Source organism: Aurantibacter crassamenti, from assembly GCF_016811105.1.
Classification (GTDB): Bacteria; Bacteroidota; Bacteroidia; order Flavobacteriales; family Flavobacteriaceae; genus Aurantibacter_A; species Aurantibacter_A crassamenti.
This window is the reverse complement of record NZ_JAFBGM010000001.1, coordinates 173015-887030: the sequence shown is the minus strand read 5'-3', so window position 1 is coordinate 887030 and position 714016 is coordinate 173015. Positions and strand designations below refer to the sequence as shown.

Here is a 714016-nt window from a genome sequence, read left to right as displayed (position 1 = left end):
TTTCGAAATTGCTACAACTACTGTTGATGTTGTTTGTTTTGGTGATAATGGTTCTGTAAGCTTTACCATTAATGACCCTGTTAACCCTTACGGCGCAGGCTTTACATGGCAAATCTATGATTCGCAAGGTACCGCTGCTTTAGGTGATGATGTTATTATTGCTTCAGCAACAGGTACTTCGGCCAATGTTGGTCCAACTGCTCCATATGCTATTCCTGCTGGTGAATATCGTGTTCAAATTACGCAAGACTCTGACCCGGCTTGTGTTAACAATGCTTTCTTTAACATCGCTGGACCTAGTGCAGCAATCACTGCTAACACAGAAGTAACTCCTATTACTTGTGTCGGTAATGACGGTGTTATTGAAATAATAGATGTACAAGGTGGATGGGGTGATTACCAATATTATGTTGGTACAGTAGCTCCAACTGTTGCGGGTGATTACACGACAACACCAAGATTCGAAAACCTTGCTCCTGGAACATATGAAGCATGGGTGATTGACCAAAACGGTTGTCAACAAGAAGTACAAAGTGGAATTATTCTTGCTGATCCAACTCCTATTTCTGGAACATTACAAGTGAATCAACCAAACTGTACTAACTTCTCTGGAGAAATTCAAGTTGTTGGCGTTACTGGTGGACAAGGTAGTAATTATACCTATCAGCTTATTAAAGATACTACTCCGGTTGGAACGGCTCAAAACAGTCCTATTTTCTCAGGTTTAGATGCTGGTAGTTACCAAGTACAGATTACCGATCAATGGACTTGTACATTCACAACTACTGCTGAATTGCTTTACGAACCAATTGTTCCTTTAGCAACTGTTGTAAAAACAATTGACTGTTCTGCAACTCCTGGTGGTGAAATTACTATTACTCAAACTGGTGGCTCGGGTGTCTTTAATTACGAAGTAAGATATCCTGGTACTTTAGCAGCTGACCCTGCTGATGATGCTAACAATTCTGGAATTTTTACAGGTTTAACGCTTGTTGGTGATTATGTGTTCACAATTACTGATCAAAACGCAAACCACAATTGTGCAACTACAATAACACAAGAATTACAACCTGCAGTGATACCTGTTATTAATGTAGATGCCTTTACAGATGTTACTTGTAATGGAGCTGATGACGGTACAATTTCTGTAAGCGTAGTAGATAATGGAGTAGGACCATACACTTTTGAAATTATCTCTGGTCCTGGTACCTCTGGTGCTGTAACTTATCCAATAGCTGCCAGCTCTTCAACAAATACAAGTGCTGTATTTACAGGTCTAGAAGGTCTTGTAACTCCTGGTATTACATATACCATTAGAGCTACTGGTGCTAACGACTGTTTTGTTGATATCACCCAAGTAATTCTGCAACCAGAAATCATTGACAATGTAAATGCTACTGTGGTTGAATTCGCTTGTACCAACGGTAACAACTCGAACAATGCTACTATTAGCATCGATGAAACTGCCATAACGGGTGGGTCGAACAACTATGTGAGATACGAGTTTATTAATACAAGTACGTCTACAACTGTTCAAAATGGTTCTAACCCAACCTACATTGAAACAAATTATGCGGGTGGTAACTATACCATCAACGTTTATGATGATAAAGGCTGTTTAGGAAGTACTACGGCAGTTATTTTGCCTTATGTAGAAATTACAAATGCAACAGTTACAACAACTGCAGACATTACGTGTAACCCAGGTGACGATTCTGAAATTCAGGTAAATGTTACAATAAATCCTGTAACTGCAACGCCTAACTTAGAATACGAAACTAACGGAACAGACAATGCTTATGCAGCTACAAACAGTACTGGATTATTCACAGGACTCGGTGTTGGTAGTTATATTATTCGAGTTACTAACTTAGATACTAATTGTTATGTAGAAACTACTCACACTATAGCTGATCCAAATATTATGGATGTAGTTATTACCAAGTTAACTGATGAAGAATGTTTAAATAACGGTGTTGATGATGGTAGTTTTAGTGTAACTATTAATGATTATACTGGTAGTTATACTTATCAAGTATATGATTTAGATGATAATCCAATAGCTGGTTTCGCTGGTTCTGGAAACACAAGTACACCGCTAATTATTTCAAACCTTGTTGGTGGTGCATATTATGTTGAAATCACACAAACTGAAGCGCCTTTCTGTGTGCAGAACTCTAATGTAATAACCATTTTAGCTCCTGATGCACCAATTACAGCAACAGTTAACCAAGAAGCAAGTGTTTCTTGTTCAAATGATCAAGGCACTTTATTAGTAGATCCTGAAGGCGGAGAAGGCCCTTATACAATTGTCTTGACCAATACAACTACTTCGGATAGTTATACTGAAACAAATGTAGAAGCCTTTATATTTACTGGTTTAGCTGCAGGTGATTACACTATTGAAGTTTCAGATGCATTCTCTTGTATCTATACAGACACAATAACTTTAATTAGACCTGATCCAATTGTAGCATCCATTGCAGCAACTACTTTAGCATGTTACAACGATAACAATGCTAGTGTAACCGCAACAGTTGGAGCAAGAAATGTAACGCCGATTTATTCTTATCAATTAAATACATATAATAATTTAGCAGGAACAAATACGCCACAAGTATCTGTTGCGCAAGGAAGTAATATTTTCCCAAATCTTGCTGCTGGATTCTATAGTATTACTGTAACTGATGATGTAGGTTGCTCAGTTGAAACAACAATTGTTGAAATTGAAAACCCAACAGAAGTAACAGCACAATTAATAAGAACTAGTCCGTTGACTTGTACAACTGGAGTTGAATTCGAACTTTCAGCTACTGGTGGTAGTGGTACTTACGAATATAGTGAAGATAATATAACGTTCTTACCAATGGTAGGCAATACAATTAACCTTCCGCAAGCTGGTGTACTAGCTGCTGGTACCTATGCTTATTATGTAAGAGATGCTATAAATACTTGTGAAGCTATACGTTCGAATGAAATTACTGAAGATCCTATTGATCCATTAGTATTAACATTAGATACCACATCAGCACGTATCAACTGCTTTGGAGAAACAACCGCAGTAATTTATGCAGATGCTGAAGGTGGATTAGGAAACTATCTTTATGAACTTTATTCTGATAGTGTTACGCCAGGTAATTTAATTGCAGGTCCGCAAGCACTTGGTCAGTTTACTGATTTAGCTGCAGGTACTTACTGGGTGAACGTGACTAGTGAAGATTGTACAACAGCACCACAACAAGTTATAATAACTGAACCTACCGTATTAGAATATACTGAAGAGGTTATAAATGTTACTTGTAATGGCGAAAATGATGCGAGTATTACTGTAACACTCTCAGGTGGTGCAGGTGGTTATCAATATTCAATTTCACCAAACTTAAATCAATTTGATGATGAAAATGTTTTCGATGAACTTGAGCCTGGTGATTATACAGTTATAGCGCAAGATCAAAATGGATGTTTTGTTGAATTGCATTATACTATTACAGAACCTGAAATACTTGAAATGACCGGTACAACCTTACCTGAAATTTGTGCAGGCAATGAAGATGGTTCTGCAACTGTAGTAATAACAGGAGGTACAGCACCTTATAGTACTAGCTTTGGAGATAATAACAACTTTATTGTAGACCAATTTGATTTTACAAATCTTGCTGCAGGTAGCTATCTTGTTTATGTAAGAGATGCAATGGGTTGTGAAGTTAATATGATACTAACTGTTGATCAAGGTGTTAATCTAAATGCAACAGTAGAACCGGTTTATGAATGTACTGGTGATACACCAAATAATTACGTAAATATTACACTAGAAGATGAAACAGTGCTAGGTGATGTATTGTATGCTCTAGATTCTACTGATTTATCTGATATGCAATTGAATCCAGATTTCAGAAACATTGCACCTGGAACACATTTCATTGTAATTTCTCATGCAAATGGTTGTCTTGAAACAATTGATTTCGAAATAGTCGATTTTGAACCACTTACCTTGACATTAGAGCAAACCAATATCAATGAAATTACAGCAACAGCAGAAGGTGGATTACCTAATTATACTTTTGTATTTGATGGTAAAGACCAAGGTGATGACAACACTTTCTTTATCAACCGTACTGATACTTATGTTGTTAGTGTAATCGATGAAAACGGATGTGAAGTTATAGCCAATATATTTATGGAGTTTATAGATATTGAATTACCTAATTTCTTTACTCCTGATGGCGATGGACTTAACGACAGATGGATGCCAGAAAATATAGAACAGTATCCAGAAATACTAATTAAAATTTATGATCGTTATGGTAGAGTGGTTGAAGATAACGTCATTGACCGCAATGGTTGGGATGGCAAATACAACCAGTCTGAACTACCATCTGGAGACTATTGGTATGTTGTAAAACTCAATGGAGAAACAGACGATAGAGAATTTGTTGGACATTTTACCCTATATAGATAACACGCAAGACTTAACCTAAAACTATGCGCACCAAATTAATAACCTTTGTTACTGTTTTCTTAGCCGTTTTCGGACTAAGCGGACAAGAACTCACGCTACCCCAGCTATCACAATATTTAGCTGATAACCCATTTGTAATGTCACCTTCATATGCAGGTATTGGTGACCATGTCAAAATACGTATTAATGGTTTAACTCAATGGGTAGGTATTAAAGATGCTCCTGATACACAATCATTAGCAGCAGATATGCGTATAGGTGAGCAGTCTGGTTTGGGTGCTATTCTATATAATGATAGTAATGGTGAAACAAAACAACGAGGAGCTCGTGTTTCTTTTGCCCATCACTTAACACTTGACCGATATGATGATGAGTTTTTATCCTTCGGACTATCATATAATTTTAATCAGTTTCGAATAGATATTGAAAATTTCGATGCATTAGATCCTAGCGTTACTGATGATAGAGCAACTACCAATCATAACTTTGATGTTGGTGCTTTATATAGAAAAGATAAATTCTATTTTAGTCTTAACATATCTAATATAATTAATAAAAACCTGGCTAATTTTAATGAAATTTATGAGCCTAATGCTTTAAGAAACTATTATGCTTATACAGGTTATCGTTATACAAAAAACAAAAACAGTAGATTAGAAATAGAACCTTCTATCTTCTTTCAATTATTTGAAAGTGATGGTAGATCTGTTACCGACCTTAACGTAAAATTTCGTTGGTACGATTTTGAAGATTACTATTATGCAGGTGTTACCTATCGTTTTTTAAATGACCAAATTGGTGACCCTCTTTATGTCGCACCTATTATAGGTCTTAAAAAGAATAATTTCTACTTTGGTTATTCTTACCAAATAATTCTAAATGAGATTCTTGGTTATAGCTCTGGTACACACGTTATTACCCTAGGTGTTGACTTATTTCAAGGGCTTAGTAATTGTAGATGTACTTATTAAATTTCTTTTAATACTTAAAACAATAACACTAATTATTCTGTATTATCTTATCTGATAAGTTTGAACTAGATTTGCTTTCTTAATTCAAATCATGGGAAAAGTAAAAGTCAGTAATATACGTGTATACGCACATCACGGTTGTTTAAGTGAAGAAAGTATTGTTGGTAGTGAATATACAGTTGATGTTAATGTAGAAACAGATCTTTCAAAAGCTTCAATTACTGATGATTTATCAGACACAGTTGACTACGTTCAAATTCACTTGATTGTAAAAGAAGAAATGCAAATTGCTTCAAAATTACTTGAACATGTGGCTAAAAGAATCATCGACAGAATAATTACTGAAATTCAAATGGTTGATACTGTAGAGGTTTATGTATCTAAAATCAATCCTCCTATTGGTGGTGACGTTGAAAAAGTAACTGTAGTCTTAAGCTCAAAAAGAAATTGATTCTATTTTTTAATACTTAAATAAGAACTTATATTTGCACCATAATTTGGCATCGTGGCCGAGTGGCTAGGCGCAGCTCTGCAAAAGCTTGTACTCCGGTTCGAATCCGGACGATGCCTCTAAAAAGACTTCATAGCAATATGAGGTCTTTTTCTTTTATAAAAACTAAAGTCTTTACCAATTACTCTTCACGAATATGTTCTATTCGTTCAATACCTTTTTCAATATTGAATTGGTCTTTTGGAAGAAATCCTTTGGTAACCAAAACCAAACCACAAATCATTAAAATAATAGCTATACTTTTCTTTATTATAATGATTCGCTCTTTTGTTAATTTTCTTTTTAATCGTTTAGCTAAAAGAATTTTCAAAATATCAGTAAATAAGTATGCCCCTAACATTGCTGCAAAAAAGATAAATATTCTATTTGGGTCATTATCTAAACTAGGACCAACTATAATAATAATACCTAACCAGAATACTAAAACACCAATATTAATAAAGTTGAGTAAAAATCCTTTTACCAATAATGCTAAATAATTGTTTGTACTGTGTGTTTCAATATTCGAAGTTTCTTTTTTCGGTGTTTTCTTTTTAAGAATGGTTGCTCCGTAAACTAATAGTATTACTCCACCAAAAACATAAAGACCGGGTTGATTACTAAGGTTTTCAAGTAGTTGAAAACTACTGAAATAAGCAACTAAAAGAAATAATATATCTGCTATAATAACTCCTAAGTCAAAAGCAAGTGCAGCCCGAAAACCTTTGATAGCACTAGTTTCTAGGAGTACAAAAAAAACAGGGCCAATCATAAAACTTAAAATAAAGCCTAAAGGTATTGCCGCCTGAATATCATCCCACATGCTTACATTCTTGTTATTTTACCTCCAAAGATTGTCTTTTCTTCCATTTTTGCTGGGTTACCAAAAACAAGTACCTCTCCACCGGCTTTCACTGTGGCTTTAACATAATCAACTGCATAAATTTCTGCTCTTGATCCAGCATTAACATTGATTGTAGAAAATTTAGTTATGAATTTTTCACCCTCATAAACTCCGCCTGTATTGATGGCTATATCTTGTAAATCTGCAGAACCAAAAGTTTGAATTTTCCCCCCGGTCACAGACTTTACTAATAGCTGCTCTACATTAGCAATTATTAAAAGTTCACCACCTTCTTGTGCTTTTAACTCTAATAAATCTTGTTGAATATTATCTTCTGAAGTTATTCGTGCATCTTCATTAACATCTATAGTTACCAATTGTTCAGTGTAGTAAACATTTACAAAAGTTCGATAACCACTAAATATTTTTGTGATTTGCATGCGTAATTTTAGCACACCATCATTATTATCAATAGCAATTTTACCAATGTTTTCACCAGTTACAACAGCTTTGTTAGTATCTGATTTAATCAGATTTACTGAAAGACCGTCGTAAGCTTTTATCTCAGTAAACTTTCCTAATTGATTGAAAGTTTTAGTTTCTTGAGCGGTGCCAACTTGTATTGACATTATTAAGATTATAGCAAGTAAAAAAGGCTTCATCTGTTGATTTTGTTGTTTTTCATAAATCGGAATCATTTGTATCCGCATAAAACTATGCAAAACATGTTCCAAATATTACTCGGCTATATATTTACCTAGTAATGCAAAATCTAAATGGCGTTTGACTAAGTCAGTGTCTTTAACCATTACTACTACTTCATCGCCTAATTGATATGTATTTTTAGTACGTTCACCAACAAGAGCGTATTGCTTTTCATCAAAGATATAATAATCCCCTTTGATATCTCGTATTCTAACCATGCCTTCGCATTTATTCTCAATTATTTCAACATAAATTCCCCACTCGGTTACACCACTAATTACACCAACAAACTCTTTGTCTTTGTTGTCTTGCATAAATTTTATCTGCATGTACTTTGTAGAATCTCTTTCAGCACTAGTGGCTAAATATTCCATATCAGAAGAATGCTTACATTTTTTCTCATAGAGTTCTGAATTTGCCGATTTTCCACCATCAAGATAATGTTGTAATAATCGATGTACCATTACATCAGGATAACGACGAATAGGAGAAGTAAAGTGTGAATAATAATCAAAAGCTAATCCATAATGCCCAATATTATCAGTTGTATAAATTGCTTTACTCATACTTCTGATAGCCAAGGTATCAACAAGATTTTGCTCTTTTTTACCTTTTACGTCTTCAAGAAGTTTATTTAATGAAGCACTCACAGATTTTCTATCTTTCAAATCAATTTTATGACCAAAACGAGAAACTATTCCGTTTAAGGCTATTAACTTATCTTCATTTGGCACATCATGAATACGATAGATAAAAGTTTTTTTAGGTGTTTGTTTACCAATAAACTCAGCAACTTTTCTATTTGCTAACAACATAAACTCTTCTATAAGTTTATTTGCATCTTTTGATTCTTTAAAATAAACTCCTTCTGGTTCATTATTTTCATTCAAATCAAAGCGGACTTCTACTTTATCAAATGAAATAGCGCCTTGTTTCATTCGCTTAGAACGCATTTGTTTTGCTAATCGATCTAAAGTTAAAGTTGCTTCAACAATTTCTTTTGAAACGGAATATGCATTTTTACGAATTGATATTTCTTTTGGAATATCGCCATTACCTGTTTCTATAATATGTTGTGCTTCTTCATAGGCAAATCGTTCATTTGAATTTGTAACTGTTCTACCAAACCATTGGTTCTTAATCTGGTTATTTTTATCCATTTCAAAAACTGCGGAAAAAGTATATTTTTCTTCATTAGGCCTTAATGAACAAGCATTATTAGATAAAACTTCTGGTAGCATTGGTACAACTCTATCTACTAAATAAACCGAAGTTGCTCTTTCGTAAGCTTCGTCATCTAAAATTGTATCGGGAGTTAAGTAATGTGAAACATCAGCAATATGAATTCCTATTTCATAATTACCATTTTCCAAAATTTCAAATGATAATGCATCATCAAAATCTTTAGCATCTTTTGGATCAATTGTGAAAGTAAGCGTTTCACGCATATCGCGTCTTTTCGCAATTTCTTCAGCAACAATACTTGTATCTATACTATTAGCAAATTGTTCAACTTCTACAGGAAATTCATATGGTAATCCGTACTCAGCTAAGATTGCATGAATTTCAGTATTGTGCTCACCTGGTTTACCTAAAACCTCTATTACTTTAGCAATTGGCGAATCAGCATCTTCAGGCCAATTCTCTATTTCAATTATTACCTTTTCACCGTCTTGAGCTTTTCCTATTTTATCTTTAGGAATAAAAAAATCGGTATAAACCCTGCTATCGGTAGGTCGCACAAAAGCAAAAGTTTTTTGCATATCTAAGATTCCTACAAAAGTAGATTTCTTACGCTCTAAAATTTTAGTGATTTCACCTTCTAATTTCTTACCGTTTTTATTATTGTAAATATGTACTTCAACGGTATCTTTATGAAAAGCCCTGTTTACTCTATTTGCAGCTACAAAAACATCATCTTCAAAATCTTTAATAACAACATAAGCATTGCCTCTGCTTGTCATATCTACGATTCCCGTATGAACTGTTTTTTCACTAACTAGCGCTTTATAACGCCCTCTTTCTTCTTCTTGAATTCTATTTTTTTCTTTTAACTGACCTAATCTTTTAATCAGTTGATTTCTATCTTGAGTATTATCTAATTTTAACTTTGAAGCAATTTGTTTATAATTAAAGGTTTTTGAAGGTTCCTTTTCAAGAACAGTGAATATTCCTTTAGTTATTTCATTATTTCTATGATTACTTGCTTTCTTTTTCTTCTTTGACATTAATGATTTTGTTTGTACGAAAATAGCGATTTATAAATCCAAATCGTTTCTCGTTTGATCTTATCAACACTTATTATAAGTATTCTATTTTTTCTTTTAATTAAATTTAAAAAATGGTGATGATGATGGTATGTTCATAATAGGTATAACTAATTTAATAAATAGTTGCTATGAAACATATTTTGACTTTATCTACATTTTTTCAGATTGTACTCTAGTTCATTATCAAACTATTAAATATTTTATCAACTGATATTGATAACTGATATCAACAACTTTTCTTGATAACAATATTTGTAAACATTGTTAGCAGACGTAAATATTTATTGAATAAATAAGGGTTAAAAAAGTAGAACTAATTTTCTTGTCGATCGATAATTTTTGTAGACATAAAAAAATGTTAACGACAAAACTTAGAAGTCATTTTTTATGTGGATGTTGTCAACAATTTTGATGGTACTTATTACAGACAAATAAACAACGCATGTGGTGTACTCTAAAATATTTGTTGTGAAAATACTGAATCTTGTTGTGTAGCGCTTCAATTTGTACCTTTGAGGCATAATCCTTTATATATAATCATGAAAGTTGCAATAGGAAACGATCACGCTGGTACAGAATACAAATTAGCAATAGTTGGACTGTTAAAATCCAAAGGTATTGAAGTTATAAATCATGGTACTGATGGCACTGATAGTGTTGATTATCCTGATTTCGTACATCCTGTTGCAAATGACGTTGAAAATCAAAAAGTAACTTTTGGAATTATAATTTGTGGAAGTGGTAATGGAGCTTCAATAACGGCTAATAAACATCAAAAAGTGAGATCTGCTTTATGTTGGACAAAAGAGATTGTACAATTAGCACGTGAACATAATGATGCCAACATTTTAAGTTTACCAGCTCGATTTATTTCTTTACCACAGGCACTTGAAATGGTAAATACTTTTTTCGACACAAATTTTGAAGGTGGAAGACATGAGCGTAGAGTAGAAAAAATTCCTTGTTCATAAATACATTGAGTTTGGTTTAAAACCTGTATTTAGGCAAAAAAAATTTCGGCTTCGCCTATTTTTTTAGTTACAGGCCTTTTTTGATGTAGCTCTTATATACATTAATTATACTATTATTTTTTTGAGATGAAATAGTCAACTAATAAGCAGTTGAACAGTAATGGAGATATTTGTAAAAACGTTTGACAATCTTACAAAAGAAGAACTATACGAAATACTTCAATTGAGAGCAGAGGTGTTTGTAATTGAACAAGATTGTATTTATCAAGATATAGACGGAAAAGACCAAAAAGCATTGCACGTATTTGGAATTAAAAATAACCAAATAACAGCCTATACAAGAATATTTAAACCAGGCGATTATTTTGATAAAGCTAGTATTGGTAGAGTATTGGTAAAATCAACACAGCGGAAATATGGTTTTGGCGAACTAATAATGAAAGCATCAATTACAGCTATTCATGAAAAATTTAGAGAAGAGACTATTCATATTTCTGCACAATCTTATTTAAAGAAATTTTATAATTCATTAGGTTTTAATCAAGAGGGTGAAGAATACTTAGAAGATGGTATTCCGCATATAGCAATGATTAAAAAATAAAAAAGGGTGCTATGCACCCTTTTAATAGTGTTCTTGTTTAAAGAATGGTTTAAATTCTTATTGGAGTTTTATTCGTTAAATTAATGTCAGATAACATGTTATCTGTAAATTTATAATGCCCTCTAGTTGTTATAATTTGAAAACGATGCGATTTTAATCTACTTAACGCATCTAAAAACAACCATTTTGTTTTTAAAAGCTTCGTTTTTTGTGACTTAAGACTAAGGTCAAAAAAATATTTTCGTCCGTTTTTCTCTGCAACAATATCTGGTGTAATTTTAGAGTCGCTGCCTTTTCTCAAATAGGATTTAGGAATATCGTATCCCTCAACATCTGCTTTAATATTTTCAAAACCAGTTGCTTCTAGGTGAATAATCGACTTTTCAATAAACGCTTTATTTTCTTTCTTTTCTGTTTTTGTCATTTCCTTAAGATAAAAAAATAGTGGTCAAAAACAAATTATAAGCGTTGATTAACAAGGCTTTATGATTATTATGTTAAAAAAGTTAATTCGTGATTTTAATAAAATTTTAATTTAAGTTGTTTGTAAACCAATCAATTAATGGTTGATTTACATTGTTAGGATCGGGTAATCCACCACCAAGATATAAGCCAAAAGCGTCTTCATGATATGCGTGATATGTAAAATGAATATTATACTTTTTTAATAGGTCATACATGTCTGATACCCAAATTAAACCACCTTTATCGTTTTGAAAACAAGGTGTACCAGCACCAAATTCACCCATATATAAAACTGAATTTTTAGATTCAGCCCAAGCAGAAATTTTACCTAAAAAATCGTCTAAAAAAGCCTTATTTCTTAACAATATTTGACCATTGGTTTTGTAAAAATCTAAACGAATTTTACCTCCATTGGCATTTGCAACATTTTCGCCTTTCATCCATCCGCTAATTTGATAAGAAAAGCCTTGATTAACTTGAAATTGAATTTTGAAATTACTCATGTTACTATCACTTGTAACACCACTTATAAAGAGACTACTATTATCAACATGGCCTTCAGTGGTTGATAGACCATTATTTCCTGTGTTATTTTGACTCCAAAAAGACCAACCCTCTAAACTGTTTAGATTTAGTTGATTTATGTTACGCACAAAATTTCCGTCAGCATCAAACTCTTTAATTACAATATCATCAAAATATACTGTACCGTTAACTTCAGCAGCAACTAATGACGGTGCAGCTAATTTTATTAAAGTATCATTTACAACATACTTTATTCCTTCAAAAAACGTCCAATCTGTATTGCCTTCCGGTAGACTAGGGTTGTCAAAAGTTGCCGTATACCATTCAGCGTTATCAACTTCTATTATATCTTCATCTGGGTATTTACCCCCATCACCAAGCTCTGCAAATTCTAATAATTGGTGTGAATATAAATAAGGTTCATAACCATGAAATTCATAGATAATATTTTCTCCTGAGACATCCGGAAAATTAAAATTCTCATCCTTAGTATAATTCCCTTGTACGTAAATTGCTTGTTCAATAAAAATTAAATGATTTTGATTTACAGTTCGAATGTCATTAATTAACCGTTGCGCCAAACTACTCCATTGTTGCATTGATTGACTTGGTACGGGTTCATTTACTGGTCCAAACCCTGCAATTTGCACCTCGTCTTTATAGCGCTCGGCTATTTCAACCCATAATGCCGAAAGTCGATTTTGATTTTCTACATCATCCCAAAGCGCGTCACCCTCACCTTGCGATTGATAACCACCTTGTGGCGCATGCATATTAAGTATGAGGTAAATGCCATGTTTTTTTGCCCAAGAAATATTTTGATCTATCCAATCCCAGCCACTTTGTTTATATGTATACGGATTAGAATCATCTTCAAAAAAGCTATAATTCATATAAAACCGAATAGTGTTCATTCCCATTTCATTTACCCGTTGAAAATCAATTTCGGTATGATGTTCTTCCGGAACGGGAGCATTGTTCCATATAAAATTATTGAAAGCCACCCCTTGTAAATAGATTGGATTTTTATCAGCATCAACCAAATGTCTGCCGTCTAGTTGAATTAAATTATTTTCAACTGTTTCTTCATTTTCCTTTTCTTCTTCTTCTTCTTGATTTTGAGGAGGATTATTTGGTACGGTAGCATCGTCATTTTTACATGATAAAATCAAAAAAAATAGAAGAAAAGCGGATAAAATAAGCTTTTTCATAATGGGGATTTTAACTTAAAGTTACACAAATTCATTTAAGTGCTTTTTAGGAGAAAAAGACTGCTAAGTCTAAAACATTTTTGTTTTATCGGGGTTTAGGTGGCCAAAATACTTTTAAAGGGGACTTTTTTGGTTGAAATGTAAGCTTTGGGTTGAGTTGACTAAAATGGCAATAAAGAACAAACCTATAAGTTTGTTAATTTGAAAAAAAACGCGGCTTCGCCGCTAATTATTAAACCACGGCTTTATTTATACGAATTAAATTTATAAACTAGATTTTCTCCATTAGTTGGTTTTATTCTTAAAAAGTGAAAAAAAAATTCTAGAATTAAACCAGGCTTTTTTTTAAGAATTCAATAGCATGATAACCTTCCATTTAATTGATTTTAGCTTGTAAAAAGGGCAAAAAAAAATCGAAAAAAGAAACTAGGCTTTTTTTATGTTTATAGAATATGAAATGTTCACTTAATATTTCATTAACAAGCTTAATAGCTTTCTATCTAATTTGTGACCATACCAATCTTCATAGTCAACGTCCTCTCTACCGGAGTTTAAAATTCCGAATGTTCCATCAAATTCCCATAAGGCAAAACCAATTTCATAGCTTTTAAGTGTTCTTAGCAAATCTTCAAACCATGCTAAAAATACATGATGCGGGGTTTTATTATAACATCCGCATTCACCGCAATGAACGCCAACACCTTGTTTTATTAAATCTACCCATGGTTTATACATTTCTTCAAGCATAGCAACACTTAAATATTGATCGCCTACTTGTCCGGGCCATAAAGGGGTTGGCAAATTGGTTGAATCTTTAAAAACCCATGGCGCTTTGTAATGAGAAATGATACCTGGGTTATACCCCCTACAGCTTTGGCCAATATTTAAATCTGTAATTTCAGGTATTACTTCACTGCCAATATTATTGCCATCTGCAATAATGAGGTGATTAGGGTTTGCCTTTCTTATGGCTTTTGAAGCTGCCAGTGCTAATTTTCTATAAAGTTCTCCTGGAATTGCCGAGCGTTTAGAGAACTGGTCATTCATATCTTCTCTAACACATGGCTCATTTAATAGGTCAAAACTTATTTTTTCATTTGAAACATTTTTAAATCGTTTCGCCCAGAATTTCCAGTGATAACAAAAATCATCAAGCGCTTCCTCATCTGTCCATAAATTGTAGGGCTCATTGAAACCTGCATTAACACAAAAACCAGGTGCCCTATGTAAATTTAGACTAACATGAAGTCCGTGTTTATGTGCTAAGTGAACCACGTTTTCAATTCGATCAGTTGCTTTTCGGTCAATCTTTCTTATTTCTTTTGGAGTAATATCCTTGCTTCTGTCAAATTTTAAATAATGAGGATAAGCCATTGGCAGACGTACAAAATCAAAACCCCAATCAGCCATCCATTTAAAATACTCTTCATCAAAGGCCCTATTATTTGTTGGGTCTGGCGAAAAAAAGTTTAAAAAATTAAAGCCCTTCCAACGCGGTAATTTGTTCTTTGGTAAAGCAGTATTTAATAACGAAATATTAGGTGAAACTAAAACTCCGCCTGCGGCAAGGCTAGACTTTTTAACAAATTCTCGACGGTTAATAGAAGACGGCTCATTCATTTTTTATTTCTTAACGTATGAGTTTAAATGATTGAAGCGGACCATTATTTACCGCACCAAGTACATGTTTGTTTGCACCTGATTTTATTTTAACAAGCTTCTTTACATCGTAAGGCATATAGAACCCACTGTTTCGACCAGCAATTGGTTTAAATTCGTTTTTACCATTACCTAACAACAACAAACCAGCACTAGCATCGTTTCTTGTGGTTTCAATTTCTGAAACATATAAATTGCCAGCAATCAGGATATCTTTATTATTATCACCATCAAAATCGTCTATAATAATATCGTTTATCGAAGATAGTTGTGCTTCATTTGGCAAAGGCGTCATCTTAAAATTACCTTCTCCTAAATTTTCAAGAAAAGCACTTGCAAAAGTATTTGCTTTATAATGTAACGCAGGACTTAAATTATCTAACCCGTAGACATCATCTAAATTTGCGGATGCAAATTGTGTATAGGAGGGAAAGGTGCTTTTAAGTTCTGGAATTTGTTGCGCAGAACAAGACCTGCCACGTAATGGAAAACGTTCGCCAAAATTATAATAACTTAATACAATGTCTTTACTACCATTACCATCAAAATCATTGTAAAAAACTTCAAATGGCTCTTTGCTGTTGGTTTGATATTTATAGTTCAAACCTAAGTTTCCTACAACAAAATCGGTATCACCATCATCATCAATATCACTAGCCGCAATACTATACCACCACCCTTCAGAATTTGGAATACTTGACTTTTTATTAATTTTTTCAAATGTTTTACCATTAAATTGAATAAAAGTTAAAGGCATCCATTCACCAACCAACACTAAATCGGTTTTTGAATCGCCATCAAAGTCAGCCCAGGTGGCATCAGTTACCATACCAATATCTAATAGGTCTTTGGCTATCGCTTTAGTTACATCTACAAAAGTTCCATTTTTGTTTTCTAAAATCCTACTGCTGGTTGGTTCAGGATAGTTCCATGGTACATGCCTTCCACCAATAAACAAATCAACATCGCCATCATTATCATAATCGAAAGGCCGCACACAAGAACCGCTTTCTCTAATTCCAATTGGTTTTTCAGTGGGTTTGAAAGAACCATGACCGTCATTCAGATATAAACGATCTAGATATTCGTTGGCATTTTTACTCCATTTATTACCGCCACTAACAACATATAAATCTAAATCTCCATCACCGTCAAAATCAAAAAATGCGGCATCAATGTCTTCAGCCCAAGTATCGTTTTCAAAAGCGATTTGTGATTTTACTTGAAAGGCTCCTGATGAATCTTGTATAACTAATTGTCCTGGGGTTCCAGTAGCTCCACCAAAATAAAAATCATCTAAATTATCACCGTTAACGTCTGCAACTGCTATCGCAGGACCAAATTGAGACATTTTATGAGGTAAAAGCACTTGTTTTGAAAAATCATCAAAGTAATTTTCGACATGTTCATAACTCAAAAGCGAACTTTTTTCAAATAAAGGTTGGTTAAAAGAGTCAGAAACATAATTATCTTTTGCGCTGCCATAATCTAATGTGATTAATTGATTCGCACTTACATTTGTCTTAAGAGATGTTTTTCCATTCGGCCAAAAGACGGTAAGCGAATCTATTTGATTAGCATTACCCAATCCGAAATGAGCATAATTTTCGCTAGTTGAGTACATGCCTCTAACATTTGTGAATTCATACCACTGTGAAGCTCCTTTAATCTTAATTTCCACTTTAGAGCCAAAAACAGGTTTATGTTCTGAAGCATCAGTTAGTTTTACCCTAAGAAATTTTGATTTATTAATTTCAGAACTATTATTACGGTACACAAATGCTTTTTCATTCACATTGTTAATCACTAAATCAAGATCACCATCATTATCTAAATCAGCGTAAGCTGATCCATTTGAAAAAGTTTTTTGGTTCAAACCCCATTCTTCTGTGATTTTACTAAACTTAAGATTGCCGTTGTTTTTAAAGGCATAATTTGAAAGTTTTTGAGAAGGCACTATTTTAAGGGCATCTTCTAGATCAAGAATATCCCAGATGCTTACTTCGCCCGCATTGGGGTGTTCTTCTACCCACTTATAAGAAACATCTTGAATATGTTTTGAAAATTTTGAGTCGGCATCGGTGTTTCTAATATCTCTAAGCAGACCATTGGTGACATGAATATCTTTAAAACCATCATTGTCAAAATCAGCAATTAAATTTGACCAACTCCAATCTGTACTAGAAACTCCACTTAATTGCGCAATGTCACTAAAGAAGGGCACTTCGTTTAATTTGCTTTGATTTAACTGCAAAGTGTTATACATATATTGGAAGTGACCTCCATTTTCTACAACATTCCAAAAAGCTTTAGGATCCATTCCGCTCATATTAGCTTTAAGTCTAAAATTATCTTCAGCCACCATATCTAAAACCATAATGTCTTGCCACCCATCGTTATTAATATCAGATGCGTCAACGCCCATACTAAAATATGAAATGTGTCGCATTGAGTTTTTCATAATATCACTAAATGTGCCATCACCATTATTCAGATATAAAAAATCAGGAGCTTCAAAATCATTGGCTACATATATATCAGGCCACCCATCATTATTCAAATCACTAACCGACAAACTATTGGGGTAGCCTCCTTTTAGCAAACCAGCTTTTACAGTAACATCAACAAAATTGTTACCGTTGTTCTGATATAGTTTTGGAGAATATTCTGGACCAGGTTTTGTACCATATAATTCAGAAAAATTGCCTGGGTTGGGGGGTTGATTAAGAACAAACAAATCTAAGTCGCCATCTTTATCATAGTCGAGAAATGAAGCATGTCTAGTGCGTTGATTATCGTCTAAACCATATTTTTCAGCACTTTCTTGAAATACTGGAACACCATTTTTATTAACACCTATATTTATATATAACTTGTTTTTTCGAAGATCTGGTCTGTTATCGTATAACTCTCTACAAACGTAAATATCTATTAGTCCATCATTATTGATATCTGCCAAAGCCACACCAGATGACCAACCATTATTGTTTGTAATTCCTGCGTCTTTGGTTATGTCCCTAAATTTTAGCCCCCCTTCATTTAGGTATAGTCGATCGGCTACCTGATTTCCTGTAAAAAAAATATCCAATAAACCATCATTATTTACATCGGCAACGCCCACACCGGCACCACCATAAAAATTAGAATAGATAAGAATATTATGTTCCTTAGAATCAACAATGGTGTTTTCAAAATCAATTTTGGTCTGTTCACTTTCAAGAAGGGTAAAAAGAGTGCTTGAACGTTGTGAATAAGCTTCAAAATGACAACAAAAAAGTGTCATAAACAGACATTGAAAAATTTTGATAAAGGTTTTCATTTATAGTGATTATTGCACTAAATGTACAAACTTTCGATTTTTTCATTACAAGAAACAAATTTTAATATTCTAAAAATATTTTCACGAAAACGTTGTAGTAACAACGGGTTACTGCCATTTTGGCTATTAACACAAAATTAGGAAGTCTTTAAAATTTTATAGTTTTATTAAGAATTATTTGCTCATATTTATAAAATATTTAACTTCAAATCTCAAAATCGCATAAAATGAAGGTTTTGAAAACTCAAAAACAATAGAATTAACTCAATTATTAACTAACCTAATTAAATATGAAAACACGAATACTAACAGTATTATGTGCGGTGTTCTGTGCCAGCTTTGCTTGGTCTCAGAATGCAGTATCTGGACAAATCACTGACTCGGATGGTTTACCGTTGCCCGGAGTAAATGTGATTATTGAAGGCTCGACCGTTGGGGTCGTTTCTGACTTTGACGGTAATTACAGTATCAACGCCCCTGAAAATGCTGTTTTGGCATTTAGTTATATTGGCTATTTAGAACAAAGCGTTGCTGTTGGTGCTAAAAGCACCATTAACTTAACAATGCAAGAAGACGTAAGTCAATTAGATGAGGTGGTGGTAACTGCTCTTGGTATAAAGAGAGAAAAGAAAGCGCTGCAATACTCTGTTACAGAAGTTGGCGGTGATAAGCTTACTGAAGCCCGTGAAAACAACTTGGGTAACGCACTTGTTGGTCGTGTTGCTGGGGTTAGCGTAACAAAACCCTCTACAGGGGTTGCAGGATCAACTCGAATTGTAATTCGTGGAAACAAATCTATTGGCGGCCAAGGACAACCACTATATGTTGTTGATGGGGTGCCAATGGATAATTCAGGATTTGGCCAGGCCGGTATGTGGGGTGGTGCAGATGAAGGTGATGGACTTACAAGTATTAACCCTGACGATATTGAGTCAATGAGTATTCTTAAAGGAGCAAATGCTTCTGCACTTTATGGATCTAGAGGTGGTAATGGAGTAGTAAATATCACCACCAAAAGAGGTACTAAACGTAAAGGAATTGGAGTTACTTATTCTGCAAATGTTGTTTTTGATGCATTATATGATCAAAGTGAAAAACAGACAAAATATGGATCTGGGGCATACGTAACAGGAGTATCAACAAAACCTGGTACTGCTCAACAGGCGTTTCAATGGGGAAATGTTGGATGGGGTCCTGCACTTGATGGAAGTCAAGTTATACAATTTGACGGTGTCGAAAGGCCTTATTCGTACACTGGTAATAATTTTAGAAAGTTCTTTGAAACTGGGCATTCTTTTACCAATAGCGTTTCAATGAGTGGTGGAGGTGAAAATCAATCATTTCGTTTTTCAGTGTCTGACTTAAGAAGTACTAGTGTTATACCGAATTCTGGTTTTGATAAAACAAATCTTAGTATGAGTACAAACGCTAAGTTTGGAGAAAAGCTAACTCTAAGTGCTAAAGTGCTTTATTCTCATGAGGATGCTAAAAACAGACCTTCGATTTCAGATTCACCAAATAATGCGATACAAGCAATTTGGAGAATTCCTGCAAATGTTGATGTTAATTATTATCGAGGAAATCCTGATAAATTAGGGTCGATTCCTGACGGAACAAGTGACGCACTATTAGCCGTTTATGGGCAAGGAGGTGATCCTAAGTTTCCTGGGCAAGAGTTGTTACCCGCTGCAAATAACTGGGGGCAAAACCCATATTTTGCAACGCATGTTTCTGAAAGAAGTGATATTAGAGATCGTGTAATTACTTCAGGATCCTTACGATACGAACTAACAGATTGGTTATATGCTTCAGGAAGAATAGGCATGGACTTTTATACAAGAAGAAATACAACTTTGACACCAGAAGGTATTGGGTACAATCTTGGAGGTAGTAGAAGTGAGGGTTCTACTAATGTTCGCGAAGTCAATATTGATTGGATGTTGGGTGTTGACAAAGATTTTGGAAAGTTTAATCTGAATGCCTTTGTTGGTGCGAATCAAATGAAACGCAAATATGAGCGTATTGATGCAAATGGTACTGGCTTTAACGTTCAGTTTTTTGATGCCATAAATAATTCGGCTCAAAAAAGCTTTGGATATGGCTTTAGTGAAAGTGGTATAAATTCTATGTATGGTTCTGCGGAATTTAGTTACAATAGTATATTATACTTAACAGCAACGGCACGTAATGATTGGTTTTCAGTATTGAATCCAGAATTCAACAGTATATTTTATCCATCATTAGGTGGTAGCTGGATATTTTCTGACACCTTTGGGACGAAACCATCTTGGTTAAGCTTTGGTAAGTTTAGAGCTTCTTGGGCGCAATCAGGTATTGTTAATCTTAATCCGTACGATACTAATTTAACATATTCGCTGGGTGGCGATGACCACTTAGGATATACGCGAGCTGCTTTTTCTTCTGCGGGCGGTACAGCTGGGAACATTCCGAACCCTGTATTACAACCGGCATTATCAACTGAAATTGAAGCTGGTATAGATTTACGGTTTTTTAACAATCGTTTAGGTTTCGATTTCACCTATTATAAGCAAACAACAACAGATGATATTCTTAACGCAACCATTTCAAACGCTTCTGGTTTTGGTTCGTCAAGTGTAAATGTTGGTGAAATGCAAAATGATGGTATTGAATTCTTATTGACAGCCACGCCTATAAAAGGTGATTTTACTTGGGATGTATCTTTAAACTTTGCTAAAAACAATAATAAAGTTATCTCTTTAATAGAAGGTAGTGAAGAATTGGTTGCAGAAGAACCTCGAACAAGAAATGTTCGAATTAAGCATATTGTTGGCCAACCTTTCGGTGTTATTACTGGTAGAGTACAGCAAACTACGCCTGATGGAACTCTAATTTTTAATGACGATGGAACACCACTGGCTAGTGCAGATTACGTGCCAATAGGTAATGGAGTTCCTGATTTTACAGGTGGTGTAAATAACACTTTTAATTATAAAGGTTTCAATCTTGATTTCTTAATTGACTTTAGATCTGGAGGCGAGATTTTCTCTGGAACAAACAACCGTTTAACACAACAAGGGTATCACCAACAATCATTAATTGGCCGTGCTGGTGAGGCGCCTCTTCATATTACCGGTGTTACAAATTCTGGTACTGATGATGCTCCAAATTATGTTCCTGTTGATAGAGATTTAACGCCAGAAGAAGCTCAAATATATTGGAACAGAGTCGGAGGCGAAAGTACCGCTATTACCGAAATGTTTATTTATGACGCATCTTTTGTTAAGTTAAGACAATTGACCTTAGGGTATTCTTTTCCTCGAAAGTTTTTGGAAAAAACATTTATTCAAAATTTAAGTGTTTCACTAGTGGGTAGAAACCTTTGGGTTATCGATAAGAATATTGAAAATGTTGACCCAGAATCAGCATATTCTTCGAATGCCGGAGCGCAAGGATTGGAATATTTTGCAATGCCCTCTTCACGTAGTTACGGGTTTAACTTTAAGATAGGATTTTAAAAATGTTAAAAAAAATAAAGATGAAATATAAAAAAATAATATGGCTTCTTGTTGGCGCGATTTTGACATTCACTGCTTGCGACACCGAAGAATTACATGACCTTAACATTAATCCTCAAGCGGTTAATGAGATAAATATGAATTTCCTTTTCTCAAATGCTGAATTAAGTTTAGCTGATGGAAATGCATCGGGTAATCGATATTTAAATTGGAGAACGAATGTTGGCTATGCAGGGTATTGGATGCAACATTTAGCAACATTAGGCAATAGTTTAAACCAAGCAGGTGATAAGTATTTTGTAAATGTTGAAGCAGATGACGCCCCTTGGGATTACGGTTATAGCGATCAGTTAAAGAATTTAACTGAAGTTATAAAACAAACCGGTCCGGGTGGTTTTGAAGAGGGCAGACGCCTTAACACTAGACAGGCCGCAAGAATTGTAAGAGCTTTTGTTTATTTAAGATTGACTGATTTTTATGGTAACATTCCATACTCTGAAGGCGGACAAGGCATCGAAGGTATATTCTTTCCAACTTATGATACGCAAGAATCTATTTATACTGCTCTTTTCCAAGAATTATTAGAAGCTGGTGCAGCAATAAGTACTGCTAACGTAGATGATGGATTTGCAGCAGCTGATATGATTTATCAAGGTGATATTACGAAATGGAAAAAGTGGGCTAATTCAATTACTTTAAGAATGGCAATGCGCATTTCAAAAGTAAACCCAGGTTTAGCTGCAGAAAAAGTAAACCTTGCACTTTCTGGTGTAGGTGTATTTTCGAGTAACGATGATATTCCATGGATACCGCATTCTGATGGTCCAAGCCAATGGGTAAATCAAAACGGATTATCAAGAGCTTTTATAGGGGGTGATGGCGGACAATCTAGAGTAATGAGTAAAACTTTAATCGATGTATTAATGGGTGCTGATGCTGCTAGTGTTGCCGACGATGACCCTCGCTTAATGATATATACTGATGGTGCAAATGGGAACACTGATCCTTTAGCACAAGAAGGAATGCCTAATGGATTAGACTCTGGCACACTTGATGTTTATACTGGTATCGTAGGGTCTGACCCAAATGCCATATACTCTAGGTTAAATAGCTTGTTCTTTAAAACCGATAGTCCATATAAATTGATGAACTATTCCGAAGTTGAGTTTTTACAAGCCGATGCAAAAGAAAGAAACATTGGAAGTGTTGCTGGTACTGCTGCAGAACATTATAACGCAGGTGTAAAAGCTGCAATGCAAATGTTTGAACCATATGATGCTAGTTTTGTAATTTCTGACGCAGCCGTGGATACTTACCTTGCTCAATACCCTTATACTAGTGGTACAGCTGGTTTAGAAATGATTGGTGAGCAAGTATGGATTAGTGAATTGTTAAATTGGTGGGATGCTTGGAATTATTGGAGACAATCCGGTTATCCAAATCTAATACCTGTTGATTATCCAGGTAGTATTACTGGAGGTCAAATACCAACAAGATTGGTTTATCCTTCAAAAGAGGTGGCTACAAACAACGAGAATCTTCAATCTGGAGGCACATCACCAAATACACATGTAGGCAAAGTTTGGTGGGATGTAGATTAAATATAAAATCATTTTAAACTGTAAAACGGGCATTTAGAAAATGCCCGTTTTTTTGTAAAAAAATTTAATTCTTGTCATTAAGGTAAATACCATCCCCTTCAGTTCCCATATAGGAACCCCATGGCGAAGCCTCTTCAAAATTGATAGAAGTGCTAATACTATTTATTTGCATGCCTAAAAAACTCAATAGGTCGCCATTAGAACTATAATTTTGAACATGAATAATATCTAAGTATCCATCGTTATCTAAATCGCCCAGCCAAGGTGTTGAAAAAATATTCTTGAAACTCATTGCCCCATCAATTCTATTAGCTGTTTTTGATTTAAAATCAAGTGCAATTAACTTGTTTTCTATGGTTAGATTGCTATTATCAGCATAGCCTCTTTCACAATCAAATTCATTAATACTAATAATTACCTCGTCTATGGTATCATTGTTCAAATCATAAACAACAGGTGAAGAAAACCCAGTACAGCCCAATGAATTTTTATAGACTATTTCACCAGTAGCCCCGTCAATCATAATTTGCATAGAACCTGTATTGTTTGGCCAAATTCCATGACTTACAAATGTGAAAAAATCTGGTATTGAATCTTCTGTAAAATTGCCTACGGCAAATCCATTACTCGATTCTGTATCTGGTACATTAATTTGCCAAATTACCTTTTGATTGGTACTGTTAACTGCGAAGGCTGTACTACCGTGGCTTATTGCGACTATATCATAATAACCATCACTGTTGATGTCAGCTATGGATGGCGGAGCAATAAAACCGTGTCCTTCTTCTGATGCAATTATTTTAGCCTTTGAAAGGTTTTTTTTCTTAAAATCGGAGAGTTTAGCTAGATATAGGTTTCCAGAAATTGTTTCTCCCCCACTGCCAAACACTATAAACTCTTCGCCTGTTTTAGGTTGTTTAAAGTATATCGGAGACATGTATGATTCCTTTCCATCGGGCATTATATCTGCCGTTAGTACTTCTCCTGTTTTTGAATCTAGAATCATTAAAACTCCTGGAAAACGTTCTTTTTCAGACAATGGTTCGGCTAATACATTGCCACCATTTACAGTCAATAGTTCTGGATACCCATTTTCATTTTGATCCGGTATTAAAACACTATTGTAGAAGTTATATTTTGCATATTTTAATATTGAATCATTTTCAAATTGATATTCATATTCCCAAAGCTTTTCACCAGTACTACCATTTAAAGCCATAAATATAGATGACCTTCCGGTTATAAATATATCAGAAACACCGTCGTCAGTAATATCATGAAATGTTGCTGAGCCAAAAACTTGATCCTTGGCATCTTGCTGCCATAGCAGCTCTCCGTTCTCCCCATTTAGAGCTAATACTCCTTGATCTGTAGGCTTATTTTCTCCTCTGGCCGCACCTATTACTATATCAAGAATACCATCGTTATTTAAATCAGCTGTGCGAGGTGAAGATTGAGAACCAATTTGATAGAACTCTTTTTTCCAACGTAATTCACTTTTCTTTTTATTGCCACAACCAATGATTAGTAGAAGTATAATACTAATACAAAGTTGTTTGATTAAACTTTTAATTAAGAACATATTTTGTCATATAGTGATTTACCTATTTTTTCTACAACACCAACGACCAAGGCGTTACCCATAAAAAATGCGCGCTTTGTATCTGAAAACCCCTCAAGTTTTGTGTGGTTGTCAGGAAACATGTTTAATCGTTCAAGTTCTAAAGGCGTTAATCGTCGTAAACCTTTTGAAGTTTTTATCACATGCTTAAATCGTGAGGCACTTCTGCCTCCTTCACCAGTAATTATTGTTCGAGATGCTTTGTTTGGTGATTCTGGAAAAATCATAGAACCTTCGCTGTAGCTATATTGAAAACCACTTTTAGCGGTACGTATCTCCTTTTTTGCTCCTTTCAAATATTCCCATTTCGGATAATCTTCCAATGGAATATAGAATTCATCAGGCACTGAATCAACTTGTAACACATCACTTAAAACAGTAAATTTTCCATTATAATTTGATGTTGTTTTAGAGGTATATGCTTGCCCATTAATAAAAACACCTGAATTTTCAAAAATCGAAAACGTTCCGTTTTTATTAAAATTATTAGATATTTCGACCAAATCATCCTTAATTTCAATGGTTTTTGGTGATTTATTGTCATTTATTACAGAAAATTCAGAAGCTATAGTTCCTAATTTATAAATCCATTCTGCTTTGTTTGACTTCTTTAAAGATTTGTAAATCTGAGTCGATTTATGATAACCCAAAAAGAATATTCGTCTTCGTCTTTGTGGCATTCCATAATCGGCAGCATTTATAACACGCCACTCTACTGCGTAACCTAAATCATCAAGACTTTTGAGCATAATAGCAAAATCACGACCTCTTTGATGCGAAGGTGATTTCAGTAAACGATCAACATTTTCTAAAAAAAGATACTTAGGTGGATTTTTTTTCTCCGATAATATTCGATGAATACTCCACCACAATACTCCTTTTTTGCCAATTAAACCTTTTGAGTTTTGCAAAGTAGTTGCAATTGAATAATCCTGACAAGGAAATCCTCCTACTAACACATCGGCGTCAGGTATTTCTGATGTTTTAACTTCGGAAATATTACGATTACTGTGGTTTTTGCTTCCAAATCTTGCCTCATACAAAATTGAAGCATGTTGGGTTTTTGTAGATGGCTCCCATTGATTACTCCAAACTATTTCATAGCCATTAGTACTTTCAAGGCCAAGACGAAAACCGCCAACACCCGCAAAAAGCTCTATGACCTTTAGTTTTTTCATGATATGCAAAATTAGGAAAATAGAACGGAGTTTTGCTTTCTATTATTTTATAGGCCGCAGATTAGTATGGTATAAACTGTGAAATTTTGTTTTATGTATTTTTACACCTTAATATTTTGATTCATGAGCGTATCTATTAAATTTTTCTGGCTAATAGTTTTTGTATTTGCTTTTACAGCTTGTACTAGTACTAAAAATGAAGAAGAGATTCCATTTCAAAAGGAAATTCTGAAATTAAAATCAGAAGTAGCTCCAGATAAAAGAGTTGCGCTTTTTGATATTAGTGTAATTAAAAATAATAACCAATTTATTTTAAAAGGAGAAAGTGATTTACCGCATGCTGTTGCTTTGTTGAAGGAAGAATTAAAATTAAAAAATGCTGATTTTATTGATAGTATTCAAATTCTACCTGCTGCTAATTTAGAGGGAAAAACACATGCAATTATAAATATTTCAGTTGCTAACCTGCGTAGTAATCCTAAACATTCGGCTGAATTAGCAACACAGGCAACCTTAGGTACACCCGTAAAAATTTTAAAAAAGGAAGGTGGTTGGTACTATATTCAAACACCTGATAAATATTTATCATGGGTAGATGATGGAGGTATTACTTTGATGGATGAAAAACAATACCAAAAATGGCAAGCAGCTGATAAAGTAATTTTCACCAAAACCTATGGAAACTCTTATATAAGGACATTAGAAGATGGAATTGTATCTGATTTGGTAGCTGGTGATGTTCTTGAAGTTTTAGAAAAAGGTAAAACTCACTATCAAGTTCGATATCCAGATGGAAGACGGGCCTATGTTCAAATAGCACAAGCCGAGGAGTATAATTTATGGCTCGAAAAGATGAACCCTAATGAAGATGATTTAATTACGACATCAAAAACGTTAATGGGCGTACCTTACTTATGGGGAGGCACTTCAACCAAAGGCATGGATTGTAGTGGCTTTACTAAAACTATTTATTTTTTAAACGGAATGGTTATCCCTAGAGATGCTTCACAGCAAGTTCATACCGGAAAAGCCATAGATTCAGTTCAAAACTTTGAAAACCTTAGAAAAGGCGATTTACTTTTCTTTGGAAGAAAAGCTACTGATTCTACTTCAGAAAAGGTAGTTCATGTAGGTATGTGGATAGGAAATAATGAGTTTATTCACGCTTCAAATATGGTGCGAATAAGTAGTATGGATTCTGAAGCAGATAATTTTGATGAATGGAATAGAAATCGCTACCTCAGAACAAAAAGAATTTTAAAGGAAGAAGGTGAAGCTTTGATTAACTTAACGCAAACACCTTTGTTTAAAGATTGACACTTGTTAATATAGACTATAAAAGATATTTTCTTTTATAACGCAACCGTTTTACCCGTACGGAATGATTCATCTGCAGCTAGAACTATTCGTAAGCTATTGACAGCGTCACGTAAATGGTCGCTTACATCTAAATCTTCAACAATTGTTTTTAAAAAATACTCTTGTTCTAAAAGACACAGTCCGTCATGATCTGGTTCGTCAGAGGTATCTATTAGTTCATCAGGTTTTGTAAAATTACCATTTTCATCTAAAGTGCTGTGATGTAATTTTAAGGCTCCAGTTTTAGAATGATCATCAACGCTGTCTGAATCGCCCTTTGCCTCATCAATAATTGATACACAACCTTTTGGCCCAATAACATCTTTAACAAAAAAAGCGGTTTCACTCATCATTGGTCCCCAACCGGCTTCATACCAACCGACGGAACCATCTTTAAAGCGAACTTGTAATTGTCCATAATTATACATTTGCGGATCAATTTCATCAGAAAGACGAGCACCAATGGCACTAACACTTATCGGAGTTGATTTGGTCATCAAACACATAACATCAACATAATGAACACCGCAATCTACTATAGGTGACATTGAATTCATTAATTGTTTGTGGGTATACCAGTTATCACCAGAACTTTGTTGATTGAGATTCATTCGCATTACTAAGGGTTTACCTAAAGATTGTGCTACTTCAACAAATTTTGCCCAAGCGGGGTGTACCCTTAAAATATAGCCAACAACCATCTTCTTGCCTTTTTCCATGGCTAAGTCAACTAGACTTTGTGCGTCTTCAACGGTAAGCGCTAGTGGTTTTTCTACAAAGACATGGGCATTTGCATTGAGTGCTGCCCTAATATATTTTGCATGAGTATCTGGATACGTATTGATGGAAACCGCATCTGGCTCAGTACTTTCAAGTGCTTTTTCGTAATCAGAAAATGTTGGGTATCCTCCTAATTCCTGGGAAAGATTACCTCTGCTTTCTGGTTTTCTGCTCACCAAGCCTACAATTTCAAAACCTGGTAGTTCATGATATGCTTTAGCATGCGATCTACCCATATTGCCACAACCGACCACCAAAATTTTTAACTTATTCATATAAAATTACTTTTCACTTTAGCTCATACAATTTAACTAAATTTATAAGCAAGTCTACATTTGAAAATTAATCAATGAAATCCATAACACCAATAGTAGCATGAAGATTACTAATTTAATAGTTGTTATTGTTTTTAGTTTCCTTTTTATATCTGGAAAAAATATTGAAAAAAGCGATACTATATCAATTGAAGCTAAAAGACCAAATATAGTTTTTATGATTGCCGATGACTGGTCTTTTCCTCATGCTGGGGTTTATGGTGATAATATGGTTCGTACGCCAGTTTTTGATCAATTAGCAAAAGAAGGCGCATTGTTCGAAAATGCTTATTGTGCCGCTCCTTCTTGTGCCCCTTCTAGAGCTAGTATCCTATTAAGTAAATATCCTCATCAAATGGAAAGTGCCGGAAACTTATGGTCCGTTATACCAAAAAAGTTTCCTAATTGGGTCTCAATTCTAAGAAATGCAGGTTATCATTCAGGAAAAAGTAGAAAAGGCTGGGCTCCAGGTGATTTCAAAGCAGGAGGATACGAATACAACCCTGCTGGAAAGGAGTATGCAGATTTTGATGCCTTTTTAAAAGATAAAAATCCAGCGCAGCCATTTGTATATTGGTTTGGCAGCACCGATCCTCATCGAACTTATGAAACGAATACTGGAGTTAAAACTGGAATGGATATTAATGCAGTACGGGTGCCAGGTTTTCTGCCAGATGTGGCTTGTGTTAAAAACGATATTATGGACTACTATTTTGAGGTGGAACGTTTTGATAGAGAATCAGGCAAAATTATTAATCGATTAGAAAGAGATGGTCATTTAGAAAACACCATTATTATTATGACCAGCGACAACGGAATGCCTTTTCCTAGAGCTAAAGCAAACTTATATGATTATGGTACAAGAATGCCTTTGGCAATCTACTGGAAGGGACACATTGAAGGTGGAAAACGTATTTCTGATTTTATGAATTTTATTGATTTTGGTCCTACTATCTTAGAAGCGGTAGGTGTTGATATCCCAGATTCTTTTCAAGGAAAAAGTTTACTTGAATTATTTTACCCCGACAGAAAAAAATCAGACCGAGATAAAGTTTTTTTGGAACGAGAAAGACATGCCAATGTTAGAAAAGGCGATCTTAGTTATCCTATGCGAGCAGTTCGAACAAAAGAATATTTGTACATAAAAAATTTTGAACCTGAACGCTGGCCAGGTGGTGATCCTGAAACTTATGTGTCTGTAGGTCAATATGGGGATGTTGATAATTCAATTTCTAAGTTTTTAATAATGAATATGGAGGACAAGCCCACTGACAAAGATTATTTTAAACTAGCTTTTAGTAAGAGACCTTCAGAAGAACTATATAGTCTAGCAGATGATGCTTATAATCTAAATAATATAGCTTATAATAAAAAATACAATCAGGTTTTAAATACTATGCGAAATGAATTAAAAATATGGATGATTAAAACAGGCGATTTGCGAGCAACCAAACCACAAACTACGTATTGGGACAAAGTATTATACACTCCAGATTATCAACACTCTAATTTTAATTTGATGGAAAAAATAAAATCATATAAAATGCTTAAAAATGAAAACGGCAAGTATAAAGGCGCCTTTTGTTTGTAACAAATAATATAAGCATTATGGAACATCCAAAGCAAATGCTATAATCTGATTTCCTTTTTCCGTCCCTAATTTTTCACCTCCACAGGCTATAGCAATATATTGCTTTCCGTTTACTTCATACATTGCAGGCGTTGCAAATGCTGCAGCAGGTAGTTGATATTGCCAAAGTATTTCGCCTGAGTGCTTGTCAAAAACCCTAAAAAAACCATCGCGTGTTGCCCCAATAAATAATAATCCATTTTCAGTAACTACGGCTCCTCCATAATTTTCAGAACCAGTATTTTTACCTGCTTCACCAAGTTCAGGAGTTGTTCCAAATGGGACAGACCACAAGTATTCACCATTGTTTAAATTAATTGCATGCATAGTACCCCAAGGAGGTGAAATAGCTGGCAAGCCATTTTTATCGAGAAACTTATTATACCCAGCGTGTTTATAGGGTAAAGCATGTGAAGTTGGAGGGTATTCCGTTGCATCAATTTCGCGTTTATCTTGCTCATTAAATAAGAAGTTAAGTAGCGCCTCCTTTTCTGAATTTGTGATTTGTGGAAAACCAGTCATCATACCTTTGCCTTGAGTAATAATAGTCGTTACATCTTCTTTTTCTAATTTTTCTTTTATACCAATAAGTGATGGAAACCCACTGGCAGTAAGTCCTTCTCTATTTTCTTGATGACAACTAACACAATATTTGAAATATGTTCGCTCACCCAAGGGACGATCAGGAGCAATGCTATCATTTTTGTTCATTTTTAAAATCCAGGCCATCTCATTTGAGTTTACATAGATAATACCATCATTTGGATCTGCTGCGGTTCCACCCCATTCTGCAGCCCCGTCATAACCTGGCAATAAAAAGACAGGGTCAAGCGATGGAGGACCATAAATACGCTTATCAGATTTTGTTAAAATTTCAAGTAAAGAATCTTTATTTTCTGCGAACTCACTAATGTCATTTTCGGTAATAGCTGTTGATTGACGCGCAAATGGTTTTGGTTTAGTTGGTAAGGGTTGCGTTGGCCAGGTGCTTTCACCTTCTAAAGTTGATTTTGGTACTGGCATTTCTGCTATATCAAATAAGGGTTCACCGGTTTTTCGGTCAAAAACATAGACATATCCTTGTTTGGTTACCTGCGCAACAGCAGGAATTTTTTTGCCTTCGCGTTCAATCATTAAAAGATTTGGAGGTGCCGGAGGATCACGGTCCCATAAATCATGATGTGTCATTTGAAAATGCCAAATATACTCTCCGGTTCGGGCATCTAAGGCTAATAGACAATTTGAATAGAGGTTACTACCTTTTCTGATGCCGCCGTAAAAATCAGGTGCTGCTGAACCAGTTGGCACATAAATAATTCCCGACTCATCATCAACAGCCATGCCTGCCCAATTATTTGCGGCCCCTGTCATTTCGCGTTCTTCTTGGTTTTTAAAACCCCAAGTATCGGCGCCTTTTTCACCTGCATCCGGAATAGTTTTAAACACCCATTCTACCGCCCCAGTTATAACATTGAAAGCCATAATATTTCCGGGAGGAGCACCTACATCTTCAGAAACTCGAATAGGCATAACTATAAGGTTTTCAAAAACGGTACCTGGCGTATTAGAAATCACGAATTTGTTTTTGGCGGTTTCTGACAAACCTGTATGCATATCTATTTTACCATCATCACCAAAAGTTGAAATAGGTTTGCCTGTTAAGGCATTTAACGCATACAAATCAGAGCCACGTGTAGAAAAAATGCGTTTATCATCTCCATTTTCCCAGTATGACACTCCTCTTGAAGTAGAATGCCAAATTTGCGTTGAATCTCCAAATTGCCATATTTCAGTCCCTTTTTCAGCATGTATTGCAACTACTCGAAGTGCCGCGGTAACGCCATATAAAATACTATCAACTACAATTGGGTTCATTTGCATTTGCCCCCAATCCTGAGCATTATATGACCAAGCAACTTTTAGGTTTTTGACATTTTCTTTGGTGATTTGTGAAAGGGTAGAGTAGTGGCTGCGTCCAGAATCACCTAAGTACGACGACCAAGTGGAGTACATTTTTTTGTTGGTTGCATTCTCTTTGGATGACTCACAAGACGAAAAATTAATGCAGCAAAAAATTAAAACTGGAATATAAAAACGGATGGCTTTTAGGTTCATTTTTGTTTCGGATGGTTATCACTTAAAAGTAAACAAAAATTCAGGGTATCCAAAAAATGTAAAAATCCCTTTATCACTATTTATTCCTCAATGGAAATCGGTATTTCCGCAAAAATTTAAATGAGGTTTAAGCAATTCTCACAATAGTCCTAAGAAAATTTTAAGCTAAAGATAACCGGCCATTTAAAGAACTTACTCGTCAATTAAGTCAAGAAATGCTCCGCCGGTCCAACCTATAGGTTCTTCAATGGCATGATTACGAACAGCTTTTCCTTTAACCAATGCTTTGGTACCCGTAGCACCTTGCCATTGTACGTTTTTAATTTGCAAGCCTTTTACATCATCAACAATAATAGGAAACCTTACATCTGGCATTTCTGTACCTAGGTTTAAATTGTCAATAGAAATACCTTCTGCATGTCTAATATATAATGAATGACTTGGCAGGTTGCCATACGTTATTGCATGCGGATAGCCTTTTTCGTCTTCTTCAACAGCAGTATTAAAGTCTCCCATTTTAAGCCCGCCTTTTGAGAACAATTGAATATTACTCAATGTAATATTTTTAATAGGGTAACCTTCAAGTCCGGTAATAGAAGAACCCCATGTACCAGCATCATAAGCAACAACATTGCTAATTGAAATGTTTTTCACTTCACCAACATTGTTAACTACTGCACCTGGAGTGTGAGGTCGGGCTCTATTGCCTAATCGAATATAAATTGGAGATTCAGTACCATGAATGGTTAAATTGTTTACTGAAAAACCTTCTAAGGTTCCGCCATCAACAATCATAAGTGAAAGTCCTGAAACGCCAATTCGCGGAGTATCCCAAATAGGCTTGCCTTTTTCTAATGAAGGCTTAACTACACAATTGCTTATTGATACATTTTTAAAACCACCTGTGGTTTCGGTTCCTGCTTTTATTGCATTGCAAAAGCTACTTACTACACAATTTGTAATAACAATATCTTCACAAGCAGCTGCACCTGTACTTTTTAAGACTATACCATCATCATCTGAATCAATTATACTATTTGAGAGTACCACACGACGGCACCCGTCTATATCAATTCCATCGTTATTTCGACTTCCATGGCTATACACATAGATGTTTGTAATGAAGAGGTCTTCACAATCTAAATAATGTTGATTCCAAATAGCAGCATTGAGCATACGTAAACCTTCTACTTTTATATTCTTGCATGAAATTAAAAGTATATTTCTTGGTCTTCCGTCAATATCTCCAGCATATGGATTGGGCATAGGCGTATGTAGCGGCCCTTGCCCATTTATAGTTCCGTTACCCGTTAATGCAATATTTTCTTGACCTTCTGCATAAATCAATGCATTAAAACCACCAAGTTGATCTTTGTGTGATCTGTATTTTGGCATAGGCTGTAAAGGAAAATCTGCTACATTAGTACTTGACAATAAAACAGAATTATGTTCAAAATGCAGTTCTACATTGCTTTTTAATAAAATGGTACCCGATTTAAAAAGTCCTGACGGAATGATTACTTTTCCGCCGCCATTTGCCACACAAGCATCAATAGCTTTTTGAATATATTTTGTGTTCAAGACTTCACCGTCACCAATTGCGCCATAATCAGTTATATAGAAAATTCCCTTTTGCTTCGAGCAATCGATTTCTGCGTAGACATTACTAGAGGTTAAAGCAAAGAATAATATAAAAAAGCTAAAGTGTATGAATTTCATAATATGGATTAATATAAAAATTGAAAAGTACAGTAAATTGAAAGAAAGGCAAAGTATTTTAGTGTAAGATGAGGTTGAAATGATTTCTTTTCAAAATAGTATCTTAGGGTATTATTTTATTCAACTTTCTTCTATTAAAAATCAACGCACAATGTATTCTAAAATAACAATACTCATAATTCTAATTTTTAGTTTAAAAGGCTTTTCGCAAGAATTAAAGCAAGATCAAGATGGGTGGAAATCTATGTTTAATGGGGAAAATCTTGATGGCTGGACCACAAAAATTCAACATTATGATGTTGGAGATAATTATGGTGATACTTTTCGTGCTGAAGATAATATGATAAAAGTACGGTATGATAAGTATGAAGGTGATTTTAATGATCGATATGGTCATTTGTATTTTGACCAACCTTATTCCTATTTTCATTTATCATTAGAATATAGAATTGTTGGTGAATTACACCCTGGTTCGGCAAGTTATACTATCAAAAATAGTGGCCTTATGTTTCATTCACAAGACCCTAGAACAATGCTTAAAGAACAAGATTGGCCTATTTCTGTAGAAATGCAGTTTTTAGCAGGGGTTGAAGAAGGTGTAGAGCGCCCAACTGGTAATATGTGTTCACCGGGCACCGATATTGTTTATGAAGGTAAAATAGACGAGAGGCACTGTGTACCATCTAGTTCTAAAACTTATTTTGGTGATCAATGGGTTAAAGCAGAATTGATTGTGTATGGTGATTCTTTAGTGAAGCATATCATCAATGGCAATGAGGTTTTACGTTATACAAAACCACAAATAGGAGGTGGGGTTGCAAATCGATATGACCCAGAAATTAAAATTGATGGTAAGTTGTTATCAGAAGGCTTTATTGCTTTACAGAGTGAGTCGCAACCAATTGACTTTAAGAATATCAAAATTAAAGACCTCAAAGGTTGTATGGATCCGAAAGCGAAAAACTATGAAAAGTATTTTGTGAAAGCGGATAATTCTGCATGTACGTATTAACAATCTTGATACATTTTCACAAAATAACCTTCGGTCATGTTTTAATGGATAGTTAATCTAATTTATAAGTCTTCAGGGTATTTACCTGCAGTTGTCCACCCGCCATCAACAGGAATTGTCTGTCCGTTTATATGTGACGCATCATCTGAAAGCAAGAATAAGCAAGTTTTTGCTATGTCTTCTGGTGTGCCCACTCTTCCGTTAGGATTTAATTGTCCCCACATACCAGAATAATCTGGTTGCTCATCAGCGGTACGTTCGGTTAGGGTTGCACCTGGTGCTACCACATTTAAATTAATAGAATGCTCGCCTAATTCATAAGCCAAGTTAACAGCCATCATACGTAGCGCAGCTTTGGTCATCGCATAAGCGGTTAAATTTTTATATGCTCTAATACCGACTTGAGAAGATATTAGAACAACTTTACCTCCAGATTTTTGTTTTATCATTTCTTTGGCTGCTCGTTGTACTAAAAAATAAGCTCCGTGTAGATTGAGTTGCAGTGTTTTTTGAAAACCTTCGGTACTAGTTTCTAAAAAGCTACCAAAAATAGTAATGGCCGCGTTGGGAATTACAAAATCAACCTTTCCGAATTGTTCAATTGTAAAAGCGACCAAATTGTTTATAGTGGTTATATCACCAGAATCACCATGAAAAGAAAGGCAACTTCCGTCATATAAAACATCTAGTTTAGTGGCGGCTCTTTTTGATTTTTCTTCATCAACATCGTTTAAAACTACGTTTGCACCGGCTTTAAGCAGCAATTCAACTATTGCGTAGCCAATACCTTCACCTGCGCCCGTGATAATAGCTACTTTATTTTTTATTCCTGAGTATTGCATTAAAAGTAATTTATTGGTGTGCCTTTAACTTTTGTTTGGTATGTAAATAATCCTCCGCTGAGCGGAAATTTTTTCAATTGGCTTTCACTGAGACCGCTTCTTGCCGTAGTAATATATAAGGTTTTTAGATCTGGGCCACCAAAACAACAGGAAGTTACATGAGGAGCGTCAACATCAATTTTTAAAAGTATTTCACCAGTCTTCGGATTCCATCTGCGAATACAATTACCGCCCCAATGCGCTACCCAAAGCATGCCTTCTTCATCAATACTCATACCATCAGGACTTCCGAATTCTTCTGGAACGTTTATGACAGTTTTTTCATTTGTAATCGTATTGTTTTCTATATTGAAATCAAATGTTTGAAACTTAAAAGAAGGACTGTCAATATAGTACAAAGTTTTATTATCAGATGACCATGCCAAGCCATTGGACACTGAGGTATTCGGAATCTTTTTTGTTACTTCAAAATTTTGCGAAATGTGATAAAAATTGCCAGCGTTAGGCGCACAGTTTTTATCCATAGTGCCTACCCAAAAATTACCTTTCGGTCCAACTTTTCCATCGTTAAAACGAATGTTTGGATTTGAATTTTCTAATACGCCATGTTTTGTTAATTCTTTGGATCCAGGGTCAAAAGAAGCCAAACCTTTTTCCATAGCTAATAATAACTGTCCGTTTTTCTTCGGAACTGCAGCGCCTATCATTTCTTTAAATACCCAATGGTTTATTTTTTCTGTGGATGGATTGTATTGATGCAGTTTGTACCCTTCAATATCTACCCAATAGAGTAATAGTTTTTGAAAATCCCAGACAGGCCCTTCGCCCAGCACGGATTTTGTATCCAATAATAATTTTGCTTTTTGACCCAGAATTTCCGCCATTGAATTCAAATATATTGAATCAGGAAGTTACGGATTTTTTGTTTCTGCCTAAGTAATTGGAAGGTGAAAATTGGTTGAATAACAGCTTACATTTGTTCATTAATAAATTGAATAGCCTTTTCTAGTATTTCATCTTTTCCTGCAATGACACCGTCTATTGTTGGTTTCACTTCAATATCAATTTTAACTCCTTTTCGTTGCGTTTCTGTACCATCAGGGTAAAATATTCCTACTCCACTGAATTGTGTCTTGTACCCTCCCACCATGTTGAAAATTGACACATTGCCATCTGCGCCTGAAGTTTGACGACCGATTGTAGTAACATCATCACCAACTTGTAGACACATCGCCGTAAATTCTTTTTGACTTTGACAATTTTCATCTACTAGTAAAATCACTTTTCCGGTATATTTTAATTTATTATCACCGATTGGAAGTGCCTCAGTCCAATTATATCTTCCCGGATAATTTAAATCCATTTCTAATGCTTTATAAAAAGCTCTTTTTTGGGAGGTAATATACTTTGCAATATAATAAGGTGTGAATGATGTTGTTTTTCTAATATCAAAAATTATAGCTGTAGTATTTTTTAAAGCTTCCATTACTTTAGAAACTTCTTTAAGCTCAACTTTTCCAATATCGACATAACCAATATTTCCTTCTAGTACTTTATACTTTTCTGATTCCACTTTTGCTTTGTAATTGAAGTCTTTGTACAAATATCTTTTTACGGATTTCGTCACAATTTTACCATCTCTGACAACCTCAATACTAAAAGAATCAGTTGGGCCGTTTAGAATATAGTAACTGGCATTTAATTTTTTTCTAGAATTATTTGAAGCCATTATATAGTTTTCTTCCTCTTGAAAAATTGTTTTAATGGTTTTGTTATCTGCTTTTGTTATTATATCACCAATTTTTAAGTCGTTTAATTTAGCCAATGAATCATTAAATATGCCTGTAACTACAGCTTTGTTATTTATTAGTTTGAATTTTACAGGAAGATAATAATGACCAAAATGTAAATATGTTTTATTTGTATTAAGTCTAACATGGCCGTCATTGATATTAGCAGCTAATTCAACCATGCTAAGATGAAAATCCGTTTCTGATTTTGGGTATAAGAACTTCGGAATCATTTTATGTAAAACAGTATCCCAATTTGCATCTGTTTGATATTTATACGGAAAAAAATATTCAACCATGTTCCAATAGCGGAATAAGGAGAGTAACCTTAAATTTTCATCTTCCCAATCAAAATCTTTATAATCAATCTCATTGGTAAAATCTGCAATTTTGAGTTTATTGCTATAATACGCTACATACTTTTTTTTTCCTTGATGCCTGTTACCCTCTATATATTTAAGTTTCTTAGAAAGCTCAGATGTGAATAATTGATTATTCATCCAGCTTAAATCAAAGTTCTTGTCAAAATATTTATCAGCGTTTTTTTGGTCACATTTCTTACACTTTTTTACTTCGCCCAAACCATCAATCCAATTTAAAAACACTTGTGATAGTTCGTCAGTATTTGTCGCTGATTTTACTTTTGGTAGTATTATAAATAATTGTTTGTCCCAATCATAACCTCCATTCGCTACCTGAGGATGGTAGTATTTTAAAAAACCCCAAATTTTAGACGTCGTAGCAAGTTTTTCAGTTTCAGAAAGCTGTTTTTGAGCAAAAATGGAATGAGAGAAAATAATTGTAAATACTAAAAAAAGTAGAAATTTTTTCATGTCTTTTAGATGAAAGTGTTTTATCAAAAAAACATATATATAATTTTAAAGATGTTAAATATTAGGTAATTGGGAAATATTTAATCATTTGATTTGTGGGTAATATGTCTCTAACAACCAGTTCTTCAACTAATTTTAAATGGTGACACTCTTAGTAGAAAACACCAAGATTATTTGTTGTCTTTACAAGGAATACTAATGACACAAAAAAATACAACACCCCTTAAGCCAAGGGTCGATTTTGTTTTCTAACATGTTTTTCCAAGAGGCAATATTTGTACGACTATAGGCGGGCACTGTAATCTAAGCCCCAATTATTTTAAAATACCTTTATATTTAGCTGAATCTGCTAAAAGTGTAGTAGCTACTAAAATTGCCTGGTCATTTTTAAGATAGTAATCATAAAGGCCATCTCGGTAAAAATAGCGTCTCACAATTTCATCTTCAAGCTTTTTTTGAATCTCCTTTTGATGTAAGCCAAGGGCAGTTATTTTTCCTTGTTGAATTTGTGAAAGTAATTTACTGTAGTCATCTTTTAAAGCATTTCCAAAAATTGCTTCATCATCGGTTAATGCTTCTTTTAAAGATTTTTCTGTGTCTGTTTCAAAAGAGAAGTTACTGGTATTAACAAAGCTTTTAAAGTTGTTATAATCAGCATCGGAAAATTTAAAATCAGCTACATTTTGAAATTGATTTTTATAATAGAAATCTGTAGCATAATCGAAAATCACTAGGTTGTTCATTAAAGCTTTGGTCATATCATTCGCCTTTACCGCAGCAATTTCTAGATCAGGTAAAACACCACCGCCATCTTGTACACTTCGGCCGTTTCTAGTTTTAAAATTCTTAAATTTTGTATTCTTTGTTGCGTGACCCTCTTCATCGCGATTCCAATAATCTAATGATTGAATGCACCTGCCGGAAGGAGTAAAATAGCGAGAAATAGTAACCTTAAGCTGTGTGCCATACGTTAATTTCATAGGCCTTTGCACAAGACCTTTTCCAAAACTTCGCGCTCCTAAAACCACTGCGCGGTCTAAATCTTGCAAACTTCCTGATACAATTTCACTTGCTGATGCACTGCTACCATCAATGAGTACTACAACCGGAATTTCTGTATCTGTAGGCTTGTTTTTAGTTTTGTATTGCTGATTGAATTTCTTGACTTTTGATTTGGTAGTAACTATTAATTCCCCTTTTGGAACAAATAAATTGGTGACGTTTATTGCTTCGGTTAATAACCCACCTGGGTTTCCTCTCAAATCTAAAATTATTCGCTCTGCACCCTGTCCTTTTAAATCAAGTAGCGCTGCTTTTGTTTGTGAAGAAGCTTTTGAATTAAATTTTGCTAAAACAATGTAACCGGTTTTATCATCGGCCATTTTGTAGTATGGCACAGCATCAATTTCAATTGCCGCTCTTGTAACTGTTGTAGTTTGCGTTTTTCCTTGTCGTTCATAGGTTACATCAACCGAAGTATTGTTTGCGCCCTTTAATAATTCACTAGCGTTGTCATCAAAGTCAGAAACAACAATATTACCTATTTTAGTCACTACATCACCTGCTTTTAGACCCGCCTTGTCAGCAGGCGAATCTTTGTAGGGCTCAATTATTAATAATCGATCATCATATGATCGAACCAATGCCCCAATGCCTGAATATTCTCCAGCATTATTTATTCTATAAGATTCAACGTCTTGTTCATTTAAAAACTTGGTATAAGGATCTAGCTCATTTAACATGTTTTTTATTGCTGTATCCATCAACTCGCCAGGGTTGGTTTCATCAACATAATTCATGTTTAGCTCTTTGAATAGGGTAGTGAAAATTTCTATTTGCTTTGCAATTTCAAAAAAATCACTTTTTATAAAACCACTGCCAACCACAAAAAATGTAATCGCCAATAGCGGAATAAAAACACTTTTTCTTGCTAGTTTATTCATCCTTTGTTTCCTTAATAAATTTTTTGAGTATCGCTTGAATATTCTGATCTACGGATTGATAATCAGGCATTTCTTTTCCAAGGTATAAAAATAGAAACGCAAAGTTGCCTTTACTATTGTTAAAAAGTTGAGGTTTGTTAAGACGATAGCTTTCACGAAGCAATCTTTTAATACGATTGCGTTTTACTGCGCTTTTAAAGCTTTTTTTCGGTACAGTAACACCTACTTGATAAGGTACTTTTTCCGTTACCTCAGATTGTAAATAAATGAGCTTAACATTTCTTACCCTAATAGACCGACCCTCAATGAAAAGACGGTCAATTATTTTCCGACTTTTCAGTTTTTCCTTTTTTGGAAAAGAAACATCTATTCCTTGTGATTCTTCTTGTGAAGCGGAAGTAGATTGGGTATCCATGACAATATTTGTTGTTAGTTTTCTAAGAACACCTTGTTAAGGTGTTTCGGCCTGCCAAACATTATTGGTAGCATCAATATCTGCCATAAGTTGAGAGGGGTCAATAACTATTGCTTTAATATTTTCAAGTGGCTTGTTAATTTCAAAAGTATATGATGGGTTTGCCCAAGTTATATCATGAAGAACAGTTCGTTTCATTTGTGAATACGGATTCTCTTTTTCACCACGCATCATGCGCAGTGGTGCATAAAAGGTTTCTTGTGAACCGTCATTATAAACAACCAGAACATCTAAAGGCATCGGTATTTGGCCAATTCTATGAATGTTAATTTTTGTATTTCCGCCTTCTGCACTTACCTCATTAATAGCGTAGTCAATAGTATTTGTGGTCTGTGTCCAATCTGTTAAGTACCAATCTAATTCTATACCAGAGACCTTTTCTGCTGTTCTCTTAATATCATTAGGTATAGGATGCTTAAATTTAAAATCTTCGTAATATTTTTTAATCGTTTGCATTAGCTTGTCTTGCCCAATAATATACCCTAACTGCGATAGAAAAATTGCCCCTTTACTATAGGCAGCTATACTATAAGGCATATTTTCATCGTAACGATCAGAGTGTGTGCTTTGTGGTTGTTCTTTTCCTGATTTTACTAAATAGTAATAGTTATTGTATGAGCTTTCGAATGGATTGTCTTTATTCTGTTCTCTGATTTCATTACTGCATAAAGAAGAAATGAATGTAGTAAACCCTTCATCCATCCATTCGTGTTTAGACTCATTGGTAGCTAGAATTTGCTGAAACCAAGAGTGTGCTAACTCATGTATCATTGTTCCGATAACACTTCCAGGTTTTTCACCCCCAGTTATAAGAGTTGCCATTGCATATTCCATTCCACCGTCACCACCTTGAATAACCGAATATTGCTCATAAGGGTATTTGCCAATATTCTTGTTGAAAAAGTTCATAGCCTTTTCAGTTAAAGGCTGTACGTTTTTCCAAGTGTTTTGAAACTTTTCATCGTTTTTGTATAAAAAGTGAAGTGTCGGTCCATTAGGCATTTGCAGCACATCATGTACATATTCTGGATCTGCTGCCCACATAAAATCATGTACCATAGGTGCTTTAAAATGCCATGTTAATGTTTTGCCGCGTTGCTTTTTAATTTTACTACCTGGTGTTTCATATCCGTGTCCGATTTCTTGAGGATTTTGTAGATACCCAGTACCGCCAACTGTATAGCTTTTATCAATAGTTAATTTAACATCAAAGTTACCCCACACACCATGAAATTCCCTTGCGATATAAGGGTCTGCATGCCAGCCTTCAAAGTCGTATTCAGCTAATTTTGGATACCATTGACTCATGGAAAGCGCAACCCCATCTTTATTATTTCTACCAGCTCTACGCACCTGAACAGGAACTTGACCATTGAAAGTCATGTCAAATGTTGTTTTTCCACCAGGTGGAATAGGTTTTGCCAACTCAACAACAAGAATGGTTTCTTCTTCATTAAAAGTAACAGTAACGCCATCTTGGGTTAATGACTTTACATGTAAATACCCAATTTCACTTTCAGTAAGGGCGGCTATTCTACTTTTCTTGTCTTCAGTTACCATTCTTCCATCAGGATCGGCAATGTTTTGAAGACGCATATCCATTTCGCTTCCTGGTTGAAAAGCATTGAAAAATAAATGATAATAAACTCTTTTTAATTCGTCACTAGAATTATTGGTGTACACCAATTTCTGTGTTCCTGAATATTGGAAAGTTTTAACATCTATATCAACATCCATTGTATAGTCAACTTCTTGTTGCCAATATGTTGTGTTCTGAGCATTTATATAATTGCAAAAAGTCAATAATACAAATGTAAATGCCGAAATTTTTAATGTTTTATACTGCATGGTATTTTATAATCTAATTTTTCCTTCTGAAACACCTTTTGCCATTATAAGGGCGTTGTAAGCGTTTGCTATTTTACCTGAGGTAGAAATATCTTCCATTTTACCTGTTTTAGACGTGTCTCCGCCCAGAATTAATTTTGTATTTGGAGCAAGACCAGAATCTAGAATAATATGCTTCACTTGAGAAGCGGTTAATTTTGGATATTGTGAACGAATTAAGGCAGCAACCCCCGCAACAGCTGGCGCAGCCATTGAAGTTCCATCTTGGTATTCATATTTGTTATTTGGCATAGTAGAATAGATTTGACCACCTGGGGCAAATATATCTACATTTATATTGCCATAATTTGAGAATGATGCTAACATTTCTGCCCCATATTTAGAAGTTAAAGCACCTACGGTAATTACGTTGTCTGCAATTTCTGGACCATTATTAACTTGGTCATTTGGAAAGTTGGGCTCATTAGGGTCGTCAAGATTTACACCATCATTACCTGCTGCATGTACGAAAAGAACATCTTTTGAAGCAGCATATTTAATAGCATCATACACCCATTCTGCATTTGGCGAAAAACTTTTTCCGAAACTACCATTAATAACTTTAGCACCGTTGTCAACGGCATAGCGAATTCCTAAAGCAATATCTTTATCATATTCATCACCATTCGGTACTGCACGTATGCTCATTATTGCAACATTGTTTGCAACGCCATTAACCCCTTTGCCATTATTACGTTCTGCACCAATTATACCCGCAACGTGAGTTCCATGACTTTCGTCTTCAACTCTATTTTGTGGATTTCCATTTCCGTAATTGGTGTCATTTATATCATACGGATTGTCACCTACTACTTTTCTACCATCAAAATCTACATTGCAATGATAATTTGCCTGATCGGTGAAATGATTAATTGACTCTTCTAGCATTTTCATGAAATCAGTAGGGCTATCAGCAATTGAAAAAGCATGGGCCAGTAAAGCTTTATTTTGCTGCATTGCTTCATCAGTAGCCTTAATCGCTGATAGTTCTTTCTTGGTATAATCGTTTTTTCCTAGGTGTTTTTTAACAGCGGTGTCTGAATTTTTAACTGCCTGTAAAAATTGTTCAAATTGCTGTATGCTTTCTACGGCCTTGGCATATTTACTTTCTACTTCTGTTTTAGCCTTCGCTTGCAGAGCGGCATCTCCTAGTTTTAATTTTACAATACGTGTTGCTTCTAATTGCTGATTGTATGATTCTCCTAAAAAGTTGTAGCCATGAACGTCATCAATATAACCGTTTTTGTCATTGTCAATACCATCGCCAGCACGCTCGCCTTTATTTGTCCAGAGTACATCATCTAAATCTTCATGCTTTAAATCCATTCCTGCATCAAGAACAGCAACAATAACTTTTTGACCTTTTTTAGAACCAATTAGTTCTTTATAAGCCTTGTCAACACTCATGCCGGGTATAGTGTCACTAACTAAATCTAAATGAACCCAATTCTTTTTTTCGGTATCTGTTAAGTCAGTAATTTTAATAGGGGTAGTATCAATACTTTCAATGGGGGTTGATACTAATGTAGTTGCGCCACAACTTGCAAATAATGTTGCTGCTAAAAACCCAATGGCAGGTTTGTAGAAATATTTAGTCATTAAAATATAATTGGTTAATGAATCCTGTTATAAAAAGCACCTGAATTAAGTGCATCAAATGATTCGAAGCACCCTCTGTCAGCCATGGTTACATAACATGTTTTACCGTCAGAACCACCAAAGGTAATGTTTGAGGGCTTTTTTCCTTTTAATTGTACTTCTTTTAAGATTTTTTTAGCAGACGAGACGATAAGCACAGTGCCTTTTCCATAGCGGGTAATGTATAGGTTTCCCTGTGAATCACAACGCATTCCGTCCATACCAAAGTCATTAAAAGACATAAACTCTTGTTTATTTGAAATGGTGCCGTCTGCATTGATATCATATTCCCAAATTTTTAGCTGTACTGATTCATTGGCATATAGCTTTTTACCATCCGGACTCACTTCAATACCGTTTACCGTTCCCATATTTTCTTCTAAAAGGATAATTTCTTTGGATGCGTTTACCATCCAAATTCTGCCTGTACTTTCAGCCCAATTGGGGTCGCTAAGGTAAATAGTGCCATTAGGGGCCATTGCTAAATCATTAGGTTGACTCATTTCAGCATTGTGTGCCCAAACGGAAACTTCTTTACTTCCTTTTTTTACATATAACACATTATGCCCTTTGTAGTCTGCAATGAACATATTACCACTTTTATCAAATCGTATTCCGTTTCCGACACTGCCTTCCGGAAGATTTGCAAAAATGCTACCAACACCCTTGGAATCAACAATTCCTATAGTACCCTCTTCTTGAAAATTAACGGCATAAAGATTTCCATTCGCATCCACTGCAGGACCTTCAATGCCTTTTGTAAAAGAAAACTCAGGTGTAAAATCACTACTTTGAATACTTTGTGCTTTACAAGAAATCACAATACTCAAAAACAAAAAACTTATCGGTATTTTAATTAAATAGTTCATCGAATGTAAATATTTTATCAAGCCTAGGGCCTTTTTCAGTGGCCTGCAAGGTACAAATTTCATTATGAGCATCATGTTCAAAGAATAAATAGAAATTGTTTTCTATGGCATTATTTAGAAAACGTTCTTTCTCAACCATGGTCAATAAGGGTCGTGTATCATACCCTGTTAAATAGGGTACCGGAATATGGCCAACTGTAGGAACTAAATCTGCGGCAAACACCAAGGTTTTACCTTTATAATTTATATGTGGTAACATTTGTTTTTCTGTGTGACCATCAGCAAATAATATATCAAAACCAAGTTCTGAATTCTTTAAAAACATTGTTTCGCCTCGGTCAATAAATTTTAATTGTTCGCTTTCTTCCATTGGTAATAGATTTTCTTTTAAGAAGGAAGCCTTTTCTCGAGGATTGGGATGTATTGCCCATTGCCAATGATTTGTGTCTGTCCAGAATGTGGCATTTTTAAACGCAGGTTCATAACCAGTTCTGTCTTTATTCCACTGAATACTACCACCACAATGATCAAAATGGAGGTGAGTCATAAAAACATCGGTAATATCATCTCTATGAAAACCATGTTTTTTTAAGGAAGCATCTAAAGAATGACCTCCCCATTGAAAGTAATAACTAAAAAATTTATCTGATTGTTTCTCACCGGCTCCGTTATCAATAAGAATAAGTTTATTACCATCTTCTATCAACAGGCAGCGGGTGGCAATATCAATCATGTTGTTGGCATCTGCCGGATTTGTTCTATTCCAAATTGCTTTTGGAACTACACCAAACATAGCGCCACCGTCTAATTTAAAATTACCGGCCTCAATAGTATATAATTGCATTCTGTAAAAGTAGAAATTCGAATTGAGATTACAGAATTTGCTGATTTAGTTGTTAAACTTTTCAACTAGTGAACTTAATCGTTTTCCGTAGAAAATAAGCGCTTTAATTTCTTGAACGCTAAGAAGACGTTCTTTCTTTGTTATTAATAACGTATTGCCATTTGACTCTACATGATAATAGGGGTTGCTTTCAAAGAAAAGCACTAACTCATCAGTAAATAATTCATGAACTTGATTTTTGTTTTCACAACTAAGGTAAAAACGTTTATTAAAATCAGGGTGATTATCAATAGCAACACTTTTAAAGCCAGCTAAACCATACATGAAATCTAGAAGTCCGTCTTCTTTATCTAAAGTAAAGACGGGTATTTTATTGCTAAGTTCAATGTGCATTACTGTGGTCTTTACAACCTCCCTAGCTATAAATGCACCTTCTGTAAATTCGACATCAAAAACTTTGTATTTTGATTCTTTATCTCGAAGTTTATTATATAAAAATGGTATTTGTCTGGTATTAAAGAACACATAATCTTGTAAAAACTTGGTTTTGTTGTTTTTGTTTGCAGCATAAACCCATTGTAATTCTTTGGCGCTTGCTTTTAACTGTTCTTGTCTTTTTGTAAAAAACCGTTCTATCGGATTCAATTTAGAAAGCGGTATGATTATTCTACTAGCAAAGGGATGCTTTGTTTCTGCCCCATGCTTGTCAAGACCTATTATTTCTAGGCTTCCACCTTTTTTAGCAAAAGTGTCAGCGTAATTTTCAAGACCTTCCATAACAGTGTGATCTACAAAATTGCAAAGAGAAAAATCTATTACTACATGTTCGTTTTCAGGTACTGCATCTAACTTATTCTTGAGTTTATAAAAATTGAGAAAGCTGCTAAAATATTTTAGATTAATGTAATAATTACCCTCGTCAGGTTCTTTAAACATTAAAATGTTTGGCTTGCTCAAATGACTGAGAAACAACGAAAAACTTTTGTTTAGCAATACATGAATGAAGAATGTAACAACGATACCAACGCCTATACCAGTAATCAGGTTAGTGAATAATGTTGTAATCAAGGTGGCTAAGAAAATTACAATTTGCTCACGACCTATTTTTGCAATTTTCCCAAATGTTTTTGGGGTAGCTAGTTTATAGCCTGTATATACGAGTATTGCAGCCAAAGCGGCTAAAGGAATTTTTCGTAATTGCTCTTGAAAAAGAAGAACAAAGACGCCCAAGAAAAGCGCATGAAAAAAGTTGGCTGATCTATTAGTCGCCCCATTATTAACATTGACAGAACTTCTTGCAATTACGGCAACCACGTTTAGTCCGCCCAGCATACCACTAATTACTGTTGCCAAACCTAGCGCCTTTAGATCTTTATTTACATTTGAACGCCTGGTAAGTGGGTCAAGTTTATCAACTGCTTTAATACTTAATAGCGATTCTATACTTGCAATTAGCGTAATTGCAAAAACTGCAATAATAAAATCCGCATTTAAAATCTTTGAAAAATCTGGAAATGCTAAATTAGAAAGTACATTTTCTGGGATACTAACTAAAAATTGGGCTTCCATTGGATACGGAACATTAATCCATGAAAACAAGTAACTCATACCAACTGCAAGAATTAGAATCCACATGGGTGCTGGTATAAGCTGAAAATATGCATTTCTAATTTTAGAGTAGAAAATCATAATCAGTAACGCAATAACACCTATACCCGCAGCAATTAATTCTTCAAGATGATAATCTTGATACAAATTTAAAATACCATTTGGTATTTGAGCTAACAATGAGATGATACTACCATGTTCATTATTATGCCCAATCATAATATGAAATTGTTTCGAAAGAATACCCAAGCCGATTGCAGCCAGCATTCCTTCTATGGCCGAAGCCGGAAAAAAATCTGCTAATCGCCCCATTTTTAAGAACCCTAGCAGTAGCATAAGTATGCCTGAAAAAACAATTGCAGCAAGTGTAAACAAGTATCCTTGATACATGTCGCCTCCACCTAATGTCGTAATTGTACCTAATAACACTATAACCAAGCCATTTCCAGGACCAGCAATCGTAACGTTTGAACCTCCTAAAATTGAAACGACAATGCCACCAACAACAGCAGCAATTATACCCGAAATTGGTGGGGCTTCACTCGCCAATGCTAATCCTAAACCTAGAGGCATGGCAATTAATGAAACCACAAAACCAGAAAAAATATTCTTAGGTAAAGAGCTTATAAAATTTTTAGTATTGTTGGTTTTTGCTGTCAAGCGCGATTTCTAATGATTAATAGGTCGGTTGGTAAATCAGATAAAATATGTTCAATATCATGTGGAAAAATTCGATCATAAATGCTGGTTTTCTCTGGCGCATTCATGACTAAAAGATCCGCCCGTACCACTTCGGCATAATGCCCAATAGAATAACCACGTTTTCCAAAAATACTTTGCGTTTTAATATTGATGTTTTGCGTAAGTTGTTCTGGCAGATTAGAAATAATGGTTCGTACGCGATAATCTTCTCGGTGTCGTAATCTTGCCTTTACTATGTTTGCTTTTTTTAACGATCGGTCATCTTCTACGGTTACGTGAATTTCCTTCTGAAGAATTTCTTCAACAATAGTTACCTTTTGTGCACCCAAATAATTAGCTACGTAAAAAGCATCTGTTATTGCCAATGCGGTTTCAGGAGCATCTAAACCATTTACGACAATATGCTTGCATGGCACACGTTCAAGAGCGGGTTTTATTAAAAGCATGATTGAACAGCAAACTTTTCGTGTCAGTTTTCTAGCAATTGAGCCCACGTAAAAACGAAAAACGTTTTCATGTTGCTGTGCACCTAATATTAAGAGGTCAATTTTGAAATTTTCACATGCTTCAAGAATTGTTTCTACAGGTTTACCTTCTTTCCAAACAATTTCTACAATTGCTTGGTCTATGTTCAACTCTTTTAATAGCGCGTAAATTTTGGCTTGTTTATCATCTGTTTTCGCACCTACATGTAGCAATATGAGTTTTGCATTGAAAAAGGATGCTAGTCGATATGTTTCAGCAATATTCGCTTTTATATTGGGCGAAAACGCAAATCCGAAAAGTAAAGATTTGAAAGGTTGTATGTTTTCAATCATTCTGGTGCCAAGATAAGATAATATTAACTAAAGAAATTCTTGGTTTAACTAATTGCGAATTGTAAAATAAAGAGGTATTTTTCAAAAAAATAAGGCGATGGTAGAATTAGCAGGAATAGTCATTTTAGGTATCATTGCGCAATGGGTAGCTTGGCGATTGAAATTACCCGCTATTTTACCTTTAATTTTAATTGGACTTTTTGTTGGCCCTATTTCAACGTTGTATACTGAAGGAGGTGAGAAACTTATAGAGCCTATATGGAATGGTGAAAAAGGACTTTTTCCTGGAGATAGCCTTTATTATTTTGTCTCATTAGCAATTAGTATTATTTTATTTGAAGGAGGCCTTACGCTTAAACGTGCAGAAATAAGAAATGTGGGGCCTGTGATAACCAAACTCATTACGCTGGGTAGCCTTGTTACTTTTATTTGCGCCGGATTAGCAGCGCATTTCATCTTCGGTATCAGCTGGCATGTTTCATTTTTATTTTCTGCTTTGATTATTGTAACTGGACCAACAGTAATCACACCCATTTTGAGAAATATTCCGCTGAAAAATGATATTTCAGCAGTATTAAAATGGGAGGGTATTTTAATTGACCCAATCGGTGCATTAGCAGCAGTATTGGTTTTTGAATTTATTAGTGTAGGTGAGGGTCAAGCGTATACTTTAACCGCTATTATTGAATTTGGAAAAATTCTTTTATTCGGATTTACATTCGGATTCACTTTTGCTCATGGCCTAGCTTTTGCCATTAAGAAAAATTTTATACCCCATTATCTTTTAAATGTGGTGTCGCTTTCAGTTGTGTTATTGGTTTTTGTTCAGTCAGACCTTTTTGCTCATGAATCAGGACTTTTAGCTGTAGTGGTTATGGGGATGGTGCTCGGAAACATGGATTTACCCAATTTAAAAGAGCTCTTGTATTTCAAAGAATCTTTAAGTGTTTTATTAATCTCAATACTTTTTATTTTACTTGCTGCCAATATTAATATTTCTGACCTTGAATTGATTTATAATTGGAGAACAGTAGGTTTGTTTTGTGTTATTGTTTTTTTAATTCGGCCACTTGGGGTCTTTTTAAGTGCGGCTGGCTCAAATCTCAAATTCAATGAAAAACTATTTATTGGTTGGGTGGGACCTAGAGGTATTGTTGCTGCTGGTATTGCCTCGCTTTTTGGCTCAAAGTTAATTGCAAAAGGAGAACCCGGTGCTGAATATATTACACCGTTGGTTTTTATGATTGTGTTGGGCACGGTTTTGTTAAACGCAACAACAGCACGGTTTTTTGCTAAAATGGTTGGGGTATTCTTGAAGAACTCAGAAGGTATTGTAATTATTGGTGCCTCTAAAGTTTCTAGGTTGATAGGTGAATATTTGAATAAAAATGACCGTCATGTAGTGTTAATTGATAATAATGAAAGCAACATTTCAAAGGCTAATAAATTAGGCTTAGAGGCATTTTCTGCTAATATTTATTCTGATTCTTTAGCTGACAATATTGAGTTGAATGATGTGGGTTACCTTATGGCACTAACAGGAAATTCAGATATAAATAAATATGCTGTCAAAAAATTTGGCAAGCGCTTTGGCGAGAATGGTTCATTTAGGTTGGTTGATGCTGATGAAATGTTAGACCCTGAAAGTAACCCTAAAGAAGGGCTCTTTTCTCATACTGATGATTTTATTAAAATCACAGAGGTCGCTCGAAATTTTCCAGTAATTCATGAAATTGATATTCATGATCAGGAGCATTATGAAGGACTAATTGAGTTAACAAAAGCTGATGAGAACATAGTACCAATGTTCTTAAAAACTAATGAGGGCGTGTTAAAAATAATATCATCATATAGCACAGATTTTAATGATATTACAGAAGGATACCAATTAGTTTATTTAGGTAAAATGTTCGAAGTTGACACTACCATTGATTCGGACGACGATTAAGAGTTGATTAATTTGATATAATTAGTACCCATGGTTTTTTATCTGGAGCAGGGAACGTTGTTGATCTTACCTTTTCTTTTGGTGTAATTTCTCCAGTTTTAGGGTTTGCCCAATGAAAAGTTGAACCCGCCGGAATTCCTGAAATACTTATGTTACCCCCCTCATTTAAATACGATAGATATAATTGATTTTCTTTAACCAATAATGGTTTACCATTTGCCAGCTCCCATCGTTTTTCTATATCAGTTAAATCATATCCATTTAATATTTTACCAACAAGACCAACATAATTAGCACCTTTCATTTGCATAGCATCTTTCCAAGATGTTGCTTGATCTGTCCATGGTTGCCAGCCTTGTTCTGTTGCTGTAATTTTCCATTGCCATAATGTTGCTGCACCATAAACTATACCCATTGTACCACCGTGCATCAATTGCATCCATGCTTCTTCACCTTGCCACCAGCCAAGACCATCTTTTCCATCGCCCATACCTTCATAGGTTGGCTCACCATTAGCTACAGCTTTTGTGGGCAGATTGTTATACATCTGTTCAACTTTATGATAAAGGTGTTCACTACTATGACCGGTTTGTGCCCATTGAAAGTCAAGCCATTTCTTTTCTTGATATGATTTGTTGTTGTGAAAGCAATGTTCACGATCACCATTCGCCCAATCTGCGAGGTAGTCATCACATGGATTGTAATGAATGCCTGTAGGTTGCGCATAACAATCCCATTTTTCTAACATTTCTCCACTTTCAAGTACACCGGGGTCTTTACCATTATGGTCAGCTCCTAGTAACCAAATTGCTGGATTGGTACCGTATCTTGCTAATAAGTATTTACAGTAGCGAACATATTCATTTGGGTCAACTGATTTGCCTAAAGCTTGTAATCCTTTCCATCCGAAGCCATGAAAAACAGGTTGAAAAACGGGAACAATTTCATGATTAATTAGGGTTTCAACAATTCCATCATAATATTTAAAATAGTCGATATTAATATCATTTAAATGTCCATTAGACAAGTCATTGAAAGCTCTTTTAAACCCCATTTCAGTGTTTCGTTCGTTTGGACCTTCAGCATTCATATCTGGCTGTACTGTCATCATTAGAGCAGTATTGTAACCTTTTTCTTGACGATCTTTGGCATAAATTTCAACTTGAACGTTGGTGGCTCTAAAAGGCATAGCCCATGGGGTATCACCAACCATTAAAAATGGTGTTCCGTTAGAATGAGTAACACTTCTGTGGCCTTTAGACATTTTCAGAGGTCCATTCTTTGTCAGATTATTTGTGCCGGAATAGTGTGTTGATTTAAAAGAACCTGTTTGATTATTCAGACCGCGATCATTCGTATTTGAAGCAAAAGATTTCCATGTCCATTTTGAATTATTGTCATTGGGGGCAAAACGGACTTTCCAAATATTGGTTCCATCCCAAAATGCAGGTCTTATGAATTCTTCATTTTTTGAATTGTAAAAAATAGCCCAAACATCAATATCTGTATATGGGTTTTTATAATCATCTTTTGCCGTAAGGGTTAGCTCAATGGTTGTCCATTGTGGAATATTATTTTTAGAGGATTGAGCAGATATAAATAGTAAAGGTAGTATGGTAAAAAGAAGAAATTGTTTGTACTTCATTGTCAGTTTAGTTTGGCAATGAAGTTAGTAAATTAGAGAAAAAGAAACTAGATTAGAAAACCATTGTTTTCCATACACTAATGGAAATATCTTCAGAATTTATCTGATAATTTGAACCTGCAACAAGTCTATAAAAATGGATTGCTGATTCTCGCATAATCTTGTCAGCTAACATTGATTCATCAATTTCACCACCTTCTTGTCTCCAAGTAAATATGGAATTCTGTTCAATTTGAATAACCCGATGTTTTGCAACGAATTGAGCGATGTAGGTAGTCATTTGGGGAAACTTTTTATTATAAACTTGGCTTGTCAAGAAAAATTGCCCTCAAAAGAAACAAAGTAAGAAAATAGTTACAAATTTTTAATAAAGAATGATTTTTAATCATTTAGCTTTAAAACGGCCATAAATGCTTCTTGCGGTACTTCAACATTACCTACCTGGCGCATTCGTTTTTTACCTTTTTTCTGCTTTTCTAATAACTTACGTTTTCTAGAAATATCACCACCATAACATTTCGCAGTTACATCTTTACGTAGTGCTTTTGTGGTTTCTCTTGAAATTATTTTAGCACCAATTGCTGCTTGAATAGGAATATCAAACTGTTGTCGTGGTATAAGTTCCTTTAGCTTTGCACATATCTTTTTACCAATATTCACTGCATTATCAGCATGAAGTAAAGCAGAAAGTGCATCTACTGGTTGCGCATTTAGTAAAATATCAACACGTACTAGTTTAGAAGGACGCATTCCTATTGGTGTATAATCGAAAGAAGCGTATCCTTTTGAGACAGTCTTTAAGCGGTCATAGAAATCAAAAACAATTTCTGCCAAAGGCATATCAAAATTTAACTCAACACGCTCGGTTGTCAAATAAGTTTGATTGGTAATCACCCCCCTTTTTTCAATACATAAAGACATTACATTACCTACAAAGTCAGCTTTGGTAATAATTGTAGCTTTTATATACGGTTCTTCTACATGATCAATGCTTGAAGGGTCAGGTAGATCAGATGGGTTGTTTACAACAATTGGAATATCAGGGTTTTTACGTGTAAAGGCATGGTAACTAACATTGGGTACAGTGGTAATTACTGTCATGTTAAACTCACGCTCTAAACGCTCTTGAATAATCTCCATATGTAACATTCCAAGAAAGCCACAACGAAATCCGAAACCAAGTGCAGCACTGCTCTCAGGTGCGAAAACTAGAGACGCGTCATTCAATTGCAATTTCTCCATTGAAGAACGCAATTCTTCAAATTCATCAGTATCTACAGGGTAAATACCTGCAAAAACCATCGGTTTTACGTCTTCAAATCCTTCAATCGGATTTACTGTTGGTTTTGCAGCATCAGTAATGGTATCACCAACTTTTACTTCTCGTGCATCTTTAATACCAGTAATTAAATAACCAACATCGCCTGCTTTTATACTTTGCTTCGGATGCTGAACTAATTTTAACGTACCTACTTCATCAGCAAAATAATCTTTATCAGTTGCTACGAATTTTATCTTTTGACCTTTTTTAATTTCGCCATTAATAACTCTAAAATAGGTTTCTACACCTCTAAAAGGATTGTAAACAGAATCAAAAACAAGTGCTTGCAATGATTCATCTAAATTGCCTGTAGGTGCAGGTATGCGTTCAATTATTGCCGTAAGAATTTCTTTTATACCAATTCCTGTTTTAGCACTTGCAGGAATAACTTCTTCAGCCTTACAACCTAAAAGGTCAACTATGTCATCAGTCACTTCTTCAGGGCTGGCACTTGGTAAGTCTACTTTATTTAAAACAGGAATAATTTCAAGATCATTCTCTAATGCTAAATATAGATTTGAAATAGTCTGTGCTTGAATACTTTGCGCTGCATCTACAACTAATAATGCACCTTCACAAGCAGCTATAGACCTTGAAACTTCATATGAGAAATCAACGTGACCAGGGGTGTCGATAAGATTTAAAATATACTCTTGACCTTCGTGTGTATATTCCATTTGAATGGCATGACTCTTAATCGTGATACCGCGTTCACGCTCTAAATCCATACTATCTAAAAGTTGTTCTTTTTTTTCACGGTCAGTTACTGAACCCGTAAAATCTAACAAGCGATCTGCCAAGGTACTTTTACCATGATCAATATGTGCAATTATACAGAAGTTTCGAATATTCTTCATTGATGCTAAACTTGTTTAATTAAGCTATAAAGGACTCTAGTTAACTGGCAAAGATACATTATTTTAAGACGGACTAATAGTTTAAACTTTTACTGAATTACTAGACTGTATTGTTCAATTTTTAACGAATATCTTCTTACTATAATTTGCAATTGGCTTTTTATGATAAATGATTCCACTTGAATACAGTCGATAACAGAAACGTTGCCAGAATATAACGGTGATTGCTTTTAAAATTCCTTAAATTTGCAGCCCTGAAAAATTGAAGAATAAATGCCAAAAATAGGAGACATACAGCTTCCAGAATTTCCATTGCTACTTGCGCCTATGGAAGACGTTAGCGATCCACCTTTTCGAGCATTATGCAAAGAACAGGGTGCAGATGTAGTTTATACTGAATTTATTTCTTCAGAAGGATTGATTCGTGATGCGGCTAAAAGCGTTATGAAATTAGATATCTATGAAAAAGAACGGCCTGTAGGTATTCAGATTTTTGGAGCAAATTTAGATTCGATGTTACAATCGGTTGAAATTGTTGAGAAATCGAATCCTGATATTATTGATATTAATTTTGGATGTCCGGTAAAAAAAGTGGTTAGCAAAGGTGCTGGAGCAGGAATTTTAAAAGATATTGATTTAATGGTTTCGTTAACCAAAGCTATGGTTGAACGAACAAATCTTCCGATTACTGTAAAAACAAGATTGGGTTGGGATGATGATTCCATCATGATTGTTGAGGTTGCTGAACGTTTGCAAGATGTGGGCTGTAAGGCCATTGCAATACATGGGCGTACTCGTGCTCAAATGTATAAAGGCAATGCTGATTGGAAACCTATTGCTGAAGTAAAGAATAATCAGCGTATGCATATTCCTGTTTTCGGAAATGGTGATATTGATTCGCCTGAAGCTGCAAAAAGAATGCGTGACGATTACGGACTAGATGGTGCCATGATTGGGCGTGCAAGTATCGGTTATCCTTGGTTTTTCAAGGAAGTAAAACACTTTTTTGAAACAGGCGAAAAATTAGCGCCACCAACTATGATAGAACGTGTTGATGCAGCACGCAGACATTTACAAATGGCCATAGATTGGAAAGGGGAGAAGCTGGGTGTTTTTGAAACACGCAGACATTATACCAATTACTTTAAAGGTATTCCTGATTTTAAACCCTATCGAATGAAGATGGTAACTAGCGATGAATCACCTGATGTTTTCGCAGCTTTTGATGAGGTTTTAGATAAGTTTGGTGATTACCAGTTTTAAATCAAGGCGCGATTAATTTCTTGTTTATTCTACTACTTGCAAGTTTTGCAGCAATAAAACCTAGCACAAAAATGGTAGCTAAGACTATTGCTATATTGATTAATTTTAGTTCTACAGGGTAATCGATATATCCGATTTTTACCCAACCAAATAATAATTGAGAACCAATTAATAGAGTGCCAATTAAAACACCTATTATTCCACCGGCACCTGTAACCAGCATCCCTTGAATAAAGTAAATACGGCGCAACTCTTTTAATGTAGCGCCAAAATTATACATGGTTTTTAAATTGCTCAACTTATCTAAAATCATCATAATTATAGCCCCTACAACATTAAAAAGGGCAATGATTAATACTAAAGTGAAGATTAAATAAGTAGCTAAATTTTCAGTGTTCAGCATGCGATGTAAAGAACTGTTTAATTCTTGACGATCTTTTAGAATTATTGCATCGCCGAATATTTTTTTTAGTTCTGCTTTTGCAGTGGTAACATCAGTTGTAGGGCTCAATTTAAAATTGATTCCAGAAACTTGAGTACTGTCTTTTTCTAATAAACGCTGTACCGTTGTAATATCAGTAAAAATGTATTTTTTATCTAAATTTTCCTCCACAGAATAAATGCCACCAATAACCATTGGTAGCTCATTGTATGGACTGGTTTGTTGTGAGAAGGACCCCTTGCCTGGTTTGGGCACTAATATTACTAGTGGGTTTCTAAATTGGTTTTGAGTTAAATTGAGCAATCGCATTATACCAACACCAGCTACGCCTCTTTTTTCATCAATAGTCCATTTGCCAGAAATCATAGTACTATCTACACCGGTTGTACGTACATATGAATCATCAACCCCTTTAATAATAGCTATATCACCAGTTTCTTTATGGGTGAGATAGACTTTTTCTTCAATTTCACGCGAGTAGGAAGCAATGCCATTAAGATTATTTAGTGCTTTTTCAGCATCTTGTGGTATTGAGAAAAATTTTCCGGTTGCGGGTAGCGCTTTTAAATCAGGGTCAAATGAATTACTAAAAGAAAGGCTGAATGTTTTTAATCCTGAAAAGCCAGAAAGAACAATAAACAAAGCTGCCGAACCAATTACGGTAACTAAAAAAGTAATAAAATTGATAATATTAACAGCATTTTGGCTGCTCTTAGACCGCACATAACGCTGAGCGATGTAATAGGTGAAATTCAAATTTTCTTTCTTTTGTCTAGCAAATCACGATTCTCAATTGGGTTTTCATCTCCCTTTAAAGACTTTTCAATGTTTTCAATATAATCGAGAGAATCATCAATATAAAACTGAAGTTGAGGTACTCTTCTTAATTGATGTTTTGTGCGTTGTGATAGCTCATGCTTAATTAAAGGTTGATTACTTTTTATACCCTCTAAAAGTTCTTGAGCAGCTTTAACCGGAAAAATGCTCAAATACACCTTGGCAATAGACAAATCTGTAGTAACTGATACTTTTGTTACTGAGATTATTATACCTTTTAGTCCACCATCTATAGCTGCACGTTGAAGAATATCTACGATATCCTTTTGAATGACTCCTGCTATCTTCTTCTGTCTTTGCGTTTCCATGGCACAAAAATACGATATATTCGAGAACCGAGAACTATTGTTACAGCGATCAAAATCGTAATTTTGAGGGAGTTGCATTTTTGAATTATAGGGGTAAAATTAGAATTATGAATAAAATTGAACATTTAGGTATCGCCGTACAAAATTTGGAAGCTTCTAATTTACTTTTTGAAAAATTATTGGGCTCTGCCCATTATAAAATTGAAGAAGTAGCTTCTGAGGGTGTTCGTACTTCGTTTTTTAAAACAGGACCTAATAAAATAGAATTACTAGAAGCTACTTCAGAAGATAGTGCAATTGCTAAATTTATTGCAAAAAAAGGAGAAGGTGTGCACCATGTAGCCTTTGCTGTGACTGATATTGTGGCCGAAATGGCGCGATTAAAAAAAGAAGGATTTACCTTGATAAATGAAGCTCCTAAATTAGGAGCAGACAATAAATTAGTTGCATTTGTTCATCCTAAATCAGCAAATGGCATATTGATTGAGCTCTGCCAAGAAGCTTCTTCTGAGTCATCAATTTAGGGCAACATGATTTTTTATGCATAAAATGAGTAAATGAAAGAGCAATATTTTGCGTAGTTGGTGGTAATGTGTAAATTTGCCATCGCTTTTAACGGTATCGTTAATTAGTGACATGTTGAAAATAATATAACCGGTCCTATAGCTCAGCTGGTTAGAGCACCTGACTCATAATCAGGTGGTCCCTGGTTCGAGTCCAGGTGGGACCACTCTTTAAAACCGTAATATGTTAATTTTTAGCATATTACGGTTTTTTTATTTACAAAAAGGGGCAACATTAGGGGCGACATATTAATAATTTGGTATAGTTATGCTATCTAAAATTTAAGTAAATAGAAATACTATCAATATACGTACTAAAGATGTAAATGGCATTGCTAATGTCTTTACCAAAGAAGAATACTATAATCTCTTAATACTAATTTAAAAAGACTTTGTAAAGCTAAACCGAAGGAGAAATGGGAAATTATGAGGGAAAAAGAGGTGTTGACAGTTGATTATGCAATTTATTTATAGTAATTAATGTTTTTTCAAAAATGAAACTTACTTGGATATTAAATACTTCGTATGATTTTTGATTAATTTAACGGCTATAATTTTTTTAAATTTATGGCCAACAGTAAACACGCACATCTGCGATATAATATTTTAGATGAGTATTTTAGGAAAAGAGCTTATTCATTCGAAGATTTATTAATAGCTCTCAATACTGCTCTTGAAATTCATTATCCAGATGAGAGAATCTCTGTCAGAACACTTAGGGAAGACTTAAAGGTATTTCGAGATAACATTAATGGCTTTGCCGCCCCACTTCCAGAAAAAGCTAGAATATTAAAATATTCAGATTCATCTTTTACGATTGCAGATAGACCCTTACTTGATTATGAACAATATTTAATAGATGCAGCTCAACAATTGCTAGAACGATTTGAGAACCACCCAAAATATGACAGATTAGCTGAAGCGTTATTAAAGTTCCAAGAAGAAGAGCAAAAGCAAAAAAATGAAAATATCAATATTTTGTTTTATGATCATAACGATGAGTACAAGGGGATAAAATTTTTGAAACCAATCTATCATGCCATTAATAATAAAATGGTCTTAACCATAACATATAAAGGGTTTAAGGATAAAGAAGTAACTACATACGAATTTCATCCACATGTTTTAAAACAATATAACAATAGATGGTTTGTATTCGGGTTCAATGATGCTAAAAATATTAAAAATTGGAGTATTCCATTAGATGAGCGTTTAATTGATTTCAAAAAAAACAAACAAGTAATTTATGTAAAATCAAATACTGATTGGCATAGGTTTTTTAATTCCATGGTAGGTATTGTAAAGCCCTTGAACTCTACAAAAGAAAGGGTTGTTTTACGTTTTTATAACGGTCGAGAAGAATATTTTAAAACTAAGCCTTTTCATCCAGGGTATGATTTGTTTTTTGAAATAGATAAAAAGAATCAGGTTTGGTTTGATACAATAATTAATAGGGAGCTTGTTCAACAAATATTATCCTACGGTCAAGATGTTCAAGTTTTAGAGCCAAAAATTTTACGCATTGAAGTAGCAAAGCAAATTAAATCCATGAATAATCTCTACGAACATTAATTGTGCAGTTATACCGCATAGTTATTTCGGTATTTTACGTCAGATTTATAAAACCAAACAGGTCGTTTTACAGTAAACCGTAATCAAATTATATTTAAATAAGATAAATTAACGAACTATCATAATACCAGAATGATCTATGTCTTTTTTTCAAACCTTAACGATATCAAAAAAAAGTGATCAAGATAAAAAACAAGCTTTATGGAAATATGAAATGAGTGATGAAGATTTAGATAGGCTTATTTCTACTCTAAAATATGGGCAAAATTATAATTTAGACCCTAAAGACGTTTGTTTATACTATGCTGTATGGTGGAAACGAAAGTATAATGGTGGTATACCGAGTAAGCAAGAAATATTTGAATCGATAGGGGGTAATCTTAAATATAACCTGACAAAAGAAGAGTTTTTTAAACTTGCTAAAATTGGTGCACGACAGCTAGGGGTAAAATGGATTAAAAAACAAAATACACTTTATTTTAAAACATTATTGTTGCAAGGTGGGTTGCCATTAAAGCATATTGCTGAAAATAAAGGAGTTTATAAGGTTTTTTTGGAGGCAGTTTTAGAAGAACAACCGGAATCTATAGAAGATTTTATATTTAAAAACCATATCATAGATTTATTACCTAAATCTAGTCAGAACGATACTATTTATGAAAATTGTTTTGAAATAGTCAGATCTATTCTAAATGATGACGGGGCATATGATTCGTTATTTGAAAGTGAGGAATCGTTGAAAGAAATTTCAACTGCTTTAAAAATTAAACGGAATTCATTAGTTAAGAAAAAAAGACAATCTAAACCTAAGAATTATTGGTTGTTAAATTTTAAAAATGATACGCCAAAAATTACGCTAAGATTAGGTTTTGCAGATACTTATACAAAAGAAGCCTTAAGTGATATTTTAAGATTTGAACCCACCGAAAGAAATTATCAATTCTTTATGGATGATAATCTAGTGTGTGTTTTTCGTAAAATGGCTAATGGTAAATATAAAACGGATTGGTATGGCAGTCAAAATGAAGAGAGAGATATCTTAGAAGGTATCCCTCATACTTATGTGGTTGGTGATGATTTAAAAACTGAGTTACCTGAATTTATTCAAACTATTCCCAATTTAGATGAACCAAGTTTATGGTCAAGATTTAATGATAACGAATGGCGATTAGTAAAGGGGTATACTGTATCGAATAATGATGCTGCTTTACTTTACCCAAATAATTGGCATTGTTTTTTACCAGCAACTAATATTTCTATTTATGATAAGACTCTTTCTTGGGTTTCATTTGAAGGTGAAATTGAAATTCAGAGTGAGAATGAACAAAACACCTATATAAGTGGTGTTGATTCATTTGATTGGGTTATTGAAAGTAAACGTCCAAGTTGGATGTTAAAATCAATTTTAGCCGTTACCCAGGGTGTTCCTAAAATTCTTTTATATGATGATTCTGGTTATGATATAAACAATACTCGTTTTACAACTTTTATTAAAAGGCATAAAGGTAAAGAAGAATGGGAAAGTCTTAGTAGAATAAAAAACATTTCAAAAGGCTGTTATGATTTAAAAATAGAGAAAGATGGGGTAATTGCTCATGACACTTTTTTCAATATTGGAAATTTAAAAGTTAGATTCTTAGAGCAAACTATTGATTCTGCTATCGTTGATTTCAGTAATAATGATTTTTATGAATTGAAATTAAGTGAAACAGATTTGGTCCAGATGGAACAAACTGAAAATCGATATTCATTAAAAGTAAACAAAGAAAAGTTAAAAGTACCTTCCATTATAAAAGGTTCTTTTGGGCTTTCTAATAAAAAGAAATTGTTTTTCGATATGCGTTCTCCATTTCAAGGAATGGCAATTACTGATTGTGAAGGCGGAATTATTGATGAGAACCAGCCTTTGTCTCTTGCGAACCTTTATGGACTAAGAATATTAAGTACTCCAAAACGAGAAACCTTATTAAAGCTAAAGAATAGCTTAAAATCAGATGTTAAGATTACAAAGGAAATCAAGGAATCAACACAGCCATTAATAGCTTATAAAGATGAAATTGTTAGGCTTTTGTATTTAGCTGATGTCATGAATCATGAAAATACAGTAACCCTAGAATTGTCGGAGGGAAGTTATAGAAGGAGTTATAAAATTTCGGGCTTTAGTCATATGCTAGATGTTGGTAATCAATTAGAGTCCTGTGTAGATGTTTTTAACTCAAGTGATAAATTAGAATTATATGCCGTAGCTTTAAATTGTAATTCCGAAAATATAACACCAATTGCTTTAATTAAGTCAGAAAACGGTTATGAAATTCCAGAAACTATTGAATCTAATGAATTGATAGTTTTTTCTTCTAAAATAGATGGTAAGCAGTTGATGCCAAGATTTGTTAAGACCACTGAATTTTACTCGGGTATTGATAAGGCAGAAAGAATTGAAAATTATCATACCAATCTTTCTTCAACGGGTTTCAGCGATGAAATTTGGAAACAAGTATTGTCTTATTTTAAAATCTGTATAGATTTTGATATCCCATTCTCAACTTTTGACCAATTAAGAGCAATTTCCAGGAGTTCGAATGTGGCGTCAAGAGCTTTTCTCTATTTGGGTATTAATCACCATGATCCGAATGAATATATCCAAAATGTTATCCCAGAGATGGAGAAAGATTTAGGTTTTTGTTTTCATTGGATTTCGAAAATAGATTGGGGTAATGCTATTGAAGAAGTTAATGAGCTTACTGGTAATAACTACTACAATCATATTCTAGAACTTCTTTCATCCTATTTAAGTTTAAATGGTCAGACGAAACTTTTCAAATTTATTAGTGGAGCCAAAATCGAGACTAACAGTATTACTCAACGAGATATATTAGATCTTCGTCAGCAATTAGGTGAAAGAGTATTAAAAGAACTTCCATATTATAGTCCTAAGATTAGTGATAATTATAGTGTTCATATCGAACAGCATAAAGCAGTAAAAGTATTATTGAGATCACCAATTGCAGTTGCAGAATCAATTAACAATATTGAAAATAAGAACCCTATATGGGGTGGTGGTGAATTTAGAGATGTAATTAGAAGAAATATCCAATATAGCCAATATTTGAAACCAGATTTTTACAATAGTATCATTTTACATGTCCTTAACGGAAACTAAACCTATGAATTTCAAAGACTTTTATTCTAAAACAGAAAATAGATTAACCGATGCAATTCTTTCGCTTTGGGCTACAGGAGATAAAGAAATTCAGGACTATTTTAGATTTTTACTTTCTCAAGAGCCTATCATGGCAGACGCGGTTTTTCAAAATACTTTTCCGTGGGAACAAGGTAAAATTGAGTTTGGAGAATCTGCAGGAATATTTAATCAAGAGTTTATAAATGCTTTAGATGCTATTAAAGACAAAGATTTTAGATTCCCAAAGGACAGAAAACCATACAAACACCAATTAGAAAGTTGGAAAATGCTTTTGGATAAAAAGAATTCGATTGCAGTTACTACTGGAACAGGTTCTGGTAAGACAGAATGTTTTATGCTACCTGTTATACATGATATTCATGAGAACTGTAAAAATCAAGATGGAGTAAATGCTATTTTCTTGTATCCCTTAAATGCGTTGATAGATAGTCAAAGAAAACGTATGCATGCTTGGTGCTCTGCTCTAGATGGAGTTAAGTATGCGCTGCTAACAGGTGATACACCAAATAAAGAAAGTGGGAAGGATAAAAAACAAAAAGCGTTACCAGAATTAATTTCTAGAGAACAAATTAGAGCAACACCGCCTCAAATTTTATTCACAAATCCAACAATGTTAGAGTATATGTTGGTTCGTAATGCTGATGTTCCAATTATAGAAAAATCTAAAGGAGCTTTAAGGTGGATTTTATTAGACGAAGCCCATACTTTAACCGGTTCTAAAGCCGCTGAAATTGCCCTACTAATAAGACGTGTTGTATCTGCATTTGAAGTGAATATAGAGGATGTAAGATTTGCAATTACCTCAGCTACCGTAGGAAGTGGAAATACAGATTCTCTTAAAAAATTCATGTCAGATTTATGCGGAATTTCTAAAGATCAAATTGAGGTTATTACAGGTGAGCGTGTAAACAATCAAATTTTGGATCAAGATATACCTAATTTGTCTCCTATATTATCTAAAAACAACATAAAACTTCTGAGACAAAAATTTTTAAACAGCAAAGCGATTTTACAAAGTGAAATAGGTAAAGATTTTAATGTTTCCAATAAGCTAGAACAGCTTGCAATAATTGATACTCTTTCAGAGCAAAAGGTAAATAATGAAAATTTACTTCCAGTTAGAGGGCATTTTTTTACGAGAGGAATAGGTGGTGTCTATGTGTGTACGAACAAAAAATGTGATAAACATAAAGGAGAAAAACCTAATAAAGCTATGGGTACCATGTATACTATCGCAGGTAAAAAATGTTCTTGTGGTCACCCTTTATTAGAACTTATTGCATGTAGAAGTTGTGGTAATATGATGATGGAAGGAGAAAGAGTTAAAGGAGCAACTCCAAAATTAGATAGAATAAGACAAAAAGCATCTTTAGGTTATGAAGCATTTAGTGTAGAAAATGAGACCGATAATGAAGACGAAGAAAAAAGAAGTGATGAAAGAAGAGATAATGGCTTAATTAGACTTATTAATAGAGGTCAAACCAATCAAGATATTGATTTAACCCCTTGTGGTGTTAACAATGATGATACTATTGATTATGGTAGTGAAGATTTTTTTATGACAGATGATACTCATTGTCCTCATTGTGGAAATCAAAATGAGTATCCAATTCATTTTAGAATTTCATCTGCATTTACCAATAGAATTCTTTCAGATATAGTATTAGATCAAACTGAAGTTGCAGAAAAGCAAACGACAAAAACTCTTTATAAAGGAAGAAAATATATTTCATTTACAGACAGTAGACAAGGGACGGCAAAGATTTCAGCCTTAATTAATATTGATAGTGAAAGCGATTGGATTCGTTATCAAGTATATCATTACCTCTTAAAAAAAGCCCATGCTAATAAGATTGATTCAAGTAGAAGTGAATTACTTTTAGAAAGAGCTAAATTGGTAATAGATCTTGAAAATACACTTCCATTTAGAAAGATAAGATTACAAGAAGATATTGATGCAATTGATGCCGCGTTAACACAAAGCGGTAATTCATCAAATTTATTAGCAAGTAGATCTTCATGGAGAGAAATTGTTGATTTCATTAAAGAGAAAGAGGATTTTAAAACCTTATTTAAAAAAGGTGCAAGAGGGAATAATTTAGCAATTGAGAACGAGGCATATGCTAAATCCTTATTATACGACCAATTCGCAAGAAGAATACCAAGAGAGCGTTCATTGGAAAATCTTGGTTTAATAAATATAGTTTATCCAAGTCTTGATAATCTTCAAGCACCTGATATAGCTGTAAAAATGGGGATTGATAATACGGAGTGGGTAAATCTTTTAAAGATTGCCACAGATTATATAATTAGATATAATTTCAATTTTTTCTTAGATGATTCGATGCGAGTATTTACCTCCAAATTCTACCGCTCTGAATCTATTTATCCTTCAAATAATGAAATTGTAAATGCTAAAAAATGGCGATTATATAATTCACAATCAATTGCCCAATCTCGTTTGGTTTTATTGATTTGTGCGGGACTGGAATGGCATGATCGTACCGAAATTAATGAAGAAAGAGAAGACTTATTGAATGAACTTCTAGAAAAAATATGGAGAACATTACAGCAAAAGGTTTTAAAGGAAGACGGGGCTGGGTTTAAGCTTGATTTTTTTGAGAGCACCAATTTTGAGATAGCAGGTAAAGAGTTTTTATGTCCGGTAACGAATAGATTAATTGATAAAGTATTCAGAGGGTATTCTCCTTTAATCAAAGGAAATTTAGAATCAAATAATATTGATAATTATAAAATAGATGAGTCTAAGAATTATGAGTTTCCAGTATTTTCTAAACCGTTTCATAAGAATGGAGAAAATGTAACTATATCAAATGATGAGGTTTCATCATGGTTGAAAGAAAATAGTATTGGTGCAAGAGAAAAAGGACTTTGGAATGATTTACACGAACGAATTTTTGATTATTCTAAATTATATTTGGCAGGTGAGCACTCAGCTCAGCAAGACAAGAGAAGACTTAAAGAATTAGAAGAGCAATTTGAGAATGGAGAGATAAATGTTCTTAGTTGTTCTACTACCATGGAGATGGGTGTAGATATTGGCGGTATCTCAGCTGTTGTAATGAGTAATGTTCCGCCTATGCCAGCAAATTATCTACAAAGAACTGGTAGAGCCGGGCGTCGTTCCGAGAATAAATCTCTGGCTTTGACATTTTGTGCTCCAAACCCTATTGGTCTGCGTACTATGAATAATCCAAAGTGGGCGCTAGAGCATAAAATAGCTTCACCAATTCTTGCTTTCGATAGTAAAAACATAGTTGAAAGGCACGTGAATTCATTGTTGTTTGGCTTCTTTGTTAGGTCTCAGCAAAATACCAATAGAGGTTTAAACGTAAAAGAGAATATTGAGAAGTTTTATTATGAAGATACACCAAGCATAGCTGAAAGTTTTCTCAATTGGTTAGATGGAGATGAGGTTTTACAGTATCAAAAGGAGCTTAGTTATATTGTTAAAGACACGCAATTATCAGAAGCAAGTTCAGAAGAATTAATTTCAACTGTTAAGGATAATTTTAACCGAACTATAATTAAAATTAGAAGTCAAAAAGAAGGCTTCGAAAAGAAACTTTCAGAATTAAAAAAGGAATTTGGAGATTCTAGTCCTGCTTATAAAGCGATAGGGTATAGAAAAGGTCAATTTTTACAGAAATTCGTACTTAATTATCTAGCAGAAGAGAACTTTTTGCCAAATGCAGGTTTGCCAACAGGGATAGTTGATTTTGAAAAAATCACCTTATCCGATTTACAAAAGAGTAAAAGCAAATTTAAATCCAATCCAAGCTATACCATTTCTAGAGCTCTTACAGAGTTTGCTCCAGGTAATAATATTCTTATTGATGGGCTTAATTATAAGTCTTCAGGAATTGTGATGAAAAACAATTGGGGGCAAGCTACTGAAAGAAATGTTATACAAGGTTGCCGAAGCTGTGGATACCAACGCACAGTTGATTTAGGAGAGAAAGTAGGGGATAACTGTCCTGAATGTAACGCGGTAAATTCTTTTAATGGTTTAGATTTAGGGGAAGACAGAAAGTCGTTTACAGAGTTAGTTGAACCGGCAGGATTTTCCATTGATTTATTCAGTACTCCAACCAGAGTTATTTCTGAAAAAAGTAAGCCTCAATATTTAGAACCTCTATTGTTGAATATTAAGCCTTGGGCTAAAGATCAGAATCAATTCATTGATTTCAGAACTAGTTCAAGTGAAACTGAAACCCAAGTACTATTTTATAATACAGGAGAAGGCGAGGGGTATAGCTTATGTCTAGATTGTGGAAGGGTCGAGATGTCTACGGAACGTTTAGAAAATCATAAACGTTTGAGAGGAGGAAAAGATAACAATGGAGAAAGCTTATGCTCTGCCCAAAATATACGAGAGCATATAATTTTAGGAAGTAGATTTAATACTGATTTTACTGAAATACGCCTAAAAAATAAAAATCAATCATTCGTTAATGATAAAATGCTAGCATATTCATTAGGGGTTATTTTTAGTAAGTCTCTTGCTGAGTATTTGGCTGTAGAAGAATCTGAATTAGGTTTTGGTATTAAACAATACAAAGGTTATCAAACAATATTTATATATGATACTGCAAAAGGTGGTGCCGGCTACGCATCGCAATTCAGGTTATATGCAGAAAAAATATTGAATCTTGCATTGAAAGTTTTAGATAATTGTGATTGTCAAAATGCATGTACTAAATGCATGATAGATAGAAGTACACAATGGCATATTGAAGATTTAGACCGTCATTTGGCTATTGATTGGTTGCGTGCTGCACTAGAAAATCAACTTCCTAAAGATTTAAATACACCTAATAATGATGTTAGTTTGGTCTTTGGTTCTATGCATGATGAAGTTAAAAGACTTAATTATCACTATGGTATTAAATCAATTAATATTCATGTTAACAATACAATTTCCGAATGGGACATTGAAAGTTTAAAATGGTTAGAGGAATTAAAGAGAGAAAGAATAGTTGTCAATTTAATAGTTGAAGGTGAAATTTCATACTCAAACAATCAAGAGAAAATTTCAGTACACTTATTATCTTATAATTTTAATCTAAAGCAAGGAATAGGTAATAAGCTTAAAAACTACGCGATTCATGCATCTGTAATTTTGCAAAATAACAAGTGTGTTGGCTATATTTCTAATGAAGGCTATGATAGCTTAAGTCCAGAATGGTCTGTAGATTTTAAAGAAAAGATTTATAAAGTTGAAAATTTTATATCGTTGAATCATGCTGTTTATGTGGTGCCAAACTTTTCAACCAGTAATTTATACGAATCTAGAATTAAAGGAAATCTACCTAGAAACAGCCAAAGTAACGATGTAGCATTGTTAATGTCTGAAAATCTTTTAAACTTAAAAGAGCTACTTTCTAAGGTTAGCGACAAGACTTACCAGGTTTCCTATTTTGATAAGTATAATCAGTCCGAGTTTTCGTTACGTCTAATTTTACAGTTCATAAATCAAATCAGAGAAATCTGGTCAATAGAGGTTTCTCAGTTCAATGTGCATTTATCTAAAACAGATTTTAAAAGCTTCAATTATCCAGAGTATATAATTCACAATTATAAGGAACTCGATGATTATGTATATGATCTTAAGGAGCTTTCTGTAAATTTTGATTTTGCTATCGATTTTAAAGAAGAGCGACGATTACCTCACTATCGTTATTTTGAGTTTAAATCAGAAGAAACATCATTTAGTATTAGAATAGATGCTGGTATCGCTCACGGTTTAAAACCAATAGATAGGTTGACATCAAATGATATGAAAATGAACAATCAGGTGTTTGAGATTAGAAAAGATGTTAGTCATGATATTATTTATAACATTAGTATAGATTAATACAGCCGGCTATATACTGCATACATACTTTCTAAATTTGGAGTAAGATTTAATTAATAAAATTATGCAAGAGAAAAAAGTTTCGCAAAAAAACATCAGTGACTGTTTCACTCCTGAATTGACTAATCAATTCAAAAATGAAATGGATGTTGCATTGAAGAAAATAGATATGACTCCGGTTAAAGCTGTTCTTGATAAATATCAAATAGCTCATTTTCAAGATTCAATTGATTTTGTTGAAGCTCTCAGTCCTTATATCACCGGTTGGCAGAAAGAAAATGAAGGTTCTAGGTTGTATAGTGATGTTACCACATCAGAAAGTCGTTGTATTGCTTGTGAATATGGTAAGGATATGATTGTTTATGAATTTGAGTTCATTCATTCGCTAGCCCCAGAACCAATGAATAGAGTGGTTTATGGAAGAGACTTCGGAATCCTATTCGATATTAGAGATGAAATTTTATTTGAAGTTAGAGTATGCAATGCCTTTTTAAATAAACAAGAAATGATAAAATTGAATTTTAATGAGTGAGATATATATAAAAATTGATAAGGTAGCAAAACAGCTTCCAGAATTACCGAGAAAGCGGAATAAGAATTTGTTTGATATTCTAGGCATTGATAGAAGAGAGACTATTAATTCTAAATTAGTGGCTTATTTTTTTAATTCTAAAGAGGAGCATGGCTTTGGTACTTTGTTTTTCGATTCCTTAATACAATTAATTGATGAAAAGAATTACCCAGGAGTTAATGTAGATGTTTATAAAGGTGATTTTTCAGTATTGATTGAAGAAGTAACACGCAATGCTCCATTACTTGAGAATAGGCAAAAAAGGATTGACATTATTTTGAAAGCTAAATCTTGGAGCGTCTTAATTGAAAATAAATTATATCATCATGTAAACAATCCATTTGAGGTTTACATAAATCATGCCAAGCAATCTACAGGGAATATACTTGGTATTATACTGTCATTGGATACACAAACAACTTTGGAATTTGAAAATGGTAAGTACAAATTTATAAGTATTACCCATCAACAATTGATAAATCGAGTTCAAGAGAATTTGATTCTAAGTCATGTTGAGAATGATACCAATATATTCTACCTAAGAGAATATATAAAAACGATTAATTCACATTATAAAAATAAAATGGATAAACCTCAGTTAGATAAACTTCTTAATTCCTTAATAGAACAAAAAGAGGCAGTTAGTGAGATTGTTAGTAAAAGATTAAAAGCAATTTCTTTTATAGAAGACACGATTAAAGAAGTGTTTGCAGAACGAGGCTATAAATATATTAATGACTGGTATTGCCACCCGAGTAATCCCAACTTATGCTTTTGTGTTAATTCAGGAGTGGAAATTATTGAAAAAAATAAAATAGGTATTGCATTTGTATTATTTAATGAATTACTAAATACTGAAGGACTTATTAGTTTAAAAGAAATTCATACGAAATTGAAGCAACTAAAATCTCCACCGTTTTATTTAGACGATTCGCATGACAAATCAAATGCAAAAAGAATAATAACATATCGAGAAAAGGATTTTTTAAATACCGGAATTGATTTAAAAACAAAATTATCGGGTATTCTAGATGTATTTTACTTTAATCCAGGCGGCATAGAAAGTATTGTTTTAAATCAGTTACCTAAAAATTTAAATCTAAAAAGCGCTAGTGAATATCAAGATTAAGTAATAGTTGAGTGCTATTTAGGAAACAAAGTTTTTAGTTCAAAAATCGTTGTAAATCTTAAGCATAACTTTATATTTGATATGAAGGGAAACTTTAATTTTAATTAAAGAGCGTATGCTAAAGGAAGTACTAAGATCAAAAGGAGTAAAACAAAAATGGTTAGCCAATAAGATTGGTGTGAGTGAAGTTTCTGTGAGTAACTGGGTGAAAGAAAAAAGCGAACCTAGTCTCAAGAACTACCAAAAAATAAGTCAGGTTTTAGATATACCTCTCAATCAATTAACTGACTAATATGGTAGCGGAAAAGAAATATAGATTTTCATTCACCGCCTCATCATTGAGAACCAGAGCTTTTGTTTCGGTAGTTGAATATTTAGATGGTAATAAGGATGAGGATATTGAACTTGCTTTGGGTATGGGTAAGCGATCAACAGGTAAGCGTATGTATGTTGAGATGCAAAAATGGAGTGAGTGTTTAACTAGGGTTCAAAAAGAAGCTTTGTTAAATGGAAGTTTTAAAACTCAAAATGAAATTGCATTCGTAGCAGCTTGTAAATATTATAGATTCATACGTGACTTTGTTTTAGAGGTGGTAAGAGAGAAATACCTTGTTTATGATTATGAAATCACTTTAGGTGACTATTTATCTTTCTTTAGAAGAAAGGCAGAAGAAAACCAAGAAATGTATGAACTATCAGAGGTAACACAGAATAAGGTTAGGCAAGTGACTTTTAAAATTTTAGAACAAGCAGGGCTAATAGATAATGTTAGATCAAGAATGATACAACCACAAATGATAGAATCTGAGACAAGAAATGCTATTCTTAATGATAATCCTGATTTGTTCAAGATTTTCCTATTTAGCGATTTTGATATTCAAAACATGAAAGCATAACAATGAGTAGTACTACACAAAAATTCGAGCACTTATTTAATGTTATCTCTTCTACTAATTTTTTGAATAAGGAATCATTAGGGGGTGAAATACCCTTTTTTATTTCAACTTATAAAGCAGAAGAGGAGCTTCGTTGTAGAGAAGAAGTTCGACTTTTAAAAAAGAAATTAGAAAACAAAGGAGTTACCGTTTTAGAACTAAATCTTTATGACCTTGTTTGTGAGATTTTAGAGGCTAAAGGCGGTATGGAACGTATGTTCAAAGTTGAAAAAGCTAGATCGAAAGACAAGTTTTTAAGCGCTTTGCAATCTTCTCTAAATATGCATCAGGTTCTGATGCCATTAATAAAACAAAAAATTGAATCTAATAATGCTAAAGTGTATTTCTTAACAGGAATTGGTTTAGTGTTCCCCTTTATAAGATCACATAATGTGCTTAACAATCTTCAAAACATAGCAAAAGAAGCACCTACGGTGGCTTTCTTTCCTGGGGATTATAACGGTCACACTTTAAACCTTTTTGGTTTATTAAAAGACGATAATTATTACCGTGCATTTAACATGGATAAAATAGAAGCTAAACTATGATCAAACAATATTTTGAAAAACCTATAGGTCGTGCTATTGAAACAGTGATCAAGGCAGATGACCGTGATAATATTTCAACAGAAGTTACAGAGTATGTTGTTACTAATGAGATTGGTAAAAAGATAAGAGATTTTTTCCAGGCTTATAATGATTACGCTGGGGCAAATGGTGTTTGGATCTCTGGTTTCTTTGGTAGTGGTAAATCTCACTTGTTAAAAATATTGTCTTATGTTCTAGAGAATAAAGAACATGACGGGTGGAAATCTGGTGAGCTGTTTGCTGAGAAAGTTGAGAACGATGAAATGCTAAGAGGTGACATTTTAAATGCCACCCGCATACCTTCAGAGTCTGTATTGTTTAATATTGACCAACAGGCACAGATTACCAGTAAAGAAGATGCCAATGCCATTCTTTCTGTATTTTATAAGGTTTTCTATGACCATTTAGGGTATTATGGATTTCAGCCGCACGTAGCGGAATTTGAAATGTGGTTAGATGGAAAAGGAAAATATGACGCGTTTAAAACGGAGTATGAGAAAGTAAACGGAGTTACTTGGGAAGTTGATCGTTTAGAATATTTTGTTTTAGAAGTGAAAGATATTCTTGGAACGATATTTAATGAAAGCGCAGACAAATATGAGAATATTCTTGATGAGCTAGAGGATAAAAACAAGCAGTCTATTGAAGATTTTTGTAATCGTGTAAAAACCTATATAGACTCAAAACCTAAAGGGTTTCGATTAAATTTCTTTGTAGATGAAGTAGGGCAATACATAAGCGACAACACTAAGTTGATGCTTAACCTTCAAACAATTGCAGAAACACTGGCTACTAAAACAAAGGGCAATTCTTGGATTCTCGTAACCTCGCAAGAGGATATGGAAACGGTTGTAGGGGATATGAATAGAAGTCAACAAAATGACTTTTCCCGTATTCAGGCACGTTTTAAAATTAAGGTCCCGCTTACTTCAGCTAACGTAGATGAGGTTATCGAAAAACGTTTGCTCGATAAAAACGACAAAGCTCAAGAAGACTTAGCCAACGAGCACAAAAAGAATGGTCCGCATTTAAAATCATTATTATCCTTTTCAGAGGCAGGTGTCCAGTTTAAAGGGTATAAGGATAATACAGACTTCGCAAACAAATTTCCGTTTGTGCCATATCAGTTCGATTTGTTTCAGCAATGTAGAATTGCCTTATCCAACCATAATGCTTTTCAAGGTAAACATGCTTCGGTAGGAGAACGTTCAATGCTTGGTGTTTTCCAACAAGTAATTCAAGCTATTCAAGAACGAGATAAGAATGCATTGGTCAGTTTTGATTTAATGTTTGAGGGTATACGTAATGAGTTACGTGGCGAAATTCAGCAATCTATTATTCTTGCCGAAAAACAACTAGATGACCGTTTTGCGATTAAGGTGCTCAAAGCCTTATTTCTTGTGAAATACTTCGGCAATTTTAAAACAACAAAACGTAATGTTTCCGTTTTGCTTATTGATGATATTAATGTTGATTTAAAGGCGCACGAAATACTTGTTGATAATGCGTTGACCTTGCTCGAAAATCAAAGTTATGTGCAGCGTAATGGGGATATTTACGAGTTCTTAACTGATGACGAGAAAGATGTTGAGGAAGAAATTAAGAATACCATTATTGATGATCAAGCCATAACTCAGCTGCTCAAAGACATTCTATTTGATGAAATTATTGGTGTTAACAGAATTAAATATCTAGAAAACAAACAAGACTACGATTTTACCAGTAAAATAGACGGTAATTTCTTTGGTAGGGAGAAGGAGTTGGAAATAGAAATAATTACTGATAATTACCAAGATTACGACAACGAAGCCTTTATACAATCCCAAACTATGGGTAGTACAGGTATGAAGCTAGTTCTGGCATCTAATGCTACTTTTATGCGCGATGTTAGAATGTATATTAAAACGGCTAAATATGAAATGCAGAACAGAGGTTCTGGTACCAGACCACAAGTAGCACGTATTCTTCAAGAAAAGTCAATGCAAAACGTAACTAGAAAGAAGAACCTAATTCTAATGGCTAATAAGGCTTTAGGAGAGTCTAAGGTGTATCTAAACGGGAGTAAATTAGAAATGACCGCTTCTAGTGATGGTAAAACTAGAGTAATTAACGCCTTTCAACAGCTGGTGGCAGTTGTGTATCCTAATTTAAGAATGTTGAAATCTGTTTCTTTTTCTGAGGATACAGTAAAAAATACCATTCGCACTACTCCAGATGCGCTGTTCACGGATGATGATACCAGCATGTCAGAAGCGGAGGGGGAAATTCTAAGTGAGATTTTAAAGCGAAAAAAGCGAAGTGATCGTACAACGCTTAATGATTTGAAGAACGAGTTTATAAAAAAGCCATATGGCTGGTACCCAAATGCCATATGGACGATAACAGCAAAACTGTATAAAAGAGGTAAAATTGAAGCAAAGCAAGATTCTAATTTACTGGAAGATGAACAATTTTTAAATGCCTTGCTTAATAGTTCTTATCATGGTAATACCATTTTAGACCCCCAAGCTACTTTTGATGTTACGGCAGTTAAAAAGCTTAAGGAAACTTACAAAGATGCTTTTGATGAGACCTGTTCTTTACGTGAAGCTAAAGATGTAGCCTCTGCATTTAAAGATAAATTGATACAGATGCGCATTACCGTAGATCAACTATTGGCACGCAAGCAGTCTTATCCATTTCTTAAAAGCTTAGAACCTTTCTCAGAAAAATTAGGCAGGTGGTCTAAAAAAGAATACAGTTATTTTATTACAAGCCTATCTGATTTTGAAGATGAATTATTAGATACCAAAGAAGACTTGCTCTCTCCTATTCAACGATTTATGAATGGTGAGCAGTGCAATATTTATGATGATGTAAAAGCACTATTAGAAGGCAACACGGCAAACTTTGATTATATACAAAGTGATGAGTTGGAAACACTTAAAACCTTAGTAGAAAGCAACACACCGTACAAAGGCAATGGTGTACAGTTGGCAAAAGCTGCAAAAGATGAGCTTTCAAAGAAAGTATTAGATCTTATAGCAGATGAGAAGTCTGCCTTTGCAAAAGAAGTGGAAGAATATTTAAATGACATTACTAAACGACCTGTGTTTGGTAAATTAGATACAGAAAAGCAAGAAAAAGTCATTAGTTCATTATCATATAAAAAGGGCGCTATTACCAATGAGCGCTTTATAGCTAACATTCGCCAATCAAAACAGCAATTATCTGAAATTCATACAGATGCCTTGAACCTTATGGCGAATATGGCTGCTCCTAAAAAGGAAGAAGGTAAAGCAGCAGAACCGGTTGCAAAATACATGAGACGTTCACAAATTCATGTAGATTTTGATAAGAACGAACTAGTTACAGAAGAAGATGTAAACGAGTATGTAGAGGTATTACGAGAGGCTTATTTAAAGCGAATTAAGGAGAATATTAAAATTAACCTAAAGTAGATGAATACCAACCAACTTAAACGCTTTGCTCAAGAAGCACGTATAAAATTGATAGACCAAATTGGTGCTAAACTAGAGAAGGTATTAACTTCTGATAGTGTTGCCTTGCGAGAAAAAGCTGGTCATTTAAAAAAGCTGCAAGAGGCTATTAATAAAACCTCTAAGCAGGAAGTTATAGATACGGTTGCATATACCTGGTTTAACCGTTTTGTGGCGTTACGCTTTATGGACGTTAATGGGTATGAGCCTTTGGGTATTTCTATTGTAAGTCCGGTAGAAGGTGGTACATTACCCGCTATTTTACAAGAAGCCAAACAAGGTGGTATACCAGAAGATTTAAAGGTAAACCAACAGCGTATTTATGACCTTCTTGATGGTAAAATATCAAGTACAGATGCGCAGAATGAAGCCTATGCAGCTTTGCTGGTTGGGGCTTGTAATCATTTAAGCGAGACACTGCCTTTTCTATTTGAAAAGATAGATGACTATACGGAGTTATTATTGCCAGACGATTTAATTTCCCAATTTTCTATTCTACAAGATGTCCGTGATGGCATGACTACCGATGATTGTGCAGAAGTGGAAATCATAGGTTGGTTGTACCAGTTTTATATCTCAGAAAAAAAAGATGAAGTATTTGCAAGCAAAGGCAAAGTAAAAAAGGAAGATATTCCAGCAGCTACGCAATTGTTTACACCACGTTGGATTGTTGAATATATGGTGCAAAACACCGTAGGGAAATTGTGGCTGCAAAACAACCCAAAATCTAAGCTACGCGACCATATGCCTTATTTTATTGAATCGCCTACTGATACTACGGACGATTATCTTAAAATAGATAGTGTAGAAGATATTACTTTATTAGACCAAGCCTGTGGTAGTGGTCACATATTGGTTTATGGTTTTGAGTTACTTTCTAAAATCTATGAAGAACAAGGGTATAATGAGAGTGACATACCAAAACTCATTATTGAAAAAAACCTTCACGGGTTTGAGATAGATACACGTGCAGCACAATTGGCAGGCTTAGCATTAATGTTAAGAGCGAGGCAATATTACCGCCGTGTATTTAAAAAAGATATTAGCCCTAATATTTTTTGTTATGAAGATTTAAAAGTAACTGAGGATGAGATTAAAGCAACATTTAAAGCGGTAGATGAAATCTTAAGTGAATCGTTGTTGTATGATTTAAAAACAATGCAACAAGCGACCAATTTAGGGTCGCTTATTATACCAAACACCACTTTAAAAGACTTAGAAAAAACAAGAGCTTCTTTAGAAACTAAAGCCAATAGTGCTGACCTTTTTCAAACCCACAATTTAAGAGGCATATTACAAGCCATTGTACAATTAAGTGCACTATCGCAAAAATACCATTGTGTGGTAGATAACCCACCATATATGGGTAGTGGCAATATGAATGAGTCATTATCTGAGTTTGTTAAAAAAAATTATCCAAAAAGCAAAGGTGATCTAAGCGCTTGCTTTGTAGAAGCTGGGTTAAATAGCTTGATAGCTTTTGGCTTTTTAGGAATGATAAATCAGCAATCTTGGATGTTCCAAAAGGAATATCTACTTCTAAGAAAATATATTATAGAAAATATCAATATAGATAATTGTATATTATTAGGTTCTCATACATTTCCGGAAATAAAAGGGGAAGTTGTCAAGAATTCTTCTTTTGTTCTAATTAATTCTAACCAAAAACAAGAAAGTAACTATCTAAATCTTTCTGACATTAAAGATTCTGAGAGCAAGAGATTGGAATTACTAAATTGTATTTCAAATAATCAATTTTACATAACAGATACTAAGCGGTTTAGTAAGCTTCCGTTAATGTTTATGGCATTTTGGATATCTAGGAAACTTTTTGATATGTACGATAATAACTCTGTAAAGGAATCAAAAAAAGCTAGAATTGGAATGCGTTCTGGTGATAATGATAGATTCTTACGCTTCTGGATGGAGATTGAATATGCTCAAGTTGACTTGAAATGGGTTAAATATCAAAAGGGCGGAAAATATAGAAAATGGTTTGGTAACAATGAGTACGTAATCAACTGGGAAAAAGATGGATTTGAAGTGAAGAAACGAACTTTAAAAAAATACCCTCAACTCAGTTGGGAAAATTTAGGATGGAAAATATCAAATGAAATTGATTATTTCCAAAATGGGATTACTTGGACTGTAATTTCGACAAATAGAACTAGCTTTAGATACTACAAAAGCGGAATGATTTTCTCCAATTCCGGTCAGTCTTTACCATTTAAAAATGCTATAGACTTATCATTATTAGGGTACTTAAACAGTGTAGTATCTGAACAATTTCAGGCCGTATCTCCATCTTTTGAATCGGGATACATTAATAAAATTCCTTATCCAGAATATACTCAAAGTGAAATTATAAATAACACGACAAATTTTTGTTTGGTAATTTCAGAGAAAGAGTGGAACTCAAGAGAAACCTCTTGGGATTTTCAACAAAACGAACTAATCCGCCTACAAGGTCAAGACCTGGAAGAAGCTTATGATAGCTATTGCCAATATTGGCAAAACAAATTCTTTGAGCTGCATAAAAACGAAGAAGAACTCAACCGTCAATTTATAGACATCTATGGTTTACAAGATGAGCTAACACCAGATGTACCTTTAGAAGATATTACTATACTTAAAGATGAGGCTAAAATAGAAGATGGTCAGTTAAACTTTTGCGAAAGTGAAATTATGGCGCAATTTATTAGTTATGCAGTAGGTTGTATGTTTGGACGTTATAGTTTAGATAAGCCAGGTTTAATTTTGGCGAACCAAGGAGAAACATTAGAAGATTACCTTAAAGCTGTAACATTAAAAGAAGAGGAAGTATCTTTTTTACCAGATGATGATAATGTAATCCCAGTACTAGATAACGAGTGGTTTGAAGATGATATTGTAAATCGTTTCTACGCCTTTTTAAAAGCCACATTTGGCAAGCAAAACTTTGATAAAAACCTTGCCTTTGTAGAAGATAGCGTTGGCGATACACGTAAGTATTTCTTAAAAACATTTTATACGGACCACGTAAAGCGTTATAAAAAACGTCCTATTTATTGGTTATTCTCTTCGCCTTCTGGTGCGTTTAATGCATTAATTTATATGCATCGCTACACACCAGACACATTAAATACTATGCTTAATGGGTATTTAAAAGAATACCAAGAAAAACTAAAAGCACAAGACACCCAATTAGAACACGTTAAAAATGTCGGTACAGACCGCGAAAAAGTAAGTGCAGAAAAAGAACAAGCACGTATTAATAAAGTACTTATAGAATTACAGGAATACGACCGTGAGTTATTTAAAATAGCAACCGAGCGTATCGCTATCGATCTAGACGAAGGTGTGTTGGTTAACTATAATAAGTTTGGTAATGTCATTAAATCGGTTTCAGGCTTAAATGATAAAAAGGCAAAAGACAAAGTGAAGAAGTTTGATTGGATAGATGCAACCGAAATAAACTAAGAAAATTATCTTATAACAAACAGAATGATTAAAGAATATAAAAATATCAAGATCAACTTAAAATAAATGAATACCAACCAACTAAAACGCTTTGCACAAGAAGCACGTATAAAACTCTTAGACCAAATAGGAGCTAAACTAGAGAAGGTACTAACCAGCGATAGTGTTGTCTTACGTGAAAAAGCTGGCCATTTAAAAAAGCTTCAGGAAGCTATTAATAAAACTTCTAAAACAGATGTTATAGACACCGTAGCTTATACGTGGTTTAACCGTTTTGTGGCGTTGCGTTTTATGGATGTTAATGGCTATGAACCGCTAGGTACTTCTATCGTAAGTCCAATAAAGGATGGTACGTTACCTGCTATTTTACAAGAAGCCAAACAAGGTAACATACCTGAAGAGTTGCCCGTAAAACACCAGCATATTTATGATGTATTGGATGGCAGAATACCAAGTGCAGATGCGCAGAATGAAGCATATGCAGCCCTATTAGTTGGTGCTTGTAATCACTTAAATGAAGTGTTTCCTTTTCTATTTGAAAAGATAGATGACTATGCAGAGTTATTATTACCAGACGACTTAATTTCTAGCTTTTCCATTATCGAAGATATAAGAGTTGGAATGCAACCTGAAGATTGTGAAGAAGTTGAAATTTTAGGTTGGTTGTATCAGTTTTATATTTCCGAAAAGAAAGATGAATTAATCAACGCTAAAAAAATATATAAAGCTGAAGAAATAGCACCTGTTACCCAGTTATTTACGCCGAGATGGATTGTACAATATATGGTTGATAACACTTTAGGACAACTATGGAAGGAAGCGAGACCAAATACAAACATTACAAATAGTTTAGAGTTTTATATTCAGCCACATAACCCTGAATTAATTCCATCACGTAAAGTAAAATCAATTGAAGATATTACGTTTTTCGACCCTTGTGTTGGTTCTGCTCACGTACTTTGTTATGCGTTTGATATCTTTTATAAAATATATGAAGAAGAGGGTTACAACCCAATAGAAATACCTGAATTAATTATCACAAAAAACCTTTACGGAATAGATATAGACGATAGAGCAGCACAATTAGCAGGTTTTGCTTTAATGATGAAAGGCCGAAATGCACATCGGCGGTTTTTAAAAAAAGAGGTTATTCCTAATATAACAGCCTTTCAAAACATATCTTCTCATCCCAAATTTGATAATGCTAAGGTTTTAGGTTCACTTATAAAAATCACTCAAAAAGAAGTAGATGAAATAATAGTTGATGAAACTTCTTTATTTGCACAGGAACAAATACAACTAAAAAAACAAGCCAATCTTCTGGGAGGTAAGTATGATTTAGTAGTAACAAATCCACCGTATTTAAATTCATCTTATATGGAAGGTTCTTTAAAACAATACGTAGAAAAAGAGTTTAAAGATACAAAGTCAGATTTGTTTGCCTGTTTTTTGACGCAAGCTACAAGTTTAACAAAGAATGATGGTTTAATTGGTTTTATCTGTCCATACGTTTGGATGTTTTTATCATCATATGAATGGTTGAGAGGCTACGTAATACAGAATAAAACAATTAACAATTTAGTGCAATTGGAATATAATGCTTTTGGCCCTGCGGTTGTACCTATTGCCACTTTTGTTCTTAGAAATTCATTTATTCAAGGTTATTATGGTAGTTATGTGCGCCTTTCGGATTTTAAAGGAGTAGAAAACCAAAAACCAAAAACCTTAGAAGCTATATCGAACAATGATTGTGATTGGTTTTACAATACTAATCAACAGGATTTTAAAAAGATACCGGGTAACCCTATAGGGTATTGGTTAAATGAGGTTATTTATAACTTAATTGATAAAAATCCAAGTTTGGGGGATTTAGCTGAAGCAAAGCAAGGACTTGCCACAGCCTACAACCAAAGATTTTTACGTATTTGGTCTGAGGTTCAACAAGATAAACTTAATAATGTTTGGTTTAAGTACAATAAAGGAGGTGCATATAGAAAATGGTATGGAAATCAATCACATTATCTTAATTGGCAAAATAATGGTGATGAAATCAGGAATTTTACTAACAAAAAAGGAAAGCAACTTTCTGTAATAAGAAATCCAAAATATCACTTCAAGGAGTCAATAAGCTGGAGTGATATTACTTCGTCTAAAAATGCATTCAGATTTTATGAAGAAGGCTTTATTAATGATGCTTGTGCTCATTCAGCTTTTGGAATGGATTTAAAATGGAAGTATTGTATGATGGCATTCGCAAATTTAAAAATAACTACTGAACTGGCTCAATTATTAAATCCTACAATGCATTTTCACGTAGGGTATTTTAATAAGCTACCTTACCTTACTCAGTTCTTTAGTGAAATTGTTTTTAATTTGAGTCAGAAAAATGTTGAAATATCAAAAATTGAATGGAACTCACGAGAAACCTCGTGGGATTTCCAACAAAACGAACTCATTCGCATCAGCGGTCAAGATATAGAAGAAGCCTACGATAGCTATTGCCAATACTGGCAAAACAAGTTTTTTGAGTTGCATAAAAACGAAGAAGAACTCAATCGTCAATTTATAGATATCTATGGTTTACAAGAGGAGTTAACACCAGATGTGCCATTAAAAGATATTACCATTTTAAAAGAAGAAACTACAATTAAAAAAGATGTACTAGTATTTCGCGAAAGCGAAATTATGGCGCAGTTTATTAGCTATGCAGTAGGCTGTATGTTTGGGCGTTATAGTTTAGATAAACCAGGTTTAATATTAGCCAATCAAGGGGAAACATTAGAAGATTACCTTAAAGCTGTAATACTTAAAGAGGAGGAAGTATCTTTTTTACCAGATGATGATAATGTAATCCCAATACTAGATAACGAGTGGTTTGAAGATGATATTGTAAATCGTTTCTACGCCTTTTTAAAAGCCACCTTTGGCAAGCAAAACTTTGATAAAAATCTTGCCTTTGTAGAAGATAGCGTTGGCGATACACGTAAGTATTTCTTAAAAACATTTTATACGGACCACGTAAAGCGTTATAAAAAACGCCCTATTTACTGGATGTTCTCTTCACCTTCTGGTGCGTTTAATGCATTAATATATATGCATCGCTACACTCCAGACACCTTAAATACCATACTCAATGGCTATCTAAAAGAGTATCAGGAAAAGTTAAAGGCACAAAACGAGCAATTAGAGCACGTTAAAAACGTGGGTACAGACCGCGAAAAAGTTACGGCAGAAAAAGAGCAGGCACGTATCAACAAAGTACTACTAGAACTTCAAGAATATGACCGCGAATTATTTAAAATAGCAACAGAGCGTATCGCTATAGATTTAGATGATGGTGTGTTGGTGAACTACAATAAGTTTGGTGAAGTCATAAAACCAGTGTCAGGTTTAAACGATAAAAAAGCAAAGGAAAAAGTAAGGAAGTTTGATTGGATTGAAACAAGTGAAATAAGATAGCCTATGGGACTGGAAATACGATTTATAAAAACAAAGAACCCTCAAGAAAACAAACAATTTAGAAGGGTGGTCAATCTTTTAATTCCTTTTTTTGAGAAACAAGGTTGGGACGGTTTATTTATCGGAAATCCAGAATCTGAAAACTTTCAATATTTTAGGGCAGACGCCATATTATTGTATCCGTATGGTTTACTTGTTCTTGATTTTAAAAATTTTAGTGGTCAAATACCGTTACCAGCAGATAATGCTTCTTTTAGGGAAGCCCCTTGGTATATAGATACGCCAGAAGACAAAGAACGCATTATAGTTAAGGCTGGTAGTTATCACAAAAATCCTTTTAGACAGCTAGAGCGATACCGTAATGAAATGAAAAGTATTATCCAAACTGATATTACCTTAAGAAAGAAACTAAATTTCAAGGTTATAGGTGCGCTTAATTTATTTTCAGGACCTATAGAATTGGAGGGTTTGGTACATGGTAAATACCCATTTTATCACATAGAAGATGAGCGCAATTTATTAGGTTTCTTAAAGAATATATATACTAGTGACAACACGTATTCTGTAGAAGTTGCAAATGCTTTAAAAAAACAATTTCCGACTCCAATTTGGGACTCTTATATAGAAGACGAGGTAGAAGAGGTAGAACAAGATGACAATTCTTCTAAAGTAGTAAAAGTTGACGGAGGAGAATTAGAACACATTCATGCTTTTTTAGAAAAAGAAGGTTCGGGTATTTTGGTGTTAGAGTCTATGGATCATACCACCCGCGATGCCTGGATGCATTATATTCTAATGAACGCTTCTAAATTTAAGGTGCCACAGATAGAAACGTGGGTTCATTCTTCAAGAATTCGTAGAAGAGTAAAACAGCGTAGCGGCTTAGATCCATATAGTTTATATACTGTTATTTATGGAGGTAAAGAAAGTAGTGGTGATCAAGAAGAAGATGAGACAGAAATAGAGGTTGCCGATGATATAGAGAACATCAAAGAATTAATGGATGTAGTAGGTCTAAGATCAGATAATAATATTGACGATAAGGCATTAATATTATTACAAGATGCTCATTTTATTGGTTCTAGTTTGCATCAGTCAGATTTTTTAAGATTTGGCACTGGTAGACTATTAAATGATTTGTTACAATTTTTAGATTTAGAAGGCACTTCTCGCAAGTTGATTTGTATGGGAGACCCTTATTCATTAACCTTTGGTAAGTCTACGGAAATAGCCATTTCAGTTCCCCATTTAGAAACCTTGTTTAACGGTGACTTGTATCATTACAGAGTTCCATTAAGAACAATCCCAAAAAATGAGGTAGACCATCAGCGATTACAGTTAGCCAATGCTATAGAAAAGAATCAATATAACAGATTACGATATCATTGGTCGGCAAATTTAGAAAAAATTGATATTGAAGAACTGCTTCCTATATATGAAAAATGGTTTCACCATACACCAAATACAGTGTTAGGTAACACGGTGCTTTTTTATAAAAGACAAGATGCTTATAGAGCTAATCTTCATATAAAAAATAAAGTGATTAATAATGGTGAATACCTAAGCAGTGGTGATATTTTGCTCTTAAATAATAATGTATGGGTACCTGACGTAAACGGTTTTGAAAAAGCAACTCGTTTATATAATGGCATGTATGTTTTAGTATTAGATGCACAAGAGGTAGAAAGTAAGCTTATCACTCGTAAAAATGCAACAGCGGTAACTTTAAGCTTTATTAAGATTCGTGTAAAATGTTTAAGTCTTGAATCTAAATTAGAGACTGATGTTTGGGTCTTTAAAAATTATTTAGAAAATGCAGGTGAGTTAACTCGAGATGAGCAAATAGCTTTTAGAATATATTTAAACCAATGCATAGCAGAATTTAAAAAGCAACATCCTTTTAAATCTTCAAATACTTATAAAAAATTACTGCAAGACTCTCGTTTTTTAGAGATAAACATTTCTATAAAAGAATTAGAGCAACAATTACAACAGGGGGAGCGAGTAAAGGGAAAGTTAGATAAATCAAAGATAACATTACGGAAAATAGAAAAAGAATACCTAAAAAAATATAGTGAGGGAATACGAGATTACATCGTTAAAAGAAATCCTTTTTTAAATGCTATTGAAGCCACTTACGGTTGGTGTATTACAGTACACAAAGCGGTAGGCATGAATTTTGAAGATGTTATTATTCATCCAGACCATGGGGAAAATAAAGGTGTTTTAAATGAAGATTATTTCCGTTGGGTATATTCAGGTATCTCATCTGCTAAAAATCAAATATATGTTCACAATCCGGTTGAAATAAATCCTTTTATGGACTGCTTGTTCGATGATAAATCAGAAGTGTCGTGGACTAATACTAGTCAGCAAACTAAAATGGCTATAGTACTTGATTCTTACAGTATTCCTGATAATATTGGAAAGTTTTTAGAAGAGGTGCAACATGATAATTGCAAAGCTGTAATTGGTAAGTATTCAGAATTCTGGGAGCTGCATGGTTTTGTATTACAGAAGGTGAAATCATCAGGTGACTATTTGACTAAGGCACATTATTTAATGCCAGATACACAACAGCCTTTTGTTATGCTTTTTAATAATAACTTAAAAGGAGAGGTAAGCTCAATACGTCCGGAAAAAAGTGGATTGGGTATAGATGAACAAATAGCTGCTGCAATTGCTTGTTTGAGCCCTGTAGAAGAGGTAATAGAAGAAGAATTGAGTTTGGAAGCACTCGAAGATGATTTTAGAAAAGAAATTTATAGAGAACTATTTGAAAAATGTCAAAATAATGATTGGAATCTTAATTGGGTAGGTGCATATGATTATCAAGATAGATTTACTTTAAGTACGGAGAAAGGCAAAATTCAATTTGGTTTATTTTATAACGGTAAAGGAATGTTCTCACACATAAAAGTTCTGAAGAAAACAGAATTAGATATGGGCATTGTTTTACACGAATTTTTATTAGATGGAAACTAGAAAGGAAATAGAAGAACAAGCCAACGCAATCAGGGAATCTAAACCTGATGAAGCTCTAGTGTTATACCAAAAAATCTGGACCGAACACAGAGAGTCATTTAATCGTTTTGATGCCTTACGTTGTGTGCAATGTGTAAGGGCTTTACCTGCTAAAGACCATTTCTCAATGGTTAAAGATTTGTTACAAGCATTTCCAGAAGACGAAATGGTAACGGGCATTTCTGGGTGGTATATTTATGATCGTTTTTTTAAGGGAAAAAGCGAACGAGAAATTTTAGATAATCTTTGGCAATTTGAGGAGACCTTAAAAATGTTAAGGCAGCAAAACATGCAGGAGAATTCAAAATTTCCTTGTGCATTTACCATTGTAGTTTTTAAAACCTTAGACGCCTTTGCAAAAGGAATTTTTAACGGAGAAAGAATACTAAGCTATCTGGAATTTTTAGACCCAAACAAACTATCTAAAGAGGTAGAAACTTACGAGCATAAAACAAGGGGTACAATAGAAAAAGCCTCGCCTTATGAAAAATACTATGGTTTAAAGACCAAAGCATTATTAAAGCTAGAGCGCTTTGAAGATTGTAAAGAGGCGTGTAATACAGCTTTAGAAACCATAGATAAATTTCATTTTAGTAATGAGATTTGGTTTCCTATGAGAAAGGCATTGAGTTTAGAACATTTAGGGGTGCAAGAAGAAAGTGAAGCTATTTTCAAAGAATTGGTGGAAAGTAGAGAAGGCGGTTCAAAATGGTTTCTCTACAGAGATTTGGCAGAGCTTTATTTTGAACAAGATGATTATAAAAAGGCATGGCAATTTTCTATTGATAGTGCCTTGCTTGGCAATGATGCTAAGTACTTGATTAACCTCTATTATTTACAGGCAAGAATTTTAAATAAACTAGCTAGAACAGATGAGGGGGTAGTTTTTGCTAAAATGATTGCTTCAATATTAAAAGAAAATGAATGGAAAGTAAAACAAGATTATCAGAAAATATTTGATTACTACAAAATTGAATTACAAGAAGCAGCATCTATTAGAGAACAGCAAAAACTATTGAATGCTTTTTTGGTACAAGAAAAATATAAAGACAGAATTCAAATTAAAGGTGCCATTACGGTTATTCATGGTAATGGCAAAAGTGGTTTTCTTAAAGATGACGCAGGGTTTCAATATTTTTTCGGGAAAAGCGATTTGGTAAAATCTGTTCGCAACTTAGCACCTTTATTGAATGCGAAAGTAGCTTTTTATGAAGGTCAGGGTTCAGAAAAAGGTAAATCTGCAGAGGCAGTAAAAGTATTGGAATTAGTAAAAACTGAATTAAGTATGCCATCAGGAGCATTAGTTGGTCTAACGTTTAAAGGTAAAATCCAAAATATTGTTGATTTCGGATTGTTTATAGATTTAGAGAATGGTAAAACAGGATTAGCGCATCAAACCACTTTGCCAAAGAATTTTAAAGATATTTATGAGGTGGGTAATACTGTTAAAGCTTACATTATTAAAGAAACTGAAAAAGGTTTAAGCTTAAAGATAACGGAATAAGAACATGAGTATTAAAATACAAGAAGCATTAGCAAAAAAATTTCAAAGCCACAATGTGATATTTTGGTATGACGAACGCGATGAACTAAAGGAGAGTTTTGATGAATTGGTAATAGAAGGTGTTGAGAAATGTCATATTCAAAGAAATGAATTTGAAATAAAGCATAAGATAACTTCTAATACTTCTGATTCTAAATTTCTGGTATACTCTAATCAGCCAAAACCAAAGCCAAATGAAAATTGGTTATTAGATTTGGAACTAGCTTACCACATATTTTACACAGACCAAGAAGCTATAATACTTCAAGAACTTGGTTTAGAATATAGTTTTAAGGAATTGGCAGCTAAACATATTCTGTTTTTTAAATCGAAAGAAAGAGTAGATAAACTTAAAGAGTTATTGGGTAAAGGAGACTCTCACAATGACATTCGATACAAAATGGTAGCAGTTACATTAAATACCGATTATGTTAATCTGAACACTTTTATTCATGCCCATGGTACAGCATTTTCAAATGGAAATGAAAGGTTACAGAGAGATCTTGAACGATATGAGCTATCAGAATTTTATTGGACTGAAATAGGTAATAAATTTAATTATAAAAGTGACGCTCCATCAATATACGATTTTCTACTTGAGGCATTTTCCGATAATTTTAATCTAAAAGAAAAATCAAAGCTTTCAAAAGAAACTAGGTTGCTACTGTCTTTATGGAAAGATACTATAATGTATAGGGATGGTTTTGATCAAATTTCAACTCAAATAACAGAGGACTTACAAATCGAAAATGTTCTTAACACTTTACCATTAGAAAAGGCTGTTACCGACGAATTATTTAAGTTGACCGATAAGAAAATTATTCATGATCTTGTTCAACGATTAATTGCAAATGAAATATCAAATGATGCTTTACAAAACTTCATAAAACAAAGAGAGCATACTTTTTGGTACGAGCCGCATTTTAAGTCTTTCTATGAATCTGTATCATATGCATCGCATTTACAGAGCGAGATAAAACAGTTAAAGGTAGACTTCAAATCTCTTGAAGATGGGTTGCAACAATATACTTCTAAGTTGTATCAAATAGATTATCTCTACAGAAAATTTATACTAAATTATCGAAAAACGAATCAGGATAGCATACTGTCAGATTTAGCTGAGAAGATAGAAAAATTGTATACCAATGATTGGTTGTTACATTATAATGATAAATGGCAATTAGTAATTGATAGTTTAAAATCTTGGTCTGTAAAAGACAGCTTTAGTCAAAGACAATTTTTTAAAAAACATGTACAGCCTTATATAGATAAAAAGCAACGTGTGTTTGTTATTATATCAGATGCATTACGTTATGAATGCGGTGTTGAATTAACAGAACTCTTAATAAAAGAGAATAGATATGAAAGCGAAATTGAAGGAACTATAACATCATTACCTTCATATACCCAATTGGGTATGGCTTCCTTGTTGCCACATGAAAATTTAGCTATTAAAGAAGGGACAGATCAGGTTTTAGTAGATAATTTAAATTCTATTGGTGTTACTGCACGTTCTAAAATATTATCCGAGAATACCGATGCAAGATGTACCGCTATTTTGGCTGAAGATTTTATGAAGTTTAAGGCGAATACTACGGGAAGAGATTTTGTAAAACAGTATGATGTTATTTATATCTACCATAATCATATAGATGATACGGGAGATGATACAACCTCTCAGGATAAGGTTTTTGAGGCTGTAGAAACCGAATTAAGTTTCATTAAAGATGTATTGAAGAAGATTTATAATATGAATGGTTATAATATGATTGTAACGGCTGATCATGGATTTCTATATCAGCACAAAATATTAGAGGAAAGTGATTTTACGACTGTTGATGTAAAAGGCGAAGTTGATAAGATGAATAGGAGATTTATACTTGGCAAAGATTTGTCTGGAAGTAATGCATTAAAAGCATTTACCCATAAAGAATTGGGGCTAACATCTGAGGGAAATGCTTTAATTCCTAAATCAATTAATAGGCTAAAAGTAAAGGGGTCAGGATCTAAATTTATTCATGGTGGAGCATCTTTACAAGAGATTGTAACACCTGTAATTAAGGTGAATATAAAACGTCAAGATACTACAGCACAAGTAGAAATAGATATTATTAAATCTACAGATAAGATTACAACTAACTTACTTGCGGTTTCCTTCATTCAAACCAATGTAGTAAGTGATGCGATTCTTGAAAGAAAAATAAAGGCTTCAATTGTAGCAGAAGATGGCACTTTACTTAGTGATCAATTTACTTATACGTTCGATATCAAAGAAGAAAATCAAAGACAACGAGAAGTAAAGAACAGATTTCAGTTAACAGCCCAAGCAAGTGGAAAATATAAAAACCAACGTGTGAAGTTGTTGTTGGAAGAACCAATGGACAGAGCTAACAAATGGAGAGTATATAAAGAGTATTATTATACGCTAAATATTTCTTTCACTAATGACTTTGATGAATTTTAAAACCTATGAACATACTTAATCTAAAAATAAATGAACACTTTGCTGGCAAGGTAGTCCGCAAGGATTTAACCAAATTGGTAAAGGGAAATGCTATTGTTCCTACTTATGTTTTAGAGTATTTATTGGGGCAATATTGCGCTACTGACGATGAAGACACTATCAAGGAAGGTGTTGAGACCGTAAAGAATATAATTGCAAAACATTTTGTTCATCGTGATGAGTCTCAAATTATAAAATCTACAATTCGAGAAAAAGGTTCGCATAGGATTATTGATAAAGTTGCAGTTCAACTTAATGACAGACAAGATAGATACGAAGCGTCTTTTGCTAATTTAGGTTTAAACCGAGTTCCTATAGCTGATGCCATAATTAAAGAACATCAAAAACTATTGTCAAGTGGTGTTTGGTGTATTTTAACTTTGGGTTATTTTCCTTCAGATGAAAGAGATCATACGCCATGGATGGTAGAAAGCCTAAAACCCATACAGGTTTCAAATGTAGATGTGCAAGAATACAAAGATGTTCGTCAACATTTCGAAAAAGAGGAATGGATGGACGTTTTATTACAATCTATAGGCTTAAACCCAGAAGAGTTTACATTTCGCTCTAAATTATTGCAATTAACGAGGCTTGTCCCTTTCGTAGAAAACAATTATAACCTTATCGAATTAGGTCCGAAAGGAACAGGGAAGTCTCATATATATTCTGAAATGTCACCTCATGGTATTTTAATCTCTGGGGGTGAAGTATCTAAAGCCAAGTTGTTCGTCAATAATAGTTCTGGTGAAATAGGTCTGGTAGGCTACTGGGATGTTGTGGCTTATGATGAATTTGCGGGAAAAACTAAACGTGTAGATAGAGGTTTAGTTGATATCATGAAAAACTACATGGCAAATAAATCCTTCTCTAGGGGTACACAAGTTTATGGTGCTTCAGCATCAATGGTGTTTGTAGGTAACACAGATCACTCTGTAGCTTATATGATGAAGCATAGTGATCTTTTTGAGGCTTTGCCTAAGGATTACTATGATACGGCTTTTCTTGACCGTATGCATGGTTATTTACCTGGATGGGAGGTTCAGAAGTTGCGAAATGAAATGTTTACTTCAGAATACGGATTTATAGTTGATTACCTAGCTGAGATTCTTAAGAATTTAAGAAAAGAAGATAGAACTCATGATTATACTAAGTTCTTTGAACTTTCAAGTACAATAACCACTAGAGACAAAACTTCTATAGCCAAGACATTTGCCGGCTTGATTAAGGTTATTTATCCAGATGATAACTATACCGAATCTGATGCAAAAGAGATATTAGACTTTTCTATTGAAAATAGGAAAAGGGTAAAAGATCAACTTCGTAAAATGGACGAAACATTCGAGGAGGTTAATTTTAGTTATGTTAGTATAGCAACAGGAGAGAATTTTGAAATAACCACCTTAGAAGACGTTGAAAATAAAGTCAAAACTGTTCAGAAAAAGGAAGAGCCTGTCGACAATATAGAAATAAAGAACGTCGAGGAATTCAGGTTAGAATTGGAGCCAGGGCAGAAAATTATTAGAGATAACCAATCGGGTATTTCATATGATAATTTATTTGGAGCTTACTTGTTAAATGCCACTGATATTAAAATCACAGATCCATATGTGAGACTGCCTTATCAACTACGTAATTTTATGGAGCTTGCTAAGTTAATCAGTGAAAAGAAAGACCCAGATATCGATGTGAAACTTCATTTAATTACCAGTAATAATGAAGACTATATTGAGAATGCGAAGGATGCTTTTGAACAGATGCGCTATTCACTAGAATCAATGGGTATTATATTTTCATACGAATTTGATGATTATATACACGACCGTTCAATTGAGATGAATAACGGTTGGAAAATAGTTTTAGGTCGAGGTTTAGATATTTGGCAAAAGACAGGTGGCTGGTATGATATCAATGAGTATATACAGGAGAAACGTGTTTGTAAAGCTTGTGAGTTGACGTTTTTGAAAACATAATTATCGAAGCGGATTTCTAGAAAGATATTCATCTGCTTTTTTATTGAGACCTACATTTGTTAGTTGTCTACCCTGACTCAACCATTTATCTATTGCTTCCTTTTCAAAATATAATCGCTTTCCTTTTTTAATAAAAGGTATTGTACGACTGTGTGTTAGCCCATAAATAGTGTAAACTGATAGACTCAAGTAAATGCTGAGATCTTTCGTATTCATAGGTTTGTTATTTTCCTGCAGATTTTCTGATTGGTTGTCTACTAATTTTTCTAATAAGATTTCTATACGCTGTAATCGTTTATCAATTCTTTCGAATGGGTTTTCCATAATTATATTTATAATGTTCGCCAAATTAATGAGTTCTAACCTTTAATAAAAGTTTAAGTTGGTTGATATCTTTCTGAAGCGCCAAGATGTCTTCTTTTGTAGCGGGAATACTATTTGGTGCGAATGCTTTTTTTAGACCATAAGAAAGACTATCTGCGGCTAAATTTCCAATGACCGAATTTGCGACGGAATTAAAATTAACCCTATTTTTATCATTAGCTACTTTAGGAATAGAAGCGGTAATATTTTTTTGCTCAATTAGTGAATCATTAATCTTTTCTGAAGGTACAATTTCATTCTTTTGATAATGACCAGACACATATTTATATTGGTTGCGCTTATAGCTGGCCAAGGTTTTACAACTAGAACAGCAGTAGATATGATTCTTTCTTCTAGGGTTGAAAATTTCATTGCAATATTTACAAAACCTTTCCATATTACGTACTTTTTTATCTCTAATGGGTTAAAATAAGTTTAATTTTACCTTTCATCTTCTCATACTTTTCCCGGTAAAAACAACAATATTGAACATTTCGAAGATTCGATCATAGAATCGATTGCCGTAAAATGTACCTAAATTCTCTAAAGCAGCTTCTACATCATTTTTATATTCCTCATGATAATTTGCGATAGCATGTGTGAGTTTTCTATGATTATAACGCTCTTCAAATATTTCTTTCATAATGTTGACACGACCAAAATTACTAGCCAATCTTTCTGTAGTTAAATCATCATAAAGATCAGTTCCTAGTTTCATCTGATTATAAAAATTTTGTTTGTCAAAAGAAGAAGTACAAATTTCAAATTTCTGTACTATTTCATTTGTGCTATATATTTTAAATCTATTTTTTTTGATTTGTTTAAGGCATAGTTCTAGTGCTTTCATACAATCGGTCTTACCGATACCGTAATCTCCGATAATTAGAAGACCTTTATCAAAACTTGGTTTTGATAATTCCATTTTGACATTAGGATGATAGTTAAAAGATTCATCCCTTAAGAAGTAGTAAAAAACAGCACTTATATTATTTATAGATTCCTTGGTTTCTTTAAACGCTCTACCGGATATAATTTTAAAGTATTGTTTAAAAATTAACCAGAGATAATTTTTGTCAATAGTTTCATGTTCTTTACTTGTACTTTTTGATTTATGAAGTGGGTATATTATTGGTGTTATTTGATTTAGCTTTTTGACTTCTAATTGTCGTTCCATTTGTATAAAATTATCTGTTGGATGATATGCTTTTTTTTCTGCTTGAATTATCATTCCATTTTAACTCATTTTTCTTCCAACTGTTTAGTCGAATTTTAATTTCAAATGCAATTTGTTTTTCAAATCTCAATTTATTGGATTTTGAATCGAATTCAGACCAGTATGTAAAAAAGCCCTTTAATATTTCATTTGAAAAATTGGAGTGTTTAAAAACATCGTTTTTAAAATTTTGCTTACGCACTTTTATTGTTTCTATATTTTTTTCTTTTAAATTCTTACTTTCTTTAGTTGTTGTTATTTTTTTGTTAGTTGATTGTTGCTTGTTTGTTGCAAGAGTGTTTGTTAGCATGTTAGTTGGCGCGTATCGCGCTTGTGTTTCTTCATAATCTACAATGGTAATCAGCGTAAATTTGTTTGTTGTTTGGGTTGTGATATATCCGCTAGATTTCAATTTTTTAATTCCCGTTCTAATTTGTTGAAATGATAGGTTTAAATCACGAGCCAAATTTTCGTTTGAGCTAATTAATTGCCCACGTTTTACTAGAGTGCCTTGCCATTTTTTATCAGTATAATTAGCGCGAAGTTTTAGGTGAATGTATAGTCTACAAGCTGTGGAATCTTGATACCATTCCCAATCTGTTAGTTCTCTAGATAATTTAATAAAGCCTTTCATACTATTCTTGCTTTATTAATTTGTTGAAAATGTCACTCTTCTTATAATAGACACGATTGCCAAGGCGATAGCTAGGTAAAATTCCATTCTTTCTCCAGTTCCAAAGTGCTTGTTTAGAACATTTTAATAGTTTAATAGTCTCTTCAACAGTTAGTAGTTCCTCTGGTGCGGGTTGAGTTTTGATTTGATTTTCGAAAATAGATTTCTCTCTCTTATTTAAATGGTAAGATAGCTGTTCAGCGAATTGGTCTACTGTTATTTGTATTAGTTGAATCTGCTTTGAGTCCATTTTATTATATTTTAATGACGCTCAAAACTATTTGTTATAACTACGATTGCAGTTATCAGTACTTATCGATAACTAACTTACAGAACCCGAATCGGGTATATGAAACCCTTCTTTTGTGAATTTTATATCTAAATCTTGGTATTGTTGAGTTTCAACACTCGAATATGATCTTAAAGTATTTTCTTTAGGACTCTTTACATTAAATGAGTTAATTATTTGCCGGCTTAGCTCTGTGAAATTTATTTCTTTATTCAACTTTTGAGGTGCTTCAATGTAACCTTCATCAACCAATTTTCTTATTACGTAGGCCAAATGACTAGGTTTGCCTATCCATTTTAAAACATTTCTTTCTGCATTCAAACTCTGTTTTTCTATTATAAAAGTTTCAATGATTGTCTTCCTTTTTTCTAAATCTTTTTTTAGTTTTTCATTAAATGTTATATTATAAAAAAACTCGAAGCTATACGAGGTATTTTTTATAACCCCCTGAAATTCAATAAAACCGTCATCATACTCTTTAGCTTTAATTTCAGGCCCTCCAAACACGATTGAATTTTTCGCATTTTCAACAATTTTGTCAATAGCTGGTAGAACCAAAAAATTTAAAATTTTTATAAATCGAGTTCTATTTTGTGAAGCATTGAATTGAGTATTTAGAAAATCTTCTATTTCTAGAATGGAATGAGAGAATAACAATTCATTTAAGAAGTACATGTAGTAGAAATCATCTTCGAGCTTCGGTTCGTAGAAGTTGTAGTTTTTTAAAAAGTAGGGTGGCGGCAATGTATTGTCGCTTTTTCTTTCTTTAAAAGAAATTACATCAACGGCAAAAGTATATTTATCTAATTGCATAATATATATTATTTGAAAAATGCAGAGTCTGCTATTTTTATTGCTCTTTCTTGAGGAGTTACTTTAATGTATTTATAAAATTCTTTTTCTGTAGTATGGCCACTAATTGCCATTATATCTATCACTGGCATCTTGCTTAAATAAGCATTTGTACAAAAAGATCTACGAGCCGTATGTGTGCCAATTAATTCCCATTTCTTTTTAGATTCAGTATTCCTCTTGCCTCCTTTTGTTTTAATAATGTTGATGCTTTCATTAATTTTTGCTTTTTCACCTACTTTTTTTATGTATTTGTTTAATAATAATTCAGGCATTTTTAAAGGAGCCATACCATTGTAGCGTGTTTTAAATATTCTTTTTAGGTTGGGATGTACTGGAATATATATTGTTTTTGAAGTTTTCTTTTGAGTAATTTCAAATACTTGCCTTTGTTCAAAAACTCTTATGTCATTAATTCCTAGGCCATTGAAATCTGATACACGTTGACCTGTGTAGTAACCAATTAAGAACAAGTCTCTTGCATGTTGCCATGTTTGGTTCTTAGAAAGATCAAGGTTTTCTATTTTTTCAATTTCCTCTGCTGTCAAGTATATTGCTGTGGTAGTTTCAGATACTCTTCTGAATTCTCGATGCTTATATGCTAGATTGGTATTTAAACCATCTTCGGTGGCTCTATTCATAAGCGCAATAATATTCTTAATATGTTTGCCTATCGTATTTAGAGACATATTTTTTTCTTCTAGATAATTGACAAATGAATAGTAGAACTCTAAGTCAATAGTTTCAAAATTCACCTTCCTGTCCTCTGCTTTTGAATACTCCCTGATTTTTTTAATAGTTTGTTTATATGCTCTTATGGTAATAAGATTTAAACTAGCGGTAGACGTTAGTGTAAGCTGTTTTTCCTTTTGTTCAACAAATCGATCTGCAAACTCAAGAAATTCAATTCTTTTTATAGTGCTTTGAGGGGCTTTTTTATTAATTATGTTGTAATACAGTTCTTTTAAAGTGTATTTGTCATATTTGATATTCGTTCCTTGAAGTTGAGTTATTCCCTTTAGAAATTTAGATCTTATTTCAGATAAGTTGGAATTCACTTCTTCTCGATTGGAAATATGTGCAATAGCTCTTACTTTTTGATTTTTTTGATCCCAATTTTTTGGATGTATTTTATATCCAGTTGAAAATTTAAGTCGATTACCTCGGCCATAACTATAGGTGAAAATAATAGGTGTATCTTTTTTAGAATTAAGATTTTTTAATGAAAAACGAACAGTACCTGATGTAGTAATTATATTTTTATCCATCTATAACTATTTAAAAAGGGGGCAACATTGGGGGCAACATAAGCTTTAATTATTGTTATCTCAAATATACTCAATGTACTGTTAAAAACGAAATAACCCTATATAACAAGGGTTTTCAGGTAATTTTTGATAATTTGATATAACATAGGTTAAACTAAAAAAGCGTCCAGGTGGGACCACAGATACAATTAAGCAGTTACACCATTTGTAGCTGCTTTTTTTTTATTTTGAATAAGAACTTCTTCTTTTTTAAAAATCACATTTAATGTGATATGTGGTATTTTCGTCGGAATTACTTATTTGGCCTCCATTTTCAATTATTGCTTTTTCTGACAGAATAACTATCCGTTCAACGATATCGGATATTTTATTATAATTTGGAAGATTGTCCCTCGAATAATTAATATAAGTATTATTAAATGGAACTTCCCATTTACCTCTCGATGGTAATTCTTTTGTAAACTTGTCTGGAATACTTTTAGATCCATTCATTACACCTAAAAGACCGCCCATTGTAGCTGCTTGGTTGTCACAGTCGTAACCAGTTGTGGTAGCAATACCGATGGTCTTTGTAAAATCTCCATTTCCGTACAGTAGAGCCATAATTCCGTTTAATCCATTTATTACAGCTCCAGCCATAGGATAGGGTATTTTGAAACCATCAAATTCCTTATAATAGTTATCATGAATTAATTGGCGAGTAACTTTCCACTCTTTATTTTCGTTATGCCATTTTATAACATTTTTTATTGCAGCAAGGTACGGACTGTCCGCTGGCATCTGAGCCATTCCAATTCTTAAAAGTTCATGTACATCATTTTCAAAAAATGCAGCGCTATACATAGCAGTAAATAGTATAGTTCCATGTGTTGCCCAATCATCGTGGCCCACCAGAGCTCCCCATTTTCCCCATTCACCAGCTTTGGCAGTCATACCTGAATAAACAACTCCAAAAATTTCATTATATAATTGCGATCCTAAAGTGTACCAATGTTCATTGAGTTCTTTAGATCCAGTTTCAGGAGGAAAATAACCTTCATCTATCAATTCTTTAACTCTACTGTTGGAAAGCCAAATAAATCGTTTTATATGTTCAGATCGCAGCATGGCTAATTCTTTATATGTAATATCTAAGCCATATTTTTCCAACCCATGTAATAATACAAACTCTATATCCGTATCATCATCGCTCCATGCACCCCCCATTGCTTGTGCCATAATATCTACAAATCCCCTTCTATCTTCTAGATTCATTTTGAGATTTAAATATTTAGCATCTTTATAATTCATATACCGATCTATAAAAACAGGAATTGGCTTTTCATCATATTTATTCTCAAAAGGAAATCCAACATAATTACCCGCTAGTTGGCCAACCCAATAGCCATGTATTTTATCGGATAATGCTTCTTTTGAAATTAGTTTTATCATTTGGGAATTGATATTATTCACGAAAAAAAGTATAGAAAGCAAGGCTGTTAAAATCGATTTTTTCATAATGATTTAAATTATTGTGCTGTTTTGGCAGTTAAAAATTAAACAATAATTGTGTGAATAAACATTATTAAATCGCAAGAAGTTGATTTGAGTGTAAATTGGTAAACTGAAATTTTAAAATAGTAATGCAATTAGGATTCGTCAATGTGGATACTAATCTTCTACAACTTCAAAAGTATGTAGGCCGCTAATAAGTCGTCCATCAATGGTAATACCTTCGGCTTTTATAATATATGTGCCTGTATTATCACCTGTGTAAAATTATTTAGAATAACAACTAGTCATGTTTTGAACCCTTAGTCAGTATATGAATTAATATCTTTTTCAGACAAGTAGCTTGTGAAGAAAACAAACTACTTTTTAATCTTTAATTCAACTTCAACTCTTTTTTGATTTCTAAAAATCGTTAAGTTCAAAACTCCTCGCCAACCGTATTCTTGAACAAGTTTAAATAAATCAGGAATTTTATCTACAGGTTTTCCTTCGCCTGCTATAATAACATCACCATCTTCTAATGATGAATTGGCTAATACAGTTTTTTCTTCTATAGATAGAATTAGTACACCTGCAGTTTTATTGAGTCCAGAAGCTGATCTTTCAGCAAGTGTTTCTATGTTTTTAATTTTTGCCCCTAACCATTCTAATTCCATTGATTTTGAATTATCATCATCTGATAAAGCCCATATTGCTGGAATATCAGGAGTTTTTGCAATCGCTTTCAAAGCGGGTTTTTTAACACCAAAATTGTCCATAGTAAAATTTTCGAACCCTATATCTAAAGCAGGCGAATCATCTTCGACCGTATAATTACCAATACTGGGGTCAACAAATTTTGGATTACCAAATTTACTATGCACATCGGTATTGTTTGCTTGCGCTTTTTCCAGCGCTTCTTGATCAGGAAATATATTATAATCTACTTCTTTACCCCAAGCCTGTAATCGAATATCTTTATGATCTGTAAATACAATATTTCTTCTAAATATATCACCACTATTCTTAAACCATACATGCGGATGAAATCCATTGTTAATCATTATATTGTTTTCAACCGTTCTGTGAAAACCTTCTCTTAGTTTTAATCCGCCGTTAAGACAAACATTATTATAGATATTGTAGTTTGTAGAGCCATCATCTAAATCGATATCCCATCCGTGATCACATCGAAATCTATTGTTTCTAATGATGGTCGTGTTTATAGCATCCCACATGGGCATTTCAGTATTTTGTGACGTTATTTCGTCCATTTTTTTTCGATTAGGGTGCCAAAAACGATCCCTTCCCCAAGAATTGAAAGAACCATGATCACCTGATTCTAGTACGGTATTAAATACGTCATTATATTCAATTATATGACCACCCCATGTGCCTTCGCTAACATTTATTCCTGCTCTTGGCACCTCGTAAATACTATTATTACTTACTGTGATATTCATTGCCATTGAAATTTCTACGCCAGCAGTCTGTTTTTCCAACCTCCCAATTCTATAGATAAGATTATTGTCTGCAATACACTCTTTAGGATACCTGTTGTTTGCTGGTCCTACAACTGTATCCATATCCTTTAAAGCAACAAATTCTGCATATTGAAATGAAGGTGACCGTACCGCATTAGGGTTACCAACAAAACTTATCGCTGTTGCTCCACATTCATGAATATGGTTGCCAGAAATTGTTGTATTTCTGTTGTAGTCACTAACAAAAATGGCATTTCCTCCTAAATTGACGAATTCACAATCAGTCACCGATACGCTTTCAGTGCCTTCAATAAATAGGGCAGCACCTCGGTAGATGGTCCAATCACTTCGCAACAAAGGTTCATAGGTTTCCATTATGGTTTTTTGAGCATGCTCAAATTTAATGCCCTGCAATACAATGTCTTTGACTGGTGTGGTTTCTGTGCCTTTTATATTTATAAGATTTTTTAAATGAACGCCCTCTACAATTGCATCATTTAAGTTTAAGCCATCTTCGGGCCAATAGTATAGCTTTTTAGATTTCTTGTTTAGGAACCACTCGCCTGGTTGGTCAAGTTCTTCAAATACATTTTCAACCATTCTGTAGTTTTCATGTATGCCTGCTTTTGGTCTGTTATTTTGATGACCTCCGGATAAAATTGCTTCTCCATTTTCATCTATTCCAGAAATGGTAAAATGGAATCCTCCCCATTCTCCTGCGTGCATGGCATGTACTATGGCACCAATAGGATTGCTCCATGTTTTTATACGTTCTTGAGAAATTGCATCGGCTGCATGACCTTGCCAATGACCAGCATCTTCATCATAGTTTGGATAACGAGCCAATACCTGCTTTCTATGGTCAATAAATAATTGGTCAAAAGAAATGTTATCAGGTACCTTAGCTACCCAAATCTGCTTTTCATATTTTTCCCAATTAGGATGTAAACGTTGCGAGCCTTTTATACTAACTTTATCTGTGCCTTCACCAAGAATTTGGATTCCATTTAATTCTGGAGTTATGGATAAAGGTTGGTCTAATCGGTATTCACCCGCTGTTAAATGAATAGTTATAGAAGCCTTTTTATCTTTTAAACGAATTGTTTTCGCTTTGTTAAGTGCTTCACTGATTGTTTTAAATGTGTCTTTGTTTGCTTGTTCAGTATTGTTGCTAACGTACAAGTGAATTGCTTCAGTTTCACAATTTAAAAGCAATAGAATTGGTAGAAATAATAGTAAATGAGTTATTTTATTTTTCATGAAACTTTTACTTACAGATAAAAAATACTAGTTAAATAACATCTTATTATATCAAACTAAATTTAAAGTCTTTAATTTACTTTTCACAAGCTATTTTCTGCCAAATTACAAGCGTATTTTAGCAATAGCAAGCTGATTCTTTGCATGTAGTAATACTATTTTTGCTTCATAAAGAATAATTTGAAAATTATTGTATTTTTTGGTGATTAATGGTGAAATAAACACATGCAGATTATGAGGGGTTTTGGTTATTATTTCTTTCTATTGTTTTTGCTGTTTTCATGCGGACAAAAAAAAGAAAAGATAAGCTCTGATGTTCTTCCAATTACAGATCTTACTGGAAGAGAATTAGCGGAAATTCATTGTGCTAGTTGCCATAATTTTGTACCTCCAGCAGTATTGCCAAAAGCTAGTTGGCAGTTTGATGTGTTACCAGCTATGGGTAATAGATTGGGTATTTATAATGGCAAGCATCAGCCGGATAGTATTTTTGGTTCGCCAAGAAATAGTTTAGCGGTAAAAAAAGCAAATATTTTTCCGGAAACTCCATTATTAGCTAAGGCGGATTGGATGAAAATAGTAGCCTACTATTTAGAAAATTCGCCAGTAGATATTCTTCCGCCACACCGAAATATAACCATCAAGAATTCTTTAAAACACTTTAGATACAAAGAACCATTATTTGCTGATAAGCCACCATTAACTACAATGGTTAAAATTCTTGAAAATAAAAAAGGACTTGTATTTAGTGATAGTAAGCGTAATAAAAACCAATTGATTTTTTTGAATTCCGATTTAGAAAAAGAGCAAAGTTTATCGCTTAAAAATGCGCCCATACATTATTATGAAAATGAAGAAACTGTTTATTTAACCACTGCTGGAAGAAATATTTTTCCGAATGATTTGTCTGATGGAAGCGTTCAAAATTTAGTATTTAATAAAAATTCTTTAAATATTGAACCCCCAATAATTAGTGGATTGCAACGTCCGGTAAACATGGCTTTTGGTGATTTAAATGCAGACGGAAAGGAAGATATTGTTGCTTGTGAATATGGTGATTTAACGGGAAAACTAGTTTGGTATGAAAACAAAGGGAGTAGTACGTATCAGGCACATTTACTTAAAAGTGTTCCGGGTGCAATTAAGGCCATAATAAAGGATTATAATAAAGACGGTTTCAATGATATTTTTGTGCTCATGGCACAAGGTAATGAGGGTGTATTTTATTTTGAAAATACCGGCAAAGGCGATTTTAAGGAAAAACAATTGCTTTCATTTTCACCCCTTAACGGAAGTCAAAATATTGAACTTGTTGATTTTAATAATGATGGTTATGAAGATATCGTATATGTATGTGGCGATAATGCAGATAAGACTCCAATTTTAAAACCCTATCATGGCATTTATATTTTTTTAAATGATGGCCATCTCAATTTTGAACAGTCGTTTTTTTATCACCAAAATGGAGCTTATAAGGCCATTTCTAATGATTATGATTTAGACGGTGATTTAGATATTGCGGCTATTTCATTTTTCCCTGATTATTTGAATTCACCCGAAGAGAGTTTTGTTTATTTAGAAAATATAGGTGATTTAAATTTTGAAGCATCTACATTTTCAGATTCCTCTAAAGGTAGATGGATTGTAATGGACGCCGGAGATCTGGATACTGATGGCGATATAGATTTGGTATTAGGCTCTTTTGTTCAATTTTTTGCAAAGGGCGATACCACAGGTTTGAGTAAAAGGTGGTTAACTGAAAGTCCGTCAGTTATTATTCTTGAAAACACAATAAAATAAAATTGCTAGTAGTGTATTCATGGAAAAAAACACTACCAGCTTTTTAAGCTTTTATTGTTGTGCAAATTGGTTGTATTCCGCTTCCAACTGTGCCTTATCTTTTTTACCGTCTAAAACTTCAATTCTATAGGTAAATGTAATTTCAGTGTTTGGTTTAAGAGAAAAATTAAGTGATTCTTCTTTGCCATCTGTAAATGCTTTTTGACCAAGTGGATTAGCAGCAAATAAACCATATCCTCTCGCATGCCAATAGGTAGGGTACCCAATATTTTGCGGTTGATCCATGAGCAAAAGTGTAACATCTTTTTCATTAATAGTACCTGATAATGCCATCCATTTGGCTCTGGTGCCCCAAACATCTGAGCCTTTAATACCTTCACTGCTCAAATATTCACCACTAACCCCAGTGTTGTCTGTAACAGGTACATCTGTTTTATTTCCATTTGCATCACTTAAGGTAACCTCACCATCACTTGGGTGCTCCAATTCTCTTGCTGTACGAATAGCAAACATACCTTCTTTGGTGTCATTGAAATTCACTGGTGTATCAAGTGCCTTTAAGGTTGTAATACGATCAATTATTCTTTTACCATTCTCTGCATAAAAAATAAACTTTGTTTCTTCTTTTAACAATATCGTTTCATTAGGGTTTAACCAATTAGCAGTAACTATCATTGTTGCACTACCCGCACCGTTTTCGAGACTTATTATTTTATCGTGTCGTATGGTTCCTAGTTTTTCTTTCGGAGTTTTAATTTCATCTGAGTTGCCCCAAAAATCCAAACCATTAACATCACCGAAATTTAACCAAGCACCTATATGATGTGGGTGATCTGTTCTTTCATTCGGTCTGGTGTTTAATGGATATCCGCGCGTAATTGTTTCACCATTTGCCGCAATAATCGGGTAAAGTGTTGTTTTTTTAAGAACAGAAATATCATCTGAATATAAATACGAGGTAAATAACTTTCCATCTACATGAACAGTTACTTTTTTGTCGGCTTCATTATTTTCTAAGGTGATATTGTTTGTGGTAGCACCTTTGTTTTCTATATTTTTCTCGGTCTTCTCTTTACAGGAACTGCTTAATAAAAGGAAAGTTAAAAATACAGGTATTAAAATCTTCATGGTATTAATTTTAGGATAGAAGTGAGGGGTATAGAAAACTATACCCCCTTATTCTACAATGATTATTTGAATCGGAAATTATTTAATTGACACTAAACCTTGTCAGGAACAACATACCCTTTTCTGTATTCTCTAGTTAGCATTTTATTTGCTTCCTTATCTTTAATAAACGACTCTTCTTTACCATCTAGGCGTAATTCTCTACCCATTCGGTATGCTACATTGGCGATTAAAGGAAGAACACTAGATTTATGACCAGTTTCAATATCGCAGGTTAACTCAGATTGATCATTATTTCGAATAGCAGAAATAAAATTATCAAAAATAGCTTCACCGCCGCCGCCAGTTAAGTTTAATGGATCGAATGATTCATCTTTTTCGCCAGATGTTGGTCCGGCTTCATTATTTCTTCCGTAAAATGTTTGCCAGTTACCACCGGCATCAATTTGCATCCAGCCTTCACTACCTAAAACAATTACCCCAATTTTTATTGGAGATGCTTTACTTGAAGCTGATATTTTTCCACCGCCTGTTATATTGATGTCTGGCAAAAGAACACCTTCAGGGTTAGTAAGTACGCCTCTTGTACCAAATTCTAAAATCTTTCCGTCAGCATATTCGAATAATGAAGTTTGCGTATTAGGAGTGTTTTGAGCAGATTTTGGGCCAAAATAACCGCCCATTGAATTTACACGAATAGGTAATTCATCTTTTCCTAATGCCCAACGTGCAACGTCAAATTGGTGTGGTCCTTGATTTCCAGTATCTCCATTTCCATAGTCCCAATTCCAGTGCCAATTGTAATGAAATCTATTTCGGTTGAACGGTTGTTCTGGGGCAGGTCCTTGCCACATATCATAATGTACATTCTTTAAATAAGCTTCTGTATAAGGCTCTTCAAAGCCACGAGATTCAACGTTCATTTTAAATTGCTCGCCAGCTTTCATAGCCCCATCAGGATAGATCCCTATACTCGGTCTAGGTTTAAAGCACAGCCCTCTAGTCATGTAAACATCACCTAGTTTGCCGTCTTGAATAAATTTCATGGCGCGTTGTGTATTCGTAATCGAACGGTTTTGAAAACCTACCTGAACTAAAACCTTATATTTTCGTGCAGCTTCAATCATTTTTCTTCCTTCAAAAACATTGTGTGTCGAAGGCTTTTCTACATATACATGTTTTCCGGCTTGTGCTCCCCAAATAGTAGAAAGCGCATGCCAGTGATTTGGCGCAGCTACAGAAACAGCATCAACTTCTTTATCATCGAAAATTCGACGCATATCCCACTCGGTCTTTGGTCGATAGCCTGCATATTTTTCTACTTGATCAAGCCTTTCTTTAAACAAGTTTTCATCTATATCTACAAGGTATTTCAACCTTACATTTTTCATTTTTCCAAAGTTCTCAATGTGACTTCCACCCCTTCCGCGAATACCAATAATTCCCATCTGTATGGCATCATTTGATCCAAGTATTCTTCCGTATGAAATCGCACTTGTTGAAAGCATGGAAACTCCCGCAATACCGGCAGAACCTTTTTTAATAAATTTTCTTCTTGTTAATCCATTTTTCATTTGTGATTTTCTTTAAGTTTTATTTCAATCGAATTATAGTATAATCATCTTAGTAAATATTCTTCCTAAACATATGTTTTTCAACCAATTTGTAGATAAACTTATGATTTATAAGTTATGGAAATATTCATGAATTTACGGGAGTTATCAAGTGTTTCATAAATAACTAAACAAAAGAATAGAAAATATAAATACTATACTTCAACTATTTTACTGAGTATGCATAAACATTTAACCTAGAACGAATAGATTTAAGTTTCTTACTAATCTATTTTCTTTTAGAAATTTTACTATTGAAGTAATGCTATTTAAAATCACTCAACAAAAAAATACTTCCCTTTAAAATTGTGAATCTTGTTAAAAGTAGAAAGCTAATATATAATGTAAAATAGACAAAATAGGGGAAGCAGAGCACCTATGTCGTAGGTTATATTTGTTTTGATTACACATTTGATATACAACCAAAATACAAATAGAATCACCTGTGCTGCGTGATAAAGATTAGAAACATGACCGATTTTAATAATAAGATTTTAGAATTCAAAAAAGAAGCACAACAGCATTTAACTAAAGAATTGCTTCCTTTTTGGTTCGATCGATGTAAAGATGTTGAAAATGGTGGATTCTTAACTCATTTTGATAAAGATGGAAATGATACAGGGGTTGATGAAAAATCAATGTTAGGCCAAGCACGTTGTATTTATAGTTTTGCAGCTGCTCATAGAGCAGGTTATGGTGAGGGAAAATGTTTAGAATATGCTAAACATGGGGTCGACTTTCTAATTGAAAAGATGTGGGATCCCGAGCATGAAGGCTTTTTTTGGTTGACCGATAGAAAAGGTAATATATCTATTGATGAAAAAATTATCTACGGACATAGCTTTATCATTTATGCGTTTAGCGAATACACTTTAGCTTCGGGTGATTCACGTGGTCTTTATTATGCAGAAAAGTGTTTTGACCTTCTTCAAAAATATGGAGCAGACACTATGTACGGTGGTTATTTTGAAATGTTTCACAAAGATTGGACACTCAAAGGCGCAGGTGCAGCAGGTGGTGATAGAAAAACGCTTGATGTGCATATGCATTTAATGGAAGCATTTACAACGCTTTATGAATGTAGTGGCAAAGAGGTGCATAAGCGTAAACTTCTTGAATTAATAGATGTGTTAACTACTAAAATAATACATCCTAAATATTTGACGGGTATTCCACAATTTACTGCTGATTGGAAGATTGCGCCACAGATTAAATTTGATATTGTTTGGGGTTGGGATCGTTTTTCTGAGGATGGTATTAAATCTTCACCTGAAGATAATACAAGTTACGGGCACAATGTGGAGTTTGCGTGGTTGCTTATGCATGCTATTGAAATTGCTGCAATTCCATTTGAAAAGTATAATACTATTATTCAAACGCAATTTGATCATGCTTTAGCTGATGGCATCGATTGGGAATATGGCGGCGTTTATGTTGAAGGTTCTCATGCAGGTGGTGTAACCGATCGCGAAAAAGAATTTTGGCAACAAGCTGAAATGCTAATAGCATTATTACAAGCGTGTATTGTCTATGGCACACCAAAATATCTTCCCGTATATGAAAATGTGCATCGTTTCGTATTTGATAAAATGATTAATCATGATGTGGGTGAATGGATTCCGTTATTAACGCGGCAGGGAGAACCGATTTGGAGACACATGAGTCACAATTGGAAAATAAATTACCACACAATGCGTGCTGTTGTGCAATCAATTGAGCGTATGAATACATTACTTAATTAAGAATTACTATGATGACAACTAAGTTTCAAAAGGCCTATTTTCAAATCGTTTTATTAATTTTTTTACCAGTAATCATTAGTGCTCAAAATTCACCAGAACGCGAGGCAATTTTATCTGTTGAGCGAATTTGGGACAGAGCTGCACATAATGCATTTACATCTTTAATTAATTTTAATGGCACATTATATTGTGCTTTTAGAGAAGGAAATGGCCATGTATCTGATTTTAATGGAAGTATACGTGTGATTGCTTCTGAAGATGGTCAAAATTGGCAATCTGTTGCCCACCTTTTTGAACAAGGAATTGATTTTAGAGATCCACAATTATCAATTACCCCCGATAATAAAATAATGCTCAACATTGGTGGATCTGTTTATGTTGCAGGAAAACTGACTGCAATGTCACCTAAGGTTAGCTTTAGTAATACAGCGGGAAAATCGTTCTCAAAAGCGCAGAATATTACATTAGATTCAGCTATTAAAATAGGAAAGGATTGGCTTTGGAAAGCTACTTGGCATAAAGGAAAAGTATATGCTGGAGTGTATCAGCCAGGTAAAGAAAAATCAGTTCATCTGGTTGTTAGTGAAGACGGTATTGACTATAAATTCATCACCACTTTTGATGTTATTGAAGGAAATGAAACAACGCTGAGGTTTACTAAGAATGACGAAATGATAGCGGTGGTTAGACGCGGTGGTAAACACAATGGAGCAATCGGTATTAGCGCTCCACCATACAAAAACTGGAAATGGAATGCTTTGGAACAACGCCTTGGAGGGCCCGATTTAATACTACTTGAAAATGATGTTATGTTATGTGCAACACGAGAATATTTGCCTTCAAAAGAACAAACGATAATTGCTAAAGTGGAATTGAATGGAAAAACAACAAAGTTACTTACCCTACCTAGCGCTGGAGATTGTAGCTATCCTGGTTTTTTGATGCAAGACAAAACACTTCTAATGTCTTACTATTCAACACACGAAGAAAAGACGGCGATATATCTTGCTAAAATTGCTTACTTGCCAGAAATTTTTGAAAAAAAATAGTTGTTTTCTATAAAGGGGCACGGCTGAAATATTTCAGAAAGCAAAAAAATAGACATTAAAAGTTGAGGGTAAGTATAGGCCATTCCACAGAATGAATTGGAAGAAAATACTTTTTATAAGTAGATTGACTTTGGTTGTATTTTATGCCACAATAGTGTACATTGTTTTTTGTAAAATTAGATTGGTGTAATAATTTATCCAAACTAATAAACTGTAAATTTTAACTTTGATATCCAAAATCAATTACATATGAAATTAAATACGAAGCTGTTTTTTACCATTTTTTTAATGGTGTTTTATGTTGGAATTTCTATTTCACAGACAATACCAAAAGAAGAATTAATTTTTTTAACGTCAGAATGGAAAGGGGAACGATTTGATGATGGACGTCCTAAAATTCCGGATGCGCTTTTAGAACGCGCAAAAAATATTGGGATAGACGATGCGTGGACGGTTTTAGAAAATGAAGGCTATACCAATCAATTTGAAGGCAATTGGAAAATGGTCAATAATGATACTCCAGTTGTAGGCAGAGCTCTAACTGCGATGTTTATGCCAAGTCGCCCAGATGTAGAGAAAAATGTAAAAGAACGTGGTATAAATTCGCAGGGTAGAAAAGGTAATACCAATTCATGGCCTATTGAAGTGCTTACAAAAGGTGACGTATATGTAGCTGATAGTTTTGGTAAAATTGATGCAGGCACCTTGATGGGTGCTACTTTGGCTACTTCAATTTTTAGCAAATCTGGTAATGGTGTCGTTTTTAATGGAAGCGCAAGGGACCTGGAAAGTATAAGTAAAATGGAAGGTTTTAATGCTTTTGTACGTGATTTTCATCCTTCTTTTCTTGAGGAAGAAGTGCTAATGGGGCTCAATACCCCAATTCGAATTGGTCAAGTAATGGTGTTGCCGGGTGACCTTGTACTAGCAAAACGAGAAGGTGTTTTATTTATTCCAGCACATTTGGCTGAACAAGTTGTAGGTACTGCAGAATTTGTTGCCCTTAAAGATCAATTTGGTTTTGAAATGGTAAAAACAAAAACATATTCTACAGGGGAAATTGATAGTAAGTGGTCAGAGCCAATTAAGAAGGAATTCTTAAAATGGTTAGATAATCATTCTGAACTGATTCAAATGTCTAAAGAAACGCTTGATAAATTATTGAGTAAGAGAACTTGGTAGTGACCAAATTATAGCTCTGATTGAGCTATAGTGAAAGTCGAATAATTTAATTCATTTGGTGCTCATAACGGTTTGAACTTGAGAAATAAGCAAATACAAATTCCATTACCATCTATTTGCAATACAACGAACTTGTATTCTAGAATTATCCTATTTAAAATAATAAATCATGCCTGAAATACAAGAACAATCAAATGGTGGTCGGCTTTTATCCCTCGATTTTTACAGAGGATTAACTATGTTTTTGCTAATAGCTGAATTCTCTCATTTATTTTCTTTATTCGTTTTACCACAATTTGAAGGAACTTTTATTCATGCTGTGGGATCTCAATTTCATCATGTTCACTGGGAAGGATTGCACTTTTGGGATTTAATTCAACCATTTTTTATGTTCATTGTTGGGGTGGCAATGCCTTTATCTTTTTCAAAGCGGATGGCGAAAGGTGATTCATTTAAGCAATTAAGTAAACATGCTATTAAAAGGGCACTTCTAATGTTACTTCTTGGTTGGGGATTATATTGTATTGATCCGGGAGAAATTGTTTTTAGATTTCAAAATGTACTTGCCCAATTAGGTGTTACTTATATTTTAGCTTTTTTAGTTATTCGTAAACCCGTTGCCGTTCAAATTGGCTTCTCTATTCTATTACTTTTAATTACAGAAGGTTTATACAGATTCTTTCCTGTTGAAGGATTTACGAATGCCTTTGTTGACGGAGAAAACTTTCCGTCTTGGTTTAATATGCTAATTTCTGGAGAAGAAAGTGGAGCTGGCTGGGCAATGTTTAATGCAATCCCGACTGCGGCACATACAATTTGGGGTGTTTTGGCAGGTCAATTATTAATAGGTGATTTTTCAGCCAAGAAAAAACTTCAAATTTTAGTTGCTGCGGGTATTATCGGATTAATAATTGGTTTTGGGTTGAGTCCATTTACCCCAATAATAAAAAAGATTGCAACAACTACATTTGTTTTTGCAAGCGGTGGTTGGTCTATAATTGCACTTGCTTTATGCTACTGGTTAATTGATATTAAAAAATATCAAAAAGGTGTATGGTTTTTTGCTGTAGTAGGTATGAATCCACTTTTCATTTATCTCTTTGCCCATATTGGTGGAGCCAATCTTATAAAGAAAATATTTCTTCCGTTTTCAAATGCTCTTTTTGGTTGGACAGGTGAAATAGGTGCGCAAATCATTTTAAGTTGTATTGTGCTTTTTATGCTTTGGTATATTTGTTATTGGATGTATAAAAAGAAAATATTTATTAGAATATAATTTTTATGTGCTGAAGATATTTTAAATGGTGTGTTAACAAATGAAGGCATGAAAAAGAAGAAAATAGTTTTTATAATTGCTTTGAGTCTTTTTCTAATATATGCTGGTGTAGTTTTAATTGTTCCTAAAGAATTAGATCAAAAACATAATAAGGTAAAACAAAAAGGGCCTTATGATGTATCAGATAAAGCACTTGCGCTATATAATTCGCTTGACTTTATTTCTGACCTTCATTGCGATGCTTTGTTATGGAGCCGTGATTTGACTGTTAAGAATTCAGTTGGGCATGTTGATTTTCCAAGAATGCAAGAAGCGAATATGGCTTTGCAAGCATTTACAATTGTTACAAAATCTCCTAAAGGACAAAATTTTTCAGCAAATACTGCGGATGCTTTTGATAATATTACATTGTTGAATTTTGTACAAGCACGTCCGATATCTAATTGGTTTAGCTTGTTTGAAAGAGCGGTTTATCAAAGTAGAAAACTACATAATCAGGCCGATGATTTTAATAATGAATTTGTTGTTGTAAAAACTGCTGATGACCTTAAAAAACTTATCGCACTCAGAAAGAATAATTCTAAAATAGTTGGTGGTTTTTTAGGAGTTGAAGGTGGCCATTGTCTTGAAGGTAAAATAGACAATCTTGATAACCTTTATAATGAAGGAGTACGAATGTTGGCTCCTACTCATTTTTTTGACAACGAATTTGGAGGGTCAGCGCACGGTGTTTCAAAAGAAGGTTTGACAAAGTTTGGGAAAGATGTAGTTCAAAGAATGAATGAGTTGGGAATGCTTATTGATTTAGCACATGCCTCACCGAAAATGATAGATGATGTTTTGGCGCAAAGTCAAGATCCTATACTTGTTTCTCATACAGGGGTTCGTGGCACACTTGATAATTCAAGAAATTTATCAGATAAACATGTTCGTGAAATTTGGGAAAATGGGGGCTTAATCGGAGTTGCTTATTTTAAAGGAGCAGTTACGGCACCTCTCATCAAAGGAATTGTAGATGCAATGAAACATATTAAAACTATTGCTAGTGTAGATTGTATTGCACTGGGATCAGATTTTGATGGAAGTGCGACCACCCCATTTGATATTACTGGTTTACCATTGCTTGTTGAAGAACTATTGAATCAAGGGTTCAATGAACAAGAAATAAAAGCTATAATGGGCGAAAATGTTAAACGATTTATGCTACAAAATCTCAAGTAGCACATTTCAATACATGCTAACTTTCCGTTGCTAGTTTTAACCGTTCAGTTTCCCATCCGTGGTCAACATATTCCCAAGTAAAATCATTGCCAGTAATTTTCACTTTTACAAAACCTTCTCTTGTATTATGTCTTCTACCTTTCCAACCATTACCTGCAATTGAACCACCAGTAAGAAAATGGAAGCGATCATTTACCATTCCAAATTCCTTCCAATGGATATGCCCTTGAAGCACTAATTTTAAGTTGTGATTTTCTAGTAATTTAAAAACTTCTGGTGCGTTGTCAACTACACGACTATTGCCGCCATTCAATTGTGTATACGTACAAATCATAGGAATATGAGTGGTAATTACAATTGGTGTAGCCTTATCTATTTGTTCAATTTCATTTTTTAACCATTGTAATTGTTCTTGGTGAAAAGAAGATTTATATCTTTTATTCGGAGTTACATCTAATGAATTTAAAGTGATAAAATGCCATCCCTTATGAGTAAATGAATAATAACTTTTACCAAAATGTCGTTCCCACATTCCGTATTTGTAATCAGGATGATCTTCATTTTCTGGACTCTCTTCATAAATTGCAAACAAGTCGTGATTGCCTAAGCAATTATAAACAGGCATTTTAAAACCTTTAGCCATAGTAGCATAAAGATTGAATAGTGATTCACTTTTTTCATAATTACCGCGCATGGCATCATAAACTAAATCACCACCAGTTATTACAAAATCAGGATTCAATTCGTTTACCTTATCAATCGCCATTTGAAACCCAATTGGGGCATTCATTTCAGGTTTGATGTGAATATCAGTTAAAAATGCAAACTCAAAAGATTCTTCTGAATTAGTTTCTTCAGTAGCAGCTACATTTTGTTTGCACGAGCTTTGTAAAAATGGTACTGTTGCAGCAGCTAGGCTTGAATTGATTAGAAATTTTCGTCTGCTTAAATTTTTATTTTCAGCCATAATTTCAGTTTTATTCAATAGTCAATTCGCTATAATTTATAGGGTATATTACAAATATAGGGGTAAAGGCAAACTTCTCATTTCCGCTATTTTATCTCGTTTACATTAAATATTAACCTAGCAAGTTCGAATGCTACTATATATTTGTAATCAAGGGTAAAAATTCTTTACTATCAATTTTTGCTTTTTGTTTCACTTGACATTTGAAAAGATTAAAACTAACTACATGAAAAACTACCACAAATCAATTTTCAGATTCGCCTTTCTTTTGTTTGCTTTTTGTCAAACTGTTAACGCTCAAACTAAAGAACTTGTTGACTATGTAGATCCATTTATTGGCACCGATTTTTTCGGACATACTTTTCCTGGAGCTTCATTACCGAATGCGTTAGTGCATTTAAGTCCTGATATACATACTGAAGGCTGGACGTATTGTGCTGGTTATGTGTATTCTGAAAGTTCATTGATGGGTTTTAGCCACACCCATTGGAGCGGTGTTGGTATGGTTAATGGCGGTGAAATATTATTAATGCCTACTACTAGTACCAAGTTAAAGATAGTACCTGGTTCTTTAGAAAATCCTGATGAAGGCTATCGCTCTAGATTTGATCATGAAGATGAAATTGCTTCTCCGGGTTATTATTCCGTAAAGCTTAAAGATTATGATGTTACTGCAGAATTAACTTCTACGCAACGTGCAGGTTTTCATCGGTATACTTTTCCGAAATCAATGAATTCTAGGATAATTTTAGATGTAGGTCACCAAATAGGTGATATGACAAAAGGTGAACTTTCTGAATTAAAAATAATTGACAACAATCGTATTGAAGGTGCCAAAGCAGCCGGACTAGGAAAAGTATATTTTGTGGCAGAATTTAGTAAGCCATTTTTATACTATGGCACTTTTGATGCTAGTTATAAAACGCCAGAATCTGATGGAAGTGTTTTTCCATACAAAAATGCTGAGGCAGGTGATAAAATAGGCGCGTTTGTTCAATACCATACTGAAGAAAATGAACAGATTTTAGTCAAAGTAGGTATTTCATATACGAGTATTGAAGGTGCGCGAAAAAATCTACATCAAGAAATATCGGACTGGGACTTTGATGGAATAAGAGAAAACGCAAAGAAAATATGGAACAAAGAGCTTTCTAAAATAACGGTGAACGATGCCACTGAAGACCAAAAACAAATTTTCACCACTGCTTTATACAGATCCTTATTATCGCAATATATTTCGCAAGATGTAGATGGAAAATATTTTGGTTCAGACGGAAAAGTACATCAAGCAGATGGATTTGATTTCTATGGTTCTTTTTCTTGTTGGGATACTTATCGCACACAGCATCCATTAATGACATTAATATCACCTGAACATGTCAACGATTATATTAAATCAATTGCCGCCAAAGTAGAAAACTATAGTTGGTTACCTGCGCAGCATTTTTTAAATGTTTATGGTGAATCGATGGTTGGTGACCACTTGATTCCGGTTATTGTAGATGCTTATTTAAAAGGGTATCGTGATTTTGATATTGACCTTTTGTATAAAGCTATGCGCAAGAAGGCTTTAGAACTTCCGAAAGCACCGGTTCCGCATGAAGCAGGTAGATCAGGATTAACCTATTATCTTGAAAAAGGGTTTGCACCAATTGATAAGGTGACAGAGGCTGTGCCAAATACACTTGAGTTAGCTTATGATGATTGGTGTATAGCGCAATTGGCCAAAGAGCTTGGTAAAACAAAAGACTATGAGTTGTTTACAAAACGAGCATATAATTATAAAAATGTTTGGGACCCAAAAACGAAGTTTATGAGACCTAAAACATATGATGGTAAGTTTTTACCGGAATTAGGTGATAATGAACAGGAAATTGTAAAATTAGAAGACCATAGCTATTACAAATATTTTGACCCATTATTAGTTGGGCGTCGTCCAAACCGACATTATACTGAGTCTAATGCATGGCAGTATGTATGGTCTGTGCAACACGATACACAGGGTTTGATTAATCTATTTGACAACAAAAATCAATTTATTGATAAATTGGACACTTTTTTTGAAATGAGTCCAATTATTTCACCTCCCAAATATGTAGGTGTAGTTGGTACTATTGGTCAATATGTACAAGGTAATCAGCCTTCGCATCATGTTGCTTATTTATATAATTACGCAGGCCAACCATGGAAAACACAATATAGAGCAAGACAAGTTTCTGAAGAAATGTATAGAATAGGGCCAGGGGGTCTACCAGGTAATGACGATATGGGTTCACTTTCTTCATGGTATATTTTAAGTTCTATGGGTATCTACCCAATGGCACCCGGAAGTACTACTTATACTATTGGCAGCCCTCTTTTTGGGGAAGTAACCTTAAAGCTTGATAAGAATAAAACATTTGTAATTCGAGCAAAAAATAATTCTAAAGAGAATAAGTATATTCAATCGGCAACTTTGAATGGAAAGTCATTTGATAGAACATGGATTACTCATGATGAAATTGCCAAAGGAGGTACTTTGCAATTTAAAATGGGACCTCAGCCAAATAAAAAATGGGGAGTTGAAAATGTGCCACCGTCATTGACTAAAAATTAGAAACTTCAATTATTCTAACACTTTGATGCAAATTAGAAGTATTATGTGGGTTTTTAGTTAATATTTAATGTAAACCATGTAATATATAGGAAGTATAGAAGATCAAAAAAAAGTTTATTTGTGAAGGAAGGTTTGTGAACTAGCTATGTTGAATAGTCTATTCTAAACCATCATCGAATCATCTAAATTTCGATCTTTTATGAAAAAACGATATCACTATTGCATTTGGCTAATTTCACTTCTAATCGTATCATGTAACAATACAGAGAAAAAAGAAGAAGCGGTTTCTCAAATTCCTAATTATCAAGATGTACCTTATGTTCAAGATTTAAGTATTAAGTATAATGCTGAAGAAAGTGAGCTTTCACAGGTTCAAATGGATCGAAATGGTGTTATTCAGGTACTTTCTTCAGAAGGCCTACTTAGAACGCATGATGGGCAATTTTTATATCCGGGTACACTACTTAAAGACAAAACATATCGCCCGCTAACAGACAAAAATATAAGTGGACTTACTTTGTATAAAAATCAGTTTGTCTATTTAGATGATAAAGCGGTTTTTAGTAATGCATGGGCCGGAAGCCTTTATCTTTTACATGATTTACCCAAAGCTAAATTACTTACAGCTGGTGATAATTTTAATTTTTTAATTAGTGATGGTAAAGCGTTACAATTTCTTTCTAAAGATAAACCATCTTGGAAATCAAAAATTGACGATGAACTTATAGCGATATGGTACCAAGCTGCAAATAATATATTTTGGATTTTAGGTGAACATAGTATTTCAAGTTTTGATGCTTCCAATAATACGTTAAAAACAATACAGCAAGTGCAAAAATTAACCTCATTTGCGCTGCTAGAAGATAAATTAATTCTTGGCACTCCTAATGGATATTTTGAGTTAGATGCGAATACTGGCAAGCAAATTGGTGCTATTCAAAACAAGCTACCAGCCAACCAAATAACAACGATAGAAACTATTAATGGTGAGCTTTGGTTTGGCTCTAATGAGGGTGCTTTTAAACTACGTGAAGATGGTAAATTCGATTATTATTACGGGAAAAGATGGTTACCTAGTAATGATGTAAAACGAATTTCTGCTGGCAATGATGGGTCTGTTTTGGTTTTGACCGATGCAGGTTTAGGCCATATCATATTTAAAGAAATGACGCTGTATGATAAGGCATTGTACTATGAAAATCAAGTTAGAAATAGACATATTCGATTAGGCTTTAATGCCACTTTGGTTGATATGGATAATGGAAATTTTGATTCTGGTCGCCTTTCTGATTCTGACAATGATGGTTTATGGACTACCATGTATTTAGCTGGTGAAGTTTTTCGATATGCGGTAACCAAATCAGAAGATGCACTTCAAAATTGTAGAGAATCAATGGAGGCTATGGAACGATTGTTCAGTATTAATCCGGTCCCAGGCTTTCCTTCTCGTTCTTTTGAGCGTAGTGGCTACATTGAAAAATTGCACGATCCTGACCGGTGGCAGCATACAAACAATCCAGAATGGGACTGGAAATCAACCACCAGTAGTGATGAGGCTATCGGACATATTTTTGCATATGGTGTAATTGCAGAGCTAATGGAGAATGATTTAAAAGATCGCGCAATTACCTTAATTGACACTTTAATGAGTCATGTAGTTCGTAATGATATGTATATGATTGATTTTGATGGAAAACCTACCACTTGGGGAAAATGGAATCCTGAATATGTAAATGCGAGACCAAAAATGGTAGGCGATCGAAAAGTGAATTCATCGAATATTATTGCTATGCTACAAACTGCTTATCACTTTACCGGGAAAGAAAAATATAGGGAGAAAGCTTTTGATTTAATGGATAATCATGGGTATTTAGAAAACTTAATGCGGCCGATGAAAGAAGTTGCGCCTGCTCCGGAAAATGCAGATGATTGGAGTAAAATGCTTTCAGAATCATGGAATCATTCTGATGATGAAATGTACTTTGTAGGCTATTGGGGATTATACAATTATGCATTTAATGATTCACTCAAATTAAAATATAAAGAAGCCATTATTGATCACTGGGAGGCTGAACGACCTGAAAAAGAGGGTGCTTGGAATATTATGACCGCACTAACTGGCACAGCTGAATTTGATTTGAATGAAGCTGTATGGTACCTTAAAGAACACCCAATGGATATGGTTGCTTGGGATGTTAAAAATAGCCATAGAAAAGACATAGAATTGATAGAGCCAAACTTCAGAGAGCAGACAACTAAAGAAGTATTACCACCAGATGAGCGTCGAATCCAAAGACATAATGGCAACATGTTTACACTAGATGGGGGAGGTAATGGCAGAGAAGAATATTCTGCAGGTGATATCTGGTTATTACCCTATTGGATGGGTCGATATTTGGGTGTGATAAGCGCACCGCAACAGTAAAAAAAGGGCTCGTTCAGGAAAGATGTTTTCCACGTTTTTTCTTAAGTGAGGTTAGATAAAACTGAAGGAAATGGCTATTCAGAATACGAAGGCACTTTTTATCTTTTACCTTATTACTTCAATAAATACCACAATTTAATTCCGGAGTAATAGTGTGTATTAATAGTAAAATATGTTTTTATTTTACGTTTCGTTTTAACTTTAAATCATATTCTAGTTCAATGATATGTCGAATATGTTTATCAGCGATTTTTTGATGAACTTTGTCAAACTTCAAAATAGGAGTTCTTACGTTAGGAGTACTATAAATACCTTGTTTAAAAAGTAGGCGCTTAAAAAAGTGGATTGAAATATCAAGATGTTGATTTGAGAAAGCTAAAACAGGTAATATTTTATTAAATAATTCTATTGCTTCTTTTGTTTGGTCGTTCTGAAAACGTTGGTAGATTTCAGTATAAATATAATGCATTCCGGTTGGCATAAATGCATGTACACCTCTCTTAAGTCCTTCTATCATTTGAGAAACAGCCCAGCCCCCACTTAAATTTAGATGACCTTTTGTTAACTCTAAAATTCTTGAATATTTTACCCCTGCAGGCACTGTTTCAATTTTTAAGCAACGAAAGGCTTCGTGTTTTTCAAAAAGATTTGCTATTAAACTATCAGACAAACCATCGCCTGAAAAATCCCAATCTTGTAGCATAATCATTTCAGGACCTAAACTTGCTAATTCTGCAAATTGCGATTCAAATTGTGCGTCGTTTTTATATGGAATTTGGAATAGCACATTTTTGCATCCCAAGTCTAAATGCGATTGTAGTAGCTTTTTGCTTTCTTCAATTGTATGAGCACCAATGCCAGCTATAACTGGTATATTTTTAGATTCTTCAAGAACTGCAGCCACCATATTTAGCCGCTCTGTAGCTGATAATTTATATACTTCTGCAGCCATTGCAGGCACTAAGAATCCTGTAACTCCTGCTTCAATTGCATAGGTTACATTTGTTTTCAGTGCAGCTATATCTACAGTGTTATCTTTTGTAAACGGCGTGTTTAAAACGGTTACAATTCCGTGAAGTGGGTACAATTCTTTTTTCAAGTGTCTTGAATTATTTGTAAAACTCAATTGCTAGCTTCAACTCGTGCCAATTCGTTCGCACCGGGTTTATATCCATTAAGCGCATAATAGATTATAAATACATAGCACAATAGTGGTAATATATATGAAAGGTGTAAACCAATTGCTGGCATATCCGCTAGAACTCCTTGTAATAGGGGTAATATAGCCCCACCAACGGGTGCCATTACCAAAATACCGGAAGCTTTGTTTGTGTATTTACCCAAACCACTTACGGCCAAAGTAAAAATATTAGACCACATTATTGAGTTGAAAAGTCCAACAGCGAGCATAGCCCACATGGCAACATAACCGTTTGTAAGTATAGTTACAGCAAGCAAAAGAACTGAAGCCAAGGCTGAGGCACATAACACTTTCTGTGCACTTGCTTTTTGAAGAATTGCAGAACCTAAAAATCGGCCTATCATTAACCCTGCCCAATAAATAGGAATATAAGTAGCAGCTTTTTTCTCAGCAAAACCAGCAATATTTGCTTCACCTAAAAAGTTGACAATAAAACTGCCAATTGCGACTTCAGCTCCAACATAAAGCATTAATGCGATAGCTCCCAAACGTAGTTGTCGAAAACGTAACACATTGCCCTTTACTTTTACTCCATCCGTTTCCAATACTGTTGGCAATTTTAAGAAAAAGAAAATGGTAGCAATAACAAAGGCAAAAATAGCCAAGCCAACATATGGGCCTTCAACTGCAGCGGCCGCCTCTTTTGGAGAATTATAGTGTCCTAAAATCAAAAAACCTCCTGCTAAAGGAGCTAGGGTAGTGGCTAAAGAATTAATACCCTGTGCTAAGTTTAAGCGACTCGATGCTGTTTCTGGTTTTCCTAAAATAATAACATATGGATTGGCTACAACTTGTAGAATTACACTTCCTGTTGCCATGGTAAATAATCCGAATAGAAATAATGGATAGGAAACTGCCCATGATGCAGGTAAAAATAATAGTGCACCTAGGCCTATGGTTATCAAACCTATTGAAATACCTTTTTTATATCCAATGCGCTCAATGAGTAAACTCGCGGGAACTGCCATTAAAAAATATGCACCAAAGAAACAGAATTGAATGAGCATTGTTTCGGTATAATTCATCTCGAACAAACCTTTGAAATGCGGAATCAGAATATCATTAAGTGACACAATAGCACCCCAAATGAAAAAAAGTGTGGTCATTAGTGCAAAAGCACCTCGGTAGTTATTGGTTTGTGTAGCGTTTTTCAAATCGTTGATTTTTTTAAGTACTTATTGGATGGATAGGTTGAGCGTATCTTTGAGCTCTAAAACGAATATTTGTTTATACTCATTTGTCTGTTTTCCATCTATTATTCGAGATGCAGTAGCATGTGGGATATTTATATTGTAGGCCAATAATTTGCCATCTTGAGATACAACCAAAGCTTCTCGGTTCAAATTATTTGGGGTCAGTAAAATTGATTTTCCAAAATCTTTCGAAGAACCCACATAATTAGCATACACCTTTCCGTTACTAATACAAAACAACCATTGATCAGAAGGATGCCAACGAACAAAACTGGCATCAGCTGCGAAATTAGTGACCTGTTTCGGTTTCTTTTCTATTTCTTCAGCGCGATCCGAACCGTCAACCTGAATTACAAAAACCTGTAATATGCCTTTTTCATCTTTTGATAAATAGGCTATCTGTTTACCAGAATATGACCCTCTTACAATGCCTTCGTCCGATGTACTATGTGTCAACCTTTTTATTTGAATTCCTTTTGGAGGTTCTGGATATGTATTGGCATCGCCAGAATAGGCCGACTTAATCTCTACTGAATCTGATATTTCTGCTACAAATAAGGATGTCTCATAATCAATACCGTTTTCTGCTCTTACTTTTCCAATAAAGGCACGTTTGGATCCAAGAGAATCTACCCATGAATCGCCATAAGCTTTTTCTATTTCTCCTGGTTTTGATTCTCCTTTTTTAGTCGGTTTTAGCAATACAGCAAAATAATGATCGAATCCGTCAGGGGCATTTTTATTCGCTTCCATATAACCAATAGTACGATCATAATCTTGCTGTAAAAAGTCATCATATGTAAAACCAATTCGCTCCCCATTTCTAGAATATTCATGTCGGTGTGTTCCACCACGTTGTGCTCCTGAAGTCGTAGGTCTATCAGTAGCAACATCTCTTAAATCAGCTATTGAAAATTCACCATTTCCGTCAGCGCTAACTATTGCTCCATTTCTATTTCTTATATCATAATAGCCTCTTGTATCAATTTCATCTAGTTGAGGTCCATGAATAAAAATAACTTTGTTTTCTGTAGGATGGTACGAAACTGCTGCTACCCCAGGAGCCCCATTTTCTCCTGAAACAGATTCCGGTTGCCACAGTATCGTTTCTTCACCAGTGGCAATGGCAACTTTTTCTACGGACTTGCTATTTGCAAGATTAGTATTGAAGACCATATACCGTGTATCGTAACATAAAAACTGTCCGTCAGGTGAGAAATTATCATTATTATCCAAGGCATGGGTTTTTGCGTTGAAAGTGATTTGTTTTTCGGTCATTATGTTATTTTTAGACACTACTTTTTCTTTACAACTTATCATAAGTGTTAACACCAGAAATACTACAAAGCTCGAAATTCTTGAAGCGCTCATTTGTTAAGTTGTTTCTTTAATTGATGCTCGATAAAATTGAATCATTCATCTTTCAAATTAAAAAATGGTTTCTTCAACCATGATACAAAGTGTGTGATAAACTGGTAAATGATATTCTTGTACTGCTGCAGTATTGGTTGCCGGCACACAAATTGCTACATCGCAAAAGGCTTTTATTTTGCCTCCTGTTTCGCCCAACAAACCAATCACCTTCATGCCTAAGGCTTTTGCTGTGATGCATGCATCTAAAACATTTACCGAATTTCCTGAGGTACTTATAGCTAACAAAACGTCATGTTTTTTACCATAACCTAATACCTGTTGGGCGAAAATAAAATCACCACCAATATCATTTGAAATAGCGGAAATCAAACCTCCATGAGCATTTAATGAAATAGCTGATAAGCCTCTTTCTAATTTTGAAGCCAATAGTGCTCCTCTTTCTTTTGAGCTTTCTTGTAATTGGTTCGAAAATTCACTGGTTACCGGACGTTTTTTTGAAAAACTTTTCATTAGTTCTCCTACGATATGATCGGAATCGGAAGCACTACCTCCATTACCACATATCAATAACTTGCCTTCGTTTTGATAACAATCTATCAATTCTTCCCCCGCGTTTAATACTGCTTCACTACAAGATGCTAACGATGGATAGCGTTTTATTAATTTTTCGAGTACATCTTCTAATTTCATACTATTTTATTATCCTTCAATATGTTTTTTGACTGTAGATTTTCTACTGCATAGCAACACCTAATGCTGCATAATCACCTATTTTATCACCAAGTTTTGCAGGTAAAATGCGACAAACTTCTAGTGCTTCGGGTATCGCTTCTTTTTCAAGCACTTCATAAACCAAGGGTTTTAATAAGGCTTCGTTTCTAGCGTAAATGCTGCCGATTACAATGCATTCTGGGTTTAAAGTATCGATTAGTAGTGCCAGTGCTTTTCCTAAATATTTTGCTGATATATTTACAATTTCGAGTGCTGTTGTATCACCTTGTATTGCAGCAGTAAACACTGATTTAGCTGTTAATTTATCGAGATATTTTGTTGAAGAGCAAAACTCAACTGATATGTTATTTTGAAGCTTTTCTAGAACCACACTCTTAGCCAATTTTGCAATACCGCCTCCGCTACAGAATCCTTCAAACGATCCAGCTTTACCAAAACCTACGGGCCCGTCATCTGCTAAGCGTAGATGACCTACTTCTCCTCCAAGATCATTGGTACCTGAATAGATTTTACCATTTAAAATAAGTCCGGCTCCCATTCCTGTTCCGAAAGTTAGAAATATCATGTTTTCTGTTCCTTTTCCAGCACCCATCATCCATTCGGCTAAAGCACATGCATTGGCATCATTTTGAAGGGCAACATCAACACCGAATTCCTCTTTAAGAATAGCAACAATCGGAATATCAATCCAGCCAGGTAAATTAGGCGGTGATTTTATTAATCCCTTTTTTGAATTAAGTGGCCCACCACAGCTTATACCTATTTTCACTAAGTTTTTATGATTGTATTTTTCAAGAAGTTGATGAATATGAAGCTTGAATTCATTGATTATAGCGGTTGGTCCGCGCTCTACATTGGTTTCAAAAAACACCTTTTCGTAGATGTTGAATTCTATATCACTCAAAACAATAGCACATTTGGTGCCACCAATATCTAGGCCTATGTAAAAGGATGATGGTTTTTTGTTATGAGTTACCTGTGTCATTTTCTGCAAATTCTTAAATCAAACTAGAATTAGTGTGCTATAGTGAAAGTAATCAACTATTGTTTTAAAATCCAAACATCGGTCACTCGCGATTGCTTTCTCCAATTCAAATGTTCTTCGTCAGGTTTGTCAAAAGTGATTTTAAGTTTTCCGTCTTTTATAAGCTTCTTGTATAGAGGAAATTCTTTGAATTGCTCAAAGTCTTTTTCATATTTTGTTGGTTTCAAAAGTTGACCATTGGCCCGTAAAAGAGCTTCTCCATACCCTGAAACACGTATAATATAACTTGCATCGGGATCAAGTTCATTATATTCTAATGTTGGCGTAAATTGAAATAATTGGGTTGAAAGTCGTTTTCTACTTTTACCATTGTTTTCCCATAAAAAGTCAATTGCGTCATCAGTTTTAGACGTTACATGTTTCGCATCAGCACTAGAAATGTTATCATAAAAACTACCTTCACTTGGGTTTTCATAAGTCTTTAAAAACAATAATCTATTTAGTTTTTCTTCTTCTGTTTTTAGCTTTTCTATTTTTTTAAATTCATCTTCTAGCCACCATCTATTATTTAAAGGATGATCAATCAAATCGAGAATTGCACCTCGTTCGGTTCCACTTGCATTGTATTTTTCAACACTTGTTTGCGCACCTACAGATTTAAATAAAGCATCTGCATAATTAAAAACCTTCTTCTTTAAATCTTGTGAAACTGGTTCACTATCCGCCTTTTTTAAATGTTCAAGTGCATTTTGCATTGTTTTGTCTACACCCTTATTTTTGGCGTCAGCAATTAAATCATATACTTCTGATTCTAGATTTTTTTCATAGGTTAAACGGTCTTGAATATATGCATCATAATAGGCTCGCATTAGTAATTGTTGCCAGCGCCAATTATCTTGTAATTGTGGATTTTCATTTTCTAATTTTTGCCAATGTGATAATGTTTTTTTTACAATAGCATTTCCAATTAGAGGACCTTCCCAATTTTTTTCTAGATTTAAAATTCCGGTAGCAGCATCTTCTGCTATTGCTTCACCAAAGAAAAATCTACTGTATTCAAGAATTGTATTTTCAATATTAACCTTAGAATTCCAACCTAATTGGCTCCAAACAACTTTGTTTATATCATCATGTGAACCGTCAGAATAGGTAATAAAACCATCTGTAAACGATGCGTCTTGATTAAATAGTTTAGCATAATGATTTGGTTGTGGATTACAAGGTTCTCTTCCTAAAGTAAGCGCAAACGCTTGATCCCAATTTTCAACAGGATAGTGACAACGAACAGTGTGTGTAATATCTGGGTAAAAGCGATGTTTGTATTTTTCAGGAAGTAGTTCGCGTTCAACATCAATTGGTGGACTGCTTGGCCCATATACTAGCCCTTTAAGCCAATCTGGATTTTCAGTTTGTAGGTATTCAAAAAAATAGGATACTTTCTCTTCATTAAAACCTTGCAGTGATACCCATATACCAGCATCAGGATGGTGTTTTTTTAATAGTACAGATAGATCTTTTAGATATGGTATTAGTTTGGAAGGATGATTCTCACCAGGATCACCACCAGGTACAAATACACCATCAAGTCTTGGGCAACGAGCATAAAATGCTTCTTGTTCTTCCAAACCTTTTTGATGTGCATTCTGAATGGATAAATCATGTGGAGCAGGTGTCCAAACCCAATAATCAGCTTCATATTTGTCACAGATCTTACTTAATTCAACCTCCATTTCTTGAGGGTGAATTTTAAAGTGAACACTAGAGTTGGGGTTTTGAAATGGTATGTTCTCAAAACTGTTCGCACCAAAAAGTACTTGTTCACGAAAGTGCTGATCAAATTGTGCTACTGTCCACGAATCCCATGAATTTGCTGTATTTCGATAACCAAATTGATGTCCGCGCAATTCAAATTCTGGGGATTCAGAAATATCAATATTAGATGAAAGCGCAATCTTCTTCTCCTGCATTTTTGCAGTTCTTAATAGTTTTCCAATGCCATAAAGCAATCCTCTATTATCACTAGCAATAACCCAAATAATGTTTTTACCGTTTGTTTTTTCATATACCAAACGATAGCCTTCTTTTTTATATTCAGGTTTTTCTTCTGTTCTATTAGGTATTGAAAATTCATTAAGATTTTTGTCTTTGCTTAGCGAAAGTGCAATAAAGGTGTTCGTATTTAAATCGTTATTGGCAGCAAGTTTTAATTGTGTCCGTTTTTCTATTTCTTCTTTTAAAATTGTTGTAGCAGTTTCTTGAAAAGTATCTGTAATTGAAGTAGAAAAGATAATTGTTGCTTCTGATACATCTACTGTTTGATTTGTGTTTTGAGTACAAGAGATATAACTAATTGTCAATGCAAAGAGTACAAATCTTTTAAAACCGACTTTTATATTAAAATTTGATTTCATTTTAAATGTTGTTAGTCTACATCTTTCACGCACCTAATACCAACTGGGTAAGCACTAATTTTTTCGGGTAACAAATAATAGCGATGTGAGCTGCGGATAAAAGAATGATTATTGAAATTTGACCCCCCGCGCATTACTTTATATTTTTCGCCATACTGCTCCATCGGTGTTGTATTTCCAGGATATGGTTGGTACCAATCTGATGTCCATTCCCAAACGCCACCTGCCATATCAAAGCAACCATAAATACTTTCTGGTTTTGCAATTGATGTACCTCTGGTGCTTTTTTGATCCCATACCACATAAGTGTTATCATACGTATCGCCCCACGGAAAAATTCGACCATCTGTACCTCTTGCTGCTTTTTCCCATTCTTTTTCGGTGGGTAATCTTTTACCTGCCCATGTTGCATATGCATTTGCTTGAGACCAAGTCACAATTGCTGCATTGTTTTTCTTTTCTTCTGAGAACTTAAAAGTAGGGTCGAACTTTGCAAATTCAGTATTGCTTACTTCGTATTTGTCAATAAAATAGGCTTCAGTAGTTGCAATTTGTTTTGGTTTTTCATCTGGATCTCCATTTTCACTTCCCATAATAAAATTGCCTGCTGGCACGTAAACCATTCCTTCAGGTGGTTCAGGAGTTGTTTGTCCAAAAACAATTACATAACTAAAAAAACACAGTATATTGATTATTAATTTTCTCATCTTAATCACCATTTTGCATCAATTAATCCATAATATCTGCCAAACCAATAATTACGAATCATGGCTGCAGCAGTTCCTTCTTCTTCTGATTTTATCTTTTTAAAAGTACCATCTTTTTGAGGCACATTATATTCCTTGGTTTTTCGTTCAAAACCCCACATGTTTTTTATCGCCAACTGTCGCTCTTCTGTCATTATATTTTCATCGGTAAGTACTTGATAAACCATTATGAACCAAATTGAGCTCTCAAAGTCAAATTCCATATCTTTCCAATCATACCAATGACGATTTAAATTCATTTTATATTTGAGAAGTAATGAAGGATCTTTTTCATATCGCATAATCATATATAGTGATCGGGCTGCATGATAATCATCACCTACATTTCGCCACTCTTCGGGGAAAAGTATTTTTGAATTAATTTGATGGTCATCGTAATTGTATCTGTCAATAAGCATATGATAGGCAGCATTGTATCGTTCTTTACCAGTAATGTGATGTGTCACCTTAAGGGCGGCTAACATCTCTAAAGAATTTAACTCTTGGTGTGGTAAATCTGGACAAAAATTACCCCATAAGGTCATTTTGCCATCAAGGTCTGTCAATTTAAAATTGTCATCAACTACTCTTCCTATAAAGCGATCTAAAAGTCCGGCTGCTTGTGTTTTGTAATTTTCATCGGCACATAATTCCCAGAAAGTTCCAACACCATAAAAAATAGAAGTGAATTTATCAGCACTTAAATCACCTAACCATCTGTACCCAGGCATTGATGAAGATTGATGCCATTCATGATACCAAAAGGTTTCTTCGTGCCATAGGGGTTTATCTGTTTGATTAAAACTACGGGCAACAAGACCACTTACCCCAGTTACTTTTTCAAGTTTTAATATTGCTTCAAATATTTGGTTTGCAATTTCTCTATCTTTTTCATCTTTTGTAATTGCATATTTATGTGAATAGGCAGCCAACAATTCTGAAGTAGGATCTAAACAGTCTGCTTGAGGACCAATAATGGGTCTATTTAAACCAGCTGGAGGAAAAATAACGCGCTGCATTATTGCGCCTTCATTCCAATGATTACCCAACATTAGTCTATCAAACATATCCACCTTTTTGTGAAGTGGATCCGTTTTTTTAGGAAACACGTTAACTTTTTGCCCCCAAATTTCTGTATTAAAGCATCCGGAAAGGATTAAAACTATTATGAAGACTGATTTTTTCATGTCATTAAATTTTCTTCAAAATTTGTATCGTGAATCTATATAAAAATAGTTGAAACTATATTTCATAAAATTGCCTGAGTTTCCTCAGGCAATTAAATAATTAACTCAAAAACAATAAAAAAGTAAAAGGTTTTTGCTAATTCATTTACATTACCATGGTTTTGAAACACCTTGAACGATCCAAGGACGAGAATATGGACTATCGTCTGGATCTGTTGAACTATATGCGGTTTCTTCTAAAGTAGAAGCTCCTGTTGCATAATTCGCTCCATTATTGTCGATTTCATCACTTGGATAAATAAAACGTAATGGCATAACATCTTCTCTTGCAAATGGCCCAGCATTTAATTCTGGTAAACCGGTTCTTCTCCAGTCTAAATATGCTTCATTGCCATTAAACATATTGGCAATCCATTTTTGTTCTATTATTTGCGCTAACGTACCATTAAAAGCTACATCTGGATTTGCAACATACGCAGTGTAATCATCTGAAACACCCCATACATCAAAAGAAGCTTGAATGCCTGCTAAATAATTTCCTTCGGCGTCAGAACCCCAGCCTCTAACCGCTGCTTCAGCTTTTAAAAATGATAATTCAGCAAACGAAAACAAACGTGCTTTTAAAAGGTTTCCACCATCGTCTTTTTGATTGAATACTTCATTCATTCGTGAAACATATGCATTTGTACCACCTCTAGAACCTTCTGAATTTAAGTTATATTCATATGGGTCTACAGCACTAACTGCAACAGGTAGGCCAACATAAACGCTACTGGTATCTACCAATTTATTACCTGCTTCTAACTCAGCTGCATATGTGTCTTGTGAGTATATTGCTATATTGTTGGCTGCCATGGTTTCCGCATTAATATAGCGAATACCATCTTCTTCGGCCATATCTCCTCCTCCTGGTACTTCTGCTGCAGGTACCACTTTTGTAGGTACTGCTACAGGAGCAAACCATACAGCAATTCTAGGATCTTCTAATTCCTTTAATTTATCAGTCATGGTTGTGCAAGGCTTTACTCTATAAAAATCAGAAGCAGTGCCAAACTGTCCACTACTTGGCCATGATTGTTCAGAAATACCACCAATATAACTTAGTACAAGCTCATCATCAATCTCACTTATTAATGGTTTTGCTAACGTACTCGTAACACCAGCTTCTGCATAAGCGGGTAACTTTTCGGACAGACGCATATAATAGCGTAGTGCTAAAGAATTAGCTAACTTTTGCCATTTTGAAGCATCACCGCCATAAAAAACATCTTGACTAGCTATGACACCTTCGTAATTTGAACCTCCTAAAAGACTTGAAGCCAATTCTAAATCTGCTATAATACTCTTGTAAACTGTTTCTTGGGTATCATATGCTGGTCGTTCTCCTTCCAAATCACCACTTCCATTTAAAGCCTGAGAATAAGGAATGTCACCATAGTAATCTGTCAAACTACCAAATAACATTGATTTTAATATTAAAGTAACTCCCTCATGAAATGGTAACCCAAGTTCTACTGCTCTTTCATAAGCTACTTTATTAGTTCTAAGTAACCCGTAATTTGAATTCCAGATGGATCCAGTTTCCCAATCGTATCGATTGTTCGACCACGAATCTTTCTGTATAAATTGTGAAGCCGCTCCGGTATCGCCAGAATAACCATTTGAGGTTGTACTTGTTGCAATACCTGTCATTACAGCGCTTATTAACAAGTTAGGGTCGGCCAAACTGGGTTCAATCCCATTTGGATTTTCATTTATTTCTACCAAGCCATCATCGCAAGAAACTATAACTAACAATGGCACAAAAAGAAATAGAATTGCTATGTTTTTAACTAATTTCATATTCTTATTTTTTAATTTTATTTAGAAACTTGCGTTTAATTTGATTCCTACAGGTATCGCCCATGGTTGAATATTATATCGTTCAACTCCTTGTGATAAATTACCATTTGAGTATTGAAAGGCAGATTCTGGATCAATGTTTATACCAGCTTTAGTCCATAAAATAATATTACGGCTGAACAATGAAAGCGATAAATTGCGCATAGAAATTTTCTCAGCAATCTTGGTAGAAAATGTATAGCCAATTGAGATTTGTCTAAGTTTAACATAATCTGCATCGAAAGTAGCATTTCTTGTGAAATCCCATCCGTATTGATCACCATAGGTATGATATTGTGTGCCTGGACCACCAATATTTTCTTGAGTTGCAATAAAGTTGCCATTATCATCATACGTACCAATAACACCTGGGACGAATACACCATCATTTAAACCATCGACTGGAAACCCACCATATTCTTCTGTTGGGCCACCAACAATAGGGTAAAATTCGCCAGTAGGAGATAAAAATGTATCAGCATTTTCTTTTATATAAGTTGGAATATCACCAACATCACTTAAATCATGAACTTTATCTAACCATCTTGTTGTTTGTAAATCAGATTCGCCATATCGGTGTGTTTGAGAAACAAATTGACCACCTTTTCTCCAATCAAAGTTCATTGATAAATTCCAGTTTTTGTAATTGATAGATGTTTGTAAGCCCATTTTAAAATCTGGGTTATAGTTTCCAATTACAGCAGCAGCTCTAGTACCATCTTCATTTGATAAAGTTCTATCGCTATTTTCCCAACCTTCATCATCTAATAATGGCCATCCAAAGTATGGTGAATTCTCATCTTCTACTCGAATGAAATCGGCATCAACTATTTGGCCAACTTCTTCACCAACCCATGTATAGGCACCACCTCTTGCTTGGTTCCAGAACCTTACATAATCGGTGCCTTCAGCTAATTCGGTAATTACTGTCTTATTTTGGGTGTATGTTACGTTCATATTCCAACGTAAATCATCACTATCAATTAATACACCTCCTAGGCTCGCTTCAAAACCTGTACTGTTTAAGTTACCTGCATTAAATAGTTTACTAGTAGCGCCTGAAGATATTGGTAAAGTTTTATTAAAAATCTGATTTTTATTATCTGATTCATAATAGGTAAAATCCATTGATAATCGATTTTTGAATAGCGATAAATCAACTCCATATTCTGTGGAGGTATTTAATTCTGCCTCAATCTCGCTATTCTTTAAAGCGGATTGTACTTCTAATTGCGATGCTGCACCCCAATCACCTGAATTATTTAAAATAGCATATAAGTTATGGGGATTAGTATCATTACCAGCTTGTGCCCAACCAACACGTAGTTTGAACAAAGACACGTTATTTCCCATATCGAAAATGTTGTTCACCAATATACTTGAAGAAACAGAAGGATATAAGAAATCATTATTGTCCTCAGGTAATGTGCTAGACCAGTCATTTCTAACTGTTGCATCTATATATACCATGTCTTTATAACTGATATTACCTAGGGCATATAAACTATTAACACGTTCGCTTGAAAGAATTTCATTATATTCTACATTATCGGCTGCTATATTCGATAATAGAAAAAGGTTTGGTATAATAAGACCTGACCCACCATTTTTAGTTCTTGTATAATTACTATAGGTATTTACATTTCTTATATTACCACCACCAGATATACCGAAATCGAAATTCTCGCTTAATTTATCTCTGTAGGATAGTAAAAAATCAGCATTGCTTTCAACACCACCTACATTAGCAATACCATAATAGCCGTTCACTTCTCTACTAAAACCACTAGATATGGTTGTTTCTCTTACCTCTTGAGAATCATTATACGCATATCGGCCCATTAATGAAACTTTGTCAGATAGTTTATAGTCAAACTGTATATTACCCATTAGTCTTTTGCGTTCAAAACCATTGTTTATTTCATATGCCATGAAATATGGATTGTTGTATTCAAAATCCGATGGATCATCACCAAAATTATAAGGTGCATTTTGACTCTGCCCTTCTACTAACCAATAATCTTCCATATCTCTAATATCGATATGTGGATTAATATCATATAAAGCTTGTAAAGGATTTGCATTTCTTTCTGTTGTTGACGGACGGTTATCCGCACCTGAAATAGTGTATTTAAGACTTGAAGTTATTTTAAATTTGTCAGTAACATCAAAGGCACTATTAACACCAAAATTATGTCTGTGTAAATCTGAATTTGGAATAAAACCTTCATGTTGCATATTCGTATATGACATACGGTAGTTCATACGATCTGTATTATTCTCTACTGCAATAGTATTTGTTGAAGTAAATGCTGATTCGAAGAAGTTTTTAGCATTGTTTGCACCTCTAGATGTTAAAGGAGTAGCAACACCAACACCACTGGCTATTTCTGCGTCTGTATAAGGCCATTGAATAGCGCTTAAACCTTTATCTAATTCTGGACCTATCCACCCAGATGAAGTTTCATCAATTTGAGAAGTGGTTGGATCTGGACGACTACCATTTGCAAAAAGCGTACTTTTTTCGATAAACTTATAAGGAGTTTCATATACATTACTAGAACTAAATGAAACACCTAAGCCTTTGCCTTTTTTACCCGATTTTGTGGTAATCATTATAACACCATTTGCACCTCTAGAACCATAAAGTGCAGCTGCACTTGGGCCTTTTAATACAGATACATTAGCGATATCATCTGGGTTAATATCACCAATACCACCGCCATAATCAACAGCAATACCGCTACCAGCACTACCTATGTTGGTAAGACCACTGGAAAGTGGCACTCCATCTATAACATATAATGGTTGGTTATCTGTGGTTAATGAAGAAGCACCACGAAGTATTACACTTACTGTAGAACCTGCGCCACCTGTTGAGTTAATCTGTACCCCAGAAACTCTACCATTCAAAGCATTTAATGCATTTTCTTGGGTAACAGTTGTTATGTCATCGCCATCTACTTCAGCAACTGAATATCCAAGTGATTTCTTTTCTCTAGAAATACCTAGTGCAGTAACAACTACCTCGTCTAATTTTTCAGAAGACTCCTCTAAAGCCACATTAATAGTGGTCTGATTGCCTACTGTTATCTCTTGTGTTGACATACCTAAATACGAAAACACAAGTACAGATGTATTATCAGGCACAGTTATACTGTAGTTGCCGTCAAAATCTGAAGTTACTCCTGTAACTGTTCCTTTTAATATGACCGATACCCCAGGCAATAATTCGCCGGTTACGTCACTGATAACTCCGTTTACTTCTTGTTGGGCATAAATATTTGCCATGAACATACTTAGTAAAAAGAAGGTAAATAATTTTAAATTTCTTTTTTTCATAGTTTGTGTTGCGTTTATGAAATGAATTGATTGATAATTAGTTGTGAACAAATCTATTTTAAAAATCTTGTGAAAACATAAAGTATATTGTTAGTTATATATCATATTTTAACCTTAAATTTCAATTTGTTATGCAATTGTAAAATTGAGGTTAAAATAGTATTAGTTTAAGTCAAAAAGCTATAATTTACCAGTTTTTTAAATTTCTTATTAAGTGGAGAAAAAGGGTGGTTGTGTTTGTCAATTTTCAAGGAGTAACATCTATTTCTACCTTATTTATATATAATACTCTGAATTTGAAGATTATTTTTTGCATTAGGCATCTTGAAATGTATATGTTGAGAAGTATATTCTTCTAGTAAACCTGATGTTTTTTTGTTTATCATAAACCATGAAGTCATGAATTTTGACCTTTATTTTATCAAAATGATGTAAAAACATGAAGTTGGGTTTAAATTTCATGTAAAGACAATAAGATTTAATAAAACTATTATTTACTATTCAACTTAATTTGTATATCAATTATAATCTAAAAAGATGTTAGCAGGAATCGATTATTTTATTGTAATAGCCTATATCGTCGGGATGCTATTACTGGGCCTTTATTTTAAAAAGTTCGTCAGTAGTTCAGAAGATTATTTTCTAGGAGGAAGAAGTTTACCGTTTTGGGCAATTGGTATGTCAATTGTGGTTTCTGATATTGGTGCTTTAGACTTTGTCGGGGTATCTGGTCAGGCTTATAGATATGGTATTTCAGTAGGTAATTTTGATTGGGTAGGTTCGGTGCCGGCAATGCTATTGGCTGCATTTATATTTATACCATATTTCTGGCGGGGTGGTATGTACACTATTCCTGAATATTTAGGAAGACGTTATAATAAGTCAGTTCGTACTATTGCATCTGCTACATGGATTTTATTCTTTGCTCTTGATTTAGGGGTGTTGTTTTGGGCAAGTGCTGTTCTTCTTAATGTTTTAATGGGTTGGCCAATATGGATTTCAATTATGTCTACAGCTGGTGTTGTTGGTTTATATACCTATTTTGGAGGAATTACGGCAGTGATTATGACTGATGTTGTACAAATGGTAATCATGTTTATTGGTGGATTCGCTTTAGTTTTTCTTAGTCTTGATGCTGTAGGTGGATGGGAGAATATGGTTGAAAAAATTGGAACAATGGGCCCAGAGTATCGAAGCCATTTTGATATTATTCAACCAGTGAATACCAAATCGCCCTTCCCGTGGACCGGTATTTTATTCGGACTTACGTTTGTGATGTCAAACGCTTATATGATAGGTAATCAGTCGATTGTTCAGCGTTGTTTAACGGCTAAAAATGAATGGCATGCAAAAGCGAGTATGGTTTTTGGTTCTGCTTTAAAAATGTTTATTCCTATTCTAGTTTTGTTTCCAGGTTTAATGGCAGTTGTGGTGCATCCAGATTTGTTAGACGGGGATCAAGCTTTGCCTATGATGATTAAAACTATATTACCACCAGGTTTGGTTGGTTTAATGTTCGCTGCGTTTTTTGCTGGCTTAATGTCTAGTGTAGATTCACTCTTAAATTCTACAGCTACTTTATTTACTAAAGATATATATGAACCTTTCATTAAAAAGGATGCTGATGACAAGCATTATTTAAAAGTTGGTCAAATAACAACTTTGGTATTGTTGGTATTGGGAGTTGCAACAGCACCAATAAGTAGCGATTTTCCAGGTATTTACGTTGCAATACAAACCTTTATGTCCTATTTTCAAGGACCAATATTTTCAATACTATTACTTGGAATTTTCTGGAAACGTACAACACAATGGGGAGGGCTTTCAGCTCTGGTTATCGGTATTGGATTTGCCGTTTTTCTAAATGTTTTCAAAGCAGATTTCTTTACAATCGAAGATCCATTTTTATACATCTCTTGGTGGTCGTTTGTATTAGGTTTTATAATTAATGTTACGGTTAGTTTATTAACCAAGAAACACTCAGATGATGAATTGGAAGGTTTGGTTTTCAGTTCAAAAATTATAACTAAAAGTAAAAGCTAAGACTATGTTGAATTTTGATTGGCTTTCCGGAGTTTCAGCAGAAACGGCAAAAATGATATTTTTTGGCCTCTATATTTTTATTGGCGCACTAGTACTTATGTTGCCAAATGATTATATATATGAAGGTATAAAAAAAGAGGACCGGCATTGGTGGAACAATTTAAAAGTTTGGTCAATAGCCGTGCTAAGTATTTTGGCAACAGTTTATTACCAGTTTTAAAAAAATTAGTGAAGTAAAAGCATAAATATTATGAATGAAATAGAACGTCTTTCGATAGTAAAATCGTCACAAATAAACCAAGCGTTAGGGGTATTTATATTCATATTTGGTGTAATTGTCACTTTTGCAATGGTTTTTACTGAAACTTTTGTTCAACAAATGACTGATTTAGTTGCTGGTGTAGTTTTAATGGGAATTGGCGGAGGAATGATGTGGAAGGCAACAAGAGTACTTAAAAAGTTAAAAAAGTAAGAAGCAAATTAATGACTATGAAGAAGAGCTTCAAGAAGTGTCTTACTGACAACTGGCAAATTCAATCTTCTAATAATATTTTAGAAAAAGGTGACCAAATCTCCACCGAAAACCACGACAAAATTACTTGGATTTCAACCACAGTGCCTACAACAGTTTTAGGGGCTTTAGTTGAAAATGAATTAATTAAAGATCCTTATTTCGGAGAAAATTTAAAATCGATTTCAAAGGAAGCATTTGAAGTGCCATGGTGGTATGCTACTGAGTTTGTATTAGACGATGCTGATGCTAAGCATTCGGCAACCTTAGTTTTTGATGGTATAAACTACAAAGCAAATGTTTGGTTAAATGGCAAGCAGATTGCAAATCAAAATGAGATTAACGGTGCTTACAGAAGAACATCATTTGATATTAGTGATAATATTATTTCTGGCATTAACACCTTAGCTGTTGAAGTTATTCCACCTGTAAATGGTGACTTCAGCGTTGGTTTTGTTGATTGGAACCCCTCGCCGCCAGATGGTAATATGGGTATTTTTAGACCCGTTACTATTGAATTGCACCAGGGAGTATTAATTGAGAATCCGTTTGTGCAAACAAACGTTGATTTGAAAACATTGGCTCAAGCTGATTTAACGATATCCGCTGAACTTAAAAATGATACAATACAATCAATTACTGGTACTCTTAAAGGTGTTATTGAGAATTGTGTTTTTCAACAAGAAATAACTATCCCTGCAAAAAGTACAACTCGCTTTGAGTTTGTAACTGAAGATTTTCCGCAGCTAATATTTGAAAACCCAAGACTTTGGTGGCCTATTCATTTGGGTGACCCAGAATTGTATGATTTAAAACTAGAGTTTACTGTCGACGGTCAAATTTCTAGTAATACTTCTACGAGTTTCGGAATTCGTGAAGTTGAAGATTATTGGCTAAAAGAAATTCATAGAGGCTTTAAAATTAATGGTCAAAAAGTATTGATTAAAGGTGCTGGTTGGACGGATGACCTTTTTCTGATGGATACTGACGAAAACATAGAAGCACAAGTGCACTATGTAAAACAAATGAACTTAAACTGCATTCGCTTAGAAGGCTTTTGGGGCAAAGACCATAAAATCTATGACCTCTGTGATGAGCATGGAATATTGCTGATGGTGGGTTGGAGTTGTCATTGGGAACATGAAATTCATATGGGTGTTCCGGTTGATGAACGATTCGGTGGTGTGTACAAGCCAGAACATATAGAACATGTTGCTCAAGCTTGGGAAGAACAAGTAATTTGGTTACGAAACCACCCTAGTATTTTTGTTTGGACAGTAGCTAGTGATAAAGTCCCAATCACAGCTTTAGAACAAAAGTATATTGATACTTTTTCAGAGTATGACTCAACTCGGCCTTATTTGAATTCTACGGGGGGTGTTGGTAGTGATCAACACGTAATTGGTAGTGAAGATGTTATTAGTGAAATTAGTGGTTCGTCTGGTGTTAAAATGTTAGGGCCTTATGCATATACTGCTCCAGTATATTGGTTTACAGATACTAATTTTGGTGGTGCGTATGGATTTAATACTGAAACCGGTCCTGGTGCTCAAATACCGCAGTTAAGTAGCTTAAAAAAATTCATTCCTGAAGATAAATTGTGGCCCATTAATGAGACTTGGAATTATCATTGCGGTCGTTATGAATTTGCAGATTTAAGTCGGTTTATTGAGGCTATAAATCAGCGTTATGGAACCCCAGAATCGATAGAAGAATTTGATAAAAAGGCACAAGCCATGAACTACGAATTAATGCGACCAATGTTTGAAGCATTTCAAGTTCATAAAGATAGGTCTACGGGTCTTGTGCAATGGATGTTGAATGCTGCTTGGCCAAAAATGTATTGGCAGCTATATGATTATTATTTAAATCCTACAGGAGCATTTTATGCGACGCAAAAAGCCTGTTTGCCTTTGCATTTGATTTATAATTATGGGGATCACCAGATATATGCAATTAATGATCATTTGCATCAGGTAAATAATTTAACAGCACAACTTCGCATTTACAATATAAATTCTGAATTGCTTTTAGAAGAGCAAATTACTTTTGATGCATTGCCCGATAGCGCTGATTCTATTTTCGATATTCAAAAATTAGAAAATCTTTCAACAACCTATTTTATTGATTTACGTTTGTTTAATAGTGATGAAAAAGAAGTGAGTAATAATTTCTATTGGCTTTCAACACAAGAAGAAACATTAGATTATGAAGCCGACCTAGGTGAATTTGCTTATCATACACCCAGTAAAGACTACGCAGATTTAACTTTGCTTGACACTCTGCCTCCTTCAAATGTAGCGATTGAGTGCAATCATGAAAATAATGGAACTGAGTTTACTTCAACGGTATCTCTAGAAAACTTGGGTAACACTATCGCTTTTATGATTAACCTAAACATGGTTGAAAAACAATCTGGAGATACGATTCTTCCAGTTTTTTGGGAGGATAATTTTATCAGCTTATTGCCTGGTGAAAAACGAAGTTTAAAAGTAAAATACAAATGTGAAGTACAACCAGAACTAGATGTAAAGGGTTGGAATTTAAATAAAATCGATTATGCAGAAATTAGCGATACAAGGCGGTAAACCTTCTCGTGATATAAGTTCAAATCCTTGGCCCAAATGGCCTGTATGGGGTAAAGAGGAAGAAACAGCATTGATTGAAGTTTTAAACAGTGGTGTATGGTCTTATAATGGTCCGAAAGAAGTAGAATTCAATAAATTATTTGCAGAATACACAGGAACAAAGTATTCATTATGTACTGTAAATGGTACCATAACTATGCAGCTTGCATTAGAAGCTCTTGGTATCGGTGTGGGGGATGAGGTTATTGTGCCGGGCCTAACATGGCAGGCAACTGCTGCAACGGTAATAGATGTAAATGCTACTCCTATTTTGGTTGATGTGCTAGAAGATACTTGGTGTATTGATCCGGCTGCAATTGAGAAAGCGATTACACCCAAGACTAAAGCAATTATACCAGTTCATTTGTACGGAGCATTTGCTGATATGGATGCCATTATGGATATCGCCAAAAAACACAATCTTTATGTAATTGAAGATTGCGCGCATAAACATGGTGGTGAATGGAAAGGAAAGAAAGCGGGCAGTATCGGTGATGTAGGTAGTTTTAGTTATCAATTATCAAAACACCTAACAGCTGGTGAAGGTGGATCTATGACAACTAATAATGCCGATTTAGCAGAAAAACTAGATGCTCTAAGAAATGTTGGTCGTAGACCTGAAGGTGATTCTTTAATTGGTGCAGACAAAGGAATTGGAGATTATGGTGATGATGGTAATTTTATTCAGTCTGGTAACTTTCGTATTACAGAATTTCAAGCTGCTATTTTAATTGAAGGTTTAAAAAGATTGCCAGAACAAAATGCAACAAGAGATGCCAATGGCGAATATTTAAATGAGCTTTTAAAAGAATTACCGGGTATTTCTCCCTTAAAAAGAGATGAACGAGAAACGAAAAAAGCATATTTTAATTTTGCTTTTCGTTATGATAAAAGTGAATTTAAAAATTTACCTATTGAAAAATTTAGAGCAGCATTAGAAGCAGAAATTGGCATAATAGTAGATGCATGTTATGAGCCTTTAAATAATTGTTCACTTTATGTGCCGCACACTAAACCAGCGCGGCATAAATTGAATGAGACGTATTGGGAAGGTGTTAATCCTAAACGTTTTTCACTACCTGTTTGTGAACGAATTTTTGAAAAGGAATCTGTTTGTTTACATCATAAAGTTTTGATGGGAACAAAAGCGGATATGGATTTAATTGTATCTGCAATTCAAAAAATTTACAATCAGTCTGATGAACTAATGTCATAGAAAGAATGAAAAATAAGTTGCGATATTTAAAGGTCTTTTTCATTTTAGTATCACTGCTTTTCTTTAATTCAGAACTTTTTGGGCAAGTAGAAATTTTGCCTTCTCAAGGTATATGTGCACATAGAGGTGCAAATAAAACACATCCAGAAAACACAATTTCCGCTTTTAAAGAGGCTATTCGGTTAGGTGCGCAAATGATTGAATTTGATGTGCAATTGACAAAAGACGAAAAGCTCATCATAATGCATGACGCGACTGTAGATAGAACAACCAACGGTTCTGGTTTTGTAAAAAACCTAACTTTTGATCAATTACGGAGTCTAGATGCAGGCACTTGGAAATCTAAGAAATTTGAAGGGGAAAAAATACCTACGTTAAAAGAGGTGCTTCAAATTATGCCCAATAATATTTGGCTCAATATTCATTTAAAAGGGAATAAAAAATTAGGAGCTGAAACGGCGAAAGTGCTTATCGCAGAAAGTAAAATGCATCAAGCATTTATAGCTTCAGATAAGAAAGCAGCAAAGGGTGTACAGAAAATTAGCTCAGAAATCAAAATTTGTAATATGCAACGCTTGTCGTCTAGAACTAAATATATTGCTAAAACGATTGCTAAAGGGTATTCATTTATTCAATTGAAAAAGAGTAGAGACAATGCCACCGTAAAAAGTGATATAGAAAATTTGAAACGGCATAACATCACCATAAATTATGTTCAAACTGATGATGCAAAAGAAATTGACGCTTTACTGAATCTTGGTATAGACTTTATATTGACAGATGATTTGGAACCAATGCTTGAAGCTTATGATAGTTATAAAGCAAATTTGTAAGTGACATAAACCTAACATATTAAAATGAAGACAATAAAAGTTGCACTTATAGGTGCTGGATATATTTCAGATTATCATGCTCGTGGTTTAATGGAAATTTCAAATGTTGAAATCACCGCTGTTGTTGCTCGAACAAAAGAGAGTTCAGAGAAATTTGCAGAAAAACATAAGATTGAACATGCATATACTGATATACAAGATGTTATAAAAACAGCGGATATTGATGCTGTAATTATTTCAACTCCAAATCAGTTTCACGCTCCCTATGCAATTGACTTTTTAAAAGCAGGTAAAGCTGTTTTTCTTGAAAAACCTATGGCTATGAATGCTGAGGAAGGAAAGCAAATTAACGCTGTTTCTAAAGCATGTAATTTACCAGTTATGGTAGGTCATATGTGGCGTTTTGATACAGATACAAATTATGTAAAGGATGTAATTGATTCAGGTAAACTGGGTAAAGTATTTAAAACAAAAGGGTACGGAATTCATGAAAATTGGGGGCCTTCAGGATGGTTTACTAAAAAAGAATTAGCAGGCGGTGGTGCGTTAGCCGATATGGGTGTTCATGCAATTGACGCAATCCGCTATCTTTTAGGTGATCCAAAACCTTTAAAGGTTTATGCTAGAATTGCAACAAATTTTGGCGATTATGATGTTGATGATTCAGGGATTATAATCATCACTTGGGATAATGGAACTGAAAGTATTATTGAAAGTGGTTGGTGGCATCCGCATATGGATGGCCCAGAAGCTAGTGCAGGTATATTTGGCACTAAAGGATACGCAAGTTTATTTCCTACTTTTTTAAAAATGACAACAGGAGAAGAAACTTTTGAGAAAATTGTACCAAAGCTTCCTGAAAGAAAAGAACATTGTGATCAAATTATTTATACAAGACAAATGGAGCATTTTATTTCATCCATTAGAAATAATGAAACACCTGTTCCAGGGATTATAGAAGGTCAGTTGGTTTTAGATATTGTAGATGCAGCTTATAAATCGTCAGAAACTGGTGAGGTTGTTCATTTATAAATGATTTTAAGAAGCTTAAAATTTTATCGGAATGATTACAACAATAATTTTTGACATGAATGGTGTAATTACTGATGATGAAGACTGCCATGAGTTGGCTACAAAAAAAGCTTTTGACTTAGTCGGATTAGAAATCACACCTGAAATTTATCGAAAGTTTTGTTTGGGTAGACCTGATACAATAGCATTTAAAGAACTAATATCTACATATAAAATTAAGTCAAAAACTACCGAAAGTTTAATTGAAGCAAAGACTTTGTTTTATTTGGAATTAATAAAAGACAACCTAAAAATTTATCCAGATGTAGAAGAATTAGTCCATAAGCTGCATAAAAAATACACGTTGGCGCTAACCACCAGCTCTACTTTTGATGAGATGAAAACTGTAATGGATAAATTAAAAATAGGTGATTTATTTAAAGTAATTGTTTGTTCTCAGGATGTGGTAAAAGGCAAACCTGACCCTGAACCATATCTTTTAACGGCTAAAAAATTAGGGGTAGATTGTAGTAATTGTTTGGTTTTAGAAGATTCTGAAAATGGAGTATTATCTGCAAAAGCAGCAGGTATGAAATGTGTTGCAATTACCAATACGGAGGAGCCTAAAAACCTTCAAGCCGCCGATCAGATTATCGAAAAGTACTCAGAAATTACGGCGTCTTTTATACAGGCTGTTTAAACTACTCCAAATCTTTAATCACCTCTACTAATGATTTATATATAAAAGGTCCAGTTTCTGGCCCAAGCGAATTTTCTTCACCATAGGTATCGCCTTCGTCATTGTATAAATACGGTTTTTCAGTATCCCATTCGCTTTTTGGTATGATATAACCTATCTCATCATTTGATAATCCTAAGTAAAATTTATACTTGTCTTTTATGACTTCTTGTAATGGTGGAATTTCTAAAGGCTCAATATCGAACTCGCCACCCTCGGGCGCTTCAATGCCACCAAAAACTATTTCAGGATAAATCTCACCCGGTATACTTAAAAACATTGCAGGGCCTATTCTGATTGCGCCTACTTCTGTTCTTTTTGTAAAATAATCTGGCATCCCCATTTTTATAAGTCCTATACCACTTGCTATTTTAAAAGTTGTATTATCTAACTCAGCAATTACAGTTTTCGCTCGAACTGAAATATTAGAACTATTTAGCGTATCCCCTTCTTTTTTTAATGCTTTTAATGACATTAAAGCTATTTGGTCACCGAGAGCTTTTGTTTTTTCATATGTAGGTTCTGCATATTCTACTCCAGTGTAAGGGTCAGCTATTGAAATGGATGGATGAGGAGCCATTAATCCACCAATTACCCCAGAAAAATAAATGGCAACACCTCCTAAACCTTCTTCCATTTTTTTCTCGCCATTGTAAATTCCGTTTTCTATAGCTTCACGAACATAATGGGGAAAATCAGAACTAATTAATAAGTTTTGACTCCATAATGTTTCTGGATGATTAGACCAGTTGATTAATGTGCCAAGTGTGGTATCATTTTCAGCATCTAGTACTTGCATTAAATGAATGCCGGTTGCTTTAACAATTGGTTTTCGAGTGTCTTTTATTAAAGGAGCATCGTTGCCTGAAAGGTCTTCAGCAAATACCAATTTTGCTGGTCGAACATTTTTAGCGGCTTCAATAACCGCTGCAACCGTTTGTTCTTTTACATACTCCATCATTTCTTCGTTCACACCTGAGTTGAACATGTTTTCACCCCAAATTCCAACTAGATCATTGCTTTCATGCGTATGTGTAGCTGAAAGTAAAGTGTAATCGATACCTAATTCTTTAGGAATACGGTTTCTTATGTCAATTACATCACCATGTAAAAAACCAATAGCATCCATAGAAATCATTGCTATTCTGCTTTTACCATCGTCTAGAACCATAACACGAGACCATACATCATCATGTACCCCTTGTGCCGGTTTAGCATTGCTCATACCAGCGATCCAAAAGGCATCAAACTTGCCATTTTTGTTTATATCATTATACGTATCGCCTTCGTCTTCATTGTATTTATTATTTCCATTGGCGTCGTTCCAAGTATCAACTATGGTAGGTGTAATCGGTTTTTTCGCAAAGCCTGCTTTTATGCTACTTTGATCTCTGTTTTCAATTTTAATATCTATTGCATAATCGGGGTGGCGGTCGCGCCAGTTATAAATGAAAATGCAACTAACGATTAACAGAGTTAATAAAATAAATAATCCTAATCCTTTAAAAATTCGTTTTAATGTTTTCATTATGTTACAATCTTTTATCGGTCAATTCATTGGCCAATTTAAAATTCAATTCCATTAAATAATCACCCATGCTAGGGCCATACCAACCCATTAATCGAGCTTCATAGGTGTCAAAATAATAATATTTTTGAGGTACTATGTAGCCTAGATATTGTCCGTTGAAACTGGTAAGACTTGAATTAAAACCAGCTACTTCTAATGCATTTTTTAAATCGATTCCATATTCACCACTAAGTTCATATGGCATAGCTAGCCAAACTAAATCGTTAATTTTTACCCCTTGTAAATAAATAGTTTGCATGTCGGCCATTAGTTTGCTTGCTGCCCATGGTGCAACACGAAGTCGGTCTGAAATATAAAAGGCTTGTAATTCTGGAATTTCAATTTCAGTAGTAATTGCAGTCATTTGTACTACCGAATCATATTCCATTTTGTTAATGACTACAGCAGCAGAATCTGCTAGCGTTTCACCAATATATTTCGATTTTTCAAATTTTTCTCCTTTCCCTTTATTGGAATGACTACCCACTGTACCTGCAAAAAATAAGGCTAAATCTACTCCTTTAGATTCTAAACTTCGTTGAAAATAACCCGGGTAATCTCCACTAAATTTATCATTCCAAGTGGCTATTGTTGTAGCATGTGCACCAAAGATTCCGATGACTGCTTTTTTGCCTTTATTTTGTTGAAAGGACACTAAGTTTAGTTTATCATTTAACCTTCCGGTTTCACCAATAATTCTGTTTCGTATTAAATTGGGTACTCGTATATAATCTGAAGCGAATGTTGCTAACTTTTTATCTTTTCGAGCAGTGAGAATTAATTGTGTAAACTTTTCACCTAACCATGCCACGACTTCGGGTTGATATTCACCACTAAAACTTTCACCAACAAATTTTGGTATGCAATTTCCGATACTTGCATGGGTATGCGTAGCGCCAAATAAAATTTGTTTCCTTGAAATTGTGCCTTCAAGATTTGATGCTACCTTTTGAACAACCAATTCTGGAATTACAACCATATCAGCACTTAAAAAAATAACTTCTTTGCCGTTAACTTCTAATGCTATTGCTTTTGCAAATAATGAATCATGAACACCTGTTGCAATTTGACCATCACCATAACCGGCCATTCGTATTGCATTGAATTCTCCGTTGGATGCATCTGGTGCTTCGGCCACATATTTTGGACTGATATTTACCTTTGCAAAGCCTGCTAAAAGCGGTCCATTTTCTTCGATTTTTTTAAGGAAAGAAGAATCCATTTTTGCCACTGTATTTTTATAGTACGTGGATTTGAAGTATGGATCTGTGGAAATGGTATTAGTCAAGAAATAGAAAAGCAGCAAAAGTATAATGGCGCATGCTCCTAATACGCGCAACAACCTTCGCTGCCATCTTTTGGTTTGCATTGGTTAGATTTTAGTAGGGTCTATTACAAGGTATTTTACCGTTTTTCTATTCCAGGTATAAACCAAATGTATTTTACCATCTGCTGCTTGAATGACCGTTGGATACGAATATTCTTCACCTTCTTTATCTGTAGTTTCTCGTAAAGGTTCTAAATCAATTGCGCGATCCCAGTTTATTCCATCTTTTGAAATGCCTAAACTCAACGGAACTCGATCCCCCCAATTTTTACTAGTTGGATTATAAATTAAAATATGGCGTCCATCTTTTAATGTAACACCATCCACACCAGAATTTGGATTTGGTAATGAAGTGGCGGTCATAGCACTCCATGTTTGGCCGTTATCTTCAGACCAATTTTGAGTAACAACATCTTTATCAGTTCTACTAAGTAATTGCAATTTACCGTTACCATGATTTAGAACGACTGGTTGAATAGCACCAAATTCTTCATGATTGTTTAGCGGTCCGGTTTTTGTCCAAGTTTTAGAACTATCAATACTTTGTTCTACATGAATGGTCCATTCACCTGATTTGGTTTCATTACTAGATGGCGAAATAATTGTGCCATTTTCTAATTGAATTGGTTGGTTTTTTATGGGACCTAAAATTCCATCTGGAAGTTTAATTGGTTCTGACCAAGTTTTACCATCATCGTTAGAAGTCATATAAAGTCCCCACCATTCTTGTGGACTAGGACCAACTTTATAAAATAAGTATAATGGCTCACCTTTTGGTTTGAATAATACAGGGTTCCAGCAGGGGTAACGCGTATTTTCATCTTGTACACCATTGACCACTTCTATTGGTGTTGTCCAAGACCCATTTAGTTTTCTAGAAACCCAAATACCTACATCGTCATTTTTTTCTTCTGTACCACCAAACCATGAAGCTACAGCAATGCCGTTACTGACTTCAACTGTTGACGCATGGCATTCTGGCGTTAATGCATCTGAAATTTCATAAATAAATTCTTGTGTTAATACAGCGGGGTGATCTGTTGAAATTAATGGCGGTAATTCGACAACTTTATCATTACAGGATAGAAAAAATATTGAAAAGGCAATTAAATAGGATGCTCTCATTAGGTATTAAATTAGGTTTAAAATGTTTTAGGATTTAATTAGTTTGGATTTTAATTTTTCACACCCAAAGACTTTCTGCTTAATATTATTATGGTAGCTGATATGTACATTAAAAGCCCATAAATCGCAGGAACTATTGCAAATTCGGCATTGTTTAATGCAATTGTGGCTAAGGTTATAGCTAAAGTTCCATTTTGTATTCCTGTTTCAATAGAAATACTAATTGCTTGTTTTTTACTCAGTTTAAAAAGTACGGCTAAAACGAAGCCAATCGTCATTGTGCTTAGATTTAGTAAAACAGCAGGTAAACCAGCTTCTTTTAAATAAGAAACAATAACATCTCTAAGGCTAAGTGTAATGCCAACTATAACTAAAATAAATATGATTGCTGAAATGATTTTTACAGGCTTTTCCATTCGTGTTGCGAATGCTCCAAATTTATGTTTAACCCACATACCGATGCTAACAGGTATTAAAACAATTACGAGTAACTGCTTAATCATTGTTATTGCGTCAACACTAATAATTTGACTTTCATTTGCAAATTCTTGTACCGCAAATTGAACAATTAGAGGAATTGTAAAAATTGTAAGTATACTCGCCGCGGCAGTTAAAGACACTGATAATGCTAAATCACCTTTGGCTAAAAAGGTTAACATATTTGAAGTTGGGCCTCCTGGGCAGGCAGACAAAAGCATGATGCCAATTGCAATTGTTGGCGATAGATTTAAAATGGTTGCAATTGCAAAACCGATTACAGGTAATATTATTATTTGACAACAAAGGCCAATAATTATCGCCTTTGGGTAAATGAATATACGTTTAAAGTCAGATATAGTTAAAGACAAGCCCATGCCGAACATAATAATGATCAGCGAAATAGCCAGTATGATTCCTGTAGTAGAATCCATTTATTGAACCTTATAAATTAAGCGTTTACATACAAAGAAACCCAATTAAACAATATCCTGTTAATGTTATCTTATTTGTTATGCATCATATTTTATCATTTCAACTTTTTATGTCGCTCCATTATTTCTTGCCAATTTGTAAAGATGATACCTTCGTCTTTAAAGAATTGAATTAGGTCTGAATCAGAGAACATTTGTGATTCCCAAGACCGTTGTTGCCATGAACCTGTAATGGTCTTTAAATTTTCGGTTAACACTGAAGGATGAAAAATAATTTCAGTAAGACCAGCGTCTAAACCTTGAATTAATTTTTTGAAATTGTCAATTTTCTCTTCATATGTTTTTGCATTTGGTGCACTGGTAAAATAATCCAACTTTGGTAAGGTGTATGCTTCAGACATTTTTACCACACTATCATCCATAGGATAACCTTTACTTCTAAATTCAGCCAAAACTTTAGGGTTTGAAATGTCTATGATGTTTGCAGGAATACCATATTCTTCAGCTACTTTCATATAGGCTTTAACATAACTTGGGTGACCAAATAAAGTGCCCATATGTGTGTCAATATGATCTGGGCGATGACCCCATGCTATTGATTGTTCAATTTGTGCACGAATTTCTTTTTCAACTTCCTCCGCTGAAGCATGTTCAACTACTTGCGGAACTTCATGCCACATTTTATTATGTTCGTCCAATAATCCCGGAACTTCCGCTTCAGGTGTTACTGTTCCCCATCGATAAGTTTTCCATTCACTAGTTAAAGTTAAATGCAAACCAACATCCATTTTCGGATTGCTTTTTGCCCATGAAATAAATTCTTCTGCATTAGGGCATGGTATCATAACTGCAGCTGATTGAATAACACCATCAACTAACATTTTTTCAGCAGCAGTGTTGGCTTCTGGGCACATGCCTATGTCGTCAGCATGTAGCATAATTACTTTTTTGTTTGCTGGCCAACCTAGTTTTTCAGCCCATGTATTTGATGTTTTTGTCACAGGTTCTTCAACTTGACTTGTATTACTTTTTTTCTTTTCTCCACAATTTAAAAATAATAGGGAGCAAAGAATTATTGCAGCATTATTTAGCGTGTTTTTTTTCATAGTATTATCTTATAAGTGTTTGTTAAACCAATCTAAACCATCACCATAAATCGTGTCAATTGGAGCATCTCTATGCTTAGCATCATACCAAATTATTTCTTTTGGTTCTTTTGCTTCGTAATACAGCAATTTACTCATGGCAGGGGGCACAATCTCATCATTCTTCGCATTGAGCATTAATAATGGACGTGGTGTAATGTGCTGCACAAAATTTAATGGCTCAATAATGCTTACAAAATCTTTAGCTTCTTGAGTAAGTGCATTTTTTTCATAGAGCAAATTCAGCTGACCACCGGCTAAAGCAATTACCGGAACTTTAATTCTACTATCAACACCACAAAAAATTGTGCCTATTATACCACCAAGGCTTATACCATAGTAACCAATTCTGTTTTGATCGAGTTCTTTTCTAGTTGCTATAAAGTCTACTGCTCTGCGCAGATCGAAGACCGTTTGACTAATTATATTACGAGACCAATATTTGTATTCTCCGGTAAAATCAAAATCATAAACATCGGTTTTTCGCTCACCATGATTACTGATGTCAATACGTAAAACAGCGTAGCCATTCTTGAGAAAGTAATTATTACCGTATTCTACATAATCAACTGTTTTGCTATCGCCGAGACCATGCATTAAAATTATTACTGGTAATGGAGTTAAACTTTTCTTAGGAAGCCCTAACAAGCCTGTTACTCTTTGGTCATGAATACTTTTGTATGAAACGGAATACAGTGAAAAATCAGTTGTATCTATTAGTGTTTTTACTGAATCTCTCAACGGAATAGCCTTGTCATAATTATAATAAGAAGCTATTGGTAAGCTGTTGCTTGTATCTTTAATGATTTCAAAAATAGAGAAACCGGCAACGATAATTGCGATTGAAAATATACCCCAGTTTCGTATTTTTTTAGAGTACTTCATCGTCATCAGCGAGATACATTCTTGTGCTTTTGGTGTACGTGCCACCGTTCTGATCTACATATTCTAAATCAATATAAAATGCTTTATATCCTTTTTTAGGAAAAGATATTTTTTGCGATGTTTCTTTTCCTTTCGCAGGAGTTATTTTTACCGATTTCCATTCTTCATCCCTAAAGTCACGATCATCAGAATCAGCTGTCCATAGGTATGCGTTTTTAAAATCTTCAGAATTGGATGTAACCGAGAGGGTTGCTGATTTTGTATCTGTATTAAGCTTATAATTAAGTTGTTCATATGGTTTTTTTGCTAAGGCATGTCCCCAGAAACCACTTAGTGCTTTTAGTGCACTTTCACCGCCATCGAGATTATGACCCGCATTTGGTGTGTAGTGAATATAATTTTCACCTGGTATATCAGTTATGTAATTTTTAACTGCATCAACAGGCCAGTACTCATCATTGGTGCCAATAAAAATAAGTTTTGGCATCGTTAGTTTTTCACGATAAGAGTATGGGTCAATCATTTGAGTAAGTGCATTACCATCTGCTGTTTTCACGGTTTGCGGAATTTCAAGTTTTATATAATCGTTGATTTGAATACTGTACTCATTCCATGCAGTTAAATGATAATCTAAACTGACAGGCATATTTAAAACATCAATAACCATAGGGCCTATGGCTTCAACCCTTTGATCACTTGCCCCTGTGAGCCAAGTTGTCCAACCTCTTTTAGACGCTCCCGCAACTGTAAATCTTGTAATGTCTTTGTTTAGCTTTTGTTTTGAAAATTCTTGAACCGCATCCATTCCGCGTACAGCACTTTTCACCATTGGAAAAAGTAAAGGCCAAGTCAAATCTTTATCTTGTTTGTATTGATGTAAAGTATATGAGATTAATTGGTCTTCAACCAAATCACCTTCATACAAAGGTTGCATGGGCACTTGACGAATTATTGCCAAAACAGCCTTATTCTTTTGTGCAACAAGTGCCATTGGGCCTGTTTCGTCAATGTCATCTTGGGGAGTCCATTTTGGCAAACCGTCTTTTAGATGACCTCCGGTAATAAATAAAAGTGCTCCATCATATTTTACTTCTTTCGGTACTAAAAGTGTTAATTGATGTTTCCAAACATGTTTGCGCCAGGTTTGACTCGTCAATAAAAGATTATAAGCTTTGACATCTCCTAATTCAAAAGAATCTTTTAATTGCCACGCGTATGAGTCATCGGGTGTTTTTAAATAATTTTCTAATGCATTTTCTGGTGTCACTTCAATTGCAGCTACTGCTTTTGGTTCTTCTGTTTTTTTCGAATTTTCACGGCATGAGGCTAAAAATACTACAGCAATTAATAGTAAGATTTTAAATGTTATTTTCATTTTGCGTTTGTTTACTTATTGTGGTTTTGGATTGTTTTTTATCATTTCTAAAAGTTCGGAAATCAAAATTTCTCCAGTCATTTCCCCTAAACTGGTACGACTTACATAGGCATATCGTTCAAAGCTGTTAAAGTCTTCTTTGGTTAAAATGTAACCGAATGCGTCATTAGTTAATCCGAATAGAAACGGATTTTTAGTTGGCATTTTTCTTTTCAAGTAGTAGCCAATGTTTGGTAATGCTTCACCTGGTATGGTTAAAATTTGCGCTGTTCCAATATTCAATAAATTAATAGTGGTACTTATTTTGCCATCATCTGAAGACGCCATACTTAATGGTGAGTTTTTCAGAATGAAACGCATCATTTCTGATTCAATCGGAAAACTTACATTTTTACTTGAACAAAGAATATTGGGGTTTTCTTGAATAGGAGCATTAGCAATTATTCGAATGGCTTCGTCAGCTAGTAAGTAACCAATTCTTTTACATTCTTCCCAATCATTGGCTTCTTTGCCATTTTCTAATCGGTTATCAGCAGTAACCATTCCGCCTTGTGCTCCATTCATGAAAATTGCCATTCCGCCGGTTTTTTCTTCTAACCTATTATATAATGGGCCAATTAAATCGGGACTCAATATACCTTGCTTATTGCCAATTACCTCTGGGTGAATAGCATAATTGACCAACGTAACAATAGGCTTGTTTTTATTTTTCCCTTTAGTGCTAATAGCCTGAATTACACCACATCTCGGATCATATAAATCTGGAGCGTAATAATTGTAAGCAATTTTACCTTCTATTTTTTCTACTGAAATTTTAAGTTGAGCAGGTTCTTTATTTTGATATGCCTCATTAACCGCATCTGCTATTTGAACGGTACACCATTCAAGATAATCAAGATCGGCAGCGTGATTGCCATTTTCATCAGGAAAGGCATATGCATCAGGAGCACTGTGTGTATGAGTTGCTCCAATTAAAATGTTGTTAAAAGGAATGTCTTTAATCAGTTTTCTAGACTTATTGCCAAGAGCAGCTGGCCAGCCTAAATTATCAATATTTACAATTGCTATTTTTTCATCACCTTTTACAAAGACCATGGCTCTTACTGAAAGCTCACCTTTTTTTGTAGTGACTGGTTTTGGTGCTCCTACACCCCCTGATACTGCTATTAATGGATTCGGAGTTAGTATTCGTTTGGCTGACCCTACAAATAATTCTTGAGAATTTATAGGATTTATTGAAAAAAGGAGTATACCAATTACTAGAAATAGTGAATTGTAATTATTAGTTTTTCTTCGGTTCATTTTCATTTTAACATATGATAGTTGTAAGAATATTACCCTCATTGTAAAATTAATTGTAAATTTTTACTCTAAAGGGTAATATTTAATGCATAATTAACAATATAACTGAATTGTTGTTAAAAATTTCACAATATTTTTGGTAAAGATGAAATCTTAGATTTAACAATTATACAACTTAATGTTAAATTTTAAGTCTGAAAATAATCTCAGTTTTGCACCTCTTAAAAAAAGAACCGGTTATGAATATATCAAACGCAAAAGTACTTTTAGGATCGTTGGTTTGCTTCTTGCTTGTATTAAATTCTTGTAGTTCTGATGATGATAGAACTGTAGAGAGCATTCCTTTCACTGCAGACATTTTTCAAAGTATTAATGGAAAACGAGTGGCCTTTCAAGGTTTGACAAATAATGCAACAAGTTGGAATTGGGATTTTGGTGATGGTACAACAAGTACTGATAAAAATCCTATTCATGCATACGCTGAAGGCGGATATTATACTGCAGTTTTAACCGCCGCTGATGCCGCTGGATCTTCAATAGTGAAGCAAGTAGAATTGGCAATTGAAATTACACCGTATGTTTTATTAACAGGAGGGGCTACTGCTGAATCTGGGAAAACCTGGAAATTGTCGAGCGCTCATTCTGAGGGTGATTATTTCGGTAATGCAGACGCAGAACTTACACCGTTTGATGGTGCTCCTGCTCCCTTACCTGCAGGTATATTTGGTGCAGGTTTAGGAATGGGTGAAGTTTATGAAGATGAATTTACATTTTATTTTGATGGTAGTTATAGTCAAGATGTAAAGGCAGATGGCGCTGTTTTTAGTGGTTTGCTTTATCAGTTTGTAAGTACGGGTGGTGCAGGTATTGTTAATGATGGTGGTGCCGATTTTGGTCTTTGTACAGGTATGTTTACACCAGAAACGGATGCCACATTTACATATGCAGAAAGTGAAAATTTAACTATTTCATCAGTTTATGGACCAGGTGGAATGTTGACCTATAATGGTGTAAGCACCCTTGATTTTTCAGGTGAAAGCTTTATTGGTCTTAAAGATTTTCAGCAAAAGGTTATTATTCAAGATATAACTGATAACACAATGAGATTGGTTATGTTTTTAGCAGCTTCGCAAGATTTTATAGGTGTAAATACTAATGCAGTTATTTTGACTTTTGAAGTTGTAAAGTAGCTTTAGCTAAATAGAATCAATCAAAAAATGATAATAAAAAATACACAAAACTAAATATGGACACGTATATTCACTTCCAACATAAAGCCACTCGATTCTCGGCTTGTTTATCTTTTGTACTGTTTCTTTTATTCAGTTCCTACGTAAGTGCTCAAACGGTCACTGGTTCGGTTACTGCAGCTGCAGATGGAATGCCATTACCAGGAGTTACTATACTTATTAAAGGAACTACGAATGGTACATCCGCTGATTTTGATGGTAATTACAAAATAGATGTACCAGATGAAAATAGTATTCTAGTATTTTCTTATTTAGGTTTTGAAACACAAGAAATTAGTGTTGCCGGTAAGACAACTATTAATGTTTTATTAAATGAAGATGCGCAAGCTTTAGATGAAGTTGTCGTAACAGCACTTGGAATTAAAAGAGAAGAAAAATCTTTAGGGTACTCTGTTGAGAATGTCGCGGCTGAAGAGCTAACACGCGTTGCACAAGAGAATGTGTTGAACTCACTTTCTGGTAAGGTAGCTGGCGTTACATTAAATAATACTGGTGGTGCGGGATCTTCTGTAAGTATGGTTATTAGGGGTGCAATTTCTTTAAGTTCTGATAATCAGCCTTTATTTGTTGTAGATGGGGTGCCAATTGCAAATACATTAAACAATATTGGAGGTTTTGGTGATCGTAACCCAGTAGATTATGGTAATGCAATTTCTGATTTAGATCCACAAAGTATTGAAAATGTGAGTATTTTAAAAGGACCTAGTGCTGCAGCGCTTTATGGTTCTAGAGCGGGTAATGGGGTTGTTTTAATTACTACAAAGAGAGCGAAGGATAAAGAAAAAATGAAAGTTAGTTTTAGCTCAAATACTGTTTTTGATGTGCCTTATAGGTTCTTAGATTCTCAATCTCAATTTGCTAACGGATACTTTTCCTTTTCACCAAGATCAGAAGGTGGAAGTTATATTCTTCCAGATGTAATACCTGCTGGTGGTAATGGAGGTCCTGAATTAGATAAAGGATATTATGCCGTTCAATGGAATTCACCATTAGACGCTAATGGTGTGCCAATTCCAACCCAATTAAGATCTTATCCTGATAACGTGCGAGAATTTGTTCAAACTGGGATTACTACAACTAATAGTATATCAATATCAAATAGTACTGAGGCCCTTAATTATCGTGTAGGTGTTACCGCATTAGATAATACAGGTATTATTCCAAATTCTGATTTTAAAAGAAACAGTTTTTCTCTTACGGCATCTTCAAAATTTAGTGATAAACTTGAGGCAAGTACTAACGTAAATGTTGTTCATGGCTATGCAGATAATAGACCAGCATCGAATAGAGGTACTAACCCTTTACAGGCTGCTTATAGTACACCTGCAAACATTAATCTCTTGGATGTAAAAGATTATAAATTGCCAGGGACTGATATATATAATTTTTCAGATTTTTATGAAAACCCATGGTTTTTAGCGAATGAAGTAAATAATAGCTTTTCAAGATTTAGAGTCTATGGTAATTTTGCTTTAGATTGGAAGATTTCTCCATCATTCAATATTAGAAGTAGTTATAACCTAAATAGTTTCAATCAAACACAAGAAACTAAAATGGCTCCTGGTTATCTGCGCGAAACAAATAATGGCACTTATGGTATAGCCAAAACAGATGGATTAGAAACTAATATTGACATATTGGCAAGTTATACCAAAGATTTAGGTGATTTTGATATGACTTTATCCGCAGGTGGAAATTTAATGTATCAAAAAAACACAGGCTTAATTAATTCTGCTGCTTCTGGAGCAGGTCTTATTGTGCCTAATCTTTTTACAGTTGATAATATCGCACCAGCAACATTAAATTATTCTAGTTATACAACTGAGCGGGGTATTAATAGTGTCTATGCTTTAGCAAATTTTGGCTATAAAGATTTACTGTATCTTGATGTAACTGCAAGAAATGATTGGTCAAGTACTTTACCTGTTGATAATCGTTCTTATTTCTATCCTTCGGCTTCTTTAAGTTTTTTGGTTAGTGAATTGATTAGTATACCAAAAGTTGATTTATTGAAACTTAGAGCTGGTTGGGCAAGAGTAGGTAATGATACAAGTCCATATCAATTAGGGGCATTTTTTAACAACAATGGTCAGTGGGATAATGCAGTATTATATAGTGGTCAAAGTGGCTTAAATACACCTAATCTTGAACCAGAAGAGGCAACATCACAAGAAATAGGAATTGATTTAAATATGTTTTCGAATAGACTTCGTTTTGAAGGAACTTATTATACGGTTGAAAATAGAAATCAAATTGTACCAAATATTCCTATACCCGGTTCATCAGGATACAATAGTGTTAGTATAAATGCAGGTGTACTTGAAAGTAAAGGTCTTGAACTTTCACTTGGCTTTACTCCCATTCGCACAGAAAATTTTAATTGGGATGTTAATTTGAATTATACAACCAATGAATCAACTATTTTAGAATTATCCGATGGGGTTGATTATATAGAATTCTGGAGTGAAAACAAAAGTGTTTCTAGAGGTTATATAGCAAATGCTGCCACTGGAGAAGATGGTTTAGTGGGTAACATTTACTCCCCATTAATTAAAAGAGTTACTGATGTAAATTCACCTTATTATAACTATCCACTAATAGGTTCTGGTGAAGATGCAGAGTGGCTCGCACAGGAAGAACGTGTAAAAGTTGGTAATTACAATCCTGATTTCGTTATGGGTTTACAAACAACTTTATCATACAAAAACCTTTCTTTGAACTTGACATTTGATTGGCGTTCTGGAGGGCAATACATGTCACAGACCAGTAGATATATGGTTGAAGATGGTTATGGTCAACAAATATTAAATAATCTTGTAAACCCTGGTATTTCTGAACCCGGTCCGGAACTAAAGCAATGGGTCTTAGACAACGCAGATTTACTAATTTATGGAGAGAATTTCTTATCTATTGGTGGTCCACCTGGTGATGGAGGATTTGCCCAAGACTTGGGAGGTAGTGTTGTCTATGATGGTATTTTTAATGCAGGGGTAGTAGGCACGCATGATGCAGATGGCAACTTTATTTTAGAAAATGAAAACTTAGGTGAAGTAGGAACAGCTTTTCTTCCATTTTCGGTTGCCAACCCATGGGAATTTGGAACACCACACATGTTTGATGCTGATTATGTGAAATTACGTGAGGTTTCTTTATCTTATGATTTGCCATCTAAATATTTAGAAAGAACGGCCATTGATAATTTAAGTGTTTCGCTTTACAGCAGAAACATAATGTTATGGACTAAAGATTCTGAATTCGGAATTGACCCAGAAAGAGCTTTTCAAGCAGAAACAAGTTCAGGTAATAGAGGAACTCAATTTAAACAAGGTATAGAAAGATATAATGTTGATCCATGGTTAGTTCCAATCGGAATAAAAATTGGAGTTACATTTTAATAAAATTTAAACTGACATCGCTATGAATAATGCATATTACAGTAAAATAGCCCTATTGGTTTTAGGTCTAATTCTTTTGGTCTCTTGTCATGGACTGGAAGAGTTGAACGAAAACCCAAATCAAATTGGTTCTGAAAATGTAGATCCTAATCTACTTTTGCCAACGGTAATTAATGGTGCAGGTAAAGCAGTAGTAGGCTTGGGCTTTGGCGATATTGCCGGAGTAATGCAGCATACGCAAAAAGATGGTTGGTCTAGTGGACATAATGCATACGACTGGAGCAATGATTCGCATAGTTGGAATAGTTATTACACACTATTGACCAATAATAAGAATATGATTGAAAAAGCCGAAGCAGATAATCTTGAATTTCATCGAGGAGCAGGGCTTGTTATGAAGTCTTTTCTGTTTGGGTTGATTACTGATTTATGGGGTGATGCGCCATATTCTGCCGCACTCCGTGGTAATGAAGGTGCTGAATTTTTTGATGCAGTATTTGATGACCAAAGATCAATTTATGAAGGCATTCTGTTAGATTTAGAGACTGCAAACTCATTGCTTTCTAAAGATCAAGGTTCATATTTTAGCATACAAGCAAATCAAGATATCTTATTCGGTGGCGATGTTGCTAAATGGCGAAAATTTGCAAACTCATTGGCTTTACGATATTACATGCGCTTATCAGTTAAAGAACCAGCATGGGCAGAACAAGGAATTAGGAAATTATTGTCAAACCCACAATTATACCCATTGATAATTGATGCTGCTGATGATGCTAATATGGCATATGTTGGTAATACAAGTGTTGATTCTTGGCCAACCAATACTAAGTTTGATGCTGATTCACAAGGAGCATATTTTAGGATAAAAATGGGTGCAACATTGGTAAATGAGTTGCAAGAATTAAATGACCCGCGATTAGGCGTATGGGCAAATAAAATTGATATTCCATTAGTTTTGGATGCTGGAGCGCCAGATGGCACGGATGAGGTAATAGATGGTGAAAGGCATGTAGCACAAGATATAGTTGATGCGTATGAGGATATTGTAGGTTTTCCAGTGGATTATGATAAAGAATATGTTGGTCTACCAGTTGCTATGACTTTTGGAATTGCTTATAACTTAAGTGAAAATCTTAACCAAGGTGCACTGAATTTGCATGTTTCTCAATTAAATGATATTTATAAAGAAGCCAATGGTGATTTATTACAAGCCCGATTAATCTCCGCTGCAGAAGTTAATTTTATTAAGGCAGAAGCAGCTACAAAAGGTTGGGTGTCTGGTGGCGCAGAAGGATATTATAATGAGGCAATTAAGCAGTCTTTAAATGCTTGGGGAGTAGGTGACGCTTATAGCACTTATATTGCTGGACCTGCAGCTTATACTGGACCAGAAGATATATTAATGCAAAAATGGATTGCAAGTTGGTCAGCAGCTGCAGAGTCTTGGTTTGATTATAGAAGAACAGGTATACCTAATTTGCAAGCAGGGGCAGCCTCTAAAAGGCAAGCACTTCCATTACGTTTCTATTACCATATAGATGAGATTGATAACAATAAAGAGAACGCAGATGCTGCAATTGGCAAACTAGAAACAACTGACTTTAAAGGCGATGATGCAACTAATAATAGCGCATGGTCAAAAATGTGGTTATTACAGGGAACTAATAAGCCCTACTAAGATTTTATTTATTTGAATTAGCTGAAAAAAGGGGTTTCACATCGTGTAAAACCTCTTTTTTTTATTCATTTTTTTGCTTTTCACTCAATTTTATTGAGAATAATTATTTCATAAAGAGGTTAAAATTCTATAAGATTCCTTCAACATAGTTGTGGCATATGTTTTTATTGTAGACTTATTTTGTTAAAACACTAATAGTTAATTATGAAACTTCCATTAAAAGGAATAATACCACCAATGGTAACCCCATTGTTAGAAAATAAAGAACTTGATAGTATTGGTTTAAGTAATTTGATTGAACACTTAATAGCAGGTGGAGTTCACGGTATATTTTTATTGGGCACCAACGGTGAAGGCCCAAGTTTAAGCTATAGAATACGAAAACAACTGGTCTTAGAAGCCTGCGAAATTATAGATGGAAGAGTACCAGTTCTGGTAGGTGTTACAGACACTTCATTTGAGGCTACTATTGAAATGTCAAATTATGCAAAAGAAGTAGGTGCCGACGTACTTGTTGTTGCACCACCCTTTTATTTTCCTATTTCTGAAGAAGAAATGAATAATTATTTAACGGCTTTAGCCCCATTATTACCGTTACCATTTCTTTTATATAATATTCCTAGTTGTACCAAATTGCATTTGGGAGTTGATAGTGTTAAAAAAGCATTTGAATTAGGTGCAATTGGTTTTAAAGATAGTTCAGGAGATATAGAATCTTTATATGAGATAATTGAAGCGTTTAAAGATAAGCCTGACTTTTCAGTGATAGTTGGTAATGAGCTTTTTCTTTCTGACACAATAGTACGAGGTGCTCATGGGGCAGTTTCAGGGGGGGCTAATTTTTCTCCTAGATTATTTGTCGAATTATACAATGCTTGTTTAAATGAAGACCATAATCGAATACAAGAACTCAGTGCTAAAGTTTCAGAAATTGATAAGACTATTTATAATGTTGATGACTCGCCCACTAGAAGTATAAAGGGGATTAAAAGTGCATTAGCAGTAATGGGTATTTGTGATGATTATATGGCGCAACCCTTGCAAAAATTAGATAGTGAAAAGCGTACAAGTGTCAAAAGTCATTTAATGAAATTCAAAGTGAATTCTATATCGTAAAACTTAATTAATTGTGATGAACAAAATTAGCATACATAAGATTACATTACTAATCTTAATTTTGTTAATCATCATATTAGCTACTGCTTTTCATTTTCAGATTCATTTTGAAAATGCATTAACTCTTCAACCCGAATTAGATTTTGAAGTTAAAATAGCATTTTGGCGTGTATTATTTGAACCTATTGTTGGATTACTATTATTCTTTAATCGCTCTTTGTATGCTTTAGAAGAAATTCCTATTGCTTTATTATGGTTAGTGATAGTCTATTGTATCTATAGTGTTTTTAGAATAATTAAAAGTTCACATGGAAGAATTTTAGCACTTAAAAAATTAGCAAACCTGCCACTTGTTATCGGAGTATGTTTTGCCTTATTTGTGTTGGTACTTTTCATTCCTCTCCCTAATAATACCATTATAAATAATTCTGAAAATTCTATTTTGGTAACTACCCATGCACATACTGAATATAGTCATGACGGATTGATTTCTCAAGAAAACATGTTACAATGGCATAAACGAAATGGATTTGATGCTTTTTTTATAACTGACCATGCTAATCATAAGAAGAGCTTGCAATTTGCACAAGATCAAAATATTAATGCTCAGACAAATGACCCGCTTGTGATGGTTGGGCAAGAACATTCAGGTAGTAACCACATGAGTTTGTTGGGCCTCAATGGTAAATTTGACACCAAGGGTATGACTGACAAAGCCGTAATAGATTCGGTGCATAGATATGGTGGTGCCGTAATTATTAACCATTGGTTTGATGGAAAAGGGAAGGAGAAAGAATTCTATCATGAAATTGGTGTAGATGGCTTTGAAATTGAAAATTCAGGGACTGATCTTTATTACGATAGAGAAACTTTTGAAGAGCTAAGAAATTTCTGTGAAGAAAATGAATTGACAATGATTGGTGGTTTAGATTTTCACGGTTACGGAAGGGTTTGTTCTATGTATAACGCCCTAAAAATTGACAATTGGAATAGTCTAGATAAAAACACAAAAGAACAATCTATTTTATCAGTTTTAAAAAGTGGTTCCAATGAAAATATTAAAGTATTAATATATAAAGATCGACCATATTATTCAAAAGCCAATTTATTTATCAGCCCCTTGTTTACTGTAGTTAACTATTTTAGATCATTAAATCTGTTACAGGTTTTTTCTTGGATAGGCTGGTTAGTGTTACTTCAAAATATAGTTAAAAGGTTTAAAAGAAAAGAAGAAAATAAAAGTACAGGGCTATTAATTATAGCAATTACAAGTGCACTTTTTATGATTGCATTAGCGGCCTATTATTATAATAGAGGCCAATTGGTATTAGGCTACAGTAAAGTGTATAAAGAATATAGTGAGCTACTCGGTCCAATAGGTATCGTACTTTTAATTTATGCTGCGGTTGTACTGTATTTTCGATTCTTTAAACAGAAAATTTAAATTATTCTATAAAGTTCTGAAGTTTAAAATCGAAAGAGAGGCATTTTAAACAATTCTAAAATAATAATAATGAATGTTAAAAAGCATGGTTTAAGTTTATTGATAGTTGCTATGGCATTAGCAACCGCATGGGCAATTAGAGGTCAATTTGGGCATGAACAAGGTGCCGCATGGGCTGGCGCTATTGGTGCATTGGCTTTAGTCTTGGTTTCTAATAGAAAAGATTGGTATGCTAAAATGCCAATAATTGCATTAGCATCTGCTATTGGCTGGGGGGCAGGTGGTATGATTAGTTATGGTATTGTTGTTGGCTATGGTAGAGCTGATAATTTTATCAATGTGTTTTATGGTTTAAGTATGCTTTTTGTCATTGGTGCATTATTCGGTTTACTTGGTGGCGGTCTTGTGGGTATGGTGCTTGATTCAACTAAGAAAAATAAAGTTAATTGGGGTGGATTAGTCTCAGAAATGGTTGCCGGAGGTTTGTTAACCTATTTCTTTTTAATTGAACAGATAGGTTTTAAAATGACACCTCCTAGATCTGAAGCTTGGGCCTTTGTTTTGGGGGCAGGGTTGGCAATGTTATTGCATATGGCACGAACAAATCGAAATGCCCCAATACGTGTTGCTATAATTTCTGCGTTGGGTGCTGGTTTTGGTTTTGGTTTTGGAAATTTTCTTCACGTAGCAGGTAACGTGTTTGAGATTCAGTTTAACATGTGGAATGTTATGGAATACAGCATCGGTTTTTTCGGTGGATTGGGAATGGCTTATGGAGTTTTTTCGTCACATTGGCCAGTTGATGAAAAACCTAGCCCAAAAATTTGGGTTAATAGAGTTGCCTTATTTGTCATACTTGTTTTTATCCCACTAATCGTGTATCGTGAATCACTTGCTTATGAACATTTAGTAAAGCGTTTGGGTGAAATTCAAAATTTAGAACAAATCGCTTTCTCTAGTACCGTTTTTGTTGCAATTGTACTTTTCAGTATAGCAGTATTTTTATTCATCAAATTAAAAAACAACAATTATTCAATGAAAGATGTTGCGTTGTTTTTCTTTATGTATTTCAGTAGCTATACTTTAATGAGCTATATAGTAACGGGGCTCTTTGCGGGAAAATTAGGGTTGAACCACAATTTGTACGTATTGAATATTGTTTTGATTTATATAATGTCGCGCAAGGCAAAAATCAAAGATGTTCAAATAGTAACAGATCACATTAATGTAAAAAAATGGTTTAGCTATTTGTTGATAATACTTGTGTTACTGGCGGTGTTTTCTTTGATAGCAATTAGTATTCACGATGGTTTGCCAGGAAATCACAACCGATTTGAATTGAGTTAAGAACTGGAAACTTAGAAGTCAGATTTTATCTATGCTAACGGTATCTTATTCTCTAAAATTCTTACGATAGTCAGATGGTGTTTTACCCATATTTGCTTTAAAATAATGATTGAAGTTGGCCAAGTTATTATAGCCGCTTTCAAAGCAGATTTGTGTAATTTGTTTGTCAGTTTCTGCCAGAAGTTTTGCTGCTATACCAACTCTAACATTTTTTACATATTCCATAAAAGTATGGCCAGTTTTCTTTTTGAAAAACCTACAAAAAGAACTGGGTGCCATATTTAAGACTGCAGATGCTTCTTCTAGTTTGATGCCTTCTTGAATATTCTGAAAAACGTATTCATACACTTTATTTACTTTTTCAATATTCTTTGAAAAAACGGAAGAGCGATCAATAGGGTTTGATAACCGTACTCGCTCATCAATCTTTATTAAATTATTGAAAATTTTTAGTAAACCAATGTAATATTCAAGACCATTACTTTCTGACATTTCTTCTAAAACTTGTCGTATTTCAGTATCATCTTCAACTTTAAACCGAATTCCTCGATTAGACAGTTTTAATAAATCAACAACTTTTTGAAGTTCTGGCATTTTGAAAAAGTCAGAATCAATGATGTTTTCTGAAAAATGTGTAACAATGCATGTGGGTTCTTCATTGTCTTCGACATCTAATATTTCCCAGCAATGCGGCAAGTTTGGCCCCAAAAGCACCAAATCTCCTTTTTCAAATCCTGATATATTATCACCTACAATTCTTCTGCCTACCCCTGAGGTTATGTAATTCAGCTCAAAGTTCTTGTGTGAGTGTATTCTCGCATTTGATGACAAAGGCAATTTTCGTGATATAAACGAGTGGTTATTGGGTACGAATATTTTTTCACAAATAAATTCCATATCTAAGTATATTAACTCTTACTATCAATAATAGTAATTTTTTTTGACATTTTAGGTTAATATAACATAAGATTTGTGTAAAATAATGGTGGCATACGGGAGCGAATTAAATTTACTTTGTCTCAATTATGACCAACATTATGACTTTAAATTTGAGAGGTATAATTCCTCCAATGATTACACCTCTTACAGAGGACTACAAATTAGATGAGACAGGTTTAAAAGTTCTAATTGAACATTTAATATCAGGTGGTGTTCACGGTATATTTTTGCTAGGATCCAATGGTGAGGGTCCAAGTTTAAGTAATACTATCCGTAAAGAGCTAATCACAAAGGCTTGTGAATATATAGATAAAAGGGTGCCTGTTTTAGTGGGTATAACTGACACTTCGTTTGATGGCTCAATTGAAATTGCAGAGCATTCTAAAACGGCAGGTGCTGATGCTGTGGTAATTGCACCGCCATATTATTTTCCAATTTCAGATGCTGAAATGGATGAATATTTGAATACCTTAATACCCAAATTGCCTTTGCCGTTTTTGCTTTATAATATGCCGAGTTGTACTAAAATGAATCTCTCGCTTGAAACTGTGAAAAAGGGAAAAGAATTAGGAGCTTTAGGTGTTAAAGACAGTTCAGGTAATCTTGATTATTTAAATAGTCTTATAGATGCCTTTAGTGATTCGCCGGAGTTTGCGGTAATTGCAGGTGCTGAAGGTTTTTTACCTGCCACAATAGAGCGTGGTGGTCATGGTGCAGTAGCTGGAGGAGCTAATATTTTTCCAAGATTGTTTGTTGACCTTTATGATGCAGCCCTGGCTAAAGAGGAAGATAAAATTGTTGAATTGTTGAAAAAAGTTAATCACATAAATGATACTATTTACAGTGTAGGTAAAACACCTTCGCGTATTACAAAAGGTATAAAATGTGGAGTTTCAGTTTTGGGTATTTGTGATGATTATATGGCAATGCCTTTACATAGATTTGGTGCAGTTGAAAGAGATAAAGTTAAATGCCATATTGAAAATTTTAAGAAAGAGTCAATGGCTGAATTATAAAAAGTAATGAACTACCAACTTGAAATACTAGATATTGCCATTTTAATCATTTACGGTTTATTAATGATCGGAATGGGTATTTACTTTTTAAGAAAAACAAAAACTTCTGAAGAGTTTATGGTTGCCGGAAGAGGTATTCCGGCGTGGGCAGCAGGTATTGCTGTAATGAGTGCTTATACAAGTAGTATATCATATATAGCCGTACCTGGTAAAGCATTCGATCAAAATTGGCACCCATTAATTTTTGCACTTACTGCTTTACCCGTAGCCTGGTTTGTTACTAAATACGTTATTCCTCATTACCGAAAACATAAGATAATTTCGGTTTACAAATATCTTGAAGATAAAATTGGTGACTGGGGTAGGGTTTATGCTTCACTGTCATTTGTACTTTTTATGATTGGTAGAACTGCGGTGATACTTTACCTTTCTTCCCTCTTGTTAACATCTTTTGTTGATGTTGATATTAGTACATTAATTTTAATTATTGGGGTCATGACAATTGCATATACCCTTATGGGAGGTATGGAAGCGGTTATTTGGACAGATGTTATGCAATCAATTATTATGATTGGGGGACTCCTTTTTAGTGCTTATATTTTGACCACTGAAGTATTTGCAGATCCAGATTTTTTAATTCAGAAAGCATTTGATGAAAACAAATTTAGTCTGGGTGATTCTTCTTTTTCGTTAAGTAGTAGAACCATTTGGGTGATGATTATTTATGGGGTGACTGAAAACATTAGAAATCTAATGGCGGATCAAAATTACACCCAAAAGTATAGCGCTGTGGCGACTGAAAAGAAAGCAAAAAAATCGGTTTGGATTGCAATGCTTATTTATTTACCATTAACAGCTATTTTTCTTTATATAGGTACGGCAATGTTTGCTTTTTATTCGGGTTCAGCACATGTTCTTGATCCAGCTATTGTAAAGGGCGATGAGGTTTTTCCGTTTTTTATTGCAACAGAACTCCCAACAGGGCTTAAAGGTTTAATAATTGCAGCAATACTTGCAGCTTCAATGAGTACCGTAGATTCCGCATTAAACTCTTCAGCTACCGTACTTTATTTAGATTATTTTAAAAAATATTTTAGACCCAATGCTTCTGAAAAAAGTAGTATTGGTTTCCTCCGTTTAATTACTATTATTTGGGGCGTTCTTGGTATTGCTTTTGCCCTTTTACTTATAAATGCTGAAAGTGCGCTTGATATATGGTGGCAAATTTCAGGGATTTTTGGTGGAGGTATATTAGGTTTATTCTTACTCGCTCTTTTCAATGTAAAAATATCACGTGCACAGGGTATTACTTCAGTTATTTTCAGCATTATTATAATAATTTGGGGTACTTTTTTAAGAGATATGTCACCTGAATATGCATGGTTAGAGTGCACTCTAGATCCAATTATTGTTGGTGCTGTTGCAACTGTAGGATTGTTATTTCTGGCATTTGTATTTGTTCTTTTGAACAAACAGAGAATTAATAAATAGAAAAGGTCTTTTGCAAAAAGTAGATTTAATTCTATGGATAAAAAAATTCAATGGGGAATACTAGGTGCAGCAACTATTGCCAGAGAGCAAGTTATACCTGCTATGCTCAATAGTACCCATTGTAATGTACTGGCCATTGCCTCAAGAAATACAAGCAAAGCTCAGAAAACCGCTGATGAGTTCGGAATTTCAAAACGGTATCAGAGCTATCAAGAATTGTTAGATGATTCTGAAATTGAAGCTGTTTATATTCCGTTACCGAATCATTTACATGTAGAATGGGCTAAAAAAGCATTGATAGCTGGCAAACATGTGCTGGTTGAAAAGCCAATTGCATTGAGCAGTGCCTCTGCTAAAGAATTGTTAGACGAAGCAGAAAAACATCCAAAGCTTAAGATAGCAGAAGCTTTTATGTATAAGTACCACCCACAATGGATTAAAGTAAAACAAATAGTTGATGCTGGTGATATTGGCGAATTAAAAACCATACAATCTTCTTTTTCATTTTTTGATGATGATGCAGAAAGTATTACTAATAATAAAGCATGTGGGGGTGGCAGTTTGATGGATATAGGTTGTTACTCTATTTCAATTTCTAGGTTATTATTTAATTCTGAACCTAAAAGTGTATTAGCTTCTATTGAATATCATCCTGATTATGAAGTAGATATTTTAGCAACGGGAATTTTAGAATTTGAAAAAGGTAGTTCTTCTTTTTTTTGTGCTACGCAATTAGATTATACGCAACAGGCTCAAATATTTGGAACAAAAGGGAGTATCAAATTTGAATTGCCTTTTAATCCGCCTAACAACAGACCAGCAAAAGTATGGTTAACAAAAGACGAAGTTACAACTGAACTGGAATTCGAAATTTGTGATCAATATACCTTGCAAGCTGATGCTTTTTCATTGGCTATACTTGAAGATAAAAAAACGCCTGCGCACTTAAGTGATGCCATTAATAATATGGTGGTTTTAGAACGATTGCACGAAAGCAATATAACTGGAGAAAGGCTGTCTATTTAGTTGTTCGTGTTTTTAAAAGTAACATTAAGTTGATATATGCATAATGCCTTTTTCTTAAGCTTAAAATAGTTTTGAATACTAAATTAATTAATGATGAGAATACAAAAGAGTCTTATAGTTTTTGCGATGTTTTTTATATTCAATTATACCGTGAAAGCACAACATGAACATGCTAATGGTGAAGTTCATAGTAATCATTCCCATTACATGGAACATGACTCTACACCTGCGCACAAATTGATATTTCCTTCAAATACACCAGACCGTATTATTTCAAATTTAACCGAAGACCCAGCTCATACGTTTGCGGTAAATTGGCGTACTGATCAACAAGTATCAAATGGTGTTGTAGAAGTAGCAATAGCAACTGATGGTCCTGAATTTTTATTACGTAACGTAAGAAAAGTTGAGGCCATTTCGCAAAAATTTGAAAACCAAAATAGAAATGAACCTCTTGTTAAAGCTACCTATCATTCGGCCTTGGTAAAAAATTTACAACCCAATACTACTTATGTATATCGTGTTGGTAACGGACAAGAAGATAATGGATATTGGAGTGAATGGTTTCAAATTACTACCGCTCACACAGATTCAAAAGAACCCTTTAGTTTTATTTATTTTGGAGATGCTCAAAACAATGTAAAATCATTATGGTCTAGAGTTATTCGTAATTCATATCGTCAATTTCCACAAGTAGATTTTATGTTACATGCAGGTGACTTGATAAATGATCGCGACGCTAACTTGGAATGGGGCGAATGGTTTCATGCAGGTAGTTTTATTCATGCAACAGTGCCAAGTGTTATGACGCCCGGCAACCATGAGTACAGAGATGGAGTTTTAACTCCATTATGGAGACCTTCTTTTACATTGCCAGAAAATGGCCCAATTGAAGAGCTAAAAGAAACATGTTTTGTTATCGATTATCAAGACATGAAGCTTATATCAATTGATAGTGAAGGTTTTGATGAAAGTTTAGAAGCGCGAGCAGCACAAGTAAAATGGCTTGATTCTGTGCTGCAATCAAATACTAAAAAATGGATTACTATTACAACACATTACCCTGTATATTCTACAAAAGAAGGTAGAGATAATTGGGAATTGAGGGAGGCTATAAAACCTTTGATTGATAAATATCAAGTTGATTTGGTTTTGCAGGGTCATGACCATACCTATGCAAGAGGTTTTCCTGAAAATGAAGGTAAAGGTTTAACCGTTGTTAAAGATGCAGGTACTGTTTATGCCGTTTCTGTAAGTGGTCCAAAGATGTACGAATCACAAGATCAAGAATGGATGGTTAGAAGAGGTGAATACACGCAGTTATTTCAAATAATCACGGTTTCAGAGAATTCAATCACCTATGGTGCATATACGCCAATTGGCACTTTATATGATGCCTTTGAAATTATAAAAAAGAAAGGGAAAAAGAAATTGATTAATAAAGTTCCTGATAGTCCAACAAGATTAAGAAAAGATTTTGTGAAGCCTGAATAGCATACACTTTAATGATAGAAGACTTTGAATAAAAACTTCTTCAAGGTCTTCTATTCATCATTTTTATAATAGTAGAAATATCCATCTTCAGCGCCTAAAAGTAAGTCTGGCTTTCCTGTGTTATCCCAATTAACTAAAGTTGGACTCGTTGTGTGTCCAGCTAATTTTACCTTCGATAAGTTACCTTTGAATTTGTATTCTACTCGGCCTTTAGTTTGTTTGGTGTTCTCTAAAAGCGCAGCATTTATGCCGTTTATTAGAATATCAGTATCTCCATCTAAATCCCAATCACCAAAGGCTAATTTTCTTCTACCGCTGCTACCAAATTTTTGCTCGCTGAGCCTCAATGGTCCGTTTGAATTATCAATAAATTTATTCTTACGATCATAAGTTCCATTGGTAGATTGAAAAATGCGTTTACCAGGTTTTAAAAGCAATTCATTGTCTTCTTTAAATCGTTCATAATAACTTAAATATCCTTCTTGGTCAAGCATAATTAAATCTGTAAGCCCATCTTTATTCCAATCAATAGCAGTGGGTGTGGTTCTCCATTGTGTAGCTAATGTATTTGGCTCAGGATCCCACCAGTACCATTCAGGTTTTGGTGCTTGAGAATTCCATTTTACTTTAATGGGTTGTTCTTTACCAAGTTTTGGTTTTCCTTTTGACCCTATGTTTTCATACCAAACTACTTTTCCCCAAACAGAGTTTACGATTATATCTTTCAAGCCATCATTGTTCCAATCTTCAACAGATAGGGTTGTGTAACCCCATTTTGCTTCGCAGGGCCCTTGTATTGAACCGTTTTCACCAGCTTGAATTCTGATTATTTCATTGTCGCTTTCTAAATATTTAGGGGCATCCCATTTAGGTGTATCTGCACCATCTAAGTTTTCAATAAAAGAAAGATATCCAGCAGAGTTGCCACATATTAAATCTTCATCGCCATCATCATCCCAGTCAGTGCTAAATGGAGTCACAAGTGCTCCGAATTTTACATGTTCTGCTTTTTGCTGAAAATATTTCGGATTTTCGAAAACGGGCATACCATTAGTTACTTTGCCTGTATTTTCTACAAAAGCTACTCTTCCATCTTCATCACCTACAACGAGATCTATATCTCCATCTTTATCCCAATCTATAGAAACGGGTAAAATCATTTCGAGATCCATTTTTAGTATACCATTTTCGTTTTTTAGATGCTGCCCTTTAGCATATTTCGGTTTTTCGCGAGTGCCAATATTTTCAAAATAAGTAAACTTGTCTAAAAATTCTCCGCAGATAATATCTAAATCACCATCATTATCATAGTCATCAAAGTTAGGTGAGGGTGCGCCATAAACATCAATTGGTTTATCACCTGCGAGTATTTTGTCTTTTAGTTTGTATTCGCCATTATCATACTCAATAAGATATACGTAACCGTGAAGTGGGCCATTGGTCCAAACTCCATTTTCATCAAATGCATTGTCCCATCCGTAATCTTCTCCATCTTGTATTCCAACTATAATATCTAGATCACCATCATTTTCGTAGTCGACATATTTCCATTGATTAAATCTTATGTTATTATGCAATTTTGAAAAAGTATTGCCAGGAAAAAGTGAGACTCCTTTTGTTTTAAATGAATTTTTAAAATCTAAATATTCCTTGCCGGGCTCTAAGAATCTAGGTTTGCCATCAACATATGAAACTTGAATATGTTTTATGGGTTTACTAATTTTTACAGGTGGCTCAAAAATTGGAAAGGCTTCACCACTTTTATTTTCAAAAAAGAAGATTCCGTTAAAAGGAACATCATTACAAGAAACTAAAAGGTCTAAATCACCGTCTTCATCATAATCAATTGGCAGCGGTGATGCCCATAGACCAACGCCTAAGTCTACAGTTAAATCTGGGTTATTGTAAGCTAATCTTTCAAATTTAGGTGATAAATTGGCCAACTCAGAGTTGGTTTCGTCACTTACATCATAAGCTAGAATTAAGAATACGGTAATTAATAATAGTGGTTTGTTCCAGTTCATTATGTTCAAATTGTAGTGTTGCGGCTGATAGTACTAAATATAATGATGACTATTATAAATCACTTCATGATTCTTGATTTATTTATATAGAAAATTACCCTTTTTCTATACTGGCTATATTGTTGATTTTGTTCTTTTGAATACAAATTGATACTCTAAAACACCTGTATATGTTGTCTTTTGAAGCTTTGTAAAAATATTTACGCATATATTTAAATAGCAAAACAATGATTTTATCTGTAAAATAGGTCAAAATAACATGTATTTTAATCAATAATGATGTAACAAACCCTTTTAGATCTAAGTAATTTTATGCGCTTATAGTAATACAATAAGTTATGAAAAATCTAATTTTTGCAGTGGGTTTAATGCTAACATTTATAGCAAACGCACAACAGTATACTGACGCACCTTATATTCAAGACTACGCTGAGAAATTTCAATTAAATGAAAAGATAAAAGAGACTACTTTATTTCAAGTTAGAAGTGATCGAAATTTAGCAATAAAAATGCTTTCTAATGAAGGTCTATTAAATGCCTTAGAAAATGAATTGACATCTGATTTGCAATATAGACCCTTGACTGATATGAAAATAATAGCTTTTGATAGCTATCAAAATCAGTTTGTTTATTTGACTGACACTTCTGTTTTTAGTAATGCTTGGGCTGGTACCTATGAAGTGGAGCATGGTTTTCAGTCTCCAACACATTTTGTAATGGGTGATGATTTTAATGTGCTAGTTGCCACAGCAAATGAATTAAAATTATTTGATAAAGAAGGGAAAACTATTTGGGAAACAAATCAAAATGGATTAAACCCAATTTCAATTAAATACAATAAACAAAACAGCAGTTTTTTAGTATTAAATGCGAATTCATTATTTGAGTTGTCAAGTCAAAAACTAGAACTAAAAAAGATTTTTACTGGAGCTAATCTTACTGCTTTTGAAGCTTATAAAGACGATATAATTATAGGTACAAATGATGGGCTTATCACATTGTCTGGCAAAGCTCATGTCGAAAGTGATATTAATCAAAAACTACCTTGGACGGAAATTACTTCTATAAAAACCATAAATGATAATTTATGGTTTGGCTCAACAAAAGGAGCATTTAAATTACGTGAAGACGGTAAGTATGATTATTATGCGTCTAAACGTTGGTTGGTTGATGATGAAGTTATTGATATTACTCAGGGTCCTGAGAACAGTGTGCTAATCGCAACAAAAGAAGGTTTGTCACAAATTAATTTTGTGCCAATGACGCTCGCTGATAAAGCAGCATATTTTCAAAAAATTCAACGTAGTCGACATATACGATATGGTTTTACTGCGAATCTCAGATTTAAAACTGAGGGTGATTTGACTTCAGGGTCTTTTCAAGATACCGATAATGATGGTTTATGGACAGGCATGTATTTAGCTGGCGAGTTATATCGCTATGCGGTAACTAAAGATGAAGATGCAAAGCAAAATGCATATGAAGCTTTTGAAGCAATGGAAAGGTTAACAGCACTTCCTCCTATGCATGGTTTTCCGGCAAGATCTTTTGAACGTGATGGCTATGAAGTTGGTTTGCATGCCAATGGTTTTTCCGAAGAATGGTATAAGAAACATGTTGCTGAAAATGGAAGAATTTGGCAATTAGCAGAAGATAAAAAATGGCGATGGAAATCAACAACAAGTAGTGATGAATCTTGTGCGCATTTTTATGTTCATGCGCTTTTTGCAGAGTTGGCACCAGATAAAGAATGGAGAAATCGAGCAATACATCAACTCAAAATTCAAATGGATCATATTATGGATAATAATTGGTATCTGGTTGATTGGAATGGTAAGCCAACTGCGTGGGGTAAATGGAATCCGAAATATGTAAATAGTTTTCCTATAAATGTTGGCGATAGAAGATTAAACTCTACACTAATTCTTTCTTTTTTACAAACTACATATCATTTTACAAAAGACGAAAAGTATAAAAAAGCAGCCCTTAAGTTAATTAAACGCTATGGTTACGATGAAAATGCAAATAGACCTGCCACTGTAATTGGTTTTGAAGAAGGAGAGTATTTGAGTGACAAATGGAACCACTCTGATGATGAAATGTATTTTTTAACTATCCCAGGTTTTGTTAATTATTCGTTTACAGAAGAACAGCGAGCAAAGCATTTCGAGACTGTAAAAAGCCATTGGGAAATTGAACGTTCAGAAAAAAATCCACTGTGGAACTATTTATTTGCATTAACAGGTGCAACGAAAGTTGATGTTGAAGAATCTGCATGGAATCTACGTGAATATCCGATGGATATGATTGACTGGAAAATTGATAATAGTCATCGTAAAGATTTAGTAAAAATTGAGCCGAATTTCCGAAGTCAAACCTATTCAGAAGTATTGCCGCCAGACGAGCGCGTTTTACATAAACACAATGGCGCATATAGAAATGATGGTGGTAGCGGTATGCAAGAATATGCCCCTTATATTTACTTGTTGCCTTATTGGGCAGGTCGTTACGCAGAATTAATTAGTGAACCTAAACAATAAAGAGTTTATAGATTTTTTTAAGTCAATATCATATTAAAATGAGAAATTTTAAGTATTTAGTTCTTTTTGTCGGGGTCTTTTTCATGTCCTGTGCCAGTGTAAAAAACACTACAGATCTGCCTGAAGTTTTACGTCTGTTTCATGATTCTAATGCTAATACTGTTCTTGTAGCTGCACATCGAGGAGCACACAATGGTAATTTTGAAAATTCAATTGCATCAACTAAGAAAGCAATACAGTTAGGTGTTGATATTGTTGAGGCTGATGTGAAAACAACCAAAGACGGGTATTTAATTTTAATGCATGATTCTAGTATCGATAGAACTACTACCGGAAAAGGTAAGGTTGAAGAGTTAACTTTTGCAGAGATTAGAACCTATAATCTTAAAACACCAAACGGTAAAATAAGTAAAGAAACCATACCAACTTTTGAAGAGTTCTTAAACGTTACCAAAGGGAGAATAATGGTGGATATTGATATGAAAACGGATAATGTTGAAGGAATTTTGGCTGTGCTGAGAAAGACGGGTACAACTAATGAAGCGTTTTACTTTGATAACGATTATGAGCAATTGGATAGAATATTAGAACTAGATAAAACAGCTAAATTAATGCCGAGAGCTTATAACTACCAAATGGCAGATTCAGCAATTACGAGATATGCACCTCCAGCTGTACACATAGATTCAAAATTCTATACTCAAGAATTGACCGAAATGCTTAAAAAGAATAATGCTAGAATCTGGATAAATACCTTGGGTGATTCAGATTCGTTAATGCGTGCCGGTAAGGGTGAAAAAGTTCTAGAAGATGTTCTAAAATACGGAGCTAATATGATACAAACCGATGAGCCGGAATTAATATTACAATTGTTGCGTTCTAAAAATTTACATCATTAAATAATTAGATTTCTACTATTTTGCAAAATAGTAGAAATCTAATCAATGTTTAAACGAGTATATTTAAAAAGTAATTTTAAATATACTACCACCAAAATCATCTCCTACGTAAAGTGCCCCATCAGGCCCTTGAGCTAAACCACAAGGTCTATGTTTCAATGTGTCGTCTGGTATTGATGCATCTATACCCGCAAAGTTATCTAAGAAAATTTCCCAGTCTCCAGATGGTTTTCCGTTTTTAAAAGGAACAAAAGCTACAAAAAACCCTTTATCTAATTCTGAAGATTGATTGTGCATGGCAATGAAAGCTCCATTTTTATATCGCTCTGGAAACATGTCACCTGTATAAAACAATACATCATTAGGGCCTAAATGTGCTGGAAACCCTACTATTGGTTCTACGAATTTTTCATCACTTATTTTTTCACCATCACCACCATATTCGGGTGCAAGTACTCTTTTGTTTTTTTGATGGTCATAGTATGTTGATGGCCATCCGGCATTATCATTTTCTTTTAATTCATAAAAAGTTTCAGAAGGCAATTCATTATTTTGTTTTTCAGTAAAAACCTCTGGATAGAAATTGCTTAATCCACCTCGGCCATGATCAGTTACGAATAATGAATTCGTTTTAAAATTCCATGTAATGCCAACTGCGTTTTTAAGTCCGGTTACGTAACGTGTGCCATCCGCAAAAGTTTGACCCAACTTGTCAGCGTTAAACCTCCAAATACCAGCAGCTGAATCTAAAATGATACAAGGTATCATGCCTTCTTTTGTTTCTGGATCTCTACAGGCATCGTTCCATGAACCTATAGTAACATATAAATTATTTTCATTATCTATTACAAATGGTTTTGCATTATCACGACCCATATCTATGAGTCCTTCTACTATTAACTCAGGATTTGTAGTGTCAATAATTTCACTGTTTTCATTCATTTTATAACGATACACCCCAGAATTTGAAGAGGCATATAAGTAGTCTCTATTTGCTAAAATTCCGGTGCCAGGCACATCAGAAAACTCTTGTTGTTCATCAATAGTTCCATCATTGTTTTTATCCTTTAGAACAATAATACTTTTACCGTCTTTTAAAGTAGATCTGTTGGCATAAACATCTCCGTTTTCTGCAACAGTTAAATGACGTACTTTACCTAATTCTGTGCCAATTTCTTGAACAGAAAATCCTTCAGGTGCTTTTAAAAAGGTGTTGTTAGTGACTTTTTTTGCGGTTTCTTTAGTTTCATTTTTACATTGAACAAAGAATATAGATGCAAATAATATTACTGCATAAAGCGATAATTTTTTCATAATGTAAGTTGATTTATTATGTTTCTTTTGTTGGTTTGGTAAGGGTTAAAGTTACTATTTCAAAGTCATTTATGGCATATAAATTATAAATAGCTTTGCTATATTTAGTAGCTATTTAAAAAGTAGTTTACTTCTTGTTAACTTTGAATAGATATTTTATAAAGAGTACTTATGAAAAATTATGTTTTTATTCTATGTTTTTTTGTTTTATTAGGATGTAAAGAGACTAAAGAAAATTCTAAAAAAGCAGAAATTAGTACTGTTGAGACTCAAGTTAATTCATGGGTTAATCTTGAATCAAGTGATGGTAGTAAACCTGTTCAACGACATGAGGCTGCTTTTGTTCGTGTAGGTGATAAATTTTATTTATTAGGAGGTAGAGACATAAGACCTGTAAGTATTTTTGATCCTAAATTAAAAAGTTGGACTCTTGGTGCAAAGCCGCCAATTGAAATGCATCATTTTCAACCTATAGTTTTTAATAATAAAGTTTATATCATTAATGCCCTTACCGGCGGTTGGCCGAACGAAACGCCAACAACTCATGTTTATATTTATAACCCTGAGTTAGATAGTTGGGAAAAAGGTGATGAAATTCCGGAAGAAAGACGCCGTGGTTCAACAGGAAATATTCTGAATGACGGTAAAATTTATATGGCTTGCGGAATAAAAAATGGACATGTAGGTGATCATAAAAATTGGTTAGATCGTTATGACCCTGTTACAGGAGAATGGGAAATTTTAGAGAATGCCCCTCGACCACGAGATCATTTTCAAGCTGTTGTGGCCAATGATAAAATTTATGCATTAGCTGGCAGAAACACAGGTATAGATCCTGATGATGGTTTTGCCGGCACTATTTCAGAAGTTGATGTATATGATATAAATACAAACTCATGGACTACCTTGGCCTCTGAAATTCCTACACAAAGAGCTGGAAATATGGCCCTATTGTATAATGGTAAAGTTGTGGTAGCTGGTGGCGAATCTAATAAACAAGACAAGGCGCATTCAGAAGTAGAAGCACTTGATTTAGATTCTAATGAGTGGGTAAAAATGCCATCACTTATTGTTGGTAGACATGGTACGGGTTTGTTAGCGTATGAAGGAGCTCTTTATGTAGCTTCAGGATGTGGAAATAAAGGTGGTAAACCAGAACTTTTTACTTCTGAAAAATATGAAGAATAATAATTAATTCTCTTTGCCTTCGCTTTGCTCACCCTCACTCTGAATTGAGTTGTCACGAATTAGCGGTTCAAATAACGGTCTTGCATCATCAGTATCTCCTACAACATTTTCAATTTCACGTTTTAAATATTGTAGATGCGCAATTGTTAATCGATCGGTCATTACCGGTAGTGTTCTTTTGATATTGGTCTGAAGCGAAAGTAAATTGTTTAAGGCTAATGATCGAACATCAGTATTTGATGTGTAACCCTCTGAGAGTTTGGCTAAAATACCTTCAACCATTCCGTCAGCTTCTTCGGGTTTGTACAGGTTAATCATGTTTGAGACATAAGCTTTTTGAAGCTTTCTCTTGTATGTATTCGTTTGATAAAAAACATTCATATCTCCCCATACAAGTTGCGTTAAATCATCTATGTATTCTTCAGGTCGATAAGGGTTTTCATGTTCGTATCGTTCTGAAATAAATGTCATTCGACTTAATCGACTTCCACCTAAAAGATTCATCATCACGCTTTCCATAGTCTTGGTCACTGATTCTTTTGACTGCGGTGATTGTATGGCGTTTAATATATCATTTCTAAGTAACCATTTCGGCTCTTTAAAAATATGATTATTTAAAAATGCTAATGCTTGTTTCTGAGTTTGCTTTGGTACCAATCTATAGATTTCACCTTCTTCACTCATCGTTTTTGGCGTTACATAAATACCGCCAATATTTTTTGTTACATGAAAGATATAATCACTGTATTGATTAACTAAAGCTTTGTAGATATCATCTAGGTTAGAATAGTCATCGCTATTACGAGCTTTTACCCAATCGCGAACGCATGGTGCAATTCGTTGAAGATTTAATATTCCGTAATTACTGGCAATCATTGCGTCATCACCTAAATCTTCAGTCTGAGAACGAGGGTCAAAATCTCTACCTTCACCACCAAACCATAATCTTTTGTTTGCAGCGATACTGTCTGTTACCATTTGACTCATCAGTTCTTTTTCATCAACCAACGCTAAGTCTTCTGGCATTCTTGAGTATCCCCATTGAATAGCCCATTTATCATAATCACCAATTCTAGGCATTAAATCTTTCACAGGAATATTGTCTTCGGGTTGGGCCACATAATTAAAGCGAGCATAATCCATAATAGAACTGGTATGTCCATTTTTTTCTAGCCATTCAGCATCTCTAAGTTTTTCAACTGGTGTAGCATGACTTGCACCCATATTATGTCTAAGTCCTAAAGTGTGTCCTACTTCATGAGCACATACAAAACGTATAAGGTCACCCATAAGTTCAGAATCGAATTCCATATTTTGAGCACGCGCATCAACGGCGCCGGCTTGAATCATATACCAACTATGTAAAAGGCTCATTAAATTATGATACCATCCGATATGACTTTCCAAAATTTCTCCACTTCGTGGATCAACAATATTAGGGCCGTATGCATTTTTTGAAGGAGAGGCAAAATATCTGAGCACTGAGAATCTTGCATCTTCTAGGCTCATGTTGGGGTCATTTTCTGGCCATTCTTTGCCAACAATTGCATTTTTAAATCCTGCTTGTTCAAAAGCAACTTGCCAATCGTTGATTCCTTGAATTAGATAAGGTCTCCATTTTTTTGGTGTTGCAGGATCTATATAATAGACTATTGGTTTTTTTGGTTCAACAAGTTCGCCGTTTTTCCATTTTTCAATGTCTTCTGTTTTCGGCTCTAACCGCCAGCGATGAATGTATGTATTACGATCTACTTTTTGTTGGTCATCGCCATATTCAAGATATGAACTTGCAAAATAGCCTACCCTTGTATCGTAATATCTTTTACGCATTGGCTCTTTTGGTAATAACACAAAAGAATTATTGATTTCAAGTGTCACTACACCTGCTAAAATTGCAGCGGGTAATTCCTTTTTATTTTTACTACTTGTACTTTTAGCCTTATACGTTTTTACAGTACGTATTTCGGTGTTCATAGGAAACGTACTAATTTCTTTGATATAAGATTTATCACTTTCTAAAGATGTAAGCTTATATGAATCTTTCTGTGAAGTACTTAATGCAAGAAGCGGATTTTCACTATTGATAAATTTAGTTACATCAATAACATACGAGTTTTCTTTTTCGTTGTTCGCCTTTATTTCAAACGACTCTAATATGGGAGTGATGTTTGAATTGTTTACTGCTTTTGAAATAGCATCATCTTCATTGGCGGCACTTACAAGCGTTGAGATTCGTAAGAATAGATTGTTGTTGGGGCCTTTCTCGAAAATTATAGTGTTTTCACCAAGTTTTTCGCCACCGTAACTTTTGGCACCTGAAGGGGTTTTTATAAAACGTGTTACAACTAAAATTTCACGATTTAATAAGTCGTGAGGGATTTCAAAATAATATTTTTGATCCACTTTATGTACATCAAAAAGACCATTTGTGGTACTGCTGTTTACAAGAAGTTGATCATAAGCTTTTGCTTTTGATAACACCTTTGTTTCGCTAACATCTTTTTTTGCGTTCTTGTTAAATAAATTAACCCCTCCGCAAGAAGTTGTCAAACAAAAAATTACAACAATTCCTAAAAAAAGTCTCATAAATAGCGAACGCTTCAAATTTGGGTTTAGTATTGTAAACTATATATGATTATATACGGAGTATCTATTTTAATAGATGTTCAGCAATACCACATAAATATAAGGGATTTGAGATTGTTTAGAAAAGATATGCGAACAAGACCTTTATAAAAATGTGTTAATTATAAAGTTTCAATTATTCTTTATGAAACTCTTGAGTCAATAGAAATTCCCCTTTAAGCATTTGAATTACATTGACAAGAGATCTAACATTGTGATAATTAGCTTTCCAAATTTGAGCTTTAGCTAATCGATTTGCTTCTGGATCTGTATCAAGCCCCTCAGCATACCAACCTTTGTTCTCTTGATCAATCATATATTTTTTAATATACTCCCATTGTTTTTCAAACAAAGTATAATAGTTGGGGTCTTCAGAATGTAATTTAGACATTAGTAAAAGTGAATTGAGTGCTTCAGCTTCTGTCCACCATACTTTATCTCGTTTCTCTATTGTACATATTTCAGGATTATAATAATATCCGCCATCATAAAAACCACCTTTCTCATTATCCCAGCCATTGCGAATAGCATGGTCTACCATTTGTTTTGCTTTTTGTTCTGTGCGTGTATCATTTTTTCTTCCAAGTATGTGTGACGCTTCTAACATTAAAAATGCGGTTTCAACATCATGACCGAAAGACACATGATCCAAACCAAAATTTTCTTTTCTATAGGTTTCTGAAGAATCCTTAAGTGAAACTGGTGTCCAATCTTGTTGCAAATGCAAGGTTAAATACCCTTTTTTCGTGGTAATGGTATCACGAATTAATAGTAGCATTTCTTCTAAACGTTGCCGAACTAATTCATCTGGCCATACTTCATAAAGAGCGGTTAAACATTCTAAAATATGAATTGAAGAGTTTTGATCTTTCCAATCTTTTCGAATATAATTATCATACCCTTTGTTTTCAGAAATATTTAGCATCCAAGAACCGTCTTGTTGTAGTACGTCAAAATATCCTTTATAAATAGAATCATGAGCATGTTCTTCTAGCCAATTAAAAGTTCTTTTGGCTAATTCTAATGCACTATTGTCTTTTGAAATTTTGTAATATGTGGCTAAACCATAAATAGCAAATGCATTACCATATGCACTTTTATTTTTTGAAAGCACTTGTAAGCTTTTTTCTTCTACCCCAATTAATGTGTGAAAACCGCCATATACGGTATCCCACATTTGATCTCGTAAAAACTTATAACCATGCGTAGCGATTTTTTGATAGCTGGTGTCTTTATAGTATTGTGCTAAAATTGAAGTTGTCCAAATGTGTCTTGCTTGGCTAACCAGCATTTTGTGTTGCGGGCCTTTTTTATCCCATTTATAATCAAAATCAGACCAGAATCCTCCGTTAATGGTGTCTATAGTTTTTGGGTACCAGACATCAGTTAAGTTTTGTAGTTCATTTTCTATTTGAGGTAATAGAAGTTCTTTAGTGCTGTCCGTTTTTTGAATTTCTTTTTCCTTACAAGAAGCCAACAGAATTGAACTAACAAAAATTGAGAAAACTAATAATCTTAAAAGTTTGAATGTCTTAATCATTTTGGCTAAAGCTTGGTTAAGCTTAAAGCTAGTAATAATATTTGGAAAGACTTTATCTAAAGAATATTAGTACGGCGCCAATAGCAGTCAAAATAAGAATCATTTTTCGATAAAAGTTTTCTTTAATGATTTTGACCAATTGTATACCTACAAATAGGCCTACGAAAATCGCTGGAATTAACTTTAAATCAAGCATAAAGCTTTCTTTAGTAATGGTACCCCAAGCCCAAATGTGAAAAGGTAATTTAAATACATTGATTATAAAAAAGAGCCAAGCGGCTGTACCAATGAATTCATTTTTAGGTAAACGCATGGCCAAGAAAAATATATTAGCAAATGCACCTGCTAAATTACCTATCATTGTAGTAATACCCGCCATAATGCCCATGAAACCTGCGAATGCCCAATGCGTTGGAACTTGTTTAGATTTTTTTGCATCCCATGAATACATAATTATAACACTGGCCAAAATGATGATTGCCATGCCTATTTTAAATGTATTTTCATCTAAATCTTGACCAATAAATACGCCCAAGAGCACACCAAGTATCATCCATGGTAGAAAGCGAACAATGTATTTCCACTGGGTGTGTCTATTGTAGTAAATTACTGCAAAAATATCGCCTACAATAAGTAGTGGCACAATAATTCCGGTAGATTCTTTTGCACCAAAGGCCAAGGCCATTAAAGTGACAGTAATAATTGCGATGCCTTTTATGCCTGATTTTGAAATTCCTACAACTAAAGCAGCCGTAAATGCTAGAACCCAAGTTGTTGTAGAAACTTCTGACATCATTAACAAATACACGAGTTAAGGTTTGATTAGAGAGGCCCAAAAGTATGCTAAAAAGTAATATCTTTAGCGAATAGCCAAAACCGAATATATGGAATTAAGTACACTCGACTACAGTTTTATTATTATCTTCTTTTCTCTGGTCTTAGGAATCGGAATTTATGTATCAAAAAAATCTGGTAAAGATTCAAATGAATTTTTTCTTTCAGGTAGAACAATGCCTTGGTGGTTATTAGGTTTATCAATGGTCGCAACTACTTTTTCTACCGATACACCAAACTTAGTTACAGATTTTGTGCGTGATAAAGGTGTATCAGGAAACTGGGGTTGGTGGTGTTTTTTATTGACCGGTATGTTGACCGTTTTTGTTTATGCAAAACTTTGGCGAAAATCAAATGTAAAAACTGATTTAGAATTTTATGAAATTCGATATGGTGGTAAGCCAGCTAGTTTCTTAAGAAAATTTAGAGCTGTTTATTTAGGAGTAGTATTTAACGTAATTACAATGTCAGCAGTTACTTTGGCTGCTATTAAAATTGGTGGTATTATGCTTGGTCTTGAAGATTGGCAAACCGTAATTGGTGCAGGTCTGATTACTGTAGTTTTTAGTGCGTTAGGCGGTTTTAAAGGTGTTGTTTATACTGATTTCTTGTTATTCTTTGTGGCAATGGCTGGTGCTATTGGTGCAGCTTATTATTTAGTGAACATACCAGAAGTAGGTGGTATTGAAGCAATGTTGGCTAATGATTTAGTTGCTTCTAAGATGAATATATTACCTGATTTTAGTGATACTAAAATGGTAATTACTTTGCTTGTAATTCCATTGGCAGTACAATGGTGGAGTTCTTGGTATCCTGGTGGTGAGCCAGGTGGCGGTGGTTATATTGCACAACGTATGTTAGCAGCAAAAAATGAGAATCATGCTATAGCGGCTACTTTCTTTTTTAATATCATGCATTATGCTTTACGTCCATGGCCATGGATTTTGGTGGCTTTAGCTTCTTTGGTAGTGTATCCAGATATTGCAAGTATATCAGAAGCTTTTCCGAATGTATCAGCAGATAAATTGGGTCATGATTTAGCGTATTCAGCAATGTTGACTAAATTACCTAGTGGTTTATTGGGCTTAGTTTTAGCTTCATTAGTAGCAGCATACATGAGTACCATATCAACACAATTGAATTGGGGTTCTTCTTATATCGTTTTTGATTTTTATAAACAACAGGTAAATCCTAATGCTACTGAAAAACAGCTGGTTGCGGTTGGTAGATTATCTACAGTAGTATTAATGGTCTTAAGTGCTTTTTTAGCTTTGGCCATGCAGAATGCACAACAGATTTTCGAATTACTATTGCTTTTCGGTTCTGGAACCGGACTAATATTTATTCTACGCTGGTTTTGGTGGCGTATTAATGCATGGACAGAGATTTCTGCCATGTTTGCATCAGGAATTTTAGCTATTCTTTTAAAAGCAACTTCATTAGGCGCATTTTTATTTGCAGCCGAAACGGGAATATTCCCTGATTGGGGTGAAATTCCATTTGTAATGATAGTAACAACTACTATATGGTTGATTGCTACTTTCACAACGAAACCTGAATCTAGTGATGTATTGCGTTCATTCTATCAAAAAATACAACCTGGCGGCCCAGGATGGAAAAAAGTAGTAGATGAAGCAAAAGAAGATAGTGTTGAAATAGATACAGGTGAAAAATGGAGTGTGCCTTCTGGTATTACCGCTATGTTATTAGGTGTTATTCTAGTTTATTCAATGATGTTTGCTACAGGATATTGGATTTATGGTAGAACAACCTCTGCAATAGTTTTGACAGCTGTAGCCTTAGTTTCAGGTATTTTATTAATGTTTACTTGGAATAAAATGAAAGAACACATTCTTTAATTATGGGAAGTTTAAGTAATAGAATACAAGCGGTTGATATTTTTAGAGGTATGACCATCGTCTTAATGATTTTGGTTAATACTCCAGGTACTTGGACAGCGGTTTACTCACCTTTCAGACATGCCCAATGGCACGGTTATACACCTACAGATTTGGTGTTTCCTTTCTTTTTATTCATAGTAGGTACTTCAATAGTTTTTGCTTACAAAAACAGAACTATTAATTCTAACACCTATAAAAAAATCACAATTCGTGCTCTTAAATTAATAGGATTAGGACTTTTTCTTGGAGCATTTTTAATCAGTTATCCATTTTTTAAAGACTATGCAGATATTCGTTTTCCAGGGGTACTGCAGCGTATAGGCGTTGTGTTCTTTTTTGCTTCCATTTTGTTTATCAATTTTAATTGGAAAACCTTAATAGGAATTTGTGCTGTCTTGTTATTTGGCTATTGGTTATTAATGGTTCAAATTCCAGTAAATGGTATTGAATCAACACTTGAGCGAGCCCCTAATAATTTGGCGAATTGGTTAGATGTAAAGGTTTTCGGTAGTCATAGTTATAAAGTTGATTATGACCCAGAGGGATTATTAAGTACTATTCCATCTATTTGTAGTGCATTATTAGGAATTTTTACGGGCTTGTTGCTTACCTCAAAACAAGAGAAAAAGGCCACTCTGCTTATGGGAATTGGGGGAGCGTTTTTAATTTTAGGTCACCTTTGGGATATTGTTTTCCCAATAAATAAAGCACTTTGGACAAGTAGCTTTGTTTTAGTAACCGCTGGCTGGGCAAATTTAATTTTGGCTTTAATATATTATTTAACTGATGTTAAAGGAATTAAATTTGGCAGTATTTTCAGCTATGCAGGTGCTAATGCAATTACACTTTATTTCTTGTCAAGCTTTATAAGTAAAATCTTAGGTCAAATAAAAGTAACAGAAGATACCTCGCTTCACGGATGGCTTTTTGATACTATTTATGTTCACGATTTTATTTCGCTTGAATTGTCTTCGCTATTATACGGACTAACGGTTGTTGCCTTTTATTGCGCATTGGCTTATGTGCTTTATCAAAAGAAGATATTTATAAAGGTGTAAGTTGGGTATTTAATATACTAAGAAGTAACCGTCAATAAACACTACAGTGCTAAATGTTTTGTGTCGGTTTAACAATATTAGCTATGATTTAGCTAGCATCAGTTTTGATACATATTTACCAATTACATCAAATTCTAAATTGATAACAGTACCCACAACATAGGTGTGAAAGCATGTGTTATCATACGTATATGGTATAATAGCTACGCTAAACGTATTTGTGCCAGAATCTACAACGGTAAGGCTTACACCATCTATAGTTATTGAGCCTTTTTCAATGGTCACATTATTTAAAGCTGCGTCATATTCAAATGAAAAATGCCAACTACCGTCTTTTTCTTCAATTTTGGTGAGAATACCTGTTTGATCAACATGGCCTTGTACAATATGACCATCTAAACGTGCTCCTAATATCATGGCGCGTTCCAAATTTATTTTCTGACCAACTTCAAGGTTTTTTAAACTTGTTTTCGCTAAGGTTTCTTCAATTGCAGTAACGGTATAGCTGTATTCATTCAAAGAAACAACAGTTAAACAAACGCCATTATGTGCAACGCTTTGATCTATTTTTAATTCTGATGTAAGTGCAGATTTAATAGTGATATGAAGATTACCACTTTCATTTTTAAGTTCTTTTACTTCACCTAAAGTTTCAATAATTCCAGTAAACACGTGTCGTTTTAATTAAGTAGTTTTGTGGTGTAAATTTAGTTATTAATATAATGCACGAAGGCAAAAACATCAAGTTAGGTATAAGTATAGGTGACCTCAATGGTATTGGTTGTGAGGTTATTCTAAAAACATTCGCTGATTCACGAATGCTTGAATTTTGTACACCGATAATTTTCGCCTCTAATAAGACTGTTTCATTTCAAAAGAATAAACTTGATATTCAAATTAACTTTAACGGTATACCAGATGCTACAAAGGCACTTGATGGCAAAGTTAATGTTGTTAATGTTTGGAAAGATATTCCTAAAATAGAATTTGGTCAAGCAACTCAAGATGCTGGTAAATACGCAATTTTATCATTGAAAGCAGCTGTTGAAGCTCTTAAAAATGATGAGATAGATGTTTTGGTCACAGCACCTATCAATAAAAATAATATACAAACAGAAGATTTTAACTTTCCAGGGCATACTGATTTTTTAGCACAAGAATTAGAAGGAGAAAGTTTAATGTTCATGGTAACCGAAGATTTAAAAATAGGTCTTTTAACGGATCATGTTGCTGTTAAAGATGCCCCGGCCGCAATAAATCCAATTTTAATTCGAACTAAAGTTAGAACCATTGAGAAATCTCTTCAAATGGATTTTGGGGTTCGAAGACCAAAAATAGCGTTGTTAGGTATTAACCCGCATAGTGGAGATAATGGAGTGATTGGTAAAGAAGATGATGAAATTCTTAAGCCAGTAATAAAAGAAATGTCAGATGCAGGTCACTTAGTGTATGGGCCGTATGCCGCTGATAGTTTTTTTGGAACTGATAATTATAAAAATTTTGATGCTATTCTAGCCGCTTATCATGATCAAGGGTTAATTCCGTTTAAAACACTCTCATTTGGGCAAGGTGTTAACTTTACGGCTGGTTTGTCAAAAGTTCGTACGTCGCCTGATCACGGTACAGCCTATGAAATTGCTGGTAAAAATCAAGCGGATTTTAGTTCTTTTAAAGAGGCTGTTTTTACTGCTATCAGCATTTTTAAAAACAGAGAAGAATATAAAGAACTTACCAGTAATCAATTGCAAAAGCAAAAGGTTAGACGATAAACCAATATTTTCAATTTATTTACTAAAGCTTTGGTTGGCAATTTGTAAAAATATAGTATCTTTGCACCCGCCTGAACGGAAGCGTGTTATCATCCGTAGGGTGTATTCTTAATATTGTGTAACCATGATGAAGCAAAAGGAGTTTAACATTCCTTTCTCTGGATTGAAACAGGGAAAACACAATTTTGAATTTAAAATTGATAACAAGTTCTTTGAATCTTTTGGATATGACGAGTTCAATGCAGCTGATATTCAGTTGCAAGTGCTATTAAATAAGACTTCTACTATATTAGAGTTTACATTTGATGGCCATGGAAGCGTAAATGTAGACTGTGATATTACCAGTGAGCCTTATGATCAACAAATAGATTCTCAAATGGATCTGGTGGTTAAGTTTGGTGTAACATACAATGATGACGATGATGAAATATTAATTATTCCACATGGTTCACATCAAGTTAATATAGCACAGTACGTTTATGAAATGTTAGTTTTAGCGGTGCCGCAGAAAAGAGTACATCCGGGTATTGCAGATGGTACTTTAAAGTCTGAAGTGCTTGATAAGCTAGAAGAGCTACAACCAAAAGAGGTAAGAGAAAATAAAGAAGAAAATGATCCCAGGTGGGACAAACTAAAGAATTTATTAACTGACAAATAGTCGACAATGGCACATCCTAAGAGAAAAATATCGAAAACCCGTAGGGATAAAAGAAGAACACATTATAAGGCTGTAGCACCAACTTTAGCTAAAGATTCTACCACTGGTGAGATGCATTTATTTCATAGAGCGCATTGGCATGAAGGTAAATTATACTACAAAGGTCAAGTCTTAATTGACAAGACTGAACAAGCCGAAGCTTAATAACAATATTTTTATTTTTCGAAATAAAGTAAATATATAAGAACCCTATTCAACTAGAAATGAATAGGGTTCTTGTGTTTTTATACTCCAAAATAATATCGATTTCTGAGCTTTTTTTTAAAAAGCATTGATTTTACTCAAAATAATGGCGATAATTGAGTATTTTTCACGAATTTCGAGTCGTTTTTGATACAAAAGCATTTTTAGCATGAACAAACTTACGGCAGCCATCACGGCTGTAGGATCACATGTTCCCAATTTTGTTATGACCAATAAAATGTTGGAAGACATTGTTGAGACAAATGATGAATGGATTACCAGTAGAACGGGAATTAAAGAAAGAAGAATTTTAAAACCTGAAGAAGGTGAAGGAACTTCTTTTTTGGCTATTAAAGCCGCTCAAGATTTGTTGGATAAAAGAAATTTAGATCCAAGTGAAATTGACCTAGTTATTGTTGCTACTGCTACACCAGATAGTATGGTTGCTTCTACTGCAGCTTTTGTAGCTTCTGAAATTGGCGCAACAAACGCATTTGCATACGATCTTTTAGCTGCGTGTTCTAGTTTTTTATTCGGAATGTCAACAGCATCAGGGTATATAGCATCAGGTAAGTACAAAAAAGTGTTATTAATTGGGGCTGATAAAATGTCTTCAATTATAGATTATACCGATAGAACTACCTGTATAATTTTTGGTGATGGTGCAGGCGCAGTGCTTTTTGAACCAAATACAGAAGGTTTAGGACTGCAAGATGAGTATCTTAGGGCAGACGGTGGCGGAAGAGCATATTTAGGTATGGAAGGCGGTGGTTCTATTATGCCAGCAACAATTGAATCTGTTAAAGCTAGAAAACACTATATTTTTCAGGAAGGTAGAACGGTTTTCAAGTTCGCTGTTTCTAATATGGCTGATGTTGCTGAGAAAATAATGGTTCGTAATAATTTAAGCCATGAAGATGTATCTTGGTTGGTACCGCATCAAGCGAATAAACGTATTATTGATGCGACAGCAAAGAGAATGGGACTTGATGAAAGCAAAGTGCTTATGAATATTGAGCGCTACGGTAATACTACATCAGCAACTTTACCTTTATTGTTGGCTGATTTTGAAAACAAACTTAAAAAAGGAGACAATCTAGTTTTTGCCGCCTTTGGTGGTGGGTTCACTTGGGGTTCTATATTTTTAAAATGGGCCTACAACTAATTTTAATAAAACTCAAATTCAATGGATATTAAAGAAATTCAAAGCCTAATTAAATTTGTCGCTAAATCTGGCGCCAGTGAAGTGAAGCTAGAGACAGATGACATTAAAATTACCATTAGAACTGGTGACGGAATGTCAAGGGGTGAAACCACGGTAGTACAACAAATTCCGATGGCACCTGCACAACAAGTTGTAGGTACGCCTATGCAAGTAGACACACCTCAAGTAGCTGTGCCAGCGGTTGAAAATGTAAGTGAAGATTCTAAATATGTGACAATTAAGTCACCTATTATTGGAACTTTTTACAGAAAACCAGCCCCAGATAAACCGACTTTTGTAGAAGTTGGTGATACAATTGGCCAAGGTGATGTACTTTGTGTTATTGAAGCGATGAAATTATTCAATGATATTGAATCTGAAATTTCTGGAAAAATAGTGAAGATTTTAGTAGAAGACTCTTCACCTGTTGAATTTGACCAGCCATTATTTTTAGTAGATCCGTCTTAAATAAATTTTAAGTATTGAATGTAAATGCCTAAAAATATTTTGAGGTATTTCCACTTTAGTTAAAGCTTAGAACTTAAAATTTAAAACTTCTGAAGATGTTCAAAAAAATATTAATAGCAAATAGAGGAGAAATTGCACTTCGCGTTATTAGAACCTGTAAAGAAATGGGTATTAAGACGGTTGCGGTATACTCTAAAGCTGATGAAGAAAGCTTACATGTTCGTTTTGCTGATGAAGCTGTTTGTATAGGCCCTGCAGCTAGTAGTGAATCTTATTTAAAGATTCCGAATATTATTGCAGCTGCTGAAATTACGAATGCTGATGCTATTCATCCGGGTTACGGATTTTTATCTGAGAATTCTAAATTCTCAAAAATATGCGCTGAACATGAAATAAAGTTTATTGGTGCTTCTGGTGAGCATATCGATAAAATGGGCGATAAAGCTTCAGCAAAGTCAACCATGAAAGCAGCTGGTGTACCATGTGTGCCAGGATCTGACGGACTTTTAAAAGACGTTAAAGATGCCATTAAGACTGCCAAGAAAATGGGTTATCCCGTGATGATTAAGGCGACTGCAGGTGGTGGTGGAAAAGGTATGCGTGCTGTATACAAAGAAGAAGATATGGAAGATCTTTTTGATAGCGCTGTGCAAGAGGCTACTGCAGCCTTTGGTAATGGTGGTATGTATATGGAAAAATTGATTGAAGAACCACGCCATATTGAAATTCAAATTGTAGGAGACCAATACGGTAAGGCTTGCCATTTATCTGAGCGTGATTGTTCTATTCAACGTAGACACCAAAAACTGACTGAAGAGACTCCCTCACCTTTTATGACTGATAAATTGCGTGATGCAATGGGTATGGCGGCTGTAAAAGCAGCGGAATATATAAAATATGAGGGTGCAGGAACCATTGAGTTTTTGGTTGATAAACACCGGAACTTCTATTTTATGGAGATGAACACGCGTATTCAAGTTGAGCATCCTATAACGGAGCAGGTTATAGATTATGACTTAATTCGAGAACAAATTCTTGTTGCAGGTGGAGTTCCTATTTCAGGAAAAAACTATACACCAAAGCTTCATTCAATTGAGTGTAGAATTAATGCTGAAGATCCTTATAATAATTTTAGACCATCGCCAGGAAGAATAACCACTTTACATACCCCAGGAGGCCACGGAGTTCGAATGGATACACATGTATATAGCGGATATAATATTCCTCCGTATTATGATTCTATGATTGCAAAGTTGATAACTACAGCGCAAACTCGTGAAGAGGCAATTAATAAAATGAAAAGAGCATTAGATGAATTCGTTATTGAAGGAGTTAAAACTACTATTCCTTTTCACCGTCAACTAATGGATAATCCGGATTATTTAGCGGGTAATTATACCACCGCATTTATGGATACTTTTGTAATGAATCCAGAACCAGTAGAAGATTAAATTAATACTCCGATTTTTAAAGTCGGAGTTTTTTTATTCCATTAGCGAACACCCTAAATTCTTTACGCTCTATGTGTTATTAACACATTTGTATGTAAGATGAATCTTCTTAATATTATTTTAGGTTGTAATTTCTGTTTTAACACCAATTTTTTATGGCAGCTCAATTGTCAATGAATTAAGTGAAATATGTGTCCGAATTAGAAATTGTTAGTTGCTTTTATCGAAATAACAGCATTTTTTCTTTGTCTATTTAGTATTCTTCTTATATTGGCTGTCCCCACAATTTTAAGGGTTTTTGTTAACCCTTCCCTTAATCTATTTGAATTTAAGCATGTTGCTACGGCAATGTTGTGCTTGGTGATTTATCTTTTCTGAGAAAAAAGATAGGTTACTGTATTTATTGACAGCTTTAAAGTGTTTTAGAACCGCACTTTTAAGTAAATACTATATGAAAATGAATAAAACGATAGAACCTTTAAGGCTTTGTGTTGTACTATTATTTGTACTATTATTAAGTAGTTGTAGTGTTACAAAACCATCTTCTGATGCTATGTATGCTGAAGCATGGCAGAAAGTACTAAAATCTCAGGCGTGGAAAGATGCGCTAATAACAGAAACATCTGAACCTGAAATTGAAAGCCAAGAATTTTATGCAAGTAATGATGACGAAATGATTATTGATGATTCTTATCTAAAGAAATCAGAAGTAGTACCCCGTTTTGATATTAAATATGATAAGTTAGTTAGAACGGCATATGTTCGAATAATAGCGCAAGCTGAAGAAGCTGATGCGCAAATTGAAAAAGAATATATACTTCGTAATGCGGTAGCTCTTGATGCGGATAAAAAGAAAAGTCAAGACTTTAATCAAAAATTAAAGCAGGTAAATCAGCGCTACCATTCGCATCGAAAAATGCTTGAGGGACTCAAATCATGGAATATATTTAGTAGATATGGTACTGATGATTTAGAGTTTTTCAAAGATGAAAACCAAGTTGAGGTACAAGGTATGTTGCAACAAGGAAAAGGTGAAGCCGCAGTGATAAACTTTTTGATTTATAAACTCGCTGATTTATACCATTTCTAGGCCAATTCTATACATTGCTGTTCACTACTTATGAATCAAAAAGAAGCCTACCTAAATTTCTGTCAAACCTTTGTAGAAGATAGACTGACTAGAATTCATACTAATATAGCAAACATTCAAGAGTCATTAACCTCTGAGACAAAAAGTAGTGCGGGAGATAAGCACGAAACGGGTAGAGCGATGCTTCAATTAGAGCGAGAAAAATTAGGTCAACAGTTGGCGGAAGCTGAAAAAATGCAGCTAACGCTAACCAAAGTATTTATCACTAAATCTTTTGAAACGGTTCAGTTAGGCAGCTGGGTTAAAACTTCTAAAGCGAATTATTTTTTGGCTATTTCTGCAGGTGAGTATACAGATGTAACAACATCGGTTTATTGTATTTCAATTCAAACACCTATTGCTAAACTTTTACTGGGAAAATCTTTAGATGATACCGTAACTTTCAATGGAAGCAACATTAAAATTTTAGAAATACTTTAATTATTTTTGAATTATACAGAGTGGTAAGCTCGTAGTATTGATGACCTCTTTCATTACAAAGTAACTTTCCATTTGACTAATGTTTTTAATTGTTGCCAATTTTTTGAAATTAAATTCATGGTAATGGTCAATATCCTTGGTGCAAACCTTTAATTGAAAATCGAAAGATCCAGTTACATGTAGGCATTCAACAACTTCAGGAAACTTTTTTATTTCATTCATGAATGACAGTGCTCCTTCTTCAGAATGTTTTTCAATTTTAACGCAAACCAATACCATAACGTTAAAACCGAGCTTTTTTCTATTTAATATATAGACCTTCTTTTTTAATAATGAAAAAGCTGTCAGCTTTTTAATACGTTCATATACAGGGGTTAACGTTAGATTGGTAGCTAATGCTATTTGCTTGTTATTAATGTTGGCATCTTTCTGTAATAGGTCTAGTATTTTTAAGTCTTTTCTATCAAGTTTCATATTTAGCATGAATTGTCTAAAAATTGCTATTGTATATTCTTAAAACAGAATGTAATTACTGCTTGTGGTAAAATATAGTACATAATTTACTTAATATTAATATATATGGTGTTTTAAATCTAAATATTTTTACTTTCAGGTATTATTATACTTTATGAGTTCTTGTTAATAGTAATAATTTGACCGTAGTATGAACCAGCCAAACCAACCTAAATTAAAGAAAGTTCTAAGTCCATTAATGTTGTGGGGTTTAGGTGTTGGTTACGTTATTTCAGGTATGTATTTTGGTTGGAATTTAGGCCTAGCCGAAGGCGGTACATACGGACTTGCAATTGCCACTTTTTTCATCATCATAATGTATGTTACATTCACTTTCAGTTATACTGAAATGGCATGTGCTATACCTAAAGCTGGTGGGGCTTTTGAATATGCAAATAGAGGTCTCGGTAAGCACTTAGGTTTTTTAGCAGGTATCACGCAAAATATTGAATTTGTTTTCGCGCCTCCTGCCATTGCTGCTGCAATAGGTGCCTATTTAAATCTATTGTATCCGTCAATAGATTTAATGGTTTTCGCAATTGGTGCGTATTTAATTTTCACGACAATAAATATTCTAGGTGTAAAACTAGCTGCTACATTTGAATTGGTTGTTACGGTTTTAGCTGTTATAGAATTATTGATATTTTCTGGTGTCACATTACCTGAATTTGAATGGGCAAATATTCAATCTAATCCGTTGCCGAATGGTTATGGCGGCATTTTTGCGGCTATACCTTTTGCAATTTGGTTTTTCTTAGCCATTGAAGGGGTTGCAAATGTGGCCGAAGAAGCGATAAACCCACAACGAAGTATTTTAATAGGTTTTGGTTCTGCAATACTAACCTTGGTAATATTATGTGTACTTACTTTTGCTTCTGCAGTTGGTGTTGCTGGTTGGGAAGCAGTTGTATATCCGGCCGGAAGTACAATAGCCTCAGATTCACCACTTCCGCTAGCTATTTCATACGTGGTATCTAGTGATCATATTCTCTTTAAGTTATTAGTTGGTATTGGCCTTTTAGGCTTGGTAGCATCTTTTCACGGAATTATTCTAGCCGGCGGAAGAGCAACTTTTGAATTTGGTAGAGTGGGGTATGCACCTAAATTATTAGGAGCAATACACACCAAGTTTAGAACTCCTGCAAATTCACTAATTGTAAATATGCTTGTTGGTATTGTAGCTTTATTTACCGGAAAAACTGGCGAGATAATTACCATTGCTTGTTTTGGAGCGCTGGGTCTTTATATTGTTTCAATGTTTTCGTTTTTCGCACTCCGTAAAAATGAACCACAGCTTGAACGTCCTTTTAAAGTGCCATTATTTCCTTTGTTTCCGGCAACAGCACTTGTAATTGCTATTGTGGCTTTTGTTTCAATGACATATTACAATTTTAATATTGCGTTAATTTTCATAGGTATCATTGGTGTATCATACCTGTATTTCTTACTTTTTCTCAATCATAAAATGAAATAAAAGTATACCATGGACAAAAATGAAATTATTTTAAAGTTACAAGAGAGCGGCCATGATAAGGTAAAGTTGGCTATTACTGATATTGATGGGGTGCTTCGAGGTAAATACATGCACAAAGACAAATTTATTGCTGCCTTAAAAGATGGATTTGGATTTTGTTCTGTTGTCTTCGGATGGGATATGAATGACCTTTCTTATGAGAATGCAAAAGTTACAGGTTGGCATACTGGCTACGGAGATGAAAATGCGTATATCGATTTAAACACTTTTAGAACAATTCCTTGGGAAAGAAATACTCCGCTTTTTTTAGCAGATTTCTCAAATGGAAAAAAAAGCTTTTCTGCCTGTCCACGTAGTTTGCTGAAAAAAGTAATTGCAGAAGGTCAAAGCATGGGTTTTTCTGCAATGTATTCTCAAGAATTTGAATGGTTCAACTATAAAGAAACTTCTAACTCAGTAAACGAAAAGAATTTTAAAAATCTGGAACCACTTACTTCAGGTATGTTTGGTTATTCAATGTTGAAGTTGTCTGAAAACAGTGATTTTTTTCAAGACCTTTTTGATTTGCTGGGTGAATTTAACGTGCCCTTAGAGGGTCTACACACTGAAACGGGACCAGGTGTTACTGAAGCGGCAATTCAATATAGCGGTATTTTAGAAGCTGCTGACCGAGCAGTTCTGTTTAAAACCGCTGCAAAAGAAATTGGCCATAAACATGGTATTATTCCTAGTTTTATGGCAAAACCAAGTAGTAAGCTTCCGGGGTGTAGTGGTCATGTGCATCAAAGCCTTTGGGACATAGAAAACAAGAACAATCTTTTTTTTGACAAAGATCAAAAAGATGGAATGAGTTCAGTAATGCGAAGTTTTCTAGCTGGTCAATTACGATGTTTGCCAGAAATACTGCCAATGCTAGCGCCAACAATAAATAGCTACAAGCGCTTAGTTGAAGGGGCATGGGCTCCAACTACAATTACTTGGGGTCATGACAATAGAACTACAGCATTAAGACCTTTAGTGGGCTCAGCTAAATCTACAAGAATCGAACATCGAGTGGTTGGTTCTGACACCAATTCATATCTCGCTATGGCCGCTTGTTTGGCTAGTGGTTTATATGGAATTAAACATAATTTGAAATTAGATATTGAACCAACCGTAGGCAACGGATATCTTGATGCTAAAAACGGAAAGCTGCCTTCAAACTTGTTAGAAGCAGCTACAAAAATGAAAAACTCAACTATTGCCAAAGAGATATTTGGTGAAGCGTTTGTTGATCATTTTACTTACACCCGTGAATGGGAATGGAAACAGTTTGCAGCTACAGTAACAGATTGGGAAACCAAACGATATTTTGAAATTATATAAGTACTAACAAACGGAACATTGCAAGTAGATATTAAAATATAAATTGATATAAATTGAATCAGACTTACACATATAATTTTCCAACACCAATTCGATTTGGAAGTGGTGTTATTAATGAGTTGGCAGATTATCTAAAAAGCCACAATTTAAAAAGGCCTTTGTTTGTCACGGATGGTATTATTGCTGAGCTTTCTTTTTTCAAGAAAATAAAGAAAGATGTTGAGCAAACGGGTTTACATGTTGAGGTGTTTACTGACATGCATAAAAATCCATTAAAATCGGATGTACTTAAAGGAGGAGACGCTTATCATGATGCACAATGTGATTGTATTGTTGGTATCGGTGGTGGGGTAGCATTAGATGTTGCTAGGGCCATTGTACTGCGTGTGAATCATAAGCGAGATCTTTTTGATTATGATGATTTAATTGGTGGTGACAAATATGTAACTGAAGATGTGCCTCATTTTATTACTGTGCCAACAACTTCTGGTACGGGTAGTGAAGTTGGTAGAAGTGCAATTATTTCTGAAGATGATTCCAAGAAGAAAAGAATACTTTTCAGTCCAAAGTTATTAGCAAAAATAGTATTTGCAGACCCTATGTTGACGATGGAGCTTCCTGCTTTTGTCACAGCTGCTACAGGTATGGATGCTTTAACGCATAATATGGAAGCATATGTAGCAAAAGGGTTTCACCCAATGTGTGATGGTATTGCCCTTGAAGGAATTTCTTTGATTTCGCAATCTTTAGAAATAGCAACCCATAAACCTGATATAGAATCTAGATCAAAAATGCTTTTAGCATCGCTAATGGGAGCTGTGGCATTTCAAAAAGGTCTGGGTGTCGTGCATAGTTTGGCGCATCCACTTTCTAGTATGTTTGATACGCATCATGGACTTGCTAATGCAATCAATTTACCATACGGAATGGATTTTAATTACGAAGGTTTTGAAGACCGATTTGATAAAATGGCGTTGGCTTTAGGCCTAGGATCTGATAATGGAAACAAAGTTGTGTCGCATCTTTTTGAGTTGAATGAGAAGTTAGGTCTCCCGACAAAACTTTCTGCTATTGGTGTTAAAGAAGAACATATAGATGCGCTTTCGGTTTTAGCTAAGGCTGATTTTTGTCATCCTAATAATCCTAAACCAGTTCAATTAGAAGATTTTAAAAAGTTGTATAAAGCTGCATTATAATTCTATCAAATGATAAAAATTGGCATCTCATCATGTTTTATGTATCCTGATAAAGACCGAGCTGTGTTTGGTTTGAAGTCATTGAGTTACATAGAAAATGATATGGCTCGTTATGTTACGCAAGAAGGTATTCTTCCTGTTTTGATTCCTGATGTAGATGACCCTTATTTGACGGCTATTTTATCCGAAGTAAGTGGAATAGTTTTGCAAGGTGGTAGTGATTTAGCGCCTGAAACTTACGGTGAAAAACCTATTGGTAGATGGAAAGGTGATGCGCACAGAGATCAATATGAACTAAAAATTCTTGATTTTGCAATTAAAAACTCATTGCCAGTTTTAGGAATTTGTCGTGGTTTTCAATTAATGAATGCCTATTTCGGGGGAACACTATTTCAAGATATTAATACACAATTACCTGAAGCAAATGACCATAGGTCTGCTGAATTATATGATGCTATAAAACATCCATTAAAAATTGTTCAAAATTCTTTCTTTGATAAAATTTATAGTGATGTTGAGAATCCGCAAGTGAATACTGTGCATCATCAAGCTATTAAAGATTTAGGGAGTAATCTTGAAGTTTACGCGCATAGTGATGATGGTTTTATTGAAGCTTTCGGATATACTAAAGAACCAGAGGGTAAGGTGATGGGTGTGCAGTGGCATCCTGAATTTTCAGATACGCAAAAAGGAGAACTCGTTGATCATAAGGTCTTGTATGATGCTTTTTTGAAGCATATAAAATAAAAATATAGGTCGATTATTAATTTAATTGACAACAAAAATAAACTCATATTCTGCAATGAAAATTAAGAACCCGGCAACAGATACTATAATAGCCGAACTGAAAGAAGATAATATTTCAGAGGTTAATACCACCTTAGAAATACTTCGCAAAGGACAAAAAAAATGGGCTTTATTACAGGTAAAAGAACGATTAAACTGTATCATAAAATTTGGTGATTTAATTCAACAAAATAAAGAAGAATTAGCTGCAATAATGACGAGTGAAACGGGGAAACCTTTACAGCAATCGTTGAACGAAATTACTGGCGCGCAAAATAGAGTAGACCACTTAAAAGCTAATGCTGAAAAATGGTTAGCTGATGAAATCTTAGTAGATGCTGGCGCAACACATGAGAAGATTGTGTACGAACCACTTGGGGTTATTGCTAATATTTCTGCATGGAATTTTCCGTATAATGTAGGTTACAATGTTTTTCTATATGCCTTGGTTGCTGGAAATTCTGTTTTATACAAGCCATCAGAGTATGCAAGCTTAACTGGGAAACAGTTTGAAAAATATCTGTATCAAGCAGGTATACCTCAAGATGTTTTTATTTGTGCAATTGGCGATGGGTCATTAGGGCAACAGCTTCTTGAATCAGATTTTGATGGATATTTCTTCACAGGTTCACATGCAACAGGACAAAAAATAGCAAAAACTGTTGCTCCGAAATTGGTGCCACTTCAATTGGAATTAGGCGGTAAAGACCCGCTCTTTGTTACTGATGATGTGCCAGATGTACAACTTGCTGCTGCTAATGCTGCCGAAGGGGCCTTTTATAATAATGGGCAAAGTTGTTGTGCCGTAGAACGAATCTATGTTTCTGAAATCATTTATGATGCGTTTGTAGAAGCTTTTGTTAAAGAGGTAAATTCTTATGTGCAAGGTGATCCTACAAACTTAAATACTTTTCTAGGGCCATTAACACGAGAACCTCAAATTGCAATATTAGAACATCAAATTAGCGATGCACTAGAAAAGGGTGCTGTTTTAAAAGCGGGCGGACAAGCTATTGATGTTGCTGGTTATTATTTTCAGCCAACAGTTTTGGTTGATTGTAACCATGACATGAAAGTGATGCATGAAGAATCTTTTGGCCCAATTATCGGAATTCAAAAAGTCAAAACGGATGAAGAAGCTATAGCATTAATGCAAGACACTAAATATGGTTTAACAGCGGCCATTTTTACTTCAAATGAAGAAAGAGCAATGTCAGTATTACAACAAATGAATACGGGCACGGTATACTGGAATTGTTGCGACAGGGTAAGTCCGAATGTGCCATGGTCAGGTAGAAAAAATTCTGGCCTCGGAACTACATTGTCATCACAAGGTATTCGAGCTTTTGTACAACCTAAATCATATCATATGCGAGCATAATTTTATTTAATCACAACGACCAAACTAACTTTAAATGAAAACTAATAAGCAAAAACAAGTACACTTTTTAAGTGACTTGCAGAAGAAGTATTGCCGTTCTCCAACCTGCCAAGATGTTTGAGAATTTGATTTGATAGACGTACTTGTCTAATCAAATATTTCCCCCAAAAGAAAACTACCAATCAGCTATGCTGCCATATTAAATGGTAGTTGGTCTGAAACATAATCTCTTTAATAGTTTGTTGGTCTTTTGTTAACGTTAACAAAACTCTAAAGAAACTTTTTCAGAGCAATTTTGCCGCTTGAACAAACAATCAAAACCACAACTAATGAAAATGAACAAAACACTGTTAACGTTAGTTCTTATAATGTTTATAGGAACAATAGCGAATGCCCAGAGAATTTTTTCTGGCCAAGTTTTAGATGAAAGCAACGTGCCCTTGCCTGGTGCATCTGTTGTAATTAAAGGAAGTTCAACAGGCGTTGCCGCTGATTTTGATGGCAATTTTAAAATTGAACTTGATGACTCTGATGAGGTACTTGTTGTATCTTATATAGGGTATGTTTCTAAAGAAATAAACGTAGTAGGCAAAACTTCTGCTACGGTTGCTTTACAAACAGACTCTAATGAATTAGAAGAAGTTGTAGTTACTGCCTTAGGTATTACTCGTGCTGAAAAAAAACTGGGATATGCTACGCAACAAATGGATGTTGAAACCATTGAAGATGTAAAAGCGCCAAATGTAGCTAGTTTGTTTACAGGTCAAGTAGCCGGACTCTCAGTTACCAACCCAACAGGACTTTTTCAAGAACCATCTTTTTCTTTACGTGGTAAAAGTCCGTTAATTGTTATTGACGGTATTCCGGTTGATACTAATTTCTTTGATTTGTCCTCAAACGATATAGGTAATGTTAACGTACTAAAAGGTACCACAGCCTCAGCTTTATATGGATCAAGAGGTAGAAACGGAGCAATTTTAATAACCACTAAAAATGCAAAAAAAGACGGTTTAGAAGTTTCTATTTCACATAATATGATGGTTACTACTGGGTTTACTGTTTTTCCTGAAACCCAAACTGAATACGGAAATGGGTCAAATGGTAAATATGAATTCTGGGATGGCCAAGATGGTGGTATTTCAGACGGTGATATGATTTGGGGTCCAAAATTTGGTACAGGCCAATTGGTGGCACAGTGGAATAGTCCAATTTTAGACAACGTCAGTGGCGAGTCAATTCCATGGTGGGGAGATGTATCTGGTACTCAATATGATGATAAATCGCGCTATTCAAGAGTTCCTACTCCTTGGGAATACCACGATAATTTAGGTGATTTTATGGAAACTGGATATATTTCAAATTCTAATTTTTCAATCGCTCAAAGAGGAGAAAAAGGTTCATTTAGACTTTCAGGAACTTATGCTTATCAAAAAGATAGAGTGCCAAATGCAAGTTTAAAAACAGGTGCATTAAACTTTAAAGCGACAACACTGCTATCAGATCGTTTAACATTAGATAGTAAATTAGCCTATAACAAAGTGTACTCACCTAATTATCCAAGACACGGTTATGGCCCTAAAAACCACATGTATACTATTCTTATTTGGATGGGTGATGATGTAAATGGGCAAGATCTTAAAGAACATTTGTATGTTCCTGGTCAAGATGGTTACAGACAAGCAAACTGGAACTATGCATGGTATAATAATCCATATTTTGCATCAGAAGAGTTGAACCAAAAATATGATGCTAATGTTATTAATGCCCAGTTAAAGTTAAACTACAAGATAACAGAAGACTTTAATTTACAGGCTAGAGGGTCTGCAGTGGTAAAAGATATATTTGAAGATCGTCAAAGTCCGAAGACGTACTTAAATTATGGTGATCCACGAGAGGGTGATTATAAAACTTGGAATACAGGTTCTCTAAATGTAGATTACGATCTTCTGGCAACCTATAAAAAAGAGTTTAGTGAAAACTTTGGTTTTGATATAAATGCTGGTGCATCTGCTTATTACACCAATTATCAAAGTGAATATAATGCCACAGATGGATTGATTGCACCATTTGTTTACAGTTTGAACAATACAAGTGGCAATATTAAGGGTACAACATACTACAATGAAAAAGCTATAAATAGTGTGTATGCAACCATGGGCTTAGATTTTTATAACGCTTTATTTTTAAATTTTTCGGCACGTAATGACTGGTCTTCTACTTTGCCAGAAGAAAATCGCTCTTATTTTTACCCATCTGTATCAGCAAGTTTAGTAGTTTCTAATATTGTTGAAATGCCTGAAAGTATTGACTATTTAAAAGTGTTTGGTTCATGGGCAGAAGTGTCAAGTGACCTTTCGCCATATGAATTATCTTCATACTATAGCAATGGTGGTTTCTTTGGTTCTAACCCAAGATTGTATTACCCAAATGGATTGGTAAACCCTTTAATTGAACCTCAAAAATCAACTTCTTTTGAAATAGGAACTAGTGCATCTTTCTTAAAAGGAAAGTTTAGACTTGATTTTACATATTATAATACTATAGATACCAATCAAATAATAGACTTGCCGGTTTCTGTTGCATCAGGGTTTAGTGAAAGAAAAGTAAATGGAAATGAATATACCACTAATGGGTTAGAAGCTGCCTTTAACTTTTCACCAATAAGAAATGATAATTTTAAATGGAATGTAAATCTTAACTGGACAAAATGGGTTAAAAAGCTTACTGGTATTTATGATAATCAAGATCAATATAATAATATCAAGCTTAATGAACGATATGATAGCTACTACGCAACAGTTTGGCAAAAAGCACCAGACGGACGGTTAATTCTTAATGATAGTGGTTTGCCAATTCGAGATAATTTTCAACAAAACCTTGGACATTTTGAGCCAGATTGGCAACTAGGATTCTTAAACAATTTTAAATATAAAAATTGGGGATTAGATGTTGGTATTGATGGTGTATGGGGCGGTATTTTTAATTCAACAACTGTCGAAAAAATGTGGTGGGGTGGTAAACATCCAAACTCTACTACTTATAGAGATGAAGAATACGCAGCTGGTGTCCCCGTTTACACGCCTGCAGGTGTTAATGTTGTAAGTGGAGAGTTAACGCAAGATACCAACGGAAATGTGGTTTCTGATACACGAACTTTTCAAGCAAATACTACAAAGGTAAATTGGCAAACATGGAGTCAAAATTACCCTTATAGAGCTAGAGTTACCGAAGATGAAAGTGAGCAGTTTGCCAATGTGTTTGAACGTACATTCTTCAAACTTAGAAGTGTATCATTAAAATATGATTTTACAGATATTCTTAAAGTAAAAGGTCTTACGCATTTAGATGTTTCGGTAAACGGTTATAATCTTTTTATCTGGAAAAAGGCTCCAATTGTAGATCCAGATTTTGGAACAGGAAGAGCCGAAGGAAATGGTGTTCCTGAAACACAATTTGGTAACGAAAATAATCTACAAGATCCATCATCCAGATTTCTTGGTATGGGTATCAATATGAAATTTTAATATTAAGAACATGAAAACAGTAAAAATAACATCCGTTTTAGTATCGTTGATATTACTGACATTTGGTGCCTGCACTAAAGATTTAAGTGAAATTAATGAGAACCCGAATAACGTAAGTGAAACGCACCCTCAGTTATTATTAACCGAAATTGCATTTGACGCCTTTAAAGTAGAAGGTACAGGTTCAATGTATGCAAGTAGAATGTTAGTACAAACAGATGGAGAAAATAACGGCCAATATTACAATTGGAATCGTGGTAGTTTTGAGCCTTATGATGAGCTTAGAAATATTACCAAAATGTATGAAGAAGCAGTGCGCATTGAAAGTAATACGTATATAGCAATAGCCAAATTTTTTAGAGCCTATTATTTTTATGGACTTACCATTACTTTTGGCGATGTGCCTTATAGTGAAGCGCTACAAGGTGAAACTGCAAATATTTACGAGCCAGTTTATGATACTCAAAAACAAGTGTTTCAAGGTATTTTACAAGAATTAGAAGAAGCTAACACGCTATTATCTGGAAGTACAGAATTGGTCGCTGGCGATATAATTTATAATGGCGACGCAGCTAAATGGCAGAAACTAATTAATTCTTTTCGTTTGAAAGTTTTAATAAGCTTGTCTAAAAAAGAAGGTGATGCTGATTTAAATATACCAGCAACTTTTGCTTCTATTTTTAACAGTCAACCTATTATGACATCACTAGAAGATAACGGCCAATTGGTTTTTGTTGATCAAGACGGTAGTCGTTACAGTCAATTTAATAGTAGTAGTTATGGCTCTGGTATGTATATGGACTCTACTTTTATTCAACGTTTACAAGACCATAAAGATCCGCGATTATTCTTATACTGCAGTACCACTAAAAATGCAAAAGAAGCAGGGCTGTTGGATAATGATTTTTCTGCTTATGAAGGTGGAAACCCTATTGCGCCTTATGGTGAGGTAAATGATAAAGCAGCAGCTGGAGATGCATCAAAAGTAAACAATAGATATACAAATGATCCTGTCGCAGAACCACACAACCTTCTTGGTTTTTGGGAAGTTGAATTTGTTATTGCTGAGGCAGCTAGTAGAGGTTGGATTTCTGCAGACGCCAAAGAGCATTATGAAAATGGAATAAAAACAAATTTTTCTTTTTATCAATCTTATGCTAAGGATGCAACAGGAACCAGTGATTACTCTTCATTTGTAAATGAAAGTGCTGCTGATGCATACTTACTTGAAAACTTGGTAAATTGGGATAATGCTACATCTTCAGAAGAGCAATTAGAACTAATAATAACACAGAAATATTTTACCTCTTTTCATCAATCGGGTTGGCGTATGTATTTTGATCAATTACGTACTGGATATCCTGAATTTATGATTCCAGCTGCAGGTACACCACCAACCAGATGGATTTACCCACAAGATGAATATAATCAGAATGCCGCGAATGTTTCAACGGCAATAGAAAGACAATTTGGAGCAGACAATGATGGTATTCGTCAAGTACCTTGGTGGTTGCAATAGATTGAAACTGAGCAAAAATGCATTGGAATTAGGTTAATTTCTATAAATAAGGTTGACCAGAGAATGGTAAATTGTGTAATGATTTAATTGCATAATTAATCACACTTTCTGGTCAACTTTTTCAAATCCAGTAATAGACACATACCTTTTAATTAAAATTTGAATATGAAGTATCAAGTAATTTTATTCTCAATGGTTGCGAGTATTTGCTTGCAATTAGGGGCGCAAGAATTAGAAATTAAACCCTATATACAAGATGTTGAACCCAATTCAGCAGTTGTAATGTGGCAAACTTCAGAGGGTGAAGAGAGTATTGTAGAATGGGGTACGAGCCCTAAATTAGGTAAAAAGTCTAAAGGTACTTCTGACGCAATCAACTTTGATAAAGTTCAAGTGCATACCGTTAAAATTGAAGGTTTAGATCGGTTTACTGAATATTATTATCGAGTGCGTACAGGTAAAATGAAATCAGATATTTTTCAATTCAAAACATCGCCCTTTTCTGATGATGGAGAAGATTTTAAATTAGTTGCCATGAGTGATATGCAATATGATCACAACCAACCTGACAAATTTAGCGAGGTGGTGAATGAAGGCGTCATCGGCTATCTTGAAAAGGAATTCGGTGGAACATTACCTGATAATCTTGCAATGGTTCTTATACCTGGCGATTTAGTTGAACGTGGTTCAAAATTCTTTCAATGGAAAGACCATTTTTTTAATCCTGCTGAGAAATTGTTTTCAGAAGTGCCTGTGTATCCCGTACCCGGTAATCATGAACGTAATTCTGTGTATTACTTTAAATATTTTAGTTTGCCAGAGAATGGTACGCCAGCTTATGCTGAACATTGGTGGTATAAAGATTATGGCAATACGCGTGTTATTGGTTTAGACTCTAATGATGGCTATCGCGATTTATATGAACAATTAGAATGGTTGAAAAAGGTACTTGTAGAAACTGAAAAAGATGATAAAATTGATTTTGTTTTTGCACAATTGCATCATCCTTACAAATCAGAACTCTGGATACCTGGTGAAGAAGATTTTACAGGAAAAATTGTAAAAGAATTAGAGCAATTTTCAACTAAAACTGGTAAGCCAAGTATTCACTTTTTTGGGCATACACACGGGTATTCTCGAGGACAATCTAAAGACCACAAACACCTTTGGATTAATGTGGCATCAGCAGGTGGAGCAATAGACAATTGGGGAGAATTTGAAGGCAGAGATTATGATGAGTTTACTGTTACACAAGATGAGTATGGTTTTGTAATGGTTTCTGTTGACGGTGATAGAAAAAATCCAAAATTCACTATAAAACGCATTAGTAGAGGTAATACAATTGAGCATCGTGAAAACGAGTTGAGAGATAGTATTACAATATGGAGAAATGAACGAAAACCAAATACTCCTGAGGCAATTTCACCGGTCAAATCAGATATCGGTATTACCAATGTAGTTTTTAAAGCGGGTGAATTTAAGAGTTCATATTCTGGCACTTTTCATGCAGCTTCGCATTGGCAAATATCGTCTACAAAATCTTTTGAAAAGCCAGCATTTGATAGATGGAAACAACATGAAAACTGGTATTATAAAGAGAATCGTCAGAAAGATGATGATCTTACAGATGAAGAAATAAAACGCCTAAAACCAAATACAACATATTACTGGAGAGTACGATACAGAGATCAAAACTTGAATTGGAGTGACTGGTCATCGGTTAAAAATTTTAAAACAAAAGAGAAATGAAAATTAAAATAATGCTTTCTGTCTTCATGGCAGTATTTGCTTTTTCACTTACAGCACAACAATCAAAAAACACAAAAGTTGTTTTAATTACTTTGGATGGTCTGCGTTGGCAAGAACTTTTTACTGGTGCCGACCCACTTTTAGTAGCGAATAAAAAGTATGTGCATGATACTACAGGTTTGAAAAAGTTATTCTGGAAGAAAACTGCAGTTGAGCGAAGAGAAACGCTACTACCTTTTGTTTGGTCTAAAGTTCAAGAAATAGGTCAAATTCACGGGAATAGAAATCTCGGAAGTAAAGTGAACTTGACTAATAAAATGTGGTTTTCATACCCTGGTTACAATGAAATTTTAACCGGAAAGGCTGATGATGAAAGAATTGATAGTAATGCCAAAATAAATAATCCCAATAAAACGGTTTTAGAAATTGCTAATTCAGATGCTAGCTATAAAGGTAAAGTTGCTGCTTTCGGAAGTTGGGATGTTTTCCCATACATCGTAAATGAAGAACGATCAGGCGTGCCTGTTAATGCTGGTTTTGAAAGTGCAAAAGGGAATAATCTTACTGAACGAGAAAAACTTTTAAATGAACTTCAGCCTAAAGTGCCGAGCCCATGGGGTACTGTTCGATTTGATGGTTTTACACATTATTATGCATTAGAGACAATGAAAAAAGATCATCCTGAACTTGTATACATTGCGTATGGCGAAACTGATGATTTTGCCCACGACGGCGAATATGATGCATATCTGAAATCTGCGAAAGCAACAGACGGAATGATTAAAGAACTTTGGGACTTTACACAGCAAGACCCATTTTATAAAGACAATACTTTATTCATTATTACGACAGATCATGGTAGAGGTACCGACCCATTAGATACATGGCGGAGTCATGGTGATGAGGTGAAAAATTCAAGTGAAGTATGGATGGTCTTATTTGGTAAAGGTGTTACTTCAAAAGGAGAAATTAAGACGGATCATCAATTATATACTAATATGATTGCGCCTACTGTTCTTAAAGCAATGAATCTAAAAATCGACACTCAATTAATGAAAGCGAAACCTGTTAAACTATAGTCAGTTTGACTTAGTAAATCATAATGGTTTGGTCACTTTTAATTAACAATCAATAATGTTGAAAGCGCGAATTTTACAAAACATTATTTGAGTTAGTTTAGTTTGAGTTAGTTTATTAAACCGGTGTCTGGCTAGATGCCGGTTTTTATGTTTTAAAAAGTATAAATTGCAATCATGAAAAAAATTATATTCCTTTTATTTCTTATTACCACTGTTTCGTTTGCACAGCAATCAAATAATTATAGAGTTCATTCTCATAATGATTATTTTCAAAATGTTCCATTTTGGAAAGCAGTTTCTGCTGGTGCTACATCTGTTGAAGCTGATGTTTTTTTAGTTGACGAAAAATTACTTGTTGCACATGATAAACATGAGCTTAAAGCAAATAGAAATCTTGAAGAACTGTATTTAAACCCATTGGTTAAAAGCTTAAAAGTGACTAATCTTGGAGAGAAACCTTTTCAATTACTTTTAGATATTAAATCGGAAGCCTACACAACCTTAGATGCAATTGTTACAACTTTAAAAATGTATCCTGCCTTAATAAATAATGAAAATTTGTCAATTGTTATTTCAGGTAATCGACCAAAAGTAGAAGACTATATAAATTATCCTGAATTCATCCATTTTGATTATCAGAGTTTAGATACAATTAGTGATGCATCCATATTAAATAAAATTGCACTTGTTAGTTTAAGCTTTAAAAAATTCTCTTTTTGGAACGGAAAAGGTAGGTTGACTGCTGAAGATTTGACTAAGGTTTCTATAGCAATAGATAGGGCACATGCATTAGGAAAACCATTTCGTTTTTGGGCTACGCCAGATTCTAAAACTGCATGGAAAGCAATGGTAAATTTAGGTGTAGATTTCATTAATACTGATATGCCTTTTAACTGTGTTGCATATGTTCAAAAGTTGGATAAAAGTGTTGTTCAAAACTCGCAATTTTCAGAAGTATATAAACCTAGTTTTGCTTCAGACCAAAAAGACAATGAGGTTGAAAATGTAATTTTATTGATTGGTGATGGAAACGGAATTACACAAATATCGGCCACCTCTTTGGCTAATAATGGTGAATTGTCACTCACGAAACTTAAGAGTATTGGTTTTTTAAAAACACAATCTTCTGATGATTTTACTACTGATTCTGCCGCTGCAGGTACAGCCTTGGCAACAGGTGAAAAGGTGCCAAATAGGGCAATTGGAGTTGATGCAAACGGCAGCCCAATAGAGAATTTGACAGAATTGCTTTCTCGCAAAAAATTTGTTTCAGGTATTGTTACTACTGATAATGTTGCTGGTGCAACACCTTCTTCATTTTATGCACATCAAAAAGATCGTGATATGTCAGATGAGATTGGTAAGGACTTAGTTAATAGTAAAATTTCTTTTTTCGTGAGCAGAGGTTTATGGGATGCCAATACAAATAAGAATATTGATTCTTTTGAAATGATGCCCTCACTTGAAAGCTTAGGAAGTAGTAAAAAGAAGAGGCTAAGTTATTTAATGAATGACAACTCAGAACTTGCTTCAGCAGCAAAGAATACGTTGCGGTATTTAAAGTCAAGTAAAAAGCAATTTTTCTTAATGATTGAAGGTGCTAAAATTGATTCGTACGGTCACGAAAATGATATTTCTGGTGTTATACGTGAAAGTATTCAATTTGATAGAGCTATTGCTGAGGCATTGAAATTTGCGGATCAAAATCCTAAAACTTTAGTAATTATTACGGCTGATCATGAAACTGGCGGACTTACAATTCCACAAGGAAATATAGAAAACCATGAAATTGAAGGTGAATTTAGTACTCGAGATCATACTGCTGTTATGGTTCCTATTTTTGCTTATGGCCCTAGATCAAATGAATTTCAAGGAGTGTATGAGAATAACCTAGTGTTCTCTAAAATTTTGAAAGTATTAGAAATTCAACCTTAAGAATTAATACCTGTATATAAAATAATTTTATTCTAACTCGCACAAGTTGGCAATTATAACATTTATATAATATTAGAGAATTCAGGTAATTATTAATTAAACCAATGGTAAGCTTTGATTAATAGTTCTAAGACAAATCCCCATTATTTTTGCGCCCGTTAAAATGTTGTTGCTTTAATAAAAAACAACTTGTAACTTGAAAGGAAATACCTCATTAGGGTGCTTTTAATAACTTAACTAAACTTAATTAAATGAAAAAACAAAAATTATTGATGATTATCAGTCTGTTTTGTTTCGCGACAAGTGCGTGGGCTCAACATGCTGTAGACGGTAATGTTACCGATGAATATGGTACTCCGCTCCCTGGAGCGAGTGTTGTAGAACAAGGAACCTCCAATGGAACGACAACTGATTTTGATGGAAATTTTACAATTGAAGTTGCGAATCAAAATGCCATCTTAGAAATTTCTTATTTAGGTTACAATACTTTGGATTTGCCTCTTAATGGTCAAAATTCTATAAGTACACAACTTTCAGAAGATGCAACACAATTAGAAGATGTTGTAGTTATAGGTTATGGTACTCAGAAAAAATCTGATGTTACGGGATCTATTGCATCCGTAAAGAGCGAAGATTTTAATCAAGGAGTAGTTGCCAACCCAGGGCAGTTGCTACAAGGAAAAGTATCTGGGGTAAATATTACTAATGTCAGTGGAGAGCCAGGTGCTTCGCAAAACGTTATTATTAGGGGAGTAGGAAGCCTTAGGTCAGGAACAGCACCACTCTATGTGATTGACGGTTTTGTTATCAGTAGTAATGATATTGGTATGGGGACAAGTCCACTAAACTTTATTAATCCTCAAGATATAGCATCCATGGATGTGTTAAAGGATGCTTCGGCAACAGCAATCTATGGTGCACGGGCGGCAAACGGGGTAATTATGATAACCACTAAAAAAGGTAAGGCCGGTAAGGCAGAAATGGAATTGTCTGTTTCAACTGCTATGTCGTCAATCGCTAAAAAGATGGATGTATTTAATGCCGATGAGTTTAGGCAACAGGTACCCGCGGCCGGAGGAACCTTGGACGATCAAGGTGGAAACACAGATTGGCAAGATACGCTAACCCGTACCGGAATTACCAAGAACGTTAATCTATCCATGAGTGGTGGGGTAAGCGAAAAGTTTTCCTATTTCCTTTCTGGAGGTGTTTCGGACCAACAAGGTATTTTCTATAATAGTGACCTTAAAAGGTATTCTGGTCGTGTAAAATTGAATCAGAAAGCGTTTGATGGTAAGTTAAACGTAGATTTTAATCTGACTGCCTCAAAAACCATAAATGAAAGACCTGATATTGGATCAACAATTGTGAGTATGCTCCAATTAAATCCTACCTCTTCCGCATATGACAGCAATGGAAATATTGCCGTATTAGAGGGAGCTAGTGGGTTAATCCTAAACCCGTTACAACGGAATGAGATTTACTTAGATGAGGCTAGTAGTAATCGTATTTTAGCAAATATTACTCCTTCTTTAGAACTTGTAAAAGGATTGACATATAAGGTGAATCTTGGTGTGGATTATTCAATGACCAACCGTGATATTCAAAATATGCCCTATACCTTGGGTGAAGGTTTGTTCATGGGTACCTTGAATACCATTTCTACGGAGAATAGTAACTACTTAATTGAAAATACCCTAAACTATAAATTGGATTACGAAAAGCATAGCATAACTCTTTTAGCTGGGCATTCTTACCAAGAAACAATATTTGAAAGAAAGAATATTAATTTTCAAGGAGGGTTTGCAAATAACGGTATAGAACCCCGTTACCAAGACCAATCTAGTACGGATGTTACGGCCACCACAATAGCATCTACTGCCACCATTGATGAACTTCAATCCTATTTTGGAAGGTTAAACTATTCCTATGCCGATAAATATTTATTCACGGGAACTTTACGTGCTGATGGTTCTTCTAGATTTGGTGCTAATAATAAATACGGTTACTTTCCATCCGTTGCTTTGGGTTGGAATATTTACAAAGAAGACTTTTTAGCTGACAGTGACTTAATTAGCAATTTGAAATTACGTGCTTCTTGGGGACAAACTGGAAACCAGAACGGGATTGCTAGTAAAGCTAGTTATGCCAGTTACAATGATTCTAAAGGTGATAACGACACTTATCCATTGGATGGAACGGAATCTTCATTGGACGATTATCCCTACGGAACTATTGCTGTGCGAACAGCCAATCCGGATCTAAAGTGGGAAGTCGTAACACAGGCCAATATAGGACTAGATTTTGCTTTTTTTAATGGCAGTCTAACAGGAACCATCGATTATTTTAACAAAGTAACTAACGATGTTATTTTATTCGCTACTACTCCAGATCCAATTAATCCTACAGAAAAATACTGGACCAATTTTCCGGATATGAAGGTAAAGAATAACGGATACGAAGTTGCATTGGATTACAGAGGAAACATCAGTGAAGATTTTACTTATAATTTAGGAGGTAATGTCTCTTTTATAGATAACGTAGTTGAAGGATCTATATATTCAGTAATTACCTCGGGTGCTGCACAAGGAGCCGGACAAACAGGTGCTACTATCAATGGTTACATCAACAATGAGCCCATTGGTGCCTTTTATATGAAAGATTTTATTGGAATAGGTGAAGATGGCCTGAACCAATTCAGTGATGTTGTAGCAGATGGGGTATCCTTAGATAATGATCGTATTGTGCCTGGTAGCGCACTTCCTAATTTGCTATATGCTTTCTATTTAAATTTTAACTACAAAAAATTTGATTTAGGCTTTAATTTTAATGGAGTTTCTGGAAACAAAATATTTAACCATACTACTATGTCTCTTTTTAACAAAGGGCAGCTGGTTAACAATTTAAATACTACAGATTTTTCCGTTGCTTACCCTAATGAAAGCACTACGAACTCGAATGATGTGTCTACTCGTTATTTGGAAGATGGAAGTTTTTTAAGGTTAAATAATGCCAGTCTAGGCTATTCTCTTGAACCGTCCATTATTGGTCTTGATAAATGGGTTAATAATATTCGTTTTAACATTACGGGACAGAATCTTTTCACCATTACCGATTATTCAGGCTACGACCCAGAGGTAAATACGGGAAGTCAAATAGACCAAATACAAACCTTTGGAATTGATAGGTACAGATATCCTACTGCAAGAACATTCATGTTTGGCCTAAATGTATCATTCTAACTTATAATTGTTTAAAAGATGAAAAATAGAATAAAAATAGGAGTATTTATGGTACTGTTCGGACTATTGGGTCTAAGCTGTACCGATTTAATAGAAGAGCGAATTGATGAAACTGAATTTGGTGCGGAAGCAGATGCTATAAATGGAGCTATTGCCCCTGCTTACGGCTATATTTCATGGACTTGGAGGCATACCAATTACTTTGGTCTTCAAGAGGTTTCTTCGGATGAGGCAATACTTCCATATCGAGGGGGTACGGACTGGTTTGATGGAGGTAAGTTCATAGCCGCACATCAACACAACTTTACGCCGAGTAATGATTTAATAGGCTCTGGATGGAACCAAGTGACTATTAATATATCTAGAACCCTTTCAGCTATTGAAGTACTTACACCGCTTTCTGAAGAAGGTAACGTGGACGCTACAGCTGCATTGTATGAGATGAAGGCACTAAGGGCTTATTTAAACATGTTGATGCTAGATAGTTGGGGAGTGGTATTTAAAAAGGAATCATCCGATGCGCTTTCAGAAGTACTCAGAACAGATGAGGCCATTGCTTATATTGAAAGTGAATTGTTATCTGTGGTTGATGTTATTAACGATAACAAAGGTCCTGGACGTATTACCCAAAATGCCGTAAATGGTTTTTTGGCAAGGTTATATCTTAATGCTGCAATATATAGAGACCCTTATGGAACAGCTAATTTTACTGATGAAGATATGGATAAGGTTATAGCTTATACAGATCAAATAATAAATTCGGGCAGCTATGATTTGTCTCCTGAGTATTTTGAACTTTTTAATGATGATAATAACACAAATTCGGAGCTTATTTTTGCCTTAGACCAAAGAGGTGTTCTGAATAGAGAACATAGTCGTTGGGCGTATTGGTCTATTGCTGGAGCGATGATTGCTAGACCAGAATTTTATCCAGACAACACAGCAGATGGCACCGATGGACCTGCAGTATCTCCGGACTTTTATCAAACTTGGGTAGATGCTTATAACGATGTAGACCCTGCAGAAGCTGATGCACGTTTCTATCAAAGAAATACAATGGTTCCGGACATTCAACTTAATGACTTGGAAAATAGAGAACCTTTGTTGGAGACTGAAACTGAAAACAGTTACTATTGTGTGGATGCGCAAGAATTTGAAATGGATAGGGGTATTCTGCGCGGCATTCAATGGGGACCACGCAGAGGAGATGGTGACCTTGAAAAATGTGAAGATGGCTCAGTAAGAATCTACCCCCTACAACAGACCAAAGGAAATGGACCTGACAGGGATACTGGATATGTGGATCACACCTTACAAGTTGATTTTAGTAATATGGGTTCCTTACATCATGCAGGATATCGCTTTTCCAAATACCAGTACAGTCGCACTTCTCCCAATGGGAATGGTTATAGTAGTGTTGACTTGGTATTAATGCGATTGGCAGAAATTTATCTGATGCGTGCAGAAGCCAAACTTAGAAAAGGCGATAATGCCGGTGCCCTGGCAGATGTTAACATGGTTAGAACCTCGAGAACGGCCAGACCAGAACAGACACCTGAGGCACTTTCAACATTGGATTTAGATATCTTATTTAGAGAAAGAGGATTTGAACTGTATTGGGAAGGCTTTAGAAGAACCGATCAAATCCGTTTTGGAAAGTACGAGGATAGTTGGACTGAGAAAACGGACTCTGATGTAAATCATAGATTGTTCCCAATTCCACAAAGTGCAGTTGATGGTGCATCTGGAATCGATGGTTTCTTAACACAAAACCAAGGGTATTAGAAACACATAAAATTATTAAACAAATAAAACCGGTATCAGTTTTGATGCCGGTTTTTTTATTCCAATTTAGGCTTTTCTCTGTTGGACTTTTTTAATGAAGAAATTCGTTTTGATTTTAAGCGTTTTTCAATTGATGATTTAGTAGGTCTACTTTTTTTCCTCCTTTTGGGAATTTTTAAAGCATCTGTCAACAGGGCTAAAAACCTTTTGATGACTACATCCTTATTTTTATGTTGACTACGTGTTCTATCTTCTTGTAATAAAATCAGCCCTTCTTTAGTCAGTTTTGAAGCTAATTTTTTTGAAATTCGCTCTTTTTCTTCCTCAGAAAGAGCCAACGAATTAGTCATATCAAAAGTCAATTCAACTTTTGTAGAAACTTTATTAACATGTTGTCCGCCAGCACCACTACTGCGAACGGCTTTAAATTGTAATTCTTGAACAATACGCGCATTATTCATGTCTAAATTTCAATTCTTTTATTTATTGTCTCGATTGATATGTTCAAGAAAATTTCTTTATCAACATCCATAGGTGCATGGTGATTGAAATATATCTTTTGATCTTCGTAAATACCCTCAATTAAATAATACCCACCTTTAAAGTATGAATTTGTAACCTTTATTTCAAGTCCTGATTTTTCTGAGACTTTGAATTCATGTGAATATACAATGATACGGCGTTTGGTATCTGCATAGGTTTTTACAATATTGATTGGTATTTTATTAGCCTCGCCAAATAATGATGCAATGTATAGGTCTTTAGGTTGTCGATATAAATTCTTAGGTGAGTCTTTAGCGATGATTTTTTTGTCTTTCAAGACTACTACTCGATCAGCAAAAGGCAACATATCATTATGATCATGTGTAGCTGTAATTACGGTGACACCTCGTTTTTTTAAATAAGCAAAAAGATTTCTTCGAAGTCCATTTTTTCGAAAATTATCAATGTGACTAAATGGTTCGTCTAATAAAAGTATTAATGGTTCTTGAGCTAATACTCTTGCTAATGCCACTCTTTGTTGTTGACCACCGCTGAGGTTTTTAACTTTAGTTTTAGCAAAGTTGGTCATTTCAATCATTTCAAGTAATTCAGCTGTTTTTTGAGCCATAAGTTCTGGTTCAAAAACGGATAAGTACTCACTTACATTTTCCTCAACTGTTGTGAAAGGCATTAAATCAAAGTCTTGTGATAAGTACTTCATGTAAGACTCTCCGGGCACTAAATTATATAATGGCCCCAGAACCGGAGTGTCATCCCAATAGACCTCACCTTGTTTAATATGAAGAATTCCATAAATTATTTTAAGCAAAGTGCTTTTTCCGCAACCACTTTCACCAATGATAGAAATATGTTCACCATTAGCTATTTTAAGATTGATATCTTCCAATACTGAATGGTCATCGTAAGCAAAAGAAACATGATCTACTTGTAGCATTTTTAGCAGTACAATTTGTATAATGATTATTTACCGCAATGCGGGAAATCTGGTTTTTGTTTAATTTGTGGTTGTGGGAAAGCAGATATCTGCTCTTAAAATAGAACGGATAATTCGAACTATTATTGATTTGGCTTGTAATTATTCTGTAGCATTATTCAATATCATTTTATTAGGGAGCTCTTTAAATCCCAAATTATATAGGGTAAATGCAAAGATGTCAGCATATTGCGCTATAGTTTTGCTAACTGGAGTACCCGCACCATGGCCGGCATTGGTTTCAATACGAATTAAGGTTGGATTGCTTCCTGATTGTTTGTCTTGCAATTCTGCAGCAAATTTAAAACTATGTGCCGGTACCACACGATCATCATGATCACCCGTGGTTACTAATGTTGCAGGATATGAGGTTCCTGCTTTTACATTATGTAAAGGGGAATACCCTTTTAGATATTCAAACATTTCTTTATTGTCTTCAGCTGTACCATAATCGTAAGCCCAACCGGCACCTGCTGTGAACGTGTGATAGCGTAGCATATCTAATACTCCAACGGCTGGTAACACTACTTTCATTAAATCTGGTCGCTGTGTCATTGTTGCCCCAACTAAAAGACCACCATTACTACCTCCGCGAATTGCAAGAAAATCTGATGCAGTGAAGTTTTCTGCAATTAAATATTCTGCAGCAGCTATAAAGTCATTAAATACATTTTGTTTTTTTGTTTTGATGCCAGCTGTGTGCCATTCTTGACCATATTCTCCACCACCTCTTAGGTTTGCAACTGCATAAATACCACCTTGTTCCATCCAAACGGCATTGGCGATACTAAATGATGGTGTTAAACTGATGTTGAAACCGCCATAACCATACAAGATGGTTGGGTTCTTTCTATTTCGTTCTATACCCTTTTTATGGGTTATTATCATCGGCACCTTAGTACCGTCTTTTGAGGTGTAAAATACTTGGTGTGATTCGTAATCATCAGGCTTAAAATCAATTTCTGGTTTCCAATATTGCTCATATTCACCCGTTTCAACGTTGAATTTATATGAAGAACCTGGAGTACTGTAATTTGTAAAAGAGAAATAAAATTCTTTGTCAGTTTGTTTGCCAGCAAAACCGCCCGCACTTCCTACCCCGGGTAAATTAACTTTTCTAATCAAATTTCCATCATAATCATATTGTAGTACTTTCGAGATGGCATCTACCATATATTCCGTAAAGAAATATCCACCACCTTTATTTGCTGAAAGAACATGGTCTGTTTCTGGAATAAAATCAACCCAATTCTCTGGACTAGGATTATTGGCGTCAACCGTTACTATTTTTTTGTTTGGCGCATTTAAATTGGTAACTATATAGAGTTTAGTGCCAACATTTTCAATAACATAACTATCTGTTGTAGTATCATTTATAATCGAATTCAGCTTACCATTTGGGTCTTTCAAATCTTTAATAAATAACTTGTTACCCGTTGTAGAAACGGCTGCGGAAATAAGTAGATAACGTTGATCTTCTGTGAGATATGCACCAACGTACCTATGTTTTTCTTCTGTTGTAGCACCAAATATTATTTGATCCTTTTTTTGAGATGTGCCAAGTTTATGATAGTAAACCTTGTGCTGATCAGTTTTGGCTGAAAGCTCACTGCCTTGCGGTTTATCATAACTAGAATAGTAAAATCCTTCGTTGCCATTCCACGAGATTCCACTAAACTTAATGTCAACTAAAGTATCTTCAACAACTTCTTTGGTTTCAGTATTGATAACAATTGCCTTACGCCAATCGCTTCCACCTTCAGAAATAAGATATGTGGCTAATGAACCATCTTTTGTAAAGCTTAGTCCGGCTAAAGAAGTAGTGCCGTCTTTAGAAAAATTATTGGGATTTAAAAAAACCTCAGCGTCTTCATCGCCCTTCTGGCGATAAATTACATATTGATTTTGAAGGCCATTATTTTTATAGAAATAGGTATAATTACCTTCTTTAAATGGTGAACCTAACTTCTCATAATTCCATAATTTTTCGAGACGCTTTTTAAGCGCATCGCGAAATGGTATTTTGTCTAAATACCCAAAAGTTGCTTTATTTTGTTCCTTTACCCAAGCTTCTGTTTCTGCGCTTCTATCATCTTCAAGCCAACGGTAAGGATCTTTTACTTCTGTTCCGAAATAAGTATCAATAACATCAACTTTTTTAGTAATGGGATAGATCACGATTTTTAATTTTAATTTAGAATGAGATTTGCAAGCGAATATGACTGCAACAGTTGCGAATGGTAGAATTACTTTTATTTGAAGTGTCTAAAATACCTTCAAAGTAAAATAAAAAAACCTTCAAAATGATACCATTTTGAAGGTTTTAACATTAAGTGTTTAAGGTTAAACTAGTTTATTAGCAACTAGATATTCTGCAATTTGAACTGCATTTGTGGCAGCACCTTTTCTTAGGTTATCTGCAACAATCCACATGTTTAAAGTGTTTCGCTGGGTTTCATCACGTCGAATACGACCTACAAATACTTCATCTTTATCATGTGCATAGATTGGCATTGGATAGGTATTAGTATCAGGATTATCTTGAACAGTAACACCTGAAGTATTATTTAATATTTGTCGTACTTCGTTAAGTTCAAAATCGTTGTAGAATTCAACATTAACGGATTCAGAATGTCCGCCAGAAGTAGGTATACGAACTGCTGTTGCGCTAATAGAAAATGTACGGTCATTTAATATTTTTTGTGGTTCACGTGCTAATTTCATTTCTTCTTTGGTATAACCATTCTCGAGAAATACATCACAATGAGGTAAAGCATTTCTACCAATAGGGTAAGGGTAGGCCATTTCACCTTCAATGCCAGCCACTTCGTTTTCTAATTGTCGTACCGCTTTAATACCAGTACCAGAAACGGATTGGTAGGTAGATATAACTACACGCTTCATTTTATACTTATCATGTAACGGAGCTAATGCCATTACCAATTGAATAGTTGAGCAATTCGGGTTCGCTATTATCTTATCTTCAGTGGTAAGTTCGTCTGCGTTTATTTCTGGAACGACCAATTTCTTAGTTGGATCCATTCGCCAAGCAGAAGAATTGTCAATTACCGTTGTTCCGGCTTCCGCAAATTTTGGAGCCCACTCTAGCGAAGTGTCACCACCAGCCGAGAAAATTGCAATATCGGGCTTTGCTTCAACAGCATCGGCTAAACCAATAATTGCATATTCTTCACCTTTATATGTTAGTTTTTTGCCAACAGAGCGTTCTGAGGCTACTAATAGCAAATCCGTTATAGGAAAATTACGTTCTGCTAAAACTTTCAACATTACTTCGCCAACCATACCGGTGGCACCAACAACTGCTACTTTCATTTTAATTTATTTTAAAGCGCAAATGTAGTTCAACCTTATTAGGCTTACAAGAACAAATAATGAAATACATTAAAATATAACAAAATGTTTTAAATACAACAATAGACTATAACTGAGAGTTTATACAAAAAAAACCGCCATACATATAATTATGTATGACGGCCGGTTGGTTAATTTGTTAGTGTTACCTTTTTACTTGTTATAAAACGAGTAAATATTTTACTTTTTTAAAGCATCTCTAATTTCAGCAAGTAATTCTTCTGCAGTTGGTCCTGCTGGTGCTGGCTCTTCAACTGGTGCTTTAGTTTTATTATATGCCTTTACTATTAAAAACATAATGAAACCAACAATAATCAAATTGATAATTGTATTTACCCAAGAACCCCACATGATTGCGTTTTCTGGAGAAGTAACTACTCCTGCAGCGTCAACTACAGCCTCATCAAGAACTATTTTTTTATCTGCAAAATCAACTCCGCCAGCAAAATGACCAACAAATGGCATTACAATATTGTTAACGAAACCGTTAATTACAGCTCCTAAAGCAGTAGCCATAATTACAGCGACAGCAAAGTCAATAACGTTGCCTGTCATAATGAAATTCTTAAATTCTTTTAACATGATAATAGTGTTTTTAATGGTTAATTATGCAATAGTGCAATTCAATGCTATGCAATGTAAGAAAAAAAATCATTCATAACGAAATGTTAATTTTATATTTTAATCTTCAATTACTATTCGCTTAACTCTCTGAGAGATACCTGTGAGTAGCTCGTAAGAGATTGTATTGGCTGTTTTTGCAAACTCTTCTGCAGATTCAAATTTGCCAAATAAAACAACCTCATCACCTTCATTACAGGTAATATCGGTTACATCAATCATTATCATATCCATGCATACATTCCCGATTATTAAAGCTTTTTTGCCATTTACTGACACATAGGTTTTTCCATTACCATACTGTCTTCCAATGCCATCTGCATGTCCTAATGGTAGGGTGGCAATTATTTGTTCGCTCTCAGAAACAAACTTTCGATTGTAACCGACACTTTCATTGGGTGAAATTTTGTGTATTTGCGAAATTGTTGTTTTAAGCGTTACAACTTGCTGTAGTTTATTATCTACCTCTTGGTCATTACCGTATCCATATAAACCAATACCACTTCTAGCCATGTCATATTGTGCATGCGGGTAATTGATGATACCTGAGGTGTTTAAAATGTGTTTTAAGGGTTTTATATTGAGTTTTTTATCAAATTCCGTAGCAATTTCATCAAATAAATTAATTTGGCTTAAGGTAAATGCTTCTTCATTTTTATCTTCGGATGCAGCTAAATGTGATAAGATTGATATTATTTTTAACTCCGATTTTTCTTCTAATGTTTCGGCAATAAATGCAATATCCTTTTGGTCAAAACCTAGCCTATTTAGCCCAGTATTGAATTTGATGTGTACAGGATAATTTTGCTTATTTTTCTCTGAAACAACTTTTAAGAATAACTCTAAAATTCTAGCAGAATAAAGACTTGGCTCAAGATTATAGTCTATAATGACATCAAAATAAGCTGGCTGCGGATGCAATACTAATATCGGTGTTTTGATACCCGCTTCTCGTAACTGAACTCCTTCATTGGCATAGGCTACAGCAAAATAATCGACCTTAAGTGTTTCCAGTTTTTTGGCAATATGTATAGCATCACTACCATAAGCATAGGCTTTAACAACTGCTAAGAATTTAGTTGTTGCCTTTAATTTTGATTTAAGAAAATTGAAATTGTGTTTGAGGGCTCTTAAGTCAATTTCAAGTATTGTTTCAGAAGTATCAGGCATTGGTAGCACCTTTTTTAATATTTACTTCTTCAGTTTCTACTTTCATCTCTTTTATTTTTTCTTTTAATCGAGCTTTATAGAATGCTGCTCTGCTCAATGCTTCATATTCACCAGTTTCTCCCAAAAGCACAAGATTATCATTGTTAGACTTTCTAAAGCTGTAATTTGCCAAATTACCCGTACGTGTGCATATTGCATGAACTTTAGTAACATATTCGGCAGTTGCCATTAATGCTGGCATTGGGCCAAAAGGGTTTCCTTTAAAATCCATATCTAAACCAGCAACAATAACTCGCATTCCTCTATTCGCAAGATCATTACAAACGGTAATTATTTCGTCATCAAAAAATTGTGCCTCGTCAATGGCCACAACGTCGCAACCGTCTGCTAATATTCTAATATTTGCCGCTGCTGGCACAGGTGTTGAGCGAATTTCATTGGCATCATGTGAAACTACCATTTCTTCATGATAACGGGTATCAACCATCGGTTTAAAAATCTCAACTTTCTGTTTTGCAAACTGCGCTCGTCTAAGTCTTCTAATGAGTTCTTCGGTTTTGCCTGAGAACATTGACCCACAGATCACTTCGATCCATCCAAACTGTTCTTTATGGTTAACTGTATTTTCGAGAAACATTTTGTAAATTTAGACGAAAATAAGGTGTTTTTCGTTTTAGTTTTAAATGAGATTAAAATTAGTAAAAAACGTGCACCTTTTGCAGTGATAAAAATAAAGCTATGAAGAAAAAATTGAAGGAAGAGCTAATAAAATTATCTACTGAAATTATTACTTCGAGAGAAATGAATGATATTTCAGAGATGTATGAGTCCGCTAAAAATCTATATGAGAAATTAACGGTCTTAAAATTCATTGATGAAAAGTTAGGTGATATACAGGTTGATGTATCTAAAAATGTGATTGCTGCGAAGTTTGAAGAAATGGCCAATGCTGTTTTAAGAGAGAATTCTGCGGTGCCAGAAAATAATCCACATCAAGATGATATTATTAATCATAAAGGTATGGATACTATAAAAAACATGGTGTCTGAAATGCCTAATGAAACTCCTGTAGATGAGGTTTTAGCAGACTTTTTAGGCAAACCTCAGTTGATGAAGAATGATAAAGAATATTTTGAGCCCGAACAAAAAACCGTTAGCACAAAAACTAAATCACTTTCTTTAAATGATAAACTTCAGAAAGATATTAAAGTAGGTTTGAATGATCGGCTTGCATTTGTGAAACATTTATTTGAAGGTAATTCTGAAGATTACCAACGTGTGATGTCTCAATTAGCAACTATAGAATCTGAAGAACGTTCGATTGCGTTTTTAACCAATATGGTTAAACCTGAGTATAATAATTGGATTGGTAAAGAAGAATATGAAGAACGCTTAATGGCTTTAATAGAGCATAAATTTGCTTAAAACTAGTATTCAGTAACGAATTATAACCGAAAGTTGAATTGTCAGCTTTCGGTTTTTTATTTTTGAACTATGGGGAAATTATATTTAGTGCCGACACCAATAGGTAATCTAGAAGATATAACCTTACGCGCAATTCGAGTGCTTAAGGAAGTTGATTTGATTTTGGCAGAGGATACCCGTACCAGCGGAAAATTGATGCAGCATTTTGAAATTGCTACGCACATGCAGAGTCATCACATGCACAATGAGCATAGAATGGTTGATAAGCTTATTAAAAGATTACAAGCAGGTGAAACTATTGCACTTATTTCAGACGCAGGTACCCCAGCTATTTCGGATCCAGGTTTTTTATTGACTAGGGCTTGTGTTGAAAATGATATTGAGGTTGATTGTTTACCTGGGGCTACAGCTTTTGTGCCAGCATTGGTCAATAGTGGTTTGCCAAATGATAAATTTGTTTTTGAAGGCTTTCTTCCAGTCAAAAAAGGACGCCAAACACGTTTCAAATTTCTTGCTGAAGAAACCCGAACCATGGTTATTTATGAGTCGCCACATAAATTAATAAAAACACTTACCAATTTTGTAACCTATTTTGGTGAAGATAGAAGCGTTTCCGTTTCACGTGAGTTAACAAAGTTATATGAAGAAACTATAAGAGGCACGGCGACTGAGGTATTAACACATTTTACAGAGAATCCTCCTAAAGGAGAAATAGTTATAATTGTTGCAGGCAAAAAATAGAAAATGAGTATAGAAGATTTTAAAAATAAATTAAAAAATAGTCCTGAACGTATTGAGTTCACTGAAACTATGGCTGTGATTGATGAAAATTATAGTTTTTCGCCAACAGCGTTTACCAATGGCGCTGTAAAAAATGAAAGTCGCCAAAATTCAGGCTCATGTAAATTATTTGCTTTCGCAATACAACAAGGATTATCTAAAGAGGAAACCTTAGCATGTTTTGGCCAATTTTTTAGAGATGTACAAAGCACTCCTGAAGGAACAGACCATCAAAACATAAGAAATTTCATAAAAACTGGTTTTGAAGGACTGTCTTTTGAAGGAGAAGCTTTAAAGAAAATTTAAAGCTCAAAATATGGAGCAATTGCTTTCTGAAATTAGAGCTTGTGATGTTTGCAGTGCCCATTTACCATTGGGGCCTAGACCCATAGTTGCTGCGCATGCAGACTCAAAAATTGTAATAATTGGTCAAGCTCCGGGTACAAAAGTCCATGCAACGGGTGTGCCTTGGGATGACCCTAGTGGACGACAATTGCGAAAATGGTTGGGCGTTTCAGATGCCGATTTTTATGATGAAAAGAAAATAGCGCTTATTCCTATGGGGTTTTGCTATCCCGGAAAAGGCAAAAGTGGCGATTTGCCACCACGAAAAGAATGTGCCCCACTATGGCATGATGCTTTATTTGCTAAAATGCCCAATTTAAAATTGATTATTGTAATTGGCATTTATGCTCAAAAAGCTTATTTGAAGCATACTGCTGAAAAGAACCTTACTGAAACGGTAAGGGCCTATAAAAACTATTTACCAAAATATTTTCCGTTGCCACATCCTTCACCTCGTAATCGATATTGGTTGACCAAAAACCCTTGGTTTGACAATGAAGTTGTGCCTGAATTGCAGAAATTAATTACCTCGATTGTTTAGATAATTTGTTTATTATTTAGATGTTTAATGTCATATTGTTTTTATGATCGATTTTATTCTTTGTGATTAGTTAGCACTAAACTAAGAATCTACCATTGTTAAATTAACACATGCTATCTTTTATACTACTTTTGTGTACTTACAAAAAATAATATTTTATGGGAGCAACAAATCATATAACTACGAAATGGTTAGGAGAAATGGCCTTTGAAAGCACAAACACTTCTGGCAATACTTTTAATATAGACAATGCAGAAGGCAGTGAAGGTTTACGGCCAAAATCTTTAATGTTGTCCGCTTTAGCAGGTTGTTCTGGTTTAGATGTTGCCTCATTAATCAAAAAAATGAAGTTAGAGGTTGATGAATTTCAAATTGATACCATCGCCAATATGACCGACGAAGATCCTAAACACTATGACGCGGTAATCGTAGAATACCATTTTCATGGAGCGAATCTTAATGAAAAAAAACTACAACGAGCGGTTGATTTATCTGTAGAAAAATACTGTGGTGTCATGGAAATGTTTAGAAAATTTGCAGCTTTAGATGTGAAAACTATTTTTCATCACAAATAGTTGTTAATGTGACTCTTGTACTTGAGTTTGATAATTTCAACTATGCGCTGGACCATAAAACCAATACCTGAACAAAATCAAATTGATTCTTTAGCAAATGCGCTAAATGTTGATGGTTTAGTAGCGCAATTACTTTTACAAAGGGGCATAACAACCTACGCAGCCGCAAAGAAATTTTTCAGACCACAGCTTTCTGATTTACATGATCCTTTTTTGATGAAAGACATGGATTTGGCGGTTGATCGCATTGAGAAAGCAATAGCAAATAATGAAAATATTCTTGTTTTTGGTGATTATGATGTTGATGGTACTACATCGGTTGCTTTAGTTTCTTCTTATTTATTGAGTTTTTATCCTAATGTAGCTACATATATTCCTGATCGTTATGCTGAAGGGTATGGAGTGTCTTTACAGGGTATTGATTTTGCTGAAGACAATGATTTCACTTTAATTATTGCATTAGACTGTGGGGTAAAGGCTATTGATAAAGTAGCCTACGCAAAAGAAAAAAACATTGATTTTATTATCTGTGACCATCATAGACCTGGCCAACAGTTACCAAATGCTATCGCAATTTTGGATCCAAAAAGAGAAGATTGTAATTATCCTTACGATGAGCTTTGTGGTTGTGGTGTAGGTTTTAAATTGATTCAGGCTTTAGGGTCAAAATATAGCGAAACTATTGATGATTTACTTCCATATTTAGACCTTGTTGCAACAGCAATAGGGGCTGACATAGTTCCTATGACAGGTGAAAATCGAATTTTGGCCTATCATGGGTTAAAGGTGATTAATTCGAATCCGAGAACGGGATTTAAGGCAATTATTAATCAGACCAAAAAAACTGTTCTGACCATTACCGATGTAGTTTTTATAATAGCTCCACGAATTAATGCTGCTGGACGGATGAAACATGGGCTACACGCAGTTAATTTATTAGTTGAAACTGATTTACAACAAGCTGAATCTTTTGCTGCTGAAATAGAAAAATTCAATCATGATCGACGAGAACTTGATCAAGAGATTACCAAAGAGGCACTAGTTCAAATTGAAGGTAATAATGAGAAGACAGGATTCACCACTGTGGTGTACCATGAAAGTTGGCATAAAGGTGTTATTGGTATAGTTGCTTCGCGACTTACGGAAACATATTATCGGCCTACATTGGTTTTTACTAAAAGTGGCGAAAAGTTAGCAGCTTCGGCCAGATCAGTGAAAGGTTTTGATGTGTATAATGCTTTACAAGGATGTACTGATTATATTGAGCAATTTGGTGGTCATAAGTATGCGGCAGGGCTTACTTTACTTGAAAGTGAATATGAGAACTTTAAAAAGCAATTTGAAAAAGTAGTATCTGAAACAATTGACCCAAATCTGCTGACGCCTGAAATTGCAATAGACACCAAGATTGAGCTCCGTCAGATTAGCCCAAAATTAATGCGCATCATTCGTCAGTTTGCACCTTTTGGGCCAGGGAATATGACACCTGTATTTATGGCTGAAAATCTTCGTGATACGGGATATGCTAAAGGTGTTGGTCAAGAAGAAAAACATTTAAAGCTCACTGTCACGCAAAATGGAAGTCTACCTATAGGTGCAATCGGTTTTAATTTAGGTGATAAATTGGCTCTAGTTAAAAACAATCAATCTTTTGATGCTGTTTTTTCTTTGGATGAAAATGAGTGGCAAGGTAATGTGAGTTTACAGTTAAAATTGCGCGATTTACGATGAAAATCATCCATGTTTTCATTCATAATATTTATTCGCTTTAAGTAATAAACAAACCCAGTAGTTTATACTCATTTTTAAATTAAACGTTATCAGTAGGTTGTGTGAATTCAGGTTTTAAAAACGGACTAATAGGTCGGTTCGTTTAATTTTATAAGAATTCAGTACCTACTGAATGCAATCATCATTTTATAGTAATACCTTTGCTGCTTTCTTTTGATAAAGCGTCCTTATGGATCCATATGCAGCCTTACGTTTTAGAGAATTCAATATCTTTTTATTAGTCCGTTTCGCGATGGTTTTTGCTTGGTCAATGCAGTTTATTGTAATTGAGTGGCAAGTGTATTCGATGACAAAGGATCCCTTGTCTTTGGGAATTATCGGACTTATGGAGGTAATTCCGGCGGTTTCAATGGCATTATTTGCGGGTCATGTTGTAGATCAAAAAGAAAAGCGGAATCTTTTGGTAAAATGCATTCTTGGGTTTTCTATTATTAGTTTCGGACTTTTTATTTTAAGCCTTCCTTCAATAGAAAATGAATGGCCAACACAAACTATTCTGTATAGTATTTACTTCTTAGTTTTTTTAGGTGGAATTGTTAGGGCCTTTTTAGGGCCAACTATTTTTTCATTGATTGCTTTGATTGTTCCAAAACGAATATATCCAAGTGCAGCTACATGGAGTAGCACTACGTGGCAGTTTGCAGCAGTACTTGGTCCGGCCTTAGCAGGGTTTTCAATTAGTTGGATAGGTGTACATTGGTCTATGTGTTTAATTTTTGGATTCTCGGTTCTAGCTCTTATTTTTTTGTTTCAGATATCTGTTAAGCCAATTCTTAATCCTAAAATTGGAGAACCTGTTTTTCAAAGTTTACGCGAAGGTTTACGTTTTGTTTTCAGTACTAAAGCAGTTTTGGGTGCATTGACACTTGATATGATTGCTGTGCTTTTTGGAGGTGCTGTTGCGCTGCTTCCTATATTCGCTCAAGATATTTTACATGTTGGTGCCGAAGGTTTTGGTATTTTAAGGGCGGCACCGGCTGTTGGTGCGGCTATAACCATGTTAGGATCTACACGTTTTCCGTTACATAAAAATGCTGGAAAAAAATTGTTGCTGGCAGTATTCGGATTTGGTGTATGCATGATAGTTTTTGGTTTTTCAACGTATTTTTGGCTCTCTGTAATGGCTTTGTTTTTCAGTGGTGCGTTCGATGGGGTATCTATGATTGTTCGGCAAACTATTCTTCAACTTAAAACGCCAGATGATATGCGGGGTAGGGTAGCTTCTGTTAACTCTATGTTTGTGGGTTCTTCCAATGAATTAGGAGCGTTTGAAAGTGGTTTAACGGCTAAATTAATGGGAACAGTAACTGCTGTGGTTTTTGGGGGTGCAATGACTTTGTTAACGGTAAGTATTGCTGCTTTTGTTTCTCCAACCTTCAGAAAGTTGGATTTACAGAAAGATGTTGACGAACATGAAACAGATGAGCACAATTAATTTCTAGTAAACTTGGGGAATTACTCGCAGCTTTTTAAAAAACTATGCTTCGTATTTTACTAAAGACAGTTCAGTGCCGTCAAAAACAGCGTAGGTATAATAAGAAATCCAATCCCCGAGATTTGTGTATTTTGATTTTCCATTCAAATCTATTTCTAAAGGAAGGTGTCGGTGGCCGAAAATAAAATGGTCGTAATGTTGGGTTTCTAATTTACGCTTCGCATAGCTTACTAGCCATTCTTTGTCTTCTCCTAGAAAATGAACATCTTCATCACCTGAAATCATTTTATTCTTTACTGAAAAGTACTGCGCTAAACGAACACCCCAGTCTGGATGCAACCATCGGTAAAACCATTTTGAAACAGGACTTGTAAATACCTTTTTCATGCGTTTGTATCCAATATCACCGGGCCCTAATCCGTCACCATGACCAATAAAAAAGGAAGTGTCATTGAGTTTATACTGTTGTGGTTTATGAAAAACAGGAATATTTAATTCTTCCTCAAAATAACCATTCATCCAAAGATCATGATTTCCAACAAAATATATGATAGGAATACCTGAGTCTGAAATTTCAGCTAATTTTCCTAATGTACGGGTAAAGCCTTTTGGCACAACGGTTTTGTATTCCATCCAAAAATCAAAAAGATCACCTAAAAGAAATATAGCGGCAGCGTCATGTTTGATTTCATCAAGCCAAGCGACAAATTTTTTTTCACGTGGGCGGCTGAGCTCCATAGTAGGTGCTCCTAAGTGATTATCACTAGCAAAATAGACTTTTTTACCTGCAGGAATTGAAATTTGTTTCATCTAGTTTATAAAGATAGCAAACCCAGCGTTCTTAATTGTCTTCAGCGTACCATTCAGCAAAAGCTGTGCCTGTTTCACGTAATTTTAGTGAATGTAATTGAATGGGAGCCGTAAGTCTAGATTTAATTTTTTTTGCAAAATCAATTACCATATTCTCGCTAGTAGGTTGATAATCAGATAGTATTACTTTGTGGCCGCGATTACTTAATTCTATTGCTAAATCAACATGTGGCGTGTTTTTATTGAAAACAGTAGCATGATCAAAAGGATCTACTATTTCTTCTTTTACTATTTTCTTTAAATCACCAAAATCGATAACCATGCCTAATTTTACATGTGAAGTATCCGTAATTGGTTCGCCAATAACAGTAACCGAGAGTTGGTAACTATGACCGTGTACGTTTTTACATTTGCCATCATAACCATAGAGGGCATGACCAGTTTCAAATGTGAATTCTTTTGTTATTCTAATTTTAGACATATGTTGCTTCAATACAGCAAAGGTAGCAATTCTTTAAATCCAAATACTTTTTATCCTAAAGCGTGTTTTTTCCCTTATTTTGAAGGAACTATTGGTTGTGTCCATGCCATTTCGTAAAGCAAATTTTCAATAGGATTATCTTGTAATTTAGATGAAGTGATTTTACATCTAGCAAAGAGTATATCTTCTGTTAGGTTAAATTCGGCCTGCGTATCATTTACTACCTTAAGTGTTTTTGCTTCCGATTCTCCTTTTTTGATTCCAATAAAAGTTATTTCATATGTTACTCCAGTTTCGGGCTGAATTTCAACGGAAATACTGTTGTTTTTATTTTTCAAGGTTTTGAGTTTTACCCCTGTGCTTGAATAAAAATCACCTGCTTCTAATGCAAGTACTAGAGCTTCTGCTGTAAGTGTATCGGTTTGTACCATTACCCAACCTCTACCAGCATTACTCCATGATTTCCCTTTTTTATGATAATGATGTGAGTCATCTGTGGCAAGACCAAACATTAAAGGTTTGTTGTTTTCTAGATATGAAATATTGATTAGGTCCCACATATTTTCGGTAGAAATATGCGTAGAATCACCCATATTTTGCACCATCTGGTGCCCATTGTAAACTTCAAAAAAGCGCTCGCCGTTTAATGATATCATATCATCTAGGCTTATGCTATAATAAAAGTTAGGATGATTGATGTGTGGTATCATCGGTACCCCAGTATCTTCACGCTGCTTAAGAACTTGATCTAAATTATTTTGCATCACATTGGCCACGCTGGTGCCACCCATAGGTTCAATTTTCTTTTGAATGTTAGTGGCATTCATATGAATGTGTTTGTCTTCAAATTTATCAGTGATTTCTTCTGATTTGATGACTAGAAATTCACATTCTTTTTCAACTTTATGACTATATTCTTCATAGGTTTTTAATTTCACCATTGTTCGGCCAGAATCAATCTTATGCGTAACCCAATCTTTACCGTAGGTGTTAAGATAATTTTGAAATCCTTTTTGATAAATTGAGTCTTCACGAATGGTGATCCATTTTTCATCATCAGCCATTGTATTATGATCCGATAAAGCCATAAACTGATAGTCCTTTGATTTATACCAATCTAAAATAACCTCAGGAAACTCATCTCCATCGCTCCAATATGAATGAGTGTGTAGGTTACCTTTATACCATTTTTTGGGTGCTTCTTTTTCTGCTTTAGACTTTTTTTCTCCACAACTTACGGCAATCATCAAAATGAGTAGCCCTAAGGTGTATTTTATTTTAAAGATTTTCATGGTTCAAATTGGTTTTGGTTCTGGTATAAAGTTAAGATAGGAAATACAGAAAACAGCTGGTAAACCAATATTATATGGATAAATAATATATGAATTTCATTTAGTTGAAATGTAAAATCAACTTACTTGGACTATAAGTGCAAGTATCATTTGCCACATTTAAAGATAAAGTGTGATTAGCTTTTAATTGGTATTGTATTGAAAAGGTAGGATGTGTAGTAATGGTATAATATGCTGTAACCTTGTACAATTAGCGCTTATATCTTCGTTTTGTACGAATACGATTTGCGAAATAAGTTACCACTACAAAAAGTGCTAGAATAGGAAAAACAAGATCGCTGTTAAGAAAATTTAAAAACTTCATAAAATCATTTTAAAGTGATAGAACGAAAATTATTTGTGCTTATTATTATCCAGAATTCAAGTATTTTAGAAAAGAAATAAGGATTAGTACCAATAATTCGATTTTAGATATTACCAATGCCAAATCATTTCAAATATATTTGAGAGTAAAATTAAAAATAATTTCATAAAATATTAACCCTTTTATGGCGCACAATAAAAAGTTTTATCGATATTCTTTGGCCATTATCGGCTTGTTATTTTTTGTATTTGGTTTCCTAACCTGGATTAATGGCATTCTTATTCCGTATTTCAAAATTTGTATGGAGCTGAGCAATTTTGAAGCAACTTTGGTAGCATTCAGTTCTTATTTCGCCTATTTTGTAATGGCACTTCCATCGGCTTATGTACTAAAACATACGGGTTATAAAAAAGGTATGGTATGGGGAATTTGTGTTATGGCTATTGGAACTTTGATGTTTATTCCTGCGGCATATTCTAGAATGTATCCGCTTTTCTTGGGAGGACTTTTTGTAACCGCTACGGGCTTGGCATTAGTACAGACAGCTGCAAATCCGTACATCGCTATTATGGGGCCAATTGAAGGAACGGCTCAACGTATTGGGTATATGGGCATGGCTAATAAAGTCGCTGGAATTGTATGTTTGTTTGTTTTGGGTAGTGTTTTTTTGTCAGATGCAGATGGCCTTTCAGCAGGTTTGGAGGGCTTGAATGATGTGCAAAAAATTGCTGCTCTTGATTCTTATGCCTTAAAAATTGTAAATCCGTATATCATTATTTCAATAGTACTCTTTGCTGTAGCTGCTTTGGTGTACTTTTCCAAACTACCTGAAGTTGATGAAATGGCTAGTTCAAAAGATCAACAAGGGAATATTCTAAAAGATCGAAAAAGTGTTTTTGAATATCCCTATCTCGTTATGGGGGTTGTTGCATTATTTGTTGCAGGCGCCTGCGAAACAGTTCCGATAGATGGTATTATAATCTATTGCCAAGCATTAGATATTCCTATGGATACAGCTAGACATTTTAGTACATATACTCTTTTTGTTATGCTATTTGGTTATTTATCTGTTTCCATTTTAGTTCCGAAATATGTATCACAACACAAGGCTCTATTGTTTGCCTCTATTTGGGGACTTGTTTTGACGGTTGCAACATATTTAACTTCAGGAATATATAGTGCATATTGTATGCTCTTTTTAGGCTTTAGTGCTTCTATGCTTTGGGGTACAATATGGGGACTTGCGTTACGTGGCCTGGGAGGTCATACTAAAAAGGCTTCAGCCTTTATGATTATGTCATTGATTGGAGGTGGTATTGTAACCGTTGTTTTTGGAGACTTATTAGATACCTATTCTTTATCCCCACAGATATCTGTATTAATACTAATACCCTGTTATTTATTTATTTTTTATTATTCTATAAAGGGTTATCGAACAGATTATTGGAATAAGAGGAATAATACAATAGCAAATATCAACAAATAATTATTTCTGTTTTACTTGAAGGTCAAAAGTATGAATAGTAAAAGTTCGAATTCATCGGTATTATATGCAGGGGCTGCACAGACAAATATTACGCCTGTAAAGGGAACAATAATTGGAGTAGATTTCTTTTCTCATTATGCACGATTTATACACGATTCTTTATTTTCTAAATCGCTAGTTTTTAAACAGGGGCAAACGGTGTTTGCCATAATACTGGTTGATATTTGTATTATGCCATCAGATTTTCTATGCCTTGTAAAAACTAAAATTGAAAATAAAGTTGGTATAAAAAAAGAAAATGTAACCTTGGCTTGTACGCATACTCACGGCGCAGGTAATGTAGCAGGGCTTTTGGGAGGGGCTGTAGATATTGCGTATCGAAGTTTATTGCCTGATTTAATTGTAACATCTGTCGTAGATGCTTTAAAAAAGTTAAAACCTGCAAAAATTGCTTCGGGAAGTGCCAATTTAACAGGGTATCAAGTGTGTAGAAGATATTTGATGAAAGATAGTTTTAAATCTAAGAATCCAGTTTCTCAACAATGGGATGTTATTAAAACCAACCCATTTGGTGCCGAAGATCAAATAGTAGTTCCTGCGGCTTCTGTCGATTCTGAAGTGTGTTTTCTTGGAGTAAAAGGACTTGATGATAGTTGGATATCGATATTAGGTAATTACAGTTCGCACTATGCTGGAGATTGGGACGTAGATACAATTACTGCAGATTTTTATGGAACCTTTGCAAAACATCTATCGAATAATATAGGAGCACAGAATGATTTTGTACCAATTATGAGTTATGGAACTGGAGCAGATGTAAATACTTGGGATTTTTTAAATCCTGATAAGTTTCCTGATAAAGAATTCGCTAAAACTGAAATGATGGGCAAAGATCTTGCCACGGTAATTTATGATGAAATAGAGAAACTTAAATGGGAAGAAAATGCGGAGTTGACAATTGTTTATGATGAATTGGAACTCAACATTAGAAAACCAACCAAAGAAGAATTAAAGTTTGCAGCGAATAAATTAGCTGCAAACAAATTTGGTTCTCTAGAAGTAAATGAGCTTGGAATTGAAATGGTTTACGCGAGAGAACAATTGCTTTTAAATGAATATCCAGAGAAACATATTTCTGCAGTACAAGTGGTAAAAATTGGTAATCAATTAATAGGAGGTTTAGGTGGGGAAATATTTACAGAAACGGGGTTATGGTTGAAAAACAAACTTCAAGGGCATAATTATTTTACAATTTGCTTAGCCAATACCTACGATGGATATGTGCCCCCAGCTCATGAATTAAACAATGGTGGTTATGAAACATGGCGTGCTAGAAGTAGTTTTTTAGATGGTAAGGCTGAAAATAGAATAAAAAATAAACTTTTAGAACTTGCTTTAAATATGTAATGGGTTGTTAAAAATTAGTCAGTTATATCTTTATCCTATAAAATCATTAGCAGGTATTTCTGTCGATTCTGCTGTTGTAACTATTACTGGATTTGAACACGATAGAAAATATATGCTCGTAGATGAAAATAATCGATTTTTAACTATAAGAGAGTTTCCTAAAATGACACGCTTAAAACCAAAACTGGAAAAAAATGGACTTTCTGTAGTATCATTAGATGATAAAACTGATAATCTTTTTATTCCTTATCAGAATAGAATTGAGAAGTCAGAAAAAGTGATAATTTGGAATTCAGAAGTTGAAGCACATATTATATCGAAAAAATCTAATGCATGGTTTAGTGAACTTTTGGGTGCAAACGTAAAATTGGTTTATATGCCGCAATCGAGTAGGCGGCCAGTTGATACAAATTCTGGTTATAAACCAGCAGGAAAATTTGTTTCGTTTGCAGATGCTTATCCATTTATGATGATGGGGGAGGCGTCACTTACTGATTTAAATAAGCGATATAATAAGAATAATAAATTTGGTGTGCAGCGTTTTCGCCCGAATATTGTTTTTTCTGGTGGTATACCCAATCAAGAAGATAAAATTGAACGATTTTCAATTAACAATATTGAGTTTCAAGGACTAGAAAATTGTGCTAGATGCACAGTTCCTAATGTAGATCCACAAACGGGTATTTTAGATGTAAATTCAGAACCTTTAACTACGCTTTCAAAATATAGGATTCAAAATAGAAAAACCTATTTTGGTCGAAATCTCGTGCATTCTGGAACCGGAAAACTGCGAATTGGTGATATTCTAAAATTGGGCTAGTATTAATGAGTAGAATTATTGATTATGAATGTGGTATTTGTATAAATCAGTTTCATTAAATTTAAGATTCGATTTAAAATTTTAATGGAATATAACCAGTAAATCCTGTAATTTTCCATACTCCGTCTACTTTTCGACAATTGTATAATGTTTGCCAGTTTGTAGGTATTTCTTCTCCATCTTTCTTCTTGAAAGATCCACTAAATTTTTTATGTAGTAAGGCAACATCATTACTAATTTCAATTTCCTTCATATCGGTTACTCTATGAAACGCATCTAGTTTATCTTCGGTTAATTCAATTTTTGAAAAATCTTTGGCCTGTGATAACCACTCGTATTTATATGCTTCTAAATTAGGATATTTAAGTTCCCAATTGTCAACATTAGTTTGTCTCATAGCATCAATACCAACAAACCCATCAACAATAAAATCATTAGCAACCATATTCCAGTCTTGCAAAACAAAAGCTTTGATGTCTCTGTTTACGAGCATTTCCCATAGGTAATGTCTATCTGTTTCACTTGTGTGGAATGGATTATTTTTCATTATATCATTTATTTTTTATCTTGAATAAAACTATTTGCATGTAATAAATTGGTTAAACCAGCATCAACAATAATTGTTTGTCCTGTAATAGATCTTGCTAAATCTGATAATAAAAACACAGTAATATTACCACAATCACGAGCATTTATTGCATGGCGCAGACTTTGGTATTCATTTCTTTGGTCTTCGAAAAAGCTTTCAGGATTATCTGTCCAAGAGACCGCTGCTTCATAATTCTGAATTGAATCAACATACCCAGGCGCTATTGCATTACAACGAATTCCAAGTTCTCCTAACTCTATTGACATGCCTCGAGTGAGACCTTCGACTGCAGATTTAGCACTGGCATAAATAGCATATTTAGATAATGTTTCATGGGCATGTACAGAAGATACATTTACGATATGGCCTTTTATATTATTAAATATTAGTTGATTAACAAATGCTTTTGCCATCATCCATACACCTTTTACATCTATATTATAAAGTTTATCGAAATCTGATTCTTCGGCTAGATGGGCCTCCTTACGAAGACCTACTCCTGCATTATTAACTAAACCATGAATTACACCATGTTCACTTTTGATACTTTTGAAAATCTGCTCTACTTCTTTTTGATTGCTGATATCCCCAGGCACTGGAAAAGCATTAGGGTACTCTTTAGCAGCTTCTTTTGCTTTTTCAAAGTTTATATCGTTTAGTAGAATTTGGCCACCGCACGCTGCTATTGCTTGACATATTCCTGAGCCCACACCCGTACCAGCCCCACCAGAAATCAAGAATTTCTTATTACTCAAATCAATTTTTAACATGTTTTATTATATTCTTGAATTCGTTTTTTAATAAGTAGCACGGCCTCCTGAAATGTCAAATATGAAACCTGTATTAAATGTTGCTTCTTTAGATACAATCCAACAAACCAATGCCGCGACTTCCTCAACCGTTCCCAAACGACCCATGGGAATTTTGGCCGTCATGTACTTTAACATTTCGGGATCTGTATCCTTATTCATAGGAGTTGCAATTACAGCAGGGGCTAGACCATTTACCGTAATTCCAGTGTCAGCATATTCTTTACCCACACCTTTAACTAAACCCATAAGACCTGCTTTACTGGCAGTATAACCTACCATACCAGGGTTTCCTTCTTTTCCTCCAATAGAGGTAATATGTAATATTCTTCCATAATTTTGTTTAACCATTGGCGGTAAAACGGCTTTCGTAACATTAAAGGCACCATTCAGATTGATATTAAGTATTTTTTGAAAGTCACTCAAACTATAATGTTCAATTTTTGTAGCCGTTGGCCCTACTATTCCCGCACTGTTAATCATTATATCTAATCTGCCGTATAATTTAATAATATTTTGAATGGTTTCTTTTAAATGCACCTCGTCAGTAATATCTACAACAAAGGCATGCTGAACCACGTTTAGTTTAATTAACTCGTCTAGTTCATTTTTTAAGACATCTAAAATACATACTTGTGCTCCTTCTAAAACTAAGCGCTCAACGATTGTACGACCTATGCCTCTGGCTCCTCCGATAATCACTGCTACTTGGTCATCAAATCTTTTCATACGTTCTATGTTTTCGTGTTTTTTCACGATCTAATATGCTATAATCTATTAATTACTAATTTTTGCTGTTAGTTTGCGCTCTAGTTTTTTTCTATAGGCCGTTGGTGTACAATCATTAATAGATTTGAAGTGTCTATTAAAATTTGAAAGATTTTCAAAACCTGATTCATATGCAATTTGAGATATATTTCGTGTTGGATCCGCTAATAATCGACATGCATACCCGACACGTAATTTTAGTAAATAGCTTTTAAAAGGCATTCTGTATGTTTTTTTAAATGCTAAAAAGAACTGTGTGTTGGACATATTTGAAATTTCTAGAACATCTTTTAGTTTGATATTTTCTTTAAAATTGTCTAATATAAATTCCACGACATTATGTAGCGGGCTACTTTTGGATGTTTTATTCATAATATAAAAAGCAGGACTACAAATAAATTCAAATTCTTCTGTTGTCGCTAAAACTTCTAAAATGGAAAATAATGCATACAGCCGTGCAGTTGGGTTCATGGACTGCATATCTAGAATTATATTAATGAGTTTGTCTTTTGTTTCTCCATAAAACTTACATCCTCTAAAAGTTTTCGATAAAAAACTTGAAAGTCCGCGATTCTCAGGTGCCTGCAGAAATGGATTTCCTAAAAACTCTTCTAAAAATTGAATTACATACCCTTTACCTGTAAAGGTACCATCCGCATGACTATGTGAACTATCACAACGCCAAACATGAGGTAAATAAGAGCCGAGAAATACAAGGTCATTTTCTTTAAATTCACTAATATTATCTCCAACTATACGAACCCCACTACCTTTTTTTATGTAAACTAATTCATATTCTGGGTGGTGGTGATAAATGCCAAAATCTTTATTCTCTATATGATATATAAAGGATTGATTGGATTCTTTAAACAATCTAATCTCAGTAGTTTCCATAGGTACAATATAGCAAAATTGATACTCTTCTTCGTGTTTTAGTTTAATTAAGACTGTAAAATGTACTTAAATATAATTATTAGTATTAGAATATTAGTTTTTGATATTACTTAAGTTAATGTAATTCAAATAAATTTGATGATGTTGACTTTCTCTTATAAGATTATTAAAAGAAACAGAATTCAATTATTTTAAAAATAAAACTTATAACCTCATGGATAAAGTAAAAATTACACACCCTCAACGTAATCCTGATTTCGTTACCGGGGCTTACTCTGATGCTGTAGCTTACAATGGAATGCTTTTTTTAAGTGGCCAGGCATCTGTAGATTTCGCTTCTAGTAAATTTGTGTTAGGGACAGTGGAAGAAGAGACTAGAAGAACATTAGATAATATTAAAACCATAGTTGAAACTGTTGGTGGCTCTATGGATGATGCGTTGAAAAGTACTGTTCATTTAAAGGATATAGCTGATTTTGATAAATTTAATGCAGTATATGCAACCTATTTTAATGGTATAAAACCTGCACGCACTACAGTTCAGTCCGTATTGGGTGAGAATATTAAAGTAGAAATAGACATCGTTTTTAAATTACCTACAGTCTAATGTTATCTGGTTCTAACACATATTGTATTAATGATGTTTCCCAAATTGACTCGCCGGCACTTTTGGTGTTTCATGACATTGTTGAGGATAATATTGAAAATGCTTTAAATAAAGTTGTTGATTCTCAAAATACAATTCTCCGACCTCATATAAAAACAGTAAAATGTATAGAGGTTGTACAATTGGCGATGAGCAAAGGGGTTGACCGTTTCAAGTGCAGTACTATTGCAGAAGCTGAACTTTTAGGAATGGCTGGTGCAAAGGATGTATTATTATGCTATCAACTTTCAGAAACGAAGGCGAAACGTTTTGCAGCACTAAGGCAAAAGTATCCGAAAACACTTTTTTCTGCTCTAGTTGATAATATAAAATCGGCAAGCATACTATCTCATTATTTTAAAAAACTACCCTTGGCTGTTTTTATTGATATTAATGTGGGTATGAACCGTACAGGTGTAAAGACTAATGAGGCTTTATCATTTATTACAGAAATTAATGTATTCAAAGGGTTAATAATAAATGGTTTACATGCTTATGATGGCCATGTGCATAATTCTGATGAAAAAATTAGAAAGCATCAAGCAGATGCTATTTTTCATGAAGTTAGCACTTTAAAAAACGAGGTTGAAAATCTTCTATTAAAAAAACTGACTTTAGTTATAGGTGGGTCTCCTTCATTTCCTTTTTATGCGAAACAAAATGGAGTGGAATGTAGTCCTGGAACCTTTTTTTTCTGGGATGTTGGATACGGAACTTCATTTTCTGAAATGCCATTTACACCGGCTGCTACCATACTGACTCGAATTATTTCAATTATAGATAATGAAAAGATATGTCTAGATTTGGGTACAAAAGCTACTGCTACGGATCCGCCTCAGCCTCGAGTAGATATTATGGGGTTAGAAAATGGTGTTATAGTTGATCAATTTGAAGAGCATTTGGTAGTACATGTTCCGGATACATCACAATACGAGGTGGGAGAACCATTTTTAGCTATCCCGTTTCATATTTGCCCCACAGTTAATTTATACGAAGAACTTACCATAATAGAAAACGGTGATGTTACTGATATATGGAAAGTATTAGCAAGAAATCGAAAAATAACTATTTGAAAATGCAAAATATTATGATAAAGCTGGATCATACTAAATCTGCAGCATTGTTAGAGCGTTCTAAGAAGGTTTTAGCAGGTGGTGTCTCATCTGAGTTTCGGAAGTTCAATCATCCACATGCATTATTTTATGATTATGCTGAAGGTGTATATACTTATGATGTTGATGGCAATAAATATCTTGACTTTACCTTGAGCCAAGGTCCCATGATTGTTGGTCATTCCCATCCGCATGTGCTAAAGCGTATTCAAGAATATTCTGGTAAAGGACAATTATTTGCAGGTCAGCATATTTTGGAGGTTGAATTGGCAGAGAAATTAAATAAATATATTCCTTCTGCAGAATTGATGCGTTTTTGTCTCGATGGATCAACTGCTGTGCAAACAGCGTTTCGTGTAGCTAGAGCAAAAACTGGGCGTAAAAAATTTATTCGTTTTGAAGGTCATTATCACGGTTGGTTAGATAATGTTTCTTGGGGGTTGACCTTAGATGAAGAGAAAATGGGAAATAGAGAAAGTCCGATTCCATTACCGTGGACTTCCGGTATAGCAGAAGGAATAGAACAAGAATTTCTAATATTACCATGGAATGATTTAGAACTTGTAAAAAGGGCCATGGCTGAAAATCATAACGAGATTGCAGCCATAATAACAGAACCAATTATGTGCAATAGTGGGTGTATTTTACCGGAAGAAGGTTTTCTCAAAGGTTTACGTGAAATTTGCACACAATATAACGCGGCTTTAATTTTTGATGAGGTCATTACAGGTTTTCGTACTAGTTTAGGTGGTGCTCAAAAATATTTTAATGTTACCCCCGACCTTTCTATTTTCGCAAAGGCTTTGGCAAGTGGCTTTCCTATTTCAGCAATAGTTGGAAAAAAAGATTGGATGCAGGTTGTAGCTGAAGGAAAGGTAATACATGCTGGAACAATGAACTCGGCTTGTGCATTAATAGCGGCGGCAATAGGTACTATTGAGGTTTTGGAACAAGAAGGAACTCATGAGCGAATTTATGCACTTGGTCACCGACTAATGAAAGGATTACGTAAAGTTGCAGAAGAAACCAAACATAATCTTTTAGTTCAAGGTTTAGGCCCAATGTTTCATACTGGTTTTGCATCAATTGATAAAGTAAAGGAGTTTAGAGATGTTTCTGCTTATGAACAGCCAAAATCAAAAATGTTTATTCAAGGTATGCAACAAAGAGGCGTCCGAATTATTGGAAGAGGACTTTGGTATATTAGTGCTGTTCATGAAGAGAAACATATTGATTTTGCTATAGAAATGGCAAGGGAGACCTTGTTAGAACTGGAATAGATATATTTTAAAAATTAACAAATCATTTTGCAATAAAATTATGAAACTAAAAAATAACTCGACTGTCGGAATAGTTGGTCTTGGTTTAATGGGTGGTAGCATTGCAGCATCTCTATTGATAAATGGGCAAAAAGTTGTGGCTGTTGCGCCAATAGTTTCTGATATTGATAGTGCCGCACCAAATCGCATTAGACATTATTTAGAAGAATGTTTGCGAGAAGGGCTAACCAAAAAAACACATGATGAGTTAGTTGCAAATATTACCTACACATCAGATTATAATGAATTACATAAGTGTTGGTTAGTAATGGAGTGTGTTATTGAAAATCTTGCGATAAAAAAAGAGGTATACAAAAGAATAGAAGAGTGTGTTTCAGATAATGTAATAATTACCTCAAACACTTCCGCAATGCCTATAAGTATGTTGCAAAATCATTGTAGAGTGCCAGAACGTTTTTTTGGAATGCATTGGGCTGAACCTTCATATACTTCTTATTTTTTAGAAATTATATGTGGAGAAAAAAGTCCAATTGAAATTGGAGAACAATTATGTGATATTGCTAAACAATGGGGTAAAGAACCCACATTGGTACGTAAAGATATTAGAGGCTTTATTACCAATCGCATAATGTATGCAATGTACCGTGAAGCTTTTAATTTGGTTGAAAATGGTTATGCCACAATTATCGATATAGATAATGCCTGTAAGAATGACGGAGGTAGATGGATGGCCTTCTGTGGGCTTTTTCGTTATATGGATTTAACCGGGCTTAAGGCATATCACGCTGTGATGAAGGATTTATTTCCAGAATTGAGTAATCAGACTACGGTTCCAAAGCTTATTGATGATATTGCGAAAGCAGATGGTAACGGAATATCTAATGGAATTGGTTTTTACAGTTACACCCCGGAAGAAGCAAAAAAGTGGGAGGAAACATTTGAGGAATTTTCATTTGATCTACATCGTTTATCCTCTAAATACACTGAAAAAATTTCCGAAATATCTATAGAAAAAACATTAGAATGAAAGATTCGATAAAAGTACCGTTTATCATTGATGCCCATTTAGATTTGGCAACGAATGCAATGACAATGAACCGCGATTTGACCAAAACGGTACAAGAAATAAGGGATAAAGAAAGTGAATTAGGTTGGAAAGATTATCAAGACCGAGGTAATGGAACCGTTGCATTTCCAGAATTACGTAATGGAAATGTTGGTCTAGTATTAGCTACCATGATTTCTCGTTATTCTGAAAATGGAAGCCCATTACATACAATGGCACTCCCCGGTTGGCACTCTCCCCAACAGGCCTATGCGCACGCACAATGTCAATTAGCATGGTATCGCGAAATGGAAGTTTCAGGTGAGATGGTACAAATTACTACTAAAGATGGTTTGGAATCACATTTTAATATGTGGACAGAAAATACCGATAGCTTACAAAAAAAGCCCGTTGGATATATTTTAGCATTAGAGGGTGCCGATTCTATTGTTAATCTAGACTACTTACACACTTTTCATGAACAAGGCTTGCGATCCATTGGAATTTCTCATTTCGGTCCTGGTAGATATGCGGCGGGCACACATTCTGATGGTAGTGGATTGACTGTTATCGGTAAAGAATTATTAAAAGAAATGAATCAGTTGCCAATGCAGTTAGATTTAACGCATCTTACTGATAAAGGTTTTTATGAAGCTCTTGATATTTTTCAAGGTACTGTAATAGCTAGTCATCAAAACTGTAGAAGTATCGTGCCGGGAGAACGTCAATTTTCTGATGATCAAATAAAATGTATTATTGAAAGAGACGGTATGCTCGGTGGCGCCTTAGATACATGGATGATGTATCCTGATTTTCAATTGGGAAAAGATGATCCTAAAAAATTAAAAATTGGTATGGAGTTATTGGTTGATCACTTTGACCATATTTGTCAAATGGCAGGAAATAGTAAACATATTGGTTTTGGTAGTGATCTTGACGGCCTTTTTGGTTTAGAACAAACACCTTACGATATTGATAATATATCTGATTTGCAGAAATTTTCGGGAATTCTTAGAAAAAGAGGATATACTTCAACTGATATTGAGAACATATTTTATAAAAATTGGACCCGAACCTTAAATCGTATTTTAACATGATAAAAATTACTAAAATAGATGTAAAAATTTATAGAACTATATTTTTATTATCACTAGGAGCCTTTATTTTTCAATCTTGTCAACAGAATACTTCAAAATCAAATATGTTAAATTCAGGACTTAAAATAGGTTATGCCGAAGTAAATTATACTCCACGGGTGGGGCTAGATTTGGTAGGAAATTATCGAGGAGATGATTATGCTTCACGTGGCATACATGACTCATTATACGGTAAAGCTTTGGTAGCAGAAGGTAGTAATGGAATAAAAACTGCAATCCTATCTGTTGATATTTGTAATATCCCTGTAGAATCAGTAGATATGATGCGCAATTATGTAGAATCAGCGTCTGATATCAAAGCTGAAAATATTTTAATACATGCAACTCACACACATAGTGGTCCTAAGTCTAATCTTGATGCACCAGAAGCTAAAAATTATTTGCAAAAGGCTGCAAATGCAATAATAGAAGCGAATCAGAATATTTCTTTTGCTGAACTAAAGGTCGGACGCACAAAAGAAAATAGGGTTTCTCATAACAGAAGACTGAAAGCGATTGATGGCACAACTCATATGGTTTGGGAGAAATTCGAACCTGGTTTTATCGAAAAAGCATTAGGAGAAAAAGACCCAGAGTTAATTACTGTAAGTTTTGAGCAAAATGGTGAGATTACAGGAACCATTGTAAATTTTGGCTGTCACCCAACAACGCTCACGGGAAACAATTGGAATTATTCAGCTGATTACCCTGGATATTTAACTGAAGCGATACAGAAAGTGAATGGAGATGATTTTGGAGTACTTTTTTTAAATGCACCTTCTGGTAATGTCACGCAAGTAGACCATAAAGTTGGTTTTTTAGATACCTATCAAGAATGTCAACGTATTGGATATCTGTTAGGTGTCGCTAGTTTAGAGGCTATGAAGAAAACTAAACTAGCTTCGGGAGATGGTAGTATAAGTATTTTAAGAGAAGAGGTGCCTATCAAAAAAATGACTATCTCCGATGAGCAATATGAATGGGCAAAAATGATAATGAAAAGAGTAGAAAAGAATGGAATGCCTGCTTTGCAACCAGATGGAATACCAGAAGAGTTATATGCGAAATGGTGGATTGATATGTATAAAGTTCAAAATGAAACCGATAAATTAGAAGTAATGGTAATTCAAATAGGTGATGTAGCCATTGTAGGTTTACCAGGAGAAATATTTAATGAATTTGGTAAATATATTAAAGAAAATTCTCCATTTAAGAGTACAATAGTTGTGGGTTTGGCTAATGGGGATTATGATTATTTTCCTACAGAAACCTCATTTAGCCAAGGTCCTAAAGGCTTTAAGCCAATGATTACTGGATATGAAACAACACCAGGAACAACTAAATACGATATAGGAGCAGGTGAAAAATTAGCGGAATCTGCTGTTAAACAATTGAATTCACTTTTTAAAAAGTAGATTCTTTATTATAAAAACAAATCACTTATGTTACTCTGTTGTTACTTTTCACAAAAAAAGCAACTGCAGCAGAAGTTACTACGCCCATAGCTAATGACCCAAATGCACTTTGCAACATATAACTTTTAAGATTGAAATAACCTTCAGCATTTTCTCGAGTCATTTTCTCATTTTCAACTACAAAGTCTATGACATTGTTAAAGTAGTCCGGCGTTATATATGTACTTATTATGTATTGCGTAATCGGACTTAATATAGCGACGAATACACTTATAACAATACCAGAAATAAAACCTTGTTTCCAGTTCATTGTACCATTATAGAAGTACTGTTTTTTGTCTTTTAAGGCGAATACATAAATAATTATTGCAATGATGCCGAATAAATTAGTGTAAATGGCATGTTTGGCAATTAATTCATCATGAAGACCTATTGATTTTTCAAAGAACATCCACAACAACAATGCGAACGAGAATCTAACGGCCCATTTAACTTCAATTTTAAAGTTCTTCATGATGACTATTTTTTAAATTTTGACAAGGCATTTTTTGTGAATTCTGAAAGTACAAGTTTGCCTGTGATAGCAGCCCTATCAGTGAGTAAAGTTTTCCAATGCGAAGTGTTTTTCCATAAAATTTTTCGCCATTCTTCTAAAGCTTCAGGGTTGTACGAGGCTAATTTTGTTGTGAAAAATTCAAGTTCCTCATCCATTTCTTTAGTCGTATCAAACACTTTTGAATAAAGTCCTTTTTCTTTTGCCCAGTACGCATTTTTCCATTCTGTTGGCGCCAAAGACATTTCTGAAATTGCGGCAACCCCTATTTTACGTTCTACAGCTGGTTCTATTACTAAAGGTGCAATACCTATGGTTAATTCTGATAAACGAATAGGAGCATCAACATTTGCAAACACATAGTCGCAAGAGGCTGCTAAACCTAGACCACCGCCAACGGTTTTGCCATGTACTCTACCAACAATGACTTTTTTACATTCGCGCATTGCATTGATGACGTTTGCAAAACCGCTGAAAAATACTGTTCCTTCTTCAATATTAGAAACAGCCATTAACTCATCAAAAGAAGCTCCAGCACAAAAGGCTCTTTTTCCTTCTGATTTTAAAATAATAACCGAAATATTATTGTTTTCTGAAAGCTTATGAAATTCTGCACTTAATCTATCTAAAAGCTCAGCGACAAATGAATTACTGGCAGGATGCCCAAATTCAATAGTGGCAATTTTACCATCAATTTTGGTGTAAAGGCTTCCATTATTTCGATCTGTTACCATAGTATTTAATTAAGAGCGTTAAAATAGCTGATAATCAAAATTACGAGTTTTGCAGTAAGGGTCGAAACTTTCTGCGAAACTTAAAAACTAAAGCACCGCCACGAATAATCATCCACACAGTGAAGGCTATCCAAATACCATGAAACCCCCAATTCAGTGCTTTTCCTAGAAATAATGTAGGTACAAAACCTAAGAAAGTCGCAAAAAGCAATGTGTTTCGCAGGTATTTCATTTCTCCAAGTCCTTTGAAAAGTCCATCTAAAACAAAAGCCAAGGTATTCATGGGCAGGCCAATAATCACTATAAAAAAGATAGAATAAAAGGTTTCTAATACAACACTTTCATTTGAGAATAAACGCCCAATTGGGTAGTAAAGTAAGAATCCTAATCCAACTAGAACGAGACTAATTATAAGTCCGTATAAAACAATTTTTTTAGCTAATGCCCATAATGAATTGTAATCTTTTGCACCTAATAATCGTCCTCCAATAATATTTCCGGCTGCGCCGTATCCATCTATAAAAAATGCAGAGAATAACCAGATATTTATGGCTATGGTATGCGCGCCTATGTATTTGTCGCCAAGTGCTGTAGCTTCACGAACGGCTAAAATTAATGCTGTATTTAAGGCTATTGCGCGTACAAATAAATTTAGGCTCATCACTATTAATCTGTTAAGTTCAGGGTGAATAGGTAGTTTGAGTCGCAAGCTGATATTTGTTTTAGTAACCAAAAGAATAAAAGCCATTATAGCCATGATACCTTGAGCAATAAGACTTGCCCAAGCTGCACCTTCTAGATACATGGGTTGTAAAATGCCATCAATGCCATAGACAAAAACTAAATCTAAAATTACATTTAAAACAGCCCCTACAATCGCGATCATCATGGGCCAATACGTGTTCTGTAAACCTCGAAAAATTCCCATAACTGCGAAAACGAAAAGTGTTAAAGGAAAGCCCCAAACCCTAATAGAATAGTATGAAACACAATATTTTAAAATTTTTCCGGAAGCATTTAGCAATTGAAAAATTTCTTCTACCACGAAAATTGTTGAGAATAAAATTAATATGCTCAAACCAATATTTAAGAATATAGCTTGCGCGGGTAGTGTTTTCACTTCTTCAATTTTACCAGCACCTAAATATTGTGAAATTATGGCTGAAATTGCACTACGGGTTTGACCTAGAATCCATATCAACATAGATAAAAAAGAACCTACAATACCAGCAGCAGCTAACGATTCTAATCCGTCTACAGGAATGTTGCCAACAATAGCGGTGTCTGTAATTGATAGAAGTGGTTCGGCAATTCCGGCAATGGTAGCCGGTATTGCTAACTTATTTATACTTTTAAAATTGATTTTTGGGTTTTGTGCTTCCATGCTTCTAAAACAAGTTCATAACAATTTAAAGGTTGAAACGAAAAAGGGTAGTGGCCGTTTCATTGGTGAATTCCTTTAGTAATCTTATGAGCTGCACAAGCTTTTGTTATATGTAAAATATCAGGTATTTCTGATATCTTTGCATGTCGAATCATTCGTGAAGTTCAATTTAATTGTAAATTTAGAATATTAATCAATAACCATTCTCATGAAAAACATTCTCGTTCCTATAGGTACATCTAACACGGGTGAAACTTTACAGTATGCTGTAGATTTTGCTGCTGAATTCTCTGCACAAGTTTTTGTGATGGATGTTTTTAGTGTTTCGGCAAAAGCAGGTAGTTTGGTAAATATAACCGAGAAAGTTGCTGAAAATAATAAGGAGCGCTTAAAAGAAATAATTGAAAAAGTTGATGCAAAAAATATAACCATAAAAATAGCTACATATAATGGGGATATTATCGATGGTCTCAAGGAAATTGATAAAGAATTGGGGATTGATTTAATTATTCTTTCACCTCGAAGTAACGATATACAGGAAGAAGTTTATTTAGGAAATACGACAGGTAGAATTATTAAAAAGACAAATATTCCAGCATTGATTGTTCCAAAAGGAACTATTTTTTCGCCCTATAAAGTTGCGTTGACTGCTTTTAAATCGGGAATATTAAAGAAAAAGCGCATTTTGGAGCCTTTAGTTACCATTCAAAATAAATTCAACTTTATTGTAAATTTATTATTGGTAAAAACACCAGGATACACTGAAGATGATTTGAAGATAAATACCGCGTTAATGGATTTATGTTCGAATCTTACCGTGACTGAAAATGCAACTACCTATTTAGGTGTATTAGAGCACTTTCAATCGCATAAGCCAGATTTGTTGGTAGTTTTTAGAAGGAAACGAGGTTTCTTTAAAAAATTATGGGAGAAAAGTACGATAATGAAAGCTGAATTTTTTGCCCCAATTCCGGTATTGGTATTACGTGTAAAGAAGGATTAGTCTTTGCAGAATTACTTCAATCAGTATTTTGATAGATTGCTAAAAAAGTGGTTCCTTTGTTTAAGTCAAATGGGGGATTAGCTCAGCTGGCTAGAGCGCTTGCCTGGCAGGCAAGAGGTCACCGGTTCGACTCCGGTATTCTCCACTTCTAAATAGAAGCCTTCACAGTAGTGAGGGCTTTTTTGATTTAATGTGTACAAGTATATTTCTTGAGGAAGTTGCTATAAATATTGATTACGGATTTTCGTAAACTATAGCGCTCAACTTTTGTTAGTTTTGTGATTTTCTAAAATCGGTTCTATGTTTAAAAATAGCTTATTAATAGTATTTTTTCTACTATCATTCAACATCTACACACAGCAGAATGATTTTAATCTGATTTCATGGAACATTCAAGATTTTGGTAAGACAAAAAGCAGTGAAGAATTAGATGAAATAGCAGACATTATAAGAGAAGCAGATATAGTGGCAATCCAAGAAGTCGTAGCTGGTTATGGTGGAGCACAAGCAGTAGCTAAACTAGCTGATATTCTTAATAGAAAAGGAGCACAATGGGATTATGTGATAAGTGACCCCACCAATAGTTCAAAATATGTTACTGAACGATATGCTATTATATGGAAAACCAAATACTTAAAAATAAAAAATAGAGGTAGGCTTATTAAGGAATTGGATACACTTATTGATAGAGAACCTTTTTTATTAGAGTTTTATATGAAGGATAAAAAATTAACCGTCATCAATTTTCACTCAAGGCCGCATAATAAAAATCCAGAAGCTGAAATTGAGGCCTTAACAAATTATATCATAAACACTTCTTCAAAAACTTTGATTTTAGCAGGGGACTTTAATGTAAATGAAACAAAACCTGTATTTGATTACATTAAAACTTATGGGTTTACTGCTGCTGTGATGAATCAAAAAACAACACTAAAAAGGGCCTGTGATGGATTTGAGTACCGTAATCATCCTATTGATAATGTTTTTTATTCAACTGATATTACAAAAACGGATAGTGGGGTTTTAGATTTTGTTAGGGCTTGCGATAACCTTGAAAAGGCCAGGAAACTTTCGGATCATTTGCCTGTTTTTTTGAAGTTTAGTTTAAAATAGTTAACCACATTTACATCCCTCACCGACAACCCATCTGCAACATGGATCAGCTTGGCAGGGAGACTTATTCTTGTTAGAACAGCCGCAATTAGAGGTGGAAGCACAATTTTTTACGCTATTACCCGGTTCTTCACATGCCAAACCATCATTGTCTGCATCCAAATCGTTTCTACACTCAGGATCGGCATCATAAGCAGCCTGAGCAGCACTTTGGGATGTATAATTGGCACAATTAGTATCTCTGCAATTTACTGAGTTAATTCCCTCTGTTTTTTCATTTTCAACGCTTGTGCAAGAGATTCCTAGCAAGACCGAGAAAAAAGTAAACAAAATAATTAAGCAGCCACTATTTTTAGCTTTAGAGAACGTTTTTCGATAAGTCAAACTAGGAATTCCTGTTCGAATAGAATAATCTTTGGAACTTAAACTTCCTTTTTTATTTCTATAACTAGGAGTAATGCCAGATTTGCTTATGTTTAACCCAATTCCTTTGCCTACTTTAATTCTTTTGTTGAATCTATATGACATGGTCAATCTTTTAAAATAAATTCCCTTATTATTTTATCCATATCAGAAGGCAAGTCTGCATTTCTCAATTCGTAGTGACCGACTTCCATCTTATCAAACCAATTTTCCCAATACGCTTTTATTATATCATCTTCATAAACATTTCCTTTAGCTGGGTTTATTCCTAGAACTAAAACTTCTAAATCATTTAATTCAGTTGTTGCAGGAATGAAACCATAGTTTTTGTCATTGAATTTCTGCTCCCAATCGGCCTGGTTTAATTGATTTTTCTTTATTGATTGAGGTGTCAAATATGTTGATAGGTTTTCCTGATCTCTGATATTATCGATATGAAACAGATACCCATCTGTTAAAATTATTAGGATGTTTCTTGACTTTTCTTCGATGCAGAAATCTTTAACTTTATTCTTAAAAAAACTCCAGACATCAGATCCTACATACTTATTATCTTCCAATGTTTGCTCATAGATTTCCTTAGGTTTATTTGAATAAACCGATTTTACATTATCAAATAGTTCCGTTGTAGCATTACCTCTATTAATATGAAATTTTAAATCTTCAGAAATTCTATTTATTCTTTGATTTTTTGGTTCGGGATTAAAGAATAGCGCAATTTTATCATCAATAATTCTTTTTTTCTTTAAACTCAAATGGTTTATAAAAGCGTTAGAAATTGATTCTATATAACCAACATCTCTTAAGTAAAATTCCATCGTCTCATTGTGATATTTTACGGTGTCAACTCTATCTGATAAATCCAATAAAAGACTGACATTAAGGTTTACGGGTTCTTTTTTTACCTCAACGGGCTTTCCTTCAACCGTGGCTTTTTCCTCTTTAGGATTGCCCCCACATGATAGTAGAATAAGAATCAATAGGTGAACTAAAAGTCTGTACTGCCTCATTATTTTAATTTGTAGTGAATATTAAATTTTGAAAGTCCATCTCGGTTAAATTTAGATTTTCTAAATGTTCCTTTTCAATTCCTTCACATTGATTGCGGATAGCCTCTAACTGTTTTAATGGAAATGACAGCTCTGAATTAATAGCTTGATACCAACCTTCTTTATATTGATAGTGATAATGCAGGTATTCTTTAACGGGAAAAATAAAGCCATCTATTTTTGTTTGTAATTCTGAAATTTTACCCTGAAACTCAATTGAAGCTTGTTTTATGGAATCGATTTTCGACTTAAGCTCTTCAAGACTTGCATCTAGATTTTTTATTTCATCTTTTCTAACTCTTATAAATGCTCGTATTTTATCAACATTTTCGTGTTCTTTCATGATAAAATCAAACACCAAACCCCAAATAACATATACCACAAAACCTGCGAATATTATACCCCAAAAATTAACACTTTGGACTGCATCATATGGTGTGAACTCCTGACCTACGAGAGCATTAAAAGTGAAGATTTTCTTTTCTATTAAATAAGCTAAGATCACATCAAACAGAAACGTAAGAATAAATAATGTTACTAATTTCATTGTTGCCTGCCAGCCTTTGATCTTATGAAACATGTGAACCAAATAACCTAGCCCCATAAAAACAAATGGAATGGTACCTACAAATATTGCTTCGAGCATACCATCAGAAAGAGCTTTACTAAAGGCATTTGCATCGAAAATTGCTGCGGTTAAACTAGCGGTTTCAAAATCTTTAAAAAAACTGGAATAAGATGCTGAAATGTAGAATACAAATAGGTATATTGTGATTGGAAGCAATAAGAGTAGTCCAATATAAAATTGTGCTTTAGGTCGCTTATCAGCGTCTATACCATATTTTTCTGGATTTAGTCTTACGTTAATCATGTCTGACTTTTTCTCCTCTACTAAATGCGATGTATTTTTTATCTGATCCTCAATAATACTTATTGCGGTATCTCTTTTCTTCAGTTCTGTTTTATTCTTCTCTTGTTCTTCTATATAGGGTTGTTTTAATCTTTGCTGTTCACTCAGCTGTTTCCTACATTGGTCTTCAAAACTGTTATACAAATTTCTTAAACCTACTCCAAAAGTTACTGGTTCGCCTGAGGCTTTTATAGAAGCTCCATAGCCACTTTGATAATATGTCACCCTAATCTGATCTCTGAGTTCTTCATCAAAACCCTCCTTAATTTCTACTTTAGGTATAGGTTTTTTAAGCGTAAAAAGGTTCTTAATATTTTCCATTTGATTACGTATTCAGGTTTTTCAAAATCTCTTCTTTACTTGTGTTGATTTTAGCATTTTCCAACAGAAAATCGGTCAATGGAACAATGTTATCCTCTAGGAAATCGAACTTTTTACAATACTTTTTTAGAGTGTTATACTCGTCCTCAGTCACTTTACCATCGGCCCATATCATTACTGCTAAATCATATAAATACTCAACACGTGTTTCTTGCGAATCTGGAACTGATGAATAATTCGAAGGACTCAATAACAATTCATTCAATTGTTCTTTTGAAACCCCTCTTTCCTCTGCAAATTCGTAAAGCATTCGCATTTCTAGAATGTCAAAATCCTCGTCAGACAATGCTATCTGATATAGTCTTAGAAAATGACTTTTTAGTTCTATTGAAATTTTTGGTTTTTCCATAATAGGATGATTTATATAGTTCTATCGCGCTCGTATGTTTTTGTTTCTTTTTTCGTTGGGGTCAAGACCTTTACTTTTTTAGGTCTATTGATGATAATTTCTATTAGGAATAGTGTACCCACTATAATATCAATAGGCATCCATAAAAGTTTTTTATATAGGTAAATAGGAAATATAGGATTGAACAGAATCAAAACAATCGCAAATAATACTACCCAATAGGGGTTGGTGACATTTTGGATTATCACCAAAAGCGCACCAATTGAAACAACCGTACGCAACAGCCAATAATATTCCCGCGGCGCATGAAACAAGGCAATAAGCAATAGTAATGCACAACAAACAGAAATAATACGAGATATATTATGAGTCGTTTTTTTATCTAACATTTCATTCGTTCTTTAGAATTCTTTCATTGATTTCATTTGTATCAAAAACTTCGTTCCGGGCAGATATTAAAAGTTTTCCTGCCTCACCGTTGATGATATAATATCCAGACCTGCAATGCTTGAATCGGAAGTATAGTGCTTTTACGCCTCCTATTATTCCATTTTCTTTAGTGATATCGAAGACATATTGAGAGCAGCTCTTCTTAAAAAGACACTTTTTCCTTTTGTTTTCAGGAATTAGAAACCAATACATTTTGATACAGAATAAAAATAGAATCTTCATTTCTTTGTAAATACGACCATACCAACATGAACTACAAAATCTGGTTGTGAGCCAATTCCGAAACAACCTGCTTTACCTGGGGTAAGCTTGTCACTATATTGATGATTAGCGTATTGCCAACCATGGACTGCATTCTGCTGGATAATAGCTTGTAATGACTCTGGTGGTGTCTTTGATCTTGGAAATGGGATAACTTTATATTCCATGTTTGTTGTTTTTAGATACATTTCAAACCTATAACCAATAGAAGACAATCCCTTACAGATATCCGTAAAGCAAAAAAGAACGGTTCTTAAACCGTTCTTTTCAAAAGTTTATAGTGTAAATAATGGTTAGTCTACCCAGTATACATAAATATGCTAGACATGGCATTACAAGTATTTCGGGTTATTTACGAGGTATGGCATTCTTTAGAGCAATGAATACATCCGTTAGACTTCGCATAAGTTTTCTTAGCTTCCCTAACTGCTGATTCACAACCATAATGGTATCCCAAATCTTTTTTGCTTGTTACAAGGGTGAGCCAATAGCAGCCATCCTTGTGGACTTCATAGTCACCATTTGTCTGTGCTGAATTATTTACGAAATACTTTGGCATTTTATGAAGTTTTGTATTAATATAGTACCAAAGCTAAGCTCTCTAAAACACAATGCCTTACAGATATCTATAAGGCATTGAAATTTCTTTAATAAAGAATTGAGATGCGAGCTAGATTTTACCTTGCTTAATGAGCTTGGCAATAAGGTGGTGCGTGTTTTTAGCCCCAAATTCGTCAAATAGTTTACTTACCTTTTTATCTATTGTACTTTCACTATTAGGAGAGATGTTTTGTCTTTTGAGTTTTTCAGAAATCTCTTTTTTGGTATAACCTTCTGAAAGGTCTTTTAAAATCATGAGATCATATTTATCCATTTCAAAAACGCTGCTTGCGGAATTTAAATTTAATTGAGGTGAGACAAATGTTCTGTTATGATAGACTTCTTGAATTGCATTAATTAACTCATTTAAGCTATTTCGACCTTTACAGACATAACCGTTAATTTTCTGTTCTGTAAACAGCGAATTTATTTCTACCGTATTGTCTATCATAGAATTTACAATCACTTTTATATTCTGATCAATATTTTTAACAATATTTATTAATTCTTTTCCTGAGGTAAGTCTACGGGTTACATGACTTTCTTTAAAAGTTAAATCGGTTATCAGTAATTCATATGGCTCACCATTTTCATAGGCTAACTTAAATCTATTATAGGCCTTATCGCAGTACAACTCTTCTTGTATAAATTCAATTTGCAGCCTATTTTCCAATGCTTCTACAATACCTTTGTTGGTATCTTGAAAATCTTCGGCGATTAGTATTTTTTTGAACATCTTCGGTATTATTTAATTTGGGATTTCAATTTGGGCTTCAAAGCCACGTCCCTTCTCCGAATCAAAAATAATGGTTCCACCTATGGCTTTAATACGCTTTTCTGTATTCCATAGGCCATTTTTAATATTTAGACTATCTTTTGTAGCTCCTGCCCCATTATCTAAATAGGAGAGTTTAAGTGTGTCTTTTGATTGTTTAAAAGTCACAGAAACTAAACTAGCACCACTGTGCTTTTGCATATTGATCATTAGTTCTTGAAGCGCTTTAAATAGTGTTTTCTTTGATAAGATTGATATTTTCAACCAATCTACTTCACTGCTACCGGTAACCATCAGTTTTGTGTTATTACAATAATTACCCATCATGCCAAAAAGAAATTCCTTAAAATTTGGTCCTGTATCTACATCATTTATTTCCCGAGAAAAATTCCGACTTTGGTTGTAAAGCCCATCAACCACATTTAGAATTTCCGAGTTATCCGCTCCGTTTTGCAATAATAGCATGGTGTGATTTAGTTTTCCGCCAAAATCATCATGTAGTTTTCTTGATAGTTCAGCTTCTGTTTCAAAAGTTGCCTCTAATTTTGCGGTTTTATTTTGTTGTCGCAAGCGTTTTGAACGTTGTGCAAAAAAGTAGATTGCAAAACCTGATAATGCCAAAAGCAATCCGCCAATAGCATAAGATTGTATTTTTTGATTTCGTTGTTGGGCTACTTCTAGTTTGTGCTCTGCATTGTCTTTTTCTAATCGTAAAATGGATTCCTGTTTTAATTTGTCATCGTACTTGTATTTGGCGAATTGTGTCTTCACTCGTAACTCTTGATTATAGAGACTATCTTGTAAAAACACATAACGATTACGGATGATTAAATTATTAGGTTCTAGGTTCATCAATAACTTTAAAACATCTTTTTCTGCCCTAGGTATTTTTAAATTTTTTGATAACTGAACAACTGAATCAAAATAAGCAATGGCTCTTTTTGTATTCGTGCTACTATGAAATTCACCTAAATGCGTATAGCTGGCAATTTTACCCCTTTGATCTTTAATTTGAGCTCTTATTTTTAACGGATGCTGAAATTGTTTCTCCTTAATATTGCTCCCTGAAAGCCATTGCGCATAAGCTAGATTATCAAGTACTCTTGCATATTGTTTTTGGTTATTATTTAGAATAGAGTCTTTAGAAATTGTTTTTAATAGAGAAATAGCATCTTTATATTCTTTGTTGTCTAAATAGGTTGCTGCTAAATTATTTTGGTAAATGACTTTGTCATTTACTGAATTGCTATATTCAATTGCTTTAGTATAATATTTAACTGCTTCTTCAAAATTCAATAATTTTCTATTATTAGTGGCGAGCACATTATAACAATGTGTAATATATTTCAAATCTTTTGCAGGGCTTAAAAACTGTAAAGCCTCTGTTATGGTTTCTTTGCTCCCAAAAAAATCATTTTGATCTTTTTGAATGGTTCCTATGTTTAAAAGATTTCTACCAATATTGCTGCTATCATTTAATTGTTGATAATAGAATTTTGAATCTGTATAATTTTCTATGGCTTTATCATATGAATTTAAAACTTCAGCATAATAATATCCCATTAAATAAAATTGCGCTGCTAAGATTTTTTCATCTTTAATTTCAGATGCAAGATTTGATAGTTGATGATTATAAAATAGAAGACTGTCATATTCCCTTAAACCCAAATGGATTAAATTTTTTTGAAATAAAATTTTAGTAAGTACCGTATCATTTTCAATACCACTATGTAGGGCTAAGGCCTGATTAATTTTTTGCCTTCTGAGGTCTAAAGAAACCTTTTCGTTTTTAGATATTTTATAAAGAAAGGTGATACTATCTGCTTTAATAGTATCCTTGGATGGATGAGTCAAATTCCCTTTACCACAGGATATCAAAAAAAATATAGGTATTAAATAGAAATAGTTTTTCAAGAAATCTTCACTTGGGTTACAATAAAAAGAGCTATGCTAAAAGCATAGCTCAAATTAGTGAATTAATTTACATTAAATACCCCCACCTGGTGGTGGTGGAGGTGGATTGCCATCATCGCCTTCCGTAGCATGGATATTGTAAAGATCATTTGTATCTGCAACAGAATCTTTTGTGCAAGAAAAAAACAAAGAGTTAATCATTATTACCATTAGGGCTATAACTATGCGTTTCATACTATTTGATTTAAAAATTAGACATAGGAATGGCTGTCTGGGATTTTCCCAAATTCATTTGAACCAACCTAATACACGTTTGGAGTACTCCGTTTTTTGGAAAGTGGAAATCAAATGCGGCAGCCTTCAGCTACTTTCCGTTTGGCCAAATTTTGACCGCATTATAGATTTCCGTAAGAATGATTTTCTAGAAAGGCTATGTTAGCAATGCATAGCAAGAATCATTCTTGAGAACAAAGTAAAATGAATGAGTGAAGATGATTGTAGACAGAAAGCAGACTTGTTTTAGACATTTATTAGACTCCTTTAAATATCTAGGTTAACAGGGCATTAAGTCTAAATTTTGTCTATTTAAAATTTGTATTTTTAAAGTAATGGATGATAATAGAATAAAGCAGATTGTTCAAAGTGCGTTTGAAAAAGCAAAGAATAAATCTGCATCACATAGAAAATATGCATTAGCTAGACAAATAAGTTCTGACATCAACCTAAGCTCAAAAACTATTGAACGTGCATATGATAAATATGTTAATAACAAAGAGTATATCAATCCACTTCAAGCTGAAAGTATTGATGAATTTTGTCGTTACTTAGAGTATGAGAATTATGCCGAGTATGTTAATTTAAACCTTGAAAGTGAATTAACCAACCCGGAGGAGACACAACAAATACCTCAAGAAGTTAGTAATGGGTATAAGAAATGGATAGTCTTAATGGTTGTTGGAGTTGTGTTTTTATTTGGTCTATTATTCACCATTAGAGGTCTAAAAACAGGCAGTGATTCAGAATATAATTGCATGACTTGGGCAGACTCATTATACGTTATATCCTCATGTGACGAAGGTCCATATACTAAGTATGGAACTAAAGTTGAAACCTTGGATAGAATGAAACTAAAAAATTTCAAAAAAGTGAATGTTACCCAGGCTTATCCGTTTTTTTCGGAAGATGATAAACCCTTGATTTGGTATTCAAAAAACAAAGAAGGGATAGAATATTTTACTTCCCCTGGTCTACACCCAATAACAGGAGAAACATTACGCAAAATTACACCGCATATAATTCAAAACTACATTCCGTTACACGTTGATAAAAAAGAATCTTTTATACAATAATCAGTTTGAGCTTAGAAAAATCTTCAATCAATTTTCTTAGAAAAAGTTCATAAACATTAAATCTTATTGAAGATTACTAATTGGTAGAAGCCCAACTTTAAAATATCTAAATAATTACAGACGGTATTTTTCTATAGTATGCTGTATATTTAGTGTTCTCTGATTAGAAAACTCAAATAATCTAATTTATTACAAATGTTAGTACTTAAAAAAATAGTCTCTAAGATAAAAATATCACATCTAGTTTTAACTGTACTCGTAATTTCAGCATTGTGGTCTTGTAAAGATGGGGTACAAGTAAAAAAGGATGAGCAAACTGCTCAAATAAAAAAGCCCAACATCATTTATATTCTTGCTGATGACCTCGGTTATGGCGATTTAAGTATATATGGTCAAAAGAAATTTAGTACACCTAATATTGATAAGCTAGCTAAATCAGGAATGTTATTTACACAACATTATTCTGGCAGTACAGTATGTGCACCTTCTCGGTCGGCATTGTTGACGGGGATGCATACAGGCCATACTGTTGTTAGAGGTAATAAAGAAATACGACCCGAGGGGCAATATCCAATTCCTGATAGTACGTATACTTTAGCGGAGGCTTTTAAAAAAGTGGGTTATACTACTGGTGCTTTTGGTAAATGGGGTTTGGGTTTTCCTGGTTCGGAAGGGGATCCAATTAAGCAAGGTTTTGATACATTTTTTGGTTATAACTGTCAACGTATAGGGCATAATTATTACCCATATCATTTGTGGTCTAATAATGATTCTATTGTGCTTTCTGAGAATTCAAATAAAAAAGATGGAATCTATGCCCCGGAATTGATTCATAAAGAAACATTGAAGTTTATAGAAACCAATAAAGACAAGCCGTTTTTCCTCTTTGTACCTTCTATAATTCCACATGCAGAATTGGTTGCTCCAGAAAAGTATATGGACAAATACAGAACTAAGTTTTCACCAGATAAAAGCTATAAAGGGGTAGATGATGGACCTGAATTTAACTTAGGACCTTATAGATCACAGAAAGAATCACATGCCGCTTTTGTAGCAATGATCGATTTGTTAGATGAGCAAGTTGGTGAAATTATGGATAAGGTTGCTGATTTAGGTTTGGCTGATAATACTATTATTGTTTTCACTTCGGATAATGGGCCACACCAAGAAGGCGGTGCAGACCCTGAATTTTTTAATAGTAACGGCCCTTTAAAAGGTGTGAAACGCGATTTATATGAAGGGGGCATTAGAGTACCGATGATTGTAAGCTGGCCTGGAAAAGTAAAACCAAACTCAAACACGGATCATCCGTCAGCCTTTTGGGATGTTTTTCCGACTTTTTCAGAAATAGTAGCACTAGAAACTCCTGATAATTTAGATGGTATTTCTTTTTTACCCACCTTATTGGGTAATGTGGAGAAGCAAAAAGCACACGATTACTTGTATTGGGAATTTCATGAGAAAGGTGGTAGACAAGCGATTAGAAAAGGCAATTGGAAAGCAGTAAAATATAATGTTTTTGATCCTGTTAATTCTAAAATTGAGTTGTATGACCTTTCAAAAGATATTGGTGAAACTAATGACGTGGCAAGTGAATACCCTGCAATTGTTGAAGATATGAAAGCCATACTTTTAACAGCAAGAACTCCTTCTGATGTTTTTACATTTGGGCAAAGTACGTATTTGGCAAAGTAATTTGCGTATGTATTCACGCTATAAATCACCCAATGTAGCACCCGTTAATTTAGCAACATTCTCGGTTATTTTTTCAATGGGCCAATCCCACCACTTTAGCGCTAATAGCGATTTAATTTCGGCATCAGAAAATCGTTTTCGAATTAATTTTCCAGGATTTCCGCCAACAATTGTATAGGGTTCTACGTTTTTAGTAACTGTTGTATTACTAGCAATAATGGCACCGTCTCCTATTTGTATTCCAGGCATTATGGTACTGTTGTATCCTAACCAAACATCATTTCCGATTACCGTATCTCCTTTTGTGGGATATGTTTTCCCATCCATAGCATGCTTCCAATCTTCACCAAAAATTGCGAAAGGATATGATGATATTGCATTGGTTAAATGATTTGCACCATTCATAATAAACGTAACATCCGAAGCAATCATACAGAATTTTCCAATCAGTAATTTATCACCAATAAAGTCGAAATGATATTTCACATTTTTTTCAAAGTTGGCAACATTTTCAAAATCATCGTAATACGTATAATCACCTACACTAATATTCGGATTCTTAATAATATTCTTTAAAAAACAAAGACGGTCATAGTTCTCTAAAGGAAAAGGTTTATTCTTATCTGGAATATTCATAGGGCATATTTATGTGAATTACTCTTCAAGTTAAATAAGACTGGTGATATTAACTTGTTTAGAATAGACGACCTAAAAATAATGTCTTTTAGACAAATGACAATTTTGAGTGGAGTTAATGTAATATTGTATTTTTAAGGCTAACGTGCCAATTATAGAACGATTAACTCAATTTCTTTCCCAGAAAATTTTATAGATTCAAACTTGTATGTCAAATTCTAAAAACCGAAGAATTACCGCTATAATGTTTACAGACATTATTGGTTACACAGCTTTGATGCAAAAAGATGAAACGACAGCTACAACGATGAGATCTCGTCATCGCTCTGTATTTCAAAAATACCATGATTTATATTTTGGTGAAATTATTCAATATTATGGAGATGGTACTTTAAGCGCATTTTCAAGTGCAGTAACAGCAGTGCAATGTGCCATTGCAATTCAACTAGATTTACAAAGTGAGCATCCGGTTCCCTTACGTATTGGTTTGCATTTGGGAGATATTGTTTTTGATGGAACTGAAGTTTACGGTGACGGCGTAAACATATCATCTCGAATTGAATCTCTAGGCATTGCGGGTTCCATTCTTTTATCCGGAAAGTTGAATGATGAGCTTAAAAATCAACAACAGTTTACGACGAAATCGCTTGGCTATTTTGAATTAAAAAACATTGCAGAACCCATTGAAGTTTTTGCCGTTGCGAATGATGGTATAAAAGTACCGATTTCTTCAGAGCTCAATAATGTTACAAAAAAGGACAGTAATAGTATTGCGGTGCTACCTTTTGTTAATATGAGTTCTGATGTTGAAAATGAATATTTTTCAGATGGAATGACCGAGGAAATTATAAATGCTCTTGCTAAAATTAAAGGACTTAAAGTTACTTCTAGAACATCTTCGTTCCATTTTAAAAATAAAAATATTCCCATAACCTCTATTGGTGAAGCACTAAATGTTTCTACCATTTTAGAAGGTAGTATTCGTTTGTCGGGTAATAAGATGCGTATTACTGCTCAGCTTATTGATGTGGCTGATGATTTCCATTTTTGGTCCGAAACCTTTGACCATTCTGTAGATGATATTTTTGCAGTACAAGATGAGGTCAGCATTTTGATAGCCGACAAATTGCGTGAACATGTTGGTCATTTTAATATGGACGATAAGTTAATAGATGCCCCAAATGTGTCTGTTGAGGTATATAAGAAGTATTTAAAGGGCCGTTATCATTTAATGAAATTGAGTTTGCCTGAAACTGAAAAGGCCATAGAAATTTTTGATGAGGTAATTAACGAAGCACCAGATTTTCCGTTGCCCTATTTAGATGTTAATCAAGGTTATGCATATTTGGGAACAATGGGGATGTTACCAGCTCAAGAGGCTTTTGTAAAAGCTAAACCGTACCTAGATAAAGCCCTTGAACTCGACCAAAACTTACCAAAATCACAACTTAATCTTGCTTGGATTTGCTGCTGGCAAAACTGGGATTTAGAGGGTGCTTACCGACATCTAAATAAGGCTTTAGATATTCGACCAAGTGATGAAATTTATCTAACGTTTTCAAATACTCTTACGCTAGAGGGTAAACTAAAAGCTGCTTTAAATTATGTTGATAAAGCGCTTGAGTTGGATCCTTTTTCAGCAATGAATACTCATTATAAGGGTTTTTTATTTTACTTAATGGAAAAATTTGACAAGGCAATTCCTTTATTTGAGAAAGCACTTACATTGAATCCTGATCTTGTTTTTCCTCCTTTTTATATAGGCAGTATAATGGTGTTAGAAGGTAAAGCCAAACAAGGTTTAACTTTTTTTCAGAACCTTCCTACTTTAGGAAAAGGTAATCTAACCAAACTAGGTGGGTCCACAATGGCATATATAGTTTTGGGTGACACCAATAGTGCAGAGAAAGGCCTTTCCGAATTAAGAGCAGCTTTACAAACCGATGCAATGGGAAACGCAATGTTTTTCCTTATTCTTTGCCATACGTTGCAAGGCAAACATGAAGATGCAATTGCATTAATTGAAAAAGGAATTGAATATAGATTACCTCGAGTGTTGTTGTTCTATACAGAACCTATTTTAAAACCTTTACATGCAAACGCGCATTTTCAAGCGTTAATGCAACAAGTTTTAGGAAACCGAACTGCTTTTAATAAGTTACAACCCAAATATAAAAATGCACTCCTCGACAAAAAGGAGTTGGATTATTATTGCACCAAGTTAAAGCAATTGATGTCTGAGAAAGAACTTCACTTAAATCCTGATTTAACACTTCGCAATATGGCTGAGCATTTAGAAATTCCGCCAAACCATTTGTCCCAATTACTCAATGAAGGTTTTAATATGAACTTTTCAAACTTTGTAAATTCTTATCGATTAAAAACTTTTAAATCTAAAGTAGCCGATTCTTCACAACGGCATTTAACTATTCTTGCGCTGGCTTATGATAGCGGTTTTAATTCAAAAACCGTTTTTAATACTTATTTTAAAAAGCAGATCGGTATCACTCCTAGAGCGTATTGGAAAAAAGCGATAACAAATTAGTTCTGATTTTCAAACCCGAACGATTGGCTTTTAACCTGAACCTACTTTTGTCTTACTTAAAAACGTAAAGATGAAAGCGAGTATAACAACAAAATATGGTTCACCTGATGTATTACAAATAGGAAATATTGAAAAGCCTGTTCCAAAAGATAATGAAGTTCTTGTAAAAATTCATGCAGCAACAATTACTACCGCTGAAACTATGATGCGAACAGGTTACCCACTTATCGGTAGGCTTTATATGGGTATTACAAAACCAAAGAACAAAGTTTCAGGTACTGGTTTTTCGGGTGTGATTGAGTCGAATGGTAATCAGGTAAAATTATTTAAAATAGGAGATGAGGTTTTTGGGGAATCATTAGTTCATTTTGGCACACATGCAGAATATGTATGTATTCAAGAAAATGGAATTATTTCTTTAAAACCCGATAATGTAACACACGAAGAGGCTGCAGTAGTTGGTGATGGTCATATAACATCATATAATTTTCTTAAAAAAGTAGCCAATATAAAACCGGACCTACATATTTTGATTAACGGTGCTTCTGGTAGTTTGGGTACTTCCGCCGTGCAATTAGCTACTTATTTTGGTGCCGAAGTAACCGCGGTATGCAGCACTCGAAATTTAGATTTGGTACGGTCGTTGGGCGCAGATTTTGTAATTGATTATACGCAGCAAGATTTTACTGAGAACGGTAAAACCTACGATATTATTTATGATACAGTAGGTAAAAGTTCGTTTTCAAAATGTAAAAAATCATTAACTAAAAAGGGGGTATATATTTCACCTATTCTCAATTTTGGGGATCTTTTACAGATGCTATGGACTTCAATTTTTGGAAATAAAAAAGTTTTGTTTTCTGCTACCGGAATGCTTCCTGTTTCAATAATACGCACGTTTGTTGAAGAAATAAAAGTACTGATGGAAACGGGTCATTTGAAATCGGTAATTGATAAAAGATATTCACTAGAGCAAATTCCGGAAGCTCATCGATATATTGAAAAAGGTCATAAAAGAGGCAATGTGGTATTGTGTATTTTAGGCTCTTGTTTATCCAAAATTTAGGCACCTTTCGTATCTTTGAATAACTAATTCCCATATCAACATCTGCGTTTATGGAAGACATGCTTTTTTACGACAGACTACAGTTTGCCTTCACCATAACATTCCATTATTTGTTTCCTCAGTTGACTATGGGACTCTCACTTTTGATTGTCTTTTTTAAGTGGAAATTTTTACGCACTCAAGAAATAAAATTCAATGACGCTGCTAAATTTTGGATGCGCATTTTTGCTCTGAATTTTTCAATGGGTGTTGTAACAGGTATTCCAATGGAATTTCAATTTGGCACTAATTGGGCTAAGTTTTCAGAATTAACAGGTGGAATTATTGGGCAGACTTTAGCGATGGAAGGTATGTTCTCTTTTTTCTTAGAATCATCCTTTTTGGGTCTTTTTCTATTCGGTGAAAAATTGATGGGGCAAAAGCTCCATTTTCTCACTGGATTTTTAGTCTTTCTGGGATCTTGGGCAAGTGGGCTATTTATAATTGCTACACATGCCTGGATGCAACATCCCGTAGGATTTGAAATTTTGGAAAATGGAAAATTTGTGCTTACCAATTTTTCAGCATTATTTTCTAATCCGTGGCTCTGGCCCTCATATATACACAATCAATTGGCTTCATTAATTACAGCATCATTTGTTGTTGCTGCCGTTGGGGCATTTTATATATTGAACAAAAAACATGGCGAATCTGGCAAACTGTTCGTAAAAACAGGTGTTATATTTGGATTGGTGGCGTCGGTTTTAGTTGCTTTTCCTACGGGGGATTGGGCTGCGAAAAATGTGGTAAAACATCAACCCATAACCTTTGCGGCTATGGAGGGAATTTTCGAAACCGAAGATGGCGGCTCTGAAATTGTTCTGATTGGCCAGCCTGATATGGAAAACAAAAAATTAGATAATAAAATTGCTGTTCCTAATATTTTAAGCTTTTTGACCTACCAAAAATGGGATGCTCAAATAAAAGGGTTGAATGAGTTTGATGAAAAAGATTATCCTACAAATATTCCCGGATTATATTATGCGTATCATATAATGGTAGGGTTGGGAACAATTTTTATGGCTTTACTAGCTATTGCCGCCATACAACTTTGGAGGAAAAAATTGTATCAAACAAAATGGGTTTTGTGGGCTTTACTGTTTATGGTGCCATTTCCTTATATCGCAAACACAGCTGGCTGGTATACAGCAGAACTTGGACGGCAACCATGGTTGGTTTATGACTTATTGCGTACCGCAGATGGTGCTTCACCAACAGTATCAGCTGGAAATACATTGTTTACACTGTTAGGCTTTGTAGGCTTGTATTTGCTTTTAGGCCTACTGTTTTTAATGCTGGTTGCCAAAATTGTTAAAAAAGGACCAGAGACCGTAAAACATTAAATATGGAACTATTTTGGTATATCGTTTTAATGGGAATGTTGGCCATGTATGTTGTTTTAGATGGTTATGATTTTGGAGCGGGAATTATTCATTTGTTTTGTGCTAAAACAGAAAAAGATAAAAAGGCAATTACCAGTGCAATTGGTCCATTTTGGGATGCAAATGAAGTGTGGTTAATCGCTTCTGGTGGTGTACTATTTTTTGCGTTTCCTACGCTTTATGCCTCTTCGTTTAGTGGATTTTATTTGCCTTTAATGATGATTCTTTGGTTGTTAATTTTTAGGGCAATTGGTTTGGAACTAAGGGGACAAGTACATAATAAATTATGGGAGACCATTTGGGATAAGGCTTTTGGAATAGCTAGTTTGTTGTTGGCTTTATTCTTTGGTGTTGCGCTTGGCAATGTGGTGCGTGGGGTAAATTTAGGCATGGTTGAAAATGGAATTTCTGCCTATGAAGGTCATTATTTTTTTCTACCGCTATGGAATTCTACTTTTAGCCCCACAGCAGAACATTTAGGAGTTATCGATTGGTTTACTGTATTGTTAGGTCTTGTGGGTGTTGTTGCGCTAAGTATTCACGGTGCAAATTGGATTATCTTCAAGACGAATTCAGATATGAATCTGCGATTAAAAAGAATAGTTTTCCGATTGAATTTTGTTCAACTACTATTGGTTATAATTTCTTTGATGGTTTGGCATGTTATTGAACCAAAACCATTTCATAATTTTATTGAAACTTGGTGGTTATGGATATTTCCGATTACTACATTTATAGGCTTATTCGGATTGTTCTATGTGAAAAAATTTAAAAAAGATGGAAGCGGATTTATGTTTTCCACACTTTTCTTGTTAGGTGGCTTTGCAACAACGGTTGCCTCAATTTTTCCGAATGTACTTCCGTCAACCAATAGCTTAAATCCATCATTAACTATTTATAATGTAGCTGCTGATGCCTATGGACTTTCAATTGGTGTAAACTGGTTTGTTATAGCTTTAATTTTAGTTATTATTTATATGATTGTGCAGTACCGAATTTTTAAAGGTAAAATGGATGAGGTTGGGTATGGCGAGCATTAAAAAAACGAACTCAATAAATTAAATGTGATACTTAAATACAAATAGATTTTCCTTCAAACTCTTTAATTATACTTGCCTTCATTTATATTTTGCTAACATCATTGAATAGATTGTTTGTCAATAAAATCGATAATAAGTTCTCTATAAATACTGGTATCGGCATATGAGAGGTTTTTCCATAATTCGCCATGTGTTAAATTATAAGCATATACTACTTGTACTTCTCTAAAATTGGTTTCTCTAATCTTATCCTCAAAAAGGTTTGTGTAATTGTATAAATTATTGTCGCACATTAGTAGCATCGGAAACGAAAGGTTTTCTAGATAATTAACCGGAGATGCTTGGGTATAGTTAGTTACATCGTTTCCAAAAACCGCCTTTACATGATGCTCTGCTAATTCTGGACTGTTGCCATTTAAAAATACCTTGTAATAATTATTGATGTCATATGTACCAGAAATTGGTACAACCCCTTTAAAAATAGTAGTATTTAATCCATATTTTGAAAGATAGGAGCTATCTAAACTAATTAATGCTGCTAAGTGCGCGCCAGATGAATAACCTCCAATAAAAATTTTCTTTTTGTTATAGCCGTAAAGTTTAGCATTATCATGAAGCCATTTAACTGAAGCAGCAATATCTTCAATGTGTTTTGGGTGTGTTATTCCTGTTTTTAAGGTGGAATCTCGCCATATTGCTGGACTAAGTCTATGGCCAATACTTGCAACGGCCATTCCTCTTTTTGCAAGTAACTTAGCGAAGTCCATTTCCTGATTTTTATCCCCATAAGACCATGCGCCTCCACCAATCCAAATAAAAAGTGGGTAATTATCAACTCCTTGCGGAATTATTAAATTAAGTTTTTGCAAACTGTCGTTTGCGATTTCTGATTGTTCTAAATAAGATAAATTTGGAAATTCTAAAAGCTCATATGTTTTTGTAGTTTGACCAATAGAAACATATGAAAACATTATAAAGATTATTACCCAGATTTCTTTACGAATATATTTCATGATAATTTATTTGCTTCTCCAAGTTTTCCAAGGAAATTTGGAAGTTTACTGATGATTAATTTCCATCAAATACAATTTGTTTTATAAAATTCCAACTCTATAATGATTACGATAAGAGACTATATAAATGTATGTAAATAAATTAAAAATACTATTAATAAAAGTATTTTATTCGTTGTTAATCAGCGGATTATGAATTCAGAATTACCTTTTCAATTTGAATATTGTCAGTCTTGTTTTGAACGTGTTTAGAGTTTTCTAATAAAAATACTTTTTTCAGGGAAGGAAAAATTTTATGTGCACGTTTAATCATTTTCATGCCAGGAAACATAATATCATTTTTTGCAGCAAATAAGGTGATAGGGGTTGTAATTAATTGTGCATCTTCTTTTTTAATTATAGGAACCGGCGTAAAATCCATTTCAAAATACTGAATTACTTTAGACAAGTATTGTAGTGCAAATTCATCTGGTTCAGTGAAAAGCGTTTTTAAGAATTTTTCAATATACTTCGCTTTTCTTGTTTTCATAAATAATTTCATTGGTATGAAAACTTTCAATAGTAATACAAGCGGATTCCCATTTATAATAAAAGCAGGAGCGGCTAAAAAGACTTCTTTAATGTTAGCTTCATTTTGAATCAGTGTTTTAAGTATAATTAATCCTCCAAATGAGAAACCGGCCAATGTCACATTTTGCAGGTCTAATTTTGTTATAAGGTTATTGATCCATTCGCCATAACTATTGTCAGTCATGCTCAACCTGTTTTCTGCACTTTTATTAGGTTGTGCAAGAACATCAACAGCAAATATTTGAAAGTCTTTATATAGGTTTGGATATGTTACTAATGAAATAGGGGCACAGCCATTAGATCCATGAATTAAAAGTAGTGGTGGTTTTGTGGCTTCACCTATGACTATAATATTGGTTTTTCCGAATTTGGTTTCAACTATTCTATACCTAAAGTCTATTTGTAAATCTTTTAATTTTTGATCATAAAGATTTAGAATTTCCTTTTTCCCGATTTCTGACTTGTATAATGATTTCACTTTGTATATTTAGGACAAATTTACTAATAATATTTAATTAGGACAAGTTTACTAATGAATGATAAAAAGAAAGTGATTTTAAATGCTGCCAAGACCTTATTTAATGACAAAGGGTATCATAATGTAACCATCAGAATGATAGCCTTAAAACTAAATATGAGTTCCGGAAACTTAAATTACCATTACAAAAAACGGGAGGATATTTTTGAGGCTTTGTATTTTGAAATGGTTTCTGAATTTGATGCTAGAGTTAGAGACCTGCCAGCTGTAGAGGTATCAATTTCTCAAATTAGAAATGATATTGAGAGTAGTATGAAACGAATGGTAGCTTATACGTTTTTTTGGACTGATTTATATAATCTTTTAAACGTGAGTGAAAAGGTAAATGAACATTTTCAAGGTGTTTATAAAAATCGAAAAGAAGGCTGTTTGTTGCTGTTTAAAAAAATGATAGAAAAAGGCTTAATGCACAAACCAGATTACGAATGGGATCATAAGTTTCTTGCTGAACGCATGGTAAATTATGGTAATACGTGGTTGTATGCTACTGGATTATACACGAAAAAAATAAACAGAAAAGATTTAAATATTCAGGTAAATCTACTCTTAAGTATGTTGTTTCCTTATCTAACCCCTCTTGGAAAGAAGGAATTTCTAACTATAAATTCAGAATTTTTTTACTAGAGATTGGCATATTAGAATTAGTAAAAAACACAAAGACTTATTGTTAGGGTTTGAATAGCACTACCTTTTATTCTTTCTTTTTTTATTTTGAATTTTGTCGCCTCGTTTTTGTGGTTTCTTATATTTCCTTTTTATTTTTCGCTCATAGCTTTTTACTTCTGTTCTTACTTTACTATTCTTAGCAGATTTTTTGTGAAATGAATCCCCTCGAGCATCAGCTGAATTTTTATCATCTTCTTCATCAGGGTTAATAGTTTTAACTACCTCTTCGGGAGTGAGTTCAGTACTAATTTCCACTACTTCAGGAAGTTCTTTCTGCGGAATGGTATATTTCATTAAGCCTTCAATCGCATCCTTCAAAGGGATCTCTTTTTCTGTATAAAAGAGTATCGAACTTCCTTGGTGTCCAGCTCTACCGGTTCTGCCAATCCGATGAATGTAGTTTTCAGGATAAAACGGAGTATCAAAACTTATTACAGTACTAATTTTTTCAATATCAATTCCACGGGCAATTACATCCGTTGCAATTAGAATTCTACTCTTACCGTTTTCAAACTTATCTATCGATTTAGTCCGGTGATTTTGTTCTTTACTTGAGTGTATAACAGAAATTTCTGATTCGAAATTCAATAATTCAAATAACCTATCGGCATGTATTTTACTGGCTACAAAAATTAATACTTTGTTATGGGTTTCTTTATCTTCTAATAAATGGTTTAATAAATTAGTTTTAGTATAAAAATTGGGTACAGCATAAACTTCTTGACTAATACTTTCTAAAGGTGTTCCGCTAATAGAGATAGTTTTCTTAACAGGATTAACCAAAAAATCATCCATTAATTCGTCTACATAGGTGGTCATTGTAGCAGAAAAAAGGATGTTTTGACGTTTAACCGGAATGTATTCGAAGATGTTTCTTAACTGAGTTTTATAACCAAAATCAAGCATAACGTCTACTTCATCAATCACTAACTTTTTAATTGACTTTAGTCGCAATACATTCGCAAGCACCAAGTCGTATAACCTGCGAGGGGTACCTACAATTATATCTTGCCCTTCTGCAACAGCTCTTTTTTGACGGTCTATGTTATTGGATCCACCATAAACGCCGAGAACCCGTACACTTAAATAGGGTGTTAATAGTTCTATTTGTTCTACAATTTGAATTACTAACTCTCTGGTTGGTGCTAGTATTAAGACGCGTGGATGCTTTTGGTCTGAAAATTTTAAATCTTGAATGATAGGTAGCAAGTACGCAATTGTTTTTCCGGTACCCGTTTGTGCAATACCCACAAAATCAGCCCCACCAAGAATAGTGGAATAAGATACTTGCTGAATGGGTGTAGGCTTTTCAAACCCTAAATCAACAATAGCATTTTTTAATTGCTTCTTGATTTTGAAATCTTCGAAATTATTCATGCTGTAAAGTAATTAAGAAAAAACTTAATGTAAGCCCATTTACGGTAATTATACTTGAAATCACCATTTTAACCGCTATGCTACCATAGACTTTACCGGTAGCTTATAGTTTTTGGCAGGTTCTTCATTTCAAATGCTCATCAATAATCTTCGACATCATTAATTGTCCTTCTTCTTCGGGGTGAATACCATCGATTGCTAATTTAGACCATTGGGGAGCTAATGGCGTGTAAATATCAATATAAGTAAGACCTTTTGACCTTGTCACTTTCTCAAGTTTAGTAGTGAGCCATTTTACCCTTTCTGATGATCCATAATATTTCTCAAGCATAATGTCATCTTCTCCACACGGTGGTGGTGAAATAACAAAAATTTGGGGTTTGTATTTAAGATACACTGCGTGTGTTTTTATTCCCTTCAATAGTTTAGCCATATTGCGCGGGATTTCCTTCTTTCGTTTCTCAAACACTGCTTTGCAGTCATTAGTGCCCAGCATAATCAGAATCTTATCTAAAGCACCTAAGTTTTTGTCAGCCTCATTCAAATATCTATAAATATTAAATAAGGTATTAAGTTTTTCTTGACCATTGTTGTTGAATCCTATAGTGTTTCCAGATATACTAGTGTTGTAGATAAAATTCTCAAAATGTGCTGCTTTTAATTGGTTCACCCAGCCATATTCTTTCGCTCCATTAGAATCTCCAATAGTTAAAATGTTTTCTGCTTCTACTTGATTTAATGCTACACTTGTTAGACACTCATGTGTGCCTTCAAAAATGGTAATTTTTACTAAATCTTTGTATGTTTTTTGATAGTGAATTTGTCTATTAGCAATGGTATCTTCTGTACGTTTTATGAAATTTCTAGAAGCCACCATTTCAATAATATCCTCTTGAGGAATGATTGCGTTTTTCTCATCTTTATCAAAATCGGCAATTACTTTATTATAAAAATTTAATGATTGCGTAATGGGCACTGACCCTGTGTACCCATCGTGTATACCTGCATAAATATAAAGTTTACTGTTTTTTCGATTGTCAACAGGTGTTTGCATATAAAAGGGTGAGCGTTTTATAGCCTCTTCTTCGTTTAATGAATAGTTTTCTTTGTTAAAGCCTACATTTTTTGAAGTTGCTTGGGCAATATCTAAGGCGTATTTGGTATCTCTACCTTCAGATTCGTAGTACCATTTTTTTAAATCTGATATTGGGACCCAAGCAGAAAAAGTCTTTATGGGATATTTGGTTTTCATGTAAGTTAATAAAGTGGCATGACCACCTCCACTTGCACCTATTATATGAATGTTATTTATATCTACATTACCCTTCTCTAGTGCGTACCCTATAGCATCTTCAATGTCTTGAACTACATATGAACTGCCGCAAGCTTTAAATGAGTTGTTGGGACCTCTAAAATTAGGATGAATGTAATTGTAATCTTTCTGAATGGCAGTGTTCACCAGTTCGTCTTTCTGCTTGTAATTACCACTCCAGGTATGCAAGCTTACAATCAATGGGCGATTTTCACCCTTTGACGTATAGAACATAGAAGGCTGTTTTTCATTGTCTAATGAAGATGTAATTAGCACTTCTTTACAAGCATTTGGCCAATTTTCATCGTCGGTAGTATCCCATTTGGGGTTTGATTCTGCACAAGAACTTATAATAAGAAGGATGCAAATTGATATAATTACTGATTTCATTTTAATCATTTAAAAACTTAATTTTTAGAGTCAAGGTTATATTTATTAGTACTATTCAAAAAATCACTTGTCTTTGTAATTCTCATTGAAATCTAAATACTACTCTTTGTTATGTTACTAATAGTTGAGCTCTTTTTTTTAACGTAAAAAAATAACTATTTTAGAACTGGTACAATTACGATTAGCCAATCTTACTTTTTATAACTTATTAGTAGCGTTTATCGTATCAAAAGACAATTACAGATAATTACAAATTAAGTATTAAACATACACAAAACATTATGTTTTCAAAAGCCGCAGCAGTTTTTCTCATCTTTAGTTTCTTGCCTTTATTATGTATAGCCCAGTATACCGATATACAAAAAGATATTGATGAATATAGAAAAGGAACTATTATCATAAATGCAAAACCCGGAGATAAAATAGAAATAGAACAGTTAAGCCACGAATTTTGGTTTGGCGCAGCCATAAGTAATAGCTTGGCTAATAAATCTTGGTCTAAAAAGGATAAGGCGGCTTATAAAGAAAAATTTCTAGAGAATTTTAATAGTGCAGTTACAGAGAACGCCGTTAAATGGTCAAACATGGAACGTGAGCAAGGAAAAGTAAACTATGAAACGGTTGACGGTATTTTAGAATGGACGGACCAAAATAATATACCATTAAGAGCGCATAATATATTTTGGGGTATCCATAAGTTCGTGCAGCCTTGGTTGAAAGCTCTTGATGATACTACTTTAGAGGAAACACTAAAAAATAGAGCACTTACTTTAGCCGCTCGCTATAAGGGAAGGTTTGTTGAATATGATCTTAACAATGAAATGATTCATGGCAATTATTACGAAGAGCGGTTAGGCCAAGATATTACACTAAAAATGACTAAATGGGTACATGAAGCAGATCCAGAGGCTAAACTATGGTTAAATGATTATGACATACTTACAGGAAATAAGTTGGCTGAATATATGGCTCAAATTCGTACGTTTCTTGAACAAGGCGTTCCAATTGCTGGTATTGGTGTACAAGGTCATTTACATTCAGAAACCTTTGACCCTTTGGTGCTGAAAAGCAGTTTAGATTCCCTTTCTAAATTTAATTTACCAGTTCGAATTACTGAATTTAATATGCCTGGTCAACGTTCAATGTACGTCGATAACAAAATAGATAAATTAACACCTGAACAAGAATTGCAAAAAGCAGCTAATTTAGTTGACTATTATACCATTTGTTTTGCTAACCCAAATGTTACCGGAATTTTACAATGGGGTTTTTGGGAAGGTGCAACTTGGATACCTGCTTCTGCCATGTACCGAAAAGATTGGAGTCCAACACCTGCTGTTGAAGAATACCAGAAACTTATTTTTAAAGAATGGTGGACAACAACTACGAGTGTTGCTGATGAAAAGGGTATGGCGACAATTCCGGCTTACTTCGGAAAGTATAAACTTACTGTTAACGGCCAGGAAAAAGAAGTTTATTTATCAAAAGCAGACGGGCAAATGATAGCAGATTTTCGTTAATGAATAGTTACTTTTTTATGAAGTCATCTCTACATTAAAGTAGTAAAAGATATTGCTACATCTCTGGCTTATTCAATAATTTCGTAGTCAATACTTAGTTTTCGTAAAGCTCTTAATGCTGAACCAGAATTTTTATCGTCTACCGTAATATCTACGGCATCTCCTTCTAATAGAATATCAGTAAGTTCATTTGATAATGCTTCGTTCATATTGGATGAAACAGCTACAATACAATTAGAAATTGCTCTTTTATCGGGCCTCTGTGCATCACAAGACAATAAGTTTAATTTCATAATATTAGTTTAGTGTTGCAATATACTAGAGTTGAGATAAGTCTGGCTTATTCTAACAATATCATTTCAATTATTAGAACAATAACCTAATTTTACTGCTATATGCAGTTTTTATTTTGAATCACTTAAGGGTAAAGTAACATTAAAATTACTCCCTTTACCTACTTCACTATCAACCACTATATGGCCGTTAAGTTTTTTTACGAATTCATTGCAAAGTACTAAGCCAAGGCCAGAACCTTTTTCATTGGCAGTACCTAACGATGTAATATTGGTTGAAATATCGAAAAGTTTGTTAATTGTTTCTTCATTTAAACCAACTCCATTATCAGAAACAGAAATTTCTAGCTGGTGGTTTTTTACGCTAGTTAAAACAGTTATTTCACCTTCTGTGTTTGTAAATTTTATTGCATTCGAAATTAGATTTCGAATAATAATTCTTAAAACATTTTTATCAATAAATAATTCATCATCATTTGCTGGAGAATAACTTATGGTAATTGTTTTGGCTTTCGCAAATGAGTTTTCAAGTTCTATAATTTCATAAATAACTTTTGATAAACTAACTTTTTCTGGTATTATATTAAGTTCTCCGGTTTGCGATCTTGCCCAGTTTAATAAGTTGTCAAGAAGAGCGAGAGCATTTTTAGATATTGAATTTATTAATTCAATATAATCTTTAGATACTGCATTCTCATTGTTATTTAGGTTGTCTATGATTAGCTCTGAAAGGCCTGTTATGTTGCTAAACGGACTTCTTAAATCATGAGCTATAATTGAAAACATTTTGTCTTTAGTAGTGTTTAATTCTCTTAATTGTGTTTCACTTTCTTTTAATGCTTTTTCTGCTTTCTTTCTTTCTGAAATATCACGTATTACGCCAACAAGAAATTTTTCGCCATTTGAATCTATAAACCGAGATTTGCGAGTTGAAATTAAGCGAGTATTGTTTTCTATTGTAAGCGACTCTTCATTTATATTTTCGATTCCATTTAGAAGTACCTCATTGTCAATTCTTAAAAAAGTTTCCCTCTCATGAGGCGGAACGTTTTCTGCAAGCGTTTTACCTATTATTTCAGCCCGTGGTAGTTTGAGCATTTCGCAAAAAGCATCATTAACTAAAACTAACTCACTTTTATGATTTTTTACAAATACCGCATCGCCCATGTTATTGAAGATGGTGTGTGCGTATTTTTCACTTTCTAAATTTTGAAATGAGGCACGCGAACTGAGAATTTCATTTTGCCTTTTGAGTTCAGAAATCTGACTTTCCAAATCTTGCCGTGTGGGTTGATTACTCATTTATTTAAGTTCTGCCTACGAGTGAAATTAATCAGTTTAATAACTAATATTCTATTATTTAGTATTTTAACATTAACGCTAAAATTGAAGGGGAGACTGCAAGATAAAAAATATAAATTGGTCTGAATTATAAGTTGTTATGTAGTTTTAGTTGTTCGCTTATAAAGAGCTATTAACTTTTATTTCATTATTTAATATTTGAGCAACGGCTTGCCTGTATTTTGTTGGGTTTGACGCTTTCTTTATAGCTTTGTACGTTTTTCGTGGATTAGATGTTGATTGTGAAAAGAATTCCCAAAAACCTAACATTTTCATTTTTATAGGCGTTGGGCCAGATAGGTATTCATCATATTGCTGATAAATGGTGTCATGAAATTCAGAAAAAATAGACCATCGATTTTCTGGATATATTGTGGTGTTATTTTTTATCATACTAGGTAAAAAAGGATCGGCAATTAAACCGCGACCCATCATAAAGTGATCAATAGTAGGAAAACGTTCTTTAATGGCATTAAAAGTGGAAATGCTAGTGATATCTCCATTATAGTAAAGCTTATGTTTGGTGCTGCTGATACACTTTTCAAAAGCTTCTAAATCAACCGGACCTTTATAAAGTTGTTTTCCAATACGAGCGTGAATAGCAATATTTTTAAGAGGATATTGATCTAAGATAGGAAAAGCATCCAAAATTTCTTCTGCATTTTCATAACCCATTCTCATTTTCATAGAAACTATAATGTCCGTTTCATTATGGGCTCTGTGTAAGATTTCATTAATTTTTTTAGGATTGCAAATTAAGCCAGATCCCATACCTGATTTAGTAACCATAGGATAAGGGCAACCTAAATTCCAATTTAATTCTTTATAGCCTAAGCTTTGAACATATTTAACAACATAAATAAACTCATCAGCATCATTTGTCATTATTTGCGGAATCACTTCTAAAGTAGTGTTGTTTTCTAGTGCTAAATCATTATGATACGATTGCTTAATTCTTAGTTTTCCATTTAGTCTTATATATGGTGAATAGAACGTGTCTATGCCACCAAAGTAATGATTGAATGCATTGCGAAACCTAAAATCTGTAAAGCCTTGTAAAGGAGATGAAAGCAGCGTAGGTGTCATTTTATTATTTGATGGCGAAAAAATAAACTATTGAAGGCTGTAATTTAAGATTATACTTTGGTTTTATTTAAATAGTGAATAGAATAACTATAAGAAAGCTATATATGCGTTTCATTGTATATACTTATTAATTAATTGAATATTATTTTTCTTGCTGTCTAAACTAGAAAAATAGCACTTCTTCGTACTTTGCAAATGTTGTTACTGACTATGTCGTATTTGCTCTAATTTATTACCATCGAATTTTTGTAAATATAAAATTTGAATAAAGTAATCTTGTTTATGAAAATCTGTAAAAAATTTAATGATGTAAGGTTTTTTGTAGTTTTATTTTTTTTCTTTTCCATCAGTTTTATCTATTCTCAAAAGTTTGAAAAATTTTCTAATGAACAAGGGTTTAATCAGAATACCGTTTATTCTATTGAGCAAGATCAATATGGTTATTTATGGTATGGCACACCAAATGGGCTGATTAGATATGATGGATATGAATTTAAGACCTACACTACACAATCAAATACCAATGGTAGAATTCTCAGTAATTACATAACACAATTGTATAATGCTGCTAACGGAATTTTGTGGATAGGTACTAACCTCGGATTAAATGCTTATGTGCCATCTTTAGAAAAATTTTACACTGTACCGTTGCCTAGTAATTTAAATATAAACAATATAACATCTGGTCCAAAAGGAAAAATCTGGTTCTCAGGTAAAAATGAACTTTATGTTTGTGACTTAAAAAACATAATGAATGGTGATTTCGATGTTTCTGAAAATCTTATGGAGTCACAAATAGCATTAGCTGCAATAAATGATTTTAGTTTTAAGGATGATATATCATTAGTGTTAGCGACTTCTAAAGGTCTGAATTTAGTAGGGTTAAAATCGATAGATTCTACTCTTTTCCCTGTGGTAAAATCCCTTTTAAATTTTAAGGATTTTGAAAATGAACATGTTGCTGAAGTATTACAAAGTAAAAATATTTTTTGGATAAGAACTCAAAAGGCGCTCTATAAGTCAACGTTTGAAGGAGACAAAGTGCATGTGATAGAAACATTTAGTGATTTAAAAAATCCTGAATCTCTTGATTCTGAAATCGTAATTAACACGCTTTTTGAAGATAAAACTGGAGCCATTTGGGTTGGAACAAAAAACGATGGTCTCTATAAATATGAAAATAATAAATTCTCACATTTTGCTTATGACGCTAAAAATGATTCTGGATTAAGTAGCAAACATATTAATGCTATTTATCAAGATGATTTTAATGTTTTATGGATTGGTACGGCTCAAGCTGGTATTAACAAGTTAGATTTATCTCAAAAGAAGTTTATTAGTTATTCCCATAATCCGTATCAAAAAAATTCACTCTCTGATAATTTGATTATGGCCATACTTGAAGATAGTAATGGTAAATTATGGATGTCAGGTTATAACAAACCATTATTTAGAAGTAAGCAGTCTGTTAATGACACAACTGTCGGTCAGTTGACATTTGAGAATCTTGAAAGTAATTTGAACTTAGCCCAAAATGATGTAGTAAGAAGTCTTTATGAAGACAAAAAGGGTTATATATGGATTGGAACTGACTATAAGGTAATAGTGTATAATCCGGTTAGTAAACTATATAAAATACTGGCGCTTAATGAAAATGGGAGCAATTTAGCAATTGAAAAAATTCGTAAAATTCAACAAATTGATGCTGAAAATATGCTTCTGGCAGGAACAAAAATTGCAGTTGTCTCTAATCCATGGAATATTATCAATGAAAGTCATAATCCGAATTTAAAGGTAAAGTCTACTCTTGATTTAAAGTCAGAGAAAGTTCAGGCACTTCTTAAAATGGATACAAGTTCATTTTGGTTTGGTACTGATTTAGGGTTGTTTCATGCTGATTTTGATGGTGAAAAGTTTAATATAAATCATAAAATCTCTACAGAGAGTTCCGATAGTATTGGGTTGTCGTATCGCAATGTGTTCTCTTTACTTAAAGATGATTCTGGTGCTATATGGGTGGGTACATTTGGAGGTGGACTTAATAAAATGACTTTAGATGGGCATGGTGTTCCTGAAAAAATTCAACATTTTAGAAAGAATGATTTATTACCTGATGATGCTATATATGGAATATTAGCATCAGGAAATGACTATTTGTGGATGAGCACAGATATGGGTTTGGTCAAATTTCAACGCTCCGAAAACCATACTGATGTATTTGATGTACGTGATGGACTTTCTCAAAATAACTTTAGACAGGGTGCTTTTTTTAAAGGTAAATCAGGATATTTTTATTTCGGAGGGTTAAATGGATTAACAATATTTAGGCCTGAAAATATTGAGCTTAATACTCAACTGCCTGAGATTTTAATTACCAATTTATTTATTAATAATAAGCCTGTAAAAATTGGCGAGAAGTTGAAAAATGAGGTGATTTTAGAAAAATCTATTTCTGAAACAGATAGTATTGCAATTAGCCAAAGTGAACAAAGTATTGCATTTAATTTGGCCGTAAAACACACTACTACACCATCTAAAAATACGTTAGCATATAAACTTGAAGGTTTTAATGATAATTGGGTTGAAGAAAATTTAGGTAAAGCAACAGTTACGTATACTAATCTCGCTGCAGGTAATTATATATTTAAAGTAAAAGCAGCCAATGGAGATGGCTTATGGAGCCTTAATGAAACCGAATTGTACATACAAATATTGCCTCCATGGTATAAAACATGGTGGAGTTATTTATTGTTTGTTTTGCTTATTAGTGCTATTGGAATAGGTGTTGTAGTATATTTTACTCAACATGAAAAATTAAAACAACGTCTTAAGTTTGAAAAATTAGATAAAGAAAGACAAGACATTATCAATCAAGGAAAGTTTCGTTATTTTACGAATTTATCGCATGAATTTAGAACGCCATTGACCCTAATTTCGGGTCCGTTAGAATATATTATTTCGCATAATTTAGACTCTGGAAATAATAAATATTTGGCTATTATTCAAAAAAACACAAAAAGACTTCTCAGCCTTGTAGATCAATTAATTACTTTTCGACAGGCAGAACAAGGACATCTTAATTTACAATTGAATAAAGATACGTTAGGAGGATTTATGTTTCCTACCACTGAAGTTTTTGAGAATTATGCTATTGAAAAAGATATTAACTTTTATTATAAAGTAGGCTCACCTGAAGAAGAAATAGTTATTGATGTTGAAAAAACAGAGCGTATAATATTTAATTTACTTTCAAATTCTTTTAAAAACACCCCAGAAAAAGGAAGTATAAGTGTTGAATCTAAAATTGCCATAGTTGATAATCAAAAATTTATTCAAATTGATGTTATTGATAATGGCAAAGGCATTCCAAAAGAAGATATTGATAATATTTTCGAGCGTTTTTATCAGCTGGGAAATAAAACAGATAAAGTAAGTGGTGGCGGTATTGGACTATCATTTTGTAAATCGCTGGTGTCATTATTAGAAGGTGAGATATCTGTACAAAGTCTACCTGGTGTTGAAACGCGATTTTCGGTGAAAATCCCTTCACAATTGCGCTCAGAAAATGACACCAGTATCTTTGAACCATCTGAAAAATCATTTATTAAAAACTGGATTCCCTTAGCACCAGACTTAATTCAAAATCAATTAGCAGCACAGCAAAGTAGTTTACAAAAAGATTATTCTATTTTAATTGTGGAAAATGAAGTTGATGTGCAAACTTTTTTGATAAATACATTATCTGAAAAATATAATATTTCTGTTGCAAATAATGGTGTTGAAGGATTAGATAAAATTGAAAAAGAAGAACCTGATTTGGTTGTCAGTGATATTATGATGCCAGAAATGGACGGTTTTGAACTTTGCGAAAAAATAAAATCAAATCCTCAATTAAGTCACATTTCTGTAATTCTATTATCTGCACTTGGTGATAATGAAAATACTATAAAGGGTCTTGAGTTTGGTGCTGATGAATATATAAGTAAGCCTTTTTCTTTAAGGCATTTAGAAATTAGAATTGAAAAACTCATCCAAAATAAATCAAGATTACGAGAGTACTTTTCAAAAAATAGTGAATTACCAAAAGATGATTTTGAAATATCAACTAGAGATAAAGATTTTTTAAAGAATACTATAATCGCAATAGAAGAAAATATTTCTGATTCTAACTTTGGCGTTGAAGAATTGGCAAGAGAAATGGGTTTGAGTACATCTCATTTTTACAGGCGCTTAAAACAACTAACGGGGCAAGTTCCAAATAGCTATTTACGTAATTTTAGATTGCAGCGAGCAGCTGAGCTTTTAAATAATAATGAAGGTAATAATGTGGCTGATGTAATGTATCAAATTGGCATTGAATCAAATTCATATTTTTCTACTTCATTTAAAAAACTTCATGGTGTAACACCTTCAGAATTTATGAAGAAAAGGTAATATGCCATTATTTTCTATTTCCATTTTATGTGCTAATAATTGCTCTTTTGAAACAACGGTAGTCAATAAAATCAGCACTTGTGGTTGAAATGAGCAAATGAATGATTGATTAGAGAAAGTCAATTCAGTACTTCAGAATTAGTTTTGACATTCTTAGAACCTCATATTAAATGGACGGACCTCTGCTTTTGCGTTTGTCTTTTTATTTAGAGGTGCTTAGTAGTTAAAAACTGCTTAAAGCATAAACAATTACTTTAAAATTACTTTTCGAAAAATGAGAAAGCCATTCTTAGTTGTATTTGTATTGTTTGTAACCTTTTTAAATGCTCAAAACGATAAGCCTAAAGGAATGGAGGAAATGTGGGGAGAACAAAACAGCCTTGGCAATGATGCTCCAACATCAAGAACTGCATTATTTGACGAAGGTAATTATGCCATGTTTATTCATTGGGGTCTATATTCATCAATTGGTAATCAATGGAAAGATTCTACGTACTATGGAATTAGTGAGTGGATAATGAACCCTAGACGGGCAGGTATACCAGTTGAAGAATACAAAGCCGAAACAAAAAATTTTAACCCTGTAAATTTTGACGCAACGGCAATTGCGCAATTAGCAAAAGATGCAGGTATGAAATACATCGTAATTACCAGTAAACATCATGATGGTTTTGCAATGTATGATTCAAAAAGTAATGATTTCAATATTGTAAATGCTACACCATTTGCCAGAGATCCAATGAAAGAATTGGCAAAAGCATGTAAAAACTTTGGATTAGGTTTTGGATTTTATTATTCGCACAATCAAGATTGGACATTTCCGGGGGGTAACGGTGGGCCTTCGGTAAATGAAAAGGGAAAGGAAGTTGGATTTGATTATTACTTCAAGAAAAAATGTCTACCGCAGGTTAAAGAAATTGTAACAAATTATGGCGATATCGCAATGGTTTGGTTCGATACGCCAGGTGAAATGGAAAAAAAATATGTTGAAGAACTTGTTAAGGTGGTACGTAAATATCAACCAAATGCAATGATATCTGGTCGCGCTGGTCATGGTCTAGGAGATTATAAATCTTTGGGCGATATGAATATTCCGGTAAAGAATATTGGAGGTCTATGGGAAACTGTAGATGTAACGAATGACTCATGGGGCTATGCATGGTATGATAAAAACTGGAAAAGTCCAAAACGTATTTTGAAGAGTGTAATATCTACAGTGGCTCGTGGTGGTACGTACATGTTGAATGTAGGTCCTTCTCCAGATGGTACTATTCCATTCGAGGCAAAGAAATCACTTCAAATTTCTGGTGATTGGATTGCTAAATATCCTCATGTACTATATAATGCAGGTGCTTCACCTTGGGGGCATGCTTTGTCATGGGGTGATGTAACTATTGCTTCTGACGGAAAATTGAACCTTTGTGTTTATAAATGGCCATTGGATGGGGAATTATGGCTTCCAGGATTAAAAAATACTATTAAAACCGCTAATCTTTGGGTTGATGGAAAAAAATTGAAATTAGAAACTAATAAAAATGGCAATTGGGTAAACTTTATATTACCAACACAACGCCCAGAGAAATTGGTTTCGATAATTGAAATTGAAATAGATGGGCAGCCAGAAGTTAGTTTTGCTAATACAATAGACCCTGTTTTTGCCACTGAGCTTCCCGTAGCTTTTGCTGCCGCTCAAGAATGTACAATTGCTGAAAAAAAATGGATGGAAAAATTTGGCGAATGGAAACATATTGAACAAGCTCAAGATTGGACAGAAAAAAGTAGTGTATCTTGGGAAGTAGTGGTTATGGAACCAGGTTATTATCAGACTGAACTGAATTATACCGGAGAGGGCCGTTTAGTATGGAATATTACTTCAGATGAAAATGTAGTTGTGCAAAACCAACAAAATTCATCTGGTGTTTATCAATATTTTGAAATGGGTTTATTAAAATTTAATAAGCCTGGTAAGCATTCGATTACTATTAGCTTAGTTGATGGAAATACTAAGAGCGCGAGTCTTAAAGAATTGAGACTTACGCCTCAAAAAAGTATGGAATAAAAATAAAATATTAGAAGAGGTCATTCATTAAAAAATGTTTGAAAACAATGAGTTATAAGTATTTTATCTTAGTTTTTGTATTGGTTTTTATTGCTTGTGGTGAAAAAGAAAGTAAGTCACAAGAAAATAAAGAAGCGACTACTGTTGAGCAATCTCAACCAAATATCATATTCATTTTTGCTGATGATTGGGGTTATGCAGATTTAGGGGTTCATGGTAGTACTTTTTGTGAAACTCCAAACCTAGATAAAATGGCTTCTGAAGGAATTGATTTTCAAAATTTTTCGGTTGTAAATCCAGTTTGTTCACCTAGTAGAGTTGCTGTAATGACTGGACAATTTCCTGCACGTCATAGTGTGCATGGGCATTTTGCTTCGGTTGAATCTCATATGAAAAGAAACATGCCTGATTGGTTGAGTTCGCAGGCACCAATGCTGCCAAGAATGCTGAGAAAAGCTGGTTATACAACAGCTCATTTTGGTAAATGGCACCTTTCTAATACACATGTTGAAGACGCTCCCTCACCTTTAGATTATGGTTATGATGCCTATGGTGCATTTAACCTGCCAAGTAATTTACATCAAATGCAAGCAGATTCAACACTATTTAAAACCATTGAATTTGTTAAACAAAATAAAGACAAACCATTCTTTATTAATGCATGGATACATGCAACACATACGCCTCATTATCCAAAAGAAGAGTATTTACAACAATTTGCACATTTAAACGAACAAGAACAAGTTTATGCGGCAGTTGTTGCAGAATATGATGCGCAAATTGGTACATTATTCCAAACGTTAAAAGCATTATCTATTGATGAAAATACCATAGTTATTTTTTCTTCTGACAATGGCCCAGAAATTACAGGTGAGAGTAAAGTAATAGAAGATAATTCTACGGGGCCTGGTATGGGAACCTATTTTTCTGTTGGAGAAACTGGAGGATTAAAAGGGGAGAAACGCTCTTTGTTTGCAGGGGGAGTTCGTATACCATTTATTGTGCGATGGCCGAACAAAACGCCAGCCGGAATTGTTGATAAAACTACTGCGTTGGCCACCGTTGATTTATTACCAACATTTGTGCAGTTGGCAAATACAAAGTATACTGAAGGATATCAACCAGATGGGGAAAGTATAATTCCTGCTATTTTAGGAAAAACCTTTAAAAGGGAAAAACCAATTTATTGGGATTGGCGTTATTCAAATAATCGCCCTGATTTCTGGCCGAGTGCTGCCATACAAGTGGATAATTGGAAACTACTAATGAATGAACAACTTGAAAGAGTTGAACTTTATGATATTAGTTCAGATTGGTCAGAGCAGAATGATGTGTCGGCCAAAAATGTTGAAAAAGTTCAAGAATTAAAGAATAAATTCAAAATATTTGAAAAGTCACTACCTAAAAAACCCCTAGCAACAAGCTTTTCGAAAATGAGGAAATCTTTATATTAAGTTATTGAACTATGTGACAATTAGAATTTTCAGTTATCCTTTTTAAAGAATAAAAAATATGAAAAGCATTTTTAGACCTTATCTGATCTTAGTATTAGTTTTAATAATCGTATCATCATGTAAAAACCAAACTGAAAAAGTTGACGAAAAAAAGCGGCCTAACTTTTTGTTTGTTCTGGTTGATGATCAGTCACCTTTTGATTTGCAAGTTTATGATGCCAATTCAATATTAGAAACGCCAACTATTTCGAAACTAGCCAGTGAAGGTATGGTTGTAGAAAATGCAAGGCATATGGGGTCTTGGTCAGGTGCCGTATGTGCGCCTTCTCGCCATATGATTATGAGTGGTCGAACTGTTTGGCATCTGCCTTCAAGAGGCGATTTTATAAATTCAGATGAACCAAAAGAATTAGAAAAACAATCCATGGGTGCTGTATTTAATCGTGCAGGTTATAATACAATGCGTACTTGTAAAATTGGAAATTCGTATCCTGCGGCCAATGAGCAATTTACGGTTGTTCATGATGCTACAAAAAGAGGGGGTACTGAAGAAACAGGTAGCGCTTGGCACGCCAAACAGGTAATGAATTATTTAAATGATCGCGAAAGTAAGGCTGATGAAAATCCGTTTTTAATTTATTTTGGCTTTTCGCATCCTCATGATACAAGAGATGGTACCCCTGAACTTTTAGCAAAATATGGTGCAGTCAACCACACTGATTCAGTTAATCTACCGCCTGCTAATGTTAATCAGCCACCTTTGCAAGACAATTATCTAAATAAGCATCCATTTTTTCACGGACATCCAAAACTGCGGGATGAAGAACGTGTAAGTGGTGTTTGGAAAAAAAGAGATGAACAAACTGTACGTAATGAATTAGGCAGAGAGTATGCTTGTTCTGAAAATATTGATTTGCAGTTAGGTAAGGTACTCGGTAAATTAGAAGCTATGGGCGAGCTCGATAATACTTATATAGTTTATACTTCAGATCATGGTATGTCTATAGGTAGGCACGGTCTAATGGGTAAGCAAAATTTATATGAACATACGTGGAGGGTGCCTTTTATTATTAAAGGCCCTGGTATAGAGGCAGGTAAAAGAGTAAGTGGTAATATTTATTTGCTAGATGTATTACCAACCCTTTGTGATTTGGCTGGAATAGAAATTCCGGAAACGGTTGAGGGTAAAAGTTTTAAACCGGTAATAAAGGGTGAAGAAGAAAAGGTTCGTGATGTTATGTATGGAGTCTATGCAGGTGGGTCTAAACCTGGTATGCGTTCAGTTATCAAGGGTGATTGGAAATTAATTAAGTATGATATGATGGATGGGGCCGTTCGAGAAACGCAACTTTTCAACATTGCTGAAAATCCAAATGAATATTTAAAAGAACATGTTAAAGAAGGAGCAATGCAAACTAATTTAGCAGAAAATCCAAAATATACTGAAAAGTTGACTGAAATGGAAGCTTTGCTTTTGGCACAAATGGAACTAAATGATGACCCTTATCGCCTATGGGATCAATAGGTGCAAATGGATTAAAAGTTTGATGTAATTATATAAGAAGTAAATATGAAACTTCATTTATTAAATAGATCTAGTGAAGTGAATCAATCACTTCGGGTTTCTCACAATTGTTATCCCAATTTTTTAAGGGTATGGCATTATCATCCTGAATTTGAGTTAGTTTTGATACAACAGAGTTCTGGCACCCGTTTTGTTGGTGATAGTATTACTAAATTTAAAGAAGGTGAAGTGGTACTTATCGGTAAAAATGTACCCCATATGTGGTTAAATGATGAGGTGTATTTTGAAGAAGAAAATGAATCACAAGCTGAAGCAATTGCCATTCATTTTAAAGAGGACTTTTTAGGTAAAGATTTCTTTAATATTCCAGAAATGAAGGTCATCTCTAATCTGCTAAATCTTGCAAGACGTGGAATTAAGTTTCAGAATGTTGAAGCTAATTTAATTAATGCTATTGTTGATTTGGTGAAATTCGATTCTACCAAGCGAATCTATAAAATAATTGAACTTTTAATTTGTCTGTCTAAAAATCAAGAGTATGAGTTTTTGTCAAGTAGTAGTTTTGTAAGTTCTTTTCATAAAACTGAAAATAGACGTTTAGATAAAATTTATGAGTTTGTTTTTGAAAATTTCAATAATCCTATTAGTTCGTGTGATGTCGCTAAAATTGCAGGTATGAATAAATCTGCATTTAGTCGATTTTTCAAAAAAACGCATAGAAAGTCTTTTACCCTTTATCTTAATGAAATTAGAATTGGCTATGCTTGTAAGCTTTTGATAGAGAACAAAGAAAGTATTACTTCTATAGCTTATATGTCTGGTTTTAATAATATTTCAAATTTTAATAGACAATTTAAAAGTGTCCATGGTGTGTCACCTTCATCCTATTTAAAAAACTATCAGTAATTGTTTGTTTCTCTGACTGAAATTAGAAGTTAACAATGACTTTTTATTCGCTTATTTGCTCAGTAGAATATAAAGTACGTAGATTAAAATACTATAAAAAAGTTCTTATGAAATTAAATGAAAATAACATTTGCAAAAAGTTAATACACAATTCTTTTAGAAGCCTAGTAAAAAATAAGATTTCATTATTGATTTTTACTATAGGTATTTTATCGGGTAGTATTCAGGGGCAAACAATTTCTAAAAAAAAGCCAAATGTAATTGTTGTAATTACAGATGATCAAGGCATGGGTGATTTAAGTTGTTATGGTAACCCTTACATAAAAACTCCAAATATAGATAAGTTCTACACAGACGCAATACGGTTTACTAATTATCATGTATCTACAACTTGTGCCCCTAGTAGAGGTGCAATTATGACAGGCCGGCATACAAATAGATTAAACGTTTTTCATACTATTTCTGGGCGTTCAATACTTTTTGAAGATGAGGTAACACTGCCTCAAATATTTGCACAAAATGGATATACCAATGGCATGTTTGGTAAATGGCATTTAGGTGACAATTACCCATATAGACCAAAAGATCGTGGTTTTCATGAGGTTGTTAGACATGGTGGAGGTGGAATTGGTCAAGGCCCAGATTATTGGGGTAATGATTATTTCGATGATACCTATTGGCACAATGGTCAAACTCAAAAATATGATGGGTACTGTACTGATGTTTTCTTTTCAGAAGCGTTGAATTTTATTGAAGATAATAAAGACAGGCCTTTTTTCTGTTATATAGCTACAAATGCGCCACATGGCCCATTGAATGTACCTAAAGAATATATGGATTTGTATAGAGGGATAGACGGATTAGAAGAAAATTTTCAACGTTTTTACGGAATGATTACGAATATCGATGACAATTTTAAGCTTCTTCAAGATAAATTGAATGCTTTAAATATTGCAGATAACACTATTCTAATTTTTACTACGGATAATGGAACTGCTGGTGGAAACAAAATATTTGATGCAGGCCTTAAAGGAGCAAAAGGAAGCGAGTATGAAGGTGGCCATCGTGTACCATTATTCATTCGTTGGCCTGATGGTAAACTAACAGGAGGTAAAGACATAGATAAATTAGTAGCTCATTATGATTTGTTGCCAACTTTTGTTGAACTTTTAGACTTAGATTTTAATCCAATAAAACCACTAGATGGAAAAAGCTTGAAGCCATTACTTTATCAAAATGCTGAACAATGGCCTAACAGAATTTTGTATATGGATACGCAGCGCCTGCAGAATTTGGTTAAATACAGAAAATATTCTGTGATGGATGATGATTGGCGACTGGTTAATGGTTCTGAATTATATAATATGAATCTTGATCGAGGGCAGAAAAAAAATGTATTCAATCAGCACCCTGAAGTGGTTGAAAAACTTGCTCTCGGATATGAAAAATGGTGGCAATCTATTATTGATGAAGGTGTTATTGAACGTCACGCCTATATTAAAGCTGGCTCACCTAAAGAAAACCCAGTTAGAATTTCTACACATGATTTAATGACTGGAAAATTCAATGGCACGTGGCATCAACACGCTGCTGCAAAAGCATTACCAGCTACGGGTAGATGGAAAATTGAAATTGTAGAAGATGGAGACTATAAAATTAGTTTATGTCGGTTTCCTCTTGAAAGTGGTTTAGCAATAAATGAAACATTTTCAGCGGAAAAGAAAAGAATTGAATTAGATGCTACAATGCCTGCTAGCACAAAATCTGACTTTGATAAGGCATACCTCTATATCGCAGATTTTGAAAAAACTTCTAAAATTGAAAAAAGCCAAAAAGAAGTTTCGTTTACGGCTCAAATATCTGCTGGCAAATATGATATGGAAGCGCAATTAATTGACATTGATAATAGAACTCATGCAGCCTATTATGTATATATTGAAAAGTTATAGTATAATTAAAAGTAAATTAATTATAAATGAGTTCGTATTTGCTTTTATCTGTTGTTCGGTTTGTACGATTATAATTATGAGAACAAGTACTATTTAATTAAATATTATCTAATAAAATGATCATTTAGCCTACTTGGCGCAAAAAAAGTATCATTATTGGTTTATTTTTTGGTGGCTGAGTTTGTTCAATTCGTATAATTTCGTCTAGTATATTAATGATGTGATTGATTTTTTATTGATTTTCATTCGATTTCTCAAAAACTAAATTTTCAACTACTCCAACTTAACTTAAATTGACAAAAATGAAAAAACGAAATGCGGCAAGTAATGCAGTTTATGCATTCCATTGGCCAAAGCGAAAAAAGTGGTTTGCACTATTAATTGTGGCTACTTTATCTACGCAAATGAATGTTTGGGCATTTTCTGAACTAAATTCTGATTTAATAGTTTTTGAATCGGTACAGCAGCAGATTTCTGGTACTGTTTTAGACGATGGTGGTGTTCCGCTTCCTGGTGTAAATGTATTGATTGAAGGAACTGTGAAAGGCACCCAGACTGATTTTGATGGAAACTATTCTATTAATGCTGATAGTGGTGATGTTTTAGTGTTTTCATATATAGGTATGAAAACCCAGTCTATTACGGTCGCCAATGCATCTACAATTAATGTAGATATGGTGGTTGATGCATCTAACTTAGAAGAGGTTGTTGTAATTGGTTATGGTACACAAAAAGAAGCATTGTTAACAGGTTCTGTAGGTATTATTAAGAGTGAGGAAGTAAAAAAAGTATCTTATGCTAATAGTGCAGGTGTTTTGCAAGGTCGTGTGCCTGGTGTAAAAGTTGAAGCTAATGGAGGTGCACCCGGTGCAGGTGTAAATGTTGTAATTAGGGGTACAGGTTCTTTCGGTAATGACCAACCGTTGTATGTAGTGGACGGAAATATTGTAGAATCAATGTCATTTTTGAATCCTAATGATATCGAGTCAATAAGTGTTTTAAAGGATGCTTCTTCGGCAGCTATCTATGGTAGTAGGGCTTCTAATGGTGTGGTTTTAATTACTACTAAAAAAGGAAGCGTAGGTGATGTAATAATTAACTTCGAGACTAAAATTGGATATCAAGCACCAACAAAGTATTTAGATTTATTAAATGCACGTGAGTATGCAGATTGGCATAATATGGCTAGAGATAATGATGGTGACGCCAGAGCTATTCCAAATGATACAGGTTTTGACCCAAATATAGATACTGACTGGCAAGATTTGTCATTGAACTCAGCTATGTATAAAGAGTATAATTTGAATGTTTCAGGTGGTTCTGAAAATGCACGTTTTTATGTTTCTGGTCAGGTTTTAGATCAAGAAGGAGTTGTAGTTGATTCTGATTTTAAAAGATATAACGTTACGGCCAATACAAGTTTTAAGAAGGGTATTTTCTCATTATCACAAAGTCTTTTATTGTCTAGAGAACAAAGAAATGATAATAACTTCTTTAATAGGGAAGGTGCAGTACCACCAACTATTGGCGTTTATGATGAAAATAATGAAGGTGGTTTTGCTGGTTTAGACCCAAATTTACACGGGTTAGCTAGAGGTATAAACTGGTATGGTAGAGCTATTATACATGATAATTTAGTTACAACAGATCGTTTGGTAGGATCAGTTCAGCCAAAACTACAATTAACTAAGAACTTTGTTTATAAAATGAATTTGGGTATAGATTATTCACTGACTCACAATTATGCGTTTCAACCAACCTTCTTTCAAAGTACTTCGCAAGAGGCGTCAGAGACAATAGCACGCTTATCTGAAAATTATTTACGATCAGTTAGTTCATTAATGGAGAATACTGTGGAGTATAATAACACATTTGGTAAACATGGGTTAACGCTTTTAGCTGGTTTTACTACTCAGTCAATTAAAGCTAGATCTGCAGGTGGAATTGGAACTAACTTTATTTTTAATGAATTTAGAGTACTTGATGCCGCTGATGATAATACTGACAACACAACTGGTAATCTACAAGAAAACGCACTTACTTCATATCTAGGCCGTTTAGATTATGATTATGATGGAAAGTATATTTTAAGCGCAACTATAAGACGTGATGGATCTTCAAGATTTAAAGAAGAAAACAGATGGGGAGTATTTCCTTCTGGTTCACTCGGATGGAGAATAAGTAAAGAGAATTTCTTTCCGCAAGATGGTTTTGTAAGTAACTTAAAATTAAGAGGAAGTTATGGTTTGTTAGGGTCACAAAATGTTTCAGGAAACAATCCAAACTACATAACCTCAAGCGCCTTGAATACAAGCAACTTTTATAACCTAGGAGGTACTGTTTATGGTGGGTCTATTGTAACGCAACTAGCCAATCCTGATTTAAAGTGGGAAACCACAACTATTCAAAATTACGGTTTCGATGCTGAATTTTTAGATGGAAAAGTAAGTTTTTCAGCAGAGTACTTTAAAAAGAGATCAGAAGATATTCTTGTAAATGTTCCAATTCCACTAAGTGGAGGTACGGGTTCTTCATTACCAAGTAATGCCGCAACAATAGATAATAGTGGATTTGAATTTGGAGGTACTTATCGTCACTTTTCTTTAGATGATGAAGGCGTTAACTTTGATGTAACTTTAAACTTCAACACCTTAAAAAATGAAGTAATAGCATTGGGTGATGGTGTAAATGCAATTACTGGTGGTGCATATACACAAGGAGGATATCAGGCAACTAGAACTGATGTGGGACAGCCTGTTGGAAGTTTTTATGGTTTAATAACTGAAGGCGTTTATCAAACACAAGAACAAATTACTGTAGATGGAAGAGCTAATGCCGTTTTAGGTGATATGAATTTTGTTGATTTAACCCCAGATGGGGTTATTGATGATGATGATCAAACGTATTTGGGTAGTCCAATTCCTGATTTTGAATATAGTATAGCCTTTAATATGGATTACAAAAATTTTGATTTATCCTTATTTATTCAAGGTGTTGAAGGCAATGAATTGTGGAATGGTAAGCGATATCACTACGTTTTAGATGGTACTAGAGGGATTAAATCTACAGAGGCCTTAAACGCATGGACACCTACTAATACAAATACAACGGTTCCAAGAGCGACCATAAGAGATTTAGCTTTAAATAAGAGACCATCAGATTATTTAGTAGAAGATGGTTCTTATTTGCGATTGAAAACTTTTCAATTGGGTTATACATTATCAACTGATTTTACTGAGCAATTTTATATCACTAATTTAAGATTCTATGTTACAGGTCAAAACCTACTTACGTTTACTGATTATAAAGGGTATGATCCAGAATTAGGTAGACCTTTAGATGGCGATGGTGGATTATTTGATGGTGGAGTTGATCGTAGAGCCTATCCAAATAACAAAAATTTACTTTTCGGAGTTCAGATTGGTTTTTAGAATAAACTTTAAAAAAACAAGAAATGAAAAATAATATAAGAATATATCTTGCATTTGCAATTGTTGGCTTATTCGTCAATAACAGTTGCACAAATGAGTTGGATCTTACAAATCCGAATAGCCCTACACCTGAAAGTTTTTGGCAAAATGAAGAGCATGCTGAAGGTGGTTTAACTGCAGTTTATGCGCCACTACCAACCATTCCATTATTTGGTAGAATATTAACAGGTATTCATCTTATTCATAGGTCTGATATTGCTAATCCTTTTCCACAGTCAAATGTGAACGATGCGGGAGCTTTATCTATTCGACCTGAAAACCCAAGAAACCGTGAAATATATACTGAGTTTTATAATATGGTAGCGAGAGCTAATCAAGTTATAAATAGGGTGCCCGAAATTGAAATGGATGAGGCAAGGAAAAGTGAAATTTTAGGTGAAGCTCACTTTTTAAGAGGTTTAGCTTATTTCTATATCGTTAATTTATGGGGTACATCTCCATTAAGTTTAGAAGAGCCAACTGGTTTAGATGACCTTTTCTTGCCTAATTCTACGGTAGAAGCTACTTATAATGCTGTGATTAGTGATTTTATTGTTGCCCAAGCTAATTTACCACAAGATGGTCAGCCACCTAAAGGAGAAGTAGGTAGAGCTACATGGGGTGCTGCTACTGCTTTTTTAGGTAGATCTTATTTGTCAATTCATGATGATGCTAAAGCTGCAATAGAATTTAAAAAGGTAATGGATTCGGAGTTCTATGAATTAAACGAAAATTACAATGATAATTTTACTGAAGAAATAAAAAACACAAAAGAGTCTTTATTTGAAATTCAGTATGACGGTAATGAAACGGGTACATGGGGTGGTGCTGGTGGTAATGTTTACAGAGCACAAGCTTGGGAGGCAGATGTTGCACCACGTAACTATAGTAGTCAGCAAAGTTTTAGCGTAAACCAATGGGTTTTAGATTTGTTTCTTAATGAACAAACAGTTGATGCTCAAGAAGATCCAAGAGCAAAAGCAACTATTTTGTGGAACTATCCTGGTGCTATGATTTATCAAGATGTGTTTGCTGAAAAAATGTTGGGTGATGATTTAAATAGAGTTTGGGCTCGAAAATATTTGAATTTCAGAAAAGAAAATGCTTTAACTCCAGGTTCTTGGCAAGGGGCAACTAATAACTGGAAAATATTCAGGTATGCTGATGTTCTATTAATGTATGCTGAAGCTGAAAACGAAGTTAATGGTGGGTCTCAAGCTGCATTTGATGCATTGAATGAAGTAAGAGCTAGAGTTAATATGCCAGCAATTGAAGGTTTGAATCAAGAAGGGTTAAGACAAGCAATTCGTGATGAAAGAGTAAAAGAACTTGCTATTGAAGGTAATAGAATGTTTGATTTAAATAGATGGGGCATTGCCGCTGATAGGTTCGAACAAAACCCGGAATTCAGATCAAATAGTTTGGGTACTTTCATTAGAGGTAGACATGAATACTTGCCAATTCCTGCGCAAGATGTTGAATCAAATCCTAACCTGAATCAAAACCCAGGTTGGTAAGAATATTGAGTTTTTAAAATGTTTTTTGAGTTGAAGATGATCCTCAGTTTACGCTGGGGATTATCCTTTTTTAACTGCTAAACTTTATAAAATTATTAGTTCATTGCATGATGTTTTATATATAAAGTACTAGTAAAGGCATTATATTGTATAGTTAAAATCGGACTAATGATTTTCATGCATATTATCAATTTAAAGTGTGAAATTGAAAATTACGTTGCAAATGTTATGAGGTATATTTATAAGTCAATAAAAATTCTACTGGTTTTAATCTTGAGTTTGGTCATGAGTTGTATAAATAGCAATGAAGATCAAGAGTCTGTAAAAAGCGGATTTGAAATTATTAATACTAGCGAATCAGGAATTGATTTTAGCAATACAATAAAAGTATCTGACACTTTTAACTACAATACTTTTCCTTATATCTATATGGGTGGAGGTGTAGGAATAGGTGATTTAAATAATGATGGTCTTTCAGATGTTTACTTCACCGGTAATATGACTCCTAACAAATTATATCTGAATAAGGGAGATATGAAGTTTGAAGACGTTGCTTTAAACAATATAATTGCGGGTGATTCACGATGGTACACTGGTGTAACAATGGTAGATATTAATGCCGATGGTTGGTTAGATATTTATGTAAGTGTATCAGGCTTAGGAGAGCTTACGCAAAATCAACTTTTCATAAATAATGGCGATATGTCTTTTAGTGAAAAGGCTGAAGAGTTCGGTATTGCAGATAATGGTAATTCTATTCAAGCAACTTTTTTTGATTATGATAATGATGGTGATTTAGATTTATATGTAGCTAATTATCCTATTATTCCATTAACCATGCCCAATGATTATTATTATGATAAGATGCAATTGCGAAAAGCAAATGAGTCTGGTCATTTGTATAAAAATAATGGTGAAGGAAAATTTGTAGACGTTACAGAAGAATCTAAACTGCTAAATTTTGGACTTTCTTTAGGCGTTGTGGCTTCAGATTTTAATAATGATGGATGGCAAGATTTATATGTCTCAAATGATTTTAATGTACCTGATTATTTTTATATAAATAATGGAGATGGTACTTTTTCTGAAAAACTAAAAGAAACTACACGACAAACTTCAATGTTCGGAATGGGTGTTGATGCAGCAGATTTTAATAATGATGGTTTGATTGATTTAGTTCAGGTAGATATGACACCGAACGATCATTTTCGTTCTAAAACCAATATGGCTAGCATGAATCCTACCTCATTTTATTCAATGGTGAATTTAGGTTTTCACTATCAGTACATGCAAAATAGTCTTCAAGTCAATAATGGGTTTGATAAAAACGGAACACCTATTCTTAGTAATATAGCTAGACTTTCAGGAGTAGCAACAACAGATTGGAGTTGGGCTCCACTATTTGCTGATTTTGATAATGATGGTTTAAAAGATATTGTTATTACAAATGGTATGCGATTAGATGTTAATAACAATGATTTGTTAAATAAAGAAAAGGCCACTTCTTTAACTTCCAATAAGATAGATATGCAAAAGGCGCCATCAACTCCAATTGAAAATTTTATGTATCGTAATAAAGGTAATTACAAATTTGAAGACGTTTCTGAAGAATGGAATGGTAACGTAAAAGGCTTTTCAAATGGCGTTGCCTATGGTGATCTTGATAATGATGGTGATTTAGATATGGTATTGAATAATATAGATAATCATGCTAGCTTGCTAAAAAATAATAGTGAAGGCTCAAATTATCTAAGATTTCATTTAAAAGGTTCAAAAGACAATTCATTGGGTTTAGGTGCTAAAGTGAAAATAGTATCAGGTAATACAACTCAATGGTTAGAACAAAGTCTGACAAGAGGTTTTCAATCAAGTGTTGAGCCAATATTACATTTTGGGTTAGGACAACAGGATTCTGTTGAGGCAATTAAAATTATTTGGCCTGATGGTAAAGAACAGCATATAAATAATGTTTCTGCAAATCAGACAGTGATGCTTCAATATAATGATGCTCAACATAATGAGCCAACAGTTACCAATAAATCTAATGGATTTAATGATATCACTGAATCTCTGGAAATTAAATTTAAACATACAGAAGATTTATACGATGATTTTTTAGTTGAACCACTCTTGCCACATCAGAATTCGCAGTTGGGTCCGGCATTAGCTGTTGGTGATGTAAATAATGATGGGTTAGAAGATTTTTTTATAGGAAATGCTAAAAATCAACAGGCTGCTCTGTATACCCAAGATAAAAAAGGAGTTTTCTCAATACTAAATGGACCTTGGATAGATGATCAAAATTTTGAAGATGTAGGTGCTGTTTTTGCTGATTTTGATGGTGATGGTGATCAAGATCTTTATGTTGTTAGTGGTGGTAATGATGTGGCTATTGACAAAAGTCATTATCAAGATCGCTTGTATTTAAATACCATTGAAGGTTTTGTCAAATCTGAAAATGTTTTGCCTGCAATTAGCACAAGTGGTTTAAAAGTATTGCCTTTGGATTTTGATGATGATGGAGATCTTGATATTTTCATTGGCGGAAGAATTCAGCCAGGGTATTATTTACAGGCACCTAGAAGTTATCTATTAGAGAATAAAGGAGGAAAAAATGCTGCCCTTAGATTCACTGATGTTACTGAAAAAATTGCTCCAGAACTACAAAATATTGGCATGGTAACTGATGCCGTGTGGTTTGATTATAATAATGATAATATAAGAGATTTAGTTGTAACTGGAGAATGGATGCCAGTTACTATTTTCGAAAATGACGGAAAACAGTTGAGAAATGTAACTGAAAAACAGAAATTTGAAAATACAGTGGGGTGGTGGAATACTATTGAAGTAGCTGACCTCGATAAAGATGGTGACTTAGATTTTGTTGTAGGTAATCTTGGTTTAAATTATAAGTATAAAAGTTCTAAAGATTCTCCTTTTGAGATTTATGTAAATGATTTTGATGAAAATAATCGACAAGATATTGTGCTTAGTGTAACAAAAAAAGGTGTTAAACTACCCTTACGTGGTAGAGAATGTTCTTCACAGCAAATACCAATGATTAAAAAGAATTTTGAAACTTATGCATCTTTTGCTTCTGCTGAACTTGATGATATTTACGGGGAAAAAATGCTAGAAAATTCTATGCATAAGACCATTAATACATTTAGTCACCAATGGTTTGAAAACATTGGTGATGGAAATTTTGAAGCTCATGAATTACCTATAGAAGCTCAATTTTCATCAATTAATAACATTGTATTTTTTGATTATAATCACGATGATTTCCCTGATTTATTGGTAGCTGGTAACTTATATGATTCAGAAGTCGAAACACCTAGATCTGATGCAGGTATTGGGCTAGTTTTATTAAATAATGGTAAAAAAGAATTTATTTCTGTATCAATGAATGAAAGTCAACTTTTAATTGATAGAGAGGTGAAGGGTATTGTGCCAATAAAAATTGCTCAGACAAATGCTCAGTCATTTTTATTTGGTGCAAATAATGATAGAATAAAAGTACTTTCTTATTAAAATAGTTCAATTTTTGAATTGTTTTCAGATTTTAATGCAAAAAAAGTATTAAGTGATGCAACTATATAGGTAGCACTCTGAATATTGAAATTATAGATTTGTTATAAATTAAAAGTCATGTCAAAACCAATAACCATAACGGATGTCGTAATAGAGGATGTGCGTTTTCCTACAAGTAAATCATTGGATGGCTCCGATGCGATGAACCCTGATCCTGATTATTCTGCTGCTTATGTAATTCTAAAAACCGATTCAGAAAATGGTTTAGAAGGTCACGGACTTACATTTACTATTGGTAGAGGTAATGAACTGTGTGCTGCGGCAATAAATTCTTTGGCACCTTTGGTTATCGGTAAAACCTTAGAAAGTTTTACGGACAATATGGGTGAATTTTGGAAGATGATAACTGGTGATAGCCAATTGAGATGGTTGGGCCCAGAAAAGGGTGTGATTCATTTAGCAACAGGAGCTGTGGTAAATGCCGTTTGGGACTTGTATGCAAAAGCAGAAGGTAAACCATTGTGGCGCCTAATCGCAGAAATGAGCCCTGAAGTATTGGTTAAATGTATTGATTTTACATACATCACTGATGCTATAACACCATCTGAGGCATTAGAAATACTTAAAGCAAAAGATAGCTCAAAACAAGAACGTATCAATCATTTGTTAGCAAATGGTTATCCGGCGTATACAACCTCTGCAGGTTGGTTAGGGTATTCAGATGATAAAATGAGAAGACTTTGTCAAGAAGCTAAAGCTGCGGGTTTTGATCATATGAAAATAAAGGTTGGCTCCGATCTAAAGGATGATATGCGTAGAGCAGCAATAATTCGTGAAGAGATTGGTCCTGATTTAAGACTAATGATGGATGCTAACCAGAAATGGGATGTTGATGAAGCTATCGAAAACATGGCAGCTCTCAAAAAGTTTAATCCATATTGGATAGAAGAACCTACAAGTCCTGATGATATTTTAGGTCATGCAAAAATAGCAAAGGCAGTTGCTCCAATAAAAGTGGCTACTGGTGAACATTGCCAGAATAGGGTGATGTTTAAACAGTTATTACAAGCAGAAGCTATTGGTATTTGTCAAATTGATAGTTGTAGAGTAGGCGGAGTAAATGAAATTTTGGCCATTTTATTAATGGCAGCCAAGTTTAAAATTCCAGTTTGCCCACATGCTGGTGGAGTCGGACTGTGCGAATATGTGCAACATCTCTCAATGATTGACTATATTGCAATAAGTGGCACACTTGAAGATAGAATAATTGAATTTGTTGATCATTTACATGAACATTTCTATGATCCTGTGGTTATAAATAACGGTGCATATATGCCACCAAGTATGGCTGGTTATAGTATTACAATGAAACCAGAATCTATTGAAGAATTTAGGTTTCCTGATGGAAGTTATTGGAAAGAAGAATTAAAATAAAAGAATAAACTTGCAAATGAAATTTAGTTTAGAAAATAAAAATGCTGTTGTCACTGGTGGTGGAAGTGGTATTGGAAGAGCAATTTGTATAGCTCTTGCAGAACATGGGGCTAATGTACATATTCTAGAATTACAAGCTATAAATGCTGAAGAAACGGCTAAAATTATAAGAGATAATGGAGGCAAGGTTTCCGTGTACGGATGTAATGTTGCAAATGGTAGTGAAGTTAAAAGTGCTTTTGAGTTAATTTTAAAAAGTGGTTCTATTGATATTTTAATCAACAATGCAGGTATTGCGCATATTGGTAATTTAGAGAATACGAAAGAGGAAGATTTAGATCGTTTATATGAAGTAAATATTAAGGGTGTTTACAATTGCATGCATGCTAGTATTGCCAGTTTGAAAGAAAACGGAGGTGTAATATTAAATATGGCGTCAATTGCAGCATCAGTTGGTATTAATGATCGCTTCGCATACTCCATGACCAAAGGTGCAGTTTTAACCATGACTTATTCGGCTGCAAAAGATTATCTTGATTATGGAATTCGGTGCAACTGTATTTCACCTGGTCGAGTACATACTCCTTTTGTAGACGGGTTTATCAAAAAGAATTATCCTGGTAAGGAAAAAGAAATGTTTGAAAAATTATCTAAAACCCAACCTATCGGACGTATGGGTAAACCTGAGGAGATTGCGAATATGGCTATTTATTTATGTTCAGATGAGGCCTCATTTGTAACCGGCACTAATTTTTCTATTGATGGTGGATTTACAACTCTCAATGGTTCATAAATAGAAGACATTCAAATAAATTTTAATGTATTAAGAAAAATTAAATGAAATTAATAAGATTTGGTAAAGTAGGTAGTGAGAAACCTGGAGTGCAATTAGAAAACGGAACACGAATTGATGTTTCTGCATTCGGACAAGATTTTGATGAAAATTTCTTTGGAAATGATGGTATACAGCAATTAGAAAAATGGTTGGAAAGCAATCAAAATAGTTGTCCTGAAATTTCTGATAGTGAGCGTTTGGGTTCACCATTGGTTAGACCTTCAAAAATAGTTTGTGTAGGTTTGAATTATGCTAAGCATGCTGCAGAAAGTGGTATGACTATTCCGAAAGAACCTGTACTTTTCTTTAAAGCTACTTCTGCAATTGTCGGTCCTAACGATGATGTAGTTATTCCAAAAAATAGTGAAAAAACAGACTGGGAAGTTGAGTTGGCTGTTGTTATTGGTAAAAAAGCAACTTATGTTTCAGAGGCCGATGCTTATGACCATATTGCAGGTTATGTTTTGCATAACGATTACAGTGAGCGCGCTTTTCAAATTGAAAAAGAAGGTCAATGGTGTAAAGGAAAAGGTTGTGATACATTTGCTCCATTAGGGCCATTTATTGCTACAACTGACGAGATTCAAAATCCAAATAATTTAGACTTATGGTTAAAATTAAATGGAGAAAAGCTACAAGACAGTAACACATCTGATTTTATTTTTAATATCGAACAAGTAGTCAGTTATATTAGTCAGTATATGACATTATTACCTGGTGATATTATTTCAACAGGTACGCCTTCTGGGGTTGGTTTTGGTTTTAGTCCAAACAAATACTTAAAGGCAGGTGATGTTGTTGAATTGGGTATTGAAGGTTTAGGTACTTCTAAACAGCTGATTAAAGCGTATCAATAAACTTAAGAATGAATTTAAATTTAAAGGATAAGGTCATTGTTGTTACCGGAGGCTCTAAAGGCATAGGACTTGGTATTTGTAAAGTGCTCGCTGATGAAGGAGCTATTCTATTTATAATAGGTAGAAATCAACCAACCATTATTAAAGCTGCTAAAGAACTAGAAGAATCGGGTGCAACAGTGGCTTATGCTTTTGCCGAACTTACCAATCCTGATCAATGTAAAAATGCTATTGATAGTGTTATTGAACGTTTTGGTAAAATAGATGGACTTGTTAATAACGCGGGGGTAAATGATGGAGTGAGCCTAGAAAATGGAGGTTATGAAGATTTTATGGCTTCGCTACAGAAAAATCTAGTTCATTACTATTTAATGGCACATCATGCATTACCAGAATTAAAGAAAAGTAAAGGTGCAATTGTAAATATTGGTTCTAAAACTTCAGTAACTGGTCAAGGAGGTACGTCAGGGTATGCTGCAGCTAACGGTGGGCGAAATGCCCTTACAAGAGAATGGGCTGTAGAATTGTTGCCTTATGGTATTCGAGTTAATGCTGTAATGGTTGCAGAATGTTTTACACCTTTATATGAAAGATGGATAAAAACCTTTGATGAGCCTGAGAAGAAATTAAAAGGAATTACCGAGAGAATTCCATTAGAAAATAGGATGACAACTGCTACTGAAATAGCCAATACCGTAGCTTTTTTATTGTCTGATGCTTCAAGCCATACAACAGGGCAATTGGTATATGTTGATGGTGGTTATACACACCTTGATAGAGCTTTATAAACTAGAAAATGAAGAACGCTGAAAAAATTCCAATTGTTTCCAAGAAATTGTTGGTGCCTTTTATTTTAATCACTTCGCTATTTGCACTTTGGGGTTTTGCGAATGATATTACCAACCCAATGGTTTCCGCGTTCAAAAAAATATTGGAGTTGAATAATACCCAGGCTTCTTGGGTGCAAGCGGCTTTTTATGGAGGGTATTTTACAATGGCGTTACCTGCTGCCTTTGTTGTAAAAAAGTATTCGTATAAAGTTGGAATATTAGTAGGCCTTGTTTTGTATGCTGTTGGGGCTTTACTTTTTTACCCTGCTGCTGCCATGGAAAATTATCTTTTCTTTTTGTTGGCCTTATATATTTTGACTTTTGGCTTGGCGTTTTTAGAAACTACGGCTAATCCATTTATCCTTTCAATGGGAGCTAAAGAAACTGCTACCCAAAGACTAAATTTAGCACAAGCATTTAATCCTTTAGGTGCTTTGTCTGGTTTGTTTGTAGCACAGGTATTTATATTGGGCGCATTGCAGTCCGATGATTTAGATGCTGGTGGTAATAGTGTTTATGATACACTTTCTGAGACCGCAAAAGCAGCAGTTAAAACATCTGATTTATTGGTAATCAGAAACCCGTATGTGGGTTTGGGTCTTTTTGTAATTCTTATGTTCGTAGTTATAGCATTTGTAAAAATGCCAGAAGTTCAGAAAGCAGACGAAGATGATTCGAATTCTAGTATGTGGGATTCAATTCGTAGAATTTTTAAAAAAGAACGATTTGTAGGGGGAGTAATTGCACAATTATTTTATGTAGGTGCACAAATAATGTGTTGGACATATATTTACCAATATGCAGAAAATCTAGGAATCAATAATCAAGAAGCTGTGAATTATGCATATGCAGCCTTAGTGATTTTTCTAATCAGTAGATTTCTGTTCACGTATTTAATGAAATTTATTCAGTCTGGTAAGTTATTAATGCTCTTAGCTGTATTGGCGGTAATCTTCTGTTTGGGTACAATATTTATTCAGGGTATGGGTGGACTATATTCACTAGTAATGGTTTCCTTTTGTATGTCATTAATGTTCCCGACCATTTACGGAATAGCTTTAACAGGTTTAGGTGATGATGCAAAACCAGCATCAGCTTTTTTGGTTATGGCAATTGTAGGTGGTGCATTTATGCCCGTTCTTCAAGGCCTAATTATGGATATTGGAGGAAGCGCATATGATGATGTTAGAATTATGGGTGTGCCTGAAGTAAATTTCTCTTTTATTTTACCTCTGGTTTGCTTTTTAGTTGTTGCAGCATATGGCTATAGAGCGTTTAAAGTATACCAAATAGAGTAAGCTTGTTAGCTCTTTTTTAATTAAATCAAGTACAAGTAATTTTTAGTTTTTAATTATAGTATCATGCTAGAAGGAGTTAAAATAAATAATAACTACCCATCAGTTACTGATTTGCGCAATAAAGCAAAAAGTAAAATCCCAAACTTTGCTTTTGAATACCTAGATGGTGGTTGTAATGAAGATGTAAACTTACATAAGAATACTGCTGAAATTAGAGATGTAGAATTATTACCCTATTATCTAAGTAAGCACACGGGTTCTGAAATGAAAACAGAATTGTTCGGTCATACGTATGATGCACCGTTCGGTATTGCACCAGTTGGTTTACAAGGTCTAATGTGGCCCAATGCCCCAGAAATATTAGCAAAAGCTGCTTTTAAACATAACGTGCCTTTTGTGCTTAGTACGGTGTCAACAAGCAGTATAGAACGTATTTCAGAGTTAACAGAAGGCCAAGCATGGTTTCAATTATATCATCCTACAAAAAACCGTTTACGAGACGATATTATAAAGCGTGCAGCTGCGGCTGAATGTCCAGTTTTAGTTATATTATGTGATGTTCCTACTTTCGGATTTCGACCAAGAGATATTAGAAATGGATTAGCAATGCCCCCAAAGATGTCTGTGAAAAATATTTTGCAGATTTTGGGACGGCCAGAGTGGGCTCTGAAAACTTTAATTCATGGACAACCAAACTTTGAAACGCTGAAGCCTTACATGCCTAAAAATCTAGATTTAAAACAATTGGGTAAATTTATGGATGCTACTTTCTCAGGAAGATTAAATGAGGAAAAGATAAAACCCATTCGCGATATGTGGAAGGGTAAGTTGGTATTAAAAGGTGTTGCAAATGAAGCAGATGCTGAAAAAGCTTTACGCCTTGGCATTGATGGCGTCATTGTTTCTAATCATGGTGGTAGACAATTAGATGCTGGAGAATCAACCATAAAACCTTTAACAAGAATAGCACAGAAGTACGGAGATAAAATGACAGTAATGATGGATAGTGGTCTGCGTTCAGGGCCAGATATTGCAAGAACTTTAGCTAGTGGAGCTAAATTTACATTCATGGGCAGATCATTTATGTATGGTGTTGCTGCTTTAGGAAACGAAGGTGGTGATCATACCATATCTTTACTTAAAACCGAACTTCAACAAGTAATGGAACAAATATGTTGTGAGGAGGTAAAAGACTTTCCACATCATTTGATTAAATAATAACAGTACCTAAACATATTGTAGTATGGAAATTAAAAAAGTTCTAGTAGCAAATAGAGGTGAAATTGCCATACGTATTTTTAGAGCATGTGTTGAAATAGGGGTAAGAACTGTTGGTGTTTATACCTATGAAGACCGTTATTCACTACACCGATATAAAGCTGATGAGTGTTATCAAATTGGTGCTGATACCGAACCGCTCAAACCATATTTAGATATTGATGCTATAATCAAAGTAGCAAAAGAAAATAACGTTGATGCCATTCACCCTGGCTATGGTTTTCTGTCTGAAAATGCAACTTTTGCTGAAAAATGTGAGGTTAATGGTATAATTTTTATTGGCCCTAAAGTGTCTGTTCTTAAAGCTTTAGGTGATAAGATTATGGCTAAAGAAGTTGCAGTAGCCAATAATGTTCCTGTTATCTTAAGTAGTGATAAAGATTTAACAGATGTTGGAATTGCTGTATCTGAAGCAAAAAAAATCGGTTATCCAATAATGTTGAAAGCTGCCTCTGGTGGTGGTGGCCGTGGTATGCGGGTTATTCGTACAGAAGAAGAATTAAGAAAAGGTTTTCCTGAGGCAAAAAGAGAATCGCTTAATGCTTTTGGTGACGACACAGTTTTTCTAGAAAAATTTGTAGAAAATCCGAAGCACATTGAGATTCAAATAATGGCAGATACACATGGCAATATTGTGCATTTGTATGAAAGAGATTGTTCTGTTCAACGTCGTTATCAAAAAGTAATAGAATTTGCTCCTTCTATCGGTTTACCTCAAGAAACGAAAGATAAGTTATATGAATATGCAATTAATATTTGTAAAGCAGTAGACTACAATAATATTGGCACTGTTGAATTTTTAGTTGATGATGACGGTAGTATTTACTTTATTGAAGTAAATCCGCGTGTTCAAGTAGAGCATACAGTTACTGAAATGATTACAAATATTGATTTGATTAAAGCTCAGCTTTTTATTGCTGGCGGATATAAATTATCAGATCAGCAAATAAAAATACCAAATCAAGAATCAATACAAATTACTGGTTTAGCATTACAATGTAGAATTACTACTGAAGATCCTTCTAATGATTTTAAACCAGATTACGGAGTAGTCACAACATATAGAAGTGCTTCTGGCTTTGGTATTCGATTAGATGCCGGAAGTATTTATCAGGGCGTTTCTATTTCTCCATTTTTTGATTCAATGTTAGTTAAGGTCTCTGCAAGAAGTAGAACTTTAGATGGCTGTTGTAGAAAAATGCGTAGGGCATTGGCTGAATTTCGGATACGTGGCGTAAATACCAATATGGCCTTTTTAGATAATATTCTAAAGCATCCGACCTTTAGAGAAGGCAAGGTAACGGTAAATTTCATAAAGAACGAGCCTAAACTTTTTGAGTTTGTTGAGCCAAGAAACCGTGCGAATAAATTAATACAATTTTTAGGTGAAACCATAGTAAACGGAAATTCCGATGTAAAAAAGTTTGATCCAACTCACGTTTTTTCTAAACCAATTATTCCGTCGGTGCCAAATATGGATAGCCATCCAAAAGGCACTAAAGACTTATTGACTGAATTGGGCCCAGAAAAGTTTTCGCAATGGTTGAAAAAGGAAAAGAAAATTCACTTTACCGATACCACAATGCGTGATGCCCATCAGAGTCTTTTAGCTACACGTATGCGTACTAGCGATATGCTCAAAGTAGCGGAGGGTTACAGAAAAAACCATCCTGAGATATTTTCTATGGAGGTTTGGGGTGGTGCTACCTTTGATGTGTGTTTGCGATTTTTACAGGAAAATCCTTGGGAGCGATTGGCCTTATTACGTAAAGCAATGCCAAATGTTTTATTGCAAATGCTAATTAGAGGATCAAATGGCGTTGGGTATACCGCGTATCCTGATAATTTAATTGAAAAATTTGTTGAAGAATCATGGAATACGGGGGTTGATGTTTTTCGAATTTTTGATTCGTTAAATTGGATGAAATCCATAGCGCCTTGTATTGAACATGTGCGAAAGAGAACAGGTGGTTTGGCAGAAGGTTCAATATGTTATACAGGGGATATTTTGAATCCGGCTAAAACAAAATATGACCTAAAATACTATGTACAACTCGCAAAGGATATCGAAAATGCGGGTGCTCATATTCTTGGGGTAAAAGATATGGCTGGTTTACTTAAGCCGAATGCTGCCTATATTTTAATTAAAGAATTGAAATCTGAAATTGATATTCCTATTCATTTACATACGCATGATACTTCATCGGTGCAATCGGCAACGTATTTGAAAGCAATTGAGGCTGGAGTAGATGTTGTTGATGTTGCGTTGGGTGGTTTATCTGGACTTACTTCACAGCCTAACTTTAATTCGGTGGTAGAAATGTTACGTTACCATAAACGTGAAAATGTGATGAATACAGAAAAACTTTCTGAATATTCTAACTACTGGGAAACGGTTCGTAATTACTATTACACTTTTGAATCAGGTTTAAAATCCGGTACCGGTGATGTGTATAATCATGAGATACCAGGTGGGCAATATTCAAATTTAAAAGGTCAAGCAATTGCATTGGGTCTTGAAGATAAATTCCCAGAAATAACAAAAATGTATGGTGAAGTCAACCAAATGTTCGGTGATATAGTAAAGGTAACACCGAGTTCAAAAGTTGTTGGTGATATGGCCCAGTACATGATTAGTAATGGTCTTACGGTAGAAGATGTTTTAGAACGTGGAGAAGATATTTCTTTTCCTGAATCGGTAAAAAGTTTTTTTAGAGGTGAATTGGGGCAACCAGTAGGTGGCTTTCCAAAAAAAATACAGAAACTGGTTTTAAAAGGCGAAAAACCCTATACCAATAGGCCAAATGCTCATATGGAACCCATTGATTTTGATAAAGAATTTAAAGCTTTTAAAAGAAAGTTTAAAAAGGGTATGGGTCGTGATCTTGAAATGACCGATTTTTTATCCTATTCATTATATCCAAAAGTTTTTACTGATGCTTACAACAATCATGTGAAGTTTGGTAACGTAATGAATATTCCCACTAAAAATTTCTTCTATGGAATGGAAGTAGGCGAAGAAATTATGGTGGAGTTGGATCGGGGAAAAAATGTTTTAATTTCTTTAATGCAAAGAGGAGAGCCAGATCTTGATGGCAATGTGAGTATCTTCTTTAAAATTAATGGTCAAATAAGAAATGTACTTATTAAAGATACCAATGTAAAGGTTAATAAAATTGAAAACCAAAAAGCTGATTCTTCTAATGTAAAACATTTTGGATCTCCGTTACAAGGTTTGTTGTCTAATGTATTGGTTAAAAAAGGTCAGGAAATTAAAAAGAATCAACCGCTGTTTGTAATTGAGGCTATGAAAATGGAAAGTACAGTTGTGGCTATTACAGATGGAATTGTTGACAAAGTAGTTTTAGAAGGTGGTACTTTAGTGAATTCAGAAGACCTTATTATAGTGCTGAAATAATTGAATTCAATAAATATTTAAATATTACCCTAATTCAGGACCAGCAATTACAAAGTGATTTTCTATTTGATTGTCACATGAGTTATTTTTTAAATACATTCTTGTAAAATCTCGTTGTACTTCAAAGCCAATAGTAGTTAACCATTCAATTAGTTCAGGTTGTTGTTTTAGTACATCTACCAAAATAGGTTTACCTAACAAGTTTTGAAATGCAGCTGTTAAAAGTATTTTAGCTTCAGATGTTGATGCTGCTAATAGTGGTCCGATTTGAAAATAGTTATTGCCGTTTCGCCCTGAAATATAACCGATTAATAAATCACCTTCCTTTAAACACCAATGGCAATTGTTTTTATGTCGTAGCATAAATTGCATCAAGGGTTTTCGATTTACACCATAAACTTCTTGATCATATTTCGCTACCTCACTAAGAATTATTTCGTTTATCGGTTCAACAGAATTATTCGATTTTTCAAATTGCGATTTAGAGTCTAATAATAAATTAGAGATTGTCATTCTACAAATCTCATATTCATCAGAAAAACCTAATTTTTTATACACAGGGATGCCTGCTGGTGTGGCATCAAGTTTTATAGATTCACAAAACTTCAATTTATTAATGACGGTATTTAACAGCATTTTACTTATTCCTAAACCGCGATAATTTTTTGAAACTAACATCATGCCGATCCACGCCAATTTGTTTTCAAATTCCATTGCCGTTACAGTGCCAACTATTAATCCATCAATACAAGCTACAAAACAATAATTGGGATTTTGTTCAATTAGAAACTCCCAATCTTGTTCAGTTTGGTTCCAATTTTCAGCATTCTTAAGCTGCATAATGGCTTCCATATCAGATAGAAGCATTACTCTTATTTCAATATTTATTGTTGGTTTTGGCATTATGTGTTCGAAAATACTATTTATTGTCGATTATAAAAGTATGCACAGAAATTGCTATATAGATATATTTTAAGCTTTTAAGAAAATAATAACTTTAGCTATTGCTTTCAATGCAAACAGATTGGTAATTTGTAAAAAAAAGATAATGCAAGACTTAAAAAATAAAGTAGCCTACATTACGGGAGGTTCGAAAGGAATAGGATTTGGAGTAGCAAAAAAATTGGTTGATGCTGGAATGAAGGTTGCCATTAGTGGACGTACTTTAAAAACGGTTCAGCAAGCAGCGGAATATTTAGGTGATGAAAACAATGTATTGGCGTTAGCTTCTGATGTTAGTCAGTTTGATGATGAAAAAAAGGCTATTGAGGCTATACTAGAAAAATGGGGACAGGTTGATGTAGTTCTAGCGAATGCTGGTGTGGGTCATTTTATGCCTGTTGATGAGATGACGCCAGAGTTTTGGAATCAGATGATTGATACAAATTTAACAGGTGTGTTTTACACCTTAAAAGCCTCTGTTGAGGCACTTAAAAAGTCAAAAGGATATTATATGACGCTTGCTAGTTTAGCAGGCACTAATTTTTTTGCTGCAGGTGCGGGCTATAACGCAACAAAGTTTGGTGTAGTTGGTTTTACGCAAGCCGTAATGTTAGATCTTCGAAAATATGATATTAAAGTTTCGACGATAATGCCAGGTTCTGTTGCAACTCATTTTAATAATAACGAGCCTGATGAAAAAGATGCATGGAAAATTCAACCTGAAGATATTGGTGATTTGGTTCTAGATCTTTTAAAAATGCATCCGAGAACTTTGCCAAGTAAAATTGAAGTACGCCCGAGTAGACCAGATAAAAAATAAATATAAACTATTTAGAAAAGTTGGTATTTAAATCTCTTTTTCCGTTAAAGGAATTGAAGCATTACAGATTTCCAATATCAACTTTTTTAATTGTTCTTTAAAGTCAACTAAGGTTTCTTGAGTGATATGTGTTAATTTTTTTGCACCTCTTGCTCTTTTGTCTTTAAAAGCAAATTTTAAAACGCCTGCAGGTAGGTTTTTAAAGGATATAATGCCTGATTCAATACTTTCAATATGTTGTTGTTCATTATACATTAGTGCGTAGCAGAGCAATTGAAAAGCCTTGCTATATTCATATTCAGAAATTACCTCAAGCCAATCTACAATTTCAACATTTTTAGGTTCGACTTTTCCTGTCTTAAAATCTATAATTCGTATTTGGCCGTCAATTTCATCGATACGGTCTAATTTTCCTTTTAAGAATACAGGATAGTCAAGTTCTGGAAAATTCAAAGTAATACGAAATTGTTTCTCTAGACCCACTATTTTAATTCGATGTTGCTCTACTTCGCTAATCTCAATATCAATAAAATTTTCAATGTATTTTACAATGACGTTAAATGCGATGAGGTTTTTACCAGTACTAAAATCACCTCCGGCGTAGGTTTTCTCAAATTGTATTTTGACTAAATTTGGTATTTTAGTTTTCAAACGCTCTAATTGCGCCACTTCTAGTTCTTTACCAATAAACGGAGTATAAATAACTTCTAGAGTATCATGAACAATAGTTCCAAATGTATTTGCAGCAACAGTTTCTTCAACTTCTGTTAGATCATCAATCTTAAGTAAGTTTCGTTTGTAGAAATCTATTGGGTTACGAATGTAATTACTTAATGATGTTGGTGAAAACCCACTAGTTGCATGTTCCTTAATTAATTCAATTAAACTGGAATCTTTTGGTATTGTTACTAGCTCTTTTTTTATCGGCGAAATTGATGGTGATATTACCGTTTCTTTAATGTCTCCAATTTTATTATTGTCGGTCAAAAGCTGCATTAGTAATCTACTTTTTTCACCTCCTTCTAGCAAATCTGAATCTGTATTGTATAGTAGGTATACGTTTTTGGCGCGTTGCAGTATACGATAAAAGTGATAGGTGTATACTGCATCTTTTTCTTTATAGGTTGGTAAACCAAAACTGTGTTTTAAGTCTATCGGAATAAATGAATTGTTTGATTTCCCTGAAGGTAAAATGCCTTCATTTACAGAGGTAAGAATTACTGTTTCAAAGTCTAGGTTTCTGCTTTCAAGCATCCCCATAATTTGTAATCCTTCTAAGGGCTCACCTTGAAAATCTAATGTTTCGCTAGAAAGCAATTCTTTATAAAGGCTATGAAGCGATTTTAAGTCATTTACAAAAGGGTATTGCTGTACTAGTTCACTTATTTGGTTGAATAGTTTGTAAAACCTGTATAGGTATTCTAGTTCTAGATTGTTTGTGCTTTTTTCAAGTTTTAAGCGAATAATGTCAATTACCTTCAAACAATTAGAAATGAATATCTCAGTAGTGGGAATTTCATCTGTAAATAATAAACTTAAATTTTGCTCTTGTTCCGTACATATTTTAATCAATCGATTACTTTGAATAAATGACCAATTTTGAGATGCAATGGTTTTTGATATATTTTGAGCGAAGTTGTTGTTTTCGTCGCTGAGTAATATTTGTAAATAGGGATGTGATAGTAAATCAAGTATTGTACGATGGTACCAACCTCTCGTTTCTTTATTAATATATAAATTGATCAATTGTTCAAACAGACTGGCCAATGGGGTGTTGCCCAATTGATAGCCCATTGTTATGTTGATGTGGTCAATTTGTTTTGGAATTGAATTTAAAATAGGATTTAGTATGGTTTCATCGCCTAAGATAACAGCAGTATTTTTTAAAGAATCGCTCTCATTATTTTCAATTTTATTTAGCAGGCTACCCACATATTTAGACTGTGAAACATTTTTAGGTAACCCTATAATTTCAATATTCTTAGGGGATAAATAATGATTGCTAACTCCAATCATTTTTGAATTTTCAAAATATTCCCAATTTTTCAAATAGTCTCTTAAGAAGAAACTGGCATCATGTGTTTGATCATTTAAGAAGTACTGATCAATATCCCAAAAAATCTTGTTTTTATTATCAGCTATTATTTTTTGGATGATTAAGGTTTCAGATTTATTCAAGGCATTGAAACCTATGAATACGTGAATTTTATCATTTGTATTATTAAGGTATGCTTCTAAATTTTCAAAAGCTCGTCTATAGATTAGGCCTTGATGACCAAGATTTTGGTTTATTAAACTTTCATTAAAGGCATGGTACAGGGGTTCTAATTGATTCCAAAATTGAAGATAGTCTTCCATCATTTTGGTTTTTTCACTTTCTGGCGACCAATGCGTTATTTCTTGTATATCCGTTAGGTTCGAAAAAAGTTCAGTGGCCTCTACTAAATAGCGATCAATTTCATTGAAGTCTTGCAGTAATGTACTGGCCCATTTTGAAAATGAGTAGAAATCTGATTGCTCATCTGTAGCAATAGTTCTATAGACCTTATAAAGTTCAAATAATTGTTGTGTATGGGTTGCAGTAGTTAAACCTGAAATAGATTCTACGAAACCTTCTATGCTTAGTATTTGAGGGGCAAAGAGTGTTTTATTTGCAGTTTGTGCGAGTGCTTTTCTTAAAAATGTACCACTACGCTTACTAGGAAGTATAAATATGATATTTTCTAGCTTGTCGTATTCTTGACATATTTGTTGTACGACCTCTTCTAAAAAACTTTGCATGTGCTAAAATAAAAAAGCCCTGACAATAATGTCAGGGCTTTCAAAGAAATATTTTACTAAACTGAAATCTAGTATCTTATTTTACTAAGTTGATTTCTGTTCTTCTGTTTTCTTTTCTACCACTTCTTGTGTTGTTAGAAGCAATAGGCTTAGCCTCACCGTAACCGATAGCAGTTAATCTATCTGAAGCAATACCTTCAGCGATTAAGAAATCTCTTACTGAATTAGCACGTTTTTCAGATAAAGCTTGGTTAGTTTTTTCACCACCAACACTATCAGTGTGACCTTCTACTGTAAATTTAGCAGTTGGATACTCACCTAATATTCTGATGATATCAACAAATACAGAAGTAGATTCTGGACTTAAGCTTGATTTACCTGTAGAAAATAAGATTGTTCTAGCATAGTCATTCAATTGCTTTTGAACTTCTTCAGTAACTTCAGGACAACCTTTGTTAGCTACAGTTCCAGCAACATCAGGACAAGCATCATCTTTATCTAAAACGCTATCACCATCTTTATCAGCCCAAGGACATCCTTTGTTTTCAGCAGGACCTGCTTCATTAGGACACTCATCATCTTTGTCAGCTACACCATCGCCATCAGCATCTGGGCAACCACCTAAGTTAGCTAAACCAGCTTCGTTAGGACAAGCATCGTCTTTATCAGCAACACCATCACCGTCAGCATCAGGACAACCGTTCATTTCTTTAGAACCAGCTTCATTTGGACAGCTATCTTTGCTATCTTCGATTCCATCGCCATCAGCATCAGGACAACCGTTGAATGCTTCTAAACCTGCAACCTCAGGACAAGCATCATCTTTGTCATATATACCATCACCATCAGTATCAGTACCACCAAATTTAACTTTGATACCAGCTAAATGCTGAAAATGAGCAGCTAAGTAATCTTCAAATGCATGCTTATAAACTGTTTGAACTGTAAGACCAATATTGTCAGAGAACCAAAAGTTTAAACCAACACTTCCGTTAACTGTACCAGCGCCTACTTCGTCAATCCAAGTATAACCACCACCTACTTCAACAAAAGGATCGATAACAGTTTCTTTTAAGAAATTGTACTTAATAGTACCATCTACACCGTAGTAAGAAAGGTCAGATCGGGTTTCATCACCCCATTTGCTTATTTTATTTAAAGAACCTCTAGCTCCAATAGAAAATCCATCACCTATAGATTTTGATACTGCAATAGTAGATATTGAAGGCAGAATATTCCAGTGGTCTGTCGCATTAAAGAACTCATTTCCAAAAGAACTTACGTCGCCTGTTGGGTATACGTCTATTGCGTTTACTCCGAAGCTAACAGCCCATGGGTTGTTCTCGTCTTGCGCTTGTATGTTGTTAAAACCTACTACAAGTAGGGCAACAACCAATAATTTGCTAAGATGTTTCATGTTCAAAATTTTAAGTTTAAGTGTTTATTAACCGCAAATGTAAGTTGTTAAATATTATTAACAAAATCAATTTCTCATTTTTTTATCGCATTTTCTGGCATAAAATGGCATTTCAACGATATTTAATGCCTTTCTAACCGATATTGTTGCGTCGAAAACTTGATATGCAGGCTTTGAGTGGTCTGGTGCAAGGAGTTCTACTCTAATTTTTGCCTGTTCTTTCATAGTATCAAGAAAGAAAAACCTTATTGCTAAGAAAACTTACAGTAAAGGTAAATTATACACCTTATATAAGGTCTAGTTCTATAGTATCATTTATATAGACTATAATTTTGTTTTTTACAACGTAACCCATTTCTTCTAATGCATCTGCATACAGATACAGTTGTACTTTATACTTCGGATTTTTCATTCCGGTTTTATAATCAAGTATAGTAGCTTCATTAGAATAAATAGAGATTCGATCAGGGCGAAGTAATTTACCTTTTGCTGTTAAAATGTCGCGCTCATTTAATATGGTGTATTTTTCAGTGAAAAATTCCTTAAGTTTTTCATGCTGTATTATTTTTAGGATAGTAGACTTTAGAGGTAAGATATCGCTTTGTACTACGTCGCCATTTTTAAGTATTGACGCCAATGCGTTTTCTAGATCTGCTTCGGTTTCAATTAGACTTAATATATAATGTATAAAGTTTCCATGAGAAATTGCTTCTTCGCGCTCATTGCTCCATAGCATTCCTCCAGTTGTGATTATATTAAAGTTGGGTCTATCACGATAAGAGTATTGATACGAAAGTGTTGCTGAATTTGTTTTACTTAATTTTTGATCAAAAGGTTCATCTAATTGTCCAAATTCATACATAGATTGTTCATCTTGCCATAGATTTTTGCTAATTAGATAATTGATGAACAAATCAGGATAACTACCAATTTTTTCATTTTTGGAAGTTGTTGATTTTCTTTCAGAAATAATGTAGAGTGCTTTTTCAGCCCTAGTTTGTGCTACATATAAAACATTCATAGCATCAAGTTCCATCATTTGTTCTTCACTATCAAATAGTAAAGCTGCTTCGTTTGGGTATTGGGCTAATTCCCTTTTTTCAGATAATAATACTTCGTCAAAACCATTAAATGTATTAGGGTCAGCTGGTGCCCACATCATTTTATTTGTGCGATTATAAATATTTGCATCTGCAAAAGGAAAAATTACCACCGGAAACTCTAATCCTTTTGATTTATGAATGGTCATAATTCGAATAGCATCAAGGTTCTCAGGACTTGCGATTGCCAATTTTTCCTTTTTCTTTTCCCAATAGGTTAAAAAAGATTGGATACTGCCACCATCTCGTTTTTCAACTTCTAAAATAACATCCATTAAGAAAACTATATATGCGTCTGATGTTGGTGCTAGATTAAATTGCCGAATTGCGTACTCTAAACTATCATAGGTTGATAGTCGCTCTATACGGGCAAATGAAAAATCATATTCATCAATTAAAAAATTATCAAGACTTTCAAGGTTATTATAAATAAACGGATGTTTTTTATCGCCAATAGGGGCTAAAAAGGCCAATATTTCAAAAGCGAGTGCTTTTTCTTTAAAACCACTGGCATAGTGTAAAAGGTCTACTAAAAAACGGACTTTTGAACTACTATTAAGCAAAAGACTTTCTGATGATATAATTGGTATATCATGCTCTGAAAGATAATCAGCAAGTAAAGCACCTTTAGTATTGCTTCTTACTAGAATGGTGATATCTTTAAAAAGATAGTTCTTCTCAATTACTTCATTAATGGTTGATAATACCTGATTGCAATAAAGTTCACTGGTGTCGCTTTCGGTTTCTTTTGTAATAAAGTCAAGCCGAACTAAACCACCTTTTTTAGAATTTGTTTCTTGCTGGTTTCCTTCTATAAATAAATCTTTGTAGGCTTGTTTGTTTAATTGATTACTTGACCAGGTAAAAAAATCATTATTGAATTTTACAACTTCATCAAAACTTCTATAATTTACAGGAAGGTTTTTAGTCTCAGGTTTAATTACAAACGGATTTTCAAAATCACCTGCTAAATCAATAAACTGTTCAGCTCTACCACCCCGCCAACGATAAATGGCTTGTTTAGCATCACCAACTAAAAAGAGTGACCCGCCTTCACCGGCCAAAGCATTATCAATAAGAGGAATGAGATTACCCCATTGTGCCGCCGAAGTATCTTGAAATTCATCAATAAAATAATGGCGATATTTCTCACCCAAACGTTCATAAATAAATGGAGCGGGTTGGTTTTTTATCTCTTTTGAAATGATTTGATTGAATTTAAAAATCGGAATTTGATCTCGTTCTTTTTCAATAGCCTTTACTTCTTGTTGAATAACACTTAAGACTGTTAAGGGAACCAAGTTTTTATAAATGTTCTTTAAATATGCCCGATTGTAAATTGCTGTTTTTAGTTTTATATAATAGTGAAGTATGGTTTCAAGAAATTCATTTGACGGTAGCTCAATGCCTTTTTTTAAAATCGCCCCGTTTTCTATATTCTCTTGTAACTTATTCTTATATAATATAGAAGGGTCGAAAGTTTTTTCTATAAATTTTTTGAAATGATTTGGTAAGGTTTGCCTTGGAAAGTCTTCTAAATTTAATCCGCTACTCTCAATTGCTTCAATTGCTTTTGTAGCATCTGCAATCATTAACTTTTCTAGAGCAGCTATTTTTTTAATTACATCCTTTTTTAATTGTAAAAAATCAGACATCTTCTTTAATGCTAATTTTTCAAGATGGTCAGCATGATTTTCTTTAAAAATAAGTTGACCTATTTTATCAAGGTCAAAAGTGATATCCCAACTACGATTGTCATCTATTTTTTCTAATGCGAATTCAATAAGTATTTTGGTAAGTTGCGCATCAGTACCAGCTTTCTGAACCACTCTAGAAATAGCTTCATCAAGAATTAAATCAGTCTCAATTATAGGCTCAAAATTTTGTGGTAATTTAAGGTCTTTAGCAAATGTTCGAATTACACGATGTGTAAACTTGTCTATTGTAGAAACATCAAAGTAAGCGTAGTTGTGTAAAATTAATTTTAAGGTTGCACCACTTTTTTTTTGTAATTGCTCGGTTGAAATATTTAGATCTAATCGTAAATCATTGAATAGGCTTTTGCTTTTTTCTGGTAAATCAAGGAGGCTAAAATCAAATAGACTGGTTAAAACACGTTCTTTCATTTCATTTACGGCCTTATTCGTAAATGTTATAGCAAGTATGTTTTTAAAACTATTTGTTTGGCTCAATGCAATTTTAAGGTACTCTTTGACCAAAGTATGGGTCTTGCCAGATCCGGCAGAAGCATTATATATTTTGAAAGTTGTTGGTTGCAAGTGGTTTTTCATGCAAATTACTAATTCTAAAAGAGTTCTTAACAAATTATTAGTGCATTATGTTTGTTAAAAAATGTAAATTTGGAAACAATGAATATTAATTTAAAAACTATATAAAATGGCTTTTGAACTACCTAAATTGCCTTATGCATATGATGCATTAGAACCACATATTGATGCGCGTACTATGGAAATTCACCATACAAAACATCACAATGGTTATACAACAAAATTGAATGGTGCTATTGAAGGGACTGCCCTTGAAGGACAATCAATTGAAGATATTTTAAAGAATTTGGACATGTCTAACGGGGCTGTTCGAAATAATGGAGGTGGTTTTTACAATCACTCTTTGTTTTGGAGTGTGTTATCACCAGATGGTGGTGGAAGTCCTTCAGGTGAATTAGCTGATGCTATCAATGCAGCTTTTGGTTCGTTTGAGTCTTTCAAAGAAAAGTTTAGCACAGCTGCTGGTACAAGATTTGGATCAGGTTGGGCATGGCTTTGTGTACAGCCTGGTGGAAAAGTAGAAATTTGTTCTACACCAAATCAAGATAACTCTTTGATGCCAAATACAGGTTGTGGCGGACACCCAATCTTAGGCTTAGATGTATGGGAACATGCATACTACTTAAATTATCAGAATAGAAGACCTGATTATGTTAATGCATTTTTTAATGTAATTAATTGGAATAAAGTAGCTGAGTTATTTGCTGCAAATAAGTAGAAATACCACATTTTTTGAAAAAAGCTTCCAAGATTAGTTTCTTGGAAGCTTTTTTTTTGAATTGTAAATAGAAAAGGGTAGAGAAAACTCTACCCTTTTCGTCCCAAATCTTACCATAAACTTAACCTACTTATGCTATGGCAAGACTAAATTACTGGTATTACAGGAAATAAAAAAGGAATTTTAGGAATTTTTAAGGTTTTGATTAACCGAAAATTAAGTGGATATTTTAATGAATTTGAGCTTAACCTTGTTAACTGTTGGGCTTGTAGTAAATAAAAAGGCGGAACTGTGTTCCGCCTTTTTCCCCAAATCTTACCATGAACTTAACCTACTTATGCTATGGTTCTCCAAAAATAGAGCGAATAAGCACTTTAAAAAAAGGTTTTAGATGAACGGTAGAATCTTTGGCTGTGTTACTGAAACGTGGTTTATGCCTTAAAATAAGATAAGAAAAGGAAGACAAAATGTAGTGCCAAATTAATATTAGCAAAGTGATTTAATGGAACAGTTTAGTAATTAATTGAAATAATAATTATGTATTATTTTGAATGGTAATGACTTTATAATTGAAGTATTTTTTGAGAGGAAACATTGTAGAAAAAAAGCAAATAAAAAGGCGGAACTGTGTTCCGCCTTTTTCCCCAAATCTTACCATGAACTTAACCTACTTATGCTATGGTTCTCCAAATATAAAGCGAGTGTTCGATGCTGAAAAACATCTTTGTTAAACTCCCCAATATTCAGTTAAAGTGTATTTTGACGATGCTTTATTGTGGTGATTAATAAAAATGATAATTACTGTAATAGTGCGAAAAGAAATAATGTAAGATTTTAATGCAAATAGCACATTAATTTTATCTGGATTTTGGCCAAATAAAAAGGTGGAGAGAACTCCACCTTTTTGCCCCAAATCTTACCATGAACTTAACCTACTTATGCTATGGCAAGTTTAAAAATAGCTTGGCTATACGTCAAAATAGTTATAATCACGATTAATGACCTATATTATCGATGAAATACATAATCTGGTGTATTTCATCGATAATGGACTATTAATAAAGCTATTTAATAAGCTCTTTGGTTGTTGCCTTCGTAAAAATTGATGAACGCTTTGTTTACAACCCTGTTACCTCCATCTGTAGGATAATTACCTGTGAAATACCAATCGCCAAGGTTCTTTGGGCAGGCAATATGCAGGTTTTCAATAGTTTGATAAATTATCTGAACTTCAGCTTTAATATTCTCTGATGTCAATAACTCACCTATTTTAACAGATATTTCTTGCGGTGTAAAAGGTTCGTAAAATTCTTTTACATAATTGACCACATTTTTATCAGGTTGATTTATTTGCTTTAGCGATTTTTGATAAATCTCATCAACAATGTGCATTGTATTTCTTTCTTGATGTAGTGCAAGAGCAGCCTTGAAGGCAACGAAGTCTTCTAGTTTAGCCATATCAATACCATAACAATCAGGATATCTAATTTGCGGGGCAGAAGAAACTACAATTATTTTTTTAGGTGATAAACGGTCAAGAATTCGAATAATACTTTTCTTTAATGTAGTGCCTCGAACAATACTGTCATCAATAATAACTAGGTTATCATCTTTCTTGACAGAACCATAGGTTATATCATAGACGTGTGCTACCAAATCATCTCTGCTACTGTCTTGTGTTATAAAAGTTCGCAGTTTTGCATCTTTAATTGCAACCTTTTCTATGCGTGGACGTACTTTTAATATTTCATGAAGTTTCTCTCTTGAAATAGATGGTCCAATTGAAAGAATTTCTTCTTCCTTGTTTTTGTTTAAATAATTTTGCGCTTCTTTCACCATACCGTAGAATGATGTTTCAGCGGTATTCGGTATATATGAAAATACGGTGTGCTTAATATCGCTATTAATTGATTTCAAAATCTGTGGAAAAAGTAATTTACCCAGCTCTTTACGCTCTTGATAGATTTCTTTGTCACTACCTCTTGAAAAATAAATTCGTTCAAAAGAACAGGCCAATCTTTCTTTGGGTTCAAGAATTTGATCGATAGCAACCCGTCCGCTTTTTTTAATAATAAGTGCATGGCCTGGATCAAGCTCTTTTACATCATCATATTTTACATTAAATACGGTTTGTATTGCTGGTCTTTCTGAGGCAACTACAACCACTTCATCATCTTGGTAGAAATATGCTGGTCGAATTCCGCCTGGATCTCTAAGTACAAAAGCATCTCCGTGCCCTAAAAGTCCGGCCATAGTATAACCACCATCAAAGTTTTTTGCAGCTCTTTTTAGAATTTTCGAAACCTTAAGACGATCGGCGATTAATGTAGAAGCCTCTCGTTTAGTGTAACCCTCTTTTTTTATTTGTTTGTAAAGCTTGGCAACAGCATCATCTAAAAAATGACCTATTTTTTCCATTACCGTTACGGTGTCAACCATGTCTTTAGGGTGTTGCCCTAATTGAACTAAATTGTCAAAAAGCTCATGAACATTGGTCATGTTAAAGTTACCAGCAACAATAAGGTTTCTATGCATCCAGTTATTCTGACGCAAAAACGGGTGCACACTTTCCATACTATTTCTGCCAAAAGTACCATATCGCACATGACCTAAAAGTAATTCACCTATATAAGGAATGTTAGCTTTTTGTAATGCTACATCATCATTATATTCAGGATGCTCTAGTAACTCTGAATTAATTCTATGATTAATTTTATCAAAAATATCTTGTATCGGTTGTTGTTCAATTGATCGAACTCGGCTCATAAACCGAGCACCTACCGGTACATCTAACTTAATGCTAGCAAAGCCCGCACCGTCTTGACCACGGTTGTGTTGCTTTTCCATCATCAAGTACATCTTGTTTACACCGTAAAAAGCTGAACCATACTTCTCTTTGTAATACTCCAATGGCTTTAAAAGGCGTATAAGTGAAATTCCACATTCGTGCTTTATCGCATCGCTCATTATAAAATAGGTATTAAAAAAGCCCCGAATTTTCAGGGCATATATTTATTTTAATTCAATGTCAAATTGAGTCAGCATCTTAAATTGATGCAGCCTTTTGCTTACGTCTTCACGTTTTAAGTCTTGCATTCGTTCTGTGCCAAAACGTTCTACACAAAATGAAGCCAAGTTAGAACCGTGAATAACAGCTTTCTTTAAATTTTCAAAACTAATATTGTTTGTTGTAGCTAAATAGCCAGAAAATCCACCGGCAAAGGTATCACCTGCACCAGTTGGGTCAAAAACTTCTTCTAAAGGTAAGGCTGGAGCAAAAAATACATTCTCTTTGTGAAAAAGTAACGCACCATGTTCTCCTTTTTTGATAACTACATATTTTGGACCCATTTTCTGAATCTCTTTCGCAGCCTTAACTAAAGAGTATTCATTAGTTAACTGTCGTGCTTCTTCATCATTTATAGTAAGGACATCAATTTTTTTGATGACTTCTAATAATTCATCAAGTGCATTGTCCATCCAAAAATTCATGGTATCCAAAATGATAAGTTTTGGTCTTTCAGACATTTGATTGATAACGCCCATCTGAATACTTGGGTGAAGGTTGCCCAGCATTACTATTTCTGCATTTTTGAAATTTTCAGGAACTATAGGATTGAAATCAGCAAGTGTATTTAATTCAGTTGCTAGCGTGTCACGCGAATTTAAATCGTTATGGTATTTACCTTTCCAATAAAAAGTTTTTCCTCCTTTAACAACTTCAATTCCTGATATATCTATGTTTTTGTTTTCAAGTAAATCAAGATATTCTTGTGGTAAATCATCGCCAACAACAGAAACAATAGCTGAGGCTACATCAAATTGCGAAGCAGAGAGCCCAATAAAAGTTGCGGCTCCGCCTAAAATTTTATCGGTCTTGCCAAACGGAGTTTCAATTTCGTCAAAAGCTACTGTACCTACAATGAGAAGCTTACCCATATTCTTCAAAAATTAAGCTGCAAATATACGGTTTTGTGCAGGGAAATATTAGATGTGTTTATATCAAATAATAAAAAATATAAACTGCAATAATTTCAATCGTACTATAAAATAAATATTAAGGCTTTATCTTTGCTTTGTCTCAAAGGGGTGCTTGTGTAAATAGGCTGAGATTATACCCAATGAACCTGGGCGGGTAATGTTGCCAAGGGATGGCTGCAGATTATATTTGGAGCTTAATTATCTTTAGTAGGGTAAACTGTCATTTTTAATTTTAGAATAAATATCCCTTTTATTCGTAAATACTATTTACGGATGTATACTAATTTTCAAGATTTAGATGAACCTTATCGTTATTCCAGTTTAATCATTTCATTAATACCAGGTAGTTTAAACATAAACAAGCAATTGGTATAATGATAGCTGACTTCTTTTTTAATCTTACTGTCTTTCAAGTTTTAGGTACTTCCTTTGGGATTGTGCAGGTGCTTTTGGCAAGAAAAAATAATATCAATAATTATCTTTTTGGCATTATCGCAATTCTAATTAGTATATGGGTGCGCTATCGTTCTCAGTTGTATGGCGATATTTTGTTAGACCTGTACTATTTGGCTATGAGTATATATGGATGGTCGTATTGGAAATATGGAAAGAAAAAAAATGAGACGCTTATTACTTATTCTAGTAAGCGAGAACATTTAGCTGCAATTGGTATAGTACTAGGATGTTTTATGCTGATGGTGCTTTGGCTACGTTTCTATACCGATTCAGATGTTCCGTACTGGGATGCTACTGTAAGTGCTTTTGCCTGGGCAGGTATGTGGTTGATGGCTAAAAGAAAAATGGAGAATTGGATCTATCTTAATATTAGTAATGTTATTGCAGTTCCATTACTGTTGTACAAAGAACTATATGTTTATGCTGGCCTTACAATATTCTTGTTTGTAGTAGGGGTGTCAGGTTACATAGAATGGCGAAAAATCTTTAATAATGATGAAAAGGAACGAAATTCGGCAACTTAGAGAACAAAATTTAGGCGTAACTGTTTTTGTTTCTGAAGTATTAGAATGGATTGGAAATCACAACCTATGGAATCTATGGGTGCCGAAAAGTTATGGTGGTTTAGAGTTGTCTCTTAGTGAAGGTTTACAAAAACTTAAAACGCTAGCCTATATTGATGGAAGCTTGGGTTGGACTATTACGTTATGCAGCGGGGCTAATTATTTTGTTGGAAATTTAGACAAAGATATTGCACAGCTCCTATTTTTAAATGAGCGACCTCCGATTCTTGGCGGAAGTGGTGGCGTTTTTGGTGTGGCTGAAGAATATGAAGGTTATTATAGAATTTCTGGTAATTGGCAATATGCTACTGGTAGTTTATATCTATCTCATTTTACTTTGAATGCAAAAATATTGAAAAACGGAAAAGAGGTAAAGGAAAAAGATGGATCACCCATGGTTCGTTCTTTTGTTCTTCCAAAGGAAAAAGTAAAGGTTGTGCCTGATTGGGATGCTATGGGGCTAGTTGCTACCGTTACTCATTCATTTGAAGTAAATGATGTAAAAATAGATAGAAAATACAGTTTTCAATATAATGAGGTTTACCTTTCGCAACCTATTTTTAAAATCCCGTTTTCCCTTTTTGTTGATATAACACTTTGGGTGAACTATTTAGGAATGGTTGAGCATTTTTTGGAAGAATCACAGCCTTTTTTGTCAGATAAAAAGTTGCAATCATTAAAAACAGCTATTTCCTATGCAAATCAGAAAATTTTTCACTTTTCAGAGGAAATTGAAAATACAATTCAGGAACAAAAATGTTTTACGAAAGAATATATGCAAAAAGTACATAGTTGCGCTGTAGATTCTGTCAGCGATTTTTCACGTGCATTAATTGAGGTTTACCCAAACCTAGGAATTAAGGCCTGTAGAAAAGAACATCCGCTAAATCAAATATTTAGAGATTATTTTACTGCTACCCAGCACCATGTTTTTAGTAGGGAAGGAAAAAATAATATACATTAACTACAAATAGATTGCAATACAACTCTGTTTATCCTATTTGTTTAAGGTGAATAGTTAATGTTCATCTACAGATTTATTAGATTTTTTAATAATTCCTCACTATTTCCTTCCAAAATCTGCAGGAATTTCCCCCCAAGCTTTCGTTTCCCATTTAACAACAGGCGTATTATAATCATTCTCTTTGAGCCAAGTTATAGCTCGTTTGATTAAATTAAATACATCTTTATTTTTTGCAGTCTCTTTCAGTTTGGTGTTACAGGTTTTTTTACGAATCCAACCCATGGCTATTCTTGAATCGGTATATAAGATACGGTCGCTTTTGCGCTCTTTTAAATATGCTAAACCATGAACTAGGGCTAAAAACTCGCCTATATTGTTGGTGCCTTGTTTGAAAGGTCCTTGTTTAAAAAGCACTTTTTTGGTTTTTGTATCAACTCCTTGATATTCCATTATGCCTGGGTTTCCGCTTGAAGCTGCATCTACCGAAATTGAATGATAATTAGGGGTGCCGTATTTTAAGAGTTCTTCTTGAGAGAGTTTTGTAACCTTTGATGATGTTTTACTAAAATCAGCGTAATTGCCATTAAAAGCTTTTTTGGCTTCTGCAAATGTTGAAAATGACTTGTATTGAGCACCTTTATAGCCTGATATCTGTGCTTTACAGTCTTTCCAAGTTTCAAAAATACCTACTTTCTTACCTTTCCAGACAACATAAAATTTACTTTTCTTGCCCATTAGACCTCGAATAACAATTTTTCTATCGTTTTTGGAAAATGCTCAAATTCTAATTCATGTACCTTATTTGCAATATCTTCTACTGAATCAGATGAATTTATTTGCGTTTTGGCTTGAAAAATAATGGCGCCTTCGTCATAATTTTCGTTCACATAATGTATTGTAATGCCAGTTTCTTGCTCATTATTAGCTTTTATGGCTTTATGAACATTATTTCCATACATTCCTTTGCCACCATATTTTGGCAATAGAGCGGGGTGAATATTGATAATCTTTGAAGGAAAATCTTTAATAATTTTTTCTGGCATTTTCCATAGAAATCCGGCGAGGATGATCAGGTCAGGATTTATGTTTTTCAAAATATCACGCACACAATCAGTTGCGTAAAAAGCATTTCTATTGAAATACAACCCATTGATATTCAAATTATTACACCTATCCAGAACTTTGGCATCGCTTTTGTTAGTAAGTACAACGGAAATGATAACCGAATTGTTCTTGTCTTGAAAGTATCGTACGATGTTTTCAACATTAGATCCAGAACCAGAGGCAAATAGTACTATATTTTTCATGGGCAAGACAGTGATTATCTATAAAATAAATACAAGACGAAAGTAACACACTTGCACTAATTTTTTTTAATTGCATTACATTTTAACTGTAAATAGTGTTATTCATCTAAAGTTTTTTATTTTTGCCATCAGTTAAAATTTTAAAACCAAATATTATGTCAGACATTGCATCAAGAGTAAAAGCTATAATCATTGATAAATTGGGAGTTGATGAAAACGAAGTAGTATCAGAAGCTAGCTTTACTAACGACCTTGGAGCCGATTCATTGGACACTGTTGAGTTGATTATGGAATTCGAAAAAGAATTTGATATTCAAATTCCAGATGATCAAGCAGAAAATATCGCTACTGTAGGTCAAGCCATCAGTTATATAGAAGAAGCGAAGTAATTTTATGCTTACTTGATAAGATTTAAAAATTATCCATGTGGTATAATGCTGCATGGATATTTTTTTTTAATTTCACTTTGCTCAATAAAAAAGGGTTACATGCAATTAAAACGAGTTGTTGTTACAGGTCTGGGTGCTTTAACGCCCATTGGAAATAATGTTGAAGAATATTGGGAAGGTCTGAAAAACGGAAAAAGTGGTTCCGCTATTGTGACTCATTTTGAAACCGAAAAATTCAAGACAAAATTTGCTTGCGAAATCAAAAATTATAATCCAGAGGATTATTTTGATAGAAAAGAAGCACGTAAGCTTGATCGATTTGCTCAATTTGCCATGATATCGTCTAGTGAGGCGATTGAAGATTCTAAACTTGATCTCGAAGCAATTGATAAATTTCGAGTAGGCGTAATTTGGGGAGCCGGAATCGGTGGTATTCAAACCTTTCAAGATGAGGTGATGAACTTCGCTGAAGGTGATGGTACACCGCGTTTCAATCCTTTTTTCATTCCAAAAATGATAGCGGATATTGCTCCTGGTAACATTTCAATAAAATATGGCTTTATGGGGCCAAATTATACTACAGTATCTGCTTGTGCTTCTGCGGCTAATGCAATGATTGATGCACTAAACTATATTCGTTTAGGACATTGTGATGTTGTTGTTACTGGTGGTAGTGAAGCTGCTGTAACTATAGCAGGTATGGGCGGTTTTAGCGCAATGCACGCCTTGTCAAAAAGAAACGAAAGTCCTGAAACGGCTTCAAGACCTTTTGATGCAACTAGAGATGGTTTTGTTTTAGGGGAAGGAGCAGGTGCTCTTATATTAGAAGAATACGAGCATGCTAAAGCAAGAGGGGCAAAAATTTATGCTGAAGTTGCTGGTGGCGGTCTTTCAAGTGATGCTTATCATATGACTGCGCCACATCCTGATGGTATTGGTGTGGTTAAAGTAATGGAAAACTGTTTGAGAGATGCAGGTATTGGTCTTGATGAAGTTGATGCTATTAACACCCATGGTACCTCTACACCACTAGGTGATGTTGCTGAATTGAAAGCAATTTCACAAGTATTTGGTGAGCATGCGTCAAAAATTAATATCAATTCAACTAAATCGATGACAGGTCATTTGTTAGGTGCGGCTGGTGCTATTGAAGCAATAGCTTCTATCTTAGCAATGGAACATAGTTTAGTGCCGCCTACAATAAATCATACTACGATTGATGAAAATATTGACCCTAGTCTCAATTTGACTTTAAATAAAGCTCAAAAAAGAGAAGTTAAGGTAGCTATGAGTAATACATTTGGTTTCGGAGGGCATAATGCCTGTGTAGTTTTCAAAAAATTAAGTTAAGTCAACATAATGAATTTTGCCTCCCATTTATTTAGTTCCCATTCAAAAGAGGATGGGGATTTTTTTTTGGGTATCACAAAAATTCTTGGCTTTAAGCCGAAATCGCTTGATTTATTTAAGAAAGCGTTTCTTCATCGTTCAGCCAATAAAAAGGATGATGAAGGAAACCCTATGAATTATGAACGTCTTGAATTTTTAGGCGATTCTATGTTGGGCACTATTATATCAAAACATTTGTATGATGCAGTACCTGAAGGTGATGAAGGTTACTTGACTAAAATGCGTTCAAAAATTGTTAGTAGAAAGCATTTAAATGAGCTTGGTAAAGATCTTAATTTAATTGAATTTGTAAATAGTCGCATACCAAAATCTCATTTTGGTGACAATATTCATGGTAATGTTTTTGAGGCACTTGTTGGTGCAATCTATTTGGATCGTGGGTATAATTACTGTGAGAAATTTATTCATGAGAGTGTTATTGAGCCATATGTTGACATAGAGCAACTTGAAGGTAGAGTAATAAGTTATAAAAGTTTGGTAATTGAATGGTGTCAAAAGCAGAAGAAAACATTTCATTATAATGTTTATGAAGATAGTGGTAATGACCCTTTGAAGCATTTTGCTGTAAAACTTTCAATTGAAGATAATGTTATTGCTAAAGCTAGAGCAACATCGAAAAAGAAGGCTGAAGAAAGGGCTTCAAAAAGAGCTTATTTTGCGCTTCAAGGCAAGATGAACAAATCTTGAATATTACTATAACGTTATTGTTTCTACATTATAAGCAAGCCTGCTAAAAATGTATGGTGGTTTTGGCTAATAGTCATATATTTACATTTCGCTTTTACATCATTATGGGAACAAAGCATAAGATCTTAGAAGATTTTTATGATGATTGGTTCATGCTTATTGCTATACAAAGCAATCAAGAAGACTACGCTTTAGCTTATGCTCTTAATTCAATGTTGAAAACGCAATTTAAGAGAACTAAGAACGATATTGAAATAAACGAAAATCTCTCTATAGCCATGTTTGAATGGTTTGATGAGAAAACCGATAGTAATTGGTCGCTTTTTCCGAATAGTACCTTTGGTCAAGGTGACATCAACATGACTGGTCTTTTTAAAGATATGCCCTCAACTGCTAAACAGCATCTAGTGCCTGAGCATAGTAAGGTAGATTATTTTATTAAAATTGATCAAGAAGTTGCTGATACTTTGGTAAAAAGTATACAAGAAATACCATCCGTAATGACCGCATATATGGTTGATTGCGATAAACTGAATTCAAAAAACAATCTAATATTTTAAGAATGCCTACGAATAAAAAAACCAAAATAGTTGCAACCTTAGGGCCTGCAACATCGAAGAAAGAAGTTTTAAAAGAAATGATATTGGCGGGTACTGATGTCTTTCGTATAAATTTCTCACATGCCGATTATGATGGAGTTAAAGCACGTATAAAAATGATTCGTGAACTCAATGAAGAATTGAGTACTAATGTATCTATACTAGGAGATTTACAAGGGCCAAAATTGCGAGTAGGTGTAATGGGAAGCGAAGTTGTTGTCGCACCTGGAGATGAAATTGATTTTGTAACTGGTGAACCATTTGAAGGTACTGCTGAGCGCGTTTATATGAATTATGGTGCTTTTCCTAAAGATGTTAAGGCCGGAGAACGTGTTTTACTTGATGATGGTAAACTAATGTTTGAGGTAATCTCAACCAATGGTGAGGATACTGTCAAAACAAGAGTTATTCAAGGTGGGCCATTGAAATCAAAGAAAGGGGTGAATTTACCCAATACGAATATTTCATTGCCTGCGCTTACCGAAAAGGATGTCAAAGATGCCATTTTTGCAATTGAGCAACAAGTAGATTGGATTGCTTTGTCTTTTGTACGTTTTGAACAAGATTGTATTGATTTAAGAAAAATTATAGAAGAGCATTCGGATCATAAAATTCCGATTATTGCTAAAATTGAAAAACCTGAAGCAGTAGAGAATATTGACAAGATAGTAGCGCACTGTGATGGTTTGATGGTTGCTAGAGGTGATTTAGGTGTTGAGGTGCCTGCACAAGAAGTACCGTTGATACAAAAGCAATTGGTATTGCGTGCCAAAAGAGCAAGAATTCCTGTGATTATTGCTACTCAGATGATGGAAACCATGATTACGAGTTTAACTCCAACACGTGCTGAAGTAAATGATGTAGCTAATTCTGTGATGGATGGTGCTGATGCAGTTATGCTTTCAGGTGAAACATCAGTGGGTAATTATCCTGTTCAAGTAATAGAACGCATGGCAAGCATTTTACAAAGTGTAGAGGCTTCTGATTTAATTCATGTGCCACATGATCCGCCACATATTAGAACAAAAAGGTATATCACTAAATCAGTATGTTATCATGCTGCTTCAATGGCCAATGAAATTAAGGCAAAAGCCATATCTACTTTAACAAATAGTGGTTATACAGCATTTCAAATTTCAGCATGGAGACCAAGCGCGCACATTCTTGTTTTTACATCAAATAGAAGAATCTTAACACAGTTGAATTTACTTTGGGGTGTAAAAGCTTTTTATTACGATCGTTATGTTTCTACTGATGAAACCATTGAAGATGTAAATGCAATGGCGTGTGAAAAAGGGTTTTTAGATGTAGGCGATATGTTGATTAGCCTTGCAGCAATGCCTATCAAAGATAAAGGAATGGTAAATACGCTTCGTGTTACTGAAATTGAGACCTGTAATTTTAAAAAGGCTTAAACTAGTATTAAGAACTAAATTAAAATCCTGATTTTCATAATCAGGATTTTTTTTGTGCTTTATCTAATTGTAAGTATTAGAGCTTTTGGCTGACTAAATGGTTCTATTTTACCTCATTTTAAAGCCAACAACCTTATGAAATTTGAGTTTCACGATTCCAAAATTGGCTCGATCTTCGGGTTTACAGATGATATTAAAAATAATGAAAATCACTTCTCAAGTTCGTCAAGCAATATTAATATTCTTTGGAATAGAAATGAAGCAGCAATTATCATAGAAATTGATGGATTATCAATTGAATTATTGCCCAACCATATAGTAACTACTACTTATTTGCAGCATGTATCATACAAGTCTACCCAGTTGCCCTTGACTACATTTCTCTTTAATAGAGAATTTTACTGTATAAATGATCATGATAGTGAAGTTTCATGCAACGGAATATTATTCTTTGGCACACAAGACCTACCTATTATAACGATACCTAAAGAACAAGAACGTAAGTTCAATACTTTATATGAGGTTTTTCTAGATGAATTTTCTACCCCTGATAGAATTCAAGGTGATATGCTTCAGATGTTGTTAAAACGGCTTATAATTATGTGTACCAGATTAGCCAAAGAACAACTTATGGTTAAAGCTTTAGATAATGAACAGATAGATGTTGTTCGAAAATTTAATGTTTTGGTTGATACACATTATAAATCAAAAAGAAAGGTGAGTGATTATGCAGAATTGCTTTTCAAAAGTCCGAAGACACTTTCTAACCTTTTCGCAATCTACAACCAGAAATCACCACAACAGATAATTTTAGAACGTCTCGCTTTAGAAGCAAAACGACTTATGACATTTTCTGATAAACAAAACCAAGAAATTGCATATGAACTTGGTTTTAATGATCCAGCACATTTTAGCCGTTTTTTTAAAAAAATGACAGGCCATTCACCTTCCCAGTTCCGTAGTATCGGAATGATTTAGGTCAAAAGGGAAATTTCTACAAGCCGTCGGGCAATACCTCCTAACAAAAAAGTAAGCTTCAGTCGCATCTTTACCTTGTAATTAGAAAACAAAGTAACATGACGACACAAATAAAATCCATTTTCAATTTAATTGAAATCTTCAGAAACGGTAAAAGAAAACCATTGAAGACTATCAATACAACATCACATTGTGAGCAGAAATATCATCATGATTTTTATTGTGATGCAAAGAATCCCATTACTTCAAATTAAAGACTAAGTATTTAATAATAACAAATAATTCTCATCATTGAGAAAATCTAAAAAAAGTAAAATTATGAGCAAATTTAATGTACCTCAAAGAGAAGAAGTAAGTTTAAATAATCAGGCGATTTTTGATAATTTAGAAAAGGCAGTAGGGTTTGTGCCAAATTTATATGCAACATATGCCCATTCTGAAAATGCATTAGCAAACTATCTTGCGCTGAGTAATGCAAAAACTTCGTTATCAGCAAAACAGAAAGAAGTTGTAAATCTAGCGGTTAGTCAAGTTAATGATTGTTCGTACTGTTTGGCTGCACATACGGCAATAGGTAAAATGAACGGGTTTTCTGAAATCGAAATTCTTGAACTTAGAGCAGGGCGAGCTTCATTTGACGCCAAATTAGATGCCTTAGCAAAACTAGCTAAAAATATTACCGAGAATCGTGGTGCTACGGATGAAACAACAATTGCTGAATTCTTTAATGCAGGATGGACGAAGGAAAACTTAATAGATACAATTGTTTTAGTAGGCGATAAAACAATTTCAAATTACCTACATAAGACAACAAATGTACCGGTTGATTTTCCTGAAGCACAACCATTAGAAGTAGTGCAAGCTTAATTAAAATAATAATAATAATTCTGCTTAAGCATGGGTAGAATATATTCTAAAAGATAAATAATTATGAAAAAAGTAATAGTAGTATTCGCATTAATAGTTGGAGCAATATTTTCTTCAAATGCGCAGAGTAATGAAAAGGTGATTTCTTTAGAGCAAACTCCTGGTGAGTTTACTAAAAAGGAACTAACCGTAGCTGCAGGAACCTATGTTTTTGAAATTTCAAATAACGCGGTAGGCCATGATGTGGGTTTTGTATTGGTTCAAAAAGGTAAAGACATAAGTAAGCCTGAAAATCATATTCAAACAGCATATGTTACTGAGGTAGTAGGTACAGGCAAAACTCAAAAGTCGAAGCCAACAGTTTTAGAGGTTGGTGAGTATGTGTATTTCTGCCCAATGAACCCAACAGCTACAGACAATACTTTGATTGTAAAATAATTTCAGTATATAATTTTGGTTTGCCTTGAGGCCTATATAATTGGTCTCAAGGCTTTTTTTTTTACTTGATTTTGTGATTGCTAAGTACCTTATAATACGGGTTACTATTTTGGTTATTAATTATCAGAAAAGGGACATCGTATCTTTTTTCCTTCAAACATTATGAAAAAAATAACATCTGGAGAAGTTTTTGATGTAACTAATTAATTAGTTTTAAAAGATCAAAAAACCAAACCACCATGAATAAAAAACGTCTCCTACTCATAGGAATACCTGTTTTGCTTTTGCTCTTGGGCTATTTTTTTTTCAGATCTGATTCAGAAGAAGACATTACTATTACTGCACCAGTCGTAAAAGGTGAATTTATAAGTGAGGTAATAATTTCTGGAGAGGCGCAATCTACAAGTCTAAAAAATATTGACGGCCCTGCAAATCTTCGAAAATTCAGACTAAATAATATCAAAATTCAAGATTTAATTCCTGAAGGTACAGTCATTGAAAAAGGAGATTATGTTGGTCGGTTAGATCCATCTTCAGTCAATGAACAGATTATTGATGCTCGCTTGAGTTTAGAAAGTGCTGAATCTAAATATTTGCAAGAAGAACTTGACACTACACTTACGCTAAAGCAAGAACGAACAGCTATAAAAGACATTCTTTTTAATATGGAAGAGGATAAGCTAGAGCTAAAACAATCAATTTATGAATCGCCTGTAACCATACGGCAATTGGAAATAAAAATTGAGAGAGCCGAACGAGACCTAAAAGAAAAAAAGGAAGATTATAATATAAAGAAAAGAAAAGCAGTTGCCAAAATGGTTGAGGTGGGCACTGAAGTTTCAAAAATACGTACAAAATTAGATGACCTTATTGCACTACAAGCTTCTTTTACAATCCATTCAGATGCCAATGGTATGGTTACATACGCTAAAAATTGGGACGGAAGCAAGAAGAAAGTAGGGTCAGATATTAATGCTTGGAATCTTACAATTGCTACGCTTCCTGATTTAACAAAAATGGAATCTAAAACATATTCCAACGAAGTTGATGTTAGAAAAATAAAAAAAGATCAAGAAGTTACAGTAGGTTTTGATGCCTTTCCAGATATTACTATGGAAGGTGTTGTGACCAGTGTTGCCAATGTAGGAGAAAATAAAAGAGGTTCTGATATTAAACTTTTTCAGGTATTGATAAAGTTGAAAGAAATGAATTCAAGTATTCGACCAGGTATGACAACATCAAATCGAATCTTAATTCAAAAAGAAGAAGATGTTTTAATGATTCCGTTAGAAGCAGTTTTCTCAAAAGATTCTATAAGCTATGTATATGTTGATTCCGGTTTTTCAGTTAGCAAAAAACAAGTGCTATTAGGTGATTCAAATGATGATGTTATTATTGTCAAAAAAGGACTAGAAGAAAAAAACATTGTTTATCTGAGCAAACCTGAAGGGTTAGAAGATAAAAGTATTGCTCAGATAAGATAAATTTCCATGGCAAATAAAATTCTTTTAGAAACCATAAAGTCAAATCTTTCTGAGGCTGTGCGTGTTATCTTGGCTAATAAGGTTCGTACTTTTTTAACAGCTTTAGGTATCATATTCGGGGTGGCAGCGGTAATTACTATGTTAGCAATTGGTAAAGGTGCTGAACAAGAAATTCTAGCCCAACTTGAACTGGTAGGGGTGAATAATATTGTTATAACTCCAATACCTGACGAGGCAGATGAAAACGAATCTGAATCGGAAGATGAAAGTGGTGCGCTCGAAACTATCCGGTTTTCAAAAGGATTAGATTTATTAGATGTTGCAAGTATTAAAGAGAATATTCCCACTGTTAAAAAACTTAGCCCTGAGATTATTCTTGAAACGTACATGATTAAAAAGGGAAGACAAAGCCCAGTTAGATTGATAGGCGTAACCAATACTTTTTTTGAAACTTCAAATGTTCATATTGGCCAGGGTGAGAACTTCACAGAAATACAAACGGTGAATGCATTACCGGTTTGTATCATAGGTGAAAAAGTAGCGAAAAAACTATTTACTGGTGAGAGTGCAATTGGCAAACAAATCAAAGTAAAAGATGTATGGCTAAAGGTCATAGGTATTATTGAAGAGAAATTAATCTCAGAAACAGCACAAGAAAACTTGGGTATACGAGATTTAAACCAAGACATTTATATACCTATAAAAACATTCTTGGTTCGGTATAAAGACCGAAAAATAATTAGTGATGAGCCTTTGGATCTTGGGGGAGGAATTATAATGATTAGTGGTGGAGATAATGGACCTAAAAAAAGAAAACCAAGAGGTAATTATCATCAAATAGATAAGCTTACCATTCAAGTAAATAATTCAAATGAGTTGAAGGCGACTGCTGAGGTCGTTAGTAAAATGCTAAAGAGAAAGCATAATGGTATGCTTGATTTTGAAATTACAATTCCCATTAATTTACTGAAACAGCAACAAAAAACAAAACAGATTTTCAATATTGTTTTAAGCATTATAGCCGGAATCTCTTTGCTGATTGGCGGTATAGGAATTATGAATATTATGCTGGCCTCTATTTTAGAGCGAACTAAAGAAATTGGTATTATGAAAGCTATAGGGGCCACAAAGCAAGACATTATTTTACAGTTTTTGTCAGAGTCTATTTTAATTAGTCTTAGCGGCGGAATAATTGGCTGTATTCTAGGAATTGTTGCTTCATATGTTTTAGAAATTGCTACTGACATAGAGACAATTGTATCAATGGGTTCTATTTTATTATCCTTTTTAGTAGCGACTTTTATCGGACTCATTTTTGGGGTATTGCCTGCAAAATCAGCAGCTAATAAAAATCCTATAGAAGCTATTAGGCATGAATAAAAACTTATTTGTGCAAACGGTGACATTAAATATTGAATTGATTAAAACCAAAATAATGAGAACAATTCTATTTTTCCTATTTCTGATTTTTCATGTTTTTAGCTATGGGCAGTCACAAAAGATAAAATTGATTGAAGCCATTAAAATTGCACAGAAAAAGTCTCCTGAATACGTTAGGGCTGTTAATCAGTATAAATCTGGTTATTGGAGATATAAAAATTATCAAGCTGACTTCTTACCTCAATTAAGTTTAAATGCAACGCTACCTGCCTACACAAATTCTATAACTAGAATAACCAATGATGAGGGGCAAGATATTTTTGTGAATCAAAACCAATCGGTTATGGATGCCGGACTAAGTCTTGAGCAAAAAGTACCATTTACTGGTGGTGCTTTTTCGGTGAATAGTCAAATAGATAGGGTAGATCGTTTTGGTACACAAGATGTAACAAATTATTCTTTAATACCATTTTCAATTAATTATTATCAAAATTCACTTTTTTATAACCCTTATAAATGGCAACGCAAAATTGAACCATTACGATATGAAGAATCTAAACGAAATATTATCGAAAACATGGAGGATATTTCGTTAACAACTTGTATGCTCTATTTTGGCCTATTGAAGGCACAGGTTACTTTAGATATTGCAATTAAAAATTTATCAAACCAAGATACTTTATTGCAGATTACTAAAGGAAGATTTAAAATAGGAAAGATTGCTGAAAATGAATTGCTGCAAATTGAATTGAGCCATTTGATTTCTCAAAACAATGTTACTACAAATACAATTTTATTAAAAAAAACTTCTCAAGATTTAGCGCGTTATTTAGAATTGGACACAGAGTCTATTGAGCTTGAAGTACCAGAGAAACTAGATGATTTTGTTGTGAGTTTAGACAAAGCATTGGCTGAAGCTGAAAATAATAGAAAATCAGTAATCCAATTTAGGCGAAGGCGATTAGAGGCCGAACAGAACCTCGCACAGGTTAAAGGTACTAATCGACTTCAAGTTAATTTACGTGCAAATTTCGGTCTTAATAGGCGTTCTGAAGAATATGCTACACTCTTTCAAGAATATGATCAGCAGCAGAATGTTGCGCTTTCCATTCGGGCTCCAATTTTTGACTGGGGTGTAACTAAGTCAAAACGAAAAATGGCTGAAGCAGATTTGAGCTTAGTTGAGAATGATATAGAACAAGATAAGCAAGCTTTTGAGCAAGAAATATTCTTGCATACGCTAAACTGGTCAAGCCAAAGAGACTTTTTAGCAACCTCAGAGAAAGCCAAAGAAATAGCATTAAAGCGATATGATATTACCAAGAAGAGATATGTACTTGGCAAAATAACCATTACCGATTTAAATATAGCCCAATCAGAAATGGACAAAGCGGTAGTAGATTACCTTAATTCATTAGAAAAATTCTGGGTTGACTACTATACGCTTAGAAGGCTAACACTCTATGATTTTATGGAGGATGAGAAAATATCGATTGAAGATATTGTATTAGACTAGTTTTCCTTTTTTTAGCAACTCAGTACTTAAATTACTTCTAAAAAAGCTTTATAAAATTTAATTCTTTTTTAAGAAGCAAAATATACGGTTTAATCAATTAGAGCGTTAATTTTGCACTCTTAAAAAAAAGGCTTTGATTATAGATTTCATAGTAGCAATTCTTTGGAGTTTGTCGCCCTTTGGTGAAGCCAAAGTAGGTATACCTTATGGTATGCTTAAAGGCCTGAATGTGTATTGGGTTTTTGTGTTGTGCTTTTTGGCCAATGTTATGGTTTTTCCAATAATGATGTTTTTCTTAGAAAAAATCAATGTCTATTTCACAAGGTGGAAATTTTACAAGAAATCAGCATTATTTGTTGCTAGACGAGCAAAAACAAGTTCTGGTGATAAAATTAAAAAATATGGTTTTTTCGGATTAGTACTGTTTGTAATGATTCCGTTGCCAGGCACAGGTGTTTATGCTGGTAGTATTGCTACTTATCTATTTAAAATAGAGAAGCAAAAAGCTTTTTGGGCAAATGTGATTGGTATTTTTCTTTCATCTGCAATTGTTTGGTCTGCTACAATGGCATCTATGAAAGCAATGTAATTTAAAATTCAAACTTGAGTTGAACTGAGACAGAATCTTGTTTAGCCACAGATTTCTTTTTTTCTGTATTTAAATTGGCCAACGAAATACCTAATAAACGAACAGAATTTTGAAGTTCTTCTTGATATAATAGTTCTTTTGCGGTTTCTAGTATTAGTGCTTTGTCAGAAACAAAATAAGGTAGTGTCTTACTTCTTGTGTTTAATGTAAAATCGCTGTACTTTATTTTTAAAGTGACTGTTTTACCGGCAATTTTTGATTTAATTAAACGTCGTTCAAGTTCTTCAGCTATATGTTGTAAACGTTCTAACATGAAAATTTCACTGCTTAGGTTTTCACTGAATGTTCTTTCAGCGCCAACTGATTTGGGTATGCGATGTGGTTTTACTTCGCTATTATGAATTCCACGAACTACGTGGTAATAGTACCTTCCGCTTTTGCCAAAGTGCTCTTCTAGAAATTCTAGGGTTTTACCTTTAAGGTCTTTACCCGTAAAAATACCTAGTTTATACATTTTCTGGGCTGTAACTTTACCTACGCCATAAAATTTTCTAATGTCCAGTTCCTCAAGAAAATCAAGTACTTCTTCAGGATTTACTGTTTTCTGTCCGTTTGGTTTGTTGAAATCGCTGGCAACCTTGGCAATAAATTTATTGATTGAAATTCCTGCAGAAGCAGCCAATCCTAATTCATCAAAAATTCGCTGTCTAATTTCTTTTGCAATTAATGAAGCTGACGGATTTCCTTTTTTATTTACGGTGACATCTAAATAAGCCTCGTCTAAAGAAAGAGGTTCAACTAAATCTGTATAATCGTGAAAAATTGCTCGTATCTGCTTTGAAATCTCTTTGTATCGATCATATCGCGGTTTTACAAAGATTATTTCGGGACAGTTCTTTTTAGCTAAATACCCACTCATTGCACTTCGCACTCCGTATTTGCGTGCTTCGTAGTTGGCAGCTGAAACTACACCTCTTATTTCATTGCCGCCAACAGCTACAGGTTTTCCTTTTAGTTCCGGATTGTCTAATTCTTCTACCGAAGCGTAGAAAGCATCCATATCTACATGAATAATTTTTCGCAATGGTAAATCATTTGGCATACTACAAAATTAGGTTATATTTAGTTTGATGGAAACACAAACAAAAACAGCAATTATACTCGGAGCTACCGGTCTTACCGGAGGCATTTTGTTACAGCTTTTATTAAATGATAATCGATATAATAGAATCAAGCTTTTCTCACGTTCTACAATTGGATTTGCACATGAAAAAATGGAAGAACATTTAGGAGATTTAATGAACTTAGATCAATTTAAAGACCACTTTCAAGGAGAAGAAGTTTTCTGCTGCATTGGTACAACAAAATCAAAAACACCCAATAAAGAACAGTATAGAACTATAGACTACGGTATACCCGTGTCTGCCGCTAAATTATGCAATCAAAATAATATTTCAACTTTTGTAGTTGTTTCGGCAATGGGGGCGAATGCAAAAAGTAGTGTTTTCTATAACCGAGTTAAAGGTGAAATGGAAGATGCTGTATTAGATGCGAAAATAACGGAAACTTACTTCTTACAACCTTCATTGATTGGTGGAAAACGAAACGAAAAACGAGTGGGCGAGTGGTTATTCAAACAATTCATGAAAGTGGTAAACCTTGTTTTGGCTGGTCCGCTTGAAAAATATCGGTCTATTAAACCAGAAACTATCGCCAAAGCTATGGTATGGCTTGCCAATAATGAATATAAGACCAATAGAATTGAATCTGATATAATTAAAAAAATAGCAGCAAAGAGTGATTGAAATTGAACGTAAATTCTTGGTAACATCTACAGCGTACCAAGAGCAGGCAAAATCTAAAGAACGAATTGTTCAAGGTTTTTTGAATACGGATAAAGAACGTACAGTAAGAGTTCGAATAAAAAATAAATCTGGATTTTTGACAGTTAAGGGGAAATCAAATGATGCGGGTACTATTCGATTCGAATGGGAAAAGGAAATTTCAATAAACGATGCGGAGAATCTTTTACGTATCTGTGAACCCGGAATTATTGATAAAATTCGCTTTAATGTGCAATTAGGTTCTCACACATTTGAAATTGATGAATTTCATGGTGAAAATGAAGGCCTTGTCGTTGCTGAAATTGAACTTGAAGATGAAAATGAACCTTTTAAAAAACCAGACTGGTTGGGTGTAGAGGTTACAGGAGACATAAAATATTACAACTCTCAATTGAGTAAAAAGCCTTTTAAACAATGGTAAGTCTAAAAAGTGCGCTAACTTATTTGTAATAAAAAGTTGGTCTTTTTTAAATAATCTTCGGTTGCAATACCACGAAGATTATTGACAATTATATGTTCTACAAGTTCTGTTGCAGAATACTGTTCATAGAGGTTTTTTGAGGAAAATAATATAAGTTCAAGCCTATTTAAATACAATTCGCAGATAAGCTCAATATTTGTTCCACTTCTAATTTGGCCTTTGTCTATTGCACTTTGAAGTAGATTCTTAATTAAAATGTTTGCTTCAATATTTCTAAATTTACTTAGCGTGTCATAAACACTGGGGTAATACTTTTTTAAGCCAAAAATAAAAGAAGGACTAAATGTTCTATAAGAATCAAATCCTATTTTATAAATTTCAATTATTGCTAAAATAGGATCTGATTTGTGTTCTTCAATACATTGCTTATAAAGCTTACGAAGCTTGTTTAAAAGTGCGTAAAGACTTTCTTGTAATATCTCTTCTTTGCTAGTGAAATGCTCATATATCGTTTTTTTAGAAATACCCATTTCATGAGCGAGATCGTCTAAAGTAAATCGTTTGCTTCCAAACCTTGTAAATTTAAAAAGGGCAAAAGCTAAAAACTCTTCTTTATCAAACATTTAATGCATTTTTGCTATTGCCATCCACCACCAAGTGAGCGATATAATTCAACCGTTGCTGACAGTTGGGTGAATTTATTACTGATCAAATTAAGCTCAGCGTTAAGTGAGTTTTCTCTTGCAGTTAAAAGATCTAAATATGTTAAATATCCGCTGTTTAACAATTCTTCAGAGTTATCTTCAGCTCTTTTTAAAGCCACTACTTGTTTTGTGATAAAAACTTCTTTTTCTACAGAAATGTTATACTCATTTAGAGCTTCTGACACTTCTTTCCCTGCAATTAATAGTGCCTTTTTAAAGTTTAATATAGATTGCTCTTGTTGTGCTTGTGCAACCTCATATGCTGTTCTTATTTTACGACCATTAAAAATTGGTTGCGTAAGACCACCGATAAGGTTGGCAAAAATAGAGTGAGAATCTATCCAATTGTCAAGTTCTAAGCTTTGAAAACCACCTTGTGCAGAAAGGGTTATAGATGGGTAGAAGTTACTTTTAGCAACATTAGTTAATTCAAAACTGTTGACTACACTATATTCCGCTTGCATAATGTCAGGTCTATTGCGTAATAATAATACTGGAACACCAAGTTGCATCTCGTTAGATATATTTTGATTATCTAAAGAGCTACGTTCATACGTTTTAGGTTGTTCACCCAAAAGAATACTTAGTGTATTCTCGGTCTGATAAACCAAATTTTTAAGGTCTAACAATTGACTTTGGGCACTGTATAATTGTGCAGCTGTTTGATCTACTCCTACTTGATTTGCCTGACCAGCTTCTTTTAAGGCTGTAATAGTTTCTACACTTTTCGAACGGTTTTCAATGGTTTCCTCAGTTATCTTAATTTGTTTATCCAAGGCTAACAATTGGTAATATGTAGTAGCTATTTGTGCTACCAAATCCGTTTTTACAGCTTTATGTGCTGCTACTGTCTGTAAGTAACTTGCATCACTTGCTCGTTTAGTACTTCTAATTTTACCCCAAATGTCGGCTTCCCACGATAGGGTGCCTGATGCTTCATATTGATTAAATGGTTGCGTAAAAAAACTTCCAAACTGTCCATTTTCACTATTTTTTGCTGTTCTAGTAGCGCTTGCAGCTCCATTTAGAGTAGGTAAATATCCTGCCTTACCTTGTTTCACATAAGCTTGAGCAGCAGTAATATTTTGCAGTGCAATACGTATGTCTAAGTTGTTGTCTAAACCTTTTTGGATATAGGTTTTTAAATGTGAATCTGTAAAAAGGTCTTTATAAGATACTGATGCAAGCGAAACACTATCTTGTGGCAAATTGTCTGTTCGATATAAATTTTCGATTTCGACTTCTGGCCGTGTATAATTTTTCGCTACAAAACATGATTGCAGCATTAGTGGAAGTAATGCCACCAAAAAGAATTTATTTATTGCGAATTTTTGCATGATTTCTTTAGTTCTGTGTTTCTTCAATTGTTGTTTGTGGAGCGCCAGTTATACGCTCTTGCATGGTTTGAAAAATGACATACAATGCCGGAATAACAAATACTCCAAAGATTGTTCCTATTAACATTCCCCCAACTGCACTCATACCTATAGACTTATTACCGACAGCTCCTATGCCCGATGACAATGCTAATGGCATTAGCCCTAGAATAAATGCGAATGAAGTCATTAATATAGGTCTGAGTCTCGCCTTTGCGCCATCAATTGCAGAGTCAATAATCGACATGCCATGCTTTCTACGTTGCAATGCAAATTCTACAATAAGAATTGCATTTTTAGACAGTAAACCAATAAGCATAATTAAGGCAATTTGAAAATAGATGTTGTTCTCTAAACCTGCAATACTAACAAAGCCAATAGCACCGGCAATACCAACTGGTAAAGACAATAATATTGCAAAGGGTAATATATATGATTCGTACTGTGCACTTAGTAAGAAATAGACAAATACCAAACTCAAAATAAATATGATAATAGTTTGGCTGCCGGCACTGTTTTCCTCTTTTGTAAGACCTGAGTACTCGTAGGTATAATTTGTGGGCAGCACTTCTGAGGTAACTTCTTCAATTGCTTTAATTGCATCACCTGTACTATACCCAGGATTCATTGCGCCATTAATTTTAACGGAACTCAATAAATTGAACCTACTCACAATTTCTGGACCATATATCTTTTTTAGTGAAACGAATTGTGAAACTGCTACAGACTCACCATTTTTGTTCGTTATAAAAATTTGATTGAGTGAATTCTCATCTGCTCGATCTTCAGGTTTTGCCTGAATCATTACACGATATTGTTTGCCGAATTTATTGAAATCGGTTGTGTACAATCCACCATAATAACCTTGCATGGCATTAAGAACATCCGTCACAGCTAAACCAGCTGTTTTTGTTTTTTCAATATCTACTTCCAATTCGTATTGCGGAAAATTAGGATTGAATTGCGTAATAGCATATTTAATTTCTGGTCTGGCATTTAATGCGGCTAGAAGTTCATTTGTGGTTTTGCCAACGGTTTGCCAGTTGTCAGCGTCTTTACTCTGTAGATTCATTTCAAACCCTGTAGAGTTACCAAAACCTTGTATACTCGGAGGTGTAAAGAAAAAGGCATTAACGTCTTTTAGACTTGAAGTTTTTCCAAAAAGTCCTCCCACTACAGCGTCAACCGATTGTGATGGGTCTTTTCTTTCGCTCCAATCTTTTAGGCGAAGTACCGAAAAGGCATACGAGCCACCATTAACTCCATTTAAAAGGCTAAAACCAACAACATTCATTCTTGATTCGATAATATCCATTGAATCATAAATGGAATCTAATTTCTGTACAGTTTTTTGTGTTTGTTCTAAAGTAGTGCCTGGAGGTAAGCCTATATCGGCAAAAACAAGTCCTCTATCTTCATTTGGAATAAATCCAGAAGGTGTTGTTTTGAATAGTACAATAGTAACAGCTGTAAATAATATAAGTGAAACTACCGTTATCCATTTTCGCTTTGCAATAAATTTTACAGACCCAATATATTTGTTGGTTATTGCATCAAAACCTGTGTTAAATGCACTAAAAAAGCGTTTGGTGATTCCTTTTTTCTTTTCTTCAGATGTGTTATGAGGTTTCAATAAAAGTGCTGCCAAAGCCGGACTCAAAGTCAAGGCATTAACCGCTGAAATGAGAATCGCAATTGCTAATGTAATACCAAATTGTTTATAAAATACTCCCGATGAACCACTAATGAAGGATACTGGAATAAATACTGCAGACATCACGAGTGTAATAGAAATAATAGCACCAGAGATTTCTGACATGGCGGATTTAGTTGCTATTTTGGCGTTACTAGCACCTTCTTCCATTTTGGCATGTACTGCTTCAACCACAACGATAGCATCATCTACAACAATACCGATGGCTAAAATCATCGCGAAAAGCGTTAACATATTGATAGAATAGCCAAAAAGTGAAAGAAAAAAGAAGGTACCAATTATAGCTACAGGAACCGCAATAGCAGGAATTAAGGTAGACCTGAAATCTTGTAGAAATAAGAATACTACAATAAAAACTAATAAAAAAGCTTCAACTAATGTTTGAATAACATGGTCTATTGAGGCATCTAAGAAATCTTTAGTGTTATAGGGAATAACATAATCTATTCCTTTAGGAAAATTTTGTTCACTCTCCTCTAGTATAGTTTGAATGGCATCAATAATATCGTTAGCGTTTGAACCAGAGGTTTGAAATATTCCAACTGCCGTACCGGGTTTACCCATACCTTGGTTTTTTGTACCATAATTAAATGCGCCCAATTCTACTTCTGCTACATCTTTAAGTCGTAAAAATTGGCCATTTTCTTCGGTTCTAATTATTATATCTTCATACTGAGATTCTTGTGAAAGGCGACCTTTATATTTGAGCACGTATTCATAAATACCATCGGCATTTTCACCAATTTTACCAGTGGCAGCCTCAAGGTTTTGCTCTCTTAGTGCATTTTGAATATCAGTTGGCACAAGCTTATAAGCTGCCATTTTTGTTGGGTTCAACCATATGCGCATAGAATAGTCCTTAGCCCCGAAAACAGTTACATTACCAACTCCTTCTATACGTTGTAATTTGGGAACTAAATTTATTCGTGCATAATTTTCAACGAATGTTGCATCATAATTTTCATTGTCCGAAAACAATGAAAAGAACATTAGCGCACTTGTTTGTGATTTCTGTGTTATCACACCAGTTTGAACAACAGCTTGAGGTAAAACACTGTTGGCGCGTGCCACTCTGTTCTGAACGTTTACTGCGGCAATGTCTGGATTAGTTCCTAGTTTAAAGAAGACGTTGATAGTTGCAGCACCATCATTACTAGCCGTTGATGTCATATATAACATGTCTTCAACACCATTGATTTGTTCTTCTAATGGCGTAACTACGCTATTAAGAACAGTCTCTGCATTTGCTCCAGTATAGGTAGCCTGTACTTGTACAGTAGGTGGTGCTATTTCTGGATATTGCTCTATAGGTAAGGTTGTTAACCCTAAAACGCCTAGAATTACTATAAGGATCGATATGACTGTTGACAATACAGGCCGATCTATAAATTTTTGAAACATTATTTTCTATTTAAAAAATTAAGATAAATATGGGCAGCTATAAGGTTGGGTTAATAACCATACCGTCTTTTAATTTGCTAACACCTTCAAGTACAACTGAAGTGCCTTCTTCTATTCCATTTTCAACGATAAATCCCTTTTGGGTGTTCGCAGTTATATTTATTGGCATAGTTGAAACAGAGTTGTCTTTGTTTAAAACATATATAAGTTTCTTACCCTGTAGGTCTACTGTAGCAACCTGTGGAATTTCATAAGCTTTATATCTTGTTGGAATTTTTATTTTGCCAGTACTACCGCTACTTAAAACATTATTTTTATTATCGAAATCTGCTCTTGCAGTTACACTTCCGGTAGTACTATTAATAATTGTATTTATCATAGCAATCTTACCTAATTTTTGATGTTCTTCACCATTAACCATAATAAGTGTCACTTTAGGTAATAGCTCAATATTCATTTGACTATTATCATTGTTTGGAATTAAACTCTTGAAATTCAAAAGTTCTTTTTCACTCATAGAGAAATAGGCACGTACCTCACTAACATCAGAAACAGTAGTTAAAGGTTTAGTCATATTAGAGCTAACTAACGCCCCTATTTTATAAGGAATTTCGCCAATATAACCATCAACTGGACTTGTGATACGCGAGTAATTGATGTTTGAAATAACACTCTGATAATTTGATTTTGCTTGCTCAAGTTGAGCCTTTGCAGTTTCTAACTGGACCGCACTAATAATTTGTTTATCGACTAAAGGCTTAAGTTTGTCTACCTCTACTTGTGCTACATTTACCGACGCTTGTGCAGCATTGGCATCTTGAGTTAAAGTTTGAGTTTCTAATTTAAAAAGTAGTTGTCCTTTTTTAATTTTTTGACCTTCTTCAACAAATATGTTTTGAACAAAACCAGAAACTTTAGGCCATATTTCTACATTTTGTTTTCCTTCTAAAGTCGTAGCGAATTCGTTATAAACAGTTAAATCTTGTTTTTTCAATTTTACTACTTTCAAATTGGGAGCAGGTGGGGTAGAACCTCCAACAGTGGGTTTATCAGTTGTTCCGAAACAAGAGCTCAAAAGCAACCCTATGCTTAATAATCCTATTATTGAATATGTTTTCATTATAATGATTGTTGTTTTTATATTAAGGTTTAATTTATTCTGAATGTTCGGTATAAAACGAACCAAATGAACAAAAAATTATTCCAAATGATTCTTTAAGTCGGCAATTGTTTTTCTGTAAACTTCACGAGTTTCTTCTAAACAATTTAAATAGATTTGTTTTTTCTTTTTGTTTTCTTCATGTTTTTCAGAGTTGAATTTTTGATTATAATCAGAAATCTTTTTTATAATTTCACATTCATTTTCTATTTTTTTAAGAGATTGATTCAATTTATTTAAAAAAAATGAGTCTTTCTCCGCAACTTTAAAATAGCGTTTTCTATCTCCAGATTTTGTCGTATAGTTAATAAAACCTATTTGTTGTAATAGATTTAAGGCTGTAGAAATGGAGCTTTTACTTGCACCTCTTTTTATTAGGCAATCTTCAAAAGTTAGGCCTATTTCTTCAGTAATTACTAGGTTAGCAAAGATTCTTGCTGCCAAAGGAGGTAATGAATATTCGTTCTCAATATGAATACCTAATTCCTCTATTAAATTTTTTTTGCTCTCTTCTTTATTCATGATAATTGAAAATTGAGAGGACAAAAATACGATTAGTTCGGTAACAAAAAAACTAAAAGAACTTAAATTTTCTTAAAGAGTGTTTAGATTTTGTTAAAATACTTTGCTATTGGGCTATAACGCCTTCTCTGTCTATTATAGGAATATGTTGCAGATGTTTCTCTGTGACAGTATTTTTTAAAAATAAAAAGCGTTTTTCAAATAATTTTTCGTCAGCAAAAAAGGTAACAAAAAACTCATTGTTCAATGCTAACACTTCTTCTTGAACTAATTCTATTTTTTTAAAAGATTTTTCCGGCAATGAATTGATTGAATGCCGCATTGTTGAAGTTTCTCGGTCTTCATCAAAACCTTTTGATACTATTAGTACCATTTCAATGGTTGAGGTTCTATTATTTATAATATAGGCATTCCATTCTTTTGCAAGAAATTCATCATTCCATTCATGAACAAGAACAACATTAACCTCTTTCGCTATAGGTATTTCAATGTCCTTTTTCATATGAATCTAACTAAAGGGCACTTTTAAATTGCTCTAAAAACCGGACATCGTTTTCGCTAAGTAGTCTAATATCGGTAATTTGATGTAATAACATGGCAATTCTATCAATACCAACACCAAATGCAAAACCTGAATAAGTTTCGGGGTTAATACCACAATTTGTTAAAACATTAGGGTCAACCATACCGCAACCACCAATTTCTAACCAGCCCGTACCTTTCGTAATTTTGTAATCAGATTCTGTTTCTAACCCCCAATAAACATCTACTTCTGCACTTGGTTCAGTGAACGGAAAATATGAAGGCCTAAGACGAATCTTAGATTTTCCGAATAATTCTGTCGTAAAAAACTGAAGTGTTTGTTTTAAATCTGCAAACGAAACATCTCTATCTATATATAATCCTTCAACTTGATGGAAAAAACAATGTGAACGTGCCGAAATAGCCTCATTTCGATATACTCTACCAGGAGATATTGTACGAATTGGAGGTTTGTTTTCTTCCATATAACGAACCTGTACTGAAGAAGTATGCGTTCGTAATAATACATCAGGATTTGTTTGAATAAAAAAAGTATCCTGCATATCTCTTGCCGGATGGTGTTCAGGTAGATTTAAAGCCGTAAAATTATGCCAATCATCCTCTATCTCTGGTCCTTCCGAAACATTAAAACCAATGCGTGAAAAAATATCAATTATTTGGTTTTTAACTATTGATATCGGATGGCGTGCTCCTATTTCTAGGGCTTCTCCGGGTCTAGTAAGATCCCCGTAAATACTTTTTTGCTCTGAAGATTTTTCTAATGAGTTCTTTAGAATATTTACTTTTTCAGTAGCAGCTTGCTTTAGCTGATTGATTGTTTGACCAAACTCCTTTTTTTGAGGGCCTGGCACATTTTTGAATTCTGCGAAGAAGTCATTTAATAGCCCTTTTTTACCTAGGTATTTGATACGAAAAACTTCTACAGCTTCAATTGAATCTGCTTTGAACTTTTCAACCTCAGCAATATGTTCTTTTATAGTTTCAATCATAACAGTTAGCTAAGGGGCAAATTTATCACTTTTCTCTCAGTACTTGAAACAATTTAGCCTAATAGAACTATAACAAAATAGTCTACTAGGCTAAGCCTTACTAATAAGTTAGATAATTAGAACTTGTCTTTTACATTATTTTTGATCCATGTGATACAATCGGCAAATGTTTCAAAGATATTTTCTTCAGGAATAAGATCCGGAATAATATCTACACGCTCCATCATATATCTTGGTTGACGAAGTACGTCAACAAAAAGAATGTTAATATTAGATTTTTTCAAATCAATTAATACATCTTCTAAAGCATAAAGCCCAGATTGATCCATATACTGCATTCGATCCATTCGAATGATAACAGTTGAAGCAGTGTTTGGAATTTGTTTTGCTAGCGCTTGAAAATCACTTGTAGAACCAAAAAATAATGGACCTTTTAGATGCTTTATAAAAACTTCTTCTCTTAAGTTTTGCGGAAAATCATATTCATCAGCCCATGCTTTTTCTTTTTCTAAACTCTTAACATCAGAACGTTCTGCTGTTAAGTCGCCCATTTTTTTCATGAACATTAATGACGCAATAACAAGACCAATACCAACGGCATATACTAAGTTCCAAACAGATGAAAGAACCAGCACTATAAGCATAATAAGCACCTCAGAACTTAACTTTAAAGGACCCAATTTAATATCTTTTGGTAAGCTAGGTATAGCTTTCAGACCTTTATAATCCATTACTCCGATACCCACTGTAACTAAAATACCTGCTAATACTGCTGCTGGAATTTGTGATGCAACTGGTGCAAGTGCCATCATAATAATAAGTAGCATAATACCTGCAACCATACCTGATAATTTGGTTTTACCACCAGCATTAATGTTTACAACAGTTCTGATAGTTGCCCCAGCTCCTGGAATACCACCAAAAATTGCTCCTATAGTATTACCAATACCTTGACCGACCAATTCTTGATTTGGTTTGTGCTTGGTTTTGGTCATGTTATCTGCTACTACCGAGGTTAATAATGAATCTATTGCACCTAGAAGAGCTAAGGTTAAGGCGGTAAATATGTAGGGTGATATCGAACCTAAATCAAATTGGGTAAATATTCCTAGATTAGGAATTGGGAATCCACTAGGAATTTCATCAATTGGGCGATAATCAAGTCCAAAACCGTATGCAACACCAGAGACTACCGCGAGTGCAACTAAGGTGCTTGGTATTGTTGTTGTTATTCGTTTAAAACCATAAATAATAATTATCGTAGCTAAAGCAAGAGCCAGTTCTAGCCAATTGATATTTTGAAGGGCACGGGGTAATACTTTTATTGACCCTAATACGCCAGAAGCTTCTGATTTTGCCAAAGTTTGTGCTTCTTTTAGCATATCAGCTTCTGTAATTTCTTTTGCACGTTTTATGGTTTCTTCAAAGTTTTCTAAAACCAATATACCTTCACCTGCTTCTTCTTTTAAAATATTGTCAAGAATAATTTCTTCAGCATGTGGTTTAAATTGATTCACGAACTCTACATCTTCTTTTGGATAATATCCAACAGCTGGTAAAATTTGAGTTACTAGAATTATGACACCAATGGCGGTCATGAAACCTGAAACTACTGGATATGGAATATATCTGATGTATTTACCTATACCTAATAGGCCTAATCCAATTTGCATTAAACCGGCAAGCATAAAAACAATTAATATGGCAGGCAGAGCTTGTTCAATATTTCCATCATTTAGAGCAACAATTCCGGCAATTACAACCATGCTTACCGCAGTCATTGGCGCAGTAGGACCAGAAATTTGAGTATTGGTGCCCCCAAACATGGCTGCAAAAAAGCTAACAAAAATTGCTCCGTAAAGTCCGGCACTTGGGCCTAGACCCGAACTCACACCAAATGCTAATGCTAAGGGTAATGCTACAATACCCGCGGTGATACCTCCAAATAAGTCTCCTTTTAAATTCGAGAATAAGTTTTTCATATGTTTAAAATAATAATTTAATTTAGATGGAAGTAATTTTTGCTTAGATTTTTAAAAATCAGGTTTTTACAGAGACTAATACCACTATTAGTTATATGTGTTTATTTACTTTATAAATTGAAAAAACCGATGTTATTACATCGGTTTTTTTAGAATCGAAGAAGTTATTTTGAACGTTAGTTGTAAAAGTCAACAGCACCTGTAGATATGTCGTACATGGCACCCACAATTAGAACTTCACCTTTTTCTTCCATTTCAGCTAATACAGCACTATTTTTCCTAATATTTGCAATAGTCATTTCTACATTTTTTGCAGCAACTTCATCAACGAAATCTAAGTTTTTCGAGTTTCTTAAACTTTCATCCTTTGGTTCTATAACAGCATCTACTGCTGGTTCTATTTTGTTAATAAGCGCAGTTAAATTACCTAAACGTGCATGATCACAAGCACCTTTAATTGCACCGCAACTTGTATGGCCTAAAACCACAACTAATTTGGTGCCAGCTAGTTTGCATCCAAATTCCATACTACCCAAAATGTCTTCATTAACAAAATTACCAGCGATTCGCACACTGAAAATATCGCCTAAACCTTGATCAAAAACAAGTTCTGCAGAAACTCGTGAATCGATACAACTTAAAATAGTTGCAAAAGGGAATTGCCCTTCACTTGTATCATTTACTTGCTCTAAAAGATTTCTGTTGGCTTTTAAGTTGTCTTGAAAACGTTGGTTCCCTTCCTTCAAAAATCGCAACGATTTTTCAGGGGTCATTGTTGCCTGCGTTTCTTTTGTATGTGCTTTCATAATTCTATATTTTTTAAATATTAATAATTTTTATTGACCCATTAAAAGAACAGGAACATTAATATTGCTTAGAATATCGTTAATATTCTTAGGAGTAGAAATGTTTTTGCTCATTTTATTGTTTTTATTTTCTCCTCTATTGACACAAAGTAGGTTTATATTACTCTTTGAAATGTAGTTAGAGATATTTTGTATGGATGTATCGTTATTTTCAAATACATACTCGATTGCATCCTTGCTGTGTTTTGTGTTGGATTCTATCGTAGTATTTGACTTTTCGATAATTTTAAAAGATTTAATTGGCTTTTTGCTGTTCTGAAGTACCTCTTTGGCGAAGTTAAGGTTTGTATATGGTTCTAATTCATCTATTAAACCAAAAGATAAATCATGGTTTAATTCCAGTACTTTTTCATTATCTGTAATGAATATTGGGCCATTATGTTTCTTCAGTATAAATTGAATTAAATTAAGTTTAACTCTATTTAATATTTTATATTTTTTCTTTCCTAATACAATTATATCTGGTTTTTTTTCATCGATATAGGATGAAATTTCACTTTTTATGTTACCAATTGCGAATGAATAGGTAAGCGGAATATTAAAATCTTTTGAATACTGCTTTACAATAGATTTTATTTTTTTTTCAGCACCTACATATTCACTGTTAAGATTGCGTATGGCAGATAATTGACTTTCTTTTTTTACAATATCTATGGCTTTTTTAATATGGAAAATTTCTATTTCACCATTTACCATTTTTGCAAAGTTGATGGCGCTTATTAGGGTAGTATTCACCGAATCTTTTAAATCGGTGAATATTACTATTTTATATTTGTTGTTTTTCATGATATTTTCATTTTTGTTTACAAGCGGTATATTTTAATTACCATTTTTAACTTAAACTCAATTTAGATTTAGGTCTTTCCTCGAAAAACCCAATAAAACTAGGTGGATTCTCAACTACACCACGCTTAGATATTAATTGAATATCAATGTTTCGTTCTTTGGCTTTAAAACTAAAGTCTTCTAATATTTCAATAATATCGTTATCTAAATACCTAGTTTTTAAAATATCTATTTCTAGGTAAGTGTCTCTAGGTAAACTGTCTAATTCTTTTAGTATAGCACCTTTGTTAAAAAAGGTAACTTCTTCAGCTAGGGTCATTTTTATTCTATGTTTTCCATTACTCTTATCTTCTATATGGAGAAAATGTGAGTTTTGATAGCTTTTTAGAAGAATAACAACAATACCAACAGCAAGACCTAAACTAATACCTACCAAAAGATCTGTAAAGACAATTCCAAAAACGGTTACATAGAATGGTATGGATTGTTTCCAGCCTAATTGGTACATTTTTTTAAATAAAGCTGGTTTCGCTAATTTAAAACCTACGATAAACAGAATGGCAGCTAAAACCGAAAGGGGAATCATATTTAATATCCTTGGAATTAGAATCACGGAAATAAGTAATAAAAATCCGTGAATTATTGCTGATAATTTAGATCTACCCCCCGACTGTATATTTGCCGAACTACGAACAATTACTTGGGTAATTGGTAATCCACCAATCATACCCGAAATTATGTTACCTGCTCCTTGCGCTAGTAATTCGCGGTTTGTAGGGGTTACATTTTTGTTTGGATCTAATTTGTCAGTTGCTTCTACACATAATAATGTTTCAAGACTGGCTACCAATGCAATTGTAAAAGCCGTAATCCACACTTCTACATTTGTAATTGCACTAAAATTTGGAAAACTAAACTGACCAAAAAATGAGGCTGCATCTTCCGGAACGGGTACACTTACTAAATGATCTGAAGAAATCGCTAGAACTTCATGATTTTGAGTAAGAATAAAGAATAATATTCCTATTGCTACAGCGACCAATGGCCCTTGAACAAGTTGAAATATTTTGCCTTTTTTAGAAAGTACCTTATCCCATAGCAACAATATTGCTAGGCCTATTACAGCTATCAAAGTAGCACCTGGGCTAATATTGTTTACGGTTTCTAATATTTCAGAAAAAGTGTTTTTACCATCAACTTGAAAAAAAGCAAAATCACCTTCTGGATCGGGGTCGTAACCAAAGAAATGTGGAATTTGTTTAAGAATAATAATTATTCCGATTCCGGTTAACATTCCTTTAATTACTGAAGATGGAAAATAGTAACCAATTACACCTGCCTTTAATAGACCAAACAATATTTGAATTATTCCACCTAAAACTACGGCTACTAAAAAGTTTTGATAACCACCTAAGGCACCAATAGCGGTTAAAACAATTGCAGCTAAACCTGCAGCTGGACCACTTACACCAATTTTGGAGCCACTAAGGCCACCTACAACAACTCCACCTACTATACCAGCAATTAGTCCCGAAAATAATGGTGCTCCACTGGCTAACGCTATACCTAAACATAATGGTAGCGCAACAAAAAATACTACGACACTTGCGGGAAGGTCGCTTTTTAAATGTTTAAACATGATAAATAATGTTATGTCTTCTGTAGTATGCTAGAAGACTTGTTAGTCATAAAAAAATAAAATACTAAGGACTAACTCTTATATTCTGGTGGAGGGGATATTACTTCTGAAGTATAATCTAAAGTTCCTAAAAAGTAAAAATCAGCTAATTTCGAATCATTCGAAAAATTGATTAATGATAAATCATAATAATCTTCATTTACAATTTTCTCTTTAGCCTGTGATTTTTTTACTTGTTCTTGTTGTTCTTCTTCGTTTAAATTTAAGGTAATGGGTGATTTATTTCCGTCTGTAAGTAATGTGATTATAGACGGTGCCGTAATAGCAAAGAGCCATATAGATAACAATATAACATGCATTTGCGATTTAGACATAGAAAATTTAAATTAAGCTGCAAATATATAATTTAAGACAAATTTCGCTGTTAAGAAATTATTAAAAATCTTTAATTAGTTTTATATTTTCAGAAGAAATCCAGCCGGTTTGACCGTCTGAAAGTTTAATTTCTTGCCAATCATCTAAACTGCCAATTACATTTACTTTGGTGCCTTCATGTAAAATAAAGGCTTGTTGACTTCTGTCATTGGGTTCTGTTTTCACTTGACTTTCTTTAACAAATACTATTGCGGGGTTGTTTTTGTTAAAATCATCAAACTCTATGTAAGCAAATACAACGGCTAAAACAGAGCAGACTAATGCAATTAAACTGCTAATGAAAGCAATCCGTTTTCGAGTAGAATAACTAAAGAAGTAAAATGCGATGTATAATAAAACAAACAGAATCATAAACAACACCGCTATTTTAGCCCATTGGTCATAATTCAGAATTTCGGTGAACTGTTTGTAAAGATTTTTGAGACCTGTTGTTGGTAGTGTTTCTATTGCATCTAAGGTCATGTTTTGAGCATAAGCCAAATTGTTTATTATTTCACTGTCATTAGGTTTTAAAACCAAGGCTTTCTCATAATAATAAATACTTGGTGCAATTTGATTTAGTTTGTAATAAGCGTTACCAAGATTAAAATATAATTCTGCTGAATGTGTTCCTTTTTCTAAGATGGCTAAATATTGATCTGCAGCCGTTACAAAATCTCCTTCATTATAGGCATCATTTCCTTTTTTGAATAATGCTTCGTTTTGTGCGAATGCATTCAATTCAAAAAATATCAATAATAGTATTAATAGGAAATTCTCTTTTTTCACTTTTAAATATTTCAAAAATTAGAAAATAAAATCTAACCTTAATCTTTATTATAGTTGTTTGTCTAAATAAGACATCACCTCACTAGCGTTTGTATAATCTTGTTTTATTTGAACATCTGAAAACGGACTATAACGTGCCATTTCGCAATTCTTCAATAAGCTAATAAAACGTTCAATAGTTGCTTCATCTACATTTTTTTCAATCAATAAATCATTGATTTTTTCTTTACTGAACTCAGATGTTTCAAGTTTTAATTTGGCCTTTAAATAATTATGCAACCCTTTTTCTAGAGCAACATAAAATGCCTCTTTATTACCTAAGGCTTTTTTAGCAGATGAAAGATATTTCTTAGCTAACCTATTAGCCATTCTAATCTTATTGCCTTCAACATCACCAGCCAAAGCATCTAGTTTTTTTCTGAATATAATTGCAATAGGAATCAATAATAATGGCAGTAGCCACCATAAATAGAAAGAATTACTTCCGAAAAAAGTTGTAGCACCAATGGGCACTAAATTAGAATTCAACTTAATAAATGCAAATTGATCACTGGCAGCGGTTACTGTTTGTTTGGTATTAGAAACTGAACCATTATTGTTTGCGCTACCACTTGATGGTCCTGAAATTACATCAATGAGGATCTCATCTGAGTTAATTGTATTGTATTTTTTAGTAGTTGGATCGAAATAACTAAATGAAATGCTAGGTATTGGATACTTGCCCTTGTAAGCGGGAACTATTGTATAGTTATTTGCCACCTTACCTTGCATGCCAGCTATAGTAGTGCGTACATTTTCGTCAAATTCTGGTTCATAAACTTCTAATGAACTAGGAAGGTTTGGTTCTGGTAACTTGAATAATTTTAGATTTCCTTTACCACTTACCTCTACAGTAGCTTGTAAAGATTCTGAAGCATTAAGTGCAGTTTTGCTGGTTGTTACCTTAAAATCAAAATCACCAACTGCACCATTAAAATTTGCTGGTTTTCCGTTTTCTGGAAGCGCTTTTACATTTATTGTTCTTTTTCCTGCGGATACAGTTTTATTGGCTTGTGAATATATTCTTCCTCCAAAAAAATCACGTTTTTGTGTAGGTACATCTGCGGTGATTTCAAGAGATAAAGGTTCTATCTCCAACTTGCCTGATTTCTGCGGATATAATACAACTCGCTTTAAAACTACATATCGAAATGGTTTACCATCATAAGTTCCATTTTGAGCGTTCAACCTTTTAATTGGTATATCTTGACTCCAGAAATTATTATACGTTGGATTATCTAATGGTCTGTAATTAGAAATACCTATCTGTTGCCCAAAGTATAATTTGTACACTACAGTGATGGCCTCATTCATGTACGGACTACCATTAGAAACCTCTGCTACTAAATGAAGACTTTCATCAGCTACATCATGCGCCGTCATTTGGTCGCTTGGCTTGTCCACCGCTGGGCCTACCACTATTTTCTGTGCCAAAGACTTGTAGATATTACCGTCAATAACAATAGTTGCTTGTTTTATGGTAAATGTGCCTTGGGCAATAGGAGCCAAGGTGTACGAATAGGTCTTTGAATAACTTCTTACGCCATTTATCCAAGATGAACTTATTGACTGTGAAGGCCCCATGAGAACTTTAAAACCTTGAAAATCAGGTGGATTAAAATTATCACCGTCTTTGTTCATTGAAAAATCAACGCGAATACGCTCATTAATGCCAAGCTTGTTTTTGCTAACTTTTAGCTCAAAGGTTATAGCCTCTTTGTCTTGTGCTTTTAACGCAAATGACAAAATGGTAAAAAGAAAAAGTACTATGTAATTTTTGCTTTTCATTTGAACTACCAATCTTTTTCATTCTTTACTTTGACACCTTTTACTTTTTGGGCGTCAATTTTCTCTTGAACTTTATCTTCTTCATTCTGCATAGCGTCTAGCAGATTTTGAATTTGTTGTTTTGATAACTGATTTGGTCTTTGAGGTTGTTGTTGCTGTTCTTCAGGCTTTTGATCTTGTTCCTCTTTTTTATCACCCTCACCTTCTTTGTTATCTTCTTTTTCTTCGTCGCCTTTATCGCCTTCGTCTTTCTGATCTTTATTTTCCTCTTCTTTGTCTCCCTCGTCTTCTTTTTTATCTCCGTCGTCTTTCTTGTCTTCGTTTTTTTCTTGATCGTCTTTTTTGTCGTCCTGGTCTTTGTTGTCTTTATTTTCGTCGTCGTTCTTCTGTTCGTCTTGCTCTTTTTTAAGCATTTCTTTTGCCAAGGCTAGGTTGTACCGTGTTTCTTCGTCTTTTGGATTATTACGAAGGGCTTCTTTATACGCTTCTACAGCCTTTTCATATTCTTTGCGTTTCATAAAAACATTGCCCATATTATGATAGGCTTTGTGTTTTTCGGTTTTATCTTCAGACTTTTCTCCGGCTTCTTTAAACCTTCCAAAAGCTTCACTATAGGTTTCTGAATTATAGTATGCATTACCTAAATTAAAAGGAGCAACTACATTTTTATCGCTTTTAGAAATTGCTCTGCGGTAATCTTTTTCAGCTTCTAAAAAATTTTCTTCTGAGATTTTCTTATTTCCTTCCCACGTAATATTGGTAGATTCTGCTAAATCTTTAGCATTCTCTTTTTCAATATCTTCTTCAGTTTGCGCACAAAGCGTCAACCCCAGAAACAGAAAGATGTATATCAGTTTAAATTTCATACTTATGAACTTTGCTTTTCGTTGAATAAATTCAATTTTCTAAGCCATTCTGTTTTTCGATCTAATACAAAAATATCAAGAAATAAAAATAACAACCCAGCTGCTAAAAACCATTGAAACTGGTCTTTGTATTCAGCAAACTGTTTCGCTTCAAATTCCTTTTTATCCATTTGCAATAATTGATCTTTTATATAATTTACAGCTTCTTCGGTATTAGATCCGTCAATATATTCACCATTACCTTCTTTGGCAATATCAATCAATATTTCTTGATTGAGTTTGGTTATAACTACTTCACCTTTATTATCTTTCTTTAAGCTTTCTACAACACCTTTTCGTTTAATAGGTATTGGTGCGCCCTTAGTTTTGCCAACACCTATAGTAAAGATGCGAATACCTGCTTCGGTTGCTTCTTCTACTGCATCTAGTGTAGTGCCTTCTGAATGATCTTCACCATCTGATATTATAAAAAGCACGCGATTGGTCTGCTCTTCATCATCATAATAGGTGCTTGCTAAATCAATTGCAGCATTAATTGCTGTACCCTGAGAAGTTAGCATATCAGTATTCATATTCTGCAAGAACATTTTTGCTGCTCCGTAATCTGTGGTTATTGGTAATTGCGGATACGCCTGACCTGCATAGGCAATTATACCAATTCGGTCGCTTGCCAATTGATTGATAATTTCAGAAACTAAACGTTTTGCCTTTTCTAATCTGTTTGGCGCAATGTCTTCTGCCAACATACTTTTAGAAACATCAATAGCAAATACGATATCTACGCCTTCGCGTTTCACAGTTTCAAGTTTTGTGCCAATTTTTGGATTGACTAAACCTAATGTCAACGCTGCTAGACCTAAAAGCAGAAGAATTAGTTTTAAAGTAGCTTTAAAACTAGACTTATTAGGCGTTAATTTTTTTAATAAAGACGAATCAGCAAATTTTAGCTGCGTTCTCTTTTTCCAGATTTGGAGTAGCACAAAAAGCACCACTAACACCGGAATGATGAAAAGCAGGTAGAAATAAATTTTTTCGTCTAATTGTATTGTCGACATCTGTTGTTATATAAAACTACGGAACACGGTATTTCGCAAAAACCACTCTAATAATAGCAGTGCACCTGCTAATAAAATCCATGGGCGAAATTTTTCTTCGTATCTGTAATATTTAAATTCTTCTATTTCTGTTTTTTCTAATTTATTAATCTCGTCATAAATCGCTTCTAACTTTTCATTATTGGTGGCTCTAAAATATTTTCCACCAGTAACTGTTGCAATTTCTTGTAATAGTTTTTCATCAATTTCAACTTGACGCATACCATACCTAAAAGAACCATCTGCATTATATGCAATTGGTGACAATGCATTACCATTTGTACCAAGCCCAATTGTATAGGTTTTAATGCCAAATTCTACAGCTAAATCTGCAGCAGTTTGCGGTTCTATAAAACCAGCGTTATTTACACCATCGGTTAAAAGAATGATTATTTTGCTAATTGCTTTGCTCTCTTTCAATCGGTTTACTGCGGTTGCTAGTCCCATGCCAATAGCAGTACCATCATTTAGTTGACCATATGTGATTTCTCCTAATGCACCAAGTACGATTGATTTGTCACTGGTTATTGGAGTTTTAGTATATCCTTCACCTGCATATGCAACTAAGCCAATGCGATCATTTGGTCTTTTTGCAATAAAATCTGAAGCTACTTCTTTTAAAGCGGCAAGACGATTTGGTTTTAAATCTCGCGCTAACATACTTGAAGAAACATCAATTGCCATTACAATATCAATACCTTTTGTGGTTTTGGTTCTTGTTGAAATGTCTTCAGTTTGCGGTCTTGCCATTGCAACTATAATTGCTGCCAATGCCAATAACCTTAGAAAAAATAAAAGATGTCTAAGTTTTGGAAGAATACTTCCTCTGGAAAAACCACCAATGCTTGAAATGGTTAACGCGGCACTTTGCTCTTTCCGTTTGAAAAAATACCATAGCAAAGCCGCCGGAAGCAATAATAGCAACCAGAAAAAATCAGGATTTGCAAATGAAATATTATCTAACATCTATAATTCTATTTTAACTTCTAAAGTGCTTCCAATTCGATTTACTATTTCCTCAGCATATTCATCATCAGCTAACCATGTTATTAAAATCTGCTGCTGAAAACCAGGCCCGCCAAAACTGTATATCTCATATTTACCTCTTACTAATTCATCAGAATTAGGAACTTTAAATTGACCGCTACCATATGTTTTCAGTCCTTTTACTCCAGAAATAGTAGTGTACTCGTCATTTTTGGTAATAATATTTTTAGCACCTTTCTTTTCTAACCCGTTAATTAGACCCTCTATAGTTTTTTCGTGATCTGGCTCAGATTCATCTGCAAATTGAGTTGATGTTGCAGCAATTGTTAAAAAGGTATTTTCATTATGATATCCAAAAGTGCTCAGTTCTTTTATCTTGCTTTGTGCCTCTGCTGGTATTTTGGTTTTCTGTCTGACTAAAACATCTGGCGTTTCTAATAATATTGGGGGATAGCCATACGAGCTTGAAACCCATTCACCACTTAGTAATTTTTTAGATTCATTACCAGTCACAGTATCCCAAACATGTTTTGGACCATAGTGAATTGATAAGCCTGTTATTGCTAAAATGATTGCCCCAAGTGTAGCAACCCCGACTATTATCCATTTTTTTCGCTCCTTTTTTCTAGCCAATTCTTCTTGATAAGCCTCTTGTTCTTGTAATTCTTCTTCAGTAGGTTCGGGCAGCGCATCATGTGTTTTAATCACGATTTGCTCAATTGACTTTCTATGATTTTCAGCAACTGAAGTTTCTGGTTTTGATTTTGCAAATTTTACCAAATCTGCAGTTTCTAATATTTGCTTAAATTGTTTTAGTGTTTCATCATCTAACTTTAATTCACCCGCATCTCTACGCATTTCAAGCTTTTCAATTAACTGATCTGTGGTGCTTTCTAAAGCTGAAACGTGAACATCTTCTTCAAGATATGAACGTACGATGTCTGTTAGTTCTGTATAGTATTGTTTGTATTCGTCTTGAATGAGGTATTTTGAATTTTCTAAGTTTTTTAGCTCTAGTAAAGCTCGATCGTAGGGCGGTAAGAGTGCAACTTTTTCTTCTTCTGTCAATGGTTTTTTGCGGAAAACAAACCAGTACAATAAAGCACCTACAATTAATACTGCTGCTAAGATTGCGAGCAGAATTTTATAAAGTGAAGCGTGATTTTTTTCTACATTAATAAATGGCTTAATGTCATACATTCTTTGAGCAAGCGTGTCAACTGGCACGGTTGCAACATTAACCACTAGTGAGTCGGTATAAAAACCTTTGCCATTAATGTCAATAAATTGCGTTGGTAGTTTGTATTGTCCAGAATCAAACTGGGTAAGCGTATAAGATTTTTGTAAAATATATCTACTATCTTTTTTAGTGGTATCTGTTGGCAAAGCCTCTACAGTTTCTAATGGCGAAAATGTTTGCCCTTCCGGAAATATTACTTGCGCAGTAGTATCAGCATCTACGGTTACCGTGAACTTTAATTGTTCGCCAATTTTAATAAAGGTTGTGTCAACCTCAGAAGTGATTATTGGTGCAGTTTGAGAAAACCCGACAGCGGTATATAGAAACAAGCATAGAAAAGCATATCGCACTTTAGGCGATATAGATTTCAAATTTTGTATTTTATGTATCAAACTATGCATCATCCTCTACGCTTAAAATAACCCAATAATTTTTTCACATAACTCTCGTCAACCCTACAACTTATTACTCCACAACCTGATTTTTTAAATGTCTCAGTGAAATAGGCAACCTTTTCAATGTGATATTTGGCATAAGATTGTCTAACCTTTTTAGATTGGGTATTAATTACTTGCATCTGCCCTGTTTCAGCATCTTGCATTTGTACCATTCCTAAATTCGGAATAGATTCTTCGCGATGATCATAAACACGAATACCGGTAACATCATGCTTGTTGCCCGTAATTTTTAAGGTTTGTTCATAGTCTTCAGCAATGAAATCAGACAAGACAAAAACAATTGCCTTTTTCTTCATCATATTTGAAAGATAGCGCAATGCCCCTGCAATATCAGTTTTATGGCTTTTAGGCTTGAATTCTAGTAATTCTCTAATGATTCTTAAAACGTGACTTTTTCCTTTTTTAGGAGGAATAAAAAGCTCTACTTCATCAGAAAATAAAATGAGGCCTACCTTATCGTTATTCTGCATTGCTGAAAATGCAAGCGTTGCTGATATTTCAGTTAAAATTTCTTTTTTGAACTGATTGGTAGTTCCAAATAATTCAGAACCACTAACATCAACCATTAGCATCATGGTTAATTCTCGTTCTTCTTCAAAAACTTTAATGTATGGCTCGTTATAACGGGCAGTAACATTCCAATCAATGGCTCTTACATCATCACCAAATTGATATTGACGTACTTCACTAAAAGTCATACCACGCCCTTTGAAGGTCGAATGATATTCGCCTCCAAAAATATGATCGGAAAGACGCCGGGTCTTAATTTCGATCTTACGTACTTTTTTAAGAAGTTCTTTAGTATCCATTAATGTCAATAAACAGTTAACAATAATCAGTAAGCCGTAAAAAGTTGGCAATTAATTTCTAAACCAAGGCTGCCAATCTATTTTACAATTGACCTTTTTAAGGTACTTCGATTTCGTTTACAATCTTATTGATAATTTCTTCTGAAGTAATATTTTCAGCCTCGGCCTCATAGGTAATACCAATTCTGTGACGCAATACATCATGTACTATTGCTCTCACGTCTTCTGGTACTACATACCCTCTACGCTTAATAAATGCGTAACATTTAGCTGCAACACCTAGGTTGATACTTCCACGTGGTGATGCTCCAAAACTTATTAATGGCTTGAGTGATTCTAAGTTGTATTTTTCAGGGTAACGAGTTGCAAAAACGATATCTAAAATATACTTCTCAATTTTTTCATCCATATAGACTTCCCGAACCGTTTTTTGTGCACTTAAAATTTGTTCAATCGAAACTACTGGATTTACGGTTTCATAAACACCCAAAAGATTTTGTCTCATGATGCTTTGTTCTTCGGCCATTTTTGGATAGTCAATAACCGTTTTCAGCATAAATCTATCTACTTGTGCTTCTGGTAAGGGGTAAGTACCTTCTTGTTCTACAGGATTTTGTGTAGCCATAACCAAAAATGGTTTGTCTAAAATGAAGGTTTCATCACCAATAGTTACCTGTTTCTCTTGCATGGCTTCAAGCAATGCTGATTGCACTTTTGCTGGGGCACGATTAATTTCATCTGCCAAAACAAAATTTGCAAAAATAGGACCCTTTTTTATTGAAAAGTCGTTGACCTTCATGTTGTATATCATGGTACCTACAACATCTGCAGGTAAAAGGTCAGGTGTAAACTGAATTCTACTAAAACTACCTTTAACAGCTTTAGCTAATGTATTTATCGCTAATGTCTTTGCTAGACCAGGCACACCTTCTAATAAGATATGACCTTGACCTAAAAGTCCAATTAATAATCGTTCAACCATATGTTTTTGGCCAACAATAACCTTGTTCATTTCTGTTGTGAGCAAGTCTATAAATGCACTTTCCTTTGCAATTTTCTCATTTACTGCGCTTATATCCACAGTAGTATTATCATCCATAAGAAGCGTAATTTTTTGTCTATAAATATAGTTGGTTGAATAGTAGGGCGCAAATTGAAAATTTATTTAATCATTGCCTGTTAATGATTGGTTAAAATAGCTCAAAAACCCCTAAGTTTTAGGAAGATGTTAAGGTAAATATTTTTAATTTAACATCCTTATGATAAAAGATGCGCCAAACAGCAGAATAATTGCAGGTACGATGACCTGGGGAAGTTGGGGTAAACAGCTTTCAAAATTAGAAATGATTCAGTTAATTGAAGACTGTTTTGCACTCGGTATTTCTACATTTGACCATGCTGATATTTACGGAGGCTATTCTACTGAAACTGAATTTGGTGTTGCTTTTAAAGAAAGTCAAATTTCTCGTGAAAATGTTCAGCTAATTAGTAAATGTGGAATACAATTACTTAGCGAAAATAGGAAAACCAAAGTCAAGCATTATGATTATTCTAAAAAGCATATTATTTGGTCTGTTGAGAATTCGCTTAAAAATTTGAAAACGGACTATCTTGATTTATTATTGCTGCATAGACCTTCACCACTAATGAATGCAGAGGTGATTGCTGAATCCATTACACAGCTAAAAGAAGAAGGTAAAATTAAAAGTGTTGGTGTTTCGAACTTTACCCCTTCACAAATTGCAATGCTTGAATCTTATTTTAAGGTTGATGCAAATCAAGTTGAGTTCTCTTTAACTAAACCTTCAGCCATGAATGATGGTTCATTAGACGATTGTATGATAAATAAGAGGTGGAGCATGGCTTGGAGCCCATTAGGAAGTTATTTTAGAGAAAATACTGAACAAGTCGTGCGAATAAAACAAGCAATGAAACCCATGCTAGACAAATATCAGGTTTCAGAAGACCAATTGCTGCTTGCCTGGCTTATGAAGCAACCTGCATTTATTTCGCCCGTTGTGGGTACAACAAGTAAAATACGTTTACAAAAATCAATAGAAGCTACAGAAGTGAAACTTGAACTTGAAGATTGGTTCTCACTTTTAGAAGCAAGTACAGGCCATGAAGTGGCTTAAATAAATATGTTATCATGTCAAAAACAGTTTTAATTACAGGTGCTACAAGTGGTATCGGTTATGCAACGGCTGAATTATTAGCCGCACAAAATTTTAAACTTATTCTTTGCGGAAGAAGACAAGAACGTCTTGATGACCTGGTGAATAAATTATCAAATGGGTCAAATTTAATTACTCTAAATTTTGATATACGGGATCGAGAAGCTGTATTAAAAGCCATAAATTCTATTCCAGCTGAATTTTCTAAAATTGATGTTTTATTAAATAATGCGGGTAATGCGCACGGTCTAGATCCAATTGATAAAGGTAGTATTGATGATTGGGATGCCATGTTAGATATTAATGTAAAAGGTTTGCTTTACATTACAAAAGCCATTTTACCGCAAATGGTTGAAAGAAAAGGGGGGCACATTATTAATATTGGATCCACGGCGGGGAAAGAAGTTTACCCAAACGGAAATGTTTATTGTGCTAGTAAGTATGCTGTTGATGCAATAAATCAAGGTTTGCGAATTGATTTAAATGCCTACGGAATTCGAGTAGGGGCAGTGAACCCAGGTTTGGTAGAAACTGAATTTAGTGATGTGCGTTTTAAAGGTGATTTAGAAAGAGCTAAAAATGTTTATAAGGGTTTTCAACCCCTAAGACCTGAAGATGTGGCTGATATTATTCACTTTGTAATCACACGGCCGTATCATGTAAATATTGCTGATTTGGTTGTAATGTCTACAGCGCAAGCTTCTTCTACAATCGTAAACAAAAATGATTAACAAACGGCTTCTTGTAAAAAACCTTCTCGCTCATAATGATGAAAATAGTTTTTATGACAAAAAGCGTTTTATCAATTTTGGCTCTAAAGAGGGTAAAGCCAAATTCTTAAAGCATGTCTGTGCATTGGCTAATAGCAATCCTAAAAATAATTCATTTATTGTTGTTGGGGTAGAAGATGAAGACAATAAGATAGTGGGAGTTGATTTCTTTGATGATAGTAAAATTCAAAATCTTGTTAATGCCTATTTAGATAATCCACCATTAATTTCTTATGAGAATATACCTTTTCCGCAATTGGAAGAAGGTAAAGTTGTTGGCCTAGTCACCATTAAATCAAATGGGAAAGTTTGTGCATTGCGTAAGAATATTTGGAAGTATTATGGCGGCGCTGTTTTCTTTAGAGAAGGTAGTATTAGTATGCCAAAAGCTTTTGATGTAGAATTAAAAGATATCAATTCAAAGTTGGTTGCTACCGTTGAGCAGCATGCCAAAAATAATATTGAACTTACGCTTGATGGTGTTATCGATTTTATAAATAATAGACATAAAGATTTAGAGAGTAGTTATAAAGTTTTTAAAGAGCAATTCATTGTTTGTTGGGCAGGAAACACTAAAGTTGTTAATGATAAAACCTTTTATTCACGTGTAGATATTGAACTAATTAATGAGCAGGTAAAACTTTTTTATTCTGCTTTAGATGAAGTCACAATCTCATTTGATGATGATTCATTTTCAACCGTTGAATATGTAAATCTAGAACTAGGTGCAAGTCAAAAATATTTTCCGTTAGAAGAAACCAATATTGTTTTCTCAGAAAATGGCACCTATCAAATACAGAGTAATCTACTTTTTGAACCACCGCAATATGATGCTAAAACGTTGCACCATATTTTTAACGCAAATAATGCTTTGTTGAAAAAATTAGAAAAGAACATAACGTTAAATTCTTCGGAAGTAAAAGATATAGAGCAGTTGCCAGATTCGTATTTAATTTGCTATTTCAATGGTTTTGAAGATGCAAAAGATAAAATGGAAAATGCGCGTTCACTCTTGAAAAAATTTGATAAAGAAATTTATCTATCTTTAAAAGAAGCACTCAGAATTTTACGAAAGGTTAAGTATAGTTAGAATATTATTCCTCCATAACTTTTATAAGTTCATCAATTTTTTTTATTTGTTCGCTGATTTTTTTCACCTCCCATATACTATATATGTAGGCTCCTATGTGCCCAGCTACACCAAGAATTATTAATTTGATAACGAAAGATAGATTGATTATCCCATCAAAGTATACACCGGCGATTGATAAAAAGTAGGCTGGCAACGCTAATAAAGCATACGAGTACATCGACTTAACTATCGTCTTTTTAAGATATATCATATAATCTTTATTTTTTTTTAGGTATTCTAGATAATTTAGTGTGACGGATTCTGGCTTACTCTGTTTAGTCTTTGAAAGTTGCAAGGCGTACCATATTGCCCATATAACTATTAAAAACGAGGCAATTTTAGAAAGAATAGGGGGTATAAAATAGATGCCAAAAAGAAATGCAGGAATCATTGATATTGCTGCGATTTGATCAATTAAAATACGATACTTTACAAATCGAAGAAAACGACTTAAACTAGATTCGAGATTTAGCATCAATCGCGACTTTTCGAATTTTACTTGTTCCACTTGAGGGGAAGATTGCCAAATATTTATAAGTTCGTCTTCTATCATGATAGTGATTTTATACAGTTCAACAATTTCGATTTGATGCGTTTTATTTTTACGGCAATCGTATTTTCAGTTAAGCCCGTAATGCTTGAAATTTCTTTATAAGGCAGTGCTTCTAAATATAGGGTGATGACTGCTTTATCAGCTTCATTTAGCTGTTTAATGCACTTGCGTAGTTGCAGCAATTTCTCTCGTTGTTCACTTTCTTTATCATCTAAAGTTTCTGTTTTATAAAAGTTTATAGCGCGACTGTCTAAGCGCAACAATTTCTTTTGTTTTTTAATCTCTTTGGTTTTTAAGCGCAGACAAACATTTAAGGTTATCCGATACATCCAGGTGCCAATTGTTGAATTTCCTTTGAATGTGGGCATAGATTTCCAGATGTTTACCAATACCTCTTGAAAAAGGTCTTTGGTGTCATCGTCATCTTTAGCATAGACTGAGCATATTCGAAGTAGCTTATGCTGATGCTCATCTAGTGCAGAAAGAAAAGTAGTTTCTAAGTCTTTATCCATAGTATTGCTTTGTCTCTAACTATTTAGTGACATGGCCTATGAAAATATGACAAAGAATGTGAAGTTTTTAAAAAATCTGTTCAGTACTTGGTAATGATGGAATAGCTCCAAAATTTGTTGTAGTAATTGCACCGGCTTTGTTTGCAATTTCAATCATTTTTTCTAAAACAGTAGATTCTGTAATAATGCTTTTTGGATCCGCTAATGAAGAAATTTGTCTTAGTAAGCAACCTATGAAGGCATCACCGGCTCCGGTCGTGTCTACTGGTTCAACGGGAATACTTCCAATTGTTTTTTTGAGGTTAGGAGCACTGACGTATGTGCCTTCACCCCCTAAGGTAACTACTATTAATGGCACCCCCGTTTCATGAAAATAGTCACAGGCGTCTTCTAACTTAGCTTTGCCCGAAAGTAATTGTGCTTCCTCTAAACTAAATTTACAGAGATGTGATTTTTCTATGAATGGTTTACATTTTTTAATGAAAGTTTTGGCATCATCTTTCCAAAGATCTTCTCTGAAATTAGGATCAAAACTTATAAAAGAATTCTTTGTTAGTGCATCAAATAAATAGTGACTGTATGCATCTTCTAAATTACCACCAAGTAGCGCTGTAGCGGCACCAAAATGAACTAAATTGTCTTTAAAACTTTTCTTAATTGCTGGGTCATATTGTAGTTCTTTATCTGCCCCTCTGCTAAAAACAAAATCTCGTTCGCCATCATCAGAAATAGAAACGAAAGCTAAAGTGGTAAACGTTTTTGATCGTTGTGCTAAGCTTAAATCAACTTTATACTCTTCAAGAATGCGTAATAAAAAATCACCAAATTGATCGTTGCCAACGCATCCTATAAAACTACTTTTACCATCTAGCTTTGCAATTGCGCAAGCAACATTAGCCGGTGCGCCACCAGCCTTTTTTGTAAATATGTTGGCCAATGAAAGGTCATTACCCTGTTTTTCAGCTACGAAATCTATTAATAATTCTCCGATACAGAAAACTTCTTTCATCTAGTAATTGGTCTTTTAAAGTTGGTAATGATTACAAAAGGTGTGTTGTTTACACGAAAATAATAGAAGGTTGTAGAATTGTAATATATAAAAAAGCAATTAAAAATTAGCGATATTTTAATAAGCTCTCCTGTAATAATTCCTTACCTTTTTATCCAAATATATAAAACTATAGACACAATGAATTTATTTGATGAAATAAAGAAAAAACTTAGCCATGAATTTATAGATATAGTTGAATGGCTAGACAATACTAATGATACAATTGTACATCGTTTTGAACGCTACCAAAATGAAATAAAAAATGGTGCACAACTCATAGTTAGAGAAGGGCAAGAAGCGGTTTTCATAAGTGAAGGTCAATTGGCTGATGTCTTTAAGCCGGGCACCTATACGTTAAATACCCAGAACCTTCCTGTTCTTTCAACAATTAAAGGATGGAAGTATGGTTTTAATAGTCCGTTTAAAGCTGAGGTTTATTTTGTAAACACTCGCCTATTTACCGATGAAAAATGGGGTACAAAAAACCCATTTATTTTAAGCGATGAGCGTTTTGGTATGGTTGAGATTAGAGCTTTTGGTACCTATAGTTTTAGAATTCAAGAGTCAGGTAAATTTGTAATCAATGTTGTCGGTACTGATGGTCATTTTACAAATTATGAAGTAAATGAACACCTAAAAAGCTTAATAGTGACTCGTTTTACCAATACAATTGGTGGCGCTAATTTGCCTATTGAAATGTACGCTGCTAATACCACAGAGCTTTCTGAAACATGCCAAGAAGTTATGCAGCCAGAATTTGGACGTGTTGGTATTGAGCTAGAGCGGTTTTACATTGAAAATGTTTCAATGCCAGAAGAGCTTAAAAAAGAAATATTTGAATACAGTCGTTTAGATAAGTTAGATATGACCAAGCTGGCTCAGTTTAAAGCTGCAAAAGCAATGGAAGAAGCTGCTAAAAATGAAGGTGGTACTGCTGGCGCTGGCATGGGAATGGGAATGGGTTTTGTTTTAGCGCAACAAATGGGAAATATGATGAATCCGAACTTAGGACAACAACCCGCTGTTCAGGCTTCAACTGGCGCTTCAATTCCACCGCCAATGCCTGTGCAAACAATGTATCACTTTGCAGTTAATGGTCAGCAACAGGGCCCAGCACCAATTGAAAAATTGCAAGAACTTTTTGCAAATAGAACCATCAATAAAGATACCTTAGTTTGGAAACAGGGTCTTTCAGGGTGGGTTGCTTTAAAAGATGTTGAAGAGCTGAAAGTGTTTTTAGGAGGAAATACGCCTCCACCTTTGCCAACTACATAATTCAAGAACCAATATGTTGAGTATAGGCTTTGATTTTTTGTTCAAGGTTAAGTATTAAACTATTGGTCAAATAAAGATTTCTATCAAAATTTATCCGAAGGGAGAATAAAGTATTGGGTTGAGGTGAATGGAAGACGTTAAAAATTCAGAAAGTAAAAAGGCCTGTGCCTCTTGTGGTGCAGAATTGAAATTCAAGCCCGGTTCACATCAGATTAAATGTGAGTATTGTGGGTATGAAGAATTTATTGAGAATTCAAAAAGTAGTTTTGAAGAATTAGAGCTGCAACATTATTTAAAAGTTGTGGGTGATAATGCATACACCGAAACTATTGATCTGCTTCATTGTAAGAACTGTGGTGCTAATCAGCATACTGAGGAAAACTTTAAATCATTGCATTGTGTGTATTGTAGCGAGCCTTTGATTAAAGAGGATATTAATAAAGAAGGATGGATAATACCTGGTGCACTCGTACCTTTTCAGCTTGACTCTAAAAGGGCTCAATCTATTTTTAAAAATTGGGTGAGCGGTATTTGGTTTGCCCCTGACAATCTTAAAAAGGCAGCTTTAGACCCTGAAGGATTACACGGAATTTATATTCCACATTGGACCTTTGATGCTAAAATTCGTGCGGGTTATCAAGGGCAACGTGGTGAGTATTATTATGAAACCAAAAGAATAAAGACTAAAAGTGGAGTTCAAAATAGACAGGTTCGAAAAACAAAATGGTATCCGGCTTCGGGATCGATTGATGGGTTTGCTGATGACATTTTAATTAATTCATCTGAAAAAAAGCGTCGTGAAATTCCGAAGGCAGTAGCTTTCTGGAATTTAGAAGAATTAACAGGCTTCAATTCTAAATATTTATCAGGTTTTGTAACAGAAAAATATACCATATCCTTAAAAGAGGGTCACCATCAGTCTTTTCAAACAGCAAAAGATATTGCATATTCTATTATTAGGCGCGATATTGGTGGTGATACCCAACGCATTCATAGTGCAGATATTAAGTTGTCAGATGAAACTTTTAAGCATATTCTATTGCCCATGTATATTAGTGCTTACAGGTTTAATGGTAAAGAATATCATTTCTATATTAACGGGCAAACAGGCAAAATAAGTGGTACAAGACCTTATTCATTCTGGAAAATTTTCTTTTTGGTGATTTTTATCATTGTAGTTATTGCCGTAATAGCGATTTTTGTACAATGAGAACACTGGTAATAGGAGACATACATTCAGGTTTGCGTGGGTTAATTCAAGTTTTTGAGCGTGCAAAAGTTACACGTGATGATCGATTGGTTTTTTTAGGTGATTATGTAGACGGATGGAGCGAAGCTGTAGAAACTGTTGATTTTTTATCAGAACTTGATGAAACACATCAATGTATTTTTTTACGTGGCAATCATGATGAATTGTGTTTAGAATGGTTGTCTAATGATGAAGTAAATGACGTGTGGCTGCAGCATGGTGGACAAGCAACTTTAGATTCATATCGCAATGCTGATGAGTCAGCTAGTGATTTACATATGATGTTCTATGAAGGGCTGAGAAATTATTTTATTGATGAGAATAATAGATTGTATCTGCATGCTGGTTTCACAAACTTGAAGGGTGTTGAACATGAATATTTTGCGAAAACCTTTTATTGGGATCGTACCTTATGGGAAATGGCAGTATCATTAGATAAAGATTTGACTCTTGATAGTCCGAGTTATCCGAAAAGATTGGTGCATTATCTTGAGATATATATAGGCCACACACCGGTGACGCGAATGGGTGAAACCACCCCGCAGAAAGCGGCAAATGTGTGGAATATAGATACCGGGGCCGCCTTTAAAGGACCACTTTCAATAATAGATGTTGACACCAAAGAAGTGTGGCAAAGCGACCCAGTATATTTACTGTATCCTGAAGAAAAAGGACGCAATTAAAAGAGACTTTATTTTAAGACACGACTTAATTATATTATTACGAACTTTGTAAAAAATACGAGATGGCCGAAAAGAATATTAGGTTAGAGGTAATGCAGGCGATTGAACACCAAGTAGACGGGTTTATGAACCAATTTCTTATTCCAGTTGAAGATATATGGCAACCGTCTGATTTTCTACCTGATTCTAGAAGTGATAACTTTTTAGATGAAGTAGAAACATTACGTGGTGAATCAAAAGAGCTTGGATATGATTTCTGGGTTACAATGGTAGCTGATACAATTACTGAAGAAGCTTTACCGACTTATGAATCATGGTTAATGGATGTTGAAGGTGTAAATCAACATGATGGTAAGCCAAACGGTTGGTCAAAATGGGTACGTGCTTGGACAGGGGAAGAAAACCGACATGGTGATGTATTAAATAAATATCTGTATCTCTCAGGCAGAGTAAATATGCGTGAGATTGAGATTACTACGCAGCATTTATTGTCTGATGGTTTTGATATTGGTACTGATAGAGATCCTTATAAAAACTTTGTGTATACTTCATTTCAAGAATTAGCAACCAATATTTCTCATAAAAGAGTTGGTCAAATGGCTAAGAAAAAAGGGAACGCATTGCTTGGTAAAATGTGTACCATTATTGCAGGTGATGAAATGAGACATCATTTAGCATATCGTGAATTTGTTAAAACTATTTTCGGAGAAGATCCTTCAGGTATGATGTTAGCATTTGCTGATATGATGAAGAAAAAAATAGTTATGCCAGCACATTTCTTGAGAGAATCTGGTGGAACAATAGGACAAGCTTTTGAGAATTTTTCAAACTGTGCCCAACGTTTAGGTGTATATACTGCACAAGATTATGTTGATATTTTGCGTAAGCTTAATGCTTATTGGGAGTTAGAAAATATTAGAAGTTTAAATGACGAGGCTGAAAAGGCACGTGATTATCTAATTAAACTACCAGCAAGATTAGAACGAATTTCTGAACGTATGAAATTTCCTGAAGATGAATATCGTTTCAAATGGGTTGAAGCTAATGGAATGATTTAAAATCTTATTCAAGAAATAAAAAAACCTGTCGAAATTAATCGACAGGTTTTTTTATTTCATAGAATCATTGATTACAATTTACCGTGATCATGTTCATCTTGCCATTTAAGAAGTTCAGCCCACTTACCTTCATAGCACATTTTTGCTTGCATAGGCCATGATGCCGGATTGTGTACTTTATACCGTTCTCCACCAGAGTTAAGTATTTCTTGACATTTAGCAACAGAAGCTTCAGAAAGTGCTTTCCATGTAGTTATACCTGCGCTATTAAACATTTCCGAAATTTTTGGACCTATACCTTCTACAACTTTTAAATCGTCTTGCTTAATAGTTTTACCATAAACTGCTTTGGCAGCAGCAGCATCAAAAGGTATTAAAGCAGCAATAGGGGCTGCGGCCATAGCTGTAGGAGCGGCCACTTTAGCAGATAGTTTGCCGTTACAAGCATCTAAATCTGCCCTTAGTTTAGCATTTTTATCTTGCAGTAGTTTTAAATCTGCAGAGTTATCAATTGTAGTACTCTTGCCTTTTCCTAAAAGGTATCCAAATAAAGCACCAAATAATGTGCAAAGTAGCGGAATTAACCAGCACCATATGTTTGAAAAATCAATATCCATTTTAAATTATTTTATTAGTTAACTATTATTTTAATGTTACTTCAGTTCTTCTATTTTTTGCTTTACCATCTTCTGAAGCATTCGTTGCAACAGGTTGTGTTTGGCCTTTTGAACTTGCGTTGATTTTAGTGCCAGAAATACCATTTTTCATAAGGTAGTCTTTAGCAAAATCTGCACGATTTTGTCCAAGTCGCATATTAGTTGAAGCTTTTCCGGTATTATCCGTATGGCCCACAACATTGCAACTGGCATCAGCTACTTTGTCAATATAACGAGATATATCAGCAATTTTTTGTCGCTGAGCTGCCGTTAAAGAAATTGAAGCTTCTGCAGTGTCAAAGTAAAGTACCAAGGGATCAGCGTTTATTTTATCACGTAAAGCTTTCATGTCATCCATAGCATTCGCTGCTTCTGTCTCCAAACTATAAGAAACAGGGCCGTAATAGATGTTGTCTTTTGAAATCATTTCTTCTTTCAATTGACCAAAAGTATTTATCTGAGTTGATGATATACCTTGTTCAACTAGGTGATTTTTAACAGCATTTGCTCTAGCTAGTCCTAAATTGGGGAAAGCACTGTTGTTGTTCTCATCACTTTTATAAAACCCAGTAATATTCATTACTTTATCAGATTGGTCGCCTAAATAAGTTTTAAGAGAACCGATGCAATCATTTACGGCTGTAGCTAAAGGGGTTAGAATTGTTGATGATGACACATTAAAATTATAATTGTCATTTACGTTGCACGAATAACCAACATCGCTCAAGGCAAAGGGGTATGACGTAGTTTCAGGTACTGCTGGTGCTACTACTTTTTCAACTGGGGCATCTTCTGCAACCGCTGCGCCGCATGAACTGCACAGCTGATAGTAGAAAAAAATACCTGCCAGAATCGTAAGTAAGATTCCAATCAGATTTGTTGTTCTTTTACTCATTGTTAATTGTATTTAGTGTTTAGCATACAATGTATTAAAAAATTCACTTAAAATGTTAATTTTTTTCACATTTATTATCTGATACTAAGGTGTTTGAATAGCTACAGCTAGGTCTCTATTATTTTTGATTACGGAATAGATGCACTGCTTTTTGTGTGATTTATAGGATTGCTGTTATTAAAAGCGTTTTTTATTTTCTTCAAGATGTTAACCTTCGTTTTACTGTTTTCATAAAGTGGCATATAAAACTTAAAATATGTGATTATGAAAACTATTAAATTATTTACAGGATTAATGTTAGTGCTAACATTAGTGGTATTTGCTTCATGCAAAAAGGATAATCTGGAGGATGCAATTATTCCACAAGATATGGTAGCTGAAAATTCAGGTAATAGCTCTGATGGTGTAAACAGTTCAAGTAGTACAAATGGGACTAACGGCTCAGATGGTACGAATGGGTCTGATGGTAATGATGGAGAAGATGGAGCAGATGGTGCTGACGGAACTGATGGACAGGATGGAGCTGATGGTGAAGACGGCGCTGACGGTGCAGACGGAGCTCCTGGTCCTCAAGGTCCAAAAGGTGACCCTGGTGCACAAGGTGAGCAGGGAGAACAGGGGGAGCAAGGCCCGAAAGGTGATACTGGTGCTCAAGGTGAGCAGGGCCCAAAAGGTGATGATGGAGTGGATGGTAATGCAAATGTTATTTATGGTAACTGGTTTGTTCCAAACGCTTGGGCGAAAACTACAGTATATGGTATAGATAATTTTGACTACAATAAAGCTGTACCAGAAATTACACAGGAAATACTAAATACAGGAACTATTCTTGTTTACGCAGATTTGAAAAATTTAGCTACATGGCCTAGTGGACAGGTTAGTCAAATGCCTATTAGCTCATATTTTACTACACCAACACCTCATCTTTTAGTTTGGTCAGCTTTCGCAACAGTGGGAAATTTAAGAATAAATATATATGACGATCAAAACACATATAATGGCTTTACTTCTGGTAATCGATTCAGGTATGTAATTATACCAGCCAATATAGCAGCAAAGAAAGCAGGTTTAGATTTCAAGAAAATGTCATACAGTGAAGTATGTGCTGCACTAAATATCCCAGAATAAAATAATTGTTTGAGTTAGGTTGGTTTGTCCGCCGAATGTTTTAATAAAACAAAGCAATCGGCGGATTTTTTAAATAAACTCAGTTAACTGATTTGTCAACTTAACCATCAATTTAATAATAAGTATAGAGAAAGCGATTATTGTGATAGAGAGGTAAAAACCATTTACACAAGATAAAAGCACAGTTATACAAGATTCAAGTTGGCTTGCACAAAAAGTGATAAAATCTTGAATAGAAACCTATATTTTTAAATAGTCAAAATAAGAGAACACATGAAAACGAAAATCTCAAATATGTTGACATTCCTTTTAATGGTGCTGGTGTTAGGTACACAAGCTCTTTTACATGGTAGTTGGTCAATTGATAAAACCAAAAATGTAAATAATAAAGTAAGAAGCTAAAGTGAGTTGATTTTGAACCTTTAGTAAAACTAAATATAGTTAATGTTAAATTAACCGTTGTAATTCAAACTTATCTTTCGGGGGAACGGATAAGCTAGAGAGCAGCGGTTTTTTGTTTTCTATATTTTAATGATGGTGAAACTATTTATTTCTATCTAAGCAATATAAGAAGTATTGCTATTAAAGCAGGCAATGCTTGAATGAAGAATATTTTTTTCTCAACGGTTGCTGCGCCATAGACTCCTGCAACAACAACGCATCCTAAAAAGAAAAGTGCAATGTTATCTTTCCAAAGTACATTAGAAATAAAGAAGGTCCATAATAGGCCGGCGACTAAAAAGCCATTGTATAAGCCTTGATTAGCAGCCATTGCTTTTGTAGGTTCAAATAGATCCTTTGGAAAATTTCTAAATATTTTTGGTCCTTTTGTAGTCCATGCAAACATTTCAAAATAAAGAAAATAAAGGTGCAACAAAGCTACTAAGCCAATTAGAATGCTAATTAAAATATCCATTATACTTGCTAATTGAGTGTTAGTTTAGTGCTTAAATCATTTAAATACGCTTTAACGTATGCAGTGTACTATTCTGTAAAACGTTTGTCAACAGGCATTACGGTACCACAATTATCACAGGTTCGTAATTTCTCAGAACCATAAAATACTTTGAAATGTGCAAGAAAGTCTTTCTCTATATCTTCTAACGTAAAATAGGCTTCATATAATTTAGTATTGCAATTATCACAAAACCACAATAGACCATCATCAATATTCATATCAGCCCGTTTACGTTCTACTACCAAACCAATACTACCTTCATGGCGAACCGGCGAATGTGGAACTTTTGCTGAATGTAAGTACATGTCACCCGGCCCAAGTTTCATGGTTTTCTTTTCGCCATCTTCTTGAATGTGAACTTCAATGTTACCCTCTAATTGATAAAAGAGTTCTTCCGTTTCATTGTAGTGATAGTCTTTTCGGGCATTAGGGCCAGCAACAATCATCACTATATAATCACCAGCATCTTTATACAAGTTTTTATTCCCTACCGGAGGTTTAAGTGTATCACGGTTTTCGGTAATCCATTTATTAAGATTGAAGGGAGGTGCAATAGCCATAGTAGTTTGTTGAAAGCGTATCAAGTTGTTCCATTAAAGAACAACCGATGGCGGATTTCTTCAAATTTAAAAAAAGAAACTGACATGCAGTAGATGTCTATAAAACAAAAACTACGTACTATCTAAAGAAGAGTTGTGTGAAATATAATTTACCACTGGCATCACTTTTTACACTTACAGCCGTATGTGTAAATTCACCTTCCATGGTTTTTTTGTGACTCGCACTACCTAACCAATTTTCATAAGCACCAGCTGCAGTATCGAAATTTTTAGCAACATTCTCAGCAACATATTCAACATCTATAACTGCTGCGATTTTAGAAGCACGTGAGCTAAAATTATCATGACTTAAATTACCTTTTGAAATCATATAGTCATTGTGCGCATTTGCTTCAACATATGCTTCTTCGCTAAATTCAAGTGTATTGACACCAATAGATAAACGATGGTTATTTACAACATCTAATAGTTCCTCTTCAACTACGATATTATTCTTGGCTATAGGAAGGTCACTACTGTTTGTATTTTCTAAGGATTCTTTGCTGCACGAACTCCCCAAACATACAAACAAGACCAACATAAGGTGTTGTAATCTCATTTTCATATAAAAATATCTTTAAAGTAGGTCGTTCTAGTACCACTTTAAGTAGGAGAAAAGAAAGGGGAATTTCTTGTGTTCTAGTGTTGAATTGGGGCATCAACAACACGAATATAGAAAAACCTCACGCTGCTTTAATCGAATATTTTCGTTTTTCGACGAAATACACCAACAACCATCTTTTTGTAGTCTAAAAGATACAAGTATTATAATCTTAAATAGCTCTGCTTACAAGAATTGCTTCTATTTAATTGATTTTTTTGAGATATGTTATTTGTGCTAAATTGTAGGTTGAATATTAAAACGGACTATAAAAATTAGCTGAAGACGAAGTTTCTTGTAATTCGGAAGGGTTTTCTTCTTTCTTCAAAACCTTAGAAAATATAAAAACTCCAATTTCTTTGATGGGCTCATAAAGAACAGATTGCTGAACCTTTTCGTTTTTTACCATGCCTAATGAGCTATTTGCTCGCTCTATAAAAACAAGTATAGCTCCCAAAATCACAGCTACTTTTAAAGCTCCAAAAAGGGCGCCTGCAATTTTATTAAGCAAACCTAGCATTGCAAAATTTACAACTTTTGTTAATAGTTTGGCCAACAGATTTACAACTATTACTATTATGATAAAGGTGATAACAAATGCAGTGATGCTAATATAACGCTCATCCCAATTCATGTTTTGCGAGAGATAATCGCCAGTGTAATATGAAAAGTGAATTGCTCCGTATATACCAGCAATCAATGCTAATATTGATGCAACTTCTACTAATAGTCCATTTTTAAGTCCCTTATACAGTCCATATACCAGTAGTATGCCGAGTACAATATCTAAAAAATTCATACAACAAATATAGCTTTTTGATTTGTACCTTTGAATGCGCTTTGTGTTCATGCAAAGTTAAAATTCATTGAATTAGAAGTATAAATGTCTAGAGACGTACAATTAAAAGAACGCTGGGAAATATTGGTCGAAAAACTTTCGAAACAATTTGCAGATGGTGATAATTTAGAATTGGATGCCATAATTTATTTAGTGGGAATTCAAGAATTAGGGCAATACCATAAAAAATATAAGAAAGACGATAAGCTTGATCTTATGCATATTGCAATTTGTCGTTTGCTAGAACCTTATGGTTATTATGAATTTGATTATTTTGATGATGAAGGATGGCCACATTATATTATAAAAGAAGAATTACCTCCGTTGAAAGCTGGTGAACAATCGGTTTTAATGAAAGAAGCTATTGTTAATTATTTTGTTACCAAGGAGTATATTATTTAATTCAGGTGACAAGATATTTTGTTTGGTTGATTAAATTTATATAATGAGAAATACAAAACCTTATTATGCTGTAATTTTCACTTCTACTTTAACTGATACTATTGAAGGTTATGCAGAGATGGCTGTATTAATGGAAGACTTGGCAAAAAAGCAACCCGGTTTTATTGATTTTGAAAGTTCAAGAGACCAATTGGGCATTTCTATTAGTTATTGGGAAAGTCTTGAGGCGATAGCTAATTGGAAGGCAAATACTGAACATTTAATGGCTCAAGAAAAAGGAATTGTATCGTTTTATTCGTGGTATAAGGTTCGCATCTGTTTAGTAGAACGCGAGTATGAATTTAAAAAGTAAACTTTTTATTCAAATCAGTAAGGTATCCTCTTCTTAACAAAAAGGGTCCCCTAGACCGAAATTTTTCTTGCAATTTTGATCAGCTTACACATTTATACTTTTGCCGAAAATAACTCTTTTGATTTAGCACTATTTACAGTTATATTTGAGTCTATACCTCTAAAAGAACTCAACTATGGCCGAAAAGTATATTGTTTCACTAGATCAGGGCACAACAAGCAGTCGCGCTTTATTAATTAATTCAGAAGGGAATATAGTTGCGATGGAACAACAAGAATTTCCGCAGATTTTTCCGAAACCAGGTTGGGTAGAACACAACCCTAAAGAATTATTGGGTTCACAAATGGCAGTGTTAAAGCAATTGCTTCACAATCAGAATGTTGAAGCTGCTTCGATTAAAGGAATAGGAATTACAAATCAAAGAGAAACTACTTTAGTTTGGAATAAAAATACAGCTGAACCCGTATACAATGCAATTGTTTGGCAAGATAAGCGCACGGCTTCAATTTGCGAAGATTTGAAAGAACGTGGTCTAGCTGATTATGTAGGTAAAACAACAGGTTTAGTTATTGATTCATACTTCTCAGCTACCAAAGTAAAATGGATTTTAGATAATGTTGCTGGTGCGAAAGAACAAGCTGAAAAAGGTGATTTGATTATGGGTACCGTTGATACATGGCTCATATGGAATATGACGAAACGTGAAAATCATGTTACTGATTATACCAATGCATCACGAACAATGCTTTATGATATTTCTGAGCTAGAATGGGATCAAAAACTTTTAAAAGAATTAGAAATTCCTGAAAGTATGTTGCCTACTGTGAGTCCATCTTCACATCATTTTGGTGATTATGAATACGAAGGGGTAAAAATTCCAATTGCAGGGGTTGCTGGTGATCAACAAGCTGCCTTATTTGGGCAAGCTTGCTTTGAAAAAGGTACGGCAAAAAACACCTACGGTACAGGTTGTTTTATGCTCATGAATACAGGTGAAAAACCTCAATTTTCTGAAAACGGATTATTGACAACTATCGCTTATGGTTTAGATGGAAAAGTTTTTTATGCCCTTGAAGGAAGTGTCTTTATTGCAGGGGCGGCTATTCAATGGCTCCGTGATGGCTTAAAATTAATAAAGAATGCAAAAGAAACAGAAGCTTTAGCTGATTCTATTCCTGGTGAAAGTTCAGTATATGTTGTGCCAGCATTTGCAGGGCTCGGAGCACCTTATTGGGATATGTATGCACGAGGTGCCATTTTCGGATTAACTCGTGATACCGGAAAAGCCCATATAGCGAAAGCTACTTTAGAATCTTTAGCCTATCAAACAAAAGATATTTTAAATGCAATGCAAGAAGATTCTGGTGTTGAATTGAAAAGTTTAAGAGTAGATGGTGGTGCTTGTGCTAATAATCATCTAATGCAGTTTCAATCTAATATTTTAGGGTGTGAGGTGCACCGACCTAAAGTCATCGAATCTACAGCAATGGGAGCAGCTTTTTTAGCGGGAATTCAAGTTGGATTATGGAAACAAAGTGATATACACCAAAAAAGAGCATTAGATAAGATTTTTGAGCCTACTTTTGAAGAAGCAAAACGTGATCGTTTGTACGCAAAATGGCAGAAGGCAATAAAACGTACAAAAGGCTGGGAATTAGAATAAATACTAATATGAAGAATATATCCTTTTCAAATCTTAAGAGAGCTACAACTATTAAAAAACTGGTTAAAGAAGAATTTGATCTTGTTGTTATTGGTGGTGGTATTACAGGTGGCGGGGTTGCTTTAGACGCTGCTTCAAGAGGTTTAAAAGTAGCTTTAGTTGAAAAAGGTGATTTTGCATCAGGTACAAGTAGCAAATCAACAAAATTGATTCATGGCGGACTCCGTTATTTAAAACAATTTGATTTTTGGTTGGTAAAAGAAGTAGGTTCTGAACGTGCAATTGTTCATAAACTGGCACCGCATTTAGTGATACCTGAAAAAATGTTGCTTCCGCTTATTGAAAATGGATCTTACGGTAAGTGGTTGGCTTCCATCGGCTTGAAAGTTTATGATATTCTTGCACAGGTTTCAGGGGATGATAAGCGAAAGATGTTAGAGAAAAAGGAAGCTATGAAGTTAGAACCTTTGCTTCCGAAGAAAATATTAAAAGGTGCTGGGTACTACGCAGAATATAGAACAGATGATGCTAGGTTAACCATTGAAAATATTAAAACCAGTCTTCAGTTTGGTGCGGTTCCTTTAAATTATGCTGAGGTTACTGATTTTATTTATACTGATAAAAGAGTAGCGGGTGTAAAGATAAAAGACGGAATTACTGGTGAAAATTTTGAAATCAAATCAAAATATGTAATTAGCGCTGCTGGCCCATGGGTTGATGAACTTCGAAGTAAAAACAATTCAAAAAAAGGAAAACAATTACACTTAACAAAAGGGGTGCATTTGGTTTTTCCGTTTGAAAAATTGCCCGTTAAACAATCGGTTTATTTTGATATTCCTGATGGGCGAATGATGTTTGCTATTCCGCGCGGTAAAATTACTTATGTGGGTACAACGGATACCAATTTTAATAAAGATAAAGACAATGTTGATATTGATTTAGCCGATGCTATTTATTTACTGTCTGCCGTAAATCATATGTTTCCTAAGATAAATTTAGAGATGGAAGATATAATTTCTTCATGGGCAGGACTTCGACCTTTGATTCATGAAGAAGGAAAATCGGCCTCTGAACTTTCACGAAAGGACGAAATATTTACTTCTGATACTGGTTTAATAAGTATTGCCGGTGGTAAATTGACGGGTTATCGAAAAATGGCTGAACGAGTAGTCAATCGCATTGCCAAAGAAATAGAAGAAGAAGGTGCTTCTAAATTGGAGGAATGTAAGACAGATAAGATACCTCTTTGTGGTAATGTAGGTTTTAAAAAGTCTAAGCATGTAAAGAAATATATTGATGAAATATATAACCGTATAAAACCAGATGGATTCAGTAAGCATGACGCTTGGTTCTTAGTTACAAACTACGGAAAGCAGACTGAGACTATTTTAGAAACCTATGCCACTTTAAAAAATAAAGATATTTATGAGCGAATGGCGAAAGCTGAATTGCGTTTTGGCATCGACTATGAGATGGTGCATACCCCAATGGACTTTTTCATTCGCAGAACGGGCCGTCTTTACTTTGATATAGATAGTGTTCGCAATCTTTTAGAGCCAATTCTAGCAGAGTTTAAAACTATCTATAAGTTAGAGGATGCGAAAATTTCTGAATGGCGTGTTGTGCTTTTAGCTCAAGTAGAAAGACATTCGAGTTTTAATTTAGATAGGGTTTGATTAATTTAAACTCCATTCTATAGGTTTTCTAATAGAACTACATTCTATGTTTGGTTTTTGTGACGGAATATTTAGAAAATCTCGGGCTATTTCTAAAAAACAGGGATTAAACATTTCATGACTTTCATCAAAAAATATAACCTCATAGCCATTTTTTAAATGTTTTAATGCCCTTTTAGCATTGCTTGGTGGCGTAACGGGGTCTAAACCACCACTTATCAATAGCGTTGGAATTTCAGAAACTACGGGTTGGTTTTCAAGTGAAGATGCTCTAAACGGATGTAAGTTTGATAGCGAGGTAAACCCTTCAAAAGATGTGATATCGAACTCTAACTTAGATTCTTCCATGTATTTTACAACTTTAAGGCTATCAATAAAGGGCAATTCTTCATAAGCCATAACCGAATTGTTCATAGGCCAGTTAATAAGCTTATATATGAATTCAACACGTTGTAAAGCGTTGATAAAAAGTTCGGGCTCTTCATTTTCTAATGCATCAATAATTTTGGGCATATATGCTACAGAGTAGCGACTATAAAGAGCCTGGTGTATTAAGAGTAAAGCATCTCGACGGTTTAATACAAATTCCTTTGAATTATAATCAAAATGCAAAGGCTCCGACTGTAATTTTTTTAAAGTATTTAATAAACGTTTTTTTAGATTGGGGTACTTATTATTGCAATTCTCATTTTGTTCGCAACGACGTAGAACTTCAAAAAGTGATTTTTCGAAACTACCAACAAGTTCGCCAAATAATTGAGATTCTGGAGGAAAAACACCTATAAAAATCGCACTTCTAACACTGTTTGGAAAATCACGCATGATGGTTAAACCTAGCCTTGTGCCATAAGAAGCTCCATATAGATTCCATTTTTTATACCCTAATGCTACGCGGAGATCCTCAAAATCAGCAGCATTCTCTCTACTGTTATACCCAGCTAAGTCTACTTTATTGTTATGCATGGTACTCATGCAAATGCCCATAATACTGTCTAGCGCCCGTTCTTCTTCTTTTTGATCAAGATCTTGCATCATAATTTCGAACATTTCTTCTCCAAATTCGGCGCAATTTGCTTCCGAAGCACCTGTGCCACGTTGATCCATTAAAACAATATCTCTTTCATTTCTAAAAGGATGGTTTTTCCACATTTCTTCCGTAAACAAGGTTTCGCCTCCAGGGCCTCCCATTAAAAAAACAATGGGCGCCTTACCAGTGGTGGTGTCTTTTGCTTTTAGAACTTTGTAGACTAAGTTGAGAGTTCTAGAATTGGGTTTATCTCTGTTTTCAGGAACTTCTAGAATTCCATCTATAGTTTCATACGTTGGTTCAGCACAACTAAAATTTAAGAGCGTGACAAAAATTAAAATTATACATAAACGCATATTGAATTGTATTGGTTGATTCTAAGATAATTAACTTTCATCAATCTAACTTCTCAGTCAACTCCTTAAATACTTTTTTAGCGTTACCATTTTTATAAAGTACCTGATAAACCGCATCTATAATAGGGGTTCTGGCTTGCTTTTTAAATTTTGATTTAATCTCAAATGCACTTTTTGTAGCATAATAACCTTCGGCTACCATCTTCATTTCCATTTGTGCACTTTTAACGGTGTAGCCTTTACCAATCATATTGCCAAACATGCGGTTTCTACTAAAAGTGGAATAGCCTGTTACTAAAAGGTCACCCAAATAAGCTGACTCATTAATGTTTCGGTCAATTTTATAAATGCGTTTGGTATAGCGTTTCATCTCGCGTATGGCGTTACTCATTAAAACACTTTGAAAGTTGTCTCCGTAACCTAGGCCATGAGCAATACCAGCAGCAATAGCATAAATGTTCTTCAGCATGGCCGCATATTCAGTACCAATTATGTCTTTGGTAACCTTTGTTTTGATATAATCTGACTGCAGGTTTTTGGCTACTAATTGCGCTTTTTCTTCATCTGCACAGGCTATGGTTAAGTAAGACAAACGCTCCATTGCAACTTCCTCTGCATGGCATGGTCCAGTAATTACCCCAATGTTCTCAAATGGAATATCATATTTTACATTGAAGTGTTCGCCAACAATTAATCCTGTTTCCGGCACTATACCTTTTATGGCTGAAAAAATGATTTTATCTTTTAGTGAGGTATTTAAATTTTTCATTTCTCCGGCTAAAAATGCTGAAGGAATCGCGAAAATTAGAATATCAGCAGCTTCAACCGTAGCATTTATATCATTGGTCAACACTAGCTTGTCAGTGTCAAAAGCAACTGTAGTAAGGTAATTTGGGTTGTGCTTATGTTCGTTTATATATTCTATTGCATCTGAGTTGCGCATATACCAACCTACTTTTTGTTGGTTTTCGCATAGCATTTTTATTATGGCGGTTGCCCAACTTCCACCACCTAATACAGCAAATCTCTTTTCGTTATCCATCGGTCAAATTTGTTCAATTCAAAAGTAATCAAAATAGGTGGTTTCATTTTTTATCGACCAACTACTTAACATTTAAAAAAAAACGATGAACTACCTAAAATTTTAACAGTGCTTGCAGTTCATCGAGCAATGAATTCTAGAACACATGCGTTATTATTTCAGACAAAAGATAAAAAGTATATCTGTCTAAAAGAACATAAGAAATACCTGTGTTAAGCACAGTTTAAACAACGATTTTTTGGTTGGTTATTTAGTTAGAAATCGCCTTGAGTATAGTACTCAAGGCGTTTTTTTATTCTTTTTTCAGAACTAATGTTTGTACTTGATTATTACCATCTGTAGATTGCCATTTTTGAATTTTATTCTTGTTTTCAATAAAAATCCACGTTTTAGAAAATTCAGAATTTTCGTCTTCTATAGTTAGGTAATTTTTAGTTGAAGACCAATTAAATGGAGTTTGATCAATCGACGAAAAACCCAAAAGGGCGTAATCTAATTTTTTTGTTCCTGTACCATTTTTATTAAAAGAAATGGTGCCAATATTCTGTACCGACATTCCTTGACTGCCAGGTGTTATTCTTTCATAATTCTTAACATTCCATGTGCCAATTAAGCGGTGCGAACAGGAAGTTCCAATAAATAATAGTGTAAAACAAAGTGTAAAAGCTGTTTTTATATTCATGTTTTTAATTTTGTACGATAATAGAGAAAACATGATTTAATTCGTAACCTGTATGATAGGAATACTAACTCATATAGGAATTCTTCTTTATTTGATTTCGTTTTTTAAATTCCGTTGGGTTTTCGCCAGAGATTCTTTTAAAAATTCTATTAAAATAGGATAAACTTTCAAAACCACATTCGTAGCAAGTTTCGGTTATATTTTTATCTAAAAGTAAAAGATGCTTTGCCTGACTTATCCTATACTGGTTTAAAAAATTAATAAACGTATTTCCAGTAGATTTTTTAAAGTATCTGCAAAAAGCAGGTTTACTTAAATTACATAAGCTGGCAACATCATTGATAACTATTTTTTTTTGAAAATTGACATCGACAAATCCATAAATTTTTCTAAATCGCTTTTGTTCTTTTTCACTATAGGGATTAGTATAGGGTGTTTTGTGTAATAATTCAAATTCGGTACTTGTTGAAAGTTCTTTTAGAATTCTTATAACTTCCATAAAGAATTCAAAGTCGTCTAGATAATGCAGCTTCTTCATGAACTTCCCTACTTTAATTTTAGTAGCGCCAGAAAAAGCTATACCAAATTTTGACAATTCCATAAGTCGATTTAATGATTGTAATTCTGGATATTTGGCTATTACCGTTTTTTTGAAATCTTGTTTAATGTGTAGAACCTCTTTTCTATACTTGGAAGTGACATTGTGATCAAAATTTAAATGCGGAATATTTGATCCAATTAATACTAAATCGCTTTCCTGAAATTGTGACATATGATTTCCAACATGCCGCTTTGCGTTCGCACCTTCTATGTAAACTAGTTCATATTCTGGATGAAAATGCCAAAAATAAAGGTGATTTAGTTTTGGGTCGTGTAAAAGTCTAAATGGACTTTTGGTGCTATCATTAAAACTTTCGAGCTGAATTTTCATTTGTAAAAGCAACTAAATTAACATTTTAAGGTGTTATCTGGGCTCTTATTTATCAATATTGTTCAAATATCGGTTAATATCAAGGTAGACGTTGGAAATAGACTAAGGTAGCTTTATGGAATCAATTTTAATTTATTCGGTTATGCAAAAATCAGATTCTAAGTTAGAGATGGCGAATAAAGCGCATCAAGAAATTCCTGGTAACCCTTCAACGGCTACAAGCAGTAAGATTAAATTGAACGACCGTTTTAATGGTAAACCATTACGAGTTCTTAGTGAAGATGATTGGAAGTTTTGGATACATAATGGTTATGTGGTTGTTAAGAATGCAATATCTAAAGAACAAGCACAACAAACAGCTGAATTTATATGGGAATTTGATGAAAAAAATCCAAATGATTCAAGTACATGGTATGCTCCTCCTCGCGCAGAAATGAAAATGAAAGAATTGACCGGAACGGGTATGGTTGAGGTTTATAATAATCAGCATTTGTGGAATAATAGGCAAGCACAAAAAGTGTATGATGCGTTTGTAGATGTTTGGGGAACCGAAAAGTTGTGGGTGACTATTGACAGGGCAAATCTAAATTTTCCGTTACCACCAGAAGTTGATAAAAAAGGATTTATTCATTGGGATTATGACCCTGAAACAAAGCCCCAAAACGTACAAGGCGTTTTAGCCCTTGCAGATCAGAATGATGAGAATATGGGTGGTTTTCAATGTATTCCATGGTTATATAGAAATTATGATACCTGGAAATTGACGCAGCCCGACGATCGTAATCATTTTCAACCAGACATTTCCAAATTGGAAGATAAAATAGTGAAAGTTAAAATGAATGCTGGTGATTTGTTAATTTTTAATAGTACTGAACCACATGGAATACGACCAAATAAATCGAAATATAAGGTACGCATTGCGCAGTATATTTCTATGATGCCGGCGGAAGAAGAGAATGAGGAGCTGCGTAAATGGCGTATTAATTCTTGGAGAAACCGTATTGCTCCTGAAGGTTATGCTTTTCCTGGTGACCCAAGAAATTGGGAACAAACTAAATATGATGTTGCTAAACTTTCAACTCTTGGAGAAAAGTTACTAGGACTAACTGATTGGTAAATTATCAAATCTTCAATAATGCAAGCATAGACAGGCCATCAAGATAATAAAGTGTATTTTTGCCGGCCTAAAATCATTCCGATATGAAGAAGTATCTAAATCTATTCGATTTTAAACAGAAGGTAGATTATAAAACCGAAATTCTTTCAGGTCTTACAGTTGCATTAGCTCTTGTGCCAGAGGCAATTGCGTTTGCATTAATTCCAGGATTTTCCCCATTGACAGGCTTGTATGCGGCTTTTATACTTTGTTTGGTCACTGCTATTTTTGGAGGTAGACCTGGTATGATATCTGGTGCAACTGGTGCAGTTGCGGTTATTTTTGTAGGATTAATACTTGAATTAAAAAGAAATTTTCCGGGTATAGAACCTGAAACAATTTTACATTATGTTTTTGCAACAGTAATAATTGCCGGAATTCTTCAAATATTAGCAGGTGTTTTACGCTTAGGAAAGTTTATCCGATTAGTACCGCATCCTGTAATGTTTGGTTTTGTTAATGGGTTGGCCATTATCATTTTCATGGCGCAGTTTCCTAACTTTTATCAGCAAGGAACTGATAGCCTATTAAGCGGTACTTCTATGATGGTTATGCTCGGCTTAACGCTATTGACAATGCTAATTATTTGGGGATTACCTAAATTGACTAAAACTGTTCCTTCTTCGTTAGTGGCAATTGTAGTAGTTTCTGCAATTGTTATTGGCTTCGGTGTTGACACCCTAACGGTTGCCGATACTATGGGCGAGGGAGAAACTATTAAAGGTGGTTTTCCGCCACTATCAATTCCTCAAATTCCTTTTACCCTAGAAACCTTTAAAATAATATTTCCGTATGCGGCAATTGTAGCTGGTGTTGGTTTAATTGAAAGTTTACTAACATTAAATATTATTGACGAAATTACCGATACACGAGGTAGTGGAAATAAAGAATGTGTTGCACAAGGGTCTGCAAATATTTTATCAGGATTTCTTTCTGGTATGGGTGGTTGTGCAATGATCGGACAAAGTTTAATTAATACATCCTCTGGTGCTAGAGCGCGACTTTCAGGTATTACAGCAGCAGTTATGTTACTTGTATTTATTATGTTTGGATCAAGCCTTATTGAACGTTTGCCAATGGCAGCTTTGGTTGGTTTAATGTTTATGGTTGCAATTGGAACCTTTGAATGGGCGAGTTTTAAAACTTTTGGTAAAATGCCTAAGTCTGATGTAATAGTAATGGTTCTGGTTACGTTGATTACGGCAATTACGCATAACCTTGCGGTTGCTGTGTTGCTTGGGGTTATTATATCGGCTTTAGCTTATTCTTGGGAAAATGCAAAGCGTATTCGAGCTCGAAAGCATATTGATGAAAATGGTGTAAAACATTATGAAATCTACGGACCTCTTTTCTTCGGATCAACAACACTATTTTCAGAAAAATTTGAAATTCAAGAGGATCCTGAAGAAATAATTATCGATTTTAAAGAAAGTAGAATTGCTGATATGTCTGGTATTGAGGCTTTAAATAAAATCACTGAACGCTATGACAAGGCAGGTAAAAAAGTACATTTACGTCATTTAAGTAAAGATTGTATTCGACTTTTAAAAGATGCGGATGATATTATAGATGTCAATGTTTTAGAAGACCCGACTTATAAAGTTGCTGTAGATAAGGTTGAGAATAAAGTTGAATCAGGTTCATCAAAGAAAAATCCATTTAACCTTTGGGGCTTGTAATTAGGTAAAAAGTAAAACCTTAATTTACGAAGTTAGTATTATACAATATATCAAAAAAAATGCGCTTTTTCCGAAAGGAAAAAGCGCATTTTTAATTGCTAAGAAATGTTTATTTATCTCTTAGGTATTCTGCTACTCCACGAGCATCTTCTTCACTAAGATTCTGATTTAACATAACAGCATTATTGTACTCTTTTAAAAGTGCTTTAGCTATTGGATCTTCTTTTAGCATTACGTCTGGGTTTAAAATCATGTTCATAACCCATTCCGGACTTCTTCTTTCGTAAACACCAGATAATGCAGGGCCAATCATTCTTTTGTCTAATGCATGGCACGCAATACAGATAGTGTTAAACGTTTTCTCACCTTTAGCTGCTAATTCTTCATTTATAGCATCATCAAATTTTACTGATTTAATCGGGCCAACACCTTTATTATCTAAATCAACAGGTACGCCTTCTTGCGCTTCTGCTGCTTTTGATTCAGTTTTTTTGCGGTTCATTTCAAAACCTTCTTTCTTTTCTTCCTTTTTTTCTTTACCACCACAACCGATCATTAATCCGCCAAGTGCTAATACAAACAGTAATTTTTTCATTTATGCTGAGTTTGTTATTCTGAAACGAGTTCAGTATTTGATGTTAATTTATGCCACTAATATAATGAATCACTAAATTTAAATAGCCTTTTCAAGAAAATTTATAGCTCTTTTTTCAGTGTAGGTTATATTATTTTTTCCGTAGAATCCCACGTGACCACCATATTCAGGGGTTTCTAAATGTAAATACGGATTTGCCATTGCTTCCTTATATGGGTAACAACTCGGACCTAAAAATGAGTCATTGACAGCATTAATAATTAAAGCAGGAATTTTAATATTCGGCAGAAATTGTAAACAATTGCTTTTCTCATAATAATCTAATGCGTTATGAAAACCATGCGCATTACTCGTATATATGTCATCAAAATCTTTTAAAGTCTTAATACGCTTAATATGATGTGCTCCTATTTGTTCTGGATAGTGGTCTACTTTAAGTTTTAATTTGTCAGTCAAGTGCTTTTTAAATCGATTTGAATACAGTCGATTTTTTAGTTTTAACAATTCTTTTGAAGAACTGTATAAATCGCAGGGTACCGAAATTCCAACTACTCCTTTTATTTCTTTCGGTAAATTTCTTTCTTCTCCAACATATTTCATGGCCATATTACCTCCTAAACTTATGCCCTTGATATAGATTTTTGAATAGGTTTTATTGTTGATGATATGTTGTACCACTGCATCTAAATCTTCTGTTGCGCCAGAATGGTATGCTCTAAAAAGCCGATTTGTTTCGCCACTACACCCCCTGAAGTTTACGGCACATGCATCATACCCCGCTTCATTAAATGCTTTTGCACTACCTGTAATATAGGGGCGTTGACCATGACCTTCTAAGCCATGCAGTAAAATTATAACTTTGTTAGAAGTAGTACTTGAAAAGCTCCAATCTAAGTCTAAAAAGTCTGAATCTGGCAATTCAATTCTTTCACGTTTTTGCTTAAAATCATCTATTTTTCGAAATAAACCGTGATATATAGTTGAAATATGACCATTTTTAAACAAAAATGGCGGTTTGTAGTTGGATTCTAATATTGGCATTTAATTGAAATTTCCAATAATATTTAAGACAATAATTGGTGTTATTTAGGGTAGTTCTCTAATACTTTTATTTGTTCTTCTATTGCAGCTTTAAATTCTGTTTTTAATGAAGCTACCAATTCAGCAACTGGTAATGTTTTGTCTATTGTTGTTGATCCTTGCCCTGCTGACCAAATGGTTTTCCATGCTTTTGCCTCAGTATCCAATTCTTTACCAAAATCTATTTTGGTGTCTTTTTTAAGGTCTTCTTCTGAAAGTCCGGCTGCTTTAAGACTTTCGCCCAAGAAATTCGCGCTAACACCTGAAACTGCCGCAGTATAAACTACATCACCTGCTTCAGAATTAATTACCATATCTCTGTACTCTTCTGGTGCCATGCTTTCGTCAGTATTAATAAAACGGGTACCCATGTATGCTATATCAGCACCCATTTGCAAAGCAGAAGCAATGTCTCGCCCTGTACTTATACATCCTGAAAGAATAATAGTTTTATGAAAGAACTTTTTAATTTCAGCCACTAATGACATTGGGTTAATAGTTCCGCCATGACCACCTGCTCCGGCTGCAACTAATATTAGACCGTCAACCCCAGCTTCTTGTGCTTTTTCAGCATGTCTTTTCTTAATAATGTCATGAAAAACTAATCCTCCGTAACTATGTATCGCATCAACCACCATAGAAACTGCTCCTAAAGAAGTAATTACTAGCGGCACTTTATGTTTAATACATAATTTTATATCAGCTTCTAATCTAGGGTTAGTAGGGTGTACAATAAGATTAACGCCAAACGGAGCGGCTTTTTTGCCAGTTTCTGCTTCAAATTTGTCAAGCTCAGTTTTTATTTCAATGAGCCATTCTTCAAAACCTTCACTGGTTCGTTGATTTAATGCCGGAAACGTACCTACAATTCCGTTTTTGCAACATTCTACTACCAATTTTGGCCCTGATATTAAAAACATAGGTGCAGCAATTGCTGGTAATGAAAGATCTTTTATAAACGCGGCTTTATGGCTCATAATTCTATTTTTATAAAACTATAAATAGTTATTAATTAATTCAGTTAAATTCTGCTGTTTTTCAAAACTATGGTATTTTTGTCATTCCTATGCATGCATAATAAATAAAAGTATAAAATATGTACATAAAAGATTTTGAAGTTCGGTGGAGTGATGTTGATGCCAATAGGCATTTAGCCAATAGTGCTTATATAAACTTTATGAGTCATACGCGTATGGCTTTTTTGTGGGAGTTGGGTTTAAACCAGAAAAATTTAGCTATTCATAAGATTGGGCCGGTGGTTTTTTATGAGCATATGTATTATTTCAAGGAAGTGTTTCCGGGGAAACCAGTAAAGGTATCTTTAGAAGTTGTTGGCATGAGTGAGGATGGAAAATTCTTTGAGTTTCATCATAATTTTTATGATCCTAAAGGACGAAATGTTGCACATTGCGAAATGATGGGCGCATGGATAAGTCTTGAAACTCGTAACCTTGTTGGTTTGCCTGAAGATTTTCTTAGCTTATTTAATAAAATTGAACGGCCGGAAGGCTTTCGTGTTTTAACTAAAGAACATACACGAGAGTTTGCTAGGGTTCCTAAAGATTTAGTTGTTTAAACCTAAAAGTATTTTATTTATCAGAATTAACTTTTTGTTTTTGAGCACTAAGTGGTTTTCTACTTGCTAAATAAACACCCAATAATACCATTGAAGCAGCCATTATTTTTAGGGTAGTTAAAGAGTCTCTTCCGGTTAGTGTTGCAAATAGAATTCCTATAAGTGGTTGTACATAAACAAAGGCGCTGAGGGTAGAAGCCCTTAATTGGGTTAAAGCGAAAATATTAAAGAGATAGGTGCAAAAAGTAGTTCCTAGAACTACATAAACAATACTCCAAATTGCTTCTGAAGGCAAATTTACGAAGTCTATTTCTGTAAATTCTTGGTACCCAAATGGTAGGCAGATGACAATACCCAAAGTGAACAGCCATTTCATAAATGTAAAAGGATGATATTTGGCTAGCAACGGTTTTACTGCAATTAAATAAGAACCATAAAACACAGAATTCATTAGAATAAAGAAATTACCTAATGGAATGTTAGGTGCATCATGCCTACTTTCTGTGCTGAAAAACACCAAACCTAAGGCGCCAATTAATCCTATTGTGATACCTAAAATCTTCCGTCTTGATATTTTTTCCTTTATAAATATTGCGGAAAGAATCAATACAATAATTGGGGTGATAGTAATTAAAACAGCACTATTAATGGGGGTTGATAATGATAAGCCTTTAAAAAACACAAGCATATTTAGACCCATGCCCAAAACTGCGCAAAGTATCATGCGCCAATAATCTTTTCGGTCTATTTGCTCTTTAGGTCCAAAAATTGAGATAAGCCAAAAAAGTAGGGCCGCCCCACCAACCCGAAAAATAATAAAACCAAAGGGTTGCACGTGATTGGGCATTACCCCCTTTGCGATAGTATGGTTGAGGCCGTAAATGATAGTTGCTGCTATTGCAGCTAATATTGCTAATGTTCTTTTACTCACGAATGAATTGTTGCAGCGGCTGCTGCAACCACTTTTTTACTATTGCCAACAAAAATCTGATTGTTGAATAAAATTACTGGTCGGCTTAAGAAAGTGTAATGTTCTAAAATTAAATTTTTATAATCTGTTTCAGTTAGTGTTTGCTCATGTAGTCCCCTTTTGCGAAAAAGCATCGCTCTTCTACTGAACAAAGCTTCATAACTACCTGCAAGATTTTTCATTTCATCAAGTTGCTCTTCTGTAATGAGTTCGGTCTTAATATCTTGTAGAATGAAACCATCTAAAGGTTGTAATTCTTTAATAATTCGTTGGCACGTTGAACAAGATGCTAGGTGGTAAATTTTTTTCATCAGTACTATTTTTGCTTATTTTATTTTTTCGCCCAGTCGCTCAACTTTATTCAACCATTTTTCTCTGAATTCAGCTTTTGATAAGCGTAAAGGACCTATTGAAGTGACTCGAACTGGTTTTATGCCCACAAAATTAAAAGTCAATTTCTTAATTGCATAATAACTTGGCCTTCCATTTATCAATCTATAGTACCATGCTGGTTGATCCATTGTGCAAATTATTCTGGCTGATTTCCCGGTGAGGTATTTATCCCACCAAACGGAACCTTCTCTTTTTTTAAATGCAAAATCTGGTAAAAATAAACGGTCAAAAAAACCTTTGGTTACTGCTGGAAGACCGCCCCACCATACCGGAAAAATAAAAACCATATGGTCTGCCCATTGTATTTTTTTCCACGCTTCAACTAAATCGGGCTCCAATTCAGTTCGTTTTCTATAGCCATATTGTAAATTAGGATTGAATTCTAAATCTCTAATATTTACTACTTGCACACTAGCTTGTGATTTTTCAAGTCCCTTTATATAGGCTTGTGCGAGGCTAAAATTAAAACTCTCACTATCAGGGTGGCCGTTGATTAATAACACTTTTTTGTTTGCAGACATGAGATAAGATTTCCTATTACAAAGAAACCGCTTTTAAAGTAATTGCTCTAAATTTGAAGTCTAATCATTTAAGATTCATTTTATAGCTATGAAAAAGCACTTTGATATTACCCTAAAAAGCCGTCAACGGTTGCATAAAATTTTATCGGAAACATCGAAAGAAGACCTTTTGAAAATTCCAACTAATTTTAACAATAACATCTGGTGGAATATTGCTCATGTTTTGGTTACCGAGCAATTATTGGTCTATAAATTTAGTGGATTAGAGTCTAAAATTCCTGCAAGTTTAATTGATAAATTCAAAAAGGGTACTGTGCCTGATGGATCTGCAACTGATGAAGAAATACAACAGGTGAAAGAATTATTAATTTCAACAGTTGAGAATACACAGAATGATTTTGAAAACGGTGTCTTTAAAAATTACAACGCTTATACTACCAGTGCTAATGTTACTTTAGAGTGTGTTGAAGATGCGCTAGTATTTAATGTGCTGCATGAAGGCTTGCATATTGGTGCAATAATCAGTCTTCAAAAGATGTTGTAGTGATACGCTTATCGGTCTTAAACCTACCTTTCAAATACTTTTGAGCTTCATTGTAGGGTAGTGTAATTTCAATAGGGCCGTCAGCGTATGAGGCGACTTCATATTGGTTGTATTGTAATCTGATGCCTTCATTGGTAAATCCTATATTTTCGGGTAGGTTAAATGAGTCTTGTTCAAACATAAACCCCGTTGAATTGATTGGTGCATCAAGCGGTATTCCTTCGGCTTTTCTAAAGGCGCTTTCTGCATAGGTTTTGAATGCGTCTTTATTCTTGAAAATCTGCCAGGTTTTTAATTCTTTACCAGTTTTTTTATTAAAATTTAAATATTGAATAGAAGTATAGCCATGTGCTCCGCCTGAAAATAGGTATGAATTTAAAACTATTGTTAGCGTGTTTTTATCTTCATAGCTGACTGAGCCTGTAATTTCGGCCTCCCAAATATCAGCCTCATCTGGGTATAATTTTGTAATCTCAGCATGAGATTCATTAAAGGCTTTAATTGATTCTTCAATAGTAAAATTTTCTAAATCTTCGGATTCATCAAAAAGTAGAATTGAAGAAATTTCTTTTGAAATATTAGAATTAATATTTTCTGCCAGTCTTGACTCATTAACTACTTGAGGAATTTTAATTTTAATATTTGGGCAATTGGCACATGATTCATTGGTATAGCTAGCGGTAGTTAAAGTAAGTTCATTCGCATTTTTACAGCCGATGAATAAAACCAGTAGTAATAAGAAGTTTAAAGAGTTTTTCATGCTAAGTATATCATTGTACGGCCAATTAGATAACGATACATCTGCAACATTAATTATATTTTATGAGCCTAAAAAACTTAAAGTTTAATAGTAAGACAATTCAAGTAGGTCAAAAACCTGATAAGGCCTATGGCGCTGTGATGCCGCTTTTTTATCAAACTTCAACTTTTTCACAAACAACATCAGGTGGTCATCAGGGTTTTGAATATTCACAAAGTGGTAACCCAACACGCTCAACTATAGAAAAATCATAAACTAATATTCTTAAAGTAGAACTAAGAAAAGAGTTGTGGTTGATTCACAAATTCGATTTAGCGTAGGAATTGAAGATTTAATTGACGACTTAAGAAATATCATAGGATAGTTTTTTTGCGATATTTTTAGAAATATCCATATTTAAATATAGGAATAGCATAATTTTGACGTTATATTTTAAATTCAATAATCAAACCCTATAAAAATGATTAGGGGTAAAATTTATTCAAACGAATTTATGGACGCAAAAATGCAAGCAAAAGTTGAAGGATTCATGAATGAGGTCAGAACTAGAAATGGCCACGAACCTGAATTCATTCAAGCAGTACAAGAAGTAGCTGAAACAGTAATTCCGTATATCGCTAGAAAAAAAATATATAGTGGTAAAAACATTTTGCTGCGTATGGTTGAGCCTGAGCGGTTAATCTCATTTCGAGTTTCTTGGGTTGATGATAATGGTGAGATTCATGTAAATCGAGGATATCGTATTCAAATGAATTCGGCTATTGGCCCGTATAAAGGAGGATTACGTTTTCACCCATCTGTAAATGCTAGTATTTTAAAGTTTTTAGCATTTGAACAAGTTTTTAAAAATAGTTTGACCACACTGCCTATGGGTGGTGGTAAAGGTGGATCTGATTTTGATCCTAAAGGGAAATCAGATGATGAGGTGATGCGATTTTGCCATGCATTTATGGCAGAATTAAGTCGACATATTGGTCCAAATACTGATGTTCCGGCTGGTGATATTGGTGTCGGGGCCAGAGAAATTGGTTTCTTGTTCGGGATGTACAAAAAAATCAGAAACGAATTTACAGGAGTCTTAACTGGTAAAGGTCGTTCATGGGGTGGTTCTTTAATACGGCCTGAAGCTACTGGGTATGGTACTGTTTATTTTGCTCAAAGTATGTTGAAAATGCGTGATATGAGCCTTGATGGAAAGAGTGTAGTTATTTCTGGTTCAGGTAACGTAGCGCAGTATGCAGCAGAAAAAGCGCTGCAACTCGGAGCAAAGGTTTTGACACTATCAGATTCTCAAGGATATATTTTTGATAGTGAAGGTATTGATGCAAAGAAATTGGCTTATGTCATGGATTTGAAGAATAATAAGAGAGGTCGTATTTCAGAGTATGCGGCAAAATATAAGTCAGCAAAATTTGTAAAAGGTAAAACACCTTGGGAGGTAAAATGTGATATCGCTTTACCTTGTGCTACGCAAAATGAATTAAGTGGTGCAGATGCTAAAAAATTGTTGAAAGGAAAATGTATATGTGTTGCTGAGGGTGCTAATATGCCTTCTACACCTGAAGCAATTCATGAGTTTGAAAAAGCACGAATATTGTTTGCTCCTGGTAAGGCTTCAAATGCTGGTGGAGTGGCAACATCAGGTTTAGAAATGTCACAAAATTCATTGCGAATTAGCTGGACACGGGAGGAAGTAGATGATAAATTGAAAGCAATTATGGAAGATATTCATGATTCTTGTATAAAATACGGTAAAGAAAAAGATGGCTATTGTAACTATGTGAAAGGTGCTAATATTGCTGGCTTTGTAAAAGTTGCAGATGCTATGTTGGCACAAGGCGTTATTTAGCTTGTAAAACTTGAAGTTATTAAACTACAGGTCTTTTGTTTTAAAAATCACTTAGAAAATACTAATAATGCGGTATTTCGCACTTCGTATTTTTAAAAGTTATCTTTGTGATAAACCTAATCTTCTAGATGCAAGTAACCACAAAAGGCATTGTTCTTTCTTCAATAAAGTATGGCGATACAAGTTTGATATCAAGAATTTATACAGATTCAGACGGATTGAAATCGTACCTCTTAAAAGGTATTCTAACTGCTAAAAAAGGAAAATTAAAGGCGGCCTATTTTCAACCGCTAATGCAATTAGAAATTAATGCAAACCATAAGAACAAAGGAACTCTTGAAAGTATTAGAGATGTAAAAGTTGAATACCATTATCAATCGTTACATACTGAAATGACTAAGAATTCAGTTGTTTTATTCTTGGCTGAAATGTTAGGTAATTCTATTCATGAAGAAGAGTCAAATAAAGAACTTTTTCAATTTTTACAAGCTTCGTTACAATGGTTAGACAACCATGATAAAATTGCCAATTTTCATCTATTTTTTCTGTTAAGCCTAACTAAGTATTTAGGATTTTACCCCGACACTGAAAATTTTTCGGCTAGCTGTTTTGATTTAGTAGATGGTGTTTTTGTTGATTATCCTTCGGGTAGTGCTTTTATTACCGATGAAAATTTAGTGCTATTCAAACAGTTGTTAGGCACAAATTTTGATACAATTCATAGCATAATCATGAAAAAAACCAACAGGCAAGAATTATTGAAATCAATAGTGCTCTATTATGAGATGCATTTACAAGGATTTCGAAAACCTAAATCACTTGCTGTTTTAAACGAAGTATTTAGTTAATGCAAAAGTCATTAGTATTCTTCTTTCTTTTCTTGTGCCTACAAATTTCAGTTGCTCAAGAGGTTACTATCCTAGATAGTGATACAAATGAACCGTTGCCTAATGTGGCGGTTTTTAATTTGGATCATTCAAAGACTACTATTTCTGATATTGATGGTAAATGCGACATTTCATTATTTGATGATAATGAACGAATTATATTAAAACATTTAAGTTATCAAGTTAGACGAATTTCCAAAACGCATTTAGGTAGAAAACGAAATGTCATTCACTTAGTAATGAAAGCTGAACAATTAGAAGAAGTGGTGATGTCAGTATCAAAGTGGGAACAACAGAAAAAAGACATTCCGCATAAAACCACGTCTATTGATGCGCGGCAAATAGCATTTGTAAACCCCCAGACTTCCGCAGATTTGTTACAAAGTAGTGGAAAGGTATTTGTTCAAAAAAGTCAAATGGGTGGTGGAAGTCCTATGATAAGGGGATTTGCGACTAATCGCCTGTTACTCTCTGTAGATGGCGTACGTATGAATAATGCCATTTTTAGAGGAGGGAATGTTCAAAATGTTATTTCAATAGATCCATATTCGGTGAAAAATACTGAAGTTATTTTTGGGCCAGGTTCTGTTATTTATGGTAGTGATGCTATTGGGGGAGTAATGAATTTTTATACAAAGACTCCACAATTTTCAACTGGTGATAGTTTATTAATTACAGGTAATGGTAACTATCGTTTTGCATCTGCAAATACCGAGAATACAGTTCATGCCGACGTAAATATCGGTAAACAGAAATGGGCTTTTCTAACTAGTTTGACTTATAATAACTTTGGTGATATGAAAATGGGCGAACATGGTCCTGAATCATATTTGAGAAATAGTTATGTCAATCGTATTGAAGGTCAAGATGTTTTACTGACCAATGACGAACCACAAATTCAAGTGCCAACGGGGTACAATCAAATCAACTTCATGCAGAAGATTGAATACAAACCGAATCATAATTGGGATATTAAGTTGGGTACTCATTACTCTGAGACTTCAGATTATTCGAGGTATGATAGACTAATTAGACCTTCTACTGATGAAACTGGCTTACGGTCGTCTGAGTGGTATTACGGCCCACAAAAATGGTTTATGGGTAACCTACAAGTAAAACAAATTGGGAAAGGAAAGTTTTATAACGGATTGAAATTAACTACGGCTTATCAGCATTTTGAAGAGAGTAGAAATGATAGAAATTTTCAAGATGTCGATTTGTTAAGTACACAAGAAAAAGTAGATGCTTTTTCATTGAACATTGATTTTGAAAATAAAAAAATTGGAAACTTAAGAGTTTACTATGGTGGTGAATACGTATTTAATAAAGTAGGTTCAGTTGGTGGTCAAAAAAATATTGAAACAAACACATGGGTAGTAGCTCCTTCAAGATATCCTGATGGGGCAAGTTGGCAGACTTTGGCGGGCTATGTAAACGGAGAATATAAAGCCAAACCAAATTTCTCGGTACTTACAGGTTTGCGATATAGCCACGTTTGGTTGCATGCTATTTTTGATAAAACATTTTACCCATTCCCTTTTGATGAAGCAAAATTAGATAATGGTGCACTTACAGGTAGTCTTGGTTTTAGTTGGTTTCCGAAAGCAGATTTGCAACTAACATTAAACGGGTCAACAGGCTTTAGATCACCAAATGTTGATGATATAGGTAAGGTTTTTGATTCAGAACCTGGTTCAGTAGTAGTGCCAAATCTTGATTTGGTTCCTGAATACGCCTACAATGCAGAGTTTGGTGTTCGCAAAAATTTTAAAGATGTTATTGTTTTAAAAGCAGCAGCTTATTATACCTATTTGGTTGATGCCTTAGTTCGTCGTGATTTTGAATTTAATGGGCAGTCTCAAATAATGTATAATGGAGAATTAAGCAATGTACAAGCCATTCAAAATGCTGCTAAAGCTTTTGTTTACGGTTTAGAATTGGGTTTTGAGGCTTTTTTGACTGATAATCTTTCATTGTCTTCTAATTTAACATGGACCGATGGTGTAGAAGAAGAACCTAATGGTACCGAGACTTCAGCCCGTCACGTGGCCCCAACTTTTGGTGATTTTCATGTTCTGTGGAAGAACCAAAAACTACAAACTGATTTATTCTTGAATTTTAACGGAGAAATTTCGAATGCGAATCTTGCTTCTTCTGAACAGAGTAAAAGCTATATGTATGCGCTAGATTTGGAAGGTAATCCGTATGCGCCATCTTGGTATACTTTAAATACACGTACGCAATACAGTCTTAACAATAATTGGAAGTTCTCATTAAACCTCGAAAATATTACGGATCAACGATATCGTACGTATTCATCTGGTATTGTAGCACCTGGTAGAAATTTGATTTTGGGACTAGGATATAGTTTTTAATTTTCGAAATTGAGTATAAAAAAACCCCGACCGTTAGTCGGGGTTTTCTTTTGTATGAGCAAAATTATTGCTTCACCTTATCTTTAACGTCATTAGCAGCTGCTTTAACTTTATCAGCAGCATCATTTGCTCCATCTTTAACGTCATTGCCAACTTCTTTTGCTTTGTCTACTGCGTTACCAGCAGCATCCTTTGCAGAATCAACAGCGTTTCCAGCAGCATCTACAGCATCAGAACCAGCTTCTTTAGCAGAATCAACAGCATCGGAACCAGCTTCTTTAACAGCGTCACCTGCGTCTCCAGCAGCATCCATAGCGTCAGAACCAGCATCCTTTACAGCGTCACCAGCTTCTTCCATTCCAGCTTTTGCTTTGTCAGCAGTTTCTCTACATGATACGAATGATACACTCATCGCTACCATTAAAATTGAACTTAAAATTAATTTTCTCATCTTGATTTGTTATTAGTGTTTATTGTTAATGATCATAGGATATACGGACAAATGCAATCTTTAGATGCTTCATTTTGAAATTATATGAATATCGCAATTACCATAGTAGAAATTTGTTAAATCATTATCAATTTTAGAGGAAGAGAAACTACTGCGTTAGCAATAGAGTCAGCATAATTTAATTTAATGGCGGCGAAATTTGCTAAAACCCATTCTTAATGGGATGAGCTTTTATTTTAAGCACCTAACTTCCTTAAAAAATCACTAATTTTGCAGCCTTAATTTTAGTGTTTATAATATGAAATTTGCTGAATACAACGGATTAGATTTACCCAAAATAGCTGAAGAGATTTTAGGCTACTGGAAAGCGAATGACATTTTTGAAAAAAGCGTTTCAACTCGAGAAGGTAAAGAGAGCTATGTTTTTTATGAAGGACCGCCGTCAGCTAATGGTATGCCTGGTATTCACCATGTTATGGCACGTACTATAAAAGATATATTTCCGAGGTATAAGACAATGAAAGGCTTTCAGGTAAAACGAAAAGCCGGATGGGATACCCATGGTTTGCCAATAGAGCTTGGTGTAGAAAAAGAACTCGGAATTACAAAAGAAGATATCGGAAAGAAAATTTCCGTAGAAGAATATAATGCGGCGTGTAAAAAGGCTGTAATGCGCTATACTGACGTCTGGAATGAGATGACAGAAAAGGTAGGGTATTGGGTTGATATGGAGGACCCATATATTACTTATAAGTCTAAATACATGGAAACTGTTTGGTGGTTACTCAAGCAGATTTATGATAAAGGATTAATTTATAAAGGATACACTATTCAACCCTATTCGCCAAAAGCGGGTACGGGCTTAAGTTCGCATGAGTTAAATCAGCCTGGTACGTATCAAGATGTAACTGATACTACTGTAGTTGCGCAATTTAAAGCTGTTGAAGGTTCATTGCCTGATTTCCTTAAAAATGAAGGTACTATTTACTTTTTAGCTTGGACTACCACTCCTTGGACACTTCCTTCAAACACAGCATTAACTGTTGGTTCAAAAATCGACTATGTATTAGTTGAGACATACAATCAGTATACTTTTCAACCAATGAATGTGGTATTAGCCAAAAGCTTGGTTTCTAAGCAATTTGCAGGCAAATTTAAGCAAGTAGAGGCAAAATCTGATTTGTTAGATTATTCATCGGGTGATAAGAAAATTCCTTTTTATGTTGTTAAAGAATTTATCGGAAAAGATCTTGTTGGCGCTAAATACGAGCAGTTATTAGATTATGCTTTGCCTTATGAGGCTGCTGAGAATGCCTTCAGAATTATTGAAGGTGATTTTGTTACTACTGAAGATGGTACAGGTATTGTTCATACCGCACCTACTTTTGGTGCAGATGATATGTTTGTTGCCCAAAAGGCAGTGCCACCTATTCCGCCGCTATTGGTTTTAGACGAAAATGCTAACCCGGTGCCTTTAGTAGATTTAAAAGGTAAATTTCGCCCAGAAATGGATGAGTTGGCAGGGAAATATGTCAAAAATGAATATTATGAAGATGGTGAAGCGCCAGAGCGCTCAGTTGATGTTGAAATTGCTATAAGACTGAAAGAAGAGAATAAGGCTTTTAAAGTTGAAAAATACGTGCACAGTTACCCTAACTGTTGGCGTACTGATAAACCAATTTTGTATTACCCACTTGACTCTTGGTTCATCAAGATATCTGATGTTAAGGACAAAATGTTCGATTTGAACAAAACCATTAATTGGAAACCTAAAGCAACAGGTGAAGGTAGATTCGGTAATTGGTTAGCAAATGCCAATGATTGGAATTTGTCGCGCTCGCGCTATTGGGGAATTCCTTTACCTATTTGGCGAACTGAAGATGGAACCGAAGAAATAATTATAGGTTCTGTTGAAGAACTCAAAACTAAGATGGCCAAAGCTGTAGCTGCTGGCGTTTTAGAGAAAGATATTTTTGAAGATTTTGTTGTTGGTGATATGTCTGAAGACAATTATGAGAAGCTTGATCTTCATAAAAATATTGTGGATCAAATAACTTTAGTTTCTGATTCTGGTAAACCAATGAAGCGTGAAAGTGACCTTATCGATGTTTGGTTTGATAGTGGTTCTATGCCTTATGCACAATGGCATTACCCTTTTGAAAATGCTGATTTAATTGATAAAGGAGAAACTTTTCCTGCTAATTTTATCGCAGAAGGTGTTGATCAAACAAGAGGTTGGTTTTATACTCTACATGCCATTGCTACTATGGTTTTTGATTCTGTAGCGTATAAAAATGTAGTTTCAAACGGGCTTGTTTTAGACAAAGAAGGTAAAAAAATGTCCAAACGTCTAGGTAATGCTGTAGACCCATTTGAAACAATGAATACCCATGGGCCAGACGCTACAAGATGGTATATGATTTCAAATGCAAATCCGTGGGACAACCTAAAATTTGATATTGAAGGTATTGTTGAGGTTAAAAGAAAGTTTTTTGGCACCCTTTATAATACGTATTCGTTCTTTTCGCTATATGCTAATCTTGATGAATTCAAATATACTGAGGCTGATGTAGCGCTAGAAAAACGTCCTGAAATTGACCGTTGGGTGTTGTCTGAGCTTCATACGTTAATAAAGAAAGTAGATGCCGCTTATGGTGATTACGAGCCCACAAAGGCTACTAGAGCTATTTCAAATTTTGTACAAGAAAATTTAAGTAATTGGTATGTACGCTTATGTAGAAGACGTTTTTGGAAAGGCGAATACCAAGAAGATAAAATTTCAGCATATCAAACGCTTTATACCTGTTTAATTACTGTGGCTAAATTGTCTGCACCTGTGGCTCCATTTTTTATGGATAGACTGTACAGAGATTTGATGGCCACAACAGAGCAAGAGGCTTTTGAGAGCGTTCACCTTTCAAACTTCCCAATTTGTGATGAGTCATTTATTGATAGTGCTTTAGAGCGAAAAATGGAAAAAGCACAGACTATTTCATCACTCGTATTATCCATCCGCCAGAAAGAACGTATAAAAGTGCGTCAACCGCTAAAGAGAATTATGATTCCTATTTTGAATCAAGAGCAAAAAGACGATATTGAAGCGGTGTCAGACTTGATAAAATCTGAGGTAAATGTTAAAGAAATAGAGTTATTAGATGATGCATCTAATATTTTAGTAAAACAAATTAAGCCTAATTTTAAGGTGTTAGGACCTAAATTTGGCAAGGAAATGAAGCTGATTGCGCAAAGCGTAAGTGCATTTGGTCAGGATGATATCCAAAAAATTGAACAAGAGGGCGAAATATCGCTGAATATTGGAAATAAAATCATTAATTTACAGTTACAGGATGTAGATATAACCTCTCAAGATATTGAAGGTTGGTTGGTTGCTAGTTCTGGCGCTTTAACCGTAGCACTCGATGTTACAATTGATGAAGAGCTTAGAAAAGAAGGTATTGCTAGAGAATTAGTAAATCGAATTCAAAATATCAGAAAAGAGTCAGGTTATGAGGTTACTGATAAAATTGATATAAAAATATTGAAAGATGGTTTTGTAGAAAAAGCTGTTGAAAGCAATTTAAATTATATTAAAACAGAAACTTTAACAGCAGACCTTATTTTTGAAGCGGTATTGAACAAAGGCACGGAGATAGCCTTTGATGAAGTTAACACGAAATTATTCATCGAAAAACATTAAAAAAAATGGCAGACGACTTAAAAGTTAGATATTCTGACAAAGATTTGGCAGAGTTCAGAGAAGTTATAGAAGAAAAAATAGTAAAAGCAAAAAGTCATTTAGATCTTTTAAAAAGTTCATATATGAATGATGGCAATAATGGTACAGATGATACGTCGCCTACTTTTAAAGCTTTTGAAGAAGGATCACAAACAATGAGCAAAGAAGCGAATACACAATTGGCTATTCGACAAGAAAAGTTCATTAGAGATTTGAAAAATGCACTTTTGCGTATAGAAAATAAGACGTATGGAATTTGCCGAGTTACTGGTAAATTGATTAATAAACAACGACTTTTACTTGTGCCACATGCTACTTTAAGTATTGAGGCCAAAAATATGCAGAAGTAATTTTAACTGTAAAAAATTAATAAGTAAGACCTGTACAGCTAATAGCTTGCAGGTTTTTTTGCTTTATGTACAAGCTAATTCTCTTTTTGGTTTTTTCTATCAATCTTTTAAGTGCACAAAAGATTGTGAAGAAAACTGTTGTGAATCATGAGATTTCTGCAATTGAAATTGACGCTAGTAATTGCTTTGAAATTAATATGAAAACTTCAGCTACTGATGAATTGAATGTGCAAGCCACAATTGAAGGCGAATATACAGAAGACTTGCTACTAAATTTAAAAGAAGAAGGAACGAATATATTTGTCAGTGCGGGGTTTGTGCCCAATTTTAAAAACCCTAATGATAAATTAAGTGCACACAAAGTTGTTTCAATTGCACTAGAGATTACTGTACCTCAAAATCATACTATTCAAGTAAATGGTGCCAGTTGTAATGTAAGTGTAACAGGTATTTACAAACATTTGAAGATTACCTTAAACGATGGAATTTGTACATTAATTAATGTGTCTGAAAATGTAATGGCCACGACGCAAAGCGGTGATATAAATATTGTTTCTGACGGTGCAATTATTCAAGCTTCTAGTTCGTATGGTATTGTAGAAAAAAATGAGATTCCTGTTGGGGAAAATTATTTTACAGTAAAAACAACTACAGGAAACATTAATCTTGATCAAAGTGAATAATTCTCAATTGTAATTAAAGAGTTATTTTTACCGCTAATATTTCAACATGAGTCTAAAAAAGTCAATACTGCTTATTATTTTAATATTAATTGTTGATCAACTCAGCAAGTTTTATATTAAAACAAATTTTGTTCTCGGTGAATCTGTAGATGTTTTTAGCTGGTTCAAAATTTTATTTATAGAAAATGAGGGTGCTGCTTGGGGTGCTAAACTAAGTGATATTTTTCCTATTTCTGATAGTGTTGGTAAACTGGTTTTGACTATTTTTCGATTATTTGCTATTTGTGGTATCGGATATTGGCTTTATGATATCATTAAAAAACAATCTCCAAATACATATGTACTAGCAGTGTGCTTAATTTTTGCTGGTGCATTAGGTAATATTTTGGATTCTGTTTTCTACGGAATTTTATTTGATGCAAGTAATGGCAATGTTGCCACACTTTTTGCAGATGAACCTTACGGAAGTATTTTTTATGGTAAAGTGGTAGACATGCTTTACTTTCCAATGGTTGATACAACCTGGCCAGAATGGATACCTTACTTTGGTGGTGGTCGTTTTCGGTTTTTTGAACCTGTTTTTAATATTGCCGATACTGCTATAAGTACTGGAGTAGGTATATTAATAGTATTCAATAAAAAAGTTTTTGGGCAACCTGAAGATGAGTTGATTAATTCAAGCGCTGAAAATGATTATTCAGAAACGAAGGAATAATTCTTTTCAGGAGTAATACAATAATCAAGCGGAACGTCATTTTCGTAAACGTCACTAATTTTTTCTACGGGTTCAAATAAAGACAGGCCAACTTTTATAGTTTCTGGCTTGCAGCCCGATAAAAATTTATCATAGAACCCTTTACCGTATCCTACACGATTTCCTGAAATATCAAATGCCAAAAGCGGAACAAAAACAACTTCAATTTTCTCTATAGGTATTTCTATACCATCAACAGGCTCGGGAATGTTTAATGAACTATTCTTTAATCGAGTATTGTCAGTAAGTAAATAATGTTTCAGTTCTTGATTAGAAACTTTGGGTAGAACAATGTTTTTATCTTTTCCTTGTAAAATAGATAGAAGATAAGATGTGTCTGGTTCTTTATGACTAGTAATAGGTAAAAATATATGATAGTAGTCGAAATTCCATATCGGAATTTTCAAAGCATTATTGGCAATGCCTAAACTAGCATTTGCTAGAAATTGTGGAGAGCAATTTTTTCTGCGTTTCTTGTAGTCTAATCTTAAATCTTTTTTATTCATGATTTAGATTGAACTTACTCAATTTGGGGGTAAAATTTTACTATTCTATTTCTTTAACTGATGAGGAGTAATAGATTTTAAAACAAACCATTAAGACCAAATAAAGTCCGAGTATTATAATGTAATTATCCATGCTTTTTGTTGATTTTGATGGTTAAAAATATGTAAAATAAATCATTAAAACCCCATAAACGGCAACTTTTTATCGATGAAATGCACGTTTTTAGAAAAACTTTAACTTTTGCGTTAATCCAACTTCAATCTCTCAAGTTTCGTTTCTATGTAAATTCAGTATTAAATTTGGGTTAGTGAAGTTTTATATCTTCTTAGCTGTGAATTATTTGTAAGGTTAATTGGTCATTAAAAATTGATATTTTAATTATTATAACCTTCGGAAGTCTTTAGGCTTTTATTTTAAATTCTAAGTTTTCATTTTTTTCAGCGTTAAAAAACTAATAAACACTGGGTGTAAAATAAAAAACGCAGTAATTTAACCTTGAATACCGCTAAAGAGAAACTTTAAAGTTCACATGCCTCAAGATTTACTTAAAATACAAATACAAACATTGCCGAGTACTCCTGGTGTTTATCAATTCTATAATAAAGATGAAAAAATACTTTACGTAGGTAAAGCCAAAAATCTGAAGCGACGTGTTTCATCCTATTTTAATAAAAATCATGATAACGGAAAGACAAGAATTCTTGTTAAACACATACATACAATAAAACACATTGTTGTACCTACTGAGACCGATGCGCTTCTTTTAGAAAATAACTTAATAAAGAAGTATCAACCAAGGTATAATGTTTTATTAAAGGATGATAAAAGTTATCCGTGGATATGTATTAAAAATGAACGTTTTCCTAGAATTTTTCCGACCCGAAATCATATAAAAGATGGCTCAGAGTATTTTGGTCCTTACACTAGTATGTATACAGTTCGCACGCTTTTAGATTTAATAAAAGGCGTGTATCCGTTAAGAACATGTAATTATGATCTTTCAGAAAAAAACATTTCTGAAGGTAAATACAAAGTCTGTTTAGAGTATCATCTAGGTAATTGTAAAGGCCCCTGTGAAGGGCATCAATCAGAACCAGAATACCAACTTCAGGTTAGTGATATTCGTGAAATAATAAAAGGAAACTTTAAATCTTCATTACATTACTTCAAAAAACAAATGATTGAATTGGCTGATAAAAGACTTTATGAAGAAGCGCAGCAAATGAAAGAGAAAATTGAAGTTTTAGAAAATTATCAGGCAAAGTCAACTATCGTAAATCCTAAAATTAATAATGTAGATGTGTTTACAATCATCTCTGATGAAGATTTTGCATATGTCAATTTCCTGCAAATTTCACACGGGGCGGTAATTCGATCGCACACTCTAGAAATGAAAAAGAAACTTGATGAAAGTGATGTTGAATTATTGCAAATGGCAATTGTTGAAATTAGACAACGGTTTAATTCGCACTCAAAAGAATTGTATTTGCCTTTTGAAGTTTCAGTTGACCCAGAACTAAAAATACGGGTGCCTAAAACGGGTGATAAAAAACGAATTTTAGAATTATCTGAACGCAATGCTAAGTTTTTTAGGCAAGATAGATTTAAGCAGATTAAAATTATTGATCCAGATCGGCATACTAATCGTATAATGGCGCAAATGAAGATTGATCTTCGACTTTCAGAAGAGCCTCGGCATATTGAGTGTTTTGATAATAGTAATATACAGGGTAGTAACCCTGTTGCTGCTTGTGTGGTGTTTATAAATGGAAAACCAGCAAAGAAAGAATATCGCAAATTCAATATAAAAACGGTTGTTGGGCCAGATGATTTTGCCTCAATGGAAGAAGTTGTTTTTAGAAGATATAAGAGATTACTTGATGAGGAAGCTAATTTGCCACAACTGATTGTAATTGATGGTGGAAAAGGACAATTATCATCTGCTGTTAAAAGTTTAGATTTACTAGGTTTACGCGGTAAAATTGCTATTATAGGAATCGCTAAAAGGCTTGAAGAAATTTATTTTCCAGATGACTCAATTCCGCTTTATCTAGATAAAAAATCTGAGAGTTTAAAAATAATACAACAATTGCGAAATGAAGCACACCGTTTTGGCATTACATTTCACAGACAATTGCGAAGTAAAGCAGCTATAAATTCTGCCTTAGAAGAAATTGATGGTGTTGGTGAAAAAACGGCACGAGATCTTTTAAAGCAATTCAAATCAGTTAAAAGAATTAAAGAGGCATCAATTGATGATTTGGCGAAGATTGTGGGTATGGCAAAAGCAAAAAAAATTCATAAAACTTTTCACTAGATTTTACGTTTATTAGGTATGGCAAGGGGACTATTTTTTATTTTCATTTTTTTAATTACCGGTACTACTTATGCCCAATCTGTAAAAAATAAAAAAGACCTTAAAGTAGGTGTGGTTTTAAGTGGGGGTGGCGCAAAAGGATTAGCGCATATTGGCGCACTTAAGGTTATAGAAGCAGCGGGTGTTAAAATTGATTATATAGGGGGTACTAGCATGGGCGCTATTGTTGGTGGTTTATACGCATCTGGGTATAACGCCAAGCAATTAGATTCGCTGTTTCGTGATTTAAATTTTGTAGATCTAATTGAAGATAATATACCTCGTGGATCCAAATCTTTTTATGAGAAATCTGTTTCAGAAAAATATGCATTGACCTTACCCTTTAATAATTTCAAAGTAACCTTTCCATCTGCTTATTCAGGTGGTCAAAATATTTATAGCGAATTAGTACGGGTATTATATCATGTGAAAGATGTAGGCGACTTTAGTAAGTTGCCAATTCCTTTTTTGTGTATAGCTACAAATGTAGAAACAGGTGATGAGGTGTTATTAGATAGAGGTTATTTGCCTGAAGCTATTATGGCCAGTGGTACTTTTCCTTCTTTATTTGAGCCTGCTCCAATTGGTGACCAAATTTTAATTGATGGTGGCGTAGTAAATAATTATCCTATTGAAGAAGTTCGGAAAATGGGTGCTGATATTATTATTGGTGTGGATGTACAACAAGGTCTGCTTGGCCGTGATGGACTTTTATCAGCTACGGAAATTCTGCTTCAGATTAACAACTATAGATCAGCTGTTGATATGATTAAGAAAGTTGAAGGAACAGATGTTTATATTAAACCAGATATATCCGATTATTCTGTAGTTGATTTCGATGCTAGTTTGAAAATTATTGATAGTGGTGTTGATGCTGCTCAATTTAAGTTAGAAGAACTTGAAAAAATAGCCTCTGCTCAAAACGTAATTAGAAATTCTGTTAAACCCTTAAGTATAGAAGATAGTTTAATTGTAAAACAAGTAATTCTTAAAGGAAACGAAAGTTATACCAGTGGTTTTGTGAAAGGTAAACTTCGTTTTTCAAATAATGAGAAAATAACTTTTGATAAACTAAAACAGGGTATAAACAACTTGTCAGCTACTGATAACTTTAAAACAATTCGGTATGAATTATTGACCAATGGTGATGGTGTTGATTTAATAATAGACCTAAGAGAGAATCCGACAAAAACATACTTGCGTTTAAGTGCACATTATGATGATTTAAATAAAACTGCGGCGTTGATTAATTTATCGCACAAAAATTTATTCATGAAAGATGATGTAGCTTCTTTTGATTTTATTTTTGGAGATAATCTACGTTACAACTTGAAATACTTTGTAGATAAGGGCCCTTATTGGAGTTTTGGGTATAATTCAAGATATAATAATTTTACCAACCCTGTTGATTATTCATTAATTCAAACGAATTTTAATGTAGGAGCCGGGCTAGGGCTTAATAGTATAAGTTTTGATGTAATAGACTTCACGAATCAATTTTATGTGCAGACTGTTGTGCGTGAAGAATTTTCGTTTCGTTTGGGGGCTGAACAGAAATATTTAAAATACAGTACAAAAACCTTGGGTGAAGGAAGTGGCGGACTCTTGCCTGCTGAATTGGTTGTTGAAGATGGTAAAACAATTTTTGAAAAAAGTAATTATTTAAGTCTTTATGGACAACTAAATCTTGATACCTATGATGATAAATATTTTCCATCAAGGGGATTTTATTTTGACGGAGATTTTCATGTTTATCTCTTATCATCTGATTTTAATAATAATTTTAGAGAATTCTCTGTAGCTAAATCTAGAATAGGGGCTGCCTTTTCAATTTTAGATAATTTGTCAATCAATATTGAAACTGAAGGAGGTTTTAAATTAGGTACATCTAGTGTAACAACAATGGATTTTGTTTTAGGCGGATATGGTAATGATCTTATAAATAATTTTAGACCCTTTTTTGGCTATGATTTTATTGCTTTACCTGGTAACAGTTTTGTTAAGGCATATAGCAGGTTAGATTTAGAAATAGCACCGAAGAATCATGTTATGTTTGCTGCTAATTTTGCTAATGTTGATGATGATTTATTCAGAACTGGTGAATGGTTTACTGAACCTAGCTATTCAGGGTACGCATTAGGCTACGGATTAGAATCTTTAATAGGGCCACTCCAAGTTTTCTATTCATGGTCACCAGAAAAAAAAGACGGCAGCTTCTACTTTAGTATTGGTTATTGGTTTTAAATTCCTACAAACGAGTAATTTACTTAAATACTGTATTGAATTGTGTTAATTAATTGAAGTTTCATCGCCATATTTGAGACATTTAATAGCCATTTAGTATCTCGAGAAACTCATCAAAAACCCCCGTTTTTCTTAATGAATTGCAAATTTTATGGCATTTGACATAAAGATTTGTTAAGGCTTTAGTTAAAGTAAGTTAAAAGCCTTTTTTGATTACAACTTTGCTGTAAATTTGTTGGCGTAAGGGGTGGTTCCCTTACAACTTTAAGTATTGGTTTTTCATAATTTAAAGTTTGGTTGGTTATTTAGGAAAAGCCCTGACGTAAACGTTAGGGCTTTTTTTTGTGAAATAGACTTTTCAATTATATGCTATCTCTAAGACTGAATTTCATCCTTTTTTATTCGAATAATCAACGTTAATTAGTACTGTTAGGTCTGGCATACAATACTTTGGAATAAATTTTGTTTAAGTATTGTTAAGAGTGCTCATTGTTTGGTCACTTTTAGTAATTTTATAATATCAAAATGGCTATGCGAAAGATTTTTATACTACTTTTTTTAGCTTCTGGAGTATTGCTTAATGCACAGAATCAAGAATCTGCTTTTGAACCAGGAGAATGGCTAAAATTTAGGTTGCATTATGGTTTTTTAAATGCTAGTTATGCAACGCTACAGGTCAAAAATGCTGAGATTAACGGTAAAACCGTATATCATGTAGTAGGTAAAGGTCGTACTTCAGGCTTTGCTAGTATCTTTTTTAAAGTAGACGATCGTTACGAAAGCTACTTTGATAAAGAAGTAGGAAAGCCTTATAAGTTTGTTCGAAAAATTGATGAAGGTGGTTATACCAAAGATGTTGAAATTAATTTTGATCATGATAAGGATAAAGCTATCCTAAATGATAAGAAGAATAAGTTTAAAAAAGAGTTTGAACTTCAAGATAGTATTCAAGACCTTATTTCAGCCTTTTATTATCTCAGAAATAACTATGAGCCAAAAGACTTGGTACAAGGTGAATCTATCACATTACGCATGTTGTATGATGATGATGGTATTTTTAACTTTAAGCTAAAGTATTTAGGTGATGAAGTGTTGAGAACAAAATTCGGTAAGGTGAGATGCTTCAAATTTAGACCTTATGTACAGTCTGGTAGAGTCTTTAAAGAACAAGAAAGTTTGTCACTTTGGGTGTCTGCAGATAAAAATAAACTCCCAATCCGAATTAAAGCTGATTTGGCTGTAGGCTCAATAAAAGCTGATTTAGATCAATATAATGGTCTAAAGCACCAGTTTAAGATTATAATGGATTAATCTTAAAATTCTAATTGCTAAATTTGATTTCTTATAGTAATTAGACAATTTCAGATGAAAGACAAGAATCGAATAGATTCCCAGATTTCTAAACTTGAAGAGAAATACAAAGATTCCGGCCAAGATGTTAATTCTTATCTAGACGGATTATTACATCAACGGTATCTTACGTATTGGGATTATATTCAACTTGATACGCTACTTAGTTTACAGGTGCCACGTACTTATTTTCCTGATGAAGAAATCTTCATAATGTATCATCAGATTACAGAACTCTTTTTCAAGCTAATTTTGCACGAGCAAAAGCAGTTGGTTGATGATAAATCGCAAAACATTGATTTCTTTATTGAAAAAGCACGTAGAATCAATAGTTATTTTGAAACCTTAATTTCTTCCTTTAGCATTATGATAAAGGGGATGGAGCGTGAACAATTTCTTAAATTTAGAATGGCATTGTTGCCAGCAAGCGGATTTCAATCGGCGCAATACCGAATGATAGAAATCTATTCGGCACCTTTAGAGTATTTAGTTCACCATACTGAACGTGACCAATTTTCAGGCGAAGATGCTATTGAAGATCTTTATGAGCATATCTATTGGAAAAAGGGAGCAACAGATGTTGATACAGGTGAAAAGACCTTGACATTGAAACAATTTGAATATCGATATACGCCAAGACTTGTACGTATTGCAAATCAGGTTAAAAACGCTACTATTTACGATAAATACTTACAATTACCAGAGGATAAAAAGAATAATAAAGACCTGATAAAAGCGTTAAAGACATTGGATATGAACGCCAATATAAACTGGCCTTTGATGCATATGGGTTCTGCCCATAGATATTTAGGTAAAGAAAGCGGAGAAATAGAGGCTACTGGTGGTACAAACTGGAAGACTTATTTGCCGCCTAGTTTTCAAAAGGTGGTGTTTTTTCCTAGTATATATACAAAAGAAGAGTTAAATAGTTGGGGAAAGCAATGGGTAGACCATATCTTTAATCCTGATAAATTAAAAAAATAAAATGCGAAAATTGTGGGGCCTAGTATTTTTGTTTGCTGTTTTAGCGTCTTGTAAAGATGATAAAACTGTATCTGCCGACTTAAATAAAGATATAGCCAAAGTCAAGGTAATTGAAAAGCCAGTAGAGATTAAAAAAGAATATGGTTTTGATCTTGACCAATTCAATGTAAAACTTGACACCATACGCAGAGGTGATAGCTTTGGCGAGCTAATGATGCAGAATAAAGTAGAATATCCTAAAATCGCAAAGTTGTCTAGCGATTACAAAGATACTTTTGATGTGCGCAAAATTAGAGTGGGTAGGCCTTATTTGATTTTGAAGTCTAAAGATACAACTGAAGCGGCGGAAGTTTTTATTTATCAAAATGATCCCATAAATTATACTGTTATCGATTTTAGAGATAGCGTTCAGGCATACAATGAAAAGAAAGAAGTTAAATACGTAGAAAGAGAAGCATCTGGTATTATCAAAACATCACTATCTGAAGCTATATTAGATCAAGGTATTGACTACAACATAACCAATGATCTTTCTGAAATTTATGCATGGACCATTGATTTCTTTCGTCTTCAAAAGGGTGATAAATTTAAAGTCATCTACAAAGAAAAATATATTAATGATACCATTTATGCAGGTGCTGAGCCAATTGAAGCTGCTTATTTTGAGCATGAAGGCCGCCCTATTTATGCGTTTGCATATGAAAATGATTCACTTAAAAGTATAGTTGATTACTTTGATGATGAAGCAAATAACTTAAGAAGAACCTTTTTAAGAGCTCCGGTAAAATTCAGTAGAATTTCATCTAGATATAATCTGAAACGAAGAATTAGATATTATGGTAATAAAGTAAGACCACATCGTGGTACTGATTATGCTGCTCCCATAGGTACGCCTATTATGGCCACTGCTGATGGTATTGTAACTGAATCTAGACGTAAAGGCGGTAATGGTAAATATGTGAAAATTCGTCATAACGGTACGTATTCAACGCAGTACTTGCATATGAAAAAGCAAAATGTAAAAAGAGGTGAACATGTGAAGCAAGGTGATATTATTGGTTGGATAGGAATGACTGGTAATACCGGAGGGCCACACGTTTGTTATCGTTTTTGGCGAAATGGTAGGCAAGTTGACCCTTTACGAGAAAAATTACCGTTGGCTGAGCCGTTAGCAGAAACACTTAGGCCGGCATATTTCGAGTTTATTAACCCAAAGAAGAGTCAATTGGATTGTATTGAATATATTTATCCACAAGAAGAGAATCTATTAACATCACTTGACTTCGAAAAATAAATGGCTTTAAAGAACACGAATCCGACCGCTACAGAAACTTGGAAAAAACTTACGCTTAATTACGAAGAATCAAAAAATCAACATCTCAAAACTCTTTTCGCAGAAGATGCGCAAAGAGCTCAAAAATTTTCATTGCGATGGAATGATTTTCTTGTCGATTTCTCTAAGAATAGAATTTCAGAAAAAAACATGAATTTGTTATTTGAATTGGCAGATAATGTTGATTTGAAAGATGCAATTCAAAAATATTTTAAGGGTGATGCTATAAATCAAACTGAAGACCGTGCTGTCTTGCATACTGCATTACGTGCTAAATCTTCCGATGAGGTTTTGGTTGATGGTGCAAATGTAATTCCTGAAGTATATCAAGTAAAATCGCAAATAAATGCTTTTTGTGATGCCGTAATTTCAGGAGAAAAAAAAGGCTATACTGGTAAACCCTTTACTGATGTAGTAAATATAGGTATCGGGGGTTCAGATTTGGGACCTGCAATGGTTGTCGAAGCATTGAAGTTTTATAAAAATCATTTAAATCTGCATTTTGTTAGTAACGTAGATGGTGATCATGTAAACGAAACTATAAAATTATTAAACCCAGAAACAACACTTTTTGTTATTGTTTCTAAAACCTTTACCACACAAGAAACGCTAAGTAACGCCACTACTTTAAAAAAGTGGTTCTTAGAACATGCCTCTCAAGATGATATTGCTAAACATTTTGCTGCAGTATCAACAAACGCAGAAAAAATTGCTGAATTTGGAATCTCAGAGGATAATGTTTTTCCGATGTGGGATTGGGTTGGTGGCCGATTTTCACTTTGGAGCGCAGTAGGCTTGAGTATAGCTCTTTCTGTGGGTTTTGAAAATTTTGATAATTTGCTAAAAGGTGCAAATGAAATGGATGAGCATTTCAAAACTGCAGATTTTGAGCAAAACATTCCAGTAGTATTAGCGCTTTTAAGCGTATGGTATAATAATTTTTATGAAGCAGAAACTGAGGCTATAATACCGTATACGCAATATTTGAGTCGTTTTTCAGCATACTTACAACAAGGTATTATGGAAAGCAATGGTAAAAGTGTTGATCGTGATGGTAATAAAACGGGTTACGAAACAGGTACTATTATTTGGGGAGAACCTGGTACAAATTCGCAGCACGCCTTTTTTCAATTAATACATCAGGGTACTAAATTAATTCCTGCTGACTTCATTGGCTTTAAAGAATCATTACATGGTGATACAGATCACCACAATAAATTGATGGCCAATTTCTTTGCTCAAACAGAAGCATTAATGAATGGTAAGACTACTGAAGATGCTAAGAAGGAATTGGAATCTAAAAACCTTTCTGATGAAGCTATTCAGAAACTGACACCTTTCAAGGTTTTTGAGGGGAATAATCCTACAAATACAATTCTAATTGATAAGCTTTCTCCAAAAAGTTTAGGTGCTCTTATTGCACTTTACGAACATAAAATATTTGTTCAAGGTGTGATTTGGAATATTTTTAGCTACGACCAATGGGGAGTAGAATTAGGAAAACAACTGGCTACAACCATTCTTAGTGAAATTGAATCTTCCGATATTGGTGATCATGATGGATCTACTTTGCTATTATTGAAATATTTTAAGAGTTAATTTCTTATTTTCATCATTCTTAGTTAAATCTGATAACTTATTGTTTGTCAGCATATTGTTCTTGCCAAAATTATGTTAATTTGCCAAATGTAAATTTAACGTTCGCTTAATCTAGACGAGATTAAATTACGTCATTTTTGCAGCAAATTCAAAAACTCTAAACACAAGAACAAATGAAAAAAATGTACTTCGCAATGGTAGCGTTTTTATTTACCGCTGTTGTATTTTCTCAAGGAACAATTACTGGTACTGTAATAGACGGTGAGTCTAGTACACCATTACCAGGAGCAAGTGTGGTGGTAGCAGGGACATCAAATGGTACTTCAACTGATTTTGATGGTAATTTCTCAATTGAAGTTTCAGAAAATTCAGGGAATTTAATAGTTTCTTATATCGGCTTTGTTTCTAAAAATATTGCTTTCACCGGTCCTGGTGCTTTAGCACAAATTACTTTAGAGCCAGATGCTGAAGAATTAGAAGGTGTTGTGGTTGTTGGAACAGGTGTTATCGATCTTGCTAAAGAAAGAGAAACTCCTGTAGCGGTGAGCACAATTACTGCAAGTGAAATTGTTGCCAAAGTAGGTAACCAAGAATTTCCTGAAGTATTAAATAAGACACCTTCAGTTTATGCTACTAAGCAAGGTGGTGGATATGGTGATTCTAGAATTTCGGTTCGTGGTTTTTCTCAAAGTAATACTGCATTTATCATCAATGGTCAACCAGTAAATGATATGGAAAATGGTTGGGTGTATTGGTCAAACTGGCAAGGTTTGTCAGATATCGCCTCAGGTATGCAGGTTCAAAGAGGTCTTGGTGCTTCCAAATTAGCAGTGCCTTCGGTTGGTGGTACAGTAACTATTGTTACCAAAAGTACCGATAAAGAAGCAGGTGGATTTGCAACAGGTTCTGTTGGTAACGATGGATATTTTAAACAAGTGTTTGGTATAAACTCTGGTAAAAATGAAAAAGGTTGGGCCACAAGTGTTTTATTAGGACATTGGAGTGGTGATGGTTATGTGGATGGTACTTCAGGTGAAGGATTTACATACTTGTTTTCATTGGGTTATGAACCTTCCGATAAGCATGCGTTTAATTTCACATTTACAGGTGCTGGACAATGGCATAATCAACGTGATTTAGATTTATCGATTCGTGATTATCAAAATTTCGGAGGTGATGATTTTAGAAGATTTAATGCGGATCACGGTACTTTAAACGGTGATGAATATTCGTTTAGAAAAAACTTCTATAATAAACCTATTGCAACTTTAAACTGGGATTGGGATTTAGGTTCAAATTGGTCGCTCTCTTCTTCATTCTATGGTTCATGGGGCCGAGGTGGAGGTACAGGTTCTAGAGGTAGAAATTTTGGAATTTATCCATTTCAAAAAGACCTTACAGCAGCTATTGAAGAAGGAGACTTACCTTATAGAACAGCTGCAGGAACAATTGATTTTGATGCTATAGTAGCAAACAATAGAGCTGGAGTAGGTTATTCAAATGAAGATAGTGATTACAATGGTTTACGTCTTGGGTCAAATGGTTATAATGATAACGGTGTAAATAGTAATGTTGCTATTCGAAGAGCTTCAATGAACTCGCATAACTGGTATGGTGCTATTTCAAATTTAAAATATGAAAATAATAATTGGACCTATGGTATAGGGGTAGATTTACGTGCTTATAAAGGATATCATTATAGAGTTTTAAATGATCTTTTAGGCCTAGATGGTTATTTTAGTACAGGTAATAGTAATTTGTCTGAAGGTGTAATTTTAACAGAAACTATTGCTGCTACTCCTTTTAATGATACTGGTTTAAATGGTGATAAAATTGATTATTACAATATTGGAGACGTTCGTTGGTCTGGAGTTAATGGAATTATTGAATATAAATCAAACAATAAGTTAAGTGCTGTTTTACAAGCAGGTATTTCAAATCAAGGTTATAAGCGTATTGATCCATTTGATCAAGTAAATAATGTTGTAAGTGAGCGTGAAAATATTTTAGGTGGTTATGTAAAAGGTGGAGCGAACTACAACTTAGATGATGCAAATAATGTGTTTTTTAATACGGGTTATATAGCGCGCCAACCAAATTTTGATGCTGTTTTTCCAAATTTCGCTAATATTATAAATGACGATGTTAATATAGAAAAGATTACTTCTTTTGAATTAGGATATGGGTATCGTACAAATATATTATCAGCAACATTAAACCTGTATAGTACTGCATGGAAAGATCGTTTTATTTCTAGAGGTGTAGAATTGGGTGGTGGTGCTGAAGGTACTGCTAATTTTGAAGGGGTAAGCCAATTACACCAAGGTGTTGAAATAGAACTTATCTATCGTCCTGTAAATAGCTTGAAATTTAATGGTATGTTATCTGTTGGTAATTGGAGATATAAAGATGATATTGCTTCAACCGTTTTTGATGATAATAATAATCAAATTGGCACTTCTACATTGTTTGTTGACGATGTTAAAGTTGGTGATGCCGCTCAATTTACTGCTTATATTGCAGCTGCATATACTATAGTTGATGACTTTAATGTGGATTTAAGTTGGAGAAACGCCTCAAACTTATATGCCGATTTAGATATTGAAAATGATGACATTTTCTTAACTGACAATAATCAAGGAGCTCTTAAACTTCCTAGTTATAATCTGTTTGATTTAGGTATCGATTATCGTTTTAGATTTGCGAAATCTAACTTGTTCGCAAGAGTTAATGTAAACAATGTTTTTGATACTGAATATATTTCAGAGTCTGATTCTAATATTCATGCTACTTCTGGTTCGCAGTTGTACAATGGTATTGACACTAATAACTATGTGTGGTTTGGTTTTGGAAGAACATGGAACTTAAGTTTACGTTACAACTTCTAACTAACAAATTAAAATTTTATAAACCCCGCTAAATGCGGGGTTTTTTATGCCTAAATTTTAGTACTTTTAGAGCACTCAAAATTTGAATACTATGCAAGAATATGAACTCGCTTACGGATGGTTTTTAACACTACATTCTTATTTAGCATACTTTGTGTTAGCAATATTAATCTTGGCAGTTGTGAATGCTATTCATGGTTTAATAAGCAATAAAATGTTTACACCTGAAAGAGACTTTAGAATTAGTCTTTTTGCGCTGATTTTAAGTCATCTTATGTTATTAGTAGGTCTAGTTCTTTATTTCACCTCATCTAGTGGTTTTCATGCTGTAAAGACCTTAGGCATGGGTGGTATGAATGCAGCTTCTAGATTATTGGCGGTAGAGCATCCGTTTATTAATATTTTGGCGATTATTTTAATAACTATTGGTTGGTCTAGACATAAGAAATTTATTGAAGGCAATAAGAAATTTCAGTCCATCGCAATTTTTTATGGATTAGGCCTTATATTTTTTCTAAGTAGAATTCCTTGGGGTCAATGGTTTAATTGATTCTAAAGATTTTCTTAGTTCACTGGGCATTTTTGCTACATATATTTTTAATTTCAAATAAATCTTTAAATGAAAAAGACTATTATCCTCTTAGCACTAACAATTGCATTTGTTTCGTGTAAATCAAAAGCACAAACTGTTGCCAATTCAACAAATCAAAAAACGCTTTTTAATGGCGATAATTTAGATGGATGGACCATTTATGGGACTGAAAAATGGTATGCAGAAGATGGTTTGTTAGTATGTGAAAGTGGACCAGATAAAGGATATGGCTATCTTGGTACTAATGAGCATTACAAAAATTTTGAATTAACCTTAGACTTTAAGCAAGAAGCCAATGGTAATAGTGGTGTTTTTATTCGTTCAACTGTTGATGGTACTAAAGTTAGCGGGTGGCAAGTAGAAGTAGCACCTCCGGGGCATGATACAGGCGGAGTTTATGAATCTTATGGTAGAGGGTGGTTAATTAAGCCAGCACCTGAAAAAGATAAAGCCCTTAAAATGGGGGAGTGGAATACCATGAAAATACGTGTTGAAGGTGCTACAGTAACGTCTTGGTTAAATGGTACACAAATGATGACTATTACTGATGATAAAATAGGAGCTGGTGAAGGTTCTATTGCACTTCAAATTCACGATGGTGGTGGTATTAAAGTGCGGTGGAAAAATATTCAGCTTACTGAATTATAAAAAATAATACGGCACCTCTCTTAAAAAAAAGGGAGGTGTTTTTTTTAAGGCTTAGCTGGCAGCATATTTCGTATTGCAGCAATCTTCCAAAGATCTTTACTTTTAACAACAATAAAAGTACTCCACATTTTACGTATTGAACCATCAGTGTTTTCAATTTGATACTTAGCGTCTACAATGGCACTTTCTGAATTTAGATGACGAATTGTATCAATTGTCAACGTTCTTGCGCCAGGGTTAACCTTAGTGCTATTCTGCATTCCTTCAAGAGCTATAGCAATACCTTTTCTCCACACACCAGAAGAAACCAATTGATCTATGTCATCAGTTAATATGGATTTAAGTAGTACAGCATCTTTTGTTTCTCTTGCAGTAGAATAATTAGCTATTAATTTGGTGATTTCTTCATTTTGCTGATGAGAAATTTCATTTTCTTGCGCAGTAATAGTTGAAAACGTTATTAATGAGATAGTGATAAATAGCAGACGAATTTTCATCATAATTATTCTGATTAAAGGAATTGTACTAAATACGGCTTTAGCTTTTTAATACACTTTTAAGGCTCAATTATTTGATTGTGTTTGTTCACCCAAATATCATTTGATAAAGTAATTAGCCCATGATTTTGATGGTAATAACTTTCACCAGTTTGATACTCTTTAACTTTATCTGCTACAAAGCCTTCTGCGCAGAAAGATGTGCCGTTCGCACCATATTGCCGAACATAACCTTCTTCACAGCCACCACCATCATATTCATCATCACAACTTATTAAACATATAATTAAAAGTAATAGAAGGCTAAATCTTTGAAGCATAATTTTGAGTTTGTTTTTTCTAAGTTACTAAAAATGTAGGTATTGAAGTTGTTCTAATTTTTAGTTGCTTTAATCAAATACATATATACTGGAAAATGGTCGCTGTAACCACCCGCATAATTTCCCCCTGCATACGTACGAAATGGATAACCCTTGTATTGACCTTTTCTCGTTATTAAGTAATTCGGATTGAAAACTCCAGCTTTCCAGAAATGATAATTGTTTTCAGAATTTAGAAGGTTCCCTGTAAAGAAAATTTGATCAAATAGATTCCATTTGTCTCGGTAAGCCAATGAGCCAATTCCTTTTTTATATAATTTTTCCATTGGGTTAAAAAGATCGATGTCATTTATATTATTACTTTTTCCTGTGGTTTTTAGAATTTTTTTTAAGCTATCGTCTGTAGGGTCATCATTCAAATCTCCCATGCTAATAATTCGTGCAAATGAATCTGTTTTTTGTAAAGAATCAATAATTCTTTTGTTCAATTTTGCAGCTTTCATTCTATTGGGTTTACTTCTTGCTTCTCCGCCACTTCTAGAAGGCCAATGATTGATAATAAAATGCATTTGTTCGTCATCAAGTAATCCACCAACTACTAATTGATCTCTAGTATAATTGCGTTCATTATCTTCGTTTATTAATAATAAGCGATGACTTTCAAATGAGGTAGGTAAAAATGCCGATTCTTTATAAAGTAAAGCTACGTCGATACCTCTTTCATCAGGTGAATCAAAATGAACTATTTGGTAACCTTTGTTGCGAAGAAGTTCATTATTTACAAGGTCTTCTAAAACCTTAATATTCTCTACTTCGCTTAAACCGATAATATCTGGAGAAGTATTTGTTTCATCAACCCCTATTTCAGAAAGTACTTTTGCTAGGTCTTTTATTTTTTTATTATAACGATTAATTGTCCAATTATCTTTTCCGTCAGGGGTACGGTCATCATCAAAAATTAGTGTGTCATTTTCTATGTCAAATAGGTTCTCAACATTGTAAAACGCTATAGTTCTTATATGGTACTTTGTTTCTTCCTGAGCAAAAAAGAGGAAAGGAAAAAACAGAAATAGTATGATGTATTTTGATTTCATTTTCTGCGAAAAAATATTCAATTAACGAAAAAACATTCAATTTTGAGCGTATTTTCTTAGAATATATATAGTTAATCAGTATATTGTATCTGGTTGCTAACCAGAACACTAACCAAAAATGCGATTGACTCTCGCTGTTCTATTGTTGGCTTTCAGTACTTCTACGCTGAAGGCACAGCGTACTTTTCTTATTAAAGGAAAAGTGCTAGATAGTCATTTGAAAGAACCAATAATCAGTGTTTATATTTCCATTTCAGGAACAAAATTTTCTTGTCAATCTACTATTTCTGGTGATTTTGAATTACATGTTCTTACCAAAGGAGAATTCATATTAAATATCTCATCTATTGATTATGTAGTTAAACATATTCCTGTTATAGTTGCGGATGATGTAGTAGATATTGGTGTCGTTTACTTAGAAAAAGACCTTGTTCAAGAACGTACAGATAATTTAATTAGCCTTACCGAATCTGAATTATTTGATGAAGAAGCTGATTCAAATTCTTCGGCATTACTACAGGCCACACGTGATGTTTTTCTGACTAGAGCAGCTTTTGATTTTGGACAAGCTTTTTTTAGAGTTAAAGGGTATGACTCACGAGAAGGTGAAGTACTTATAAATGGTATTTCAATGAACAAATTATTTGACGGTAGACCCCAATGGAATAACTGGGGTGGCTTAAATGATGTTACAAGAAATCAACAGTTTTCAAACGCATTGCAACCTTCAGATTTTACTTTTGGTGGTATTTTGGGCAATACAAATATTGACATGAGGCCTTCAGGTTTTCGACCAGGATCAAGGATTTCAACTTCTTTTTCAAATAGAACTTATACTGGTAGATTAATGGCTACCTACAGTTCAGGGCTTCTAAAAAATGGTTTAACTTACTCGGTTTCAGGTTCTAGAAGATGGGCAAAGCAAGGCTATATTAATGGTACTTTATATGACGCTTTTTCTTTTTTTGGTGGATTAGAATATGAATTCAATGAAAAAAATAGTGTGAACTTCACTGGTATTCTGGCGAGTAACCGTAGAGGTCGTTCTTCTGCTATTACAGAAGAGGTTTATGAAATGGTGGGTAATAAATACAATCCGTATTGGGGTGAACAGAACGGTAAAATAAGAAATTCACGTGAACGTAAAATAGCTGAACCTATACTAATGTTGAATCATTATTATACTTCAGATAAATTGAATGTGACATCCGGAATTTCTTATCAATTTGGTGAAATATCTAAGGGAAGATTAGGGTATTATAATGCTCCAAATCCTGATCCAACCTACTATCGATACTTACCAAGTTTTTATATCAATAGTACTATAGGTGCAAATTTTGTAAGTGCCAACCTAGCAAAACAAGGCTTCGTTGAAAACCCACAAGTAGATTGGCCAAGTATGTATGCAGCAAATTCATTACCTAAGGCTGCTTACATCTTGTATGAAGATAGAGTTGTTGATCGTCAATTCTCATTTAGTTCAAACGCAAATCTAAGTTTGAATGATCAATTTCAAATTGATTTTGGTGGTTCCTATAAAAACCTACACTCAGAAAACTATGCTCAAATTCAAGATTTATTGGGGGCTGATTTTCATGAAGATATAGACCCCTTTTCAAATACCTTGAGTGATGCAATTGGTGAAATAAATAAACGTAAGAACGAAATTTTTAATTATCATTTTATTTATAATGTTTCTCGAATGAATGCCTTTGCACAATTGAAATATAATTACAAGAAATGGAATGCATTTGTTGCTGCAACATTTTCAAATACTAATTACCAGCGAGAAGGACTTTTTAAGAACGAACGATATCCAAATAATTCATTGGGTAAAAGTGAGAAGCTAAGTTTTTTAAATCTTGGTGTTAAGGGTGGTTTAAATTATAAAGTAAATGGAAGGCATTGGCTTACTTCTAATTTTCATTATGCTAATCGACCGCCAATACTACAGAATGTTTTTATTAATCCAAGAGAAAATAACCAAATCGTAGCAGAGATAAAAGAAGAAACCATTTCAGCGTTTGATATGAATTATTTTATGCGCTTACCAAAACTGACCGGCAGATTTACGGGGTATTACACTCGCTTTGATAATACTACTGATGTAAATTTCTTTTTTGTAGATGCAGGGGTTGGTTCCGATTTTGTACAGGAGGTTTTGACTGATTTAGATAAGCTGCATTTTGGTGTTGAGCTTGGTTTAGAATATCAAATTTCATCTGCGGTGAAACTAACTTTTGTATCAGCTATTGGTAAATTTATATATGCTAGTAATCCGTCAGTCTCAATTAATTTTGATACTGCTGGTGCTGAAGAAGACGTGATAAATCCTACGGGAAATATTGATTTAGGTAAAGCTGTTATTAAAGATTACAGGTTAGCACAAGGACCTCAAGAAGCTTTTGCATTTGGTATTGAGTATCGCGATCCAAAATATTGGTGGGTTTCTGCTACCACTAATTATTTAGCTAAGAATTATGCTAATATTTCTACTATCACAAGAACACCAAGTTTTTATATTAATCCAGAAACAGAGTTGCCATTTATAGATGCTACTGAAGAAAACGTAAACGCGTTATTAAAACAAGAACCATTAGATAATTTTTATTTATTGAATGTGGTAGGAGGAAAGTCTTGGTTGAAAAAAGGAAAGTATATCAGTGTTTTTATGAGTATCAATAATCTATTTAATCAAGTTTTTAGAACTGGAGGATATGAGCAAAGTAGAAATGGAAATTACGGACAATTAAAACAGGATAATTTAAGCGGTACACCATCTTTTGCACCAAAATATTGGTATGGTTATGGTCGTACTTATTTTTTAAATGTAGCGTATAGTTTTTGATGAGAGTTAAACTGCTTTTTACAAAAGTCATTATACAGGTGATAATTATATTGCTAGTAACTGGCTGCGTGAAAGGGCGAAATTTCGAACCACCTGAAAGCAACTGTACTTCAAATGTTATAGCTAACAGCAAGTTCGTAGATGTAAAAAATTTATATAAAGATGAAACTATTCAGATTCAGGATGATTTAATAATTGAAGGATATGTAATCTCAAGCGATATATCAGGTAACTTTTTTAGTGTGCTTCATTTTCAAGATAAATTGAATAACCCAACTGAAGGGTTTCAAATTGAAATTGATTTTCGTGATTCTTATTTGTTTTATCCGTTAGGAAGTAAAATTAGTATAAAATTGAAAGGGTTATATGTTGGCAAGAGTAATGAGGTTTATAAAATTGGTGGTGCTTTTACTTCTTTTGGAAATGTGTCCGTTGGGAGGCTACCAGCAGCAAAAGTAAATCAACATATTTTTATTGATTGTGAAAATGGAGCATTACTTGAACCAACAATAGTGGAAATTTCCGATTTAAAGAATTTGCCAAATAATACTTTAGTTCAGTTAAAAGATGTACAGTTTATTAAAGAAGAAATAGGACTTCCTTATGCAATTGAAACAGAGGAAACAGAGCGTACGATTATAGATTGTAGTGGTGCTGAAATGGTTGTGCTCAATAGTGGGTATTCTGATTTTCATAATGAAGCTATTCCATCAGAAAATGGATTAATAACTGGAGTTTTAGTAAGAGATAAAAGTAATTATCAATTAATATTTAGAAGCTTAGATGATTTAAAATTAAATCAAACACGATGTACTGGTTTGGAAAATGAATTCACTTCAGAACAGATATTTATTTCTGAGATTGCTGATCCAGATAATAATTCTGAAGCGCGATTTGTAGAATTATATAATTCCAACTCAAAAACCATTTCACTTAATGGTTGGCATTTAAATCGATTTACAAATGAGAATCTTGAAATTGGTTCAACTATAGATTTATCAAATTATGAAATTTTAGCAGAAAGCACTTTGGTGATTGCGGCAAACGAAGAAGAGTTTATAAATGTTTATGGATTTATTCCGGATATGGTGGCGGGTAATAATAGTCCTGCGGACTCTAACGGTGATGACAATTTTCAGATGGTAGATCCATTTGGAAAAGTAATTGATGCGTTCGGAATTATTGGAGAAGATGGCTCGAATACCAATCATGAATTTGAAGATGGTCGAGCATTGCGTAAGTCTAATATTTCAATTGCCAATCCTGTTTTTGACGCCAATGAATGGGAAATTTATAATGATTCGGGTGGTTCGGGTACTACAAATCAACCACAGTTAGCTCCGGATGATTTTACTGCTGGAATACGATAATAAAAAACCGCCTTATATCTTATAAGGCGGTCTCTATAATTAAATAATAAAGTCATTTTTATTTTAAATCAAAACGATCCAAGTTCATCACTTTGGCCCAAGCAGATACAAAATCATTTATGAATTTCTTTTGTGAATCATCACATGCATAAACTTCGGCATACGCTCTTAATTCAGTATTCGAACCAAAAATAAGATCAGCACGCGTACCCGTCCATTTTACTGATCCGGTAAGGCGATCACGGCCGGCAAAAATACTTTCATCACTTGATGAATCTTCCCATTTTACACTTAAATCAAGAAGATTTATAAAGAAGTCATTTGTTAATACTTCACGTCGATCCGTCATAACACCATGTCTTGATTTATCGAAATTTGTATCAAGCACTCGCAAACCACCTACTAAAACTGTCATTTCAGGGGCCGTAAGTTTCAGTAATTGCGCACGATCAACTAACAATGCTTCAGCAGATGCTTTATAATCTGGATTCTTGTAGTTTCTAAAGCCATCAGCAGAAGGTTCAAGGGCTTCAAACGAATAGGCATCTGTTTGCTCTTGCGAAGCATCTGTTCGACCCGGTGTAAATGGTACGTTAATTTCATTGCCTCCGTTTTTCGCAGCCTCTTCTATTCCAGCACTTCCTCCTAAAACAATTAAATCTGCTAAAGAAATCTTTTTATTTCCTGATTGCGCATTGTTGAATTCTTCTTGTATTCCTTCTAAAGTATTTAGAACTTTGGCTAACTCACTAGGGTTGTTTACCTCCCAATTTTTCTGTGGTTCTAAACGAATTCGAGCTCCATTTGCGCCTCCTCTTTTATCAGAGTCGCGGTAAGTTGATGCTGACGCCCAAGCAGTAGAAACTAATTGAGAAACGGTTAACCCTGACGCTAAAAGTTGTTTTTTCAGCGTAGCAATATCCGTGTCATTTACTAATTCATGATTTACTGTAGGTATAGGATCTTGCCAAATTAATTCTTCTTGGGGTACTTCAGGTCCTAAATATCTAGAAACTGGTCCCATATCTCTATGCGTTAATTTAAACCAAGCACGAGCAAAAGCATCTTCAAATTCAGCTGGGTTTGCTTGAAAACGTTTTGATATTTCAAGATATTCTGGATCAACTTTTAATGCCATATCAGCATCTGTCATCATTAAATCTTGAGTTTTAGAAGCATCACCTGCACGCGGTGCTTTTTTTGCAGCTGACGCAGCGGTTGGTCTCCATTGGTTTGCACCACCCGGACTCTTAGTTAATTCCCAATCATACCCTAATAACACATCAAAGTAGTCGTGATCCCATTGGGTAGGATTGGGTGTCCATGCACCTTCAATTCCACTTGTAATTGTATCATCAAGTACTCCTGTACCAAACGAATTTTTCCATCCTAAACTTTGCTCTACAATACTAGCTCCTGCTGGTTCAACACCAACAAATTCGTCTGGATTAGCAGCGCCGTGTGCTTTACCAAATGTATGACCACCGGCGGCCAAAGCAACTGTTTCTTCATTATTCATGGCCATTCTGCCAAAAGTTTCTTTCAAAAGTTTAGCAGTGCCTAATGGGTTTGGTGTGCCATTGGGCCCTTCTGGGTTTACATAAATAAGACCCATGTGTGAAGCACCTAAATTGGCTTCTAATTTATATTCTCCATCTGAAAAACGTTCTTCATTACCCATCCATTCAGTTTCAGAACCCCAATAAACATCTTCTTCAGGCTGCCAAATATCTTCACGCCCACCGGCAAAACCAAAGGTTTTAAAACCCATTGATTCTAAGGCGCAGTTGCCTGTTAAAATCATGAGGTCAGCCCATGATAGTTTTTTACCATATTTTCTTTTGATTGGCCATAAAAGCAAACGTGCCTTATCTAAGTTTCCGTTATCTGGCCAGCTATTTAACGGCGCAAAACGTTGTGAGCCTGAACTTGAACCCCCTCGACCATCACCTATACGATAGGTGCCTGCACTATGCCATGCCATACGAATCATGAAAGGACCATAATGACCATAATCTGCTGGCCACCAATCTTGAGAAGTTGTTAATGCTTCAACTATGTCTTTTTTTACTGCTGCTAGATCTAAAGATTTAAATTCTTCAGCGTAGTTGAAACTTTCATCCATTGGGTTTGTCAAAGAAGAATTTTGACGAAGTACATTTAATCGCAATTGATTGGGCCACCAATCTAAATTATTGGTGCCTCCGCCGGCAGTCTGATTCATAGTTCCCCCTAAATATGGGCACTTGCCTGAATCATTAATATCTAAAGCTTCTCCGTGCGGGTTGTTTTCAGTATTGTCCATTGTTCTATTTTTATTTTTTTAGCTTGTATTTGTAAAGCTATTGAAAAGGAACAATAAAAACTATAGGCATTATCTTGATTTGTGTTATTGTATTATTGAAATTATCTATAGTGTAGCTTTTCCTTTTAGAAATTGAAAATGTTATCAATTTTTATTGAAACAATAGGTTTTCAATGAGTTAGTATACTTGTTTTTTTATACATTTAACTTAATGGAACATGAAATATTTTTCGCGGAAATTAGAAACGGTAATAGTAAAGCGATTATTGATATATTAAATTCAAATCCTGAACTATTAAATATTAGCGATCAACGTGGATCAACACCTTTGATTTTAGCAGCATATTACAACCAAGAAAAAATTGTAGATGTTCTATTAGAAAAAGGTGCTGATATCAATGCAAAAGATTCTTCAGGTAATACTGCATTAATGGGTGTTTGTTTTAAAGGTTTTACTGCAATTGCAAAAAACCTAATTGATAGGGGTGCAAATATTGATGAGCGTAATTCAATGGGTGGTACTTGCTTAATTTATGCTGTTACTTTTAAGCATTTAGAAATTGCGAAATTACTTGTTGCACATGGAGCTGATACCACTCTAAAAGATGGCAGAGGCGATACTGCATTAGATCATGCCAAGATACAGGGTGGTATTGAAATGATTACATTATTAGAGAGTTAGCATGTTAGAGCAATTAAAAATCGCGTTGGTTCAAACTTCTATTGTATGGGAAAACCCAGAGCAAAACAGAACAAATCTTTTAGCAAAAATTAATACTATTTCTTCGGATGTTGATTTGATTGTACTCCCTGAAATGTTCACATCAGGGTTTACTATGACTCCTGAAAATTTATCTGATTCTGAAGGGAATATTACTTTAGAATGGATGCAAAAGTTAGCGAAACTAAAAAATGCAGCCATAGTCGGAAGCATTCCATATTTTGAGAATAATAGTCATACAAATCGGCTTTTTTTTATAACCCCAGAAGGGCAAACCAATGTTTATGATAAAAAGCACACTTTTACACTTGCCGGTGAAGATAAAGTCTATAAGTCAGGTGATAAAAGATTAGTGGTAGATTATAAAGGTTTTAGAATTTGTCCGATGATTTGTTATGATTTACGTTTTCCGGTTTGGGCTAGATACAAAGATGATTATCATATTTTACTATATGTTGCTAATTGGCCAGAACCTCGAATTGCTGCTTGGGATACGTTATTGAAAGCTCGTGCCATTGAAAATATGGCGTATTGTGTTGGAGTAAATAGAATAGGAGAAGATAAAAATTTGCTCAAATATCCTGGTCATACTGCTGTATATGATTCATTGGGGGAACAGGTTGCATTCTCAACAATTGAAGAGATTATTTACTGTAGCATTGATAAGCAACAGATACTTCAAAGTAGAAATAAATTAATGTTTTTAGATGATCGAGATCGATTTAATCTAGTATGAAAATTTTTTAGTTTTTAAGCTGTAACATCTTTTAAAATACTTTCAAGATCTTTTGATGAAAATGGTTTTAATATGTAATTGTGTATAATCTCATAGTTTCCTACTTTTTCTAAATCTCTAGGGTCTACTGAAGAACTTATAATGTAAACAATCACTTTGTCTTGATTGTTATTCTCAATTTTAGTGAATTGTTCTAAAAATTCCCAACCATTCATTATGGGCATGTTTAGGTCTAAGAAAATTATTGAAGGTAATTCTTTGCCTAAATCAGTAAGTTTTTTGAACTCATCAAGTGCGTCTTGACCATTGTTGAAAACGAGTATTTCTTCACAGAAATTTACTTCTTTAATAATTCTTTTTGTTCCGTAGATGAAAATGTCATCATCATCAATTATACATGAAGTATTAATTTTTTTCATGGTGTATTTATTAATGTTAATTATTCCTTTTTAAAATTTAAAATAAACGTAGTTCCTTTATCAAGCTCACTAACTATTTTTATAGTTCCGTACATGGCTTCAATTTGGTTCTTTGTTATAAATAAGCCAATACCTTTTGCATCTTTATTATTATGAAATGTTTTGTACATACCAAAAATTTTCTCACCATAACGTTTTAAGTCTATACCCTGGCCATTATCTGAAAAGTGAACTTCAATTGAGTCTTTATTGATTTTAGAGGTTACTTTTATTTTTGGTTTCCGCTTAGGTGATGCATATTTCAAAGAATTTGTAAATAGATTTAATAAAATGCTTTCGAGATATGCTGGTACTACATTTACATAATGCGTTTTACAAATGTCGAATTTGCAAGAGGCTTCTTTCTCTTTTATCAAGGCACCAAGAGTATCTTTAACGTTGTTGATAGATGCAATTAAACTAGTGCTTTTCATTTTTTCTAAGGCACCTGTTTTAATTTGTACAACTTCGTTTAAATGCATTACAGTCTCATTAAGACTTTCTGCGGCCTTGCTAAGCATTGTGGCTATATTTTTTCTTTCATTTGATCCTTTTTCTTGTGCTAAGAATTGTATTAGCATTGACATATTGGTCGAGTGTGATCTTAAATTGTGCGATACAATGTGGGCAAAGTTCATAAGGCTTTCGTTTTGGCCCCTTGTTACTTCAACTAGTGTCTTTAATCTTCTTTCTGCTTCAATTCTAGAAGTCATATCAACGATTTGTGCAATAAAATGAGATAAATTACCATTGATGTCATTTACCGAAGTTACCATAATTAATACATGAACTATTTTTCCATTCTTATGGTATAATCTTTTTTCTAAATGACAACTAGAAATTTTTCTAGATGTTAAGTCTTTCGTTATTCGAATGGATTCTTTAATATCTTCCTTATAAGTTATATCTAAAGCAGTCATTTTGATTAGCTCTTGATGCGAATAACCCAGACTAACACACAAACTTTTATTGACCTCTAACAATCTACCATTAAGCCCTAATATGACCATGCCAACATTAGATTTATCAAAAACCCCAGTAAAAGATTCATGATTACGTCTAAGTTCTAGTTTTGTAGTTCTAAATTCAGTGACGTCCCAATTAGCACCTACCATTTGTTTAGGGTTACCTTCTGCATCTTTAATAATAGAAGCCCTAGACTTAATGTATTTTATAGAGCCATCTGGCCAAATTATTCTAAATTCAGTGTCAAACTTGTTTGAACTAGCAACAGCCGATTGAAATATCTGTTCGCTTTTTGCTAAATCATCTGGGTGCAAAACTGAAGTCCACGATTCAAAGGTTCCTTTAAAAGCTTTCTTATCTACATTATAAATTGCAAACATATGATCATCCCAAACAAGCTTATCTTTAGTAATATCATAATCAAAAATACCAATATGCGCCGCATCTGTAGCAATTTTTAACCTATTGGATATTCTTTGATATTCTAGTTCAATTCTTTTTTTAGTGTCAATATCCTGAAAAGTACCGTAAATTCTAATGCATTTACCGTCAACTAGTTCAGTTTCACCTTTAGCTCGTACCCAAAGTTCGTTTCCTTTAGCTGTAACTATTTGAAGTTCAGTATCCCATGGTTTTCCAATTGCAATCGCATCACTCACCAAACTTGTAATATTATCTCTTGATTCTCCTTTTTTATAAAAATTTATGCCCTCTTCTAGTGTAGGAATAAAGTCTTTAGGTACTTCATGAATTTCCTTAGTAACATCGGTCCAATAAACTACTCCACTTCTCATATCTACTTCCCATCCTCCAATTCTAGCAACACTTTCGGCTTTTAATAACAGGTCTTCGCGACGCTTCTCATCTGTAATGTCATCTTGTACTATGATTAACCCACCAATTAATTCAAGTTCGTTATGCCATGCGTTTATTTTCCATTTGGTCCATTGTATACTTCCGTCAGAATGAATTAATTTGGTTTTTTCAACTACGTGGCCGCCTCCGCTTAGACAACTTTTGTGAATTTTCTGTAGTGATTTAGTAGTGTCTGGTAAAATAGTATAATATGATTTACCCGTCACTGAAGTTTGACTTTTTGCAATAGTACGCAACCATGTATTAGAATAACCAATAATGCACATGTTAGTGTCAACAACTGCGATAGCTTTTGGTGAATCTTTAATTAGTAAATTAATTGTTGATGTTGCCAAGTCCGGCATATTTCTTACAAAATTAGTATAATAACTATTGAACGTAAGAAAACCCTTAAAAAGTATGTAGTACAACGGAATTGTTGTAAAATCAATAGAAGTGGTTGAGATTACTGACTTTATGACTTGATTTATAGGGTTTTTACTAAAGTTTGAATGGTTTAATCGTTAATGATAAAAGTTTCTTCAACTTCCCAATTAGCTCTTATTTCTAAGGTATCTGGGTAATGGCTAACACGTTCTGGTTGCAGGCTTTTTAGTATACTTCCAGTATCCCATATTTTATTTCCATTTACATCAAAAATCACCCTCAAAAAATACTTAGAAGGTTCTATATTATTGAACTCAATAACTTTTGGTTTGGTTGCGTATATTTCTTGTTTCAAAGCGCCTTGTTGATCAGTTAGTTGTACTACAAGCGGATAAGCAGCAGTATCAACTTGTATGTTTAACCTTAAGTTTCCGTAATCAGCAAGGCTATTTGTTGAAAGATTATAGTTTATCGTGTCATTTGTTTCTTCAAAAAAATCAACTACTGCACCTGGTAACAAGCTTAGGTTATAATTTTGATTTGGTTCTTTTTCAAAGTCAAAATCTATTTCATTTTCAATACTATCAATCATTACATTAAAACTCACGTTAATCGAGTCTTTATCTATCATTTTGAATTTGGTGCTGTCTATTTTTGAAATAGGTGTGTTTAGTGAAATTGAGAAGTCTTTATTAAAGTCTAAACCGCCCGATTGATTCGGATTTAATTGCAACGAATCAATACCAACTTTACGCTTTTTTACAGTGAATGTGTCTATCAATGAAAGTTTATCATTTATGGCAAGAAAAACAATTGAATCTAGCTCTGTAGGGGTAAACCAAAAGTTTAATGTGTCTTTTTCTCTATGTTTTAGAAACTTGTATCGTACAGAGTCAGGTAGTTGTGTCAATGGTTCTACTCTGAAATCATCTTCTAGGCCATAATATCCAAAAGATATTTTATTTCTCGCCTCAAAACTAGGTACTTGTATGCTGTAATTTTGTATTTCTTTAAACAGTGATAATAAGTAGGTGCTATCTGTAGGCAGGCTAACTGTATCTTGTAGAAATGCTATTTTATCGGCGTTTTGATCAAATATATTATTCTTTGCTGCATCTTTTAAAGCAAAAATCTTATAGTTGCCGGCCTTTAGGTTGTTTAAGGTGAATATTACTGTACTATCTAGCGTATTGGTAATGTAATTTGGAGCTTTTTTAAAAATGGTTGAATCGTTATAAGCCGTATCAATTTCATAAAGCATAACACTTAAAAACTCATCAGCTTTTCTTTTGAAAGCATCTTTTACCACCCCTGAAACGCTCAGAGAATCAATATAAGTACCGGTTGAAAATACATAGTTTAAAAAACTACTTGGGTTGCCTTCATTGTGGTCAACTATGCTTTGCCCAAAATTTAACGTGTACGTGGTGTTTTCTCTAAGGGTATCTTTGATTTTTATTTCAACAAACTTGCTTGCACCGCCTTGAGGTGAAATTTCTGGTGTATATTTTAATGGTGGTGATACAATAAGCTGTTCTTGAATGTCTTTTAGAGTAATATATTCATCGAAGTATAGCCGAATACGTTTTGCTTTAAATTCAATGGTCATATTAGGTGGCTCAGCTTTTACTAATATGGGTGGGTCTAAATCTTTGGGGCCGCCAGTAGGGCTTCCGCGCCTAGCGCATTGTACTAGTGCAGCAACTATTAAAAAAAGAAATAAACAACCAATAAGGCGTCTTATCATGACCTAAATTCAAACTAATTCAATAACAAAGAAACGACTAATATTAAATAAATGGAAGGTTTTGTGATTTGATCATTTATATAATAGTGGCACAAAAGCCATGCTTGCTACAAACACATTTACATTTTTTGATTCATGCAATGCTTTTGCACACATTTCTATTGTTGCCCCAGTGGTAATAATATCATCTACTAATAAAATATTCTTATCTTCAATAATACCCGTATTTGAAAGGGTATACAATGATTTATTGTCAAACCAGCGCGCAAGTCTACCTTTTTTAGTTTGAGTTCTTGAATTTGATGTTTTAAGTAAAACATCACTTCTAAATTCAGCTCCTAAATGAGTTGCTAATTGTAACCCGAACTGAGTAACCTGATTATACCCTCTTTTTCTTAACTTTTTAGGATGTAGTGGTACTGGTATTACCAAGTCAATATTATCAATAAAACGATTCTTTTTTATTATTTCACCATACCATTCTCCTAAAAAGGCACCTACTTTTTCTTGGTTTTTGTACTTCAAATGATGAATAAGCTGTTGAACTATGCCATTTTCGGTGAAAAAGAGAAAAGAATTTGCTTTTTTTATGTTAATTCGACCGTAAAAAATACGGTCAACGGGGTTTTCTACGTTAAAGTTGTACTCGGTAAGTGGTAGATCATTCCTACAAGATGTGCATAGTAGGTGTTCTCCACCTAGTAAATGGGTATTACATCCAAAACACAACTTGGGTACTAGGATACTGCTTATATCATTTATTATATTTGATAGTTTAGTATACATTTTTTTACAATATAAAAGCAGCCTACAAATAATTTAGCTTGATGAACGCCCAAGATAAAAAAATCAATTACAAAATAATTCTTGCCGCCTTGGTAGCTGTAATAATAGCGATTTTAATCGCTTATTACTATAGTTATACCCAATCTCAAAGTGAAATTGCTTACTTAGAGAATGAAAAGAGCCTTTTAGTTAAAGATTTGACCTTAATGAAAGCTGATTTAGATAGATTAGCTTCAAATAGTGAAGTTGATGAAATTGAACTGGAAAGGTCTAGATATCAGATTCAACAGTTGCAAGACTCGGTAGGTCGATTGAATTTTACCGTTGAAAAACTACGCGAATACAAATCAGAGCTTAGAAGACTAGAGTCAAGAAATGATAGTCTTAAGCTTAAAAATAATTTTCTAAAATATAACAGCGCCTTATTAGCTGAAAAATACGCAAAGAGCCAAAAAGAGGTTCGCGCATTACAAGAGGCTAGAAATCAGTTGACTCAAGCTGAATCTTTACAACGTAAAAAGCAGATTGAACTTAATGAAGAACTTAAGAAAAAGAAATATTTGGTGCTTGATGCTGACATGACTCAAGGTAACGGTCTTAGAGTTAGAGACGAAAGTGCTGTTATCACTAATAAAGCTTCAATTGTAGAAAAACTGAGAGGTTGTATTACTATTGAAGCCGATAGCGAGGCTATTAGTCAAGAAAAAATAATATACTTCCAGTTTTTAAATGCTGATATGCGCATTGTGGAAGATAATGCCAATACAATTACTGTAAATGGGAATGTTTACAGCAAAAGAGTTCAAATTCTATATACTGGTCAAGAAATTCAAGTTTGTGACTTTATTACACTTCCTAAAGGTTCTTTAGAGGGGGGTCTTTATACACTAAATGTTTTTGAAAACGATAAACTTCTATCAACTACTGAATTTCGTTTGAAATAATTTATTGCCTTAGAATGTAAAATTCTATTTTTGTCAAATGGCAAAACAAGAAGACGATTTTAAGAAAGTAATTTCACATGCTAAAGAATACGGTTATGTATTTCAATCAAGTGAAATTTATGACGGATTAAGCGCTGTGTATGACTATGCACAAAATGGCGCTGAACTTAAAAAGAATATACAAGAGTACTGGTGGAAAGCCATGGTGCAGCTCAATGATAACATTGTAGGTATTGATGCCGCAATATTGATGCACCCAACAACTTGGAAGGCTTCAGGGCATGTCGATGCTTTTAATGATCCACTTATTGATAATAAAGATTCTAAAAAACGATATAGAGCTGATGTTTTGGTCGAAGATTATGTGGCCAAAATTGAAGGTAAAATTGAAAAGGAAGTTACAAAAGCGGCTAAACGCTTTGGTGATTCGTTTGATAAAGAGCAATTCTTGGCTACCAATCAGCGTGTAGTTGAATATCAAGAAAAAGTTACTTCTACTTTAAAACGATTAGGTAAATCTTTAGAAAATGAAGATTTAGTTGATGTTAAAGCTCTAATTGAAGAACTTGAGATTGCCTGCCCAATGTCTGGGTCTAAAAATTGGACTGATGTGAAGCAGTTTAATCTTATGTTTGGCACCAAATTAGGAGCTTCGGCTGATAGTGCAATGGACCTTTATTTACGACCAGAAACGGCGCAAGGTATTTTTGTAAATTTCTTAAACGTTCAGAAATCTGGGCGTATGAAAATTCCGTTCGGAATTGCACAAACAGGAAAAGCCTTTAGAAATGAAATTGTTGCAAGACAATTTATCTTCAGAATGCGCGAATTTGAACAAATGGAAATGCAATTTTTCATCAAACCAGGTACGCAGAAAGAATGGTATGAGCAATGGAAAGAAAAGCGCATGAAATGGCATCTTTCTTTAGGCATGGGACAAGAGAACTATCGCTTTCATGATCATGATAAATTAGCACATTATGCCGATGCAGCAGCCGATATTGAATTTCGCTTTCCTTTTGGTTTTAAAGAATTGGAAGGAATTCACTCGCGAACTGATTTTGACCTCTCAAAACATCAAGAATTTTCAGGTAAAAAATTACAATATTTTGATACTGAAGAGAATAAGAACTATGTGCCATATGTTGTTGAAACTTCAATAGGTTTAGATAGAATGTTTTTAGCTGTTTTCGCAAATTCTTTACAAGAAGAAGAATTAGAGAATGGTTCTACTAGAACTGTATTAAAACTTCCTGCTGTGCTAGCGCCAACTAAAGCAGCTGTTTTTCCTTTAGTTAAAAAAGATGGATTACCAGAAATAGCTAAAGAAATTATTGATGATCTTAAATGGGATTTCAATGTTTTATATGATGAAAAAGATGCTGTAGGGCGCCGTTATAGAAGACAAGATGCAAACGGAACACCTTTTTGTATCACTGTAGATCATCAAACAATTGAAGATAAAACAGTTACCATACGTCACCGAGATTCTATGAATCAAGAACGTGTAGCAATTTCTGCATTAAAAGAATTAATACACGCTGCTGTTGATATGAAAACTTGGTTGATGAAAATGGCTTAGATTCATCTATAGTCGATAACCTAATTTAACACTAGAATAATAATTTATTCCGTTACCAGGGTAATAATAACGAGGTTCGCTTCCTCCAAAACCTTGAGTATTGATTAAGACCGATTGGGCATAAACCGTATCAAATACATTGTTTATGCCTAAATCTAAACCTAATGTAAATTTGTTTGAAATCTTTTTCTGATAACCTATTCGTGTATTCATGATGTTGAATGAATCACTTGAAAGTGTATTTGCATCGGTTAGCGGAACTGAACCTAGGTATTGATAAGTAGTATTCCAATAAAAATTATCAAATAATTGCATTTGTAGCCCTGAAGTTAGAGTGTTTTTTGGTACGCCAGTTAAATCATTGCCAGAGAAATCTTCGCCCTCATCTATAAATTCAACAAATTTGTGATGATTATAAGTGTAATTTAAAAAGGGTGTCATTTGAATTTTTGAACTGACATTAATACGATAATTTAACGCCAATTCTAAACCTTGATGTTTTGTTTTTCCAGCGTTTTTACCAATATATTGGTCATCAATAACTCTTTCGGCTACCAGTAAGTTCTCAATATTCATTTGGTATAATGCAATGTTTATTGAAAGGTTTTTATTGTCAAAGTAAAGTTGTGAACCCAATTCAATGTTGGTGCCTGTTTCTTGTGAAATATCAGGATTGATTACGCCGTCTGGCGTTAAGGTTTCTTCTAAACTCGGATTTGAAAACCCTCTACTTATATTGCCATATAGGTTGTAATCTTCAGAAAATTTATAATTTAAATCTAAACTAGGTAACAGTATGGTTTTAAAACTACGTTTAGCACTTCTGTTATTGACACCGGTATTGAATTGATCACGATAATCGTAATTAGTTTTGTTGATATTCAAACCTAGCTGAGCATAAAAAACTTCAGAAAATGGTAACAGCAAGGTGCCAAAACCATTGAATTGTCTTCTAAACTCTTTATTTGCTGCATATTGGTCTCCTTGTAAACTTCCATTGCCATTGTTGTTTTCATACAGATTTTCAAATTGATTCCAATTATATTCATCTTTTAGTAATTCACCACCAAAGGTGTACTCCGCTGAAATGTTAGAAAAATTCAATTTCCCTATAAAACGAGTTCGAAGACCGTAACCATTAGTGAATTCATCTAAAATACCGAAAGGGGCGGGTTCATAATGGTCTAAATAGTTATAGAATACACTCGTCGAATTCTTTAATTTATCACTAAACTTATGTTCATAATTAAGTCCAAGTAGCGTATAGTTATTAGCCTCATAACCTTGCGAAACTCGCCAAGTGTAAGTGACTTGTTTTGGGTTTTCTGCAAATGCCGTAGCCCCTAATGAACTTGGTATTTGAGCAGAGTAATCAACATGATTAATTAGTAGACTTATCTTGTTTTTTTCATTAATTAAATAAGATGTATTCAAAAGTAATCCGTCTCGTTCAAAATTGTTGTTATCACGATAACCATCTGTTTCTGTATGACCGTATTGTAAACCAAGGCGGAACTTGCCATCAAAATGATTGAATGATAAATTATTTTTAATCAGATTGTAAGATCCAATTGTAAAATTATTTACAAAAGATGTTGATTTTCCAATGGCTTGCTTCGGATTTAAGATGATTGCACCACCCAAATTACTCCCAAAAGCAGTTCCTTTGGGGCCTTTAATAATTTCAATTTGACTTAGGTTTTCTAAATCAAAAGCTTCTAATTCAGATGACCCAGAACCGTTAGTAATAGGTATATCATTATAATACATTCTTAATTTATTGGTGCCAAAAAGTGTTCTAGCACCAATACCGCGAATTGTAATTCTATTTGTGTTTAAAGCTCCTGAAAACACGAAAATTCCGGATAATTGATTTATCGCCGAAACCATATCTATCGGACTGTAATTTTGAAAGATTTTGGCGCCTAGAATTTCTGATTGGGTTATGCCCGTAGTATTTTTTGTTTTTAAGCCGTCTAGCAAAATAACTTCATCAAGTTGGGTAATACTATCAATTTGTACTGGGTCTTGTGCATGTAGAAATTGAATGGTGCAAAGACAAAAGAGGAGAAAATACTTCATAAGATTTTAATGAAGTGCAAAAATATAACTTAAAACCGAAACCCTAGGGATAATCCTGCGCGATACATAAAGCTATTTTGAAATTCTTTAGAATTAATATTTCGGCCCAACCCTGCAGAAATTTCTAAAGTTAATTTTTGACCAAAGGTTGACCATTTTCTACCCAAACCAAGACCTAATGCAGTTGTACTATAATCATTATTTCTTGTTCCCAGATTATTGGTGTTATCAATATCTCCGGTATAATAAAGACCAAATGCTTCTGCAAAGATTCCGCTTTTGGGGTTATAGCCAAAATAGGCTCTTAAGTTGGGTCCAATTCCAAAATTACCAGTACTCGCATAGGCATCCCCATTAAAAAATAGTGTGCCTCCAATACTAGTATCTGGTGTAAAGTAATATTCATATGATCCTTCAATGGTTGATGTGGCTAAAAATCGACCCATATTGAAACGAATTTCATGGTCATTGTAACCATTTTGATAGTTTTGAGCACTGACCATAAAAATTCCTGAAAAAAATAGAATAAAGTATACGAACGTTTTCATGATAAAGAGATTTATATTGGATATAAATCAATATGCGTTCCAAACTTTTTAATCCCTAAAACATTCTTTATTTTCGATTCAAATTAGAAAGGAATGAAAATAGTATCATATAACGTAAACGGAATTCGAGCTGCATTAAAAAAAGGTTTTATAGAATGGCTTCAATCAGTGAACCCAGATGTTATTTGTTTGCAAGAAATAAAAGCACAAGAAGATCAACTCGATTTGTCTGTTTTTGCCGCTGCTGGTTATGCTTATAATTATTGGTATAGTGCACAAAAAAAAGGATATAGTGGAGTTGCAATTTTATCAAAGACTAAACCTGATCATGTAGAATATGGAACAGGTATTGAATCCATGGATTTTGAAGGAAGAAACCTCAGAGCAGATTTTGGTGATTTGTCTATTATGAGCATGTATTTGCCTTCGGGTACAAATTCTGCACGTTTAGATTTTAAGTTGAATTATATGGACGAGATTCAACATTATCTAAATGATTTGAGAATGGAAAAACCAAATTTAATAGTGTTGGGTGATTATAATATTTGTCATGAGTCCATAGATATTCATAACCCTGTTGGTCTTAAGAATGTATCAGGTTTTTTACCTGTTGAACGTGAATGGATAGGTAATTTGATAAATAGTGGATTCATAGATAGTTTTAGACATTTTAATGATGAACCCGATAATTATACATGGTGGAGTTATCGTGCCAATGCCAGAAACAATAATAAAGGCTGGCGTTTAGATTACGGTATGGTAAGTGAACCATTGAAGGGAAGACTAAAGCGATCGGTGATTTTATCTGAGGCAAGGCATAGTGACCATTGTCCGATTTTAGTTGAAGTCGAGATTTAGGAACAGTACTAAATTAAAACTAAAAACCACAGTTGATTTTAACCGTAGTTTTTAGAATATTTATTAGAAGGTTAACCTACCTCTACCGACATTTCCAGTATTGTAAAAATCCCACCCACTATTTGTTGTATTATCCAACCAAACTTCTGGATTATTATAGATATCGGTTCTACCGGAAGCTCTTGAATATCTACTATCATCTTGTAAATGAACGTCAAACCATTTGACATTCCATCCATCAGTTCCTTGTAGGGCTAAGGTGGCATTTTTTACTTCAATCCAATTTGATCTTGGTATATGACCTTTTAAATAGAAAAAGTCCCAAGAACCATTTTCAAAGTCATTTCTTGAGGGATCATTTAATCTGAACCAAGGTACTTGATAATCTCCATTGTTAGTTAAAAAATTAATCCTACCCCAGACATTACCATCAGTTTGACTGTGAGGATCGGTATCAGTTCTGATTGCAACTTTAATATATATGAAAGCTTCTGATTTGCTGGCACTTTTTTCTTCTATCATGAATTTATGTACTTCCTCTAGAAAAGAGGTTTCTGCATCCTCTCTACTTAATGACCCACTATATTGTTTATATAATACTGGAGTTAATGTTTCTAGACTTGACACGAGTTCCGAATCATTGTAACCAGTTTTACTGGTAAAACCTTCTTCTTGACTACTTTCAATAAATAATTCGTTTTCGGTTTCTTCTTTTTGACAAGACGTCATAATCAATGCTATTAGAAGTAACCCTCTTGTAATAATTCCCCCTTTAATTTTCATAATAAAAAACTTTTAAGATTAATATGCTCTTTTATGAAGTAAAAAATAGAAGGTTAACAATTTAAAGATGTAAGTTCATTACATTTCCGATTAGCGTAGAAATAAAAAAAGGCTTTACAAATTTGTCAAGCCTTTTTTTAAGTTAATATTGAATTTTTATCTATATATAGTCATGTGACCAACGAATTCACGGTCGTCATTTGGTCCATTTAGTTTAATTGTATACCAATAATCTCCGGTTGGTAAATCTACTTTTTTATAAGATCCATCCCATTCACCCATGCCAATATATTGTTTTATTTGTCTACCGTATCTATCATATATTGTTACAAGCATATTTGGGAAACCTTCTGAGTTTCTTATTACCCAAGTATCACGAACACCATCACCATCTGGGGTAAAAAAGTTTGGTATTTCAATATCGATGAATTCTAAGTATACGTCAATTGAAGTTTCACAACCTTTGCCATCAACTACTCTTACGTTATAAGTGTCAGTATGGTTTATGTGGTAAATTCCTTCTTGACTAGAATGATTGTCAAAATAATAGGTATAATTACCATCACCACCTGTTGCTTCAACTTTTATTTCATTGATACCACCTTGTTGATTTGTCAACACTAATGGATTTGGTACTTCTATTACAATGTTTTCAAGGCGTTCAATACATCCGCCAGAATGTAAAATACTAATGTAATGTGTACCTGGAGCAATATTCTCAAACACCGGACTTTCTTGAGATGAATTAACATCTTCAGAGTCTAAAGCATACATGACATCAGATGCAATTGTATCATCTTCAACTGTTACCGTTGTTATGTTGACCGGTTGACCATCTCTACACTCAGAAATAGTTTCAAAAGTTGCTGTTAAGTCTGCACCTACCTCAATTTCTTGTAATACATTTTCAGTACAACTATTGGCATCTCGGATATAGACTATGTAAGCACCTCCGTCTAAATTGTCGATTACTAAAGCATTTGGATTACTAACTGGACTAAATGACCCGCTACTGTTTTGTAAACTGTACTCATATGGAGCGGTACCGCCAGTAATCTGTAATTCAATAAGACCATTATCATCACTAGAACAAAGCTCATCTTCAACTCTCGTGATTGTAACTGCTAAAGCTTCAGTAGGTCCAGTAATAACTATTGGTACTTCAACATCACAACCATTTGCATCTTGAACTATTACTGTATAACTGCCTACGTCAAGATTCTCAAAGAAATTGGTGTCAAGTGTTTTTTGAGGGTCAGATGATAAAGTATAACTATACGGTGTTACACCACCAGTAACTGTTATAGTAGCATTACCATCAGCTTGACCAAAACATTGAACATTTCGTTGATCAGATAAGGTCGCTCTCAATAATGGAGGTTCAATTATGTTGATATTTTCTGAAATGTCTACACAATCAATGCCGCTTAAAGCTCTAATTCGATACGTGCCTGAACCAAGATTTTCAAATATACCAGATGTTTGAGCGGGTACTAATACAGTGCCTGAGCCATCTTGTAATTCGTAACTGTAATCACCTAAACCACCAGTGGCTTCTGCAATTAATACAGCATCCATCTCACCGAAACAGTTGATAATTGTGTTTGTTGCATCTACAGTAACTTCTAATGGTTCTACTACATTTATGGTGCGAATTACCGATATTGGAGATTCACATAAGTTTAATGGATCGGCATCGCGTGCTATAAATTCATAGGTGTCCGGACCTAAGGTGTCGAATACATTATTGGTTGTCCAAGCGCTCATAACTGGAGAAATCATACGATATTCATAAATTCCCGAACCACCAGTCGCTGATAATGTGATTTCACCTAAATTAGGTGTACAACTTGGTTCTTGGGTAATTGCTCCATTAACAGATACTTCGGCTGGATCAATTAAGTCTATAGTAGCTGTAGTTACATCGCAGCCTCTGCCATCAGTAACGGTTACTGAATATTGGCCTTCAACTAGATTGCTAAACACGTTGCCACTTTGTGGAACACTGCTAACACCATCTATTATATTATTTAAAATATAAGAGAAATTTGTATGACCGTTACCAAATTCTCTTGTAGCATTAACTGTAATGGTTCCGTTTGTCAATCCGCTACACGTAGGGTTTGTACTTGCCTCGGTAGTTACAATTGCGTCTATCGTAGGTATTGTAATAACTTGCATAACATTATCACACCCACCTGAATCTCTTAGAGTAAGTTCATAATTTATACCTGAATTAAGACCATTGAATACATTGTTTGGATCAAATGATTGAATAGGAGTGCCAGGGTTTGCAGGATCAACTAACTCAAATTCATAACCTGACCATCCGCCAACTGGTGTTGCTGTAATTTGAGCATCACTACCTGGAACACAACTCAAAGTTTGCGTAGTTTCATAAGTGAAATCAAGAGCCTCACTTGGTGATTGTATTGTTATGTAGTTGGATTGTGCCTCGCATTTGGGTGCATCGGTTGCATCAACTACCACAAAGAAAGTGTCTGCACCTAATATATTTGTGCTGACCGTGCCCATTGAAGTATTTGTTGAGCCACTTAATACAGGGGTTACAAGATCATTTGTGTTATAAATGTCATAATCGTAATTACCTGAATAACCTGTAACAGTAAATTCTAAACCACCATCTGTTGCTGTAAAGCAAGTAATATCGTTCAGTTTAGTTGAAGACACTTCAATAGTTTCAAAAGGAGCTACAGAATAGGTTACTTGTGCAGTACATCCCGTTGCAGTATCCGTTAATTCATATACGTAAGTACCTGGATTTCCTGCCGGAATGGTAATAGTGCCATGTCCGGTTCCATTTATAAGATTTCCTGAAGGAAGTTCTCTTGTTTCATAATTAGGTATTCCACTGCCATCTGCTCCAACTACATTGAAGACTGCATCATCATCACAATCCATTGGTTGTGTCTCTGAAATAGTTGCAGTTACTTTTGTGGCTGCAGGAATGGTGGTTGTAGTTTGATCTGTACAACCATTAGCATCAATAACATCTATTGTTATAATTTGTGCTGTATTGGTATATGCTATTTCAAATGAATTAGTAGTGTTGAAACTACTACCATTAAAACTATAATTATGCGGAGCTGTACCTGTTGGTGTTCCAGTTCCATTATCGACAGTCGCCGTAATTGTAGCCATACCTAGTCCATTATCTGTTGTACATGTAAATGGTGAAACAGTAGGTGGGTCTAGTACTAATACCGAAGGTTCTGTTAAGGTTTGTGTCGGTAAAATTTGAATACAATTTTTAGAAGAACGTACACTTATGTCTGTGTATACTCCAGGTGCCAAATTATCAAATACATTAGGTGCTTGATATGTAATACCATCTAAACTATATTCATAGGTAACATCTAAATTTTCTGAAGATGGAGCTTGAGAAACGACTATTTTTCCATCATCGGCGCCATTGCAAGTAATATTTTCAATGGAATCAATAACAAAGTCTGGTTGAATAGGAGCATCAATAGTCACCCCTGTTACAGTCTGAACTGGACAACCTGATTGATTATCTGTAATTCTAAAATCGTACGGAGTTGAATGTGTAAGTCCGGTGAACACTCCGGTATTATTTATTTCGCTATTATCTAATCGTTCAAAAGTATAATCCAATGATCCTCCATAAACAGTAATGGTTACTTCACCACTATTTGGTGGGCTACAAGGTTCTAATTCTGTTACTTTAGCCGAAGTCACCATTTGAGGGTAAATGAAGATATTTTCGGTCACGGAACATCCTTTCTCATCTTTTACCTCTAAAATATGATTACCAGGACCAAGCCTTCTCGTTGATGAAGTAGTTACTACACCATCCCATATATAGGATGGAGCTCCATTAATTGGATTTGTACCCTGATTAGAGAGTGTAACTACAATATCATAAAGTTCGTTTGTAGAAGTACATCTGTTTGTAACATCTACAGTGTCTATTACTGGTTCATCGTCATAAGTAATAGTAATCGGTGTGTCCAATGCTGCAATACAACCACCGCCATCTCGTACAAATACTTGGTAAACATTACGATCGCCATCATATGCTGTTGGATTTACTGTCGCAAAAGTATTAGCTCCCCAAGAAGCTGCTGGAATTAAAGTAGGGTCTGGATAATCACTTGCTACAACGTATGCATATTCATATTCGTGCCAACCGGTTTGATCTAACTTGTTTCTTACGTTGAAATAAGCTTGATCATCCCAACCTCCTTTAGCAGTTACGGCAATTTGCGCCCCATAGTTACAACTAGCGGATACATACTGGTCAAGTTCCAACTTTAAGCGAGTTTTAGGTCTATATATTAAAAACCTATTACCTGATTTACAACCAGATTCAGTTTCTATTTCTACGACATACCAAGCTACTCTAAGGTTTGGTACTTCAAATTCTATGGTGCTTGCTCCTGAAGTTGGTACCGTATGTGTGCCATTTTGACGATAACTAGGTATAGATCCTGAAGTTTGACCGTAATCACTTGAATGTTTTATCGACCATTTTATAGTTGTATTACCATCAGCACCAGAAAAATCACTATCACCATTGACATCTGTCACACCTGTATCGTCTGCTCCGGTAACTGAGAACCTAACTCTACCATCACTACCTGAATAACAAGATAAACTTTGTGGAGTAGAAACAACATCAATAGCATTATTTGGAGCCTCTGGGGCATGTACAATTCCTAAGCTTCTACTTCTTTGACATCCTGTCGCTTCATCAAGAATGACTATCGAATATTGAACTCCAAAAAGTAGCCCACTTATTCTTAAATCTCTTTCATACAAACCTATATCTGTATCCTCACCATAGGCTTCGTTTTGACCAACGGTTCCTGAAATTGGAGAATTTGGCACTTCAAAACTACGCCATGCTGGAGGGTTATCTTCATCATAAGGCCATATACGATAATTAAACGGGCCTACAAGACCTGTTGGATCCCCCACTTCTACCTCAAAGGTAGCACCATTTGCACATGATTGATCTAAATCTGTTTCAGCTTTTTGAATCCAAGGTAGTGGTGGTTGTGTTATTTCAAATAAATCAGATTCGTAAATACACCCTTTTTCATCTTCAATTATTACATAAAACCAATGAGCCCATGTCATCCTAATATCAAAACCATCTGCATGAGCAGGAAGAGACATGTCTACATTTTCATAATTTCTATAGGTCCATTCTCTAGCAGTGCCTGCGGCATGAGCAGCAGGATCGCTTACTCTAATTAATTTAATATTAAGTAAACCGGCAGCATTTTGTATATTATCTATCTTTGTGTTACCCCAAATATTACCTCCAGGAGGAACAACTGGGTTACAACTAATGTCAGTTTTTGTTACATCGGCAGTGATTGCATCTTCGGCACCAACTATAGCAACTTGGTTAAGAATCTCACAACCTAATGCATCGCGAACCGAGTAATTATAATTTGTGGCATCTAAGCCATTATATAAAGTTTGTGGAGAAAAAGGACTTCCGTCAAAACTATATGTAAATGGAGGTGTACCTCCATGTGCAATTAATTCAACAGAACCAGTACCTTCTTTACCACAAGCCGTATTAGAAATATTAGTTGATACTGTCATGGCTGGTGATGCTGTAACCTCAACAGGGTCTGTTATGAACAAACAACCTTTTGCGTCAGTAACTTCAAATGTGAATGTACCTGCGACAGAAGTTGCAAATGGCATTGCTGTTGGATTATATCCAGATCCAGAATCTACCCTATATGTATATGGTGGATATCCTTCTTCTGGAACTACTGTAATATTAGCATCAGGATTAGAACCACACCCTAACGGTTTAGTAATACTGCCTAAAGCAAATAGTTGCCCAGAAATATTGGTATCCGCTACAATTGTTTCACAACCATTATTTCCAATTACTTTTACTTCATAGGTGTCAGGCGTTAAATTTGATAAAGTAAATGTGCCTAATACAACAGGTTGTGGTGTTCCATTATTAACTACATAAAAGTATGGAGCATAACCATTATCTGTTACATCTATTTTTAATTCTCCCATTGTGGACGAACTATAGCAGTAATTTGAATTTGCTTGATCTACTATAGAAATTGGACCTCCACGATCTTCTAAATCAAAAGTCGTAGTATCAACTAAACAACCATTTACATCACGTACGTTTACAATATGTGTTCCTACTTGTGTAAGACCAGTGATTGTTTTACTTGATTGAAATGGTGTAAAAGTATTGTCTGGTTGCTCTAAAGTATACGTGTAATTGCCCCAGCCTCCTGAAGCTTCAATAGTTACAGAACCTGGTGTGCCACAATTTAAATGTGCCACATCAATAGAGTCAACGGTAAGTGCAGAAGAAGGAGCAGCTACGGTAACAACTATTGGTTTCGGACAAACGCTTGAAGCATCTGAAATATAAATTGTAAAAGTGTCAGCAGGTAATCCTGTAATTGAATAATTAGAAGTGGTTATGCTAAATGCATCATGACTTCCGGTTGAATTTCCTGCACTATCTTCAACGGTTACACTATATTCTGTATCAAAATTATTTACAGTTAAATCTACTACACCATCAGCTGTACCTGAAGTAAAACAACTTACATTGTTTTTTACAGTAGCTGTCACTTGTGTAGCATTAGGTTCAGGTACGGTGTAGTTTCTAACGATTACACAGCCATCATCACCTGTGACTTCAAAAGTATAGGTATTTGGAGGTAATGAAAGAAAAGTATCATCAGGTGTATTAACAACACTCGGAGCCGTAATTCTATATGTAAATGGAGATGTCCCACCTTGTACAACTATTTGAACATCAGTTTCGCCTGTACTACAATCAATATCACTTGTTAAAAAAGTAAGGTCTGATAGGTTGGAACCTGCATTTACAGTTTGATTTACAGTTGAAGTACAACCATTAACATCTCTAACAGTAATTGTATAATCACCAGCTCCTAATCCTGTGAAATCACTTGATGTTTGAAAAGTAACACCATTGGTACTGTATTCAAAAGGGGCAGTGCCTCCTGAAGTTACACTTGTAGCAATAGTAGCGGATCCACTTGAGCAATCAATTTGTTGGGTTACAGATGCTGAAACAATAAATGCAGGACTCGTATTAATTGTAACATCACCATGAACTAAATCACAAGAGCTTCCAGCTTTTTGTTTTTTGATAACAATATTATAGGTGCCACTTGCTAGGTTACTAAATACATTTGAGGTTTGAAATGTACTACCCCCGTCATTACTAAAGGTCGTTGAATATCCTTGAGAATTAGTTACATCCAACGAAATGCTTCCATCGTCGTTTCCATTACAGGTAATGTTTTTTGAATTAAGGGTATATATAATTTCAGGTTCTACAACCACATTAACTGGTGCAGAATCGACCTCACAGCCATTTGTATCTCTAACAGTGATGGTGTAATTTCCGGACGTAGTAACCGGTATTGTAGTTTGATTGCCTGAAGCGAAAGCCGTAAAAGTTGCACTTCCATTGACACTATATTCATATGGGGCAGTGCCACCTGTTTGCGTAACTGAAATTATTCCGTCTGTACAATCAATATTTTTTGTTACAACTGCACTTGGTTGAACCGCGTTAAATGGTGGTAACGTCTGAGTTGCTGTCCATGTGCAACTTAAATTGTTAGAGAGTCTTATTTCAATATCATAGGTTCCTGCATCCAAGTTGTTGAACGTATAAGTACTACTTGAAACAGGACCTGAAGAGTTTACTAAACTTCCACCTTGACTAATTTCGTAAATATAGGTTGATGATGCGTCGTTAATGTCTATTTGAATACCACCTTTAGAATTATTACACGTAATTGGTAAAAGAGTAGATGAGGCGTCAATACTATTATTGTTTACTTGGATGTCATTAACTTCAAATAAACAACCACCAGTGAAATTTTTTCTTCTAAGTTGTACATCATATGAATTTACATTGGCAATTGAGAATACATTTGAGTCTTGCCATGTAGCACCACTATTAATACTAAATTCATAAGTTGAAGGTACATTGTTAATAGTAATACTACCAGGGCTGCTACAATCAATGTCAGAGACAACAGCACTAGGGTTTAGACCATTTGAGTATACATTGAAGTAATATCTTTCTACACTATTATCATTATACTGAACATAAATTCGGTATTCACCACTCTCTGTTGTAGTGTATTGTGTATTCGTGCTTAATTGGGTCCATGAACAAGTGGGTGAAGTACTTGGGCAGTTTGGCTGAGAAGCAGTACAGCTACCTTCTTGCAGTTTTGACCAAATAATCTGTTTAAAATTTGAAATACTTGCAGTAAGTAGGCGCTCATCACTGGCACCGCATAAATAAATTTCATGTACCTCACTACCATCATTACCGCAAATTACTACATTGTCTGAGATGCCAGAAAGTGGGTGAGTAGGAAGAACTATTTCTTCCTCAATATTTGCATTATCAGCTATTATGTTGGCTGATTTAGGTAATACATATGCAAACAAAGATGATACTGCTAAGGCGAGAATTATGAACACTCTAAGCCTGTTACTGCCTGTAAATATTTTTGGCGAAGTCATAAGTAGGTCTTTTCTTTAGTTGGTTAAAAGCGGTGATCGTTTGGCGATTTCACACACTTTTGGCTTTGAAATAACGTGATAAAGGGCGTTTTATTATATATTGAAATGGTTGAACACGAGGTAAAAACAAGTGAATTTGCCTAAATACTTACTAAGAATTTATATCTATTTGCTGATTAACATAATTTTCTTGCAAACTGCACATAATTAAATGCTTGTAAAATGGTTGTGGTCAAAGCCTGAAAACAGGCTAAAATCGCTAAATTTGCGGCTATAAATAGCAATTGAATTTAGCTGATGGAATATACTACCTTACAACATACTGATATTGAAGTAAGTAAAATTTGTTTAGGTACAATGACTTGGGGTCGACAAAATACCGAAGCGGAAGGTCATGAACAAATGGATTATGCAGTTGATCAAGGAATTAATTTTTTTGATACAGCTGAATTATATCCCATACCTGCACATCCGGATAGATATGCCGATACAGAAAAAATAATTGGTACTTGGTTTAAGAAAAATGGCAATAGAGATAAAATTGTTTTAGCTTCTAAAATTGCTGGAAAAGCAGATTTTACAAAATTCATTCGTGAAATTGGGTTTACCAGAGAAACTGTGACAAATGCCGTAGAATTAAGCTTGAAACGTTTACAAACTGATTACATTGATCTTTACCAACTGCATTGGCCAGATCGAAACACAAACTTTTTCGGTAAACGTGGTTTTGAATATGACTTAAGTGATCATTGGAAAGACAATATTCATCAATTATTAGAAACTTTCCGTGATTTAATTCAAGAAGGAAAAATTAGACAAGTAGGTCTGTCAAATGAGACTCCATGGGGGTTGATGCGTTTTTTAGAAGAAAGTAAAGTACATGCTTCTTTGCCAAGAACAGTAACCATTCAAAACCCGTATAGTCTTTTAAATCGTCAGTTTGAAGTAGGACTTTCAGAAATATCAATTCGTGAGAAAGTTGGTCTTTTAGCATATTCACCTTTGGGATTTGGCACATTGACAGGTAAATATTTAGGAGGGATGAAGCCAGCAACATCAAGAATCACATTATTTCCTAATTATACAAGATATAGTAACGAAACATCAGTAAAAGCCACAGAAAAGTATCATAAATTAGCTCAAGAAAATAATCTATCCATGGCTCAAATGGCTTTGGCTTTTGTAAATACTAGGCCATTTGTGACAAGCAATATTATTGGGGCGACTACTATGGATCAACTCAAAGAAAATATTGCTAGTATTGATGTAAAACTAAGTGATGAGGTTCTTGCTGGAATTGAAGCAATACACGATGAATTTCCTAACCCAGCACCTTAAAATATTTATATGATTGCACTTAAAATTGGTTTTTGGCAGGTAGCATTAATAATTGCTGTAATCATAATTATTATGGTGTTTGCACGCATTATGCGTGATAAACGTTAGCCGAATAATGAACTCACAACATCTTCAATTTTTGTCGCCATTAATACTTCAATTTTTGGAGATTTTAGTGTTATTTTATTGTTTTTGGAGACATAAATAGTTGTAAATCCTAATTTTTCAGCTTCTAAAATACGTTGGTCAATACGTTGTACAGGTCTTATTTCTCCGGCTAAACCTACTTCTGCAGCAAAACAAACTCCTTTCTCAATTGAAATATCTGAATTGCTAGAGAGAATAGCAGCAATTACTGCTAAATCTATTGCTGGATCATCTACTGAAATGCCGCCAGTAATATTTAAAAAGACATCTTTTGCACCAAGTTTGAATCCGGCTCGTTTTTCAAGAACTGCTAAAAGCATATTGAGTCGTTTTGCATTGTACCCTGTTGTAGAACGTTGTGGCGTTCCGTAAACAGCTGTACTTACTAATGCTTGTATTTCAATCATTAGCGGACGCATGCCTTCAACTGTTGACGCAATAGCAGTGCCACTTAAACCTGCATCATTTTTTGAAATTAATATTTCTGAGGGGTTATTCACTTGTCTTAATCCGCCCCCTTGCATTTCATAAATACCTAATTCTGAAGTTGATCCAAAACGATTTTTTAATGCCCTTAAAATTCGATAAACATAATTTCTATCGCCTTCAAATTGTAGCACAGTATCAACCATATGCTCTAAAATTTTAGGCCCTGCAATAGATCCGTCTTTTGTAATATGACCGATTAGAATAACCGGTGTGTTAGTTTCTTTTGCAAATTTTATTAATTCAGCGGTACATTCTCGAACTTGCGAAATGCTTCCTGCTGCCGATTCAATAGCGTTTGTGTGTAAGGTTTGTATAGAATCAATTACTACAATATCAGGTTCTGTGGCAACAATTTGTTGAAATATATTCTGAGTTTTTGTTTCCGTTAGAATAAAACAATTGTCACTTTCTGGATGAATGCGATCTGCTCGCATCTTTATCTGCTTTTGACTTTCTTCGCCAGAAACATATAATGTTTTATAGGGTAATTTTAAAGCAATTTGTAATAATAGGGTGCTTTTTCCAACGCCAGGTTCGCCTCCTAAAAGTACTAGTGCGCCAGGTACTAATCCGCCACCCAAAACCCGATTAAATTCTAAATCAAACGTGTTGAGTCTGATTTCTTTCTCAGTACTAATTTCATTTATACGAAGTGGTTTCGCAGCTTTTTTAAGTGGACTAGTTTCTGTTTCCCAACTTGATTTTTCTGCTTTTTGAATTACTTCTTCAACAACAGTATTCCATTCTTTACAGGCTGTACATTGCCCTACCCATTTGGCGTGTTGGGTGCCACAGTTTTGGCAGAAAAAAGCTGTTTTAGTTTTGGCCATTATCCTAGTTGAGGTTTATGGCGAAGATAAAGCAAACTTTAAAATGTTGGAAGTGTTATTAATTAAAGGGTTATCTATTTTACTCCTATAAATGGAGTTGTTTAGTACCCAAAATCGGCTTTAAGTGCGTCAATTTTTTCTAAGGCCATTTCTTTGGTTAAGAAATCAATTTCAGCCATACCAAAAGCTTTTTCAAAGGTACGTAGTGCCTTTTTTGGCTCACCCATTTGCTCAAAATACTCACCTTCAAAGTAAAATCCGAGCATTGTTTCTGGGTATTCTTTTTTACAAAGTTCAGATAATGGCTTTAATGAATCATAATCTTCTTTCTTACGAATACCTGCATAAACAGCCATAAGGTCATTTAAGTTTACATCTTTTTTAAATCCGAAAAGATCTTCAATATTTTTATACTTAGTTGCTAAGTAATCAAATACTGGTTCGTCTGAAGTTAATAATTGAGTTTTGTATTCTTTTGGACTAATTGGCTTGAACATTGCGAATATATTATCGAATGCTTTGCCTATGCCATACGTAGCAACAGAAATGTGATCTGCACCATCATATTGGTAGAAATTGTAATGCAATGTTTCTTTATCTATGGCTTTAATAGCTTTGTCCATTGCTAAAATACGTGACGTATTCTTGTTTTTTTCACCTTCTAAAATTAATTGATAGAAGATTTGTTTGTCAAAGGATCCAAGTCTTGCAGGAACTCTTGTTTCCATTTCTGGCGCAAGATCTGGACTTATATTAATATAGGCATTAAATAAAGAGTGTTCTTTAAAAAGCCAATAGTTCATGAAGTTTGCAGTAATATCGTACCCAACTACCATTTTAAATGGAGCAGTATTGAAGTTTAAATCTAGGTAAGGTATTATTTCCATACCAAGAAATTCGAAAAACTTTTTTGCTTTTTCGGTAGGCAGGCCGCTATCTGGCTCAAAAGCACAATCATCAAGTCTTATTTGATTTTGACTTTGTTCAATACCAACAACAATACTTTGTGGCATGCCGTGAAATCTGCTATAGAATTTTGTATTTGCCACAACTTGGTCAAAAAGATATTCACCATCTAAAACCAAAATTAAAGGGTACTTTTTGGCTTCATCATAATCTTCAGGAAAATAGTACTTGACGTCTCGTCTTTCTTGTAATTTAAAAGATTCAAAGATTTCTACTTTTACTTGAGCACTCATGCCAAGACATAGAAAGAATGTGAAAAGTATGGATAAACGTTTCATGTAATCAGATTTGGCCAGTTTGTAGTTGTCTAGCGGTTTCTGTTCAATAACGGTAAAATGAGAAAAGATATTGCCCCAAAAATCACTATCATTAGGGTTTGAGATGTCCACATAATCCATCCAAAGGCATCACCAGAGATATTACTAATTCCGAAAATGGCTAACGCTTTACTGACTGCTATTGGGTATAGACCAATACCGCCATTGGTGAACATCATTGCTAATGCTCCGGCAACAAAAGCAACCATAAGTTGACTTAATGAAAGGACAATAGTTTCAGCAACTGTAAATTTAATAACCCAGAGCATGCCAATATAGCATCCCCATATAAAAAAAGTATGTAGAATAAAAGGCCATTTGTTTTTCATTTTAAAGATACTTAGCACACCTTCCATTAGGCCAGTTACAAAGTCTTTAATTTTTATGGCAAATTGATGTTTTGATTTTTTAATGAATAGCGTAAAGATTGCTAAACCGACTAGCCCCATTGTTAGTAATAGGATGATTTTGTTTAAGGGAAACCCAATTTCTTGTAGATAACCCAAGATGATATCGGTATGTAATAAAAAAGTAATTGCAATTATAGAGAACAACATGAGTACGTCAATGACCCGTTCTGTGACAATGGTGCCGAATCCCTTTTCAACGGGCACACCCTCATAAGTTGCTAAAGCAGGTGCTCTAAGTAAGTCTCCCATTCTTGGCACCCCTAAATTTGCGAAGTACGACATTAAAATTATGAGAACATTATTACTTAACCTCGGTTGATAACCTAAGGGTTTAAGTAAGTAATTCCATCTTACTGCCCTAGATACATGGCCTAAAATGCCAAGTGCCATAGAAATGCCGACCCAGAATAAATCGGCCTGTTTGATATAATACAAAATTTGTTGCCTATCTGAAGGCGAAGTTGAATTGTACCAATACCAAACAAAAAAAACTCCCAATGCAATTGGGAGTATCGTTTTTAATATCCTTTTTAGTTGTTTGTTCAAGTTATTCTAAAAGGTTTGTCTCTTCATTTGGAAAAACTAAAGACGGATTAAATTTCTTTGCCTCTTCAATGTCCATACGTGCATAGGTGAATAAAATTAAAACATCACCTTTAGCTACTTTTCTAGCAGCCGCACCATTAAGGGTAATTTCTCCACTTTTACGTGGGCCAGGTATAGCATAGGTTTCTAATCGTTCACCATTTGTATTGTTGACTACCTGAACCTTTTCACCTTTCACTATGTTAGCAGCGTCCATCAAGTCTTCGTCAATGGTTATGCTGCCAATATAGTCAAGGTCTGCACCAGTAACTTTTACTCTATGTATTTTTGATTTTACGACTTCTATTTGCATTGTAAAGTTAATTAATTTGATTCAATTCAGTTCAAAACTATATTGTCGATAAGCCGAATTCCTTCAGCATAAACTGCAATAAACAACATGTATTTTGTTTTGGGCTTTTTTCGTTTTGTTAGCTTAAGTGTTGATGCTTCTGCAATGTTAAGATATTCTAGGTCTAAATCTGGGTGCTTTTCAAATTGTTTCTTTCCCCAAGCTAAGACTTTATTGGCGCTCATTTTCTCAAATTTATTTTTTGCCTCAGATAAAGTGCTATGAATAAAAGATGCTTCATCTCGCATTTTTTTTGAGAGCCTTTCGTTTCTAGAACTTCTAGCCAACCCGTTTTCTTCTCTCACTATTGGGCAGCCAATAATTTCGACAGGTATTTTTTTAAGCGCGACTAGATTTTTGATAATTAACAGCTGTTGAAAATCTTTTTCGCCAAAATAAGCCTTGGTGGGTTCAACGAGATTGAGAAATTTTTCAACAATGGTAGCGACGCCATTATAATGTCCTTCTCTAAAGGCTCCTTCCATTACTTGGTCTAATCCTTTAAAGTCATATGTTTCTGAATATTGACCATCTGGGTAAATATTTGAAACACTGGGTGCAAAAATAATTATTTCATCAGATATTTGCTTTAAAAGTTCAATATCAGCGTCTAGAGTTCTCGGATATTTCTCAAGATCGTCGTTATTATCGAATTGTGTTGGATTCACAAATACACTTACAACGGTTATTGCGTTTTCATCAAAAGCTTTTTTTACCAATGACATATGCCCTTCATGTAAAGCACCCATAGTGGGCACTAAGCCTACTCCAGATGAAGTGTCAAGCCCAGAAAGAAGTGATTTGAGTTCGTTTTTTGTTCTAACTATTTTCACTATTTATATTTAAAAGCGCGCAAACTTACTACAATTAAGGCTAATCGGCATAATTTTCGTAATTTTGCAATTCCTTTTGAACGAATTTCAAAATACAATTTTTATGAATGGCAAAAAGATATTATTCGTATCTTCTGAATTAGTACCCTATCTTCCGCAGAACGAAGTTTCCCTTATGTCTTATGAAACTCCAAGAATGGTCAACAGCAATGGAGGCCAAATTCGGATTTTCATGCCGCGTTATGGTAATATTAATGAAAGAAGACATCAACTTCATGAAGTTATTCGTCTTTCAGGAATGAATTTAGTTATTAATGACATGGATATGCCTTTAATAATTAAAGTAGCTTCTATACCTAAAGAGCGCATACAAGTATATTTTATTGATAACGATGAATATTTTAAGCGTAAAGCTACATTTACTGACCCTGATGGAAATCTATTTAAAGATAACGATCAGCGAGCAATATTCTTTGCTAAAGGTGTTGTAGAAACGGTTAAAAAATTGAATTGGACACCAGATATAATTCATGTTCATGGATGGTTGGCGTCTCTTTTGCCACTTTATCTCAGAAAGTTTTATGCCGATGAACCACTTTTTGCTGATAGCAAAATTGTTACCTCTATTTATGGTAAAGGTTTTGATGGTGAATTAGATGGTGATATGATTAAGAAGGTAGCCTATGATGGTATACCGGAAGAGAATATTAAAGCTCTTGCTAAACCTGACTATAATAATTTGTTAAAAGTAGCTGTAGATTATTCAGATGCGGTTATTTTAGCAGCGGAAGAAATTCCAGAAGATTTGCAAAAGCATATTACCAACCTTCAAAAACCAGTGTTACCATATGTCACTTTGCAAGAGTTCGAAGAGGCGTATGCGAATTTTTATAACACCGAAGTTTTAAAATAATTTAAATGAACTTTTTGAAGAGAATTAAACTTCCCGTTTACGCGGGATTTTTACTGGTTGCCATTTTGTGTTCTTGTACAGAAGAACCAACAACTATTGGTGCAACTGTGATTGGTAGTAAACCTTTCAGTACAAGTATTGCTACATATAATGTAAAGGCCTTCAATAAAAAAATTGAAGCCGTTCAGACAAATAAACTACCAATATATCAATTGGGCGTTTTTAACGACCCAGTTTATGGTAAAACAGTTGCTACAATTAACAGTCAAGTTCAATTGTCAACTGCAAACCCAAGTTTTGGTATTTATACCCAAAATACTGAAGACACCAATAGTGATGCAATTCCTGAAAATGAAACTATTGATAGTGTAGTTGTTTATCTGCCGTATCAATTAAATCAGTTGGATTCTGATGCAGATGGAGTTCCAGATTCTGCAGAAGTAGGTGATGATATTTTAGATGCAACCAATGATAGCGACAATGATGGAATTTCGAATGTTCAAGAAACTTCAAACGGTACAAATCCTCAAAATCCAGACACTGATGGTGATGGAATACCAGATGGTACTGATGATTCTTTAGACGTACTTGGTTTTGCTGAAACTTTTGAATTAGATAGTATTTATGGTAATCGTTCGCAATCCTTTAAATTAAAAGTAGAAAGGTCAACATATTACTTGCGTGATCTAGATCCAAATACTGACTATCAAGAAGCCCAGGAATATTATTCAAATCAAGAATTTTCACCAACTTTTACTGAAGAAGTCCTTTTTGAAGGTGATTATTTGATTGATAATAAAGAATATATATTACCTGGTGAAGAAGATGATCCCGATACTGAAGAAAATGAAGCTACAGTAACTAAAGTTGCTCCAGGCATACGTGTTAAGTTAGATCCTATTGGAGTAGATTATTTTCAAACTAACATTCTTGATAAGGAAGGTAGTACGGAGTTATTTAGTGCTGCAAACTTTAAAGATTTTTTTAGAGGAATTAACATATCTGTTACTCCGTCAGATTCAGAACTACTTTTTCTACTGAATCTTGCTAATGCGCGTATTGAGGTCTATTATCATTATGATCGTATTGTAGATGCTGATACTACTGAAGAATTGACTGCTTCATTCAATCTGTCACTTGTTACATCAACTTCTGGTAATGCTGTTAATACTTTTATCAATGATGATTATCCTTCAGAAATAAGTAATACGATGTTCTCTGAAGAAAATGCTTCAAGACTTTATTTAAAGGGTGGATCAGGTACTTATGCAGAAATACAATTATTTGAAGATGAGTCTGAAATTAATGAAATAAAGGCTAAGAATTGGATAATTAATGAGGCTAATCTTGTTTTTTATGTAGACCAAGATGCTGTTGCAAGTATAGAAAATGAACCGCCTAGGCTTTATATGTTTAATGCAGAAACCAATGCGCCTTTGTTTAATGTTGCCACTGAATATAGTACAGAAGATACGCCTCTTGAGGTTTATTTGAATTATGATGGGCTTATAGAAAAATCAGGTGAGAAAGGCGTGAAATACACGGTTAATATTACCAATCATTTAAATAATATCATTGTTAGAGATTCTGTAAATGCAACTTTAGGTATTCAAGTGCCAGCCGATGTAAGAATAACAGCTGCTCGTAATGTAATACTTGCTAATGGTACTGAGATGGAGTTACCTGTATCTTCTGTTTTAACGCCATTAAGTACGGTGCTTTACGGTAGTAATGTTACAGCTGCTGAGGATGATATGAAATTAAAACTTCAAATATTTTATACCGAAACGAACTAGAATTTTATCTTTTGTTTTTGTAATATTTTAAACCATACTGCTTGTATTCGTTATTTTTGGAGTTGCATATACCACTTGTCGATATTTTACGTTCTATTGCTATAAAAGGATATCGAAATTTAGTCTTTATCTAAAATTTGTAATTAAAAATTTTCGAACTAAGAAAATAGATTTATATGTGTGGAATTGTAGGTTATATTGGCCATAGAGATGCTTATCCAATTGTAATTAAAGGACTTCAACGTCTTGAATATAGAGGGTATGATAGTGCTGGTATTGCGCTTTATGATGGTGCATCTGTAAATCTTTGTAAAACTAAAGGCAAAGTTGAAGATTTAAAGAAAAAAGCCAAAAGTGAGATTTCACTAAGTGGTAATTTAGGTATTGGTCATACACGTTGGGCTACACATGGTGTGCCAAATGATGTAAACTCTCATCCACATTATTCAAATTCAGGTGATTTGGTCATTATTCATAATGGCATTATTGAGAATTATGAGTCTATTAAAAAAGAACTTATTAAGAGAGGGTATACTTTTGAATCTGATACAGATACCGAAGTATTGGTAAACCTAATTGAAGAGGTAAAATTAAAAGAAAATGTAATGTTGGGTCAAGCGGTTCAAATTGCATTGAATGAAGTGGTTGGTGCATACGCCATAGCGGTTTTTGATAAAAAAAAGCCAGATGAAATAGTTGTTGCCAAATTAGGAAGCCCTTTGGCTATCGGAATTGGAGATAATGAATTTTTTATTGCTTCTGATGCTTCCCCATTTATTGAATTTACCAACAATGCTATATATCTTGAAGATGAAGAAATGGCAATTATACGTTTGGGTAAAGAGATAAAATTAAGAAAGATTAAGAATGACGCGGTTGCTTATCCAAACATTCTAGAACTTCAAATGAATATTGAAGAAATTGAAAAAGGTGGTTTTGATCACTTTATGTTGAAGGAAATTTATGAGCAACCTAGAGCAATTTTAGACACATATAGAGGTCGATTACTTGCCAAGCAGGGTATTGTAAAAATGGCTGGTATTGATCAACATTTAGATAAGTTTTTAAATGCAAATAGAATTATTATTGTTGCATGTGGTACTTCTTGGCACGCGGGGTTAGTTGCAGAATATATATTTGAAAACCTTGCACGTATACCTGTTGAGGTAGAATATGCTTCTGAGTTTAGATATAGAAACCCAATAATCACTGAGAATGATGTAGTTATTGCTATTTCGCAATCGGGTGAAACTGCAGATACGCTTGCTGCAATAAAATTGGCTAAAGAAAATGGAGCTTTTGTATTCGGAGTATGTAATGTGGTTGGGTCTTCAATTGCAAGAGAAACTCATGCCGGTGCATATACGCATGCTGGTCCTGAAATAGGTGTTGCTTCTACCAAGGCTTTTACCACTCAGATAACAGTATTGACTTTGTTAGCTTTAAAATTAGCGAAGGAGAAAGAGTTGTTTACAGATTCACAATTTCATGAATATTTGACTGAACTTGAGACGATACCTTCTAAGGTAGAGAAGGCTTTGGAATCTAATCCACTTATTGAAATAATTGCTGATGTATATAAAGATTCAACGAATTGTCTTTATTTAGGGCGAGGATATAATTTTCCAGTTGCGCTTGAAGGTGCATTGAAGCTAAAAGAAATTAGTTACATTCATGCTGAAGGATATCCTGCGGCTGAAATGAAACACGGACCTATTGCCCTAATAGATGAGCACATGCCAGTATTTGTAATTGCTACGAATAAAGGACACTATGAAAAAGTAGTGAGCAATATTCAAGAAATTAAATCTAGAAAAGGTAAAATTATCGCAATTGTTACAGAAGGTGATGTTCAAGTAAAAGAGCTTGCTGATCACTGTATTGAAATTCCTGAAACATTTGAGTCTTTAACACCATTGCTGACAACAATTCCATTGCAATTATTGTCATATCATATTGCTGTAATGCGAAATTGTAATGTAGATCAGCCAAGAAATCTTGCAAAATCTGTCACTGTCGAGTAAATACAGTATTATCTTACAAATTTGAAGACCCTATTGATAATAGGGTCTTTTTTTATGCTTTTTTTGTGGAATGTTCTATTAAACCAATAGAATTTTGCCAAATAAATACTATGCATGCATAATTTTTTTTCAATTTATGCCTTGTGAATCCGAAAATTAGGTATCTTGCAGGTGACTTAGTAACTAACAAAACGTAAACAAATTATGCGAACAGTATTCTTAGTTCCCCTATTATTTTTTGGGATATTTGCATTTGCTCAAACAACGATATCTGGTACCGTTGTTGATGACAATGGTCAGCCTGTGCCGGGCGCCAATATTGTTATTAGTGGTAAAGCTATTGGTACAACCACTGATTTTGATGGTAATTTCAGCTTGCAGACTGACGAAACACCACCGTTTCAATTAGAAATTACAAGTATCGGTTATTCTGAAACTACAGCTGATGTAACTTCAAGTACTCAGACCTTATCCATTATTATGAATGAGGCTCAAACCTTTTTAGATGAAGTGGTTATTTCGGCCTCACGTACACCTGAACGTATTTTTGAATCTCCGGTTACGGTAGAACGTTTTGGCCTTCAAGAAATTAAAAATACGGCTTCGGCTGATTTTTATGATGGACTTGAAAATTTAAAAGGAGTTGATGTTAATACGAATAGTTTAACATTTAAATCAGTAAACACACGTGGTTTTGCAACCTTCGCTAATAATCGTTTTATGCAATTGGTGGATGGAATGGATAATTCTACCCCAGCATTAAACTTTCCTATTGGTAACCTAGTGGGTATGGTTGAAACTGATGTGCAAAGCGTTGAAATTCTACCCGGTGCATCATCAGCGTTATATGGTGCCAATGCTTTCAATGGTATTTTGTTCATGCGTAGTAAAAATCCTTTTGATTATCAAGGTATAAGTGCTAGTGTTAAACGAGGAATAACCTCTCAAGAAGCCGCTGGTAACAATGCTTACACAGATATTGGCATAAGAGCTGCACATAAATTTAGTGAGAAGTTTGCTGGTAAAGTGAACTTTGGATACTTAAAAGGTACTGATTGGGCTGCAACCAGTGAAGTGGACAAAACTACAGAAGGAGGTACTCGTGCAGACTACAATTATGATGGTATTAATGTCTATGGCGATGAAGTGTCAACAAATATACGGGCTGCTTCCGGATTAGGTGTCATTCCAGATGTAGTTGTTAGTAGAACTGGTTATAACGAGCGTGATTTAACTGATTATAATGCCGAAAGCATTAAGGCTGATTGGGGCTTGTATTATCGTCCTTGGGAAACTGATTTTGAAGTTTCTTATGTGGGTAAAGTAGGTACAGGTAACACAATCTATCAAGGTACAAACAGATATAATATAAAGCAGTTTTTTCAACAACAACACAAAATTGAATTCCGAAACGATAACTTTTTCGTTAGAGGCTACGTCGTAGCAGATAAAGCGGGACAATCTTATGATATGGTTTTTACCGGCATTAATATCAACAGAGCTTGGAAGTCTGATGAAGATTGGTTTGGTGATTATATTCAAACGTATGCTGGTCTATCTTTATCAGGGGCTGATTTAACCGAAGCGCAAAAGCATTCCCAGGCGCGTCAAGTTGCTGATACAGGTCGTTTCGAGCCAGGAACACCTGAGTTTGAAGCTGCTTTTAATAGAAGCGTAAATGATCCAGATTTAACAACAGGGTCTAAGTTTCAAGATGCATCTAAATATTATCATGCAGATGCAAATTATAATTTTAGTCATTTAATTGAAATAGCTGATATTCAAGTAGGCGGCTCTTATAGAAAATATGCTTTAAACTCTTCAGGAAGTATTTATACAGATTATGATGGAACAATTGATTATTCTGAATATGGAATATATACTCAAATTCAAAAAACAATTCCTTTGAAGAATGAAAAATCTTTAAAGTTAACGGGTTCTGCACGGTATGATAAATCTGAATTTTTTGATGGCTTTGTTTCGCCACGAATTTCTGCTGGTTTTACACTAAATAGAAACCATAATATTAGAGCTTCTATTCAAACTGGTTTTCGTAACCCTACCACTCAAGATTTATTTATAGGCCTTGATGCAGGTAGAGCGATTTTGGTTGGATCAGCACCTGATAACTTAGATAGATATTCACGTACCTATCAGATTAGTGAAGAAGGGCAAGCTTTAGGTGTGCCTGAGTCAGTAGTTCAAACAGGTAGAGCCGCTTATGAAAATTCGTATTCTCTTTCTTCTGTTACTTCTTTGGGTCAAACAGGAAATCCAGCTGATTTGCAGATTTCAAATCCAAATTTAATTAAGCCAGAGCAAGTAACGTCTTCAGAGATTGGTTATAGAGGTAAGGTTAGTAAACTAACAATAGATTTTAGTGCTTACTATAATAGGTTTAAAGATTTTATTTCACAAGAAGTAGTGGTTTCTCCTTTATATGGTGCTGTAGGTGACGGAGCATTATCTGTGGCCGCAATTGCAAATGGTGATTATCAAGCGTATAGTTCATATACAAATTCTAAGGCAGATGTAAATTCATATGGTGCGTCCATAGAATTAGGGATGAAAGTTTTGGGTAATTACAATTTATCAGGTAGTTATACTTACTCTAAGTTAGATTTTGAACGTGAATTATATCCTGATTTTACAACGAACTTCAATACGCCAGAACATAAGTTTAAAGCTTCTTTTGGAAATCCTGAAGTGTTTAAGAATGTAGGTTTCAATGTTGCATATAGATTTAGTGACGATTACTATTGGGAAGCTACATTTGGTAATGGTCTAGTGCCTGAATTTCATACAGTTGATGCACAAATCAACTTTAATGTGCCAAAGATAAAATCGACATTTAAAATTGGTGGTACCAATTTAGGAGGTAAAGAATACTTTACTGCGTTCGGAACCGGATTTATTGGCTCAATGTATTATGCATCATGGGTAATTAATAATTAATAATTGCTACAGATGAGAATTGAAAACATAAAAAATAAGACAATGAAATTAAAATATATAGGTGTACTAGGTCTTCTTGTAGGTTTTATTGCCTGCAACGAGCCTGAAGATGTAATACTTGAAGTAGAAGGGCCAGAGATGGTAGAAGTTGAAGCTCCGGCTTTAACAGCTGGTAACGCAGATTTTTCAAATTATGTAGCCGTAGGTGCTTCATTTACTGCTGGTTTTACTGACAATGGATTATTTAAAGCTGCGCAAGAAAATTCCTTTCCAAATATTTTGGCCACGCAAATGTCATTAGCGGGTGGTGGATCTTTTTCGCAACCCTTAATGAGTGATAATGTTGGCGGACTTATTGCAGGTGGGCAATTGGTTTTAAACCCCGTAACTAATGATACATTGTTTAAGCCAAGGTTAGTTTTTGGTGGCGAAACTCCAGTTGATTTAAAAGAACTTATTGGGCCCGTAACACCAACTACAGATTTTGTATTAAATAATCCTACAGGGCCGTTTAATAATTTAGGTGTTCCTGGAGCTAAGAGTTTTCATTTATTAGCACCCGGATTCGGTAACTTGGCTAATTTTCCAGCTGCAGCAAATCCTTATGCTATTCGTTTAACTAGTGGGTCTCCAGATGCTTCAATTATTGAATTAGCTGTTGCTCAAAGTCCAACTTTTTTCACCTTATCTGAAATTGGCGGCAATGATGTGTTGGGTTATGCAACAACGGGTGGTGACGGTACCAACCTAATTACACCTACTGCAACGTTTGATGCTGCTTTAGGTGCATTGGTAGGTGCTTTAACAAGTGGCGGTGCTAAAGGTGCAATTACGAATGTGCCTTATATTACGGATTTACCACATTTTACAACGGTTCCTTTTAATGCTTTAGATCCAAATGATGAAGATAATGGGCCAGCCCTTGTTGCTCAAATACCTACTTTAAATAATGTTTATGGTGCGCTTAATCAAATTTTTGAAGTTTTAGATCCAACACGCGTGATATTATTTTCAGAAACTGAAGCGAATGGTGTTGTGATTTATGATGAAACATTAATTGATTTGTCAGCTCAAATCACTGGAGCATTAAGTATAAGTCCTGCTTTTTCAATTTTTGTACAATCACTTGGATTGCCAGAAGAATCGGTTTCTTTAGTTGCTACATTAATGGGTAATGCATATGGTCAAGCAAGACAAGCAAATGAAAATGACTTGTTGGTTTTACCTAGCAGTTCAATAATAGGAGAGGTAAATAATTTTTCTTATCAAGCGTTATTGAATTTTAATTTACCTCCTGCGTTAGCAGCTCAGTTTTCTGTAGATGGTATAACGCTACCTTTAATTGATAAATGGGTTTTATTGCCTTCTGAACAGGCGGAAATTAAAACCGCTACCGATGCATATAACTCAACTATTAGTTCGGTTGCTTCATCTGCAGGTTTAGCGTTAGTTGATTTGAATAGTATCTTAACTACTGCGTCTACCTCTGGTATTGAGTTTGATGAATTTAACATGACTACTAATTTGGTAACTGGTGGTTTAGTGAGCTTAGATGGCATACATTTAACGGCTAGAGGTTATGCTCTAATGGCGAATAAATTCTTAGCAGCTATAGATGCGACGTATGGTTCAAATTTTATTGCAGCCGGAGCGGTAGCTAAGGCTTATGATTTTCCTACCAACTATTCTCCGACCTTGCAGTAGGTTTTAATTTTTTAAAATAAATAATAATTGGTAGTGCTATAATTTAAAGCCTTCGTTAGAAGGCTTTTTTAATGGGGAAAAAAATGAAAATGGGGTTTCTTATTTGAGTTTGAAATCTTATATTTGCAGCCTGAAAAAAGAGTGCTTCCGAATATTTAGGAAGTTCTTGCGTCAGAAGCCTTTAATCCTAAATAAAAAATACGTTGACAATGGCTAAAGTTACAGGTAAAGTTGCACAAATCATCGGCCCAGTAATCGATGTTGAATTCGGTTCAGGTGATGTGCTTCCGAAAATTTATGATTCACTTGAAATTAAAATGGCCAATGGCTCTTTATTAGTTTTAGAGGTTCAATCACACATAGGTGAAAATACAGTTCGTTCAATTTCAATGGACTCTACTGATGGTTTAAGTCGAGGTACTGAAGTAGTTGCTACTGGTAGTGCTATTCAAATGCCAATTGGTGATGATGTATATGGAAGACTTTTTAATGTAATTGGTGATGCAATTGACGGTTTAGGCAATTTGCCTAAAGCTGGTAATGATGGTTTGCCAATTCACAGAGAGGCTCCAAAGTTTGAAGATTTAACTACTACAACAGAAGTTTTATTCACAGGTATTAAGGTTATCGATTTGATTGAGCCTTATGCAAAAGGTGGTAAAATTGGTCTTTTTGGTGGTGCAGGTGTTGGTAAAACAGTTTTGATTCAAGAATTAATTAACAACATTGCAAAAGGTCACGGTGGACTTTCAGTTTTTGCAGGTGTTGGTGAAAGAACAAGAGAAGGAAACGATTTACTTCGTGAAATGCTTGAATCTGGAATTATAAAATATGGTGATGATTTCTTGCATTCTATGGAAGAAGGTGGATGGGATCTTTCTAAGGTTGATAAAACTGTAATGAAAGAATCAAAAGCAACTTTCGTATTTGGTCAAATGAATGAACCACCAGGAGCACGTGCTCGTGTAGCTTTATCAGGTTTGACTATTGCAGAATATTTCCGTGATGGAGCTGGTGAAGGTCAAGGTAAAGATGTACTTTTCTTTGTTGATAATATCTTCCGATTTACACAAGCAGGTTCTGAGGTGTCAGCATTATTAGGTCGTATGCCATCTGCGGTAGGGTACCAACCTACATTAGCAACTGAAATGGGTGCAATGCAAGAGCGTATTACATCAACAAAAAGAGGTTCTATTACTTCTGTACAGGCGGTTTACGTTCCTGCGGATGATTTAACAGATCCAGCACCAGCTACAACATTTGCGCATTTAGATGCCAATACTGTACTTTCAAGAAAAATTGCTGAATTAGGTATTTATCCAGCAGTGGATCCATTAGATTCTACTTCTAGAATTTTGACTGCAGATATTTTAGGGAATGAGCATTATGATTGTGCACAACGTGTAAAAGAGTTGTTGCAACGTTATAAAGAATTACAAGATATTATTGCCATCTTAGGTATGGAAGAATTATCTGAAGAAGATAAATTAGCAGTAGGTAGAGCTAGACGTGTACAGCGTTTCTTATCACAGCCTTTCCACGTAGCAGAACAGTTTACAGGTATACCAGGTGTTTTAGTTGATATTAAAGATGCTATCAAAGGATTTACTATGATTATGGATGGTGAGTTAGATCATCTTCCTGAATCAGCTTTTAACCTTAAAGGTACTATTGAAGAAGCGATTGAAGCAGGTGAGAAAATGCTAGCTGAAGCGTAAATAGTTTATGGTTTATAGTTGTTGGTTGCTTAGTTTTCCAACAATCATTAACTAATAACAAACAATTATATATATGTATTTAGAAATCGTTTCACCAGAAGCCACTTTGTTTTCAGGAGAAGTTACTTCAGTAACCGTTCCAGGAGTTGAAGGGGAGTTTCAAATGTTGAATAATCACGCTGCTGTTGTTTCTTTATTACAAGAAGGTAATGTGTCATTTCAAGGTAAGGTAACAATTGATGAAGACCATCAAGATAAATTTAAAACTGGCTCAAAAGGAGAGATGATTCTTTTCATTTCAAGCGGTACAGTTGAAATGAGTGAGAATAAAGTTATTGTTCTTGCTGATTAGAGTTTTTTGATTTAGATATTTGAAAGCCATTTGCACTATGTAAATGGCTTTTTTTTGTTATTATTTCAAAAGTTATATTTAATAATGTTAACCTTTTTTAAAGTTTTACCACTCACTTCCAAGCAACCAATTCTATTTATTACGTCTTAAAACAAACTTATTATTAGTTTATGACTCGTTTTCTTATCGTGTTTTTGTGTTTTACTCTTTATTATGGAACTTGTTTTTCTCAAGAAGACGGGAATGAACTTAACTTTAATAACCAAGTTTCATCTAACATTTCATATTTGGTAATGGGTAGTTTAAACTTGTCGTATGAACGAAGTTTAAGTAAGTATTTTACTATTGGAGTTAGCGGTGTAAATTATGGTAATAATCATAAAGAACTTCGTTTAAGTACTTGGGGTTTTGATTATGCTACAATTTACGAAGTGAACCCATTTGGTAGATGGTATATTAGAAATACCCAGCGTAATAGTCCTTTTTTAGAAATTTTTGGATCGTTCAATAGAAATGAAAAAGAGAATGTTATAGTGCGATTTGATAATGAAGAGGGGTACGGTGTATATGAATACGGAGTAGAGGGTAATGAGAGTTTTGGGGCTGGTGTTGGATTCGGATATAAATTGTTATTGGCGAAAAAAAGATTAGTTCTAGAGGCCCAACTTGGGGTGCGTTCCAATTTTAAGTTTGACTATTTTATTTTGGATGCTGAATTAGTTAGAACCGGCATACGATTAGGATACCGCTTTTAAAATTTAAAAAATGAAGAATATAGTATTAGTATTTCTTTTGTGTTTTTCTTTATTTGGATGTTTTCAGAAAGAAGATGATTATTTTCAACCTCATGTAGAACTTAAAGAAGCATTTGTCTTTGACAATAAAAAAGAATACGCTGTCGGTGACACTATCTATCTTGATTTAAATTTTAGCAGGTATCTTGAGGAAGAAGGGTATTCAAATCTTCTAGATATCTATGAAACTACAGGAGCAGAAAAATTTAGTTAATCTTTCAAAATACTCTGAATTATCAGATAGATATGTTCAAGTCCCAGTTTCAGAAGATTATGTATTTGCTGAAAAAGGAGAAATTATAGGACAATACAACGATATTAATGCGGTCTTAAATAATGAACAAACAATTTATGAATCGCGTATAGGTATTATTCTAATTGAGCCAGGTAGGTTTGATATTTTTGGTCAATCAAGATTTTTTAATATTTTTCCTGTTAATGTCTTACAAGGCAAGGTACATTTTAGTATTTCGCACATATTTGAAGATGAAGTTGCTGAGCGGTTTACATTTACAGTTAAAGAGTAATTCGTTTATCTAAAACATTACTTTGAGAGTATAAGTAGTTTTAATAAAGGTGGTAAATTTGATTTATGCCTAATTTTCCAAAAAAATTACAGTCTAAACTTGCCTCTAGAATAGAATCTGGTGCGTTTCGGAAATTATCTAAACAAGCAGATAAAGTTGATTTTTCTTCAAATGATTATTTGGGTTTAGCTAGAGAGATAGAACTCTCTCGTAAAGCGCTTAAATTACTTATAAATGAAAATTTAGATAAAAATGGGGCAACTGGTTCTCGATTGCTTACAGGGAATCATCCACTTTTCGAAAAATTAGAATTGAATTTAGCCGATTTGTTAGGGTCAGAATCAGCTTTAGTTTTCAATTCGGGTTATGATGCTAATATTGGTTTTTTTTCAAGTATTCCACAACGTGGTGATGTTATTTTTTATGATGAATTTATTCATGCTAGTATAAGAGATGGTATTAATTTAGGGAATGCTAAAAGTTATAAGTTTAAACACAATGACCTTGAAGATTTAAAATTGAAATGTCAAACTTTACGTCAAAATAGTGAAGTTGCCGGACTAAATAATGTTGATATTTATGTTGTTACTGAGGCCATTTTTTCCATGGATGGTGATTCTCCAGACCTTATAGCTTTCGCTAATTTTTGCACCGAATATAAAATTCATTTAATAGTTGATGAGGCGCATTCATTTGGTGTATATGGTAAAAGAGGTGAGGGCCTAGTTAAGTTGTATGGTTTGGAGAATCAAGTTTTTGCACGTATTATAACTTTTGGTAAAGCAATAGGTTGTCATGGTGCTGCAATTGTATGTAGTGCTAGACTCAAAGATTATCTAATCAATTTTTGTCGCAGTTTTATATATACAACAGCAATGCCACCACATGCAATTGCAAGTATTATAATAGCATTAGAATTTTTAAATACTAGGCCCGGAATAATTCTTTCGAAAGAATTATTTATAAATGTGGATTACTTTCTCTCTGAAATTAAAAATGCAAACTTAATTGATAATTTTATTCCTTGTCGTTCTGCTATTCAAAGTTTTCTTGTTCAAGGAAATGAAAGAGCGAGATTTCTAGCTCATAAATTGCAAGAAAAAGGTTTTGATGTAAAACCAATCGTATCACCAACAGTACCTGAAGGTAAAGAGCGTTTGCGGTTTTGTATTCATAGTTATAATACTAAAGAAGAAATTTCAGAATGTTTTAGAATTTTAGCTAAATTTAGTTAATGAATATGGAAAAAGGCTTTTACACACTTGGGGCTTTCTCGTACCCGGCAGATGTGCAGATTATTAAAGGTAAATTAGAATCTGAAGGTATCTCAGTATTTCTAAAAGATGAATACACCTTGAATTCAGACCCTTTGATTAGTGATGCGATTGGTGGCGTTAAAATTCAAGTGAATGAAAATGATAAAGAACGTGCCATTGAAATCTACAATGAGATCAGAAATTATGCTATAGATGATAATGGTGACCCAATTATTTGTCCAAATTGTAAGGCTGAAAAATCAGAAACTTATTATACTAGAAAAGGGATAATTAATAAACTATTTCCATTTTTTGAAAAACGAAAATATCGCTGTACGCAGTGCAACATTATAACACAACCATAAGAATGAAGCGAATCTTTATAACAGGAATTTCAACAGACGTAGGTAAAACAATTGCATCAGCCATTATTGTTGAAGCATTAGAGGCAGATTATTGGAAACCCGTTCAAGCAGGTGATTTAGATGCAACTGACAGTGATAGTATTAGAGGTTTAATAACAAATAGTAAGACGGTAATTCATGAAAGCAGTTATGAATTGACTACAGCAATGAGTCCACATGCAGCTGCTGAAATAGATGGAATACGAATTGAACATTCAAATATTATTGAGCCTCAAACAGAAAATTCATTGGTTATTGAAGGTGCAGGTGGTTTATTGGTTCCTTTAAATGAAGAAGAAACCGTTCTTGATATCATTATGCCTAATTATAAGGTGATTGTAGTATCTCGTCATTATTTAGGAAGCATTAACCATTCACTAATGACTATTAACTGGTTGGTAGAAAGAGGTTATAATGTGGCTGTTTTATTTAATGGAAAAGAGCACCCTACAACAGAAAATATTATTGCGAGTAAAACAGGCGTAACAGTTTTAGGTAGAATTGACGAAGAAACGACTATTGATAAGGCCGCCATTAGAAGATATGCAGATAAATTTAGATCTGTCATTCAGGCTTTATAGGTAAACTTAAGTCATTACCATTTAGAATAGTTTATGAATGGCTGTATGCTCTTTAATTCTCATCTTTGTATTGTGTAAATAGCACATATAATACCACTGTACTAGTTGAAAAATCTTTCTGAAAGAGATCAAAAATATCTATGGCACCCATTGACGCAACATCAAACGGCAGCCCCACGATTGGGTATTGTAAAAGCAAAAGATGCGTTGATTTGGGATGAAGATGGAAATTCTTATATAGACGGAATAGCTTCATGGTATACCGCAATGTACGGACATTGTAATTCCTATATTACTGATGCTATAACCGCACAGATGAAGCAATTAGATTTTGTGATGTTTAGCGGTTTTACACATGAACCTGCCATAAAACTTTCAGAACAACTTATTGAAATTTTGCCTAGTAATCAGAGGAAAATTTTCTTTAATGATAATGGTTCAACTGCCATTGAAGCTGGTATTAAAATGGCGCTTCAATATCATCATAATTTAGGTGAACGAAGAGATACACTTATTGCCTTTGAAAATGGTTTTCATGGGGATACGTTTGGTGCTATGAGCGCATCAGGACTTTCATCATACAACGGGCCATTTGAAGATTTTTTATTGAAGGTCGAACGAATACCAGTACCACAAGAAGATACAATTGATGAAGTGCTTTCAAAATTGGACTATATTTTAAACAATAATTCATGTGCAGCTTTTGTTTTTGAACCACTAGTACAAGGTGCAGCGGGGATGAAATTTCATTCGGCCAAAGGGCTTGATGCTTTAATTCAAAAATGCCAAGAAAATAATGTGATTACTATTGCGGATGAGGTCATGACTGGTTTTGGTAAAACCGGCAAGAACTTCGCTTCTGACTATTTAATAAATAATCCAGATATTATTTGCTTAAGTAAGGCTTTAACAGCAGCAATGTTTCCATTGAGTATTACCAGTTGTAGCCAAAAAGTGTATGATGCTTTTTTAAGTGAATCAGTAGCAAAGGGTTTTTTTCATGCGCATACATTTAGTGCACATCCGATAGGTTGTACTGCTGCCTTAGCAGGATTAGAACTTTTAAATTCTGACGATATTGTAGAACGAAGAGCGTATATAGAAAAGGCACATCAAAGATTTGTTTTGCAAATTGAAAAACATCCAAAAGTAAAAGAAGCACGGTCATTTGGGGTTATTCTTGCAATAGACTTGACCGTTGAGGGTAATAGATATGGTTCGTTTAGAGATATGTTATATGATTTTTATATGAGCGAAGGTGTTAATCTTAGGCCCTTAGGAAATACAATTTATGTTTTACCGCCTTTTGTCATCACTAATGAACAATTAGAGCGAGTTTATAATGTTATTGAACGCTCGTTAGAAATTGTGTAAAAAATATAATAGTGAAAGAACCAATTTATATCACCTCATTAGGCTCAATTTCTGCTTTGGGTTGTTCTTCGGATGAAGTTTGGAAGGCATACCAAAATCATGAACATCGATTTATTAAAAAAGAATTTAATGGTTCTATAGAATGGATGGCACCATTAAATGAATCATCTAATAAAGAAATTGAACTTCTTAGAAAGTCGGATATTAAGTATAAAAACCTTGATGACACCGTCTTGTTTGCAATATTTGCTGCAAGAAGCGCTGCTAGTCAAGCTGGATGGAAAGCAGAAAGCAATTTTGGAATCAACATTGGTTCATCGAGAGGTGCAACTTCACTATTTGAAAAATATCACCAAGAATTTCTTGAAAATAGTAAAACGTCAACTTTGTCTTCGCCAACAACTACTTTAGGCAATATTTCATCATGGGTGGCACATGATTTACAATCTACAGGGCCTGAGATTTCCCATTCAATTACTTGTTCAACTGCGTTACATGCCCTTTTAAATGGTATTGCATGGATAAGTGGAGGAATGGCAGATAAGTTTTTAGTTGGGGGTAGTGAAGCACCTTTAACTCCTTTTACTATAGCACAAATGAAAGCGCTTAAAATCTATTCTCGTGAAGTAGATGACTTTCCTTGTAAGGCCTTAAATCTCACTAAAAAATACAATAGTATGATTTTAGGTGAAGGGGCAGCTATTGTTTGTCTTGAAAAAGGAAAACCTGAGAACGCACTCGCCACAATTGAAGGTGTAGGTTATGCTACAGAAATTTTAGAACATAATATTTCAATTTCCACTGATGCAAAATGTTTTCAGCGTTCAATGCGTATGGCACTGGGTGATTGTGCACCTGATGAAATAGATGTTATAGTAACCCATACTCCAGGTACAATTAAAGGTGATTTGGCTGAATTCAAAGCTATAAATGAAATATTTAAAAAGGATATCCCGTATTTAACTAATAATAAATGGAAATTAGGTCACACCTTTGGAGCCTCTGGAATGTTAAGTGTCGAAATGGCTCTTTTAATGTTGCAACATCAAGAAGTAATTAAAGTGCCCTATTTAGATGCATCTAATACTCCAGGTAAAATAAAAAAAGTGATGGTTAATGCCGTTGGCTTTGGTGGGAATGCTGTAAGTGTAGTGCTCTCTAGTTGAAATATTAGAGCACTTTTTATTTCAATTTTTCATAATTGGGATTTCAAATGCAATTAACCTATTTTTGAGCTCGAATTTGTCATCCTATGAGTGAAACAAGAAACAATTGGTCAAAGCAAGAAATACTTGATATTTACAACAAGCCTTTAATGGAATTGCTTTATGAAGCTGCGACAATCCATAGAGAAAATCACGACCCAAATACAGTACAGGTTTCTACCTTACTTTCAATTAAAACTGGAGGTTGTCCAGAAGATTGTGGTTATTGTCCGCAAGCGGCTCGTTATCATACTGATATTGAAGGAAATGATTTAATGACTGTTTCACATGTTAAAGCTCAGGCTTTACGGGCAAAAGCTTCTGGTAGTTCGCGAGTTTGTATGGGAGCGGCATGGCGTAATGTTAAAGACGGAGCTGAATTTGATCAAGTACTAGAAATGGTACGTACGATTAATAAATTAGATATGGAGGTTTGTTGTACACTTGGTATGATAACTGAAAATCAGGCTAAACGATTAGCTGAAGCCGGATTGTATGCTTACAACCATAATTTAGACACTTCAGAAGATTATTATAAAGATGTAATTTCTACCCGTGCCTTTGAAGATCGCATTGAAACTATCGAAAATGTTCGTAAAAGTAATGTAACAGTTTGTAGTGGCGGTATTATTGGAATGGGTGAAGCTATAGAAGATAGAGCAGGAATGTTGGTAGCGCTTTCTTCTTTGAATCCTCAGCCGGAATCTGTGCCAATTAATGCGTTGGTTGCAGTTGAAGGAACGCCAATGGCAGAAATGGAACCTATTTCTATTTGGGATATGATACGTATGGTAGCAACAACTAGAATTGTATTACCAGATACTCAAGTGCGATTGTCTGCCGGTAGAACCGAAATGAGTAGAGAAGGACAAGCAATGTGTTTCTTTGCAGGCGCAAATTCGATATTTGCAGGAGATAAATTATTGACTACGCCGAACCCTGATGTAAATGAAGATATGGAGATGTTCAAACTTTTAGGTTTGAATCCGCAAAAGCCGTTTACAAAGATCTCACAGCCAAAAACTGTTGAAGCTAAAGATTCACAGTTGCAACCTTTAGGGGAAAAACCTAAGTGGACTAGGCCAGGTCATTCCATTGATCGGAATGAAGCTGCTAAAACTGCAGCAAAAATGACTGAATAGTACTACATTTATATTGTTTTTATTTAAATGAGTTTAACCATCGGTTCTTCGATAGGTTGAATTTGTGAACAATTTGATGCATTTGAAACTACAAGAAATACAACGCGTAGCGACAATTACCAAAGAAGAATTCTTAGAGAATTATTTCAAGCCACAAAAACCTGTAGTAATTGAAGCTTTTGATGGTGGATGGGCTGCAACTTCTAAATGGAGTTTTGAATATATAAAACAAGTGGCAGGTGATAAAATTGTGCCACTTTATGACGATCGACCTGTTCATCATGATGATGGTTTTAACGAGCCTCATGCAGAAATGAAAATGTCAAATTATATTGATCTATTACAAAGCAAACCGACAAAATTTAGAATTTTTCTCTGGAATATTTTAAAGGAAGTTCCAATATTACAGCAAGATTTTAGTATTCCAGATTTTGGAATACGTATCTTAAAAAAGGTACCAATGCTGTTTTTTGGAGGTGAAAATTCGCATACGTTTATGCATCATGATATTGATTTTGCTAATATTTTTCATTTTCACTTTGCAGGAGAGAAACAATGTATACTATTTGCTCAGTCAGAAAATAAATTTCTTTATAGAATACCTTTTTCTATCATCACCCATGAAGGTATTGATTTTTCGAATCCTGATTTTGAAAAATGGCCAGCGTTAAAAAATGCTAATGGTTATACCACAAAGCTAAAACATGGTGAAGTGCTTTATATGCCTGAAGGTTACTGGCATTATATGAAATATTTGAGTCCCGGTTTTTCGATGAGTTTAAGAACCTTGGCTCATAATCCCTTAAATTTTTTAAGAGCAGCGTATAATATATTTTTAATGCGACATATTGATGTTTTGATGCGTAAGTTGAAAGGTCAAAAATGGATAGATGCAAAAAACAAACGTGCAATTACACGCACAAATCGATTATTCTCCGCATAGGTTTATTCTGAATTAAATACATTTGTGCTAAACACTAACACCTTTTAAAATGAAAAATTTAGTATTCGCAGTAGTAACTATTTTATGTGCTACAGTTGGTTTTGGACAAGCTTATGATGGAGCAGGGGATATGAAATTTCAAATTGGTATCAATGCGCAGACTAATGGCACTGGTATTACCGGTAGTTTAGATTATGGTATTGGGCAGAATTTTTCAATAGGCGCAACAAGCACGTATATGTTGGGGGTAAATGAATTAATTAATGTGCCTTTTGTAGATAAATTTGATATTAAAGCAAGGGTTAATGCCAATTTAGGTGATGTTTTTCAACTTGCTGACAATGCAGATATTTACCCGGGTTTAAATTTGAGTATGAAAAATTTTGGTGGGCACTTAGGTGGCCGTTATTTTTTTACAGATGGTTTTGGTGTGTTTGTTGAATTTTATACACCTATAGCAAAGTATAATGATGAGCTAACACCTTCTGAAGAGTTTCACAATCAATTTGCTATAAATCTAGGAGCCTCTTTTAATTTTTAATGAGTTCATTGGCTTTTTCATAAACCAAATGGCTCTCCCAGCCTCTGTAAAATAAATAATCTACTAGTTTTTTCTTTCTTTTTTGTGGATGCGTTTCCCTGATATCAGCAAGTCGCTTTTTAGCTAGTTCATCAAAAGCTAAAAGATATTCATCATTCTCTATTTCTGTTAGTGCAGCGGTGATGTTGTATTTGGTTATACCGCGTTGTTTTAGTTCAGAAATAATTCGGTTTTTGCCCCACTTTTTAATTCTGAATTTTCCTCGTGCAAAAGCTCGAGAAAAGCGCTCTTCATTTAAATAATTTTCTTGAATAAGATGAGAAATTATCTGATCAATAGCTTCCGGAATCATATGCAACTCTTTTAATTTTGTTGTAACATCTTTATGACAGCGTTCTTGATAGGCGCAATAATGCTCTAATTTCTTAGTTGCTTCGGTAAGTGAAAATGCTTTATTGTGATGGAGATTCATTCTTCAAAAGTAAATTGAAAAGAATAATAAATTGAATTTTCACCTAATGAATATTTACTAAAAACAATTACAAACAAAAAAAGCGACCCCATTGCTGAGGTCGCTTTTTTTAATATATAGTTTTACCGTCTTTATCTTTAAATCTGTATTCAAGATAAGTGTAGGCATCACGCGGTTGGATTTTAATCCATTTTTTGTGTTCCATAAACCATTTAGAACGCATTGATGGAAATCCTTTGGTGAAATATGCGGCAATGAAAGGATGTAGATTTAATGTAATACTACTGTCTTTCTTAGGGCCTTTTAACAACTTTTCTAGGTCGGCATTAATTTTATCTACCAAAACTATTGGGGCTTCTATCTCTTGACCCACTCTATTGGGGTCTTCCTCAGTTGTTTTGATATTCATTTCGGGCCGTACCCGTTGTCTTGTAATTTGTATCAAACCGAATTTACTTGGAGGTAAAATCTTGTGTTTGGCACGATCATCTTTCATCTCATCACGGAGATGCTCGAACAACTTCTTTCTGTTTCCTACTTTAACCATATCAATGAAATCTACAACGATTATTCCTCCCATATCGCGAAGGCGTAATTGTCTAGCTATTTCTGATGCAGAAAGCATGTTTACTTCAAGAGCAGTTTCTTCTTGGTTTTTGGCCTTATTTGAACGATTACCACTATTTACGTCTATAACGTGCATGGCTTCTGTGTGTTCAATAATTAGGTACGCGCCTTTACTCATAGAGGCTGTACGACCAAATGAAGTTTTTATCTGTCTGTCAATTCCGTATTTTTCAAATATCGGAACAGATGAGTTGTTGTATAATTTCACAATGGATTCTTTTCCTGGTGCAATTTCTGCGACATAGTCTTGAATTTGCCCAAAAAGTGTTTCATCATCAACGTGAATTCCTGAAAAAGAATCATTGAAGACGTCACGAAGTATTGAAGATGCTCTGTTAAGCTCTACTAAAACTTTCGCAGGGGGTCTCGCCCCTTGTAATTTTTTACACATTGCTGACCATTTATTCAGCAAGTTTTCTAAATCTTTGTCTAGTTCCGCTACTTTTTTGCCTTGGGCTACGGTACGTATGATTACACCAAATCCTTTTGGTTTGATGCTCCGAACGAGCCTTTTCAAACGCTCTTTTTCTTCTTTGCTTTCAATCTTTTGTGAGACTGAAACTCTATCTGAAAATGGAACCATTACTAAAAATCGGCCTGCCAATGATAGCTCTGAGCTAATTCTTGGGCCTTTAGTAGAAATGGGTTCTTTAACTATTTGTACCAATAGTGATTGATTGGCTTTAATGACATCATTAATGGTGCCATGCTTATCAATATCTTTTTCAGGAGGAAAATCTTTCAAGGAATACTCTTTTAGTTTTCCTGAACTAACTTGCTTTATGAACTTTAGCATTGTAGATAGCTGTGGCCCAAGGTCATGGTAGTGTAGAAAAGCATCCTTTTCATACCCTACATTCACAAAAGCTGCATTAAGCCCAGTAACGGGCTTACGTATTTTAGCTAAAAAGACATCGCCAACTGAAAAGTCGTTGTTGTCTTGCTCACTATGCAATTCGGTTAGTTTTCCATCCTTTAATAAGGCAAAATCCACGGCTTCTGAACCAGATCTTACGATTAATTCTATATTCACCTGAATTTATATTTATATCCGCCATTAGCGGATAAATTAAACAATGGTTGAAACAGGCAATATTGCCCGCCGAAATTCACTTGAATTGGAATTTCTATGTCAATGAACGTGTATAAAATGAAAAAGCAGTGTTAATTACTGCTTTTTCTTGTGACGGTTAGCTCTTCTACGCTTCTTGCGCTTATGTGTAGCTACCTTATGTCTCTTTCTTTTCTTACCACTCGGCATAAAACTGTGTTTTTATTCGTTAATTTTATTTGACAAGCACATTGCTCTTAACTCCTTCAACAAAAACCTTTGCAGGCTTAAATGCAGGAATATTATGTGCGGGAATTTTAATAGTTGTGTTCTTAGAAATGTTTCTTCCTGTTTTTTCAGCTCGGGTTTTTACGATAAAACTTCCGAAACCTCGCAGATAAACATTATCGCCACTTTCTAAAGAAGTTTTAACTTCTTCCATAAAAGATTCTACAGTTGCCTGTACATCACCTTTCTCAATTCCTAATTTCTCCGAGATCTTGGTTACAATTTCAGCTTTCGTCATTATTTCAATTAGATTTACTAAGTTTTTTTTGGCTTGCAAATATATAAATTAAATTCATCTTTTACCCTAAAGGGCTAATTTTAAGTATATAAACTGTTACTTTCGTCTACTATTGTTCAAGCCATGTCTTTTTCACAAAAAGTACTTCATTGGTATGCCCTGAATATGCGCCATTTACCGTGGAGGGCTACCCAAAATCCGTATCGCATTTGGTTGTCTGAAATTATGCTTCAACAGACGAGAGTTGCTCAAGGAACACCTTATTATTTGAAATTTGTTGAGAAATATCCTACCGTTATAGATTTAGCTGAAGCTTCTGAAGATGAAGTTTTGAAATTATGGCAAGGTTTAGGGTACTATTCTAGGGCTCGAAATTTACATGCTACTGCTAAAAAAGTGGCTTTTGAATTGAATGGTCAATTTCCTAATACATATAAAGGTTTATTGAAACTAAAAGGTGTTGGTGATTATACTGCTAGCGCAATTGCTTCTATTTGTTTTAATGAACCAAAGGCGGTGGTTGATGGTAATGTTTATCGTGTATTAGCTCGTTATTTTGGTATTGACACCCCAATTAATAGTACTGAGGGTATTAAATATTTCAAAGAATTGGCGACCGAAGTCATGAATACGGATAATATAAGAGATTATAATCAAGGTATAATGGAGTTTGGTTCGTTACAATGTGCGCCTAAAAACCCTGATTGTACTGTTTGTCCGTTAAATGAAAGCTGTGTGGCACTTGAAAAGAATATGGTAGATAAGCTTCCGGTTAAAATAAATAAAACTAAAATAAGAAAGCGCTATTTTAATTACTTGGTTATCTTAAATGAGAAAAATGAGATTTGCCTTCAGCAGCGCACTGGCAAAGGAATATGGCAGAATTTATGGGAATTCCCATTAATAGAATCCTTAGAAAAAATAGAAATTGATGCTATTCGAAATCAAATAAATAAACTTAAGATTAATAATTCAATATCAGAATTGTACTTACATAATGAAATAGAAATTGTACATAAGCTTTCACATCAACATTTATATACGCGTTTTTGGATGGTAAAAACAAATGGAGAACTCGAAAATTCAATTCCTCTAACCAAAATTGAAGATTATCCTGTACCAGTTTTATTAGCTGAATTCATTAAAGAACTTCAAAGTTCTATTGTTTCTTAGTATTTTTGTCTTCAGACAATTGAGTATATTAGTATTATGAGCGGAACATTAAATAAGGTAATGCTAATTGGGCATTTAGGTGATGAAGTTAAAATGCACTATTTTGAAGGTGGAAATAGCATTGGAAGATTTCCGGTAGCTACTAATGAAAACTACACCAATAAGCAAACTGGTGAAAAAGTGACCAATACAGATTGGCACAATGTTGTCGTGCGTAATAAGGCTGCAGAAATTTGCGAAAAGTACTTAAGTAAGGGTGATAAAATTTATGTAGAAGGTAGGTTGAAAACACGACAGTGGCAAGGTGAAGATGGTAATACACGTTATGCTACCGAGGTGCATGTACAAGATTTTAAATTTTTATCTACCAAACGTGATAGTGAAGTTAATGCGCAGCAACAACAGTCTGTTGCACAGAACAATCAAGGTCAGTCATCAACACCAGCGCCAGCTGTAAGTGAGCCACAACCTGAAGATGATTTACCATTTTAGAAAACTCGTTTAAATTATAACTATTGGACCCTGATCCTGTTGGCTGGTTATTAAGTTTTATTGTTTTCGATGGCACTCTTGCTATCAAAATAGCAATCCTTGTTTTATTACTGATTTTTTCTGCGCTTATTTCAGGTGCTGAAGTTGCTTTTTTTGGTTTGTCAACTACTGACATTAATGAAATAGCTGAAAAGAAAACTGTTCGTGGTGATTTGGTGACAAAATTGCTGAAAAGACCTAAGAAGTTATTAGCCACTATCTTAATTGCTAATAATGCTATTAACATTGGTATCGTGCTTCTTTTTAGCGCAATTGGTGATATTTTATTTGTTGATATAAATTACATGCTTTTTGGTGTTATTTCTGTTCGTTTCTTGCTTGAAGTTGTTGTTGCCACTTTTTTAATATTGATGTTTGGCGAAATTCTACCCAAAGTATATGCAAATCGTAACCGAATTAGTTTTTCGCATTTAATGGCGCAACCACTGAAGGCTTTAGATTTTATTTTCTCACCACTAAGTCTACCCATGCGTTCAGCAACCATTTTTATGTATAATAAGTTAGGTAAAGAAAAATCTAATTTAAGTGTTGATCATCTTTCTCAAGCGCTAGAACTTACTTCTGAAGGAGATACTACCAAAGAGGAACAAAAAATTTTAGAAGGTATCGTTTCATTTGGTAATACTGATACTAAGCAGGTTATGAGGCCTCGAATAGATATTTTTGCGCTTGAAGAGAAAATGAAATTTCCGGAAGTAGTGCAAGAGATAATTAAAAAAGGATATTCTAGAATTCCTGTTTTTGCTGAAAACATGGACAATGTTCTTGGTGTGCTGTACGTTAAAGATTTACTACGTCATATCGATAAAAAATCTTTTAATTGGTTGCCATTGATTCGTGAGCCTTATTTTGTGCCAGAAAACAAAAAGCTTGATGATTTGTTGCTAGAATTTCAAGAAAAGAAAATTCACCTGGCCGTAGTAGTAGATGAGTATGGTGGTACTTCAGGTATTGTTACCTTAGAAGATATTATTGAAGAAATTGTAGGAGATATTAGTGATGAATTTGATGATGAAGATTTGGTGTATTCTAAGCTTGATGAATACAATTTTGTTTTTGAAGGAAAAACAACACTGAAAGATTTTTATAAAGTAGCCAAAATTGAAGATCAAGAAGATTTTGAAGAGCAAAAGGGCGAATCAGAAACTGTTGCCGGATTTGTTTTAGAAATAGCAGGAAGTTTTCCGAAACGAGGTGAAAGTTTGAATTTTAAGAATTATAAATTTACTGTAGAAAGTTTAGATAAAAAAAGGCTTAAACAGATTAAAGTAACTCTGCCGCAAAAGATTTAAACCTAGCTTTAATCTCTAATGATGTATCATTCTGCTTCATAAAATGGATAAAATAATATTTCAATCATATCGATTAATAAATGCTTTTAAGGCAATAACTATTCTAATGTTGTCGGTATTTATTTTGTTTGGGTGTAAAGAAGATGTGTTGCCTAAGCCGAAAGCGCAATTACGATTAGATTACCCTAAAGGCAAATATGAAAAGATTGACGCAGGGTATTACAGTTTTGATAAAAATGTTTTAGCTGAAATTGTTGAAGATGCGAAAAATAAGGGGCAAGGTGATGTGGTTTTGGATTACCCGATTATGAAGGGTTCAATTTTTATTACCCATAAAAAGGTTAAGAATAATCTTCAAAAGCTAATGATTGATGCGCAAAAATTATCTTATGAACATGCTACGCAAGCTGATGGTATTAAACCTTCTGAGTTTTATAATGCAGAAGAAAAGATTTTTGGAATGTATTATGAAGTTAGTGGAGATGCGGCGTCACAAGCGCAATTTTTTGTAACTGATAGTACGGATAATTTTGTGACTGGATCACTCTATTTTTATGTGAAGCCTAATTATGATAGTATTTATCCGGCGGCTGCGTATTTGCAAAACGATATTCGAGTAATAATGGAAAGTTTACGATGGAAATAGAAAATCTATTTTTTTAATAGTACTTCGGTCATTTTAAAACTGCTATCTACTTTCTTGTCTAACGCTTTAATTTTAGTCATTTCTTCATCTAACCACTCTTGTTTTTTAGAAGTCAATTCTTTGCCTTTCATCATTTCATCAACATCGAAGCGACTACCAAATCCTTCCATCCATTTTTGCATAGACATATTTGCAGATTTTAAATCTTCAATTGCAAGATTGTATTTTGATTTGTCAGCTGAATTTTGCGAAGCGGTTTGTAGTTTGTTAATGTACTTAACCAGTTTTGGCATTTTAGCCATAACCACATCATGCATTTCTATTACTTCGGGCATTTTGGCTGGTTCTTGTGCCATAGCACTTATCATGCTCATTAATAAAATAAAGACAATAACACATTTTTTCATAACATATATAGTTTTGGGAATACTAATTTGCTGTGAAAATAGAAGATTCTAATGGTCTAATAAGAAAAAGTCTGCAATCACACCAAATATTCGTTGAGCAGTAATTACAGGTAAAAAAATATTAGTATTATTCTGATTTGAGCAATTTTTCAGCATTTTCAATGCTTGAATTAATTTGTTCTTTTACAGCATTTACCTTGTTTTCTTCTTCATCAAGCCATTTTTGCTTTTCTGTGGATAACGTTTTTCCATTTAAAATTTCATCAGAATCAAAGCGATCACCAAAACCTTTCATCCAATCCATCATCGATTTATGGGCATTTTGAAGGTCTATTCTTGCTTGTTCATATCCTTTGTCAATATTGGTGCTATCATTTTCTAATGCCTTTAACTCACCAACTAATTTAGCTATTGTTCCCATTTCTGGCATAACCTCATCATGAATAGCCATAACCTTGTTCATTTGGTTGGTTTCAGTGCTTTTTCCTTCCTTGCAAGAATAAGTAACAATAGAAATTACAAATAGAATATATAGTATGTTTTTCTTCATGATTTTAGTTTTTTCAAAGATAATGCATTCATTGAATTCATTGTAAAAGTTTGAATAATCACCGGTGATGAATAATAGATTGTTGCAGGCATTTATGAAAACTGTAACAACTAGCAATGTTGATAGTCTTTAGAGTAGAAATATTAATTAAAAAAAGATGAAAAATATTGTAATGCTAATGTTGCTAGTGGCTAATTCGCTAGTGGCGCAACAAATTGATAAAACGTTTGATGTAGAAAACTTTGATAAAATAATCATTAGCCCACATATTGCAGTTAATCTCATAGAAGGTAATGAAGAGTCGGTACGAATTGATGAAGCAGGAGTAGTTGATGATAAAATTAACATAGAAGTTGAGGGTACAACATTGCGTATTTATTTAGATGGCGCTAAAATGGTGACTAAAAGTGAAAAGGGTCATAATGATATGAATATGGGTAAGTCGCTCTATGATGGTACCCAAGTACGTGCTACAATAACGTACAAGACATTGAATAGTCTATCGGTTCGAGGTGAAGAACGTATAAATGCTAAAAGTAAAATTGATCAAAAGGAGTTTACACTCAGAATTTATGGTGAGTCTCAAGTTTATTTAACTGATGTGGCTTTAGATAGACTAAAGGTTACTATTTATGGTGAGAGTTATTTTGAAGTTGAAAATGGTATGGTGCAGAACCAGCGTTTTATAACCTATGGAGAAAGTAAAGTAAATACTATTGCGATGAATAATGAGTTGACTAAAATTACGGCATACGGAGAAAGTGATATTAGAGTTAACGTTGCTAAAAAACTAAAAGTTACTTGTTACGGAGAGACTCATATTACATATCAGGGAAGTCCAAATGTTAATCGTGGAATTGTTATAGGCGAGGCTACAATTCTAAAAATAGGATGATAATAGTTACCAACAAAAAAGAGACCTGTAATAAGCAAGGTCTCTTTTTTGTTGCATTAAATAAACTATATTTTATTCAAAATCTGCGTCGGTAACATTTTTGTTTATTACAGCTTCAAGTAATTTGCTTTCTACCTGTTGCGGCCCCATCATTGTGCTTCTAATTGATGGGAATAAAATTCCTTCAAATGAAACATAATCTTTCATTGTTGTTTCTTGGTTTTGTGTTTGACCGCCTACATTTATAACTGTGGCTTCTTTAACTTTTAAACCAGATTCAATATCATAGTAATACGTTGCTTGAATACTAGTACCTAACACTTCTATTTTGTAAGCGCTTTTTCCATTTATGTTTTCTATGCCAGCTAGTTTAGCTGCGCCTGTTGCTAATATGCCGTATTCTGGTAAAATACCCATAGCGCCTTTTAAATCAGAAGCCATTTCAGCTGGCATTGGAATTTTATTTGCACCCTGTTTCATGTAAAGTTCATCGTCTTTAGCAATAATTCCCATCATTGGGTTATCATTCATGAATGTTGTTTGTGCATATTTATTAGCTGTTCTTCTTTCTTCTGTTTTGATTTTGCTGCCCATGGCTTCACCTTCATAAATCAATAATAACGATTCTATGTTTTCAATTTTTTCTTTTCCACCAATTGCTTTGAAATAATTATTAATAACTGACTGAACTGTAATACCATCAGGTACAGCCGCATTGTAAACTGGTTTTTCTGCGGGTTTAGCAAATTTGTCATAATATTTAATAGGGATAATTTTCCCATTAAATGAAACCTTTTCAAGATTTTCCAATACATCGCTGCCTTTACCGCTAACTACAATACGTGCTTTGTCAGAGGTGAAATATTTTTGTGCTGCTTTTTGAACATCTTCAACTGTTACCGCATTAATATTTTCAAGATAATTTTGATAAAAATCTGCCGGCAAATTTTCAGTGGCTAAGTTAATTGCATAACGGGCGATTGTTTCAGGTCGTTCTAACGCCATTACAAAACTTCCAATGTAAATTGCCTTCGCGTCTTTCAGTTCTTGTTCTGTAACAGGTTCTTTAATTATTTTATCTACTTCTGAAAGTATCTGAACCACAGTACTATCTGTTACTGCATTTCTAACACTTGCTGATGCGCTAAATGTGCTTTGGGCAAAACGGTCATTATCAATTCTTGAATATGAATGATATGTATAGGCTTTGTCTTCTCTTAAGTTTTGAAAAAGGCGTCCTTGCGAACCACCACCTAATATCCGATTTGCTAATAAAGCCGCTAAATAATCTTCATCAGCCATTTTTAAATCAACCAAATTTTGAACCGATACTTCAGACTGCACCGCATTTGGCACATCAACAAAATTAATTTGAGTGTAATAAGGGTCAGTTGGTTTGGAATATGAAAACGATGGAGGCACTGCTTTGGTCCATGGTGTAAAGTGTGTTTCTACTAACTCTTTGGCTTCGTCAAAATTCACATCGCCAATAATTACTAGGTATGCATTAGCAGGAACAAAATAATTTCTATAAAACTGATTTACATCTGCCAATTCAATATTATTGACTGATTCTTCTGTAACGTATTCGCCATATGGGTGATTTGTACCATAAGAAAGAGCATTTTGCACTCTGTTAGCAATTGCATTTGCATCTTTTTCTTGGCTTTTTATTCCCGTAATAATCTTAGCTTTTTCTTTGTCGAATTCTTCTACGGTGAAATTTGGATTTATTGCTGCATCGGCTAGTAATTCAAGTATTCGAGGAAAATATTGACTCAATGAACTTGCAAAAGCGCGTTGAGAGCCGAAACTTATTCGTGCGCCGATATAATCTACTTCTTCCTCAAAATCATCTTTCGCAATCGTTTTTGAGCCTTTGCCTAATAAACTTGCGGTCATACTCGAAACTCCGGCTTTCTCACCTTCTAATATTGGCGGATTATCTATTAGTAATTGTATTGAAACTCTTGGTAGTTTATGATTTTCTACGACCATTACTTTTAGGCCATTCTTAAGATTAAAACGTTTTGGCTCTTTTAAATTGATTTCAGGTGCGGGTCCTGGTTTTGGTTGTACACTACGATCAATTTGTGCATAACTTGCAGTAGTGCACAATGCAATTATTAAGAATATTAATTTTTTCATTTGAAATATGTTTTCGTGAGATTGTTGTTGCGTTTATTTACCTGTTTGATCTTCTGGTAAATATTCTAATTCAACTCGTTGATTTTTGTTTAAGTATTTTTTGGCTGCAGCTTGTATATCTTCACGTGTAATAGATCTATATATTTCAATTTCAGTATTTATTAAAGATGTATCATCAAAAAGCATATAATTACGAGCAAGGGAGTTAGCTATACCTGAAATACTACTATTTGAATTCACAAATTGGTTTTCAAATTTATTCTGAATTTTTTGGTAGTCTTTTTCAGAAATTAAAGAGTTTTGTAGTTTTTCAATTTCTTCATCAATTGAAACTAAAAGGTCTTCTAATGAGTTTTCGCCAAGCGGTAAAGCTCCGACAACATAGGTTCCGTAATCTTCTTGAGTTCTATTAAAAGCAAATACTTGAATGGCCATTTTTTCAATATCAACTAACTTTCTATATAGTTTTGAGCTTTTACCGTCACTCAAATATGTTGAAATCATATCTAGTATATAGGCATCTCTATCTGTGTTTTTGGGTGTACGGTATCCAGCAAAGATTGCAGGTATTTGAATGTTGGGGTCGTTATAGCTCGCTTTTATTGTTTGCGTTATTGGGTCTTCTTTTATGTGAGTTCTATTGATTTCTGCTCCTTTAGGAATTGGCCCAAAATAATCTTGTATCATTTTCTTTGTAGCGGTGATGTCAATATCACCAGCTACTACCAATACAGCGTTATTGGGTATATAATAGGTTTTACTAAAATTCTGAAAATCTTCTAAGCTTGCACTTGCTAAATGTTCAAGGGATCCAATGGTTTGCCATCTATATGGATGTTTTTCGAATAGATTAATACCTATTTGTTCTTGCCACCTACTATATGGTGAATTGTCATACCGCATGCGACGTTCTTCTTGAACAACTTCTTTTTGCGTATCAACACCAATTTGATTAATAATCGGATGCATTAAGCGTTCTGACTCAAGCCACAGACCTAATTCTAGATTGTTTGATGGAAATACTTCATAATAATAGGTGCGGTCTTGTGTGGTGTTGGCATTATTTTGACCACCATTTGATGATACTAATTTAAACCATTCGCCTCTTTCAATATTTTTAGTGCCCTCAAAAAGTAAATGCTCAAAAAAATGTGCAAACCCTGTTTTACTGGGGTCTTCATCTTTAGCACCCACATGGTACATTACTGAGGTTGTAACAACGGGTGCAGTATTATCTTGGTGTAAGATTACATGAAGTCCATTATCTAAATCATATTCTTCATAAGCTACTTCTTGGGCAATTAATGCCGATGTCGTCGTAAATAACAACGCTGTAAAGTATGTTTTTAATTTCATAAAGTCTTCGTGTTTAGGTCTTACAGATAATAGTACTGATTTTGAAGGAAATGTTACACGAATATAATTTTTTTTAACTAATAGGTTAAAAAGGTGAATTGCTTTAACACGAATTTATAGTGTTGGCGAATACATTGATTACGTGGTAATTGAAGAAATATCAGATTATATTTTTTTAAAATAGTGATTCCATTAAACAAGAGCCTATATGGAGAAGCTCTTCGTTTTTTTGATGAATTTTTTGAGTAAAATATGAAACCAATAAATTTCTAGGTAAAATCTCATGCTTTCGCTTGTACATTAACGATTTAGCAGTATATTTGCATCCGCTTATTGAAAAAATAGGTGTAATAACAAACTAATATATACGCTATGTATGCAATTGTAGAGATGGCAGGGCAGCAATTTAAAGTTGCGAAAGACCAAAAAGTATATGTTCACCGTTTACAAACTGAAGAAGGTCAAAAGGTAACTTTTGATAATGTTCTTCTTTTAGATGACGGTAAGAACGTAACTATTGGCGCCCCGGCTATAGACGGCGCAGCTGTAGAGGCTAAAGTCGTGCAACACCTAAGAGGTGATAAAGTAATCGTTTTTCATAAGAAAAGACGTAAGGGTTACAAAAAGAAAAACGGACATCGCCAGTCATTGACAGAGATTGTCATTGAGAGCATTGTTGCTAAAGGAGCTAAAAAAGCGGCACCTGCTAAGAAAGAAGCAGCGCCAAAAGCTAATAAAGCAGATGGTAAAGCGGCTCCTGTGGATGTTTCAGTTGCATCTAAGCCAAAAGCACCAGCAGCACCAAAGAAAGAGGCGGCTCCGAAAAAAGTAGCGACTAAAGCTGACGATTTGAAAAAAATTGAAGGTATTGGTCCTAAAATAGCATCTACTTTGGTAGAAGCAGGTATTGCAACTTTTGCAGATTTAGCAAAAGCTACGCCAGCTAAAATTTCTGAAATCATTGCTGAAGTTCGTGGTAATCACGTAACTGATACTTGGCCAGCACAAGCTAAATTAGCTGCTGATGGTAAGTGGGATGAATTAAAGAAATGGCAAGACGAATTAGACGGCGGTAAAGCTTAATTCAAATAATAATTTAGTCTGATACTTTGATTTTCAACAAAGTGAAGGCATTTAAATAGATATATCATGGCACACAAAAAAGGTGTAGGTAGTTCAAAAAACGGAAGGGAATCAGAATCAAAACGTTTAGGTGTTAAGATTTTTGGTGGCCAAGCTGCAATTGCCGGTAACATTATCGTTCGCCAGCGTGGTACTAAACATAACCCAGGTCAAAATGTATATGTGAGTAAAGATCATACGTTACATGCTAGAGTTGATGGTATTGTAAAGTTCCAAAAGAAAGCTGGAGGCAAATCATTTGTTTCTATCGATCCATTTGAGGCTTAAGAACTACTCTTTTTTAAAAAGATAACCCTTGGTTTTACCAATTGGGTTGAGACCCTCTCTGGCAACAGAGAGGGTTTTTTCATATAATTTATTCTACAAAGTACTCCTTTGATTAATTTTGTAACCATTTAATTTAATACACTAAATAAATGTTGAACAGCTCAATTAGAACTAAAATAATTCAAGTTTGTGATTCCAAAATCGCTGCTAAAGGAACTAATGTGGGACTGTCTTTTTACGCCTTTTTTGCTAATAAGAATGATAACCCTGAATTACTTATGCACGTAGCGCAATGGTGGATTTTAGAACATAAACTTGACCATTTTGAAAAAGCCGTTAAAATAAAAGCAATGGTACAAGCAATTTCATAACAATAAAAAACCCTCAGATTAAACTGAGGGTTTTTAAAGCTTTGTATTCAACTACCTAAATGTAGTTAGTGATTTAGTATCTGTAGTATTCAGGTTTGTAAGGCCCTTCAACAGTAACGCCAATGTATGCAGCTTGATCTTCTTTAAGTTCTGTAAGTTCAGCACCTAAACGTGATAAGTGTAGGGCAGCAACTTTTTCATCTAAATGCTTTGGCAGCATAAAAACGTCATTAGCATAATTCTTACTGTTTTTCCAAAGTTCAATTTGTGCTAGTGTTTGGTTTGTAAATGAATTACTCATTACAAAACTTGGGTGGCCAGTGGCACAACCTAAATTTACCAAACGACCTTCGGCTAAAATAATGATGTCTTTACCGTCAATAGTGTATTTATCTACCTGTGGTTTAATTACATCTTTAGTATTACCATGGTTGTCATTTAACCACGTCATATCAATTTCGTTATCAAAATGACCAATATTACACACAATAGCCTTGTCTTTTAATGCCTCAAAGTGCTCAGCGCGAATAATGTCTTTGTTTCCAGTAGTTGTGATTACTATATCGGCATTACCTATTACGGTTTCTAATTTTTTCACTTCAAAACCCTCCATGCAAGCTTGTAGTGCACAAATTGGGTCAATTTCTGTAACAGTTACAATTGAACCTGCACCGGCAAAAGATGCTGCAGTACCTTTACCAACATCACCGTAACCACATACAACTACGCGTTTACCTGCAAGCATAGTATCTGTGGCTCTTCTAATTGCATCAACTGCACTTTCTCGACAACCATATTTATTATCGAATTTCGATTTTGTAACCGAATCATTTACGTTAATAGCGGGCATTGGTAATGTTCCATTCTTTACGCGCTCATACAAACGGTGAACACCAGTAGTAGTTTCCTCTGAAAGTCCTTTAATGGCTTCAGCCAATTCTGGGTAATCATCCAATACCATATTAGTTAAATCACCACCATCGTCTAAAATCATATTTAATGGCTTTCGATCTTCACCAAAAAATAAGGTTTGTTCAATACACCAATTAAATTCTTCTTCTGTCAAGCCTTTCCATGCATAAACAGGTACGCCTGTTGCAGCAATTGCAGCCGCAGCATGATCTTGAGTTGAGAATATGTTACAAGAGCTCCAAGTTACATCAGCGCCTAAGGCTACTAGTGTTTCAATTAAAACAGCAGTTTGAATGGTCATATGAAGGCATCCTGCAATACGCGCTCCTTTAAGCGGTTGTTCATCTTTGTACTCCTCACGAAGCGCCATTAATCCTGGCATTTCAGCTTCGGCTAAATCAATTTCTTTTCTTCCCCAATCGGCTAAGGAAATATCTTTTACCTTGTAGGGTACATAACTAACTGTTTCGGTGCTCATATTCTTTTTTATTTTTACTTTCGTTAGAAGGCTGTTTTTTAGCCCGTTTACAGCCGCGAAGGTACGAAATACATACAAAATACTATGCCTCTTTATAAATCTATAATAATCAATAGCGCTACAATACTGCATATCTGGAAAGTAGAAGAGTCTGAAACTGATTTGGCGAAAACAGTAGAATTAACGCAGCATTGCCAAAATAGAATGGCAGGCATGAAGTCTGAAATGCATCGGAGGGGCTTTTTAAGTATTCGGCATTTATTGGCGGTTGAAGGTTATGTTGATCATGACCTTATATATGATGTGCAAGGAAAACCACATTTGAAGGATGGCAAAAAAATATCAATTACGCATTCAAATAATTTTACAGGTATTATTATTAGTGAGTCTCATGAGGTAGGTATTGATATTGAAATGCAACGTGACAAAATATTGCGCATTGCACATAAGTTTACTCCAATAGAAGAATATAAAACAATTGCTAATTCAGAGGCCTTGATACGTAAACTAACTATGGTTTGGGGAGCAAAGGAATCTTTGTATAAAATTTATGCGCAACCCGGTCTTAGTTTCATTCAACATATAAATGTAGCAGATTTTTCTATGGATGATAATAGTACTACAGGTGAGATTCTTTATCAAGGAAAATCAACAAATTATGCTATTTCATTTGTAGAATTTGAAGGCTTTACTTTAGTCTACGCTCTCGATTCTACAAAGTAAATTCTGAGAAATAATCCACCAATTAGTTACACTTAACGTATAAAAATGAACATATCAGTAGAGCTTACTTTTTCGCCATTACAAGATGATTATGAACAGCACATCATTAATTTTATTAAGAAACTACGAGAATCAGGACTTACAATTTTAGAGAACCCCTTAAGTACACAAGTTTATGGTAACTATGATACGGTCATGGCTGTTTTGAATTCTGAAATAAAAACTGCTTTTGAATTAATGGATAAAGGCTTACTATATATGAAAATTGTTAAATCTGACCGAAGCGATTATGAGCCTCATTTTTGATTATTTGTTTGGTCAATACAGTACGTATGAAACCTTAGATATTGCTCTTGAGATTATTGCAGTAATCTTTGGTCTTCTTTCTGTTTGGTTTTCTAAACAAAACAATATTTGGGTATATCCAACGGGATTACTAAGTACTTCAATTTTTGTTTACTTGCTTTTAAAGTGGGGGTTAATTGGTGATATGCTTATTAATATATACTACTTTATAATGAGCTTGTATGGTTGGTATATTTGGACGAGAAAGATAGATGCCAAAAATTTTACACCAATAACTAGTGCTACTAAAAAGGAACATAAAATTTCTGCAGTCATATTTTTATGTACCATAGTTTTTGTGTTTATTGTTTATCAAATTTTTGATAAATGGACGAGTTGGACGGCCTATGTCGATACTATAACAACTGCTATCTTTTTTGTGGGGATGTGGTTAATGGCCAAAAGAAAAGTAGAAAATTGGATATATTGGATCATCGGTGATATTATATCCGTTCCATTATATTTCTATAAAGGATATACATTTACTAGCTTTCAATACCTAATTTTTACAATATTGGCCGTTTATGGTTACTACGCATGGAAGAAAAATATAAACAGCAGCCTTCAAACATCTTAAAGGTTGTTCTTTTCGGGCCTGAATCTACCGGAAAAACAACGCTGTCTGAACAATTGGCCAGACATTATCATACAGTGTGGGTGCCCGAATATGCACGTGAATATTTGCAAGATAAATGGAACAATGAACGTAAAACATGTGAGCCACATGATTTGCTGCCGATCGCTGAGGGTCAAATGAAATTAGAGAACGAATTGGCAAAGAAAGCAACAAATGTGCTTATTTGTGATACTGATTTACTTGAAACTAAAGTCTATTCAGAAGCATATTATGTTGGGCATTGTGATCCAATTCTTGAAAAACATGCTTTAGAAAATCAATATGATTTGTATCTATTAACTTATATAGATGTGCCATGGATTGGTGATGATTTACGTGACAAGCCTAATAAACGTGAGTACATGTTTAATTTTTTTAAAGAAACATTAGAGCGTAATAATCGTAAATTCATTACCTTAAAGGGAGATAAAAAAAATCGTTTAAAAACAGCTGTAGAACAGATTGATAAATTATTAGAGAAAAAATGAACCTTACTGAAACTGATCAACAATTATTAGAACATAAAGGAATCTCAAAAGCTAAGGTGTTAGACCAAATAGACACTTTTAGAGATGGTATTCCTTTTGTGAATTTAGAAAGCGCTGCAATAGTTGGCGAAGGAATTCTAAAGTTTTCTTCAGAAGAAGAGAATGCGTTAATTCAAAATTTTGAAGCAAATAGACAAAGCAAATCACTTTTAAAGTTTGTGCCAGCATCAGGTGCTGCATCTCGAATGTTTAAAGCACTTTTCAATTTCTTGGATAATTATAATTGGTCTGAAGAAACCATAGAAGATTATATTAAAAGAACTGGCGATAATGATATTCAAAAATTCTCTGAAGGTTTAGAAGATTTGCCATTCTACAATTTGGTAAAGAATCGGATTGGTAATTTATCATCCTCAATAGGAGAAGAGTTATATAGCTTTGTGAATGAGATGATGTCTGAAAAAGGCTTGAATTATGGATTTTTTCCTAAAGGATTACTTCCTTTTCATAAATATGAAAGTCATGCCGCAACTCCGTTTGAAGAACACCTTAAAGAATCGGTAGCCTATGCGAGTGCCAATGGTTTAGCAAAATTACATTTCACTATATCTGAGCAGCATGATGCAATGTTTGCGAGTGAGTATGAGAATTCAAATGAAAAAATTGCAAGTGCTTCGGGTATTAAATTTAATGTAGATTATTCAAATCAGAAACCTGCAACAGATACTATAGCGGTTGATTTAGATAATAAGCCTTTTAGAAATGATGATGGTTCATTACTTTTTAGACCTGGTGGGCACGGAGCGTTGATTGAAAATCTTAATGATCAAGACGCTGATATTATTTTTATCAAAAATATTGATAATGTTGCTGTTTCTAAATATGGAGACGAAATCGCTGAAAGTAAAAAAATATTAGCCGGACATTTATTAAAGGTACAAGAAAAAGCGTTTGATTTTGCTAAGAAAATAGATGACGATAAGGTATCAGGATCTGATATGGTAGCGATAAAACAATTCATAGAAAAAGAATTGAATGCTTGTTTTTTAGACTCATATGAGGGCTTTAGCCTTTCTGAACAGCTACAAGTCTTAAAAGATAAGTTGAATAGGCCAATACGCGTTTGTGGTATGGTTAAGAATGAAGGCGAACCTGGTGGTGGCCCTTTTTGGATTCTTGATGCTAAAGAACACAAGTCACTTCAAATCATTGAATCGGCGCAAATTGATATGTCTGATTCTAAGCAAGTCGCTATTCTAAAGAATGCAACCCACTTTAATCCTGTTGATTTGGTCTGCGGCGTACGTAATTATAAAGGGGAAAAATTTAATCTCTTGAATTATGTAGATTCTAAGCAAGGATTTATTGCCCAAAAAACAAAAGATGGCAAAGATTTAAAAGCACTTGAGTTACCCGGACTATGGAATGGCGCAATGGCATTTTGGAATACAATTTTTGTTGAAGTGCCTTTGATAACATTTAATCCTGTAAAAACAGTAAATGATTTATTAAAGCCTGCGCATCAGGTTAAATAGTAGTTCTAGTTTTTAATAGTATTCAAAAAGTGTGTAAACCTTACACACTTTTTGCATTTATTACACAGCAATATACACTTGATAATATTATCATTTTTATTTAAAATACTGATATTCAAATCTTTAAAGTTTATTCTGGTCTAGAAAATCTAGTGGCATAATATTTCTATATAGGATAGAAGAATATCAAAATGAATAAATAATTTTAAATAAACACAAAATGAAAAAATTAGTATTAGTAGCAGTATTGTCTCTAGGAAGTCTAACTGCATTTGCACAAGAAACTGAAGCTATCTCAACTGAAGCTACTGAAGTAGCAACAGAAGCTACAGAGGCCGTAACTGAAGAAGTTGCTGTTGCCACTGAAGAAGCTGTTGAAGCTCAAGATGGTTTTAACGAAGTTGCTTTAGAAGAAGTTCCTGAAGCTATTACAACTGCATTAGAAGCTGCTCATCCAGGAGCTACTATTTCAAAGGCTTACGCTAATGAAGATGCTCAATACAAAATAGAAGTTGCTAAAGCTGACGGCGAAACTGCTGAATTATATGCTGACGCTGAAGGTAACTGGATTGAAATGTAAGCCACGCGCTTCTTTCAATTATATAAGTTACTTTATAAAATTAGCCTCTGTGAAAACGGAGGCTTTTTTTATGCAATTTATTTAATGTTTTTGCTTTTGAATACTTAAAGAAAGATTTAAAAGCATTTGAGCTACCCGGATTATAGAATGGAGCAATGGCATTTTGGAAGACTATTTTTGTTGAAGTGCCTTTGCTAACATTTAATCCTGTAAAAACAGTAAATGATTTATTAAAACCTGCGCATCAGGTTAAATAATAATTCTATGTTTTAAAAATGTTCAAAAAGTGTGTAAGGTTTACACACTTTTTGCATTTATTACACAGCAATATACACTTGTTATTATTATAATTTTTATTTAATATATTGATATTCAGTATTTTAAACATATATCTTACCTAAATATTCTAATGGCATAATTTTTCTATATAGGATAGAAGATTATCAAAATGAATAAATAATTTTAAATAAAAAGAAAATGAAAAAATTAGTATTAGTAGCAGTAATGTCTCTAGGAAGTCTAACTGCATTTGCACAAGAAACTGAAGCTATATCAACTGAAGCTACTGAAGTAGCAACAGAAGCTACAGAGGCTGTAACTGAAGAAGTTGCTGTTGCCACTGAAGAAGCTGTTGAAGCTCAAGATGGTTTTAACGAAGTTGCTTTAGAAGAAGTTCCTGAAGCTATTACAACTGCATTAGAAGCTGCTCATCCAGGAGCTACTATTTCAAAGGCTTACGCTAATGAAGATGCTCAATACAAAATAGAAGTTGCTAAAGCTGACGGCGAAACTGCTGAATTATATGCTGACGCTGAAGGTAACTGGATTGAAATGTAAGCCACGCGCTTCTTTCAATTATATAAGTTACTTTATAAAATTGGCCTCTGTGAAAACAGAGGCTTTTTTTTATGTAAAATATTGAATGATGTTTTTCATTAAATGGTAACAAAGAACTAATAGTACTATATCTTTTAATTCTGAACGCGTAGATCTAAATATCGTTATGCTGCGTATATTTTATACGTTTTTGGGGCGTAAGTACACACTATTACACAGTTTGTTTTTAATGAATAATTCACAAAACTCTGTAAATCAATCTGTTAATCGATTTGTTTTAGTTTGGTACTATATTTTCTATTAGGTATAACAAGTTTAACTATTAAAAATAAAATCATGAAAAAATTAATTTTTGTTTTGGCTTTGAGTATGGGTACGATGACTGCATTCGCTCAAGATGAGGTTACTGAGCAAGCTGCAGAAACATCTGTTGAATCAACTGAAGCAATTGCTGATGTTGTAGCTGCACAAGATGATTTTTCTGAAATTGCTGCTGATGAATTACCAGAAGCTGTTACAGCTGCCGTTTCGAAAAACTACCCTACTGCTAGCATAGATAAGGCTTATATCAATGAGTCTAACCAATACAAATTAGAAGTGTCATTACAAGATGGTACTGCTGGTACTTTGTATGCCGATGACAATGGAAATTGGATAGAAATGTAATAACTTGAGTTATTTGTTTTGTATCAAGTTGGTTTGGTCAGAAAGGGGTTGCAATAGCAACCCCTTTCTATATTTATAAAAGTATTATTTGCATCTTTTTTACTATAATTTAGAATTAAAAATTTGAAAAATTATTGATTGCATTTGATTATAGTTTTGTGAGTTAACCTATTCTTGCTGAGTATTTAACGTGTTTTACCTTTCATCGATCAATAGGTTGTTTTAGTATTATTTTAAGTTCTTAACAGCTTTCTTGGGCTATATTTACGTACATAAGTAAACTTAGTACGTTTTATGCCAAACATCTTGATAATTGAAGACGATACTGCCTTCTGCCAAATGCTTGAAAAGTTTTTGTCTAGAAAGGGCTATGATGTGCAGTCTAGTTATGCAGTACCTGATGCTAAAATAAAGTTTGAAGAAACTGATTTTGATGTCATTCTTACTGATTTAAGATTACCAGATTATGATGGAATTCAACTGCTAGCCGATATTAAAGAGAAAAATAATAAGACCCAAGTTGTTTTAATGACTGGGTATGCAGAGGTTGGATCAGCGGTAAAAGCCATGAAAAATGGTGCCTATGATTATATTTCAAAGCCTTTTACTCCAGATGAGATTCTCATGGTTATTGAATCTGCACTAAAAACTAGTGTTGAACAAAAAGATGTGCCCGATAATTCTTCATCGAAATCAGCTGATTCTACCACAAAAAATAATGCACCAATTTCAGGTAATGTTGTGACAGGGGTAAGTGAAGCTTCTAAAACTTTAGAAGAATATATAAAATTGGTGGCACCTACTGACATGTCGGTTTTGATTACTGGTGAAAGTGGAACTGGTAAAGAGGTAACTGCAAAAGCAATACATGATAATAGTGCACGTAAAAACTATAAGTTTATTGCAGTTGATTGTGGTGCAATACCGAAGGAATTAGCAGCAAGTGAATTTTTTGGTCATATAAAAGGAAGTTTCACTGGTGCTGTTTCCGATAAAATTGGAAATTTTGAGGCAGCCAATGGTGGTACATTATTTCTTGATGAAGTAGGAAACTTATCTTATGAGAATCAAGTGCATTTGCTTAGAGCGTTACAAGAGCGAAAAATAAAAAGGGTTGGTAGTACGGTTGAAGTAGCTGTAGATTTACGAATTATTACGGCCACTAATGAAGATTTAAATGATGCTGTTGATAATGGTACTTTTCGTGAGGATCTTTATCATAGATTGAATGAATTTTCAATACAAATCCCTTCTTTAGAAGAGCGTTTTGAAGACCTAATGTTGTTTGCAGATCGATTCTTAGACGAAGCAAATAAAAATTTAGATAAAAATGTTCATGGATTTTCTACAGAAGTTTGGGATGCTTTTCAGAATTACCAGTGGCCTGGAAACCTACGAGAACTTAAAAATGTAGTAAAAAGAGCTGTGCTGTTAACTACTGGAAATGAAATTCAATTAAATGCATTGCCAAAAGAAGTTATAAATCCGGCGGCAAAAAATTCTGTAGTTGAAAATTTCTCAAAAGCAGAATTTGAAAAAGAGCGTATTTTAAAGGCATTGAAAAAAACCAATTTTAATAAATCAAAAGCTGCTAAGCTTCTACAGGTGACAAGAAAAACGCTTTACAATAAAATCAATCACTATAAGCTTGATCTATAGAAAGGCGGCGTTTTAACGCTTTTGCTAGAATAAGTACATTTTCCTTTAAGTTTTTTAAATCTTTTTGAAGCGTGTAGCTGTCCATTGACGACTCTTTTAGCAATTCAAGACGTTCCAGAATAGGAACCACAGAGTTTACTTTCAATTGTCTAAACATTGGTAGCATACGGTGAGCGACATGATTTATCTGTTTTTGATCTAAGCTGTCAATAGTGTCTTCTAAAAGTTGCATATTCGTTTCAGTATCCATTAAAAAGGTTAGTAACACTTCTTGAATAGCATCTTCGTTCTTGCCTAAGAAAGAATAAATAAAATCTAAGCTATAGGGTTCATTTAGATTATTTGAGGTATTTGAAATAGGCGCAACCTCGTTTTTATCCTCTTGTTTTTTAATTTCAATTCCCATTAATTTTAATACTGTAATTAATTCAAGTTTTGAAAATGGCTTTTTAATTACTTCAGCAAATCCAATAGACGTGTACGCTTCTTTTTCTAAATCTCTACGCCCCGTCATTGCAATAATTGGTTGTTTCTTGTAATGCTGGTAATCTCCAGATTTCAATTTTTGTAATACTTCAAAACCACTTATTTGAGGCATTTGAATGTCAGTTAACACAATGTCATAGGCTAAATGTGAATCCTTTTCTACTTGTAAAAAGTTGGTATACGTATGCGCTGTAATTGCCATGCTTTCAGCTAATTCTTTCAACATATGGAGCAGTGCAGTGTCATCATCAATAATCAACATTCGCAATTTAGGGGCTAAATACGGGGCTTCACTTTCTTGTTTTATAACCTTATTAGTTATTAATAATGGTAGTGTTAAGTTAAAAGTGCTTCCTTGGTTTACATTGCTTTCAAGACTAAGCGAACCATGTAATAATTCAGCTAATTTTTTTGAAATAGTAAGTCCAAGTCCATGACCGCCATATTTTTTATCAGTGTTTGTTTCTGCTTGTGAAAATTCTTTGAATATTAGTTGTTGTTTCTCTTTTGCAATTCCTATACCTGTATCCTTAATATTAATTTGCAATGCAACTGATTTTCCTTTTCTAGAAAGTGCCGTAGCGGTAATTTCAATATACCCTTGCTCTGTAAATTTAAAGGCATTACCAATTAAATTAGTTAGAATCTGACGTATTCTAAAGGGATCGCCTAAATATGTTTTTTGTAAGTTTTCATCAAGATTCAAAATTAGCTTTAGATTTTTACTCTTGTGTATTTCTTGAAGGTTTTCTGCAGTTTCTTGAATAAGGTGCGCCGCAATAAATGGTACATTTTCAATGTTCAGTTTGCCCGCTTCTAATTTTGAAAAGTCTAAAAGGTCGTTCACTAGATTGCCCACATATTCTGATGCTGACTTTACATTTTTAATGTAATCACCTTGTTTAGCGGTTAATTCAGTGCTTTCCATTAATTCTGCATATCCACTTATAGTATTCAAAGGTGTTCGCAAATCATGACTAACAGTTGAAATTAATTGTTCACGACTTTGTAGTAGTGATTCAGAATATTTTTTTTCTTTTTCTAACTGCCGCTGATAGGTTTGAATTTTCCAGAAATCTCTATTGATTAAGAATGAGAATAATCCAACAATTAAAAAGGCTAGAATAGCTGCTAAACCGGCCCAACGCATACTTCTTCTTAAGGCTGCTTGCTTTGCTTGGCTTTCTGTGTAAGTATTCAGCATTATTTCTTGCTCAAAGGCAGCAATAATACCCCTTAATTGTTGTGAGAGTTTTTGGTCATTTTTGGTAATTTGAATTTCCTTTTGAGATAAAGAACGTTTTGTTTTAGTGCTTTGTCTTAGCGTTTTTTCTAACATAGCCTTTGAATCTCTAAGTATAGAATCAATATAGGCAGCGTTTTCACTACCATCTGCATTAGTTGGCGCATTTTTATTAATTAGTGCAGCATATTCTCTAAGTGATTTTTGTAAGCTAGGTGAAAATTTATCAAAATTTGGAAATAGATTTTCAGCTGAAAATTTTCCGTAAGATTCTTCTATTTTATCGAATTCTTTAAGGGCTGTTTGAATTGAATTATCACCATTGTTTTCTTTACTAAGAATAATGAATTCGTTATTGTTGTTTACTTTTTGTCGTAAAAGTGCTTGAACGCTATCGAGCTTTATTTTTTGAGATTCACTTTGGGTTAATAGTTTTAGAGTGTCTATATCACTGTAGATAGAATCAATTTTTTGCGAATATGCATCAAAATTTTCTTCATTTTTTGTCTGTATTGCAACTTTTGAAATACTTTCAGCTTCATAAAGTTTAGTGACCAAAGAGCCTGTTCTTAGTAGTTTTCGGTCATTTAAGCTAACCGTATCTTCGGCAAGGTAAACCTGTACTTCTGAATAAATAAAATAGCCAGCAACTAAGGCTAGAACACCAAGCATCAAATAACTAAAAACAATTTTAGGATTGATTTTTTTTGTAACTTTTTCGCTCATATCATGCCATTAAGACCCTATTCTTAAATATATACGAATATAAGACTGCGAGAGTTTATATGCACATTTAAATAATTTATCAATTTGTCTATGAAAATTAAAGAATGCGTTCTACATTTGTCGCATCTCTAAGGGGTGCTGTAAAAAGCTGAGATTATACCCAATGAACCTGGGCGGGTAATGCTGCCAAGGAATGCGTAATACTACACGCTGTTTTTGGAATTTTTATCGTTCTTAATTGAACAAAAATCATTATTAATTTAGAATAATAGCCCCTTTTATTCGTCACTAAATATTTAGTACGAATGAAAACTATTGTCACAACTTTAGCCATTTTTGGCTTAACAATGGCCTCACAGGCCCAAGAAAAACAAATTGATTCTTTAGAAGGAAAAAAGATTGTATTAGACGAAGTTTTTGTCTCTGCAATTAGAGCTAATTCAGAATCACCAGTAACTTTCACCAATTTTACAAAAGAACAAATTAAACCTCGCAACCTAGGTCAAGATATACCTATTTTGCTGAATTTTTTACCCTCGGTAGTTACAACTTCAGACGCCGGTGCTGGGGTAGGTTATACTGGTATTAGGGTGAGAGGTAGTGATGCCACACGAGTGAATGTTACCATTAATGGTATACCGTATAACGACTCTGAATCACATGGCACTTTTTGGGTAAATATGCCAGATTTTGCATCATCAACTGAAAATTTGCAATTGCAAAGAGGGGTTGGTACGTCAACAAATGGCGCGGGCGCTTTTGGTGCTAGTTTAAATATTTTAACAGATGGTATCTCACAAGATGCATATGGTCAAATTTCATCATCTGTAGGTAGTTTTAATACGCTTCGTAATAGTTTGAAATTTAGTACAGGTTTGTTGAACGAGAGTATTGAAATTTCTGGACGTTTATCGAGAATTTCTTCCGATGGATATATTGATAGAGCTTCATCTAAATTGGACTCCTATTTTTTACAAGGAACGTTTAAAGATGATAAAAACCTCTTTAAGGCGTTGCTTTTTGGCGGGCATGAAATTACCTATCAAGCTTGGAATGGTATTGATGATGAAACACTTGCTACAAATAGAACTTTTAATTCTGCAGGTATTTATACGGATGAAAATGGGGTTACGCAATACCATCATAACGAGGTAGATGATTACAAACAGAATCATGCCCAACTATTATATAATAGAACTTTTTCTGATAATTGGAATGGTAATATTTCTTTACACTATACTCGTGGTAGAGGCTTTTTTGAGCAATTTAAAGAAGATGATGATTTTGACACCTATGGTATACAACCCATAAATGTTGATGGTGTTGCCATAAACACTACCGATTTAATTAGACGTCGTTGGCTTAATAACCATTTTTACGGAACAGTTTTTTCAACAAATTACAGCAATGAAAAACTTGATTTTGTACTAGGTGGCGGTTGGAACAAATATGAAGGTGGTCATTATGGTGAAATTATTTGGGCAAGATTTGCTAATAATCGTGATTATTTAGACCGTTATTATGATGATAATTCGGTAAAAACAGATTTCAATATTTATGCAAAAGCGAATTATCAAATACACGATAAATGGAATGTTTATGGGGATCTTCAATACCGAACTGTTGGGTATACGGCAAATGGTGAAGACACAGGTATTGTTGATGATAATTTTAATTTTTTCAACCCAAAAGCTGGTGTAACTTTCGATGTAAATACCAATAACAATTTGTATTTCTCATATGCCGTAGCTAATAGAGAGCCAAATAGAAATGACTACGAAAGTGGTAGTCCTAAACCTGAAAAATTAGATGACTTTGAAATGGGTTGGCGATATGTTACTTCAGATATTCAACTGAGTACCAATGTCTATTTTATGAAGTATGTTGATCAATTGGTTTTGACAGGTGAATTGAATGATGTGGGTGCACCTTTACGTGCAAATGTTGGAGATAGTTATAGATTAGGTCTAGAAATAGACGCTAATATTTCATTAAGTGAGAAATTTAAATGGCATCCAAATATTGCATTGAGTACAAATAAGAATAAAGATTTTTATTTTCAACGTGATGGGGTTTTGCAGAACTTAGGTAATACTAATATTTCTTTTTCGCCTAATTTTATTGCAGGTAATCAAATTTCATACTTGCCTACAAGTCAATTACAACTATCATTATTAACAAAGTACGTTGGCAAACAATATATGGGAAATATTGATGCGGAAAGCTCTGTACTTGATGCATATACGCAGACAGATATTAATGTGACCTATGAATTTGAGTTAAATAAATTTGTAAAAAACATCACCATCTCTGGTTTGATTAATAATATTTTTAATGCTGAATTTGAGTCGAACGGATATTTTTTCACCTATGATGATGATTTCTCAGTTCCAGATGTTATTACAACAATAGAAGGCGCAGGTTATTACCCACAAGCTGGTGTTAACTTTTTACTAGGTATGACAGCAACTTTTTAAGATTTTTTAAAGTCTAACAAAATTGAACCTTTCTTCTTTTGAAGAGAGGTTTCTTTTTTGGTAAGAGTCTCTGATTAATAGGGTTTCTTCAATTTTTAAGCTAGAATATACTTTCTCCATTCATATATTCTACTATTTTTGTTCAGCTAAGCAATTTTGAAAATCAACCTAATGAAAATCAATCCTATTTTTCGAGTACTATTTTTGCTGTCGGTTATGTTCGTGACCTTTATTTCTTGCGATACTAAACCACAAAAGCCTAAAGAAATCCCGTTGTCAATAATTGAAGATTCTGTTTATGGTGTAGAAAATGCTGCAACAGTTAGAGAGAATACAGCGGCCATTGTTGCAGAAGGATTAGAATTGACACTTTGGGCATCTGATTCACTTGCACCAGATCCAATAGCAATGTCGGTTGATGATGAAGGGGCAATTTATTTAACTAGAACCAATCGTCAAAAAAATTCGGAATTTGATATTCGAGGTTATCGCGATTGGATGACTCCTTCAATTAGTTTTCAAACCGTTGAAGACCGCCGAAATTTTTTACATGAAACATTTGCTCCTGAAAAAAGTGATGAAAATTCATGGCTCAAAGATTTAAATAATGACACAATACATGATTGGCGTGATCTTGCAGTTGAAAAAGAAGAAATATGGAAACTTGAAGATCGTAACGGTAATGGTATTGCTGATGTTTCAACTCGAATTTTAGAAGATTTTAATGAAGAGATTACAGATGTAGCGGGTGCTATGTTAGTGCGAGAAAATGATGTTTTTGTTGGTGTTGGGCCAGATATGTGGCGATTGACAGATACTAATGATGATCAAATTCTTGATGAGAAAACATCTATTGCGCATGGTTTTGCTATTCATATTGGGTTTGGTGGTCACGGAATGTCCGGTGCCATTGAAGGACCTGATGGAAAAATATATTGGGGTATTGGTGATATCGGTATGAATCTTACAACTAGTGAGGGTGTGCATCATAAATACCCAAATCAAGGGGTGATTGTACGATCGAATCCTGATGGATCTGATTTTGAAGTTTTTGCAGCAGGATTACGAAATACACATGAGTTTGTTTTTGATGAGTACGGAAATATTATTTCTGCGGATAATGATGGAGATCACCGTGGTGAGAGTGAACGTCTAGTTTATATTGTTGAAGGGCATGATGCCGGATGGCGTGCGAATTGGCAATACGGTAAATACACAGACCCAAAAAATAATGGTTACAATGTGTGGATGGATGAGAAAATGTACATGCCACGTTGGGACGGTCAAGCAGCCTACTTTTTACCACCAATACAGAATTTTCATAACGGTCCTACCGGAATGGTGTATAACCCAGGTACTGCTTTAGGTAAAGATTGGCAGAATAAGTTTTTCCTAACTGAGTTTGTGGGTAACCCTGGTCGATCACATATTTGGGCGTTTGATTTAGAACCGAAAGGGGCATCTTTTGTATTGAAATCTGAACAAGACATAGTAAGTGGTATTCTTCCAACAGGTATTCGCTTCGGACCTGACGGTGCGCTTTACGTTGCAGATTGGATTAATGGATGGAACACGAAAGATTATGGTCGTGTCTGGAAAATGGATGTGTCTAGTGATAAAAATGATTTAAAATCGGAGCGCGAGAGAACACAGCAATTGATGACTACTGATTACAAAGAGTTGTCCGTAGACGAGCTTAGCGATTTACTAAAATACGCTGATATGCGAATCCGTCAGAAGGCACAATTTGAATTGGTCACAAGAGGGAGTAAAGGCGAAGATGCTTTGCAAGAAAGTATTACGCAAAATGAAAATCAGTTGGCAAGAGTACATGGTATTTGGGGTCTTGGTCAATTGGCATCGAAAGATATTGATGCTTCTGAGCCACTTTTAGAATTATTGAATGATTCAGATCATGAAATTGTAGCACAAGCTGTTAAGATTTTAGGTGATGTTAAAAATGCAAAAGCTGGTGAGTTATTAATTCCACTTTTAAAACATGAAAGTGAAAGAGTTCGTTTTTTTACAGCTCAAGCTTTGGGTAGAATAAAGCAAGTAGATGCTGTACAACCCTTATTAGATATGCTTGCAGCAAATGCTGATGTCGATAATTACGTGAGACATGCTGCTGTTTTAGCATTAAGTAGAATTGGTGATGAAGCTGCAATTACAGCGCTTGTGGGTAATGAAAATAGAAGTTTAAGAATTGCGGCAGTTTTGGTTCTAAGAAGAATGCAAAGTGCTAAAGTTGCAGAATTTCTAAATGATGCAGATGAGTATATCGTTGCGGAAGCAGCAAGAGCAATTAATGACGATTGGTCAATTGAGGTTGCAATGCCAGCCTTGGCAGAGACTTTAAATAAAGTCGATTTTACTTCTGAACCTTTATTTCGCAGAGCAATTAATGCCGCATTGAGAGTCGGGCGTGAAAGCGATTTAGATAATTTAATTGCTTTTACTCAACGTGAAAATGTGTCTAGTGTTTTACGCGCTGAAGCTTTAGCTGCAATTTCAAATTGGACAGCACCTTCCGTTTTAGATAGAGTTGATGGGCGCAGACGTGCTGATATTTCTAGAGATGCAGCAATTGTACAACAAAAGGTTAAAGCTGTCATTCCTGATTTCTTAAAAAGTAAGGATCCAGAAATTTTAGCTTCCACAGCAAAAATCTTAGGTGCCATTCAATTGAATTCTTTTAATTCAGAGCTTAAAAGAATGATGCAGACAAATAAAACTCCACAAGTACGCGTGGCAGCAATGCAGGCATTAGGTAGTCTTAAATATGAAGATATTAAAGGAGTGATGGCCTTAGGTATGAAAGATAAAAGTACAGAAGTACGTGCTTTGGCAATTGATATGTTAAAAACCATAGATATACCCGCTAATGATTTACCTGGTATTGTTAAGCCAATTTTCAAGAATGGCTCACCTAGAGAGCAACAGAGTATGTTGGGTGTTTTAGCTGAAATGCCAATAGTAAAAAGTGAACCTGTTTTAAGTTCAATGATTGATCAGGCTGCAAATAAAAGTATTTCACCAAATGTAATTCTTGATTTAATGGAGGCAGTGGAAGCTAGTAATTCAGAAACTTTAATTGCAAAATTAGATGTCTTGAAAAATGCAGGTTATGGTGTTGATGCATTTAATGAGACACTATATGGTGGCAACCGGGGTGATGGGCGAAGATATTTTATTAATAATAGTACAGGTCAATGTGTTCGCTGTCATTTTTATGATGGTCAAGGTGGAGAAGTTGGGCCTCCTTTAGACGGTATTGCTGATAAATTAAGTCGTGAACAATTGTTAGAGGCCTTAATTAACCCAACAGCACGTATTTCTCCGGGCTATGGAAATGTAACGTTAACCCTAAAAGATGGACAAGTAGTAACAGGACTTTTAGAAGAAGAAACGCATGACGAATTAATATTAAGAACTTCTGATGCAGAACCTTTAGAAGTTGCAATTTCAAGAATAGTAAAGCGCGAGAATATGACTTCAAGTATGCCGCCAATGGGTAGAATTATGTCAAAAAGAGAGTTGCGTGATCTTATCGAATTTTTAGCAAGTTTAAAAAGTCGTCCAACAAGCTAAGTACTTTACAAAAAAAATAAATCATGAAAAGCATTAAAAAAGTTCGTTGGGGTATTATTGGTTGCGGTGATGTAACTGAAGTGAAAAGTGGACCAGCCTATCAAAATACCGAAGGATTTGAAATAGTTGCTGTAATGCGACGTGATGCCGAAAAAGCAGCAGATTATGCGAAAAGACATGGCATTGCTAAGTATTATTCTAATGCTGATGAATTAATTGCTGATGATGAGGTTGATGCAGTTTATATAGCTACTCCACCAGATTCGCATAGAGAATATGCCTTAAAGGTTGCGGCTAGTGGCAAACCTTGTTGTGTTGAAAAACCAATGGCGCCCAGTTATGCTGAAAGTCTTGAAGTTTATGAAGCGTTTAAAGAAAAAGAAATTCCTCTTTTTGTTGCTTATTACAGAAGATCTTTACCCCGTTTTCTTGGGGTGAAAAAATGGTTAGATAATAATGAAATTGGAAAAGTACGTCATGTGCGATGGATGCTTACTAAAGATCCTTCTGATCTTGACTTAAGTGGTGAGTATAATTGGCGTACTGATGCTAAGGTTGCGCCAGGTGGTTATTTTGATGATCTCGCAAGCCACGGCCTTGATCTTTTCATTTATTATTTAGGGGATATTAAACAAGCTAACGGAATTGCACTTAATCAACAAGGCTTATATACTGCAAAAGATGCAATTACAGGAACTTGGTTACACGAAGGTGGAATTACAGGTGAAGCTACATGGAATTTTGGTTGCGACCGTAGAGAAGATTTAGTTGAAATTTATGGTAGTAAAGGCAAAATTTCTTTTTCTATTTTTGGAGAGGATGATATTGTTTTAGAAAATGAAGATGGAGTTCAGAAAGAATTTATCGAACACCCAAAACACGTGCAACAATTTCATGTTGAGAATTTAGGAAAACATCTTTTTGAAGATATTCAACATCCGTCTACCGGAAAAACGGCATTGCATGGAAGTTGGGTTATGGATTCTATTTTAGGAAATCTTTAGAACTTCTAATTACTTATAATAACAGAATTACCGGTTTTGACAGCACGGTATTCTAACATGTTGTAGTAGCGATTACCGTCTTCAGGTGGGGTGAATTGTTGCCCAGTGAACAAACTATATTCATAATCTTCGCAAGCGCATATGGCATTTTGTCCATCAATTTCCATGGTTGAACAACTGCTCGGTGGATGATTCGGACAAGTGGCTTCAAATGCTCTAAACTGATCGAAACCTGCATTGATAACAAACACGCCTCTATTGCCTACACCTTGTAGCCCAATATAAACAGGATTTCCTGGATTCGTTAACGGACTATATAACGGCAGACTTAAATTAATATCAAATCGAAAGCCTAGTTCTTGTATGTACGGATTTCGCTCTGGTCGATCACTATCACATGCTAGGGCAATAAACACTATTAAAAGTCCGATAATTCGTTTCATAAGATGTTGTTCGTTTAAGAATTCATGGACAAATTTGAGTAAAATTTACGTATATTCGCTATATATCCTCTCTAAAAAACCAAGGAAGGCCTTGGGGAAATAGGGGGTTTTGCTTTTTATAACTTCTTGAGTGGTAAACAGCATTAAAACTGAAAACAAGTAGCGTACACTATATAAACGAAGAACTTATGAGCAACGTATCTTACTATACTGCTGAGGGACTTAAAAAATTAAAAGAAGAACTACGTCAATTGAAAGATATTGAACGCCCAAAGGCTTCTCAAGCTATTGCTGAGGCCCGCGATAAGGGTGATTTATCTGAAAATGCGGAGTATGATGCTGCAAAAGAAGCGCAAGGTCTATTAGAGCTTAAAATTTCTAAGCTAGAAGATGTCTTTGCAAATGCTAGACTTATTGATGAATCACAACTTGATAATTCAAAGGTTCTTGTACTCTCTACTGTAAAGTTGAAAAATCAGACCAATGGTATGGAAATGAAATATACTTTGGTAGCTGAAAGTGAAGCAGATATTAAAACGGGTAAAATATCAGTTAATTCACCGATTGGTAAAGGTCTTCTTGGTAAATCGGTAGGTGAGGTTGCTGAAATTACCGTGCCTAACGGAACATTAAAATTTGATGTTTTAGAAATAACTAGAACCTAATACTACCTTGATGGCAAGTATTTTCACAAAAATTATAAAAGGAGAAATTCCGTGTTACAAAATAGCAGAAGATGATAATTTCTTTGCTTTTTTAGACATTAATCCCAACGCTAAAGGTCATACACTTTGTGTACCCAAAAAAGAAGTAGATAGACTTCTTGATCTTGACGAAGAAACCTATTTGGGTTTGATGGCCTTTTCAAGAAAGATAGGTTTAGCTATTGAAGCAGCTATACCATGCGAGCGTGTGGGTATGACGGTAATCGGTTTAGAGGTACCCCATGTACATGTACATTTGATTCCATTAAGTACAATGGCGAATGCTACTTTTCAATCGAAAGTTTCATTAACTACCGAAGAGTTTGAAAAAGTGGCTGAAAATATACGTGCTAAAATTCAATAATTCCTTGGGTGAAAACATAAACTGCACCCGCTACCAAGGCAATCAAAAATAAAATTAATCCGTAGAAAAGACCAGTATATTTTACTGAAGATTTTTCAGGTTGCACCATTTTTCGCTTATAGTCGAAGATGCGCTCAATATCTGGAGTCCAATCAACAGGGTATATAAAAGAATCACAGGTTTTACATTGTACCTGATGTGTGACATCATTTGTGACCTTGTGAAATAATTTACTGTAACGGTGTTTTTGATAAAACGTAAGTTTCATGTCTTGATTAAAACACTGCGGACAATTATTGGTTATAACCGATTCTTGAATTACTTCCAGTTTTTCCTGTGCCATACTTCTTAACTAAACGTTTGCTATTTTAAAAGTGATTTGCATTATTGTTTCGCCTTTATTAGACGAAAGTACTTTAATTTTTCCTTTATGGTATTCTTCAATAATTCTTTTAACTAGAGAAAGGCCTAAACCCCAACCTCTTTTTTTTGTTGTAAAACCTGGGTTAAAAATACGATTAAAATCACTTTTTGAGATTCCTGCACCTGTATCAGCAACATGAATTTTTACATAATTGCCGTCAGAAATTATCGCAATTGCAATATTGCCCTTGCCCCGCATGGCATCAATACCATTCTTTACTAGGTTTTCTATGGTCCAATTATACAGTGCCGAATTCATCATTACATCTACGCGCTCAACTTTTGAATTAAAAGAGAAATGTATCAGTTTTGAGCTTCTTAATTTCAGGTAGTCATAAGCGTTTTTTGTCTCTTCAACAATATTGAGTTTTTCGAGTTTGGGTGTTGAGCCTATTTTAGAAAATCGCTCTGTAATGGTTTCAAGTCTTGAAATATCTTTTTCAATTTCTATAGTAATTTCTTGATTGATGTTCTCAGCTTTCAATAGTTCATTCCACCCTAAAAGTGAAGATAATGGCGTGCCAATTTGATGTGCAGTTTCTTTTGCCATACCTGCCCATAGCTTATTTTGCTCTGAAGCCTTATTTGTTTTGAAAAAGAAAAAAATCATAGCCCCAAACAAACAAATGATCAGCAATAGTGCAATTGGGTAGTATTTGAGTTTATTTAAAATTTCAGAATCACCATAGTACAAAGTAGCCAATTGTTCTATTGTATCACCTATGGCAATTGGCGTGTTTTGACTTTGAAATTCGATTATTTTATTTTGAATATAAATTGAATCGTTCTCATGTTCTTCAGGAAAATTATTTACCCTTATTGTGCCATCTTTGTTCACCAAAATCATTGGTGTTGAGGTGTTTTTTTGAAAAACAAAGATTGGTAAATTTCCAATTTCTGCATCGGCGGGCATAGACTGAAATTCATATTGTGCAGCCGCCCATATTTCCATTTTAAAGCGCTCTTCTTCCTTGAATTTTTTGAAAAAGCTATTGGTGTTCCACAAGATTAAACTTACAATAACGAAAGCCGATACTAATAAGATTATGTTCGTAGTTTTCTTTTCTGGCTGGAAATTCATCAACGCTCTTTAATGCTTAAGGTATGTTAAAGATAGCGCATTTTGTGTGCAAAATAAGATTAAGATTAGCTTTTAGAACGTCTGTAAAAAGAAGATAATCCATCAGAAAAAGAGTAAATTAGAAGAAAGCTTGGTATGAAATCAAGTAATTTTCGTACTACAATTCTAAATAGTTAGTTAATCTTAATAACTTAATGCGTTTATATTAGGTCGATTTCAACAATACAGGTATTTTTAAAAACTTTTTTAATTAGGATTTAGAATAATAGCAGGACATGGAAATTCAAGGAAAAATAAAATTAGTTAGTGAAACTCAAACTTTTGGAAATAATGGGTTTCGTAAAAGGGAAATTGTAATTACCACAGATGAGCAATATCCACAGCATATCATGATTGAGTTTGTACAAGACAAAACAGACCTTTTGAATGCATATCAAGTTGGTCAGACTGTTAAAATTAGCATTAACCTTAGAGGTAGAGAATGGACTAACCCTCAAGGGGAAGTGAAATATTTTAACTCTATTCAAGGTTGGCGAATTGAGAATCTTCAAACTGAGCAAAGTGGTGGAACAATTCCACCAGTACCACCTATTGAAGCGTTTGAACCAGCAAATGATCTTAATGAAGAAGAACATGACGATCTTCCTTTTTAAGAATTAGAATGTCTTTTTTATAAAAAATTGAACCTGTTTCAGGTAATTTGCCCCGCTAAACAGCGGGGTTTTTGGTTTTAAACTATATTGCTGTTGTGAATCTTTTACCACAATTATCAGATGAAATAAATTTTCCACCACTTGAGAGTGCTACAAGTGATGGTTTACTTGCATATGGTGGTGACCTTTCTGCAGAACGCCTTTTATACGCTTACCGAAATGGAATATTCCCTTGGTATGATGATAATTCACCAATACTTTGGTGGAGCCCAGACCCAAGAATGGTACTTTTTCCTCATAAATTGAAAGTTTCAAAAAGTATGAGAAAAGTAATGAGAGATGGTTTATTTCGCTTAACCAAAAACTCATGTTTTGAAAGGGTTATTGATCAATGTGCAAAAGTTAAGCGTGAAGGAGAACACGGAACATGGATAACAGACGCAATGAAAAGAGCATACAGTAAACTTAATGAATTGGGTTATGCCAAATCATATGAGGTTTGGTATGAAGATGAACTTGTTGGTGGTTTATACGGAATTGACTTAGGGCATGTCTTCTGTGGTGAAAGTATGTTTAGTTTAAAAAGCAATGCTTCTAAATTCGCGTTTGTTAGTTTAACTAATGAGCTTATTGAAAAGAAATATCAATTAATAGATTGTCAAGTCTATACAAAGCATTTAGAGAGTCTGGGTGCCGAAGAGATACCTAGAGAGCAATTTATTGAAATTGTTACTGGCCATTCATTAAAATAAAGCACTTTATTTTTTGGTCTTAACTTTGAATGTTTTACTTTTTTTTGACAAATAACTTATCATTTCTTGTGGGTTTTTGAGAATATTAACCTGTTTAGATTCAGCAAAATCTGTAAAGTTAATTGGGTTGCCAGAAATGGCAATTGGCACTTTAGTTTTGCTAACTAATACGTTAATTTTTGAAGTGACCCATTGCGGTCTACTTAAAATGAAAAGCGAAAGTAAAAGTTGAGGTTTAGTAATTTCTACTACTTTTTCTATATTTTCTAATGGCACTTTCGTACCAAGGTAAAACACGCGCCAGCCTAATTCTCGGGCAATATAATTTGCTAATAATAACCCTATTTCATGATCCTCATCTTCTATTAAAAAAAGTACAATTTTAGGAGCTTCTTTATTTGCCAATGGTAATTTTTCAATCGCCGCAAAAATCTTTTGACGAATAAGGTTAGAGATAAAGTGCTCTTGGGCTGGCATTGCCTTATGAGTTGTCCATAAAATACCTATTTGGTTTAAAAATGGATATATAACCTCAATCACTGTTGCTAAGAGTCCTTTGTTTTTAATGATTCGGTCAATAGTATTATCAAAAGCAAGTTCGTCTAATTGAATCATGCTGCTTATTAGCGCATTTATTTCATCAGATTGATTTGAATCAATTAAAATGTTCGATACTTGTTCAGTGATTTCATCATCGGTCATCTTATTGATTTTTGAAATCCGATTTCCATTTCGAATTAAAATATCAATATTCAGTAATTTTCGTAGTTGTACATCAGAATAGAATCTGATGTTAGTATCGGTACGATTGGGTATTAGAAAATCATATCTGCTTTCCCATTTTCTTAATGTATGAGCATTTATTCCTGTTAAGGCGACAATCTCTGCCATTGAATATGAAGCCATAAAATGTCTAAATTTTAAAGTGTATTTCCTTTAATTATTGTCGTTTTTTAATAGTATCAAGCTATAAAGGTACAATTTTGTCTAAAAAAACACATGAAAGTATTAGACAAAAGTAAAATATCACTTATATTTGTCTAACTATATTTGCTTAATACATAGACAAATGTTTAAATATAGATGACAAACATGTGTAATTAAGTTCAATGCATTATTAGTTGTCTTTAATGATTAACAAGTAGTAGTTGCATTTGTATAATATCGCTAGTGCATTTTTAAAGTATTTATTATAAGTATCTTCATATATTTAATGTAAATGGTAAATCAAAAAGTGATAATTATTGGTTCCGGATTTTCCGCATTATCGGCAAGTTGCTATTTAGCAAAAGCAGGTAATGAAGTTTCGGTTTTTGAAAAAAACAAGACAGTTGGTGGAAGGGCAAGACAATTATCAAAACAAGGTTTTACTTTTGATATGGGACCCAGCTGGTATTGGATGCCTGATATTTTTGATAAATTTTTCAACCATTTTGACAAGAAAACTTCTGATTATTATACCCTTGATAAATTAAGCCCTGCTTACCAAATATTCTTTGCAGATGATGTTATTACCATTGGAGATACTTTAGATAAAATTTGTATTGAGTTTGATAGAATTGAAAAAGGAAGTTCTAAACAATTACGTAAGTTCATAGCAGAAGCTCAAGAGAACTATAGTATAGCAATAGAAAAGGTTGTTTTGAAACCTGGTATTTCACCTTTTGAGTTGGTAACAAAGGATACTATTTTAAAGGTGGATCAGTTTTTTAAAACAATAAGTGGTGAAGTGCGAAAGAAATTTGCGAATCCTAAATTAATTTCCACGCTTGAATTTCCTGTTCTTTTTTTAGGCGCTAAACCAACCAATACCCCATCCTTCTATAATTTTATGAATTTTGCTGATTTTGGTCTAGGTACATGGCACCCTAGAGGTGGTATGTATGAGGTGGTGAAGGCCATGACTAGTCTTGCTATTGAATTGGGAGTGACAATACATACTGAACATGAAGTAGATCAAATAGTGGTTAAAAATGGCGTTGCTGTTGGTATAAAGAGTAAAGGTGAAAATTATTTAAGTGATTATGTAATTAGTGGGGCTGATTATCATCATTCAGAAACCTTACTTGATAAACCCTATAGACAATATTCTGAAGCCTATTGGAATAAAAAAACGTTTGCGCCATCATCGTTGCTTTTTTATATTGGTTTTAATAAAAAGCTTAAAAACATTGAGCACCATAATTTATTTTTTGATACAGATTTTGAAAAACATGCTCAAGAGATTTATGATAACCCTAAATGGCCTTCTGATCCATTGTTTTATGCCAATTTTCCTTCGGTAACTGATAATTCAATGGCACCTGAAGGGTGTGAGGCTGGTTTTTTCTTAGTGCCTATTGCTCCTGGTTTGGAAGATAATCAGCAACTTAGAGATCAATATTTTGATTTAATTATGGAGCGTTTTCAACAACGAACAGACCAAAAAATTTTTGATAATATTATCTTCTGTGAATCTTTCTGTTTGAATGATTTTGTTGAAGAATACAACTCATATAAAGGAAATGCCTACGGTATGGCAAATACTCTTTCTCAAACTGCATTTTTAAGGCCCAATTTGAGAAGTAAAAAAGTTAAAAAATTATATTTCACAGGTCAATTGACAGTTCCGGGTCCTGGTGTGCCACCAGCTTTAATTTCCGGTAAACTTGTTTGTGACTTGATTTTAAAACATAATCAAGTATGAAAGAGCTATTTGATAATTCAAGTTATGATTGTAGTAAGTTGGTGACTAAAACCTATAGCACCTCATTTTCAATGGGCATCAAAATGTTCTCGCCAAAAATAAGACCTGCTATTTATGCCATTTATGGCTTTGTACGATATGCAGACGAAATTGTTGATACATTTCATGATTATCAACAATTAACCTTGTTTGATGAGTTTGAGCAAGATTATTACAAAGCATTGGAACGAAAAATTAGTTTAAATCCTATTCTAAATGCTTTTCAAGAAATTGTTCACAAATATGACCTTAAAGATTATGTTCAAGATTTTATGGATCGAATGCGAATGGATCTTGATAAAAAAGAATACACATCTAAAGAAGAATACGAAAACTACATTTATGGCTCTGCAGATGTTGTAGGGCTAATGTGTCTGCGAGTTTTTGTAAACAATGATGAGAAGAAGTACAACGAGTTAAAAGGCTATGCAATGCGATTAGGTTCCGCCTTTCAGAAAGTAAATTTTTTGCGTGACATACGAGAAGATAATGAAGAGTTAGGCCGTTCTTATTTTCCGAATTTAGTAAAGGGTGAATTGACTGAACAAACTAAAGCTGAAATAATTTTAGATGTTGAGAATGATTTTAAAGAAGCGTACAAGGGTATTGTGTTATTACCAATTGAGGGTAAATTAGGTGTTTATTTGGCGTATAGATACTATCTGCGATTACTACAAAAAATTAAAAAAGCGGATTGTAAAAAAATCATGAACGGCAGAATTCGAGTATCAAATTCTATTAAGTTAGTATTGTTGACCAAAGCTGTTCTGCGTTATCGTTTAAATTTTATATAGTTCTATTAAATTAAGCACTTGTATAATGATTGTATTGTCATACATATCAATAGTTTTGATAACTTTCTTACTGATGGAAGTGGTCACTTGGTGCACCCACAAATATGTAATGCACGGCTTTTTATGGGTTTTGCATGAAGATCATCATCAACCAAAATATCAAGGTGTTTTTGAAAAAAATGACGCCTTTTTTGTCATTGGGGCCATACCCAGTATCCTGCTTTTTTATTACGGCACCTTTCCTACCTTTAATTATTTGTTTTTTATAGGGTTGGGCGTTTTTCTCTACGGTCTCTCATATTTTTTGGTTCATGATGTTATCATACATCGAAGATTCAATTGGTTTGACAATGTTAAAAGTCCGTATTTAAAAGCATTACGAATGGCTCACAAAGTACACCATAAGCACTTAACCAAAGAAGATGGTGAATGTTTCGGAATGCTGTATGTGCCCATTAAATACTTTAAACAGTTTATAAAATAATGCAGTCATACACTTATTTACTTTTAGATATATGTTGCATATTCATACCGTTTATTGCAAGTTTTTATCCAAAACATGCATTTTATAAAGAGTGGAAACCATTCTTCTTAGCTAATTTTTTAGTTGCATTATTTTTCTTAGCATGGGATGCTGATTTTACATTCAATAAGATTTGGGGTTTTAATCCTGATTATTTGACCGGAATCTATATTTTGAACTTACCTATTGAAGAAATTCTATTTTTTTTAAGTGTACCCTATGCTTGCGTATTTACTTATTTTTCAATGAAGTATTTGGTGCAGCATAATCCGTTAGCCATTTACCAAAAAGGAATCACTATTGTGCTACTAGTTTTTTTATTGTTGGTAGGACTGCTTTCTTTGGATAAATGGTACACCAGTATAACCTCTTTACTTACGGCTGTCTATTTGTTATTTAGATTAGTAAGAAAGAAAAATCTATCGTACCATTATTTATCATATTTCGTCATCTTTCCGTTCTTCTTTTTAAGTAATGGCATACTAACCGGAAGTTTTATAGATGCGCCTATTGTTTGGTATAATGATGATGAAAATTTAGGAATACGATTATTTACAATTCCGGTTGAAGATGTAGTCTACGGTATGCTACTTATATTTATGAATATTGATTTATACGAATATTTTAAATCTAAATTTTCAACTGATTAACTTTAGAGCTTCTCTTTTACTTAAAGAATTTAATTCTGTTCGATCAACATAATCAATTACCCAATCTTGGTTTGTTCGGCTGTACTGACGTAAGATCCAACCAATAGCTTTATTGATAAAAAACTCCTTTGAACCTATCAGTTCATTTATGGTTTGTTCTAAAAATACGGGGTCTATGTTTTTTTTCCATTTTAATTGAAAAAGTAAGCAAGACCTTTGCAGCCAGATGTTTTCAGAGACCATCCATTTTTTTGTTACAGGATTAATCTGATCAGGAAACTTTTTAAAATAGGACCCTATTAAACTAGTTGCAATGAAATCTACAGTGTCCCACCAAGAGTTTGTGACGACCATAAATTCCAATAATAAAATGTCATCTTTTTCAAATTGTTTGCAATATTTCTGAACTAATTCTTGGGCAAAATAATGGAATTCTCTTTGCGGTTTTTGCCATAGAGTTCGTACAAGCTGATCTAAGTTTTCTTTTGCTGGTAAAAACTGTTTAACCAAAAATGGCTTTTGAGCTTCTCGGCGTACCGGGCTTTTCATGCCATAGAATGAAAACTGATTGCGTAAGTATGCTTTTTGAACTGCTGCAATTTTGGAGTTGCTAACGGCCTTAAATTCTTGTTGCAATGCAGAAATATAGTCGTTATCCATTACTAATATAAAACGCGATCATAGTTTGCAGGAAGCGATTCTTTTAGGCGTACTAATTTACCGTCAGCATCAAAAAGAACTTCATAGTCTGCTTTTTTACTATTTTTAAAACCACGAACTATAAATTCATAATACATATTGGGCACCATTAAATTTTGAAACGAATTTTTAATGATTGTTTCAACGCTTTCTTCTGAATTAGTATGATACAATTGAAACATTTTTCGTGTCTTTACTTTCTCGAAGGTTTGCGATAAATAATTCGCCATTTTTTGAAAACTATCTTCCGGAATATCTACTTGCTTTATGGCAAAGGCGGCACTTGAAAAGGCTCCGTTTTTATCAAAATCCATTTCATAAAAAAGACGTGATTTTTTAAACTTTGCTGTATATATTTTTTGTGTTGTATCAATTTCTTGATAGAACTTTAAACGTTTAATATCAGAACTATTTTCCGTTAGTGTTTGAATAGCTTCTGCAGGAAACTGCGACTTTTTAATTCTATGTTGTCTTTCAATTTTGTCTTGTGCAAAACTGACTGCACAGGTTGCAAAAACTAAAAACAAAAAAAGAACACTTTTATACTTCATCATATCTAAAACATTTTGTTTCATGATCATTTACCATACCTACAGCTTGCATAAACGCGTAAATGACCGTGCTGCCAACAAATTTAAATCCTCGTTTTTTAAGATCTTTACTAATGTCGTCTGAAAGTGGCGTATTGGCTGGACCATCTTTATAATATGCAATTTTATTTTTTATTGGTTTATCATTTACAAAACCCCATAAATAGTTGCTAAAACTGCCAAATTCTTTTTGAACGGCTATAAAAGCTAGCGCATTTGAAACGGCTGAATTTACTTTTAATTTGTTTCTAATTATTCCAGCATCTTGCAGAAGAGAATCTTTTTTAGCCTGATTGTATTTAGCTATTTTTTTATAGTCGAATTGGTCAAAAGCTATTTTAAAATTTTCCCGCTTACGAAGAATGGTAATCCAACTAAGACCAGCTTGAAATGTTTCTAAAATTAAGAATTCAAAAAGAGTATCATCATCTTTAACTGGGGTGCCCCATTCTTTGTCATGATATGCTTCATACAATTCATCACCTTCACACCAACCACACCGATGTTTTTTCATGAATTAATTTTTTATAAAGATAGTTAAACCTGTTTGATTTGCTGAGTTCAGTATTTAACTCAAAACCCTTTAGGCAGTATGATTTCGGTATATTTTTCACTTTTATTTCGCGTTGTAAGTCTAGCCAACTTTAAACGACCAAAAGTGATCTAAATCATGTTTTACCAAAATAGTAGCAATTAGATTTGTATAAAAATGGAACCGATGGCAGAAACCCAAATCAACTCAAAAATAATTGAGTCACTTATTAATCAAGGTCTAGAAGACGCTTTTTCATACCAAGAATATAGAGAACTTGTTGCTGAATTAGCTGAAAATGGTAAATCAACTGGCCCAGAACAATCTGAAGCTCTTGCGAATTATACACAGCTAAATAATAGGCGAATGAAACGCTGGGATAAAACTTTAAAATTCAATGATGAAGCCTTATCGATAATTTCTAAAGTGAAAACTAAAATAACTTGGTTGGTTTTGACCGAGAGTTGGTGTGGTGATGCTTCACCAGCATTACCTGTGATGAACAAGATTGCAGAATTAAATCAGAATATTACGCTCAAAATTATATTGCGTGATACGCATATAGATTTGATGAATCAATTTTTAACCAATGGCGGAATGTCTATTCCGAAATTAATTGCCATTGATGATACTACCCAAGAAGTTTTATATGATTGGGGACCTAGATCTAAAGCAGCTACAAAACTAGTTGAAGACCACAAGTTAGAACATGGTGAAATTCTACCTGAATTTAAAGAAGAAATACAGGTTTGGTATAACAAAAATAAAGGGCAAAGTATTTTGAAAGACTTAACGAGCCTTTTGCTGAAAGATATAAGTAATAGTGCCTTTTTGTGAAGATTTTTCAGCCGCATTAAATCTAGCTTTTAGTGCGTAAGCAATAGCATTGTCAACTAAACATCCGTTTGAAGTACCCGAACTTTTTGAATTGAAATCTGCGTGAGTAACATTGCCTAACGAATTGACGGTAATGTTAACAACAACTTTTCCGCCTTCAATACAAGTATATATAGGAGGTGGTAAACGGTAATTATTTCTATTTACTAATGAATATGAAACTGAAGTTTTTCTTTTAGCAAGGTTGTTGGTAAATTCTTTTTTCTCAGCCTCTTTTTCGCCTAATAATTGTTTCTTTTCTTCACGCTTTTTAGCTAATTCTTTTACGCGTTCAGCATATTCAGAATCTACATTGGGTCCGTCAAAAGGCTCATCAGTAGATCCTTCTTTTTCGGCCATCAATTCGGCTAAGGTCTTTAAAGGTTCTGGATCACCATAACTTGGTTTTGCAGTTTCATTAAATGCCATGTGACTTTCAATTGGCTCAGCATTCGCTAAATCTTCAAGTGCTTCCTTTTCTTCAAGTAGTTCTTGAATATCTTCTTCAGCCAACATCATCTCAACAATATACTCATCTTCCTCAGCTCCCGCTTTCCCTAAATTTAGATTGTAGAGCCCCAATATCATAATACCCATCGAAAAGACGGTAATGATTAGTGATAATTGTTTGCGGTTCAGGTTCATAACAGCTATAACCCTCTTTTGAGTAAAATATTTAAATTATTCGATGAACGGAAAGAATGCATGTCATTTTCATCATTTAGCTTCTTCTCCGAGTAACTTTTCCCCAAAATCATTGGGGTCTTGTGCATTATTTACGTGATAGACCCCTATTTTGGTTCTTCGTAATTCAGATAAATGTCCGCCACATGATAATGCTACTCCCAGATCGTGTGCCAAAGATCTAATGTAAGTGCCTTTACTACAAACAATTCTAAATTTAACTTCTGGCAGTTTAATTGCTGTAATCTCGTACTCTGAAACAGTAACCCGTCGTTTTTTTATTTCAACCGCTTTTCCTTCCCTAGCATATTCATAAAGCCTTTTTCCATCTTTTTTTAATGCCGAAAATATTGGAGGTGTTTGCTCAATTTCACCAATAAAATTTTGAACTGCCTTTAGAATTAGCTCTTCTGAAATATTTTCTAATGAAAAGGTTTCGTTTATTTCAGTTTCTAAATCATATGATGGAGTAGTGGCGCCTAAGGTAATGGTGCCGGTGTATTCTTTGTCTTGACCTTGTAGTTCGTTTATTTTTTTTGTGAATTTTCCGGTGCAAATTAGAAGTAAACCTGTAGCAAGTGGGTCTAATGTGCCAGCATGTCCAATTTTGATTTTCTTCAAATCAAATCTCTTTCGAATAGCCCATTTAAGTTTGTTTACCGCTTGAAAAGATGACCATTCTAATGGTTTATCGATAAGTAGTAATTGGCCTGCTAAAAAGTCTTCTTTAGTTTTCAATACTGAATTTGCAATTTATATAGTTCTGAAGCTGACTGTTTATGACATTCGTTTCAAAAGGAAAAATACATACTTTTTTGTGTGCTATACTTTATCCCCAGAAACTATACCCTATTGCTATAGCGCCAACAATTAGACAATAGATAGCAAAATAAGAGAGTTTACTCTTCTTAACCAATTGAATCATCCAAGTACATGCAACAAGTCCGGCAACAAACGCAGCTATAAAACCTGCGCCCATGGCAATATTATTTTCGCCATCAAAAGTTAGTTCACCACTCATGAGGTCTTTTCCTATTTTACCAAAAATTAATGGTACTACCATTAAGAAAGAGAAACGGGCAGCTTTAGTTTTGTCAACCCCTAATAAAACGGATGTTGAAATTGTTGCACCACTACGCGAAATACCAGGTAACATAGCTATTGCTTGAGATACACCAACAATAAAAGCATTTTTAAAACTTACTTTTTTATCGGTATCTTTTGCTTTATCAGCGAAATATAACAGTACTGCAGTTATCAAAAGCATGAAACCTACAAAGCGGATATTACCACCAAAAAATGATTCTAACTCTTCTTCAAAGAATAATCCGACGAAAACAGCTGGTAGCATCGAAATAATTATCTTTAAAGAGAATTGCGTTTCTTCATTCCATTTAAAACTTAAAAGACCTCGTAGAATTTCCCAAATATCCTTTCTGAAAATAACTATGGTGCTTAAAGCAGTTGCAAAATGGAGTATAACCGTAAATAGAAGGCTTTCTTCAGGAACAGAATTATCACCTAAAATAGCTTTTCCTAATTCTAAATGACCACTCGATGATACAGGTAGAAATTCTGTTAGGCCTTGAATAATGCCTAAAATGATTGCGTCTAGTATATCCAAAATTATTTGGTCTTATGTGGATTCAACAAAATGGCGTAAATCTCAATACCAAAACCAATTAAAACTAAAGTGGGAGCAAGGCGTATTCTTCTAAAATTATATATTTCAGGATTAAAAACATTGGGGTCATCAGTGCCACCGCCACTCATCAAAATAAAGCCTAAAGTGATACATGCAAGACCTATAAACATAAACAGATAGTTCTTCTTTTGAAAGATGAATTCTTTCTTTGTTTGCTGGTCGTCACTAAAATTGTCTTTTTTGCCCATGCTGCAAATTTAGTCTTTTCCTTAAACGGTTAAAAATGATTTTTCGTGTTCGTTTGTTTCGAGTAGAATTCTTTAATAATAAAGCTCATCGGTTCTAAGGTTTAAGAATCGTTGTGCTGCAAAGTAAGTGCTAAGAAAAGCGATTAAAATACCTAAGACAAAGACAGAGGCAAATAGCATTGTTAAAAGCGTGTAATCATCTAATAAAGCTAATTCAGGAAAGGTTTTTTCAGCGTAGAATAATGTTGCAATTAATGCCACATTGGCAACTAGAGCACCTATTATGCCTAGTTTAATGTTCGTCCAGATAAATGGTCTTCGAATAAAAGTTTTGGTTGCACCAACCATTTGCATGGTTTTTATAATAAAACGTTTTGAATAGATTGAAAGCCGAATAGAACTATTGATTAATAAAACGGCAATGAAAGTAAAAATTGCACTAGCCGCTAAAACCCAAATACTGATTTTTCGAATATTATCACTCAATAAACCTACTAAGGGTTTGTCGTAGGTGACACTATCAATATATTTTTTGGCTGAAAGTTCTGCTACTATTTCTTCCATTTGCTCAGGGGTCACAAATTCAGACTTTAAGGTAATGTCAATTGAATTCTTAAGCGGATTGTATCCTAAGAACTCTTCAAAATCTTCGCCTATTGCTTCTGCATGTTTTTTGGCCGCCTCTTCCTTTGAGACAAAATTTGCCGATTTGGTATATTCCGCAGCGGTTAAACTTTTTTCTAACTGATTAATTTCAACCTCTTTGGCTGCGTCTTTAAAGAAAATGGATACTGAGATTTGTTCTTTAAAGTGATCTGCCATCTTTTTAGCATTCAGCACCATTAAGCCTAATACGCCCAATAAAAATAACACCAAAGCAATACTCAATACCACTGAAAAATAAGAGGATATCAGTTTGCGTTTTTGATAGGTTTCAAAAGACTGCGCCATTTATAACATTGTTGAGAAGGTAAAGTTAGGAAAGTAAATTTGAAAATGCTCGTTTACCTTGTCACCTTTAATGTTTCTTTTGTCCGTACACCTATTAAACTTATTTTTGCGGAGCAATAAAATAGACCATGAGCTACGATTTTAGAAGTATTGAAGAGAAATGGCAGAAGCATTGGGCCGACAACAAGACTTTCAAAGCAGCAAACCCGGGTAGTGCGGGTTCTGAGAAAAAGAAATTCTATGTGCTAGATATGTTTCCATACCCTTCAGGGGCTGGCCTGCATGTAGGGCATCCGCTTGGTTATATTGCTAGCGACATTTATGCGCGCTATAAAAGACACAAGGGCTTTAATGTTTTGCATCCGCAGGGGTATGACTCTTTTGGTTTACCAGCCGAGCAGTACGCTATACAAACGGGTCAACACCCAGCAATTACTACTGAAGAAAATATTAAAACCTATAGAAGACAATTAGATCAATTGGGCTTTTCTTTTGATTGGAGCCGTGAAGTGCGAACTTCTGATCCAAAATATTATAAATGGACACAGTGGATTTTCATCCAACTTTTTAATTCATGGTATAATATTGAATCCGATAAAGCAGAAGATATTTCTACATTAATTGCTGTTTTTTCTTCGGATGGAAATGCGAATGTAAAAGCGGTATGTGACGATGATATTATAGCATTTAGCGCTGCGGATTGGAATAACTTTTCTTCTAAGAAACAGCAGGAAATATTATTGCAATATCGACTTACATACTTAGCGGAAACCGAAGTGAATTGGTGCCCAGCTTTAGGAACAGTACTTGCAAATGATGAAATTGTAAATGGAGTGTCTGAACGCGGTGGTCATCCGGTTATTCGTAAAAAAATGACGCAATGGAGTATGCGAATTAGTGCTTATGCACAACGTTTGCTCGATGGTTTAAATACAATCGATTGGCCACAACCTCTAAAAGATTCACAAACCAATTGGATTGGTAGATCACAAGGGGCTTCGGTTACTTTCCCCATCCTAGCCTTCCCCGAAGGGGAAGGAAATAGTACACGTCCAAAGTATATGACAGGAGGTAATAATTCTCATTTGTTATTGGAAAGAGCTAAGGAAATGAGAAACAAGCCAACTGAAGCTGAAGCTGTTTTATGGGAATGTTTAAAGTCAAAAAAGCTTGAAAGTAAATTTAGAAGACAACATCTTATTGACGATTATATTGTTGATTTTGTTTGTCTTTCTAAAAATTTGATAATTGAAGTTGATGGCGCTATTCATGATAGTCAAATAGAACAGGATAATGCGAGAACTCAAGTGCTTAATGGATTAGGGTTTGATGTTGTACGGTTTAGAAATGAAGAGGTTATTGGTGATATTGATACTGTTCTTGCTGCAATAACGGATCATTTGAAAAGTAGTGTTCCCCCTATGGGGGATAGGGGGATAACGGTTTTCACAACCCGACCTGATACTATTTTTGGTGTAAGTTTTATGACGCTGGCACCCGAGCATGAATTGGTTGCAAAAATTACAACGGCAGCACAAAAAGCTGAAGTAGAAGCCTATATTGAGGCTACAGCAAAACGTTCTGAGCGTGATCGTATGGCTGATGTTAAAACAATATCAGGTGCATTTACAGGTGCTTATGCTGAACATCCATTTACCAAAGAACCAATTCCTATTTGGATTGGTGATTATGTTTTAGCAGGCTATGGAACTGGTGCAGTGATGTCGGTGCCGTGTGGTGATCAACGCGATTATGATTTTGCGAAACATTTTAATATTCCAATTCCTAATGTTTTTGAGGGAATTGATATTTCTGAAGAAGCGTTCGCTGATAAAGAAAAAACGGTAATTGCAAATTCTGATTTCTTAAACGGATTACCCTATAAAAAAGCAGTAAAAACTGCCATCTACGAATTAGAAAAGTTAGGACAAGGAAAAGGGAAAATTAATTACCGTTTGCGCGATGCTGTTTTTAGTAGACAACGGTACTGGGGCGAACCTTTCCCGGTGTATTATGTAGATGGAATGCCGCAAATGATTGCCACAGAACATCTGCCAATTACATTACCAGAGGTTGAAAAATATTTACCTACTGAAACTGGTGAACCTCCATTGGGTAACGCAACAACTTGGGCTTGGGATACTGTTGCAAATAAAGTTGTAGCGAATAGTGAAATAAATAATAAAACGGTGTGGCCGTTAGAGTTGAATACAATGCCGGGTTGGGCAGGTAGTTCGCAATACTTTAACCGGTATATGGATCCTGAAAATGAAGATGCAATTTTCTCAGAAGAAGCTATTAACTATTGGCAAGATGTAGATTTATACATTGGTGGTAGTGAACATGCTACTGGGCACTTATTGTATAGCCGTTTTTGGCAGAAGTTTATGTTTGATCGAGGATATGTACCTAGAGATGAGTTTGCAAAAAAGCTGATCAACCAAGGAATGATTACGGGCACTAGTGCGTTTGTTTATAGAGAAGATGGTACCGGAAATGTAATATCTAAGAATTTAATTAATGGAAAATCTGTAATTCCTATTCACGCGGACGTTTCGCTTGTAAATGCTTCAGATGAATTAGATGTCGAAGGATTTAAAAACTGGCAAAAAGACTATAAGAATTCTGAATTTATTTTGGAAGATGGAAAGTACATTGTTGGTCGTGAAGTCGAAAAAATGTCGAAGTCCAAATACAATGTGGTGAACCCTGATGCTATTTGTGAAGAATATGGTGCTGATAGTTTACGCCTGTATGAAATGTTTTTGGGGCCATTAGAACAATCGAAACCGTGGAATACTGCTGGTATAACCGGGGTGCATTCTTTCCTTAAAAAATTATGGAAATTATATCATTCGGGTGCAAATAGTTCATTTGTAATTTCTGATGCTACGCCAACAAAAGATAGTTACAAGACTTTACATAAAACCATCAAAAAAGTAGAAGAAGATATTGAGAATTTTTCATTCAATACTTCAGTATCTACGTTTATGATTTGTGTGAATGAATTAACTGCGCAGAAATGTACAAGTCGCGAAATATTAGAACCGTTAGCGGTTTTAGTATCACCATATGCGCCACATATTGCCGAAGAATTATGGTCAAAATTGGGGCATAATGAATCTATTTCAACTGTTGATTTTCCAAAATTCGAAGCATCTTATTTGGTAGAAAGCAGTAAAAAATATCCGATTTCATTTAATGGTAAAATGAAGTTCACTATGGAGCTTCCGTTAGATTTATCCAAAGAAGAAATAGAGACTGCGGTAATGGCACATGAAAAAACGCAACAACAATTGCAAGGCCGTGAGCCGAAAAAAGTAATTGTAGTGCCAGGAAAAATTGTAAATATTGTTGGGTAAACCAACACCAAACTATGAACTATATTGAAATCTTGGGTCTTGTTGCTGCTGTGGTAACTACTTCATGTTTTATCCCGCAGGTTTATAAGATTTCTAAAGAAAAATCTACTAAAGATATTTCACTAGTCATGTATTTAACTATGGCCTTGGGTTTATCACTATGGTTAGTTTATGGTATCGCCATTGAAAGTATGCCTGTAACTTTGGCCAACGGTATTACGTTGGTTCTAGTAGGTTGGATAATTATTCTTAAATTAAAGTATAAGTAAAACGACATTTTGTCGGCTTTAAATTTTGGCTAGATTATTGCATTTTAAATTGTAATTTTAAAATACACTAACACTAATAAATAAAATTATGTTTGGATTTGATATAGGCTACATCGTCATTGCTGGAGTATTCTCACTCATAAGCATGTGGGTTGGTAGCAAGTTAAAGAGCAAATTTGCAAAATATTCTAAAGTGCATTTACGCAACGGAATGAGCGGCGCTGAAATTGCCGAAAAAATGTTGGCAGATCATGGAATTAGAGATGTAAAGGTTATTTCTACCCCTGGTATGTTAACAGATCATTACAACCCTGCAAACAAAACTGTAAACTTAAGTGAGGGTGTTTATGGTCAACGTAATGCATCGGCCGCGGCGGTTGCTGCGCACGAATGTGGTCATGCAGTACAACATGCTACGGCGTATAGTTGGTTGCAAATGCGTTCTAAATTGGTCCCAATTTTAAATATTACATCAAAGTTTTCGATGTGGGTAATTTTTGGAGGATTAATGCTGATGGGTACCACTGCTATTGGTGGAACAATTGCATGGGTAGGAATCGCGCTTTACGGTATTGGTACACTTTTTAGTTTCGTTACATTACCAGTGGAGTATGATGCTAGTAATCGTGCTTTGGCGTGGTTAAAGAACAAAAATATGCTTGCACCAGAAGAATATGCTGGCGCTGAAGACGCTTTAAAATGGGCAGCACGTACCTATGTGGCTGCAGCAATCGGAGCATTGGCTACCTTACTTTATTTTGCGATGAAAGTTGCAAGTAGAGATTAAGAATACAATATTGATACATAAATTGTCAGCACATCAAATTGTCGTGAATTAAAAAAAATCCAGTTTAGAACTTAATTCTAAACTGGATTTTTTTTGTAATATGATTTGTAAATCTATATTGTTATCTGTCGGTCTATTTGTTGATTTAGAGAAATAAAAGTTTCCGTTCTAGAAACACCTTCTATTTGCTGAATGTTTTTGTTCAGTACTTGCATTAAATGTTCGTTGTCTTTACAAAGTACTTTTATTAAAATAGACCAATTACCGGTGGTGTAATGACATTCTAAAACTTCCGGAATTTTCTCAAGCTCTTTAACCGTGCTTGGGTTACTCATAGCTTTATCTAAGAATATTCCGATATAAGCCATTGTAGTGTAGCCTAATATTTTTGGATTCACAATAAACTTTGATCCAGTCATTAAACCTGAAGTTTCTAGTTTTCGCAAACGTTGGTGAATAGCGGCACCAGAAATTCCAATATTTCTTGCAATTTCTAAAATAGGCGTGCGCGCATCTTCCATTAAAAACCGTAGAATTTTTTTGTCAATGCCGTCTATCTTTATATTTCCGTTATTCGTTTTCATATCAAATTAATAGTGAATAATTAAATTTAGTTATAAATGTTAATTACAAGTTATTGAAATTCTATCAATTCGTCGTAGTTTGTCAGTGGAAATATTATGTTGCTTCCATAGTAAATAGAATTACAGGTATTAGCTTGAAAGCTCTTCACGTACTTTTAGTTTTCTTGACTTTTGCGAAAGTCTACCGTTTCAATTGGTTATATTTAGACTATAATTTTTGATCTTTCTGATGAACAAAACAATATTTTTAACCGGAATTTTATTTGGAATTTTAGCTATAATATTAGGTGCGTTTGGTGCACATGGATTAGAGAAATTAATTTCTGCGGATGCTCTACAAACTTTTGAAACAGGAGTAAAATATCAAATGTATCACGCTTTATTCTTGCTTGTTTTAGGTAGTATAAATCAATTGCCGGAAGCTAACAAAAAGGTAATTTTTTATCTGGTTTGCGTTGGTGTACTATTCTTTTCATTTTCAATTTATCTTTTAGCTACAAATTCTTTGACAGCTTTTGATTTTAAGACTATTGGTTTTATTACACCTTTAGGAGGATTGCTTTTAATCATTGCTTGGGGCTTACTAGGATATAAAAGTTTAAAACATTTTAATTAATTTATTCTCAATAATAGTGGTATAAAATTATATTTATGATAATTTTGCCTTAAAATCAACTCCATTATTGAAAATAAATTAAAGAATGACAAAATCTATTTCCCTTTTGGAATACGGAATTAAGTCCGATTCTATTCATTATCAATTAAGCTCAGATGAACTTCACAAAATTACTTTGGAAAAAGGAATGGGTAAAGAAGCGGCATCAGGAGCTCTGGCCATTACAACAGGTGAGTTTACTGGTAGATCACCTATGGATCGTTTTATTGTTAAAGATGAGATAACTGAAGCAAAAGTTTGGTGGGGAGCTATAAATATCCCATTTGAGCCATCAAAGTTTGATGCCCTGTATGATAAGGTGATTGCATACTTGAATGATAAAGAATTGTTTGTGCGTGATTGCTATGCCTGTGCGGATCATAATTATCGAATGGATATTCGTGTAATTAATGAATATCCGTGGTCAAATCAATTTGCTTATAATATGTTTATTCGACCAACAGAAGAAGAATTAAAACATTTTGAGGCCGAATGGACCGTTATTAATGCACCTGGTTTTATGGCAGATGCTGCCGTTGATGGCACGCGCCAACACAATTTCGCTATTTTAAATTTCACAAAAAAGATTGCACTTATTGGTGGTACGGGATATACAGGTGAAATTAAAAAAGGAATATTTTCAGCATTAAATTTTATTCTTCCAGTGCAAAAAAACACTTTACCAATGCATTGTTCTGCTAATGTTGGTAAGAATGGAGAAACTGCGGTTTTCTTTGGACTATCAGGTACTGGTAAGACCACCTTGTCAACCGATGCAAATAGAAAATTGATTGGTGATGACGAACATGGATGGAATAATGAAAACGCCATTTTTAACTTTGAAGGTGGTTGTTATGCAAAAGTTATAAATCTATCTGCAGAAAATGAACCTGAGATTTTTGGTGCGATTAAAAAAGGAGCTATTCTTGAAAATGTTATTCTAGATGATGCTGGTAATGTAGATTTTGCGAATACTTCAATTACACAGAATACGCGGGTAAGTTATCCTATTTATCATATTCCGAATGTACAAAGGCCGTCAATTGGTAAAAATCCGAAGAACATATTCTTTTTAACAGCAGATGCTTTTGGTGTGCTTCCTCCAATATCAAAATTGACGCCTAGTCAAGCAGCCTATCATTTTATTTCTGGTTATACCGCAAAAGTTGCGGGTACAGAAGCTGGAGTGGTTGAGCCAATACCTTCTTTTTCAGCCTGTTTTGGTGCGCCTTTTATGCCATTACATCCGGCAGAATATGCAGAAATGTTAAGTAAAAAAATGAAGAAAGCTGGTGTAAATGTATGGCTTGTAAATACAGGTTGGACAGGTGGACCATACGGTATAGGTACTAGAATGAAGTTAAAATATACAAGAGCAATGATTAATGCTGTTCTTAATGGTGATTTAGGCTTGTATAATTATGATGAGTACCATATTCATTCAGTATTCGGTGTAGCGCAACCAAGGCAATGTCCTGGAGTTCCTACAGCTGTTTTGAGTCCGCGAACTACTTGGAATGATGACGACGCATATTACACAACTGCTTTTAAATTAACCAATGCATTCCGTGAAAATTTTAAACAGTTTGAAGCCTATGCTAGTGAAGAAATTAGAAGAGGTGGGCCACAACGATATGCTTTTTAAATTTTGACTATTTAAAAATTGCGGCGATTATTATTTATACAAAGAGTCCCTAAAATATTAATATTAGGGACTCTTTTATGAACTATTTTTTGACTTTATTTTTTATTAGCTGTATTGATGTATTTCTGAAGTGCCATTGTCATTGATGGTGTTTCAGGAGTTGGAGCTTGAATGTCAATTCGTAACCCTGCATCTGTAGCAGCTTTTACTGTAGAGTTTCCGAAAACAGCGATACGCGTATCATTCTGTTCGAAATTCGGGAAATTCTTTAATAAAGATTCAATACCAGAAGGACTAAAGAAAACTAATATATCATAGTATACATTTCGTAAATCAGATAAGTCACTGATTACAGTCTTGTAGAATATACCACGTGTCCAATCAATTCCAATTTTATTTAATGTTTCAGGTACAATTGATTTCAATACATCTGATGAAGGAAGTAAGAATTTTTCATCTTTATACTTCTTGAAAAGTGTTGCTAAATCAGCAAAATTCATTTTGCCTACATATATCTTACGTTTGCGATACACCACATATTTTTGAAGATAATAGGCTACAGCTTCAGACTGGCAAAAATATTTCATTGAATCAGGAACCTTGAAGCGCATTTCTTCAGCAATTCTGAAATAATGATCAACAGCGTTTCTTGAGGTCAAGATAATTGCTGTATAATTTTTCAAATCAATTTTTTGTTGACGCACTTCTTTTGCATCTACACCTTCAACATGAATGAAAGGTCTGAAATCTACCTTCACCCTTTCTTTGTCGATGAGCCTCGAATATGGAGAGTTTTCCATCTTCGGTTCTGGCTGAGATACCAAAATCGTTTTTACTTTCATGTATTCAGTATTTTAGATAACTTCCGATGATTACTAGGGGGGCAATTTCGAGAGCGCAAAGGTACAAAATAAAATAGAAAAAGTTATTGGCTAAATATTTTTGATGACTTCTAAGTGTAGTTGCCCAACCTATAGCATTGATTATTAGTACTAGAAGGATAGTTATATAGACTACAACCTCAGAATTCTGCAAGATATATGCGAGTATTACATTGGCAAAAAGCATTATTATGCCGCTATAATTCAAATATGATAGCTTTTTGAAAATTAGCTCGCTTATTACTTTTGTAGACCCAAAAATAAAACCGCTGCCCATTTGTGTAATAACTTTTACGATTAAAAATATAAAAAGTGATGTTATTATTATTGGGTAAATAAATGGCGAAGAACTTTGTGCTTGCTCATTTAAAATGGTTATCGCGAAATAAATAAAAACAGAAAAGTTAACAATCTGAAAAATAGAAAAGAAGACGTGAAACCAATTCAATAACTTATCCTTTTTATTATACATAAATATGTATTTATTATTAAAGGGTAAGATTATGAAATTTAGAAATCTAGAATAAAAAAGTGACTTTGCAATAACAAGAAATAAAATGCTACAGAAAATCAGCAGTGTTATCCAATCAAAGTCTTGAGTTGCTCTTAAAATTGGTTCCATTAATCAAGTTTTTGTGTCTCTCCATTTAATCCGTAGGGTAATCCATTCTCTGAAATGCCAAACCTTAAATAAGTTGGTTGAAAAACCTTTTCAGGTAGCTTTAACGTGAATTCTGAGATTTCATTTGATTTTAGTAACGATATATCTCTAACTGATCGCAAATCTTTTAAATCGTATATCTCAATTATCTTTTTGTATTTGTCTAAATAAACTACTCCAAATTTTATTTTTTTTAAGTCGATATCAAATCCGTATGGATTAAAAACTTTAAGTGTAATATCGTCTTTTGAGCCAGGAATAAGCTTTTCATCTTCTACAATACATTTGAGTTTTCTGAATGATTCAAAATCAGGATAATAATTTCCTTGAAGAATTTTGCCATCACTTTGTGTGTATTCTACATCACCTTTTTCTATATATTCTGATACGTAAAATACTTTTTCATGACGCATCATACCTTCAGATTGATCTAGACTATATTGATTTTTACGATAGAAAAGATTGTTAAGTGAGTAGGTTTCAACACCGGTATAAAAAGAATACATCGGTGCTCTTCTGTATGAATTTTCGAAAACTACCCTTGTGTCACCAATTTTTTCGTGCAATTCACTTGTCCATTTTTTATTGCCATGACTCTCATAATGAATGGGGAATAAGGGTTCAAAAACTAATCCTAGCCGTAGAAAAAGTAATATAGCAATGTTTAAAATGCCTAATTTAAAAATCCAATTTCTTGATTTTTCATTTTCCATCATATAGTTAAAAACCAAAATAACCAATGGTATTGAAATAACTACGAGCCATTGTGTTTGTACTAAACGGCTAAAACTTGAAACAAAAAAGAACAAAATCACACCGTATGACAAGTAGACTAATGCTTTGGTAAATAAATCGGTAATTTTTGTTTTATATAACGCATAGTAAATAAACGGAAAAGTGAATCCGAATAAAGCCAGTAAATTTACTAGAAATGCCAGCGTATTATCATTGAAATTATACGGGTAACTTGGGCGTTCAAAAAGATGGTATTTCACCCCAACAAAGTCACTTTCAAAAAGCCAGAAAAAATGTGGAATATAAAAGAATAAGGCACAGCCAACAGCGGCCCATGCATATTTGTTTATCACTAATTTAGGGTTTGAAACTAAAATTGAAATAATTATTAATACTGCATTGTATTTGCTATACATTAAACAGGCCATTAAAATGCCTAATATTAACGCTCTCGCAAGTGAATTTTTTTCCAGAAACTTTTTATAAACCCAAAGAAATAGAGCGGTAAAGAAAAGTAATGGGGTGTCTGGTAGCGTTAAAAAACCATAGGCATTCATTAAAGTCATTGAGAATACTAAAACAAAAAAGTGTAGAACATAATCGTTTTTTCTCGGATGATTTATCATCATCCAAAGTATAATCATTGTGCCTATTGATAATAAACAGCTTAGAAATCGAACGCCCAGTTCACCGTCAAAAAAGTGTCCGCTAATTGCGGCCATCCACGCTACCATAGGGGGGTGGTCAAAATAACCCCAAGCTAATTCTTTAGCAAATTGCCAATAATATGCTTCGTCATAAATAAGTTCTGTAAAATAAGCTTGAATCAAATTAAGCAGCAGAAGGCCGCCTAGTAGATAAAGCAGTAGTTTTGGTAATCTAGGGTTCATTTATGCAGGTTCTTCGTGCAAAATTACGAAGAATGAGGCATTGCCTGTTTGAAAGAGTATCTTAAAAAGATGATAAAAATATATTTCAGCATCTTTAAGCATCCGTAAAACACTATTTTTGTGAAATTTAAACTAAACTGATGTCAGATAGCCTGGTCATTATTCCAACCTATAATGAAATTGAGAACATTGAGGCTATCATCGATGCTGTTCTGCTATTAAAGAAAGATTTTCATGTTTTAGTTGTTGATGACAATTCACCAGATGGTACGGCGCAAAAGGTCAGAGAAAAAATGACCCAAACTCCAGATTCATTGTTTCTTGAAGTTCGTAAAGAAAAATCAGGTTTAGGCACTGCTTATATTCATGGTTTTAAATGGGCAATTGCTAGAAAGTATGATTATATTTTTGAGATGGATGCCGATTTCTCGCATGATCCAACAGATTTATCTAGACTTTATCGAGCTTGCGTAAACGGAGCTGATGTATCAGTAGGATCGAGATATAAAAAAGGTGTAAATGTTGTTGATTGGCCACTTTACCGAGTTCTTTTATCTTATGGTGCATCTTTCTATGTGAAGGTGATTACGGGCATGCGTGTTCATGATCCCACAGCTGGTTTTGTTTGCTACAAAAGAGAAGTGCTTGAAAATATTGATTTAGATTCAATTCGCTTTATAGGATACGCTTTTCAAATAGAAATGAAGTTTAGAGCATATCTTAAGAATTATCAGATTGAAGAAGTTTCAATAATTTTTAGAGATCGAGTAAAAGGAAAATCAAAAATGAGTTCATCAATAGTTAGTGAGGCTATTTGGGGAGTGTTTATGATGAAAGTTCGCAGTATGTTTCAAAAAAGTAGATTTTAATATGAGTAAAATTCTGATTAAAAATGGCAAACTTGTTAATGAAGGAAAAGTTTTTGAAAGCGATATTCTCATTGAAGGCCAAATAATTAAAAGAATTGCAAAAGATATTTCAGAACCAAATGCTACAGTATTTGATGCAGCTGGCAAAGTTATTGTGCCAGGCATTATTGACGATCAAGTGCATTTTAGAGAGCCAGGTCTTACTCATAAAGGAAATATAGCATCGGAAAGTAGAGCTGCTGTTGCAGGTGGAATTACCACTTTTATGGAGCAACCTAATACTACTCCGCAGACAACAACAATTGAAAAACTAGAAGAGAAATTTGCAATTGCATCACGAAGTGCTTTTGCAAACTATTCATTTTTATTTGGTGGCACAAATGATAATCTAGAGGAAATTAAAAAGTTAGATAAAAATGCCTGTTCTGGTGTGAAACTTTTTTTAGGATCTTCAACTGGTAACATGCTCGTTGATGATGAAGTGGTTATTGAAAAAATATTTAGTAGTACTGAGATGGTAATTTCAGCTCATTGTGAGGATGAAGGTACTATTCGAAGAAATCTTGAAAAGTATAAAGCAGAATATGGTGATGCAATTCCGGTAAAATATCATCCTGAAATTAGAAGTGTTGAGGCTTGTTATCTTTCGTCATCCAAGGCTATTGAATTAGCAAAAAAAACAGGGGCTAGATTGCATGTTTTCCACCTATCTACTGGTAAAGAAACCAATCTATTTAGAAATGATATTCCTTTAGCAGAAAAGAAAATAACTGCAGAGGTTTGCATTCATCATTTGTGGTTTTCCGATGCAGATTATGAATCAAAAGGAACTTTGATAAAATGGAACCCAGCAGTAAAATCAGCGGCTGATAGAGATCAATTATGGACGGCATTACTTGATGGTCGAATAGATGTTATCGCTACCGATCATGCACCACATTTGCTTGAAGAAAAAGATAATGTATATACCAAAGCGCCTTCTGGCGGACCATTAGTGCAACATGCTTTGATAGCCATGTTAGAAAAATACCATCAAGGTGTTATTTCTCTTGAAAGACTAATTGAAAAGATGTGTCATAACCCAGCAATATTATTTGATATTGAAAAACGAGGTTATCTAAAAGAAGGCTACTTCGCTGATATTGCCATTGTAGATTTAGATAATCCACAGAAAATATCAAAAGAAAATATTGCCTATAAATGTGGATGGGCTCCTTTTGAGGGCACTACATTTAAATCAAGAATTACCCATACTTTTGTAAATGGATATTTGGCATATGAAAATGGAAATTTCTCTGAAAAACGAGAAGCTATGCGTTTGACATTCAATAGGTAAGATGAAAAAAATACTTTTTTTATTGGTTTTTGTTTTGCTGACTTCATGCGCAGAACAGTTAGTTGAAGGTCCCGAAGGTTTAATTCCGTCTGAGAAGATGGTTGACATCCTTAATGATATGGCAATATTGAATGCGGCTAAAACTACTAATTCAATTGTGCTAAAGAAAAACGGAATAGAAACCATGAAATTTATTTTTGAAAAACATGGTATTGATAGTACTCAATTTGTGTTGAGTGATCGCTATTATGCGTCAAAACCAGTTGAGTATGAATCTATATATTCAAAAGTAGCACAGCGGCTTGAAGTAGAAGAAAAACGACTGAAAGACTATAAAAAAACAACTGATAGCTTGCAGCAAGTTGTGCGAGATTCAATTAAATAGTTATCAGCGATTTGGTGCACTATCGTTCAAAAATTGTTCAGCCGTAAATTGAATAGTATTTGACAAATCTTCAAATTCAAAGTTCAAATCTTGTTTTACTTTCTGATTGTCAAAAAATTGTCGGTTTTTAAAAGATCGAATTGAATTTCTTGTTATTTTTCGTTGTTTTCCAGTGAAAGTACATCTACAAAAATCGGCTAAGCGAAGTATATTTAATTGCCAGATTTTCAGCTGTTTTTTAGGAGGTTTCTTACCTAGTGATTTCGTAACACGCGATAAGATTGCCTGGTAACTCAAATTTTCGGCAACAACGATGTAGCGTTCGTTTTTTATAGATGCTTTCATTAGTTGAATCATAATGCGAACAACATCATTCACAGTAACAAAACCTGAACCACCTGGCGGATAAAAGTTGTACGCTTTATTTGCTGTTGTAAATAGTGTTCCTGAGCCCTGATCCCAATTCGTAGGCCCTAAAATAACCCCTGGATTAACAATTGCGACAGAAAGACCTTCTTGTGAGCCACGCCAGACTTCCATTTCAGCTTTGTGTTTCATTAAAGCATACACATTTGCATCGGTTTCTGACCAATCTGTTTCTTCGGTTGACATTTCCCCATTTAAACTTCTTCCTATTGTGCCAATCGTACTAATGTAGCAGAGTTTTTCAATTGAATTGTAAAGGCATAGATTTACAATATTAGCTGTGCCGTAAACATTATTCTTCTTTAACTTATGATGGTCTTTTGGATCAAATGAAATTAATGCAGCGCAATGGTAGACATGTGTAATTCCTATAAAAGCAGCTTCTAAAGCTGGTATATCACTAATATCGGCCTCAATCCATTGAATTTTTTCAAAAAGTGCTGTGGAGTTTTCTGAATAGTATGAAAATAGGGTTTGCACTTGATTAAGATTGCTACTCTTGCGATGAATAGCGCGAACGGAATTACCGTTTGTTACCAATTCTAACAATAGATGTGATCCAACTAAACCAGTGCCGCCTGTAACCAATATCATATAGCTAAAATAGCCATTTGAGACGGATTAATTCTGGAATACTAATTCCGTAACATTTGAATTGGATTATATTTGCATTCTAATTAAAACAGTGACACCAATGGCAAACAATTTTGTAGAAGAACTAGAATGGAGAGGTATGTTGCATGATGCTATGCCAGGTACCGCAGAGCATTTAGCTGAAGGTATGCAAGCTGCCTATGTTGGTATTGATCCAACCGCAGATTCTTTACATATTGGTCACTTAGTAAGTGTGATGATGTTACGTCACTTTCAATTGGCAGGTCATAAACCAATTGCTTTGGTAGGTGGAGCTACTGGTATGATTGGTGATCCTTCTGGTAAATCTGCTGAACGAAATTTATTAGATGAGAAGACTTTACGTCACAATCAAGAGGCTTTAAAAGGTCAATTATCACGATTTTTAGATTTTGAATCTGATGCTAGTAACGCTGCAGAACTCGTCAATAATTATGATTGGATGCAGAACTTCTCTTTCTTAGAATTTATTAGAGATGTTGGCAAGCATATTACCGTAAATTATATGATGGCTAAAGATTCAGTTAAAAAACGTTTAGGTGCCGACTCAAAAGAAGGTATGTCGTTTACTGAATTTACCTATCAATTGGTTCAAGGGTATGATTTTCTACACCTCTACCAGAATCACAATTGTACATTACAAATGGGTGGTAGCGATCAGTGGGGCAATATTGTTACCGGAACTGAGCTTATTCGCCGTATTGGTGGTGGTAAAGGGTATGCACTAACGTGTCCTTTAATTACGAAAGCTGATGGCACTAAGTTTGGAAAAACAGAAACTGGTAATGTTTGGTTAGATGCTGAACGAACGTCACCTTATAAATTCTACCAATATTGGTTGAATACTTCTGATGATGATGCTGAAAAATATATTAAAATTTTCACTTTTCTTTCTCAGGATGAAATTCAAAAACTAACAACAGAACATCAAGAAGCACCGCATCTTCGTTTGTTACAAAAACGACTTGCTGAGGAAATTACTGTAATGGTGCATTCGCAAGATGAATTAGATAATGCGGTTCAAGCCAGTAGTATTCTTTTTGGAAAATCGACTTCAGAAGATTTGAAAAAATTGAATGAGAAAACATTTTTAGATGTTTTTGATGGCGTGCCGCAAGCTGAAATTTCAAAGTCGGATTTAGAAGCCGGACTTGATATGATTGGTGCACTAGCTGCAAAAACTGGATTTTTAGGCTCAAATGGTGAAGCTAGACGCGAGCTTAAGCAAAACTCTATTTCTGTAAATAAAGAGAAAGTAAAAGAAGACTATATGATATCTGCTTCTGATCTAATCAATGATAAATTTGTATTGTTACAAAGAGGTAAGAAAAACTACTTCGTTTTGGTGGTTGTATAATATTGAGCCAATGCGTAAAACAATAGTTGCACTTTTTTTGATTTTTTCTATTGTAGGTTGTAGTGACACTAAGGATTGTTGTGTTATGCCAGACATAAAATTGTCAGGGCGTTTTAATCATGAAATCCCCGAATGTGATAATTCGGCCAATCCTGAGGAAAACTGTATAGAATGGCTTGAATTTGTAAGTAATTCAGAAGTTGATATTTTATATGGAGGAGGTGATATCATTGAAAGATATAATTTTACTCAAGGTGAAGGTCATGTTAAATTGGAAGGTTCTGAAACTTCGAGCTTTAAGTTGATTTTCTTAATCAAAAGTGCTACGCTACTTGAGAGAATAGATAATGGTGATATCTGGATAAAAAACTAGTTAACTAGTATCATTTTGTGTCCATTATAGGTGGTTCTGTTTTAACTATTAATTTCAAATAAATAAGACTAATTGGCGTTAGTGATATACTGATTATATTAAACAGTAGATATCATGCGTAAGTTTTCCACTCTTATTATTTTAGCGATCATAGTTTTTAGCTGTGACAAACTTGATGAATTAACCAAGTTTAGTATAGATTATGATGCACAAGTAACTATACCTTCATCTGCAGGTATTAATTTGCCATTTGATGTGCTAACGCCAGATACAGAAACCAATTCTGAATCTAAATTTGAATCTAACGATACACGAAAAGATTTAATTGAAGAGATTAAGCTTACTGAGCTGCAATTGGTAATTACTTCGCCAGATGACACAGATTTCAGTTTCTTAGAATCAATTGAGGTTTATATCGATGCCGATGGTCTTGATGAAATAAAAATTGCATCAAAATATGAGGTGCCGGAATCAGGGTCTACTTTAGATTTAGATGTTTCAGATGTTGATTTAAAAGAATATATCAAAAAAGATAGTTACAATCTGCGGTTAAATACGGTTACTGATGAAGCAATGAGTCAGGATCATGATATAAATGTGAAATCTACCTTTTTTGTAGATGCTAAAATTTTAGGGTTGTAATTACAATACCATAAGGTTGCACCCGCGAACATCACTATGGTCAAAACGACCTAATATCTCAAAACTTCCGTCTGAATAAACTTTGCCTAAGTCTTGTGTAGCGATAAATGAACATGAATCTCTATTGGCAAGGTCAATAATATTTACCCCTCCAGATTTTTGAGTTTCCATAAAACTTAATGGGTCTTCAGTATCTCTAATTAGAACTTTCATCCATGGTGGAGTTTTGAAAATTCCTTCACCAGATGAATATGCCTGAGATAACAATTCTGTCATTCCATATTCTGAATGAATATTTTTCACTCCAAAGCCAGTTTTTAAAATGTGATGTAGCTCATCTCTAATGAGTTCTTTTCTACGGCCCTTCATGCCGCCAGTTTCCATGATAATTGTATTATTCAGTTGAAATTCAAATTTCTCTACCATATCAAGTAGGGCAAATGAAACTCCAATTAATAATGTTTTTGTTCCTGAGGCTTTAAGTTGTAATAATTTATCATGAAGTTTTTCAAGATTATTTAAATAAAAGCCGCTATCTGAGTGATTGCTTTTTTTGATTAAATCATCTACCATATATATAAGTGATGATCCTTTACGCTCTAAATAAGCTGGTAATAGGGCTAAGATGCAATAGTCTGAAATTGGACCGTAAAAATGCTCAAAGGCTGTTAAGTAGCTTTGTTCATATAAATTAAGGTCATGAACAAAATGTTTGCTTGTTTCGGTTCCGGTAGTACCACTACTGGTAAAAGTGATTTCTGGAGTAACACTGCTACTGATAATTTGTTTTGATTTGAAAAATGAAATTGGTAAAAATGGAATTTCATTTACACTTTTTACTGAGACATCCGTGCGGTTCAGATGGTTGCAAAACTCATTGTAGATTGTATTGTTCTGATATTGATATTTGAAAATTTTGAGTGCTATATTTTCAAACTCAGCGGCAGAATCAATTTTAAATATGTGGTTTTTCTCTATCGGCATCCCAATGAACAAAGATAACGATAAGCAAATTGTAATAATTAAAAAGTCCTGCTCTAAAAATAGAACAGGACACGAGTATTTATTGAGTATATGGATTTATTTTACCACTAATTTTCTTGTAATGGTCTTATTTCTTTCTGTTACTTTCATTACATATACTCCCGCAGTTAAATGTGCTATTGAAAGTGCTTTGTTTTGTATGCGGCTTTTTAGTAACACTTCACCAAATATATCATAAATAACAACTGTTTTTGGTGCATTATGTTTGGTGGTAATGTAAACTACATTGTCAAAAGCAGGATTAGGGTATAATTTAAAATCTGCTATTTCATTGCTGATTTTAGGTTGAAGAGGGACTATTTCTTGTGCCGAAGTGGCCATAGAAAACCCCAAAAGTAGTACGGTGTAAAATAGTTTCATAGGTTATTGATTTGGGATCAATAACTTAAAGATAGTGCAAGAGGTTCCTTACAAGTAAAATATGTTGTGAAATTCGACCAAATGTAGGTAAAACATGAATTTACTAACCGTTCGTCTATATTAATTGCAGGTTATCGAGTTGATAACAAGGAGGAAACAATAGATTTAAAGAAATATAATTACTTAACAATCAGTTTTCTAGTAGCCATTTTGTTGTTCTGGTACATGCGAAGAATGTAAACACCAGCGTCAAGGGAAGAAAGATCAATTTCCTTTCCTAAAATAGTTGTCTGAAGCACTTGAGTTCCTAAAACATCAAAAATCAAAATTTTCTTTGGAGCAGAATTCGTAGTGCTGATATAAACTTTGCCAGATGTAACCGGGTTTGGGTAAAGTTTAAAACCCTCAATATCACTACTAGCTACGGAATCTTGTCCGTATGCTATAGTAATACATAAAAAAGCAAAAACGAGGTAAAGGTGCTTCATACAAGGTTAGTTACAAAAAACATACCACAAATGTACAAAATCTTTGTAAGAATTCCTTGCTTCAAACTTTTGTTTTTACCTTAAATTCAACATAATGCACTAAATAACTTTAGGTAAGAATTTAAATGTGAATCCTATATAAAACTAGAAATTGATTGGTAACTACTATTGTTTGTAAATTTTTGAATAATTGTATATTAACTTAGTGTTTATGCAATGTTACTGTAAGGTTACCTTATTGTCTGTGCTTGATAGCTTTAGAAAGAGATGCCTTATATTTACGTGATATTGATTTAACCTTTGTAAAAACAATTCTAATACTGTGAAAAAGAAGGATATAAAAATACTTTTAGTTGATGATGAACCAGATATTTTGGAAATTGTCAGTTATAATCTTGAAGCTGAAGGTTATCAAGTTTTTACGGCCAAAAATGGTCAAGAAGGTGTAGCAAAGGCAAAGAAGAAAAAACCACATCTTGTAATTTTAGATGTAATGATGCCAGAAATGGATGGTATTGAAGCATGTGAACAAATGCGAAAAACACCAAGTTTAGAGAATACATTAATAACCTTTCTAACTGCAAGAGGTGAAGACTATTCTCAAGTTGCTGGTTTTGATGCTGGTGCTGATGACTACATTACCAAGCCAATTAAACCAAAGGTGCTTATTAGTAAAGTTAAAGCCCTTCTTCGTCGATTGAAAGATGAATCTAATGAGGCTGAAGATATTTTTAAAGTTGGTGATATTGTAATCAATAGAGAAGAATACAAGGTTATCAATAATGGCAAAGAAATTATATTACCTAGAAAAGAATTTGAGCTTTTAGCTTTGTTAACCTCTAAGCCAAGTAAAGTGTTTAGAAGAGAGGTGATTCTTGATAAAGTTTGGGGTAATGAAGTTGTTGTTGGTGGTAGAACTATTGATGTGCATATTAGAAAACTACGCGAAAAAATTGGTGAAGAGCATTTCAAAACTGTAAAGGGTGTTGGCTATAAGTTTGTTCTTTAAGTAGTTGTTTTCTTCCATTTTCAAAAACAGAGTATTCTTTCTGTTTTTTATAAAACCAGAGCAAAAATAAATCTTAACTATCTTTAAGGTTGACTTATTTTTGCTTTTGTCTTTATTAATTTATTAAAACTTAAGATTTATAAATGGCCACCAAACTTAAGAGGTCATATCAATTTGCTTTTCGCGCTTCTTCTTTGATAGCGTTATTCTGTACTGTTATTTTTGTTTTTAAAATGTATTATGACAATCAATTTAATTGGCCATTATTAGCGCTAACATTATTGTTGATTTTTGTCGGAAGTTTTTTAATAATCCAAATTGGAATTGAAAAGTACATCTATAGACGTATTAAACAAATTTATGATGATGTTTCATTATTAGATTCAACTTCTTTAGCAACAGGGCCGGTAACTACAGATATGAAAACTTTAACTGAAGAAATTGAAAAATTTGCTGCAGATAAAAGAATAGAAATTGACACGTTAAAGATTAGAGAAGAATACCGTAAAGATTTTCTTGGTAATGTTTCGCATGAACTAAAAACACCATTATTTACGGTACAAGGTTATATTGAAACCTTACTCGATGGTGCAATGGATGATAAAAACGTTCGTAAGAAGTATTTGCAAAGAGCGAATAAAGGGGTAGAACGTTTGATTTACATCGTAAAAGACCTTGATTTAATTACTAAACTAGAGGTAGGTGATTTAAATCTTAAACACGATGATTTTGATATTGTTGAACTCATTCAAAGTGTTTTTGATCTTTTAGAGATGAAAGCTGCAAAGAAAAAAATTACACTTGCTTTTGATATGGATTATCGCGAAGCCATTTATGTGTATGGCGATCGAGAAAGAATACAACAAGTGTTGGTGAATTTACTAGTGAATTCAATCAAGTATGGCTTCAAAAATGGTACTACTGAGGTAAGTATCGAGAACTTAATTAAAAACAGGGTAATTATTCGTGTCACAGATAATGGTGAAGGAATCGATGAACAACATTTACCTAGATTATTCGAGCGGTTTTTTAGAGTTGACCAAAGTGGTAATAGAAATGAAGGTGGCTCAGGTCTTGGTCTGTCAATAGTAAAACATATCATTGAAGCACATGGTGAAAAAATATATGTCGAAAGTGTTTTTGGTGCCGGTTCTGAGTTCTCATTTACACTTAAAAAAGTAGATGAGGTTGTTGCGTTAAAGGAATAATTGAGATTAAACTACACCCTTTTGTTAACTTGATTTCATTTGCTAAAGATTTCACCTAGATTTGCTTAAAAATGTAAGGTAACTAGTGGGAAGCAAAAATAAATTAAGACGGTTTAAAGACAATGAGCAATTTGCTAACGTCTTTCAACCCAATAGAGAAGAGATTGCAAATAGCAGTTTTAAACTTAAAGGGCAATGGTCAAAGCACTTTAATAATGATAATCCGATTGTCTTAGAATTGGGTTGTGGTAAAGGTGAATACACAGTTGAACTAGCTAAACAAAATGCCAATGTAAATTATATTGGTGTTGATATTAAAGGGGCTCGCCTGTGGCGTGGTGCGAAAACTGCTCTTGAAGAGAATCTATCCAATGTAGCTTTTTTAAGAACTCAGATTGAACTTGTTGATGCTCTTTTTGAAAAAAATGAGGTTTCAGAAATTTGGATAACTTTCCCAGATCCACAAATAAAATATAAAAGAACAAAGCATCGGCTTACCAATAGTGAATTTCTTAATCGTTATAAACAAATTCTAAAAAAAGATGGACTAGTACATCTTAAAACGGATAGCGAGTTTATGCATGGGTATACCTTAGGTTTATTACACGGACTTGATATTGAAATTTTATATGCCAATCATGATGTTTATAAAAATGAAGGAAGTCCGAAAGAGGTTTTAGAAATTCAAACTTTCTATGAAAAACAGTACCTTGAACAAAACAAGCCAATTACTTATATTCAGTTTCGTATACCAAACTAATGAGCCATTTATTGATACTTTTTTTTGCTACATTTTCAGCAGCTTTTATGGCAACCGTTCCGCCTGGGTTGCTTAACATGAACGCAGCTAAAGTAAGTGTGACGAAAGGCAAATTAAATGGTATCGTTTTTAGCTTGGGTATTTCTACTACAATTTTATTACAAGCCTTAATTGCTGTATGGATTTCTAAATTCTTACATAATAATCCGGCAGTTTCTGAATGGCTTTTAAAAATCGCTGTTGTTGTGTTTGCGGTTTTTGCCATTTACTTTTTTATCGCAGCTAGAAAAAACAAACAAGATGAGGTGCGAATTGTAAAAGTTAGTAAACGAAATAGTTATTTTAAAGGCATGGGCCTTGCAGCGCTAAATTTGCTTACAATACCCTATTACAGTGGGCTAAATGTGATGTGGAATGCCTCTGGATGGATAAAATTCCAAGTTTGGGATATAATGATTTTTGTACTGGCCGCAGGTTGTGGTACGTTTACTGTGTTATATATGTACACGGTGTATTTCAATAAATTGGAAAACAAAAATCAGCGGTTTTCAAAGAACTCTAATTATATTTTGAGTGTTTTAATGGTTGTATTGCTAATTGTCACATTAATCAGAATTTTTAAATAGTATTTTGAAACCAGAAAATATAAACTTCTTTGAAAAGGTATATGAGGTGGCTAGGCAAATTCCTGTTGGTCGTGTAACTTCTTACGGAGCAATAGCTAAATATTTGGGTACGGCAAGAAGTGCTAGAATGGTAGGTTGGGCTATGAACGGAGTGAATTCTGGTAATTCCAAAAATAATACGCAAGATGTGCCGGCCCATAGAGTTGTGAATAGAAAGGGCCTTTTAACAGGTAAACATCATTTTGATGGCACAAATCTAATGCAGCAATTATTAGAGAATGAAGGTATTGAAGTTGTTGATAATCAAATTGTTGAATTTGAAAAACACTTTTGGGATCCTTTTAAAGAATTAGGTGCTGATATTTAATTCAATATTTCTAAAGAATAACTTGAGACAAAGAGAATAACTTTAGATTAATGATTTTTCAAACAGGTCGCCCTTCCAATAATTCGATGATTTTCTGTCAACAGCTATTTTTTTTAGCAAATTCTGTTTTACCAAATCTTCCAAATCTGTTCTTGCGGTCTGATTGGTAACGGAAAAAATAGTTTCTATTTCTTTTACTGTATAAAACCTATTTTCATCTTTTTCAATCCAAAATAAAATTTGCGCTTGTCTTTCATTGATGTTTTCGAGTTTGAGAAATTTCGAAATATCTTTTTGTTCCTTTTTCTTTTTGGCAATGTATTTTTTCAGATCTTCAAATGCCTGAGTTAATATTTTTACTTGGTAATGAATGAAATAGGTAACATCCATGTCGTCGATTTCGGTGTAGATATACGCCTTTTCGTATTGTACCTTAGTTTTCATAATGACACGTGAAATGGAAAGGTATTCGGATAACCAATAGCCATTTTTTAGTAAATACCAATAGAATATTGCTCTAGCTGTTCTTCCGTTGCCATCAAAAAAAGGATGAATATATCCGATTAAAAAATGCAATATAGAGGCCTTTACAATAGGATGAATAAAATTCTCCTTCGGATTGGAATTGAAGAAAACCGAGAAGGATTGCATTAGCCCATTTAATTCTTCGAATTTGGGTGGCGTGTGAACGATTTCCCCAGTAATTTCGTTCATAACATGCACATCATTCGAATTTCTAAATACGCCGATATTTTCTACTTCCAATGTGTTTTCTGTAACTAAGCGATGAATATCAAATATTTTTTCTAAGGATATATCTTCATCTTGATGTTCACTAATGTATTGAATAGCCTGATAATTATTCAGGATCATCTGCTCAGATTTATTTTTAGGTTTTTTATTTTTTCGGAGCATTTCTTTTGCCTTTATACGTGTCGTGGTTGCTCCTTCGACCATGGAAGAAAAAATTGATTCTTCCATCAAGGCATTGTTTAGGTATTGCTCTTTGTCTATATCAGAGAGTAATTTTTCTTTTTGAATTCCAGCACCGAAATTGAAATCTAGATAATGAAGTTTTTGTTGAAGATATTCATTTATATTATAACCAAACTTGAGTGGATTGAAGATATTACCAAGACTCATTCTTTTTTCTAAGTTGAACCTTTTACTCTTTATGATATTCCAAGCAGATTCTGGGGTAAGTGCATCGAATTTGAGATATTTAATTCTATCCCAATACAAATATTCCTTATCTATTTTTTGGAATGAGACATCGGTAGTGGCAAGATTTATAAATCCCTTTTCCAAAATTGAATAATCTTCAGGCTTAAAATTCGGTGCTTTTTCCATCATAATCCTTTATTATGTCCTAATTTTTTAAAAATTAGGATAAATCATTGCTTTTCAAATATATGTAATTATTTGTAAATTTTTTAAAAATTAGGATAAATATAAAATTAAGCGCTATTTTAATCTTTCAATAAGTATAGCTTATTTCAGCATATTACATTTCAATGCAAACACTTTAGTTTCTTGACCTTATGAGCTATCTTTGTTGTTTAGAATGATTTTATATAATGAAGATTGAAAAGAAAGAAGTTTTAAAAGCTTTAGAACACATAACTGTGCCTGGTGAAGGTCAGAATATGGTTGAAAGTGGAGCTGTAAAAAACATACAAATATTTGGGGATGAGGTTGAGGTAGATATTACTATAAATAACCCAAGCCTTCAAGCACGTAAAAAAACTGAGGTTGAGATTTTAAAAATCATCCATAAAGAAGTTTACGCAAAGGCAAAAATTAAAATCAATGTAAAAGTTGATGCTCCTGCTAAACCAAAAACCAATGAAATAAAGGGAAAAGCTATTCCTGGAATTCAAAATATTGTTGCGGTAGCTTCAGGTAAAGGAGGCGTTGGTAAGTCAACTGTCACAGCTAATTTAGCTGTTACTTTAGCTAAAATGGGCTTTAAAGTGGGTCTTTTAGATGCTGATATTTATGGGCCATCTATGCCCATAATGTTTGATGTTACTCATGAAAAACCTTTGGCTATAAATGTTAATGGTAAGTCAAAAATGAAGCCAGTAGAAAGCTACGGTGTAAAATTACTCTCTATCGGATTTTTTACACAACCTAATCAGGCTGTGATTTGGCGTGGACCTATGGCATCTAAGGCACTCAATCAGATGATTTTTGATGCACATTGGGGTGAAATAGATTTTATGTTGATTGATCTTCCACCGGGTACTGGTGATATTCATTTAAGTATAATGCAGGCGTTGCCAATAACCGGTGCAGTTGTAGTTAGTACTCCTCAAGAAGTTGCCTTAGCAGATGCAAAAAAAGGTGTTGCAATGTTTCAGCAAGATTCAATAAATGTGCCTGTATTGGGTATTGTTGAGAATATGGCGTATTTTACTCCTGCTGAGCTTCCAGAGAACAAATATTATATCTTTGGAAAAGAAGGTGCGAAACATTTGGCTGAAGATTTAAAAGTACCATTTTTAGGAGAAATTCCTTTAGTTCAAAGTATTAGAGAAGCAGGTGATGTTGGTAGACCTGCAGCCTTACAAGAAGGTACAGCAATTGAAAAGGCCTTTGAAGATTTGACCAAAAGTATGGTTCAAGAAGTGGTAGGTAGAAATAAAAATATACCACCAACTGAAGCAATTAAAATAACAACAATGGCAGGATGTTCTGCTGTTAAGAAAAAGTAATATGACACCGGAAGAATTAAGACTAAACGTAGAAAAGGCGCTTGAAGAAATTAGGCCCTTTTTACAAAGTGATGGAGGCGATATTTCATTGATTTCTATTGATAATGAAAACTCTGTTAAGGTAAAGCTTGAAGGTGCTTGTGTAGGTTGTTCTGTTAATCAAATGACCTTGAAAAGTGGTGTTGAAATGACTATTAAAAAATATGCGCCGCAAATTGAAGAGGTTGTTAATATCGAATAACCTATTGATTATTGTCATTCTTTTCTACAATTTAGAGCCCTATTTTAGCCAAAATTTAATGTGATACTAAATGATTAAAACAGATATTCTAATAATAGGCGCTGGTCCTACAGGTCTTTTTACTGTATTTGAAGCAGGATTATTAAAATTAAAATGCCACTTAATTGATGCACTACCTCAAGCTGGTGGGCAATGTTCAGAAATTTATCCAAAAAAACCAATCTATGATATTCCTGGTTTTCCTGAAGTACTTGCAGGTGAATTAGTAGATAATTTAATGGAGCAGATAAAGGCTTTTCAACCAGGCTTCACCTTAGGTGAAAGAGCAGAAACCATTGAGAAATTAGAAGATGGCACTTTTGTTGTAACTACTAATAAAGGAACTAAGCATCAGGCACCTATTGTTGCGATTGCAGGCGGATTAGGTAGTTTTGAGCCAAGGAAACCTTTGCTTGAAAATCTAGACAAATTTGAAGATAATGGTGTAGCTTATATAATTAAGGACCCAGAAGTTTATCGTGACAAGAAAGTTGTAATTGCTGGTGGAGGTGATTCCGCTTTAGACTGGAGTATCTTTTTAGCAGATGTAGCTTCTGAAGTAACTTTGGTACACAGAAGAAATGAATTTCGAGGTGCTTTAGATTCCGTAGAAAAAGTACAACACTTAAAAAACGAAGGAAAAATAAATTTAGTTACTCCTGGAGAAATTATTGGTTTAAAAGGTGGTGATACTCTAGAGGCGGTAACTATTCGTAAATCAGGTGCAGTATCTGAAGAAATTGATTTAGCTGTCGACAATTTTATTCCATTGTTTGGACTTTCTCCAAAACTTGGGCCAATTGCGGATTGGGGTCTTGATATTGAAAAGAATGCAATTAAAGTAGATAATACATTAGACTATCAAACCAATATTCCGGGTATTTATGCTATAGGTGATGTTAATACCTACCCTGGAAAATTGAAATTAATTCTTTGTGGCTTTCATGAGGCTACGCTTATGTGTCAAAGTGCGTATCAGCGTATATTCCCTGATAAGAAGTATGTAATGAAATATACAACTGTTGGTGGCGTCACGGGCTTTGATGGTTCTAAGAAAGAAGCACCAAAAGCTGTTGTTAAAGCAATTGATTAATTAGAAAATATAATATTAACACCTTATTCCTATTCACTTTTGGAAGATATTAAAATTAAAATTACAGACCGAGATGGCGTAACACATGAAGTTGACGCCCCAACTGATATGAATATGAACTTAATGGAAGTAGTTCGGTCTTATGAACTTGCTCCTGAAGGTACAATTGGTATCTGTGGTGGTATGGCAATGTGTGCTTCGTGCCAATGCTATGTAAAATCAGCGCATGAATTACCCGAAAAATCAGATGACGAAGATGCAATGTTAGCCGAGGCTTTTAATGTAGAGGATGATTCAAGATTAGGTTGCCAAATTCATATGACTGAAGATTTAGACGGATTAGAAGTTGTATTGGCTCCTGAAGCTTAGCATATTTTTAGGATTTATTTTATTCTAGGTTCAATTTATATTCTTGCTTGATACGTAAACAAGTTATAATATCGACCTTCCTTTGCAATTAATTCATCATGAGTTCCTTGTTCTGCAATTCTTCCGTTTTCAATCACCAGAATTTGATTTGCTTTTCGAATGGTACTCAGTCGGTGTGCTATTACAAAAGTAGTTCGACCTTCGGTCAAGGTTGCTAAACTTTTCTGAATTAAAGCTTCACTCTCTGTATCTAAATTAGAAGTAGCTTCATCTAATATTAAAATTTTGGGATTAGCTAATACAGCACGTGCAATTGCAATTCGTTGTCGTTGACCTCCAGATAGTTTTACTCCACGTTCGCCAATCAAGGTATCCAATCCATCATCAAATCGATCTGTAAATTCATCTACATAAGCGGCCTTTACTGCAGCTTGCAGTTCTTGTTCTGTTGCATTTGGTCTTGGGAAAAGTATATTGTTTTTTATAGTTCCTTCAAAAAGAAAATCATCTTGCAGCACCACTCCTAAAAATTGACGAAAACTAGTTAAATCAACTTTTGATAAATCATTGCCGTCAATAGTAATTTGACCCGAATCAGGATTTAAAAAAGTAGCAGCTAAACCTGCAATTGTAGACTTTCCGGAACCTGAACTGCCAACTAATGCAATTACATCACCTGATTTTGCTTCAAAACTAATATCATGTAAAACATCTTTATCTTCTTCATAGGCAAAAGAAACATTGGTGAAATTCATATTGCCTTTCACATCACTAAGTTCAATAGTTCTGTCTTTTTCATCAGATTCTGAAATCTCATTCATTAACTCCTCTGTTCGGTCAAGGCCGGCTAATGCTTCGGTCAACTGACTGCCAATATTACTCATTTGAACTATTGGGGCTACCATTAGCGCGAGTAAAAAAGTAAACATAAAATATTCACCTGTGGTAAGCGTACCATCCATCATTTGAGTGCCACCGTAGCCCATCATAATACCGGTAGTTGCTAAGCCTAGCAAAAAAGTAGATGAGCTTGTCATAATTGCTGTTGCTGTTAGACTCTTTTTTACATTTTGGTATAGGCGATCTACACCGTGTTCAAAAACTTTTGCTTCTTGTATTTCAGCATTGAAACCTTTTATTACTCTTATGCCTCCAAGTGTTTCGGTTAATCTCCCTTTTACTTCAGCATTAATTTTACCTCGTTCTCTAAATACTGGTCGTATAATTTTAAATGCTTTTAGTGCTATAAAGGCAAATAAGAGTAAAGGAACAAAGGTTAAAGCGGTCATTATCGGACTTATTTGTAATAATAATACAAGTGATACTACTGCAGTAATAGTACCTCCAACCAATTGCACAAGTCCCGTTCCAATCAAGTTGCGTACACCTTCAACGTCGCTCATAATTCTCGAAACCAAAGCACCAGATTTTGTGTTGTCAAAAAAACGAATAGGTAAAGAAAGTACTTGTTTTTGTACCTGTGCCCTTAATTCAGATATCATATATTGCGCTTGAATACTCAGTACTTTGGTCAATAAAAAAGAGATTATCGCTTGTATAAAAAAGGCAAGTATTACAACTGCTACTAATATTTTTAGTGCATCATAATTTTTATTCGGTACAATATCATCTAAAAAATATTTTAAAGAAACGGGTGCAACAAAACTGGCTGCTTTACTGATAATGATTAATAAAAGCCCAATAAAAACAAGTTTTCGTCTAGGCCAAATAATTGTCTTGAATGCTTTAAGAATACTAACTTTTTTATCTGCCATAATCAGTTTAAATGAATCTGTAAAGTTAATCTAAAATGGGCGATTGTAGAATTAAGGTCTTTTCCAATTTAAAATTAGCTTTTCGATTTGATCTCTATTATTTTCACAAAAGGTTATTTTTTTAAAATCACAATTTTAAGTTCATCTAATGAAACACCTATATTATACACTTTTCTTTGCCTTGATGTTGTGCAATGATATACATGCGCAGGCAGTCACAAAAAATAGTAGCAAACCTAATATTCTTTATATTCTTACAGACGATCAGGGCTATCATGATGTTTCTTATTATGGTACAAAAGATATTCGAACTCCGAATATTGATTTTATTGCATCTTCTGGTATGCGATTTGATAATTTTTATGCTAATTCTACGGTTTGTTCACCCACTCGTGCAGCTATACTTACTGGGCGTTATCAAGATAGGGTAGGAGTGCCTGGAGTGATTCGTACCTACCCCGAAGATAATTGGGGTTATTTAGACCCTAATGCAACTTTGCTGCCACAAGAATTAAGTAGGGCTGGTTATAAAACGGCTATTATTGGTAAGTGGCACTTAGGTCTTGAATCACCCAATATTCCTACAGATAGAGGTTTTGATTATTTCCATGGATGGTTGGGTGATATGATGGATGACTATTGGAAGCATCGTCGTCATGATATAAACTATATGCGATTGAATGAAAAGACTATTGACCCTGAAGGGCACGCAACTGATTTATTTACGGACTGGTCTGTTGATTATATTAAAAATCAAGCAAAAAACGATGCCCCATTTTTTCTATATCTAGCCTATAATGCTCCACATTTTCCTGTTCAACCGCCACAGAAATGGTTAGATAAGGTTATAAAAAGGGAGAAAGGTATTGATACTACAAGAGCAAAGCTGGTTGCTTTTATTGAACATATGGATGATGGTATTGGCAAAGTTATAAAGTCGCTAAAAGATAGTGGTCAATTTGAAAACACAATAATTGTTTTTACTAGTGATAACGGAGGGCATTTGCCGAGCAAAGCTAATAATGGTCCTTTGCGTGATGGCAAACAAAGTATGTATGAAGGTGGATTAAAAGTGCCTACATGTATTAGTTGGCCGGGTAAAATTACACCAGGTAGTGTATCAGTTAATAATTGGATGACTATGGATATTTATCCAACTTTGTTAGAAATTGCAGGTACCAAACCTAAAGATTCTATTGAAGGGCGAAGTTTGTATAATGAATTTACGGGTTCAAATTTAGTGGTTGATGCGAACCGTTCTTATTATTTTGTGAGAAGAGAAGGTAATACTAGATATGGTGGTCAACCCATTTATGCCATTCGTAAAGGTGATTTTAAATTATTACAAAATAGTCCGTATGAACCATATGAATTATACAACTTACGAACAGACCCACTTGAGGAACATAATATTATTGAGAAAGAGCAAGAAAAATATAAAGAGTTGAATTCCATTTTAATGGCACACATACAGGTTGGCGGAAGCGTACCATGGCAAAAAAATAATTAGAAACTGGTGTTAACTTTTTTTAAATTATGAAATATCAAGTTTTCTTGTTTGCTATTGAATTCGCATTAGACAAGACTGGGTTCTTTTCAATTAAAAAACTATATTGTCATTCTCAATAAAACCAAAAAGTGCAACAAGATAAGGCCCTAGCATTATTAAAGTCAGGTAAAAATGTATTCTTAACTGGTTCTGCAGGTACCGGTAAAACCTATGTGCTCAATCAATATATTTCGTATCTCAAAGAACGTAAAGTTCCGGTTGCAATCACCGCGTCTACAGGTATTGCAGCTACGCATATGAACGGAATGACAATTCATTCTTGGGCAGGCTTTGGAATTAAGGATCGATTGTCAAGGGCTAATTTGGTAACAATGCGCACCAAAAAATATCTTAAAAAACATCTTGAAGAATCAATGATATTGATAATTGATGAGATTTCAATGTTGCATAAAAAACAACTTGATATGGTCGATCAAGTGCTTTGTTTTTTTAAGGAGGATGATCGGCCCTTTGGTGGAATTCAAGTTATTGTATGTGGCGATTTTTTTCAATTACCCCCAATTGGTAGACATGATGAAAAAAGTAAAGACAAATTTGCCTTCATGTCGAAAGCATGGCTTGATGCAAATCTAAATGTATGTTATCTGACCGAGCAGTACAGGCAGGAAGGTGAAAATGTGTTGAATGAAATTCTTAATGAAATTAGGTCAGCTGAAATAACACATCGTAGTATTGAATTACTTAAAAAAGCAGAGACTAACTTTTTAAGTCAAGAAGAGGTACCCACAAAACTTTTCACCCATAATGCCGATGTAGATCAACTCAATTTAGCTGAATTACATAAGATTTCTAGCAAATCAAAAAAATTCAAAGCTAAGACAAAAGGAAATCAAAAATTGGTTGAAACTTTGAAGAAATCAGTTTTAGCCCAAGAGAATTTAGAGTTAAAAGTTGATGCTAAAGTGATGTTTGTACGTAACAATCTTGAACAAGGATATGTAAATGGAACATTAGGTAAAATAATTGATTTTAGCGAAGATGGTTATCCGATAGTAAAAACTGTTCAGGGCAAAAGAATTACAGTCAAGCAAGAAACTTGGGGTGTTCATGATGACCACGGCAAAGTTTTAGCAAGCTTAGATCAGATTCCCTTGCGTTTGGCTTGGGCAATTACCGTGCACAAATGTCAAGGTATGACCTTAGATTCAGCAATGATTGACCTTTCTAAGACTTTTGAAAATGGACAAGGGTATGTAGCACTTTCACGATTGAAAAGTATTGAGAATCTACAACTTGCAGGCTTTAACGAAATAGCACTACAGGTTGATGGTTTGGCATTAAAAGCTGATAAGCGCTTTCAAGAACTTTCTGAAATTGTTGATGAAGAGAATAATTTCCAGACTTTAGATAAGAAAGCAAAACTATTTATTAAAAATTGTGGGGGACTTACAAATATTGATGAAATAGAAAAGCATTCAAAAAAAGTTAAGGAAAAAAAACAAAAAAAGAAGTCAACCTACCTGATTACCTTAGATTTTTTAAAGAAAAAAATGCCCTTAGAGGCCATTGCAGACGAGCGTGGACTTTCTAGCGGTACCATTGCTGGACATTTAATTCGCTTGAGAGAAGATTACCCTGATGAAGATTTAGACTTTTACCGACCTGATGAAAAACTTATACAACAAGTTGCTCGCGCCGCTGAAAAACAAGTTGAAGGACCACCTAGTCAGAAATATATTTTTGAAGCTTTGAATAGAAAAGTAAGCTATGATGATATTAAATTGGCAATCGCTTTTATATAAAAATGCTTACTCTTTTGTTACTATAAAAGTTGCTATTGAACCTTCTGATAACAACCATTTATTTGAATAGATTAATTTTCCTTCTTCATCATATACATCTACTTGTGCTGTATTCGGACTAGAAGTACCCTCATTTAGCGCTTCAAATTCTATTCTATTAAACCCTTTTTCTAAATCAACATTTACACCTTTAAACCCTCCAGTCAATAAAATGTTAGCATCAATAACACGGTCGTTTACACTGATTTTAACACGATCGCCATCAACATATTCATGATCTCGACATACAATACCTATAAATTTTCCATTGTTTTTTATGTCCCCTAAATATTGATTTCCAAAAAATTGACTGTCTCCTTCTTTATCGTAATTGTCTCCAATCTTAGGGTCAATTTTCATGCCCTCACCAGCTTGAACAAGCTTTCTTTCAGGTAGCATTTGAATTGGATTTTTTTTCTGGGATAAATCGGTATCAATTTTAGGTTCATCATCAATTACCGATGGTATATTTAAAGATGTACCTTTTTGTTCGGTGCCCTTTATATCTAGTTTATTCGCAGCCTCTATTTTTAGAGGATTGTTAGTTGGCAAGTCTCCAACTTGTGCAAAGCCGTTATATGACAGCAGCATAAAAGCAAATACGAACAAATATCTCACCTGCATTTTTAGTGATTTTATGGCAATAAAGATAACAAATACCCTGCCACGGGTACTTAAACCATTGTTAAAACCCAATTTTTTCGATGATAGTACTAGTTATAAGTTCATGCCCTTTTTTATTAGGGTGTATTGGATCCGTATCATAGCATTCAATCCTTTGGTTAAATAAAGGTGTATGAAGATCAATTTTATGCACAACCGAAGCATGCTTTGTGGTTAAAATAATGTTTTCGAATTCTTTAAGCACTTCTTTCTCATATTCAGGATAGGGGTTTAAATACCCAAAATCATCAATGGCATTGGTTTGAACTTTAGAAACTACATCTAATGCTAAAGGTGGTGGGGTTAATAATACAACACTTATATCCTCTTTTTGCATTCGATCCAAAAATGTATTGACACCTTTTTTATAGGTGTTAAATAGCTTTTCTGAAGGTGGGCCGTAAATTCCGCAGTTTATTCCGTAGCAAAAAAATGCAATATCTAGCGGTGTCTTTTTTAATTCTGCATCTAATCTGTCAAAAAGAAAGGGTCGAGGTCCTGGGTGAACTTTTTCGGTTAAACCTGTAATGGTTTCACTTGACCTACCATAATTTAGAAACTTTAAATTCAAATTAGGCTGTGATTGATCTACTGCATCTTGTAACATTTTTACATAGCCGTCATTACTGGCGGTAACACTGTCTCCGAAACAACCGATAACTTGATTTTTGCTAAATAATTCTTTCTTTTCATCAGCACAACCAATTAAAGTCGTTCCTGCAATTGCAAATACTGATCGATTAATAAATTGACGCCTGTTCATAGAAGATTGTATAAAAGAATAACGCGTTGTAATTGCATTTATTTGTAGGCTACTCTCTAATTTATATTGTTATTTTCTGATTTCTTGCCGCAACATTCCATTTACCTGTTACTGAGCCATTTTCTACAGTAAGTAAATTTTCATATTTAGCAACTGTTGGGCAAATATGCATCGGTACGCCATAGAAAACATCACCTACGTTATAATTTTCAGCGTTAGTAGTTTCTATGACTAAATGTTCTTCACTTTGTCCAATTTGTTTACTGTCTTCTAATCCGAAAATATGTACTCGTGGAAAGCTCATTTCAGAAGCAAGCATTTTATGACCTAGATCCAAGCAAATGATATTGGGTGAAGGTTTACTGATAATGCGCATGAACAAGATGGCAGCTTTTTGAAATTGTAATTCAGGAAAAAGTGCTGCGTAGCCAGCATCCCAAAGTAAGGTAGTGCCTGGGCTAGTTTCAATACCCTCTCGTTGGCTATGTATAGGAAACGTTGGTGAACCACCGGCAACAATGTTTTCTACATTTATGCCTTTGCCTTCTAGGTCTTTTTTAAATGATAGTACTTTCTCAAAAGCGGCATCACATAATTTTTTTCGTTGCTTGATATCTGTCTCTCTAATGTGACCATCATAGACGTGAAACCCTTTGGCTTCTGTAAAAGTATGATTATGTATTGTTTCAAAAAGTTCAATTGCATCGTGGTTGGGTAGTATTCCTGTTCGGTTCATACCTACATTGATATCCATCCAAAGTGCAAATATTTTTTTCTCTGCAGCTGCTATTTTACTTATTTCTTCTAATGTATTTAGATTATCTACTAAGGTCGAAAATTTAGAATTTTCATATTTGTTCATTAGGTTTAAGAATCGCCTAATATTAGCACCAACAATCGGCATTGCTAAAAGAATATCATGAGCACCACATTTAGCTAAAAGTTCTGCTTCGGCAATTGTTGCACATTTGAATTTATTAATGCCTTGAGCCATCTGCATTTTTATAATTTCTGCAGTTTTATGGGTTTTAACATGCGGTCTGAGCAATTGCTTATCACCGGCCAATTCTATCATCAATTGTATGTTGTTTGCAACCCTTTCAGGATATACCAAAAGGGAAGGTGAAACCACATTTTCGACTTCGTTTAAAGCATACCATTTTTCATTGCTCATAGATTAGATTTTAATACAATTCAAACATGGCTTCTACTTCAACAGCAATACCACTGGGTAATATCATGCCTACCGCACTGCGAACGCCAACGCCATTATCTGGCCCAAATACTTCAGACATCAGCTCGCTAAATCCATTAATAACAAGCGGTTGGTCACCAAAATCAGGCGCAGAATTAACCATGCCAAGTGTTTTAACTATTCGTTTTATTTTATCAACACTGCCAAAATGAGCTTCTATTGTAGCCAACATTGTTAAGCCAACTTGACGAGCAGCTAATTTTGCTTGCTCTATGTTCATGTCATCGCCAGCGCGGCCAATCATTAAAGAGCCATCACTTTTCATTGGGCCTTGACCTGAAATGTATAGAAATTTATCAACTACAAGAACAGGTTTGTAAAGACCTGCAGGCGGCGGTGCTGGTGGTAAAACTAAGCCAAGTGCTTTTATTTTTTCAGATGGAGATTGCATTGTTTTATACTTTAAATATTAATGAAATTAAATATACCATTTTGAATGCTGAAATTTTAAAAAATCATAATCTAAGATGAATTAGAGCTAACAGATTAGTATTTGACTTAAGTTTTTGATTGAAAATGGCGTCAGAAAATTGTGTTCTATTGATTTTTAACAAAAAAAATAGTCCGTTAACGTTAACGAAAACAAAATTTATAGTAACTTTCTTGTGTTAAAATCGATATTCAATCTTCAAATAAAAATACCAAGGCTGCTTTTTTTAGGTATTTGAAGCATATCGAAAAGAAAAAATAGTTTAATTAAAACTACAGAAAATGAAATCAACTAGAAGATCATTTATTAAGAAAACCGCTGTTGCCAGTTCTGCTGTAATTACTGCACCAACTATTATCTCAGCGAGTGTTTTTGGTGCAAATGATCGTATTAATGCTGCTGTTTTAGGTGTTAATGGTCGTGGTAAAAGCCACATCAAGAGCTTAATGGTGCAAGATAATGTTCAGATTACCCATTTATGTGATCCTGATATGAACTTGCTGAGAGATCGTCAAAAATCGTTCAAAGAAACATATAAAAAAGATGTGTCTTTAGAACAGGATTTGCGCAAGATTATGGATAATAAAGACATTGATGTTGTGAGTATTGCCAGCCCAAATCACTGGCATGCATTATCCGTAATATGGGCTTGTCAAGCCGGTAAAGATGTATACGTTGAAAAACCAGGGTCTCATAACATTTGGGAAGGCCGTAAAATGGTTGAAGCTGCACATAAATACAATCGTATTGTACAACACGGGGTGCAATTAAGAAGTTCACCTGCTATTAATGAGGCTATCGAACTCATGCGTGATGGTTATATAGGTAGAGTTTATATGGCTCGTGGTCTTGTTTTTCGTTGGAGAGATGATATTGGTGATCAAGGTTTTTCTCCTGTTCCTAAAGGAATTGATTACGATTTATGGACAGGACCAGCGCAAAAACGACCTTTTACAAAAAATCTAGTGCATTACAACTGGCACTGGCATTGGGATTATGGTAACGGAGATGTGGGTAATCAAGGTATTCATGAAACTGATTTATGTATGTGGGGCTTAGATGTTGGCCTTCCTACAAAGATTACTTCTATGGGTGGTAAATTTCTTTGGGATGACTGTAAAGAAGTGCCTGAAGTTTTAACTTCTGTTTATAACTATCCTGAAGAACGTAAAATTATTCAATTTGAAGTTAGACCTTGGTGTACAAACACTGAAGGTGGTGCATCTGTTGGAAATATTTTCTATGGAGATAAAGGTATTTTGGTTGTAGATGGATATGACAAGTACACTACTTATCTAGGTAAAGATAGAACACCAGGAAAATCAGGTGAAGATGGTGGACCATCTGGCTCTGAAATGGATAGAGGTGCTGGCGGTACTGATGGGCATTTTGCTAATTTCATTGAAGCAGTTAGAAAACGTGATTCAACTATATTAAATGGCCCGGTAGAAACAGCACACTTATCTTCTGGTTTAGCACATTTAGGTAATATTGCTTACCGATTAGATCGTGTATTAACATTTAATCCAAAATCAGAATCATTTATAGGTGATGCTGAAGCTGATACAATGTTAAGACGTAATTACCGTAAAGGTTTTGAAGTGCCTGAAAATGTTTAATTGATTTTTAGATTTTTGCACCATTCTTTTTGGTGTAAACTTTATACAAAAAAGGGAAGAAAAATTAATTTTTCTTCCCTTTTTATTTTTAATAAATCTTAATTTTTACTCGCCTAATTCTGTAATTTTCTTTTCGTATAATTTCTTACTCTCTAGAACTGCAACATTCAATTCTTGCATAATACCATCAACGCGATTTGCAATACTTTTCATTTGATCATTTATATTATCAAACGAATTTAGAGCTGCAGCAACTTCTAATGCTTTTACTACCTCTACAGCATCACCATGTAATAAGCGTAGTTTGTCTATGGCTTTTGCTGTATTACCTAGTGTTCCATTATATTTAGTACGCGCCTTTTTAATTGCTGACAATAAGGTTTTTTTACTAGTCTCATCACTTAAACTATTCGTTTGAGTTTCCATGGCAGTGAAGAGATTGGTGGCATGTTCTTTAAGGTCTTCGTATTCTTTGTTGAGGTTTTCAACTCGTTTGTTTACCTTTTCCCAATCCCCATAAACCTTTGCAAATTCTTTGTCTTCATTTTTAGTGTCTTCTAGAGCAGTTTTGAGTGCATTAAGGGTTTCTAGCCCTTTGTTTACATTCTTATTGGCGGTTTCTTTCTTTTTTTCAAAAGACGATACTGAAGATTTGAATTTGTCTTTTAAACGTATTAAGTCTTCCGGACTTTTATTTTTCCAACAGGAAACAAACAGTAAAGAAATTAAGGCAATAGCCAGTGTTTTTTTGAACATTTTGAATATAGTTTTCATTAGTGTGCTTCAAAAATAGTCAATTCTGCATTCTTGCTTAATACTACATTAACATAGTTTCAAAGTTAGAATTGGTAATTTCGCGAACTACTTTTACTACTAATAGAGAATGATTTATGGATATGAATAAGTTAGGTACAGTTTTATTTTTGATTTTAGTTTTTACTTTTTCAAGTTGTCAAACCCAGGTGCCGAAGGGTGTTAAGGTTGCATTTGAAGAAAAATATGCAGGTGAGAAACACTCTAAATGGGAGGTTGATCGAAACGGTAATTATGAGTCGCATTTTAAAAAAGATGGTAAAGAATACAGAGCTGATTTTAGCCCAGAAGGAGAGTGGATAGAGACTGAACGAAGTATTAAGAAGAAAGATTTACCTAAAATTGTTAGAGAAATTCTGAAAGCTGATTATGACGATTACAAAATTGTTGAATTGGAAGAAACTCAGCATCATTCTAAAGGACTTTTTTATGATGTAGAACTTAAAAAAGATGGTAAAAAACAAGATGTAGAATTTAATAAAGAAGGTGAAATTTTGAATTGATATAGGTTACTTTTTTTCTATATAATCAACCAGCTTTTGAGGGCCTTCAAGTAAAATACGTACAACTCTTAAGGTGCCATCTTCATTAGTAGCTATTTCCCATTTAATTAAAGAAATTTTCCCATTTTCAATTTCAATACCTGTGATACTACGCGGATGAACGCAACTACCATCATTAAATAGGGGTATTTGACCGGGTTCAGGAAACCGTGGTCTGTGTGTGTGTCCAACAACCGTAAGTATTAAATTATTAGATAATATCCATTTTTTAAGTCGACGTTCAACTTTTTTTAGTTCAGTATAGTTTTTTGCTGGACTAGTAGGATCTGCAATACCCCATACCTGCAGAGGTTTCCAAAGAACACGAACCAAGAAACGACCCCAGCGCCAAAAAGTATAATTCCACCAATCGGCTTGATGACCGTGGGTTAAGAAAATTTCTTGATTGCTTTCGCTATGCTTTAAAATAATAGCTTCATTATAGGTAATACCTTCAAAAAGCTCTTTGTCTTTCTCATCAATGGGTTCAAAATAGCTGGAGAGATTTTTTTTGACATATTCAGGGTCTTTGTAAACCATATCGTGGTTTCCCCAAATCATATGTAATCTGTTTTCAAGATGAAACTGCTTTAGTAGCTTATAAATATTCTTATGTGCCTGAAAAATAGATTCAAAGTTGATGTTTTCCCAGAGTTCATCACCATCACCCAATTCACAATACTGAAATCCTTCTATATAATAGTATTTAAGCGCATGGAAATAGATATTCCGATTGTTTGCGAATTCATCTGCAAAACTATTGTCTCCGCGGTGACAATCACTAAAAAGAATAAATTTTGAGTTGTCATCAAAGGGTACCGTTTTGGCATTAGTATAAGCACGGTTTAACCTAGAATCAGATGACATGAAATATTTTTCTATAAATATGCAAAAAAAGGTGCAAATATCAGGGGTATATGGTGGGTAAATGAGTCTCTAACTACTTAAAATATCAATTTGTATTCGTAAGATATGACTAGTTGCACGTTGAATATTACGGGTTAACGACCTTTAACAGTTTTATGTTAATTCTTTTGTAATTTTATCTGATATATTACGTCATATAACTATGGGATTTCACAATAATAAAGAATTACCGTTGAACCATTTTATAAGTTTCAATAAATTATTGGAACATTATGAGGGTATGGCTAATGGTGAAGATGAATTCTTAGCTGAACGAGCACGGTATATTTTAAAGACGCAAGAGGCTTATCCTGAATTACGTGAGGGTTTTACAGATGTTTCAATTTTGAAAACCCACGAGAAGATAATTCGTTATATGCTTCAAGATACTTTTCCTGAAGTTTTAACAAATAATGAGATTAAAGCAGCTTCATTACCTTATCAAGATGTTGTTTTTAATTCTACTAAACGTTTTCAGCAAATAATTAAAGATGCGGGTATTGATTTTGTTCCGCGTATGCGTGAATTACCAGATGATGAAATGTATGTTTTAGCTTGTGCTGTTATTCTTAATTTCTATTACGGTGTAAGTGTTGATTTTAAAAGACCTTTCTTTTATGACATTCCTGATTTGAATGGCATTATGAAGCATTATCGAATACTTTACAATGCAGACTTTATTGAAATCATACCTACTGATAAGGCTAAAAAATTAAGTAAGAATGATATAGAAGAACTACTAGATAATTATGATAATGTAGCGCTATGGAAAGAGAAAATTCCACCGAATAGCTTTAATTCTAAGGGTTTTGTTGTCATGAATATGTTTGATGTAACTACCGAACATTCTATTTCTGAAATAAAATCTAACCTTATTTCTATTGACAATAGCAATGACGCTGGTTTGATGGAAAAACTGACCGAAACTTTTCGGTCTTTCTTTAATTTAAAGAGCGTAAATACAGGTTTTGTGTTGTATAATTCAAAAGAAAACCAATTTGAATGTGTATACGGTAAAGGTTCAAAAAGTGTATTGCTGCAGAACAAGAATGTTGTTTCATGTAACTCAATTTTATGTCAAGAATCATATAGGACTTTGTTAATTGAGAACAATTATTTTGCCATCTCAGATGTTGATAAAATGTACAAAATGTCTGATGGCATGGCACCATATAAAAACCTCAAAGAAGAGGGATATAAAAGTGCTATTTTTGCGCCTATAGCTAGTGAAGGTGTTTTGCTTGGTGTGTTAGAAATTACATCAACTATAAAAGGTGAATTAAATAGCATTAATGCACAACGGCTAGATCAGATAATGCCTTTTATTATTTCGGCCGTATTACGTGCCAATGCAGAAGAAGAGAACTTAATCGATGCAATTATTCAGAATGAATGTACCTCTGTTCATTCATCAGTTTATTGGAAATTTCAAGAAGAAGCAAAAAATTTCATAAAAGAAACTGCAGAAGGATTACAACCTTCGTTTAAAGAAATTGTCTTTAAGGATGTTAGTCCGCTTTATGGGCAAATTGATATTCGTGATTCTTCAAAGTCAAGAAATAATGCGATTCAACGAGATTTAATGATTCAACTTTCGGCCATAAATCAGATACTTACTGAAGCTTGGCAGAAGACGAAACTCCCTTTTTATGAAGAACTTATTTTTAGGGTTAATAATCATATTGATGAAATAAAAGAATCATTGCATACCAATAGCGAACAAGCAATTTTCAATTTTGTAACTGATGAGATTACACCAGTATTTGAACATCTGAAAACTCAAGATGTAGTGGTAAAAAAGCTTGTTGAAGATTATGAGCAGATTATAGATGCAGAGACAAATTCATATTATGATCATAGAAAAAATTATGATACTAGTGTGATGCTTATCAATAAAAAGCTTGCTTCTGTGATTGATAAAAAGCAAGTGCAGGCGCAAGAAATGTATCCTCATTATTTTGAAAGATACAAAACTGATGGTGTTGAACACAACATGTACATCGGTGATAGTATTACGGGTGAACGTAGCTACGAACCCTTATACTTGAACAATTTAAGACTGTGGCAATTGCAAGTGATGTGTGAAATGGAAAACACACATTATAGCTTAAAACCAGAATTACCGGTGCCGTTAGATGTGGCGTCTTTAATATTAGTTTACAATACTTCATTGTCAATTCGTTTTCGAATGGATGAGAAACAATTTGATGTTGATGGTACGTATAATGCGCGATATGAAATCATCAAAAAACGTATTGATAAATCTTTTGTAAAAGGTACAAATGAAAGATTAACCCAAACAGGTAAAATGGTTATTGTGTACTCTCAAAAAAGCGATGAGCTCGAATATTTGCGGTATATAAAGTTTTTAAAATCGAAAGGATATTTTACGGGTAACATTGAAATTGTTGAACTACAGGGGCTTCAAGGTGTTGCAGGTTTAAAAGCCATACGAGCTGAGATTTTATATAAGAAGGATAAAAAATCTGAAAAAACGTATACGTACGCAGATTTAATGGAAGAATTAAAAGCTTAATTCAACAGAAATTAAATTTCAATTAAGGTTTTTCACTGATTATTTTACATAATCGTTAAAGTGAAATGCGACTCCGAATGCCAATACAGAAATAATAATACCTACCATGAAAACGGTATAGGTCCACCTAAGAATTTTATATTTTCTATTTAAAACTAGTCCTAAAAAGTAAAGATCTTTTGTAAGTGAACTGTAGATGTATTCTTTGTCTTTTACTAATTCTTGAATAGCCCATTCGTATTCTACCAGGCTCATCTTATGAAAATTGCCAAAAAATAAAAGGTTTACCTTTTTGTTTTCTACATCTTCTTTAGTGAATTTTCCGCTAGTAATATTTGGTCTTGTAGCCACTACAGCCATTAGCATTGAAACCACACTAAAAAGCACAAAAATTGCAGTAGGATAAACTAGATATGCGTTTGAAGGGTTGTCTAATTTCGGAATCAAATTTGCCAAAGCCACTGAAATTATTATCGCATTTACAGAAAGTAAAATGTTCGCTTTAGTATCAGCAATATCACTTAAAGTAATATGATTTTTTAGTGTCACACGAAATAGAGTCTGAATGCCTCTATCCGGACTTTCATTTTTATATTTCGCTTTTAATTGTTCTTTTTTGGCTATTTCTTTTTCTGTCTTTTTTTCTTTAATAAGTGATTTTAAATTCTGATTCTTTGTTTCTTGCCAATTATCTTTAGCGTAGTCAGTGTGAAAAGTATGCTCTTTGTCTAACATTTCTATATTAGCATCACGCCATTCTTTTCCTGAAAATTCTGCTATGCCTAATAGAGCTAGCTCTTCTCTTAAATACTCAGCAGTTTCAAAATAACTTTTTTGTCCAAAATGCGAACAATCTGCATCCCGTATAATTTGTTCTGAAAGTGATTGTGGTACGTGAAAGCGTTTTGTTGCTAGAATAATTGTTTCTACTTTTTTAATATCTTCAGAATCATAACTGTTTTTGCTTAGAAATTCACGAGCTATTTTACAACTACTCTCTTCATGATTTTCAGAACCCTGTGTATACCCTGTATCATGTAGCCAAGCAGCGATTAAAAGATGTTCTTTTTCTTTTGCTGTTAAATTATTTGCATCGAGTAATTTTATAGTGCTTTTTACTATGCGCTGTGTATGCTTTAAATTGTGATAAAGGTATTTTGGGTCAAGATCATTCGCTAATAAATTGGTTGCGAATTGTTCTACTTTTTCAATGATATCTGACATAGTTTTCAGTTAATACATCCAAATTACAAAAACGAAACTTTACAAAGGTAAATTAATTGATTTTGGGTCAGTTAGGAGTGTTGTATTTTTATAACGTTGAGCGTAATTATGATATTTTATTTCGTCTAATATTTTGAGTTGCCTTAACTAAGAAGTTATGTTACAGTATTCCCTAAATTTGTATTTAAGTCTAGAACTTTATATGAAAAAGTACAATTTACTTATTTTATCAATATTATTCTTCAGTAGTTGTGCTACCCAGAAGACGAAATATGCATTTCCTGATAAGGCTCAAATGCAACTTGATGCTGATTCACCCATTCATACTTTTTACTTAATTGGTGATGCAGGTAAATCACCTGAAGGTAAATTAAATGCAGCATTAACCTTGTTTAAAAAGCAATTATCAAATGCTGACGAAAATAGTACCGCTATTTTTCTTGGTGATAATGTATATCCTGCTGGTTTGCCTTCTGAAAAACATAAAAATTATACTGACGCAAAAAATAGTCTAGATGCCCAATTGAAAACTTTAGACGGCTTTAAGGGGCAATCTTTTTTTATTCCTGGAAATCATGATTGGTATGCTGGTGGGCTTGACGGATTGAAACGTCAACAAGAATATATTCAAGAAGCGTTAGATAGTAAAGATGTTTTTTTTCCTGAGGATGGTTGCCCTATCGAAAAAATTGATATTAATGATGACGTGGTTGTAATTGCAATTGACACAGAATGGTATTTGACCAATTGGGATAAACACCCAGACATGAATGACAAATGCGACATAAAAGACCGCGAAAAATTCTTTGAAGAAATAGAAGGTCTTATAAAGAAGAACGCGAATAAAACTACGCTGATTGCAGCTCATCATCCGATGTCTACCTATGGAGTTCATGGTGGACAATATTCATTGAAACAGCAATTGTATCCATCTAAATCATCTATTCCATTACCAATTATTGGTTCAGTTATTAATTTTCTAAGAAAAACGACGGGTACATCGCATCAAGATTTATCAAACAAAAGATATAATGAGCTGAGAAAGCGATTGGTTACTTTGGCACAGTATTCTGAAAAGGTAATATTTGTTTCAGGTCATGAACATTCATTACAATATATTATTGAAGACAATACTCCCCAAATAGTTAGTGGTGCTGGTGCTAAAAATGCTGCAACTGGACTGTTGAATGGCAGTCAATTTTCAACTGGTGAGATGGGGTATGCTAAATTAGAAGTATATAAAGATGGTTCGTCTAATGTATTTTTCTTTGGTGTTGATGATAATGAACAAGAAGAGAATTTATTTGCTACCCAGGTTTTAAAAGCAGATAAAAATATTGCTAAGAATACGTATGCTAAGGATTTTCCTTTAGTTGTTAAATCATCGATTTATCCTAAAGAGGCAACAGATAAAAGTGGATTGTTTAAATGGTTTTGGGGTGATCGATATCGTGAAATATATTCCAAAGAGATTAGTGCACCAACGGTAGATTTAGATACATTATTTGGCGGTCTGAAGGTTATGCGAAAGGGTGGAGGGCATCAATCAAGGTCATTGCGTATGGTAAATCCTGAAGGGAAAGAATATGTGATGCGCGCGCTAAAGAAAAGTGCCGAAGTCTATTTGCAAGCTATGGCTTTTAAGGATCAATATGTAGTTGGTGATTTTGAAGATACGTATACAGAAAGTTTATTAGAAGATTTTTATACTGGATCGCATCCGTATGCTCCGTTTACAATTGGTAAACTTTCAGATGCCGTTGGTATTTATCATACTAATCCAGTACTGTACTATGTGCCTAAACAAAATGCTATAGGCAATTATAATGATGAATTTGGTGATGAACTTTATATGATTGAAGAGCGCACAGATAGCGGTCACGGTGATCAAAAAAGCTTTGGCTATTCCAATACATTAATCAGTACTGATGACCTATTAAAAAAGTTACGAAAAGATGAAGATTATCAAGTTGATAAAACGGCCTATGTAAGAGCTCGCTTATTTGACATGATGATTGGTGATTGGGATCGACATACCGATCAATGGCGATGGGCTGAGTTTGAAGACGAAAAAAATGGTAAGGTTATTTATAAGCCTATACCTCGTGATCGTGATCAGGCGTATTCTGAAATGGGTGATGGTTTTTTTATGAACTTGGCGACAAGGGCAATTCCGGGTTTAACTTTAATGGAAGGTTTTAACGAAGAGATTAGAAGTGTGAGAGGTTTTAATGGATCGCCTAAGGCTTTTGCGTTAGATATGTTGCTTTTGCCTGAGACTGAAGTTCAACTCTGGGAAACACAAACTGAGTTTATTCAAAAAAATATTACTAATGAAGTCATTGATATCGCTTTTAAAGAATTTCCAAAAGAAATTCAAGATGAAAAACTTGATGTGCTCAAGAAAAAACTTTTAGCCCGCAAGAAAAATTTACTTGAAACTGCACGAGAATATTACGGTATTATCAATAAATATTCAGTTGTTGCAGGTACAGATAAAGATGATCATTTTATAATTACCGGTAAACCAAATGGTGATACTGAAGTGGTGGCGCATCGTATTAAAAAAGGCAAAAAAGGAGAGCAATTTTATAAAAAGACATACAATAGTAATTCCACTAAAGAAATATGGATTTATGGTTTAGATGATGATGACCGTTTTGATGTTACAGGAGTGAAATCAGCTCATAGTAAAGTACGAATAATTGGTGGCCATAATAATGATATATATAATATTTTAGATAGCAAAGGGGTGCATATTTATGATCAAAAAGTAAAGAAAAATACTTTTGAGAATAAAGAAGGTGCAAAAATTCGATTGAGTAATGATTACGAGACCAATACATATCAGCCAATAAAGGTGAAGAAAAGTTCGAATCAAATTGTTCCAACCATTGGTTCTAATCCTGATGATGGTTTTCGAATAGGTATTTCAGATGTTTATACCAAGAACGGGTTTAAACAAAATCCATTTACCAGTCAACATACCTTTAATGCTGCTTTCTTTTTTGCTACGCAAGGTTTTGATTTTGGCTATAAAGGTGAATTCGCTCGATTGTTTGGTACAGCTAATTTTGAGATTGATTCAAGAATGACGAGTTCAAATTTTAGCATTAATTTTTTCGGCTATGGCAATGAAACTGTTAATCTAGATGATGCATTAGAGTTTGATTATAACCGCGTGAAAATGGAGATTATTCGTTTGTCGCCTTCTCTAGTGTGGCGTGGTGAGTATGGATCTAAATTTCGTACGGGAATATCTTATGAAAGCATAGAAGTAGAAGAAACTGAGGATCGCTTTGTAAATACGTTCTATGTTGCAAATGGTGAAGACAACCAGAAAGATTTTATTGGTGTTGAAGGTGAATACGATTATGCAAATACAGATAATGCAGCTTTTCCAACAGTAGGTATGTCTACTTCCCTTTTGGTGGGCTATAAATCTTCTACCGGAACAGAATCACAGAATTTCGGATATATAGTTCCTAGTTTATCTATTGATCATAAATTGACTTCAAATGGAAGACTTGTTTTGGCTACTAAATGGAAAGCACACTTTAATATTGGAGATGGCTTCGAGTTTTATCAGGGTGCTAGTCTTGGTGGTGTGGATGGGCTTCGTGGTTTTCGAAATCAGCGATTTACAGGTAAAACAGCATATTATCAAAATTCAGATATTCGGTACAGTTTAAGAAAAATGAAAACGGGTATTATGCCTTTAACAATGGGGCTATATGGTGGGTTTGATTATGGTAGAGTCTGGATTAAAAATCAAGATTCAAATCAATGGCATACCTCATACGGAGGCGGTTTCTTTTTAAATACAGCTGATATCTTATCCTTAACCTTTGCTGTATTTAATAGTGATGATGGTGCAAGGTTTACCTTTGGATTGGGCTTTGGGTTCTAACTTTATTTTTGCGAAGCCAAATCTGAATTACTTGTCATTTTAAGATTGTCTAAAACAAATTGACCCAGGTCACGACCTTGTTTAACTCCAACTTCAACTGCCGCTCTATAGTGAATACCACCGTACATTCTGCTTATAGCTGCTTCGTCTGCAGCAGCATTGAATGATGTAAAACTACGAATAGGCAAACCAAAAGGAACTTCTGTATCGTCATCAAAGGCGAAATTATCACCGAAAATATCAGTAAGTGTAGCGCCAGCTGCTCCAGATACTACGCTGTGTCCGCTTGTATATTCCGGAAATGGAGGTGTCTGTAATAAGGGTTGCCAATTTTCATCAATATGCTGATTGATTAAAGTTTCAGGGCGAATTAAATTGCTACGGTATTTTTCATCCCAACAACTAATAAATCCATCTGCAATTGCCATGGCTGTTTTAGTATAGGCATATAGGGTTTTGTCAAAATCACTATTTGTTTTTCTACTTGCAATTTTAGTAATGCCAATCCAATGTGCACCTGGAGTTATCTTTTTTGTAGCAAACATTAAATGTCCTCGTGTTACCGAAACGTACGGGTTACAATCCCAAAACTGCGCAATTTCAACTCCTTCTGATGTATCTCCTTCCTTGGTTATTTCATTACTAATATCATATACTTCTATTAGTTCTTTATAGAAATCAGAATCTTTTTCTAATGAAAAAGCTGGTGGAGGTATTGGCTTAAATTGTGATGCAGAATCAATTACAAAAGGTCTAATTTTATTCCAATGTGGCTCAATGCCTTCAATATAAGCGGGCGGTGTTGGTTGCCACCTTGTTGGGTCTTCAATGTCGACCGTAAATTTAGGCATGGTGCGTGTTTGCGCATAATTGTCTTTACTCATCCATTCAATTATATGGTCGGCAACCTCAAGGCCATACGCTTTTGATGCATTAAATAAATCAGGATTTTTAGTATTCCAATTGTTATATAAACTATCGCGAAGTACCTCTAGTCGATCTTCTGAAAAAATTAGTTTTTTACTAATTGCGATATGTGCAACAAGTGCTGATAATTGGTAATTGATAAGTGTATTTTCTGCTGGTTTTGGTATAGCTGTTAAATCTGTTACCTGCCCCGCTAATGAATTGTATTCTGGATTCTCTAAGGCTACAATTTCATAGGCGGCAATATTCGAGTAGGCAAAAATTCGGCTTGCCACCGGAGGTGAAAAAATATCGTGAATCATGATTTCAATAACTTTATCTACTGAAGCATGAAGTTCTTCTGGTGATATAGTAATTGGCTCTTCATTTTTCTTCTCAGTGCAAGAAAAGAACAAAACAATACTAGTTAGTAAAATTAATTTCTTCATCATTTTTTTCAAAAAATCATTAGGTCATTTACGGTGTAGTTATACATAATCCGCAGTCAAATTAATTTTGCAATATTACATTAAATTAAGCGGTTGCCAAACGTTCAAACCGTTAAAAACTAAATTGTTGCTTCGTTTGATAGTATTGATTTGATAAAAAATTGACACTCTAATTTAAAATGTAAACAGAAATACGAAGGTTTATCTATATTTTAATAAATAATCTGATATATTGTAGGCTGACAATCAAACTAAAATTAAAATGTTCGGAATATTATCATTTTTTGGCTTTACTGTGTTAGTAGCAGTAATTGCTTATTTAGCTACACGTTCAACTAACGAAAAATCATCTGATGGTTATTTCTTAGGAGGAAGAAGTTTAACGGCTGGAGTTATAGCGGGCTCACTATTATTGACAAACCTTTCTACAGAGCAAATCGTAGGTCTTAATGGTAATGCATATTCTGATGGTATTTTGGTTATGGCATGGGAAACATTGGCGGCCATAGCTATGGTGATTTGCGCCATTTTTTTATTACCTAGATATTTAAAAGGAGGTATAAGTACTATTCCTACCTATTTAGAAAGAAGATTTGATACCACCACAAAGGCAATGACCTCTGGTTTGTTTTTAAGTGGTTATGCTATAGTTTTATTACCAATAGTATTGTATTCGGGGTCTTTGGCTATTAGTGGAATGTTTGATTTACCAGGTAAGCTAGGAATTTCAGAATGGGCATCTATTTGGGTGTGTGTTTGGAGTATCGGTATTATTGGTGGATTTTATGCCATTTTCGGTGGCTTAAAAGCTGTTGCTGTATCTGATAGTATTAATGCTATTGGATTACTTGTTGGTGGACTTTTAATTCCCATTTTTGGATTATATGCTATAAGTGATGATGGCAGTCTTTTTGGTGGAATTGCTAAATTAACTGCTGAACATCCAGAAAAGTTTAATGCTATTGGTTCTGAATCTTCTAGTATTCCTTTTGCTACAATTTTTACAGGTATGGTGTTGGTTCAACTATTTTACTGGGGTACCAATCAGCAAATTATTCAACGTGCTTTAGGAGCAAAAAATTTAATTGAAGGTCAAAAAGGTGTAATGTTAGCTGCTTGCTTTAAAATATTGGGCCCAATTATAGTTGTATTACCAGGTATCATTGCTTTTCATATGTTTGACGGCCAGTTAGAAAAAGCAGATCAGGCATATCCGAGGTTGGTGGCTGAGGTGTTACCTCCTGCATTTGTTGGCTTTTTTGCAGCCGTACTTTTCGGTGCAATTTTGAGTTCGTTTAATAGTGCTTTAAATAGTTGTGTGACATTATTCGGTATTGATATTTACAAGCAATATATATACAAAGAAGCCCCTGAAAGTAAAATTGTTTCAGTTGGTAAACGCTTTGGTATTGTGTTGGCTTTCTTTTCAATGATTATTGCTCCATTTCTTTATTATGCATCAGACGGACTTTTCGGTTACTTGCAGCAAGTAAACGGAGCGTATAGCATACCAATATTGTCAGTTATTGTTATAGGATTCTTAACAAAAAGAGTTCCTGCTATTGCAGCAAAATCAGGAATAATCTTCGCATTTATAGTTTATGTAGCATACATTATTATGCAAAGAGGTTTCGGTGTTGAATGGTTACCACACATGCTGCATATGCAAGCAATTGCTTTTGTAGCGACTATTGTGTTAATGTTGGTGATTGGAGCGGTTAAACCTCGAGAAACAGATTATGTACAGGAATACACAAATGAAGTCGATATCACTAGTTGGAAATATGTGAAACCAGTTGGAGTATTAATTACGTTTATTGTGATTAGTACCTATGTGATTTTTAGATAAATAGATATACTAGTTTTAGTAAATAAAAAAATCCAGCAGAATCTGCTGGATTTTTTTTGCAATCTATGTTACTAAATCAAAGTTATATATACTGATTGATTATGTTCTCAAATAGTTCTTGCTTACCACTTTGTAAATCAAGTTCTCCGTTTTCTTTCGCAATCTCATAAAGATCTTTGAAATCTAATTTTCCATTTTCAAAATCACCGCCTTTACCTGTATCAAATGAGCTGTATCGTTTTTTACGAAGTGATTCATAAGAAGATGAGGTTAAAATTTTATCCGCAGTAATTAGTCCGCGTGCAAAAATATCAATACCTCCAATGTGTGCATGGAAAACGTCATCCATATCAGTCGAGTTTCTTCTGATTTTAGCATCAAAATTCACACCACCACCTTGTAAGCCACCGGCTTGTAAAAAGGTAATCATGGCTTCAGTAATTTCAGTAATATTATTTGGAAATTGGTCTGTATCCCATCCGTTTTGGTAATCACCACGGTTAGCATCAAGACTTCCTAACATTCCGTGTGCTGCAGCAACTTCCATTTCATGTTGCATTGTATGACTTGCTAAAGTTGCGTGGTTGAACTCTAGGTTTAATTTGAAATCATCTTGTAATCCATATTGATTTAAGAAACCTACAACAGTTGCTGAATCAAAATCATATTGATGCTTCATTGGCTCCATTGGCTTTGGTTCAATAAAGAAATTACCTTTGAAACCTTGACTTCTTGCATAATCACGAGCCATGCCTAAGAAACGACCCATGTGGTCTAATTCTCTTTTTAAATCAGTATTTAAAAGTGACATATAGCCTTCACGACCACCCCAGAATACGTAGTTTTCACCATTAAGTGCAATGGTAGCATCTAAAGCTAATTTAATTTGACCACCAGCACGTGCTAATACGTTGAAATCAGGATTTGTAGAAGCCCCATTCATGTATCTCGGATTCGAAAAGCAATTTGCTGTACCCCATAAAAGTTTTACACCAGATTCTGCTTGTTTGCCTTTCAAAATATCAACTATAGCTGAAATACGTTTTTCAGATTCTGTAAAAGTTGCACCTTCTTGAATTAAATCAAAATCATGAAAACAATAGTAATCAACACCTAGTTTTGTGATGAATTCAAATGCTGCGTCTGCTTTTGCCTTAGCCGCATCGATAGCGTCAGATGGTTCATCCCAAGGAAAATTTTGAGTACCAGGTCCGAATGGATCAGCACCTTGACCACAGAATGTATGCCAGTAAGCAACGGCAAACTTAAAGTGTTCGCGCATTGTTTTACCTGCTACTACTTGATCCGGATTGTAATACTTGTATGCAAACGGATTATCTGAATCTTTGCCTTCAAACTTTATTTCACCTATCCCTTTAAAATATTCTTTGTCTCCTATGAGCGCCATAATTAGTTGATTTTAAGTAATTGTTCTAGTTCGTTTTTCCATTTTTGGTACGCAGTTTTATACGCACTATTATCACCTGATGGTTTAAAGCCCATCACATAATCATTATCCATTATTTGTTTTCCAAAAGCATCAAAATCACCGTTATGTAATGTACATGCTCTTGCAGCACCAATAGCTCCGGTGGTATTATATATTTCAATTTCTTGACCAATTAGCGTTGCTACGGTATTTGAAAAAATGTCAGATCTGAAAAGGTTGTCATTGCCAGCTCTAATTACATTAGGTGAAATACCGTCTGATGACATAATTTCCATTCCGTATACAAATGAAAACGCAATCCCTTCTAAAGCTGCTCTACAAAGATGTGCTTTATTGTGATTGTTTAAATTAATATTTGACATTTGTGTGCCTAATGTTTTATTATTAAGCATGCGTTCTGCACCATTACCAAAGGGGTGTATAGTTACTCCATCAGAACCTATAGCTACTGTTGCGGCCAAATCATTCATTTCTTCATAAGTAGCTACATCTAGATTATTCAATAACCAACGGTATTGAATGCCAGAACCGTTAATACAAAGTAACTTGCCAATTCTTGTTTTTTGTTTATTGTAATTAACATGTGCAAAGTTATTTACACGAGTACTTTCTTTACTTGATAGACTTTCGGTGATGGCATAAACTACACCAGATGTACCACCAGTTGCTGCTACTTCACCAGGGTTGAATACATTTAAAGATAATGCATTGTTGGGCTGGTCACCAGCTCTATATAAAATAGCTGTACCTTCAGCTAGGCCAGACTCTAATGCACCTTGCTTTGAAACTTTACCCTGAATAGAAAAGGTGTCTTTTATGTCTGGAACAAGTGATTTTTCAATTCCGTAATGGTCTAAAAGCCAATCAGCAATATCGTTCTTCTTGAAATCCCAAAAAATACCTTCTGAAAGTCCAGAAATGGTTGAGCAAATTGTATCGCTTAATTTATAGGCGATATAATCACCCGGAAGCATGAATTTGTCAATCTTAGCATATATTTCAGGTTCGTTTTCTTTAACCCATTTTAGTTTTGAGGCTGTAAAGTTTGAAGGTGAGTTTAACAGTTGCTCTGAGCACTTGTCATTTCCTAATTCATCAAAGGCGTTTTGGCCTATTGTAACAGCTCTACTATCGCACCAAATAATTGAATTACGTAAAGGTTTGCCATTTTTATCAACGACTACAAGACCGTGCATTTGATATGAAATACCGATGCCGGTAATGGTAGAAGCATCAATCTGATTCTCAGTTATTAGCTTTTTTGTTGCATTACAGATATGAAGCCACCAATCATCAGGGTGTTGCTCAGCCCAACCATTCTCAATCGCAATCATTTCCATCTCAACACTCGGTTCGTTAATCACGGCTATAGATTTGCCTGTAGCAGTTTCGATAAGTGCTGCTTTTATTGATGAACTACCTATATCATAACCAATAGAATACATAGAAGTGGGCTAAAATTTAAGGGGTCAAGATATAGTTTTTAATTAATGAGCACAAATGGATTTAGTTCTGATTCATGTAATGACACATTTGTTATAGAAAATGCTTCAATTGTACCTTTACTGAACACATATGTAATAGCTAATTGGCTATAGGAAGGTAAACTTCTGTCTTCCAATTTAGCACGTCGCTACCGACATTAGGATTGTTGTGAAAAACTTCTATTGGTTTAGATTCTATCTGAATATTATTACTCTTAGCATGCTCTAATAATGCGTACCATGCTCTGTCTGAAGTAATGTAATTACCATTGTATTCGGCTTTTATAGCTGGTTTTGTATTGATCTGTTTGTATTTAATATCCTGTATTTTGGGTAAACTATCCGATTTTATAATTGGTTGACCAAAATTGTAGTGAATACTATCATTTTGTTGATTCCAATAAGTGATTTCAATCATTGGATGGCCATCTAAGGTAACACCACTGTTTGCTAATTCATTAGTTAGATAACTGAAGTTTCGCATCATACCATCGGCTTTTTCAAACTGTTTTGATTTAATAGGAATGTATGCCATATATTTTTCAGGAATGGATTCTTTGCCGATAATAGAAACTTTAATGTTATTTGTATGTTCTTTTAAATTTTTCATGAAATCTAATACGGTCTTTTCACTCCTTTTTTCAAAATCAGTATACAAAAAAGGAATTTTTAATTTGTTCATGAAACTATGTTTGGTATCTCTGATGTAAACCGAAATTTCAGTTATAGAATCTGTTGTGTCGCCAATTCTCCAATTATAGGTATGAATTGAATCGTTAAACTTAAATATTTGTGTTAAATGTTTTGGGTCTTGACCTTGAATAATGTCTTCAATTTTATGGATACTCCTTGTTTTGGTTAAGTTGTGGTCCCATAATTTTAGGGTTTGGTTTATGGTGCCGGCAGTAGCTTTAGCTTTAAAATTTATAGTATAATCAGTTGGATTTATGAATAAATACCACAATAAGCCAGCAGCCGTAACAATTAGCAAACCATAGATTATCTTTTTCATATTCTATTTTAATTATTTAGTATTTGATAGGTCTCAATAGGTGCATTATTATAAATAACTAATAAATAAGGTTTATTGTTGAGTTCAATAGTGTGTAGATGACGAATTGATTTTTGTGTAAAGTTTAAACCTAATTGACTTCCTAAAATATATTCATGTTCATTTTTTATTAATGCTCCAGCAAAAGAATCAAAACGACCATGAAATGGTTTGACACCAAAATAGTTTCCCCCTGCTAATACTTCATTTTTTCCATTGTTATCAAAATCATAAGTCACAAAATCGAGGATTGGTGCAACCTGTAACTCGCTTTTAAAAGGAATAAAAACAAAATCACCATCATTGTTTTTTAGATATCCTGACGCTAATGTGTTTACCTCTAAAATTGTTGATTTTGATAGCTGTGTTTTATCAAAAACTTCTTCAATAGCTTTACCTGCAATCGAAGTGTATGAATTAAATTTTTTACGCAGTGAAACAACTTGACTTGCCAAACCATCTAAATTTTCTAAGGTGTAATAAGAACCATTTTTATAAATGGCAGTAATGGTTTCAGTTTGTCCATTATTATCAAAATCGTTATAATATAATCTGAGTGGATTCTTATCAGTAGCATTGAATTTTGTGTTCAACCCCCAATTACCTAATAGATAATCTGTATCACCATCTTCATCAATATCAAAGGCATGAATTGATTGCCAAAGACCACTAATGTTAGGTGTTTTAACTTCATGAAATACACCATCAATGTTTTTTATAAACCTTGGAGCAGCCCATTCACCAACAATTATTAAATCAAAAGTACCGTCACTGTCAAAATCAGTCCAAATGGCATCAGTAATCATACCTTCATATTTGAAATTTTCATCTATAGTAAAATTGCCATTCTCATTTTTTAGGAGATAAGATTGAACCTTTTGTCCGAAATTACCAGACTCTGATTGACCTCCAATAAAAACATCTAAATCTCCGTCATCATCATAATCAAATGGTGCCACAATTGAGGAATTTTGAAAAATTTCAGGGAGTTTTTCTACTGTAAAACCTGCGTCAGATTGCGTATAATAACTATCCATTAGAGCTTTTGAATTTCCAAAGAAATCGCCACCACCAGAACCAATAATTATATCGTTTTTACCATCGCCATTAAAATCAGCGATACTTGCACTTATGTTTTCTTTTATAGAATCAGCTTTAATTTCAACTACGTCATTTTGAACATATACACTGTCTTTATTAAGATATGTCTGTGAAGGAGTAAATTTTGATCCACCAAAAAATAAATCTTTCTTGCCGTCATTGTTTAAATCACCTTCAGCAAACGCAGGCCCTCGATCTGAAATTTTATATGGAATCAGTTTTTCTCTGTTAAAATCAAGATAACTATCCTCATAATGGGTAAAATTGATTCCAAGATTTGTACTGTCTTTTTTGAACATTAATTGCTTGGACGGTTGAAAGCGATTGTAATCAAATGGTTTTGTGTTTTCAGGAGAAATTAATAATGTTTGATTTGTATTAACTTTATGTAAAATCTGAAATGTTTTGTTAGGCCATACAATTTTTAATGAATCAATTTTTTCTGATTTACCAAAACCAAAATGAATAATATTTTCTGAAGAAGATTGAAAACCTCTTGTGGTGAAGAGCTCTTTATATTGTAAAATATTGTTGTTATAAGCATACACTTTTGCGCCAATTGCAAACTTGTTTTGCGTATTTGATGCGAATTTAATTTTTATGAAATCTGATTTTTCGTTGGTTTTGTTTTCATAAATAGTTGCCGGTACATTTAAATTACTAACTACTAAGTCTAAGTCGCCATCATTATCTAAGTCACCGTATGCAGAGGCTGCAGAAGCAAGTGTATCTGTAGCTGCCCAATTTTTAGATTGATTTTGAAAACCTAGTTTTCCTTTGCCTTCAAAAAAGTAATTATAATGTGTGCCAGTAGGCATCATTTTTAACGCTTTTTTATCTACTAGTTTAGTGTTGTTTATTTTACTGCTAACTTGTTCATTTGAAATGAAATTGATAAAATCTAAATCATTAGGTCGTTTAGGTATGCCATTAGCAATAAATAGGTCTTGTTCACCATCTTGATTATAATCGGCAAAGAGGGCGCTCCAACTCCAGTCTGTCGCGGCTATACCACTCATTAATGCCGTTTCGGTGAAATTTCCATCTTCCCGATTGATATGTAGCATATTGCGTGTAAATTGATATTGGTACCCGTATTGTTCAATACGCATTTTTTGAGTTTGCAAATTATCATCTCCTTCAGAAGATTTAAGAGGAATCTCTTCTTCTGGTAACATATCTAATGATATTAAATCAGGATAACCATCATGATTTATATCTGCAACATCATTGCCCATTGAAAATCTACTTGTGTGTCCAAAAGCACTTCGTAAACTTTCAGTAAATGTTCCATTTTGGTTGTTTAAATAATAATAATCGTCTTCATGAAAATCATTACCTACATAAATATCTGGGTAGCCGTCTAGATTAAAATCTGATATTGCCAAACCCAAACCGTAGCCATTTATTCCACCGAAAATTCCAGCTTGTTCACTGATATCAATAAATTTACCATCGTCATTTCGTAATAGTTTATCGCCAGTTTCAAAGTTTCTTTGATATCTTAAATCAGCTTTTCCATAAGACTCTGAAGTATGTACAGCGTGATTTAGTAAGTATAAATCTAAATCACCATCTAAGTCGAAATCAAAGAATGCGGCGGACGAGCTATACGAATCGAAATCAAGACCATATTCAGATGCTTTTTCGCTGAAAGTACCGTCTTGGTTATTAATGAAAAGTTCATTGTGACCATTAAAACCATTAATGCCTACTACGGCACATACATATATGTCTAACCAACCATCGCCATTCACATCAGCCATAATGGTACCAGTATTCCATGTGCTGTTGCCTGATACGTTGGCCTTATCAGTTATATCTTCAAATTGTAAATTGCCCTTGTTTAAATACAATTTGTTTTTGACTTGGTTTCCTGAAAAATAGATATCAGGGAGGTTGTCGTTATTTACGTCACCAATTGCAACACCGCCACCATTATAGAAATATAGATAATCTAGAATATTGACATCATCAGTTTCGGTTAATGTATTGGTAAAATTAACCCCTGTTTTAGCTGCAGACGGCAAATTAAAAAGTTTCTCTTTTTCAGAACAATTAATTAAAAGAAAGCTGATACAAAAAACAATAACTAGTTTATTCATCTAGTGCAAATATTTTAGGTTTACTTTCATTAATGGCCGTTACAATAAATCGTTTTCCGTTTTTATCTTTTACTTCTGCTAAATGTTTTATTTCTTCACGAATGAAAAATCCACTTTCATCATAGTTTTGCCATTCAAAATCAAGTTTTCCATTGCCTAGTAAAACGTTTCCGTAATTAGCATCTAATCTAGAATATTGGGGTTTGAATTCGAAATTATTACCGCCCATGATTAAATCTAAGTTTCCATCATTATTTATGTCGATACAATTAATACTGCAGATACAAGAAAATTGAGACCTGCTTGGTAGTCTTTTGATTGTGAATTTACCTTCACCTTCATTTACCGCAATTACCGAGGCCGCAGTGTTAACTTGTTTTACTATTGATTGATCAATTACTGCTTTTGAAAATAGTTCTTGTATAGTGCGTTTGGCATAATCTGATGCTTTTAAATTTCTATTTTTTAAGGATGTTAATTGCCCTGTGATTTCCTTTTTTTGTAGTATAGGATAGTCTTTGCCAGCAATACTTAAAGTTACTATTTGCTCTATTGTGCCGTTATTGTCAAAATCATTAATCCATAGTTTCATTACTTCACCATCTTTTGGCATGTAATGCAAGTTTTCACCTTGATTGCCAAGTATTAAATCTAAGTCGCCATCTTTATCTAAATCAGCTGTTGCAACGGTATTCCACCATCCATGCAAACTGTCAAGTGATGAATTAAGTTTTTGTAGACGTTTTCCTGTATTTGTGTAAATTTCTGGTGTACCCCAGTCTGATACTGTAATTAAATCTTGTTTTTTATCGCCATTCATATCTGCCCAAACAGAATGCGTAATCATACCAGTATTCTTTAAATCAAATGCTCTTCGTTCTGTAGCATCTTCAAATTTACCTTCCTTATTTTCTAATAGTAGATGATCCGGGTCTAAACCGTAAATACCAACAACACTTCTAGATCCAATAAAAACATCTATATCACCATCTGAATCAAAATCTTGTGGCGCTATTGTAGATATGTTTTTGAAAGTAGTTGGTAATTTTTGACCAGAATCGCTAAAGTTACCTTTGCCATCATTTAGATAGAGGCGTGCTTTGTATTCTTTTTCACTGCCTACTTCATTGCCGCTACTACCTATCATTAGGTCTAAATCATTGTCATTATCGACATCAAAAAAAGCTGCGGCAGTATCCTCAAAGTTTTTGTCTTTTTCAAAAATAGATTGTTGCGATTTTACAAACTTGCCAGCTCCTCTATGTTTGTATAGTAAACCTGCTTGGTCTTTAGACCCACCAATGTAAAAATCTTCATTACCATCATTGTCAACATCACCAACAGCCAAAGCCGGACCTTCTTGAGATAGCTTTTTATAAATTAAACCTTCATAATCAAAATCATTATAGTTGTTCTCTTTATGAGCGAGAAAACTATCATTATCTAATTCTTTTAAAAGTGTTTTATAAATTTTATTGGGTTGAACTTGATAAGTTTCAGCAGCTTCGGTCTGAATAAGTGTTAAAAACTGATTCGCTTTTACTTTAGTTAAGAGTTGTGTTTTGTCATTTGGCCATATTACACGAATAGAGTCCAACTCATTATGTTTTCCGATACCCAAGGTCATTTTGTAATCTACCGAAGACTGAAAGCCTCTTGATGGCATAAGTTCTTGGTTCACAATATTTTCTCCAAAATAAAATTTAGCTAAGGTTCCAATAGCAAAAGGGTTTTTATCAATACCCTTAAATTGTAGTTGAATGAAATTATTTTCCTTTTGTTTATTAGAGTTGTTTCTATATACAAATGATTCTGTATTAACATTATTTATTACTAAATCTAAATCACCATCATTATCTAAATCACCATAAGCGGCGCCATTAGATCTTGTTGCAAGTTCAAAACCCCATTCTTTATTTGAGTTTTTGAATGTAAGATCCCCTTTGTTTTTGTACGCATAATTGGGTTGAGGTTTAATTGGCATTTTGTTAATAATGGAATCAATGGACTCTTTTTTACCAGTTAACGCCATTTTTTGAATGATTTCATTGGCAAAAAAATCAACAAAATCTAAATCAGTAAGATCATGATTAATTCCATTGGTAATAAAAATATCTTTTAGACCGTCATTATCCATGTCAAAAAGTAGACCTGCCCAACTCCAGTCTGTGGCATGTACACCACTGTAATATGCAATTTCAGAAAAAGAGCCATTGCCGTTATTAAGTTGAAGTGTGTTTTGAATGTACTGTTGCGAAAAATCTTTACTTCTTTTTAAATTATAGACATTATAGCCTTCAAACTCCATTACTGACTTTACCCTTTCTTCAGCTTCTGGTAACATATCTGTAATAAATATATCATTGTGACCGTCGTTATTAATATCAGCAATATCTATACCCATAGCAGATAGACTAAGATGCGATACATAGTCTTTAATTTCTTCTTTAAAGGTGCCATCTTGCTGATTTATGTACAAATAATCTCTTTCATAAAAATCATTTGAAATATAAATATCTGGATATAAATCTTGATTTATATCAGTAACTAAAACACCTAATCCGAAACCAATTAGGCTGCCATAAATTCCTGATTCTTCACTTACGTCAACAAATTTGCCGTTATCGTTTCTTAATAGCATATCACCAACACCTCTAAAAATATGTGGGACACCTTCCCAGTCTTGCGCTCGAACATCACGTTGTTCAGCGTAGCCTAAACTGCTTACGGGTATATTGCTATTGTTTAAAATGTAGGCGTCTAGGTCGCCATCTTTATCGTAATCAAAAAATGATGCGTGTGTAGTAAAACCTGTCTTAGCTAAATTGTATTCTTCAGCTTTCTCTGTAAATGTAAGGTCACCATTATTTATATAGAGGTCATTATCATGATTGTTTCCTTTCATGTTACCTGCATTACTAACATAAATATCAAGTAAGCCATCAGCATTTATATCTACCATTACTACACCGGTAGACCAAGGTTTATTGCCTTCAATACCAGCTGAACTTGAAATATCTTTAAATTTAAAATCTCCTTGATTTAAGTATAATTTGTTTTTTTCTTTATTCCCGGTTAAGTAAACATCAACCAATCCATCATTATTAATATCACCAATGGCAACGCCACCGCCATTATATAGATTACGATATTTGAAAATATTAAAATCCTTTTTATTTTCTACTTTATTGATGAAATCAATACCTGTATCTTCTGATTTCATTAAAGTGAATAGCGTCTCAATCGTTTTTTTACTTTCTTCTTCTTTTTTAGTACACGATACGATAACTACAAGAAGAAGTACATAAAATAATTTTTGTTGATACTTATACATTATTTAGTTTTTAATAGAACAATGGGTGTAGAATTATTACGGCCAATTAAGTAGCCAGGTACACCATCGACAGTTATATTTTTAATAGTTCTAGAAACACCATTTATATCTAAATTTTGTTCTTTTACCCATGAAAAACCTCCTTTTTTATCATTTTGTAAAATTAACCCATGACAACCATCAAGCCTACCCAATTGTGTGCTAATTTGATAGTTGTTGCCAGCCAAAATAAGGTCGTCATAACCATCATTATTTACATCATCTACGGCAATTGAATTTATTTGAGAAGATTGCGCTATTAGTGGTAATGACTTTATTGTAAAATTGTTATCACCATCATTAATAAAAACGGAACTTTGAAGTTCGTAGACTTGTTTTTTATCAGAATTATTCAAGTTTTCACCTCCGAAAAGTTCTTTAATACTTGCTTTGGCAAATTTATTATATGAAAGATATTTTTTGTTGAGAAAAGGTAATTGTTTTACTAAATCATCTTTGGATGCAAAGGTAGTTTCAATGTCGTTGTAAAAATAGGTTACCAATACTTCAATACTTCCGTTCGTATCAAAATCATTTCTATAAAGCGTAATTGGTTTTTCTTTTGATGCATTAAATTTAGAATTTAGACCCCAGTTACCACATATGAAATCAAGATCCCCATCATTATCGACGTCTGTAACATTCAATGAATTCCACCAACCTTTTGAAAATTCTAAACCATTATTTTCTTGTAAAATTAATTGATTGCCATTATTTAAAAATATTGAAACTGGCATCCAATGACCTACGACAATTAAATCTGTTTTATTATCATGATTGATATCTGCAAAAACTAAATCTTTGATATTGCCAATATTTTCTAATTGAGGGGCTATTTTTTTAATCTTATCTATGAAATTACCATTACCATCATTTAGAAATAAGTGCTGTTTGGGTGATAAGCCAAATTCTGTAGGAACTTGATCAGCTGCTAGTATGAGGTCTATATCACCATCGTTATCAATATCTGCAGCAGCAATTTTTGATATATTAGCTCTTATGTTTTTAAAAACTTCTTTTTTTAGTTTAAAGGTTCCATTTTCATTAATGTAGAGTCTTGGTTCTATAGCTGTGCCAGAGGTAAATTCATTACCACCACTGCCTACTACTAAATCTAAATATCCATCACCATTCGCATCAAAAAACAAACTTGCAGTATCTTCATTGATATTGTTTGCTTCAAAGAGATCATCTTGTGCGTTTATAAATTCACCATTTTCAGTTTGAATTAATAATGCTGAAGTTTGTTTTTTAGCGCCACCAATAAAGACATCTTCAAGACCATCATTATTAATATCTGCAACTGAAATGCACGGGCCATTATTCGAATTTGCAAAGGGAATTAGTGGTTTTCGATCAAAATCTAAAGAAGCTTGTTCTTTGTGTTTGAAATTTATTAATGAGTCTTTTTTAGTAAAATACTTTAATTGTTGATTGTTTCTTAAGGAGTTTTGAACCTTGGCATTCGTGTAATTTAATGTAATAGTTGTGTTTGTATTTATAGATTTTAAGGTCTCAGTTTTGCCATCAGGCCATTGTACTTTTAATGAATCAATATTTTTTTCTGTTCCAAAACCGAAATGTAGGTTAGGTGGTATTGATGATAAATATCCTCTTGAAGTATAGTTTTCTTTGGTGATTGTTTTATCTGAATAGATTGTGACTTTTGCGCCAATACCTTGTAGATTATTTTTAGAACCATTGAATTTGATATTCAAGTAATTTCCAACTTTAGTTTTATTTTCTAAAATGAAGGCTTCTTGATTTACATTGTTTATAACAAGATCTAAATCACCATCGTTATCTAAGTCAGCATAAATTGACCCATTACTAAATGAGCGTTCTTCTTCTAACCATTTGTGAGTCATGTTAGAAAAAGTGAGGTCTCCGTTGTTTTTGAAAATATAATTCGAAGTCTTTTTTTCTGGAATTTCAGTTATTAGAGGTAGGTCTGATTCCTTCATGCCTGCATCAATTCTACGTTGTATATCATCATTTGAAATGAAATTCAAATAATCCATATCATTAGTTGCACCTTTTATTCCATTAGAAACAAAAAGGTCATTATATCCATCATTATTAAAATCAGCGAACAAAGCACCCCAAGACCATTCAGTTGCAGCAATACCACTTAAAAAAGCTATTTCTGAAAATTGATTGTTAGAATTGTTTAATTGTAATGTGTTTTGCATGTACTGTGGAGCATAGTTTTTATTTAGATATTGATTGTATATGGAATAAGAATATTCTAAACCTGATGATTTATACGTTTCTAAATTTTCAGGTAACATATCTAATGAAATGATGTCCATTAGGCCATCATTATTTATGTCAGCTATATCATTGCCCATTGAGTAATGCGATGTGTGACCTATACCAGATTTTTTTTGTGAGTTTACTTCATTGAATTTGCCGTTTTTTTGATTGATGTAGAGGTAATCATTTTCAAAGAAGTCATTCCCTATATAAATATCAGGGTAGCCATCATTATTTATATCACTAATTGCAAGGCCTAAACCATAACCAATTTCACCTTGAAATATGCCCGCTTCTTCACTAGTATCTACAAATTTTCCGTTTTGATTTTTAAAAAGAACATCACCTGATATTGGGTTGTAGCCTTTTCGTTTAGATCCATGTCCGTAATTGTTATTTGGGTGTACTGAATGATTTAACAAGTACATATCTAAGTCTCCATCTAGGTCATAATCAAAAAATGTTGCATTTGTACTAAGCCCAGAAAAGTCTAACCCATATTTTTTTGATTCTTCTTTAAAACTCGGAATACCATTCGAATCAATTCCTTTATTTATATAGAGTAAATTTTGACCTTCTAAAGCTCGATATTTTGATGCTTTACAAATATAAATATCAAGAAGGCCATCATTATTTATATCAACATGGGTAACTCCTGTAGACCAACTATTTTTAGTTTGAAAACCTGCTTGTTTTGTAATTTTTTCAAATTGAAAATCACCTCTATTTAAGTATAATTCATCATTTACTTGGTTGCCTGTAAAAAATAAATCAATCAGTCCGTCATTGTTAAAATCCGCAGCGGCAATGCCAGCACCATTATAGTAGTATAGATAACTTAATATGTTAAGTTCAGTGGTCGGTGATAATTGGTTTGTAAAATCAACATGTGTTATAGTAGAATTGATCTTATCAAAAAGAGTATTCTTTTTATTGCAAGCAACAATATAAAATGCAAGAATTAAAAATACTATAGTTTTTTTCATGTACTAGTTGAAAAGACTGATTGTAGATTTTAATGCTATTATATTTAATGTTTTAAACAATAGCAATTTAAAGTTGAAAATAAATCAACTTTCTAAGATAAGATTTTGAATATTAAGTAAGTGCCAAATTATGTATGCGCTACGAAGATTTTTTAAAATTTAACATTCAACATCGGTATGTAGTAAAAAGAAAGCTAAATCTAAAAATAATAAAACCCACTCATTAGAGTGGGCTTTAATGGCTATATAGTAAATAATTTTTTATTCATAACCTGGATTCTGAACCAAATTTGGGTTAGCCAAAATTTGTGGTAAAGGAATAGGAAATAATAATCGTTTTTTCTCTTCAATCGCAGATGGAACTTTAAACTCCCAATCTCTTAAATATTGACCAAAACGAATTAAATCAGTACGTCTAACTAGTTCTAAATACAACTCTCTACCTCTTTCGTCTAAAATATCACTTTCACTAATTGAGGTAAGTGGCTGTGCATCTCTAATAGTTCTTAATTCGTTTATCATTGTTAATGGGTCACCACCACTTCTAAACATTGCTTCAGCTTTCATTAAATAAGCATCTGCATATCTAAATTGAATCTTATGCTGAGTACCAAGTCCGTTTCTAGGGTTATATTTAATGATTCGAACCCCGGTTTGCTCGTTATTGTTTATAAGGTTTTTTGCACCTGAGCCATCTGTAAAGTCTCTTTTAAACTGTAGATCAGCGCCTTGTCTATCTTGAATCTTCGTACCATCTAAATCATATTGTTGGTTGATTAAAAAGCCATAACCTACGTTAGAACCAAACTCGTAACCATCAGCAGGATCTGCACCAGAAGTTCCTGTAAATGGTAAGCCTTCTGGTGGTGTACCACCTCTTCGTTCTTCTTGACCATCAAGCCGTGTAAGATCAGTTTCAACTCGGTTAATTTCAGGGTCACCCTCAAATAAATCATAGTATTCAGCTAGGGTACTAAAGCCATTCCAGCCACCGCCGCCTGCCAATCCAAATGAATTAACATGTAATGGCGCGTATATTACATTTTCAACATTAGATTCAGTAAACCAAATTGTTTCAGAATCTGCATCTTTTAAGAAAATATCGAAATAACCTTCTTGTAAAGTATAACCGTTAGCAGTAATATCATCAACTAAACTAATTACACTGGTCATATCTGCTGGGTTTGGCGTACCACCACCATCAGTTAATTGATTTTCATAAATATGCCTGTTTAATAATATTCTAGCTTTTAAAAATTTAGCAGCTGAAGTAGATGGCTTAAGTAAATCATCACCGGCACCAGCTGGTGTATTTGATAAACCAGCAATACAAAGATCTAAATCTGCCAAAATAAAATTAACTGCATCAGCACCTGTTAGTACTTCTGGTATTTCAGTGCTAGGTAATTGTGTGTCTCTGAATGGTACTTGGCCATAAAGATCTAAAGTAATCCACATACTGTATGCCCTTAAGAATCGTGCTTCCAAAACATCAGATGCTGAGGCAGCACTTCTTTCATCAATAATTTGAGAAGCAGATAATTGATTTTTTGTCCATTGTTCAAAAGGTCCGATAATATCTGACTCCTCTAAACCCCATTCATGTTGGTGGAGTTTTCTCCAACGGCCATTATCACCCCAGTCAGCACCTCTTGTTGGTATTAATTGCGCATCGGTAGTTACTTCAAATAATGCATAGGTATTTGCTTGATCAGAAAGATTACCTCGAATATCACCATAAAGTCCTTCTAAGGCAGAAGATGGGTTTTCTAAACCTACGAAACCTTCCGTAATAAATGAGTCCGTTTCTTCAATTTCTAAATCGGTACACGATACTAACCCTAAGGTTGCAACAAGTGATAATCCGAAAATTTTTAATTTATTGTTTTTCATTTTTCTAACTTTTTTTAAAACGATGCGTTGATACTAAATGTAACTGTCATTGGGTTAGGGTACGCTGCCCAATCTATACCACGTGTTGGTAAGTTGGCTGCGTTTAAATTACCGGTTGCAACGCTAACTTCTGGATCTGCACCGCTATAGTCTGTTATTAAAAATAAATTTTGTCCAGTTAATGATACTCTTAAGTTATCTAAGAAGCCTTCACCGGATAATGGAACGGTATATCCTATCGATGCATTTTGGAATCTTATAAAATCACCTTTTTCCAAGAATCTAGAAGATACCGCGGTTGAAGCACCAGGATCTTCACCTTCTGTCAATACATTAGATGTTACGTTTCGAGCCGTACCTAATTGACCAGCGTTTAACAAGGCATTTGAAGTGTTGTTGTACACCGAAAATCCAGATTGAGCTGAGAAGTAGGCTCCAAAATCAAAGTTTTTCACTGTTAAGTTAAGTGAAAGACCAGAAGTGAAATCTGGTAAACCATCTTCGCCGATCCAAGTTTTGTCTACATCTGGATCACCAATACCATTTCCATCAACATCAGTGTAAATTGGATTTCCAGTAGAATCAAAGCCTTCAAATATTGCCATGTAGTATGAGAATAATGAATACCCTGCTTCAAATCGTTGTGCAAATGCACCTGATAATCCAGGCCCATTAATTGGTCCAGAATTAATTGCACCAGCAAAGTCCTGAATTTCATTCTTGTTATATGCAATATTAAATGATGTTGTGAATGTTACATCTTCTGTTTGTATCCAATCATAACCCAAGGCTAATTCAATACCTTGATTTACTACAGTTGCATCAACATTTGAGAATTGAAACGGAGTAGTAGCAGGCAAGGCCGGTGGAGTTCTTAATAAAAGATCTTTTGTGTCTCTTTTATATACATCTATACTACCGTTAAAACGTTCATTGTTAAACCCAAAGTCTAAACCTATATTCATATCCGTCGTAGACTCCCATCTTAGTTCAGGATTGTCAGTTGCAACAATTGATAAACCATTTTGATTGATTGTGTTATCATTGTTGATGCCTACACCTCCATAACGTTGTCTTGCTACAAAGTTACCATAACCTAGACCATCTTGGTTACCAGTAATACCAGCACTAACACGAAGCTTTAGTGTTGAGACATTTTCGCCTATAAAATCTTCTTCACCCAATTGCCAAGCAAAAGCTGCAGATGGAAAATATCCGTATTGATATTCTGGTCCAAAACGTGAAGAACCATCAGCTCTAAGAGTACCTGTAAATAAATACTTGCTTGCTATACTATAATTTACTCTACCAAAAAATGATTGTAACTCATCTGTGTTGTCATAAGTGTCAGCAGAAACTGCAGCAATTGCACTAGTAGGTGTATAAGGTATATTATCAGTACCTGATGAAGGAAACAGACGGTTAATATTTAAACCGCTAAAATTAGTAGCGTAAAAATATTGTTGATATTCGCCTGTAGCAGCAAATTGTGCATCATTAACTGCATATTTAAGGTCCTCTGCCATTTCACTTAGTACACTTGATTGAAATCCTCTTGCTTGGGCATTTCTACCTTGAGTTTGGAAATCTTGATAAGCATAACCAGCAACAAAATCAAGATTAGAGTTGTTGAATTCTTTATTGTAATTTACTGTTACTTCTAAAGTTTTGTTATTACGTTCTAATGTATTGTAAGTTCCAAAGCCATTGTCAACAATACCTGCAAAAAATAAATTCTTACTTAATACAGATGTATTATTACTATTTGAAGTATCAAAACCAGTATTTACCTTTGCTGAAAGGTTGTCTGTAAATTTGTACTCTGCAGACGCATTAATAAGAAAACGATCCGTGTGGGTAATGTTCTCAGTTTGCTCAAGAGAATTTAAAGGGTTGATCGAAATACTCCCAGCTGGTCTAAAGAATTGGTCAGCTGGCCAGGTTGGATTAGCAGCATAAGCAGCACCAAGAATATCTCCACTTGCACCAGCGGTATTATTTAAAGGAGGTTTTTGTTGGTTTACCCTAGAAACTGAAGTTTGTAAGCCAATAAGTAGTTTGTCATTAAATAATCTTTGATTTAAATTCAATCTACCTGTAATTCTTTCAAAATCAGATTTTTCCATCACACCAAGTTGTTTCTGGTATCCAAAAGTTGTTCTGATGTTACCAGAGCCGTAATTGTGTGAATACGATAGATTTTGATTAGTAGAAGCTGTACTTCTTAAAACTACATCTTGCCAATCAGTATCAGCGCCAAAATTGTTAGCCGCTGGGTCACCACCAAAATCAGGCAATGCAGTTAAATATTCTTCAGTAGTTAAAAGGTCGAATTTTCTAACCGGTTTAGTATATGTAACATTTGAAGAAAATTCCCATTTTCCACCGGCAGAACCTTTACCACTCTTAGTTGTAATTATAACAACCCCGTTCGCACCACGTGAACCATATATTGCAGTTGCCGAAGCATCTTTAAGTATACTCATACTTTCAATATCATTCGGATTTAAGAAACTCAATGGATTGCCTTGTTCGCCACTGTTAGCAGAATTACTTACGGTTCCTTGAGCATCTGTGCTTTCTCCAAAAAGTGCAACGCCGTCTACTACAAATAAAGGATTGTTGTTTGCTCTAACTGAGTTCGCTCCTCTAATGTTAATGTTAATACCTGCACCTGGTTCTCCACTGGTTTGTTGAATATTAACACCCGCAGTTTTACCTTGTATTAACTGTTCAGGAGAACTAATCACACCGCCATTAAAATCTTCAGAGGTAACGGCGGATACCGAACCAGTAGCATCTTTTACTGTAGTGGTACCATAACCAATAATTATTACTTCCTCAAGTGCTTGTGCATCTTCAGCAAGCGTAGTGTTGATAACTGTTTGGTCTGCAACAATAATGTCAACACTTTTGTAACCAATATAGCTGATGGTTAAAACCGCGTCATCATCTGGTACGTTTATGGTGTAATTACCATCAAAATCTGTTTGAGCACCTGTGTTTGTGCCTTTGACAACTACACTTGCGCCAGGCAACGGACCACTGCTATCAGAAACAGTACCTGTCACTTCTTTTTGAGCCTGTAATTGACCAAAGCATAAAAATGCTCCAATCAGCAACAAACTTCTAAATAAAATGATTTTCATAAAATGATTGTTTTAAGTTGAGTTAAAATTATTAGAAATTGAAAAATATGTAAATATTTTGTTAAATTGATAATATAGGTAGATTGATTCTTTACGCAAACGGTTTCGTGTTGATAACTTTATGTAATTGCATAATTCTTATTATATGTATTGTTAAATATCAATATAAAATAAAGTTAATACTGTAATTATACTTTTTGTAGTTTTGCGGTAAATATACTACAAATACTCAAATGTTAACGCTTTGCCAAAATAATTTTAGTAATTAGTGTTTTACGTAACAAATAAATGTACTTGAGTTAATTTATTATTGATTAACTTTTGAATATGACAACTAAATTGAATTAAACTTGAGACAGAAAACAACATTAAAAAGTATTGCTCGTGAGCTTGACGTTTCAATTTCAACAGTTTCTAAAGCGCTTAAGAATAGTGATGAAATTGGTAAGGAAACAAAGGAAAAGGTGCAAGCTTTTGCTAAATTATATAATTACAAGCCAAATAATGTAGCCATTAGCTTAAAAAATAAGCGCACTAAGAATATTGGTGTAGTTATACCTGATATTGTGCATCATTTTTTTACAACGGTGTTCAGAGGTATTGAGAAATATGCTAATGAAAGAGGTTATAACGTTGTTATTTGTATTTCAGATGAATCGTATGACAAAGAGGTTATCAATTTAGAAATGCTTTCAAATGGAAGCGTTGATGGATTTATAATGTCATTATCTGCTGAAACTCAAAAAAAGAACGATTTTAATCATCTAAAAGAAATTCTTAATCAGGGTATTCCAATTGTGCTTTTTGATAGAGTTACAAATGAGATTGATTGTGATAAGGTAATTTTAAACGATAGAGAAATTGCTTATGAAGCTGTTTCTACTTTTATAGCCGATGGTAGAAAACGCATTGCACTTGTTACAACTGAAAGTTACTTTAATGTTAGTGAAGAACGAGCAATTGGGTATCGTGATGCTTTAACAGCAAATAATATAACATTAGATGAGAATTTAATTTTAAAATTACATTATAAGGATTTCAATGAAACTGATATCTCTAATTTTTTTAAAGCAAATAAAATTGATGCGGTGTTATGTGTGAATGAATTGTTTGCAACAATGTGTATGGGAATTGTTCAAAATGATGGTGTACAGATTCCAAAAGATATCGCTTTCATGGGTTTCACTGATGGTATGCTTTCTAAATACAGCAAGCCTACCTTAACAACAGTTGCACAACATGGTGATAAAATGGGTGAAGCTGCTGCACGTTTTTTAATTGATAGAATTGAAAATGAAACTGATGATGAAATTCCAGCTTATGAAACCGAAATTATTAAAGCTACAATAATACAGCGCGATTCTACCAACTAAACTGGTGCTTAATCTTCTAGTCAAATAATACCCCCATAATAGCAATCATAATAATTTACAGTTTCATTAAATGAAAGAAATAGGATTTATCTTCGATTTAGACGGAGTAATTGTTGATACTGCAAAATATCATTATTTAGCATGGAAAAACCTCGCTGACCAATTAGGTTTTGAATTTACCCATGAGCATAATGAATTATTTAAAGGTGTTAGTCGAAAAAAATGTCTTGAAATTTTATTAGAAATTGGAAAAGTCGAAGCGTCGCAAGATCAGTTCGATGCTTGGATGATTGAAAAAAATGTAGATTATTTGGCCTACATTGAAAAGATGAAGGAATCTGAAATATTGCCAGACGTACCTAGAATTTTAAATTTTTTAAAGGAAAATAATTTTCCTATTGGTCTTGGGTCTGCTAGTAAAAATGCGCGGCATATATTAGAAAAAGTGAATTTGATTCATTTTTTTGATGTTATCGTTGATGGTAATAATGTTACAAAAGCAAAACCAGACCCTCAAGTATTTCTTATTGCCGCAGAAGTTTTAGAGGTAAATGCTGAAAAGTGTGTGGTTTTTGAAGATGCCATAGCGGGTGTTCAGGCTGCAAATAATGCGGAAATGATTTCAATCGGAATAGGTGATGCCGAGATATTATCGCATGCAGATTATAATTTTGATGATTTCACTCAAATAGACACTCCATTTCTTACTAAACTTATAAATAGCCTTGCCTGATGAATCAAGATTATATTAAGCCTGATCCTTGGTCGATTATTGAAGAAGGCTTCGACGCTGAGCGTGTAAAATCTTCAGAGAGTCTTTTTAGTTTAGGTAATGGCGCAATGGGGCAACGTGCTAATTTTGAAGAAACATACACCGGTGATACTTTTCAAGGTAGTTATATAGCAGGGGTTTATTATCCTGATAAAACTCGTGTGGGTTGGTGGAAAAATGGATATCCTGAATATTTCGCTAAAGTATTAAATGCACCGAATTGGATTGGAATTAATTTTACTATCAACGGTGAATTATTCGATTTAAATACTTGCGAATCTGTTACTGATTTTAAGCGGGAATTAAATATGAAAGAAGGCTGGTATTGTCGTTCTTTTAATTCAATTACTTCAAATGGAAATGCACTTAATATAAAGTCTACAAGATTTTTAAGTTTAGCTATTGATGAAATCGGAGCAATTCGCTATGAGATCACACCTATTGAATCAGATGTGCGAATTGATTTCGAATCTTATTTAGATAGTGGTATTACCAATGAAGATAGCAATTGGGATGATAAATTTTGGAATACAACAAATGTAGAATCTCAAGGTAAAAGCGCTTTTGTTGAAGCACATACCATGAAAACGAATATTGCGACGTGTACTTTTATGCAGTCGGAATTATTTTTGGACAATGCGTTAATTGAACAAAACCCAACGGTAACTGAGAAAGATTTTTTTGTTGCTCATATATATACGCATAATGTAAAAAAAGGTCAAACAATTGCTTTGCATAAATTTGGCGGATACACAGTAAGTAGTAATCATGATGCAACCCAATTGATTCAAGCGGCTAAATCTGTTTTGAAGTCGGCTATTGATTTAGGTTTTGATGCTTTGCTAAAAAAGCAGAAGCAGGCTTGGGAAAAAATCTGGAGCATGTCAGATATTACAATTGAAGGCGATATAAAAGCTCAGCAAGGAATTCGATTTAATATATTTCATCTGAACCAAACTTATTTAGGCAAAGATTCTAGATTGAATATTGGACCTAAAGGATTCACTGGTGAAAAATATGGAGGAAGCACTTATTGGGATACAGAAGCCTACTGCATTCCTTTTTACATGGCAACTAAAAATCAAGATGTAGCTCGAAACCTATTAACCTATAGGTATAACCATTTGCAAAAGGCAATAGAAAATGCTGAAAAATTAGGTTTTTCAAATGGAGCCGCCTTGTACCCAATGGTGACAATCAATGGTGAAGAATGCCACAATGAATGGGAAATTACTTTTGAAGAAATACACAGAAATGGTGCTATTGCGTTCGCAATATTTAATTACGTGCGATACACAAATGATTATTCATATGTGCCAGAAATGGGACTTGAAGTTCTCATCGGAATCGCAAGGTTTTGGCAACAGAGAGCTACACTATCCGCAGAAAAAAATAAATATGTTATTCTTGGTGTAACAGGGCCTAATGAATATGAGAATAATGTCAATAATAACTGGTACACAAATTATTTAGCAAAGTGGTGTATAGATTTTGCAACTGAACAAATTCAAAAAGTTAAAGAAAGTTACGCGCATGACTTTGATAGAATTATGGGTAAAACCAAATTGATAGATTCTGAAATAAAGTTGTGGAAACAAGTTGCTGATAAAATGTACTTTCCGTATTCAGAAACCAAAGGTATTTACTTACAACAAGATGGTTTTTTAGATAAAGAGTTGATTACTGTTTCTAATTTAAATACATCTGAAAGACCTATTAATCAAAAATGGAGTTGGGATCGAATTTTACGTTCGCCTTACATTAAACAAGCTGATGTTTTACAAGGATTTTATTTTTTTGAAGATCATTTTTCTACAGATGAATTAGAAAAACATTTTAATTTTTATGAACCGTTTACAGTCCATGAATCATCTTTGTCACCTTGTGTACATAGTATTCAGGCTGCTAAGCTTAATAAAATGGATCAGGCCTACACGTTTTATTTGCGTACATCTCGCTTAGATCTAGATGACTATAATAAAGAAGTTGAGGAAGGCTTACATATTACTTCAATGGCTGGTACTTGGATGAGTATTGTAGAAGGTTTTGGTGGTATGCGTATCATTGAAAATCAACTTTCATTTGAAACAAAAATCCCAAAAGAATGGGATGCATATTCCTTTAAAATCAATTTTAGAAACTCGATAATTAAGGTGAATGTTAGTGCGTCAAAATCTGTTTTTGAACTTTTTGGTACACCTGAATTACAAATATTAGTAAATGGTTCTCCTGAAAAGTTAATTTCAGGAAAACCACTACATGTATAAAGTTTGTTTAATGTGAATCACGAGTGACTTCACTACCTGAACATCCTTTTAGAAAATCTAGATCCACACCCTTATCTGCTTGCTCAACATGGTCGATAAACATTTTTACAAAACCACGATTAACACCTAGGTCTTGAGGTTTCCACACAGCTTTACGTTTCGCTAATTCTTCGTCAGAAACGTGTAATGTTAATTTGCGATTTGCAACATCAAGTTCAATTTCGTCACCAGATTCTATTAATCCGAATGCGCCACCCGCAGCGGCTTCCGGTGCCACGTGTAATACAACAGTACCAAAAGCGGTCCCACTCATTCTGCCATCAGAAATACGAACCATATCGGTAACTCCTTTTGCTAGTAATTTCTTCGGAAGCCCCATATTGCCAACTTCTGGCATACCTGGATATCCTTTAGGACCTACATTTTTTAAGACCATTACAGATGTTTCATCAATATCTAAATCTGGGTCATCAACACGCGATTTGTAATCTTCAATGTTTTCAAATACGACTGCTTTGCCCTTATGTTGCATCAATTCAGCCGTTGCTGCCGATGGTTTTAAAATAGCTCCATTAGGACATAAGTTTCCTCTTAAAACAGCAATACCAGAATCATCTTTTACAGGCTGCGCAGTGGTACCGATAGTTTCTCGGTCATAACATTCTATACCTTCAGTGTTCTCACCAATAGTTTTTCCGTTAGCAGTAATTGCGCCATTATTTAAGTGTTCTCTTAGTTCCTTAATTACCACCGGTAAACCACCTGCGTAATAAAAGTCTTCCATCATAAATTTACCTGAAGGTTGTAGGTTGGCTAATAATGGAATATTAGCTGAAAATTTATCAAAATCTTCTAAGGTTAAATCTACACCCACACGGCCGGCTAAGGCCAAAAGGTGTACCACAAAATTTGTTGATCCGCCTACCGCAGCATTCACCATGATGGCATTTTCAAAGGCTTCGCGTGTCATGATTTTTGAAAGGGTTAAATCTTCTTTTACCATATCAACAATACGCCTGCCAGATAAATGAGCCAATACTTTTCTTCTAGAATCTGAAGCTGGTATTGCCGCATTATGTGGTAAGGTGACCCCTAATGATTCTACCATACAAGCCATGGTGCTTGCAGTACCCATTACTGCACAATGACCGTCACTTCTGCACATCATTGCTTCGGTAAGTCTAAACTCGTCGTTATCCATCTTACCATTTCGGTTGGCTTCACTGAATCGCCATATATCTGATGTAGCAATATCTTTACCTCTATATTTTCCGGTTAACATAGATCCACCAGAAACAAATATGCTGGGAATGTCAACACTACAAGCTCCCATTAAAATTGAAGGTGTGGTTTTATCACATCCTCCTAATAACACAACTCCATCAAGTGGATTGCCTCGTATACTTTCTTCGGCATCCATACTTGCCAAATTTCTAAAAAGCATTGCTGTTGGTTTCATTATAGTTTCACCCAATGACATGACCGGAAATTCTAACGGAAAACCGCCAGCTTCCCAAACACCACGTTTCACATGCTCAGCTAATTCTCTTAGGTGCCCATTACAAGGTGTTAATTCGGACCAAGTATTACATATTCCGATTACTGGTTTTCCATCAAATTCATCATCAGGATGGCCTTGATTTTTCATCCAAGCCCGATAAATGAATCCATCTTTTCCAGTTTTTCCAAACCAGCCTTGACTACGTAGTTTTTTCTTGTCGTCCATATTTAAATTGCTTACTTTTCTTATTGTGACTTAAATATAAGAACTGTGTTTGGATTTTCCTTTTTAATGAAAAAATTAAACAAATTGATTCTATTATCTTTACTATTCTTAAGACACGAAAATATGCGCAGAATAATTTATCTTTTTTCATTCATTTTTTTAATACAATCATGTAGTATGGCACAAAAACCATTAGTTATAGGGCATCGAGGGGCAATGGGTCATGTAACCGAAAACACAGTAGCTTCAATGCAGAAAGCAATGGATTTAGGAGTTGACATGATTGAGATTGATATTTTTAAAATTAAAAGTGGCGAGCTCATTGTTTTTCATGATGATAAAGTAAATCGTTTAACAAACGGAAAAGGTGCTGTTGAAAGCTTTACTTTAGATGAATTAAAGCAATTGAAATTGGATGGAAATTATAGTATACCTACCCTACAAGAAGTTTTAGATGTAATTGATAATAAGGTTCAACTCAATATTGAATTAAAAGGAGAAGGCACTACAGATCTTCTAAATCAAATGTTATCAGAAAATATAAAGGATAAAAATTGGGAGTTAAAAAATATAATCATTTCAAGTTTTAAATGGGATGAATTACGTGCAATTAGAACTTTAAATAGTAATATTAGAATTGCTGTTCTTGTTGGAGATGAAATTGCTGAAGCAACAGCGGTGGCCAAAGAATTAAATGCAGAGGCAATTAACCCACACTTTAAAGCGCTAAACCAAGAAAACGTAAATGAGGTACATAAGGCTGGTTTTAAACTTTATCCTTTTACAATCAATGAGCCTGAAGATATTGCCACTATGAAACAGTTTGGTGTAGATGGCATAATTACAAATTTTCCTGAACGAGCACATTAATGTTCGACCTTATAATTATTGGTGGTGGTGCAGCTGGTTTTTATGCTGCTATTCATGCCGCGGAAAATGACCCAAACCTTAAAATTGCGATTTTAGAAAGGGGAAAAGAAGTGTTGGCTAAAGTCAAGGTTTCTGGTGGTGGTCGCTGTAATGTTACCCATGCGCAATTTGATCCTGCTGAGCTGGTAAAGAATTACCCCAGAGGTGAAAAAGAATTATTAGGCCCTTTTTATACCTATTGTAGCGGGGATGTAATTTCATTTTTTGAGGAAAAAGGTATCGCCCTTAAAATTGAAGATGATGGTAGAATGTTTCCTACTTCTAATTCTTCTCAAACTATTATTGATTGTTTTCTATCAGAAGTTAATCGATTAGGAATTCAAATTTTAAAACATAGTGGCGTTACGAATATAGCAGTCACGAATGTGTGGGAAGTAACTTCTATAAAAAAAACGTATCAAGCAAAAAAGCTTTTAATTGCAACGGGAAGTAGTTCAAAAATTTGGACGATGCTTACAAAAATGGGGCATTCAATTGTCGACCCAGTTCCATCACTTTTTACATTTAATATAAACGATCCAAGAATTGAGGGTATTTCTGGTGTGAGTACGCAGGCCCGAGTTGCGGTATATGAAAAAAATCATGTAGACGCTAAGATTACCATTAAATTACGTAGTCAAAAAAAAAGGCGTGCACTTTTAACTGAAGAAGGTCCTTTGCTAATAACACATTGGGGAATGAGCGGGCCAGCAATATTAAGACTATCAGCTTGGGGTGCTCGGCTGTTAAAATCGTTTGATTATAAATTTGAGATTCATGTAAATTGGTTGCCAGATCATCTTGAAGAATCTATTTTTCAGCTGCTAAACGAAATTAAGGCCGTTGAGAGTAAAAAAACAATTCTTAGAACTAGAGCTGTTGATGTGCCAAGAAGATTATGGACGAATTTAGTTCGTGCCGCTGGAATACTAGAAGATGAAAAATGGGCTGATATTACCAAAAGTAAATTGCAAACTTTAGCAGAACAATTAACGGATTGTAAGTTTACTGTAGATGGAAAAAGCACATTTAAAGAAGAGTTTGTTACTGCTGGTGGTATTGAGCTCAGTGAAATAAATTTTAAAACCATGGAAAGTAAAATTGTGCCTAACTTATACTTTGCTGGTGAGGTTATAAATATTGATGCTATAACAGGTGGATTTAATTTTCAGAATGCCTGGACTACTGGTTATATTGCAGCTCAAGGTATCACTCAAAAATAATTGTAATGCAGACGTATGTTGTATTATTAAGGGGAATTAACGTTAGCGGACAAAAGAAAATAATTATGGCCGATTTGCGAAAAATGCTTGAGCAAAGCAATTTTCAAGAAGTTGAGACCTATATTCAAAGTGGTAATATTGTTTTAAAAAGCAATGAAAAGGATAATGTAAAAGTTGCTTCAAAAATAAAAAGTGCGATTGCTGAAACTTTTGGTTTTGATATTTTTGTTTTGGCGAAAAAATATGATGAGTTAAAAGATATTTTTGATGCTAACCCGTTTACAGACCCTATTGATATTGAGAATAAGAAAGTATATTTCGCACTTTTAGAAAACTCACCTCAGTCTGAAATAGTGGCAGAATTCAATAAAATAGAATTCGTAAACGAACAATTTTCAATAAAGAATAACTGTGTTTATTTAAATTATACGAATGGAGCGGGCAAGGCTAAACTCACCAATAATTTAATTGAACGAAAATTAAAAGTTGCGGCAACATCAAGAAATTATAGAACTATGGTAAAGTTGTTAGAAATGTCTGCTAAGACTTCACATTAAAAGCAATAAAATCAGACCGACCAAAAACTTATCTTTGCTTAAATAATTTTAGAATGACTGAACAAGACTTTATTCCCAATACATATGCTAAAGAAATTAGTAGCGGAAAAACTTCTTGGAAATCTCCTAGTAATATAGCATTGGTTAAATATTGGGGTAAAAAGGAAGGGCAGATTCCTGCAAACCCTTCTATTAGTTTTACATTGGATAATTGTGCAACTACTACTAATCTAAATTTTTCAAAATTAGCTAAACCGATTGAAGATTATTCTTTCGATATCTCTCTTGAAGGAAAGGTTAAGGAAGATTTTAAGCCAAAAATTGCTACATTTTTTAAAAGGATAGAAAAGTACTTGCCGTTTTTGAAAGAGTATCATTTTACAATTGAAACGTCAAATTCTTTTCCGCATAGTAGCGGAATTGCTTCTTCAGCATCCGGAATGAGTGCGTTGGCATTATGTCTTATGGATATTGAAAGGCAATTGAACCCATTAATGAGTGAAGGTTATTTTACTCAAAAAGCTTCCTTTTTGGCGCGACTAGGTTCTGGTAGTGCTGCTAGAAGTATACAAGGGCCAATTGTGCAGTGGGGCAATCATAATGATACTGAAGGTAGTTCAGATTTAATCGGAATAAAATATCCATATAAAGTACATGAAGTATTTGAAAACTACTGTGATACCATTCTATTGGTTGACAAAGGTCAAAAGCAGGTAAGTAGCACCGTTGGGCATGATTTAATGCATAATCATCCGTTTGCAAATCAACGTTTCGACCAAGCGCATGAAAATCTGACAAGTTTAATTTCGATTTTTGCTTCAGGAGACTTAAATGAATTTATTAAAATTGTAGAAAGTGAGGCATTAACACTGCACGCTATGATGATGACGAGTATGCCATATTTTATACTCATGAAGCCAAATACGCTCGAAATTATCAATAAAATATGGGCTTTCCGTGAACAATCTAAAACCCACGTTTGTTTTACTTTAGATGCGGGTGCCAATGTTCATGTACTATATCCTGAATCTGAAAAGTCAATAATAGACCAATTTATTAAGAATGAGTTGGTTGCATATTGTGAAAACGGGCAGTATATTTGCGATCAAATTGGTTTCGGTGCAAAAAAAGCGTAACTTTTTAACAGATTTACGTCTTATAAGCGTTATGATATAGTCCCAAATTAAAAGAACTATGAAAGGTCCCCTTTTTTATTCAAAAATATTACTCTTCGGAGAGTATGGAATCATTAAAGATTCTAAAGGCCTCTCAATACCTTACAATTTTTTTAAAGGTGCATTAAAAGCTGATGATAATAACTCAGAAGTTGCTAAGAAATCAAACAGTAGCCTTAGAGAATTTGTTGGTTATCTTGAAATGATACAAAAGAATAGCCCTGATTTGGTTTCTTTTGATTTTAAGACTTTAAAGAGTGATGTTGAATCAGGTATGTATTTTGATAGTTCAATTCCGCAGGGTTATGGTGTTGGTAGTAGTGGTGCATTAGTGGCCGCTATTTATGATAAGTATGCGCAAAACAAAATTACTGTTCTAGAAAATCTCACTAGAGAAAAGTTATTAGTATTAAAGACTATTTTCGGTAAAATGGAATCTTTCTTTCATGGAAAGTCCTCTGGTTTAGATCCTTTAAATAGTTATTTGAGCCTTCCTATATTAATTAATTCTCAAGATAATATTGAATCTACAAGTCTGCCTTCTCAAAATACTGAAGGTAAAGGGGCTGTCTTTTTACTAGACAGTGGTTCAACTGGTGAAACAGCGCCAATGGTGCAACTTTTTATGGAGAAGATGAAGCAAGAAGGCTTCAGAAATATGTTGAAGGATCAGTTTATCAAACATACTGATGCTTGTGTTGACGATTTTGTGAACGGAAACGTGAAGTCGCTTTTTGGTAATTTGAAACAACTATCTCATGTTGTTCTCGATAACTTTAAACCAATGATACCTACAAAGTTTCACGAACTATGGCAACGTGGTATTGAGACTAACGAATATTACCTAAAACTATGTGGTTCTGGTGGTGGCGGTTATATTTTGGGTTTCACTCAAGATTTTGATCAGGCACAAAAAACATTGAAAGACTACAACTTAGAAGTGGTTTATAACTTCTAAAATCATCAAATGTTTAGTAGAAAAAACAAGCTCTTACTTTTAAAGTTATTGAGTCTGTTTTCTGTGGTTAGAGGTTACAATATTTTAATGATTGTATTGGCTCAATATTTGGCTGCAATTTATATTTTGGCTCATCATCTACCGCTCAGAAAAGTTATTTTCGATTTAAATCTTTTTATAATAGTTGTTGCTTCTGCATTGGTTATTGCAAGTGGCTACATAATCAATAACTTTTATGATGCTGAAAAGGATCTTATAAATAAGCCTAGAAAAAGTATGTTGGATCGTTTGGTTAGCCAACGATTTAAGCTTACCACTTATTTTATTCTCAACTTCTTAGCAGTTTTTGCAGCTAGTTATGTCTCGTTTAGAGCGGTATTATTCTTCTCTGCTTATATTTTCGGAATTTGGTTTTATTCTCATAAGTTGAAACGAATTCCGTTTGTTGGAAATTTTGTTTCATCCACATTATCAATAGCTCCGTTTTTTGCCGTTTTTGTTTATTATAAGAATTTTGAACATGTCATTTTTGTGCATGCTATATTTCTTTTTTTATTGATTCTTATGCGTGAAATGATAAAAGATTTAGAGAATATTGCAGGTGATTTAGCTCAGAATTATAAAACGGTGCCAATAATTTATGGTCATCGTTTTTCAAAGTATTGTATTAGTTTTTTAGTGGCATTAACCATAATACCTGCACTATTGCTCATTAAGTATTTTGATGTGGGTTATATGTATATTTATTTCTTAGGATGCGTTGCCTTGCTCGTCCTTTTTCTTATTATGTTATGGAAAGCACATACCAAGCTTCATTACGTAGGTCTGCATAACATACTTAAGTTAATAATTATCATTGGTGTATTTAGTATTCTATTAATTGATGTTGAAATGATTCTTAATCGTTTTGAACAATGGAATATTATTTAGAATTGTCTTTCTAAATAGATGCACTTATTCTCTGAAACTAATATTTTAACCGTTATAATACAGCTTGTTGCGCTGTTGGGTTAAAAGATTAAAGCTACCTTTGCAAAAAGTTTAAAAATGGGTAAGTCTGATTCTAGCCAAAATAAAAAATCATCCGGAAAGCATGTAGGTAACTTTCGGAAGAAGAATTTTAGTAAGCCAAGGGCGCAGGGCAATGCTGCTCCTGTGGCTAAGCAGCCTAGTAATCCTGATTTAGTTCGTTTAAACAAGTATGTGTCTAATTCTGGCGTTTGCTCAAGACGTGATGCAGATATTTATATTTCTGCCGGTAGTGTTACTGTTAATGGTAAAACCATTACAGAAATGGGCTATAAGGTGAAATTGACTGATGAGGTTAAGTTTGACGGTCGTTTGCTAAATCCGGTAAAAAAGGAATATGTACTACTTAATAAACCTAAAGATTTTACAACAACAGTAAGAGATACAAGAGGACGGCGAAATGTTTCTGGCCTGATTTCTAATGCTTCAAAAACGCCATTATTACCCGTTGATAAAATGGATAAAGAAGCCACTGGGCTTCTTCTATTTACCAATGATGGTGATTTGACAAAGCGTTTGAAAAGTCCAAAAAATGGACTCCGTAAAATATATCATGTGGTGCTAAACAAAGATTTACGTAGTGCTGATATGAAGAAGATACAAGAGGGTATCACGCTTGAAGAAAAACCAGTACGCGTTCAAGAGATAAGCTTTATTGAAAATGCGCCTAAAAGAGAAGTCGGAATCGAAATTTATAGTACTAAAAATAAGATTGTTGAACGTATTTTTGAACATTTAGATTACGAAGTGGTCAAAATTGATCGTGTTTCTTATGCAGGCTTAACTAAGAAAGATTTACCTAGAGGGCATTGGCGATACCTTACGGATCAGGAAATAGTTAACTTGGGTATGTTAAAATAATCAACTTTAGAATTGAGGTATATTTGATAACCTTAAGGTAAAATTGTGATAACTTTTGAAACTAATAAAAGTTGCATTTTTGTATTATAATTTACTTGTATAAGTAAAGAAAACAAGTCGTAAGACCGATATTCGTATCGGTTTTGTCTTTTAATAAAGTTTCGTTGTTGAATTGAACATTAGTAGTTTGAAGTCTTTAAAATAGTACCCTTGTCATCATAGACTGTCCATTGTCCGCTTTTTTTGCCATCAAGATATTCTCCCTCCTCTTGAATTTTGCCATTTTTGTAGAAGGTTATCCATCTACCATTGGGCTCTCCGTTTTCGTAATTTTCAATAGTAATTATTTCACCAGAATCATAATAACTTTTCCATTCTCCAGTTGCTCCTTTAGCATTATAAATTCTAAGATATTTTAATGTGCCATTTTTAGCATAGTGTTTCCAGGTACCGTCTTTATTGTTGTTTATATGATTTCCACCAAAATATAATTGTCCATTATCATGATAGGCTTTCCATTCTCCTTCTAAAATATCATCTTTAAAAGTTTCTATTTTATAGATTTTACCATTGCTATAATAGCGAACCCATTTTCCGTTTTTTTTATTATCAATGAGTTTTCCAGTCAGCAATACATCACCGTTCTCAAAAAAATCTGTTACTTCAATAACCTCTTTTTCATAAGAAATAGGAACCCCAGTTTTTTCTTTGGTTTTGTTTTGGGTATTACAACTTTGAAACAATTGTAAAGCGATTAGTATTAAAAATGGATGTATTTTCAATTTGTAATTTTATAGTGAGTTCCACGCTTCCCAATCATGTGGTTCAATTCGACCATCCCAAAAGTATTTAAAAGGCAAAGCTTCTTCTTGCCAAGGTGCAAGTGGGTAAATGTCATAATTATCATCATAATCATAAAGCCCATAAGTAGGGTTTTCTCCCCAAAAAAGTTCAAATTTTACAGTCTCCTTTAGTTCACTAACATAAACACTTCCAAGTACAATAGAATGTGTTGCTCCACTAACAGGTGTTGTAAATGCTTTTGTTTTTTCAATTTTTAAAGAAGTACCTCTGGGTAGTTTATATATTGGATTAGCGGTCTCATAAAAATTAGTATCAGTTATATCTAAAATATACGGATGCTCTAAAGAATGTTTGTGTAGGGTTATAAAGCATTCTTGTTGGGTTTTTAAGGTCTTATTTATAATTTCATTGTAAGGGAATTTGTTCGATAAATCTTCAGTCTTTGTCCTAAAAACAAAATAGAAAGACCCTACAATTATAGCTATACCTAATATTAGTGACCCAATTAATATACTTTTTATAGACATAGTAGCTATTTTAATCTAATGAATAACCATCTCCAAATTGATAGCTTAAAATAATACCGTGGGTGTTACCTAGAGAAGAGTCATTTGTAGCTAGATTATAATTATAAATGGCTCTTACATTATCAAATAAATAAATACCAGCTAATAGATTTATAGAATTATTGGTTCTATACCCAGTGCCTAATTCAAACTTGTTTCTAAAACTCACAGCTACATTTATATCTGCTTGTAATGCAGCTCCATCCTCATACTTCAGTAAAACATTAGGTTTTATCATTAAATCTTGAAAGTGATTGTTAAAGAAACGATAGCCAAAATACCCATAATACGGATTATTTAAATTTAAATTATCATCTGATGCTAATGCGTCTCCTATAATATTAGGTGTAGAAAGCCCCACGTAAAATGAAGCATGGTTAAATAGAAACCCTAAACCAATTGTTGGTATAGTAGCATTAATATCTTGTGCAAAGTTAGGGTCGCCTACAATACCTAGTTGGGTCAAATTATCTTGGTATTGCTGAAGACCAGCGGTAATTCCAAAAGATAATACCCCTGCATCATAAAGTTGCCAATACGGTCTGCTACTTTCAAAATCAAAAAATATTTTATAAGAATACGATGCAAAGAAATTTGTTGAAGTTGTTACACCAATTTCATCTCTAATTACACCAGCACCTAAACCAACTTTATTACGATTAAAGGATCCATGACCGCTTAAGGAAAAGCTTTTTGGACTACCTTCAATTTGGTTAAAAAATCCAGAATTGCTTAGTGAAATTTCTGTGTTTTCTGTTAGACCGGCATAGGCAGAATTAAGTATATACGGATTGTAATTATACTCAGTAAATGTTGGCGTTTGTTGGCCAAAAAGAGAGTTGTTTGACATAAACGACAGCAAAACACCTAGTGCAAGCGTGCCAATTTTTTTATTTAAATTCATTGGTTTATCGCTTTATAACTACGTATCCTTTCGTTTTTTTAAGAATGGTTTCACCATCAATTTGAATATCAAAAAAGTATGTGCCTGAAGGTAACTTGCCTGCACCCATTTTGGTTTTTAGATTTGCGTCGCCTTGAAATACTTTTGAACCATTATCGTAATTAGCAATTTTGAACACAGCATCACCCCACCGGTTATAAATAGTAATTATGTTTTCAGGGTAAATTTCAATATTGTCTATATGCCAGTATTCATTTATTCCGTCACCATCTGGTGAAAAACCATATTTGGTTTCGTCTTCAATTATGGGTTCTTCTGGTGCTGTTGGTTCTTCAGTTTCATTCATAGTTGTAAAAGTTTGTTCTTCACAACCAGTAATATTGCCTGATGAATTGTAAGGGGTTATATTCAAATAAATTATGGTTCCTTCAGGTAGTTCTGTTGGTAAATTATATGATGTCAACATTCCAACATCTTCGTAATCTAGAATGTCATTACCTCCTGATGTTGTGCCCACAGTTAGATAATAACCGACTGCACCATTTACTTCATTCCATTCTATATTGGTGTCAATGGGAATATTAGTGCCTTCATTTATTGGCAATATCAAAGTTGCACAATTAGGTGAAACCTGAATAGACTGAATTGTAAAACTTTCAGTAGCACAAGGACCGGTAGCATCACCAACACCGTTGTACGGAATTATAGTAACGGTGACTACATCATCATTTTGAAAAGGTGTAGTAAACGTATGCGTGAGCATATTACCAATATCGGTAAGTGTCATGTTGTTATTTCCACTGGTTGATGAAATAGCCAGTTTGTATCCTGTTGCTTCCGTGGCGCTGTTCCAAGTAATGTTTGAAATGTTTGTAGCCACATTGGTATCGTTATTTGCAGGACTAGCCAAACTTGTACATAATGGCGGTTGAGGTGCAGCACTTTCGATAGTAAAACTTTCCGAAGCACAAGGCCCGGTAGCATCACCAACTCCGTTAAACGGAATTAGGGTAACGGTAACTACATCATCATTTTGAAAAGGCGTAGCAAAGGTATGTGTGAACATATTACCAATGTCGGTAAGTGTCATGTTGTTGTTTCCACTAGTGGATGAAATAGCCAGTTTGTATCCTGTTGCATCTGCAGCGCTGTTCCAAGTGATGTTTGAAATGTCTGTAGCTACATTTGTGTCGCCATCAATTGGCCCTGGAGTGGTAAGCGATGTACAGTTTGGTACAGTGCCTGTGTTGGTTAAGGTCAATTGAAAAGATTCTTCGCTCGAACATAAGCCAGAACCATCATAAATAAATAGGTTTACTGGATAACTCGGAAAATCAGCAAAATTGATAATAGTAGTAGCGTCGTATCTGGTTCCACCTCCATTGGTTGCCGTGTAATAGGCTTCGCTACCAGTTAATTGAGCACCTGTTATTGTAGGCAGGGTATAGGAATCTGCGTGGGTTTGGTCTGCTAAATCGTCTACTGTTGGTCCTGCGAGGCCTCCATCACTAATCGTCCAAGAATCCGAAGCAATCATATTTGCTCGTGCAGTAGCACCGCCACAATATTGGCTATTTCCACCGCTAAATTCAACCCCAGATTGCAAGTTTTGACTGTTCCAACCAATTAAAAGTGCATCGTAATTAGCTGTAGAAAGTGTTACACCAAAAAACATAGAATTGGCGTGGGTTACATTACTGACGTTCCAACTAGAAATATCTTGATCAAAACTAGTTGCACCGGAAAACATAACAATCATACGGGTTACATTACTTGTATTCCATGCATCACCAGAGGGTATTCCAAGTCCCGCTTTAAAACTTAAATCTTGATTGAAGGCTGTTGCACCTAAGAACATTTGGTTCATATTGGTTACGTTAGTTACGTTCCAGTTACCAATATCTTGATTAAAGTTTTCGGTATAGGCGAACATGGTGTTCATGTCGACAACTTGGCTTACATTCCAATTGCTAATGTCTTGATTAAAGTTTGTTGCACCAGCAAACATGATAGGCATATAAGTAACACTACTGACATTCCAATCTCCAATATCTTGATTGAATACGGTGGCAGCTTCAAAAACACGGTGCATTAACTCTACATTGCTCACATCCCAGTCCCCAATATCTTGGTTAAAAACACTGGCTCTTTGGAAAAGGCTGACCATGTTGGTAACCGTGCTTACATTCCACTGTGTAATGTCTCCATTAAAAGAGGTGGCATCTGCAAAAGCTTCTGAAATATCGGTCACGTTGCTTAAATCAGGGGTGTCAATTGCAGGGTTTGTAATGTTTAAATTGCTACAACCTTTAAAGGCTTGAGTTAAGGCTTGCCACTCTATATCACCCCACTGCTCAATGGTTACTATTTTGTCTCGGTCTACAGCTGTACCATTAAAATGTATTTGAGGAAAAGCGCCTGTAATACTAATGGTCTGTATACCTGGAGTGTTAAACGTATGGGTAATGTCACCAGCAACACTAGTGTCAATTATTCCATCACCCCAATCAATAGTATAATCATAGGTGCTAAATGGACTTGTGGGTATAGTAATGGTTTCGTTAGCGGTAGTGGTTTCCCAAGTGGTGATAAAAGGTCTGGATACTGATGGCGCAGCAGAACCAATTGTAAAACTCTCTGAGGTACATGGTCCTATTGCATCGCCTACACTATTTCGGGGAATAATTGTTACGGTCACAACATCATCATTTTGAAAAGGCGTAGCAAATGTGTGCGTAAGGGCGTTACCGATATCGGTAAGTGCCATATCGTTGTTTCCACTAGTACTAGAAATGCTAATTTGGTAGGTGTCTGCACCATTTGCAGGATTCCATGTTATGCTCGGAACAGCTGTAGAAACTTCAGTATCTCCATCGCTAGGTGTATTTAGCGAGGTACAATCGGGCGCAACGGCTGCAGCATTTGTAGTAAATGATTCTTCGGTACATCCGGTAAAATCACCATCATCAAAATACGGTGTAATGGTCACAAAAATTTCTTGATTACTAGGAAGGTCAGCTGCAAAATTGTAAATGGACACTTCTCCTACATCTTCGTTATTCACTATATCTGTCGCCCCACTTGAGGTGCCAACACTAATTTTATAGCCGCAGGCCCCAGGATTATCGTTCCATTCAATTCCTGTGTTAATAGGCACATTCGATGCACCGTTTACAGGATTGGCAAGTGTAACACACGCTTTTGTGGCGTTTACGGCCAATGTAATATCGTTTCTAACCAACAGTAGGTTTTTACCATTAGTTCCGGGTGGATTGGCATTTTCAAAAGGGACCAAATCACTGGTAATTTCTGAATGATAAACGCCGTCGTCACAAGTGTTTAAATCGGTAATCGTATATTCTGGCGAATCGGTTGCATCTGGAATCGGAACACCATCTTTAAACCATTGATAATGATTTTCGGCGCCTCGTACATTTGTGATTAAAGTGATGTTTGTACCGGCATTCGGTGTAAGATTTTCAATAGCATTGACCTTAGCTTGAGGGGCATAGTCATACGTTCTCATAACTGGAATATTGAAACTACCCAGTGTGGTCAACATAGCAACTAAATCTTGATGCTCGCCTTCTATATCACCAAACTCAAAATAATTATTGTCAATGGTAAGTTCAAAATATCTTGTCCAATCGTTACCAGGTCCAAGATGCATAAGATCAGTAAAATTAGGAATGCTACCGGTCAATAGGTTATGGCTCACTTCTAGCGTACCAGAGCGAATACCGTCATCACCAGCACGGATTGCATAAAACTGGTCTAGAATAGCGGTGCCGGGGAAAAGATTATAATTTAAGATAATTGTATTGAGGTCAAGGTTTTGGGTGATGTCTAAAGACTCGATTTGATTTCTTTCCGCATTTAAACTTCTTAAGTCTACATTCTGCGTTAAATCTAAACCAGTCGTGGTGAAAAGGTTGTCGTCTATACTTAGATTGGTGATTTTAGTATTCGTGGTAATATCTAGGGTCGGAATCTGGTTTGAACCTAAGTTTAAGTTATCTAGTTCTATGTTAGTGGTTAAATCAATTGTTGGTAGTTCGTTTGTGTTTAAATTGAGATCTTCCAATGCCACATTTTGCGATAAGTCTAAGGATGTTATGTTGTTTCTTGAAGCATTTAGGTCTTCTAGCAATGTATTTTGACTTGTATCAAACGTTACTAAAGCATTTCTACTAACATCTACCTCTGTGAGCAAAGTGTTTTGAGTCATATTTAAGTTCTCCATCTTGTTGTTAGATAAGTCGAGGTCATCTAACAGTGTATTTGAAGTGATATCCACGTCAAATGCAGTAGTCAAGAGGTTGGATGTAACATATAGTATCACAAGGTTTGGTACAGATGCAAAAGAAAATACGCTTGGTAATTTATGCCTGGTTATTGTTAGTCTTCTTAATGCGGTTGATGTAGGTAATAGCAGGGTTTCAACTTCGGTGCCTCCAAGATTAACGTCTTCTAATGCATTGAATCCAGTTAGGTCTACAGAACTAACTCTTTGGTTTCGAATATCTAGTTTCGTAAGGGTTGTTTTTGAGGTAGGCAAGGTTATGTTTGTAGTAGACGTATTCTGATTTAACCATAACTCTTCAAGTCCGCTATGGTTGGTGAAATCAAAAACTTCTTCAGCACTGGCTATAATTTGTATGTTTTTTAATGTTGCGGTTTGTGGTAATATGATATCTGATAAGCTGGTAAAGGCATATATGTAAATATCTTCTAATTGGATATTTTGTGAAATATCTAATGATGGTATTGGGGGGGTTCCTCCATTTCCTGTCGCTCCAATGGTTAAGATTTTGAGGTTTACATTTTGTGTTATATCTAAACTCGCTAAGACATCATTGTCGTCAAAAACCAGTTCTTCTAACAAGGTAAGCGTGGTCAAAGGAGCTGTTGCAAAATCGTTTCGACCCAGATCAAGGGTAATCAAGTTCACAAAGGCCTCCAGTCCAGTAAAATCAGTAATATCGTTTCTTGTGATATTTAAGTCTGTGATTGCTTGCGCATCAGTGTCTAAAATGTTACCATTAAGCCCGTTGGTGTCAATTCCTTGATCTACAAGGTCTTGTTCGAAATTAGTGTCTGATATTGGTGTAGTTTGGGCGGATAAAGAAAGACAAGTGAAAAGTAATAGAAGCGCGAAAAATGACCATTTTTTAAGCATAAACACAATTTGGTTTGGCCCCAAAAAGTCAGGGGTTTAAACATAACGGCCTATGTTTTTGAATATTTTAATCTATTTTGATGAAGTGTTATTTTGTTGTGAAAACACAATTATATGAGGAAAAGGAGTTGTTGTAGCCTTTAAATAACTATTTCTCTTCAAATAACAACCAAGATTGTGGGTCTAGGATTACCTTATCGGGTTCTGAATCAAGTTTTATGGTGTAGTTTTTTAACGCCGTGTGTACTTCGGTCTTATGGATAATAATCTTACCATCTTTGATTACTCCTATTTCTAATGGAAACTTAAAAACATGATGTTTTTGAAGTTGCTCAAGATTAATTTGTAATTTTTTCTTTTTATAAGTCCAGTTCAATTTGAGTTGTGGGTGTCCTTTGGTGAAAATCCATTGCTGAAAGAATTCATCCAAGTCTTCACCCGAAGTTTCCTCCATTATTTTCTGAAAGTCTGTTGACAAAACGTTCGAGTTCCGAAAAGCCTTGTAATAGGCTTGTATGCCTTTCCAAAAAGTTTCGTCACCTAATTTATGGCGCAGCATGTTTAAGACCCAACCTGCTTTTTCGTAAGTATTTGCACTTAAAACCTTTAGTGGGTCTGTAATGGAAGGGTCTACAATGGGTGCGGCATTCTTTAAGTAATAGTCTATGATATTCTTGCGGTCAAGTTCCAATTCTTCTTTTCGCTTCTCATCACCGTATACACTTTCTTGATATAATATTGCAAAGTAAGTGGCAAAACCTTCACTTAACCAAACGTGGTTCCAGTCATTTTCTGTAGCGGAATTACCAAACCATTGATGCGCAATTTCGTGGGCAATTAAACCTTCTACTTCATTTTTGCCCGTTACAGAATTTTCAAAATATGCTATTGTACCAGCATTCTCCAGGCCACCCCACTGTGTTTTGGCTTGCATATTGGCCAGTTTTGCGTAAGCGTATGGTCCGATATTATCAATGAAATATTTTAACACTTTCGAGGCTACTCCGTAATCAGAAAAACCATCTAACCGATTTTCAGGATACACCCAAGCAGAAACTGGTATGCCATTAACTTCGTCTAATAATTTACTAGCAAATTCTGTTACCCCAATGGTAACTACTTTCATGGCAACTGGTGCGGGCTCTTTGTATGTTGTTAACTTATAGCCGTTTTTTAAATTACTTTCTTCAATTTTTTCACCCGTGGCAACAACATCGTAGTGGTCAGGTGCCTTAATTCGAAATTCAATTGTTGCTTTGTCTGAGGGGTGGTCAACTGATGGTAGCCAATGCCGTGCAAGGTTTGGCCAGTTGTCGCCAAAGAACGAACGTTGACCAAATTTTGTAGTGTCAATAACAAGACCTCGTTCTGGAATGCCTTTGTAAACCACTTTATAGGTTCTTATTTTTTCTTCGGATGAAAAAGGTGTTATTTTTATTTTGTTACTCACGTAGTTATAATTGGCAACCTTATCTCCTTCAAAAATATTCGAGACTTGCATACCATAGTTGCCAGATTTTGCTATTAAATCTAGCGCAAAAGCATTTACTTCATTTTTGAATGCAACTGTAATTTCAGCCTCACCTTTTATTTCATTGTTTTCATCATTTAATGATAAATTGAAAATATAACCTTGAACATCAGCAGAGGTATTTCTTTGGTAGGTGTCTTGGGCTTTAATGAAATTTCCCAACGGGAAAAGTATAATCATTATGAGCGCTAAATACTTAGTTGATTTATTTTGCATGGAATGGTTTAATACAAATTTACTAAAGCTTCTAATTTAGTAACTTTAGCTCAATGAAGCATTAAGGGATATAATTAATTCAATTCCTTTTGAAGATTAGAATGCCATTAAAAATGAAAACTAATAAGCTAATACGTCTCATAATTTTGTTGTTTTTGGTTGTTGGGTGTGACCCTTTGCCTGAACAAAAAAATATGGATATGGAATCTTTGTTGAATGGCAAGCCACCAAAAACTATTATGGCCATATTTGCGCATCCAGATGATGAGACTACTATTGGGCCTGTACTTGCTAAATACGCCTCTATTTCTGATGTACATTTAGTTGTGGCAACTGATGGTAGTTTTGGAGTTACGAATCATGCGAAAATTCCCGCTGGAGATTCTCTAATAGCAATTAGAAAAATTGAAACTGAATGCGCTTGTAGAGAATTAGGAATTAAACCTCCTCATTTTTTAGAAGCCAAAGACGGGCTTGGTTTGAACGGCCATAATAATTTTTATGATGAAGTAACTCAACTAAAAAAGCGTTTAGCTGATAAAATTATAGAACTACAACCTGATGTCATTTTGACTTTTGGCCCTGACGGAGATACAGGCCATCCAGACCACAGATTGATTGGGTTGTTGACAACGGAAATTTTACTTCGGGAAAGTTGGTTTGATAAAATTGATTTATACCATTTTGCTTGGACCAAAGAGCAAACCACCAAATTTCCTAAAGATTGGGGTTTAGGTTGGGCACATGAAAAGGTATTACATACTAAAATTGATTTCAGTGCTAAAGATGAGCAGATGGCCTTTGCTTCACTGCAGTGTCATCAAAGCCAATTTACGAAGCAAGAAATGACAGATTGGATTCAGGCCGAAAAAAATGACACTACAAACGTATTATATTTTCGAAAATTTGTAGTTGATACTATTAGGCGAAATGGTTTTTAGAAAATAGATGTAGTTTGCTGAAAAATTAATCAGAACTATTTATTTGATATATATTTCTATGCTAAGAAAGTGCATAGTTTCTTCTTAACAATATAGTCAGACTAAAGAATATTTTTCATCTTCTCTCGAATCTCATCCAAACATAAATTACCTAAACTGCCCTCATGAGTATGTGAAATATCACGTTTAGGAGTAAATGTACCTTGTTGAATTTCTTGTCCCATTTTTTTGTAAGCATCTCGAAATGGCATTCCGTTTTGAACTAATTCGTTTAATGTGTCAACACTAAAAAGGTAATCGTATTTTGGGTCTTCTAAAATACCTTTGTTCACCTTAATCTCTTTTAAACTAAAAGTAAGAATCTCTAAACACGCCTTCATTTCTTGAATAGCAGGTACTATAATTTCCTTTACCAATTGTAAATCTCTGTGGTAACCACTTGGTAAATTGTTTATGACTAAAGTCAATTGATTGGGTACCGCTTGTAACTTATTACATTTACCTCTAACCAATTCAAAAACATCAGGGTTTTTCTTGTGTGGCATGATACTACTGCCTGTAGTTAATTCATCAGGGAAGGATATAAAATCAAAATTCTGACTCATATACAAACATATATCCATTGCCATTTTTGATAAAGTTGCAGCAATATTTGCCATACCAAAAGCTGTAGCTTTTTCAACTTTACCACGACCCATTTGTGCCGCTACTACATTATATTTCATGGTCTCAAAACCCATTTCTTTGGTAGTAAAAGTTCTGTTTATTGGGAAAGAGCTTCCGTACCCAGCAGCACTACCTAACGGATTTTGATCAGCGACTTTATAGGCCGCATCAATAAAATATAGATCATCAATTAAGCTTTCTGCATAAGCTGAAAACCATAAGCCAAAAGAAGATGGCATGGCTATTTGCAGATGTGTGTAACCGGGTAACAAAACATCTTTATGTTCTTCAGCTAAATTTAGAAGTACATCAAAAAGTGTTTTGGTTTGCGACTTTATTTCTGTCAACTCATCCTTTAGGTACAAGTGCATTGCCACTAAAACTTGATCATTTCTAGATCTTGCTGTATGTATTTTTTTGCCGGTATCGCCTAAAGCTAAAATTAGTTGATACTCTATTTTAGAATGCATGTCTTCAAAAGTATCTTCAATAGTAAAAGTACCTTTTTCAATTCTTGACTTTAAACTATCAAGCTCAGCTACTAGGGCTTTTGTTTCTTTGTCGGTAAGTAGTCCAATTTTACCTAACATTTTTGCATGAGCTCTAGAGGCTATCACATCATATTTGGCTAAATGTAAATCAAGTTCACGATCATTGCCAACTGTAAAGTGGTCTATTTTTTTATCAGTGCTAAAGCCTTTGTCCCAAAGTTTCATATGTGTCAGTTTACTATTCGGCAATAAACAACTTTTATTTGCTTATTGAATACTGTTTTTTATTTAGTGCAAAAATCCTTCTAAAATTTTAATGTACAAATCAATTCCTTCTTCAATTTCATGTACATAAATATATTCATCTGCTGAATGTGATCGTGTGCTGTCACCTGGCCCTAATTTTAATGATTGACAGCTTAAGGCTGCTTGATCAGAAAGGGTAGGAGAGCCATAGGTTTTTCTACCTAAGGCAATACCTGATTTTACTAAAGGATGATTCTTAGCAATGGCCGAAGAATTTAAACGTAATGATCGTTCTTTTAACTCACACGGTGCTTCTCTTTTTAATATTTCTGCTATTTCAGCATTGGTGTATTTATCATTGACTCGAACATCAATAACTAAATCTACCTGTGAGGGTACCACATTGTGTTGGCTGCCAGCATTGATCTGTGTTACCGTTAGTTTAACTTCGCCAAGTGCTTCAGATACTTTGTCGAATTTATAATTCTTAAACCATTCTAAAACTTCAATGGTATTGTAAATTGAATTGTCAGTATTCGGATGGGCAGCATGTGATGGGGTGCCTTTGACCACGGCATCAAATACTACTAAGCCTTTTTCAGCTATTGCTAAATCTAATAAAGTAGGTTCACCAACAATTGCAACGTCAATTTTAGGTAGTTCTGGTAAAAGACCTCGCAAACTGTTTTTGCCAGCACTTTCTTCTTCCATTGAAGCAACCATCAAAATATTATGACTCAGATTTTTCGTAGCATAGAAATGGGTAAATGTCGCTAGTAGCGAAACTAAAGCACCTCCGGCATCGTTGCTTCCTAGGCCATATAATTTGCCGTCTTCTATATGTGGGTGAAACGGGTCTTTTGTGTAAGCCTGATTCGGCTTTACGGTGTCATGATGTGAATTCAATAGCAAAGTAGGTTTGCTATCATCGAAATGTTTATTGACAGCAAAAACATTGTTTATCTTTCGTTGAAAAGGAATGTCAAAAGCGTTAAACCATTCTTCAATTGCATCAGCCGTTTTATCTTCTTCGGATGAAAAAGATTGAATTGAAATCAATTGTTTTAAAAGTTCAATTGCTTTTTCTGTTAGGGCTTTTTGTTCCATTTCTATAAGGTGAGGGTTGTGAATAAGTTCGCATCTGGATTTAGCATTTGCGTGTCTCCAATACAAACTTTGTTGACTTCATTTTTTAAAGCATGAAAACAATTTTCCATTTTCGGAAGCATTCCGTCAGCAATTATATTTTCTAAAAGTAGTTTTTCATACGATTCCGAATTAATGTCGGTTACTACAGAATTGTCATCGTTTACATTCATTAAAACTCCTTTCTTCTCAAAACAATAATACAATGTAGTTTCAAAAATAGCACTCATTGCAATTGCAATCTCAGAAGCAATAGTGTCGGCATTAGTATTTAATAATTGACCATGTGTATTATGGGTCATTGCGCAGAAAACAGGAGTTAAACCTATAGATAATAATTGGTTTATAATAGTTGCATCAACTTTTTCAACATCGCCTACGAAACCAAAATCAATATCTCTTACGGGTCTTTTGTAGGCTTCAATAGTATTACCATCAGCACCAGTAAGACCAATAGCATTGCATTGTTTTGCTTGTAGCTGCGCTACAATATTTTTATTGGTTAACCCAGCATAAACCATGGTAATAATTTTAAGGCTAGCGGCATCTGTAATTCTTCGACCTTGAAACATTTTTGATTCAATACCCAATTGTGACGCCAATTGTGTTGCTAATTTACCACCGCCATGAACCAAAATTTTAAGTCCTTCTAATTGCGCAAAACTCTGTAAGAATTTTGCAAGCTCATCTTCATTTTCAATGACGTTTCCGCCAATCTTTATAATTGATAATTTTTGTTTCATTTTATGTGTTTAATTTTCCTCCGTCAATGTTCATTGCAGTTCCTGTTATCCAAGATGCTTCTTCAGAAACGAGAAATAATGCTAAACTTGCTATATCTTCAGGTTTTCCTAAACGTTTTAAAAGCGTTGCTTTTCCAGCATTTTCAACTGCTAATTCTGGATTTTTAAAAGCTTTGGCAGAATCCCAAATTAATGGGGTATCTACAGGACCTGGACAAATTGCATTAACTCTTATTTCAGGGGCATAATCAACTGCCATTTGTTTCATTAAAGAAACAGCGCCAGCTTTTGAAGCGCAATAAGCAGGGTGATTAGGAAAACTTTTATATGCAGCTATGGAGGCATTGATTAAAATATTTCCATTTTGTTTATTTAAATAGGGGATAGCATATTTTGAAAGATAGAAAATTGAACTAAGATTAGTATTAATAGTTTTATGCCAGTCCTCTGGTGATAAATCAACAACATTGCCGAGCCCTAAAATACCTGCGTTAATTGAAACAATATCTAATTTTCCGAAATTCTCAATTGCCGCATTCACAAGCTGTTCGTTGTAGTTTGGTAAACTAACATCACCGGCAACGAAAATTGCATTTTCAAGTGCATTAGCTAAAATAGTTCCTTGTTCTTTATTTCGACCAGATAAAATAAGTTTCGCTCCTTCTTTGTGAAAGGCTTTAGCGATGGCCTTGCCCATTCCACTTGTGGCTCCAGTAACGATACATATTTTGTCTTTTAGTTTATTCATGGTTCTAGAACTATGGGACTACGACTTAAAAACGAGTATTAAAATAATGAATGAATAGTTTTAAAGTGAGCTTACTATCTTCTTCAAAACTACTTGTGCAGCATAAGTTCGATTGTTTGCTTGTTCAATAACAAGAGATTGATCGCTATCTAAAACGGCATCAGCCACCACAACATTTCTTCTGACTGGTAGACAATGCATAAACTTAGCCGAACCCAACTTTTCTTTGGTCATCATCCACTTTGAATCTTGATTGGCTACTTTTCCGTAATCGGAATAACTGCTCCAGTTTTTCACATAAACAAAATCTGCATTTTCTAAAGCTTTGTTTTGATCATGTTCTATAGTTACATCTTTAGTAATAGCCTTACTTAGCTCATAACCTTCAGGATGTGTAATAACAAAATCTGCATTTTGCAATTGCATCATTTCAACAAATGAATTTGCAACTGCATGTGGGAGTGCCTTCGGATGAGGTGCCCATGAAAGTACGACCTTGGGTCGTGGTTTGGTATTAACTTCATCAATGGTAATTGCATCTGCTAATGCCTGAAGTGGATGCCCTACCGAACTTTCCATGTTAACAACAGGAATGCTAGCATATTTTTTAAAGCCGTTTAGAACTTCTTCTGCTTCATCTTTTTCTTTGTCTTGTAATTTTGCAAATGCACGAATAGCTACAATATCGCAATACTGCGAAACTACTTGAGCAGCTTCTTTTATGTGCTCAGAAGTACCTTCGTTCATAATAGTGCCATCTGCATATTCTAAAGCCCAACCTTCACTGCCAAAATTCATCACGATTACTTCAAAACCTAAATTCATTGCGGCTTTTTGAGTGCTTAATCGGGTGCGGAGACTATTATTAAAAAATAATAATCCAATGGTTTTGTTTTTGCCAAGAGCGTTAAACTGTCTCGGATTTTTTTTCAATTCTCGAGCTTCTTTAACCCAGTCGGGCAAGTTGTCAATATCTTGTATTGAGAGGTAATTTCTCATGCTTTAATTTTTGTAAAATGACTAACACCGTTAAGTGCTTCGGTTATAAAATTATCTTTTATTCCGTTGATGATCCAAGTGTCAATATTTGCGTTACTAGCAATAGTTGCGGCTTCAATCTTTGATTGCATACCACCTGTACCGTGAGTTGACTTCTCACTACTAATTTCTTGTTTTAGTTCTACTAATCCGCTGGCTTCTGAAATGGTAATTGGTTTGCCATTTTCTAATGAAGCCTTGGTGTAAATACCATCGGTATTGGTTGCTATTAATAATAAATCTACATGTAGAAGTGCTGCAGTCAATGCAGCAAGTTTGTCGTTATCACCAAACTGAATTTCATCAGTTGCTACCGTATCATTTTCATTGATTATCGGAATAAAATTATTAGCTACTAAAATGTCAATTGTATTCTTGATATTTCCTTTGGATTTCGGATTCTCAAAGTCGGAATACGATAATAAACATTGCGATGTAAATAAGCCTAATTCTCTAAAGTTCTCTTGAAACATACGCATTAGATACGGTTGACCAATAGAAGCTAAAGCTTGTTTTACATTTATTTCTTGACCATGATGTTCTAGCTTTACAAACTCTTTTGCTGCAGCAATAGCTCCTGAGCTAACAATTATAAACTCAAATTCATCTTTTAAAATATTTATTTGGCGACCGATATCTTCAATTTTTTCGCGAGAAATCTGGTCAGTCTCTTTGGTCAGGGTATTCGAGCCAATTTTTAGTAATATTCTTTTTTTCTTCATGACTATCTAATTTGCCCATTCCCTTTAACATACCATTTGTTGGTTACAAGATGTTGCAAACCAATTGGGCCACGTTGGTGTAATTTATCGGTGCTAATCGCAAGTTCGCCACCCAAACCAAATTGCCCACCATCAGTAAAACGGGTTGAGGCATTATGATATACAGCGGCACAATCTACATTATCCATAAACTGTGTTGCCTTTTCAGTGTTATTGGTGATAATACTTGCTGAATGACCACCACCATAGGTGTTTATTTTAGTTACAGCTTCTTCTAAATCAACAGTTTGACCTAAAACAATTTTATAATCTAAGAATTCTTCAAACCAGACATTTTCGTTTTCAATTGCTTTCGTGCCATCAAGACTTGAAAGTGCATTGTCTGCAAAAATTTCAACATTGCTCTTTTGCAATTCTTGAATTAGGTGCTGAAGAAATTGTTGTTTTCGAACAAGATTAGAATCGATTAAAACTTTATCTATGGCATTGCAAGCAGATATCTTTGTGGTTTTACCATTAATTATAATATCTAATGCCATCTGTAAATCTGCCTCTCCGTCAACATAAATAAAATTATTACCTCTACCACTAACTATTACCGGACAAGTGGCATGTTGTTTTACAAAAGCAATTAATCGTTCACCACCTCTAGGTACAATTAAATCAATTTTTTGTGTAGGCTTTTCTAAAAATTCTTGTGTTTGACTTCTGTCAAATTGTAGGTAAGTAACCCAATCTTCAGAAACACTATTTTCTTGCAAGGCTTTATGCCATAATTCTACTAAAAAAAGATTACTATTAATAGACTCTTTACCTCCTTTTAATAAAATTTTATTTCCAGACTTAAAGGCAATTCCAGCAGCTTCAATGGTTACATCTGGTCGAGATTCATAAATAATTAAGACTGTACCAAAAGGTGCTGTCTTATTACTGACTTGCATGCCATTATCATGAGTGAAATTGAACCGTTCAACACCTAAAGGGTCTTCTAAGCTAGCTAATTGTTGCAATGATAAAATCATACCTTCAATTTTAGCATCGTCAACTTTTAATCGATCTCGCATAGCTATGTCATCACCAGAATAACTATTCATATCAGTTTTATTTGCTGAGAGAATAGCTGCTTTTTCCTTTTCTAATAAAGACGCCATTTTCCGTAATACAGCGTTTCTTTGCGATATTTTTAAGAGAGTATTCATGCTAATTCTGCTTTTAAAGCATTAAAAAATAAGTCTAGGTCTGCTTCAGTTATATTCAATGCCGGTAGTACTCTTAGAATGTGTTTGTCTTTTGCACCACCAGTGAATACAAATTGATTGTGAATCAATCTTTTTCTAAGGTCAGCTACCTCAAAATCAAATTCTAGACCTAACATTAAGCCTCTACCTTTCACTCTTTTTATCTGAGGAATTTCAGCTGCTTTCGCTCTAAAATAATTTTCTAAATTGGTAGTGTTCTCTAATAGATTTTCGTTTTCGATAACTTCTAAAACTGCTAAAGTAGCAGCACATGCTAAATGATTTCCACCAAAAGTAGTGCCCAATAAACCGTGTGACGCTTTGAGGCTTTCATGTATTAAAACTCCACCTACCGGAAAACCATTGCCCATGCCCTTAGCAATAGTTATAATGTCTGGTTTTATTTGATGATGTTGAAATCCGAAGAACTTACCACTTCTACCAAAACCACATTGTACTTCGTCAGCAATTAAAAGAACATTATTCGCTTTACACAATTTTGCAATTTTTTGATAGAATTCTGTTGAAGGTTCATCTAAACCGCCAACCCCTTGAATTGTTTCAATAATAACGCTACAAACATCGTTTTTCGAAATTTCATTTTCGAAAGCTTCTAAATCATTAAAGTCTAAAAAAGTAACCTTTTGTTGCTGATTAATTGGAGCATTAATTTTCGGATTATCAGTAGCTGCTACTGCTGCTGAAGTTCTACCGTGAAAACCATTTTTAAATGCAATAACTCTAGATTTTTCTGTTTGAAAAGAGGCCAGTTTTAAAGCATTCTCATTAGCCTCTGCACCTGAATTAATTAAAAATAAATTGTAGTCTTCACAACCAGATAGTTCTCCTAATTTAGTTGCTAATTCTTCTTGCAACGGATTTTTTACTGAATTGCTGTAAAACCCAATTTTATTTAATTGGTCATTAATTCGTTTTAGATAATGTGGATGTGAATGTCCGATAGAAATCACAGCATGACCTCCGTAAAAATCATGATAGGTCTTGCCTTTGTCGTCAGTTACTAAAATGCCTTTTGCAGTAACTGGCGTTACATTATATAGTGGGTAAACGTCGAATAGTTTCATAGTTCAAAATTCAAGCTCAAAATCATAGACCAATACATATCGAATGTAATTTGGTCGTATTAATTTGATTTTTATTGGTTTTTTGGTGCATCGCGTAAAGTGATTTGCACCTTATTTTTTTACAATTGTCTTGCTTTAATAGAATTTATTTTTTCAAAGGATGCCACAATGCCTTGAATAAGTGAAGAGCTCAAACCTTGATGTTCCATCTCATTCAAACCTTGAATTGTACAACCTTGAGGCGTAGTAACTCTGTCAATCTCTTCCTCAGGATGATTCCCTGATTCAATTAAAAGACTTGCTGCGCCGTTACACGTGTAAACCGCTAGTTCTTGTGCTTCTTTTGCATCAAAACCTAATTGGATGGCTCCTTGAGTAGTTGCGCGCATTAAACGCATCCAAAAAGCAATTCCGCTTGCGCAAATTACTGTTGCTGCTTGCATTTGATTTTCAGGTATTTCAATTGAATGGCCCATGCGATTGAAAATAGCTTTTGCCAAATCAATTCTACTTTTTCCTTTTTCATTTGCGCAAATGCAAGTCATTGATTTGCCCACAGAAATAGCAGTGTTAGGCATACTACGTATAATATTATGTTCAACACCAATTAAAGCCTCAATCTTAGCGATGCTAAATCCAGTAATTGTTGAAATAATTACATGCCTTTTAGTGAGCACACTTTTTATATCTTTTAGAATAGCCTCTAGTTGACTAGGCTGAACTGCAAATATCAAAATCTGCGATTTTTTCACTGCCTCAACATTATCTGAAGTAATTATGACATTGCCATACTTTTCAAAATTGTAAATTTCAGTAGGATTTCTTTTTGTTAGGTATAAGTGATTTGAACCCTTAGAGTTTAAAATACCTTTTGCGATTGATAATCCTAAATTTCCGGCTCCTATGATGGCTATTCTCATGGTTTTTTTTATTTGCGCTTTAGGCTTGGCTTGGCAGCGCGTGATTTCTATACTTTTAATTTTACATTTCTAATTTTAAAATACTCCTGCTTTTAACATAAGTCCCGCGTTTTCATTAAAACCAAACATTAGATTCATATTTTGAACTGCTTGGCCAGATGCTCCTTTAAGTAAATTATCAATTGCTGAAGTAATTAGTAAAACTCCATCATGTTTATGCAAATGAATATGGCATTGATTGGTGTTGACAATTTGCTTTAGATTTATTGGGTCTTCAGCAATGTGAGTGAAAATAGCATCAGCGTAAAAATCTTTGAATAGTTTTACAGCCTGCTCTATACTGCCATCAAATTTGGTGTAGGCAGTTGCTAAAATTCCTCTTGTGAAATTTCCTCTATTCGGTAGAAAAAACAATTCGCCCGAATTTGCTTGAAACGATTTTAAACTTTCATTTATCTCACCTAAATGTTGGTGTGTAAAAGGTTTGTACCAGCTGACATTATTGTTTCGCCAACTGAAATGTGAGGTCGCTGACGGACTAACACCTGCACCGGTACTGCCAGTTACAGCATTAATATGAACATCTTTATCTAGCTGACCAGCTTTAGCTAATGGTAAAAGTGCAAGTTGAATAGCAGTTGCAAAACAGCCTGGGTTTGCTATATAATTTGCATTTTCAATTTGTACTTTGTTGGTTTCCGGTAAACCATAAACAAACTCTTTACCTTGAAAAACAGCATCTTTTTTTAATCGGAAATCATTGCTAAGGTCAATTATTTTTGTAGTCGATGAAAAAGTATTTTCATCCAAAAATTTAGAAGAATTTCCATGTCCAAGACACAGAAAAACCACATCAACATTAGGGTTTACGGTGCCCGTAAATTCCATCTCAGTTAATCCTAGTAAATCAGGGTGTGCTGTTGCTAACTTTTTACCAGCTCGGGTTGTGCTGAAAACAAACTCAATTTCAACCTCAGAGTGATTTGAAAGTATTCGAATCAGTTCACCTCCTGTATAACCAGAACCACCAATTATTGCTGCTTTAATCATTCTTTTGATTTACATGGTTATAGATTTTTCCTGAATTTGAAAGTATTTTAATAAATCCTTTGGCATCATCAGCAGACCAACCTTTGTTTACTTCGCCATAACTTCCAAAAGCATCCGTCATTAAATCATGTTTAGATGAAATGCCCTGTAGTCTAAATTGAAAAGGATAAAGACCAACAAATACATCACCAGAAACTGTTTTCTGTGTGTCGGTTAAGAACGTTTCAATATTTCGCATTACGGCATCTAAATAGTTGCCTTCATGTAAAAGCATTCCATAGAAATTGCCTTGCTGCTCTTTCTGAAATTGTTGCCATTTTGTGAGTGTGTGTTTCTCTAACAAATGGTGTGCTTTTATGATTATTAAAGAGGCAGGAGCTTCAAAACCAACTCTACCCTTGGTGCCAATAATAGTATCGCCAACATGAATGTCTCTGCCAATTGCGTAAGTAGAAGCTAAGGCTTCTAGCTTTTCAATATTTGCTACTGGGTTATCCTTTTTACCATCAATAGCTACTAATTCTCCTTTTTCAAAAGTAAGTTTTACTTCAGATGGGTTCTTTTCTTGCAATTGACTAGGGTATGCAGAATCAGGTAATGGTTTGTCTGAAGTTAGTGTTTCTTCACCACCAACTGAAGTACCCCATAAGCCTCTATTAATTGAGTATTTTGCTTTCTCCCAAGAATAATCAACTCCATTTTCTTTCAAGTATGCTATTTCTTCTTCTCTTGCTAGCGTATTATCTCTAATTGGAGTGATTATTGTAATTTCAGGAGCAATGATTTGAAATATCATATCAAATCTTACTTGATCATTACCTGCACCAGTACTACCGTGAGCAATATATTTAGCACCTACACTTTTTGCATAGTTTACAATCTCAATAGCTTGTACAATTCTTTCAGCACTTACAGATAGTGGGTAGGTATTGTTTTTTAATACGTTACCAAAAATGAGATATTTAACTACTTTATCATAAAAAGTCTGTACGGCATCAATTGAAGTGTACGAAGTTGCACCTAGTTGTAATGCTTTTTCTTTTATAGTAGCAATTTCTTCCGAAGAAAAACCACCCGTATTTACACTTACAGCATGTACTTCAAATCCTTTTTCTTTTGATAAATATTTGGCGCAATATGAAGTATCGAGCCCACCACTATATGCTAAAACTAATTTTTTCATTTTTCTTTCTTCTTTAGGAAAATACTTTCCTTTAAACTTTTTAATTTTTGATAAACTTTACTATCTGGCTTTTTTGCTGGTTTTGCTTTCGCTTTGGGATCGTATAACATGCCTGTGCAAAGACACATCTTTTGTTCCGTTCTCGTTAAAACATCAAAATTTTTGCAAGTTTGACAGCCTTTCCAAAATTCAGGGTCGTCTGTTAACTCTGAAAAAGTTACAGGTTTGTAACCTAATTCATAGTTAATCTTCATAACCGCTAGTCCGGTAGTAATTCCGAATATCTTGGCATCTGGAAATTTACTAGTTGACAACTTGAAAATTTCGTTCTTGATTTCTTTAGCTAAGCCCTGATTTCTGTAATCAGGATGCACAATTAAACCAGAATTGGCGACATATTTTTCATGTCCCCAAACTTCGATATAACAAAAACCAGCAAATTTATCGCCGTCAAGGGCGATAACAGCATTACCGTTTGAAAGTTTTTTATTAATGTACTCTGGAGTTCTTTTAGCAATACCCGTACCGCGTACTTGTGCAGATTCTGCAATAGTATCGCATATAATTTGGGCGTACTTAAAATGTGACTCGTTAGCAATAACAATATCCATTGCTACCTAATTTAAATTAAAAATTCTGAATGTGTTTTGACGAAATGCGGAAATGGACTCACCTTTTTCCATAATAGATATGCACCCTTACGGGCGACGACGGCGTAGAGTTACCGGCGGTGTATTGAATGCGAATATGAAATTTTGCTCTTGCATTGAGAATCAAAAATACAAATTATATTGAGTTGACCACATTTGTAGCTCTATTTTTTCGAAAAAAGGGTTTTTGCTTATTTAGTTTGATGATTTCGTAGCACATGAAGCTAATCACCGAAATATATTCAATGGCCAATAGCCAAAGATTTTCTTTAAAGTCAGTTTGTGAGTACGCAAAGTAACTTAGTACGACCATTGCAGACCAAATAATTGGAAATCGGAAGTCAGTGAAAATACACAAGGGTAATAGAAATATTATGTACCAAGGGTGAATTGTAGTGCTCATAAAATAATAGATGCTTAATACCCAAAGCATCGCAACAAGTAGGTTTTTTAGTTGCTTGTCGACCTTTAAAATAGCAAATATAAATACAATTGAAATTGTCAGGTACGGAACTATTTTACCATAGCTTTTAATAAACTCCCATGGTTTCTGATCGTAGTAGATGGCAATTTTTTCAATTAGATTATAAAGACCTGCATTGAATTCGAAATTCGAAAACCAAAGGCCTACTGTTTCTGAATAGTTATTAATGAATTCTGAGGAGTAAAATGGAAGTAACAACAAAACAGAAACACAGCCAATTACCAAATAAAATATAATACTTTTTTTGATACCTAGATATTTTAAAAACAATGGAAGAAATATAAGTGGCACCAATTTCACGAGAATAGCTAAGGCATATGGTATGGCTGCTGTTATCCATTTTTTAACCGAAAGTAAATACATTGCCCAAAGAAAAAAGAATAGCATTACCCCTTCAAAATGAAGATTTAATGTCAATTCTACTAATACCAAAGGGTTTAAGAAATACCAGAAAATTAAATGGGGCGATTGGTTTAAGTTGCGTAAAAGCTTTCTGCCAAAATAGAAAATACCTAAGTCGGCTAAAATGATGATAATGCGCATAACTATTGTGGTGCCTAGTATTGATTTTCCACCCAAAAAAGCCGACAACGCAAATAACAACTGATTCATTGGAGGATAGTTGCTGTAATGGCGGGCACTCAAAGCACCCATTCCGTTATACAGTTCTTTGGCATTAGCAATAACCAAATCTTTTTGTTCAATTAAGGTGTCTGGTAACGATACATACGGATTGATAAAATTGCTTACCAATTCACCATCCCAAATAAAGCGATAATAATCTTGTGAGAGATTCGGTTCGGCCAAAATAAATATGAAACGAAAAAGTATTCCTGCGATTAGTAGAAACTTATAATTCCATTTTTCAAATTGAATGAGTTTAAAACAGAGAAAAAAGAGGCCCCCAAAAAGAGTTAGCAGCTTTATAAAATCTGTTCGTGGTAAATGATATGCAAAAACAAAATAGAACACTAAACTTAATAGAACCAATACCATTGGGACCTTATGAAGTTTGGTGTATGAAATAACTTTATTTTGCATTTCAGTTTAGGCGGTTTGAATAACTGAAAATAGGAAAATATTATTAGTAAATAGTATGAAATTTATGCCCTAGCGGTCAAAGACTTTGTAAATACATACCCAAAACCTAAGAACAACATAAAATGAAACGGAAAGAGTCCGAAATCATTTAATGGCACAGCACTGTACATTCCGAATAAGAAATAGACCATTAAGGCTGCTTCCAAGATCATATTCGGTGAAAGTTTTTTAGCTAAATATTTGTTGCCCTTCCAACTTTCTGTAATGCTATTGATATTGAATTTTGGTGTGCGAACAAATTCACTGCGTTTGCCCATATGGCCTTCTAAAACGGCAATAGTGTTATGCAATGAAAACCCTAAGGCAACTGCAAAAAATGTAAAGAACAATTTTATGTAGTCAATAAATTTATCAAAACTGCTGCCTTGTATACTTTTATACGTAAACCAATAGCATACGAATAGAATTATAGTACTTAATACAAAAAACTGAAGCAACGTGAAGACCCATCCTAAATGAGGAAAAATAGCTTTTATGTACATGGCTGGTATACTTAATAGGGCTACCAGAAATACACATAAGAACATTGAGCTGTTCAATAAATGCATCACACCATGAAATTTGGTTTTGAAAGATATATTTTTAGCTAAAAGTACGCGACCAATAGATTTTCTAAAGTTTTCTGCACCACCTTTATTCCAGCGAAATTGTTGTGAACGGGCTGCACTTATTACCACAGGTAATTCTGCTGGAGTTTCAACATCTTCTAAATATTTGAATTTCCAATCTTTTAATTGCGCTCTATAGCTCAAATCAAGATCCTCAGTAAGGGTATCACCTTCCCAGTTTCCGGCATCAAGAATACATTCCTTTCTCCAAATTCCGGCAGTACCATTAAAATTGATGAAATGCCCTTTTGAGCTTCTACCAACTTGTTCTAATGTAAAATGTGCATCCAAAGCAAAAGCTTGAATACGAGTTAATGTAGAATAGTCTCTGTTGATATGGCCCCAACGGGTTTGAACAACACCAATTTCTTGGTCTTTAAAATAAATTACTGTTTTCTTTAGCCAATCACTATCTGGTAAAAAATCTGCATCAAAAATGGCAATAAACTCACCTTTTGCAATCTCTAAACCTTCTTTTAAGGCACCTGCTTTATACCCTTGGCGATTTTCACGACGTATATGCGTGATGTCTAAACCAGTATCACGTAATGCTTTTACATGCTTAGCAGTATCAATTACAGTGTCATCAGTAGAATCATCAAGCACTTGAATTTCTAATTTACTCTTCGGATATTCTATTTTTGAAATATTTTCAAGTAAGCGATCCATTACATATTCCTCATTATAAACAGGAAGTTGTATCGTTACATACGGAATCTCTTTTGGGTCTAATAGGTTAAATTTTGGAGCAGTTTGATTTCTGCGCTTATGGCCTAAATAATTGACCAAAAGGTTCAATTGCGCAAGACTATAAAAGAATATAAGCAGCAACGAAATGCTGTAGACGGATAATATGATATATGTAAGAATTAATGCCATAATATTTCATCTGATTTTTATACAAAAATCTTGTTTTATTTTACGCTATACTTGAATATCCAACCCAAGATTTTTATGCCTGCAAATATACTACCTTTTACAGTTCCTGATACTTTTGAAACACCAATTCTTTTCTTGTAATGCACTGGTATTTCGGTATATGTCAGCTTCTTTTTTAGAGCCTTTAATTGCATCTCAACTGTCCAGCCATAAGTCTTGTCTTCCATCTCAAGTTGCAACAACTTATCATACCTTATAGCTCTAAACGGCCCAAGGTCAGTAAATGTTGCCCCGAAAAACAATTTCATTAAGCTGGTAGCCAATTGATTACCAAATATTTGCTGTGGCGTCATGCTACCTGCCTCTCTAAATCGCTTAACTCGTGCACCAATAACAAAATCAAAACCTTCATTAATAATTGGGGCTACAAGCTTTGTTAGTTCTTCAGGATAATCACTATAGTCTCCATCGATAAATACGATAATATCAGGTTGTTCGGATTGTTCTGCGATATAATTCATGCCTTTTAAACATGCATAACCATAACCTCTTTGTGCTTCAGAAAGTACCGTAGCTCCTGATTCTGTTGCGTTTTGAACTGTATTGTCTGTAGAATTATTGTTAACTACTATAATTTCAGAAACAATATCAGGAATTTCATTGATAACCGACGCAATGGAGTCAGCCTCATTAAATGCAGGAATGATGACTTTTATTATCGTGTTTTCCATTGAAGGCACCTATTATAGGTTCTGTTTATACGCTAAAATTATAATTATAAAAAAGCGGCAAAAATAGAAGGTTTTAAACATTATCGTAAATCAGTTAATCTATTTTCGTGTTTGAAACTTTTTAAATCATACCATTCTTTTATTTTCTTACCCTTATTATATTTTGCGGCAGCAGCTATTTCACCATTATCATATTGAAGGCAGTAACCGTTTTTAACGCCAGTATTTAATTGACATTTATAATCTAATCTTCCATATTCATCATAGTATAACCACCAATCAGATTTTTGCCCTTTTGAATAATGACCTTCTTTGCTAAGTATTTCGTTGGGTGTATAGAAATACCAATATTCTACTCGTTTTCCTTTCTTATAGTGGCCTTTTTCTGAAACAGCACCGTTTGTGTAATAAAATTTCCAGTAGCCTGACTTGACACCGTTTTGTACCCAGCCTTCTGATTTCTTTTTGCCAGTTTCATAGTATTCTTTGTAATAGCGATTATTTTCTTTGGATGAATTTCCGAAGAAAAATAATATGGTCGCTATTATAAATATTTTATGAATCATTATTGCTAAGCTGAGTTATCAATATTTTCTGCCTTACTTTTTATTTACTAAATCCATTAAATCAACATCATTACCTAATAAAACTTCAGTTGGATTTATGCGACCCTCCTCAGGCCCGTTTTCTAATTTTAAAACACCACGTGGGCAAACGGCTGAACATATGCCACAACCTACACAGCTTGATCGAATAATGTTTTCGCCTTTTTGGGCATAGGCACGAACATCAATACCCTGCTCACAATAGGTTGAACAATTGCCACATGAAATGCATTGACCGCCATTGGTGGTTATTCTAAAACGTGATTTAAATCGTTGTACAAATCCTAAATAGGCAGCAAGCGGACAACCAAAACGGCACCAGACTCTGTTTCCGAAAATAGGGTAGAACCCAGTTCCGATTACTCCGGCAAAAACGGAACCAATAGCTAAACTATATGTGTTTTGAATGCTTTGTGTTTTAATTCCTAAAACTGTACTAGTTTCTTCAAAAAAGCTGTACAAAGTCATGCCAGTCATTACTACGGCAAAAAGCAATACGCCATGAATTAACCAACGTTCTATTTTCCATGAGAATAATGATTTACTTGAATGTTGTCTGTACGGATCACCCAATGTTTCGGCTAAACCCCCGCAACCGCAAACCCAAGAACAATACCATCTTTTTCCGAAGAAATAGACCATAACGGGCACAATTACCAAAGTAAGCACAACACCCCAAACTAAAATGAAAAGCCCAATGCCACCACTATTTAAAAGTGATTTTAAATTCCATTGAAAGAAAAAATCATAATCTAACGGAAAAGCATTCTTAAAATCATAATACGGCATTTGTAGTCGTGTCATGATTTCAGGAATCAAAAAAGCAAAAACAATTTGAAAGAACAATACCGAAGTTGTTCGTACCATTTGATAAACATTATGGCGGTATTTTATGTACATTCTAATAGCCATAACCGTCATAACAACGCAATACATAAAACCGTAAACAAACCAATGACCTGCGGGGTTTCCGCTTAAACTTTCACTAATAGGGTCTACTAAATACGTCCAGTTTGTTGCAAATTCTGGTCTAAAATACAGTACTAAATAAAAGCTTACCAGAAAGATAAAAACCAACCATGCTACCCAACCTTTGTTTGTTGCATTTTCGTGATATATACCGTCATTTTTAATCCCTTTTTTGCCTTGGAGAATAATATTGGGTAGTATAAAAAGTAAGGCACCAATAATACCGAGTCCGAAAGTTAAAAACCACATCAAACCTTTATTATTAGCTATAAATCCTATGCCTGAAGTTTTGCCAATAAGGGAGGCCATATCATGTGGCGATGTGTAAATTACCTTTTTATATTCCTTGTTTATTCTGTGTTGTGCGTTTGCTTTTTCAAGGGCGTCGACTATTTTTGGGGAGAGGCTTGTCATGCCACTAAACTCTCTACCAACAACTTCAGTTTGCATCGACTGAATAAATAGTTCGCTTTTAAACCCTTTGTCAGCAACAATTTGATCAAACGTAGTTTGGTCTAATTTAAAATTTCCTATTAAAGGAAGCACTGTAAAAATGCCCAATCCAATTAAGAATATTACTAATCCTATGTTTTTTATAGTTTTCATATTCTTTTACGCTTTTGCAAAAATTCGTTTCCAACTTTTTTTCTTAGGTGAAATAGTTGTTCCAAATTCCGTGTTGAATTTTGATATAATTTCAGCTTCATAGTTTGAATAAAACTCTGGATCAAAATTGGCATCTTTTAAATACTCTAGAACATAATCAACAGGGCGTTCTTCGGTTAACCAGCGGTCAAATATTTCATGCCGCATTCGAATACCAAAGGTGTTAATGCCTAAAAATTTCCTAGAATTCTTATCGAAGGCAATCGTAATACATATAAATTCTTTAGAATGGCGCCAATGAAAGTGTTGCTCGTTTTCTTTTAATCCTTTTTCACTAAACACCCATCCATAGGTCTGGTATTCAACATCTAAGAACTTCGCTGAATTAAACCAATGCCCAGGATTGTATTCGCGCTTTTTACCGCAAATGGTTTGTGCTAAGGCTTCACCCATCATTCGCCCAGTATACCAAACAGCTTCAATGGGCCTTCGGTTGCCGATTGCTTCATGTTGTTCTGCACAATCACCAATAGCATATATATCTGGAATATTAGTTTCTAAAAAACGATTCACTTTAACACCTCTCCCCAATGCAATACCTGAATCTTTTAAAAAATCGATATTGGGAGTGACTCCGGCTGTTAAGCCAACAACATCACATTCAATAGTATCACCTTTATCAGTTGTGATTGCTTTTGCTCTGCCATTTTCATCGGATAGTATCTCAACTAAATTAGTTTCTAAACGTAAATCTATATGATGCTCGAGAATGTGTTCATTAATCATTTCAGATTCTCCTTTTGGAAGAACGCCATTCCAGAAACTGCTTTCACGTACCAAAAAAGTAACGGGTATTTTTCTACTGCGAAGCATTTCGGCTAATTCAATGCCTATTAAACCGCCTCCCACAATTACAGCACGCTTGCAGATCTTATTATTGGGGGCATTTGCTTCTAACTGGTCTAAATCTTGTTTTGAATATAAGCCTTGAACACCTTTTAAGTCTTGTCCTGGCCAGCCAAATTTATTTGGTTTGGAACCGGTAGCAATAATTAATTTATCGTAACTAATTGTATTTCCATCGGATAAAAGCAATGTTTTACTTTCATGATTAACCTCATTTACATAAGCTTTAACCAAGTCGATTCTATTCTTTTTCCAGAACCAATTTTCGTACGGCTGGGTATGTTCAAACTTCATATGTCCCATATACACATACATTAGCGCAGTACGCGAGAAGAAATAATCAGTTTCGGCAGAAATAATAGTTATTTTTTTGTCAGAATTTTTGCGAATGTGTCTGGCGGCCGTAACACCTGCAATTCCATTTCCAATTATAACTATATGTTCCATGTTATTTGATTCTGTTTTGAAGTTCTGTCGTAATTAAAGGTAAGAACTTAATATTTTATTTTTTAGACCATAAAATTTGTAATCCGTAAGTTTTACTATTAAAGTGTGACTATATTCAAGATAAATTAAGTTTTAAGTAATGATTTTCAAAAAAAACATCGTAGTTCTCATTCAATCTTTTCTGTTTTGTATTTGTCTTCAAGCTCAAGATGATCCTATTGATGACCCGGCTGATAAAAGTAATATTCAGCAATACACACCTTCAAAATTAATGGGAAAAGGGCAATGGGATTTTAAATGGTTTAATAATCTCTATACAGAAACTAAAAGTACCTTTAGTAGTGGAAAAATAGCTAGAGCAAACTTTTTTACAGCCACTTTAGAAGCGTATACAGGCGTAGGTGAAAATAAAAGATGGAGTGTTGGTGCCATTGCTAGGGTGCGCAGTAATACTATTAATGATCGGCCAGCATTAGATGTTTTTAAATTTGATAGCGATGCTAGTTCGGCTAGATCTGGTCTTACTGCTTTCGCTCCATCCGTTAAATTTGTTCCAGTTGCGGCGTTAAGTAACCTGTCAATTCAAAGTGCATTTTTTATTCCGCTAATTGATAATGAAACTGAAAATGGGGTTTATTTAGAGCAAAATGGTTTTGTATGGCAAAACCGTATTTTTTATGATTATACTTTTCCTAGTGAGAAATGGCAATTATTTTCTGAATTGAATACTGAATTGAACTTCGGAAAAGCTGGCGATAGCTTTGCTAACAATAGTATGAATTTGGCACCGGGTGTTTTTTTAAGTTATTTTCCGAGCTATAAGTTTACCATTTTAGCATTAGCTCAACATTCGCAACGGTTAGATTTGGGGAATAATTTTAGTCAAAACTATACTGCTTTAGGTGGAGGTGTAAAATATCAATTGACAAGTGCCTTGAATCTAGAGGTGTTATATACCAATTTTGTTAGAGGAAATAATACGGGCTTAGGACAGACATTTAATTTAGGTTTGCGGGTCATTTTATAGCACTAACTAATAAAAAAGCTATTTTAGGGGCCTAATTCGCTATGAATGAAAAAATTAGGACTTCTAATCTTGGCCTTGATGCAATTGTCATGCGCAGGCCAGGTAGTTGATAAAATAAATGGTGTAAGTTTTGTTGCATCTAGAGAAGAGGTTACCCAAAATCATATTGATCCAGTAGTTGCGATTCACGCTACTCATGCTGCTGTAATGCCGTTTGGTTTTATTCGTGATTTAAATTCGCCTGAGGTTGTTTTTAACGCGGAAAGGCAATGGTTTGGTGAAACCAAAAAAGGGGCAAAACAGTATGTTGCCTTGCTTCATAAAAACGGAATAAGTGTAATGCTTAAACCTCAAATATGGGTTTCTAAAGGTCAATTTACAGGTAGTATTACCATGGCAAATGATGAAGATTGGAAAATTCTTGAAAGTTCATATGAAAATTTTATTATTTCGTACGCAACATTAGCCCAAGAAGCAAAGATTGATATGTTTTGTATTGGTACAGAATTGGATTTATTTGTAAAAAATAGACCTCAGTTTTGGACCAACTTAATACAAAAAGTAAAAGAAGTTTACACCGGTAAATTAACTTATGCGGCAAATTGGGATGAGTATACAAGAACGCCCTTTTGGGCTGATTTAGATTTTATAGGTATTGATGCTTATTTTCCGCTTTCAGAAGAAAGAACACCAACTATTGAGCAATTGAAATTAGGATGGCAAAAATGGAAAAAACCTATTGCTGAATTGTCAAAAAAAGAAGGAAAATCCGTAATATTTACTGAGTTTGGTTATCGAAGTATGGACTTTACCGGAAAAAAACCTTGGCTTGTTGATCGCAACGAAGAAAATGTGAACCTAGAAGGTCAGGCTATTGCTACACAGGCGATTTTTGAAGAGTTTTGGCCTGAAGAGTGGTTTGCTGGCGGTTATATCTGGAAATGGTTTATTAATCATGAAAAATCTGGTGGCGTAAATGATAATCGATTTACGCCACAAAATAAGAAAGCGGAAGAGGTTATTAGAGAACATTATAAATTGAATTAGTTTGAGATACATACTTGTTTTTTTAGCTTTTATAGTTTGTGGTTGTTCGGTTGATAAAGAAATAATTGCAGGCACTTTAGAAGCTGCAGTTAATGACATAGAGGTTGTTCGAGATAACGTGATTGCATGTGCTGCTAGTAATCTAAACGACGGTCGTACAAGCGTTTTCTTGTATCCTAGAGTGGGGGTTACCAATATTCGTTATTTTGAAACTCGTACTTCAAACTCTGATAAGAATGATTTTTCTGAATATGATGAGGTTGAAGTGAATACTCAAGATGTATTCAATGGCTATTTAAAGAAAATTGAAACAAGGGTAGATGAGGGTGCATGGGTTATTGTATCCTTTGAAGAGGATGGTAAATTGCATTTGTGTAATCCTATCCAAATAAAAAAAGACTCAAAACCTACAGAATACCTTCAAGACAGTGTTGCTGTCACCAATTTAGATTCTACTATGCCCATATTTTCATGGTCAGATGGTGATAATGATGATACCGTTATATATTTTCAAGTTGTTTCTGATATTGAAAATAACTTACTTTCTGGTACCTATACTCAACAAAAAACGTTTCAATACTATGAAACAAATAATGTGGTTTTAAATGTAACTCGTGAAACACCCCCTTTATTAGAATTAAATAGCGATTACAATTTTACACTTATGGGGGTAAGTGAAGATAATTGGGTGAATCTTTTTGTTGAATTGCCTTTTACGCTACAAAAGAATTAGGTCTTGACTTTTATAAAACAATTTTTTCTGATATGGTTTTTACTAGTGAGTGTAACTATTTCGGCGCAATCCATTGTTTCAAAAATCACTATTGAAGGTGCAACAAAAACGAAACTTACTTTTTTAAAAAAACTCATTCAAACTGTTGAAGGTACAGAACTTGATTCCCTTTTGGTTTTAGATGATGTACAGTATTTAAAACGATTACCTTCTATTTCTCATGCGAATTTTGAAGTAGTTTACAATTCGGAAAAAAGTGCGCATGTAATTTTTAGTGTCATAGAGAATTTCACATTAATACCATTTGCCAGCATTTATACCTCAAGTAATGATGAGTTTGCTTTTAGAATAGGTGCGCAAGAGTTTAATTTATTTGGTAGAAATATTACTGTTGGTGGGTTTTATCAATATGATGTTTTTAACTCTTATGGCGTAATTACTAAAGCGCCATATCTCTTTGGTAACAAATGGGGACTTGCTTTAAGTTATCACAATTTAATCACTTTAGAACCCATTTTCTTTGAAGGTACTTCAGCTGATTATCGATACAATAATAAAGCAATTGAATTATTAGCACTTCACCAAATAAATTCACGCAATCGACTGTCTTTTGGTGGGGGCGTTTTCACCGAAAATTATGATTACGAATCTGGTGCGACAAGTATTAATGTGCCATTGACACTTGATATAGACAAAGCATTGTTCAAATTAATTCATGAGTATGATGGTGTTAATTATGATTATCAATTACTAAACGGTTTTAGAAATACTTTTAATTTTCAATATGTAAAAGCCATTAAAGACGGCTTTCCAAGTTTTGTAATTGGTTTTAATGATTTAATCTATTACAGAGAGTTATATGGTAAAGGGGTATGGGCAAACCGATTGAGAGTTGGGCTCTCAAGTAATGAGAACACTCCGTTTGCTCCATTTTCGGTAGATAATAATATTAATATTAGAGGAGTAGGGAATACTATTGATAGAGGTACGGGTACGGTTGTTTTTAATACAGAATACCGTCATAATTTGGTTGATAAAGATTGGTTTATTTTACAAGGAAATATATTTGTTGATGCCGGTACTTGGAGAAACCCTGGTGGTGGATTAGATGATTTTACCAACGCTGAAAATATAAAAGTGTACCCTGGTGTTGGAATTCGATTTGTACATAAACGAATCTTCAATGCGGTTTTTAGAATTGATTATGGTTACGGAATTTCAAAAGACGCAGCTAGAGGTATTGTCTTTGGTATTGGTCAATATTTTTAAATTGTTAAGTAAATAGTTAACTAAATTTAGATTTAAGCTTTCCGGTTTTCTTTTGCTTGTGTAATTTTGTTTGACGGCAATGTTGTTTTAGGCATTGTTTTTGGTTTCTTCATGCAAAAGCTATTAATGAGCGTACGAGATTTAAAAAACACTTTAAGGATATTTTTAATTTTGGCTATTTTATGCAATGGCCAACTTGCAGCACAAGACTCTTTAATTGCGGTAAAGGCTGAAAGTGGAGATGGTATTCTATCACTACTTCGTAAACAGGGTATTCCTGCTTATGATTATTTTGATGAATTTGTTGCGCTTAATATTGAAAACCTAAGAGATAGTGTACATCTGTATGCTGGTAGAACATATAAAATTCCAAATCAAAAAATAGACACGGTACCAGTAGTAGCTGAAATTCAAAAGCAAGCGACTGAAATAAAAAAGGTAATTGGTAGGGAGTTTAAAATTTTTGGTGAAAAGCACTCGGCAGTAGTTTCTCAAAGTGAACGCTTGAAAGGTGCGGTGTACTATTTGGTCTCTGGTCATGGAGGACCAGATCCTGGCGCTATGGCAAAATATGCAGGCACATCTATTGCAGAAGATGAATATGCCTATGATATTACCTTGCGTTTAGCAAAAGAGTTATTGTCACATGGCGCCACAGTTTATATCATTATTAGAGACCCTAATGATGGTATACGTGATGAGAGAATTCTTAAAATAGATCATGATGAGGTGGCTTATTTGGATAAAAAAATTCCATTAAATCAAGTTGCACGGTTGAAACAACGCGTCGATATTGTAAACAAACTTCATAGTGAAAATAGAGGAAAATTTCAGCGGTTAATCGTTACTCATGTTGATAGTAGAAGTAAAGGTCAGAATATTGATGTCTTTTTCTATCATCATGAAAAAAGTAAGAATGGCAAAAAACTGGCTGAAAGCATTCATAAAACATTTCAAAAGAAATATAAAAAGTATCAACCTAATAGAACGTATTCAGGTACTTTTCAAGATCGAACAGCCTTATATCTTGTAAAGCGTACGCACCCGGCAATGACCTTTATTGAAATTGGTAACATCAGAAATAAAAAAGACCAAAGGCGCATATTGGAGCCCGAGAATCGACAAGCTTTAGCAAAATGGATATCTGAAGGTATTATTCTAGATTTTGAAAGTGGTGAAATTGGTCGAATACGTTGAAGATCTAGAAGCTTGCTCTTAGTATAAAAGAATTTGGTGAAATATTGCCAAAACTTTCTTTTGTATTATTAAAAGTTCTTGCCCGATAACCAAGTTCTAATAATAAATTAGGATTTACTTCGTACCCTACACCTCCGAATAAATTGCCACCCATTGATTCAAATTCACCAGTTTCTTGGTTGATGTCAAATGTTGCCTCTGGACCTGAAAACAAGTAAAGATTATTTTTAATATACCATTTGAGCATAAATGAAGAAATGGTTTGTTCATGCGTACCATACTTTTCATAAAAATGTTGCAGTTGTAGCTGCATTTTTTCTGAGAATTGATAATTTACTTTGAAGCTTTTGAATACCTCACCATTTACGCCTTGAGGATAATTTATACCTGAGGATGAAAGTTTCTGTTGGGGTATAAGCACATTATTTTGTTCCTCGATATTTTCTTGACCAATTACATTTAATGAAAATAACATAAAAAGTAAGTAAACAATTGTTGTTTTCATTATAGAGAATTGAATAATATGATTTATTAAAATACAAAATTATGGAGTGCTGATAAAGAGGGGGTATTTTGGTTTAGAAAACCTTTGAATAATCATTTTATCAGAAAATTGGGTAATGGTTACTTTATTCAATTATTGTGATACATTAGATAAATAATTATTAATGTGGTTTATATGGAATTGATAAATAATTTTTTAGAATTTGAGCTTTTCAGCGTTGGAAAATATAGCTTGAAGGTAATTGCTTTGTTTATGGTTTTATTAATTATTATCATCACTAAAGTGATTTTGACTTTAATTAAAAAATCTATTTTTCGAAAAAACAATTTAGATGAGTTCAATGAAGGCAATAGATATTCATTGTTTCAAATAATAAAATACATAATTTGGGTAATTGCAGTGGGCTTTATATTAGAGTCGTTAGGTGTAAAAGTGTCAATTTTATTAGCTGGATCCGCTGCTTTATTAGTTGGGGTTGGTTTGGGCTTACAACAAACATTTAATGACATAATTTCTGGTATTATTTTGCTTTCTGAAAGATCTATTAGAGTAGCAGATATTCTAGAAATTGATGGTGCTATTTTAAAAATACAAGAGATAGGTTTGCGTACCTCTAAAGGGTTAAATACCGATGATATTTCAATAATAATACCTAATTCTTTAATAACAACGAATAAAGTCATTAACTGGAGTCATCAAACAAAACAAAATCGTTTTAGAATAGAGGTAGGCGTTATGTATGGTTGTGATGTGGAGTTTGTTATAAAAATTCTTGAAGATAGCGCTAAAGAACATCCTGAGGTTAATGATGAAAAATTAATAGAGGCAAGACTTGTGAATTTTGGTAATTCATCTTTAGACTTTCAAGTGCTTTTTTATAGTAGTACTATTTTTGGTTCAGATCGAATGAAAAGTGATATTAGAAGAACAATAAACCATAAATTCAATGAAAACAATATAATTATTCCTTTTCCACAGTTGGATGTGCATATAAAATCTAACCCAAAATAATCTTATACCGCTATCTTTCTAGAGTAATATTCGTGAAGCTTATCGGGCCCAGCGCCCATGTAGTTTTTAAGATGCATCATGCCAAAATGATATTGTAATTTTACTTCTCCCTTTTCTTTATAACGCCTAGCTGAAGTGATTACATGACGTGGTAATATTTTAAAATCTACCAATTCATAAAGTCGGTCTGTAAATTCATTATCCTCATAAACCAAGTAGTTTTCATTAAAACCGCCTGTCTTTTCAAACAATGTTTTTGTAATAAATAAAGATTGATCACCACCCCTACAAATTTTGTAATTGAGTTTTGTTAAGCAAGCAAATGCGTTCAAAAATTTACTATCACTATCAAATTTCATACGAAAGCAACCTGCTTGGGCACCAGCATTAATTGCAGTTAAAATTGAAATGTCAAAGTTGTTTGGTGGTAAAGTATCTACATGAAGAAAATAGAGAATACTGCCAGATGCGTGTTTAGCACCACAATTCATTTGAATGGATCTACCCTTTATTGAATGTATGACTTTCACATTTTGCTTTTCTGCTTCAGCAACGGTATAATCAGTGCTTCCACCATCAACTACAATAATCTCTTTGATATTTTTTACTGAACTATATCTAAGAAGATATAAAAGCAAATTTGCTATTGTACTTGCTTCATTAAGTACAGGAATAATTACACTTATTTGTGGTGAATTATCGCGCTTCATTTAAACCCCAATCATAGTTTAAATACGAAATTTTAGAATTTTCTTGTGCTTTGGTTTTTGAATATTTATTTAAATAATCAACTAAAGAACCGTTTTCTGTAAAATCTGATTTGTACCATTTAAAAATATTTGACAATTGCACATTATCTTCTGAAATTTTATTTCTTGATGCATCATTTACAAAGTCTAAAGTGGCCGCCTCTAATTGCTTTTCCATAGTTTCTGCAATAAATGCTTTATTCACTAATTTGGGACATGAATATGAAGCACAATTGATTGCAAAATGAATTCTAGGTTCATCCATTTTACGTAAAATTTTATGTTCAATATTGCCTAGTGATTGCTTTTTTCCACCTACTAGCACCCATTTTTTATCCCACGGACTATTAATGTCTTTAATGCTTTTCAGCGGATAATTGTCTAGAATTAATTTAACCGTAGCAGCATTGTATAAATTAATATAATAGGCTAGTTTCTCATTTTTAGTCCAATTATCTGCGGGTGTATTCTTATTCAGTTGCTCTAAATAGGTTTCTAGTTTGGCTTTATCTGCCACAAAACCAGCGTAATCTACATTTCCTTCGGCATCAACATGTTTTGCTAGAAGTGAATTCCACAAGGTGTGATCATTTGTGCCATACAAAGCCTCATTTTGAGATGGTTCAAAACTAGATTGTATATCACTACTGTATTCTTGTACACAGAAAATTAGCGTACTTAAAGCTGTAAAAATTAAGGTTTTAAACATCGAAATATATTTACTTTCATAGTTTAGTTCAATAGTTGTTCCAAACCTTACAAATTGTATTCATATTCGTTAAACTACTTTTATGAGCTCTGAAAGTAGTTTTATCATTTTTGGCTCTGTTTCGCCTGCTATTCTTATGATTTCTTCAATATTAACAGGTTGTAAATTGTCTGGATCACATTCGTCAGTTAAAACAGAGACGGCAACAACAGGCAGTCTCAAATGATTGGCAACAATGACTTCAGGTACTGTGCTCATACCTACCGCATCTGAACCAATAAGTTTTAGCATTCGGTATTCTGCTTTGGTTTCTAATTGCGGGCCCACTACTGAAGTGTAAACTCCCGATCTTAAATTAATGCCTTCTCGTTCAGCAATGGCAATTAATTTTTGGCGCATGTCAACGTCATACGGTTCCATCATATCAACAAAACGGTCACCAAATTTTCCAACGTTTTTGAATGCTAATGGAGAGCCACCTTGCATATTAATGTGGTCTTCAATGAGCATCATGTCACCTTTTTTATAATCGAGATTTATGGCGCCAGCAGCATTAGAAATGAATAATTTTTGAATGCCTAATAAATGCATAACCCGAATAGGGTAGGTGATGTCTTGAAAATCATAACCTTCATATAAATGAAAACGCCCTTGCATGACTACAACTTTCTTGTTTTCAATACTACCGAATATAAGTTTGCCGGTATGAAATTCTACAGTAGCTAGTGGGAAAAACGGAATATGGTTATAGTGAGCTACAATTGGGTCTTGAATAATATCAACTAATTTTCCAAGACCTGTTCCTAAAACTATGCCTATTTCAGGTGAATCAAATCCTTTGCTTTTTAAATAAGCAACCGATTCATCTAATTGTTTTTGTGTCATGCTTTCATGTGTTTTATAAATGGATAAAAGACTTTTTGGTTTTCAATGTCTTCATAAACATCAATATCATTTCGGATGGGAAGTAATTCCAATTTTTCACCCTCTAAATTTTGTACCGTACTTTCAAGAACTGATGAAGTTCCCCATTTTTTATTTTGAAAAAGTGCAGCATTGAATTTTTTCATTCCTAATAAATAATATCCTCCGTCGTCTGCTGGGCCAATTACAAAATCATTTTTTTCTAAGGATGTAAAAGCAGCTTCTATATCGTTCTGACTTAAATCATACATATCACTGCCAATAACGATTATCTTTTCAAACCCAGATGTAAATCCATCTTGAAAAGCATTAGCCATTCGTATGCCTAAATCTGCCCCTACTTGTAATTTTTTATCAAAGAACATAGAATTCCAAATGTCATTTTCCCAGATATCCTCAGAGTAAAAAACTTGTTTGACAGCATTTAAATTCTGTGTGAAAGAAACTGTATGTTGCAATAAAAATTTATAAATTTCTAAGGCAGCTTCATCACCTACTTTTGCGGCAAGTCGTGTTTTGCACTTGCCTAAAACAGGGTTGCGGGTGAAAATAAGGAGTAAGTTTTTAGAGTCAACAAGATTGTAGTGGACTGTTTTTTTATTTTCTTGATTCTGATTGTTAACTATAATACCCAATACTTGATAAATTTATAAGTGATTAGAAGTTATTAATTGTTTATTATAACTTTCCGCTTGTTTTTTGCTTTCTTTTTATTGTAAACCTTTTCACCTGCAGTTAATAATTTACCCCAATTTTTATTATATGCATGCACTTGTTCAGTTTCATTACCTAGGGTGTCATACACTAGTTTGCCTTCATTTTTCCATTCGAAAATTCCACCATATAAATTGCTGATATTTGAATAGCCAGCTTTTTGTAGCTTTTCACCAACATCTTCTGAGCGTACCCCAATTGAGCAGTAAACAACTATTTTACTTTTAGCATTTGGAATTTTATTTAAAACGGAGTCAATTTCAAATTCATTGTAACCAACCCAAATAGCATTCTTAAGATGACTGACATCGTATTCTGCTTTTTCTCTTGTATCAAGCAAAATTATATCAGCTATTTTTGAAAGACTATCAACTTTTATGTACGGTACACTTTCGCTATTCAATTGCTTGAGTGAACGATCAATTTTCGTTTGAGCTATTGCATTGGTTGCAATTAGTATGAATAGTAAAATGTTTAAGGCTATTTTCAGAATGCTATCTATTTATTACCGCAAATATACTATTTTAGGGATGTTATTATATATTTCTATTAACGACACTAACGATTCAATCCATGAGAAATCTCTTAATTATACTATTAATTTCAATGACATTTTTTGCCTGTAAAGAACAGCAAAAGAAGGTTGAAACAGTAGTTTCTAATGATCTAGTTGATTCACTATATTACAATGAGCCTTATCGGTCTCAGTATCATTTTACACCCGAAGAAAAATGGATGAATGATCCAAATGGTATGGTATACCATAATGGAATTTACCATTTGTTTTATCAGTATTACCCAGAAGATATTGTTTGGGGGCCAATGCATTGGGGGCATGCTACAAGTAAAGATTTAATTCATTGGCAACATAAACCTATTGCTTTATACCCTGATGAATTGGGCTTAATTTTTTCAGGTGGTGCTGTGCTTGACAAACAGAATACTTCAGGTTTTGGTTCATTAGAAAACCCACCTCTCGTGGCAATTTATACCTATCATTTGATGGAAGGAGAAAAAGCGGGTAGAAAAGATTTTCAGACGCAGGGTATTGCGTATAGTTTAGATAATGGAGATTCATGGGTAAAGTATGAGGGCAATCCGGTAATAGGAAATACAGATATCAAAGATTTTAGAGATCCTAAAGTGATGTGGCATGAGCCATCAAAAAACTGGGTTTTAACCTTAGTAGCGGGTGATCATGCGCAATTTTATAGTTCTAAAGATTTAAAATCGTGGTCGTTGACTGGTAAATTTGGTAAAGAAATTGGGGCTCATGGCGGAGTTTGGGAATGTCCTGATTTATTTAAATTGAAAGTTGGTGATACTGAAGAAGAAAAATGGGTATTGCTAATTAGCATTAATCCGGGTGCACCAAATGGCGGCAGTGGAACTCAATATTTTATTGGTGATTTTGATGGAAAAACTTTTACCACCAATCAAAAAGATATTAAATGGATTGATTGGGGTACCGATAATTATGCTGGGGTTACCTATGATAATGAGCCTAATGATGAACGAATTTTTATTGGTTGGATGAGTAACTGGACGTACGCAAGAGATACACCTACTGAAAAATGGCGTAGTGCTATGACCTTACCTAGAACACTGAGTTTAAGTAAAATTGATGGTGCTTATACCTTATTGAATTATCCGATAGATAATCTTCAAAATATTATTTCTGAAGGTGAAACAAAAGATATTTCAATTGCAAGTAACGGGAATGAAATATTGAATTTTAAAGATTTAAATCAGTCTGAAATTCGGTTTAAAACGAAAGCTAAAAATTTTCAATTAAGCTTGAGTAATTCTTTAAAAGAAGAAGTTATACTGACGGTAAGTGATGATGAAAATATGGTTACCCTTAATAGAGTGAATTCAGGTAAGACCGAATTTCAAGAAGATTTTGGAAGTATTCAGAAAATGCCAATTAATGAATTGCCAGAAGATGCATACGAAGTACGAATTTTGGTTGATCAATCATCAATAGAAATTTTTATTAATGAGGGGCAACATGTAATGACTGCTCAACTTTTTCCTAATGAACCGTACAATAGTCTGATTCTTGAAAATTTAAGTGAAGACGAACTATTGTTTAATGATTTCGGATTAAATAAGGTTTCACGTATTTGGTAATCGAGGTTTTATTTTACTGATAAAAAGATGTGGTCATTTCATGTGCCATTGCTTCTAAATCAATACCCATGTTTTCTTTGCTAACTTTTAAAATAGTAGTTTTTAAAGGTGTTGGTAAATTCGAATAACCATCTTTTGCGCCTAGAATCATTCCTGCAACAGCTGCGACTGTATCATTGTCACGACCATAGTTTACAATGAATTGCATTGTTTTTTCAAAATCACCTTGACCAAAAGCAATAGCGGTTACCGTAATTTGCCAAATTTCACCAGCATGAAAGGCAATTGCCTTTTTATCATTATCTAAATAGGTATATAAATAATCTTGTTGCAACCAATCTTGCTCGGTATGAGTATATCCTTTTGGAACCGCCGTAACTAGAGAATCTTTTTCTAAACTTAAATTTCTTGAAACTAAAACGGTACGGCGTGCAGCATCAAGAACATTTTGACTAATTCGCATTACCAACCTACTGCTTTTATAACCTAAAGGATCTACAAAAATGGCAGTGTTGAGAATTGAATCTATATTCTTTGTTTGCATGGCTGTTTGCGTCATCGCGGCCACAAGGCCAGAAATATCTTTAGCATACCCTATATCAAAAATTGAATGCTCATAGGCAGTGCTGTAAGCTTCTTCAGGGTTGTTTGCAATTAACCCGAACATGGGCGTATATAATTGTCCGGCACAAGACATTTCGCCGCCATAAAAACGGTTTAGTGCTTTTTGATAGGCTTTGCCATTATTCTGATAAGCTAGTGCAACCCGTGCCCATTCTTTTATCCAATCTACTTTTTCAATTTGATTGTCTAATAAATCAGGGTTTTTAGCAATAGCATCACCTCCTAACTCTTTGGTTAATGATGCATAGTAGTCTGTAATAAATTTTGAAAATTGCTCAGGGCTTAATTTTACTTTATTGCTTGAAAAATAGTTAACCATAAAATATTTCCAACGGGTGTCATCAGTAGTTGCTCCGGCGAGAAGGTTATGGTCCCAAGTACCTTCTGGTGACTGTTCTCGAGTTGCAGCAGTAAGGCCATTAATATATCCGTATTTTAATTGAATCTCATTTCTGTGCCACATTTCTGTAGAAGCCCCCATTGCATCACCTATTGCGGAGCCAACTAATGCACCTAATACCTTATCATAATATTCTTCTTTAGATAGCTTAATAGTGTCAGCTATAAATGCCGACTTTTTGGGTGAAGGTATATCTACTTTAGATTCAGATTCTTTACATGAAAGTAGAGTAACGAAAATAGTACAAGTGGCAATAATCAGTTTGATTTTCATGCTAGAATCATTTTGCGTGCTTTTTTTAAGAGTGCTTTTTTCTCTTCAATTGTTCTATCTAATGGCAATTGCGCCAGGCCTATAATGCGTCTCATTATCTCAATACCTGCAACTCGTGAAAGTAATTTAAAATCAACTTCGCCATCATAATTCTGATATATGCGATTTAAATATTTTTTCTTTCCTGTAGCCATTATTAAATGTGCAGCCATAACCCCTAAGTCAAATTCAGCGAATCCTTTAAAACTGAATTCAGGATCAATAACATAAAGGTTGTTTTTTTCGGTCATCCAACTTCCGGGATAATAATCGCCATGTAAAAGGGTATTTCCTTTAGATAGATATTTTTTTCCTACTTTTTTAATTACTTTTTTTAGGGCTTTATCTTGCTTGTAGGGTAGTGATAATTCTTGAAGCCCCATTTGAACTTCATCCAAAGAAAACCCATTGTTTTCTAAAAAAGGTAGTACAAAAATATGTTGATGGTTTAGTTGGCGCATTTCTTTATTCTCAGGAAAATCATCAGTCACTTTTGTGCGATGAATAAGCCCAATAATAAATATCAATTTTTGAAATACCTTCTTGTCAACTTCTTTTTTGTTATAAATGGTGACCATATCTTCACAATCACCAAGATCTTCTAAAAGCATTAAATAGTCTTGAATGTCAAAGCCTAATATTTTAGGCATATGCGCGCTTAATGCGCTTTGTTTTAATGTTTTGTAGAATTGATATTCTACATATAGCCTTTCTAATGGAGCGGCTATTTGCTGATACTTTTGAACAAATGGACGTGACTGTTTTAGAATAAATGAACGTTGATTCGTTTTAATACGTAAAACAACATTCATATTGCCCTCACCTGGTTTTTCTATTGCTAAAATGGCTTCGTTTTTTGAGAGTAGCCAATTGTTTACGTGCAAATATTCTTGCAAGGCTGAGATAAGAGTATTTTGGTCAAAAGTATTCATTGATCAATTTTTATTGATTTGATATTTTTTAATACTGGTCCAAAAATCAGCTTTCATTTTCGCCACCGCAATTTTCGTATATATTGTTATGGGACGCTGTAAATTCTCTTTTGGTGTTATAAATGTAGTTTTTTCTGCCAATTCAGTATGAATTAAGGCCTCAATAATTGCGAGATCCCACATAATCCATTTTTGTTTTTCAGGGTCTTCTTTGGTCCACCATCTGTCATAAGTCTCCCAGCGGTTTACTAAAAGATCAGAGATTCCTCCCTTACCTTTTAAATACTGGTCAACTTCCTTTTTGCTAAATACCAAATGTTGAGAAGTAGTAGCAGTCATAACAGAGAAATCAAGTTTAGGCGCATTTAAAAGCACATCAACGGCAAGCGGGTCATTATTTGTGTTGAATTCTTTTTTATCATAGGTGTTTGTAGTTGTATTATGCCAAAAACCAATATAATGAGCTTGAATTTTCGGTATAATACTAGGGTCTTTTAAAATAGCAGATGCTAGGTTTGTGCAGGGTCCTAAAATTACGACTTGTAATTTTTGACCCTCTTTCAATTCATGTGCTTTTTTTATAATGAAATCAGCAGCCTCTGATTGTGCGGGGCTTGAAATATTTTTTAATGGATGATTACTGCCTAAAGGCAGCACTATTTCTTCGTGATTAAGTAATTGAACTAATTCTTCATTAATTTTTTGACTCTCATAAACTGTAGAATCAGAAGCAAGTGGTGAGGTGTGAAATTGTGCTGAAGTAATGCCTAATAAATTAAACTTCGGTTCATTTATTGCGCGAACTAAAGCGAAAAGATCATCAACTTCATTGGCGGTATCTGCATCAATAATAAGTTGAATTTTGTCATTTACTTCTTGAGCCTTACAATTCAGAACAGTGAAAACTAATAATAAAGTGTGAATAAATATTAGGGACTTTTTCATCAAATTGTTAGAATAAATATTGTTTTCTTAAGATAGTAATCATTACTGATTCGATTAGAAGATTTATTATAAGTAGTAAAATGAAGTAATCCTTACTATGAATTGTGATTATTTAATAAGGTAGATATCGTTATAAATTATGAACTGTAATACTTGAAATAAACAAAAAATGAAACCGCAACGTATTTGATTGCGGTTTCATTTTTTGTTTAAACGCTTCTACGTGCAAAATTGCCAAGGCTAAATCGCTTTAAAGTAGAAGAAGTCTATAAAATTATGTTCTCTATAATTTTTATTTATTCAAAAGGAAAGCCTGTTGATACTCTAAAAATAAAAGCATAAAGTACAATTGCGAACATTATAAAACTAAACCAAGCAAAAAATTTAAAATATTTTTTAACGATTAAGTTTCCTAGGTTTTTAAAACCTTCTGTATAAATTTCTTTAATAAGTAAAACTGTTTTCATAAATAGGATTTTCGGGTTAAGTCTGCAAAGTTGGGCTTAGTTTGGCCTTAAGGCTAATTTATTTGTTGAAGGGCTGTTAAGTCTGTTTAATAACAGCGACGATAGATGAACGGTGCTATAAATTTGATGAGGTGTCAACAAGTTCACGAAAGAAGTTTAATTGGACTGCTTCTTTGTTTTGCTTTACAAATCTATTGATGATTTTTTCTAGAAATTGGGCATCTTCTTTGGTGTTGCATTTGTGTTTTAGAACAATTTCCCAATCAGATGCAGCTTTTGTAAAACCAGATTTAAAATGATGTTGGTTATGAAGTGCTAATCTTTCTTCTGGCTTTACAGACTCTCCCGTGTAGTATTTGTCTATTGACTTACTATGTAATATGTATAAATAATGCATATGTAAAACAAAAAATCCCCACTAAAAGTGAGGATTTGTTGTGGTGCCTCCAGCCCCGAAGCATCGGGGGAACCAGGGTTATTTTTTATTTAGAATATCAAATAAAACTTCTGGGTTTTCAATAATCTTTATAATAAATTTTTTGCTCTTCATTCGTTTAATGAATTTTTCTAGGAATAAGGCATCTTCTTTGGTGTTGCATTTGTGTTTAGAACAATTTCCCAATCAGATGCAGCTTTAGTAAAACCAGATTTAAAATGATGTTGGTTATGAAGTACTAATCTTTCTTCTGGCTTTACCGACTCTCCCGTGTAGTATTTGTCTATCGACTTGCTATGTAATATGTATAAATAATGCATATGTAAAACAAAAAATCCCCACTAAAAGTGAGGATTTGTTGTGGTGCCTCCAGGAATCGAACCAGGGACACATGGATTTTCAGTCCATTGCTCTACCAACTGAGCTAAGGCACCATGCTTTCTTAAAGCGGTGGCAAATATAATTTCAAAAAAAGGAACTACAAACAAAAAAGACGAAAAAAAGGCATTCATTTGTATACATTTTTTGATCTTTGCTGTATGAACCTAGTTATAGATGCCGGAAACACGTTGATTAAAGTTGCTGTTTTTGATAAAAAACAGTTGATTTTTCAAGAAATAATAGATGAAAAAGGCTTGCCTTTGCGTTTAAAAGAGATTTGTGACGTCTATTCGAAAGTTAAATGGGGCATGGTAGCCTCTGTTCGAAACCTCGATCCTAAAACACTTGCAGTGTTGTCTGTATTTTGCAATGTGATGCAATTAACGCAAAATACCAGTACTCCATATAAAAATTCATATGCTACAGCCAGTACTTTAGGTGTTGACCGAATTGCACTGGCAACCGCTGCATTTTATCATAACCCAAGAGGTAATACTTTGGTGTTAGACGCAGGTACATGCCTAACCTATGATATGGTTAATGATTATGGTGAATATTTGGGTGGTGCAATATCACCAGGATTAAATATGAGATACCGGGCTTTACATGAGCAAACGGCAAAATTACCACTATTAGAAAAATCTGATGTTCTAGATTTTATTGGAAATTCAACTGAAACCAGTATACATAGCGGAGTTTTTAACGGAATGTGTGCTGAAATTGATGGTGTAATTGATCAGTATAAATTGCGCTTCAGAGATTTAACAGTTATTTTAACAGGCGGTGATGCTGATTTTTTGTCTAAACGGTTAAAAAATCCCATATTTGCGAATCCAAATTTTCTACTAGAAGGATTGAATTATCTGTTGGAATACAATAAGCATTAAATGATTAAAAAAATTGGTATTGTTATAGCGCTTATCGCCGCTACAGGGGTCTTTGCGCAAGATGGTTCAGTTTCTCCTTACTCTTACTTCGGAATTGGTGATTTGCGTTCGCAAAGTACCTATGAGAACCAAATGATGGGTAGTATTGGTATGTATACTGATAGTATTCATGTAAACCTTCAAAACCCAGCAGCCTACAGTCAATTAGGGGTTCAGGTGGGTGATGACTTTGGTATGACTACCTATACCGCAGGTATGTCGTATAAACAGTTACAACTAAAAAGTTTTACAGCACAAGAAAGTAATCAAGTAACAAATTTAGATTATTTGGCAATTGGCTTCAGTCTAAAAAAAGGACTTGGAGTTGGTTTTGGTATTATGCCGGTTTCATCTGTAGGTTACAATTTACTTTCAGTTACTGCAGATTCAACAGTTACAAATCAATATACAGGTAGTGGTGGTTTAAATAAGGCGTATTTTTCAATTGGTTGGGAATTTGCTAAAGATTTAAGTGTTGGGGTTACTGCAAACCTAAATTTTGGTACTTTAGAGAGTACTAGAATACAAAGCACAAAAGATGTACAGTTAGGTGTACAAGACAATAGAACATCAAGAGTAAACGGTTTTGACTTTAATTATGCATTGAATTATTCGCCTACTTTTGAGAATAAGCATACGTTATTTGCTTCTTTACGTATAAATACACAAGCAAATCTTACTTCAGAAAACACACAAGAAGTTGGTTCTTTTTCTTTAACTACGGGTAGTGATGTTGAAACCTATGAGGTTGATTTAGATGCACAAGTACTTAAAAACACTGACTTGAAGATTCCTACAAAAACTACGCTAGGTATTGGTTATGGTAAAAAAACAGAATGGTTTTTAGGGGCTGAGTACAGTTTTCAGAAAATGAGTGATTTTTCAAATGACTTTTTAGCCATTGATAATTTAGTTTATAATGATGCGAGTTCTATGGCTATAGGTGGATTCTATATTCCTGATTCTGGTCCATTTACAAGTTACTGGAAAAGAGTGACTTACAGGGCTGGTTTGCGTTTTGATAAAACAGGGATGGTTGTTAATAATAAGGATATAAACAACTTTGGCATAACTTTTGGATTTGGTTTGCCGCTGGGTAGAAGTTTTTCTAATTTGAACCTTGGTTTTGAGGTTGGTAGAAGAGGTACTACAGCAGCAGATTTAATTGAAGAAAGTTATTTTAAATTAAATGTGGGACTATCTCTAAACGATTTATGGTTCCGAAAAAGAAAAATTGATTAAGCCATACTGTTAGTATATAGTATATTTTTGAATGGTTAATTAATGATTTTAAGATAAAAATTTAAAGAATTTTACTTTTGATGTGAGTTCAAATAACATTTACTGTAATTTGAAGATAACACAATAGTGGTTTTGAAAAAAAATAGTATTTTAACCCCCTGTAAATAATCAAAAACTATGAAAACGAAATTTTACTTCACGGCATTACTCTTTTTAGGGCTTTCTACGGCAGCAAATGCTCAGGCCCAAAATCAAGAATGTATGACCAACTTATCTATATATGTTGAACATGCAAAAGTTAAAAACTATGATGCAGCATATGCTCCTTGGAAAATGGTTTATGACAATTGCCCTGATATTAACTGGGCTAATTTTGCTTATGGCGAGCGTATACTAAAAGATAAAATTGAAAAATCTTCAGGTGCTGATAAAGATGGCTTTATCAATGATATAATGTTACTTTGGGATAATAGTTTGAAATATTTCCCAAAAAAGGCAAGTGTAGCTAGCGTTATTATTGATAAGACTTTATTAAAGTATGATAATAAAATGGCTGATGATGCTGAAATCTATGAAGGTTTAGGAAAGGCGATGAAAGAAGATCGTGCTAACTTTAAAAATCCTAAAGCATTGTACTTATATTTTTCTAGTTTAGTTGACCTACATAAGGCGGGTAAAAAAGATCTTCAAGAAGTTTTTAATGTATATGATGATGTTACTGCAAAGGTAGAAGAAGAGGTTACTGTACGTACAAATAGAATAGCTAAATTATTACCAAAAGAAGAAGACGGATCGTTAACTTCAAAGGAAAAGAAAATATTAAAGGCTGATAGAACTAATTCAGAATCTTTTGGAAAAATTGCCGGTAGTATTGATTCTAAATTAGGACCCTTAGCTGATTGTGAAAACTTGATTCCTTTATATCAGAGAACTTTTGAAGAAAATAAAGGAAATGTAGAATGGGTAAAAAGAGCTGTTGGTCTTATGTTTAATAAAGAATGTACAGACGACCCAATGTTCCAAAAATTATTTGAAGCACAATTATCGTTAGATCCTTCTGCTGATGCATATGTGTATGGTGGTACGCTTAAAATGAAAAATGGTGATTCTTCAGGTGCTTTAGCTGATTTTGACAAAGCATTGAGCTTAGAAACAGATAATCTTAAAAAATCTAAAATTGCCTATAAGGTTGCTGTAATTAATAAGAGAAAAGGAAGTAAGTCTACTGCTAGAAAATATGCGCAAAAAGCTATTGACGCTAATTCAGCAAATGGTCGTGCTTATTTACTTATCGCTAATCTTTATGCGTCAAGTGCAAATGATTGTGGTACAGATACTTTCTCAAAAAGAGCAATCTATTGGAAAGCAGCTGACTTAGCTAGAAAAGCGGGTAGAGTTGATCCATCAATAAGTGGTACAGCAAATAAATCGGCTTTGAGCTATTCAGAGAGAGCACCGTCTAAACAAGATATCTTTACCTCTGGTAAAGCAGGTCAGACAATAACATTCAGCTGTTGGGTTGGTGGTAGCGTTAAAGTACCGAGTATATAAGAATGAAAAAATTTTCAACTTACTATTATAAAAACATTGCCACAATCTGTATTGTGGCAATGTTTTTTTTTGCTTGTAATGATGGTTATAAGCGAGTAGGTGAAGAAGCGGCACCTCTATTGTTTCCTGAAGGTATCGCTGAAAATTTTGTAATGAAATATTCTACTTTAGAAGAAGAATTAAGAAATGAAGAAATTGACTCTGCTCATGTAAATGTTGTCTTAACTAGTCCAATTTGTGTGGCTTTTACGAATTTAAATTTTGCACATCGTAAATTTCCTAAAGGACTACAAGTTGATTATTTTGATAAGGATGGGAATAAAAGTGTGGTGACAGCCGACTACGGAATTGTTTATGATATTACAAAATTGATAGATTTGCAAGGAAATGTGGTTATAGAAAGTTATGACGGAAAAAAACTAGAAGCACCACAATTGTATTGGGATCAAAATAATGATTGGATATTTACCCAAGAAAAGTTTACTTATACCAACCCCGAAGACGGAACAATAATGGATGGCGAAGGAATGGATTTTAACAAAGATTTGAGTTTATTGAATGCTCATAAAACCTATGGTTTTATGTTAATTAAAGAAGAAGATAAATGATTAAAATTTTGAAGTATACAGAGTATTTGTACATAGGTGTTGCATTCTTTTCTTTATACAGAATATACACTGATTGGAATACGGACCGTAACAATGCCTACCTCTTTATTTTTTTTGCAATAGTATCTATTGGTATGTTTCTGTTTAGAAGAAACTATCGAAGAAAATTTGAACAACACCAACAAAATAATAATCAAGGTAACTAGTGGAAATCACCATCATCATTGCCTCTTTGTTATTCTCTGCTTTCTTTTCAGGAATGGAAATTGCCTTTATTTCGGCAAATAAAATTCATATTGAAATTGAAAAAAAGCAAGACGGTTTTCTTGCAAAAGTCTTAACTAGACTGACTAAAAAACCTTCAAAGTATATTGCTACAATGTTGATTGGTAACAATATTGCACTTGTTATCTATGGTTTTTTTATGGGTGACTTATTAATGAAATGGTTTGCCAGTTTCAATATGTCATCAAACAATGTATTGAATCTTTTATTTACAGATTTTAGTTTACTCACACAAACTATTATATCAACCTTAGTTATTCTTCTGACAGCAGAATTTCTTCCGAAGGTAATATTTCAGATATATTCAAACTCATTATTGAAAATACTAGCTATACCAGCCTATTTATTTTATTTGCTATTTTCATTAATATCAGATTTTGTGATTTGGGTTTCTGACTTTATTCTAAGAACTTTTTTAAAAACAGATGGTGATGAAGTTGAACTTGCCTTTAGTAAAATAGAACTTGGTGATTATATTACTGAGCAAATGGAAACTGTTGAAGAAGAAGATGATGTTGATTCGGAAATTCAAATTTTTCAAAATGCGCTACAATTTTCAAAAGTGAAAGCGCGTGAGGTGATGGTGCCTAGAACTGAGGTTATGGCAGTTGAATTGCATGAAACTCCTAAGAATTTAACCAAATTGTTTAGTGAAACCGGTTATTCTAAAATTTTAGTTTTTAAGGATACTATTGACAATATTATAGGGTATGTACATTCTTTTGAGCTTTTTAAGAAGCCAAAAACGATAAAAAGTATTTTGTTGCCAATAGAATTGGTGCCAGAAACAATGCTCATTCATGATATATTAAATGTCTTAACTAAGAAACGTAAGAGCATTGCAGTGGTGCTTGATGAATATGGTGGTACTTCTGGTATTATGACGGTAGAAGACATTGTAGAAGAGCTCTTTGGTGAGATTGAAGATGAACATGATACAATAACTTTTTTAGAAGAGCAGATAGACGAAACTAATTTTAAGTTTTCAGCGCGATTAGAGGTTGACTATATCAATGAAATATACAAAGTTGAGTTGCCTAAAAGTGATGAGTATGAAACCTTAGCAGGCCTTATTGTACATAGTACAGGTGAAATACCAGAGCAGAATACAGAGATACAAGTTGAGAATTTTTTATTCACAATTTTAGAAGTATCAAGCAATAAAATAGACTTAGTTAGCCTTCAAATATTAGATAAAGCATCATAGATCTACACTAGATTTCTACAAAGTGCTTATTTTCTAGTCATTTAACTGGAATTACAATTGCCGTAGTTTCAATAATTTCCTTTAATAATTAACAGGAAAACACTAATTTCGCCAACTGATTTAAAATAATACAAGAAGATGGCAATTTTAGGCAATATTAGAAAACAAACAACCGTGTTAATTTTAATTATCGGTTTGGCCTTGTTCGCATTCGTAATTTCTGGAATTTTTAGTAGCGGAAATTTAGGAAGTGGTGGTGCAAAAGTAGGTTCCGCTATTGGCGAAGTAAATGATAATGAAGTGCCAGTTGATGCATTTCGTCAAAAAGTAGAAAGTTTAAGTCGTAGAATGGGTCCAAACTCTTCTACAATGCAAGTTGTGAATCAGGTTTGGGATCAAGAAGTACGTGGTTCAATTTTAGGTGAGCAATTTGAGAATCTTGGTGTAAATATTGAGAAGGATCAAATAATGAATTACATCAAAACAAACCCGGGGTATTCACAGAATCCTCAGTTTTTAAATGAAAGTGGTGTTTTTGACGAATTCAAATTCAAACAGTTTATTGTTGATTTAAAAACAAATAGCCCAGATCAGTATAATCTTTGGTTACAAGATGAGGCATCAATCATTCAAAGTGCAAAAGAGCAGACGTATTTTAATTTAATAAAAGCCGGAGTAGGTGCTTCATTAAAAGAAGGTGAATTAGATTATAAATTGGCTAATGAAAAATTAGACCTTAAATATGTACGTGTACCTTATACTTCAATTGCTGATAGTACTATTAATGTTACTAAAAATGAAATAGCAAGCTACATCAGTGCACATAAAGATGAGTTTCAGCAAGAGCCAGCTAGAGATATTCAATTTGTGTATTTCGAAGAAAAGCCATCTGCACAAGATGAAAAAACTGTAGAAGATGCTGTAAATAGCCTATTGAATAAAACTGTGGAGTATAATCAGCAGACTGATAAAACAGATACCATTGAAGGCTTTCTTACCACTACAGATATGACTGATTTCTTAGATCGTCATTCAGATGTGAAATTTGATACTATATATAAAGCTAAGAAAACATTGCCAGCAAAATTTGCAGATACGCTAATGACTCTTAAAGTTGGTGAATCTTTTGGTCCATATAGAGATGGAGCTGCTTTTAAAATATCTAGAATGATGGGTAGAAAAGCAAACGGATCGGTAAAGGCTAGCCACATTTTAATTGCATATGAAGGTGCGCAACGAGCGAATCCTGAAGTGACAAGAACAAAAGAAGAGGCTGAAGTTGAAGCAAAAAGATTGTTAAAAGAAGCTAAGAAAAAAGATGTTGTTTTTGTAGAGTTAGCTCGTGACAATTCTGACGGGCCATCAGCTGCAAATGGTGGTGATTTAGGTTATTTTCAAGAAGGTACAATGGTACCAAAGTTTAATGATTTTGCTTTTGGAAATTCAGTGGGTACTATTGGTTTGGTTGAAACTGATTTTGGTTATCATATCATTAAGGTTGATGATAAAGAGGATGTTGTGCAAATTGCAACTTTGGTTCGTGAGATAGAAGCTTCTGAAGCAACATTAAATAAATTGTTTACTGATGCTACTCAGTTTGAAAGTGATGCAAAAAGTTCAGATAAAGCATTTTCAGATTTGGCTAAAGAAAAAGAATTTGTGGTTAGACCAGTGAACAAAATAAAAGCTATGGATGAAAACCTACCAGGTCTTTCAACGCAACGTGCTATGGTGCAGTGGGCTTTTAACGAAGAAACTGAATTGGGAGAAATAAAAAGGTTTGATGTTGATAACGGTTATGCAATTGCACAATTGACTGCAAAATATGCTAAAGGACTAATGTCTGTTGAAGATGCATCGGCTATAGTGTTACCTAAAATTAGAAAAGAAAGAAAAGCAGCTCAAATTATTGGAGCAAACAAAGGAAAATCTATTGAAGATTTTGCAAAAGATAATAATGTTTCTGCATCTACTGCAACAGCTGTAACCGTTAAGTCGCCTACAATATCAGGTGCTGGTAGTGAACCGCTAGTTGTGGGTACGGCTTACGCAATGAATGAGGGTGAAACTTCTAATTTAATTGAAGGTCAAACCGGGATATTCATGGTGTCATTGACTAAAAAGCAAGAAGCGGCCAAGTTAGATAATTATAGTACGTATGCTAATAATTTGAAATCGGCTACAGCTACTAAGGTTAATACTGCTGTGTATAACGCATTAAAAGAAGGAGCTGAAATAGAAGACAATAGAGCCGTTTTCTATTAATCACTAGTTCTTATAAAATCATTTTATTAAAGGGGATCACTGTTGTGAATCCCTTTTTTTTGAAATAAACTGGCGTGTTTTGATCACCAATTGCTAAGATAAAGTCACCACCCCACGCGCCTAAGCTTTTTATACTGCCGTTAAAATCATCAAAAAGTATTTCTTTAATAGTTTGGTTATTTAATGCAGTAGCCAGAATACTTTCATGTTGGTTTAATAGTATTTCAAATTGTTGCAATGAATCACACTTTATAAGCTGATTGGTGATTTTACTCACTTTTTTCACCAATTCTTTTTTATCTATTTTTTGGTTAGAATAGCGAGCGATTTCATTTCCACTATTTTGTTTTTTATTTAGATGTACGAAGTATAGATTGTTTTCAAATTCTTTTTTGAAGGATGTTCTTTGTACAGATGGTATTCCCTCTTTTATTTGATAAAGAATAGGATAATCATTTTGAGCACAAGCAATGTCATATCCACTGCCGCCAAAAGAATTTTTCAAAAGATCAAAAGCGTTCACATTGGCCCATTGTGCAATGTTATTAATCAAAGTCGAAGATGTGCCTAAACCCCAATTTCTTGGAAAATCTAGATTTGTTTCAACCGTACACCCTTTCAAGTCTGTCAAAAAATCAGGATTCAAGACTTGTGCTTCTTTAAGTATTTGCAATAACTTATTTGAAAGGTCAGTATCTGAACTATTTAATTTAGACAGAGTAGGTAAACTATACGTAGCTTCAAGCCAAAGAGTGCCTTTTTCATCATAGCTTTTCCATATTAGCTGTGATGTGTTATTCTCAATAACCTTTAAAGATTGTCCATGTTTTGTTGGTATAGCTAATGCTAAAGCGCCATCTAGTACAGCATATTCTCCTGTCAATAATAATTTTCCGTTACTATAGAAAGATTTCATTTGTTAGTGTTCAGCACTTTTAAAGCATCAGCAACGGCACTATGCGTTACGGTTTCATTTTTAAAACGATTGGTCAATTGTTCTTTTTGCGCTTCAGTGGCACCCAATTGTGTTAGAATATTGCCGAGGTGCATTTTCATATGGCCTTGTTGTATTCCAGTGGTGACTAGGGCACTTAAGGCTGCAAAATTTTGTGCAAGCCCTGCAACAGCAATAATTTGCATTAATTCTTCAGCGGAAGGCTTTTGTAATAGTTCTAGCGATAGTTTTGCCAAAGGATGAATACTTGTTAATCCGCCAACAGTTCCTAAGGCCAGTGGTAGTTCTATCCAAAATCTAAAAATATCCCCTTCAATGGTTGCATTGGTTAGACTACGATAGTGTCCGTCTTTTGAAGCATAAGCATGCACGCCAGCTTCTATAGCTCTAAAATCGTTACCAGTTGCCAAAACAACAGCATCTACGCCGTTCATTATACCTTTATTATGGGTAACTGCTCTATGAGGTTCAACATTAGCAATTTGAACTGCTCTAACTATTTTATTAGCAAAGGCAATTGGTGTTAATGATGCAGTAACATTAAGTTTATCAATTGGGCAACTTACTTCGGCTCGAACAACACAATTGGGAACATAATTTGATAAAATGCTCATAACTACCTCTATTTTCTTTTCAATAGGGGTGAAGCTCTCGTAATTATTTGCTTCTTCTTTTAAAGTTGTTGCGAGTTGTTCTAAACAAGAGTTGATAAAATTAGCGCCCATTGCATCTTTTGTTTCAAAAGTGCAGTGTAATTGAAAGTAATTATCAAGGTCAGCGGTTTTGTTTCGTAGCGAAATATCTAAAATGCCACCACCACGCTTCTCCATGCTATGGGTTAGGTTTTTGGTAGCTTCATGTAATTTTGGTTTGAGTTCATTAAAAAAATTAGTCAGCTTTTTTGTATCGCCAACATAAATAAAATGGACTTGTCCTACTTTTTCAGTGCCCAGCACCGTTGTTTTAAACCCTCCTTTGTCAAGCCAAAATTTGGCAGCTCTGCTGGCTGCGGCAACTACAGAACTTTCTTCAATTACCATGGGTATTGCTAATAATTGATTGTTAATCAGAAAATTGGGCGCGATACCTAGTGGTAAATAAAAGTTTGTGAGCGTGTTTTCAATAAATTCATCATGCAGTTGTTGCAGGTTTGAATCAGTATTCCAATATTTTTTTATGATGGTTTTGGTAGATTCAGTATTGGCCGAATAATTAGTAGCTAACCAATCAATTTTTTCTTCCTTGGTAAGCTTTGAAAATCCTGAAATAGGCGAAGGCATAACAATTAGATTTTAAAATTCAAAGATAGCGATTAGCTGAATAAACAACTTGAACTTACTGGTTAGCTCATGATGTGTGTTAAACTCATATTATTTCACCTATAAAGTTTAATTTTCGCTTAATTATCGTTAAACTTGGCAGATTTATAACATTTTTAAAGTTTATGAAGAGATTCGGTTCCCTCCTTTTTTTGATATTTGCGGTAACTTCTACTGCAACTTCCCAGAAAAAACCAATTACCGTTGAAGAGATTTATAGAGGTGCCTATACTACGCGAAGTATGGATGCACTACGTTCAATGAACAACGGCAATCAATATACCATATTAACTATTGATTCTGAAAGAAGTGAAGTGTCTATTGATAAGTATGATTACCGAACTTTAGCTAAAGATGAAGTAATTGTTTCTTCAGCAGATATTGGAGGTATCATTTTTCACTCCTACAGTTTTAGTGAAGATGAATCAAAGATTTTGCTGGGTTCTGACATTGAAGCAATATATAGACGATCACGTCTTGGCTTTTATTATGTATATGATATTGCCACTAAAGCAAATACTAAGATTTCAGATAAAAAGATTCAATCTCCTAAACTCTCACCAGACGGTAAACAAGTTGCTTATGTTTCTGAAAACAATATTTATCTGTTTGATACCAGTACAAAGCTAACCGAACAAATTACCACTGATGGTAAGAAAAATGAAATAATTAATGGTGTTACCGATTGGGTTTATGAAGAAGAGTTTGCTTTTGTACGTGCTTTTCAATGGAATTCTAGCAGTACAAAGATTGCCTTTTTAAAGTTTGATGAAACGGATGTTCCAGAATTCTCTATGGATGTTTATGGAACTGAATTATACCCTTCCGAAGAAAAATTTAAGTACCCAAAAGCAGGTCAAAATAATTCAAAAGTGAGTTTGCATTTATATGATGTAGCGTCTAAAAACATTACTAAAGTTGGATTAGAAAATCCATATTATATTTCTCGAATAAAATGGATGAACAATGCAAACTACTTGAGTGTGCAGACCTTAAATCGGCATCAAAATCATTGGCAATTGCTTGAAGTTAATGTAAAAGATAATTCGGTTCGTTTATTAATTGAAGAAAAAGATGAGGCCTACGTAGATGTTACTGATGATTTAACCTTCTTAGCAGATGATAGTTTTGTTTGTACCAGTGAGAGAGACGGTTATAACCATATTTATCTTTATAATCAAGATGGTGAATTGATGAGTCAGATTACTAATGGGGCGTGGGAGGTAACTAAATACTACGGCTACGATCAAAATAATGACAAGATATTTTATCAATCTACTGAGAATGGCTCAATCAACAGAGATGTATATAGTATAGATAGTAGTGGTAAGCATAAAAAACGATTAACAACCCAAGACGGACAGAATTCTGCTGATTTTAGTGCTAATTTTTCCCATTTTATAAATACATATTCTAGTGCAACAACTCCCAATCAATATGCATTACATGAATCTAAGTATGGTAAAAAACTAAAGGTGATAACTGATAATGAATCACTTGAAAATAAATTAAAATCGTATAAAATAAGTCCAAAAGAATTTTCAACTATTGATATTAATGGCAACGAACTTAATATGTATATGATTAAGCCGTTAGATTTTGATCCTAATAAAAAGTACCCAATGATGCTATATCAGTACAGTGGGCCGGGTTCACAATCGGTAATCAATAAATGGTTTAATGAGCGTGATTATTGGCATCAAATATTAGTCGCTAAAGGCTATATAGTAGTTTGTGTAGATGGCAGAGGTACTGGTTTTAAAGGTGCTGATTTCAAGAAGTCAACGTATCTTAATTTAGTAAAATATGAAACGGAAGACCAAATTGCAGCTGCTAAAAAATTAAGTAAATTACCTTATATTGATGAAAATAGAACGGGTATATGGGGATGGAGCTATGGCGGACACATGAGTACTAATGCATTATTAAAAGGTAATGACGTTTTTGAAATGGCTATTGCAGTAGCGCCAGTTACTTCATGGTGTTTTTATGATACAATTTATACAGAGCGTTTTTTACGTACGCCTGAAGAAAACCCTAGTGGATATGATGAAAATTCTCCTTTTAATTACCCTGAGCTTTTAAAAGGAAAGTATCTATTAGTACATGGTTCAGCTGATGATAATGTTCACCTTCAACATACCATGCGCATGATTGAGGCATTAATTCAAGCAAATAAACCTTTTGATTGGGCAATTTATCCTGATAAAAATCATGGAATTTTCGGTGGTAACACAAGAGTACATTTATATAATAAAATGACTGACTTTGTTCTTGATAACTTATAATATGGTTGAATAAAGACTTAACAAACAAACTAGAACTAATAAAATTTGTTTTTAAATATCAGTGCTAAAACAAAAACTTAAATATTTACTATGATAACCACAGATAAACCAGTACATAAAAAAGAACTTTTTGGGCATCCGGTAGGCCTTTATGTTTTGTTTTTTACAGAAATGTGGGAACGTTTTTCGTACTACGGAATGCGCGCCCTATTAACTTTGTACATGACAGCACAGACCTTAGAAAATGATCCGCAGTCAGGTTTAGGTTGGACTACCACTGAGGCATTAGCCCTATACGGCTGGTACACTATGTTGGTTTATTTAATGAGTATACCAGGTGGTTTTATTGCAGATAGATACATTGGTCAGAAAAAAGCTGTAACGATAGGTGCTATTCTTCTAACATTTGGTCATGCTGTTTTAGCTATTGATGCAATTTGGGCATATTATACGGGTCTTGGTTTGGTTATTCTTGGTGTTGGTATGCTAAAACCGAATATTTCAACTATGGTTGGTGGTCTTTATAAACCAAATGATATTCGAAGAGATAAAGGGTTTAGTATTTTTTACGTAGGTATAAATTTAGGATCATTTACGGCATCGCTGTCTGTTGGTTTGGTAGCGGCAATTTATGGTTGGCATGCAGGCTTTGGTCTAGCAGGTATTGGCATGGCACTTGGTTTATTTGTTTATCTATATGGACAACGATTTCTGGTACATGTTGGTAATGAACCAACTTCTGTAGATAAATCTAATGACATTAGTTTAGCAACATTATTTTCTCAATTATTTAAATCTCCCTTACAGTTAGGTATTGTACTTGTCATGTTGGCTTATGCAGTATATGCAGGCTTTACGTATGAAGGCCCAGATAATTGGGGTTTTGGAATATTGTTTATTGCGCTGTCTCTTATCACAGGTATTATGATGATGATTTATAAAAACCTAAACGGGCAAATTGAAAAAGATAGGTATGTGGTATTACTTATATCACTCTTTATGGTAGTGGTTTTTTGGGGCTGCTTTGAACAAATGGGTGGTTTGATGAATTTGTATGCTGAAGAAAAAACAAATAGAATGATTATGGGTATGGAGGTGCCTGCAGCTTTGTTTCAAGCAGCAAATGCTGGATTTATTATTCTTTTGGCTGTATTTATAGCTAATATTTGGGCAAAACGAAAGCTAAAGGGTAAAGAGGCTTCATCATTATTTAAAATGGCAACGGGTGTTGTAATAATGGGTGTGGGTTTTGTTTATATGGTTTTTGCTTCGTTACAATATGAAGCAAACGGAAGTTCAGCAATGTATTGGTTAGTATTAGCTTATTTGTTTCATACGATTGGCGAATTATGTCTGTCACCTGTATCTTTGTCGTTTTTTACAAAATTGGCGCCTGCTAGATATATGGCACTTATGATGGGCGTTTATTGGGCGGCTACTGGACTTGGTAATAAGGTTGCTGGTGTAATTGGTGAATACTCAGTACAAGCTGGTGAATTGAAAATTTTTGGCGGACTCTTTATTTTCGCAGTTCTTTTTGGATTATTGATTATTCTTTTATTGAAACCTTTGAAGCGATTGACACATGGGGCAGAAGATAAAGAAACTCTTATTAAAGACGATGAAAATGAAGGGTTTGAATTATCAAATCATTGATAACTATTGATAGTAAAATAATATGCTCCCTTTTCACCAGTATAGTGAAAAGGGATTTTTCTTTGTAAACATGTTTGCTGCCACCGACTTATATAACTCCTGTAATTGCTGCCGTCTGCAATGATGTTCTTTGGATGGATAGAATCTATAAATCGTTCTAGATTAATTTTGGGTGACTGTGATAATATTAGGTAATCTAAGGGTTGTTTTATTGGTGGATACAGCGCTAAACTGTCCATAAGGAAGATGTTGCTATTTTTATATTCATAGGCATTTTTAATTGGTAGGTTTTCAATTGAACGAATGCGTTCAGCTACTGCATAATCTTTTGTCAAACGTTCTGCCTTTAAATCATCTAAGGTTAATGTAATTAGATTATTTCCATTGTGTTGTAGCATCACGGTATTAGCAGTTTGATGTGCTATTATTAAGTGTTGTTGCTGCGTCGAAATATATGCTGCATGAAAGGTGTAGAGTTGAAATAATAATACACTACATGCTAAAATCATTGCTCTTTTAAAGTTTGTCTTATTATAAAAAAGTACTAAGCAAATTATTACGGTGTAAGCTAAAACCAACTGTGTACTGTCAAAAGAAATATTCTTAAATATAAATGCTTCCTGCTTTGCCACCCAATTAATTGCTGTGTTCATACATCCTATTAAAGAATTGTATAAGCTAACTAATAAAGGCGGTAGCAAGTTCAAAAGTGATAATGTAATTATGAATATCCCTAAAGCTAGTATGATTCCCAAAACGGGAACTATTATAATATTGGATATAAAGAATAAACCAGGAAACTGATGAAAGTAGAATAAACTAATGGGTAAAACACCCAATTGTGCAGCCAGACTAACAGAAAGTAGTTGCCATATTTTTTTAGTGATTATATTTTTTGGTAGCCATATTTTTTGCAAAAGTGGGTAGATCCATACAATTGCAAATACAGCAGCATAACTCATTTGAAATCCGACTTGAAAAAGTAGGTTAGGGTCAAAAACCAAGAGGATGAAAAACATAGAAAGCGCAAGAATATTAAATGAATTACTTGGTCTGTTTAAATGCATCGCGTAGGCAACAAAAGAAAACATGGTCACGGATCTAATTATTGAAGCTGAAAGTCCAGCTAAAAGTGCAAAACTCCAGAGTAATAGTACAGTCAAAATCAATTTAATTTTTTTCCCATAGGGTAGGTATACAAGTGGCTGTAACAAGAATTGTAATAAGAGTAATAGAATGCCAATATGTAAACCAGATATTGCTAAAATATGAACAGCGCCGGCATTTTTGTAGTTATCATAGGTCTCTGATGAAAGGTCATTGCGTTGGCCTAATAAAAGGGCTTGAATAACGGATAGTTCTTCTTCGCCAAAATTTTCTTGTTTGAGTTTTGTGATAATTGTATTTCGAAATTTTGAAGCATAACCAAATAAACTTTTAGTTGAATTTTTCCCTAAAATATAATTGTTTGATGTTAGCTGAATTTGATCTTGAATTCCTAAGCCCAACATGTATTTTTTGTAATCGAATTGATGTGGATTTAATGGAGGTTTTATAATTTCTGCAGTTGCGACAATATGTAAGACATCATCAACTTCAAAAAACTTTTGTACAGAATCTTTTGACTGACTTAATAGAATTTTTCCTGTAACTTTTTTGCCATCCAAAGAAATTAAAGTGGCAAAATATCTATTTGAGAAGTTTGTTGGTTTTAGTACTTCACTAATTTTAATGTGCCAGCTTTCTGCTTTGTCTTTTTTTAATTTAGAATAATGGCTTGATAAACTCGCGGGATTAGAAAATACCGATGATAAGATGCCTATTGAAATGGTCAGTAAAAATGTGACACTACCGAAGGCTAGATTTTTTCTATCTTTTACTTTAATGAAGATAATTGCAAGAATGGTTGTTAGTACTACCGTTAATACAATTGCCTGAATGAGGGTGAGCTGAATAAATGAATTTAATACAATACCTAAAATTAAAAATACTGTTAGCTTAATGGGTATAAAGCGTAACAGTCGCATTTTAAAGTATCCTATTTGCTTTTACAAAAGCGGAGTTCCAATAGCCTTCTCTTAGGGAGGACACTATTACACCTCGCGAAGAACTGGCATGAATGAATTTAACTTCATTACCGGTAGCGACAACCATGCCTACATGATTGATACGTTTACTTTTTCGGCTTGTTTTGAAAAATAAAAGATCACCTTTTTCAACATTTCTAACATTTATGCGTTTGCCTTCTTCAGCCATATGATATGAGACTCGTGGTAGTGAAACATCATGTTCGCCAAATGCAACATAAAGTAGTCCGGAACAATCCATACCCTTTTTAGAAGTACCACCAAATTTATAACGTGTGCCTGAAAAAGTAAGGGCCGTATTTATAATTTCATCTGCTTTTGAAATCGATTTTCTTTCAACAGTTCTAATGGTTTTCGCTTTGTTTGTAGGCGTACCTTCAACACTTACTTGCGGTCTTTTATCTGAAGCATTTACGGTTACTGATCGAGATTGTGAATGTGTGCTTTTTTTCTTTGAAACGCCACAACTTGCTACAAAAAGGCAGAGTGAGATGTATAAAATTCTTTGCAACATCAAAGTAGTTTTAGTTCTGAGGGGATACTCAAAATTATACATTTTTTCGCAAAGTGAATTTTACATTATGAAATTTTCAATTTTGCACTGCAAAAAAATCTAATTTTTAGCGATGTTTTTTATAATGGATTTGGCGGTATTTTCGCTAGCGCCTTTACCACCTAATTTTTTTTCTAATTCAAAATAAGCTTCAAATTGTTGTTCTCTTTTTGGGCCTACGAGAATTTCTTGAAGTTCTTTTTTGAGGTTTTTTGTGGTCAAATCATTTTGTATTAATTCTTTAACTACCTCTTTATCCATAATTAAATTTACCAATGAAATGTAATCTAAGGTGATAATTCGTTTTGCAATCTGATAAGAAATCCAATTGGCTCTATAGCAAACTACTTGGGGTACTTTGAACAAAGCGGTTTCTAAGGTAGCGGTTCCACTTGTGACTAAAGCAGCATAAGAAAGACTTAATAAGCCATAGGTTTGATTTGAAACGAATTTGATGTTTTTTTCATTTAAGAATGAATTATAAAAATCATTATCAAGACTCGGTGCACCAGCAATTACAAATTGATACGCTTCAAAATCATCAACTACAGATAACATTAATTCAAGCATTTTTTCAACCTCTTGTTTCCGACTTCCTGGCAGTAAAGCAATAATAGGTTTGTCTGGATCCAAGTTGTTTGATGCGCGAAAGTTCTTGTCAATAGGTTTTGGCGAATTACCAATAGCATCGATCAAAGGGTGCCCAACAAAATTTACTGAATAACCGTGTTTTTTTTCGTAGAACTCTTTTTCAAAAGGCAGTATAACATGCATGTTGTTAATATCACGCTTGATGCTTTCAATACGCCCTTCTCGTGAAGCCCAAATTTGAGGTGAAATATAATAATTGGTGTTGAAATTATTCGATTTTGCCCATTTTGCAATTCTAAGGTTGAATCCTGAATAATCTATGAAAATGATGGCGTCGGGCTTAAATTCAAGAATATCAGCCTTGCAAAATTTGATGTTTTTAGAAATTTTGTTGAGGTTCATCAAAACTTCTAAGAAGCCCATAAATGCCAATTCTTTGTAATGTTTTACCAAATGACCACCTGCAGCCTGCATTAGGTCACCACCCCAACAGCGAACATCAGCATTTGAATCTTCTATTTTTAATGCTTTTATAAGGTTAGACCCGTGTAGATCACCTGAAGCTTCACCCGCAATTATGTAGTACTTCATCCTGTTAAATCACATTTTTTTCGTCCATATTGAACTTTAAAACATCTTGTAATATACGATGATTAACGCCGTAATTATGGTTGCAATTAATACGCCTCTAGCACGATTGTCTCTTCGAATTCTAAGAAATCCGAAAAACGCCACAAGATTTAAAATTGCACCTAAGGCAAGAAGACTACCTAAGTGGCCTTGCGCTAATGCTGCTTCAAAGGTTTCCATAATGCCAAATTCTGAAAATAATAGAATATAGGCTAATGTGCCAATTGTGTTTGCAATAATACCTACAATAAAACCGATTAATATTTCTTTTTTATTCATGAAGATTCCAGTCGTTTAAGCCTTGTATAGCATGGTGTGCTGTTAAATCAAATTGAGTAGGCACAACTGATATATAACCTTTAGAAAGTGCATGTTCATCAGTGTCTTCGCCTTTATCTAATAATTCAAATTCGCCAGTAAGCCAATAATATTCTCTACCCATTGGGTTGGTGCGTTTGTCAAAACGTTCTTTCCAATTGGCACGAGCTTGACGGCATATTTTGATGCCTGTAAACTCTTTTTCTTCAAGTTTTGGGATGTTAACATTGAGAACTACACCCTTTGGAATACCATTATTTAGAGCTGATTTCACAATTTTTATTATGGCTTCTTTTGCAGGTTCAAAATTAGCGTTCCATGAAAAATCGCAAAGCGAAAATCCGATAGCTGGTATTCCTTCTATACCTGCTTCAATGGCAGCACTCATAGTGCCTGAATAAATAACATTGATAGAAGAATTTGAGCCGTGATTGATTCCACTAACACAAATGTCAGGTCTTCTATCTAAAATCTCTTGAAGGCCCAGTTTAACGCAATCTGCAGGTGTGCCACTGCATGAATATTCTAAATGTCCTTCATTTTCTTTGTCAGTTGGCATTTTAGTAGAAAATAAAGCATGATCTAAGGTTATGGCGTGTCCTTGGCCAGATTGTGGACTGTCAGGTGCAACTACCACAACATCGCCTATTTCTTTCATAAATCTGACGAGCGCCTTAAGCCCTGGAGCGGTTATTCCATCGTCATTTGTGACAAGAATCAAGGGTTTTTGCATTCTGTATAATTTATACCATAAAAATACGTTTAAAAAGAGATATGACACCTAGGTCGTTTAACAAAAAATTAATGTCGCTGACTTTAAAGTGGCATGGTTTTTTCAGTATCTTAGGGAATTAGATTATTAAAAAGGATGCTCACAGACAATCATCCCTGATAAAACATGTTGTCTTCAAACTAAAAAATATCTATGAAGAGGAATTTAGCCTACGCGCTGTTCGTAATGGTAATTGCTGTTGCTTCTTGCAGTTTTACAAATAAATCTTTTGAAAATACTGATGATAAAGATAAGTTGTTATTAGAGCTTATCACATATGTTTTGGAAAAAGGGCATTACGATCCTAAAAGTATTGATGATGATTTTTCAGTAAGTGTTTTCGAGGATTTTATAGACGTTCTAGATCCTACAAAGCGCTATTTTATTGAAGAAGATATAATGGAGTTTGAACAATACAAATTTCAAATAGATGATCAAATCAAGAATACTGATATTGCTTTTTTCAATATTGTGCATGAAAGATTGATGCTACGAATGAATGATGCTAAGAGCATTTATAAAGAAGTTTTAGCAGTACCTTTTGATTATTCTGCTGATGAGACCATTAATATAGATTATAAAGTAGAATCGTTTGCAGCTTCTAAAAAGGAATTAAAAGAACGCTGGAGAAAGCAATTGAAATATGCTACTTTGGGTACTTATGATGCCAAAATCACAAAGGTTGCAAAAACGCCATCTACCGTTAAATTGAATGTAGATGGTAAAGAGGTGTCTGTTGAAGAGCCAGATTTTGATGGAACTAAAGACAAATCTGACGAAAAGCCTTTGAGCCCAAAAGAGGCAGAAATTTCCGCTAGAGAATCTACTCAAAAGACATTAGACGAATTTTTCGATTTTGTTGGTGATTTACAACGTAAAGATTGGTTTGTACAATACATCAATACAATAGTTGATGAATTTGACCCTCATACCTACTATTTTGCACCAGAAGAAAAAGAAAAATTTGACACTAGTATGTCAGGTAAATTTGAAGGTATTGGTGCTCGTTTACAAAAGAAACCTACCGGTGCTAAAATTGTTGATATTATTTCAGGTGGGCCAGTATGGCGTGATCAACGCTTAGAAGTTGGTGATGAAATAATAAAAGTTGGTCAAAACGGAGAAGAGCCTATTGATATAGTAGGTATGCGATTAGATGATGCAATTAAAATGATAAAAGGCCCAGAAGGTACTGTGGTTGATCTTACAGTAAAAAAGATTGATGGTTCGCATGATGTAATTTCATTAACAAGAGATGTTGTTGAATTAGAAGAATCATTTGCGAAATCTGCTAGTATTCTTAAAGAGGATAAAAAATACGGATTAATTAATTTGCCTAAGTTTTATGTGAATTTTGAGGATTACGGTGAGCGTAATGCTGCTACAGATGTTGCAAAAGAAGTAGATCGTTTGAAAGAGGAAGGCGTAGAAGGACTGATTTTAGATTTACGTGACAATGGTGGTGGATCGCTAAAAACAGTAATTGAGATGGCTGGTTTATTTATTAAAGACGGTCCGGTTGTGCAAGTACGTTCTTCTGGTGAAGGTAAAGAGGTTTATGATGATAAAGATGAACGAATTCAATGGGAGGGTCCTTTGGTAATTCTTGTTAACGAATTGTCTGCGTCTGCATCAGAGATTTTAGCTGCTGCAATGCAAGATTACAAACGTGCAATTGTTATCGGCAGTAAACAAACCTTTGGTAAGGGTACTGTGCAAAATGTGATTCCATTAGAAAATATTGTTCGTAGTAATGATCATGGTGATTTAGGTGCCATTAAGTTGACAACACAAAAATTCTATCGTATCAACGGAGGGTCTACTCAGTTAGAAGGTGTAAAGAGTGATGTAGTAGTGCCAGACCGATATAGTTATATTGATTTGGGTGAACGTGATCAAGCAAACCCTTTAAAATGGGATAAAATTTCTCCAGCAGAATATACACCTTGGGATGGCTACATTGATTACGAAAAAACTATTGCCAATAGTAAAAAGCGAATGGCTGATAATTCTCAAATAAAATTGATTGAAGAGAATGCGCAATGGATAAAGTCTGAACAAGATGAAACTGTTATTTCATTGAAGTATGATGTGTATAAAGAAGAACTTGATAAAGACAAAGAGAAATTAAATTACTTTAAAAAACTAAGTGATTATGATTCTCATATGACTTTTAAATCACTAAGTTATGAGCAAAGTCTATTTACACAAGATTCTGTACTTCGTGAAAAAAGAGACCGTTGGCATAAAAATTTAGCCAAAGATGTATATGTAGAAGAAGCGGTTAATGTACTGCAAGATTTACAAATGAATACAATTAAAAAGGAACATTCAAAATTAGCTAGCGTTAAAGGATAACAAAGACTAATCTTGATTATAATTAAAAAAGGCTGCTCAATGAGCAGCCTTTTTTAATTTAATACTCCGCCATAGTTAATGATTGAAGATAACAACCATGTAGCTTCGAATTAAATCTTACCATTAACAACAGTGAACCTGCCAAATATTTCAATTAAATTTGGGTCATGATAAGAAGCGTTAAGAACAAATCAACCTACACTATTTTACTCTTACTGTGTGTAATTGGTTTCTGGTTGTTTGATAATTTTTATACCCCTGATACTTATTCGGTAACATCAAGTGGTGAAAATAGAACTGAAATCACAGACTGGTATTTGCCTAGTTCTACTACAGGTGAAATTGTAAACCATGAACATTATTCGTTTTCTTATAATGAACCGTTTGAACAAGCCGAGTGGGTGGCTTATATGCTAAAAAAAGAACATCTAACTTATGATGATCGAAAGCGCCCTTATTTTATTGAAGACCCTTATGTGAAAACAAAATCTGCCGATTGGCGCAATTATAAAGGCTCTGGTTATGATCGTGGTCATTTGTGCCCAGCTGGGGATCGTCGTTTTTCTAAGCAGGCGTACAATGAAACTTTTTACACGAGTAATATTAGTCCGCAAAATAGAGATTTCAATGCAGGTGTTTGGAATAGATTAGAACAGAAGATTCGGCAGTGGGCGAAAAAATATGACACTATATTTATAGCTACTGGCGGGGTGTTGGAAGATGGTTTGCCTGAAATAGGTGATGAAGATGTTGCAGTGCCAAAATACTATTATAAGATTGTAGCACGCGGTGATCAAAATAATTTAAAGGTTATCGCTTTTTTAATGCCAGGTAAAGAAAGTTCAAAACCATTGCAAAATTTTGCCGTTCCCGTTGATCAAATTGAAAAGATGACGGGAATCGATTTCTTTGAAAAGCTTCCGAATGACATAGAAATTAAACTAGAAAGTAAAGTTGATACATCAGATTGGAAATTCTAGTAACCTTCTTTCATTCTATTGGCATCTAGTTTTAAGAAGATAAACAGTAGGGCTGTAAAACCTAACATACTTGACCCTCCGTAGCTAAAGTAGGGCAGGGGAATACCAATGGTTGGCAGAATACCAATTACCATACCTATGTTAATGAAATAATGTATTAGTAATATTGAAATTACACCGTAACCATACATTCTACTAAAAGCGGTTTTTTGTCGTTCTGCTAGAAAAACTAAGCGTAGCAGCATTATCGTAAATATTAGTACTACTGATGCAGTACCTAAAAAGCCCCATTCTTCGCCTATAGTTGTAAATATATAATCAGAATGTTGCTCGGGTACAAAATTACCTTTGGTACGAGTTCCTTCTAAAAAACCCTTACCATAAATTCCGCCAGATTCAATTGCTTTTTCAGATTGGTAACTATTATAGCCAATGGTTTTCCGAATCTTTTCTAATTTTTGCGGGTCTTTTTCAAGTCGTAACCATAAACTAAAACGATCTCGATGTCTTTGTTCAAAAACATTGTTAAAAACAAAATTGACCGAAAGCGAAAAAACTACGGTTGCAATAATTGCTGTCGTCACGGGTAGAACAGGGACTTTAAACTTTTTCTTTTTTAACATCATAAAAAGTAAAAGTAAAAGTGCTATGCCAATTGCAATCCATACAGTGCCAAACATTAAGGTGGTTACAAATACTAAAATGGCCATTACACCTATGCCTAAATAATATAATGGAAGACCTTCACGAAAAATAACAAAGGTCATTGCAAAAAACACCAATGCACTACCGGGATCCGGCTGTGGAATAATTAAAATGGCGGGTATTAATAGAATAAGAAAGGAGTACCATTGATCCTTTTGTCGCCTAATATCTGTTTGAATATCACTGAGATATTTAGCTAAACCTAACGCAGTGGCAACTTTTGCAAATTCTGAAGGCTGCAGATTAAAAAAACCTAAGTCGTACCATGATGTAGCTCCTGCAATGGTCTTACCAAAGACAAACAAGCCAAGTAATAACACCATCGAAATGATATAAAATAGACTTGAAAATCGTTCATAAAAATTAGGATCAAGACTCAGTAATATTATGGTTGACGCCAAACTAGTCAGTATGAAAAACAACTGCTTACCGTGTAAAGTGCTAAAATCAAAAATTGAAATGTCTGTGTCAGTAAATGTGCTTGAATAAATATTCACCCAGCCCATAAGAACCAAAAGCAAATAAAATAATACAGTAAGCCAATCTATTCTTTTAAGAATACTTCTACCTGTTGCCATACCTATTTATCTTTTATGGCTTCCGTTTGGTATTTTATGGCATCTTTGCTCCAATCGTATTCATTTATTTTAAACTCTTCACCGCTATATGGCTTTGCATATTCACGCTCTAAAGTTCTTTCTAGCATACGTTTTTCAAGGTCCTTTCTTGATATCTCTCCTTTAATATATTTTTCGATTATTAATGAAGCGATATGACCAGCATATCTAGAACCATAGTAGCCATTTTGAATATATACAGCAATAGCTATTTTCGGATTCTTTACAGGAGCGAAAGCTACAAAAACTGAATTGTCAGTAAGTTGTGTTCTAACACTGTCAATTACCATAAAATTCTCAACGGTACCTGTTTTACCTGCAATGTCAATATCTGGAATTTGAACATATCTGGCAGTTCCTTTGTGATAAACATCAGCCATACCCTGCACTACAGGCTCAAAATGTTTTCGATCTATAGTGGTGTTTTTACGTTCAGTAAATTTAGGTATGTCGATATCTTTACCTTCTATTTTTTTTATAATATGAGGGGTGTAATAATGTCCTCGATTTGCAATTGCAGCAGTCATATTTGCTAACTGAATAGGGGTTACATTCACTTCTCCTTGCCCAATAGCATTGGAATACGTGGTTGTTGCTGACCATCTTTTGTCACCCTCACCATACCATTTGTTGTAAAGTTCAGTACTTGGTACACTTCCGCGTCTACCAGTATGTAAGTCGGATCCTAAATAAGACCCTAAACCGAAACTTCTTACATGACCTTCCCAAGCATCCATAGCTTCTGCATTTGAAGGGAATTGCTCAAAAATCTTTTTATAGGCACCTACAAAATAGGCATTACACGATAAATATATACCACTGTTTAGATTTCGAGGGCCTCCGCCGCAATGGCATCCTTTTTTACTTCTACCAATATAAAACCCATGATGACAGGTAAAAGCAGTCGTAGGTGTTACTGCTCCTACTTGCAATGCGATAAGCGCATTAATTGCTTTGAAAGGTGAACCTGGACTTTTTTCAAATGAAATGGATCGATCAAAAGTGGGTTTTGCAATTGAGTCATTATAAAGTCTGGTATAATTTGCAGATCGTTTTCTGCCAACTAATAATGATGGGTCATAAGTTGGGCCAGATATCATTGTTAAAATTTCTCCAGTAGCGGGTTCAATTGCCACAATACCACCCCATTTACCGTGCATTAATTTCTCACCATATTCCTGTAAATCTTTGTCAATGGTGAGCGTAATTTCTTTTCCTTGTTCAGGTAAAACATCTAAAGCACCATCTTTATACTTACCTATGTCTCTATTAAAACGATCTTTTTGAATGTACTGAATACCTTTTCTTCCCCTAAGGGTATCTTCGTAAACAGTTTCAACGCCTGTACGACCTGTTAGCTCACCTTGTACATAATTCGGATTGTTAGCTAAATCACGCTCATTGACTTCACTAATGTAACCTAAAACATTGGCGCCAGCATTGGTGTCGTAATAGCGCAATGAACGTTTCTGAATATAAAAACCATTGTAATGGCGCATTTTTTCTTGAAGACGCGCATAATCTTCTTTTGATAATTGTGGCACTAAAACCGAAGGTAGTCTCGGTGAGTAATGACGTGCCTTAGTAAGTTCCTTTATTAATTTTGGGTATTCTAAATTTAATAGACTACAAAATTCTAAAGTGTCAAAAGCCTTGACTTCTCTAGGAATTACCATGACATCATAAGCAGGATCATTACCCACTAATAGTTTACCGTTACGGTCATAAATATAGCCGCGTTCTGGGTAATCATAAATTCTTTTGATGGCAGGATCATCCGAGAGATCAGGGGTATAACTAAAAATTTGCAAATACGATAGCCTACCGAGAAAAACAATCCCGATAATAACAATGATTGATGAAAGTAAAATTTTCTTCATTCTTTTCGTACGCTAAAAAGTGAACCGAACAATAAACAAAGTACTATTGTGGCTAAGCCATTGGCTACTATTTTCTTGACAATCAACAGAATATTGCCTAAACTGAAGATTTCTAAAGTGAAGAAAAAAGTATGGTGTACTAATATTAATAACGTCAAAAACGTAATTTGTTGTACCCTAGTAGAGTTACCTAAACGAAAGCTTTGAAACTCATAGTTCACGCCAAACACAAAACGCATAATTGTTGGTCTTAAATATGCGATTGTAATTGTTGATGCAGCATGCAAGGCCATGGTGTCTGAGAAAAAATCTATTGAAAGACCAAGTAAAAAACTGAGACCAATAAGTAATGCTCTATTTTCTTTTATAGGATACCAATAGAGAAACAAAATATATACCATCGGATTAATAAATCCGAAAAAATTCAATCTATTGAATACCAAAACTTGCACTAAAATTAATAGTGCAAACCTAATGAAGTTGATAAAGTAATAATTACTAATCATCTGCTTTAGTCTTGGTTTCTAATTCTTGTATTTCTTTTTTATCTGCGTTACTAACAACATAAACATTTTGAATGTTTGTCATGTCATTGAATAAAGTAATATCAATAGTGTAAAAATTCTCTGAAATATCAAGGTCAAACTTTTTAATGGTCCCTATAGGAATGTTTTCAGGGAAAATACTACTCATAGCACCCGTAACAATTGTATCGCCAACTAGTAACGGTACTAACTTGGGTATGTCTATTAACTGAACAACGTTGTAATTCTTAGCATCCCAAACTAAAGAGCCAAAATGATTGGTGTTCTTAATTTTAGCATTGATGTTTGATTTTTCATTCAATATACTTTGTACCGATGCAAATCTATTGCTAGTATTTTCAACAATACCCAAAATACCATGGTCTGTTATGACACCCATGTCCATTTTAATGCTGTCTTTTTCACCTTTGTTTATGGTAATATAGTTACGAAGATCGGCGTAACTATTTTTGATAATTTTTGCCGACGTAATGGTATAGGTACGCTGAATAGAATCAAGTTTAAGCGTGTCTTCTAAATCGTAATTAAAAAGTAAAGATCTTAGTCTTTTGTTTTCATCTACAAGTGCTTTGTTTTCTTTCTGAAGTTCAAAATATGATGATACTCCATGAGAAGCATTATAAATATTTCCTGAAATCCAATTTGAAGAATTGAAAAATCGCGACTGATGATACGAATGTGATTGAATAGTGAAACCTAAAGATATAATCAACAACAAGATATACAAGAGAAAATTCTTGTTTCGTATTATAAAGTTGATGATTTGCTGCATTCACTTGGTCTTATAAATTAGTCCCAGATGTGGATTTCGAAATGTTCTACTGCACCCGAAGACTACTTGATAAGGATGCTTTTATATCGGTCCAAGTTTTTTAAGGCAATACCTGTACCTCTTACAACTGCTCTTAACGGATCTTCAGCTATATACACTGGTAAATCTGTTTTCTGAGATAACCTTCTGTCTAAACCACGAAGCATAGATCCTCCACCAGCTAAGTAAATACCGGTATTGTAAATATCTGCTGCTAATTCAGGTGGCGTTTGCGAAAGGGTTTCCATAACCGCATCTTCAACTCTAAGAATTGATTTGTCTAAAGCTTTTGCAATTTCTCTGTATGAGATTTGAACCTGTTTTGGTTTACCAGTTAATAGGTCTCTACCTTGAACTGATTTTTCATCAGGTGGTGACTGTAAATCTTCAGTAGCAGATCCTATTTCAATTTTTATGTTTTCTGCAGTACTTTCACCAACATATAAGTTGTGTTGTGTACGCATGTAATAGATAATGTCATTGGTGAAAACATCACCTGCAATCTTCACAGATTTGTCGCAAACAATACCCCCTAAAGCAATTACTGCAATTTCGGTAGTACCACCGCCTATATCAACAATCATATTACCTTTAGGCTGCATAATATCTAAACCAATACCTATAGCTGCTGCCATTGGTTCATGAATTAAATAAACTTCTTTGCCATTTACACGCTCTGCTGATTCTTTTACTGCTCGCATTTCTACTTCAGTAATACCAGAAGGAATACAAATTACTAACCGAAGTGCTGGTGGAAACCATTTTTTCTTTAATGCAGGAATGTTCTTTATGAACATCATTAACATTTTTTCTGAAGCATCAAAATCTGCAATTACACCATCTTTGAGCGGACGAATTGTTTTAATGTTTTCATGTGTCTTACCTTGCATCATGTTGGCTTCTTTACCAACTGCAATAATTTTACCAGAAATACGATCTCTGGCAACTATTGATGGACTGTCTACAACGACTTTGTCATTGTGAATGATGAGGGTGTTCGCAGTACCTAAGTCGATAGCGATTTCCTCGGTCAAGAAATCAAAAAATCCCATTTTAATTTGTTTGGTTTCGTTACTTCAGTTAGAGTGGGGTGTATTTCGTCGACAAAAGTAATGAAATTAATGCTTGAAATGACGTGTACCTGTCATTACCATAGACACTTTATTTTCATTACAATAATCTATACTTAATTGATCTTTAATAGATCCGCCCGGCTGTATAACGCTAGAAATACCACTTTTATTGGCTATCTCTACACAATCTGGGAACGGAAAAAATGCATCACTTGCCATTACAGCTCCTTCTAAGTCAAAATTAAACGATTTTGCCTTGTGAATAGCCTGGTTTAAGGCATCTACACGTGATGTTTGCCCTGTGCCACTAGCACATAATTGTTTGTTTTTAGCAAGAACTATAGTGTTACTTTTAGTGTGCTTACAGAGTTTTGAAGCAAATATTAAATCTTCTATTTCACTTGCGGTGGGCGCTAATGTTGTTGCGTTAACTAAATCAGCTTGGGTGTCGGTTTTATGATCTTTTTCTTGCAACAACATTCCGTTTAAACAAGTTCTTACAATCATTTCAGGCATTGCAACCTCTTTTTGAACTAAAATAATTCTGTTCTTTTTGCCTTTTAATATTTCAAGTGCATCAGCACTAAAACTCGGGGCTATTACAACTTCGCAAAATAATTTATGTATTTCTTCAGCTGTTGGTTTGTCAATTTCTTTATTGCTAATTAGTACGCCTCCAAATGCAGAAACAGGATCACCTGCTAAGGCATCAACATAGGCTTGGTGTAACGTATCACGTTGTGCCAAACCACATGCGTTGTTGTGTTTTAAGATGGCAAATGTGGGTGCGTCATTTTTAAATTCTCCCATCAAGTTAACCGCAGCATCAACGTCTAATAAGTTGTTGTACGAAAGTTCTTTTCCATGCAGTTTTGAGAACATTGCATCAAAATCACCAAAGAAAAATCCCTTTTGATGTGGGTTTTCACCGTAGCGTAATACTTTACCATTCGTCTCGCTTACTTTCAACGCAGCCAAATCATGGTTTTTATTAAAGTAGTTGAAAATTGCTGTATCATAATGTGATGATACATTGAACGACTTGGCTGCAAAACGTTTGCGATCTTCAAGTGAGGTGCTTCCGTTACCAGAAGTAATTAGTTCTAATACTTCTGAATAATCTTCCATAGAAGAAACACAAAGTACATCTTTGAAATTCTTAGCAGCAGCACGAATTAATGAAATACCGCCAATATCTATTTTTTCAATAATATCTTCTTCTGATGCGCCACTTGCAACTGTTTTTTCAAAAGGATATAAATCAACAATCACGATATCTAATTGTGGAATTTCAAATTCCGCTAATTGAGCAACATCACTATCGTTGTCTTGACGATTTAAAATACCGCCAAAAACTTTTGGGTGTAATGTTTTTACACGACCTCCAAGAATTGAAGGATAACTTGTAACATCTTCAACAGGTACAACATCAATACCTAAATCTTTAATGAACTTTTCAGTACCACCTGTAGAATAAATGGTAATGCCGAGTTCTTGAAATTTTCTTACAATTGGTTCTAATCCATCTTTATGGAAAACTGAAATTAGGGCCGAGGTAGCTTTTTTGGTGCTCATTATTGCGTGTATATGGATTGTGGGTTACAGACTGCAAAAGTAATTTTTTTAGCTGTTATTGTATGATGAGGTTATCAACAAAAATGCTAAAGTTTTAAACTAGTATTTCTGCTACCTTTTTATTGACAAACTCTAAGAACCGTTCGTCTTGCTCAGAAAATGGGTCTGCGGTGTTTGAATCGATGTCTATTTGGCCAATATTTTCACCATTTACAAACAACGGAACAACGATTTCAGATTTTACACTAATGCTGCAAGCAATGTAGTTGTCTTGTGCTTGAACATCAGGTACTACAAAGTTTTCATTGTTTAGGGCTACCTGACCACAGATGCCTTTTCCGAAGGGAATAATAGTATGGTCTGTTGGTGCGCCAGCATAGGGTCCGAGTTTTAATTCTTCTTTAGCGCCATTTTTAAAATAGAAGCCAACCCAATCATAATAAGTCACATTTTCTTTTAATAATTGGCATATGGCCAATAATCGCTGGTCTACTGTCATAGTATTATTATTTATAATTTCTATGACCTGTGCCTTTAGTTCTTCAAACATTTTTTTTGGCAAAAATAATTGATTTAAAAGATTCGATTGTCTTCGCTTCTATTTAGTATTTAAAAATTATCAAAAAAAAAAAAAAAGAGACGTCATATAATGACGTCTCTTTCAATACTAAAATATAGTTTTATTTATGGCTGTATTTTCACATCAAAAACGATATAATCGTTTGTGTTGAAACCAGCTTCAATCTCAGTAATTTTAATTAGTCCTTTCTTTCCGTAATTGTCAACAAATTCAATTACATCATCAACTGCAAGTGCACTAATGCTCTGAGCTTCTGATGTTACAATAACATCAAGAGCACCGGATAATAAAACAGCGTCAAAATCAGCCGCTACCATTGTTGATGTTTTGAAATATGCCTCGTTCAAGGTTTCGTTTTCAGCATCATCTTCTTCAGAATCAGGTACAAGACCTTCAACTGGAAAACCGAATGAAACATTATAAGTAGACGTAGAAGCGAAAGATGCTTGATTGTCTTTGTAATAGTAACCAAAATCCCAGAATGCTCTGAATTCAGGGCCTTCGTTAATTTGGTATACATTTTCGTCTAACAAAGAGAAAAATGTTTTTGTTGTACCGTCTTCAGCGGGAGCAAATAACTTAACACCTGTAATTTCTCTTACTTCTGCAGTTGGGTTTGTACCCGTACCAACAGTTACTGTAATTGTACCTACACCTAAAGCTAAACGCTTAGTTGGGTCTCTAAAATCACCTTTACCTGTGGTAGTCCAAAAGCTATATACAATAGTACCGTTATCTACATCTGGTACTGGAAGATTAAATGTGAAGTCAATTTCTTTTTTATTACTACCATCTAAATCAATTGAGCCGTCCGCTTTTAAAACTTTGGTTAGGTCTGTATCATTTAAATTAAAGTTGTTAAATGGCATATCACCTTGACCAGAAATGTTCTGAGTAATGTACATTCTTCGTTGTGAAGTGGCATCTGAAGTAAAGATTACTCTACCCGGTACTGCTGTACCTACTTCACCGCTTGCGCTTGCTGTTACCATATTGTTTGTAGGCGTAGCTTCATCGTAAATTATTGTTGCTACTTCTTCAGTCTGTTCTTCGCCATCACCATCATCGCCACCACCTGTATTTCCGGTATCAAATACGGATCCGTCATCAGATGAACAACCCACCATAAAAAGGGTTAGCATGAAGGCCATGAAGCCTATTTTTAAAGGGGATTTTAATTGCTTTTTCATAAAATAATTAAGTTAAGAGTTACTATTTTTTATTTGAATTATAGATAAATTGTATTAAAAAGTCCATCAACTACTCATAACTGCTTTTTTTTAAAAAAAGTATGTAAAAACGAAATTGTTTCTCATTACATTTTTAATGCGCCATATTAGGGTACTAATGAAGCTAATATTTCGTTAAAGAGATATGCATAATTCGTGTCACATTTATTATTATGTATTTTTGTAATGATGAAGGAGTTAATTCATAGATTTTTTGCGGTTGCTATGGCAATGTTATTATTGGCTTCTACGGTTTCGTGGACTGTCAGTAAACATTACTGTATGGGTCGCTTGATGGATGTTGCACTTTTTACGCATGCTGAAGATTGTGGCATGCAAATGCTGAATTCTGATAGCTCTACACCAATTGCAAATGAAGATTCATGCTGTGCAAATGACTTTATTATTGTAACCGGTCAAGACGAATTAACGATTACTTTTAATGACTTAAAATTAGATCAACAGTACTTTTTGGTCTCATTGGTTCAGTCATATATAAATATACTTTATGGTGATACTGAACTTTCAGTACCTATTAATCACTATCCACCACCACTTCTAGTTAAGAACCTTCAACTTCTTGACGAAGTTTATTTAATTTAAGATTTATTGTTTTATTTGGCTGTGCTAGCACATCTAAAAGCTATTTTATACATAGCTCAGATAGCTGTAGGTATTTTGTTTAGATGACTACAAACTATTTAAATGGTTTGCATTTTTATGTGAATTACAATAAATCTTAAAAAAATCATGAAACATACATATACAATAATTGGCATGAGCTGTAATGGCTGTCGTTCGCATGTAGAGGCAACTTTGAAAAAGGTTGATGGGGTTCGCGATGCCTTTGTGAATCTAGAGAAAGCGAATGCTGAAATTGAAATGGAACATCATATTCCTATTGAAAAATTTCAAGAAGCATTACAGAATGATGGTGGCGCATATGAAATTGATGTACTTGCGAAGTATACGCATCCTCCAAAGAAAAAAAATGTTAAACAAAAAGCTGGTGTTAAAGGTACATTCTATTGCCCTATGCATTGCGAAGGTGATAAAATCTATGATGAATCAGGTGATTGCCCTGTATGTGGAATGGATTTAGTAGAAGAACTAACTGCTTCAACTACAAATAGTCAATATACATGCCCAATGCATCCTGAAATAGTAACGGATGAATTTGGACCTTGCCCTATTTGTGGAATGGATTTAGTTCCTTTAAAAGCTGACGTGTCTGCAGAAGAAAAGAACTATAAAAAGCTACTGAAAAAGTTTTGGATAGCACTTGCTTTTACACTTCCCATTTTTCTAATTGCAATGTCTGAAATGATTCCGAATAATCCATTATATGACATTTTGGATATGAGGTATTGGAATTGGATTCAATTACTATTGTCATTACCTGTTGTTTTTTACGCAACTTGGATGTTTTTTGAACGTGCATATAATTCCATCAAAACATGGAACTTAAACATGTTTACACTCATTGGTATTGGTGCGGGTGTAGCTTGGTTATTTAGTGTTTTCGGAATGGTATTCCCTGATTTTTTCCCTGCTCAATTCAAAACTGAATCAGGTACAGTACATGTATATTTTGAAGCTGCTACTGTAATTTTAACCTTGGTTTTAATGGGGCAATTATTAGAAGCTCGGGCACATAGCAAAACGAATTCTGCAGTAAAAGAATTATTGAAGCTAGCACCCAATAAAGCTTTTCGTATTGTAAACGGTCAAGAAGAAGTTATAGTAATTGATAAAATTGAAATTGGTGATTTACTTCGTGTTAAACCTGGAGATAAGATTCCGGTCGATGGAGTTTTAACTGAAGGTGAGAGCTTGGTTGATGAATCAATGATTTCTGGAGAGCCAATACCAGAACAAAAAATGGTTGGCGATCAAGTACGATCCGGTACCATTAATGGTAAACAATCTTTTGTGATGAAAGCTGAAAAAGTTGGTGCTGATACCTTGCTTTCTCAAATTATTGAAATGGTTAATCAGGCTAGTCGTAGTCAAGCTCCTATTCAGAAATTGGCAGATAAAATCTCAGGTTATTTTGTTCCTGTAGTAGTTCTCATTTCTATAATTACGTTTGTTGTTTGGGCTGTGTTTGGCCCTGATCCTGCCTATGTTTATGCTTTGGTAAATGCAATTGCTGTATTGATTATTGCATGCCCTTGTGCTTTAGGTTTGGCAACGCCGATGTCAGTAATGGTAGGGGTTGGTAATGGAGCTAAAAATGGGGTGTTAATTAAAAATGCCGAGGCTTTAGAGAAAATGAACAAAGTAAATGTTTTGATTATTGATAAAACGGGTACTATAACTGAGGGCAAACCATCAGTAGATAAAATAGTAAGTACGTTGGCAGATTTTGATTCGACCAAAGCTATTCAGTATGTAGCAAGTCTTAATCAAATGAGTGAACATCCGCTTGCGGAAGCTACTGTAAAATATGGAAAACAAAAGGATGTAACGTTTTTAGATGTTTCAGATTTTAATTCAATTACCGGAAAAGGCGTAACAGGTACAATTAATAATAGCCAGGTATCTATTGGGAATAAGCAGATGATGGAAGAAGTGAAGGCTATTATTTCTGACGAATTGCATCATCAAGTTTCTCATGAGCAACAACAAGGTAAAACAGTCTCATATTTGGCTATTGATAGTGTAGTTGTAGGTTTTGTTACGATCACTGATAAAATAAAAGTGACAAGTAGACAGGCTATCGAGCAACTTCAAGAAAATGGAATTAAAGTAATAATGCTAACTGGTGATAATCATAATACAGCTAAAGCTGTAGCGAATGATTTAAATCTTAGTGATTTTAAAGCTGAAATGCTTCCGCAAGATAAGATGAACGAAGTAGCACGATTGCAAAATGAAGGGTTTGTAGTGGCTATGGCCGGAGATGGTATAAATGATGCCCCTGCCTTGGCTAAAAGTGATGTGGGTATCGCTATGGGTACAGGTACTGATGTCGCAATTGAAAGTGCAGCAATTACTCTGGTGAAAGGTGACCTACAAGGTATTGTTAAAGCCTATAACCTAAGTTCAAATACGATAAAAAATATAAAACAAAATCTATTTTTTGCCTTGGTCTATAATACAATAGGTGTGCCTATTGCAGCTGGTGTACTTTTTCCATTTTTTGGAATATTACTATCACCTATGATTGCAGCTTTAGCTATGAGTTTTAGCTCTGTTTCAGTTATTGCAAATGCTTTACGCTTACGAGGAGTAGATCTTAATTAGTAGATAAAAATATAAAATGAAACTATATATATTAGTAGTAATACTATTGTTTCCGGTACTGAACTTTTCACAAGAGAAGGTAGAAGGTATGATTATGGAAGCAAACGAAGGAAATAAACATATTGGGTTACCTGGCGCAAATATTTATTGGATGAATTCTCAAATCGGGACAATTTCAAACGAAAAAGGTTTGTTTAGTATTCCGTATGACAAAGCTTATGATAAATTAATTATTAGCTATATCGGTTTTACATCAGACACCCTAACTATTAAAGCGCCGAAAATGGTGCATCATTGGTTGAAATCTTCAAATGAATTGGATGAGGTAGTAGTGCAACAGAAACGTGAAGCCGTACAGAAAAGCTATTTCAGTTCGCAAAATATCATTACCATAAATAGTGATGAATTATTAAAGGCTGCTTGTTGTAATCTTTCTGAAAGTTTTGAAACCAATCCAGCGATTGACGTTAATTTCTCCGATGCATTAACAGGTACAAAACAAATTCAAATGTTAGGTTTAACAAGCCCGTATTTGCTGATAACCCAAGAGAACATACCTATGGTGCGCGGTGCATCACAAGCTTATGGTCTAACTTTCACACCAGGCACTTGGGTTGAAAGTATTCAAATTACCAAAGGTGCGGGGAGTGTTGTTAATGGCTATGAAAGTATCTCAGGGCTAATTAATACAGAATTGGTAAAACCTTTAACTGACAATGCATTTTTTGTAAATGGATATGGAAACATTAATGGTAGACTTGAATTGAATACACATCTGAATCAAAAAATATCAGATAATCTAAGTGTTGGTGCTTATTTACATCACAATAGACGAGATATTGAAGAGGATAACAATGATGATGGATTTTTAGATGCACCGCTTGCAAATCAATTGAATGCTATGGCTCGTTTGCAATATCAAAATCCCGAAAAAGGATGGGTTAGTTTTTTAAATCTCCGATATTTAAATGATGATAAACAGGTTGGGCAGGTTGATTATAACCCCTCAACGGATAGGCTTGCTAGTAATGCTGTTTTAACTGGAGATGAATTATGGGGAAGCGAAATTAATACAGAACGTTTTGATTCTTCGTTAAAACTGGGGTATGTATTTCCTGAGTTACCTTTTCAAAGTATTGGCTTTCAAGCGTCGTATAGCCTGCACAATCAAGAATCTTATTTTGGGTTAAATCAATATGATATTGAACATGAAAGTGTGTATTCTAATCTGATTTTTAATTCAATAATCGGAGATACACGTAGCAAATTTAAAACCGGATTTAACTTTGGTTATGATGGGTACGATGAATTGGTAAATGCAACAAATTATTTACGTGATGATGTTTCAGCCGGTGCCTTTTTCGAATATACCTATGAGAACTTAGAGCACATAAGTTTAACTGCTGGACTTCGAGTTGACACCCATAATCGTCTAGGTAATTTTGTTACGCCTCGTTTGCATGTGCGATATACGCCTTGGAATCGGGGTAGCATTAGGGGTGCCGTTGGTAGAGGCCGTAGGGCAGCAAATATTTTTGCTGAAAATCAGCAACTTTTTGCATCGTCTAGACAAATACAAATTTTAGATACTGAAGGAAGTATTTACGGACTAGATGCTGAAGATGCATGGAATTTTGGATTTAGTTTTTTACAAGGGTTTACTTTCTTAAACCGACCCGGTAATATTACACTTGATTATTATAAAACTGATTTTAAAAATCAAGTCGTAGTTGATTGGGAAAACCCACGCGCTATTACCTTTTATAATCTTGATGGTAAAAGTGTTGCTAATAGTTTTCAAATTGAACTCAACCACGAAATTCTAAAGAATTTAGAATTCCGTACGGCCTATAAATACTATGATGTAAATACCGATTATAGAAATGGAAATTTGCAAAAGCCATTGCAAGCGCAACATCGATACTTTGCAAATTTGGGATATGTGACAGAAATTACGGATTCTGGAGGCCAATGGCGGTTTGATTACACCTTACATACCGTTGGTAAACAACGTTTGCCGAATACCGATGTTAACCCACCAGAATATCGTTTGGGTGAGTTTGCAAAAGGCTATAGTTTAATGAATGCTCAAATGACGAAAGTATTTAGCGAAAAGTTTGAAATTTATGTCGGTGGTGAAAATTTGTCTAATTTTAGACAACAAAACCCAGTACTGAGTGCTGAAAATCCGTTTGGCGCAAATTTTGATACCAGTATTGTATATGCACCGATTATGGGGCGTATGTTTTTTGCAGGATTTCGATATAAAATAAAATAGTTTAGGGTCGCCTTTAAAATGGGCCTGAATAAACTTTAATAATAATTTAATATGAAAAAGATATTTTTAATAGCGGTGCTAAGCTTGTTTTTTGCAAATGTGAATGCACAAGACAAGAATAAAAAGTTAACTATGGATGTTAACGGCAAATGTAAAATGTGTAAAACTCGAATTGAGAAAGCTGCGCTAAGTGTCAAAGGAGTTAAATATGCAGATTGGGATATTCCAAACCATCAATTATCTGTAATTTTTAATGAAAACAAAACAGACCCCATGAAAATTAAAACGGCTTTGGTAAATGTGGGACACGATACAAAAGAATTAAAAGCAACGGAAGAAGCTTATCTCACAGTACATCCATGTTGTAGATATCGAGAAGATAATAGTGATGATAGCCAGCATCACTAGACACTATTTCTTAATTAAAAAAGCGCATACCAATTTTTGGTTTGCGCTTTTTTAGTTACAATACTATTTTAATCCCAACTCATTTTTTGTAATCGAACCGCGTTTAAAATTGCGAGTAAAGCTACACCTACATCTGCAAATACAGCTTCCCACATGGTAGCCATTCCGCCTGCACCTAGAATAAGTACAATCATTTTAACACCAAATGCTAAGGCGATATTTTGCCATACAATTTTTCGCGTTGATCTACTTATTTTAATAGCCTTTACCACTTTAGAGGGTTGGTCTGTTTGAATAATAACATCAGCGGTTTCAATGGCTACATCACTACCTAAACCGCCCATAGCAATACCGACATCACTTGCTGCTAAAACTGGAGCGTCGTTAATTCCATCACCAATAAAAGCTATTTTATTTTTAGGATTTTTTTTCAAAATCTCAACTTCATTTAACTTGTCTTCTGGTAATAAGCCTCCTTTTGCAGTTGCAATATGTAGTTCAGCTGCTACTTTTTGAGTTATAGCATCTTTATCACCCGATAACATCATGATATTTTGAATACCAACTTTTTGCAATGCAGTAATCGTTTCTTTTGCATCATCCTTCAATTCATCTGCAATAAAAACATAACCAGCAAATTCATTTTCAATAGCAACCAAAACTATTGACTCTACAATTGTTTCAGTTTCCGCTAAAACTTCAATATTATGGGCTGTCAATAATGCCTTATTACCGACTAAGACAGTTTTCCCATTTACAGTCCCTTTCAGACCTTTACCAGCAATTTCAGAAACATCAGATGCGCTAAATTCAGAACCTTCTTCTTTGTACGCTAAAATAGCTTTAGCAATGGGGTGGGTAGATTGTTCTTCTATAGCCATGAGGTATTTCATAAATTCTTTTTCCGCATAGCCAATCGCTTTTATTTCTTTTATTTTAAAAACTCCTTTGGTAACTGTTCCTGTTTTATCCATCACCAAAGTATTTATTTTGGTCATCGCATCTAAAAAAGAAGCTCCTTTAAATAATATTCCGTTTTTTGATGCAGCGCCTAATCCTCCGAAATATCCCAACGGAATAGAAATCACCAAAGCGCAAGGACACGAAATCACCAAGAAAATTAAAGCTCTGTACAACCAATCTGTAAATACATAATCGTCAACAAAAAAGTAAGGTATTAATGTAACGGCTATGGCTAAGTACACTACAATTGGAGTGTAAATGCGGGCAAATTTTCTGATGAATAATTCTGTTTTAGATTTACGGGCTGTCGCGTTTTGTACTAAATCTAATATTCGCGCAATAGAACTGTCTTTAAATTCTTTTGTTACTTCAACTTCAATAACGTTTTCTAAATTGATGCTTCCTGCAAAAACGCTAGCACCTTTCAAGATGGTATCTGGTTTACTTTCTCCGGTTAATGCTGCTGTGTTTAAAGTTCCTTTTTCGGATATTAAAACCCCATCTAACGGAATCTTTTCACCAACTCTTATTTGAATTTTCTCACCAATAGTAACCGTTTCTGGGGATACACTTTTCACATCGCCGTTTCTAAAAACATTTGCTTCTTTGGGCCGAACATCTAATAGGGCTTTTATATTTCCTTTGGCTTTATTTACTGCGGCATCTTGAAACAATTCACCAACAGCGTAAAATAGCATGACTGCAACTCCTTCGGGGTATTCGCCAATTGCAAATGCTCCAACAGTTGCAATTGACATTAAGAAAAATTCAGTAAAAACGTCACCATTTTTTATACTCTTCCAGCCTGCTTTTACTACGGGAAAACCTACAGGTATATATGCTATTCCATACCAAATAATGCGAATCCAATCTTTGAAAAAAGTTGTATCAAAATAGTCTAATGCAATGCCTATAATCAGCATTGTAAAACTTATGACTGCGGGTACATACGTTTTAAATCCACTTGATTCACCACCGTGGTTGTGACCATCATCATGACTATGATTATGTTTGTCCTCAGTGTGTGGTTTTATATCTCTTAAATTGCGTTTCTTTTTTTTCATTAGTAAACTTTAGGTCAAAGATTGTGTAAAATGAAATGCAATGGAAGTGCATTTAATGACCACTACATTTATCACAAATACCTTTCACCACTAAGTTTACATTTTCTGAAACAAAACCCTCAGGTACTTTAATTTGCGGAATTTTATGCTCTGTTAAACAAATTGTTTCATTACAAATATTGCAATGAAAATGTAAGTGTAAATCGGTTTCAATTTCGCAACTACACCCTTCTTCACAAAGTGCATATTTTGTAATACCCGTGCCATCATCTATCTGATGCGCAATTCCTTTTTCTTCAAAAGTTTTTACGGTTCTGTACAAGGTAGTTCTATCAGCTTTTTCAAAAGCATTTTCAATATCACTTAGGGTTACCGCTATTTGCTTTTGCGCAAGAAACTTATAAATAAGCAACCGCATTGCCGTTACTCGAATATCTTTTGACTCTAAAAGTTGTTCTATAGTTTGCATGATTAATGGGAATGACCGGTGGAACCTTTTTTCATTTCTGCAATTAGGTAATACGCGTTGTTATAGGCAAATTTTGTGTCTGGTTCTATTTCATTAGTAAACTGAACCGACACCCATGTGTCATTTTTTTGACCTAAAATAACTTCTACAGGTTTAAAACTCCAATCTTTACCTTCTGGTTCTACCGTAAAAACAAAAAATCGATCGCCATCTTTAATAATTGCACTTTCTGGAAATGCCATTGTTTCTGTTTGTTCCACTTCAATTTTACCTTGAATATACATACGCGGAATTAAATTTCCTTGTTTGTTTTCGATTTTTGTATGCAATTGCAAGGCTTTTAAGATCTATTCAAAAGTTTTACTAACAGAATAAATGTCTGCGGTTAATTCTACCTCTGGAACCGACTTCACTTTAAAGGTAGCTTTTCTTTGCTTTGGACAAAGCTCTTTCAAAAACCATTAAATCGAGTATGTACGCGATGTGTTTAGAATCTCAAAAAGTTCGTTTAGATGGCTACCATCTAGTACACAAACTGTAATACTTTCTTCGGTATAAGAATTTTATCAATTGAATGAATTGTGCCATTTGATGCTTCAAAATCAAACTCAATAAAATTAGTATTTTCTTCGGTTGCATCTTGCAGTATCACTCCTGCAGCACCTTCAGATACTTCAATAAAATCATTAGGAATTAAGGTGGCCAATTTACCTGCTTTTAATTCACTGCGTGTAATTGACTTTTCAACTACATGGCCTAGAATAATTTCATTTAAAGCTTCTAGCTCTAAAGGATTATTGAAATCATTGAACGAATTGTAACCGTCTCCCAGTATTTCGAATAATTTTTCGATTGCTGCATTGGTTGGTGTAAAAATAGTATAGTCGCCTTGGTCGAAACGTTCCGTTAAATTTGCTTTTGTAATGGCCTGTGCGAATAATGAAAATTCATCAGTCTCATGTAGCAAGTCAATTAAAGACAGTGTTCGTGCGAGCTTTGTAAGCACTAATTTTGGCAGCAAAACTTTGTCGATGATGTGAATAACACCATTGGCTACCTCAATATCAGATTTTGTAATAGTCGCAGCTTGGTTTGTAGCGTCTTGTAAAGTTACGCCGTTTTCTATATTAATTTGTAGCGCTTCAGATTGTAAGGTTTCTAATAATTGAACGCTTGTGATGTCACTTAAAAAATTAGCATTGTCAATAACTGTATGGTATTTCAATATCTCTGCTAAAATCTCTTTCTCTATAGCTTCATCAAAATCTAAAATATTAGAATAATCTTTTAATGAAGTTAAAAAGTTAGTGAAGGCCTCATTGCTAGGGACAAAAAATGTAAGCTTACTATCTGCAGCTGCTAGTATTTTTTCTAGTTCATTATTCGTGCCTTTTAATGCTGTAGCAGAAATTGTTACATCAGCTTCCGATTGAATATACTCAGCTGCAGTTAAAAGAGTTATTTCTTCAACTTCAGTAGCAATTTCTTCAGTCTCTTCAGAAGAATCGGTTTGTTTTTCTTGATGTTGTTCCGCTTCAATTATGGTGGTGGTATCATCGTTTTTAGAACAGCTTAATATAACAAGTAAACTTAAGAGTAGTAGTGTTATATTTTTTGGCAATTTTAAATTATTCATTTTAAATGTGATTAATTGTCTGGTTACAAATTAGTTTATTCAAAAAAGTATAATCTTAGTTCTTCAATAATTCTAGGTTATGTAAACTTTAAATTTTTAGTTTATAAAGCAGCATTTGCTAATTGAGCGGTTTGCTTTTCTTCAACATTTGTATCTGATAAAGTTTTTACAAATGCTATCAGCGCTTTTAATTCTTCTTCACTTAGGTTTAGTTCGTCAAAAGGCAATGTTTGATGTTCTAAGTCAAAGCCCATTCCGCCACCGCCACCTTTGTTATAAAAGTCCATTACCTCTTCTAGTGTGTTGTAAATTCCATTGTGCATATACGGAGCTGTGAATTCTGCGTTACGTACTGTTGGCGTTTTAAACATACCTAAATGTTCAGCTTTGTTATAACGCCAGTAAAATCCTAAATCATCATCTAAAATTTTATTGTTTTTGGTTTCTGGTACGCCAATTACTTCTTTTTCAGTTTCAGCATAAAATGGAGGTACTGTTCCATTTGTTAAGGGTATGAAATGACAAGTAGCACAAAGCGCTTTGCCCATAAATAGGTTCATACCCAATTGCTCTTGTTCCGTAAACGAATCTTCTTCGGCTCTCATATTCTTATCGAATTTTGAGTCGAAACCGTTCAATGTTGAGATGTATGATGAGATTGCTTTTATTATATCTGTATTTCGTTTTGAAATGCTACCAAATGCTTCTTTAAATAATTGGTGATAGGTTGTATCTTTTAAAATTTCGGTAGAAAATGTATGTACACCGGTATTGAATTCTTGTTTGTTATTAAATACTGATGAAATTTGATCTAGAATATTTTCTGCACGTCCGTCCCAAAAAAAGCTTTTTTGAAAAGCAGCATTTATTAAAGTAGGTGAGTTGCGCTGAAGCGGATTTCCATTAGTATCAAGATTAACCGAAAGCCCATCGGTGTATGCCTTTTCTGGAATGTGACAGGTTACACAAGCCATAGTGCCAGATTGTGATAAATTGGAGTCGAAGAACAGTTTTTTGCCTAGGGCTATTTGCTTTTCGGATGGGTTTCTATTAATAGGCGGCGTAAAATATTCTAAATTAAAAGCATCCTTTTCAAAAAAAGTAGGTGCGTCAAAATTAAAAGGTTTGTTGTTTACACCTTTCCAAAGCCCACTTTCTTTCCGAATGCTCACCCAATTGCGTGTTATTGGATTCATATAATCGCGAATAAAAGTGTAGCGGTCGAATGTATTAAAATCTTGATTTTCCTGAATAAAAGCAATTGCACTTTCAATATTATTCTTGAAACTGGAATTTAAACTGCTGTTTTTCTCTAGAATTATTTCTTGTAATGTATGGTCGTAAATCACTTTTAAACTTTGGAGTGAAATGATAGTTTCATTTAAACCAAGTTGACTAACAGGGGTGTCGAATCCTGAAATTCCTAAACTAATTATGCGTAAAAGTTGTTGGTGAGTCGCAATAAAAAAACGTTCTACATTTAATTTTCGTTCCGATACATTCTGCATCAGATTTACCATTAAACCTTTGGTTAGATTTACTTCACGAATAAAAACAGCAGGATCTTCACCACCTTCATAAATAGACTCTTCTATTTTTTGTAACCCAATTGGGTTTAATATTCGTTCGGTATCTTCTACAAAAATGGGCAAAGCTGGCCCATTTGTTCGATGTCCTACTTGGGGGTTGAGGTACGATGCATATGGCTCTGCTTTTTTAAAAGCAATTCGAAGTTCTTTAAAGATTTTTTTAGCTTCGACACTCTCTGCTTCAACTTTACTTAAAGACCCGATGAGCTCTACAGCTTCGGTCATATTTTGTTGGTAGTAGGTTTGGGCATAGCTCCAATCTACCGTATCAATTTTTTCAACAGTTGCCAACTGTTCATTTTTTTGTTTGCAAGAAATGACACTTAGTAGTAATATAAGGAAGAAGTGAAGTTTAGACATGATTAAAGTATATTGTAATGAAAATTATAAATAGGGAAAGACCTCCAACAATAGCTAGAGGTCTTAATCCAAAAAAGTAGTAGGGTTTTATCTTGGTAAACCTTTTAAGATTACAATTTGTCCACCTTGTTTGTCTTCTCTAGCTCCTGCTGCTATTGCTTCAGGGTTTTCAGACTCCATATCGTGGCCATCTTTACTTTTAAAATCATCATTCTGCCAGTAGTGTGGTTGAAGATTCAATAAAAATGTATCGTCAATGCCAACTTTATCTGAAATATCAACTAAAGCTCCAAATTCACCGCTGAAACCTGTGCTTCCAGATGGACTAAGATCATTTCTAATTAATAACTCTAATACTACTTTGACGTTATTACCATTTAAATCTGTTTGGTATATTGCAGCTGCATGTCCTCTATCAAATGAATTAGGGTCTTCTTGAAGGTAAATAAAGTTTTCAGTAACGGTAATGTTATCTGGACTTTGTAATTCAGGTAAGTTACCATCCATGTTGTTTGTATCTGTATTACCACTTACAATTTGAGTTAACTTTCCAGTTAAAGGAGAATCTTCGTCCAACTCTAATTTGTAGGCTGTACCCCAATCGTTGTATGTACCTTGTCCTGGTCCTCTTCCTGTTACCGCAAAGAATACGTTTCTTGCGTTGTCTACAGAACCTTTTTGATAATCAACATCTTCTACACGCATAAAAGCTGAAGCACCTGCAGCAACGCATGCATCTTCCATTTCATCTTTGGTCATGGCAGCACCGTTTTCTATTTCAACGAATTCAACTGCATATGTTTCTTGAAAAGCTAATTGACCTTCGTTGTATATAACACCTTCTTCAACTGCCATTGGGTTTATTGGATTACCATTTGCATCGGTAGCTCCTGAAGCAACTTCTTTAAATTTTAATACATAGATTTTTCCGTTGTTAAAATCGGCATCTCCATTTTCTGAATAGTATAAAGTAACCTGACCTTCAGATCCTGAAGAATCGTCATCGCCACCAATAATAACAGTTTTTCCCTTGTATGTGTCTCTTGGTAAAGGCACTGCGTTTTCCCAAGAAAACTCACCCAATGCATCTAAACCAAAATCTGCAGTTGGAGTCGGTACTACAACATGGGGATCGATACCCTTTACATCATAATGAAAGCTTTCTGAAGCTGAAAGAAAAATATCTTTTGCACCACCATGTATTGAAGCTTCCCACATGGTGCCTGAACACTGACGAGCAAAATCTGCAACACCTGAATTCAATAACCATTCGCCACCTGTTGGGTTAAGGTTTTTATCTAAGTGAATTCTGCTTACAGCATAATTATCTTCAGCGTTAACTACATACATGTAACCATCACCTTCGTTTAAAAATCCAGCCCCATCTTGGGCACCTACTAACTGAAAACCGTCTTCTAAAATGTCAGTTGAACTTATTAAAGAATAAGGCTCTACAAAATTGAAGTTAGAGTTCATTACTACTAATGGGTCAAGCTCAGACTTGTTCTCGAAGATGGTTCCTGCTTCTTCATGGTTGCCGCCATTACTACCCACAAAATTTTCTAATTTTTCACAAGATGTTGTTGCTACTAGGCCTGCCAGTAATAACATTTTAGATGCTGCTTTCATTTTTGTTCTTTTGGTTAATTATTACATTAATTTTGAACAAAAGTATCTTAGCAAGTGTCAAATGATGTTAACTGATAATGTTGCTTACTTAAACGAAACTTCAAGTTTGCGTTAAATCGTTAGCTAAATGTTAGCATTTGTTTTCATTCTAAATAGCGGTATTGTTTTTAAGTTTTTCTAGCGTAGTTTTAATCCATATATAGCTTATTTAGAACGCTATAAAAACTATTCGTATTATAATAAGAGCAGGGTGCTATATTATACCTAAAAAGGCTTTTTTGTTGGGAATCAGCAATATAATGTAGATATTATTTTGATTACAGGGTACCCTTAAACATTTGTATATGTTGATAACAATTGTGATGTTGAAGAATTCACAAGCTTGTTCTGCTTAAGGTGAATATTGACAATTTAAATTGAGTGGGGCGTTTATTTATTTTATTCGAATACGAAACGCTTCTTCCGGATTACGGAATAACAGCTGATCTACATCATCTTGAGTGAATCCATTTTGTAACAGCGCAGGTACTAAATCTTCAAGTATAGCCTGAAAGGGGCGTATGGCTCCGCCACTTGGAAAACCATTGCCATCATGTGAAACTAGTACTTTATGCAGCAACTTTTTTTCTTTGAATAGCTTTATTCTATTGACGTATTCGGTTGTATTTGGGGTTTTAAAACCATCCAAAGAAATCCAGGCGCCTTGTGTTGCTAAATCAATTAATGTGGCGTCATCTTTCAGTTTGTAAGCATGCGTCCAAATCCATGCGCTGGGGTGAATATTATGTTTTTTGAGCAGTTGCGTTTGCAAAAGCATCGCTTCTAAATTTTCACCTGTGTGTACTGCTAGGGTTAAGCCCGTGCTGAGGTGCGTAAGCAATCCCGCCTCAAATAATTTTGTATCAATGGCTGATGGCGACTTTCCATCATCAAAGCCTAGTTTGATAAAACCGGGTTTAATTTGGGATCCTTCAATGCCATTTTTAAATTCATCAATCCATATATCAGCAATCGCCTGCGCACTTGCTTTATAGGCGAATTCTGGAATGTAGCGATCATTGGCGGCACCATAAAAACCAGTATTGGTAATGATTTGTACACCCGTTTCTTCCGAAATCTTTTTTAAGTAGTCAATTCTTCTTCCAAAATAAGCTGTGGTACAATCAAAAATGGAATTCACGCCCAATGCTTTTAATTGCTTTACATACGGAATGACCTGATTGAACAATTGTACACTATCATAATTTGACGCTTCGCTGATGTCTTTGCCATAATTTGACATGGTATGCTCATGCGATAGAGTTAAACCTAATTCTGATACCTTAATATCGCCTTGAACGGTATGTATTTGATTAGCCGATTTGCTACTATTGCAGGATGATAACAATAGGGCGCTACTGAGAAACAGTATGAATTTGGATGCAAAAATTTTCATATAGAAAGATATACATTTTTCTAACACGACAAAAAGAGTGAAATAGCAATGATTTATGAAAAAGTATGAAAATCTACGTTTTTAGTGCATCCCCTAAAAATGGAAATTATTTTTAAAGAAATAATCAAAAAATAGGCAGTTTTCAGTAAAAATGAAGGGAAGTGTCGGTTGTCGAACTTTTTAAAACTGAACAGCCATTTTAAGGCATAAAGCTTCATTCTACGGGCAGATTTTGTACCCTTGGTATCGTGGGTTTTTAAAGGGGTGGACTTGGTAGAGAAGCTACGGTGTTAATTTTGCTTAAAAAACCGTTGAAATGCCCGAATTTATTGAGTTTTTTAAGTGTTAAACTTGTCACAAGATCGTAACTTTTTGGCTTTTTATGCGTCTAACTAAGAGTGGACATAAGGGTGCTTATTGCGCCCATCACAACAGACGAATAAAGATAATTAGAATGAAACATAAAGAACTAAAACACAAAGATCACGAAGCCGGACTTGATAGGACAATTACCCGTCATGAGAGCTGGAGAAATAGTCGAAGGCATACTGCCTTAAAACTTATACGATTTTCATAATAAAGTAGAAATTTTTAAAGAGGGCGAAAGCCCTCTTTTTTTTGCTCTAGTATTTTATAACTAAACTGTACATCTAGCAATTAGGTGTTGGTTCTGAAAGGAACATTCTTTTAAATAGTATACTGTAACCTTTTTAAATGACGGTTTACTGCTTCAGTAGCCCAAACTTGTGGACGCGTGCCAAAACATTCTAAAATAGCATCTACGCCAATAATAGTGCCTTTCGCTAATCTGCCTAGCACGGCAATAGGTATTTCTGTATTTTTTTGACTAGAAATCACATAACCATTTTCATCTGTGGCGACACCCAAATCATCATGCACAGCTTCTATCAAATCATTTGAGAGCATATTTTTTATAATTGGTGAGTCTACTGCTTCAATTTTTGGTGCATCTAAAACGGAATCAATCATGATATCAGCGATTGCTGTTTTTCCATTCAATTCAAAATTCCAACCCTTATCACTTAATTCTATAGTTGGATTGTTCACCATTTCTAAATTCATAACCTCGGCTTCTACTAAGGCTAACAATTGTTGTATACTTTCTACAGGCGGACCATAAGAATAGCGTTTCGATTTTTCATCAAGGGCTATGATATCGGCAAAAACTTCATCTGCACATGCGTTATACGAAAGTTCGGTATAGATAGTAGGTTGACAATGTCGCCAAACTTGACCCACGCAATAATCTAAGCTAACAGTACTTTTGCCTGTGGCCATATCGACAAAATCTTGCATGGTTTTTTCTGCGGATTGATTTATTGAAATTAAAATAGGATGCTCATAGGTAGTATCGTTCAACCATTTTTCTATGACGTCTTCAATTTCAGCTACTGATAAGTCTTGTAGATTTGCTTCCGGTAGGTTAGAATAAATTTTTGCGGCGATGGGCGCAAATGCACGAATTAAAAATTGAGGACTCGTGGCTGATTTTTGAGTGGAATCATTACCAATCTTTTTTTCGAAAGTTGAAAGTTGTTCATCCGTCGGTTTAAATAAATCATCTATTTCAGCATTCAAAGGTTTTGGCGCAGGGGGTAATCCATCTAAAGAAAAAGGAATGAGTAAATCTGTCAAATCGTAATCGGTTTGGTATTTGCAGGATTTTGTTTCCTCATTTTCTGGAATAAATTCTCCAAATTTTAAGGCAATACCTCTAACCACATCTATCATTGCCAAGCCAAAACCACGTATGCCAATTGTGCTCTTGTCGGTCAGTTTTTCGTCATTTAAAAAATCAGTAATTGGGTAGGGCGATTTGAATAATCGTATATTTTTTTTAGTTGCTGCAAAACTATTCCATTTCGCTATTTGCTCGGAAAGTTTGGTGGGTTGATGCCCGATGGTCAACAGTACTTCATCAACAGCTGTATAGGTATTCGCATGGGTTGTAATTTCCAGTTTACGGTGTTGATCCATTTGTATTTCTACTACGCGTTCTTTGATTACAGAAACAATAGTTGCTTTTACAAGCGGAGTGATGAAAGAATTAAATCGTTGTTGTAAATATTCGCCAACTGACGCACGGGGTGGGAAGGTGTCTGCTACTGTTTTGGCGATAGTAGTGTAATCTTTGCTTGCCCATTCATGATACGAAGGAAAAGATGGAATTTCAATTTCTGCAGTAGCAATAGCATCGCGTTTTTCTAAATTTAAATTCCGTTCTGTGATGTTTATCCAATTTGATTTTGGTTGATTTGTCTCATAAACTTGTCCGTTGCCAAAATTTCCTGTCGCTTCAAAAAGCAATACCTGAATTTGTGAAAGACAATTGTTGTTTTTTAATTCATGAATTAGATTTTCTAAAGCAAAACCACCTCTCGGACCTACACCTATAATGCTTATTACCCTTTTATATGCCATTGCTCATCAGTACTATAGTTATAACTCTAAGTTACTGCATAAATACTTGTTTTCGATTATTGAATTTGTCGCAGATGATTAAGATTTTACCGTAAATGCATGGTTTTACTTGTACGCTTTGTACCATCTGCAAAAAATTCCAATCCTAGGCTTTATACTATTCAATAGCTATTAGACTAAAATTCGATTTGCATTGCATTATTATAAAAGTGTAATTTAGGTTAACAACCAAAAACCTTTTTAATGTCTTCAAAATTACTGTTCGTATTTGCTGTTCTAATTTGTTTTCAATTTGGTACGGCACAAGAAAAAAATAAATACAATCCGTACGCGCAACCAAAAAAGTGGAAAAAGGAAGAGGAACGTTTAAAGCAAGTTAGAGAAGCAGCCAAAGGCAATTTAAAAGTATGGGAACTTACCGATCATGGCGACCATAAACTGTATGAAGTAGACGGGTATCGTGCTCGTTTTACACCCAATAGTTCAAGACGGGCTCCAAAGGAATTTATCGCCTTAGTTTCTTCTAATAAAGGAGAAAAGTATTCGCCATTAGATTTGTTTATAGAATATAGAGGTGCTTGTGAACAGCAGATGACTGTAAAAACCCTCTCCATAATGTATACCAATCCTATCGTGCAAAAGTTTCTAGAAACTAGAGATATTAATGATCTTCCGGTAGTGGGTATGTTGAATGCTATGAAAAAAGGCTTGCGAGATCAATGTGATGATTTAGAGTCTATTCGGTTTTCTTTAAGTCCTATTTATGTGCCACCAAAAGATGGTACGGGTAAGAACCAAAAGGTGGAATATAATGGCCATATGAATAAAAATACGGGTTGGCAATTGACAGCAGGTTTTGATGATGCATTGGATAATTTTGTACTAAAATTGTACACCCCGCCGGGCCCTAATTCTATGTTGGCTGTGAAATATGAAGGTGCTTGCAATGCCACTCAAAAATTACACATTGCCCCTGTTTTTTCGAACAATACGGAACGCTACGCATATCAAAAAGAAAAAACACTTTATGGTTATGAAGAAGTGGCGAAGCGCGCTATACAACAGTACGTTTTAGAATGCCCTACCGCAGAAGAATTTGTATTTAGCTTAGATTACCTGCCAGAACCTATGTTTATTCGCGAAGATAAAGAAGGGGTTATTAGAGCTAGTAAAAAAGATAATTGGAAACTAGATGTTTCTGATTTTGGTTACTTTAGATCTGAAGGCCCTAAAATCAATGATTACGAAGATATACTCACGCTTTTAGAAAATAAAGATTTTCCATTTATAGATCGCTATTCCGACTTTTTTAAATTGTTTTATGAAGATTTTATGGATGTCTACGGCACCACCTGTAGAAGCAACCTTACAAACCCCACAAAAATAAGTATTCATGCTTTTGAAAGTCGATACAATAGCGAAGGGTATAAAATTAGTGAATCTGAAATAGGGCCACCGCAAGTGTCGTATGTTGAAACGGCATATTTAAAACGCTATCAAAACTATTCATATTACAATAAGGGTACCGTGCTTTATAATGTTTTTAGAGGTTTTTTTAGTGGTAACACCCAAAATGGGGTAGATGCTATTTTGTTTCGAGTACGGGGTCAACAACACATTAGAAAATATATTAATAACAATTGTAATGGTGAAGAATTGAAGGCGGTATATGACTATATGCAAGAATTGACCGCAGAGATTAAATAGAGAAATCTTTATGTCGCCTAACTTGCAAAAAATATTTTAATGCACTTAAATTTAATGTGCATATCTGGCTTTCTATTTCGCTAAAGTTTTGTGAGAGCCATCGCAATTGGGCATGCGTTTCGATTGACCACAGATACAGTCATTTAGGCCTTTCCCGTTTAAAATACGAGGCATGTTTTTCTCAATTCTAGCGATTCTCGTTTTCGATTGTTTGGCTTGTGTAAAATGTAGTAGGTATCCACGTTGCCTACCTGGCGTCAGATTTTTAAATGCTTTTTCAAATTCTGGCTGTGCTGAAAAAATCTCTTTCAATTCTTCGGGAACATCAATTGCTGCGGTCTTTTTCTTTTTTATTTTAAGTCCCGATTCTTCAACCAGTATCGCTTCTTGAATATAGGTTTTAATCGTTTTTTCTAAGGCTTCAATTTCTGAAATAGTGGTAAAACGAATCTGTCGCGCACTTTGTACATTCTCGGTTTGCTGTACCAATATATTTTCGGTGTCTTTTAATAAAGCGCCTTTGGTAAAAAGTATGGCACAGTAATTTTTAAATCCGTGAAGTAAAACAACATTCTTTCCATTATGGGTATAGCAAGGGTGCATCCACTTAAATTCTTCTACCAAACCACTCGTACTCACATAGTTTTGCAGCAGCTTTAATTCGCTTTGCCAAGCACTAAGATTGTCTAAATACGAAGCTACTTCTGAATTCATTGTTTACTGTCTTGTCTGCTTTTTATTTCTTCTTTTTTAAATACAAAACTGAAGCACCTGTAAACGGTGCAACTATCGCTTTGTAACTTCCGCCTTGTAATGTTTCTGTCCCTTTTATTGTTCGTTCTAGTACCGGAAAAAACCATTCTACATCAAATTCTACATCCGCATTTCGTAAATCTAATGTAGCTTTTCCTTCAGGTAAGTACACCACATATTCTTCACCAGGGTTCGCTAAACAAAACCGTGTTGAACTCAGTTCATCTTGTGGTGTCATTTTTACCAAATCAATGCGTTTTGCCAAGGCAAGAATGTGTCCCATGTTTTTACGCAAGGGTTCATAATCGGGGTGGTCTGCATCGTTTTTAGTTACGCCACCAACGTAAAATATATCGGGACTTTTTTTTCTATCGTAGTTACCAGCCAAAGGTTCCCATGAATCCATAAAAATTGGATTATGACCACGAACAAAAGATTTCCATGCCCACATATACGTACCCCAATGACCCCCTAAATGATCCGTATCTAGAATAACTACTTTTTCACCAGTGTTGGCTGGTGGGTCATTTTTATAATCTTCCACAAAATTGGTGCCCTTATACATCCATGAAATGGGTTCTGGAGTAGGGGATATCCAGTCAGCTGGACTTTCCCATAAATCAGAATTAAACATTGGTGGACTAACCACAACCGAATGTGTCATACCAACCGGATGCTGTTTGGGCATCGATTTTTCAATTTCCTTTACCAAATTCACCATATGGTATTGCCACTTTTTTGTTCCGCCTTCATTTAAAATCTCGTACAACACATTGTCAAGATCGTTTACGGTTTCAATAACTTTTTTTACATAGGCTTCTTGCGCTTTAAGAATATCACCATTATTTGTTGAATGTAATGTACCCATAGTTTCATCATCAAAACCATTGTTCTTTACTGATTTTCCAATGCCGTTTATATTGTTGTCCGGATTAAAAGGATGATACTCCCACGGATCACTACCCGGTGTATCTAGTCTGTTCTGACTCCATCCTTGAAACAACATTACAGAAACATAAATACCCATATCGCCTGCTTCTTGTATACGTGTACGTAGGCGTTCAAAATAGGCTTCGTTCCATTGTGAAACATCATATTTTTCTTTGCTTTTTTTTGTGACTGTTTTGTACGCTAGTGGAGAAAATAGAACTTCATCGGTGGTCCAAGAAGCATTCTTGGCATGTTCCCAAGTCCATTGGCGAATAAAATTATGATTGTGATCCTTTAGCATTTTTAAATAGCCCTGATAATCGAACAGCGGCGTGTCTGGTGTTCTACTTTCTTGAAAACTCGCCCAGGTATGTGAGCCCGTTAAATAAATTGCTTTGCCTGAATTATCAGTAAAATATCTACCGTTTTCAGGGTGTACGCGTAACGGACCTTGAAAATGTTGGGCTGCTAACTGTAACGTTGCCAAACAGAATACTAGTAGTGGGAGAATTTTTTTCATGTAGTAGTGTTTCTTTTAAGTTAGTTGAATGTACATTTTTTAATACGATGTAGCATTGCAAAATAGTAATTCGAGTAGTGTATTTATGATTACTCCCAAGGACACCATCCTTCGTTATACTTTAAATAAGCTCTTCTTCCATATTCTATAGGTGGATGCCCTCTTTCGAAAGCTCCCAAATCTGGACCTTCACCAGCATACGAATCGTTGAAACCATTTATAGCTACGCCACCATCAATCAATGGACTTTTTAACTGTACCACAGGATCTGTTATCGCTACTTCTTTGTCTCCAAATTGATGCGGAAATCTTCCCCATTTAATACTATTCACCCAAGTCTTCGGATAAAATTCTAAGGTATAGCTAGGAATAAGCAGGTCAGTGCCGGAAGGAGTTGTGTAGAAACTTATTTCATTTTCTTCTTTCGCAACGCCTTTATTTCGTCCTGAAAAATAATCGTAATCATAATCACTATCGTTTACCGTTTCTTTGTTGGAAGCCAACCTTCCGGGAACATCAAAAATGTTATTCCGTGAAATAATATTAGAAACCGAATGCCCCGTAAATGCATCTCTTACCCCTTGTGGCTGAACAATAGTATTGTGAAACACGTACCTTCTACCGCCTGCATACGGATCTCGTTCGCCTGTTTTTATAAAAACACCACCGTCTGAATTTTGATGCCCAATGCGACTTTCACCAACCACATTTCTATACATATAAATGGGGCCATGTGTCGTAGATGCCGTAGCGATTGCCGCAAAAAATAAATGCATGTAATTATTATAAATACGGATGTTCATATTTGAACCTTCTACTTCAATAGCATCATCCCAAACATTTCGAATTAAATTACCATAGATGTCAGAATCGCGATGCATATTACCAATGTTTGAATAATTGCTTCCGCCCCCAATGGCGTCATTGAAACCATGATCTTCTGTTGAAACAATATCGTTATATCGAATCACATTACCCCCTTGGCTTTGTGTCACCGTTATGCCTTGTGGCCCTGCTGGGTGCCCCGTTTCCCAATCGTTTGATGCCCCTCGCGGATGGTCAATAAGATTTCTTTGTATCGTAAGATTCCAAGTGCCATCTTCAGCATAAATGCCACTGTCATAATTGCCTATAGTATTACCATGTGAAATTGCACCGCCCATGCGCCCCCAAAATGTAATGTGACAATTTTCAACTACAATATCATGATGGTTTTCTTTAATTCGTATGCCGTGTATTGTGGTGTTTTTAATTTCAACACCGCGTACGATAACATAATTTGCATCAATTTCTATCGCATGATCAAAAGTATTTCGAGCATCAAAAGTAGATTGTTGGCCTTGCGGAACTGTCACCAAATGATAGGCATCTGGGGAGCCCGATTCTGAAATAACAATGGTTTTAGAACTTTCGCCTGCTGGTATTGTTGTGGTTTTACCGATGGGGAAAACTTCACTTCGTGTCGTAACTTTTAATTTGGTGTTGTTTGCACTTGTGCTCAGTTTTACATCATAGGCCGTTGCAGGAAGTAAATTAATGATACTACCTCTGTATTGATTTGAACGTGCATCAAAAACGAGATCCAACCCTTTTTGCCAAGTTTTACTCGTTGCCTTTTTGTACTGCACACTACAGGTGCCCGCTTGTTTGGTGGTCCAATACAGGCCCACATTTTCATACGTTGCTACAGTGTTGGGGTTGATATCTGTTTGCCACGGATTTTGAGCAACAGCGTTGGTCATAAACAATAGTATACACAAGCGAGTCAATTGTCGCATTCTTCTTTGCATCATATTTTTAGGTCAAGATGTAATTTATAAATTATGAAATTACATATTTAATAGAAGATAACTGCCTGAACTATTGAAACAAATAGAGGTGTTTTAGAATGCTTTCTCTACCTATGCTGAGGTTGTAAAATGCTAGTACTGATATTTTTCAGATATTGACTTTTTAAACTTTAATAACTCTTCAGGTTTGTGATTTATGCGAAATGATTTTGGCCTTTTTACAAGACCGGTTAAACCTCCAACAATGGGACCTGCTAGTATGCCCAATGTGCCGAATGCAAGCCCATTTTCACCTGCTGAATCTAGTATGCCGCCTTCAGATCCTTGAGCAAGACCATAAATGAAACCTATAGTTCCACCTGCTAGAAATCCAATACCTACATTATGCCCAACAGACCGTTTTGTTTTTATAATACCAATTCGGTTTACGGGTATTGCGGTGCGTTTTTCGTAACGTAATACTACAATAGAATCTTTATCGATATACTGAAGTTTTCCTTTTGCGATTTTCGTTTTCTTGGTATCAAATACTCTAACAAATAATTGTTTTGTTTGAACACTATCTTGAGCGGATAATGATAAACTCATTAAGAATAGAAAGGGAAGTAAAATGTGTAATTGTTGCCTCATAGTCGTATGTTTTTAGCCAAAAGTTTGACTTGTGTTTCTGTGACCGTAAAGAGGGAATTTTTAACCTAAAAATTATAGGTCGTCTGACTTTAAAATACGTAAATCACTTAAATTTAGTATTTTATGTTCTATTTGCAGCGATTTTTTTTTGATTTTATTATTTTTTGATAATGTATTGTTCGGGAAAATTTTTGTTCAAAGTAATTTTATTTATGTCGTAACGCTTTCTTTTAGTTGTTACAATGAATTTACATATTTTACAGGTTATTCCGCACAGAAATTGGCAAACAATACATGAGTATTTCAATACTACTTTACTATTGTAAATAAATGTTTGTGTACTAAAATAGGGGAGTGAAAATGTTAGTGCTGGTATTTTTCTGATATCGCATTTTTAAACTTTAATAACTCTTCAGGTTCGTGATTAATTCGAAATGCTTTAGGATTTTTAACTATACCAGTTAAACTCCCAACAATTGGCCCGGCCATTAATCCTAAAAACCCGGTCATAAGAGCGCTTTCTGCTCGTGTAAATATAAAATCACCTTCGGATCCTGCTAGGTAACCAAAAACAAGACCAGTTGATGTGCCAACTACCGCCCCCATTGCTACATTATGCCCAACAGACCGTTTTGTTTTTATAATGCCAATTCGGTTTACGGGTATTGTGGTGCGTTTTTCGTTACGCAACACTACAATAGAATCTTTATCGATATACTGAAGTTTTCCTTTTGCGATTTTCGTTTTCTTGGTATCAAATACTCTAACAAATAATTGTTTTGTTTGAAGGGTGTCTTGAGCAGATAACGTTAAACTGATTAAGAATAGAAAGGGAAGTAAAATGTGTAATTGTTGCCTCATAGTCGTATGTTTTTAGCCAAAAGTTTGACTTGTGTTGCTGTGACCGTAAAGAGGGAATTTTTAACCTAAAAATTATAGGTCGTCTGACTTATAAAGTCGTAAATCACTTAAAGTTAATGATTTATGTATTATTTGGAGTTGATTTTGTAGATTTTATTACTATGGATAACGCTTTGATTGCGAACATTAATTGTTTTGGGGGATTTATTTGGGAAGTGTATAATTTAGGTGAGGCATTAAAAGTGGTGTATGGATATATGTAGAAATCGACTGCTTGAATCTAATTAGTAATGTGATGCTTCTGTTCTTTGTATGCTTTTTCTATTTCAGTTTTTAATATTGCATATTCTTTAGCTTCGGTAAATTTTCGTAGTGAATTGATAGTGATTGAACTTTGACTTCGTTCATAATTGTTGAGCTTAAAAGTTGGTAAAACATAAAAATCCCATTGTTCCATTTTTAATGGATTGATTGTGTTTTGGTCTTTATGTTTTAAATGGCAAAAAACATAGACGTCTGCATGCCGTTTTATTTCGCTGTGGTATTTGTAATTTTCATAATCCCAAGCCTTTGCTTTTTTGATAGAAAAAGATATGTTTGAAAGCTGTCTTTGATTCCAACTTTGAATGTACGCTGCCGATTTTACTTCAATTTTAATACCGTTATTAGTCGTTAAGTCAAAGGCATCCCATTCACTTCGTATTTGTGTCGAATTAATCTCTGTTGCAGTACCAACTATAAACTCAGCAAACCGACCTCGCGTAGCATTGCTTAAAATGTCCGAAACACTCCAGCGCCAAAAGTCTAACAAATTATAATTTGTTGGAGCACCGTTATTTGTAATTTCCTCGGTGCCTGATTTCGGTATAGCCTTAATTGCATTTAAATTGTTCAATTGTTTTTAAGCTGAGTTAGATTATGATATATAAAAATAGTTACCAATTGTCTTTTTACACACTTTGTTGTAATTCCAATTCTGGCATTTCATCATAAGTACGACCGTTTAATTCTCTTCCATTTTTCTTTTTATTCTTTCCGCCCCATTGTTTGAAGAAGAATGCAACATCTGCTTTTTCACATTGCTCTTGAATATCGATAACCCAATCAGCATCCATTGGTCTTGGTGTATGACCACTTTCTCCACCAACTATAACCCAATCAATATGTTTTAAATTTAAATTAGGCAAAGGACCTATGAGAGGTTCTAGAGATAGAAATTTTACTCTGGCATTTGTCTTTCTTAAAAAATTAATTCTACTCTCAACCAATTGTTCTTCTACAGACACTCCCATCCAGATGTTATGGGACCATTTTAATTCCTCATGGACTTCTAGAAGTCTTTTCGCACGTTTTGTCAAAACTTGAAAAACATGTCGTGGGTTATCATTCATTACTTTGAATACCTTTTTTATAAACTCTAGAGGAATTTCTTCATGAAACAAATCGCTCATTGAATTTACAAATACAACTTTAGATTTTTTCCATGTATATGGTGTTTTTAGCGCATCTTTATGGGTTCTTACCTTAAAATTATCTTTGTATTTTTCGACCCCCATAGCTTGAAGCCTTTTTGACATCACTTCTGCGTAACAAAATTTGCAACCTTGTGAAACCTTGCTACAACCAGTTGTAGGATTCCAAGTCATTTCAGTCCATTCTATACTTGATTGCGCCATATTATTGAATTTTAAATTTAACTTTTGAAAAATCAACAGGGTTTTTATAGTAATTATAAGAGTTGTAGAAGGCTTTTTTTCTTGCATTTTCTCCGTTACCTAATTTAACTGATAACTTGCCAATTTGTTGCCAATCAGCTAAAATTTCGTTGGTGTGCTTAGGTAAAAATCCTTCTCTTAAAGTAAACTCATAAGTTTCTCCATTTGTACGGGGTTTATCTTTTAAAAAGGTTTCTAATTTTTCAACCAATGGGTTTGTTTTGTGATCATAAAATAAGCTAGGTTGATTGCCTCCATAATTCCAACCTTTTCCTTGTTCAGAATCAATATCCCATTTTGCTTCGAGCATTTTCTCAAAACCTTTTATATGTGACGTGAAAAAATATAAACAGAAAACAGAATTTTCTTCTTTTTTTAATGAAAAATTGTCTACAAAAAAGTTATTGCCTAGATAATTTTGAAACCCCTTTTTAAGTAAATCAATAAAATCCCAAACGTTGTTTAGATTTTCTATTTCGTTAGATATACCGAGTTCATTAATGAAGTTTTGTAGGGATTCTGGTGTTTCATTTTTTGAAAACCTATACATAAATTGAATTGGTAACCATAAAAGAACTTCCGCCTTTTTGTTACAGTCCATCAATTGTTTAATATGCAGTGCCTTTACTTCTTTATAGCCGTATGGGTCTATGAAAACAAATCCTTTTTCGTTTTTAAATGTTTTAAATAATTTTGAAAGTCTTTGGACTTCAATTAAATAGTCATTTGTAGTGAGTACTAATTCTCCGATGTTCTTGTAGTGTAAATTCTTATTGATTATGGCTTTCTCAAGAATGTTTATTTTATTCTCGTCAATGTCATTGAAGTAGCAATTAATTTTTGGTTTTTTTTTTGACTTCTTTGAAATAGAAGTATAGTATGCATCTTTTATTTGTCTTAATGAAACCAAAGGACTTCCTTCACCACCATTTTCGTATTCTCCCTGTCCACAGAACAAATCAAATACATTTATCTTTTCAGTATAACCATCGTTACTAATTATATTCAAATATCGATTTAGGTACTTTCCTAATAACTGAACTTTTGCATTGGAATGATTTAATAAGTTTGTTTTTATATTTTTCTTTTGCATTTGGCTTGGTTGTATTCTTGGGTGATTTTGGAAACAGTATTTTAAAAGTAACTTCTACCACAATCTGAAACAAATTTTACAATCAATATCATAATATCTTCTGTGCCAATTTTTCTTTTTTTTCTTCAACATATTCTTCCATTTAGCGCACATGTTTTTTTAAATTATTGCTAAAGGTCATAATTATATGAAATCTAGTGTGTAAAAAGAGACTGCTTTTGGAATTATTCAATATTCGGCGCACAATTTAAATTGTCATTATAGGGTTGTATATATTTCCAAAATGCCTTTCCTGCACTTGACATATAATTCATAGAGTAATTGAATTTTGTGTTAGAAGCAACTTGATAAATGTATTCATTACAACCATATGAGTATCTATTTTTGAAACAGACAATAGCAAAATAGTAGGTTTGGTAATCAACCGAAACATCATAAAATGTCACTTTTGAAATTGCATCACTTGTATAACTGTTGTATGTCCTTCCGGAATTGTTAGATTTTATAGATTCCATTAGCTCATTACACGACTGGGGTTTAACAGAAAATCCGATTAATAGAAAAAAAAAGATTAAATTTTTCATGATGATTATTCTTCAAAAAAGAATTCGTGGATTTTTATTAAATCTCCGCGCCCTATTTGTATTAAATTCCTTGTTTCTTTGAGGTAAATACCAAGAGAACGTTCATTATATATAAATTTCATTTCTGGCGAGTAGTCCGATACCAAATACATATCTCCATCTATTTTATAAAAATCAATATCGTCACCTTTTTTTGCATTAATTCCTCTATTCACCACTTTGCCATTCAATAAAGCTTTTTTAATGGCGTTTTCGTCTTTAACTCCAGATGCTATTTTTGAATAAGAAGTCATCATATTCATCCATTCATTATTATCAATTAAAAACCATTTGACTTTGTCAAAATCAATTCCATATTCATTAATCCAGCCAAAACTTGTAAAGCCAAATAGAACTAATTTCGTACTTAATTGAGGTCTATCTTCAACAATATCAAATTCTCTAATTTTAAACGTAATTACAGATGTTGATGACATATCTTTCAATTTTTTACCATTAAAATCTAAAGTTTTTAATTGAAATTGAGTGTATTCGGGATGTTTGGTTAATAGCCATTCCGTTGCCGTTAATTCTGCTTGCTCCTTCATTTGTTCAACGGCGGCAATACCAGCTCCAATTGCTATTAATCCACCAGCTACAGCTGCTATTGCAGCACCATCATCTTGTGCTTTTACGTTTTGAGGTATTAAATAGGAAAGAATGATAAGTGAAAGAATTATTTTTTTCATAAATTTTAAATTTCAGTTACTTTTAAATAAATTAATTGCAATTGGTTTATCACAATTTAGAACATAATCTTATCCCTTTAATTCGGTGAACAATTGTTGTACATGTATATTTTAAATATATTCTTTCAAGTCTGTCTTTTCTCAGTTCTAATTTCTATAAAAGGTTTCAATTGCGCTTACAGATTTCTGTAATGGTATCATATTTATAGAGTTTGATATCACTAGTATTTATTCAAAAATGAAATTCAGTAGATTAAAATAAGTACATTATTTGGGTAGGGCAAATCGCACGCTGTTTGTCGATAATTTTTGCACTTGCTCTGGGGTTAGTTGATAAATAAAAAGTAAACAGTTTTTAGCGATCAGTTGGTAGTTGAAAAAGTAAATGGTTTTCGGTGTTCTGTTGCGGGTTGTTTCAAATTATTTAGGTTCAATTTGAACATCGGTTGATTTAAGCTCGGCTATAATATTTTTAACGATTTCTAGGTTTCCTTCTTTATTGAAGTGACCGTCACTATACATATATTTTCGATCTAATTTAATCTCAATCAAGGAATTGTTTACATGTTTCTCAACTTGAGATTTTGGTATGCCTGAATGTAAAACATAAATAACATTTTCATAAGGTTGAATCAAACCATAGTTAGTATTGTTTCTCATTTGATTTAGCCTAATTTTATTTACTTTGTCAAGTAATTTTATTTTTGAGAACTCCGTTGAGTATTGATTATTACTATTTCTATAACGTAAGTCTTCCGTTCCGGTAATTAAAATCACAACCTTATCAAGATTCTTTAAGCCGTATTCTTTATAAATTTGATTATAGTCTAAAATATTACCGCCACTAACACCAAAGTTGTATACCCTTTTTGAAATAGAATCTTCAAGTAAGAATGAAATGGAATTTTCAATCCCACAAATTGAACTATCAACAAATGAATCTCCAATTACTGCTATATCTCCTTTGTTTATGGAATCTAGGTGGTAATCTCTGTGTGAATTATAACCTATATTATTGATGTTGAACTTTATTTTTTCATTAAACTTGTTAACTTTGAAACCATTAGCCACAATGACTTCTTCTTTATTAATGTTATTAAATAAACCATTAATATTAAAGATAAAAGTTCTAAGTCTAAGAGGAGAACTAACGGGATAATTGATTTGATAACACAATGTGAAGAATATGAAAAACAACACTATTTTTTTGAAAAATTTTTTCATCTAAAATTGAAAATATATAAAATCACCTTGGTTTAGTCCGAAGTGATTTACTATTTGATATAGTATAAAAACATAAATAAGATATCTCATAAATGGCTTAAACTGAAATAAATTCCTTTCATCCTTTCTAAGAAGATAATCAATAGCTAAAAAAATAATCACATAGCCTACGCCTTGTAATTTTGACGTGGGTAACGTAAAGTTCTGAAACATATTTAAAATATAACTGAGACTAGAGGCTATGCTTGTGCTTCTAAAGATTACCCAACCGATTGTTACTAATAAAAATGTAGAACTTACTTGATAAAGCTCTTTAAATGATGGAAGAATTCTATTTTGAGCTATTGAAGCGCTCATATATTTTCTATTGGTATTGAAAAAAAACGTTGGTAGAAATAAAATAGAATGAAATAGCCCCCATATAATAAATGTCCAATTCGCACCATGCCAAAACCCACTTACAAGAAAAATAATAAAGATATTTCTAATTGACTTCCACTTGCCATTCTTGGATCCACCAATTGGTATATACAGATAATCTCTAAACCATGTAGAAAGTGATATGTGCCATCTTCTCCAAAATTCACCAATATTTCTTGAGAAATAGGGAAACTTGAAGTTAGACATTAACTCAAACCCAAATAGTTTTGATATTCCAATCGCAATATCAGAGTATCCACTAAAATCACAATAGATTTGAAAGGAGAAATAAATCGCGCCTAACCAAAGAGTTCCGCCTTCATAACTTTGGTGGTCTCCAAAAATATCATCCACCATTGGTGCAAGAGAATCAGCAATCACTACCTTTTTAAACATACCCCATAGGATTAGTTTTAACCCTTGCGCTCCTTGTTCGTAATTGAATTTTCTATTTTTGAGAATTTGTGGAAGTAGATTGGTTGCTCTTTCAATTGGTCCGGCTACTAATTGAGGAAAGAAAGAAACAAAAGCAGCAAATGATATAAAATCTTTAGTAGGCTTTAACTTCTTTTGATATATGTCTATTGTATAAGACATGGTTTGAAAGGTATAGAACGATATTCCAACAGGTAAAATAATGTTCAAAGTCCAATCACTCTTCATACTGTATCCAATGGAATTAAATAGGTTAATCCACGAATCAATGAAGAAATTGAAATATTTAAAAAAACCTAAAACACCAAGGTTAAATATAACTGAACTCCAGAGTAGTAATTTTTGATTTTTAACAGAATCTTGTTTTTCAATGTTTATGCCTATAAAATAATCAACAATTGTAGATAGAAATATTAGAGATAAAAATCTATAGTCCCACCAACCATAAAATAAATAGCTTGCAGAAACTAATAGTAAGTTTTGCAATTTTATACTTTTGTTTACAACAAACCAATAAAGTGTAAACACTATCGGTAAGAAAATTGCAAATTCAATGGAGTTAAAAAGCATTCTTTTTGTCTTAGTACTTGTTATTAGTTAGGACTGTCGTGAGGAACAGCTTTTTTATAACCGTATTCAGAATATCTTTATAAATACTAAATTGATTTATTTTTTGCATTTCAATCGGTTTAATGGTTAGGTTCAAAACGTATGTTTTAACGTTGCTTTTTTACCAGCTAAATTTCTATCAAATGTTTGTATTCGCCTTACGGTTTTCTGTAATGACCTTTTTTTTGTAGCAATGAAAAAAAATTCAGTGTACAGTTGGCAATAAAAAGTAAACAGTTTTGAGCGCTCGGTTGGCAGTTGAAAAAGTAAATGGTTTTCGGTGTTCTGTTGGGGGGTGTTTCAATTGGTTTTAAAAAACATCCTAAGAATTTGAGAAATTGCGTGTGCGGTATGCAAGGTTTTTATCCAAAGAAAGCAGAAAAAAATTGTTTTTGGGGGTTGTTCATTTTCCTGAAAAATGAAGAAAATGATAAAAATCGGGGCTTCCGTAGAAAAAAAATTTAGCATCCAGAATTGAACGTTTTGCGCTGTGGCTTGAAAGTTGTGTTTTGAATATTTCAGGGACTAAAACAATAACCTAACTGAAACGCAATGACCACCTAGTTTTTACAGTAGCATTTAACTTTTTTACGAATTTATTTTGGCTGTGTTTTGAAGAATTTTTTACTCGTATGTTTTTGGTGCGTTCATCGTTTGAGTTTTATTTTATTTTTTTAGAAATCTCTGTAATTTGTTGTAAATTAAATACTTACGGTTATTTTGTGTTTTCCGAAGTTGTTTTTTAAAATGTTTTCTTCCGGAAAAATTATCTGATTTTCGGGCGCATAATTGTTACCTGTTTTCTTCACTGCTTGCAAAATTGTACACGAAAATTAATTGGTTTTAAAAAATCAGTTTTTGTCTTTTTACAGGCTATATTTTAAAATGAAAATTGTTGGGAATTTGACCCTATTTTGAGCTGTAACCTACTAAGAACCATAGTCTTTTGCAAAGCCACGAAATACACGAATTACACTAAATAGGAATATAACACGTTATCTATGAAATCTTTAGGTGATCGTATACTATTTGGTACAAGAGAATTTAAAGTAAACCAAGTAAAATATTTTAAATTTAAAAAGTTCAATAATGTCAACAAAGACTAAGACTGCCAAAAAGGCTCCAGCTAGAAAAGCTGCTACTAAAAAAGTAGTTGCTAAGAAAGCGGCTCCAAAAAAAGTAGCCAAGAAAGCAGCACCAAAAAAGGTGACAGCTAAGAAAGCTACAGTAAAGAAAGTAACTGCTAAGAAGGTGGTTAAAAAAGCAGCTCCTAAGAAAAAGGTAGTAGCTAAAAAAGTAACAGCTAAAAAGACTGTTGCTAAAAAAGCAGCTCCGAAGAAAAGAGTAGCAGCTAAAAAAGTAACAGCTAAAAAGACTGTTGCTAAAAAAGCGGCTCCAAAGAAAAAGGCAGTAGCTAAAAAGGTAGCTCCAAAGAAAAGAGTAGCAGCTAAAAAAGTAACAGCTAAAAAGACTGTTGCTAAAAAAGCGGCTCCAAAGAAAAAGGCAGTAGCTAAAAAGGTAGCTCCAAAGAAAAGAGTAGTAGCTAAAAAAGTAACAGCTAAGAAGACTGTTGCTAAAAAAGCGGCTCCAAAGAAAAAGGCAGTAGCTAAAAAGGCAGCTCCAAA

General features: G+C 34.2%; 579 protein-coding genes, 4 tRNA genes and 1 pseudogene (1 of these 584 only partly in view). 295 read left to right on the top strand and 289 right to left on the bottom strand.

Features of this window, described 5'->3' with window-relative positions:
- The 4 genes from JQC67_RS03625 to JQC67_RS03610 all read left to right on the top strand — a co-directional run.
- A partial coding sequence (locus tag JQC67_RS03625) for a T9SS type B sorting domain-containing protein (protein ID WP_203251502.1) occupies positions 1 to 4459 on the top strand: 4459 nt, incomplete at its 5' end.
- 23 nt (positions 4460 to 4482) lie between these two features.
- Positions 4483 to 5430 carry a PorP/SprF family type IX secretion system membrane protein gene (locus tag JQC67_RS03620; RefSeq protein ID WP_203251501.1) on the top strand — a complete coding sequence of 316 codons (948 nt, stop codon included), beginning with the start codon at positions 4483 to 4485 and terminating at the stop codon, positions 5428 to 5430.
- Positions 5431 to 5521: 91 nt separating this feature from the next.
- The gene (folB, locus tag JQC67_RS03615) at positions 5522 to 5881 is read left to right on the top strand and encodes a dihydroneopterin aldolase (protein WP_203251500.1); all 360 of its coding nucleotides are present in this window, start codon (positions 5522 to 5524) and stop codon (positions 5879 to 5881) included.
- A 48-nt stretch (positions 5882 to 5929) separates the two neighbouring features.
- A tRNA-Cys gene (locus tag JQC67_RS03610) sits at positions 5930 to 6000 on the top strand.
- A 62-nt stretch (positions 6001 to 6062) separates the two neighbouring features.
- Here the strand turns inward: JQC67_RS03610 and JQC67_RS03605 are convergent.
- The 3 genes from JQC67_RS03605 to rnr all read right to left on the bottom strand — a co-directional run bounded on the left by JQC67_RS03605 (position 6063) and on the right by rnr (position 9697).
- Positions 6063 to 6743, bottom strand: coding sequence for a LysE family translocator (locus tag JQC67_RS03605; RefSeq protein ID WP_203251499.1), 681 nt, complete (start codon positions 6741 to 6743; stop codon positions 6063 to 6065).
- A 2-nt stretch (positions 6744 to 6745) separates the two neighbouring features.
- A complete protein-coding gene (locus JQC67_RS03600; protein ID WP_238934455.1) occupies positions 6746 to 7393 on the bottom strand; it encodes a head GIN domain-containing protein in 648 nt (215 codons plus the stop codon).
- A 108-nt stretch (positions 7394 to 7501) separates the two neighbouring features.
- On the bottom strand, positions 7502 to 9697 hold the full coding sequence (gene rnr / locus JQC67_RS03595) for a ribonuclease R (protein WP_203251498.1): 2196 nt from the start codon (positions 9695 to 9697) through the stop codon (positions 7502 to 7504).
- Positions 9698 to 10278: 581 nt separating this feature from the next.
- Here rnr and rpiB point away from each other — a divergent pair.
- Positions 10279 to 10710, top strand: coding sequence for a ribose 5-phosphate isomerase B (rpiB, locus tag JQC67_RS03590; RefSeq protein ID WP_203251497.1), 432 nt, complete (start codon positions 10279 to 10281; stop codon positions 10708 to 10710).
- A gap of 160 nt (positions 10711 to 10870) precedes the next feature.
- Complete coding sequence (locus JQC67_RS03585; RefSeq protein WP_203251496.1) at positions 10871 to 11311, top strand: GNAT family N-acetyltransferase; 441 nt, start codon at positions 10871 to 10873, stop codon at positions 11309 to 11311.
- A gap of 49 nt (positions 11312 to 11360) precedes the next feature.
- On the opposite strand, the gene JQC67_RS03580 is transcribed toward JQC67_RS03585, so the two are convergent.
- From JQC67_RS03580 to JQC67_RS03565, 4 genes are all read right to left on the bottom strand, one after another.
- Entirely contained in the window at positions 11361 to 11735 is a 375-nt protein-coding gene (locus JQC67_RS03580; RefSeq protein WP_203251495.1) for a hypothetical protein, read from the bottom strand.
- Between the two features lie 106 nt (positions 11736 to 11841).
- Positions 11842 to 13512 (bottom strand): glycoside hydrolase family 5 protein, encoded by a 1671-nt coding sequence (locus tag JQC67_RS03575; RefSeq protein ID WP_203251494.1) that lies wholly within the window; start codon positions 13510 to 13512, stop codon positions 11842 to 11844.
- A 465-nt stretch (positions 13513 to 13977) separates the two neighbouring features.
- Positions 13978 to 15132: a glycoside hydrolase family 5 protein gene (locus JQC67_RS03570; RefSeq protein ID WP_203251493.1), complete on the bottom strand. Its 1155-nt coding sequence runs from the start codon at positions 15130 to 15132 to the stop codon at positions 13978 to 13980.
- Positions 15133 to 15142: 10 nt separating this feature from the next.
- Positions 15143 to 18454 (bottom strand): VCBS repeat-containing protein, encoded by a 3312-nt coding sequence (locus tag JQC67_RS03565; protein WP_203251492.1) that lies wholly within the window; start codon positions 18452 to 18454, stop codon positions 15143 to 15145.
- Positions 18455 to 18780: 326 nt separating this feature from the next.
- Between JQC67_RS03565 and JQC67_RS03560 the strand changes: the two genes are divergently transcribed.
- Entirely contained in the window at positions 18781 to 21987 is a 3207-nt protein-coding gene (locus JQC67_RS03560; RefSeq protein ID WP_203251491.1) for a SusC/RagA family TonB-linked outer membrane protein, read from the top strand.
- Between the two features lie 20 nt (positions 21988 to 22007).
- Positions 22008 to 23588 (top strand): SusD/RagB family nutrient-binding outer membrane lipoprotein, encoded by a 1581-nt coding sequence (locus JQC67_RS03555; RefSeq protein ID WP_203251490.1) that lies wholly within the window; start codon positions 22008 to 22010, stop codon positions 23586 to 23588.
- Between the two features lie 64 nt (positions 23589 to 23652).
- On the opposite strand, the gene JQC67_RS03550 is transcribed toward JQC67_RS03555, so the two are convergent.
- Positions 23653 to 25170 carry an outer membrane protein assembly factor BamB family protein gene (locus JQC67_RS03550; protein ID WP_203251489.1) on the bottom strand — a complete coding sequence of 506 codons (1518 nt, stop codon included), beginning with the start codon at positions 25168 to 25170 and terminating at the stop codon, positions 23653 to 23655.
- The gene (gene dcm / locus JQC67_RS03545) at positions 25161 to 26387 is read right to left on the bottom strand and encodes a DNA (cytosine-5-)-methyltransferase (protein WP_203251488.1); all 1227 of its coding nucleotides are present in this window, start codon (positions 26385 to 26387) and stop codon (positions 25161 to 25163) included. The genes JQC67_RS03550 and dcm overlap by 10 nt, the downstream gene beginning before the upstream one ends.
- Positions 26388 to 26510: 123 nt before the next feature.
- Between dcm and JQC67_RS03540 the strand changes: the two genes are divergently transcribed.
- Positions 26511 to 27704, top strand: coding sequence for a C40 family peptidase (locus JQC67_RS03540; protein ID WP_203251487.1), 1194 nt, complete (start codon positions 26511 to 26513; stop codon positions 27702 to 27704).
- A gap of 35 nt (positions 27705 to 27739) precedes the next feature.
- On the opposite strand, the gene JQC67_RS03535 is transcribed toward JQC67_RS03540, so the two are convergent.
- On the bottom strand, positions 27740 to 28801 hold the full coding sequence (locus JQC67_RS03535; RefSeq protein ID WP_203251486.1) for a Gfo/Idh/MocA family protein: 1062 nt from the start codon (positions 28799 to 28801) through the stop codon (positions 27740 to 27742).
- A 100-nt stretch (positions 28802 to 28901) separates the two neighbouring features.
- Between JQC67_RS03535 and JQC67_RS03530 the strand changes: the two genes are divergently transcribed.
- The gene (locus JQC67_RS03530; protein WP_203251485.1) at positions 28902 to 30431 is read left to right on the top strand and encodes a sulfatase family protein; all 1530 of its coding nucleotides are present in this window, start codon (positions 28902 to 28904) and stop codon (positions 30429 to 30431) included.
- A 15-nt stretch (positions 30432 to 30446) separates the two neighbouring features.
- Here the strand turns inward: JQC67_RS03530 and JQC67_RS03525 are convergent, their stop codons facing one another.
- Positions 30447 to 32483: an outer membrane protein assembly factor BamB family protein gene (locus JQC67_RS03525; protein ID WP_238934453.1), complete on the bottom strand. Its 2037-nt coding sequence runs from the start codon at positions 32481 to 32483 to the stop codon at positions 30447 to 30449.
- A 294-nt stretch (positions 32484 to 32777) separates the two neighbouring features.
- Complete coding sequence (locus JQC67_RS03520; RefSeq protein WP_203251483.1) at positions 32778 to 34304, bottom strand: glycoside hydrolase family 28 protein; 1527 nt, start codon at positions 34302 to 34304, stop codon at positions 32778 to 32780.
- Between the two features lie 151 nt (positions 34305 to 34455).
- On the opposite strand from JQC67_RS03520, the gene JQC67_RS03515 reads away from it, so the two are divergent.
- The gene (locus JQC67_RS03515; RefSeq protein ID WP_203251482.1) at positions 34456 to 35316 is read left to right on the top strand and encodes a 3-keto-disaccharide hydrolase; all 861 of its coding nucleotides are present in this window, start codon (positions 34456 to 34458) and stop codon (positions 35314 to 35316) included.
- A gap of 62 nt (positions 35317 to 35378) precedes the next feature.
- Here JQC67_RS03515 and JQC67_RS03510 read toward each other — a convergent pair whose 3' ends face one another.
- The 11 genes from JQC67_RS03510 to JQC67_RS03460 form a co-directional block, all read right to left on the bottom strand.
- Entirely contained in the window at positions 35379 to 36158 is a 780-nt protein-coding gene (locus tag JQC67_RS03510) for an SDR family NAD(P)-dependent oxidoreductase (RefSeq protein WP_203251481.1), read from the bottom strand.
- Complete coding sequence (locus tag JQC67_RS03505) at positions 36158 to 37042, bottom strand: SMP-30/gluconolactonase/LRE family protein (RefSeq protein ID WP_203251480.1); 885 nt, start codon at positions 37040 to 37042, stop codon at positions 36158 to 36160. Before JQC67_RS03505 ends, JQC67_RS03510 begins: the two co-directional genes overlap by 1 nt.
- 86 nt (positions 37043 to 37128) lie before the next feature.
- Positions 37129 to 38781 (bottom strand): S41 family peptidase, encoded by a 1653-nt coding sequence (locus JQC67_RS03500; RefSeq protein ID WP_203251479.1) that lies wholly within the window; start codon positions 38779 to 38781, stop codon positions 37129 to 37131.
- Positions 38782 to 39095: 314 nt separating this feature from the next.
- On the bottom strand, positions 39096 to 40724 hold the full coding sequence (locus JQC67_RS03495) for a S41 family peptidase (protein WP_203251478.1): 1629 nt from the start codon (positions 40722 to 40724) through the stop codon (positions 39096 to 39098).
- Positions 40717 to 41139, bottom strand: coding sequence for a ribonuclease P protein component (gene rnpA / locus JQC67_RS03490; RefSeq protein WP_203251477.1), 423 nt, complete (start codon positions 41137 to 41139; stop codon positions 40717 to 40719). Before rnpA ends, JQC67_RS03495 begins: the two co-directional genes overlap by 8 nt.
- A gap of 36 nt (positions 41140 to 41175) precedes the next feature.
- Complete coding sequence (locus JQC67_RS03485) at positions 41176 to 43047, bottom strand: M1 family metallopeptidase (protein WP_203251476.1); 1872 nt, start codon at positions 43045 to 43047, stop codon at positions 41176 to 41178.
- A 6-nt stretch (positions 43048 to 43053) separates the two neighbouring features.
- Positions 43054 to 44685, bottom strand: coding sequence for a S8 family peptidase (locus tag JQC67_RS03480; protein WP_203251475.1), 1632 nt, complete (start codon positions 44683 to 44685; stop codon positions 43054 to 43056).
- A 14-nt stretch (positions 44686 to 44699) separates the two neighbouring features.
- On the bottom strand, positions 44700 to 45593 hold the full coding sequence (locus tag JQC67_RS03475) for an SMP-30/gluconolactonase/LRE family protein (RefSeq protein ID WP_203251474.1): 894 nt from the start codon (positions 45591 to 45593) through the stop codon (positions 44700 to 44702).
- Complete coding sequence (locus tag JQC67_RS03470) at positions 45577 to 46437, bottom strand: MBL fold metallo-hydrolase (RefSeq protein ID WP_203251473.1); 861 nt, start codon at positions 46435 to 46437, stop codon at positions 45577 to 45579. Before JQC67_RS03470 ends, JQC67_RS03475 begins: the two co-directional genes overlap by 17 nt.
- A gap of 45 nt (positions 46438 to 46482) precedes the next feature.
- A complete protein-coding gene (locus JQC67_RS03465; RefSeq protein WP_203251472.1) occupies positions 46483 to 48705 on the bottom strand; it encodes a SulP family inorganic anion transporter in 2223 nt (740 codons plus the stop codon).
- Positions 48702 to 49565, bottom strand: coding sequence for a universal stress protein (locus JQC67_RS03460; protein ID WP_203251471.1), 864 nt, complete (start codon positions 49563 to 49565; stop codon positions 48702 to 48704). Before JQC67_RS03460 ends, JQC67_RS03465 begins: the two co-directional genes overlap by 4 nt.
- Before the next feature lie 97 nt (positions 49566 to 49662).
- Between JQC67_RS03460 and JQC67_RS03455 the strand changes: the two genes are divergently transcribed.
- Positions 49663 to 51513 carry a cation:proton antiporter domain-containing protein gene (locus JQC67_RS03455; protein ID WP_203251470.1) on the top strand — a complete coding sequence of 617 codons (1851 nt, stop codon included), beginning with the start codon at positions 49663 to 49665 and terminating at the stop codon, positions 51511 to 51513.
- Between the two features lie 7 nt (positions 51514 to 51520).
- Here the strand turns inward: JQC67_RS03455 and JQC67_RS03450 are convergent, their stop codons facing one another.
- From JQC67_RS03450 to lepA, 3 genes are all read right to left on the bottom strand, one after another.
- Positions 51521 to 53158, bottom strand: coding sequence for an apiosidase-like domain-containing protein (locus tag JQC67_RS03450; RefSeq protein WP_203251469.1), 1638 nt, complete (start codon positions 53156 to 53158; stop codon positions 51521 to 51523).
- A 52-nt stretch (positions 53159 to 53210) separates the two neighbouring features.
- Entirely contained in the window at positions 53211 to 53438 is a 228-nt protein-coding gene (locus JQC67_RS03445) for a GTP-binding protein LepA (RefSeq protein ID WP_203251468.1), read from the bottom strand.
- A 101-nt stretch (positions 53439 to 53539) separates the two neighbouring features.
- On the bottom strand, positions 53540 to 55336 hold the full coding sequence (gene lepA / locus JQC67_RS03440; protein ID WP_203251467.1) for a translation elongation factor 4: 1797 nt from the start codon (positions 55334 to 55336) through the stop codon (positions 53540 to 53542).
- Between the two features lie 273 nt (positions 55337 to 55609).
- On the opposite strand from lepA, the gene dusB reads away from it, so the two are divergent.
- Entirely contained in the window at positions 55610 to 56599 is a 990-nt protein-coding gene (gene dusB, locus JQC67_RS03435) for a tRNA dihydrouridine synthase DusB (RefSeq protein ID WP_203251466.1), read from the top strand.
- 1 nt (position 56600) lies between these two features.
- Here dusB and JQC67_RS03430 read toward each other — a convergent pair whose 3' ends face one another.
- Both JQC67_RS03430 and rbfA read right to left on the bottom strand, forming a co-directional pair.
- Complete coding sequence (locus JQC67_RS03430) at positions 56601 to 57797, bottom strand: ABC transporter permease (protein WP_203251465.1); 1197 nt, start codon at positions 57795 to 57797, stop codon at positions 56601 to 56603.
- Positions 57794 to 58186, bottom strand: a complete 393-nt coding sequence (gene rbfA, locus JQC67_RS03425; RefSeq protein ID WP_203251464.1) for a 30S ribosome-binding factor RbfA — start codon at positions 58184 to 58186, stop codon at positions 57794 to 57796. The genes JQC67_RS03430 and rbfA overlap by 4 nt, the downstream gene beginning before the upstream one ends.
- Before the next feature lie 107 nt (positions 58187 to 58293).
- Between rbfA and mce the strand changes: the two genes are divergently transcribed.
- From mce to brxL, 17 genes are all read left to right on the top strand, one after another.
- Positions 58294 to 58710: a methylmalonyl-CoA epimerase gene (gene mce, locus JQC67_RS03420; protein WP_203251463.1), complete on the top strand. Its 417-nt coding sequence runs from the start codon at positions 58294 to 58296 to the stop codon at positions 58708 to 58710.
- A gap of 132 nt (positions 58711 to 58842) precedes the next feature.
- Positions 58843 to 58916: transfer RNA gene (locus tag JQC67_RS03415), tRNA-Ile, on the top strand.
- 400 nt (positions 58917 to 59316) lie between these two features.
- Entirely contained in the window at positions 59317 to 60321 is a 1005-nt protein-coding gene (locus JQC67_RS03410; RefSeq protein ID WP_203251462.1) for a helix-turn-helix transcriptional regulator, read from the top strand.
- 139 nt (positions 60322 to 60460) lie between these two features.
- On the top strand, positions 60461 to 63481 hold the full coding sequence (locus JQC67_RS03405; RefSeq protein WP_203251461.1) for a hypothetical protein: 3021 nt from the start codon (positions 60461 to 60463) through the stop codon (positions 63479 to 63481).
- Between the two features lie 4 nt (positions 63482 to 63485).
- Entirely contained in the window at positions 63486 to 69401 is a 5916-nt protein-coding gene (locus JQC67_RS03400; RefSeq protein ID WP_203251460.1) for a DEAD/DEAH box helicase, read from the top strand.
- A gap of 64 nt (positions 69402 to 69465) precedes the next feature.
- Positions 69466 to 69933, top strand: coding sequence for a hypothetical protein (locus JQC67_RS03395; protein WP_203251459.1), 468 nt, complete (start codon positions 69466 to 69468; stop codon positions 69931 to 69933).
- Positions 69926 to 71101, top strand: a complete 1176-nt coding sequence (locus JQC67_RS03390; RefSeq protein ID WP_203251458.1) for a PD-(D/E)XK nuclease family protein — start codon at positions 69926 to 69928, stop codon at positions 71099 to 71101. Before JQC67_RS03395 ends, JQC67_RS03390 begins: the two co-directional genes overlap by 8 nt.
- A gap of 115 nt (positions 71102 to 71216) precedes the next feature.
- Positions 71217 to 71393, top strand: a complete 177-nt coding sequence (locus tag JQC67_RS03385) for a helix-turn-helix transcriptional regulator (RefSeq protein ID WP_203251457.1) — start codon at positions 71217 to 71219, stop codon at positions 71391 to 71393.
- A 1-nt stretch (position 71394) separates the two neighbouring features.
- Positions 71395 to 71997 (top strand): DUF1819 family protein, encoded by a 603-nt coding sequence (locus JQC67_RS03380; protein WP_203251456.1) that lies wholly within the window; start codon positions 71395 to 71397, stop codon positions 71995 to 71997.
- Positions 71998 to 71999: 2 nt separating this feature from the next.
- Complete coding sequence (locus JQC67_RS03375; RefSeq protein ID WP_203251455.1) at positions 72000 to 72584, top strand: DUF1788 domain-containing protein; 585 nt, start codon at positions 72000 to 72002, stop codon at positions 72582 to 72584.
- Positions 72581 to 76063 carry a BREX system P-loop protein BrxC gene (gene brxC, locus JQC67_RS03370; protein ID WP_203251454.1) on the top strand — a complete coding sequence of 1161 codons (3483 nt, stop codon included), beginning with the start codon at positions 72581 to 72583 and terminating at the stop codon, positions 76061 to 76063. The genes JQC67_RS03375 and brxC overlap by 4 nt, the downstream gene beginning before the upstream one ends.
- Complete coding sequence (gene pglX, locus JQC67_RS03365; RefSeq protein ID WP_203251453.1) at positions 76064 to 79561, top strand: BREX-1 system adenine-specific DNA-methyltransferase PglX; 3498 nt, start codon at positions 76064 to 76066, stop codon at positions 79559 to 79561.
- A 66-nt stretch (positions 79562 to 79627) separates the two neighbouring features.
- Positions 79628 to 83020: a BREX-1 system adenine-specific DNA-methyltransferase PglX gene (gene pglX / locus JQC67_RS03360; RefSeq protein WP_203251452.1), complete on the top strand. Its 3393-nt coding sequence runs from the start codon at positions 79628 to 79630 to the stop codon at positions 83018 to 83020.
- Positions 83021 to 83023: 3 nt separating this feature from the next.
- Positions 83024 to 86005 carry an NERD domain-containing protein gene (locus tag JQC67_RS03355; protein WP_203251451.1) on the top strand — a complete coding sequence of 994 codons (2982 nt, stop codon included), beginning with the start codon at positions 83024 to 83026 and terminating at the stop codon, positions 86003 to 86005.
- Positions 85995 to 87548: a S1 RNA-binding domain-containing protein gene (locus JQC67_RS03350; protein WP_203251450.1), complete on the top strand. Its 1554-nt coding sequence runs from the start codon at positions 85995 to 85997 to the stop codon at positions 87546 to 87548. The genes JQC67_RS03355 and JQC67_RS03350 overlap by 11 nt, the downstream gene beginning before the upstream one ends.
- A gap of 4 nt (positions 87549 to 87552) precedes the next feature.
- Positions 87553 to 90051 (top strand): BREX-1 system phosphatase PglZ type A, encoded by a 2499-nt coding sequence (pglZ, locus tag JQC67_RS03345; RefSeq protein WP_203251449.1) that lies wholly within the window; start codon positions 87553 to 87555, stop codon positions 90049 to 90051.
- Positions 90052 to 90056: 5 nt separating this feature from the next.
- Positions 90057 to 92060 (top strand): BREX system Lon protease-like protein BrxL, encoded by a 2004-nt coding sequence (brxL, locus tag JQC67_RS03340; protein ID WP_203251448.1) that lies wholly within the window; start codon positions 90057 to 90059, stop codon positions 92058 to 92060.
- Here brxL and JQC67_RS03335 read toward each other — a convergent pair whose 3' ends face one another.
- The 9 genes from JQC67_RS03335 to JQC67_RS03295 all read right to left on the bottom strand — a co-directional run bounded on the left by JQC67_RS03335 (position 92061) and on the right by JQC67_RS03295 (position 100932).
- Positions 92061 to 92384, bottom strand: coding sequence for a helix-turn-helix domain-containing protein (locus tag JQC67_RS03335; RefSeq protein WP_203251447.1), 324 nt, complete (start codon positions 92382 to 92384; stop codon positions 92061 to 92063).
- Between the two features lie 25 nt (positions 92385 to 92409).
- Complete coding sequence (locus JQC67_RS03330; RefSeq protein WP_203251446.1) at positions 92410 to 92820, bottom strand: hypothetical protein; 411 nt, start codon at positions 92818 to 92820, stop codon at positions 92410 to 92412.
- Positions 92821 to 92871: 51 nt separating this feature from the next.
- A complete protein-coding gene (locus JQC67_RS03325; RefSeq protein ID WP_203251445.1) occupies positions 92872 to 93651 on the bottom strand; it encodes a P-loop NTPase family protein in 780 nt (259 codons plus the stop codon).
- Entirely contained in the window at positions 93608 to 94270 is a 663-nt protein-coding gene (locus JQC67_RS03320; protein WP_203251444.1) for a hypothetical protein, read from the bottom strand. Before JQC67_RS03320 ends, JQC67_RS03325 begins: the two co-directional genes overlap by 44 nt.
- Position 94271: 1 nt before the next feature.
- Positions 94272 to 94559 carry a helix-turn-helix domain-containing protein gene (locus JQC67_RS03315; RefSeq protein ID WP_203251443.1) on the bottom strand — a complete coding sequence of 96 codons (288 nt, stop codon included), beginning with the start codon at positions 94557 to 94559 and terminating at the stop codon, positions 94272 to 94274.
- Positions 94560 to 94631: 72 nt separating this feature from the next.
- Positions 94632 to 95411: a hypothetical protein gene (locus JQC67_RS03310; RefSeq protein WP_203251442.1), complete on the bottom strand. Its 780-nt coding sequence runs from the start codon at positions 95409 to 95411 to the stop codon at positions 94632 to 94634.
- Positions 95412 to 95419: 8 nt separating this feature from the next.
- Positions 95420 to 96718 (bottom strand): phage integrase SAM-like domain-containing protein, encoded by a 1299-nt coding sequence (locus tag JQC67_RS03305; RefSeq protein WP_203251441.1) that lies wholly within the window; start codon positions 96716 to 96718, stop codon positions 95420 to 95422.
- A 249-nt stretch (positions 96719 to 96967) separates the two neighbouring features.
- A complete protein-coding gene (locus tag JQC67_RS03300; RefSeq protein WP_203251440.1) occupies positions 96968 to 98149 on the bottom strand; it encodes an ADP-ribosylglycohydrolase family protein in 1182 nt (393 codons plus the stop codon).
- 419 nt (positions 98150 to 98568) lie between these two features.
- Complete coding sequence (locus JQC67_RS03295) at positions 98569 to 100932, bottom strand: PDZ domain-containing protein (RefSeq protein ID WP_203251439.1); 2364 nt, start codon at positions 100930 to 100932, stop codon at positions 98569 to 98571.
- A 225-nt stretch (positions 100933 to 101157) separates the two neighbouring features.
- Between JQC67_RS03295 and JQC67_RS03290 the strand changes: the two genes are divergently transcribed.
- Positions 101158 to 102732, top strand: a complete 1575-nt coding sequence (locus tag JQC67_RS03290) for an FG-GAP repeat domain-containing protein (RefSeq protein ID WP_203251438.1) — start codon at positions 101158 to 101160, stop codon at positions 102730 to 102732.
- 51 nt (positions 102733 to 102783) lie between these two features.
- On the opposite strand, the gene JQC67_RS03285 is transcribed toward JQC67_RS03290, so the two are convergent.
- Entirely contained in the window at positions 102784 to 103860 is a 1077-nt protein-coding gene (locus tag JQC67_RS03285; RefSeq protein ID WP_203251437.1) for a DUF6807 domain-containing protein, read from the bottom strand.
- A 92-nt stretch (positions 103861 to 103952) separates the two neighbouring features.
- Positions 103953 to 105434 (bottom strand): Gfo/Idh/MocA family protein, encoded by a 1482-nt coding sequence (locus tag JQC67_RS03280; protein WP_203251436.1) that lies wholly within the window; start codon positions 105432 to 105434, stop codon positions 103953 to 103955.
- Positions 105435 to 105943: 509 nt separating this feature from the next.
- Between JQC67_RS03280 and JQC67_RS03275 the strand changes: the two genes are divergently transcribed.
- The 5 genes from JQC67_RS03275 to JQC67_RS03255 all read left to right on the top strand — a co-directional run bounded on the left by JQC67_RS03275 (position 105944) and on the right by JQC67_RS03255 (position 111943).
- The gene (locus tag JQC67_RS03275; protein WP_203251435.1) at positions 105944 to 107215 is read left to right on the top strand and encodes an AGE family epimerase/isomerase; all 1272 of its coding nucleotides are present in this window, start codon (positions 105944 to 105946) and stop codon (positions 107213 to 107215) included.
- 8 nt (positions 107216 to 107223) lie between these two features.
- The gene (locus JQC67_RS03270; protein WP_203251434.1) at positions 107224 to 108264 is read left to right on the top strand and encodes a hypothetical protein; all 1041 of its coding nucleotides are present in this window, start codon (positions 107224 to 107226) and stop codon (positions 108262 to 108264) included.
- A gap of 249 nt (positions 108265 to 108513) precedes the next feature.
- Positions 108514 to 109446: an RraA family protein gene (locus JQC67_RS03265; RefSeq protein WP_203251433.1), complete on the top strand. Its 933-nt coding sequence runs from the start codon at positions 108514 to 108516 to the stop codon at positions 109444 to 109446.
- A 169-nt stretch (positions 109447 to 109615) separates the two neighbouring features.
- Positions 109616 to 110722 carry an acyltransferase family protein gene (locus JQC67_RS03260; protein WP_203251432.1) on the top strand — a complete coding sequence of 369 codons (1107 nt, stop codon included), beginning with the start codon at positions 109616 to 109618 and terminating at the stop codon, positions 110720 to 110722.
- 48 nt (positions 110723 to 110770) lie between these two features.
- The gene (locus JQC67_RS03255; protein WP_203251431.1) at positions 110771 to 111943 is read left to right on the top strand and encodes a dipeptidase; all 1173 of its coding nucleotides are present in this window, start codon (positions 110771 to 110773) and stop codon (positions 111941 to 111943) included.
- Positions 111944 to 111959: 16 nt separating this feature from the next.
- Here the strand turns inward: JQC67_RS03255 and JQC67_RS03250 are convergent, their stop codons facing one another.
- Positions 111960 to 112910 (bottom strand): metallophosphoesterase family protein, encoded by a 951-nt coding sequence (locus JQC67_RS03250; RefSeq protein ID WP_203251430.1) that lies wholly within the window; start codon positions 112908 to 112910, stop codon positions 111960 to 111962.
- 226 nt (positions 112911 to 113136) lie between these two features.
- Between JQC67_RS03250 and JQC67_RS03245 the strand changes: the two genes are divergently transcribed.
- Positions 113137 to 115506 carry a GH92 family glycosyl hydrolase gene (locus JQC67_RS03245; protein WP_203251429.1) on the top strand — a complete coding sequence of 790 codons (2370 nt, stop codon included), beginning with the start codon at positions 113137 to 113139 and terminating at the stop codon, positions 115504 to 115506.
- A 199-nt stretch (positions 115507 to 115705) separates the two neighbouring features.
- Entirely contained in the window at positions 115706 to 117931 is a 2226-nt protein-coding gene (locus JQC67_RS03240) for a ligand-binding sensor domain-containing protein (RefSeq protein WP_203251428.1), read from the top strand.
- A gap of 178 nt (positions 117932 to 118109) precedes the next feature.
- Here JQC67_RS03240 and JQC67_RS03235 read toward each other — a convergent pair whose 3' ends face one another.
- The 10 genes from JQC67_RS03235 to JQC67_RS03190 all read right to left on the bottom strand — a co-directional run bounded on the left by JQC67_RS03235 (position 118110) and on the right by JQC67_RS03190 (position 132983).
- The gene (locus tag JQC67_RS03235; RefSeq protein ID WP_203251427.1) at positions 118110 to 119030 is read right to left on the bottom strand and encodes a dihydrodipicolinate synthase family protein; all 921 of its coding nucleotides are present in this window, start codon (positions 119028 to 119030) and stop codon (positions 118110 to 118112) included.
- 23 nt (positions 119031 to 119053) lie between these two features.
- On the bottom strand, positions 119054 to 120286 hold the full coding sequence (locus JQC67_RS03230) for a sugar MFS transporter (RefSeq protein WP_203251426.1): 1233 nt from the start codon (positions 120284 to 120286) through the stop codon (positions 119054 to 119056).
- 21 nt (positions 120287 to 120307) lie between these two features.
- On the bottom strand, positions 120308 to 121603 hold the full coding sequence (locus JQC67_RS03225) for a DUF3748 domain-containing protein (protein WP_203251425.1): 1296 nt from the start codon (positions 121601 to 121603) through the stop codon (positions 120308 to 120310).
- A 150-nt stretch (positions 121604 to 121753) separates the two neighbouring features.
- Positions 121754 to 122389 (bottom strand): D-sedoheptulose-7-phosphate isomerase, encoded by a 636-nt coding sequence (locus JQC67_RS03220; RefSeq protein ID WP_203251424.1) that lies wholly within the window; start codon positions 122387 to 122389, stop codon positions 121754 to 121756.
- Between the two features lie 43 nt (positions 122390 to 122432).
- Positions 122433 to 123416, bottom strand: coding sequence for an ROK family protein (locus tag JQC67_RS03215; RefSeq protein WP_203251423.1), 984 nt, complete (start codon positions 123414 to 123416; stop codon positions 122433 to 122435).
- Between the two features lie 56 nt (positions 123417 to 123472).
- A complete protein-coding gene (locus JQC67_RS03210) occupies positions 123473 to 125827 on the bottom strand; it encodes a hypothetical protein (RefSeq protein WP_203251422.1) in 2355 nt (784 codons plus the stop codon).
- Between the two features lie 11 nt (positions 125828 to 125838).
- Positions 125839 to 126534, bottom strand: coding sequence for a formylglycine-generating enzyme family protein (locus JQC67_RS03205; protein ID WP_203251421.1), 696 nt, complete (start codon positions 126532 to 126534; stop codon positions 125839 to 125841).
- A 5-nt stretch (positions 126535 to 126539) separates the two neighbouring features.
- Entirely contained in the window at positions 126540 to 127760 is a 1221-nt protein-coding gene (locus JQC67_RS03200; protein ID WP_203251420.1) for a hypothetical protein, read from the bottom strand.
- A gap of 150 nt (positions 127761 to 127910) precedes the next feature.
- Positions 127911 to 129602, bottom strand: a complete 1692-nt coding sequence (locus JQC67_RS03195) for a SusD/RagB family nutrient-binding outer membrane lipoprotein (protein WP_203251419.1) — start codon at positions 129600 to 129602, stop codon at positions 127911 to 127913.
- Between the two features lie 21 nt (positions 129603 to 129623).
- On the bottom strand, positions 129624 to 132983 hold the full coding sequence (locus tag JQC67_RS03190; RefSeq protein WP_203251418.1) for a SusC/RagA family TonB-linked outer membrane protein: 3360 nt from the start codon (positions 132981 to 132983) through the stop codon (positions 129624 to 129626).
- 537 nt (positions 132984 to 133520) lie between these two features.
- On the opposite strand from JQC67_RS03190, the gene JQC67_RS03185 reads away from it, so the two are divergent.
- Genes JQC67_RS03185 through JQC67_RS03150 form a run of 8 tightly spaced genes read left to right on the top strand, consistent with a single transcriptional unit; the run spans position 133521 to position 141924 of the window.
- Entirely contained in the window at positions 133521 to 135026 is a 1506-nt protein-coding gene (locus JQC67_RS03185) for a sodium:solute symporter family protein (protein ID WP_203251417.1), read from the top strand.
- Between the two features lie 4 nt (positions 135027 to 135030).
- Complete coding sequence (locus JQC67_RS03180) at positions 135031 to 135246, top strand: hypothetical protein (protein ID WP_203251416.1); 216 nt, start codon at positions 135031 to 135033, stop codon at positions 135244 to 135246.
- A 30-nt stretch (positions 135247 to 135276) separates the two neighbouring features.
- Positions 135277 to 135498 (top strand): hypothetical protein, encoded by a 222-nt coding sequence (locus JQC67_RS03175; protein ID WP_203251415.1) that lies wholly within the window; start codon positions 135277 to 135279, stop codon positions 135496 to 135498.
- A gap of 17 nt (positions 135499 to 135515) precedes the next feature.
- Positions 135516 to 138125, top strand: a complete 2610-nt coding sequence (locus JQC67_RS03170; RefSeq protein WP_203251414.1) for a glycoside hydrolase family 2 protein — start codon at positions 135516 to 135518, stop codon at positions 138123 to 138125.
- Positions 138097 to 139380 carry a DegT/DnrJ/EryC1/StrS family aminotransferase gene (locus JQC67_RS03165; RefSeq protein WP_203251413.1) on the top strand — a complete coding sequence of 428 codons (1284 nt, stop codon included), beginning with the start codon at positions 138097 to 138099 and terminating at the stop codon, positions 139378 to 139380. The genes JQC67_RS03170 and JQC67_RS03165 overlap by 29 nt, the downstream gene beginning before the upstream one ends.
- A gap of 5 nt (positions 139381 to 139385) precedes the next feature.
- On the top strand, positions 139386 to 140213 hold the full coding sequence (locus tag JQC67_RS03160) for a glycerophosphodiester phosphodiesterase (RefSeq protein ID WP_203251412.1): 828 nt from the start codon (positions 139386 to 139388) through the stop codon (positions 140211 to 140213).
- 24 nt (positions 140214 to 140237) lie between these two features.
- Complete coding sequence (locus JQC67_RS03155; RefSeq protein WP_203251411.1) at positions 140238 to 141245, top strand: Gfo/Idh/MocA family protein; 1008 nt, start codon at positions 140238 to 140240, stop codon at positions 141243 to 141245.
- A 31-nt stretch (positions 141246 to 141276) separates the two neighbouring features.
- Positions 141277 to 141924, top strand: coding sequence for an HAD family hydrolase (locus JQC67_RS03150; protein ID WP_203251410.1), 648 nt, complete (start codon positions 141277 to 141279; stop codon positions 141922 to 141924).
- A 1-nt stretch (position 141925) separates the two neighbouring features.
- On the opposite strand, the gene JQC67_RS03145 is transcribed toward JQC67_RS03150, so the two are convergent.
- The 8 genes from JQC67_RS03145 to JQC67_RS03110 form a co-directional block, all read right to left on the bottom strand.
- On the bottom strand, positions 141926 to 143491 hold the full coding sequence (locus JQC67_RS03145; RefSeq protein ID WP_203251409.1) for a hypothetical protein: 1566 nt from the start codon (positions 143489 to 143491) through the stop codon (positions 141926 to 141928).
- A gap of 4 nt (positions 143492 to 143495) precedes the next feature.
- Positions 143496 to 144902 carry a neutral/alkaline non-lysosomal ceramidase N-terminal domain-containing protein gene (locus tag JQC67_RS03140; protein WP_203251408.1) on the bottom strand — a complete coding sequence of 469 codons (1407 nt, stop codon included), beginning with the start codon at positions 144900 to 144902 and terminating at the stop codon, positions 143496 to 143498.
- A gap of 3 nt (positions 144903 to 144905) precedes the next feature.
- Positions 144906 to 145985, bottom strand: a complete 1080-nt coding sequence (locus JQC67_RS03135; protein WP_203251407.1) for a sialidase family protein — start codon at positions 145983 to 145985, stop codon at positions 144906 to 144908.
- 50 nt (positions 145986 to 146035) lie between these two features.
- Positions 146036 to 146896 carry a bile acid:sodium symporter family protein gene (locus JQC67_RS03130; RefSeq protein ID WP_203251406.1) on the bottom strand — a complete coding sequence of 287 codons (861 nt, stop codon included), beginning with the start codon at positions 146894 to 146896 and terminating at the stop codon, positions 146036 to 146038.
- Between the two features lie 95 nt (positions 146897 to 146991).
- Positions 146992 to 148002 carry a polysaccharide deacetylase family protein gene (locus JQC67_RS03125; RefSeq protein ID WP_203251405.1) on the bottom strand — a complete coding sequence of 337 codons (1011 nt, stop codon included), beginning with the start codon at positions 148000 to 148002 and terminating at the stop codon, positions 146992 to 146994.
- Positions 148003 to 148011: 9 nt separating this feature from the next.
- A complete protein-coding gene (locus JQC67_RS03120) occupies positions 148012 to 148926 on the bottom strand; it encodes an alpha/beta hydrolase (protein WP_203251404.1) in 915 nt (304 codons plus the stop codon).
- The gene (locus JQC67_RS03115) at positions 148913 to 150301 is read right to left on the bottom strand and encodes a PhoPQ-activated pathogenicity-related family protein (RefSeq protein WP_203251403.1); all 1389 of its coding nucleotides are present in this window, start codon (positions 150299 to 150301) and stop codon (positions 148913 to 148915) included. The genes JQC67_RS03120 and JQC67_RS03115 overlap by 14 nt, the downstream gene beginning before the upstream one ends.
- A 15-nt stretch (positions 150302 to 150316) precedes the next feature.
- Positions 150317 to 151603: a hypothetical protein gene (locus JQC67_RS03110; protein WP_203251402.1), complete on the bottom strand. Its 1287-nt coding sequence runs from the start codon at positions 151601 to 151603 to the stop codon at positions 150317 to 150319.
- A gap of 239 nt (positions 151604 to 151842) precedes the next feature.
- Between JQC67_RS03110 and JQC67_RS03105 the strand changes: the two genes are divergently transcribed.
- The 6 genes from JQC67_RS03105 (at position 151843) to JQC67_RS03080 (ending at position 161836) form a co-directional block, all read left to right on the top strand.
- Positions 151843 to 152793, top strand: coding sequence for a PKD domain-containing protein (locus JQC67_RS03105; RefSeq protein ID WP_203251401.1), 951 nt, complete (start codon positions 151843 to 151845; stop codon positions 152791 to 152793).
- Between the two features lie 56 nt (positions 152794 to 152849).
- Positions 152850 to 156248, top strand: a complete 3399-nt coding sequence (locus JQC67_RS03100) for a SusC/RagA family TonB-linked outer membrane protein (RefSeq protein ID WP_203251400.1) — start codon at positions 152850 to 152852, stop codon at positions 156246 to 156248.
- A 22-nt stretch (positions 156249 to 156270) separates the two neighbouring features.
- Positions 156271 to 157929: a SusD/RagB family nutrient-binding outer membrane lipoprotein gene (locus JQC67_RS03095; protein WP_203251399.1), complete on the top strand. Its 1659-nt coding sequence runs from the start codon at positions 156271 to 156273 to the stop codon at positions 157927 to 157929.
- 204 nt (positions 157930 to 158133) lie between these two features.
- Entirely contained in the window at positions 158134 to 159045 is a 912-nt protein-coding gene (locus tag JQC67_RS03090; protein WP_203251398.1) for a dihydrodipicolinate synthase family protein, read from the top strand.
- 16 nt (positions 159046 to 159061) lie between these two features.
- Positions 159062 to 160489, top strand: a complete 1428-nt coding sequence (locus tag JQC67_RS03085) for a PHP domain-containing protein (protein WP_203251397.1) — start codon at positions 159062 to 159064, stop codon at positions 160487 to 160489.
- A 69-nt stretch (positions 160490 to 160558) separates the two neighbouring features.
- Positions 160559 to 161836, top strand: a complete 1278-nt coding sequence (locus JQC67_RS03080) for a hypothetical protein (protein WP_203251396.1) — start codon at positions 160559 to 160561, stop codon at positions 161834 to 161836.
- A gap of 45 nt (positions 161837 to 161881) precedes the next feature.
- Here the strand turns inward: JQC67_RS03080 and JQC67_RS03075 are convergent, their stop codons facing one another.
- A complete protein-coding gene (locus tag JQC67_RS03075; RefSeq protein WP_203251395.1) occupies positions 161882 to 162733 on the bottom strand; it encodes an AraC family transcriptional regulator in 852 nt (283 codons plus the stop codon).
- A 140-nt stretch (positions 162734 to 162873) separates the two neighbouring features.
- Here JQC67_RS03075 and JQC67_RS03070 point away from each other — a divergent pair, with 140 nt between their 5' ends.
- The 4 genes from JQC67_RS03070 to JQC67_RS03055 all read left to right on the top strand — a co-directional run bounded on the left by JQC67_RS03070 (position 162874) and on the right by JQC67_RS03055 (position 167802).
- Entirely contained in the window at positions 162874 to 163791 is a 918-nt protein-coding gene (locus tag JQC67_RS03070) for a dihydrodipicolinate synthase family protein (RefSeq protein ID WP_203251394.1), read from the top strand.
- A gap of 6 nt (positions 163792 to 163797) precedes the next feature.
- Entirely contained in the window at positions 163798 to 165282 is a 1485-nt protein-coding gene (locus tag JQC67_RS03065; RefSeq protein ID WP_203251393.1) for a sodium:solute symporter family transporter, read from the top strand.
- Between the two features lie 33 nt (positions 165283 to 165315).
- Complete coding sequence (locus JQC67_RS03060; protein WP_203251392.1) at positions 165316 to 166308, top strand: Gfo/Idh/MocA family protein; 993 nt, start codon at positions 165316 to 165318, stop codon at positions 166306 to 166308.
- 90 nt (positions 166309 to 166398) lie between these two features.
- Positions 166399 to 167802 carry a purple acid phosphatase family protein gene (locus JQC67_RS03055; protein ID WP_203251391.1) on the top strand — a complete coding sequence of 468 codons (1404 nt, stop codon included), beginning with the start codon at positions 166399 to 166401 and terminating at the stop codon, positions 167800 to 167802.
- 50 nt (positions 167803 to 167852) lie between these two features.
- Here the strand turns inward: JQC67_RS03055 and JQC67_RS03050 are convergent, their stop codons facing one another.
- Entirely contained in the window at positions 167853 to 169826 is a 1974-nt protein-coding gene (locus JQC67_RS03050) for an FG-GAP-like repeat-containing protein (protein WP_203251390.1), read from the bottom strand.
- Between the two features lie 338 nt (positions 169827 to 170164).
- Between JQC67_RS03050 and JQC67_RS03045 the strand changes: the two genes are divergently transcribed.
- Both JQC67_RS03045 and JQC67_RS03040 read left to right on the top strand, forming a co-directional pair.
- On the top strand, positions 170165 to 172366 hold the full coding sequence (locus JQC67_RS03045; protein WP_203251389.1) for a hypothetical protein: 2202 nt from the start codon (positions 170165 to 170167) through the stop codon (positions 172364 to 172366).
- 38 nt (positions 172367 to 172404) lie between these two features.
- A complete protein-coding gene (locus JQC67_RS03040; RefSeq protein WP_203251388.1) occupies positions 172405 to 173265 on the top strand; it encodes a glycerophosphodiester phosphodiesterase family protein in 861 nt (286 codons plus the stop codon).
- Between the two features lie 63 nt (positions 173266 to 173328).
- Here JQC67_RS03040 and JQC67_RS03035 read toward each other — a convergent pair whose 3' ends face one another.
- A complete protein-coding gene (locus JQC67_RS03035) occupies positions 173329 to 174579 on the bottom strand; it encodes a PQQ-dependent sugar dehydrogenase (RefSeq protein WP_203251387.1) in 1251 nt (416 codons plus the stop codon).
- Positions 174580 to 174750: 171 nt separating this feature from the next.
- On the opposite strand from JQC67_RS03035, the gene JQC67_RS03030 reads away from it, so the two are divergent.
- Positions 174751 to 175767, top strand: a complete 1017-nt coding sequence (locus JQC67_RS03030) for a Kelch repeat-containing protein (RefSeq protein WP_203251386.1) — start codon at positions 174751 to 174753, stop codon at positions 175765 to 175767.
- A gap of 3 nt (positions 175768 to 175770) precedes the next feature.
- On the opposite strand, the gene JQC67_RS03025 is transcribed toward JQC67_RS03030, so the two are convergent.
- The 3 genes from JQC67_RS03025 to JQC67_RS03015 form a co-directional block, all read right to left on the bottom strand.
- A complete protein-coding gene (locus JQC67_RS03025) occupies positions 175771 to 178353 on the bottom strand; it encodes a zinc-dependent metalloprotease (RefSeq protein WP_203251385.1) in 2583 nt (860 codons plus the stop codon).
- 175 nt (positions 178354 to 178528) lie between these two features.
- Positions 178529 to 179932: an AGE family epimerase/isomerase gene (locus tag JQC67_RS03020; protein WP_203251384.1), complete on the bottom strand. Its 1404-nt coding sequence runs from the start codon at positions 179930 to 179932 to the stop codon at positions 178529 to 178531.
- Positions 179933 to 179984: 52 nt separating this feature from the next.
- Entirely contained in the window at positions 179985 to 180728 is a 744-nt protein-coding gene (locus JQC67_RS03015; RefSeq protein WP_203251383.1) for a sulfite exporter TauE/SafE family protein, read from the bottom strand.
- Positions 180729 to 180816: 88 nt separating this feature from the next.
- Here JQC67_RS03015 and JQC67_RS03010 point away from each other — a divergent pair, with 88 nt between their 5' ends.
- Together JQC67_RS03010 and JQC67_RS03005 are read left to right on the top strand one after the other, a co-directional pair.
- The gene (locus tag JQC67_RS03010; protein ID WP_203251382.1) at positions 180817 to 182625 is read left to right on the top strand and encodes a sodium:solute symporter family protein; all 1809 of its coding nucleotides are present in this window, start codon (positions 180817 to 180819) and stop codon (positions 182623 to 182625) included.
- Between the two features lie 2 nt (positions 182626 to 182627).
- Positions 182628 to 183725, top strand: a complete 1098-nt coding sequence (locus JQC67_RS03005) for an acyltransferase family protein (protein ID WP_203251381.1) — start codon at positions 182628 to 182630, stop codon at positions 183723 to 183725.
- Positions 183726 to 183806: 81 nt separating this feature from the next.
- On the opposite strand, the gene JQC67_RS03000 is transcribed toward JQC67_RS03005, so the two are convergent.
- Positions 183807 to 184397, bottom strand: a complete 591-nt coding sequence (locus JQC67_RS03000; protein ID WP_203251380.1) for a riboflavin synthase — start codon at positions 184395 to 184397, stop codon at positions 183807 to 183809.
- Between the two features lie 50 nt (positions 184398 to 184447).
- On the opposite strand from JQC67_RS03000, the gene pdxA reads away from it, so the two are divergent.
- From pdxA to JQC67_RS02960, 8 genes are all read left to right on the top strand, one after another.
- The gene (pdxA, locus tag JQC67_RS02995) at positions 184448 to 185494 is read left to right on the top strand and encodes a 4-hydroxythreonine-4-phosphate dehydrogenase PdxA (protein ID WP_203251379.1); all 1047 of its coding nucleotides are present in this window, start codon (positions 184448 to 184450) and stop codon (positions 185492 to 185494) included.
- A 124-nt stretch (positions 185495 to 185618) separates the two neighbouring features.
- Positions 185619 to 186152, top strand: coding sequence for a YceD family protein (locus JQC67_RS02990; protein ID WP_203251378.1), 534 nt, complete (start codon positions 185619 to 185621; stop codon positions 186150 to 186152).
- A 6-nt stretch (positions 186153 to 186158) separates the two neighbouring features.
- Complete coding sequence (gene rpmF, locus JQC67_RS02985; RefSeq protein ID WP_203251377.1) at positions 186159 to 186356, top strand: 50S ribosomal protein L32; 198 nt, start codon at positions 186159 to 186161, stop codon at positions 186354 to 186356.
- Between the two features lie 208 nt (positions 186357 to 186564).
- The gene (locus JQC67_RS02980; protein ID WP_203251376.1) at positions 186565 to 187560 is read left to right on the top strand and encodes a beta-ketoacyl-ACP synthase III; all 996 of its coding nucleotides are present in this window, start codon (positions 186565 to 186567) and stop codon (positions 187558 to 187560) included.
- 21 nt (positions 187561 to 187581) lie between these two features.
- The gene (gene accB / locus JQC67_RS02975; RefSeq protein ID WP_203251375.1) at positions 187582 to 188067 is read left to right on the top strand and encodes an acetyl-CoA carboxylase biotin carboxyl carrier protein; all 486 of its coding nucleotides are present in this window, start codon (positions 187582 to 187584) and stop codon (positions 188065 to 188067) included.
- A 95-nt stretch (positions 188068 to 188162) separates the two neighbouring features.
- Positions 188163 to 189518, top strand: coding sequence for an acetyl-CoA carboxylase biotin carboxylase subunit (accC, locus tag JQC67_RS02970; RefSeq protein WP_203251374.1), 1356 nt, complete (start codon positions 188163 to 188165; stop codon positions 189516 to 189518).
- A 457-nt stretch (positions 189519 to 189975) separates the two neighbouring features.
- Positions 189976 to 190608 (top strand): hypothetical protein, encoded by a 633-nt coding sequence (locus tag JQC67_RS02965; RefSeq protein WP_238934451.1) that lies wholly within the window; start codon positions 189976 to 189978, stop codon positions 190606 to 190608.
- Between the two features lie 30 nt (positions 190609 to 190638).
- A complete protein-coding gene (locus tag JQC67_RS02960) occupies positions 190639 to 191088 on the top strand; it encodes a GreA/GreB family elongation factor (protein ID WP_203251372.1) in 450 nt (149 codons plus the stop codon).
- Here the strand turns inward: JQC67_RS02960 and JQC67_RS02955 are convergent, their stop codons facing one another.
- Entirely contained in the window at positions 191089 to 191562 is a 474-nt protein-coding gene (locus tag JQC67_RS02955) for an Lrp/AsnC family transcriptional regulator (RefSeq protein ID WP_203251371.1), read from the bottom strand. It abuts the gene before it with no gap.
- A 190-nt stretch (positions 191563 to 191752) separates the two neighbouring features.
- On the opposite strand from JQC67_RS02955, the gene eat reads away from it, so the two are divergent.
- The 12 genes from eat to JQC67_RS02895 all read left to right on the top strand — a co-directional run bounded on the left by eat (position 191753) and on the right by JQC67_RS02895 (position 212636).
- Positions 191753 to 193075: an ethanolamine permease gene (eat, locus tag JQC67_RS02950; RefSeq protein WP_203251370.1), complete on the top strand. Its 1323-nt coding sequence runs from the start codon at positions 191753 to 191755 to the stop codon at positions 193073 to 193075.
- 9 nt (positions 193076 to 193084) lie between these two features.
- Complete coding sequence (locus JQC67_RS02945) at positions 193085 to 194440, top strand: glutamine synthetase family protein (protein ID WP_203251369.1); 1356 nt, start codon at positions 193085 to 193087, stop codon at positions 194438 to 194440.
- Between the two features lie 53 nt (positions 194441 to 194493).
- A complete protein-coding gene (locus JQC67_RS02940) occupies positions 194494 to 195636 on the top strand; it encodes an iron-containing alcohol dehydrogenase (RefSeq protein ID WP_203251368.1) in 1143 nt (380 codons plus the stop codon).
- Positions 195637 to 195645: 9 nt separating this feature from the next.
- Positions 195646 to 196383, top strand: a complete 738-nt coding sequence (locus JQC67_RS02935; protein ID WP_203251367.1) for a gamma-glutamyl-gamma-aminobutyrate hydrolase family protein — start codon at positions 195646 to 195648, stop codon at positions 196381 to 196383.
- A gap of 55 nt (positions 196384 to 196438) precedes the next feature.
- Positions 196439 to 197803 (top strand): aldehyde dehydrogenase family protein, encoded by a 1365-nt coding sequence (locus JQC67_RS02930; protein ID WP_203251366.1) that lies wholly within the window; start codon positions 196439 to 196441, stop codon positions 197801 to 197803.
- Positions 197804 to 198132: 329 nt separating this feature from the next.
- Entirely contained in the window at positions 198133 to 201327 is a 3195-nt protein-coding gene (locus JQC67_RS02925) for a SusC/RagA family TonB-linked outer membrane protein (RefSeq protein ID WP_203251365.1), read from the top strand.
- A 10-nt stretch (positions 201328 to 201337) separates the two neighbouring features.
- Complete coding sequence (locus tag JQC67_RS02920; protein ID WP_203251364.1) at positions 201338 to 202846, top strand: SusD/RagB family nutrient-binding outer membrane lipoprotein; 1509 nt, start codon at positions 201338 to 201340, stop codon at positions 202844 to 202846.
- A 165-nt stretch (positions 202847 to 203011) separates the two neighbouring features.
- Entirely contained in the window at positions 203012 to 204595 is a 1584-nt protein-coding gene (locus JQC67_RS02915) for a fibronectin type III domain-containing protein (RefSeq protein ID WP_203251363.1), read from the top strand.
- Positions 204592 to 205674: a sulfatase-like hydrolase/transferase gene (locus JQC67_RS02910; protein ID WP_203251362.1), complete on the top strand. Its 1083-nt coding sequence runs from the start codon at positions 204592 to 204594 to the stop codon at positions 205672 to 205674. Before JQC67_RS02915 ends, JQC67_RS02910 begins: the two co-directional genes overlap by 4 nt.
- 174 nt (positions 205675 to 205848) lie before the next feature.
- Positions 205849 to 207609 (top strand): alkaline phosphatase, encoded by a 1761-nt coding sequence (locus tag JQC67_RS02905; RefSeq protein WP_203251361.1) that lies wholly within the window; start codon positions 205849 to 205851, stop codon positions 207607 to 207609.
- Between the two features lie 251 nt (positions 207610 to 207860).
- Complete coding sequence (locus JQC67_RS02900) at positions 207861 to 210851, top strand: SusC/RagA family TonB-linked outer membrane protein (protein ID WP_203251360.1); 2991 nt, start codon at positions 207861 to 207863, stop codon at positions 210849 to 210851.
- An 18-nt stretch (positions 210852 to 210869) separates the two neighbouring features.
- A complete protein-coding gene (locus tag JQC67_RS02895; RefSeq protein ID WP_203251359.1) occupies positions 210870 to 212636 on the top strand; it encodes a RagB/SusD family nutrient uptake outer membrane protein in 1767 nt (588 codons plus the stop codon).
- Between the two features lie 56 nt (positions 212637 to 212692).
- Here JQC67_RS02895 and arfB read toward each other — a convergent pair whose 3' ends face one another.
- The 7 genes from arfB to JQC67_RS02860 all read right to left on the bottom strand — a co-directional run bounded on the left by arfB (position 212693) and on the right by JQC67_RS02860 (position 219913).
- Positions 212693 to 213097 (bottom strand): alternative ribosome rescue aminoacyl-tRNA hydrolase ArfB, encoded by a 405-nt coding sequence (gene arfB / locus JQC67_RS02890; protein WP_203251358.1) that lies wholly within the window; start codon positions 213095 to 213097, stop codon positions 212693 to 212695.
- A 2-nt stretch (positions 213098 to 213099) separates the two neighbouring features.
- A complete protein-coding gene (locus JQC67_RS02885; RefSeq protein ID WP_203251357.1) occupies positions 213100 to 214074 on the bottom strand; it encodes an ABC transporter ATP-binding protein in 975 nt (324 codons plus the stop codon).
- Between the two features lie 141 nt (positions 214075 to 214215).
- The gene (locus JQC67_RS02880; RefSeq protein WP_317198350.1) at positions 214216 to 216291 is read right to left on the bottom strand and encodes a prolyl oligopeptidase family serine peptidase; all 2076 of its coding nucleotides are present in this window, start codon (positions 216289 to 216291) and stop codon (positions 214216 to 214218) included.
- Positions 216292 to 216456: 165 nt separating this feature from the next.
- The gene (locus JQC67_RS02875; RefSeq protein WP_203251356.1) at positions 216457 to 217446 is read right to left on the bottom strand and encodes an aspartate-semialdehyde dehydrogenase; all 990 of its coding nucleotides are present in this window, start codon (positions 217444 to 217446) and stop codon (positions 216457 to 216459) included.
- Between the two features lie 219 nt (positions 217447 to 217665).
- Positions 217666 to 218067 carry a large conductance mechanosensitive channel protein MscL gene (gene mscL, locus JQC67_RS02870; RefSeq protein WP_203251355.1) on the bottom strand — a complete coding sequence of 134 codons (402 nt, stop codon included), beginning with the start codon at positions 218065 to 218067 and terminating at the stop codon, positions 217666 to 217668.
- Between the two features lie 99 nt (positions 218068 to 218166).
- Positions 218167 to 219276, bottom strand: coding sequence for an alanine racemase (gene alr / locus JQC67_RS02865; protein ID WP_203251354.1), 1110 nt, complete (start codon positions 219274 to 219276; stop codon positions 218167 to 218169).
- On the bottom strand, positions 219269 to 219913 hold the full coding sequence (locus tag JQC67_RS02860) for a thymidine kinase (protein WP_203251353.1): 645 nt from the start codon (positions 219911 to 219913) through the stop codon (positions 219269 to 219271). Before JQC67_RS02860 ends, alr begins: the two co-directional genes overlap by 8 nt.
- Before the next feature lie 101 nt (positions 219914 to 220014).
- Between JQC67_RS02860 and JQC67_RS02855 the strand changes: the two genes are divergently transcribed.
- From JQC67_RS02855 to JQC67_RS02825, 7 genes are all read left to right on the top strand, one after another.
- Positions 220015 to 220701 carry a hypothetical protein gene (locus tag JQC67_RS02855; RefSeq protein ID WP_203251352.1) on the top strand — a complete coding sequence of 229 codons (687 nt, stop codon included), beginning with the start codon at positions 220015 to 220017 and terminating at the stop codon, positions 220699 to 220701.
- A 69-nt stretch (positions 220702 to 220770) separates the two neighbouring features.
- Positions 220771 to 221442, top strand: a complete 672-nt coding sequence (gene rsmI, locus JQC67_RS02850; protein ID WP_203251351.1) for a 16S rRNA (cytidine(1402)-2'-O)-methyltransferase — start codon at positions 220771 to 220773, stop codon at positions 221440 to 221442.
- A 3-nt stretch (positions 221443 to 221445) separates the two neighbouring features.
- Positions 221446 to 221787, top strand: coding sequence for a HopJ type III effector protein (locus JQC67_RS02845; RefSeq protein ID WP_203251350.1), 342 nt, complete (start codon positions 221446 to 221448; stop codon positions 221785 to 221787).
- 10 nt (positions 221788 to 221797) lie between these two features.
- Positions 221798 to 222367: a uracil-DNA glycosylase family protein gene (locus JQC67_RS02840; RefSeq protein ID WP_203251349.1), complete on the top strand. Its 570-nt coding sequence runs from the start codon at positions 221798 to 221800 to the stop codon at positions 222365 to 222367.
- Positions 222368 to 222525: 158 nt separating this feature from the next.
- Entirely contained in the window at positions 222526 to 222942 is a 417-nt protein-coding gene (locus tag JQC67_RS02835) for an OsmC family protein (RefSeq protein ID WP_203251348.1), read from the top strand.
- A gap of 42 nt (positions 222943 to 222984) precedes the next feature.
- Positions 222985 to 224673, top strand: coding sequence for a single-stranded-DNA-specific exonuclease RecJ (recJ, locus tag JQC67_RS02830; RefSeq protein ID WP_203251347.1), 1689 nt, complete (start codon positions 222985 to 222987; stop codon positions 224671 to 224673).
- 229 nt (positions 224674 to 224902) lie between these two features.
- The gene (locus JQC67_RS02825) at positions 224903 to 226168 is read left to right on the top strand and encodes an MFS transporter (RefSeq protein ID WP_203251346.1); all 1266 of its coding nucleotides are present in this window, start codon (positions 224903 to 224905) and stop codon (positions 226166 to 226168) included.
- Between the two features lie 42 nt (positions 226169 to 226210).
- On the opposite strand, the gene JQC67_RS02820 is transcribed toward JQC67_RS02825, so the two are convergent.
- The 3 genes from JQC67_RS02820 to JQC67_RS02810 all read right to left on the bottom strand — a co-directional run bounded on the left by JQC67_RS02820 (position 226211) and on the right by JQC67_RS02810 (position 228751).
- Positions 226211 to 226978 (bottom strand): UDP-2,3-diacylglucosamine diphosphatase, encoded by a 768-nt coding sequence (locus JQC67_RS02820; RefSeq protein WP_203251345.1) that lies wholly within the window; start codon positions 226976 to 226978, stop codon positions 226211 to 226213.
- Between the two features lie 31 nt (positions 226979 to 227009).
- Positions 227010 to 227459 carry a 6-pyruvoyl trahydropterin synthase family protein gene (locus tag JQC67_RS02815; RefSeq protein ID WP_203251344.1) on the bottom strand — a complete coding sequence of 150 codons (450 nt, stop codon included), beginning with the start codon at positions 227457 to 227459 and terminating at the stop codon, positions 227010 to 227012.
- A gap of 74 nt (positions 227460 to 227533) precedes the next feature.
- A complete protein-coding gene (locus JQC67_RS02810) occupies positions 227534 to 228751 on the bottom strand; it encodes a PHP domain-containing protein (protein WP_203251343.1) in 1218 nt (405 codons plus the stop codon).
- Positions 228752 to 229299: 548 nt separating this feature from the next.
- Between JQC67_RS02810 and JQC67_RS02805 the strand changes: the two genes are divergently transcribed.
- The 3 genes from JQC67_RS02805 to JQC67_RS02795 are packed head-to-tail and all read left to right on the top strand — an operon-like array spanning position 229300 to position 232828.
- On the top strand, positions 229300 to 230601 hold the full coding sequence (locus tag JQC67_RS02805; protein WP_203251342.1) for a sugar MFS transporter: 1302 nt from the start codon (positions 229300 to 229302) through the stop codon (positions 230599 to 230601).
- A gap of 30 nt (positions 230602 to 230631) precedes the next feature.
- Entirely contained in the window at positions 230632 to 232008 is a 1377-nt protein-coding gene (locus JQC67_RS02800; RefSeq protein WP_203251341.1) for a hypothetical protein, read from the top strand.
- A 4-nt stretch (positions 232009 to 232012) separates the two neighbouring features.
- The gene (locus JQC67_RS02795) at positions 232013 to 232828 is read left to right on the top strand and encodes an MOSC domain-containing protein (protein ID WP_203251340.1); all 816 of its coding nucleotides are present in this window, start codon (positions 232013 to 232015) and stop codon (positions 232826 to 232828) included.
- Between the two features lie 73 nt (positions 232829 to 232901).
- On the opposite strand, the gene JQC67_RS02790 is transcribed toward JQC67_RS02795, so the two are convergent.
- Genes JQC67_RS02790 through JQC67_RS02775 form a run of 4 tightly spaced genes read right to left on the bottom strand, consistent with a single transcriptional unit; the run spans position 232902 to position 235888 of the window.
- Positions 232902 to 233375: a hypothetical protein gene (locus tag JQC67_RS02790; protein ID WP_203251339.1), complete on the bottom strand. Its 474-nt coding sequence runs from the start codon at positions 233373 to 233375 to the stop codon at positions 232902 to 232904.
- Between the two features lie 8 nt (positions 233376 to 233383).
- Positions 233384 to 234187 (bottom strand): SDR family NAD(P)-dependent oxidoreductase, encoded by an 804-nt coding sequence (locus tag JQC67_RS02785; protein ID WP_203251338.1) that lies wholly within the window; start codon positions 234185 to 234187, stop codon positions 233384 to 233386.
- A gap of 27 nt (positions 234188 to 234214) precedes the next feature.
- Positions 234215 to 234955: an SDR family NAD(P)-dependent oxidoreductase gene (locus tag JQC67_RS02780; RefSeq protein ID WP_203251337.1), complete on the bottom strand. Its 741-nt coding sequence runs from the start codon at positions 234953 to 234955 to the stop codon at positions 234215 to 234217.
- Between the two features lie 48 nt (positions 234956 to 235003).
- On the bottom strand, positions 235004 to 235888 hold the full coding sequence (locus JQC67_RS02775; RefSeq protein WP_203251336.1) for an AraC family transcriptional regulator: 885 nt from the start codon (positions 235886 to 235888) through the stop codon (positions 235004 to 235006).
- 214 nt (positions 235889 to 236102) lie between these two features.
- Between JQC67_RS02775 and JQC67_RS02770 the strand changes: the two genes are divergently transcribed.
- From JQC67_RS02770 to JQC67_RS02745, 6 genes are read left to right on the top strand one after another with little or no spacing between them, the layout of a single operon-like run.
- Positions 236103 to 236495, top strand: a complete 393-nt coding sequence (locus tag JQC67_RS02770) for a RidA family protein (RefSeq protein WP_203251335.1) — start codon at positions 236103 to 236105, stop codon at positions 236493 to 236495.
- Positions 236495 to 237607: a D-TA family PLP-dependent enzyme gene (locus JQC67_RS02765; protein ID WP_203251334.1), complete on the top strand. Its 1113-nt coding sequence runs from the start codon at positions 236495 to 236497 to the stop codon at positions 237605 to 237607. The genes JQC67_RS02770 and JQC67_RS02765 overlap by 1 nt, the downstream gene beginning before the upstream one ends.
- Before the next feature lie 14 nt (positions 237608 to 237621).
- Positions 237622 to 238926, top strand: coding sequence for an aspartate aminotransferase family protein (locus JQC67_RS02760; protein ID WP_203251333.1), 1305 nt, complete (start codon positions 237622 to 237624; stop codon positions 238924 to 238926).
- Between the two features lie 40 nt (positions 238927 to 238966).
- A complete protein-coding gene (locus JQC67_RS02755) occupies positions 238967 to 239953 on the top strand; it encodes a 3-hydroxyacyl-CoA dehydrogenase family protein (protein ID WP_203251332.1) in 987 nt (328 codons plus the stop codon).
- The gene (locus JQC67_RS02750; protein ID WP_203251331.1) at positions 239950 to 241068 is read left to right on the top strand and encodes a dipeptidase; all 1119 of its coding nucleotides are present in this window, start codon (positions 239950 to 239952) and stop codon (positions 241066 to 241068) included. Before JQC67_RS02755 ends, JQC67_RS02750 begins: the two co-directional genes overlap by 4 nt.
- A complete protein-coding gene (locus JQC67_RS02745) occupies positions 241065 to 242522 on the top strand; it encodes a neutral/alkaline non-lysosomal ceramidase N-terminal domain-containing protein (protein WP_203251330.1) in 1458 nt (485 codons plus the stop codon). Before JQC67_RS02750 ends, JQC67_RS02745 begins: the two co-directional genes overlap by 4 nt.
- 25 nt (positions 242523 to 242547) lie before the next feature.
- Here the strand turns inward: JQC67_RS02745 and JQC67_RS02740 are convergent, their stop codons facing one another.
- From JQC67_RS02740 to JQC67_RS02730, 3 genes are read right to left on the bottom strand one after another with little or no spacing between them, the layout of a single operon-like run.
- The gene (locus JQC67_RS02740) at positions 242548 to 243036 is read right to left on the bottom strand and encodes a DUF4199 domain-containing protein (protein ID WP_203251329.1); all 489 of its coding nucleotides are present in this window, start codon (positions 243034 to 243036) and stop codon (positions 242548 to 242550) included.
- Positions 243037 to 243041: 5 nt separating this feature from the next.
- Positions 243042 to 243809 carry an enoyl-CoA hydratase/isomerase family protein gene (locus JQC67_RS02735; RefSeq protein ID WP_203251328.1) on the bottom strand — a complete coding sequence of 256 codons (768 nt, stop codon included), beginning with the start codon at positions 243807 to 243809 and terminating at the stop codon, positions 243042 to 243044.
- Positions 243810 to 243849: 40 nt separating this feature from the next.
- A complete protein-coding gene (locus tag JQC67_RS02730) occupies positions 243850 to 245193 on the bottom strand; it encodes an MATE family efflux transporter (RefSeq protein ID WP_203251327.1) in 1344 nt (447 codons plus the stop codon).
- Between the two features lie 208 nt (positions 245194 to 245401).
- On the opposite strand from JQC67_RS02730, the gene JQC67_RS02725 reads away from it, so the two are divergent.
- The 3 genes from JQC67_RS02725 to JQC67_RS02715 all read left to right on the top strand — a co-directional run bounded on the left by JQC67_RS02725 (position 245402) and on the right by JQC67_RS02715 (position 247309).
- Complete coding sequence (locus tag JQC67_RS02725; protein WP_203251326.1) at positions 245402 to 246196, top strand: universal stress protein; 795 nt, start codon at positions 245402 to 245404, stop codon at positions 246194 to 246196.
- Between the two features lie 71 nt (positions 246197 to 246267).
- Positions 246268 to 246341 (top strand) — tRNA-Ala (locus JQC67_RS02720).
- Between the two features lie 155 nt (positions 246342 to 246496).
- Positions 246497 to 247309 carry an endonuclease/exonuclease/phosphatase family protein gene (locus JQC67_RS02715; RefSeq protein WP_203251325.1) on the top strand — a complete coding sequence of 271 codons (813 nt, stop codon included), beginning with the start codon at positions 246497 to 246499 and terminating at the stop codon, positions 247307 to 247309.
- On the opposite strand, the gene JQC67_RS02710 is transcribed toward JQC67_RS02715, so the two are convergent.
- The 11 genes from JQC67_RS02710 to JQC67_RS02660 form a co-directional block, all read right to left on the bottom strand.
- Positions 247310 to 247837, bottom strand: coding sequence for a DUF4236 domain-containing protein (locus tag JQC67_RS02710; protein ID WP_203251324.1), 528 nt, complete (start codon positions 247835 to 247837; stop codon positions 247310 to 247312). It abuts the gene before it with no gap.
- Positions 247838 to 247839: 2 nt separating this feature from the next.
- Positions 247840 to 248742 carry a hypothetical protein gene (locus JQC67_RS02705; RefSeq protein WP_203251323.1) on the bottom strand — a complete coding sequence of 301 codons (903 nt, stop codon included), beginning with the start codon at positions 248740 to 248742 and terminating at the stop codon, positions 247840 to 247842.
- Positions 248743 to 248746: 4 nt separating this feature from the next.
- Positions 248747 to 250012 (bottom strand): ABC transporter permease, encoded by a 1266-nt coding sequence (locus JQC67_RS02700; RefSeq protein WP_203251322.1) that lies wholly within the window; start codon positions 250010 to 250012, stop codon positions 248747 to 248749.
- A 4-nt stretch (positions 250013 to 250016) separates the two neighbouring features.
- The gene (locus tag JQC67_RS02695) at positions 250017 to 250421 is read right to left on the bottom strand and encodes a hypothetical protein (protein WP_203251321.1); all 405 of its coding nucleotides are present in this window, start codon (positions 250419 to 250421) and stop codon (positions 250017 to 250019) included.
- An 11-nt stretch (positions 250422 to 250432) separates the two neighbouring features.
- Positions 250433 to 250810 carry a DUF6804 family protein gene (locus JQC67_RS02690; RefSeq protein ID WP_203251320.1) on the bottom strand — a complete coding sequence of 126 codons (378 nt, stop codon included), beginning with the start codon at positions 250808 to 250810 and terminating at the stop codon, positions 250433 to 250435.
- 1 nt (position 250811) lies between these two features.
- Positions 250812 to 251093 (bottom strand): membrane protein insertion efficiency factor YidD, encoded by a 282-nt coding sequence (gene yidD, locus JQC67_RS19220; protein WP_203251319.1) that lies wholly within the window; start codon positions 251091 to 251093, stop codon positions 250812 to 250814.
- A complete protein-coding gene (locus JQC67_RS02680) occupies positions 251090 to 251299 on the bottom strand; it encodes a hypothetical protein (protein WP_203251318.1) in 210 nt (69 codons plus the stop codon). Before JQC67_RS02680 ends, yidD begins: the two co-directional genes overlap by 4 nt.
- Before the next feature lie 185 nt (positions 251300 to 251484).
- Positions 251485 to 251691 (bottom strand): hypothetical protein, encoded by a 207-nt coding sequence (locus JQC67_RS02675; protein ID WP_203251317.1) that lies wholly within the window; start codon positions 251689 to 251691, stop codon positions 251485 to 251487.
- A 111-nt stretch (positions 251692 to 251802) separates the two neighbouring features.
- Complete coding sequence (locus tag JQC67_RS02670) at positions 251803 to 252468, bottom strand: response regulator transcription factor (RefSeq protein ID WP_203251316.1); 666 nt, start codon at positions 252466 to 252468, stop codon at positions 251803 to 251805.
- A 12-nt stretch (positions 252469 to 252480) separates the two neighbouring features.
- Positions 252481 to 254421: a tetratricopeptide repeat-containing sensor histidine kinase gene (locus JQC67_RS02665; RefSeq protein ID WP_203251315.1), complete on the bottom strand. Its 1941-nt coding sequence runs from the start codon at positions 254419 to 254421 to the stop codon at positions 252481 to 252483.
- 72 nt (positions 254422 to 254493) lie between these two features.
- The gene (locus JQC67_RS02660) at positions 254494 to 254655 is read right to left on the bottom strand and encodes a hypothetical protein (RefSeq protein WP_203251314.1); all 162 of its coding nucleotides are present in this window, start codon (positions 254653 to 254655) and stop codon (positions 254494 to 254496) included.
- Between the two features lie 374 nt (positions 254656 to 255029).
- On the opposite strand from JQC67_RS02660, the gene JQC67_RS02655 reads away from it, so the two are divergent.
- Both JQC67_RS02655 and JQC67_RS02650 read left to right on the top strand, forming a co-directional pair.
- A complete protein-coding gene (locus JQC67_RS02655; protein ID WP_203251313.1) occupies positions 255030 to 255770 on the top strand; it encodes a hypothetical protein in 741 nt (246 codons plus the stop codon).
- A gap of 195 nt (positions 255771 to 255965) precedes the next feature.
- On the top strand, positions 255966 to 257465 hold the full coding sequence (locus JQC67_RS02650) for an arylsulfatase (protein ID WP_203251312.1): 1500 nt from the start codon (positions 255966 to 255968) through the stop codon (positions 257463 to 257465).
- An 18-nt stretch (positions 257466 to 257483) separates the two neighbouring features.
- Here JQC67_RS02650 and JQC67_RS02645 read toward each other — a convergent pair whose 3' ends face one another.
- Complete coding sequence (locus JQC67_RS02645; RefSeq protein WP_203251311.1) at positions 257484 to 258101, bottom strand: CatB-related O-acetyltransferase; 618 nt, start codon at positions 258099 to 258101, stop codon at positions 257484 to 257486.
- A 208-nt stretch (positions 258102 to 258309) separates the two neighbouring features.
- Here JQC67_RS02645 and JQC67_RS02640 point away from each other — a divergent pair, with 208 nt between their 5' ends.
- The 4 genes from JQC67_RS02640 to cydB all read left to right on the top strand — a co-directional run bounded on the left by JQC67_RS02640 (position 258310) and on the right by cydB (position 264173).
- Positions 258310 to 260646, top strand: a complete 2337-nt coding sequence (locus tag JQC67_RS02640) for a helix-turn-helix domain-containing protein (RefSeq protein WP_203251310.1) — start codon at positions 258310 to 258312, stop codon at positions 260644 to 260646.
- A 70-nt stretch (positions 260647 to 260716) separates the two neighbouring features.
- Positions 260717 to 261712 carry an NAD(P)-dependent alcohol dehydrogenase gene (locus JQC67_RS02635; RefSeq protein WP_203251309.1) on the top strand — a complete coding sequence of 332 codons (996 nt, stop codon included), beginning with the start codon at positions 260717 to 260719 and terminating at the stop codon, positions 261710 to 261712.
- A 50-nt stretch (positions 261713 to 261762) separates the two neighbouring features.
- Positions 261763 to 263094 carry a cytochrome ubiquinol oxidase subunit I gene (locus tag JQC67_RS02630; protein WP_203251308.1) on the top strand — a complete coding sequence of 444 codons (1332 nt, stop codon included), beginning with the start codon at positions 261763 to 261765 and terminating at the stop codon, positions 263092 to 263094.
- Between the two features lie 2 nt (positions 263095 to 263096).
- Positions 263097 to 264173, top strand: coding sequence for a cytochrome d ubiquinol oxidase subunit II (gene cydB, locus JQC67_RS02625; protein ID WP_203251307.1), 1077 nt, complete (start codon positions 263097 to 263099; stop codon positions 264171 to 264173).
- A gap of 98 nt (positions 264174 to 264271) precedes the next feature.
- Here cydB and JQC67_RS02620 read toward each other — a convergent pair whose 3' ends face one another.
- Together JQC67_RS02620 and JQC67_RS02615 are read right to left on the bottom strand one after the other, a co-directional pair.
- The gene (locus JQC67_RS02620; protein WP_203251306.1) at positions 264272 to 265186 is read right to left on the bottom strand and encodes an alpha/beta hydrolase; all 915 of its coding nucleotides are present in this window, start codon (positions 265184 to 265186) and stop codon (positions 264272 to 264274) included.
- Between the two features lie 190 nt (positions 265187 to 265376).
- On the bottom strand, positions 265377 to 266234 hold the full coding sequence (locus tag JQC67_RS02615; RefSeq protein WP_317198349.1) for an alpha/beta fold hydrolase: 858 nt from the start codon (positions 266232 to 266234) through the stop codon (positions 265377 to 265379).
- A gap of 54 nt (positions 266235 to 266288) precedes the next feature.
- Here JQC67_RS02615 and JQC67_RS02610 point away from each other — a divergent pair, with 54 nt between their 5' ends.
- On the top strand, positions 266289 to 266918 hold the full coding sequence (locus tag JQC67_RS02610) for a TetR/AcrR family transcriptional regulator (protein ID WP_203251305.1): 630 nt from the start codon (positions 266289 to 266291) through the stop codon (positions 266916 to 266918).
- A gap of 60 nt (positions 266919 to 266978) precedes the next feature.
- On the opposite strand, the gene JQC67_RS02605 is transcribed toward JQC67_RS02610, so the two are convergent.
- Together JQC67_RS02605 and JQC67_RS02600 are read right to left on the bottom strand one after the other, a co-directional pair.
- Positions 266979 to 268337: a DEAD/DEAH box helicase gene (locus JQC67_RS02605; protein WP_203251304.1), complete on the bottom strand. Its 1359-nt coding sequence runs from the start codon at positions 268335 to 268337 to the stop codon at positions 266979 to 266981.
- Between the two features lie 124 nt (positions 268338 to 268461).
- Positions 268462 to 270039: an SGNH/GDSL hydrolase family protein gene (locus JQC67_RS02600; protein WP_203251303.1), complete on the bottom strand. Its 1578-nt coding sequence runs from the start codon at positions 270037 to 270039 to the stop codon at positions 268462 to 268464.
- Positions 270040 to 270320: 281 nt separating this feature from the next.
- Here JQC67_RS02600 and JQC67_RS02595 point away from each other — a divergent pair, with 281 nt between their 5' ends.
- The gene (locus tag JQC67_RS02595) at positions 270321 to 271559 is read left to right on the top strand and encodes an endo-1,4-beta-xylanase (protein WP_203251302.1); all 1239 of its coding nucleotides are present in this window, start codon (positions 270321 to 270323) and stop codon (positions 271557 to 271559) included.
- Positions 271560 to 271627: 68 nt separating this feature from the next.
- On the opposite strand, the gene JQC67_RS02590 is transcribed toward JQC67_RS02595, so the two are convergent.
- The 3 genes from JQC67_RS02590 to JQC67_RS02580 all read right to left on the bottom strand — a co-directional run bounded on the left by JQC67_RS02590 (position 271628) and on the right by JQC67_RS02580 (position 274279).
- Positions 271628 to 271852: a hypothetical protein gene (locus tag JQC67_RS02590; RefSeq protein ID WP_203251301.1), complete on the bottom strand. Its 225-nt coding sequence runs from the start codon at positions 271850 to 271852 to the stop codon at positions 271628 to 271630.
- 111 nt (positions 271853 to 271963) lie between these two features.
- Entirely contained in the window at positions 271964 to 273154 is a 1191-nt protein-coding gene (locus JQC67_RS02585) for a two-component system sensor histidine kinase NtrB (RefSeq protein ID WP_203251300.1), read from the bottom strand.
- Positions 273155 to 273313: 159 nt separating this feature from the next.
- Positions 273314 to 274279, bottom strand: a complete 966-nt coding sequence (locus JQC67_RS02580; protein WP_203251299.1) for a tRNA dihydrouridine synthase — start codon at positions 274277 to 274279, stop codon at positions 273314 to 273316.
- A 282-nt stretch (positions 274280 to 274561) separates the two neighbouring features.
- Between JQC67_RS02580 and JQC67_RS02575 the strand changes: the two genes are divergently transcribed.
- From JQC67_RS02575 to JQC67_RS02500, 16 genes are all read left to right on the top strand, one after another.
- Positions 274562 to 278713: a hybrid sensor histidine kinase/response regulator transcription factor gene (locus JQC67_RS02575; protein ID WP_203251298.1), complete on the top strand. Its 4152-nt coding sequence runs from the start codon at positions 274562 to 274564 to the stop codon at positions 278711 to 278713.
- A 274-nt stretch (positions 278714 to 278987) separates the two neighbouring features.
- The gene (locus JQC67_RS02570; protein WP_203251297.1) at positions 278988 to 280772 is read left to right on the top strand and encodes an alpha-L-fucosidase; all 1785 of its coding nucleotides are present in this window, start codon (positions 278988 to 278990) and stop codon (positions 280770 to 280772) included.
- 47 nt (positions 280773 to 280819) lie between these two features.
- Entirely contained in the window at positions 280820 to 282226 is a 1407-nt protein-coding gene (locus JQC67_RS02565; protein ID WP_203251296.1) for a sulfatase-like hydrolase/transferase, read from the top strand.
- Between the two features lie 58 nt (positions 282227 to 282284).
- Entirely contained in the window at positions 282285 to 283751 is a 1467-nt protein-coding gene (locus tag JQC67_RS02560) for a sulfatase-like hydrolase/transferase (RefSeq protein WP_203251295.1), read from the top strand.
- 45 nt (positions 283752 to 283796) lie between these two features.
- Positions 283797 to 284657: an AraC family transcriptional regulator gene (locus JQC67_RS02555; protein ID WP_203251294.1), complete on the top strand. Its 861-nt coding sequence runs from the start codon at positions 283797 to 283799 to the stop codon at positions 284655 to 284657.
- Between the two features lie 107 nt (positions 284658 to 284764).
- The gene (locus JQC67_RS02550; protein ID WP_203251293.1) at positions 284765 to 286606 is read left to right on the top strand and encodes an arylsulfatase; all 1842 of its coding nucleotides are present in this window, start codon (positions 284765 to 284767) and stop codon (positions 286604 to 286606) included.
- A gap of 302 nt (positions 286607 to 286908) precedes the next feature.
- The gene (locus JQC67_RS02545; protein ID WP_203251292.1) at positions 286909 to 290037 is read left to right on the top strand and encodes a SusC/RagA family TonB-linked outer membrane protein; all 3129 of its coding nucleotides are present in this window, start codon (positions 286909 to 286911) and stop codon (positions 290035 to 290037) included.
- Between the two features lie 23 nt (positions 290038 to 290060).
- Positions 290061 to 291593: a RagB/SusD family nutrient uptake outer membrane protein gene (locus tag JQC67_RS02540; protein ID WP_203251291.1), complete on the top strand. Its 1533-nt coding sequence runs from the start codon at positions 290061 to 290063 to the stop codon at positions 291591 to 291593.
- A gap of 285 nt (positions 291594 to 291878) precedes the next feature.
- A complete protein-coding gene (locus JQC67_RS02535) occupies positions 291879 to 295127 on the top strand; it encodes a VCBS repeat-containing protein (protein ID WP_203251290.1) in 3249 nt (1082 codons plus the stop codon).
- A gap of 117 nt (positions 295128 to 295244) precedes the next feature.
- Positions 295245 to 296561, top strand: a complete 1317-nt coding sequence (locus tag JQC67_RS02530; protein WP_203251289.1) for an L-fuconate dehydratase — start codon at positions 295245 to 295247, stop codon at positions 296559 to 296561.
- Positions 296562 to 296577: 16 nt separating this feature from the next.
- On the top strand, positions 296578 to 297354 hold the full coding sequence (locus tag JQC67_RS02525; RefSeq protein ID WP_203251288.1) for an SDR family NAD(P)-dependent oxidoreductase: 777 nt from the start codon (positions 296578 to 296580) through the stop codon (positions 297352 to 297354).
- A gap of 44 nt (positions 297355 to 297398) precedes the next feature.
- Positions 297399 to 298253 (top strand): fumarylacetoacetate hydrolase family protein, encoded by an 855-nt coding sequence (locus JQC67_RS02520; RefSeq protein WP_203251287.1) that lies wholly within the window; start codon positions 297399 to 297401, stop codon positions 298251 to 298253.
- Positions 298254 to 298261: 8 nt separating this feature from the next.
- Positions 298262 to 299041, top strand: coding sequence for an L-fucose dehydrogenase (locus tag JQC67_RS02515; RefSeq protein ID WP_203251286.1), 780 nt, complete (start codon positions 298262 to 298264; stop codon positions 299039 to 299041).
- A gap of 8 nt (positions 299042 to 299049) precedes the next feature.
- Positions 299050 to 300381 carry an L-fucose:H+ symporter permease gene (gene fucP, locus JQC67_RS02510; protein ID WP_203251285.1) on the top strand — a complete coding sequence of 444 codons (1332 nt, stop codon included), beginning with the start codon at positions 299050 to 299052 and terminating at the stop codon, positions 300379 to 300381.
- A 63-nt stretch (positions 300382 to 300444) separates the two neighbouring features.
- Positions 300445 to 301599: an alpha-hydroxy acid oxidase gene (locus tag JQC67_RS02505; RefSeq protein WP_203251284.1), complete on the top strand. Its 1155-nt coding sequence runs from the start codon at positions 300445 to 300447 to the stop codon at positions 301597 to 301599.
- Between the two features lie 25 nt (positions 301600 to 301624).
- Positions 301625 to 305077, top strand: a complete 3453-nt coding sequence (locus tag JQC67_RS02500; protein WP_203251283.1) for a pyruvate carboxylase — start codon at positions 301625 to 301627, stop codon at positions 305075 to 305077.
- 24 nt (positions 305078 to 305101) lie between these two features.
- On the opposite strand, the gene JQC67_RS02495 is transcribed toward JQC67_RS02500, so the two are convergent.
- On the bottom strand, positions 305102 to 305980 hold the full coding sequence (locus JQC67_RS02495) for a GNAT family N-acetyltransferase (RefSeq protein ID WP_203251282.1): 879 nt from the start codon (positions 305978 to 305980) through the stop codon (positions 305102 to 305104).
- Positions 305981 to 306125: 145 nt separating this feature from the next.
- Between JQC67_RS02495 and JQC67_RS02490 the strand changes: the two genes are divergently transcribed.
- A complete protein-coding gene (locus JQC67_RS02490; RefSeq protein WP_203251281.1) occupies positions 306126 to 306839 on the top strand; it encodes an SDR family oxidoreductase in 714 nt (237 codons plus the stop codon).
- Positions 306840 to 306866: 27 nt separating this feature from the next.
- Here the strand turns inward: JQC67_RS02490 and JQC67_RS02485 are convergent, their stop codons facing one another.
- From JQC67_RS02485 to JQC67_RS02475, 3 genes are all read right to left on the bottom strand, one after another.
- Positions 306867 to 309620 (bottom strand): PD-(D/E)XK nuclease family protein, encoded by a 2754-nt coding sequence (locus JQC67_RS02485; protein ID WP_203251280.1) that lies wholly within the window; start codon positions 309618 to 309620, stop codon positions 306867 to 306869.
- 76 nt (positions 309621 to 309696) lie between these two features.
- Positions 309697 to 311037: an OmpA family protein gene (locus JQC67_RS02480; protein ID WP_203251279.1), complete on the bottom strand. Its 1341-nt coding sequence runs from the start codon at positions 311035 to 311037 to the stop codon at positions 309697 to 309699.
- Positions 311038 to 311323: 286 nt separating this feature from the next.
- Positions 311324 to 314428: a UvrD-helicase domain-containing protein gene (locus tag JQC67_RS02475; protein WP_238934450.1), complete on the bottom strand. Its 3105-nt coding sequence runs from the start codon at positions 314426 to 314428 to the stop codon at positions 311324 to 311326.
- Positions 314429 to 314534: 106 nt separating this feature from the next.
- Here JQC67_RS02475 and JQC67_RS02470 point away from each other — a divergent pair, with 106 nt between their 5' ends.
- Positions 314535 to 315143: a superoxide dismutase gene (locus tag JQC67_RS02470; RefSeq protein WP_203251278.1), complete on the top strand. Its 609-nt coding sequence runs from the start codon at positions 314535 to 314537 to the stop codon at positions 315141 to 315143.
- Between the two features lie 1068 nt (positions 315144 to 316211).
- On the opposite strand, the gene JQC67_RS02465 is transcribed toward JQC67_RS02470, so the two are convergent.
- Positions 316212 to 318110: an amidophosphoribosyltransferase gene (locus JQC67_RS02465; RefSeq protein WP_203251277.1), complete on the bottom strand. Its 1899-nt coding sequence runs from the start codon at positions 318108 to 318110 to the stop codon at positions 316212 to 316214.
- A gap of 45 nt (positions 318111 to 318155) precedes the next feature.
- Complete coding sequence (locus JQC67_RS02460) at positions 318156 to 319082, bottom strand: PfkB family carbohydrate kinase (RefSeq protein ID WP_203251276.1); 927 nt, start codon at positions 319080 to 319082, stop codon at positions 318156 to 318158.
- Positions 319083 to 319498: 416 nt separating this feature from the next.
- Here JQC67_RS02460 and pnuC (JQC67_RS02455) point away from each other — a divergent pair, with 416 nt between their 5' ends.
- A complete protein-coding gene (gene pnuC / locus JQC67_RS02455) occupies positions 319499 to 320104 on the top strand; it encodes a nicotinamide riboside transporter PnuC (RefSeq protein ID WP_203251275.1) in 606 nt (201 codons plus the stop codon).
- Positions 320073 to 321107 (top strand): acyl-CoA dehydrogenase family protein, encoded by a 1035-nt coding sequence (locus JQC67_RS02450; protein ID WP_238934449.1) that lies wholly within the window; start codon positions 320073 to 320075, stop codon positions 321105 to 321107. Before pnuC (JQC67_RS02455) ends, JQC67_RS02450 begins: the two co-directional genes overlap by 32 nt.
- A gap of 99 nt (positions 321108 to 321206) precedes the next feature.
- Here JQC67_RS02450 and JQC67_RS02445 read toward each other — a convergent pair whose 3' ends face one another.
- Both JQC67_RS02445 and purN read right to left on the bottom strand, forming a co-directional pair.
- Positions 321207 to 321842 (bottom strand): ribonuclease H1 domain-containing protein, encoded by a 636-nt coding sequence (locus tag JQC67_RS02445; protein ID WP_203251274.1) that lies wholly within the window; start codon positions 321840 to 321842, stop codon positions 321207 to 321209.
- Entirely contained in the window at positions 321842 to 322414 is a 573-nt protein-coding gene (gene purN / locus JQC67_RS02440; RefSeq protein WP_203251273.1) for a phosphoribosylglycinamide formyltransferase, read from the bottom strand. Before purN ends, JQC67_RS02445 begins: the two co-directional genes overlap by 1 nt.
- Positions 322415 to 322569: 155 nt before the next feature.
- On the opposite strand from purN, the gene JQC67_RS02435 reads away from it, so the two are divergent.
- From JQC67_RS02435 to JQC67_RS02380, 13 genes are all read left to right on the top strand, one after another.
- The gene (locus JQC67_RS02435; protein ID WP_153756429.1) at positions 322570 to 322803 is read left to right on the top strand and encodes an acyl carrier protein; all 234 of its coding nucleotides are present in this window, start codon (positions 322570 to 322572) and stop codon (positions 322801 to 322803) included.
- Positions 322804 to 322902: 99 nt separating this feature from the next.
- Positions 322903 to 324153, top strand: a complete 1251-nt coding sequence (fabF, locus tag JQC67_RS02430) for a beta-ketoacyl-ACP synthase II (RefSeq protein ID WP_203251272.1) — start codon at positions 322903 to 322905, stop codon at positions 324151 to 324153.
- Positions 324154 to 324162: 9 nt separating this feature from the next.
- Positions 324163 to 324900 carry a ribonuclease III gene (gene rnc, locus JQC67_RS02425; protein WP_203251271.1) on the top strand — a complete coding sequence of 246 codons (738 nt, stop codon included), beginning with the start codon at positions 324163 to 324165 and terminating at the stop codon, positions 324898 to 324900.
- Between the two features lie 104 nt (positions 324901 to 325004).
- Positions 325005 to 325460 (top strand): IPExxxVDY family protein, encoded by a 456-nt coding sequence (locus JQC67_RS02420; protein WP_203251270.1) that lies wholly within the window; start codon positions 325005 to 325007, stop codon positions 325458 to 325460.
- Between the two features lie 2 nt (positions 325461 to 325462).
- Positions 325463 to 326914 (top strand): pyruvate kinase, encoded by a 1452-nt coding sequence (pyk, locus tag JQC67_RS02415; protein WP_203251269.1) that lies wholly within the window; start codon positions 325463 to 325465, stop codon positions 326912 to 326914.
- 135 nt (positions 326915 to 327049) lie between these two features.
- Entirely contained in the window at positions 327050 to 327892 is an 843-nt protein-coding gene (locus tag JQC67_RS02410; protein WP_203251268.1) for a helix-turn-helix domain-containing protein, read from the top strand.
- Positions 327893 to 327990: 98 nt separating this feature from the next.
- Positions 327991 to 328146: a hypothetical protein gene (locus tag JQC67_RS18995; protein WP_238934447.1), complete on the top strand. Its 156-nt coding sequence runs from the start codon at positions 327991 to 327993 to the stop codon at positions 328144 to 328146.
- A 64-nt stretch (positions 328147 to 328210) separates the two neighbouring features.
- A complete protein-coding gene (locus JQC67_RS02405; RefSeq protein WP_203251267.1) occupies positions 328211 to 328759 on the top strand; it encodes a carboxymuconolactone decarboxylase family protein in 549 nt (182 codons plus the stop codon).
- 63 nt (positions 328760 to 328822) lie between these two features.
- Positions 328823 to 329197 (top strand): cupredoxin domain-containing protein, encoded by a 375-nt coding sequence (locus JQC67_RS02400; RefSeq protein ID WP_203251266.1) that lies wholly within the window; start codon positions 328823 to 328825, stop codon positions 329195 to 329197.
- Positions 329198 to 329436: 239 nt separating this feature from the next.
- Positions 329437 to 330681, top strand: a complete 1245-nt coding sequence (locus JQC67_RS02395; protein ID WP_203251265.1) for an efflux RND transporter periplasmic adaptor subunit — start codon at positions 329437 to 329439, stop codon at positions 330679 to 330681.
- 6 nt (positions 330682 to 330687) lie between these two features.
- A complete protein-coding gene (locus JQC67_RS02390; RefSeq protein ID WP_203251264.1) occupies positions 330688 to 332061 on the top strand; it encodes an ABC transporter permease in 1374 nt (457 codons plus the stop codon).
- A 55-nt stretch (positions 332062 to 332116) separates the two neighbouring features.
- Entirely contained in the window at positions 332117 to 333577 is a 1461-nt protein-coding gene (locus JQC67_RS02385) for a TolC family protein (RefSeq protein WP_203251263.1), read from the top strand.
- A 133-nt stretch (positions 333578 to 333710) separates the two neighbouring features.
- A complete protein-coding gene (locus JQC67_RS02380; protein ID WP_203251262.1) occupies positions 333711 to 334166 on the top strand; it encodes a COG2426 family protein in 456 nt (151 codons plus the stop codon).
- Position 334167: 1 nt separating this feature from the next.
- On the opposite strand, the gene dinB is transcribed toward JQC67_RS02380, so the two are convergent.
- Positions 334168 to 335268 carry a DNA polymerase IV gene (dinB, locus tag JQC67_RS02375; protein ID WP_203251261.1) on the bottom strand — a complete coding sequence of 367 codons (1101 nt, stop codon included), beginning with the start codon at positions 335266 to 335268 and terminating at the stop codon, positions 334168 to 334170.
- A 28-nt stretch (positions 335269 to 335296) separates the two neighbouring features.
- Between dinB and JQC67_RS02370 the strand changes: the two genes are divergently transcribed.
- Positions 335297 to 335971, top strand: coding sequence for an NAD(P)H-binding protein (locus JQC67_RS02370; RefSeq protein ID WP_203251260.1), 675 nt, complete (start codon positions 335297 to 335299; stop codon positions 335969 to 335971).
- Positions 335964 to 336431: a CYTH domain-containing protein gene (locus tag JQC67_RS02365; RefSeq protein WP_203251259.1), complete on the top strand. Its 468-nt coding sequence runs from the start codon at positions 335964 to 335966 to the stop codon at positions 336429 to 336431. Before JQC67_RS02370 ends, JQC67_RS02365 begins: the two co-directional genes overlap by 8 nt.
- A 14-nt stretch (positions 336432 to 336445) precedes the next feature.
- Here the strand turns inward: JQC67_RS02365 and JQC67_RS02360 are convergent, their stop codons facing one another.
- The 20 genes from JQC67_RS02360 to JQC67_RS02265 form a co-directional block, all read right to left on the bottom strand.
- On the bottom strand, positions 336446 to 337054 hold the full coding sequence (locus tag JQC67_RS02360; protein ID WP_203251258.1) for a TetR/AcrR family transcriptional regulator: 609 nt from the start codon (positions 337052 to 337054) through the stop codon (positions 336446 to 336448).
- Between the two features lie 14 nt (positions 337055 to 337068).
- Positions 337069 to 338472, bottom strand: coding sequence for a TolC family protein (locus JQC67_RS02355; RefSeq protein ID WP_203251257.1), 1404 nt, complete (start codon positions 338470 to 338472; stop codon positions 337069 to 337071).
- Positions 338473 to 338479: 7 nt separating this feature from the next.
- Positions 338480 to 341626 (bottom strand): efflux RND transporter permease subunit, encoded by a 3147-nt coding sequence (locus JQC67_RS02350; protein ID WP_203251256.1) that lies wholly within the window; start codon positions 341624 to 341626, stop codon positions 338480 to 338482.
- A 37-nt stretch (positions 341627 to 341663) separates the two neighbouring features.
- Positions 341664 to 342746, bottom strand: a complete 1083-nt coding sequence (locus JQC67_RS02345; protein ID WP_203251255.1) for an efflux RND transporter periplasmic adaptor subunit — start codon at positions 342744 to 342746, stop codon at positions 341664 to 341666.
- 78 nt (positions 342747 to 342824) lie between these two features.
- Positions 342825 to 343307 (bottom strand): GbsR/MarR family transcriptional regulator, encoded by a 483-nt coding sequence (locus JQC67_RS02340; RefSeq protein WP_203251254.1) that lies wholly within the window; start codon positions 343305 to 343307, stop codon positions 342825 to 342827.
- A gap of 106 nt (positions 343308 to 343413) precedes the next feature.
- Positions 343414 to 343809, bottom strand: coding sequence for a hypothetical protein (locus JQC67_RS02335; RefSeq protein ID WP_203251253.1), 396 nt, complete (start codon positions 343807 to 343809; stop codon positions 343414 to 343416).
- A 10-nt stretch (positions 343810 to 343819) separates the two neighbouring features.
- Entirely contained in the window at positions 343820 to 344839 is a 1020-nt protein-coding gene (gene pheS, locus JQC67_RS02330; RefSeq protein WP_203251252.1) for a phenylalanine--tRNA ligase subunit alpha, read from the bottom strand.
- Between the two features lie 116 nt (positions 344840 to 344955).
- Positions 344956 to 346821, bottom strand: coding sequence for a SulP family inorganic anion transporter (locus JQC67_RS02325; protein WP_203251251.1), 1866 nt, complete (start codon positions 346819 to 346821; stop codon positions 344956 to 344958).
- 176 nt (positions 346822 to 346997) lie between these two features.
- The gene (locus JQC67_RS02320) at positions 346998 to 347627 is read right to left on the bottom strand and encodes a carbonic anhydrase family protein (RefSeq protein ID WP_203251250.1); all 630 of its coding nucleotides are present in this window, start codon (positions 347625 to 347627) and stop codon (positions 346998 to 347000) included.
- Positions 347628 to 347657: 30 nt separating this feature from the next.
- Positions 347658 to 348473 (bottom strand): universal stress protein, encoded by an 816-nt coding sequence (locus JQC67_RS02315; protein ID WP_203251249.1) that lies wholly within the window; start codon positions 348471 to 348473, stop codon positions 347658 to 347660.
- A gap of 46 nt (positions 348474 to 348519) precedes the next feature.
- Positions 348520 to 350112 carry a SulP family inorganic anion transporter gene (locus JQC67_RS02310; protein WP_203251248.1) on the bottom strand — a complete coding sequence of 531 codons (1593 nt, stop codon included), beginning with the start codon at positions 350110 to 350112 and terminating at the stop codon, positions 348520 to 348522.
- 71 nt (positions 350113 to 350183) lie between these two features.
- Positions 350184 to 350486, bottom strand: coding sequence for a hypothetical protein (locus tag JQC67_RS02305; RefSeq protein ID WP_203251247.1), 303 nt, complete (start codon positions 350484 to 350486; stop codon positions 350184 to 350186).
- A gap of 61 nt (positions 350487 to 350547) precedes the next feature.
- A complete protein-coding gene (locus JQC67_RS02300; RefSeq protein WP_203251246.1) occupies positions 350548 to 351315 on the bottom strand; it encodes an SH3 domain-containing protein in 768 nt (255 codons plus the stop codon).
- A 48-nt stretch (positions 351316 to 351363) separates the two neighbouring features.
- Positions 351364 to 353142 carry a BatD family protein gene (locus tag JQC67_RS02295; RefSeq protein WP_203251245.1) on the bottom strand — a complete coding sequence of 593 codons (1779 nt, stop codon included), beginning with the start codon at positions 353140 to 353142 and terminating at the stop codon, positions 351364 to 351366.
- Between the two features lie 5 nt (positions 353143 to 353147).
- Entirely contained in the window at positions 353148 to 354008 is an 861-nt protein-coding gene (locus JQC67_RS02290) for a tetratricopeptide repeat protein (protein WP_203251244.1), read from the bottom strand.
- A 2-nt stretch (positions 354009 to 354010) separates the two neighbouring features.
- Positions 354011 to 355063, bottom strand: coding sequence for a VWA domain-containing protein (locus JQC67_RS02285; RefSeq protein WP_203251243.1), 1053 nt, complete (start codon positions 355061 to 355063; stop codon positions 354011 to 354013).
- Between the two features lie 6 nt (positions 355064 to 355069).
- Positions 355070 to 356068 carry a vWA domain-containing protein gene (locus JQC67_RS02280; RefSeq protein ID WP_203251242.1) on the bottom strand — a complete coding sequence of 333 codons (999 nt, stop codon included), beginning with the start codon at positions 356066 to 356068 and terminating at the stop codon, positions 355070 to 355072.
- On the bottom strand, positions 356069 to 357730 hold the full coding sequence (locus tag JQC67_RS02275) for a hypothetical protein (protein WP_394369463.1): 1662 nt from the start codon (positions 357728 to 357730) through the stop codon (positions 356069 to 356071). It abuts the gene before it with no gap.
- Positions 357730 to 358596 (bottom strand): DUF58 domain-containing protein, encoded by an 867-nt coding sequence (locus JQC67_RS02270; RefSeq protein ID WP_203251241.1) that lies wholly within the window; start codon positions 358594 to 358596, stop codon positions 357730 to 357732. Before JQC67_RS02270 ends, JQC67_RS02275 begins: the two co-directional genes overlap by 1 nt.
- Before the next feature lie 97 nt (positions 358597 to 358693).
- Positions 358694 to 359695, bottom strand: a complete 1002-nt coding sequence (locus JQC67_RS02265) for an AAA family ATPase (protein ID WP_203251240.1) — start codon at positions 359693 to 359695, stop codon at positions 358694 to 358696.
- A gap of 160 nt (positions 359696 to 359855) precedes the next feature.
- Here JQC67_RS02265 and JQC67_RS02260 point away from each other — a divergent pair, with 160 nt between their 5' ends.
- The 3 genes from JQC67_RS02260 to JQC67_RS02250 are packed head-to-tail and all read left to right on the top strand — an operon-like array spanning position 359856 to position 362630.
- Positions 359856 to 360731: an aldo/keto reductase gene (locus JQC67_RS02260; RefSeq protein WP_238934444.1), complete on the top strand. Its 876-nt coding sequence runs from the start codon at positions 359856 to 359858 to the stop codon at positions 360729 to 360731.
- Positions 360732 to 360745: 14 nt separating this feature from the next.
- Positions 360746 to 361501 carry an SDR family NAD(P)-dependent oxidoreductase gene (locus tag JQC67_RS02255; protein WP_203251239.1) on the top strand — a complete coding sequence of 252 codons (756 nt, stop codon included), beginning with the start codon at positions 360746 to 360748 and terminating at the stop codon, positions 361499 to 361501.
- Positions 361494 to 362630, top strand: coding sequence for an ATP-binding protein (locus JQC67_RS02250; RefSeq protein ID WP_203251238.1), 1137 nt, complete (start codon positions 361494 to 361496; stop codon positions 362628 to 362630). The genes JQC67_RS02255 and JQC67_RS02250 overlap by 8 nt, the downstream gene beginning before the upstream one ends.
- A gap of 4 nt (positions 362631 to 362634) precedes the next feature.
- Here JQC67_RS02250 and JQC67_RS02245 read toward each other — a convergent pair whose 3' ends face one another.
- From JQC67_RS02245 to JQC67_RS02235, 3 genes are all read right to left on the bottom strand, one after another.
- On the bottom strand, positions 362635 to 363225 hold the full coding sequence (locus JQC67_RS02245; RefSeq protein WP_203251237.1) for a hypothetical protein: 591 nt from the start codon (positions 363223 to 363225) through the stop codon (positions 362635 to 362637).
- The gene (locus JQC67_RS02240; protein ID WP_203251236.1) at positions 363222 to 363737 is read right to left on the bottom strand and encodes an RNA polymerase sigma factor; all 516 of its coding nucleotides are present in this window, start codon (positions 363735 to 363737) and stop codon (positions 363222 to 363224) included. The genes JQC67_RS02245 and JQC67_RS02240 overlap by 4 nt, the downstream gene beginning before the upstream one ends.
- A 67-nt stretch (positions 363738 to 363804) precedes the next feature.
- Positions 363805 to 364746 (bottom strand): carbohydrate kinase family protein, encoded by a 942-nt coding sequence (locus JQC67_RS02235; RefSeq protein ID WP_203251235.1) that lies wholly within the window; start codon positions 364744 to 364746, stop codon positions 363805 to 363807.
- A gap of 180 nt (positions 364747 to 364926) precedes the next feature.
- Here JQC67_RS02235 and JQC67_RS02230 point away from each other — a divergent pair, with 180 nt between their 5' ends.
- The 4 genes from JQC67_RS02230 (at position 364927) to JQC67_RS02215 (ending at position 369053) form a co-directional block, all read left to right on the top strand.
- Complete coding sequence (locus JQC67_RS02230) at positions 364927 to 366063, top strand: SPFH domain-containing protein (RefSeq protein ID WP_203251234.1); 1137 nt, start codon at positions 364927 to 364929, stop codon at positions 366061 to 366063.
- A 127-nt stretch (positions 366064 to 366190) separates the two neighbouring features.
- Positions 366191 to 367273, top strand: a complete 1083-nt coding sequence (locus JQC67_RS02225; RefSeq protein WP_203251233.1) for a DNA helicase PriA — start codon at positions 366191 to 366193, stop codon at positions 367271 to 367273.
- Positions 367270 to 367995 carry a metallophosphoesterase gene (locus JQC67_RS02220; protein WP_203251232.1) on the top strand — a complete coding sequence of 242 codons (726 nt, stop codon included), beginning with the start codon at positions 367270 to 367272 and terminating at the stop codon, positions 367993 to 367995. Before JQC67_RS02225 ends, JQC67_RS02220 begins: the two co-directional genes overlap by 4 nt.
- 62 nt (positions 367996 to 368057) lie before the next feature.
- The gene (locus tag JQC67_RS02215) at positions 368058 to 369053 is read left to right on the top strand and encodes an acyl-ACP desaturase (RefSeq protein ID WP_203251231.1); all 996 of its coding nucleotides are present in this window, start codon (positions 368058 to 368060) and stop codon (positions 369051 to 369053) included.
- A gap of 71 nt (positions 369054 to 369124) precedes the next feature.
- On the opposite strand, the gene JQC67_RS02210 is transcribed toward JQC67_RS02215, so the two are convergent.
- Together JQC67_RS02210 and JQC67_RS02205 are read right to left on the bottom strand one after the other, a co-directional pair.
- Positions 369125 to 369670, bottom strand: coding sequence for a hypothetical protein (locus JQC67_RS02210; protein ID WP_203251230.1), 546 nt, complete (start codon positions 369668 to 369670; stop codon positions 369125 to 369127).
- Positions 369671 to 369695: 25 nt separating this feature from the next.
- Positions 369696 to 370604, bottom strand: a complete 909-nt coding sequence (locus JQC67_RS02205; protein ID WP_203251229.1) for an OmpA family protein — start codon at positions 370602 to 370604, stop codon at positions 369696 to 369698.
- A 264-nt stretch (positions 370605 to 370868) separates the two neighbouring features.
- Between JQC67_RS02205 and JQC67_RS02200 the strand changes: the two genes are divergently transcribed.
- Both JQC67_RS02200 and JQC67_RS19125 read left to right on the top strand, forming a co-directional pair.
- On the top strand, positions 370869 to 371732 hold the full coding sequence (locus tag JQC67_RS02200) for a collagen-like domain-containing protein (RefSeq protein WP_203251228.1): 864 nt from the start codon (positions 370869 to 370871) through the stop codon (positions 371730 to 371732).
- Between the two features lie 273 nt (positions 371733 to 372005).
- A complete protein-coding gene (locus JQC67_RS19125; RefSeq protein ID WP_262896942.1) occupies positions 372006 to 372134 on the top strand; it encodes a hypothetical protein in 129 nt (42 codons plus the stop codon).
- 151 nt (positions 372135 to 372285) lie between these two features.
- On the opposite strand, the gene JQC67_RS02195 is transcribed toward JQC67_RS19125, so the two are convergent.
- The 4 genes from JQC67_RS02195 to JQC67_RS02180 form a co-directional block, all read right to left on the bottom strand.
- On the bottom strand, positions 372286 to 372648 hold the full coding sequence (locus JQC67_RS02195) for a DUF1304 domain-containing protein (protein WP_203251227.1): 363 nt from the start codon (positions 372646 to 372648) through the stop codon (positions 372286 to 372288).
- Positions 372649 to 372716: 68 nt separating this feature from the next.
- Positions 372717 to 373250, bottom strand: coding sequence for a 3-hydroxyanthranilate 3,4-dioxygenase (locus tag JQC67_RS02190; protein WP_203251226.1), 534 nt, complete (start codon positions 373248 to 373250; stop codon positions 372717 to 372719).
- 118 nt (positions 373251 to 373368) lie between these two features.
- Positions 373369 to 373854, bottom strand: coding sequence for a CAP domain-containing protein (locus JQC67_RS02185; RefSeq protein WP_203251225.1), 486 nt, complete (start codon positions 373852 to 373854; stop codon positions 373369 to 373371).
- 292 nt (positions 373855 to 374146) lie between these two features.
- A complete protein-coding gene (locus JQC67_RS02180; RefSeq protein WP_203251224.1) occupies positions 374147 to 374689 on the bottom strand; it encodes a CvpA family protein in 543 nt (180 codons plus the stop codon).
- Between the two features lie 84 nt (positions 374690 to 374773).
- Between JQC67_RS02180 and JQC67_RS02175 the strand changes: the two genes are divergently transcribed.
- From JQC67_RS02175 to JQC67_RS02160, 4 genes are all read left to right on the top strand, one after another.
- Positions 374774 to 375130: a hypothetical protein gene (locus JQC67_RS02175; protein WP_203251223.1), complete on the top strand. Its 357-nt coding sequence runs from the start codon at positions 374774 to 374776 to the stop codon at positions 375128 to 375130.
- Positions 375131 to 375173: 43 nt separating this feature from the next.
- Positions 375174 to 375482 (top strand): antibiotic biosynthesis monooxygenase family protein, encoded by a 309-nt coding sequence (locus JQC67_RS02170; RefSeq protein ID WP_203251222.1) that lies wholly within the window; start codon positions 375174 to 375176, stop codon positions 375480 to 375482.
- Between the two features lie 175 nt (positions 375483 to 375657).
- Complete coding sequence (gene glpK, locus JQC67_RS02165; protein WP_203251221.1) at positions 375658 to 377145, top strand: glycerol kinase GlpK; 1488 nt, start codon at positions 375658 to 375660, stop codon at positions 377143 to 377145.
- Positions 377146 to 377153: 8 nt separating this feature from the next.
- Complete coding sequence (locus JQC67_RS02160) at positions 377154 to 378821, top strand: glycerol-3-phosphate dehydrogenase/oxidase (protein ID WP_203251220.1); 1668 nt, start codon at positions 377154 to 377156, stop codon at positions 378819 to 378821.
- Here the strand turns inward: JQC67_RS02160 and JQC67_RS02155 are convergent, their stop codons facing one another.
- The 4 genes from JQC67_RS02155 to JQC67_RS02140 all read right to left on the bottom strand — a co-directional run bounded on the left by JQC67_RS02155 (position 378822) and on the right by JQC67_RS02140 (position 382859).
- Complete coding sequence (locus tag JQC67_RS02155; RefSeq protein WP_203251219.1) at positions 378822 to 380204, bottom strand: alpha/beta fold hydrolase; 1383 nt, start codon at positions 380202 to 380204, stop codon at positions 378822 to 378824.
- Between the two features lie 40 nt (positions 380205 to 380244).
- On the bottom strand, positions 380245 to 381246 hold the full coding sequence (locus tag JQC67_RS02150) for an NAD(P)H-dependent glycerol-3-phosphate dehydrogenase (protein WP_203251218.1): 1002 nt from the start codon (positions 381244 to 381246) through the stop codon (positions 380245 to 380247).
- 292 nt (positions 381247 to 381538) lie between these two features.
- Complete coding sequence (locus tag JQC67_RS02145; RefSeq protein WP_203251217.1) at positions 381539 to 381928, bottom strand: hypothetical protein; 390 nt, start codon at positions 381926 to 381928, stop codon at positions 381539 to 381541.
- Positions 381929 to 381992: 64 nt separating this feature from the next.
- Entirely contained in the window at positions 381993 to 382859 is an 867-nt protein-coding gene (locus JQC67_RS02140; protein ID WP_203251216.1) for an AraC family transcriptional regulator, read from the bottom strand.
- 142 nt (positions 382860 to 383001) lie between these two features.
- Here JQC67_RS02140 and JQC67_RS02135 point away from each other — a divergent pair, with 142 nt between their 5' ends.
- Positions 383002 to 383976 (top strand): phytanoyl-CoA dioxygenase family protein, encoded by a 975-nt coding sequence (locus JQC67_RS02135; protein WP_203253164.1) that lies wholly within the window; start codon positions 383002 to 383004, stop codon positions 383974 to 383976.
- A gap of 83 nt (positions 383977 to 384059) precedes the next feature.
- Positions 384060 to 385694, top strand: coding sequence for a SulP family inorganic anion transporter (locus JQC67_RS02130; protein ID WP_203251215.1), 1635 nt, complete (start codon positions 384060 to 384062; stop codon positions 385692 to 385694).
- 109 nt (positions 385695 to 385803) lie between these two features.
- On the opposite strand, the gene JQC67_RS02125 is transcribed toward JQC67_RS02130, so the two are convergent.
- From JQC67_RS02125 to JQC67_RS02115, 3 genes are all read right to left on the bottom strand, one after another.
- Entirely contained in the window at positions 385804 to 386289 is a 486-nt protein-coding gene (locus JQC67_RS02125) for a c-type cytochrome (RefSeq protein WP_203251214.1), read from the bottom strand.
- Between the two features lie 78 nt (positions 386290 to 386367).
- Complete coding sequence (locus JQC67_RS02120; protein WP_203251213.1) at positions 386368 to 387330, bottom strand: YheT family hydrolase; 963 nt, start codon at positions 387328 to 387330, stop codon at positions 386368 to 386370.
- A 41-nt stretch (positions 387331 to 387371) separates the two neighbouring features.
- Complete coding sequence (locus tag JQC67_RS02115) at positions 387372 to 388346, bottom strand: NAD(P)H-dependent flavin oxidoreductase (RefSeq protein WP_203251212.1); 975 nt, start codon at positions 388344 to 388346, stop codon at positions 387372 to 387374.
- A 119-nt stretch (positions 388347 to 388465) separates the two neighbouring features.
- Between JQC67_RS02115 and JQC67_RS02110 the strand changes: the two genes are divergently transcribed.
- The gene (locus JQC67_RS02110; protein WP_203251211.1) at positions 388466 to 388945 is read left to right on the top strand and encodes an acyl-CoA thioesterase; all 480 of its coding nucleotides are present in this window, start codon (positions 388466 to 388468) and stop codon (positions 388943 to 388945) included.
- Positions 388946 to 388958: 13 nt separating this feature from the next.
- On the opposite strand, the gene JQC67_RS02105 is transcribed toward JQC67_RS02110, so the two are convergent.
- Genes JQC67_RS02105 through JQC67_RS02095 form a run of 3 tightly spaced genes read right to left on the bottom strand, consistent with a single transcriptional unit; the run spans position 388959 to position 390829 of the window.
- Positions 388959 to 389876, bottom strand: a complete 918-nt coding sequence (locus tag JQC67_RS02105; RefSeq protein ID WP_203251210.1) for a DMT family transporter — start codon at positions 389874 to 389876, stop codon at positions 388959 to 388961.
- Positions 389873 to 390226: an arsenate reductase family protein gene (locus JQC67_RS02100; protein WP_203251209.1), complete on the bottom strand. Its 354-nt coding sequence runs from the start codon at positions 390224 to 390226 to the stop codon at positions 389873 to 389875. The genes JQC67_RS02105 and JQC67_RS02100 overlap by 4 nt, the downstream gene beginning before the upstream one ends.
- Positions 390227 to 390241: 15 nt before the next feature.
- Positions 390242 to 390829: an NAD(P)H-dependent oxidoreductase gene (locus JQC67_RS02095; protein ID WP_203251208.1), complete on the bottom strand. Its 588-nt coding sequence runs from the start codon at positions 390827 to 390829 to the stop codon at positions 390242 to 390244.
- A gap of 88 nt (positions 390830 to 390917) precedes the next feature.
- On the opposite strand from JQC67_RS02095, the gene JQC67_RS02090 reads away from it, so the two are divergent.
- Complete coding sequence (locus JQC67_RS02090) at positions 390918 to 391373, top strand: DinB family protein (protein ID WP_203251207.1); 456 nt, start codon at positions 390918 to 390920, stop codon at positions 391371 to 391373.
- Here the strand turns inward: JQC67_RS02090 and JQC67_RS02085 are convergent.
- Positions 391351 to 392133 (bottom strand): DUF3298 and DUF4163 domain-containing protein, encoded by a 783-nt coding sequence (locus JQC67_RS02085; protein ID WP_203251206.1) that lies wholly within the window; start codon positions 392131 to 392133, stop codon positions 391351 to 391353. The genes JQC67_RS02090 and JQC67_RS02085 overlap by 23 nt on opposite strands.
- A gap of 62 nt (positions 392134 to 392195) precedes the next feature.
- On the opposite strand from JQC67_RS02085, the gene JQC67_RS02080 reads away from it, so the two are divergent.
- From JQC67_RS02080 to JQC67_RS02065, 4 genes are all read left to right on the top strand, one after another.
- Positions 392196 to 392387 (top strand): PLP-dependent transferase, encoded by a 192-nt coding sequence (locus tag JQC67_RS02080; protein WP_203251205.1) that lies wholly within the window; start codon positions 392196 to 392198, stop codon positions 392385 to 392387.
- Positions 392388 to 392638: 251 nt separating this feature from the next.
- Positions 392639 to 393982, top strand: coding sequence for an NADP-specific glutamate dehydrogenase (gdhA, locus tag JQC67_RS02075; protein WP_203253163.1), 1344 nt, complete (start codon positions 392639 to 392641; stop codon positions 393980 to 393982).
- A gap of 128 nt (positions 393983 to 394110) precedes the next feature.
- On the top strand, positions 394111 to 394830 hold the full coding sequence (gene recO, locus JQC67_RS02070; protein WP_203251204.1) for a DNA repair protein RecO: 720 nt from the start codon (positions 394111 to 394113) through the stop codon (positions 394828 to 394830).
- A complete protein-coding gene (locus JQC67_RS02065; RefSeq protein ID WP_203251203.1) occupies positions 394830 to 397244 on the top strand; it encodes a TonB-dependent receptor in 2415 nt (804 codons plus the stop codon). Before recO ends, JQC67_RS02065 begins: the two co-directional genes overlap by 1 nt.
- A 64-nt stretch (positions 397245 to 397308) precedes the next feature.
- Here the strand turns inward: JQC67_RS02065 and JQC67_RS02060 are convergent, their stop codons facing one another.
- Positions 397309 to 397695, bottom strand: a complete 387-nt coding sequence (locus tag JQC67_RS02060; RefSeq protein ID WP_203251202.1) for a hypothetical protein — start codon at positions 397693 to 397695, stop codon at positions 397309 to 397311.
- A gap of 298 nt (positions 397696 to 397993) precedes the next feature.
- On the opposite strand from JQC67_RS02060, the gene ileS reads away from it, so the two are divergent.
- From ileS to JQC67_RS02040, 4 genes are all read left to right on the top strand, one after another.
- Entirely contained in the window at positions 397994 to 401392 is a 3399-nt protein-coding gene (ileS, locus tag JQC67_RS02055; protein ID WP_203251201.1) for an isoleucine--tRNA ligase, read from the top strand.
- A gap of 5 nt (positions 401393 to 401397) precedes the next feature.
- On the top strand, positions 401398 to 401781 hold the full coding sequence (locus JQC67_RS02050; protein WP_203251200.1) for a TraR/DksA family transcriptional regulator: 384 nt from the start codon (positions 401398 to 401400) through the stop codon (positions 401779 to 401781).
- Between the two features lie 125 nt (positions 401782 to 401906).
- Positions 401907 to 402464 (top strand): DUF4097 family beta strand repeat-containing protein, encoded by a 558-nt coding sequence (locus tag JQC67_RS02045; RefSeq protein ID WP_203251199.1) that lies wholly within the window; start codon positions 401907 to 401909, stop codon positions 402462 to 402464.
- A 46-nt stretch (positions 402465 to 402510) separates the two neighbouring features.
- Positions 402511 to 403179 (top strand): lipoprotein signal peptidase, encoded by a 669-nt coding sequence (locus JQC67_RS02040; protein WP_203251198.1) that lies wholly within the window; start codon positions 402511 to 402513, stop codon positions 403177 to 403179.
- Here the strand turns inward: JQC67_RS02040 and JQC67_RS02035 are convergent.
- A complete protein-coding gene (locus JQC67_RS02035) occupies positions 403158 to 403724 on the bottom strand; it encodes a 5-formyltetrahydrofolate cyclo-ligase (RefSeq protein WP_203251197.1) in 567 nt (188 codons plus the stop codon). The two genes, JQC67_RS02040 and JQC67_RS02035, sit on opposite strands and share 22 nt — an antisense overlap.
- A 530-nt stretch (positions 403725 to 404254) precedes the next feature.
- On the opposite strand from JQC67_RS02035, the gene uvrC reads away from it, so the two are divergent.
- From uvrC to JQC67_RS01990, 9 genes are all read left to right on the top strand, one after another.
- A complete protein-coding gene (uvrC, locus tag JQC67_RS02030; RefSeq protein WP_203251196.1) occupies positions 404255 to 406042 on the top strand; it encodes an excinuclease ABC subunit UvrC in 1788 nt (595 codons plus the stop codon).
- Between the two features lie 18 nt (positions 406043 to 406060).
- Positions 406061 to 408325 (top strand): patatin-like phospholipase family protein, encoded by a 2265-nt coding sequence (locus JQC67_RS02025; RefSeq protein ID WP_203251195.1) that lies wholly within the window; start codon positions 406061 to 406063, stop codon positions 408323 to 408325.
- A gap of 531 nt (positions 408326 to 408856) precedes the next feature.
- Positions 408857 to 409636, top strand: coding sequence for a DUF3108 domain-containing protein (locus JQC67_RS02020; protein ID WP_203251194.1), 780 nt, complete (start codon positions 408857 to 408859; stop codon positions 409634 to 409636).
- A gap of 54 nt (positions 409637 to 409690) precedes the next feature.
- Positions 409691 to 410659, top strand: a complete 969-nt coding sequence (locus JQC67_RS02015) for a tryptophan 2,3-dioxygenase family protein (protein WP_203251193.1) — start codon at positions 409691 to 409693, stop codon at positions 410657 to 410659.
- A gap of 1 nt (position 410660) precedes the next feature.
- A complete protein-coding gene (locus tag JQC67_RS02010; RefSeq protein ID WP_203251192.1) occupies positions 410661 to 411953 on the top strand; it encodes a M23 family metallopeptidase in 1293 nt (430 codons plus the stop codon).
- Positions 411954 to 413591, top strand: a complete 1638-nt coding sequence (gene pgi / locus JQC67_RS02005) for a glucose-6-phosphate isomerase (protein WP_203251191.1) — start codon at positions 411954 to 411956, stop codon at positions 413589 to 413591. It abuts the gene before it with no gap.
- 173 nt (positions 413592 to 413764) lie between these two features.
- Positions 413765 to 416479, top strand: a complete 2715-nt coding sequence (locus JQC67_RS02000; RefSeq protein WP_203251190.1) for a TonB-dependent receptor — start codon at positions 413765 to 413767, stop codon at positions 416477 to 416479.
- A 91-nt stretch (positions 416480 to 416570) separates the two neighbouring features.
- Positions 416571 to 417029, top strand: coding sequence for a hypothetical protein (locus JQC67_RS01995; protein ID WP_203251189.1), 459 nt, complete (start codon positions 416571 to 416573; stop codon positions 417027 to 417029).
- Positions 417030 to 417098: 69 nt separating this feature from the next.
- Positions 417099 to 417719 (top strand): 3-keto-disaccharide hydrolase, encoded by a 621-nt coding sequence (locus JQC67_RS01990; protein WP_203251188.1) that lies wholly within the window; start codon positions 417099 to 417101, stop codon positions 417717 to 417719.
- A gap of 44 nt (positions 417720 to 417763) precedes the next feature.
- Here the strand turns inward: JQC67_RS01990 and JQC67_RS01985 are convergent, their stop codons facing one another.
- From JQC67_RS01985 to JQC67_RS01975, 3 genes are read right to left on the bottom strand one after another with little or no spacing between them, the layout of a single operon-like run.
- A complete protein-coding gene (locus JQC67_RS01985; protein WP_238934442.1) occupies positions 417764 to 418219 on the bottom strand; it encodes a DUF4440 domain-containing protein in 456 nt (151 codons plus the stop codon).
- Between the two features lie 56 nt (positions 418220 to 418275).
- Positions 418276 to 418536, bottom strand: coding sequence for a hypothetical protein (locus JQC67_RS01980; RefSeq protein WP_203251187.1), 261 nt, complete (start codon positions 418534 to 418536; stop codon positions 418276 to 418278).
- Positions 418537 to 418589: 53 nt separating this feature from the next.
- On the bottom strand, positions 418590 to 419630 hold the full coding sequence (locus tag JQC67_RS01975) for an endonuclease/exonuclease/phosphatase family protein (protein ID WP_203251186.1): 1041 nt from the start codon (positions 419628 to 419630) through the stop codon (positions 418590 to 418592).
- A 118-nt stretch (positions 419631 to 419748) separates the two neighbouring features.
- Between JQC67_RS01975 and JQC67_RS01970 the strand changes: the two genes are divergently transcribed.
- Positions 419749 to 422478, top strand: a complete 2730-nt coding sequence (locus JQC67_RS01970; RefSeq protein WP_203251185.1) for a carboxypeptidase-like regulatory domain-containing protein — start codon at positions 419749 to 419751, stop codon at positions 422476 to 422478.
- Positions 422479 to 422546: 68 nt separating this feature from the next.
- A complete protein-coding gene (locus JQC67_RS01965) occupies positions 422547 to 423848 on the top strand; it encodes a DUF5689 domain-containing protein (protein WP_317198347.1) in 1302 nt (433 codons plus the stop codon).
- Between the two features lie 58 nt (positions 423849 to 423906).
- Here JQC67_RS01965 and katG read toward each other — a convergent pair whose 3' ends face one another.
- Complete coding sequence (gene katG, locus JQC67_RS01960; protein ID WP_203251183.1) at positions 423907 to 426153, bottom strand: catalase/peroxidase HPI; 2247 nt, start codon at positions 426151 to 426153, stop codon at positions 423907 to 423909.
- 211 nt (positions 426154 to 426364) lie between these two features.
- Between katG and JQC67_RS01955 the strand changes: the two genes are divergently transcribed.
- Together JQC67_RS01955 and JQC67_RS01950 are read left to right on the top strand one after the other, a co-directional pair.
- Positions 426365 to 426835: an ankyrin repeat domain-containing protein gene (locus JQC67_RS01955; protein ID WP_203251182.1), complete on the top strand. Its 471-nt coding sequence runs from the start codon at positions 426365 to 426367 to the stop codon at positions 426833 to 426835.
- Between the two features lies 1 nt (position 426836).
- Entirely contained in the window at positions 426837 to 427610 is a 774-nt protein-coding gene (locus JQC67_RS01950; RefSeq protein ID WP_203251181.1) for a nitrilase family protein, read from the top strand.
- A gap of 14 nt (positions 427611 to 427624) precedes the next feature.
- Here the strand turns inward: JQC67_RS01950 and JQC67_RS01945 are convergent, their stop codons facing one another.
- From JQC67_RS01945 to JQC67_RS18990, 4 genes are all read right to left on the bottom strand, one after another.
- Positions 427625 to 428029, bottom strand: coding sequence for a response regulator (locus JQC67_RS01945; protein WP_203251180.1), 405 nt, complete (start codon positions 428027 to 428029; stop codon positions 427625 to 427627).
- Positions 428030 to 428049: 20 nt separating this feature from the next.
- Positions 428050 to 430254: a PAS domain-containing sensor histidine kinase gene (locus tag JQC67_RS01940; protein ID WP_203251179.1), complete on the bottom strand. Its 2205-nt coding sequence runs from the start codon at positions 430252 to 430254 to the stop codon at positions 428050 to 428052.
- A 152-nt stretch (positions 430255 to 430406) separates the two neighbouring features.
- Positions 430407 to 432023, bottom strand: coding sequence for an Ig-like domain-containing protein (locus JQC67_RS01935; RefSeq protein WP_203251178.1), 1617 nt, complete (start codon positions 432021 to 432023; stop codon positions 430407 to 430409).
- Positions 432024 to 432095: 72 nt separating this feature from the next.
- The gene (locus JQC67_RS18990; protein WP_238934439.1) at positions 432096 to 432548 is read right to left on the bottom strand and encodes a ComF family protein; all 453 of its coding nucleotides are present in this window, start codon (positions 432546 to 432548) and stop codon (positions 432096 to 432098) included.
- Positions 432549 to 432850: 302 nt separating this feature from the next.
- Here JQC67_RS18990 and JQC67_RS01925 point away from each other — a divergent pair, with 302 nt between their 5' ends.
- Together JQC67_RS01925 and JQC67_RS01920 are read left to right on the top strand one after the other, a co-directional pair.
- Complete coding sequence (locus tag JQC67_RS01925; protein WP_203251176.1) at positions 432851 to 433753, top strand: hypothetical protein; 903 nt, start codon at positions 432851 to 432853, stop codon at positions 433751 to 433753.
- A gap of 37 nt (positions 433754 to 433790) precedes the next feature.
- On the top strand, positions 433791 to 435335 hold the full coding sequence (locus JQC67_RS01920; protein WP_203251175.1) for a glycine--tRNA ligase: 1545 nt from the start codon (positions 433791 to 433793) through the stop codon (positions 435333 to 435335).
- A 6-nt stretch (positions 435336 to 435341) separates the two neighbouring features.
- On the opposite strand, the gene JQC67_RS01915 is transcribed toward JQC67_RS01920, so the two are convergent.
- Positions 435342 to 437417: a TonB-dependent receptor family protein gene (locus JQC67_RS01915; protein WP_203251174.1), complete on the bottom strand. Its 2076-nt coding sequence runs from the start codon at positions 437415 to 437417 to the stop codon at positions 435342 to 435344.
- A gap of 29 nt (positions 437418 to 437446) precedes the next feature.
- Complete coding sequence (locus tag JQC67_RS01910; RefSeq protein WP_203251173.1) at positions 437447 to 437965, bottom strand: hypothetical protein; 519 nt, start codon at positions 437963 to 437965, stop codon at positions 437447 to 437449.
- 93 nt (positions 437966 to 438058) lie between these two features.
- On the opposite strand from JQC67_RS01910, the gene JQC67_RS01905 reads away from it, so the two are divergent.
- Positions 438059 to 438823, top strand: coding sequence for an exodeoxyribonuclease III (locus tag JQC67_RS01905; protein ID WP_203251172.1), 765 nt, complete (start codon positions 438059 to 438061; stop codon positions 438821 to 438823).
- Between the two features lie 63 nt (positions 438824 to 438886).
- Here JQC67_RS01905 and JQC67_RS01900 read toward each other — a convergent pair whose 3' ends face one another.
- Complete coding sequence (locus JQC67_RS01900; RefSeq protein WP_203251171.1) at positions 438887 to 439606, bottom strand: hypothetical protein; 720 nt, start codon at positions 439604 to 439606, stop codon at positions 438887 to 438889.
- 156 nt (positions 439607 to 439762) lie between these two features.
- Positions 439763 to 448171, bottom strand: coding sequence for a T9SS type B sorting domain-containing protein (locus JQC67_RS01895; RefSeq protein ID WP_203251170.1), 8409 nt, complete (start codon positions 448169 to 448171; stop codon positions 439763 to 439765).
- 297 nt (positions 448172 to 448468) lie between these two features.
- Here JQC67_RS01895 and JQC67_RS01890 point away from each other — a divergent pair, with 297 nt between their 5' ends.
- Entirely contained in the window at positions 448469 to 449509 is a 1041-nt protein-coding gene (locus JQC67_RS01890; protein ID WP_203251169.1) for an NADP(H)-dependent aldo-keto reductase, read from the top strand.
- Between the two features lie 104 nt (positions 449510 to 449613).
- Here the strand turns inward: JQC67_RS01890 and radA are convergent, their stop codons facing one another.
- The 5 genes from radA to panC all read right to left on the bottom strand — a co-directional run bounded on the left by radA (position 449614) and on the right by panC (position 454438).
- Positions 449614 to 450975, bottom strand: a complete 1362-nt coding sequence (radA, locus tag JQC67_RS01885; protein ID WP_203251168.1) for a DNA repair protein RadA — start codon at positions 450973 to 450975, stop codon at positions 449614 to 449616.
- A 101-nt stretch (positions 450976 to 451076) separates the two neighbouring features.
- Positions 451077 to 452219 (bottom strand): alpha/beta hydrolase, encoded by a 1143-nt coding sequence (locus JQC67_RS01880; protein WP_203251167.1) that lies wholly within the window; start codon positions 452217 to 452219, stop codon positions 451077 to 451079.
- 29 nt (positions 452220 to 452248) lie between these two features.
- The gene (locus JQC67_RS01875; protein WP_203251166.1) at positions 452249 to 453214 is read right to left on the bottom strand and encodes a lysylphosphatidylglycerol synthase transmembrane domain-containing protein; all 966 of its coding nucleotides are present in this window, start codon (positions 453212 to 453214) and stop codon (positions 452249 to 452251) included.
- A gap of 1 nt (position 453215) precedes the next feature.
- Positions 453216 to 453566: an aspartate 1-decarboxylase gene (panD, locus tag JQC67_RS01870; protein WP_203251165.1), complete on the bottom strand. Its 351-nt coding sequence runs from the start codon at positions 453564 to 453566 to the stop codon at positions 453216 to 453218.
- 26 nt (positions 453567 to 453592) lie between these two features.
- Complete coding sequence (panC, locus tag JQC67_RS01865; protein ID WP_203251164.1) at positions 453593 to 454438, bottom strand: pantoate--beta-alanine ligase; 846 nt, start codon at positions 454436 to 454438, stop codon at positions 453593 to 453595.
- Positions 454439 to 454541: 103 nt separating this feature from the next.
- On the opposite strand from panC, the gene JQC67_RS01860 reads away from it, so the two are divergent.
- The 18 genes from JQC67_RS01860 (at position 454542) to JQC67_RS01775 (ending at position 474667) form a co-directional block, all read left to right on the top strand.
- The gene (locus JQC67_RS01860; protein ID WP_203251163.1) at positions 454542 to 455351 is read left to right on the top strand and encodes a glycogen/starch synthase; all 810 of its coding nucleotides are present in this window, start codon (positions 454542 to 454544) and stop codon (positions 455349 to 455351) included.
- Between the two features lie 5 nt (positions 455352 to 455356).
- Complete coding sequence (locus JQC67_RS01855; protein WP_203251162.1) at positions 455357 to 457147, top strand: DUF4270 domain-containing protein; 1791 nt, start codon at positions 455357 to 455359, stop codon at positions 457145 to 457147.
- Between the two features lie 176 nt (positions 457148 to 457323).
- Entirely contained in the window at positions 457324 to 459171 is a 1848-nt protein-coding gene (gene glmS, locus JQC67_RS01850; RefSeq protein ID WP_203251161.1) for a glutamine--fructose-6-phosphate transaminase (isomerizing), read from the top strand.
- Between the two features lie 204 nt (positions 459172 to 459375).
- On the top strand, positions 459376 to 462126 hold the full coding sequence (locus JQC67_RS01845) for a TonB-dependent receptor (RefSeq protein WP_203251160.1): 2751 nt from the start codon (positions 459376 to 459378) through the stop codon (positions 462124 to 462126).
- A 42-nt stretch (positions 462127 to 462168) separates the two neighbouring features.
- Positions 462169 to 463830 carry an SGNH/GDSL hydrolase family protein gene (locus JQC67_RS01840; RefSeq protein WP_203251159.1) on the top strand — a complete coding sequence of 554 codons (1662 nt, stop codon included), beginning with the start codon at positions 462169 to 462171 and terminating at the stop codon, positions 463828 to 463830.
- Positions 463831 to 464039: 209 nt separating this feature from the next.
- Positions 464040 to 465548: a F0F1 ATP synthase subunit beta gene (gene atpD, locus JQC67_RS01835; RefSeq protein ID WP_203251158.1), complete on the top strand. Its 1509-nt coding sequence runs from the start codon at positions 464040 to 464042 to the stop codon at positions 465546 to 465548.
- 73 nt (positions 465549 to 465621) lie between these two features.
- A complete protein-coding gene (locus JQC67_RS01830; protein WP_203251157.1) occupies positions 465622 to 465900 on the top strand; it encodes a FoF1 ATP synthase subunit delta/epsilon in 279 nt (92 codons plus the stop codon).
- Positions 465901 to 466070: 170 nt separating this feature from the next.
- Positions 466071 to 466655, top strand: coding sequence for a DUF3575 domain-containing protein (locus JQC67_RS01825; protein WP_203251156.1), 585 nt, complete (start codon positions 466071 to 466073; stop codon positions 466653 to 466655).
- A gap of 10 nt (positions 466656 to 466665) precedes the next feature.
- Positions 466666 to 466908: a hypothetical protein gene (locus tag JQC67_RS01820; RefSeq protein ID WP_203251155.1), complete on the top strand. Its 243-nt coding sequence runs from the start codon at positions 466666 to 466668 to the stop codon at positions 466906 to 466908.
- A complete protein-coding gene (locus tag JQC67_RS01815) occupies positions 466877 to 467221 on the top strand; it encodes a hypothetical protein (RefSeq protein ID WP_203251154.1) in 345 nt (114 codons plus the stop codon). Before JQC67_RS01820 ends, JQC67_RS01815 begins: the two co-directional genes overlap by 32 nt.
- Positions 467222 to 467286: 65 nt before the next feature.
- Positions 467287 to 468456 (top strand): aminotransferase class I/II-fold pyridoxal phosphate-dependent enzyme, encoded by a 1170-nt coding sequence (locus JQC67_RS01810; RefSeq protein WP_203251153.1) that lies wholly within the window; start codon positions 467287 to 467289, stop codon positions 468454 to 468456.
- Positions 468456 to 468842: a putative signal transducing protein gene (locus JQC67_RS01805; RefSeq protein ID WP_238934437.1), complete on the top strand. Its 387-nt coding sequence runs from the start codon at positions 468456 to 468458 to the stop codon at positions 468840 to 468842. Before JQC67_RS01810 ends, JQC67_RS01805 begins: the two co-directional genes overlap by 1 nt.
- Before the next feature lie 2 nt (positions 468843 to 468844).
- On the top strand, positions 468845 to 469462 hold the full coding sequence (gene bioD, locus JQC67_RS01800; protein WP_203251152.1) for a dethiobiotin synthase: 618 nt from the start codon (positions 468845 to 468847) through the stop codon (positions 469460 to 469462).
- Positions 469463 to 469567: 105 nt separating this feature from the next.
- Positions 469568 to 470836, top strand: coding sequence for an adenosylmethionine--8-amino-7-oxononanoate transaminase (gene bioA, locus JQC67_RS01795; RefSeq protein WP_203251151.1), 1269 nt, complete (start codon positions 469568 to 469570; stop codon positions 470834 to 470836).
- Positions 470837 to 470847: 11 nt separating this feature from the next.
- Entirely contained in the window at positions 470848 to 472002 is a 1155-nt protein-coding gene (locus tag JQC67_RS01790; protein WP_203251150.1) for a beta-ketoacyl synthase N-terminal-like domain-containing protein, read from the top strand.
- A gap of 86 nt (positions 472003 to 472088) precedes the next feature.
- A complete protein-coding gene (gene bioB / locus JQC67_RS01785) occupies positions 472089 to 473183 on the top strand; it encodes a biotin synthase BioB (RefSeq protein ID WP_203251149.1) in 1095 nt (364 codons plus the stop codon).
- 76 nt (positions 473184 to 473259) lie between these two features.
- Entirely contained in the window at positions 473260 to 474126 is an 867-nt protein-coding gene (locus JQC67_RS01780; protein ID WP_203251148.1) for a cupin-like domain-containing protein, read from the top strand.
- 49 nt (positions 474127 to 474175) lie between these two features.
- Positions 474176 to 474667 carry a DUF6646 family protein gene (locus tag JQC67_RS01775; RefSeq protein WP_203251147.1) on the top strand — a complete coding sequence of 164 codons (492 nt, stop codon included), beginning with the start codon at positions 474176 to 474178 and terminating at the stop codon, positions 474665 to 474667.
- Here JQC67_RS01775 and JQC67_RS01770 read toward each other — a convergent pair.
- The 3 genes from JQC67_RS01770 to JQC67_RS01760 all read right to left on the bottom strand — a co-directional run bounded on the left by JQC67_RS01770 (position 474657) and on the right by JQC67_RS01760 (position 477343).
- Positions 474657 to 475139 carry a regulatory protein RecX gene (locus tag JQC67_RS01770; RefSeq protein WP_203251146.1) on the bottom strand — a complete coding sequence of 161 codons (483 nt, stop codon included), beginning with the start codon at positions 475137 to 475139 and terminating at the stop codon, positions 474657 to 474659. The genes JQC67_RS01775 and JQC67_RS01770 overlap by 11 nt on opposite strands.
- 109 nt (positions 475140 to 475248) lie before the next feature.
- Complete coding sequence (locus tag JQC67_RS01765; RefSeq protein ID WP_203251145.1) at positions 475249 to 476799, bottom strand: Rne/Rng family ribonuclease; 1551 nt, start codon at positions 476797 to 476799, stop codon at positions 475249 to 475251.
- Between the two features lie 253 nt (positions 476800 to 477052).
- Positions 477053 to 477343 (bottom strand): HU family DNA-binding protein, encoded by a 291-nt coding sequence (locus JQC67_RS01760; RefSeq protein WP_203251144.1) that lies wholly within the window; start codon positions 477341 to 477343, stop codon positions 477053 to 477055.
- 123 nt (positions 477344 to 477466) lie between these two features.
- Here JQC67_RS01760 and mutY point away from each other — a divergent pair, with 123 nt between their 5' ends.
- From mutY to gldD, 4 genes are read left to right on the top strand one after another with little or no spacing between them, the layout of a single operon-like run.
- Positions 477467 to 478516 carry an A/G-specific adenine glycosylase gene (gene mutY, locus JQC67_RS01755; protein ID WP_203251143.1) on the top strand — a complete coding sequence of 350 codons (1050 nt, stop codon included), beginning with the start codon at positions 477467 to 477469 and terminating at the stop codon, positions 478514 to 478516.
- Positions 478517 to 478552: 36 nt separating this feature from the next.
- Positions 478553 to 479008 (top strand): single-stranded DNA-binding protein, encoded by a 456-nt coding sequence (locus JQC67_RS01750; protein WP_203251142.1) that lies wholly within the window; start codon positions 478553 to 478555, stop codon positions 479006 to 479008.
- A gap of 23 nt (positions 479009 to 479031) precedes the next feature.
- Complete coding sequence (gene gldE, locus JQC67_RS01745) at positions 479032 to 480360, top strand: gliding motility-associated protein GldE (RefSeq protein WP_203251141.1); 1329 nt, start codon at positions 479032 to 479034, stop codon at positions 480358 to 480360.
- 43 nt (positions 480361 to 480403) lie between these two features.
- Positions 480404 to 481006, top strand: a complete 603-nt coding sequence (gldD, locus tag JQC67_RS01740; RefSeq protein WP_203251140.1) for a gliding motility lipoprotein GldD — start codon at positions 480404 to 480406, stop codon at positions 481004 to 481006.
- A 5-nt stretch (positions 481007 to 481011) separates the two neighbouring features.
- Here the strand turns inward: gldD and JQC67_RS01735 are convergent, their stop codons facing one another.
- Both JQC67_RS01735 and JQC67_RS01730 read right to left on the bottom strand, forming a co-directional pair.
- Positions 481012 to 481413: a hypothetical protein gene (locus tag JQC67_RS01735; RefSeq protein WP_203251139.1), complete on the bottom strand. Its 402-nt coding sequence runs from the start codon at positions 481411 to 481413 to the stop codon at positions 481012 to 481014.
- Between the two features lie 127 nt (positions 481414 to 481540).
- The gene (locus JQC67_RS01730; RefSeq protein ID WP_203251138.1) at positions 481541 to 481963 is read right to left on the bottom strand and encodes a hypothetical protein; all 423 of its coding nucleotides are present in this window, start codon (positions 481961 to 481963) and stop codon (positions 481541 to 481543) included.
- A gap of 157 nt (positions 481964 to 482120) precedes the next feature.
- On the opposite strand from JQC67_RS01730, the gene JQC67_RS01725 reads away from it, so the two are divergent.
- Positions 482121 to 482858 (top strand): head GIN domain-containing protein, encoded by a 738-nt coding sequence (locus JQC67_RS01725; protein WP_203251137.1) that lies wholly within the window; start codon positions 482121 to 482123, stop codon positions 482856 to 482858.
- Between the two features lie 72 nt (positions 482859 to 482930).
- On the opposite strand, the gene JQC67_RS01720 is transcribed toward JQC67_RS01725, so the two are convergent.
- Both JQC67_RS01720 and JQC67_RS01715 read right to left on the bottom strand, forming a co-directional pair.
- Complete coding sequence (locus JQC67_RS01720; RefSeq protein ID WP_203251136.1) at positions 482931 to 485006, bottom strand: M16 family metallopeptidase; 2076 nt, start codon at positions 485004 to 485006, stop codon at positions 482931 to 482933.
- A gap of 33 nt (positions 485007 to 485039) precedes the next feature.
- A complete protein-coding gene (locus JQC67_RS01715; RefSeq protein ID WP_203251135.1) occupies positions 485040 to 486362 on the bottom strand; it encodes a M16 family metallopeptidase in 1323 nt (440 codons plus the stop codon).
- A 372-nt stretch (positions 486363 to 486734) separates the two neighbouring features.
- On the opposite strand from JQC67_RS01715, the gene rplU reads away from it, so the two are divergent.
- The 3 genes from rplU (at position 486735) to JQC67_RS01700 (ending at position 488143) form a co-directional block, all read left to right on the top strand.
- Entirely contained in the window at positions 486735 to 487445 is a 711-nt protein-coding gene (gene rplU / locus JQC67_RS01710; protein WP_203251134.1) for a 50S ribosomal protein L21, read from the top strand.
- 66 nt (positions 487446 to 487511) lie between these two features.
- On the top strand, positions 487512 to 487772 hold the full coding sequence (rpmA, locus tag JQC67_RS01705) for a 50S ribosomal protein L27 (RefSeq protein WP_203251133.1): 261 nt from the start codon (positions 487512 to 487514) through the stop codon (positions 487770 to 487772).
- A gap of 149 nt (positions 487773 to 487921) precedes the next feature.
- Entirely contained in the window at positions 487922 to 488143 is a 222-nt protein-coding gene (locus JQC67_RS01700; RefSeq protein WP_317198346.1) for a DUF6500 family protein, read from the top strand.
- Between the two features lie 73 nt (positions 488144 to 488216).
- Here the strand turns inward: JQC67_RS01700 and ahcY are convergent, their stop codons facing one another.
- The gene (ahcY, locus tag JQC67_RS01695; protein WP_203251132.1) at positions 488217 to 489533 is read right to left on the bottom strand and encodes an adenosylhomocysteinase; all 1317 of its coding nucleotides are present in this window, start codon (positions 489531 to 489533) and stop codon (positions 488217 to 488219) included.
- 84 nt (positions 489534 to 489617) lie between these two features.
- On the opposite strand from ahcY, the gene JQC67_RS01690 reads away from it, so the two are divergent.
- The 10 genes and pseudogenes from JQC67_RS01690 (at position 489618) to JQC67_RS01645 (ending at position 496982) form a co-directional block, all read left to right on the top strand.
- Entirely contained in the window at positions 489618 to 490256 is a 639-nt protein-coding gene (locus JQC67_RS01690) for a 4'-phosphopantetheinyl transferase family protein (protein ID WP_203251131.1), read from the top strand.
- 45 nt (positions 490257 to 490301) lie between these two features.
- Positions 490302 to 490562 carry a thiamine-binding protein gene (locus JQC67_RS01685; protein ID WP_203251130.1) on the top strand — a complete coding sequence of 87 codons (261 nt, stop codon included), beginning with the start codon at positions 490302 to 490304 and terminating at the stop codon, positions 490560 to 490562.
- Positions 490546 to 491178, top strand: coding sequence for a nicotinamide riboside transporter PnuC (pnuC, locus tag JQC67_RS01680; RefSeq protein WP_203251129.1), 633 nt, complete (start codon positions 490546 to 490548; stop codon positions 491176 to 491178). The genes JQC67_RS01685 and pnuC (JQC67_RS01680) overlap by 17 nt, the downstream gene beginning before the upstream one ends.
- Positions 491139 to 491705, top strand: a complete 567-nt coding sequence (locus JQC67_RS01675; protein WP_203251128.1) for an AAA family ATPase — start codon at positions 491139 to 491141, stop codon at positions 491703 to 491705. Before pnuC (JQC67_RS01680) ends, JQC67_RS01675 begins: the two co-directional genes overlap by 40 nt.
- Complete coding sequence (locus JQC67_RS01670; RefSeq protein WP_203251127.1) at positions 491702 to 493240, top strand: DUF4301 family protein; 1539 nt, start codon at positions 491702 to 491704, stop codon at positions 493238 to 493240. Before JQC67_RS01675 ends, JQC67_RS01670 begins: the two co-directional genes overlap by 4 nt.
- Positions 493241 to 493460: 220 nt before the next feature.
- Entirely contained in the window at positions 493461 to 493820 is a 360-nt protein-coding gene (locus JQC67_RS01665) for a hypothetical protein (RefSeq protein WP_203251126.1), read from the top strand.
- 110 nt (positions 493821 to 493930) lie between these two features.
- Positions 493931 to 494077: pseudogene (locus tag JQC67_RS19120) on the top strand (DUF4301 family protein); the annotation flags it as partial.
- Positions 494078 to 494297: 220 nt separating this feature from the next.
- Positions 494298 to 494657: a hypothetical protein gene (locus JQC67_RS01655; RefSeq protein ID WP_203251125.1), complete on the top strand. Its 360-nt coding sequence runs from the start codon at positions 494298 to 494300 to the stop codon at positions 494655 to 494657.
- Positions 494658 to 494993: 336 nt separating this feature from the next.
- On the top strand, positions 494994 to 495323 hold the full coding sequence (locus JQC67_RS01650; RefSeq protein ID WP_238934436.1) for a hypothetical protein: 330 nt from the start codon (positions 494994 to 494996) through the stop codon (positions 495321 to 495323).
- A 294-nt stretch (positions 495324 to 495617) separates the two neighbouring features.
- Positions 495618 to 496982 (top strand): sigma-54-dependent transcriptional regulator, encoded by a 1365-nt coding sequence (locus tag JQC67_RS01645; protein ID WP_203251124.1) that lies wholly within the window; start codon positions 495618 to 495620, stop codon positions 496980 to 496982.
- Here the strand turns inward: JQC67_RS01645 and JQC67_RS01640 are convergent.
- Positions 496957 to 499437, bottom strand: a complete 2481-nt coding sequence (locus JQC67_RS01640; protein ID WP_203251123.1) for a hybrid sensor histidine kinase/response regulator — start codon at positions 499435 to 499437, stop codon at positions 496957 to 496959. The genes JQC67_RS01645 and JQC67_RS01640 overlap by 26 nt on opposite strands.
- A gap of 305 nt (positions 499438 to 499742) precedes the next feature.
- Here JQC67_RS01640 and JQC67_RS01635 point away from each other — a divergent pair, with 305 nt between their 5' ends.
- The 3 genes from JQC67_RS01635 (at position 499743) to JQC67_RS01625 (ending at position 506509) form a co-directional block, all read left to right on the top strand.
- Positions 499743 to 501914, top strand: a complete 2172-nt coding sequence (locus tag JQC67_RS01635; RefSeq protein ID WP_203251122.1) for a TonB-dependent receptor — start codon at positions 499743 to 499745, stop codon at positions 501912 to 501914.
- A 171-nt stretch (positions 501915 to 502085) separates the two neighbouring features.
- The gene (locus tag JQC67_RS01630) at positions 502086 to 505505 is read left to right on the top strand and encodes a HEAT repeat domain-containing protein (protein ID WP_203251121.1); all 3420 of its coding nucleotides are present in this window, start codon (positions 502086 to 502088) and stop codon (positions 505503 to 505505) included.
- Positions 505506 to 505528: 23 nt separating this feature from the next.
- The gene (locus JQC67_RS01625; protein WP_203251120.1) at positions 505529 to 506509 is read left to right on the top strand and encodes a Gfo/Idh/MocA family protein; all 981 of its coding nucleotides are present in this window, start codon (positions 505529 to 505531) and stop codon (positions 506507 to 506509) included.
- A 5-nt stretch (positions 506510 to 506514) separates the two neighbouring features.
- Here the strand turns inward: JQC67_RS01625 and JQC67_RS01620 are convergent, their stop codons facing one another.
- A complete protein-coding gene (locus JQC67_RS01620) occupies positions 506515 to 506952 on the bottom strand; it encodes a Rieske (2Fe-2S) protein (protein ID WP_203251119.1) in 438 nt (145 codons plus the stop codon).
- A 188-nt stretch (positions 506953 to 507140) separates the two neighbouring features.
- On the opposite strand from JQC67_RS01620, the gene greA reads away from it, so the two are divergent.
- Together greA and JQC67_RS01610 are read left to right on the top strand one after the other, a co-directional pair.
- Positions 507141 to 507617 carry a transcription elongation factor GreA gene (greA, locus tag JQC67_RS01615; RefSeq protein WP_203251118.1) on the top strand — a complete coding sequence of 159 codons (477 nt, stop codon included), beginning with the start codon at positions 507141 to 507143 and terminating at the stop codon, positions 507615 to 507617.
- A gap of 10 nt (positions 507618 to 507627) precedes the next feature.
- Positions 507628 to 508020: an HIT family protein gene (locus JQC67_RS01610; RefSeq protein WP_203251117.1), complete on the top strand. Its 393-nt coding sequence runs from the start codon at positions 507628 to 507630 to the stop codon at positions 508018 to 508020.
- Here JQC67_RS01610 and JQC67_RS01605 read toward each other — a convergent pair.
- Both JQC67_RS01605 and JQC67_RS01600 read right to left on the bottom strand, forming a co-directional pair.
- The gene (locus JQC67_RS01605; protein ID WP_203251116.1) at positions 508007 to 508363 is read right to left on the bottom strand and encodes a hypothetical protein; all 357 of its coding nucleotides are present in this window, start codon (positions 508361 to 508363) and stop codon (positions 508007 to 508009) included. The two genes, JQC67_RS01610 and JQC67_RS01605, sit on opposite strands and share 14 nt — an antisense overlap.
- A 9-nt stretch (positions 508364 to 508372) precedes the next feature.
- Entirely contained in the window at positions 508373 to 509524 is a 1152-nt protein-coding gene (locus JQC67_RS01600; protein ID WP_203251115.1) for a sensor histidine kinase, read from the bottom strand.
- Positions 509525 to 509799: 275 nt separating this feature from the next.
- Here JQC67_RS01600 and JQC67_RS01595 point away from each other — a divergent pair, with 275 nt between their 5' ends.
- Entirely contained in the window at positions 509800 to 510177 is a 378-nt protein-coding gene (locus JQC67_RS01595; protein WP_203251114.1) for a DUF3127 domain-containing protein, read from the top strand.
- Positions 510178 to 510248: 71 nt separating this feature from the next.
- Positions 510249 to 510929, top strand: a complete 681-nt coding sequence (gene aat, locus JQC67_RS01590; protein ID WP_238934435.1) for a leucyl/phenylalanyl-tRNA--protein transferase — start codon at positions 510249 to 510251, stop codon at positions 510927 to 510929.
- A gap of 6 nt (positions 510930 to 510935) precedes the next feature.
- On the opposite strand, the gene JQC67_RS01585 is transcribed toward aat, so the two are convergent.
- Positions 510936 to 511835, bottom strand: coding sequence for a MerR family transcriptional regulator (locus JQC67_RS01585; protein WP_203251113.1), 900 nt, complete (start codon positions 511833 to 511835; stop codon positions 510936 to 510938).
- A gap of 313 nt (positions 511836 to 512148) precedes the next feature.
- On the opposite strand from JQC67_RS01585, the gene JQC67_RS01580 reads away from it, so the two are divergent.
- Genes JQC67_RS01580 through JQC67_RS01565 form a run of 4 tightly spaced genes read left to right on the top strand, consistent with a single transcriptional unit; the run spans position 512149 to position 515621 of the window.
- Positions 512149 to 513615, top strand: a complete 1467-nt coding sequence (locus JQC67_RS01580) for a phytoene desaturase family protein (protein WP_203251112.1) — start codon at positions 512149 to 512151, stop codon at positions 513613 to 513615.
- The gene (locus JQC67_RS01575) at positions 513612 to 514448 is read left to right on the top strand and encodes a phytoene/squalene synthase family protein (RefSeq protein WP_203251111.1); all 837 of its coding nucleotides are present in this window, start codon (positions 513612 to 513614) and stop codon (positions 514446 to 514448) included. Before JQC67_RS01580 ends, JQC67_RS01575 begins: the two co-directional genes overlap by 4 nt.
- A 25-nt stretch (positions 514449 to 514473) precedes the next feature.
- Positions 514474 to 514932, top strand: a complete 459-nt coding sequence (locus tag JQC67_RS01570) for a sterol desaturase family protein (RefSeq protein ID WP_203251110.1) — start codon at positions 514474 to 514476, stop codon at positions 514930 to 514932.
- Positions 514932 to 515621, top strand: coding sequence for a lycopene cyclase domain-containing protein (locus tag JQC67_RS01565; RefSeq protein ID WP_203251109.1), 690 nt, complete (start codon positions 514932 to 514934; stop codon positions 515619 to 515621). Before JQC67_RS01570 ends, JQC67_RS01565 begins: the two co-directional genes overlap by 1 nt.
- On the opposite strand, the gene JQC67_RS01560 is transcribed toward JQC67_RS01565, so the two are convergent.
- Genes JQC67_RS01560 through JQC67_RS01550 form a run of 3 tightly spaced genes read right to left on the bottom strand, consistent with a single transcriptional unit; the run spans position 515610 to position 517424 of the window.
- Positions 515610 to 516281 carry a DNA alkylation repair protein gene (locus JQC67_RS01560; RefSeq protein ID WP_203251108.1) on the bottom strand — a complete coding sequence of 224 codons (672 nt, stop codon included), beginning with the start codon at positions 516279 to 516281 and terminating at the stop codon, positions 515610 to 515612. The two genes, JQC67_RS01565 and JQC67_RS01560, sit on opposite strands and share 12 nt — an antisense overlap.
- 2 nt (positions 516282 to 516283) lie before the next feature.
- Complete coding sequence (locus tag JQC67_RS01555; protein WP_203251107.1) at positions 516284 to 516874, bottom strand: hypothetical protein; 591 nt, start codon at positions 516872 to 516874, stop codon at positions 516284 to 516286.
- Positions 516861 to 517424, bottom strand: coding sequence for a DNA-3-methyladenine glycosylase I (locus JQC67_RS01550; protein WP_203251106.1), 564 nt, complete (start codon positions 517422 to 517424; stop codon positions 516861 to 516863). Before JQC67_RS01550 ends, JQC67_RS01555 begins: the two co-directional genes overlap by 14 nt.
- A 204-nt stretch (positions 517425 to 517628) precedes the next feature.
- On the opposite strand from JQC67_RS01550, the gene JQC67_RS01545 reads away from it, so the two are divergent.
- The gene (locus JQC67_RS01545) at positions 517629 to 518279 is read left to right on the top strand and encodes a thioredoxin family protein (protein ID WP_203251105.1); all 651 of its coding nucleotides are present in this window, start codon (positions 517629 to 517631) and stop codon (positions 518277 to 518279) included.
- Here JQC67_RS01545 and JQC67_RS01540 read toward each other — a convergent pair.
- The 5 genes from JQC67_RS01540 to JQC67_RS01520 all read right to left on the bottom strand — a co-directional run bounded on the left by JQC67_RS01540 (position 518232) and on the right by JQC67_RS01520 (position 521846).
- Positions 518232 to 518963, bottom strand: a complete 732-nt coding sequence (locus tag JQC67_RS01540; RefSeq protein WP_203251104.1) for an energy transducer TonB family protein — start codon at positions 518961 to 518963, stop codon at positions 518232 to 518234. The genes JQC67_RS01545 and JQC67_RS01540 overlap by 48 nt on opposite strands.
- A 72-nt stretch (positions 518964 to 519035) precedes the next feature.
- Positions 519036 to 519740 (bottom strand): tRNA pseudouridine(55) synthase TruB, encoded by a 705-nt coding sequence (truB, locus tag JQC67_RS01535; protein ID WP_203251103.1) that lies wholly within the window; start codon positions 519738 to 519740, stop codon positions 519036 to 519038.
- A 91-nt stretch (positions 519741 to 519831) separates the two neighbouring features.
- Complete coding sequence (locus JQC67_RS01530; RefSeq protein ID WP_203251102.1) at positions 519832 to 520626, bottom strand: undecaprenyl-diphosphate phosphatase; 795 nt, start codon at positions 520624 to 520626, stop codon at positions 519832 to 519834.
- Positions 520627 to 520628: 2 nt separating this feature from the next.
- Positions 520629 to 520895, bottom strand: a complete 267-nt coding sequence (locus tag JQC67_RS01525; RefSeq protein WP_203251101.1) for a DUF3098 domain-containing protein — start codon at positions 520893 to 520895, stop codon at positions 520629 to 520631.
- 72 nt (positions 520896 to 520967) lie between these two features.
- The gene (locus tag JQC67_RS01520; protein ID WP_203251100.1) at positions 520968 to 521846 is read right to left on the bottom strand and encodes a cell division protein FtsX; all 879 of its coding nucleotides are present in this window, start codon (positions 521844 to 521846) and stop codon (positions 520968 to 520970) included.
- A gap of 128 nt (positions 521847 to 521974) precedes the next feature.
- Between JQC67_RS01520 and leuS the strand changes: the two genes are divergently transcribed.
- The 3 genes from leuS to JQC67_RS01505 all read left to right on the top strand — a co-directional run bounded on the left by leuS (position 521975) and on the right by JQC67_RS01505 (position 526264).
- The gene (gene leuS, locus JQC67_RS01515; RefSeq protein WP_203251099.1) at positions 521975 to 525208 is read left to right on the top strand and encodes a leucine--tRNA ligase; all 3234 of its coding nucleotides are present in this window, start codon (positions 521975 to 521977) and stop codon (positions 525206 to 525208) included.
- A 14-nt stretch (positions 525209 to 525222) separates the two neighbouring features.
- On the top strand, positions 525223 to 525477 hold the full coding sequence (locus JQC67_RS01510) for a SemiSWEET family sugar transporter (protein ID WP_203251098.1): 255 nt from the start codon (positions 525223 to 525225) through the stop codon (positions 525475 to 525477).
- Positions 525478 to 525565: 88 nt separating this feature from the next.
- Positions 525566 to 526264 carry a zinc metallopeptidase gene (locus JQC67_RS01505; RefSeq protein ID WP_203251097.1) on the top strand — a complete coding sequence of 233 codons (699 nt, stop codon included), beginning with the start codon at positions 525566 to 525568 and terminating at the stop codon, positions 526262 to 526264.
- Between the two features lie 113 nt (positions 526265 to 526377).
- On the opposite strand, the gene JQC67_RS01500 is transcribed toward JQC67_RS01505, so the two are convergent.
- The gene (locus tag JQC67_RS01500; RefSeq protein WP_203251096.1) at positions 526378 to 526848 is read right to left on the bottom strand and encodes an Lrp/AsnC ligand binding domain-containing protein; all 471 of its coding nucleotides are present in this window, start codon (positions 526846 to 526848) and stop codon (positions 526378 to 526380) included.
- A 229-nt stretch (positions 526849 to 527077) separates the two neighbouring features.
- On the opposite strand from JQC67_RS01500, the gene JQC67_RS01495 reads away from it, so the two are divergent.
- Entirely contained in the window at positions 527078 to 527464 is a 387-nt protein-coding gene (locus JQC67_RS01495) for a DUF423 domain-containing protein (protein ID WP_203251095.1), read from the top strand.
- Positions 527465 to 527549: 85 nt separating this feature from the next.
- Positions 527550 to 529148: a phosphoenolpyruvate carboxykinase (ATP) gene (gene pckA, locus JQC67_RS01490; protein ID WP_203251094.1), complete on the top strand. Its 1599-nt coding sequence runs from the start codon at positions 527550 to 527552 to the stop codon at positions 529146 to 529148.
- A gap of 95 nt (positions 529149 to 529243) precedes the next feature.
- Here the strand turns inward: pckA and JQC67_RS01485 are convergent, their stop codons facing one another.
- The 3 genes from JQC67_RS01485 to JQC67_RS01475 are packed head-to-tail and all read right to left on the bottom strand — an operon-like array spanning position 529244 to position 532315.
- A complete protein-coding gene (locus JQC67_RS01485; RefSeq protein WP_203251093.1) occupies positions 529244 to 529990 on the bottom strand; it encodes a uroporphyrinogen-III synthase in 747 nt (248 codons plus the stop codon).
- A 4-nt stretch (positions 529991 to 529994) separates the two neighbouring features.
- Complete coding sequence (locus tag JQC67_RS01480) at positions 529995 to 530651, bottom strand: DUF4271 domain-containing protein (protein ID WP_203251092.1); 657 nt, start codon at positions 530649 to 530651, stop codon at positions 529995 to 529997.
- Positions 530651 to 532315: an ArnT family glycosyltransferase gene (locus JQC67_RS01475; protein WP_203251091.1), complete on the bottom strand. Its 1665-nt coding sequence runs from the start codon at positions 532313 to 532315 to the stop codon at positions 530651 to 530653. Before JQC67_RS01475 ends, JQC67_RS01480 begins: the two co-directional genes overlap by 1 nt.
- 140 nt (positions 532316 to 532455) lie before the next feature.
- Between JQC67_RS01475 and JQC67_RS01470 the strand changes: the two genes are divergently transcribed.
- From JQC67_RS01470 to JQC67_RS01460, 3 genes are read left to right on the top strand one after another with little or no spacing between them, the layout of a single operon-like run.
- Positions 532456 to 533184, top strand: a complete 729-nt coding sequence (locus JQC67_RS01470) for a polyprenol monophosphomannose synthase (RefSeq protein ID WP_203251090.1) — start codon at positions 532456 to 532458, stop codon at positions 533182 to 533184.
- 1 nt (position 533185) lies between these two features.
- On the top strand, positions 533186 to 534520 hold the full coding sequence (locus JQC67_RS01465; protein WP_203251089.1) for a dihydroorotase: 1335 nt from the start codon (positions 533186 to 533188) through the stop codon (positions 534518 to 534520).
- Between the two features lies 1 nt (position 534521).
- A complete protein-coding gene (locus JQC67_RS01460; protein WP_203251088.1) occupies positions 534522 to 534905 on the top strand; it encodes a DUF4296 domain-containing protein in 384 nt (127 codons plus the stop codon).
- Between the two features lie 3 nt (positions 534906 to 534908).
- Here the strand turns inward: JQC67_RS01460 and JQC67_RS01455 are convergent, their stop codons facing one another.
- The gene (locus JQC67_RS01455; protein ID WP_203251087.1) at positions 534909 to 535925 is read right to left on the bottom strand and encodes an NAD-dependent epimerase/dehydratase family protein; all 1017 of its coding nucleotides are present in this window, start codon (positions 535923 to 535925) and stop codon (positions 534909 to 534911) included.
- Positions 535926 to 536025: 100 nt separating this feature from the next.
- Between JQC67_RS01455 and tyrS the strand changes: the two genes are divergently transcribed.
- From tyrS to JQC67_RS01440, 3 genes are all read left to right on the top strand, one after another.
- Complete coding sequence (gene tyrS, locus JQC67_RS01450; protein ID WP_203251086.1) at positions 536026 to 537321, top strand: tyrosine--tRNA ligase; 1296 nt, start codon at positions 536026 to 536028, stop codon at positions 537319 to 537321.
- Positions 537322 to 537331: 10 nt separating this feature from the next.
- The gene (locus JQC67_RS01445) at positions 537332 to 537694 is read left to right on the top strand and encodes a hypothetical protein (RefSeq protein WP_203251085.1); all 363 of its coding nucleotides are present in this window, start codon (positions 537332 to 537334) and stop codon (positions 537692 to 537694) included.
- 114 nt (positions 537695 to 537808) lie between these two features.
- Positions 537809 to 538336: a hypothetical protein gene (locus tag JQC67_RS01440; RefSeq protein ID WP_203251084.1), complete on the top strand. Its 528-nt coding sequence runs from the start codon at positions 537809 to 537811 to the stop codon at positions 538334 to 538336.
- Here the strand turns inward: JQC67_RS01440 and JQC67_RS01435 are convergent, their stop codons facing one another.
- The 3 genes from JQC67_RS01435 to JQC67_RS01425 form a co-directional block, all read right to left on the bottom strand.
- Complete coding sequence (locus JQC67_RS01435) at positions 538337 to 539320, bottom strand: LuxE/PaaK family acyltransferase (protein ID WP_203251083.1); 984 nt, start codon at positions 539318 to 539320, stop codon at positions 538337 to 538339.
- A gap of 96 nt (positions 539321 to 539416) precedes the next feature.
- Complete coding sequence (locus JQC67_RS01430) at positions 539417 to 539740, bottom strand: T9SS type A sorting domain-containing protein (protein ID WP_203251082.1); 324 nt, start codon at positions 539738 to 539740, stop codon at positions 539417 to 539419.
- Positions 539741 to 539919: 179 nt separating this feature from the next.
- Positions 539920 to 540228 carry a T9SS type A sorting domain-containing protein gene (locus tag JQC67_RS01425; protein ID WP_203251081.1) on the bottom strand — a complete coding sequence of 103 codons (309 nt, stop codon included), beginning with the start codon at positions 540226 to 540228 and terminating at the stop codon, positions 539920 to 539922.
- A gap of 322 nt (positions 540229 to 540550) precedes the next feature.
- On the opposite strand from JQC67_RS01425, the gene JQC67_RS01420 reads away from it, so the two are divergent.
- From JQC67_RS01420 to JQC67_RS01400, 5 genes are all read left to right on the top strand, one after another.
- Complete coding sequence (locus JQC67_RS01420) at positions 540551 to 541237, top strand: response regulator transcription factor (protein WP_203251080.1); 687 nt, start codon at positions 540551 to 540553, stop codon at positions 541235 to 541237.
- 143 nt (positions 541238 to 541380) lie between these two features.
- Entirely contained in the window at positions 541381 to 542445 is a 1065-nt protein-coding gene (locus JQC67_RS01415) for a sensor histidine kinase (protein WP_203251079.1), read from the top strand.
- A gap of 85 nt (positions 542446 to 542530) precedes the next feature.
- Positions 542531 to 543205 carry a tRNA (guanosine(46)-N7)-methyltransferase TrmB gene (gene trmB / locus JQC67_RS01410; RefSeq protein ID WP_203251078.1) on the top strand — a complete coding sequence of 225 codons (675 nt, stop codon included), beginning with the start codon at positions 542531 to 542533 and terminating at the stop codon, positions 543203 to 543205.
- A complete protein-coding gene (locus tag JQC67_RS01405; RefSeq protein ID WP_203251077.1) occupies positions 543205 to 543831 on the top strand; it encodes a LysE family translocator in 627 nt (208 codons plus the stop codon). The genes trmB and JQC67_RS01405 overlap by 1 nt, the downstream gene beginning before the upstream one ends.
- Positions 543832 to 543835: 4 nt before the next feature.
- Complete coding sequence (locus tag JQC67_RS01400; protein WP_203251076.1) at positions 543836 to 544198, top strand: MGMT family protein; 363 nt, start codon at positions 543836 to 543838, stop codon at positions 544196 to 544198.
- 42 nt (positions 544199 to 544240) lie between these two features.
- On the opposite strand, the gene JQC67_RS01395 is transcribed toward JQC67_RS01400, so the two are convergent.
- Positions 544241 to 545551 carry a Fic family protein gene (locus JQC67_RS01395; protein ID WP_203251075.1) on the bottom strand — a complete coding sequence of 437 codons (1311 nt, stop codon included), beginning with the start codon at positions 545549 to 545551 and terminating at the stop codon, positions 544241 to 544243.
- Between the two features lie 224 nt (positions 545552 to 545775).
- On the opposite strand from JQC67_RS01395, the gene JQC67_RS01390 reads away from it, so the two are divergent.
- From JQC67_RS01390 to JQC67_RS01375, 4 genes are all read left to right on the top strand, one after another.
- Positions 545776 to 546915, top strand: a complete 1140-nt coding sequence (locus JQC67_RS01390; protein WP_203251074.1) for an Mrp/NBP35 family ATP-binding protein — start codon at positions 545776 to 545778, stop codon at positions 546913 to 546915.
- Position 546916: 1 nt separating this feature from the next.
- On the top strand, positions 546917 to 547156 hold the full coding sequence (locus JQC67_RS01385) for a NifU family protein (RefSeq protein ID WP_203251073.1): 240 nt from the start codon (positions 546917 to 546919) through the stop codon (positions 547154 to 547156).
- 70 nt (positions 547157 to 547226) lie between these two features.
- Positions 547227 to 548288: an NAD(P)/FAD-dependent oxidoreductase gene (locus JQC67_RS01380; protein WP_203251072.1), complete on the top strand. Its 1062-nt coding sequence runs from the start codon at positions 547227 to 547229 to the stop codon at positions 548286 to 548288.
- 39 nt (positions 548289 to 548327) lie between these two features.
- Positions 548328 to 548657, top strand: coding sequence for a 2Fe-2S iron-sulfur cluster-binding protein (locus tag JQC67_RS01375; protein ID WP_203251071.1), 330 nt, complete (start codon positions 548328 to 548330; stop codon positions 548655 to 548657).
- Positions 548658 to 548692: 35 nt separating this feature from the next.
- Here JQC67_RS01375 and JQC67_RS01370 read toward each other — a convergent pair whose 3' ends face one another.
- Complete coding sequence (locus JQC67_RS01370; protein WP_203251070.1) at positions 548693 to 550432, bottom strand: ABC transporter ATP-binding protein; 1740 nt, start codon at positions 550430 to 550432, stop codon at positions 548693 to 548695.
- 148 nt (positions 550433 to 550580) lie between these two features.
- Between JQC67_RS01370 and JQC67_RS01365 the strand changes: the two genes are divergently transcribed.
- Complete coding sequence (locus JQC67_RS01365) at positions 550581 to 551942, top strand: sulfatase family protein (protein ID WP_203251069.1); 1362 nt, start codon at positions 550581 to 550583, stop codon at positions 551940 to 551942.
- A 128-nt stretch (positions 551943 to 552070) separates the two neighbouring features.
- Positions 552071 to 553744, top strand: coding sequence for an AAA family ATPase (locus JQC67_RS19165; RefSeq protein ID WP_203251068.1), 1674 nt, complete (start codon positions 552071 to 552073; stop codon positions 553742 to 553744).
- Positions 553745 to 553750: 6 nt separating this feature from the next.
- Here the strand turns inward: JQC67_RS19165 and JQC67_RS01355 are convergent, their stop codons facing one another.
- The 4 genes from JQC67_RS01355 to JQC67_RS01340 all read right to left on the bottom strand — a co-directional run bounded on the left by JQC67_RS01355 (position 553751) and on the right by JQC67_RS01340 (position 556855).
- Entirely contained in the window at positions 553751 to 554407 is a 657-nt protein-coding gene (locus tag JQC67_RS01355) for a hypothetical protein (protein ID WP_203251067.1), read from the bottom strand.
- A gap of 61 nt (positions 554408 to 554468) precedes the next feature.
- A complete protein-coding gene (locus tag JQC67_RS01350; protein WP_203251066.1) occupies positions 554469 to 555209 on the bottom strand; it encodes a GDSL-type esterase/lipase family protein in 741 nt (246 codons plus the stop codon).
- Positions 555210 to 555270: 61 nt separating this feature from the next.
- Positions 555271 to 556383 carry a D-TA family PLP-dependent enzyme gene (locus JQC67_RS01345; RefSeq protein ID WP_203251065.1) on the bottom strand — a complete coding sequence of 371 codons (1113 nt, stop codon included), beginning with the start codon at positions 556381 to 556383 and terminating at the stop codon, positions 555271 to 555273.
- A gap of 10 nt (positions 556384 to 556393) precedes the next feature.
- On the bottom strand, positions 556394 to 556855 hold the full coding sequence (locus JQC67_RS01340) for a RidA family protein (RefSeq protein ID WP_203251064.1): 462 nt from the start codon (positions 556853 to 556855) through the stop codon (positions 556394 to 556396).
- Between the two features lie 320 nt (positions 556856 to 557175).
- Between JQC67_RS01340 and JQC67_RS01335 the strand changes: the two genes are divergently transcribed.
- Positions 557176 to 558513, top strand: coding sequence for a Gfo/Idh/MocA family protein (locus JQC67_RS01335; RefSeq protein WP_203251063.1), 1338 nt, complete (start codon positions 557176 to 557178; stop codon positions 558511 to 558513).
- Between the two features lie 105 nt (positions 558514 to 558618).
- Here the strand turns inward: JQC67_RS01335 and JQC67_RS01330 are convergent, their stop codons facing one another.
- Positions 558619 to 559287 carry a hypothetical protein gene (locus JQC67_RS01330; RefSeq protein WP_238934434.1) on the bottom strand — a complete coding sequence of 223 codons (669 nt, stop codon included), beginning with the start codon at positions 559285 to 559287 and terminating at the stop codon, positions 558619 to 558621.
- A gap of 116 nt (positions 559288 to 559403) precedes the next feature.
- Here JQC67_RS01330 and JQC67_RS01325 point away from each other — a divergent pair, with 116 nt between their 5' ends.
- On the top strand, positions 559404 to 559829 hold the full coding sequence (locus JQC67_RS01325) for a PepSY-like domain-containing protein (RefSeq protein ID WP_238934433.1): 426 nt from the start codon (positions 559404 to 559406) through the stop codon (positions 559827 to 559829).
- Between the two features lie 6 nt (positions 559830 to 559835).
- Here the strand turns inward: JQC67_RS01325 and JQC67_RS01320 are convergent, their stop codons facing one another.
- On the bottom strand, positions 559836 to 560735 hold the full coding sequence (locus JQC67_RS01320) for a metallophosphoesterase (protein ID WP_203251062.1): 900 nt from the start codon (positions 560733 to 560735) through the stop codon (positions 559836 to 559838).
- Between the two features lie 202 nt (positions 560736 to 560937).
- On the opposite strand from JQC67_RS01320, the gene JQC67_RS01315 reads away from it, so the two are divergent.
- A complete protein-coding gene (locus tag JQC67_RS01315; protein ID WP_203251061.1) occupies positions 560938 to 563310 on the top strand; it encodes a GAF domain-containing protein in 2373 nt (790 codons plus the stop codon).
- Between the two features lie 39 nt (positions 563311 to 563349).
- Here the strand turns inward: JQC67_RS01315 and JQC67_RS01310 are convergent, their stop codons facing one another.
- Complete coding sequence (locus JQC67_RS01310; protein ID WP_203251060.1) at positions 563350 to 564534, bottom strand: Pycsar system effector family protein; 1185 nt, start codon at positions 564532 to 564534, stop codon at positions 563350 to 563352.
- Between the two features lie 202 nt (positions 564535 to 564736).
- Between JQC67_RS01310 and JQC67_RS01305 the strand changes: the two genes are divergently transcribed.
- Positions 564737 to 568444 (top strand): metallophosphoesterase, encoded by a 3708-nt coding sequence (locus JQC67_RS01305; RefSeq protein WP_203251059.1) that lies wholly within the window; start codon positions 564737 to 564739, stop codon positions 568442 to 568444.
- Positions 568445 to 568446: 2 nt separating this feature from the next.
- Here JQC67_RS01305 and JQC67_RS01300 read toward each other — a convergent pair whose 3' ends face one another.
- Positions 568447 to 569799 carry a vanadium-dependent haloperoxidase gene (locus JQC67_RS01300; RefSeq protein ID WP_203253155.1) on the bottom strand — a complete coding sequence of 451 codons (1353 nt, stop codon included), beginning with the start codon at positions 569797 to 569799 and terminating at the stop codon, positions 568447 to 568449.
- A gap of 262 nt (positions 569800 to 570061) precedes the next feature.
- Between JQC67_RS01300 and JQC67_RS01295 the strand changes: the two genes are divergently transcribed.
- Positions 570062 to 571648 (top strand): solute:sodium symporter family transporter, encoded by a 1587-nt coding sequence (locus JQC67_RS01295; protein WP_203251058.1) that lies wholly within the window; start codon positions 570062 to 570064, stop codon positions 571646 to 571648.
- A gap of 82 nt (positions 571649 to 571730) precedes the next feature.
- Here the strand turns inward: JQC67_RS01295 and xylA are convergent, their stop codons facing one another.
- The 8 genes from xylA to JQC67_RS01255 form a co-directional block, all read right to left on the bottom strand.
- Positions 571731 to 573056, bottom strand: coding sequence for a xylose isomerase (xylA, locus tag JQC67_RS01290; protein WP_203251057.1), 1326 nt, complete (start codon positions 573054 to 573056; stop codon positions 571731 to 571733).
- Between the two features lie 2 nt (positions 573057 to 573058).
- Positions 573059 to 574543 (bottom strand): xylulokinase, encoded by a 1485-nt coding sequence (locus JQC67_RS01285; RefSeq protein WP_203251056.1) that lies wholly within the window; start codon positions 574541 to 574543, stop codon positions 573059 to 573061.
- A gap of 139 nt (positions 574544 to 574682) precedes the next feature.
- The gene (locus JQC67_RS01280) at positions 574683 to 575594 is read right to left on the bottom strand and encodes an AraC family transcriptional regulator (RefSeq protein ID WP_203251055.1); all 912 of its coding nucleotides are present in this window, start codon (positions 575592 to 575594) and stop codon (positions 574683 to 574685) included.
- 8 nt (positions 575595 to 575602) lie between these two features.
- The gene (locus JQC67_RS01275; RefSeq protein WP_203251054.1) at positions 575603 to 578839 is read right to left on the bottom strand and encodes a VCBS repeat-containing protein; all 3237 of its coding nucleotides are present in this window, start codon (positions 578837 to 578839) and stop codon (positions 575603 to 575605) included.
- Positions 578832 to 582173, bottom strand: coding sequence for a VCBS repeat-containing protein (locus tag JQC67_RS01270; protein ID WP_203251053.1), 3342 nt, complete (start codon positions 582171 to 582173; stop codon positions 578832 to 578834). Before JQC67_RS01270 ends, JQC67_RS01275 begins: the two co-directional genes overlap by 8 nt.
- Complete coding sequence (locus JQC67_RS01265; RefSeq protein ID WP_203251052.1) at positions 582173 to 585454, bottom strand: VCBS repeat-containing protein; 3282 nt, start codon at positions 585452 to 585454, stop codon at positions 582173 to 582175. Before JQC67_RS01265 ends, JQC67_RS01270 begins: the two co-directional genes overlap by 1 nt.
- A 261-nt stretch (positions 585455 to 585715) precedes the next feature.
- The gene (locus tag JQC67_RS01260; protein ID WP_203251051.1) at positions 585716 to 587347 is read right to left on the bottom strand and encodes a RagB/SusD family nutrient uptake outer membrane protein; all 1632 of its coding nucleotides are present in this window, start codon (positions 587345 to 587347) and stop codon (positions 585716 to 585718) included.
- Positions 587348 to 587361: 14 nt separating this feature from the next.
- Entirely contained in the window at positions 587362 to 590496 is a 3135-nt protein-coding gene (locus JQC67_RS01255; RefSeq protein ID WP_203251050.1) for a SusC/RagA family TonB-linked outer membrane protein, read from the bottom strand.
- Between the two features lie 350 nt (positions 590497 to 590846).
- Here JQC67_RS01255 and JQC67_RS01250 point away from each other — a divergent pair, with 350 nt between their 5' ends.
- The 3 genes from JQC67_RS01250 to JQC67_RS01240 all read left to right on the top strand — a co-directional run bounded on the left by JQC67_RS01250 (position 590847) and on the right by JQC67_RS01240 (position 594908).
- Positions 590847 to 591869, top strand: coding sequence for a LacI family DNA-binding transcriptional regulator (locus tag JQC67_RS01250; RefSeq protein WP_203251049.1), 1023 nt, complete (start codon positions 590847 to 590849; stop codon positions 591867 to 591869).
- Positions 591870 to 591939: 70 nt separating this feature from the next.
- Positions 591940 to 592602 (top strand): beta-phosphoglucomutase, encoded by a 663-nt coding sequence (gene pgmB, locus JQC67_RS01245; protein ID WP_203251048.1) that lies wholly within the window; start codon positions 591940 to 591942, stop codon positions 592600 to 592602.
- Positions 592602 to 594908 (top strand): glycoside hydrolase family 65 protein, encoded by a 2307-nt coding sequence (locus JQC67_RS01240; RefSeq protein WP_203251047.1) that lies wholly within the window; start codon positions 592602 to 592604, stop codon positions 594906 to 594908. The genes pgmB and JQC67_RS01240 overlap by 1 nt, the downstream gene beginning before the upstream one ends.
- A 7-nt stretch (positions 594909 to 594915) precedes the next feature.
- Here the strand turns inward: JQC67_RS01240 and JQC67_RS01235 are convergent, their stop codons facing one another.
- On the bottom strand, positions 594916 to 596634 hold the full coding sequence (locus JQC67_RS01235) for an IlvD/Edd family dehydratase (RefSeq protein WP_203251046.1): 1719 nt from the start codon (positions 596632 to 596634) through the stop codon (positions 594916 to 594918).
- A 177-nt stretch (positions 596635 to 596811) separates the two neighbouring features.
- On the opposite strand from JQC67_RS01235, the gene JQC67_RS01230 reads away from it, so the two are divergent.
- The 7 genes from JQC67_RS01230 to JQC67_RS01200 all read left to right on the top strand — a co-directional run bounded on the left by JQC67_RS01230 (position 596812) and on the right by JQC67_RS01200 (position 603346).
- Entirely contained in the window at positions 596812 to 597504 is a 693-nt protein-coding gene (locus JQC67_RS01230; protein WP_203251045.1) for a glycerophosphodiester phosphodiesterase, read from the top strand.
- Positions 597504 to 598766, top strand: a complete 1263-nt coding sequence (locus tag JQC67_RS01225; protein ID WP_203251044.1) for a BaiN/RdsA family NAD(P)/FAD-dependent oxidoreductase — start codon at positions 597504 to 597506, stop codon at positions 598764 to 598766. Before JQC67_RS01230 ends, JQC67_RS01225 begins: the two co-directional genes overlap by 1 nt.
- Positions 598767 to 598771: 5 nt before the next feature.
- The gene (locus tag JQC67_RS01220; protein ID WP_203251043.1) at positions 598772 to 599323 is read left to right on the top strand and encodes a DUF1697 domain-containing protein; all 552 of its coding nucleotides are present in this window, start codon (positions 598772 to 598774) and stop codon (positions 599321 to 599323) included.
- A 53-nt stretch (positions 599324 to 599376) separates the two neighbouring features.
- Positions 599377 to 600459: a diphosphomevalonate/mevalonate 3,5-bisphosphate decarboxylase family protein gene (locus JQC67_RS01215; RefSeq protein ID WP_203251042.1), complete on the top strand. Its 1083-nt coding sequence runs from the start codon at positions 599377 to 599379 to the stop codon at positions 600457 to 600459.
- Positions 600460 to 600517: 58 nt separating this feature from the next.
- Positions 600518 to 601456 carry a mevalonate kinase family protein gene (locus JQC67_RS01210; protein WP_203251041.1) on the top strand — a complete coding sequence of 313 codons (939 nt, stop codon included), beginning with the start codon at positions 600518 to 600520 and terminating at the stop codon, positions 601454 to 601456.
- A 9-nt stretch (positions 601457 to 601465) separates the two neighbouring features.
- A complete protein-coding gene (locus tag JQC67_RS01205; protein WP_203251040.1) occupies positions 601466 to 602386 on the top strand; it encodes a geranylgeranylglycerol-phosphate geranylgeranyltransferase in 921 nt (306 codons plus the stop codon).
- A 117-nt stretch (positions 602387 to 602503) separates the two neighbouring features.
- Positions 602504 to 603346 carry a pseudouridine synthase gene (locus JQC67_RS01200; protein ID WP_203251039.1) on the top strand — a complete coding sequence of 281 codons (843 nt, stop codon included), beginning with the start codon at positions 602504 to 602506 and terminating at the stop codon, positions 603344 to 603346.
- Between the two features lie 179 nt (positions 603347 to 603525).
- Here the strand turns inward: JQC67_RS01200 and JQC67_RS01195 are convergent, their stop codons facing one another.
- The 5 genes from JQC67_RS01195 to JQC67_RS01175 form a co-directional block, all read right to left on the bottom strand.
- Positions 603526 to 604128: a toxin-antitoxin system YwqK family antitoxin gene (locus JQC67_RS01195; RefSeq protein WP_203251038.1), complete on the bottom strand. Its 603-nt coding sequence runs from the start codon at positions 604126 to 604128 to the stop codon at positions 603526 to 603528.
- Between the two features lie 9 nt (positions 604129 to 604137).
- Positions 604138 to 604677, bottom strand: coding sequence for a hypothetical protein (locus tag JQC67_RS01190; protein WP_203251037.1), 540 nt, complete (start codon positions 604675 to 604677; stop codon positions 604138 to 604140).
- A gap of 10 nt (positions 604678 to 604687) precedes the next feature.
- The gene (locus tag JQC67_RS01185; protein WP_203251036.1) at positions 604688 to 605620 is read right to left on the bottom strand and encodes a PorP/SprF family type IX secretion system membrane protein; all 933 of its coding nucleotides are present in this window, start codon (positions 605618 to 605620) and stop codon (positions 604688 to 604690) included.
- Positions 605621 to 605624: 4 nt separating this feature from the next.
- The gene (locus JQC67_RS01180; protein ID WP_203251035.1) at positions 605625 to 610799 is read right to left on the bottom strand and encodes a BspA family leucine-rich repeat surface protein; all 5175 of its coding nucleotides are present in this window, start codon (positions 610797 to 610799) and stop codon (positions 605625 to 605627) included.
- A 148-nt stretch (positions 610800 to 610947) separates the two neighbouring features.
- Positions 610948 to 612546: a M1 family metallopeptidase gene (locus tag JQC67_RS01175; RefSeq protein WP_238934431.1), complete on the bottom strand. Its 1599-nt coding sequence runs from the start codon at positions 612544 to 612546 to the stop codon at positions 610948 to 610950.
- A 113-nt stretch (positions 612547 to 612659) separates the two neighbouring features.
- Between JQC67_RS01175 and JQC67_RS01170 the strand changes: the two genes are divergently transcribed.
- The gene (locus tag JQC67_RS01170; protein WP_203251034.1) at positions 612660 to 613487 is read left to right on the top strand and encodes a PIG-L deacetylase family protein; all 828 of its coding nucleotides are present in this window, start codon (positions 612660 to 612662) and stop codon (positions 613485 to 613487) included.
- Positions 613488 to 613588: 101 nt separating this feature from the next.
- Here JQC67_RS01170 and argH read toward each other — a convergent pair whose 3' ends face one another.
- The 18 genes from argH to JQC67_RS01080 all read right to left on the bottom strand — a co-directional run bounded on the left by argH (position 613589) and on the right by JQC67_RS01080 (position 632749).
- Positions 613589 to 614869 carry an argininosuccinate lyase gene (argH, locus tag JQC67_RS01165; RefSeq protein WP_203251033.1) on the bottom strand — a complete coding sequence of 427 codons (1281 nt, stop codon included), beginning with the start codon at positions 614867 to 614869 and terminating at the stop codon, positions 613589 to 613591.
- A 63-nt stretch (positions 614870 to 614932) separates the two neighbouring features.
- A complete protein-coding gene (locus JQC67_RS01160; protein ID WP_203251032.1) occupies positions 614933 to 615997 on the bottom strand; it encodes a M20 family metallo-hydrolase in 1065 nt (354 codons plus the stop codon).
- A gap of 2 nt (positions 615998 to 615999) precedes the next feature.
- Complete coding sequence (gene argB / locus JQC67_RS01155) at positions 616000 to 616779, bottom strand: acetylglutamate kinase (RefSeq protein WP_203251031.1); 780 nt, start codon at positions 616777 to 616779, stop codon at positions 616000 to 616002.
- A gap of 1 nt (position 616780) precedes the next feature.
- Positions 616781 to 617527, bottom strand: a complete 747-nt coding sequence (locus JQC67_RS01150; protein ID WP_203251030.1) for an SDR family NAD(P)-dependent oxidoreductase — start codon at positions 617525 to 617527, stop codon at positions 616781 to 616783.
- Positions 617528 to 617587: 60 nt separating this feature from the next.
- On the bottom strand, positions 617588 to 618526 hold the full coding sequence (locus tag JQC67_RS01145; protein ID WP_203251029.1) for a Rossmann-fold NAD(P)-binding domain-containing protein: 939 nt from the start codon (positions 618524 to 618526) through the stop codon (positions 617588 to 617590).
- On the bottom strand, positions 618523 to 619287 hold the full coding sequence (proB, locus tag JQC67_RS01140; RefSeq protein ID WP_203251028.1) for a glutamate 5-kinase: 765 nt from the start codon (positions 619285 to 619287) through the stop codon (positions 618523 to 618525). Before proB ends, JQC67_RS01145 begins: the two co-directional genes overlap by 4 nt.
- Positions 619288 to 619289: 2 nt before the next feature.
- Positions 619290 to 620486: a glutamate-5-semialdehyde dehydrogenase gene (locus JQC67_RS01135; RefSeq protein ID WP_203251027.1), complete on the bottom strand. Its 1197-nt coding sequence runs from the start codon at positions 620484 to 620486 to the stop codon at positions 619290 to 619292.
- Complete coding sequence (locus JQC67_RS01130) at positions 620483 to 621610, bottom strand: aspartate aminotransferase family protein (RefSeq protein ID WP_203251026.1); 1128 nt, start codon at positions 621608 to 621610, stop codon at positions 620483 to 620485. Before JQC67_RS01130 ends, JQC67_RS01135 begins: the two co-directional genes overlap by 4 nt.
- A gap of 119 nt (positions 621611 to 621729) precedes the next feature.
- Complete coding sequence (gene proC / locus JQC67_RS01125; RefSeq protein WP_203251025.1) at positions 621730 to 622530, bottom strand: pyrroline-5-carboxylate reductase; 801 nt, start codon at positions 622528 to 622530, stop codon at positions 621730 to 621732.
- Positions 622531 to 622605: 75 nt separating this feature from the next.
- The gene (gene argC / locus JQC67_RS01120; RefSeq protein WP_203251024.1) at positions 622606 to 623580 is read right to left on the bottom strand and encodes an N-acetyl-gamma-glutamyl-phosphate reductase; all 975 of its coding nucleotides are present in this window, start codon (positions 623578 to 623580) and stop codon (positions 622606 to 622608) included.
- Entirely contained in the window at positions 623573 to 624763 is a 1191-nt protein-coding gene (locus JQC67_RS01115) for an argininosuccinate synthase (RefSeq protein ID WP_203251023.1), read from the bottom strand. The genes argC and JQC67_RS01115 overlap by 8 nt, the downstream gene beginning before the upstream one ends.
- Positions 624760 to 625374: a GNAT family N-acetyltransferase gene (locus JQC67_RS01110; protein ID WP_203251022.1), complete on the bottom strand. Its 615-nt coding sequence runs from the start codon at positions 625372 to 625374 to the stop codon at positions 624760 to 624762. Before JQC67_RS01110 ends, JQC67_RS01115 begins: the two co-directional genes overlap by 4 nt.
- A gap of 175 nt (positions 625375 to 625549) precedes the next feature.
- Positions 625550 to 626938: a mannosyltransferase gene (locus JQC67_RS01105; protein ID WP_203251021.1), complete on the bottom strand. Its 1389-nt coding sequence runs from the start codon at positions 626936 to 626938 to the stop codon at positions 625550 to 625552.
- Between the two features lie 62 nt (positions 626939 to 627000).
- Entirely contained in the window at positions 627001 to 628485 is a 1485-nt protein-coding gene (locus tag JQC67_RS01100) for a cellulose synthase family protein (protein WP_203251020.1), read from the bottom strand.
- A 35-nt stretch (positions 628486 to 628520) separates the two neighbouring features.
- Positions 628521 to 629216, bottom strand: coding sequence for a glycosyltransferase family 2 protein (locus tag JQC67_RS01095; RefSeq protein ID WP_203251019.1), 696 nt, complete (start codon positions 629214 to 629216; stop codon positions 628521 to 628523).
- A gap of 80 nt (positions 629217 to 629296) precedes the next feature.
- A complete protein-coding gene (locus tag JQC67_RS01090) occupies positions 629297 to 629782 on the bottom strand; it encodes a toxin-antitoxin system YwqK family antitoxin (protein WP_203251018.1) in 486 nt (161 codons plus the stop codon).
- A 33-nt stretch (positions 629783 to 629815) separates the two neighbouring features.
- Complete coding sequence (locus tag JQC67_RS01085; RefSeq protein ID WP_203251017.1) at positions 629816 to 631396, bottom strand: 4Fe-4S binding protein; 1581 nt, start codon at positions 631394 to 631396, stop codon at positions 629816 to 629818.
- 6 nt (positions 631397 to 631402) lie between these two features.
- On the bottom strand, positions 631403 to 632749 hold the full coding sequence (locus JQC67_RS01080) for an NAD(P)/FAD-dependent oxidoreductase (RefSeq protein ID WP_203251016.1): 1347 nt from the start codon (positions 632747 to 632749) through the stop codon (positions 631403 to 631405).
- Positions 632750 to 632888: 139 nt separating this feature from the next.
- Here JQC67_RS01080 and JQC67_RS01075 point away from each other — a divergent pair, with 139 nt between their 5' ends.
- The 5 genes from JQC67_RS01075 (at position 632889) to JQC67_RS01055 (ending at position 638022) form a co-directional block, all read left to right on the top strand.
- Positions 632889 to 633776, top strand: a complete 888-nt coding sequence (locus JQC67_RS01075; RefSeq protein WP_203251015.1) for a hypothetical protein — start codon at positions 632889 to 632891, stop codon at positions 633774 to 633776.
- Between the two features lie 45 nt (positions 633777 to 633821).
- The gene (locus JQC67_RS01070) at positions 633822 to 634823 is read left to right on the top strand and encodes a glycoside hydrolase family 113 (protein ID WP_203251014.1); all 1002 of its coding nucleotides are present in this window, start codon (positions 633822 to 633824) and stop codon (positions 634821 to 634823) included.
- A 1-nt stretch (position 634824) separates the two neighbouring features.
- Positions 634825 to 635556, top strand: coding sequence for a hypothetical protein (locus JQC67_RS01065; protein WP_238934430.1), 732 nt, complete (start codon positions 634825 to 634827; stop codon positions 635554 to 635556).
- Between the two features lie 45 nt (positions 635557 to 635601).
- Positions 635602 to 636825 carry a BamA/TamA family outer membrane protein gene (locus JQC67_RS01060; RefSeq protein WP_317198345.1) on the top strand — a complete coding sequence of 408 codons (1224 nt, stop codon included), beginning with the start codon at positions 635602 to 635604 and terminating at the stop codon, positions 636823 to 636825.
- A 126-nt stretch (positions 636826 to 636951) separates the two neighbouring features.
- Positions 636952 to 638022 (top strand): N-acetylmuramoyl-L-alanine amidase family protein, encoded by a 1071-nt coding sequence (locus JQC67_RS01055; protein WP_203251013.1) that lies wholly within the window; start codon positions 636952 to 636954, stop codon positions 638020 to 638022.
- A gap of 4 nt (positions 638023 to 638026) precedes the next feature.
- Here JQC67_RS01055 and JQC67_RS01050 read toward each other — a convergent pair whose 3' ends face one another.
- Positions 638027 to 638527: a hypothetical protein gene (locus JQC67_RS01050; protein ID WP_203251012.1), complete on the bottom strand. Its 501-nt coding sequence runs from the start codon at positions 638525 to 638527 to the stop codon at positions 638027 to 638029.
- A 174-nt stretch (positions 638528 to 638701) separates the two neighbouring features.
- On the opposite strand from JQC67_RS01050, the gene JQC67_RS01045 reads away from it, so the two are divergent.
- A complete protein-coding gene (locus tag JQC67_RS01045) occupies positions 638702 to 639538 on the top strand; it encodes a mechanosensitive ion channel family protein (RefSeq protein ID WP_203251011.1) in 837 nt (278 codons plus the stop codon).
- Between the two features lie 2 nt (positions 639539 to 639540).
- On the opposite strand, the gene JQC67_RS01040 is transcribed toward JQC67_RS01045, so the two are convergent.
- The 5 genes from JQC67_RS01040 to JQC67_RS01020 all read right to left on the bottom strand — a co-directional run bounded on the left by JQC67_RS01040 (position 639541) and on the right by JQC67_RS01020 (position 643058).
- Positions 639541 to 640248 (bottom strand): TIGR04283 family arsenosugar biosynthesis glycosyltransferase, encoded by a 708-nt coding sequence (locus JQC67_RS01040; protein ID WP_203251010.1) that lies wholly within the window; start codon positions 640246 to 640248, stop codon positions 639541 to 639543.
- Entirely contained in the window at positions 640235 to 640996 is a 762-nt protein-coding gene (locus JQC67_RS01035; RefSeq protein ID WP_203251009.1) for a DUF547 domain-containing protein, read from the bottom strand. The genes JQC67_RS01040 and JQC67_RS01035 overlap by 14 nt, the downstream gene beginning before the upstream one ends.
- A 69-nt stretch (positions 640997 to 641065) precedes the next feature.
- Positions 641066 to 641881: a purine-nucleoside phosphorylase gene (locus JQC67_RS01030; protein ID WP_203251008.1), complete on the bottom strand. Its 816-nt coding sequence runs from the start codon at positions 641879 to 641881 to the stop codon at positions 641066 to 641068.
- A complete protein-coding gene (locus JQC67_RS01025) occupies positions 641878 to 642555 on the bottom strand; it encodes a TIGR04282 family arsenosugar biosynthesis glycosyltransferase (protein ID WP_203251007.1) in 678 nt (225 codons plus the stop codon). The genes JQC67_RS01030 and JQC67_RS01025 overlap by 4 nt, the downstream gene beginning before the upstream one ends.
- 32 nt (positions 642556 to 642587) lie before the next feature.
- The gene (locus JQC67_RS01020; RefSeq protein WP_394369462.1) at positions 642588 to 643058 is read right to left on the bottom strand and encodes a rhodanese-like domain-containing protein; all 471 of its coding nucleotides are present in this window, start codon (positions 643056 to 643058) and stop codon (positions 642588 to 642590) included.
- Positions 643059 to 643207: 149 nt separating this feature from the next.
- Here JQC67_RS01020 and JQC67_RS01015 point away from each other — a divergent pair, with 149 nt between their 5' ends.
- Positions 643208 to 644767 carry a glycoside hydrolase family 32 protein gene (locus JQC67_RS01015; protein WP_203251005.1) on the top strand — a complete coding sequence of 520 codons (1560 nt, stop codon included), beginning with the start codon at positions 643208 to 643210 and terminating at the stop codon, positions 644765 to 644767.
- A gap of 13 nt (positions 644768 to 644780) precedes the next feature.
- Here the strand turns inward: JQC67_RS01015 and JQC67_RS01010 are convergent, their stop codons facing one another.
- From JQC67_RS01010 to JQC67_RS00980, 7 genes are all read right to left on the bottom strand, one after another.
- A complete protein-coding gene (locus JQC67_RS01010; protein ID WP_203251004.1) occupies positions 644781 to 646064 on the bottom strand; it encodes an ADP-ribosylglycohydrolase family protein in 1284 nt (427 codons plus the stop codon).
- Positions 646061 to 647035: a phosphotransferase gene (locus tag JQC67_RS01005; protein WP_203251003.1), complete on the bottom strand. Its 975-nt coding sequence runs from the start codon at positions 647033 to 647035 to the stop codon at positions 646061 to 646063. The genes JQC67_RS01010 and JQC67_RS01005 overlap by 4 nt, the downstream gene beginning before the upstream one ends.
- Before the next feature lie 3 nt (positions 647036 to 647038).
- The gene (locus tag JQC67_RS01000; protein ID WP_203251002.1) at positions 647039 to 647980 is read right to left on the bottom strand and encodes a nucleoside hydrolase; all 942 of its coding nucleotides are present in this window, start codon (positions 647978 to 647980) and stop codon (positions 647039 to 647041) included.
- Positions 647981 to 648276: 296 nt separating this feature from the next.
- Complete coding sequence (locus tag JQC67_RS00995; protein WP_203251001.1) at positions 648277 to 648447, bottom strand: DUF6747 family protein; 171 nt, start codon at positions 648445 to 648447, stop codon at positions 648277 to 648279.
- A 115-nt stretch (positions 648448 to 648562) separates the two neighbouring features.
- Entirely contained in the window at positions 648563 to 648844 is a 282-nt protein-coding gene (locus JQC67_RS00990; RefSeq protein WP_203251000.1) for a GIY-YIG nuclease family protein, read from the bottom strand.
- Positions 648845 to 649014: 170 nt separating this feature from the next.
- Positions 649015 to 649203 (bottom strand): GIY-YIG nuclease family protein, encoded by a 189-nt coding sequence (locus JQC67_RS00985; protein ID WP_238934428.1) that lies wholly within the window; start codon positions 649201 to 649203, stop codon positions 649015 to 649017.
- A 41-nt stretch (positions 649204 to 649244) separates the two neighbouring features.
- Positions 649245 to 649317, bottom strand: a tRNA-Phe gene (locus JQC67_RS00980).
- A gap of 105 nt (positions 649318 to 649422) precedes the next feature.
- On the opposite strand from JQC67_RS00980, the gene JQC67_RS00975 reads away from it, so the two are divergent.
- The 6 genes from JQC67_RS00975 to JQC67_RS00950 all read left to right on the top strand — a co-directional run bounded on the left by JQC67_RS00975 (position 649423) and on the right by JQC67_RS00950 (position 657348).
- Entirely contained in the window at positions 649423 to 650151 is a 729-nt protein-coding gene (locus JQC67_RS00975) for a type III pantothenate kinase (RefSeq protein WP_203250999.1), read from the top strand.
- Positions 650152 to 651432, top strand: coding sequence for a hypothetical protein (locus JQC67_RS00970; protein WP_203250998.1), 1281 nt, complete (start codon positions 650152 to 650154; stop codon positions 651430 to 651432).
- A 177-nt stretch (positions 651433 to 651609) separates the two neighbouring features.
- The gene (locus JQC67_RS00965) at positions 651610 to 652983 is read left to right on the top strand and encodes a hypothetical protein (RefSeq protein ID WP_203250997.1); all 1374 of its coding nucleotides are present in this window, start codon (positions 651610 to 651612) and stop codon (positions 652981 to 652983) included.
- A 2-nt stretch (positions 652984 to 652985) separates the two neighbouring features.
- Positions 652986 to 653591: an LPS export ABC transporter periplasmic protein LptC gene (lptC, locus tag JQC67_RS00960; protein ID WP_203250996.1), complete on the top strand. Its 606-nt coding sequence runs from the start codon at positions 652986 to 652988 to the stop codon at positions 653589 to 653591.
- Positions 653592 to 653796: 205 nt separating this feature from the next.
- Entirely contained in the window at positions 653797 to 655083 is a 1287-nt protein-coding gene (locus tag JQC67_RS00955; RefSeq protein ID WP_203250995.1) for a hemolysin family protein, read from the top strand.
- Between the two features lie 138 nt (positions 655084 to 655221).
- Positions 655222 to 657348, top strand: coding sequence for a peptidylprolyl isomerase (locus tag JQC67_RS00950; RefSeq protein WP_203250994.1), 2127 nt, complete (start codon positions 655222 to 655224; stop codon positions 657346 to 657348).
- A gap of 10 nt (positions 657349 to 657358) precedes the next feature.
- Here JQC67_RS00950 and JQC67_RS00945 read toward each other — a convergent pair whose 3' ends face one another.
- Both JQC67_RS00945 and JQC67_RS00940 read right to left on the bottom strand, forming a co-directional pair.
- On the bottom strand, positions 657359 to 658264 hold the full coding sequence (locus JQC67_RS00945) for a GYDIA family GHMP kinase (protein WP_203250993.1): 906 nt from the start codon (positions 658262 to 658264) through the stop codon (positions 657359 to 657361).
- Positions 658261 to 659583, bottom strand: coding sequence for a hydroxymethylglutaryl-CoA reductase, degradative (locus JQC67_RS00940; RefSeq protein WP_203250992.1), 1323 nt, complete (start codon positions 659581 to 659583; stop codon positions 658261 to 658263). The genes JQC67_RS00945 and JQC67_RS00940 overlap by 4 nt, the downstream gene beginning before the upstream one ends.
- A gap of 164 nt (positions 659584 to 659747) precedes the next feature.
- Here JQC67_RS00940 and JQC67_RS00935 point away from each other — a divergent pair, with 164 nt between their 5' ends.
- Positions 659748 to 661910, top strand: a complete 2163-nt coding sequence (locus JQC67_RS00935; protein WP_203250991.1) for a S9 family peptidase — start codon at positions 659748 to 659750, stop codon at positions 661908 to 661910.
- Between the two features lie 90 nt (positions 661911 to 662000).
- Positions 662001 to 663566, top strand: a complete 1566-nt coding sequence (locus tag JQC67_RS00930) for a peptide MFS transporter (protein ID WP_203250990.1) — start codon at positions 662001 to 662003, stop codon at positions 663564 to 663566.
- Here the strand turns inward: JQC67_RS00930 and JQC67_RS00925 are convergent.
- From JQC67_RS00925 to surE, 5 genes are all read right to left on the bottom strand, one after another.
- On the bottom strand, positions 663560 to 665593 hold the full coding sequence (locus JQC67_RS00925) for a ComEC/Rec2 family competence protein (protein WP_203250989.1): 2034 nt from the start codon (positions 665591 to 665593) through the stop codon (positions 663560 to 663562). The two genes, JQC67_RS00930 and JQC67_RS00925, sit on opposite strands and share 7 nt — an antisense overlap.
- Before the next feature lies 1 nt (position 665594).
- Positions 665595 to 666167: a C40 family peptidase gene (locus tag JQC67_RS00920; RefSeq protein ID WP_203250988.1), complete on the bottom strand. Its 573-nt coding sequence runs from the start codon at positions 666165 to 666167 to the stop codon at positions 665595 to 665597.
- A 99-nt stretch (positions 666168 to 666266) separates the two neighbouring features.
- The gene (gene lpxB, locus JQC67_RS00915) at positions 666267 to 667388 is read right to left on the bottom strand and encodes a lipid-A-disaccharide synthase (protein ID WP_203250987.1); all 1122 of its coding nucleotides are present in this window, start codon (positions 667386 to 667388) and stop codon (positions 666267 to 666269) included.
- A 36-nt stretch (positions 667389 to 667424) separates the two neighbouring features.
- Positions 667425 to 667706 carry a hypothetical protein gene (locus tag JQC67_RS00910; RefSeq protein ID WP_203250986.1) on the bottom strand — a complete coding sequence of 94 codons (282 nt, stop codon included), beginning with the start codon at positions 667704 to 667706 and terminating at the stop codon, positions 667425 to 667427.
- The gene (surE, locus tag JQC67_RS00905; protein ID WP_203250985.1) at positions 667699 to 668478 is read right to left on the bottom strand and encodes a 5'/3'-nucleotidase SurE; all 780 of its coding nucleotides are present in this window, start codon (positions 668476 to 668478) and stop codon (positions 667699 to 667701) included. Before surE ends, JQC67_RS00910 begins: the two co-directional genes overlap by 8 nt.
- Positions 668479 to 668670: 192 nt before the next feature.
- On the opposite strand from surE, the gene JQC67_RS00900 reads away from it, so the two are divergent.
- The gene (locus JQC67_RS00900) at positions 668671 to 670875 is read left to right on the top strand and encodes a carboxy terminal-processing peptidase (protein ID WP_203250984.1); all 2205 of its coding nucleotides are present in this window, start codon (positions 668671 to 668673) and stop codon (positions 670873 to 670875) included.
- Positions 670876 to 671042: 167 nt separating this feature from the next.
- Positions 671043 to 671855, top strand: coding sequence for a DNA/RNA non-specific endonuclease (locus JQC67_RS00895; protein ID WP_203250983.1), 813 nt, complete (start codon positions 671043 to 671045; stop codon positions 671853 to 671855).
- On the opposite strand, the gene rodA is transcribed toward JQC67_RS00895, so the two are convergent.
- The 8 genes from rodA to JQC67_RS00855 all read right to left on the bottom strand — a co-directional run bounded on the left by rodA (position 671852) and on the right by JQC67_RS00855 (position 680831).
- Positions 671852 to 673138: a rod shape-determining protein RodA gene (gene rodA, locus JQC67_RS00890; RefSeq protein WP_203250982.1), complete on the bottom strand. Its 1287-nt coding sequence runs from the start codon at positions 673136 to 673138 to the stop codon at positions 671852 to 671854. The two genes, JQC67_RS00895 and rodA, sit on opposite strands and share 4 nt — an antisense overlap.
- A 2-nt stretch (positions 673139 to 673140) precedes the next feature.
- Positions 673141 to 675057 carry a peptidoglycan D,D-transpeptidase FtsI family protein gene (locus JQC67_RS00885; protein ID WP_203250981.1) on the bottom strand — a complete coding sequence of 639 codons (1917 nt, stop codon included), beginning with the start codon at positions 675055 to 675057 and terminating at the stop codon, positions 673141 to 673143.
- Positions 675054 to 675563: a rod shape-determining protein MreD gene (locus tag JQC67_RS00880; RefSeq protein ID WP_203250980.1), complete on the bottom strand. Its 510-nt coding sequence runs from the start codon at positions 675561 to 675563 to the stop codon at positions 675054 to 675056. Before JQC67_RS00880 ends, JQC67_RS00885 begins: the two co-directional genes overlap by 4 nt.
- Entirely contained in the window at positions 675556 to 676374 is an 819-nt protein-coding gene (gene mreC / locus JQC67_RS00875) for a rod shape-determining protein MreC (RefSeq protein WP_203250979.1), read from the bottom strand. The genes JQC67_RS00880 and mreC overlap by 8 nt, the downstream gene beginning before the upstream one ends.
- A gap of 62 nt (positions 676375 to 676436) precedes the next feature.
- The gene (locus JQC67_RS00870; protein WP_203250978.1) at positions 676437 to 677465 is read right to left on the bottom strand and encodes a rod shape-determining protein; all 1029 of its coding nucleotides are present in this window, start codon (positions 677463 to 677465) and stop codon (positions 676437 to 676439) included.
- 66 nt (positions 677466 to 677531) lie between these two features.
- Positions 677532 to 679061 carry a bifunctional phosphoribosylaminoimidazolecarboxamide formyltransferase/IMP cyclohydrolase gene (purH, locus tag JQC67_RS00865; protein WP_203250977.1) on the bottom strand — a complete coding sequence of 510 codons (1530 nt, stop codon included), beginning with the start codon at positions 679059 to 679061 and terminating at the stop codon, positions 677532 to 677534.
- A gap of 94 nt (positions 679062 to 679155) precedes the next feature.
- Positions 679156 to 679611, bottom strand: coding sequence for a GAF domain-containing protein (locus JQC67_RS00860; RefSeq protein ID WP_203250976.1), 456 nt, complete (start codon positions 679609 to 679611; stop codon positions 679156 to 679158).
- 134 nt (positions 679612 to 679745) lie between these two features.
- Positions 679746 to 680831 (bottom strand): hypothetical protein, encoded by a 1086-nt coding sequence (locus JQC67_RS00855; RefSeq protein ID WP_203250975.1) that lies wholly within the window; start codon positions 680829 to 680831, stop codon positions 679746 to 679748.
- Between the two features lie 225 nt (positions 680832 to 681056).
- Here JQC67_RS00855 and JQC67_RS00850 point away from each other — a divergent pair, with 225 nt between their 5' ends.
- From JQC67_RS00850 to JQC67_RS00835, 4 genes are all read left to right on the top strand, one after another.
- Positions 681057 to 681473 (top strand): HYC_CC_PP family protein, encoded by a 417-nt coding sequence (locus JQC67_RS00850; protein WP_238934426.1) that lies wholly within the window; start codon positions 681057 to 681059, stop codon positions 681471 to 681473.
- Positions 681474 to 681620: 147 nt separating this feature from the next.
- Positions 681621 to 684119, top strand: coding sequence for a heavy metal translocating P-type ATPase (locus JQC67_RS00845; RefSeq protein ID WP_203250974.1), 2499 nt, complete (start codon positions 681621 to 681623; stop codon positions 684117 to 684119).
- Between the two features lie 16 nt (positions 684120 to 684135).
- Positions 684136 to 686397: a TonB-dependent receptor gene (locus JQC67_RS00840; protein ID WP_203250973.1), complete on the top strand. Its 2262-nt coding sequence runs from the start codon at positions 684136 to 684138 to the stop codon at positions 686395 to 686397.
- 51 nt (positions 686398 to 686448) lie between these two features.
- Positions 686449 to 686805 carry a heavy-metal-associated domain-containing protein gene (locus tag JQC67_RS00835; protein ID WP_203250972.1) on the top strand — a complete coding sequence of 119 codons (357 nt, stop codon included), beginning with the start codon at positions 686449 to 686451 and terminating at the stop codon, positions 686803 to 686805.
- Positions 686806 to 686873: 68 nt separating this feature from the next.
- Here JQC67_RS00835 and JQC67_RS00830 read toward each other — a convergent pair whose 3' ends face one another.
- The 8 genes from JQC67_RS00830 to JQC67_RS00795 all read right to left on the bottom strand — a co-directional run bounded on the left by JQC67_RS00830 (position 686874) and on the right by JQC67_RS00795 (position 698392).
- The gene (locus tag JQC67_RS00830; RefSeq protein ID WP_203250971.1) at positions 686874 to 688832 is read right to left on the bottom strand and encodes a heavy metal translocating P-type ATPase; all 1959 of its coding nucleotides are present in this window, start codon (positions 688830 to 688832) and stop codon (positions 686874 to 686876) included.
- A 52-nt stretch (positions 688833 to 688884) separates the two neighbouring features.
- Complete coding sequence (locus JQC67_RS00825) at positions 688885 to 689301, bottom strand: Fur family transcriptional regulator (protein WP_203250970.1); 417 nt, start codon at positions 689299 to 689301, stop codon at positions 688885 to 688887.
- A gap of 2 nt (positions 689302 to 689303) precedes the next feature.
- Positions 689304 to 689630, bottom strand: coding sequence for an efflux RND transporter periplasmic adaptor subunit (locus JQC67_RS00820; protein WP_203250969.1), 327 nt, complete (start codon positions 689628 to 689630; stop codon positions 689304 to 689306).
- Positions 689631 to 689824: 194 nt separating this feature from the next.
- Positions 689825 to 690937 (bottom strand): fasciclin domain-containing protein, encoded by a 1113-nt coding sequence (locus JQC67_RS00815; RefSeq protein WP_203250968.1) that lies wholly within the window; start codon positions 690935 to 690937, stop codon positions 689825 to 689827.
- 101 nt (positions 690938 to 691038) lie between these two features.
- A complete protein-coding gene (locus JQC67_RS00810) occupies positions 691039 to 692886 on the bottom strand; it encodes a cytochrome-c peroxidase (protein WP_203250967.1) in 1848 nt (615 codons plus the stop codon).
- 87 nt (positions 692887 to 692973) lie between these two features.
- A complete protein-coding gene (locus JQC67_RS00805) occupies positions 692974 to 694515 on the bottom strand; it encodes a hypothetical protein (protein WP_203250966.1) in 1542 nt (513 codons plus the stop codon).
- A 433-nt stretch (positions 694516 to 694948) separates the two neighbouring features.
- A complete protein-coding gene (locus JQC67_RS00800; RefSeq protein ID WP_203250965.1) occupies positions 694949 to 695902 on the bottom strand; it encodes a phosphotriesterase family protein in 954 nt (317 codons plus the stop codon).
- 735 nt (positions 695903 to 696637) lie between these two features.
- Positions 696638 to 698392 carry an FAD/NAD(P)-binding protein gene (locus JQC67_RS00795; protein ID WP_203250964.1) on the bottom strand — a complete coding sequence of 585 codons (1755 nt, stop codon included), beginning with the start codon at positions 698390 to 698392 and terminating at the stop codon, positions 696638 to 696640.
- Between the two features lie 243 nt (positions 698393 to 698635).
- On the opposite strand from JQC67_RS00795, the gene JQC67_RS00790 reads away from it, so the two are divergent.
- Entirely contained in the window at positions 698636 to 700099 is a 1464-nt protein-coding gene (locus JQC67_RS00790; RefSeq protein WP_203250963.1) for a hypothetical protein, read from the top strand.
- Between the two features lie 72 nt (positions 700100 to 700171).
- Here the strand turns inward: JQC67_RS00790 and JQC67_RS00785 are convergent, their stop codons facing one another.
- The 5 genes from JQC67_RS00785 to JQC67_RS00765 form a co-directional block, all read right to left on the bottom strand.
- Positions 700172 to 700813: a DUF1801 domain-containing protein gene (locus JQC67_RS00785; RefSeq protein ID WP_203250962.1), complete on the bottom strand. Its 642-nt coding sequence runs from the start codon at positions 700811 to 700813 to the stop codon at positions 700172 to 700174.
- A gap of 22 nt (positions 700814 to 700835) precedes the next feature.
- On the bottom strand, positions 700836 to 702302 hold the full coding sequence (locus JQC67_RS00780) for an apiosidase-like domain-containing protein (RefSeq protein WP_203250961.1): 1467 nt from the start codon (positions 702300 to 702302) through the stop codon (positions 700836 to 700838).
- Positions 702303 to 702391: 89 nt separating this feature from the next.
- Positions 702392 to 704095, bottom strand: a complete 1704-nt coding sequence (locus JQC67_RS00775; RefSeq protein WP_203250960.1) for a right-handed parallel beta-helix repeat-containing protein — start codon at positions 704093 to 704095, stop codon at positions 702392 to 702394.
- Positions 704096 to 704224: 129 nt separating this feature from the next.
- Positions 704225 to 704722 (bottom strand): hypothetical protein, encoded by a 498-nt coding sequence (locus JQC67_RS00770; RefSeq protein ID WP_203250959.1) that lies wholly within the window; start codon positions 704720 to 704722, stop codon positions 704225 to 704227.
- Positions 704723 to 705085: 363 nt separating this feature from the next.
- Positions 705086 to 705583, bottom strand: a complete 498-nt coding sequence (locus JQC67_RS00765) for a hypothetical protein (RefSeq protein WP_203250958.1) — start codon at positions 705581 to 705583, stop codon at positions 705086 to 705088.
- 116 nt (positions 705584 to 705699) lie between these two features.
- On the opposite strand from JQC67_RS00765, the gene JQC67_RS00760 reads away from it, so the two are divergent.
- Positions 705700 to 705846: a hypothetical protein gene (locus JQC67_RS00760; protein ID WP_203250957.1), complete on the top strand. Its 147-nt coding sequence runs from the start codon at positions 705700 to 705702 to the stop codon at positions 705844 to 705846.
- A gap of 17 nt (positions 705847 to 705863) precedes the next feature.
- Here the strand turns inward: JQC67_RS00760 and JQC67_RS00755 are convergent, their stop codons facing one another.
- From JQC67_RS00755 to JQC67_RS00725, 7 genes are all read right to left on the bottom strand, one after another.
- Positions 705864 to 706478, bottom strand: coding sequence for a hypothetical protein (locus tag JQC67_RS00755; RefSeq protein ID WP_203250956.1), 615 nt, complete (start codon positions 706476 to 706478; stop codon positions 705864 to 705866).
- Between the two features lie 55 nt (positions 706479 to 706533).
- Positions 706534 to 707259, bottom strand: a complete 726-nt coding sequence (locus JQC67_RS00750; RefSeq protein ID WP_203250955.1) for a DUF5131 family protein — start codon at positions 707257 to 707259, stop codon at positions 706534 to 706536.
- Between the two features lies 1 nt (position 707260).
- Positions 707261 to 708391 carry a three-Cys-motif partner protein TcmP gene (gene tcmP / locus JQC67_RS00745; RefSeq protein ID WP_203250954.1) on the bottom strand — a complete coding sequence of 377 codons (1131 nt, stop codon included), beginning with the start codon at positions 708389 to 708391 and terminating at the stop codon, positions 707261 to 707263.
- A 224-nt stretch (positions 708392 to 708615) separates the two neighbouring features.
- Positions 708616 to 708975 carry a hypothetical protein gene (locus tag JQC67_RS00740; RefSeq protein WP_203250953.1) on the bottom strand — a complete coding sequence of 120 codons (360 nt, stop codon included), beginning with the start codon at positions 708973 to 708975 and terminating at the stop codon, positions 708616 to 708618.
- A gap of 5 nt (positions 708976 to 708980) precedes the next feature.
- Positions 708981 to 709703 (bottom strand): hypothetical protein, encoded by a 723-nt coding sequence (locus tag JQC67_RS00735; protein ID WP_203250952.1) that lies wholly within the window; start codon positions 709701 to 709703, stop codon positions 708981 to 708983.
- Positions 709704 to 710123: 420 nt separating this feature from the next.
- Positions 710124 to 710927 (bottom strand): SGNH/GDSL hydrolase family protein, encoded by an 804-nt coding sequence (locus JQC67_RS00730; protein WP_203250951.1) that lies wholly within the window; start codon positions 710925 to 710927, stop codon positions 710124 to 710126.
- On the bottom strand, positions 710928 to 712268 hold the full coding sequence (locus JQC67_RS00725) for an MBOAT family O-acyltransferase (protein WP_317198344.1): 1341 nt from the start codon (positions 712266 to 712268) through the stop codon (positions 710928 to 710930).
- 1212 nt (positions 712269 to 713480) lie between these two features.
- Between JQC67_RS00725 and JQC67_RS00720 the strand changes: the two genes are divergently transcribed.
- On the top strand, positions 713481 to 714016 hold the 5' portion of the coding sequence (locus JQC67_RS00720; protein ID WP_203250949.1) for a histone H1-like repetitive region-containing protein. Its footprint extends 766 nt past the window's final position; the window shows 536 of its 1302 coding nt (coding positions 1-536); it begins with the start codon at positions 713481 to 713483; its stop codon lies beyond the right edge, outside the window.

Excerpts from the sequence above, each read along its gene's own strand:
- JQC67_RS03620 (WP_203251501.1), top strand. The coding sequence starts at position 4,483 with ATGCGCACCAAATTAATAACCTTTGTTACTGTTTTCTTAGCCGTTTTC.
- folB (WP_203251500.1), top strand. The coding sequence starts at position 5,522 with ATGGGAAAAGTAAAAGTCAGTAATATACGTGTATACGCACATCACGGT.
- JQC67_RS03605 (WP_203251499.1), bottom strand. The coding sequence starts at position 6,743 with ATGTGGGATGATATTCAGGCGGCAATACCTTTAGGCTTTATTTTAAGT.
- JQC67_RS03600 (WP_238934455.1), bottom strand. The coding sequence starts at position 7,393 with ATGTCAATACAAGTTGGCACCGCTCAAGAAACTAAAACTTTCAATCAA.
- rnr (WP_203251498.1), bottom strand. The coding sequence starts at position 9,697 with ATGTCAAAGAAGAAAAAGAAAGCAAGTAATCATAGAAATAATGAAATA.
- rpiB (WP_203251497.1), top strand. The coding sequence starts at position 10,279 with ATGAAAGTTGCAATAGGAAACGATCACGCTGGTACAGAATACAAATTA.
- JQC67_RS03585 (WP_203251496.1), top strand. The coding sequence starts at position 10,871 with ATGGAGATATTTGTAAAAACGTTTGACAATCTTACAAAAGAAGAACTA.
- JQC67_RS03580 (WP_203251495.1), bottom strand. The coding sequence starts at position 11,735 with ATGACAAAAACAGAAAAGAAAGAAAATAAAGCGTTTATTGAAAAGTCG.
- JQC67_RS03575 (WP_203251494.1), bottom strand. The coding sequence starts at position 13,512 with ATGAAAAAGCTTATTTTATCCGCTTTTCTTCTATTTTTTTTGATTTTA.
- JQC67_RS03570 (WP_203251493.1), bottom strand. The coding sequence starts at position 15,132 with ATGAATGAGCCGTCTTCTATTAACCGTCGAGAATTTGTTAAAAAGTCT.
- JQC67_RS03565 (WP_203251492.1), bottom strand. The coding sequence starts at position 18,454 with ATGACACTTTTTTGTTGTCATTTTGAAGCTTATTCACAACGTTCAAGC.
- JQC67_RS03560 (WP_203251491.1), top strand. The coding sequence starts at position 18,781 with ATGAAAACACGAATACTAACAGTATTATGTGCGGTGTTCTGTGCCAGC.
- JQC67_RS03555 (WP_203251490.1), top strand. The coding sequence starts at position 22,008 with ATGAAATATAAAAAAATAATATGGCTTCTTGTTGGCGCGATTTTGACA.
- JQC67_RS03550 (WP_203251489.1), bottom strand. The coding sequence starts at position 25,170 with ATGTTCTTAATTAAAAGTTTAATCAAACAACTTTGTATTAGTATTATA.
- dcm (WP_203251488.1), bottom strand. The coding sequence starts at position 26,387 with ATGAAAAAACTAAAGGTCATAGAGCTTTTTGCGGGTGTTGGCGGTTTT.
- JQC67_RS03540 (WP_203251487.1), top strand. The coding sequence starts at position 26,511 with ATGAGCGTATCTATTAAATTTTTCTGGCTAATAGTTTTTGTATTTGCT.
- JQC67_RS03535 (WP_203251486.1), bottom strand. The coding sequence starts at position 28,801 with ATGAATAAGTTAAAAATTTTGGTGGTCGGTTGTGGCAATATGGGTAGA.
- JQC67_RS03530 (WP_203251485.1), top strand. The coding sequence starts at position 28,902 with ATGAAGATTACTAATTTAATAGTTGTTATTGTTTTTAGTTTCCTTTTT.
- JQC67_RS03525 (WP_238934453.1), bottom strand. The coding sequence starts at position 32,483 with ATGTACTCCACTTGGTCGTCGTACTTAGGTGATTCTGGACGCAGCCAC.
- JQC67_RS03520 (WP_203251483.1), bottom strand. The coding sequence starts at position 34,304 with ATGAAATTCATACACTTTAGCTTTTTTATATTATTCTTTGCTTTAACC.
- JQC67_RS03515 (WP_203251482.1), top strand. The coding sequence starts at position 34,456 with ATGTATTCTAAAATAACAATACTCATAATTCTAATTTTTAGTTTAAAA.
- JQC67_RS03510 (WP_203251481.1), bottom strand. The coding sequence starts at position 36,158 with ATGCAATACTCAGGAATAAAAAATAAAGTAGCTATTATCACGGGCGCA.
- JQC67_RS03505 (WP_203251480.1), bottom strand. The coding sequence starts at position 37,042 with ATGGCGGAAATTCTGGGTCAAAAAGCAAAATTATTATTGGATACAAAA.
- JQC67_RS03500 (WP_203251479.1), bottom strand. The coding sequence starts at position 38,781 with ATGAAAAAATTTCTACTTTTTTTAGTATTTACAATTATTTTCTCTCAT.
- JQC67_RS03495 (WP_203251478.1), bottom strand. The coding sequence starts at position 40,724 with ATGAATAAACTAGCAAGAAAAAGTGTTTTTATTCCGCTATTGGCGATT.
- rnpA (WP_203251477.1), bottom strand. The coding sequence starts at position 41,139 with ATGGATACCCAATCTACTTCCGCTTCACAAGAAGAATCACAAGGAATA.
- JQC67_RS03485 (WP_203251476.1), bottom strand. The coding sequence starts at position 43,047 with ATGCAGTATAAAACATTAAAAATTTCGGCATTTACATTTGTATTATTG.
- JQC67_RS03480 (WP_203251475.1), bottom strand. The coding sequence starts at position 44,685 with ATGACTAAATATTTCTACAAACCTGCCATTGGGTTTTTAGCAGCAACA.
- JQC67_RS03475 (WP_203251474.1), bottom strand. The coding sequence starts at position 45,593 with ATGAACTATTTAATTAAAATACCGATAAGTTTTTTGTTTTTGAGTATT.
- JQC67_RS03470 (WP_203251473.1), bottom strand. The coding sequence starts at position 46,437 with ATGCAATTATATACTATTGAGGCCGGTAATTTTAAATTAGACGGTGGC.
- JQC67_RS03460 (WP_203251471.1), bottom strand. The coding sequence starts at position 49,565 with ATGATTGAAAACATACAACCTTTCAAATCTTTACTTTTCGGATTTGCG.
- JQC67_RS03455 (WP_203251470.1), top strand. The coding sequence starts at position 49,663 with ATGGTAGAATTAGCAGGAATAGTCATTTTAGGTATCATTGCGCAATGG.
- JQC67_RS03450 (WP_203251469.1), bottom strand. The coding sequence starts at position 53,158 with ATGAAGTACAAACAATTTCTTCTTTTTACCATACTACCTTTACTATTT.
- JQC67_RS03445 (WP_203251468.1), bottom strand. The coding sequence starts at position 53,438 with ATGACTACCTACATCGCTCAATTCGTTGCAAAACATCGGGTTATTCAA.
- lepA (WP_203251467.1), bottom strand. The coding sequence starts at position 55,336 with ATGAAGAATATTCGAAACTTCTGTATAATTGCACATATTGATCATGGT.
- dusB (WP_203251466.1), top strand. The coding sequence starts at position 55,610 with ATGCCAAAAATAGGAGACATACAGCTTCCAGAATTTCCATTGCTACTT.
- rbfA (WP_203251464.1), bottom strand. The coding sequence starts at position 58,186 with ATGGAAACGCAAAGACAGAAGAAGATAGCAGGAGTCATTCAAAAGGAT.
- mce (WP_203251463.1), top strand. The coding sequence starts at position 58,294 with ATGAATAAAATTGAACATTTAGGTATCGCCGTACAAAATTTGGAAGCT.
- JQC67_RS03410 (WP_203251462.1), top strand. The coding sequence starts at position 59,317 with ATGGCCAACAGTAAACACGCACATCTGCGATATAATATTTTAGATGAG.
- JQC67_RS03405 (WP_203251461.1), top strand. The coding sequence starts at position 60,461 with ATGTCTTTTTTTCAAACCTTAACGATATCAAAAAAAAGTGATCAAGAT.
- JQC67_RS03400 (WP_203251460.1), top strand. The coding sequence starts at position 63,486 with ATGAATTTCAAAGACTTTTATTCTAAAACAGAAAATAGATTAACCGAT.
- JQC67_RS03395 (WP_203251459.1), top strand. The coding sequence starts at position 69,466 with ATGCAAGAGAAAAAAGTTTCGCAAAAAAACATCAGTGACTGTTTCACT.
- JQC67_RS03390 (WP_203251458.1), top strand. The coding sequence starts at position 69,926 with ATGAGTGAGATATATATAAAAATTGATAAGGTAGCAAAACAGCTTCCA.
- JQC67_RS03385 (WP_203251457.1), top strand. The coding sequence starts at position 71,217 with ATGCTAAAGGAAGTACTAAGATCAAAAGGAGTAAAACAAAAATGGTTA.
- JQC67_RS03380 (WP_203251456.1), top strand. The coding sequence starts at position 71,395 with ATGGTAGCGGAAAAGAAATATAGATTTTCATTCACCGCCTCATCATTG.
- JQC67_RS03375 (WP_203251455.1), top strand. The coding sequence starts at position 72,000 with ATGAGTAGTACTACACAAAAATTCGAGCACTTATTTAATGTTATCTCT.
- brxC (WP_203251454.1), top strand. The coding sequence starts at position 72,581 with ATGATCAAACAATATTTTGAAAAACCTATAGGTCGTGCTATTGAAACA.
- pglX (WP_203251453.1), top strand. The coding sequence starts at position 76,064 with ATGAATACCAACCAACTTAAACGCTTTGCTCAAGAAGCACGTATAAAA.
- pglX (WP_203251452.1), top strand. The coding sequence starts at position 79,628 with ATGAATACCAACCAACTAAAACGCTTTGCACAAGAAGCACGTATAAAA.
- JQC67_RS03355 (WP_203251451.1), top strand. The coding sequence starts at position 83,024 with ATGGGACTGGAAATACGATTTATAAAAACAAAGAACCCTCAAGAAAAC.
- JQC67_RS03350 (WP_203251450.1), top strand. The coding sequence starts at position 85,995 with ATGGAAACTAGAAAGGAAATAGAAGAACAAGCCAACGCAATCAGGGAA.
- pglZ (WP_203251449.1), top strand. The coding sequence starts at position 87,553 with ATGAGTATTAAAATACAAGAAGCATTAGCAAAAAAATTTCAAAGCCAC.
- brxL (WP_203251448.1), top strand. The coding sequence starts at position 90,057 with ATGAACATACTTAATCTAAAAATAAATGAACACTTTGCTGGCAAGGTA.
- JQC67_RS03335 (WP_203251447.1), bottom strand. The coding sequence starts at position 92,384 with ATGGAAAACCCATTCGAAAGAATTGATAAACGATTACAGCGTATAGAA.
- JQC67_RS03330 (WP_203251446.1), bottom strand. The coding sequence starts at position 92,820 with ATGGAAAGGTTTTGTAAATATTGCAATGAAATTTTCAACCCTAGAAGA.
- JQC67_RS03325 (WP_203251445.1), bottom strand. The coding sequence starts at position 93,651 with ATGATAATTCAAGCAGAAAAAAAAGCATATCATCCAACAGATAATTTT.
- JQC67_RS03320 (WP_203251444.1), bottom strand. The coding sequence starts at position 94,270 with ATGAAAGGCTTTATTAAATTATCTAGAGAACTAACAGATTGGGAATGG.
- JQC67_RS03315 (WP_203251443.1), bottom strand. The coding sequence starts at position 94,559 with ATGGACTCAAAGCAGATTCAACTAATACAAATAACAGTAGACCAATTC.
- JQC67_RS03310 (WP_203251442.1), bottom strand. The coding sequence starts at position 95,411 with ATGCAATTAGATAAATATACTTTTGCCGTTGATGTAATTTCTTTTAAA.
- JQC67_RS03305 (WP_203251441.1), bottom strand. The coding sequence starts at position 96,718 with ATGGATAAAAATATAATTACTACATCAGGTACTGTTCGTTTTTCATTA.
- JQC67_RS03300 (WP_203251440.1), bottom strand. The coding sequence starts at position 98,149 with ATGATAAAACTAATTTCAAAAGAAGCATTATCCGATAAAATACATGGC.
- JQC67_RS03295 (WP_203251439.1), bottom strand. The coding sequence starts at position 100,932 with ATGAAAAATAAAATAACTCATTTACTATTATTTCTACCAATTCTATTG.
- JQC67_RS03290 (WP_203251438.1), top strand. The coding sequence starts at position 101,158 with ATGCAGATTATGAGGGGTTTTGGTTATTATTTCTTTCTATTGTTTTTG.
- JQC67_RS03285 (WP_203251437.1), bottom strand. The coding sequence starts at position 103,860 with ATGAAGATTTTAATACCTGTATTTTTAACTTTCCTTTTATTAAGCAGT.
- JQC67_RS03280 (WP_203251436.1), bottom strand. The coding sequence starts at position 105,434 with ATGAAAAATGGATTAACAAGAAGAAAATTTATTAAAAAAGGTTCTGCC.
- JQC67_RS03275 (WP_203251435.1), top strand. The coding sequence starts at position 105,944 with ATGACCGATTTTAATAATAAGATTTTAGAATTCAAAAAAGAAGCACAA.
- JQC67_RS03270 (WP_203251434.1), top strand. The coding sequence starts at position 107,224 with ATGATGACAACTAAGTTTCAAAAGGCCTATTTTCAAATCGTTTTATTA.
- JQC67_RS03265 (WP_203251433.1), top strand. The coding sequence starts at position 108,514 with ATGAAATTAAATACGAAGCTGTTTTTTACCATTTTTTTAATGGTGTTT.
- JQC67_RS03260 (WP_203251432.1), top strand. The coding sequence starts at position 109,616 with ATGCCTGAAATACAAGAACAATCAAATGGTGGTCGGCTTTTATCCCTC.
- JQC67_RS03255 (WP_203251431.1), top strand. The coding sequence starts at position 110,771 with ATGAAAAAGAAGAAAATAGTTTTTATAATTGCTTTGAGTCTTTTTCTA.
- JQC67_RS03250 (WP_203251430.1), bottom strand. The coding sequence starts at position 112,910 with ATGGCTGAAAATAAAAATTTAAGCAGACGAAAATTTCTAATCAATTCA.
- JQC67_RS03245 (WP_203251429.1), top strand. The coding sequence starts at position 113,137 with ATGAAAAACTACCACAAATCAATTTTCAGATTCGCCTTTCTTTTGTTT.
- JQC67_RS03240 (WP_203251428.1), top strand. The coding sequence starts at position 115,706 with ATGAAAAAACGATATCACTATTGCATTTGGCTAATTTCACTTCTAATC.
- JQC67_RS03225 (WP_203251425.1), bottom strand. The coding sequence starts at position 121,603 with ATGACCGAAAAACAAATCACTTTCAACGCAAAAACCCATGCCTTGGAT.
- JQC67_RS03220 (WP_203251424.1), bottom strand. The coding sequence starts at position 122,389 with ATGAAATTAGAAGATGTACTCGAAAAATTAATAAAACGCTATCCATCG.
- JQC67_RS03215 (WP_203251423.1), bottom strand. The coding sequence starts at position 123,416 with ATGACACAGGTAACTCATAACAAAAAACCATCATCCTTTTACATAGGC.
- JQC67_RS03210 (WP_203251422.1), bottom strand. The coding sequence starts at position 125,827 with ATGAAATCAAATTTTAATATAAAAGTCGGTTTTAAAAGATTTGTACTC.
- JQC67_RS03205 (WP_203251421.1), bottom strand. The coding sequence starts at position 126,534 with ATGAGAAAATTAATAATCAATATACTGTGTTTTTTTAGTTATGTAATT.
- JQC67_RS03200 (WP_203251420.1), bottom strand. The coding sequence starts at position 127,760 with ATGAAAAAATCAGTCTTCATAATAGTTTTAATCCTTTCCGGATGCTTT.
- JQC67_RS03195 (WP_203251419.1), bottom strand. The coding sequence starts at position 129,602 with ATGAAATTAGTTAAAAACATAGCAATTCTATTTCTTTTTGTGCCATTG.
- JQC67_RS03190 (WP_203251418.1), bottom strand. The coding sequence starts at position 132,983 with ATGAAAAAAAGAAATTTAAAATTATTTACCTTCTTTTTACTAAGTATG.
- JQC67_RS03185 (WP_203251417.1), top strand. The coding sequence starts at position 133,521 with ATGTTAGCAGGAATCGATTATTTTATTGTAATAGCCTATATCGTCGGG.
- JQC67_RS03180 (WP_203251416.1), top strand. The coding sequence starts at position 135,031 with ATGTTGAATTTTGATTGGCTTTCCGGAGTTTCAGCAGAAACGGCAAAA.
- JQC67_RS03175 (WP_203251415.1), top strand. The coding sequence starts at position 135,277 with ATGAATGAAATAGAACGTCTTTCGATAGTAAAATCGTCACAAATAAAC.
- JQC67_RS03170 (WP_203251414.1), top strand. The coding sequence starts at position 135,516 with ATGAAGAAGAGCTTCAAGAAGTGTCTTACTGACAACTGGCAAATTCAA.
- JQC67_RS03165 (WP_203251413.1), top strand. The coding sequence starts at position 138,097 with ATGCAGAAATTAGCGATACAAGGCGGTAAACCTTCTCGTGATATAAGT.
- JQC67_RS03160 (WP_203251412.1), top strand. The coding sequence starts at position 139,386 with ATGAAAAATAAGTTGCGATATTTAAAGGTCTTTTTCATTTTAGTATCA.
- JQC67_RS03155 (WP_203251411.1), top strand. The coding sequence starts at position 140,238 with ATGAAGACAATAAAAGTTGCACTTATAGGTGCTGGATATATTTCAGAT.
- JQC67_RS03150 (WP_203251410.1), top strand. The coding sequence starts at position 141,277 with ATGATTACAACAATAATTTTTGACATGAATGGTGTAATTACTGATGAT.
- JQC67_RS03145 (WP_203251409.1), bottom strand. The coding sequence starts at position 143,491 with ATGAAAACATTAAAACGAATTTTTAAAGGATTAGGATTATTTATTTTA.
- JQC67_RS03140 (WP_203251408.1), bottom strand. The coding sequence starts at position 144,902 with ATGCAAACCAAAAGATGGCAGCGAAGGTTGTTGCGCGTATTAGGAGCA.
- JQC67_RS03135 (WP_203251407.1), bottom strand. The coding sequence starts at position 145,985 with ATGAGAGCATCCTATTTAATTGCCTTTTCAATATTTTTTCTATCCTGT.
- JQC67_RS03130 (WP_203251406.1), bottom strand. The coding sequence starts at position 146,896 with ATGGATTCTACTACAGGAATCATACTGGCTATTTCGCTGATCATTATT.
- JQC67_RS03125 (WP_203251405.1), bottom strand. The coding sequence starts at position 148,002 with ATGAAAAAAAACACGCTAAATAATGCTGCAATAATTCTTTGCTCCCTA.
- JQC67_RS03120 (WP_203251404.1), bottom strand. The coding sequence starts at position 148,926 with ATGAAGTACTCTAAAAAAATACGAAACTGGGGTATATTTTCAATCGCA.
- JQC67_RS03115 (WP_203251403.1), bottom strand. The coding sequence starts at position 150,301 with ATGAAAATAACATTTAAAATCTTACTATTAATTGCTGTAGTATTTTTA.
- JQC67_RS03110 (WP_203251402.1), bottom strand. The coding sequence starts at position 151,603 with ATGAACCGAAGAAAAACTAATAATTACAATTCACTATTTCTAGTAATT.
- JQC67_RS03105 (WP_203251401.1), top strand. The coding sequence starts at position 151,843 with ATGAATATATCAAACGCAAAAGTACTTTTAGGATCGTTGGTTTGCTTC.
- JQC67_RS03100 (WP_203251400.1), top strand. The coding sequence starts at position 152,850 with ATGGACACGTATATTCACTTCCAACATAAAGCCACTCGATTCTCGGCT.
- JQC67_RS03095 (WP_203251399.1), top strand. The coding sequence starts at position 156,271 with ATGAATAATGCATATTACAGTAAAATAGCCCTATTGGTTTTAGGTCTA.
- JQC67_RS03090 (WP_203251398.1), top strand. The coding sequence starts at position 158,134 with ATGAAACTTCCATTAAAAGGAATAATACCACCAATGGTAACCCCATTG.
- JQC67_RS03085 (WP_203251397.1), top strand. The coding sequence starts at position 159,062 with ATGAACAAAATTAGCATACATAAGATTACATTACTAATCTTAATTTTG.
- JQC67_RS03080 (WP_203251396.1), top strand. The coding sequence starts at position 160,559 with ATGAATGTTAAAAAGCATGGTTTAAGTTTATTGATAGTTGCTATGGCA.
- JQC67_RS03075 (WP_203251395.1), bottom strand. The coding sequence starts at position 162,733 with ATGGAATTTATTTGTGAAAAAATATTCGTACCCAATAACCACTCGTTT.
- JQC67_RS03070 (WP_203251394.1), top strand. The coding sequence starts at position 162,874 with ATGACTTTAAATTTGAGAGGTATAATTCCTCCAATGATTACACCTCTT.
- JQC67_RS03065 (WP_203251393.1), top strand. The coding sequence starts at position 163,798 with ATGAACTACCAACTTGAAATACTAGATATTGCCATTTTAATCATTTAC.
- JQC67_RS03060 (WP_203251392.1), top strand. The coding sequence starts at position 165,316 with ATGGATAAAAAAATTCAATGGGGAATACTAGGTGCAGCAACTATTGCC.
- JQC67_RS03055 (WP_203251391.1), top strand. The coding sequence starts at position 166,399 with ATGATGAGAATACAAAAGAGTCTTATAGTTTTTGCGATGTTTTTTATA.
- JQC67_RS03050 (WP_203251390.1), bottom strand. The coding sequence starts at position 169,826 with ATGAACTGGAACAAACCACTATTATTAATTACCGTATTCTTAATTCTA.
- JQC67_RS03045 (WP_203251389.1), top strand. The coding sequence starts at position 170,165 with ATGAAAAATCTAATTTTTGCAGTGGGTTTAATGCTAACATTTATAGCA.
- JQC67_RS03040 (WP_203251388.1), top strand. The coding sequence starts at position 172,405 with ATGAGAAATTTTAAGTATTTAGTTCTTTTTGTCGGGGTCTTTTTCATG.
- JQC67_RS03035 (WP_203251387.1), bottom strand. The coding sequence starts at position 174,579 with ATGAAAAAATTATCGCTTTATGCAGTAATATTATTTGCATCTATATTC.
- JQC67_RS03030 (WP_203251386.1), top strand. The coding sequence starts at position 174,751 with ATGAAAAATTATGTTTTTATTCTATGTTTTTTTGTTTTATTAGGATGT.
- JQC67_RS03025 (WP_203251385.1), bottom strand. The coding sequence starts at position 178,353 with ATGAGACTTTTTTTAGGAATTGTTGTAATTTTTTGTTTGACAACTTCT.
- JQC67_RS03020 (WP_203251384.1), bottom strand. The coding sequence starts at position 179,932 with ATGATTAAGACATTCAAACTTTTAAGATTATTAGTTTTCTCAATTTTT.
- JQC67_RS03015 (WP_203251383.1), bottom strand. The coding sequence starts at position 180,728 with ATGATGTCAGAAGTTTCTACAACAACTTGGGTTCTAGCATTTACGGCT.
- JQC67_RS03010 (WP_203251382.1), top strand. The coding sequence starts at position 180,817 with ATGGAATTAAGTACACTCGACTACAGTTTTATTATTATCTTCTTTTCT.
- JQC67_RS03005 (WP_203251381.1), top strand. The coding sequence starts at position 182,628 with ATGGGAAGTTTAAGTAATAGAATACAAGCGGTTGATATTTTTAGAGGT.
- pdxA (WP_203251379.1), top strand. The coding sequence starts at position 184,448 with ATGCACGAAGGCAAAAACATCAAGTTAGGTATAAGTATAGGTGACCTC.
- JQC67_RS02990 (WP_203251378.1), top strand. The coding sequence starts at position 185,619 with ATGATGAAGCAAAAGGAGTTTAACATTCCTTTCTCTGGATTGAAACAG.
- rpmF (WP_203251377.1), top strand. The coding sequence starts at position 186,159 with ATGGCACATCCTAAGAGAAAAATATCGAAAACCCGTAGGGATAAAAGA.
- JQC67_RS02980 (WP_203251376.1), top strand. The coding sequence starts at position 186,565 with ATGAACAAACTTACGGCAGCCATCACGGCTGTAGGATCACATGTTCCC.
- accB (WP_203251375.1), top strand. The coding sequence starts at position 187,582 with ATGGATATTAAAGAAATTCAAAGCCTAATTAAATTTGTCGCTAAATCT.
- accC (WP_203251374.1), top strand. The coding sequence starts at position 188,163 with ATGTTCAAAAAAATATTAATAGCAAATAGAGGAGAAATTGCACTTCGC.
- JQC67_RS02965 (WP_238934451.1), top strand. The coding sequence starts at position 189,976 with ATGAATAAAACGATAGAACCTTTAAGGCTTTGTGTTGTACTATTATTT.
- JQC67_RS02960 (WP_203251372.1), top strand. The coding sequence starts at position 190,639 with ATGAATCAAAAAGAAGCCTACCTAAATTTCTGTCAAACCTTTGTAGAA.
- JQC67_RS02955 (WP_203251371.1), bottom strand. The coding sequence starts at position 191,562 with ATGAAACTTGATAGAAAAGACTTAAAAATACTAGACCTATTACAGAAA.
- eat (WP_203251370.1), top strand. The coding sequence starts at position 191,753 with ATGAACCAGCCAAACCAACCTAAATTAAAGAAAGTTCTAAGTCCATTA.
- JQC67_RS02945 (WP_203251369.1), top strand. The coding sequence starts at position 193,085 with ATGGACAAAAATGAAATTATTTTAAAGTTACAAGAGAGCGGCCATGAT.
- JQC67_RS02935 (WP_203251367.1), top strand. The coding sequence starts at position 195,646 with ATGATAAAAATTGGCATCTCATCATGTTTTATGTATCCTGATAAAGAC.
- JQC67_RS02930 (WP_203251366.1), top strand. The coding sequence starts at position 196,439 with ATGAAAATTAAGAACCCGGCAACAGATACTATAATAGCCGAACTGAAA.
- JQC67_RS02925 (WP_203251365.1), top strand. The coding sequence starts at position 198,133 with ATGAAAATGAACAAAACACTGTTAACGTTAGTTCTTATAATGTTTATA.
- JQC67_RS02920 (WP_203251364.1), top strand. The coding sequence starts at position 201,338 with ATGAAAACAGTAAAAATAACATCCGTTTTAGTATCGTTGATATTACTG.
- JQC67_RS02915 (WP_203251363.1), top strand. The coding sequence starts at position 203,012 with ATGAAGTATCAAGTAATTTTATTCTCAATGGTTGCGAGTATTTGCTTG.
- JQC67_RS02910 (WP_203251362.1), top strand. The coding sequence starts at position 204,592 with ATGAAAATTAAAATAATGCTTTCTGTCTTCATGGCAGTATTTGCTTTT.
- JQC67_RS02905 (WP_203251361.1), top strand. The coding sequence starts at position 205,849 with ATGAAAAAAATTATATTCCTTTTATTTCTTATTACCACTGTTTCGTTT.
- JQC67_RS02900 (WP_203251360.1), top strand. The coding sequence starts at position 207,861 with ATGAAAAAACAAAAATTATTGATGATTATCAGTCTGTTTTGTTTCGCG.
- JQC67_RS02895 (WP_203251359.1), top strand. The coding sequence starts at position 210,870 with ATGAAAAATAGAATAAAAATAGGAGTATTTATGGTACTGTTCGGACTA.
- arfB (WP_203251358.1), bottom strand. The coding sequence starts at position 213,097 with ATGAATAATGCGCGTATTGTTCAAGAATTACAATTTAAAGCCGTTCGC.
- JQC67_RS02885 (WP_203251357.1), bottom strand. The coding sequence starts at position 214,074 with ATGCTACAAGTAGATCATGTTTCTTTTGCTTACGATGACCATTCAGTA.
- JQC67_RS02875 (WP_203251356.1), bottom strand. The coding sequence starts at position 217,446 with ATGAAAGTAGCAGTTGTTGGTGCCACCGGTATGGTTGGCGAAGTAATG.
- mscL (WP_203251355.1), bottom strand. The coding sequence starts at position 218,067 with ATGTTAAAAGAATTTAAGAATTTCATTATGACAGGCAACGTTATTGAC.
- alr (WP_203251354.1), bottom strand. The coding sequence starts at position 219,276 with ATGCCTGATACTTCTGAAACAATACTTGAAATTGACTTAAGAGCCCTC.
- JQC67_RS02860 (WP_203251353.1), bottom strand. The coding sequence starts at position 219,913 with ATGTTTCTCGAAAATACAGTTAACCATAAAGAACAGTTTGGATGGATC.
- JQC67_RS02855 (WP_203251352.1), top strand. The coding sequence starts at position 220,015 with ATGAAGAAAAAATTGAAGGAAGAGCTAATAAAATTATCTACTGAAATT.
- rsmI (WP_203251351.1), top strand. The coding sequence starts at position 220,771 with ATGGGGAAATTATATTTAGTGCCGACACCAATAGGTAATCTAGAAGAT.
- JQC67_RS02845 (WP_203251350.1), top strand. The coding sequence starts at position 221,446 with ATGAGTATAGAAGATTTTAAAAATAAATTAAAAAATAGTCCTGAACGT.
- JQC67_RS02840 (WP_203251349.1), top strand. The coding sequence starts at position 221,798 with ATGGAGCAATTGCTTTCTGAAATTAGAGCTTGTGATGTTTGCAGTGCC.
- JQC67_RS02835 (WP_203251348.1), top strand. The coding sequence starts at position 222,526 with ATGGGAGCAACAAATCATATAACTACGAAATGGTTAGGAGAAATGGCC.
- recJ (WP_203251347.1), top strand. The coding sequence starts at position 222,985 with ATGCGCTGGACCATAAAACCAATACCTGAACAAAATCAAATTGATTCT.
- JQC67_RS02825 (WP_203251346.1), top strand. The coding sequence starts at position 224,903 with ATGGATCCATATGCAGCCTTACGTTTTAGAGAATTCAATATCTTTTTA.
- JQC67_RS02820 (WP_203251345.1), bottom strand. The coding sequence starts at position 226,978 with ATGAAACAAATTTCAATTCCTGCAGGTAAAAAAGTCTATTTTGCTAGT.
- JQC67_RS02815 (WP_203251344.1), bottom strand. The coding sequence starts at position 227,459 with ATGTCTAAAATTAGAATAACAAAAGAATTCACATTTGAAACTGGTCAT.
- JQC67_RS02810 (WP_203251343.1), bottom strand. The coding sequence starts at position 228,751 with ATGAAAATCTTTAAAATAAAATACACCTTAGGGCTACTCATTTTGATG.
- JQC67_RS02805 (WP_203251342.1), top strand. The coding sequence starts at position 229,300 with ATGGCGCACAATAAAAAGTTTTATCGATATTCTTTGGCCATTATCGGC.
- JQC67_RS02800 (WP_203251341.1), top strand. The coding sequence starts at position 230,632 with ATGAATAGTAAAAGTTCGAATTCATCGGTATTATATGCAGGGGCTGCA.
- JQC67_RS02790 (WP_203251339.1), bottom strand. The coding sequence starts at position 233,375 with ATGAAAAATAATCCATTCCACACAAGTGAAACAGATAGACATTACCTA.
- JQC67_RS02785 (WP_203251338.1), bottom strand. The coding sequence starts at position 234,187 with ATGTTAAAAATTGATTTGAGTAATAAGAAATTCTTGATTTCTGGTGGG.
- JQC67_RS02780 (WP_203251337.1), bottom strand. The coding sequence starts at position 234,955 with ATGAAAAGATTTGATGACCAAGTAGCAGTGATTATCGGAGGAGCCAGA.
- JQC67_RS02775 (WP_203251336.1), bottom strand. The coding sequence starts at position 235,888 with ATGGAAACTACTGAGATTAGATTGTTTAAAGAATCCAATCAATCCTTT.
- JQC67_RS02770 (WP_203251335.1), top strand. The coding sequence starts at position 236,103 with ATGGATAAAGTAAAAATTACACACCCTCAACGTAATCCTGATTTCGTT.
- JQC67_RS02765 (WP_203251334.1), top strand. The coding sequence starts at position 236,495 with ATGTTATCTGGTTCTAACACATATTGTATTAATGATGTTTCCCAAATT.
- JQC67_RS02760 (WP_203251333.1), top strand. The coding sequence starts at position 237,622 with ATGATAAAGCTGGATCATACTAAATCTGCAGCATTGTTAGAGCGTTCT.
- JQC67_RS02755 (WP_203251332.1), top strand. The coding sequence starts at position 238,967 with ATGAAACTAAAAAATAACTCGACTGTCGGAATAGTTGGTCTTGGTTTA.
- JQC67_RS02750 (WP_203251331.1), top strand. The coding sequence starts at position 239,950 with ATGAAAGATTCGATAAAAGTACCGTTTATCATTGATGCCCATTTAGAT.
- JQC67_RS02745 (WP_203251330.1), top strand. The coding sequence starts at position 241,065 with ATGATAAAAATTACTAAAATAGATGTAAAAATTTATAGAACTATATTT.
- JQC67_RS02740 (WP_203251329.1), bottom strand. The coding sequence starts at position 243,036 with ATGAAGAACTTTAAAATTGAAGTTAAATGGGCCGTTAGATTCTCGTTC.
- JQC67_RS02735 (WP_203251328.1), bottom strand. The coding sequence starts at position 243,809 with ATGGTAACAGATCGAAATAATGGAAGCCTTTACACCAAAATTGATGGT.
- JQC67_RS02730 (WP_203251327.1), bottom strand. The coding sequence starts at position 245,193 with ATGGAAGCACAAAACCCAAAAATCAATTTTAAAAGTATAAATAAGTTA.
- JQC67_RS02725 (WP_203251326.1), top strand. The coding sequence starts at position 245,402 with ATGAAAAACATTCTCGTTCCTATAGGTACATCTAACACGGGTGAAACT.
- JQC67_RS02715 (WP_203251325.1), top strand. The coding sequence starts at position 246,497 with ATGTTTAAAAATAGCTTATTAATAGTATTTTTTCTACTATCATTCAAC.
- JQC67_RS02710 (WP_203251324.1), bottom strand. The coding sequence starts at position 247,837 with ATGTCATATAGATTCAACAAAAGAATTAAAGTAGGCAAAGGAATTGGG.
- JQC67_RS02705 (WP_203251323.1), bottom strand. The coding sequence starts at position 248,742 with ATGAGGCAGTACAGACTTTTAGTTCACCTATTGATTCTTATTCTACTA.
- JQC67_RS02700 (WP_203251322.1), bottom strand. The coding sequence starts at position 250,012 with ATGGAAAATATTAAGAACCTTTTTACGCTTAAAAAACCTATACCTAAA.
- JQC67_RS02695 (WP_203251321.1), bottom strand. The coding sequence starts at position 250,421 with ATGGAAAAACCAAAAATTTCAATAGAACTAAAAAGTCATTTTCTAAGA.
- JQC67_RS02690 (WP_203251320.1), bottom strand. The coding sequence starts at position 250,810 with ATGTTAGATAAAAAAACGACTCATAATATATCTCGTATTATTTCTGTT.
- yidD (WP_203251319.1), bottom strand. The coding sequence starts at position 251,093 with ATGAAGATTCTATTTTTATTCTGTATCAAAATGTATTGGTTTCTAATT.
- JQC67_RS02680 (WP_203251318.1), bottom strand. The coding sequence starts at position 251,299 with ATGGAATATAAAGTTATCCCATTTCCAAGATCAAAGACACCACCAGAG.
- JQC67_RS02675 (WP_203251317.1), bottom strand. The coding sequence starts at position 251,691 with ATGCCAAAGTATTTCGTAAATAATTCAGCACAGACAAATGGTGACTAT.
- JQC67_RS02670 (WP_203251316.1), bottom strand. The coding sequence starts at position 252,468 with ATGTTCAAAAAAATACTAATCGCCGAAGATTTTCAAGATACCAACAAA.
- JQC67_RS02660 (WP_203251314.1), bottom strand. The coding sequence starts at position 254,655 with ATGAAACGCATAGTTATAGCCCTAATGGTAATAATGATTAACTCTTTG.
- JQC67_RS02655 (WP_203251313.1), top strand. The coding sequence starts at position 255,030 with ATGGATGATAATAGAATAAAGCAGATTGTTCAAAGTGCGTTTGAAAAA.
- JQC67_RS02650 (WP_203251312.1), top strand. The coding sequence starts at position 255,966 with ATGTTAGTACTTAAAAAAATAGTCTCTAAGATAAAAATATCACATCTA.
- JQC67_RS02645 (WP_203251311.1), bottom strand. The coding sequence starts at position 258,101 with ATGAATATTCCAGATAAGAATAAACCTTTTCCTTTAGAGAACTATGAC.
- JQC67_RS02640 (WP_203251310.1), top strand. The coding sequence starts at position 258,310 with ATGTCAAATTCTAAAAACCGAAGAATTACCGCTATAATGTTTACAGAC.
- JQC67_RS02635 (WP_203251309.1), top strand. The coding sequence starts at position 260,717 with ATGAAAGCGAGTATAACAACAAAATATGGTTCACCTGATGTATTACAA.
- JQC67_RS02630 (WP_203251308.1), top strand. The coding sequence starts at position 261,763 with ATGGAAGACATGCTTTTTTACGACAGACTACAGTTTGCCTTCACCATA.
- cydB (WP_203251307.1), top strand. The coding sequence starts at position 263,097 with ATGGAACTATTTTGGTATATCGTTTTAATGGGAATGTTGGCCATGTAT.
- JQC67_RS02620 (WP_203251306.1), bottom strand. The coding sequence starts at position 265,186 with ATGAAATATATTCGTAAAGAAATCTGGGTAATAATCTTTATAATGTTT.
- JQC67_RS02610 (WP_203251305.1), top strand. The coding sequence starts at position 266,289 with ATGAATGATAAAAAGAAAGTGATTTTAAATGCTGCCAAGACCTTATTT.
- JQC67_RS02605 (WP_203251304.1), bottom strand. The coding sequence starts at position 268,337 with ATGAATAATTTCGAAGATTTCAAAATCAAGAAGCAATTAAAAAATGCT.
- JQC67_RS02600 (WP_203251303.1), bottom strand. The coding sequence starts at position 270,039 with ATGAAATCAGTAATTATATCAATTTGCATCCTTCTTATTATAAGTTCT.
- JQC67_RS02595 (WP_203251302.1), top strand. The coding sequence starts at position 270,321 with ATGTTTTCAAAAGCCGCAGCAGTTTTTCTCATCTTTAGTTTCTTGCCT.
- JQC67_RS02590 (WP_203251301.1), bottom strand. The coding sequence starts at position 271,852 with ATGAAATTAAACTTATTGTCTTGTGATGCACAGAGGCCCGATAAAAGA.
- JQC67_RS02585 (WP_203251300.1), bottom strand. The coding sequence starts at position 273,154 with ATGAGTAATCAACCCACACGGCAAGATTTGGAAAGTCAGATTTCTGAA.
- JQC67_RS02580 (WP_203251299.1), bottom strand. The coding sequence starts at position 274,279 with ATGACACCTACGCTGCTTTCATCTCCTTTACAAGGCTTTACAGATTTT.
- JQC67_RS02575 (WP_203251298.1), top strand. The coding sequence starts at position 274,562 with ATGAAAATCTGTAAAAAATTTAATGATGTAAGGTTTTTTGTAGTTTTA.
- JQC67_RS02570 (WP_203251297.1), top strand. The coding sequence starts at position 278,988 with ATGAGAAAGCCATTCTTAGTTGTATTTGTATTGTTTGTAACCTTTTTA.
- JQC67_RS02565 (WP_203251296.1), top strand. The coding sequence starts at position 280,820 with ATGAGTTATAAGTATTTTATCTTAGTTTTTGTATTGGTTTTTATTGCT.
- JQC67_RS02560 (WP_203251295.1), top strand. The coding sequence starts at position 282,285 with ATGAAAAGCATTTTTAGACCTTATCTGATCTTAGTATTAGTTTTAATA.
- JQC67_RS02555 (WP_203251294.1), top strand. The coding sequence starts at position 283,797 with ATGAAACTTCATTTATTAAATAGATCTAGTGAAGTGAATCAATCACTT.
- JQC67_RS02550 (WP_203251293.1), top strand. The coding sequence starts at position 284,765 with ATGAAATTAAATGAAAATAACATTTGCAAAAAGTTAATACACAATTCT.
- JQC67_RS02545 (WP_203251292.1), top strand. The coding sequence starts at position 286,909 with ATGAAAAAACGAAATGCGGCAAGTAATGCAGTTTATGCATTCCATTGG.
- JQC67_RS02540 (WP_203251291.1), top strand. The coding sequence starts at position 290,061 with ATGAAAAATAATATAAGAATATATCTTGCATTTGCAATTGTTGGCTTA.
- JQC67_RS02535 (WP_203251290.1), top strand. The coding sequence starts at position 291,879 with ATGAGTTGTATAAATAGCAATGAAGATCAAGAGTCTGTAAAAAGCGGA.
- JQC67_RS02530 (WP_203251289.1), top strand. The coding sequence starts at position 295,245 with ATGTCAAAACCAATAACCATAACGGATGTCGTAATAGAGGATGTGCGT.
- JQC67_RS02525 (WP_203251288.1), top strand. The coding sequence starts at position 296,578 with ATGAAATTTAGTTTAGAAAATAAAAATGCTGTTGTCACTGGTGGTGGA.
- JQC67_RS02520 (WP_203251287.1), top strand. The coding sequence starts at position 297,399 with ATGAAATTAATAAGATTTGGTAAAGTAGGTAGTGAGAAACCTGGAGTG.
- JQC67_RS02515 (WP_203251286.1), top strand. The coding sequence starts at position 298,262 with ATGAATTTAAATTTAAAGGATAAGGTCATTGTTGTTACCGGAGGCTCT.
- fucP (WP_203251285.1), top strand. The coding sequence starts at position 299,050 with ATGAAGAACGCTGAAAAAATTCCAATTGTTTCCAAGAAATTGTTGGTG.
- JQC67_RS02505 (WP_203251284.1), top strand. The coding sequence starts at position 300,445 with ATGCTAGAAGGAGTTAAAATAAATAATAACTACCCATCAGTTACTGAT.
- JQC67_RS02500 (WP_203251283.1), top strand. The coding sequence starts at position 301,625 with ATGGAAATTAAAAAAGTTCTAGTAGCAAATAGAGGTGAAATTGCCATA.
- JQC67_RS02495 (WP_203251282.1), bottom strand. The coding sequence starts at position 305,980 with ATGCCAAAACCAACAATAAATATTGAAATAAGAGTAATGCTTCTATCT.
- JQC67_RS02490 (WP_203251281.1), top strand. The coding sequence starts at position 306,126 with ATGCAAGACTTAAAAAATAAAGTAGCCTACATTACGGGAGGTTCGAAA.
- JQC67_RS02485 (WP_203251280.1), bottom strand. The coding sequence starts at position 309,620 with ATGCAAAGTTTTTTAGAAGAGGTCGTACAACAAATATGTCAAGAATAC.
- JQC67_RS02480 (WP_203251279.1), bottom strand. The coding sequence starts at position 311,037 with ATGAAACATCTTAGCAAATTATTGGTTGTTGCCCTACTTGTAGTAGGT.
- JQC67_RS02475 (WP_238934450.1), bottom strand. The coding sequence starts at position 314,428 with ATGAAAAACCACTTGCAACCAACAACTTTCAAAATATATAATGCTTCT.
- JQC67_RS02470 (WP_203251278.1), top strand. The coding sequence starts at position 314,535 with ATGGCTTTTGAACTACCTAAATTGCCTTATGCATATGATGCATTAGAA.
- JQC67_RS02465 (WP_203251277.1), bottom strand. The coding sequence starts at position 318,110 with ATGAGCGATGCGATAAAGCACGAATGTGGAATTTCACTTATACGCCTT.
- JQC67_RS02460 (WP_203251276.1), bottom strand. The coding sequence starts at position 319,082 with ATGGGTAAGCTTCTCATTGTAGGTACAGTAGCTTTTGACGAAATTGAA.
- pnuC (WP_203251275.1), top strand. The coding sequence starts at position 319,499 with ATGATAGCTGACTTCTTTTTTAATCTTACTGTCTTTCAAGTTTTAGGT.
- JQC67_RS02450 (WP_238934449.1), top strand. The coding sequence starts at position 320,073 with ATGATGAAAAGGAACGAAATTCGGCAACTTAGAGAACAAAATTTAGGC.
- JQC67_RS02445 (WP_203251274.1), bottom strand. The coding sequence starts at position 321,842 with ATGGGCAAGAAAAGTAAATTTTATGTTGTCTGGAAAGGTAAGAAAGTA.
- purN (WP_203251273.1), bottom strand. The coding sequence starts at position 322,414 with ATGAAAAATATAGTACTATTTGCCTCTGGTTCTGGATCTAATGTTGAA.
- JQC67_RS02435 (WP_153756429.1), top strand. The coding sequence starts at position 322,570 with ATGTCAGACATTGCATCAAGAGTAAAAGCTATAATCATTGATAAATTG.
- fabF (WP_203251272.1), top strand. The coding sequence starts at position 322,903 with ATGCAATTAAAACGAGTTGTTGTTACAGGTCTGGGTGCTTTAACGCCC.
- rnc (WP_203251271.1), top strand. The coding sequence starts at position 324,163 with ATGAATTTTGCCTCCCATTTATTTAGTTCCCATTCAAAAGAGGATGGG.
- JQC67_RS02420 (WP_203251270.1), top strand. The coding sequence starts at position 325,005 with ATGGGAACAAAGCATAAGATCTTAGAAGATTTTTATGATGATTGGTTC.
- pyk (WP_203251269.1), top strand. The coding sequence starts at position 325,463 with ATGCCTACGAATAAAAAAACCAAAATAGTTGCAACCTTAGGGCCTGCA.
- JQC67_RS02410 (WP_203251268.1), top strand. The coding sequence starts at position 327,050 with ATGAAATTTGAGTTTCACGATTCCAAAATTGGCTCGATCTTCGGGTTT.
- JQC67_RS18995 (WP_238934447.1), top strand. The coding sequence starts at position 327,991 with ATGACGACACAAATAAAATCCATTTTCAATTTAATTGAAATCTTCAGA.
- JQC67_RS02405 (WP_203251267.1), top strand. The coding sequence starts at position 328,211 with ATGAGCAAATTTAATGTACCTCAAAGAGAAGAAGTAAGTTTAAATAAT.
- JQC67_RS02400 (WP_203251266.1), top strand. The coding sequence starts at position 328,823 with ATGAAAAAAGTAATAGTAGTATTCGCATTAATAGTTGGAGCAATATTT.
- JQC67_RS02395 (WP_203251265.1), top strand. The coding sequence starts at position 329,437 with ATGAATAAAAAACGTCTCCTACTCATAGGAATACCTGTTTTGCTTTTG.
- JQC67_RS02390 (WP_203251264.1), top strand. The coding sequence starts at position 330,688 with ATGGCAAATAAAATTCTTTTAGAAACCATAAAGTCAAATCTTTCTGAG.
- JQC67_RS02385 (WP_203251263.1), top strand. The coding sequence starts at position 332,117 with ATGAGAACAATTCTATTTTTCCTATTTCTGATTTTTCATGTTTTTAGC.
- dinB (WP_203251261.1), bottom strand. The coding sequence starts at position 335,268 with ATGCCAAATGATTTACCATTGCGAAAAATTATTCATGTAGATATGGAT.
- JQC67_RS02370 (WP_203251260.1), top strand. The coding sequence starts at position 335,297 with ATGGAAACACAAACAAAAACAGCAATTATACTCGGAGCTACCGGTCTT.
- JQC67_RS02360 (WP_203251258.1), bottom strand. The coding sequence starts at position 337,054 with ATGTTTGATAAAGAAGAGTTTTTAGCTTTTGCCCTTTTTAAATTTACA.
- JQC67_RS02355 (WP_203251257.1), bottom strand. The coding sequence starts at position 338,472 with ATGCAAAAATTCGCAATAAATAAATTCTTTTTGGTGGCATTACTTCCA.
- JQC67_RS02350 (WP_203251256.1), bottom strand. The coding sequence starts at position 341,626 with ATGTTTCAAAAATTTATAGATCGGCCTGTATTGTCAACAGTCATATCG.
- JQC67_RS02345 (WP_203251255.1), bottom strand. The coding sequence starts at position 342,746 with ATGAAAACATATTCAATAATAGGATTATTAAGCATAGGGTTGCTTTTG.
- JQC67_RS02340 (WP_203251254.1), bottom strand. The coding sequence starts at position 343,307 with ATGAATAAAGAAGAGAGCAAAAAAAATTTAATAGAGGAATTAGGTATT.
- JQC67_RS02335 (WP_203251253.1), bottom strand. The coding sequence starts at position 343,809 with ATGAAAAAGGACATTGAAATACCTATAGCGAAAGAGGTTAATGTTGTT.
- pheS (WP_203251252.1), bottom strand. The coding sequence starts at position 344,839 with ATGATTGAAACTATAAAAGAACATATTGCTGAGGTTGAAAAGTTCAAA.
- JQC67_RS02325 (WP_203251251.1), bottom strand. The coding sequence starts at position 346,821 with ATGAAAAACTTATTCTCGAATTTAAAAGGAGACTTATTTGGAGGTATC.
- JQC67_RS02320 (WP_203251250.1), bottom strand. The coding sequence starts at position 347,627 with ATGAAAGCACATACAAAAGAAACGCAGGCAACAATGACCCCTGAAAAA.
- JQC67_RS02315 (WP_203251249.1), bottom strand. The coding sequence starts at position 348,473 with ATGAAAAACAACAAATATAAAATAGTAATATTCACCGATTTAAAAGAT.
- JQC67_RS02310 (WP_203251248.1), bottom strand. The coding sequence starts at position 350,112 with ATGTTTAAACATTTAAAAAGCGACCTTCCCGCAAGTGTCGTAGTATTT.
- JQC67_RS02305 (WP_203251247.1), bottom strand. The coding sequence starts at position 350,486 with ATGTCTAAATCGCAAATGCATGTTATATTGTTATCTATATGGCTCTTT.
- JQC67_RS02295 (WP_203251245.1), bottom strand. The coding sequence starts at position 353,142 with ATGAAAAGCAAAAATTACATAGTACTTTTTCTTTTTACCATTTTGTCA.
- JQC67_RS02290 (WP_203251244.1), bottom strand. The coding sequence starts at position 354,008 with ATGAAATTTAAACTGATATACATCTTTCTGTTTCTGGGGTTGACGCTT.
- JQC67_RS02285 (WP_203251243.1), bottom strand. The coding sequence starts at position 355,063 with ATGTCGACAATACAATTAGACGAAAAAATTTATTTCTACCTGCTTTTC.
- JQC67_RS02280 (WP_203251242.1), bottom strand. The coding sequence starts at position 356,068 with ATGTTAGATAATATTTCATTTGCAAATCCTGATTTTTTCTGGTTGCTA.
- JQC67_RS02275 (WP_394369463.1), bottom strand. The coding sequence starts at position 357,730 with ATGCATAGTTTGATACATAAAATACAAAATTTGAAATCTATATCGCCT.
- JQC67_RS02270 (WP_203251241.1), bottom strand. The coding sequence starts at position 358,596 with ATGGATACTAAAGAACTTCTTAAAAAAGTACGTAAGATCGAAATTAAG.
- JQC67_RS02265 (WP_203251240.1), bottom strand. The coding sequence starts at position 359,695 with ATGGATGATAATACTACTGTGGATATAAGCGCAGTAAATGAGAAAATT.
- JQC67_RS02260 (WP_238934444.1), top strand. The coding sequence starts at position 359,856 with ATGATAAAAGATGCGCCAAACAGCAGAATAATTGCAGGTACGATGACC.
- JQC67_RS02255 (WP_203251239.1), top strand. The coding sequence starts at position 360,746 with ATGTCAAAAACAGTTTTAATTACAGGTGCTACAAGTGGTATCGGTTAT.
- JQC67_RS02250 (WP_203251238.1), top strand. The coding sequence starts at position 361,494 with ATGATTAACAAACGGCTTCTTGTAAAAAACCTTCTCGCTCATAATGAT.
- JQC67_RS02245 (WP_203251237.1), bottom strand. The coding sequence starts at position 363,225 with ATGATAGAAGACGAACTTATAAATATTTGGCAATCTTCCCCTCAAGTG.
- JQC67_RS02240 (WP_203251236.1), bottom strand. The coding sequence starts at position 363,737 with ATGGATAAAGACTTAGAAACTACTTTTCTTTCTGCACTAGATGAGCAT.
- JQC67_RS02235 (WP_203251235.1), bottom strand. The coding sequence starts at position 364,746 with ATGAAAGAAGTTTTCTGTATCGGAGAATTATTAATAGATTTCGTAGCT.
- JQC67_RS02230 (WP_203251234.1), top strand. The coding sequence starts at position 364,927 with ATGAATTTATTTGATGAAATAAAGAAAAAACTTAGCCATGAATTTATA.
- JQC67_RS02225 (WP_203251233.1), top strand. The coding sequence starts at position 366,191 with ATGGAAGACGTTAAAAATTCAGAAAGTAAAAAGGCCTGTGCCTCTTGT.
- JQC67_RS02220 (WP_203251232.1), top strand. The coding sequence starts at position 367,270 with ATGAGAACACTGGTAATAGGAGACATACATTCAGGTTTGCGTGGGTTA.
- JQC67_RS02215 (WP_203251231.1), top strand. The coding sequence starts at position 368,058 with ATGGCCGAAAAGAATATTAGGTTAGAGGTAATGCAGGCGATTGAACAC.
- JQC67_RS02210 (WP_203251230.1), bottom strand. The coding sequence starts at position 369,670 with ATGGATATTGATTTTTCAAACATATGGTGCTGGTTAATTCCGCTACTT.
- JQC67_RS02205 (WP_203251229.1), bottom strand. The coding sequence starts at position 370,604 with ATGAGTAAAAGAACAACAAATCTGATTGGAATCTTACTTACGATTCTG.
- JQC67_RS02200 (WP_203251228.1), top strand. The coding sequence starts at position 370,869 with ATGAAAACTATTAAATTATTTACAGGATTAATGTTAGTGCTAACATTA.
- JQC67_RS19125 (WP_262896942.1), top strand. The coding sequence starts at position 372,006 with ATGAAAACGAAAATCTCAAATATGTTGACATTCCTTTTAATGGTGCTG.
- JQC67_RS02195 (WP_203251227.1), bottom strand. The coding sequence starts at position 372,648 with ATGGATATTTTAATTAGCATTCTAATTGGCTTAGTAGCTTTGTTGCAC.
- JQC67_RS02190 (WP_203251226.1), bottom strand. The coding sequence starts at position 373,250 with ATGGCTATTGCACCTCCCTTCAATCTTAATAAATGGATTACCGAAAAC.
- JQC67_RS02185 (WP_203251225.1), bottom strand. The coding sequence starts at position 373,854 with ATGAAAATGAGATTACAACACCTTATGTTGGTCTTGTTTGTATGTTTG.
- JQC67_RS02180 (WP_203251224.1), bottom strand. The coding sequence starts at position 374,689 with ATGAATTTTTTAGATATTGTACTCGGCATACTACTGGTATATGGACTG.
- JQC67_RS02175 (WP_203251223.1), top strand. The coding sequence starts at position 374,774 with ATGTCTAGAGACGTACAATTAAAAGAACGCTGGGAAATATTGGTCGAA.
- JQC67_RS02170 (WP_203251222.1), top strand. The coding sequence starts at position 375,174 with ATGAGAAATACAAAACCTTATTATGCTGTAATTTTCACTTCTACTTTA.
- glpK (WP_203251221.1), top strand. The coding sequence starts at position 375,658 with ATGGCCGAAAAGTATATTGTTTCACTAGATCAGGGCACAACAAGCAGT.
- JQC67_RS02160 (WP_203251220.1), top strand. The coding sequence starts at position 377,154 with ATGAAGAATATATCCTTTTCAAATCTTAAGAGAGCTACAACTATTAAA.
- JQC67_RS02155 (WP_203251219.1), bottom strand. The coding sequence starts at position 380,204 with ATGCGTTTATGTATAATTTTAATTTTTGTCACGCTCTTAAATTTTAGT.
- JQC67_RS02150 (WP_203251218.1), bottom strand. The coding sequence starts at position 381,246 with ATGGATAACGAAAAGAGATTTGCTGTATTAGGTGGTGGAAGTTGGGCA.
- JQC67_RS02145 (WP_203251217.1), bottom strand. The coding sequence starts at position 381,928 with ATGAATATAAAAACAGCTTTTACACTTTGTTTTACACTATTATTTATT.
- JQC67_RS02140 (WP_203251216.1), bottom strand. The coding sequence starts at position 382,859 with ATGAAAATTCAGCTCGAAAGTTTTAATGATAGCACCAAAAGTCCATTT.
- JQC67_RS02135 (WP_203253164.1), top strand. The coding sequence starts at position 383,002 with ATGCAAAAATCAGATTCTAAGTTAGAGATGGCGAATAAAGCGCATCAA.
- JQC67_RS02130 (WP_203251215.1), top strand. The coding sequence starts at position 384,060 with ATGAAGAAGTATCTAAATCTATTCGATTTTAAACAGAAGGTAGATTAT.
- JQC67_RS02125 (WP_203251214.1), bottom strand. The coding sequence starts at position 386,289 with ATGAAAAAATTACTGTTTGTATTAGCACTTGGCGGATTAATGATCGGT.
- JQC67_RS02120 (WP_203251213.1), bottom strand. The coding sequence starts at position 387,330 with ATGCCAATATTAGAATCCAACTACAAACCGCCATTTTTGTTTAAAAAT.
- JQC67_RS02115 (WP_203251212.1), bottom strand. The coding sequence starts at position 388,346 with ATGAGCCATAAAGCCGCGTTTATAAAAGATCTTTCATTACCAGCAATT.
- JQC67_RS02110 (WP_203251211.1), top strand. The coding sequence starts at position 388,466 with ATGTACATAAAAGATTTTGAAGTTCGGTGGAGTGATGTTGATGCCAAT.
- JQC67_RS02100 (WP_203251209.1), bottom strand. The coding sequence starts at position 390,226 with ATGAAAAAAATTTACCACCTAGCATCTTGTTCAACGTGCCAACGAATT.
- JQC67_RS02095 (WP_203251208.1), bottom strand. The coding sequence starts at position 390,829 with ATGTCTGCAAACAAAAAAGTGTTATTAATCAACGGCCACCCTGATAGT.
- JQC67_RS02090 (WP_203251207.1), top strand. The coding sequence starts at position 390,918 with ATGAAAAAGCACTTTGATATTACCCTAAAAAGCCGTCAACGGTTGCAT.
- JQC67_RS02085 (WP_203251206.1), bottom strand. The coding sequence starts at position 392,133 with ATGAAAAACTCTTTAAACTTCTTATTACTACTGGTTTTATTCATCGGC.
- JQC67_RS02080 (WP_203251205.1), top strand. The coding sequence starts at position 392,196 with ATGAGCCTAAAAAACTTAAAGTTTAATAGTAAGACAATTCAAGTAGGT.
- gdhA (WP_203253163.1), top strand. The coding sequence starts at position 392,639 with ATGCAAGCAAAAGTTGAAGGATTCATGAATGAGGTCAGAACTAGAAAT.
- recO (WP_203251204.1), top strand. The coding sequence starts at position 394,111 with ATGCAAGTAACCACAAAAGGCATTGTTCTTTCTTCAATAAAGTATGGC.
- JQC67_RS02065 (WP_203251203.1), top strand. The coding sequence starts at position 394,830 with ATGCAAAAGTCATTAGTATTCTTCTTTCTTTTCTTGTGCCTACAAATT.
- JQC67_RS02060 (WP_203251202.1), bottom strand. The coding sequence starts at position 397,695 with ATGAGAAAATTAATTTTAAGTTCAATTTTAATGGTAGCGATGAGTGTA.
- ileS (WP_203251201.1), top strand. The coding sequence starts at position 397,994 with ATGAAATTTGCTGAATACAACGGATTAGATTTACCCAAAATAGCTGAA.
- JQC67_RS02050 (WP_203251200.1), top strand. The coding sequence starts at position 401,398 with ATGGCAGACGACTTAAAAGTTAGATATTCTGACAAAGATTTGGCAGAG.
- JQC67_RS02040 (WP_203251198.1), top strand. The coding sequence starts at position 402,511 with ATGAGTCTAAAAAAGTCAATACTGCTTATTATTTTAATATTAATTGTT.
- JQC67_RS02035 (WP_203251197.1), bottom strand. The coding sequence starts at position 403,724 with ATGAATAAAAAAGATTTAAGATTAGACTACAAGAAACGCAGAAAAAAT.
- uvrC (WP_203251196.1), top strand. The coding sequence starts at position 404,255 with ATGCCTCAAGATTTACTTAAAATACAAATACAAACATTGCCGAGTACT.
- JQC67_RS02025 (WP_203251195.1), top strand. The coding sequence starts at position 406,061 with ATGGCAAGGGGACTATTTTTTATTTTCATTTTTTTAATTACCGGTACT.
- JQC67_RS02020 (WP_203251194.1), top strand. The coding sequence starts at position 408,857 with ATGCGAAAGATTTTTATACTACTTTTTTTAGCTTCTGGAGTATTGCTT.
- JQC67_RS02015 (WP_203251193.1), top strand. The coding sequence starts at position 409,691 with ATGAAAGACAAGAATCGAATAGATTCCCAGATTTCTAAACTTGAAGAG.
- JQC67_RS02010 (WP_203251192.1), top strand. The coding sequence starts at position 410,661 with ATGCGAAAATTGTGGGGCCTAGTATTTTTGTTTGCTGTTTTAGCGTCT.
- pgi (WP_203251191.1), top strand. The coding sequence starts at position 411,954 with ATGGCTTTAAAGAACACGAATCCGACCGCTACAGAAACTTGGAAAAAA.
- JQC67_RS02000 (WP_203251190.1), top strand. The coding sequence starts at position 413,765 with ATGAAAAAAATGTACTTCGCAATGGTAGCGTTTTTATTTACCGCTGTT.
- JQC67_RS01995 (WP_203251189.1), top strand. The coding sequence starts at position 416,571 with ATGCAAGAATATGAACTCGCTTACGGATGGTTTTTAACACTACATTCT.
- JQC67_RS01990 (WP_203251188.1), top strand. The coding sequence starts at position 417,099 with ATGAAAAAGACTATTATCCTCTTAGCACTAACAATTGCATTTGTTTCG.
- JQC67_RS01985 (WP_238934442.1), bottom strand. The coding sequence starts at position 418,219 with ATGATGAAAATTCGTCTGCTATTTATCACTATCTCATTAATAACGTTT.
- JQC67_RS01980 (WP_203251187.1), bottom strand. The coding sequence starts at position 418,536 with ATGCTTCAAAGATTTAGCCTTCTATTACTTTTAATTATATGTTTAATA.
- JQC67_RS01975 (WP_203251186.1), bottom strand. The coding sequence starts at position 419,630 with ATGAAATCAAAATACATCATACTATTTCTGTTTTTTCCTTTCCTCTTT.
- JQC67_RS01970 (WP_203251185.1), top strand. The coding sequence starts at position 419,749 with ATGCGATTGACTCTCGCTGTTCTATTGTTGGCTTTCAGTACTTCTACG.
- katG (WP_203251183.1), bottom strand. The coding sequence starts at position 426,153 with ATGGACAATACTGAAAACAACCCGCACGGAGAAGCTTTAGATATTAAT.
- JQC67_RS01955 (WP_203251182.1), top strand. The coding sequence starts at position 426,365 with ATGGAACATGAAATATTTTTCGCGGAAATTAGAAACGGTAATAGTAAA.
- JQC67_RS01950 (WP_203251181.1), top strand. The coding sequence starts at position 426,837 with ATGTTAGAGCAATTAAAAATCGCGTTGGTTCAAACTTCTATTGTATGG.
- JQC67_RS01945 (WP_203251180.1), bottom strand. The coding sequence starts at position 428,029 with ATGAAAAAAATTAATACTTCATGTATAATTGATGATGATGACATTTTC.
- JQC67_RS01940 (WP_203251179.1), bottom strand. The coding sequence starts at position 430,254 with ATGCCGGACTTGGCAACATCAACAATTAATTTACTAATTAAAGATTCA.
- JQC67_RS01935 (WP_203251178.1), bottom strand. The coding sequence starts at position 432,023 with ATGATAAGACGCCTTATTGGTTGTTTATTTCTTTTTTTAATAGTTGCT.
- JQC67_RS01925 (WP_203251176.1), top strand. The coding sequence starts at position 432,851 with ATGAACGCCCAAGATAAAAAAATCAATTACAAAATAATTCTTGCCGCC.
- JQC67_RS01920 (WP_203251175.1), top strand. The coding sequence starts at position 433,791 with ATGGCAAAACAAGAAGACGATTTTAAGAAAGTAATTTCACATGCTAAA.
- JQC67_RS01915 (WP_203251174.1), bottom strand. The coding sequence starts at position 437,417 with ATGAAGTATTTTCTCCTCTTTTGTCTTTGCACCATTCAATTTCTACAT.
- JQC67_RS01910 (WP_203251173.1), bottom strand. The coding sequence starts at position 437,965 with ATGAAAACGTTCGTATACTTTATTCTATTTTTTTCAGGAATTTTTATG.
- JQC67_RS01905 (WP_203251172.1), top strand. The coding sequence starts at position 438,059 with ATGAAAATAGTATCATATAACGTAAACGGAATTCGAGCTGCATTAAAA.
- JQC67_RS01900 (WP_203251171.1), bottom strand. The coding sequence starts at position 439,606 with ATGAAAATTAAAGGGGGAATTATTACAAGAGGGTTACTTCTAATAGCA.
- JQC67_RS01895 (WP_203251170.1), bottom strand. The coding sequence starts at position 448,171 with ATGACTTCGCCAAAAATATTTACAGGCAGTAACAGGCTTAGAGTGTTC.
- JQC67_RS01890 (WP_203251169.1), top strand. The coding sequence starts at position 448,469 with ATGGAATATACTACCTTACAACATACTGATATTGAAGTAAGTAAAATT.
- radA (WP_203251168.1), bottom strand. The coding sequence starts at position 450,975 with ATGGCCAAAACTAAAACAGCTTTTTTCTGCCAAAACTGTGGCACCCAA.
- JQC67_RS01880 (WP_203251167.1), bottom strand. The coding sequence starts at position 452,219 with ATGAAACGTTTATCCATACTTTTCACATTCTTTCTATGTCTTGGCATG.
- panD (WP_203251165.1), bottom strand. The coding sequence starts at position 453,566 with ATGCAAATAGAAGTCGTAAAATCAAAAATACATAGAGTAAAAGTTACT.
- JQC67_RS01860 (WP_203251163.1), top strand. The coding sequence starts at position 454,542 with ATGAATGGCAAAAAGATATTATTCGTATCTTCTGAATTAGTACCCTAT.
- JQC67_RS01855 (WP_203251162.1), top strand. The coding sequence starts at position 455,357 with ATGAACTTTTTGAAGAGAATTAAACTTCCCGTTTACGCGGGATTTTTA.
- glmS (WP_203251161.1), top strand. The coding sequence starts at position 457,324 with ATGTGTGGAATTGTAGGTTATATTGGCCATAGAGATGCTTATCCAATT.
- JQC67_RS01845 (WP_203251160.1), top strand. The coding sequence starts at position 459,376 with ATGCGAACAGTATTCTTAGTTCCCCTATTATTTTTTGGGATATTTGCA.
- JQC67_RS01840 (WP_203251159.1), top strand. The coding sequence starts at position 462,169 with ATGAAATTAAAATATATAGGTGTACTAGGTCTTCTTGTAGGTTTTATT.
- atpD (WP_203251158.1), top strand. The coding sequence starts at position 464,040 with ATGGCTAAAGTTACAGGTAAAGTTGCACAAATCATCGGCCCAGTAATC.
- JQC67_RS01830 (WP_203251157.1), top strand. The coding sequence starts at position 465,622 with ATGTATTTAGAAATCGTTTCACCAGAAGCCACTTTGTTTTCAGGAGAA.
- JQC67_RS01825 (WP_203251156.1), top strand. The coding sequence starts at position 466,071 with ATGACTCGTTTTCTTATCGTGTTTTTGTGTTTTACTCTTTATTATGGA.
- JQC67_RS01820 (WP_203251155.1), top strand. The coding sequence starts at position 466,666 with ATGAAGAATATAGTATTAGTATTTCTTTTGTGTTTTTCTTTATTTGGA.
- JQC67_RS01815 (WP_203251154.1), top strand. The coding sequence starts at position 466,877 with ATGAAACTACAGGAGCAGAAAAATTTAGTTAATCTTTCAAAATACTCT.
- JQC67_RS01810 (WP_203251153.1), top strand. The coding sequence starts at position 467,287 with ATGCCTAATTTTCCAAAAAAATTACAGTCTAAACTTGCCTCTAGAATA.
- JQC67_RS01805 (WP_238934437.1), top strand. The coding sequence starts at position 468,456 with ATGAATATGGAAAAAGGCTTTTACACACTTGGGGCTTTCTCGTACCCG.
- bioD (WP_203251152.1), top strand. The coding sequence starts at position 468,845 with ATGAAGCGAATCTTTATAACAGGAATTTCAACAGACGTAGGTAAAACA.
- bioB (WP_203251149.1), top strand. The coding sequence starts at position 472,089 with ATGAGTGAAACAAGAAACAATTGGTCAAAGCAAGAAATACTTGATATT.
- JQC67_RS01780 (WP_203251148.1), top strand. The coding sequence starts at position 473,260 with ATGCATTTGAAACTACAAGAAATACAACGCGTAGCGACAATTACCAAA.
- JQC67_RS01775 (WP_203251147.1), top strand. The coding sequence starts at position 474,176 with ATGAAAAATTTAGTATTCGCAGTAGTAACTATTTTATGTGCTACAGTT.
- JQC67_RS01770 (WP_203251146.1), bottom strand. The coding sequence starts at position 475,139 with ATGAATCTCCATCACAATAAAGCATTTTCACTTACCGAAGCAACTAAG.
- JQC67_RS01760 (WP_203251144.1), bottom strand. The coding sequence starts at position 477,343 with ATGACGAAAGCTGAAATTGTAACCAAGATCTCGGAGAAATTAGGAATT.
- mutY (WP_203251143.1), top strand. The coding sequence starts at position 477,467 with ATGTCTTTTTCACAAAAAGTACTTCATTGGTATGCCCTGAATATGCGC.
- JQC67_RS01750 (WP_203251142.1), top strand. The coding sequence starts at position 478,553 with ATGAGCGGAACATTAAATAAGGTAATGCTAATTGGGCATTTAGGTGAT.
- gldD (WP_203251140.1), top strand. The coding sequence starts at position 480,404 with ATGGATAAAATAATATTTCAATCATATCGATTAATAAATGCTTTTAAG.
- JQC67_RS01735 (WP_203251139.1), bottom strand. The coding sequence starts at position 481,413 with ATGAAAAAATGTGTTATTGTCTTTATTTTATTAATGAGCATGATAAGT.
- JQC67_RS01730 (WP_203251138.1), bottom strand. The coding sequence starts at position 481,963 with ATGAAGAAAAACATACTATATATTCTATTTGTAATTTCTATTGTTACT.
- JQC67_RS01725 (WP_203251137.1), top strand. The coding sequence starts at position 482,121 with ATGAAAAATATTGTAATGCTAATGTTGCTAGTGGCTAATTCGCTAGTG.
- JQC67_RS01720 (WP_203251136.1), bottom strand. The coding sequence starts at position 485,006 with ATGAAAAAATTAATATTCTTAATAATTGCATTGTGCACTACTGCAAGT.
- JQC67_RS01715 (WP_203251135.1), bottom strand. The coding sequence starts at position 486,362 with ATGAAATTAAAAACATACTTTACAGCGTTGTTATTTACGACGACATCG.
- rplU (WP_203251134.1), top strand. The coding sequence starts at position 486,735 with ATGTATGCAATTGTAGAGATGGCAGGGCAGCAATTTAAAGTTGCGAAA.
- rpmA (WP_203251133.1), top strand. The coding sequence starts at position 487,512 with ATGGCACACAAAAAAGGTGTAGGTAGTTCAAAAAACGGAAGGGAATCA.
- JQC67_RS01700 (WP_317198346.1), top strand. The coding sequence starts at position 487,922 with ATGTTGAACAGCTCAATTAGAACTAAAATAATTCAAGTTTGTGATTCC.
- ahcY (WP_203251132.1), bottom strand. The coding sequence starts at position 489,533 with ATGAGCACCGAAACAGTTAGTTATGTACCCTACAAGGTAAAAGATATT.
- JQC67_RS01690 (WP_203251131.1), top strand. The coding sequence starts at position 489,618 with ATGCCTCTTTATAAATCTATAATAATCAATAGCGCTACAATACTGCAT.
- JQC67_RS01685 (WP_203251130.1), top strand. The coding sequence starts at position 490,302 with ATGAACATATCAGTAGAGCTTACTTTTTCGCCATTACAAGATGATTAT.
- pnuC (WP_203251129.1), top strand. The coding sequence starts at position 490,546 with ATGAGCCTCATTTTTGATTATTTGTTTGGTCAATACAGTACGTATGAA.
- JQC67_RS01675 (WP_203251128.1), top strand. The coding sequence starts at position 491,139 with ATGGAAGAAAAATATAAACAGCAGCCTTCAAACATCTTAAAGGTTGTT.
- JQC67_RS01670 (WP_203251127.1), top strand. The coding sequence starts at position 491,702 with ATGAACCTTACTGAAACTGATCAACAATTATTAGAACATAAAGGAATC.
- JQC67_RS01665 (WP_203251126.1), top strand. The coding sequence starts at position 493,461 with ATGAAAAAATTAGTATTAGTAGCAGTATTGTCTCTAGGAAGTCTAACT.
- JQC67_RS01655 (WP_203251125.1), top strand. The coding sequence starts at position 494,298 with ATGAAAAAATTAGTATTAGTAGCAGTAATGTCTCTAGGAAGTCTAACT.
- JQC67_RS01650 (WP_238934436.1), top strand. The coding sequence starts at position 494,994 with ATGAAAAAATTAATTTTTGTTTTGGCTTTGAGTATGGGTACGATGACT.
- JQC67_RS01645 (WP_203251124.1), top strand. The coding sequence starts at position 495,618 with ATGCCAAACATCTTGATAATTGAAGACGATACTGCCTTCTGCCAAATG.
- JQC67_RS01640 (WP_203251123.1), bottom strand. The coding sequence starts at position 499,437 with ATGAGCGAAAAAGTTACAAAAAAAATCAATCCTAAAATTGTTTTTAGT.
- JQC67_RS01635 (WP_203251122.1), top strand. The coding sequence starts at position 499,743 with ATGAAAACTATTGTCACAACTTTAGCCATTTTTGGCTTAACAATGGCC.
- JQC67_RS01630 (WP_203251121.1), top strand. The coding sequence starts at position 502,086 with ATGAAAATCAATCCTATTTTTCGAGTACTATTTTTGCTGTCGGTTATG.
- JQC67_RS01625 (WP_203251120.1), top strand. The coding sequence starts at position 505,529 with ATGAAAAGCATTAAAAAAGTTCGTTGGGGTATTATTGGTTGCGGTGAT.
- JQC67_RS01620 (WP_203251119.1), bottom strand. The coding sequence starts at position 506,952 with ATGAAACGAATTATCGGACTTTTAATAGTGTTTATTGCCCTAGCATGT.
- greA (WP_203251118.1), top strand. The coding sequence starts at position 507,141 with ATGAGCAACGTATCTTACTATACTGCTGAGGGACTTAAAAAATTAAAA.
- JQC67_RS01610 (WP_203251117.1), top strand. The coding sequence starts at position 507,628 with ATGGCAAGTATTTTCACAAAAATTATAAAAGGAGAAATTCCGTGTTAC.
- JQC67_RS01605 (WP_203251116.1), bottom strand. The coding sequence starts at position 508,363 with ATGGCACAGGAAAAACTGGAAGTAATTCAAGAATCGGTTATAACCAAT.
- JQC67_RS01600 (WP_203251115.1), bottom strand. The coding sequence starts at position 509,524 with ATGAATTTCCAGCCAGAAAAGAAAACTACGAACATAATCTTATTAGTA.
- JQC67_RS01595 (WP_203251114.1), top strand. The coding sequence starts at position 509,800 with ATGGAAATTCAAGGAAAAATAAAATTAGTTAGTGAAACTCAAACTTTT.
- JQC67_RS01585 (WP_203251113.1), bottom strand. The coding sequence starts at position 511,835 with ATGGCTTCATATTCAATGGCAGAGATTGTCGCCTTAACAGGAATAAAT.
- JQC67_RS01580 (WP_203251112.1), top strand. The coding sequence starts at position 512,149 with ATGGTAAATCAAAAAGTGATAATTATTGGTTCCGGATTTTCCGCATTA.
- JQC67_RS01575 (WP_203251111.1), top strand. The coding sequence starts at position 513,612 with ATGAAAGAGCTATTTGATAATTCAAGTTATGATTGTAGTAAGTTGGTG.
- JQC67_RS01570 (WP_203251110.1), top strand. The coding sequence starts at position 514,474 with ATGATTGTATTGTCATACATATCAATAGTTTTGATAACTTTCTTACTG.
- JQC67_RS01565 (WP_203251109.1), top strand. The coding sequence starts at position 514,932 with ATGCAGTCATACACTTATTTACTTTTAGATATATGTTGCATATTCATA.
- JQC67_RS01560 (WP_203251108.1), bottom strand. The coding sequence starts at position 516,281 with ATGGATAACGACTATATTTCTGCATTGCAACAAGAATTTAAGGCCGTT.
- JQC67_RS01555 (WP_203251107.1), bottom strand. The coding sequence starts at position 516,874 with ATGATGAAGTATAAAAGTGTTCTTTTTTTGTTTTTAGTTTTTGCAACC.
- JQC67_RS01550 (WP_203251106.1), bottom strand. The coding sequence starts at position 517,424 with ATGAAAAAACATCGGTGTGGTTGGTGTGAAGGTGATGAATTGTATGAA.
- JQC67_RS01545 (WP_203251105.1), top strand. The coding sequence starts at position 517,629 with ATGGCAGAAACCCAAATCAACTCAAAAATAATTGAGTCACTTATTAAT.
- JQC67_RS01540 (WP_203251104.1), bottom strand. The coding sequence starts at position 518,963 with ATGAACCTGAACCGCAAACAATTATCACTAATCATTACCGTCTTTTCG.
- JQC67_RS01525 (WP_203251101.1), bottom strand. The coding sequence starts at position 520,895 with ATGGGCAAAAAAGACAATTTTAGTGACGACCAGCAAACAAAGAAAGAA.
- JQC67_RS01520 (WP_203251100.1), bottom strand. The coding sequence starts at position 521,846 with ATGGCGCAGTCTTTTGAAACCTATCAAAAACGCAAACTGATATCCTCT.
- leuS (WP_203251099.1), top strand. The coding sequence starts at position 521,975 with ATGAGCTACGATTTTAGAAGTATTGAAGAGAAATGGCAGAAGCATTGG.
- JQC67_RS01510 (WP_203251098.1), top strand. The coding sequence starts at position 525,223 with ATGAACTATATTGAAATCTTGGGTCTTGTTGCTGCTGTGGTAACTACT.
- JQC67_RS01505 (WP_203251097.1), top strand. The coding sequence starts at position 525,566 with ATGTTTGGATTTGATATAGGCTACATCGTCATTGCTGGAGTATTCTCA.
- JQC67_RS01500 (WP_203251096.1), bottom strand. The coding sequence starts at position 526,848 with ATGAAAACGAATAACGGAAATATAAAGATAGACGGCATTGACAAAAAA.
- JQC67_RS01495 (WP_203251095.1), top strand. The coding sequence starts at position 527,078 with ATGAACAAAACAATATTTTTAACCGGAATTTTATTTGGAATTTTAGCT.
- pckA (WP_203251094.1), top strand. The coding sequence starts at position 527,550 with ATGACAAAATCTATTTCCCTTTTGGAATACGGAATTAAGTCCGATTCT.
- JQC67_RS01485 (WP_203251093.1), bottom strand. The coding sequence starts at position 529,990 with ATGAAAGTAAAAACGATTTTGGTATCTCAGCCAGAACCGAAGATGGAA.
- JQC67_RS01480 (WP_203251092.1), bottom strand. The coding sequence starts at position 530,651 with ATGGAACCAATTTTAAGAGCAACTCAAGACTTTGATTGGATAACACTG.
- JQC67_RS01475 (WP_203251091.1), bottom strand. The coding sequence starts at position 532,315 with ATGAACCCTAGATTACCAAAACTACTGCTTTATCTACTAGGCGGCCTT.
- JQC67_RS01470 (WP_203251090.1), top strand. The coding sequence starts at position 532,456 with ATGTCAGATAGCCTGGTCATTATTCCAACCTATAATGAAATTGAGAAC.
- JQC67_RS01465 (WP_203251089.1), top strand. The coding sequence starts at position 533,186 with ATGAGTAAAATTCTGATTAAAAATGGCAAACTTGTTAATGAAGGAAAA.
- JQC67_RS01460 (WP_203251088.1), top strand. The coding sequence starts at position 534,522 with ATGAAAAAAATACTTTTTTTATTGGTTTTTGTTTTGCTGACTTCATGC.
- JQC67_RS01455 (WP_203251087.1), bottom strand. The coding sequence starts at position 535,925 with ATGATATTGGTTACAGGCGGCACTGGTTTAGTTGGATCACATCTATTG.
- tyrS (WP_203251086.1), top strand. The coding sequence starts at position 536,026 with ATGGCAAACAATTTTGTAGAAGAACTAGAATGGAGAGGTATGTTGCAT.
- JQC67_RS01445 (WP_203251085.1), top strand. The coding sequence starts at position 537,332 with ATGCGTAAAACAATAGTTGCACTTTTTTTGATTTTTTCTATTGTAGGT.
- JQC67_RS01440 (WP_203251084.1), top strand. The coding sequence starts at position 537,809 with ATGCGTAAGTTTTCCACTCTTATTATTTTAGCGATCATAGTTTTTAGC.
- JQC67_RS01435 (WP_203251083.1), bottom strand. The coding sequence starts at position 539,320 with ATGCCGATAGAGAAAAACCACATATTTAAAATTGATTCTGCCGCTGAG.
- JQC67_RS01430 (WP_203251082.1), bottom strand. The coding sequence starts at position 539,740 with ATGAAACTATTTTACACCGTACTACTTTTGGGGTTTTCTATGGCCACT.
- JQC67_RS01425 (WP_203251081.1), bottom strand. The coding sequence starts at position 540,228 with ATGAAGCACCTTTACCTCGTTTTTGCTTTTTTATGTATTACTATAGCA.
- JQC67_RS01415 (WP_203251079.1), top strand. The coding sequence starts at position 541,381 with ATGGCCACCAAACTTAAGAGGTCATATCAATTTGCTTTTCGCGCTTCT.
- JQC67_RS01405 (WP_203251077.1), top strand. The coding sequence starts at position 543,205 with ATGAGCCATTTATTGATACTTTTTTTTGCTACATTTTCAGCAGCTTTT.
- JQC67_RS01395 (WP_203251075.1), bottom strand. The coding sequence starts at position 545,551 with ATGATGGAAAAAGCACCGAATTTTAAGCCTGAAGATTATTCAATTTTG.
- JQC67_RS01390 (WP_203251074.1), top strand. The coding sequence starts at position 545,776 with ATGAAGATTGAAAAGAAAGAAGTTTTAAAAGCTTTAGAACACATAACT.
- JQC67_RS01385 (WP_203251073.1), top strand. The coding sequence starts at position 546,917 with ATGACACCGGAAGAATTAAGACTAAACGTAGAAAAGGCGCTTGAAGAA.
- JQC67_RS01380 (WP_203251072.1), top strand. The coding sequence starts at position 547,227 with ATGATTAAAACAGATATTCTAATAATAGGCGCTGGTCCTACAGGTCTT.
- JQC67_RS01370 (WP_203251070.1), bottom strand. The coding sequence starts at position 550,432 with ATGGCAGATAAAAAAGTTAGTATTCTTAAAGCATTCAAGACAATTATT.
- JQC67_RS01365 (WP_203251069.1), top strand. The coding sequence starts at position 550,581 with ATGAAACACCTATATTATACACTTTTCTTTGCCTTGATGTTGTGCAAT.
- JQC67_RS01355 (WP_203251067.1), bottom strand. The coding sequence starts at position 554,407 with ATGCAGGTGAGATATTTGTTCGTATTTGCTTTTATGCTGCTGTCATAT.
- JQC67_RS01350 (WP_203251066.1), bottom strand. The coding sequence starts at position 555,209 with ATGAACAGGCGTCAATTTATTAATCGATCAGTATTTGCAATTGCAGGA.
- JQC67_RS01345 (WP_203251065.1), bottom strand. The coding sequence starts at position 556,383 with ATGAGCAATGAAAAATGGTATGCTTTAAACGAAGTCGAAAATGTGGTT.
- JQC67_RS01340 (WP_203251064.1), bottom strand. The coding sequence starts at position 556,855 with ATGCAATCTCCATCTGAAAAAATAAAAGCACTTGGCTTAGTTTTACCA.
- JQC67_RS01335 (WP_203251063.1), top strand. The coding sequence starts at position 557,176 with ATGAAATCAACTAGAAGATCATTTATTAAGAAAACCGCTGTTGCCAGT.
- JQC67_RS01330 (WP_238934434.1), bottom strand. The coding sequence starts at position 559,287 with ATGAAAACTATATTCAAAATGTTCAAAAAAACACTGGCTATTGCCTTA.
- JQC67_RS01325 (WP_238934433.1), top strand. The coding sequence starts at position 559,404 with ATGGATATGAATAAGTTAGGTACAGTTTTATTTTTGATTTTAGTTTTT.
- JQC67_RS01320 (WP_203251062.1), bottom strand. The coding sequence starts at position 560,735 with ATGTCATCTGATTCTAGGTTAAACCGTGCTTATACTAATGCCAAAACG.
- JQC67_RS01315 (WP_203251061.1), top strand. The coding sequence starts at position 560,938 with ATGGGATTTCACAATAATAAAGAATTACCGTTGAACCATTTTATAAGT.
- JQC67_RS01310 (WP_203251060.1), bottom strand. The coding sequence starts at position 564,534 with ATGTCAGATATCATTGAAAAAGTAGAACAATTCGCAACCAATTTATTA.
- JQC67_RS01305 (WP_203251059.1), top strand. The coding sequence starts at position 564,737 with ATGAAAAAGTACAATTTACTTATTTTATCAATATTATTCTTCAGTAGT.
- JQC67_RS01300 (WP_203253155.1), bottom strand. The coding sequence starts at position 569,799 with ATGAAGAAATTAATTTTACTAACTAGTATTGTTTTGTTCTTTTCTTGC.
- JQC67_RS01295 (WP_203251058.1), top strand. The coding sequence starts at position 570,062 with ATGTTCGGAATATTATCATTTTTTGGCTTTACTGTGTTAGTAGCAGTA.
- xylA (WP_203251057.1), bottom strand. The coding sequence starts at position 573,056 with ATGGCGCTCATAGGAGACAAAGAATATTTTAAAGGGATAGGTGAAATA.
- JQC67_RS01285 (WP_203251056.1), bottom strand. The coding sequence starts at position 574,543 with ATGTATTCTATTGGTTATGATATAGGTAGTTCATCAATAAAAGCAGCA.
- JQC67_RS01280 (WP_203251055.1), bottom strand. The coding sequence starts at position 575,594 with ATGAAAAAGATAATCTATGGTTTGCTAATTGTTACGGCTGCTGGCTTA.
- JQC67_RS01275 (WP_203251054.1), bottom strand. The coding sequence starts at position 578,839 with ATGAATAAACTAGTTATTGTTTTTTGTATCAGCTTTCTTTTAATTAAT.
- JQC67_RS01270 (WP_203251053.1), bottom strand. The coding sequence starts at position 582,173 with ATGTATAAGTATCAACAAAAATTATTTTATGTACTTCTTCTTGTAGTT.
- JQC67_RS01265 (WP_203251052.1), bottom strand. The coding sequence starts at position 585,454 with ATGAAAAAAACTATAGTATTTTTAATTCTTGCATTTTATATTGTTGCT.
- JQC67_RS01260 (WP_203251051.1), bottom strand. The coding sequence starts at position 587,347 with ATGAAAAACAATAAATTAAAAATTTTCGGATTATCACTTGTTGCAACC.
- JQC67_RS01255 (WP_203251050.1), bottom strand. The coding sequence starts at position 590,496 with ATGAAAATCATTTTATTTAGAAGTTTGTTGCTGATTGGAGCATTTTTA.
- pgmB (WP_203251048.1), top strand. The coding sequence starts at position 591,940 with ATGAAAGAAATAGGATTTATCTTCGATTTAGACGGAGTAATTGTTGAT.
- JQC67_RS01240 (WP_203251047.1), top strand. The coding sequence starts at position 592,602 with ATGAATCAAGATTATATTAAGCCTGATCCTTGGTCGATTATTGAAGAA.
- JQC67_RS01235 (WP_203251046.1), bottom strand. The coding sequence starts at position 596,634 with ATGGACGACAAGAAAAAACTACGTAGTCAAGGCTGGTTTGGAAAAACT.
- JQC67_RS01230 (WP_203251045.1), top strand. The coding sequence starts at position 596,812 with ATGGCACAAAAACCATTAGTTATAGGGCATCGAGGGGCAATGGGTCAT.
- JQC67_RS01225 (WP_203251044.1), top strand. The coding sequence starts at position 597,504 with ATGTTCGACCTTATAATTATTGGTGGTGGTGCAGCTGGTTTTTATGCT.
- JQC67_RS01220 (WP_203251043.1), top strand. The coding sequence starts at position 598,772 with ATGCAGACGTATGTTGTATTATTAAGGGGAATTAACGTTAGCGGACAA.
- JQC67_RS01215 (WP_203251042.1), top strand. The coding sequence starts at position 599,377 with ATGACTGAACAAGACTTTATTCCCAATACATATGCTAAAGAAATTAGT.
- JQC67_RS01210 (WP_203251041.1), top strand. The coding sequence starts at position 600,518 with ATGAAAGGTCCCCTTTTTTATTCAAAAATATTACTCTTCGGAGAGTAT.
- JQC67_RS01205 (WP_203251040.1), top strand. The coding sequence starts at position 601,466 with ATGTTTAGTAGAAAAAACAAGCTCTTACTTTTAAAGTTATTGAGTCTG.
- JQC67_RS01200 (WP_203251039.1), top strand. The coding sequence starts at position 602,504 with ATGGGTAAGTCTGATTCTAGCCAAAATAAAAAATCATCCGGAAAGCAT.
- JQC67_RS01190 (WP_203251037.1), bottom strand. The coding sequence starts at position 604,677 with ATGTCTATAAAAAGTATATTAATTGGGTCACTAATATTAGGTATAGCT.
- JQC67_RS01185 (WP_203251036.1), bottom strand. The coding sequence starts at position 605,620 with ATGAATTTAAATAAAAAAATTGGCACGCTTGCACTAGGTGTTTTGCTG.
- JQC67_RS01180 (WP_203251035.1), bottom strand. The coding sequence starts at position 610,799 with ATGCTTAAAAAATGGTCATTTTTCGCGCTTCTATTACTTTTCACTTGT.
- JQC67_RS01175 (WP_238934431.1), bottom strand. The coding sequence starts at position 612,546 with ATGCAAAATAAATCAACTAAGTATTTAGCGCTCATAATGATTATACTT.
- JQC67_RS01170 (WP_203251034.1), top strand. The coding sequence starts at position 612,660 with ATGAAAACTAATAAGCTAATACGTCTCATAATTTTGTTGTTTTTGGTT.
- argH (WP_203251033.1), bottom strand. The coding sequence starts at position 614,869 with ATGAAACTTTGGGACAAAGGCTTTAGCACTGATAAAAAAATAGACCAC.
- JQC67_RS01160 (WP_203251032.1), bottom strand. The coding sequence starts at position 615,997 with ATGGAACAAAAAGCCCTAACAGAAAAAGCAATTGAACTTTTAAAACAA.
- argB (WP_203251031.1), bottom strand. The coding sequence starts at position 616,779 with ATGAAACAAAAATTATCAATTATAAAGATTGGCGGAAACGTCATTGAA.
- JQC67_RS01150 (WP_203251030.1), bottom strand. The coding sequence starts at position 617,527 with ATGAATAAACTAAAAGACAAAATATGTATCGTTACTGGAGCCACAAGT.
- JQC67_RS01145 (WP_203251029.1), bottom strand. The coding sequence starts at position 618,526 with ATGAGAAATTACCTCTCAATACAAGATATTGACAACTTGCCCGACTGG.
- proB (WP_203251028.1), bottom strand. The coding sequence starts at position 619,287 with ATGAAGAAAAAAAGAATATTACTAAAAATTGGCTCGAATACCCTGACC.
- JQC67_RS01135 (WP_203251027.1), bottom strand. The coding sequence starts at position 620,486 with ATGAATACTCTCTTAAAAATATCGCAAAGAAACGCTGTATTACGGAAA.
- JQC67_RS01130 (WP_203251026.1), bottom strand. The coding sequence starts at position 621,610 with ATGAAACTATTCGACGTTTACCCACTATATAATGTAACGCCAGTTACT.
- proC (WP_203251025.1), bottom strand. The coding sequence starts at position 622,530 with ATGAGAATAGCCATCATAGGAGCCGGAAATTTAGGATTATCAATCGCA.
- argC (WP_203251024.1), bottom strand. The coding sequence starts at position 623,580 with ATGATTAAAGCAGCAATAATTGGTGGTTCTGGTTATACAGGAGGTGAA.
- JQC67_RS01115 (WP_203251023.1), bottom strand. The coding sequence starts at position 624,763 with ATGAAAAAATTAGTTTTAGCATATAGTGGTGGGCTCGATACTTCATAT.
- JQC67_RS01110 (WP_203251022.1), bottom strand. The coding sequence starts at position 625,374 with ATGGATATTGTTATTGCTAACGAGTCACATTTTAAGTACGCCCAAATT.
- JQC67_RS01105 (WP_203251021.1), bottom strand. The coding sequence starts at position 626,938 with ATGCAAAATAAAGTTATTTCATACACCAAACTTCATAAGGTCCCAATG.
- JQC67_RS01100 (WP_203251020.1), bottom strand. The coding sequence starts at position 628,485 with ATGGCATTAATTCTTACATATATCATATTATCCGTCTACAGCATTTCG.
- JQC67_RS01095 (WP_203251019.1), bottom strand. The coding sequence starts at position 629,216 with ATGGAAAACACGATAATAAAAGTCATCATTCCTGCATTTAATGAGGCT.
- JQC67_RS01090 (WP_203251018.1), bottom strand. The coding sequence starts at position 629,782 with ATGATTCATAAAATATTTATAATAGCGACCATATTATTTTTCTTCGGA.
- JQC67_RS01085 (WP_203251017.1), bottom strand. The coding sequence starts at position 631,396 with ATGAAAACTATAAAAAACATAGGATTAGTAATATTCTTAATTGGATTG.
- JQC67_RS01080 (WP_203251016.1), bottom strand. The coding sequence starts at position 632,749 with ATGGAACATATAGTTATAATTGGAAATGGAATTGCAGGTGTTACGGCC.
- JQC67_RS01075 (WP_203251015.1), top strand. The coding sequence starts at position 632,889 with ATGATTTTCAAAAAAAACATCGTAGTTCTCATTCAATCTTTTCTGTTT.
- JQC67_RS01070 (WP_203251014.1), top strand. The coding sequence starts at position 633,822 with ATGAAAAAATTAGGACTTCTAATCTTGGCCTTGATGCAATTGTCATGC.
- JQC67_RS01055 (WP_203251013.1), top strand. The coding sequence starts at position 636,952 with ATGAGCGTACGAGATTTAAAAAACACTTTAAGGATATTTTTAATTTTG.
- JQC67_RS01050 (WP_203251012.1), bottom strand. The coding sequence starts at position 638,527 with ATGAAAACAACAATTGTTTACTTACTTTTTATGTTATTTTCATTAAAT.
- JQC67_RS01045 (WP_203251011.1), top strand. The coding sequence starts at position 638,702 with ATGGAATTGATAAATAATTTTTTAGAATTTGAGCTTTTCAGCGTTGGA.
- JQC67_RS01040 (WP_203251010.1), bottom strand. The coding sequence starts at position 640,248 with ATGAAGCGCGATAATTCACCACAAATAAGTGTAATTATTCCTGTACTT.
- JQC67_RS01035 (WP_203251009.1), bottom strand. The coding sequence starts at position 640,996 with ATGTTTAAAACCTTAATTTTTACAGCTTTAAGTACGCTAATTTTCTGT.
- JQC67_RS01030 (WP_203251008.1), bottom strand. The coding sequence starts at position 641,881 with ATGACACAAAAACAATTAGATGAATCGGTTGCTTATTTAAAAAGCAAA.
- JQC67_RS01015 (WP_203251005.1), top strand. The coding sequence starts at position 643,208 with ATGAGAAATCTCTTAATTATACTATTAATTTCAATGACATTTTTTGCC.
- JQC67_RS01010 (WP_203251004.1), bottom strand. The coding sequence starts at position 646,064 with ATGAAAATCAAACTGATTATTGCCACTTGTACTATTTTCGTTACTCTA.
- JQC67_RS01005 (WP_203251003.1), bottom strand. The coding sequence starts at position 647,035 with ATGAATACTTTTGACCAAAATACTCTTATCTCAGCCTTGCAAGAATAT.
- JQC67_RS01000 (WP_203251002.1), bottom strand. The coding sequence starts at position 647,980 with ATGAAAAAGTCCCTAATATTTATTCACACTTTATTATTAGTTTTCACT.
- JQC67_RS00995 (WP_203251001.1), bottom strand. The coding sequence starts at position 648,447 with ATGAAAACAGTTTTACTTATTAAAGAAATTTATACAGAAGGTTTTAAA.
- JQC67_RS00990 (WP_203251000.1), bottom strand. The coding sequence starts at position 648,844 with ATGCATTATTTATACATATTACATAGTAAGTCAATAGACAAATACTAC.
- JQC67_RS00985 (WP_238934428.1), bottom strand. The coding sequence starts at position 649,203 with ATGCATTATTTATACATATTACATAGCAAGTCGATAGACAAATACTAC.
- JQC67_RS00975 (WP_203250999.1), top strand. The coding sequence starts at position 649,423 with ATGAACCTAGTTATAGATGCCGGAAACACGTTGATTAAAGTTGCTGTT.
- JQC67_RS00970 (WP_203250998.1), top strand. The coding sequence starts at position 650,152 with ATGATTAAAAAAATTGGTATTGTTATAGCGCTTATCGCCGCTACAGGG.
- JQC67_RS00965 (WP_203250997.1), top strand. The coding sequence starts at position 651,610 with ATGAAAACGAAATTTTACTTCACGGCATTACTCTTTTTAGGGCTTTCT.
- lptC (WP_203250996.1), top strand. The coding sequence starts at position 652,986 with ATGAAAAAATTTTCAACTTACTATTATAAAAACATTGCCACAATCTGT.
- JQC67_RS00950 (WP_203250994.1), top strand. The coding sequence starts at position 655,222 with ATGGCAATTTTAGGCAATATTAGAAAACAAACAACCGTGTTAATTTTA.
- JQC67_RS00945 (WP_203250993.1), bottom strand. The coding sequence starts at position 658,264 with ATGAAATCTTTCTATAGTAACGGAAAATTATTATTGACAGGAGAATAT.
- JQC67_RS00940 (WP_203250992.1), bottom strand. The coding sequence starts at position 659,583 with ATGCCTTCGCCTATTTCAGGATTTTCAAAGCTTACCAAGGAAGAAAAA.
- JQC67_RS00935 (WP_203250991.1), top strand. The coding sequence starts at position 659,748 with ATGAAGAGATTCGGTTCCCTCCTTTTTTTGATATTTGCGGTAACTTCT.
- JQC67_RS00930 (WP_203250990.1), top strand. The coding sequence starts at position 662,001 with ATGATAACCACAGATAAACCAGTACATAAAAAAGAACTTTTTGGGCAT.
- JQC67_RS00925 (WP_203250989.1), bottom strand. The coding sequence starts at position 665,593 with ATGCGACTGTTACGCTTTATACCCATTAAGCTAACAGTATTTTTAATT.
- JQC67_RS00920 (WP_203250988.1), bottom strand. The coding sequence starts at position 666,167 with ATGTTGCAAAGAATTTTATACATCTCACTCTGCCTTTTTGTAGCAAGT.
- lpxB (WP_203250987.1), bottom strand. The coding sequence starts at position 667,388 with ATGAAGTACTACATAATTGCGGGTGAAGCTTCAGGTGATCTACACGGG.
- JQC67_RS00910 (WP_203250986.1), bottom strand. The coding sequence starts at position 667,706 with ATGAATAAAAAAGAAATATTAATCGGTTTTATTGTAGGTATTATTGCA.
- surE (WP_203250985.1), bottom strand. The coding sequence starts at position 668,478 with ATGCAAAAACCCTTGATTCTTGTCACAAATGACGATGGAATAACCGCT.
- JQC67_RS00900 (WP_203250984.1), top strand. The coding sequence starts at position 668,671 with ATGAAGAGGAATTTAGCCTACGCGCTGTTCGTAATGGTAATTGCTGTT.
- JQC67_RS00895 (WP_203250983.1), top strand. The coding sequence starts at position 671,043 with ATGATAAGAAGCGTTAAGAACAAATCAACCTACACTATTTTACTCTTA.
- rodA (WP_203250982.1), bottom strand. The coding sequence starts at position 673,138 with ATGGCAACAGGTAGAAGTATTCTTAAAAGAATAGATTGGCTTACTGTA.
- JQC67_RS00885 (WP_203250981.1), bottom strand. The coding sequence starts at position 675,057 with ATGAAGAAAATTTTACTTTCATCAATCATTGTTATTATCGGGATTGTT.
- JQC67_RS00880 (WP_203250980.1), bottom strand. The coding sequence starts at position 675,563 with ATGATTAGTAATTATTACTTTATCAACTTCATTAGGTTTGCACTATTA.
- mreC (WP_203250979.1), bottom strand. The coding sequence starts at position 676,374 with ATGCAGCAAATCATCAACTTTATAATACGAAACAAGAATTTTCTCTTG.
- JQC67_RS00870 (WP_203250978.1), bottom strand. The coding sequence starts at position 677,465 with ATGGGATTTTTTGATTTCTTGACCGAGGAAATCGCTATCGACTTAGGT.
- purH (WP_203250977.1), bottom strand. The coding sequence starts at position 679,061 with ATGAGCACCAAAAAAGCTACCTCGGCCCTAATTTCAGTTTTCCATAAA.
- JQC67_RS00860 (WP_203250976.1), bottom strand. The coding sequence starts at position 679,611 with ATGTTTGAAGAACTAAAGGCACAGGTCATAGAAATTATAAATAATAAT.
- JQC67_RS00855 (WP_203250975.1), bottom strand. The coding sequence starts at position 680,831 with ATGAAAAAGCAATTAAAATCCCCTTTAAAAATAGGCTTCATGGCCTTC.
- JQC67_RS00850 (WP_238934426.1), top strand. The coding sequence starts at position 681,057 with ATGATGAAGGAGTTAATTCATAGATTTTTTGCGGTTGCTATGGCAATG.
- JQC67_RS00845 (WP_203250974.1), top strand. The coding sequence starts at position 681,621 with ATGAAACATACATATACAATAATTGGCATGAGCTGTAATGGCTGTCGT.
- JQC67_RS00840 (WP_203250973.1), top strand. The coding sequence starts at position 684,136 with ATGAAACTATATATATTAGTAGTAATACTATTGTTTCCGGTACTGAAC.
- JQC67_RS00835 (WP_203250972.1), top strand. The coding sequence starts at position 686,449 with ATGAAAAAGATATTTTTAATAGCGGTGCTAAGCTTGTTTTTTGCAAAT.
- JQC67_RS00830 (WP_203250971.1), bottom strand. The coding sequence starts at position 688,832 with ATGAAAAAAAAGAAACGCAATTTAAGAGATATAAAACCACACACTGAG.
- JQC67_RS00825 (WP_203250970.1), bottom strand. The coding sequence starts at position 689,301 with ATGCAAACTATAGAACAACTTTTAGAGTCAAAAGATATTCGAGTAACG.
- JQC67_RS00815 (WP_203250968.1), bottom strand. The coding sequence starts at position 690,937 with ATGAATAATTTAAAATTGCCAAAAAATATAACACTACTACTCTTAAGT.
- JQC67_RS00810 (WP_203250967.1), bottom strand. The coding sequence starts at position 692,886 with ATGTCTAAACTTCACTTCTTCCTTATATTACTACTAAGTGTCATTTCT.
- JQC67_RS00805 (WP_203250966.1), bottom strand. The coding sequence starts at position 694,515 with ATGAAAGCAGCATCTAAAATGTTATTACTGGCAGGCCTAGTAGCAACA.
- JQC67_RS00795 (WP_203250964.1), bottom strand. The coding sequence starts at position 698,392 with ATGGCATATAAAAGGGTAATAAGCATTATAGGTGTAGGTCCGAGAGGT.
- JQC67_RS00790 (WP_203250963.1), top strand. The coding sequence starts at position 698,636 with ATGTCTTCAAAATTACTGTTCGTATTTGCTGTTCTAATTTGTTTTCAA.
- JQC67_RS00785 (WP_203250962.1), bottom strand. The coding sequence starts at position 700,813 with ATGAATTCAGAAGTAGCTTCGTATTTAGACAATCTTAGTGCTTGGCAA.
- JQC67_RS00780 (WP_203250961.1), bottom strand. The coding sequence starts at position 702,302 with ATGAAAAAAATTCTCCCACTACTAGTATTCTGTTTGGCAACGTTACAG.
- JQC67_RS00775 (WP_203250960.1), bottom strand. The coding sequence starts at position 704,095 with ATGATGCAAAGAAGAATGCGACAATTGACTCGCTTGTGTATACTATTG.
- JQC67_RS00770 (WP_203250959.1), bottom strand. The coding sequence starts at position 704,722 with ATGAGGCAACAATTACACATTTTACTTCCCTTTCTATTCTTAATGAGT.
- JQC67_RS00765 (WP_203250958.1), bottom strand. The coding sequence starts at position 705,583 with ATGAGGCAACAATTACACATTTTACTTCCCTTTCTATTCTTAATCAGT.
- JQC67_RS00760 (WP_203250957.1), top strand. The coding sequence starts at position 705,700 with ATGATTTATGTATTATTTGGAGTTGATTTTGTAGATTTTATTACTATG.
- JQC67_RS00750 (WP_203250955.1), bottom strand. The coding sequence starts at position 707,259 with ATGGCGCAATCAAGTATAGAATGGACTGAAATGACTTGGAATCCTACA.
- tcmP (WP_203250954.1), bottom strand. The coding sequence starts at position 708,391 with ATGCAAAAGAAAAATATAAAAACAAACTTATTAAATCATTCCAATGCA.
- JQC67_RS00740 (WP_203250953.1), bottom strand. The coding sequence starts at position 708,975 with ATGAAAAATTTAATCTTTTTTTTTCTATTAATCGGATTTTCTGTTAAA.
- JQC67_RS00735 (WP_203250952.1), bottom strand. The coding sequence starts at position 709,703 with ATGAAAAAAATAATTCTTTCACTTATCATTCTTTCCTATTTAATACCT.
- JQC67_RS00730 (WP_203250951.1), bottom strand. The coding sequence starts at position 710,927 with ATGAAAAAATTTTTCAAAAAAATAGTGTTGTTTTTCATATTCTTCACA.